Consider the following 757,500-nt stretch of genomic DNA (forward strand, 5'->3'; position numbering starts at 1 on the left):
GTGTCAGTGGAACTTTGGCAGCAGTGCGTGGAGCTTTTGCGCGATGAGCTGCCTGCCCAACAATTCAACACTTGGATCCGTCCACTACAGGTCGAAGCCGAAGGCGACGAGTTGCGTGTCTACGCACCGAATCGTTTTGTTCTCGACTGGGTCAACGAAAAGTACCTGGGCCGCGTCCTTGAACTGCTGGATGAGCATGGCAATGGCATGGCGCCGGCGCTGTCCTTATTGATAGGAAGCAAACGCAGTTCGGCACCGCGTGCTGCCCCGAATGCTCCGTTGGCCGCCGCTGCTTCACAGGCTCAGGCCGCTCAAGCACCTGTCAGCGCCACGGCGCCAGCCCAGCTAGCCGCTCCGACCAAGCGTGCGACGCAAAAAGTTGCTGAGGTTAATGAAGAGCCATCGCGCGACAGCTTCGACCCGATGGCCGGGGCCAGTTCGCAACAAGCTCCGATTCGCGCCGAACAGCGTACGGTGCAGGTCGAAGGCGCGCTCAAGCACACCAGCTACCTGAACCGCACCTTCACCTTTGAAAACTTTGTCGAGGGCAAGTCCAACCAACTGGCCCGGGCTGCGGCCTGGCAAGTGGCGGACAATCCAAAGCACGGTTACAACCCGCTCTTCCTTTATGGTGGCGTCGGCTTGGGTAAAACCCACTTGATGCACGCTGTGGGTAACCACCTATTAAAGAAGAATCCGAATGCCAAGGTCGTGTACCTGCATTCCGAGCGGTTCGTGGCCGACATGGTCAAGGCTCTGCAACTGAACGCCATCAACGAGTTCAAGCGCTTCTACCGTTCTGTGGATGCCTTGCTGATCGATGACATTCAGTTCTTTGCCCGCAAAGAACGTTCTCAAGAAGAGTTTTTCCACACCTTCAACGCCCTGCTTGAAGGTGGCCAGCAGGTCATTCTCACCAGTGACCGCTACCCGAAAGAAATCGAAGGCCTTGAAGAGCGCCTCAAATCCCGCTTCGGCTGGGGCCTGACTGTAGCCGTCGAGCCGCCGGAACTGGAAACCCGCGTGGCGATCCTGATGAAAAAGGCCGATCAGGCCAAAGTCGATCTGCCCCATGACGCGGCGTTCTTCATTGCCCAGCGTATTCGTTCCAACGTCCGTGAGCTGGAAGGCGCGCTCAAACGCGTGATCGCCCACTCGCACTTCATGGGCCGCGATATCACCATCGAGTTGATTCGCGAATCCCTGAAAGATCTGTTGGCACTGCAAGACAAATTGGTCTCTGTGGATAACATTCAGCGCACTGTCGCCGAGTACTACAAAATCAAAATTTCCGACTTGCTGTCCAAGCGTCGTTCACGCTCGGTAGCTCGTCCGCGTCAGGTCGCCATGGCGTTGTCCAAAGAACTGACCAACCACAGCTTGCCGGAAATCGGCGACGTGTTTGGCGGCCGGGACCACACGACTGTTTTGCACGCCTGCCGCAAGATCAACGAACTTAAGGAATCCGACGCGGACATCCGCGAGGACTACAAGAACCTGCTGCGTACACTGACCACTTGATGAACACCAGCGCAGCTTATTAAGGCAAGGGACTAGACCATGCATTTCACCATTCAACGCGAAGCCCTGTTGAAACCCCTGCAACTGGTCGCAGGCGTCGTTGAGCGCCGACAGACCTTGCCGGTGCTCTCCAACGTGCTGCTGGTTGTCGAAGGCCAGCAACTGTCGCTGACCGGTACCGACCTGGAAGTCGAGCTGGTCGGTCGTGTACAACTCGAAGAGCCTGCCGATCCAGGTTCCATCACTGTGCCTGCGCGCAAGCTGATGGACATCTGCAAGAGCTTGCCGAACGATGCGCTGATCGACATCAAGGTCGACGAGCAGAAGCTCGTGGTGAAGGCCGGCCGTAGCCGCTTCACCCTGTCGACCCTGCCGGCCAATGACTTCCCGACTGTGGAAGAAGGCCCAGGCTCGTTGACGTGCAGCCTTGAGCAAAGCAAATTGCGTCGCTTGATTGAACGGACCAGCTTCGCCATGGCCCAGCAGGACGTGCGCTACTACCTCAACGGCATGCTGCTGGAAGTTTCCGAAGGCATCATCCGCGCCGTGGCCACCGACGGTCACCGTCTGGCCATGTGCTCGATGAAGGCGGATATCGGTCAGCCGGATCGCCACCAAGTCATCGTGCCGCGCAAAGGTATCCTTGAACTGGCGCGCCTGCTGACTGAGCCGGACGGCATCGTCAGTATCGTACTGGGTCAGCACCACATTCGTGCGACCACTGGCGAGTTCACCTTCACGTCGAAACTGGTCGACGGCAAATTCCCGGACTACGAGCGTGTTCTGCCGAAAGGTGGCGACAAGCTGGTACTCGGCGATCGTCAGGCCCTGCGCGAAGCCTTCAGCCGTACCGCGATTCTGTCCAACGAGAAGTACCGCGGCATCCGTCTGCAACTGGCCAATGGTCAGCTGAAGATCCAGGCGAACAACCCGGAACAGGAAGAAGCGGAAGAAGAAGTGGGCGTTGAGTACAACGGCGGCAATCTGGAAATCGGCTTCAACGTGAGCTATCTGCTCGACGTACTGGGCGTGATGACCACTGAGCAGGTTCGTTTGATCCTGTCCGACTCCAACAGCAGCGCGCTGGTGCAAGAGTCCGACAACGACGACTCGGCCTACGTTGTCATGCCGATGCGTCTGTAATCATGCTCAGCAGAAGCTAGATGTCCTTAAGTCGCGTCTCGGTCACCGCGGTGCGCAATCTGCACCCGGTGACCTTCTCCCCCTCCCCCCGAATCAACATTCTTTACGGCGCCAACGGCAGCGGCAAAACCAGTGTTCTGGAAGCCATTCATCTGCTGGGGCTTGCCCGTTCGTTTCGTAGCACCCGCCTGTTACCGGTCATCCAGTACGAGCAGCTCGCCTGTACGGTGTTTGGTCAGGTGGAGATGGCCGAGGGTGGGCACAGCGCCTTGGGGATCTCCCGCGACCGTCAAGGGGAGTTCCAGATCCGCATCGACGGGCAGAATGCTCGCAGCGCCGCGCAACTGGCGGAAATTCTACCGTTACAGTTGATCAACCCTGACAGCTTCCGCTTGCTGGAAGGCGCACCGAAGATTCGCCGGCAGTTTCTCGACTGGGGCGTGTTCCACGTGGAACCACGATTCATGTCCACCTGGCAGCGCTTGCAGAAGGCCCTGCGCCAGAGAAACTCTTGGCTGCGGCATGGTACACTTGACGCCGTTTCGCAAGCGGTTTGGGACAGGGAACTGTGCCAGGCCAGCGCTGAAATTGATGAATACCGCCGCGCTTATATCAAAGCCTTGAAACCAGTCTTTGAACAGACCTTGAGCGAACTGGTTGAGCTCGAGGGCTTAACGCTCAGCTATTACCGAGGTTGGGACAAAGACCGCGAGTTGAGTGCAGTGCTCGCCGGGTCCCTTCAGCGGGATCAGCAAATGGGTCATACCCAGGCCGGACCGCAGCGCGCTGATTTGCGTCTTAGATTGGGCGCACATAACGCCGCGGACATCTTGTCCCGCGGTCAGCAGAAGCTGGTGGTCTGTGCATTGCGGATTGCCCAAGGGCACTTGGTTAGCCAGGCCCGACGCGGCCAGTGTATTTATCTGGTGGATGACCTGCCGTCCGAACTGGACGAGCACCACCGCCGCGCGCTTTGCCGCTTGCTGGAAGACTTACGCTGCCAGGTGTTTATCACCTGTGTAGATCACGAATTATTGAGGGAAGGCTGGCAGACGGAAACGCCAGTCGCTCTGTTCCACGTGGAACAGGGCCGTATCACCCAGACCCACGACCATCGGGAGTGAAGGCATTGAGCGAAGAAAATACGAATACCTACGACTCAACGAGCATTAAAGTGCTGAAAGGCCTGGATGCCGTACGCAAACGTCCCGGTATGTACATTGGTGACACCGACGATGGTAGCGGTCTGCACCACATGGTCTTCGAGGTAGTCGACAACTCCATCGATGAAGCGCTCGCTGGCCACTGCGACGACATCAGCATCATCATCCACCCGGACGAATCCATCACCGTTCGCGACAACGGTCGTGGTATCCCGGTAGACGTGCACAAAGAAGAAGGCGTCTCGGCAGCCGAGGTCATCATGACTGTGCTGCACGCCGGCGGTAAGTTCGACGACAACTCCTACAAAGTATCCGGCGGCCTGCACGGTGTAGGTGTGTCGGTTGTGAACGCCCTGTCCGAAGAGCTGGTCTTGACCGTTCGCCGCAGCGGCAAAATCTGGGAACAGACCTACATTCACGGTGTTCCACAAGAACCGATGAAAATCGTCGGTGAGAGTGAAACCACCGGCACCCAGATTCACTTCAAACCGTCCGATCTGACGTTCAAGAACATCCACTTCAGCTGGGACATCCTGGCCAAGCGGATTCGTGAACTGTCCTTCCTCAACTCCGGTGTCGGCATCGTCCTCAAGGATGAGCGCAGCGGCAAGGAAGAGCTGTTCAAGTACGAAGGTGGCCTGCGTGCGTTCGTTGAATACCTGAACACCAACAAGACCCCGGTCAACCAGGTGTTCCACTTCAACATCCAGCGCGAAGACGGCATCGGCGTGGAAATCGCCTTGCAGTGGAACGACAGCTTCAACGAGAACCTGTTGTGCTTCACCAACAACATTCCGCAGCGCGATGGTGGCACTCACCTGGTGGGTTTCCGTTCCGCACTGACGCGTAACCTGAACACCTACATCGAAGCTGAAGGTCTGGCGAAGAAACACAAAGTCGCGACCACCGGTGACGATGCCCGTGAAGGCCTGACCGCGATCATCTCGGTAAAAGTGCCGGATCCGAAGTTCAGCTCCCAGACCAAAGACAAGCTGGTTTCTTCCGAAGTGAAGACCGCGGTCGAACAGGAAATGGGCAAGTACTTCTCCGACTTCCTGCTGGAAAACCCGAACGAAGCCAAGCTGGTCGTCGGCAAGATGATCGACGCGGCTCGTGCTCGTGAAGCGGCGCGTAAAGCCCGTGAGATGACACGTCGTAAAGGCGCGCTGGATATCGCCGGCCTGCCGGGCAAACTGGCTGACTGCCAGGAAAAAGACCCTGCCCTTTCCGAACTGTACCTCGTGGAAGGTGACTCTGCTGGCGGCTCCGCCAAGCAGGGTCGCAACCGTCGGACCCAAGCCATTCTGCCTCTCAAGGGCAAGATCCTGAACGTCGAGAAGGCGCGCTTCGACAAGATGATCTCTTCGCAAGAAGTGGGCACCTTGATCACCGCGCTGGGCTGTGGCATTGGCCGCGACGAGTACAACATCGCGAAGCTGCGTTACCACAACATCATCATCATGACCGATGCTGACGTCGACGGTTCGCACATCCGTACCCTGTTGCTGACCTTCTTCTTCCGTCAGCTGCCGGAGCTGATCGAGCGCGGTTACATCTACATCGCCCAGCCACCGCTGTACAAGGTCAAGAAGGGCAAGCAAGAGCAATACATCAAAGACGATGACGCCATGGAAGAGTACATGACGCAGTCGGCCCTGGAAGATGCGAGCCTGCACCTGAACGAAGAAGCCCCGGGTATCTCCGGCGCAGCCCTTGAGCGTCTGGTGAATGACTTCCGTCTGGTAATGAAGACGCTCAAGCGTCTGTCGCGCCTGTACCCACAGGAGCTGACCGAGCACTTTATCTACCTGCCTGCCGTTAGCCTGGAGCAATTGTCCGATCACGCTGCGATGCAGGATTGGATGGCCCAGTACGAAGTTCGCCTGCGCACCGTCGAGAAGTCCGGCCTGGTTTACAAAGCCAGCCTGCGTGAAGACCGTGAACGTAATGTCTGGCTGCCTGAGGTCGAGTTGATCTCCCACGGCTTGTCGAACTACGTCACCTTCAACCGCGACTTCTTCGGCAGCAACGATTACAAGACTGTTGTTTCTCTGGGCGCTCAACTGAGCACCTTGCTGGACGACGGCGCGTATATCCAGCGTGGCGAGCGCAAGAAGCCGGTCACCGAGTTCAAGGAAGCCCTTGAATGGCTGATGGCCGAAAGCACCAAGCGTCACACCATCCAGCGATACAAAGGTCTGGGTGAGATGAACCCGGATCAGCTGTGGGAAACCACTATGGACCCAAGTCAGCGCCGGATGCTCAAGGTGACCATCGAAGACGCCATTGGCGCGGACCAGATCTTCAACACCCTGATGGGTGATGCGGTCGAGCCTCGTCGTGACTTCATCGAAAGCAACGCCCTGGCGGTTTCCAACCTGGACTTCTGATCCAGCGAACCTGCCAAACAAAAAAGGCCAACGCTCAAACGTTGGCCTTTTTTATTAGCAGGTGCGCCGTGCTTGCCATGGCGGATTGAATGTCAAAGTGTGGTCGGCCAAGGCACCTGCTTCAGTCTCCATTTCTCGTTGTTCGAATATTGAAACACCTGAAAAGAAGGCATAAAAAAACCGGCTATATCAGCCGGTTTTTTTACGTCCGAAAAAAACTTATGCACCTTTTTCGGTTTTTTATGGGTTTATAAAATATGTATATAAATCATAAGCCTACAAACTAAATCCGACGCATTTCAACAAAACGGTACACAGGTTATCCACAAAATCTCAGACAGCCATTTGATCGGTAGCCGTCGGGGCTTGCGGGGCGGGTGGCAGCGAACCCATTTCACGTTGCATCTGCTCGTTCCAGGCCTGGACCCGATCATTCAGCTCGGCGATCGCTCGCGGCCCGCTACCCTTGGCGTACATGGGTGCGCCGATGATTACGGTAATAACGCCCTGCTTCTTCGCCCAACCGGTTTTCGGCCAGAACTTGCCAGCATTGTGCGCAATCGGCAGCACTGGAAGCGCGGCGTTGACGGCTAAAGCGGTACCACCGCGAGAGAACTTTCCGATGGTGCCGTAAGGAACGCGCGTTCCCTCAGGGAAGATCAGAACCCAGACACCATCCTTCAGCAGTTCATCGCCCTTCTTCGCCACATGCTTGAGCGCCGCTTTCGGGTTGTCGCGGTCGATGGCGATCGGTCGCAGCATGGCCATGGCCCAACCAAAAAACGGAACGAAGAGCAGTTCGCGCTTAAGTACCTGGCTTAATGGCTCAAAGTAGGCCGATAGAAAAAATGTCTCCCACGTGCTCTGGTGGTTCGACTGAATCACGCAGGGCTGGTCGGGCACGTTCTCGGCGCCCTTCACTTCGTAGCTGATACCCAGGAAGACTTTGCTCAGCCACAAGGCGCAGCGACACCAGTACACATTGATGAAGCGATACCGCGCCTTGAACGGCAGAAAAGGCGCGATAAAAAAGCTCAGGCTGCACCAGAGCAAAGAGGTGGTGCCCAGCAACAGATAAAAGAGGAAAGTTCTGATGGCCTGCAGTATCGACATGGCGACGTTTACCGTGCGGGCTCTGCCCGTCTATATAAAGCGCACTCCCGATCAGTCCTTAATCGGAACAATCGAAGCACTCTAATTGTGGATAAGTTCTGCGGCAATCGCCGCCAGATCGTCAAAAATCAAGGTGCCTACCGGTAGGGTCTTGCCCAAAGTCTTTGCGCCTTTCCCGGTCTTTACCAAAACTGGCTGAGAATCGACGGCTTTGGCGGCCTCCAGGTCACCAAGGGTATCGCCGACGAACCAAAGATTGGTCAGCGATACGTTGTAATGCGCGGCGATGGTTTTCAACATTCCGGGTTTTGGTTTGCGGCAATCGCAGCCATCGTCCGGCCCATGCGGGCAATAGACGATCAGCCCGACCTCACCGCCCTGCTCCGCCACCAACGAGCGCAAGCGCTCGTGCATGGCGTCCAGGGTGGCGATGTCGTAATAGCCGCGAGCGATGCCCGACTGGTTGGTAGCCACCGCTACCGTCCAGCCGGCCTTGCTCAACTGCGCGATGGCTTCGATCGAACCCGGGAGCGGAATCCACTCCTCCACCGACTTGATGTAAGCATCGGAGTCGTAATTGATTACCCCGTCGCGATCGAGAATCAGCAGTTTCAACAGCAGCCCCTCAGCCCAGCAGCGAAATGTCGGCGACACCAAGGAACAGCCCACGCAGACGCGACAGCAGCGCATAACGGTTGGCGCGGACCTTGGCATCTTCAGCGTTGACCATCACAGCTTCGAAGAACGCATCCACCGGCTCGCGCAAGGCAGCCAGGCGTGCCAGCGATTCGCTGTACTGACGCGCCGCAGCCATCGGCTGGACAGCCTGGTCAGCCTGTTGGATCGCCGAGTACAGGGAGAACTCATTGGCGTTGTCGAAGTACTTGGCTTCAACGACCGATGGAACAGAGCCTTCGACCTTGCTCAGCAAGTTCGAAACGCGCTTGTTCACCGCGGCCAGCGCAGCGGCTTCCGGCAATTTGCGGAACGCTTCTACCGCTTGTACGCGCTGATCGAAGTCCAGCGCCGAGCCTGGCTTCAGGGCACGAACCGACAGGTAAGTCCCTACATCAACGCCTTCGTCTTCGTAACGGGCACGCAGACGGTCGAAGATGAACTCCAGCACCGAATCGTTGAGGCCGGCAACCTTGACCTTGGTTCCGAAGGCATTCACGGCGAAAGCCACGGCGTCGTTCAGGTCGAGGTCGAGCTTCTTGTCGATCAGGATGCGCAACACACCCAGCGCTGCACGGCGCAAGGCGTACGGGTCTTTGCTACCGGTTGGCAGCATGCCGATGCCGAAAATACCGACAAGGGTGTCGAGCTTGTCAGCGATGGCCACGGCCGCACCGGTCAGGGTGGTCGGCAGTTCAGCACCGGCACCGCGCGGCATGTATTGCTCGTTCAGCGCCAGAGCGACTTCTTCCGGCTCGCCGTCGTTGAGGGCGTAATAGTAACCAGCGACACCTTGCATCTCCGGGAACTCACCGACCATCTCGGTCGCCAGGTCACACTTGGACAGCAGGCCGGCACGGGAAGCCCATGCGGCGTTACCGCCAATGCGTTGAGCAATGAACGCAGCGAGTTTGGAAACGCGCTCAGCCTTGTCATAGACGCTGCCGAGTTTTTCCTGGAACACCACGTTCTGCAGGCGCAGGTTGAAGTCTTCGAGTTTCTGCTTCTTGTCTTGCTTGAAGAAGAACTCGGCGTCGGTCAGGCGTGGGCGAACCACTTTCTCGTTACCGGCGATGATCTGTTGCGGGTCTTTGCTTTCGATGTTGGCCACGGTGATGAAACGTGGCAGCAACTTGCCGTCGGCATCCAGCAGGCAGAAGTACTTCTGGTTGTCCTGCATGGTGGTGATCAGGGCTTCTTGCGGCACGTCGAGGAAACGCTCTTCGAACGAGCACACCAGCGGCACCGGCCATTCAACCAGCGCGGTCACTTCGTCGAGCAGGGCTGGCGGCACGATCGCCGTCCCTTCCTGCATCGTCGCCAGCTCTTCGACGCGCTTGCTGATCAGCTCGCGACGCTCGTTTGCGTCGGCGAGTACGTAAGCGGCACGCAGGTCGGTCAGGTAGTTGGCCGGCGAGGTGATGCGTACGCTTTCCGGGTGGTGGAAGCGGTGACCACGGGAATCGCGGCCGGACTTCTGGGCAAGGATCGTGCAATCGATGACCTGGTCACCGAGCAGCATCACCAGCCACTGGGTCGGACGAACGAATTCTTCCTTGCGAGCACCCCAGCGCATGCGCTTGGGAATCGGCAGGTCGTTCAGGGAATCTTCGACGATGGTCGGCAGCAGGCTCGCGGTCGGCTTGCCGGCGATGCTTTGGCTGTAACGCAGTTTCGGGCCGCTCTGATCGATTTCGCTCAGGTCGACGCCGCACTTCTTGGCGAAGCCCAGGGCTGCTTGAGTCGGGTTGCCTTCGGCATCGAACGCGGCCTGACGTGGCGGACCGTCGAGGTTGATGCTGCGATCCGGCTGCTGAGTCGCCAGATCGGTGATCAGCACAGCCAGACGACGTGGCGCGGCGTAGACGGTTTTGGTCTCGTAGTTCAGGCCAGCGGCTTGCAGGCCTTTGTCGATGCCGGCCAGGAACGCGTCGGCCAGGGTGTTCAGGGCTTTGGGTGGCAGTTCTTCGGTGCCCAGTTCAACCAGAAAATCTTGAGCACTCATTGTGCAGCCTCCAGCTTGGCCAGTACTTCGTCACGCAGGTCCGGGGTCGCCATCGGGAAGCCCAGCTTGGCGCGAGCCAGCAGGTAGGCTTGCGCAACGGAACGCGCCAGTGTGCGGACACGCAGAATGTATTGCTGACGCGCGGTCACCGAGATCGCCCGGCGCGCATCCAGCAGGTTGAAGGTATGAGAAGCCTTCAACACCATTTCGTAGCTCGGCAACGGCAGCGGCTGGTCGAGTTCGATCAGGCGCTTGGCTTCGCTTTCGTAGAAATCGAACAGTTCGAACAGTTTTTCGACGTTGGCGTGTTCGAAGTTGTAGGTCGATTGCTCGACTTCGTTCTGGTGGAACACGTCGCCGTAGGTCACTTTGCCCATCGGGCCGTCAGCCCAGACCAGGTCGTAGACCGAGTCCACGCCTTGCAGGTACATGGCCAGGCGTTCCAGACCGTAAGTGATCTCGCCGGTCACCGGGTAGCACTCGATGCCGCCCGCTTGCTGGAAGTAAGTGAACTGCGTCACTTCCATGCCGTTGAGCCAGACTTCCCAGCCCAGACCCCAGGCGCCCAGTGTCGGCGATTCCCAGTTGTCTTCGACGAAGCGAATGTCGTGGACCAACGGGTCCAGGCCGACATGCTTGAGGGAGCCCAGGTACAGTTCCTGGAAGTTGTCCGGGTTCGGCTTCAGGACTACCTGGAACTGATAGTAGTGCTGCAGACGGTTCGGGTTTTCGCCGTAGCGGCCGTCAGTCGGGCGACGACTGGGCTGCACATAAGCGGCGTTCCAGGTTTCCGGGCCAATGGCGCGCAGAAACGTGGCAGTGTGGAAAGTCCCGGCGCCTACTTCCATATCGTAGGGCTGAAGTACCACACAACCTTGCTCGGCCCAGTATTGCTGGAGGGCGAGGATCAAGTCTTGGAAGGTACGCACGGCTGGCGTAGGCTGGCTCACGAAATTCACCTGTTTCTTGGGCTGCGATTTAAAGAGCGGGAGTATACCCGATTCGGTCCTGCGCACGCCCCCTGGAGCCTTATGCCACGCTGCTTTTGGTGTTCCGAAGATCCGCTGTACATGGCTTATCACGATCAGGAGTGGGGCACGCCGCTACGCGATGCGCAGGGATTGTTCGAGTTGCTTTTGCTCGAAGGGTTCCAGGCCGGCCTTTCCTGGATCACCGTGCTGCGCAAACGTGAGCACTATCGTCAGGTAATGTTCGGCTTCGACGTACAACGCGTGGCGCAAATGAGCGACGCCGAAATCGAAGAATTGATGCTCGATCCGGGCATTATTCGCAATCGCCTGAAACTCAATGCGGCCCGGCGCAATGCCCAGGCCTGGCTGGCGCTGGAGGATCCGGTGGAGTTTCTCTGGTCCTTCGTCGACGGCAAGCCTGTGATCAACCATTTCAAGGACCGCAGCGAAGTGCCGGCCGTGACGCCGACCGCCGTGGAGATGAGCAAAGGCCTGAAAAAGGCCGGCTTCACGTTCGTCGGCCCGACTATTTGCTACGCGCTGATGCAGGCCTCGGGCATGGTCATGGACCACACCCAGGATTGCGATCGCTACGCGGCGCTGGCGAACGGCGGTTAGAATAGCCGCCTCGCGCACAGCACAAGATCAGGAGTGACCTGTGGATAAGTTGAAAGGCGCCTTGCTGGTAGGCGCTCTGCGGCTGTTTGCCCTGCTTCCGTGGCAGGCAGTGCAGGCAGTGGGCTCGGCCATCGGCTGGGTGATGTGGAAAACCCCCAACCGTTCCCGCGATGTGGTGCGGATCAATCTCGCCAAGTGCTTTCCGGAGATGGACCCGGCCGAACGGGAGCGTCTGGTAGGCCAGAGCCTGAAAGACATCGGCAAGTCCCTGACCGAAAGCGCCTGCGCCTGGATCTGGCCGGCCCAGCGCTCCATCGACCTGGTGCGTGAAGTCGAAGGTCTTGACGTATTAAAGGACGCCCTCGCCTCCGGCAAAGGTGTCGTCGGCATCACCAGTCACCTGGGCAACTGGGAAGTGTTGAACCACTTCTATTGCAACCAGTGCAAACCGATCATCTTTTATCGTCCGCCAAAGCTGAAGGCTGTGGATGATTTGCTGCGCAAGCAACGGGTGCAATTGGGCAACCGGGTGGCCGCTTCCACCAAGGAAGGCATTCTCAGCGTCATCAAGGAAGTGCGCAAAGGCGGTGCAGTGGGCATCCCCGCTGACCCGGAACCGTCCGAATCTGCCGGGATCTTCGTACCGTTCTTCGCCACCCAGGCCCTGACCAGTAAGTTCGTACCGAACATGCTCGCCGGCGGCAAAGCGGTCGGGGTGTTCCTGCATGCGCTACGTCTACCGGACGGTTCGGGTTACAAAGTGATCCTCGAAGCCGCGCCAGAAGCCATGTACAGCACCGATACCGAGACGTCCTGCGCGGCCATGAGCCAGGTGGTCGAGCGCTATGTGCGGGCGTATCCGAGCCAGTATATGTGGAGCATGAAGCGCTTCAAGAAGCGGCCGCCGGGTGAAGAACGCTGGTACTGAGTTGATTGGCATGATCTGTGGATAACCTTGAGTCCAGGGTTATCCACAACCGTTCAAAAAGGGCGCAGAAGATGTCCGAACACCGCAAATCGTTTCGTATCAAGATCATTCACCACAGCATCGGCGAATGCCTGGGCCAGACGCGTAACCTTTCGACGACAGGCGTCTACGTCAAGCATCCAGGCTTGTCGGCATTGCCCAAGGGCGCGGTGGTGTACGGTCAGGTACAGGACTTACCCACAGGCGCGCCGCGGGTGCGCATGGAAGTGGTGCTGGTGGATGCCGAGGGCATTGGCCTGCGATACCTCTGATCAGTGAGCCTGACGCTCAAGCTTCTTCAGAAACACGGTCATTTCCTTTTCGGCCTGCTTGTCGCCATGGGCGCGAGCGGCTTCCAGGCCCTGTTCCCACGACTGACGTGCGGCCGGAAAGTCAGCCAGCGCCAGATGGGCCTTGCCCAATAGCTTCCAGGCCGCAGAGTACTTCGGATCGAATTCGACGCAACGCTGGAAATGCTCCGCGGCCTTGGCGTTTTCCCCAAGATCCAGATAGCCCTTGCCCAGGCCAAAGCGCAGCAATGAGTTATCCACACCCTTGGCGAGCATTTTTTCCAGGGATTCGATCATCAGTGGATTCCTTGATGAGGTGTGTCAGGGATCAATATGTCTCCATGGGGCCGCCTTCGCGAGCAGGCTCGCTCCCACAGTTGATCTTCAGTGAACACAAACGTTGTGTACAGCCGAGAACTCCTGTGGGAGCGAGCCTGCTCGCGAAGAGTCCAGCCCGGCCACCGCAAATACCGGATCAGAAAAAGCTCAACCCCACATGGAACAGCTTTTCCACATCCCGAATATGCTTCTTATCCACAAGGAACAGAATCACATGGTCACCCGCCGCGATCACTGTGTCGTCGTGGGCAATGATCACTTCTTCGTCGCGGATGATTGCGCCGATGGTAGTGCCAGGCGGCAGACCAATGTTCTCAATGGACTTGCCGATGACCTTACTCGACTTCTCATCACCGTGGGCAATCGCCTCGATGGCTTCCGCCGCGCCCCGGCGCAATGAGTGCACGCTGACGATATCGCCGCGGCGCACGTGGGCCAGCAAGGTGCCGATGGTCGCCAATTGCGGGCTGATAGCGATGTCGATGTCGCCGCCCTGGATCAGGTCGACGTAAGCCGGGTTGTTGATGATCGTCATCACCTTCTTCGCACCCAGGCGCTTGGCCAGCAGCGAGGACATGATATTGGCTTCGTCGTCGTTGGTCAGGGCCAGGAAAAGGTCGGCGTCGGCGATGTTCTCTTCCAGCAGCAGATCCCGATCCGAAGCGCTGCCCTGCAGTACCACGGTGCTGTCGAGGGTGTCCGAGAGATGACGGCAGCGGGCCGGGTTCATCTCGATGATCTTCACTTGGTAACGGCTTTCGATGGCCTCGGCCAGACGTTCACCGATCTGCCCGCCGCCTGCGATTACGATGCGCTTGTAGCTCTCGTCGAGACGGCGCATTTCGCTCATCACGGCGCGAATATTCGCCTTGGCGGCGATGAAAAAGACTTCGTCGTCTGCCTCGATCACCGTATCGCCCTGCGGCAGGATCGGCCGATCACGACGGAAAATCGCCGCGACGCGGGTTTCGACATTCGGCATGTGCTCACGCAACTGACGCAGTTGCTGACCCACCAGCGGCCCGCCGTAATAGGCCTTCACCGCCACCAGTTGCGCCTTGCCTTCGGCAAAGTCGATCACCTGCAAGGCGCCCGGATGCTGGATCAGGCGTTTGATGTAATTGGTGACCACTTGCTCCGGGCTGATCAGCACGTCCACCGGAATCGCTTCGTTGTCGAACAGCTCGGAGCGAGTCAGGTAGGCAGCTTCGCGAACCCGGGCGATTTTGGTCGGCGTGTGGAACAGGGTGTGGGCAACCTGGCAGGCCACCATGTTGGTTTCGTCACTGTTGGTCACCGCCACCAGCATGTCGGCGTCGTCCGCGCCGGCCTGGCGCAGCACCGTCGGCAGTGAGCCACGACCCTGCACGGTGCGGATGTCCAGCCGATCGCCGAGGTCGCGCAGGCGTTCGCCGTCGGTGTCGACCACGGTGATGTCGTTGGCCTCGCTGGCCAAGTGTTCTGCCAGCGAACCGCCGACCTGCCCTGCGCCGAGGATGATGATTTTCATCCAGTCACTCCTTTAAAACCCATTAACCGCACGCGGCGGCGATCTTGATCAGCTTGGCGTAGTAGAACCCGTCGTGGCCGCCGTCCTGGGCCAGCAATTGGCGGCCGTGAGGCTGTTTGATACCAGCGGCAGTGGCGAGGTCCAGTTCGCGGGCGCCCGGTGTGCGAGCGAGGAAGGCTTCGATGACTTCGGTGTTCTCGGTCGGCAGCGTCGAGCAGGTGGCGTACAGCAGAATCCCACCGACTTCCAAAGTTATCCACATGGCATCGAGCAGTTCGCCCTGGAGAACCGCGAGTGCGGCGATGTCGTCCGGTTGGCGGGTCAGCTTGATGTCCGGGTGACGACGGATCACACCGGTGGCCGAGCACGGCGCGTCCAGCAGAATGCGCTGGAACGGTTTGCCGTCCCACCAGGTCGCAGTGTCGCGGCCGTCGGCGGCGATCAGTTCGGCGCTCAGGCCCAGGCGTGCGAGGTTTTCCCGCACTCGCACCAAACGCTTGGCTTCCAGGTCCACCGCCACCACGCCGGCGAGGGCCGGCTCGGCTTCAAGGATGTGGCAGGTCTTGCCGCCCGGTGCGCAGCAGGCGTCCAGCACCCGTTGCCCCGGTGCCAGGTCCAGAAGATCGGCGGCCAGTTGCGCGGCTTCGTCCTGCACGCTGATCCAGCCTTCGGCGAAACCCGGCAAGCTGCGCACGTCGGCAGCGGCTTCGAGAATGATGCCGTCCTGACTGTAAACACACGGCGTGGCGGCGATGCCGGCGTCGGTCAGCAACCCGAGATAAGCATCGCGGCTGTGATGACGACGGTTGACCCGCAGGATCATCGGTGGATGCGCGTTGTTCGCCGCGCAAATGGCTTCCCACTGTTCGGGCCAGAAAGCCTTCAGGGATTTTTGCAGCCAGCGCGGGTGGGCGGTGCGCACCACCGGGTCGTGTTCCAGCTCGGCCAGCAGCGCTTCGCTTTCCCGCTGGGCGCGGCGCAGCACGGCGTTGAGCAAGGCCTTGGCCCAGGGCTTTTTCAGCTTGTCGGCGCAACCCACGGTTTCACCGATGGCGGCATGGGCCGGAACCCGGGTGTAGAGCAACTGGTAGAGACCGACCAGCAACAGCGCTTCGACATCGGCATCGGCTGCCTTGAACGGCTTCTGCAGTAACTTGGCCGCCAGCGCCGACAAACGTGGCTGCCAGCGAGCGGTGCCGAACGCCAGGTCCTGAGTGAAGCCGCGGTCGCGGTCTTCGACCTTGTCCATCTGTGTCGGCAGGGAACTGTTGAGTGAGGCTTTTCCGTTAAGAACAGCGGCGAGTGCCTTGGCGGCGGCCAGACGTGGATTCATTGAGCGTCCGCCGCTTGGCCGAGAACGGTGCCGACGGCGAATTTCTCACGACGGCTGTTGAACAAGTCGCTGAAGTTCAGCGCCTTGCCGCCGGGCAATTGCAGACGCGTCAGACAAAGCGCTTGCTCACCGCAGGCGACGATCAAGCCGTCTTTGCTGGCGCTGAGGATTTCCCCCGGTGCGCCCTGCCCTTCGGCAAGGCTCGCGGCCAGGACTTTCAGCGCTTCGCCGTTCAGCGTGCTGTGGGTAATCGGCCATGGATTGAAGGCGCGGACCAGACGTTCCAGCTCAACCGCCGGGCGGCTCCAGTCGATGCGCGCTTCATCTTTGTTCAATTTGTGAGCATAAGTGGCGAGACTGTCGTCCTGCACTTCGCCTTCCAGCGTTCCGGCGGCGAGGCCGGCGATTGCTTGAATCACCGCTGGCGGGCCCATTTCCGCCAGACGGTCGTGGAGGCTGCCACCGGTGTCTTCAGCGGTAATCGGCGTGGTGACTTTGAGCAGCATCGGCCCCGTGTCGAGGCCCAATTCCATGCGCATCACGGTCACACCGCTTTCGCTGTCGCCTGCTTCAATGGCCCGCTGGATCGGCGCCGCACCGCGCCAGCGTGGCAGCAAGGAGGCGTGGCTGTTGATGCAACCCAGGCGCGGAATATCCAGCACCACTTGCGGCAGGATCAGGCCGTAGGCGACCACCACCAGCAAGTCCGGCTTGAGCGCGGCCAGTTCAGCCTGAGCGTCTTCGTTGCGCAGGGTTGGCGGTTGCAATACAGGAATGTTGTTTTCCAGAGCCAACTGCTTGACCGGACTTGGCATCAACTTTTGCCCGCGACCCGCCGGACGGTCCGGTTGGGTGTAGACCGCGACGATCTCGTAAGGGCTGTCGAGCAGGGCCTTGAGGTGTTCGGCGGCGAATTCCGGGGTGCCGGCAAAGACGATGCGCAGTGGCTCAGTCATTCAAAAGGTCTCGCAAAAGAAAAAGGCTTGCCGCAGCAAGCCTTTGAAAGGAGGGCATCAAGCGTTCTGGCGATGGAGCTTTTCCAGTTTCTTCTTGATTCGGTCGCGTTTGAGATTGGACAGGTAGTCGACGAACAATTTGCCATTCAGGTGGTCGCATTCATGCTGGATGCACACGGCGAGCAGGCCTTCGGCGATCAGTTCGTAAGGCTGGCCGTCGCGGTCCAGGGCCTTGATCTTGACCTTCTGGGGGCGATCGACGTTTTCGTAGAAGCCCGGTACCGAGAGGCAGCCTTCCTGATATTGCTCCATCTCGTCGGTCAGGGTTTCGAACTCGGGGTTGATGAACACCCGTGGTTCGCTGCGGTCTTCGGAGAGGTCCATCACGACGATACGTTTGTGCACGTTGACCTGGGTCGCGGCGAGGCCGATGCCTGGCGCTTCATACATTGTTTCAAACATGTCATCGACCAACTGACGCACTTCGTCGTCCACTACGGCCACAGGTTTGGCGATAGTGCGCAGGCGCGAATCGGGGAATTCGAGGATGTCTAAAATGGCCATAAGCTTAATTGCTGCACGTTTGAGGTAATGTCGGGTCGATGGCCTGGCGGGTCCGAAGATGCAGGCTACCGTTGTAAAACGTAGCGTCCTTCTCTTTTTGGTAAAGAGTCAGGAGCGAGCCACGAGGGCTCTGGCGTTCTACGCGAATGCACATAATAAAGGGATTCACCGCATGAGGAAATCACTACTCGCCTTGCTCCTTCTGGCCTCGGCCGGTTTGGCGCACGGGCAAGTGCAACTCAAGGAAGGTTTTCCACAGCAATACACCGTGGTATCGGGTGACACACTCTGGGACATATCGGGGAAATTCCTTCGTGAACCGTGGAAATGGCCGGAACTCTGGCAGGCCAATCCACAGATCGAAAACCCCAATCTCATTTACCCTGGCGACTCGCTGTCGCTGGTCTACGTCAACGGGCAGCCACGCCTGACCCTCAATCGCGGCGCTTCCCGGGGCACCATCAAGCTTTCGCCACGCGTCCGCAGCAGCCCGGTTGCCGATGCGATCCCGAGCATTCCGCTGCAATCGATCAACAGCTTTCTACTGAGCAACCGCATCGTCGACACGGTCGAGGAATTCGACAAGGCGCCTTATATCGTCGCCGGCGATGCCGAACGCGTGCTCAGTGGCACTGGTGACCGAATCTTCGCTCGCGGCCACTTCGACCCGGCTCAACCGGTTTACGGCATCTTCCGTCAGGGCAAGATCTACACCGATCCTGTCAGTAAAGAATTTTTGGGGATCAATGCCGACGACATCGGCGGCGGCGAGATTGTGGCCACCGAAGGCGACGTCGCCACCCTGGCGCTGCAACGCACCACTCAGGAAGTCCGCCTCGGCGACCGCTTGTTCAGCGGCGAAGAGCGCTCCATCAACTCGGCCTTCATGCCCAGTGCGCCAAAAACCGAGATCAACGGGTTGATCATCGACGTGCCGCGCGGGGTTACCCAGATTGGCGCGATGGATGTGGTCACGCTGAACAAGGGCCAACGCGATGGCTTGGCCGAAGGCAACGTGTTGGTGGTGATGAAAACCGGCGAGACCGTGCGTGACCGGATCACCGGTCAGCCACTGAAAATCCCGGATGAGCGCGCCGGTTTGCTGATGGTTTTCCGCACCTATGACAAGCTCAGCTACGGGCTGGTGCTCAATGCATCACGCTCCCTGGCGGTGCTGGACAAGGTGCGAAATCCTTAAGCCTGCTCCACAAGTTACCAACAGAGTTATCCACAGCTTATTCCCGTTTGAACGGGGCTCATAACGATCAAGGATGATCCATGTCGCTGTCTGCTTTTGCACCGGTTTCCCCTGCGGAACTGGAAGCTCGTTTACGTTTGCATCGCCTGCCGGAGCTCGGCCCTGCGCGGTTCAAGAAATTGCTTGAGGCCTTCGGCTCGGCGTCCAAGGCTATCAGCGCGCCGGCCAGTGCCTGGCGTTCGCTGGGTTTGCCACTCGCTTGCGCGGAGGCCAGGCGCTCCAGTGAAATCCGTGATGGCGCGGGCCACGCATTGGCCTGGTTAGAGCGTCCGGGCCAGCATTTACTGATGTGGGACCAACCTGACTACCCGGCATTGCTGGCGGAAATCAGTGATGCGCCGCCGCTGTTGTTCGTGGCGGGCGATCCCGGCATTCTGGAAAAACCGCAGCTGGCGATGGTTGGCAGCCGTCGCGCTTCGCGGCCGGGCATGGACACCGCCGCGGCCTTTTCCCGCAGTTTGGCCGGCGCCGGTTTTGTCATTACCAGCGGTTTGGCGCTGGGCATCGATGCCGCCGCGCATCAAGCCGCTTTGGACGTGGGCGGGCGAACGGTCGGTGTACTTGGCACGGGTCTTGAAAAGTTTTATCCACAGCGCAATCGACGGCTGGCGGACGCGATGATTGCCTCGGGCAGCGCGGTACTTTCGGAGTTCCCGCTGGACGCTGGTCCCAGCGCCAGCAACTTCCCCCGGCGCAATCGAATCATCAGCGGTTTATCCCTCGGCGTGCTGGTGGTCGAGGCGAGTGTCGCCAGCGGTTCGTTGATCACCGCGAGGCTGGCAGCGGAACAAGGACGCGAGGTGTATGCGATTCCCGGGTCGATTCATCACCCGGGCGCAAAGGGTTGTCATCAGCTGATCCGCGATGGTGCGGTACTGGTGGAAACCATCGAGCATATCCTTGAAGCGTTGCGCGGCTGGCAGCAGTTGCCGTTATCCACAGCGACACCAGTGGCGACTCATCCGTTGCTCATGCTGCTGCATGCCGCGCCCCACACCAGTGAAGCGTTGTCCGTCACCAGCGGCTGGGCCTTGCCAAAAGTGCTGGCAGCGCTGACGGAGCTGGAAATGGACGGCCGTGCGGTCTGCGAAAGCGGGCGCTGGTTTGCGCGGGTGAGCTAGGTTTTATAAGGAAGATCGGTAAACTGCGCAGAGCCTTATTCCGGAGTGTTTTTTCATGGTCAACAGTTGGCGTGTGCAACAAGCCGCACGAGCCATTCGCGCAGGCGCGGTGATTGCCTATCCAACCGAAGCCGTCTGGGGCCTGGGTTGCGACCCGTGGGATGAAGAAGCGGTCTATCGTCTGCTGGCGATCAAGGGTCGGTCGGTGGAAAAAGGGTTGATTCTGGTGGCCGACAACATTCGCCAGTTCGACTTCCTTTTCGAAGACTTTCCTGAATTGTGGATGGATCGCATGGCCAGCACCTGGCCAGGGCCGAACACCTGGCTGGTGCCGCATCAGAATATGTTGCCGCAGTGGATTACCGGCGTGCATGAAACGGTGGCATTGCGGGTCAGTGATCATCCGCAGGTGCGGGATTTGTGTGCGTTGGTCGGGCCGCTGGTGTCGACCTCGGCCAATCCACAGGGCCGGCCGGCGGCGCGCACACGGATTCGCGTCGAACAGTATTTCCGTGGGCAGGTGGATTACGTGCTGGGTGGGAATCTGGGTGGGCGCAAGAATCCGAGTGTGATTCGCGATGTGGCAACCGGGAGCGTCATTCGCCCGGATTGAATGTGGCGAGGGGGCTTGCCCCCGTTCGGGTGCGAAGCACCCGCCATTTAGCAATGTGTTCGAACAGTCAGACCGCATTGCCAGATGGGGACTGCTGCGCAGTCCAACGGGGGCAAGCCCCCTCGCCACAGTTCGTTGTTACGGCAACAAAACAGTCGAGCCGGTGGTCCGCCGCGCCGACAACTCGGTCTGCGCCTTCGCCGCTTCGGCCAATGGATACTTCTGGCTGATGTCCACCTTCAGCTTGCCGCTGATGATCATCTCGAACAGTTCATCCGCCATACGTTGCAGGTTTTCAGCGTTGTTGGCGTAGGTCGCCAGGGTCGGGCGGGTCACGTACAACGAACCCTTCGCCGACAGGATTCCCAGGTTCACCCCGTCTACCGCACCCGACGCATTGCCGAAGCTCACAACCAGACCGCGAGGCGCCGCGCTATCAAGCGAAGTCAGCCATGTGTCCTTGCCGACGCCGTCGTACACCACCGGGACTTTTTTCCCGTCAGTCAATTCCAGTACGCGCTGTGCGACGTTTTCATGACTGTAATCGATGGTTGCCCAAGCGCCATTGGCCTTGGCCAGTGCGGCTTTCTCCGGTGAGCTGACCGTGCCGATCAACTTCACACCCAAGGCCTTGGCCCATTGGCAGGCCAGGGAGCCAACGCCACCGGCCGCGGCGTGAAACAGGACGGTTTCGCCACCCTTGAGTTCATATGTCTGACGCAGCAGGTACTGAACGGTCAGGCCCTTGAGCATTACGCCGGCGGCCTGTTCGAAGCTGATCGCGTCCGGCAGAAGGACCAGGTTGGCCTCCGGCAACACGTGAACGTCGCTGTAGGCGCCCAATGGGCCGCTGCCGTACGCAACGCGATCACCCACTTTGAACCGGGTGACTTCACTGCCCACCGCCTCCACCACGCCCGCGCCTTCCGAGCCCAGGCCCGATGGCAGGGCTGGCGGTGCATAGAGGCCGCTGCGGTAATAGGTATCGATGAAATTCAGGCCAATGGCCTTGTTGGTCACGCGAACCTGCTGCGGGCCAGGCTCGGCGGGTTGGTATTCGACATACTCGAGCACTTCTGGGCCGCCATGGGCGCGGAACTGGATACGCTTAGCCATCAGAACTCTCCTTAGGTCTTGGCTACTAGAGTTGTAGCGCGAAGCTCCCTATCGGACTCCGAAGCTTGATCTTCGTCAACTGCGGCAGGTCCATCTGCGATGTTATGCTACGCGCCCATTTGCGCCGGCCCCCGCTCCAATGGAGCGCCGCGTAGCTTTGCCCGATTCAAGGTGATGACATGACGACCCGCACCGAGGCCGTAAAAGCCTACCTGCTCGACCTGCAAGACCGCATTTGCGCGGCCCTCGAAGCTGAAGACGGCGGCACGCGCTTTGTCGAAGACGCCTGGACCCGGCCTGCCGGTGGTGGCGGTCGCACGCGAGTGATCGAAAACGGCGCGGTCATCGAAAAGGGTGGCGTCAACTTTTCCCACGTCTTCGGCAGCGGTCTCCCACCCTCCGCCAGCGCCCATCGGCCAGAACTGGCCGGCCGTGGCTTCGAAGCCCTTGGCGTGTCGCTGGTCATTCACCCGCACAACCCGTATGTGCCAACGTCCCACGCCAACGTGCGCTTTTTCATCGCTGAAAAAGAAGGCGAAGATCCGGTCTGGTGGTTCGGCGGTGGCTTCGACCTGACCCCTTACTACGGCAATGAAGAAGACTGCGTGCACTGGCACCGCGTTGCCGAGCAGGCCTGCGCGCCGTTTGGCCCGGACGTCTACTCGCGCTACAAGGCCTGGTGCGACAGCTACTTCCAAATCAAGCATCGCCACGAGCCGCGCGGCATCGGCGGGTTGTTTTTCGATGACTTGAACGAGTGGGATTTCGACACCAGTTTCGCCTTCATGCGTGCCATCGGTGACGCGTTCATCGACGCCTACCTGCCGATCGTGCAGCGCCGCAAAAATGATGCGTTTACCGAGAAACAACGGGAATTCCAGGAATTCCGCCGTGGGCGCTACGTTGAATTCAACCTGGTCTACGACCGCGGTACGCTGTTCGGTCTGCAATCGGGCGGGCGTACCGAGTCGATCCTGATGTCTCTGCCACCGCAAGTACGCTGGGGTTACGACTGGAAAGCCGAGCCGGGCAGCGAAGAGGCACGGCTGACCGAGTACTTCCTGCAAGACCGCGATTGGTTGGCCAAGGCCTGAACGAGGAATCCTGATGGACCGTTACGTCGTATTCGGTAACCCGATTGGCCACAGCAAGTCGCCGCTAATCCATCGACTGTTCGCCGAGCAGACGGCTCAAAAGCTGGACTACAGCACGTTGCTGGCGCCCCTCGACGATTTTTCCACCTGCGCCCGGACGTTTTTTCTCGAAGGTCGCGGGGCGAATGTGACGGTGCCGTTCAAGGAAGAGGCCTATCGTCTGGCGAACAGTCTGACGGCGCGGGCGCAGCGGGCTGGTGCGGTGAACACCTTGAGCAAACTCGCTGATGGCAGCCTGCTGGGCGACAACACCGATGGCGCCGGACTGGTGCGGGATCTGACGGTCAACGCCGGTTTCAGCCTCAAGGGCAAACGCATCCTGCTGCTCGGTGCCGGCGGCGCTGTGCGCGGTGCGCTGGAGCCGTTGCTGGCCGAGCAACCCGCCTCGGTGGTCATCGCCAACCGCACGGTGGAAAAAGCCGAACTGCTGGCGGAATTGTTCGCGGACCTGGGACCGGTGTCGGCCAGTGGTTTCGATTGGTTGAAGGAATCGGTGGACCTGATCATCAACGCGACGTCCGCCAGTCTGTCAGGGGAAGTACCGCCGATTGCCAGCAGTTTGATCGAGCCGGGCAAGACGGTGTGCTACGACATGATGTACGGCAAGGAGCCGACCTCATTCTGCCGTTGGGCCAGTGAACATGGCGCGGCAGTGTCGATGGATGGCTTGGGGATGCTCGCGGAACAAGCGGCGGAAGCCTTCTATCTGTGGCGCGGTGTGCGTCCGGATACGGCGCCGGTATTGGCCGAGTTGCGTCGGCAACTCGCGCTTTAATCCTCAAACCGGATCGGGCATTTCTCCGCCCCTTCCAGTTTCCTCAATTCTTCCACCACCTGCGGCCGCGCCCGCCGCAGGGTCAGGCTGCGATCCTGGCGCAATAGCCGTCGCGCTTCCTGGTGCAGCATCTCCACGCCTGAATAGTCGATGAAGTTGATTTGCTGCGCTTCGATCACCACGCGCGCGCCGTGCATCCGTTGCAGGCGTACTTGCAGGTAATGGCTGGCGCCGAAAAAGATCGAACCGCCAACCCGCAGAATGTCTTCATCCCCATCCCGCCAATGCTGGACCCGCGGTTGCGAGGTGCGTTTGAGGTAGAAGAACAGCGATGCCAGCACCCCGGCGTAGATCGCGGTCTGCAATTCCAGCAGCAGCGTGGCGACACAGGTCAGCGCCATGACCAGGAACTCGGCGCGGCTGACCCGCAACAACGCGCGTATGCCGCGATGATCCACCAGCCCCCAGGCGATCAACAGAATGCTGCCGGCCATGGCCGGGATCGGAATGTGCGCGATCAAATTCGCGCCGAAGATGGCGAACAGCGCCACCCACACCGCCGAAAAAACACCGGCCATCGGCGAGCAGGCACCCGCTTCGTAGCTCAGGCCCGAGCGGGTGAAGGAACCGGCTGATAGCGATCCGGAAAAAAACGCACCGACCATGTTCGATAAACCCTGGGCGCGGACCTCTTGGTTGGCGTCGAGCAACTGCTGGGAGCGGGCCGACAAGGATCGGGCAATCGACAGACTGGTGACCAGCCCGAGCATGCCCACTGCCACTGCGCTGGGTAGCAAGCGCAGAATCAGGTCCAGATCCAGCGGCAGCGGGCTGAAAGGCGGCAGCCGCCCGACAAACGCGCTGACCAACTTCACATGACCGAACATCGATGGCCAGAGCCAGACCAGCAATCCGCTCAGCACCAGGGTGATCAACAGCGTCGGCCAGCGCGGCAGGAGCAATTTCAGGATCACGCCCACGACGACCGTCGCCAAGCCCAGCATTAGCGACGGTTTATCCACTTCGCCAAGATGACTGAAGAGCATCATCAAGCTGTTCAGCGCTGTTGCCTGGTTGGGCAATTCCAGCCCCAACAAATTCGGCAGTTGGCCGATGGCAATCACCACCGCCGCGCCAAGGGTGAAACCCAGCACCACCGAGTGCGAGACGAAATTCACCAAGGCGCCGAAGCGCAGCAAACCGAGCAGCCACTGGAAAATGCCGGCAAGCAGCGTCAGCAATAGGATCAGGGTGACGTAGTCCTCTGACGCAGGAACGGCTAGAGGACTGACGCTGGCGTACAAGACGATAGAAATCGCCGCCGTAGGACCGCAGATCAAGTGCCACGAAGAACCCCAGAGACACGCGATCAGCACCGGGATAATCGCAGCGTACAGACCGTATTCAGGTGGGAGACCGGCGATCAGTGCGTAGGCAATAGATTGCGGCAACGCGAGAATCGCACCGCTGAGGCCGACGATCAGGTCACGACCGACGCTGGCGCGGGTTTGCCGGGGCATCCAGCTGAGGAAGGGGAAGAGCGAATGGCGGCTTGGGATGGCCATGGGTCCTCTCGGGTGGGGGTTTGCGCAAGGGTAGCAGGGTGTGAGGAGTGTCAGATGAATCCACCCCTCACCCTAACCCTCCCGAAACGTCGGACCGCCCCAGAGGGGCGAGGGGACTGACCATGTGGATCTTAAGAAATTCTGCGACCTGCGATATCGGGTCGAACTCAGGTTTGGCTAACACTAGAGATCTGCTCCCTTTCCCCCTCTCCCCCGTGGGGAGAGGGTTGGGGTGAGGGGTCGATCCTGAGCCCGACACAGAATCCACGATCACTCGATCAAAGCTTCGCCTTCACCGCACCCAACGCATCCTTCCCATCCACTGTCTTCACCCCATCCAGCCACTTATCCAGCACCGCCGGATTAGCCTTGATCCACGCCTTGGCCGCATCAGCATTGCTGACCTTCTTGTTCACCACGTCGGACATGATGCTGTTCTCCATTTCCTGGGTGAAACTCAGGTTGGTGAGCAGTTTGCCGACGTTCGGGCAGGCCTGTGCATAACCTTTGCGGGTCAGGGTGTGAACGCTGCCGGTGTCGCCGAAGTACTTCTCGCCACCCTTCAGATAATGCATTTTCAACTGCACGTTCATCGGGTGCGGGGTCCAGCCGAGGAAGGTCACGAACTTCTGTTTTTTCACCGCGCGAGACACTTCGGCCAGCATCGCCTGCTCGCTGGACTCGACCAGTTTCCACTGGCCCATGTCGAAGTCGTTCTTCTTGATGATTTCCTGCAAGGAGATGTTGGCGGGAGCGCCGGAGCCGATGCCGTAGATCTTCTTGTCGAACTTGTCGGCGTATTTGTTCAGGTCGGAAAAGTTATGCACACCCGCGTCCCAGACGTAATCCGGGACGGCGAGGGTGAATTCGGTGCCGTCCAGGTTCTTCGCCAGTTGAGTGACGTCACCCGTGGCCACGAACTTGTCGTAGAAACCTTGTTGTGCCGGCATCCAGTTACCGAGAAACACGTCGACCTGGCCATCTTTCAAGCCGCCAAAGGTGATCGGCACCGCCAGCGTGTCGACCTTGGCCTTGTAGCCCATGCCGTCCAGCAGAAACCCGGTGATGGCGTTGGTGGCGGCAATGTCGCTCCAGCCAGGGTCGGCCATTTTCACCGTCTCGCAACTCTGATCGGCATACGCCGATGCACTGCCCAGAGCCAGAAGCCCGACCGTCACTGCTGTGGATAACCTACGCATGGCATTCCCCTTAACATTATTGGTTTTGGCAGGGTTGTGGATAACGTGCTTTACGCTCCAGATCGTCGAGGTCGATGTGGTTGCGCATGTACTGCTGACTGGCGTCCACCAGCGGCTGGTGATCCCAGCTCTTCAGCTTGCCGATGGTTAACGCATCGGCGACAAAACGTCGGCGCCGTTGGCTGGCGAGCACTTGTTGGTGGATCGCCGGGATATCCCATTTAGCCCGGGCTTCAGCGAGAAATTCATCGAAAAGCGGCCGATGTTGCGGCGATTGGCTGAGTTCTTCCAGTTCGCGCGGGTCGTTGTGTACGTCGAACAGCAGACAAGGATCGTCTTCGCTGTAAATGAATTTGTAGGCACCGCGACGAATCATCATCAGCGGGCTGATGGTGCCTTCAGCCATGTATTCGCCAAAGACTTCGTCATGACCGCCCTGCCCTTGCAGGTGCGAAACCAGTGAGCGGCCATCCAGCGGCAGCCCCGGCTCCAGCGAACCGCCGGCCAGTTCCACGAAGGTCGGCAACAGATCGGCAGTGGAGACCGCTGCACTGACCCGGCCAGCCCCGAATTGCCCCGGCGCACTGATCAACAGCGGCACGCGCGCGGCCATTTCGTACCAGTGCATTTTGTACCAGAGACCACGCTCGCCGAGCATGTCGCCGTGGTCACCGGAGAACACGATGATGGTGTCATCGATAAGGCCGGTTTCCTCGAGTGTTTGCAGGAGTTTGCCGACGTTGCTGTCGATATAGCTGCACGCACCGAAATATGCACGACGCGCATCGCGAATCTTATCCACAGGCAGTGGTTTGTCCCACAGGTCGTAAACCTTGAGCAAACGCTGGGAGTGCGGATCAAGTTCGGCCTGCGCCGGGGTTTCGGGCAATGGGATATCGGCGTCGTCGTACATATCCCAGAAGGCCTTGGGGATGGTGTACGGATCGTGTGGGTGAGTCATCGAAACGGTCAGGCAAAACGGCTTATCGCCGTCCTCACGGATGTGATCGAACAAATACTGCTGAGCCTTGAACACTACCTCTTCGTCGAAATCCAGCTGATTGGTGCGTACGCACGGCCCGGCCTGCAGCACCGACGACATGTTGTGAAACCAGGTTGGACGCACATCCGGCTCGTCCCAGTTCACAGACCAACCGTAATCGGCCGGGTAGATGTCGCTGGTCAGGCGTTCTTCATAGCCGTGCAACTGATCCGGTCCGCAGAAATGCATCTTGCCCGACAGTGCGGTGCGGTAGCCGAGTCGACGCAGGTAGTGGGCATAAGTCGGTACATCGGCGGGGAAATCGGCCGCGTTGTCGTAGGCGCCGATCTTGCTCGGCAACTGACCGCTGACCAGGGTAAAACGCGACGGGGCGCACAGTGGGCTGTTGCAATAAGCGGCGTCGAACACCACGCCTTCGGCGGCGAGGCGGCTGAGATTCGGCAGTTTGATGGGCGAAGAGCCGTAGAACGGCAACATTGGCGCGGCCATCTGATCGGCCATGATGAAAAGAATATTCTTGCGCTTCATGTGATCGCGGCATTCCATAGTGAATATTTATGCGAGAGTGCTGCGATCGAGCATGTAGCCCATGCAGTTTGTGGTAAAGCCCATGCGCGGCAATGACTAGGATAAGCACAGCTTATGTATGACGCCCTTGGTGATTTGTCTCTGGATTTGCTTCGCGCCTTTGAAGCGGCAGCCCGTCAGCGCAGCTTCACCGCCGCTGCGGTGGAGCTTGGCACCACGCAACCGGCCATCAGCCAGCAGATCAAACGGTTGGAAGAGCAACTCGGGACGCGGCTGTTCGACCGGATCTATCGCGGCATCGAACTGACCGAAGCCGGGACCATCCTGTTTGAGCAGGTTCAGCTCGGATTGCAGAACATCGATGCAGGATTAAGCGCGATCAGCGCACAGCACCAGCATGAAGTGTTACAGGTAGCCACTGATTTCGCCTTCGCCGCGTATTGGCTGATGCCGCGCCTGCACCGCTTTCATGCCGCCAATCCTCAAGTGGACGTCAGCCTGGTCACCAGCGAACGCAGCCTCAACATGCTGCGCACCGATATTGATGTGGCAGTGTTGTTTGGTGACGGCCGATTCAAGCAGGGCGAAAGCCATTGGCTGTTCAGCGAAGAAGTCTTTCCGGTGTGCAGCCCTCTGCTGCTGAAGGATCGTCCCCTGCCCTTGCCCTCCCAGTCATTGCTCGAATTCCCGCTGCTGCACCTTCGAGGCGAGAACAGCAGCAACTGGTTCGACTGGAGCGGCGTGTTTCGTGAGTTGGGGATCGCTTCGGCACCTGCGCCCGGGCAATTGCGCTTCGACAATTACACGTTGCTGATTCAAGCGGCGATTGGCGGCCAAGGTGTGGCGATTGGGTGGCGGCACCTTGTGGATAACTTGCTGGCGCAAGGTTTGTTGTGCCGACCGATTGCGGAAACGGTCATTTCCAGGCTCGGCTATTACGTGGTCCTGCCCCAGCGGAAACGGCGTGGTGCGCTGATTCAACAGTTTGTGGACTGGCTGATGGCTGAGCAGGCCAGCAGTGCGCAATCGCTCAATGGTCTTCCGTTGCCGTCTATCGCTGTATAGCGTCGGTCGCGACGAAGGTCACGTGTTCGCCGACATGCAGGTTCAACCGCAACTCATCGGCAATCCCGACCGCCACCCGGCTCAACCGTTCAAGCGGTTCGGCGAGGCCCGGCTCCAGGCTGCTGCTGACGTGGCTGAAATGCTCGATGGTCAGCCCGGGCACCCCGCGCGGCGCATTCACCAGCGTCCAGTGCAGGGTGCTGCTTTGCAGGGCTTCGCGGATTTCTTCGGCGGCGTGGCGTTGCAGTCGATCTTCCATTTCCGGATCGTCCAGTGCCTCGAAATCTCCGACCAGAAACAGCCGGGCAATCCCCGAGGCCTGCATGCCATCGATCAGAGCATCCACCGCCAGCACTTGCTCGACCGGGCCGGGCACGATGGATTTTTCCACGTGCTCGCTGTTCATCGGCAACCCGGGTGCATCCAGCAGACAGATCACCGCCGAACAACCGGCGACGCTCTGCTTGACCCGCTTGGCGTCGAACAAATCTCCGGTTTTGGTCCGCAGTCCCGGGCGCGGCGCGAGCGCCGTCAAATCATCGAGAATCGCGATCACTTCATGTTGGCGCCGCAGCATTTCAGCCATCAGCGCACTGCCCAAGCTACTCATGGCACCATAAAGCACCACTTTCACCACCGGGGTTTCGGCATTTTTCATGGCCGTGCTCCGTTCTTCCTATCTATATGGCGTGTGACCTGTGGGAAACAACGCCGGTTCGACTCGGTTCAGAGGGTTTCAAATGCAGCGGATCAAGGGCTACCACGCCCATGTCTACTTCGACGCCAGCACCCTTCCTCAGGCGCGAGCCTTGTGTGAGCAGGCGGCGCAATTGTTTCCAGTGAAGATGGGCCGCGTCCATGAACGCCCGGTGGGCCCGCACCCGGACTGGAGTTGCCAGTTGGCGTTCGAGCCGCAATACATCGGCGACGTGCTGCCCTGGCTTGCGCTCAACCGCAAGGGTTTGGTGGTGTTCCTGCACCCGGACACTGGCAACGATCTGCTCGACCACACCGAGCATGCCATCTGGATGGGCGCGATTCGGCCACTGGATCTGTCTATTTTTTGATCAGTTTACAACTGTTCCTCCGCTTCGCCGGGCAAATGTTCGTCCAGATGCAGCCAAGGCAGACGGTTGTCAGTCCAGATATGCCTTTCGGCGGGTGCCTGCTCGGGATGATCGAGGGTGGCGATGGTCACGTCGATGCTGTCCGGGCTCAGGTGCGTGACCAGCGCCAGCTGCGCCCCACAGTTGCCGCAGAAATACCGCACGCAGGTTGTTGATGAGTCGTACTGCGCGGGTGTCCCTTTCACCCATTCAAAGGCTGACGCGGGCACGGTGATCCAGGTGGTCACGATTCCGCCACTGACCCGTCGGCAAATCGAACAATGACAGTGGGCGATGTCGTGCAAAGGCCCGCTGAATTGATAGCGCAGATGTCCACAATGGCAGCCGCCCGTATGAATTTCGGCCATGTTTTGTCCTCCTGCCCTGTTTTCAGGGACTTCAAACCCGTCCGACGACCGGTTGCACATCTGGTCAATGCTTTCATCCGCGAAAGCTGGGTGAAAGCTTCCCCGATTAGGATCGCCCCACTACCGGCAACAGACCGGTCGGCCAATGCCAGTGTTTTATCGCTCGCACAGCCCATTTAACAACAACAATGGTGATCCTGATGTCCTCTTCTACCCGCCGCTTCGCTGTCACTCCGCCCATACGCCTCGTGCTTCCCGTTCTGCGCTGACCCACCCGGTTCGCCCATTCCCTAGCCGCGCTATGCCTGGAGTATTCCCATGCTGACTTTCCTTGGCTTTGCCATGGTCATCACGTTCATGTTCCTGATCATGACCAAGCGCCTGTCCGCGCTGATCGCTCTGATCATCATCCCGATCCTGTTCGCGCTGTTCGGTGGTTTTGCGCCGAAGATCGGCCCGATGATGCTCGAAGGCATCACCAAGCTCGCACCTACCGGTGTGATGCTGATGTTCGCCATTCTGTACTTCGCCTTGATGATCGATTCCGGCCTGTTCGACCCGGCCGTGCGCAAGATCCTCAAACTGGTCAAGGGCGACCCGTTGAAAGTTTCGGTCGGCACCGCCGTACTGGCGCTCGTCGTCTCCCTCGATGGTGACGGCGCGACCACTTACATGATCTGCGTGGCCGCCATGCTGCCGCTCTACGCCCGTATCGGCATGAGCCCGCGGATCATGGCCGGCCTGATCATCCTCGCCGGTGGCGTGATGAACATGACGCCATGGGGCGGCCCGACCGCTCGAGCGGCCAGTGCGCTGCATGTGGACCCGTCCGACATCTTCGTACCCATGATTCCGGCGATGGCTTTCGGGGTGCTGGCCATCCTCATGATTGCCTACTTCTATGGCAAGCGTGAGCGTGCGCGCCTGGGTGAGCTGCACCTGGTGGGCGATGAAATCGACCACAGTGAAATCAGCGTTTCGCAATTCCCGGATGCCCGTCGTCCGAAGTTGATCTGGTTCAACGGCGCCCTAACCCTCGCCCTGATGTGCACCCTGGTCGCCGGTCTGTTGCCGCTGCCGGTGCTGTTCATGGTGGCTTTCAGTATCGCGATGATCGTCAACTACCCGTGCCTGCAACAGCAGAAGGACCGCGTTGCGGCCCACGCCGGCAGCGTGCTGGCGGTGGTCGGTTTGATCTTTGCCGCGGGTATCTTCACCGGTATCCTGACGGGCACCGGCATGGTCGATGCGATGTCGAAAAGCCTGTTGGCGGTCATCCCGGACTTCCTCGGCCCGTACCTGGCGGTGATCACTGCACTGGTGAGCATGCCGTTCACGTTCTTCATGTCGAACGATGCATTTTATTACGGCGTGTTACCGGTACTTGCGGAAGCCGCCAGCCATTACGGTATAACCGCGGTTGAAATGGCACGTGCCTCGATCGTCGGTCAGCCCGTCCACTTGCTGAGCCCGCTGGTACCATCGACCTATCTGTTGGTGGCCCTGGCCGGTATCGACTTCGGTGATCACCAGCGTTTCACCCTGAAGTGGGCAGTGTTGGTTTGCATGTGCATACTGATCGCCGCCTTGCTGATGGGGATTTTTCCGCTGTTCAGCACTCTATAAGCCCAAGACTCACCATGACGGGTCCAGGCTTTGTTGTTTGAAGCCCGGGCCCTTCGTGGTTTAACACTCGCACAAAGGAATACACATGGAATGGCTGACCAACCCTGAAATCTGGGTTGCCTTCTTCACCCTGACCGCCCTGGAAATCGTCCTGGGTATCGATAACATCATCATGATTTCGATCCTGGTCAGCCGCATGCCCAAGCACATGCAACAGCGCACCCGGATTTTCGGTCTGGCGCTGGCCATGGTTACCCGGATCCTGTTGCTGCTGTCGATCACTTGGGTCATGCGCCTTACCGCCGACTTGTTCGAAGTGTTCGGCCAAGGCATTTCCGGGCGTGACCTGATCCTGTTCTTCGGTGGTCTGTTCCTGCTGTGGAAGAGTTCGCAAGAGATGTACCACGCGCTGGAAGGTGAAGACGAAACCCATGAGGAACCGACCGGCAAGGGCGGCAACTTCCTCTACACCATCATCCAGATCGCAATCATCGACATCGTGTTCTCGCTGGATTCGGTGATTACCGCCGTCGGTATGGTTTCCCATGTCCCAGTCATGGTCGCGGCGATCATCGTTGCCGTTCTGGTGATGATGCTGGCGGCTGGCACCATCAGTGAGTTCATCGACAAGCACCCGTCGCTGAAGATGCTGGCGCTGTCTTTCCTGCTGCTGGTCGGTACCGTGCTGATTGCCGAATCCTTTGAAGTGCACTTGCCAAAAGGCTACGTCTACTTCGCCATGGCGTTCTCGCTGGCGGTGGAAGCGATCAACATCAAGATGCGTACCGCGATGATGAAAAAGAAGAAGCAGCAAGACCCAGTGAAACTGCGCAAGGACGTTCCGGGTCAGTAACCCGAATGCCATGTGATGACAAAGGGGCCTTCGGGCCCCTTTGTCATATCTGCATCAACCTGTTTTTATGACAGTTTTGTTTCAATCGCTTCTTTAGCTGTGCGATGCTGGCGCGCAGACCGTTAGCCAACTACAGCTTAAGTACACGAACGTAGAACGTCGCGCGGCACCGTCAACTTGCCCCTTTGGGGCGCTACCACCACAGGGGGCCTGTATGCTCACCCTGCTCAATTTGTTATCTGCCGTGGCCTTGTTGATTTGGGGCACGCACATCGTCCGAACCGGCATCCTGCGGGTCTACGGTTCCAACCTGCGCCATGTGATTGGCCGGAACATGTCCAAGCGCTGGCTGGCGTTCATCTCGGGGATCGTCGTGACGGCGATGGTCCAGAGCAGCAACGCCACCGCCATGCTCGTTACCTCCTTTGTCGGTCAGGGCCTGATGGCGCTGACCCCGGCCCTGGCGACCATGCTCGGGGCCGACGTCGGTACAGCGCTGATGGCGCGAGTGCTGACCTTGGACCTGTCATGGTTGTCGCCGCTGCTGATCTTTGTTGGGGTGATTTTCTTCCTGTCGCGCAAGCAGACCCGGGTCGGACAGATGGGCCGGGTCAGCATCGGCCTGGGGCTGATCATCCTGGCGCTGCAACTAATCGTCGAATCCGCCGCGCCGATCACCCAGGCCCAAGGCGTGAAGGTGATTTTCGCCTCGCTGACCGGCGACATCTTGCTGGATGCCCTGGTCGGCGCGTTGTTCGCAATGGTTTCCTACTCCAGCCTGGCCGCCGTCCTGCTGACTGCGACCCTGGCCGGTGCCGCTGTGATCAGCCTGCCCGTGGCCATCGGCCTGGTGATCGGCGCCAACATCGGCAGCGGCATCCTCGCCTTCCTCAGCACCAGCATGCAGAACGCCGCTGGCCGTCAGGTGGCGTTGGGCAGCCTGCTCTATAAATTGATCGGTCTGCTGCTGATCATCCCGGTACTCGACCCGTTAGTGCACTGGATCGACAGCCTGGACTTCAGCCCTCAGGAAATGGTCATCGGCTTTCACCTGCTCTACAACACCGCGCGCTGCCTGATCTTGCTGCCAACTGTCGGACCGATGGCCAGGTTCTGTGCGTGGGTGCTGCCGGAGCGCCCGCAAGTCAATGGCACCGCCAAACCGCGGCATCTTGATCCAACAGCGCTGGTCACGCCCAGCCTGGCGCTGGCCAATGCCGCCCGGGAAACCCTGCGCATCGGCGACCTGATCGACAACATGCTCGAGGCCATGCTCGACGTGCTGAACGGCAAGCAAACCGCTGTGACCCAGGAAATGCGGCGCCTGACCGATGATGTGGAATCGCTCTACGGCGCCATCAAACTGTATCTGGCGCAAATGCCCCGCGAAGACCTCAGTGAGCAGGACAGCCGGCGCTGGGCGGAAATCATCGAGCTGGCGATCAACCTTAAACTCGCCAGCGACCTCATCGAACGTATGCTGCGCAAGGTTCAGCAGCAGAAAACCTCGCAGCGCCGGTCTTTTTCCGAGGTTGGCCTGGAAGAGTTGGCGGGGCTGCACAGTCAGTTGATTTCCAACCTGCGCCTGGGGTTGTCAGTGTTCCTCAGTGCCGATAAGGAAAGTGCCCGCCAGTTATTGCGTGAGAAACGTCGCTTTCGCGCGCAGGAACGCCGCCTGGCCCATGCTCACGTCAGCCGATTGCAACGTAAGATCGTGCAGAGTATCGAGACCAGCTCGTTGCACCTTGAGTTGATTGCGGACATGAAGCGTCTGAATTCGCTGTTTTGCAGCAGCGCCTATGTGGTGCTGGAAACTTCCGACACCGGTGCCCTGGCGGTCGACGATTTCGCTGACATCACTCATTCACCCTGAACGTCCACAGTTGCCTGAAGTCTGTTGAACTTACGCTAGCCGTATGGAAACTCGTTATGCGTTGTCTGTTGTTCGCCTGTCTGTTGCTTTGCTCATTCTCTTCATTTGCCCTGGATCGCTTTCAGGTCGAGGGCTATCCGCTGCCCAATGGCCTGCAATTGCTGCTCAAGCCCGGTACCGAGCGCGGGCATGTGGCGATTCGTCTGGTGGTCGGCGTCGGCATCGATGATTTCAGCTGCGCCGACAAGGAGCTGCCGCACCTGCTTGAGCACTTGCTGTTCAGCGGCATTGACGCCACAGGCGAAGGCGGGCTGGAAGAGCGCATGCAGGCCCTGGGTGGCGAGTGGAACGCCTACACCAACAATGCCGACACGACGTTCGTCATCGAAGCCCCGGCGAAAAACCAGCGCAAGGTCCTCGACCTGCTGCTGGCGCTGCTGACCCAGACCCGTATCGACGACAACGCCATCAACGCCGCCAAACAAGTGGTCGAGCGCGAAGACGGCGGCCATTACTCGCACCTGCAACGCTGGCTGGATCGCCAGGATCTTGGCCACACGGCGAGTAATCAACTGGCGGTGGAACTGGGCCTCAAATGCCCCGAGCGGCCTGAGGTCGATCACCTGACCCGCGATCAAGTGGAAAAGGTACGCAAGACCTGGTACGCGCCCAACAACATGACCCTGATCGTGGTCGGCGACCTCGACCGGTTGCTGCCGGCCTATCTGGAACGGTCTTATGGCGCGCTTGATGCGGTCGACCCGACCGATCACCTGCCCCTGCCGGCCATCCAGGCCAGTGCTGCCCATGAGCGCACCCTGAGTCACGGTTTTGTCGGCGGCAGTGCCAAGTTGCATTGGTTGGTGCCGGAGCCGGTGCTGGAAGATCAGCACGACGAAACCTTCGACTTGCTCAAGGACTATCTGGACTGGGCGCTCTACCGCCAGCTGCGCCTGACTCATAGCTTGTCCTACGGGCCTTCGGCCGAGCGCGAGGTGTTTGGCGGTGTGGGCTTCATGAGCCTGAACGCGGACCTTGAGCGCGACGACGTGCCCGAGGCCGAGCAGGTGCTGGATGATCTGAAGGCCGGGTTGCTCAAGGACGGTCTCAATGCCGACACCTTCAAGCGTCTCAAGCAGGCCGCCATCGCTCGCCAGGCCTGGGCCGTGCAAGGCAACAGCGCGTTGGCCGATTATTACTGGAGTGCCCTTGGGGACTATGAGGACGGCCGTTTCGCCAACCCGGCCAAGGAACTGCAAGGGGTGACGCTGGAGGAAGCAAACAAGGCCATGCGTGAATTGCTCATGCAGCCGGGTTACCTGCGGATCGAACAGCCGTTGATCAGTGATGATCAGTTTATGTGGGCGATTGCCGGGGTGTTCGGGTTGCTTGTACTGGGTGTACTGGCTTTGCGCTTTCATCGCAGAAAGTAACTATTCCCTGTGGCGAGACGGTACCCTGTCGAGGATTTTTCCCACGACTATTGCGAACTGCCGAATGACTACTCTGACCCTATACGTCCAGCGCATCCTGGAGCTGATGAAGCGCTACCCAGGGGTCATTGCGCTCGGTGGTTTCATTTCCGGGGTCGGCAGTTTCATTCTGGTGGATCGTCAGCAAGGTCTGGCGACCTGGATCACCACCATCATGCTGGTCAGCTGGATCTGGCTGATGCTGGAAAACAGCCTCACCAAGCTGTTCGCCAGGATCTTCAAACGCGAAATACCCCAACCACTGCTGCGTTACGCCACGCAGATGATCCACCAGGAAAGCCTGTTCTTCGTCCTGCCATTCTTTTTCGTCACCACGACCTGGAACAGCAGCCAGTTGTTCTTCACCGGGTTGCTGTGTGTGGCTGCGCTGATTTCCATCATCGACCCGCTCTACTACAAATGGCTGGCCCCCCGGCGCTGGGCGTTCCTGGCACTGCATACCCTGACGCTGTTCGCTGCACTGCTGACCGCCCTGCCCGTCATCCTGCACCTGACCACCTCCCAGAGTTTCAAACTGGCCCTGGGCACCGCGGTCGTGCTGTCGTTCCCGAGCCTGGCGTCGATCTTCCCGATTCGGACCGTGCGCAATGCGCTGGCGATTTTGAGCATCACCGTGGGGATCGGTGGCGTTGGCTGGGTGCTGCGTTCGTGGGTTCCGCCGGCGACGCTGTGGATGACCGACGTGGCCATCAGCACGCAAATGCAGGACCGCACACCTGGCAAGAGTCTGGAAGAAGTCAGCGCCGACCAGATTCGCGGAGGTGGGCTGTACGCGTACACCGCGATCAATGCCCCGCGAGGTCTGGCCGAACGGATTTATCACGTCTGGATGTTCAACGGTAAAGAAGTCGACCGTATCCCGCTGGATATCAACGGGGGGCGCAAGGAAGGCTATCGGGCCTGGACCCACAAGCAGAATTTCCCCGGCAACCCCGCGGGTAAATGGCAGGTCCGGGTGCTGACCGAAGATGGCCAGGTCATCGGTGTGTTGCGCTTCGTGGTAAAGGACAACAAGCCGGCGACTGCCGCAAAGTAACCCGTTCGTGCTATTACGTAGAGCTGCGCAATAGCCGATAAAGCACGGAGCTTATGACCAGCAGCACAATGCCCGGCAGTGCCCGACTGGACACCTCTCACTCCCCTGCTCAGTTGCGGGTCACGGGTGACTGGACGCTTGCCCATTACGCCGATCTCAAGCACCTGAGCGAAAAGCTCCGCGGCCAATACGACGACAGCACTCACATCGACCTCAATAGCCTTGGCGCGCTCGACACTGCCGGCGCGTCGCTGCTGGTGGAGTTGCTCGGGTCCGAGCGTTTGGGCCGATCCGCCGAACACCCCGATTGCACACTGTCCTCTGCCGACCGTGCCTTGTTGCAGACCGTCTATTGCTCGCTGACCGACTTCTGCGTGCCGATCAAAGAACCGGAAATCAGCGTCGGCATTCAACTGCTGACCCGCATCGGCCGGGCGGTGGACACGGTCTGGCAGGACACCCTGCAACTGCTGGGTTTCGTCGGCCTGATTCTGGAAACCATCGCCCGCGGTCTGTTTCGCCCCAAACGCTGGCGCATCACGCCGATGGTGGCGCACATCGAACAGACTGGCCTCGACGCCGCGCCCATCGTTGCCCTGCTGACCTTTCTGGTGGGCGCCGTGGTGGCGTTTCTCGGGGCGACGGTGTTGGCGAGTTTTGGTGCGAGTATTTTTACCGTGGACCTGGTGGCGTTCTCCTTCCTGCGCGAATTCGGTGTGTTGTTGACCGCGATCCTGATGGCCGGCCGCACCGCCAGTGCGTTCACCGCGCAGATCGGCTCGATGAAAGCTAATGAAGAAATTGACGCCATCCGCACCTTGGGTCTCGACCCGATGGAGCTGCTGGTGGTGCCGCGCGTGTTGGCCCTGCTGGTCGCGCTGCCGATGCTGACCTTTCTGGCGATGCTTTCGGGAATTGTCGGCGGCGGCGTGGTCTGCGCTGTGTCACTGGATATCTCGCCGGCGATGTTTCTGTCGCTGCTGCAATCGGACATCGGCGTTCAGCACTTTCTGGTCGGGATAGTCAAAGCGCCGATTTTCGCGTTCCTGATCGCCGCCATCGGCTGTCTTGAGGGCTTCAAAGTCAGCGGCAGCGCCGAGTCCGTCGGCGCCCACACCACATCGAGCGTGGTGCAGTCGATTTTCGTGGTGATTGTGCTCGACGCCGTGGCCGCGCTGTTTTTCATGGAGATGGGCTGGTGAGTCGTCTAACCCGAGCGCCCTCTGAGGCGGTGATTGAAGTCCGTGGGCTGTGCAATCGTTTCGGCAGCCAGAGCGTGCACGAGAACCTCGATCTGGACTTGTACAAGGGCGAAATTCTCGCCGTAGTCGGCGGTTCCGGCAGCGGTAAATCGGTGCTGTTGCGCAGCATCGTCGGCTTGCGCCAGCCCAGCGAAGGGGTGGTGAAGGTCTTCGGCAAAAACCTGCCGACGCTGTCCGAACACGAGCGCTCGATGGTCGAACGGCGCTTCGGCGTGCTGTTCCAGAAAGGCGCCCTGTTCTCTTCGCTGACGGTCACGGAGAACGTCGCCCTGCCCCTGATCGAGCATGCCGGCCTGAGCCGAGAGGACGCCGAGCACCTGGCTGCGGTGAAACTGGCTTTGGCCGGGTTGCCGCTGTCGGCGGCCGACAAGTACCCCGCTTCGCTGTCCGGCGGCATGATCAAGCGTGCGGCACTGGCCCGCGCGCTGGCGCTGGACCCGGACATCCTGTTTCTCGACGAACCCACCGCTGGCCTCGATCCGATTGGCGCGGCCGCGTTCGATCAATTGATCCTGACCCTGCGCGATGCGTTGGGCCTAAGTGTTTTTCTGGTCACCCACGACCTCGACACGCTCTACACCATCACCGACCGGGTGGCGGTGCTGGCGCAGAAGAAAGTACTGGTGGCGGATGCCATCGACAAGGTGTCGGAAACCGACGATCCGTGGATTCACGAATACTTCCATGGCCCTCGCGGCCGCGCGGCGCTTACGGCCGCTCAACAGCTTAAGGAGGTCTGACATGGAAACCCGAGCCCATCATGTATTGATCGGCCTATTCACCGTGATTGTGGTGGCGGGCGCCCTGCTCTTCGGCTTGTGGCTGGCCAAGTCCAGCGTCGACACCGAGTTCAAGGATTACGAAATCGTCTTCAACGAGGCCGTCAGCGGCCTGTCCAAGGGCAGCGCCGTGCAGTACAGCGGGATCAAGGTCGGCGACGTGGTGACCTTGCGTCTGGACCCGAAAGACCCACGCCGGGTGTTGGCGCGGATCCGCCTGGGCGGCGATACGCCGATCAAGGAAGACACCCGGGCCATATTGGCGCTGACCGGAATCACCGGCACCTCGATCATTCAGCTCAGCGGTGGTACGCCGCAAAGTCCGACGCTCAAGGGCAAGGACGGTAATTTACCGACCATTATTGCATCGCCCTCGCCCATCGCCCGTTTGCTGAATGACAGCGGCGACCTGGTGGCCGGTGTGAACCTGCTGATGCACAACGCCAATCAGATGTTTTCTTCGGAGAACGTCGAGCGCATCAGCAAGACCCTTGAACATCTGGAACAAACCACCGGCACCATCGCCGACCAGCGCGGCGATATTCGTCAGGCGATGCAGCAACTGGCATCAGTCGGCAAGCAGGCCGGCGCCATGCTGGAACAGACGTCGGCGCTGATGCGCAACGCCAATGGCATGCTCAACGATCAAGGCAAGCAGATGTTCGGCAGTGCCGAGCAGGCGATGAAGTCGCTGGAGCAGAGCAGCGCGACCATCAACAAGCTGCTCACGACCAATCAGGATTCGCTCAACAGCGGCATGCAAGGCCTCAATGGCCTGGCTCCGGCGGTGCGTGAACTGCGCGACACCCTGACGTCGTTGCGGGCTATTTCCCAGCGTCTGGAAGCCAACCCCACCGGTTATTTGCTGGGCAATGACAAGAACAAGGAGTTCACGCCATGAAGCTGACTCACCTCGCCCTCCTCGCCAGCTTCATTGTGCTCAGCGCTTGCTCGATCCTGCCCAAGTCCGAGCCGTCCGATGTCTATCGGTTGCCTTCGGCCCAGAGCAGCGCATCGGCGAGTCTCGGGACGCCGCAGCGCTGGTCGCTGCGACTGACCAAGCCGCAGGCCAGCGAAGCCTTGAACAGCCCGAAGATCGCCGTGATCCCTCAGGGTGATCTGATCAGCAGCTACAAGGCTTCGCGTTGGAGCGACCCAGCTCCGGTGTTGCTGCGCAATCGTCTGCTTGATGGTTTCCAGCGTGATGGTCGGGTGCCATTGCTGAGCACCGACGACAGCAATTTCCAGGCTGATCTTGAACTGGGCGGTAACCTGCAGGCGTTCCAGACTGAATACCAAGGAACGAACGCGAGCGTCGTCGTGCGTCTGGATGCATTGCTGGTGCGCGGTTATGACCAGCGAATCCTCGCCAGTCGACGCTTCGAAGTGCGCCAGCCGTTGAGCGATGCAAAGGTGCCGGCGGTGGTGGCCGGTTTTGGCCAGGCCAGTGATCAGTTGACGGCGCAGGTGGTGGCTTGGGCGGTTGAGCAAGGGCAGAAGCTCGCGCCGCCAGTGAGACCTTGAGGCCAACACAAACCTAATGTGGGAGCGAGCCTGCTCGCGATGGCGGTCTGACAGCCAACATCTATTTTGAATGTCATGCCCTCATCGCGAGCAGGCTCGCTCCCACAGGGTTTTTGGTTAGCCGAAGAACCAGTAACAAACGCCGATCGCGCCAAGAACGCCGGCAAGCTCCGCCAGCAACGCACATCCCACTGCATGCCGCGCCCGCTGGATCCCCACCGCGCCGAAGTACACCGCCAATACGTAGAACGTCGTTTCAGTACTGCCCTGAATCGTCGCCGCCACCAGCGCCGGGAAGCTGTCCACGCCAGACGTTTTCATGGTTTCGATCAGCATCGCCCGGGCGGCACTGCCGGAGAACGGCTTGACCATGGCGGTCGGCAGCGCATCGACGAAGCGCGTGTCCCAACCGGCCCATTCCACCAGATGCCGAATCCCGTCCAGGCCAAAGTCCAGCGCTCCGGATGCCCGCAGCACGCCGACGGCGCACAGCATCGCCACCAGATACGGCAGCAGGTTCTTGGCCACGTCGAAGCCTTCTTTGGCGCCTTCGACGAACGCTTCGTAGACCTTCACTTTGCGTAAAGCGCCGATCACCAGAAACAGCATGATCAGCCCGAACAGTGTCAGGTTGCCGAGGATCGAGGACAGGCCGGCCAGAGCGGTCGCTGAGAGCGTCGCCAGCAGCGCCATGAAGGCACCGAGGGCCAAGGCACCGGGAATCAGATATGCGAGCACCACTGGGTCCCACAGGCGCAGACGCTGCATGAACGCCACCGACAGCAGGCCGACCAATGTCGAGCAACTGGTGGCGAGCAGGATTGGCAGGAACACCAGGGTCGGATCGGGCGCACCTTGCTGGGCGCGGTACATGAAGATCGTCACCGGCAGCAGGGTCAGGGAAGAGGCGTTGAGCACCAGAAACAGGATCTGCGCGTTGCTGGCGATGGTGTCGCTGGGGTTGAGCTCTTGCAGCGCCTTCATGGCTTTAAGGCCGATTGGCGTGGCGGCGTTGTCCAGGCCCAGGCCGTTGGCGGCGAAGTTCAGCGTGATCAGGCCGATGGCCGAGTGCCCGGCCGGCACTCCCGGCATCAGCCGCAGGAACAACGGGCCCAGCGCTCTGGCCAGCCACTCGACGATCCCGGCCTTCTCGGCAATCCGCAGAAAGCCCAGCCAGAGCGTCAGGGTGCCGAACAACAGGACCATGACTTCGACCGATAACTTGGCCATGGCGAAAATGCTTTCCACCATCGCCGCGAAGATCCCGGCGTTACCGCCGATCAGCCATTGCGCCAGTGCCGAAACGGCAGCCACGATGAAAAAGCCGAGCCACAGGCCATTGAGCATCAGTTAAATCCCCCGAAGAATGCCGCGAATGATAGCGGGGTGTGCAGAAACGACAAACCCCGGATTTCTCCGGGGTTTGTTTGTGTGGCTTGCTCGGGTCACTGTGGGAGCCAGCCCGCTGGCGATGAGGCCGGCACATTCAACATCTCTGTTGTTTGATACACCGCTATCGCCAGCAGGCTGGCTCCCACATAAAAGCCAGACTCCACAGGTTTCAGCTATCAGTTGCTGGAGACTTCACCCGCCGGCAACTTTTCCTTGCTGCGCCAGTGCGGCAAGGAGTTCCAGTAGCGCTGGCCCTTGGCGTCGTCGTACATGCCTTCCCAGCGGGAGATGACCAGCACGGCCAAGGCATTGCCGATCACGTTCAGTGCAGTACGGGCCATGTCCATGATGCGGTCGACACCGGCGATGAACGCCAGGCCTTCGAGCGGAATACCCACGCTGCCCAAGGTGGCCAACAGCACCACGAAGGACACACCCGGTACGCCGGCGATGCCTTTGGAGGTGACCATCAGGGTCAGCACCAACAGCAATTGCTGGCTGATCGACAGGTCGATGCCGTAGAGCTGGGCAATGAAGATTGCCGCGATGCTCTGGTACAGGGTCGAACCGTCGAGGTTGAACGAGTAACCGGTCGGTACCACGAAGCTGCAAATGGCTTTCGGCGCGCCGTAGGCTTCCATTTTCTCGATCACGCGTGGCAGCACGGTTTCGGAACTGGCGGTGGAGTAAGCCAGGACCAGCTCATCCTTGAAGATGCGCATCAGCTTGATCACCGAGAAGCCGAACAGGCGAGCGATCAGGCCCAGCACCACGAAGGCGAAGAAGGCGATGGCGACGTAAACCAGGATCACCAGTTTGGCCAGCGGTATCAGAGAGGCGAAGCCGAAGTTGGCCACGGTCACCGCGATCAGTGCGAAAACGCCGATCGGGGCGTAGTTCATGATCATGTGGGTGACTTTGAACATGCTTTCCGACACGCCCTGGAACATCTTCACCAGCGGCTCGCGCAGGTCCGATTGCAGGCTCGACAGACCGAGGCCGAACAATACGGAGAAGAAGATGATCGGCAGCATCTCGCCGCGGGCCATGGCCGCGAAGATGTTCGACGGGATCAGGTTGAGGATGGTCTGGATGAACGCATGCTCATGCTGAACCTCGGCGGCAGTGGCCTGGTACTTGGAAATATCCACGGTACCCAGGGTGCTCATGTCGATGCCGGTGCCCGGATGGAACACGTTGGCCAACACCAGACCGACCACGATGGCGATGGTGGTGACGATCTCGAAGTAAAGGATGGTCTTCAGACCGATACGCCCGAGCTTCTTCGCGTCACCGACGCCTGCAATACCGACGATCAGCGAAGAGATCACGATCGGGATCACAATCATCTTGATCAGACGGATAAAGATATCGCCTGCCGGTTGCAGGACGTTGCTGACCCACCAGGCTTTTTCGGCACTGAAATGGTTGAGCAGCGCACCGATTGCAATCCCCAATACCAGACCGATGAGGATCTGCCAGGCGAGGCTAAGCTTTGCCTTCTTCATATCTTTACCCTTACTTGCGTTTGACTCAGACAGATGCAAGAACTGGAACGCTTGTGGCGAAAAAGTCTTGTGCATCTACCCCCGTATAAGGTGCCCCGGAGCGCTTGTTATCGGCTCTCTGGCAGGCGAAAAAAGGCGCAACTATTCAGATGCAAGGAAGCGACGTCTAATGCCGTAAACGCCTACCCTATGCCGAATCGGCATGAGCTTTTTTAACTGAAACTCGCGTCCCAACCGGTTCGAATACGACATTTCGGCAGGCATAAGTGCCGTGAACCGGCCATCGCAGAGGAGGTTGGTTGTTTTTTGAACAAGGGGATGTGGGCTAAAACCTGGGAAAAAGCCTACGTTTAAGCGCGAAAATTCTCGGTCTTTGAGTCGCAGTTTTCTCGATATACGGTCACCAAAGAAACACCGCGAAATGGTTTTGCGAGGGAATTACGGAGATGAAGCGGGGATGCGAGCAGAACGCTCTAAGACAACGCTTTGCGCTGAGGAAGCTCTTCGCAAGTCCGTCGATCTGAGTGACCGACGAACTTGCGTCGCAGCTTCTGCCTGACCCGGCCCTTGCGCAGGCACTCCCTGTACCCGTAGGTCACTCCGCCCCTGAAACAGGCAGAACGTCCCGGCCCCTTGATCATGCGTCTACCGTCCTCGGGTAGCGCAGTGGAAAGAAGCCATGCTGCTTCTTTCATGTTACGAATTCAGTACCAGTGTGGATCTTTCTTCAGCTGTTCCATCAACAAGTCCTGCATACCCTGGTCCGGCTTTCCGCGTGGGCGGCTTGTCGCTGTTGCCATAGCACAACCGCCCAGAAGCAGGGCGGCTGCCAGTGTCTTTAACAAAACGCTCATATTCACCCTCGACCGCGACGGCTGAAGAAGAAGGAAGCAATGAACATCACCAGGAACACGACAAAGAGAATCTTGGCGATACCCGTGGCGGTGCCCGCGATACCACCGAAGCCCAGTACCGCAGCGATGATGGCAATGATCAAGAATGTGATTGCCCAGCTCAACATGGTGATTCTCCTTACGCTTCTATTTAGAGATGTTGCTTGTGGTGCTTTTCCCGGCGCATCGAACGCGCCAAGTTCATGTGTTTAGAACACCCAACGTTCCTGGCGAGGCATCTCATCCGCAGGCTGAGCCTGGTCGACGTCCATCATTCGCATTGGGGGGCTGTCAGCCTGGTTACTGCTGGCCGCGCTGAAATGGGTTTGGGTCGGGTGCTGAATCGACAAGCGTGGAGCTTCTTGCTGCTGGCTCTGCTCCCAACGCTGAAACTGCTGGCCGCCGATCAAGGTGATTAATAGCGCCAGAACAGCAAACAGACCTTGCTGGAGATGCAGTGGCGAGATACGCAACTGGGCGGCACGTTGGCGACTCATCCTGAAGCTCCTCCCACTCTGTGGTGATCTGTTAGGGGCGACTTCTTGAATGCCCCGGTTAATCAGACCATTGCAGCCTGCATGCCAGCTTTTCCTGATAATAAAAATCAACAAAATCAATTAGTTATTAATGATGTAGGAAACGACTCGGACGCATCCTGCACGATGGTCCTTTTGAAGTCGTGCGTAATGCACGATGGACTCGTAGAACTTTCAATATTTTTGAATTGCGAGGAGGGCGTGGATGTCACAAGGGGACACAGGCAATCGCCTGCGAACCGGCTATCTGATAAAAAAACAACAAAATCAGGCGATTAGCCTTAGGGTGAGGAGAGAGCTACGCTGCCGTGGCTGGAATCGACCAGAATCAACCATGCAACTTGCCCGATTATTCCGGGACTAACCCAAGATCATTCATTAAGGAGCGTAGGAAAATGGAGTCAGCCACTGAGCATCAAGGCCGCATTCTGCTGGTGGACGATGAGTCCGCCATCCTGCGTACTTTCCGTTATTGCCTCGAAGATGAAGGCTACAGCGTCGCTACCGCCAACAGCGCCGCTCAGGCTGATGCACTGCTTCAACGTCAAGTCTTCGACTTGTGCTTCCTCGACCTGCGCCTGGGTGAAGACAATGGCCTCGATGTGCTGGCCCAAATGCGCATTCAGGCACCGTGGATGAGGGTGGTGATCGTCACCGCTCATTCGGCCGTGGACACGGCGGTCGATGCCATTCAGGCCGGGGCCGCCGACTATCTGGTCAAACCTTGCAGCCCCGACCAATTGCGCCTGGCCACCGCCAAGCAGCTGGAAGTGCGGCAACTGTCGGCACGTCTGGAAGCCCTTGAAGGCGAAGTGCGCAAACCCAAGGATGGCCTGGACTCTCACAGCCCGGCGATGAAAGTCGTGCTCGAAACCGCCCGCCAGGTGGCCAGCACCGATGCCAATATTTTGATTCTCGGCGAGTCCGGTACCGGTAAAGGCGAACTGTCCCAAGCCATTCACGGCTGGAGCAAGCGCGCGAAGAAATCCTGCATCACGATCAACTGCCCGTCCCTGACCGCCGAACTCATGGAAAGCGAGCTCTTCGGCCATAGCCGTGGCGCGTTCACCGGGGCCAGCGAAAGTACTCTGGGTCGTGTCAATCAGGCCGACGGTGGGACGCTGTTTCTTGACGAGATCGGCGATTTTCCGTTGGTTTTGCAACCTAAACTGCTGCGTTTCATCCAGGATAAAGAATACGAACGAGTGGGCGACCCGGTCACCCGCCGCGCCGATGTGCGCATCCTCGCGGCCACTAACCAGAACCTCGAAGACATGGTGCGCGACGGCCGTTTCCGTGAAGACCTGCTCTACCGCCTGAACGTCATCACCTTGCACCTGCCGCCACTGCGCGAGCGCAGGGAAGATATTCTGAACCTGGCCGATCGCTTTCTGGCCCGGTTCGTCAAGGAATACGCGCGTCCGGCTCGGGGCTTCAGCGACGAAGCCCGTGAAGCGCTGCTTGGCTACCGCTGGCCGGGGAACATTCGCGAACTGCGCAACGTTGTGGAGCGGGCAAGCATCATTTGTCCACAGGAACGGGTCGAGATCAGTCACTTGGGCATGGCTGAAACCCCGGTCAACAACGCGCCTCGGATCGGCGCTGCGCTGAGTCTGGATGAATTGGAAAAAGCCCACATCGGAGCGGTCCTCGCCACTGCAGATACGCTGGACCAGGCCGCCAAGACCCTGGGTATCGATGCCTCGACGTTGTACCGAAAACGCAAGCAGTACAACCTGTGAGCTGTCTCCGATGAGACTGGCGATGAAGTTGCGCACGCGGCTGTTTCTGAGTATTTCCGCACTGATCACCGTGGCGCTGCTTGGGTTGTTGCTCGGGCTGGTCAGCGTGATGCAGATGGCGAGTTCCCAGGAAGCGCTGATTCGCGATAATTTCGTCACGCTCGACCTGGGACTGAAATTGCGTCAGACCCTGGGCGATCAACTGATGATCATGCTCAGCGAGAAGCCGGATCCTGCAGCGTTCGAGGCGTCCAAGCAGCATTATTTTCAGTTGCTTGATGACGGCATTGTCCATGCCCAGGCTGGCGATGAGCGCCAGCACGGTTTCGAACAGGCCAAGACTGACTACCTGAGCTTTCTGCAGGCATACGACCTGTCCCGTGGCTCGCCGCAGGTGTTGAGTGGCAACAAAGAACTCACCGAAAAATTCAATGCGCTGCGCAATGCGTTGATCGTCGAGCAACAGCGTGCGCTGGATAACATCAATGCCACCGAACGGCAGGCTCGGGAGAGGGCGCTGCTGGTTGCCGGTCTGCTCGGGCTGGTGGGGTTGGCGGTGCTGATCATCGGCTTCGTCACCGCCCACGCAATCGCTCGACGTTTCGGTGCACCGATCGAGGCTCTGGCCCAAGCGGCGGACAACATCGGCCAAGGCAATTTCGAAGTGACGCTACCGATTTCCTCGGCCGTAGAAATGAACCAGCTGACCAAGCGCTTCGGGATCATGGCCGAGGCCCTGCGCGAGCATCAGGCCACCAATGTCGATGAACTGCTCGCAGGCCAGCAGCGTTTGCAGGCCGTGCTCGACAGTATCGACGATGGGTTGCTGATGATCGACCGCGAGGGACATCTGGAACACCTCAACCCAGTGGCGCAGCGTCAGTTGGGTTGGGACAGCGATCGTCTCGGTCAAGGTCTGGGTTCGGCGCTTGAGCGTCCCGAACTCGATGATCAGCTGCAACTGGTGCTGCGCGGCGGCACCCTGGAGCGGGCGCCTGAGGACCTGAGTGTCGAGGTCGACGGTGAATCGCGGTTGCTGACCTTTAGCCTGACGCCGGTCAGCCATACACAGGGGCATATTCTCGGCGCCGTGATGGTGCTGCATGACGTCACCGAACAGCGGGCGTTTGAACGGGTACGCAGCGAGTTCGTGCTGCGTGCCTCCCATGAATTGCGAACGCCGGTCACCGGGATGCACATGGCATTCGGCCTGTTCCGCGAGCGCGCGCACTTTGCCAAGGACTCGCGTGAAGCTGATCTGCTGGACACCGTGAATGAAGAGATGCAGCGCTTGATGCAGTTGATCAATGACCTGCTGAACTTCTCCCGCTACCAGAACGGATTGCAGAAACTCACGTTGGCGCCGTGCTCCATCGAGGATTTGCTGGAGCAGGCCCGGGCACGTTCTGCCGACCCTGCAGAAGAGCAGGGCATCGACCTGCTGGTGGAAGTGCAAGGGCCATTGCCGCGATTGCAGGCCGATCAGCCGCAGCTCGACCGGGTGCTCGATAACCTGATCGACAACGCTTTGCGCCACACCGCTTCCGGCGGGCAAATACGTTTGCAGGCTCGACGCCATGGGGATCGAGTGATTATCAGCGTCGAGGATAACGGCGAAGGCATTGCCTATGGCCAGCAGGGGCGGATTTTCGAACCCTTTGTACAGGTGGGTCGCAAGAAGGGCGGTGCCGGACTCGGTCTGGCACTGTGCAAGGAAATCGTGCAGTTGCACGGCGGTCGGATGGGTGTTTATTCGCGGCCGGGGCAGGGTACTCAGTTCTATATGGCGTTGTCGGTTTAAGCCGCAGCCGCTTCAGGCTTCGTCATCGAGACGTCGGGCGGCCAATCGGCGGCCACGGGTAATCAGCTCGATGAACTGCACCGCACTCAACGCATGGGCGAATAGCCAACCCTGACCGAACTTCACGCCTTCACTGCTCAGAAGCGCCGCCTGGGATTCAAGTTCGATACCCTCGGCAATCACCTTGAGTTGCAGGGCCTGGGCCATGTGAATGATGTGCGGAGCGACACCGCTACTCGCAGCGTCATGACCCAGCGCATCAATAAACGCCTTGTCGATTTTCAGGCAATCGACTGGCAGGGTTTGCAGATAGGCGAGGCTGCAATAGCCGGTGCCAAAGTCATCGATCAGCACTTGATGCCCGACATCCCGCAAGGCTTGCAGGTTTTCCCGGGCTACCACGACATCGATCAATCCCCGCTCGGTGACCTCAAAGGCAATTTGCTTTGCCGCGACGCGGTGCAAGGTCAGCAGTCGCGCCATTACCTGACCGATACGCGGCACCATGACGTCGCAGGCCGCCAGGTTGACCGATATGTACAGTTGCGGATTGGCCCGCAACAATTGACCCAGCTGCTCAAGTAAGCGTTGCAGGACGAAGTCGGTCATCTGGCGGATCTGGCCGGTGTTCTCCGCCATCGGGATAAACAGGTCGGGGCTGGTCAAGGTGCCGTCCGGTCTTCGCCAGCGCAGCAAGGCTTCTGCCCCAACACAGTTGCGGCTGTCGAGGTCGAAGATCGGTTGATACAGCACCTGCAATTCGCCTCGTCGTATGGCACCACTCAGTTCGGCGTCCAGCGACTGTCGCTGGCGCACCAGCAGAAGCACCAGAAAACCCACGCATAAGGCGAGTGCCAGGCTGGCCGGCAGCAACCACCACCAGACTGCGGGCACATGCATACCGGTACGCGGGCTGATCAGCACCAATTGGTATTCCGGATTGTTGGTGGGCATGCGGTAAATCAAGCGGGAATGCGTCACTTGTAGCGCGTCGAGGCTTTTCGGGGGCCAGGGTTCGGTTGGTGGCCAGACCTGCGAGACACCCAGTACCGGAATCGCGCGCGTACCGTGGTCGAGCACCACCAGCAGGCTGCTTCCCGGTGGCAAGTCCACCATGTCGGTCAAATGCCCGCGAGACGTCGCGACACGAAAATTGCCGCGTCCGAGCATCAGCGCGGCGCGGTTTTCATCGGGTTCGGTGGTGGTGTTCAGCCAGTAGCTGTAGGTCGGCCCCTTGATGTCTGGCGGCCTTATCATCGACAGCCCTTCCTGGCGGGGGCGGTTGGAACAGATCCGCGAGGCGTCCATATAAGCGGCTTCGTAAACGAAACGGTAATTGAAGCTGACCTGTTGCAAGGTCGCGATCATTTCGTCATCGCAGCCGCGTAACGGCTGGGCTTCCAGGTCGTCGAGGCTTTCACGCAACTGCCCGAAAAGTTGCTCCAGGCGAGCAAGGAAGCGCTCGCCCTGGGCATTCATTTCTTCGCTTTCGCTCTGCTCGACTTGATGCATGGCCACGAACAGGCTGCCGGCCATCAGGAGTGTCGCGCTCAAGGCAGCAGCCAGTATCGCCAAAAACCAAGGGCGAAAGAACCAACTACGTAGTGTCTCTCGAGCAGCAGGCATAGGGAATATCCGAAGAATTACCAATGAGTTATAGCTGCTGATTGGAAAAAAGCCCTGACCGTCGGGCGGGCGTCATTATTTTGTCTGGTTCAAGACTTGTAGAAGTGCCGCGGTTTGCGCATCCGGTGTGCCATCGAAACGTGACGGTCGGAAATGCATCTGGAAGGCCGCAATCACATGACGTGTCGCAACATCCAGTTCGCCAGTTTGCGGCGTGGGATAACCCGCGCGGGCCAGTTGTGCCTGAAACCAGCTGATGGTTGGCAGTTGTACTTCGAACTGTGCTTGCTGACGGGTTACGGCCTGCTCGTTCGGCCAGATGCCCAGGCCTTCGGCCGCCAGGCGTTTCCAGGGGAACGCCGGCCCCGGATCAAGCTTGCGCAGCGGGGCGATGTCGCTATGGCCAATGATGCTGCGAGGGTTGATGGCGTAGCGTTTGCTGATGTCCTTGAGCAGAACGATCAATGACTGGACCTGGGCTTCGCTGTAGGGATACCAGAAGCGTCCTCCGTTCGGGAGTTCCTTGAAACCCGGATTGGCGATTTCGATACCGATGGAGCTGGAGTTCAACCAAGTCCGGCCTTGCCATTCGCTTTCCCCGGCGTGCCAGGCTCGGAGGTTTTCATCCATTAGCTTGTAGATGGTGGCGCCCTTGTCGTCGCCAATCAGATAGTGGCTGCTGACGTCGCCGTGGGTCAGCAGTTGCAGCGAGCGCTCCAGTGACGCGGAGGTGTAGTGCACCACCACGAACTGAATGCGGTTGTCGTAATTGGCTGAAGGGTGACTTGTGTCGAACCGGGGGCCGCTGGCACAACCGGCCAACAGAATCAGAGACACGATGAGAGTTAGATATTTCATGGCAGAAGGCAATACACGCAAGACAGTAATGCAACAGTGTAACGTACTGCCTTGCGCGCAGACGGCCAACGCGAAGTTTTAAACAAAATGGAACAATTGACCTTCAGCCCAGTGCCACTTGGTTGCGGCCGGCATGTTTCGCGCGATATAGCGCCTGATCGGCTCTTTTAAGGACCAGATCGCTATGTTCGCCGGGCTTGAATGCAGTCAGACCCATGGAAATGGTGATGGTTACCGGCTCACCCTTGAAGTGGAAAGGACAGGCTTCGATCGAGGCGCGCAGCTTTTCCAGCAGTTTCGCACCAGCAGTTGGCACTGTGTCTGGCATCAACAGGACAAACTCCTCACCGCCGAACCGGGCAATGAAATCCGTCCCGCGCAGGCGCTTGCGTAGCACGCTGGCGATGATTTTCAGTACTTTGTCGCCCGCCAGGTGACCATAGTTATCGTTAATGCGTTTGAAATGGTCGAGGTCGAGCATTGCCAGCAACAGGGTGTTGCCGTGTTGCTGCCATTGGTTGATTTCGTGATCCAGCCGTTCGCTCCAGGCTGCCCGGTTAGGCAGACCGGTCAGCGGGTCGATCAAGGCTTTCTGACGTTGCTCTTCAAGATGCTCGCGGTAGCCCTGGGCTTCCTGCTCCATGTGCGCAACGCGTTCGGCCAGACCATGAAGGCGGGCTGCAACTTCCTGCTCACGCTCGTCACGCTGCTTCTGGTGCTGGTCCATGGTGCCGAGCAGGCCTTCCAGGTGGTTTTCCAGGACGTGTTTGAGATCGTCCAGGTCGGCGGCTTCCTGCATGCTGCTCTGCAAGCCGTCGACCTGCTCGCGGATCTGCGTATCCATCTCGCGTGCGGCGGAACGGTTGTCGGCATGGCCTTCGCTGGCGGCTTGCAAGTTGCTTTGGAACGACTCGAGGCGTTCGTTTAGCTGTTGCAAGTAGGCTTCGAATTCATGCTGGCCACTGTCGGTGATTGCCAGCATCAAAGTTGCCAGATCGTCGAGGATTGGCAGCAGTTCGTACCAATTCAAACCGTTTTGCAGGCGATCACGCATCGCTTCGGCTTGCGGACGATGACGCTCGGGCAGCGTCAGGTCGTCGAGCAGGCCCAGTAGCGTGTCTTCGATATGCTTGGCCACCGAGCTGTAGGACGGCTCGGGTGAGTCCGGCAGGGCGTAGAGAATATCTGGCTGGGGTTGTTCAGGATCGACGGTGGCCAACACCTGGGCCAGGGCCGGGGGCAGCGGCAGGCTGTCGAGATAGACCACCGGGGTCAGTTCGTCGGGATTGATTGCCGGTTGAGCCTGTATTTCTGGCTCGATGATTGATGGCGCGGGTTCTTCTGGATGCTCTATGTCCGGTTGCGGTTGCGGTTGCGTCTCTGGAGTCTGGGCGCGTGCTCGCTCCGGCTCAAGCACCGGCGGGACAAACGCTACAACTGCAGGAGAAGGCGCTGCTGCGGGCGGAGCCTCGATCGTCGGTGACTCGGATGCAGTAGCGGGCGCGGCAACTTGTGCGACCGCCACTTGCGGCTTATTGATCTCTGGCGCGAGATCGACAGTTACCTGCGGTGTCTCGGCATGAGGCACAGCAACCGCTTCGGCTGGCTGCGGGGCGGGCGTCGGGAAGGTGCCGGAGGCAACCTGTAATGCCACTTCATCCGTTTCACGGCTACCAAACAGTCGCTGCAGCAAACCAGGGCGGCCGGGTTCTGCCGGGTTTTCAAGCTGATTCAGGGCTTTGCCTTGCAGGCCGCTCAGTTCGCTGAGCAGCAACGGAATTTCGCGCGCCTGCCCGACTCTTGCATCCAGATGCTTGGCGAAGTTTTTCAGAGGCCGGCTTACTTCGCGGGGCAGCGGTAATGTTTGCAGCTGCGAGACCAGCGCGGTCAATGCAGCGCTGGTCTGATTAACCCGGGTTTCCCGGCGTTGTTCGGAGTCGAGAACGGCTTTTTCCAGACGCGGAAGCAGGGCTGCCAGGCCGGCGTCCATGTCGTCGGTACGCACGACTTCGCGCATTTCCTTCATGCACTGGTCAACGGCGCGGTCGGTGCCCTCGGCTGCCAGCGTGCTGCGCACCAGGCCACGACGCAGCAGGTCGATTCGGGCGTCCCATCGACGTTCGAGTTTTTCCTGTTGTTCGATGCTTTTGAGGTATTTCTCTTTCCAGCGCTGTGCTTCGTCGCTCATTCATGGGATCCGCGAGGGGCAGGACTCAACGCGGGCAATGCATCGGCCGTGAGCGAACCCGGCAGACGAATCTCTACCGCGACCGGCAGGTGATCGGAAATGGGTTGTGCCAGCACCTCGACCTTTTCAAGGGTCAGGGTGGGGCTCAGCAGAATATGGTCCAGACAGCGCTGCGGGCGCCAGCTAGGGAAAGTTGCTTCCAGTTGCGGCGCGAGCAGGCCGAGGTCACGCAGCGGGGAGTTTTGCAGTAAGTCACTGGCGTGGGTATTCATGTCGCCCATCAGCACCTGGTGTTTGTAACCGCCGATCAACTCGCGGATGTAAGCCAGTTGCATGCTGCGGGCTCGGGCGCCCAGCGCCAGGTGCATCATGACCACCACGAGCGCCTCAGGACCTTCGCCAAAGCGCACCAGAATCGCCCCGCGACCCTTGGGCCCCGGTAGCGGATGATCTTCAATCGCCCACGGGCGCAGGCGGCTGAGCACACCATTGCTGTGCTGGCCGAGGCGTCCGAGATTGCGATTGAGTTGTTGATACCAGTAGGGGAATGCGCCGAGCTGGGCCAGGTGTTCGACCTGGTTGACGTAGCCTGATCGCAGGCTGCCGCCATCGGCTTCCTGCAAGGCGACCAGATCGAAGTCGCCCAGCAGATTGCCGATCTTTTGCAGATTGTCGGCACGCCCGGTGTGCGGCAACAGATGCTGCCAGCCCCGGGTCAGGTAGTGCCGATATCGCTCGGTACTGATGCCGACCTGGATATTGAAGCTGAGCAAGCGCAGACGACTGTCTGCGGGCAGGCCCGTCGATTCCAGATGATGTTCGTTGACCCGCGGATCATGCAGGCCCACGACGCGTTCAGTACCCCAGCGGCGCATGGCAGTCGCCGCGCTTAGTTGGCAGCAGCCTTGTTAGCCGCTCGCTCTTTGTCGATCAGCTTGTCGGCCAGTTGCAATGCTTGCTCGGCACCGCCGGCAGAGCCCACGTCGAAGCGATACTTGCCGTTGACGACCATGGTCGGAACGCCGGAGATTTCATACTTTTTGGCCAGGTCAATGGCCTTGACGATCTGACCCTTGATGGCGAAGGAGTCGAAGGTGGCCAGGAACTTGTCCTTGTCTACGCCCTGAGTGGTCAGGAAATCTGCCATTTCATTCTTGTCGACCAGCTTCTTGTGTTCTTTCTGAATTGCGTTGAACACCGCAGCGTGAACCTTGTTTTCGACGCCCATGGCTTCAAGGGTCAGGAACATCTGGCCGTGTGCGTTCCATGGGCCGCCAAACATGGCAGGAATGCGGACGAAGTTCACGTCGGAAGGCAGTTTCTCAACCCATGGATTGATCACGGGTTCGAAAGCGTAGCAGTGCGGGCAGCCGTACCAGAACAGCTCCACCACTTCGATCTTGCCAGGCACAGCTACCGGGACGGGATTGGTCAGTTCGACATAAGGCGCCGCGGGTGCTTCGGCGGCCTGGGCAGTCATGCCGAACAGGCTGGCAGCGACGAGTGCGGCGCTGATGATCAGATTACGCATGCTTTACTCCTGGACAATTTTGGTCGCCTCGCGCGACCTGTTTTCAGACAGGTCCTGGCGGGCTTGAGTTCTGTAGTGTAACGGCAGCGGCCACAAAAAAGGGCGGCCTAAGCCACCCTTTTTATACTTGCTGCGACGGATTAATAGAGCGTTAACGTTGCTGGAGATGTCCACCCAACGCAACGCTCGATCCGCAGGCCTTAATGCAGGCCCTGAATGTAGCTGGAGACCGCGGCGATATCTTCGTCGCTCAGCTTTTTGGAGATGCTCTGCATCGGCTTGGTGTCGCCATCGTTGGTGCGGCCGGCTTCTTCCTTGCGGAAGTCGGTCAGTTGCTTGGCGATGTATTGAGCGTGTTGGCCGCCCAGGTGCGGGAAGCCGGCAGCTGCGTTGCCTGTACCATTCGGCGAGTGGCAGCCGGTGCAGGCTGGCAGGCCCTTGGCCAGATCGCCGCCGCGGAACAGTGCCTCACCGCGAGAAACGACTTTCGGGTCGGCGGCGCCAACGCTGCCTTTCTGACTGGCGAAGTAGGCGGAGATATCGGCCAGGTCCTGATCGCTCAGGTTGGTCAGCAGGCCGGTCATTTCCAGTACCGTGCGTTTGCCGGACTTGATGTCGTGTAGCTGCTTGTTCAGATAACGCTCGCCCTGGCCTGCCAGTTTCGGAAAGTTAGGCGCCATACTGTTGCCATCCGGGCCATGACAGGCGCCACATACTGCGGCTTTCGCCTGACCAGCAGTCGCATCACCTGCAGCATGGGCAATGCCGGAGATCCCCACGGTCAACAGCAGACTCACGATCAATTTGTTCATCAGCTAATCCAACTACGGCTAAGGGTTAAAGAGTTATGGGCCGGGATCACTCGCTCATCCACTGGATGATTGCTTGGTAATCCTCGGCACTGCAGTCCATGCACAAACCACGCGGCGGCATCGCCTTGAAACCCTGGGTCACGTGTTGCACCAGCGTCTCCATACCTTTCGCCAACCTCGGCGTCCAAGCTTCCTGATCGCCCTTTTTGGGCGCCATGGGTAGTTGGCCGGAATGACAGGCACCACAAACACGGTTGTACACAGCTTCCGGATCCTGTGTAGCCTGAGCGCTGTAAAGCGGCATCAAGACACCGGCAGCTAGCAGCCATTTCGTCATAAAACGACCTTTTCAGGGTTGAGAGCGTTCTGCGTTCTAGTGCGCAATCAAGGTCAATCGCTCTCGTGAACTTCATCCTACGCTGGGACAAAGCGCACACAAAATCTGCGGCATTATATACTGGCGTCACTGAAACGGAAACGACACTGCTCGCCGCGTCCATTCCCGGCGCCGCCCACATCGGAAATCCCATGCAACTCAAGAACCCCATCCTCGGCCTGTGCCAACAGTCCACCTTCATGCTCAGCGCTGCCAAAGTCGATCAATGTCCCGACGACGAAGGCTTTGAAGTGGCCTTCGCCGGGCGTTCCAACGCCGGCAAGTCCAGTGCGCTGAACACCTTGACGCACGCCAGCCTGGCGCGAACCTCGAAAACTCCGGGTCGCACGCAGCTCTTGAACTTCTTCAAGCTAGACGATGATCGTCGTCTGGTCGACCTGCCGGGGTACGGTTACGCGAAAGTGCCTATCCCGTTGAAGCTGCACTGGCAGCGTCACCTGGAAGCCTATCTGGGTGGTCGTGAGAGTTTGAAGGGGCTGATTTTGATGATGGACATCCGTCATCCAATGACCGACTTCGACCTGCTGATGCTCGACTGGGCTGTCGCCAGCGGCATGCCGATGCACATTTTGCTGACCAAAGCCGACAAGCTGACCTATGGCGCGGCGAAAAACGTCCTGCTCAAGGTTCAGGCAGACATCCGCAAGGGTTGGGGAGATGCGATCAGCATCCAACTGTTTTCGGCGCCAAAACGCATGGGCCTGGAAGACGCCTACACTGTACTGGCAGGCTGGATGGAGCTGGCGGACAAGGGCACCGAGCTCGCGGATTAATAAACTGCGGGCAAAAAAAACCCCGGACTTCTTATGGGGAGGGGGAAGTTCCGGGGTTCAAGTTCCGGACCGTTAGGGCGGGGTCCAGATATCTGCCAACACTTAACACAACATTAGGAGCATCGAAGGGCTTCACCACCCATTCAGTAACTCTGAGTGGCGATTCAGGAGATTAGTTCAGAATTTTTTAAAAAGCCTTTGGAATAGGCCATCGAATTTTCCGAACTAAGAGCCCTTCGGTCTTTCTGCCGCGGCACTATGCCGCAGCGGAAAACGCCTTTTCAGACGGTTCAGTGAGCCTCATCCCAGTTATTTCCTACACCAACCTCTACCAATAGCGGCACATCAAGCTTCGCTGCGTCGCTCATGTGCACGCGAATTTCATCGCGGACCTGATCGACCAAATCCTCACGCACTTCCAGAACCAATTCATCGTGCACCTGCAGGATGACTTTGGCGTCCATGCCTGATGCTGTCAGCCAGCTATCCACGGCAATCATGGCTTTCTTGATGATGTCCGCCGCAGTGCCTTGCATCGGGGCGTTGATCGCTGTGCGTTCGGCACCTTTGCGCAGGGCCGGGTTTTTCGCGTTGATTTCCGGCAGGTACAAGCGACGACCAAAGATGGTTTCGACGAAACCTTGTTCGGCGGCCTGGGCGCGGGTGCGTTCCATGTATTCCAGCACGCCTGGGTAACGGGCGAAGTAACGGTCGATGTAGGCCTGGGATTGCTTGCGATCAACGCCAATCTGTTTGGCCAGGCCAAACGCGCTCATTCCGTAGATCAATCCGAAGTTGATCGCCTTGGCGCTGCGCCGTTGGTCGGTGGTGACGTCTGCCAGTTCAACCCCGAAGACTTCCGCTGCGGTGGCTTTGTGCACGTCCAGATCGTTGCGGAACGCGTGCAGCAACCCTTCGTCCTTGGCCAGATGAGCCATGATTCGCAGTTCGATTTGCGAATAGTCCGCTGCCAGCAGCTTGTAGCCTTTGGGTGCGATGAACGCCTGACGAATCCGGCGCCCTTCGGCGGTGCGGATAGGAATGTTCTGCAGGTTTGGATCGCTGGACGACAAACGTCCGGTTGCCGCTACGGCCTGGTGGTAAGAGGTGTGAATTCGCCCGGTGCGTGGGTTGATCTGCTCTGGCAGGCGATCGGTGTAGGTGCTTTTCAGCTTACTCATCGAGCGGTACTGCATCAGCACTTTGGGCAGCGGGAAATCCTGTTCGGCCAGTTCCGCCAGCACGGCTTCGGCGGTGGACGCCTGGCCCTTGGCGGTTTTGCTGAGAATTGGCAGGCCGAGTTTTTCGTACAGGATTACGCCCAATTGCTTCGGCGAGCCGAGGTTGAATTCTTCCCCGGCAATGGCGAACGCCTCACGCTCGAGGGCGACCATTTTCTCGCCCAGCTCAACGCTCTGAATGCCCAGCAGGTTGGCATCGACCAGAGCGCCTTGGCGTTCGATCCGTGCCAGCACCGGCACCAACGGCATTTCGATATCGCTCAGAACCTTGCTCAGGCTTGGGATGGCATTGAGCTTTTCCTGCAGGGTTTGATGCAGGCGCAGCGTTACGTCGGCGTCTTCGGCGGCGTAAGGCCCGGCCAGTTCCAGGGAGATCTGGTCAAATGTCAGCTGTTTGGCGCCTTTGCCTGCGATGTCCTGAAAACTGGTAGTGGTGTGATTCAGGTACTTGAGCGCCAGGCTGTCCATGTCGTGGCGGGTCGCGGTGGAGTCCAGCACGTAGGATTCGAGCATCGTGTCGAAAGCGACGCCTTGTACGGTGATGCCGCAGCTCTGATCGCCACCGATGGCGCAGTTGGCCAGGATGTTCATGTCGAATTTGGCGTGCTGGCCGACCTTGAGTTTGTTCGGGTCTTCCAAAATTGGCTTCAGCGCGCGCAGCACGGTGTCGCGATCGAGCTGATCCGGCACGCCCATGTAGGAATGGGTCAGCGGGATGTAGGCCGCTTCGTTGGCTTGTACAGCGAAAGACAGGCCCACCAGTTGCGCCTGCTGCGCATCGATGCCGGTAGTTTCCGTATCGAAGGCAATCAGCTTGGCGTCGTTGAGCTTCTTCAGCCACAGGTCGAAATCAGCCTGGGTGAGGATCGTTGTGTACTTGAGTTCGGTATCGACGGCCGCTTCTTCAGCCACTGGAGCGACGACTTCCTGACCGGAACGCTTGGCGTCGCGCTGGTTATCTTCGAACCAGCTCTTGAACTCCAGCAAGGTATAGAGCTCGGCGAGCTTGTCGTGATCCGGCTTGCCCATTTGCAGGTCGTCGAGGCCGATATCCAGCGGCACGTCGATCTTGATGGTCGCCAGTTGATAGGAGAGGAACGCCATCTCCTTGTGCTCTTCGAGCTTGGCGGGCAGGGTTTTCGCACCACGAATCGGCAGGGTCGGGACAATGTCGAGCTGCGCATAGAGCTCGGTCAAGCCGCCGTTCACGCCGACCAACAGGCCGGAAGCAGTCTTCGGGCCAATGCCCGGAACGCCTGGAATGTTGTCGGAAGAATCGCCCATGAGTGCCAGGTAATCGATGATCTGCTCGGGAGCGACGCCGAATTTCTCCTTCACGCCCTCTACGTCCAGCGCGCTACCGGTCATGGTATTGACCAAGGTAATGTGGCCGTCGACCAGCTGCGCCATGTCCTTGTCGCCGGTGGAGATCACCACAGGGCGATCGGCCGCCGCGCTGCTGCGGGCCAGGGTGCCGATCACGTCGTCGGCTTCGACGCCTTCGACGCACAACAGTGGAAAGCCCAGGGCGATCACGCTCTGGTGCAGTGGCTCGATCTGAACACGCATGTCGTCGGGCATGCTCGGACGGTTGGCCTTGTATTCGGCGTACATGTCATCGCGAAATGTCCCACCCTTGGCGTCGAACACCACGGCGAACGGACTGTTCGGGTACTGCTTGCGCAGACTCTTGAGCATGTTCAGCACGCCTTTGACCGCACCGGTCGGCAAACCTTTGGACGTGGTCAGCGGTGGGAGGGCGTGAAAGGCGCGGTACAGGTAAGAAGAACCGTCCACCAGGACGAGGGGGGCTTGGCTCATGAGCAGGATCAACCTTTTCGGCGGGTCCGGCGCTAGAATAGCGGGACCGTTGACGACAAAGGGACAAGGTTATCATGCGCACACTAAATCGCTTGCTGCTGGCTGGCCTGTTTGCAATCGCTCCAATAGCCGTCATGGCGGCGGACGATGCACCGTCGTCAGACCCCGACGTCACCATTCGCACGGAAGGGGACAAAACGATCCAGGAGTACCGCCAAAACGGTTTCCTGTATGCGATCAAGGTCACCCCGAAGGGCGCACCGCCGTATTTTCTGGTGCGCGCGGACGGGACCGATGCAAACTTCATCCGCTCGGATCAGCCGGATATGCTGATTCCGTCGTGGAAGATCTTTGAGTGGAAGTAGTTTCTTAATTTCAATCGGCGCTGGCTCAAGCAGCGGCGCCCGTACTGGCAGTTCAAACATGTCTGTGTTCACCCCGCTGGCTCGGCCCGAGCTGGAAACCTTTCTCGCCCCTTACGGGCTCGGCCGCCTGCTTGATTTCCAGGGGATTGCCGCTGGTAGCGAAAACACCAATTTCTTTATCAGCCTGGAGCAGGGCGAATTTGTCCTGACCCTGGTTGAGCGTGGTCCCGTTCAGGAGATGCCGTTCTTCATAGAACTGCTCGACGTGTTGCATGACGCCGACCTGCCAGTGCCTTATGCCTTGCGCACCACCGACGGCGTCGCCTTGCGCGAACTGGCCGGCAAACCTGCGCTGTTGCAGCCACGTCTGGCTGGCAAGCACATCAAGGAAGCCAACGCGCAGCATTGCGCTCAGGTGGGCGAGTTGCTCGGCCATCTGCATCTGGCGACCCAGGCCAACATGATCAAGCGCAAGACCGATCGGGGCCTGGACTGGATGCTGGAAGAGGGCACGCAGTTGCTGTCGCACCTCAATGCCGAGCAAAGCGATCTGTTGCAACGGGCGCTGGACGAAATCACACAGCAGAAGACGAAAATTCTGGCGCTGCCGCGAGCCAATATCCACGCCGACCTGTTCCGCGATAACGCGATGTTTGAAGGCACGCACCTGACCGGGTTGATCGACTTCTATAACGCGTGTTCGGGGCCGATGCTCTACGACGTGGCGATCGCCTTGAACGACTGGTGTTCGGACGAGAGCGGGTTGATCGACGGACCGCGGGCGAGGGCGTTGCTTGGCGCTTATGCAGCGCTGCGACCGTTCACGGCGGCCGAGGCGGAGTTGTGGCCGACCATGCTGCGGGTGGCGTGTGTGCGGTTCTGGTTGTCGCGGTTGATCGCCGCCGAGTCGTTTGCCGGGCAGGACGTGCTGATTCACGATCCGATGGAGTTTCAGCAGCGTCTGGCGAAGCGTCAGAAGGTCAACACGCCGCTGCCGTTCGCCCTATAAATGCCACTAAGGTAAGACGGGGATCACTGCAATCCCTGTGGGAGCGAGCTTGCTCGCGATAGCGGCGGGACAGTCAACATTGATGCTGAATGTTATTGCGCCTTCGCGAGCAAGCTCGCTCCCACAGGTTTTGTGTCAGTTACAACGACTCCAGACACCCAGCCAAATCATTCCCCAATTTTTCCAGCACCTGCTCATACCCCTGAGCGGTCGCCGGCGTGTACCCGCCCAGCGCGTCCAGTTCTGCCAGCTTCACCGGCAGACCCGCCACCAGGGTTTCCGCCAGGCGCGGACGCAGAGGCGGTTCGCTGAACACGCAAGTTTTGCCGACTTCCTGCAATCGTGTGCGCATCGCCGCGACGTGCTGGGCGCCGGGTTGGACCTCGGCGGCGACGCTGAATACGCCGGCGTGCTTGAGGCCGTAGGCGTCTTCAAAGTAGTCGAAGGCCTCGTGGAATACGAAGTACGGTTTGCCCGCGATGCCGGCCAGGCGCGCCTTCAAGCGAAGATCCATTGCATCCAGACGCTCATCGAACGCCTTGAGGTTGCTCTGATAACGCGCGGCATTGGCCGGATCGGCTGCACTCAAGTCAGCAGCCATTTTTGTGGCGATGACACGGGCGTTGACCGGCGAAAGCCACAAGTGCGCGTCCAGGCTGCCGGGACGGTGATCGTGATCATGCTCATCGGCTTCTTCTGCGTGGGAGTGGCTATCTTCGGCGAAATGTCGCAGTTTCAGGCCCGGTAAATCCTGCACGGCGACGCTGGGCAGCGTACGACCATTCAGCACGCGGGGCAGGAAACCTTCCATGCTCGGACCGATCCAGTAAACCAGATCCACCGATTGCACCTTCCGTACGTCGGATGGGCGCAAGGCATAGTTATGAGGCGAGGCGCCGGGCGGCAGCAAGACTTCCGGAATTGCCACGCCGTCCTGCACCGCCGCGGCGATCAGCTGTAGAGGCTTGATACTGGTGAGAACTTTGACTTCGGCGTGAGCTGAACCCATCAGCAGAAAACTTGCGACAAATGCGACAAAGATAGAAAAAAGTCGGGACACGATGACCACTCGAAGAGGCGAGAACGGGTAACATAATAACGTCTCTCACAAAACTCGTCGCCGCTCATGCCTAAAACACCGATTGCCAGCCGTCCCCACGACCACTCTCATTGCGTCCATAGCGCATTGTCTGAGGCCGATGCTCTGTGCGCACGTCAAGGCCTGCGCCTGACCGCATTGCGCCGGCGGGTGCTGGAACTGGTGTGGCAAAGTCACAAACCGTTGGGTGCCTACGACATTCTCGCGGTGCTCAGCGAGCAGGACGGCCGCCGTGCGGCGCCGCCGACCGTGTACCGTGCGCTGGACTTCCTGCTGGAAAACGGCCTCGTACACCGCATCTCCTCGCTGAACGCCTTCGTCGGCTGCAATCACCCGGGGCACGCCCACCAGGGCCAGTTCCTGATTTGCCGCGAATGCCACGCCGCCATCGAGCTCGAACAGAAATCCATCAGCGACGCGATCATCAGTAGCGCCAAGGATGTCGGATTTGTCGTCGAGGGCCAGACCGTTGAAGTGGTCGGCCTCTGCTCGGGTTGCCAGGGGGTTTGATGAGCAACGCGCTGATCCGCCTCGAGCAGGTTGCCGTCACCTTTGCCGGGCAAAACGTGCTGGATAACATCGAGCTGAGCGTCGAGCCGGGGCAGATCGTTACCCTGATCGGCCCTAACGGCGCCGGCAAGACCACGCTGGTGCGCGCTGTACTCGGTCTGTTGAAACCGGACAGCGGCAGCGTGTGGCGCAAGCCGAAACTGCGGGTCGGTTACATGCCGCAAAAACTTCACGTCGATCCGACGCTGCCGCTGTCGGTGCTGCGCTTCTTGCGTCTGGTGCCGGGCGTGGACCGCGCCATGGCCTTGGCGGCACTCAAGGAAGTCGGCGCCGAACAGGTGATCGACAGTCCGGTGCAAAGTGTTTCCGGTGGCGAAATGCAGCGGGTGCTGCTGGCCCGGGCATTGCTGCGTGAGCCGGAACTGCTGGTGCTCGACGAACCTGTGCAAGGCGTCGATGTGGCCGGTCAGGCCGAGCTCTACAGCCTGATCACGCGATTGCGTGACCGCCACGGCTGCGGCGTGTTGATGGTGTCCCACGATCTGCACCTGGTGATGAGCACCACCGACCAAGTGGTCTGCCTCAACCGCCACGTTTGCTGCTCCGGGCATCCCGAGCAGGTCAGCGGTGATCCGGCTTTCGTCGAGCTGTTCGGAAAGAACGCACAAAGCCTGGCGATTTATCACCACCATCACGACCACGCCCATGACTTGCATGGCTCGGTGGTCAGCGCGGCCCCGTCAGCCCCTACCCACGTTCACGGAGATAGCTGCAAGCATGGCTGATTTTCTGCTCTACGCCCTGCTTGCAGGTCTGGCCCTGGCATTGGTCGCGGGCCCGCTGGGTTCGTTCGTGGTCTGGCGGCGCATGGCCTATTTCGGCGACACCCTTTCGCATGCCGCTTTGCTCGGCGTGGCGCTGGGTTTTCTGCTGGATGTCAGCCCGACCGTTGCGGTCACCGTAGGCTGCCTGCTGTTGGCGGTGTTGCTGGTGACCTTGCAACAGCGCCAACCACTGGCGTCCGACACGCTTTTGGGAATTCTCGCACCGAGCACGCTCTCTTTGGGTTTGGTCGTACTAAGCTTCATGCACGAAGTGCGGATCGACCTGATGGCTTATCTGTTCGGCGACTTGCTGGCGATCAGCCCGACCGATCTGGCCTGGATACTCGGCGGCAGCGCGGCCGTTCTGGCCTTGCTGGTGACGTTGTGGCGGCCATTGCTGGCAATCACGGTGCACGAAGAATTGGCCAGGGTTGAAGGTCTGCCGGTGGCGGCATTGCGCTTGACCCTGATGTTGCTGATCGCTGTGGTGATCGCGGTGGCGATGAAAATCGTCGGTGTGTTGCTGATTACGTCCTTGCTGATCATCCCGGCGGCTGCGGCACAACGTCACGCCCGGTCACCGGAGCAGATGGCACTGGGCGCGAGCCTGCTGGGTATGCTCGCGGTCTGTGGCGGGCTGGCGCTGTCGTGGTTCAAAGACACCCCGGCGGGCCCATCGATTGTTGTGACGGCCGCCGCACTGTTTCTGCTGAGTTTTGTCCTGCCCCGTCGAGGGGTGTAGACTTGCTCGTTTTTTGCGCAAATAGAGAGTCGCAGGAATGAAGCTGTTAGCCTCCCGTTATCTGCTCCTTGTCGCATTTTCGCTGCTACTGGGCGCTTGCCAAAGCACGCCACCGGCTGCCACCGAGGCTACCGGTGCACGGGCTACGGCGATCGCGCAGCTGCAACAAAGCCTAGCCAGCAGCGAACTGGCGACTGCCGAAGATCAACTCGCTGCCTTGCAGGCCGAGTCGCCCAACGATCAATCCCTTGAGCAATACCAGCGGCAACTGGCCGAAGCCTATCTGCGCCGCAGTCAGATCGTGCTGCAAAAGGGCGATGTGAATGCGGCTGCCACGGCGCTGAGCCGCGCCAGGGCGTTGATGCCCAAGGCTCCGGCGCTGACCGGCGGGGTCAACAATGCCATCGTTGATGCCCGCAAAGCTGAACTGGATAGAGCCGAAGCTGCGCTCATGGCTGCGGAAGCCAAACCTCAAGCCAAGGTGATCGATCCGACGGCTGAAAGCACGACGATTGCGCTGAACCTCACCGATATGACGAAACTTCGCCGCCAACTGGATGCGATCGCCGCTGATGTCGTGAACTACCAATGCGACGTGAGTATTCAGGCGCCACGCACCCAGGATTTCCCTTGGTTGTCGACTTTGCTGACCAAACGCGTGAAGAAACTCGATTCGGATTTTGATCTGAATCTGGAGAAGCAGGTTCTGCGCAACGTGCCGGCGCAGATGGTTCTGAGTCCGCGCAAGCCTTAAAAGCATCGCGAGAAGGCTCGCTCCCACATGAGACCGCGTTCTTTTGAACAACCCGGTCAACTGTGGGAGCGAGCCGGCTCCGGGCGGCGTTCCGACGATGGCGTCCGCGCTATCAACAAGGAACTTCAGGCCGGAATCGCCTTGGCCTTAGGCTCCCTGTCCCACACCCGATGCTGCCCAATCGCGGCAAAAAACGGTTTGATCAACTTCGCATCCGCCCCCACGATCAACCCCGCGTCAGCCTCGAGCTTCAACACATCCAGCAACTGTTTGGCCTCGCCCTGCAGCGCAATCGCCTTCAAGTGCTTGTACGCCTCCAGCACGTAATGCAGCGCCACGCCGTCACTGCTCAACGCCTTGATCGACGCCGCGCCACCGGGCACAAACACCGCATCGAACGCCACTGAAGGCGAGCCTTCCATCGACGCATCGACCGGCAATGCTTTGCCATCGGCGGTGGTCACCGGAGCAGACGTCGGGCCGAGCAGTTTGGCGTGCGCACCTTCGGCTTTCAGCGCGTTTTTCATGGCATCAATCGCTGCACCATCAACGCCATTGGCTGCCAGGATCGCCACTTTGCGGGTTTTGATATCCGCCGGCAGCAAGTTGGCCTGACTCAGGGCCGGCGAGTTATCCAGTGAGGTCTTACGCACCTCGACCGTCCCGGCCTTCGGCGCAGGCAGGCCCAGGTTTTGGGCCACACGCTTGGCCAGATCCAAGTCGATGTTGGCCAGGATCTCATTGACCTGTCGTTCACGAATAAACGCTCGCTCAACCTTGCCCAGCTCGAAGCTGTAAGCCGAGATGATGTGCTCCTGCTCGTGCTTGCTCATGCTGTGGAAAAACAGCCGCGCCTGGGAGAAGTGGTCGCTGAATGATTCGCTGCGCTGACGGATCTTGTTGGCGTCGATGCGCTCTGGATAACTTTCAAAGCCACCATCTTGTGCTGCCGGCGGCGTTTCTTTCGGCCAACCGCTATCAATGGAGTTCGGCTCGTAGGACGCGCGACCCTTGTCGATGGTGGAGCGATGCAACGCATCCCGTTGACCATTGTGGAACGGTGCCACCGGGCGGTTGATCGGGATCTCGTGAAAGTTCGGCCCACCGAGTCGGCTGATCTGCGTATCGGTGTAGGAAAACAATCGACCCTGCAGCAATGGATCGTTGGAAAAATCGATCCCCGGCACGATATGCCCAGGGCAGAAGGCGACCTGTTCGGTTTCGGCGAAGAAGTTATCGGGGTTACGGTTGAGGGTCATCTTGCCCAGTGGGGTGATCGGTACCAGTTCTTCCGGGATCAGCTTGGTCGGGTCGAGGATGTCGAAGTCGAATTTATGTTCGTTCTCCTCCTCGATGATCTGTACGCCCAGTTCCCATTGCGGGTAGTCGCCCATCTCGATCGACTCCCAGAGATCGCGACGGTGGTAATCCGTGTCTTTACCGGCGAGTTTTTGCGCTTCATCCCACACCAGCGAACAGGTACCGGCAGTGGGGCGCCAGTGGAATTTGACGAAGCGCGATTTACCTTCGGCGTTGATCAGGCGGAAGGTGTGTACGCCGAAGCCTTGCATGCTGCGCAGGCTTTTCGGGATCGCCCGGTCGGACATGGTCCAGATCACCATGTGCGCCGACTCCGGTACCAGAGAGACAAAATCCCAAAAGGTATCGTGAGCTGAACCGCCGGTGGGTATCTCATTGTGTGGCTCGGGTTTCACTGCGTGCACGAAGTCAGGAAACTTGATTGCATCCTGAATGAAAAACACCGGCATGTTGTTGCCCACCAGGTCGAAGTTGCCTTCGTCGGTGAAAAACTTCACCGCGAAACCTCGTACGTCCCGCACGGTATCGCCCGACCCACGAGGGCCCTGCACCGTGGAGAAGCGAACGAAGACCGGGGTTTTTTGGCTTGGGTCTTGTAGGAACCCGGCCTTGGTCAGCACGGAATGGGTTTCATAGCTCTGGAAGTAACCGTGAGCACCGGTGCCGCGGGCATGGACGATGCGCTCGGGAATGCGTTCATGGTCAAAGTGCGTGATCTTTTCACGCATGATGAAATCTTCCAGCAACGATGGCCCGCGGGCGCCGACCTTCAACGTGTTCTGGTTGTCCGAGACTTTCACGCCCTGGTTGGTGCGCAGGGCCTGTTCAGTGGCGTCGGAGCGAAATGGCTCCAGGCTGTCGAGCTTGGCATTGGTGTTACTGCGGTCCGGGGTATCGGTTCCGGCCAGTGCACTTTTGGTTGCAGCAGGCTTTTTAGTACTCATCAGACAAAACTCCTCGTTGCGATTCCCGCCGTAGCCAGGACTCTTGAGCAATACCCCTGGCACGGACCGGGGGCGTTTTCGAGTTGCCTAATTAGTGACTGATGACGTTTTGCGCCGTTCCTTTTTTCTAACCTTTGATCGCGTTATTGCCAAATGGAAGGTTGAATGCGGAATAAATGCTAATAACCTCTATACGGACAGGCTAAAATGCGCGCCCGGCTAACCGCTGATCCTTTTCCAACGCGCCCCACAAGGTTCGCTACGTGATCGAGTTTCAAAACGTCCACAAAACCTACCGCGTCGCCGGTAAGGATATTCCCGCCCTGCATCCGACCAGTCTGACGATTGAGAACGGTCAGGTCTTCGGTCTGATTGGTCATTCCGGTGCGGGAAAAAGTACCCTGCTGCGCCTGATCAATCGCCTGGAAGAGTCCAGTGGCGGCAAGATATTCGTCGACGGCGAAGAAGTCACCGCGCTCGACGCCAACAGCCTGCGACGCTTCCGTCAGCAGGTCGGGATGATTTTCCAGCACTTCAACTTGCTGGCGTCCAAGACCGTGGCCGATAACGTCGCGCTGCCACTGACCCTGGCCGGTGAACTGTCGCGCAGCGACATCGACCGGCGTGTGGCCGAATTGCTGAAGCGGGTCGGCCTGTCCGACCACGCCAAGAAGTACCCGGCGCAATTGTCCGGTGGCCAGAAGCAGCGCGTCGGCATTGCCCGCGCCCTGGCGACCAAGCCGAAAATCCTGCTGTGCGACGAAGCCACCAGCGCACTGGACCCGCAGACCACTGCGTCGGTCCTGCAATTGCTGGCCGAGATCAATCGCGAACTGAATCTGACCATCGTGTTGATTACCCACGAGATGGACGTGATCCGCCGGGTCTGCGACCAGGTCGCGGTGATGGACGCTGGCGTGATCGTCGAGCAAGGTTCGGTGGCCGAGGTGTTCCTGCATCCGAAGCACCCAACCACCAAGCGCTTCGTGCAAGAAGACGAGCAGATCGACGAAAGCGAGCAGCGCGACGACTTCGCTCATGTTCCAGGCCGCATCGTGCGTCTGACCTTCCAGGGCGAAGCGACCTACGCGCCATTGCTGGGTACCGTCGCCCGGGAAACGGGTGTGGACTACAGCATCCTGGCCGGTCGTATCGATCGCATCAAAGACGTCCCTTACGGGCAACTGACCCTGGCCGTTACCGGTGGCGACATGGAAGCGGCGTTCGGCCTCTTCACGGCAGCTGACGTCCATATGGAGGTTCTGCGCTGATGGAATCGTACGACGCATTTATTGAAGCGGCTAAAGAGTTCTTCAAAAACATCGATTGGGCGGAAATCGGCCTGGCCACCAGCGACACGATGCAGATGCTCGGTGGTTCGCTGCTGTTCACCATCCTGCTCGGCCTGCCGTTGGGGGTGCTGTTGTTCCTGTGCAGCCCGCGCCAGTTGCTCGAAAACCGCGTGGCCTATGGGCTGATGTCGCTGATGGTGAACATCCTGCGTTCGCTACCCTTCATCATCCTGCTGATCGTGATGATCCCGTTCACCGTGCTGATCACCGGCACTTCGCTCGGCGTCGCCGGTGCGATTCCACCGCTGGTGGTGGGCGCCACGCCGTTCTTCGGGCGACTGGTGGAAACCGCTCTGCGTGAAGTGGATCGCGGCATCATTGAAGCGACCCAGGCCATGGGCGCAACCACCAAGCAGATCATCCTCAACGCCTTGCTGCCAGAAGCCCGTCCGGGCATTTACGCGGCGATTACGGTGACGGCTATTACACTGGTGTCCTACACGGCGATGGCCGGTGTGGTCGGTGCCGGTGGATTGGGCGACTTGGCGATCCGTTTCGGCTACCAGCGTTTTCAGACCGATGTGATGATCGTCACCGTGGTGCTGTTGCTGGTGCTGGTGCAGGTTCTGCAAATGGTTGGCGACAAACTGGTCGTACACTTCTCCAGAAAATAAACAGTTCTCGTAAACAAGACATGAGCCGGCCATTCGCTGGCAGGCGCCAAACGGGCGCCCACAAGGAGTTAGCTGAATGAAAAAACTACTCGTAGCGCTCGCAGCAGTTGCAGCGTTCTCTGCTCAGGCCAATGAAACCCTGACCGTCGCGGCTACCCCGGTCCCGCACGCAGAAATCCTCGAATTCGTTAAACCGGCCCTGGCCAAAGAAGGCGTGGACCTGAAGGTCAAAGTCTTCACTGACTACATCCAGCCGAACGTGCAGGTGGCCGAAAAACGTCTGGACGCCAACTTCTTCCAGCACCAGCCGTACCTTGATGAATTCAACAAGGCCAAGGGCACCAACCTGGTGGCCGTTGCCGGCGTGCATCTGGAACCGCTGGGCGCTTACTCCAGCAAGTACAAAGCGCTGACCGAGTTGCCAGGTGGCGCCAACGTAGTCATCCCGAACGACGCCACCAACGGCGGCCGTGCGCTGTTGCTGTTGGCGAAGGCTGGCCTGATCAAGTTGAAGGATTCGAACAACATCCTCGCGACCGTCAAGGACATCACCGAGAATTCCAAGGACCTGAAATTCCGTGAACTGGAAGCCGCGACCATCCCGCGCGTGCTGACCCAGGTCGACCTGGCGCTGATCAACACCAACTACGCGCTGGAAGCCAAGCTTGATCCGTCCAAGGACGCGCTGGTCATCGAAGGCAACGACTCGCCTTACGTGAACATCCTCGTTGCCCGTCCAGACGACAAGGATAGCGAAGCGATGAAGAAGCTGATTGCTGCCCTGCACAGCCCGGAAGTGAAAGCCTTCATCCTCGAGAAGTACAAAGGTGCGGTATTGCCGGCGTTCTGATCCGACAGCAATAAAAAAACGGGGACGCATTGATTGCGTCCCCGTTTTTTTATGCCTGAAACACAGTCCCTTGTGGGAGTGAGCCTGCTCGCGATAGCGGTGTATCAGTCGACATAGATGTTGAATGTACCGACGCCATCGCGAGCAGGCTCGCTCCCACAAGGGGATGGGGTGCTTACTTGCGGTTAAGCATCACCGGCAACTGCGCCACCAATTTCACGTTGTTCAACGGTGCGCGAATGAACCCACGCTGCGTTCCGTCCGGCCCGATCACCGCCAGGTTGCCGCTGTGATCGACGGTGTAATTCGGCTTGCTGGTGTCCGCCGGAATGAACGGAATGCTCACCGCGTTGGCCAGTTTCTGAATGTCTTCAACCGACGAAGCCGTCAGCCCTTGGAACTGCGGATCGAAGTAGCCCAGGTACTGCTTGAGCTGCTGGGGCGTATCGCGATTCGGGTCGACGCTGACCAGAATGATCTGCAACTTGGCCACAGCCTCTGGCGGCAGTTCGCTCTTGATCTGACGCAGCTGGGCGAGGGTGGTCGGGCAGATGTCGGGGCAGAAGGTGTAGCCGAAGAACAGCAGCGACCATTTGTCTTTCAGCTCGTTGACCGCCACCGGTTTGCCGTTCTGGTCGGTCATCGTCACGTCCGGCAGGTTGCGGCTTTGCGGCAGCAGAATGATCCCGGCATCGATCAGAGCGGTCGGGTCGCCCTGGCCTTTGCCGGACAGCACTTTGTTGATGGTCAGGCCCAGGACCAGCGCGATCAGGGCGACGAGGATGAAGATGGTTTTCTGGGTTCGAGTCATAGGTTCAACAGTAAGTAGTGGTCTACGAGCAGCGCGATAAACAGCAGGAACAAGTAGTAAATAGAGTACTTGAACGTGTTGATCGCCGCGTGCGGCCGAGTGCCACGGTACAGCACCACGGCCCATTGCAGAAACCTCGCGCCAAGTCCCAGCGCGCAAATCAGGTAGAGCACGCCGCTCATGTGGATCACGTACGGCATCAGGCTCACGGCCAGCAGCGCAAAGGTATAAAGCAGGATGTGGACCTTGGTGTAGTGCTCGCCATGGGTCACCGGCAGCATCGGAATGTCAGCCTTGGCGTATTCCTCTTTGCGGTGAATGGCCAGCGCCCAGAAGTGCGGCGGGGTCCAGGCGAAGATGATCAACACCAATAGCAAGGGTTCGGCGCTGACGTGGCCGGTGGCGGCGGTCCAGCCGAGCAGTGGCGGGGCGGCGCCGGCCAGGCCTCCGATGACGATGTTTTGCGGCGTCGCGCGTTTCAGGAAACCGGTGTAGACCACCGCATAGCCGAGCAGCGAGGCCAGGGTCAGCCACGCCGTCAGTGGATTGGTGAACGCCAGCAGTATGGCTTGCCCAAGCACCGCCAATACCAAGGCAAACGTCAGCGCGGCCGCTGGCGACACCCGGCCTTCGGCCAGGGGACGTTTGTGCGTGCGGGCCATGACCGCATCGATGCGTCGGTCCACCACATGATTCACCGCCGCCGCACCACCGGCACACAAGGCGATCCCCAGATTGCCGAACACCAGCACCGTCCACGGTACCCCGGCGCGGGTCGCGAGGAACATGCCGACCAGCGAGGTGATGAGCATCAGCACCACCACTTTCGGCTTGGTCAGCTCCAGGTAGTCACGCCAGATCGCCTGACTGTGACGTGCGCCGATCAGAGTCGCCATGGCATCTCTCCTTTTATTGTTATGGGCCCGGCTGAGTGTTTGCGCGGGCTGAAGCGCCAGCGCGCAGGGGGTTGTTGCTTGACCCGAACCAGACTGGTTCGCGCGTGATAATTAACCAGCACCATCGTCAGCAACAGTGCCGCGCCGCCCGCGTTATGCGCGACGGCCACTGGCAGCGGCAGGTGAAACAGCACATTGCTGATGCCGAGGGTGATTTGCGCGGCGAGTGCAATCAGCACCAGCCCCGCCAAGCGAGTCATGCCGACCACCTTCAGTTGCCAGGCCAGGCCGAGCAACACCAAGGTCACCAGCAACGCGCCGATGCGGTGAGTCAGATGAATTGCCGTGCGGGCATCACTGTCCAGTTGCCCACCGAGGTAATTGGGGCCGATGTGTTGGGTCAGGTGAAAACCGTTGGCGAAATCAGCCGGCGGCAGCCACTGTCCATGACAGGTCGGGAAGTCGATACAGGCCACCGCCGCGTAGTTGGAACTGACCCATCCACCCAAGGCAATTTGCAGGATCACCAGCAGCAACCCGGCGGTCGCCCAGTGCTGCAAACGCCGTGGCACGGTCAGCGCTGGCAACACGCCGGACAATCGCAACGTCAGCAAAAACAGCAGGCTTAACGTCGCAAAACCACCAAGTAAATGCCCGGTCACCACTTGTGGCCAGAGCTTGAGCGTTACCGTCCACATGCCGAATGTCGCTTGGGCAATCACCACCGCCAGCAGAAACAACGGCAACTTCACCGGCTGACCTGGGTGACGACGATGAACCCAGGCACGACCGGCCAGCACCGAGATCAGCAGCCCCAGCGTGCCAGCGAAGTAGCGGTGAACCATCTCGTTCCAGCCCTTATGGGCTTCGACGGGAGCGTCGGGAAAATGCAGTTCGGCATGGGCCAATTGAACTTCGCTTTTCGGCACGCTGATAAAGCCATAGCAACCCGGCCAGTCCGGGCAACCGAGCCCGGCGTGGGTCAGGCGGGTGTAGGCGCCGAGCAACACCACAATCAGTGCCAGCAAAGTGGCAAACAGCGCGAGGCGAAATCCAGGTTTGGCCATGACGATGCCCTTATCCGATGTTCGACAGTTTCAGCAAATGGCGCAGGTCGTTGAGCAGATCCTTACCCTTCACCGTCGGGTCGTAGCGCAGCACCAGATTGCCATGTGGATCGATGATCCACAGCTGCGGCACAGCCTTGTCGCCGGCAGTTTTTTGGAAGTCGGTCAGGCTCAGTGGATAGCGCTGCAATTGAGGATACTCGCGCGTCAGCTTGGCGTCGTATTCGCTGCTCAGCGGTTGTGCCGCGGCCAAGGCATGACTGGCGCGCCCGGCATCACGGCCGAGGCCGATCTGGATTTGCCGCGCCAGGTACACCAGTTGCTGGCAGTCCACCGAGCAATCCTTGGGCGCGGTCACCAGTATCTGCCAACGATCCTCCTGCGCCTGCACGCCGAGGTCGGCGCGGGTCTGGCCGTTGCCGATCAGTTCGCCGTGATAGCTGCGACCTTCCGGCACCCAGAACTGCAACTTGTACATGCCGGTGGCGAGGATCATCGGACCGATCACCCCAAGCAGGATCAGCAGCAACTGCAAGCGCCCTTTACGCCGACTCGCCGGCGTTTTCGCCTCAGACATGCTGGGTGGATTCATGGCCGCTCCCATGGTGTTTCTCCTTTGCGTTGTGCCAGCCGAGATAGAGATAGAGGCCGAACAGGGCGATCGACATGGCGAACCACTGCACGGCATATGCCAGGTGTTTTTCCGGTCCCATGGCGACTACCGGCCAGTCAGCCTGGTAAGTCGCGGGACAGCTTTCTGCGCGTAATTCGTAGGCAAAACCTTCGCGATCCAGCGCCGTCCAGAGCTTGGCCGGTTCGACCGCGGTGATCAGTTGTGGCCAGGTCGTGGTGTTCGGGTCGGCGTGCAATTGGAAGGTGGCGCCGGGGGAGACGTAGACCCAGGCAACGAGACTCAAGGCCTGAGTCGGTGTGGTGAATTGCGGTGGGGTGCGGCGATCCGGCCATGGCAGCCAGCCGCGATTGACCAGCAGCCAGAGCCCGGTCGCCTGATCCTGAAACGGTTGCAGCAGCTCGACGCCAACCTTGCCGTCGCGCTGACGGTTATCCAACAACAGGCTGTGTGCGTTATCGAACTGGCCGTGCAGGTGAACCCGGCGGAAGGCCGGATCTGCGGTGTGTTGCAGCTCGGTGCTGGCCATCGGTTCGGCGGCACGGCGCTCGGTGTAGCTTTGCAACAGCGCGCTTTTCTCTGCGCCCCGGCTCAATTGCCAGAACCCGAGTGACACCAGCATGGGCAACAACACCGCGACCACCAGGGTCGGCACGATGCCCGGCCGGAAACGCTTCATGGCGTCGCCAGAAAGTCGGTAGTCGCGATAGCTATACTCAAGTGCATCGCCTTTCCCCCGGAGTCTCACCATGCTCAAAGCAGCCATCGTCCTGATGCTGATTGCCACGGTTGTCAGCCTGTTCAGCGGCCTGTTTTTTCTGGTCAAGGACGACAGCAGCTCAAACCGCCTCGTCATTGCCTTGAGTGTTCGTGTCGCGCTGGCCGCTACTACCGTCGGCTTGATTGCCTGGGGTTTTTTCAGCGGCCAGTTGGTGTCGCACGTACCTTGGTAAGCCTCAGAGCACGTAGACGAAAACGAACAGACCGATCCACACCACGTCTACGAAGTGCCAGTACCAGCTCGCCGCTTCAAACGCGAACTGATGATCGGCGTCGAAGTGCCCGCGCATGATCCGCATCAACATCACAAACAGGATGATGGTGCCCATGGTCACGTGGGCGCCGTGGAAGCCGGTGAGCATGAAGAAGGTCGCGCCGTAGATGCCCGAACCGAGCGTCAGGCCCAGTTCGTTGTAGGCATGCATGTATTCTTCGGCCTGAAAACCAAGGAACGCGCAGCCCAGTAACACGGTGAGCGCCAGCCAGATTTTCAGCGCGCCGCGATGACCTTTCTTCAAGGCGTGGTGAGCGATGGTCACGGTGACGCTGGAACTCACCAGCAACACTGTGTTGAGCAACGGCAGGCCCCAGGGACTGATGACTTCCTTGGGCGGCGGAAACAGTTTCGAATCAGGGTTGTTCAGCAACGGCCAGACGAACTCGAAATTAGGCCAGAGCATATGAGCGAGGCCTTTGGCCCCTTCACCACCGAGCGCCGGGCCGGAAATGGTTCTCACATAAAACAGCGCGCCGAAGAACGCGATGAAGAACATCACCTCCGAGAAGATGAACCAGCTCATGCCCCAGCGGAACGAGCGATCCATCTGTGCGCTGTACAACCCCTGGCGGCTTTCCTTGATCACCGTACCGAACCAGCCGAACAGCATGTAGGCCAGCAGCAGGCCACCGACGAAAAAGATCAGCGGGCCGTGGGACTCCGGCCGCGCCGCCTTCAGGTCGTTGAACCAGGTGGCCAGGCCAAACACGGTGACGAACATACCCACCGTGGCAATGATCGGCCATTTGCTCTGTGCCGGAACGTAATAATGTTCATGAGTTGCCATTTATTGTTCTCCTTATCGGGCACGCTTTAACGCCTAGCCACCGGTGTTTGCGGCAACAGCCGCGGGTGGATGACGTGCGGTGATATCGAACAGCGTGTAGGAAAGCGTCAGGTGCTTCACATCCTTGGGCATGTCACGGTCAACGATGAAACGTACCGGCATCTCGATCCGTTGACCGGGCTGCAGCACTTGCTGTGTAAAGCAGAAACATTCGGTCTTGTGGAAGTACGCCGCCGCGGCGCTGGGCGCGATGCTCGGAACCGCCTGGGCGCTCATCGGGCGATCGGTCGGGTTGTGCGCGATGAAGATCATCTCGTTCACCGCTCCCGGGTTCGCCACCAGTTCATCGCCCTTGGGATAGAAGTCCCAAGACATGTCGGCGGAATTGGTCGACAGAAACTGCACGCGAACCTGCCGCGAGGTGTCGACCGTTTGTTCGCCCTCATACTGCCCGCCGGTCTTGCCGTTGATGCCGAACGCCTTGCACATCACGTCGTAGATCGGCACCAGGGCAAACCCGAAGACAAACATCGCCACCACCACCAGCAGCAGGCGGGTGACCAGCTTCTTCAACGAAATCGAATCAGCCATGACTTCTAACCTCCACCCACGACCCTGTGGGAGCGAGCCTGCTCGCGAAGCAAGCGCCGCGGTTTGGCAGACGAACCGCGCCATCGTTCTTCGCGAGCAGGCTCGCTCCCACAAAGGCTACAGCGTTCATTTCACTTCCGGCGGCGTGGTGAAGGTGTGATACGGCGCCGGTGACGGGATGCTCCATTCCAGGCCTTCGGCCCCATCCCACGGTTTGGCCGGTGCTGGCGGGCCACCACGGATGGTCTTGATCACGATGAACAGGAAGAAGATCTGCGTGGCGCCGAACATGAACGCACCGATCGACGACACCATGTTGAAGTCGGCGAATTGCAGGTTGTAGTCGGGAATCCGCCGCGGCATGCCCGCCAGCCCCACGAAGTGCATCGGGAAGAACGCCATGTTCATGCCGATGAACGACAGCCAGAAGTGCAGCTTGCCGAGGGTTTCGTCGTACATGTGGCCGGTCCATTTCGGCAGCCAGTAGTAGGCCGAGGCGAAGATCCCGAAGATCGCCCCCGGTACCAGTACGTAGTGGAAGTGCGCGACCACAAAGTAGGTGTCCTGGTACTGGAAGTCCGCCGGGGCGATGGCCAGCATCAACCCGGAGAACCCGCCAATGGAGAACAGGATCACGAACGCCACCGCAAACAGCATCGGTGTCTCGAAGGTCAGTGAGCCTTGCCACATGGTGCTGGCCCAGTTGAACACCTTCACGCCGGTTGGCACCGCGATCAGCAGCGTGGCGTACATGAAGAACAACTCGCCCACCAACGGAATGCCGACCACGAACATGTGGTGCGCCCAGACGATGAACGACAAAAACGCGATACTCGCCGTCGCATAGACCATCGAGGTGTAGCCAAACAGCGGCTTGCGTGAGAAGGCCGGAATGATCGAGCTGACGGCACCGAAGGCCGGCAGGATCATGATGTACACCTCGGGGTGACCGAAGAACCAGAACACATGCTGGAACAACACCGGGTCACCGCCACCGGCGGCACTGAAGAAGCTGGTGCCGAAGTGGATGTCCATCAGCATCATCGTCACGCAGCCGGCCAGTACCGGCATCACCGCGATCAGCAGGAACGCGGTAATCAGCCAGGTCCAGACGAACAGCGGCATTTTCATCAGCGTCATGCCGGGGGCGCGCAGGTTGAGGATGGTGGCGATCACGTTGATCGCACCCATGATCGAACTGATCCCCATCAAGTGGATGGCGAAGATGAAAAACGTCACGCTTTCCGGTGCGTAGGTCGTCGACAGCGGGGCGTAGAACGTCCAGCCGAAGTTCGGTCCGCCGCCGGGGGTGAACAGGGTCGATACCAGCAGGATGAATGCCGCCGGCAATAGCCAAAAGCTGAAGTTGTTCATCCGTGGCAGGGCCATGTCCGGCGCGCCGATCATCAACGGAATCATCCAGTTGGCGAGGCCGACGAACGCCGGCATCACCGCACCGAAGACCATCACCAGACCGTGCATGGTGGTCATCTGGTTGAAGAACTCCGGCTGGACGATTTGCAGTCCCGGTTGGAACAACTCGGCACGAATCACCATCGCGAACGAGCCGCCGAGCAAGAACATGGAGAACGCGAACCACAAGTAAAGCGTGCCGATATCCTTGTGGTTGGTGGTCAGCACCCAGCGCATCAGGCCTTTGGCGGGGCCGTGGGCGTGGGCGGTGCCGGTATGAACATGGTCATCGACTACAGCAGTCATGTTCTGTCTCCTGCAAACAGATGGGCTGGGCAGGCCGGGGCGTGATGCCCCGACTGGTTCCTAAAGTGCGCAATAGACCGGGTCATTTGCTTTCCGCCTGTTTCAGCTCCAGCACTTCTTTAGGGGTGACCATGTCGCCCTTGTTGTTGCCCCAGGCGTTACGTTCGTAGGTCACGACCGCTGCGATATCGACTTCCGAGAGCTGCTTGCCGAACGCGGCCATGGAGGTGCCGGGCTTGCCGTGGAAGACAATGCCCAAGTGATCCTTGATCGGTCCTGTAGCGATTTTCGAGCCCTTGAGTGCCGGGAACATCGGCGGCAGGCCCTGACCTTCGGCCTGGTGACAGGCGACGCAGGTAGTGTGATAGACCTTGTCGCCGCGCTCTTTGAGCTCGTCGAGGGTCCATTCCTTGCTGGTCAGCTCTTTGAGCTGCAGGGCTTCAGCCTTGCGCTCGCCCAGCCATTTTTCGTAATCGGCCTTTTCCTTGACCTCGACCACGATCGGCATGAAGCCGTGGTCCTTGCCGCACAATTCGGCGCATTGACCGCGGTAGAGGCCGGGCTTGTCGACGCGGGTCCAGGCTTCGTTGACGAACCCCGGAATCGCATCGCGCTTGACCGCAAAGGCCGGCACCCACCAGGAGTGGATGACGTCGGCGGAAGTCACCAGGAAGCGCACCTTGGCGCCGATCGGCAGCACCAAAGGCTTATCGACCTCAAGCAAGTAGTGCTCGCTCTTGGCTTCCTTGTTGTGGATCTGATCGGCGGGCGTGGTCAGGTTGCTGAAGAACTCAACGTCCTGGCCCAGGTATTTGTAGTGCCACTTCCACTGATAGCCGGTGACCTGGATATCGATATCCGGCTCACTGGCGTCGTACATCTTGATCAGGGTTGCGGTCGCGGGAACCGCCATGGCCACCAGGATCAGGAAGGGCACGATGGTCCAGAGGATTTCAACGGTGGTGCTTTCATGAAATTTTGCGGCCACCTGCCCAGTTGAGCGGCGGTGGAGAATCATCGACCAGAACATGGCGCCGAAGACGATGATGCCGATCACTACACAGATCCAGAAAATGGTCATGTGCAGGTCAAATACTGCGTGACTGATTTCAGTCGCTCCAGGCGCCATATTCACAGTCCAGGCCGCTTGTGCCTGACTGAAAATCGACCACAACAGGAGGCCCATCCAGACGTGTGGATGTCGCATCATTGCGGGTTCCCCTTATCGTTCTTTTTATCCCGCCGGCTTTCACCTGCGGCAAGGGAGCGGCTTTTTCAGACTACGAACTTGAATCGCCGAGCCTTGCTGCGTGTGCAGTCGGGTGTCATCAGCTAACTCCATTCCCACCCGAGTATAGACAGCGACTGCCACCTCGCAATGTGACGGCGTAAATCATCTGAAACAGCAGGGACTTGCGTTCCAGGGCACGAATGGAGAAGGATGCAGACGAGTGGTGGCAAACCGATATAACTTTGATGTCTCAAGGATGAAATAATTATGACAAATGCGTCTTAGCATTTTTCGTATGCCAGCTAAGTTATGTCTTCCCTATTTCATTGCCTTTGTTTCCTGGAGTTTTCATGAACACCGCCGCATTGCGCGAGCAGATCCAAAAAGCCCAACAACACGAAGCCGAAACCGGCCTGCTGACTCGTCAGCTGGAAACCCAACTGCCACACCTTCACTCCGCCATCCAATTGCCGGATGTCGACGCCAACGGCGTGATGACGCGTTTTGTGGCCGCGTATATAGAGCAAGTGCCGGACCTGCTGGACGCAGCCAATGAAGTCGCCAGGGAAGCGGGTATCGAATCACAGATCAAACCGGTGCTGAAAATCGCCGAGCAGTTCTTCCTCCAGCCGCCGGCGATCATGGTCGGTCACGTCGGTCTGGACAGCCTGCTGGACGAAGCCTATCTGGCGCACCGCTTGGTTGAAGAGGTCAATGACCTGTACATCAAGCATTTTGGCCAGCCACTGATCCCATTGGACATGACTGTTGCCAACCTGATTGCCCACCAGCTGATCGGCGAGGACTTTGCCAATCAACTGGATGAGGCGGTGCATCACGCCGTGGACGAGATGCTCAATGAAGACAGTTTCGCGCTGGAATCAGTGGAAGCCTACCGCGAGAAGCTCAACAGCCCGGACACCGGCGCTGCATGGAAGCGCTGGCCGTGCCTGTCGCGCCAACTGGGTGTAGGCCTGGAGCTGGATCAGCCGGCGGCTTGATCCCACTGAGTGAACCGAACACCTGTGGGAGCGAGCCTGCTCGCGATTGCGATATGTCATTCAACATTTATGTCGATTGATACACTGCCTTCGCGAGCAGGCTCGCTCCCACATTGTTTACCTCTATGCTGTAGAACCGACTCCGGTTGTGGTTCGCAACCGCCCTTCCAACCTGCGTTTCAACCCCCGCGCTTCAATCAACAGTTTTGATCCCTTGGCCGCATTGGCCCGACCCCATTCCTCCAGCAACTCCAGACACGAGTGATCGATGTAGCTCAGGTTATTGAGCGGCACATGCACCGTCGCGCCTGCCGGAATGGTCCCCAGCACTTGGGTCAACGCCGGCACTTTGAGGAAGGTCGCTGCACCTATCAATCGCAGCTCCATTTCGCCGTCCTTGGGCAGATCGATCAGGCTGATTTTCAGTCGCGAAGCCTTCCAGGCCAGTTTGGCCAGAGTCAGGCCGAAGCCGATCAGCACGCCGGTCAGCAGGTCGGTGAAGATGATCGCCAGGGCTGTTGCCGCGTAGGTGAACATCGGCATCCGCCCATAACGGCCCAGGCCGCGAAAGGCCTTGAGGTCGACCAGTTTGAAACCGGTGTAAACCAGAACGCCCGCCAGGCTCGCCACCGGGATGCTTTGCAGCACGCTGGACAGCAGCAGCACGAAAGCCAGCAGCCACAGGCCATGAAAGATCGCCGACAGTCGCGTGGTGGCGCCGGCCTGGACGTTGGCCGAACTGCGCACGATCACGCCGGTCATCGGCAGCGCGCCAAGCAGGCCACAGAGCATGTTGCCTACGCCTTGAGCCGACAATTCCCGGTCGAAGTCGGAGCGCTGGCCGCTGTGCATGCGGTCCACCGCGGCGGCGGAGAGCAGGGTTTCGGCGCTGGCGATAAACGCCACGGCAAATGCGGCAATGAGCAGCGTCGGGTCAGCCAGGTTGAGCAAATCTGCGGGTTTCAGCCAGTCGATGGCTTCCGCCAGGTTGGCCGGGACTTCTACTCGTTTGACCTGCAAGGCGAGTACCAGGCTGGCGACGGTCGCCAGGCCTACACCCAGCAGTGCGCCTGGAATGAAGCGCAGGGAATGGGGGCGAAATTTCTCCCACAACCACATCACCGCAATCGTCGACAGCCCGAGCAAACCGGCTTGCCAGCCAAAGGATGGCAAGGCCTGCACGACGGCAGCCGGGAAGGCGGCCAGGTTATCCAGCCCGGAAGGCTTGGGCACGGCGTCGAGCATCACATGCACCTGTGACAACACGATCAGTACACCAATCCCGGCGAGCATGCCGTACACCACCGCAGGCGCCGTCACCCGAAACCAGCAGCCGAGTTTCAAACGCCCGGCCACCAGTTGCAGAAAACCGGCCAGCAGCAGGATTGGCCCGAGCATGGCGATACCATGCTGGCGCACCAGTTCGAAAACCAGAACAGCCAAACCGGCCGCCGGGCCGCTGACTTGCAGTGGCGAACCGGCAATCCAGCCCACCACCAAGCCACCGATGATCCCGGTGATCAAACCCTTGGACGGCGGCAGCCCCGAGGCGATAGCGATGCCCATGCACAAGGGCAGGGCGACGAGAAACACAACCACGGACGCCAGCAGCTCCCGTGGCAGAACAGCTTTAAGTTGAGCAGCACGCATGGTGACTCTCCCGAAGTTTTCTTCAGGCGTGGCGAAGCCAGGCTGCCTGATCGGCAGCCTCGGCTAAACCACACAATGATTTAGGAAGATCAGAAGCGCGCTTTGGGCGTCGCCACGGGAATCGGATGGCTGCCATCGAGCGGCAGGAAACACCCCTTGTCCGCGTCGTAAGCTCTGATTTCGCTGGTTTCGATGTTGTAGATCCAACCATGGATAAACAGCTGACCATTGGCCATGCGCGAGGCCACCGACGGGTGCGTGCGCAAATGTTGCAGCTGAGCAATCACATTCTCCTCGGTGAGGACGTGCATGCTTTCGTTTTCGTCAGCGCAATGGCAGTTTTCCTGGACCATGGTTTTTGCCACTTCGGCATGACGCAACCAGGCTTTGACCGTTGGCATTTTTTCCAGGCTTTGCGGGTTGAGCACTGCGCGCATCGCGCCACAGTCGGAGTGCCCGCAGATGATGATGTGTTGCACGCCGAGGGCCAGTACCGCGTATTCGATTGCCGTGGAAACACCGCCGTTCATTTGCCCATAAGGCGGTACAACGTTGCCGACGTTGCGGGTCACGAACAAGTCGCCGGGGGCGCTCTGGGTGATCAGTTCAGGAACGATGCGCGAATCGGCGCAGGCGATGAACATCGCTCTGGGGCTCTGGGCCGTGGCGAGTTTTTTGAAGAGTTCTTCCTGCTGGGGAAAAACTTCGTGATGAAAATGCAAAAAGCCGTCAACGATGTGCTTCAGCGCTGCATCGGCGGTTTCCGCCTCGGGTTGGGCTGAAGCCGACGCAGCCAACGGCTGTTTATCCTTGTCACTCATGATTCATCCTCTTTGGCGGAGTCAGGGAATTTTCCCGTTTTGTCCGGTGTGAAGCCAGTGGCTGTTTAAAAAACATCCAGGCCGAGAATCTCGACCCGTCAGTCACTCGATGAACAAGGTATCTGCCGAAACTTAACTCAAACTGAATCAAGCGCTCTAGGACGTGTGTTCCAGGTCACAAAAAACGTGACCGGCGTAGTGGCAAAGTGCATTTCACACTACTCAACCATAGGCCAATTGTCCTCAAATCAACGACATCTGGCGACCCGGCGGACAGAAGGCTTCGCAGTCCAGATTGAAACCTTCCCGACGATTGAGCCCCAGACGTTTGATGGTTTTGGCAAAGCGTTGCGCCAGCAGATCGGCAAACGGCCCTTCGCCACGCATCCTGGCACCGAAGCGACTGTCGTAGAGCTCGCCACCACGGCTCTGACGAATCAGGCTCAACACATGAGCGGCACGCTGAGGATAGTGGGCCGCCAGCCATTCTTCAAACAGCGGCGCAACTTCCAGCGGCAGGCGCAGCATCATGTAGGCCGCACTTTGCGCCCCCGCGGCATGAGCTTCGGTGAGCAGGCTTTCGAGTTCGCTGTCGTTGATCATCGGAATCATCGGCGAGCACAGAACGCCCACCGGAATTCCCGCTTCACGCATCACTCGGATCGCCCGCAACCGAGCCTTGGGTGCCGCGGCGCGCGGCTCGAGGATGCGCTTGAGCTCATCGTTCAGGGTGGTGAGGCTGATCATCACCGCCACCAGCCTTTGCTCGGCGAGTTCGACCAGCAGGTCCAGATCTCGAAGAATCAGCGAGCCCTTGGTAATGATGGTCACGGGATGGCGATAGCGCAGCAGTACTTCGAGGGTTTTGCGGGTGATTTTGTGTTCGCGTTCGATCGGTTGATAAGGGTCCGTATTGGAGCCCAGATTGATCGGCGCACATTGATAGCCGCGCTTGGACAGTTGTTCTTCCAGCACATCGGCGGCATTGGTCTTGGCGATCAGTTTGGTTTCGAAATCCAGCCCTGGCGACATGTCCCAATAAGCGTGGCTGGGCCGCGCGTAGCAATAGATGCAGCCGTGCTCGCAGCCGCGATAGGGATTGATCGAACGATCGAAGGGCAAGTCCGGCGAATTGTTGCGAGTGATGATGGTTTTCGCCGTTTCGATGCGCACCTCGGTGCCTTGGGTGATCGGCGCTTCCTGATACCAGCCGTCATCCTCGACCACCGAGCGATTCGGCGCGAAGCGGTTGTGCGGGTTGGTGGCGGTGCCGCGGCCGCGAGGTGGCAGGGGAGTAGGCATCGACAAGGTCCTTTGGCTGTATGTTCATACAGTATAGGGCCTCGACAAATTCGGCCAGTGCCGTTCGGCGCCTGTTAATTCTAAAAAAGCCTGGTTTTTTGTATTTCTACCGATTGGTTAAAGTGTTCGTCACCATGAGATACATATAACGCCTGGCATAGTTACAAGAGCTATTAGTAATATCCTCCTCGCACGAAGTTCTCGTGTTCAACTATTAAATGGAATTAATTAATGTCGAATTACAATCAGCGCGGTATTTTTTTGCAACTGATGCGGGCGTCTATTGTTAGTCCAAAAGAAGTTCGGGTTTCAATGCAGTTTGCACTGAAGGAAGAGGGTTACGATCCGGAAAACCGTGCTGTCACTTACGCTCTGCTGGACTCGAGCACCCGCGAGGCCGTATCGAACGACGGTGGCAAGACTTTCACCATGGGTCCCGCCCGTACTGACGTAGACGGTGATGGTGACATCGACGCACAAGACAAGGCTGTTCTGCTGGCCTTGGCGAGTGCCTATTCGAAGATCGTCAATCCGTAATCGCGATTGAACGCATGCAGTCGGTAAATATTGAGTGCGCGGTAGGTTGTAACTAAACCTAAAAAAGCGGTATGGAGTTTCCATGCCGCTTTTTTATTTTATTTAATGAGTCTTCGCTTGGCCAATGTCATCATTTGAAGTTGTTTTCATATCGTCTTCCCTTAACGCCATTACATCACTGGCTTTAACAGTGGCACCTTTATTTCCCCAGCCAGTGGCAATGAAACTCACCACATCCGCCACTTCCTGATCCGACAAGCGCCAGGCGAATCCCGGCATGGTAAAGGTCGAAGGCGCCGTGTGAGTCGCCGGCAGCGTACCTCCCTTGAGCACGATGTGAATCAGCGACGTCGGATCCTCCGACTGCAACACCGGGTTGCCCGCCAGCGCCGGGAACACTTTGGTGTAGCCATGGCCATCGGTACGGTGACAGGCCGCGCAGTTGTCGATGTACACCGAAGCGCCGCGCTTGCTGTCGTCCCCGTTCCACAGTGCCTGTGCGATCTGTTTGTCGTACTGGTGCGGTTGGTCGTCTGGATCATTCGCCGGCAAGGACTTGAGGTAACGGGCAATCGCGGTCAGATCGTTGTCGGTCATGTACTGCATGCTGTGAGTCACCACATCACTCATGCCACCAAACACTGCGCTACGATCGCTGCGACCGGTCTTGAGGAACTGCACCAGTTGTTCTTCGCTCCAGCTGCCGAGGCCGTCCTTGTGATCGCCGCGCAGACTTTTCGCGATCCAGCCTTCCAATGGCGCACTCCCTGACAGAAATGCGCTGCCTTCGTCTGCATTCAAGGCTTTTTCCTGCATGGTCAGGGCACGCGGCGTATGGCACGCGCCGCAATGTCCGAGGCCTTCCACCAGATAAGCCCCACGACTGACCGCGGCATCTTCGCCGGGTGCCGCTTTGTAGTCCGCCACAGCCGGGGAAAACATCCAGCGCCAGCCCGCAAGCGGCCAGCGCATGCTCAAAGGCCAGGGGATGTCGCTGTCCTTGTTCTCCTGAGCGACAGGCGCTACGCCGTGCATAAAGTAGGCGTACAAGGCTTTCATGTCGGTTTCGTTGACGCTGGCGTAGGACGGATAGGGCATCGCCGGGTACAAGGTACTACCGTTTTTGGCGACGCCCTGCCGGACTGCTTTGTCGAAGTCCTCGAAGCTGTAGTCACCCAGGCCGGTTTTATCCGGCGTGATATTGGTGGAGTAGATCGTCCCGATCGGCGTTTCCATCGGCAGACCACCGGCGAACGGCTTGCCGTCCTTGGCGGTGTGGCAGGCCACGCAGTCGCCCGCGCGGGCAAGATATTCGCCTTGTTTGATCAGGTTTTGATCGATTTCTGCGGCGTTGACCGAGCCATAACCGAGCAGCGCCAAGGTCGCGATAACAAGTGCTTTCATGGTCATCGCTCCTTAAGCCTGAACCAGCGGGCCGGGGTTTTTCAGGTACTGCTCGCGGATCGCCCGGGCCGACCAGTAGGTCAAGGCTGCCACCAGGCCGGTAGGGTTGTAGCCCAGACCTTGTGGGAAAGCTGACGCTCCGGGGACGAAAACGTTGTGTACGTCCCAGCTCTGCAAGTAACGGTTCAGGGCGCTGGTTTTCGGATTGGTGCCCATGATCGCGCCACCGTTGAGGTGGGTGGTCTGGTAAGACGCGGTGTTGAAGTGATCGCCAACCTTCTTGCCCAGTACCGCGATGGCCTTGGGGCTCATCGCTTCGGCGATCTTGCCCATTTTCTCGACCATGAAGCGGTTCATCTTGATGTCGTTTTCCTGCCAGTCGAAGGTCATCCGCAATAGCGGCAAGCCGTAGGCATCGCGGTACACCGGGTCCAGATCGAGGTAATTGCCACGGTAGGATTGATGCGCGCCGTGGGCATCCATCGACACTTGATGGGTGTAGTAATCGGCGGTTGCACGTTTCCAGGCACTGCCCCAGGCCGGGGTGCCCGGCGGGTTGGATGTGCCGGCGATCGGTCGGCTGCCGGCCTGGTTGACCCACATCGGCGAGCCGCCGACGAAACCATGGGGCCCGTGATCGAAGTTGTCGGCGTTGAAGTCGTCCACCGCCACGCCGTTACCGCCGGCACCAATAAAGTTATTGGTGTGGGTGTCTTTGTCGAAGTAGGCCTTGATGGTGGCCATGTTCTGGTAGGCGAAGTTCTTGCCGACCACGCCTTCCCCGCTGACCGGGTCGTACGGCTTACCGATACCCGAAAGCAACATCAGCCGCACATTGTGGAACTGGAAGGCACCGAGGATCACCAGATCTGCCGGCTGCTCGATTTCCCGGCCCTGGCCGTCGATGTAGGTCACACCTGTCGCCTTGCTCTTGGTGCTGTCGAGATTGACCCGCAGTACGTGGGAGTTGGGCCGCAGCTCGAAATTGGGCAGCGGTTTGAGCGCCGGCAGAATGTTTACGTTCGGCGATGCCTTGGAATACATGTAGCAGACATAACCGCTGCAAAAACCGCAGAAGTTGCACGGTCCCATCTGTGCGCCGTAGGGGTTGGTGTAGGGGCCTGACGTATTGGCCGAGGGCAGGTTGTAGGGTTTGTAACCCACTGCGGTGGCCGCTTTCTGAAACAGCTGTGCGGAAACCGTGTTCTTCTGCGATTCCAGCGGGAAATGATTCGAACGATCCGGCGCGTACGGGTTGCCGCCCTTGCCTTCGCCGACCAGCTGACCCTTCACCGTCCAGGCTTGGCCCGAAGTGCCGAAGACCTTCTCGGCGTAATCGAAAAACGGTTCCAGCTCTTCATAGCTGACGCCGAAGTCCTGGATGGTCATGTCCTTGGGGATGAAGCTTTTGCCGTAGCGTTCTTCATAGTGGCTGCGCATGCGCAACTCGATCGGGTCGACCCGAAAGTGCACGCCGGACCAGTGCAAACCGGCGCCGCCGACACCATTGCCGGGCAGGAAGGCGCCCAGTTGGCGGTTCGGCAACGCGATGTCATTCACGCTATGGCGAATGGTCACGGTCTCTTTGGAAATGTCCTGGAAGAGTTTTTTACGCACGCTGTAGGTGAGTTCGTCGATCACCTGTGGGTAATTGCCGTCGGGATAGGTGTCCTGCATCGGCCCGCGCTCCAGCGCCAGCACATTCAGTCCGGCTTCTGTCAGCTCCTTGGCCATGATCGCGCCCGTCCAGCCAAAACCGACGATCACTGCGTCGACCTTCTTCATTACCGTTGCCATGCTTACGCCCTCTCGCCGCGAATCGAAACTGCCGGGAAGGGGTATTGCTCGTTGCGTTCCACCCAATCCATGAAATCGGCGCGGGCGCCGGGGAAGCCGATCATGGTCCAGCCGACCATGCCTTTATTGCCGCCGTGAATCGGGTCGCAGAAGAACCCTTCTTTGGTGTTTTGCAGCAGCAGGTTGAAGAAAATCTTCGCTGGAACGCTGTCGAACTGAGGTTTTCCGGCCTCGAGTTGCTTGAGCAAATCGTCTCGGGTAGCGCTGTCTTGCTCAGCAAATACTTTACCGTTGAACGCTTTCGACCAAGCATCCGTCGCGGCGATGCCCAGGCGATAAATCTCTTTGGGCACCAGTTTGCTCTGCCAGCCCATTTCCGGAGCAGCGTCTGCGTTGAACGGTCCCTGCATGAACCACAGCGCGCCGGCCGCGTAAGGCGTGTTCATCTGGCGGTCGATGTATTCGGGCACACCGGCTTCCAGGGCGCCTGGCCCTTGGGCATCGCTTGGAATCAGCTGGGCGACAGCCGCCTGGATGAACGTCCATTCTTCGGCGGTGAAGTAGCTTGGTTCATAGGTGCTGGTGCTGACCGGTGCTTTGCCGGAACTGGCCGGGGGGGCTTCGGGCGCGGCCATCAGGACCGTGCTGCCCAGACCGGTGCTGGCAACGGTGACCACCGGGATCAAGGTCAGGGATTTGCGCAAAAACTCACGCCGCGGGTTGTCTCGATCTTGATCGGACATAGGGTGGCACCTCATCAGGCATAGCGGTTTTTCAGCCGTCTCGCAGGACGACTTTTCGTTTTGGCACCGATGCAGATCACCAGCAAGCCGGGAGCCATAGGGCGCATCGGTAATATGGAGAAACAAATGGTAGCAGGCTAAGCATAAAGATGAACCGATTCAGCTAAAAAACCTCGGTTTTGCGACGAAAGCGTTCGGCTGATTCACGATTCTTTGACAGACGGGTCACAGGCCTTTGACCGCTCGGGGTTGAAGCTCGGTGTCATCTTCCCGACTCTTCCTGAACGGTCACCCCGAGCATGTCTCTACTGCGTTCTATCCCAGCGATTTGCCTGTCGCTGGCCGCACTTTTAAACCTGACGCTGGCCCTTGCTGACGACAGTGCATTGCCCCGACCTGCGGAGTGGGCTCAATCGGTCGAGGTGCAATACAACCTCTTCAAAATGTCCCCGACGCTCTATCGCAGTGCATTGCCCGACAGAGGTGCGGTGCCGTTACTGGAAAAGCTCAAGGTCGGGACCGTTATCACGTTCCTGCCCGAGTCGGATTCAAGCTGGTTATCGACGCCAGGAATCGCACAAATACAGCTGCCCTACCGCACCGACCACGTGGATGACGCGGATGTACTCAAAGCCCTTCGAACGATCCAGACCGCCGAAGCCAAGGGGCCGGTGCTGATGCACTGCAAACATGGTTCCGACCGCACTGGCCTGATGGCGGCCATGTACCGGGTCGTGTTGCAAGGCTGGAGCAAGGAAGACGCCCTGAACGAAATGATCCAGGGCGGCTTTGGTGACAGCACTCATTTCAAGGGCGGCATCCGTTACATGATGCAGGCCGATGTCGACAAGCTCCGCACTGCGTTGGCCAACGGCGATTGCAGCACGAGTCCGTTCGCCAGTTGTTCGATGAAGAGCTGGTTCAAATCGGCGCACGTCGAGTAAACCGTTGCCTCAGCGGGTAACGGTCTCTGACGAAAGCGCGAACAGATCTTCGGCGATCGGCCGTCCAAGAAACGCTTCCAGGGCGGTCAGCAAGGAGCGCGAATCGCCCGGAGAAAAAAACGCCTCGCGAAAGGCTCGCCCTGTTTGCGCATTGAAGACCCAATCCTGACGGAATCGCTTGAAGGCTTCGATGGCCAGTACGCCTGACCACGTGTAGGCGTAAACGGAGGCGGCGTAACCGGTCACCATGTAGTCAAAGCCGTTTTCGAACCGACAATAAGACGGCAGTTGCACGTGGGGAATCTCCTGCTGAACGTCTTCGAATACCTGCTGAATGCTACGGCCATCGCCTTGGCTGTGGTGCACTTCGAAATCGAACATCGCACCCATCAGCAAGAGTGCGGTTTGTCGGCGGGTCTGGGTTTCGAAGGCTGCCAGTGCCGCGTCTACCCGCGCCTCGGTCAAGCGTTCACCGCTTTGGTGGTGGGCACCCAGCCATAATAGAAACTCCCGTGACAGGCACCACTGCTCGAATACTTGCCCTGCGAACTCCACCGTATCGCGCGCCAGTTGGGAAATGCCGGAAAGGTTGTGATGCGGCGAACTCGTTAGCACGTGTTGCAGACAATGACCGAATTCATGAAAAAGCACCCGCAGATCCTTGTGCTCAAGCAGGCACGGATGGCCGTCGACCCCAGGCGTGAAGTTGCAGTGAAGATCGGCAATCGGTAACGCTACGCGGCCTTCGGCGTTTATTCGTCGGTTTCGCAGTGTGCCGGTCCAGGCGAAATCCGGAGCTTCTTTGCGGTGGAACGGGTCAAGATAAATATGCCCGATGGTCTGACCATGCTCGCTGATCTCAAACAGGCGCACGTCGTTATGCCAGCGACTGAATTCAGCCTGCTCGAGGATCCGGATCCCGAACAGGCGTTCGCAGAACAGGCAGAGTCGTCGCAAGGTGCCGTCCAGGGGAAAATAGTCGCGCAGATTCTTCAGGGCTTCAGGGAAACGATGGTGGCGCAGTTGTTCAGCGAGAAATTCGTGGTCCCAGGCGTGTACTTCCGAGATGCCCCGTTCGAGCGCAAACTCTTGTAGCTCCTTTGAATCCCGTGCAAGGGGCGGTGCGTTCAATGTCACTTGCCGGCGCAGGAAACTTCGAACTTGATCGATGGACTCGGCCACTGCGGTGGCCAGACGCAGTTGCGCGAAATTATCGAAACCTAGCAGTTCGGCTTTCTGGTGGCGCAGCGAAAGCAGCAACGTCAGTACAGGATCATTATTGAACTCGTCGGCATGCGGGCCTTGATCGGACGCGCGCGTGGAGTACGCCACGAAATATTCTTCTCGCAATGCCCGATTTTCGGCATACCTCATGATTTGCTGGTAGGTGTTTTCATCCAGGGGAATCAGCCAGCCTTCATGTCCTGCCTCTTTGGCCAGGTGTCTCAGACGATTTTTTACGGTGGGGTATAAACCTTCCAGTACCGCAACGTCATCGACGTGCTTGGTCCATGCAGCGTTGGCGCTTTTCAGATGGATGAGAAACAGCTCTTCGAGCTGATCGATGTCGAGGTTCAACTTGGCCAGTTTTTCCCGTTGCGCCAGTGGCAAGTCGATTCCCGACAATTGAGATTTACGCAGAATCTTGGCCAGCGCAGCCTTGCGCGGTTCATCGAAGTTGAGGGCGATCGAACTGTTCGCCAACCGCTGATATGCATCAAACAACGGACGATTGCTCATTCTTTCGGATCGGTACTGCGCCCCAGCGTCGCTGCACGCAGCAGCTGCCGTGCTCCAGGCGGTATCGTTGTGTTTCGCCATCGACAGGATCTGGATGATGCCCAAAGCTTCGCCCAGGCGCGCATCGATTTCATCGATGGCCAGAACCAGGTCATCCCAATTGGGAAATACGGCTTGGCTGATGATGGTTTCGGCAATGATCTGCCGGTTGTCGGTAATGATGGCTGTGATTGCCGGCACGAGGTGCTCGGTGCGGACCTCCGACCAGGGCGGCAGGTCCCAGGCCTGCAAAAGCGGATTGGTGTCGGGCATGGCGTCTTCCTTGAGTAGAGGCTGAATGTGGTCAGCCTATAAAGGAAGCGCAGGGGAAAGGTGGTAGATAGATACCACCTTCCAATCCGTTCAGGAGTGGAAGGTGGAGTTGACTCAGTGTTGCTCGTCAGGCTTTTTCTTCAGCTTCGGGTTCGGGAAAAACTGCACGGCCTGAACCTTGGCATCCGGCACCTTCAGCGCCGAGATGTTGACCCGCGTACCCAATTCCTTGGGCACGGACAGGCCTTGTTCATTCAGCGTGTCCGAATAACCGCAGGCCACGCACTCGCGGTGCGGGACTTCGTCTTCGTTCCACATCATCAACTTGTCCGGCTCGCTGCAGGCCGGGCAGACTGCCCCGGCGATAAAGCGCTTTTTCGTGATCACAGGACCCTCGCTCATGCTGCCGCGACCTCACTCAGGCCGCTGTGGCGCAAGAGTGCGTCAATCGACGGCGGACGTCCGCGGAAGTCGACGAACAGCACCATTGGCTCCTGGGAGCCGCCGCGCGCCAGGATCGCTTCGCGGAACGCACGACCGGTCTCGGCGTTGAGCACGCCTTCTTCTTCGAATTTCGAGAAGGCATCCGCCGACAGCACTTCAGCCCATTTGTAGCTGTAGTAGCCCGCCGCATAACCGCCGGCGAAGATGTGGGCGAAGCTGTTAGGGAAGCGGTTGTAGGCCGGTGGGCGCATGACCGACACCTCGTCGCGCACACCTTCAAGTACTTGCGCCACGCTACGGCCGTCACCGTGGGTGGCGTGCAGGTCGAAGTCGAATAGCGAGAACTCCAGCTGGCGGACCATCATCAGACCGGACTGGAAGTTCTTCGCGGCGAGCATTTTTTCCAGCAGGTCCTGAGGCAGCGGTTCGCCGGTTTCGTAGTGACCGGAGATCAGCGCCAGACCTTCCGGCTCCCAGCACCAGTTCTCCATGAACTGGCTTGGCAGCTCGACCGCATCCCAGGCCACGCCGTTGATGCCGGATACGCCGGCGTGTTCAACGCGGGTCAACAGGTGATGCAAGCCGTGACCGAATTCGTGGAACAGGGTCGTCACTTCATCGTGGGTCAGCAGTGCTGGCTTGCCGCTGTCGGCCGGGGTGAAGTTGCACACCAGGTTCGCCACCGGACTTTGCAATACGCCGCTGATCGTGCGGCGACGGTCGCGGGCGCCGTCCATCCAGGCACCGCCGCGCTTGTTGGCGCGAGCATAGAGGTCAAAGAAGAAGCGGCCGACGTGCTGGCCGTTTTCCTTGATTTCGAACAGGCGGACATCGGGGTGCCAGGCGTCGAACCCTTTCAGCTCGGCGATCTCGATGCCGTACAGACGCTGGACGATAGCAAACAGACCGCCCAGCACTTTGTCGATCGGGAAGTAAGCACGCAGTGCTTCTTGAGCAACGCTGTAACGTTGTTCACGAAGCTTTTCACCGTAGAAACCGCTGTCCCAGCTTTGCAGGTCAGGGCAGCCTTGTTCGGCGGCGTACGCCTTGAGCTGTTCCAGATCCTGGGCGGCGAACGGCTTGCTGCGCTTGGCCAGATCGCGCAGGAAACTCAGCACCTGATCGCTCGATTCGGCCATTTTGGTGGCCAGACTCAGCTCCGAGAAGCTGGCGAAGCCCAAGAGTTTTGCAAGCTCCTGACGCAGATCGAGGATTTCTTCCATGACCGGGCCGTTATCGTTCTGACCGGCATTCGGCCCTTGGTCCGACGCACGAGTGCAGTAGGCGGCGTAGACTTCTTCGCGCAGGGCGCGGTCCTGGGCGTAGGTCATCACCGCGTAGTAGCTCGGGAATTCCAGGGTGATCAGGAAGCCTTCCAGGCCTTTGGCCTGTGCAGCCGCGGCCATTTGCGCCTTGGCCGAGTCGGTCAGGCCGGCGAGGGCGGCTTCATCGGTGACGTGCTTGGTCCAGGCTTGAGTAGCGTCGAGCAGCTGATTGGAGAAGCGGCTGCCCAGCTCCGACAATTTGCTCTGCACTTCGGCGTAACGCTTTTGTTCGGCTTCCGGCAGGTCGATACCCGACAGACGGAAGTCACGCAGGGAGTGTTCCAGGATAGTTTTCTGCGCCACCTCGAAACCGGCAGCTTCGGGACTGTTAGCCAGCGCTTCGAATGCTTCGAACAACTCGCGGTTCTGCCCCAGTTCGGTGGAATAGGCGCTCAAGGCTGGCAGACAGGACTCGTAGGCTTCGCGCAATTCGGCGCTGTTGCACACGGCATTCAGGTGGCTGACCGGGCTCCAGGCGGCGCCCAGTCGATCATTCAGCTCGTCCATCGCCAGCACCAGGCCGGTCCAGGTCGGTTGTTTGCCCTGGGTTTTGAGGATCTCGATAATGGCGGCGCGGTTGTCAGCCAGGATCTGTTCGATGGCCGGTTGCACGTGTTCGGCACGGATCGCCGAGAACGGCGGCAGGTCGTAGGACTGCAAAAGAGGGTTGTTCACGCTCACGGTTGGCACCTTGGCTGGAAGAAACATTGCGCCATCTTAATTACAATCGACGCTCACCGCAGCTATCAGCAAAAGAGAGAGAGCCTATCGTGACCCTTCGCAAGTATCAGAACCACACGCCGCAACTGGGTAAAGGCGCCTTTGTCGACGGCTCGGCGGTGGTGATCGGCGACGTCGAAATCGGCGAAGACAGCTCGGTCTGGCCGCTGACGGTGATTCGTGGCGATATGCACCGCATCCGTGTCGGCGCGCGCACCAGCGTGCAGGACGGTTGTGTGCTGCACATCACCCATGCCGGGCCGTTCAACCCTGATGGCTTTCCGTTGCTGATTGGCGACGATGTGACCATCGCGCATAAAGTCATGCTCCACGGCTGCACCGTGGGCAGTCGGATTCTGATCGGCATGGGCAGCATCGTCATGGACGGTGCGGTGGTCGAGGACGACGTGATTATCGGTGCTGGCAGCCTGGTGCCCCCGGGCAAACGCCTTGAAAGCGGCTTCCTTTATGTGGGCAGTCCGGTGAAACAGGTCCGGCCGCTGACTGACAAGGAAAGAGCCTTTTTCACCTACAGCGCCGCGAACTACGTGAAGCTCAAGAATTTGCATCTGGCCGAAGGCTACGACCAGCTCTGACCCTGCGCCCTTATTCAGGATTCAACATGCATTACCAAACCGTATTGTTCGACCTCGATGGCACCCTGACCGATCCACGCGAGGGCATCACCCGTTCGATCCAGTTCGCCTTGAGCAAACTGGGCATCGATGAACCTGACCTGACCAAACTTGAACACTTCATCGGCCCGCCGTTGTTGCAGGCGTTCATGCAGTTCTACGATTTCGACGAGCCCAAGGCCTGGGAAGCGGTGAATTTCTATCGCGAACGCTTCAAGGTCACCGGCCTGTACGAGAACCGCGTATTCGACGGCGTCACACCACTGTTGGAAACCCTCGGCGGGCAAGGGCGACAGCTGTACATCGCGACGTCCAAACCGTGGATTTTTGCCCGGGAAATTGCCCGGCACTTCGACTTCGCCAAGCACTTCAAAGTGATCTATGGCAGCGAACTGGATGGAACCCGGACCAACAAAGTCGAGCTGATTGCCCACTTGATGGCCGAAGAAGGCCTGGACCCGGCCAGCACCCTGATGATCGGCGACCGTAAACACGATCTGATCGGTGCGCGCAGTAACGGGCTGGATGCGGCGGCTGTCGGTTATGGCTTTGGCAGCGGGGAAGAGTTGAGCGCTGAAGCGCCGGTTTATCACTTCGAGACGCTGGAAGAGATGCATCAGGCGTTTTTGCAGCGTTAATTGAACCGCCATCGCGAGCAAGCTCGCTCCCACAGTGGACCTGTGTCTACAAATCTAATGTGGGAGCGAGCTTGCTCCGGGCGGCGTTCCGACGATGAGGTCCGATCAGCCACCGCGACTTTTCAATTGAGCCAAAGCATTCAGTGCCGCCTTACGCTCCCCAACCGACAACGCACCAAGCTGCTCGACTGCCGCATAAAACTTCACCCAATCCCCACCCTCTTGTCTGAACAACGCGGCAAACGCCGGCACCCATTGGTCGTACAGCCCAAATGGCAACAGCCGGGCATTGTTCATCGGCGCATTGATCCACGCGTCATAGCGTTTGTCCCCAGCCCATTGGCTGTCGCGCAGCTGCCGGTATTCACCCCGCAAGCGCTCGAACTCGGCGGCTTTGCGCTGGCGCATCTGGTCGGCGGGCAGGGGCAGGGTGTACAGCCGTTCGAGTCGCGTGCGGGTATCCAGAACCAATTGAATGAACTGGTCCCGTTGCTGCACCTGTGCGCCGCTGTCCGGCGCCAGGCCGCGGAATGCACGCCATTGGCGGGTGCCTTCCTGTTCGACGAAGGTGGCGAAAGACTCATTGAACTCGGTGTCGTCCTTCACATAAAAACGTTGATGCGCCAGTTCATGGAAGATCAGCGTGGCCAATCGTTCGTCACCCCAGGCCATCATCGGACTGATAATCGGATCGTTGAACCAGCCGAGCGTCGAATAAGCCTCGACGCCGCCGATCGACACGTCCATACCTTGCAATCGTTGCAATGCAGCTTCACCGCGGGCCGCGCTCTGACTGTAATAACCGCGATAGGCGACGCAACCGGCGATCGGAAAGCAATGGTTCTGTGGTGTCAGGGAAAATTCCGGCGTGGCAAACACGTTCCAGACTACGAACGGCCGGCCAATGTCGGCGTACAAACGGTAACTCTGGTTATCCGGCAGCTGCAGCTGTTGGCTGGCGAACGTGCGGGCCTTTTGCGATTGAGTCAGGTGCGCACGCAATTGCTGATCGCGACCGGGATCGGCAATGACTGAGGAAACCGGCTCTCGCGCCCGCAGCAATTGCAGCTGACCACTGGCCAATTGGCCGTAATAGCTGACGCCGGCGCAACCGTTGAGAAACAAAAACAACACACCCGGAAACAAAATGCGTAAAACGCGATCAAGTAACCCAAGGCTTGGAAGCGGCCTGATCAAAATGAATCATCCCTGGAGAGTCTGCCCGCAAGACTATCCCGCCTGACTGGAGCTCCGCTATGCGCACGTTGATGCTGACAGGAAGCCTGCTGATGCTGGCAGGTTGTGCTGGATTCGGATTACCCCCTCATGATCCGGCTCAAGCGTGGATCGACCTGGATTCGAAGCAGGAAGACACCGCGCTGCAAGCGCTGGAAGTCGATGACAAGGCCGCCACCGACAAGCGCTATTTTGAGGTTCAGCCGGGTAGCCATGAGTTGACGGTTCGTTACCAATTCCCGGTCGCGCCAACCAACATCGGACCCGACGCCGAACCACTTTGGCGTGACTGTCAGCTAAACGTGAAATTCAACGACTTCAACGCTGGCGAGCGGTATCAGCTCAAAGCAGGAAATATCGGCTTTCGGCCGTGGGCAAAGCTCTACGATCAACAGCGAAAAGTGATTGGCCAGGGTGTACCGGCAGGCTGCCAACGCACCTGATCGGCGTTATTCTAAAGGACTAGTCCTTGAGAAAATCATCATGCGCAGGTTAACGCTGTTACTTGCTACAAGCATCGTTGCTGGCTGTCAGAGCCCGTTGCCAGCGGTTAATCCGCAGATGGCCTGGGTCGAGTTTTCTACGCCATTCCCCAACGATAAATTGCTGATGGCCGAACGTCTGGACAATCAGCGGTTGCGCGACGGGCGTTTTTTCCAGGTCACCCCCGGTAGCCATGAGCTGATCGTTCGATTCGATTTTGAAGTGCCCGGTGGTGGGGGCTTAGGTGTGATGAATGGCCCCTCGGAACGCTTGTGCTACCTGACCATCAACTACGATCATTTCGAAGCCGGCCAGCGTTATGTGCTGGAAGGCCGTTCGATAGCGTTCACCCCCGGCGCCCGGTTGTACAACGCCAAGCGTGAAATCGTCGCGGAAGATCGAGAGTCCTTTTGCCTCATGTGAGGTGAATCAGCGGTCGTTCTTCTGGTAGATGATTTTCTTCGTGCCGCCTTCGCACGAGCCAACGACCATGTTCTGATCGTGTACTTCGTCGTTGGTGACGATTTCCAGCGTGTAGGACGAGACGTTGTTGGCCTGGATCTTGGCTTCAATCTCGGCCTTGAGTTCTTCACAGGATTTCGGTGCCGCCAGGGCCGATGTGGCCAGCGCGCAACAGATAACCGCCAAGGCGAAACGTTTCATGGTTGAAGCTCCTTTGAGGCAGCGCGCACGGTAATGCGCTTTAGCTGCTGTCATTTATTCGACCACAATCTCGCCAGCCAGGTTTTGTTTCAGGGCAAAAAAAGAACGCAGCCCGCCGAGGCTGCGATCTTTTATCAGGGAGCGCGACAACCCTCTATCAGCTGACCAATGTTGCATCCAGACTGATTTTCGCATTCAGCACTTTGGAAACCGGGCAGCCTTCTTTGGCTTTATTGCTCAATTCCTCAAATTGAGCCTGAGTCGCCCCAGGAATCTTCGCTTTGAGGATCAATTTCACTGCCGTGATCGCGAATCCGCCGTCCACCTGGTCCAGGGTGACTTCGGCATTGGTATCGATGCTGTCAGCCTTGAGACCGGCATCGCCGAGAATCATCGAAAACGCCATGGAGAAGCAGCCCGCGTGCGCTGCGCCGATCAACTCTTCCGGATTGGTGCCCTTGCCGCCTTCGAAACGTGCCTTGAAGCCGTAGGGTGCTTCTCTGAGGACACCGGTTTCCGTGGAAATCGAGCCGATGCCGGTTTTCAGATCACCTTCCCAATGAGCTGATGCTTTCTTTGTAATAGCCATGTCTGCCTCCTCAAGATCCGGCGCGAAGCGTCGCGCCTTCGTGGTTTTCGGTTGCTAGGGTTCTGAGGATAGACCGTGGTGCAAAGTTCACCTGATCTGATCGGTCCTCTTATTTCGTAGGAATTTTGGCTCTGCCATTGAAACTCGGGTATATGCCCTCATTGCATGAATCACGCTTATAGATTCGGCAGGTTTTCGTTTGTAAGAAAAAACCTGCGCCCTCAATTGGAGAAGCAGGCTTATGAAACGACTATCCGATATCAAGTTCTCGACCCTCGATCTGGTGCCCGTGCGGGAGAACGGCAGCGCGGCCCAGTCGCTGCGCAATTCCCTGGACCTGGCGCAGCACGTCGAAAAATTCGGCTACAACCGTTTCTGGGTTGCCGAACACCACAACATGGACGGTATTGCCAGTTCGGCGACTTCGGTTCTGCTTGGCTACCTGGCTGGCGGCACCTCGACCATTCGTGTTGGCTCGGGTGGCGTGATGTTGCCCAACCACGCGCCGCTGGTGATCGCCGAGCAGTTCGGCACGCTCGAAAGTCTGTACCCGGGCCGGATCGACTTGGGCCTGGGTCGTGCACCCGGTTCCGACCAGATGACCGCCCGCGCCTTGCGTCGTGAACGCTCCGGCAGCGCCGACGAGTTCCCGGAAGACGTGGCGGAGCTGATGCGCTACCTCGGCCCGCGCACCCCGGACCAGCGGATCATCGCAATGCCGGGCACCGGCACGAATGTCCCGGTCTGGCTGCTGGGCTCCAGCCTGTTCAGTGCACAACTGGCCGGTGAACGCGGTTTGCCCTACGCCTTCGCCTCACATTTCGCACCGCGCTTCATGCATGAGGCCATTCGCGTCTACCGCAATCACTTCAAGCCTTCAGCAATATTGGATAAGCCCTACGTGATGCTCGGTGTGCCCTTGGTGGCTGCCGACACCGACGAGCAGGCCGATTATCTGGCGACCTCGGTCTATCAGCGGATTCTCGCCCTGATGCGTGGCCAGAGCCTGGTGCAACGTCCTCCGGTAAAAACCATGGACGGCCTGTGGCTGCCTCATGAGAAAGAGGCAGTCGGCGATTTCCTTGGTCTGGCCATGGTTGGCAGCCCGCAGAAAATCCGCGCAAAACTGGAAGTGCTGATCGAGCAGACCCAGGCGGACGAGCTGATTTTCACCTGCGACCTGTACGAACATGCCGATCGCGTGCACTCCTATGAGCTGCTGGCCCAGGTCATGAAGGGCTGACGCTCAAATAGCGAGCCCAAAAAAGCCGACGTCATTGCGTCGGCTTTTTCATATGCGCAGGAATCAGCTTACTTCGTATAGACGATTACCTTGGAGCCTTTTTCACAGGTGCCGACGACTTTCCCGCCCGCAGCGGTGCCTTTATCAACGATTTCAAGTGTATAACCAGCAACGCCTTTGGCATCCAGTTTTGCGGCGATTTCGGCTTTCAGCTCTTCGCACGACTTGCCCTGAGCCAGGGCTGTTCCTGCAAGACTCAACAAACCTACCGCCAAAATAAAATTCTTCATTGGTCGCATTCCCTGGTCGGGTCAATAGGGGCACCCAGCAATCAGCCGGATTTACATATGTAGCGCTTTGCCATTCCCTATGGCGCTCGGCCAGCGCGCAGGCTCAGAAGACTAGCTCAAACTCAGCTACTGGCAATCCGGAACCCGACTTTGAGCGTCACCTGAAAGTGCGCTGCCTTACCGTCCTTGATGTGCCCGCGGGTTTCGGTCACTTCAAACCATTCCATATATTTGAGGCTTTTGCTGGCCTCGGCCAGTGCGTTGTTGATGGCGTCTTCAATGCTGCTGGTGGACGAGCCGACGAGTTCGACTTTCTTGTAGGTGTGATGGTCAGTCATGGCGTTCTCCTCAGGGTGTGAAATACAGACTAGCAGTGATTTTTCGTATTACTTCTGTCGGCCAATCTGAAGTGGAAGTTCAGATTTACTGCACTTTCTCGAACCCCTGAAGTCCCAACCAACACACGCAACTTAATCAATGCAGGAGAGCCACCATGGCCAACACCTCTTTACGTAAAGCCTCATTGCAAAGCATGGAAGCCGAGATCGAGAGTCTGCTGAAGTCTTTGGAAAACCTGAAGGACGACGCCTCGGACGAGTCGCGTAAAACCCTTAAAGCCTTGAAAAGCAACGCTGAGAACGCGCTGAAGCATTCGCGCCATCTGCTCAGCGATGCGTACGAAGAAGTCAAAGTCAAAACCCGTGAAACCGGGATTGCCACGCGGGACTACGCCCAGGAACACCCTTGGACGACTGCGGGTGTGGCTGTCGGTGCATTGGGTCTGCTCGCGGCTTATCTGCTGTGCAAACGCGGTGACTAACCCGTCTGGCGCAGCTCGTTTTTGAGCCACTGCGCCAGTTGCCGAGCTCGCCCGTCGGCGGCGCGCTTGGGTAGCCACAACGCCAGTTGCGCCGGGGTTTCACTGAAGCCCCATGGCGCAACCAAGCGGCCGGCCTTCAAGTCCTCTGCCACCAGCGGCTCGGGCGCAATCGCCACACCCAGGCCGGCCACTGCGGCCTCCAGCAGATAATACAAATGCTCGAAACCCTGTCCGTACTTCAACGCTTTGGCGTCGAGGTCACTTTGCTGTGCCCAGCTTGGCCACGCCTGAGGGCGTGAGGTGGTGTGCAGCAATGGCTCGCTCAGCAGCGCTGCGGGCGGTGCGTTTTGCAGTCGTTCGTAGCCCGCGAATCTCGGGCTCAGGACCGGGCCGATCCGTTCGCTCGCCAACTCATAGACCTGCATGTCCGCTGGCCACGGTGGCTCGGCAAACACCAGCAAGGCGTCCAGCCCCGGGCGACGTGGATCGAGATCGCCCTCGCCAGCCGACAGGTGCAGGCGCAGGTCCGGCAGGTCGGAATTCAGCCGTCCCAACCTGGGAATAAACCAGCGTGCCAACAAGCTGCCCGAGCAACCCAGTACGAACGGTGCATCGGCGGTGCTTTGGGTCAGTTCTGCACAAACAGTCCGTAAACGCTCGAAAGCCTCGCCGCTGGCATCGCGCAAACGAACGCCGGCATCTGTGAGTTTCAGGCCGCGACCATCCTTGATAAACAGGCTCACGCCGAGGTGTTCTTCAAGCACCTTGAGTTGCCGGCTGACAGCGCCATGGGTGACGTGCAGCTGTTCGGCGGCCTTGCTGACGCTGTTCAGGCGGGCAGTCGCTTCGAAGGCCCGAAGGGCGTTCAGCGGGGGAAGGTCATGGCTCATGGTATCTGTGAGTTTTCCTGACAGGTTGCAGCGATCTTATCGGTTTTCAGCTCAAGGCGTGAGGGGTAGAGTTAAGCGCATTGTCATCCCACGCATTCAACTGGAGCGACCCATGACCCAGACTAATCTGCGCAACGGCCCCGACGCCAACGGCCTGTTTGGCGCGTTCGGCGGCCGTTACGTCGCTGAAACCCTGATGCCGTTGATCCTCGATCTGGCCCGTGAATACGAATTGGCCAAGGATGATCCTGCATTCAAAGAAGAATTGGCCTACTTCCAGCGCGACTACGTGGGTCGTCCAAGCCCACTGTACTTTGCCGAACGTCTGACAGAGTTCTGCGGCGGCGCGAAGATTTACCTCAAGCGCGAAGAGCTGAACCACACCGGCGCGCACAAGATCAACAACTGCATCGGCCAGATCCTGCTGGCGCGGCGCATGGGCAAGAAACGCATCATCGCCGAGACCGGTGCTGGCATGCACGGCGTGGCGACCGCCACCGTGGCTGCGCGTTTTGGCCTCGATTGCGTGATCTACATGGGCACCACTGACATCGAACGTCAGCAGGCCAACGTATTTCGCATGAAGCTGCTGGGCGCCGAAGTGATCCCGGTCGTGGCCGGTACCGGCACCCTGAAAGACGCGATGAACGAAGCCCTGCGTGACTGGGTGACCAACGTCGACAGCACCTTCTACCTGATTGGCACTGTGGCCGGTCCGCACCCTTATCCTGCGATGGTTCGCGACTTCCAGGCTGTTATTGGCAAAGAAACCCGTACTCAACTGCAAGACCAGGAAGGTCGTCTGCCGGACAGCCTGGTGGCGTGCATCGGTGGTGGTTCCAACGCCATGGGCCTGTTCCACCCGTTCCTCGACGACAAAAGCGTAGAGATCATCGGCGTTGAAGCGGCCGGCTACGGCATCGAAACCGGCAAGCACGCGGCCAGCCTGAACGGCGGCGTACCGGGCGTACTGCACGGCAACCGTACCTTCCTGCTGCAAGACGACGATGGTCAGATCATCGACGCTCACTCGATCTCTGCCGGCCTCGACTATCCAGGCATTGGCCCGGAACACGCCTGGTTGCATGACATCGGCCGCGTCCAGTACACCTCGGTAACCGACGACGAAGCCCTCGACGCGTTCCACAAATGCTGCCGCCTGGAAGGGATTATTCCTGCACTGGAAAGCGCCCATGCCCTGGCCGAAGTGTTCAAGCGCGCACCGACCCTGCCGAAGGATCACCTGATGGTGGTCAACTTGTCCGGTCGCGGCGACAAAGACATGCAAACCGTGATGCACCACATGGAACACTCTCAACAAGAGCAATCCAAGCAGGAGAAACACTGATGAGCCGCCTGCAAACGCGTTTTGCCGAACTCAAGGAACAGAATCGTGCCGCCCTGGTGACCTTCGTGACCGCTGGCGACCCGAGCTATGACACTTCCCTGGCGATCCTCAAAGGCTTGCCCGGCGCGGGTGCCGACGTGATCGAGTTGGGCATGCCCTTCACCGATCCGATGGCCGATGGCCCGGCAATCCAGTTGGCCAACATCCGCGCCCTCGGCGCCAAACAGAACCTGGCGAAAACCCTGCAAATGGTTCGGGAGTTCCGTGAAGGCAATACCGAGACGCCGCTGGTGCTGATGGGTTACTTCAACCCGATTCACATGTATGGCGTGCCGCGTTTCATTGCCGACGCGAAAGAGGCCGGCGTTGACGGTTTGATCGTGGTCGACCTGCCACCCGAGCATAACGGCGAGTTGTGCGACCCGGCCCAGGCAGCAGGTTTGGATTTCATCCGTCTGACCACCCCGACGACCGATGATGTACGCCTGCCAACCGTTTTGAACGGCAGCTCAGGCTTCGTCTATTACGTGTCTGTTGCCGGTGTGACGGGTGCGGGCGCGGCGACGCTGGAGCATGTTGAAGAAGCCGTCGCGCGTCTGCGTCGCCATACTGATCTGCCGATCAGCATCGGTTTCGGTATTCGTACACCGGAGCAAGCGGCGTCCATCGCGCGTCTGGCTGATGGCGTGGTGGTGGGTTCGGCATTGATCGATCACATCGCCAATGCCTCGACGCCGGATCAGGCGGTTGATGGCGTGTTGAGTCTTTGCGCGGCGCTGGCCGACGGCGTGCGTAAAGCCCGCGTCAGCTGAAGGTAAAGTTCCTGATACAGAGGAATTAGAGCCTCGCGGTACAGACTAAACAGCAAGACCGAGGGCTTCAGGACTACGTTCTGAAGCCCTTTTTGCTGTATGTGCAGTGAGGAAAGACCCGATGAAAATGCCGAAACGTCTGATTGCCAGCCTGGGTGTGCTGATGCTCAGTGCCACCCCGTTGCTGAATGCGAGTGCTGATCAGCGCGACGATCACGACCGCGGCGGCCCGCAGCAAGGCCATTACGATAACCGCGGTGACAATCATGGCGACGATCACCGTGGCCCGCAGGACAATCATCGCGGCGGCCCTCCGCCACGGGACTTCGGCCCGGTGCGCCAGACTATCCACGATAACCATGGCTATTTCGTACGCGGTGCTCCACCACCTCCAGGTATTCATCTGGTGCGTGGCCGACCGCTGCCTCACGGCTATTACGGCGAACGCCTCGATAACCGTGCCTTGGGCCGGCTGCCGTATTACCCGGGGTACGAATGGCGCCGTGCGGGTGGCGACATTGTGCTGATCGCCGTAGGAACCGGGATCGTTTATGAAATTCTCGAAGGGGTGCTTTGAATTGCAGGTAGGTGTTGAAGGCTTCGCGGATTAGCCGCGAAGCCTGTTGTTTACGGCAACTCCAAGCCGCCCGCCGCCTTGTGCAACTTCCTCAAATGTTCGCCAACCTGCTTCAGGTTGGCTTCATTGGCGGCCATCTCGGCTGCACGGCTCGGTTCGAGCAGCGCTCTCACCTCTTTGTCCAGATCGCCTGTCAGCGCCTGAAGCTGTTTCTGCCGCAGGCTGCTTTCCGATTCCAGACGCTGCCACTCACTCGGCTGCGGCAATCCATAACCACCGGTGCCGAGCAGCTCCGCCGGACGGCTGAGGAAGCCGCTGTTGGCAAGAATTTGCTGCAAGGTCGCGTTGGCCTTGTCCATGCCGCCGTTCTTCAGTTCCCGAGCACCCAGATAGCGCTGCTTTACTTCGTCCTGGGCCAGCACCAATTGTTGGCGGAAGGCTGCCTGCTCCAGTAACAGCAAGGCCGCGCTGGTGCGCAAGTCGGCTTGGTCGATCCATTGCCGGCGCTCTTCAGCTTTCAATGCGAGCCAGTCTTCGACCTTTTCCTGCTTGATCGGCAAGTGCTTCTTCAGCACTTCGAACATCGCTTGATAACGATCGCGGAAGGAGTCGAATCGGTAGCCCAGGCGCAGCGCTTCACGAGGATCATCCAGCACGCTGGTGTTCGCCAGCCCGCGGCCCTTGAGCACTTCCAGCAAACCGTTGGGCATGATGCTGTCCAACCCGACCAGTTTTGTATTGTTGGTACTGCTACGCAGTAACTTCAGGCCCTCTACAGCGCAGTTATTGGATAGAAAAAAATAGTTGCCGTCGTAGCTCCAGTGCATCTCGGCGGCGTGTTCCACCACGTCTTCGATCTCGCTGCGCGACAGGTTCAGCGGCACCGAGGCCAAGCTGCGCAGTTCGGTCTTGGTGTATTCGTCGATCACCTGGGCCAGCGGCAGGACAAACAGGCGTGACGGGTATTTGCCCACCAATCCGTCCCAACTCGACAGTTGTACGTCGCCGACGAAGGCGCGGTAGGACAACACCAGGTGCTGATCCAGATCCAGCCGACAATCCGGCCCACGAGGTCGCCCGGGTGCACAGATCACCAACCGCAACATGCTGTGACCCCAGCGGCTGACCCAGTTCTGGTTGGCTTCAGCCAGCAGATAGTCGACGGCGTAAACCCGTTCCGGATCGACCTGGCCCAGTGGCGTTTTGGCGAAGTCGTTGCCGGCATTGAGGAAGGAGAAGGTTTTGCCACACGTGTCTTTAGCGGCGGGCGCCCAGCCGAAATGTTCTTTGTAGTAGCGGTATAACGCGGGACGGCGACAGGCGTAGGCCGGGTCGAGAAGGAAATATTCCATGTTGACCGCGACGAACTCCTTGGGGCTGCTCGTCTCGTAAATGTCCGGGCTGCGAGCGATTTGTCGGTTTTGCTGTTCGCGTTCGCCGCGACGGCCAACGTACTGCGGCCAGCCAGCGAGGTCGAGTAGGCGCGGGTCATCGCTGAGCGTAAAGCGTCGGTCGGACTGGCCGCGGCATTGATCGGGAATGCCAATCAGCCCTGAGCTGCTGTTGCGCCGGGTGCAGTGCTGAATCAGCGTGCGCTCCGCGTCTGGCCACAGGCGCGAGCGGTCATAGATGTGGGTGAGTTCGTGCAATACCGTGGCAAGCATTTCGCGGCGCACGGTGCCATGGGGGCGGTAAGTCTTTTTGGTCGCGGCGCTGCCGTCAGTGAGGCTGGCAAGCAGGTTGCGGTTCAGATCGAGCTCGGACACCAGCGACGCCTGGCCGTAAGCGTTGCTCGGCATGTCATCGGTCCAGCCGACGTCGATGCGTCGGTCGAGCTGCTCGATGAACCGCGGCGGCAGCGCCTGCATGGCTTCATTTAGCAACGCCTGACTGGCCTGTTGTTGAGCGGGGCTGAGGCCTTCGGTTTTAAGCCTTAATTGCAAGTCAGCCTGGGCCGTGTTGCCGAGCAGCAACATGACCCCGGCCAACAGCCAGGCGCCTGGCGACCTCACAGTGCGAGGATGGCTTCGGCGAGAACCTGATCACTGGCGTCGCGGGCTTCCGGTACGCGGGTACGCAACGTGTTGAAGGCCGCTTCCAGGTGCGCGCCACGAATCTCGCCATCGCTGGCGACGAAACTGGCCGCATCGTCGTGGGCTTCACGAACGATCTTCGAGTCACGGATGGACGTCGTGGTATCGGAAGTGAAATCAAGCGTGCGTTGGGTGGCATTGATGATGATGTTACTGGTGGCGACCAGAGTGTGCGCCTGAGCCACATCGGCCAATAACAGAAGGCCAAGGGCGGCAACAATCAGAGGGCTACGCATGGAACGACTCCGCAAGAACAAGGATAACTATTGGACGAGAATTGCCTGCGCCAGTTCAAGGTCGCTGGCACGAAGTTTTGGCTGGGTCCGGCGCAGATAAATCAGGGCGGACTCCAGTTGTGCTCCTCGCAGTTGACCGTCACTGGCGATGAACGCCGCAGCGTCATCTTGTGCCGCGACTAGCAGCTTACGGTCGAAGGGGGCGGAGGTCACCATGCTTGTGGCGTAGCCGGTAGCCACGATGCCTTGTGTAGACAGATTGAAGGCGTCATAGGCATGGACGGAGCCGACCCAGCAGGTAGCCACGAAAAGCGGAGAGATCAACAGATTTGAAAGAAAACGCATGAGACTCGATAGCTGAAAGCGAGTCGCAAGGCTAGCGCAACGCCCGGTCTAGAGCCAGCGCCGAAACATTGGGACACGGCGGGCGTGTCCCACGTCAGTGATGTTGCTTAGATCGTCAGTATGGCTTGCGCCAGTTGTGCGTCAGTCGCGTTCAGCTGAGGTGCCTGGTGGCGAATATGGTCGAGTGCGCTTTCCAGTTTCACGCCACGAATGGAGCCTTCGCTGGCAACGAAGCTGGCGGCGTCGTCACGGGCGGCGCGCACGATTTTGTCATCGCGAAAGGAAGAAGTGACATCGGAGGTCGCATCGGACGTGGCCTTGAGCGCGCCGACGACGGCATCAGTGGTCACGATAAAGCTGGTGGCGTGGGAATTGGCAGCCACGGCAAGCAGGGCTGCAGCGCTGAGCAGACGAAGACGGGACATGGTGAAACTCCTTTGGAAAACCGATTGAGAGGTGGCGGTGTCTGGTGAGTCAGACGCCACTCATGCAGCATTCGCCACGTTCCATCTGGATATTAGGCCTTTGAGTATCGGTTCGAACAGTCCCGTCTGTTCAAGCAGGAAGCTAGCGCCAGAACGGTTTATCCAGCTCATTGAGCCGATCCGCGTGGCTGATGTTCAGGTCTGAGAGCTGCCGGTCATTGAGTTGGCCCAACAAACGCCGGGTTCTGGCCCTTTCCAAGCTGTTGGCGAGGCTCCTCAGCAATCTCCTAACCCAGTGGGAGCGAGGCGTTGATTGGGGCGTGGAAACGGAAACATCCAGTAAGTGATTCATGGCGCGGTCCTTTTGCTGGCAGTTCGGGATTTCATGGTGATCCCGTCCTCTTTTCCGCAACAGACACACTGCACTGAAATTGTACTGGTCAATTTATAAAATAGTAAAACTGTACCTGTTAAGCGGTATCTATTCTGTATGGCCCATGTTGAGGGTCCAAAACGACAAAGCCCGTCGTGGTTTCCCACGACGGGCTTTGTTTTTTCAATTTGGAGTGCTGGCGGTGGACCCGGTGGGTCAGAGCCAGCGACGCTAACTTAGCGCCAGAACGGCTTGCTCAGCTCTTCGTAGCGTTGTGCTTCGCTAATCCCTGCGTCAGCCAGCAAACGCGAATCCAGACGAGCCAATTGATGGCGGCTGGAGATGCGGCGCTGCCACAGCATCAGGTTGGCGAGAACGCGAAGAGGCGTGGAAGCCTGGGTTTTTACAGCGTTGTCTTCGAAAAACAGCTCGGAACTGAGTGTACGTTCCATGGTTGACATCCTTCCGCTTATGGCGGGATTAGGTAGTGGTTTAACTGATGCCAATGATCCTCTCGTTTGGCCAGTCTCTCTAGATACAGTTCACCTGTATTGTGAGGGACCAGTTAACTGTTAAAGGGTGGTGTACTGGTCGAAATTGAGGCAACTGTACTTGTCTGCACTAATATCGTGCATTTTTGGTTGGTTGACTCGGAAGCGTAGGCAATTGCGGTAGGAAAAGACCGGTACAGCAGTACAGTTTTGTTCGGAATTTAGTCTGGCGACAGCGAGCTGACGAAACTGTGTTTGCGTCAGCTGCTATCTGTATCAACTACACCACGAGCATCCGCCCGGTTTCTTCCAGGTTTATGTGCCAGCTCAGGGCATCACGCAGGATATGCGGCGTGTGCCCGCCGAGTGCACAAGCGGCTGTGAAGTAGTCATCCAGGGCTTGGCGATAGTCTGGGTGCACGCAGTTGTCGATGATGACCCGAGCGCGCTCTCGCGGCGCCAGGCCACGCAAGTCCGCCAGACCGATCTCGGTGACAAGGATGTCGACGTCATGCTCAGTGTGATCAACGTGGCTGACCATCGGCACCACACTGGAAATTGCGCCGCCCTTGGCGATCGACTTGGTCACGAAAATCGCCAAATGCGCATTGCGCGCAAAGTCGCCCGAACCGCCGATGCCGTTCATCATCCGCGTGCCGCAGATGTGGGTGGAGTTGACGTTGCCGTACAAGTCGAACTCAAGCGCCGTGTTGATGCCGATGATGCCGAGCCGACGCACGACTTCCGGGTGGTTGGAAATTTCTTGCGGGCGCAGGACCAGTTTGTCCTTGTAGCGCTCAAGGTTGCCGAAAACATCGGTATTGCGACGGCTCGACAAGGTGATCGAACTGCCCGAAGCAAAGCTCAGCTTGCCGGCGTCGATCAGGTCGAAAGTCGAGTCCTGAAGCACTTCGGAGTACATCGTCAGGTCTTCGAACGGCGAGTCGATCAGCCCGCACATCACCGAGTTGGCGATGTTGCCAATCCCGGCCTGCAGCGGGCCGAGCTTGTTGGTCATGCGCCCGGCAGCCACTTCCTGCTTGAAGAAGTCGATCAGATGGTCGGCAATGGCCTGAGTATCAACGTCCGGCGGCAGCACAGTGGACGGCGAGTCAGACTGATTGGTGATCACGATAGCGACGATCTTCTCCGGCGGAATCGGGATGGCAGTGCTGCCAATGCGATCGTCGACCTTTACCAGGGGAATCGGTGTGCGGGTCGGCCGATAGGTCGGGATATAGATGTCGTGCAGACCTTCGAGATTCGGGTTGTGCGCCAGGTTGATCTCGACGATCACCTGTTTGGCGAAAATCGCGAAGCTGGCCGAGTTACCCACCGAAGTGGTCGGCACGATATGGCCCTGCTCGGTGATCGCCACAGCCTCAATCACCGCGATGTCTGGCAGTTTGAGCTGCTGGTTGCGCAATTGCTCAACGGTTTCCGAGAGATGCTGGTCAATGAACATCACTTCGCCGGCGTTAATGGCCTTGCGCAGCGTGCTGTCGACCTGGAAGGGCATGCGTCGTGACAATACGCCGGCTTCGGTGAGCTGTTTGTCGAGGTCGTTGCCTAGGCTGGCGCCGGTCATCAGGGTGATTTTCAGCGGAGTGATTTTGGCGCGTTCAGCCAATGCGTGGGGCACGGCTTTGGCTTCGCCGGCGCGGGTGAAACCACTCATGCCGACGGTCATGCCGTCCTGAATCAGAGCGGCAGCATCAGCGGCGCTCATCACCTTATCCAACAACGAAGGCAAGCGAATACGATCACGGTACATGGATTGTTATCTCGGGCAACGAAAGCAAGGTGTGCAGTTTAGTGATTTTAAAAAAAATCCTCCCGCTACCATGGTCGAATGCAGAGCCCCGATTTAGAGCCTTTGGTCGGTTTTTAGCGGGCAATAAAAAACCCCAGCCTACTAAAGGCTGAGGTTTTGGGTATTGCTGCTTCCGCAGGTTTTACTCGATGGCTTTGACCATGTCTTCGATAACTTTCTTGGCGTCGCCGAAGACCATCATGGTTTTGTCCAGGTAGAACAGTTCGTTGTCCAGACCGGCATAGCCGCTGGCCATCGAGCGCTTGTTGACGATCACGGTCTTGGCTTTATAAGCCTCGAGGATCGGCATGCCGGCAATCGGCGATTTCGGATCGTTCTTCGCCGCCGGGTTGACCACGTCGTTGGCGCCGAGCACCAGCACCACGTCGGCCTGGCCGAACTCGGAGTTGATGTCATCCATCTCGAACACTTGCTCGTAAGGCACTTCGGCTTCGGCCAGCAGGACGTTCATGTGCCCTGGCATCCGACCGGCAACCGGGTGGATCGCAAACTTCACGGTGACTCCCCGGTGAGTCAGCTTCTCCGCCAGCTCCATCAGTGAGTGTTGGGCGCGTGCCACCGCCAGGCCATAACCCGGAACGATGATCACGGTGTCGGCGTTGGTCAGCAGGAAGGTCGCATCGTCAGCCGAACCGGATTTCACCGGACGGGCCTCTTTCGAGCCTGCCGGGCCAGTTGCATCTACCGTGTTGCCGAAACCACCGAGCAGTACGTTGAAGAACGAACGGTTCATCGCTTTGCACATGATGTACGAGAGGATCGCACCGGACGAACCCACCAGCGAACCTGCGATGATCAGCATCGAGTTGTTCAGCGAGAAGCCGATACCTGCCGCTGCCCAGCCGGAGTAGCTGTTGAGCATCGACACAACCACCGGCATGTCCGCGCCGCCAATCGGGATGATGATCAGCACGCCCAGCACGAAGGCCAGGGCCAGCATCAGCGCAAAGGCGTTCAGGTTACCGGTCAGCATGAAGGTCACGCCGAGGCCCAGAGTCGCCAGGCCCAGCAGCAGGTTCAGCTTGTGCTGGCCGCCGAACTGCACGGGTGCGCCCTGGAACAGGCGGAACTTGTACTTGCCCGACAGCTTGCCGAACGCGATCACAGAACCGGAGAAGGTGATTGCACCGATGGCCGCGCCGAGGAATAGCTCCAGGCGGTTACCGGCAGGAATCGCATCACCCAGTTGCTTGACGATACCCAGCGATTGCGGTTCAACGACAGCAGCGATCGCAATGAACACCGCGGCCATACCGATCATGCTGTGCATGAAGGCGACCAGTTCCGGCATTTTGGTCATTTCAACGCGCTTGGCCATGATCGACCCGGCGGTACCGCCGACCAACAGACCTACGATGACGTAACCGATGCCGGCAGTGGCCAACTCGGCGCCCAGCTTATAGACGAGGCCCACGGTGGTGAGGATCGCCAGCGCCATGCCGAGCATGCCGTACACATTGCCGCGCCGCGACGTGGTCGGGTGCGACAGGCCCTTAAGAGCCTGGATGAAACAGATCGACGCGATCAAGTAGAGCGTCGTGACGAGATTCATGCTCATTACTTAGGCGCCTCTTCTTTTACTGCTTTTGGGGCTTTTTTCTTGAACATCTCAAGCATCCTGCGGGTAACCAGGAAGCCACCAAATACGTTTACCGCTGCCAGAGCTACCGCCAGGGTGCCCATGGTTTTGCCTAGAGGTGTGACGGTCAACGCCGCGGCCAGCATGGCGCCGACGATCACAATCGCCGAAATGGCGTTGGTCACAGCCATCAAAGGCGTATGCAGCGCAGGTGTAACGTTCCAGACCACGTGATAACCGACATAAATCGCCAGCACGAAGATGATCAGGTTGTAGATACCGGGGGAGATAAGCTCTTCCATCGTCTGAATCCCTGCTTAGGCGTTTTTGCGGATGACTTGGCCGTCGCGGCACATCAGGCACGCGGCGACGATGTCGTCTTCGAGGTTGATCTCGAACTGGCCTTCTTTGTTGAAGACCAGCTTCAGGAAGTCCAGCAGGTTGCGCGCATACAGTGCCGAAGCATCAGCCGCGACCGCACCGGCCAGATTGGTCGGGCCGCAAATGATCACGCCATTCTCGACGACCACCTGGTCAGCCACGGTCAGCGGGCAGTTACCACCCTGGGCTGCCGCGAGGTCGATGACCACCGAGCCCGGCTTCATCTGTGCCACGGTTTCCGCGCTCAACAGCGTCGGTGCCTTTCGGCCCGGGATCAGTGCAGTGGTGATGACAATGTCAGCCTGTTTGGCGCGTTCGTGCACGGCCAGGGCCTGACGTTGCATCCAGCTGGCGGGCATTGGTCGCGCGTAACCGCCGACACCAACGGCGCATTCGCGCTCTTCATCGGTCTCGTAAGGTACGTCGACGAACTTGGCGCCGAGGGATTCGATCTGCTCTTTTACTGCAGGACGCACGTCAGACGCTTCGATCACGGCACCCAGGCGTTTCGCGGTAGCGATCGCCTGCAAACCAGCCACGCCAGCGCCAAGAATCAGCACGCGCGCCGCTTTCACGGTACCCGCAGCGGTCATCAGCATCGGCATGAAGCGTGGATAGTGGTGCGCGGCCAGCAACACGGCTTTATAACCGGCGATGTTGGCTTGGGAGGACAGCACATCCAGGCTCTGAGCGCGGGAGGTGCGTGGTGCGGCCTCCAGTGCGAAAGCGGTAATGCCGCACTCAGCCAGCTTGGCAATGGTTTCATTGCTGAACGGGTTGAGCATGCCCACCACAACGGTGCCGCTTTTAATTAGCGTCAGCTCGCTGTCGCTGGGGGCGACCACTTTGAGAATCAGCTCGGCACCAAACGCATCGTTGGCGCTGCCAATAATTGCGCCTGCCGCTTCATAGGCACTGTCGACAACGCTGGCGTTAATGCCGGCGCCGCTTTGCACAGTGACCTTATGACCCTGGCCGATCAGCTTCTTGATGGTTTCCGGGGTTGCAGCAACCCGCGTTTCACCGGTCTGGGTTTCGAGAGGAACACCAATGTGCACGTCAAATCTCCTGCGTGATCTTATTGAGTAAACCCAGGCACTTCGGATGGTGCGGCTGGGGCGGCCGATCAGCACGATCCCGCCAAATCAGGGCGGGGCGCGGCATTTTGCAGGCGAACTTAATGCCCTTCAAGGGTTTATGACGGGTGACGGAAAATTAACTACAAGTCACCCCGTGACCGAATGTCGCAACTGACCGGCTCAATCCCTTGCAGGCCGTGACTTGTAAGGATTCTTGTAAAAATTGAAGAATTTTCACATCGGTCAGGTGAATGAGTCGTTATTGCTCCGCAATAGAGGCTCAAGGCCACGTTTTTAGGCTCTTGTGGGACGTTTGTACTGCTTGTCGGTACAGTCTTCGAATATGCGACAAATACTTATATCTGTAGTGCTTTTATTTTGCTGACTACGGGGTCAGCTAATACGGCCGGGCCTTTATCCTTCTAGGCTGTAGCTCTGTGCCTGATTGACCAGCCAATCGCGAAATGCCCTTAAAGAGGCCGATTCGACCTTCCGCTCGGGAATCATCAAGTAATACGCCTTGATGCTTGATAACGCCTGGGCGTTGGCAATGACCAGGCGCTTCTCGGCCAGTTCACGTTGAATCAGGAACGGTGGAATCAACGCTATTCCCATATCGTGCATGGCCGCTTGGGCAAGCATGGAGAATAGCTCGTAGCGCGGCCCTGTCATGTCTCGAGGGATATTTAGGTTTTGAGAGTTGAACCACTGACGCCAGGCATAAGGGCGAGTGGTCTGCTGCAACAGGGGCAATTCGGCGATTTCAGCGGGAGACAGGTTTGTCTTTTTCCCCAGGAGATTGGGGCTGCACACCGGCATCGGATTTTCGCCCATCAGCCTGTGGGATTCGGTACCCGACCAGTCCGCGTCTCCAAAATAGATCGCGGCATCGAAGTCGGTGTCGGCAAACAGGAAGGGGCGAGTTCGGTTGGTGAGGTTGACCGTCACTTCCGGGTGTTTTTGCTGGAAATCCTTGAGTCGTGGCAACAGCCATTGAGTGCCGAAGGTTGGAACCACCGCCAGCTCAATTACGTTGGCACCTTGCTGACCCATCACTGACAAGGTGTCCCGTTCAACGGCATCGAGTTGGGTGGCCACCCGGCGGCTGTAGGAAAGACCGGCCTCCGTCAGCTTGACCCCGCGTCGCGAGCGACGGAACAGTTCTACGCTGAGGAACTCCTCAAGGCTGGCGATCTGTCGGCAAATGGCGCCTTGAGTGAGCGAAAGCTCCTGAGCCGCCTTGGTAAAACTTTCGTGGCGAGCCGCGGCTTCAAAGCTGATCAGGGCCGTTGTGCTGGGGATTTTCCTGCGCATGTACGTCAACCTCACTAATACATTGCATAAAAGCTACTTTGCGATGTTTCGGAGTGAGAAATTAGCACAACAGTATGCAAAATCCTCGTTTGCCGTAACGCCGAACCCGGCCTAGGATCAGCCCACGTTATTTGACCCGATTCGAGAGGACACACTCATGGGCGGTAAAGCTAGCTTCAACTGGATCGATCCCCTGCTGCTGGATCAACAGCTCACCGAAGAAGAACGCATGATCCGCGACACCGCTGAGCAATTCGCTCAGCAGAAGCTCGCGCCGCGTGTTCTCGAAGCTTTCCGCCATGAAAAGACCGACCCGGCAATCTTCCGCGAGATGGGCGAAATAGGTCTGTTGGGCGCGACTATCCCTGAGCAGTATGGTGGAAGCGGCCTGAACTACGTCAGCTACGGCCTGATAGCCCGTGAAGTCGAGCGCGTCGACTCCGGCTACCGCTCGATGATGAGCGTGCAGTCCTCGCTGGTCATGGTGCCGATCAATGAATTCGGTACCGAAGCCCAGAAGCAGAAGTACCTGCCGAAACTGGCTTCAGGCGAATGGATTGGTTGCTTCGGTCTGACTGAACCTAACCACGGTTCCGACCCGGGCGCGATGATTACTCGTGCGCGCAAAGTGGAAGGCGGCTACAGCCTGACCGGCAACAAGATGTGGATCACCAACAGCCCGATCGCTGATGTGTTCGTGGTCTGGGGCAAGGACGACGCCGGTGACATCCGCGGTTTCGTTCTGGAGAAAGGCTGGAAGGGCCTGAGTGCTCCTGCGATTCACGGCAAGGTTGGCCTGCGTGCATCCATCACCGGCGAGATCGTCATGGACAACGTGTTTGTCCCTGAAGAGAACATCTTCCCGGATGTCCGTGGCTTGAAAGGCCCTTTTACGTGCCTCAACTCGGCACGTTACGGCATTTCCTGGGGGGCGCTGGGCGCGGCCGAGTTTTGCTGGCACACCGCTCGCCAGTACACCCTGGATCGTCAGCAGTTCGGACGCCCGCTGGCTGCTACTCAGCTGATCCAGAAGAAGCTGGCCGACATGCAGACTGAAATCACCCTGGCGCTGCAAGGTTGCCTGCGTCTGGGTCGTATGAAGGATGAAGGTACTGCAGCGGTCGAGATCACTTCGATGATGAAGCGCAACTCCTGCGGCAAGTCCCTGGATATTGCCCGCATGGCGCGCGACATGCTGGGTGGTAACGGTATTTCCGATGAGTTCGGTGTCGCTCGCCATTTGGTCAACCTGGAAGTGGTGAATACCTATGAAGGTACGCATGACGTCCACGCACTGATCCTCGGTCGTGCGCAGACTGGCATCCAGGCGTTCTATTAATAGGAGAACGGCCATGGGCGCGCTTTCGCATCTACGGGTACTGGATTTATCGCGGGTTCTGGCCGGGCCGTGGGCCGGACAGATCCTTGCTGACCTTGGCGCCGAAGTGATCAAGGTCGAGCGTCCGGGTAATGGCGATGACACGCGCGCCTGGGGGCCTCCCTTCCTTAAAGACGCCTATGGCGAGAACACCAGCGAGGCCGCTTATTACTTGTCGGCCAATCGCAACAAGCAATCGGTCACCATCGACTTCACCCGACCTGAAGGGCAGAAGCTGGTGCGTGATCTGGCGGCGAAGTCGGACATCCTGATCGAGAATTTCAAGGTCGGAGGGCTGGCGGCCTATGGTTTGGACTACGAGTCTCTAAAGGCGATCAATCCGAATCTGATCTATTGCTCGATTACCGGGTTTGGCCAGACAGGCCCTTACGCCAAGCGCGCGGGCTATGACTTCATGATCCAGGGGCTGGGCGGTCTGATGAGTCTGACGGGGCGACCCGAAGGGGATGAGGGGGCCGGGCCGGTGAAAGTCGGTGTGGCGCTGACGGACATTTTGACCGGTCTCTATTCGACCGTGGCGATCCTTGCAGCGCTTGCGCATCGGGATCATGACGGTGGCGGCCAGCATATTGATATGGCGCTGTTGGATGTTCAGGTAGCTTGTCTGGCGAACCAGGCAATGAATTACCTGACTACGGGCAATGCTCCGAAGCGCCTGGGGAATGCTCATCCGAATATCGTGCCTTATCAGGACTTTCCTACGGCGGATGGAGACTTCATCCTCACCGTGGGTAATGACGGGCAGTTTCGCAAGTTTGCTGAAGTGGCTGGTCAGCCGCAGTGGGCAGATGATCCACGCTTTACGACCAACAAGTTGCGGGTGGAGAATCGTGCGGTGTTGATTCCGCTTATTCGCCAGGCGACTGTGTTCAAGACGACCGCTGAGTGGGTACTGCAGCTGGAGCAAGCAGGTGTGCCGTGCGGGCCGATCAATGATCTGGCTCAGATGTTTGCGGATCCTCAGGTTAAGGCGCGCGGGTTGGCGATCGAGCTGCCCCATGTGCTCGCCGGGATGGTGCCCCAAGTGGCGAGTCCGATTCGTCTGTCCGAAACGCCTGTGGAGTATCGCAATGCGCCTCCTCTATTAGGGGAGCATACGCTGGAGGTTCTGCAGCGGGTGTTGGGTCTGGATGCTGGTGCTGTGGCGGCATTCAAAGAGGCCGGGGTGCTCTGAGGATTTCTTCTATATAGGGGGAGTGGTTTTACTCTCCTATATAGAGAGGAAACCGGCTGTTTTCCGGCGTTCTGCAAGTGTTTGATAGAAAAGCGTAATTAAGGGTTGACGGCAGATTCTGGAAGTCTATAATTCGCCCCACTTCCGGCGCAGTCGAAACGGAAAACTCCTTGGCAAACAATGAGTTACGCAGTTTTCGACAGCGAGTTGCTTCAGATCATCGAAGCCCAGAAGGAGTTGAAAGAGCGAGGTTGTTTGGCTCTTTTAACGATTCGATCTTCTCGGTCGAAAGCGGTGTAAAAGAGGTGTTGACAGCAGCGAGTAACGCTGTAGAATTCGCCTCCCGCTAACGAGAGATCGGAAGCGCAAGTGGTTGAAGTTGCAAAGGAAACTTTGAAAACTTCGAAAAATAACCGCTTGACAGCAACAGAGGCTGCTGTAGAATGCGCGCCTCGGTTGAGACGAAAGATCTTAACCAACCGCTCTTTAACAACTGAATCAAGCAATTCGTGTGGGTGCTTGTGGAGTCAGACTGATAGTCAACAAGATTATCAGCATCACAAGTTACTCCGCGAGAAATCAAAGATGTAACCAACGATTGCTGAGCCAAGTTTAGGGTTTCTTAAAAACCCAAAGATGTTTGAACTGAAGAGTTTGATCATGGCTCAGATTGAACGCTGGCGGCAGGCCTAACACATGCAAGTCGAGCGGCAGCACGGGTACTTGTACCTGGTGGCGAGCGGCGGACGGGTGAGTAATGCCTAGGAATCTGCCTGGTAGTGGGGGATAACGCTCGGAAACGGACGCTAATACCGCATACGTCCTACGGGAGAAAGCAGGGGACCTTCGGGCCTTGCGCTATCAGATGAGCCTAGGTCGGATTAGCTAGTTGGTGAGGTAATGGCTCACCAAGGCGACGATCCGTAACTGGTCTGAGAGGATGATCAGTCACACTGGAACTGAGACACGGTCCAGACTCCTACGGGAGGCAGCAGTGGGGAATATTGGACAATGGGCGAAAGCCTGATCCAGCCATGCCGCGTGTGTGAAGAAGGTCTTCGGATTGTAAAGCACTTTAAGTTGGGAGGAAGGGCATTTACCTAATACGTAAGTGTTTTGACGTTACCGACAGAATAAGCACCGGCTAACTCTGTGCCAGCAGCCGCGGTAATACAGAGGGTGCAAGCGTTAATCGGAATTACTGGGCGTAAAGCGCGCGTAGGTGGTTTGTTAAGTTGGATGTGAAATCCCCGGGCTCAACCTGGGAACTGCATTCAAAACTGACAAGCTAGAGTATGGTAGAGGGTGGTGGAATTTCCTGTGTAGCGGTGAAATGCGTAGATATAGGAAGGAACACCAGTGGCGAAGGCGACCACCTGGACTGATACTGACACTGAGGTGCGAAAGCGTGGGGAGCAAACAGGATTAGATACCCTGGTAGTCCACGCCGTAAACGATGTCAACTAGCCGTTGGGAGCCTTGAGCTCTTAGTGGCGCAGCTAACGCATTAAGTTGACCGCCTGGGGAGTACGGCCGCAAGGTTAAAACTCAAATGAATTGACGGGGGCCCGCACAAGCGGTGGAGCATGTGGTTTAATTCGAAGCAACGCGAAGAACCTTACCAGGCCTTGACATCCAATGAACTTTCCAGAGATGGATTGGTGCCTTCGGGAACATTGAGACAGGTGCTGCATGGCTGTCGTCAGCTCGTGTCGTGAGATGTTGGGTTAAGTCCCGTAACGAGCGCAACCCTTGTCCTTAGTTACCAGCACGTAATGGTGGGCACTCTAAGGAGACTGCCGGTGACAAACCGGAGGAAGGTGGGGATGACGTCAAGTCATCATGGCCCTTACGGCCTGGGCTACACACGTGCTACAATGGTCGGTACAGAGGGTTGCCAAGCCGCGAGGTGGAGCTAATCCCAGAAAACCGATCGTAGTCCGGATCGCAGTCTGCAACTCGACTGCGTGAAGTCGGAATCGCTAGTAATCGCGAATCAGAATGTCGCGGTGAATACGTTCCCGGGCCTTGTACACACCGCCCGTCACACCATGGGAGTGGGTTGCACCAGAAGTAGCTAGTCTAACCTTCGGGAGGACGGTTACCACGGTGTGATTCATGACTGGGGTGAAGTCGTAACAAGGTAGCCGTAGGGGAACCTGCGGCTGGATCACCTCCTTAATCGACGACATCAGCTGCTCCATAAGCTCCCACACGAATTGCTTGATTCATTGAAGAAGACGATAAGAAGCAGCCCGAAATTGGGTCTGTAGCTCAGTTGGTTAGAGCGCACCCCTGATAAGGGTGAGGTCGGCAGTTCGAATCTGCCCAGACCCACCAATTTTGTGTGGGAACCTGTAGAAATACGGGGCCATAGCTCAGCTGGGAGAGCGCCTGCCTTGCACGCAGGAGGTCAACGGTTCGATCCCGTTTGGCTCCACCACTACTGCTTCTGTTGTTGAAAGCTTAGAAATGAGCATTCCATCGCACGATGGTGAATGTTGATTTCTAGTCTTTGGATTAGATCGTTCTTTAAAAATTTGGGTATGTGATAGAAAGATAGACTGGACCACACTTTCACTGGTGTGGGATCAGGCTAAGGTAAAATTTGTGAGTTAAATTGCGAATTTTCGGCGAATGTCGTCTTCACAGTATAACCAGATTGCTTGGGGTTATATGGTCAAGTGAAGAAGCGCATACGGTGGATGCCTTGGCAGTCAGAGGCGATGAAAGACGTGGTAGCCTGCGAAAAGCTTCGGGGAGTCGGCAAACAGACTTTGATCCGGAGATGTCTGAATGGGGGAACCCAGCCATCATAAGATGGTTATCTTAAGCTGAATACATAGGCTTAAGAGGCGAACCAGGGGAACTGAAACATCTAAGTACCCTGAGGAAAAGAAATCAACCGAGATTCCCTTAGTAGTGGCGAGCGAACGGGGACTAGCCCTTAAGTGGCTTTGAGATTAGCGGAACGCTCTGGAAAGTGCGGCCATAGTGGGTGATAGCCCTGTACGCGAAAATCTCTTAGTCATGAAATCGAGTAGGACGGAGCACGAGAAACTTTGTCTGAATATGGGGGGACCATCCTCCAAGGCTAAATACTACTGACTGACCGATAGTGAACTAGTACCGTGAGGGAAAGGCGAAAAGAACCCCGGAGAGGGGAGTGAAATAGATCCTGAAACCGTATGCGTACAAGCAGTGGGAGCCCACTTTGTTGGGTGACTGCGTACCTTTTGTATAATGGGTCAGCGACTTATTTTCAGTGGCGAGCTTAACCGAATAGGGGAGGCGTAGCGAAAGCGAGTCTTAATAGGGCGTCTAGTCGCTGGGAATAGACCCGAAACCGGGCGATCTATCCATGGGCAGGTTGAAGGTTGGGTAACACTAACTGGAGGACCGAACCGACTACCGTTGAAAAGTTAGCGGATGACCTGTGGATCGGAGTGAAAGGCTAATCAAGCTCGGAGATAGCTGGTTCTCCTCGAAAGCTATTTAGGTAGCGCCTCATGTATCACTGTAGGGGGTAGAGCACTGTTTCGGCTAGGGGGTCATCCCGACTTACCAAACCGATGCAAACTCCGAATACCTACAAGTGCCGAGCATGGGAGACACACGGCGGGTGCTAACGTCCGTCGTGAAAAGGGAAACAACCCAGACCGTCAGCTAAGGTCCCAAAGTTATGGTTAAGTGGGAAACGATGTGGGAAGGCTTAGACAGCTAGGAGGTTGGCTTAGAAGCAGCCACCCTTTAAAGAAAGCGTAATAGCTCACTAGTCGAGTCGGCCTGCGCGGAAGATGTAACGGGGCTCAAACCATACACCGAAGCTACGGGTATCACTTAGGTGATGCGGTAGAGGAGCGTTCTGTAAGCCTGTGAAGGTGAGTTGAGAAGCTTGCTGGAGGTATCAGAAGTGCGAATGCTGACATGAGTAACGACAATGGGTGTGAAAAACACCCACGCCGAAAGACCAAGGTTTCCTGCGCAACGTTAATCGACGCAGGGTTAGTCGGTCCCTAAGGCGAGGCTGAAAAGCGTAGTCGATGGAAAACAGGTTAATATTCCTGTACTTCTGGTTATTGCGATGGAGGGACGGAGAAGGCTAGGCCAGCTTGGCGTTGGTTGTCCAAGTTTAAGGTGGTAGGCTGGAATCTTAGGTAAATCCGGGATTCTAAGGCCGAGAGCTGATGACGAGTTACCCTTTGGGTGACGAAGTGGTTGATGCCATGCTTCCAAGAAAAGCTTCTAAGCTTCAGGTAACCAGGAACCGTACCCCAAACCGACACAGGTGGTTGGGTAGAGAATACCAAGGCGCTTGAGAGAACTCGGGTGAAGGAACTAGGCAAAATGGCACCGTAACTTCGGGAGAAGGTGCGCCGGTGAGGGTGAAGCATTTACTGCGTAAGCCCATGCCGGTCGAAGATACCAGGCCGCTGCGACTGTTTATTAAAAACACAGCACTCTGCAAACACGAAAGTGGACGTATAGGGTGTGACGCCTGCCCGGTGCCGGAAGGTTAATTGATGGGGTTAGCTAACGCGAAGCTCTTGATCGAAGCCCCGGTAAACGGCGGCCGTAACTATAACGGTCCTAAGGTAGCGAAATTCCTTGTCGGGTAAGTTCCGACCTGCACGAATGGCGTAACGATGGCGGCGCTGTCTCCACCCGAGACTCAGTGAAATTGAAATCGCTGTGAAGATGCAGTGTATCCGCGGCTAGACGGAAAGACCCCGTGAACCTTTACTATAGCTTTGCACTGGACTTTGAATTTGCTTGTGTAGGATAGGTGGGAGGCTTTGAAGCGTGGACGCCAGTTCGCGTGGAGCCAACCTTGAAATACCACCCTGGCAACTTTGAGGTTCTAACTCAGGTCCGTTATCCGGATCGAGGACAGTGTATGGTGGGTAGTTTGACTGGGGCGGTCTCCTCCTAAAGAGTAACGGAGGAGTACGAAGGTGCGCTCAGACCGGTCGGAAATCGGTCGTAGAGTATAAAGGCAAAAGCGCGCTTGACTGCGAGACAGACACGTCGAGCAGGTACGAAAGTAGGTCTTAGTGATCCGGTGGTTCTGTATGGAAGGGCCATCGCTCAACGGATAAAAGGTACTCCGGGGATAACAGGCTGATACCGCCCAAGAGTTCATATCGACGGCGGTGTTTGGCACCTCGATGTCGGCTCATCACATCCTGGGGCTGAAGCCGGTCCCAAGGGTATGGCTGTTCGCCATTTAAAGTGGTACGCGAGCTGGGTTTAGAACGTCGTGAGACAGTTCGGTCCCTATCTGCCGTGGACGTTTGAGATTTGAGAGGGGCTGCTCCTAGTACGAGAGGACCGGAGTGGACGAACCTCTGGTGTTCCGGTTGTCACGCCAGTGGCATTGCCGGGTAGCTATGTTCGGAATAGATAACCGCTGAAAGCATCTAAGCGGGAAACTAGCCTCAAGATGAGATCTCACTGGGACCTTGAGTCCCCTGAAGGGCCGTCGAAGACTACGACGTTGATAGGTTGGGTGTGTAAGCGCTGTGAGGCGTTGAGCTAACCAATACTAATTGCCCGTGAGGCTTGACCATATAACACCCAAGCAATTTGTGAACTCGAAAGAGGCCAGATTGCGGTGTGTGAAGACGAAACGAACCGAAAGTTCGAGATACTCACAAAACACCGAAAGCTATCACATACCCAATTTGCTGAAGCGAGGCCAGCTGGCCACGACTCAGTACCCGAATTTCTTGACGACCATAGAGCATTGGAACCACCTGATCCCATCCCGAACTCAGCAGTGAAACGATGCATCGCCGATGGTAGTGTGGGGTTTCCCCATGTGAGAGTAGGTCATCGTCAAGATTAAATTCCGAAACCCCTATCTGCGTATGCAGGTAGGGGTTTTGTTTTAGTAGAAGTCACCAATTTTTCTGGCACGTTACGCTGTAACGGGCTGGTCACAGAATTTCTTGACGACCATAGAGCATTGGAACCACCTGATCCCATCCCGAACTCAGCAGTGAAACGATGCATCGCCGATGGTAGTGTGGGGTTTCCCCATGTGAGAGTAGGTCATCGTCAAGATTGAATTCCGAAACCCCTGTCTGCTAACGCAGACAGGGGTTTTGTCGTTTTGGGCTCGCTAAACGCTCAGAAACGCCATCCTCCAAACCAGTTGAATGTTCCCACAGAGACGACAAACTCAGCCCCCGAATTCAGGCGCTGGCTTTGTTGGAATGACGAGGGATTAGAACTGGTAGCTTACCGTCGCGGTGACATTGCGTTCTTCGCCCAGGTAGCAGAAATTCAGACTGGCACATCAGGCCACATAGGACTCCTTGGGGAGTTCGGGTTGAACGACTCGGAGTAGCTGATGTAAGGCGCAATGCCGTTATCGAACAGATACAACGCCCCGGCGCGACCAGTCAGCTTGGTGTGTTTGTCACTGATTTCAGTGCCCTCAGGCCGGCCAGTTTCAGCCAGCCGATTCTCATCGGACGTTTCGACCCAGGCTTGGCGCACACCAAGCAAGAAGCGCCACTGGTCCATTTCGATCAGGTCCAGCAGGTAAACGCCGGTTTGTTCTCAGCAACGCAAGTAACTGGTTGGACTGTAGAATTCGATATCCGAATTTCCATACACAGGGTTGAACGCATCAATCGGTGCAAGACCACCGCTGGTCCAGTCGACCACGGTTTTGCGACGCTGGTAGTCCGTGCCCATCAGTACAGTGTGTTTGGTTGCACCGGTGAAGAACTCCGCTTGCAGCATGTAATCGACAATGAATGCATGAAGTTTTTCATCGCCACCGGTGTAATAACGATTCAACTCATTACTGGGACTGCTGATCGCGCGGGAAGCCCTCAATGCTCGGTTCTCCCTCGAAGAAGTGGGGGGAGATCCGATTCCCATTGCGCTGATGAATTGTGCCGTCGGCCGGCACGCCACCGTGATAACCACCGTCCGGGTCGTGTTGTAAATGCGCTTGGAGGGTCAGCGAGGTGTCTTCGGTAAAATCGATGCTCACCGTAGGCGCGAGGGCGAAGCGTTTTTCTTTGTTGTGATCGAACTGTGTGTCGGACTGATCCGTCAGCCCTGTCAGGCGATAGGCGATGAGTTCGTCGTCGTCCACAGGGCCGCTGAAGTCGAAACCCATACTGCGCTGACCCTGAGTGCCCACCGTGGCTTGGACCTGGTGATAGCCTCATACAGCGGCCTCTTGCTGGTTAGCGGCTACCAGGCCGCCGGGTGAGCTGCGACCATAGAGCACCGATGACGGAACCGAACCATCGTTGAAGCCGCGCAGCGCCACGTAGTCATAACGGTGGGTGGCGCTGTAATGGTTGGTCAGTACGCCTGTACTGCAAACTCAGAGTACTGATCAGCCGCTCTGGAACGCCGTTCGGCGGGTAACTGACAGGAATGCCGACCATTTCGTACAAACGCCTAAGATTTCTCCGGTTTGTGCCGAAAGCCTGAGGAGACATGCGTGCACCAAAGTAGAGCGGCCCCAGAGCCCTGCCTGCGCTGTTACATGGAATGTTGCAACCCGGAACGCATCCCCACTTTTTGCATAAGAAGTCCCATGAAATGAATCTCAAATTCAGCCATAAAATCCTTCTGGCCGCCTCCGGCGTCGTGGTGCTGGCTTTTGCGTTGTTCACTTTGTACAACGACTATCTGCAGCGAAACACCATCCGTCAAAACCTCGAATCAAGCGTCCAGCAGGCCGGCGATCTGACCGCCAGCAGCGTGCAGAACTGGATGAGCGGCCGCGTGCTGGTGCTGGAAAACCTCGCGCAAAACGTCGCCCATCAAGGCGCCACTGCCGACCTCCCTGGGCTGGTCAATCAACCGGCCCTGACCTCGAACTTCCAGTTCACCTACGTGGGCCAGGCCAATGGCGTGTTCACTCAGCGCCCGGACGCGAAGATGCCTGACGGTTATGATCCGCGTCAGCGTCCCTGGTACAAACAGGCCGTGGCTGCCGACAAGACTATGCTGACCCCGCCTTACATGGCTGCCGTCGGTGGCCTGGTGGTGACCATCGCCCTGCCGGTGAAAAAGAACGGCGAGTTGCTCGGCGTAGTCGGTGGTGACCTGAGCCTGGAAACCCTGGTGAAGATCATCAATTCGGTGGACTTCGGTGGCATCGGCCACGCATTCCTGGTCAGCGCCGACGGTCAGGTGATCGTCAGCCCGGACAAAGATCAGGTGATGAAAAACCTGAAGGACATCTACCCGAATGCCGGTGTGCGCATCGAGAAGGGCAATCAGGAAGTCACCCTGAACAAGCAGGACCGTATTCTTTCGTTCACGCCGGTCAGTGGTTTGCCGAATGCCGAGTGGTACATCGGTCTGTCGATCGACAAGAACAAGGCCTACGCACCACTCAGCCAGTTCCGCACTTCTGCGCTGATCGCGATGTTCATCGCCGTGACGGCCATTGCCGTGCTGCTGAGCCTGCTGATCAACGTGCTGATGCGTCCGCTGACCACCATGGGTCGTGCGATGCAGGACATTGCTCAAGGTGAGGGCGATCTGACTCGACGTCTGGCCGTGGAAAGCAAAGACGAATTCGGCGAACTGGGCGGTTCGTTCAACCAGTTCGTGGAGCGAATTCACGCGTCGATTTCCGAAGTGTCGTCGGCAACCCGCCAGGTTCACGACCTGTCGCAACGGGTGATGGCTTCGTCCAACGCTTCGATCGTCGGCTCCGACGAGCAAAGTGCCCGCACCAACAGTGTGGCTGCGGCGATCAACCAGTTGGGCGCCGCTACCCAGGAAATCGCCCGCAACGCCGCCGATGCTTCCCAGCACGCCAGCGGCGCGAGCGAGCAGGCCGATGACGGTCGTCAGGTGGTGGAGAAAACCATTCTGGCGATGACCGAGTTGTCGCAGAAAATCAGCCTGTCCTGCACGCAGATCGAAACCCTGAACGCCAGCACCGACAACATCGGGCACATTCTGGATGTGATCAAAGGCATCTCTCAGCAAACCAACTTGCTCGCGCTCAACGCCGCCATCGAAGCGGCCCGTGCCGGTGAAGCCGGTCGTGGTTTTGCGGTGGTGGCGGACGAAGTGCGTAACCTCGCTCACCGTACTCAGGAATCGGCGGAGGAAATCCACAAGATGATCACCTCGCTGCAGATCGGTTCTCGCGAAGCGGTGACCACGATGAACGCCAGTCAGGTCTCCAGCGAGCAGAGCGTCGAAGTAGCGAACCAGGCCGGTCTGCGACTGGTCAGCGTGACCCAGCGCATCGGCGAAATCGACAGTATGAACCAGTCGGTGGCCGCGGCAACCGAAGAGCAGACGGCGGTCGTGGAAACCCTCAATGTCGACGTTAACCAGATCAACCTGCTGAACCAGCAGAGCGTGGCTAACCTAAATGAAACATTGAAGGATTGCGATGCGTTGTCCCTGCAGGCAAACCGGTTGAAGCAGTTGGTCGACAGCTTCAAAATCTGATCAAACGATGTAAAAAAGCCCGCTGTGGAGTTATCCACAGCGGGCTTTTTCATGCCTTACGCAAACAGCTTCAACACATTGTTCATCGCATCATCGGCAAAGCCCTGCACGAAATCCTTGAACCCCGGCAGTGCCTCGGCGCCACCCTGTGCGGGTTCGGCGATGATGGTCCAGGTCGCTCGGGATTTGCCCGCCCCCAGCGGTTCGACACTCATCGCCGCCCACAAATTGTCCACGCCCAAGGTGTTGTAAATCGTGGTCCAGGTCATGTTCAGCGCCTGGTCATCCCGGGAGTTGAGTTGCTCGACCACCAGGTTGCCGTCCTTGAAGAATTTCTTGCGCAGGGAAGACACGCCTTCGCCGGTCATCTCGATGTGCGACAGCGCCGGAATGAATTGATCGAAGCCGGCAAAGTTACCGACCACTGCCCAGACCTTCTTGGCATCGGCCGGTACTTCCACCGAAGACACCACATGGCAGCCTTGAGGATTTTTGATCAGGGTATCGGGTTGCAGAGTGCTCATGGTCTTGCTCCATTCTTGGGGTTGGGTTGAATCAGATGAAATTGATTTCTTTGAGGTAGTCGCAGCCGCGACGCAGCAGCGCCGGGGATTTTTCCGGGTAATGCGCGCCCATCTGCCGCACGCCCGCTTGGGCGTTGGCGTGGCCGATCATTGAGATGTCGCCGATGTCTTCCTCGAAGCCGTTGAGGTAGAAACCGAGCACGCCGAACAACGCGTTGTCGCTGTCGACCCGGCCCAGTTGCTGCTGCCAGTCGGCGACGCTGACCATGGAAAACTCCCGACCGGCCTCACGGAATGACGCGACGTAGTTGTCCCAGCTCAGAGGCTCGGGGTTGTGCAGGTTGAACACCGCTTTTTCGGGTGAATAACGGCTGGCATGGAAGGCGATGAACCGGGCGAGAAAGTCCACCGGCATCAGGTCGAAGTTCAGCGCGAACTCCGGCACCTGGCCGAGCTGGATCGAGCCTTTGAGCATCAGCATCAAGCGATTCTTGTGAGGCTGGCAGACACCGGTGAGGCTGTTGAAACTGATGTTGCCGGGGCGATAAAGATTGACCCGTACGCCACGCTCGCGAGCCCGTTCGAGGATCCGCTCACCGACCCATTTGGACAGGTTGTAGCCGTTCTTGATGTAGATCGGCGGGGTCTGCGCGGCGGGCAATTCCAGTACCCGGCCATCGGCGGCAATCGTGCTGGACGCCGAGAGCGTCGAGACGAAGTTGAAGATTTTTTTGCTGCGCCCTTCACACAACCTAAGGCACTCGAAAATCGGCTCGACGTTGTCCCGCGCCAGCGACTCGTAATCGAGTACGTGATTGACGTTGGCGGCGTTGTGCACCAACGCGCCGAACTGCCGATCCAGTCGCTCGTAAACATCCGCTTCGAGCCCCAATGACGGACGCGTGATGTCCGCCGCATAAACCCGCACCCGACTCAGGTCCAGATGCTCCAGACGGTTTTCTCGCAGCGCATGGGCAAAACGCTCGGCCGCCGATTGCCCACCACCATCGCGCACCAGGCAGGCGACTTCGCTGGCGCCCCAGGCGAGCAACGCTTCGACGATGTGCACGCCGACAAAGCTGTTGGCGCCGGTAACGATCACCCGATGCACATCGCCCATGCGGTTGACTGGCAACGGCTGGATATCCAGTTCGCGGAAAGCATCGGCCAAGGCCTTTTCGCTCAAGACTTCTTCGGTGCCGGAGCCGCGCACCAAGGTCGCCAACTTCGCGATGGTCGGCAATTCGATGAAGCGATTGATCGAGATGCTGCGACCGAACTCCTCACGCAGACGCAACAGCATGCGCGACAGCAGGATCGAGTGGCCGCCCAGGTTGAAGAAACTTTCATCGGTGGAAATATCGCTGGCCGGTAGCTCCAGCAATTCAGTCCAGATCTCCAACAACAGCGCCTCATCGGCACTGGCGGGCAAGCGCCGCAACGTGTTTTCGGACACCTTCACGGGCATCGCCAGCAGCGCCTTGCGGTCAACCTTGCCGTTGCTGGCGAATGGCATGCTTGGCAGTTCGGTCCATGCGGTGGGCTGCATGTAATCCGGTAGAAACTGTGTCGCGTGAGCCTTCAGGGCTTCGCGAGCGGTGCCGGGTTGATCCTCCTGAGGCTGCGCGAGGAAGGCCAGAATCCGTCGATGGCTGTCGATGACCACTGCCACCTGGCGGTACAACCGACTGTCGCGCAGGCAGCGTTCGATCTCTTCCGGCTCGACGCGAAAGCCGCGAATCTTCACCTGATTGTCCCGCCGTCCGCACAGCTCGATGCCGTCGCGAGTCCACTTCGCCATGTCGCCGGTGCGATAGGCGCGCAGGCTCTGGCCATTCGGCAGGTTCAGGTTCAGATAACGTTCGGCGGTCTGCTGCGGGTTGTTCAGGTAACCCAGGCACACGCCCGGCCCGACGATGTACAACTCACCGACGGTCTGCTCGGCCACCGGTTGAAATTCCTCGTCGAGAATCAGCACCTGACTGTTAGCAATTGGCGCGCCGAGGGTGCGGTTGCTGTCGCCGGTGCGCAGTTGCCGCGCGGTAATCAACACCGTCGCTTCGGTCGGGCCATAGAGGTTGTAGAGGTTGCCCTGACGGGTGAGCTCCTCGATGACATAAGGTTCGCAGACATCGCCGCCGGTCATCACGTGATCGAGGCATTGCAATTGATCCAGCGGCAGGATGCTCAACAACGCCGGTGGCAAAAAGGCATGGCTCAGTTGTTGATGGCGGATCAGCTCGACCAGTTGCAACGGATCGCGGCGCTGATCGTCGCCGGGCACGATCAGTTCGGCGCCCTGGAGCAGGGTCGGGAAAATATCGATCAGCGACGAGTCGAAACTCAACGATGAAAACTGTAGCACCCGACTGTGCTCGCTCAGCTGCACATAGTCGGCGTACCACGCGGTGAAGTGCGCCAGGTTGGCCTGGCTGAGCAACACGCCCTTGGGATGGCCGGTGGTGCCCGAGGTATAGAGCGCCATGCACGGCGCATCTGGATCGGGTCGTTGGCGCATCAAGGGTTGATCGAGATCGACATCACCGATGTCGATGCGGCTGATGTCGAGTCCCGGCATTTGCGCCGCGAGCGGGTGCTCACCGTCATGCAGCAGCAAGACTGCTCCGGCGTTTTCCAGAATGTACTGCTGACGTTGCAGAGGATGGCTCGGCTCCAGCGGCAGGTACACCGCGCCGCTGCCAAGAACCGCGAGAATCCCCGCATACAACGCGCTGCATTTTGGCAGGCAGATCCCGATCACCAACGGCCCGTGATGCTGAGCGAGCAACGGCAGCAATCGCTGCTGGATCGCGCGGCTGTGGGCGTGCAATTGCCGATAGCTCAAGGATGTGCCGGCAATGTTCAGCGCGGGTCGTTCGGCACACTGGATGAAGCGCCGCTCAAGGCGCTCGATCATCGGGATTTGGCTGAGCGCCAGCAGCGCGGGTGCCGCCGTGAGGTTGAGCCGATGGAAAAACGCCAGGTTATCCAAGTAGAGCAAGTTTTCCACGTGCTCGAAGCGAGCGGGAGCAACAGGCTCAGCCAGTAGAAAATAGTCGGCATCGCGAGAGTAACGGCTGACCAGCAGCGCCACGTGATCGACCAATTCCGTCACTGCACGCAGGCGCAATGCCTGGCCATTGCCCGAAGGTTCGTCGGTGATCGGCACGCGAGTGAACAGCGTCGAACCGTATGTGCACAGCAGGTCCAACGGCGGCAGGCCAGAAATCCCAGGCACACCGATACCCAGTTGCAGCGTCAGTCGCGGTGCATCGCCGACGTCTTGAACAGGCAGGCTGGCGTCGTCGATCAGCAAATCAGCGTTACCCAACGGCTGCTCGTCGACGGCTGTCAGGCGCACCAGAGAGTGACCGTGTTGTTCAAGTTCCAGCGCCAGGTCGGTCAGGGCCTGGCTTTGTCCAATGAGCAGAATGTCGAGACGTCTCATGATGGGCTCCTCGTTAAACCAGGTAATCGCTGAGGGCGTCTTGCACGCACGGCGAATCGAGCAGCGAACTGCTGCGGAAAAACCGCACGATGTTGGCGACCAGCGGGTGATGGCGATTGATCGGGAAGGCCAGCCCCGACACTTCGCTCTTCAGTGCGTGGCGTGCGCCATCGGTGATCTGCAAGGATTCGATCAGGCGGAAGTCGAACGACTTCTGGATGTCGTTGGTCAGGTAATGGCCGATGAACACCGGCAGGATATGCGCGATGCATTGGCGGTCTGCTTCGCTCGCCGTGTGCCAGTAGATGCGCACCAGCCGCGCCCAGAATCCGGAGTGGCGACCTTCGTCGAGCAAGTGGTCGGCCATCAGGCCCTTGATCGACTGCTTGACCGTGTCGTCCTTGGCGAACGCCGCAACATCGCCGGTCACGGTGTTCTCGGCGATGGCCACGCAGATCAATTCCACGGCGCTGCGCAAGTGTTCCGGCGCGAGTGCCACGGCCGCTGGAATGGCTCGGCTGAGTTCGATTTCATCCGGCAGTTCGATGGGCGTGATGCCGGTCATGGCGACGGTCTGTTGCATGAAATCCATCGCCACCAGCGCGTGGTAATCCTCGTCCACCACCACGGTCATGGCGTCGTAGCGGCAGGCAAACGGGAAGGCCACGGCGAAGCGATTCTTGGCGATGCTGCGGGCGGTCTTGTCGACGATTTCGGTTTCGAAAATCACCACGTCGTTGATGAATTTGTAGAGCGTCTGCACCAGCGCAAAGTCGCGTTGCTCCGGGCATTCGCGCAGGAAGGTTTCGCTCAGCACCAACGGTTGGCGGCTCAACGGATAGATCAGCTTGTCGTCGTTCTCCAGCACGCGCCGGGGGCGGGTACGGATGGTCGCGCGGCTTTCCCAGGCGTCGGCGAAGGATTGGTAGTCAGCGGCGTTCATGCATTCACCTCGGCAACCGGTTCGCTCATGCTCAGGCGCAGGCCGTCCCACAGGGCGATGCGGCTTTCCACGGCAGCGATGGCGCTGGCGTAGACGTCTTCTTCGCGTTGCGGATCGCCATCGACCAGCCGGGCGAGAAGTCTTTCCGCTGCCGGGCCGTGGTCTTCGGAGTCGACTTCGATGTGGCGCTCAAGGTAGTAGCGAAAGGTCGGCGCTTGATCCAGACCAATGCCCCAATCATCGAGGATCCGCTGGAACATCTGCGGGATGACACTCTCCCGGCCATGCAGGAACACCGCCGCAACGCTATGGCCAGGCGCATGCAGCGCGGTGTGCAAGGTATGGCGCACAAACTGTGCGGCGGCCGGGTCGACGTCCACGCTTTGCAGTGCCACGTCATAGCTCACCCCCTCCTTTTGCAGCGTCACGAAGCGCTCGACTGCGACCGTGCTGGCACCGACTTCGCGCATCGCATCCAGGTACAACTCGAAATGGCTGTAGTGACCGTGAGCCGGACGATCATCGGACTCTTCACCCAGCACGATCTCGTTGATCAAGCGCGCTGCCTGCGGATCTCGGGGTGGCAGCCAGGGCAGCTGAACGCAGGTCAGTTCCTGCTGCAGGCGTTTGGTCAGTGACATGAAATCCCATACTGCAAACACATGGGATTCCATGAAACGTTGCAATACCGACAGCGAGTTGATTTCAGAAAAGATCGGATGAGCGCTAAGTTCTGCTTTCTTCTGGTTGAGGCGGTCTTTAGTCGGTTTCATGGGCGAGCCTATAAGTGAACTGGAAATTCCGTTGGGGGTGTTTGATAAGTAAGCGGTGGTTAGTGTGAACTTTTGTTGGCGAGCGGATGCCTCAAGCGAATTGATAGAGTGAATTGATAGAGTGAATTGCATTAAGTCGTTAAGTGACGGTCTGGCGCCCGTATTCAAGGCGGCGAAGAAAAACTAATACACTAATAAAGTGTCGGGCAAGTTATTTTTATATTATTTGAAAGTTCAACTTTCTTGCGCGCGACAAGTTCCAATAAAACTTTTCAGTTGAGTTTTATTTGGATGTAGTTACTCCTTCCGGCTTATATAAGTCAGAATTGAAATGAAGAGTGAATGCCTCACTCGAAGCAACTTTCTAACTGAATCGTTGACGGGGACTGAGGGGGCGGAAGTTGGCTGGGATCAACGCCGGTTCTTCCTTTCCCGTGGCAAGACTCCTTCCGTAGGTTCTTGATGCGGGGACTGCGCCGTTCGTGCGGTGCGTCGCCCGTTCATTATTTGTTGGCAGCCCAAGAGTGAGCGTAAATCACGACAGCCGCTATCACCGGCGCGTCATCGACTCGGAGTCATTGTTGGTCTTGAGAGGGGTAAATCGAGGGCGGGGCTTTGGAGAGGGGCGTAGCGCAGCGCGGCAAGCGAGAGCGAGCAGTTCGATCTGCTCGCTCTCGCTTGCCGGCGCGGTTTACTTGGAGGTTTTCTTGTTCAGCGCTTCAGGGCTATTGAGGTAGCGTGTGATGACCTCGACGCCCCGGTTGAGGTGATGTTCGAGCATCTTCACCGCGCGCTCGACGTCCCGGTCTTCGACGGCCAGCAACAGCGCCCGGTGGTCTTCCTGGGACAGTTTGCCCAGTCCCATGGCTTCCAGGTTGAAGCGCAGGAAGCGCTCCTCTTCGTTCAATCCGTCTTCCACCAGCCTCAACAGCCGTTGGTTCGGCGCCTTGCAGTACAGCGCCATGTGGAATTGCCGATTGAGCCGGCCGATTTCGGTGTAGTTGTTTTCCGTTTCCATGTCGTCGATATGACGGGCGGCCTGCTCGAAATCCTCCTTCTCGAGCAACGGGATCGACAGGCGCAGCGCTTCGGATTCCAGCAGGATCCGCAGCGCATAGGTTTCCACGGCATCGCCCTGAACCAGCGGTGCGACGACCGCGCCTTTATGAGCGATCACATTGAGCAACGCCTGGGCCTCGAGTTGGCGCAAGGCTTCGCGCACCGGCATGCGGCTGACACCGAAAAGATCGGCCAAATCTTGCTGACGCAGGGCGGTGCCGCAGGGAATGCGCCCGTCGAGAATGGCCGAACGCAGAGTTTCTTCGATCACCGAGCGTGCCAAGTGAGCGGGAATCGGCCCGTTGACCTTGATGCTGTTCAGAGGATTGAGCTTCTGTGTCACAACTACGCACCCTGTTTGACTGAAAGAATTTCGGATCCAAGAGGACCGTAGTGACTGCCTGACAGGTTGTCAAACGGACAAAAGCTCGCACCCTGACGGGGCCCCGATGTTTTTAATGACACCTGCCATACCAAGTTTAGCGCGCCAGCAGTGATCTCACCGTGCCATTGTCTTTTACCGGACTAACCTGCACCATCGACCGATTTCCACCTGCCTCATCTGGATGCCTCGCATTGGCGGTACGTTTCGCGATCCCTCGGACTTTGCGCTGGCTGTGCTGCGCGTTGCTGCTGGCCGGCGTTATGCTGGGCGGGCTGCATGCCGATTGGGATTTTTCGCTGATCAGCCGTCGCGCGCAGGCATTGTACGGGCCATTGGGCGAAGGACAGCCACGCATTGATGCCTGGCAGCACTTATTGGTCACGCAAAAGCAAGTTGGCGAGCTCGAACAGCTTAAAGTGGTCAACCAGTTCTTCAACAAACAGATGCGTTACGAGGAAGACATCGACCTGTGGCACGAGGTCGATTACTGGGAAACACCCATCGAGGCACTTTGGAAGGGCGCCGGCGATTGCGAAGATTACGCGATCGCCAAGTATTTCAGCCTGCGTCGTCTCGGCGTCGCCAGTGACAAGCTGCGCATCACTTACGTCAAGGCCTTGCGCCTGAATCGGGCGCACATGGTGTTGACCTACTACTCAAGCCCCGAGGCCATGCCGCTGGTACTCGACAGCCTGATCGATGCGATCAAACCGGCCAGCCAACGAACCGATTTGCTGCCGGTCTACTCTTTTAATGCCGAAGGGTTGTGGTTGCCGGGCGCCAAGGGCAACAAGAAAGTCGGTGACACCAAACGCCTGTCTCGTTGGCAGGATGTGTTGAAGAAAATGCAGGCCGAAGGTTTCCCGGTCGAGACGACTAACTAGGAGCACGCGCTCAGATGTCCTTGTTCAAACAGCTGTTGATCGCTATCTGTCTGTTCCTGGTGATCGCCTTCACCGGTAGCTTCGTGGTCAGCCTGGAAAGCTCGCGCACCCAATACGTCAACCAGTTGCGCTCCCACGCCCAAGACGCCGCGACCGCATTGGCACTGTCCCTGACGCCGAACATCGACGACCCGGCGATGGTCGAGTTGCTGGTCAGTTCGATCTTCGACAGCGGTTATTACGCGAGCATCCGCGTGGTCGACCTCAAGACCGATCAGACCATCGTCGAGCGCAGCGGCATTCCAGCGGTGAACAACGTGCCGGACTGGTTCGTCAAAATGATCGGGCTGGAAGCGGCCGGTGGTGATGCCCTCGTCAGCCGTGGCTGGGAACAGGCGGCGCGGGTCGAGGTGGTCAGCCACCCGATGTTCGCGTTGGCCAAACTCTGGCAGAGCGCGCTGGGCAGTCTTGGTTGGTTGCTGATCTGCGGTGCGGTGAGCGCGGTGCTGGGCGCGCTGTTGTTGCGCCGGCAACTGAAGCCGCTGGATTACATGGTCAAGCAATCCCACGCCATCGCTCGCCGCGAATTCCTCAGCCTGCCGCAACTGCCGCGCACGCCGGAACTGCGGCGTGTCGTACAGGCCATGAACCAAATGGTCGAGAAGCTTAAGGCGCTGTTCCAGGAACAGGCCGAGCGCAGTGAAAAACTGCGAGCCGAGTCCTATCAGGACAACCTGACGGGGCTGGCCAACCGTCGTTATTTCGAAATGCAATTGAACGCCCGAGTGAGCAATCCGGAGCAGGCGAGCTCCGGTTATTTGCTGCTATTGCGGGTAAGGGACCTTGCCGGGTTGAACCAGCGGCTGGGCGGTCAACGCACTGACCAGTTGTTGAAAGCGGTGGGCGAGCAGCTGTCCCGAGAGTGTGCCAAATACCCGGAAACCCTGAACCTCGTGACGCGGATTCGCGGCGGTGAGTTCGCCGTGCTGGCGCCGGGTCTGGTGCGCGAAGAAGCGCTGCAACTGGCGCAGAACCTCGACAGTGCCTTGGCGAGCCTGCACGCGACGGGTGCCACCGACGTGGCCTCGGTGGCCTCGATCGGGCTGGCGCCGTTTATTCATGGTGACTCCCCGCAAGCGGTGCTCGGGCTGGGCGATCAAGCGTTGGCTCAGGCTGAAGGGCAGGGAGAACAGAGCTGGGCGTGCCTCGATCACAGCGCCTCGGTTAGCGTCGGCGATGACCATCACGCCTGGAACAACTTGCTGGATCAGGCGCTGAATCAGCGGCGGTTCCAGCTGTATTTCCAACCGGTCGTGGCTAGCCAGGACACGCAACTGGTGCTGCATTACAAGGTGCTGTCGCGTTTGATCGACGATGAGGGCCAGACCATTCCCGCCGGGCGCTTCCTGCCGTGGCTTGAGCGCTTTGGCTGGACCGCGCGGCTTGATCGGCTGATGCTGGAGCTGGTGCTTGAGCAGATGGCCGATCATGAAGAGTCGCTGGCGCTGAACCTGTCTTCAGCGACGCTGGCCGATCCGCAGGCGTTGAATAAAGTCTTCGAAATCCTGCGTCAGCATTCGGATCTCGGGGAGCGATTGACCCTGGAAATCGGTGAGGAGCAGTTGCCGGAGCAAGCCATGCTGGAAGAGCTGACGCGACGCCTGCACGAACTCGGGTTCTCCCTGAGCCTGCAACGCTTTGGCGGGCGCTTCAGCATGATCGGCAACCTGGCGCGGCTTGGGTTGGCTTATCTGAAGATCGACGGCAGTTACATCCGGGCGATTGATCAGGAGAGCGACAAGCGCCTGTTCATCGAGGCGATTCAGCGGGCGGCGCACAGCATCGATTTGCCATTGATTGCCGAGCGGGTCGAGACCGAAGGGGAGTTGCTGGTGATTCGGGAGATGGGGTTGTATGGGGTTCAGGGGCAGTTGTTTGGTGAGCCGAAGCCTTGGAAGTAATGCGTCGTCGGTGATGCCGCCATCGTCGGATCGCCGCCCGGAGCAAGCTCGCTCCCACATTGGTTATGTGTCGTACCGCAACTTGTGCGTACAACCGAATCCCCTGTGGGAGCGAGCTTGCTCGCGATGGCGTCAGCGCAGGCTACGAAGAAGGTGGGCGTTAGATCAACCCCGTCTCTTCATCATCGATCAATTGGCTCAACCCGCCCAACGCTTCACGGGCCTGGGTCCGGTCCATCAGCTTGGCTTGTGCAGCCGGCGGCAGGTCGGTGACGCGGATCACCCCCTTGCTGGTCAACACCTGGATCAAATCGTCGAGTACCCGGATCATTTCCAGGTCGCTCTGCTTGAGCTGTTTGAGGCTGGTTTCCACGACCTCGTTGGCGTACCAGGCCTGGATTTCATGGTGGTCGGCCGGCAGTGTTTCCGTGGCCTCGGCGTAGGCCGTGGCTTCCACGCGCACTAACTGACCTTGCGCATCGCGTTGCACGTAGAACATTGAACATCCCTCGGAAATGGACCAGCGTCATGCTGTCAGCAGCATAGGCCAACTGGACGCGAGTATGCGGTGCGGCGACGAAATCGTCACCGGGGTGATGGACGCAAACGTGACGGCCGCCCCATAAGGGCGGCCGTTTTTCGTTGGATCAGCTGTTGTTGTGATCGATTTTGATGGTCGGGTCACTGCCGGCAATCAACGAGTTGATGTTGGCGCTGGACCAGTTGTTGCCTTCCAGTTTGATCGTCACATCGGGTTGCGCCGCTGCAGCGTCGGCGCCGTTGAACTTGCCGGCGGAGTTGACTTGCAGGGACGAAACGCCGTCCACGGTGGTGATCTTCAGGAAGTTGTCGATGGTGCTGCCGGTTTCGCCCTGCAGCAGATCGCGCAAGTCGATGCGATCACCCTCGCTGGCCTTGAAGTCCTTGATCACGTCGCTGCCGGTGTCGCCAGCCTTCCAGACGAAGGTGTCGGCACCCGAACCACCCATCAGAATATCGTTACCCTGACCGCCCATCAGCGAGTCGTTACCGCTGCCACCGAGCAGGATGTCGTTGCCCTTGCCGGCGTCGAGGATGTCGTTGCCTCCCTGGCCGAAGAGAATGTCATTGCCGGCACCGCCCAGCAGCGAGTCATTACCGTCATGCGCCCCGGACACATCGAACGCGGTGTAGTGCTCGGTGATGAACTGGTGCACGTTGCTGGTGGTGACTTTGCTGACGTCCACGCCGGTTTGCTGGGCGACGAATGCCTGCATCGCCTGATAGCCCTCACCGGCAACGCCGTTGAAGCTCACCAGGTCGCCGAACAGGATGTCGTTGCCGTCGCCGCCATTGACCGTGTCGGCGCCTGGCATTGTCGCTTCGGTGTGACCGACAATGGCGTTGGCCAAGTCCGTGGGGTTGATGTTGGTCTGCGGTTTATTGTCGGTGTCGTACGGTTTCAGGTCGTTGGGGCTGATCTCGTTGTTCAGGCCAATCGCTTCGACCTGAGACAACTTGGCCAGCAAAGCGAAGCTGTCGCTGGAATTGTTCGCCGAGTTATCGTAGTTAGAGGTGGTGGCTTTGCCGGTACCGCCCAGTTCGGACAGCTCAAAGGTCCCGTCGCCTTGGGCATGGACCTGACCGAGATCGTAGCCATACCAAAAGAAGGTGTACTTGACGGACAGGGTCAGATTGCCGTCCCTGTCGACGCTAATCTTGTGGTCAGAATCGAGCTGGGCGTTATAACTTTCCCCCAGCTTGTAGCTGCCCATCTTGAGCACATCATCAAGTTTCACGTTGTCATACAGCGTCGGATTGCCTTGCTCATCCTTCTGATAATAGGTTGGCTTACCGTCTGTGATGAAGTAGGTCAGATTAGTTGCGCCGGCACCCATGCTTTTGAAAAAGTTGGCCGTGGCCTTGAACACATCCTCGTAGTTAGTACCGCCGCCGGACGTCATTGAATCGAGTACCGCCTTGAGCTGGGTCAGCGCGGTTGGATCGTTCAGGTTGACCGAGACCGACTTGTTGACCCGGTCATCGAAGTCTGCAATGAAAATGTTCACGGTACCTGAGCCGGTTGCACCGATGCTCTGCTTGAGCGTGTTGAACACCGACGTCAGCGAGTCCTTAGCGGCCTTGACCGAGGCGTCGCTCATACTGCCCGAGCTGTCGACCATGAACGCAATGTTGTAGTTGGTACCCGGCACCACAGTCAGCCCGCCGATGTCGGCGACCATGATGTCGTTGCCGCCGGTGCCGACGAAATTGTCATTTGCTGCGGTGGCGGTGATCGAGTTATAGACCGCCGGATTAATCGTGATCGGAATCTGTATCGAACTGCTGGCCGAATCACCCTGGCTTTCGGTCGAGACTGCCGTAACTGTCAGCGTGTTGGTACCGGTGGCGTATGGTGCCGGGGTGTAGCTCAACTTGCTCACATCCCACCCGCTGAGGTTGACGACAGCGTTACCGGTCGTGCCCGTGAAGGTGTGCGTGCCGTCGGTCAGGGTCGCACCTGCCGGGATGCCGCCGATCGTGGTGATGGTCTGGGTTTCAGAACCATCAGTGTCCGGCGACGTTACCTTCAAGCCCAACGCAATGCTGCTGTTCTCGGCCACCTGAGTGGTGGTGGCGGTCACGATCGGTGCATCTGCGACCGCGGTCACACTGATATCCAGGGTGGTGCTGGATCCGGTGCTGGTGGTGTAGGTCACGGTCGGAACCTTGCCGCTCCAATTGCTGACCGGGGTGAAGGTGTAAGTCCCGTTCGCCGCAAGCACCAAGGTGCCCATGTTGGCGATGGTCGCCGTGGCGCCTGCTGCGTACTCGGTGCCACCCACCGTGAATTTGGCCACGCTCAGGACGTTATCCACATCGCGGTCGTTAGTCAGTACGTTGCCGGTGGCGATCTTGTCCTCGAGGGCGGTGTTGCTGTCAGCAGTCAGCACACTCGGGTCATTGACCGGGGTGACGCTGATGTTCAGGGTCGAAGTGACATTGCTACCCAAACCGTCGGTGACGCTGTAGCTGACGGTCGGGACGCTGCCGTTGTAGTTGGCGGCCGGCGTGAAGGTGTAGGCACCGTTGGCCGCAAGTACCAGGGTGCCGACGTTGGTGATAGTCGCCGTGGTGCCTGCCACATAGGTGGTCCCGCCGATGGTGAAGCTGACCACGCTGACCGGGCCGTCGACGCTGCTCGTGCCGGTGAGCACGCTGCCGGTAATGGCGGTGTCTTCCAGGGTGGGAATCGTTTCGTTGGCGTCGGTGAAGCTGTCGTCGACGGGTGTGACGCTGATGTTCAGGGTCGAAGTGACATTGCTACCCAAACCGTCGGTGACGCTGTAGCTGACGGTCGGGACGCTGCCGTTGTAGTTGGCGGCCGGCGTGAAGGTGTAGGCACCGTTGGCCGCAAGTACCAGGGTGCCGACGTTGGTGATAGTCGCCGTGGCGCCTGCCACATAGGTGGTCCCGCCGATGGTGAAGCTGACCACGCTGACCGGGCCGTCGACGCTGCTCGTGCCGGTGAGCACGCTGCCGGTAATGGCGGTGTCTTCCAGGGTGGGAATCGTTTCGTTGGCGTCGGTGAAGCTGTCGTCGACGGGGGTGACGCTGATGTTCAGGGTCGAAGTGACATTGCTACCCAAACCGTCGGTGACGCTGTAGCTGACGGTCGGGACGCTGCCGTTGTAGTTGGCGGCCGGTGTGAAGGTGTAGGCACCGTTGGCCGCAAGCACCAGGGTGCCGACATTGGTGATAGTCGCCGTGGCGCCTGCCACATAGGTGGTCCCGCCGATGGTGAAGCTGACCACACTGACCGGGCCGTCGACGCTGCTCGTGCCGGTGAGCACGCTGCCGGTAATGGCGGTGTCTTCCAGGGTGGGAATCGTTTCGTTGGCGTCGGTGAAGCTGTCGTCGACGGGGGTGACGCTGATGTTCAGGGTCGAAGTGACATTGCTACCCAAACCGTCGGTGACGCTGTAGCTGACGGTCGGGACGCTGCCGTTGTAGTTGGCGGCCGGTGTGAAGGTGTAGGCACCGTTGGCCGCAAGCACCAGGGTGCCGACATTGGTGATAGTCGCCGTGGCGCCTGCCACATAGGTGGTCCCGCCGATGGTGAAGCTGACCACACTGACCGGGCCGTCGACGCTTGAAGTGCCGGACAGCACGTTGCCGGTGGCCGCAGTATCTTCGTTGACCGTAATGGTTTCGCTGGCGTCGGTGAAGTTGTCGTTCACCGGCGTAACACTGATATTCAGAGTCGAAGTGACGTTGCTGCCGTCACCGTCGGTGACGGAGTAGCTGACGCTCGGCACGCTGCCGTTGTAGTTGGCGACCGGGGTGAAGGTGTAGGCACCGTTCGCCCCGATTACCAGGGTCCCGACGTTGGTGATGGTCGCCGTGGCGCCTGCCACATAGGTGGTCGCACCGATGGTGAAGTTGACCACGCTGACTGCGCCATCAACGCTCGAAGTACCCGACAACACGTTGCCGGTGGCCACTGCGTCTTCGTTGGTCGTAACGGTTTCGCTGATGTCGGTGAAGTTGTCATTAACCGGCGTAACACTGATGTTCAGCGTACTGCTCGAGCCGGTGTTGGTGGTGTATGTCACCTGTGGAACGTTGCCATTCCAGTCGGCAGCCGGCTTGAAGGTGTAGTCGCCGTTGCTGGCGATGATCAGCGTTCCGACACCGGTAATGGTCGCGTTCTGGCCCGCCGTGAAGTTGCCGTTGACCCCGGTCACGTTGAAGCTGGTGACGCTCAGGACGTTATCGACATCGTGGTCGTTGGTCAGCACGTTGCCGGTCGCGTTGTGGTCTTCGTCGACAGTGAGCTTGTCCGCCTGCAGCACGCTTGCGTCATCGACGGCACCGACGTGCACCACCAACGGCAGCGAGGTGCTGGCGCTCGGGGCATCGCCGTCTTTGGCGGTGGCCGTGACGGTCAGGGGGATGTCGCCATTGAAGTTCGTCGGCGGTGTCAGCTTGAGCGTGGACAGGTTCCAACCAGTAATGTCCACCGACGTCGAGCCGTCGGCAGCATTGAAGGTGTGGGTGCCGTCGGTGAGTCTGGAACCCGCCGGCAAGCCGTTCAGTGTGAGAGTGAGTGTTTCCGAACCATCGACGTCGTTGGTATGGGCCTGGATGGTCGACAACAGGATCGCGTGGTCTTCAAGGCCCGAGTTGAGCACCTGAGCGACATTGATGTTGTCCAGCAGGCCGCCCAGGCTGTTGCTGTCCCCGGCGCGGAACTCGAGCTTCTGGTTACCATCGGCAGTGACCGGAATGTCGAAGCTGTAGTGCTGCATGCCGGTGGTCGAGGTGTTCAGGGTGCCAATGAGTTGGCCGCCCCAGTACACATTGATAAGCGAATTATCCACACCAGCACGCGGTGCATAGTCGAACGACACGTTATAGGTGCTGCCGGCCTTGGCATCGATAGTGGTGTAGAGGTTGCTCGCATCGCCGGCGTTGCGCTCCAGTTCAATGACCTGGTTATCGGCGCCGGCACCGTAGACGCTGGCCTTGCCGATTTCGACCATGCCACCGCTGTTGTCAGTGTGCCAGACGCCGTTGCCGAGCTTGTTGACATTGACGTCGCCATGGCCGCTGTTCAGAGCGACTTCCTGGAAGTCGGTCGAGACGACCATACCGCCACCGGTCAGTGACAGGCTTGGAGTATCGGTTACTGGCGCGACGACAATGGTGCCGGTTGCCGAAGACGCGGAGGGCATGCCCTGGTTGTCGGTCGAGTTGTAGGTGAAATGGGTGGTGCCACTCCAGTCGCTAGTGGGCTTGAAGTAAACCGTTGCGCCGTTGGCGGTTGCGGAGATCACGCTGCTGGCGGTCAACGCGATGGTCCCGGCGGCGTCAGCGTAAAACACGCCATTGGCCGGCAGGCTGGTCAGGTTGAAGTGGCCGACGCTGCCGTCGACGTCATTGCCGCCGAGCTGTACGGCGATCAATTGATCTTCATTACCAGTGGCCGAGGTGGTACTGACGGTCGGAGCGTCGTTGACCGAGTTGACCGTGATGTTCAGCGTACTGATGGAATTGGTGTTGGTGGTGTAGCTGATCTGTGGCGCGGTGCCATTCCAGTTCGCCGTTGGGGTGAAGCTGTAGTCGCCGTTGGCGGCGATAGTCACAGTGCCGACGCCGGCGATCGTTGCGACTTGACCGGCGGTGAAGGAGCCGGTGACACCTTGTACGGTGAATGTCGCGACACTCAGAGCATTGTCGACATCGCTGTCATTGCCGAGCACGTTGCCGGTGGCAACGTGGTCTTCATCGACAGAGTTGGTATCCGCGGTCAGGACGCTCGGGTCATTGACTGGGGCGACGCTGATGTTCAGGGTCGAAGTGACGTTGCTGCCGGAACCGTCGGTAACGCTGTAGCTGACCGTGGGCACCGTGCCGTTGTAGTTGGTCGCCGGGGTGAAGGTGTAGGCACCGTTCGCTCCGATGACCAGGGTGCCGACGTTGGCGATAGTCGCGGTGCTGCCGGCCGTATAGGTGGTCTCACCGATGGTGAAGTTGAGCACGCTGACCGGACCGTCGACGCTCGAGGTACCCGCCAGCACGCTGCCGGTGACCGGGGCGTCTTCGCTGGTGGTCACGGTTTCGCTGGCGTCGGTGAAACTGTCGTCGACCGGGGTCACGCTGATGTTCAGGGTTGAAGTGACGTCAGAACCGGAGCCGTCGGTGACCGTGTAGCTCACCGTCGGCACCGTGCCGTTGTAGTTGGTTGCCGGGGTGAAGGTGTACGCACCGTTCGACCCGATGACCAAGGTGCCGACGTTGGCAATAGTGGCGGTCTGGCCGGCCGTATAGGTGGTCTCACCGACGGTGAAATTGAGCACGCTGACCGGACCGTCGACGCTCGAAGTGCCGGTCAGCACACTGCCGGTCACCGGGGCGTCTTCGCTGGTGGTCACGGTTTCGCTGATGTCAGTGAAGCTGTCGTCGACCGGGGTGACGTTGATATTCAAGGTCGAAGTGACGTCAGAACCGGAGCCGTCGGTGACGGTGTAGCTCACCGCTGGCACGCTGCCGTTGTAGTTGGCCACCGGGGTGAAGGTGTACGCACCGTTCGAGCCGATGACCAAGGTGCCGACGTTGGCAATAGTGGCGGTTTCACCGGCCTGGTACTGAGTACCGCCGACCGTGAAGTTGACCACGCTGACGTCGCCGTCGACGCTCGAAGTACCGGTCAGCACGTTGTCCGTGACCGCCGTGTCTTCGTTGGTGATCGCCGTTTCGCTGGCATCGATGAAGCTGTCGTTCACCGGGGTGACGCTGAGGTTCAGGGTCGAAGTGACGTCCGTACCGGAGCCGTCGGTGACGGTGTAGTTCACCGTTGGCACGCTGCCGTTGTAGTTGGCCGCCGGGGTGAAGGTGTACGCACCGTTCGACCCGATGACCAGGGTGCCGACGTTGGCAATAGTGGCGGTTTCACCGGCCTGGTACTGGGTACCGCCGACCGTGAAGTTGAGCACACTGACGTCACCGTCGACGCTCGACGTACCGGTCAGCACGTTGTCCGTGACCGCCGTGTCTTCGTTGGTGATCGCCGTTTCGCTGGCATCGGTGAAGGTGTCGTTCACCGGGGTGACGCTGATGTTCAGGGTCGAGGTGACGTCCGTACCGGAACCGTCGGTGACGGTGTAGTTCACCGTTGGCACGCTGCCGTTGTAGTTGGCCGCCGGGGTGAAGGTGTACGCACCGTTCGACCCGATGACCAGGGTGCCGACGTTGGCAATAGTGGCGGTTTCACCGGCCTGGTACTGGGTACCGCCGACCGTGAAGTTGAGCACACTGACGTCACCGTCGACGCTCGACGTACCGGTCAGCACGTTGTCCGTGACCGCCGTGTCTTCGTTGGTGATCGCCGTTTCGCTGGCATCGGTGAAGCTGTCGTTCACCGGGGCGACGCTGATGTTCAGGGTCGAGGTGACGTCCGTACCGGAACCGTCGGTGACGGTGTAGCTGACTGTCGGCACGCTGCCGTTGTAATTGGTCGCCGGGGTGAAGGTGTACGCACCGTTCGACCCGATGACCAAGGTGCCGACGTTGGCAATAGTGGCGGTTTCACCGGCCTGGTACTGGGTACCGCCGACCGTGAAGTTGACCACGCTGACGTCGCCGTCGACGCTCGAAGTGCCGGTCAGCACGTTGTCCGTGACCGCCGTGTCTTCGTTGGTGATCGCCGTTTCGCTGGCATCGATGAAGCTGTCGTCGACCGGGGTGACGCTGAGGTTCAGGGTCGAAGTGACGTCAGAACCGGAGCCGTCGGTGACGGTGTAGTTCACCGTTGGCACGCTGCCGTTGTAGTTGGCCGCCGGGGTGAAGGTGTACGCACCGTTCGAGCCGATGACCAGAGTGCCGACATTGGCGATGGTCGCGGTACTGCCCGCGGCGTAGGTGGTTTCACCGATGGTGAAGTTGACCACGCTGACGTCACCGTCGACGCTCGACGTACCGGTCAGCACGTTGTCAGTGACCGCCGTGTCTTCGTTGGTGATCAGCGTTTCGCTGGCATCGGTGAAGGTGTCGTTCACCGGGGTGACGCTGAGGTTCAGGGTCGAAGTGACGTCAGAACCGGAGCCGTCGGTGACGGTGTAGTTCACCGTTGGCACGCTGCCGTTGTAGTTGGCCGCCGGGGTGAAGGTGTACGCACCGTTCGAGCCGATGACCAGAGTGCCGACATTGGCGATGGTCGCGGTACTGCCCGCGGCGTAGGTGGTTTCACCGATGGTGAAGTTGACCACGCTGACGTCACCGTCGACGCTCGACGTACCGGTCAGCACGTTGTCAGTGACCGCCGTGTCTTCGTTGGTGATCAGCGTTTCGCTGGCATCGGTGAAGGTGTCGTTCACCGGGGTGACGCTGATGTTCAGGGTCGAAGTGACGTCCGTACCGGAACCGTCGGTGACGGTGTAGCTCACCGTGGGCACAGCACCGTTGTAATTGGTCGCCGGGGTGAAGGTGTACGCACCGTTCGACCCGATGACCAAGGTGCCGACGTTGGCAATAGTGGCGGTTTCACCGGCCTGGTACTGGGTACCGCCGACCGTGAAGTTGACCACGCTGACGTCGCCGTCGACGCTCGAAGTGCCGGTAAGAACGCTGCCGGTCACTGGGGCATCTTCCAGACCGGAGACTGTTTCGCTGGCATCGGTGAAGCTGTCATCAACCGGGGTGACGCTGATGTTCAGGGTCGAGGTGACATTGCTGCCCGAACCGTCGGTGACGGTGTAGCTGACCGTGGGCACCGTGCCGTTGTAGTTGGTCGCCGGGGTGAAGGTGTACGCACCGTTCGAGCCGATGACCAAGTTGCCAACGTTGGCAATAGTGGCGGTTTCACCGGCCTGGTACTGGGTACCACCGACCGTGAAGTTGACCACGCTGACGTCGCCGTCGACGCTCGAAGTGCCGGTCAGCACGTTGTCCGTGACCGCCGTGTCTTCGTTGGTGATCGCCGTTTCGCTGGCATCGATGAAGCTGTCGTCGACCGGTGTGACGTTGATGTTCAAGGTCGAAGTGACGTCAGAACCGGAGCCGTCGGTGACGGTGTAGCTCACCGCTGGCACGCTGCCGTTGTAGTTGGCCGCCGGGGTGAAGGTGTACGCACCGTTCGAGCCGATGACCAGAGTGCCGACATTGGCGATGGTCGCGGTACTGCCCGCGGCGTAGGTGGTTTCACCGATGGTGAAGTTGACCACGCTGACGTCACCGTCGACGCTCGACGTACCGGTCAGCACGTTGTCAGTGACCGCCGTGTCTTCGTTGGTGATCAGCGTTTCGCTGGCATCGGTGAAGGTGTCGTTCACCGGGGTGACGCTGATGTTCAGGGTCGAAGTGACGTCCGTACCGGAACCGTCGGTGACGGTGTAGCTCACCGTGGGCACAGCACCGTTGTAATTGGTCGCCGGGGTGAAGGTGTACGCACCGTTCGAGCCGATGACCAAGGTGCCGACGTTGGCAATAGTGGCGGTTTCACCGGCCTGGTACTGGGTACCGCCGACCGTGAAGTTGACCACGCTGACGTCACCGTCGACGCTCGAAGTGCCGGTCAGTACGTTGTCAGTGACCGCCGTGTCTTCGTTGGTGATCAGCGTTTCGCTGGCATCGGTGAAGCTGTCGTTCACCGGGGTGACGCTGAGGTTCAGGGTCGAGGTGACGTCCGTACCGGAGCCGTCAGTGACGGTATAGCTGACCGTGGGCACCGTGCCGTTGTAGTTGGTCGCCGGGGTGAAGGTGTACGCACCGTTCGACCCGATGACCAGAGTCCCGACGTTGGCAATAGTGGCGGTTTCACCGGCCTGGTACTGAGTACCACCGACCGTGAAGTTGACCACGCTGACGTCACCGTCGACGCTCGACGTACCGGTCAGCACGTTGTCAGTGACCGCCGTGTCTTCGTTGGTGATCAGCGTTTCGCTGGCATCGGTGAAGGTGTCGTTCACCGGGGTGACGCTGATGTTCAGGGTCGAGGTGACGTCCGTACCGGAACCGTCGGTGACGGTGTAGGTGACGCTCGGCACGCTGCCGTTGTAATTGGTCGCCGGGGTGAAGGTGTAAGCGCCATTGGCCGCGAGCACCAGGGTGCCGACGTTGGCAATAGTGGCGGTTTCACCGGCCTGGTACTGAGTACCGCCGACCGTGAAGTTGAGCACGCTGACGTCGCCGTCGACGCTCGAAGTACCGGTCAGCACGTTGTCCGTGACCGCCGTGTCTTCGTTGGTGATCGCCGTTTCGCTGGCATCGATGAAGCTGTCGTCGACCGGGGTGACGCTGAGGTTCAGGGTCGAAGTGACGTCAGAACCGGAGCCGTCGGTGACGGTGTAGTTCACCGTTGGCACGCTGCCGTTGTAGTTGGCCGCCGGGGTGAAGGTGTACGCACCGTTCGACCCGATGACCAAGGTGCCGACGTTGGCAATAGTGGCGGTTTCACCGGCCTGGTACTGAGTACCGCCGACCGTGAAGTTGAGCACGCTGACGTCGCCGTCGACGCTCGAAGTACCGGTCAGCACGTTGTCAGTGATCGCCGTGTCTTCGTTGGTGATCGCCGTTTCGCTGGCATCGGTGAAGGTGTCGTTCACCGGGGTGACGCTGATGTTCAGGGTCGAAGTGACGTCCGTACCGGAACCGTCGGTAACGCTGTAGCTGACCGTGGGCACAGCACCGTTGTAATTGGCCACCGGGGTGAAGGTGTAGGCGCCATTGGCGGCAAGCACCAGGGTGCCGACATTGGCAATAGTGGCGGTCTGGCCGGCCTGGTACTGAGTACCACCGACCGTGAAATTGAGCACGCTGACCGGACCATCAACGCTGCTGGTGCCGGCGAGCACACTGCCGGTCAGCGGGGCGTCTTCGCTGGTGGTCACGGTTTCGCTGGCATCGATGAAGCTGTCGTTCACCGGGGTGACGCTGAGGTTCAGGGTCGAAGTGACGTCAGAACCGGAGCCGTCGGTGACGGTGTAGCTGACCGTGGGCACCGTGCCGTTGTAGTTGGCCGCCGGGGTGAAGGTGTACGCACCGTTCGACCCGATGACCAAGGTGCCGACGTTGGCAATAGTGGCGGTTTCACCGGCCTGGTACTGAGTACCACCGACCGTGAAGTTGACCACGCTGACGTCGCCGTCGACGCTCGAAGTGCCGGTCAGCACGTTATCCGTGACCGCCGTGTCTTCGTTGGTGATCGCCGTTTCGCTGGCATCGGTGAAGCTGTCGTCGACCGGGGTGACGCTGAGGTTCAGGGTCGAAGTGACGTCAGAACCGGAGCCGTCGGTGACGGTGTAGTTCACCGTTGGCACGCTGCCGTTGTAGTTGGCCGCCGGGGTGAAGGTGTACGCACCGTTCGACCCGATGACCAAGGTGCCGACGTTGGCAATAGTGGCGGTTTCACCGGCCTGGTACTGAGTACCGCCGACCGTGAAGTTGACCACGCTGACGTCGCCGTCGACGCTCGAAGTACCGGTCAGCACGTTGTCAGTGATCGCCGTGTCTTCGTTGGTGATCGCCGTTTCGCTGGCATCGGTGAAGGTGTCGTTCACCGGGGTGACGCTGATGTTCAGGGTCGAAGTGACGTCCGTACCGGAACCGTCGGTAACGCTGTAGCTGACCGTGGGCACAGCACCGTTGTAATTGGCCACCGGGGTGAAGGTGTAGGCGCCATTGGCGGCAAGCACCAGGGTGCCGACATTGGCAATAGTGGCGGTCTGGCCGGCCTGGTACTGAGTACCACCGACCGTGAAATTGAGCACGCTGACCGGACCATCAACGCTGCTGGTGCCGGCGAGCACACTGCCGGTCAGCGGGGCGTCTTCGCTGGTGGTCACGGTTTCGCTGGCATCGGTGAAGCTGTCATCAACCGGGGTGACGCTGATGTTCAGGGTCGAGGTGACATTGCTGCCCGAACCGTCGGTGACGGTGTAGCTGACCGTGGGCACCGTGCCGTTGTAGTTGGTCGCCGGGGTGAAGGTGTACGCACCGTTCGAGCCGATGACCAAGGTGCCAACGTTGGCAATAGTGGCGGTTTCACCGGCCTGGTACTGGGTACCACCGACCGTGAAGTTGACCACGCTGACGTCGCCGTCGACGCTCGAAGTGCCGGTCAGCACGCTGCCGGTCACTGGGGCATCTTCCAGACCGGAGACTGTTTCGCTGGCATCGGTGAAGGTGTCGTTCACCGGGGTGACGCTGATGTTCAGGGTCGAAGTGACGTCCGTACCGGAACCGTCGGTGACGGTGTAGCTGACCGTGGGCACCGTGCCGTTGTAGTTGGTCGCCGGGGTGAAGGTGTACGCACCGTTCGAGCCGATGACCAAGTTGCCAACGTTGGCAATAGTGGCGGTTTCACCGGCCTGGTACTGGGTACCACCGACCGTGAAGTTGACCACGCTGACGTCGCCGTCGACGCTCGAAGTGCCGGTCAGCACGCTGCCGGTCACTGGGGCATCTTCCAGACCGGAGACTGTTTCGCTGGCATCGGTGAAGGTGTCGTTCACCGGGGTGACGCTGATGTTCAGGGTCGAAGTGACGTCCGTACCGGAACCGTCGGTGACGGTGTAGCTGACCGTGGGCACCGTGCCGTTGTAATTGGTCGCCGGGGTGAAGGTGTACGCGCCATTGGCCGCGAGCACCAGGGTGCCGACGTTGGCAATAGTGGCGGTTTCACCGGCCTGGTACTGGGTACCACCGACCGTGAAGTTGAGCACGCTGACGTCACCGTCGACGCTCGACGTACCGGTAAGAACGCTGCCGGTCACTGGGGCATCTTCCAGACCGGAGACTGTTTCGCTGGCATCGGTGAAGGTGTCGTTCACCGGGGTGACGCTGATGTTCAGGGTCGAAGTGACGTCCGTACCGGAACCGTCGGTGACGGTGTAGCTGACCGTGGGCACCGTGCCGTTGTAATTGGTCGCCGGGGTGAAGGTGTACGCGCCATTGGCCGCGAGCACCAGGGTGCCGACGTTGGCAATAGTGGCGGTTTCACCGGCCTGGTACTGAGTACCGCCGACCGTGAAGTTGAGCACGCTGACGTCGCCGTCGACGCTCGAAGTACCGGTCAGCACGTTGTCCGTGACCGCCGTGTCTTCGTTGGTGATCGCCGTTTCGCTGGCATCGATGAAGCTGTCGTCGACCGGGGTGACGCTGAGGTTCAGGGTCGAAGTGACGTCAGAACCGGAGCCGTCGGTGACGGTGTAGTTCACCGTTGGCACGCTGCCGTTGTAGTTGGCCGCCGGGGTGAAGGTGTACGCACCGTTCGAGCCGATGACCAGGGTGCCGACGTTGGCAATAGTGGCGGTTTCACCGGCCTGGTACTGGGTACCACCGACCGTGAAGTTGACCACGCTGACGTCGCCGTCGACGCTCGAAGTACCGGTCAGCACGTTGTCCGTGACCACCGTGTCTTCGTTGGTGATCGCCGTTTCGCTGGCATCGGTGAAGGTGTCGTTCACCGGGGTGACGCTGATGTTCAGGGTCGAAGTGACGTCCGTACCGAAACCGTCGGTGACGGTATAGCTGACCGTTGGCACCGGACCGTTGTAATTGGTCGCCGGAGTAAAGGTGTAGGCGCCATTGGCGGCAAGCACCAAGGTGCCGACGTTGGCGAGGGTCGCGGTTTCACCGGCCTGGTACTGAGTACCACCGACCGTGAAATTGAGCACGCTGACCGGACCATCAACGCTGCTGGTGCCGGCGAGCACACTGCCGGTCAGCGGGGCGTCTTCGCTGGTGGTCACGGTTTCGCTGGCATCGATGAAGCTGTCGTCGACCGGGGTGACGCTGAGGTTCAGGGTCGAAGTGACGTCAGAACCGGAGCCGTCGGTGACGGTGTAGCTGACCGTGGGCACCGTGCCGTTGTAGTTGGCCGCCGGGGTGAAGGTGTACGCACCGTTCGACCCGATGACCAAGGTGCCGACGTTGGCAATAGTGGCGGTTTCACCGGCCTGGTACTGAGTACCACCGACCGTGAAGTTGACCACGCTGACGTCGCCGTCGACGCTCGAAGTGCCGGTCAGCACGTTATCCGTGACCGCCGTGTCTTCGTTGGTGATCGCCGTTTCGCTGGCATCGGTGAAGCTGTCGTTCACCGGGGCGACGCTGATGTTCAGGGTCGAGGTGACGTCCGTACCGGAACCGTCGGTGACGGTGTAGCTGACTGTCGGCACGCTGCCGTTGTAATTGGTCGCCGGGGTGAAGGTGTACGCACCGTTCGACCCGATGACCAAGGTGCCGACGTTGGCAATAGTGGCGGTTTCACCGGCCTGGTACTGGGTACCGCCGACCGTGAAGTTGACCACGCTGACGTCGCCGTCGACGCTCGAAGTGCCGGTAAGAACGCTGCCGGTCACTGGGGCATCTTCCAGACCGGAGACTGTTTCGCTGGCATCGGTGAAGCTGTCATCAACCGGGGTGACGCTGATGTTCAGGGTCGAGGTGACATTGCTGCCCGAACCGTCGGTGACGGTGTAGCTGACCGTGGGCACCGTGCCGTTGTAGTTGGTCGCCGGGGTGAAGGTGTACGCACCGTTCGAGCCGATGACCAAGTTGCCAACGTTGGCAATAGTGGCGGTTTCACCGGCCTGGTACTGGGTACCACCGACCGTGAAGTTGACCACGCTGACGTCGCCGTCGACGCTCGAAGTGCCGGTCAGCACGTTGTCCGTGACCGCCGTGTCTTCGTTGGTGATCGCCGTTTCGCTGGCATCGATGAAGCTGTCGTCGACCGGGGTGACGCTGAGGTTCAGGGTCGAAGTGACGTCAGAACCGGAGCCGTCGGTGACGGTGTAGTTCACCGTTGGCACGCTGCCGTTGTAGTTGGCCGCCGGGGTGAAGGTGTACGCACCGTTCGAGCCGATGACCAGAGTGCCGACATTGGCGATGGTCGCGGTACTGCCCGCGGCGTAGGTGGTTTCACCGATGGTGAAGTTGACCACGCTGACGTCACCGTCGACGCTCGACGTACCGGTCAGCACGTTGTCAGTGACCGCCGTGTCTTCGTTGGTGATCAGCGTTTCGCTGGCATCGGTGAAGGTGTCGTTCACCGGGGTGACGCTGATGTTCAGGGTCGAAGTGACGTCCGTACCGGAACCGTCGGTGACGGTGTAGCTCACCGTGGGCACAGCACCGTTGTAATTGGTCGCCGGGGTGAAGGTGTACGCACCGTTCGAGCCGATGACCAAGGTGCCGACGTTGGCAATAGTGGCGGTTTCACCGGCCTGGTACTGGGTACCGCCGACCGTGAAGTTGACCACGCTGACGTCACCGTCGACGCTCGAAGTGCCGGTCAGTACGTTGTCAGTGACCGCCGTGTCTTCGTTGGTGATCAGCGTTTCGCTGGCATCGGTGAAGGTGTCGTTCACCGGGGTGACGCTGATGTTCAGGGTCGAGGTGACGTCCGTACCGGAACCGTCGGTGACGGTGTAGCTGACCGTGGGCACCGTGCCGTTGTAATTGGTTGCCGGGGTGAAGGTGTACGCACCGTTCGACCCGATGACCAAGGTGCCGACGTTGGCAATAGTGGCGGTCTGGCCGGCCGTATAGGTGGTCTCACCGACGGTGAAATTGAGCACGCTGACCGGGCCGTCGACGCTGCTGGTGCCGGTGAGGACGCTGCCGGTCACCGGGGCGTCTTCGCTGGTGGTCACGGTTTCGCTGATGTCAGTGAAGCTGTCGTCGACCGGGGTGACGTTGATGTTCAAGGTCGAAGTGACGTCCGTACCGGAACCGTCGGTGACGGTGTAGCTGACCGTGGGCACCGTGCCGTTGTAATTGGTCGCCGGGGTGAAGGTGTAAGCGCCATTGGCCGCGAGCACCAGGGTGCCGACGTTGGCAATAGTGGCGGTTTCACCGGCCTGGTACTGGGTACCGCCGACCGTGAAGTTGACCACGCTGACGTCACTGTCGACGCTCGAAGTGCCGGTCAGCACGTTGTCCGTGATCGCCGTGTCTTCGTTGGTGATCGCCGTTTCGCTGGCATCGGTGAAGCTGTCATCAACCGGGGTGACGCTGATGTTCAGGGTCGAGGTGACGTCCGTACCGGAACCGTCGGTGACGGTGTAGTTCACCGTGGGCACAGCACCGTTGTAATTGGTCGCCGGAGTGAAGGTGTAAGCGCCATTGGCCGCGAGCATCAGGGTGCCGACGTTGGCAATAGTGGCGGTTTCACCGGCCTGGTACTGGGTACCGCCGACCGTGAAGTTGACCACGCTGACGTCACCGTCGACGCTAGAAGTGCCGGTCAGCACGTTGTCCGTGATCGCCGTGTCTTCGTTGGTGATCGCCGTTTCGCTGGCATCGGTGAAGCTGTCATCAACCGGGGTGACGCTGATGTTCAGGGTCGAGGTGACGTCCGTACCGGAACCGTCGGTGACGGTGTAGCTGACTGTCGGCACGCTGCCGTTGTAGTTGGTCGCCGGGGTAAAGGTGTACGCACCGTTCGAGCCGATGACCAGAGTCCCGACGTTGGCAATAGTGGCGGTTTCACCGGCCTGGTACTGGGTACCACCGACCGTGAAGTTGAGCACGCTGACGTCACCGTCGACGCTCGACGTACCGATAAGAACGCTGCCGGTCACTGAGGCATCTTCCAGACCGGAGACTGTTTCGCTGGTATCGGTGAAGGTATCGTTCACCGCGGCGACGCTGATGTTCAGGGTCGAGGTGACGTCAGAGCCAGAGCCGTCAGTGACGGTATAGCTCACCGTTGGCACCGGGCCGTTGTAGTTGGCCACCGGGGTGAAGGTGTAGGCGCCATTGGCGGCAAGCACCAGGGTGCCGACATTGGCAATAGTCGCGGTACTGCCCGCGGCGTAGGTGGTTTCGCCGACCGTGAAGTTGAGCACACTGACCGGACCATCAACGCTCGACGTACCGGTCAGCACGTTGTCCGTGACCGCCGTGTCTTCGTTGGTGATCACCGTTTCGCTGGCATCGATGAAGCTGTCGTCGACCGGGGTGACGCTGAGGTTCAGGGTCGAAGTGACGTCAGAGCCAGAGCCGTCAGTGACGGTATAGCTGACCGTAGGCACAGCACCATTGTAATTGGTCGCCGGGGTGAAGGTGTAAGCGCCATTGGCCGTGAGCACCAGGGTGCCGACGTTGGCAATAGTGGCGGTTTCACCGGCCTGGTACTGAGTACCACCGACCGTGAAGTTGACCACGCTGACGTCGCCGTCGACGCTCGACGTACCGGTAAGAACGCTGCCGGTCACTGGGGCATCTTCCAGACCGGAGACTGTTTCGCTGGCATCGGTGAAGCTGTCATCAACCGGGGCGACGCTGATGTTCAGGGTCGAGGTGACATTGCTGCCCGAACCGTCGGTGACGGTGTAGCTGACCGTGGGCACGCTGCCGTTGTAATTGGTCGCCGGAGTGAAGGTGTAAGCGCCATTGGCCGCGAGCACCAGGGTGCCGACGTTGGCAATAGTGGCGGTTTCACCGGCCTGGTACTGGGTACCGCCGACCGTGAAGTTGACCACGCTGACGTCGCCGTCGACGCTCGAAGTACCGGTCAGCACGTTGTCCGTGACCACCGTGTCTTCGTTGGTGATCGCCGTTTCGCTGGCATCGGTGAAGCTGTCATCAACCGGGGCGACGCTGATGTTCAGGGTCGAAGTGACGTCCGTACCGGAACCGTCGGTGACGGTGTAGCTGACCGTTGGCACCGGGCCGTTGTAGTTGGCCACCGGGGTGAAGGTGTAGGCACCGTTCGACCCGATGACCAAGTTGCCAACGTTGGCAATAGTGGCGGTTTCACCGGCCTGGTACTGAGTACCGCCGACCGTGAAGTTGAGCACGCTGACGTCACCGTCGACGCTCGACGTACCGGTAAGAACGCTGCCGGTCACTGGGGCATCTTCCAGACCGGAGACTGTTTCGCTGGCATCGGTGAAGGTGTCGTTCACCGGGGTGACGCTGATGTTCAGGGTCGAAGTGACGTCAGAACCGGAGCCGTCGGTGACGGTGTAGTTCACCGTTGGCACGCTGCCGTTGTAATTGGTCGCCGGGGTGAAGGTGTACGCACCGTTCGAGCCGATGACCAAGTTGCCAACGTTGGCAATAGTGGCGGTTTCACCGGCCTGGTACTGAGTACCGCCGACCGTGAAGTTGAGCACACTGACCGGACCGTCGACGCTGTTGGTACCGGTAAGAACGCTGCCAGTCACTGGGGCATCTTCCAGACCGGAGATCGTTTCGCTGGCATCGGTGAAGCTGTCATCAACCGGGGTAACGCTGATGTTCAAGGTCGAAGTGACGCCAGAGCCAGAGCCGTCAGTGACGGTATAGCTGACCGTCGGCACCGTGCCGTTGTAGTCGGCCGCCGGGGTGAAGGTGTAAGCGCCATCGGCCGCAATGATCAGAGTGCCGACATTGGCAATGGTGGCAGTCTGGCCGGCTGTGAAGGTGGCATTGACGCCGGCGATGGTAAAGGTGGCCACGCTCAGGACGTTGTCGACGTCGCTGTCGTTACTCAGCACGTTGCCGATCGCAGGGGTGTCTTCTGCAATGGTTTGGGTGTCTGCAGTCAAAACACTCGGATCATCGACCGCCGTCACGGTGAGGTCCAGCGTGCTGGTCGAGCCGGTGTTGGTGGTGTACGTGACTTGCGGTACGGCGCCGTTGTAGTTGGCGTCCGGAGTAAAGGTGTAGTTGCCATTGGTGCCGATGGTCAACGTACCGACGCCGACGATGGTCGCCGTCTGGCCTGCGGTGAAACTGCCGGCCATGCCGGCGACGGTGAAGCTGGCGACGCTGAGGGGCGTTTCGGCATCGCTATCGTTGTTCAGTACATTGCCGGTCGCGACGCTGTCTTCGGCCTGAGTGCCAGTATCAGCGATCAGTACACTCGGAGCGTTGGTGGCCGTAGTGTTCTGGCTACCGGTATCGAGCGTGGTGGTTGTGGCAGTGGAATCAGGACCGTCGGTTGGGAAACCAATGGTCGGGTCGACCCGGCCAGCGGTTGCATCCAGCATCACGAAGCTGTGGCCGCCACCTGCCGCGCCGCCTGTGCCGGCAGCCGTCGGGCCGGCTGCGGTGGCTTCAAGGTCGGTGGTCGGGTCGGCACCGGCAACGATGGCTTGCTGCAGCTCTTCAACCGATGGCGCGGCTTGTGCAGTGGCTTGTGCAAGGTCAGCGCTGGAGTCCGGGTCGCTGCCGCTCCACTGAGTGTCGCGGCCCAGGTCCAGGGTCCGGCCGTCAGCCAGTTCAAGCGTAACGGCGCCCGCCGCGCCGGTGTCAACCTGATCGCCGACAAACAACCGGTCGCCTTCAACGAGTACGCGGCGCACGCCCTCTGGGGACACAGCGAAAACCTGACCGACAATGCTTTTGACGATGGCCACAACACTGCTCATTGAAGACTCTCCGGGTGTCACATTCAGTAGACGTCCATGGACCTGAGAGCGGTTGATCGCACTCAGTCTGGATGTACTTTCAAGATAATAGAGGCACAACTTTGACGCGGTTATTCGTCAATAAATTGGCTATATTCTTTCGCTATAAACTTTATGCCAAACTATTGACCTTCTGCCTGTCATCCTAAACACTCGCCTCCGTAATGTCACATTGATATTTAGGTGCTGACCTGCCACGCAGAGTGTGACGCAGTTCTAAAATGCAACTTTCCGACATACGGTCATTCCGGTTGTCATCATCCGATGCAGCGGCACGTTCTGCAGTGATTCAAGACAAGTAAATCCTGGAAACTCCAACCATGCGTTTGCATCTGCTCACGGCTTTACCCTTCGTCCTTGCCGCCAGTTTTGTTCAGGCGCAGTCCCTTCCGGAGGCCATGCAACAGGCACTGGATGTCCATCCGGAAATCCAGGCAGGCGTTAACAGTCGATTGGCCGCGGATTATCAGTTAAAGGCAGCAAAAGGGGGATACCTCCCGCGGGTCGATCTGCTGGGCGGTTATGGTCGCGAAGGCACTGACAACGTCACCACGCGTGCCGCCGGCAACAACAATCACTGGGAAACCCTGAATCGCAGCGAATCGACCGTGCGGTTGTCGCAAATGGTTTTTGACGGTTTTGCGACCTCCAGTGAAGTGGGGCGCCAACAAGCCACCGTTAATTCCCGCGCCTACTCCTTGCTGGGCACGTCCGAACGCACCGCGCTCACCGTCGCACAGGTGTACCTCGACGTACTGACCCGCCGTGAGTTCGTGCGCCTGGCGACCGACAACCTGAAGAGCCACGAACGGATTTTCGACCAGATCAAGTTGCGCACCCAGCGCGGCGTGGGCAGCGGCGCCGACCTTGATCAGGCAGAAGCGCGTATGGCCCAGGCCCGCAACAACCTGATCACCGAACAGACCAACCTGGCTGACGCCGAGACCAACTTCCTCAGCGCCGTTGGCCAGATGCCCGATCAGCTGGAGCGTCCTTCCGATTTCATGGCGCTGTTGCCGGCCAACCTGAATGAAGCCCGGGCGCAGATGCTGGAAAACAGCCCGATTCTGCGTTCCGCCGAATCCGACATCGCCGCGGCCGAGAAACAATACGCAGCCGCCAAGTCGACCTTCTACCCGCGTTTCGATGCCGAATTGGGGCGCACCGCCGACAACGATCTCGACGGCCAGAACGGTCACAGCAATGAATGGCAGGCCATGTTGCGTATGCGCTTCAATTTGTATGCGGGCGGCAGCAACAAGGCTGATCTGGAAGCCAAGTCCTACCTGTCCAACCAGGCACTGGATATTCGCAACAACGCCTTGCGCGTATTGAACGAAGATCTGGGCCTGGCCTGGAATGCCTTGAACAACGCCAATGCCCAAGTGCCGATCGCCCAGCAATATGTCGATCACAGCACCCGCGTGCGCACCGCCTATCAAAAGCAGTTCGGTCTCGGCGAGCGCACCTTGCTCGACCTGCTCGACAGTGAAAACGAGCTGTTCTCGGCTTCTCGTCGTCTGGCGGAGATCAAGAACATTCAGTTATTTACTCAGTACCGAATCAAGGCGACCATGGGCGAGTTGCTCAAGAGCCAGGGAGTGGTCGCACCGTTGGCATCCGTCGTGCAAAACGACGTGAAGCCCAAGGTTCAACTGCCCGGTATGAACTGAGCAGAACCTTCATTGTTCAATTGTTAGCCAAGAGTGCCGAGCGTGGAATCAGAAGTCAGTCGAGTTCAACTCATTCATGATCCACGCGCGCTGCACGACGATCCATTACTGGACGGCTTGCTGGCTCTTTGCACCCTGCATCAAAAACCGGCCAGCGCCGCGATGTTGACCACCGGCCTGCCGTTGCCCAAGCAGCGCCTGAGCGTTGAATTGCTGCCCCGCGCGGCCGCTCGCGCCGGCCTGCAAGGGCGGGTGCTGGTGCGCAAACTGGAACAGATCCCGGCGATTGCCATGCCGGCGCTGTTGCTGCTCAAGGATGGTCGCAGTGCCGTCCTGCTCGGTTGGCAAGGTGACGACCAGGCGCGCCTGCTGCTCAGCGAAAGCGATGGCGGCGAAAGTGTTGTCAGTCGCGAGCTGCTGGCCGATGACTACATCGGCAAAGTGTTCTTCGCTCAACCCCAGCACAAATTCGACGTCAATCACGGCACCCTGATCCCACGCGCGCGCTCGTGGTTCCGCGACACCCTCAAGCGTTCGCGCTGGCTGTACGCCGACGCCATCGCCGCCAGTTTCCTGATCAACATCATTGCCATGGCCGCGCCGCTGTTCGTGATGAACGTCTACGACCGCGTCGTGCCGAACCAGGCCGAATCGACCCTGTGGGTGCTGGCCATCGGCATCACTGGCGCTTATATGTTCGACCTGATCCTCAAGAGCCTGCGAAGCCTCTGTCTGGATCTGGCCGGCAAGAAAACCGACCTGATCATCTCGGCGACATTGTTCGAACGCATCGTCGGTATGTCCATGAAGTACCGTCCGGCCCGGGTCGGCAGCTTTGCGCAGAATATCCACGAGTTCCAGAGCCTGCGGGACTTCCTCGCTTCGCTGACCCTCACCAGTCTGATCGACCTGCCGTTCACGTTGCTGATCTTCATGGTCATCGCGATCCTTGGCGGGCACCTGGTGTGGATTCCGGTGCTGGCGTTTCCGATTGCCCTGCTGATCGGCTATGCCTTGCAGAAGCCGTTGGTGGCGACCATGGAACGGACCATGGCCCTGGGCGCCGAGCGTCAGTCGGGCCTTATCGAAACCCTCGCCGGCCTTGATGCGGTGAAGGTCAACAACGCCGAAAGCGAACGCCAGTATCAGTGGGAGCAGACCATCGGCACCCTCAGCCGCCTCGAATTGCGGGTGAAAATGCTCTCCGGTCTGGCGATGAACATCACCTTGCTGATCCAGCAATTGGCCGGGGTGATCATGATCGTCTTCGGGGTGTACCAGATCATCGACGGTCACCTGAGCATGGGCGGTTTGATCGCCTGCTACATGCTCAGCGGCCGCGCGCTCAGCCCGCTGGCCTCGCTGTCTGGCCTGCTGACGCGTTACCAGCAAGCGCGGGTGACCATGACCTCGGTCGATCAGATGATGGAGCTGCCGCAAGAGCGCAACTTCGAGGAACGTCCACTGAGCCGCAAGGTGCTGCAAGGCGCCATCGAATGCCGGCAGATGAACTTCACCTACCCGAACCAACAGAATGCGGCGCTGAAGAACATCAACCTGATCATCAAGCCTGGCGAGAAGATCGGCATCATCGGTCGCAGCGGCTCGGGTAAAAGCTCCCTGGCCAAACTGCTCGTAGGCCTCTACCAGCCGGACGACGGCGCCCTGTTGGTGGATGGCGTCGATATCCGTCAGATCGACGTCAGCGAATTGCGCCACAACATTGGCTACGTGGCCCAGGACATCCAGCTGCTGGCCGGGACTCTGCGCGACAACCTCGTGTCGGGCGCGCGCTATGTCGAAGACGAAATGGTGCTGCAAGCTGCCGAACTGGCCGGCGTCCACGAATTCGCCCGTCTGCACCCGCAGGGTTATGAGCTGCAAGTCGGCGAGCGCGGGCAGAACCTGTCTGGCGGTCAGCGCCAGAACGTTGCCCTGGCCCGTGCGTTGTTGCTCAACCCGCCGATCCTGCTGCTCGATGAGCCGACCAGCGCCATGGACAACACCGGCGAAGAACGCCTCAAGCAACGCCTCGCGGCGGTGGTTGAAAACAAAACCGTGGTGCTGGTGACGCACCGGGCTTCGCTGTTGTCGCTGGTGGATCGTCTGATCGTTATCGATCGCGGGCAGATTCTCGCCGACGGCCCGAAAGCCGCAGTGATGGAAGCGTTGAAGAAGGGGCAGATCAGTGTTGCTTAAGTCGGGTTTCAAGAATTCGATCGGCCGTTATTTCAAAGGCTCCGAGTCGCTGCATGGCCAGCCACTTCCCGAGGTCAACAAAGCGCTGATCGAGGACGCCCCACGCGTGGTGCGGCTGACCATCTGGGCGATCATCGGCTTCTTCGTGTTCCTGATGCTCTGGGCCAACTTCGCCGTGATCGACGAAGTCACCAAGGGCGACGGCAAGGCGATTCCGTCGTCCAAGATCCAGAAAATCCAGAACCTTGAGGGCGGCATCGTCTCCGAGTTGTTCGTGACCGAAGGGCAGATCGTCGAGGCCGGCGCACCGCTGATTCGCCTGGACGACACGCGATTCGCCTCCAACGTCGGCGAAACCGAGGCCGATCGGCTCTCGATGCTGCTGCGTGTGGAGCGCTTGAGTGCCGAGGTCGATGACCGTGCGCTGAACTTCCCCGCCGATGTGCTCAAGGCTGTTCCCACTCAGGCGGCCAGTGAAGAGTCGCTGTACATCAGCCGTCGTCAGCAACTGTACGATGAAATCGGTGGCTTGAAGGAGCAGTTGATCCAGCGTCAACAAGAGCTGCGCGAGTTCACCTCCAAACAGTCTCAGTATCGCAATGCGTTGTCGCTGCAGCGTCAGGAAATCAACATGTCCGAGCCGTTGGTGGCTCAGGGCGCGGTATCGCCAGTGGAAGTTTTGCGACTCAAGCGTGCCGAGGTCGAAACTCGCGGGCAGCTGGATGCCACTACCTTGGCGATCCCACGTGCCGAATCGGCGATCAAGGAAGTACAACGCAAGATCGACGAGACTCGCGGCAAATTCCGCAGCGAAGCACTGACTCAACTCAATGAAGCACGCACTGATCTGAACAAGGCCCAGGCCACCGGCAAGGCGCTGGAAGACCGGGTCAGCCGGACGCTGGTGACATCGCCGGTGCGCGGCATCGTCAACAAGTTGCTGGTCAATACCATTGGCGGCGTGATCCAGCCGGGTAGCGACCTGGTGGAAATCGTGCCACTGGACGACACCTTGCTGGTGGAAGCGAAGATTCGCCCGCAAGACATTGCCTTCCTGCATCCGGGGCAAGAGGCTACGGTGAAGTTCACGGCTTACGACTACACCATTTATGGTGGGCTGAAGGCCAGGCTTGAACAGATCGGTGCTGACACCATTACCGATGAAGACAAAAAAACCACTTACTACATCATCAAACTGCGCACTGATCGCAGTCACCTGGGGACGGATGAAAAGCCGTTGCTGATCATCCCGGGGATGGTGGCGTCGGTGGACATCATCACGGGCAAGAAGACTGTTCTCAGTTACCTGCTCAAGCCGATCATTCGCGCGCGGGCCGAGGCGTTGCACGAGCGGTAGTTCTCGGCTGGGGCTGATGCCCCTATCGCGAGCAGGCTCGCTCCCACAGGGTTTTGTGATCGACACATAACCCTGTGGGAGCGAGCCTGCTCGCGATGGCGGCCTTGAGACCGGCAAAAATCAAAAGCCATATCGTTATTCGCTAACGGTATTTAAATTTCAGTTCTTATATCTATAAAGTCATTCTCCTGCGTACCTGCCGACCAATCGGCGCGCCGCACGACACGAACCAACACGGGACCTCCGTGAGTTTCTTGATCGACGCGCGCGCCCTTGAGCGTGCCGTGCGTGGGAGTGATTTATGTCTGCAGCAACGGCTTTCCCAAGCGCCGCGAACATCGCGCCGCAAACCTTCGACATCCGCCCGTTCAGTGGCGCTGTCGGTGCCGAAATCATCGGCCTCGACCTGTCCCGCCCGATCAAAGATCAGGACTTCGCCCGCATCCACCGCGCGCACCTGGATCATCACGTCGTGGTGTTCCGCGACCAGCGCATTACCCCCGAGCAGCAAATTGCTTTCAGCCGCCGTTTCGGCGTGTTGCAGATCCATGTGCTCAAGCAGTTCCTGCTGGCCGGTCACCCGGAAATCCTTATCGTTTCCAACATCATCGACAACGGCCAATCCATCGGCCTCGGTGACGCCGGCAAATTCTGGCACTCCGACCTGTCCTATAAAGAACTGCCAAGCCTTGGGTCGATGCTGCACGCCCAGGAATTGCCGTCCGAAGGTGGTGACACGTTGTTCGCCGACATGCATAAAGCCTGGGACAACCTGCCCGACGCACTGCGCAAAGCGGTCGAAGGCCGCTTGGCGGCGCACTCCTACACCGCGCGCTACAGCGAGACCAAATTCGAAGGCAACTGGCGTCCGACGCTGACGCCCGAGCAACTCGCTCAGGTCGCTGAAGTGGTCCACCCGATTGTTCGTACCCACCCGGAAAACGGTCGCAAAGCGTTGTTCGTCAGTGAGGGTTTCACCACGCGCATCGTTGGTTTACCGGAGGACGAGAGCAAGCAACTGCTCGACGAGCTCTACGCCCACAGCGTGCTGCCGCAAAACATCTACCGCCATCAATGGCAGGCCCACGACCTGGTGTTCTGGGACAACCGTTCGCTGATTCATCTCGCCGCCGGATGCCCGAGCTACCTGCGCCGCAAGTTGTATCGCACCACCATCCAGGGCGACGCGCCTTTCTGAATTGTCGGAGAAATTCTCATGTCCAAACGTCTTCCATTTGCACCGCTGGCCGCGGCCATCGGCCTGGGTTTCAGCCTGATCGCCGGCAGCCTGGTGGCGCCGACCGTGGCCCACGCTGAAGGTGAAATCCGCATCGCCGAGCAGTTCGGCATCGTTTATCTGTTGCTCAATGTGGTGCGCGATCAAAACCTGATCGAGAAGTACGGCAAGCAGGAAGGCATCGACATCAAGGTCGACTGGACCCAGCTCTCCGGCGGTGCGGCGGTCAACGATGCGTTGCTCTCCGGTTCGATTGATATCGCCGGTGCGGGTGTCGGTCCGCTGCTGACCATCTGGGACCGCACCCACGGCAAGCAGAACGTCAAAGCCGTCGCCTCCCTCGGCAACTTCCCGTACTACCTGGTGAGCAATAATCCAAAGGTCAAAACCATCGCCGACTTCACCGAGAAGGACCGCATCGCGGTGCCGGCGGTCGGGGTGTCGGTGCAGTCGCGCATCCTGCAATACGCAGCCGCCAAGCAGTGGGGCGACAAGGAATTCAATCGCCTCGACAAGTACACCATCGCCGTTCCGCACCCCGACGCCACGGCGGCGCTGATTGCCGGCGGCACCGAGTTGACCGGGCACTTTTCCAACCCGCCGTTCCAGGATCAAGAGCTGGCCAACCCTAACGTCCACGTTGTGCTGAATTCCAACGATGTGCTCGGCCCGAACTCGCCGACGGTGTTGTTCGCCACCGAGAAATTCCGCGACGAGAACCCGAAAACCTATAAGGCGTTTGTCCAGGCACTGACTGAGGCGGCCGAGTTTGCCCAGAACGATAAAGGCGCGGCGGCGGACACGTACATCCGCGTCACCAAGGCCAAAATCGACCGTGCCGCGCTGCTGAAAATCATCGATAACCCGCAGTTCGAATTCAGCGTCACGCCGAAAAATACTTACCCGCTGGCCGAGTTCCTCTACCGCGTCGGCGCGATCAAAAACAAACCGGACTCGTGGAAGGACTACTTCTTCCAGGACGCCAAACCGCTGCAAGGGAGCTGACCGACATGAACGCCCCTTTGCAAGGCCACACGGTCAGCAAACCGATCGCGGCAGCCCAAGCGCTGCTGTCGGTCGACAACGTCAGCCTCGAATACCGCACGCCTCAGCGGGTGGTTCGAGCGACCCATCAGGTCAGTTTTGAAATCGATCCGGCGGACCGCTTTGTGCTGCTCGGTCCGTCCGGTTGTGGCAAATCAACGTTGCTCAAAGCTGTCGCCGGGTTCATTCAGCCCTGTGAAGGCGAGATTCGTCTTCAGGGGCAAACCGTCAATGCCCCGGGGCCGGACCGGATCGTGGTGTTCCAGGAATTCGATCAACTGCCGCCGTGGAAAACCGTCAAACAGAACGTGATGTTTCCGCTGCTTGCCTCGAAAACCCTCAAGCGAAAAGAGGCCGAGGAGCGAGCGTTGCACTACCTGGACAAGGTTGGTCTGGCGGCGTTTGCCGATGCCTACCCGCACACTTTGTCCGGCGGCATGAAAGCGCGTGTGGCGATTGCTCGTGCGCTGGCCATGCAGCCGAAGATTCTCTTGATGGACGAACCCTTCGCCGCCCTCGATGCGTTGACCCGCCGCAAGATGCAGGAAGAATTGCTGCTGCTCTGGGAAGAGGTGCGTTTCACACTCCTGTTCGTCACGCACTCCATCGAAGAAGCGTTGGTGGTGGGCAATCGAATCCTGCTGCTGTCGCCGCATCCGGGGCGGGTGCGTGCGGAAGTCCACAGTCATCAATACGACTTGCACAGCCTCGGCGGCGTGGCCTTTCAGGAGTCGGCGCGGCGCATTCATCGGTTGTTGTTCGATGAAGGTCAGTCCCCGGAAACCGAGCGTGAGCTGGATTTCTCCGACATCCGCATTGCTTATTGAGCCATTGAGAGGAGTGCCCGATGAGCCTTTTATCATCCCCGCGTGAAGAATTTGAAACGGTGTTGCAGCCGCTGACGAGCGTGCCGCTGGAACGTGAACTGCCACTGGGTCAGCGCCTGTGGCAACAAGGCTGGTTACGCAAAAGCCTGATCCTGATTTTGCTCGCGGTCCTGTGGGAGGTGGTTGCCCGCGTTCAGAACAACGACCTGCTGCTGCCGAGTTTTCTGCAAACCGGGAGCGCGCTGTACGACGGTTTGCTCAGTGGCGAGTTGCTGGGCAAAGTCTGGATTTCGCTGGTGGTGTTGCTCAAGGGCTACTTGATCGGCATCGTCCTGGCGTTTGCCTTGACGACCCTGGCGGTGTCGACGCAGTTCGGGCGCGATCTGCTGAGCACCTTGACCTCGATGTTCAACCCGCTGCCGGCGATTGCGTTGTTGCCGTTGGCGTTGCTGTGGTTCGGCCTGGGGCAGAACAGTCTGATTTTCGTGTTGGTGCATTCGGTGCTCTGGGCGCTGGCCTTGAACACCTATGCCGGGTTCCTCGGTGTCTCGGAAACCCTGCGCATGGCCGGGCGCAATTACGGCCTCAAAGGCATGCGTTTCGTGCTGTTCATCCTGATTCCGGCAGCACTGCCGTCGATTCTCGCGGGGCTGAAAATCGGCTGGGCTTTTGCCTGGCGCACGCTGATCGCCGCTGAATTGGTGTTCGGCGCCACCAGCGGCAAGGGCGGCTTGGGCTGGTACATCTTCCAGAACCGTAATGAGCTGTACACCGACAAGGTGTTTGCCGGGTTGGCGGTGGTGATTTTGATTGGGTTGCTGGTGGAAAACCTGGTGTTTGATTCGTTGGAGCGGGTGACGGTGAAGCGCTGGGGGATGCAGCGCTAATTTTTGCGGTGCCTGGCCTGGCCCCATCGCGAGCAAGCTCGCTCCCACAGTTGATCTTCAGTGAACACAAATTATGTATACGACGGAGATCCAATGTGGGAGCGAGCCTGCTCGCGATGGCGGCGGTCAATTCACCGCCAATCTACCCTGCTAAACCTTGGTCTGAGCCTGCTTTACCTGCATCGCCTCCCAATGATCCATCGCCCGCTCAACCAGCAACTGCACGCCATCGGCCATGCGGCTGAGCGCCAGGGCTACCGAGCGCCGTGTCCCGTCCACATCGTCCGCCAGATTGGCAGCGATGACGCTGATGGAGAGCAGGTCTTCGGAGGCATTGGCCAGAAGGGCTTCGGTGTCGATGTCGGGGGAGACGGTAAAGAGATGGCCTTTGCGGCGTTTGGCTGGTTTTCCGTCAGCCGGGGGGAAGTAGTGGGCGAAGGCGCGGTCAGCGGCTTCTTTAAGTTTTTCAGCTTCGAGAGAATCTTCGGAATCGGTTCCAGAGTTCTCTGGAGGATTCGGAGTTACCTTAATCATATGAAATACCCTAAACAGTAAGTGTGAGCCGTCACCGTTCACTTGCACGCGAATTGGGGTGGCGGCCGAGCGCAGGTGTGCAAGACCGGGACTGTTTAGGACACCCAGCAGATCCGAGGATCTCCTGCGCGCAGCCGCCATTAAGCAATGAGCCATGGCAATTGCGACCTAAACAGTTTCGTCGGACTTGCACGTCCGTGTCACCGTTTATTCAGTGACAAGGCCAGACTAGACCCGGGTTTGGGCCGGAACAAGTTCACCAACGCCGCTACAACTTGAAGGAAATCTCCGACGCGGTTACCGGACGTTGGTGTCTGTAGGAAAGGTCAGGATTTGGACGACAAATCCGCCATCCCCTTGAGCAACTCGATCGGCAGCGGAAAGACAATCGTCGAACTCTTGTCCCCGGCAATCGAACTCAATGTCTGCATATACCGCAACTGCATCGCCCCAGGCTGGCGCCCCAACATCTCGGCGGCCTGCATGAGTTTTTCCGAGGCCTGCAATTCGCCTTCGGCGTGAATCACCTTGGCTCGGCGTTCCCGCTCCGCTTCGGCCTGTTTAGCGATGGCGCGGATCATCGATTCGTTGAGGTCCACGTGCTTGATCTCGACGTTGGCGACCTTGATGCCCCAGGCATCGGTCTGGGCGTCGAGCACTTGCTGGATGTCGATGTTCAACCGCTCACGTTCGGCCAGCAGTTCATCAAGTTCATGTTTACCGAGCACTGCCCGCAACGTGGTCTGGGCCAATTGGCTGGTGGCCATGAGAAAGTCTTCGACCTGGATGATCGCTTTCTGCGGATCGAGTACGCGGAAATACAGCACCGCGTTGACCTTGACCGAAACGTTGTCGCGGGTGATCACGTCTTGTGGCGGCACGTCGAGGACCACGGTACGCAAGTCGACGCGAACCATTTGCTGGACCACCGGAATCAGCAGGATCAGGCCAGGGCCTTTGACCTGCCAGAAGCGGCCGAGCTGGAACACTACCCCGCGCTCGTATTCGCGCAGGATGCGGAAGGTCGACCCCGCCAGTGCAATCACCAGTAACAGCAGCGCGGCAAAACCCAGTTGCAGGCCCATGGTTATTCTCCACCCGGCGCCGCGTCAGCCGCGGCCACTTCCAGCAATAATCCCTTGCGTGCCACCACCCGGACCCTTTGCCCGGGTTGCAGCGGCGTGGCGCTGAGCACTTGCCACTTTTCTCCTTGCAAGTGCACCCAACCGTTGTAGGCATTGCCGGCCAGCGACATCACCGGGGCCACGCTGCCCACCAGTCCTGCATCGCCACTGACGTTTTCGCGCGGTCGGGTTTTCAGGGCGTGGATCAGCAGGAAGATCAGCAGCAAGGCACTGATCAGTCCCAGGCCGATCATCAACGGAACCGGCACCTCGGTGTTGGTCAGAATCACCGCGCCGATCACGAACATCACAATGCCGCCAAGTCCGATCACGCCGTAATTGGGCAAGGCCGCCTCGGCAATCAGAAACGCGATGCCGAACGTGATCAGCCAGATCCCGATGGGGTTGGGCACCAGCAGGACGACGGTGTCCGCCGCGAATACCGATCCGCTCAAGGCCAACAGCAGCGCAACTGCACAACAACGAGTGTTCACGTGACCCTCCGGGAGAGTCATTGATGGTTCTTTATACAGTCTAGCTGAGCGCTCAATTGTACGAATTTTGATCAGTTGCTGACGTTGCTCCGGCGGGCAGATTTCCCGCGCGATTGCGCCAGCGGGCCTAGACTTTTAGTGGAGAGAAAAGGTTTAACCATCGTCCGCGAACCGTTGTTGCGGACACCGAGGTGCATCATGCGTATGGCAAGAACCCTGCAGGACAGCCTGACCAAGGCTCAATGCGAATTTGACGTCGTCACCCATCCGCACTCGGCCAGCAGCCTTGAAACGGCGCGGGTCGCGGGCATTCCTGCGGAACGGGTGGCCAAATCGGTGATCCTCGACGACCACCACGGCCATTTCCTGATGGCTGTGTTGCCAGCGAGCCGTCACCTGGACCTGAGCAAAGTACGCGGCAGCGGCGAATGGCAAATCACCCGGGAAAGCACCCTGGCGCATCTGTTCGAAGACTGCGAACGTGGCGCCGTGCCCGCATTGGGTGAATCCTATGGACTGAACATGGTCATCGACCCACTGCTGACCCGGCAAAAAGACATCTACCTGGAGGCGGGTAACCACAACAATCTGCTGCACATGAGCATGCCGGAATTTCTGAAAATGGTGCCGCATGCTGAAGTTTGCGAGTTGAGTCAGTAGTTTTTGCGGCGTCGGTTACATCGCCATCGCGAGCAGGCTCGCTCCCACAGTTGAGCGCTATTCCATGTGGGAGCGAGCCTGCTCGCGATTGACTGCGCAGCAGTCACCCAATCATTTGCCATGAAAAAGGAGCTCGACATGGAATCCCCAACCCACAGCCTCCCCTCCCTGTTCAAACAACTCGGCCTGCCTGATGACGCCGAAAGCATCGATAAATTCATCGCCACCCACTCACCGCTCAAGCCTGAATTGCATTTGGCTGATGCGTTTTTCTGGAGCGAGAGCCAGGCGGAGCTTCTGCGTGACGAAATTCTGGATGACGCGGATTGGGCTGAGGTGGTGGATCAGTTGGATGTGCTGTTGCGGAAAGGGCGGGGGGTGTAAAAATCTGAGCGCAAAACCTTGTCACAGCTTTTCTGTAAGGTATTACCTGAGCTGAAGTAGCTTTCATGGCGTTGAGTCCGACTATGAGACCGAGTCATGCAACGTGTTTTGGCAGAAAGAGTCATCAGCATCTCTGAGCTCGCGAAAAACCTAGGAGCTACAGTACGCGAAGCGCAAGCCGGGCCTATTGCTGTGCTGGAAAACAATAAGATCAAGGCATATCTGGTTTCGGCAGATCTTTATGCAGCGATGCTGGTGCGTCTAGGCGATTTCAATATGGCGTCCTGATGGATCGTAAAAAAAGCTGTCCGTCCGCCTGAGAATTGTTTCAAAACTTGACCGACTTTCCCCTCAAATGCCATATTGATAGTTAGCAAACTAACAGTGTGTATTTCCCCTCGTGCCGAAGAACCTCGACGCTCTCCAGATGAACATCAGCAGCTCCATGGTGGTGGCCGCCAGGCATTGGCGGAAGATCTGCCAGACCACGCTGGTCAACTATGGAATCTCCGAAGCCTGCGCCGTCCCGTTGTTGATGATCGGGCGTTTGGGTGAGGGTGTGCGGCAGGTGACGGTGGCGCAGGCGGCCGGGATGGAGAGCCCGTCCCTGGTGCGCCTGCTGGATCAGTTGTGTCATGCCGGCTACGTCTGCCGTACCGAAGACGCCCATGACCGGCGCGCCAAATGCCTGAGCCTGACCGAGACGGGCCGTGAGTTGGTGCAAGCCGTCGAAATCGAGCTGGTGCGCTTGCGCCATGAAGTGCTCGAAGGGATCGATCAGAGTGATCTGGAAGCGGCGTTACGGGTTCTGAGAGCTTTTGAGTCGGCCAATCATCTGCCGGTGCTCAACCCTTGAGCGGATTTTTTACCGGCCTGCCCCCGGCGCGGGACTGGTTCTACGGAGTGCGAACGTTCGCGGCGTCGATGATCGCGTTGTACATCGCCATGCTCATGCAAATGCCCCGGCCTTATTGGGCGATGGCCACGGTCTACATCGTTTCCAGTCCGTTTGTCGGCCCTACCAGTTCCAAGGCTCTGTACCGCGCAGTCGGCACCCTTCTCGGTGCCGCCGCCGCGGTTTTTTTCGTGCCGATGTTTGTCCAGAGCCCCTATGTGCTGGTGGTGGTCATCGCGCTGTGGACCGGGATTCTGCTGTTTCTGTCGCTGCACCTGCGCACGGCCAACAGTTACGCCCTGATGCTCGCCGGTTACACCTTGCCGCTGATCGCTCTGCCGGTGGTGGATAACCCGTTGGGGGTGTGGGACGTGGCCGAAGCGCGGACGGAAGAAATCTTCCTCGGTATCGCCGTGGCGGCGGTGGTCGGCGCCATGTTCTGGCCTCGGCGGCTGGCGCCGGTGTTCAACGATTCGGTGAACAAATGGTTTGCCGATGCCTCGACTTACAGCCTGCGTTTCCTCAGCCGCAACGTGCAGCCGGACGAAGTGAGCGCGCTGCGCTCCTCGATGGTCGCGACCTTCAACACGCTGGAATTGATGATCGGCCAGCTCCCCCACGAAGGCGCGCGGCCGCAAACGGTGCGCAACACCAAGGAACTGCGCGGCCGCATGATTCACCTGCTGCCTGTGATCGACGCCCTCGACGACGCGCTCTATGCCCTTGAGCGGCGCACGCCCGAGCTTGTGGATAAGTTCGCGCCGCTGCTGGCCGCGACCACCGAATGGCTCGACCACAAAGACGCTGACCTCGAGCGCTGGCAAGCGCTGAAAGATCAACTCGAAGCGCTGCAACCGTCCGCCGAAGCGTTGGATGATCGCAAGCAGCTGCTGTTCTCAAATGCCCTGTATCGCCTCGGCGAGTGGATTGATGTGTGGCAGGACTGCCGCAGCCTGCAGTACGCCATCCAGTGCGAAAGCCAGGACAGTTGGCGCGCGGTCTATCGGCACTGGCGGCTCGGTCGGCTGTCGCCGTTTCTCGACCGTGGGCTGATGCTCTATTCGGCGGCGTCCACGGTCACCGCGATCATTGTCGCGTCGGTACTGTGGATTCTGCTCGGCTGGACCGACGGCGGTGCCGCGGTGATTCTGGCGGCGGTGGCGTGCAGCTTTTTCGCTTCGATGGACGACCCGGCGCCGCAGATCTTCCGATTCTTTTTCTGGACGGCAATGTCGGTATTGTTCGCCAGTCTTTATCTGTTTCTGGTCCTGCCCAACCTGCATGACTTCCCGATGCTGGTGCTGGCGTTTGCCGTGCCGTTCATTTGCATCGGCACCCTGACGGTAAAGCCGCAGTTCTATCTGGGCATGCTGCTGACCCTCGTCAACACGTCATCCTTCATCAGCATTCAGGGCGCCTACGACGCGGATTTCCTCAGCTTCGCCAACTCTAACCTGGCCGGTCCCGTGGGCTTGTTGTTCGCCTTCGTCTGGACCCTGATCGCCCGGCCGTTCGGCGCCGAACTGGCGGCCAAGCGCCTGACCCGTTTCAGCTGGCGCGACATCGTCAGCCTGACTGAGCCGGCCACGTTGTCTGAGCACCGGCACTTGGGCGTGCAGATGCTCGATCGCCTGATGCAGCATTTGCCGCGCCTGGCCATGACCGGCCAGGACACCGGCATCGCCCTGCGGGAAGTGCGTGTGGCGCTGAACCTGCTGGATTTACTCGCCTACACACCGCGAGTGCTCGGCGTACCGCAAGTGCTGCTGCACCAGGTGGTGGCCGAGGTCGGCGAGTATTTCAAGGCCTGCCTCAAGGCTGGCGAACGTTTGCCGGCGCCGAGTCCGTTGCTGATGACCCTGGACCGCACCCGCCGTGCCCTCAACACGGAGTGCGATGAAGGTGCGCGTCTGCATCTGCTGCATGCCTTGAGCGGCCTGCGTCTGTCGCTGCTGCCAGGAGTTGAATTCGTCGGCACTGGCGAGCTCGAAGAACCGCTTCCCCATGGCATCGATGGAGCGCCTTTATGATCGGTGATCTGGATATCAGCGGGGTTTTTCTGCCCACGCTGCTGGTGCTGATGGGCATTACGTACGTGTTGTTCCTGCTGGTGCACGGGTTGCTGACGCGTCTGCACTTTTACCGTCTGGTCTGGCACCGGGCATTGTTTAACGTAGCTCTCTACGCTGTGCTGCTCGGCGCCGTGGACTCACTCAGTCGATACCTGATGATATGAAAAAACCTTTTTTGACCATCGGTCGCGTGGTGTTGACCCTGCTGATCGTGACCTTCGCCGTTGTCGTGGTCTGGCGCATGGTGATGTATTACATGTTCGCGCCCTGGACCCGGGACGGCCACATCCGTGCCGACATCGTGCAGATCGCGCCGGACGTGTCCGGGTTGATCCAGCGAGTCGACGTGCGCGACAACCAATTAGTCAAACGTGGCCAGGTGCTGTTCAGCATTGATCAGGACCGTTTCAAACTGGCCCTGCGTCAGGCCAAGGCGGCGGTCGCCGACCGGCAGGAAACCCTGGCGCAGGCGCAACGCGAAGCCAAGCGTAACCGCGGCCTCGGCAATCTGGTGCCGGGTGAGCAACTGGAAGAGAGCCAGTCCCGGGTGGCCCGCGCCGAAGTGGCGCTGATGGAAGCCCAGGTGGCGGTGGACAGCGCCCAGCTCAACCTCGATCGCTCGACCATTCGCAGCCCGGTGGATGGCTACGTCAACGACCGTGCACCGCGCAACCAGGAATTCGTTACCGCCGGGCGTCCGGTGTTGTCGGTGGTGGACAGCAATTCGTTCCACATCGACGGTTATTTCGAAGAAACCAAGCTGAACGGCATTCATGTCGGCCAGAGCGTCGATATTCGGGTGATCGGCGACCGGGCTCGCCTGCGCGGGCATGTGGAAAGCATCGTCGCCGGCATCGAAGACCGCGACCGCAGCAGCGGTAGTAACCTGCTGCCCAACGTCAACCCGGCGTTCAGTTGGGTGCGGCTGGCCCAACGGATTCCGGTGCGGATCGCTTTCGATGACGTGCCGACGGATTTCCGCATGATCGCCGGGCGTACCGCCACGGTATCGATCATTGACGATCAAACCCAGGAGCCGGCGAAATGAGCAGGGCCTCGGGTTTGGCTATCGCCGGGTTAGGCCTGTTGCTGTCGGCCTGTCAGGTGGTCGGGCCGGACTATCACTTGCCGGACGAGGCCGCCGTACACCGTGAAGACTTGCAGGGCGAATTGGCGGTGAACGGCAAAAATGTCGTCTCGGCACCGGTGCCCAGCGATTGGTGGCGCTTGTATCAGGATCCGCGCCTCGATCAATTGGTCCAGCAGGCCATGGCCTCCAACACTGATTTACGCGTGGCGGAGGCGAACCTTTCCCGAGCGCGCGCGCAGGTCGATGAAGCTCAAGCGGCAGGTGGCTGGAGCGGCGGGGTGAAGATGGGCGCCCAGCGTTTGCAGGAGTCCGGCGAAGCATTCCTGCTGCCGGAGAAAGTGCCGGTGGCCAACGTCGGCGACATTGGCATTACCACCTCGTATCAGTTCGACCTGTTTGGCACCTTGCAGCGCGGCATCGAAGCGGCCAAGGCCAATGCCGATGCGACTCAAGCCGCAGCCGATACCGCACGAATCACGCTGGTGGCCGACGTCGTTCGGGCCTACACCCAAGTCTGCGCAGCCAACGAAGAGCAGGAAATCGCCCAGCACTCCCTTGACTTGCAAGCCCAGAGCACCACGCTGATCCAGCGTCTGCGTGACGCCGGGCGCGGTGATGAAACCCAGGTCACCCGCTCGCAAACCCAATTCAAATCCTTGCGCGCCGACATGCCGCGTTATGAGGCGGCGCGTCAGGCCGGATTGTTCCGGTTGTCGATGCTGCTGGCCAAACCTGTCGACCAATTGCCGCCAGGCACCAGCGACTGCGCGGAACTGCCGAAAATAGCGCAATTGTTGCCGGTCGGTGACGGCGCGACGTTGCTCAAGCGCCGTCCCGATGTGCGGCAGGCCGAGCGACGATTGGCTGCCGCGACCGCTGGCGTCGGCATCGCCACCGGCGAGTTGTACCCGGACATCAGCATCGGCGCGACCGTGGGTACCGTCGGCATCCTGGAAAACCTCGGCAAACCGGCGACCAATCGCTGGGGCTTCGGGCCGTTGCTGACCTGGACGGTGCCGTCCAACGGCTCCCGGGCGCGAATCCGCGAGGCCGAAGCAACGACCCAAGGCGCGCTGGCGCATTTCGATGGCGTGGTGCTCAACGCCATCCGCGAAACCCAAACCGGCCTGGCGCAGTACTCCGCGTTGCTGCAACGTCGCGACGCGCTGGCCGACGCCGAGCAATCAGCGCAACTGGCGGCAGACCAGACTCACCGCTTCTTCCAGGCCGGCCGCGCATCGTTCCTGGCAGACTTGCAAGCGACCCGCACCTACACCGACGTGCGGGCGCAACTGGCTTCCGCCAGCACGCAGGTTGCCATGAGCCAGATCGATTTGTTCCTGGCATTGGGTGGCGGCTGGGAAAGCGGACGAACGCAAGGCACTAACTCCGGCAAACCCTGAGGCCGTTGCTATGCTTTGATTTGATGAGGTCGCGCGTCGAACTCATCAATCAAGGCTCGCGTTGGTCATGGGGATTCCAATAATGAAAAACCCTTATGCTCCCGGCTTCTGGTGCGCTATAGCGGCATTGGTGTTGCTGTCGGCCACCTATTTCTACGGCATCATGCTGGCCCACCAGATCGACAAGGCGCTGGTGTTCCTCGACAGCGCCGCGGCATTGATTGCCGTGATGGCAATCGTGGTGGTGGCCTGGGCTTCGGTCCAGGGTCAGCGCATCAAAAAAAGACAGCTCGAACAAGGCAAGACCCTGGTGCTGATCTGGGACACCAAGGTCGCGCTGCGCCGTGTCGAAACGGTGTTCGATCGGTATTTTTGGGGCAGTTATTGGCAACCGGGGCGAACGTTCCAGGAAGTCATGGGCGAACTCACCGGCACGCCGCTGGAAAAAAGCCTCGAAACCCTGAAAAAACAATGCCAGGCGCTGGACAAGCAAGTGTCCGAGGAAGGCTGGCACTGGCTCAATAACGCCAGGGAACTCTCCGATGTCGCCACCGCCATGGCCCGCGAACGTTATCAACTGGACTTCTGCGATCCGCGCTCGGAATCCCCAAGCGGCACGGCGGTGATCAATCGCGACTTCGAAGTGCTGGTCTATACATGGACCGCACGGCTCAAGAGCTTTGATCATCAGCTTGATGAAATTGAAACGCAGTATTCCTGAATTGATGTTGCCTGTACTGACGCCATCGCGAGCAAGCTCGCTCCCACAGGTTTAGCGCAACTCCTGTGGGAGCGAGCTTGCTCGCGATGGCGATTTCATATCCGCCGAAACTCTCAACCCCCACGTGCGGTCCATAGACACTCTTTAACCTTTAATCATTGGGTCGCTTGGTGCGCCTGATGCTAATCTCCATCGCTCTTTTAGCGCAGTCGTGACCGTAACCCGTCGGGTTCAGGGAAGACGACCACACCTTCAAACAACGGACATTGATCGGGTAATTCATGAATAAATCAGCAGGCGTGCTTCTAGGAATTGTTGTCGCTATCGGTGCGATCAGCGCCGGCGGTGCCTGGTATACCGGGACCAAACTCGACGGTGTGCTGAACACCTCGATCGCCGACGCCAACAAAGAGCTGCAAGCCGCGCTGGTTGGTTCCAACGGCACGGCGTCCCTGGAGCTGGTGTCGCTGGAGCGCCATGTGTTCAGCAGCACCGCACACTACCGCCTCAAGGGCGAAGGCGAGATGTTCGGTGAAGCACCGGTGGAGTTGCTGTTCGTCGATCGCATCGAGCACGGTCCGCTGCCGTTTTCGCGCCTGGTGTCGCTGAAGTGGCTGCCGGTCCTGGCCACCAGTCACTACGAACTGGAAAGAACCCCGACCACCGAGAAATGGTTCGCCGCTGCCAAGGACAAGTCCCCACTCACGGGCGTGGTCAACATCGGCTACGACAACTCCACCAACGGCACCCTGCAATTGCTGCCGCTGGACGTGGCACTGGACGACAAGTCCAGCCTGAAATTTTCCGGGCTGAACCTCGATATCGCCGCCAGCGCTCAAGCGCAGAAGGTCAAGGCCGACGGTTACATGGACAGCCTGACACTGAGCACGGTGGCTGAAGATCAGACGCCGGTGAAGGTCGAACTGAACGGTCTGACCCTGGCCAGCAACCTGACAAAAAGTACCTACGGCTACTACACCGGCGAGAACACCGTCGAGCTGACCGACAGCAAGACCACCTTCGGTGCCAAGCAATCGGTACTGGGTATCAAGAAATTCGAAATGAAGAACCAGACCGAGGAATCGGGCACCAGCGCTTCGGGGCGTGCCGATTACAAGATCGGTGAGGTGTCCTTGAACGGCAAGACTGTCGGCTCTGCGCAGATGGCCATGAGCCTGAAGAACCTCGACATCCCGGCAACAATGTCGTTGATGCAGATTTACCAGACCAAACTGCAACCGTACGAGAGGGCCGCCGCTGAGGCTGTCGCTGCGGGTGAACCGGCGCCAGAGCTGATCCTGACCCCGGCCGAAGAGGCGCAGGTCAAAACCGGCCTGGAGAAACTGCTGGCCGCCGGCCCGCAGGTCGCCCTGGAGAATCTGTCGTTCAACACCCCCAATGGCGAAAGCCGCGCCAACCTGGTGCTCGACCTGACCAAACCACAATCCATGGACCTGCCGCCCGACCAGCTGACCCAACAACTGATCGCGCTGCTGGACGTCAACGTGAAAGTGTCCAAGCCAATGCTCGTTGACTTGCTGAGCGTGCAGTCGCAAATCGACGGTCAGACCGACGCCAAGCTCATCGCCGATCAGGCTACCGCCACCGCCGACATGTTTGGCAGCATGGCTGTCGGCACGCAGTTGGCAAAACTGGAAGGCAACAACATCGTCGCCAAACTGCACTACGCCAGTAATCAGGTGGAATTCAACGGCCAGAAGATGACCGTCGAAGAGTTTGTCGGATTTGTCATGAGCAAACTCGGCGGTAATGTCGCCGTCCAGTAAGACCAGGGCTTACAGACTGACGCCCGGCCTCTGCGCAACGCAGACGCCGGGCGTTTTGCTGTCTGGCGTTTGAAACGGGGGAACAGCCGTCAATTCAGGTCCCGAATCAACCGCCACGCCTCATTCACCGGCAGCGGCTGTTTCATTCGTTCGGCGAGCATCGCTATCGCACGTTCTTCATCGCAAGCCACCGCCGCGACCACCAATCCCTCCTTGCCGAACAGGCCAATGAAGGGTGGATGGTCAGGTTCGCCTTTGAACTCGACCTCATCCCAGGTCGCGGCATGTCCAAGGTAGTCGTAGTTTTTACCGAAGTGCCAGGTCCAGAAATAGGGCACGTCGAGGTAATGCTCGTCGCCGCCGAGCATGTTCATCGCAGCGATCCGTGCCTGTTGCTGTGCCAGGCGCCAATGTTCGATCCGTTGGGGTTGGCCGTTTAGCGGGAAGGTCGCGATATCGCCGGCGGCCCCAAGCCCATCGGTCACGCGCATCCCGCCGTCGACCTTCAGCGACAGGTCTTTTTCCAGGAGAAGGCCGGTAAATGCGCCGGTTGCCGGGCTGACGCCAATGCCGACTAACACCAGATCCGCCGGTAAACGTTGACCGTTGTCCAGACGTACCGCTTCGACCCTGGCGGTTCCTTCGATGTGCGTTGCATTGCCATCCGTATGAAACACCACGCCATTGGCCTCGTGCAGGGCACGAATCGATTTGCCGACGGCATCGCCAAACTGTTTGGCAAAAGGCACTGCGTGGCGGGCCAGAACGGTGACGTCCAGGCCGTATTGGCGCAGGGAGGACGCGGATTCCATGGCAATAAAGCTGTCGCCGATGATCACCGCTCGTTGGCCTGGTGTTGCCGAGTCCAGAATCCGCTGCGCCTGATCCTTCGAACGCAGCACGAACACCTGCGGCAGGTCGGCGCCAGGCAGCGTCAGCGGATTGGGTGTGCCGCCGGTGGCGAGCAGGGCAGCGTCGTAGCTCAGCGATTGACCATCAGCCAGGCGCAAGGTCTTGTTCGCGGCGTCCAGGCTCGTCACTTCAGCGTTTATTCGCTCAATGCGCTGTTCGCGGTAAAAGCGCTCATCACGCAGCGGCGGGACTTCTTCCGGCGGCATCTCTCCGGCAATCACGAATTTGCTCAAGACCGTGCGGTCGTAACCGGCGTCGGTTTCACGGTCGATCAACAGCACCCGGCCACCGAAGCCTTTTTCGCGCAATGCTGCCGCGCACGCCGTGCCTGCCGCACCGGAACCGATGATCACAAACGTTCGCTCATCGTCCGCCGGTGGGGTATGAGCGTCGGCCATCGGCTGCTCGTCGACCCAGACCTCGTCATCGCGCACTTCCAGCGGATAGCGCTTGAGGCTGTCCAGGGCCGGCGGTTCGCATAGCGCACCGTCCTCGATCCGATACGCAGCCTTGTGCCATGGGCAGATCAAACGTCCATGGCACAGAGCACCGTCGGCCAGCGGCGCCCCGGCATGGGGGCATTCGCCCTGAAAGGCGCGTAGTTGATCGCCCACCCGCAGCAGGACAATTTTCGTGTCCGCGATCTGGACTTCAAGGCCCCGGTTTTCGGGCACATCGGCGAAACGGGCGACGCGGTGCAGTGCCATGATCACTCTCCAGGCAAGCGTTTCACTTAAGAGTTTGGCGCTTATCTGGAGGTTCAGCCAATTCCCGCTGCCACCGAATGAACGGTCCGGCTATAGTTTGCCCGCCGACGACGGCCCCACCCGCACAAGGTGCTCCGGTATGACCCGATTGACCTCTCTGAACCCTTGGCTGGCGGCCGTTGCAGTCGCCCTTTGCGTGCAATTTCCGGCGCAGGCCCAGGAGCGTTTCACCCTGAACATCCCAGGTGTCACCGATGATCGACTGTTTACCTCGGCTGCCGCCAGCGATGCGCCCAATTGTGGTGGGCACAACCAGTCACCGGCCTTGAACTGGAACGCCGGCCCGGCGGGCACCCTCAGTTACGCCATTGTCATGCACGATCCTGACGGCCAAAAAGGCCAAGGCGTTGATCACTGGGTGCATTACGGCATCAAAGCCACGACTCATCAGATTGCCGCCGGCGTCGGCGCAAAATCCGCCCTTGAAGGCGTCGGTGGCACCAACAGCAAAGGCACCACCGGTTATGTCGGACCTTGCCCGCCGGTCGGCGACAGCGCGCACCACTACATCATCCAGCTCTACGCCCTGGACCAGGCGCCGGAAGCTCTGCCCGCCGGCCTGACGCGCGCGCAGCTACTGGAAAAAATCAAAGGCCATGTGCTGAAAAACAGCAGTGTGGTGCGGCGTTATCACCGCTGAAATTAATTTCGGCCGGTTTAACCCGAACCTGAAGAGGGGCTCGTCTCAGAGGATGAATGGATCAATTTCTTCCTGAGGTCAGCCCCCATGTCCCTCCCTCTGCATTTCCTCCGCCCGGCCGCCCAGGGTTTCGCCGCCGGGTTGCTGCTGGCCATTGCCGGTTGCGGCGTTTCATCCAAGCCTGATTCCGCCTCGGCTCCGCCACCGGTTCAAGGTGCGCTGCCGGCTGAAGTGGTGCGCAGCGAGGCTGTCATGGCGGACACCTCGATGGCCAAGCGCAGCGTTCGCGCCGCCCCGACGGCGAGCATTGCGCCGATGCCGGCGGGCGAGGCGTATCCGCAGGGATATCGGGATGAGCAGCGGGAGCAGTATCAAGCGCTGGCGGATAACCCGATTCACAGCGTGGCCGAAGCGCCTGTCTCGACCTTCAGCGCCGACGTCGATACCGGTGCTTACGCCAACGTCCGCCGCTTGCTCAATCAAGGACGCCTGCCACCGGAAGGTGCGGTGCGACTGGAGGAGATGGTCAACTACTTCCCCTACGATTACGCATTGCCCACCGATGGCTCGCCCTTCGGCGTGACCACAGAGTTGGCGCCGTCGCCGTGGAACCCGCATACCCGATTGCTGCGCATCGGCATCAAGGCCTCGGACCGCGCGGTCGCGGAACTGGCCCCGGCGAACCTGGTGTTTCTGGTGGACGTGTCCGGCTCGATGGACCGACGCGAGGGTTTGCCGCTGGTCAAAAGCACCCTGAAATTGCTGGTCGATCAATTGCGCGAGCAGGACCGGGTTTCATTGGTCGTCTATGCCGGTGATTCGCGTGTGGTGCTGGAGCCAACGTCCGGACGCGAAAAAGCGAAGATTCGTACAGCCATCGAACAATTGACCGCCGGCGGCTCCACCGCGGGGGCGTCAGGCATCGAACTGGCCTATCAGATGGCGCAGCAGGCGTTTATCCCCAAAGGCATCAACCGCATCCTGTTGGCCACCGACGGTGACTTCAACGTCGGCATCAGCGACTTCGACAGCCTCAAGCAAATGGCTGTGGATAAACGCAAGACCGGCGTTTCCCTGACCACGTTGGGGTTTGGTGTGGATAACTACAATGAACACCTGATGGAACAGTTGGCCGATGCCGGCGACGGCAACTATGCCTACATCGACAACCTGCGCGAGGCGCGCAAGGTGCTGGTGGATCAACTCGGCTCGACCCTCGCGGTTGTGGCGAAGAACGTGAAGCTGCAAGTGGAGTTCAACCCGGCACAGGTTAGTGAATATCGGCTGTTGGGGTATGAGAATCGCGCATTGAAGCGTGAGGATTTCAGTAACGACAAGGTTGATGCCGGTGAAGTGGGTGCAGGGCATACGGTGACGGCGTTGTATGAAATTGTGCCCAAGGGCGAGAAGGGTTGGCTGGAGCCGTTGCGGTATGGCAATCCTGGCGCCGTTGTTTCCGAAAGGACTGGGGAATTGGCGATGTTGCGAGTGCGATATCAACTGCCAGAGGGTGGGAGTAGTCGTTTGATCGAGCGGCCGATCGTCAACGGTCAGGTCGGCAAAGCCAGCGATGACTTCCGATTTGCAGCTGCCGTGGCGGCGTTTTCTCAGCAACTGAAGGACGGGCGTTATACCGGGGATTTCAGCTTGAAGGACACCGAGGCTTTGGCGCGCGGTGCGCGGGGCGAAGATCAATTTGGTCTGCGGGCAGAGTTCGTACAATTGGTGGAGTTGGCGCAGAGTCTGCGAACCACAACCGCATCCAATAGTGAGTCGCTTAAGGGAGGCTACAACTGAAATGTCTGCTCCTGAACCGAGCGACGAATCGCTGCTGGCCCGGTATCGCGCAGGCGACGGGCCGGCGTTCGAGATTCTGTACGCCCGTCATCGACAAGGGCTCTACCGATTCCTGCTCGGCCTGAGCGGCAAGTCCGAGCTGGCCGAAGAGGTTTACCAGGACACCTGGCTGAGCCTGATCCGCAGCACCAGTCAGCCACAAGGCCGGGCGAATTTTCGTACCTGGCTCTACCAGATTGCCCGCAATCGACTGATCGATCACTGGCGCAAACACGGAATCCACAACCCCTTGCACGACAGCTATGACGAACAGATCCACGCGCTGAGCGATGACGCTGCCGATCCCGAACAACTGCTGAGCCTGAGCCGCGACAGCCAGCGCCTCGAAGCAGCCCTGCAAAATCTGCCCGCTGACCAGCGCGAAGTGTTCCTGCTGCGCGCCCACGGCGATCTCGACCTGCCGCAGATCGCCTCTCTCACCGAAACACCGCTGGAAACCGTCAAAAGCCGCTTGCGCTACGCCCAGCAAAAACTGCGTCGGCTGCTGGCCGAGGAGGTACTGACATGACTGACGCCCGTCCTACGCCAGAAGACGAAGTGTTGAAGCACTATCGTGAACACGCGACCAGCGAACCGCCGTCCCATCTCGACGCGCTCCTCCTGGCTGCCGCACAGCGCGAAGTCCCTGTGCAGAAGCCAGGTCTGTGGAAACGCTGGGTTCAGGCCTGTCAGAAACCTCGTTGGCAGGTCGCGTTCGCCAGCCTCGTCGGCGTGGCCCTGATGCTTGCACTGGTACAACGCACGCCGGAGCAACCGCCGAGTTACGACTTCGCTCCTGCACCCAAAGCGTCTGCACCGGTCGCCAAAAAAGAAGCACCGTCATCGGCTGCGCGTTCTCTGGCTGCCCCGGCCGGCGCGATGTCGGCCCCCGCGCCTGCGACGCCAATGGCCGATTTTGCCGCCCCCGCCCAGAGCGAATCGATCAGCGCTGAAATGGCTGACGAAGCGAAGGTCAGCAAACGCCCGGCGATAGCTCCGGCAAAGTTTATCGACGATCAATTAAGGGAAGTGATAAGCCTGCAAAAGGCTGGTCAGGCTCAAGCGGCCGCTGACCTGATGGCGACATTGCACAAACGCTTTCCCAAGGAAAATCTCACGGCCAGACTCAAGGATTTGCAGAAAAAGTGAGAGGCAGAGCGGTGAGTCATTTGGCATCGACACCCGAAAGCGCGCACTATCGGCCTATAGCCGATGCGTTGGAGGTAGCCATGGCGAAAAAAATCGACCGCATCGCCCAAATGCTCAACTGCCCGGTAAAGGGTCAGGAATTACGGCGAGCTGTTACTGAGAGTCGTAAGGAGTTTCTGCTGGCGAAACAGGCAGAGGAAGCGGTAGAGGAAGACGTCCTTGATGATGAAGTGGTCGAGGACGAAGAGGATGACGAATACGACGAGTTTGATTGGACGACTGAATAACCAACCGCTTCGGCGGTTTTTTTCAGGCTCAGTTGTTCGGTTAAACCGAACAGCTGCATCCAGCGCCCGTCCTGAGACTTTAACGACACCCACAAAAAAGCCCCAGACCCTAAGGTCTGAGGCTTTTTCGTTTCTACGTATGGTGCACCAGGCGGGATTCGAACCCACGACCACTGCCTTCGGAGGGCAGTACTCTATCCAGCTGAGCTACTGGTGCAATGCGGGCGCCATGATACTCATATGCACCGCGGGCGTCCATGCTGCTGAATCGCCTGCGTTTTTCCAAAGCGTAACCTGCGGTTGCTACGTTGATCAGAAAAATTAGGCAAATGCGGCGTTTTCGTTCTTTTTTTCGAACGCCCTATTGTCCTTTCCCGGCATTGATCCTAGGATTCGTTCGAGATTTCAAACGCTCTTGTCTGGGTGCTGAACCGCACGAGTTTCAATCAGTGCGCTATTTATGTGCTTCAGCCCGGTGAATGATTTCCCTGACGGCAGCCTATAAGGCGCCTTTCTACAATCATAATTCGCTCCGCGCTTGCCGCGGTGCTGTTAAGGAAAGCCGACATGCAGCTTAAAGACACCCAGTTGTTCCGCCAGCAAGCCTTTATCGATGGCGTTTGGGTTGATGCGGACAATGGTCAGACGATCAAGGTCAACAACCCGGCAACGGGCGAAATTTTGGGCACCGTGCCGAAAATGGGCGCTGCCGAAACCCGCCGTGCGATCGAAGCCGCTGACAAAGCGCTGCCGGCCTGGCGTGCACTGACCGCCAAGGACCGCGCCAACAAGCTGCGTCGCTGGTTCGAACTGATCATCGAGAACCAGGACGACCTGGCTCGCCTGATGACCCTCGAACAAGGCAAGCCATTGGCCGAAGCCAAGGGCGAAATCGTTTACGCCGCTTCCTTTATCGAGTGGTTCGCTGAAGAAGCCAAGCGCGTCTACGGTGACGTGATTCCGGGCCACCAGCCAGACAAGCGCCTGATCGTGATCAAGCAGCCAATTGGCGTGACCGCTGCAATCACCCCGTGGAACTTCCCGGCTGCGATGATCACCCGTAAAGCCGGCCCGGCCCTGGCCGCCGGTTGCACCATGGTGCTCAAGCCTGCTTCGCAAACTCCGTTCTCGGCATTCGCTTTGGCTGAACTGGCCCAGCGTGCCGGCATTCCAAACGGTGTGTTCAGTGTTGTTTCCGGCAGCGCCGGCGACATCGGCAGCGAGCTGACCAGCAACCCGATCGTGCGCAAACTGTCCTTCACCGGCTCGACCGAAATTGGTCGTCAGCTGATGGCTGAATGCGCCAAGGACATCAAGAAAGTGTCCCTGGAACTGGGCGGCAACGCGCCGTTCATCGTGTTCGACGACGCGGACCTGGATAAGGCCGTCGAAGGCGCGATCATTTCCAAGTACCGCAACAACGGCCAGACCTGCGTCTGCGCCAACCGTCTGTACATTCAGGATTCGGTCTACGACGCGTTCGCCGAGAAGCTGAAAGTGGCCGTGGCCAAACTCAAGATCGGTAACGGTCTGGAAGAGGGCACCACCACTGGCCCGCTGATCGACGAAAAAGCCGTGGCCAAGGTACAAGAGCACATTGCTGACGCGATCAGCAAAGGCGCAACCGTTCTGGCGGGTGGCAAGGTCATGGAAGGCAACTTCTTCGAACCAACCATTCTGACCAACGTGCCGAAAAACGCTGCCGTGGCCAAGGAAGAAACCTTCGGTCCATTGGCTCCGCTGTTCCGCTTCAAAGACGAAGCCGAAGTGATCGCGATGTCCAACGACACCGAGTTCGGTCTGGCTTCGTACTTCTATGCTCGCGACCTGGGTCGTGTGTTCCGTGTGGCTGAAGCCCTGGAATACGGCATGGTCGGCGTCAACACCGGGTTGATCTCCAACGAAGTCGCGCCGTTCGGCGGCATCAAGGCGTCGGGCCTGGGCCGTGAAGGCTCCAAGTACGGCATCGAAGATTACCTGGAAATCAAATACCTCTGCCTGGGCATCTAAGCCCGGCAAGGCATTGCTTCAAACGCAAAGGGCACGAGAGCGCTGTCCCTTTGCGCGCTTCAAACGGAATTTTCTCTGTGGTCGGGAACGCTGTGGCAGTCGATCATCGCATGCTGCCGTAGTTGCCTCCCCGCCGCATTTTCCTTGAACCACGCCGCCCGATGAGCGGTGAATGAGGACTTTATGAGCAAGACTAACGCATCCCTGATGAAACGCCGCGAAGCCGCTGTACCACGCGGTGTTGGCCAGATTCACCCGATCTTCGCCGAGTCCGCGAAGAATGCCACCGTGACCGACGTTGAAGGTCGCGAGTTCATCGACTTCGCCGGCGGTATCGCCGTACTGAACACCGGCCACGTGCACCCGAAAATCATCGCCGCCGTGACCGAGCAGCTGAACAAGCTGACCCACACCTGCTTCCAGGTGCTGGCTTACGAACCGTACGTAGAAGTGTGCGAAAAAATCAACGCCAAGGTGCCGGGTGATTTCGCCAAGAAAACCCTGCTGGTGACCACCGGTTCCGAAGCCGTTGAAAACGCCGTGAAAATCGCCCGTGCCGCCACTGGCCGTGCCGGCGTGATCGCGTTCACCGGCGCTTACCACGGTCGCACCATGATGACCCTGGGCCTGACCGGTAAAGTCGTGCCTTACTCGGCCGGCATGGGCCTGATGCCAGGCGGCATCTTCCGCGCGCTGTACCCGAACGAACTGCACGGTGTGAGCATCGACGATTCGATCGCCAGCATCGAACGCATCTTCAAGAACGACGCCGAGCCGCGTGACATCGCTGCAATCATCATCGAGCCGGTTCAGGGCGAAGGTGGTTTCTACGTCGCGCCTAAAGAGTTCATGAAGCGTCTGCGCGCTCTGTGCGACCAGCACGGCATCCTGCTGATCGCTGACGAAGTACAAACCGGCGCTGGCCGTACCGGTACTTTCTTCGCCATGGAACAGATGGGCGTTGCTGCCGACCTGACTACCTTCGCCAAATCCATCGCTGGCGGCTTCCCGTTGGCCGGTGTGTGCGGCAAGGCCGAATACATGGACGCCATTGCTCCAGGCGGCCTGGGCGGCACCTATGCCGGTAGCCCGATCGCTTGCGCCGCGGCCCTGGCCGTGATGGAAGTGTTTGAAGAAGAGCACCTGCTGGACCGCTGCAAGGCTGTCGGCGAGCGTCTGGTCACTGGCCTGAAAGCCATCCAGACCAAATACCCGGTGATCGGCGAAGTCCGTGCCCTGGGCGCGATGATCGCGGTCGAGCTGTTCGTTGATGGCGACAGCCACAAGCCGAACGCTCCAGCGGTAGCCGCCGTGGTGGCCAAGGCTCGCGACAAGGGTCTGATCCTGCTGTCCTGCGGCACTTACGGCAACGTTCTGCGCGTCCTGGTACCGCTGACTTCGCCGGACGAGCAGCTGGACAAAGGTCTGGCGATCATCGAAGAGTGCTTCTCCGAGCTGTGATCTCCAAGCTCTGATCGATTTGTGAACTAATCGACAAAAAAACCCGCTTCGGCGGGTTTTTTTGTGTCCCAGGAACCCATCGATGGCAAATGCGCTGTATCGAATGGCCGGTATTGACTAAGGTGCAAGCACGACTTTGGAGTGTGTAAATGACTGCTGTGGTGTTACCCGCTGCACCGCGAGTGCTGATTGCCGAGGCCGACCCCTGGTCCCGCGACCTGCTCAAGCAAGTGTTGTTGAATGTGCGCTGCGACGCACGGCTGGATCTGTGTGCCGATGGTCAGCAGGCGCTAGAGCTTCTGGCGGAAAATCCTTACGATCTGGTGATCGTCGACTGGGCGTTACCTGGCATCGATGGTTTGAATGTCTTGCGCAATGTCCGCCAGCGCAAACGTAATCCGCCGCTGCCGTTCATTCTGATGAGCAGCCGCAACGACAGCGCCAGCGTTCGCGAAGTCTTGCCCCTGGCGCCGGCGGCGTACCTGACCAAACCCCTGAATATGGAAAGCCTGACCCACCGCCTGCAGGACTTGCTGCTGAACGCCGGTGAAGAGCTGCATTGCGAAACGCCTTCGCTGTCGCCAGGCATGACGTTGGCGGTTTACCTGGAGCGTCGTCGTGAATTTGCGGACGGCGCACCACTGATGACCGACGTACAGTTGGCGGTCAAACGTAGTCTCAATCCCAACGGCCTCGATCTGACACTGCTGCATGACGAGATCCGTACCGATCCGCAAATCACCGCTGTGCTGATCGCCGCTGCCAACAGCGCGGCCCAGCATCATGGCGCCGCCGTACAAACCCTGTCCCAGGCGCTGCACCGCCTCGGCACCGGACAAAGCATGAACCTGATTCTGGGGCTGGCCCTCAAGCGCAGTGCCCGCCTTAGCGAGCCGTTTCTGGCCGACTATGCCGAGCGCTATTGGGAGCTGTCGCTGCGCACCGCCGAGTATGGCCGGACCCTGGCGCGCTTGCTGGATCTGGATCAGGAGCGTTGTTATTGCGCCGGCATGCTGCATCGCCTCGGCGACCTGGCGCTGTTGCGGTGTTTGCAGGAGTGGAAGCAGGCCGGTGGTGAGCTGGATGAATGGGAGGAGGTTGGCGAGGCGCTGGCCGAATTCGGCGCGGCTTATGGTTCGGCGCTTCGCACTCGCTGGCGCCTGCCGCTGGAGCTGCGAGAGCTGATTGCGGCGGTCTACCAGTTCGGTGGCGGGGTTTACTCCCGCGAAGCGCTGGTGATGAACATGGCTGCGCAACTGGCGCGTCTGACCGAGCATGAGGGCGTTGAGGACCTGGCGAAGAGCCGGACGGCGCGGTTGCTCAAGATCGGATTGCCAGAATTGATGCGTTTGCGCAAAAAATAGGCATCACACAAAACCTGTGGGAGCGACGGTGCGGCGATCCGACTTGCTCGCGAAGAGGCCCGCACAGTCAACATCAATGTGGCTGTTAGTCCGCCTTCGCGAGCAAGCTCGCTCCCACAGTGGATTAGTGTTGGGTCTGGATTCAGGGTCAACCGGAAATGATGCGGTTCTTGCCCTGGCGTTTGGCTGTGTACATTGCCGCATCCGCGCGGGCAAACAGGCTGTCGACGTTTTCGTCCTCGGCGGTGAGGCTGGTCAGGCCCTGGCTGACGGTGATGCCGAACGTCTGGTCGCCATGGCTGAAACTCAATCGCTGAATCTCCCGTTGCAGGCGCTCGGCCACTTGCATGGCCATGTCTGGCGCGCAGCCGGGAAACACTGCTGCGAATTCCTCACCGCCAACTCGCCCGAACACATCACCGCGACGCAATGCCGCGCGACCGCTCTCGGCGATTCGTTGCAGCACGTTGTCGCCTTCCTGGTGGCCGTAGGAATCGTTGATCACTTTGAAGTCATCGATGTCCAGCAGCAGGAATGCCAGCGGCGTGCCTTGGTGCCGTGCCTGTTCGAATTCACGGTGGGCGCATTCGAAGAAGTGTCGGCGGTTGCTGCTCTGGGTCAGCACATCAGTGGTGGCAAGGCGTTGCAGCTCGGTTTCCATCTGCTTTTTATCAGTAATGTCTTCGGCAATGCCGACAATGATCACCGGTTGCCCCGGCTCGGCCTGACGGTTGATGAAGCACTTGTCACTGAGCCAGCGGACCTGGCCGTCGGCGGCAATGATTCGGTATTCGCGGTCTTCATCGGCACCTTTGACCAGTACGTCGGCCAGGCTGCGTTCGGCATAGTCCAGATCGTCGGGGTAAATGCTGTCGCGCCATTCGTTGTAGTCGGACAGTAACAAGCCTGCAGAGCGGCCGAAAATCCGTTCATACGCGGGGCTGACATAGAGCACCCGACGGGATTCCCAGTCGAAGGCCCAAAGCACCGCGTTGACGCTCACCAGTAAAGCGCTGAACAGCTGTTCGCGTTCACTCAGGCGTGCCACTTCGCCTTGTGCATGCATAAGCGCCAGCAGGGTTTGCGCGGCCTCGGGCCACTGCGGGAGGGATGAGTCTTGTAGGTTTTTATGGACCATCGACACAAAATCTCAAAGGGCGTGTGCCGCTCGAGGTTCGAAAGCGGCCAATACCAGGGCCCGCCTGGATGGCGAAGTGTCTTTGAGATAGGGGATTTGGAGCTTAGTTCCGAAGGGTGCGCCCACGAACAGGGCGCACCGATCAACGGCGTCAGACTGCGGCGGGACGCAGGGAGTAGGTTTTCAATTGATCGGCGAAGTCGCGCAGGGATTGAATCCCGCTGGCTTCGGCTTCGTGTACCCAATCCTTGATGGCGGCCAGCATGTCGTGACCATTTGAGCTGGTCTTGACCCAGATCTGCTGCAAGGCCAGGCGTTTCTCGTAAATTACCTTCAGCGCCTGACTGTGCTCGAGCATGGTCTGGATGCGAATGTGGTGTTTGTCATCCAGAAGGCTGGTTTCCCGCGAGAGCAGGCGCTTGGCGCGGTGGAACTGGTGGCGGACCGAGTGATCGACCTTTTCCAGCTCTTGTTTGACCAGCGGTGCGATCACCAATTTGCGGTACTGGGCCATGATCTGGAAGCGGTTGTTGAGGATCGCCATGGCGGTGTCCATGTCCAGGTTGCCTTTGCCTTCGACCCGATGGGCGATTGGCGCGACGCGCTGAACCTTGGCCAGGCGCAGGAAGCTGAAGACCTGGATCCAGGCCCAGCCGAGATCGAATTCCCACTTCTTCACCGACAGTTTTGCCGAATTAGGGTAGGTGTGATGATTGTTATGCAGTTCTTCGCCGCCGATCAGGATGCCCCAAGGCACCAGATTGGTCGCCGCATCGCGGCATTCGAAGTTGCGGTAGCCGATGGCATGGCCCAGGCCATTGACCACGCCGGCGGCCCAGACCGGGATCCACATCATCTGGATGGCCCAGATGGTGATGCCGATGGTGCCGAACAGCAGCAGGTCGATGACGCCCATGATCGCCACGCCCAGCAGAGGAAAACGGCTGTACAGGTTGCGTTCGATCCAGTCTTCGGGGCAGTTCTTGCCATAGATGCGCAGGGTCTCGGGGTTTTCCGCCTCGGCACGGTACAGCTCGGCGCCTTTGCGCAGAACGGTGGACAGGCCCTTTATAACCGGGCTGTGCGGGTCATCGACGGTTTCGCATTTGGCGTGGTGCTTGCGGTGGATAGCGGTCCACTCGCGGGTGTTCTGTGCCGTGGTCAGCCACAGCCAGAAGCGGAAGAAATGTTTCAGGCCCGCATTCAGCTCGAGCGAGCGATGGGCTGAATAACGATGCAGATAGACCGTGACGCCGATGATCGTCACGTGGGTCATCAGCAGGGTGACTGCCACCAGTGACCAGGGCGACAAGCCGAGAAAACCTTCGTACCACATAGGCTATTGGGCCCTCGATAAAGAAAAAAACAGCCGTTGCATTATCACTTAGCCCACAGATAAAACCAGTCGCCCTTTCAGATAAAAGTGGCTGGATGTTTCTTTAAACTATAATTCCATCCTTTTTGCAGGGACATGGACGGCCAAATGTCTGCCACCTATCGCGATGCTTCGCGTGCAGCACTGCTTTACCTTTTGGTTTCTATAGGTTGGCTGCTGTTCAGCGGTTATTTATTGAACAGTTTCTTCGATAGCTCCGCAGAGCTAATGCGATGGCAACTGATCAACGGTTACGCCTGGGTGGTATTCAGTGCCGGTCTGATTTTCCTCGCCCGGGCGCGATTGTTCCGTTGTCTGGGGATCGGCGCAAAATTGCGTGAGCGCACTGAAGACCGCGAGCGTTTGCGTCAGGCGGCCGCGGTGTTCGATTGCACGCGTGAAGGGGTGCTGGTTACCGACAACAAAGGGTTGATCGTCCATGTAAACCGCGCCTTCATGGCAATCACCGGCTATCAGAGCGAGGAGGTACTCGGCCAGCGCCCCAGTCTGTTCAAGTCCGGTCATCATCCGCCGGCTTTCTACCAGGCGATGTTCGCGACACTCAACAGTACCGGCGAGTGGAGCGGAGAAATCTGGAACCGCCGCAAAAGCGGCGAGATCTACCCGCAATGGCAGACCATCCGTGTCATTGACGATGAGAGGGGGCGGCGCAGCCATTACGTGGCAGTGTTTTCCGACATTAGCGCAATCAAGAACTCCGAACATGAGCTGACGCATCTGGCTCACTACGATCCGCTGACCGATCTGCCCAACCGCTTGCTGTTCACCGACCGCACCGAGCAGGCCCTGGCTTCGGCGCAGATCCACAAGCGCGGCTGCGCGTTACTGATGATCGATCTTGATCACTTCAAGATGATCAACGACAGCCTCGGGCATAGCATTGGGGACCAGTTGCTCAAGGGCGTGGCCGAGCGTTTGAAAGCGATGGTCGGTCCGGGGATCACGTTGGCGCGCCTTGGCGGTGACGAGTTCGCCGTGCTGGCTGAAAGCTGTCCGCAAATCGTGCACGCGGCGGCGCTGGCTCAGCGGATCATCGATGGCCTCGAAGAGCCGTTCCAGATCGACGGGCATCAGTTGTTCGTCAATATCAGCGTCGGCATCAGCCTGTTCCCCGGCGACGCTTTGAGCGCCGAGCAGCTGTTGCGCAACTCCGACTCGGCCCTGTTCAAGGCCAAGAGTGCCGGACGCAACGGCTACGCCCTCTATACCGAAGAATTGACCGTCCATGCCCAGCAACGGGTCGAGACAGCATTCGAATTGCGCCGTGCGCTGGAGCAGCAGGAGCTGCGGGTTTATTACCAGCCGGTTCACGACCTCAAGACCAGCCGCCTGATCGGCGTCGAGGCATTGGTGCGCTGGGAGCATCCGCAGCGAGGGTTGGTGTCGCCGGCAGAATTCATTCCCATTGCCGAGCGCACCGGTCTGATCGCCGAAATTGATGCTTGGGTGATGCGCCAGGCGTGTGAGCAGATGTGCCAGTGGCAACAGGCCGGGGTGATGTTGTCGTTTGTCGCGGTGAATGTTTCTTCTCGATTGTTCGCCCGCCGTGAGCTGTTTGGGCAGGTGGCGAAGGTGCTGAACGAAACCGGGCTGGACCCTGCCTGTCTGGAGCTGGAAGTTACCGAGAGCGCTGTGATGGATGACCCGGAAGTCGCGCTGGAGCAAATGCACAGGTTGCGTGAATTAGGTGTGCGGCTGGCCATCGATGATTTCGGTACAGGCTATTCGTCGTTGCTGCGCCTCAAGCGGATGCCAGTACAGAAACTCAAGATCGATCAGGGCTTCGTTGCGGGGTTGCCGTGGGATGAGGATGACGCGGCGATTGTGCGGGTGATCATTGCGCTGGCCCAGAGCATGGGCATGCAGGTTCATGCCGAGGGGATCGAGCAGGTCGAGCAGGCGGGTTTCCTGCTCGAACACGCCTGCGATCTGGGGCAGGGGTACTGGTTTGGACGGCCGGTGCCGGCCGGGCAGCTGGATTGGGACCGGATTCCACAGATTCTCCAGCACTGATTGGACTTTTGGTTATATTAAAATTCTTAAATAGTCTTTTTAAGAATATCCGCGCTTATCTACTATTGGTCTCACGCCGCAAGCAGTCTCGCCACTGCCAGGCAACCTCTAGTTGAAGGAGCAGCACCATGAGCGCATCCCTACGTAGCGTTGACGGCCAGCACGAAGCAACCATTTTGCGTGAGATCCAGAGCGCCCTGCGCGATCTGCGTTTTGGCGCAGTGGAAATCACCGTGCACAACGCCCAAGTGGTCCAGATCGAACGCAAAGAGAAATTCCGGTTGCAGAACCCAAGCAACAAACCGAGTTAAAAACCGGCAACCCGATACCAGCACACCATAAGAAAAAGCCAACACAATCAGAATTCCAGGAGCTTTCACCATGTCGTCGATTCGTCATTTCGCTTTGGCCGCCCTGGCCAGTGCCCTTTTTGCTGGTTCCGCGGTTGCCAAGGATTACGAACTGCTCAACGTGTCGTACGACCCGACTCGCGAGCTGTATCAGGACTACAACGCTGAATTCGTCAAGTTCTGGCAGAAAGACCACGCTGGCGACAGCGTGAAAATCCAGCAGTCCCACGGTGGTTCGGGCAAGCAGGGCCGGGCAGTGATCGACGGTCTGCGTGCCGACGTGGTGACCCTGGCCCTGGCCGGTGACATCGACGAAATCGCCAAACTCGGCAAGACCCTGCCAGCGGATTGGCAGAAGCGTCTGCCGGAAGCGAGCACGCCTTACACCTCGACCATCGTGTTCCTGGTGCGCAAGGGCAACCCTAAAGGCATCAAGGACTGGGGCGACCTGACCAAAGACGGCGTGGAAGTCATCACCCCGAACCCGAAAACCTCCGGCGGCGCACGCTGGAACTTCCTCGCGGCGTGGGCCTATGGCCTGAAAGCCAATGGCGGTAACGAAGCGAAAGCCAAGGAATACGTGCAAACCCTCTTCAAACACGTTCCTGTGCTGGACACCGGTGCTCGCGGTTCGACCATTACCTTCGTCAACAACGGTCAGGGCGACGTGTTGCTGGCCTGGGAAAACGAAGCCTTCCTGGCTCTGAAAGAAGACGGTGGCGCTGACAAGTTCGACATTGTCGTGCCTTCGCTGTCGATCCTCGCCGAACCTCCGGTAGCCGTGGTCGACAAGAACGCCGAGAAAAAGGGCAACACCGAGATCGCCGAAGCGTACCTCAAGCACCTGTACAGCCCGGCCGGCCAGGAAATCGCGGCAAAAAACTTCTATCGTCCACGTGACAAGGATGTTGCCGCCAAGTACGCCAAACAGTTCCCGACACTGGATCTGGTGACCATCGACAAGGATTTCGGCGGCTGGAAAACCGCTCAACCGAAATTCTTCAACGACGGTGGCGTGTTCGACCAGATTTATCAGGCGCAATAACCTGAAATAAGCCATAAACGAGCCCCGGATTTACGTTCGGGGCTTTGCGCGTTCTCAACCAAGGACTTTTATGTCGCGTCGTATCTCCCCCGTCATACCCGGCTTCGGGCTGACGCTGGGCTACACCTTGGTGTACCTCAGCCTGATTGTGCTCATTCCACTGGCGGCGATGTTCGTGCATGCCGCTCAACTCACCTGGGACCAGTTCTGGGCGATTATCTCGGCGCCACGGGTGCTGGCGGCGCTGAAGCTCAGCTTCGGCACCGCGCTCTATGCCGCGATCATCAACGGCATCATCGGCACGCTGCTGGCCTGGGTGCTGGTGCGCTACACCTTCCCTGGACGCAAAGTCATCGATGCGATGATCGACTTACCCTTCGCATTGCCCACCGCCGTGGCCGGTATCGCGCTGACTGCGCTATACGCGCCCAATGGTTGGGTGGGTCAGTTTGCAGCGGACCTGGGTTTCAAGATCGCGTATACCCCCCTCGGCATCACCCTTGCCCTCACTTTTGTGACACTTCCATTCGTAGTACGTACCGTACAGCCAGTATTGGCTGATATCCCGCGTGAAGTGGAAGAAGCGGCGGCATGCCTGGGCGCAAAACCGCTACAGGTTTTCCGCCATATTCTGGTGCCCGCGCTACTGCCAGCCTGGCTGACCGGTTTCGCGTTGGCCTTTGCCCGCGGGGTCGGCGAGTACGGTTCGGTGATTTTCATCGCCGGCAACATGCCGATGAAAACCGAGATCCTGCCGCTGCTGATCATGGTCAAACTCGACCAATACGATTACACCGGCGCCACGTCCATTGGTGTACTGATGCTGGTGGTTTCCTTCGTCCTGTTGCTGCTGATCAACTTGCTGCAGCGGCGCATCGAAACCCCATAAGGAGGCGCAGAAATGTCCCAATCGTCTATTGCTGCTGCTTCCTCGAACGCCGCCCGCCGTGGCAGTGCTTCATCGCGGCGAATCCTGATCGGCCTTGGCTGGCTGGTGTTCGCTCTGTTCCTGTTGCTGCCGCTGGTGATCGTGGTGTCTCAGGGCCTAAAGCTCGGAATCGGTGCGTTCTTCACCGCGATCTTCGAACCCGACGCTTTGTCGGCCCTGAAACTCACGGTGATCGCCGTGCTGATTTCAGTGCCGCTGAACCTGGTGTTCGGTGTCAGCGCTGCATGGTGCGTGAGCAAATACTCGTTCCGTGGCAAAAGTATGCTGGTCACGCTGATCGACCTGCCGTTCTCGGTGTCACCGGTAATCGCCGGTCTGGTCTACGTGCTGATGTTCGGTGCTCAAGGCCTGTTTGGTCCGTGGTTGCAGGACCATGACATCCAGATCGTCTTCGCGTTGCCGGGCATTGTGCTGGCGACGATTTTCGTCACCGTGCCGTTCGTGGCGCGCGAGCTGATCCCGCTGATGCAGGAACAAGGCACGCAGGAAGAAGAGGCCGCGCGCTTGCTCGGGGCCAATGGCTGGCAGATGTTCTGGCACGTCACCGTTCCCAACATCAAATGGGGCCTGATCTATGGCGTGGTGCTGTGTACGGCGCGGGCCATGGGTGAGTTCGGTGCGGTGTCGGTGGTTTCCGGGCACATTCGCGGGGTGACCAACACCCTGCCGCTGCACGTCGAGATCCTCTACAACGAATACAACCACGTGGCCGCGTTCGCCGTGGCGAGCCTGTTGCTGATCCTGGCGCTCTTCATCCTGCTGCTCAAGCAGTGGAGCGAAAACCGTATTAACCGCCTGCGCGCCAGCGCCGCGGAGGAATAAGTCATGTCGATCGAAGTGCGTAACGTCAGCAAGAATTTTCACGCGTTCAAGGCGCTGGACAACATCAGCCTGGACATTCAAAGCGGCGAACTCGTGGCGCTGCTTGGCCCGTCCGGTTGCGGCAAGACCACCCTGCTGCGGATCATCGCCGGTCTGGAAACCCCGGATAAGGGCAACATCGTGTTCCACGGTGAAGACGTCTCCGGTCACGATGTGCGTGATCGCAACGTCGGTTTCGTGTTCCAGCACTACGCGCTGTTCCGTCACATGACGGTGTTCGACAACGTCGCGTTCGGCCTGCGCATGAAGCCGAAAAACCAGCGCCCGAGCGAAAGCCAGATCGCGGTGAAAGTCCACGAGCTGCTGAACATGGTGCAACTGGATTGGTTGTCGGATCGCTACCCGGAACAACTCTCCGGCGGTCAGCGTCAACGTATTGCCTTGGCCCGCGCGCTGGCGGTGGAACCAAAAGTCTTGCTGCTCGACGAACCCTTCGGCGCCCTCGACGCCAAGGTCCGTAAGGAACTGCGTCGCTGGTTGGCGCGGCTGCACGAAGACATCAACCTGACCTCGGTGTTCGTGACTCACGACCAGGAAGAGGCGATGGAAGTCGCCGACCGCATCGTGGTGATGAACAAGGGCGTGATCGAGCAGATTGGCTCACCGGGCGACGTTTACGAAAACCCGGCCAGCGATTTCGTTTATCACTTCCTGGGTGACTCGAACCGGTTGCATCTGGGTGAAGACAACCATGTGCTGTTCCGTCCGCACGAAGTGTCGCTGTCGCGTCATGAGCTGGAGGATCACCACGCGGCCGAGGTGCGGGATATTCGTCCGTTGGGCGCGACGACACGGGTGACGCTGAAGGTCGAAGGCCAGAGCGAATTGATCGAAGCCGAAGTGGTGAAAGATCACGACAGCCTGATCGGGTTGGCGAAGGGTGAAACCTTGTTCTTCAAGCCCAAGGTCTGGCAAAAACTCGCCAACATCTAAAGCATCGTCGGAGCGCCGCCCGGAGCAAGCTCGCTCCCACAGTGATTTGTGTCGTTCACAATTCCCCTGTGGGAGCGAGCCTGCTCGCGAAGGCGTCCTACGCCGCAGCGTTTTTCTGACGCAGACGCACCCCACCCACCCGCGCTTCGATCTGCTCTTTCAGGTCATGCCGCAACCCCAGCAAAAACGCCAACTCAACCACCACAAACAACGGCCCGACAATCAACCCCGTCACATCATCGACGAACGCCGGTTTGCGCCCTTCGTAATGATGGCCGACAAACTGAATCGCCCAACCCACCACAAACATCCCGATCCCGCTCGCAAGCCACACCAGCGTACTTTGCTGCGCAAGAACCTGACCCGCCCAAACGCACAGCCCCAGCAACACCGTCATCAACACCCCGAGGCGCAACTCCAGGCGCAGGTAAAACCACGCCGACGCCAGTGCGACCAGCACCGCCGGTGAAACCCAGCCTCCAACCCATTGCGGCCGTGACAGCAGCACCGCAACGGCGACAACGATCAGCGGAATCCCGATAAAGTGGCTGGCAATATTGCGCGGGTCACGGTGGTAAGCGGCGTATTGACTGAGATGGTCAACGAGGCTTTTCATTGTTATTCCTCCTGTAGGGTGATGGATCATGCCCCGGGTCCACATTTCGCTCTGTCAGGCAGGCGACAATCTCTAGGAGTTTTCATGGATATGCAGGTCTGGCGTCCACGCCTGATGAGCGGCCAGTGGTTCAGCCATTTACCTGTTTCATTACAGGATAGTCTGCTGGCCGCCGCCAGGGTGCGGCGGTTGTCGCCAGGCCAGCGGCTGTTCAAGCGCGGCGATCCACCGTGTGGGCTGTACGCGGTGCTCGAAGGTTCGGTGCGGATCGGCGCAGTGGGCGAGCAGGGCAAGGAGGCGCTGTTGAGCCTGGTGGAGTCGCCCCACTGGTTCGGCGAAATCTGTCTGTTTGATGGTCAGCCGCGCACTCATGATGCGTTCGGTCTGGGTCATTGCGTCCTGTTGCACATCTCGCAAACCGTGATGCTCACGTTGCTTGATGAACAACCGGCGTACTGGCGGCAACTGGCATTGCTGATGAGCCAGAAACTGCGCCTGACCTTCATCAATCTCGAACAACTGAGCCTCATGCCAACCGCCGCTCGACTGGCTCATCGCTTGCTGATGATCGCTGAGGGTTACGGCGAAATCGACCCGCCGCGACGTGTGCTGCAACTGCCCCAGGAACAATTGGCATCGATGCTGTCGCTGTCACGCCAGACCACCAATCAGATTCTCAATGACTTGCAGGGGCAGGGGATTGTGAATCTTAAGTACGGCGAGATCGAGATTCTGGATGCGCAACGATTGCGGATGTTGGCGATTATCTAAAACCCGGCGTTAGTGGTGGGCTTTGGACGCGAAGGCGCCTAGCCTGTGATGACGACAATCGAGGTGTGCCATGCGTGTGCTGTTAGTGGAAGACGAACCTGAGACCGCCAAACTCCTGGCTAAAGGTCTGAGCGAGGCAAGTTACTCAGTCGATGTGGCGGTCAACGGTATGGACGGCCGTCGTTTCATCGAGTCTGGCGAATACGAGTTGATCATCCTCGACGTGATGCTGCCCGGGCTCAATGGATGGCAGTTGCTGCAGCAGATCCGCAAGCTCGGTGATACGCCGGTGCTGTTCCTGACCACCAAAGACGGCATCGAGGATCGCCTGCGCGATCTGGAGTTGCATGAGGATGATTACCTGCTCAAGCCGTTTGCTGTGAGCGAGTTGGTGAAGCGAGTGCGCAAGTTGTTGCGGCGAGATCGAGGGCGCTGAGGCGTTTCTGTAGCGTCTGGTCTGGTTTCATCGCGAGCAGGCTCGCTCCCACATTGGAATGCGGTCGACTGTGGGAGCGAGCCTGCTCGCGATGAGGCCAGACGAAGCAATACACCTCCCGGATCCTTTACCGCAACCCATCCCGAAACTGTCCCGGTGTCATCCCGGTCCAGCGCTTGAATGCGCGGCTGAAGCTGCTCGTGTCCGCAAATCCCAGCAGATAGCTGATCTCGCTCAATGAGCATTGCGGATCGCGCAGGTGCAGCAGCGCCAGGTTCTCGCGACTCTCGTTGAGCAGCGTATCGAACCGGCAACCCTCGTCCGCCAGATGCCGTTGCAGGCTGCGCAAACTCAGGTGCAGGGCCTGGGCGATGTGTTCGGCGCTGGGCTCACCTTCCGGCAATTGCTCTTCAATGGCGTCGCGAACCTTACGTTCCCAGGTCAGGGGTTTGAGTTGGGCGAGGGTGCGTTTGAGCACGGCTTCGTTGTGCTCGGCCAGTTCCGGGTTGGCGTCGTCCAGGTGGCTGTCGAAGTCCACGATGGCGAATTCCAGTCGGTCTTCATCGGCGGCGAAGTACACCGGTGAGCGGAATACTTTGTGCCATTGATGCGGGTCCGCCGGTTCCGGGCGGCGCAGGTACACCGCCAGCGGGGCGTAATCGCGGCCCAGGCGATTGCGGCAGGTGCGCACGTAAATCGCCGTGAAGGCGTCGATGGCTTCGAAGGCCGGGGCCGGATTGCCTGGCGGGATTTTCAGGCGGAAGCGGTAGCGGTCCTCGGCGCGAGTCAGTTCCAGATCCAGGGCATCGCTGACCACCTGGTGATAACGCACGATGCGCTCGAACACTTCGCGCAGACTGCCGCTGGCCACCAGCGCATAACCGAGTGCGTGAAACGTGGTGGGGCTGACGAAGCGCGATACCCGCAAACCAATCGCCGGGTCGCCGCTGACTTGCACTGCGATTTCCCACAGGCGCGTGGTGCCGGACAACGGGTAACGGGCGTTCGGGTCGTCCATCAGTTGCGGGTCGAGCCCCGCCTGTTGGCACAGGGCGGTGCTGTCGAGGCCCAGCGCATCGAGTTGCTTGCGCAGGGCGCGGGTCCAGCTGGCGAGGGAGGTCGGTTCAGTCATGCTGATTGGCGCTTCCGGTCAACAGGTTGGCGTTCACGGCTACCGCTTTGCGAGGGTTCACAAGGCAGGATGCGAACATCAATAACCAGAGGATGGAAGCATGCACGGTACTTCTGCAAGTCCCCAGCGACTGAATGCCGCTCAGCGATCAGCGCATATTCGCCAAGTGGTGCTGGCCAAGGGGGTCGAACTGCGTCAGCGCTACCCGATTCTCAACCATCAGGACGCCTTGGGCGCGGGCATTCTGGCCTTCGCGCTGGTCGGCATGATTGGCTCGGCGACGCTCTACATGGCCGGGCACATGGTGTGGTGGGCATGCCTGTTGCTCAACGCATTTTTTGCCTCGCTGACTCACGAGCTGGAACACGACCTGATTCATAGCATGTACTTCCGCAAACAGCGCGTACCGCACAACTTGATGATGGGACTGGTGTGGCTGGCGCGGCCGAGCACGATCAATCCGTGGATTCGCCGGCATCTGCACCTCAATCACCACAAAGTCTCCGGCACAGAATCCGATATGGAAGAGCGCGCCATCACCAACGGCGAGCCTTGGGGTTTCGCGCGGCTGTTGATGGTCGGCGACAACGTGATGTCGGCGTTCATCCGTATGCTGCGGGCCAAGACCTGGGCCCAGAAGATCAGCATCATCAAACGTGCGCTGAAGGTCTACGCGCCACTGGCGCTGGTGCATTGGGGCGCCTGGTACATGTTCCTGGGCTTCCATGCGGCCAATGGCATCGCCTATCTGATGGGAACGTCGATCGAATGGTCGGCGACTACTTTGTCGGTGATGCAGGTCATCGATATCGCTGCCGTGGTGGTCATCGGGCCAAACGTGTTGCGTACCTTTTGCCTGCATTTCGTCAGCTCGAACATGCACTACTACGGTGACGTGGAGCCGGGCAACGTGATTCAGCAGACTCAGGTGCTGAACCCTTGGTGGATGTGGCCGTTGCAGGCGTTCTGCTTCAACTTCGGCAGCAGCCACGGCATCCATCACTTTGTGGTGAAAGAACCGTTTTACATCCGCCAGATGACCGTACCGCTGGCGCATAAGGTGATGCGCGAGATGGGCGTGCGGTTCAATGATTTCGGGACGTTTGGGCGGGCGAACCGGTTTGTACGCAAGGAAACAGCAGAGGCGCAGGAGGTTCGTGCCGCTCAGGCTTGATCGATGCTCTCGGAAACTCAAAACGGCAAAGGCGCCCGTCATCAATCTGACCCAAAAGGGCGATACGTTATGACGCAAGCAGGGTTGCGTGGTGGTTACGGTATCGCTGATTGATATATGCGTTTTGGATCTAATAAAGTAATTAAATATTCCTTTATTAGATAACCGTTTCAGTCAATCATCGCATTCAGTGCTGTTGTTCGCGCTAGCAGATTTTGAGTTTCCGGGGCCGTCTCCTTGGCAGGGTGCGGCCCCTTTTTTTGCCTGCTCCAAACTGCCGCATATTCTTTATAGATCTTAATAAATAGCTTCTTATTCCTTAGCGAATATAACTCTCCTCCCTATACTTGCTCGGGAACAGACACGCAGCAGGAGAGCTCCCCCATGCGCAACGAATCAATTCGCTACCTGATTGTGCCGGGCTGGCAAGGATCGCCAGAAGATCATTGGCAAAGCCATTGGCAGAACAGCCTGCCGAACAGCGCGCGGGTGGAACAGGCCGACTGGCTGACGCCGCGTCGTGAAGACTGGGTCGCGGCACTGGCTGAGGCGATTGCCGCCGACAGCACGCCGGTGATCCTGATCGCCCATAGCCTGGGTTGCATCACTGTCGCGCATTGGGCTGCCACCGCGCCCGTGCAATTTTTGCGTCAGGTTCGCGGCGCCTTGCTGGTCGCCCCGGCGGACGTCGAACGTCCGGCCTGCGCACCGGCCCTGCGCAACTTCGCGCCGATTCCGACCCACTTGCTGCCGTTCCCGAGTCAGGTTGTCAGCTCCGACAACGACAGCGCCGTGAGCACACCGCGTGCATTGGAACTGGCACGTCACTGGGGCGCCGAGGCGGGGATTTTGTCGGGTGCCGGACACATCAACGTGAAGTCCGGTCACCAACGCTGGGAGCAGGGTTTTGCCTATCTCTATCGCCTGCAAAACCGAATGGAACACCACGCCCTGCGACGTGCTTGAACCTTTTCTTTTTTTTGCTTTTGTTTTTTAAAACAACGCCCCCCGTCTCCCGGCGGTTTAGGGCGGGAGTCTGCCATGAGTTTTGAAGCCTTCGGTCAGCCGCTGCTGACCTTCCCCGATGCAGAAAAAAGTCCCCTGAGCATTCGCGCCAAGGCGCTGGTGTTTGTCGATCCGCGTTCGCGTCAGTTACGCCAGGAGCTGGAGCTATTGGCGCCGCGTTCGATCTCGGTGTTGATCCGTGGCGAAACCGGCAGCGGCAAGGAGTTGCTCGCGCGGCACATCCATCGCGCGAGTGATCGTGGCGGGTTGTTCGTCTCGGTCAATTGCGGCGCGATTAGTCCGACCTACGCTGATGCTGAATTGTTCGGTTATGCCGCTGGCAGTTACAGCGGTTCCGCCAGCAGTCGTGCGGGTTGGTTCGGTTCTGCCAACGGCGGGACGCTCTACCTGGATGAGATCGGCGACCTGCCCCTACCGATCCAGATCAAATTGCTCGCGGCCCTGGAAAACCACGAAGTCTCGCGTGTTGGCGCTCACCATCCAAGCCCGGTGGACGTGCGCCTGGTCGCCGCGACCAGTATCGACCTGGCCCAAGCGGTGGCCGCTGGAAAATTCCATGAGCGGCTCTACCACTACCTCAGCGAGGGCCAGCTCGAACTGCCGGCCTTGCGTGAACGGGTGGGCGATATTTTGTCGCTGTCGGAATATTTCCTCGGCATCTATAGCCAGCGCCTGGAACTGCCGGTGCCGCTGATCAGCGAAGCCGCGCAGCATTTGTTAGAGCAACACAGTTGGCCGGGCAACACCCGGGAGCTGGAAAACGTCATTCACTTCGCGTTGCTGGTCAGTACCGGCGATGAGATTTTGCCGGAGCATTTGAATCTGCCCGAGGCGCCGCCGTCATTGGTGCAGATCGAGCAACAAGCTGCTCGGCTGATTAAAAACGGCACGGCTGCCGAGCGATCTGCACTCAAGCATTTGCTCGAAAGCCTGACGCAGACGCTATAGCGATCTGTATGAACAAAATGGAATATGAAAGTGAATAAAAGATATTGTTCGGGAATAAAAAATCCCGGTATTGTCCGCGTCACGCCAGCGATAGCACTTCACTGGCACTCGTACTAAACAAGCCGTCGTCGATGACGACCGTGATTTTCGATAAGGACACTGCATGAAAAAGGTTCTGTTGTTCACCGCATTGGCGGCTGCCCTGACCGCGGGCCTGGCCCAGGCTGGCGAGAAACTGGTGGTTGCGGCGACCCCGGTTCCACACGCCGAGATTCTGGAACTGATCAAACCCACCCTCGCCAAAGAAGGCGTGGATCTGGAAATCAAAGTCTTCACCGACTACGTTCAGCCGAACGTGCAAGTTGACCAGAAGCGTCTGGACGCCAACTACTTCCAGACCCTGCCGTACCTGAAAAACTTCAACGAGGGCAAAGGCACTAACCTGGTAACCGTGATCGGCGTTCACGTTGAACCGTTCGGTGGCTACTCGAAGAAGTACAAAAAACTGGCTGATCTGCCAAACGGCGCAACCATCGCTCTGCCGAATGAAGGCAGCAACAGCGGTCGTGCCTTGCTCCTGCTGCAGAAGGCTGGCCTGATCGAGTTGAAAGACCCGAAAAACGCTCTGGCTACCCCGAAAGACATCGCCAAGAACCCGCACAACTTCAAGTTCAAGGAACTGGAATCGGCCATGCTGCCGCGTGTACTGGACCAGGTTGACCTGGACCTGATCAACACCAACTACGCACTGGAAGCAGGTCTGAACCCGGCTAAAGACGCGCTGGTGATCGAAGGTGCAGATTCGCCTTACGTGAACTTCCTGGTGGCTCGTCCGGACAACAAGGACAGCGTAGCCATCCAGAAACTGGCCAAGGCTTTGACCAGTCCTGAAGTGAAAGCATTCATCGCGAAGAAGTACAGCGGCGCGGTATTGCCGGCGTTCTGATTCGACGCAGCATCAAACCCTTCAAGGTTTCAAACGCCGACGGCTAACAGTAGCGTCGGCGTTTTTGTGTGCTCGTGCGAAACCCCCGTGGGAGCGCTCGCGATGGCTGACTGACATTCAATATTTGAATCGCCTGATCCACCGCTATCGCGAGCAAGCTCGCTCCCACAAGGGATTTGTGTGGTTCAGGAGGTTCAGGCCGCCTGCGCCTTCAACGCCCTGCGCAACGCCATCAACCACTTCACGATGTCCTGCGGATCCAGCCGCTGTGGCACTTTTACGTCAGCCATTTTCTCTTCCTTGTGATGGTTCGGCCGGGGAGTCTGGCCAAAAGCTGTGCGTCCTTGGAGGGGTAATCCGAAAAAAAGATCCTTCCTACAGCGCAAAGAAAAATAGTCGTCTTCCGCTGCCGCAGCAAATTCGGAGGATAGTTTTTTGCGTGATATCAATATGCTTTAACGGTATTTAAATTCTTCTCTTTATACCTTTAAAGTCGGTGCCTGCCGGGTAGTTATCCACTGCCCATGGACTGCACCACCGTCGCTTACCCTGCGGCGTCCAGGATGTTCAATGAACTTGGTGTTCCGTACGCCTTACTTGCAGCGCCTGGTCGGGTTGTACGTGGAACTGGCGCGCAATACACCACTGCTCATTCAACTGTTCTTCGTCTACTTCGCCTTGCCGGCTTTGGGTATCAAGGTCTCGGGCTTTGCGGCGGCGATCATCACCATGACCTTCCTCGGTGGCGCCTACCTCACCGAAGTGCTGCGTGCCGGCGTCGACGCGGTGCCTCAGGCGCAACTCGAGTCCGGCCGCTCCATTGGCCTGTCCCACGGGCAATTGCTGCGCTACGTGATCCTGCCGCAAGCCGGCATCCTCAGCCTGCCGTCGCTGTTCGCCAACTTCATTTTCCTGCTCAAGGAAACCACCGTGGTCTCGGCGGTGGCGGTGCCGGAGATTCTCTACACCACCAAAAGCTACATCGCGCTCTACTACAAAACCTACGAAATGCTCGCCGTGCTGACGTTGATCTGTGTGCTGCTGTTTTTGCCGCTGTCGCTGTTGCTCAGCCGTCTGGAAAGGAGGCTCCAGCATGGCCAGTTCGGGTCTTGAGTTGCTCTGGGTGTCGTTGCCGCAATTGGGCAAGGGCGCTGCGCAAACCTTGTCGATCTCTTTCCTGAGCATCGCCATCAGCACCGTTGGCGGCGTGCTTTACGGTGTGCTGCGCACGCTGAATTCGAAATGGCTGAACGCAATCCTGCGGGTCTACCTGGAATTGTTCCGGGCAATCCCGGTACTGGTCTGGTTGTACTTACTGTTTTTTGGCCTGCCGATTTTCTTCGGCCTGAGCATTCCGAGCTTCTGGTGCGCGGTACTGGTGCTGTCGCTGTGGGGTGCCAGCGAAGTCGGGGAAGTGGTGCGCGGTGCGTTGCACTCGTTGCCGCGCGGTCAGCGTGAGGCAGGGTTGTCGATTGGCCTGGACGGCCCGCAACTCTACGGTTACGTGCTGCTGCCCCAGGCGCTGAAACGCATGACGCCGCCGACCATCAACGTCTACACGCGAATCATCAAAACCAGCTCCCTGGCGGTGCTGATCGGCGTGGTCGACGTGATCAAGGTCGGCCAGCAAATCATCGAGCGCACTTACGAATCGGTGCTGATCTACGGCGCACTGTTCCTGTTTTTCTTTTTCATCTGCTACCCGCTGTCGGCCGCCTCGCGCGTGCTGGAGCGGCGCTGGACGCAAGCATGAGCGCATTGATCGAGTTCAAGGGTTTCAACAAGTTTTTCGGCGAGCAGCAGGTGCTCAAAGAGATCGACCTGCAAGTGAAGTCAGGCGAAGTAATCGTCATCCTCGGCCCCAGCGGCTGCGGTAAAAGCACCTTACTGCGTTGCCTCAACGGTCTTGAAGTCGCCCACAGCGGCAGCTTGAATTTTTCCGGTCGCGAGTTGCTGGACAAGGGCACCGACTGGCGCGAAGTGCGGCAGCAGATCGGCATGGTGTTCCAGAGTTATCACCTGTTTCCGCACATGAGCGTGCTCGACAACCTGCTGCTCGGCCCGGTCAAAGTGCAGAAACGCGACCGTCGCGAGGCCCGTGCTCAGGCCGAAGCGTTGCTTGAGCGCGTGGGCCTTTCGGACAAGCGCGATGCCTTCCCACGTCAGCTCTCCGGTGGCCAGCAACAACGCATCGCCATCGTCCGTTCGCTGTGCATGAACCCGAACGTCATGTTGTTCGATGAAGTCACCGCCGCCCTCGACCCGGAAATGGTCAAGGAGGTGCTGGAAGTCATTCAAGGGCTGGCCCGAGAGGGCATGACCCTGTTGATCGTCACCCACGAAATGGCCTTCGCACGCGCCGTGGCTGACCGCATTGTGTTCATGGATGCCGGGCGAATCCTTGAGCAAAACCCTCCCGGGATTTTCTTTACGAACCCGCAAACCGCACGAGCGCAGCAGTTCCTGGAGAAGTTCTCCTACGTCGCCGCACTACCCAAAACGACTCAAACAAAGGAACTGGAACTGCTATGAAAACTGCCAAGTCTTCTCTGCTGCTACTCCCGCTGCTCGGCCTCGCGTTGCTGGCCGGTTGCAACAAAACCGAAGAGCCCGCCAAACCGGCGGCCACCAGTGTCAGCTATCTGGAAAAAATCAAAGCACGGGACAAGCTGATCGTCGGTGTTTTCACTGATAAACCGCCCTTTGGTTTCGTCAATGAAGCCGGGCGTTATGTCGGTTTCGATACCGACATCGGCCGTCAATTCGCCAAAGACCTGTTGGGCGATGAGAACAAGGTCGAGTTCGTCGCGGTAGAACCGGCGAGCCGGATTCCGTTCCTGCAAAGTGACAAGGTCGATTTGATTCTGGCCAACATGACCGTTACCCCCGAGCGTAAGGAAGCGGTGGAATTTACCAACCCGAACCTCAAAGTAGCCGTGCAGGCGCTGGTGCCGCAGGCCAGTTCAGTGAAAAACCTTGATGATCTGGCGACTCGCACCACCATCGTCACCACCGGCACTACGGCCGATATCTGGCTGACCAAGAACCACCCGGATTGGAAACTGCTGAAGTTCGAGAAAAACTCTGAATCTCTGCAAGCGCTGGCCAATGGGCGCGGTGATGCGTATGCGCAGGACAATCTGGTGCTGTTCAGTTGGGCGAAGCAGAACCCTGGCTATCGCGTGCTGACCCAGACGTTGGGCGCTGAAGCACCGATTGCGCCGGCGGTGAAGAAGGGCAATATCGAGCTGCGTGATTGGGTGAATGTCGAGTTGGCGAAGCTGGGTGAAGAGAAGTTTTTGCTCAAGCTGTATGACCAATATGTGCGTAAAGAGCTGAGCGATGACACCAAGCCTGAGAGCGTGATTGTCGAGGGTGGGAAGTGGCAGGGGTGATTGGATTTTGAAATGTGGGTGGGTCTAAGATCACCCCTCATCGGAACGCCGCCCGCCCATCCCTCTCCCCACGGGGGAGAGGGGGAAAGGGAGCAGATTGGGGGCCTTTCAGAACCTGAGTTCGACTCGGACTTTCAGGTCGATGCAACTCGAAAGTACAACTCGGTCAGTCCCCTCGCCCCTCGGGGCGGTCCGACGCTTCGGGAGGGCTAGGGTGAGGGGGTGGATCTAAAGCCCAGCCAATCAATCCGGCCAATACCACGCCGGCTCATCCAGCATCCGCTGCCCGACAATCCCGGTCTGGCCCAGGTTCTTCTCCAGCACAATGCAATTGCACTCCGGATCCTCCTGCAACGCCGAGATCAACCGCCGCGCATGGGACACCACCCACACCTGACACTGCTCCGACGCACGGATAATCAACCGCGCCAACGCTGGCAACAGGTCCGGGTGCAGACTGGTTTCCGGCTCGTTCAACACCATCAGCGTCGGCGGCCGAGGCGTCAGCAGCGCCGCGACCAGCAGCAAATAGCGCAAGGTCCCGTCCGACAACTCGGCCGCCGACAAGGGCCGCAACAATCCTTCCTGGTAAAACTCGATCGCAAACCGACCACCCTGAAGCGGCGCGATGTTCAGTCTCGCGCCGGGGAAGGCGTCACTGATCGCAGTCTGCAAAGCGTCGACATCGCCGATTTCGCGGATCGTCTGCAACGCGGCCGCCAAATCCCGACCGTCGTGATGCAGCACCGGTGTGCGGGTGCCCAATTGCGGTTGGCGCACCGGCGCGTCGGCGTCGCTGCGAAAGTGATCATAGAACCGCCAGCGGCGGATGAATTCACGCAGCTGCAGGACTTCCGGCGAGGTGCGAAAGCTGCCGACCTGATCGAACAGGCTGTCGAAATTCGGCGTGTGTTGGGCCAGCACCTCCCAGCTGCGATCGGCCCGGGTGCGGATCATCGGCCCGTCGCGATCCACCAGCAGGCTGGCCGGGCGGTAAAACGGGCCGGACCAGATGCATTCCTTCTTGATTTCCGGGTCCAGAGAAAACTCGGAAAGGCTCGGCTCCGGCAGACCCAGCGCGATCGAGTAGCTGAAATCTTCCCCGGCAAACCCCAGGCGCAGGCGTTTGGCGCCGTGTCGAACGGTCGCCTCGATCGGGACCTCACCATTACGCATCCGCCGGCTGATGTTTTCCGGGCCGGCCCAGAAGGTCGAATCCAGTCCACCCTCGCGGGCCAAGGCATTGACCACGCCGCCCTGAGCGGTTTCCGCCAGCAGGCGCAACGCGCGGTAGAGGTTGGATTTGCCGCTACCGTTGGGGCCGGTGATCAGGTTCAACCGGCCCAGCGGAATCACCAATTTATTGATCGAGCGGTAATTGGCTACCGCGAGGGTTTTGAGCATGGGAAGCTTCCTGCTGCGTGGTGCGCAATTCTGCCTTATTGTCGACCTGTGGCGAGGGGGCTTGTCGGACCGCCGCATCGCCCCGTTGGGTTGCGAAGCAGCCCTAAAACCAGTCACCGCGTTTCTTTCAGGTTCACTGCGTCAGCCAGTTTACGACTGCTGCGCAGTCGAACGGGGCGATGCGGCGTTCCGACAAGCCCCCTCGCCACAGGGAATGTAGCAAACCCGTGCACCTGTTGAACCCTGTTCTAAGCTCACAGTCGTATCGCCATTGGCACGTTCGTACAACGCAAAGGAGTCTGCATGGTGGGTCCCGGATTGAAAACTGTGGTTGGCCTGAGCCTCCTTGTCCTGCTGAGCGCCTGTGGCGATAAAAAACCGGTCGAAAAGGACCGTCCGCGGGTATTCGTGCAAGAGGTAAAACCTGCGGATTACGCGGCGACGGTGACCCTGACCGGTGATGTTCAGGCGCGGGTCCAGACCGACCTGTCGTTCCGCGTTGCCGGCAAGATCATCCAGCGTACAGTCGATGTCGGTGATCGGGTTTCGGCCAAACAGGTTCTGGCAAAACTCGATCCCAAGGACCTGCAAACCAGCGTCGACTCGGCTCAGGCTCAGGTCGTTGCCGAGCAGGCCCGAGTCAAACAGACCGCCGCCGCTTTCGTTCGTCAGCAAAAACTCCTGCCCAAGGGCTATACCAGCCAAAGTGAATACGATTCCGCCCAGGCCGCATTGCGCAGCAGCCAAAGCGCCCTGACGGCTGCTCAGGCGCAACTGGCCAACGCCCGTGAACAACTGAGCTACACCGCGTTGGTCGCCGACGCGCCGGGGGTGATTACCGCGCGTCAGGCCGAGGTCGGCCAGGTGGTGCAGGCCACTGTGCCGATTTTCAGCCTGGCCCGGGACGGTGAGCGCGACGCAGTGTTCAACGTCTACGAATCGCTGCTGACAGAGCCGCCAGAGGGTAAAACGGTGGTCGTCAGCCTGCTCGACAACCCCGCGATCAAAACCACCGGCACCGTTCGGGAAATCACCCCGGCCGTCTCCGCGCAGACCGGCACGGTGCAGGTCAAAGTCACTCTCAACGGACTACCGGAAGGCATGCAGCTCGGTTCGGTGGTGAGTGCCACGGCCAAGACGCCAGGCAAGTCGGCGGTCGAACTGCCCTGGTCGGCACTGACGAAAAATCTCAGCGACCCGGCCGTGTGGCTGGTGGACGGCGAGGGAAAGGCGCAGTTGCACACCGTCACGGTCGGCCGCTACTTGACGGGCAAAGTGATCATCAGCGACGGTCTGAAGGGTGGCGAAAAAGTGGTCATCGCCGGTGGCCAGTTGCTGCACCCTGGCGTGAAGGTGGAAATCGCCGAAAACACCTATAAGGATTTAGCCGCGGGAGCCCAGCCATGAAGCGTTTGTTGCTGGTTTTCGCCGGTGTGATGCTGGTGGCCTGCTCGAAAAAAGAACCGCCACCAGAGCCAGTACGCCCGGTGCTATCGATCAAGGTCCAGTCCCTGAACGAAGAAAGCCTGGGCCGTTTCGCCGGCAGCATCCAGGCCCGTTATGAAAGCAATGTCGGCTTTCGGGTGCCGGGACGCATTGCCAGCCGTAACGTCGATGTCGGTGCCGAAGTGGAGAAGGGTGCGTTGCTCGCCACGCTTGACCCCACCGATCAGCAGAACCAGTTGCGTTCCGCTCAGGGGGATCTGGCCAGCGTCCAGGCGCAACTCATCAACGCCCAGGCCAACGCCCGGCGTCAGCAAGAGTTGTTCGATCGTGGCGTGGGTGCCCAGGCGCAACTCGACGTCGCACAAACCGACCTCAAAACCACCCAGGCCTCTCTCGATCAAGCGAAGGCTGCGGTCGATCAGGCCAAGGATCAGCTCAACTACGTCCAACTGCGCGCCGATCACAAGGCCATCGTCACCGCGTGGAACGCCGAAGCCGGCCAAGTCGTCACCGCTGGCCAGCAGGTAGTGACCCTGGCGCAGCCGGACATCAAGGAAGCCGTAATCGATCTGCCGGATACTTTGGTCGACCAGTTGCCGGAAGACGTGGTGTTTCAGGTTGCTGTCCAACTCGATCCGAGCATCACCACCACCGCCATCGTTCGCGAAATCGAACCCCAGGCGCAAAGCGCGACCCGCACCCGTCGCGCCCGGCTGACACTGACCGACACGCCACCGGGGTTTCGCCTGGGCACGGCGATCAGCGTGACCCTCAGCTCCGCGATTAAACCGCGTATCGAACTGCCCCTGACCGCGCTCCAGGAGGTCGATGGAAAACCGCGGATCTGGGTCATCGATCCGCAGACCCAAACCGTTTCCCCGCGAGATGTCAGCCTGATCAGCCGCACTGACTCAACGATGGTCCTGGCGAACGGCGTGAAGTCCGGCGAGCGGGTGGTCAGTGCCGGCGTGAATAGCCTGAAACCGGGGCAGAAAGTAAAAATCGACGAGGACAGCCCGCAATGAAAGGGAGTTTCAACTTATCCGAATGGGCCCTCAAGCATCAGTCGTTTGTCTGGTATTTGATGTTCATCGCACTGCTGATGGGCGTGTTCTCGTACCTGAACCTGGGCCGCGAGGAAGACCCGTCGTTCACCATCAAAACCATGGTAATCCAGACCCGGTGGCCGGGCGCGACCCAGGAAGAAACCCTCAAGCAGGTCACTGACCGCATCGAGAAAAAACTCGAAGAGCTCGACTCTCTCGACTACGTGAAAAGCTACACCCGCCCCGGCGAGTCGACGGTCTTCGTTAACTTGCGTGATACCACCAGCGCCAAGGACATTCCGGAAATCTGGTATCAGGTGCGCAAGAAGATCAACGACATTCGCGGCGACTTCCCCCAAGGCCTGCAAGGGCCGGGGTTCAACGACGAGTTCGGTGACGTGTTCGGCTCGGTGTACGCCTTTACCGCCGACGGTTTGTCGATGCGCCAATTGCGCGATTACGTCGAGCAAGTCCGCGCCGAGATCCGCGAAGTGCCGGGGCTGGGCAAGGTCGAGATGGTCGGCGAGCAGGATGAAGTCCTCTACCTGAACTTCTCCACCCGCAAACTGGCGGCGCTGGGCATCGATCAGCGCCAGGTGGTGCAGAGCCTGCAATCGCAGAACGCGGTGACCCCGGCCGGGGTAATCGAAGCAGGTCCCGAGCGGATTTCCGTGCGCACATCCGGGCAGTTTGCCTCCGAGAAAGACCTGGAAAACGTCAACCTGCGACTCAATGATCGCTTCTACCGTTTGGCCGATGTCGCCGACATCAGCCGTGGCTATGTCGACCCGTCAACGCCGGAATTCCGCTTCAACGGCCACCCTGCGATCGGCCTCGCCATTGCGATGAAGAAGGGCGGCAACATCCAGGTGTTCGGCAAGGCGCTGCACCAGCGCATGAATGACCTGACCGCCGACCTGCCGGTGGGCGTCGGCGTGCACAACGTTTCCGATCAGGCCGAAGTGGTGGAAAAAGCCGTCGGCGGCTTCACCAGCGCGTTGTTCGAAGCGGTGGTGATCGTGCTGATCGTCAGCTTCATCAGCCTCGGCGTGCGCGCCGGGTTGGTGGTGGCGTGCTCGATTCCGCTGGTGCTGGCGATGGTCTTCGTCTTTATGGAATACAGCGGCATCACCATGCAACGGATCTCCCTCGGCGCATTGATCATCGCCCTCGGGCTGCTGGTGGATGACGCGATGATCACCGTCGAAATGATGGTCACGCGCCTGGAAATGGGCGAGACCAAGGAGCAGGCCGCTACGTTCGCCTACACCTCGACCGCGTTCCCGATGCTCACCGGTACGTTGGTGACGGTGGCCGGTTTCGTGCCCATCGGCCTGAACGCCAGCTCGGCCGGCGAGTACACCTTCACGCTGTTCGCGGTGATCGCGGTGGCCATGATCGTGTCGTGGATTGTCGCGGTGCTGTTTGCCCCGGTGATCGGCGTGCACATCCTCAGCACCAACGTGAAACCTCACGCCGCAGAACCGGGGCGCATCGGTCGGGCGTTCAATTACGGCATGCTCTGGGCCATGCGCAATCGCTGGTGGGCGATCGGCATCACCATTGCACTGTTTGTGGCGTCGGTGTTTTCCATGCAGTTCGTGCAGAACCAGTTCTTCCCGTCCTCGGACCGTCCGGAAATCCTCGTCGATCTGAACCTGCCACAAAACGCTTCGATCGCCGAAACCCGCAAGGCTGTGGACAAGCTCGAAGCGACGCTCAAGGACGACCCGGACATCGTGCGCTGGAGCACCTACATCGGCGAGGGTGCGATCCGTTTCTACCTGCCCCTCGACCAGCAATTGCAGAACCCGTATTACGCGCAACTGGTGATCGTCAGCAAGGGTCTGGAATCACGTAACGCCCTCAGCCAGCGCTTGCGAGAGCGCCTGCGCAAGGATTTTGTGGGTATCGGCAGCTACGTCCAGGCGCTGGAAATGGGCCCGCCGGTAGGGCGGCCGATTCAGTACCGGGTCAGCGGCAAGGACATTGATCAGGTGCGCAAACACACCATCGCCCTGGCCACCGAACTGGATAAAAACTCGCACATTGGCGAGATCATTTACGACTGGAACGAACCGGGCAAAGTCCTGCGCATCGACATCGCGCAGGACAAGGCGCGGCAATTGGGGTTGTCGTCGGAAGACGTGGCCAACCTGATGAACAGCATCGTGGTCGGTGTGCCAGTGACTCAGGTCGATGACGATATCTACCTGATCAACGTGGTGGGTCGCGCCGAAGATGCCGAGCGCGGCACCCCGGAAACCCTGCAGAATTTGCAGATCGTCACGCCGGGCGGCACGTCGATTCCGCTGCTGGCGTTCGCCACCGTGCGCTATGAACTTGAGCAGCCGCTGGTCTGGCGCCGTGACCGCAAACCGACGATCACCATCAAGGCCGCGGTTCGCGACGAGATTCAGCCGACCGACCTGGTGAAACAGCTCCAACCCGACATCGACAAATTCGCCGCCAGTTTGCCGGTGGGTTACTCGGTCGCCACGGGCGGCACGGTGGAGGAAAGTGGCAAGGCCCAGGGGCCGATTGCCAAGGTCGTGCCGTTGATGCTGTTTTTGATGGCGACCTTCCTGATGATCCAGTTGCACAGCGTGCAGAAGCTGTTCCTGGTGGCCAGCGTCGCGCCGCTCGGGCTGATCGGCGTGGTGCTGGCGCTGATCCCGACGGGCACGCCGATGGGTTTTGTTGCGATTCTGGGGATTCTGGCGCTGATCGGCATCATCATCCGCAACTCGGTGATTCTGGTGACGCAGATCGATGCCCTGGAGAAGGACGGTCATGCACCGTGGGATGCGGTGGTGCAAGCCACGGAGCATCGTCGCCGACCGATTCTGCTGACGGCAGCGGCGGCGAGCCTGGGGATGATCCCGATCGCTCGGGAAGTGTTCTGGGGGCCGATGGCGTACGCGATGATTGGCGGGATTATTATTGCGACGTTGCTCACGTTGCTGTTTTTGCCAGCGCTTTATGTGGCTTGGTACAAAATCCGCGAACCGAAGAAGGGTTGAGTGGTTGTTGAGTGAATGATCGGCTTGAAATCCACCCCTCACCCCAACCCTCTCCCCAGAGGGGCGAGGGAGCTTATCGGTGGTGTCTTGCGATATACATCGACCGGAGAAATCTGGTCGATTATGGATTCAATGAAAGGCGTTCAGGTCGCGGTAAATCATCAATATCCCTCGGTCAGCCCCCTCGCCCCTTTGGGGAGAGGGTTGGGGTGAGGGGTGGATCTCATTGACACACCCCCACAATCACGCCCGACGCCAAACACTCGCCAACCAAGCCTGCTGCTCCCGCGGCAGTCCCGCCGGCCGGTAGTAATGCTCCAGCTCCACAAACCCCGCCGCCGTCAGCAATTGCTGCCACGTCTCAAGATCGTGGTACGCGCCATAACGCGGCCCATTCCAACCTTCCTGATTCTCACCACGCGGATTGGAACTGAACAACACGCCACCCGGCTTCAAAGCCCCGCGCAATTCCTTCAACACCCGAGGCAGTTCCTGGCGCGGAATATGAAACAGCACCGCATTGGCGAAGATCCCGTCAAAGCGCTCAGCCGGCAAATCCAGCTTCAGAAAGTCCTGCTGCCAGACCTCACAGCCACTGTCTTCGCGGGCCATCTGCGCAAACTTCTCCGAGCCATCAAGCCCGACAGCGGTATGGCCCATGCGCGTGAAGGTTTGCAAATCACGCCCCGGCCCACAGCCAAAGTCGAGAATGTCGAACGGTGCCTCCCCCTGAATATGCCGCAGCAGCGCAGCAATGTTCTGGCTGACATCATGATCGCGAGTCCCTTCGCGAAAACTTTCAGCCACCGAGTTGTAATGACCCAGGGTGGTGGAGGTGATCTGCTCGAGGTCGGTGGGGGTCTGTTTCATGGTGGGCTGCGCAGGCAATTGGGGTTTGCCGAATATACGCCATGGGGCAGAAGGCTGCTGCGCAGCCATCGCGAGCAAGCTCGCTCCCACACTGGACCGCGCCGAACACCCATTTTGTGTTCACCGAAGATTAAATGTGGGAGCGAGCTTGCTCGCGATAGCGATACAACTGACGACCAATAACTTGAGCCAGACTCAACGCTTGTTCAACCCCCGAGCCAATCGATCCCCGCCCAATTGAATCGCCGCCACCAACACCACCAGCAACACAATCACCGTCAACATGATCTGGCTATCAAACCGCTGATACCCGTACCGATAGGCGATGTCCCCCAGTCCACCCGCACCAATCGCCCCCGCCATGGCCGATGAGTTGATCATGGTCACCAGGGTGATGGTGAAACCGCCGACGATCCCCGGCAGCGACTCGGGCAACAACACATGCCAAACGATATGCCAGCGCCGGCAACCCATCGCCTGCGCCGCTTCGATCAACCCGTGATCAACCTCACGCAAACTGACTTCGGCAATGCGCGCAAAGAACGGCGTGGCAGCAATGGTCAGCGGCACCACGGCCGCCCAAACGCCGTAAGTGGTGCCGACGATCAACCGCGTAAACGGAATCAGCGCCACCATCAAAATCAGAAACGGAATCGAGCGAAACAGATTCACGAATGCACCCAGCGCACGGTTCAGCGCTGGCGCTTCATAGATCCCGCCCTTGGAACTGGTGACCAGAATCACCGCCAGCGGAATGCCCGCCAGCAGCGCGATCAATGACGACACGCCGACCATCAGGAAGGTGTCGATGAAGCCTTGCAGCAAGCGATCAAACCACATAACCCAGCACCTCCACCTGTTGCGCCCAGTTGCCGGCGCGTTGACGCAATTCCTCTGCGCCGAGGGACGAGCCGGTCACCGCCAACAGCAATTGCCCGAGGGCATGGCCCTGAATCCGTTCCACGCCACCTTGCAGCAAACGCACGCGACCACCGAGGGCACTGAACAACGCGGCCAAGTCGGGCTCGTCGCTAGCGCTGCCAGTGAACTGCAAACGCAGCACAACAGCGGCGTCCGAGGACTGTGGGTGTGTCTGCAAGCGGCTTTGCAGTTCTTCCGGTAAACCGTGTTGCAACGGCGCCAGCAAGGTTTTGCTGACCTCGTGCTGCGGGTTGCCAAAGACTTCCCAGACCGGCCCTTGTTCGACGATTCGCCCGTGTTCCAGCACCACTACGCGATCACAGATATCGCGGATGACCGCCATCTCGTGGGTGATCAGCACGATGGTCAGGCCCAGGCGCTGATTGATCTCGCGCAGCAGGCCGAGGATCGATTGTGTGGTTTCCGGGTCCAGCGCCGAAGTGGCTTCGTCGCACAACAGAATCGCCGGGTCATGCACCAAGGCGCGGGCGATGCCGACGCGCTGTTTCTGACCACCGGACAGCTGCGCCGGGTAGGCCTTGTGTTTCTCTTGCAGGCCTACCAGTTCCAGCAATTCGCGGACTTTCTGCTCGCGTTTTTCCTTCGGCACACCGGCGACTTTCAACGGCAATTCGACGTTCTGCCAAACCGTCTTGGCCGACATCAGGTTGAAGTGCTGGAAGATCATGCCGATGCGCCGACGCAGGGCCACCAAGCGGTCTTCATCGAACTCGCCGATGTCGACCTGATCGATCAGCACGCGCCCCGTGCTCGGTTGTTCCAGGCGGTTGATGGTGCGGATCAGCGACGACTTGCCGGCGCCGCTGCGGCCAATGATGCCGAACACTTCACCGCGCTGGATCGCCAGGTCGATGCCGTGCAGGGCCGCCACCGGACCTTGCTGGCCGTTGTAGGTTTTGCCCAGACCGATGAAGCGCACGTGAGCGCGGTTGAGCGCTGGATGCAGTTCGGTCTGTTCGATTTTGTGGGGCTCTGGAATTTCCAGTCGCAGTTGGGTGGCAGCCGTCATATTCAGCTTTCCCAGCCAGCTTGATAGAGCTTGCCGTGGGCTTTATCCAGTGCCGCGCGCACGGCCGGCGAATGTTGGTAGATGTCGACGAATTTGATCAGGCGCGGGTCGGTTTTGCTTTTCGGCTGGATCACGAACTGGATCACGTATTCCTTGTGGTCGAGACCGTCGAACAGCAGGGCGGAGCCGGCATCGAAGGTCTTCGACAAGCGGATGTAGGCTGGGTAACCCTGAACCAGATCGGCGTCGTCGTAGGCGCGGACCAGTTGCACGGCTTCGACCTGAAGGATTTTGATTTTCTTCGGGTTGGCGATGATGTCTTCTTCGGTGGCCTTGTAGCCAACGCCCGGTTTGAGTGTGATCAGACCGGCCTTGGCCAACAGTTGCAGACCGCGACCGCTGTTGATCGGGTCATTGGCGATCGCCACGCTGGCGCCTTCCGGCAGTTCGTCGAAGCTTTTGTATTTCTTCGAGTAGAGGCCGACGTTGTTGATGATCCCCGGTGCGAACGGCACCAGGTCAAAACCGGCGGCGGCCTTGGCGTTTTCCAGGAACGGGACGTGCTGGAAGTAGTTCACGTCGATGTCGCCGGCGGCGAGGCTGACGTTGGGTGCGATCCAGTCGCTGAACTCCACCAGGTCGACTTGCAGACCTTGTTTCTTGGCTTCTTCGACAGCGGCTTCCAGGGGAATGGCGAAAGCGGCGGTGGTGCCAACTTTCAGCGGCGCGTCGGCGGCCAAGGTGATGGAGCTGAAAAGGCCGAGAGCCAGGGCCAGTGCTTTGACTGGGTGAGAGAGAAGTTTCTTGGTCATGATGGGTTTTCCAGTCAGTGCATAGATGTGTGGTGTTTGGTCGGGCCTCATCGCGAGCAAGCTCGCTCCCACAGGGGGTGTGAACACCCGAGATCCAATGTGGGAGCGAGCTTGCTCGCGATGCTTTTAGCCCCGGTAGGCAGCGCCGGTGTGTTGCTCAGGCAAATGCGCCTCGCCGTGAAACAGTTTTTCTCGCAGGCTGCCGCTGTCGTAAGCGGTCTTGTACGACCCTCGGCGCTGCAACTCTGGAATCACCCAATCGATGAAATCCACATAGCTTTCCGGCGTGACAATTCGCGTCAGGTTGAAGCCATCCAGCCCGGTTTCCGCGATCCACGATTCGAGCTCGTCAGCCACTTGCTCAGGCGAACCGACCACGGTGATGTAGCGACCACCGAGGGCGTGTTGCTCGAGTAATTTGCGGCGAGTCCAGTCGTTGTTTTGCAGGTTCTTGGTAGCGGACTGGATCGCATTGCTCTTCACGTACTGGATCGGTTCGTCGATGGCGTATTCGGAGAAATCGATCCCGGTGGACGCCGAAAAATGCGCCACGCCGGCCTCGGCACTGGCGTAGCTCAAGTACTCGGCGTGCTTGGCCCAGGCCAGCTCTTCGGTGGCGCCGACAATCACGTTTAGCCCCATGAACACCTTGATGTCCTCAGTGTTGCGCCCGGCCTCGATGGCACTGGCGCGTACCTTGTCCACTTGAACTTTGGTCGACGGTTTGTTCTGGCCGCTGATGAACACGCACTCGGCATGTCGCCCGGCGAACAGCAAACCGCGATCCGAACTGCCGGCCTGGAACAGCACGGGTGTGCGCTGCGGCGACGGTTCGCAGAGGTGATAACCCTCGACCTGATAGAACTCGCCCTTGTGCTCGACCTTGTGCACTTTCTCGGGCTGCGCGTAGATCCGCTGCTGCGGATCGTTCAGCACCGCGTCGTTTTCCCAGCTGCCTTCCCAGAGTTTGTAGAGCACTTGCAGGTATTCATCGGCCTGGTCGTAACGACGGTCGTGTTCCACCTGTTCGCTCAGGCCCATGGCTTTGGCGGCGCTGTCGAGGTAACCGGTGACGATGTTCCAGCCAACCCGGCCGCGACTCAGGTGATCGAGCGTGGACATGCGTCGGGCGAACAGATACGGCGGTTCGTAAGTCAGGTTGGCGGTGAGGCCGAAGCCAAGGTTTTTCGTCACTGCGGCCATGGCCGATACCAGCAGCAGCGGGTCATTGACCGGCAACTGGATTGATTCTTTGAGCGGCACATCCACCGAGTTTTGGTAGACGTCGTAAACACCGACGATATCGGCAATGAACAAGCCGTCGAACAGTCCACGCTCCAGCAATTGCGCCAGTTCGGTCCAGTATTCGATGGTTTTGTACTGAGTGGAGTTATCCCGTGGATGCGTCCACAGACCATGGTTGATGTGCCCGATGCAGTTCATGTTGAACGCATTGAGCAGAATTTTTTTCTTGCTCATTTAGATGGTCCCCCGCAGTGGCGGGTTTTCATCGTTGAGGTAGTAATTGCCGACCGCGTGATACTTCCAGCGCACCGGGTCGTGCAGTGTGTGCACCCGAGCGTTGCGCCAGTGGCGATCCAGACCATGTTCGGTCAGGGTTGCCTGGCTGCCGGCCAGTTCAAACAGCGTGCTGCCAGCGGCGAGGGAAATCTCGGTGCTGATGGCGCGGGCTTCGGCGACCGCAATCGACGCGGCGGCAACGGTCTCGGCATTGGTGTCGGCCTGAGCCTTGTCGAGGAATTCGCCGGAGCGTTCCAGCAAGGCTTCGGCGGCGTGCAGACGAATGCTCAAGTGGCCGAAGCTCTTGATGGTCAGCGGGTCCTCGGTGGCTTTGTCGTTGCCGGAATCGATCCACGGCCGGGTCTTGGTGCGCACGAAGTGCAGCGCATCTTCATAGGCGGCGCGGGCGATACCGGTGTCGATAGCTGCGTGGAGGATCTGCGCCAGCGGGCCGACGGTGGTCGGGCGCTCGAACGCGCTCTGAAACGGGATAACGTCTTCGGCGGCGACGTAGACATCTTCAAACACCACCGAGCCGCTGCCGGTGGTGCGCTGGCCGAAGCCGCTCCAGTCGTCGATCACCGTCAGACCCTTGGTGTCACGAGGGACGAAAGCGAGTTGCTGAACGCCGTTTTCGTCCACGACCGATGTCGGAATGCGCTGGGCATAAATCGCGCCCGTGGCGTAAAACTTGCGGCCGTTGATGCGATAGCCGTCACGTTCTCCATGCAGATCAGGGGTCAAGCTGGTGACGCGGTCATGGGCGGTTTTGGTGCCGAGTTCCGCAAGGGCATTGCCGAAGCGTTGGCCGGCCAGCACTTCTGCGTACAGGCGTTTTTTCTGTTCTTCGTTGCCATTCACGCGCAACACTTCGAGCGCGTAGAAATGGTTCTGCGGGATCTGGCCGAGGGAACCGTCAGCCTGGGCGATCAGCGCGATCACCTTGGCCAGGGTGACGTTGGAAACCCCGGCGCCGCCATATTCTTTTGGCACGCTGATGCCCCAAAGACCCGAGCGGGAAAACACTTCCAGTTCCGGGTGTGGCAAACGGCGTTCGCGATCGCGCAGGGCGCTGTCGCGTTTGAAATCTTCGGCCAGGTCACTGGCGACGATCAGGGCTTGCTCATCGCTGGTGATGACCGCGACGTGGTGAGAAATGGTCATGTGTTTCTCCAGAGGTCTGGTCGTTAAATCCAGGAGTGGCGAGCGGGTAAAGTGCCGTTCAGGTGATACGTCCCGACTGCGTGGTATTTCCAGCGTACGGGGTCGTGCAACGTGTGCACGCGGGCGTTGCGCCAGTGGCGGTCGAGGTTGAATTCGGCGAGGGTGGCGCGGCTGCCGGCCAGTTCGAACAGCTTTTCGCTGGCCAGCAGCGAGATCTCGGTGGTCAGCACTTTGGCTTCGGCCACGGCAATCGAGGCGCGGGCGGCGGACTCGGCGGTGAGTGGCGCGGCGTTGACCTGATCGAGCACTTGCCCGGCCTTGCGCAGCAGCGCTTCGGCGGCGTGCAGTTCGATCTTCAGCTTGCCGATGTCGGCGATCACATAGAGGTCGTCGCTGGCCCGTTCGACCTTGGCGTCGATCCACGGCCGTGCACGGGTTTTCACGAACTCGATCGCATCGTCGATGGCGCCCCGGGCGATGCCGGCGTCAATGGCTGCTTGAATCAGCTGCGACACTGCACCTTGTATGTTCGGGTTGTCATTGATCTTCCAGTTGTCCACCACCAGCTCGGCGTCGACCTGCACGTTGTTGAGCAAAATGGTGCCACTGGCGGTGGTGCGTTGGCCGAAGCCCGACCAGTCATCAACGATGCGCAGGCCTGGTGTACCGCGGCGGACGAAGGCCAGCACTTGTTTGCCGTCGTCGTTCAGCGCCTTGACGGCGACCCAGTGGGCGAACAGGGCGCCGGTGGAATAGAACTTCTGCCCGTTGAGGACGAAGCCGTCGCCGCTGGCGGTGATTCGCGCCTTGAGTTCAAGGGTGTTTTTGGTGCCGCGTTCAGGTCCCGCGTTACCGATTCGCCAGCCGTCGAGCACGCTTTTGAACAGCTGTTTTTTCTGCGATTCAGTGGCGCTGCCGAGCACCAGGTTGAGAATGCCGAACTGGTTCTGCGGGATCTGCCCCAATGCCGGGTCGGCCGCGGAAATGATCGCGAAGACTTCGGCAACGGTGACGAATGAAACCTGCGGGCCACCGTACTCGCGTGGGATGGCAATGCTGCCCAGGCCGCTACGGGTGAACTGTTCGATTTCCGACCATGGCAGCTTGCGCTGCTGGTCGCGTTTGGCCGCTTGCAGGCGGGCGACTTGCGCCAGTTCATGGGCGGCCTTGATGGCTTGTGCGTCGTTGCGCAAGACCTGCGCGGGCAACAACAGGGGGGCGATGTCCAGATCACTCTGGACGATTGCATCTGCCAGACTGGACATCAGTGCCGCTCCTTGGCTGCACGCAATGCCCTGGCGATCTGCACTGGGGTGATTGTGTTCCGGACCATACCTACCTCACATCTCATGGAAACGCCGCGATGGTTGCGACGAACGAAAACAAGAATGTCCGGTGGTCCGGTGCATATACCCTAAGCGTGTATAAAAAATTAATAAACTAACTTTTAGGAATATGCATAGAAGGGGCTTCAATAGGCTGAGCGCGGCCCCTGTGGGAGCGAGCTTGCTCGCGAAAGCGGTGTGTCAGGCAACATTGATGTTGACTGACACGGCCTCATCGCGAGCAAACTCGCTCCCACAGGGTGGGCGGTGTTTTCACTTCTTGCGAGGTTCGGCGGCCATGAGTATCTCCTTTGGCCGGGCCTTCAAATACGGATTGGCGCAACCGATCTTCAGCCTGCGCGGTGGTGCCCAGCGGGAGTTGTTACCCACCCGGTCGAGGATGCAATAAGTCACTTCCAGCCGCAGGTCTTCGCCGGCTTCGAGAATGATCGCTGGCGGCACCCAGACCTGGATCGGCTGGCCGACATCGCCGGCCTTGAGTCGTGGCAGATCCATGCGCACATCGCCCCAGCGCAGGGTGATTTCGTCGTCGGCGGCCATGTTCAGGTAAGGCTCGATGGTCAACGGAACCCCGCGCTTGATCTGGTTCGGATTGACCCCCTGACGGCGAATGGTCTCAGGGATGTTCACGGGCTCCAGACTCTGGTTTTCATCGCCGCACAGCGCCGACGGTTGGCCGCCGGGGCAGTCGAGTTTGACCTGCACTCGTCTGGTGGCCGAAAGGGTTGGCCCTTGCCCGATCTGCATGATCCGGTAGTGAACGCGCGAGGTGCCATTGGCGATGAAGCTCTCGGGCACACGCAGTTGGACCGGTTGGCCGACATCGTTGGCCGTCAGCACTCTGGAGGCCACGTAGCAGTTATCCCAGAACAGTTCGATCAGGTCGCCTTCGTCCATGCCGGAGTAGGGCGCCACATCGATCAGCAGGCGCGCCGCCGAGGTGATGTTGATGCAGGTCTTGTGAGATTGCGCCAGGGTCGGGGCCGCAAGTTCGGGTTTGTTCGAAGTGCTTGTCATGGGGTTTCTCCTTGAAGCCTTGCAGCGAAAGTCCGTTTCTGAAAGTTCGAAAGGCGTGAATTACCAAGCAACAAAGTTATTCGCTATTTGTGAGGTTAAATAATGAACGAGTTTGAGGTTCAACGCCTGCTGGAGACTAGATAAGAGTGCGCTTGAATAGGTGTCAATAGAGTTGGCTAGTTAAGTTTGGGATCTAGCGTTATTCAGAAAAATCCTACGCATTGAAGTTAATAAGCTGCACTGCTCTGTCGAACTTGACCTTGTTTTATGGGCTTTCAGTGCGTTATTGACGGCGAAGCCCGGTTCGGTGAGGGCGCTGGGTTTGGCGAATTTTAGGCGGGGTTATTCTGTTGCAGGACATATATATGTACCGCACACAGCTGTAAAAAATCATCTATTGTTCAGGTGGATGAATAAACGAAGAGAGCGTAGCGAGGGATTTTTTTAGTAGGGGTAGTTGTCACTTCCATCCGTGGAAGTTAACAAGTAGTGAAGCGATGTTTCAGTGGTGAGCGTTATTCAGGAACTTGCTGAGGAACTGCTTCGTCCGCTCTTCTTTCGGATTGGCAAACAGGGCCTTGGCTTCGCCTTGTTCGACGATCACACCCTTGTCGAAAAACACCACGCGGTTCGCCACGTCCCGGGCAAAGCCCATTTCGTGGGTGACGATGACCATGGTGCGTCGCTCTTCGGCGAGGCTGCGGATGGTCGCCAGCACTTCACCCACCAGCTCCGGGTCGAGGGCTGAGGTAGGTTCGTCGAACAGAATCACTTCCGGCTCCATCGCCAGCGCGCGGGCAATCGCCACACGCTGTTGCTGACCACCGGAAAGGCGTCGCGGGTACGCGTCTTCCTTGCCCGCCAAGCCAACCCGGGCCAACAGCTTTTTGCCCAGGGCAACGGCTTCGGCGCGTGGGATTTTTTTCACCACGATCGGGCCTTCGATGACGTTTTCCAGGGCGGTGCGATGAGGAAACAGATTGAAGCTCTGGAACACGAAACCCACGTGCTGGCGCAAACGGCGCACCAGGCCTTGCTGCTGGTTCAGCGGACGGCTGCCATCGATCTCGATGTCACCGACCTTGATCCGGCCGCTGGTGGGTTCTTCCAGAAAATTCAGGCAACGCAGGAACGTGGTCTTGCCCGAGCCGCTAGGCCCGATGATCGCCACCACCTCGCCTTCCTTCACTTGCAGATCGATGCCGTTGAGCACCACTTGACCCTTGAACTGCTTTGTCAGTTTTTCCACGACAATCATTGGGTCAGGACTCCAGGTCGTGCCGATTGACCCGTGCTTCCAACTGGTTCTGCAGGTGCGAAAGCACCGTGGCCAGAATCCAGTAGATCAGCGCGGCGGCCAGATACATGGTGAAAATTTCAAAGGTACGGGCGGTAATCAGCTGCGCCTGACGGAACAGTTCCGGCACCTGAATGGTGGCTGCCAGTGCGGTGTCCTTCACAAGCGAAATGAAACTGTTGCCCAGCGGTGGCAGAGCCGTGCGCATCGCTTGCGGCAGGATGGCCCGGCGCAGGGTCTGCGCGCGGGTCATGCCGATACTCGCGGCGGCTTCCCACTGACCGCGCTCGATAGAGCTGATCGCGGCGCGGAGGATTTCGCAGGCGTAGGCCGCCATGTTCAGCGAGAAGCCGATCAGGGCCGCCGGCAGCGGATCAAGTTCGATGCCCAATTGCGGCAAGCCGTAATAGATCACGAACAGTTGCACCAGCAACGGCGTGCCGCGAAAGAACGACACGTAGATGCGGGCGATCCAGCTCACCAGTTTGAAGCGCGACAGGCGCATCAGTGCCAGGCCGAAGCCCATCACCAGGCCGAAGAACATCCCGCCCAGGCTCAAGATCACCGTGTAGTACGCGCCCTTCAGCAAGAAGGGCGCGGAGTCCAGCGCGAGTTGGAAAGCCTCTTCCATTATTGAGTGACGTCAGCGCTGAAGTATTTTTCCGAAAGCTTTTTCAGCGTGCCATCGGCGCGCAGCTTGTCGATGGCCTTGTTCACCGCGGCCAGCAGCTCAGGCTCGCCTTTGCGCAGGGCGATACCGGCTTCCTGGCGGGAGAACGCTTCGCCGGCGGCGGTGGTGTCCTTGGCCTTCTTGGCGTATTCCAGCGCGGCCAGACGGTCGATCAGAATGGCGTCGATGCGGCCGACACGCAGATCCTGGAACTTGGTCGGATCATCGTCGTAGGTCTTGATGATGGCTTTTGGCTGATTGTCCTTGAGCCACTGCTCGTAGTTGGTGCCCAAGCCTACACCGACTTTTTTTCCGGCCAGATCGGCGGCAGACTTGATGTTCAGCTCCGCAGCCTTCTTGGTCAGCACCAGCGCCTGAATCCCGGAAACGGTGTACGGCTCGGAGAAGTCATACTTCTTCTTGCGCTCGTCCGAGATGGTCACCTGGTTGATCACGGCGTCCAGACGTTTGGATTCCAGCGCCGCAAGGATGCCGTCCCATTTGGTCGGCTGCAGCTTGACCTTCACGCCCAGCTCTTTGGCCAGGGCTTCGGAAAACTCGACTTCGAAGCCGGCCAGTTTGCCGTCGGCGTCTACGAAACTGAACGGTGGGTAAGTGCCTTCCAGGCCCACGTTGATCACGCCAGCGTCTTTGATTTTTTGCAGCTGCTCACCAGCAACCGCTTGCCCCAGCAGACCGGCGCTCAGCGCCAGGCCCAGCGAACCTACCAGCAGATTTCGTCGTAGTGCGGAAAAATTCATGACAAGCCCCTGTGTTTTCTTATGAAGACGCTTTTAGGAATGTTGGCAAATTCGGGATTTGAACGACTGCAATATCCTGCCCTAAAGCATCGTATGCGTCTCGCTGCAAATTCGCCTGCGGCGTGACTATATGATGGCGCTTTTAGATAGGAAAATAATAAATATAAACTTTGTTATTCTTTTTTGAGCTAAGTGATCGCTCCCACGCAGGAGCGTGGGAACGATCAATTACAGAAAGTCTTTGTAGGCAAACAGTGCCGGCGCCCCGCCGGTGTGCAGGAAGATGATCGGGCCGTCATTGAAGCGCTGGCGGCCGATGCCATCGAGCAAACCCGCCATGGCCTTGCCGGTATAAACCGGGTCCAGCAGCAAACCTTCCTGACTCGCCACCAGCTTCACGGCTGCCAACGTCCCGGCATTCGGTTCGCCGTAGCGCGGGGCGAAATATTCGTCCCATAACTCGACCTTGAAACTCGCTGGCAGGCTCACGCCCAGCAGCTCGGCAGTGCGTTCGGCGAGGCCTTGGACTTTCGGGCGCTGGTCTTCGTCGCTGCGAGAAACCGTGACACCAATCACTGGCAAATCCGGCAGTGCTTCGCTCAACGCCAACGCCAGACCGCTATGCGTCCCGGCACTGCCCGAGGCCAGGACCACGGCGGCGAATTGCAGGCCGGTGTCCTTGATCTGTTCGGCCAGTTCCAGCCCGGCGCGCACATAACCCAACGCGCCCAGCGCATTGGAGCCGCCAATCGGCACCAGATACGGCTTTTTGCCGTTGTTGCGCAGACGGTCGGCCAGCGATTGCAGTTGCTCGTCGGCGTTGTCGAGGTTTTCCACCAGTTCGACCTTGGCATCAAACAGGTCGAGCAGCAGCCGATTGCCGTTGCCGAGGTAGTTGGCATCGTCCGTGCCTAGCGGGTTTTCCAGTAGCGCGACGCAGCCCAGGCCAAGCCTGGCTGCAATGGCGGCGGTCTGACGCACGTGGTTGGACTGAAGCGCGCCGGCGGTGATCAGCGTGTCGGCGCCCTGGGCCAAGGCATCGGCCGCTAGGTATTCGAGTTTGCGCAGCTTGTTGCCGCCCATGGCCAGGGGTGTCAGGTCATCGCGTTTGACGTACACATCACGGCCGAGCCAGGTCGACAGCCGTTCGAGTTTTTCAAGCGCGGTAGGGTGGCCGAGGAGGTCGAGGCGGTTAAAGCGGGCAAGCTGTTGTTTGATCATGGGTCCGTACTGGCCAAGGGAGATGTCAGGACTATAGGCACGCCTATATGCCTGGGCAACCGCCAATCGCTTATATCCAAACGTGCTGAACACAGCACAATTGGTTCTTAATTCGGCTTCCAGACCTTGCCGTAAAGTAATCGCCGATAACGCGGCCAGACAGTCCGGCCGCCCGTGAGGAGTTTTTACCGTGAGCGAGCGTTCCAGTCATTGGCAGTTGCAGACCATCGTCAGTCAACTGCGTACTGCGCGTGACCAGTGGCGCGCACAAAACGGCCGCGCCAGCGGCGAGCAGGGCGGTCGGGAGTTACCTTCCCGTGCCGCCATGGCGGAGATTCTTGAAGCGCTGTGCGGTGCGCTATTCCCGATGCGTCTGGGACCGGTGGATTTGCGTGAGGAGAGCGAAGACTTCTACGTCGGCCACACCCTGGATGTCGCGTTGAATGCGTTGCTGGCCCAGGCGCGACTCGAATTGCGTTACGCCGCTCGCCACAGCGCCGAGGCCGACACTGAAGTCGAGGCCAAGACCATTGCGATCATTCAGGACTTCGCCCTCGCGTTGCCGGGGCTGCGCAGCTTGCTGGACACCGATGTGCTGGCGGCCTATCACGGCGATCCGGCAGCCCGTAGCGTCGATGAAGTGTTGCTGTGCTATCCGGGCATTCTGGCGGTGATTCACCATCGTCTGGCGCACCATTTGTACCGCGCGGGGCTGCCGCTGCTGGCACGGATCAGCGCGGAAATCGCCCACTCGTCCACTGGCATCGACATTCACCCAGGCGCGCAGATTGGTCGCAGCTTCTTCATCGATCACGGGACGGGTGTGGTGATCGGCGAAACCGCCATTATTGGCGAGCGTGTGCGGATTTATCAGGCCGTGACGTTGGGCGCCAAGCGCTTCCCGGCGGATGAAGACGGTCAGTTGCAGAAGGGGCAGCCGCGACATCCGATCGTCGAGGATGACGTGGTGATCTATGCCGGTGCGACGATTCTGGGGCGGATCACCATCGGCAAGGGCTCGACCATTGGCGGCAATGTCTGGCTGACCCGCAGCGTGCCGGCGGGGAGCAATCTGACTCAGGCGAATCTGCAGCATGATGACGGGGCGCAGAAGTAAGCCCGTCAGCTGACTGATCGTTCCCACGCGGGAGCGTGGGAACGATCATCGATCGCCATAACTCCAACGCCATACCCATCCTTGAGCTAGCGTACGAACAGTACCGCCGAGCCTTGCGATTAGTCCTTAGCACCCTATTCATGTTTAACTTGAACGCTCATTCAAGTTAAACCGCCGGTTTGCTGCCCGCTCACAACAGGAGGCTTGCCTTTGCCGAGTCCGTTATTGATTGCCCTGTTTCACCCCCTTGAGGTGCACCTTTCATGAGTGCATCGCCCACCCCCGCTAGCGGTCAGGTCCGCATGAATCCGCCGGTGTTTTACTTCTCGGCGACGTTCATTTTGCTGTTTGGCATCATCGTCATCGCCATGCCTGAACAGGCCGGCGCCTGGCTTCTGGAAGCACAAAACTGGGCGGCCAACACGGTCGGCTGGTACTACATGCTCGCGATGACCCTGTATCTGGTCTTCGTGGTGGTCACCGCCTTGTCCGGCTACGGCAAGATCAAGCTCGGTGCCGACCACGACGAACCCGAATTCAGTTACCTGTCCTGGGCCGGCATGCTGTTCGCCGCCGGAATCAGCATCACGCTGTTCTTCTTTTGCGTGTCCGAACCGCTGACCCATTTGGCGCAACCCCCGCAAGGCGAGGCCGGCACGGCGGATGCAGCGCGTCAGGCGATGCAGATTCTGTTTCTGCACTGGGGCCTGCACGGCTGGGGCGTGTTCGCCTTTGTCGGCATGGCGCTGGCCTACTTCGCTTATCGCCATAACCTGCCGCTGGCCCTGCGTTCGGCGCTCTATCCGCTGATCGGCAAGCGCATCAACGGCCCCATCGGTTACGCGGTGGACGGCTTCGGCATCATCGCCACAGTGTTCGGCCTCGGTGCTGACATGGGCTTTGGTGTGTTGCACCTCAACTCGGGTCTGGACTACCTGTTCGGCATCGCTCACACCCAGTGGATTCAGGTCGGCTTGATCACGCTGATGATGGGCGCGGCGATCATCGTCGCGGTGTCCGGCGTCGATAAGGGCGTGCGCGTGATGTCTGACATCAACATGCTGCTGGCCTGCGCGCTGCTGCTGTTCGTGTTATTCGCCGGCCCGACTCAGCATTTGCTCAACACCTTGATCCAGAACATCGGCGACTACCTCGGTGCGTTGCCGATGAAGAGTTTCGACCTGTATGCCTACGACAAACCCAGTGACTGGCTGGGCGGTTGGACGGTGTTCTACTGGGCCTGGTGGATCGCATGGTCGCCGTTCGTGGGCCTGTTCATCGCACGGATTTCCCGTGGCCGGACCATCCGCGAATTCGTCTTCGGCGTGCTGTTGATCCCGCTCGGCTTCACCCTCGCGTGGATGTCGATCTTTGGCAACAGCGCTATCGATCAAGTCCTCAACCATGGCATGAGCGCGCTCGGTATGTCGGCCATCGATAACCCATCGATGACCCTTTACCTGCTGCTGGAAACCTATCCGTGGAGCAAAACCGTCATCGCGGTCACGGTGTTCATCAGCTTCGTGTTCTTCGTCACCTCGGCCGACTCCGGCACCGTGGTGTTGTCGACACTGTCCGCCAAGGGCGGCAACCCGGATGAAGACGGGCCGAAATGGCTGCGAGTGTTCTGGGGCGCAATGACCGCGTTGGTGACCAGTGCGCTGCTGTTTTCCGGCAGCATCGATGCACTGAAGTCAGCGGTGGTGCTGACCTCGTTGCCGTTCTCGATGATCTTGCTGCTGATGATGTGGGGGCTGCACAAGGCGTTCTACCTGGAGTCGCAGAAGCAGATCGCGCAACTGCATTCGCTGGCACCGGTGTCCGGCTCGCGGCGTGGCGGCTGGCGTCAACGCTTGACGCAGGCCGTGCACTTCCCGTCTCGCGATGAGGTTTACCGCTTCCTCGATACGACGGTGCGCCCAGCGATTGAAGAAGTGAGCGCCGTGTTCGTCGAGAAGGGCTTGAACGTGGTCACTCAGCCCGACCCGGCCAACGACAACGTCAGCCTGGAAATCGGTCACGGCGAGGAGCATCCGTTTATCTATCAAGTGCAGATGCGTGGCTATTTCACGCCGTCGTTTGCCCGTGGCGGCATGGGTTCCAAGGAACTCAACAACCGTCGTTATTACCGGGCTGAAGTGCATCTTGCAGAGGGCAGTCAGGACTACGATCTGGTGGGTTACACCAAGGAGCAGATCATCAACGACATCCTCGATCAGTACGAACGGCACATGCAGTTTTTGCATTTGGTGCGTTGATCGAGAACCGATGGCGCCGGGCCTTTCAGGTCTCGGCGCTCAACACCATGTACAGCACCAGCGCCGCCACCGGCACACTGAACACCACCGTGCCGATCATCAGTTCCGAACTCAGTGACTGGCCGGCCGTGACCATGCCAACGGCGCCGTTGATCATCGTCAGCGCCAGCCACAGGACCACGAAGCTGTAGGTCAGTGTCTGTTGGCTAAAGCCGATTTTTTCGCCGATGAACAACATCAGCGCCAGGAGGATCAGGCCGAAGGTGATGATGATCGTTGTGTGCATGGGTGGGTTCCGCCCTTCAAATGTGTGTTGCTTTTGGTGCCGCCTTCGCGAGCAGGCTCGCTCTCACAAGGTCGTCGCAATCCTGTGGGAGCGAGCCTGCTCGCGAAAGGGGCACTGCGGTGTCAAGTGAGCATAGTTAAACCAGCCCGCCGTTGACGCGCAGGATTTGCCCGTTGACCCACGCCGAATCAGGACCGACCAGGAAAGACACAACGCGAGCGATGTCTTCTGGCTGAGCCAGACGTTCCAGCGGTGCCATCTTGGCGAAGGTCTGGATCTGCTCTTCGCTCTTGCCGTGCAGAAACAGGTCAGTAGCCACCGGACCGGGGGCCACGGCGTTGACGGTGATGTTGCGCCCGCGCATTTCCTTGGCGAACACCTGGGTCAGGGACTCCACCGCCGCTTTGCTGGCGATGTACACCGCATAGCCCGGCAGGTTCATGCCGACGGTGCTGCTGGAGAAGTTGATGATCCGCCCACCAGCGTTCAAGCGCGTCGCCGCTTCACGCAGGGTGTTGAAGGTGCCGCGAGCGTGGATGTTGAAGTTCTGGTCGAACAGCTCGTCCGTGTGTTGCGCCAGCGGCAGGACTTTAAGGATGCCGGCGTTGTTGACCAGCACATCGACCTTGCCCAGTTGTGTTTCGGTCTCGTCGAACAGCCGGCGCACGTCGTCGGCGTTCGCTACATCCGCTTTGATCGCTATGGCCTGGTGGCCGGCCTGACGCAAGTTCACAACCAGCTTTGATGCCTCAGTGGCGCTGCTGGCGTAATTGATGGCAACGGCGAAACCTTCACTGGCCAGTTGTTTGGCGATCACAGCGCCGATGCCGCGGGAGGCGCCGGTCACGATGGCAACTTTTGAAGTTTGGTTCGTCATGGCGGTGATTCCTTTGAAGTTGATGGCTTGGGGTGAAGCCAGATTCACATGTTTACTCAGGCCGATAAATGCACGAGAGTTGCCTTGACTGTTCAATAATCGCCAACAATCGACCACCAGGAGACCCGCGTGGATCAAGTAAAAGCGATGAAGGTTTTCGTGCGGATCTACGAGCGCAGCAGCTTCACGCTGGCTGCCGACGACCTGAACCTGCCGCGGGCGACGCTGACCCACACGCTGAATCAATTCGAAGCCTGGCTCGGTACGCGTTTACTGGAGCGAAGTACTCGCAAGGTGCGTCCTACGCTGGATGGCGAGGCGTACTACCTGCGTTGCGTGCAGCTGCTGGCGGAACTGGAAGAAGCTGAACTGGCGTTTCGTAGCGTCGCACCGAAGGGCCGGTTGCGCGTGGATTTGCATGGCACGTTGGCCAAACACTTTGTGATCCCGGCATTGCCGCAGTTCATGGCGCGCTACCCGGACATCGAACTGTCCATCAGCGAGGCTGACCGCTTTGTCGACCTGATCGCCGAAGGCGTCGACTGCGTGCTGCGCGCCGGCACCTTGGGCGACTCCGCGCTGATCGGCCGCCGTGTCGCCAACCTGCGCCAAATCACCTGCGCCAGCCCGGCGTACGTGCGCAAATACGGCGAACCGAAAAGCCTCGAGGACCTGAAACATCATCGTGCCGTTAACTACGTCTCGCGCACGACTGCCAAGTTATTTCCCTTCGAATTCATGGTTGATGGCGAGCTGAAGGAAGTGGCTATCGATGGCGCGCTTTCAGTGTTCGGCGCGGAAATTTATGCGGCGTCGGCGATTGCCGGGTTGGGCCTGATCCAGTGCCCGCATTACCGAATGGAAACGCAGATTTCCCAGGGCTTGGTGCAGGAAATCCTGGTCGATACGCCGCCACCGCCGATGCCGGTTTCGGTGTTGTATCCGCACAACCGACACATGTCGCCACGGGTTCGGGTGTTTGTGGATTGGCTGGGGGAGGTGTTTGCGGGGGCACAGTAGCCGCTGGTCTATAGGGAAATCAGGCCTCTGCACGATAGGCTAATATTTATCAGAGTGTGTATGGTGTGTATTGGTGTGAAGCTTCGTCGCGTAGTGTGCGCAGAGATGCTGCCCACAAGGACGAAGGTGATGCGAAGTCGGGAAATGATCAGGATGATCGAGGAGGATGGTTGGTATCTGGTGGCCGTGAAAGTCAGCCATCATCAGTACAAGCATCCGTGCAAGCCAGGGAGGGTGACGATAAAGCACCCGGACTCGGATCTTCCAAAAGGAACGATCAACAGCATATTGAAACAGGCGGGTCTCAAATGAGCCCTGACACCGGATACGAAAGCCCCGAGCGGGCCACATCACAGGAAGGACTTACCGAAATGAAATTCCCGGTCGTTCTGCACAAGGATGCCGACTCAGAATACGGAGTAATTATCCCGGACGTGCCGGGTTGCTTCTCCGCAGGCGGTACTGTGGCGCAGGCATTTGAAAACGTGAAGGAAGCGCTGTCGTTGCACTACGAAGGCCTGGTGGCCGATGGCGATCCACTGCCGCAGGTGCGTGAGATTGACGCTCATCTTGATAACCCTGATTACGCGGGTGGCGTGTGGGCGGTGGTCGAATTTGATATCACGCCTTACTTCGGAAAGTCGGTGCGCTTCAATGCCACACTGCCTGAGCAGTTGCTTGAGCGTATCGATCAAACAGTCAGGCGGGATCAGCGGTACAGCTCAAGGTCTGGCTTTTTGGCTGCCGCCGCCCTGCGTGAGTTGTCGGCGTAAATGTTGTGAAACGTTTCAGCATTTTATCGAGTCCGAGGTTTATCGACGTTTGTCTGGGCGTATGCTGGGCAACTTGCGAAGCAGTCGATACCAACTTCAAGACAGACAAGAGAGGATTCGATGACCTACACCGCTGCCGAAAACCGCTACGACTCCATCCCTTACCGCCGCGTGGGTCGCAGCGGGCTGGTGCTGCCGGCACTGTCGCTGGGCCTGTGGCACAACTTCGGCGACAGCACGCCGATCGACACCCAGCGTTCGTTGCTGCGTACCGCGTTTGATCTTGGCATCAACCATTTCGACCTGGCCAACAACTACGGCCCGCCGTATGGCAGCGCCGAGATCAATTTCGGTCGTTTGTTGCGTGAAGACTTCAAGCAGTATCGCGACGAGCTGATTATCTCGAGCAAGGCCGGTTGGGACATGTGGGCCGGCCCTTATGGTCAGGGCGGCGGTTCGCGCAAATACGTGCTGGCCAGCCTTGACCAGAGCCTGCAGCGCCTGGGCCTGGACTACGTGGACATCTTCTATTCCCACCGCTTCGACCCGGACACGCCGCTGGAAGAAACCGCCAGCGCACTGGCCACCGCGGTACAACAGGGTAAGGCGTTGTACATCGGTATCTCCTCGTACTCGGGCGTTAAAACCCGTGAGATGGCCGCGCTGTTGAAAGAGTGGAAAGTCCCGTTGCTGATTCACCAACCGGCTTACAACCTGCTCAATCGTTGGGTGGAAAAAGACCTGCTGGATACGACGGACGAACTCGGTACGGGCGTGATTGCGTTTACGCCGTTGGCTCAGGGGTTGTTGACCGACAAGTACCTCAACGGTGTGCCGGCGGACGCGCGGGTCAATCGTCCGGGGGGTGGTTCGTTGCAGGCGGCGCACCTGTCCGAGGCCAACATCGCTCATGTGCGTGCGCTGAATGAGATCGCCAAGCGTCGCGGTCAGAGTCTGGCGCAGCTGGCATTGGCGTGGACGCTACGCGATCCGCGCGTGACGTCGGCGCTGATCGGTGCGAGCCGGCCGGAGCAGATTATCGAGAACGTCGGCGCGTTGAAGAATCTGAGCTTTAGCGCCGAAGAGCTGGCGGAAATTGACCGGTTTGCCCAGGAGGGCGGGGTTAATCTTTGGGAGAAGCCTTCGACGGCTGAATGACCTCAGGTTGGGGTGGGTCATTAAGATCCACCCCTCACCCCAGCCCTCTCCCCACGGGGGAGACGGGGAAAGGGAGCAGATCTTCAGTGGTTTCAAGGCCTGAGTTCGTCTCGATAATTCAGGTCGCAGCACGTCGAATTAACAACTCGGTCAGTCCCCTCGCCCCTCTGGGGAGAGGGTTAGGGTGAGGGGTGGTTTCAGAGTCTTACCGAAAAAACGGCACATCCCCCAACACCGTCGCCCGCTGCATCACCCGCCGCGCCGGCCGGTAGTCATCCACGGCGTAATGCTGTGTCACGCGGTTATCCCAAAATGCCACGTCGTCCTTCTGCCAGCGCCAGCGAATGGTAAATTCCGGCCGTGTCGCGTGGGCAAACAGAAACTTCAGAATCACCTCGCTTTCGGTTTCCGACAGCTCATTGATCTTCGACGTGAAGCCTTCATTGACGAACAACGACCGGCGTCCGCTCACTGGATGAGTGCGAATCACCGGGTGTGACAGCGGTGGATTCTTCCTCCGGGCTTCTTCCCACTGGGCCAAGGCTTCCGGCGTGTTGCCATAGCGCTCCAGCGGGAACGAACGAGTGAAATCGTGGGTGGCCGTCAGCCCTTCGAGCAAGGTTTTCATCGGCGCCGAAAGCGCTTCATACGCCGCGATACCGCTGGCCCACAGCGTGTCGCCACCAAACTCAGGTAACAACTTGGCGCTGAGCACCGCGCCCAGGGCCGGGGTCGGCAGGAAGGTTACGTCGGTGTGCCAAATCGCGTTGTCGCGCACGTCGGTGACGGCGGTGTCGAGGATCAGCACTTCCGGCTGTTCCGGCACATTCGGGTAGATCGGGTGAATGTGCAGGTCGCCGAAATTGGCGGCGAAACGTGCCTGCTGCTGCGGTGTGATCGGCTGATCGCGGAAGAACAACACTTGATGCTTGAGCAGCGCCTGCTCGATGGCGTCGCGCTGTTCCAGGTTCAGCGGTTGGCTGATATCGACGCCGCTTATTTGGGCGCCGAGGGCCGAGCTGAGGGGGACGATGGTCAGGTTACTCATGGTGATTCTCTTCAATCCGGAGCGCTGAGCTTTTGTAGGAGTGAGCCTGCTCGCGATAGCTGTCTGTCAGGCAACATCGCAGTGACTGACTCAACGCATTCGCGAGCAGGCTCACTCCCACAGGGTTTGTCACATGATGATTTTTCAGTGAGCCTGGCCATGCCACGGCACCAATTTGCGTTGCAGGGCGCGCAAGCCCATCTCCATGGCGAAGGCGATCAGCGCGATCACCAGAATCCCCAGCACCACCACATCGGTGACCAGGAACTGCGCGGCCGACTGCACCATGAAACCCAAACCACTGGTGGCGGCGATCAATTCGGCGGCGACCAGCGTCGACCAACCCACACCCAAGCCAATGCGCACACCGGTCAAAATGTCCGGCAGCGCACTCGGCAGAATCACATGGCGAATCAACTGCGCCCGGGTCGCGCCCAACGATTGCGCGGCGCGCAATTTGGCCGGGTCGACCGTGCGCACGCCGGTCGCGGTAGCGATGGCGATCGGGGCGAAGATCGCGAGGTAGATCAGCAAGACTTTCGACAGCTCACCGATGCCGCACCAAATCACGATCAGCGGCAGATAAGCCAGCGGTGGAATAGGGCGGTAGAACTCGATCAGCGGATCGAGAATGCCGCGAGCGATGCGGTTGTGGCCGATGGCGATTCCAACGGGCACGGCGGTCAGCACCGCGAAGCCCAGGCCCAGACCGATTCGGCTGAGACTCGCGCCAAGGTGTTGCCACAACGTTGAATCCATGTAGCCGGTGGTCACCAGCAGCCAGCCTTTTTGCAGCACCGCGGAGGGTGGCGGCAGGAACAGCGGTTCGATCATTCCTGTGGCGGTGACGGCCCACCAAATGACCACGAGTGCGACGAGCGTCAGCAGACTGATCCAGCGAGTACTGAGGCTGCGTCGAACAGGAATCACCGTCGAGTTCGTTTTGACCGTGACGGCCGGAATCTCATAGCTGCTCATACGGTCTCCTGCCGCTGGGCGGCGCTGCGTTGGGAGAACACTTTGGCGAGCACGTGTTCGCGGGTTTCGATAAAGCGCGGGTCGGATTTGATTGATCGAGCGGACTCACCGGCGGCGTAACGCTGACCGAAGTCCAGGCTCAGGCGTTCGACAATTTGCCCAGGGTTTGGCGCCAGCAGAATCAGGTCCGTGGCGAGGAACACCGCTTCTTCAATGTCGTGGGTAATCAGAAATACCGGTTTGGCGGTGCGCTGCCAGACTTGCAGCAGCAACTCCTGCATCTGTTCGCGGGTGAAGGCATCGAGGGCGCCGAAGGGTTCGTCCATCAGCAAAACCCGAGGATCGGCGGCGAGGGCGTGAGCCAGGCCGACACGTTGTTTCTGGCCGCCCGAGAGTTGCCAGATCCGACGACTTTCGAAGCCGGAAAGGTCCACCAGGGCGAGCATTTCCCGAGCGCGCAGTTCACGTTTTTCCCGCGCAATGCCGGCCAGTTCCAGACCGAAACCGACGTTGGCCAGCACGTCCTGCCAGGGCAGTAGGGCATCGTCCTGGAACACCACGCCGCGTTCGGCGCTCGGGCCTTTGACTGGCACGCCATCGAGAGTGATGCGCCCGGCGCTGGGCTCGACGAAACCGGCAATCAGGTTCAACAGCGAGGTCTTGCCACTGCCGGACGGGCCGAGGGCGACCAGCAATTGCTGGGGCCCAAGGCTCAGGGAAATATCCGCCAGTACCGGTTCGGCGGCGCCGGGGTACTGTGCGCTGATGCGCTCCAGCTGAAGCAAAGCCATTGCGGTTAACTCCGATCAGTTGGTGATGTATTTGGCGCTGACGTAGGGAGCGTAGTCCGGCAGCACGGCTTCAACCTTGCCTTGTTCTTTCAGGAACGCGGCGGTGTCGGTGATGGCCTTGGTGGTCGGTGCGCCGAGGGTGATCACCTGATCAGCCGCCAGCGGGAAGACGTTGCCTTGCAGCAGCAATGGAATGTCGCTGGCCTTGGCGCCGGAGAGTTTCACCAGCTTGTCTACGTTGCTTTGGTTGGCGAGCCAGGCTTTCGGGTCTTTGCGGTAGTCGGCGTAGGCATCGAGGGTCACTTTGGCGAACGCGGTGACGATTTCCGGGTGCTTCTCGGCGAAATCTTTACGCACGATCCAGGCATCGAAGGTCGGCGCGCCGAACTTGGCCAGTTCGCCGGAGGTGATCAGCACTTTGCCGTTTTCCTTGGCGACACCGAGGGCTGGGTCCCACACGTAAGTGGCGTCGATATCACCGCGCTTCCACGCGGCAATGATGGCTGGCGGGGCAAGGTTGAGGACAGTGACTTTCGACGGGTCGATGTTCCAGTGCTTCAGCGCGGCCAGCAGGCTGTAGTGGCCGGTGGAAACGAACGGCACGGCGATTTTCTTGCCGATCAGGTCCTGCGGGGTTTTGATCCCGGAACCGTCGCGAGCGACCAGGGCTTCAGCGGCGCCGATCTGCGTGGCGATGAGGAACGTTTCTACCGGGACTTTGCGGGTGATTGCCGCCGTCAGGGGGCTGGAACCGAGGTAACCGATCTGCACGTCGCCGGAAGCGATGGCAGCAATGATATCGGCGCCGTTGTCGAATTTGCGCCAGTCGATCTTGGCGTTGGTGGCTTTTTCGTACGCGCCGTCGGCTTGGGCGACTTTCGCCGGGTCTACGGTGGTCTGGTAGGCGACGGTGACGTCAGCCGCCTGGGCAAAGAAACTCACCGCAGCCAGAGACGCGGCCGCCAGCAGGCGAAGGGGGAAAGTCAGTTTCATCGAGAAGCTCCTTGTCAGGCGACCGAGAGTCGGCGTGAAAAGGAGACTAAATGATATAAGAATCCGAAAATAAATAACTTTTTCGAATGAGCTTATGAGCGGAAAATTCTAAGGAATGGGTGAGAGGGTAGTGGATATTTTGGCATTGCGTGGAGTCAGGTGGATCGACCCCTCACCCCAGCCCTCTCCCCACGGGGGAGAGGGGGAAAGGGGGCCGATCTTCATGCTTTTCAGACCCTGAGTTCGACTCGGGCTTTCAGGTCGATGTATGACGTGAGACACCTCGGTCAGTCCCCTCTACCCCCTGGGGCGGTCCGACGTTTCGGGAGGGTTAGGGTGAGGGGTGGATCTTGAGGTCAGTTACTGATCGCCAAAATACTCGCCTGATACGACCCGACAAATACATCGAAATCGCCGACTTCGTTCTGCTCCAGCTCAATCTGCTCGGCCAGCGACGAACGCGCCCGCTCTTCAAACTTGGCCTGATCTTCGCCACTCAACGGCTCGCTACGGAAAAACTCCGCATGTGCCTGGCTCTGACGCAGGGAGAACTGAGCAAAGCTCTCTTTGTGCTCAGCCATTGCCGCCAGCACCTGGGCCGAGGGTGTCAGGGACGGGTCCTTGACCTTGGCCAGTTGCGCATCCAGAGCCTTGCTATGCGCATCGCCGCCATGACTCTGATCCAGCATCGCCGCCAGTGGTGAAATCTTCTCCAGCAATTCGCCAGCCCACTCCTTCAGGTCCACCGGTTGACCGTCGCGTTGCAATTGCAGGCCCGGACGGCGACCTTCCTTGACCACACTGAGGAAGTTCGAGGTCGCGTTACCGCACGAAGTGTTGGTCAGCAGCGGGCTGTCGTTCAGCGCGCAATACAGCAGGAACGCATCGAGGAACCGTGACTCCGGCAGGTCGATGCCCATCGGCAGGAACGGGTTGATGTCCAGGCAACGCACTTCAACGTACTGAATGCCGCGGGCCACCAGCGCCTGGATCGGCCGTTCACCGGTGTAGGTCACGCGTTTCGGGCGGATGTTGGAGTAGTACTCGTTTTCGATCTGCAGGATGTTGGTGTTGAGCTGAACCCACTCACCGTCCTGATGCGTGCCGATTTCGACATACGGCGCATACGGTGTGGCCACCGCTTTGCGCAGGCTATCGGTATAGCTCGCCAAGTCGTTGTAGCACGGCGTCAGACCGGCCTGGGCGTTGCTCTGGTAACCCAGATCGCTCATGCGCAGGCTGGTGGCGTACGGCAGGTACAAGGTGTCCGGATCCAGTTGTTCCAACTGATGCGAACGACCACGCAGGAAACCGGCATCCAGCGCCGGCGAGGCGCCGAACAGGTACATCAGCAGCCAGCTGTAGCGGCGGAAGTTACGGATCAGCGCGATGTAGGCCGACGACTGATAGTCACGGTCGGTGCCGACAAAACCTTCTGCTTCCTTGAGCAGCGGCCAGAGCTTTTCCGGCAGGGAAAAGTTGTAGTGAATCCCGGCGATGCACTGCATGGTCTTGCCGTAGCGCAGGGCCAGGCCCTTGCGATAGACGTACTTGAGCTGACCGATGTTGGAGGTGCCGTAATAGGCAATCGGAATGTCTTCCTCGGCCGGCAACGGGCACGGCATCGATGGACTCCACAGGTACTCGTTGCCGAGCTTGCTGTAGGCAAAACGGTGGATCTTGTCCAGGCTCGCCAACGTATCTGCCGGGTCGGGCAGGGCGGGCGTGATGAACTCCAGCAGCGACTCGGAATAGTCGGTGGTGATTTGTTCGTTGGTCAGCGCGGAACCCAATTCTTCCGGGTGCGGCGTTTGCGCCAGGCGACCTTCGCCGGTCACGCGCAGGCATTCACGTTCGATGCCGTGAAGGCACTGTTCGAGCAGAGAGAGGTTAGCGCGCTCGCCGAGCAGAGCCAGGCGGCGGTTGAGAAGTTCGCTCAAGTTGGATTCCTTCACGCGTCAGTCGCCCCAATATGGGGGTGGGCAAGACGGTCTACAAGGGTGAAGTTGAAACTGGCGTTTTCGCCTGGTTTTGGATCGCCGCAATCCCCTGTGGGAGCGAGCCTGCTCGCGAAGAGGGAGTATCCGTCAACACTGATGTTGCCTGATACACCGCCTTCGCGAGCAGGCTCGCTCCCACAGGGAACTTCGGCGCTGCGGTCACAGCGCCGAAATTAACTCAAATTGATGGCATTCATCTACAGGACAGCGAACGTGCCTTGTGCTTTTGCGACGAGTTTGTCGCCTTGCATCACGTCGGCTTCAACCACCAGCGTGCGCCGGCCCGGGTGGATCACCCGCGCCGTGCACATCACTTCACCGTCTGCGACGGCGCGAATGTAATTGATCTTGCACTCGATGGTCGCGCTCTGCTGGTCAAAACCGTGGGTGCTGGAACAGGCCAGCCCCATGGCAATGTCCACCAGACTGAACAAGGCCCCGCCGTGCAGCTTGCCGCCGCGATTGCGCAGTTCTGGCGCAAGCCCGAGGGCGACTTGCGCCACCCCGGTCTCCAGACTGTGCAAGCGACACCCCAGCAACTTGAAAAAAGCGCTTTCGGTCAGCCCGGCCGGGATGTCCATCAGCGTTTCTTCAACTGCTTGGCGTTGGCGAACAGCGAAGCCATGGCGTTGTTGGCCGGGGCCGCCGCCGTGGTTTCTTTACGCGGCGCGGTGTTCTGGGACTGGCGTGGCGCCGAACCCGGACGTGCACCACGGGCACCGTCGATTTTCTCGCCCGGCGTGTCGCTCATGCGCATCGACAGACCCACGCGTTTGCGCGGGATGTCGACTTCCATGACCTTCACTTTCACCACGTCACCGGCCTTCACCGCTTCACGCGGATCCTTGATGAACTTCTCCGAAAGCGCAGAGATGTGCACCAAACCGTCCTGATGCACGCCGATGTCGACGAAAGCACCGAAGTTGGTCACGTTGGTCACCACGCCTTCGAGGATCATGCCCAGCTGCAGATCCTTGAGGTCTTCGACGCCTTCCTGGAACTCGGCGGTCTTGAATTCGGGACGCGGGTCGCGGCCAGGTTTTTCCAGCTCTTGCAGGATGTCGGTGACCGTTGGCAGACCGAAGGTTTCGTCGGTGTACTTTTTCGGATCAAGACGCTTGAGGAAGCTGGCGTCGCCGATCAGCGAGCGGATATCGCGGTCGGTCTCAGCAGCGATGCGCTGGACCAGCGGATAGGCTTCCGGGTGAACCGCAGATGAATCCAGCGGGTTGTCGCCGTTCATGACGCGCAGGAAACCGGCCGCCTGTTCGAAGGTTTTCTCGCCCAGACGAGCGACTTTCTTCAACGCCGCACGGGTTTTGAACGCGCCGTGCTCGTCGCGGTGGCTGACGATGTTTTGCGCCAGGGTCGCGTTGAGGCCGGAGATGCGGGCCAGCAGCGCCACGGAGGCGGTGTTCACGTCGACGCCTACGGCGTTCACACAGTCTTCGACGACAGCGTCCAGGCCGCGCGCCAGTTTCAGCTGCGACACGTCGTGCTGGTATTGGCCGACGCCGATGGATTTCGGATCGATCTTCACCAGCTCAGCCAGTGGATCCTGCAGGCGACGAGCGATCGACACCGCGCCACGGATCGACACGTCGAGGTCCGGGAATTCTTTCGAAGCCAGTTCCGAGGCCGAGTAAACCGATGCACCGGCCTCGGAGACCATGACTTTGGTCATCTTCATCGCTGGGTATTTTTTGATCAGCTCAGCGGCCAGCTTGTCGGTTTCACGGCTGGCGGTGCCGTTGCCGATGGCGATCAGGTCCACTGCATGCTTGGCGCACAGGGCAGCCAGAATCGCGATGGTCTGGTCCCACTTGTTGTGCGGCACGTGCGGGTAAACCGTGGCGTGATCCAGCAGTTTGCCGGTGGAATCGACCACGGCCACCTTGCAACCGGTGCGCAGGCCCGGGTCGAGACCCAATGTGGCACGCGGGCCAGCTGGCGCCGACAGCAGCAAGTCGTGCAGGTTATGAGCGAACACGTTGATCGCTTCGGTTTCCGCGCCATCGCGCAGTTCGCCCAGCAGGTCGGTTTCGAGGTGGGTGTAGAGCTTGACCTTCCAGGTCCAGCGCACCACTTCGCCCAGCCATTTGTCGGCGGCGCGGTTCTGGTTCTGGATACCGAATTGCTGGCCGATCATGCCTTCGCACGGGTGCATGGTGCCCGGCAGTTCATCGCCGACTTTCAGCGCCGAACTCAGAATGCCTTCGTTGCGGCCACGGAAAATCGCCAGCGCGCGGTGCGACGGCATGCTTTTCAGCGGTTCATCGTGTTCGAAGTAGTCGCGGAACTTGGCGCCTTCCTCTTCTTTGCCGGCGATGACGCGGGCGCTGAGGGTGGCTTCGTGCTTGAGGTAGCTGCGCAGCTTGTCCAGCAAACCGGCGTCTTCGGCGAAGCGTTCCATCAGGATGTATTTGGCGCCTTCGAGGGCAGCCTTCACATCGGCGACGCCTTTTTCGGCATCGATGAAGCGTGCGGCTTCAGCGTCTGGCGTCAGGGTCGGGTCGTTGAACAGGCTGTCGGCCAGCTCGCCGAGGCCGGCTTCCAGGGCGATCTGACCCTTGGTGCGGCGCTTCTGTTTGTACGGCAGGTACAAGTCTTCGAGGCGGGTTTTGGTGTCGGCGAGCTTAATGTCGCGTTCAAGTTGCGGGGTCAGCTTGCCTTGTTCCTGGATGCTGGCAAGGATGCTGATGCGCCGTTCGTCGAGTTCTCGCAGGTAGCGCAGACGCTCTTCCAGATGACGCAGCTGGATGTCATCGAGGCTGCCGGTCACTTCTTTCCGGTAGCGGGCGATGAAGGGCACCGTGGAGCCTTCATCGAGTAGCGCGACGGCCGCTTCGACCTGTTGTGGGCGTACGCCGAGTTCCTCGGCGATGCGGCTGTTGATGCTGTCCATAAAACCACCTGACAAATTGTGAAAGCAGGCTCGCAGGCGCAGAGATAAGGGCTCGGCGAGTCTGGTTGAGCGGCCTGGCCTGCGCCGCTACCTGGATCAACAGGTATCCCGTTGACCCGTGAAATCGAACAATTACTGCTTGCGCCATGAAAATAAAAAACGGCCACCTACAGTAATGATCAGACGTTGCCTGACACAAAAGGCCGCGCATTATAACCAGCGTTCTGTCATTCGGGGGCATCGCAGGCTGTAGGCATAAAGGCCGGATTTCTGGCGATGAAGGAAAAATCTGCTAACAATGCACACGGTGCGTATAACGGCAGCTACGCCATAATGCGCGCCGAGATCAAAGGAGCATCTAATGAGCAGCACTGCAAACATTGCTGAAGGCGAAAAAATTCTTATTGTTGATGACGATCCAGGGCTGAGCAGCCTGCTGGAACGTTTTTTCGTCAGCAAGGGCTACCGCGCCCGCGCCGTACCGAACACTGAACAAATGGATCGCCTGCTGGCGCGTGAAGTGTTCAATCTGGTCGTCCTCGACTTGATGCTGCCCGGCGAAGACGGCTTGACCGCTTGCCGCCGCCTGCGCACCGCGAACAACCAGATTCCGATCATCATGCTCACCGCCAAGGGCGATGAGCTGAGCCGCATCAAGGGCCTGGAACTGGGCGCTGACGATTACCTGGCCAAGCCGTTCAACCCGGACGAGCTGATGGCTCGTGTCAAAGCCGTCCTGCGTCGTCAGGCCGCTCCAGTACCGGGTGCCCCGGGCAGCGAAGACGAAAGCGTGACCTTCGGTGACTACGAATTGTCCCTGGCCACCCGTGAACTCAAACGCGGCGATGAAGTGCACATGCTCACCACCGGTGAGTTTGCGGTACTCAAGGCGTTGGTCATGAACGCCCGTCAGCCACTGACCCGCGACAAGCTGATGAATCTGGCCCGTGGCCGCGAGTGGGACGCCCTGGAGCGTTCCATCGACGTGCAGATTTCCCGTCTGCGCCGGATGATCGAGCCCGATCCTTCCAAGCCTCGTTACATCCAGACAGTCTGGGGCGTGGGTTACGTGTTCGTTCCGGATGGCGCCGCCACCAAGTGATCGGTGATTTGTAGGAGCGGGTCTTGCGGATGATGTTGTCCGCAGACTCGCGATCCGCAATATGCGAGCATCGCTCGCTCCTGCAAGTGTGTAGCGGTTATCCATGAAAACCCCCGTTTGGTTCCCCCAGAGTTTCTTCTCCCGCACCCTTTGGCTGGTGCTGATCGTCGTGCTGTTCTCCAAGGCGCTGACCCTGGTTTATCTGTTGATGAACGAAGACGTGCTGGTGGACCGCCAATACAGCCACGGCGTCGCCCTGACGCTGCGTGCCTATTGGGCCGCTGATGAAGAAAACCGCAAGAAAATCGCCGATGCCGTTCCCCTGATTCGGGTAGTGGGTGCAGGCGTGCCGGAGGGTGAACAGCATTGGCCGTACAGCGAGATCTACCAGCGTCAGATGCAAACCGAGCTTGGTGCCGATACTGAAGTTCGATTGCGCATGCACTCACCGCCGGCGCTATGGGTTCGGGCGCCAAGCCTGGGTGATGGCTGGCTCAAAGTACCGCTGTACCCGCATCCGTTGCGCGGCCAGAAAATCTGGAACGTACTCGGCTGGTTCCTCGCTATCGGTCTGCTGTCCACTGCCTCGGCGTGGATCTTCGTCAGCCAGCTCAATCAACCATTGAAACGTCTGGTCTATGCCGCGAGGCAACTCGGCCAGGGTCGCAGTGTGCGCCTGCCGATCAGCGACACGCCGAGTGAGATGACTGAGGTGTATCGCGCCTTCAACCAGATGGCTGAAGACGTCGAACAGGCGGGGCGTGAGCGCGAACTGATGCTCGCCGGGGTGTCGCACGACTTGCGCACGCCACTGACCCGTTTGCGGTTGTCTCTGGAGCTCATGGGCGACCACAGCGACCTGACCGACGACATGGTCCGCGACATCGAAGACATGGACGCGATTCTCGACCAGTTCCTGGCGTTCATTCGTGATGGCCGCGACGAGTCGGTGGAAGAGGTGGACCTGAGCGATCTGGTGCGCGAAGTCGCGGCGCCGTACAACCAGAATGAAGAGAAAGTGCGCCTGCGCCTGGAGCCGATTCAGCCGTTTCCGTTGCGTCGGGTGTCGATGAAGCGGTTGCTGAACAACCTGATTGGCAACGCCTTGCATCACGCGGGCAGCGGTGTCGAAGTGGCTGCTTATGTGTCCGGCGATACCAGCGCGCCGTATGTGGTGCTGAGCGTTATGGATCGTGGGGCGGGGATTGATCCGTCGGAGCTGGAGGCGATTTTCAACCCGTTTACTCGGGGTGATCGAGCCCGGGGCGGGAAGGGGACCGGGTTGGGCTTGGCGATCGTGAAGCGGATTGCTTCGATGCATGGCGGGAATGTTGAGCTGCGCAATCGGTCCGGTGGCGGGCTGGAAGCGCGGGTGCGGTTGCCGCTTGGGCTTATGTTGCCTAGAGACGCGGTGTAGCCAAGAGCCACCCCTCACCCCAGCCCTCTCCCCACAGGGGAGAGGGGGGAAGGGAGCAGATCTCCATGCATTTCAAAGCTTAAGTTCGACTTGAACTATCAGGTCGCAGTATTCCGAACAAACACCTCGGTCAGTCCCCTCGCCCCTTTGGGGAGAGGGTTAGGGTGAGGGGGCTCTTAGCCCTTGCCTTTGGTGCGCGTCATATTCGGCCCACCATTCTTCTCCAGATGCTCAATGATGATCCCCGCCACGTTCTTGCTGGTGGTGGTTTCAATCCCTTCAAGTCCCGGCGACGAGTTCACTTCCATCACCAGCGGCCCGTGATTGGAGCGCAGGATATCCACACCCGCCACCGCCAACCCCATGACCTTCGCCGCGCGCAACGCCGTCATGCGTTCTTCCGGCGTGATCTTGATCAGGCTGGCACTGCCGCCGCGATGCAGGTTGGAGCGAAACTCCCCAGGCTTCGCCTGGCGTTTCATCGCCGCGATCACCTTGTCGCCCACCACGAAACAGCGAATGTCCGCCCCGCCGGCCTCCTTGATGTATTCCTGAACCATGATGTTCTGTTTCAGGCCCATGAACGCCTCGATCACTGACTCCGCCGCCGTTGCCGTTTCACACAGCACCACGCCGATGCCTTGGGTGCCTTCCAGCACCTTGATCACCAGCGGCGCGCCGTTGACCATGGCGATCAAGTCGGGAATGTCATCCGGGGAGTGCGCAAACCCGGTGACCGGCAAACCGATCCCCCGGCGCGACAGCAATTGCAGGGACCGCAGTTTGTCCCGCGAGCGTGCGATGGCCACCGATTCATTGAGTGGAAAAACGCCCATCATTTCGAACTGACGCAACACCGCGCAGCCATAAAACGTCACCGAGGCGCCAATCCGCGGGATCACCGCATCGAAACCCTCCAGCGGCTTGCCGCGGTAGTGGATCTGCGGCTTGTGGCTGGCGATGTTCATGTAGGCGCGCAAGGTGTCGATCACCACCATTTCATGGCCACGCTCGGTACCGGCTTCGACCAGACGACGAGTGGAATACAGACGCGGGTTCCGCGACAGCACAGCGATCTTCATGCAACACCTGTGGAGGAGGTAGATACCGGGAACACCGGCTTGTCTTGTACGTATTTAATGCCCGGATTGACCACCAACTGGCCGTCAATCAAGGCTTTGGAACCGAGTAACAGGCGATAACGCATGGACTTGCGGCAGGCGAGAGTGAACTCGACCCGCCAGACCCGATCACCGAGGGCCAGGGTGGTGCTGACCACGTAACGCATCTGCGCGTGGCCGTTGGAGCTTTTGATGGTTTTCATCGTCACCAGCGGTGCTTCGCAGCGTCGGTGACGCAGTTGCACCACCGTGCCCAAGTGAGCAGTAAAGCGCACCCACTGCTCCCCGTCGCGCTCGAACGGCTCGATATCGGTGGCATGCAGGCTGGAGGTGCTGGCGCCGGTGTCGATTTTTGCGCGCAGGCCCGCGACTCCCAAATCCGGGAGCGCCACCCACTCGCGCAGACCGACAACGGTCAAATGGTCAAATGTCTTCAATAGGAATAAACCAGCGATTAATGCGTCCAGGCCTCAGGCGTTACCTGAGCCAACGCTTTGAATGCAGGTTTGGCGAACCAGTAACCTTGCATCAGAAAAATTCCACAGTCCGCCAGGAAGTCCCGTTCTCCGGCGCTTTCGATCCCTTCGGCAATGACTGTAACGTTCAGCTCCGCACAGATTGTGACAATCCCTCGAACGATAGCCTGACGAACACGATCACGGTCGACATCGCGGATCAGTGCCATGTCGAGTTTGATCAGGTCCGGTTGGAAATCAGCGAGTAGATTGAGCCCCGAGTAGCCCGCGCCGAAATCGTCGATGGCGGTCTTGAAGCCGAATTCGCGGTATTCACGCAGAATATTGGTCAAATGGCGATAGTTATCTACGTGCTGGCTTTCCAGTGTTTCGAAAATCAGCCGGTCGATGGGGAAGTTGTGTTTTTTCGCGGCTTCCAGCGTGCTGCGAATACACAGTTCCGGGCGGTACACGGCGTTGGGCATGAAGTTGATCGACAGGAGTGTCTGCATCCCTAGATTCGCCGCCCCTTCAATGGCTCGCATCCGGCAGAGCTGGTCGAAACGGTAGCGGTTGTCCTCGGTGATCTGATTGAGCACCGACAGCGCACCTTCACCGGCCAGGCCACGTACCAATGCTTCGTGGGCAAAAATCGACTGGTCTCGCAAATCGACGATCGGTTGGTAGGCGAAGGCAAAATCGAAGCCCAGTGGCTCGCTTTGCTGACAACCCTGGCACCCGCCCTGCGGCGAGGTCAATGAAGACGGAAATGTAGTCACTCGATCACTCCATGCCGGTGATCCGGCCAAGATCGCATTCTAGCTGGAGGGTCGAGTTATTGCGCCCGACAGAAACGGTAGTACAGTTCCGACTATTGGCTGAAAGAGGAATTCAAGTGGCACAAAAACAGGAAGAGGACGACAAGGTCCGTCTCGATAAATGGTTGTGGGCCGCGCGTTTTTATAAAACACGTGCCTTGGCCAAGGCGGCGATTGAAAGCGGCAAGGTGCATTGCCGGGGCGAGCGCTGCAAACCGGGTAAGGAGCCGAGGATCGGCGACGAGTTTCAGATTCGCGCAGGGTTCGAGGAGCGCACGGTGGTGGTTCAGGCGCTGTCGATCGTACGTCGTGGCGCGCCAGAGGCTCAGGCGCTCTACGCTGAAACCGACGCCAGCATCGCTAAGCGCGAGGCGGCTGCGGCCATGCGTAAGGCCGGTTCGCTGGGCGTGAGCACCGATGGCAAACCGAGCAAGAAGCAGCGACGGGATTTGTTCAAGTTTCGTGGAAGCAGTAACGACGAGTAAGACAATTGTTTCTGTGTTGCCTGTGAAGCAGCCTTCGCGAGCAGGCTCGCTCCCACAGGTATTGCGCAATCCTTGTGGGAGCGAGCCTGCTCGCGATCGAGTGCGCAGCACTCGCCTGGCCGGTGAATTTGGCGAACAACATGCGGATAAACAGCAGCACCAGCAGAATCACCCCAACCACCGCATCCAAGGGTCGCAGACTTGCAATTGCCCAAACGTGTAGCCATATCGGGTTAATTGCCAGCAGCGTGTTGGATGGGTGAAGGTGCCACTCGTCGAAAACCACCCACAGCCTCTGACCCGTAGGCCATAACCAGAGGGCCAGCAGCGCGAGAGGCAAAGAATTGCATAAAGCCAACCGGCGGAGGTTCCACCTTGCTTGGAACAAACCCGGATTGTTCTTAAAATGCCTCCCATGCTGAACATCGCGCACCCAAATGGTGCCGCAGAGGCGCAATTTCTCACTGTTTGAAATCATTTTGTCATTACTTCAGATACCCAGACCTATGACCGATTTACCGGATACCGACTACACCCAACGCTTCATCTTCGATGACAGCGACACCCGCGGCGAGCTGGTTGCGTTGGAGCGTAGCTACGCCGAAGTCCTCGCTAAACACCCGTACCCGGAGCCGGTCGCACAACTGCTCGGCGAGCTGATGGCGGCGGCATCGTTGTTGGTCGGCACCTTGAAGTTCGATGGCTTGCTGATTCTCCAGGCCCGTTCCGAAGGCCCGATCCCGCTGCTGATGATCGAGTGCTCCAGCGAGCGCGAAATCCGTGGCCTGGCCCGATACGAAGCCGAGCAGATCGCGCCGGATGCGACCCTCGCCGACCTGATGCCCAACGGTGTATTGGCGCTGACCGTCGACCCGACCCAAGGCCAGCGTTACCAGGGCATCGTCGACCTCGATGGCGAAACCCTGTCGGAGTGCTTCACTAACTACTTCGTGATGTCCCAACAAGTCGGTACGCGTTTCTGGTTGTACGCCGATGGTCGTCGCGCCCGTGGCCTGTTGCTGCAGCAACTGCCTGCTGATCGTTTGAAAGACGAAGAAGAACGCGCCGCCAGCTGGCAGCACATCACCGCGCTGGGCAGCACCCTGACCGCCGATGAATTGCTGAGCCTGGACAACGAAACCGTCCTCCATCGCCTCTACCACGAAGAGCAGGTTCGTCTGTTCGATGTGCAGAAACTACGCTTCCGTTGCAGCTGCTCCCGCGAACGTTCTGCCAATGCGCTGGTCAGTTTGGGTCTGGAAGATGCTCAGTCACTCGTGATCGAACACGGTGGCAATATTGAAATTGACTGTCAGTTCTGCAACGAACGCTACCTGTTTGACGCTGCCGATATCGCTCAATTATTCGCTGGAGCGGGTGTCGATACGCCGTCAGATACCCGTCACTAAAACGGTTCAGCGCAGGTAAATTCACTGCTTAGTGCCGGAATAACGCCGTTCTGACGGGAGGGCCCTACTATTTTTGGGCTTTTCTGGCATAATCCGGCCCACTTTTTGTCGCGGTAGTAGTGCACGACTTTCTACTACAAAACGTTTGGAGCACACTCGGCCACTGGCCGACGGGGAATCTCATGACGCAAGCCAATAACGCCGTGTACACCGATCTGAGTGTTGATGATCTGGTAAAAGAAGCTCTGAGTCGCGGTGAGGGCGAGCTTGCCGATACCGGCGCGCTGACTGTTCGCACCGGTCACCGTACCGGCCGCTCGCCAGTCGATCGTTTCATCGTTGACGAGCCGTCCACTTCGGCTTCCATCGCCTGGGGCCCGATCAACCGCAAGTTCCCGGCCGACAAGTTCGATGCCCTGTGGGCTCGCGTCGAGGCGTTCAACAACGCGCAAGAGCATTTCGTTTCCCACGTGCATGTAGGTGCGTCTGAAGACCACTACCTGGCCGTGAAGATGACCACCCAGACTGCCTGGCAGAACCTGTTTGGCCGTTGCCTGTTCATCAACCCGGAAAAGTACAACCCGGCTGGCCGTGATGAGTGGCAAGTGCTCAACGTTGCCAACTTCGAGTGTGTGCCAGAGCGTGACGGCACCAACTCCGACGGTTGCGTGATCCTCAACTTCGCTCAGAAGAAAGTGCTGATCGCCGGCATGCGTTACGCCGGTGAAATGAAGAAAGCCATGTTCTCGGTGCAGAACTATCTGCTGCCGGCTGCCGACGTGCTGCCAATGCATTGCGCCGCCAACATCGGCGAAGCGGGCGACGTGACCCTGTTCTTCGGTCTGTCCGGCACCGGCAAAACCACCCTGTCCGCCGATGAAAGCCGTTACCTGATTGGTGACGACGAGCACGGCTGGGGTGAAGGCGTTGTCTTCAACATCGAAGGCGGCTGCTACGCCAAGTGCATCGACCTGTCCGAGAAGAACGAGCCGGTCATCTGGAAAGCCATCAAGCACGGCGCAGTCCTGGAAAACGTCGTTATCGATGACGCCAAGCACGCCGATTACGCTGATGTCAGCCTGACCCAGAACAGCCGCGCCGCCTACCCGCTGGAGCACGTTGCCAAGCGTTCCGAGAAAAACCTCGGTGGTGAGCCAAACGCTGTGATCTTCCTGACCTGCGACCTGACCGGCGTGCTGCCGCCAGTGTCGATCCTCAGCGAAGAACAAGCGGCCTACCACTTCCTGTCCGGCTACACCGCACTGGTGGGCTCGACCGAAATGGGTTCCGGTAGCGGCATCAAGTCGACTTTCTCCACCTGCTTCGGCGCACCGTTTTTCCCGCGTCCGGCTGGCGAATACGCAGAGCTGCTGATCAAGCGCATCCGCGGTTTCGGCTCGAAAGTTTACCTGGTCAACACCGGCTGGACCGGTGGCGGCTACGGCGTTGGCAAACGCTTCAACATCCCGACCACTCGCGGCGTGATCGCAGCGATCCAGAGCGGCGCGTTGATCGGTGCAGAAACCGAACACCTCGACACCATCAACCTCGACGTGCCATTGGCCGTACCGGGCGTTGAGACTGGCCTGTTGAACCCACGTAATACCTGGGCTGACAAGGCTGCTTATGATGAAGCCGCTAAGGCGTTGGCTGGGTTGTTTGTTGAGAACTTCAAGAAGTTTGAAGTGAGCGACGCGATCAAGGCTGCTGGGCCGAAGTTGTAAGTGTTGGTCTTTGGTAGCTAGTTTTGAAATAGACACACACCTGCTCCACCGAAACGCCCAGTGCATGCATTGGGCGTTTTTTTTAGCTTAAGAGAAACTAACAGCGCTTCCTGCACTTAGTGGTATATGACGTTTTCTTGATGCTAGGGTTAACGTAACGCGCTTCGCTGTAGTTCGTTTTTAGTAACTGTGCTCTGTAGCATTAGCAGCTCTAAAGCTAGTTTCTTATTTCTAATCGCATTGATTTTGTGTTTTCAATACGTTCGGCGCTACTGAATTGTTCCCCTTGGCATATAAAAGCCTTGCTGTCTACTGTCAACTCTGACAGTAGACAGCGTTGGTGCGCGGTGCCTTACTTTCAGTTGAATGCCAAGACAAGTGTTTTGGTGATTTACAGGGCTGAACACGAGGGCGTAGAAATGACTGATTTTAATCTTAAGAAAACTTTTAAGTCAGGCGAGCTTGATACGGCTTATGGCGATAAAGGTATTTGTATTATTAAGGAGGATGTAATCCTTTTTGACATGGCGGAAGGGAAAAATGAATATGAAAATAGCTTCTACGTTACGGGTGCTACACGAGATTTTAGCGAAACAATGCAATATTTTTTAGCACGAATTACACCTAGTGGCATTCTGGATCCTGATTTTGCTGGAGGTAGTATCTTAGGTTCTTTTGTTGAAGGGGTGCATTCCCAGGCACTAAGTATTTCTACGCTAAACGATGGACGAATTTTGATATTGGGTGACGTGAATTATTCGTACCCAGGGCTGGCCAGATTTAACGTAGATGGAACGCCGGATAAAACTTTCGGTGACAACGGGGTAAAGGTTTTGGACTTTTTGAGCGAAAAGCGTTCTGCTGATGACCGGCTAGTCCAAGATGAATTTGGTAAAAAAGGTTATGCTCGATCTGCGTCGGACGGACTGTCGAATATCATTGTTTTTCCTGACGGATCGATGCTTATTGCGTATAGCTTTAGGTACTCAGGACGGCAGTTATTTATTAGTCTTAAAGAAAATGGTGATCTTGATGCCCGTTTTCAAGGTAAAGGCTATAGCGACATTACTATTCCCTCCCCGGCTATGATTTCTCGAATTTACGGGCTTGGTCTCCATAAAGTAAATGGAGTAGATAAATTGGTTGTCAGTGGGTACTGCAACGAATTAATCGATGGTGACTGGATGCATAGAGGGTTTTTTGCACGTTACGAGATGAATGGGGATACTGATGTTGATTTTGGAGAGCGCGGTAGCGTCATAGTTTTAGAGCCTGAAGTAGGATCTGAACTTTGGGGGCTTGATATTTTGGACGACGGAAAAATACTCGGAATAGGTAGAACTCCACCTCCTGCAATGGGTTCAGATCGCCCTCCAGCGAAGGGGTTAATAGTGCGGCTCGATGCTCGTGGTGGTTCTGATTTAAACGTAATTATTTGCAAGGAATATCAGAATGAGTGGATATCAGGTGTGACACAGAGTGATAAAAAGATGGTATTAGCTGGTTCATATTGGGGCGAGACGGGTGTGTTTGGAGTAGTTGGTCGTTACGATGAAAACGGTGAACCTGATAGCGAATTTGGTATTAATAATGATGGGATGGTGTCCTTCCCAAGCTCCGGAATGTCCAGAGTTATCGCCTTGCAAAAAGACGGCTCAATTCTCGTAGGGGGTAGCGTTTTGAATAGTGGTATAGCCACTCCTGCTGTACTCCGCTTTTTGGGTTGAGATCACAGCGGACATGTCGGGCTACTTCCTACCCGTCTTACCTCCTTTGGGTCGGAAGTATCGATAGGTGTCGTAGCCGATGAGAGGAATGGCGGATGGCCATTCCTCTCTCTGGATTCTTATTGATGGCCAGATAGACGAAACGCTGTCGCCATGTTGTCTTGTTCACGCCTCGATAAACCTAACGCGCCGGCCAGTGTTGGCCATTGGCTGACTACCTCTTGGAAACTCTCAATAATGTCTTCCGCATCAGTACGGCTGACTCGGAAGTACTCGGCCACTTCGCGAGCGAGTTCAAGATCCAGCGTGTTGTCAGAATCTGTGATGTTGAGCTTCAATCCATCGGCGTGGGCTACCGGGTTCATGTCGTAGGCATCAGACAAGCGCCATCCCCGACCGGGGTCAAGGATAAAACCATGGTTGCGCAGGTGGTCGTCGGTGTTGGAGATCAAGATGTTGAACACGATACGAGACCATAATTCGCGAAGGTCTGCGTTGGTTTCCGAGCCGTGTTCCATGAGCACTTCTGCTAACTCAAGGTAGCTGGCGCCTACCGATGCATCATCGCCGTCAACACGGTCTGTCATGGTCATGGCTGAAGCAAAATGCAGTCGGCCACCCTGTTCGGTGCGGTCGAAGCGTTTGACCATGAAGCAGTGATGATCGCTCGCGAAGCGGCGTGCAGTACCGGTCGCGACCCGCAAGCCGCAATGATTCGCCAAGGCATTTACCACCATTTCCCAGCCACCGACGTCATAGTCATCGCGAGTGCTCGGGAACTTGGCGATCCACAAATGACCATGCTCGTCAGCGACGCTGGCCTTGGGTCTGGCTCCGCCCAGTGAGCCACCGGGTGCTATCAGCATTCTCAGCCACTCGCGCCCATCGGGAGAGGTGTTGTCCGGATCGTTTTCCAGGGCACGACTTGCTTCTTCCAAGGCGCGCAACTCGACGAAGGGTGGGGCTGCCAACCCATCGCGATCATCCAGAAAATTGCCTTCGTCATTGAGCTTGTAGCGGATCGCTCCAACCCGATAGAGGTCATGAACGCCTAGAAGGAAATCTGACTCGTACAGCTTGGTGCCTTTAGGGGCCAACCCGTCACGGATGTCTCGTTCCAGCCGCCGCTTCATCAGCAATTGGCCCCATCGATCCGGGCTTGAATCGGCAAAAACGCCGAACCGGGTCTGATGTTGGCCAGGGAACTGCCGGCCCTCAAAGAGGCCGATTCGGGGATCCAGCGATGTGAAGTTCAACTCGGGATCTGCCAGAGCTGCAGTGTCGTACTCAAATTCAAACACGTTCGTGGAGCGAGCCTTTCGGGCATGGAGGAACCCAACACGCCTTGGGCCGTTCAAGGATTCCCAATCGGCATACACCGCGATCAGTGTCATTTTTTACCCGTCGTAGGTTTGGGGTTTTTCTTGGTTAACAAACTGGATAAAGAGTGAGTGTTCAAAGGGAAATCATCACCAAGGTCCGATTTAGAGGGACTTTCGAATGTCCCCGTCTCCCTGTCGCGAATAGGCGGCGATACCTTCGCTGGCGTTACGCTGCGTGCTCGTTGGCGTTTGCTGGCTGCGAGGTTTGCTCTTGGGGTTAATTGAGCGTCTTGCAGTTGGCGCCCCAGCTCATCCACTGCGGCGAGTTTGCTCAAGTCTTTCTCCAAGCCCAGCACCTGCATCACTGACAAATAAGCCCCCATTGTCACGCCTGATCCACCTGACTCTAGAGAGCGCAGTGTTGTCAGTGACATGCCAGCCCTTTCAGCAACCTGCTTGGCTGTCAGCTTGCGGCGCAACCGAGCGAGTTTGAGCCGCTCGCCAAACTCGGAGAGCAGCTTGGCTGCTGCTGGCAGGAGCGGCGCTGTTTTCTTAGCCATGTGCCATTATTCCTTCGTTTTTAGGCTTTAACTGCCAGAATAATAGCACTTATGTGGTGATTTGCTGGGCTGCCCCAACGTGTAGCAAGACTCTCTCTGCCAGTACGGCCGCTCCAGATATACGTGGGAGGCGGATTATTGAAACTGCCATTATTCCAACTCAAATCTCTAAAAACAGCCAGAATATTGCCACTTAAGCGATCGGCTAGATCTCTTCCAGAGCTTTTGTATCCCACCTTTGCAACTTGACCGCTTGGTAAAGCATGCCGATGGTCAGTGGGGCTTTGTCGCCACGGCCTTTGGCTCGACGTTTGAGGAACACATCAAACCCTTCCGGCTGAAAGTAGCGATAGGCATCGTAGTCCACGAAGTCGATCGCAAATTGTTCTTCCAGCGCTTCCATCAAATGCCGCGCATCAGCGCCGTCGCAGCCCAGGTCGAAATTGATCGAGGTGGTGAGGCTGATGGTTTTGCGTTCGGGTAGCCCGAGCTCTTCGTGCAGCAGCTGCATGAGCAAGTGCATGGTGTGGTCGTCGGGGAAGTTGGGGGCGAGGTTCATGGGGCGTCTTCTGCTTAGGGCCATATCGTGAGACGAATTAAGCCTGATTTTGCGATGTGTTGGATGTCGATCAGAGCTGCAGCATGGAGTTCGCGGGAAGGCTGGCGCTCACTCCGTACGAACTCGTTCATTTGTTGCACGCTTTCCATCAGCTCATCAAAAAATTTGCTCAAGGTTATCCCCGGGTTTTGATCGTTCCCACGCAGCGGGGGAACGATCTTCGCTCAACGTCAGGTGGGTGCTTTCCAGCCCATCATGCGTTGTTGGGCGACTTTCAGTAGGTCGCAGCCGTCCTGAGTCAACAGGTAGAGGGCGTGGGTGATATGCGGGATGTCTTCCACGTCACCGTTTTTGAAGCATTGGCAATGTAGTGTTTTGAGTAGGTCGCTGGAAGCGCGGATGCGCTGGAGGGCGGCTTCGAGGATGTCTTGCGGGTTGGCTTCTGTGTCGATGATCAGGGGCGGGGAATCGGTGAGGTTGGTTTGGAGTGGGCGGTAGCGATCGGGGAACGGGTTCAATTTATTCATAGTGAGAATTCTCAAGTGCATCAGGAGAAACCACCACCATCGTGACCAAGCGATGGGAGGCGGACTGTGTTCGGGTTGGTCAAACCGGTGAGAACTCACTTTGCCGGTACGCCCGAAGGCGTCCCGAACACAGCCACCATATAGCGTGCAGGCACTTGAGGTGCCGCAGCATACAACGGAAGCGGAATGAGTTCTCTATTCAGGTGACCAAGCCCGAGTCGCTGATTTGGCAGCGACAGCCAGAACTATAGAAACTAGTCACTGGTCGGCGATAGGCGACAAGTTGCCTTCGGTTGTAGGACCTGGATGAAGCTTTGATAGGGCGTTGCCTACGGACTTATGCCTTCCGCAATTTCTCGCGTTTGATTGCCATCAGGCGTTTGGCTTCTTCATTTGGAATGCTTGGGCGAGGGTCGTCGAGACTGGTTTGTACTTGAGCTTTGAACCATGCATCGTAGGTTGCTTTGCCGAGTTGGTGTTGAGTGTCGGGCGATTCGTTTTTCATCAGGTACACCGAGTTATCGTTCATCGCGAGCAAGCTCGCTCCCACAGGGGATTGTGGTGGAGCTCAATCAGTGGTGAGTTTCGGTAGGTGTTGGCGGGCGACTTCAAGCAATTCATTACCATCCTGAGTCAGCAGGTACAGCGCATTGACGATGTTGGGAATATCACTCGCATCCGCCTGTTTGAAGCACAGGCAATACAGTGTTTCGAGCAGGTCGCTGGCGGCGCGGATGCGTTGGCGGGCGGCGTCGAGGATTTCGTGAGGGTCGGCTTCTGTATCGATGACCAGCACGGGGGTGTCGCTGTAGCGGGATTTGAGTGGGCGATAGCGTTCTGTAAACATCGAGGTTCGTCCTGTACGAAATCGGGAGGTGGCTCCCGGCAGGCCGAGACACTGTTTTCAGCCGCGCCGCAGACTATAGAAGGGCACGGCGCCGCGCGGCAATACGGCTCCGATGGACAGGGTTTGTAGGGGTTTTAGCTGCCTTTTCGGACCGAACCTACGCGTTTCCCGAGGTTTTTTACGCCTAAACCCTTAGACGGCAAATTTCCTACGGGTTTGTCAGGCGCAACGCATCAAACCTCTGTATGGTGCGCGCCAGAATCAGTAGGACGTTTCGAAACGTCCGTCCAACGCTTAAAGGGAATTAAGTATGCAATGGCTACGTATGGCCTCGATTTTGTTGCTGTGGGCCGGGATTTTTCGCGCAGCAGGTGCTGCTGACGCCGGTAACTCGATGGTCCTGGCCAATATGGACCGCACCGGTTGGCCGGATGCGCTGACCAGTCAGGCGAGCATGGACACCGCTTTCCGTGCTGAAGTGCTGATGTTCGGCAAGGCATTGCTGGCCAGCGAAGCGCTGGACGAACAGAGCCTGAAACAACGACTGGGCGTGCAGGATGTGAAGCTCAAGTCGGTCAGGCAGGTGCGTGACGGGTTGTGGGACCGACTACTGATCACCTACCGCAGCGCCAGCCAGAACTGCGATGGTGAACCCTTCTGCCCCCGCGTGCGAAGCGTCGCTGATTTGCGTCAGTTGGCGGCAGCCTTCACCGGCGAAATCAGCCCGGCCCATGCCATTTGGGCGAGCAAGAGCCAGGTGTTCCATGAGCAAGCGCTTAATGAGCAGCTGCGAGTGGCGGTGTTGGTGCCGTAGCCTCATCGTCTGCTGACGATCGTTCGAAGCTGTATCATCCAGTATCGTTTTGGTCCCCGACCTTTTCTCGACTCGCTGCGTTTGCCGGCTAGGCTTTGGGCTTCGCAGCGGTCAACGGAGTGACAGCTTATGCACAACACCCTGGAACAGGTTTTCGGTTATCCACAGTTTCGACCCGGCCAGGAAGCGGCGGTCAGCGCGGTGTTGGCCGGGCGTTCGGCGGCGGCGATTTTCCCCACCGGCTCGGGCAAGTCCCTTTGTTACCAATTGCCAGCCTTGCTACTGCCGCACCTGACGCTGGTGGTCTCGCCGCTGCTGGCGTTGATGCAGGATCAACTGGCGTTCCTGCAGCGACACGGCATTGCCGCGGGCAGTATCGATTCGGCCCAAAGCCGCGATGACGCCAGCGACGTGATGGCTCGGGCCAAGTCTGGCGAGCTGAAGATTTTGATGATCTCCGTGGAGCGCCTGAAGAACGAGCGTTTCCGCAATTTCTTGCAGCAGGTGCCGATCTCGTTGCTGGTGGTGGACGAGGCGCACTGCATCTCGGAGTGGGGCCACAACTTTCGCCCCGACTATCTCAAGCTCCCCGACTATCAGCGTCAGTTCAACATCCCTCAGGCGCTGCTGCTGACCGCCACCGCGACACCCAAGGTGATCGCCGACATGGAGGCCAAGTTCGCCATCGCCCCCGACGATGTGGTGACCACCGGTTTCTATCGGCCGAACCTCAATCTGTTGGTCGAGCCGGTGCGCGGGCAGGACAAACGCCGACGCCTTGTCGAATGGATGAGCCAGCGTCCCGACCAGCCGAGCATCGTCTACGTCACCCTGCAGAAAACCGCCGAGCACATTGCCGAACATCTGGCCCGCAACGGTATTCAGGCGGAGGCCTATCACGCCGGTCTTCCCCACGAACAACGTGAAGCCATCCAGCGCCGATTCATGGGCGGGCAGTCCAATTGCATCGTTGCCACCATCGCGTTCGGCATGGGCATCGACAAGAGCGACATCCGCAACGTGGTGCATTTCGACCTGCCCAAATCCATCGAAAACTACAGCCAGGAAATCGGCCGCGCCGGGCGTGACGGGCAGCCGTCCGACTGCCTGGTGTTGGCCAACCGCGACAGCCTCAACGTGCTGGAAAACTTCGTTTACGGCGACACGCCTGAGCTGGATGGCATCCGCTATGTGCTCGACGAGTTGCAAGCCGCCGCGCCCGAGGGGCAGTGGGAGTTTCTGTTGGGGCCGTTGGCGGACCAAAGCAACATCCGCCAATTGCCGCTCAAGACCTTGCTGGTGCAGTTGGAACTGCGCGGAATCATTGCGCCGCGTTACGCCTATTACGCCGAATACCGCTTCAAATACTTGCAGGAACCCGAGGCTTTGCTGGCCCGTTTCGAGGGTGAGCGCAAGGACTTCGTCGCGGCGATCATCCAGACCTCGAGCCGCGCACGGACCTGGGCCACGGTGAATTTCGACGCGCTGTATCAGCAGCATCAGGCCGAGCGTAATCGCGTGGTGAAGGCGCTGGATTATTTCCAGGAAAAGGGCTGGGTCGAGCTTGAAAGCAAGCAGATGACCGAGGTCTACAGCCTGCTGCAAACCGACTTTGATGCCCAAGCCCTGAGCGAAGAGTTGCACGCCTACTTCACCCGCCACGAACAAACCGAGATCGCGCGGATTCACGCCATGCTGGATCTGTTCGCCACGGACCATTGCCTGGGTTATCGCCTGGCCGAGTACTTCGGCGATGAAAATGCGCCGCAGCAGTGCGGGCATTGTTCAGTGTGTCACGGCGATGTGGCGCGGTTGCCGACGCCACCGGAATTACCGGCGCTTGTGGATAAAAATTTCGAAGCGTTGTGCACTGACTTTATCCACAGGCATGAACAACACACCGGCAACGTGCCGTCGGCAGAGCGGGTGACGCGGTTTTTATGCGGTATCAGTGTGCCGCTGTTTACCAAGCTCAAGGCGCGTTCGATTCCAGGGTTTGCGGCGTTGGAAAATTATCCGTATGCCGAAGTCCGGATGTGGGCTGAAGACCATCTCTCAGGCTGAACTGTGACCTCTGTGGGAGCGAGCCTGCTCGCGATGACGGAGTCTGATTCAACATGGATGTTGGCTGATCGACCGCTATCGCGAGCAGGCTCGCTCCCACAGGGATTTGCAGTGATCCTGCGGGTAGATCCATCTGCTGAATGTTGCTCATCACAGGAATAAATTTCAAAAATGCGCGGTGGCTGACTATGGTGAAAGCTGTCTTTGGATCGCCAACAAGAGAACAACTATGAGCCAGACACCGTTCACTATTCAGCGCGCCGCCGTCATTGGCGCGGGCACCATGGGCCGTGGCATTGTCATGTGCCTGGCCAACGCCGGCGTCCCGGTGCAGTGGGTCGATAACAATCCACAGATGCTTGAGCAGGCGCTGGCTACCGTGGCGGACACCTACGCCCACAACGTGCGTCAGGGACGGATCGATCAGGCCGAAGCGGACGCTCGCATAGCACGGGTAACGGCGGCTGCTGACTACGCGGCGATCTGCGATGTCGATCTGGTCATCGAAGCGGTATACGAAAACCTCGAACTCAAGCAGAAAATCTTCCGTGAACTGGACGGTCTGCTCAAACCTGAAGCGATTTTGGCCAGCAATACCTCGGCGCTGGATATCGATGCCATCGCTGCGGCTACTCGCCGTCCGCAACAGGTCCTGGGTCTGCACTTCTTCAGCCCGGCGCACATCATGAAACTGCTGGAAATCGTTCGCGGTGCCCAGACTTCGCCGGCGGTGCTCGAAGCGGCGCTGGAGCTTGGCAAGCGCATGGGCAAGGTCAGCGTGGTGTCGGGCAACTGCCATGGTTTCATCGGCAACCGCATGCTGCATCCGTATGTGCTCGAAGCGCGCAAGATGTTGCTCGAAGGCGCTTATCCACATCAGGTCGATGCGGTGATGCAGGGTTTTGGTTTCGCCATGGGGCCGTTCCGCATGTACGACGTTGTCGGCATCGATCTGGAGTGGCGCGCTCGGCAGTTGGCCGGCATAGGGCAAGATGCGCCTGAGGTTCAGGTGGACAATCGTCTGTGCGAGTTGGGTCGTTTCGGCCAGAAAAGTGGCAATGGGTATTATCACTATGAGCCGGGCAGTCGCCAGGCTGAGCACGATGTTGAAGTCGATGCACTGGTGTTGAAGGTCAGCGAAGGGTTGGGCTTCCAGCGTCGCGAGATCGGGCCTGAGGAGATTCTTGAGCGCTGCTTGCTGGCACTGGTCAATGAAGGGGCGAAGATCCTCCAGGAAGGCATTGCCGAGTCGGCGCACGACATCGATCTGGTCTACCTCAATGGTTATGGTTTCCCGGCGGACAAGGGCGGGCCGATGGCATGGGCGGATCAGCAAGGGCTGGCGGATATTCACCAGCGGTTGATGGCGCTTGAGACACGGCAAGGTGATCACTGGAAGCCGGCGCGCTTGATTGGCGAGTTGGAGGCGATGGGTAAGGGGTTTTCTGAGCGCTGATTGAAGTAGTGCCTCTGATGGCCTCATCGCGAGCAAGCTCACTCCCACAGTTTGATCTTCAGTGAGCACAGATTTGTGTACGACTGAGATTCACTGTGGGAGCGAGCTTGCTCGCGATGAGTACGACGCGGTTTTCGCCTTAGACTGGCAATCCAACTCCAGGAATCGACGCTGATGTCCAACCCGATGCCCCAACGCACTGACTATCCCCACTTCCAGCCCATCACCACCCGCTGGCACGACAACGACGCCTATGGTCACGTCAACAACGTCACCTACTACAGCTTCTTCGACACGGCAGTGAACACCTACCTGATCGAAGTCGGTGGCCTGGATATCCACGACGGTGAAGTGGTGGGCTTTGTGGTGAGTTCATCTTGCGATTACTTTGCTTCCATCGCCTTTCCAGACCGGATAGAAATCGGTTTGCGGGTGGGCAAGTTGGGCAACAGTTCGGTGCAATACGAGCTGGCGGTGTTCAAGGCCGGGGAAGACGAAGCCTGCGCGGCAGGGCGCTTTGTGCATGTGTTTGTGGATCGTGCATCGAATCAGCCGGTGGCGATTCCTGCCGGGTTGCGCGGGGCGCTGGAGCGGTTGGTGGTGTGACGGGCAAAAAAAATCGCAGCCCTTGGGCTGCGATTCTTTTGATCTACCGGTAAACGAGGTGATTCAACCTCAGTCGCGATAGCGATGTTTGTGCTTGCGATGGCCATAGGCATGACCGCGCCCCGGATGGCCGTCACGGTAGTAGCGACGATCACCATGGCCACCGCGATAGGAGCGACGATCATTATCATCGTCATCACTCTTGTTGCCCATGTAGTTACCCAGCGCGCCACCGGCGCCGCCGCCTGCTGCGGAGCCGATCAGGCTGCCGGTGGTGCCGCCCATGCTGCGACCGACCACGTTACCGCCTGCTGCGCCCAACGCACCGCCAATGGCTGCTTCGCCACGGCTGCGTTTGTCTGCGCCAACTGCGCTACCACCCGCGCCGCCCAGGGCCGCGCCAATGGTGGAACCTGTACTGCCGCCTAATGACTGACCGACGACTGAGCCCAGAACCCCGCCCAATGCGCCGCCCACACCTGCTTCGGTGGTGCCGCCAGCAGAAGCGAAGCCACTGACCAGGCCAAGGGACAACAAGAGAATCGAGGAGAACTTCATTAGAGGAACCTCAAGGGGATGACGGCGCGATCCTGAGGCTGTGTCATGGTCGTGACAATCGAAATCCGACGAGTAACACGACTTGAGCACATTTCTATAAGTTACTGTTTTTTAGCCGGAACTTAAGTGTTTTTCGCCGGTCTTTAGTTACTTCGGATAGGCCGTTTTTATGCAAAAACGGCCTTTTTTGTGGGTGTTAGGAAAGCGATTGATCCGGAAGATTCATTGAATGTTCCACCGCTATCGCGAGCAGGCTCGCTCCCACAGTGGATTTGTGTTCAACGCAGATCAAATGTGGGAGCGAGCCTGCTCGCGAAGGGGCCAGACCTGCTACCGCGTTAAGCCGACTTCGCCATAATCAACCCGGTTTCACTCGCCGCTTCCAACCGGATCGCCACAAACTTCGATGTCGGCGTATGGCTGCCATCCCCGATGCTTTCCAGGGGCACCAGCGGATTCACTTCCGGGTAGTAAGCCGCCGCTTGCCCGGCAGGGATATCAAACGCCAGCAGCGTAAAGCCCTTCACCCGACGCTCACGGCCATCATCCCAGATCGAAACGATGTCAGCCTTCTGCCCCGGCTTGAACCCCAGGCGAATGATGTCGGCTTCGTTGACGAACAACACATCACGCTGACCTTTCACGCCGCGATAGCGGTCATCAAGCCCATAAATCGTGGTGTTGTACTGATCGTGAGAGCGCATTGACTGCATGATCAGGTCCGGTAATACGCCGGTGGCGCGAGTGCGTTCGTGCACCAGATCTTTAGGCAGGACGTTCGGACGGAAATTGGCGCGCCCCGACGCGGTATTCCAGCGGCGAGCACCGGCGCTGTTGCCGAGGTAGAACCCGCCCGGATTCTGGATCTTCTCGTTGAAGTCCTTGAAACCCGCAATGGTGTCGGCGATCAGGTCGCGGATGCGCCGGTAATCGGCCACCAGCCAGTTCCAGTCCACCGGTTTGCTGCCCAGGGTCGCGGCGGCGATGCCGGCAATGATCGACGGCTCAGAGCGCATCTGGTTCGACAGCGGCTGCAACTGGCCGTTGGAGGCGTGAACCATGCTGAACGAGTCTTCGACGGTCACCGCTTGCGGGCCTTCGGTCTGGATGTCGATGTCGGTGCGGCCCAGGCACGGCAGGATCAACGCGTCTTTACCGTGCGCCAAATGGCTGCGGTTGAGCTTGGTGCTGATTTGCACGGTCAGGTCGCAGTTGCTCAGGGCCTGGAAGGTCCGTGAGCTGTCCGGGGTGGCTTGGGCGAAGTTACCACCCAGACCGATAAAGACTTTCGCGCGGCCGTCGGCCATGGCATGGATCGCCTCGACCACGTTGTGACCGTTTTCACGCGGCACCTTGAACTTGAAGCGACGCTCCAGGGAATCGAGGAACGCCACCGGCGGACGCTCGTTGATGCCCATGGTCCGGTCGCCCTGTACGTTACTGTGGCCGCGCACCGGGCACAGACCGGCGCCGGGCCGCCCGATGTTGCCGCGCAGCAACATCAGGTTGGCGATTTCCTGGATGGTCGCCACCGAATGGCGATGCTGTGTGATGCCCATCGCCCAGCACATGATCACGTTCTTGCCTTTGGCGTACATCCGCGCCGCTTGCTCGATTTCAACCAGCGTCAGTCCGGATTGCTCGACGATCTGCTCCCACGAGGTGTCGTCGACGATGCCCAGGTATTCCAGCACGTTGACACTGTGTTCATTGAGGAAGTCGTGGTCGAATACGGCAGGCTCGCCCGCCTTCTGTGCGTCACGCTCCCACTGCAGCAGGAACTTGGCCATGCCGCGCATGATCGCCATGTCGCCGCCCAATGCCGGGCGGAAGTACGCGGTGTTGGTCGGCTTGTCGCCGTTGGTGAGCATTTCGATCGGGTGTTGCGGGTGCTGGAAGCGTTCCAGGCCGCGCTCCTTCAAAGGGTTGATGCATACCACCTGAGCGCCGCGTTTCACCGCTTCGCGCAACGGTTCGAGCATCCGTGGGTGGTTGGTGCCAGGGTTCTGACCCCAGACAAAAATCGCGTCGGCGTGTTCGAAGTCGTCGAAGGTGACCGTGCCTTTACCAACGCCGACACTTTGCGCCATGGCCACACCGCTGGCCTCGTGGCACATGTTCGAGCAATCGGGGAAGTTATTGGTGCCATAGGCGCGCACGAACAATTGATACAGGTACGCCGCTTCGTTGCTGGCGCGGCCCGAGGTGTAGAACTCGGCCTGATCCGGGCTCGACAGGCCCTGCAAATGTTTGGCGATCAAGGAGAACGCAGCTTCCCAGCTGATCGGCTTGTAGCGATCGGTTTCGGCGTCATAGCTTAATGGCTCGGTCAGACGACCCTGATATTCCAGCCAATAGTCACTTTGTTCCAGCAACGAACTGACGCTGTGTTTAGCAAAGAACGCACCGTCTACACGGCGCTTGGTCGCTTCCCAGTTCACTGCTTTGGCGCCGTTCTCGCAGAACATCACCATGCCCTTTTCCGGAGAATCGCCCCAGGCGCAACCGGGGCAGTCGAAGCCGCCGTTCTGGTTGGTCTTGAGCATTATGCGGAGGTTTTTCAGCGCGTTATCGCTGGTCAACCAGGCCTGGGCGACGCTGATCAGCGCGCCCCAGCCACCGGCTGGGCCTTTGTAGGGCTTGTAGCGGGGGACGGGTTTCTGGTCGGCTTGACGATGTTGACTCACGCTTGGTTCTCCGTCGCAGGGCTGTAGACCCGCGGCGCACTTTTCTGCGGCAGGTGGATGAGATTGAGGTTGTGACGACGGGCCCATTGCACGGCAAGGCCCGTGGGCGACGACAGGCTGACCAAGGTTTGGATGCCTGCGCGCAACACTTTCTGGATCAATTCGAGGCTGCAACGGCTGGTGACAATCGCCAGCCCGCCGGTGGTCGGGATCTTCTGGCGAATCAGCCCGCCGATCAGCTTGTCGAGTGCGTTGTGTCGGCCGATGTCTTCGCGGCCCAGCAGCAGTTCGCCTTGACTGTTCATAAACACGGCCGCGTGCACCGCGCCGGAGTACTGGCCAAGAGGCTGGAACGCACCGATGCGCTGACGCAAACCATCGAGCCATTCGGCGGGCGGCAAGGGTGCGCCGGGCAACACCTTGAGATCTGGCAATGCCTGTTCCACGGCTTCCACACCGCAGAGTCCGCAACCGCTGGTGCCAGCCATTTGCCGACGCTGTTGCTTGAGGTTCCAGAAGGCGCGGTTGGCGATGGTGACTTGCGCGTACTGCGCCGACCCGGAGCCGCTGAGTTGCAGGTCATAAATGTCGGAAGCGTCTTCGATGATGCCGCTGCCGAGGCTGAAGCCGACGATGAAGTCTTCAAGATCGGTCGGCGTCACCAACATGACCGCCTGACTGATGCCGTTATAAGCGATCGCCAACGCGACTTCTTCGGCCAGCGCGGTGCTGGCTGATTCGGTGTCTTGAAGGTCGCAGTAACTGTACGTCTGGCTTGCGGCGGGCGCTGGCGTTTCGAGGGCTGGCGCCGCGCAGGCAGGGCGCTTGGCGTTCATGAGGTATCACCGACGGTTTAGGCTGCTTTAAGCCTAGGCGCGTCAACTTGTCGCGTCTAATCGCTAATACTGATCTACCGATAGATGGCGTCGATCAAGAGCTCGGCAGCGATTGCTGAAGTATCGCGAAACAGGCTTCCGCGAGCGCCGAACGCGGGGCGCTACGGCGCATGATCAGCCCCAGCCGGGCGAGGGTTTGAGCATTTTCGATGGGTTGCAGGCGCAAATGATCGGTGAGTTTCTCCAGGCCTCCGTCCAGCGGCATCACGGCGCAGCAGAATCCACCATGCACCGCTTGTAACAATTGGTGGACGGCATCGGTCTGCAGCAACGGCTGCGGCGTCAGGCCACGACTGTGAAAGTTATGGTCAATGGACTGCCGAAAATGCATGCCGCTGGTGAGCATGCCCAGCGGCAGTTCGATCAGCGATTCCCAACTCAGCGGCGCCTCGCCGAAACTGAAGAAGCGCTGGTCGTAGAGCAGGCCCATGCGGGTTTCGCTGAACGCCAGGGAATCGAAGCGTTCGCCGTCCAGTCGCTCCAGGTAGGAAACACCGAGGTCGAGGCGATTGTTTGCCAGTTGTTCGAGGATCTGTTCAGAACTCAGGGCCGAGAGTTCGAAGCGCAGGTTCGGGTGTTCGGCGTGCAAGCGTTGCATCAGCGGCAGCGGATCGAAGCTCGACAGCGGCACCACGCCCAGACGCAACGTACCCACCAGATTGCCGCGACAGGCAGCCGCCTCGGCCTGCAAGCCGTCGTAGGCCGCCAGCACGGTGCGCGCCCACGCCAGCACCCGTTCACCCGGTGCGGTGAAACCTTCGAAGCGCTGCCCGCGATTGACCAGCGGCAACTCGAGTTCTTCTTCGAGGCTGCGCAGGCGCATGGACAGGGTCGGCTGGGTGATGTGACAACGCGCAGCGGCCTGGCCGAAATGCCGGGTTTCGTCGAGGGCGATGAGGAATTTCAGTTGCTTGATGTCCATCTTCGCTCCAGGGCGCGGGAAGGTTCGGATTCTAGCGCTTGGGGGGAAGCGGCGTCATTGGTCGGGTTGGAACCGCAAGTGACAGCCTTGGTCTAGGCTTTTGCGTCTGGAACCCAAAACCCAAGGAGAGTGCACCATGAGTATTTTTAGCTTTGTGAAAGAAGCAGGCGAAAAACTTATCGATCTGCTGACGCCAGGCAACGCCAATGCCAGCGAGCAGTTGAAGGAACACATCAGCAAGGTCGGCCTGGGTAATCCGAATGTGCAGGCGACGGTGGATGGCGACAAGGTCACCGTGACGGGTGAAGTCGGCAGTCAGGAAGAGAAGGAAAAAATCCTGCTGGCGGTGGGCAACATCGCGGGTGTCGGTAGCGTGGATGATCAGATCACGGTGACCGGACCGGTGGTTGTGGCCGCGAAGTTTGTGACGGTCGAGAAGGGCGACACCCTCAGCGCGATTTCCTTGCGCGTGTATGGCGATGCCAACAAGTATCAAAAGATCTTCGAGGCCAACAAACCGATGCTCAAGGACGTGAACAAGATTTATCCGGGGCAGTCGTTGCGGATTCCTGAGTAAGGCTCAAGACCGCTTTCGCGAGCAGGCTCGCTCCCACATTGATCTTCAGTGAACACATCATTTGTGTACGACGCAGATCCGTGTGGGAGCGAGCCTGCTCGCGAAGTAGGCGACTCGGTTTCAGAGTCCGGTAATCAACTCCCGATAATCCCCCACCGCCGCAAACTCCGCCGTGTCCTTCGGCCCTTTACGGCTGTCCGGCTCACGCACGGCCAACAAATGCGCCACACCAAAATTCCGCGCGCTACGCAGGATCGGCAACGTATCGTCGATAAACAGACTGCGCGCCGGGTCGAAATCGATGTCCGCCTGCAACGCCTCCCAGAACTGCGGATTCTCTTTGGGGAAACCGTAATCATGTGAGCTGATCAATCGCTCGAAGTACGGCGCCAGTTCGATTCTTTCCAGCTTCAATGACAACGAATCGCGATGTGCATTGGTGATCAACACCACGCGCTTGCCGGCTTGTTTGATCGCCGCCAGAAAAGTGTCCGCATCCGGACGCAGGGCAATCAAATGAGCGGTTTCCAGTTTCAATTCGCGCACCGGCAGTTTGAGCTCGGTGCTCCAGAAATCCAGGCAATACCATTGCAACTGGCCGGCGTTGCTTTCGAAAAGCGGCTGCAATTCCATCTCGGCCATGGCCCGACTCACCCCGTGCAACTCGGCGTAACGCTGGGGCAGGTGTTCCATCCAGAAATGGTTGTCGTAATGCAGGTCCAGCAGCGTGCCGTCCATATCCAGCAGTACGGTGTCGATGTCGCGCCAGGGCAGCAGGGACATAAAAAACTTCTCCAGCGGTAAAAAAGATATCCGAGGTAAACAATCAGGATAGGCCGGGTATAGTAACGCGTTCACGCCAAGGAGCTTTTCATGCGCCAGAAACCCACCATCCTCGCCCGCGAGATCGTCGCCACCAGCCGTTTGTTCTGCGTCGAAGAGCTGAAGTTGCGCTTTTCCAATGGCGTGGAGCGCACGTATGAGCGACTGGTGGGCAAGGGCGCCGGTTATGGCGCGGTGATGATTGTGGCGATGCTGGATGCGGACCACGCGGTACTGGTTGAAGAGTATTGCGGCGGCACCGATGAATACGAGCTGTCCTTGCCCAAAGGCCTGATCGAGCCGGGCGAGGACGTGTTGGCGGCGGCCGAGCGGGAGCTCAAGGAAGAGGCCGGGTACGGCGCGCGGCAACTGGAGCATTTGACTGAGTTGTCGTTGTCGCCCGGTTACATGAGCCAGAAGATCCAGGTGGTGTTGGCCACCGATCTGTATGAAGAAAGCCTTGAAGGCGATGAGCCCGAGCCGATGGGCGTGGACAAAATCAACCTGCGTGAGTTGTCGGCCCTGGCCCAGAACCCGCGATTCACTGAGGGCCGTGCATTGGCAGCGCTGTATCTGGCCCGTGATCTACTGACTCAGCGTGGAGTGTTCCAGCCATGATTTTCCCCCATCCGTTGATGGCGCCTGTTGTTGAACTGGCGCTGAAAGCCGGTGAAGCGATTCTGCCGTTTTGGCGTGCCAACGTCGCCGTGACTGCGAAATCCGATGATTCTCCGGTGACGGCCGCCGACATGGCCGCTCACCATCTGATCCTGGCCGGGCTGACGGCGCTGGACCCGAGCATCCCGGTGCTGTCCGAAGAAGATGCCAACATTCCCCTGAGCGTGCGCACCGAGTGGCAGCGTTGGTGGCTGGTGGACCCGCTGGACGGAACCAAGGAATTCATCTCCGGTAGCGAAGAATTTACCGTCAACATCGCGCTGATCGAGCAGGGACGAGTGGTGTTTGGCGTGGTGTCGATGCCGACCAACGGGCGCTTCTACGTCGGTGGTGCGGGTCTGGGCGCGTGGCGTGGCGATAAAGACGCAGAGCCTTTGCCGATTCACGTTCGCGAGGTTCCTGCTGAGGGTGAAGCGTTTACCGTGGTTGCCAGTCGTCGGCATTCAAGTCCTGAGCAGGAGCGCCTGCTGGCCGGGTTGAGCGACAGTCTCGGTGAGCTGCAATTGGCCAATATCGGCAGTTCGCTGAAGTTCTGCTTGTTGGCGGAAGGGGCGGCGGATTGTTATCCGCGGTTGGCGCCGACGTCGCAGTGGGACACGGCTGCGGCACAAGGCGTGCTGGAAGGAGCGGGCGGTGAGGTGCTGGATTTGAGCGGTGCGCCGTTCAGTTATCCGGCGCGTGAGTCGTTGTTGAATGCATTTTTTCTGGCGCTGCCGGCGAAGGCTGCGTGGCGCGAAAAACTGCTGGCGTTGGCGCAGAGCTGATCGTTCGGATTCAAGAACCACCCCTCACCCCAGCCCTCTCCCCACAGGGGAGAGGGGAAAGGGAGCCGATCTCCATGCTTTTCAACACCTGAGTTCGACTCGGACGCTCAGGTCGATGTAGCTCCAAAAAACACCTCGGTCAGTCCCCTCTACCCTCTGGGGAGAGGGTTAGGGTGAGGGGTGGTTCTCAAGCCCTACCGATGCAACACGTACTGCCCGGTAAACCTCACTGCATCGTCATTACTGTCCGTATTTACGATCCGAGAATGCAGTGTCAACCGCGCTCTCCCATACCGCTTATACATCGCCAAGAACTTCTTCCACACCGCCGCACTCGGCGCATGGCAAATCGCTGTCGCGTCCATGGTCACCGGCAGCGGATAGCTGATCTGTCCTTCCTGAATCACGATGTGCCCGCCTTCAACCCCTTCTTCACGCAAACGCAGATGCAACCAACCCCAACCGGCCAGCACGGCGCCGCAATACAGGCTGCCGCCGAACATGGTGCTTTTATGATTGACGTTGGCCTCCAGCGGCAAGTGCAGGCGCAGTTGCTGGTCGTGCCAATCGAGCACTTTGAGGCCCATATCCCGCGTTAGGGGAATGTCGCGATGGAGGACTGATTCCAGATGACGGCTGTCGCGGCTCATGCACGGATCTCTTGTTTGAAGATGATGAATTGACGGTAGCTCAATCGAGTTCGTCGGTGTGGCTGCTGCCACCGTCGGCGAAGTTCAGCCCGTGCTTGCGCAGTTTGTCGTGCAAGGTCTTGCGTGGGATGCCAAGGGCTTCGGCGAGGCTGCGCACCGAGCTGTGAGAACGCGCCAGTTCGGCGGCGATCAAGCTCTTCTCGAAGTTTTCCACTTGTTCGCTGAGACCGCCGCTGACCACTTCGACCGTCATGCCGACAGCGCCATCCGGTGCGTTATTGTCCAGGGCCAGTTCCAGGCCCAGGGCAAAACGTTCGGCGGCGTTCTGCAATTCCCGCACGTTACCCGGCCAGGTGTGGCGCAGCAGCAGCGCGCGTTGTCCCGGTTGCAACTCGTGGGGTGGCAAACCGTGGCGAGCGCTGGCTTCGTCGGCAAAGTACTGGAACAGCATCAGCGCATCTTCGCCGCGCTCACGCAGCGGCGGAATACGCAGCGGTGCGACGTTCAGGCGGTAATACAAGTCGGCACGGAAGCGGCCCTGATCGGCGGATTGACGCAGGTCTTCCTTGGTCGCAGCGATGATGCGGATGTCCAACGGGATCAGCTGATTACCGCCCAAGCGCTCGACGACCCGTTCTTGCAGCAAACGCAGCAATTTCACCTGCACATCCAGACTCATGCTTTCGATTTCATCGAGGAACAACGTGCCGCCATTGGCGAATTCGAACTTGCCTATGCGACGTTTTTGCGCGCCGGTAAACGCACCGGGCTCGTGACCGAACAACTCGCTTTCTACTACCGACTCGGCCAGGGCGCCGGCGTTGATTGCTACAAACGGACCGTTACGACGGCCCGACAGATCGTGCAATGCACGTGCGACAACTTCTTTACCGGCGCCGGTTTCGCCAAGGATCAGCACATCGGCCTTGGTCGCCGCCAATGCACCGATCTGCTCGCGCAGGCGCAGCATCGGCGCCGATTGCCCGACCAGCCGGGTGCTCAGCTCATTGCGATCGCTCAGGGCCAGACGCAGGCTGCGGTTGTCCAGCACCAGTCGGCGCAAGGCCAATGCGCGGCGCACGCTGTCGAGCAGGGCGTCGCTGGCGAAAGGTTTTTCCAGAAAGTCATAAGCCCCGGCGCGCATCGCTTGCACCGCCAGCGGCACATCGCCGTGGCCGGTGATCAACAGCACTGGCAAATCCGGGTCCTGGGCATGGAGTTCCGTCAGCAGTTCGAGGCCGTCCATGCCCGGCATGCGGATGTCACTGACCACCACGCCGGGCCAGTCGCGTTCCAGTTGCGCGGCCAGGCCTTTGGCTTCAGCGAGGGGCAGGATTTTCAGGCCGGCGAGGTCCAGAGTCTGGCTCAGGGCCTGTCGCAGGTGCGGATCGTCGTCGATCAGCACGACCTGGATGCGGTTGTCGATGGTCATGCACTTCGGTCCTCGGACGGTTGCAGGCTCACACCCGGTGCGCCTGCCCGCAACTTCAGGGTAATCAGGGCGCCACCTTCCTTGTGGTTGGAGAACGACAGTTCACCACCGAAGGCGCGCATCAGGGTTTCGCAAATCGCCAGCCCTAACCCAAGCCCCTGAGTGCGGGTCTTGGTGGTGTAGAAGGGCTCGCTGGCGCGGCCAAGTGCCTCCAGGCAGAACCCGGGGCCATTGTCGCGAATGTACAAATTGACGCCGTCGGCAGTGGATTGGGCACTCAACCAGAGCTTACGCGGCGGGCCTTTTTCCGTCAGGGCGTCCAGGGCGTTGGCCAGCAGATTGCCGAGCACCTGGCGCAGGCGGGTTTCCCCGGCCTCGACCCACAGGGTGGCGGCCGGCAAGTCGCGGATCAGCTCGACCTCCATGCTGCGTCGACGCTTGGCCAGCAGTGCCAGCGCATCGTCCAGCGCCGGTTGCAGGGCGACGCTTTCCGGAGCGTGGCGATCGCGCCGGGCGAAGGCGCGCAGGTGGGCGATGATCGAGGCCATTCGCCCGGTCAGTTCGCTGATCAGCTTGAGGTTGCCGCGCGCATCCTCAGTGCGCTGATGATCGAGCAGCACCTCAGCGTTTTCTGCGTAGCTGCGGATCGCCGCCAGCGGTTGATTCAATTCGTGGCTGATGCTCGCGGACATGGTGCCAAGGGCTGACAGTTTACCGGCCTGCACCAGATCATCCTGAGCGCGAACCAGCTCTTGCTGGGCCTGTTCGCGTTCCAGCACTTCCTGTTTCAGTCGACGGTTGAGGCCTTCGAGGTCGCTGGTCCGCTCGGCTACCCGGCCTTCCAGCTCGCGACGGGCCTTGGCTTCGAAGGCGATTCGTTCGAGGTAATGACGGCGTCGCTGCATCATCAGCCCCAGCAGCAACATCAACACCAACAATGTCGCGCCGCCGATGGCGACGACCGTGCGCACCGGGCGATCGATCAGGGTGCGTGGGGCGAGGATGCTGACGTTCCAACCGGTTTCTGCGATTGGCTGGGTTTGTGTCAGCCAGGCGTTGGGATTGAGCCGCAATGGTTTGGGATCGCGGGTCGGATAAGGTTGAATCGCGGTGATTGCCTTTCTTTCCTCTTCGCCCAACGGGCGGGTCGAGCGGAATCGCCACTCAGGCCGCGACGTGAGAATGACCACGCCGTTATGGTCCGTCAGCAGCAGTTGTTCCGGGGTTTTGCCCCAGAGGCTTTCGGTGTGGTCCAGGTCGACCTTGACCACCAGCACGCCGATGATCTTTTCGCCACTACGCACGGCGGCGGCGAAGAAATAGCCACGCTTGGCCGATGTCGTGCCCAAACCGAAAAAGCGCCCAAGCCGCCCGGCCATGGCTTCACTGAAATACGGCCGGAAGGAAAAATTACGCCCGACAAAACTGTCGTGTTTGTCCCAATTGGACGCGGCGAGGGTCTTGCCCGTGGTGTCCATCAGGTACATGACTTCGGCGCCAGTCTGGGCGCTGATGTTTTTCAACAAGCGATTGGCGTTGCCCTGAGTGACGCCATCGTCGGGCGCGCCGAGGACGGCTCGCAGGGCCGGCAGATCACCGAGGATTTGCGGCAATACTTCATAGCGGTGCAGGGTACCCAGCAGGTTGGCGACGTAAAGGTCGAGGGTCTGACGGTTCTGCCCGGCCAGTTCACTGCGGTAGTAACGCTCGGCCAGATGCTGCAGCGGCCACAGCAACGGCGCCAGGCACAGCGCGAGCAGGGCCAGGCTGCGCCAGCGGGGTCTGCGGGGAAGGGTCGGAGTCATGAGCATCGAGCGCCTGTGGGTACAGGCGCATTATGCCTAGGCTTGCGGGCGCAGTCTGCGCGCCGTGGGTCAGGCACGCCTGCACGGCGAAGATTCAGACGGTGCTTCAGGAAAAGACGTCAGCGTCCTTGAAGAACGCGGCGACCTGATCTTTGCCGGACAGTTGTGGCGCTTCGTCCAGTTGCCAATCAATGGCCAGGTCCGGGTCGTCCCAGCGAATGCAGCGCTCGGCGGACGGGGTGTAGTAGTCGGTGGTTTTGTAGAGGAATTCGGCGAACTCGCTCAACACCACGAAACCGTGGGCGAAACCCTCAGGGACCCAGAGTTGGCGATGGTTCCCGGCGGACAGACGCACGGCCACCCATTTGCCGAAATGTGGCGAACTGCGGCGAATATCCACCGCCACGTCGAGTACTTCACCGACTGTGACGCGAACCAGTTTGCCTTGAGTGTTTTCCAGCTGGTAATGCAGGCCGCGCAATACGCCTTTTTGCGAGCGGGAATGGTTGTCTTGAACGAAATTCGTCTCCAGGCCAGTCGCTTCTTTGAAAGCCTTGGCATTGAAGCTTTCATAGAAGAAACCACGTTCGTCACCAAATACCCGGGGTTCGATGATCAGAACACCGGGCAGGTCGGTGGTGACTACGTTCATGGTCTTACTCCAGCAATAGGCGTCGATGGGCGACATTCTTGCGCAAAGTAGAGGTTGGGGCGAGTGGCGTGTGTTTTTTCCTTATCCGTTCAATGATTCTGTCGAACCTCCGGTGGGTTTCAGGCAGGCGAAGGGGTTGCGTATCGCCCCAAGCAGTGGCGATATAGGCGCCTAATAAAATTTCAGGGGTCGTTGTATGCCACTCGCCACGTTGATTCATCGCGCCAGTTTGCCCAGCCCGCAAGTGTCTGCGGAGCAAGCGCTTGAGCTGCTGAAGGGACATTACGGGCTGAGTGGAAGGTTGCAGGCCCTCGGCAGCCAACAGGATCTTAACTTTCGGGTCGACAGCGACCAGGGGCGTTTTGTCCTGAAAATCTGCCGTGGCGACTACTCGGCGCTGGAGCTGCATGCCCAGCACGCCGGGCTCAAGCATTTGGGTGAACACCCCGATGTGCATGTGCCGCGAGTGATTCCCGCCAAAAACGGTGCAGACCTTCTCTCCCTGGAAGTCGGCGGCCAACCGGTGCATGTGCGCTTGCTCGATTACATCGAAGGCCAGTCGCTCACACACCTGGATCATCTGCCCGGTTCAGTGGTGGCCGGTTTCGGTCGGCTCTGCGGTGAAATGGATCTGGCGCTGGCGGGTTTCGACCATCCGGGCCTTGAGCGCACCCTTCAATGGGATGCCCGTCACGCCAACGCGTTGATCGCCCATTTGCTGCCGATCATCAAGGATGACCAGCAACGTCGGTTGATCGCCGATGCGGCTGAACAGGCCGAACGTCATTTGCAGCCGCTTGTGGATAAGCTGCCGGTGCAGGCCATCCACATGGATATCACTGACGACAACGTGGTGTGGCAGCGAGATTCGCAACGCCAGTGGCAATTGCAGGGTGTGATCGATTTCGGCGACCTGATCCGTACCTGGCGCATTACTGATCTGTCGGTGACCTGCGCGGCGCTGCTGCACCACGCTGATGGCGATCCGTTCTACATTTTGCCGGCGGTTCAGGCCTATCACGCTGTCAATCCGTTAACGCATGAAGAGCTACTGGCGCTCTGGCCACTGATCGTCGCCCGTGCGGCGGTGTTGGTGCTCAGCGGCGAGCAGCAGGTCAACATTGATCCGGGCAACGAATACAGCCGCGACAACCTCACCCACGAGTGGGAGATTTTCCGCGTCGCTACATCGGTGCCGTTGGCGTTGATGGAAGCGGCGATCCTTACCTCGGTCGGCCAGAATCTGCCGGGCATCGGCAGCGAAGGCTTCGCGCCGCTGCTGCCGAGCCTGGTGGGGCGTGAGTTTGCGTTGATCGATTTGGGTGTGCTCAGTCCGCATTTTGAGGCCGGCAACTGGGAGCAGGAGGGGATCGATCAGCGGCTGCTGACCGAAGCTGCCGCGGCTCACGGTTTGGCGGCCAGTCGTTATGGGCAATATCGCTTGTCCCGCACCCGGCCGGACAGCGCCACTGAGCCGGACACGTGCCCATTGCACGTCGAATTGCGAGTGCCCCACGGCACGGCGGTCGAATCGCCGTTCGCCGGGGTGGTGCATCAGCCGGCGGCAGGCGTGCTGCAATTGGATGGCCCTCAACTGAGTGTGCGGTTGTGGGGCGTGACGCCGTCGCTGCACACGGGCGCAGCGCTGGTCAAAGGCCAGGTGCTGGGTTCGGTCAGCGGGCCACTGATCGTGCAGTTGTGCCGAGGCGCTTCGTCCAATGCGCCCTTGTTTTGCACACCGTCTCGCGCCGCGGCCTGGCAAGCATTGTGCCCGTCACCGGCGGTGCTGCTGGGACTGGCCTGTGACGCCGAAGAGGAACTCGATTCGCAGACGTTGCTGGCGCGCCGTGATGCCAGTTTCGCCCGTACCCAGAAGCATTATTACGTCGACCCACCGCGCATCGAACGCGGCTGGCGTAATCACCTGATCGACATGCAGGGCCGCTCCTACCTCGACATGCTCAACAATGTCGCGGTGCTTGGCCACGGTCATCCGCGCATGGCCGCTGTCGCCAGTCGTCAGTGGTCGCTGCTCAACACCAATTCCCGATTCAACTACGCAGCGGTTGCCGAGTTTTCTGAGCGCTTACTGAAGTTGTCGCCGGACTCCATGGACCGGGTGTTCCTGGTCAACAGCGGCAGCGAGGCCAATGACCTGGCAATCCGCCTGGCATGGGCCTACAGCGGCGGTCGCGACATGCTCAGCGTGCTAGAGGCCTATCACGGCTGGACAGTGGGCGCGGACGCGGTCTCGACCTCGATTGCCGATAACCCGAAGGCCTTGAGCAGCCGTCCGGACTGGGTGCATCCGGTCACCGCGCCGAATACTTATCGCGGCGAATTCCGTGGACCGGATAGCGCGCCCGACTACGTGCGCAGCATCGAACACAACCTGACGAAAATCGCCGAGCAGAAACGTCAGCTGGCCGGTTTCATCTGCGAACCGGTGTACGGCAATGCTGGCGGTATCTCATTGCCGCCTGGGTATTTGAAGCAGGTTTATGCGCTGGTTCGCGCTCAGGGCGGTGTGTGTATTGCTGACGAAGTGCAGGTCGGTTACGGCCGCATGGGCAACTTTTTCTGGGGCTTCGAAGAGCAGGGCGTGGTGCCGGACATCATCACCATGGCCAAAGGCATGGGCAACGGCCAGCCGTTGGGCGCGGTGATCACTCGCCGGGAAATCGCCGAGGCGCTGGAGGCCGAGGGTTACTTCTTCTCGTCGGCCGGCGGCAGCCCGGTCAGTTGCCAGATCGGCATGGCGGTGCTGGATGTGATGGAGGAAGAAAAGCTCTGGGAAAACGCTCAGGTTGTGGGCGGGTATTTCAAGGAGCGGCTTGAAGCGCTGATCGATATTCATCCGCTGGTGGGCGCGGTGCATGGTTCCGGCTTCTATCTGGGCGTCGAGTTGATCCGCAATCGCGAAACCCTGGAACCGGCAACCGAAGAAACCACGGCGCTGTGTGATCGATTGCGCGAGCTGGGAATCTTCATGCAGCCGACCGGCGATTACCTGAACGTCCTCAAGATCAAACCGCCGATGGTGACCTCGCGTCAGAGCGTGGATTTCTTCGTGGACATGCTGTCGAAGGTGCTCGCAGAGGGACTGTAAACACCAACCCTGTGGGAGTGAGCCTGCTCGCGATTGGGCAGGATCAGTCGACATCCATGTTGAATGTTCGACCGCAATCGCGAGCAGGCTCACTCCCACATTGGTACGGTGTTAATTCGATAGATATCGGCTTTTTAGCAAAAAAATATGACAGAAGGTTTGCTGTAGGCTTCTAAAGCCGATTTTTATCGGTTATAAAGTCGCCGCTGCCCCGGTGTGGACTCACCACGCCCGGTGCTTCCCATTTCTGTCATTGGTCGATGCCACACTCGACCCTCAAGCAATTGCCCCGGAGATGATTCATGAGCCGTATCGTTACCGTCGCCGCCACCCAAATGGCCTGTTCCTGGGACCTTGAAGCCAACATCGAGACCGCTGAGCGGCTGGTCCGTGAGGCCGCGGCGCAAGGCGCGCAGATCATCCTGATCCAGGAGCTGTTCGAGGCTCCGTACTTCTGCCAGAAGCCGAACCCGGATTACCTGCAGCTGGCCACGGCCGTTGAAGACAACGTCGCCATCAAGCACTTCCAGAAAGTCGCCAAAGAACTGCAAGTCGTTTTGCCGATCAGCTTCTACGAACTGGCGGGCCGCGCGCGTTTCAACAGCATCGCGATCATCGATGCCGACGGTTCCAACCTCGGGATTTATCGTAAAAGCCATATCCCGGACGGCCCTGGCTACCACGAAAAGTACTACTTCAATCCGGGCGATACCGGTTTCAAAGTCTGGAACACCCGTTACGCGAAAATCGGCGTGGGCATCTGCTGGGACCAGTGGTTCCCGGAATGCGCCCGCAGCATGGCGTTGTTGGGCGCGGAAATTTTGTTCTACCCGACCGCCATCGGCAGCGAGCCACACGACAAGACCATTTCGTCCCGCGATCACTGGCAGCGCGTGCAACAAGGCCATGCCGGCGCCAACCTGATGCCGCTGATCGCCAGTAACCGCATCGGCAACGAAGAGCAGGACGGCTACGACATTACGTTCTACGGCTCGTCGTTCATCGCCAACCAGTTCGGCGAGAAGGTTCAGGAACTCAACGAAACCGAAGAAGGCATACTGGTTCATAGTTTCGACCTCGACGAGCTGGAGCACATCCGTAGCGCGTGGGGTTCGTTCCGTGATCGTCGCCCGAACCTGTACGGCGCCATCAAAACCCTCGACGGTTCCCTGGAGTCCTGATCGCTATGACCACTTTGCACAGCACGCCGCGCGCCGACGGCTTTTACATGCCCGCCGAATGGGCGCCGCAAACCCAGACCTGGATGATCTGGCCCGAGCGCCCGGACAACTGGCGTCTGGGTGGCAAACCGGCTCAAGCCGCGCACGTCGCGGTAGCCAAAGCCATTGCGCGTTTCGAACCGGTGACCGTGGCGGTGTCCGCCGGCCAATACGAAAACGCCCGTGCCCGTCTGGACGTGCCGAATATTCGTGTGGTGGAAATGTCCAGCGACGACGCCTGGGTTCGCGACACCGGCCCGACGTTTGTCATCAATAACGGTGGCGAAGTCCGTGGTGTGAATTGGGACTTCAACTCGTGGGGCGGTTTTGACGGTGGTCTGTATTCGCCGTGGAATCGCGATTCCCAGGTGGGCGGCAAGATCCTCGAGATCGAGCGCAGCCAGCGCTACCGCACCGAGGGCTTCGTGCTCGAAGGCGGTTCGATCCACGTTGATGGCGAAGGCACACTGATCACCACCGAAGAATGCCTGCTTAACCGCAATCGCAATCCGCACATGAACCGTGCAGAGATCGAAGCGGTGCTCAGCGCCAATCTGGCTGTGGATAAGATCATCTGGCTGCCGGACGGTTTGTTCAACGACGAAACCGACGGCCATGTGGATAACTTCTGCTGCTACGTGCGTCCGGGCGAAGTGTTGCTGGCCTGGACCGATGACCCGCAGGACCCGAACTACCCGCGCTGCCAGGCGGCAATGAAAGTGCTGGAAAGCAGCACCGACGCCAAGGGTCGCCCATTCACGGTGCACAAGATGCCGATTCCGGGGCCGCTGTATGCGACCGAAGAAGAGTGCGCCGGTGTGGATCCGGTGGACGGGACTCAGGAACGTAATCCGACCGTGCGTCTGGCCGGTTCCTACGTGAACTTTCTGATCGTAAACGGCGGCATCATCGCGCCGAGCTTTGACGATCCGTTGGATGGCCCGGCAAAAGAGATTTTGCAGGCACTGTTCCCGCAGCACGAAGTGGTGATGGTGCCCGGCCGCGAACTGTTACTGGGAGGCGGTAACATCCACTGCCTTACCCAACAACAGCCAGCACCGCACAAGGAGTGAGTGAGGTTGTAACAGCTTGAGTTGATTGCAAAATAATTCAGGCAAACGTTTTCACTCACGGTCTGGCGCAAAGCCCGCAGTCCTTCAGGACCGCGGGCTTTTTTGTATCCGCTTGTCGACAGTTACGAAACCTTGGCACAGCTCTTGTATCTCTCATGGTGCAAAACAGGGAGGGGGAGAACTGCGATGTTCTGTCATAAACCTTGGATATGTTAGCCGCTCACAAACCAGGAGAGAGCGCGGAAATGAACGCCGAAATGAATGTTGTGAGCGAACGGGCGTTGCATCCCCTGGCAGTAAACAGCGAATCGCTCCAGGTCCTGGCGCACTGGTTGAAGTCCAATGGAACGCGTCAGATCAGAGAACCTGATCCGCGCCGGATGATGATCGAACGCTACCCCGCTGGTTTATTCAGCGAAGCGGAGCTGGAAGCGTTGTGGGATGTAATGGAAGGATAAGAAGAAAAACAACGGATTGATAAAAGCGCTGCCGGGATGGCGGCGCTTTTTTATGCCTGTAGGTTTTTTGTGATCACTGCAGACCCAATGTGGGAGGGAGCTTGCTCGCGATGGCGGTGGATCAGTCGACATCGATGTTGACTGCCCGGCCGCCATCGCGAGCAAGCTCGCTCCCACAGGGTTTTGCGGTGTTTAGAAACTGTAGGTCCCGGTCACGACCAGGCTGCGCGGTTCTCCCGGCTGAATCTGCGCCGCGCTGGTGGCCGACGAGTAGTAGGTCTTGTCGCTGATGTTGTTCAGCGCCGCGCGCAAATCCCAATCCTTCTGCCGGAACCCGGCCAATGCATCCCAACGGCCATAACCCGGCAGCACGGTGGTGTTGAGGTTGTCGGCATAACGCTGGCCCACCAGGGTCAGACCGGTTTCGGCGTACCAGCCCATTTCCGGTTTCCAGGTCAGGAACAGGCTGCCGTTATGCTTGGCCACGTTGCTGATGCGTTTGCCTTCAAAACCGTTGTTGTCCTTCTCGACCGTCGCGTCCTGCACACCCACGCCACCGCGTACGTACCAGTTGCCGGCGATTTTGCCGGTGCCAGTCAGCTCGATCCCGCGGGAACGTTGCACGCCGGTCATCAAGGTGACGGTCGGATCGTTGGGATCGCTGGTTCGGCGGTTGTAGAGTTCCAGTTCGTAGATCGCCAACGTGGTGCTCAGGCGGTCATCGAGCCAGTCGCTCTTCACACCGATTTCCTTTTGCTTGGTCAGCTCGGGACTCAGGTCGTTGCTGTTGCCGGCAGCGCCCGGCGTGATACCGATCAAACCACCGCCGACCGGGGAAAAGGTCTTGGTCCAGGAGGCGTAGAAGGAATGATTCTGCAGCGGTGTCCACACCAGTCCTACACGCGGGCTGGTGCTATGGCTGTCGCGATCTTCGGAAATGTCCCGCAGCTTGTTGGTCGACTCGATGTCGAAGGTGTCGTAACGCAAGCCGGCCAGCAGTTGCCATTGATCGTTCAGACGCAGTTGATCCTGCACGTACACCGCACGGCTTTCGACTTCGGTGTGAGTGCTGCTGGACACTTGCATCCGTCCGGTATGGCGCAAATTGCGGTCGGGGTTGTACAGGTCCAGTGCCGGTACGGGCTGAGTCCCGCGTCCGGTGGCCGCGTTGTACAACGTAGGGTCGCGCCGCTGGCTGCCGATTTCGATGCCGGTCAGCAAACGATGCTCAAGGCCGAACGTGTCGAAACCGCCTTCCAGCTCAACGTTGTTGTAGACGTTGCGGGTGGTCAGGTCCTGTTGCCAGTGCTGGCGCGTGACCTTGTTGGTCGCCGGGGTGTAACCGGTCAGGTAGGTGTTGTCGAAATCGCTGTTGAGCTTGAACACGCCCAGGGTGTGGCGCAGCTGCCAGTTGTCGCTGAGCTCATAACTGAGTTTCGAGCGCAGGGATTGCGACTTGTCGTCGATGAAATCGTGCTCGCTGCCGTAGGTCGTATCCCGTCCTACGTCCGCCGGGCGTCCGTTTACACCGGGGATGCCGCGATCCGGCGTACGGTTGTAGCGGCTGTATTCGTACTGCACCAGCCAGTTCAGGTCCGGCGTCAGTTGCCAGCTCATCGACGGAGCGAACAGTTGGCGATTGCCGCTCACGCCGTCGCGGAAGCTGTTTTGATCCATGTTGCCCATGTTCAGGCGCAGGCTGATGTTCTCGCTTGGGTCGGTGCTGAGGTCGGCGTAGAGGCTGCGCAAATCATCGCTGCCGCCCTGGGCCTCGAGGGTCGAGCGGCGACCGAATTCAGGCAGCTTGCTGACCCGATTGACGATCCCGCCCTGACTGCCACGGCCATACAAAACAGCGGCCGGACCTTTGAGGACTTCGATGCGTTCGATGTTGTGCAAATCGCGCACGTATTGGCTGTCGTCACGGATGCCGTCGAGGTAGAAGTCGTTGCTGGCGTCGAAACCGCGGATGCGCAGGCTGTCGAAGCGGGTGTCGGCGCCGCTGCTGACGTTGGGGATGCCGCTCAACGCGGTGCCCAGATCGTTGGTGCCGTAATCCACGACGTTCGCGGTTTTAATCGAGTCGATGGCTTGTGGAACGTAGCGCACCGGCGTGGCGGTGCGGGTCGCGGTGCTGGTTTCTTTCACGCGCGGGTCATCGGCTTCAGCTTCGGCGCTGATCGATGTCTCGGGTAAAACGGTAGCGGCGGCGCAGGCAAAACCGGCAGAGAGAAATGCAGAAAGCCCAAGGGTCACGGGCGTGAGGCGAAAGGGGGCAGGCATCTGAAGCGCATCCGAAAGGGTGGAGAAATTCGAGGGTGCGAATGGTAATGCTTGCTATTTACTTCCGTTAATTATTCTTGAAAGGTTTCGCTGTTTGATTATTTCGAATTGTGTCGAGATGGCTACAGTGGGGCGGTGAGGTCATTTGACCGATTCATGAAACAGACTGAAAGCCATTGCAGCGTTTTTCAGAAACGGGCGGAGGACTAATCTGCCGGCATCTCGTTTTCCTACGCTTTTGCCGGAGTCTTCCCATGATCCTTCACTACATTTACGACCCGTTATGCGGCTGGTGCTATGGCGCAAAACCGCTGGTGCAAGCCGCTCAGGCTGTGTTGCCGGTGATCGCCCACGGCGGCGGCATGATGACCGGTGCCAACCGCCAGACCGTCTCGCCACAACTGCGCAACTACGTGATACCCCACGACCGGCGCATCGCCGAGTACACCGGCCAGCCGTTCGGCGAGGCGTATTTCGAAGGATTGCTGCGCGATGAGACAGCGGTGTTCGATTCCGCACCGCCAATTGCCGCGGTGCTGGCCGCCGAGCAGATCGCCGGCCGTGGACTGGAGTTGCTGGGGCGTTTGCAAAGTGCTCACTACGAGGAAGGTCGACGCATTGCCGATGAAGCTGTGTTGTTAGAACTCGCGAAAGACATTGGTCTGGAACCTCAAGCGTTCCAGGCTGCTTTCAAAGAAGCTGAAACCGATCGGCACATCAAGGACAGTCGAGCACGCTTGGCCGAAGTCGGCGGCCAGGGTTTCCCGACCTTCGCCCTGGAACACAACGGCCAATTCACCCTGATCGATATCGGCACGTGGCTCGGCAAGCCGCAAGCCTTCGCGGCATGGCTGAGTCAGTCGCTTCCCGCACAAGCGTCGTCATCGGAGCTTCAAGCCTGTGGCCTCGACGGCTGCGCCCATTGACGTCGACAAGTGATTTCTTAGACGTTTTTCGCCTATTTACAGACGATTCATGAAATTGACACATCGTTAAGGGCGCGGCTAGGATTCGCCCACGCCTGTGGCTAACCGCCATGACTCATAAAATAACAAAAAGGCCCGCCACGATTTCTTCGTGCGCGGGCCTTTTTGTTTGGGGTGAAAAAAGAGTGCGATAGCGCCGTTTCAGCCGTTCGACACAGCGCGTATCAACCGGTCATAAGGAAAAGAACAAAATGTTGAACAAGCGAATCAGCCTGATCGCTCTGGGGATGTTGAGCGCTACACAGGTCATGGCTAACGACCAGGCCGAATCCAAGGGTTTTGTTGAAGACAGCAGCCTCAAAGTGCTGCTGCGCAATGCCTACATCAATCGCGACAAAAAAGACGGCAACGACGACCAGCGTGAATGGGGTCAGGCTGCCATCGGCACCTACACCTCGGGCTTCACCCAAGGCACCGTCGGCGTGGGCGTTGATGCCTTCGGTCTGTACGGCTTGCGTCTGGACCGTGGTAGCCACAGCGGCGGCCAAGGCATCGACTTCTTCAAGGAAGGCGACAGCGGTAACCCGGCCGGCGACCTGGCCAAAGCCGGTGGCGTGGTAAAATTCCGCGTATCCAGCACCGTTCTGACCTACGGCGACCAGATGCCAGTCCTGCCGGTGTTGAGCTACGACAACGGGCGTCTGCTGCCGGAAAGCTACACCGGCACGCTGATCACCTCCAAGGAGATCAAAGGCCTGGAGCTGAACGCCGGTCGCTTCACTGCCGAATCGCGCAAAAGCGCTGAAGGCCGTGACAGCGGTGGCCTGAAGTCGATCAACGTGTTGGGCGGTAGTTACCAGTTCACCGAACAGTTCAAGGCTGCGCTGTACGCCTCCGACGTCGAAGACGTGTTGAAGAAGCAATACGTGAACGCCAACTACGTGTTCCCGATCGACAAGGATCAGTCCCTGACCCTGGACTTCAACGGCTACCGCACCAAGCTGGACGAATCCTACGTACGCGAAAGCGGTGCGACCGGCGACGACAATAAGATCTGGAGCCTGGCCGCCACATTCGCCACCGGCGCGCACTCGTTCACGCTCGCTCACCAGCGCAGCACCGGCGACAGCAACCTGGGCTACCCCTACGGTGGCTACCAGAAGGATCAAGGTCGCGTCGGCGACGGCGGCAACACCATCTACCTGGCGAACTCCTACTGGTCCGACTTCAACGCCGAAGACGAACGCAGCTGGCAGCTGGGTTACGGCCTGGACTTCAGCACCTTCGGTGTTCCAGGCCTGAGCTACAACTTCGCCTACGTGCGCGGCGACAACATCACCACCTCCACCAGCGAAGGCGGTACCGAGCGCGAAATCTTCAACCAGATCAAATACGTCGTGCAAAGTGGCCCGGCCAAAGACCTGAGCGTGAAACTGCGCAGCTCGATCCTGCGTGTCTCGCAGAAATCGAGTGAGTACAACTCCAGCGGTAACGAAGTGCGTGTGTTCGTGGATTACCCGATCAACATTTTCTGATGATCGGTTGCGCCATCGAGGCCTGATGCAAGGCTGAGAAAGGAAAAGCCCCGACTGGTTCGGGGCTTTTTTGTGGGCGCAGCAGGGCTCTGGCTTGCGCCACCTGGCGATTCGAGCCGCCCGTCACAGCCCGGATGTTCCGCCAGGAATGATCGAAACGATCATTTGAATGATTGGTTTGCGCAAGTTAAACCGAAGGCCTAAGATAAATCTGACTGAAACAATCATTAAATGATCGGTTCAGTCAGTTTCGAGGTGATGCACGTCTTACCCAACAATTATAAAAGGAGACCCTCGTGGCCCAATTTCCTATCAAACGCACCATTGAGCGCATACCGGGCGGCATGATGATCGTGCCCCTGCTGATTGGCTCGCTGGTGGCAACCTTCCTGCCCGACACGCCCAAGTTTTTCGGCTCATTCACCAATGCACTGTTCACCGGGGCGCTACCGATCCTCGCGGTGTTCTATGTCTGCATGGGCGCAAGCATCAACATCAAGGCCACGCCTTACCTGCTCAAGAAGGGTGGCACGCTGCTCGCGACGAAAGTCGGCATCGCCGTCCTCATCGGTATTGTGCTTGGGCACTTCCTGGGCGAGCAGCCGATTTCGTCAGGCCTCTTCGCCGGCATTTCAACGCTGGCAGTGGTCGCCGCGATGAACGACACCAACGGCGGTTTGTACATGGCGCTGATGGGGCAGTACGGTCGCTCCGAAGACGTCGGCGCCTATTCGGTCATGTCGCTGGAGTCCGGTCCTTTTCTGACGATGGTCACTCTGGGCATCGCCGGCCTGTCGGCATTCCCCTGGCCGACGCTGGTGGGCAGCATCCTGCCACTGGCGCTCGGCATGCTGTTGGGCAATCTCGACCGTGACATGCGCGATTTTCTGGCCAAGGCTGTCCCGGTCATGATCCCGTTCTTTGCCCTGGCACTTGGCGCCAGCCTGGACTTGCATAACGTCTGGCAGGCCGGTTTGTTGGGTCTCGGCATGGGTGTTGCGGTTGTCGTGCTGACCGGTATCCCGCTGTTCTTCGCTGACCGTTTGACCGGTGGCACTGGCGTCGCCGGTGTCGCCGCGGCCACTACCGCCGGGAATGCCGCCGCCGTGCCAGCACTGATTGCGGCGGCCAATCCGGTGTACGCCGAAGCAGCGAAAAGCGCGACCATTCTGGTGGCTGCCTGCGTCGTGGTCACCGCGATTCTCGCGCCGCTACTCACCGCCGCCGTCGCCAAGCGCGTGCAACAGCGCAACTCCATCGTCAATCCTGAGTCGGAGATTGAACCTCAAAAGCAGGAGGCATTGCGATGAGGATGCTGATCATCGCAGACGATCTGTCGGGTGCGGCAGATTGCGCCATCGGCTTTGCCAGCGCGGGAATGCAAACGGTCGTGACGCTCGACCCTTTGAATGACAAGGCTGACGCTCAGGTGATTGCCGCCGATACGGACACTCGGCGCCTCTCACCGGCGCAGGCCGCCGAGCGCACCGTCGCCGCGTTCAAGGCACTGCATCAGCCCGGGCAGCGGCTGTACAAGAAAATCGATTCGACCTTGCGCGGCAACTGGGCGGCTGAAGTCGCCGCCCTGCAACCGTTGGTGGGCCTGGCCATCGTCGCCCCGGCGTTTCCCGCTACAGGTCGTACGTTGCGCGGCGGCCGGGTGTTCGTGAACGACCAGCCACTGGAAACCACCGATACCTGGAAACTGGAAAACGCCGACCGCCCGGCCGATGTCGAGGCAATGCTTGTCGCCGCAGGCCTGAGCACCGCGAAGTTGGACCTCGATACCTTGCGCGGCAACGAAAATGCGCTCGCGCAGCACATTGCCGAAGTCGCCCGCAGCGGCACGCAGGCGTTGATCGTCGATGCGCAAACTGAAGACGACCTGCTTACCCTCGCTCGCCTGACCGCGTCGATGGACCAGCCGTTGTTCTGGATCGGTTCGGGTGGCCTTGCTCGGGAAATAGCCAGCCTTCCCGATTTCTGCGAAACACGCTTCGCAGCCATCGAACCCGATGCCGTCGAAAAAAGTCAGGCGCCGATTCTGATACTCGTCGGCAGCCTCTCCGGCGTCTGCGAGCGGCAATGCGCACTGCTCAAGGAGCGTGGCGGGGTCAGCGAATTGGTCGTCCCGCCTGAAGTCCTTCGCCAGGGCACAACACATGGCGATTGGGCGATCTGGCAGGCGCGCATCGGCGAGCAGCTGGACGGCTGCAGCGACCTGCTACTGCGCATCGGTCGCGATGAGGCGTTCGATCCCCAGGAGGGCGCGCAACTCTCGACCATGTTGGCCGTGTTGGTAGAACCGCATTTCTCCAAGGTCGGCGGCCTGATCGCCACGGGCGGCGAAACGGCGCGGGCCATATTGACCACCGTAGGGATCGACAGCCTGCAACTGCTGACGGAAATCGAAGCTGGCGTCGCCTTCGCGCGACCGACCGTTTCCCGGCAGGGCCATCGTCCCGGAATTGTTACCAAGGCGGGCGCGTTCGGCAGCGATCACGCGTTGTATGCGGCATGGCAACACCTGAGCGACAGCGCCGACCGCTCCCCGCCCAAACGCACACGAATCCAAGGACTCGAATGAATATTATGAGCAACTACCTCCCCGTCATCGGCATCACCATGGGCGACGCCACGGGCGTCGGTCCGGAAATCATCGTCAAGAGCCTGACTCATGACGTCGTCTACCAACAATGCCGGCCGCTGGTGATCGGCGATGCCCGTCGTCTTGAGCAGGCCAATGTCATCGTCGGCGGCAGCGCCAAAGTGCGCCGCATCGAGGACGCCTCCCAGGCGTTGTACGAGGCCGGCACCATTGACTGCATCGACCTCGACCTTATCCCCGACGACCTGCCGTTCGGTGAGCTGTCGCCGATCGCCGGTGACGCGGCTTATCAATACATCGCCCGCGCGGTGAAACTCGCCGAGGCCAGCCAGATTGATGCGATCTGCACCGCGCCGCTGAACAAAGAAGCGCTGCACGCCGGCGGCCACAAGTACCCGGGCCATACCGAAATGCTCGCGCACCTGACCAACGTCGACGAGGTTTCCATGATGCTGGTGGCGCCGCAATTGCGGGTGATTCACGTCACGACCCACATCGGCATCATCGACGCGATCCGCAAGATCGAGCCGGGCCTGGTCCAGCGCACGATCGAGCGCGGCAACGCGACGCTGATCAAGGCCGGTATCGCCAAACCGCGTATTGGCGTGTGCGGGATCAATCCCCATGCCGGCGAAAACGGTTTGTTCGGCTATGGCGAAGAAGAGGAAAAGATCATTCCTGCGGTGAAGCTGTTGCAGGAGCGCGGCCTCGACGTGACGGGCCCGCTGCCCGCCGACACGCTGTTCTTCCGCGCCGGACGCGGCGACTTCGATCTGGTGGTGGCGATGTATCACGACCAAGGCCACGGCCCGGTCAAAGTGCTGGGGCTAGAAGCGGGCGTGAACGTGACTGTCGGCCTGGACGTGATCCGTACGTCGGTTGACCACGGCACTGCCTTCGATATCGCTGGCAAGGGCATCGCCGATGAACGCAGCCTGCTCGAAGCGTTGCGCCAAGGGGCGGAGCTTGCCACGCGACGGGGATGAGTCGCAGGGACGCTGTCGTGTAAGATCGACCACCGTCCACACAACGAGACCCGCCATGAAAGCATCCGAACGCCACCGCGCCATCCTCGATCTCGTGCGTATTGGCGATGCCAACGTCGAGCAATTGAGCGCGGCGCTCGGGGTCTCGGAGGCGACGGTGCGGCGCGACCTGACCATGCTCGCCAAACAGCGGCACCTGGTGCGCACTTATGGCGGCGCGACTGCAGTGGTTGGCGTTCATGAGCCGGAAGCTTCGCTGGAAGAGCGCAAGACCAGCCAGTGGGAGCAGAAAGACGCCATCGCCCAGGCGGCCGCGGCTCACGTCCAGGACGGCGATACGGTGTTGCTCGACGGCGGCACCACCTGCGCCGCGCTGGCCCATCATTTGTGCTCGCGACAAGACGTGCATGTGGTCACCAACAACCTGCTGGCCGTCATGACCCTGGCCAATGCGCCGGGCGTGCGGTTGACCTTGATCGGCGGCGATTTGCGCGGTTCGAGCATGAGCACGTTGGGGCCGTTGGCGGAGCTGACGTTGAGTCGGTTGAGTGTCGACAAAGCCTTCCTCGGTGCTGACGGCGTGGTTGCCGAGTTCGGTTTGTGCGAAGCGAGCGCGCAGCAGGCGTATCTCAAGGAATGCATCATCAAACGGGCGGCGCAGATTGTGGTGCTGGCGGATACCGATAAATTGGGGCGCGCGCGGCAACAGCATTGGACGCCGATTGAGCGGGAATGGCGGTTGATTACCGGTGCTACGGCCGATGAAGCGGCACTGGCGCCGTTTCATGCGATCAAGCAAATCACCGTGGAAACCGTGATCGTCGAAAAGCCTTAGAAAATCCGCAAGCGAACAAAGATTAAAAATATGTTCGGATCTGTACTACTCTGAAGGCACAACCCTTTGCCTGAAGGAGTCTTTCCAATGGCCACTTCATCCCCCGTCCGCACTGCTCCCCAAGAACTCGACACACCGGAAGCCGGCCGCGTGGCGCTCAAGTTCTTCTTTAACCTGATGGAGCGTTGGGGCTGCACCGCCGAAGAACAGCGCACGCTGCTGGGCAAGGTCGGCAACACCACCTTCTATAAATACAAACACTTGCCGCCCAATGTGCGTCTCCCCCACGACACGCTGGAGCGCATCTCCTACCTGATGGGCATCCACAAAGCCCTGAGCATCATCTTCAGCAACAACCGCGACCGCGCCTACAAATGGGTCAGCAGTCCGAACACCGCCGCCCCGTTCAATGGTCAATCCGCATTGAGCTATATGCTCGCCGGCCGGGTGGTGGACATCGCTGACGTGCGTCGCTACCTCGATGGCGTCCGCGGCTGATGGCCCCGGAAGTAGCGCTCCCTGAGTGGAACCGTGCTTACCGGATGATCAACAGCGCGTTCCCCCCGATCACCCTGTTTGAAGACGTGCTCGACCCCGAAGACCTGCAAACCGCCTACGCCCTGGAAGCCCTGACCAACGACCGGTTGGTGCAAGAAGCCGGCGTGCTCTCCCGCGTGCTGCCCGAAGACCGAATCTCCGGCCCCGGCTCATCACCGGTCATGGCCGCGTTCACCCACATCGGCAAAACCAGCCGCTTCACCGACGGCACCTACGGCGTCTACTACGCCGCCAGCAGCCAGGCCGCCGCCATCGCCGAAACGAGTTATCACCAGGAACGCTTCCTCGCCGCGACCAACGAACCGGACATCGAGTTGACCCTGCGCACCTACGTCAACAAAGTCGTTAAACCGATGCACGACGTTCGCCAACATTACCCCGAGCTGCACAACCCGGATCCTGACGCTTACGGGCCGTCACAGGCGTTTGCCCGGCAACTGCGTGAAACCTTGTCGTGGGGGCTGCTTTACAACAGCGTTCGCCTGCCTGGGCATGAATGTGTCGCTGCGTTTCGCCCGCCGGCCGTGTCTATTCCGAAGCAAGGCAAGCACATTCGATATGTGTGGAGTGCGAGCAGCCGGAAGATTTCGTTTGTGTTTGAGGTCAGCGAGGTGTGAGCCGGAAACTGGAAAGCCCCATTGATTCGGGAAACTCCAAACGAGGTCATGTCGCGAAAATTCAATTTCGGTAACACGTGTCGCCAACATGTCGTCCGCGGCGACATGTTTCTCAGACGTGTCGCAAAAAGTGAAAAATTGCGACACGTTATGGCCTCATGTCTACACTGGCGACATGAGTAAAGCCTCTCTCTGCTCAAAAAACATACAAAATGATCAGGATCGCATTCATGACCGAACCGTTGCTGCCATGGCAGGCTGACAGGCCATACAACCAACTGCCGCTGCTACCACCAGGAATCGAGCTGGAAACGCGTGCAGTCCTCAAAAAGTGTATAGAGGCACGTACCGCGTTGGCCGAGTTGAAACAGGCCGCAGAGTTGATTCCGAATCAGACGGTCCTGATCAATACAATTCCGTTGCTGGAAGCAAAAGACAGTTCGGAAATAGAAAGCATCGTCACCACCACGGACTTATTGTTCCAGCATGCTCAAGACACTGAAAACCATGCGGATCCGGCGACCAAGGAAGCGTTACGTTATAGAACAGCGCTGAATCAAGGCTTTCAATCCCTGACGGAGCGGCCGCTGTCCACCAACACTGCTGTAGAAATTTGCCGCACGCTAAAAGGCGTGAAGTTGGACATCCGCCGCACGCCGGGCACACAGCTCGCGAATGACCGTACCGGCGAAGTCATCTACACCCCGCCCGAGGGTGAGGAACACTTGCGTAACCTCCTCGCCAACTGGGAACGCTTTCTGCACAACGAAACCGATCTCGATCCCCTCGTTCGTATGGCAGTCGGGCATTATCAATTTGAGGCAATCCATCCATTTATCGATGGTAACGGCCGCACCGGACGGGTCATAAATACTTTGTTTTTGATCCAGGAAGGCCTGCTGAACCTGCCTATCCTCTACCTCAGTCGTTACATCATTGCCTACCGAGCCGATTACTACCGACACTTACTGGAAGTCACGACTAAACAGGCTTGGGAACCATGGTTGTTGTTCATGCTAAGCGCTGTAGAAGAAACCGCTCGCTGGACGACGGCCAAGATTGCGGCCATTCGTGCATTGTCCGAACACACCACTCAGTTTGTTCGTGAACAACTGCCGAAGACCTATACGCGTGAACTGGTCGATGTCATTTTTGAGCAGCCTTACTGTCGTATCAGCAACGTTGTCGAGAAGAAAATTGCTCAGCGCCAGGCTGCGTCTCGTCACCTGAAAGAGCTGGTGATGATTGGAGTTTTGGAAGAGGTTCAGGTGGGTAAGGAGAAGCTTTTTATTCATCCGAAACTGATGCAATTACTCATTCGCGACAGCAACGAATTCAAGCATTACGCAGGCTAATGTGTGTGAGTCGAAACGCAAAAAGCCCCGATTGATCGGGGCTTTTTTACGCGTGCGGCTTGGCTCTATGTGACGACGTCACTGGTTACGATTGTTACCCGGTGCATCGAGCACCTTCGCTACGTCATCGATGATCGCCTTACTCATATCCTGCAAAAAATGCGACGCCCAGGCATGCCGGTCGGTGTCACGAACCATGGCGGCGTCAGATGCGAGAAGTTTGGCGATGTGGAGCAGGTCGGAGGCGTGGGAGAGGGCCTGGATGACCGGGACGCCGGCGTTGATGCGGAACAGTGGTTGGTTGCCGTGGTAGGAGAAAGGGGTGAGGCCGATGGTTTTCAGGTCTTGGGGGTTGGTCATTGGACACCTCCGGTTTTTGGGCGGTGGTGGGTGATAACCAGTGAAACGGGAACGCAAATTTTGGACGGATCGATAGCGGGCATTAGCAAAAACTCCTGAATCAAAGTTAGAGCTACCACGTTCGTTATCAGGCGAATGGGTGGCAGCTATGCGCGGGCTGATAAACCGGAGATACAGGAACCCGGCAGACCCGAAGGTCTCCCACGCACAGCCGCCATTACACGGAAATGCAGGCATAAAAAAACGCCAACACTCGTGATTATGGGCGCTTGTGCGCCTGTATCTTACTCGGGTTATCAGGCCCGGTCGCTGAATTGGCAGCGACGGGTTGAAGGTAGCTTGAGGGGGAAGGATGCGCAATCGTGGCTAGGTGGTGGCGTGGGGGAGCGTTTTAGTGATTTTTATGGCTGGGCAATAATATTGCCCAGCCATAATTTTCATAATTTGAAAAAGGCTTGCCGAGGCCTTGTCGACTTGCTGAAGGAGACGTCAGGAATGGACATTGAATTGGATAAGTTTCAAAAGGATTTGCTGGAGTCTGTACGCGAAATGAATGAGAGCCAAGCGCTTCCAATCGCTGAGGGGAGGCCGTTAACGAAGGAACGCATCGACTCGCCTATGTCGTCTCCAGCGACACGTTCTAATAACGTGTCGCTGAAAGTGAAAAAAAGCGACACGTAACAAGATGGACTACATCAGAAGGGGCTAAGTCCTACTGCAAAATCGCACACCGTCTAGCAGGCGTTAGCTTGTGAAATTACGATCTGAGGCAAAGCCCCGGCATCATTGGATGGCAACGTAAAAGTCGTTCGAAAGCCGAGTTTATCCAGCATGTCCATCATTGCATCGATCGTAAATTTCTCGATCTTGCCAGTGGTGAGTTCTGAGACGCGTGATTGGGTCACGTTCAACCTGGCTGCAGCCTCACTTTGTTTGAGGCCCAGGGTTTTGATGTAGTCAGTGATGAATATGGATAACTCCATCTTCAACGCTTTTTTGCTAGCGACTTCGCTGTCATGCGTGGCATGGAATGGGCTGTCGAAAAATTGAACTGCCATTAACGTCTCCCTCCTTTTAGTTATCTAAAATTTGCGATAAATACAGGCTAGTCGATTGATCGTTTTTGATGCAAACGTATTGTGTCTGCGAGATGTAACTCATTACACCAAGTAACTAATGATGTTCCCGCCCCCACCTTTATCCCCTCCAGCTAACTCCCTACATTGAGCTCCAACGCCTACCCATTCATTCCGAAGGGAAGGTCACTTGGAGATTCCTCATGCCTTTCGTAAGCGTACGCATCACCCGCGATGGCGTTACCTCTGAGCAGAAAGCTCAGGTGATCGCCGAAATCACTGAAACCCTGGAACGCGTTCTCAACAAGGATCCGCACCTGACCCACATCGTGATCGAAGAAGTCGACACCGATAACTGGGGTTACGCCGGGATCACCACCACCCAGTACCGCAGGCAACTGGCAGAGGCGGAGGGGCAGTCATGACCGCGACCGTCTCCATCGATTTCATCTCCGACGTGGTGTGCCCGTGGTGCGCCTTGGGCGCGACGGCGCTGGAGCAGGCGATCGAGAACGTGGCCGGTGAAGTCTCGGTGGAGCTGACCTACAAGCCCTTCGAGTTGAACCCGGACATGCCGGCAGTCGGCGAAAAAGCGGTCGAGCATTTGATGCGCAAATATGGACGAACCGCCGAAGACGTCGCAGCCGGCAAGGCGATGCAGATCGCTCGCGGTGAGGCCATCGGCTTCAAGTTCGACCTGGAGAAGCGCAGTCACTTCTACAACACCTTTGATGCTCACCGGTTGTTGATGTGGGCGTTGCAGGAAGGGCGGCAGGTCGCTCTGAAGAAAATCCTGTTGCGCGCTTATTTCACCGACGGCCAGAACCCGAGCGATCGCGAGACGCTGGTAGGTCTGGCTGCTGAAGCGGGACTGGATGCGACGGCTGCTCAAGAGGTGTTGGCGTCCGGAGCGTTTGCCAGCGAAGTGCGTGAGCTTGAAGCGTTTTACCGCCAGCGCGGCATCAATTCGGTCCCGGCCATGGTGCTGAACGGTCGTCACCTGGTGTCCGGTTCGCAGTCGGTCGAGTACTACGAACAGATGTTGAGACAAATGGCGAAGGCCCCCGCCGAAGCCTGATTACTTACTTTTTCAAACCATCATTTATTAGTTGAGGTTCATCATGAGCAATTCGAAAAAAGTCATCGTTATCACTGGCGCATCCCAAGGCCTCGGCGCCGGCATGGTCAAAGCCTTCCGCGATCTGGATTACAAAGTTGTCGCCACTTCGCGTTCGATCCAGCCGTCCACCGACCCGGACATCCTCACCGTGGCGGGCGACATCGGCAACCCGGAAGTCGCCCAGCAAGTCATCCGTGAAGCCATCGCACGTTTTGGCCGCATCGACACCCTGGTCAACAACGCCGGGATCTTCGTTGCCAAGCCGTTCACCGCTTACACCCCGGAAGACTACGCCGCAGTGCTGTCGGTGAACCTGAACGGTTTCTTCTACATCACCCAACTCGCGATCACCGAGATGGAAAAACAAGGCAGCGGCCACGTCGTCAACATCACCACCAGCCTGGTGGACCACGCCATCGACGGTGTGCCGTCGGTACTGGCTTCGTTGACTAAAGGTGGTTTGAATGCGGCAACCAAGTCCCTGGCCATCGAGTACGCCAAGCGCGGGATTCGGGTGAATGCGGTTTCCCCGGGCATCATCAAGACTCCGATGCATGGCGAGGAAACTCATGAAGCGCTGGGGAATTTGCACCCGGTTGGGCACATGGGCGAGATCAGTGACATAGCGCAGGCGGTTGTGTATCTGGACAGCGCCAACTTTGTCACCGGCGAGATCCTGCACGTTGATGGTGGGCAGAGCGCGGGTCACTAAGACTGCTTATCCAAATGCCAGAAACAACATAGCCCTCGTATTTCTACGAGGGCTTTTTTGTCGTACCGTATTTTTATTCGAGGAGCCATTGCGGTTGACGTTTCCAAGCACTTGGAAAGCCCATAAGGCTCAAGTTCGTTGATTCCAGATGGTCCATGATTTCTTCGAGACGAGGCTTCCAAAGGCTGTCTGGACTTATCAAGTCGGTTAGATATGCGAGTATCGTCAATACAATATAAAGCCGTTGCTTCGGCTGAGGTCTGTCGGCTGCTGCGTTTGGGATATTCCACTCTTTCGGAAGCGAAGGTCGAATTGAGAGTTCTCTGTTCCATAGTCGCGAGTGGTGTGCACAGCAGTTTCGTATGAAGGTCAGGGTGTGGAGCCAAGAAGCCAGTACATCGAATGGCAAGCTGAATCTGGCCGCAATAGCTTTCTTGTCGGCACTTCTGCCGATGGCATTAAAGAGGGTGGATACCGTTCCGAGGCTGAGTTCTTCAAGAATCGCCCATGCGGGAGGTAGTTCAGGGAGGGCATAGGTCGCGCCGTAGTACCGAAAATAGTTATCGCGCATACGGTTTTCGATCCTCTGTTGCTGAAGCCCATCTTCCTGTCGGCCTCTTTTGATGCGATCAATCTCACGTCCGAATTTTTTTCGTTCTTTGCTCAGTTGCTCGCGAAGGGGACGTAGTAGCTCGCAATGCGAGTAGGACGAGGAGAATACGGAAGCATCAGCAATCCAATCGGGTCCATATTTGGGGCACATGTGGTTACTGATGGTTGCTCGTATGGCAACTTCGACCCGCTCAATGGCATCCATGGTTATGCGCCGCAAAGAGCCATCGAACCGATAAATGTCGACTACAGCTTTCAGGGTGCTATCCGACTTGAAGGTGTGATCCGGCCCTTGTTCCTGAAAGGGACGCATATAGGGGCTCAGACGAAACAGCGTGACCACTTCGAGGAAGCGCATGGCCCTGTCGTCGTTGGCGACTTGTAGGCCTCGTTGCTTTAGCAGTTCCAATTGCTGTTCTACGCTGAGAGCCGGTTTGTCAAAGGGCCTCATGTAGCTTTTCTCCAGGCAAAAAAAACCCGCACGATTTGAGCTTGCTGACTGAGTCAACCTAGGCTTGGCGGGTGTGTTGGGGTGCATTATAGGTAGGCGTGAGAGCCCGTCAACGTTGCACTGACGTGAAATTGTAACGGGTGGGCGTACAGGCACTGTCGAGGACAATGGTCTTGTCGCGGCAATCTGGCGACGTCCAGGGAGTTGATTTCCAAAACCCGGAAACAACAAAGCCCTCGTATTTCTACGAGGGCTTTGTTTTGTATGGTGCCGGCACCAGGAGTCGAACCCGGGACCTACTGATTACAAGTCAGTTGCTCTACCAACTGAGCTATACCGGCGTGTTAGGGCGACGATTATAGCGATTGGGTTGGTTCTGTAAACCCCTGAATTCAGACTATTTTTGCGCGGGTGTCAGACCAGCCTCGCGGACGCTTCTGCGAGGCTGGCCTGTGAAGCATTACACGCCGTTTTTGACTGCTTGAATCAAGTCCTGACTCAGCACTTGCGCAGGCGCTACTTGCACGCTTTGCGTGTAGAACGGCGGCAGGTTCTGGGCCAGTGTCGACAACGCTTGGGCGGTGGTCTTGCCCGGCAGCAGCACGTATTGGAGGTTGGACGGATAGCTCTGCGGCACGGGGCCTTCCATGGTCGAACCGTACGCGCCGAAGGTCATCACGGCCTGTGGGGTGGTGGGGTCGGGGGCGTAGAGGAAGACGAAGGTGCCGTACTTTGGATGCGTCAGGTATTGCTCGGCCTGGGCGCGAACCGCCGGGTCGGGGTCGTTCATCAGGGTCCAGCGCATGACTGCGTAATTGCGGGTGGTTTCCATGAACGCTGTACGAATTGGCGACTGGTTCTCGACGCCTCCCAGACACACCAGCAGGTTGCCGAACGGATCGATGAGGGCTACCGAGTTGAACACCGTGCTTTGCTGCGCGGTTTTCAGTAGTGGCGGGGCGAGTTCTGCGCCGGGGTCGCGTGGGTTCGCCGATTGCACGGTCAGCGCAAACGGGCTGAGCGCCGTCAGTGCCTGGCGCACTTTGCTGTTGGCCGGCAGGTTGGCCGGGTTTTGCAGTTGATCCGGTGGCAGACCGCTGTTGTTGCTGGCCTCGCGCACGGTGTTGACGCTGGCGGAGAAGATCGAGCTGGTGAGGAAGTAAGCCGCCGAGTCGATGGTCTGGCCGCCGAACACCGGGCTGGTCGAGCCCTGATAAGCCCGGCTGACGGGTGCTGCAATCGCGTAATAACCCCAGGTGTTCTGCGCCTGTTGGCGGATCTGCGGCGGCAGCGACGGAAAGGTGAACTGGCTGTTGTAGTTGATGCCTGCGTAATCATCGATCGCACTGACGGCGACGTTAAATCCTGCAGTCAGCAGCGAACCGGCGCACATGGCGCACGGGTCTAGCGTGGTGACGACAGTCAACTGATTGGGCGGTGGCAGGTTCAATGGCGCGACGTTTTCGTAGTACCAGTCCACCAATTGTCGCTCGCCGTGAGCGGTCGGGTCATGAGGTAGAAAGTAAGTGGTGCCACTGCCGGGGAAAGGCATCAGCACGTTGTTGTGCAGCGCGGCGATGACTTCGCCCGTTGCGTTGTTGATGATGGCGCCACCCACCGCGAAAGTTTGCTGCAGCGCAGCATCAATGGCTTGGTTGGCGACGGTATCGACGGCTTCCTGTGCACTGTTCAATGTGCTCATGTTTTTGCCAGCTCCTTGCTGTTTGAACGCCAGGCGATTCTGGCGTTTGGCAAAGATAGTTGAGGTTTCGCAGGTCGTTTATGTTGTTTTGGCTGAATGCTTATGCACAACGGGATCTGTTCCGCATCTGCTTAGAGGCAAATTTGCGGAGCCGTTCTCATTTGATCGCAAATACCTGTTTTTCCGATTTTTTTACAGGTGTACGAAAATTGAACAGTTGTGTTTCAGCCCCGAAACAGCTGTATATATTGGATCCACGATAATTTCATCCCCAGAGTTATCCACAGGCTGAGGCGCTTTAAGGGCGCTCAGCCAGGATCAGAAAATTACGCGGTGTAAGCGGGGTTTCGCAGAAGGTGCCGAGACGAACCGCATACCCTTGTTCGGAGAGGAAAAGGGCTCGATCGAGTACCAGCCAAAACTCAAGCGGGCGTCGGAAAAGGCCGCGCAGTAGCTCCAGATTGCGCACTTCGGCCAGTCGCTGCCAACCGGCGGCTTCGAGCGCTGGCCAATCTTGCGGGCCGACTGTGGATAACTCCTTTAGCGAGGCCAAATGATGGCAGTAATCAGCGAAGGATTTATCCAGCCAGGCGCTGGAGAGGGAAGGGGTGGGCAGGTATTCGTCAATGCCGCGCAGTTGCCGCTGCAGCAGGTCGAAGGCCAGGCGTCGGGCCATGGAGGTGTCACGCTGACGTCGGACGCGAGCGCCAGCGGTGACGGTTTCGCTCATTGGCAGCGAAAGATCATCGAGGGATAGCTGTAGGTCGGAGCGCTTGGCCGACGAGGAAAGCGTCTGGTACTCGCTCACACTGATCCGGTTGTAGCAGCAAGGGGCAATGGCCAGTTGCTTGCAACCGGTGGCGCTGGCGAGCTGCATCAGCCGCACATGCAGATCACCGCAGGCGTGCAGCGCTACCGGCGTGTGGTCAGCCTTCAAGAAAGAGGCGGCATCCGCAGCGAGTACATCTTGCTCGACATGTAGCGCATGCAACTGATGACGCTGGCTGAGTGCCTGACCGCTGGCGACCAGCGCTGGGTCGTATTCCAGGCAAGTCAGCTGTTGCCCGGCTGTCAGCAACCGTCGTCCCAAGTGGCCTTTGCCCGAGCACCAGTCCAGCCAATGGCTCGGCGCGTCAGCAAACTGCAAACGACTGGCGAAGGCTTCGATTTGCTGCCACTTGCGCCCCGGTACATCGACATTCAGCCGATGCCCTGCCGCTTCAAGCGCATGCGCTGGCAGTTCATCCACCGCGCTTAACTCAAGGGACATCGCCGCCAATGAGGCAAACGGCTCCGGCGCGTCCAAAAGAGCTGGGTTGTTATGAGCGTATTCCGCGTCCTCCAGCGATCGCCCGCGTAGCCAGGTCGCCAACTCGGGGTAGGACGCTTCCCAAGGAAGTTGCAGATGAGTAAACGGCCGAGGCTTCCACAGCGCCTGATGCTCGATCAGAAAAGCATCCAGCGCTGTGAAACAGGCAAGTAAGTCTTCGCCCGTCAACACGTGGGAATCAACGCCCTTGGCAGGCATCGACGCGCAACCAGCGCTCCAACTGACGGAACGCCTGCACCAGTACAAACGACATCAATAGATAGAACACACCGGCAGTAAAGAACATGTCCACCGTCAGGTAGTTGCGGGCAATGATGGTGCGCGCCATGCCGGTGAGTTCCAGCAGGGTGACGGTGCTCGCCAGAGAACTGGCTTTGAGCATCAGGATCACTTCGTTGCTGTAGGCAGGCAGGCCGATCCGTGCCGCTCGCGGCAGGATGATATAAAACAGCGCCTTGGCCTTGGACATGCCCAATGCGCGTGCCGCTTCGATCTCACCGGGCGGAATCGCCTGGATCGCGCCGCGCAGGATCTCCGCAATGTAAGCCGCCGTGTGCAACGTCATGGTGGCCGTGGCGCACCAGAACGGACTTCGCAGGTAAGGCCACAGGACGCTGTCGCGCACCGCGTCGAACTGCGCCAGGCCGTAATAGACCAGGAACAACTGAACCAACAGTGGTGTGCCGCGAAAGAAAAAGATATAGGCATAGGGAAACGCGCGAACGTACCAAAGCTTGGACGAGCGCGCGATGCCCAATGGGATGGCCAGTAGCAGGCCGAGAATCACGGCGATGCCCACCAGCTCCAGCGTCAGGGTGGCGCCCTGGATGAACTTCGGCAGCCATTTGTAGATGACTTCCCATTCCATTACGTCGTCCTCACAAAGCCGCGGGCAGCGCGTTGTTCCAGAAAATGCATGCCAACCATGGCCAGTATTGTCAGGCCCAGATACATGAAGGCCGCGACCATGAAGAACGTAAATGGATGCTTGGCGAAGGTCACGGCGTTCTGTGCGTGACGCATGATTTCTTCCAGGCCGATCACGGACACCAGTGCCGTGTCTTTCATCAGGACCATGAACAGGTTGCCCAGGCCCGGCAGGGCGATGCGCCACATCTGCGGCATGATCAGTCGGGTGAAGATGCGAAATTTCGACAGACCCAATGCCACGCCGGCTTCACGGTGACCCTTTGGAATCGCCAGAATCGCACCACGAAATACTTCCGTGGCGTAGGCGCCGAAGCACAGCCCCAGCGCAATCACGCCAGCGGCGAAGGCATTGAGTTCGAGGTCGGGGTTGCCGAAGAACTCGCCCAGGGCACGCATCAAGTTGACCGTGCCGAAGTAGATCAACAGCACCCAGAGCAATTCAGGGATGCCGCGAACCAGTGTTGAATAAGTGCCGCCAAGCCATTGCAGCGGCTTGTACGGGGAAGTCTTGGCCAAGGCGCCGAGCAGACCGAGCACCAGCCCCAGGCACAAGGCCGAGAGTGCCAGTTTCACAGTCATCAGCGCGCCAGCGGCGAGCGCCGGGCCGAATCCGTAGAGATCGATAGTCATGGCTTTCTTTTCAAATCGCGGCAGGCAATGCCAAGGACAGGCGCCGTCAGCGAACGGCGCCAGTCAGGCAGGTCAGAATCAATAGATGCTGAACGGGAAGTACTTGTCGTTGATCTTTTTGTAGGTGCCATCAGCGACGATTTCTTTCAGTGCGGTGTTCAGCTTCGTTCGAATCTCATCGCCTTTACGTACAGCGATACCGATCTTGTCGCTTTCTTCCACCGGGTCGCCTTTGAACTCATAAGAACGGCCGGCGTCGCTTTTCAGCCACTCGTAGTTGACGTATTTGTCCGCGAGGATGCCGTCCAGACGACCGGAGGTCAGGTCGAGGTAGGCGTTTTCCTGGGTGTCGTAGAGTTTGAGTTCAACGCCTTCCATGTTGTCTTCCATCCAGGTGCCCGCGAGGGTCGCACGTTGTGCGCCGATCACTTTGCCCTGCAGGGAATCCTTGTCGGTTTTGAAGTCGACGTCTTTCTTGGCGATGAATTGCAGTTTGTTCGAGTAGTACGGGTCGGTGAAGTCCACCGCTTGCTTGCGCTCATCGGTGATCGACATCGAGGAGATCAGGAAGTCGAACTTCTTGGCGTTCAGGGCCGGGATGATGCCGTCCCAGTCGGACGTGACCACGGTGCAATCGACTTTCATCTTGGCGCACAGGGCGTCGCCGATTTCTTTGTCGAAGCCGACGACATTGCCACTGGCATCTTTGTTGTTGAACGGCGGGTAGGCCGCTTCGATGCCCATCTTCAAGGTCTCGGCGGCGGCACCGGCGCTGAAGGCCAGGGTGACGGCAGCAGCCAGGAAGATTTTTTTGTAGTTCTGCATGCGGGTAGCTCCGTTAGCGGTTGCTGGACATGAATTGTTTGCAGCGCGCCGAAAGCGGGTTTTCGAACACCTGCTGTGGCGATCCTTGCTCTTCTACCAGGCCCTGGTGGAGGAACACCACTTCGCTGGAGACCTGACGGGCGAAGCCCATTTCATGGGTGACGAGCAGCATGGTGCGGCCTTCTTCGGCCAATGCGCGGATGACATTAAGTACTTCCTGGACCATTTCCGGGTCAAGGGCGGAGGTGGGTTCGTCGAACAGGATCACCTTGGGCTGCATTGCCAACGTGCGGGCGATGGCCGCGCGTTGTTGCTGGCCGCCGGAGAGTTGCGCAGGGTAGGCGTGGCGTTTGTCAGCGATGCCGACCTTGGCCAGCAAGGCTTCGGCGACTTCGATGGCCTCGGCCTTGCTCTGGCCGAGTACGCGGCGCGGCGCTTCGATGATGTTGTCGAGCACGCTCATGTGCGGCCAGAGATTAAAGTTTTGAAACACAAATCCGATCTCGCTGCGCAGGCGATTGATCTGCTTGCCGTCGGCAGCGACCAGTTCGCCATTCTTGGCAGCTTTGAGCTTGAGTTCTTCGCCGGCCACCAGGATCTGGCCCTGATGAGGGTTTTCCAACAGGTTGATGCAACGAAGGAAGGTGGACTTGCCGGAACCGGAAGAACCCAGGATCGAGATCACGTCGCCGTCGCGGGCGGTCAGCGAGATGCCTTTGAGCACCTCAAGCTGTCCGTAGCGTTTGTGCAAGTTGCGGATTTCAAGCGCGGGCGTGGCCTCAGCCATGTGCGTTCCTCATAAGTATTTCGCTCCTGCTATTGGCGGCCTTCCTGGCGAGGCGGCCAAGCTAGCATAGCGTCTGAATGGCAGCCAACAGGGCTACGGGCGTTAAACGGGCGGCCTGTGGCAGGTTGTCGCATCGGTACAGCAGACTGTCGCGCTGCTATCAACCGAACAGCCGTTTGAACCCCTGCCTGTCGATAAAAAGGCTGGGGCTGTTCCAAAAAAGGGCGCGATGTTGCCAGCTTTGACGGGGGGTTGGAAGCGCTAACCGGGCAAACGTTCCTGATCCGCACTTTTATTGTGCGTCGCTATATTTTTGGGTGTGTTTCTGGTGCGCTGTTTCGTTCTTAAAGTGGGTCGCAGGGTAACGCTCTGGCGAATTGCCATTAATCTCAAGGACTTGCGATGACTGTCCGGTCACGCCACAGGCCCCGTACTTGAGGAGTTTGAAACATTTTGGCGCAATTATTGCGTGCAGAATCCGGAACGCCCCGTTGGTTTCTTTTTACGAGAAGGAACGCCAGACGGGATGGATGCACACCGCTTTCCCTTACAAAGGTAGTTTCAATGAGCAGTACCCCAAGCTCCAATGGCCTCGAACAGGGGCTCAAACCGCGTCATGTGACCATGCTGTCGATTGCCGGGGTTATCGGCGCCGGCCTGTTCGTCGGCTCCGGCCACGCCATCGCCGCCGCAGGCCCAGCCGTGCTGTTGGCCTACGCTGCCGCCGGTATGCTGGTGGTGCTGGTGATGCGCATGCTTGGCGAAATGGCCGTGGCTTCGCCGGACACCGGCTCCTTTTCGACTTACGCCGATCGCGCGATCGGTCACTGGGCCGGTTTCACCATCGGCTGGTTGTACTGGTGGTTCTGGGTATTGGTGATTCCGCTGGAAGCCAACGCCGCCGCGACCATCCTGCACGCCTGGTTCCCGAATGTGGCGATCTGGGCCTTCACCCTGGTCATCACCTTGCTGCTGACGGTGACGAACCTGTTCAGCGTGAAGAACTACGGTGAATTCGAATTCTGGTTCGCCCTGGTCAAAGTCATCGCGATCATCGGTTTCATCGGCCTTGGCATCATGGCGATCTTCGGCTTCCTGCCGAACAGCCAGGTCAGCGGCGTATCGCACCTCTTTGACACCCAGGGCTTCCTGCCAAACGGCATGGGCGCAGTGTTGGGCGCGATCCTGACCACCATGTTTTCCTTCATGGGCACCGAGATCGTGACCATCGCGGCCGCGGAATCGAAGAACCCTGGCCAGCAAATCTCCAAGGCCACCAACTCGGTGATCTGGCGGATTGGCTTGTTCTACCTCGTATCGATCTTCATCGTTGTGGCCCTGGTGCCATGGAACGACCCGGTACTGGCAGCCGTCGGCTCCTACCAGACCGTGCTTGAACGCATGGGCATCCCGAATGCCAAGCTGATCGTCGACATCGTGGTGCTGGTTGCTGTGACCAGCTGCCTGAACTCGGCGCTCTACACTGCATCGCGCATGATGTTCTCCCTGGGCAAGCGCGGTGATGCACCGGCCGTTTCCCAGCGCACCAACAAGAGCGGCACGCCGTACTGGGCCGTCATGTTGTCCACCGGTGCTGCGTTCATCGCGGTTTTCGCCAACTACGTGGCCCCGGCCGCCGTGTTCGAATTCCTGCTGGCCAGCTCCGGCGCTATCGCGCTGCTGGTGTACCTGGTGATCGCGATTTCGCAACTGCGTATGCGCAAGCAGCGCATGGCACGTGGCGAAAAAATCGCCTTCAGCATGTGGCTGTTCCCGGCCCTGACCTACGCGGTGATCATATTTATCGTTGCGGCCCTGACGATCATGCTGTTCCAGGAAGCGCATCGCGTGGAGATCCTCGCGACCGGTCTGCTGAGTTTGCTGGTGGTAGCTGCCGGTTTGTTTGTGGCTCGTCGTCGCAAGCTGCAGAAGATGGGTGCGGTGGTGCTGAACTGATTCGCACCGCATAACGCAAAACGGCCGCTGTCAGTGATGACAAGCGGCCGTTTTTGTTTCTGTCAGTTGTACTGGATCAATCGGGGTGAACCCAGTCTTCTACGCGTAGCCCTGAAACCCGTTCAAATTCTCGTAGGTTGTTGGTTACCACTATGAATCCGCGTGAACGCGCGTGGCCGGCAATCATGTGGTCGTAGGGCCCGATAGGCGTTCCGGCCTTGGCCAACTCGGATCGAATCATACCGGTGTGCGCGGCCGCTTCATTGTCGAAAGGCAAGACCTCAAGGCGTGCCACAAAACCCTCGATCACTGCGAGGTTCTTTTCTGGTGCGGCCGATTTTTCGGCGCCGTAGAACAACTCCATCAACGTGACGGCACTGATGCATAGCTGCCCGTTATGACGATTGAAAGCTTCTCGTACGATTTGCGGTTTGTTCTTGATGGTGAAGATGCAGATGTTGGTATCGAGCATGTATTTGATCATCAGAACGACTCACGCTCCTGATCGGCGGGTTGTTCACGAACGGTCATGAAATCTGCACTCACGCCATCCCCGTCGAACCAGCTGTCCCATGTTTCATCTGCGGGAGTGATGATGCGAGCTCTGCCGATGGCAACTACGTTGACTCGTTTCACGTCGCTTGGCATCGCAACAGCTTTGGGGAGGCGGACAGCCTGGCTTCGATTACTCATGAAAAGGGTGGTCTGTTCCATTTTGGCCTCCTGCGTTTTTGTGGGTGCTGTGAGTCCAAAGAATAGATTTCTTGAGGGATATGTCAATGGGATATACGTGGCCGCTGACGAGGGGTCATGTCAGATCATTTTGGGTTATTGGCTTCTCAAATAAAAACGGCCGCTGTCAGTGATGACAAGCGGCCGTTTTTGTTTCTGAGGCGAGTGTTTACTCAGCCTTTTCTTCCTGAGCATCCAGCGACTCGCGATAGCTGTCGAGCGCCGTGCCGAAGTCGGTGATGAACTGCGGATCCGTCAGCCAGGCTTGGGCGGTGTCGCGGTCCATGCCATCGGCCCACATGCGGTAATCGATCAGCATGTCAGCGGCCAGGTGAGTGGCGGCCATGGCTTCGTTGTCGGCGTTTTCCATGTCCAGCAGTTCTGGATGGTCGCTGATGATCCCGGCGAGGTTCGACAGCAGGGTCAGCAGCATGTCGTTGCGGCTGGTGGCTTCCGCGTCACGCATTTTGCTGAACATCGCCAGGGTGTATTCCGGGATCGGCTCGCCGATTTCACCCAGGTCATCGTCCAGTGCGGCGGGTTTTCTGCCGTGGATGTTGATTTGTTTGGCTTTGATCTTGGCGCGTTTGGCGCGTTTTTGCTGCTTGTTCAGGGATGCCATGGGAACTCAGTTTGCTTTCTGTTGGGTTTGAGCCGCGATGGCGTCGGACGCCGCCACGTAGTCGGCCTGGAAGGCCGGTGATTCGATCCACGCCAGTGCGCCGGCTTCGTCCACCTCGGTGGACCATTGGCGATATTCGATCAGCGCGGCGACGATAAAGTCTGTCGCTGTTTCTTCGCCTTCCTGCTCCAGCACCAGCGCGAGCAACGGGTGTTCAAGAAATGCCGCGCACATAGCTTGTTGGCTGATCTTTTCGGCGTCGATCATTTCTTTGAACATGTCGGTCAGGTCCACCGATTCAAAGTCGATTCGATCGTCGTTCGGGTCCAGCTCGACCGGCGCGGCGGCTCGTTGGGTGCGGTTCTGCTTAGCCTTGGCTTTGGCGCGTGTGGCGCGTTTGTTCTGCTTGTTGGCGGATGCCATGGGCGTCGTTCCGTATTTCGTTGAGAGGGCGCATCAGTCAGTTGCGTGGCACTAGCCGCCCAGGTGTGTCGGGGGCCAGTTTGCCGGTCTGCAACCAGGACAATGCAATGGGCCATAGTGTGGCTTGGTATGCGCTACGAAAAAAGGCGAAATGTCCGACTTCTTGTTCGCCGATGTCTTCGGGGGAGATTCGCAAGTGGGCGTTCGTGCTGTTGGTGAAGTAACCCAGCAGCCGTTCGATTGCTGGAATCGTGCCGTAAGGATCGTCGCTGATGCTGATGGCCAGGTTTTGTGCGGTGACGGATGAGAAGGGCAGTCGCCCGGATTTTGCGTGAAGGACGCGACCGCTGGGGCGTTTCTCGTAGTGCGCGGTGGGCATGCTCCAGTCGCGAACCACGCCAGCGGGGGTGTCCTCTAGCCAGCCGAGACGTTTGCCGGGGAAGTAGCCGCAAAGCAATGTCATCAACGGCATCACCAGATGCCACTTGCCGAACATCCGCCAGCGATGGGCGGGCGCGTAATCGCGCCAGTAAGCGAATTGCGCACCGACGGTCACCAGACGTCGAATCATATGCCCGGAAGCTCCCAGGCCCGCTGCACAGCCTCCAAAGCTGTGGCCTACAACATCGATGGGTTGCCCGGGAAATTCACGCTGAGCGCGCTGGAGCATCGCCTCAAAGTCCAGCGCGCCCCAATCTGACCATGAAGCCCGAAGCCCTTTCAGCGACACGGGTCGTGATTCGCCGATGCCACGGTAGTCGTAAGTGATCACGTCGAAGCCGTTGGCGTACAGGTAATCGGCGAAGCGTGAGTAGTGGCGACAGCGGACTGAGGTGGCGGCGTTGATGATGACGACCGGGCGGGTAGCGTCCTGACGGGGGTGCCTCCAGGTAAAGCCGCCAAGGATGCAGCCGTCTGCGGCGGGCTCCTTGAAAGAGTCACCAGGTGTGCCGGTGGGTAACGGCAGTTCAAGTTGCGTCGGGGCCAGTGAAGGCATGTCCTGCAAATTCATCGGCTTTGGACCTTTACGGTTAGCCAATCACCATAGTCTTCACGTCGTTTATGAACAATCTACCCGTGCTTATCGGAGCCTCTGCTTGAGTAATCGCTCCTCAAGCACCGCCCATTCCCGATCCAGTTCTGTGCGAAGTTCCTCCTCGCTCGGCAGTACCAGTCTGTAGGTACTGGCGAACAGTTGTTCGTTGCCTTGCAGCACTGAATAGCGCACCACCGATTCATCTTTTTGCGCGCAAAGAATGAGGCCGACGGTGGGGCTATCCTCCGGTCCGCGCTTGAGGTCGTCGTACATGCGCACGTACATGTCCATCTGGCCGACATCCTGGTGGGTCAGTACGCCGCGCTTGAGGTCGAAGATGACGAAGCACTTGAGCAGGTAGTTGTAGAACACCAGATCGATGTAGAAGTCTTTGCTCTCGGTACTGATGCGTTGCTGGCGAGCGATGAAGGCGAAGCCTTTGCCCAGTTCGAGCAGGAAGCCCTGGAGTTGATTGATCAAGGCTTGTTCAAGTTCGCTTTCCTGGATCAAGCCCGCATTGGGCAGGCCGAGAAACTCCAGTAGCACTGGGTCCCGGATGAAATCCCGAGGGCTGGCGTTCATTTGCTGGATATTGGTGGCGGCTTCCTGTTTGACGGCAGCCCGGTCGCGGCTCGCCAGCAGGCGTTCGTAGTAGAGGGTATTGATCTGGCGTTCCAATGCGCGGCTTGACCAGTTTTGAACAGCCGACTCGTTCATGTACCAGTGGCGAGCGTGATCGTTTTCAACGCGCAGTAACCTGCGGTAGTGCGTCCAGCTCAATTCGTGACGCAGTGCGTCACGAATTGGGAATGCTTGATAGAACAGGCGCATGTAGCGAAGGTTGGAGATGTCAAAGCCTTTGCCAAACTCAGCTGTCAGACTCGTCGCCAGCGTCGCCAGCACCTGCTTCCCATATCCCGCCCGCCGAGCGCCTTCCTGCTCGAACTCCACAATATGCCGTCCGATCTGCCAACAGGTTTGCACCTGTACGGTATCGACCGCTCGCAGCACCGCGCTTCGCGGATCAATTCGCCAAGATTGCCGAGCAGTGAAGTGACCTGTGGATCTTGAGTGTTACCGGGTTTGAGGGAGCTCATGACATTTTCCGCAGCTGAAGGAAACAGGCGGAAGAGGATGGCAAGAGAGTGATAGCCCGCGATGCCGGGCGTTGCTGGTAAATCGGAAGGAAAGTCCGATTGGTTTTGCGGGATCACGCCTACGGCAATCCGCGCTTGAGGAATACAACGTGTAGTCCGATTCGCAGTGACCCCAAGTACTAATCAATCTAAAACTTGGCCAATCAGCAGGAAATCTAACAGGAGAAACGATTGGGTTCTGCGGAGCCCGGGAGTCACCACTATGAAGTACGTCCATTCACTCCTGTTGCCCATCGCCGCAGTCGGCGTGTTGATGTTTCCCATCATGTTGAGCGCTGCCAGTCTTGAACCCGTCGACAGTTCGGGCGTGCAAGTCCAGCCGCAACAGCAAAGCGGGATCACTTACCTGTCCGGGGGGATCGGCGAGGATGAGTCGAAGGCCATCCAGCAAGCCAAGGGCTACAACCTGCACATGACCTTCTCCATCGGACCGGAGAACAAGTACGTTCCAGATGTTGATGTGGTTGTGCAGAAAACCCCGGGGCAGACCGTGCTGATGCTTAGCCAGGCTGGCCCGTTGGTTTACGTTCAGCTGCCTGCTGGCAAGTACACCGTTGTTGCGACCCGCAATGGTGAGGAGCGACGTGAAACAACCGATGTCGGAAGCGGCACCGCTCGCAATCTGGTTTTCCATTGGAATGGTGACGAATAGCCAAGGATGGGCGAGAGAGAAGTGTCGCGAGCAAGGCAGAGAAAAAGCACGGATCAAATTGCAGGCATAAAAAAACCCTGAATCTTGAGACTCAGGGTTTTCGGTATTTGGTTCCAGAGACGAAATCGAACCACCGGCACGGGGATTTCGTCGGTTGCAATCAAAATTGAAGGCAATAAGCGCTGGTCAGCGTCGACCGGTAATCATAACGAAGCTAATGAATTGAGGACCGCGACGCGCAAAGGGTTGGTTTCTACGCTCAGCAGCTTGATGGCTAAGGCGCAGCAGACCACGATCAGCATGGGTTTAATCAACCGTGGACCGACCCGAACAGCGGCTCGTGCACCCAATTGAGCGCCGACGAAGGCTGCCAAAGCCATGGCTATGGCGATCGGCCAGATAATCACACCTTTGGTAATGAAGACCGAGAGGGCGCCGAGGTTGCATGAGGCGTTGGAAAGTTTGGTAAAACTCATGGCCCGCATCATGCCCATGCCGCAGAGAAGTACAAATCCAACGATAAAGAAAGAGCCCACACCGGGGCCAAATATACCGTCGTAAAAGCCCAGGATCGGCGCCACGGTAAACGAAAAAAGCAGAATACCGATTCTCTTGCGTCGGTCTTCGTTGGCCAGCTTCGGGGAGAGCGCAAAATAGACGGCCACCAGAATCAGCATGATAGGCACGCAAACTTCCAGATAGCGCTTATCAATAGAGCTGACCAGCAAGGCACCACTGGCGCCGCCAATAAATCCGCAGATCACCAGGAAACGGCCTTCGCGCCACTCGATCATTCCTTTGCGCGCAAAGGTTGCAGTGGCCGAAATAGTTGCCGACGCGGCCTGGAACTTGTTCGTTGCAATTGCACTGATCGGATCTACGCCCGCCAGAAACAAAGCAGGCAAGGTGATCAAGCCGCCACCACCGGCAATCGCATCAAAAAAGCCGGCGCAAAAAGCGACGAGCGACAACATGCCAATGACATCCCAAGACATTACATTCCCTCTTTATCGTTATTGGCCAGTCATCAAATGACGGGTCGTTCAATGGCCTGAATACTTGAAAAATCAGCCCTGCAGCAGTAACGGGTCCTCTGAAATAACGAGAGGGGAAGAAAATTTTGAAAGTCCGAAAATGCGAACCAGGACCCGTCTGTTGTCTTTGATGACATCGCGACAGTGCAAAGCCCGGATGTTATTGATGGCCATGGCCGACTCCTGGGTCAGCGTGTATTCAACCGGGGTTGCCTCGCCCACACCCCGGCAAAGGGCGGTGTAAGCCGTTTTGACAAAGGTCGAGACGTTGTCATTGACCGAAAAGCGATACGAGTTAAAGCGGGCTGCGAACCCGACATTGTCGTCGAACTCCAGAATCGAAACGTTGCGGCCATCTTCCCCTTTGCCACTGACAAAGGAGTCACTACGAGTGAACTGGAAGTTATCCGTGGTCAGTGCGAGGCAGTTGGTGATGCCAATTTTTTCGAGTATGGGAGGTAGTGGAATGATCCGCGTAGGTTCCAGGCTCGGGTTCCACAAGGCGGAAAGTATGAGCGACGACGGAGAGGGCGAGTGCCCGTCTTTCGCGTTCACGGCGCACCAGTAAGGCGCCTCGGTATGCGGACCAAGTGCGAGGCCGGAATGGGAACTCAGTTCATTGATTTCCGGCTCGGCATTGATTTTGATGAGCCCGCCACCCTTGAAGTTGGCCACCAATCGAACCAGTTTTCCTTCGTTGTCCATGTCATAGGCAAAGGCACTGTTATCCACCAGTTCCAACAAAATCTGATTACGGGCGGCCAGGCAAAGGACGTCGTATCGATTTTCCAGGGATGTCAGGTCTGGCAGTTCATTTGGAGGGCAGACCTCGGTGATTTTTTGCAGGCCTTCAAAGATCAATACGCAAACAAGGCCATCGGAGTAGGCACCCAACAGTTCGCATTGGTCTTTTGTAAACGAGGACTTTAATTCGGTGGTTGCCAGAGAGGCTTTGGACTTGGCTCCCGGTGCCTGCGGCCCGCCGATGGCGGCCAGTTCTTCGGCGAATTTGTGAAGCAATGTTGACTGCCGAGTATCAAAGTTGAAAGTTCTGATTTCTTGTTCAGTAAGCTCAGCGGTTTCGACGTCCGGTTTAATAGCGTCAATCATTGTCTACATCCCTGTTGTGTATCTGCTCCCGGTTATGCGGCAGCTCCTGTTCCGATTCTGCCCAGTCCGATGATCAGCGTATGTCATCCATTTCCGTTAAAGCATACGGAGCGTTCCGACAGGCTCGAGAGACTGTCAAGAAGGGCTGATCGCCAATGCCTGTAACGCTTGTCGGGACTAGGCCTCAGCAAGCGTTACAGGCGCGTGCTGGCGTCGATAGGGGATGGGGAATTGATGCTTCGTCCGGCGCTTCGATAGTGCTGGAACAGTGCCCCATCAAATCCCAGACATAAAAAAACCCTGAATCTTGCGATTCAGGGTTTTCGGTATTTGGTGCCCAGAGACGGAATCGAACCGCCGACACGGGGATTTTCAATCCCCTGCTCTACCGACTGAGCTATCTGGGCAACGGGGCGCATTAAACTGGTTTTTCAGGGGGTCGTCAAGAAAGTTTTCAAAAAAATTTTAATTATTACCGTCGCTTACGTTCCGACCCTCGAAAAAGCGGGATTATTCAGCCGGCGGAACGTAGCCGTCAGCCTTGGCGTATTCCTCGCCGGAAAAGAACTTGTCCATCTCGCCCTGAAGATATTTGCGGTCTTCGGCGTTCATCATGTTCAGGCGTTTTTCGTTGATCAGCAGAGTCTGGTGCTTTTGCCAGTCGGCCCAGGCCTTGGCCGAGACGTGGTCAAAAATATCCTGACCTTTTGCGCCAGGGAACGGAGCGCGTTCCAGGGCGGGCAATTCTTCTTTGTACTTGCGGCACATGATGGTGCGGGTCATGACGACTCTCCTGCGTTCAATACGGCGGCCGCGCGTTCGAGCAAGGTTTTGACCGGGGCGGCAAGGCCCAGGCGCGGCGGGGTGGCGAGGTTATACCAGAGCCAGTCGGCCTCGGCCACGTGATGGCCGACCTCCTGGACCTGAACCAGCCAGGGTTCGATGGACAACTGAAAATGACTGAAGGTGTGTACCAGGCTCGGCAGCGCCTGTTGGCTGCCAAGCTCCAGCGAATGCTGCGAAGCCAGATGTTGCAGGTCGTCGAGGTCATCGAGTTCCGGCAGGCTCCATAGACCGCCCCACAAGCCCGTGGAAGGGCGACGGTAAAGCAGAATCGCGCCGTCACCGTTGGCGAGCATCGGCATCAGCGTGCGCTTCTGCGGCACGGCTTTGCGCGGCTTGGGGATCGGGTAGCGCGTCTCCAGGCCAAGCATGTGCGCTTCGCAGCCCTTTTCGAGCGGGCAGAGCAGGCAACTCGGCTTGCTACGGGTGCAAAGCGTGGCGCCCAGATCCATCATCGCCTGGGTGTAGGCGTTGACCCGATCATGCGGCGTAAAGCGCTCAGCGTTGGCCCACAGCTGTTTGGCGACCTTTGGCTCGCCCGGATAACCCTCTTGCGCGGTAAAGCGCGCCAGCACCCGTTTGACGTTGCCGTCGAGGATTGGCGCCCGCAGGCCCATGCTCAGGCTGGCGATGGCGCCCGCCGTGGATAGGCCGATGCCCGGTAGATCCGTGAGTTTTTCCACATCCCGCGGAAACTCGCCGCCGTACTCGGCGACAACAATCTTCGCGGTCTTCTGCAAATTGCGCGCACGGGTGTAGTAACCGAGGCCGGTCCACAGGTGCAGGACTTCGTCTTCCGGCGCAGCGGCCAAGGCTTCGACCGTCGGCAACGAGGCCATAAAGCGGTCGAAGTAGTTCAGCACGGTGCTGACCTGGGTCTGCTGCAACATGATTTCCGAGACCCACACCCGATACGGGGTGATGCCTTGTTGCCAGGGCAAGTCGTGGCGGCCGTGACGGTCGTACCAGTCCAGCACCGCCGATGAAAACTGCTCGGCTCTCATCGCTTGAACAGTCCCTTCAAAGCGTTTTTCAGTTCCGGGCTGACTTTGTCGCCAAGCTTCTCGTCGATTTTTTCGCTGATCTGCTCGCCGGCCAGTTTGCTCGCGACCTGGCCCATGCGTTCGTTATCGAGGCGGCAAGCCTTGGCGCCCAGTTCCAGCGGGCCACGGCAGCGCAGCGGCCACTCGATGCCGATGAACTTCTCGCCGACCTGGCAGGCCGGGTCCGGCATGTCGCTCTTGTCGCCTTCGACGATAACGCCCACGCGGTAGTCCATGCCCAATACCCGAAGATCGACATCGCCGTCGCCGTTGACGGTCATGCCCGGGATGCGCACTTTCAGGTCCGGGTTGCTGGCCACGCCGTTGCGGAAGGTCAGATTGCCCTTGAGCTCCTGGAACGGTGTGTCCTTGCCCCGTGGTTCGCCGCTGAGGGATTTACGGTTCAGGGTGGCGATGCCTTTGCACAGCTGTTGTTCGAGGTTGGCATTGAGCAGCACGCCGTTGTTGATGACGAAACTGGCATTGCCGTTGAGGGTTTCGATCAGCGCTTTCTGGCTGTTGCCGCTGCCGGTCAGGTTGCTGTTGAGGGTCACCAGACCTTTGACCGGCGGATTTTTACCCTGGCTTTCGAGGATTTTTTCCACCGGTACTTTGCTGATGCTCGTCTGCATGTTCAGCGCTGGCACCTGTTGGCGCACGTCGAGCGTACCTTTGGCGTCGAAGTTGCCGTCGTACAGGTCGCCGCGAAGGCTTTCCAGTGTCAGCAGACCGCCCTGGCCGGTAGCTTTGAGCGCAGCGTTCTGGATCGGCAATTTATCGAGCGTCAACTGACCGAAGGTGAGGTCAGCGTCTACGTCGAGTTTGCTCAGGCGTTCCACCGGCAGCAGGCGCTCGTTGCTCCACGCGTCTTTGGTCGGTGCTTGCGGCAGCGGTGTGCTGCCGGGGCCAGCCATGGCCTCGGCCTCGGTGCTGGCCACTTCGGCCTGACGCACTTGTGTCGCGCTATTGGCTTCGGCGGATTTTGGTGGCAGATAACGGTCGACGTTGAAGGTGTCGGCCTTGAGGGTCGCCCGCAGCGATTGTTTGGCGAAGTCCTCGACGGCGATGCGGCCGCTGAAGGTGCTGTCGTCGACTTTGAGGTTGATGTTGTCCAGGATCACGCTGGTCGGCGTGCCGGCAAGGCGGCTGACCAGTTCGACTTTGCTCAGGCTGCCTTCGGCCATCGCCGGAAGCTTCTGACCGATGCTGTCGACGAATTTCGCCAGATCGAACTGGGCGATCGACAGGCCGCCGCTGATTTGCGGGGTTTTGTCGAGGTCGTTGACCTTCAGTTCGCCCAATGCGCGCAGTTGGTTGGCTGAGATCTTGATGCCGGTCCATTCGGCGACGTTCGCCGCTTTATCCAGCAGCAACTGGCCTTGGGCGGCGAAGGTCATGGTTTTGCCTTGCAGCGGATCGCCAGCCACTTCGCCAGAGAGTTTCATGTCTTCGAGTTTGTAGCGCTGCAGTGCGCGCTCGAAACGCAGCTCGCCATTGAGCTCGGTACGGACACGCAAGACCGGCTGGTTGGTACCCAGGAACGCGGTGAGTTTGACCGGGATGTTCGTGGAGTCATGCACCGGGCCGGTACTCAGCTGGATGCTTTCGGCGCTGAATTGCTTGCCGGTTTTCTCGTCGCTGTATTCAACGCGGGCGTTGTTGACGGTCAGACTGTCGATGTCCAGGCGAATCGGCTGGGCCGGTTTTTCCGCTTGGGCGGTGGTCTCGGTCGCTGGTTCGCCAGTGGTCGCGGGCGGTGTGGTCGGCGCCGGTGCCTTGCCGATGTCTTGCCAGTTGCCGTGGCCGTCCTTGTCGCGGGTCAGGCGCAGGTTCAGGCCCTCGACGCGTACATCGCTCATCTGCACTTCACGGCGCAGCAGCGGCAGCACACGGACCGACAAGCCAAGCATCTGCAAGTCAGCGAACGGCTCGGCGGGTTTGGCCAGGGTCGCGACGCTGGCTTCGTGCAATTCCAGGCCCAACCACGGGAACAGGCTCCAACCGATATCGCCATTGAGCGTCAGCTCGATGTGGGCCTTGTCGCGGGCTATCTGGCGAATCTCGTCTTTATAGTCGTTGGGATCAAAGAGGTGGGTCAGGGCAAAGCCCAGCGCCACAATGATCAGCAACAGCCCGAGAAGTACCAGACCCAGGATTTTGCCGAACGCTTTCATGGGCGAGTCCTTGTAGTTAGTCGAATTCGAAATTTAGCCGGGGAGTATAGCGCTCCGCAGCGGACGACCGGTCAGCGATCACGTCGGCAATACATCCAGCGGTATTTTCAGTTTGGCCGCCAGCGCTTGTGCCTTCAAATGCCCGGCAGGCGCCAGCAAGCGCAATGTCGCGCCCGATTGTGACGCCATTTTCTGCGCTTCATTCACCAGGCGCTCGGCCACGCCACGACGACGGGTAATTTTTCGTACGCATAGTTGGGACAGGTGCCAGACATCCTGGTGCCGTTGCAGGCGTGCCGCGCCTAACAGTCGATCATTGAAGCGGCCAGCGATCAGCGAGCCGTCCAGCAGGCAGGCTTCGATCAACTGCAAATCTCCGGCAAACGGGGCAAACAGCCAGTCCGGCGCATCGCGGTAGATCTTCTGCAGATCTTGCTGATCCTGATAAGTGGCTTCGTTAAGCGGCTCGACAATGATCGGCATGAGGGCTCCTTCAGTGGTACGAGAACTGTTGACGTACAAAAGGTGATGTCACTTTGGTTTTTCTGTCACGTACAGATGGTAACCTCTGCCGGTTCGTCCGTCCTTCTGCGACGTGATGTCGCACCAAAATGGAGCTTCACCCCAAAAAACAGTCATGCGTGCGCATAAAGGCTGAGGGGTGAGGAGCGCTGACGAACCATTCTAATAATTGGGGGATACACAATGACCACGAGCATCACGGCGGACGACCTCAAAGTCGACCAGCCCGCGTTCCTGTCCAAGGAACGCATCATCGCCAAGCCCGGTTTCAACCGTTGGTTGGTACCACCGGCCGCCTTGGCCATCCACCTGTGCATCGGCATGGCCTACGGCTTTTCGGTGTTCTGGTTGCCACTGTCCAAAGCCCTGGGTGTGACCAAGGCAGTGGCCTGCGCGCCGGACATGAGCTTCATCTCGCAAGTCTTCTCGTCCCAATGTGACTGGCCGATCTCGATGCTCGGCTGGATCTACACCCTGTTCTTCATCTTCCTCGGTTGCTCGGCTGCCATCTGGGGCGGCTGGCTGGAACACGCCGGGCCACGCAAGGCTGGCGTTGTATCGGCACTGTGCTGGTGTGGCGGTCTGCTGATTTCAGCGCTGGGGGTCTATACCCACCAGATATGGCTGATGTGGATCGGCTCCGGGGTCATTGGCGGTATTGGCCTGGGGCTGGGTTACATCTCGCCGGTCTCGACCCTGATCAAGTGGTTCCCGGACAAGCGCGGCATGGCGACCGGCATGGCGATCATGGGTTTCGGTGGTGGCGCGATGGTCGGTGCTCCGCTGGCCGCGGCGCTGATGGGTCACTTCGCTTCGCCGACCAGCGTCGGCGTATGGCAGAGCTTCCTGGTGATGGCCGCGATCTACTTCGTGTTCATGATCGGTGGCGCACTGTCCTACCGCGTGCCGCCAACCGGCTGGAAGCCTGAAGGCTGGACCGCCCCGGCGAAAAAAGCTTCCAACGCGATGATCACCCACCGTCACGTCCACGTGAACGTGGCGTGGAAAACCCCGCAATTCCGTCTGGTGTGGCTGGTGCTGTGCCTGAACGTTTCGGCGGGTATCGGCATCCTCGGCATGGCATCGCCACTGTTGCAGGAAGTCTTCGCTGGCAAATTGCTCGGCACTGACCAGACGTTTGGTCAGCTGGACGCCGCGCAATTGGCCTCGATTGCTGCCATCGCTGCCGGTTTCACCGGTCTGTTGAGCCTGTTCAACATCGGTGGTCGGTTTTTCTGGGCTTCGTTCTCGGATTACCTGGGTCGTAAAAACACCTATTTCGTGTTCTTCGCCCTCGGTTTCGCGCTGTACGCGCTGATCCCTAACCTCGGTCACCTGGGCAACGTTGCGCTGTTCGTAGCGGCCTTCTGCATCATTCTGTCGATGTACGGCGGTGGTTTTGCGACGGTGCCTGCGTATCTCGCGGACCTGTTCGGTACGCAAATGGTCGGCGCGATCCACGGTCGACTGCTGACTGCCTGGGCGGCGGCGGGCGTGTTGGGTCCGGTGTTGGTGAACTACCTGCGTGAGTATCAGCTGAGCATCGGCGTTGAACGCGCCGCGGCTTACGACATCACCCTGTACATCCTCGCGGGCCTGCTGGTGCTGGGTTTCATCTGCAACCTGCTGGTGCGTCCGGTGGCCGACAAGTACTTCATGACCGACGCTGAACTGGCTGCCGAACAGGCGCTGGGCCACGACAAGGGTGCTGACAGCAGCACCGTTTTGGAGTGGAAAGCGGATGCGGGCACCAAGCCTTTGGCAGTGGCTGCATGGCTGGTGGTGGGTATTCCGTTGGCGTGGGGTGTTTGGGTGACCCTGCAAAAGACGGCTGTCCTGTTCCACTAAGTAAACGCATCACCCCTGTGGGAGCGAGCCTGCTCGCGATAGCGGCCTGACAGTCGACAGAGATGTTGAATGTGGAGGCCTCATCGCGAGCAGGCTCGCTCCCACATTTATTTTGCGGTTTTGCAATGAAACCGCTTGTATGGACATGTCTATCCCCGACAGCACGGGATTCACTCCGTCAGTCATATCACCTCCCGTGTTTCTGTTTGGCGCCCGCGCCCCTATAATGGTTGCCTTTTTCGCCCAATGATTTTGCGGAGCTGGTGATGGCCGAACGTAAGGCGTCAGTCGAGCGCGACACTCTGGAAACCCAGATCAAAGCCTCGATCAACCTGGATGGCACCGGAAAGGCCCGATTTGATATCGGTGTTCCTTTTCTTGAGCACATGCTGGACCAGATCGCCCGTCACGGGCTGATCGACCTGGATATTGTCAGCAAGGGCGACCTGCATATCGACGACCACCACACGGTGGAAGACGTCGGTATCACTTTGGGTCAGGCCTTCGCCAAAGCCATCGGCGACAAGAAAGGCATCCGTCGCTACGGCCACGCCTACGTGCCGCTCGATGAAGCGCTGTCGCGCGTGGTGATCGACTTCTCCGGCCGCCCTGGCCTGCAGATGCACGTTCCCTACACCCGTGCCACCGTTGGCGGTTTCGACGTTGACCTGTTCCAGGAATTCTTCCAGGGCTTCGTCAACCATGCGCTCGTCAGCCTGCACATCGACAACCTGCGTGGCACCAACACCCACCACCAGATCGAAACCGTGTTCAAGGCTTTCGGCCGCGCACTGCGCATGGCTGTAGAGCTCGATGACCGCATGGCCGGTCAGATGCCGTCGACCAAAGGCGTTCTGTAATGCAGACGGTCGCGGTTATCGATTACGGCATGGGCAACCTGCACTCGGTGGCCAAGGCCCTCGAGCACGTTGGTGCCGGCAAGGTCTTGATCACCAGCGATGCCGATGTGATTCGCGAAGCCGACCGGGTGGTATTCCCCGGCGTCGGCGCGATTCGCGATTGCATGGCGGAGATCCGTCGCCTGGGCTTCGACTCGCTGGTGCGTGAAGTCAGCCAGGACCGTCCATTCCTCGGCATCTGCGTCGGCATGCAAGCCTTGCTCGACAGCAGTGAAGAGAACGACGGCGTCGACTGCATCGGCCTGTTTCCGGGCGCGGTGAAGTTCTTTGGCAAAGACCTGCACGAAGACGGCGAACACCTGAAAGTCCCGCACATGGGCTGGAACGAAGTGAAGCAGACGGTGGATCACCCGCTGTGGCACAACATTCCGGACCTGGCGCGTTTCTACTTCGTGCACAGCTACTACATTGCTGCCGGCAATGCGCGGCAGGTGGTGGGCGGCGGTCACTACGGTGTCGATTTCGCTGCGGCGCTGGCCGATGGCTCGCGTTTCGCCGTGCAATTCCACCCGGAGAAGAGCCATACCCATGGCCTGCAATTGCTGCAGAACTTCGCCGCGTGGGATGGTCGCTGGTAAATGGCCAAAGGGGCGCGTCATCATTCATTTCCTGGCTTGCGCCGGAGCCTGTCATTGCGCAGGGCAAGGCGCGAGGAGTGTGGTTTGGTCGTTTCAAATGAACGACGAGTAACGCAGCCCTGCGCAATGACAGGCCCGGCCCTTCGGGTTGTGCCTAAGCGCGCGCCATGCTGCGTTGCAAACCTTGCTAAGGGAGTGGCCATTAGCTACGGTTTGCGCCTTGCCTGGCACGCGCTTAGGCGACAACGCAAGCCAGGAAATGAATGATGACGCGCCCCCAGAAGAAGCCGCCGATCCTGACCCTCACTCCCGAACAGGAGAACGAGGCCAATCACAAGATCAAACGCTTTATGGAAGATCGCTTCGAACTGGACCTGGGTTCGTTCGAAGCGGCTGAAATCCTTGAGCTGTTTACCCGTGAAATTGCACCGCACTATTACAACAGGGCGATTTTCGATGTGCAGACGCACCTTAAAGAAAGGTTCGAAAGCATCGAAAGCGACTTGTGGGCGCTCGAGAAAAACTGATTTTCGAGCGAAGCTGAACAATCGAATTTGAAGGTTTGCCAGATGCTGATTATTCCCGCTATCGATCTCAAAGACGGTGCCTGTGTTCGTCTGCGCCAGGGCCGCATGGAAGATTCCACGGTGTTCTCCGATGACCCGGTGAGCATGGCTGCCAAGTGGGTGGAGGGCGGTTGCCGTCGTCTGCATCTGGTCGACCTGAACGGCGCCTTCGAAGGCCAGCCCGTCAACGGCGAAGTGGTCACCGCCATCGCCAAGCGCTACCCGAACCTGCCGATTCAGATCGGCGGCGGTATCCGCTCTCTGGAAACCATCGAACACTACGTCAAAGCGGGCGTGAGCTACGTGATCATCGGCACCAAAGCTGTGAAAGATCCGGCTTTCGTAGCTGAAGCCTGCCGCGCGTTCCCGGGCAAAGTGATCGTCGGTCTGGATGCCAAAGACGGTTTCGTTGCGACCGACGGCTGGGCTGAAATCAGCACCATTCAGGTGATTGACCTGGCAAAGCAATTCGAAGCCGACGGCGTGTCCGCGATCGTTTATACCGACATCGCCAAAGACGGCATGATGCAGGGCTGCAACGTACCGTTCACCGCTGCGCTGGCCGCTGCGACGAAGATTCCGGTCATCGCTTCCGGTGGCATCCACAACCTCGGTGACATCAAGTCGCTGCTCGACGCCAAGGCGCCAGGCATCATCGGCGCGATCACCGGCCGGGCGATCTATGAAGGCACCCTCGACGTCGCTGAAGCGCAAGCTTTCTGCGATTCGTACAAAGGCTGAGGACTGACCATGGCGCTGGCCAAACGCATCATCCCTTGCCTGGACGTGGATAACGGCCGGGTCGTCAAGGGTGTGAAGTTCGAGAACATCCGCGACGCCGGCGACCCGGTGGAAATCGCCCGTCGCTACGACGAGCAGGGTGCCGACGAGATTACCTTTCTCGACATCACCGCCAGCGTCGACGGTCGCGACACCACGCTGCATACCGTCGAACGCATGGCCAGCCAGGTATTCATCCCGCTGACCGTGGGTGGTGGCGTGCGCACCGTGCAGGACATTCGCAACTTGCTGAATGCCGGCGCGGACAAGGTGTCGATCAACACCGCCGCGGTGTTCAACCCGGAATTCGTCGGTGAAGCGGCTCAGCATTTCGGTTCGCAGTGCATCGTCGTTGCCATCGACGCGAAGAAGGTTTCCGGCCCGGGCGAGACCCCGCGCTGGGAAATCTTCACCCACGGCGGTCGCAAGCCAACCGGTCTCGACGCCGTTGAATGGGCGAAGAAGATGGAAGGCCTGGGCGCCGGTGAAATCCTGCTGACCAGCATGGACCAGGACGGCATGAAAAACGGCTTCGACCTGGGCGTTACCCGCGCCATCAGCGATGCATTGGGGATTCCGGTGATTGCGTCCGGCGGCGTCGGCAACCTGCAGCATTTGGCCGACGGGATTATCGAAGGTCACGCCAGTGCGGTATTGGCGGCGAGTATTTTCCACTTCGGCGAATACACCGTGCAGGAAGCCAAGGCCTACATGGCCCATCGCGGAATCGTGATGCGCTAAACAAACCGATACAGGCCAGTGGACATCATGGCGGGCTCAGGGCACTCTTGGGTACGCCATGGATCTCGGTAGCCAGACATGCTTAAACGCCTTCTTCTTGTCCTCGCCAGCGCTTCTCTGTTGCTCATCAACGCAGCCCGCGCCGAAGAAAGTCCCGCCACCGACCTGGTGCTGCTGACGGAAAACTTCCCGCCCTACAACATGGCGAAGAACGGCAAAAATTTCGCTCAGGACGAGAACATCAATGGCATCGCCGTGGACATCGTCTGCGAGATGTTCAAACGAGCCAACATCACCTACAGCCTGACGCTACGTTTCCCTTGGGAGCGAATCTACAAGATCGCCCTGGAAAAACCGGGTTACGGCGTGTTTGTGATGGCGCGGCTGCCGGATCGCGAAAAGCTCTTCAAGTGGGTTGGCCCGATCGGGCCGGATGACTGGATCATGCTGGCCAAGGCCGATAGCAAGATCAGCCTTGAGTCGCTGGAGCAGGCGCGCAAATTCAAGATTGGCGCCTACAAGGGCGATGCGATTGCCGAGACGCTGGCCAAGCAAGGACTGAAACCAATCGTTGTGTTGCGCGATCAGGACAACGCAAAAAAACTGGTCAACGGCCAGATCGACCTTTGGGCGACGGGTGATCCTGCCGGCCGTTACCTCGCTCGGCAGGATGGTGTGACTGGTCTCAAGACCGTGCTGCGTTTCAACAGTGCCCAACTTTATCTGGCGCTGAACAAAGACGTGTCCGACGAAATCGTCGCCAAGCTTCAGACCGCGCTGGATCAATTGCGCAAGGAAGGCATGGTGGACGACATCATGGCGCGATATCTCTAGGGCTGTTCAATCAGGTCGGTGCGTATCGATGACGGTTGTCCGGAACGATTGCGAACGTAACTGCACAGCATGACCGGCAATTGTTCTTCGGCGAAGGTGATGCTCTCGGGAGCAGGCTTGTAACGAGGGTCATCAATGTCGCCACAGTGCTGACCGTCAGCGGGGGCTGAGTAGAAGAAATTGTGGATGAATTCCGCATGCAAGAGTTCCCAGGTGACACGGTAATCCGGGCTGATGCTGGGCATCGGCTCGGCGGAGGTCAAATACACCGCGTGGGTAAAAGCATTTTTCAACGATGACTGGGTGAGTGGTTGCTCTTGCGAGGCGGCACCGATGATACATAGCGCATGCGTACCGGGTTGAGGGCCTATGTCGTTGTTGATGTAGGCATCTTCGGAGTGAATGGCGTCGCTGTAGTTGCGACGTGTTTGACAGTCTCTGGCGTTGCGCACGGCTTTATAGCGATAGAACGGATCGTCAAGCGAAAACCTGAAATTCCACGTTGGTAACGTAATTTGCCCAGCAGTGTTTTTTTGCGTGTGCACATAAGGCTTGATGTTCCAAGGCTGCGTAACCGTAAGATTCACAGGCTTGAGTGAACAGTCCGGCGCATTGACATCGAAAACACCCGCGATAAAGCACTGATGCAGGAAGTTGGCCGGGTAGCTGTAATTAAAGGTGGCCGCCTGGCAGGCTGCCGTTGTGCAATCAGGCGATGCCTCCTTTTTTAACCTGGCGGTAACTTTGCTGACGATGCCGGTGATTTCATTGGTCTGGCGATCAAGCATCGGGCTTCCAGAGCTACCACCACGCAAATCGCAGAGGTTTTTCATGGCCTGCGAAAATACGCCTGGATGATCAATGAAAGTTCCGGCCGTCTCTTCTGAGCAGGCGCTCAAGCGTAACCCTTTCTCTAGATAGCCCGCGGGTGCACCAAGGTTGAGTACGTTATGGGCTTCGAAGCTTTGATGGCTGGCGAGATTGAGTGGGTTGATACCCTTCTTTATAAGGGTTGCCAGTGAAGTCCCAACCTCGAGTATCGCCAGGTCGGTACCCGCCATGCTGGTCCAGCGAGCAATTCGAACCGGGTAAGTAATGTGATGCTTGGGCGTGTCATGGAAGTAGTTGAAGGTGATGTTCGCTTCGATGGGTTCGTCCGTGCGTGCGGTGCCGTACGCAAAGACAACGCAATGGCCGGCGGTAATCAGATAGGCCGGCCCCACCGCTTTGCCTTGCCTGTTTCTGGTATCAAGAAGAGCGGCGGTGCAGGACGCGCCGGAGCGGTGAGCAAGGCGTCCGATGCCGCTCCAGATTGCGTATTGGTTGTTACTGTTTTGAAGGGCTTTTGAACCTGAGTTGTTGGCAGCGCCTTCTCCCAGGTCTCGTGCGTGTGCAGAGGGGCTCGCGGCCAAGAGGCAGGCAAGTCCCCAGGCGGACAGATGTCTAATGCATTTCATGGCCATTCCTTGGTGATGAAATTCAGAGTGAGTCCTATCCTGGCACGCATCATTGTGCCCGGAGACATAGATAGTTATTGCCTCGAGTGCGCTGTGGTGGTGCGCGATCAGGACAATGCGAAGAAGCGGGTCAACGGTCAGATCGACCTTTGGGCGACGGGTGATCCTGCCGGCCGTTACCTCGCTCGGCAGGATGGTGTGACTGGTCTCAAGACCGTGCTGCGTTTCAACAGTGCCCAACTTTATCTGGCACTGAACTGTCGGACGAGATAGTCGCCAAGCTTCAGGCTGCGCGGATCAGTTGCGCAAGGAAGGCGTGGTAGACGACTTCATGGCGCGGTATCTGTGACCGTTGTCGGGGCTTGCACCAGGACTGTGTGTACCTCGGAAGTATTAAAATTCCTGTCCTCGATGTAACTGCAAAGCGTCACCGGAAGAAATTCCAGTGGAATAGCAAGTCCATTATCTGTTTGTGCATACTCCCTGCGATCTATATCAGCGCAATTACGTTCGCCCAGGTCGTTATCGTAGTATCGAGTCCAAATGGAACGGGAAGACTTTTCGAACCAGTCGACAGAAACATACTTCTCTGAGAATCTAAATGTGACAGTTGGTTCAGGTAGTGTGGCGAAAGTCGGTTCGGTTAGCCGGGCAGACAGTATTTGGGTGTTTCTGCGTAATCCGACGCTAGGTCGTTGCTCGGCTGACTCGACACCCACCAGGCAAAGATAATACAAACCTTCCTCTCGGCCGATCTCTGCATCAATTTTCGCATTGGCTGTGCTGATCGGGTGGCTATAGTGATCAGAAAAATAACAAGCGTGTGCGTCGCGTACAGTTTTAAAGCGATAGAAAGCGGTGCTCATCGAAAAGTCGACATCCCAGACAGGTGCTTGATCATTGTGGTCGACGGGTTTTCTATGAAGTGTGATGTCAGCGTTTCTTTTGGATTTGAAGTTAAAGTTTGGGTTTATTGTGCACGATTGGGCGTCCGTATTAAAACGCCCATTGGTGAAGCAGTAAGAAAGATAGTCAACAGGAAAGCTGTGGCTTGCCTGATCAGGCAAGATGGATTTTTTTTGATTATTTCCACAAAGTGCATGCCAGAAACATAAATCATCCGTTGAGATACCATAAGTCGTTCCGGACAATACACCGATAACTTCTCCTGTCGCCGCATCAAGAACGGGAGAACCTGAAGAGCCTGGTGCAATACCCTTGCAGTCGTGCTTCTGGTAATCGGTGTGGACGGTCAAGTACTTGATCAATGTGGTGTTAGTTGGCTCTAGGGTACAGGTTGACAGCCTGAGGCCGGGGGCGATTGCAGGTACGCCAAGGACTTGAATTGGGCGCGGTTCTGCAGGCGCTGTAGACGCTAGCTTGAGTGGCGTAATTCCGTCCTTCAGCAGTGTATCCAGCGAGTCGGTCAGTTCCAGGACAGCGACATCAGAACTGGCGAGGCTGGCCCAGTTTACCTTGTGGATGTCGTAACGCTTGGCGCCTTCCATCGTATCGTGGAAAAAGTTGAACTGTACCTGGCCGTTGAATGGAGTATCGACTGCTGTGCCGGAGATGATTGAAGCACAGTGCCCATTGGTCAATAGGTAAGCAGGGCCTGTAGAGGTACCCATTGCGTCGCGAGTATCAAGCAAACTTGCCGTGCAATAGCGGTCGTTATCCTTAAATGTAGCTCCAATGCCGTTCCAGTGGGTGTATTGTCCGTCACCATTACTGAGCAGGATGGGCTCCGGTGGCTTGGGAACAGTGTAGGCGCAAGAGGCCAGGGAGAATGTGAGTGCTATTAGGGGAATAGTTGTACGTACAATAGACTTGTAATTCATAACCGATCCTTGGTTGTGAGCGTGGATGTAAATAAAGTTGGATGTTGCTGTGGTGCGAAAGAAGTTTAAATTGAAGTGAGGGGGTGTTAGTTGTTGATGTGTATCCGATTGTGAAGAGGTGGCGAGTGGAGGGTGAGTGGGGGTGGTAATTTATCGGCGCTGATAAAGTTTGAAATTAACTAACTAATTGCAGTGAAATTACTGGGTTTGCGGCAGTCGGTAATTACCGTCCTTCCCATGCGCGGCAGTTGCGCGATTGCCGCGCAGTCCGATCATCGACTTGATATCGATCCACTCAATGCCCTGAGCCTTGAGCTTGGGCAACTCGCGCTCCAGCACCGCCAAAGTTTGCGGATAAGGGTGACCGATCATCACTGCCGAACCCTGTTTGCGCGCCAGACTGATAGCCGTCTGTAGCTGAGTAAAAATCGCGGCTTCAGTGGGCTCGTCATCCAGGAATACATCCCGCGAAACGCTCGCCAAACCAATCTTCTGCGCCTCGGCCGCCGCCACGGTTTGCGCACTGGTGCGGCTGTCGACGAAGAACTTGTGCCGACGCTGCAAGTCCGCCATCAGCCAGGCCATGGCCGGTTGCTGAACGGTCATGCGGCTGCCCATGTGGTTGTTGATGCCGGCGGTGTAGGGCACGATCTTGAGCGCTGCGTTCAGGCGTTTCTTAAGCTCGTCGATGGGCAAGTCGGGATGCCAGGCAAACGGACCGGTGGCCGGGTCCATGGGCATGTGCAGGATAACGATCTTGCCGGCGCGATGGGTTTCGCGGGCGAATTCGGTGGCGTGGGGTGTGTCAGGCATGATCGCCGCGGTCACCGGACCGGGCAGGGCGAGCACGCGGCGATCCCGGGGCAGGTTCTGCCCCAGGTCATCGATGATCAGAGTGATGTAGGCCTTTTGAGGGGCGGGCGCCGCGTGAGCAGCACCCGCCAGACAACACACCAGACCGAGGACTAACCGCAGGCGCATCTCAGCGGCCGGAGGTGATGCTCAACCCTTTGAGCAGGCTCAGGGCCTGGGCCAATTGGTAGTCATCATCCTGCGGCATTGCCTTGGCTTTGCCACTGGAGCTGGTCGGTTTGTCGGCACCGCCGTTGCCATTGCCCAGGTGACCTTGCAGATCGGCTTCCTTGAAGTACTCGCCGTCCTGCTCGTTGGTGATCTTGGCCTTGCGCACTTCGATGTCCGGGACGATGCCCTGAGCCTGGATCGAGCGGCCGTTCGGCGTGTAATACAGCGCCGTGGTGATCTTCAGTGCGCGCTCGTTGTTCAGCGGCAGCACGGTTTGTACCGAGCCTTTGCCGAAACTGGTGGTACCCATGACCACAGCGCGTTTCTGATCCTGCAAGGCGCCGGCGACAATTTCCGAGGCCGAGGCGCTGCCGCCGTTGATCAGTGCGACCATTGGCACGGCTTCGCTTTCGTCCTTGCCGGTGGCGGAGAAGCGCAGTTCGGAGTTGGCGATACGACCCTTGGTGTAAACGATCAGGCCCTTGGTGATGAAGTGGTCGACCACTTCAACCGCCGCTTGCAGCACGCCGCCCGGGTTGTTACGCAGGTCGAGGATGATGCCTTTGAGCTTCTTGCCGTTGTCTTTGCGCAGCTTGGCCAAGGCCTTGGAGACTTCTTCGCCGGTCTTGACCTGGAACTGGGTGATGCGGATGTAGCCGTATCCGGACTCCAGCAGTTGGCTCTTCACGCTCTTCACTTGAATGATGGCGCGGGCCAGGGTCACGTCAAACGGTGTACCGCCGTCGCGCACCAGGGTCAGGGTGATTTTCTGGCCGATCTTGCCGCGCATCTTGTCCACGGCTTCGGTCATGCTCTGGCCGCGGGTCGGTTGGCCGTTGATCTTGACGATGAAGTCGCCGGCCTGAATGCCAGCCTTGGAGGCCGGAGTGTCATCGATCGGTGAAACGACCTTGATGAAACCGTCTTCGGCGCCAACTTCGATGCCCAGGCCGCCGAATTCGCCGCTGGTGCTTTCCTGCAACTCAGCGAAGTCTTCCGGGCCCAGGTAGGCGGAGTGCGGGTCGAGGTTGCTGAGCATGCCCTTGATGGCGTTTTCCAGCAGGGTTTTGTCGTCCACCGGTTCGACATAGGCGGCCTTGATCCGATCCATGACCTCGGCAAAGGTGCGCAACTCTTCCAGAGGCAACGGCGCCTTGGTGGTCGCAGCAGTGCCCGCAGGCGCGACTGCCGGGGCCGGTTGAGCGGCGAACGCCAGAGGCGCGCCGATCACCAGGGCGATCGTCAGGGCCAGCGAGGTAAGGCGGGACAAATGCAGCATGTCGAACGAACTCCTGAATTAGGTCGCGTGCTTATCCTTGCGCGCGACACCATTGCGCCGGATCACTCGGGTGACCCTGCTGACGAATAGCGAAATACAGCGCTGGTGTGTCCTGCCCGCCACTGCTACCCACAGTGGAGATGGACTCACCGGCTTTTACCACGTCACCCGCAGACTTGAGCAGCGTCTGGTTGTGACCATAAAGACTCAAAAAACCGTTGCCGTGGTCGAGAATCACCAGCAGCCCGGCGCCTCGCAACCAGTCGGCGAATACCACACGACCACCATGCACGGCGTGCACCTGGCTGCCGGCGGAGGCGCTGATCATCACGCCGTCCCACTTGGTGCGGGCGTCGTCGCCACGGGTTTCGCCAAAGCGTGCAAGCAGTCGACCATCAACTGGCCAGGGAAGTTTTCCCCGGCTTGAAGCAAAGGGGCCGCCAAAGGCCTCACCTGAACTTGATACCAGGGCGCCGGGTGTCGATTTAACGGGTTTGCGTGGGGCATCAGTGGTGTCTGCGTCTGCTGCAGCCTGAGCCTCACGTAAACGCTTTTTTTCGGCTTCCTGCTGGGCGATCAGCGCTTTTTGCCGCGCTTCTTCTGCCTCTCGGGCCTGACGGGCCAAGGTTTCTTCAATGGTTTTAAGAACTTTAGACAGGTCTGCCTGATCCTGCTCGCGGGCGGCCAGCTTCTGATCGCGGGCCTTCACGTCGTCGCTGAGCTTGGCCAGGACTTGCTGACGCTCCTTGCGGACTTTGTCGAGTTCATCACGCTGGCTGTCGAGGCTGCTTTTCTGCACCAGCAATTGCGCCTGTTGCATGGCGATGTCTTTTTCGACATTGGCCAGTTGGCGCAGGGTTTCGTTGAAATTTTTCAGCTGCTCCAGGCGGGCCTGGCTCAGGTAGTCGTAATAGGTGAGGGTGCGGGCGAATTTTTCCGGGTTCTGCTGGTTGAGCAGCAGCTTCAAGTACTCCTGACGGCCGTTCTGATAGGCCGCGCGGGCCTGAATGGCGATCAGTCGCTGCTGTTCAATGCGCGCGCTCTGGAGTTTTTTTTTCTCGGCATCGAGTCGCTGCAGCTCGGCTTCGCTTTTCTTCAGCTCTTTTTGCAGGGCATCGACCTGCTTCTCGAGCTTGCCCATCTCGGTCTCGGTGCCTTTGAGGTCTTTCTGCACACCGGATTTTTCTTCCTGGAGCTTGCCCAGCAGCTTTTTCAGCTCGGCAATGTCCTGACGCGTGGCGTCCAACTGTTGTTGGGTTTGCGCGCGCTCGTCAGCAAAGGCCGGTTGGAGCAGGCATGTCAGAGCAAGGGCTATCAGGACGCGAAGCATAGAGGCGGGCGACACCAGGGAAAGGGACGGCCTAGTATGCCCGCCAAGCGCTGCAAAAAAAACGCCCAATTGGGGCTGTGTGATAACCGGGCTGAAAAACACTGAAAACCAATGTGGGAGCGAGCTTGCTCGCGATGGCGTCTTAACATTCAACATGGTTGTTGGCTGTCAGACTGCTATCGCGAGCAAGCTCGCTCCCACAGGGTTTGGTGGCGTTTGGAAGGCTGATTACACCAGGATCGAAGTGCCAGTCATCTCGGCAGGTTTCTCAAGATCCATCAACATCAGCATGGTCGGTGCCACATCCGCCAGCACGCCGCCGTCGCGAACCTTGAAGTCACGCTTGCCGACATAGATGAACGGCACCGGTTCGGTGGTGTGGGCGGTATGCGCCTGGCCGGTGGATTCGTCGGACATCTGCTCGACGTTGCCGTGGTCGGCAGTGATCAGCGCTTCGCCGCCGACTTTTTCCAGCGCATCGACGATGCGGCCAACACACAGGTCGAGGCATTCAACAGCTTTTACTGCCGCATCGAACACACCGCTGTGACCGACCATGTCGCCGTTGGCGTAGTTGACTACGATCACGTCGTAGCGCTGGTTTTCGATGGCATCGACGATGCGGTCGGTGACTTCCGGGGCGCTCATCTCGGGCTGCAAGTCATAAGTGGCGACTTTTGGCGACGGGATCAGGATGCGTTCTTCGCCCGGGAACGGTTCTTCGCGACCGCCGGAGAAGAAGAAAGTCACGTGGGCGTATTTCTCGGTTTCAGCGATGCGCAGTTGGGTCTTGCCGTTTTTCGCCAGGTAGTCGCCCAGCACGTTGTCCAGGCTGCCCGCGGCGAAGGCCGATGGGGCGGGAATGCTGGCGGCGTACTGGGTCAGCATGACGAAGCCGGCCAGTTTCGGCTGGCGGGCACGTTCGAATTCCTTGAAATCGTCTTCGACGAACACTCGGGTCAGTTCACGGGCGCGGTCGGCGCGGAAGTTCATGAACACCACGGCGTCGCCGTCTTCGACTTTCACCGGCTCACCGATGCTGGTGGCTTTGACGAATTCGTCGCTTTCGCCACGTTCGTACGCCGCTTGCAGGCCTTCCTGAGCGGTGGCAGCGTTGAATTCGCCGTTGCCATCGACAATCAGGTTGTAAGCCTGGGACACGCGGTCCCAACGGTTGTCGCGATCCATGGCGAAGTAACGGCCGACAATGCTGGCGATCCGGCCTTTGCCGAGGGCCTGGAAGGCCGCATCCAGCAGTTCGATGGACGACTGAGCGCTTTTCGGTGGCGTGTCGCGACCGTCGAGGAAGGCGTGCAGGTAGATTTTCTCAGCGCCGCGCTTGAAGGCCAGTTCGGCCATGGCAACCAGGTGATCCTGGTGGCTGTGAACGCCGCCATCGGACAGCAGGCCCATGAAGTGCACGGCTTTGCCGGCAGTGACGGCTTTATCGACAGCGGCGCAGATGGTCGGGTTCTCGAAGAACTCGCCATCGCGGATCGATTTGGTCACGCGTGTGAAGTCCTGATACACCACGCGGCCGGCGCCGAGGTTCATGTGGCCGACTTCGGAGTTGCCCATCTGGCCATCCGGCAAGCCGACATCCATGCCACTGCCCGAGATCAGGCCGTTCGGCACGGTGGCCCACAGGCGGTCCAGTACGGGCTTCTTCGCCGCAAACACGGCGTTGGATTCAGGGCTCTCACTGTGACCGAAGCCGTCGAGAATAATCAGGACCAAAGGTTTAGGCGTGGTAGTCATGGATTCCACTCGTGGCTGAGTTAAAAGAGGGCGATGGAAAAGGGAGTGGCAGTTTAAAGCTAAGTTCCGACGGCGTCACCGCCGGACGGGGTTTGGCCCACCATAGTGGCTGTGTATACTGGCCGACATTTTAACGCCCTGGAACCTCCTTCGATGGTTGCTAACCTGATTCAATTCGCCACTAACCACTATCTGCTCGTCGGTATCTTCGTCGTACTGCTGGCGTTGCTGATCGCTTATCAGATGCAAGGCGGCGGCCGCAGCCTGAGCACCGGTGAACTGACCGGGCTGGTCAACAAGGACGCGGGCGTTGTAATCGACATTCGCTCGAACAAGGATTTCGCCGCCGGTCACATTGTTGGCGCGGTGAACATTCCTCACGACAAACTGACCGCTCGCGTCGGCGAACTGGAAAAGCACAAGGCCAAGACCATCATCCTGGTCGACGCCATGGGCCAGACTGCCGGCACGCATGCCCGCGAACTGATGAAGTCCGGCTTCACCGCCGCCAAGCTCTCCGGCGGTATTTCCAGCTGGAAAGGCGACAACCTGCCGCTGGTGAAGTGATATGAGCAACGTCGTCGTCTATTCCAGCGATTACTGCCCTTACTGTTCGCGAGCCAAATACCTGCTCGAGAACAAAGGCGTGGCCTTCGAAGAGATCAAGGTCGATGGCAAGCCGCAGGTGCGTGCCGCCATGGCTCAGAAGGCCGGACGTACGTCCGTGCCGCAGATCTGGATCGGCAGCACCCACGTGGGTGGTTGTGATGATTTGTTTGCCCTTGAGCGCGCCGGCAAGCTCGACGCCATGCTCAAGGCCTGAATGCCTTCCCTATAAGACCCCAAGATCAGAAAGGATCTGAGATGACTGACCAACAGAACACTGCAGCTAGCGAAGAAGAAACCGCACCGCAATTCTCCTTGCAGCGCATCTATGTACGTGACTTGTCCTTCGAAGCACCGAAAAGCCCGGCCATCTTCCGCCAGCAGTGGGAACCGAGCGTCGGTCTGGATCTGAACACCCGTCAAAAGGCTCTGGAAGGCGACTTCCACGAAGTCGTACTGACCCTGTCCGTCACCGTGAAGAACGGCGACGAAGTGGCGTTCATTGCTGAAGTGCAACAGGCCGGGATCTTCCTGATCAAGAACCTCGACGACGCGTCGATGAGCCACACCCTCGGCGCGTTCTGCCCGAATATCCTGTTCCCGTACGCTCGCGAAACCCTGGACAGCCTGGTCACCCGCGGTTCGTTCCCGGCGCTGATGCTGGCTCCGGTGAACTTCGACGCGCTGTACGCACAAGAGCTGCAACGCATGCAGGCGGCTGGCGAGACTCCAACCGTTCAATAAGCGGTCCAATGTGGGAGCGAGCTTGCTCGCGATGAGGTCATCAGCTTCAACATTAATGTTGGCTGACACACCGTCATCGCGAGCAAGCTCGCTCCCACATTTTTTATGTAGCGTTATTTGAAGCCGAGCTGGCGCCAGCCTTCGTACACGGCGACCGCCACGGTGTTCGACAGGTTCAGACTGCGGCAGCCTTCACGCATCGGCAGGCGCAGGCGCTGTTCGCCGGGCAGGGCATCGAGTACTTCTGCCGGCAAACCACGGCTTTCCGGGCCGAACAGGAACGCATCGCCCTCGGCGAAGCTGGCATCGTGGAACGGCCGCGAGCCCTTGGTGGTGAAGGCGAACAACCGAGGATGCCCGAGGCTTTCCAGGCAGCTGGCGAGGTCTGCGTGGCGTTGCAGGGTGGCATACTCGTGGTAATCGAGGCCGGCCCGGCGCAGACGCTTGTCGTCCATCTCGAAGCCCAGCGGTTCGATCAAATGCAGGTGGCAGCCACTGTTGGCGCACAGCCTGATAACGTTGCCGGTATTCGGCGGAATTTCTGGTTGGAAAAGGATGACGTGAAACATGCACGGCTCCGAAGGTAAAGATGAGCGGCATTCTACGCCGCCCGTGGACAACCGTTCGAAACTATTCCCGCGAGTGATGGCTTCGCTGGCGATTGTCGGGGTGATGGTGGGGCTGATGATCGGTCGCCTGACCACTCCCGACCCCAGCGAATTGCAGCAGGTCGAGGTCACGAGCGATGGGCTGGTGGTGTGGTTCAACAACGAACCCAAGACCCACGGCGAGTTCGTCGACGGTAGCCTCGCGCTGCTGTTCGAGGCTGAGGGCAAGACGCAGAAAGGTCAGCTCAAGCTCAGCGACAAGAACGTGAACTGGCGGGTGCGTTTGAGTGATGGGGGCTTGTTGCTGACGGTAGTGGCGGCGCGGCCACTGCAGGGCGAGTGGGCCGGTAGCGAGGTCGATGACCGCTGGCGGCTGGAGATCCATCTCCGAGAGCAATAAAAGAGGGAATCCCCGGCCTGCCTGTACCAAGGTCCCCAAAACGGCAGGGCTCGCGCATGGCGTCGAGCCCGGTGTAAAGAAGGAACCCCTGACCTGCCTGTATCAAGGGCCCCAAAACTGCTTGGGCTCATCGCTTGTGCGGTGTGAGCCCGGTGTAAAGAGGGGAATCCCCGGCCTGCCTGTACCAAGGTCCCCGAAACCGGGTAGTGAATCGAATCACTGAATGGACTATTGCAGGGGGCGTGCCAGGTTTTAACAAGTTGAAACAGATAATCGATTTGAAGCGCTGAAAGCCCCGTGATTTGGGGCTTTCGTGTTTTTTCGATAGGGGTTCAATTGTGAACTCGGGCGGGGTTTTGAAGCGGTTTGCGTGCGCGATTGCGGTTCACGATGCCTTGCGGCGGTGCACGAAGGGGTTTGCGGTGCATCCTGGAAACGGGACTGATCCTGAATCGACCCCTCACCCTAACCCTCTCCCTGAGGGAGAGGGGACTGACCGAGTAGTTCTTTCGAGTTACATCGACCTGATAGCCCGAGTCGAACTCAGGTCTTGAAAAGCATGGAGATCGGCTCCCTTTCCCCTCTCCCCTGTGGGGAGAGGGTTGGGGTGAGGGGTGGTTCTCAAGGCTGACGATTAACCCTCATCCCCCTCATCATCATCCCCACCATCAACCTTCATCCCCAATTCCTTGATCTTGCGAGTCAGGGTATTACGCCCCCAGCCCAGCAAAACGGCGGCATCGCGGCGGCGGCCGGCGGTGTGTTTGAGGGCGGTTTCGATCATGATCCGCTCGAACGCCGGTACCGCGCTGTCAAGCAGGCTCGACTGACCACGAGCCAACGCCTGATCGGCCCACTGGCGCAGCGCTTGCTCCCAGTTGGTCACCGGTGCCGAATCCTGCGGCAGGTTCAGCAGCTCCGGCGGCAGGTCGCTGATATGCACTTCGCGACCCGAAGCCATCACCGTGATCCAGCGGCAGGTGTTCTCCAGCTGACGCACGTTGCCGCCCCACGGCAGGTTCTTCAGGTATTCCTCGGTTTCGCTTTTCAGCAGCTTCGGCTCCACCGCCAGTTCTTGCGCGGCGCGGCTGAGGAAGTGCTTGGCCAGGGTCGGGATGTCTTCACGACGGTCCGACAGCCGTGGAATGTGGATGCGGATCACATTGAGGCGGTGGAACAAGTCCTCACGGAATTTCCCGGCGTGCACCAGGGTTTCCAGGTTCTGGTGAGTCGCGGCGATGATTCGCACATCGACCTTCACCGGCACATGGCCGCCGACGCGGTAGAACTCGCCGTCCGCCAACACCCGCAGCAAACGAGTCTGGGTGTCTGCCGGCATGTCGCCGATCTCATCAAGGAACAGCGTGCCGCCGTCAGCCTGTTCAAAACGCCCGCGACGCAGGTTGGCCGCGCCGGTGAACGCACCTTTCTCATGGCCGAACAGCTCGGATTCCATCAGGTCTTTCGGGATCGCCGCCATGTTCAGCGCAATGAACGGCGAAGCCGCACGCGGACTGTGACGGTGCAGCGCGTGTGCCACCAACTCTTTACCGGTACCGGATTCGCCGTTGATCAGCACGGTGATGTTGGAGTGGCTCAAACGCCCGATGGCGCGAAACACTTCCTGCATCGCCGGCGCTTCACCGATGATTTCCGGGGTGCGGGTCAAGGCGACCGGGACTTCCAGGCCTTGTTGTTCCTGAGCGTGCTGGTTGGCGCGCTTGACCAGCGACACCGCTTCGTCAACGTCGAACGGTTTTGGCAGGTATTCAAACGCGCCGCCCTGATAGGACGCGACAGCGCTGTCCAGATCGGAGTGAGCGGTCATGATGATGACCGGCAGCCGTGGGTGTTGTTCGCGAATCCGCGCCAGAAGGTCCAGGCCACTGGCGCCCGGCATGCGGATGTCGGAGATGATCACGTCCGGCTGCTGGCGCGCCAGGCGGCTCATCACGCCATCGGCGCTGTCGAAGCTTTGCGTGGTCATGCCTTCTTGCTGCAAGGCTTTTTCCAGGACCCAACGGATAGAACGGTCGTCATCGACGATCCACACGGTTTCACTACGGCTCATGTCGATGTGGCTCCTTGTTCCAGTGGCAGAAAGATCGAGAAGGTGGTGTGGCCTGGATGGCTGTCACATTCGATCAGGCCCTGGTGCTGGCTGATGATGTTCTGGGTAATGGCCAGGCCCAGCCCGGTACCGTCCGGGCGGCCGCTGACCATGGGAAAGAAGATGGTTTCCTGCAACTCCGCGGGAATACCCGGGCCGTTGTCGATGATTTCGATCTTGGTCACCAGGCGATGGCGCACGTGGCCGATGGTGAACTGGCGCATGGCGCGGGTGCGCAAACTGATCCGGCCAAGGCGAAGCTCGTTCTGGCTGCTGATGGCCTGCATCGCATTACGCACAATGTTCAGCACGGCCTGAATCATCTGTTCGCGGTCGATCAACACGTCGGGAATGCTTGGGTCGTAGTCGCGCACCAAGGTGATGCAGCCCTGGCTTTCGGCCTCGACCAGATGGGAAACCCGCTCCAGCACTTCGTGGATATTGCACATGGCCAGGGATGGCAGCTTGTTGGAGCCGAGCATCCGGTCCACGAGGTTTCTCAGGCGGTCGGCTTCTTCGATGATGACGTTGGTGTAGTCCCGCAGGCTTTCTTCCGGCAGCTCACGGGCCAGCAGTTGTGCGGCGCCGCGAATCCCGCCCAGCGGGTTCTTGATTTCGTGAGCGAGGCCGCGCACCAGCATCTTGCTGGTTTCCTGTTTGGACAGCTGCGCTTCTTCCTTGGTGATCCGCAGCAAGCGGTCACGGGGGTGGACTTCCAGCAGCAGCATCGTGTCGCCGTTGCTGAGGATCGGTGTTACCGCGTAGTCAACGGTCAGGGTCTGGCCGGTGAGGGCGGTGAGCATCGCTTCGCGCTTGGTGAACGGGTGGGCCTGCTCGACCGCCTGGCGCAGGGAGTTCAGCGCTTCGGTGGATTCGGTGAACAACTCGCTGATGAACTGCCCATGGCTACGCTGACCGCTGATGGCCAGGAGCATCTCCGCTGCCGGGTTCATGTACTCGAGGCGCAGTTCGGCGTCGAGCAGAATGGTGGCGGTGGTCAGGTTGTCGAGTAGCAATCGATGCAGTGCGTCGCTAATGGTCATCAGGACCTCTTTTGGAGCAGGGCATGCGCGTGAATAACGCGCTGATACAAGGAAAATGCAAAAACCAAACCAAGGCTCCGAAAAGAAGCGTTAAAGGCCTGAAACGGGCGTTTGACGCTCGTTTGCGTGGCGTTCTGCCAGCTTTGACGGGTACTTTCGAACCAAAATGGGTTGGGATGTGAGTACGGTGCAACCAATTGCACCAATATAGTGCGCAAAGCTGAACGGCGTTAGAAGAAGCGCAGGAAGGGATTTATTTCTTCTACGGGTTTGTCTTTGAGCGGACATTCCGGCCGTTGACCGTAATCGGGGAGGGTGCAGGGTTTGACCTGACGCTTCTGCGCGAGGGAGATGCGCAGCATGTGGAACGGCTGGTTGGCTGTGCGCTCGACCGTGCGGCCCTGCTCGTCGAGGATTTCCACGGAGAGGTTATGGCTGCCGCGATCGATGTTGCTCAGGGCGAACACCGGGCTCAGGCCGGGCGCTGCTGTGGGTTGGCCGTCGAGCAGCAGTTGGTAGCGATGGCCTCGCTGCAGGCCGGGTTCGCTGGTAACGCTGACGATAATCTCGCCAGCACTGCTGCGCACCGTGGCATCTGGCTCCGGCACCAGTACTCTCAGCATGTCGTAGTGGAAAAGCGCTTTGGCTTCGGTTTTCTTCGGGGCTGTCATCGGCGCAGCACCGGTTGGGTTGGCGGACATGCGGTTACTCGGCGCCAGCGGCACGCGCTTGGCATTGCCGGAGCCCGGCTGGTCGGTGTAGACCCGATTGCCCTGAGCGTCAATGTAGGTGAACACCTCGGCCGTCACCGGCAGGGCTATCAAGCAGGTGATCAGCAGCCACAGCCTCACGGCTTATGCACCCGTTGTACGGTGAACGTCACGGTGGGACTTTGTTGAACGATGTTTTCCCCGTCGATCACCTGCACCGCGAGGCTGTGTGTGCCGCGATCAATATTGACCAGTTGCAGGATTGGCACGTTGCTCGGCTGGCCGTAAGGTTGATCGTCCAGCAACAGCCTGAACAGATGAGGGCCTTGCAGGCGGGGTTTGATCAGCACATTGACGGTGAAAGTGCCGTTGTTGGCACGCAGCGCTTCGGTAGTGGGTAAGTGGGTCAGCTCCAGCATCTCGTAAGCGCTGCGCGGCTGTTCGCGGCGGGTGGCTTCGACAGGTGGCGCAGAAGGGGCTTGGGGCTCAACCCTGTTCAGCGGTGGCAATTCGACCGGCTGAGCCTTCACGCCATCGGGCGGTTGATTGCTGTAGGCGGTGTTGCCGTCGGCGTCGGTGTACTTATAGATCTGCGCGGCGGCGGGCAAGGCGATCAGCAGCAGGATGAATAGAAAACCACGACCCATAAAATCGACCAGAAACGAAGGCGTTGGGTTGCAGCATAGGTCAGGGGTGGCAGTTGACCCAATTCATAAACATCTGGGCATGATTTACATCGATCTCCCAAACACCGAAAACCCCCTGTGGGAGTGAGCCTGCTCGCGATAGCGGTGGAACAGTCAACATCAATGTTGAATGAAAAAATGCCATCGCGAGCAGGCTCACTCCCACAGGGTTCTGTGTTGGTCTCTAAATCCCGGGCATAAAAAAGGCCTCCCGAAGGAGGCCTCTTTTTTGTCACGCCGCTTGCGCAGGCGCTACCGGATCAGCAGCTGTAGTACAGCTCGTATTCCAGTGGGTGTACGAAGGTGCGTACTTTGATTTCTTCTTCGCTTTTCAGGGCGATGTAAGCGTCGATGAAGTCGTCGCTGAAAACGCCGCCTTTGGTCAGGAACGCACGACCTTTGTCCAGCTCGTCCAGGGCTTCTTTCAGGCTGCCGCAAACTTGTGGGATCTCTTTCGCCTCTTCAGGCGGCAGGTCATACAGGTTTTTGTCAGCAGCATCACCAGGGTGGATCTTGTTCTGGATACCGTCCAGGCCGGCCATTACCAGGGCAGCGAAGGCCAGGTACGGGTTGGCTGCCGGATCCGGGAAGCGAGCTTCGATACGGCGAGCGCGAGGGCTGGACACGTAAGGAATACGGATCGAAGCGGAACGGTTACGAGCCGAGTAGGCCAGCATCACTGGAGCTTCGAAACCTGGGACCAGACGCTTGTAGGAGTTGGTCGACGGGTTGGTGAAGCCGTTCAGGGCCTTACCGTGCTTGATGATGCCGCCGATGAAGTACAGAGCGGTATCGGACAGGCCGGCATAGCCTTCGCCAGCGAAGGTGTTCTTGCCATCTTTGGCGATGGACAGGTGAACGTGCATACCCGAACCGTTGTCGCCGTACAGAGGCTTAGGCATGAAGGTCGCGGTGCGGCCGTAAGCCACAGCTACGTTGTGCACGCAGTACTTCAGGGTTTGAACTTCGTCAGCCTTGGCTACCAGGGTGTTGAACTTCACACCGATTTCGTTCTGGCCGGCAGTCGCCACTTCGTGGTGGTGAACTTCGATGACCAGGCCCATTTCTTCCATGGCGTTGCACATGGAGGTACGGATTTCGTGGTCGTGGTCAAACGGTGGAACCGGGAAGTAACCGCCTTTGATACCTGGACGGTGGCCGTGGTTGCCGCCTTCGATGTCCTGGTCGGACATCCACGAACCTTGTTCGGAGAAGATTTTGAACATCGAGCCGGAGATGTCGGACTTGAACTTCACCTGGTCGAAGATGAAGAACTCTGGCTCCGGGCCAACGAATACGGTGTCGCCGATACCGGTCGACTTCAGGTATTCCTCGGCACGCTTGGCGATCGCACGTGGGTCGCGATCGTAGCCTTGCATGGTCGAAGGCTCGATGACGTCGCAAACGATGATCAGCGTTGGGTCTTCGGTGAACGGGTCGAGAACGGCAGTGCTGTCGTCCGGCAGCAGGATCATGTCGGAAGCTTCGATGCCTTTCCAGCCAGCAATGGAGGAACCGTCGAACATTTTGCCTTCTTCGAAGAAAGCTTCATCCAGCGCGTCGCGAGCCGGCATGGTCACGTGGTGCTGAGTGCCTTTGGTGTCCGTGAAGCGCAGATCAATCCACTTGACGTCATGATCTTTGATGAGTTGAACCGACTTCGACATAGTGTCCTCCGGGTGGCTTCGGGCTTAAGTAGTGGATGCCCTTAGAATGTGGGTGATGCCGGCGCGAATACTCTGCCAAGGCAACCTGCCTCACAAGGGAGCAAATTGCATGCCAGTGCCCCAGCATGGGTTTTTTGCCCCAATTTCACGCTTATAAAGGTACAAAGCGGAGCAATGCTGGAAATAGCGCCCCCTAATGTAGCGTCAAATTCAACAAATGACCTGTTTTGGTGCGCGCAAAACCTTCTGCACATTAACTGGTTAAACCTTGAGCAATTTCCGCTATAATCCGCGCCCCCCTTTTTCGGCTGGCCCAGCGCGCGCTGTTTTCATGAAACTAATCGTAAAAGTCTTCCCCGAGATCACCATCAAGAGCCGCCCGGTACGGATGCGTTTCATCCGCCAGTTGGCCAAAAATATCCGTACCGTGCTCCGCGATCTGGACCCGGCTGTGGTGGTGAACGGTGTGTGGGACAATCTCGAGCTGGAAACCCGTGTCAGCGAGCCCAAAGCCCTGAAGGAGATGACCGAGCGCCTGAGCTGCATGCCGGGCATCGCGCATTTCCTGCAAGTCGACGAATACCCGCTGGGCGACTTCGACGACATCGTCGCCAAGTGCAAGCAGCACTTCGGTGAGGCGTTGGCCGGGAAGATCTTTTCGGTGCGCTGCAAGCGTGCCGGCAAGCATGAATTCAGTTCGATGGACGTCGAGAAATACGTCGGCAGCCAACTGCGTCGTCAGTGCGGCGCCGCCGGAATCTCGCTGAAAGAGCCGGAAATCGAAGTTCGCCTCGAAATTCGCGACAAACGGTTGTTCGTGATCCACAGCCAGCACAACAGCATCGGCGGTTATCCGCTGGGTGCCCTGGAACAGACACTTGTACTGATGTCTGGCGGCTTCGATTCCACCGTCGCCGCTTACCAGATCATGCGCCGCGGGCTGATGAGCCATTTCTGCTTCTTCAATCTGGGCGGACGAGCCCATGAACTGGGCGTTATGGAAGTCGCGCACTTCATCTGGAAGAAGTACGGCAGCTCCCAACGCGTGTTATTTGTGAGTGTGCCGTTCGAGGAAGTACTGGGAGAAATTCTCGGGAAAGTCGATAACAGTCATATGGGTGTTGTTTTGAAGCGTATGATGTTGCGCGCTGCTTCCCGTATTGCCGATCGGCTGGACATCGATGCGCTGGTTACCGGCGAGGCGATTTCCCAGGTGTCGAGCCAGACGCTGCCGAACCTGTCCGTGATCGACTGCGTGACCGACAAGCTGGTCTTGCGTCCGCTGATCGCCAGTCACAAGCAGGATATCATCGACCTAGCCAACGAAATCGGTACTGCCGACTTCGCCAAGCACATGCCGGAATACTGCGGGGTCATCTCGGTGAACCCCAAGACCCACGCCAAGCGTCCACGCGTGGAGTACGAAGAACAACAGTTCGACATGGCAGTACTTGAGCGTGCGCTCGAGAACGCCAAACTGGTGCCGATCGATCGTGTGATCGACGAATTGGGCCAGGACTTGCAGATCGAAGAAGTCAGCGAGGCGCTGGCTGGTCAGATCGTCATCGACATCCGTCATCCGGATGCCGCTGAAGACGACCCGCTGGGCCTCGTTGGCATTGAGGTACAAGCGATGCCGTTTTATGCATTGAACGCTCGTTTCAAGGAACTGGACCCTACTCGCCAGTACCTGCTGTATTGCGACAAAGGCGTGATGAGTCGCCTGCATGCCCACCATTTGCTCAGTGAGGGGCATGCCAATGTGCGCGTTTATCGACCGAGCTAAGTGCCCGGGGCTGTTTGCCTGTGGCCTGCGTCACCGGCCCCCCGACGCCGCCGTCAAGCTGTAACGGCTTTGCCGGACTCTACTGTTAATCGCTGCCAAGACTTGTCAGCACACCGAATCCTCTGATCGAGATACACAAGTGATCGAAAATCTACGCAACATCGCCATCATTGCTCACGTTGACCATGGTAAAACCACCCTGGTAGACAAACTCTTGCGTCAATCCGGCACCCTGGAGCGCAACGAGCTCAACGACGAGCGCGTGATGGACTCCAACGACCAGGAGAAAGAGCGCGGTATTACCATTCTGGCGAAAAACACCGCCATCAACTGGAACGGCCACCACATCAACATCGTGGACACCCCGGGCCACGCCGACTTCGGCGGCGAAGTTGAACGCGTAATGTCGATGGTTGACTCCGTTCTGCTGCTGGTTGACGCTCAAGACGGCCCTATGCCGCAAACCCGTTTCGTGACCAAGAAGGCTTTCGAAGCCGGCCTGCGTCCAATCGTGGTCATCAACAAGGTTGACCGTCCAGGCGCGCGTCCGGACTGGGTTCTGGACCAGATCTTCGACCTGTTCGACAACCTGGGTGCTACCGAAGAACAGCTGGACTTCAAAGTCGTCTACGCCTCGGCCCTGAACGGCATTGCCGGTCTGGAACACACCGACATGGCTGAAGACATGACCCCGCTGTACCAGGCGATCATTGACCACGTACCGGCTCCAAAAGTTGACCGTGACGGTCCGTTCCAGATGCAAATCTCGGCACTGGACTACAACAGCTTCCTGGGTGTTATCGGCGTTGGCCGTATCGCCCGTGGTCGCGTCAAGCCGAACACTCAAGTTGTGGCTATCGACGCCGACGGCAAGCGCCGTAACGGTCGTATCCTGAAGCTGATGGGTCACCACGGTCTGCACCGTATCGACGTTGACGAAGCAGCTGCCGGCGACATCGTCTGCATCAGCGGCTTCGACCAGCTGTTCATCTCCGACACTCTGTGCGACCCACTGAACGTCGAAGCGATGAAGCCGCTGACCGTTGACGAACCAACCGTTTCCATGACCTTCCAGGTTAACGACTCGCCGTTCTGCGGTCGTGAAGGCAAGTTCGTCACCAGCCGTAACATCAAAGAGCGTCTGGACAAAGAACTGCTCTACAACGTTGCCCTGCGCGTTGAAGAAGGCGACACCGCCGACAAGTTCAAAGTCTCCGGCCGTGGTGAGCTGCACCTCTCGGTACTGATCGAAACCATGCGTCGCGAAGGCTTCGAAATGGGTGTTGGTCGTCCGGAAGTGATCATCCGCATGGTTGATGGCGTCAAGCACGAACCGTATGAAAACGTGACCATCGACCTGCCAGAAGAATCGCAAGGTTCGATCATGGAGCAGATCGGTATCCGTAAAGGCGACCTGACCAACATGGTTCCGGATGGCAAGGGCCGTGTGCGTCTTGAGTACAACATCCCGGCTCGTGGCTTGATCGGTTTCCGTAACGAGTTCCTGACCCTGACCTCCGGTGCAGGCATCCTGACCTCGATCTTCGACCGTTACGACGTGATGAAGTCCGGCGACATGTCCGGCCGTCAGAACGGCGTGCTGGTTTCGGTGGCTACCGGTAAGGCTCTGACTTACTCGCTGGAAACCCTGCAAGCTCGCGGCAAACTGTTCCTGGGTCACGGTGAAGACGTGTACGAAGGTCAAATCGTCGGCATCAACAGCCGCGACAACGACCTGGGCGTTAACCCAACCAAAGGCAAGAAGCTCGACAACATGCGTGCCTCGGGTAAAGACGAAACCATCGCTCTGGTTCCGCCTATCCGTTTCACCCTGGAACAAGCTCTTGAGTTCGTGCAAGAAGACGAACTGTGCGAAGTCACTCCTAAGTCCATCCGTCTTCGTAAGAAGATCCTGGGCGAAAGCGAGCGTACCCGCGCTGCCAAGAAAGCCGGTAACTGAGTTTCGACTTAGTTAGCAGCTAAAAAAACGCCCCCGACCGCAAGGTCGGGGGCGTTTTTGTTTGTCTGGGGGAGTGGAATCTGATGGTGGAGTTTTCAGAATCTTGGGATGACTTGGGATCGACCCCTCACCCTAACCCTCTCCCCGGAGGGTAGAGGGGACTGACCGAGTTGTTCTTTCGAGATACATCGACCTGAAATATCGAGTCGAACTCAGGATTTGAAAAGCCCCCCGATCGGCTCCCTTTCCCCCTCTCCCCTCTGGGGCGGTCCGACGTTTCGGGAGGGCTGGGGTGAGGGGTGATTCTAGAGCCTGCCGCTGAACTCAGAGACGATCAGAACTTCTCAAGTGTCCGACGGCTCTCGCTGGTCTCACGCGCCACTTCTTTAGGTTTGTAAGCGCAGTACCCCGGCCGCGGCCCGATTTTCGGGTGGTTGCGGCAAGTATCCGGGCGCTTTTCATAAATAGTGCACAGACGGCTCTTACGATCCAGGTACAGGCAATCGTTGTTGCTCATGCGCTGAAGGGTGAAGATCTCGGACTTCTGGTTGTAACGCTCGACGATCCCTTCCTTCTGCAAACGCTTGGCGATGTTCTTCGCCGGCTCGCCGCGCTCGAATTCATCGACGATGCCGATACGGATCAGATCCTTGATCTTGACCTCGACCGGCAGGGTGCAGCAGCTGGAAACGCACGAACCACACATCGGGGCGGAGTACTTGGCCCAGGTATCGAGGCGATCGATCTCCGCGGCGGCGATCAGGTTGGACTTCATCATCGGTTGTTACCAGCGTGCATCAGGGCGCGCGATCATACCGGGACTGGTGGATTTTTGAACAACCTTTCGCCAGATTTTTTCGTATTCCGCCCAATAACACCTGTAACCCGGCACGGCACCTGCATTCTTTCCGGTGCGCGACAAGGTAATGTCGATCTAACTCGCACTATCAGGAAAAACTGCCGAACCAGAGTTCCAACGGCCTGTCAGACCGTCTAGGCTCAGACAATTCCAAGCTCGCTCGAGGTCCTATCGATGACTCAAGAACCACTTGTTCGCGAAGCAGAGGTGGCCGCATTCCGCGACGCCGTCTTGACCAAACTCACCTACGCGGTGGGCAAAGACCCGGATCACGCCTTCGACCACGACTGGTTCGAAGCCATTGCCCTGGCGGCGCGCGACCACATGGTCGAGCACTGGATGGATCACACCCGGCAGATCTACCGCAAAGGTCAAAAGCGGGTTTATTACCTCTCCCTCGAATTTCTGATCGGCCGTCTGCTCTACGACAGCCTGAGTAACCTTGGCCTGCTGGACGTCGCCCGCGAAGCCCTGACTGAGCTTGGCGTCGACCTTGAACGCATCCGCTTGCTGGAACCTGATGCGGCGCTGGGCAACGGCGGCCTTGGTCGTCTGGCCGCGTGCTTCATGGAAAGCATGTCGACCCTCGGCATTGCCGGCCACGGTTACGGCATTCGTTATGAACACGGCTTGTTCCGCCAGGCCATCGTCGATGGCTGGCAGCAGGAACAGACCGAACACTGGCTGGATTTCGGTAACCCTTGGGAGTTCGAACGACCAGAGGTCGTTTACCCGATCGGCTTTGGCGGCAGCGTCGAAACCGTTACCGACGAAGCGGGCAAGTCCAAGCAAGTCTGGACGCCAGCGGAAACCGTTCGCGCGATTGCGTACGACACACCGGTGGTCGGCTGGCGCGGGGCGAGCGTCAACACGCTGCGCTTGTGGCGTGCCCGGGCGATGGAAGATTTGCACCTGGAACGCTTCAACGCCGGCGACCACTTGGGCGCAGTAGCAGAAGTCGCCCGGGCGGAAAGTATTTCCCGGGTGCTCTACCCGGCGGACAGCACCGAAGCCGGCCAGGAACTGCGCCTGCGTCAGGAGTATTTCTTCGTCGCCGCGTCCTTGCAGGACTTGCTGCGCCGCCATCGCAACATGCACACCTCGGTCCTGACCCTGGGCGATCATGCCGCGATCCAGCTCAACGACACCCACCCTTCGATTGCCGTCGCCGAGCTGATGCGTCAGCTGGTCGACGTTTACGACGTCGCGTGGGATGCGGCGTGGCAAGTCACCGTCGACACGCTGTCCTACACCAACCACACGCTGCTGCCGGAAGCGCTGGAAACCTGGCCGGTCGGTTTGATGGAGCGGATGTTGCCGCGGCACATGCAGATCATTTACTTGATCAACGCCCAGCACATCGATTCGCTGCGGGCCAAGGGTATCCATGACTTCGAGGTGCTGCGCGCGGTGTCGTTGATCGAGGAAGACAACGGTCGCCGCGTGCGCATGGGCAACCTCGCGTTCCTTGGCTCCCACAGCGTCAACGGCGTGTCCGGCCTGCACACGCAGCTGATGCGCAAAACGGTGTTCTCCGAACTGCACAAACTCTACCCGGACCGGATCAACAACAAGACCAACGGCATCACCTTCCGCCGCTGGCTTTACCAGGCCAACCCGGAGCTGACCTCGATGATGGTCGACGCCCTCGGTCCGGATCTGCTGGACAACGCTGAAGAGCGTTTGCTCGAGCTGGAACCGTTCGCCGAGAAAGCCGCGTTCCGCAAGGCGTTCGCCGAGCAGCGCCTGCACAGCAAAAAAGCCCTGGCGTACATCATTCACGAACGCCTGGGGGTCGCGGTCAACCCGGCAGCGATGTTCGACGTACAAGTCAAACGGATCCACGAATACAAGCGTCAGTTGCTCAACCTGTTGCACACCGTTGCGCTGTATCAGGCGATTCGCGCCGAGCCGGAAATCGATTGGGTGCCGCGGGTGAAGATCTTCGCCGGCAAGGCGGCGGCCAGTTATCACCAGGCCAAGCTGATCATCAAACTGACCAACGACATTGCCCGGGTGGTGAACAACGACCCGACCGTGCGCGGTTTGCTCAAAGTGGTGTTCTTGCCCAACTACAACGTCAGTCTGGCGGAAAGCATCATCCCGGCAGCGGATTTGTCGGAGCAGATTTCCACCGCAGGCTTCGAAGCCTCGGGCACCAGCAACATGAAGTTTGGCCTCAACGGCGCGCTGACCATCGGCACCATGGACGGGGCCAACGTCGAAATGTCTGAACGCATCGGCGTTGAACACATGTTCATCTTCGGCCTCAGCGCTCAGCAGGTTGAAGCGCGCAAGCAGAACCATGAGTTCAATGCGACGCCGGATATCGCCGCATCCCATCGGCTTAATGACGTGTTGCAAGCGATACGCGGCGGAGTGTTCTCGCCGGATGATCCGTCCCGTTACGCAGGATTGATCGATTCGCTGATCGACTACGATCGCTTCCTGGTCTGCGCCGATTTCGACTCTTACTGGGACGCGCAGATGCGGGTTGAAGCCCATTGGCACGATTCTCAAGCATGGTGGCGTTCGGCGGTGTTGAGCACTTCCCGGATGGGCTGGTTCTCCTCCGACCGGACCATTCGCGAGTACGCCACGGATATCTGGAAAGCTTTGGAGTAACTTTTAGCAATAATTGCGAGCAAGGCCCGACGGTTGTTGGGCCTGGCCGATATACTGAGCGTCAGTTTGCCGGATTGGCCACTGCGCTTAGGGATATCGACAATGCAATGGATGTTCATGCTGATTGGGCTGGTGCTGGGCTGGATACTCGACGAGTCGTTCAGCGATGCGCTGCTGGGCGCGCTGCTCGGGTTGGGCATTGCCCAGGCCATTCGCATTGGCCGCTTGGGTTCACAGGCTGACGAACAACGTAAGCTACTTGATCAGGCTCAGATCGCGCTGAATGCGGTGCAGCAACGGCTGTCATTGCTGGAAGTGTCAGGTGTCAAGACGCCGGAAACCCACGAACCCGCGCCGTCTCCTGAATTCACTCTCGACGAAATCCCTGTCGAAGCCCCGGCGCTGATCTGGGAACTCCCTCCCGAACTGGAACCGATTACCGCGGCCGCCGCCGAAAGCAGCCGTCCAGTGCCCGTCGATGCCTGGAAACCCGAACCGGTCGCCCGCGAGCCGCAACAACCCGCCATCCCGCGTGGCCCGAACTTCATCGACCGCGCCATCAGTGGCGCCCGCAACTGGCTGTTCGGCGGCAACACGGTGCTGCGGGTCGGTGTGGTGCTGTTGTTTCTCGGCTTGGCCTTCCTGCTGCGTTACGCCACTGAAGGCATGGTGGTGCCGATCGAGTTGCGTTACGCCGGTGTTGCGGCGTCGGCATTGGGTCTTCTGGGGCTGGGTTGGTGGCTTAGAACACGCAACAGCAATTACGCGTTGATGCTGCAAGGCACCGGGATCGCGGTGTTGTACCTGACCGTGTTTGCCGCGATGCGCCTGCATCCGCTGCTTGATCCCACGGCGGCGTTAGGCCTGCTGGTCGCGGTGACGGTGTTCTCGGCGATCCTCGCCATCACCCAGGATGCCTTGGGCCTGGCTGCCGCTGCAGCGTTGGGCGGTTTTGCCGCGCCGATCCTGACCTCCACCGGCGCCGGCAACCATGTCGCGCTGTTCAGCTACTTCGCCTTGCTCAACGCCGGCATCCTCGCCATCGCCTGGTTCAAGGCTTGGCGGCTGCTTAACCTGATCGGTTTCGTCGGCACCTTCGGCATCGGTTTCGCCTGGGGCTTGCGCTCCTATACCCCGGAACTGTTGTGGAGCACCGAGCCGTTTCTGATTGTGTTTTTCCTGATGTACCTGGCCATCGGTCTGTTGTTCGCGCGGCGCAAGTTGCTGCAAATGAGCGACGCACCCGAGGACGACAGTCGTGAAGCGCTGCTGCACTGGTCGGCGCGCAAGGGCGATTACGTCGACGGCACGATGCTGTTCGGTCCTCCATTGGTGGGCTTCGGTTTGCAGTTCGCGTTGGTCCAGCACTTGGAGTTCGCCGCAGCCTTCAGCGCGTTGGCATTGGGCATGATTTACATGGGCCTGGCGCGGCGGCTGATGGGCGGACGAGCGTTGCTGCTGGCGGAAACCTGCCTGGCGCTGGGGGTGATCTTCGCCAGCCTGGCGATTCCGTTGGGGCTCGATGCACGCTGGACCGCTGCTGCATGGGCCGTCGAAGGCGCCGGCATCTTCTGGCTGGGCCTGCGTCAGCAACGACCGCTGGCCCGAGCCTTTGCCTTGCTGCTGCAACTGGGCTCGGCGCTGGCGTTTATCAGTGAGCTGCGGATCGGTGAAAGCAGCCTGCTCGACGGTGCGCCGCTCGGTGCGTTGATGCTTGGCGTGGCGTTGTTGTTCAGCTTCTACCAGTTGCGCAAAGCCTTGCCTGAACAGGCGTCGGAATGGGAGCGAAAAGGTCTGCCCGTGTTGGCCTGCCTCGGTCTGACCTTCCTCTATCTGCTGGCGCCGTTGTTCTTCTTCACTCACGGCACGGCGATCAGTTGGGCGCTGGCGGGGTTGGCGACGTTGTTCGTTGGTTTGCGTCTGCAATCGCGCACCTTTCTGTTCACCGCATTCGCCGTGCAGTTGCTCGGTGGTGCGTTGTTCCTGCTGCGGCTGCAAGGGGCGAGCGGTGAGTCCGGCGCCGTGTTCAGTGCAGGTTGGAGCGGTCTGCTGAGCGCGTCGTTGATCGGCCTGGCGCTGATCGCTGGCATGTTGCTGGCGGCGCGCGATGAGATGGTCCGTAGCGACGTGCGCTTGCTGCGCGGCTTGTCGGTAGTGCTGCTGGCCGGTCTGGTGTTGATCAATCTGGCGGTGCTGTTCGTCCTGCCTTGGCAAACGGCGAGTGCCGTATGGGCGGCCAGCGGTCTGTTCATTATCTGGCTGAGTCTGTACCTGAAGCAGCGCGTGAGTTTTGTCTTCGGTTTGCTGTTGCAGGTCATCGGCGGCGCGGCGTTCCTGATGGCCGGGCCTGATTTACTCGGACTGCTTGCGAGCGAAGGATTGAAGCCTCTGGCTCATAGCGGTTTCTGGACGCCGCTGGTGTTGGGTTTGGCTGCGATGGTTGGGGCTTGGCGTTTGCAGCTCGGCAACCATGCCTCGGCCTTCGATGTGTTGAGCTTGCAGCGTTTGTCCGAAGTGCTGCTGGTATGGGGCGCAGGTTGGTGGGCGCTGGCGTGGGTGAGTGAAGTACTGCGCTTCGCACCGTTGAATCTGCAAGCGACGTTGTTGCTGGCGGTCGCGGCGCTGAGCGTGGCGCTGTGGACGGTATTGGCGCTGCGCCTGAAATGGTCGTCGCTGGGCTTGCTCTGTACCTTGCTGATGCCTGCTGCCGGTTTGGTGTTGCTGGCTGCGTGGCACTCGCGTTATCACCCGGCGGCCAACGTCGGTTGGCTGGTGTGGGCGGCCGTGTTCGTTGTGCATTTCATCTCCCTGCGGCGTTTGGCGCCGATGTTGCCGGCGCGCGCCCTGAGCACGGCCCATGTGCTCGGTTGCTGGCTGTTGATCGGTGTGCTGGCCCTGGAGCTGCGTTACGGCCTGTTGCTGTTGTCCGAGCAGTACAACGCCTGGCGCTGGTTGGGTTGGGCGATTCTGCCGAGCCTGTATCTGGTGCTGATGGCGGCACCCCGTGCCTGGCCATGGCCGGTGTCGGCTTATTCGCGCGATTACCGTGTGTATGCGGCGGCACCGCTGGCGTTGCTGATGCTCGGCTGGTTCTGGCTGGCTAACGTCGTCAGCGACGGCATCGCCGAACCGTTGCCTTACGTGCCACTGATCAACCCGCTGGAGTTGGGTCTGCTGTTTGCGCTGTTCGGCGTCTACGTGTGGTCCCGCAGCGCCGTGACGCAACTGGCGATTCGCAAGGACTACTTTGATCACGCCACGCAACTGATCGCTGGCGCCTCGCTGTTTGTGTTCTTCACGGCCCTGGTGATGCGTACTGCCCATCATTGGGGCGGTGTGCCGTTCGAGCTGGAGGCGTTGCTCGAATCCATGCTGGTGCAGGCCGGTCTGTCCATCGTCTGGACCTTGATGGCCCTGAGTCTGATGATCGGCGGCCATCTGCGTCATCGCCGAGAAGTCTGGCTGATCGGTGCCGCGCTGATTGGCGTGGTGGTGGCCAAGCTGTTCTTTGTCGAATTGAGTAACCGCGGCGGACTCGCCCGGATCGTGTCGTTTATCGGCGTTGGCGTGTTGCTGTTGGTGGTGGGCTATTTCGCCCCGTTGCCGCCCAAGCGCTTTGATGCTGTGCCGGAGGCTGAAAAACCGGCCCCGCAAACCGAAGGAGTGTCGTCTTGAGTCAGAAGCTGAACCGTGTCTGGTTGGGCGCTGTTGCGTTGGGTGTGGCGCTGTCGGCCAGTGCTCAGGAAAAACTGGCGGACTTCGCCACGCAGGTGCCGTTGTCGGTCAGCGGCGAAGGTCCGTGGTATCGCCTCGAATTGCCGTTGAACGTGCAATTGAATGCGCGGCAAACCGATCTCAGCGATGTACGCGTGTTCAATGCCGCCGGTGAGGCTCAGGCGTATTCCTTGGCGCGCGCGCCGGCGCAGACCAGCGACAACCGCACCCTGACCGACGTGAAATGGTTCCCGCTGTACAACTCGGCGGATTCCACTGAGCACGCACCGAGCGTGCGGGTGCAATCGAGCGCCAATGGCACGCTGGTCGAAGTGCAGCCGTCCAGTCAGCTGGAGGCGGGCGAAGAAATGCTGCGCGGTTGGTTGCTCGACGCCAGCAGCATCAAAGCACCGTTGCAGCAGTTAATTCTCGACTGGACGAGCGAACGCGACGGCTTCCAGCGTTTCACCATCGAGGCCAGCGACGACCTGCAGCATTGGCAGTCATGGGGCGAAGGGCAGGTGGCGCGCCTGACGTTTGCCGACGAGCGGGTTGAGCAACATGAAGTCGCTCTGCCGGGGCAGTCAGCCCGTTATCTGCGATTGCTGTGGAACACGCCGCAATCGGCCCCGACGTTGACTTCGGCACAACTGCAAAGCGCCAAGACCCGCAGCCTGCCGCTACCGCTTGTCTGGTCGCAACCGCTGGCCGGCAGCAGCGTAAAGGCCGGTGAATACACCTGGCAATTACCCATGGGGCTGCATGTCGAGCGCTTGCAGGTCGAGTTGAGTCAGCCCAACAGTTTGGCGCCCGTAACCTTGTCCGGTCGTCGGGAAAGCAGCTTGCCGTGGCAGCCGCTGAGCAGCGGTTTGCTCTATCGCCTGACCCAAAGTGGCCAGGACGTGGTGCAGAACGAATTGCAGCTCTCGGGGCAAACCGTTCAGCAGTTGAAGCTGGCGGTGGACGAGCGCGGCGGCGGTCTGGGTGCCGAGGCACCGACTGTGCGATTCGCCGTGCGCTCCATTCAACTGGTATTCCTGGCGCGCGGGGCGGGGCCTTATACGCTCGCGCTGGGGAGTCCCACGGTGAAGGCGGCAAGCCTGCCGCTGTCGACGTTGATTCCGGATTACAGCGCTGCAAAGTTGGCGACATTGGGCAAGGCTACGGTGGACGGCGGGGCGGTGGCCACGCCAGCGTCGACCGTGACAACGGCTGCGCCGACGGACACAAACTGGAAGAAGTTCGGGTTGTGGGCGGTGTTGCTGCTCAGCGTTTTGTTTCTGGCCGCGATGGCGTTCAGTCTGTTGCGTAAGCCGCCGCTCAAGCCTTGAAACTGGCAGCAACGCCCGGTGCTCATCCGGGCGGTTTCGAACTACGCTCAACCGGGCGCATGAACTCTATTGGGTGTAACACGTCTGATAGGAGGAAATGCGCCCCGACTCGCGTTAAACTGCGCGGGTTTTTAGCCCCCCCATTCCACCGGAGCCTTCCATGTCCCGCGTTACCCTGAGTCGCTATTTGATTGAGCAGACCCGTAGCAACAACACCCCTGCCGATCTGCGTTTCCTGATCGAAGTGGTGGCGCGCGCCTGCAAGGAAATCAGCCACGCCGTGTCCAAAGGCGCCCTCGGTGGTGTTCTGGGCAGCATGGGCACCGAAAACGTCCAAGGCGAAGTGCAGAAGAAGCTCGACGTGATCTCCAACGAGATCCTGCTCGAAGCCAACGAATGGGGCGGTCACCTGGCCGGCATGGCGTCCGAAGAAATGGACAATGCCTACCAGATCCCGGGCAAATACCCGAAAGGCGCGTACTTGCTGGTATTCGACCCACTGGACGGCTCGTCGAACATCGATATCAACGCACCGGTCGGTACTATCTTCTCGGTGCTGCGTTGCCCGAGCGAATACCTGAGCCAGAACGAAGCCTTGAACGAAAAGGCCTTCCTGCAGCCAGGCACCGAGCAGGTAGCCGCCGGTTATGCCATCTACGGCCCGCAGACCATGCTGGTGCTGACCCTGGGTGATGGCGTGAAAGGCTTTACCCTGGACCGTGAAATGGGCAGCTTCGTGCTGACCCATGAAGACATCCAGATCCCGACTTCCACTCAGGAATTCGCGATCAACTCGTCCAATCAGCGTCACTGGGAAGCTCCGGTACAACGCTACGTCGGCGAATTGCTGGCTGGCGAAGAAGGCCCGCTGAAAAAGAACTACAACATGCGCTGGGTCGCCGCGATGGTCGCGGACGTGCACCGCATCCTGACCCGTGGTGGCTTGTTCATGTACCCACGCGACAGCCGCGAGCCGTCCAAGCCGGGCAAGCTGCGTCTGATGTACGAAGCCAATCCGATGTCGTTCCTGGTTGAACAGGCTGGCGGCGCTTCCACCGATGGCCATCAGCGCATCCTCGACATCAAGCCTGACGGCCTGCACCAGCGCGTAGCGGTGTTCCTCGGCTCGAAAGAAGAAGTCGAACGCGTCACGGCTTACCACAAGGAATAAACCATGACCGCGCCCTGGCAGCCGTTGCTCGAATGGTGGTTCGGAACGCTCGAACCCCCCAACGAAATAGCGGCTGACAAGGGCAAGTTATGGTTTGGCAAGCGCGATAGCCAGGACCTCGAAGCGCGCACGCGTTTCGGGGACTGGGTCGAGCAGGCACTGGCCGGCGGATTGACCGAGTGGGCGCAACGCCCCGAAGGTTGGCTGGCCCTGGTGCTGCTGCTCGATCAACTCCCGCGCATGATCTTTCGCGACACTCCCAAATCCTTTTCAGGCGATCTCAGGGCTCAGGCACTGGTGGCGCAAGGCATTGCTGCGGATTTTGATCGGCAGTTGCGGCCGATCCAGCGGGTGTTCATCTACCTGGTGTTTGAGCATTGCGAGAATCTGGCGGTGCAGAACGAAGCGGTTTCGCGGTTTATCGAGCTGGTGGCGCAGCAGCCTGAGGCTGATCGGGCGGTGTTTGCCGATAACCTGGATTATGCCGAGCGGCATCAGAAAGTGATTGCGCGGTTTGGGCGGTTTCCGCATCGCAATGCGGTGTTGGGGCGGGAGTCTACGGCGCAGGAGTTGACGTTTCTTTCTGGGCCTGGGTCTCGGTTTTAGATTTTCCTTGCGGCTGATGCCGTCATCGCCAGCAGGCTGGCTCCCACATTTGGTTTGTGTCGTTCACAATCCCCTGTGGGAGCCAGCCTGCTGGCGATGGGGCCAGTGAAAGCAGCTTAAATCCGGAAGCTGCCGACCAATTGCTTCAACCGCGCCGCCTGCTGCTCAAGGTCTGAACACGCACGCAACGTCGACTGCAAGTTCTCCACACCTTCCTGATTCAGCGTGTTGATCTCGGTGATGTCGACGTTGATCGACTCCACCACAGCCGTTTGCTCTTCTGTCGCAGTGGCCACCGACTGGTTCATCCCGTCGATCTCACCGATCCGCTGAGTCACGCTGCCCAGACGTTCACCAGCCTGGTTGGCGATGCCGACGCTGCTTTCGCTTTGGCGCTGGCTGTCGGTCATGGTGATCACGGCTTCCCGGGCGCCGACTTGCAGTTCCTCGATCATCTTCTGCACTTGTTGCGCCGAATCCTGAGTACGGTGCGCGAGGTTACGCACCTCGTCCGCTACCACGGCAAAACCGCGACCGGCTTCACCGGCACGGGCCGCTTCGATGGCGGCGTTGAGTGCCAGCAGGTTGGTCTGCTGGGAGATGCTGGTGATCACTTCCAGAATCTGCCCGATGTTTACGGTGTTGCTGTTGAGCGTTTCGATGTTGCCGCACGAATCGCTGATCTTCGCCGAGAGCTGCTGCATCGCCGCGATGGTTTTATCGACGACTTGCTGGCCGTCCTCGGCCAATGCGCGAGCATCGCTCGAATGCTGAGAGGCGAGGGCGGCGTTCTGGGCGATTTCCTGGGCGGCGGCACCCAGTTCGTTGATGGCGGCGGCGACGCTGCTGGTGCGCGAGGCTTGCTGGTCGGAGTTGAACATCGACGAGTTCGACGCAGCAACCACACGCAAGGCGACTTCGTTGACCTGGCCGGTGGCCGAGGACACTTCGCGAATCGAGGTGTGAATACGCTCCACAAAACGGTTGAACGAGGTGCCCAGCGCACCGAATTCGTCCTGGCCGTGAATGGTCAGGCGTTTGGTCAAGTCACCTTCGCCTTCGGCGATGTCATGCATGGCGCGGCCCATGGTCAACAGCGGCTGCATCAGGAAGCTGATCAACATGCCCAGAAACGCGATGATGATCACCACGGCAATGACCATGGCGATGATCGCCGAGGTGCGGAATTCGCTGAGCATCGAGAACGCGGTGTCCTGATCCAGCACCAGCGCGACGTACCAGTCTGCCGAGGGCACACCGTTGACGTGGGTAAAGGAGATGAATTGAGTCTTGCCGTCGAGTTCGACTTCTTTCATGCCCGGGCTGACTTTCGGCGCGCCGTTCGGGTAGGCGTCGGTCAGGCTCTTGAGCACCAGTTTGCTGTCCGGGTGGATCAGGATCTTGCCGTCGGCGCTGACGATAAACGCATGGCCATGGCCGCCGAAGTTCAGCGAGTTGATGATCGCGCTGACGCTGGACAGGTCAATGTCTGCGCCAGCGACGCCGATCATTTGATTCTGATGTTTCACCGGCGTGGCAACGGTGATCACCAGTTTACCCGACGACGCGGCGATATAAGGTTCGGTGACGATGGTCTGTTGCGCACCGTTGGCCGCCTTGTACCAGCCACGGGCACGGGGGTCGTAATCCGCGGCACGATTGCCGGCCGGGACCGAGAACATCACGCCGTCGGTGCCACCGAAGTAGCTCAGCTGAAAATTACTGGTGTAGGCCGGCAGGTCGATGGCGCGCTTGAGGTTGGCCAGGGCGCTGCCGTCCACGGCGATCTGCTGGGACAGCGATTGCAGCAACTGAATGCGGCTTTCCAGCCAGGTCTGGATGTTGCTGGTGGTCAGGCTGCCGAGTTCCTGCATCGAGGATTCGGTACTGCTGCGCAGGGTTTGCCGCTGGCGGTAGTCGTTGAAGAGGATGAAACAAGCGAATGCAACGGCCACCACGAGGGCGGCAGCCAACAAGATCTTGTGGCTGAACTTCATGTTTTTGGTCATTAAATGAGCTACCGCGGAGAGGCTGGTCAACAAAGGGGCGTCAATTTGCCACAGTCGTGGGCTTTGCGCTGCTTTTATGTCGACTGACCGGCGCCAAAGATTAGGCGGCTTTTTGCGAAAATCGACGAAATACTCAATAGAGAAAGAAAGTGGCTGATTTTTCGAAAAAAGGTAGACGAGCGGCCTAATAAATAGCCAGTCGATCAGGGAACCAGAAAGGGGTTTTCTCTTCTAAGCTTCTGCTTGGCAGCCATGCCATTCCCCTTCGTCCCAGGAGCTACACAATGTCGCTGCGTTCTATCGCCCTGCTTTCGTTCTGCGTGTTGTTGGCCGCGTGCAGCAAGGTTAATCAGGAAAATTACTCGAAGCTGTCGTCAGGCATGCCCAAGGCCGAAGTAGAAACCTTGCTGGGCAAACCCGCCGATTGCTCGGGCGCGCTCGGCATGTCCAGTTGCACCTGGGGCGACAAGAACAGCTTTATCAGCGTGCAGTACGCCGGTGACAAAGTGCTGATGTTTTCCGGCCAAGGCCTGAAGTAATCCGGGGTTATACGCCCACGGGAGAAAAACAATGAAGCGGTTACTGATAGTCCTTTTAGCCGGCCTGGTATTGGCCGGCTGCGCCACGTCTGGCGTAGATCCGTTGGCACCGAAAACCGCCAATAGCGTCAATCTCAAGAAGTACCAAGGGACCTGGTACGAGTTGGCTCGTCTGCCGATGTATTTCCAGCGCAACTGCGCGCAATCCGAAGCCCATTACACGCTCAAGCCTGACGGCAAGGTGTTGGTGCTCAATCGCTGCCTGACGGCAGACTGGCAATGGGAAGAGGCCAAAGGCGTGGCCTGGCCACAGGAGCCGGGCAAAACCGACAAGCTGTGGGTCGAGTTTGATACCTGGTTTTCGCGGCTGATACCGGGTGTGGCGAAGGGAGAGTACTGGGTGTTGTACGTCAGCGATGACTACAAGACCGCCATTGTTGGCGATCCAAGCCGCAAGCATCTGTGGCTGCTGTCCCGGACCCCGACGGTCAATGGCGTAGCGCGTGAAGAACTGCTGAGCAAGGCACGTCAGCAGGGTTACGACACTACGCGGCTGATCTGGCGCGCGACAGACACGCAGATGGCCAAGACCTCGAACTAACGGCTAGCGAAAAACAAATGTGGGAGCGGGCTTGCTCGCGAAGGCGGCTTAACAGTCAACGAATATGTTGAATGTGATGGCCTCTTCGCGAGCAAGCCCGCTCCCACATTTTTGTTTGGTGTCAGCCCAGCAGATCGCGCAGGACCTGGGTGAACGCGCGGTTACTTTCTTCTTCGCCGGCATGACGCCCGTCACGCACGACCCACTGGCCATTCACCAGCACATCCCGCACCTGGCGATCACCACCGGCAAACAGCCAACGATTCAGAATCCCGTCGCCACTGGCCGTCGCCAGGTACGGATCGTTGCCATCCAGCACCAGCCAATCCGCACGTTTGCCAACTTCTAGCGCACCAATCGACTGACCCAGCGCCTGAGCGCCACCATCCAGTGCCGCGTCGTACAGCGTGCGGCCAACCATCGGCTGATCCGCGCCATACAAACGATTACGTCGTTGGTCGCGCAGACGCTGGCCGTATTCCAGCCAACGCAATTCTTCCACCACGCTCAATGACACATGGCTGTCGGAACCGATGCCCATGCGCCCGCCCTGAGCGAGGAAATCCACCGCCGGGAAGATCCCGTCGCCGAGGTTGGCTTCGGTCGTCAGGCACAAGCCGGCGATGGCGCGACTCTTGGCCATCAGCGTGACTTCTTCCGGGTTGGCGTGAGTCGCGTGAACCAGGCACCAGCGCTGATCGACCTCGGTGTTTTCGTACAGCCATTGCAGCGGACGGCGGCCGCTCCAGCTCAGGCAGTCATCGACTTCCTTCTGCTGCTCGGCGATGTGAATGTGCACCGGGCACTGCTTGTCGCTGGCGGCCAGCACTTCGCTGATTTGCTGCGGTGTTACCGCGCGCAACGAGTGGAAACACAAACCCAGCGACTGCGCGGGTTGCTGCGCCAGGATCGGCTGCAAGCGCGACTGAAGCTTGAGGTAGTTTTCGGTGCTGTTGATAAAGCGGCGCTGGCCTTCGTTCGGGGCCTGGCCGCCGAAACCGGAATGGCTATAGAGCACCGGCAGCAGGGTCAGGCCGATCCCGGCGGAACTGGCGGCCTGGCTGATACGCAGCGCCAGTTCGGCCGGGTCCGCGTAAGGCTGGCCATTGGTGTCGTGGTGTACGTAATGAAATTCCGCGACCGAGGTGTAACCGGCCTTGAGCATTTCGATGTACAGCTGACGGGCGATGACGCCGAGTTGATCCGGGCTGATTTTTCCGACGAGGCGATACATCAAATCGCGCCAGGTCCAGAAACTGTCATTCGGATTACCCGCCACTTCCGCCAGCCCGGCCATGGCCCGCTGGAAGGCGTGGGAGTGTAAATTCGGCATACCCGGCAGCAGCGGACCGCTTAGCCGTTCGGCGCCATCTGCGTTGGAATCGGCCTGGATATGGGTCAACACGCCATCGGCGCTGACCTCAAGACGTACATTGTTGGCCCATCCACTAGGCAGCAGCGCGCGTTCGGCAAAGAAGGCGGACATGGTTCGGCACCCCATCGTGTGTTATTTGTATATACATATACAGACGTTTGCCTGCTCGGTAAACTCCGGCAAGCTAGCAACTTCAACCAAACGACCAAGGATTAACCGTGCCGACTCCGCCTGCAGTCTCTCCGTTGGCCGCACACATGGGCGACAGTCCGGCGCCCTTGTACGCCCGCGTCAAACAGATGATCACCCAGCAAATCGACAGTGGAAACTGGCCGCCGCACTACCGCGTTCCGTCGGAAAGCGAGCTGGTCAACCAGCTGGGTTTCAGCCGCATGACCATCAACCGCGCCCTGCGCGAAATGACCGCCGACGGTCTGCTGGTGCGCATGCAGGGTGTCGGCACGTTCGTCGCCGAGCCGAAAAGTCAGTCCGCGCTGTTTGAAGTCCACAACATCGCCGACGAAATCGCCTCCCGTGGCCATCGCCACACCTGCAAGGTCATCACCCTCGAAGAAGAGGCCGCAGGTTCCGAGCGGGCACTGGCGCTGGACATGCGTGAAGGCCAGAAAGTCTTTCACTCGCTGATCGTGCATTTCGAAAATGATATCCCGGTGCAAATCGAAGACCGTTTCGTCAACGCACTCGTGGCGCCGGACTACCTCAAGCAGGACTTCACCCTGCAAACGCCATACGCCTATCTGAACCAGGTCGCGCCTCTGACGGAAGGCGAGCACGTGGTCGAGGCGATTCTGGCCGAGGCCAGCGAGTGCAAGTTGCTGCAGATTGAAAAGGGCGAGCCGTGCCTGCTGATTCGTCGCCGCACCTGGTCCGGCCGTCAGCCGGTGACCGCCGCCCGTTTGATCCACCCCGGTTCCCGTCATCGTCTGGAAGGGCGGTTCCATAAATAGAGAGCCATAAATGAGTCAGTTCAAGGTTCTACGCGCAAAAGATTACCCGCGCATGCCGTGGAAAAACGGCGGCGGCAGCACTGAAGAAATCACCCGTGATGGAGGTGCCAGCCTTGAGGGTTTCGGCTGGCGTCTGTCGATTGCCGACATCGGCGAGTCGGGCGGCTTCTCGACATTCGCCGGCTATGAGCGGGTGATCACCGTATTGCAAGGCGACGGCATGACCTTGCGGGTTGATGGTCAGGACACGCGGCCATTGTTACCGCTGGACCCATTTGCTTTCAGCGGCGAGAGCCAGGTCTCCTGCACATTGCTCGGTGGGCCGATCCGCGACTTCAACCTGATTTATGCACCGCAGCGTTATAGCGCGCGGTTGCAGTGGCTGGACGGCGAGCAGCGGTTTTTCAGCTCGGCAGGCACCGTGCTCGTATTTAGTGTCACCGACGAGCTTGAAGTGAAGGTCGGTAACAGTGCCTCGCAACTCGGTCGCCATGATTGCCTACAACTCGACGGTAACGCCGGTTTGCTGGAAGTCGCCAGCAATGGCCCGTGCTGTGTGATCGAACTGATCGCACGCTGATCCAACTGTTCAGGAAGCCTCTGTGGCGAGGGGGCTTGCCCCCGTTGGGTGGCGAAGCCGCCCCGATGACTGCATCCAATTTTGCGGCTGCTGCGCAGCCGAACGGGGGCAAGCCCCCTCGCCACAAAAAGCGGTTCTCTCCCGTTTCCGTAAGCGCACCAACTTGTTACCGAACGCCCCAGCGTGGCGCAAAACCCCGCTCAAGTAACAGCTGTAACCCTCCTCGCAAAATCCCCCCGAAAAATTTCATCTTTGCCAGAACCCTTGATCCAGGCGCTTTCCAGCCCTTTCAAAACTTTTCTTGAACACTCATCCAGCAAGTTGGCCGCTTGATTGCATATGCTTGTATGTACAAGTAAAGACGTATGCGTATGAGTCGATCGAGACTCCTCGCAACGTCCACTGATTCGCTTGTGTCGCTTTGACGCGCACAGGCTGGCTTACCCACCGCCAGGGTTGGTTTGGATTGATCGCTGAGGAGTCTTTTTCGTGACTGACAATACCCAGAAACCTACAAAGTATCGTGACGTTGAAATCCGCGCTGCCCGCGGTAACAAACTGACTGCCAAGAGCTGGCTGACTGAAGCGCCGCTGCGCATGTTGATGAACAACCTCGACCCGGAAGTCGCCGAGAACCCTAAAGAACTGGTGGTTTACGGTGGTATCGGTCGTGCGGCGCGTAACTGGGAATGCTACGACAAGATCGTCGAAAGCCTGACCAACCTGAATGACGACGAGACCCTGCTGGTGCAATCCGGCAAGCCGGTCGGCGTGTTCAAGACCCACAGCAATGCCCCGCGCGTACTGATCGCCAACTCCAACCTGGTGCCACACTGGGCGAGCTGGGAACACTTCAACGAACTGGACGCCAAAGGCCTGGCCATGTACGGCCAGATGACCGCCGGCAGCTGGATCTACATCGGTAGCCAGGGCATCGTTCAAGGCACCTACGAAACCTTCGTCGAAGCCGGTCGTCAGCACTACAACGATGACCTGAAAGGTCGTTGGGTCCTGACCGCAGGCCTCGGCGGCATGGGCGGCGCTCAACCTCTGGCCGCCACCCTGGCCGGCGCTTGCTCGCTGAACATCGAATGCCAACAAGTCAGCATCGATTTCCGTTTGAACAGCCGTTACGTCGATGAGCAAGCCACCGACCTCGACGACGCTCTGGCACGTATCGCCAAATACACCAAGGAAGGCAAAGCGATTTCCATCGCTCTGCTGGGTAACGCGGCGGAAATCCTGCCGGAACTGGTCAAGCGCGGCGTGCGCCCGGACATGGTCACCGACCAGACCAGCGCCCACGACCCGCTCAACGGTTACCTGCCAGCCGGCTGGACCTGGGAAGAGTACCGCGCTCGCGCCAAGACCGAGCCTGCTGCCGTGGTCAAAGCCGCCAAGCAATCGATGGCCGTGCACGTTAAAGCGATGCTCGAATTCCAGAAGATGGGCATTCCGACCTTCGACTACGGCAACAATATCCGTCAGATGGCCCAGGAAGAAGGCGTGGAAAACGCATTCGACTTCCCTGGCTTCGTACCGGCTTACATCCGTCCGCTGTTCTGCCGCGGTATCGGTCCGTTCCGTTGGGCTGCACTGTCGGGCGATCCGCAAGACATCTACAAAACCGACGCCAAGGTCAAAGAACTGATCCCGGACGACGCCCACCTGCACAACTGGCTGGACATGGCGCGCGAGCGCATCAGCTTCCAGGGGCTGCCGGCACGTATCTGCTGGGTCGGCCTGGGCCTGCGCGCCAAGCTCGGTCTGGCATTCAACGAAATGGTTCGCAGCGGCGAGTTGTCCGCGCCCATCGTGATCGGTCGCGACCACCTGGACTCCGGTTCGGTAGCCAGCCCGAACCGCGAAACCGAATCGATGCAGGACGGTTCCGATGCCGTGTCCGACTGGCCACTGCTCAACGCTCTGCTCAACACCGCGAGCGGCGCGACCTGGGTTTCCCTGCACCACGGCGGCGGCGTCGGCATGGGCTTCTCCCAGCACTCGGGCATGGTGATTGTCTGCGACGGTACTGACGAAGCGGCCGAGCGTATCGCTCGCGTCCTACACAACGACCCGGCGACTGGTGTCATGCGTCACGCCGATGCGGGTTACCAGATCGCCATCGACTGCGCCAAGGAACAAGGGCTGAACCTGCCGATGATCACCGGCAAGTAATGCTTGCCCTGTAGGAGCGAGCCTGCTCGCGATGAGGGCGGCATGTTCAGCACCTTTGCTGACTGACACACCGCCATCGCGAGCAGGCTCACTCCTACAAAAAGCCAACACAACAACCGGTATACCTAAAACAATCCACAGAGGTTGAATCATGGCTGTTAACAGCGATCGTGCAGGCAGTAAACCGTTGATCGAGACACGTTCGATCGACTACATCCCGGAAGCGGAGAGACACGGTCGTCTGTTGAGCCAGTTCACCCTGTGGATGGGTGCCAACCTGCAAATCACCGCGATTGTCACCGGGGCCCTGGCTGTGGTGCTGGGCGGTGACGTGTTCTGGTCGTTGATCGGTCTGCTAATCGGTCAACTGCTCGGCGGTGGCGTAATGGCGCTGCATGCCGCGCAAGGGCCCAAGCTTGGCCTGCCGCAGATGATCTCCAGCCGGGTACAGTTCGGCGTGTATGGCGCGGCCATCCCGATCGTGCTGGTGTGTCTGATGTACCTCGGTTTCACCGCCACCGGCACCGTACTGTCCGGCCAGGCGCTGGGTCAGTTGTTCGGGGTCAGTGACACCATCGGTATCCTCGTTTTCGCCAGTGTCATCGTGCTGGTCACGGTGCTCGGTTATCGGGTTATCCATTGGATAGGCCGTGTTGCCAGTGTCATTGGTGTGATTGCCTTTGTTTATCTGTTCAGCCGTCTGATCAGTCAGGTTGACGTTGGCGCACTTCTGCAAATCCGTCACTTCAGCTGGAGCAGCTTCCTGCTCGCGGTGTCGCTCGCGGCGTCCTGGCAGATCGCCTTCGGCCCTTACGTGGCGGACTATTCACGCTACCTGCCGAGCAAGATTTCCTCGGTGAAAACCTTTTTTGCCGCAGGCGCAGGTTCGGTCATTGGCGCCCAGGTGGCGATGGTCCTTGGCGTGTTTGCTGCCGCTTCGGCCAACGGGCAATTCGCCGGCCATGAAGTGGCCTACATCGTGGGTCTGGGTGGAACCGGTGCAACCGCTGCGCTGCTGTACTTCAGCATTGCATTCGGCAAGGTCACCATCTCCACGCTCAACTCCTACGGCAGCTTCATGTGCATTGCGACCATCATCAGCGGCTTCCGTGGTGAACTGAAGGTCTCGCGCTTGCAGCGTCTGGTCTTCGTGCTGGTCATCGTCGGTGCTGCGACCCTGATGGCGTTGCTCGGTCAGCACTCGTTCCTCGGTGCGTTCAAGTCCTTCATCCTGTTCCTGCTGGCGTTCTTCACGCCATGGAGCGCGATCAACCTGGTGGACTACTACTGCATCACCCGCGAACGCTATGACGTGCCGGCGCTGGCTGATCCGAACGGTCGCTACGGTCGTTGGAACGCCCTCGGGATCAGCGTCTATGTCTTCGGTGTACTGGTGCAGCTGCCGTTCATCGCCACCAAGTTCTATACCGGCCCGCTGGTAGACGCCCTGGGTGGTGTGGATATTTCCTGGATCATCGGTCTGGTGCTTCCCGCAGCCCTGTATTACGTGTGCGCAAAAAAATGGCACGGCTCGGTACCCGATCACCTGATTCTGCCGGTTGAGCAGGACAGCGTTGTAGAACAAAAAACAAGTGGGGCTGGTCGCGCTGCGGCGCAGGCCTGATTGGATGTGGACAGGGCTGGATGCCTCTTGACTGCCGTAAGCCAACTCATGATTAGGAGCGTCACTACAATGAAATCGAACAAGACCCTGCTGACCACATTGCTTTCCATGGGCCTGCTGGCCAGCGCCGGCGCCACTCAGGCGGCGGGTTGGTGCGAGTCGGGCAAACCGGTGAAGTTCGCCGGCCTGAACTGGGAAAGCGCCATGCTACTGACCGACGTGCTGCAAGTCGTGTTGGAGAAAGGCTACGACTGCAAGACCGACAGCCTGCCGGGCAACTCCATCACCATGGAAAACGCCCTGAGCAGCAACGATATTCAGATCTTCGCCGAAGAGTGGGTTGGTCGTAGCGAAGTCTGGAACAAGGCCGAAAAGGCCGGCAAGGTTGTCGGTATCGGCGCTCCGGTCGTGGGTGCTGTCGAAGGCTGGTACGTGCCGCGTTATGTGATCGAAGGCGACGCCAAGCGCAAGCTGGAGCCTAAAGCTCCGGACCTGAAAGCGATCGCCGATCTGGGTAAATACGCTGCAGTGTTCAAGGATCAGGAAGAGCCATCCAAGGGCCGTTTCTATAACTGCCCGGCCGGTTGGACCTGCGAGCTGGATAACAGCGAAATGCTGAAAAGCTACGGCCTGGAAAGCACCTACACCAACTTCCGTCCGGGCACCGGTCCGGCACTGGATGCCGCGGTGCTGTCGAGCTACAAACGTGGCGAGCCGATCTTGTTCTACTACTGGTCGCCAACCCCGCTGATGGGCCAGGTTGACCTGGTGAAACTCGAAGAGAAACCAGGCGTGAACAAGGAAGTGACCATTAAGGTCGGCGTGTCCAAGGTCTTCCACGAGCAAGCCCCGGAACTGGTGGCTGTGCTGGAGAAGGTCAACCTGCCAATCGACCTGCTTAACCAGAACCTCGGGCGCATGGCCAAAGAGCGGATCGAGTCACCAAAACTGGCGAAAATCTTCCTCAAGGAACATCCTGAAGTCTGGCACGCATGGGTGAGCGAAGACGCAGCCAAAAAGATCGACGCGGCCTTGTAGGTTGAGCTTCACCGACTGCCGTCCGCGGCAGTCGGGTGCTTGATCGCAACCCCTTGATTGAGAGTCTCTTATGTTTCCCGAAAGCTTTACCTTTTCCATCGCCGACTGGGTCAACAGTTGGGTCGATTCGCTGGTCACCAACTACGGCGATGTGTTCCGCAGCATCTCCGACACCCTGTTGTGGGCCATCGTCAATCTTGAAGGGCTGCTGCGTGCGGCGCCCTGGTGGCTGATGCTGGCGATCGTGGCGGGCGTTGCCTGGCACGCGACCCGCAAAGTCGTGACCACCGCCGTGATCGTAGGCTTGTTGTTCCTGGTGGGTGCGGTCGGCCTCTGGGACAAGCTGATGCAGACCCTGGCGCTGATGATGGTGGCGACCATCATTTCGGTGATGATCGGCATTCCGCTGGGCATTCTTTCGGCACGCAGCAATCGCCTGCGTTCGATATTGATGCCGCTGCTGGACATCATGCAGACCATGCCGAGTTTCGTGTACCTGATCCCGGTGCTGATGCTGTTCGGTCTGGGCAAGGTCCCGGCGATTTTCGCCACCGTGATCTACGCCGCACCACCGCTGATCCGCCTGACTGATCTGGGTATTCGCCAGGTCGACGGCGAAGTGATGGAAGCGATCAACGCCTTCGGTGCCAACCGCTGGCAGCAACTGTTTGGCGTGCAACTTCCGCTGGCCCTGCCGAGCATCATGGCCGGGATTAACCAGACCACCATGATGGCCCTGTCGATGGTCGTGATTGCCTCGATGATTGGTGCCCGTGGCTTGGGCGAAGACGTGTTGGTGGGGATTCAGACCCTCAACGTTGGACGTGGTCTTGAGGCGGGTCTGGCGATCGTGATTCTGGCAGTGGTCATCGACCGCATTACTCAGGCGTATGGTCGGCCACGGCATGAGGTGAGCAAATGAACAACGAAGCCATCAGCAAGATCGAAGTCAAAAACGTCTTCAAGATTTTCGGCAACCGTTCCAAGGATGCGCTGGCCATGATCGGCCAGGGCAAAACCAAGGATCAAGTGCTGTCCGAAACCGGCTGTGTGGTCGGCGTGAACGACTTGTCCCTGAGCATTGGCACCGGCGAGATCTTCGTGATCATGGGCCTGTCGGGTTCCGGCAAGTCCACCCTGGTGCGCCACTTCAATCGCCTGATCGACCCGACCAGCGGCGCGATCCTGGTGGACGGCGTGGACATCCTGCAATACGACATGGAAGCCCTGCGCGAATTTCGTCGGCACAAGATCAGCATGGTGTTCCAGAGCTTTGGCCTGCTGCCGCACAAGACCGTGGTGGATAACGTCGCCTACGGCCTGAAAGTGCGCGGCGAGACCAAGCAAATGTGCTCCGAGCGCGCGTTGCACTGGATCAACACCGTGGGCCTCAAGGGCTACGAAAACAAATATCCGCATCAGCTCTCGGGCGGCATGCGTCAGCGTGTGGGCCTGGCCCGCGCCTTGGCGGCAGACACCGACATCATCCTGATGGACGAAGCCTTCAGTGCCCTCGATCCGCTGATTCGCGCGGAAATGCAGGACCAGTTGCTGGAACTGCAAAAGACCCTGCACAAGACCATCGTCTTCATCACCCACGACCTCGACGAGGCTGTGCGCATCGGCAACCGCATTGCGATCCTCAAGGATGGCCGCCTGATTCAGGTGGGTACGCCAAGAGAGATCCTGCATTCGCCGGCGGATGAGTATGTGGATCGGTTCGTACAGCGGCGGGCGGCGGTGGTTTAAGAGATTTGCGGTGTCTGTGCCGGCCTCTTCGCGAGCAGGCTCTCTCCCACAATGGAATGCATACCCCCTGTGGGAGCGAGCCTGCTCGCGAAAGCGGCGGTGAAGCTGCATCAATATTCAAGTTGTACGCACGAGGTCAAAGATGTCCCAGGCTGAAAAAATCGTTATCGCCGACGCCCCGTTGCGTTGGCAGGATGTGGTCGCCGTCGCCCGTCATGGCGCACAGCTTGAGCTGTCACCACAGGTCTGGGCGCGGATCGAAAATGCCCAAGCCATCGTCCAGCGCATCGTCGTCAGCGGCGAGCGCGCGTATGGCGTCAACACCGGCCTCGGCGCGTTGTGCAATGTCTCGCTCAAAGACGAGCAGCTCAGCCAACTGTCGCGCAACACCCTGCTCAGTCACGCCTGTGGCGTCGGCGCACCATTGGCCGACGAACAGACTCGCGCAATCATCTGCGCCGCTATTCGCAACTACAGCCATGGCAAATCCGGTATTCATCGCCAAGTCGTCGAAGGTCTTCTGGCGCTGCTCAATCGCGGCATCACCCCGCAAGTGCCGTCCCAGGGGTCGGTGGGTTACCTGACCCACATGGCCCACATCAGCATTGCGCTGCTGGGTGTCGGTAATGTCAGCTATCGCGGGCAGATCGTTTCCGCGCAGCAAGCCCTGGCCGAAGAAGGTCTGCAACCGGTTCAGCTGGGCGCCAAAGATGGCCTGTGCCTGGTGAACGGCACGCCGTGCATGTCCGGCCTCAGTTGCCTGGCACTCGCCGACGCGACACGTCTGGTGCAATGGGCCGACGTGATCGGTGCCATGAGCTTCGAAGCTCAGCGCGGTCAGATTGCCGCGTTCGATGCCGAGATCATCGCGCTCAAACCGCATCCAGGCATGCAGCAAGTCGGCATCAACCTGCGGGCATTGCTCGATGGCAGTGAAGTGATTGCCAGCAGCAAAGGCATTCGCACTCAGGATGCATTGAGCATCCGCTCGATTCCGCAAGTTCACGGCGCCGCTCGCGATCAGCTTGAGCACGCGAAAAAGCAGATCGAAACCGAACTCAACTCTGTCACCGACAACCCGATGCTGCTGGGCACGCCGGACGACTTCCGGGTGGTGTCCCAGGCCAACCCGCACGGCCAATCCGTGGCCTTGGCGGCGGATTTGCTGGCTATCGCCATGGCCGAAATCGGCTCCATCGCCGAACGTCGCCTGGATCGCCTGATCAACCCGCATGTCAGCGGTTTGCCGGCATTCCTGGTGGCCAATCCGGGGGTGAACTCCGGAATGATGATCGTCCAGTACGTCGCCGCTTCGCTGTGTGCGGAAAACCGTCAGTTGGCGCAACCGGCGGTACTCGACAACTACGTCACCTCGGGCCTGCAGGAAGATCACCTGAGCCTGGGCACCAACGCTGCGCTGAAGCTGCATCGCGCCCTGGAAAACTGCACACAGATTCTCGCCATCGAGTATTTGCTGGCGTCTCAGGCGTTTGAATTCCTGAAAGAGCAACGCTTCGGCGCCGGCACCGATGCCGCCTGGCGTCTGCTGCGCGAGCGAGTCCCGGCCTACGACCAGGACCGCTGGCTGGCACCGGACATCGCCAGTGCCGCCGCCGTTTTGAAAGACCCGATTTTGCTGCACAAAGTGTTACCGAACCTGAACTGATTTCCACCACACCAGCGTGCCAAGGCGCGGCTCCCCAGAAGGCGAGACGCGACGGACAACGGACATCTCCGGAGCGTCTGGTGAGTTAATGACAAACTCTCAAAAGGAGCACGAAATGACTGCGCTAAACCTGATTCCCGGCCAACTGAGCCTTGCCCAACTGCGTGATATCTATCAGCAGCCGGTCAAAATCACCCTCGATGACAGCGCCTCGGCGCAGATCGAAGCCAGCGTTGCCTGCGTGGAACAGATCCTCGCCGAGAACCGCACCGCTTATGGCATCAACACCGGTTTCGGCCTGCTGGCTTCGACCCGTATCGCCAGCGAAGACCTGGAAAACCTGCAGCGCTCGCTGGTGCTGTCCCACGCCGCCGGTGTCGGCGAGCCGATCAGCGACGCGCTGGTTCGCTTGGTCATGGTGCTCAAGGTCAACAGCCTGAGCCGTGGTTTCTCCGGCATTCGTCGCAAGGTCATCGATGCACTGATCGCCCTGATCAATGCCGAGGTTTACCCGCACATTCCATTGAAAGGTTCGGTCGGTGCATCCGGTGACTTGGCGCCTCTGGCCCATATGTCTTTGGTGCTGCTGGGCGAAGGTAAAGCTCGCTACAAAGGCGAGTGGATGGAAGCAACCGAAGCGCTGAAAGTCGCCGGTCTGACCCCGCTGACCCTGGCCGCGAAAGAAGGTCTGGCGCTGCTCAACGGTACTCAGGTGTCCACCGCTTACGCGCTGCGTGGTCTGTTCGAAGGTGAGGATCTGTTCGCTGGCGCTGTGGCGCTGGGCGCACTGACCGTTGAAGCGGTATTGGGCTCGCGCTCGCCGTTTGATGCTCGCATCCACGCCGCTCGTGGCCAGAAAGGCCAGATCGACGCCGCTGCCGCTTACCGCGATCTTCTGGGCGAGCGCAGCGAAGTCTCCGACTCGCACCAGAACTGCGACAAGGTCCAGGACCCGTACTCCCTGCGCTGCCAGCCGCAAGTCATGGGCGCTTGCCTGACCCAGTTCCGTCAGGCCGCCGAAGTGCTCGCCATCGAAGCCAACGCCGTTTCGGACAACCCGCTGGTGTTCGCCGCTGAAGGCGACGTGATCTCCGGCGGTAACTTCCACGCCGAACCGGTGGCCATGGCTGCCGACAACATGGCGTTGGCCATCGCTGAAATCGGTTCCCTGAGCGAGCGCCGTATCTCGCTGATGATGGACAAGCACATGTCGCAACTGCCGCCGTTCCTGGTGGCCAATGGCGGCGTGAACTCCGGCTTCATGATTGCTCAGGTGACCGCTGCGGCACTGGCCAGCGAGAACAAGGCACTGTCCCATCCGCACTCGGTGGACAGCTTGCCGACTTCGGCGAACCAGGAAGACCACGTTTCCATGGCCCCGGCTGCCGGCAAGCGCCTGTGGGAAATGGCCGAAAACACGCGCGGCGTTCTCGCGGTGGAATGGTTGGCTGCGGTCCAAGGTCTGGATCTGCGCGATGGTCTGAAGACTTCTTCGAAGCTGGAAGAGGCTCGCGGGATTCTGCGTGCGAAAGTGCCTTTCTATGAAAAGGATCGCTTCTTTGCGCCGGATATCAACGCGGCGAGCGAGTTGTTGGCGACCCGTTGCCTGAACGCGCTGGTACCGGCGAAGTTGCTGCCTAGCCTGTAATGGCCCCATCGCGAGCAAGCTCGCTCCCACATTGGAATGCATATCCCTGTGGGAGCGAGCTTGCTCGCGATTCGATTTTGCGTCGAATAAGAATAATTAGGGACGAGCAATGCAACAGTCAGAAAAGGGTTTGAAACGCGGGCTCTCTGCCCGACATATTCGCTTCATGGCGCTGGGGTCGGCGATCGGCACCGGGCTGTTTTACGGTTCTGCCTCGGCCATTCAAATGGCCGGCCCCGCGGTCCTGCTCGCTTACCTGATCGGTGGCGCGGCGGTGTTCATGGTCATGCGCGCCCTCGGTGAGATGGCGGTGCACAACCCGGTGGCGGGCTCTTTCGGCCACTACGCCAGCACCTACCTGGGGCCGATGGCGGGCTTCATCCTCGGTTGGACCTACGCGTTTGAAATGGTCATCGTCGGCATGGCCGACGTCACCGCGTTCGGTATTTACATGGGCTTCTGGTTTCCGGAAGTCGCCCGCTGGATCTGGGTGCTAGGCATCGTTTCGGTGGTCGGCGGCTTGAACCTGTGCAACGTCAAAGTCTTCGGTGAAATGGAGTTCTGGCTGTCGCTGCTCAAGGTCGCGGCCATCGTCGCGATGATCCTCGGTGGCTTCGGCATCATGCTGTTCGGCATCAGCACGGCGCCGGGCGCCCAGGCGACCGACATCAGCAATCTCTGGAGCCATGGCGGCTTCATGCCCAATGGCGTGGGCGGCCTGATCGCTTCGTTCGCGGTGGTGATGTTTGCGTTCGGCGGCATTGAAATCATCGGCGTAACGGCCGGTGAAGCCAAAGACCCGCAGCGCGTGCTGCCCAGGGCGATCAATGCCGTACCGTTGCGTATCCTGCTGTTCTACGTGCTGACGATGTTCGTACTGATGTCGATCTTTCCATGGCAGCAGATCGGCAGCCAAGGCAGTCCATTCGTGCAGATCTTCGACAACCTGGGGATCAGCTCGGCGGCGACCATTCTCAATATCGTGGTGATCTCTGCGGCGGTATCGGCGATCAACAGTGACATCTTCGGCGCGGGCCGCATGATGTACGGTCTGGCTCAGCAAGGGCATGCGCCCAAGGGCTTCGCCCGCTTGTCGCGCAACGGCGTGCCATGGATGACTGTGGTGGTAATGAGTGCCGCGCTACTGCTGGGTGTGCTGCTGAACTACCTGATTCCGGAAAACGTATTTCTGTTGATCGCCTCCATCGCGACCTTTGCGACGGTGTGGGTCTGGTTGATGATTCTGTTCACCCAAGTGGCCATGCGTCGTTCCATGAGCGCGGAGCAGGTCGCCCAACTGAAATTCCCGGTGCCGTTCTGGCCCTATGCGCCGATGGCGGCGATTGCCTTCATGCTGTTCATCTTTGGCGTGCTGGGCTATTTCCCGGACACCCAGGCGGCTCTGATCGTCGGCGTGGTCTGGATTGTATTGCTGGTGCTGGCCTACCTGACGTGGGTGAAACCAGCGGCAGGCAAGGCAGTACCGGTGGAGCGGGAACCTTCTTTTTCTCATCGATAACCTAACGGAGGCCACGGATGAAAACTCTCTGGCAACACTGCCACGTCGCAACCATGGCGCAAGGCGCCTACTCGATCATCGAGGATGCGGCCATCGTGACGTCAGGAGCGCACATTGAGTGGATCGGCCCACGCGCTGAACTGCCGTCGGGCGAGTACCCGGCAGTCAATGATCTTAAAGGGGCCTGGGTGACGCCGGGCCTGATCGACTGCCACACCCACACGGTGTTCGGCGGTAACCGCAGCGGTGAATTCGAACAGCGTCTGCAAGGCGTCAGCTATGCAGAAATCGCAGCGGCCGGTGGTGGCATCGCCAGCACCGTACGCGCCACTCGCGCGGCCACTGAAGACGAGCTGTTCGCCAGCGCCGCCAAGCGTCTGAAGAGCCTGATGCGCGACGGCGTGACCACGGTCGAAATGAAATCCGGCTACGGCCTGGACCTGGCCAGCGAACGCAAGATCCTGCGGGTCATCCGCCGTCTCGGCGCCGAACTGCCGGTCAGCGTGCGCAGCACCTGCCTGGCCGCTCATGCTTTGCCGCCGGAATACGCGGACCGTGCCGACGACTACATCGATCACATCTGCGCCGAGATGCTCCCGGCCTTGGCCGCCGAAGGGTTGGTGGATGCGGTGGACGCGTTCTGTGAGTACCTGGCGTTTTCGCCGGCGCAGGTCGAGCGGGTGTTCATCACCGCGCAACAACTCGGTTTGCCGGTGAAGCTGCACGCCGAACAGTTGTCGTCGTTGCATGGTTCGAGTCTGGCTGCGCGTTACCACGCACTGTCGGCCGATCACCTGGAATTCATGACCGAAGACGACGCCATCGCCATGGCCAAGTCCGGTACCGTCGCGGTGTTGCTGCCTGGCGCCTTTTACTTCCTGCGGGAAACCCAATTGCCGCCGATGGAGGCTCTGCGCAAACACGGCGTGAAAATCGCCATCGCCAGCGACCTCAACCCGGGCACCTCACCGGCACTGTCGTTGCGTTTGATGCTGAACATGGCGTGCACCTGTTTCCGCATGACCCCGGAAGAAGCCTTGGCGGGTGCAACGATTCATGCCGCCACCGCGCTGGGCATGGCTGAAACCCACGGTTCGCTGGAAGTCGGCAAGTGTGCAGATTTCGTCGCCTGGCAAATCGATCGGCCGGCCGACCTGTCGTACTGGCTGGGCGGTGACCTGGAAAAACGCGTCGTGCGTCACGGCGTTGAAGTGAGCATTTAGGAGAACAGTTGTGGATAAGGTTCTGAACTTCAAACAAGGTCGCGTACCGCTGCTGATCAGCATGCCCCACGCCGGCCTGCGCCTGACCCCGGCAGTTGAAGCCGGGTTGATCCCCGACGCGAAAAGCCTGCCGGACACTGACTGGCATATCCCGCAGCTTTACGAATTTGCTGCCGAGCTGGGCGCCAGCACCTTGGCCGCCGAGTACTCGCGTTTTGTCATCGACCTGAATCGACCGTCTGACGACAAGCCTTTGTATGTTGGCGCGACCACCGGCCTGTACCCGGCGACGCTGTTCGACGGTATTCCGTTGTTCCGCGAAGGGCATGAGCCGTCGACTGCAGAACGCGCGACTTACCTGGAGCAGATCTGGACGCCGTATCACAGCACCTTGCAGAACGAGCTGGCGCGGCTGAAAGCCGAGTTCGGCTACGCGCTGCTGTTCGATGCGCACTCGATCCGCTCGATCATTCCGCACCTGTTCGACGGCAAGCTGCCGGACTTCAACCTCGGCACCTTCAACGGCGCCAGTTGCGATCCACAGTTGGCCACTCAGCTGGAAGCCATCTGTGCGCGCCACGGCGATTACAGCCATGTGCTGAACGGTCGCTTCAAGGGCGGCCACATCACCCGGCATTACGGCAATCCGGCCGAGAACATTCATGCCGTGCAACTGGAGTTGGGCCAGTGTACGTACATGGAAGAGTTCGAGCCGTTCCGTTATCGCCCGGACCTGGCGGCGCCGACTCAGGTGGTGCTCAAGGAATTGCTGCAAGGCTTGCTCGCGTGGGGCGAAAAACGCTACGCCGCATAACCCTGTGGGAGCGAGCCTGCTCGCGATGGCGGACTGTCAGTCGAAATTAGTGTTGTTTGACACACCGCTTTCGCGAGCAAGCTCGCTCCCACAGGTAAAGCACTTCGTTACCAAGTCGCCACCGTGCAAAACACGGTCGCTACAGTTCGCTTTTACCCTCTCGACGCTGCGTAATGTTCCGGGCACGGTGCACAAAGACACCGGCCCACAATAATCCGCTGCCGCACGAGACTCTCCCGATGAAAAGACTGTTTACCCGCTGGCTCTCAATCCTCTGCGGCACTGCTCTCCTGAGCACCAGCGTTCTGGCCAGTGACGACGCTTCCTGCAAGGCCGTGCGCATGGGCGTGGTCAACTGGACCGACGTGATCGCTACCAGTGGCATGGCCGATGTGCTGCTCAACGGCCTCGGCTACGAAAGCAAGCAAACCAGCGCCGTGCAGCAAATCATCTTCGCCGGCATCCGCGACAAGCGTCTGGACATCTACCTCGGTTACTGGAAACCGGCGATGGACAAAAACATCGCGCCGTTCCTGGCTGCCAATCAGGTGAAGGTCATGGACAAACCGAGCCTGGCCGATGCTCAGGCGACCCTCGCCGTACCTGAGTATGTCGCCGAAGCGGGTCTGAAAACTTTCGCCGATATCGCCAAATTCAAGGATCAGCTCGGCGGCAAGATCTACGGCATCGAGCCGGGCAGCGGCGCCAACACCACCATTAAAACCATGATCGAGACCAATCAATTTGGCTTGAAGGATTTCAAGCTGATCGAGTCGGGTGAGGCCGGCATGCTTGCCGCCGTTCAGCGGGCGGTGAATCGCAAGGAATTCGTGGTGTTCGTCGGCTGGACCCCGCACCCGATGAACATCAACATGAAAGTCGCCTACCTGACCGGCAGCGAAGACGTTTACGGCCCGAACGAGGGCGCCGCCACCGTCTCCACCGTGACCGCCCCGGATTACGCCCAGCGCTGCCCGAACGTGAATCGCCTGCTGGAAAACCTGACCTTCACCGCGGCCCAGGAAAGCCAGTTGATGGTGCCGATCATGGAGCGCAAGACGCCGCAGGACGTTGCCAGACAATGGCTGCGTGATCATCCCGAGGATCTGCAGCGCTGGCTCGCCGGTGTCACCAGTTTTGATGGCGAGGATGGCGTGGCGACCGTTCAGACCCGTTTGAAACTTTGATGAGTTCTTATCCGTTATCCGAGCAAATGACGGCTTTCGTCGAGAAAACCGTCAGTTTCAACAGCACCGACAGCAGCCTCGCCGGATTGCGTCAGGCCTACAGCGGGATGTGCCGGGCATTCACCCCGTCGCGTCCCGCCGGGCTTTATGTGGTGGATTTTGAATTGGCCGGCGTGCCGGTGCGGTCTTATCAACCGCCGGTTTCGCCACCGACCAGCGGTTGCCCGTGCATCGTGTATCTGCACGGCGGCGGTTGGGTGGTGGGGGATCTGGATTCCCACGACTTCATCTGCGCCGAACTGGCATCGACGCTCGGTGTGCTGGTGATCGCCGTCGATTATCGGTTGGCGCCGGAACATCCGTTTCCGGCGGCGTTCGAGGATTGTCTGAACGTCTGGCGCGCGCTACGGACCGGGCCATTCCGGCTCGATCCCGAGCGAACACTGGTGGCCGGGGACAGCGCCGGTGGCAACCTTGCGGCGGCGTTGTGTCTGGCGTTGCGCGATGCGGGCGAGCCATTGCCGGCGGCTCAGGTGCTGATTTATCCGGGGCTGGGCGGCGATCACCGATTGCCGTCGCGCAGCGAATGCATCGATGCTCCCTTGCTCAGCAGCAGCGACCTGGATTGTTATCACGCCCTGTACTTGCGCGGCACCGGACAGCCAAGTACCTATGCGATGCCGTTGCTCGCCGAGGACTTCAGGGGCTTGCCGCCGGCCTTGATCGCCGTGGCGCAATTCGATCCGTTGCGCGATGACGGCATGCTCTACGCGGAGCGACTGAACGCAGCAGGCGTGGCAGCGACACTTTATTACGGGGAGGGTTTGGTTCACGGCTGTTTGCGGGCTCGGGGGCAGGTCGCCGAGGTCGATGCACTCTATGAAACGCTGCTCGGCTATTTGTCTGAAAAAACCGGCTGAAAAACTCTGACTCTGCAAGGCATGCTCATTGGCGTAATTCGGGTTTATGATGCCGGACGGCAGAATAATAGATGTCCCCCCAGGGATGACCTCGACCCCTTACGGAGCGCGCAATGCAGACTTTGTACCCGCAGATCAAACCCCACGCCCGGCACGATCTGGCCGTCGATGAAACCCACACGCTGTATGTCGACGAAAGCGGTTCGCCGGAAGGTTTGCCGGTTGTATTCATCCACGGCGGCCCCGGCGCCGGGTGTGATGCCCAGAGCCGTCGGTATTTCGATCCGAACCTGTATCGCATTGTGACCTTCGACCAGCGCGGTTGCGGTCGTTCCACGCCCCATGCCAGCCTGGAAAACAACACCACCTGGGATCTGGTCGCCGACCTTGAGCGGATTCGCCAGCACCTTGGCATTGATAAATGGGTGTTGTTCGGCGGTTCGTGGGGTTCGACCCTGGCACTTGCCTACGCGCAAACCCACCCGGAGCGTGTGCACGGTCTGATTCTGCGCGGGATTTTTCTTTGCCGCCCGCAGGAAATCGAATGGTTCTACCAGTGTGGCGCCAGTCGTCTGTTCCCCGATTACTGGCAGGACTACATCGCGCCGATCCCGCTGGACGAGCGCGAAGACTTGCTCTCGGCTTTCCACAAGCGCCTGATCGGCAACGATCAGATTGCCCAGATGCACGCGGCCAAGGCCTGGTCCACCTGGGAAGGCCGGACCGCCACCCTGCGCCCGAACCCGATGGTGGTCGATCGTTTCTCCGAGCCACAGCGCGCACTGTCGATTGCCCGCATCGAATGTCACTACTTCACCAACAATGCGTTCCTTGAGCCCAACCAGCTGATCCGCGACATGGGCAAGATCGCCCATTTGCCTGGCGTGATCGTCCACGGTCGCTACGACGTGATCTGCCCGCTGGACAACGCCTGGGAACTGCATCAGAACTGGCCGAACAGTGAATTGCAGGTGATCCGTGACGCCGGCCACGCCGCCTCCGAACCTGGCATTACTGACGCACTGGTTCGCGCCGCCAATCAGATGGCCCATCGTCTGCTCGACCTGGCCCCTGAAGAAGCATGAAGGGCCTGCTGCAACGCGTGCGTGGCGCGCGAGTCGAGATAGCGGGGGAGGTGGTTGGCGCCGTTGATCAGGGTTTGCTGGTGCTGGTGGCCGTCGAGCCCGAGGATACTCGGGCCAGCGCCGACAAACTTCTGCAGAAACTGCTTAACTATCGTGTGTTCAGTGACGCCGAGGGCAAGATGAATCTGTCCCTGGCGGATGTAGGCGGTGGGTTGCTGCTGGTCTCACAGTTCACCCTGGCCGCCGATACCAAGAGCGGGTTGCGTCCGAGTTTTTCGACCGCTGCCCCTCCGGCCCTGGGCGAGGAACTTTTCGACTATTTATTAGGTAAGGCGAAACAGGTGCATGGCACTGTGGCATCAGGTAGATTCGGCGCGGATATGCAGGTGCACCTGGTCAACGACGGCCCGGTAACCTTCCTGTTACAGACCTGAAAGCGCTTGAAACATGTTTTTAAGGGCTTTTCGACTGAAAACAGGCGTTTTTCGCGATAAATACTTTGTTACCCCTGATGCGTTGTAACGCGGCCTACTAGATAATCGCGCGCTACGGGGATCAGCGTTCGTTGGTCCATTTTGACTTAGGTAGAGACTTGTCCTGAACCTCTTGGGGAATCATTTAGCCCCATAGGAGTCGGAACAATGCTCGCCAACTTGGCAAGAGTGGTCTGTAGGGTCGGTTTTTTCATGCCGTATACCTCACAGGCACTTTAACTGGCCGTTGGTTTTTTGATCTGTTTTCGGCGAGGGTTGCTCGTGATTGTTAGTCCCTGTAATGCAAAATTGTCTGCCAAACGGTTACGAAGCGCTCTGGTAGCGGGCTCTGCACTGCTCTGCCTGCTCAGCGCCGGTCAGCTTTGGGCATTCAATCTGGATGATGTATCGGTCAAGGCAAAAGAGCTGGCCGGGCAGAAGTACGAAGCTCCGCGCAGTAACCTGCCGAACGAGTTCCGCGAGATGAAATTCGCGGACTATCAAAAAATTCGCTTCCTGACCGAAAAAGCCGAGTGGGCCGATCAGAAAACCCCGTTCAAGCTGTCGTTCTATCACCAGGGTATGCATTTCGATACGCCGGTGAAAATCAACGAAATCACAGCTAACACCGTCGAAGAGATCAAATACGACCCAAGTCGTTTCGATTTCGGCGACGTGAAGTTCGATCCTAAAGCCACCGAGCAACTGGGTTATGCCGGTTTCCGTGTGCTTTACCCGGTCAACAAGGCTGACAAGCAAGACGAAATCATGACCATGCTCGGCGCCAGTTACTTCCGCGTTGTCGGCAAGGGTCACACCTATGGCTTGTCCGCTCGCGGCATGGCCATCGATACCGCTTTGCCATCCGGCGAAGAATTCCCGCGTTTCACCGAGTTCTGGATTCAACAGCCAAAACCGGGTGACAAGCATCTGGTGATCTTTGCGCTGCTGGATTCGCCACGCGCTACCGGTGCCTATCGCCTGACCTTGCGTCCGGGCAGCGACACCGTCGTCGACGTCAAGGCCAAGATGTTCCTGCGTGACAAGGTCACCAAGCTTGGCGTTGCGCCGCTGACCAGCATGTTCCTGTTCGGCGCCAACCAGCCGTCGAAAGTGCTGAACTACCGTCGCGAACTGCATGACTCCAGCGGTCTGTCGATCCATGCCGGTAACGGCGAGTGGATCTGGCGCCCACTGAACAATCCGAAACACTTGTCGGTGAGCAACTTCTCGATCGAGAACCCGCGCGGTTTCGGTCTGCTGCAACGTGGCCGCGACTTCAGCCACTACGAAGACCTCGACGACCGCTACGACAAGCGCCCAAGTGCCTGGATCGAACCAAAAGGTGATTGGGGCAAGGGCTCCGTCGATCTGGTAGAGATTCCGACTGCCGACGAAACCAACGACAATATCGTTGCGTTCTGGAGCCCGGAAAAACTGCCTGAGCCTGGTCAGCCGCTGGACGTCGCTTACCGCATGCACTGGACCATCGACGAAGCCGCGCTTCACGCACCGGACAGCGCCTGGGTTCAACAGACCCTGCGTTCCACGGGTGACGTGAAACAGTCCAACCTGATTCGTCAGCCGGACGGTAGCGTTGCTTATCTGGTGGACTTCGAAGGCCCGTCCCTTGCGGCATTGCCGGGAGATACGGACGTTCGTAGCCAGGTCAGCGTTGGCGAGAATGCCGAGCTGGTCGAGAACAGCGTACGTTACAACCCTGAAACCAAGGGCTGGCGCCTGACGCTGCGGATGAAAATCAAGGATCCGGGCAAGCCTACCGAGATGCGTGCTGCACTGGTCAAGAACATCGTAACTGCCGACCTGGCCAAAACATCGTTGCCGGCATCCAATTCTTCCGTCGCCAAGGCTGACAAGATTGCCGCTCGGCAGCAGGAGAAGCTGGACAAGGAAGCCAAGGAAACCAAGCAGGCTGAGGCCAAGCAGGTTGAAACCAAGCAGGTAGAAGCCAAGCCAGCCGCAGATTCCAAGGACAAGGACAACAAAGACGCCAAGCAGCCAGTCGCTGCCGAGGCGGTCCCAGCCACACCGGAATCGGTACCGACTGAAGAAGTCCTGACCGAGACCTGGAGCTACCAGTTGCCTGCCGATGAGTAATTCTCAAGTACAGCCAGAGACTCTTGCCGAGTATCTGGCGCATTTGCCGATGACCGACCAGCAGCGCGCGGAACTCGCGGGCTGCCAGTCTTTCAGCGAATTGCATGAACGCCTTTCGTCCTCGACGTTCGACGCACCGACCGAGGCGGCTCAAGCTTCGGTCGGTCGTCGCCTGACCCTGAACACCGCCGATGAACTGGCCGACGCTGAAATGCTGGTGCTCGACGCCAGCGGCCGGGTCTGCCTGCGGGCAACCCCGCCGATCCGTCGGACCAAAGTCGTGCCGGAGCCGTGGCGCACCAACATTCTGGTGCGTGGCTGGCGTCGTCTGACCGGTCGCACCAATCCGCCGGCCCCGCCTAAGGATGAGAATGTGCTGCCGGCGGCTCGCTGGCGCACTGTCGGTTCGATCCGCCGCTACATTCTGCTGGTATTGATGCTCGGCCAGACCATCGTTGCCGGCTGGTACATGAAAGGCCTCATGCCGTACCAGGGCTGGTCGTTCGTCGACCTTGAAGAAGTCCTGCACCAGCCGTTCCTGCAAACCGTCACGCAAGTGATGCCGTATGCGCTGCAAACCAGCATTCTGATTCTGTTCGGAATTCTGTTCTGCTGGGTGTCGGCCGGTTTCTGGACCGCGTTGATGGGTTTCCTCGAGTTGCTCACCGGTCACGACAAATACCGCATTTCCGGTAAAAGCGCCGGTAACGAGCCGATCCCTACGGGCGCGCGCACCGCTCTGGTGATGCCGATCTGCAACGAAGACGTGCCGCGAGTGTTTGCCGGTCTGCGGGCGACCTTCGAGTCGGTCGCGGCCACGGGTGACCTGGATCGCTTCGACTTCTTTGTCCTCAGCGACAGTAACGACGCCGATATCTGCGTCGCCGAGCAACAGGCCTGGCTGGACGTCTGCCGTGAAGCCAAGGGCTTCGGCAAGATCTTCTATCGCCGCCGTCGCCGTCGCGTTAAGCGTAAAAGCGGTAACCTCGACGACTTCTGCCGTCGTTGGGGCGGTGATTACAAGTACATGGTCGTGCTCGACGCGGACTCCGTGATGAGCGGCGATTGCCTGACCAGTCTGGTGCGCTTGATGGAAGCCACCCCGGACGCCGGGATCATCCAGACCGCGCCGCGCGCGTCTGGCATGGACACGCTGTATGCACGCATGCAGCAGTTCGCCACCCGCGTGTACGGTCCGCTGTTTACCGCCGGTCTGCACTTCTGGCAGTTGGGCGAATCCCACTACTGGGGCCACAACGCCATCATCCGCATGAAGCCGTTCATCGAGCACTGCGCCCTGGCGCCGTTGCCCGGTAAAGGCGCGTTTGCCGGTGCAATTCTGTCCCATGACTTCGTTGAAGCGGCGCTGATGCGCCGTGCCGGCTGGGGCGTGTGGATTGCCTACGACTTGCCGGGCAGCTACGAAGAATTGCCGCCGAACCTGCTGGACGAACTCAAGCGTGACCGTCGCTGGTGTCACGGCAACCTGATGAACTTCCGGTTGTTCCTGGTAAAAGGCATGCACCCGGTGCACCGTGCGGTGTTCCTGACGGGCGTGATGTCTTACTTGTCGGCGCCGTTGTGGTTCTTCTTCCTCGTGCTGTCGACGGCGCTGCTGGCGGTCAACACGCTGATGGAGCCGCAATACTTCCTTGAGCCGCGCCAGCTCTATCCGTTGTGGCCACAATGGCACCCGGACAAGGCGATCGCGCTGTTCTCGACCACCGTCGTGCTGCTGTTCCTGCCGAAGTTGTTGAGCATCATCCTGATCTGGGCCAAGGGCGCGAAAGAGTTCGGTGGCAAGTTCAAGGTGACCCTGTCGATGCTGCTGGAGATGCTGTTCTCCATGCTGCTGGCGCCGGTGCGGATGATTTTCCACACCCGTTTCGTACTCGCCGCGTTCCTCGGCTGGGCCGCGACCTGGAACTCGCCGCAACGTGACGACGACTCCACGCCATGGAGCGAAGCGGTAAAACGCCACGGTCCGCAAACCTTGCTGGGCTTCTTCTGGGCCCTGTTGGTGATCTGGCTGAACCCGAGCTTCCTCTGGTGGCTGGTGCCGATCGTCGGTTCGTTGATGCTGTCGATTCCGGTGTCGGTGATCTCCAGCCGAGTCGGCCTGGGCCTCAAGTCCCGTGACGAAAGCCTGTTCCTGATCCCTGAGGAATACAATCCGCCACAGGCGTTGGTGGCAACCGACCAGTACACCCACGAAAACCGTTGGCATGCGCTGAACGACGGCTTCGTCCGGGCAGTGGTCGATCCACAGCAGAACGCGTTGGCGTGCTCGCTGGCGACGTCCCGTCACCGTGAGGCCGAGCCGATCGAGTGGCTGCGGATCGAACGGGTGCGTCATGCGCTGAAAGCCGGGCCTGAGGGTCTGACCAACAATGAGCGCGTGGAACTGCTCAGTGACCCGGTAGCACTGGGTCGTCTGCATGAGCAGATCTGGAACGAAGGTCACCCCGAGTGGCTGGAAGCGTGGCGTAAATCGGTGAAAGCCGATCCCCATGCCCCGCTGTTGCCGCTCAAGCCGCTGAGTGTGCAGCCTCAGCTGGCCTGACAAAAAACCCCGCTAAATTAGCGGGGTTTTTTATTTGTGGTGGGGCATGAATTTGGATCAACCTTCAGATCCACCCCTCACCCTAGCCCTAGCCCTAGCCCTAGCCCTCTCCCGAAGGGAGAGGGGACTGACCGAGTTGTTCTTAGAGCTACATCGACCTGAAATATCGAGTCGAACTCAGGATTGAAAATCGCGAAGATCTGCTCCCTTTCCCCCTCTCCCCTATGGGGAGAGGGCTGGGGTGAGGGGTGGATCTTGAATTCCACAACAAATCCCAACCAACCCCTTGTGCAAACAAACGAGTGCGTTAGCATCCGTCCCCGAATTGGTGCGCCCGGACAACTTTCTGTTCGTATCTGCCGGTTTCCCAAGGGAAACCCGCCGTTTGCGCGCCTCACAACGCGATGGTTTTGGGGACTTGATGATGAAGAAGTATCTCTCGATGCTGCTGGTCGGCGTCACGGCATTGGTTGCAGTCAGCGCGGCGCAGGCCGGTGCCATTGATGACGCGGTCAAGCGCGGCACGCTGAAAGTCGGCATGGACCCGACCTACATGCCGTTCGAAATGACCAACAAGCGTGGCGACATCATCGGCTTTGAAGTCGACATCCTCAAAGCCATGACCAAGGCCATGGGCGTCAAGCTGGAGATGGTTTCCACCGGCTACGACGGCATTATCCCGGCCCTGCTTACCGACAAGTTCGACATGATCGGCAGCGGCATGACCCTGACCCAGGAACGCAACCTGCGCCTGAACTTCAGCGAACCGTTCATCGTGGTGGGCCAGACCCTGCTGATCCGCAAGGAGCTGGAAGGCACCATCAAGTCCTATAAAGACCTGAATACCGCCGACTACCGCATCACTTCCAAGCTTGGCACCACCGGTGAGATGGTCGCCAGAAAGCTGATCTCCAAGGCCAAGTACCACGGCTATGACAACGAGCAGGAAGCCGTGCTCGACGTGGTCAACGGCAAGGCCGACGCTTTCATCTACGACGCGCCCTACAACGTCGTGGCCGTGAACAAGGTCGGTGCTGGCAAACTGGTGTTCCTCGACAAGCCGTTCACCTACGAGCCGCTTGCCTTCGGTCTGAAGAAGGGTGACTACGACAGCCTCAACTTCATCAACAACTTCCTGCGCCAGATCCACGAAGATGGCACCTACGATCGCATCCATGACAAGTGGTTCAAAGACACCGCTTGGCTCAAGGACATGGAATAAGGATTTCTGCAGCGGTGTCTCAGTAACACCGCGCCGCTCCAATCGCGAGCAAGCTCGCTCCCACAGTTGATCGATGTGAACACAACCTTTGTGTCCGGCGCAGACCCTGTGGGAGCGAGCTTGCTCGCGATGGCGCCCACCTTGGCGACACAAATTTCGGAATCTGCTTACAGATGAAACAGAAAAAAGCCCAATGGCCGTGGCACGTTTTAACCGTGTTGCTGCTGATCGGCCTGGCCGGCGCGTTGTATTACGCCACCTCGCTGATGTCCTACGAATGGCGCTGGAACCGCGTGCCGCAGTACTTCGCCTATCACGCCGAAGAATCCCAGCGTGCCGCCGATATCTCTACCGTCAGCGAACTGGTGCGCAAGGGCGACAAGGCTGAAGTCACCCTGCGCAATGATGCGGGTACAGAGCAACATCTGACCGTCGACGACAACAGCCTGCAAGTCGCCCAAGGTGATGACGTGGCCGAAGGCGACGTGATCGGCGTGACCCGCCATTGGGCCGCCGGACCGCTGATGTGGGGGCTCTGGACCACCTTATGGTTGTCCGTGGTTTCAGGTGTGCTCGGTCTGCTGATCGGCCTCGCCACGGGCCTGTGCCGACTGTCGAGCAACCCGACCCTGCGCGATCTCTCGACGATCTACGTCGAGCTGGTCCGCGGTACGCCGCTGCTGGTGCAGATCTTCATCTTCTACTTCTTCATCGGCACCGTGATGAACCTCTCCCGGGAGTTCGCCGGGATCGCCGCGCTGTCGCTGTTCACCGGTGCTTATGTGGCGGAAATCATCCGTTCCGGCGTGCAATCCATCGCCCGTGGCCAGAACGAAGCCGCGCGCTCCCTGGGTCTCAGCGCTGGTCAGTCGATGCGCCACGTGGTGCTGCCGCAAGCCTTGAAACGTGTGCTGCCGCCGCTGGCCGGGCAATTCATCAGTCTGGTCAAGGACACCTCGCTGGTGTCGGTGATCGCGATTACCGAACTGCTGAAAAGCGGTCGCGAAGTCATCACCACCTCGTTCTCGCCGTTCGAAATCCTGTTCTGCGTGGCCGGTCTGTACCTGTTGATCAACCTGCCGCTGTCGAAAATCGCCAGCCGGCTTGAGCGGAGGCTCGCGCAAAGTGATTGAAGTCCGCGATCTGGTAAAAGTTTTCGACACCCGCGGCCACGTGGTTCGCGCGGTGGACAACGTTTCGACGCACGTGGCCAAAGGCGAAGTGCTGGTGGTGATCGGTCCGTCCGGTTCCGGCAAGTCGACGTTCCTGCGCTGCCTCAACGGCCTGGAAGAGTTTGATTCGGGCTCGGTGAGTATCGACGGCCTGCAACTGGCCGACCCGAAAACCGACGTGAATGCCTATCGCCGTGAAGTCGGCATGGTGTTCCAGCATTTCAACCTGTTCCCGCACATGACCGTGCTGGAAAACCTCTGCCTGGCCCAGAAAGTCGTGCGCAAGCGCGGCAAGAAGGAGCGCGAGGCCAAGGCTTTGGCGTTGCTGGAGAAGGTTGGTATTGCGCAGAAGGCCAACGAGTTTCCGTCGCGTCTTTCCGGCGGTCAGCAACAGCGCGTGGCCATCGCCCGGGCACTGGCGATGGAACCGAAGGTCATGCTGTTCGATGAGCCGACCTCGGCGCTCGACCCGGAAATGGTCGGCGAAGTGCTGGACGTGATGAAAACCCTGGCGGTGGAAGGCATGACCATGGTTTGCGTCACCCACGAAATGGGCTTCGCTCGGGAAGTGGCGGATCGGGTGCTGTTCTTCGATCACGGCAAATTGCTCGAAGACGCCTCACCGGCCGAGTTCTTCGATGCGCCGAAGGATCCGCGGGCACAGGCCTTCTTGCGCCAGGTTCTATAACCTTTAGCGCCTTCCAGGACGCCTTCGCGAGCAGGCTCGCTCCCACAGTTGATCGCATACTCCTGTGGGAGCGAGCCTGCTCGCGAATGCATCACCTCGGTCCCAAGCGAACCGACGCACTCGCATCACCTCAAACTTTGAACCTGCCCACCAGCATCTGCAGATGCGTCCCCAACCGTGCCAGCTCAACGCTGGAGGCCGCGGTTTCTTCACTGGCCGCCGAGGTCTGCTCGGACACGTCACGCACGTTCAGCACGCTACGGTTGATCTCTTCGGCCACCGCACTCTGCTGCTCGGCAGCGGCGGCGATCTGCTGGTTCATCGACTGAATCGCCGAGACGGTGCGGGTAATGCTTTCCAGCGAGCCACCGGCGCGGCGGGTCAGTTCGACGCTGCTGTCGGTCAGGCTGCGGCTGTTGTCCATGATGGTCGCCACTTGCTGGGTACCGGTTTGCAGGCCGACGATCAGCTCTTCGATTTCTTCGGTGGACTTCTGGGTACGCTGGGCCAGGCTGCGGACTTCGTCGGCGACCACCGCAAAACCGCGTCCGGCCTCACCGGCACGGGCGGCCTCGATGGCGGCGTTGAGGGCCAGCAGGTTGGTTTGCTGGGCCACGGATTTGATCACGTCGAGCACGCTGCCGATCTTGTCGCTTTCGCGTTTGAGATGCCCCATGGCCTCGGTGGAGTTGCCGACTTCTTTGGCCAGGCGCTCGATCTGGGCGATGGCTTCGCCGACTACTTTGTCACCTTCGCGGGCCTGCTGATCGGCGGCGACGGCGGCTTCGGACGCTTCTTCGGCGTTACGCGCGACTTCCTGCACGGTGGCGGTCATTTCGTTCATGGCAGTGGCCACCTGGTCGGTCTCGACCTTCTGGCTGTTGACCCCGGCGCGGGTCTGCTCGGTGACTGCCGACAGTTCTTCGGCTGCATTGGCGATTTGCGTCACGCCGTCTCCGATACCGCCGATCAACTCGCGCAGGCCCAGGGTCATGCTTTGCATGGCGCGCTGTAGCTGACCGAGTTCGTCCTGACGTTCAGAGATAAGGTTTTGGGTCAGGTCGCCGGCAGCAACGCGCTCCGCCACCTTGAGGGTCTGGCTCAGGGGAATCACGATCTGGCGAGTGATGGCCCACGCGGCAAGCAGGCCGAAGGCGAGCGCCAGGACGGTGGCCAGCAGCAGCAGGTTTTTGGCGTGCGCGGCATCGGTGTCTCGGACGATGGTTTGCGACACGGTGAGTTTTTTGCTGGTGTCGCGCAGGATCTGGCCTTGATCAGCCATGCGTTGGAGGGCCGCGGCGCTGGCGACCTGAGAGTCGCGGAACTGGCTGACGGCGGCGCGATAGGCTTTCAGCGAATCCGTCGCTTGCTGCAGGTTGGCAATGTGCTGTTCCGGCAGTTTTGAGGGCAGGCTTTCTAGGTTTTTCAGCGCGTTGTCGATCGCGTCGAGAGCAGGTTGCTCGGCCTCGGTTTTGCCGCTGTAGGTGTAACCGCGAACCTGGAAGCGCGCTTGCTGGATCAGTTTGCTCAGGTCGATCACACTGTTGAAATCGGCGACGCTGTCACCTTGCAGCATGGATTTTTCGACTTCGGCGACACGGGCCACGGCGTTGTCGGCGGTGGCGCCGAGTTTGCCGCGGGCGTCTTCGCGGTTGGCGCCGGCCTGGATCATGGCGGTGAAGGCTTGCTTGTACTCACTGGCGGCGGCCAGTTGCTGGTCGATCATGGCCACGTCGGCCGGTTGTTCGATCATCGTGCGCGCGGTTTTCAGGCCGGTATCGAGTTGGCCAAGCAGGTCGTTGACCGCGCCGGGGCCTTGTTCGCCGCGCCGCATTTCGTAATCCAGACGGGCCAGGCGCAGGTCTTTGGTCAGGTCATTGAGGCTGGCAATAAACCCCAGCTTATCGCCGCGACTCATCACACCGCTCAGGCCGGTCCAACCGGTGAAGGTAATCAACAAGGTAAGCAGCAGCACCAGACCGAAGCCGACACCCAGTTTGCGATTGACGCTGACGTTCCCCAGTTTCTCGGCTAGCCATCGGTACATGCTGCAACTCCCTCGAACCATTTGTTGGTTTTATGGGGACTGTATCGGCAGGCGGGCGGGAATCTGTAGGCGCACACGTTGGTTGGGGCGACGAATTTCCCTGTGGGAGCGAGCTTGCTCGCGATGGCGGTGGGTCAGTCAACACATGGGTTAACTGGCAGTCCGCTATCGCGAGCAAGCTCGCTCCCACAGGTTCAGTGTCTTACTCCATACAGGAGGGTGTTTGAATTAGAAGAGGCGTGCGAGCAGCGCAGTGACGGCGGTTTCGACCCGCAGAATGCGGTCGCCGAGCTGCACCGGTTGCAGGCCGGCCTTGCCCAGCAGGTCGATTTCGTAAGGAATCCAGCCACCTTCGGGGCCGATGGCCAGGGTTACCGGTTCGTCCAGGCCACGAGGGCAGGGCGGGTAATGGCCGGGGTGGCCAACGAGGCCGAGGGTGCCGTCGGTGATCGCCGGCAGACGGTCTTCGACGAACGGCTTGAAGCGCTTCTCGATGACGATTTCCGGCAGCACGCTGTCTCGGGCCTGTTCGAGGCCGAGGACCAACTGCTCGCGAATCGCCTCGGGCTCCAGGAACGGCGTTTGCCAGAAGCTCTTCTCGACGCGATAGCTGTTCACCAGAATGATTCGTGGCACACCCATGGCCGCTACGGTCTGAAACACCCTGCGCAGCATTTTCGGCCGTGGCAGCGCCAACACCAGGGTCAGCGGCAGCTTGGCCGGTGGTGGCTGATCGAGGGTGACACGCAACTCGGCTTCATCGGCGTCCAGGCGCAGCAGTTCGGCCGAACCCATTAGCCCGCCGATTCGCCCGACCCGCAGGCTGTCGCCGACAACCGAACGGTGGACTTCCTGCATGTGCGTCAACCGGCGATCACGCAGGATCGCCCGGTCGGCCGCAATGAAGTCGGCCTCTTCGAGTAGCAGCAGGTTCACGGTTGAGTCGCTGGCGGCTGGTCGTTGTGATCGTCGGCCGGCTGGTCGTCCGGGTGCTCGCCGCGCTTGCTGATCAGGCTGCCGAACAGGATGCCGATTTCAAACAGCACCCACATCGGTACGGCCAGCAGCGTCTGCGAGAAGATGTCCGGTGGCGTCAGGATCATGCCGACCACGAAGCAGCCGATGATCACGTACGGGCGGATTTTCTTCAGGTAAGCGACGTTGACCACGCCAATCCATACCAGCAGCACCACGGCGACCGGGATCTCGAACGCCACGCCGAAGGCAAAGAACAGCGTCATGACGAAGTCGAGGTAGCTGCTGATGTCGGTCATCATTTCCACACCGGCCGGGGTGGCCGCGGCGAAGAATTTGAAGATCAGCGGGAACACCAGGTAATAGGCGAACGCCATGCCGGCGTAGAACAGCATGATGCTGGACACCAGCAACGGCACGGCGATGCGCTTTTCATGCTTGTACAGGCCTGGCGCGATAAAGCCCCAGATCTGATGCAGAATCACCGGGATCGCCAGGAACAGCGAAACCATCATGGTCAGCTTCAGCGGCGTCAGGAACGGCGACGACACGTCGGTGGCGATCATCGTCGCGCCCACGGGCAGGTACTGACGCAGCGGCGTGGAGACGAAGGTGTAGATCTGCTGGGTGAAGGCAAACAACCCGGCGAAGATGATGAAGATCGCCGCTACGCAACGCAGCAGGCGGGTACGCAACTCGGTGAGGTGCGAAACCAGCGGCATGTGCTGGTCATTTTCGGGGAGATCGCTCATGAGGCTCGCGGCGGCAAAGTGGTGTCGTGAGGGGCCGGCATTGTCGGCGCGGCGGCAGGAGCAACAGGTTCAGTCGGGGTGGTTGCAACAACGGGTGCAGGATCTACGGCCGCTACAACAGGTGCAGGTTCAGTGGCGGCCGGTGCATGAATCGTCTGCTCCGCCACAGGTTCAACCGGCTGAACCGGCGTGGCCTCTTGCTGAGTCGGCGTGAAAATCTTCCGCGCCTCCTGCTCCAGCGACAGAATGTGCTCGTTATGCAGCTGCCGACGAATCTCGTCGGCACCGATTTCACGTTCAACTTCCTGTTTGATCGCGTTGAAGCTGCGCTTCAGACGGCCGACCCACAGGCCGGCGGTGCGCGCAGCACCCGGCAGACGCTCGGGGCCCAGCACCAGCAAGGCTACGAGGCCGACGAGCAGCAGTTCAGAGAAGCTGATACCAAACATTAGTCAGTGCTCACACGTCTTTGCGGATCGGCTCTTCGACTTTTTGCGCCTGCACGTCGATGGTGTGCGGCTGGTTCACGGACTGTGTGGTCTGTGGCTGAACCGGTGGCACCGGTTGTGCCGGGGTCGCATTCGGGTCGGCCGGCTTTTCGTCGTCGTTCATGGCTTTCTTGAAGCCCTTGATCGATTCGCCGACGTCAGTGCCGAGGTTTTTCAGTTTCTTGGTGCCGAACACCAGCACGACAACAACCAGGATGACGATCCAGTGTTTCCAGTCAAAAATGCCCATGTTGCTGCTCCTCTCTAATAGTTGTTCAGGCGGACGGGCGCGAGGCTTTCTCGGCGTGTCCGGACAGACCGAAACGACGGTCCAGTTCATCGAGTACAGCCTGTGGATGCTGCCCCAGTTGGGCGAGCATGACCATGCTGTGGAACCACAAATCGGCGGTTTCGTAGATCACATCGCTGCAGTCACCGCTGATGGCGGCGTCCTTGGCGGCAATGATGGTTTCGACCGACTCTTCGCCGACTTTTTCCAGAATCTTGTTCAAGCCCTTGTGGTACAGGCTGGCGACATACGAGCTGTCGGCGGCGGCGCCTTTGCGCTCTTCCAGCACTTCGGCCAGACGGGTCAACGTGTCACTCATGGCTGTGTCCTGCGGAATAGATGGCGTGCGGGTCTTTGAGCACCGGGTCGACGGTTTTCCAGTCGCCGTTCTCGAAGACGCGGTAGAAGCAGCTCTGACGGCCGGTATGGCAAGCGATGTCGCCGATCTGCTCGACCATCAGGATGATCACGTCGGCGTCACAGTCCAGGCGCATCTCATGCAGGGTTTGCACATGGCCGGACTCTTCGCCCTTGCGCCACAGCTTGCCACGGGAACGTGACCAGTAAATAGCGCGGTTCTCGGCAGCGGTCAGTTCCAGCGCTTCACGGTTCATCCAGGCCATCATCAGGACGCGCCCGGTCTTGTGATCCTGGGCAATCGCCGGCACAAGGCCATCGGCGTCCCACTTGATCTCGTCCAGCCAGTTTTTCATCTTCGACTCCGACAGCGGTTCCACACTTCATGAGTAGAACCCAAGCGTTGAAACAGTGTGCCAGCGTGCGGGGACGCTGGCTATCGGCGAACGACCAGATACAAACCGGCGGCCACCATGATGCCGGCCGGCCAATGACCCAGTTCGTTCAGCGGCCCACCGGCAGCGAGTATGGTGCCGCCGGCCAGGTGCGCACAGCCGAGCAGTCGCAGCAGCCAATCGTCCTTGCGGCGGTGCCACGGTGGCGGCGGGTCGTAGGCGTGGGGCTGGGACATGCGCTCGAGCAGGTCGCGGGCCATGTTGGCCAGGTGCGGCAGCTGTTCGAACTGGCTCTGTACGTTGCCGATCAAGGCTTTGGGGCTGACGCGCTCACGCATCCAGCGTTCGAGGAACGGCTGGGCGGTGTTCCACAGATCGAGGTCCGGGTACAACTGACGGCCCAGGCCTTCAATGTTCAGCAGGGTTTTTTGCAGCAATACGAGCTGCGGCTGCACTTCCATGTTGAAGCGTCGGGCGGTTTGGAACAGGCGCATCAGCACCTGACCGAAGGAAATATCTTTTAACGGTTTTTCGAAGATCGGCTCGCACACGGTGCGGATCGCCGCCTCGAATTCGTTGAGTTTGGTTTCCGCCGGCACCCAGCCCGAATCGATGTGCAATTGCGCCACACGACGGTAATCACGCTTGAAGAACGCGAACAGGTTGCGCGCCAGGTAGTCCTGGTCTTCCGGGGTCAGGCTGCCGACGATGCCGCAGTCGATCGCAATGTACTGCGGGCTCCACGGGGTCACGGTGCTGACGAAGATGTTGCCGGGGTGCATGTCGGCATGGAAGAAGCTGTCGCGGAATACCTGGGTGAAGAAGATCTCGACGCCGCGCTCAGCGAGCATTTTCATGTCGGTGCGCTGGTCGGCCAGGGTCGCCAGGTCGGTGACCTGAATGCCGTAGATGCGCTCCATCACCAGCACTTTCGGTCGGCACCAGTCCCAATAGACTTGCGGCACGTAGAGCAGCGGCGAGCCTTCGAAGTTGCGCTTCAACTGGCTGGCGTTGGCCGCCTCGCGCAGCAGGTCGAGTTCGTCGTAGATGGTTTTTTCGTAGTCCAGGACCACGTCCACCGGGTGCAGCAGGCGCGCGTCGGCCGAGAGCTTTTCGGCGGCGCGGGCAAGGATGAACAGCCACGCCAGATCCTGCGCGATGATCGGTTTCAGTCCCGGGCGGATGACCTTGACTACCACTTCTTCGCCGGTTTTCAGCTGCGCGGCATGCACTTGCGCCACCGAGGCCGAGGCCAGCGGTTCGACGTCGAAGCGGCTGAAGACTTCACTGATTTTTTTGCCGAGTTGCTCTTCGATCAGCCTGACCGACACCTGCGAATCAAACGGCGGCACGCGGTCCTGCAGCTTCATCAGCTCATCGGCGATGTCTTCCGGCAGCAAGTCGCGGCGGGTGGACAGGATCTGGCCGAACTTGATGAAAATCGGTCCCAGGTCCTGCAACGCCAGACGCAATCGCGCGCCACGGCTCAGGTCCAGCGTCTTGCGCGGGAACCAGCGCCACGGCAAGGCGTAGCGCAGCGCCAGCAGAAACCACGGCAGTGGCAGGGCGAACAACAGGTCATCGAGGCGGTAGCGAATCACAACGCGCTGGATGCGCAACAAACGGCGGACGGCAAGCAGCTTCATGCGTTATCGCTTGGGTCGAGGGATCGGGAAAGGCGCTCGAAACGCGCCTCGAGACGTTCCAGATCGAGTTTGATCTGGTCCAGTTCACTGAAACGGGCTTCGGCTTCGCGCTGACCGACGAGGGTGCGCGATTCTTCGGCCAGGTACTCGCCAAGATTCTGGTTCAGGCTGGTGAACCCTTGCTGATAAAAGCGTGCGCGGCTGCGCAGGTGGCCGCCGAGCAGTTGCGTGGCGACAGGCCCCAGCCAGCGCGAGAGTTCGTACTCCCAGTCCAGCTCAAGGTCCTGAAGAATCGCCGCCAGTTCCAGCAGCACGCCGCTGTCGCCGTCGAGTTCGACTTCAGGGGCATGCAGGACCGAAGTCTTGTCCTTGCTCATGGCCAGTTTCAACAGGCTGGAGGCCGGTGCGCGCAAGGTGCAGTCGGCGCCGGTTTCCCAGTGGGAGGCCAGCATCAGGCCTTCGTCGCTGGGCAGGATGAACACTTGCAGCGCCGGGCTGCGGCAGTCGACGGCAATCACCTTGCCACTCAAATGCGCCAGCCGCGGCAGCGCCGTGCTGTCGAGACGCAGCACCCGATTCAGACCGAGTTCAACGCTGGCGAGCAGGCCGGCCAGCAACATCAGGGCTTGATGCCACGGTGCAGGGCGACGATGCCTGCGGTCATGTTGTGGTAGGTCACGCGGTCGAAACCGGCCTCGACCATCATCGACTTCAGGGTTTCCTGATTCGGGTGCATGCGGATCGATTCGGCCAGGTAGCGATAGCTTTCCGAGTCGTTGGTGATCAGCTTGCCCATCAGCGGCATGAAGGCGAACGAGTAGGCGTCGTAGGCTTTGGACATCAGCGCGTTGGTCGGTTTGGAGAATTCCAGCACCAGCAGACGGCCACCCGGTTTCAGCACGCGCAGCATCGAGCGCAGGGCGTCTTCTTTGTGCGTCACGTTGCGCAGGCCGAAAGCGATGGTCACGCAGTCGAAATGGTTGTCCGGGAACGGCAGCTTTTCAGCATCGGCCTGAACGAATTCGACGTTGCCGGCCACACCCAGATCCAGCAGGCGGTCGCGACCGACCTTGAGCATGGATTCGTTGATATCGGCCAACACGACCTGGCCGGTCGGGCCAACGAGGTGCGAGAACTTCTTGGTCAGATCGCCCGTACCACCGGCGATGTCCAGCACGCGGTTACCGGTGCGAACGCCCGACAGCTCGATCGCGAAACGCTTCCACAGACGGTGCATGCCGCCCGACAGGAGGTCGTTCATCAAGTCGTACTTGGCGGCTACCGAGTGGAAAACTTCAGCGACTTTTTCCGCTTTCTGGCTTTCCGGAACGTTTTTGAAGCCGAAGTGAGTGGTGGGTTCGGCATCGCTGCCTTTGCGCTGATCAGTCATATCGCTGTCACCAAAAGAGAATGCGGGACATTCTAATCCCGGTGGCCTGCTTTGTCTTGGCAAGGCTGCAGGTAAGATAGGTAACCACCGGGACGTTTTGCCGCAGTAGCGGTCAGGATGCATCGGGAAAGTATTCATAAAGCAGGAGTCATTCGATGGCCCGTATTAGTGTTGAGCGTGCCCATGGCCTGGGTAAGGAAGCGGCCCGCGAGAAGGCCGACAAGTTGGCGCAGAAATTGTCCGAGCAATATGGCCTGGAGCCGCAATGGTCCGGTGACACCCTGAACCTCAGACGCTCCGGCGTTAAAGGCGCGGTGTATGTCAGCGAAGACTCGATCCGCGTCGATGTGGAGTTGGGCCTGATGATGTCGGCCATGAGCGGCATGATCAAATCGGAAATCGAAAAGGCCCTCGATAAAGCGTTGGTCTGATCCGATTCTTTCTGTGAAACGCGATCCCTGTGGGAGCGAGCCTGCTCGCGATTGCGGTGTGTCAATCAACATTGATATTGACTGACCCGACGCCATCGCGAGCAGGCTCGCTCCCACATTTTGTTTGTGGTGTGCCCAAGGTTTTATGTCAGTTGTTAGGGTGCCGTTTCTAATTATTCTCACTACTTTGTGCCTGAGCCCGACTCTTTCGCGGGCAGTTCCTCAAACCTTCTGCGCGTGAGGTGCACCATGGCCAAAGTTATTTTGAAGAAAAAAATCGACGCTTCGACGACTGCTCTGAGCGACGTTAAATCTTATGCCCGCAAGATCTGGCTGGCAGGCCTGGGTGCCTACACCAAGGTCGGCCAAGAGGGCAACGAGTACTTTCAAGAGTTGATCAAAGCCGGTCAAGATGTTGAAAAGAAAGGCAAAAAAGTAGTTGCCGAGAAACTTGAAGCAGCGAATGCCGAGATCGATGAAGCCAAGAGTGAAGTCACTACTTTCAAAGGTAAGGTCGAAGTTCAACTCGACAAGGTCGAGAAGGCTTTTGACTCGCGTGTCGCAAGTACCTTGAATCGTATCGGCATTCCGTCTAAACATGACGTTGAGACACTCTCTGCCAAGCTCGATGAGCTGACGGCATTGCTCGAACGCGTCGCGCGTAAATCTTAAGGAGAACGGGATGGCTGGTAAAAAGAATACTGAAAAAGAAGGCAGCTCGTGGATCGGGAAAGTCGAAGACTACTCCCGCAAAATCTGGCTGGCTGGTTTAGGCGTGTACTCGAAGATTGACACTGACGGCAGCAAACTCTTCGATACATTGGTTAAAGACGGCGAGAAAGCCGAGAAGCTCACCAAGAGCGCTGTCGGCAAGAAAGTCGATGCTGCCAAGGACTCTGCTTCGTCGGCCAAGTCGCGCATCAGCGGCGTGAAAGATCGCGCACTGGGCAAGTGGGATGAGCTGGAAGGGGCTTTCGACAAGCGTCTGAACAGCGCCATTTCGCGCCTGGGTGTACCGAGCCGCAATGAAGTCAAAGCACTGCACAGCAAGGTCGATACCCTGACCAAGCAAATCGAAAGACTCACCGGTGCCAAGGTGGCGCCTGTTGCGGCGAAAACCGCGGCGGCCAAACCTGCGGCGAAGTCCGCTGCCAAACCGCTGGCTAAAGCTGCCGCTAAACCGGCTGCCAAAACTGCAGCAGCCAAGCCTGCGGCCAAAGCGGTAGCAAAACCAGCCGCTAAACCGGCTGCCAAAACTGCGGCGGCCAAACCCGCTACCAAGCCAGCGGCCAAACCTGCCGCAGCGAAGAAGCCAGCGGTGAAAAAGCCGGCAGCTCCGAAAGCGGCTGCACCAAAACCAGCAGTGGCTGCCGCCAAACCGGCAACCCCGGTCAGCACGTCGAACTCCGCTGCTGCACCAACCCCTGCTGCAACCCCGACTGTCGCGCCAGCTCCTTCGACGCCAACCAGTCAGTCCTGATTTTCAGGGCTCAAGAAAACGCCCGGCCTGCAAAGGTCGGGCGTTTTTTTATGCACGGATTAATGAACGTCGCAGATTCCCTGTGGGAGCGAGCCTGCTCGCGAAAGCGGTGGGTCAGTCGACATCATTTTTGAATGATAAACCGCTTTCGCGAGCAAGCTCGCTCCCGCAGGGGTTATTCGTGTTCTTCGAGATATTGAAGCGCCAACTGCTCCGTCGCCACCTTGATCGGCGGCAACAAATGCGGCGCCACCAGCATCATGATCTGGTACACCACCAATCTCACCTCACCCTCGCGATCAAGAATCCGCTGATAGTCCAGCGAGAACAGCAGCGTCATGGTGATCTGTTCCACCAGCTGCCCCAACGCCTGGGTGTCGCTGACCAATTGCCCCTGAGCCTTTAATCGTGCGAGCAACGAAGCCAGTGTGCGCTTCAGCGCATTGAGCAGGTTGCGTATGCCCTTGGCCAGTTTCGGCAAGCGCCCGGCGAGGTTCGACAGGTCCTGGAACAGAAATCGGTAATGGGCCAAGCGCTCGACGATCAGGTGCAGAAACAGCCAGTAATCTTCCGGTGCAAGTTCCACATCGGCCGGTGGATCGAGCAGGGGCGCCAGTTCCGCCTGGAAGCGCTCGAACAGTCCGAGAATCAACGGTTCCTTGCCGTGGAAGTGGTAGTAGAGGTTGCCCGGGCTGATGCCCATTTCGTTGGCAACTTCCATGGTGGAGACGTTCGGCTCGCCCTTCTGATTGAACAACTGCAAAGCACATTCGAGAATCCGGTCGCGGGTTTTCATCCAGTCTTCTTAATGGTCGAGTCATGCCACGGCCGGCGCCGGCCGTGGTTCGTTGTCAGTCAGCGCACGCGCACATAAGTGCCGGGTGCCGCCTCCATCGGTGGATAGTTCTGGTTGCCAAGCGCCATGTGGGTTTCTTTTAGCGCGCCTGAACGTTCTTGAATCCAGCCCAGCCACTGAGTCCACCAACTGCCGTTGACTTGCTTGGCGTCGTAATACCAGGCCCGCGGGTCACTGCTCAGCTTCGTGCTCTCGACGAAGTTGGCTTTCGGGTTTGATGGTGGGTTGAGAATGCTCTGTACATGACCGCTGTTGGACAACACGAAGCGTCGCTCGCCACCCAGCAGCAGGGTCGAGCGATACACCGCATCCCACGGGGTGATGTGGTCATTGATGCCCGCGACGCTGAAGCTGTCGACGTTGACTTTCTGCAAGTCGATCGGTGTGCCGCACACTTCCAGACCACCCGGATGACTCAGCGGGTTGTGTTTGAAGAAGTCCAGCAAGTCGCCATGCAAGGCTGCCGGCAAACGTGTGTTGTCGTTGTTCCAGTAAAGGATGTCGAACGCCGGCGGCTCTTTGCCCAACAGGTAGTTGTTAACGAAATAGCTCCAGATCAAATCGTTGGGACGCATCCAGGCGAAGACCTTGGCCAAGTCGCGGCCATCCAGCACGCCTTTCTGATAGGAGCGACGCTTGGCCGCCTCAAGCGTCTGTTCATCGGCGAAGAGGGTCGCAGGCGAGTCCATCTGACTGTCGAGCAGGCTCACGAGATAGGTCGCGCTGGACACCCGCCGAAGTTGTCGCTTGGCCTGCAAATGGCCTTGCAGGGCGGCGATGGTCAGCCCGCCAGCGCAGGCGCCCATCAGGTTGACCTCACGAGCGCCGGTGATCGCCCGGCAGACGTTCATCGCTTCTTCCACGGCTTCGACGTACGTCGACAGTCCCCATTCGCGATGACGCACATCCGGATTGCGCCAGCTGATCATGAAGGTTTGCAAACCGTTCTTCAGGGCGAACTGGACGAAGCTGTTGTGCGGGCTCAGGTCGAAAATGTAGTACTTGTTGATCTGTGGCGGCACCACCAGCAGCGGTTTGGAATACTGCTTTTCGCTCATGGGCTTGTACTGGATCAACTCCAGTAGCTCATTGCGAAACACCACGGAGCCGGTAGTGGTGGCGACCGTTTTGCCGACCTCGAAAGCTTGCTTGGTGACTTGTCTGGGCAGGCCGTCGTTGTGCAGGAAGTCGTCGACCAGGTGGCCGATACCTCGCACCAGGCTGTTGCCGCCGGAGTTGAAGATCTCCTTGATCGCCAGCGGATTAAGCAGGCTGTTGGACGGTGCCATGGCGTCGTTGAGCAAGGCGAACGCGAAGTGCGCGCGGGCGCGATCGTCCGGGGTCATGTTGCTGTCGTCGATCCAGTGTTTGACCTGCTTCTGCCAGCTCAGGTAGGCCTGCAAACTGCGGCGATAAAAAGGGTTGAGGCTCCACGCCGGGTCGGCAAAGCGATTGTCCTGCGGATTGGTCGGGTGCAGGGTTTCGCCCAGCAGCACGCGCCCCAGTTGACCGCCCAGTTTCAAGGCGTGGCGGGCGCTGTGCACTGGGTGGCGCAAGCCATGGGCGGCAACGCTGCGCAGGGTGGAAAACAGATCCCGACCACGCAGGCCGGTAATCGCACTCTGTGCGTTGATGAACGCGGCGGGAGTGGGCAAAAATTCCCTCGCTGGTTTTTCGCGCATGGATCAACACTCCTTCGTCTTCAGGCCAAATACAGATACACCGAACCAGAACACCATAGACGCTGTTGCGGATTGTTGCGCGGCGCTGCGTCTTGCCGCCCCCTTTTTGTTAACAAGAGCCGGGGCCGATTAGCCGCCCAATGGCGCCGGATGCGGATGCATCACGGCACGCTGACGTTCTTCCTCGAGAAACTTCATGATGATCGGTGCCACTGCTTCGGCCCGGGTAATCAAAAACAGATGCCCGTCATCGATGATGTGCAACTGGGCGTTGGGAATCCGCCAGGCCAGTAACCGCATGTTGACCAACGGAATCAGTGGATCGTCATCACCGGCCAGTACCAAGGTTGGCTGGTGGATCTTGTGCAACCAGTGAATGCTGGTCCAGCCGAGGCCGGCGAACAGCTGCCAGTAGTAACCGAGTTTGCCTGCCGAGCGGACTTTGGCGGCATGGCTGGCGGCGAGGGTTGGATCGCGACGGAACGCACCGCCATAGATCATCGGCGCAATGCGAATCACGTGAGACGGCTGGATATAGCGTCGCGGGCTGGCCATCATCCACAGGACTTTCGGCTTGCCCGGCACCATCACCGTACCAGCTGCCGTAGCCGCCAGAACGAGTTTCTTGCAGCGCTCGGGATAGTCGTAAGCGAACTGCTGGGCGAGGGCGCCCCCCCAAGACACGCCAATCACATTGACTTGCCCATAGTCGAGATAGTCGAGCATCCGCGCCGTGAGTTTCGCCAGGCCCGGAAAGCGATACGGTCGCCTTGGCGTCGACGAACCGCCGACACCAGGGACGTCGAAGGCGATGACTTCCAGGTCGGGATCCAGCGCCGCGACGAACGGAAACACCAGCTCCAGGTTGGCGCCGATGCCGTTGAAAATCAGCAAGGGCGTCAAGTGAGGCTTGCCGGGGCGCACCGCCGTGCGGAGGGTCTGGCCATCCAGGTCGACGGTACGAAATATGAACGGTTGCGGCATGCACGGAGCCCTGTAGGTGTGTATGGGAGCAGGCTCGCCCGCTCCCACGGGTGTTACTTCAATTACCGCTCATGCACATAGGTGCCCGGCGCAGCTTCGCCCGCCGGATAAGCCTTGTTGCCCAAACTGCCCGGAGATTTCTTCAGCTTGCCCGAACGCTCGGCTTGCCATGCCTGCCAGTGCAGCCACCAGGAATCGGTGTGCTTGGTGGAGTTTTCTTGCCACTCCTCAGCCTTGACCGGCATCTCGGTGCTGGTCATGTAGCGCGATTTCGGATTGCCCGGCGGGTTCAGAATGCTCTGGATATGCCCGCTGCTGGACAGCACGAATTCAACCTTGCCACCGAACAGTTGCGCCGACTTGTAGCAGGACTTCCACGGGGTGATGTGGTCGTTGGTGCCGGCCAGGGAGTAAATGTCGGCAGTAACCTGTTTCAGATCGATTGGCGTTCCGCACACTTCCAGTGCATCAGGGCGGATCATTGGGTTGGTTTTGAACATATCGATCAGGTCGCCGTGGAACGCTGCGGGCAACCTTGTGGTGTCGTTGTTCCAGAACAGGATGTCGAAAACCGGCGGCTCGTTGCCCAGCAGGTAGTTGTTGACCCAGTAGTTCCAGATCAGGTCGTTGGGGCGCATCCAGGCGAAGATTTTCGCCATGTCACGGCCTTCCAGCACGCCGGCCTGATAGGAGTGGCGCTTGGCGGATTCGAGGGTCTGTTCGTCGACGAACAGTGCCACGTCGCTTTCCAGGGTGGTGTCCAGCACGCTGACCAGCAGCGTCAGGGCGTTGACCTTCTTCTCGCCGATCGCGGCGTAGTGGCCCAGCAGGGCGGTGCAGGTGATGCCACCGGAGCAGGCGCCGAGCATGTTCACATCTTTGCTGCCGGTGATCGCGGTGACCACATCGACCGCTTCCTTGAGCGCTTCGATGTAGGTCGACAGACCCCACTCGCGCTGCTCCTTGGTCGGGTTGCGCCAGCTGACGATGAACGTCTGCACGTGATTGCGCAGGCAAAACCGCGCCAGACTCTTGTCCGGGCTCAGGTCAAATACATAGAACTTGTTGATCTGCGGCGGCACCACCAGCAATGGGCGCTCGTGCACCTGCTCGGTGGTCGGCCGGTACTGGATCAACTCCAGCACGTCATTGCGGAACACCACCGCGCCTTCGGTCACGCCCAGGCTCTTGCCGACTTCGAACGCGCCCATGTTGACCTGACTCGGCATGCCGCCGTTGTTCACCAGATCCTTGGCCAGATGGGAGAGGCCGTCGAGCAGGCTTTTGCCGCCGGTTTCGAAGAAGCGTTTGACCGCCGCCGGGTTGGCCGCACCGTTGGTGGGGGCCATGGCTTCGGTCATGAGGTTGATCACGAAATGCCCGCGTGCGACATCCTTGGGCGAAAGGTTGCTGTCACCGATCCAGTCGTGGAGTTCCTTGCGCCACGCCAGGTAAGTTTGCAAATAACGTTTGTAGAGCGGGTTCTGGCTCCAGGCCGGATCGGCGAAGCGACGGTCATCGCTTGTCGGTAGAAGCTCGGATTTACCGAACAAAACGTTCTTCAGTTCAAGACCAAAATGGGCGACATGCCTGGCGCTGTGAATCGGTTGTTTGATGGCCTGTCTGAGCACCATGCGAGCAGAAGCCAGTAGATCCTTACCACGCAGCCCAACGACAGGATTCAGCCCCAAGGTGTTTTCCGAGGCCTGATACTTCAAGTCATCGTTATTCTTGTTACTCATCTACGACGCTCCATTGTCCTGAGACGAGTACCTGAGTCCAGCTGTGCATTCCCACAGCAAATGCCAGGTACTACTGCTCGGGTGACCGTTAATTCTGCATCGCTGCTTTTTTATCGCAGAGAGCACTGCAGGGACCTTGCCAGCTCCATTGGTTACCCGAGTTTAATTTTTTTCGCAAGCAGGCCAATCGTCGACCCGGAAGCCGAGCATTCAAACAGATGGAATTAGAAAATGCTCTCTAAAGAGCGAAAGGCCTGAGCTAGAGCATCAGCTTGACGATGGACTCGTTCGGATCGCGGGTTTTTCCGGCAGCTTTGAGCTCGGCAAGATAATCGTTCCAGAGATCCTCTTGGCGCACGCCCAGCTGGTACAGATACTCCCAGGTGAACAGGCCGCTGTCGTGGCCGTCGTCGAAGGTCAATTTCAGTGCGTACTGACCGGCCGGTTCGACCTTGGTCAGGCCTACGCCGATCTTGCCAAATTGCAGGATAGGTTTGCCGTGGCCCTGGACCTCGGCGGAAGGAGAGTGCACGCGCAGGAACTCGGCGGGCAGATGATATTCCTCGCCGGACGCGTATTTCAGCGACAGGGTTTTCGAGGCTTTGTGCAGTTTGATGTCGGTAGGGAGTGGGGTCGTCATTTTGGTTCAGGGCCGCAAGCGGCCCTGCCATGTAGAGAGTGAGACCTACAGGATATAACGGGACAGGTCTTCGTTCTGCGCCAATTCGCCCAAGTGGCTGTTGACGTAATCGGCGTCGATCAGGATCGCCTTTTCGTCGTGAGCGCTGGCCAGATCACCGGCGCTGAACGACACCTCTTCAAGCAGACGCTCAAGCAGCGTGTGCAGGCGACGGGCACCGATATTCTCGGTCTTCTCGTTGACCTGCCAGGCGATCTCGGCAATACGCTTGATGCCGTCCGGCAGGAACTCGATCACCAGGCCTTCGGTTTTCAGCAGGGCGCAATACTGCTCGGTGAGCGACGCGTGCGGCTCGCTGAGAATGCGCTCGAAATCTTCAGGCGTCAGGGCCTTGAGTTCGACACGAATCGGCAGGCGACCTTGCAGTTCAGGCACCAGATCGCTGGGCTTGCTCAGGTGGAACGCACCGGACGCGATGAACAGGATGTGGTCGGTCTTGACCATGCCCAGTTTGGTGTTGACGGTGCAGCCTTCGATCAGCGGCAGCAGGTCGCGCTGTACGCCTTCGCGGGACACGTCGACGCCACCGGTGTTGCCTCGCTTGGCGACCTTGTCGATTTCGTCGATGAACACAATGCCGTGCTGCTCGACGGCTTCCAGCGCCTTGGCCTTCAACTCTTCTTCGTTGACCAGGCGACCGGCTTCTTCGTCACGCACCAGTTTCAGTGCTTCCTTGACCTTGATCTTGCGGCTTTTCTTTTTGCCCTTGCCCATGTTGGCGAACAGGCTTTGCAACTGGTTGGTCATCTCTTCCATGCCCGGTGGCGCGGAGATATCGACACCGGTCACTTCGGCGACTTCGATTTCGATCTCTTTGTCATCCAGCTGACCTTCGCGCAGGCGCTTGCGGAACAGCTGACGGGTGTTGGAGTCGGCCGACGGTGCAGCGTCGTCATTGCTGAAGCCCATGCGTGCCGGTGGCAGCAGGGCGTCGAGGATGCGTTCTTCGGCGGCATCTTCGGCGCGGTGGCGAACCTTGGTCATTTCCTGTTCGCGCAGCAGCTTGATCGCTGCGTCGGCCAGGTCACGAATGATCGACTCGACGTCGCGGCCGACATAGCCGACTTCGGTGAACTTGGTCGCTTCGACCTTGATGAACGGCGCGTTGGCCAGTTTCGCCAGACGACGGGCAATCTCGGTTTTACCGACACCGGTCGGGCCGATCATCAGGATGTTCTTGGGGGTCACTTCAACGCGCAGCTCTTCAGGCAGCTGCATCCGGCGCCAGCGGTTACGCAGCGCGATGGCGACGGCGCGCTTGGCATCGTCCTGGCCGATGATATGGCGATTGAGTTCGTGGACGATTTCACGGGGAGTCATGGACATAGTAATTGGCGGTCCTCAGGTAAAAGTGAGCCGTGGCGTGGTGGCCAAAACAGGCTTACTCAGCGAGGTCCTGCTCCTCAATGGTGAAGGTGTGGTTGGTGAATACACAGATGTCGCCGGCGATGCCGAGGGCGGTTTCGACGATTTCCCGGGCCGACAGATCGGTTTTCTTCAGCAGCGCGCTGGCGGCGGCCTGGGCGTAACCGCCGCCGGAGCCCATGGCGATCAGACCTTCTTCGGGTTCGACCACGTCGCCGTTGCCGGTGATGATCAGAGAGGCGTCTTTGTTCGCGACCGCGAGCATGGCTTCGAGGCGGCTGAGGGAGCGGTCAGTGCGCCATTCTTTGGCGAGTTCGACAGCGGCGCGAACCAAGTGGCCTTGATGTTTCTCAAGCTGGCCTTCGAAACGCTCGAATAGGGTGAAGGCGTCAGCGGTGGCCCCGGCAAAACCGGCGATCACCTGGCCGTGGTACAGGCGGCGAACTTTCTTCGCGTTGCCTTTCATCACGGTATTGCCGAGAGAAACCTGGCCGTCGCCGCCCATGACGACTTTGCCGTGGCGGCGAACTGAAACGATGGTGGTCAAGGGAGAGTCTCCACGCAGCGGGGCGAAAATGCCTTATGCCAACTCATATGGGGGTGGTGGAGCGTATTTCAACTGCAGGAAGGGAGAGGGGACGAGCGGTTTGTGGCGAGGGGGCTTGCCCCCGTTGGGGCGCGAAGCGGCCCTGAAGTCAGGCGCCGCGTAGCTTTAGAGGGGGCAGGGATTACGGTTTACGGCCGCTGCGCGACCGAACGGGGCGGTGCGGCGTTCCGACGAGCCCCCTCGCCACAAAAGCAGGCTGCGCCCTCAGGTCAGGGAGCAGCCATCAAAGGTCAGCGGCTTTGGCGTTGTTGTAACAGCAGGTTGCTGAACCCGCTGCCGGCCAGTTGTTTCTGGGCGGTGGTCAGTTGCTCGCGGTTGCTGAACGGTCCAACCAATACCCGATACCAGGTTTCATCTTTCACGGTGCCGGATTCAACCGCCACAGCCTGACCGAGCAGGATGATCTGGGCCCGAACCTTGTCCGCATCAGCCTCCTTGCGGAACGAACCGGCCTGCAGGAAGAACTTGGTCACTGGCGCCGCTTTGGACACTGGTGGCGCTGGCGGCGGGGTAATCCCGGCCAGTGCGGCCTGAGCCCGCGCGGTATCGATCTTCGCCGCTTGCTCTGGCGTAACCGGCGTCGTCGGAATGGCCGGCACTTGTGGCGTCGGCAGGGTTTTCTCCGGAACGGCGTCCGGCGGCACGATGACTTCCGATTCCGGCAGCAGCGTGTAGAAGTCGTACTTCGGCTTCACCGGTTGCGTCGGGCTCGGCGGGGTCTTGTTGGCCTCGGCGATCTTGGCTTTCTGCTGCTCGATCTTCTCGCGCTTGACGCTCTCGCTGCCCTTGCCCGGTTCCAGCTTCATCAGGAACACAATAAACGCGCCGACCGTCAGGCCGATGGCCATCCACAGCCAACCCGGGATCGGTTGCTTTGCAGGAGCTTGGTAACGGCTGGCGCCACGCTTGGGTGCAGGTTTTTTCTTGGCAGCCAACTTACATACGCTCCAGAGTTTCCAGACCCAAGAGTTCCAGGCCTTGCTTGAGAGTGCGGCCGGTCAGCGCAGCGAGGCGCAGACGGCTCTGCATTTGCGCCGGGGTGTCGGCACTGAGGATCGGGCAGTTCTCGTAGAAGCTGGAGAACAGGCCGGCAACATCGTACAGGTAGGTGCACAGGATATGCGGCGTGCCTTTGTCGGAAACGTTGTTCAACACTTCGCCGAACTGCGCGAGCTTCGCCGCCAATTCGTGTTCGTGCGCCGCTTCGAGAACGATCTGGCCTTCGACTTCGCTGAAGTCTTTGCCGAGTTTGCGGAACACGCCGGCCACGCGGGTGTACGCGTACAGCAGGTACGGCGCGGTGTTGCCTTCAAAGTTCAGCATCAGGTCGAAGTTGAAGCTGTAGTCGCTGGTGCGGTGCTTGGACAGGTCGGCGTATTTCACCGCGCCAATGCCCACGACCTTGGCGATGTTGCGCAGTTCGTCATCGGCCAGCTCCGGGTTCTTATCCTTCACCAGGGTATAAGCGCGCTCCTGGGCTTCGGTCAGCAGGTCGATCAACTTCACGGTGCCGCCATCACGGGTCTTGAACGGACGGCCATCTTTACCGTTCATGGTGCCGAAGCCCATGTGTTCCATTTCCATCGGGTGCGTCACGAAGCCGGCCAGGCGCGCGACCTGGAATACTTGCTGGAAGTGCAGGGCCTGACGCTGGTCGACGAAGTACAGCGCGCGATCAGCCTTCAACTTGCCGCTGCGGTAACGCACGGCCGCCAGGTCGGTGGTGGCGTAGAGGTAACCGCCGTCAGCCTTGACGATGATCACTGGCAGCGGGTCGCCATCGGCGTTCTTGAATTCGTCGAGGAACACACACTGGGCGCCGTTACTCTCGACCAGCAGGCCAGCGGCCTTGAGGTCGTTGACTACGTTGATCAGGTCGTCGTTGTAGGCGCTTTCGCCCATCACGTCGGCCATGGTCAGTTTGACGTTCAGCAGTTCGTAGATTTTCTGGCAGTGGGACAGCGAGATGTCCTTGAACTTGGTCCACAGCGCCAGGCAATCCGGGTCGCCGGCTTGCAGCTTGACCACCAGGCCACGGGCGCGATCGGCGAACTCTTCGGATTCGTCGAAGCGTTGCTTGGCGGCGCGGTAGAAGTTTTCCAGGTCCGACAGCTCGTCGCTGGTGATCGGATTTTCCTGTAGATACGCCATCAGCATGCCGAACTGGGTGCCCCAGTCGCCGACGTGGTTCTGACGGATCACTTCGTCGCCGAGGAATTCCAGTACGCGCGCCACGCCGTCGCCGATGATGGTCGAGCGCAAGTGGCCGACGTGCATCTCTTTGGCCAGGTTCGGTGCCGACAGGTCGACGACAGTGCGCTGCACCGGACCAGCCTTGCGCACGCCGATGTGGGCATCCGCCAGGGCGGCGTCCAGGCGAGTGGCCAGTGCCTGGGTGTTCTGGAAGAAGTTCAGGAAGCCGGGGCCGGCGATTTCGGTCTTGGTGACGTTTTCGTCAGCCGGCAGCGCGGCGATGATTTTCTCTGCCAGGTCGCGCGGCTTCATGCCGGCCGGTTTCGCCAGCATCATCGCGATGTTGCTGGCGAAATCGCCGTGAGTCTTGTCACGGGAGTTTTCCACCTGGATCGCCGGCGACAGGCCTTCAGGCAACACACCTTCGTTGACGAGTTGGGTGATGGCTTGTTGGATCAGCTGGCGAATGGTGTCTTTCATGGTGTTCTCTTTCGACCGCAAGCGCGGCGGCGCCTGGATGCGCTAGTGGAAAAACTGGGCATTATCCGTTGCGAAGACGGGCTTGCCAACTATAGCGGGCAGGTTATGGATATGTGGTGACAAATAGGGCCCCTTCGCGAGCAGGCTCGCTCCCACAGTGGATTGGCGGCGTTCATGCTTTATTTGCCGCCACGAAACCCTGTGGGAGCGAGCCTGCTCGCGAAAGCGATCTTCCAATCAATACAAATCCACAGGATCGACATCCAGCGACCAGCGCACCGCCCGCCCACTCGGCATCTGCTCCAACGCCAGCAGCCAGCTGCTTAATAGTCGATGCAACGGCGCCCGAGCCGTCGCTTGCAGCAACAACTGCGCACGATATCGTCCGGCCCGGCGTTCCATCGGCGCCGGCACCGGCCCTAGCAGTTCAATCCCGGTCAGGTTCTGTTCGGCCAGCAAGCGCTCGGCCTCGCTGCACGCCTCATCAAGAAAACCTTCAGCTTGCCCCGGTTTGTGCGCTTCGGCCCGCAGCAACGCCAAGTGCGCAAACGGCGGTAGACCCGCCGAGCGACGTTCGCTCAACGCCTGTTCGGCAAAGGCGAAATAGCCCTGTTCAGTCAATTGCACCAGCAGTGGATGGTCGGCCAGGTGCGTCTGGATGATCACTTTGCCGGGCTCTTCAGCCCGGCCCGCGCGCCCGGCAACCTGGACGATCAACTGCGCCATGCGCTCGCTGGCGCGGAAGTCGCCGGAAAACAGCCCGCCGTCGGCATCGAGAATCGACACCAGCGTCACCCGTGGAAAGTGGTGCCCTTTGGCAAGCATTTGCGTGCCCACCAGAATGCACGGCTGGCCCTTCTGAATGGTCGCGAACAGCTGATTCATGGCGTCTTTACGCGAAGTGCTATCGCGGTCGACCCGCAGCACCGGGACGTCCGGAAACAAAATCCCCAATCGTTCTTCGGCGCGCTCGGTGCCGGCGCCGACTGGTCGCAAATCGACCTTGCCGCACTTCGGGCAATGCCGAGGGACGCGCTCGACGTAGCCGCAATGGTGGCAGCGCAGTTCGCCGGAGCGCTGGTGCACGGTCATGCGGGCATCGCAGCGCTGACACTCGGACATCCAGCCGCAGTCGTGACACAGCAAGGTCGGGGCAAAACCGCGACGGTTGAGGAACACCAAAACTTGTTGCCCAGCGGCCAGCGTCTGACCGATGGCTTGCTGCATCGGCCCGGAAATGCCGCTGTCCAGTGGACGACTTTTCACGTCCAGACGCAGGAACCGCGGCTGTTTGGCGCCACCGGCACGCTCGTTCAAGCGTAAGAGTCCGTATCGACCGGTGTAGGCGTTGTGCAGACTTTCCAGCGAAGGCGTGGCGGAGCCGAGGACAATCGGGATATTTTCCTGGCGTGCGCGCACCAATGCCAGGTCGCGGGCGTGATAGCGCAGGCCTTCCTGCTGTTTATAGGAACCGTCGTGCTCTTCATCGATGATGATCAGGCCGGGGTTCTTCATCGGCGTGAACAGCGCCGAACGGGTGCCGATAATAATGTCGGCGTCACCGTCCCGGGCGGCGAGCCAGGCTTCGAGGCGCTCGCGGTCGTTGACCGCCGAGTGGATCAGCGCGATGCGTGCATTGAAGCGTTGCTCGAAGCGCGCCAGGGTCTGCGGGCCGAGGTTGATCTCCGGGATCAGCACCAGCGCTTGTTTGCCAGCCTCGAGCGTTTCGCGGATCAGCTGCAAATAGACTTCAGTCTTGCCGCTGCCGGTGACCCCGGCCAGCAGGAACGCGTGATAACTGTCGAACCCGGCGCGAATCGCCTCATAGGCCGCACGCTGCTCCGGGTTGAGCGGCAGTTCCGGCTGCGCCAGCCAGTGTTCGTGGCGGGCGTCGGGAGCGTGCTTGCGGATTTCGACTTGCACCAGATCCTTGGCCAGCAGCAAATCCAGGCTGTCCTTGCTCAGCATTAGTTTGCTCAACAACTGATGCGCGACGCCGTGGGGATGTTGGGCCAGGGTCGCCAAGGCCTCCCGTTGACGCGGGGCGCGAGCGATGCGCGGGTCATCAAGGCTGGCGCCGGGCGCGGCGGACCAGAAGCGCTCCTGCCGTGCTTCGGCCAGTTCGCCTTGTCGCAACAGTACCGGCAGCGCCCAGCTCAAAGTGTCGCCGAGGCTGTGCTGGTAATACTGGGACGTCCACAGGCACAGTTTGAATAGCGCTGGCGGCAGGGGCGGCGTGGCATCGAGCAGGGCCAGGGCCGGCTTGAGTTTTTCTACGGGGACTTCACTGGTGTCGGTGACCTCCACCAGAATTCCGATCATCTCCCGTCGGCCGAACGGCACCCGCAGGCGCATGCCCGGCTGCAACTGGGCACGCAGGACCCCGGCCGGGGCACGGTAATCGAACAGGCGGCGCAGAGGCGAAGGCAGGGCGAGGCGCAAAATGGCGTCGGGCACGCGGTTGTTTTCTCGATGATGGGGCGGGGAAGAAGGCCGGGAGCCTAGCAGACGGTCGGTGAAGTGTCCTCCATCAGGAAAGCGTTCAAGTGTTGACGAGTGGATTTTAATGTCAGGCAAGGCGCTGCGACGACTCATAGCGCGCTATGGGGAGGAGTAGCAACGCAGCCTGGCATTAAAAGACGCCGTCAGCATTGAACAGTCTTTTCTGATGGGGTGCACCCTGGACAGCTTGCGTGATTGCAAAGGTCTGGTAGAATCCGCGGCCTAATTATGTGCGGTATTCAACAATAGTGTTGAGTGGCGGCACACTAGCCTGAGGAATACACCATGAAAGCCGATATCCATCCAGCGTACGAAACCATCGAAGTAACTTGCAGCTGCGGCAACAAGTTCGAAACTCGTTCGAACCTGTGCAAGCCACTGGGTACTGACGTATGCAACGAGTGCCACCCGTTCTACACCGGTAAGCAGAAGACTCTGGATACTGGCGGCCGTGTACAGCGCTTCGCAGACCGTTTCGGTGCTTTTGGCAAAGCCAAAGCTCCTGCTGCTGCAGAGTAAGGTTACAAAGCCCCATGGGCTTTACCTTGCTGATGAAAAAGGCGTCCCTCGTGGGCGCCTTTTTTGTGTCTGCGATTTGGCTTTCCGCTGCCCAGGCCTTCTGCCCGGCGCCGAGCGGGCTGACACCCGTTGTGGTGCAACGGGTGGTGGATGGTGACACGCTGCGCCTGAGCGATGGCCGTAGCGTGCGCATGATCGGTTTGAATACGCCGGAGCTGGGCAAAAAAGGCCGTTCCGACGAGCCGTTCGCCGTGGCGGCGCGCCAACGCCTGGAAGCACTGGTGAACGCCAGCGACGGACGGGTCGGTTTATTGCCCGGTAAAGAAAGCAAAGACCATTACGGCCGCACCTTGGCCCATGTCTACAGCGCCGATGGCGCCAACCTTGAAGCGCAGATGCTCGCTGAAGGACTCGGTTTCCAGGTAGCGGTCGCGCCGAATGTCGATCTGGTCGACTGCCAGCAAGCGGCGGAACACAGCGCCCGTCAGGCCGGACTCGGGTTGTGGCGTCAATCCCCTGTACTGAAAGCGGAGCAGATCAGCACGTCCGGTTTCGCTGTGCTCAGCGGTCGTGTGAGCAAGGTTCAACGCAATCGCGGTGGGGTTTGGGTCGAGTTGCAGGATTCGGTTGTATTGCGCGTTGCACCCAATGTGTTGGGGCGGTTCGATGTGGCGAATCTCGAGCGGCTGAAGGGCAGGCAGATCGAGGCTCGCGGCTGGGTGCTGGACCGTTCACGGCGTGGCGGACTGAAAGAAGGGCAGGCGCGCTGGCTTCTGCCATTGACCGACCCGGCGATGCTTCAGTTGTCGCAGTGATAAAAAATTGTAGACATTTTTCATGCTGATTGTGAACAGTCTATCCCTTATGTTCCGCGGCTCTTGGTCCAAAGTCGTAGGGCCGGGCGCTTGACAGGGGTGACCGGTCAGTCTTGTAGGGACTTTGCGACACGCGTATCCTCGGCGGTCCGTCTGTCCAACAGTAAAAAGCGGAATGCCCACATGTCTGATTTGAAAACTGCCGCTCTCGAATATCACGCCCATCCTCGTCCAGGGAAGCTGAGTGTCGAGCTCACCAAGGCCACCGCTACCGCCCGCGATCTGTCGCTGGCCTACAGCCCCGGCGTAGCCGAACCAGTACGCGAAATCGCCCGCGATCCTGAACTGGCCTACAAATACACCGGCAAAGGCAACCTGGTTGCAGTCATTTCCGATGGCACCGCAATTCTCGGCCTGGGTAATCTCGGCCCATTGGCTTCCAAGCCAGTCATGGAAGGTAAAGGCGTGCTGTTCAAGCGCTTCGCCGGCATCGACGTTTTCGACATCGAAGTCGACTCCGAAAGCCCGCAAGCCTTCATCGACACCGTCAAGCGCATTTCCATCACCTTCGGTGGCATCAACCTGGAAGACATCAAGGCACCTGAGTGCTTTGAGATCGAACGCGCTCTGATCGAGCAGTGCGACATTCCGGTATTCCACGATGACCAGCACGGCACCGCGATCGTTACTGCGGCCGGCATGATCAACGCCCTGGAAATCGCTGGCAAAACCCTCGCTGACGCCAAGATCGTCTGCCTGGGCGCCGGTGCTGCCGCCATCTCCTGCATGAAATTGCTGGTGAGCATGGGTGCCAACATCGAAAACATCTTCATGGTTGACCGTACCGGCGTGATCCACTCCGGCCGTGACGACCTGAACCAGTACAAGGCTGTTTTCGCTCACGCGACTGAAAAACGCACGCTGGCCGACGCCCTGAAAGGCGCGGACGTGTTCGTTGGCCTGTCCGGCCCGAACCTGCTGAGCGCTGAAGGCCTGAAATCCATGGCGGCCACCCCGATCGTGTTCGCGTGCTCCAACCCGGACCCGGAAATTTCCCCGGAACTGGCTCACGCCACCCGTGACGACGTGATCATGGCCACCGGCCGTTCGGACTACCCGAACCAGGTCAACAACGTGCTGGGCTTCCCGTTCATCTTCCGCGGTGCCCTGGACGTTCGCGCCAAGCGCATCAACGAAGAAATGAAAGTGGCTGCGGCCAACGCCCTGCGTGAACTGGCCAAGCTGCCGGTTCCACAGGAAGTGTGCGACGCCTACGGCGGCATCAAACTGGAATTCGGTCGTGAGTACATCATTCCGAAACCAATGGATGCCCGTCTGATCACCGTGATCTCCGATGCCGTGGCCAAGGCTGCGATCGAGACCGGCGTAGCGACCCTGCCGTATCCGAAGAACTACCCGCTGAAAAGCGTGGATGACGTGTTCAACGGCTAAGTCGTTGTAGCGCTTCAACACAAAGCCCCGGCTCTTGCGAGTCGGGGCTTTTTTTTTGCCTGTGGGTTTTGCAGCGGTTGTGCTGGCCTCATCGTCGGATCGCCGCCCGGAGCAAGCTCGCTCCCACAGGGACTTTTGGTGTACTCAGGCTTAGTGTTTACACCGGCCCACTGTGGGAGCGAGCTTGCTCCGGGCGGCGATCCGACGATGAGGCAATCACTGGCGAGTAGTTTTTCAGGCTGTACAGAAATTGCAGATACAAAAAAGCCCCGCTCTTCTTTCGAAGGCGGGGCTTTTTGCAGCTTCAGGCGATCAGAACAAATCGATCGGCGCCGCTTCATCCGCAGGCAGTGGGCTGCCCGGCGCAGTGCCGTTGCCCAGTTCGTTCGCCGACGGAGGCGTGTCTTCGGCCTTGAACAGCTCGAAGTAGGCGCCTGGCGTGCCTGGGGTGGCTGCACGGCCGCTGATCGGGTCGACTCGCAGGCTGAGAATGCCTTCCGGCTCTGTCTGCGTATGTGGCGGCTTGTCTTTGAGTGCGGCGCCCATGTAGTTCATCCAGATCGGCAGGGCGACGGTACCGCCGAACTCCTTGCGACCCAGGCTTTCAGGCTGATCGAAACCGGTCCAGACAGTGGTGACGTAATCAGCGTTGTAGCCAGAGAACCAGGCGTCCTTGGACTCGTTGGTGGTACCGGTCTTGCCCGCAATGTCGCTGCGGCCCAAGGCCAGGGCGCGGCGGCCGGTGCCGAGTTTGATGACGTCCTCGAGCATGCTGTTGAGGATGAAAGTGGTGCGACCGTCGACGATGCGCTCGGCCACGGCCGGGGTTTGTGGCGCTGGCTGGGCAGTCAGCGCTTCGGCCGGGGTTGCGTTGACGGTGAAGGCGTTGGCCGCGACAGGGGCGGCTATACCGTCGGTGACGACGTTGCCTTTCGGGACGCTCGGCGGGTTGGCGACGAACAGCGTGTCGCCATTGCGGCTTTCGATCTTGTCGATGATGTAAGGGGTGATCTTGTAGCCGCCGTTGGCGAAGGTGCTCCAGCCGGTGGCGATTTCCATTGGCGTCAGCGTCGCGGTGCCCAGCGCCAGGGACAGGTTGGGCGGCAGGTCCTGCTTGTTGAAGCCAAAGCGCGTGATGTAATCGATGGTCTTGCCAACGCCGATGGCTTGCACCAACCGGATCGAAACCAGGTTGCGCGACTTGTACAGGCCTTCACGCAAGCGGATCGGGCCGAGGAAGGTGTTGGTGTCGTTCTTCGGGCGCCAGACCTTGTCCAGGTACTCGTCGACGAACACGATCGGTGCGTCGTTCACCAGGCTGGAGGCGGTGTAGCCGTTATCCAGCGCGGCACTGTAGACGAACGGCTTGAAGCTCGAACCCGGCTGGCGCTTGGCCTGCATGGCGCGGTTGTAGTTGCTCTGTTCGAAGGCGAAGCCGCCGACCAGGGAGCGAATGGCACCATTCTGCGGATCGAGGGAAACCAGCGCGCCTTGAGCCTGCGGGATCTGGCTGAATTTCAGCGAGTTGTCGGGCTGGCGCTGCACACGAATCAGGTCGCCGACCTGGGCGACGTCCGAAGGCTGTTTCGGATTGGGGCCCATGCTGTTGGTGTTCAGGAATGGACGCGCCCATTTCATGCTGTCCCAGCCGACGTGTTCGTCACCGGTACGGGTCATCACTTGCAGGCCGGTCTTGTCGACCTGGGTGACGATGGCAGGTTCAAGGCTGCTGATGGTGCGCTGTTTGGTCAGCTCGGTTGTCCAGGCCTCGCGAGTCTTGCCCGGCAGGCGCGATTCCGGACCGCGATAACCATGACGCTGGTCGTAGGTCATCAAGCCTTCGTGAACTGCGGTGTTGGCCATTTCCTGCAGGTTGCTCGGCACCGTGGTGGTGACGCGGAAACCCTCGGTATAGGCGTCGCTGCCATAACGGCCAACCATTTCGGCTCGGGCCATTTCAGCGATGTACGGCGCATTCACTTCCGGGGTCGGCACGTGATAACTGGCGTTCAGCGGCTCGTTGATTGCGGTGGTGTAGTCGGCTTCGGTGATTTTGCCGAGCTTGTACATACGCCCAAGGATCCAGTCGCGACGCTCCTTGCTGCGGGCCGGATTGGCCAGCGGGTTGAAGCGTGAAGGAGCTTTTGGCAGTCCGGCGATCATCGCCATCTGCGCCAGGCTGACGTCACGTATCGACTTACCGTAGTAAACCTGTGCGGCGGCTTCGATACCGTAGGCGCGGTTGCCCAGATAGATCTTGTTGACGTACAGCTCAAGAATCTCGTCCTTGGTCAGCTGCCGTTCAATCTGAAGGGCCAGGAGAATTTCGGTGGTTTTGCGCGAGAAGCTGCGTTCGCTGGTCAGGAAGAAGTTCTTCGCCACCTGCATGGTGATGGTGCTGCCGCCGGACTGAATGTGTCCGCTTTTTACCAACTGGGTGGCCGCGCGCATCAGGCTGCTGGGGTCGACACCGTAGTGGTTGGCGAAGTTGTCGTCTTCAGCACTTAGTAACGCATTAATGAAGTTGGGGGGAATGTCGGCGAACCGGATCGGTGTGCGGCGCATTTCGCCAAATTCTGCGATCAGCTTGTTGTCGCTGCTGTAGACCCGCAAAGGAATCTGCAACTGGATGCTTCTCAGCGCCTCCACGGATGGCAAACCCGGACTAAGGTAGAGAAAGGCGCCGCTAAGACCGAGGAGCAGTCCGCAGAAAACGGCGACGATGGACCAACCGAAAAATTTCAGCAGACGAATCAAGGCTTTTGGACATCCAGGGCAAAGAATGAATTTGGCATCAGGGTTCAGATAAACAGGGAACGACCCGCGCTTGAAGTAAAAACCGGAAAAAAACGCTGGGCATTATAAGCATTTTTCCGTCGAGGGCGTCATTTGCGCTGTTGTCAAGACGGGTGGTTTGAACGCAACCGATATTACAGAGTCCGTAAGACACGGATAGTCATAGGGAATTGGTAGTGCTAGGACTCTTCAATAAAAAGGCCAATACGCTTCTGGGGATCGACATCAGCTCCACGTCGGTCAAGCTTCTGGAGCTAAGCCGCCAAGGCGACCGTTATCGGGTCGAGGCCTATGCGGTGGAACCTTTGCCCACCAACGCGGTGGTCGAGAAAAATATCGCCGAGCTCGAAGGCGTAGGGCAGGCGCTCGCGCGCGTGTTGCTCAAGGCCAGAACCAACCTCAAGAACGTCGCCGTGGCCGTGGCCGGTTCGGCGGTGATTACCAAGACTATCGAGATGGACGCCGGTCTTTCCGACGACGAAATGGAAAACCAGCTGAAGATCGAGGCTGATCAATACATCCCTTATCCATTGGATGAAGTGGCCATCGACTTCGAGGTCCAGGGCGTTTCTGCGCGCAACCCCGAGCGAGTCAATGTGCTGCTGGCGGCCTGTCGCAAGGAAAACGTCGAGGTGCGGGAAGCGGCCCTGGCCCTGGCCGGCCTGACAGCCCGCGTGGTCGACGTCGAGGCCTATGCGCTGGAGCGTTCCTACGGATTGCTGGCGAGCCAACTGGCGGCTTCTCAGGAGCGTCTGACGGTAGCGGTGGTCGATATCGGCGCCACCATGACCACTCTGAGCGTGCTGCACCAGGGGCGGATCATCTACACCCGCGAGCAATTGTTCGGCGGTCGTCAACTGACGGAGGAAATCCAGCGACGTTATGGCCTGACCATTGAGCAGGCGGGGCTGGCGAAGAAGCAGGGTGGTTTGCCGGACGATTATGTCAGTGAGGTGTTGCAGCCGTTTCGTGATGCGCTGGTGCAGCAGGTGTCGCGTTCGTTGCAGTTTTTCTTCGCGTCCGGTCAGTACAACTCGGTTGATCACATTCTGTTGGCCGGTGGTACCGCATCGGTCCCGGGGCTGGATCGGTTGATCGAGCAGCGATTGGGTACGCCGACGCAGGTGGCCAACCCATTCTCCGACATGGCCCTAGGCAGCAAGGTCAACGCCGGTGCCCTGGCCAGCGATGCGCCGGCACTGATGATCGCCTGCGGGCTGGCCCTCAGGAGTTTCGACTGATGGCGCGGATCAATCTTTTACCCTGGCGCGAAGAGCGGCGTGAAGCGCGCCGCAAACGCTTTTTGCTGGCGCTGGTCGGTGTGATGGTGGGTGCCGTGGGCGCGGTGCTGATCGCGAACCAGGCCATCAGTGGCGCTATCGATCGGCAAGTGGCTCGTAACGATTACATCGGCAAACAGATTGCCGTGGTTGACGAGCGGATTAAACAGATCAGCGATTTGAAGGCTCGTCGCCAGCAACTGGTCGAGCGCATGCGCATCATTCAGGACCTGCAAGGCAACCGTCCGATCAGCGGGCGGATCTTCGATCAGTTAGCGCGTACTTTGCCGGATGGAGTGTACTTCACTGAGGTGAAAATGACCGGCAAGTCCTTGTCCATCACTGGAGCGGCGGAGTCCAACAATCGTGTGTCAGACCTGATGCGCAATCTGGATGCGTCCGATTGGTTTGATGCGCCCAGCCTCACGGAAGTCAAAGCGACGACCGCCGGTCAGCTGGATCGGGCCAACGTCTTTCAGCTGACCGTTCGTCAGACTCAGCCCGCCGCTGCGGAGGGCGGCAAATGAAGCTGTCTGACTGGTTCGAAGGCCTGCGCAAGATCGATATCAATGACCTGGACACCAATAACATGGGTTCCTGGCCGCCAGCCATCAAGGCACTGGCGGGTATCCTGCTCATGATTCTGGTGCTTTCACTGGGCTACAGTTTTTCCATCAGCGACCTTCAGAGCCATCTCGAACTCAAGCGCGAGGAAGAGTCGACCCTCAAGGAGCAATTCGCCGACAAAGCCCGCATGGCGGCGAATCTGGAGCTGTATACGCAGCAGATGAAGGAAATGGAGAACTCCTTTGGCGTGCTGCTGCGGCAATTGCCCAGTGACACCGAAGTGCCCGGTCTGCTGGAGGACATCACTCGCACCGGCCTGGGCAGTGGCCTGGAGTTCGAGGAGATCAAACTGCTGCCGGAGAACACACAGCAGTTCTACATCGAGCTGCCGATCCAGATCACCGTCACCGGTGCCTATCATGACCTGGCCACCTTCGTCAGCGGCGTCGCCGGGCTGCCACGGATTGTCACCCTGCATGACTTCGACCTTGCGCCGGCCAATCCGGAAGGTGGTCCGAAGTTGCGCATGAGCATCCTCGCCAAGACCTACCGCTACAACGACAAAGGGCTGCAAAAATGAGCCCGATTCGTTGTTTTTCGATGGTTGTGTTGGTCGCCGGCCTGGCCGGTTGCGGCAGCGACAATGACTTCAGCGACCTGGATGCATACATGAACGAAATGCGTTTGCGTGCGCCCGGCAAGATTGAACCAACGCCGACATTTCGGTCTTACCCAACATTCACCTACAGCGCCGCCAACCTGCGAAGCCCGTTTTCCCGACAGATCAGAGTCGATCTGGCCGGCCAGAAACACGGCTCGCGCAACGTCAAACCTGACCCGAATCGGGTCAAGCAGTACCTCGAAGGTTTCAACATCGAGCAGTTTGAAATGGTCGGAACGATCGCCAATGCGACCGGCTCCTTTGCGCTGCTGCGCGGGGCGGGCGGGGTGCATCGGTTGAAAGTCGGCGATTACCTGGGGCGTAACGATGGGCGGATCGTCGCCATCAGTGGCTCGCAGGTCGATGTGGTCGAAATTGTTCCCGACGGCGAAGGCGCCTGGCTGGAGCGGCCGCGGACCATCCCTTTGAAAGAGCACTCATAGTGGAACTCGAATAATGAACAGGATTTTCTCAACCTTCGGTATTTCGCTATGGATAGCGTTGCTGTCGCCGATGGTACTAGCGGCCAACCTCAAAGCGCTGGATGTCGCCGCGCTGCCGGGGGACCGCGTCGAGTTGAAGTTGTCGTTCGATGGGCCGCCACCGCCGCCTCACGGTTACACCACGGAATCGCCTGCACGGATTGCGCTGGATCTGCCTGGCGTCGTCAGTCAGCTAAAAAGCAAAAATCGTGACCTAGGCGGCGGAAATGCCCGCAGCGCCACGGTGGTGCAAGCCAAGGACCGTACGCGATTGATCATCAATCTGACCCAGTTGACGCCGTACAACGCACGGGTCGAAGGCAACACTCTGTTCGTGGTGGTCGGGCAAGGCGCCAGCAAAGCGGCTTCCAGCCCGGCGTCCAAAACGCCGCGCGCAGCGACTGCAACGCCAGCCCCGGCGAAAGCCTATGCGCCGGTAGGCAAGGCCATCCGGGGTGTGGATTTCCAGCGCGGCACCCAGGGCGAAGGTAATGTGGTCATTGATCTGTCAGATCCTTCCATCGCCCCGGACATTCAGGAGCGCGACGGCAAGATCATCCTCGGTTTCGCCAAGACTCAATTGCCTGAGCCGTTGCGTGTACGTCTGGACGTCAAGGATTTCGCCACACCGGTGCAGTTCGTCAACGCCAGCGCCACGGGTGATCGGGCCACGATCAGCATTGAACCCAGCGGCGCCTTCGATTATTCGACTTACCAGACCGACAACAAGCTGACCGTCAGCATCCGGCCGATGACCGTCGATGACTTGCAGAAACGCAACACCGAACGCTTCGCCTACACCGGTGAAAAGCTCTCGCTGAATTTCCAGGACATCGATGTGCGTTCGGTGCTGCAACTGATCGCCGATTTCACCAATCTCAATCTGGTGGCCAGCGACACGGTGCAGGGCGGCATCACGCTGCGCTTGCAGAACGTACCGTGGGATCAGGCGCTGGATCTGGTGTTGAAAACCAAGGGCCTGGATAAACGCAAGATCGGTAACGTTTTGCTCGTGGCGCCGGCCGATGAAATCTCCGCCCGCGAGCGTCAGGAACTGGAGTCGCAGAAGCAAATCGCGGACCTGGCCCCCCTGCGTCGCGAGCTATTGCAGGTCAACTACGCCAAAGCTGCCGATATCGCCAAGCTGTTCCAGTCGGTGACCAGTGCCGAGGCAAAAGCCGACGAGCGGGGCTCGATCACGGTGGATGAGCGGACCAACAACATCATTGCCTACCAGACCCAGGATCGCCTCGACGAACTGCGCCGTATCGTCGCGCAACTGGATATCCCGGTGCGTCAGGTGATGATCGAGGCGCGCATCGTCGAAGCCAACGTCGACTATGACAAAAGCCTCGGCGTGCGCTGGGGCGGTTCGTTGCAGAACAAGGGTAACTGGAACACCTCGGGCATCAGCAATAGTGGGGCTAATGCTTCGTCGACCATCGGTACGCCTGGCAGCACCAGCACCAACTCGCCATTCGTCGACCTGGGCACCGCCGCCAACACCTCGGGGCTCGGCATCGCGTTCATCACCGACAACGTGCTGCTGGATCTCGAGCTGACGGCCATGGAGAAGACCGGTAACGGCGAAATTGTTTCGCAGCCCAAGGTGGTCACCTCGGACAAGGAAACCGCGAAAATTCTCAAGGGCACGGAGATTCCCTATCAGGAAGCCAGCTCCAGCGGCGCTACCTCGGTGTCGTTCAAGGAGGCCTCGCTGTCGCTGGAGGTAACACCGCAGATCACTCCGGACAACCGGATCATCATGGAGGTCAAGGTCACCAAGGACGAACCGGACTACCTGAACAAGGTGCAGGATGTACCGCCAATCAAGAAAAACGAGGTCAATGCCAAGGTCCTGGTCAACGACGGCGAGACCATCGTGATTGGCGGGGTTTTCTCAAATACTCAGAGCAAGGTTGTAGATAAGGTGCCATTTCTCGGTGATGTGCCGTATCTTGGCCGCCTTTTCCGGCGTGACGTGGTTTCGGAGAAAAAATCCGAGCTGCTGGTATTTCTCACTCCGCGTATCATGAACAATCAGGCGATTGCTGTGAGTCATTGATTCTGTGCGAAATTTGATTCTTGTTGGACCGATGGGGGCTGGAAAAAGCACCATCGGCCGGTTGCTGGCCAAAGAGCTGCGCCTGCCGTTCAAAGATTCCGATAAGGAAATTGAATTGCGCACGGGCGCCAATATCCCGTGGATCTTCGATAAGGAAGGCGAGCCCGGCTTTCGTGATCGCGAGCAAGCGATGATCGAAGAGCTGTGTGCTTGCGACGGCGTGGTGCTGGCGACCGGCGGCGGTGCAGTGATGCGCGAAGCCAATCGTAGGGCCCTGCATGCCGGGGGGCGTGTGGTTTATCTGCACGCTTCGGTCGAGCAGCAAGTCGGCCGCACCTCCCGTGATCGCAATCGTCCGCTGCTGCGCACCGCCGATCCGGCCAAGACCCTTCGGGATCTGCTGGCGATCCGCGATCCGCTTTATCGGGAAATCGCCGATCTGGTGGTGGAAACCGATGAGCGGCCGCCGCGAATGGTGGTGCTCGATATTCTCGAACGCTTGCAGCAGCTACCTCCCCGTTAAAGCGCAGCGCGAAATGCGCTATCCTCGGCGTCCTGTCATGGCCGCTCAAGGTTGTGGCGGATGGCTACCGAACGGCGTCACACCAGCAGACGCCGTGGACATTCGTTAACTCAAGGCAGGACGCCTGATTCCATCTTCACTGTGGGGACACATGCAGACACTCAAGGTCGATCTAGGCGAGCGCAGCTACCCGATTCATATTGGCGAAGGTTTGTTGGATCAGCCTGAGCTGCTGGCCCCGCATATTCGCGGACGGCAAGTGGCGATCATCTCCAACGAGACCGTTGCGCCGCTCTATCTCGAGCGTCTGACCCGCAGCCTCGCACAGTTCTCGGTGGTTTCCGTGGTGCTGCCGGACGGCGAAGCGTTCAAGACCTGGGAAACCCTGCAACTGATTTTCGACGGTCTGCTGACTGCGCGGCATGATCGCCGCACCACAGTGATCGCCCTCGGCGGCGGCGTGATTGGTGACATGGCCGGTTTCGCGGCTGCCTGCTACCAGCGCGGTGTCGATTTCATCCAGGTCCCGACCACGTTGCTGTCGCAAGTCGACTCTTCGGTGGGCGGCAAGACCGGGATCAACCATCCGCTGGGCAAGAACATGGTCGGCGCTTTCTATCAGCCAAATGTGGTGCTGATTGATACCGCTACCCTCAATACCCTGCCGGCCCGCGAACTGTCCGCCGGGCTTGCTGAGGTCATCAAATACGGGCTGATCTGCGACGAGCCGTTCCTGACCTGGCTTGAAGACAACGTCGATCGCCTGCGCGCCCTGGACCAGGTCGCCCTGACTTACGCTATCGAGCGTTCTTGCGCGGCCAAGGCTGCGGTGGTGGGTGCCGACGAACGGGAGACCGGTGTTCGTGCCACGCTCAACCTGGGTCACACCTTCGGCCACGCCATCGAAACCCACATGGGCTATGGTGTCTGGCTACATGGTGAGGCGGTCGCTGCTGGCACCGTAATGGCCTTGGAAATGTCCGTGCGCCTGGGCTGGATCAGCGAGCAAGAGCGCGATCGCGGCATTCGTCTGTTCCTGCGTGCCGGCCTGCCGGTTATCCCGCCTGAAGAGATGACTGAAGCCGATTTTCTCGAACACATGGCAATTGACAAGAAAGTGATCGACGGTCGTTTGCGCCTTGTGCTGCTGCGCCACATGGGCGAAGCGGTGGTGACCGACGATTATCCGAAAGAGGTTTTACAGGCCACGCTGGGAGCGGATTACCGCGTTCTGGCTCAGCTTAAAGGTTAATAAGATCCCGATGACTAGTTTGCACGCCGACGAGGCTTTCCTCGGCCATTACCAGTTGAGTCATGACCCTTTTTCTCCACGGGTGCCTGGCTTCAAATTCTTCCCGGCCCAGCGCAAGCCGGTGCTGGGACAACTGCATCACCTGGCACGCTATAGCCAGTTGCTGCTGGTCGTCACCGGCCCGCAAGGCAGTGGCAAGACGCTGTTGCGTCAGGCCCTGGTGGCCAGCACCAACAAACAGTCGGTGCAGAGCGTGGTGGTTTCCGCCCGTGGCGCCGGTGATTCGGCCGGCGTGCTGCGGCAGGTGGCTCAGGCGCTGAACGTCGCCCAGGCTGAGATCGGTGCGATTCTGGCTCAAGTGGTGCAGCTTGCACTGACGGGGCAGGAAGTCTATTTGCTGGTGGATGACGCCGAGCAACTCGACGAGTCCGCGCTCGAAGCCTTGCTGGCCCTGGCCGCCGGTGCGCCGGAAGGTCGCCCACATGTGTTCCTGTTTGGTGAATCGTCGCTGATTGCTCAACTGGAGGCGCTGAGTCTCGAGGAAGAGCGTTTCCACGTCATCGAATTGCAGCCTTACACCGAAGAAGAAACCCGCGAATATCTGGACCAGCGGCTCGAAGGCGCCGGCCGGGGTATCGAACTTTTCACTGCAGATCAGATCTCTGATATTCACGAAAGCTCCGACGGTTGGCCTGGCACCATCAACCAGGTTGCCCGCGATGCAATGATCGAAGCCATGATTGCCAGCCGCTCAGCGGTGAAGCGTCCAAGTATGGGGTTCAACATGCCGAAGAAACACGTATTGGCGATTTCCGCCGTGGTCGTGGTCGCGGTAGCCGCCGCCTGGTTGATGCCGGGTCGCACCAAAGCACCGACCACTGGCGCACCTGTCAACGAACAGGCGCAACTGCCGCTCGGCCAGGGCACGCCACAACCAAACAGCGGTGGCGCGCCCGCCGTCGAATTCGCCGGTAACTCGCAACCGATGCCATTGCCGCTGGTCGGCAACTCGCAGCCGGTCATGCGTGGTCCGTTGGCCGAAGCCGCCGGTGGCATCACTGAAGGCGACGACGGCGTGCCGGTCGAAGGTTCGAGCGCTACGCCGCCGACCGTGACCACGACTGCGCCGCCTGCCGGCATCCAGCCTGGCCCGGCACCGACACCTGCCGCCAAGCCTGCGCCTGCTCCGACTCAGGTCGCGACTGCCAAGCCAGTCCCGGTTGCGCCTGCCGTCAAGCCAGCTCCAGTGCCAGCCAAACCAGCCGCCGCCGCTGCCGCCAAGCCTGCCGAGAAACCAACCACCGTGGCCAAGGCCGCTGGCGGCACCTGGTACGCCGGGCAAGCGCCGGGTAACTACGTGGTGCAGATCCTCGGCACCAGCTCCGAAGCGGCCGCGCAATCCTTCGTCAAGGAGCAGGGCGGCGAGTACCGTTATTTCAAGAAGGTCCTCAACGGCAAGCCGCTTTACGTCATCACTTACGGTAGCTTCGCCAACCGCGATGCTGCCCTTAGCGCCATCAAAGCCTTGCCAGCGAAGGTTCAGGCTGGTAAACCTTGGCCTCGCTCCGTCGCCAGCGTCCAACAAGAACTGGCAACAGCTCGCTGATGATTCGGCGGCCTTACCCAGGCCGCCTCTCCCGGCACCTCAAAATTTTCCGCAAGTAGCATGCTGCCCTAGAGGCCGCGTGCCTTGTGGTGTCTGCGTCACAGTAGTCTTTGAGTCGTTGCGGTCAAAATTAAAAAAGTTTTGACTAGCACAGCATATCGCTTTAAACCTTTCACAAATGCGACATAGATTTGCGACATTTCGTCGTCAAATTTGTGAGCCTCTGTGTCGGTGTGTACAATGACCTCCCTTTTGCCCCCGCAAAGCTGGCGTACGTTCGGCGCGGATGGTAAGTGGCTGAATTGAAAAGAAATTTGCCTCGACAAGAGGCAGCCTGGTGAGAAAGTGTCTATGAAAGCAGGTCTGTACCAACCAGATGAATTCAAGGATAACTGCGGTTTTGGCCTGATAGCCCATATGCAGGGCGAGCCCAGTCATACCCTTTTGCAAACGGCCATCGAGGCCCTGACCTGCATGACCCACCGCGGTGGGATCAACGCCGACGGCAAGACCGGTGACGGTTGCGGTCTGCTGATTCAAAAGCCGGATGTGTTCCTGCGAGCCATCGCCCAGGAAACCTTCGGCGTCGAACTGCCCAAGCAATATGCGGTGGGCATGGTCTTCTTCAACCAGGACCCGGTCAAAGCCGAAGCCGCTCGCGAGAACATGAACCGCGAGATCCTCGCTGCAGGCCTGACCCTCGTCGGCTGGCGCAAAGTGCCGATCGACACCAGCGTCCTCGGCCGTCTGGCCCTTGAGCGCCTGCCGCAGATAGAACAAGTGTTCATCGCCGGTGATGGCCTGAGCGATCAGGACATGGCCGTCAAGCTGTTCACCTCCCGTCGTCGCTCGTCCGTGGCCAACGCCGCCGACGCCGATCACTACGTCTGCAGCTTTTCGCACAAGACCATCATTTATAAAGGCCTGATGATGCCGGCGGATCTCACCGCCTTCTATCCAGACCTCAGCGACCAGCGCCTGCAAACCTCGATTTGCGTCTTCCACCAGCGCTTCTCCACCAACACCCTGCCGAAATGGCCGCTGGCTCAGCCGTTCCGCTTTCTCGCCCACAACGGCGAGATCAACACCATCACCGGCAACCGCAACTGGGCCGTGGCCCGTCGCACCAAGTTCACCAATGATCTGATGGATCTGGAAGAGCTCGGCCCGCTGGTCAACCGTGTCGGTTCTGACTCCTCCAGCATGGACAACATGCTCGAGTTGATGGTCACCGGTGGTATCGACCTGTTCCGTGGCGTGCGGATGATCATTCCGCCTGCGTGGCAGAACGTCGAAACCATGGACCCGGACCTGCGTGCGTTCTACGAATACAACTCGATGCACATGGAACCGTGGGACGGCCCGGCCGGCGTGGTAATGACCGACGGTCGTTACGCAGTGTGCCTGCTCGACCGTAACGGTCTGCGTCCAGCGCGTTGGGTCACCACCAAAAACGGCTTTATTACCCTGGCCTCGGAAATCGGTGTCTGGAACTACCAGCCTGAAGACGTGATCGCCAAGGGCCGCGTTGGCCCGGGTCAGATCTTCGCCGTGGACACCGAAACCGGCCAGATCCTCGACACCGACGCCATCGACAATCGCTTGAAGTCGCGTCATCCGTACAAGCAATGGCTGCGCAAGAATGCCCTGCGCATCCAGGCGACCATGGAAGACAACGACCACGGTTCGGCTTTCTACGACGTCGACCAGCTCAAGCAATACATGAAGATGTACCAGGTCACTTTCGAAGAACGTGATCAGGTGCTGCGTCCGCTCGGCGAGCAAGGCTACGAAGCCGTTGGCTCAATGGGCGATGACACGCCGATGGCCGTGCTGTCCCAGCGCGTGCGCACGCCGTACGACTATTTCCGCCAGCAGTTTGCGCAGGTCACCAACCCGCCGATCGACCCGCTGCGTGAAGCCATCGTCATGTCGCTGGAGATCTGCCTCGGTGCCGAGCGCAACATCTTCCAGGAGTCGCCGGAACACGCCTCGCGCGTGATCCTCAGCTCGCCGGTCATTTCCCCGGCCAAGTGGCGCTCGCTGATGAACCTCGATCGTCCGGGCTTCGAGCGCGCGATCATCGACCTCAACTACGACGAAAGCGTCGGCCTCGAAGCGGCAATCCGCAACGTCGCCGATCAGGCTGAAGAAGCGGTGCGCTCCGGTCGTACCCAGGTCGTGCTGAGTGACCGTCACATTGCCCCGGGCAAGTTGCCGATCCACGCGTCCCTGGCCACCGGCGCGGTACACCACCGTTTGACCGAGAAAGGCCTGCGTTGCGACTCCAACATCCTCGTGGAAACCGCGACGGCTCGCGATCCGCACCACTTTGCAGTGTTGATCGGTTTCGGCGCCTCGGCGGTCTATCCGTTCCTGGCCTACGAAGTGCTGGGCGACCTGATCCGCACCGGTGAAGTACTGGGCGACCTCTATGAGGTGTTCAAGAACTACCGCAAAGGCATCACCAAAGGTCTGCTGAAGATCCTGTCGAAGATGGGTATCTCGACCATCACGTCGTACCGCGGTGCGCAGCTGTTTGAAGCCATCGGCCTGTCCGAAGAAGTCTGCGACCTGAGCTTCCGTGGCGTTCCGAGCCGCATCAAAGGTGCGCGTTTCGTCGACATCGAAGCCGAGCAGAAAGCCCTGGCCGCCGAAGCCTGGAGCCCGCGCAAGCCAATCCAGCAGGGCGGTTTGCTGAAGTTCGTCCACGGTGGCGAATATCACGCGTACAACCCGGACGTGGTCAACACCCTGCAAGCCGCTGTGCAGCAGGGCGACTACAGCAAGTTCAAGGAATACACGGCGCTGGTGGACAACCGTCCGGTGTCGATGATCCGCGACATGTTCAAGGTCAAAACCCTGGACACGCCGCTGGACATCAGCGAGATCGAACCGCTGGAATCGGTGCTCAAGCGCTTTGATTCCGCGGGCATCTCCCTCGGCGCCTTGTCGCCGGAAGCTCACGAAGCCCTCGCCGAAGCCATGAACCGCCTCGGTGCGCGTTCCAACTCCGGCGAAGGCGGCGAAGACCCGGCGCGTTACGGCACCATCAAGAGCTCGAAAATCAAACAGGTTGCGACTGGCCGTTTCGGTGTGACCCCGGAATACCTGGTCAACGCTGAAGTGCTGCAGATCAAAGTCGCTCAGGGCGCCAAGCCCGGCGAAGGCGGTCAGCTGCCAGGTGGCAAGGTCAACGGTCTGATCGCCAAGCTGCGTTACGCAGTGCCCGGCGTGACCCTGATTTCGCCGCCACCGCACCACGACATCTATTCGATCGAAGACTTGTCGCAGCTGATTTTCGACCTGAAACAAGTCAACCCGAAGGCTTTGGTCTCGGTGAAGCTGGTTGCAGAAGCGGGCGTCGGCACCATCGCTGCCGGAGTGGCCAAGGCCTACGCGGACTTGATCACCATCTCCGGCTACGACGGTGGCACCGGTGCATCGCCGCTGACCTCGATCAAATACGCGGGCGCGCCGTGGGAACTCGGCCTGGCCGAAACCCACCAGACCCTGCGTGGCAACGACCTGCGCGGCAAAGTCCGGGTACAAACCGACGGCGGCCTGAAAACCGGCCTCGACGTGATCAAGGCTGCCATCCTCGGCGCTGAAAGCTTCGGCTTCGGCACCGCGCCAATGATCGCCCTGGGCTGCAAGTACCTGCGCATCTGCCACCTGAACAACTGCGCCACCGGCGTCGCGACTCAGAACGAGAAGCTGCGCAAGGATCACTACATCGGCACCGTCGACATGGTGGTGAATTTCTTCACCTACGTCGCCGAAGAAACCCGTGAGTGGCTGGCCAAGCTGGGCGTGCGCTCCCTCGAAGAGTTGATCGGTCGTACCGATCTGCTGGACATCCTCGAAGGCCAGACCGCCAAGCAGCAACACCTGGACCTGACGCCGTTGCTGGGTAGCGATCACATCCCGGCAGACAAGCCTCAATTCTGCCAGGTCGAACGCAACCCACCGTTCGACAAAGGCCTGCTGGCCGAGAAAATGGTCGACATGGCCACTTCGGCCATCAACGACATGAGCGGCGCCGATTTCGCGCTGGACATCTGCAACTGCGACCGTTCGATCGGCGCGCGGATCTCCGGTGAAATCGCTCGCAAACACGGCAACCAAGGCATGGCGAATGCGCCGATCACCTTCCGCTTCAAAGGGACGGCCGGTCAGAGCTTCGGTGTGTGGAACGCTGGTGGCTTGAACATGTACCTGGAAGGCGACGCCAACGACTACGTCGGCAAAGGCATGACCGGCGGCAAGCTGGTCATCGTTCCGCCGAAGGGCAGCGTCTACAAGACTCAGGACAGTGCCATCATCGGCAACACCTGCCTGTACGGCGCCACTGGCGGCAAGTTGTTCGCCGCCGGTACCGCGGGCGAGCGTTTCGCGGTGCGTAACTCCGGTGCTCACACCGTGGTGGAAGGTACAGGCGATCACTGCTGCGAGTACATGACCGGTGGTTTCGTCTGCGTGCTGGGCAAGACCGGTTACAACTTCGGCTCAGGCATGACCGGCGGTTTCGCCTACGTGCTCGACCAGGACAACACCTTTGTTGACCGGGTCAACCACGAACTGGTGGAAATCCAGCGGATCAGCGGTGAGACGATGGAAGCCTATCGCAGCCACCTGCAACGCGTGCTGAACGAATACGTCGAGGAAACCGACAGCGAGTGGGGTCGTAACCTCGCTGAAAACCTCGATGACTATCTGCGTCGTTTCTGGCTGGTCAAGCCCAAGGCTGCCAACCTGAAATCGTTGCTTTCCAGCACCCGTGCCAACCCGCAGTGATATGCGCCTGAAGAGTTTGATGAGGTTTTAACAATGGCTGAACGTCTGAATAACGACTTCCAGTTCATCGATGTCGGGCGCAAGGATCCGAAGAAGAAACTGTTGCGTCAACGCAAGAAAGAGTTCGTGGAGATCTACGAACCCTTCAAACCCCAGCACTCGGCCGATCAGGCTCACCGCTGCCTGGGTTGCGGTAACCCGTATTGCGAATGGAAGTGCCCGGTGCACAACTTCATTCCGAACTGGCTGAAGCTGGTGGCCGAGGGCAACATTCTTCAGGCCGCCGAGCTGTCGCACCAGACCAACACCCTGCCGGAAGTCTGTGGCCGGGTGTGCCCGCAGGATCGTCTGTGCGAGGGTGCCTGCACCCTTAACGACGGCTTCGGCGCGGTGACCATCGGTTCGGTCGAGAAGTACATCACCGACACCGCGTTCGCCATGGGCTGGCGCCCGGACATGTCCAAGGTCATACCGACCGGCAAACGTGTTGCAGTGATCGGCGCAGGCCCGGCAGGCCTGGGCTGTGCCGACGTGCTGGTACGCGGCGGCGTGACCCCGGTGGTGTTCGACAAGAACCCGGAAATCGGCGGTCTGCTGACCTTCGGCATCCCCGAGTTCAAGCTGGAAAAGACCGTGCTGAGCAATCGTCGCGAAGTCTTCACCGGCATGGGCATCGAGTTCCGTCTGAACACCGAAGTGGGCAAGGACGTGACCGTCGAGCAACTGCTCGAAGAATACGATGCCGTGTTCATGGGCATGGGCACCTACACCTACATGAAGGGCGGCTTTGCCGGTGAGGATTTGCCGGGCGTGCATGACGCGCTGGACTTCCTGATCGCTAACGTCAACCGCAACCTGGGCTTTGAAAAGTCGCCGGAAGATTTCGTCGACATGAAAGGCAAGAAGGTGGTGGTACTGGGTGGCGGCGACACGGCGATGGACTGCAACCGTACGTCGATTCGCCAGGGCGCCAAGTCGGTGACCTGTGCTTATCGTCGTGACGAAGCGAACATGCCGGGCTCGCGCAAAGAGGTGAAGAACGCCAAGGAAGAAGGGGTGAAATTCCTCTACAACCGCCAGCCAATCGCGATTGTCGGCGAAGACCGCGTCGAAGGCGTGAAGGTGGTCGAGACCCGTCTCGGTGAACCGGACGCCCGCGGCCGTCGCAGCCCTGAGCCGATACCGGGTTCCGAAGAGATCATCCCGGCTGATGCCGTGGTCATCGCGTTCGGTTTCCGTCCAAGCCCGGCGTCGTGGTTTGAGCAGCACAGCATCCAGACCGACAGCCAGGGCCGCGTTGTGGCCCCGGAGCAAGGCCAGTACAAGCACCAGACCAGCAACCCGAAAATCTTCGCCGGTGGCGACATGGTTCGCGGTTCCGACCTAGTGGTAACGGCGATCTTCGAAGGCCGTAATGCCGCCGAAGGGATCCTCGATTACCTGGGCGTCTAACCCGCGCTCCTGAGCTGAAATGCAGTAACCCTGTGGGAGCGAGCCTGCTCGCGATAGCGGAGTATCAGTCAACCGATGTATTGACTGACACTCCGCTATCGCGAGCAGGCTCGCTCCCACAGTTGTTTCTCAGTGTTGCTAAGTTCCGGGTTTTCACCGCGACAAATTGACCCGATAGACAAAAGGCTGACCTGCAACCGTGCCTTTTGCGTCGCGCTCTGAGAAAATGCCCGCACTTTTTTTCCGGATGCCGACATGACTGCCCTGAAGAACGACCGTTTCCTTCGCGCCCTGCTCAAGCAACCCGTAGACGTCACGCCTGTCTGGATGATGCGTCAGGCCGGTCGCTACCTGCCGGAATATCGCGCCAGCCGTGCCAAGGCCGGCGACTTCATGAGCCTGTGCATGAACCCGGAGTTCGCTTGCGAAGTCACGATGCAGCCGCTCGACCGTTATCCGCAACTGGACGCGGCGATCCTGTTCTCCGACATCCTGACCATCCCCGATGCCATGGGCCAAGGCCTGTACTTCGAAACCGGTGAAGGTCCGCGCTTCAAGAAAGTCATCAGCACCCTGGCTGACATCGAAGCACTGCCGATTCCTGATCCGCACAAAGACCTCGGCTACGTCATGGACGCGGTCAGCACCATCCGCCGCGAACTGAACGGCCGCGTGCCGCTGATCGGCTTCGCCGGCAGCCCATGGACCCTGGCCACCTACATGGTCGAAGGCGGCTCGTCGAAAGACTACCGCAAGACCAAAACCATGCTCTACGACAACCCGCAAGCCTTGCACCTGCTGCTGGACAAGCTCGCGCAGACGGTCACCAGCTACCTCAACGGCCAGATCATGGCCGGGGCGCAAGCGGTGCAGATCTTCGATAGTTGGGGCGGCAGCCTTTCGGCGGCGGCGTACCAGGAATTCTCCCTGGCCTACATGCGCAAAATCGTCAGCGGCCTGATCCGCGAACATGAAGGCCGCAAAGTGCCGGTCATCCTGTTCACCAAGAACGGCGGCCTGTGGCTCGAAAGCATTGCTGATGCTGGCGCTGACGCGTTGGGGCTGGACTGGACCTGCGACATCGGCAACGCCCGTGATCGCGTCGGCAGCAAAGTCGCGCTGCAAGGCAACATGGACCCGACCGTGCTCTACGCCAAGCCAGAAGCCATTCGCACCGAAGTCGGCCGCATCCTCGCCAGCTACGGCAAGGGCAGCGGCCACGTGTTCAACCTCGGCCATGGCATCACCCCTGAAGTCGACCCGGAACACGCTGGCGCCTTCCTGCGCGCGGTGCATGAACTGTCGGCGCAGTATCACGAGTGATCGTCGCGGGTTAACAAACACCCGGTTTTAAATGTGGGAGCGAGCCTGCTCGCGATAGCGGTAGATCAGTCAACAGAGATGTTGAATGTGAAGCCCTCATCGTCGGAACGCCGCCCGGAGCAAGCTCGCTCCCACAGTGTTTGTGGTGGGCCGAATTCAAGCCTTCACATTTTCCAGCGGCGGCAACTTCGCCAGCTTCAACGCCACCAGCAGCGCAATCACCAGCAACCCGCCAATGAACAGCCCGATCCCGTTCCACCCGCCCATGTGCCAGAAAACCCCGCCCGCCGTCCCGGCGATGCTCGAACCGGCGTAATAGCTGAACAGATAAAGCGACGATGCTTGCCCTTTGGCCTTGATAGCACGGCGGCCGATCCAGCTACTCGCCACCGAATGGGCGCCGAAGAAACCGAAGGTGAAGATCAGCATCCCGATGATCACCACCGGCAGCGGCGTGAACATCGTCAGGGCGAGGCCGGCGATCATCAGCACGATGGTCGCCCACAGCACTTTGCGACGGCCGAGTTGGTCGGCCAGGGCACCGATTTTCGCTGAGCTGTAGATGCCCGACAGGTACACCACCGAGAGCAGCCCGACGAAGGCCTGATCCATGTGGTACGGCTCGGCCAGCAGGCGATAGCCGATGTAGTTGAAGAGGGTGACGAACGCGCCCATCAGCACGAAGGCTTCAAGGAACAGCAGCGGCAGGCCGGCGTCGCGAAAGTGCATGGTGAAGCCGTCAATCAAACTGCGCGGGTGCAATGAGCGGGCGCGGAAGTTGCGCGACTCGGGGAGGATTTTCCAGAACACCGCCGCCGCGATCAGGGCCAGGCCACCGATCACCAGCATCGCCGTGTGCCAGCTGACGAAGTCGATCAACACGCCGGTGATCAAGCGTCCGCACATCCCGCCAATCGCGTTGCCGCCGATGTACAAACCCATGGCCAGGCCGATGTGCTGCGGGTGGATCTCTTCACTCAAGTAGGTCATGGCGACCGCTGCCAGACCGCTCAACGACAACCCCACCAGCGCCCGCATGACCAGCACACCCTGCCAGCTCGGCATCATTGAACTGGCAATTGTGCAGAGTGCGGCGGCAAACAGCGCGGCGACCATCACCGGTTTGCGCCCGATGCGATCAGAGATCGGGCCGGTGATCAGCAGACCAATGGCGAGCATGCCGGTGGCCACCGACAGGATCAGGCTGCTCTGGGCCGCATTGATGGAAAATTCGTGGGACAACAGCGGCATCATCGGCTGCACGCAGTAGAGCAAAGCGAAGGTCGCGAAACCGCCGGAGAACAACGCCAACACCGTGTGCATGAACATCGGTGTGCCTTTTTCGATGTAGATCTCCTTTAGTTCGGCGACAACATCGTCCACCGCTGCGGGCGGAACTTCATGGGCAAGTGGGGCGACAGCAGTTTTCACTTCGGACCTCGGAGGGCGCAGCCGGTCAGGCAATGAAAAAAGCATATAGCTGCCTAATGATTCAATCCAATATATTGTTCGACCTGTTTGATAGGTTTAACGACCTAATGGAGTTTTCATGGAATTGCGTCACCTGCGCTACTTCATTGCTGTTGCCGAAGAACTGCACTTCGGCCGCGCCGCCCAAGTGCTGGGCATCTCGCAACCGCCGCTGAGTCAGCAGATTCAGGCGTTGGAGCAGGAGGTGGGCGCGCGGTTGTTCGAACGCACCAATCGTCGGGTCGAGCTCAGTGAAGCCGGCCGGCTGTTTCTGGAAGAGGCGCGGCTGGTGTTGGCGCAGGTCGACAAGGCGGCGGATGTTGCACGGCGGGCGCAGCTGGGTGAGCTGGGTGAACTGAAGATTGGCTTCACCTCGTCGGCCCCGTTCAACTCGACCATCCCTCAGGCGATTTTTTCGTTTCGCCAGCGATTCCCGGCTGTGCACCTGAACCTGCGGGAGATGAGCAGCACCCAGGTCGCCGATGCGTTGGTGGATGAGTCGATTGAAGTCGGAATCATGCGGCCGCTTGGGTTACCGGACTCGCTCAGCGTGGTGGAGCTGATGCGTGAGCCGCTGGTGGCGGTGCTCAGTTCGAAGCATCCATTAGTGACCGATAGTGAGGAAGGCTTGTTTCTGTCAGCTCTGGCTCTCGAACCCTTCGTATTTTTCCCACGCAGTTATGGCAGTGGTCTGTATGCGCAGTTGCTCAGTTTGGCGCGGGATGCGGGGTTTAGTCCGCACTTTGCTCAGGAGGCAGGCGAGGCGATGACGATCATTGGTCTGGTGGCGGCGGGGTTGGGTGTTTCGGTGCTGCCGGCGTCTTATCAGCGGATGCGCATCGAAGGGGTGGTCTATCGGCCTCTGCTCGATCCAGAGGCGGTGTCGGCGGTGTGGCTGGTGCAACGCAAGGATCAGAAGTCGCCGATGGCCAAGGCGTTTGTGGAGTTGTTGACGCGTAAGGTTGAGCCGCTGAAGGCGTGACTGCTTCGCAGTCATTCGCGAGCAGGCTCGCTCCCACAGTGGATGGGTGGTGGAACAAAAATCGGTTCACACCGCAAATCCCTGTGGGAGCGAGCCTGCTCGCGAAAGCGTCCGCAAGTTCACCAAAAAAGGAGCAGTTACCGATGCCATAGCGGACGCTTCGCTGAAGGGTGTAGGACATTTCCGAACTACCTTGAACAGGCCACAGCGCCTTGCGGCATTGCCTACAACTACTCCAGAATCCGCCGGCTTGTGCGCTTTGGGGGCCATCGGTAACTTCGTTCGCATCACTGATTTCCAGTGATCGGGTTTAGTAGCCCGGTTTTCCCTCCCAAACGAATGCACAAACGTCGTTCAGTCAGGCATACGCCTGCACTTAATGGTAGCTGTGCGCATGGCGCCCTTGGGTGCGCCGGATTTGGGTCGGTGTCCGGTCTACTAACTTGCGCACAGCTGCCACCCTTCCGTTTAGTAGCGAGACAGGTTGCGGCACTACTAACAGGAAGACCTTCCCAATGTTCAAGCCAACTCCGAACCCGCCGGATTCCGAAACACGCACGCCAAGCAAAATCTTCCTCATCGCCCCCGATATCGACAACCAAACCTTGCTGGAATACGCCTGTGAATCCCTGGCATCAGCGAATGTCATGGCGAGCGATTTCGCGAGGTACCTGAAAGGATCGCAAAGCAACACACTGCTGGGGATTCAGCAGTCGATCATGCTGGGAGAATTGGCGGTGAACCGGGTGTTGGATAACCTCGATCCACTCTGAGAGACCCAACCGATCGTTCCCGAAAGGGGCTTGTGAGACTCTGAGGATCTTGGGTAACCAGCCATCGCAGAGCCAGACAGGTACAGGGCGATGACAAGCCGACCTGTTTGTGAAGGGGCGCCGAAAGGCGCCCTTTGTCGTTTTTGGCGTTACTGAAATCGTTGAATGACGCGATTCATGACCCGCGCAGTAAGATCCGCGAGGCAGTTACGTTGATTGAATGGCTGACGCCATAGCGCTTCAAGGTTTTGTTGGGCACGGCCGATAACCGTCGTTGGACTCATCAAAACTATGGAGATACAGGATGTTCAAGCAGATAACCTTCACCGCTTTGCTGGTATTGACCGCTCTGACCGGTGGTTGTGCTTCGGTAAAAATGGCTGATGACAGCCAGGACGCTCAGGCCAAGACCTTCCAGGTCACCCCGGACAAAGCCAATATCTACGTTTATCGCAACGAGAGCATGGGTGCAGGCGTGAAAATGCCGGTGGCACTCAATGGCAAGCCGGTAGGGCAAACCGTCGCCAAGTCTTACCTGATGTTATCCGTCCCGGCCGGTCAACAGACCCTGGTGTCTTCGGCGGAAAACGATTCTGAACTGAAACTCACCGCAGAGGCTGGCAAGAACTACTTTGTCTGGCAAGAAGTGAAAGTGGGCTTCATCAAGGCGCGCAATAACCTGCAAGTCGTCGACGACAAGACAGGCCGCGCTGGCGTCGCTGAAAGCAAATTGATTCAAGCTCAGTAAGCGACTGGGCCACCCCCTGCGTAAATCGCGGGGGTGGTCCCGTTCACTGCACCCGTACCAAATCCCCGCGCAACGCTACTCGCGCCACAAACACTCCGGCCCGGCACTCATAGGTGTTCAGGTCTTTGCGCACATGCTGATCGTAAAAACTCACGATGTTGGTCACCGCATTCGCTCCGACCCGCTTTGCCTCTGCTTGCAACTCGATCAACGTTGATTGCACTGCCCACTCACAGGCATCGAAATCGCTCTTGTTGGAGGCATTAGTGGGCCAGTCGCTGACGACATTCGTGCGCAACACTTGAAGGTGCTCGGTCGGTCCGTTGCCGGCCAGGTAGAATCTCACGCTGCCATCGAGCCGCCCGGCGCGAATCGCATTGGACAGGACTGTCTCAAAAGGCATGTACATCAGATTGGTCGCCTGGCTGGCACTGGGCAGCAGGCCGAACATTAACGCGGCGATCAGGGCTTTCACTTGCATGGTCATCTCCTTGACGTGAAAGAGAACCGCGAGTCATGCGACGTATCAGCGTTTTCGGTTCGAGCAGGCTGGGTGCATGCGGTCTGATTCAGCGAGTGTAGATGGGATTGACTGATCCTTCCCCCGCTCCTGCGTGGGAATGATCAATCACCTACTTTCCTGTTACGACCAGCGCCGAAAAATCAGCGACGTATTAACCCCGCCAAAAGCAAAGTTATTGTTCATCACATACTGATTACTCATCTGCCGGAACTCGCCGCGCAGGTAATCGAGTTTGCCGCAGTGCGGGTCGACGTCGTCGAGGTTGAGGGTGTGGACGTACAGGTCGCGGTTCAGCATTTCGATGCTGAACCAGGATTCCAGCGCACCGCAGGCTCCGAGGGTGTGACCGAGGAAACTCTTCTGCGAGCTGATCGGCATGTGCTCGCCGAACAACGCGCTCGTTGCCAGTGTTTCGGCAATGTCGCCTTGTTCAGTGGCCGTGCCGTGACCATTCACGTAGCCGATGTCCGAAGGCTGTAACCCGGCGTCTTCCAGCGCCAGTTCCATGGCCCGGCGCATGGTGACCTGCTCTGGGCGGGTGGCGTGCTGGCCGTCGGCGTTGCTGCCGAAACCGACGAGTTCGGCGTGGATGTGCGCACCGCGAGCCAAGGCGTGTTCGAGTTCTTCGAGCACCAGCATGCCGCTGCCTTCACCGATCACCAGGCCATCGCGGCCGCTGTCGTAGGGGCGTGGGGAAGTCTGCGGTGCATCGTTTTTCAGGCTGGTGGCGTAGAGCGCATCGAAGACCATGGCTTCGGTGGGGCACAGTTCTTCGGCACCACCGGCAAGCATCAATGGCAGGCGACCAAACTTGACCGACTCGTAGGCATAACCGATGCCCTGACTGCCGCTGGTGCAAGCGCTGGAGGTGGGGATCAGCCGACCGGTGAGGCCGAAGAAGATGCTGATATTCGCCGCCGTGGTGTGCGGCATCATGCGCACATAGGAGTTGGCGTTCAGGCCCTCGGCCACCGAGTTGAGCAGCATGTTGCCGAACGCCTTGATCTCGTCGGTGCTGCCGGTGGATGAGCCGCAGGAAACGCCCATGCGCCCGTCCTTGATCGATTCGTCACCTAACAGCCCGGCATCGGCCAATGCCTGTTCTGCCGCGCCGACCGCCAGGCGCGAGACGCGGCCCATGCTGCGCAATTGTTTGCGGGTCCAGTGGCTCGGCACTTTGAAGTCGTCGATCGGCCCCGCCAGGCGTGTGTTGAGTTCGGTGAAGCGATCCCACTCGTCCATCCGGCGGATACCGCTGCGGTTGGCCGCGAAGTTAGCGGCGATGGTGTCCCAATCGCTGCCCAGTGAGGTGATGCCGGCCATGCCGGTGACGACGACGCGCTTCATCAGCACAGGCCTCCGTTGACGGCCAGAACCTGCCGGGTGATGTACGACGCTTCCGCCGACATCAGGAAATTCACCGCGCTGGCCACCTCTTTCGGGGTGCCCATGCGTTGTGCGGGGATCATTTTTATCATTTCTTCCACCGGCACGTTTTCATCGAGCATCGCGGTGTCGATCAAGCCGGGCGCGACACAGTTAACGGTAATTTTGCGCTTGCCCAACTCAATCGCCAATGCCTTCGCCGCGCCGATCAAACCGGCCTTGGAGGCGCTGTAGTTGACCTGGCCACGGTTGCCGATCAACCCGGAAACCGAGGTGATGCAAACAATCCGTCCGGCCGCGCGACGACGAATCATCGGCATCATCACCGGGTGCAGCACGTTGTAGAAACCGTCGAGGTTGGTGCCCATTACCACGTCCCAATCATCCTCGCTCAGGGCTGGAAAAGCACCGTCGCGCGTCAGGCCGGCGTTCAGCACCACGCCGTAATAGGCGCCGTGGGTTTCCACGTCCGCTTCGAGAATGGCTTTGCAGCTGGCACGGTCGGATACGTCGAATTGCAGAATGCGCACGTTGCGCCCCAAGGCTTCGATTTCGGCCTTCACGGCTTCAGCGTCCGCCAGGCCGCTGCGGCAATGCAGCACGATGTCATGCCCGGCCTGGGCCAGACGCAAAGCGATAGCGCGGCCGATGCCACGGCTGGAACCGGTGATCAGTACGGATTCAGTCATGGCTGGGTTCCTTGGGTTTCATGAAGGTATTGAGCAGCCTGAGGCGGACGGAACACGTTCAGACGAGCGGTGGCGTGAATGCCGGGCGCGGTGATGTGGCATTCGAACACGCCCATGCCGTTGTCGTCTTCCAGCGAGCGGATGCCGTGGATGGTCAGCTCGGTGCCGGCGGGGAAGTGCTCGACGTTGCATTCGAATTTGCGGGTGCCAAGCAGAAACCCCAGCTCCACGGCATCGCCACGCTGACGGGCATGGCAGCCGGCGTAGGCGGCGACGCTCTGTGCCATCAGTTCGATGCCGACCCAGGCCGGCAGGCTGCCATCCGGACGGTTGAACAGGCCATCGGGTTTGACCGTGAGACGGGTGTAAATCTGCTCGTCATCGAACGACAGGATCTGTTCGATGAAGATCATGTCGCCGGCGTGCGGCAGCAGCTCGGCGATCGACCAGTCAATCATGGGGCGTCTCCGATAATCAGGCTGACGTTGTTACCACCGAAGGCAAAGGAATTGCTCATCAGATAGCGAGGTGCAATGGACGTCAGGCGATCGGCCGGGGTCACCCACTTCAGGACGGGCAACTCGGGATCCGGTTGGCCGTCCCAGACGTGGGGCGGCAGGGCGTGCTCGCGGTTGCCTGCACTCAGGCTTAACCAGCAGAACGCCGCTTCCAGAGCGCCGGCCGCACCGAGGGTGTGGCCGGTCATGGGTTTGGTCGACGAACACGGCACACCCGCCGGGAACAACGTCGCCACCGCGAGGCTTTCCATGGCGTCGTTGTGTTGGGTGGCGGTGCCGTGCAGGTTCAGATAATCGATCTGTTGCGGTTGCAGTTGTGCTCGGCTCAAGGCTTTGCGCATCGCTTGCAGGGCGCCACGGCCGGTCGGTTCCGGTGCGGAAATGTGATGTGCATCGGAGCTGGCGCCACTGCCAAGCAGGGCAATCGGCTGGCTGTCGCCGACATTTTTGCTCATCAAAAACAGCACCGCCGCTTCGCCAATGTTGATGCCGTTACGGTTCACCGAAAACGGATTGCAGCGTTGCCCGGACACCGCTTCCAGCGCCGAGAACCCATTGAGGGTCAACTTGCACAGGCTGTCGACACCGCCACACAGCACCGCGTCGCAAACGCCCAGGTCCAGCAGTCGCTGAGCACTCATCAGCGCTCGGGCGCTGGAAGTGCAGGCCGTGGAGATCACATAGGCCGGGCCACTCAGTTGCAGCCAGTCGGCGAGGAAGTTTGCCGGGGCACCGAGTTCCTGTTGCTGATAGTCATAATCGGCCGGGAACTGATGCTCGCGGATGTAATGGGCCAGGCCGCGACTGGCTTCGTCGATGCCCGAGGTGCTGGTGCCCAGGACGATACCGATGCGGTCGCGGCCGTAGGTCTGGATCGCCTGGTCGATGTCTTCGCGAATTTGCAGCGCGGCTTCCAGCAGCAATTGATTATTACGGGTGCCTTGCGGCGCAAGCTCAGCCGGGATCGGCGCCAGTTCGCCGTGGACCGCGGCCACGGGCAACGACCGTTCCGCCACCCAACCGGCCTCATCACGCATGCCCGAACAGTCACCGGCAAACAGGTTGCGAGCGACTTCGGACTTGTCACGGCCCAGGGCGCAGATCACCCCGAGGGCGTTCAGGTAGGCCGTCATGGCGTGTCCCCACTGAGCGGCGTGACTTGATATTTCGGGCCTTTGGGCAGGTTCAATTCAAAGCTCATGGGTTGTGAGTAGCGGACTTCCCAGTGCGCTGGCAAGGACCGTTGCGAGCCATGCTGCCACGCGGCGGGATAGTTGCCCGACAGTTCATCTTTGGGGGTCAGTGCAAACAACAGCGCGGCGAACAGCTCTCGCGCTTCCGGATTGGGTGGCAGCAGGCCGTCAGCCTGCCACTCGCCGTCGACCAGTTTCTGGCGTGCCTGGGGAATGCCCAGCAAGTCCATCATCGACCAGCGAATGCCAGGGCCTTCACGCTGGATCACCAGCACCCAGTCCTGCCGTTGGTCGGCCACCAGACGCTGAATGTGCAATTGCAGCGGCAACGACAGGTTCGGGGTTTGCTCGGGCAGCGGCGCCCGGCTGGCACAGGCGCTCAGCAACAGGGCTGCGCCGAGGAGCAAAAATCTCAGGATGCCCGCTATCCCTGTGGGAGCGAGCCTGCTCGCGAATGCGTCAGCAGATCCAACACTATTGTTGACTGACACACCGCTTTCGCGAGCAGGCTCGCTCCCACAAGTTTGAGTTGCACTGAACATCACACGGCACCTTCAAGGGGTTTGCGCGCGACCACATTGACCAGGGTTTCTTCCCGTTGGCCAAAGGGCTTTGGCTGGCGCAGACCCAAGCGTTCAAACAGGCCGAAATCCTTGGCGCGGCTCCACCACAAGTATGGATAAGACACGTTTTGCGGGCCGAGTTCGAAACCCTGCTGGCGAATCATTTCCAGATATCCGGAGGCGCTCTTCTGCACGTGCATCGGATGACGGAACAACCAGCGGATCACCCAGGTATCAATGTAAGCCTCGGTGGATTCGGCGAACAGCAGATAGCCACCGGGCTTGAGCACGCGGTAGAACTCGGCCAGTGCCTGTTCCTGCTGCACCAGATGATGGAAGGTCTGGTGACAGAACAGCAGGTCGACGCTGGCGTCCGGGACGTTGATGCTCGCGCAGTCGCTGCCGATCAACTCCACTTCCATGCCCTGACGGACGGCTTCTTCACCGGCCAGGTTCAGGCTGTGAGGGTCGGCGTCCAGGCCGATCAGGCGCTGGGGGGCAAAGGTCTGGCGCAGGTACTGGAACGACTTGCCCTGACCGCAACCGGCATCCAGCAGCACCGGGTTGCTCGGCGGTGTTTCGCTGAACAGGCTGCGCAAATCGTTGATCGCCACTCGCAGTACATGGTGCTGCCAGGTGTGGCTGCGCAGGAACCAGAAACCGAAACGGGTTTCTTCGACGTAGGTGTCGCTCAAGTAGCTCATGTGGCATCCCTTGCACAGAGCTCCGAGAGCATCCGCAGCCGGCGCTTGGGTTCGGCAACGAACGGATTGCGCTCGTCCCAGGCATAACCGGCCAGAATCGAGCTGATCATGCGGCGAATATCCGGCGAGCCGCCCTCATGGTAAATCACATCCTGGAACGTCCCGGCGTACCAGCCTTCGACGTAGCAACGGAACGTGTCGACGCCGCGCTTGAGCGGGATGGCGAACTCAGTCTGCCAGTCGACATGTTCGCCTTGCAGTTGGCGATGCAGAACCCCGGCGGCCATGCTCGCCGAGCGCATGGCGATGGTCACGCCGGAGGAGAACACCGGGTCGAGGAATTCTGCTGCGTTGCCGAGCAGTGCAAAGCCTGGCCCGTGGAGGGTTTTGACGTTGGCCGAGTAGCCGCCGATGGTTCGAGCAGGCGTATCCCACACGGCGTTGTTAAGCACGCCGGCCAGGCTTGGGGTTTCAGCGATAAACCCTCGCAGGCACTCGTCCAGATTCTCCATGCGACCGTCGAAGTGTTCGGCTGCCGCGACCACGCCCACCGAGCAACGGCCGTTGCTGAACGGGATGGTCCAGAACCAGATGTCGCGGTGGATCGGATGGGTGGTGATGAGGATTTTTTCCCGCTCGAAGGCCGGGTTGTCGATGTGGTCTTCGACGTGGGTGAACACGGCCTGGCGCACCGGGAAATCCGACGGCGCTTCAAGGTCGAGCAAGCGCGGCAACACACGGCCGTAGCCGCTGGCATCCAGCACGAAATCGGCTTCGACGCGGTACTGACTGCCGTCTTCGCGAAGTACATCGAGCTGCGGTTTCGGCAGGGTGAAATCGGCGCTGACGATGGCTTCGCCGTAGCGAACGTCGACACCTTGCAGCGCGGCCTGATCGGCCAGTAGCTTGTCGAAATCGGCACGCAGGACCTGGAAGGTGGTCGGCTTGCCGTTGCTGAAAGTCTCGCCGAAATCAAAGGCGCTGTATTGCTCGCCCCAGGCGAATGCCGCACCGTTTTTCAGCTGGAATCCGGCGGCGTTCACCGCCTCGAGCATGCCGGCCTCTTCGACGAAATCCAGGCAGTGGGACAGCAGGCTTTCCCCGATGGAAAACCGTGGGAAATGCTGGCGTTCGATCATCAATACGTCATGACCTTTGCGCTTGAGCAGTGCGGCGGCGATGGCGCCCGATGGACCTGCACCGATCACCACGACCTGGCGATGTTCCATTTCAACTGTTGGCACGGGGGCTCCTTGCCGGGACGGCGATGTTCAGAGGGGTTCGGTGCATACCGACGAGTGCCGGCAGCAGTGTCGCGATCAGGCCCATCACCATCAGCGCGAAGTACAGCGCCGGGCTGATGAGTTGTTGTTGCAGCAGCAGGTTGAGAAAGACGATCTCGCTCAAGCCGCGAATATTCAGCAAGATACTTTCCCGCCAGCGACTGGCGCCTTCAAACGAGGCGCCGGCCCAGCCGAGGCCCAGCCAGTTGCCCAGCAGTTTACTGGCAATCGGGAACAGCAGCAGTGCGGCCAGTTGCACCCAGCCGAGGCTGGCCATGGCCGCGTGGACATTGATCTGTACGATGCCGAACGTGAGGATCAGCGGGATCGCGATATACGTCTGCAAGTGACTCATCCAGATCACCGGCAACGGCAGCACCAGCGGCACTTTGAGCGCGGCCATCCACAGCAGGTAACCGATACCGAAGATCAGCGCATTGAGCTTGAAGTGTTCCGCCACGACCAGCAGTGCGAAGAAGCAACCGCTGTGCAGCAACGGTTGGCGCAAGCGGAGCAGACGCAGCAGCAACGGCAGGCAAGCGCCGGCCAGCGGCAGCAGGAGGCTGCTCAGGTGCAGGCTGCCCTGGGCGATGGCGAACAGGGTCCAGCAAGTGAGGTCGATGAGGATCGCGGTCTGCACCAGTCGCCGGGTGGCGGCAGGCGGGTATTTGATGTGTCGCAGGTACAAGTACAAAACCGGAATCGCAGTGATGGCGAACAGCAGGCCGACCGCCAGGGAACTGATCCACGGTTGTGGTGGAAGCAGCCAGACCGCTGTCGCGAGGCCGCAGGCAAACGGAATGGAGAAACTCGGCAGGGCGATTTTCAGGCTCTGACGGTCGAGTCGCAGGTCAATCACGTCACTGAGAATGTGCCCCAGCAACAAGGCAAAACTCAGGCTGTAGACGTTTTTCAGCCAGACCGGCGCGACCAGCGCGGCGCCGCTCAATTGCCACTGGGGTTCGATCCAGAAGTACATCAGCAGCGGCAGGCCGAAGGTGGCCAGCAGCAACTGGCTGACGATAGGGATCACGCCGAAGTGACGACCGACACGGGTGGCCACGGCGAACAGCGCCAGGGCCATGACCCAGAACAAGGCGATCATCATGTTGCTGACTCCGTGACCGGGGCGGCGTGAACCTGGCGTCCGGCCCACGGCGCAAGAATGAAGCTGAACGCCAGGCCGAGGCTCACCGACAGACCGAAATTGCTCACCGCCGGCGTGCTGGACACCGCCAGCAAACCGAACGACAGCCAGGTGGTCAGCGCCGCCAGCAAGGTGCCCAGCAGGCTCACGGCAGCGCCGCCGACCTGTTCACGCATGAGGATCGCGTAATCGACACTGATGGCCGTCACCAGCAGCAGGCCGAACAGGCTGAACAGCGTCAGCGGTTGCCCCAGCCAGCCGAGACTGGCCAGGCTGCACAGCGCGGCCAGCAGCGGCAGGGCGACGATCCGCAGCGCGCCGCCGAAACCGAATGGAAGGATCAGCACCAGCACGATCAGCACACAGGAAGCGAGTTTCAACTCTGCGGCACTGATCTGGGTGTCGGCGAACACCTTGTTCAACTCACCGAGACGATCCACCAGTTCCACGCCCGGCAAATCCAGTGCCTGGACTCGCAGCAGAGAGGGATTGTTCAGGCCTTGCAGACTGACCATCGCCGCTACGCCGTCATCGGTCGGGCCCAGCCACAGCGCGCGATAAGGCTCGGCCAACGGACCGACCAGCGCCGCGTCGATGTCTTCGGTGGGCAGTGCCTGCAATTTGGTGAGCTCTGCTTGCAGCGCCTCGGCCGGCACGCCGACATCGAGCAGCGGTTGCCAGAACTGCGGCAACTTGTTCAGCGCTTCACGCACTTGCCGCTGTTCGGTGGGTTGGCTGACCAATTGATTGAGCGACAGATAACCCTGGAGTTTATCCAGGTTGACCAACTGATCCAGTCGCTCGCTCAGCGCGGTTTGGCGCTCCAGCAGTTGCTGCTGATTGGCGGCGCGTACCAGGAAGAACTGGCTGGTGGGTTGATAGCCGGTGATGCGCGCAATGGTTTGTGCTTCGTCAGTCAGTTGCTGAGGTGCACCGACCCACTGGCGAATGTCGTTTTTGGTGTCGAGCTGCAACAGACCGCCGACACAAAAGGCAATCAGCAGCGCCAGTAGCACTGGCGTGCTCGCGAGTTTGAGCAGCGCTTCACGGCACCCCAGCAAATACTCAGCCACCCGCAGCGGCCACTGCGCCGGTCGCAGGTCGACGCCTTTGAGCAGGGCCGGCAGCAGGCACACTGCGGACAAATAAGCGCCGAGCAGACCGGCGGCAGAGAACACAGCAATCTGGGTCAGCGCGGGGAACGGTGTCCAGGCCAGGGCCAGGTAACCGATGCAACTGGTGATCAGGCTCAGCGTCAGGCCCGGCAACGTCAGGCGCAGGGCCGGCCAACTGTGCCAGGGTTTCAGGCTCCAGCTCTTGGACAGGTAATGCAGCGGGTAATCGACCGCCACGCCGATCAGGCTCGAACCGAGCACCAACGTCATCACATGCATATGGCCGAACAGCGCGACGCAGGCCACTGCACCGAAGAGCATGCCGACCAGCACCGGAACGAAGGCCAGCAACACTCGCCAGCGCCGGAAGGCCAGCAGCAGCAGCAACAGAATCCCCGCCGTGGCACCACCACCGACCCAGGTCATTTCCCGCGTCGCTTGCTGTTGACCCGCTGCAGCGTAGAGCAGGCCGCTGGCGGCAAGCAGCTGCACGTCGGCCTGGGCGGCTTCTTCACGGCTGTGCTGGAGCAGGTCGGCCACTTGCAGCGGCAGGTTCATGTCGAAGGCGTTGCCCGTGGTGCGCGAGCGCAGCAGCACCCAACTCTTGCCGTCGGCATCGGCGACCAGCGCACCGCTGCCGATGTCCAGTTGCACCGCGCCGTGCTGCGGCTGGCTGTTCTGGATGCGCCCGGTCAGGCCCAGCCAGTCATCCTGGCTCGGCACGAGGCTGAAACCGGTGAAAGGGTCGAACAGCGCTTGTACTCGCTGCTGGATAAAGGCGTCGGGATGCTCGATCAGTTGCTGTCGGTCAGCCGCTGACAACATCGCGAGTCGACCATTGAGCAATTGCGTGCGCAGCGCCGGCAAGTCGGCTTGCAGGTTCCACTGGACCTTTTCGAACAAGCCGCTGGCCTGCCACTGCTCACCCAGTTTCTGCGCCATCGCTACCGCTTGCTGGCGATCGGTGTGGCCGACCAGCACCAGCATTTCTCGGTTCAGCGGTTCTTGCATGCGTTGTTCGGCACGCAGTTCCAGCGCGTCCGGCGCCGTGCCCGGGACCAGTTCCATCAGGTTGGCCGACAGCGGGGCGCCGTCACGCCATTGCCAACCGGCGAGCGCGAGCACCGCCAGCAGCAGGATCAGAAACAGCCGTGGAAGACTCCGTTCACTCGGCAAAGTCATGTTGCTCCGCGTCGCTCAACGGTTGTGCGCTGGTGCTGTCCTGCATGCGCAAAAGCGTGCTGTCGCCCTGGGTTTCGAGCAGCTCGATGCTGTGCACCAGTTCGCCGCCAGTAATGTTGATCTGAGTGAACACTTGCTTGAGCAGCATGGAACGCGGGATCAGCGTCAGCTTCCAGTTCTGTGCGTCGCCGCTCAGTGAAAGCTCGAAATCCCGTTGCAGCCCGCTGCTGTCGCCTTGCAGTACGGCGAGGAACAAGCGGTTCTGCTCGGCGCCGGCACTCTTGCTCGGCAGCATTTGCCAACCGTTGGCGTCACGCCGGGCGATGCCTTTGGTGCTAATGCGGTAATCCTGTTGCAGCGGAGTTTTCAGCAGCCAGAGCAAACCATGGTTTTTAGCGAGGACGAAAGTGCCCTTGCTGGTCAGCGGCTGGGGCAGGGCGCGCAAGTGTTTTTCCTGGATGAAGTTGCCGTGGATCACGTCAGGCTTGGCCAGTTGATCGCTGAGCTGTTGCAGATCGAAGGCGTTGGCGATCGATGACAAGCCAAGTAGCGCCAACGCGCCGAGGCATTTGAAGAACGGGGTCATGCGAGCATCCTTTCAACAGCGTCGGTGAAGACCTTGGGTGAGGCCAACTGCATTTCGCGGCTGCTCATGTCGACGGCGACCTGCACGGAACTGGCGCGGGTCAAGCGCTCGCCGGTTTCCAGATCGCTGATCAGGTAGCTGATCTTCAGACGGTTCTCCCATTCCACCAGATTGGCGCGCACGTTCAGCTTTTGGCCGAACACCGCGCCGCGCACATAGCGCAATTGCAGATCGATCACCGGCCACGCGTAGCCCGACTCGACCATGGCCGTGTAGTTGTGGCCGATCTTGTCCAGCAGCGCGCAGCGGGCGACTTCCAGGTATTTGATGTAATGGCCGTGCCAGACGACGTTCATGGTGTCGACATCAAAGAACGGCACGAGGATTTCCGTATCGGTGTGAAGCACTCCCTTGCTACGCATGCAGCCTCCAGTGTTGCTCGGCGATGCGTTGCAGGCACAGGCGCAATTCACCTTCCAGCGCGCGGTCTTCGATGACCGGCGGGAAGTCCTTGGCCAACTCTTCGTGCATGGCGGCCAGGGCTGGCGGCAATGGACGTGCATCCTCGGCCTTGCTGCGCAGCCAGACGCCTTGGTTGGCGGCCAGCAGGGTGGCAGCGGCGACCTGTTCGGTCAGCTCCAGCACGCGAATCGCATCGCGGGCAGCGATGGTGCCCATGCTCACTTTGTCCTGGTTGTGGCACTCGGTGGAGCGCGAGAAGACACTGGCCGGCATGGTGTTTTTCAACGCTTCGGCGGTCCAGGCGCTGGTGCCGATCTGCACGGCCTTGAAGCCGTGATTGAGCATCGCGCGGTCAGCGGTGGCGCCGGACAGGTTGCTTGGCAGGCCATGGTTGTAACGCTCGTCCACCAGCAGGGCGAGTTGACGGTCGAGCAGGTCGGCGACGTTGGCCACCAGGTTTTTCAGGCTGTCCATGGCGAACGCAATGTGGCCGCCGTAGAAGTGCCCGCCGTGCAGCACGCGCTCGGCTTCGGCATCGATGATCGGGTTGTCGTTGGCACTGTTGAGCTCGATCTCAATGAACGAGCGCAGCCAGTTCAGGCTATCGGCCAATACGCCGAGGACATGCGGCGCGCAACGCAGGGAGTAGCGGTCTTGCAGGCGATGCAGCGGTGCGGTCGGCGCGTCGATCGCCAGATCCTTGCGCAACCATGCGGCGACCTGCATTTGCCCCGGATGCGGTTTGGTGGCAAACAGGCGCTCGTCGAAGTGCTCGGGGTTGCCTTGCAGGGCGACCACATTCAACGCGGTGATGCGAGTCGCCAGTTGCAGCAGGTAATCGGCGCGGGCATAGGCCAGGCAGGCGAGGCCGGTCATGACGGCGGTGCCGTTCATCAAGGCGAGGGCTTCTTTAGGGCGCAATACCAGCGGCTCCCAACCCAGTTCGCGGTGCACATCGGCCGCTTGTCGGCGTTCGCCACGGAACATCACTTCGCGCTCGCCGGACAACGTCGCGGCGACATAGGACAACGGCGTCAGATCACCGCTGGCGCCCACCGAGCCCTCTTCCGGGATCAGCGGCAGAATGTCGTGTTCGAGGAAGGCTTGCAGGCGTTCCAGCAGTTCCACGCGCACCCCGGACACGCCGTGGCAAAGCGACTGCAAACGCGCCGCCAGTACCGCGCGAGTGGCCTGTGCGTCGAGCAGTTTGCCCAGGCCGCAGCCGTGGAACGTGTACAGATGACGGGGCAATGCCTCGACGTGATGCAGCGGCACCGCGACCACGCAAGAATCGCCGTAGCCGGTGGTCACGCCGTAGATCACGCCTTCCTTGTCCAGCAGGGAGTCCAGGAATCGCGCACCCTTGGCGATACGCTCGCGGTACGCAGGGTCGCCTTGCAACTGCGTCGGCACCTGACGGTTGGCCAGGGCCAGCACGTCTTCGATGCGCAAAGGGAGTTCGCCGAAGGTTACCGGCTCAAGCGTTGGCGTCGTCATCGGTCTTCCAGAAAGGGTAAAAGTTGAACCATTGTTGGGGCGCTTCAAGGCAATAGTGACCCAAGCGTTCGGCATAGCGGGAGGCCCACTGATGAATGACCTGCTCGCGGTCGCTGCGCTTCCACACCACGGCCTCGGCGAACGGTTCGAGGGTCAGTCGATAGTCGCCCGTCGGCTTCTTCAGGCACAGCATCAGGTTGATCGGGCATTTCAGCAGACCGGCCAGCAACCATGGCCCCTGAGGGAACGCGGCTTGATGGCCGAGGAAGTCCACCGTCACGCTGCGCCCGCCGTGCAGCGGCACGCGGTCGCCGGCAATCGCCAGCCATTCGCCGCGCTCCAGGCGTTCATGGAGTTGCAGCATGATCAGCGGGTCCAGCTCGCTGACCTGTATCAGCCGCAAATTGGTCGCGCCGGCTTCACCGAGCAAACGGTTGAATTGTTCGGCGTGCTTGGTGTGCACCAGCACGTTCATCGTGACTTTTTCGCCGATCTCGGCCAGCGCACGGCAGACCTCGAGATTGCCCAAATGCGCGCCTACCAGCATCTGTCCGCGGGTGCCGCGCAGTTGATTGCGCAGCAATGCCGGGTCGATGATTTCAATCTGCTCGATGCTCAGCTTGCCGTTCCATACGTCGAGCTTGTCGAGCATGGAATCGGCGAAGGCCATGAACTGGCCGAACACCCGCCAATGGGTCGGGCGCAATTCGTTGCGACCACTCCAGTCGGCGAGACGTTGCTGGTATTGCCAGGCGCTGTGACGAGCGCTGCGGCCGAACAGGAAAAAGTACAGAACGATGCCGTACAACAGTGGGCTCAGCAGCCGACGGCCCAGCACTTTCGCGCAGAATGCGGTGAATTTCATCAGCCAGAAGCTGCCGCGCTCTTCGCGATCAGCCCAGTGCTTTTTATCCGCGTCAGTGCTCATGCTCGCCACCGTCGCCAGAGGATCACTGGCGCCCGCAGCAACATGCCGAAGAACAACCGGGTGTGCATGCTCGTAATCAGCACGTTGTCGTGGAACAGGCGGAAATGCGAGACGCCATCCAGCGGGTAATGGACGTTGGTTTGCAGCCATTGCATGGGCAGATTGCGCCAGGCCAGTCGTACGAGAATGTCTGAGTCGAAGTCCATGCGCTTGCCGATCTTCGCCGAATCGATCAGCGCCAGGGTCGGTGGTAACGGATAGACACGGAAGCCGCACATGGAATCGCGAATCTGCAACGACAGGGTGTTGATCCAGACCATGACGTGAGTCAGGTAGCGGGCGTACAAACGACCTTTCGGCACGCTGGCGTCGTATCGCGGATAGCCGCAGATCACCGCCTCGGGATGGGCGCGTGACAATTCGATGAAGGTCTGGACGTCTTGCAGATCATGCTGACCGTCGGCATCCACCTGCAAGGCATGGCTGAAGCCCAGGCGCGAGGCTTCGCGAAAACCGGTCATGACCGCGCCACCCTTGCCTTGGTTGGCGCCGAGCCGGATCAGGAACACCTTGTCGCGCTGGGCCAGTTGATCGAGCACCTTTGCACAGGCCGGGCTGCTGGCATCGTCCACCAAAATGCATGGCAGGCTACTGGCGAGCAGCGCGTCAACCACCGTGGTGATGGCGGTTTCGTGGTTGTAGACCGGGACGATTGCACAGGGGTTATGCATCGCCTGCAGCCTCCAGCAAGATCCGCCCACTGGAGCAGGTCGCGGTCTCGTTGCGATAGGTGAAATACAACTTGCTGCGCGTCGGATCGAAGCGCAGGTGCAGCTGGACTTCATCGCCGGGGCGTACCAGTTGCTGGAATTTCAGCACTTCCATGCCAGCGAATTTTGCCGGCAGGTCCATCAATTGCTGGCCCAACGTGAGCGCCCATTCCACTTGCACCACACCGGGCAATACCGGCGCCTGGGGGAAGTGGCCGCTGAAGTAGGCGAGGTCGGGTGGTACCGCCAGTTGCAGGCTCCATTCGCCATCGACTTCGACCTGATCCAGCACTTCCGGCGTCTTTGGACGCGGTGCCAGCAGCAGGGCTTCAACGGTGGCCTGGGGCAATTTGCCTTGAGCGTTCAGCGGCAATTGCCGCAGCAGGCGCCAGCGTCGTGGCAAGGCCAGGGCTTCGCAATGCTGGCTCAGGTGCTGACGCAGTTCTTGTGTGAGGGTGCGTCGACCCTGATTGCGCAAGGCATGCAGGCCTGACTCGGTCAGCACCAGCAGCGCACCCAGCGAAGCGCGGTTTTCCTGAACCACGCCAAGACGTGCTTCGGCGACCCAGTCGTGGGCCATCAGGGCCTGTTCCAGCATCGGTAGCGAGATACGTTTTTCTTCCAGTTTGACGATTCGGTCCAGCCGTCCGAGCAGTTCGAATCGGCCGTCGGCAGCGATTCGCGCGGCATCCGCGGTGTGTTCGATATGCCCGGGAGGCAAGTACGGCGAAGCAATGAGCAGGGCGCCGTCGCTGTCCTGGCTCAATTCGATGTCAGCAAAGGGCTGCCAGAGCGCGTGGCCCTGACGCCAGGCGATGCCGCCGGTTTCCGAGCTGCCGAGGATTTCTGTCGGCCACTGCTGCAGGCGTTGCTGAAGGCTTTGCGCGGCCTCGGCCGGCAATGCACCGCCGGAGGAAAATACTCGGCGGACCGCACTTAATGCGGGCCAGTCGAGGTTGTCGCCCATGCGTTTGAGCAGCGCCGGGCTGGCGACCCAGGCGAACACCGGGTGTTCGCGGCTGGCGCGCTGCAGGTCTTCAGGGAATGCCAGTTGCTTGCGCACAAACGAGCGCCCGGCGCACAGCGGCCACAGCACCCGAAACAACAATCCGTAAATATGCTGAGTAGCGACGCTGCCGATAATGCAAGCCGCGCCAAGATCGGTACCCCAGAGCTGCTCCAGCGCTTCGACTTCATTGGCCAGTTGGCGCAGGGTTTTGTCGATGCGCTTGGGCTCGCCACTGGAGCCGGACGTGCACAGGCTCAGCGAACAGCGATCCAGATCCAGCGCGGCGGCCATCAACGGTGGATGCCGGTAATCGCTCAGGTGCGCGTCATCGGTCTGATCGGTCAGCCACAGATCGACTTCGGTCGACCAGCGCTGGCGAGTCTGGGCTTGAAGGTCTGCGGGCAGCAGCACGCTGACCCCGGCGCGCCAGGCACCGAGCAGGGCAATCGCCAGGTCAGCCGCGTCCTCAAGGTGCACGGCAATACGCCGCACACCCAGGGCTTGCAGGCCCGCGGCGAGGCTTAACGCCTGTTCGCACAGCTGTGTGTGATTCAGTGCCGGTTCGGCCGTCACGGCACGTTCCGGTTGCGCCTTGAGCAACAGGTGCTCAAGTTTTATCCAATTCATGGGTGGCCTCGTACCCGTTGTCGTATAAGCCATTCAATGGCAAACAGCAGGCCCATCAATCCGTAGGAAATCAGGCCGGTGTACAACATCCACCAACTTAGCGGCGCCCAGAGGGTCAGGGCGGCGGCGAGCAAACCGTTACAGAGGAAAAACACGCACCAGACGATCGTCACCTGGCGGGTATAAACAATCGCCTTGGCCGGCAGTTGCGGTTCGCGCAATCGCGCCAGGCGTTCGATGATCGGCGGGCCAACGATCAAGCTCAGGCCAAACAGCCCGAGCATGAACGCGCTGATCAGCACCGGGTACCAGCGCAACAGCAGCGGGCTGTCGAACAACGCCAGCAACAGGCAAAAAGCAATCGCGGTGATTGCCATCCACAGGCTACCGGGGCGCCGCGTGCCGAGCAGTGCCCGGGCCAGCCACAGGCTGCCCAGAAGCAGACCAAACTGCCACGGCGCGAAATGTTCCATGCCGAAATACACCGCAAAGGGGTACAGCAGGCCCGCCAGCAGCAGGCCGAGGCCGATCAGTCGGCTCATGCGGCCGGCTGAACCAGACGGTAGACCGCCTCGACCACGTCGCTGACGGTACGCACCGATTTGAACTCTTCGGCAGCGATTTTCTTGCCGGTCTGGCGTTTGATGTGATCGATCAGGTCGACCGCGTCAATGCTGTCGATTTCCAGGTCCTGATACAGGTTGGATTCGAGGCTTACGCGCTCGGGGTCCAGCTCGAAGAGTTCGACCAGAGCATCGCGCAGGGTGTTGAAGATGTCGTCACGAGTTTGCATGGTCCGGTCTCAAGCTGCCTGTTTTGCAGTGACGAACGCCGCAAGGCTCGTCACGTTGCTGAAGTGATTGCGGGTGTCTTTGGCGTCGGCGTCGATTTTGATGCCGTACTTTTTCTGGATTGCCAGGCCGAGTTCCAGAGCGTCTACCGAATCCAGGCCCAAGCCTTCGCCGAACAGCGTCTGGTCGTCGCCGATGTCTTGTGCGCTGATGTCTTCAAGGCCCAGGGCGTCGATGATCAGTTCTTTGATTTCACGGTGTAGATCGCTCATCTTCGGCGAGCTCCTTAATATAGTAATGATGCAAATAGTCATTGAGCTTGCGCGAGGCCTGAGGAGCAGGGCCCTGCGAGGCGAAGGCTTGTGGGTCTATATCGGCCCCGACACGGAAACTGAAGTGCACACGGCGTTTGGGGATCCGATACCAGGGCTCGGCCTTGGTCAACGTGGTCGGGTTGACCTTGATGATCACCGGGGTGAGGATTTTCGCACCGCGCAGAGCGATTGCCGCAGCACCCCGATGGAAGGCTGGCGCCTGACCGGGCTGAGTGCGGGTGCCTTCAGGAAAGATGATCAGGGTCTGGCCGCTTTTCAGCGCGTCGGCAGCGGCATCGAGCATGTCCATGCTGCCGTCGTTGCTGATGTATTCGATGCAGCGCAGCGGGCCGCGGGTAAAGGGGTTCTCCCAGAGGCTTTTCTTGACCACGCAGTTGGCGTGGCGCACCAGGCCGATCAGGAACACCACATCAATCAGCGACGGGTGATTGGCAATGATCATTTGCCCCGGTCGACCGAGTTTTTCGGCGCCCTGGATGTCGTAAGTCAGCACGCCGGTACGAGCCATGAACCGCACAAAAAACCAGAACAGGCGAGCGACGGTATTCCGCGCTCGCCGCCGGTGTGTCCGGGCATCGCCGGGCAGGCAGTTCAGTAGCGGGAAAACCACAAGCCGCAGGCACAGCCCGCCCAACCCGAAGAGGGTGAAGCTTGCGGCGGTAGCCAGCAGGCGCCAGTAATAGGCGTCGCGGTTTTTATCGGTTACAGGTTGCGTTGCCAGGTCCATACACGATTTTTCCAGGCATGTTGGCAGGTTGTCTGCTGGCCGAGCAGGGTACTCAATAGGTTCAGGGCATGGGGCCAGTGGGCTTTGGACAACTCATCCGCGGCGCTGTTCAGGGACAACTGCCAGTCGTTTCCGGGGGTGATCAGCAGGCCGACCGCGTAAGGGAACGGCACGTCGTCGATCCAGGTCGAGTAGGCTTCGGGCGGTTGCTCTTCGGTGACAATCAGCAGTACCGCGGGAGCGCCCTCGGAAAGCAAAGCCGCGGCCTCTAGCATGCCGTGTTCAAGGCCGTCGCCGGCTGCAGCGAGGGCAGTCATTTCGCTGGTTTCGCCGCGCATGATCGACCACAGGCCGATGATCGCGTTGTGCACGGACAGGCTGAATTGAGTCGGCGACAGCGGTTGATCGGCAGCCAGGTCGCTGAGGATATCGAAAGTGCGCGGGGTTTCGCCGTGGCGAGAAATAAAGACCAACGGTAGGTCCTGACGGCCATCGGCCAAGGGCCAGCCGACACTGAACGCCATCCGCGCCAGACGACTGAGTCGCCGGCGCTGCATGGCCGGCAGAAACGAGACGTCGGGGGCGGCATCGCTGCTCGCAAGCACGACCGGTTGTCGGCTCCAGGCTTGCCAATCGTCCACGCTTTCGAGCCCAGGGGCCCACGCGCGCCATTGGGCGATGTTGAAATTGATCACAGACATTCATCCCGCCCCTGCGGGCTTCCTTGACGCGGTGATTCGCAAAAAACGCGAACTACCTTACGTAGCGCTTAGCGCCGAGTGGCGCGCATTATCCCGTTGCAGCGGGCGTGTAGCAAATGATGGTTACATTTTGCTCAATGAAATGTACCGGTTGGTTCGTGCATAGCTGTCGTTTGGCCATTATCCACATCGTGGTGGTCATGTCTGTCGGCTCTGTCAGTGGTCAACGGCAGAGTTAGCGGATTTTTTATTAAGAGATTGCCGATGACTGTGTAGTCCCGATGTCGGCGAGGTAGCTAAGCAGCGCCGTGGACTACTACACTCGGTCATTCTTTGATACACGGAGGTTTTGACATGCGGCGCGTGGTGTTCAATCAGAAAGGTGGCGTAGGCAAATCCAGCATTGCCTGCAATCTGGCGGCGGTCAGTGCCAGCGAGGGTTATCGCACACTCTTGGTGGATCTCGATGCCCAGGCCAACTCCACTCAGTACCTGACGGGCCTCACCGGTAATGACATTCCGATGGGCATTGCCGACTTTTTCAAACAGACCCTGTCTTCCGGACCGTTCTCGAAGAAAAATCAGGTCGATATCTACGAAACCCCATTCGACAACCTCCACGTCATCACGGCCACAGCTGAACTGGCTGACTTGCAGCCCAAGCTTGAGGCCAAACACAAGATCAACAAGCTGCGTAAATTGCTCGAGGAGTTGGAAGGCGATTACGACCGGATTTACCTTGATACCCCGCCAGCACTGAACTTCTACGCAGTTTCGGCCCTGATTGCCGCTGATCGTGTGCTGATTCCGTTCGATTGCGACAGCTTCTCGCGTCAGGCGTTGTACGGCTTGTTGGCAGAAATCGAAGAATTGAAGGAAGACCATAACGAAGGGCTGGAAGTCGAAGGGATTGTCGTTAACCAGTTCCAGGCTCGCGCCAGTCTGCCCCAGCAAATTCTCGACGAACTGATCGCCGAAGGCCTGCCGGTGTTACCGGTGTACCTGGGCAGCTCGGTGCGCATGCGTGAATCCCACCAGGCCAACACGCCGCTGATCCACCTCGACCCGCGTCATAAGCTGACGCAGCAATTCGTCGATCTGCACAACCTTCTCGAAAGCACCTGATTCCTGCAAACAACACCGAACCACTGTGGGAGCGAGCTTGCTCCGGGCGGCGTTCCGACGATGGCGACCTGCCAGTTAACATCAATGTTGAATGTCACGCCCTCATCGCGAGCAAGCTCGCTCCCACATTTCGATCGGTGTGTTTTTTGAGTTCTTGGTCAGATCCCTTGGCTATGCAACCAGCTCATCAATTGCGGTAACGGAAAGGCGCCGCTCTGACGCGCCACTTCCCGGCCGTTCTTGAACAGAATCAGGCTCGGGATCGAACGGATCCCCAGCTGCGCCGACAGCTGCTGGTTCGCCTCGCTGTCCAGCTTGGCCAGTCGACACTTGCCCGCCAATTGCACTGCCGTCTGCTCGAACACCGGCGCAAACGACTTGCACGGCCCACACCAATCCGCCCAAACGTCCACCAGCAACGGCAGATCACCTTTGATCTGGCTGGCGTAATCGCTTTGCTTCAGTTCGAAGGGTTTACTCAGCAGGACTTCGGCTTTGCAGCGACCGCATTTTGGATGGTCGTTGAGGCGTTCGGCAGGGATGCGGTTGAGGCCGTTGCAGTGGGGGCAGGGGATGTGGAGTGGGTCAGACATGGTTGGCTCTTCGAAAGTTGGCAGGCGATGCGATGGATCTGGAGGCAAAGCCCCCGTTTATCAAGGCAGAGATATGTAGGCAGGAGCCTTCTGCAATTGGAGAGGTGGCCTACAGGTCAGGGTGCCTCTGTCTGCTAGATAGCGAGTGATTCAACTCTTAATCTTCACTCGCACTTTCCGATAGCAACCAAATAGGCACAAAAATGAGCGATATCGTCAAACAAGCCATTGAATATTGGCCGTCCGTATCATGGTTGTTAAAACGACCTGAATCCGAAACTGAATACGAACGGTTGGTCGAATCGCGCAATGAGTTGCTAGAAATGATGGGCAACGATGAATTGCATCCGCTGGAGGGTCTGGTGTCGATCATAGGCGACCATATCGAAGCCTACGATCTCGAGCACCGATCAATGCCAATCTGAAATATTCAGTGTTCTACCTCAAGAAGAACAACTGATCTCCAGATGCTTGCCCCATTCCGGCGGCCGCTCGGCGTAACTCTCCATCCCCGGCTGCTCCTCGAACGGATTGCTCAGCACCGCGTGCAACCGGCGAACTTCTGCATAGTCGCCGCTTTCCGCCGCATCAATGGCTTTCTGCGCCAGGTAGTTGCGCAGGATGTAGAGCGGATTGACCGCATGCATGCGTTTACGGCGTTGTGCCTGATCAGCCTCGCCTTCACGGGCAACCCGGGCGATGTAGAGCTCGCCCCAGGCATCGAAGCCCTTGATGTCGACAAAGTCATCGCGCAACCGGGCGACGGCCGGTTCCGGTGATTCATCGCCGAGGCGGCGGAAGAACAAGGTGTAATCGACGCCACTGTTCTGCATCAGTTGCAGCAGGTGCTCCAGCAGTTTCTGGTCATCGTCTTCGGCCATGGTGAAACCAAGGCGGCGGCGCATCAGGTCCAGGTAATGGGCCTGGTACAGCGGCAGGTACAGGCCGAGGGTTTCACGCAGGGCTTCGACACTGATGAACGGCGTCAGGGCCTGGGCCAGGGCGCTGAGGTTCCACTGGCCGATCGGCACCTGGTTGCTGAAGGAGTAACGACCCTGGTCATCGGAGTGGTTGCAGATGAAGTGGGCGTCGAAGTCGTCGAGGAAGGCGAACGGGCCGTAGTCGAAGGTAATGCCGAGGATCGACATGTTGTCGGTGTTCATCACGCCGTGGCAGAAGCCATAAGCCTGCCATTTGGCGATCAGCTCGGCATTGCGCTCGACGATTTCGCGGAACATCGCCAGGTACGGTTCTGGCTGTTCCAGGCATTCCGGGAAATGCATGGCCAGCACGTGGTCGCCGAGTTCTTTCTGCTTCTCGGGACGTTTGGTGTAGTAGAAATATTCGAAATGCCCGAAACGCACATGGCTCGGCGCCATGCGCAGGACCATGGCCGCGCGTTCCGGCTTCTCGCGCCACACCGGCGTGTCGGAGCCGATCACGCATAGGGCGCGGGTGGTCGGGATGTTCAGGGCATACAGCGCTTCGGAGGCGAGAAATTCGCGGATCGAGGACCGCAGCACCGCCCGTCCATCACCCATGCGTGAAAAGGGCGTCTGGCCGGCACCCTTGAGGTGCAGGTCCCAATGCTCGCCGGCCTCGTTGTAGACCTCGCCCAGCAACAGACCGCGACCATCGCCCAACTGTGGGTTGTAGGAACCGAACTGATGACCTGAATAGACCATCGCCCTCGGGATCGCGTCAGCCCAGAGCTTATGGCCGCTGAACAGTTCGGCAAACTCCGGCGTTTCGGCCACGGTAGGGTCGAGATCGAGCAGCGCCATGGCGGCGGGGCTGGCCACCACCAGGCGCGGGTTGTCGATCGGCTCGGGCAGCACGTGGGCGGAAAACGTATCGCCCAGGCGGGCGAAACGATTATCGAAGGTCAGTTCGTCGAGGGCTTTCAAGGGCCATCTCCAGCAGAATGTCCGAGCATTCTGCTAGGGATAAGCCGCTTAGTCGAGCTTGGCCGGTGGTGGCTCTTGCGGCGACTTGCCATCAACCAGCGGCACGATGGTTTTGGTTTCCGGCTCGATGGGCACCATTTTGTATTCCTGGCCGTGGAGATTCTTGAGGTAAACCTCCATCTGCCGGAACGAGATGTTGATGTGCTGTTTCTTGAACTCGCGGTTGATGAAGCGGTTGACCTCATCGAGCACCGGGTTACGGTCACCGAGGTCACGCACGTGCATGCGCAACTCATGGTCGAGGGTGCTTTCGCCGAAGTTCAGGAAATACACGTGGGGTTCCGGGTCTTTCAATACTCGCGGGTTATCGCGCGCGGCCTTGAGCAGCAATTCCTTGACCAGGTCCAGGTCCGAGCCGTAATCGACACCGAGCTTGAGGGTCACTCGGGTGATGGTGTCGGTCAGGGACCAGTTGATCAGTTGCCCTGTAATGAACGTCTTGTTCGGGACGATGATGTCCTTGCGGTCGAAGTCGGTGATGGTCGTGGCGCGGATGCGGATCTTGCTCACCGTACCGGACAGGTTACCAATGGTGATGGTGTCGCCAATCCGCACCGGACGCTCGAACAGGATCATGATCCCGGAGATGAAGTTCGCGAAGATTTCCTGCATCCCGAAGCCGAGACCCACCGACAGCGCCGCCACCAGCCATTGCAACTTGTCCCAACTCACGCCGAGGGTCGACAGGGTCGAGACGAAACCGATGCCAGCGATCACGTAAGACAGCAAGGTGGTGGTGGCATAGGCACTGCCCTGAGCCAGGTTCAGCTTCGACAGCACCAACACTTCCAGCAACCCCGGCAAGTTGCGCGCGAGGGCGAAGGTGATGCCGATGATGATCAGCGCGCCGAGCATGTCGCCAATGCTGATCGGCACCATGCTCATGTTGGCGCCAGTGCCGCTGGTGTATTCGTAGAGGGTGACGTTGTCCAGATACGAGAACACCGAGATCAAGTCGGACCAGACCCAATACAGCGCCGCGATGAACCCGCCAAGCAGTGCCAGGCGGATCAGGCGCAGGGACTGTTCGTTGACCTTCTCGATGTCCAGGGTCGGCTCTTCGATCACCGCTTCACCGTCACCGGCCTCTTTCGCAGCCTGGCGTTTGGCCAGGGCGCGCTGGTAGGCCAGACGGCGTGCCGCAACGCTGAGGCCGCGCACGAAGGTGGCCTCGATCACCAGCCAGAACATCAGCAGGTAAAGGGTATTGATCAACCGGTCACTGAGCTTCAGCGCGGTGTAGTAGTAGCCAAAGCACACCGCCACGAACAACGCGACAGGCAGGACGGTGAACATGATCCCCACGGCCTTGCGGAACAGCGAAGCGTTCTGGTGAGTCGGGCTGCTGATCAACAGGCGGCTGAGCAGCCAGGCCATCAACGCGTAGCAGGTCAGCACTACCGGCATGCCGAGTACGTCATCGGCCAGGGTCGCGGGTTGCAGCTCGGCGACTGCCACCACCGCGACCAACGCCATGACCACCAGCCCGAGTCGACGGACCCAGCCCTGCAGGAATTCGACCTGAGGTTTTTCCCAGCGGAAATGCAGTTCGGCCACGCCGCCCGGCGCGAGGATCCGGTAAGCGGTGTAGAACACTAGCCAGGCCTGGGCCATTTGCAGCAGCGCCGCGCCCATGTTCGCGTTTTGTCCGCGGGCGTCGATTTGCAAGGCCAGGCCACACAAGGCCAGGCCCAGGGAGACCGGCATCGCCAGCAGAATGTTGATCAGGATTGCCTGCGGCGTGTGCCACTGGCTGTCGCGTTTGAAGTGGCCGATGTCCTGGTGAACTTTGCTCAGTCGGGCATACAGGCTTTTGCGCCGCCACAGCAGGGCACCGATCAACAGCGCCAGGGGCAGGAACAGCAGCGGCCGTTGGGTCAGACCGTCACTTAATTCGCTCAGGCTGGAAGCCCACGGCAGCGTAGTGACCTGACGTTCCAGGCGCTCCGGTACGGCGCGCATCCACTCCGGGTCCAGCGGTTTGTTGCTGGGAATCCAGAACATCTGCTCATCGAGGGTCGCCCGCAGGCTTTGCGCGGTGCTGAGCAGTTGCTTCTGATTGAGTTGCAACGTGATGGATTCGTTGAGCACCGCGCTGAGTTCGCGGTTCAGCCGCTCCAGCAGGTCGGCGCGGGTCGTGGCCAGTTCCAGCAGGCTCTTGCGCAGTTGCGGGGTGACCTGCTCGGGAGGCTGAGTCGACAGCAGGTTGTCGACGTAGGTCGCCGGGTTGCTGAGCAGTTCCCGTTGCTGGCTGACTTCGAATTGATAGAGGCGAATATCGGCGATCTGGTCGGCCAGGTCACGGTCGAGCTTGAGGCGTGGCAGGGCCTGTTTCTGTTTGTAAAGAATCTTGGAGAGCAGCAGGCTGCCCTTTAGCACGTTGATCTGCTCGTCCAGCGCCGAATCGCTCTGGGTCACGTTGTCCAGTTGCTGCTTGGTCTGCAGGTTCTGCTGGGTGACTTCGTTGAGGCGGTCAGTGCTTTTGAGCAGATAGTCCGAGAGTTTCAGGTTGGCCGCGCTTTCGGTAGCCAGCAGGGTGCTGCCGCCGGACTTTTGCGCTTCGATGGATTGCTGCGTCACCGTCTCCTGGGACTGGGCCAGGCGCTTCTGGTTGATCAGGGTTTGCAGCTCCTGGATTTCCTGATCCAGACGATCGGATTTTTCCGAGAGCAAGTCATGCTGGCTGTTGCCCAAGTCCTGCAGTTGATTGTTGCCGGCCAGTTCCTGGCGACGCAACGGAATCAGGGCGTTCAGTGCTGCGAGTTCGGCGTTGAGCAGGTCGCGTTGCTCAGGGGTCAAGGTCTTGCCAGCGTCCTTGCCGATCTTGAGGATGTTGTTGATCTGCTGGATGCGTGTCTGGCTGGTGGAAATTTCGGCCTGTGCGCGCTCGGGGCGGGTCTGGGCAGTAATCACCAGACTGTTGGCGTCAGCCAGGGCTTTCTGCAGATCGCTTTGCTGGGTGGAGCGCTCGGTGAGCATTTGCTCCAGTTGCTGAATAGGCTCTTTGGCATAGCGCTGCGGTACTGGCAGCACTTTGGAGGCTTTGAGCTTGGTCAGTTCTCGCTGGTTCTCGATGTTCTGCTTTGGGGCGTTGGCCAGTTGCTGCTTGAGATCGGCCAGTTTCTGCTCGTAATCACGCTGGTTGTTGAGCTGTGTCAGCGTGCTTTGCAGGATGCTCTGGAGGGCTTTCTGATCGGCTTCCGGCAATTTGCGGTCGGCGATCTTGTTCAGGTTTGCCTGCACGGCTTCGCTGGACGGCGGTTCGGCCGCTTGCAATGTACCGACAGAAAGACTCAAGCCCAGCAGGGCCATGACGAAAAAGGTGCGCAGGGTTGACATAGAGACCGATCGAAAACGAGACGAAGTGTGGAGTTTAGAGGAAGAGTCCCGGACCGGGGCGACTTCCTTCGGGGAATCTGACGCCCACTTTGCCGATCTTGTTCCCTTCCATGACCGCGACGGTCCAAATGGTGTTGTTCCACTCCACCTGGTCACCGACTACGGGTGCACCGCCCACTTTATGGGCAATGAAGTGGCCGAGCGACATGTCCGGATCTATGCCTTCGACTTTCAATCCGTACAGCGCCGCAACCGCAGCCAGCTGGGCGTCTCCTTCGAGTACGAAGTCGCCGAAGAAGCGCAAATCGAGGCCCCGTTGCGGTGCCTGACTGAAGAGTTTTCCGAGGGCCGGAAGGTTGTGTTCATGGCCGATTACGCACAGCAAATCGTTGACTTCGAGCACCGTACTACCCGACGGATGGAGCAGTTGCTGGCCACGAAACAGTGCCGCAATGCGGGTGCCTTCGGGCATTTTCAGCTCGCGAAGGGGCGAGCCGATGCACCATTTCTCGGCACCGAGGCGATAAACGAACAGCTCCCATTCACTGGTGACGTGGACTTCCAGAGCTGCGCGGGAGATTGGCGCCGGCTCCGGCGGAACGGTCACTTTCAAAAGCTTCGCCACCCACGGCAGGCTCGTACCCTGCACCAGCAGCGACACCAACACGATAAAGAAGGCGAGGTTGAAATACAGCTGGGCGTTGGGCAGGCCGGCCATCAGCGGGAACACCGCGAGAATGATCGGGACCGCGCCGCGTAACCCGACCCAGGAAATGAACGCCTTTTCGCGCCCATGGAACGCCTTGAACGGCAGCAGGCCGACCATTACCGATAACGGCCGGGCAAACAGAATCATCCACAGCGCCAGACCCAGAGCGGGCAAGGCAATCGGCAACAGGTCGTGGGGCGTTACCAGCAGCCCCAGTACCAGGAACATGCCGATTTGCGCCAGCCAGGCCATGCCGTCGAGCATGTGCAAAATGCCGTGGCGGCTGCGCACCGGGCGGTTGCCGATGACCAGGCCGCACAGGTACACCGCCAAAAAGCCGCTGCCGTGCAAGGCGTTGGTCAGGGCAAACACGACCAATCCGCCAGCAATGACCAGGATCGGATAAAGGCCGGTAGCCAAGTGGATACGGTTGACCAGTTGCAGCATGACCCAGCCGCCGCCCAGGCCGATGACAGCACCGATACCGAACTCACGCATCAAGTGCCCGAGCAGGCTCCATTGCAGGCCGGTCTGGCCGCTGGCGAGCATGTCGATCAGGGTCACGGTGAGGAACACCGCCATCGGGTCGTTGCTGCCGGACTCGATCTCGAGGCTGGCGGTGACCCGTTCGTTCAGGCCTTTGCCGCCGAGCAGCGAGAACACCGCCGCAGCGTCGGTGGAGCCGACGATAGCGCCGATCAGCAGGCCCTGAATCAGGTTCAGGTTGAACAGCCACGCGGCTGCCATGCCGGTCAGCCCGGTGGTGATCAACACCCCGACCGTCGCCAGCGACAGCGCCGGCCATAACGCCACGCGGAAGCTGGAAACCCGGGTGCGCAAGCCGCCGTCGAGCAGGATGACGGCCAGCGCGAGGTTGCCGACCAGATAAGCCGTTGGGTAGTTATCGAAAATAATGCCGGCGCCATCGACGCCGGCCGACATGCCCACCGCGAGGATGATCACCAGAATCGGGATACCGAGGCGCGATGAAAGTGAGCTCACCAGAATGCTTGCACCTACCAGCAACGCGCCGATCAAGAACAGGCTGTTGATGGTCGTCGCATTCAAAGGCAGTACTCCAGAAAGCTGAAAGGCGGGCACAAACTGACCATGCAGTCTGCGTGCCAGCGATTCTAACCTGTTGAAATGTGATGCTGTCAAAAAGGTTTTTTGACAGTGCGTGGCCTGGATTTTGTTCGACTTGCAACCGACCCCTCACCCTAACCCTCTCCCCAGAGGGGCGAGGGGACTGACCGGGGTGCTTGTGCGAAATATTGCGACCTGAGATTGCGAGTCGAACTCAGGTTCTGAACAGCACGAAGATCTGCTCCCTTTCCCCCTCTCCCCAGAGGGGCGAGGGGACTGACCGAGGTGCTTGTGCGAAATATTGCGACCTGAGATTGCGAGTCGAACTCAGGTTCTGAACAGCACGAAGATCTGCTCCCTTTCCCCCTCTCCCCTATGGGGAGAGGGCTGGGGTGAGGGGTGGCTCTTGAAAGCACCACCAATCCCGATCAGAGGCTAAACCGCCCAACCATGTTGTTCAGGTCCAGCGCCAACCGCGACAACTCATTGCTGGCAGCGCTCGTCTGATTCGCCCCGGTCGCCGACTGCACCGACAGATCACGAATGTTCACCAGATTGCGATCCACTTCGCGGGCCACCTGTGCCTGCTCTTCGGCAGCGCTGGCGATCACCAGGTTGCGTTCGTTGATTTCGACGATGGCGCTATTAATAGTGTCCAGCGACATGCCAGCACCACGAGCAATGTTCAACGTCGACTCAGCACGCTCGGTGCTGTTGCGCATCGAATCCACCGCGTGTTCGGTACCGCTCTGGATGCTGCCGATCATGCGTTCGATTTCGCTGGTCGACTGCTGGGTGCGATGCGCCAGTGCACGAACCTCGTCCGCCACCACGGCAAAACCACGACCGGCCTCACCGGCACGGGCCGCTTCGATGGCTGCGTTCAATGCCAGCAAGTTGGTCTGGTCAGCCAGGCCGCGAATCACGTCCAGCACTTTGCCGATGTCCCGGGACTCGTTGGCCAGGTCGCCAATCAGGGTCGCAGTGCTCTGCACATCGGCGCTCATGCGTTCGATGGCGCTGACGGTTTCCTGCACCAGGTCACGACCATCACCGGCGGAGGTGGTGGCATTTTTCGAGGCTTCGGACGTGCTGACGGCATTGCGCGCGACTTCTTCCACGGCGCTGGTCATTTCGTTGACCGCGGTGGCGGCCTGTTCGATTTCATTGTTCTGCTGGGTCAGGCCACGGGCGCTTTCGTCGGTGACACTGTTGAGCTCTTCAGCGGCGGACGCCAGTTGTGTGGCGGAACCGGAAATCCGTTGCAGGGTGTCGCGCAGCTTGTCCTGCATTTTCGACATGGCCAGCAGCAAGCGGCCGGCTTCGTCCTCACCGTCTACGGTGATCGGGCGGGTCAGGTTGCCTTCAGCAATTTCTTCGGCAGCGCTCAGGGCGTTGGCGATCGGCTTGGTGATGCTGTTGGTCAACAACCAGGCAAAGAGCAAGGTCAGGCCGCTGGCGATGACCAGCAAAGTGATCACCAGATTGAGAGACGTCGAATATTGCTCACCGGCAAGGGTGTCGGTTGCTTCGATCTGTCGGGTGTTTATCTCAAGCAACTTTGCCAGGGCCGAGTTGACCGCTTCGGAGTTGGAGAGCAATTCGCTGTTGAGCATGGTGCGCAGTTCGTCGACCTGGTTGTTGCGCGACAGCGTCTTCATCCGGTCTTCGAGTTGGCGATACTGCGCCAGCAACTGCACGTATTGATCGTAAGCCGCACGCTCCTGCGGGCCGTCGATCAGCGGTTCGTAGACTCGTTGAGCGTCGCGGATCTGCTGATTGCGCAAGTCAAACAGCTCGAAGGTTTTCTGCTGCACGTCCGGTTCGCGGTTCACCAGCAAACGGTAGGACAGCACCCGCAGGCGCAGTGTCAGCTGAGTGAATTCGTCGAGGCTCTTGATGCTCGGCACACTCATGGAGGCGATGTCTTCACCGGCGCCGCGAATCTTGCTCATCTGGTTCAAGGCAAATACCCCCAAAACCAGCATCAAACCGCCAATCAGGGCGAAACCGAGGAACGCCCGCGGTGCGATATTCATATTACGAAGGGACATGGTGTTTACCGAAAAGAGCGCATCCGTGCGGCGCTGAGACTGACGTATGGGTGACTTATCGGTCATACGACTAAAGTCTTGAGGCCCTGCGCGTTTTTGTCGCACAACCGCTCCGGCGACGAAGTGCAGGAACCAGATTCGCCAATCACAGTCTTTAAAGTTCGCGAGGAAGGTCGCCCGCCAGGAAAATCAAGGCCTTGCGCCCCAATAACCCTGGCATCCGTGGTGACTTTTCTTTATCGTACGCGCCCTTTGAAAATGCTTGGAAAATCAAAATGTTGGAAGCATCCCTAAGCCAATTGGAACAGCTGGTCAGCGACCTGGTGCAACAGAACCAGACCCTGCTCGGCACTAACCAAACCCTGAGCGCAGAACTGGCCCATGCCAAGGATGAAAACGAAAGCCTGCAACTGGCGCTGATGGAACAGGAAGAGAAACAAGGTGCCACCGCTGCTCGTATCCAGGCCCTGGTTGAGCGCGTCAGCGCCGGCCCAGTCAGCGCATGAATCACGGCGCCGCAGGGGTAAAAGTCGTCTCGATCCTGGGGGAGGACTATTCGATCAAGGCGCCGGCCGGGGAAGAGCAAACCCTGCTGGACGCCGCGTTAATGCTGAAGGCTGCCTTGGCTGACACCAAAAAGAAGTACCCGACACTGATCGGTGACCGCTTGCTGGTGCTGGCCGCGATGAATCTGTGTTCCCAGCAGATCGAAATGCAGAAACAGCACAAGCAGGAACTCGACCGTTACCAAGAGCAAGTCAGCGCCACGGTTGAAGTGATCTCCAAGACGATCAATCAGGCCTGATCGGCTTTGCACACAACCAAAGAATAAATTGTCGTTTGTGTTGTATACAATCGGCACGGCTGTTGCAGTGTTTCAGCCTCTTATTCTTTGGGGGTGCTCCATGCAGTTCTGGCGACGCAGTATTCAATGGCAGTTGATCCTGAGCATGGGCACCGCCCTGCTGGTCAGTATTCTGATCGTGGTTGGCATTTATACCCTCGTGGTCAACCGTCTCGCCGAGCGCTATCTGGTCGAACAAGCGCTACCGTCGAGCATCGAAGCGATGCGCAACGACATCGAACGAATCCTCGTTCAACCTCTTACCGCCGCCAAGGACATCGCCAGCAACAGCATGGTGCGCGACTGGTTGGCCGGGGGCGAAAACAGCGCTCAGACCGCCACGTTCGTGGAGTATCTGGAAGGCATTCGCGCCGAGCACAAAGCCTTTACCGCGCTGATCGTCGGCACCGCTTCAAACCACTACTTCACCGAAAAAGGCCTGGACCGGACCCTCAGCCGCTCCAACCCCAAAGACGCCTGGTTCTATTCATTCCTCGACAGCAACCAGCCGCGCACCCTCAATATCGACAATGACACCGCGACCGGAGAGTTGGCGCTGTTCATCGACCTCAAGGTCGAGCAAGCCGGCAAAGTCGTGGGCGTTGCCGGGCTTGGCCTGAGCATGAAAGAGCTGTCGGAGCTGATCCACAACTTCAACTTCGGTGAGCGCGGCAAGGTCTATCTCGTGCGTTCCGACGGTTTGATCCAGGTTCACCCCGAAGCGCAATTCAGCGGCAAACGCTCCTTGGCCGAACAGATTGGCGCCACGGCAGCGCAAGCCGTCATGGGCCAACAAGCTGCCACCCACAGCAGCTTCGATCGCGATGGCGAAGATTATCTGGCGTTAAGCCTGCCGTTACGGGACTTGGGCTGGACCCTGGTGGCCGAAGTGCCACAGTCGCAGATTTACGCCGAAGCCCGCCGCGCGATGTGGATGAGCAGCGGCATCGGCCTGGCGGTGGCGCTGGTTTGCCTGATGCTGGTGGTGTTGTTGGCCCGTGGATTGGTGCGGCCGATCCGTCAGGTAACAGCGGCACTGGTAGCCATCGGTAGCGGTGGTGGAGATTTGACCCACAGGTTAGATTCCAGTCGCGCCGATGAGCTGGGTGACCTGGCTCGCGGCTTCAATCGATTCCTGGAAAGCCAGCGCGAGATGATCGGCGAAGTGCTGACCACCAGCGAGCGTTTACGCACGGCAGTCGGCCAGGTGGCTCGGGTGGTGGACAACACCGCCGAGCGTTCCGGTCGTCAGCAGGAAATGACCGACATGGTCGCCACCGCCGTCCACGAAATGGGCCTGACCGTGCAGGAAATCGCCCAGAATGCCGGCAACGCTGCCGTGGCTTCGCAAACCGCCCGGGATGAGGCGATGCAGGCGCGGGAAGTGGTGGGCGGGTCGATCCGGCATATTGAAAGCATGTCCGATGAGATTGGCCTCGCTGCCAGTGCGGTGGGCGAGTTGGCCCATCAGGTGGCGTCCATCGATCAGGTGTTGGCAGTGATTCGCGGGATTTCCGAGCAGACCAATTTGCTCGCGCTCAACGCGGCCATCGAAGCGGCGCGGGCCGGGGACATGGGCCGTGGGTTTGCCGTGGTGGCGGATGAGGTGCGGACATTGGCGCGGCGGACGCAGTCGTCGACTGATGAGATTCAACAGATGATTGGCAGCCTCAAACAAGGCGCGGAAAACGCGGTGTCATCGATGCATTCCGGGCAAGCGGCGACCGGCACGGGCGTCGAGTCGAGCCAGCGGACCGGGGTGTCGTTGACGGCGATTACCGGGCAGGTGGAGCGCATCAGCGACATGAACCATCAGGTGGCGGCGGCGACGGAAGAGCAGTCGGCGGTGACGGAAGAGATTAACCGGAACGTGCAGGGGATTTCTGATTTGGCCCGTGCCACCGCGGGGGAGGTCAGGGCTTGTCGCGAGGATTGTCAGACGTTGCAGCGGTTGGCCGATGATTTGGCGCGGCAGATGGGTAGCTTCAAACTGAGCTGACGCCATCGCGAGCAGGCTCACTCCTACAGTTGATCGCATTTCAACTGTAGGAGTGAGCCTGCTCGCGATTGGTTTTCAGCTATGCCAAAGATTCAGGATCAGAACCACTCATCCTGCATGTTCAGGCACACATCATCCCGAGCCTCAAGAATCGCCAATTCATGATGGCAACCCGGCACTTCCCACGTCAGAAAATACCGCGCCGCCTGCAGCTTGCCTTTATAGAAGCTCACATCCGCGACATTCCCTTTGGCCAACCCTTCCTCAGCGCGAATCGCCTGCTCCAACCAGCGCCAGCCAATCACCGTGTGCCCGAACACTTTCAGGTACAGCGCCGAGTTCGCCAGGCTGCTATTGACCTTGCCTTGCCCCAGATCCGTCAGCAAACCAATGGTCACCACTTGCAGGCGCGCCACCAATTTCTCCAGCGGCTCACGCAACGCGGTTAACGATTCATACGCTTGTGCGCGCTCGGCAGTATCGGCAATCAGACGGATCAATTGCTTGAGCCCCGCGCCACCGTTCTGGGCCAGTTTGCGGCCCAGCAAGTCCAGCGATTGAATGCCGTGAGTCCCTTCGTGGATCGGGTTCAGGCGGTTGTCGCGGTAATACTGCTCCACCGGGTATTCGCGGGTGTAGCCATGGCCGCCGAGTATCTGGATCGCCAGTTCGTTGGCCTTCAGGCAAAATTCCGACGGCCAGGATTTGACGATTGGTGTCAGCAAATCCAGCAGTTCATGGGCCTGTTTGCGCTCGGCTTCAGTCTCAAGGGTCGTGGTGTCGTCAAACAGTCGCGCCGCGTATAACCCGAGGTCGAACGAGCCTTCGACGTAGGCTTTCTGGGTCAGCAACATGCGTTTGACGTCGGCGTGCTGAATGATCGCCACTGGCGCGGTATTCGGGTCCTTGCTGTCCGGCACGCGACCTTGCGGACGCTCGCGGGCGTACTCCAAAGAATACAAATACCCGGCGTAACCGAGCATCACCGCGCCCATGCCGACGCCGATCCGTGCCTCGTTCATCATCTGGAACATGTAGCTCAGGCCGTGGTGCGGCTTGCCTACCAGATACCCGACACACTCACCGTTATCGCCGAAATTCAGCGCAGTGGAGGTGGTGCCGCGCCAGCCCATCTTGTGAAACAAGCCGGCCAGCAGCACGTCGTTACGTTTGCCCTGGCTGCCGTCATCGTTGACCAGAAACTTGGGCACGATGAACAGCGAAATCCCTTTCACCCCGGCCGGTGCATCCGGCAGCTTGGCCAGCACCATGTGCACGATGTTTTCCGATAGCGGGTGATCACCACCAGAGATAAAGATCTTGTTGCCCTTGAGTCGATAGGTGCCGTCAGAAGCAGGTTCTGCGCGGGTACGAATATCCGACAGCGATGAGCCGGCATGCGGTTCGGTCAGCGCCATGGTGCCGAAGAAGCGACCGTCGATCATCGGTTGCAGGAAGCGCTGTTTCTGCTCCTCGGTGCCGAAACTTTCGATCAGGTTCGCCGCGCCCATGGTCAGGAACGGATAAGAGGTCGACGCCGCGTTGGCCGATTGAAAATGTGCGAAGCAGGCTTGGGACAACAGCGTAGGAAGTTGCATGCCGCCCGCATCGAAACTGCGCGCAGCGTTGAGGAAACCGGCTTCAAGGAAGGCATCCACCGCCGGTTTCACCTCCGGAATCAGAATCGCCTGACCGTCCTCATAGCGCGGCTCATTCTCGTCGCCCTTGCGATTGTGCGGAGCGAAGAACTTCTCGGCGATGTAGCGGGCGGTGCCAATGGCAGCATCGAAGGTCTCGCGGTTGTGCTCGGCGAAACGCTCACGCTGGGTCAGGCCCTCGGCATCAAGGACTTCATACAGCTCGAAAGCCAGATTGCGGGAACTGAGCAACGTCTCGGACATGGCGGCCTACCTTTTTTTTGGAATGGGCCGAGTCTAGGCGTGGGGGTAGAGGCTGAACAGGATGATTGATGAGCGTGATGGTGGAGCAGAGCACGGACTTACCAGACACCCCAAAACAACTGTAGGAGTGAGCCTGCTCGCGATAGCGGCGTGTCATCCGAAACATGTATTGGATGACACGCCGCTATCGCGAGCAGGCTCACTCCTACAAGGGATTTGATTGCCAGGCAACCATTGCGGTTGCCTGGCTTACAGCGTGTTAACCGATCGTCATCAAACTTGCATTACCACCCGCCGCAGCAGTGTTAACGCTCAACGCCCGCTCGATCACCAGACGCTCCAGCGCAATGTTGGTCTCGCCTTGCGACAAACCGTGAACCCCGACAATCGCGCCGGCACGCTTGGCCACTTGCTGGCAGACCGCACGCAGCTGATCGGAATGGCCGTGATGCAGAACCGCATCAAACAGCACTTCGTCCTTGCTCCAGTCGGAAACCAGCTTGATCTTCGCCTGAACTTCCTTTGGCAGACGTGCGAACACGGCCTTGGTCAATTCAGCTTCCGGCCATACCGCCGAACCGCCGACGGCCAATACCGCCGCCAGTTGCGTCAGCAAGTCGCCTTCAACTTCCGCCAGGCACAGCACGTGTTCGCGTGGCAGGATGGCGTAGCTGTTGCGTTCGCCAGTCGGGCCCGCCAGAACACGGGTGATCCCGCTTTGCGATTGCGCCGAGAACTGCGCGCACAGGGTGTTCAGGTCGGCAAACTTGTTGCTGTCAGCCCAGGCTTGCAGAGCCTTCAGCGGTTTGCTCATGGCATCACGCAGACGAACATCCGGTGCCGTGATGGCATCACCGCGAGCGAAGGATTGTTCGATCGCACCGGTAGGACGCGTCGACAGCAGACGGTAAAGGTACAACGGACCACCGGCTTTCGGGCCGGTACCCGACAGACCTTCGCCACCGAACGGCTGCACGCCGACCACGGCACCCACGATGTTGCGGTTCACGTAGACGTTACCGGCGTTGACGTTATCGATCACCTTGGCGATGGTCTCGTCGATGCGAGTATGCACACCCAAGGTCAGGCCGTAGCCGGAAGCGTTGATCTGACCGATCAGCTGATCGATGTCTTTACGCTTGTAGCGAACCACATGCAGCACCGGCCCGAAGATCTCCCGTTGCAGCTCGTCGAAGCTTTCCAGTTCGATCAACGTCGGCATCACGAAGGTGCCGCGTTTGACTTCTTCGGTGTTGGCAATGGCCACCTGGTACACGCTGCGACCTTTGTCGCGCATGGCCTGGATGTGCTTCTCAATGCCGGCCTTGGCTTCAGCGTCGATCACCGGGCCGATGTCCACGGACAGGCGCTCAGGGTTGCCGAGACGGCATTCAGCCATGGCACCTTTAAGCATTTCGATGACACGGTCAGCGGAATCTTCCTGCAGGCACAGCACCCGCAGCGCCGAGCAACGTTGGCCGGCGCTGTCGAAGGCCGACGACACCACGTCGATCACAACTTGTTCGGTCAGTGCCGAGGAGTCGACGATCATTGCGTTCTGGCCACCGGTTTCGGCGATCAGCGGAATCGGGCGACCCTGTGCATCCAGACGACCCGCTACGTTGCGTTGCAGCAAACGAGCAACTTCGGTGGAACCGGTGAACATCACGCCTTTGACCCGATCGTCACCGACCAGACGAGCGCCAACGGTTTCGCCACGGCCCGGCAACAGTTGCAGCACGCCTTCCGGAATCCCGGCTTCGAGCAGCAAGCGCACGGCTTGAGCCGCCACCAGCGGGGTTTGTTCCGCAGGCTTGGCCAGTACCGGGTTACCGGCGGCCAGTGCCGCAGCGACTTGGCCGCTGAAAATTGCCAGCGGGAAGTTCCACGGGCTGATGCACACCACCGGACCCAATGGGCGGTGGGCGTCGTTGGTGAAATCGTTGCGCGCCTGCACCGCGTAATAACGCAGGAAGTCCACGGCTTCACGCACTTCGGCGATGGCGTTGGCGAAGGTCTTGCCGGCTTCGCGAGCCAGCAGGCCCATCAGCGGCTGGATCTCGCCTTCCATCAAATCGGCGGCACGTTCCAGAATCGCGGCACGTTCGGCGGGCGGGGTGGCCTGCCAGATCGGCGCAGCGTTCAGGGCGCACTGGATCGCGTTGTCGACGTCTTCGACGGTCGCTTCCTGTACATGGCCGACCACGTCACGCAGATCGGACGGGTTGAGGACTGGCGCAGGGGTTTCAGTGCTGGAGGCGCAACCGAGCATCGGCGCGGCTTTCCAGTGGTTATGAGCGGTCGCCAGCAGTGCGCAGGACAGCGAAGCCAGACGATGTTCGTTGGCCATGTCGATGCCGCTGGAGTTGGCGCGCTCGGCACCATAAAGATCACGCGGCAGCGGAATACGCGGGTGCGGCAGGCCGAAGCCGCCTTCCAGCGTCGCCATCTGCTCGATGCTGGCCACCGGATCGGCCACCAGCGCCTGAATCGAGATGGACTGATCGGCGATCTGGTTGACGAACGAGGTGTTCGCGCCGTTTTCCAGCAGACGACGTACCAGGTACGCCAGCAGTGTTTCGTGAGTACCGACCGGTGCGTACACGCGGCACGGACGGTTCAGCTTGCCTTCAGAAACTTTACCTACAACCTGTTCGTACAGCGGTTCGCCCATGCCGTGCAGGCACTGGAACTCATACTGACCGGGGTAATAGTTCTGACCGGCGATGTGGTAAATGGCCGACAGGGTGTGGGCGTTGTGCGTGGCGAACTGCGGGTAGATGACTTCCGGTACCGACAGCAGCTTGCGTGCGCAAGCGATGTAGGAAACGTCGGTGTACACCTTGCGGGTGTACACCGGATAGCCTTCCAGGCCTTCGACCTGGGCGCGTTTGATTTCGCTGTCCCAGTACGCGCCTTTCACCAGTCGGATCATCAGGCGATGACGGCTGCGGCGAGCCAGGTCAATCACGTAGTCGATCACATACGGGCAACGCTTCTGATAAGCCTGGATCACGAAACCGATGCCGTTCCAGCCGGTCAGTTGCGGCTCGAAGCACAGGCGCTCCAGCAGATCCAGCGACAATTCGAGGCGGTCAGCTTCTTCGGCGTCGATGTTCAGGCCGATGTCGTATTGCTTGGCCAGCAGGGTCAGCGACAGCAGGCGCGGGTACAGCTCGTCCATCACGCGCTCGTACTGCGCACGGCTGTAACGCGGGTGCAGGGCCGAGAGCTTGATGGAGATGCCCGGGCCTTCATAAATCCCACGACCGTGGGACGCTTTGCCGATCGAGTGAATGGCTTGTTCGTACGAGGCCAGGTACTTCTGGGCATCGTGCTCGGTGAGTGCGGCTTCACCCAGCATGTCGTAGGAATAGCGGAAGCCTTTGGCTTCGAATTTGCTGGCGTTGGCCAGGGCTTCGGCGATGGTTTCGCCGGTCACGAACTGCTCGCCCATCAGGCGCATGGCCATGTCGACGCCCTTGCGGATCATCGGCTCGCCGCTCTTGCCGATGATGCGGCTCAAGGACGAAGTCAGGCCGGCTTCGTTGTGGGTGGCGACCAGTTTGCCGGTCAGCAGCAAGCCCCACGTGGCAGCGTTGACGAACAGCGACGGGCTGTTGCCCAAGTGCGGGTGCCAGTTGCCGGTGCTGATCTTGTCGCGGATAAGCGCGTCACGAGTGCCTTTGTCCGGAATACGCAGCAGCGCTTCGGCCAGGCACATCAGTGCCACGCCTTCCTGGGACGACAGGGAAAATTCCTGCAACAGGCCCTGAACAATCCCGGCACGGCCGCCGGCGCTCTTCTGATTGCGCAGTTTTTCGGCAATCGAGGAGGCGAGCTTGTTGGTGGCTTCGGCCATCGCCGCAGGCAGACGCGCCTGCTCGATCAGCATTGGCACCACTTCAGGTTCCGGGCGACGGTAAGCGGCGGTGATCGAGGCGCGCAGCACCGATTGCGGCAGGATGCTTTCGGCGAATTCGAGGAAGCATTGGTGCGCGTGGTCGGCATGGACTTCGCCGGCGTCGTCAGCATCTTTGCTGATCAAGCCGCTCAGCTCGGTCAGGGTTGCACCACCCTCGAGTTTTTCCAGGTAATTGAAAATTGCCTGCTTGATCAGCCAGTGCGGCGTGCGATCAATCGAGGTCGCGGCAGCCTTGAGGCGCTCGCGGGTCGGGTCGTCAAGTTTGACCCCAAGGGTGGTGGTAGCCATATTTTTATCCTCATGTTTGCCACGACCGCGTGGCATCAGCTGGCGGCAAGATTAGCCGTGCAACCGTCGAGGTGCAACCGGGTGCAACCCTTTTTTTGTCGGAATTATAAGCAGCTCGTCAGGAATTAATTTCCGGTACGAACGTACCGCTCCTGCTTGGTGCTTTTGCTTCTAGCAAACCGCTGGAACTGCGCTAAAAGGGAGCAAAAACAGGGTTTTTCCGGATAAATCCGACTAGGTGCAACTTATTCTCGCGAAACTGGTTGCACCTTATTTGCTTTGTTGAATAGCATTCGCGCCCAAGGTGCAACCGGTCAAAAAAGACAGGTGCACCGGCTGATGGCTTTCCTGGGGAAACATCAGTCATAAATGCGCGGGATCCCGGATCGTCTGTCAAACGTCGTCGTTTGCGCGCGGTTCACCAGCCGCCGCTACATAAAAACAAAGCCAGGGCGTAACTTAATGAGCGTAAGCAATCCAACACTGATCACGTTCGTGATCTACATCGCAGCAATGGTGCTGATCGGCTTCATGGCCTATCGCTCCACCAACAACCTTTCTGACTACATTCTGGGCGGTCGCAGCCTGGGCAGCGTCGTGACTGCATTGTCCGCCGGTGCTTCCGACATGAGCGGCTGGTTGTTGATGGGCCTGCCGGGCGCTATCTACATGTCCGGTCTCTCCGAAAGCTGGATCGCCATCGGTCTGATCATCGGTGCTTACCTGAACTGGCTGTTCGTCGCCGGCCGTCTGCGTGTGCAGACCGAGCACAACGGCGATGCGCTGACCCTGCCGGATTACTTCTCCAGCCGTTTCGAAGACAAAAGCGGCCTGCTGCGGATCATCTCCGCGGTCGTGATCCTGGTGTTCTTCACCATTTACTGCGCATCCGGCATCGTGGCTGGCGCCCGTCTGTTCGAAAGCACCTTCGGCATGTCCTACGAGACTGCACTGTGGGCCGGTGCTGCAGCGACGATTGCCTACACCTTCGTCGGCGGTTTCCTGGCAGTGAGCTGGACTGACACCGTACAAGCCACGCTGATGATCTTCGCCCTGTTGCTGACGCCGATCATCGTGCTGCTGGCCACCGGCGGCGTCGACACAACGTTCCTGGCCATCGAAGCGCAAGATCCAAGCAACTTCGACATGCTGAAAAACACCACCTTCATCGGCATCATCTCGCTGATGGGCTGGGGCCTGGGCTACTTCGGCCAGCCGCACATCCTCGCGCGTTTCATGGCGGCGGATTCGGTCAAGTCGATCGCTAACGCTCGCCGTATTTCCATGACCTGGATGATCCTGTGCCTGGGCGGCACTGTTGCGGTAGGTTTCTTTGGTATCGCGTACTTCTCGGCGCACCCTGAAGTGGCCGGTCCTGTGACCGAAAACCACGAGCGTGTGTTCATCGAACTGGCGAAAATCCTGTTCAACCCATGGATTGCCGGTGTACTGCTGTCGGCCATTCTGGCTGCCGTCATGAGCACCCTGAGCTGCCAGTTGCTGGTGTGCTCGAGCGCCCTGACCGAAGACTTCTACAAAACCTTCCTGCGTAAAACCGCTTCCCAGGTGGAACTGGTCTGGGTCGGCCGCGCCATGGTGCTGCTGGTTGCCTTGATCGCCATCGCGTTGGCCGCTAACCCGGAAAACCGCGTACTGGGTCTGGTCAGCTACGCCTGGGCCGGTTTCGGTGCCGCATTCGGTCCGGTAGTCCTGATCTCCGTAATCTGGAAAGACATGACCCGCAACGGCGCACTGGCTGGCATCCTGGTCGGCGCGATCACCGTGATCGTGTGGAAACACTTCGAACTGCTGGGCCTGTACGAAATCATCCCTGGTTTCATCTTCGCCAGCCTGGCGATCTACTTCGTCAGCAAACTGGGCGAGCCTACTAAAGGCATGCTTCAGCGCTTCGCCGCTGCCGAGGCAGATTTCCGTCTGAACAAGTGATCGGGATGAGCTGATGCTCTGACCTTTCGCCGAACATGAAAACGGCCCGCTTCCATTTGGAGGCGGGCCGTTTTTTTTGCCTACGCAAATCTCGAATCCCTGTGCATACCCCTGTGGGAGCGAGCTTGCTCGCGATAGCGGTAGATCATTCAACATCAATGTGGACTGACCTGACGCCATCGCGAGCAAGCTCGCTCCCACAGGGTTTGGTGGTGGTTTTGAAGGAGATGTCTGTAGCCAAACACACTTATTTTTGAAGGGCAATTCTCTAAAAAAGTAGGGCAAATCTGATTTCCCTGTCCCTCCATAAATACCCCTTGTCGCTCATGCAGAATCGCCCGCCTTCATTCTGCAGAGACACATCGGATGTTCGCTCCTGCCAATCAACCGCGTTTCACGCTGACGATCGACGGCGTCCAGAATGAGCTCAAGGTGCTTGAGTTCACGGGCAAGGAAGCCATCAGCCAGCCCTACCGTTTTGACCTGGAACTGGTCAGCGAACGGCCCGACATCGAACTCGAAAGCCTGCTGCATCGTCAGGCCTTTCTGAGTTTTGATGCGCAGGGTTCCGGCATTCATGGTCAGATTTTTCGCGTCGGTCAAAGCGATTCCGGCCAACGTCTGACGGGCTACCAAATCAGCCTCGTACCGCGACTGGCCTACCTCGGTCAGCGCATCAACCAGCGAATTTTCCAGCACAAAAACGTGCCGGCGATCATCACGCAGGTCCTCAAGGACCACGGTATCCAGCGCGATGCCTTCGAGTTCCGGCTCGGCAGCGACTACGCACCTCGCGAGTACTGCGTGCAGTACGCCGAAAGCGATCTGGCGTTCATCCAGCGGCTGTGTGCCGAGATCGGCATTCACTACCACTTTCAGCACAGCCTCGACGGGCACATGTTGGTATTTGGTGATGATCAGACGGTTTTCCCTCGTCTGCCCGAGCCGACGCTATACCTGCCGGGCAGCGGAATGGCGGCGGATGCGCCGGCCATCAAACGTTTCAACGTGCGACTGGAAACCCGGACGACAGCGGTAACCCGTCGCGACTACGACTTCAAAAAACCTCACCTGCAACTTGAAAGCCGCCTCGACAGTGAGCTGCGACCGGTGCTCGAGGATTACCACTTCCCTGGCCAATTCACCGATCGCGAACTCGGCAAGCATCTGGCCCAACGAGCACTCGAACGGCACAACGCCGACTTCCGTCAGGCCGAAGGTCGTGGCGACGAATCGGCTTTGGTCAGCGGGCACTTCCTACACCTGGCCGAACACCCGCGTCAGGCATGGAATGACCTGTGGTTGATCACCGAAATTGAACACCGCGGTCGCCAGCCACAAGTGCTGGAAGAGTCGGTCACCAGCGACGGCCCGGATGATTTCCAGGGCTATCGCAATACCTTTCTGGCAATACCGTGGGACGTTTCGTTTCGTCCACCGCTCGGGCCGGAAAAACCACGCATGCTCGGCTATCAACCCGCCGTGGTCACCGGCCCGATCGACAGCGAAATCCATTGCGACGAGTTCGGTCGGGTCAAGGTTCAGCTCGCCTGGGACCGTGACGGTCAGCTCGATGAACACTCCAGTTGCTGGCTGCGCGTCGCCACCGGCTGGGCGCACGACCGTTATGGCAGCGTGATGATCCCGCGAGTCGGCATGGAAGTGCTGGTGGGATTCGTCGACGCCGATGCCGACAAACCGCTGGTGATGGGTTGCCTGCCAAACGCCGCAACTCCGGTGCCGCTGGATCTGCCCGCCGACAAAACCCGCAGCATCTTCCGCAGCCAGAGCAGTCCCGGTGGCGGCGGTTACAACGAATTGCGCATCGAAGATCGCAAAGGCGCCGAGGAAATCTACCTGCGCGCCCAGCGAAACTGGACCCAGCACGTACTGAATGATCAACAGGTGCAGGTCGATAACGCCCGCAGCATCGTCGTCACCGGCACCGCTCGCCATGAGCTGAAGGCCGACGAGCAACGCATCACCCATGGCCAGCGCCAGACCGAAGTGAAGCTGGATGATCACCTGGTGGTGGTCGGTGACCGACACATTCGCGTGAGCAGCCAGGCGCTGAATGCCAGTCAACAATTCCATGTCAGCGCCGGTCAGCAAGTGGTGATCGACGGCGGGGCTAGCGCGACGATTCAGGCGGGCGGGCAGTGGATCAATATTGGTCCCGGCGGGATTTTCAGCAGCGTACCGATTCAGGTGGGGGGCGCGTTGATGCCAGCCATGGCAGCTGCGCCGGCCTTGCCGGATACGCCATTGAAACTCGCCGCCGCCCCGGCGGCGCTGCTCAGCGCGGCGCAGATCATGAGCCTGAAAGGTGATGCGCCGTTCTGTGAAGAGTGCGAGCGCTGCAAGGACGGTGTCTGTGCAGTCTGATCGCATGTCACCTCATGACTGGCTGGAGAGTCAGCCGCTTAAACCGTCGGAACGGTTGTTCGCCATTTTCAGCAATGCGAGTGCCGCTGAACCGTTCAAAGCCTGGCAGCAGTCGGTCACCGCTCAAGCACCCAGTCCGATCTGGGCCGACACCGCTTACGCCGAGTGGGAACCGGTAATGCCCTATGTCGGAATCGTCGCCGCTGGCAGTGAGTTTCTGGAATGGATCGCCACAACCGAGTCTGGCGACTGGGGTTGGCTGGCGGTTTCTACTGCCTCTCGAGAAGTGCTGGTCGAGCATTTGCGCAGCCTTACCCAAGTCCTCCTGCCCAACGGTAATGCGGTGTTTTTTCGCTTTTGGGATGGGCGTTATTTGCTGTCGATCCTTCAGTCTGCCGAGGTTAACGCTACGCAGTTAATGCCTGTGATCGGGCGCTGTTTGATCAATGGCCAGCCGCTCGAAATCGGTGGTAATGCGCTGAAAACCTCCCGCTTGTTTCCGTGGTGGGAGGTTTCTGCATCGCTGCTTAAACACCTCGCCTCGGAGTCCGCGACAACCCGCATCAACAACTTGCTGAAGTGGTTGAGTGAAGACCGCCCTGATCTCTATGAGGCGTTTTCCATGAGCGTTTTGCGTCACAAGGTCGCGATCTTTCTTGAGACACCGGACCTGCCGCAAGCACCCAAAACAGCCTTGGTGGACTACCTGATGGCGGAGCTGAACTGATGGATCAGATTGTGCGTATCGAGCAGGAGCTCGACAGTTTTCCAGACACCCTTTCAATCTACCGTGAACAGCTGAAGCATTGGTTCAGCCGGGCGGCGGACAAGGCCAGTCATGCGGCTGATTTGCCTTCGTTGATGGGGATGGAACGGATCATTCGTTTCGGCAATTCCAGCACCGTCGTGAGCAGCAGCGATGAGGATTTTTCCTCTACCGTCGTGCAGTGCCCAAAGGGTGGAAAACTAGAGATCGAGAGCAAGTTTGAATCGGTTTATGACATCCCCGTGGGGAATATTCAGGTTGATGTGATTGCGCTTGAGAGCGGCGAAACGACGCTTGTCACGCTTGATGAAAATGGCAAAGGGACGTTCAAGGGGGAAGAGGGCAAGTTCTACCGCATTCACGTCCATAACGAAGTAACTCCGCAGCAAGTCGATGACCTTTTCTCTTCCTACAACGGCCTGACGACGGAACTTGAGAAATGGCTGCGTGATGAATGGAAGACGTTTAAACCGAAGTGGTCGGAATCTTCTTCGGTTGCTGTAGGCAATGGAATGCTCGCGGGAAGTTGGGCGACAATCGAGGGCGTGTGGGACGGCATCGGCCTGCTTTCGGACATCCTCAAGGATCCCGGGAAGTTTGGTGAGCGGTTGGGCGAGAGCGCCACAGAGCTGAAGAACCTCGCGGAAACCGCCCCCGATGTCATGGAAAAAGCCCAACTGCTGGCCAGTGACGAAGCGGCGCTGTGCCTACTGTTACGCACCGCCAGCCTCTGGTTGGACATGCTGCCGCCCGGCGAGATCGCCGGCAAAACCGCCGAAGCCGTGTCGACGGTGGTGGTGCAGCTGTTGATCGACATCCTGATTGGCATCGTTCTGACGTTCGCTGCAGCAGGGGCCGGTATCGCCTATTTGACGATGCGGCTGGCTAATCGAGCTGCGCAATTACTCAGCGCTGTTCTGCGCCTCGTCAAAGCGATTTTCACGATCATCAATGGCTTCATCAGCTACGTCGACCGCTACAAAAAAGTCGCCGCACGCGGTGTTGCTGCGGGTCTGAAAAAAGGCCGGATGCAACTGCGCTGGGATGCCAAGCGCAATACCACGCTCAAGCAAAACGAACACCACGACAACGTCCCGGATCAGGCGAAAAACCCCAACGGCGACAGCGCCGATTCCGTTGATAAAACCGCCACCAACAAATGCCCGGTGTCGATGGTCACCGGCGAAGAACTACTGACCCTCACCGACGGTTCGCTGGACGGCATCCTGCCGTTCGACTTCATCCGGCTCTATCGCACCAGCGCCGCTGAGATTGATGCCGGCCTCGGTTTCGGCTGGAGTCACAGCCTCGCCCACCAACTGGAAATCGACGGCGATCACGTCATCTGGATCGACCACGAAAACCGCCGTACGACCTTTCCGCTACCGAATATCGAGCGCCCGACGATTCACAACAGTCTGTCGCGGGCAGCGATTTATCTGAGTGACGAGCCGGAAGAACTGATCCTCGCCCAGGCTGGCGACGACGCGCGGTTCTATCACTTTAATAACGGTCGGCTGACAACGATCAGCGACGCTTACGACAATCGCCTGCGCATCACCCGCGACCGGCAAGACCGCATCAGGCGCCTCGACAATGGCGCCGGCCGTGCCTTGCGATTGCGCTATGACCGCAGCCATTTGGTCGCCGTCGACTATCAGGTTTTTGTCCCGGCCCAGACCCTCGACGAGGCTTGGCACACCGAGCAGACGCTGGTCAGTTACAGCTACGACGAACGCGATCAACTGATCGAAGCGACCAATGCCGCCGGCGAAAGCGAACGCTACGACTACGACGAGCAGCACGTCATCCTGCAGCGGCAACTGACCGGTGGGGCGAGTTTCTTCTGGGAGTGGGAAAGGTCCGGCAAGGCAGCCCGATGTGTCCGGCATTGGGCGTCGTTTGCGCAGATCGACGCGCGTTATGTCTGGGATGACACGGGCAGCGTCATCGTCCAGAACATCGATGGCAGCGAAGAGGTTTACGTCCACGACGACCGGGCGCGGCTGGTGCGCAAGGTCGAGCTGGACGGCGGCGAACACCTCAAGGCTTACGACGACAACGGTCGGCTGATTGCCGAGCAGGATCCGCTCGGTGCCGTCACTGAGTACCGCTACGACGAAGTCGGACGATTGGTTGCACTGATTCCGCCGGAAGACGAGCCGACGGCCTACGAATATCGCAACGGTTTCCTGCACGCGCGGTACCGCGGTAAAGCGGTGTGGAAATATCAGCGCAATGCGCAAGGCGACATCACCGAAGCGACCGACCCCGACGGCCATGTCAGCCACTATCACTACGACGCAAAAGGTCAGTTGCTGTCGATCCGTTACCCGGACACCAGTCGGCATGTGTTCGTTTGGAACGCCTTGGGGCAACTGCTCGAAGAGACCTTGCCGGACGGCGGTCAGCGGCGGTTTTCCTACGACGCACTGGGGCGGCAGATTACCCGTCAGGACGAACACGACGCCGTCACCCAGTACCACTGGGATGCCGTCGGCCGACTGATCCAGACGACGCTTCCTACCGGCGCCAGCCGCGCCTTCAGCTACAACGCCTACGGCAAGATCACCGCCGAACGCGATGAACTGGGTCGCGTCACCCGCTACGAATACGTCGACGATCTGCACCTGGTCAGCCGCCGCCTCAATGCCGACGACACCCAGCTGAAGTACCGCTACGACAATGCGCAGCTGTTGCTCACGGAAATCGAAAACGAATCCGGCGAAAAATATCTCCTGGACTACACGGCCAATGGCTTGATCCGACAGGAAACCGGCTTCGACGGCCAACGCACGGCGTACGCCTACGACCTCAACGGCCAGCTGCTGGAGAAAACCGAGTTCGGCGAGGACGGTTCGCAGCTGGTTACGGCTTATGAACGAGACTCGGCGGGACGGTTGCTGGTCAAAACCCTGCCAGACGGCATCAAGGTTGAATACCGCTACGACAGCCTCGGCCGGTTGGTCAGCGTCGATGACGGCCACGATCACCCACTGGAGTTCGAATACGACCAGCAAGACCGGCTGATCACCGAACACCAAGGCTGGGGCACGCTGCGTTATGGCTATGACGCCTGCGGCCAACTCAATCGCCTGCGTCTGCCGGACGGCAGCAAACTCGATTACCACCACGCCAAAGGCGGCGCGCTGACGGCCATCGACCTCAACGGCGCGCGGCTCACCACTCACCAATTCGCCTTCGGCCGCGAGCAGCAACGCCAGCAGGGGCAACTGCTCAGCGAATATGCCTACGACGATCAGGGCCGATTGAAGGCCCACGCTGTCAGTCAACAGCACCAAACGCTGTATCGCCGCGACTATGCCTACAGCGCCAACGGCAATCTCGACAGCATCGCCGACACCCGTCACGGCCAACGCAATTACCAATACGACCCGCTCAACCGCCTGACCCGCGTCCGCCACACCCGCGACGACCCACCGGAAAGCTTCGCCCACGACCCCGCTGGCAACCTGGTGATGCAGGATCGCCCCGGCGCCGCGACCGTCAAAGGCAACCGTCTGCTCATGCAAGGCGATCGCCACTATGACTACGACGCCTTCGGCAACCTCATCCGCGAACGCCGCGGAACAGCGCAAAAACTCGTCACCGAATACCGCTACGACTGCCAACACCGCTTGGTCGGCGTCACGATGCCGGACGGTCGCTACTCAAGCTACCGCTACGACGCCTTCGGCCGCCGCATCAGCAAAACCGTCGACGGCAAAACCACCGAGTTCTTCTGGCAAGGCGACCACCTCATCGCCGAAAGCAGCCGCGAGCATTACCGCAGCTACGTTTACGAACCCGACAGCTTCCGCCCACTGGCCATGCTCGACGGCAAAGGCCCACGCCAGGCCTGCCCGTTCTACTACCAACTCGATCACCTCGGTACGCCGCAGGAACTGACGGATTACAGCGGCGAAATCGTCTGGTCGGCGAAGTACAACGCCTACGGCAAAGTCACTCGCCTTGCGTTCGGTGGAGGAGAGCAGCTCGAGCAATCGTTACGGTTTCAAGGGCAGTACTTCGATGCCGAGAGCGGCCTGCACTACAACCGGCATCGGTACTATGATCCAGAGTTTGGTCGGTATCTGACGCCTGATCCGATCAAGTTGGCGGGCGGGCTGAACCAGTACCAGTACACGCCGAATCCAACGGGGTGGGTTGATCCGTTGGGGTTGAGCGGGAATTGCCCGCCACCGAATAAGCCCCGGTGTGGGGCGCCGGATGATACGACTGGCGCTAAGGTTGATGAGGGTGAACCGGCGCTGCCGAAGCTGACGGGTGAACAGCGGCGGGCACGGATAGATGAGTTGGCTGAAGCGAATGCCAAGCGGCGGGTTTTAGAATGGGAGGATGAATACGACATGCATTCTGTGGCAAAACACAATCCCGAAATACCTGACAAAGCGTTAAAGCAGAGATCTATTGATGGCAGTCATCCAACAAAAAAAGGAAAAAAGGGACCGATAACGCCTAGTTCCCAGTTTAAAACCTGGTTGCTGCAATTTAATGCCATAAATGATGCTGTATCTAGAATGAATAGAAAGAATCCCTTGCCAACAGGGTATACCCCAGATGGAGATCCCGTTATTAGGAAGGAAATGCCTGGAGGAGGTAGGGGGTACAAACCTAACAAAAAGGATAGGAGTAACCCAAGATATATAGAGAGTCTTGATTATTCAGAGGTTAGATTTGATCAGATAAGTCTGAAGCCTTACACGGGCTTCCCAGATTAGGAGAAATGTGATGTTGATGTGGCCGAAATTCAATACTCCGTTTGAACCCACACTCTTTTATTGGTTGGGCGGGATATCTATATTTGATCGCGAAGAAACTTTAGGTGCTGCCTTGTGGGTTTACAATCCGAATGAACAGCATGATAGAGAGAAAGTTATAAAGAACTTCGTGTTGAGAAGATTCGATCATCTGACTTATCGGCACCGGTTTTTGCTATTCAAAATCTTAAAAGATTCATTGTCGCAATCAGAATTCGATTTTTCTACTCAGTTTGAAAGTAATTATGATGAAAGCACTTGTGTTGCATGGGATGAAACTCAAATAAATGATGCGCGTGGCTTTTTCGAGGATATATACAGATTGGCAAGCGAAGAGTGGAGGGAGGATCTTCACAAGGCCAGTCTCGAAGATCAGTCCAAATGGTGAGACTTTTATGTCTATAAGGTTGGGGTAAGGAATGTTGCGATGTCCATTTTTTGATGAGAAGTTTGATGCAGGGCTGATGTGGTTTATTGGTCGATTTAGTGTATATGATCGTGAAGAAACACTCGGTGTAGAACTTGAGGTTTATGACCCTAATGATGAGTTTGATAGGGCGGAGTTGATTAAAAAGTACGCATTGGATCTCGGGTGTCTATCTTATAGGCATAAACTTGTGTTGGTGGAGTCTCTGGCGGATAAACTGCGTGATCGAAATTATGATTTCCAAAGTTTGTTTGAAATAGATGAGGGCGAAGCATCAAGCTGGCCTCGTGGAGAGTGGTACGAATTAGAGAGCCCTCGGGAATTCCTTCTGCATGTCTACACGTTGGCGCAAGAGGTTTGGAAAGACGATCTGCTCACTGCGAGCTTGGAGGATCGAGCCGCTTGGTGAAGAAAGTAAACGTTGATCGCTGGCAGCGAAATTTCTGGGCAAGGTCGTCGGAAGTTTCCTTCAATCCGCGGCGGTTTCCATGAACTGGTGTGAAATGTTCTCCATCGATAGTCTCTGGTGGTCACTGAAAATTCAGTGGCAGGGTGTAGGAACCCTTCAATACTAGAGAGGACGCTTTGGCGTCGACACCTGAATTGCGGCCATCAACATGCGTCCGTAAGATCAGTTGCGGCGGCTGTGCGCGGGCACGCTTCGGCGTGGTCGAGTTTGCTCTGGTCTCGATATTCCTACCCCGCGTATAGCTGCCACCCAAGCCTGTAGGAAGGCCGATGGTAGCTCCACTTCTACCAGAGGTTTAAAAATGAAAAGTATTCATCCCGACCCACCCTACGTAAAACCAACCCCCCATCCCCAAAGCCGCTTCATGGCGCTCACCAGCAATTGCGACGACATGCCAACCCTGTTCGTCGACACCCAAGCGCCGCTGGATGTTTTGTATGACGCTGCCAACTACCGAATTCGTGCCGTCACCCAGGTGATGGAGAACTTGTCCATGCGCGGTTCGATCGAGTGTCAGTCCTTCATTCTTAGTGATTTTGCTTTGCTCTGTGCCATTCCGTTGCGGGATGGGTGTGATGTGCTGGATGTGTTAGGGCGACGATTGAAGGCTCGGCCTTCGGAGTAGCGCCGGGCGGCTTTTGTGGCGAGGGAGCTTGCTCCCGCTCGGCTGCGCAGCAGTCGTAAACCGGGCAGTGCAGTGTGTCAGGCATAACCGGATTGCAGGTTTTGGGGCTGCTTCGCAGCCCAACGGGGCGATGCGGCGTTCCGACAAGCCCCCTCGCCACAGGGTTTGTGTGATACCCGAAATAGGGGCTGGGATAGCCCGCTCGGCTGTGAGGTCCTGACGTTCGACGCCGTACAAGGTAAACTTCCCGCCCTTCGCAGGAGCAGCCATGAATTATCGTCACGCCTTCCATGCCGGCAATCACGCCGATGTGTTCAAACACCTGACTTTGACCCGCATCATCGCTTTGATGTCGCGCAAGGAGCAGCCGTTTGCCTATCTCGACACTCACGCCGGCATTGGTCTGTATGACCTGCAGGGTGATCAGGCGAGCCGTACCGGTGAGTACCTGGAAGGTATTGCACGTTTGTGGGATCAGCCGGATCTGCCGGCGTTGACCGCTGATTACATGAAGGTGCTGCATGACATGAACCCGGATGGCCAGTTGCGCTATTACCCGGGGTCACCGGAGTTGGCGCGGCGGCTGACGCGGCCGCAGGATCGGGTGATGCTCAACGAGAAACACCCGGAAGACGGGTTGCTGCTCAAGGACAACATGGCGGGTGACCGTCGGGTGAAGGTGCATCTGGGTGAAGGCTGGCATGTGCCGCGTGCGATGTTGCCGGTGCAGGAGAAGCGGGCGGTGATGTTGATTGATCCGCCGTTTGAACAGCTGGATGAGATGCAGCGCTGTGCGGCGTCGCTGAAAGAGGCGATTGGCCGGATGCGGCAGACCGTGGCGGCGATCTGGTATCCGGTGAAGGACCAGCGCATGTTGCGTCGTTTTTATCAGGACCTGGCGGGTACGGGCGCACCGAAGTTGTTGCGGGTCGAGTTGCTGGTGCATCCGTTGGATACGCCGAACAGTCTGAATGGCTCGGGGCTGGCGATTGCGAATCCGCCGTGGGGGCTGGAAGAGGAATTGCGTGAGTTGCTTCCGTGGTTGTCCAAGAAGCTTGGGCAGACTCAGGGTGGGTGGCAGATGGATTGGTTGATTGCCGAATAGGGTCAATCGACGAGCAAGATCAAAAGATCGCAGCCTCGTTTCACTCGACAGCTCCTACAGGGGAACGCATTTCTCTGTAGGAGCTGTCGAGTGAAACGAGGCTGCGATCTTTTGCTTTTTGGGGGGTTAAATCGGGCAGGTCACGCCGGTACCGCCAATCCCGCAATACCCTTCAGGGTTTTTCGCCAGGTATTGCTGGTGATAGGCCTCGGCGAAGTAGACCGTCGGGGCTTCGTCGATTTCAGTGGTGATCGTGCCTTTCCCAGCCTTGGTCAACTCAGCCTGGAACACTTGCTCGCTGTGCTTGGCGGCTGCCAACTGAGTCGGGTTGGTGGCGTAGATCACCGAGCGGTACTGCGTGCCGATGTCATTGCCCTGGCGCATGCCCTGAGTCGGGTTGTGCAGTTCCCAGAACATCTTCAGCAACTCTTCGTAGCTGACTTTTGCCGGCTCGTACACCACCAATACCACTTCGCTGTGGCCGGTCAGGCCGGAGCAGACTTCTTCATACGTCGGGTTCGGCGTAAAGCCGCCAGCGTAACCCACTACCGTACTGACCACGCCTTCGCGCTGCCAGAACTTGCGTTCCGCGCCCCAGAAGCAGCCGAGGCCGAAGATCGCGAAATCCACGTCCATCGCGAATGGGCCCAGCAGCGGCGCGTCGTGGACGAAGTGTTTTTCCGGCAGGTTCATCGGGGTTTCACGGCCAGGCAGAGCTTGTTCTTTAGTAGGGAGCACGTTTTTGTTCACCAGAATTTCCGAGCGCAGAACCATGATCAGTCCTCTCAGTCAGGTTGGGGATGTAGGTAGTCAGACCGCCAGTTTGCCCAATGATGCCAAGTTAATCACTACCCCTGTGCCCTTGTGGGAGCGAGCTTGCTCGCGATAGCGGAGTGTCAGTGACGTAGATGCTGCCTGATACACCGCTATCGCGAGCAGGCTCACTCCCACAGGGATTGGGGTGTCCCACAGGGATTTGTGGTGTGCTGTCAGGCGATCGGGCCACGCGGATAGCGCTTGAGCTTCTCGATCAGCTCTACGCCGGGGATCGGACGGTCGAACAGGTAACCCTGGCCGACGTCGCAGCGGTGACGGCGCAGGAAAGCCAACTGCTCGGCAGTTTCGATGCCTTCAGCCACGACCTTGAGTTTCAGGTTGTGGGCCATGGCGATCACCGCGGAGGTGATTTCCATGTCGTCCTGGTTGTCCGGGATTTCGTGGATGAAGCTTCGATCAATCTTAATGATGTCGATCGGGAATTTTTTCAAGTAACTGAGCGACGAGTAACCGGTGCCGAAGTCATCCATGGCCAGGGTCAGGCCCAGGCGCTTGAGCTGATCGAGCTGCAAGTGGGTGTCTTCGGTGGCTTCCAGCAGCAGGCCTTCGGTGAGTTCGAGTTCCAGCAGGTTCGCCGGCAACGCTTCTTCCTTGAGGATGTTGGCGATGGACGACACCAGGTCCGGATCGGAGAACTGCTTGGGCGACAGGTTGATTGCCACCTGAAGATTGCCCAGGCCCGCGGCGGTCAGGTCTTTGCTCATGCGGCAGGCCTGGCGAGCGATCCATTTACCGATGGGAATGATCAGCCCGGTTTCTTCGGCGACGCTGATGAACTGGTCCGGGCGGATCATGCCTTTTTCCGGATGGTTCCAGCGAAGCAGCGCTTCCATCCCCAACAGGCGACCGCTGCGCAGGCACAGCTTGGGCTGGTAGAACACGTCCAGCTCGTTCTGGGTCAGGGCGCGGCGCAGATTGTTTTCGACGAACAGCTTGTAACTGGCCTCGGCATTCAGCGCTTCGGTGAACACCTGAACCTGGTGTTTGCCGTTGGCCTTGGCCTTATGCAGCGCGAGGCCGGCGTTGCGCATCAGGGTTTGCGGGTCGCGACCGTGCAGTGGCGCGCAGGCCAGGCCCACGGAGCCGGTGACGCTGATCAGTTGGTTGTCGACGAACATCGGCTTGTCGAGGGTCGCCAGCAATTGATTGGCGATCTGTTGGCCCGCACGCATGTCGGTGTTGTCCAGCAGCACGGCGAATTCGTTACTGGCGAACCGCGCCAGGCTGCCGCTCGGGCTCAGGCTGTTGCGCAGGCGTCGGGCCAGGCTGATCAACAGTTTGTCGCCGGTCTGATGGCCGAGGCTGTCGTTGATCCGCTTGAAGTTGTCGATGTCCACCAGCAGCAGACTGATCGGGGTATCGCTGTCTCGGGCGAAACGTTCATCGAGGTTGCGGATGAAGGCCGGGCGGTTGCCGAGGTTGGTCAGGTTATCGGTATAAGCCAGACGCTCGATGCGCTGCTGGGCGAGCTTGGTCTGGGTGATGTCTTCGTAGATGCCGATGTAATGCGTCAGCTCGCGGTTGTCGCCGTAGACCTTGGAAATCGACAACTGGCCCCAGTAGGGTTCAAGGTTTTTGCGGCGGCTTTTGAACTCACCCTGCCAGCTGTTGCTCTTGGCCAGCGCCGAGGGCGCGTCGAACAGCAGCTCGCTGAGGTTTTCCAGTGCCGGCAGTTCCGACAGCCGTTGGCCGTGGACTTCTTCGGTGGTGTACTGGGTGATCGCCGTGAAGCTTGGGTTGACGTATTCCACTACGCCATCGCAATTGACCAGCAAAAAGGCGTTGGCGCTTTGCTCTACCGCCCGCTGGAACAGGTGCAGGGCGCTGGTGGCGGTGCGGCGGTTGTGGTTATTGATGACTTGGGCAAACTGATCCGCCAACTCACCGGCGAAAGCAATTTCGTCCGATTGCCAGGCGCGGGTTATACCGGTCTGCTCCAGGCAGAGTACGCCGACCACTTGTCCGTCGACGCGAATACTGGCGTCGAGCATCGCATTCACATCGCGCGGGCGCAGGTGTTCGGCCATTTCCCGGGTGCGCGGGTCGCGCATGGCGTTGTGGGCGTCGATGGCTCGGCCGGTGTGCAAGGCGTCCAGGTAATCAGGGAAGAGGCTGACGTCGATCGGCTCCGGCAGCAGGTATTCCTGGCTGGCGCGGTGATAGGCCGAAATCGGCACGAGCTGTGAACCTTCGAGGTTCCACAGGCTGGCGCAGTCGATTTCGTAAATGTCACAGGCACTGCGAGTGATCAGTTCGGCGGCTTCTTTCAGGGAGTTGTTGCTGCTATAGCGCTGGCGGGTCAGCAGCAGGATCAAGTCTTGCTGGGCACGCACCCGGTCCAGGTGCAGGAGCTGTTCCTGCTGGGCGCGCTGATTGAGTTCCAGGGCGATTTGCAGGCGAGAGTTCTGGGTTTCGAGGTCCAGTGCCGGCAGCCGTTGCTCGCCCTCGAACAGGCCATCGACCACCAGCAGGTAGCCGCGCAGCAGGTGTCGATTGTGTTGTTTGTAGGCTTCACCCAGTTCCAGCAGGTTCAAGGCGCCGGCGGCGGTGTGCAGGGTGTAGCGGATCAGGTAATGCGGGCTTTCGGTGAGTTGCTGCTGAACCGCGTCATGCAGCTGATAGCGCGCTTCGGGCTCCATCAGGCTGGCGTAGGGCGAGCCGACCAGAGCACAGAGCTCCACCGCCGGCAGGCCGAACTGTCGTTCGCAATTGGGATCGAGAAACAGCAGCGCCCAGCTCGCTTCATTCAGCCGTTCGAAACGCAGCATGCCGAGCCGCGAGGGCACAGGCAACTGCGTCACTACCTCGGCCACCATACGGCTGGCGGCATCGGGTTGGCTCTTCATATGGAGGGAAACTCGCTTCGAATAGGCTGATCGCGCCGGGCTCTCGCCCTCTTTACTGTTACCTGCGGCAAGGTTGCATCATTGCGACACTGACTGACAAGAGACATGAAGGCCAAGTGCTATAAGAATATGTCGGCAGGGGCGAAGATTTCTCCAGCGCAGGGCCGAAAGTAATGCATTTGGCCCTCAAGGGCTCAGCGTAGTGGGATGCTGGTCGACTGCAAAGTCTTGCCGTCCCGGTCGTGATAGCTGACACGAACCTGTTCAGCATCGACGATCAAATGAGCGAAATTGTCCTGACTGACCACCTTGCTGGTCAGTTCATGCCGATAGTCGCCAGCGACTGTACGCGCCAACGGTTGATTGAGGATGAAGGTGGAGGCCTTGGCGTACGGCAGCAGTTTGCTGTTGCACAAGGGTGAGGAGACGATGGTGTGCACCTCGAAGTCCGGGTCCTCGCTGTGGGTCAGGCGACTGGTCAGGGAGCCGTGGACATCGCCGGAAACGAAGAAGACGTTCTTGATGTGGTGTGTACGAATGGTCTCCAGCAGCCGCAGACGTTGTTCGGGAAAGGCTTTCCACGCGTCATCGCCGTGGGCTTTGCGGTCGGGGTAGAACATCACGCTGGTGACCACGAATTTGACCCTGGCCGGGCTGTGAATCAGCCATTTGCACAGGGCCTGTTCCTGCTCTTCGTCGAGGATGCGTCGATCATTGGCCGACAGGTTGCGTCGGGTTCGACTGTCAGTGACAAACCATTCGATATCGCCTTCGGTGAATTGATACCAATAGTGTTCCAGTTTTCTATTTATTTGCCCGTCGGCAAGAAGTGCATGCGCCGGGCTATGACTGGCTTGATACAACTCATACGCCGCGATGGCGTTTTTGTATAAGTGGGCGTCGGCCTTGCTTTCGTTGGCGGGCCAGTTGTCTTCGATTTCGTGATCATCGAGGATCATGTAAGTCGGCACGCCGGACATTAACTTGGCAATGTTGGGTTGGGAGAAAGCTACGCAGTACTTACTGAGTATTTCCTTGTATTCCCGGTCGGGAGCAATGACGTTCAGATCATCGACATAGATTTGATCGCCGGTCATCAGCATGGCGCTGATGGGCGGTTCGGCCTGCTGCGCCAGATTCGTGATCGAAGCAAAAATCCTGTCTCCCAGGTGCGGTGCAGACGGGACGCCAGCGGTCATGCGCAGGTAACGACACGAACCGACGATATAGGCCCGTGGAATCGTGACTTTGCTGGATTGCGTGCGAAACCGGTAGATATCGCGCGGCCATTGCAGCGGCAGTTCCTGAACCGTTTCCACGGTGTGCACCGGGCTCATCGTGCTGAACCAGCCGGCCTGGTATTCGTACTCGGTATCGGCGGCAAGGTCGTTGAGTGCAATGACATCGGACATATCATGCAAGATCGTCAACTTTGCAAATATACCTTGGGACCATCGTTCTTCGCCGAGCCGGCGATAACGAACGCCTGCAAATACCGGTGCATTGTTTTGAAGTTTGCCGCGCAAGAAAATACGTGCGTGATTAGTTGTGGTGTGGCCAATAATAGGGCCAACAGTCGGTTTGAACATGCTCGAATCCATTCGAAGTAATGCTAACTAAGCAAGATAAGTTGATAAGGGTTATGGCGATAATTAGTTGAACTAAGCTTAGTTATTGGTTCGCAAAAAATATCGAGAAGAAGTGGACTGGAGTTGTGGGCGACGTAAGCCGCGAATGTAGGAAAGGGGCGTTGGGTGACTTTCTTCCAGGCAAAAAAAAGCCCCGCCAAACTGGCGGGGTTGAGGTACGAGCGTGGCGCTCGGAAAACGTGGAACGCGACGGACCCTCCGGTGAAGGAGGGCCGATCGGTGTTACAGCAGGATGGTGCGGATGTCCGCCAGCAGATCGCTCAGACGCTTGGTGAAGCGTGCAGCAGCGGCGCCGTTGATCACACGGTGATCGTAGGACAGCGACAGTGGCAGCATCAGTTTCGGCTGGAAGGCTTTGCCGTCCCAGACTGGCTGGATGGTCGCCTTGGAAACACCGAGGATCGCTACTTCCGGCGCGTTGACGATCGGCGTGAAGCCGGTGCCGCCAATGTGGCCGAGGCTGGAAATGGTGAAGCAGGCGCCTTGCATGTCGTCAGCGGTGAGCTTTTTGTCGCGGGCTTTGGCGGCCAGCACAGCGGCTTCGGCTGCCAGTTGCAACAGGCTCTTCTGGTCGACGTTCTTGATGACCGGTACCAGCAGGCCTTCAGGGGTGTCGACGGCGAAGCCGATGTTCACGTACTTCTTGCGGATGATCGCCTTGCCACTTGGTGCCAGCGAACTGTTGAAGTCCGGCAGTTCCTTGAGCAGGTGCGCGCAGGATTTGAGCAGCAGCGGCAGGATGGTCAGCTTGACGCCAGCCTTCTCTGCAACGGCTTTCTGAGCGATACGGAACGCTTCCAGGTCGGTGATATCAGCCGAATCGAACTGAGTCACGTGCGGAATGTTCAGCCAGCTGCGATGCAGGCTCGACGCGCCGATTTGCATCAGACGGGTCATCGGCACTTCTTCGGTTTCACCGAAGCGGCTGAAGTCCACAACCGGAATCGGCGGGATGCCCGCACCGCCGGTTGCGCCAGCAGCAGCGGCCGGTGCTTCCTTGGCCTTCTGCATCATGGCTTTGACGTAAACCTGCACGTCTTCCTTCAGGATGCGACCGTGCGGGCCACTGGCGCCGACGGCGTTCAGCTCGACGCCGAACTCACGGGCCAGTTGGCGCACAGCTGGGCCAGCGTGAACCTTGGCGCCCGGCTTGGCCGGTGCAGCAGCTGGTGCGGCCGGTGCCGGAGCAGCAGGCGCAGCGGCGGCTGGAGCTGGAGCACTAGGAGCAGCAGCGGCCGGAGCCGGGGCAGCAGCAGGCGCAGCGCCTTTGACTTTCAGCTTCAGGATCAGATCGCCGGTACCGACTTCGTCATCCAGCTTGATGGAAACGCTTTCCACCACGCCAGCGGCAGGCGATGGAATTTCCATGCTCGCCTTGTCCGATTCCAGGGTGATCAGCGACTGATCGGCTTCAACGGTATCGCCGGCCTTGACCAGGACTTCGATGATCTTGGCTTTGCCCGAAGAGCCAATGTCCGGGACATGAATGTCCTGAACGCTGTCAGCAACCGGTGCAGCAGGCGCGGCGGCTGGAGCAGCAGCGGCGGCCGGAGCAGGCGCAGCAGCCTGGGCTGGCGCGGCAGCAGCAGGGGCCGCAGCACCCGCCACTTCCAGATCCAGAATCAGGTCGCCAGTGCCGACTTCGTCGTTGAGCTTGACGCTGATGCTCTTGACCACACCAGCGGCAGGCGATGGGATTTCCATGCTGGCCTTGTCGGATTCCAGGGTGATCAGCGACTGATCAGCCTCGACGGTGTCGCCGACCTTGACCTGGATCTCGATGATCTGGGCCTTGCCCGCCGAACCGATATCCGGCACGTGAACTTGCTGCACAGACGCAGCAGCAGGGACAGCAGCTGGAGCAGCGGCGGCAGGAGCAGCAGCCGGTTTCGCTTCAGCCTTGGCCGCCGGCGCAGCGGCAGCCGCAGGGGCCGCCGCAGCGGCACCTTCGACTTCCAGCTCCAGCAGTTCGTCGCCTTCTTTCAGGCGATCGCCCAGCTTCACTTTGATGCTTTTGACGATGCCGGCCTTGGGCGCAGGAATTTCCATGCTCGCCTTGTCCGACTCAAGCGTCAGGATGCTCTGGTCGGCTTCCACACGGTCGCCGACCTTCACAAATAGTTCGATTACTTCACCTTCACCGCTGCCGATGTCAGGTACGCGAATGAGTTCGCTCACAGAGTGTCTCCTCAGCAGTCCAGTGGGTTGCGTTTTTCCGGGTTGATCCCGAACTTGGCGATGGCTTCAGACACCACCTTAGGTTCGATATCACCACGGTCAGCCAAGGCTTCCAGGGCTGCCAACACCACGAAATGACGGTCGACTTCGAAGAAGTGACGCAGCTTCTTGCGGCTGTCACTACGGCCGAAACCGTCGGTGCCCAGGACTTTGAATTCCTTGGACGGGACCCACTGACGAATTTGCTCAGCGAACAGCTTCATGTAGTCGGTAGACGCGATGACCGGACCTTGACGGCCGTTCAGGCACTCTTCGACATAGCTCAGTTTAGGCTTCTGGCCCGGGTGCAGACGGTTGCTGCGCTCTACGGCCAGGCCGTCGCGACGCAGTTCGTTGAAGCTGGTAACGCTCCACACGTCAGCGCCGACGTTGAACTGTTCACGCAGGATTTTCGCCGCTTCGCGAACTTCGCGCAGGATGGTGCCGGAGCCCATCAGCTGAACGTGGTGCGCCGCTTCGCGGGTGTCTTCCTCGAGCAGGTACATGCCCTTGACGATGCCTTCCTCGACACCGGCCGGCATGGCTGGCTGCTGGTAGGACTCGTTCATCACGGTGATGTAGTAGAAGATGTCCTGCTGCTCTTCGGTCATCTTCTTCATGCCGTCCTGAATGATCACCGCCAGCTCGTAGCCGTAGGTTGGATCAAAGGTGCGGCAGTTCGGGATGGTGCCAGCCAGGATGTGGCTGTGACCGTCTTCGTGTTGCAGGCCTTCGCCGTTCAGCGTGGTCCGGCCGGCGGTGCCGCCGATCAGGAAGCCACGGGTACGGCTGTCGCCAGCGGCCCAGGCGAGGTCGCCGATACGCTGGAAGCCGAACATCGAGTAGAAGATGTAGAACGGCAGCATTGGCTGGTTGTGGCTGGAGTACGAAGTACCGGCAGCGATGAAGGAGCTCATGGCGCCCGCTTCGTTGATACCTTCTTCGAGGATCTGGCCCTTCTTGTCTTCTTTGTAGAACATCACCTGGTCTTTATCGACTGGCTCGTAGAGCTGGCCGACGGACGAGTAGATGCCCAACTGACGGAACATGCCTTCCATACCGAAGGTACGGGCTTCGTCCGGGATGATCGGAACGATGCGCGAACCGATTTCCTTGTCCTTGACCAATTGCGCGAGGATCCGCACGAACGCCATGGTGGTGGAGATTTCGCGGTCGCCCGAGCCGTCCAGGATTGCCTTGAGGGTATCCAGCGGTGGCGTCGGGATGTCGAAGCTTTTGGCGCGGCGCTGTGGCACGAAACCGCCCAATGCAGTGCGGCGCTCGCTCAGGTAGCGGGCTTCGGCGCTGTTTGGCTCTGGCTTGAAGAACGGCAGGTTTTCCAGCTCTTCGTCTTTCACCGGAATGTCGAAACGATCGCGGAACAGTTTCAGGCTTTCAACATCAACTTTCTTGGTGTTGTGCGCGGTGTTCTTCGCTTCGCCGGCACCGGTGCCATAACCTTTGATGGTCTTGGCCAGGATGACGGTCGGTTGTTCTTTGTGGTTGACCGCTTCGTGGTACGCCGCGTAGACCTTGTACGGGTCGTGACCGCCACGGTTGAGTTTCCAGATCTCGTCGTCGGACAAGTCTTCAACCATCGCCTTCAGTTCTGGCGAGTTGAAGAAGTGTTCACGAACGAACGCGCCGTCTTTGGCTTTGTAGTTCTGGTACTCGCCGTCGATGACTTCGTCCATGCGGCGTTGCAGGATACCGTCGACGTCTTTGGCCAACAGTGGGTCCCAGAAACGGCCCCAGATGACTTTGGTCACGTTCCACTGAGCACCGCGGAACACGCCTTCGAGTTCCTGGATGATCTTGCCGTTGCCGCGAACCGGGCCATCAAGGCGCTGCAGGTTGCAGTTAATAACGAAGATCAGGTTGTCGAGCTTCTCGCGGCCAGCCAGCGAGATGGCGCCCAGGGATTCCGGCTCGTCACACTCGCCGTCGCCCAGGAAACACCAGACTTTTTGCTTGCCTTCAGGGATGAAACCACGGGCTTCCAGGTACTTCATGAAGCGTGCCTGGTAGATCGCCTGGATTGGGCCCAGACCCATGGATACGGTTGGGAACTGCCAGAAATCAGGCATCAGCCACGGGTGCGGGTAGGACGACAGGCCCTGACCATCCACTTCCTGACGGAAGTTATTCATCTGGTCTTCGGTAATGCGACCTTCCATGAACGCACGGGCGTAAACGCCTGGCGAGGTGTGACCCTGGAAGTAGATCAGGTCGCCGCCGTGTTCGTCGGTCGGGGCCTGGAAGAAATAGTTGAAGCCGATGTCATACAGCGTGGCGCTGGAGGCGAAGCTGGAGATGTGACCGCCCAGGTCAGAATCTTTCAGGTTCGTACGCATCACCATGGCCATCGCGTTCCAGCGTACCAACGAGCGAATGCGGCGTTCCATGAACAGGTCGCCAGGCATGCGTGCTTCGTGGGTGACGGGGATCGTGTTGCGGTATGGCGTGGTGATGGCGTAAGGCAATTGCGAACCGCTACGGGTTGCGAGTTCGCCCATACGGGTCATCAGATAGTGAGCGCGGTCTTCGCCTTCTTTGTCGAGAACCGATTCCAGGGCGTCCAGCCATTCCTGGGTTTCGACGGGATCGAGGTCTTGCATGGCTTGCTCCAGGGCGGAAAGGCTTCCAGAATCGGTTGCCTGAGTTTGCGACTGGCCTTGTGGGCAGACGATATAAATTCTTGGATTGCCGAGAGGTTGTTCCGGCGGCGTGTAGTTTTACTACAAATCATCGGGCATTTCAGCCTTTCGAATGTATATACGAGTAGTAAAACTACAGATGAGCGGCTTGTGGCCTCCAGCTGCGTTGTGAGAATAATCGTTAAGGTTGGTCTTTTGCCAACCAGAAAAGGTGAAAGCTTGATGCTGTCTGCCAAAAATAAAGAAATTTCAGCTATTTCTAACCTTTGTTCGACAGTCGATCACGTAGTGCATTCTCGCGAATCACTACATGCAGCCCTCTACACGCCGATCAAGGATAGACCATGAGCCTCCCTTCGCTTGCCGAACTGCCTGGCATCCTCCTGCCGTTTGTCACCCGCGCCGAGCAGTCGTTCCGTACGGCCGTCGCCGCGCTGGACGACGACCATGGCCTGGCCAGTTGGACGCCTGAACGCTGGGCGCAATTCGCCCGGGTCACCGCTGCCAGCGACTTCGTGATTGAACAAAGTGTCCGTGACCCTTTGATGTTGCTGGAGCTGGTGCAGTCCGGTGAGCTGGACCGAAGTTTTGCTCCCGGCGAGCTCTGCGCACAGATTGCGGCAGCAGTGAGTGCAGCGGAAACCGACGATGAGCTCGGTCGCGCCCTGCGTCGTCAACGTACCCGTCATCAAGTGCGGATCATCTGGCGCGACCTGACTCGTCAGTGCGATCTGATTCAGACCTGCCGCGACCTCTCGGACATGGCCGATGCCAGTATCGATCAGGCCTATCAATGGTTGTACTCGCGGCATTGTCAGCAGTTCGGCGTGCCGACTGGCCGGCGCAGCGGCGAGCCACAGCAAATGGTCATTCTCGGCATGGGCAAGCTCGGCGCGGTGGAGCTCAACCTGTCGTCGGACATCGACCTGATCTTCGCCTATCCCGAGGGTGGCGAAACCGTCGGCGTTAAACGCTCGCTGGATAACCAGGAATTTTTCATTCGTCTCGGCCAGCGCCTGATCAAGGCACTGGACCCGATGACCGTCGACGGTTTTGTATTCCGCGTCGACATGCGCCTGCGGCCTTATGGTTCGGCCGGCGCATTGGTGCTGAGCTTCAACGCGCTGGAACAGTATTACCAGGATCAGGGGCGTGACTGGGAACGCTACGCGATGATCAAGTCGCGGGTGGTGGCCGGCGATCAAGTGGCCGGCGCGCAATTGCAAGAGATGCTGCGGCCGTTCGTTTACCGGCGTTACCTCGACTTCTCGGCGATCGAAGCGCTACGCACCATGAAGCAGCTGATTCAGCAGGAAGTCCGGCGCAAGGGCATGGCCGATAACATCAAACTCGGCTCCGGTGGCATTCGTGAGGTCGAATTTATCGCCCAGGCGTTCCAGCTGATCCACGGCGGCCGCGACCTGAGCTTGCAGCAACGTCCTCTATTAAAAGTGCTGAGCACGCTGGAAGGTCAGGGTTACCTGCCGCCGGCGGTGATCAGCGAACTGCGCGAAGGCTACGAATTCCTGCGTTACACCGAGCACGCGATCCAGGCGATTGCCGACCGCCAGACCCAGATGCTGCCGGACGGTGCTCAGGATCAGGCGCGCATTGCCTTTATGTTGGGTTTTGCCGATTGGGCGGCTTTTCATGAACAGCTTATGTACTGGCGCGGTCGCGTGGCGTGGCACTTCGGTCAGGTGATCGCCGATCCCGACGAAGAAGAAGGCACCGAGAGCGAAGTGGTGGTCGGCGGTGAATGGCTACCGCTGTGGGAAGAGGCTCAGGATGAAGAGGCCGCTTGCCGCCAGTTGGAGCAGGGCGGTTTCGTCGATGCCAGCAAAGCGCTGAAAGCCTTGGCCGGCTTGCGCGGCAGTCCGCAATTGCGGGCCATGCAGCGTTTGGGACGAGAACGCCTCGATGCCTTTATTCCACGATTGCTGGCTCAGGCTGTGGAGCACGCCAATCCGGATCTGGTGCTGGAGCGGGTACTGCCACTCGTGGAAGCCGTGGCCCGCCGTTCCGCGTATCTGGTGTTGCTGACCGAGAACCCCGGTGCGCTGCGACGCTTGCTGACCCTGTGCGCCGCGAGCCCGTGGATCGCCGAACAGATCACCCGCTTCCCATTGCTGCTCGACGAATTGCTCAACGAAGGTCGGCTATTCAAACCGCCGCTGGCGCCGGAACTGGCCGCCGAGTTGCGCGAGCGTTTGACGCGGATTCCCGAAGACGACCTCGAACAGCAAATGGAAGCCCTGCGGCATTTCAAGCTGGCGCACCGCTTGCGTGTCGCCGCTTCGGAAATCGCCGGTAGCCTGCCGTTGATGAAGGTCAGTGATTACCTGACCTGGCTCGCCGAAGCGATCCTGGAACAAGTGCTGGCCCTCGCCTGGCGCCAGACCGTGGCCAAATACGGTACGCCGCTGCGTGCCGACGGCACTTTGTGCGATCCCGGCTTCATCATTGTCGGTTACGGGAAAGTCGGCGGTCTGGAACTGGGGCATGGTTCGGACCTGGACTTGGTGTTCATCCACGATGGCGACCCGCAGGCGGAAACCGACGGGCCGAAGCCTATCGACGGCGCGCAATTCTTTACTCGGCTGGGCCAGCGGATCATTCACTTGCTCACAGCCCAGACCAACTCCGGTCAGCTGTATGAAGTGGACATGCGTCTGCGGCCGTCCGGCGCGTCGGGGTTGCTGGTGAGTTCGCTCGGAGCGTTTGCCCGATATCAGGAAAATGAAGCCTGGACTTGGGAACATCAGGCGCTGGTGCGGGCGCGGGTGCTGGTGGGCAGTCCGGACGTCGGCCAGGCGTTCGAGAAAGTCCGCGCGGCGGTATTGGGCAAGCCGCGAGACCTGGCGACCTTGCGCCAGGAGGTCAGCGAGATGCGCGCCAAAATGCGCGATAACCTTGGCAGCAAGAGCACCGCGGCGGGCACCGGGGCGAATGCTTTCGAGGCCACGGCGCCGTTCGATCTCAAGCAGGACGCCGGAGGTATCGTCGATATTGAATTTATGGTGCAATACGCGGCCCTGGCGTGGTCCGAATCGCACCCGCCATTGCTGCGCTGGACTGACAATATCCGCATTCTGGAAGGGCTGGAGGAGGAAGGGCTGATGCCCGCCGAAGACGCCAGCCTGTTGCGCGAGGCCTATAAAGCCTACCGTTCCGCCGCTCACCGGCAGGCCTTGCAGAAGGACGCCGGGGTGATACCGGGCGACCAGTTCGTGGACGAACGGCGGCAGGTAGTGCGGATCTGGCGCGAGCTGGGGCTAAGCTGATTCTCGAGACGGGGAGGCATAAAGCCTCCCCGGCTCGTTTATGGAAACCACATGAAAATTCTGATCGTTGGGCCCAGTTGGGTCGGTGACATGGTGATGGCGCAGACACTGTTTCAGTGTCTCAAGCAGCGCCACCCGCAATGCGAAATCGACGTGCTGGCCCCCGAGTGGAGCCGGCCGATTCTTGAGCGCATGCCCGAAGTACGCCAGGCCTTGAGCTTTCCGCTCGGTCACGGTGCTTTGGAGCTGGCGACGCGTCGGCGCATCGGCAAATCCCTGGCCGGCCAGTACGACCAGGCGATCCTGCTGCCCAATTCCCTGAAGTCGGCATTGGTGCCGTTCTTCGCCGGCATCCCGAAACGTACCGGCTGGCGTGGCGAGTTCCGCTACGGCCTGCTCAATGACGTGCGCACGCTGGATAAAGAACGTTACCCGCTGATGATCGAACGCTTCATGGCCCTGGCTTACGAGCCCAGTGCCGAGCTGCCGACACCTTATCCACGGCCGAGCCTGCAGATTGACCCGGTCACTCGCGAAGCGGCAATGGCCAAGTTCGGCCTGGCCCTCGACCGCCCGGTGCTGGTGCTGTGCCCCGGTGCCGAGTTTGGCGAGGCTAAGCGCTGGCCGTCGGAGCACTACGCCAAAGTTGCCGAAGCGAAGATTCGCGAAGGCTGGCAGGTCTGGCTGTTCGGTTCGAAAAACGATCACGCCGTCGGCGAAGACATCCGCTCGCGGCTGATTCCCGGCCTGCGTGAAGAGTCGGTGAACCTCAGTGGCGGCACCTCCCTGGCCGAAGCCATCGACCTGATGTCCTGCGCCGACGCGGTGGTGTCCAACGACTCCGGCCTGATGCACGTCGCCGCCGCGCTGAATCGCCCGTTGGTGGCCGTCTACGGCTCGACGTCGCCGGGTTTCACGCCGCCACTGGCCGAGCACGTCGAGATCGTGCGCCTGGGCATCGAATGCAGCCCCTGCTTCGATCGCACGTGCCGTTTCGGTCATTACAACTGCTTGCGCCAGCTCATGCCGCAAGCGGTGAACGAAGCCTTGCAGCGTTTGCAGGGCACTGTGGTCGAGGTCAAATAGTTTGCGGGTACTGCTGATCAAGACTTCTTCGCTGGGCGACGTGATTCACGCGTTGCCGGCGCTGACCGACGCGGCGCGGGCGATCCCCGGCATCCAGTTCGACTGGGTGGTGGAAGAGGGCTTCGCCGAAATCCCGACCTGGCACCCGGCCGTGGGCAAGGTGATTCCGGTGGCGATCCGTCGCTGGCGCAAAAACATCTGGCAGACGATCAAGAGTGGCGAGTGGAAGCGCTTCAAGCAAAGCGTTCGCGCCAACAAATACGACTTGGTGATCGATGCCCAAGGCCTGCTGAAAAGTGCCTTGCTGACCCGATACGCCAAAGCCCCGGTGGCCGGGCTGGATAAAAACTCGGCCCGCGAGCCGATTGCCGCACGCTTCTATTCCCGGCGTCTGGCCGTGGCCCGTGGGCAACACGCGGTGGAGCGGGTGCGTCAGCTATTTGCTGTGGCCCTGGGTTACGACCTGCCAAAAGGCTTGGGCGATTACGGCCTGAACGTCGAGCGACTGGTGGAATTGCCGCGCAAGAATCCTTACGTGGTGTTCCTGCACGGCACCACGTGGGACACCAAGCACTGGCCTGAAGCCTACTGGCGCGAGTTGGCCGAGCGCGTCGGCTATCTCGGTGTCGCGGTGAAGTTGCCGTGGGGCAATCCGATCGAGAAAGCCCGGGCCGAGCGCATCGCCAAAGACATGAGGCATGTCGAAGTGCTGCCCAAGCTGAACCTGGCGGGTGTCGGCAAAGTACTGGCCGGTGCGCAAGCGTGCGTGGCGGTGGACACCGGTCTCGGTCACCTCGCCGCTGCACTGGACGTGCCGACGATATCGCTGTTCGGCCCGACCAACCCGGGCCTGACCGGTGCCTACGGTAAAGCGCAGATTCACATCGCCAGCGATTTCCCCTGTGCGCCGTGTATGCAAAAGAAATGTACGTATCAACCGACGGCCGAAGATGCCCGTCAGTTTGACCTTAAACGCGAGTGGCCCCTGTGCTTCACGCGTCTGAATCCCGAGCGTGTCGCGACCCGACTGAGCACGTTGTTACTGGCTGAGGAGCTGCGCTGATGCAATTGGCATTCGTCTTGTACAAGTACTTTCCATTCGGGGGGTTGCAGCGCGATTTCATGCGCATCGCCCTGGAATGTCAGCAACGCGGCCATCAGATTCGGGTCTACACGCTGATCTGGGAAGGCGACATTCCACCGGGATTCGAAGTGTTGGTGGCGCCGGTCAAGGCGTTCTTCAATCATCGACGCAACGAGAAACTCAGCGAATGGATGGAAGCGGATCTGGCCAAGCGTCCGGTGGACCGTTTGATCGGCTTCAACAAAATGCCGGGTCTGGACGTCTACTACGCCGCCGACGGCTGCTTCGAAGACAAGGCGCAGAACCTGCGCAACTCGCTGTACCGTCGTTGGGGCCGCTACCGGCACTTCGCCGAGTACGAGCGCGCGGTGTTCGCCAAGGATGCCAAGACCGAAGTGCTGATGATTTCCGAAGTCCAGCAGCCGCTGTTTATCAAGCATTACGACACGCCGCTTGAACGCTTCCATCTGCTACCGCCGGGTATCTCTCAGGACCGTCGCGCGCCGGCCAATGCCGCCGAGATCCGTGCCGAATTCCGTCGCGAATTCAACCTGAAAGACGATGACCTGCTGCTGGTGCAAATCGGCTCCGGGTTCAAGACGAAAGGCGTGGATCGCAGCCTCAAGGCGTTGGCCGCATTGCCCGCTGATCTGAAGAAACGCACCCGACTGTTTGTAATTGGCCAGGACGACCCCAAATTATTCCAGATGCAGAGCGCCACGCTAGGGCTCGGCGATAACGTGACGTTCCTCAAGGGCCGCAGCGACATCCCGCGTTTTCTGCTTGGCGCCGATCTGTTGATTCACCCGGCGTACAACGAAAACACCGGGACCGTGTTGCTCGAAGCCCTGGTGGCCGGGTTGCCGGTGCTGGTGAGTGCGGTGTGTGGTTACGCCCATTACATCGCCGAGGCCGACGCCGGCCTGGTGCTGGATGAGCCTTTCGATCAGGCACAGCTGACTCAGTACCTGACCGGTATGTTGAACGACGCTCAAGCACGGGCGGCCTGGAGCCGCAACGGTCTGGCCTTTGCCGAGACGGCCGACCTCTACAGCATGCCGCAGCACGCGGCCGATGTGATTCTGGCGGAGCACGCTTAATGAAGTTGATGCTGGCTGAACCGTTCAAGAGCCTCTGGGCCGGACGTGACCCGTTTGTCGAAGTCGAGGGTCTCCAGGGCGAGGTATACCGCGAACTTGAAGCGCGCCGGACCCTGCGTACCGAAGTCAATGGCAGTGGCTTTTTCGTGAAGATCCACCGTGGCATTGGCTGGGGCGAGATCTTCAAGAACCTGCTCACGGCCAAGCTGCCGGTGCTCGGTGCCGGCCAGGAATGGAAGGCCATTCAGCGCCTGCAAGAAGTCGGCGTGCCGACCATGACCGCCGTGGCTTATGGCGAGAAGGGCAGCAACCCGGCGGACCAGCATTCGTTCATCGTCACCGAAGAGCTGGCGCCCACGGTCAGCCTTGAAGACTTCAGCATCGACTGGGTCAAGCACCCGCCAGAGCCAAAACTCAAGCGTGCACTGATCGCCGAAGTCGCGCGCATGACCGGCATGATGCACCGTGCCGGGGTCAACCATCGCGACTGCTACATCTGCCACTTTCTGCTGCACACCGACAAACCGGTGACGGCTGACGATTTCAAGCTCTCGGTGATCGACCTGCACCGAGCCCAGACCCGTCCGACGATTACCCAACGCTGGCGCAACAAGGATCTGGCGGCGCTGTACTTTTCGGCCCTGGACATTGGCCTGACCCGCCGCGACAAGCTGCGTTTCCTCAAGGGCTATTTCCAGCGGCCCCTGCGCCAGATCCTGGGCGAGGAAGCCGGGTTGCTCACCTGGCTCGAAGGCAAGGCCAACAAACTTTACGACCGTAAACAGCGATACGGGGATGCGCTCTGATGGCGGGTTGGAAACTGGAGCCTGAGTACAGCGATCTGGCAGAAGATTTCGGCAGCCTTGAGGCTGTGTTTGCGCTTCAGGGGGAACGCCTGACCCGCGACTTGTTGTCCGAGGTCATTCGCGTCCAGCGCAATGGCGTCAACTATTACGTCAAACGCTACGTGGGTGCGGGCAAAGGTCTGCGCCGTTACCTGGGCAAGCCTCGGGTGAAAGCCGAGTGGCAGAACCTCAAGCGCTTCGCCAAGTGGGGCATTCCTACCGCCGAAGTGGTGGCCTGGGGCCTGGAGCGTCGCGGTGCGGCGTACGATCGCGGGGCGATGATCACCCGTGAGCTGCCGCACACTGAAGACTTGTCGGCCCTGGCCGAGCGGCATGATCCTAAGCTGGCGGACCGCGCCTGGGTCGATAACGTCAGCCGGCAGCTGGCGGGTTATACCCGGACCATGCACGACCACCGCTTCACCCATAACGATTTGAAGTGGCGCAACCTGCTGATCGACGATGAGCCCCGGCTGTTTTTGATCGACTGCCCCAATGGCGATTTCTGGCGCGGCTTCTGGCTCAAGTACCGGATCACCAAGGACCTGGCCTGCCTGGACAAGGTCGCCAAGTATCACTTGTCGGCTACCCAGCGCCTGCGCTTTTACCTGCAATACCGCCAGTGTGATCGGCTGAATGCCGCCGATAAAAAACGGATCCGGCACGTGGTGAGATTTTTCGAGGGGCGCGAATGACTGATTTTCTGGCGGCTGAAGACCGTGCGCTGCTTGAGCGTCACGGCCTCGGCACCTTTGACGCACTCTGGGCCAAGCAGCTCGACGCTGTGGACGAGCCCAACACCGCTCGCGGTGGCTGGAGCAGCGTGTTTCGGCTGGATCTGGAAGGTCATGGCTACTACCTCAAACGCCAGAGCAATTACCAGATGCGCACCTTGCATGCGCCCTTTGGCGAGCCGAGCTTTGCCCGTGAGTTTCGCAATATCAGTCGCTATGAAAAGTTCGGTATTCCAGCGCTGAAGGCGGCGTTTTTCGGTGAGCGCAAGGTCAACGGCGAAGTCAGGGCGATTCTGCTGACCCGTGCCCTGGACGGTTGGGATGACCTGGATTCGCTGTTGCAGCGCTGGTCGGACCTGAGTTCGGCGCAGCATTCGGCCATTCTGAAGGCCTGTGGGCAATTGGCTCGGCGCCTGCACGGCGCGCGTCAGGTTCACGGTTGCTTCTACCCCAAGCACATTTTTCTCCAGGCCACCGGCGACGGCTACCTGGCCCAACTGATCGACCTGGAAAAGACCCGGCCGTTGCTGTTTGGTCTGCGCGACCGGGCCAAAGACCTGGAGCCGTTGCTGCGTCGGGCGCCTGAGTGGAGCGAAGCGCAGTTGCGCGAGCTGCTGGCTGCCTATCTGGATCAATCGCAAGACAGTTCGCTGATCGACAGCTGGCTTGCGCGACTGACCGCGCGGCGCACTCACAAGGAGACGCGCTGATGCGTTTGTCCGAGCTGAAAAACGCTGGCCGCAGCCCGAGCCTGCCGCTGAACATTCCACTGGCCGATGCCGCCGGCCCTGCCGAGCTGCAGTTGCTGAGTCTGTTGCGGGTGTTGCCGGGGCAGCGTTATGTCGGTGCCGGCGTCTGGCGTGGGCGGCCGGTACTGGCCAAGTTGTTGGTCGGCAGCAAAGCGGCGCGGCATTTCCAGCGTGAACTGGACGGCGTGCGGTTGCTGGCGGCTCAGGGGTTGACCACGCCGTTGCTGCTGGCTGATGGCCTGAAGGACGGCGAGGGTGGTTGGCTGCTGTTTGATTTCCTTGAAGGCGCCGACAGCCTTGGGGATGCCTGGAAACAGGTCGAACACTTGCCGATGCTGGCGGATGAGCAATCGGCGGTATTGGCCGATGCGCTGGGTGCGATTGGTCAATTGCACCGCAAGGGCCTGTGGCAGGAAGACCTGCACCTGGACAACCTGTTGCGCCAGGGCGGTCGGCTGTATTTGATCGACGGTGCCGGAATCCGCACGGAGACGCCGGGCCAACCGCTCTCGCGGCAGAAAGTCCTGGAGAACCTCGGGGTGTTTTTTGCCCAGTTGCCCAAGACGCTGGAACCCTATACCGAAGAGTTGCTGGTGTATTACCTGCTGAGCAACGGCGAGCATGCCTTGCCGATGGAAGCGTTGCAGAAGCAGATCAGCAAGGTGCGCAGCTGGCGCCTGAAGGACTTCCTGATCAAGGTCGGCCGCGAATGCACGCTGTTCAGTGTCCAGCGCGGAGCGTTCGGCTTACGGGCGATTCGCCGCGAGGAAGAAGCGGCGATGCTGCCGGTGCTGGCGCAGGCCGATGCGCTGCTCGATCAGGGCCATCTGTACAAGACCGGCGGTGCGGCGAGCGTCGGCAAGGTCGAGGTGGCTGGTCGTACGCTGGTGATCAAGCGCTACAACATCAAAGGTTTTGCCCACTGGCTCAAACGCTTCTGGCGCCCGAGCCGTGCCTGGCACTCTTGGCGTGAAGGCAATCGCCTGGCGTTTCTCGGCATTGCCACGCCCAAGCCGTTGGCGTTGCTGGAGAAGCGTTTTCTCTGGTTGCGCAGTCGGGCTTATCTGGTGACCGAGTATTTGCCGGGGCCGGACATCATCGAGCGCTTTGCCCCTTATGTTGAAAGCGGTGAGGCACCGGAAGCCGAATTGCTGGCGCTGGATCATTTGTTTGCCGAGCTGATTGGCGAGCGGATCAGTCACGGGGATTTCAAGGGGCATAACCTGTTCTGGCAGCACGATCGCTGGGCGCTGATTGATCTGGATTCGATGTGTCAGCACGCCTCGCTCAACAGCTTCGCCCCGGCCTATGCGCGGGATCGGGCAAGGTTCATGCGTAACTGGCCTGAGAGCAGTGCGCTGTATCAGGTCATTGATCGGCGTCTTCCCAAAGACATCTCCAGCGCTGCCTGAATCCCTTCGCGAGCAGGCTCGCTCCCACAGTGGTTCTCCGTTGCGACACAGAACCCCTGTGGGAGCGAGCTTGCTCGCGATGGGGTCAGAACAGTCACCCGAGATTAAGGGACAAGTTCTTATGAATTGTCCTACATGATCTGAAGATGTCATGAACTGTGCCCTGAATCGCCACGATGCTAGTTTGCCTGACGTTCACGGAGGGCAGATTTTGACGATAAAAATGACGGTGTTACTGAGCACTTTTGCACTGGTTTTATCAGGCTGCGGGACCGCTGTTACGGTACTGCAGGATGACGAGGATGCGGCTCGTAGCCTTAGAAAGCAAAAGACCTACTGTCAATCCATCCCGCGCATCTACAGCGGCCTGGCCTACGACTTTTGCGTGTTAAACGCAGCGCCTGATCCCACGGGTTTTCTTTTGCCGTTCGTGTTGGCGGATTTCACCCTCTCGGGTTTTTTCGACACCGTGCTCTTGCCCTATACGGTTTACCGCCAAGCTACCGACGGCAATATCAGTATTTACTGGAGGTGAGGCCGCGGATGAGCAATGCCGCCTGCTTTCGCCCGGATCATCTTTACGGGGGCAATATGCGCTGGGTCATTCCCGCCATGTTTACGCTATAATCCCGCCCTTTAGCTGCCACTCGCCCTTTGCGAGGGCACATTAATCTTTGAGGCGCCTTGCGCCTGCATGCAGACTAAAGAGGCTAGACCCCAGTGGCATTGACGATTCTTGGCCTGTCCGGCGCCCTTAGCCATGATCCTTCCGCAGCGTTGTACATCGACGGCAAGCTGGTCGCGGCGGCTGAGGAAGAGCGCTTTGTGCGCGATAAACATGCAAAGAACCGCATGCCTTACGAGTCGGCGAAGTTCTGCCTCGAGCAGGCTGGCATCAAGCCATCCGACGTTGATGTGGTAGCGATTCCGTTCGCGCCGATCAGCCTGTTCGGCAAGGCTCGCTGGCAGTACGCCAAGCGTTACTGGTACGCCCCGGACCGCGCTCTTGACGCGATCCTGATGGGCAACCGTCGCTACAAGCGCTATCGCAACAAGATTGTCTGGTGCCTCGAGCAACTGGGCTTCGATCCGAAAAAAATCAAGATCGAGCCGGTCGAGCATCACCTGGCCCACGCCTCCAGTGCTTACCACTGCTCCGGTTTCAAAGAGAAAACCGCGATCCTCGGGATCGACGGCAAAGGCGAGTACGCCACGACCTTCTTCGGTTACGGCGAGAACGGCAAGATCCACAAGATCAAGGAATTCTTCGATCCGGACTCCCTTGGCGGCCTGTACGGCGCGATCACCGAGTTCCTCGGTTTCGATATGCTCGATGGCGAGTTCAAGGTCATGGGCATGGCGCCGTATGGCGACGCCAGCAAATACGATTTCTCGCGCCTGGCTTCGTTCGAAAACGGCGAGCTGGTGATCAATACCGACTACGCCAACGTCATCGGCCTGCGTCGCTACAAAGAGAAGGGTAAAGGCTACTACTTCTCGCCGAAGCTGATCGAGTGGCTGGGACCGAAGCGCGAAGGCGACATCGCCGACGAGCCGTACATCCACTACGCCGCGAGCATTCAAGCGCTGTTCGAAAAAATCTCGCTGCAGATGATCGACCATTACCTGGGCGACGTGCTCAAGGAAACCGGCAAACTGGCCTACGCCGGTGGCTGTGCGTTGAACGTCAAGCTCAACCAGAAAATCATCGCTCGCGATGACGTCAAAGAACTGTTCGTACAGCCTGCGTCCGGCGATGCCGGCACCGCGGTCGGCGCGGCGGCCTATGTGTCCCACGCCCGTGGTGTGCCGGTCGAGAAGATGGAACACGTCTACCTCGGTCCGTCATACACCAACGAAGACGTGCTCGCCGCGTGTGCCCGTCACCCGAGCAAGCCGGTATGGCGCAAGCTTGAGAACATGCCGGAAAACATCGCCAAAATCATGGTCGATGGCAACCCGGTGGCCTGGTTCCAGGGCCGCATGGAATTCGGTCCGCGCGCCTTGGGCGGTCGTTCGATCATTGGTTGCCCGAGTGCGACTGGCGTGGCTGACCGCATCAACCACCAGATCAAGTTCCGCGAGCGCTGGAGGCCTTTCTGCCCGTCGATGCTCGACACCGTTGCACCGCAGATGATCAAGATCGATCACCCGGCGCCGTTCATGACCTTCACCTTTGAAGTGGCGGAAGAGTGGAAGACCCGCGTGCCGGAAGTCGTCCATGAAGACGGCACGTCGCGGGCCCAGGTGCTCAAGCGCGAATACAACCCGCGCTACTACGACATGATGAAGGCGCTGGAAGTGCTGACCGGTAACGGCGTGTCGTTGAACACCTCACTCAACCGTCGTGGCGAACCGATGATCTGCTCGCCGACGGACGCCCTGAACATGTTCTTCGGTTCCGATCTACAGTATCTGATCATGGAAGACATCCTGGTGGTCAAAGAGGGCGCGGACGCATATGACACGCTCGGCTGAACGCCATGTGCTGCAGTTCTGTCACGGCTATGACGGGCCGTTTCTGGACTGCGCCCGGCAGTACGCCAGCCTGTTCGCGGGGACCGGTTATCGAGTGACCACGGTGTTTCTGACCGGGGCTGCCGATGCCGAAGTCGCCGCGGGCTGCGCTTCCGATGAAGTGCTGTTCATGGAATACAGCTCCAAGGCCATTCGTGGCCTGAAGCTGGGCGCCATCAGTGATCTGCGCAAGATCGCCGCCTCGCGCAATTTCAGTTTTTGCATCGCTCACCGTTTCAAACCTATTTATATCGCCTTGCTCGGCACGTCGTTGCCGGTGATTGGCGTGCATCATGCGTTTGACGATTACAAACGTGGCACGCGCAAACTCTTCGCGAATATTTTCCGCAAGCGCCTGAGCCTGCTCGGGGTTTCCGATGCCGTGCGCGACGACATGCGTCATTGCCTGCCGAAGTGGCCGGCGGCGCGGATTCAGACGCTCTATAACCGTATCGATGTGCAGACCTTGCAGGACAGTCAGGTGTCGGTTCGCGAGGCCCGGGAAACCCTCGGCCTGGCGTCGGATGCCTGGGTTGTCGGCAATGTCGGACGGCTGCATCCGGACAAGGATCAGACCACGCTGCTGCACGGTTTTGCTGCAGCGTTGCCGGGTTTGCCGGCCAGCAGCCAGTTGGTGATTCTCGGTGCCGGTCGACTGGAACAGGACCTCAAGGCCCTGGCCCGTGAGCTGGGTATCGGCGACCGCGTGCTGTTCCTCGGTCAGGTGCCTGAGGCTCGGCGATATTTCCGTGCCTTCGATGTGTTTGCACTGAGTTCCGATCACGAACCGTTCGGCATGGTGCTGCTCGAGGCCATGGCTGCCGGTGTGCCCTTGCTCGCCACGGCATGTGGTGGGGCGAAGGAAGTGGTCGAGGGCGTCGGTATTCTATTCCCGCTGGGCGATGCCGAACACTTGGCTCAAGGGCTGCAACATCTGGCCGCGATGGACGAGCAGCAACGTCACCAGTGTGCTGAGCTGATGCTCGATCGCTTGCGTGAGCGCTTCTCCGACCGCGCGGTGCGCGATGCTTTCTGGCGTTTGCCGCACGTTACCGAACTGGCACCGAGGGGCTGATGCTCAACCGATTTCAAGGCTGGCGCGAACGTGGCTGGGCGGTAGTCGACGCCTCAACATATGCCGAGGCCTGGCAACGATATGGCGGCAGCGTCGCCACTCATCCCATGGTGGTCGAGCGACTGGCGCAATTGGCCGACATTCCTGTGCGCTACCTGGCCTGGGAGCAAAACGGTGAAGTCAAAGCCGCGATCCCGACCTGGGGCCGCGACCTCGCCTTGTCCAAGGATGTGCTCAAGCGCTGCGGTAAAAAAGGCCTGTTCGATCTCGGTAATGCCGAGTTCATTCTGCCGGCCGCTGCCGATGCACAAGCGCCGCTGCGTCATCGTGGGCGCTACCTGTCGGCACTGAATGAAGGCCGCTTCACTGGCATCAAGTTGCAGGCAGAACAGCTGGCGATGGCCCGCACTCCCGAAGAACTGTCGAAGAAGTTTCGCTACAACCAGCGCCGTGAATTGCGATTGCTGGAGGAAGCGGGCGGAGTGGTCCGGCCGGTCGCGGAGTTTTCCAGCAGTGAACTGGCTGCGATCTATTGCGACCTGTTCCAGCGTCGCTGGGGTTTTCCGGCGACGGGGGCCGAGCGCATGGCGGAGGTCATCGAGTTGCTGCGTGATTTGCTGATCGGCTCGGTGATTTTCCTCAACGATGCGCCAATAGCGATTCAACTGGTCTACCGTGTCGAGACACCGCAGTGGATCAGCGTCGAGTACATCAATGGCGGCGTCGATCCCGAAACCCGCGAATTCAGTCCGGGCAGCGTGTTGAGTTTTCTCAATACGCAAAGCGCCTGGGAACATGCCCGGGCGTTGGACAAACCGTTGCGCTTTTCTTTCGGTCGCGCCGATCGTGAATACAAGGATCGCTGGTGCAATCCTGTGCCGGTGTTCACCGTATGAGCCAGCCCATGAACCGCAAACAGCAATTGCTCAAGCGCCATCGGCGCACCAAACGCATCGGTCTGCTCATCGCGCTGGTGCTATTGATTGCCATGGGTGTGCTGGTGACCTGGTGGCTGCCATTGGTACTCGCGGTTCTGGGTTGGATTGCCCACGAAGCCTGGTTCGCCGACCACCTGTTTTACTCGCCCAAAGACGATTATCAATACAGCTTTCCACCGTACACCCAGCAGCCCAAGGTTCACCTTGACGGTGAACGTTTGCGCCTGGACGACGGCGTCATGCTGGTCGACGACGCCACTCTGGTGTTGGCGCTGCGGATAAAAAGCACCTGGCTGGGGCGCTTCATCGATCCCGTGGTCGAGTTGTCGGGGGGGGATAACCCGGACCGACAAACCTTCGAGCGTGGTGTGAACGGCCTGCGTTACCTCAACCTCAGTGGTCAGGCGCAGGTTCTGTCCCAAGGTGAGTTACGCCTGCGTGGGCGTTTCTGCCGACTGCTGGGTGAGCCGGTGCTCAGGGCGTTCGAGCATCCGGATTACAGCCGTCAGCGGGTGATGGTGATCGCGCCCCACGCCGACGATGCCGAGTTGGCCGCATTCGGTTTGTACAGCAGCGCCAGTCAAAGCTGGATCGTGACCTTGACCGCCGGTGAAATCGAGGCCGGGCACTATCAGCAGATGGGGCTCAATGGCGTCGAAGCGTCCCGGTTGAAAGGCTCGCTTCGCGCCTGGGATAGCATCAGCGTGCCGCTGTGGGGCGGCGTACCTCAGGAACGCTGTATTCAGTTGGGGTATTTCTGCCTGCAATTGTCCGCCATGCAAGGCGCGCCGACCGAGGCCGTGGCGTCCCGTGAGGCGCAGCTTGGTGATACCCGATATTTTCGACGGTTCAATCCGTTTGCCCTGGGCAGTGACGTCGATGGCCTACCGTCCTGGAACAATCTTGTGGCCGACCTGAGTGAGTTGATCGAGCGTATCCAGCCTCAGGTCATCGTTTTGCCACATCCGCGTTTCGACCCGCACCCAGACCATCTATGCTCACAGCAAGCGGTGATGCAGGCACTGAACGGTACAGCTTGGCAGCCCGAAACCTTATTGCATTACGCCAATCATCTACACGACAACGATCGCTGGCCAATGGGTGATGCCGGGACCGGTGTGACACTGCCGCCACAGATCAATAATCACGAACCGTTGCGTCCTTGGGCGCTTTGTCTGTCGGCTGAAAAACAGTGGCACAAGGCTATGTCGTTAGGCATGATGCACGACCTTCAGCCCCGACTTCCCCTCAAGCGTCTACTTCGCCGGGCGATCCAACGTTGTCTGGCGGCCCGACGCTGGCCGGCTTTCGGCGAAAACGAGTTCTTCCGTAAAGCGGTGCGACGCCACGAATTATTCTGGGTCCAAGAGCTGTCTGGAAAGAGAGAGACCAATTGAAAGTTCTGTTTCTGGTGCAGAAAGAGCAGCGAGCGATCCTCGATCGACTGTATGACGGTATCGCCGAGCACTGCGACTGCGACAAGCGTGAGCTGACCAGCGCGGAGCAGGACGACTTGCGAGGGTATTTTCGCAAGCATGTCGATGTGACCCGTTACGACCGGATTGTTTTTTTCCTGCGTTTCAAAAAAGAGATCAGACAGGTGAGGTTCATCCAAACCCTGCCCAATCTGGTTATTCTGGAACACGATGCGTACCAGAATTACATCCCGTGCAAGTACACCGGCAAGTTCAGCGCGCATTACCGCAAGCTGCCTTGGGCGCGGGTGATCAGCTCGGGTTTCATGGTCGCCGACCGCCTGCGCGAGGAAGGTTTCGATGCGGTGTTTGTTCCCAAGGGATACGACCAGTCGCTGCTGCAAGATCAAGGTCGTGAGCGAGATATAGAACTGGCATTTGTAGGCAGTACCAACAGTGTCGCCTATAGCGGTCGCAAAGCACTGCTCGATGAGTTGGCGCGCGTCGAACCACTGGTGGTGACGCGTACCAAGTCGGGTGAGGAATACTGCGATACGCTTAACCGTATTCGCTACTTCGTCAGCGCCGACGTCGGTATGGGCGAATTCATGATCAAGAATTTCGAGGCCATGGCGTGTGGTTGTGTGTTACTGGCTTATGACCAAGGCGCGGCTGAAAGCAGCGCGCTGGGTTTGCACGATATGCACAACGTTGTTTTCTATCAAAGTATCCCGCAGCTTCAGGAAAAACTCGCGAAGCTACGGGCTGACCCGGAGCTGGCGCAGCGTATCGCTCGCAATGGTCGCGAACTGGTGGTTGGCCAGTTCAGCTTTGCGCGTATCGGGAAGCGTATTGTCGAGGAGCTAGAACCAGCATTGCGTCCTCACGCACCGTTGAGTCTGCTGGAAAAAGTGCGTCTGAAACTGGGCGTTTGACAAGGGTTTCTATGACGCTGGAAGGAGATGTCGTTCGGCATGCCGGTTTTGACCTCCACGTACAGCTGTCGATTGAGCATCAGCGCAAGGCGCGCGTTCGTCGCGAACACATCAAGTTTGCACTGTCTCTAATGCTGGGAGTCTGCATTGGCTGTTTTATCAATTAAGTGCGCCGCAGCGTACCTGCATAGTTCCATGCGTTGGCTTGTTACCTTATGAGCATCCTTAACGTTATGTGGTCCGGCGGTGCGCCGTTCGCATCGATTCACAAGGTTCATCAGCAGATACTGTCGCAGGCCGGCCCCACCGCATCGGTCAAGACCTGGTTGCTTCAGGGCAGCGCGTCAGGGTCTGGAGTGAATGTTGGCGAAACCCGGGAATGGAAACTGTCCTCCGCCCGTTTGAAAGGGCGGCATTTCTGGCGGCTGATGAAGCCCTGGATGCAGGCCTCTTTTAAGAGAGCCCTCAAGCAGAGTGGGGCACACCTTTTGCTGCTCGATGGCTTGGGAGTAGCTCGCACACTTTTACCTCTTCTCAAAACATTGCCAAACATCCACGCGGTGGTGATTGTTCATGGTTCCACGCGAGTTCGTGCCGGAGATCGAGCCCTCTTCCACCAGTTCTCGACGTCCCAGCTGACATTGGTCGCAGTGTCGAACACCTTGGCCGCCTCGCTGGGCCGAGACCTTCAAATGCCGGTCATGACATTGCGTAGTGCGTTCGATCCTGTCGCGTTTCGCTCCTTGGTACTCCCTCGCGAGGAGGCCCGCGCCCGGTTGGGATTGCCCCTGGACGACACGCCTGTGCTCGGTGCGGTGGGGCGATTGGTGGAGGATAAGGGGTTTGCCTGTCTGATCGAGGCCTTTGCCTCCGCATTGAAACAGCGGCCAGATTTGCGATTGGTGATAATCGGTGAAGGGTCTTCCAGAGAAGCGTTGCAATCACGCATTGATCACCTGGGGTTGCGCGCGAGTGTGTCCTTGCCCGGCCATCTGAATGATGCCGCGCGGCTTTACAGGGCATTCGACTGGGTTGCTATCCCTTCGCTGGACGAAGGCCTCGGACTGATTATGCAAGAGGCGGTGATGGCGGGTGTACCAGTCATTTCCAGCGAATTGCCAGTGTTTCGCGAGCAGTTGGCCGACACGGGTTGGTATGCCCCCGTAGAGGATGTCAGTGCCTGGAGCGATGTTATTGTGCGAGCGTCTAGCGTTTCTGCAAAAGAAATCGCGGCAGGCCAATATCAGGAACTGGCCCCTGACCAGGCCTGGCTGAACTTCAGTCAGACGGCCCGTGCGTTGCTTTCATGATGGCAGAACAGCTTGCTCGAGTGCCTGCATTGGAAAGCTGTCGTTCAGGTTCTCTCGCGCAATATAGCGGGCGAAATGCTGCAGGTTGCGCTTGATCAGATGCTTGGGCAGTGGCGCCCGCAAGAAACGCATATCTGCCACATCGATCAGGCCCATCCGGTTGTCCGGCGTGACCACGATGTTGCCCAGGTGCAGTGAGCGAAAGTAGATCCCCGACATATGAAGGCTACGTATCAGCCCCGCCAGAGCCGGCAGTGTCTGCTGCCAGTTGAACCCTTCCTTGCTGGCGATCTGGCGCAGGGTTTCTCCTGGCAGGGGCTGGTAAAGCACCGCCGTCATGCCTGGGGTTTGCAGCCGATAGAACTGCAGGACCTGAAGGGTGGGTACGCCAAGCTTGTGCAGTTGGGCGGCATTGTCGATGAAGCGTTTCGAGTACGGACGAAACATCGCGGAAGATAAAATACGCTTGCGACGAAACAGTTTCAGGATATTCCCATCCTGCAACAGGTAAACTTTCGGGCCGTAGCTGTCGGCCTCCAGTACTCTGGCGGCTTCAATCATTTGATTTAAAGCGTCTTGCGGAAGCCGGGAGCATTGCATCATAGAAAGCCTTGTTGGAATTGCGCGGGCACTGTGGCGGGCAATGATGCCGAAAAGTTTCGGTTTTAACCATGCCGGGTTAGGTAGGGTGAGCTGTCTAAGGAGCAATTTGATGCAAGAAACACGTTGGGCGCAAGTATGGATGACGTCGGGTCTGTTGTGGTTTTTGCTGGCTATCGCCGTTGCGCCTACCAACAAACTTTATCAGCAAGGGCTGGTCGCACTGCTATGGCTGCCGGCCATGGTGTTCAGCTGGCCAGCGCGGGCCCGGATCAGAGAACTCCTATATGAGCAGCGCTGGGTCTACCTGCCGATGCTCGGTCTGCTGGTCTGGTCATTGATTAGTCTCTCCTGGACGAACGTCGACGAGCCGAGTCGCGAAGCCAAGCGTTTGTTGTACATCATTGTATTCCTGATTTTTTTTCCGGTTTTTGCCAATACCCGGCCCGAGCGAGTCATTCGTATCATGCAATGGGGCGGTATTGGGCTGGCGTTGACTGCTTTGGTTGCCACCATCAAATTTTATGGGGTCGATGGCAACGTCTGGTACGCGCGCGTTGAAGGTTTGGGCGAGTTGTCTCACCCGATTCTGGGTGGCTACGTTATTGGGTTGGCGGCCGTGTGGCTTGTTCATTGGGTGCCGCGCACGCTCTGGATGCAGGCGGCCTGGGTCGTAGCGCTGGGTTTGCTTGGCGTGTTTGTCGTGCTTAGCCAGAGTCGTGGTGCTGCCTTGGCGTTGTTCCTGACGTTACTCGTCATGCCGATCTGGTGCCGCGATCGACGCAGCCGCGTCGTTGCGGTATCTGCGTTGACGGTGGCGATGTTGGCTTTCTGGTTCTTCGAGCCTTTGGTTATGGCTCGCGGTGTTTCCTATCGTCCGCAAATCCTGATGGCAAGCTTGCAAATGATTTCCGAGCACCCATGGCGCGGCCTGGGCCTAGGCGGCAACTATAAAGTGCTTGCCGAAGGCTTGTCCTTTGACCATGCCCATAACCTCTTCACTCATGTCGCCATCGAACTGGGTCTGCCGGGGCTGTTGTTGTGGTGCGCGGTATGGCTTGCAGTTTTACGTGAGGCCTGGAAAGCCCGGGAAACGCTATATGGCCAAGGCATCATCGGCATATGGGTATTTTCATCCCTGGCCATGCAATTCGATGCGGCCAGCCTGAGTGGAACGCCAAGGGCCGAGTGGTTCATCAGTTGGTTACCCGTTGGCCTGGCCAGTGTGTTGGTATGGTCGCGGGTCAATTCCGACGTTTGTGATAAAATTTCGCGTTCTTCCTAACGAGTGAGCTCTACGATGAGTGACGCACCGCCCAAAGCGGGACAGGATTCCAGCCTGAAAATCTATTTTCGGCTGTTGGGTTATGTAAAACCCTATATCGGCCTATTCCTGGTGAGTATCGTCGGCTTCGTGATCTTTGCCTCGACGCAGCCCATGCTCGCGGGGATTCTCAAATATTTCGTCGATGGCCTGAGCAACCCCGAAGCGGTGCTCTTCCCGACTGTTCCCTATTTGCAAGACTTGCAGTTGCTGATGGCCGTACCGCTGCTGATCATCCTGATCGCCGCCTGGCAAGGCCTGGGGTCTTTCCTGGGAAACTATTACCTGGCCAAAGTATCGTTGGGACTGGTCCACGACTTGCGTGTCGAGCTGTTCAACAAGTTGCTGGTATTGCCCAACCGTTATTTCGACACCCATAACTCCGGGCACCTGATTTCGCGCATCACCTTCAACGTGACCATGGTCACCGGTGCGGCCACGGACGCCATCAAAGTGGTCATTCGTGAAGGCCTGACCGTGGTGTTCCTGTTTGCTTACCTGTTGTGGATGAACTGGAAGCTGACCCTGGTGATGCTGGCGATCCTGCCCATCATCGCGGTCATGGTGGGCAGCACCAGCAAAAAATTCCGCAAGCAGAGCAAGAAGATTCAGGTGGCGATGGGCGATGTGACTCACGTGGCTTCCGAGACCATCCAGGGTTACCGTGTGGTGCGCAGCTTTGGCGGCGAGAGTTACGAAGAGCGTCGTTTCGCCGAAGCCAGTCAGAGCAACACTGACAAGCAACTGCGCATGACCAAGACCGGTGCGGTCTACACACCCATGCTGCAATTGGTGATCTACACCGCCATGGCGGTGCTGATGTTCCTGGTGCTGTTCCTGCGCGGCGATGCCACCGCCGGTGACCTGGTGGCCTACATCACCGCGGCGGGCCTGTTGCCCAAGCCGATTCGGCAGCTGTCGGAAGTCAGCTCGACAATCCAGAAAGGCGTTGCCGGTGCCGAGAGCATTTTCGAGCAACTGGACGTCGAACCAGAGATTGACCAGGGTACCGTCGAGCGCGATCGCGTCAGCGGCCACCTGGACGTGCGCAACCTGAGCTTCACCTATCCAGGGACCGAGCGTGAAGTGCTGAAGAACATCAGCTTCACGGCGGCACCGGGGCAAATGATCGCCCTGGTCGGTCGTTCGGGTAGCGGCAAGTCGACCCTGGCCAGCCTGATTCCGCGTTTCTATCACCACGAAACCGGCGAAATCATGCTCGATGACGTGGAAATCGAAGACTATCGTCTGCGCAATCTGCGTCGGCACGTGGCGCAGGTGACGCAGCATGTGACCCTGTTCAACGACACCATCGCCAACAACATCGCTTACGGTGACCTGGCCGGCGCACCACGTGCCGACATCGAAAAGGCCGCCACGGATGCTTACGCGATGGACTTCATCTCGGAGATGCCGCAGGGCCTGGACACCCAGGTCGGGGAAAACGGAGTGTTGCTGTCCGGTGGCCAGCGTCAGCGCCTGGCGATTGCCCGGGCCTTGTTGAAGAACGCACCCTTGCTGATTCTCGACGAGGCAACGTCGGCACTCGATACCGAGTCCGAGCGGCACATTCAGGCGGCACTGGATCAGGTCATGAAAGGTCGCACCACGCTGGTGATTGCTCACCGGTTGTCAACCATCGAGAAGGCTGACCTGATCCTGGTCATGGACCACGGTGAAATCGTCGAGCGCGGCACCCACGCTCAACTGCTGGCGCAAAACGGCTACTACGCGCGCCTGCATGCGATGGGTCTGGACGAGCCGGTTACTGCGGGTATCGCCTGACCCCCGCTGGCCGCCACCGAGGGGTGGCGGCCGCAAAAAATCCTCTCATTAATGCCATGCGCAAGCCCACGCCAACCCTGTGTTAATATCGCGCCCCTGTTCATTTTGTATGTGGGTTGCTCCATGAAGTTGTCCATGCCGCGATTCGATCAAGCCCCTGTCTTGGTGGTCGGCGATGTCATGCTCGACCGTTACTGGCATGGTGGTACCTCACGGATTTCCCCTGAGGCGCCGGTACCGGTAGTCAAGGTCGAGCAAATCGAGGACCGCCCGGGCGGTGCCGCCAACGTTGCGTTGAACATTGCCGCCCTCGGCGCCCCGGCCTCGCTGGTCGGTGTGACCGGCGACGATGAAGCCGCCGACAGTCTGGCCAATAGCCTCAAGGGCGCTGGCGTTCGGGCGTTGTTCCAACGCATCGCGCACCAGCCGACCATCGTCAAGCTGCGGGTCATGAGCCGTCACCAGCAACTGCTGCGTATCGACTTCGAAGAACCTTTTGCCACCGACGCGTTGGCGTTGGGCGAGCAAGTCGATGAGTTGCTCGAAGGCATCAAAGTGCTGGTGCTGTCCGATTACGGCAAAGGCGCGCTGAAAAACCATCAGGTGCTGATCCAGGCGGCCCGTGCCCGTGGCATTCCGGTGCTGGCCGACCCTAAGGGCAAGGATTTCTCGATCTATCGGGGTGCGAGCCTGATCACCCCGAACCTCAGCGAATTCGAAACCATCGTCGGCGGTTGCGCCGATGAGCACGAGCTGGTGAGCAAGGGCGCGCAGCTGATGCACGACCTCGACCTCGGCGCATTGCTGGTGACCCGCGGCGAACACGGCATGACCCTGTTGCGTCCGGATCATCCGGCGCTGCACCTGCCGGCCCGTGCCCGTGAAGTGTTCGATGTGACCGGTGCCGGCGACACGGTGATTTCCACCCTGGCGGCCGCCATTGCCGCTGGCGAAGAACTGCCCCACGCGGTGGCCCTGGCCAACCTGGCGGCGGGCATTGTGGTTGGCAAACTGGGTACGGCGGCCATCAGCGCACCGGAACTGCGTCGCGCCATCCAGCGTGAAGAAGGTTCCGAGCGCGGTGTACTTGGCCTTGAGCAGCTGTTGCTGGCGGTCGATGATGCGCGTGCGCATAAAGAGAAGATCGTCTTCACCAACGGCTGCTTCGACATTTTGCACGCCGGCCACGTGACCTACCTCGAACAGGCGCGGGCCCAGGGCGATCGCCTGATCGTCGCGGTCAACGACGATGCGTCGGTCAGCCGCCTGAAAGGGCCAGGTCGTCCGATCAACAGCGTCGACCGTCGCATGGCCGTACTGGCAGGTCTGGGCGCCGTGGATTGGGTGATCAGCTTCGCTGAAGGCACCCCGGAAAACCTGCTGCGCGAGGTCAAGCCGGATGTGCTGGTCAAGGGCGGGGACTACGGAATCGAGCAGGTCGTCGGCGCGGACATCGTGACCGCTTACGGCGGAACGGTGAAAGTGCTGGGGCTGGTGGAAAACAGCTCGACTACCGCGATTGTCGAGAAGATCCGCAAGTCCGAGTGATGCCATAAAAGATCGCAGCCTCGTTTCACTCAACAGCTCCTACAGGGAATTGCATTTCAATGTAGGAGCTGTTGAGTGGAACGAGGCTGCGATCTTTTGCTTTAAGAGCTGACTTTCTTACGCGGTACGATTCTCTTCAGCAATTGCTTCGCCTTCCCACGCAACCGCGCCAAACCTGAATCTTTCCCCGGCGGGCTCAAACCCTGTTGCCGCACCCAATCCTTCCAGCGAATCCGCTCATCCCTCACCAGCCAGCCTTCCTGCTGGGCAAAACTCTCTGCCAGGTACAACCCGCGAGTACTTGCCGGGTACAGCTGATCCTTTTTCAAGGTATAGAGCTCGGCCATCGGTTGGCCGTCCTGCAGCGGCATCAAGTACAAATCGGGACGTTTTCGATCGAGCCGGGCCACCAGTTGATCGCCTTCCAGTCGTTCGTCGACATGGAACAGGCTCAGGGATTTGGCCTCTTTGGGCACGTCCAGGCGCAAGTCATAGATCAATTGCAGCGAGGCCGTCGGCAAATGCACGTAAGCCCGCGGGCGCTCGATCAACTGCATCTTGGCGCAACGCACCGGCCGCGCCGAACCGGACAACGGCGTCAGGCGAAACGGCAGGGCTTCGCGATAATGCAGCGCGGACGAGTAGGGCGCCGGCAGCCAGGTGTCATTGAAACGCCCGCCGAGCCAGCCTTCCGGGGTTTCCAGCAGGCACTCTTCGGCAATTTCCTGAATCGCGGTGTGCAGCGGCAGGTTCAGCTCATGGGCGGGCACGTAACCGGAGATCAGCTTGAGCACCACGTCGCCGCGGTCTTGCCGACGCTGACGCACCAACACCCAGTAATCGCGGTTCTGCCAATGGAGGGTCAGGCGCACCGAGACCCCGAGGTTGGCCAGCTCAAGCGAAAACCGCTGAGTGTCGGCTACCGTCACCGGGCGGCGACGTTGCAGGGTCTGGGAGAAATTGAGCGGCATCCCGACGCTTTGATAACTCAGGCCTTCGGGAGTCGCTTCGACGAATAACGGCAGGGTCTTGAAGTTGCTCGGGTTCTTTCTTATGAGCGTACGCGGCATGTCGGCTCCTGCTTAAGGCCGCGTGGGCGGCATCAGTTACTACGTAGGACCTGGGCAACGGTCGCGACGTTATGGGCGAGGTGCAGCGGATTAATGGTCCCGACAATAGCACTGGCAACACCCGGATGTTCAAACAACAACTCGAAGCTGGCGCGAACAGGGTCCACGCCCGGGCTCAGGCAAACATGACCGCTGGCGAGGGCTTTTTTGACCAGAATGGCTTTACCGTGAGCAGCAGCATAGTCAATGACCGGCTTCTCGTTCTGCTCGTTCAGATTGTAGGTGACCATCGCGCAATCACCTTGTTCCAGAGCCTTCAATCCGCCTTCGACGGTTTTGCCGGAAAAACCGAAACCGCGAATCTTGCCCTCGCTCTTCAGCTCGGCGAGGGTCGCATAGACCTCGCTGTCATTGAGGATCGCCAGGTCGTTGCCGTCGGAGTGCACCAGCACCAGATCGATGAAGTCCGTTTCCAGCCGTTGCAGACTACGTTCCACCGACTGTCGGGTGTGGGCGGCGCTGAAGTCATGGCTCGACTGACCGTTGATAAACTCTTCGCCGACCTTGCTGACGATCACCCAGTCCTGACGCTGCCCCCGCAGCAACGGGCCGAGGCGTTCTTCGCTGCGGCCATAGGCCGGGGCAGTGTCGATCAGGTTGATGCCCAGGTCGCGCGCGAGTTTGAGCAGCATGCGCGCTTCGTCATCATCGGGAATCTGAAAACCGTTGGGGTATTTCACGCCTTGGTCACGGCCGAGTTTTACCGTACCCAGGCCCAGTGGCGAAACCAGCAGGCCGGTGCTACCCAGCGGGCGATGCAGATCGTGCAAGGTCGGTTGGCTCATGGCAGCAGTTGCTCCCAGGCAGGGACGCCCATCGGCGGTTTTGGCAGGTCGGGCAGGTCCGCGGGATGGCTTGGCTGGATGCCGTCGCGCTGCAAGGACGCGATGACGCGATCAGCAAAGTCCGGAGCCAGCGCGAGTTTGGTTGGCCAGCCGACCAGCAGCCGGCCTTCTTCGGCAAGGAATGCATTGTCAGGACGGGTCAGTCCCGATTGCAGCGGCTCGGCGCGATCCACTCGAAGGGTGGCCCATTGCGCGGTGCTCAGGTCGATCCATGGCAGCAACTGGCCGAGTTCTTTCTGCGCGGTGGCGATTTGCTCGGCGGGTTCGCGGGCAACACCTTCGGCTTCAGCGATATCGCCGCCCAGATACCAGACCCACTGACCATCGGCGGCCGGATGGGTGGTCACGGTAATGCGCGGCTTGGTGCCGCCGCCCAGGCAGTGGGCATACAGCGGTTTGAGGCCAGGACCTTTGGCGATGATCATGTGCAACGGCCGGCGTTGCATGGCGGGTTGGGTCAGCCCCAAGGCTTCGAGCAGCGCGGCTGTACCGGCGCCGGCGCTCAAGACGATGCGCTGGGCGCGAATCTCGCGCGCGTCGACCTTCAGGCCGACCAGCTTTCCACCTTCCAGCAGCGGTTCAATGTTCTGACCGGCGAGCAGGCCATCACCCGCCAGATCGGCCAGGCGCTGGATCAGGCTCGGTACGTCGATCACCAGTTCCGCCAGGCGATAGACCTTGCCCTTGAAGCGCTTGTCTTGCAGGGCGGGCGGCAGTTGCTCGCCCTTGACCTGATCGACACGGCCGCGCACGGCCTTGCTGGCGAAGAAACTGGTGAGATTGCCGGCGATCGTGCCGGGGGACCAGAGGTAATGGGCTTCGGACAGCAGGCGCACGCCGGTCAGGTCCAGTTCGCCGTCACCGGCCAAGGCTTCGCGCCAGCGGCGAGGCATGTCGGCGATGGCTTCCGAGGCACCGGTCAAGGCGCCATGCAATGCATACTTGGCGCCGCCATGGATGATGCCTTGGGACTTCACGCTTTGCCCGCCACCGAGGCTGGCGCTTTCCACCAGCACGGTCGAAAAACCCTGGCGGCGCAGACGCGCATTCAGCCAGAGGCCGGCGACACCAGCGCCGACAATCAGAACGTCGGTGGAAATAACGGATGGCATGCAGCGACCTCAGTGTTCAAGACGAGGGCGCAGTATACAGACTCGAAGATTGGAGGTTTTGCTGGCGATCAAAAGATGACCAACTACAACCCCTGTGGGAGTGAGCCTGCTCGCGATGGCGGTGTGTCAGGCAACTTTTCAGTCGACTGGTACACCGCGATCGCGAGCAGGCTCACTCCCACAGGGGATTGGTGGTGCCAGTTAATGCCCGGCGGTTTTGGAGAAGACTTGGATGACGACGACGCCCAGCACAATCAACGCCATCCCCAGCATCGCCGGCACATCCAGCTTCTGCCCGTAGATAAACAGCGCCGCCACGCTGACCATCACGATCCCCATGCCGGCCCATACCGCGTAAGCCACGCCTACCGGAACGCTGCGCACCACCAGCGTCAGCATCCAGAAGGCGATGCCGTAGCCGACAATCACCAGAATCAGCGGCAGCGGGGTGCTGAAGCCTTTGACCGCTTTCATCGAAACAGTGGCGATCACTTCGGCGCAGATGGCAATGGCCAAGTAGTAGTAAGCGGTCATAGGTGCATCCTCGTGTGAAGTGTTGCTTTCTGAGGTCGGCATTTTAGAGATTCTCCAGATGCGGTAAAGTCATTACCTATCTGTTATGAAGATGGGTTGAGCCATGAATACGCAATGGAATCTGGAGCAGCTGCGCTTGTTTGTCAGCGTAGCGGAGCAGCGTTCGTTTTCTGCGGTAGCGCGGGATCAGCGCAAGGCGCAGTCGGCGGTCAGCAGTTCGATTGCGCTGCTCGAAGAAGACCTCGGCGTCAGCCTGTTCGACCGTAGCAGCGGCCGCCAGCCGAAACTCACCGAGGCCGGTAACGCATTGCTGGACGAGGCGCGGGAAGTGCTGCGCCAATGCGAACGCCTTAACGGTCGGGCGCTGGCCATGATGCGCGGCCAGGAGGCGCGTTTGCGTGTGGCCCAGGATGAGGCGATGCCCTATCAGCCGATCATCGAAAGCTTCGAAGCCCTGGCTCAACAATTTCCCAGCCTTGAAGTGCAGCTGACCAGCGCCGCCCAAGGCGATGTGGCGCGCAAACTGGTGGAGCGTCGGGCCGATCTGGGGTTGCTGTTTTATCACGATCAAATCCCCGAAGCGCTCGAGCGGCGGGTGTTGGGCAGCGTCGAAATGGTCACGGTGTGCGGCGTCGGCCACCCACTGGCGCAACAGGCTCAGGTCGATTGTCAGCAACTGGCGCAGCATCGTCAGTTGCTGATGTCCACACAGTCGAGTGTCTATCCCGGCAGTGAACCCGCCAGCCCGCAAGTCTGGCGGGCCGACAGTTTCTACGTGATGGCTGAATGGCTGGTGCGCGGCCTCGGCTGGGCCTGGCTGCCGCGCCACGTGGTGCAGTACCCGGCGTATCAGAATCTGATGGTCGAACTGGTCAGCGAATGGACCCCGCCAGCGCTGGTGGTGGAGCTGGTCTGGCGCCGCGATGAGCCTCTGGGGCCGGCGGCTCGTTGGCTGGCGGAACGTTTTGCCGTGCACTTGCAGGCGATCGGCGAAAAAACCGATAAACTCCGCCGCCATGAATAGAACTCTCTACACCGCGCTGTTTTACCTGGGGCTGCCACTGGTAGCGATTCGGCTTTGGCTGCGGGCGCGCAAGGCGCCCGCGTACGCCAAGCGCGTTGGCGAACGTTTCTCCCTCGGGTTACCGGCGATGAAAACGGGCGGCATCTGGGTGCACGCAGTGTCGGTGGGCGAAAGCATTGCCGCGGCGCCGATGATTCGCGCCTTGCTGCAACGTTATCCACAGCTGCCCATTACCGTGACCTGCATGACCCCTACCGGTTCGGAGCGCATCCACGCGCTGTTCGCCAATGAGCCGCGCATCCAGCACTGCTATTTGCCTTACGACTTGCCTTGCGCAGCGAAGCGATTCCTTGATCGGGTCCAGCCGAAACTGGCGGTGATCATGGAAACCGAGCTCTGGCCGAACCATATCCATCAGTGCGCCAAGCGTGGGATTCCAGTGGCGCTCGCCAACGCGCGACTCTCCGAGCGTTCGGCCAAGGGTTATGGCCGTTTCAATAAACTGACCCAGCCGATGCTCGCCGAGATGAGCCTGTTCGCGGTGCAGACTGAGGCCGAGGCCCAGCGCTTCCGTGAATTGGGCGCCCGCCCGGAAACGGTCGAAGTGACCGGCTCTATCAAGTTTGATCTGACTATCGACCCGGCACTGCTTCAGCGTGCCGTCGAGTTGCGTGCGCAATGGCAGGCGCAGGAGCGTCCGGTGTGGATTGCTGCCAGTACGCACGAAGGTGAAGACGAGGTAGTGCTGGCGGCGCATCGTCAGTTGCTCGCCAATCATCCCGATGCCTTGCTGATTCTGGTGCCGCGCCATCCGGAGCGTTTTAATTCGGTGTTCGAGCTGTGTCGGCAGCAGGGTTTCGCCACGGTCCGTCGTTCCACTGGTGAACCCATCACCGCCGGTACGTCGGTGCTGCTGGGCGACACCATGGGTGAGTTGCTGTTTCTGTATGCCTTGGCTGACAGCGCTTTTGTTGGCGGCAGTCTGGTGCCAAACGGCGGGCACAACCTGCTGGAGCCGGCGGCTCTGGCCAAACCGGTGTTGAGCGGGCCGCACCTGTTTAACTTCCTCGAAATCGCCGCGCAGTTGCGCAGTGCCGGGGCGTTGCAGGAAGTGGAAGATGCCGAAAGTCTGGCGCTGGCGGTGCAGCGGCTGTTCGAATTGCCGCGTGATGCGCAGCGGATGGCGGAGGCGGGGTTGAAAGTCATGCGCACCAATCAGGGCGCGTTGCAGCGATTGCTGGATGGGTTGGGGCGGTTGATCGACAAGTCCTGAATCTACCGCTGATCAAACTGTGGGAGCGAGCTTGCTCGCGATAGCGGACTGACAGGCAACTGAAGTGTTGAATGAACTACCGTCATCGCGAGCAAGCTCGCTCCCACAGGGATTGCGGTGCCTACCTGTTCACCACAGATTCAAATCTGACGTTCAAGGTCGGGCTTTGAGTTGCTCCGCCGCAGCCTTCGCCAGGTCCGGCGGCAGGAAGTCTTTATCCGGGTTGTAATCGGCCTTGAGGTAACGCGCCAGGTCCTGCAAGTCCCCAGGGTTCAACGTGCCCGCGGCCTGCTTCAAGCGCAGGTTGTCGAGGATGTAGTCGTAGCGAGTGTTGTTGTAGTCGCGCACCGAGGTGTACAGCTGACGCTGGGCATCCAGCACGTCGACGATATTTCGCGTACCCACCTGATAACCGATTTCGGTCGCTTCCACGGCGCTTTGGTTGGAGATGATCGACTGCTTGCGCGCCTGCACCTGCTCGACGTCGGTGTTCACCGCACGATGCAGGTTGCGGGTGCTTTCGACGATTTGCCGACGCAGGGATTCGCGTTGCTGCTCGGACTGGTCCAGCTGTGCATACGATTGGCGCACCTGGGAGTTGATCAGGCCGCCGCTGTAGATCGGGATATTCAGTTGCAGGCCAACCGTCGTTTGCTCGACGTTGCCACCGTAAGGCTGGCCGAAGGCGTTCGGGTTGCTGAAGCCCAAGGCATCGTTGTCACCCTTCTCGTATTTCGCCACGGCGTCGACAGTTGGCGCGTGGCCGGCCTTGCGCTGCTTGAGGGTTTCTTCGGCGGCGCTGACGGCGTAGTTGCTCGCGAGCAGATTGAGGTTCTGTCTGGCTGCCGTATCGACCCAGGCCTTGGCGTCGTTCGGTGCTGGCGGCAGGATCGGCAAGGTATGGGAAATGCCCCAGATCGAGTTGTACTGACGGTTGGTCAGGGTGATCAGGGCTTCGAACGCATCATCTACCTGGCGCTGCGCGACGATTCGGTTGGCGCGTGCAGTGTCGTAGCTGGCTTGCGATTGCAGCACATCAGTTTTGTCCGAGAGACCGACGTCGAAGCGTTCGTTGGACTGATCGAGCTGACGTTTGAACGCGGCTTCTTCGGCCTTGGTTGACGCCAGGTTGTCCTGGGTTCGCAAGACATCGAAGTAGCTGACGGCAGTTTGCAGTATCAGGTTTTGCTGGGTTGCCGAGAGCTGCAACGCAGCCTGTTCGTTAACGTCTTTGGCGGCCTGGAACTGGAACCAGCGATCAGCACGGAACAGCGGTTGAGCCAGGGTCGCTTGATAGGAATGAGCGTTACGGTTGGCAGTCGCCGATGGCTGATCGATCGCGGTGCGCACAGCGGCTAGTTCAGCGCCGCCCGAGAGATTGGGCAACAGCCCGGCGCGGGCCTGGGGCACGACTTCTTTCTGGGCGCCATATTGAGCGATGGCTGCAGCGAGGTCGGCGTTGTTGTCCACCGCTTCCTGATAGACGCTGACCAGATCCGTCTTGGTCGATAAGGGCGCTTCTGCTGCCCAGGCCATTCCGTTGGACGCACAAGACACGGCAAGGGCCAGTGAAAGTTTGCGCAGCATGAGGCGATCCCTAAAAAATTACGCTGATAATTTGAGCGCCAAAGGTACGGCGCAGCCCGCACAGCGTCAAGGCGGGGCATGGGTTGCGAGTGTAGTTGGGCATCCGCATGGCAACAATCCTGTAATTACGCCATTCATCATGGTGTTTGCCGCGGTGTTGGCGTTCTTTGCCGGTTGTGTCTAGACTGGCCGGGTTCTTGTCGGGGTGCCTTGCTATGAGGCTGAGATCGAATAATTTCGGATCCCGTTGAACCTGATCAGGTTAGCGCCTGCGTAGGGAACAAGATTTCTCGTCACCCGGCGAGTCCTCTTGTGCTTCGTCCGGGATGTTGTTCGACAATCGAACACCCCTCGAGCACTGAGCACAGCACTGCTGGTTTTCCCAGCGCCCGTGCGTCCATTCGATTACAGGTTCGCTCCGACAAAAATCCACTGCCTGGATGTGTTTGGAGAGCCCGTGATGACGATAAAACTAAAAAACACTACGAACCTGAGTGATTCGGCCCAAGTCGATCAGCAATCGGTTCAGCCGTTTACCCGCTCGCAAAAAATCTATGTTCAGGGCTCTCGCCCGGACATCCTCGTGCCGATGCGCGAAATCAGCCTTGATGTGACCCCGACCGACTTTGGCGGCGAGATCAACGCGCCTGTCGTCGTGTACGACACCTCGGGCCCGTACACCGACCCCAACGTCATCATCGACGTGCGCAAAGGCCTGGCCGATGTGCGTTCGCCGTGGATCGAGTCCCGTGGCGACACCGAGCGTCTGCCGGGTCTGAGTTCCAACTTCGGCCAGGAACGCCTCGCCGATGCGGAGCTGACCAAGCTGCGTTTCGCTCACGTGAACAACCCGCGCCGGGCCAAGGCTGGTGCCAACGTCAGCCAGATGCACTACGCCCGCAAAGGCATCATCACCGCCGAGATGGAATACGTCGCCATCCGCGAAAACATGAAGCTTGAAGTGGCGCGCGCCGCTGGCCTACTGGACCAGCAACACGCCGGTCACAGCTTCGGCGCCAGCGTGCCGAAAATCATCACCCCCGAATTCGTCCGTGAAGAGATCGCCCGCGGTCGCGCGATCATTCCGGCCAACATCAACCACACCGAACTGGAACCGATGATCATCGGCCGTAACTTCCTGGTGAAGATCAACGGCAACATCGGCAACAGCGCTTTGGGTTCGTCCATCGAAGAAGAAGTGGCGAAACTGACCTGGGGCATTCGCTGGGGTTCGGACACGGTCATGGACCTGTCCACCGGCAAACACATTCACGAAACCCGCGAGTGGATCATCCGTAACTCGCCGGTGCCGATCGGTACTGTGCCGATTTATCAGGCCCTGGAAAAAGTCGACGGCGCTGCCGAAGACCTGACCTGGGAGCTGTTCCGCGACACGCTGATCGAGCAGGCCGAGCAGGGCGTTGACTACTTCACCATCCACGCCGGTGTGTTGCTGCGCTACGTGCCGCTGACTGCCAAGCGCGTCACCGGTATCGTTTCCCGTGGCGGTTCGATCATGGCGAAGTGGTGCCTGGCGCACCACAAAGAGAACTTCCTCTACACCCATTTCGAAGACATCTGCGAAATCATGAAGGCCTACGACGTCAGCTTCTCGCTGGGCGATGGCCTGCGTCCGGGCTCGATTGCCGATGCCAACGACGCCGCGCAATTCGGTGAGCTGGAAACCCTCGGCGAGCTGACCAAGATCGCCTGGAAGCACGACGTGCAGTGCATGATCGAAGGCCCGGGCCACGTGCCGATGCAGTTGATCAAAGAGAACATGGACAAGCAGCTGGAATGCTGCGATGAGGCGCCGTTCTACACCCTCGGCCCGCTGACCACTGACATCGCGCCGGGCTACGACCACATCACCTCCGGCATTGGTGCGGCGATGATCGGCTGGTTCGGTTGCGCCATGCTGTGCTACGTGACGCCGAAGGAACACTTGGGTCTGCCGAACAAGGATGACGTGAAGACCGGGATCATCACCTACAAGATCGCCGCCCATGCCGCCGATCTGGCGAAGGGGCATCCGGGCGCGCAGATCCGCGACAATGCCTTGAGCAAGGCGCGTTTCGAATTCCGTTGGGAAGACCAGTTCAACCTGGGCCTTGATCCGGACACGGCTCGTTCGTATCACGATGAGACCCTGCCGAAGGATTCGGCCAAGGTCGCGCACTTCTGCTCCATGTGCGGGCCGAAATTCTGTTCGATGAAGATCACCCAGGAAGTCCGCGAATACGCGGCCAACCAGCGGATCGAAACCATCGACGCCGAAGTCGCCCAGGGATTGGCGGAACAGGCCGAGCGGTTCAAACAGGAAGGCAGTCAGCTGTACAAGAAGGTTTGATCTGACCTGAAAAGGTGGGGCCTGAAAGGGCTCCATCGCCAGCAGGCTGGCTCCCACACTGGATTTGTGGTGTTCACAAGTCCCCTGTGGGAGCCAGCCTGCTGGCGATAGCGATCAACACAACAACAAATGTCCCTCTGAGATAACACCCTTGAGCATTCAACCCAGCACTTACTCCCCCGACATCGCGGTGCCAATCGACAAACGTGTCTTCGGCGGCCGCGATCTGTTTTCCCTGTGGTTCTCCCTCGGCATCGGCCTGATGGTCCTGCAGACCGGTGCATTGCTCGCACCAGGTCTGGGTCTGTCCGGCTCGTTGCTGGCCATTTTCCTTGGCACCCTGGTTGGCGTTCTATTACTGGCTGCGGTCGGCGTGATCGGCAGCGACACCGGCCTGTCGTCGATGGCCGCGCTCAAGCTCAGCCTCGGCAAACGTGGCGCGAGCCTGCCGGCCGTGCTTAACCTGCTGCAACTGATCGGCTGGGGCTCGTTCGAGATCATCGTCATGCGTGACGCCGCCAGCCTGCTCGGCGCGCGGGCGTTCAGCGAAGGCAGTCTGATGTCCAATCCATTGCTCTGGACCGTGTTCTTTGGTGGTTTGGCGACCTTGCTGGCCGTCAGTGGTCCGCTGACATTCGTGCGGCAGATCCTGCGCAAGTGGGGCATCTGGTTGCTGCTGGCTGCGTGCATCTGGCTGACCTGGAACCTGTTCGCCAAGGCTGATCTGGCCGCGTTGTGGGCGCAGGCCGGTGATGGTTCGATGCCGTTTGCCGTGGGTTTCGACATTGCCATCGCCATGCCGCTTTCGTGGTTGCCGCTGATAGCCGACTACTCGCGGTTCGGCAAACGTGCGAAAAACGTGTTCGGCGGTACGGCCGTAGGCTTCTTTATCGGTAACTTCTGGCTGATGAGCCTCGGCGTGGCCTACACCCTGGCGTTCGCGCCGAGCGGTGAAGTGAATGCCTTGCTGTTGGCATTGGCGGGTGCCGGTTTGGGGATTCCATTGCTGCTGATCCTGCTGGATGAGTCCGAAAAAGCTTTCGCTGACATTCACTCGGCGGCCGTTTCGAGCGGAACTCTGTTGCGCTTGAAAGTCGAGCATCTGGCGCTGGCCATCGGTGTGATCTGCATCCTGATCGCCTGTCTGGCACCATTGGTCCAGTACCAGAACTTCCTGCTGTTGATCGGTTCGGTGTTTGCGCCGCTGTTCGGCGTGGTGCTGGTGGATCACTTCATCCTGCGCAAACGCAGTGCTCAAGTCGCATCAGCCGCGTTGCGCTGGCCGGCGTTGCTCGCCTGGTTGGGCGGGGTAAGCACCTATCATTTGCTGGCTAATCTGTATCCGGACATCGGCGCAACCCTGCCGTCGTTGATCTTGGCAGGGCTGCTCCAGCTGGTGCTGGGCCGGGCCTTCAGTTACGGCCGGGAAACAGCTCGGGCTTGAGAATGCCGTTCAGGCGTGGGTAAGGGATCTTCAGTTCGACGTGACCCAGCGCGTAAGGCGCGATGGTGCTCACTTCGTACTTGAGGATCACCCCGCCGTAGGTCAGCGCCACGTTCTGGGTTTTCTGGAACGACCACTGCTTCACGAATTCCGGTTCCTGATCGAGCTTGGTGCTGATCAACCAACTGTTGTGTGCCACCTGCGCGGCTTTCCAGAACGCCTCTTCCTGCCCCGGCACCAACATGTCCGACAGCGTCAGCACTTTGTGTTGCTGGCGCGAATAGTTGATGAAGCTGCGGCCCGGCGTGCCATGGGCGCCGCCGGTGTCCAGGTAGCTGGAGAATTCAACGATCACCAAGCCGTCATGCTGCTCACGTACCTTGGCTTGCAGGTAGCTGCTGTAGCGCGGGCCGGCACTGCTCAAAAACTGCTCGCGATACGCTGCCAGTGTCGGCGCTACCGGGGCATCGGGCGAGGTGCGGGTCATTTGCAGCAGGCGTTTTTCGATGATGCCGTCCAACTGCGGTTCGGCAGGGAAGCGCAGCGTATCGATGTTCACCAGCGGGCAGTCAGGAGTTGTGCAGCCCGGTTTCAGCTGTTCGGAAGCGTCGCGGGTAGTTTCCAGCGGCGCCCGGTAGTTGGGTTGGAACAAACTCTGGCACGCGCCCAGAGTCAGGGCGATTGCGGCCACGGAGGCGATTTTAAAAAGCGACATGGGCGTCCTTCATAAAACAGGGAAAGGCGAAAAGTTATCCGCTTCGACTCTCAACGAAGCAGTCAGTTCGCCACTAAGCTAATTAGAGTTGGTTTCGCCCTCACCGTCTATCCCGCTGACTGGAAAGGGGCTGCATCAAAGGTCGCGGGCGCGTTAGGATGGCGCGAAGTCGAGGTTGCAAGTAACAAAAAGGAGCCTCGTAACGGATTTGCAGTAAAGAGGATTGTCATGACTGATTTTGCCAACGCCATTCCGACCGCCGTTGATATCGTTCGGCGCGAAAAGTGCTACGAGGGCTTCTACAAGCTCGATCGTGTGCACTTGCGTCACGAATTGTTCGCCGGTGGCATGAGTCGCGAGATCAATCGTGAAGTGTTTGTTCGCCACGATGCGGTGTGCGTGCTGCCTTACGATCCGCAGCGTGACGAAGTGGTGTTGATCGAGCAGTTTCGTGTAGGCGCCATGGGCAAGACCGACAATCCATGGCTGATCGAACTGGTCGCCGGTCTGATCGACAAGGATGAAGTGCCGGAAGAAGTTGCTCACCGCGAAGCGCAGGAGGAAGCTGGGCTTGTGTTCGGGGCGCTCTGGCCGATGACCAAATACTTTCCATCGCCGGGCGGCAGCAATGAATTTGTGCACTTGTACCTGGGGCGTTGCGACAGCACCGGCGTCGGCGGCCTGCATGGGCTGGAGGAAGAAGCAGAAGATATCCGCGTCACGGTCTGGGCGTTCGAAGATGCCCTGCAGGCCGTACGCGACGGACGAATTGCCAACGCGGCCAGCATCATTGCTTTGCAATGGCTAGCTTTGAACCGCGCTGAAGTGAGGGGGTTATGGTCGTAAACAAACTGCGCGATCGCTATCGGGTTGATCTCGTGGGGCTGCAAGCCTCCTGCGAGGCCAACTACGCGCGCCTGATGCGACTGCTGCCGGACATGCGCAACGAGCCGGAGGCGCGGCGCATTGCCGTGACCCACGGCGACCAGATGCTCGGCGTGCTGGCCCTTGAAGTCCTTCAAGTCTGTCCGTATACCACGACCCTGCAAGTGCGCCAGGAACACAGCCTGCCGTGGCTGCCGGTGCCGCAACTGGAAGTTCAGGTCTATCACGACGCGTGTATGGCCGAAGTCGTCAGCGCTGAACATGCACGACGCTTTCGCGGCATCTATCCTTACCCGAATGCCTCAATGCATCAGCCGGACGAAAAGGCCCAGCTGAATATGTTCTTGGGTGAATGGCTGAGCCATTGTCTGGCCTGCGGGCACGAGTACGCCGTCGTTCGATAGATGTGAACTGCGTCAGGTTCACAGGTTTCCCCTTTTGATCGTCCCCCAGCATAATTGCGCCACTCATCCATCCCGTGATTCAGCCTTGGGAGAACGCCTTGCCAAGCGTATCCATTTTGACCACCGCCGATTCGGCGTTGCTGGTGCAACTCTCCGACAGTCATCTGTTTGCCGAGACGGACGGGACGTTGTTGGGCATGAATACCCGGGACAGCCTGCAAAAAGTCATTGAACTGGTGCGGCTGCAGCAGCCGCAGATCGACCTGATCATTGCCAGTGGTGATCTGTCTCAGGACGGGACGCTGGAGTCCTATCAGCAGTTTCGCGACCTGACGCGACAGCTCGATGCACCGGCGCGCTGGATTCCCGGTAATCATGATGAGCCACTGATCATGGCGGAGGCTGCCGTGCAGAGTGCGTTGCTGGAGCCGGTGGTGGATGTCGGTAACTGGCGCGTCACGTTGCTGGATTCGGCCGTACCGGGTTCGGTGCCGGGGTATTTGCAGGATGAGCAGCTACAGTTGCTGGCCCGCTCGTTGAGTGAGGCGCCGGAGCGCCATCATCTGGTGTGCTTCCATCATCATCCGGTGTCGTTCGGGTGTGCGTGGATGGAGCCCATTGGATTGCGTAATCCGGAAGCGTTGTTTGCCGTGCTGGATCGGTTTCCGCAGGTGCGCGCTGTTTTGTGGGGGCATGTGCATCAAGAGATCGACCAGGTTCGCAATGGAGTGCGGCTGATTGCCTCGCCTTCGACGTGTATTCAGTTCGAATCGGGCAGCGATGATTTCAAGGTCAGTGACCAGGCGCCGGGGTATCGCTGGTTGCGGCTTTTACCTGATGGCCAGCTCGAAACCGGCGTGGAACGCGTCACGGGTTTCAACTTTGAGGTCGATTACGGCTCCGACGGCTACTGATTTCTTTGTTATTACCAAAGACCGAGGTGCGGCCATCGCGAGCAAGCTCGCTCCCACATTGGATCTGCGTCGTTCACATATTCCCTGTGGGAGCGAGCTTGCTCGCGAAGGCGTCCGCACAGGCAGCGTCATTTCTGCGGATATCCCCGATTCCCCCGACTCCCTGTAAACTGCGCCTCTTTACCCGACGCACAGGGAGCTCAAATGTCTGGTTCGATCCTTTATATCCACGGTTTCAACAGCGCGCCTTCGTCTAAAAAGGCCACGCAGTTGGTACAAGTAATGGAACGTCTGGGCTTGAGCGATCAGTTGCGCGTCCCGGCCTTGCATCACCATCCGCGTGAGGCCATCGGTCAGCTAAACAAGGCGATTGAGGAGCTTGGGCGGCCACTGCTGGTCGGCAGCTCACTCGGCGGCTACTATGCGACTCACTTGGCCGAGCGCCATGGCCTCAAGGCCCTGTTGATCAACCCTGCCGTCAGTCCGCACCGGATGTTCGACGGGTATCTGGGGACGCAGAAAAACCTGTATACCGATGAGGCCTGGGAGTTGACCCACGACCACGTGACGGCCCTGGCCGAGCTGGAAGTGCCGGCGCCCCGGGACCCGCAGCGGTATCAGGTGTGGTTGCAGACCGGCGACGAAACGCTGGACTACCGCCTCGCCCAGCAGTACTACCGGGCTTGTGCGTTACGTATCCAGGCCGGCGGCGACCATAGCTTCCAGGGTTTTGCCGAGCAATTACCGGCAATGCTGAGTTTTGCCGGTATTGGCGCAGATTTGTATCAGGCGATTGATTTCACTGCACTGTGAGTCGTCGCCTCTTTTTCACAGAACACTCTTTTTACAGGCGGACGACGAGACCCCATGGCCACTCCCAGCGCTAGCTCTTATAACGCAGACGCCATCGAAGTCCTCTCGGGCCTCGACCCGGTGCGTAAACGCCCCGGCATGTACACCGACACCAGTCGGCCGAACCACCTCGCCCAGGAAGTCATCGACAACAGCGTCGACGAAGCCTTGGCCGGGCACGCGACCTCGGTGCAGGTCATCCTGCACGCCGATCACTCCCTGGAAGTCAGCGATGACGGCCGCGGCATGCCGGTGGATATCCACGCCGAAGAAGGCGTGTCGGGCGTCGAGCTGATCCTCACCAAGCTCCATGCGGGCGGCAAGTTTTCCAACAAGAACTACCAGTTCTCCGGCGGTCTGCACGGGGTGGGTATTTCCGTGGTCAACGCCTTGTCGAACGAAGTCCGGGTGCGCGTAAAGCGTGACGGCAACGAATACCAGATGACCTTCGCCGACGGTTACAAGAAAACCGAGCTGGAAATCATTGGGACCGTCGGCAAGCGCAACACGGGTACCAGCGTGTTCTTCGCGCCGGACCCGAAATACTTCGATTCGCCGAAATTCTCCATCAGCCGCCTCAAGCACGTGCTCAAGGCCAAGGCCGTTCTGTGCCCGGGGCTGCTGGTCAGTTTTGAAGACAAGGCCACCGGCGAGAAAGTCGAATGGCATTACGAAGACGGTCTGCGTTCCTATCTGGTCGACGCCGTCAATGGATTCGAACGTCTGCCGGACGAACCGTTCTGCGGCAGCCTGGCCGGTAACAAAGAAGCGGTCGATTGGGCCCTGCTGTGGTTGCCGGAAGGTGGCGACAGCGTTCAGGAAAGCTACGTCAACCTGATCCCGACGGCGCAGGGCGGTACCCACGTCAACGGTCTGCGTCAGGGCTTGCTCGATGCGATGCGCGAATTCTGCGAATTCCGCAGCCTGCTGCCACGCGGCGTGAAGCTGGCGCCGGAAGATGTCTGGGAACGCATCGCCTTCGTGCTGTCGATGAAGATGCAAGAGCCGCAATTCTCCGGCCAGACCAAAGAGCGCCTGTCGTCCCGTGAAGCGGCCGCGTTCGTTTCCGGTGTGGTCAAGGATGCGTTCAGCCTGTGGCTCAATGCTCACCCCGAGACCGGCATGTTGCTGGCGGAACTGGCGATCAACAACGCCGGCCGTCGTCTGAAGGCCAGCAAGAAGGTCGAGCGCAAGCGCATCACGGCGGGGCCGGCACTGCCGGGCAAACTCGCCGACTGCGCCGGGCAGGACCCGATGCGTTCCGAGCTGTTTCTGGTGGAAGGTGATTCCGCCGGTGGATCGGCCAAGCAGGCGCGGGATAAAGAATTTCAAGCGATCCTGCCGTTGCGCGGCAAGATTCTGAACACCTGGGAAGTCGACGGCAGCGAAGTGCTGGCCAGCCAGGAAGTGCACAACATCGCCGTGGCCATCGGTGTCGATCCGGGCTCGGCGGACATCGCTCAGTTGCGTTACGGCAAGATCTGCATCCTCGCCGACGCCGACTCCGACGGTCTGCACATCGCCACCTTGCTGTGCGCGTTGTTCGTCCAGCACTTCCGCCCGTTGGTGGATGCCGGTCACGTCTACGTCGCGATGCCGCCGTTGTACCGTATCGACCTGGGCAAAGAGATTTACTACGCGTTGGACGAAGCCGAGCGCGATGGCATCCTCGATCGTCTGGTGGCCGAGAAGAAACGCGGCAAGCCGCAGGTCACCCGATTCAAAGGTCTGGGTGAAATGAACCCGCCACAGCTGCGTGAAACCACCATGGACCCGAACACTCGGCGTCTGGTGCAGCTGACGCTGGACGATTTTGAAGCGACCTCGGAAATGATGGACATGCTGCTGGCGAAGAAACGCGCCGGTGACCGCAAATCCTGGCTGGAATCCAAAGGCAACCTGGCCGAGGTTCTTGGCTGATGCGGGTTGGCTTTGCCCTGGCGTGTGCGTTACTTCTGACCTCGGTTTCGGTGTTTGCCGAACCGCTGCCGGAACTGCGCCTGTTGTCCGAGCATCCCGTTGACGGTATGCGCGGCGGCAACCTGTCCGGGCTGGCCCAGTGTGGCAAGGATCTGTGGACGGTGTCGGATCGCGACGACGATCAGATTTACCGGCTCGATACCCGCGACAGTGTATGGCAAGCCGAAACCGTGGGCATCGGCGTGCCGCCGGTGCCAGACAGCGGTTTGCCCTGGGGCTTGCGTTCGCGGACCTGGGTGGCGTCGTTTGTCCGTGGCGGGGATCTGGATTTTGAAGGTATCACCTGCGACAGCGCCGGTAATCGCTACATCGTCAGCGAATCCCATGCCGCGATTCTGCAAGTGCCGCCCGTTGGGCCATCGTCCTGGCTGAAGATCTCGCCGATTCTGATTCGCGAAGCCCGGGCCAGCGGCATGTTGCTGCACTTCAATGCGTTGTTCGAGGGCCTGGCGATCAATCCGGCCGGTGATCAATTGTGGCTCGCCGCGGAGCGTCAAAGCCGTGGGTTGTTGCTGATCAAGCGCAAACAAACGGTATGGGATTGCGATGGTGGCTGTGTGTTGCTGAGCGAAGCCGGGAAAGAAATGCAGCCGGCGCAGTTTCCCCGAGCCAAAGCAGTGTCCCGAGACTTTGCCGACCTGTCGCTGTTCAACGGCAAGCTGTTTACCCTTGAGCGCAACGCTTACCAGATCTGCCGCCGTGATTCGGTGACGGCCAAGGTCGAGCGCTGCTGGTCGTTTGCCGATGAAGCCTTGCAGGCGCATCGCCGCTATTCAAACCCTTACGGCCTGGCCGAAGCATTGATTGTTGACGCCGAGGGCGCGTGGATTGGCACCGACAACAACAACGATGCACGCGCCGATGGCGAGGAGCGTCCGATCGTCTGGCGCTTTGCCGCGCCTGAAGGTGGCTGGAGTGCCAAGTCATGAGTCAGCAGCCTCCGGGCAAACGCGCCGGTCGAGTGTTGATGGTGCTGGCCTGGTGCGCGGCGCTGTTTCTGGCGACGCGGTTTTTCGGCCAGTGGGAGGTGCGTCAGCAGAACCCCAATACCGTCGTCAGCTCTGAACAGGGCGAAGGTTTTATCGAAGTGAAACTGGCCAGCAACACACAGGGTCACTTCGTCGCCAGCGGCCAGATCAACGGTCAGCCGGTGGATTTCATGCTCGATACCGGGGCGACCGATGTGTCGATCCCGGCGGAAATGGCCGAACGGCTGAAACTGGAAAAAGGCTTTGGGGTAACCCTGAGCACGGCCAACGGTCGCACCCAGGGTTACCGAACCCGCATCGACCGGCTGCAACTGGGCGACATTGTGCTGCGTGATGTGCGCGCCCTCGTCGTGCCAGGCCTGGATGGCAAGCAAGTGCTGCTCGGTATGAGCGCGCTGAACAAACTTGAATTTACCCAGCGCGGTGGCACCATGCTGCTGCGCCAGACAACGAACCGATGAGGCCCGCATGAGCGACTCCCTTGATCTCAGCCTGGACGGTGTAGAACGCCGGTCACTGGCTGACTTCACCGAAAATGCCTACCTCAACTACTCCATGTACGTGATCATGGATCGTGCCTTGCCGCATATCGGCGACGGCCTGAAACCGGTACAGCGGCGCATTATCTATGCGATGAGCGAGTTGGGGCTGGACGCCGATTCCAAGCACAAGAAGTCGGCGCGTACCGTCGGTGACGTGCTCGGCAAGTTCCACCCGCACGGCGACTCGGCCTGCTACGAAGCCATGGTCCTGATGGCCCAGCCGTTCAGCTACCGCTACACGCTGGTCGATGGCCAGGGCAACTGGGGTGCGCCGGATGATCCCAAGTCCTTCGCCGCCATGCGTTACACCGAGGCGCGGCTGTCGCGTTATTCCGAAGTGCTGCTCAGCGAACTGGGCCAGGGCACTGCGGACTGGGGTCCGAACTTCGACGGTACGCTCGACGAGCCGCTGGTGTTGCCGGCGCGTTTGCCGAACATCCTGCTCAACGGCACCACCGGCATCGCCGTGGGCATGGCCACCGACGTACCGCCGCACAACCTGCGCGAAGTCGCAACAGCGTGCGTGCGTTTGCTCGATGAGCCCAAAGCCACGGTCGAACAGCTCTGCGAACACATCCAGGGCCCGGATTACCCGACCGAAGCAGAAATCATCACCCCGCGCGCCGACCTGCTGAAAATGTACGAAACCGGCAAGGGCTCGGTGCGCATGCGCGCTGTTTACCACATCGAAGACGGCGACATCATCGTCACCGCGCTGCCGCATCAGGTATCCGGCGCGAAGGTGCTGGAACAGATCGCGGCCATGATGCAGGCCAAACCGTCCAAAGCCCCGCAGATCGCTGACTTGCGAGACGAATCCGACCACGAAAACCCGTGCCGGATCGTGATTATTCCGGGCGCACGCAAAAACTTTGACCACGATGCATTGATGACCCACCTGTTCGCCAGCACCGAGCTGGAGTCGAGCTACCGAGTCAACATCAACATCATCGGCCTCGACGGCAAGCCGCAGCTGAAAAATCTGCGCGCGTTGTTGGTCGAGTGGCTGGAATTCCGGGTCCAGACTGTGCGTCGTCGCCTGCAATTCCGCCTCGACAAGGTCGAGCGTCGCCTGCACCTGTTGGACGGTTTGTTGATTGCCTACCTCAACCTGGATGAAGTGATTCACATCATCCGCACCGAGGAGCACCCGAAAGCCGCGCTGATCGAGCGTTTCGCCCTGAGCGAAATACAGGCTGACTACATCCTCGATACCCGTTTGCGTCAGTTGGCGCGACTGGAAGAGATGAAGTTGCGTGCCGAGCAGGATGAACTGCTCAAGGAACAGGCCAAGCTGCAAGCCCTGCTGGGCAGCGAAGCCAAGCTGAAAAAGCTGGTGCGCACGGAACTGATCAAGGACGCCGAAACTTACGGCGACGACCGCCGCTCGCCAATCGTCGAGCGCGCCGAAGCCAAGGCCTTGACCGAGCACGATCTGCTGCCGAACGAGAAAGTGACCGTCGTCCTGTCGGAAAAAGGCTGGGTTCGTTCCGCCAAGGGTCACGAAATCGACGCTACCGGGCTTTCCTACAAGGCCGGTGATGGTTTCAAGGCCTTGGCGCCCGGCCGCTCCAACCAGTTTGCGGTGTTTATCGATTCCACCGGTCGCAGCTATTCGGTGGCCGCGCACACGCTGCCATCGGCCCGAGGCCAGGGCGAACCGCTGACCGGTCGTCTGACGCCGCCACCAGGGGCGAGCTTCGAATGCGTGCTGATGCCGGAAGACGATTCGCTTTACGTGATCGCGTCCGACGCCGGTTACGGTTTCGTGGTCAAGGGTGAAGACCTGCAAGCCAAGAACAAGGCGGGCAAGGCGCTGTTGAGCCTGCCGAACAACGCCAAGGTGATTCTGCCGCGTCCGGTGGCTGATCGTGAGCAAAACTGGCTGGCCTCGGTGACCACCGAAGGTCGCCTGCTGATCTTCAAAATCAGCGATCTGCCACAATTAGGTAAGGGCAAAGGCAACAAGATCATCGGGATCTCCGGTGAGCGTGTGGCCAGTCGCGAAGAATATGTTACGGACATCGCCGTACTGCCGGATGGCGCCACATTGGTGTTGCAGGCCGGAAAACGTACCTTGTCACTGAAAGCAGACGACCTCGAACACTACAAAGGTGAGCGTGGACGTCGTGGTAACAAACTGCCACGTGGCTTTCAGAGGGTAGATGCGCTGCTCGTCGAAAACCTCAATTAAGCGTCCTAGAGCGCTCGATCTACGATTTAACGCGTAGATCGACGCTTTGGCGCTGGAGTCGGAACGCATATTCACGGATGATATGGCCTTTCAAGCGCCGGCGTGGCCGAGCGTTCTTCATATTTATTGAGTATTTTCACTGTGGTTAGCCTTGTGGCAACCACCTGGATGGGACGATGACTGCTCTGCGCCTTCCTTTTATTTTGATGCTCGCTGGCGTTCTTGGCCTGGCGGGTTGCAGCGTTCACCAACCGGTGTCGCTGTATCAGCTGGACAGCGGAAGTCCGGCTCAGCCTGCGCAAAGCGCGGGCATGGCGGTTTTGCTTGGCCCGGTAACGGTAGCCGATTATCTGCAACGCGAAACGTTGTTGCAGCGACAGCCGGATGGCAGCCTGCAAGCGTCGGCTGATGGTCGTTGGGCGGGTAGCCTGTCGTCGGATATCGATCAGCTGCTGCTGCGTCAGGTCGCCGGTCATCTGGACAGTCAGCGCGTGGTGCTGGCGCCAGCGACATTGGGCTTCACACCGGACGTTCAGGTGCTGCTGACGATTACTCGCCTGGACTCGGGCGAATCGCAACCGGCGATCCTTGATGCGCAATGGCGTCTGATCGACCGTCGTGGCCAGGTTCGTGATAATCGCATCATTCACCTGCAGGAACAGCATGCCGGTGGCACGGCGGCTCAGGTTCAGGCTCAGGGTGTGTTGCTGCAGCGTCTGGCCGAGCAACTGTCGACGGCGCTCAAGCCGCTGGCCAATCAGCCACCGATCGCCGAAGCGCCAAAAAAGCCGGCTGCTAAGCCGGCGGCACCAGCGGCGGAAGCGGAAAAGCAGCCGAAGATCCCGATGGCTTCGCCGATCCGGACCGATATGGAAGTGTTCAGGTTCTGAGGCTGGATTGATTCGAAGCAAAGCCCGCATTGATGCGGGTTTTGTTGTTTCTGAGGATTGATTGGTGAGTGCCTCGAATATGTGTACGGCTTGAGATCCACCCCTCACCCCAACCCTCCCGAAGCGTCGGACCGCCCCAGAGGGGAGAGGGGGAAAGGGAGCGGATCTTCAAGCTTTTCAAGCCTGAGTTCGACTCGGAATCTCAGGTCGATGTACCTCGAAAGACACCTCGGTCAGTCCCCTCGCCCCTCTGGGGCGGTCCGACGTTTCGGGAGGGTTAGGGTGAGGGGTGGCTCTAGAGGCAAGCGCATTTTTCAGAATCAACAAAAAGCCCGCAGACGATTACTCGTCTGCGGGCTTTTTCATAACGGGGTTATTTACGCCCGGCGTTCATGCATTCGCGCCAGTTGCCGCTCGAGCATCGACGGATAAGGCTCCATCAGTCGCTCTACGCAGCAAGCACCCTCAGGGCTGGCAATCGGTCGGATTCGTGCGCGTTGGCGGATCAGCGCGTCGTCACCGATCTTGCGCTCCACCAGCAACAGGTTGCGGCTGTGTTGCGACAGGGCCAGCGCATCCTGAGCGGTTTCGGTCAGCAGCAGATCTATCTGGCTCAGGCCAAACAGCTCGTCACCCAGGGTCAGGCCCAGTTGCAATTGCAGGGTGATGCCGCTGTCGGCGACTTCGATCTGCAACTGATGGCCCAGAGCCCGCAACAACTCACCGCAACAGATTGCATTGGTCAGGTAGTCGTCGCCGCTGTCTTCGGTATGGAACAGCATCAGCGTACTGCCATCGTTCAGGGTGTGCAGCTCGCTCTGGTAGAGCGAGGCGGCCTGATCGAGGCAGTCGCGATAGCGTTTGAGCAGTTCTTCCAGACGTGTGCGGGGCAGACGACGCAACTGATCCTGAGCGCCCAGTTGCACGGCCAGCACCGCGCTGTGCTGCGGCACGTTCGATATTTGCGGTTTGGCTACCGGTTTCGGCGCGGTCGAAGCTGACTCATCACGCAGGTCGGCAAATGCATCGTCGTCATCATCGTCTTCAACGGTGCTGACAATGCGCCGTGGCGCAGGTTTGAGGCCGGCCACAGGCTTGGTTTCATCGAAACTCGGGTCACGCAAATTGCGCACTTCGAAGGTTGGCTCGTTATCGTCCGCGTCTTCGTAGTCGCTTTCGTCGTATTCGGGCTCGGGAGCGGGTTCCGGCTCGGCGGGCTCTGGCGCGAAGTCGGCGTGCAGCTGGCGGGCCAGATCGCCGATCTCATCCTGGCGCTCGGTGGCCGGGGTGTATTCGTCGATATGGCGCAGCCACACCCGCAATTGCAGCAACGGCGTGGAGATGTGCCGACCCAGACGCAGGCTCAAGGCCAGGGACAGGGCCAGCAGAATCGCGCTCAAAATACCCATGCTTTGCAGGCTGATGGTCATCGGCTGCTGGAACTGATCCATGTCCAGGCTGATGCGCAGTTGCCCGGCGGTCACATCCTGGAAAGTGATCTTGCTCTGGTACATGCCTTCGGCTTCGCCCAGCAGGCTATGCTTTGGGCGCTGACCGGCTTCGGCGAGGATGCGGTTATCCACGCTGTAGATGGCAGCGTGAGCCACCAGCTTGTTTTTGGTCAGATTGTTGAGCAGCACATTGAGGCTGAGGATGTCGTTGGACACCAGCAGCTCCGTGGCGGACGTGGCAGTCTGCGTGGTCAGGCTCTCGCCCAGGGCATCCGCCTGCTCGTGCATGGCCTGCTTGAACTGCAAACCCATCACACAGGCATAGATCACCAGGGCCAGAGCGACCAGGATCACGTTATGGCTGGCGATGCGCAATGCAATCGGTACACGGCGGTGGCGCAGTGCACGGAAGATCAGCAGAAAGAAGTTATCGGTTTTTACTGGCGTGGGCCGGTTCACTTGAGCTCGGCTCTTTTGTCCGTGAAGTTGACGCGCAGTATAGCGACAGGCCCTAGACCGTCAAAGCGCTCACGGTGCCCGATGGTCACTGAATGTGGGTAGAATGCGGTTTTTTTCCACCTGCGGGGGTGCGCCTTGCGCGAAATCGTCCTGATAAACATCACGGGAGTCGACCGTCCGGGTCTGACTGCGGCCATTACCGGCGTTCTGGCCCAAGGTGGTGTGAACATTCTCGACATCGGTCAGGCGGTGATCCACGACACTTTGTCGTTCGGCATCCTGGTTGAAATTCCTGACACCGAGCAGGGCAAGTCGGTGCTCAAGGACATCCTGTTCACGGCGTATAAGCTCGATCAGCAGGTGCGTTTCACGCCGGTGTCCGAAGAGGATTACCAGCAGTGGGTCGGCAATCAGGGCAAGAAACGCCACATCGTGACCCTGCTGACCCGCAAAGTGACCGCCGGGCAATTGCAGGCCGTGAGTTCGATCACCGCCAAATATGGCCTCAATATCGACCATATCGATCGTTTGTCCGGGCGCATGCCGCTGGACACCCCGGCCGATCAGGGCAAGGGCTGCATCGAGTTTTCCGTTCGTGGTGAAGCGGCTGATCCGCAAGCGCTGCGGGCCGAATTCCTCAGCGTCGCTCAGGAATTGAACGTCGACATCGCCTTCCAGGAAGATTCGCTGTTCCGTCGTAACCGCCGCCTGGCGGTGTTCGACATGGACTCGACGCTGATCGAAGCCGAAGTCATCGACGAACTGGCCAAGGCTGCCGGTGTGGGCGATCAGGTGTCTGCGATCACCGAGCGGGCGATGGCCGGCGAATTGGACTTCCGCGCCAGCTTCAAGGAGCGCCTGGCCTTGTTGAAAGGGCTGGACGTCAGCGTGCTCGATTCCATCGGCGCCTCCCTGCGCCTGACCGAAGGTGCCGAAACCCTGTTCGCCGAACTCAAGCGTCTGGGCTACAAGACCGCCATCCTGTCGGGCGGCTTTACCTACTTCGCCAAGCAATTGCAGGCCAAGCTGGGCATCGACTACGTGTTCGCCAACGAACTGGAAGTAGTGGACGGCAAAGTGACTGGCGTGGCGCTCGAGCCGATTGTCGATGCGCAGCGCAAGGCGGATCTGCTGAAGGAACTGGCGCACAAGGAAGGTTTGCGTCTGGAGCAGACCATTGCGGTCGGCGACGGTGCCAACGATTTGCCGATGCTGGCGATAGCCGGGTTGGGCGTGGCGTTCCGCGCCAAACCGCTGGTCAAGCAGTCGGCGAAGCAGGCGATTTCCACCCTTGGGCTGGATGGCGTTCTGTATCTGCTGGGTTTCCGGGATCGCGACGGGCAGCTCTGAATTTCGTATTGACTACAGGGCCTTTGTGGCGAGGGGGTTTACCCCCGTTCGGCTGCGTAGCAGTCGCAGATCCAGATAACTCGGTCTGCCTGAGAGGACGCAGGGGGCCGCTTCGCAGCCCAACGGGGCGGTGCGGCGTTCCGATAAACCCCCTCGCCACAGGAATCTGCTACTCCCTCAAAGTGTTTTCCACAACGAATCAAAATCCTCCTCAGCGCCGCTCACCGCGGCGTTGTCGTTTCTGGCGACCTCCAGTGGGCGGTAGGCGAACTGATTGAAACTGTTGGTGCTCGCCACCCGCCGCTCCAGCCCGACCCGGCGTTCCTCACCGTGGGTGTTGATCATGACCTTGTTGCCCTCCTGAAAGGGCAGGCGCGGCGCGAGCAGAGTGGCCGGCGCGTCGATGGCGCTGATTTGCGGCAGCAACAGACCACGAAGGTATTGGCTGTGGTCATCACGGGTGCGCACCAGTTGCAGGCCGCAAGGCTCGGCGCAGGGCGCAACCTGCTCGATACCCATCTGCGTGCCACCGCCGCGCACCTGGCGGATCCAGCGCACCACCGCGATGCTCCAACCCTGACCGGCAGAATCCTCGATACCGACCATCTCACCCGCTTGCAACTCGGCCGGCACAGCGGCGGGCCAGGCCAGGCAGTAACCGCCGGGGCTGTGATTGATCACTGACAGAACATGAGTCGGGAAGTGCTGATTGCGGTCGGATGCTTCGTGGCTGTCGTCATTCTGAAGCTGCGGGTATTCGATCTCTTCGTAGGGCAATAGAGCGTCTGCATTGCCTTGGGGAGCGGCGTCGAAGGCCTGGTGCCATTGGTCCTTTTCACGGCCGGTCACTGACGTTACCGAAAATTGTGCAGGTTGGGCTCCGGGGTTTTTCAGGATGTCGCTGAATGAGCGTTGCCCACCCAGATAAAAGTGCAGCGCGCTCATGCCTATGCACAGGGTCAACGTGCCTTGGCCGACGGTGCGCTGGAAACTGCGCTCGGCAGTCTGGCCCCAGGCGGCATGAAGGTGTTGCAACGTATCCAGGCTTAACCCTGCTGGCACGGGCAGCGGTGATGAACTGTCGTTTTTTTGCAAATGAGCTTCAATCGCCGCGACCAACGGCTGCGGATCAATCCCCAATAAGCTCTCTTGCTGCTCGGCCCGGAACTTGGTGCGGTAACGCGGTCCGGTGTCGAGGTCTGGCACGACGGCAAACAGCCCGGTGGCCGGTTTGCCGGGTTGCAGCTTGATCCATTGGCTCCAGGGCTCCAGCACCTCGGCAACCCGGGCAATCTGGTGCTGGCGCAGTTGGTTGCAGCGTGAGGCGCCCAGCAGCAAGGCGACCACGTAGGTCTGTTCGATGCTCAGGTTTTGCGTCTGGCTGGCCAGCTCATCGCGCAGGCTCGTGTGCTGGAGCCGGTGCGCGCAGGCGATTCGGTAGAGCTGATGCAGCTCCAGCCACAGGCCTTCCGGCACGGGGCAATAGAGTTTGGTAGCGCGAATCAGCGGCCCGTTCAGGCAATGGATCGCCCGTTGCAGCGCCTGGGTCAGCAGCGGCGCACGGTCCTTGGTGAATTTCGGTGTGATGCGCACGACGATCTGCTTATAACCAATGGCCAAGTGACTTTGCAGCGCCTGGCAGAGGTTGGCGATCTTGCGGGAACGCTCGTCGAGGACAATCGACTGATGAAGGAAATGCTGCTCAAGGTGTTTGCAGACGTAATACACCTCGGGCCGCAGCAGTTCGAGCAATTGCAGGCGATTGTCGCTGGGTGTGAACAGCTGATTGAGTTCGCTCAAGCCTTGATACAGCTGACGAGCGGTTTCGCCGATGTTGGCTTTGGGCAAATTGGCGATCCAGCGCTTGAGATCGCGCGGGGTGGCTTCACAGAACGACAGGCGCACCTGCAGCGGGACGGGCGCGCGTAGCAGAAGATGGGGACTGGTCTCATCCATGCCGTGGAAAAACTCCAACCGGTTAATGGGCAGTGAATAACCTGACTGTAGCAGCTATGGATTTTTACCGTTTGTCTGTCAGTCGAGTGCCCTCCGGGCGTACTACTAATCTGACAGTCGTGCGACTGGATACGCACAGTCGTACGGCCTGCTGCCTACGCAGGGCAGGTCTCTTTGTAACTTCAAGGAGATGAAGTTTATGTCTAGATATGTAGTGGCAAATCAATGGGGCGGTAGTTCGGCACCCTGGCATCCGGGCGGAGACTGGACGCTAGGCGCGCGGGACAACCAGAACGTTGTCGCGATCGAGATCAAATCGGGCGATGGCGGGAAGAGTTTCACCGGCACCATGACGTATGCGGGTGAAGGTCCCATTGGCTTCAAGGCTCAGCGCACGGGCCAGAACCAGTACAACGTTGAAAATCAGTGGGGCGGCAACGATGCCCCGTGGCATCCGGGTGGCAAATGGGTCATCGGAGGTCGGGATAATCAGAACGTTGTGGCGTTGAGCGTGACCTCCAGCGATGGAGGGAAAAACCTCAGTGGCACCAATACCTACGCCAACGAAGGGCCGATCGGCTTCCGTGGACAGATAGAGTAACGGCACCACCGAAATGTCCGACCCCGCGAAGACGTTCGCGGGGTTCGGATCAGGGATCAGGCTTTTGCCAGGCCCATGCCCTGGCCCATCTGCACCGGCGAACCGGCCGCCAGCTCTTCAGCCCACTTCACTTGATCAGGCCCGAACAGCACGACAGCGGTCGAACCCAGCTTGAAGCGACCCAGTTCTGCACCTTTTTCCAAATGGATCGGTGCACGGGCGGCTTCGTCGTAGCGGAAGGTTTTCAGCTCGCGTTTTGGCGGCGTGACCAGCCCGGCCCAAACGGTTTCGATCGACGCGACGATCATCGCACCCACCAACACCACGGCCATCGGCCCGCGCTCGGTGTCGAAAATGCATGCCACACGCTCGTTGCGGGCGAACAGTTCCGGAACGTTTTCGGCTGTGGTCTGGTTGACCGAGAAGATCCGGCCCGGGATGTAGACCATCTCGCGCAGGGTGCCGGCCAACGGCATGTGCACGCGGTGGTAGTCCTTCGGCGACAGATAAATAGTCGCGAAATCACCTCCCATGAACGGCGCCGCGTTGGCAGCGTCGCCGCCCAGCAATTCCAGCACGCTGAAGCTGTGGCCCTTGGCCTGGAACACACGACCGTGTTCGATCGGGCCGAGTTGGCTGACCGCGCCGTCGGCCGGGCTGAGGATCGCGCCTGGCGTCTCGTCCAGCGGGCGAGCGCCGTCCTTCAAGGCGCGAGTGAAGAACGCATTGAAGTGTTCGTAGGCGGTCAGGTCTTCGACCAGCGCCTGGGACATGTCCACCTGATAACGCTTGGCGAACCACGCGGTAAACGCGTTCTTGAACCAGCGTACGCGGCATTCGGCAATGCAGCCGGCCAGTCGCGAGAGCAAGTGATGGGGCAGCAGGTATTGGCTGAGGATAAACAAACGCTTATTCATTAACTGTCCTTAAAAACCTTAAATCTCTACGGGGGTGTCGGGATGGTTGCCCCATTCGCCCCAGGAGCCGGCGTAGCCCTTGACCCGCGGATAACCGAGGGACTTGGCCACTAGATAAGTGAAGCCAGAACGGTGGTGAGTCTGGCAGTGGGTGATGATTTCTTTGTCTTTGGTGATGCCGAGTTGATCGAGGATCTGCGGCATGTCGGTGCGGATGCGCAGGTTGCGCGCCTGATCCATGCCCGCGGTCCATTCGAAATTGACCGCGCCGGGAATGTGCCCGGCCTTGGCTGCCAGGACTTTTTCGCCGGAGTACTCCAGCGGCCCGCGCGCGTCCCAGATCGCCAGGTCGGGAGCACCTAGACGGCTTTGCAGGTACTCGCGGGTGGCGGTGGGTTCATCATGCAGGGTCAGCGCAACCGGGCCGCCGACCGCGGCCGGGATCTGGATCGACATGGGCAGGCCTTCTGCCAGCCAGGCCTTCAGGCCGCCGTCGACATAGTGGTACTTGCTGTGGCCGATGACATCCAGCAGCCAGATAAAGCGCCCGGCCCAACCGCCGCCTTCGTCGTCATAGACCACGTAGACTGCATCGGGGTTGTGTCCCAGCTCACCGAACAACGCTTCGAGCGCCGCTTGCGGCGGCATCAGTCCCGGCGCAGGCGCGTGACCGAGTTGCGTGCGTTTCGGATCGACAAAACGCGCACCGGGGATATGCCCTTCGGCATAGCGGGCGCTGCTGGTCAGGTCCACCAGAATTAGTTCGCGGGAGTCGAGACGAGGGAGCAAGTCGCTCGGCTCGATCACCAGCGGCAAGCCAGAGAAGTCAGACATGTGAGGTCTCCAGAACACAAAAGGGAGGATTGTAGCGCAGCGTCATTGGCCGCGGTGGCTAAAGCTGTGCAGTGCCTTTTCGATGCACTGCGCGGTTTTGCCGAAGGCTTGCGCGGTGATTTCAGAGAACGGCCCGCCGCCCTGATCCGCCACCACAATCATGATGACCCGACCGTTATTGACCAGTGAGCGTAGCAGCAGGTGTTCACCGCCGAACTGTGAACGCAGGCTGGCCGGCAGCATGGCCGAGAATTGTGCGTTGTTCGCCGGCGTCAGGCGTACCTGGGCTTGTTGCGAGAGCAGGCGTTGCAGCACGGTGCTCTGGCTGACGACGAAGTTCAGGCCGGCCACTTCTTTTGCCAGCCCGGCCGTCTGGTGTACCCGCAGATTGGCGTGAGTGCGGTCGGCCATCAGGATCATCACCCGACGCATGCCGCACGCGACCAAAGCGTCCCGGGCAGACGTGGTCAAGTGCATGGCATTGGTGAAACGGCTGGGCTCGACCAGCAACTCGGCACACTGTCTGCGCCATTTCGCCAGGTCTTCGGCCGTCGGTGCCGGGGCCGGCAGCAAACCGGCATGGACACGGTTCGTGCCCCACGGCCAGATCAGTGAAGTGGCCGGGTGCCAGAGGTCCGGCATGGCGTGATGGCGGGCGCTGTTGGCGGCCTGTTGGTGCAACTGCTGCTGCACTTCATCCATTGGCATTTGCAGGTAAAGGCTGGTCAGGTACTGCCAGCGTTCACTGTGCGGACTGTCCCAGGCCTGTTGTGCCGACAGCGCCAGACCGTTGGCCAACAGCACCGTATTGGCCGGCTGATTGAGCCAGCGTCGCAGGGTCGGATCGTCATCGAGGCGGTTCTGTTGGCGCAATGGATGATCGCTGTCGCGAGCGATGCGAAGCACTTTCACCAGCTCACGCTGCTCGTTTAGCAGTAGCCGATAACCCTGCTGCACCCAGATCGGCAGGCGCCAGATGTCCACGAGCGCCAGGCAGATTTCCAGCAGGCGTGCGCCGAATAATTGTTTCTCGACTTTGTGCGCCGACTCGCCTTTATGCATGACCCGCAGTTCCCACTCTTCGAGCAGTTGCGGATGAGTCAATGCCATCGGCCAGAGCGGCGAGAGAAACAGCAGGCTGCCCCAGTGGATGTCCTGCCACAGCCGCGCCAGGCGACTGGCGAAAAAACCGTTGGCCTGTTGGGTCGCGTGCTGGCTGATCAGCTGCAGCTGACGCAGGGCCACCGGAATTTCTAACTGAGGTTCGGCGGGCAGGCGGGCGAGCAGTTCTTCTGTGCGCTTCAAACCGAGGCGATTGATCGCTACCTCAAGGTTTTCCGCAGGCTCGGTCATGCTGCCATGGGTGTGGCGATTGGCTTCGCGAATCACGCTCAAGGCCAGCGCCGGGCTGTCCTGTATCAGTTCGGCAATATCGCGCAAAGAGCTGCGACTGTTGGCGATGGCCTTGCAGACACGGTCATGACTGGCTTGCGGAACGGGCAAGCGCACGCCATCGAGAAGCTTGACCCAGCCTTCGAGAGTGGTTGGTTTTGGAGTTGGAACGTTTGTTTCGTTAGCCATGGTTGGACGCGATCATCGTCTGCATTACCTATGCCCGGAGCGGGCCAAATTGGCTTTTCGCCTGAACTGGCTATAGTCTGGCGCAGTTTTGCCGATAAGTAGAAGAAGAGATTTTTTAACTTCCGAATATGACCTTGAACCCGACTCAGTAAGTGCTCTCCTACCTATGGCTAAATTAATCGGCATCATCGTCGTATTCGCGAGCGTGCTCGGCGGATACGTGCTCTCCCACGGCAAAATTGCCGCCCTGATTCAGCCCTTCGAGGTGATGATTATTGGTGGTGCGGCACTCGGTGCATTTCTGCAGGCCAACCCCGGTTACATGACCATGCACGTGCTCAAGAAATCCTTGAGCATGTTCAGTTCGCGTTTCAACCACACGTTCTATCTGGAAGTGCTGGGCCTGATCTACGAGATCCTCAACAAGAGCCGCCGCGAAGGCATGATGGCCATCGAGGGCGACATCGAAGACGCCGCCGCAAGCCCGATCTTCGCCAAGTACCCGACCGTGCTTAAAGACGAACGCATGACCGCGTTCATCTGTGATTACCTGCGCATCATGTCCTCCGGCAACATGGCTCCCCATGAGTTGGAAGGCCTGTTCGACATGGAACTCTACAGCCTCAAGGAAGACCTGGAACACCCTGCCCACGCGGTGAACGGCATTGCCGACGCCATGCCGGGTTTCGGTATCGTTGCGGCGGTACTGGGTATCGTGGTGACTATGGCTTCCCTGGGCGAAGGCGACCAGAAATCCATCGGTCTGCACGTGGGTGCAGCCCTGGTCGGTACCTTCTTCGGTATTCTCGCGGCATATGGCTTCTTCGGCCCATTGGCCACGTCCCTGGGCCACGATGCCAAGGAAGAACTGAACGTCTACGAAGCCATCAAGGCCTCGCTGGTCGCTTCGGCCTCCGGCATGCCGCCATCGCTGGCGGTAGAGTTCGGTCGCAAGGTTCTGTACCCGGCGCACCGTCCTAGCTTCGCTGAGCTGGAACAAGCGGTTCGCGGTCGCTAAGTCATGGAAAATAACCAGCCGATAATCATCAAGCGCGTCAAGCGCATCGCCGGCGGGCATCACGGGGGCGCCTGGAAAATCGCCTTCGCGGACTTCGCGACGGCGATGATGGCGTTCTTCCTAGTGCTGTGGCTGCTGTCCACCGCAACACCGGAACAGAAGATCGCCATCGCCGGTTACTTCAAGGACCCGGTCGGCTTTTCCGAAAGCGGCACGCCGTACATCATCGACCTGGGCGGCTCACCGACCCTGGCGCCGGAGAACACCCTCAACCCCGAGGTGAAATCCCAGCCGCAGCCAGACAAGGTGACCATCGACGCCGAGCAGGTTGAAGGCATGGCCGAGCAGGTCGAGAAGGAACGTCTCGAGCTGTTGCTGCAAGAACTGCAGAACAAGGTCGAAGAGAATCCGCAACTCAAGAAATTCAAAGACCAGATCCTGTTCGAAATCACGCCGGACGGTTTGCGCATCCAGATCGTGGACGCCGAAAACCGGCCGATGTTCGACTCCGGCAGTGCCCGCCTGAAGCCGTACTTCGAAGACATCCTGCTGGCCATGGCTGACACCATCAAAGCGGTGCCGAACAAGATCAGCATCAGCGGTCACACCGATGCCAAGCCGTATTCGGGCACGGGTGATTTCGGTAACTGGGAGCTCTCGGCCAACCGTGCCAACGCGGCACGTCGTGCGCTGATCGCTGGCAGCTATCCGGATACTCAGGTGGCGCGGGTCGTCGGTTATGCCTCGTCAGCACTGTTCGATCGCGAGACCCCGTTCAATCCGGTCAATCGCCGTATCGACATCGTGGTGCTGACCAAGAAAGCCCAGCGCGCCATCGAAGGGTCGCAAGGCGCGGAGCCGGCTCCAGAGCCAACGCCGACGCAAGGGCAGGGCGGCCCGGGCGAAGTGCCCGCCGATCCGAATGCGTTGCCGGCGGATAAAGAGCCGTTGCCGGCGCATGAGCTTCGGGAGCGTTTGAATCTGTTTGATGATCCGGCGCCGAAACCGGGTGAGCCGGCTAAACCGGCGGATCCGGCGAAGAAGTGAGCCACAACAATCAAGCCGACAGAAATGTCGGCTTTTTTGTGCGGCTTTCACTGGCTTGAAAGCCACTGCATTTTCAGCCTGGGCACTGTCCCTGTGGGAGCGAGCCTGCTCGCGAAGGCTTTGTGTCAGGCGACGGGAGTTTGAGGGCGGTGTACATATCCATTTCTGCGGTAACGGCCGCTTATGGTTCCGCTCTTACAGCGGGTCACTTTGGAAAAGCCCCAAAGTAACCAAAGGGCTCTTGCCCCTGACGTTCGGTGTCTCGCCTAGGCTCGCCATTCCCTCGCTCCGGTCCTGCTCCGTGGGCCCGCCGCCATCGGCCATCCATGGCCGGGGGCGGCTAACCCGGCATCCATGCCGGGTTGCCCACTACGCAGAACCTCCACTCGGCCTCTCGAGGGGGCGTGCACCGCAACAGCATCCCGAGGCGGCCTAATAGCCGACCTGACTGTCTGGGGGTGTTTCCCTGTCGGAACCGGTTTGCTGGTGAGATTAGAAGTTGTAGGAACGGTCTGAAATTTCGTGCCGGGGTTCTCAGTCGTGCAGGCTTTTGCCTATAGTTCTGCCGTCGCTGCCAACGTGGTGACCGATCTTAGCCGGTCGGAACAAAGATGAAACCTCTCGAAAGTACCCGGAGTTTTGACCCATGGCTAAGTACCACCCGCTCCAAGGCAACTTCAGCGTCGGCCCGACGCTTTACATCGACACCGAAGCCCGCGCTTCCGATCTTCTTGAAACCGCCGTCCACCGACTCAAAGCCGCGCGCAATCTGCTCAACAGCGTTACCTGCTTGTGCGTCAAAGAAGCCGAAGGCCACGACCTGGAGCATTTCGCCAACGGTGCGCATATGTTGGTTCAGGATGGTTGTGACGCCTTGGACGTCCTGGGCTGGACGCTGGAAAAAGTCGCACGCTGAAAATGAGAAAGCCGCGATATTCGCGGCTTTTTTGTCTCGTGCTGGAGGCTGCTGATCATTTCCGTGGCACCACGAAAATGATCAAGGCTACTTAATAGCTGGTCTCCGGCAAACTGGCGATGATCGAGCGATAGCTGTTCATCCGTTGCTGCTGCACGCGACCCTCTTCCAAGGCCTTGAGCAGGGCACAACCCGGCTCGCGGTCGTGCTTGCAGTCGCGGAAGCGGCAGGTGCCGATCAAGTCGTTGAACTCGATGAAGCCGGCTTCGACGTCGGCACGGCTGACGTGGCCCAGGCCGAACTCACGAATACCTGGGGAGTCGATCAACTCACCGCCACCGGGGAAGTGGAACAACCGCGCGGTGGTGGTGGTGTGGGTGCCCTGGCCGGACAACTCGGACAGCGGGCCGACACGGGCTTCGACTTCAGGCAACAGGCTGTTGACCAACGAGGATTTGCCGACGCCGGACTGGCCGACGAATACGCTGATGCGTCCGTCCAGCTGTTCTTGCAGTTGCTCCATGCCGTTGCCGTGGTGCGCCGAGACTTCCAGCACTGGGTAACCCAGCGTGCGGTAAACCGCCAGCAAGGCATTCAACGCCGGGGCGTTCTGCTCGTCGATCAGGTCGAACTTGTTGAGCAACAGCAGCGGACGAATCCCTGCGTGCTCAGCAGCGACCAGATAACGGTCGATCAGGTTGGCATGGGGCTCGGGCAGCGGCGCGAAGACGATGACGATCATGTCGACGTTGGCGGCTACAGGCTTGAGCTGACCACGGCTGTCCGGACGGCAGAGTTCGGTTTTACGCGGCAGTTGCGCCACAATCACACCGATGCCCTGGTTGCCGGCACGCCAGACCACCTGATCGCCGGTCACCAGCGCCGGCAGGTTGGCGCGCAAGTGACAGCGGAACACCTGGCCGGCCAAATCGCCATCGAGGGCTTCGACTTCGACCTGCACACCGAAGTGCGCGATCACCAGGCCCGTCTGTTCCGGCCCCAGATCGCCACCCTCAAGTGCCTCGACAGCCGAGGACTCGCGTTTGGCGGCGCGGGCAGCGCGTTCGCCCTGAATCTTTTCGATGCGCCAGTTTTGACGACGATTGAGTTGGCGTTTGGCCATGGGTGTTCCGTATCAAGAATGCAGCGATTAGGTAAAACGGCCGCGAGTTTAGCACGCCCGGCCACCGGCCTAGGCTAAACTGCGCAGCATTGCCTAGGAGCCGACACATGCAAAACCCGCAGAATCTGATCTGGATCGACCTGGAAATGACCGGTCTGAACCCTGATACCGACGTCATCATCGAGATGGCCACCATCGTCACCGACAGTGACCTGAACACCTTGGCCGAAGGTCCGGTGATCGCTATCCACCACAGCGACGAGATCCTCGCCGGCATGGACGAGTGGAATACCCGTCAACACGGCGGCTCCGGGCTGACTCAACGGGTGCGCGACAGCCGCATCAGCATGGCCGAAGCCGAAGCCGAAACCATCGCCTTCCTGGAAAAATGGGTGCCGAAGGGCAAGTCGCCGATCTGTGGCAACAGCATTTGCCAGGACCGTCGCTTCCTTTATACCCACATGAAATCCCTGGAAAGCTTCTTCCACTACCGCAACCTTGACGTGTCGACCCTTAAAGAGTTGGCCGCACGCTGGGCGCCGGACGTGCGCGACAGCTTCAAAAAGGGCAGTACCCACCTGGCCCTGGATGACATCCGCGAATCGATTGCCGAGCTGCAGCACTACCGCAAGCATTTCATCAAGTTCTGATGGAATTGAGGGCTGCACGGAATGTGCAATGCCCTCTTTTGGTGCCGTCCCTAAATGGCTAGACTGCGCGCCTTCTTGCAAGGACCGCCACCATGTTGCTGATGCTTTACCTGATCGCCATCACCGCCGAAGCCATGACCGGCGCGCTGTCTGCCGGCCGTCGCGGCATGGATTGGTTTGGCGTGGTGCTGATCGCCTGCATCACGGCGTTGGGCGGGGGGTCGGTGCGAGACGTGCTGCTCGGTCACTACCCGCTGACTTGGGTCAAACACCCGGAATACCTGGTGCTGACCTCGGTCGCCGCGATGTTCACCGTCTTCGCCGCGCGCTGGATGCGCCACCTGCGCTCGCTGTTTTTGGTGCTCGACGCCGTGGGCCTGGTGGCATTCACCCTCATCGGCTGCATGACCGCATTGGAAATGGGTCACGGCATGCTCGTAGCGTCCGTCAGCGGTGTGATCACCGGGGTGTTCGGCGGCATCCTGCGCGACATCTTCTGCAACGACATCCCGCTGATCTTCCGCCGCGAACTCTACGCCAGCGTCTCGTTCGCTGCGGCGTGGTGCTACATGCTCTGCATTTACCTGCAATTGCCGGGCGAACAGGCGATTCTGATCACCTTGTTTGGCGGCTTCCTGCTGCGTTTGCTGGCGATCCGGTTTCATTGGGAAATGCCGAAGTTCGTTTATAACGACGAAGCCTGACGTTTGGCGTGTTGCTTGAGCGCCCACTCGACATGCTCACGCACCAACTCCGACGGGTAGTCCTTGCGAGCCTTCAACGCTTCAAGTACCGGAATGCTAGATGGAGCGTTCCCCAGGCCCACCGCCAGGTTTCGCAGCCAACGCTCGTAACCCGCTCGGCGTAACGGCGAACCTTCGGTGCTGCTGAGAAACTTCTCCTCATCCCACATGAACAGCTCTGCCAACTCCGCGTTGTCCAGATTGTGTCGTGGTTTGAAGTCGCTTTCGCCGGACGAGCGGGCGAAGCGGTTCCACGGGCAGACGATCTGGCAATCATCGCAACCGAACACCCGATTACCGATCAATGGCCGCAAATCTTCCGGGATCGCGCTTTTCAGTTCGATGGTCAGGTAGGAGATGCAGCGTCGGGCATCCAGCACGTACGGGCCGACGAAGGCGTTGGTTGGGCAGATGTCGAGGCACGCCGTGCAGCGGCCGCAATGTTCGGTAGTGTGAGGTGGGTCGACGGGCAGCGGCAGGTCGACGAACAGTTCGCTGAGAAAGAAGTAACTGCCGGCCTTGCGATTCAAGACCAGGGTATTTTTGCCGATCCATCCAAGACCGGCCTGTTCCGCGATGGCTTTTTCCAGCACAGGCGCACTGTCGACGAAGGCGCGGAAACCAAACGGGCCGATCTCGGCCTGAATTTTATCGGCCAGTTGTTGCACGCGTTTACGGATCAATTTGTGGTAATCGCGGCCCAAGGCATAACGCGAGACGTAGGCTTTTTCCGGTTGTGCCAGTCGTTTGGCCATTTCGGTGTTGCCCGGCAGGTAGTCCATGCGTAGGGAAACTACCCGCAGCGTGCCGGGCACCAGCTCTTCCGGGTGTGAGCGTTTGCTGCCGTGGGCGCCCATGTAATCCATTTCGCCGTGGTAGCCGGCCGCGAGCCAGCGCTCCAGGTGCTGCTCATGCTCGGCCAGGTCGAGGCCGCTGATGCCGACTTGCTGAAAGCCCAGCTCGCGGCCCCAGTCCTTGATGGATTGGGCGAGGGTGGGCAGGTCTGTGGTAATTGCGGGCATGAGGCGAGAGAAACCGGAGCTGAGGTGCGTATAATTCTGCCAGACATCGGAGCTCGAAGACGCATGCCGCACACTAAAGATGATTTACCCGACGCGCTGTATAGCGCCGCGCAAGTGCGAGCCCTCGATGCGAGCCTGATCGCGGCCGGCACACCGGGCTTCGAATTGATGCAGCGCGCGGCGCGGGCGACCTGGCGTACGCTGGTCCGTCATTGGCCGACGTCGAACGAATTGAGTGTCGTGACCGGTCATGGCAATAACGCCGGCGACGGTTATCTGGTGGCCGTGCTGGCCCGGCGTGCTGGCTGGCATGTGCGGGTGTTGGCGGTCGGTGATCCCCGGCGTTTACAAGGTGATGCGGCATTGGCCCATGCCGAGGCCGTGTCCGAAGGTGTCGCGGTTCAAGCCTGGAACGCACAGTCCGAGTTGCGCGGTATTGTACTGGACGCCTTGCTCGGCACTGGTTTGACGGGAGAGGTGCGAGAGCCCTGCGCGGGCGCCATCGCGGCGATCAACGGCAGCGGGCTGCCGGTTGCGGCGGTGGATATCCCTTCGGGGTTGTGCGCTGATACCGGCCGAATACTCGGCGCTGCGGTGCGGGCTGACCTGACGGTGACGTTCATCGGCCTGAAACTGGGTCTGTTCACCGGCGATGCTGCAGACGTGGTCGGCGCGTTGGTGTTCAACGATCTGCAGGCCTCCCCCGAGTCGTTTAACGGAGTCGCCATCAGTGCACGTCGGCTGACGGCCAGTTCCTTGCCGCGTCTGCCGGGCCGGGCTCCAACCTCCCATAAAGGCAAGTTCGGCCACGTCTTGCTGATCGGCGGTGATCGCGGCTTTGGTGGCGCCATCCTGCTGAGCGCGCAAAGTGCGCTGCGTAGCGGTGCGGGCATGGTGTCCGTGGCGACACGCAGTGAGCATGTTCCGGCCGCGCTGGCGAGAATCCCCGAAGCCATGGTGTTGGGCACTTCGTCGGCCAATCAACTGATGGAACTGCTGCAAAAGGTTTCCGTGCTGGTTGTCGGCCCAGGCTTGGGTCAGGCTTCCTGGGGGCGCAGCCTTTTGTCGGCGGCTGCCAACGCGCCGCTGCCGCAAGTCTGGGACGCCGATGCATTGAATCTGCTGGCTTCAAAGCACGTGAGCTTGCCCAAGGATTGTGTGATAACTCCGCATCCGGGCGAAGCGGCGCGCTTGTTGGGGATGAACACCGCCGAAGTTCAGGCTGACCGCCCCGCTGCCGCTCACGCATTGAGCAAAAAATACACAGCTGTAGTCATTTTGAAAGGCGCCGGCAGTCTGATCGCCAGCCCCGATGGGCGCCTGGCATTGTGTCATCAGGGCCATCCGGCGATGGCCACCGCCGGCTTGGGTGATGTGCTGGCCGGTCTGGTCGGCGCGTTGCTGGCTCAAGGCATGGAGGCGTTCGACGCCGCCTGTCTGGCCGTCTGGCTACACGCCAATGCTGGCGCGCAAGAAGGTAAATCGGGCCGTGGGCTGGCGGCCAGTGATCTGATTCCAGCCATTCGTCAGTTGTTGGAGGAGCAAGCACCGTGTCTGAAGTAACCCTGTACCTGGCTGATGAAGAGGCGATGACCGCATTTGGCGCACGTATCGCGCAAACCACCGAAGGGCACGGTCTGATTTTTCTCGAGGGAGATCTGGGTGCGGGGAAAACCACGCTGTCCCGGGGCATCATCAGGGGGCTGGGGCATAAAGGGTCGGTAAAAAGCCCTACGTTTACCCTGGTCGAACCCTACGAGATTGGTGACATCCGGGCCTTCCATTTCGACCTCTATCGCTTGGTCGACCCTGAAGAACTGGAGTACCTCGGCATCCGCGACTACTTCGAAGACGACGCGTTGTGCCTGATCGAGTGGCCCGAAAAGGGTGCAGGCTTTTTGCCAAAGCCCGACCTGACCATTACCATTGGCCCGCAAGACAGCGGGCGTTCGCTGAAAATTTTGTCCCAGGGCTCGCGTGGCGAGTTGTGGTGTGCCGCTTTGGCATTGGAAACCAATTAAATGATGGGGTTAGGTATGCGCTTTCGCGCGATGGTAGCTGCCGTAGGATTGTTGTTTTTGGCGGTGACCGTCGACGCTGTGGCCGAGACAAAGGTCAACAGCGTTCGCCTGTGGCGGGCTCCGGACAACACGCGACTGGTGTTCGACCTGACCGGTCCTGTCCAGCACAGTGTCTTTACCCTGACCGCCCCGGATCGGCTGGTCATCGACATCAATGGCGCGTCACTGGGGGCGCCGCTGAATGTCAACAGCTCGAACACTCCGATCACCGCCATGCGCTCGGCTCAACGTACGCCGACCGACCTGCGGGTGGTCATCGACCTGAAAAAAGCCGTGACGCCGAAAAGTTTTACCCTGGCGCCAAACGCCCAGTACGGCAATCGCCTGGTGGTCGACTTGTTCGATAACGCTGCCGACGCCGCGCCAATTCCGGCGCCGACCAACGTCGCGACGGTCGCCCCGGTACCGGTCACTCCGGTGGAGCCTGCGGTTAAGCTGCCGCCAGCCCCGGCCGGCAAGCGCGACATCGTTGTGGTCATCGATGCCGGTCACGGCGGCGAAGACCCGGGTGCCTCGGGCTCTCGCGGTCAGCGTGAAAAAGATGTGGTACTGGCCATCGCCCGCGAACTGCAACGTCAGGTCAATGGCATGAAAGGCTTCCGTGCCGAACTGACCCGCACCGGCGACTATTTCATCCCACTGCGCGGCCGTACCGAAATCGCCCGCAAGAAGGGCGCCGACCTGTTCGTTTCGATTCACGCCGACGCCGCGCCTTCGGCCGCAGCCTTCGGTGCCTCGGTGTTCGCCCTGTCTGATCGCGGCGCTACCTCGGAAACGGCGCGTTGGCTGGCCGACAGCGAAAACCGTTCCGACTTGATCGGTGGTGCCGGCAACGTCAGCCTCGACGACAAGGACCGCATGCTGGCGGGCGTGCTGCTTGACCTGTCGATGACGGCTTCCCTGACCTCTAGCCTGAACGTCGGCCAGAAAGTCCTGACCAACATCGGCCGCGTCACGCCGCTGCACAAACAGCGCGTGGAACAGGCCGGGTTCATGGTGCTGAAGTCGCCGGACATTCCATCGATCCTGGTGGAAACCGGGTTCATCTCTAACGCCAACGAAGCTTCCAAGCTTGCCGCAGCGAACCACCAGCAAGCGCTGGCGCGTTCGATCAGCAGCGGCGTGCGCCAGTTCTTCCAGCAGAATCCGCCACCGGGCACCTACATCGCCTGGCTGCGTGATTCCGGAGGGATCGCACAAGGTCCTCGTGACCATCGTGTGAGCCCCGGCGAGACGCTGGCGATGATTGCCGTGCGATATCAGGTGTCTCCGGCCACGCTGCGCAGCGCCAACAAACTGTCGAGTGATGAACTCAAAATCGGTCAGCACTTGACCATCCCCGGCACTGAACTGGCGGCCAAAGAATGAACCAGGTGCTGACCAACACGGCTCGCATCGAGCTGCTCAGCCCGCGACTGGCGAACCAGATTGCCGCCGGTGAGGTGGTTGAACGCCCGGCTTCGGTGATCAAGGAATTGTTGGAAAACAGCCTCGACTCCGGCGCCAGGCGCATCGATGTCGATGTGGAGCAGGGCGGCGTCAAGTTGCTGCGGGTACGCGACGATGGCAGCGGTATCTCTGCTGATGACTTGCCGCTGGCTTTGGCCCGTCACGCCACCAGCAAGATCCGCAACCTGGAAGACCTCGAGCAGGTCATGAGCCTGGGGTTTCGTGGTGAGGCACTTGCCTCGATCAGCTCCGTGGCGCGCCTGACCCTGACGTCCCGCACCAAAGATGCCGATCAGGCCTGGCAGGTCGAAACCGAAGGCCGGGACATGGCGCCTCGCGTGCAGCCGGCGGCCCATCCGGTGGGCACTTCGGTGGAAGTGCGTGACTTGTTTTTCAATACCCCGGCACGACGCAAGTTTCTCAAAACCGAAAAAACCGAATTCGATCACCTGCAAGAAGTGATCAAGCGTCTGGCCCTGGCGCGTTTTGACGTGGCGTTCCATTTGCGCCACAACGGCAAAACCATCCTCAGTCTGCATGAAGCCCATGACGACGCGGCCCGTGCCCGGCGTGTGGCGGCGATTTGCGGTTCGGGTTTCCTCGAGCAGGCGCTGCCGATCGAGATCGAGCGCAATGGCCTGCATTTGTGGGGCTGGGTCGGCTTGCCGACGTTCAACCGCAGCCAGGCAGACTTGCAGTATTTCTTTGTGAACGGCCGTGCCGTACGCGACAAACTGGTGGCCCACGCGGTGCGCCAGGCCTATCGCGACGTGCTGTTCAACGGCCGGCACCCGACGTTCGTGCTGTTTTTCGAGGTCGATCCGGCGGGCGTGGACGTCAATGTGCACCCGACCAAGCACGAAGTGCGCTTCCGTGACGGGCGCATGGTTCACGATTTCCTCTATGGCACCCTGCACCGCGCCTTGGGCGATGTGCGGCCGGAAGACCACCTGGCCGCGCCTGTCGCGACGGCCGTCGTTCGACCCACCGGCATTGATGCTGGCGAGTTCGGTCCACAGGGCGAAATGCGTCTGGCGGCCAATGCCTTGCTGGAACAGCCTCAGGCCCAGCCGTCGTTCAATACGCCGGCAGGCTCGGGCGCTGGTGCCGGTTATCAATATCAGTACTCGCCGCGGCCTCAGTCCGGCGTGCCGGTTGCTGAGGCCCAGGCAGCTTATCGCGAGTTTTTTGCACCATTGCCAGAAGCCAACGCGGTAGCGCTGCCGGCCGGGCAGGACGATGTTCCGCCGCTGGGTTATGCACTGGCGCAGCTCAAAGGCATCTACATTCTTTCGGAAAACGCCCAAGGGCTGGTGCTGGTGGACATGCACGCCGCTCACGAGCGGATCATGTACGAGCGGCTGAAAATCGCCATGGCCAGCGAAGGGCTGAGCGGTCAGCCGCTGCTGGTGCCGGAGTCCCTGGCGGTCAGTCAGCGTGAAGCCGATTGCGCCGAAGAACACGTCGCGTGGTTCCAGCGCCTGGGCTTTGAATTGCAACGTCTGGGCCCGGAATCCCTGGCTATCCGGCAGATTCCAGCCTTGCTCAAGCAAGCTGAAGCCAATCGATTGGTCAGTGACGTTCTGGCGGACTTGATGGAATATGGCACCAGCGACCGGATTCAGGCGCACCTGAACGAACTGCTCGGCACCATGGCCTGCCATGGCGCGATTAGGGCGAATCGGCGTCTGGCCCTGCCGGAAATGAACGGTCTGCTGCGGGATATGGAAAACACCGAACGCAGCGGTCAATGCAACCATGGCCGACCGACCTGGACCCAATTGGGCCTGGACGATCTGGACAAACTGTTCTTGCGCGGTCGGTGATGAACCAGCTCCCTCCTGCGATTTTCCTGATGGGGCCGACGGCCGCCGGCAAGACCGACCTGGCCATCGAACTCACCAAAGTCTTGCCTTGCGAGCTGATCAGCGTCGATTCGGCGTTGGTCTACCGTGGCATGGACATCGGCACCGCCAAGCCCTCCAAGGAGCTTTTGGCCGAATTCCCGCATCGTCTGATCGATATTCTCGACCCGGCAGAGAGCTATTCCGCCGCCGATTTTCGTCGTGATGCGCTTGAGGCGATGGCCGAGATCACTTCGCGAGGCAAAATCCCGCTGCTTGTAGGCGGCACGATGCTCTACTACAAGGCTTTGGTCGAAGGACTGGCAGAAATGCCGGCGGCCGATCCCGAGGTTCGTGCGCAGATCGAAGAAGAAGCTGCACGCCTTGGCTGGCAAGCCCTGCACGATCAATTGGCGGTCATCGATCCGGAATCCGCCGCGCGTATTCATCCGAACGATCCGCAGCGACTCAGTCGAGCACTGGAAGTTTATCGCGTCAGCGGTCAGAGCATGACTGCACTAAGGTTGCGACAATCTGCGCAAAGTACTGAAGCAGCCGCCTCGGGACTGCAACAATTGCCCTATACTGTCGCGAACTTGGCCATTGCTCCGGCAAACCGTCAGGTATTGCACGAACGAATTAAACAAAGATTCACGAATATGTTGGAACAGGGATTCATTGACGAGGTCGTAGCCCTGCGTAAGCGAAGTGACCTGCATGCCGGGTTGCCGTCTATACGTGCAGTAGGCTACCGACAAGTCTGGGACTACCTGGATGGCAAGCTGACGCAAGCCGAGATGCAGGAGCGTGGAATCATTGCCACGCGCCAATTGGCGAAGCGCCAGTTCACCTGGCTGCGCAGTTGGGCTGATTTACACTGGTTGGACAGCCTTGATTGCGACAATCTGCCGCGCGCCTTGAAATACCTGGGGACCATCTCCATATTGAGCTGAGTCCTTGCAATTGCCGTCTATCCTTGGGGGTGTGACGGCCCAAGCCATCTGATTACCTATTTTTATTTTGAATCCTTAAAGGAGTGCGGCACATGTCAAAAGGGCATTCGCTACAAGACCCTTACTTGAATACTTTACGTAAAGAGAAAGTTGGGGTGTCCATCTACCTGGTCAACGGGATCAAGCTGCAAGGTCAGATCGAGTCTTTCGACCAGTTCGTGATCCTGCTGAAGAACACCGTCAGCCAGATGGTTTACAAGCACGCTATCTCTACAGTGGTGCCGGTTCGTCCAATTCGTCTGCCTAGCGCAACCGAATCCGAAGCGGGTGACGCTGAGCCAGGTAACGCCTGATAGGAGCCTCCTTTGTTCTTTGAGCGCCACGGTGGTGGTGAACGGGCAATTCTCGTTCACTTGGATGGTCAGGACCCTGAGGCGCGCGAAGATCCGCAGGAGTTTCAGGAGTTGGCAATTTCGGCTGGTGCCGAGACCGTCGCGTTTTTCAACGTGCCGCGTCATCGGCCAACCGCCAAATACCTGATTGGCAGCGGCAAGGTCGAGGAGTTGCGCGACCTGGTCAAAGCCGAGCAGATAGATCTGGTGATTTTCAATCACATCCTCACGCCCAGTCAGGAACGTAACCTCGAACGTGTTTTCGAGTGTCGCGTGATCGACCGCACGGGTCTGATTCTCGATATCTTCGCCCAACGCGCCCGTACCCATGAAGGCAAGCTCCAGGTCGAACTGGCCCAGCTTGAGCACATGAGTACGCGGCTGGTACGCGGCTGGACTCACCTTGAACGGCAGAAGGGCGGTATCGGTCTGCGCGGTCCGGGTGAAACCCAGCTCGAAACCGACCGGCGCCTGTTGCGGGTTCGCTTGCGGCAGATCAAGGGGCGCCTGGAAAAGGTCCGTAGCCAGCGCGAGCAGTCTCGTCGCGGGCGCAAACGGGCTGACATTCCGACGGTTTCACTGGTGGGTTATACCAACGCCGGCAAATCGACGCTGTTCAACTCGGTGACCGACTCCGACGTCTTCGCCGCTGACCAACTTTTCGCCACCCTCGACCCGACCCTGCGCCGACTCGAACTCGACGACCTCGGGCCGATCGTGCTGGCCGATACCGTGGGCTTCATTCGTCACCTGCCGCACAAACTGGTCGAGGCATTTCGGGCTACGCTCGAAGAGTCGAGCAACTCCGACCTGCTGCTGCACGTGATCGACGCCCATGAACCCGAGCGTATGGCCCAGATTGAACAGGTCATGGTGGTGCTCGGGGAGATCGGGGCTCAAGACTTGCCGATCCTTGAGGTATACAACAAACTCGATTTGCTCGAGGGTGTGGAGCCGCAGATCCAACGGGATGCCGATGGCAAGCCGCAGCGGGTCTGGTTGTCGGCCAAGGACGGTACTGGCCTGGACCTGCTCAAGCAGGCGGTGGCCGAGCTGCTCGGGGATGATTTGTTTGTTGGCACCTTGCGCTTGCCGCAACGTTTTGCTCGACTGCGTGCGCAGTTTTTCGAACTCGGTGCGGTGCAGAAAGAAGAACACGACGAAGAAGGCATCAGCCTGCTGGCCGTTCGCTTGCCACGGGTTGAGTTGAATCGACTGGTGAGTCGCGAAGGTCTGCAACCGATGGAATTCATCGAACAACACACTTTGCAATAAAAGCCTGAAAAAGCGGTTGTGCCGCGGTGACAGGCATTCTGTAGCATTGGTCGGCGCGCCGTGGGTGCGTCTTTGCTTTATCAGATGGAGAGCGCTATGGCTTGGAATGAGCCGGGTGGCAACTCGAATAATCAGGATCCTTGGGGTGGCAAACGCCGCAATAACGGCGACCGCAAGGGACCACCGGATCTCGACGAGGCCTTCCGAAAGCTGCAGGAAAGCCTGAACGGGTTGTTCGGTGGTGGTAAGAAACGCGGTGATGACGGCGGCGGTTCGGGCAGGAGTGGCGGCTTCGGCGGTCTGCTCGGCATCGGTCTGGTCGTGTTGGCGGCCGTGTGGCTGTACAGCGCGGTCTATGTAGTCGACGAGCAGGAGCAAGCCGTGGTGCTGCGCTTCGGCAAGTACTACGAAACCGTCGGCCCGGGCTTGAACATCTATTTCCCGCCGCTTGATCGCAAGTACCTGGAAAACGTCACGCGTGAGCGTGCCTATACCAAGCAGGGTCAAATGCTGACTGAAGACGAGAACATCGTCGAAGTGCCGCTGACTGTGCAGTACAAGATCAGCAACCTGCAGGACTTCGTGCTGAGCGTCGACCAGCCGGAAATCAGCCTGCAGCACGCGACCGAAAGTGCCTTGCGCCATGTGGTGGGTTCCACCGCGATGGATCAGGTGCTGACTGAAGGTCGTGAGTTGATGGCCAGCGAAATCAAGGAGCGTCTGCAACGCTTCATGGATACTTATCGCACCGGTATCACCGTTACCCAGGTCAACGTACAGAGCGCAGCGGCACCGCGTGAAGTGCAGGAAGCCTTCGATGACGTGATCCGCGCCCGTGAAGACGAGCAGCGTTCGCGCAACCAGGCTGAAACCTATGCCAACGGCGTCGTGCCGGAAGCCCGTGGTCAGGCCCAGCGCATCATCGAAGATGCCAATGGTTACCGTGACGAAACCGTCTCGCGCGCCAAGGGTGAGGCCGATCGCTTCACCAAGCTGGTCGCCGAGTACCGCAAGGCACCCGAAGTCACCCGCGAGCGTCTGTACCTGGACACCATGCAGGAAGTCTTCAGCAACACCAGCAAGGTTCTCGTGACCGGCAACAAGAATGGCCAGAGCAATCTGCTGTACTTGCCGCTGGACAAGATGGTCGAAAGCGGTCGCAACACCAGCACTCAGGTGACCGGCGCGGCAGCCACCAGCAACGAAGCGAATGCGCGTGCGGCAGCTGATCTGCAGCAACAGCCAGCACGTACCAGGGAGAGTCGCTGATGAGCAATAAATCGCTGATCGCCCTTATTGTCGGCGTCGTCGTGGCGATCGCAGCCTGGAACTGCTTCTACATCGTGGCTCAGACCGAGCGTGCGGTGCTGCTGCAGTTCGGTCGCGTGGTCCAGGCTGATGTTCAGCCGGGTCTGCATGTGAAAGTGCCTTATGTTAACCAGGTGCGCAAATTCGACGCACGCCTGATGACGCTGGATGCACCGACACAACGCTTCCTGACGCTGGAAAAGAAAGCCGTGATGGTTGATGCCTACGCCAAGTGGCGCGTGAAAGATGCAGAACGCTTCTACACCGCGACTTCCGGCCTCAAGCAGATTGCTGACGAGCGTCTTTCCCGTCGTCTGGAATCGGGCCTGCGTGACCAGTTCGGTAAGCGCACGCTGCACGAAGTGGTTTCCGGTGAGCGCGATGCGCTGATGACCGATATCACGGCTTCGCTGAACAAGATGGCGGAAAAAGAGCTGGGCATCGAAGTTGTCGATGTTCGGGTCAAGGCCATCGATCTGCCGAAAGAAGTGAACCGCAGCGTGTTCGAACGCATGAGTTCCGAGCGGGAGCGTGAAGCTCGCGAGCACCGCGCCAAGGGTAACGAGCTGTCAGAAGGCATTCGTGCCGACGCTGATCGTCAACGCCGCGTGTTGCTGGCTGAAGCCTATCGTGAATCTGAAGAGGTTCGTGGTGATGGTGATGCCCAGGCGGCTGCGATCTACTCCAAGGCCTACGGTCAGGATCAGGAGTTCTACGGTTTCTATCGTAGCCTGCGTGCCTACCGTGAAAGCTTCGCGAACAAATCCGACGTCATGGTCCTGGACCCAAGCAGCGACTTCTTCCGTTACCTGGAAAAAGCCAAGCCTTGATACGACGTTGACCTGAATCATCCCCCGCCTGGCGGCTAACGCCTCGGGCGGGGTGATCCTTTGGGAAAACGTGTGTATGATGCGGCAGCCGGGAAATTCCCGGCTTTTTTGCGTCTGCACGTTTGATTGCTGTTTTTTATGCAGGCGTCCGAGTTGAATGACTCGACAGGTTTTTCGAGGAAAGTGGTTGGCGAAGCCGATTTCAGGCTTTTCGCCGCGTTGTTCATGCGCGTGGTTTGTGCGCATGAGCCGATCATTTTCTGCTTCACTCAAGGCTCGCCCAAAGGCTTGCCGCCCGGATCATAGGGGAATGGCGTAATGGCAACGGTAGACCGCTGGCTGCTGCCAGATGGCATCGAAGAAGTACTGCCACCAGAAGCGGCGCGCATTGAAGTCGCGCGTCGTCAGGTGTTGGATCTGTTCCAGAGCTGGGGTTACGAGTTTGTCGTGACTCCCCATATCGAGTACCTGGAATCCCTGCTGACCGGCGCGGGCCAGGACCTCGATCTGCGTACCTTCAAGGTCATCGACCCGCAATCGGGCCGGCAGATGGGTTTCCGTGCCGACATCACGCCGCAAGTGGCGCGCATCGATGCGCACACCTTGCGCCGCGAAGGCCCGAGCCGTCTGTGCTATGCCGGTAGCGTGCTGCACGCTCAGCCGCGCGCCTTGTCGTCATCGCGCAGCCCGATCCAGCTGGGTGCCGAGTTGTACGGCGATGCCAGCCCGAGCAGCGACGTGGAAGTCATCAGCCTGATGTTGGCTATGCTGCAACTGGCCGATGTGCCGGATGTGCACATGGATCTCGGTCATGTTGGTATCTACCGCGGCCTGGCTCGCGCCGCCGGTTTGTCCGGTGAAGTCGAGCAACAGTTGTTCGATGCGTTGCAACGTAAGGCCATCGACGAGGTCATTACCTTGACCGAAGGCTTGCCTGCCGATCTGTCGGGCATGTTGCGGGCGTTGGTCGACCTGTGTGGCGGCCGTGAAGTATTGAGCGCTGCCCGCGAGCGTCTGGCGGATGCGCCGGCGCCGGTACTGGCAGCTCTGGACGACTTGCTGGCGATTGCCGAGCGTCTGTCCACGCGTTTCCCTGAGTTGCCGTTGTATTTCGACCTGGGCGAGTTGCGCGGCTACCACTACCACACCGGTGTGGTGTTCGCGGTGTTCGTACCGGGTGTTGGCCAGTCCATTGCTCAGGGCGGTCGTTACGACGACATCGGTGCCGACTTCGGTCGCGCCCGTCCGGCAACCGGCTTCTCTACCGATTTGAAAACCCTGGTGACCCTGGGGCGTGCTGAGATCGAGTTACCGTCTGGCGGTATCTGGATGCCTGACAGTACGGATGCGGCACTCTGGCAGCAGGTTTGCCAGTTGCGCAGTGAGGGTCAGCGTGTCGTTCAGGCGTTGCCTGGGCAACCTTTGGCCGCCGCCCGTGAAGCGGACTGCGACCGGCAATTGATTCAGCAGAACGGGCTTTGGCAAGTATCGCCACTGGCTTCTTGAGTTTTCCTGTCGGCCGCGGCCGGCACCAAGTTTGCGCGAATGAGGACAAGTGTTATGGGTAAGAATGTCGTAGTCCTGGGCACCCAATGGGGTGATGAGGGCAAAGGCAAGATCGTTGATCTGCTGACCGAACATGCTGCCGCCGTAGTGCGCTACCAAGGTGGCCACAACGCTGGTCACACCCTGGTGATCGATGGCGAAAAAACCGTCTTGCACCTGATCCCGTCGGGCGTGTTGCGCGAAGGCGTGCAGTGCCTGATCGGCAACGGCGTGGTGGTTGCACCCGACGCTCTGCTGCGGGAAATCATCAAGCTGGAAGAAAAAGGCGTACCGGTGCGCGAGCGCCTGCGTATCAGCCCGTCCTGCCCGCTAATCCTGTCCTATCACGTAGCGCTGGACCAGGCTCGTGAAAAGGCCCGTGGCGAGCTGAAGATCGGTACAACTGGTCGCGGCATCGGCCCGGCGTACGAAGACAAGGTTGCACGTCGTGGCCTGCGCATCGGTGACCTGTTCCATCGTGAGCGTTTCGCCGCCAAGCTGGGTGAGTTGCTGGATTACCACAACTTCGTCCTGGTCAATTACTACAAAGAGCCTGCGATCGACTTCCAGAAAACACTCGACGAGTGCATGGAATACGCCGAGCTGCTGAAGCCGATGATGCTCGACGTCACCGCTGAGCTGCACGAGCTGCGTCGCGCTGGCAAAGACATCATGTTTGAAGGCGCCCAAGGCTCCCTGCTGGACATCGACCACGGTACCTACCCGTACGTCACCAGCTCCAACACCACCGCGGGCGGGATCGCTACCGGTTCGGGTTTTGGTCCGATGTACCTGGATTACATCCTCGGCATCACCAAGGCCTACACCACTCGCGTCGGTTCGGGTCCGTTCCCGACTGAGCTGTTTGATGATGTGGGTGCTTTCCTGGCCAAGCGTGGCCATGAGTTCGGCGCTACCACCGGCCGTGCCCGTCGTTGCGGCTGGTTCGATGCCGTCATCCTGCGTCGCGCTATCGACGTCAACAGCATCTCGGGCCTGTGCCTGACCAAGCTGGACGTGCTGGACGGTCTGGAAACCATCAACATCTGCGTTGGCTACAAGAACCAGGATGGTGCAGTGATCGACGCACCGACTGACGCCGACAGCTACATCGGCCTGGAGCCGGTGTACGAAGAGATGCCAGGCTGGACCGAATCCACCGTCGGTGCCAAGACCCTGGAAGAGCTGCCACAGGCTGCACGCAACTACATCAAACGCGTCGAAGAGTTGGTCGGTGCGCCGATCGACATTATTTCGACGGGCCCGGACCGCAACGAAACCATCGTTCTGCGTCACCCGTTCGCTTAATAAGTTGTTGATGTAAAACACAAAGGGCCCTTAATTGGGCCCTTTGTCGTTTGTGTCTGTTAGACGGCATGACCTTTGCTGTGATCTTCATTAAGTGCATCTTTTCTGGGGTGCCATCAATTTAATGGCGTCAACGCAGAGGGATATCAAGTGTCGGCCGTTCTCTCACTGTTACAAAGCCGTCTATTACGGCCCGTGTTCGTTACCCTTGGTATCGCCCTTTTGGTGCAGGTGCTGGTGGCTGTTGCCTTGACTCGGAGCACAGTGACCGCACTGGAAGCCGATCTGGGTGTGCGCCTGGGTGCCGACAGTCAAAAACTTTCCGGTGAGCTGGAGCAGGCGGGGCGTGAAGTCACGTCGAGCCTCGACAGCCTGTCCACCAGTACCCGTCAGCGACTCACTGCCGGCCTGTCCTCGCGTCTGAAGGATGAGCAGGCGCAGTTGCGTACGACTCTGGAAAAAGACCTGAAGGACTCCGCCAATGATATGGCGCAGCTTCTGGCCTCGGTCGCACCCCGCGCCATGTGGGACAGCGACGTGCCTACCCTGTCCGAATTCGCCCGCCGGGCCCAGCGCAATCCGAGCGTGCTGTTCGTGATCTACGACGACGCTACCGGCCAGCACCTGACGCGCTATTTGAACCGCGAGAATCCGATCAACAAAGCGCTGCTGGAAAAAGGCCAGGGTGAGCGCGCATTGGACAAAGTGCTGGATGCGGCGAAAAACGATCCATCGGTCTACTACCTCGAAGCCTCAATTAGCCCCAATGGCGTGGAAATCGGCAAGGTCTTGATGGGCGTCTCCACCGCTTCCGTGGAAGTCGATCTGGCAGCCCTCGACAAACGCTTCTCGGCGCTGATCGCCAGCAGTGATCAACTGGTCGGCGATAGCCTCAAAGGCGCCGCAGCGGACAGTGCGGCAGCGATGGGCGCGCGTTTGCAGTCGGCGCAGTCCACGGCCTCTGAAATGAAAGCCAACACCACCAGCACTGTGCAGGAAGCGGCGGGCACTTTGCGCTGGCGCATTGGCATGGGTCTGGCGGTGGTGGGTTTCGGTGTGTTGCTGTTGCTGGCCGTGGTGCTGGGTCGTCGCGTGGTCAATCGCCTGAAGCTGCTGATTGCGGCCATGGACGACCTGGCTGCGGGCGAGGGCGACCTGACAAAGCGCGTGCAGATCAACAGTAAGGACGAAATCGGCGACATGGCCTCGGCGGTCAATCGCTTTGTGGATAAGTTGCAGCCGATCGTGCGTGAAGCGGGCGATGTGGCTCAACGCACTGGCGTGGAAATCGGCGCCATGACCCTGCGTAATGCCGGGGCCGATAAAGCGGCGGGCATGCAGCGCGATGAAGTGGCCGAGAGCCTGCGTGCCTTGTCGCAAATGGCTGACGAAGCCCAGTCTGAAAGTCATGCCATGCAGGCAGCCTTGCAGCAAGTGGTGGATATTCGTTCGGCCACGGATGAAAACACGCGGACCTCGGCGAAAGTCGGCAGCCTGATCGAGGCGTTGGCCGGGCAGGTCGATACCGGGGCGAAAGTCATCGAGCGGCTGGCGCAGCAGAGTGAGCAGATTGAAGTGGTGCTGACGGTGATTCACGGGATCGCCGAGCAAACCAACCTGCTGGCGCTGAACGCGGCCATCGAAGCCGCGCGTGCGGGCGAGACCGGTCGCGGGTTTGCCGTGGTGGCCGATGAAGTGCGGGCGCTGGCGAGCAAGACACAGAGCTCCACCGGCGACATTCAGGCGCACATCGTTGCCTTGCAGCAAGGTGCGCGTGAGGCGGTGGCAGCGATCGGTCAGGCCGGGCGTCAGGCCAGCGAAGGTTTGCTGGTGCTGCGTGACAGTGCGCGGTTGCAGCAATCGGTGCAGGCGTCGGTCGAGCAGGTTCATGCGGCGATTGGTCTGGCAACGCAGGCAGCTGCGCATCAGGCGCAAGGCGCGCAGGCGGTGCGTGGTCGGGTTGAGACCATTCATGCGCAGGCAGAGAAGGCTGCTCAAGCGGTGGTGGAAACCACGGCCAGCGGCAAGGTGCTGGATGGGTTGGCTGCGCAGTTGAAGGCCAGCCTGGGGCAGTTCAGGGCTTAGGATTTTCTTTGTCCGAACTAGCCTCTTCGCGAGCAGGCTCGCTCCCACAGGAGAATGCGTTCCAATGTGGGAGCGAGCCTGCTCGCGAAGGCAATGTCAGCGGCTCAGATACATCCGAGTCGTAAGCAAATAGACCGGCAACCCCGACACCAAAATCAACAACGCCGCATAAGGCGCCGCCGCCGCAAACTCCACATTCGCGGTATGCGCCCAGACTTCCGTCGCTAGCGTATTGAGTCCGGTCGGACTCAGCAGCAGCGTCGCCGTCAGCTCCTTCATCGCGTCCAGAAACACCAGCGCAAACGCTGCGCCCAGTGCCGGGAAAATGATCGGCAACGTCACCCGACAAAACGCACTGAAAGACGATGCACCCAGCGTGCGTGCAGCCTCTTCCAGTTGCGGCGCAGCCTTGTTCAGTGCCGTACGAATCGGCGCCTGTGCCAGCGGCAAAAACAGCAATGCATAAGCGATCAGCAACAATGCCGAAGTCTGGTACAGCGCCGGCACATAGTGCAGGGCGAAATACACCAGCGTCAGCGCGATCACCAGTCCTGGCAGCGCATGCAGCAGATACGGCAAGCGTTCGGCCCAGATCGCCAATTGGCCTTTGTAGCGCACGACCAGCAATCCCACCGGCACTGCCAACACCAGGCACAGCGCGGCGCCGCCCAGCGACAACGCCAGGGAGGAGAGCAGCGCCTCGCTGATCGCAGCTACCGGGAACGCTGCCGACGAACCCACTGCCAGCCAGTACGCCAGCATTCCGAGCGGAATACCGCTACCGATGATCGCCAGCGCCAGGCAGTAAAGTTGTCCGGCAGCAACCCAAGGCCCCAGCCGAACCTGTTCCGCATGCCGAGCCGCGCCCTGACCGGTACGCACATGTCGGCCCTTGCCGCGTACGCGCAGTTCCAGCCACAGCAGTATCAGACACAGCGCCAGCAATACGGCGGAAAGCATCGCCGCATTCGCGTTACTGAATTCCAGTTCGAACTGTTGATAGATCGCGGTGGTAAAGGTTTGCAGTCCAATGATCGACAGCGCACCGAATTCCACCAGCATGTGCAGCGCGATCAGCAGCGAACCGGCTAGCAGTGACGGCCAGAGCAGCGGTAGGGTAATTCTGAAAAACACGCCCCAGCGATTCTGCCCCAGTGTGCGGGCGGACTCTTCGAGGGAGGGGTCGAGATTGCGCAGGGTCGCCGCGACCGGCAGAAAGATCAGCGGATACTTGGACAGGGTCATCACCAGGATCGCCCCGCCCAAGCCTTCGAAATGAGCGCTCAGCGAAACCCAGGTAAAGCTGCTGATAAATGCCGGTACCGCGAACGGCAGGCACAGAATCACACCCCACAAGCGCCGTCCGGGCAGGTTGCTGCGCTCAAGCAGCCAGGCCAGCGACAGGCCGATCACGCCACAGGCGAGCGTCACACCGACCATAAGCGCCAAGGTGTTGCGCAGCAGGCCAAACACATAAGGGCGCCACAACAAATGCAGCGCCTCGGCCCAACCGGCCTGCCAGGTTTTGAGCCCGACATACGCCAGCGGCAACAGGCTGAGCACCACCAGCAGCAAAACCGGTAGCAGCAGCCAGATCGATGGCCGCTTGCGCCGCGGCACGTAACCCCCGTGCGCGACGGGGGCGGATAACGATGCGCTCATCAGTTCAAGCCAACGTCACGTTCCAGGTCCAGGGCTTCTTCGGCATTGCCGAGGTCGGCTGGCGTGACTTTCGGTGCTTGCAGCTCGCTGAACGGCTTGAGCCCACGATCCGATTCCATGCCTTTGTGCAGTGGGTATTCGGCGGTGGTCTGGGTGATCACGCGCTGACCTTCTTCGCTGGCCATGTAAGCGAGGAATTGCTGGGCTTCTTTTGGATGCTTGCTGGATTTCAGCACGGCCGCACTGGAAACCGTGATCAGCCCGCCGACGTCGCCGCCGGTGAAGTAATGCAGTTTCGAATCGAGCTGGCCTTTTTCACGCTGCAAGGCGAACCAGTAGTAATTGTTGACCAGCACGGTGGCGACTTCGCCGTTTTCCACCGCCTTCAGTGCAACCATGTTGTTGCTGTAGGTCTTGCCGAAAGCACGCAAACCGGTCAGCCATTCTTCGGCCGCGTCCATGCCGTGTACTTTGATGATCGCCACGGCCTGTTCCTGGAAGGCGCCACTGGTAGGCACGAAGCCGACCTTGCCTTGCCATTTCGGATCGGAGAACTCCATGACTGACTTGGGCAGGTCTTTTTCATCGATCAGTTTCGGGTTGAAGGCGACCACGCGGACCCGTGCGGTGACACCGATCCAGGTGCCGTTGCCGGCGACGTAGTCTTTGGGCAGAACGGCCAGGGTGGCGGCATCGGTCTGCGCCAGCAGGCCTTGTTCGCCGAGTTTGTTCAGTGGTGGCGATTCTTCGGTGTAGATCACGTCGGCAGGGGAGCGATCACCTTCTTCGACGACCTGGCTGGCGAGCTGGTTGCTGCTGCCTTTGCGCACATTGACGTGAATCCCGGTCTTGGCTTCGAAGGCTTTGGCGATGGCGTCGCCGACTTCTTTGTGTTGACCGTTATAGAGTGTCAGGGAAACCGGTTCGGCGGCTTGGGTGAGGGGAGTCGCGAGTGCCAGGCTGAGGAGGGTAAAGGTCAGGCCGCGGCGCAGGGTATTTCGAAACATCATTCGCAAGGTTCCTCACTGTCGCATTGCAAAAACTTGAAACAATGATAAACGATATTGTTTCTCAAGTGCGCCTTGCGGGGGTGAGAAGGGTTTGCTAGAGCGTCCTGGATTAACTTTTCAAACCCCGGAAACGCAAAAACCCGCTTTCGCGGGTTTCTGTGAAATTCAAGATCGTGACCTTGAATTTGAATTGGTGCCCAGAAGAAGACTCGAACTTCCACGACCTTGCGGTCACCAGCACCTGAAGCTGGCGTGTCTACCAATTTCACCATCTGGGCATAATCTTCAGCGTTGCCGCTGTTGATGTGGCGCACTATACGGAGAGCTTTTTGATCTGTAAACCCCTGATTTAGTTTTAATAAATCAGAGGCTTAGAATGCAAAAAACCCGCTTTCGCGGGTTTTTGTGTGAGCCTTGAAATTGATCTAATCTCAAGCTCGAAATTGGTGCCCAGAAGAAGACTCGAACTTCCACGACCTTGCGGTCACCAGCACCTGAAGCTGGCGTGTCTACCAATTTCACCATCTGGGCATTATCGACAATGCGTCTGCGTCGTCGATGGCGCGCACTATACGGAGCGTCTTTTTAACTGTAAACCCCTGAGGTCGAAAAAACCTGGAAAATTTTACCAGTGGCATTTAATTCAGCTTCGCGGTGTCGATAAAGGGCTTTAGATGGGCTGTCATAGCCTGAAATTTCCCGTTTCATTACGCCTATGCCAAACTAACCCGCATATAGACAAGGTGAAAACTCTCTAATGGCCGATTGGCAGTCCCTCGATCCCGAGGCCGCTCGTGAAGCGGAAAAATATGAAAACCCTATTCCTAGCCGCGAACTGATCCTTCAGCACCTTGCTGATCGGGGTTCGCCTGCTAACCGCGAGCAGCTGGTCGAAGAGTTTGGTCTGACTACAGAAGACCAGATCGAAGCCCTGCGCCGCCGCCTGCGCGCCATGGAGCGCGACGCTCAACTCATCTATACCCGTCGCGGCACCTATGCGCCGGTGGACAAGCTTGACCTGATCCTGGGCCGCATCAGCGGTCACCGTGACGGCTTCGGCTTCCTGGTCCCGGATGACGGCAGTGATGACCTGTTCATGAGCCCGGCGCAAATGCGTCTGGTGTTCGATGGCGATCGTGCGCTGGCCCGTGTTTCCGGCCTTGACCGTCGCGGTCGCCGCGAAGGCATGATCGTCGAAGTGGTGTCTCGTGCCCACGAGACCATCGTCGGCCGTTACTTCGAAGAGGGCGGTATCGGTTTCGTCGTCGCGGATAACCCGAAGATCCAGCAAGAAGTGCTGGTCACGCCGGGCCGTAACGCTAACGCCCAAATCGGTCAGTTCGTCGAAGTGAAGATCACTCACTGGCCGACGCCACGCTTCCAGCCGCAAGGCGACGTGGTCGAGGTTGTGGGTAACTACATGGCGCCGGGCATGGAAATCGACGTTGCCCTGCGCACGTACGACATTCCTCACGTCTGGCCCGAGGCTGTGCTGAAAGAAGCTGCCAAGCTCAAGCCGGAAGTCGAAGAAAAAGACAAAGAGAAGCGCATCGACCTGCGCCATCTACCGTTCGTCACCATCGACGGTGAAGATGCGCGCGACTTCGATGATGCGGTCTATTGCGAAGCCAAGCCGGGCAAGCTGCGCCTGTTCTCCGGCGGCTGGAAGTTGTACGTGGCGATTGCCGACGTTTCCAGCTACGTGAAAATCGGTTCGGCCCTGGACAATGAGTCCCAGGTTCGCGGCAACTCGGTGTATTTCCCCGAGCGCGTCGTGCCGATGCTGCCTGAGCAGCTGTCCAACGGCCTGTGCTCGCTGAATCCGCACGTCGATCGTCTGGCCATGGTTTGCGAGATGACTATCTCCAAATCCGGCGAGATGACCGACTATTGCTTCTACGAAGCGGTGATTCATTCCCATGCTCGTCTGACCTACAACAAAGTCAGCGCCATGCTGGAAACGCCGAAACTCACCGAGGCGCGTCAGCTCCGTGGCGAGTACAACGACGTTCTGCCGCACCTCAAGCAGCTTTACGCACTGTACAAAGTGCTGCTGGCCGCTCGTCACGTGCGTGGCGCGATCGATTTCGAAACGCAGGAAACCCGGATCATCTTCGGGACCGAGCGCAAGATTGCCGAAATCCGTCCAACCGTTCGTAACGACGCCCACAAGCTGATCGAGGAATGCATGCTGGCGGCCAACGTGGCCACCGCCGAATTCCTGAAAAAACACGAAATCCCAGCGCTGTATCGCGTCCACGATGGCCCGCCACCGGAGCGTCTGGAAAAACTGCGCGCCTTCCTTGGCGAACTCGGCCTGTCCCTGCACAAAGGTAAGGACGGCCCGTCGCCGAAGGACTACCAGGCATTGCTGGCGAGCATCAAGGATCGTCCGGATTTCCACCTGATCCAGACCGTCATGCTGCGTTCGTTGAGTCAGGCGGTGTATAGCGCCGATAACCAGGGCCACTTCGGCCTGAATTACGAAGCCTATACCCACTTCACTTCGCCGATCCGCCGCTACCCGGACTTGCTCACGCACCGGGCGATTCGCAGCGTCATCCATTCGAAAATGGACACCCCGCACGTTCGCCGTGCTGGCGCGATGACCATTCCGAAAGCGCGCATCTATCCGTACGACGAGGCGATTCTGGAGCAGCTCGGCGAGCAGTGCTCGATGAGCGAGCGCCGTGCCGACGAAGCGACCCGCGACGTCGTGAACTGGCTCAAGTGCGAGTTCATGAAAGACCGTGTGGGCGAGTCGTTCCCGGGTGTGATCACTGCCGTGACCGGTTTTGGTCTGTTCGTCGAACTGACCGATATCTACGTCGAAGGCCTGGTACACGTCACCGCGCTGCCGGGCGATTACTACCACTTCGATCCTGTGCACCACCGCCTGGCCGGTGAGCGTACCGGTCGCAGCTTCCGTCTTGGCGATACCGTTGAAGTGCGGGTCATGCGCGTCGACCTCGACGAGCGCAAGATCGACTTCGAGATGGCTGAAAAAACCATCAGCGCGCCGATTGGCCGCAAGAAGCGCGGGACTGAAACTGCTGCGCCTGCTGCTAAAACCGCCGCAGAGCCGGCCCCGGCTAAAACCGGTCGTCGTCCTGCGAAGGAAAAGGCTGTAGAAGCCTATCGTCCGAGCGATGCCGCGGCGAAAAATGCCGAATTGCGCAAAAGTCGTGAGATGAAGCAGGCGTTGCTGTCTGAAGCGAAAAGCGGCGGTAAAGCGGCGTCTGGGGGAAAGACCGGACGGTCGGCGCCTGACAAGGCTCCCGGCGGTAAGCCAGCCAAACCGAGCAAACACCGTAAAGGCCCGCCAAAAGCGGGTTCTGCTCCAGCCGCCAAAAGCGGCGGGGCGCGTAAACCGAAGGCCAAGTCATGAGTCAGTTGGAAAAGATCTACGGCGTGCACGCTGTAGAAGCGTTGCTGCGTCACCACCCAAAACGCGTCAAGCAGATCTGGCTGGCCGAAGGCCGCAGTGATCCGCGGGTTCAGACGCTGATCGCGTTGGCAGCCGAAAATCGCGTCGCCGTCGGCAACGCTGAGCGTCGTGAACTCGACGCCTGGGTTGATGGCGTGCACCAGGGCGTGGTGGCGGACGTGAGTCCGAGCCAGGTCTGGGGCGAGGCGATGCTCGACGAACTGCTCGATCGATCCGAAGGCGCACCGCTGTTGCTGGTGCTCGACGGCGTGACCGACCCGCACAACCTCGGCGCTTGCCTGCGTTCGGCCGATGCGGCCGGTGCGTTGGCGGTGATCGTGCCGAAAGATAAGTCAGCCACCCTGACTCCGACGGTACGTAAAGTGGCCTGCGGCGCGGCGGAAGTGATTCCGTTGGTTGCGGTGACCAACCTGGCGCGCACGCTTGAGAAACTCAAGCAGCGCGGCTTGTGGGTCGTCGGTACGGCGGGCGAGGCTGAGCAGAGTCTGTATCAGCAAGACATGACCGGCCCGACCATCCTGATCATGGGCGCTGAAGGCAGCGGCATGCGTCGCCTGACTCGCGATCTTTGCGACTACCTGGTGCACCTGCCGATGACCGGCAGCGTCAGCAGCCTCAACGTGTCTGTGGCGACCGGCGTCTGCCTGTTTGAAGCCCAGCGCCAGCGCGGCGTCAAGGCTGCCGGGACTACCAAGAAGTCCTGATCCGGTACTCACCCCTGTGGGAGCGAGCCTGCTCGCGAAAGCGGAGTAACATTCAGCATCAATGTTGAATGCTAAGCCCCCTTCGCGAGCAGGCTCGCTCCCACAGTGTTTGGTGTTTGGGTGAAGATTGGAGGTTGTTCAAATAATCACCAATTGCCTTGCACCTCTTCTGTCCCTTCTCTACAATTGCGCCCCTTGCTGTGACGGCAGGCACGCATGTGTCTATCGCAAGCAAGTCCATAAGTGTCATTCACTCCTTGTCTGACCGCTTTTGAGCGGCAGGCTACAACCCGTAAGGAGCATTCATGCGTCATTACGAAATCATCTTTTTGGTCCACCCGGATCAAAGCGAGCAAGTCGGCGGCATGGTAGAGCGTTACACCAAGCTGATCGAAGAAGACGGCGGCAAAATCCACCGTCTGGAAGATTGGGGCCGTCGTCAACTGGCCTACGCAATCAACAATGTTCACAAGGCTCACTACGTGATGCTGAACGTTGAGTGCACTGGCAAGGCCCTGGCCGAGCTGGAAGACAACTTCCGCTACAACGATGCAGTGATCCGTAACCTGGTCATCCGTCGCGAAGAAGCCGTTACCGGCCAATCCGAGATGCTCAAGGCTGAAGAAAACCGCAGTGAGCGCCGTGAGCGTCGCGACCGTCCTGAGCACGAAGGCGCTGAAAGCGCTGATAGTGATGACAGCGACAACAGCGATAACGCTGACGAGTAATCCACGGACCTTTTGAGGAGCCTATTACATGGCACGTTTCTTCCGTCGTCGTAAATTCTGCCGCTTCACCGCTGAAGACGTGAAAGAGATCGATTACAAAGATCTCAACACTCTGAAAGCTTATGTATCCGAGACCGGCAAAATCGTTCCAAGCCGCATCACCGGTACCAAAGCACGTTATCAGCGTCAGCTGGCCACCGCTATCAAGCGCGCCCGCTTCCTGGCCCTGCTGGCCTACACCGACAGCCACGGCCGCTGAGACCGGGCAGTCGACACGTAGCAAAGGATTGAAAGCATGCGTGCCATAGCTGAGTTCATCATGCGCGGCCGTATGCAGGCCACTCTGGTAGTGGCTGGATGCGCAACATTGCCGTTGTTGTATTGGTTGGGTGCTGCCGCGGGTTGCCTTGTGCTCCTGCGGCGCGGATTGAAGGACGCCCTGGGCGTTCTTGCTCTGGGACTGCTGCCGGCGTTGATCTGGTGGCTTTACTCCGATGACCCACGGGCACTTCTGGTGCTGCTGGGGTCTTGGAGCCTTGCGTTGGTTTTACGCGCAAGCGAATCCTGGAACCGCGTGCTGCTGGTCAGCATAGCGATGGGAGTGGTGTTTTCAGTGGTGCTGGGGACGGTTTTTGGTCCCCAAATCGAGATGCTGGCGCAGGCTTTGATAAAAGTCATGCCGTCGCTACTCGGTGATGTCTACCAGAAGTTGTCGGTAGACGAGCAAGCGCATTTTGCGTCCCTGATCGCACCGGTCCTGACCGGCCTGATTGCGGCCTTGTTGCAAATCGTCAGTGTGCTGAGCCTGCTTGTCGGGCGCTACTGGCAGGCGTTGTTGTACAACCCGGGTGGTTTTGGTCGCGAGTTTCGCGCCATCCGATTCCCGCTGGGGCTGGCGATGTTACTGCTGGCGTTCATGCTTCTGGGGCCGAACATTGGTCCGCAGATGGCCATGTTGACGCCGTTGTGCAGTGTACCGCTGGTGTTCGCCGGGCTGGCCCTGATTCACGGGCTGGTGGCGCAAAAGCGACTGGCCAGGTTCTGGCTGGTGGGGTTGTACGTCACGCTGTTGCTGTTCATGCAGCTGATCTATCCGTTGCTGGTGGTCTTGGCCATCGTCGACAGCCTGATTGATTTTCGCGGTCGTTCGACGCCGAAAGACGTCGATAGCGCGAACGGTGAAGGTTAAAAGTTAAGAGGATTTTCACATGCAACTGATCCTTCTGGAAAAAGTCACCAACCTGGGCAACCTGGGTGACAAAGTGAACGTTAAGGCTGGTTACGGTCGTAACTACCTGCTGCCTTACGGCAAAGCTACCGCTGCGACCGCTGCCAACCTGGCTGCGTTCGAAGAGCGTCGCGCTGAGCTGGAAAAAGCCGCAGCAGATCGTAAAACTTCGGCTGAAAGCCGCGCTGCCCAACTGGCTGAGCTGGAAGTGACTATCACTGCCACCGCTGGCGACGAAGGCAAGCTGTTCGGTTCGATCGGTACTCACGACATCGCTGATGCACTGACCGCCTCTGGCGTTGAAGTTGCAAAAAGCGAAGTTCGTCTGCCGAACGGCACTATCCGCAACGTAGGCGAATTCGACGTAGCCGTGCACCTGCACGCCGAAGTTGAAGCCACCGTACGCGTTGTCGTGGTAGCAGCTTAAGCAGCACTTGTCGGCTGGCACCCTCGGGTGCTTGCCGGTAACATCGGGCACGATCCTGTTTACAGGTCGTGCCCTTTGTCTTTCTGTAACCCCTGCTTTTCATAAAATAACCAAGTGGCCATGAACGATATCTCCGCACCCGAGCAATACGATCTGCAAACCGCTGCCCTGAAGGTGCCGCCGCATTCCATCGAGGCCGAACAGGCCGTGCTCGGTGGTTTGATGCTGGACAACAACGCCTGGGAACGCGTGTTGGATCAGGTGTCGGACGGCGATTTCTATCGACATGACCACCGCCTGATCTTCCGTGCGATCGCCAAGCTCGCCGACCAGAACTCGCCGATCGACGTCGTGACCCTTGCCGAGCAATTGGACAAGGAAGGTCAGACCTCGCAAGTCGGCGGCCTCGGATACCTTGGCGAACTGGCAAAAAACACGCCGTCCGTCGCCAACATCAAGGCTTATGCCCAGATTGTCCGCGCGCGGGCGACCTTGCGCCAACTGATCGGCATTGCCTCCGAGATTGCTGACAGCGCCTTCAACCCGGAAGGCCGCTCGGCTGAAGAGATTCTCGACGAAGCCGAACGGCAGATTTTCCAGATCGCCGAGGCCCGGCCAAAAACCGGCGGCCCGGTGAGCGTGAATGACCTGCTGACCAAGGCCATCGACCGCATCGACACCTTGTTCAACACCGACAACGCTATTACCGGCCTGTCCACCGGTTACACCGATCTCGACGGTATGACCAGCGGCCTGCAACCGTCTGACCTGATCATCGTCGCCGGCCGTCCATCCATGGGTAAAACCACCTTTGCGATGAACCTGGTGGAAAACGCCGTGCTGCGCAGCGACAAATGCGTATTGGTCTACTCGCTGGAGATGCCAGGCGAATCGCTGATCATGCGTATGTTGTCGTCGCTGGGTCGGATCGACCAGACCAAGGTCCGTGCCGGACGTCTGGAAGACGATGACTGGCCACGCCTGACCTCGGCGGTCAACCTGCTCAATGATCGCAAGTTGTTCATCGACGATACGGCCGGTATCAGCCCGTCGGAAATGCGTGCGCGGACTCGACGCCTGGTGCGTGAGCATGGCGAGGTTGGCCTGATCATGATCGACTACCTGCAACTGATGCAGATTCCAGGTTCCAGTGGCGACAACCGGACCAACGAGATTTCCGAGATCTCCCGTTCCTTGAAAGCCCTGGCCAAGGAATTCAACTGCCCGGTGGTGGCGTTGTCCCAGCTCAACCGCTCTCTGGAGCAACGACCGAACAAGCGCCCGATCAACTCCGACCTCCGGGAATCCGGAGCGATCGAGCAGGATGCCGACGTGATCATGTTCGTGTACCGGGACGAGGTGTATCACCCGGAAACCGAGCACAAAGGCATCGCCGAGATCATCATCGGCAAGCAGCGGAACGGTCCGATCGGTACGTCACGACTGGCGTTCATCGGTAAGTACACCCGCTTCGAAAACCTGGCGCCGGGCAGCTACAACTTCGACGACGAATAACACTGGCGTCCGACGGTTGATGACCTTGTTTCAGGGGAACAAGGCTCTGATCGCTGGCTCGGTGTAGCCATAGTTCCAGCGCAGTTCGTTGTCGACGGGAATGTCGTCGATGGCAAAGAACGCATACAGCAGGTAGTTTTCCTTGCGCCCGTCTTGGGCTTGAACCTCCACGTTAAACGGCACGGCTTCGACGTTGTAACCCGCTGCTGCCTGTCGTACCGGTTTGCCGTGTTCATACTCGAAGAGGGTATTCATTCGGGACAGCACATTGTCACCGGACAATAGAACGGTAGGGGGGCTGGCGTGGGTGAACAGCTTCCCAGGCAGTACACCGATGAGGAACGGGTCCTTTCTGGCGACACCGACATAACCGGGTATCAATCCTCCACCATAGACCCCAAGAATCTCTCCCTTAACCAGCGGCTTATTGCTGCTCACCATGTCTTGCCCGATCAAGGCCCTTTCCTCAGGCACCTTACAGTCGGCGGCGGTGAATGTGCGTAGTGCCAGTTTTTCTTCGTACAGGTTGGCAACGCCTTCGAAGCCCTCCCATTGAATGTAAGGTTTGATTGCCGCGGCCCCGTAGCGGGTACCTCCATCAGCAGATTTGGCCTGCTGCTGAATTTTTTTGATGCGTAACGGTTGCCCTTTCAGGTCCCTGAGGGGGTAGCGGCCGTTGTTGGCACGATCATAGTTACCGCGTGTGTTGGGGGCCTGTTGAAAGGATCTGATGCTGGACATGCGGTCGCGTTCGGCGGCAGTGAATGGCACAGGCATGACGTTTTCGGTGGCGCTGTGATAGCTGCCGCTTGTCTCCTCCGGGATATCGAGGTGTCTTGACGAGGCAACTCCCGGTGTACCGCCCGGTAATCCCATATCGGAATCGATCTCCCAGCCGCCCCCCACCTTTTGTCGTACGTAGGGCTTGTACGCTCGATAGGGGCTGCGCGCATCAATGGCTTGCCAACCCGGTTTGGCGTACTGCACCTGATAGTACAGGCGGTTTTCCAGCACGTAGTGTTTGTACATGCCACCTTGTAGGGGGGGCTGTTCATAGACTCCGTCTGCGCGTAGCGACAGGTTCGTCGGTGTTTCTTGTCGGGCAAAATGGGTGTCAAGGGGGAAGCCCGGGTTTATGGGGCCGGTAGCCCATGACGCAGTGCCTTCCCGAATTGCCAGAGGTTGTTTGTGCAGACGCTCTATGACGTTGTTGAGCGCGCTCTTCACACGGTCGGACCACCGGTTGTCATCTCTGCTCAAGGCAAGGCGTTCAGTTTCGGGTAGGACCGCTTTGATCGAGTTGTAGAGGTCGGCCGGTCCATCAAGCGGATTTCCCGCGGCATTGTAAGCCCTGTACAGCACGCCCTCTCGAACCAGAACTCTGCGATGAACGGCTGTGACACTGCCGACGCTGCTCAGCAATGTGCCGTTGAGGGTTCTATCGCGCATTTCGATACGCACTGAGTCGGCCCAGTTGGGTAATTGCTTAAGGCTCGTGAGGATGAGTTGGTCGGTGTTAAGAGGGCGAGCGGAATCAAAATAAAGACCCTCATAAATACGTACTGTTTCAATTTCTCTGGAGTACTCGGCTGCTTCATTTTTCATGAGTGGCAGCAACTGTTTTCCCCGCACGATTTGCTGTTCTTCCTGTGGGCTGATGCTGAGTGTCAACTGCTGCAGATAGCTTTTTGGAAGCGTTGGGTGATTCGTGCGAATGTGTTCCTGTATTACTGTTTCCGGTTGTTCGGTCAGCGCATAAATCTGTGGGAACAGCAGGTCTTTTGTTGCCGCAAGATGGGTCTCGAGACGCTGCGCCAAGCGCTCTGCGTTAGTGGCAGTGGACGGCGTCCCGTTGAACAGTTCATTGAGCTCATCCGTTCGCAGCTTCTCGACAACGGTATCTATTAGTTCTCCATTTCTGAGTTGAGCGTAGGTAAATCTAAGTTCGGGCTGTGTTGTATTGGCGGAGTCACCAAAAGTAAAGAGCGTTTCAGCCCCATCGACGACGGTCAGGCGTCGAGTTGTTGGCCAGCCGCTCAGTGTGGTGAGTAGGTGCAGCAAGATGTACGGTGAATAAGGGCCGGTTTTATTTCCTTTGCTACGTTCTATCTTGAAATCTTTTATTTCCTGCCTCAAATCAAAGCGCTTCAATACATCGGTCAGCAGGGCCGGCGGACGTTGGGTGTTCAGATGAAGTTCAATGAGAGCCAATCTGTCTAATCCGCTGACCAGCAGAATGGGCTCGACGGCTTCTTGGCGGATATTGCGTGCGACAGTGCCAAGACGCCTGATCAGTTTCAACCCATCCCAAGTGCCTGGGTCCTCGTGCGGAAGGCGCCATCTGGCGGCATTGTTTTGTAACATCTGTGGGGCATACCCGTTTGGGTCAGAAGGGTGTTGCAGCTCCCACTGCTGGGTGGCGATGTCGACCTTTACTTCATAGAAATGGTCTTCCAGCGCTACATAGGTTTTTGCGTTGTGTTTATACAACCCTTGAGCGTTGGGGTGGATATTTTCAGGGAGTTGAAGTGCCTTCCGATAGGGCGTCAGATCGGGGTGCCAGAGTCGTTCGCTATTGTCGCGCAACCTGATTTTCACCAGGTTGGTGGCGATCCCGGTGGTTTTTATTGCGCCGGCCGTGATGATGCCCAGGGCAGCGGCGTCTGCGACATCCAGCAGATCGTTCAGAGCTTCATCGGTATCGCCACGACTCCAGGCGGCAACGCCGTGATAGACCGAGTTGAGTAACTGCAAGGCTGTTACCGCCAACATCACTTCACCGATGATAGGTACGAAGGACGCGGCGAAAAATAACAGCGACTCTCCTGCGGCCTCAAGCTCCTGGCGTTTTCTCAAGCTGCCGGCGGTGTTGGTATCTGCCGTGGGGACCGCCAGCACGCGAGCGTCAGCTTTCAGGTGAGCAATACGTTGCTTGAAGATCGTTTCATAGAAGTTGCCGGTAATATCCGTACGCACCAAGGGTTTGGCAAAAGACGGTTTATTGAGGCGGTTCGCGCCTGACCGTAAAGTGCCTGGTGTGGTCAGGGGTGTGCCCCGACGCTCTAGCGGAATGAAGCGATTGAAGAATTTTCGGTAGGAGGGCGTCTCCAGTTTAATTGCCAGGGCTGTTTGGAGATCGCCATACGAGTCATATCGTTTGATCGCGTCATCGGGATCATCGGGAATGTAAAGGACGTGTTTAATCTGAGGCCATTTGTCCCGAAACATCAGGATGCCTGGCAGGGCTGTGCCGTCGAGGGTCAGGTGTGAACAGATCAAGTCCTTATGACTGCCGACGGGACTCAATTCGAGTAATAGCGCGTAAAGATCTGTGCTGATGGATTTCTTCATCAGGGCGATGTGGATCGCCGTCTCAAAGGTATTTTGGTCGTCGCTCCTGATCAGGTTTTTTACCTGGTTTGCCGAGCGAGTGGCAGTTGTTCCCGCACTCGCAGAGGGTTCCAGTATTTCACTGATGTGTATCTGGTACTGCTTGCCGATGTCCAGCTCACGACAAACTCTGGCGAAGTGCTCTGGGCGGACAGCACTTTTTTTCTTTTCGCCGAACCCGGACACATAGATGGCCGATCCTGCTTCAAAACCACCGTTCAGGGCTTCGGAAGGTTCGAAGTTCTGCAGGGCGGCGTCTACAAGCGTTTGTTCGGTGGTTTTATGGTGTGTTTTGATCAGCCCCAAGAGGTGGGAGTTCTTCCACTCGCGTAGCAGTGTGGATTTTTCAGCGTCCAGCGATCCCAGGTGTCCTGTGAGCTTTTCGCTCAACAAGGTTCGGGCAAAGTTCAGGGGTTTTTCAGATCTTCGAAGACGGGGGCCAACGCCTGCCTGGCTGCATTGCTTTTGAGGAGGCAGGCGCGAAACGTTTTGCGCTGTTCAGGTGATCCCTCGACTAGCCAGCCAGGCAGCTTGCTCTGGATGAAGCTTGCATGAACAGATAGGGGCGGCGGGGTAGGTGCGGGGGCTGTATTGAGTAAAGTCGAATCGTTCAAGGGAGCTCCGTGGCTCTGGATAAGCCAGTCTGGTAGTTGAAGCGCCAGACTACTCGCGGGTTTTTTTCTTGAAGCATATCTATGTAGTGACGTGTGCTCAGTGAAATGTGATGTATCGGTCAGGGGCAAACCTGATGGTAAAAGCCGACCGCTATTGTCGGAATTGGTTATTTTTTGTGCTATATTCCGCGCCCGCGATTTTTCATTTCAACACCGGTCATCGTCATGCAAACAGCCAAGCCGTTATTTGACTATCCCAAGTACTGGGCCGAATGCTTCGGTCCAGCGCCATTCCTGCCGATGAGCAGGGAGGAGATGGATCAGCTCGGCTGGGATTCATGCGACATCATCATCGTCACCGGTGATGCGTACGTTGACCATCCGTCGTTTGGCATGGCAATCATCGGCCGGCTGCTGGAGTCGCAAGGCTTCCGCGTCGGGATCATTGCCCAGCCAAACTGGCAGTCCAAAGACGACTTCATGAAGCTCGGCGAGCCGAACCTGTTCTTCGGCGTCGCGGCCGGCAACATGGACTCGATGATCAACCGCTATACCGCCGACAAAAAAATCCGCTCCGATGACGCCTACACTCCCGGCGGCATGGCGGGCAAACGTCCGGACCGCGCGAGCCTGGTTTACAGCCAGCGTTGCAAGGAAGCCTACAAGAACGTGCCGATCGTTCTCGGTGGCATCGAAGCTTCCCTGCGCCGCATCGCCCACTACGATTACTGGCAGGACCGGGTTCGCAACTCGATCCTGATCGACGCCTGCGCCGACATCCTGCTCTACGGCAACGCCGAGCGTGCGATCGTCGAAGTCGCCCAGCGTCTGTCCTACGGTCACAAGATCGAAGACATCACCGACGTGCGCGGTACCGCGTTCATTCGTCGTGACACACCGAAAGACTGGTACGAAGTGGATTCCACGCGTATCGACCGTCCGGGCAAGGTCGACAAGATCATCAACCCGTATGTGAACACCCAGGACACCCAGGCCTGTGCCATCGAGCAGGAAAAAGGTCCGGTTGAAGACCCGAGCGAAGCCAAGGTCGTGCAGATTCTGGCGAGCCCTCGGATGACTCGCGACAAGACTGTGATCCGTCTGCCATCGGTTGAAAAGGTCCGTGGTGATGCGGTTCTTTATGCTCACGCCAACCGCGTGCTGCACCTGGAAACCAACCCGGGCAACGCCCGTGCGCTGGTTCAGAAGCACGGCGAAGTCGATGTCTGGTTCAACCCGCCTCCGATTCCGATGACCACCGAAGAAATGGACTACGTGTTCGGCATGCCCTATGCGCGCATTCCGCACCCGGCGTACGGCAAGGAAAAAATCCCTGCCTACGACATGATCCGTTTCTCGGTGAACATCATGCGTGGCTGCTTCGGCGGCTGCACCTTCTGCTCGATCACCGAGCACGAAGGCCGGATCATCCAGAACCGTTCCGAAGAGTCGATCATTCGCGAAATCGAAGAGATCCGCGACAAGGTCCCCGGCTTCACCGGCGTCATTTCCGACCTCGGCGGCCCGACCGCGAACATGTACCGCATCGCCTGCAAGACCCCGGAAATCGAATCCGCGTGCCGCAAGCCTTCGTGCGTGTTCCCGGGCATTTGCCCGAACCTGAACACGGATCACTCGTCGCTGATTCAGCTGTACCGCAGCGCCCGCGCCTTGCCGGGTGTGAAGAAGATCCTGATCGCTTCCGGTCTGCGTTACGACCTCGCGGTCGAGTCGCCGGAGTACGTCAAAGAGCTGGTGACCCACCACGTTGGTGGTTACCTGAAGATCGCCCCGGAACACACCGAGGAAGGTCCGCTCAACCAGATGATGAAACCGGGCATTGGCAGCTATGACAAGTTCAAGCGCATGTTCGAGAAGTACTCCAAGGAAGCCGGGAAAGAGCAGTACCTGATTCCGTACTTCATCGCCGCCCACCCGGGCACCACCGACGAAGACATGATGAACCTGGCCCTGTGGCTCAAGGGCAACGGCTTCCGTGCTGACCAGGTGCAAGCGTTCTACCCGTCGCCGATGGCTACCGCCACCGCGATGTACCACTCGGGCAAGAACCCGCTGCGTAAAGTCACTTACAAGAGTGACGCCGTGACCATCGTCAAGAGCGAAGAGCAGCGTCGCCTGCACAAGGCGTTCTTGCGTTATCACGACCCGAAAGGCTGGCCGATGCTGCGTGAGGCGCTGACCCGCATGGGCCGCGCCGATCTGATCGGGCCGGGCAAGAACCAGTTGATCCCGCTGCACCAGCCGGCGACCGACAGCTACCAGAGCGCCCGTCGCAAGAACTCGACACCGGCCGGCAGCCATAAAGTGGCTGGGGAAAAGACCACCAAGATCCTGACCCAGCACACTGGCTTGCCACCGCGCGCCAGCGATGGCGGCAATTCGTGGGACAAGCGTGAACAGGCCAAGGCAGCGGCGTTCGCCCGCAACCAGCAGGCGGCCAAGGAGCGTAAGGACGCGGCCAAAGGCAAGGGGCCGAAGCCTGCGCGCAAGCCGGTTGTACCGCGTTAAACCTCGCTAGCTCTGAACAGAACGCCAACCTTCGGGTTGGCGTTTTGCGTTTTGGCTGTCTGGAAATTGTGTTGTGCCAGTGGGATCCACCCCTCATCGGAACGCCGCCCGCCCATCCCTCTCCCCACGGGGGCGAGGGGGAAAGGGGGCCGATCTCCAAGCCTTTCAGAACCTGAGTTCGACGCGGGACTTTCAGGTTGCAGCATCTCGGCCAAACACCTCGGTCAGTCCCCTCTACCTCCGGGAGAGGGCTAGGGTGAGGGCTGGATCTCAAGCCCAACACAAAACTCGAACCCAACCCTCCCTCCGCAACATTTCCGTGCAACCCCCCAAACCAAATTCCCGCATCGCCCGATTTTGGTGCTGTACTGCCTCAAGCAATCGGAGAAAGCGCCAGCGCTGCTGGATGGCATAAGTCTTGCGCGCTTTCCAATACGCTTAAGGCTCGCAGGAGGCACGCCGTGTCGATTCATGTCGCATTGCACCACGTCACGCATTACCGCTACGACCGCGCCGTTGAGCTCGGTCCGCAGATCGTTCGCCTGCGCCCGGCGGCCCACAGTCGCACGCGGATACTTTCCTATGCGCTGAAAGTCTCTCCCGAGCAGCACTTCATCAACTGGCAGCAGGATCCCCAAGGCAATTACCTGGCGCGGTTGGTGTTCCCGGAGAAAACCGATGAGCTGCGGATCGAAGTCGATCTGCTGGCGGAGATGGCGGTCTTCAATCCGTTCGACTTCTTCCTTGAGCCCTACGCGGAAAAGATTCCGTTCGCCTACGCCGCGGATGAGCGCAAGGAGCTGGCGCCGTACCTGGAAACCTTGCCCCTGACGCCGAAGTTCAAGGCGTATCTGGATGGCATCGACCGCACGCCACTGCCCAGTGTGGATTTCCTCGTCGCACTCAATCAGCGCCTGAGCGAAGACATTGGCTACCTGATCCGCATGGAGCCAGGTGTGCAAACGCCCGAACATACCCTCGAACATGCCTCCGGTTCCTGCCGCGACTCTGCATGGTTGCTGGTGCAGCTGTTGCGCAACCTCGGTCTGGCGGCGCGTTTCGTCTCCGGCTACCTGATTCAACTGACCGCCGACGTCAAAAGCCTCGACGGCCCGTCGGGCACTGACGTGGACTTCACCGACCTGCACGCCTGGTGCGAGGTCTATTTGCCCGGTGCTGGCTGGATCGGCCTGGACGCGACGTCAGGGCTGTTTGCCGGTGAAGGACACATTCCGTTGGCCTGTAGCCCCGATCCGGGCTCTGCGGCACCGATCAGTGGCTTGGTTGAACCGTGCGAGTGCGAATTCACCCACGAAATGTCAGTGGAGCGGATTTGGGAAGCACCGCGGGTGACAAAACCCTACAGCGAAGACCAATGGCTGGCGATCCAGGCGTTGGGTCGGCAGATCGATGCCGACCTGCTCGAGGGTGACGTACGCCTGACCATGGGCGGCGAACCGACCTTCGTGTCCATCGATGATCCGGATGGCGCCGAATGGAACACCGCTGCGCTCGGACCGGACAAGCGGCGTCTGTCCGCCGAACTGTTCCAGCGCATGCGCAAGCACTACGCCCCCAATGGTCTGGTGCATTTCGGTCAGGGCAAGTGGTACCCCGGCGAGCAATTGCCGCGCTGGTCGCTGAACTACTACTGGCGCCGCGACGATGTACCGATCTGGCACAACAGCGCGTTGATTGCCGATGAGCAGGAAGACTACGGTGCCAATGGCGAGCTGGCCGGTCGTTTTCTGGCCAGCGTCGCCGAACGCCTGAAAATTCCGACACGCTTTGTATTTCCGGCCTACGAAGACAATTTCTATTACCTCTGGCGCGAAGGCACTTTGCCGCAGAACGTCAGCGCCGAAGACTCGCGTCTTGAAGAGCCTCTGGAGCGTGCACGCCTGCGCAAAGTCTTCAGCCAGGGTCTGGACAAAGTCATCGGCCAGGTCCTGCCGCTGGCGCGCACCGCCAAGGGCGATCAGTGGCAAAGCGGCCGCTGGTATCTGCGCGATGAGCATTGCCGACTGGTGCCGGGGGATTCGCCGCTGGGCTATCGCTTGCCGCTCGGCTCGCAGCCTTGGGTGAAAGCGGCGGAGTACCCGTTCATTCATCCTGTGGACCCGAATCAGGATTTTCCTGCACTGCCCGACACTGCACAACTTCAGAGCCAAGGCGAGCCTGCGGTTGCTGATGAACGCACGCCAAAGATCGACGAGTCCGCCGACTGGCTGACCCGCACGGCGTTCTGTGTGGAGGCGCGAGAAGGGCGGTTGTATCTGTTCATGCCGCCGCTGGAACGGGTCGAGGATTACCTGGAACTGGTCAGCGCCATCGAAGCCACCGCCGAGGAATTGCATTGTCCGGTGTTGCTGGAAGGCTATGAGCCGCCGAGCGATCCGCGCCTGAGCAACTTCCGCATCACGCCCGATCCGGGTGTGATCGAGGTCAACGTGCAGCCATCCGCCACGTGGGATGAGCTGGTCGAGCGCACCGAATTTCTTTACGAAGAGGCACGCCAGACCCGACTGACCACCGAGAAATTCATGATCGACGGCCGGCACACCGGCACCGGCGGCGGTAACCATTTCGTACTGGGCGGCGCGACACCGGCTGACTCACCGTTTCTACGCCGCCCCGATCTGCTGCGCAGCCTGATCAGCTACTGGCATAACCACCCGTCCTTGTCCTACCTGTTTTCGGGATTATTCATCGGCCCGACGTCTCAGGCGCCACGGGTCGACGAAGCACGCAACGATGCGCTGTATGAACTGGAAATCGCCTTCGCCCAGATGCCTGAGCCGGGTGAGGAGTGCGCACCGTGGCTGGTGGATCGGCTGCTGCGCAACCTGCTGATCGACGTGACCGGCAACACGCACCGTGCCGAGTTCTGCATAGACAAGCTTTATTCACCGGATGGCGCGACGGGACGTCTGGGGTTGCTCGAATTGCGCGCCTTTGAAATGCCGCCCCATGCGCGCATGAGCCTGGCTCAGCAGCTGTTGCTGCGAGCGCTGGTGGCGCGGTTCTGGCGCGAGCCTTATGCGCCGCCGAAACTGGCGCGCTGGGGCACTGAGCTGCACGATCGTTTCCTGTTGCCGCACTTTATCGAGCAGGACTTCGCCGACGTCATCGTCGACCTTAATGCCGCCGGTTATCCCGTGCGTGCGGAGTGGTTCGCGGCGCATCTGGAGTTCCGTTTTCCCAAGGTCGGCGATTACGCTGTCAGCGGGATCGAGCTGGAACTGCGTCAGGCGCTGGAGCCTTGGCATGTGCTGGGCGAGGAGGGCGCAGTCGGCGGCACGGTGCGTTATGTGGATTCGTCGCTGGAGCGTTTGCAGGTCAAACTCACGGGGCTGCCGCCGCAGCGTTATCTTCTGACCTGCAATGGCATCCCGGTGCCATTGCAACCCACCGGGCGGGTCGGCGAATTTGTCGCTGGCGTGCGCTTCCGCGCCTGGCAACCGTCCAACTGCCTGCAGCCGACCATCCCGGTCCACGCGCCGTTGGTGTTCGACTTGCTCGACACCTGGATGCAGCGCTCGCTGGGTGGCTGTCAGTACCACGTTGCCCATCCGGGCGGACGCAACTACGACAGCTTGCCGGTGAACGCCAATGAGGCGGAGAGCCGGCGGATGGCGCGTTTTTTCCGCATCGGACACAGCCCTGGGAAACTTCCTATACCGAATGTGGAAATTAACGACGAGCTGCCGATGACACTCGATTTACGACGTTTCTAAACCGTACGCGACGCTCGGATTTTTCGTATATCCGGGCGTCATGAGCCTGCGTTAGTCTGACCGTTCTTTGCTGTCTGCCGAGCTTTCCATGCCTGACCTGCTTGACCGCTACCCGCTGACGGCGGGCACTTATCACGAACTGCTCGACGACAGCGGCGCGGTGCGCCCGCACTGGCGTCGGTTGTTCGACCAATTGCAACGCAGCACGCCAACGCAATTGGTGCAGCGTCAGGCGCTGCTGACCCGGCAGATCCAGGAAAACGGCGTGACTTACAACGTCTACGCCGACCCCAAGGGCGCCGATCGGCCGTGGGAACTCGATCTGTTGCCGCACGTGATTGCAGCTGATGAATGGCCGCAGTTATCGGCCGGGATCGCCCAGCGGGCACGCTTGCTCAATGCTGTGCTGGCAGATTTGTACGGCCCGCAACGGTTGATCGCTGAGGGGCTGCTGCCTGCTGAGCTGGTCTTCGGCCACAACAACTTCCTCTGGCCCTGTCAGGGCATCACGCCGCCCGACGGGGCTTTTTTGCATCTGTACGCCGTGGATCTGGCGCGTACACCCGACGGTCGCTGGTGGGTCACGGCGGATCGGACGCAAGCGCCATCCGGTGCCGGTTACGCCCTGGAAAACCGCACCATCGTGTCCCGGGCCTTTCCCGAGCTGTACCGCGATTTGAAAGTGCAGCACCTGGCCGGGTTCTTCCGCACGCTTCAGGAAACCCTGGCCCGTCAGGCGCCGAGTGATGACGAAGCGCCGCTGATCGTGCTGCTGACACCGGGACGTTTCAACGAAAGCTATTTCGAACATCTGTATCTGGCTCGCCAGCTCGGTTATCCACTGGTAGAGGGCGGCGACCTGACCGTCCGGGATGCCACGGTCTACCTGAAAACCTTGAGCGGACTGCGCCGGGTCCACGCGATCATGCGGCGGCTCGACGATGACTTCTGCGATCCGCTGGAGCTGCGCACTGACTCGGCCCTTGGCGTGCCGGGATTGCTGGAAGCGGTACGCCAAGGTCGAGTGCTGGTGGCCAATGCCCTCGGCAGCGGCGTGCTGGAGTCGCCGGGATTGTTGGGTTTCCTGCCGAGGATCAATCAATTCCTGTTCGGCGAAGAACTGATTCTGCCCTCCATCGCGACCTGGTGGTGCGGTGAAGCACCGGTGCTGGCTCAGGCCCTGGAAAAATTGCCGGAGTTGTTGATCAAACCGGCGTTCCCGTCACAGAGCTTCACTCCGGTATTTGGGCGCGATTTGAGTGAAAAACAGCGTCAGGAACTGGCCGGGCGCATGCAGGCCCGGCCTTACGCCTATGTCGCGCAAGAATTGGCTCAGCTCTCTCAAGCCCCGATCTGGCAGGCTGAAGAGGGTCATCTGCAACCCCGGGCCATCGGCATGCGCGTGTACGCAGTGGCCAGCCGTGAGGGTTATCGGGTTCTGCCCGGCGGTCTCACCCGCGTTGCCGCCGAGGCGGATGCCGAAGTGGTGTCGATGCAGCGCGGTGGCGCGAGCAAAGACACCTGGGTGTTGGGCGATCACCCGCCGAGCGGTGAGCAATGGAAAACCCAACGCACGATCGGTGTGCACGACCTGGTGCGACGGGATCCGTATCTGCCGTCGCGAGTGGTGGAAAATCTGTTCTGGTTCGGGCGTTATTGCGAACGCTGCGATGACAGCGCGCGGCTGCTTCGAATCATGCTGGCGCGTTATGTCGATGGCGATGACCCGCAAGCCCTGGAGGCGGCGGTCGACTTGGGTGAACGCTTGATGTTGTTGCCCGATGAAGGCGAGTTGCCGGAGCGTTTGCTGGCGGCATTGCTCGGCGATGACTGGTCGTTCAGCCTGCGCTCCAACCTGCAACGTTTGCAGTGGGCGGCCTCGCAGGTGCGTGGCAAGCTCTCGCGGGAAAACTGGCAGGCGCTGGTGGAGCTGCAGCGCGAGGCTATGGAGCTGGAAGCCGAAGAGCCGGATTTCGGCGAATTGCTGGATTTCCTCAACCGTCTGGTGATGTCCCTGGCGGCGTTATCCGGTTTCGCCCTCGACGACATGACCCGGGACGAAGGCTGGCGCTTCCTGATGATCGGCCGCCGGATCGAACGTCTGCAATTTCTCAGCGCCAGCCTGGCGGCATTTCTGCGCGGTGCCGGTGCTTTCGATCAGGCCGGACTGGAGTGGCTGCTGGAGCTGGGCAACAGCAGCATCACTTACCGATCGCGGTATCTGGCAGTGGCGCAATTGATTCCGGTGCTTGACCTGTTGCTGCTCGACGAGCAGAACCCCCACGCCGTGCTGTTTCAGTTGAAACTGGTGACTCGTACCTTGAAACGCTTGAATGACGACTTCGGCGTGCCTCGCGAAGCGGGGTTACCGCGGTTGGTTGAACGCTTGGCACAGTTCGATCTGGGATGCCTGGAGAACTCGCTGTTCGGCGAAGCCAGCGTTCGGGCAGCCATAGAGGGGTTAGCCGACCTATTGCAAGAAATCGCCGACGCCAGTGGGCAAGTGTCGGATCGTCTGGCCTTGCGCCATTTCGCTCACGTCGATGACGTCAGCCAGCGCACGGTGTCCGTCTGATGAGCGCCCATTACCAGATTCTCCACGACACCCATTATCACTACGACAGCCCGGTGTCCCTGGCTCAGCAGCTCGCGCACCTGTGGCCGCGTGCATGTGCCTGGCAGCGCTGCACCGAGCAGCAATTGCAGATCAGTCCCGATCCGACTTCGCGCCGCGATGAACTGGATGTGTTCGGTAATCCGCTGACCCGGTTGGCGTTCGAGCGGCCGCATGATGAATTGCTGGTCAATGCCCGGCTCACCGTCGAAGTGCTGGCCCGGCCTGCGCTGGATTTCAATCAATCCCCCGCGTGGGAAGAAACCTGTAACGCGCTGACTTACAGCAGTCAGCCGCTTTCCCTCGAATTGCTGGAAGCGTGTCGTTACCGGTTCGAATCACCCTACGTGCATTTGAAGCGCAACTTCGTCGAGTTTTCCGAAAGCTGTTTTCCATCGGGTCGGCCGCTGCTGTTGGGTGTTCAGGCGCTGATGGAGAAGATCTTCAGCGAGTTCACCTTCGATGCCGAGGCGACCCAAGTGGCGACGCCGCTGGTGGAAGTGCTTGAGCGCCGACGCGGTGTTTGTCAGGACTTCGCTCACCTGATGCTCGCCTGCGTACGCTCCCGTGGGTTGGCGGCTCGGTACATCAGTGGCTACCTGCTGACCCAGCCACCACCGGGCCAGCCGCGACTGATCGGCGCCGATGCGTCGCATGCATGGGTTTCAGTGTTTTGCCCGGTACTGGGCTGGGTCGATTTTGACCCGACCAACAACGTGCAGCCGGCGCTGGAACATATCACCTTGGCCTGGGGCCGGGATTTTTCCGATGTATCGCCGTTGCGCGGGGTGATTTTGGGTGGTGGCAGTCATGATCCTGAAGTCCGCGTCACCGTAATGCCACTGGAGTAATGAAAATCCAATGTGGGAGCGAGCCTGCTCGCGAAGGCGGTCTGTCAATCACATACATGTTGAATGTGCCACCGCTTTCGCGAGCAGGCTCGCTCCCACAGGGTAGTGTGCAGTGCTTTCTGGAGGGGTATTTCAGATTGGCCTGTGAGGGTCAGCAACATCGTTGCTGACCCTGGACACAGATCCGGTGGGCCTGATCAGATCATCGGGCCCTGAGGGTCTCAGGCGTCGGGCGCCTGATCTTTCGGTGCTTCAACAGCGTCTTCTGCGGCCACTTCACCTTCTGCATCCGGGTTCAGTGCGGCGGCTTCTTCTTCAGCTGTAGCTTTCTTGCGCTGAAGCTTTTCCTCTTTCTTCTGCTCCTTGGCCAAGTCTCTCTGACGTTTGGCGAAGGAATAATTGGGTTTAGCCATGGGCGATCCTCTGGGGTCGAAGGTGAGGTTGAGCGGCGCGTATTCTGCCCTGTATCGATGCCCAGCCGTTAGCTGGGTTTTTGCTCGATCCACTTTGGCACCACTGTCGGCTGCCAGGCGTCCAGTTCATCAAGCAGGGTTTGCGGCGATTCGCTCACTTGCAGCATGTCACGGTGCGGTTCGCGAACGAAGCCTTCGCCGACGATATGATCGAGAAAAGACGTCAATTTGCTGTAGAAACCGTTCACTTCCAGCAGCCCCAGCGGTTTGCCGTGGTAGCCGAGCTGGCCCCAGGTCCAGACTTCGAACAATTCTTCCAGCGTGCCCAGGCCGCCGGGCAGGGCGATAAAGGCGTCACTGAGCTCGGCCATCCGCGCCTTGCGCGCATGCATGCCGTCGACCACTTCCAGGCGAGTCAGGCCGCTGTGGCCGATTTCTTTGTCTTTGAGGCTTTGCGGGATGATCCCGATCACTTCACCGCCGGCCGCCAGCGCAGCATCGGCGACGATGCCCATCAGCCCGACGGCGCCGCCGCCATAGACCAGAGTCAGCTTACGCTCGGCCAATGCTCGCCCCAAGGCGACAGCCGCTTCACGATAAGCCGGGTTGGTGCCAGTGCTGGCACCGCAAAATACACAAACGGACGCTAAAGACATGCCTTACTCCATGGTCAGGATGGCCACAGAGTAAAGGCAGGCACGCGGCGTTCCAAGGTCTACACTTCGCGTTCAGGTGTTTCACAGGTTCCGCTGGCGCCACAGGCGTAGGCGGCGAGCAAACTGCGCAACAGGCTGTTAAGGGACATGACTGACGCTCCAGATGGGTGAGGACAAGCTGATGATAGGGCCGCCCCAGACGTCTGGCTGGTAGATTGTTTCGATAGGTGTCATAGCCCGAAAGTTGTATACAATTTTTGATTCAGGTCATAGGAACTTGCGAAGTTTTCAGGCAGTCTTCTGTCCATTCGCACTTTTGTTAACCCTGCCTTGGAGATTCACCATGTTTGCCAAACTTGTTGCAGTATCCCTGCTGACACTGGCCAGCAGCCAATTGATGGCTGCCGAGTGCAAGGTCACTGTCGACTCGACTGACCAGATGTCCTTCGATACCAAGGAAATCAGCATCGACAAGAGCTGCAAGACGTTCACCGTGGAGCTGAAACACTCCGGCAACCTGCCGAAAAACGTCATGGGTCATAACTGGGTGCTGAGTAAAGAGGCTGATATGCAGCCGATCGCCACCGCGGGCCTGGCCGCAGGCATCGAAAAGAGCTACCTGCCGGAAGCTGACGCGCGCATCATCGCCCACACCAAAATCATCGGCGCCAAGGAAACCGACTCGGTGACCTTCGACGTGTCGAAGCTCGATGCTGGCGAGAAGTACGGTTTCTTCTGCTCGTTCCCTGGCCACATCTCGATGATGAAAGGCACTGTTGTCCTGAAGTAATCGAATCGAACGCATAAAAAAAGCGTCCACCTGGGACGCTTTTTTTGTGCCTGTCTGTTCGCTCAATCAAGGCGCAAACGGCATCACTCGCTTGTGATGAGTCTTTTTATACGTGTCACAAATGATCTTGAACGCTTCCTCACGCACCGGTTCGCCGTGCAGGAACGCGTCGATCTCGGCATAGGTCACGCCGTGGGACGCTTCGTCCGGTTTGCCGGGCGACAGGTCTTCAAGGTCGGCCGTCGGGATTTTTTCCACCAACGACTCCGGCGCGCCGAAGCTGCGGGCGATGTCCCGGACCTGGTTTTTCACCAGGCCGCTCAGTGGCGCCAGATCGCACGCGCCATCACCGAACTTGGTGAAGAAACCCATCACCGCTTCCGCCGCGTGGTCGGTACCGATCACCAGGCCGTGGGCCGCGCCGGCGATGGTGTATTGGGCGACCATCCGCATCCGCGCCTTGGTATTGCCGAGCACGAAATCCACCGAGACAGCGTGCTTGCCTTCGAAGGCCGCGACTTCACTGGCCAGGGCTTTGACCGCCGGGCCGATGTTCACGGTGTGGCGTTCGTCCGGGGCGATGAAGTCCACCGAAGCCTGGGCGTCGTGTTCGTCGAACTGGGTTTCGTACGGCAGGCGCACGGCGATGAACTTGTAGCTGTTGTCACCTGTGCGTGTGCGCAGTTCGCGCATGGCACGCTGGGCCAGCAGGCCGGCGGTCAGGGAATCGACGCCGCCGCTGATGCCGAGCACCAGGGTCTTGAGCCCGGAATTGATCAGGCAGTCCTGGATGAAGGTAATCCGCCGGGCGACTTCAGCCTCGAGGGCGGCCTGGTCGGCGAACGGCGGCTGGACCTTGAGCTGTTCAGCAATCTCACGCTGTTCGGCTTGCATGAATTCACTCCTTGCTAGATGTGCTGGAAATGGCAGCAGGTACTTTGAAAACGTGTCGCAAATAGGCGACGAAATTCGGGTCTTTGCAGTGAGTCTTGCCAGGCTCATCGGAAATCTTTGCCACGGGTTGGCCGTTGCAGGCGGCCATTTTAAGCACGATGCTCATCGGTTCAACACCCGGAATATCGCACGTCAGGTTGGTGCCGATGCCAAAGCTGACATTGATCCGACCGCGCAACGCCCGAAAAATCTCCAGGGACTTGGGCAGCGTCAGGCTGTCGGAGAACACCAGCGTCTTGCTCATCGGGTCGATGCCGAGCTTGTGGTAATGGGCAATGGCCTTTTCCGCCCAGAGCACCGGATCACCGGAATCATGGCGCAGGCCGTCAAACAGCTTGGCGAAGTACAGGTCGAAATCGTTGAGAAAGGCATCCGTGGTAATGCAGTCGGTGAGGGCGATCCCCAGCAGGCCACGGTACTCACGGACCCAGCAATCGAGGGCGGCAATCTGACTGTCGATCAGCCTTGGGCCGAGTTGCTGGTGGGCCATGATCCATTCGTGGGCCATAGTGCCCAACGGCTTCATGTCCAGCTCCCGTGAAAGGTGCACGTTGCTGGTGCCGACAAAACGACCGGGGAAATCGTGCTTGAGCACGTTCACCACTTCTTCCTGCACGCGGTACGAGAAGCGACGGCGAGTGCCGAAATCGGCAACCTGCAATTCGGACAATTCCTCCGCGCTGGCGTTGGCGGTGAGCCAGTCGAACTTGCGGTAAAGCTGCTCGCGCGCCTGTTCCAGGACGACTTCACGGTAGCGATAGCGGTTGCGCACTTCGCTGACGATGGACAGCAGCGGCACTTCGAACAGGATCACGTGCAGCCATGGCCCGCGCAGGCGGATGAACAGCTCGCCGTTTTCGATACCGGTGTGGACGTAGCGCAGATTGAAGCGGAACAACCCGAGAAAGCGCAGGAAATCCGGCTTCATGAAGCTGATTCGCTCCATGAAGCTCAACTGGTCGGCGCTCAGGCTCAATTCGGCAAGGCGCTCGATCTGGAAGCGGATTTCCGCCAGGTACGGGCGCAAATCTTCACTGTTACGGCAACGAAACTCCCATTCGACTTCAACGTTCGGGTAGTTGTGCAGCACCGCCTGCATCATCGTCAGTTTGTAGAAGTCGGTGTCGAGCAGGTTCTGCACGATGCGATCGCCAAACACGCTCTCGCTCATAACGGGGTTCTCCAGGCTGGCCGCGGCCCGTGGCAGCGACGTTGCAGCTGTTTCAATGAATGGGGCTAGTGGCGCATATCAGTGGTGGGGATTGCCAGTGATTTTTTAGACAGTGCAGATTCCTGTGGGAGCGAGCTTGCTCGCGATAGCGGTTTGTCAGTCACATAGATGTTGGATGTGCCTACGCTATCGCGAGCAAGCTCGCTCCCACAGGGATTGTGTGAATCTTTAGATTTGCGGTACATCCGGGCTGTCTATCTGCTCCAACATCCACTTCACAAAATCCCGCACCTTCGGCACTTCCGCTGAATGCTCCGGATACGCCAGGTAATAGGCATCGGTGCTGGGCATCGCGTGCTGCCAGGGTATGACCAGTTTGCCGTCGGCCAATTCCTCTTCCACCAGAAACCGCGGCAACAGCGCCACACCGCAGCCGACCTGGGCTGCGCGGATGCACATGTAAAAGGTTTCGAAACGCGGGCCGTGGTAGCTGTGTTCGGTGTGGTAGCCCTGACTGTCGAACCAGTCGTGCCAGGCCTGGGGCCGGGAGGCGTTTTGCAGCAGGACCAGGTCGGTGAGTTGCGTAGGATCGGTGAACGGCGTGTTCGGCAGGCTGCCCGGTGCGCAGACCGGCACCAGCTCTTCGCCGAACAGCTTCAGGCATTCAGTGCCGGGGCGTGAGCCTTGGCCGAAGTAGAACGCCAGGTCGCTGCGACCTTGCAGCAGATCGTCGGCTTCCTGCTCGCTGCACAGGTCCAGATGGATCGAGGGATGGCGCAGACGCCAGCCTTTCAAGCGTGGCACTAGCCAGCGCGCGCCGAAGGTCGGAGGCGTCGAGACGCGCAGGACTTCGGTTTCACCGCCGTAGGAGCGCAGGTAGTGGGTCGACATCTCGACCTGCGTGAGGATTTTTCGTACCTCCACCAGGTACAAGTCACCGGCCGGGGTCATTTGCAGGCGTCGGCGTACCCGTCGGAACAACAGGTGCTGCAGCAATTCTTCGAGTTGCGCGACCTGTTTACTGACGGCGCTCTGGGTCAGGTTCAGCTCTTCAGCCGCCCGGGTGAAGCTCAAATGCCGGGTTACGGCCTCAAAACACTGCAGCGCGGTGATCGACGGCAAGTAGCGTTTATTCAGCATGGGTTGTCCTTTTTCTTGTTTCTTTCTTACCAGCAATTCGCAGCATGAATAAACGGAATGATATCTCTCTTAAAGGTCGTTTGTTGGGTAACGTCGGGAGCGCTAAAACTACAGGCCTCACCAGCCGAATTAATCCGGCTGCACGTTTTCTGTTTTTCGCTTGAGGAGTGACCCATGGTTGCCGCATTGCTTGATCGTCTTGGTGTGAACCCGGCCCTGTACCAGAACGGCAAAGTGCCGGTGCATTCGCCGATCGATGGCAGCCAGATCGCCGCCGTGAACTGGGAAGGCGCCGCTGAAGTCGAGCAGCACATCAGTCGTGCAGATCATGCGTTCGAATTGTGGCGCAAGGTTCCGGCGCCACGTCGTGGTGAACTGGTTCGCCAACTGGGCGATATCTTGCGCGAATACAAGGCCGACCTCGGCGAACTGGTGTCCTGGGAAGCCGGCAAGATCACTCAGGAAGGTCTGGGTGAAGTTCAGGAAATGATCGACATCTGCGATTTCGCCGTCGGCCTGTCCCGTCAGCTGTACGGTTTGACTATCGCTTCCGAGCGTCCTGGCCACCACATGCGCGAAACCTGGCACCCGCTGGGCGTCGTTGGCGTCATCAGTGCGTTCAACTTCCCGGTTGCGGTCTGGGCCTGGAACACCGCGCTGGCGTTGGTCTGCGGCAACCCGGTGATCTGGAAACCGTCGGAGAAAACCCCGCTGACCGCCCTGGCCTGCCAGGCGCTGTTCGACCGCGTACTGAAGAACTTCAGCGACGCGCCGCCGCATCTGAGCCAAGTCATCATCGGCGGTCGCGATGCCGGCGAAGCCCTGGTCGATGACCCGCGTGTCGCGCTGATCAGCGCCACCGGCAGCACCCGCATGGGCCGCGAAGTGGCACCAAAAATCGCCGCTCGTTTCGCTCGCAGCATTCTGGAACTGGGCGGTAACAACGCAATGATCCTCGGCCCAAGCGCCGACCTGGACATGGCCGTACGGGCCATCCTGTTCAGCGCCGTCGGCACCGCCGGTCAGCGTTGCACCACGTTGCGTCGCCTGATTGCCCATGAATCGGTGAAAGAAGAAATCGTCACCCGCCTGAAAGCCGCCTACTCCAAAGTGCGTATCGGCAACCCTCTGGAAGGCAACCTGATTGGTCCACTGATCGACAAGCACAGCTTCGAAAACATGCAGGACGCGCTTGAGCAGGCCTTGAGCGAAGGCGGCCGGGTGTTCGGCGGCAAGCGCCAACTGGAAGACAAATTCCCTAACGCTTATTACGTCTCGCCGGCCATCGTGGAAATGCCGGAGCAGAGCGATGTGGTTTGCCACGAAACCTTCGCGCCGATTCTGTACGTGGTCGGTTACAAGGATTTCGACGAAGCGCTGCGCCTGAACAACGCCGTGCCACAAGGCCTGTCCTCGTGCATCTTCACCACTGACGTGCGTGAAGCCGAGCAGTTCATGTCGGCGGTGGGCAGCGACTGCGGCATCGCCAACGTCAACATCGGCCCGAGCGGCGCGGAAATCGGCGGGGCGTTTGGCGGTGAGAAAGAAACGGGCGGCGGTCGTGAATCCGGTTCCGATGCATGGCGCGGTTACATGCGCCGTCAGACCAACACCGTGAACTATTCGCTGGAATTGCCATTGGCTCAGGGCATTACGTTCGACTAAACCTCAAGTCGAACAGTGATCCCCCTGTGGGAGCGAGACTGCTCGCGAATGTGGTCTGTCAGTCACATCTATGTTGGATGTGCCGCCGTCTTCGCGAGCAGGCTCGCTCCCACACTTGAATGGTGTGTTGGTTAGGTTTCTGTTGGAGTCTGGCAATGCCGTTACGCGAAGAGTGTCTGTGGGAAAAACTGACGCCGCAAAGGCCTGACAACGCGGCGCTCAAGGGCGAGGTGACGGTGGATGTCTGTGTTATCGGCGCCGGTTTCACTGGTCTGTCGGCGGCGGTGCATCTGCTGGAAAAAGGCAAAAGCGTCTGTGTACTGGAAGCCCATCGCGCCGGTCATGGCGGGTCGGGACGCAACGTCGGGCTGGTCAATGCCGGGATGTGGATTCCACCGGACGAGATCGAAGCCGGTTTCGGCGAGGCGGTCGGCAGTCAGCTTAATCGCATGCTCGGTGCAGCACCGTCCCTGGTGTTCAGCCTTGTGGATAAGTACAACATCGATTGCCAGTTACGCCGTGAAGGCACGTTGCACATGGCGCACAACGCCCGTGGCGAAGCGGACTTGCGCAGTCGTGAAGAACAATGGAAACGTCGCGGCGCGCCGGTCGAGCTGCTGACCGGACAAGCCTGTGAGCAAGCAACGGGCACCAAAAAGATTGCCGCTGCGCTGCTCGATCGACGTGCCGGCACGATCAACCCAATGGCTTACACGACGGGGCTGGCCAAAGCGGCCATCGGTCTCGGCGGTCAGTTGTTCGATCATTCCCCGGTGATCCGACTCGAACGTCAGGGCCAGCGCTGGTCGGTACAAACCGCTCAGGGTTCGGTGCTTGCCGAGCAAGTCGTGATTGCCTCTAACGCTTACACCGAAGGTGACTGGACGGAATTGCGGCGCAACTTCTTCCCCGGTTATTACTATCAAGTAGCCTCGGTCCCGCTGACTGAAGAGGCTGCGCAGCAAATTCTCCCGGGTGGCCAGGGTTCCTGGGACACCCGCCAGGTCCTCAGCAGTGTTCGTCGCGACAAGGATGGCCGTCTGCTGCTCGGCAGTCTCGGTAATGGCAATCAGAAACCGACTTGGTTTCTCAAGGCGTGGGCCGACCGGGTTCAGCAGCACTATTTCCCCTACTTAAAACCAGTGGAATGGGAATGCACCTGGACCGGTTGCATCGCCTTCACCCCCGATCATTTGATGCGCCTGTTCGAGCCAGCGCCCGGTTTAGTGGCAGTCACCGGTTACAACGGTCGGGGCGTCACTACTGGTACTGTCGTCGGCAAAGCCTTTGCCGATTATCTGTGTAACGGAAACCCTCAAGCGCTGCCGATTCCCTTTGCGCCCATGCAGCCATTGGCGGGCGTGGGGTTACGCAGCTGTTTGTACGAGGCCGGATTCTCGCTGTATCACGCAGGCCAGTGCCTGCGGATCGTTATTTGATTGTTGAAATTTGTTGCTGAAAGCGGCGCTTTTTCGCGCAGCGGCTAGCCTGTAAAAGGTGCGGGTTGTAGCAGTTCCGCACCAGCAGTGTGCACTTCGGTGACGCACGTTGTTACAGGCTGGTTGCACGTCGTTTGGCGCCGCGGTTGCAATGATGGCGCGCTCGGGTTGCGCCTTTAAAAATAAATGGTTTCACCTTCCGCGGTTTAGACGGTTGCACGCCCAATGAAAATGGGATCGAAACAGTCGAAATAACAATAAAGCAGCGACTTTTTTCAGAATAAAAAACCGATGGCACGGCCCTTGCTCTGAGCATTCAGGAAGTCGCAGTGCCAACTAAAAAAAAACCTTGGAGCACCACCTCATGTCCCAGACGTTTTACAAAAAAGGCTTTTTGGCCCTCGCAGTGGCAACTGCGTTGGGTGTTTCTGCGTTTGCACAGGCTGATGTGAAAATCGGTGTGGCGGGACCAATGACCGGCGCCAACGCGGCATTTGGCGAGCAGTACATGAAGGGTGCACAGGCTGCGGCCGATGCGGTCAACGCAGCGGGCGGCGTAAACGGGGAAAAAATCGTACTGGTCAAAGGCGATGACGCCTGCGAACCGAAACAGGCTGTGACGGTCGCCAAGGACCTGACCAACCAGAAAGTCGCTGGCGTGGTCGGTCACTTCTGCTCCTCGTCGACCATCCCGGCCTCCGAGATCTACGACGAAGCGGGCATCATTGCAATCACCCCAGGTTCCACCAACCCGGCAGTTACCGAACGCGGCCTGAGCGCCATGTTCCGTATGTGCGGGCGTGACGATCAGCAAGGCATCGTGGCCGGTGACTACATCGTCGACGTGCTCAAGGGCAAAAAAGTTGTCGTCCTGCACGACAAGGACACCTACGGTCAGGGCCTGGCGGACGCTACCAAGGCCCAGCTGGAAAAACGCGGTGTGAAGCCGGTGCTGTATGAAGGCCTGACCCGTGGCGAGAAAGATTTCAGCACCATCGTCACCAAAATTCGCGGCGCTGGCGCCGACATCGTCTACTTCGGTGGTCTGCACCCGGAAGCCGGTCCTCTGGTCCGTCAACTGCGTGAGCAAGGTCTCAAAGACGTCAAGTTCATGTCCGACGACGGCATCGTAACCGACGAACTGGTGACCACTGCTGGCGGTCCGCAATTCGTTGACGGCGTGCTGATGACCTTCGGCGCCGACCCACGCTTGCTGCCAGACAGCAAAACCGTGGTAGATGCGTTCCGCAAGGCCGGTACCGAGCCTGAAGGCTACACCCTCTACGCTTACGCTTCGGTCCAGACCCTGGCCGCAGCCTTCAACGGCGCCAAGTCCAACAGTGGTGAGAAAGCCGCCGAGTGGCTGAAGAAAAATCCGGTAAAAACCGTGATGGGCGAGAAGACCTGGGACGCCAAGGGCGACCTGAAAGTCTCCGACTACGTGGTTTACCAGTGGGACAAGGATGGCAAATACCACCAACTGGAAAAACAGAAGTGATATGAGTTGCTGATCTGCCCGGTACCTTGTGTGCCGGGCAATCAAACAACATGTCCGTGCAGTACCTGTCTTTTCTCGTAGAGCTGCACACAAGCGTGTTGCGCCGGTGGCTGAACCCCGGTCCGTCGCATCTGGCTTCTGTGCAGTCTCTCAAATGCGTGAGATTGCGTTATGGATGGTATTTTCCTGCAGCAACTGGTCAACGGCCTGACCCTCGGGTCGGTCTATGGCCTGATCGCCATCGGCTACACAATGGTCTATGGCATCATCGGCATGATCAACTTCGCCCACGGCGAGGTTTACATGATTTCCGCTTACCTCGCGGCAATCAGTCTGGCTCTGCTGGCATACTTCGGTATTGAATCCTTCCCGCTGCTGATGCTCGGCACCTTGATCTTCACCATCGTGGTCACGGCGGTGTATGGCTGGGTCATCGAGCGCGTCGCCTACAAGCCCCTGCGCAACTCCACTCGACTGGCACCGCTGATCAGCGCCATCGGGATTTCGCTGATCCTGCAAAACTATGCCCAGATCGCCCAAGGCGCCAAACAGCAGGGCGTTCCGACCTTGTTGACGGGAGCCTGGCGCGTCGAGATCGGCACCGGCTTCGTGCAGTTGACCTACACCAAGGTGTTTATCCTGATTGCCGCATTCGCCGGAATGGCCCTGCTGACCTACATCATCAAGTACACCAAGCTCGGCCGCATGTGCCGCGCCACCCAGCAAGACCGCAAGATGGCCTCGATCCTGGGGATCAACACCGACCGCGTGATTTCCTACGTGTTCATCATCGGTGCCGCGATGGCGGCCCTGGCCGGCGTGCTGATCACCATGAACTACGGCACGTTCGACTTCTATGCCGGCTTCATCATCGGCATCAAGGCGTTCACCGCAGCGGTACTCGGCGGCATCGGCTCGCTGCCTGGTGCGATGCTTGGCGGGATCATTCTCGGGATCTCCGAGTCGCTGTTCTCAGGTTTGGTCAACTCGGACTACAAAGACGTTTTCAGCTTCTCGCTGCTCGTTCTCGTTCTGGTCTTTCGGCCCCAAGGCCTGCTCGGCCGTCCTCTTGTGTCGAAGGTGTAAGCGATGTCTTCAACCACTAAAAAAACCATTGATCTCAAAAGAAGCCTGGTTGACGCGATTCTTGCCGGCCTTGTCGCCCTGATTGTGTTCGGCCCGATTGTCGGCGTGGTCCTCGACGGCTACGGCTTCAACCTGGAATCGACCCGGGTGGCGTGGATTGTCGCCATCGTCATGGCTGGCCGTTTTGCCCTGAGCCTGTTCCTGCAAACCCCCAAGGGCCTGAAAATCCTCGAAGGCTTTGAAAGCACCGGTTCCGGGGTTCATGTTCTGCCACCCGATTACAAGACCCGCTTGCGCTGGATCATCCCGCTGGTGATCGTCATCGCCGTGGTGTTCCCGTTTTTCTCCAACTCCTATCTGCTGGGTGTGGTCATCCTCGGCCTGATCTACGTGCTGCTGGGCCTGGGCCTGAACATCGTGGTCGGCCTGGCCGGCCTGCTCGACCTGGGTTATGTGGCGTTCTACGCCATCGGTGCCTACGGCCTGGCGCTCGGTTATCAATACCTGGGGCTGGGTTTCTGGACGGTGTTGCCGCTGGCGGCGATCACCGCGGGCCTTGCCGGTTGCATACTCGGGTTCCCGGTGTTGCGCCTGCACGGTGACTACCTGGCGATCGTGACCCTGGGCTTCGGTGAAATCATTCGCCTGATCCTAAACAACTGGCTGTCCCTGACCGGTGGCCCGAATGGCATGGCCGCTCCGCTGCCTACATTCTTTGGCCTGGAGTTCGGCAAACGAGCGAAGGAGGGTGGAATACCTTTCCATGAGTTCTTCGGGATCGCCTATAACTCGGATGTGAAGTACTACTTCATCTATGCCGTGTTGTTCCTGGTGGTGCTGGCCGTGCTGTACATCAAGCACCGCTTGACCCGCATGCCGGTCGGTCGCGCCTGGGAAGCCTTGCGCGAAGACGAAATCGCTTGCCGCTCCATGGGCCTGAACCACGTATTGGTCAAGCTCTCGGCGTTCACCATCGGTGCATCGACGGCCGGTCTGGCCGGGGTGTTCTTCGCCACTTATCAAGGCTTCGTCAACCCGACCTCGTTCACCTTCTTCGAATCGGCCCTGATCCTCGCCATCGTGGTGCTCGGCGGGATGGGCTCGACCATCGGCGTGGTGATTGCAGCCTTCGTGCTGACCGTTGCGCCGGAGCTGCTACGCGGCTTTGCGGAATATCGCGTGCTGCTGTTCGGCGTGCTGATGGTGTTGATGATGATCTGGCGACCGCGCGGCCTGATTCGGATCAGCCGTACCGGTGTGACCCCGCGTAAAGGAGTAGCGCCATGAGCGAAGTCGTACTCTCGGTCGAGAAGCTGATGATGCACTTCGGCGGCATCAAGGCGTTGAGCGATGTCAGCCTCAAGGTGCATCGCAACTCGATCTTCGCCCTGATCGGCCCCAACGGCGCCGGCAAGACCACCGTGTTCAACTGCCTGACCGGGTTCTACAAGGCCTCCGGCGGCAAGATCGAACTCAATACCCGTGGCGAGCGCACCGATGTCATCCAGCTGCTGGGCGAATCGTTCAAAGCCACCGATTTCGTTTCGCCGAAAAGCTTCATCACCCGGCTCCGCTACAAGATGTTCGGCGGCACCCACCTGGTGAACCGGGCAGGCCTGGCGCGCACTTTCCAGAACATTCGCCTGTTCAAGGAAATGTCGGTGCTGGAAAACCTGCTGGTGGCCCAGCACATGTGGGTCAATCGCAACATGTTGGCCGGTATCCTCAACACCAAGGGCTACCGCAAGGCTGAAAGCGATGCGTTGGACCATGCCTTCTACTGGCTGGAAGTCGTGGACCTGGTGGACTGCGCCAACCGTCTGGCCGGTGAACTGTCCTACGGTCAGCAACGCCGTCTGGAAATCGCCCGGGCCATGTGCACCCGGCCGCAGATCATCTGCCTCGACGAACCGGCCGCCGGCCTCAACCCTCAGGAAACCGAAGCGCTGAGCGCGATGATCCGGCTGCTGCGCGACGAGCACGATCTGACCGTGGTGCTGATCGAACACGACATGGGCATGGTAATGAGCATTTCCGACCACATCGTGGTGCTGGACCACGGCATCGTCATCGCCGAGGGCGGACCTGATGCGATTCGTAACGATCCGAAAGTGATTGCGGCCTACCTGGGCGCCGATGAAGAGGAAGTGGTGCTATGAGCCAACCCATCCTCGAACTCAAGGAGCTGGATGTGTTTTACGGGCCGATCCAGGCCCTGAAGAAAGTCTCGCTGCACATCAATGAAGGTGAAACCGTCAGCTTGATCGGCTCCAACGGCGCCGGCAAATCGACCCTGCTGATGTCGATTTTCGGTCAGCCGCGGGCGGCGGACGGGCAGATCATCTATCAGGGTGTGGATATCACTCACAAGTCGTCCCACTACATCGCCTCCAACGGCATCGCTCAGTCGCCGGAAGGGCGGCGGGTGTTCCCCGACATGACCGTCGAGGAAAACCTGCTGATGGGCACCATTCCGATCGGTGACAAGTACGCCAAGGAAGACATGCAACGCATGTTCGAGTTGTTCCCGCGACTCGAAGAGCGGCGCACCCAGCGGGCGATGACCATGTCCGGCGGCGAGCAGCAAATGCTCGCCATCGCACGTGCGCTGATGAGCCGGCCGAAACTGCTGTTGCTTGACGAGCCGAGCCTGGGTCTGGCGCCGATTGTGGTGAAACAGATCTTCGCGACCCTGCGGGAACTGGCCAAAACCGGCATGACCATCTTCCTGGTGGAGCAGAACGCCAACCACGCCCTCAAACTGTCGGACCGGGCGTACGTGATGGTCAACGGCGAGATCCGCCTCACGGGCACCGGCAAGGAGCTGCTGGTTAACGAGGAAGTGCGTAACGCCTATCTCGGCGGGCACTGAGTCTGCACTGCAACAACAAGCCCCGACGAGCAATCGCCGGGGCTTTTTTACAGCTTCAAAACACCGCCAGTCCCCTGTGGGAGCGAGCTTGCTCCGGGCGGCGTTCCGACGATGGCGGCGGCACAGTCAGAATTGAATTGACTGACCCGACGCTATCGCGAGCAAGCTCGCTCCCACAGGTGTCGGCGGTACGCTTTTTTGAAATTGTGGAAAACAATATTCACAAGCTCTCAAAGCGCGACATAAAGCCGCTGCAATTAGTTGTTTTGTCACGGTTTTGACTTGTCCCCGTTTGCTGTGGAGCTGGCTGTGAATAACGTGGGAGTAGCTGGCTGAAGGCCTTTTAAACCGTGGCTTGCAGAGTTGTGGTTGTTTTTTGATCAGGCGTTTTTGCGGTACCGCGAGCGGGATTTGTCAACCTTTTTGTTGGTGACGAAAGCAGGGCGAAATGGAGTGGAGCTGCCTGTGGATAAGTCTGTGGTTAAACTCTGGAAAGACTCGGCTGAAGGCCGTAGTTACTGGCTTGGCGCCATCGTCGGTATGACCGGTCAATCGTGCAAAATGCCATGGGCTACACACCCTGCGTTCCAGGGTCAAGCAAAAAAATTTCCAATTTGCCCGCAAAGCCTTGTGCACAGCGGCTTACAGCTTTTCCACTTGCCCCCGGAAACTGTGGACCGGCCTGTGGATAAGGTGCGCGCACATGGCTGAAAGCCACGGCAGGTAAGGCGTGGCAAGGTTTGATCGTTTTTTGTACAGCTTTTGCGGTAGTTGCCGCTGTGGGCAAGGCCGGGCATGCTGGCTGCTGATTTTCTATTCCAGTGGCTGCCCATCAGCCGAAGCAAGGAGAACACGATGTCCAACACCCTGTTTATTACCGGCGCGACCTCCGGTTTTGGTGAAGCCTGCGCCCGTCGTTTTGCCGAAGCCGGCTGGAAACTGGTGCTGACCGGCCGTCGTGAAGAGCGCCTCAATGCGCTGTGCGCCGAGTTGTCGAAGCAGACCGAGGTCCATGGCCTGGTGCTCGACGTGCGTGATCGCAAAGCCATGGAGGAGGCGATTGCCAACCTGCCACCGTCCTTCGCCAAACTGCGTGGGCTGATCAACAACGCCGGCCTGGCGCTGGGCGTTGACCCGGCGCCGAAGTGCGACCTTGATGATTGGGACACCATGGTCGACACCAACATCAAAGGCCTGATGTACAGCACTCGTCTGTTGTTGCCCCGCCTGATCGCTCACGGTCGCGGCGCCGGCATCGTCAACCTCGGTTCCATCGCCGGCAACTACCCGTACCCGGGCAGCCATGTGTATGGCGCGAGCAAGGCGTTCGTCAAACAGTTCTCCCTGAACCTGCGTTGCGACCTGCAAGGTACAGGCGTGCGGGTGAGCAATATCGAGCCGGGCCTGTGCGAAAGCGAGTTCTCACTGGTGCGTTTCGCCGGTGACCAGGAGCGTTACAACGCGACTTACGCCGGTGCCGAGCCGATCCAGCCGCAAGACATCGCCGACACCATTTTCTGGGTGCTCAATGCCCCGGCGCACATCAACATCAACAGCCTGGAGCTGATGCCGGTGAGCCAGACGTGGAGTGGGTTTGCGATTGAGCGTAATGCCAAGGCTTAAGACCGCGTAACGGCAATTCGCGAGCAGGCTCGCTCCCACAAGGTCAGTGTGATCTTTGTGGGAGCGAGTCTGTCGGATCGCCGCACCGTCGCGAAGGCAATCTTTCAGTCAGCGAAGATATTCGGCCAGTCCGCGATAGCAGGTTGCCAAGTGATAAGGCGTGGTCGACGGCATGTCCCGACGGGTCACATCCCCGTTCTCATCACGACACTCATACCAGCCACCCGCATGCAGGGAGTTCTGCTGCAATGCTTGCAACTGATGCATTACCGCAGCCTCGCTGTCTGGCCGCAAGGTAAGGGCACGCAGGTATTCAGCCTGAGCCCAGATTCGCTGCGTAGCGTCCCGAGGTGGGCCGTTCGGTTCCAGGTCAAACATGGCACGCACGGCGCCGGTCTGTTGATCGACACCCAGTTGTTCGGTGAACGCAAAGGCGCGTTCCAGAGAGGCGTGGAGTGTCGAACCGCGCAGCAATGAAGACGATTCCAGCAGGAAATACCACTCGAACTGGTGCCCCGGTTCAAACCAGTTATCCACAGCTCCCAGCGGTTTTTCCATCAACACTCCGTGTTGCGGGTCGATAAAACGCTTCTGCATCGCTGTGCATAACTCGACGAGCGCGTCTTGCACGGCGACGTCTTCGCGTACCGACAGCGTGGCGAGGAAGGCTTCGGCCAAGTGCATCAGGGGATTTTGCAGGGGACCGGATTTGAGTGAGGACCAGTCACGGTCGAGGCTGGCTTCGTACAGGCCGTCGCCCGTGGAAAAGCGCTGTGCGACCACTTCCAGTGCGGCGTTGAGCACCGACTCCACCCGCGGCTCGCGGACTTTGTCCCAGTAATGGGCGCAGGCGAACAGGATGAAAGCGTGGGTGTAGAGGTCTTTGCGCTGATCCAGCGGAGCACCGTGCGGGTCGACGCTATAGAACCAGCCGCCATGCTCGGCATCATGGAAATGCTGCTGCAAGGAACGGAACAACGTTGCGGCGCGCTCTTCGGCGGCCGGAACCTGGCCGATCAGGCTGGAAAACAGGTAGAGCTGCCGCGCGCAGGCCATGGCCCGGTAGCGTTGGGGCGGCAGCGGTTGGTGCTCGGCGTCCAGCGCCTCATAGGGCAGCGCCATGTCGGCATTCCAGCCGGGACCTTGCCAGAGCGGCACGATCACGTCCTGGAAGTGCTGTTGCACCGAGGCAAACAGAGCGGTCAGTTCAGGCTGGGAGGCGGAGCGGGAAACAGGCGGCATTGGCTGGCGTCGTCACGGCAGGGTTGATTGCGCGACATGTTAGCAGAGAGGTCGGCCGGAGAGATGCGGTGTCTGTCAGACCGCTATCGCGAGCAAGCTCGGCTCCCACAGGAGTACGCATTCCACTGTGGGAGCCGAGCTTGCTCGCGAAGAGGCCATCACTGGCGATAAAGATCTCAGCCCGCCAACAACCACACGCCTGTCGCCGCCGATGCTGCACCCGCCAGTCGAACCAACGGCGCCGCCGCTTGCGGCAAGACCCGCACTACGGCGTAACCCAATCCATGCAACGCAGCCGTCGCCGCTACAAAACCCGCCGCATACGCCGAGGGACTCGACATCTGCGGCAACTCCAGCCCGTGCGCCACCCCGTGGAACAGCGCAAACAAAGCGGTTGCCGCAACGGCGAGGCTCAACGGCGGACGCACGGCCAAAGCCACCGCCAGACCCAGCGCCAGCACCGACGCCGCAATCCCGCTCTCCAGCGCCGGCAGGTTCAGCCCTTCAAACCCCAGCAACCCGCCGATCAGCATGAAGCCGACGAACGTGCACGGCAGCGCCCAACGCGCCGCGCCTTTCTGCTGCGCCGCCCACAAACCGACCGCAACCATTGCCAACAAGTGATCGAGGCCACCGACAGGGTGGCTGATGCCGGCGATCAAACCGTTGTCGCCATGCCCCGGGTGGGCGAAGGCGATGGCCGGGGTCAGCAGCAGGGCCATGGCGCCCAGAATGCGTTTAAGTGTCATGGATAAGCTTCCTTGTTGATAAAAGTTGATCGTGTTCACGCCGCTGTCAGCAGGCCCTGGCGTTCGATAAAGGCGATGATCTCTTCAAGGCCCAGACCGGTTTTCTGGTTGCTGAAAACGAATGGCTTGCCGTTGCGCATGCGCTTGGTGTCGCTGTCCATCAGTTCCAGCGATGCCCCCACCAATGGCGCGAGGTCGACTTTGTTGATCACCAGCAGATCCGATTTGCAGATCCCCGGCCCGCCCTTGCGCGGCAGCTTGTCGCCGGCGGAGACGTCGATCACGTAAATAGTCAGGTCGGACAGCTCTGGGCTGAAGGTGGCGGACAGGTTGTCGCCACCGGATTCCACAAGGATCAGGTCCAGCCCCGGGAAGCGGCGGTTCAATTGATCCACGGCTTCGAGGTTGATCGAAGCGTCCTCGCGAATCGCCGTGTGCGGGCATCCGCCGGTTTCCACGCCGATGATCCGCTCCGGCGCCAATGCTTCGTTGCGCACCAGAAAGTCGGCGTCTTCGCGGGTGTAGATGTCGTTGGTGACCACCGCCAGGTTGTAGCGGTCGCGCAGCGCCAGGCACAGGGCCAAAGTCAAAGCGGTTTTGCCGGAACCGACCGGGCCGCCGATGCCGACGCGCAGAGGTTGTGTGTTCATGTGATTCTCCAAAATAACAGGCCCTAGGAACGGAACAGACGGCTGTACTGGCGCTCATGAGCCATGCACGCCAGGGACAGGCCGAAAGCGGCGCTGCCATAGTGTTCGGGGTTGATTCGGGTGGCGTTCTGCTGGGCCTCTTGCAGCAGCGGCAGCAATTGGCTGGTCAGGCGCTGCGCAGCTTGCTGGCCCAGCGGCAGGGTTTTCATCAGCACCGCCAGTTGGTTTTCCAGCCAACTCCAGAGCCACGCCGCCAGCGCGTCCTGCGGGCTGATATTCCAGGCGCGAGCGGCCAGTGCCCAGCCGAGGGCCAGATGCGGCTCGGGACGTTGTTCAAGAAAGGCGCGGGCCGATGCATCCAGCTCAGGCAAACCGTTGAGCAATTGCTGCAACGAATAACCCATCTGTCGACTTTCCTGATGCAGCTCGCGGGTTTCCCGACTGGCGCGATGCTCTTCGCAGCGTTGCAGTAATTCACCCCAGTTTTCATCAAAGGCGGCCACACAATGGGCGAGCAGCAACGGGGCTTCGAAACGCGCCAGGTTCAGCAGCAACTGATCACTGATCCAGCGCCGGGCGCTATTGGAGTCGTTGACGCGGCCGTTATCCACAGCCATTTCCAGACCTTGGGAATAGCTGTAGCCGCCAATCGGCAGTTGCGGACTGGCCAGGCGCAACAGCGCCCAGGCTGGGTTCATAGCCGCACGCCAAACTGGTGCAGTTTCGGCGGGTAGTTGAAGTCTTCATCGCCGTGACGCGAATGGTGGTGGCCGCCGCCGTAGGCACCGTGTTCCGGCTGGAACGGCGCTTCGATGTTCTCGACCTTGGCATCAAGCTGTTCGAGCATGGCCTTGAGCACGTAATCGTCGAGCAGGCGCAACCAGCCATCGCCAACTTGCAGGGCGACGTGGCGGTTGCCGAGGTGATAGGCCGCGCGAGTCAGTTCGAAAGCATTGGCGCAAGTGACGTGCAGCAATTGTTCGGCCCGGGCGCAGACGCGGACGATGCGTCCGTCTTCGGCTTGCAGGCACTCGCCGTCGTACAGCGGTGGCTGACCGCGCTCCAAAAACAACCCGACGTCTTCACCCTCGGCACTGAAACAGCGCAAACGGCTTTTGCTCCGGGCTTCGAAGGTCAGGTGCAACTCGGCGGCCCAGACGGGTTGAGGGTCGATTCTGCGATGAATCACCAGCATCGGAAGGCTTCCAGCAATGGACAATGCTTAGGCTAGAGCAAGGGGCTTGCCAATCGGGTGATACGTAGGAAATGCCTGTCGTAACTTGGTGGGTGTTCTGGGATGCTGCAGAATTTTGAACTGGAATGGTGCGAGGGTTTTTCGGTGGCACCAAATTGATGCTTTGACTGGTTTATTGTGGGAGCGAGCAAGCTCGCTCCCACAGGGTTATTCGGTGCTGCCGAGTCCCTGCCAGTGTTTGAGGCCGATAAAGATAAAGCGCAACTGCTGAGTGATTTTCGCCTGCGGCGTCAGATGCTCGGGCAATGCCTGCGCCGGCGGATCAATGATGTCCGGCAAGGTCGCGAACACGCTTTTAACAATCAGATCAGCCATGACGCTCAGGCCGGCGATGTCCAGGTGTTGCAGCTTCGGCATCAAGGACAAGTCGGCCGCCAGGTCCGAGCTGATGTCTTCGCGCAAGCGGCCAATGGCCTGGCGCACTGGCAGCGAGCCGCCGTACTGCTCGCGGGCCAGAAACAGGAACTGCGAGCGATTGGCCGTGACCACGTCGAGAAAGATCCGCACCGAGGCGTCAATGATGCCGCCCATGACGAACTCGTTGTGGCGCACCAGGCGAATGGTTTCACGGAAGGTCTGACCGACTTCACTCACCAGCACCAGGCCCAGTTCATCCATGTCGGCGAAATGCCGGTAGAAACCGGTGGGCACGATCCCGGCGGTTCTGGCGACTTCGCGCAGGCTCAGGCTGCCGAATCCTCGGCCGCACTCCATCAAGTGGCGGGCAGCGTCCATCAGGGCGTTGCGGGTCTGTTGTTTCTGTTCGGCGCGGGGCAGCATCGCAAGGGTGTTTTCTGGATAAGACAGCGGCGCACTCTAGCAAATCGGCTTTGCCGGCGTCGAACGACTATCGGGGGATCAAGCGGGGAAGTGAGGTCTCTATAACGTCAAAAGCCCAATCCGGAGATTGGGCTTTTTTTCAGGGCCGCCATGGGCTCAGCTCAAAGCGCTGTTGCGTTCGATGACGCGGTCACCACCACCTTCAGCCAGGGTTTGACCTTGTGGAGTGCGATCGGAACCATCAGCAGCCAGGGTTTGACCTTGTGGAGTGCGATCGGAACCATCAGCAGCCAGGGTTTGACCTTGTGGAGTGCGATCGGAACCATCAGCAGCCAGGGTTTGACCTTGTGGAGTGCGATCGGAACCGTCAGCAGCCAGGGTTTGACCTTGTGGAGTGCGATCGGAACCGTCAGCAGCCAGGGTTTGACCTTGTGGAGTGCGATCGGAACCGTCAGCAGCCAGGGTTTGACCTTGTGGGGTGCGATCGGAACCGTCAGCAGCCAGGGTTTGACCCTGTGGAGTGCGGTCGGAACCGTCAGCAGCCAGGGTTTGACCTTGTGGAGTGCGGTCGGAACCGTCAGCAGCCAGGGTTTGACCTTGTGGAGTACGGTCCGAACCATCCTGGGTGATCAGGCCTTTTTCTTTCAGGCGATCATTGCCACCTTCGGCGACGGTTTGGCTGAACACCGAGTGGGTGGATTTAACTTGTGGGGTCGCCTGGTCAGCAGCTGGCAGGGCGAAAGCAGTGCTGGCCAGCATCGAGAGGGTAAGGCTAAGCAGTAATTGGCGTTTCATGATTGGGTGCTCCGTAGGAGGGCGATAAAGTGGGTACGAGGGCAATGCTACTCTCGATAAGTCGATATAAAAGTTCATAAACGCAATGGTAATAATCAACGGAATTGATTGTTCCGTGAAACCGCTCTAAATCGGGCGTTTCCGGCGGACGTTTTTGCACTGGAGTGGGTATTTTCGACTCACTTGCGCCTTGCAAAAGTGCGGGGCCGGTAACGCTGATTTGAGGGCGCATCCTGTCGCCGACCGATTATTTGAACGTTAAGCGGCATTTCGGTTAAACCTGCGCGTCATTTCCCAGTCCTAGATTCCATGGCAGGCCGGTTCTGGCCTAACGTTTCAAACGTGCGTCGCAGTCAGGGCGCTCAGTCGTATCAGGAGCCCTGTGCAATGACGCGCACTCGTAAAATTTTTACTTGGACCCTCGCCAGCCTTGTTGTCCTGCTGGCCGTATTGGTTCTGATCATCGCGTTCTTCGATTGGAACCGGATCAAACCACCGCTTAACGCCAAAGTTTCCGAAGAGCTGCACCGCCCGTTCGCCATCAACGGCAACCTCGGGGTGGTCTGGCAGCGCGAACCCGATGTGGGCGGCTGGCGCGCGTGGGTGCCGTGGCCGCATGTTGTGGCGGAGGACTTGAGCCTGGGCAACCCGGACTGGTCGAAGAAGCCGCAGATGGTCACCCTCAAACGCGTCGAGTTGCGCCTCTCGCCCCTGGCCTTGTTGGCTCAGCGCGTGGTGATCCCGCGCATCGACCTCACCGAACCGAATGCCGACCTTCAGCGCCTGGCCGACGGCCGTGCAAACTGGACCTTCAAATTCGATCCGAAAGACCCGAACGCCGAGCCTTCAAACTGGGTGGTGGATATCGGCGCGATCGGCTTCGACAAGGGCCACGTCACCCTCGACGACCAGAGCCTGAAGACTCAGCTCGAATTGATCATCGACCCACTGGGCAAACCGATTCCTTTCAGTGACATCGTCGGTGACAAAGCCGCGAAAACCGCGTCGGAAAAGGGTGCCGCGCCGCAGGATTACGCGTTCGCGCTGAAGGTCAAAGGCCACTACCACGGCCAGAAACTCGCGGGCGAAGGCAAGATCGGCGGCCTGCTGGCGTTGCAGGACGCGGCCAGACCGTTCCCGCTTCAAGCAAAAGTGAAAATCGCCGACACCAGTGTCGAACTGGCCGGCACCCTCACCGATCCACTGAACCTCGGTGCTCTGGACTTGCGCCTGAAACTGGCGGGCACCAGCCTGGGCAATCTCTACCCGCTGACCGGCGTAACCCTGCCGGATACACCGCCGTACGAGACTGACGGGCACTTGATCGCCAAGCTGCATGAAGCGGACGGTGCAGTGTTCCGTTACGAAGAATTCAACGGCAAGATTGGTCAGAGCGACATCCATGGCAGCCTGACCTATGTCGCCAGCCAGCCGCGTCCGAAGTTGAGCGGCTCACTACTATCCAATCAACTGCTGTTTGCCGACCTGGCTCCGCTGATCGGTGCCGATTCCAACGCCAAACAAAAGGCCCGTGGCGGCGAAAGCAAGCAGCCGGCGGACAAGGTATTGCCGGTCGAAGAGTTCAAAACCGAGCGCTGGCGCGATATGGACGCTGACGTCGAGTTCACTGGCAAGCGCATCGTCCACAGCGAAAAACTGCCGTTCAACGATCTCTACACCCACCTGATACTCACTGACGGCGTGCTCAGCCTTGAACCCCTGCGCTTCGGCGTGGCCGGCGGCAACCTGGATGCTCAGATTCGCCTCAATGGCCGAACCGAACCGTTGGAAGGCCGGGCCAAACTCACCGCACGCAAGTTCAAACTCAAGCAGTTGTTCCCGACCTTTGAGCCGATGAAAACCAGTTTCGGCGAACTGAATGGCGATGCCGACATCACTGGTCGTGGCAACTCGGTGGCCAAACTGCTGGGCACCGCCAATGGCAACTTGAAAATGCTGATCAATGACGGCGCCATCAGCCGCGAACTCATGGAGCTGGCCGGGCTTAACGTCGGCAACTATGTGGTGGGCAAGATCTTTGGCGACAAGGAAGTGAAGATCAACTGCGCTGCCGCCGACTTCGACATCAAGACCGGACTGGCGACTACGCGCCTGTTCGTCTTCGATACCGAAAACGCGATCATCTACATCGATGGCACCGCCAACATGGCGACTGAGCAACTGGACCTGACCATCACCCCGGAATCCAAGGGCTGGCGGTTGATTTCGCTGCGTTCGCCGCTGTACGTGCGGGGCAAATTCATCAAACCTGATGCCGGTGTGAAGGCTGTGCCGCTGATACTGCGTGGGGCGGGGATGGTGGCGTTGGGTGTGATTGCGGCGCCGGCGGCGGGGTTGCTGGCGCTGGTGGCGCCGAGCGGTGGCGAACCGAATCAGTGCGCGCCGTTGCTGGAGCAGATGAAGGCCGGCAAGGCGCCCGTGACCGTCAAACCCACCAAGTAATTCGTTGGCGTCTGTCATGACGCCATCGCGGGCAAGCCATGCTCCTACAGGTCTCGAGCCCGACACGAAATCTGTAGGAGCATGGCTTGCCCGCGATGGCGATTAACAGGCATTACAAATCTTTCAGAATGTCCGCCATGTCATCCGCGCCGTTCTCTACGTTCTTCATCTCGATCTCCCGAAGGCCGCGATCTTGGCAATAGCCCTGATAACGCTGCTTCTTCCTGCAACCACGCAAAAAACGCCCGGACGGGCGGATGCCGTTCGCGCCCCGGCACGCACAGTGCAGCGTAACCGGCACCATCGACCTGAACCTCACCCTTGTAAGCCACCAGCAAACCACTGGCCACGCTCTCGGACACCAGAATATTGCTCGCCAGCACCAGGCCTTGCCCGGCAATCGCCGCTTGCAGGGCGTAATGTTCTTCGTCGTATTCGCGAACCGCTGGCTGTCCCGCAAGCCAGTTCTCGCCGGATTGTGCGCACCAGGCCTCCCAGCCGTGGGCGTACAGTTTGGAGTTATGCCAGCGCACGCTGATCAGCGTCGGTGCTCGGCTGGCGGCCAGGGCGACTTGATCCGGCGAGCCATAGACGCCGAAGGATTCGTCGAACAGACACAGGCCATAAAGGTTCGGGTAATCATCGAGGCTATAGCGCAGCACCAGATCGACGCTGGCGTCCTGATGCAAATCGATGACTTCGCAATGGGTATCGAGCCGCAGGCTGATGCTCGGGTGCCGGGCGTAGAACCGTCCCAGTCGGGGCACCAGCCATAACGCAGCGAAAGCGGCGGTGGTGGAGATCGTCAGGCTGGCGCCGCTGCGTTGCGGGCGCAAGGTATCGACACTTTGCGCCACTTCCAGCAAGGCGCCGTGCAAGCTGTGGAACAACCGTTCACCGCAGTCCGTCAGGCGAACTTGCCGTGGCAATCGCTCGAATAACGGCACACCGAGCCAGGTCTCCAGCGAGCGGATCTGATGGGAAACCGCCGTCGGCGTCACCGAGAGTTCTTCGGCGGCTGCCTTGAAGCTCAGCAGGCGCGAGGCGGATTCAAAGGCGCGCAGGGCGGTCAGCGGCAGCGAGGCAAACATTGAAAGCTCCATGGATGAAATCAATTCATCCAGACTGATTTTTGCTCATTTGAAGAGGGGGGGCTACGCGCTTCAAGCTGCAAGCCACAAGCAGTTTGAGTTTAGTCCTTCAGGAGATTCAGATGAGCACAATTCTTGCCGTACATGCCAGCCCCCGTGGCGACCGTTCCCACTCCCGGCGCTTGGCCGAGGTGTTTCTTTCAGCCTGGCAGGCGGCCAATCCGCAGTCGCACCTGACCCGTCGCGAAGTCGGTCGGGCGTTGATTCCGCCGGTCAACGAGGCTTTTGTGGCCGCCGCGTTTTACCCCGAACCCGATGCGCGACCGCTGTCGATGCAGGCCGACCTGGCGTTCAGCGATGAACTGGTGGGCGAGTTACTCGGTCACGATTTATTGGTGATTTCCACGCCGATGCACAACTTCAGCGTGCCCAGCGGCCTCAAGGCCTGGATCGATCAGATTGTGCGACTGGGGCTGACCTTCAATCACACCTTAGACAATGGCGTTGCCCAATACGAGCCGCTGGTGCAGGGCAAGAAGGCATTGATCGTCACCAGTCGCGGCGGGTTCGGTTTCGGGCCCGGTGGAGAACTTGAGGCGATGAACCATGCCGACCCATTGTTGCGAACGGCGTTGGGGTTCATCGGCATCACCGACATCACGGTCGTGGCCGCAGAAGGCGAAGAATCCGAGGCGCGCACCTTCCAGATCTCCGCCGCTGAGGCCGAGCAGCGTTTGCGGGCGCTGGCCAGGGAGTTCTAGATGGCCTGGTTGTTTTTGCTGATCGCCGCCGGCTTCGAAGTCACCTTCGCCATGGGCATGAAGTACGCCGAAGGCTTCACCCGGCTCTGGCCGTCGATGATCACCGTGGTGGCCGCGGTGGGCGGGATTTACTTCCTGACCCTGGCCATGCGCGAGTTGCCGGTGAGCATCGCTTACCCGATCTGGACCGCCATCGGCTCCCTGGGCACGGTATTTCTCGGGTTTGCGTTGCTCGGTGAAAGCCTGACGGTGGTCAAACTGGTGTCGGTCGGATTGATCGTGGCGGGGGTGGTGGGGCTGAAGTAGGGCGGGATGTCATAGACTGGTCGTCGAGTTGTCATCTTCGATGCCGATGCTTGGCTGATGTCTTGCATTCAGCCTTGCGTCACCTCACCGATCACAAGGAAGTTCGCCCATGTCGCAAGGTTCCGCCACGCGTTACCCGTTGGTGCTGGTCCCGGGAATGCTCGGGTTTATCCGTCTGCTGCTTTATCCGTATTGGTACGGAATCATCTCGGCGCTGCGCCGGGGTGGGGCGACGGTGATTGCGGTGCAGGTTTCTCCGCTCAATTCAAACGAGGTACGTGGCGAGCAGTTGCTGGCGCGAATCGAGGCGATTCTGCGGGAAACCGGGGCCGAGAAGGTCAACCTGATCGGCCATAGCCAGGGCTCTCTCACCGCCCGTTACGCCGCTGCCAAGCGCCCGGATCGGGTGGCGTCGGTGACGTCGGTGGCCGGACCCAATCACGGTTCGGAGCTGGCGGATTACCTGCACAAACACTACCCGGGAGACAGCGCCAAGGGGCGTTTGCTTAGCGTTTTGCTGCGCTGGATCAGTGCGCTGATGAGCCTGCTGGAAACCGGTTATCGCGGACCGAAATTGCCGGTGGATATCCATGCCTCCCATCATTCTCTGACGACGGAAGGCGTGGCGCTGTTCAATCAGCGTTATCCACAGGGCCTGCCTGAAACCTGGGGCGGGCATGGGCCGGAAGAGGTCAACGGCGTGCGGTATTACTCCTGGTCCGGGACCTTGCAGCCGGGCAAGACCGATCGCGGGCGAAACCTGTTTGATGGGACCAACCGCAGTTGCCGGTTGTTTGCCAGGACCTTCGTTCGCGAGGTCGGGCATTGCGACGGGATGGTCGGGCGTTACAGCTCGCATTTGGGGACGGTGATCGGCGATGAGTATCCGATGGATCACTTCGATATCGTCAATCAGTCGTTGGGGTTGGTGGGGAAGGGCGCGGAGCCGGTCCGGTTGTTTGTCGAGCATGCTGCGCGGTTGAAAGCTGCAGGGCTTTAGACCGCGTTATCGTTCATCGCGAGCAAGCTCGCTCCCACATTTTGTAATGCATTCCCCTGTGGGAGCGAGCTTGCTCGCGATAGCGTCAGATCAGGCAACCCTGACCTTACGGCCCAACACCGTGGTCCAACGCTCCGACAAAATCACCCCACCCAGCGTCAACACCCCGCCGATCAGGTGATACATCGCCAACTGTTCATGCAGCACCACCGCCGCAATCAGCGCAGTAATCAACGGCAGCAGATTGAAAAACAATGTGGTCCTGCTCGGCCCCAGGCGGATCACTGCCTGCATCCACGCCAGCGGCGCAATCATCGAGGCCAGCAGGCAGGCGTAAAGCACCAGCGGAATGTTCTGCAGCGTCGGGCCGATCTTCGGTGAAGCGAGGAACAACGGAAACAGCACCACCACCGCCACCCATACCTGCAAGTACAGCAACACCAGCGGCGGCAAACGCAGCTGCCATTTTTTCAGCAGCGTGCTGTAGATCGCGTAGGCCAGGGTGGCGATCAGCATCATCGCGTCACCCAGGTTCACCCCGTGTTCGAGCAGCGCGCCAAGGCTGCCGGAGGAGACGACCACCAAAACCCCTGCGAGCGACAGCACCGCACCGGCCAGTGCGCCGATGGTCAGGCGCTGGCCGAGGCTAATGATCGCCATGGCCAGCGACATCAGTGGCATCAGCGACAGGATGATGCCCATGTTGGTGGCCGAGGTCAGGCTCGCTGCGAAGTACGCCAGGCTTTGGTAAACAGCCATGCCGAGCACGCCGAGCACAAAGATCTTGCCCAGGTTCGGGCGGATCGCTGGCCAATGGGCGATCACCGGTTTGAGCATGAAGGGGGTGAACAGCAGTCCGGCAAGCAGCCAGCGGTAAAAGCCGATCTCGGCGGGGAAGATCGCCCCGGCCGACATTTTGGTGATCACGGTGTTGCCGGCCCAAATGAAAATGGCCAGCAGGGGATAAGCGTATTGCATCGATAAAAACCAGAACGTTAATGAGGGGTGATTATCGCCTGTCTGGATACAAGCCTATACTTCTATCCAGACAACCTGCCACTGATGACGGACAGCATGAACAGTAAACACATCGATCTGCTCGACTTCAGCGAACTGCCTGCCCCGGTGTACTTCCGTTATGCCGACTTTGATGCGCATCGTTATGCCTCGGCGCACCGTCATCCATGGGGCACGCTGGAGTATTCGGCCCACGGCGTATTGCACATGGAAATCGGTGGCAGCCGCTTCATGTCGCCGCCGCAATATGCGGTGTGGGTGCCGCCGCAGACCGAGCACAGCTTCTATAGTCATCAGCCAATCAACTATCGCGCGGTCTGCCTGGCGCCGCTGATGTGCCAGGAACTGCCGCAACAGGCCTGCACCCTGGCCATCAGCGACATCCTCAAAGCGATCCTCAAAGACTTTGCCGCCCGCGATGTGAAGATTCCCGAGCACGACGCTGACAAACGTCTGGCTCAGGTGTTGGTAGATCAGCTGCAACAGGCGCCTATCCACGAGTGTTATTTGCCCTACGCCAGTAGTTCGGGATTGCTCGGGATACTCGAAGCCTTGCAGGCCGAGCCCGGTGATAACCGGCCCTTGGCGGAATGGGCCGCGCAGATCCATGTCAGCGAACGCACCCTGGCGCGGCGGTTCGTGCGTGAGTTGGGCATGAGTTTTGGTGAGTGGCGGCAGCGGTTGCGGTTTCTGGCGGCGATCGAAGCGCTGGATAGCCATCGCAGCATTCAGGAGATCGCGTTCGACATGGGCTACAGCACCGGTTCAGCGTTTATCGCGATGTTTCAACGCCAGGCGGAGTGCACGCCGGAACAGTATCGACGCAGTCACCTTGAGGCCAGGAAGGTGTAACAGGTGTTGTCTACACTCCAGAGCGAGGCCGTGCTCATCGGTGCGGCAACAAGGAGAAAACTCCATGAAGATATTGCGTGTCCCTTTGTTGATGATCGGTTTGCTGCTCTGCGCCCAGGGTTTCGCCGCCACCGAGCAACAGAACAAGATGACCACCTGCAATGCTGACGCTACCGCGAAAACCCTCAAGGGAGACGAACGCAAAGCCTTCATGAGCAATTGCCTCAAAGCTGCACCCGCCGCCGATGCCGCTAAACCCCTGACGCCTCAGCAAGAGAAAATGAAAACCTGCAACGCCGATGCTGCCACTCAGGCACTCAAGGGCGATGCGCGCAAAGCCTTCATGAGCGATTGCCTGAAGAAAAAATAAACATTGGAGCGGGATATGTGGGGGCTGTGAGAACCTCTTCGCGAGCAGGCTCGCTCCCACAATGGATCTGTGTACGCAGGGCAAATGTGGGAGCGAGCCTGCTCGCGAAGGGGGCGGGAAGGGCACTGAAAAAAGTCGCCAGCGCCCCCACTAAGGTCGACCTACACAATTCCTAGTGCTGGCATCGGAACGCTGGCAGACTGCCAATCCTTTTACGCCGTTCGTTTTGAGGCTGTATGCCAACGTTTTCTCAACGCCAAGTCTTGTTGTCAATCAGTTGGGTCATCATTTTCGGCGGTTTGTTGCTGGTGATCCCGCTGCGATTACTGCCCAGTCTGCTGGCCGGGCTGCTGGTATTCGAACTGGTCAACATGCTCACCCCGCAATTGCAGCGCCTGATCGAAGGTCGGCGTGCGCGCTGGCTGGCGGTGGCGTTGTTGGGAACGCTAGTGGTCAGTGTGTTGACGCTGATCTTTGCCGGTGCCTTCAGCTTTCTGCTGCATGAAGCGGAAAACCCCGGCGCTTCTCTCGACAAATTCATGGTTGTGGTTGATCGGGCGCGCGGGCAACTGCCGCCGTTCATCGACGCCTATCTGCCCGCCAGCGCCGCCGAGTTCCGCGTGGCGATTGGCGAGTGGGTGAGCAAACACCTCAGCGACTTGCAGCTGGTGGGCAAGGACGCGGCGCACATGTTTGTGACGCTGCTGATCGGCATGGTGCTGGGGGCGATCATTGCCTTGCAGCGCGTGCCGGACGTGACCAAGCGCAAGCCCTTGGCCGCCGCGCTGTTCGACCGCTTGCACCTGCTGGTCCAGGCGTTTCGCAACATCGTGTTCGCCCAGATCAAGATTTCCCTGCTCAACACCTTCTTCACCGGGATTTTCCTGGCGGTGGTCCTGCCGATGTTCGGGATCAAGCTGCCACTGACCAAAACCCTGATCGTGCTGACCTTTCTGCTCGGCTTGTTGCCGGTGATCGGCAACCTGATGTCGAACACCCTGATCACCATCGTCGGTCTGTCGCTGTCGATCTGGGTGGCCGTGGCCGCGCTGGGTTACCTGATTGTTATCCACAAGCTCGAATACTTTCTCAACGCGCGCATCGTTGGCGGGCAGATCAGTGCCAAGTCGTGGGAGTTGCTGCTGGCGATGCTGGTGTTCGAGGCCGCGTTCGGCCTGCCGGGGGTGGTGGCGGGACCGATTTATTACGCGTACCTGAAGAGTGAGTTGAAGCAGGTGGGGATGGTTTGATCAGGTAGAGATGTATTGCCTGATCTGGCCCCTTCGCGAGCAGGCTCGCTCCCACAGGGGAACGCATTCCAATGTGGGAGCGAGCTTGCTCGCGATGGGGGCGCCTCGGTTTAGGATCAGTCCATGTTGCCGTAGCGCTTCATCGCTTCAATCGCCAAGCCACTGCCGATACTGCCGAAGATGTTCCCTTCCACATGCCGCGCGTTCGGCAACATCGCCGAGACGCTGTTACGCAGTGCCGGAATTCCGCTCGAACCCCCTGTGAAAAACACCGTATCCACCTGATCGACCCGCACGTTGGCGTCGTTCAGTAGCTGGGTCACGCTGTTGCGCACGCGCTCCAGCAGGTTGTCGATGGCCGATTCGAACAGTGCCCGGCTCAACTCCACGCTCAAACCCGGTTCGATGCGGTCCAGCGGCACATGGCGGCTGTCGGCGTGGGTCAGCTGGATCTTGGTTTCTTCCACTTCCATGGCCAGCCAGTGGCCGGCGCGCTGGTCGATCAGCTTGAACAGGCGATCGATGCCGCCGGTGTCTTCGATGTCGTAACGCATGCTGCCCAGCGCCAGGGTCGACTTTTGCGAATACACCGAGTTGATGGTGTGCCAGGTCGCCAGGTTCATGTGGTGGCTGGTCGGCATGTAGGCGCCGCTCTTCATCCGGCTGCCATAGCCGAACAGCGGCATCAGGCCTTGCAGGCTCAGCTGCTTGTCGAAATCGGTCCCGCCGATGTGCACGCCGCCGGTGGCGAGGATGTCATCGTGACGGTTGTCGTGGGTACGGCGTTCAGGGGACAGGCGCACCAGCGAGAAGTCTGACGTACCACCGCCGATGTCGACGATCAGGACCAGCTCTTCTTTTTCAATGGTCGATTCATAGTCGAAGGCCGCCGCAATCGGTTCGTACTGGAACGAAACATCTTTGAAACCGATGGCGCGGGCCACGTCCACCAGAGTGTTTTCGGCTTCCTGGTCGGCCATTTCATCGTCATCGACGAAGAACACCGGACGACCCAGTACCACTTCCTCGAACTCGCGACCGGCGGCGGTTTCGGCGCGCTTCTTCAGCTGGCCGATAAACAACCCGAGCAGGTCCTTGAACGGCATTGCCGTGCCGAGGACGCTGGTGTCGTGCTTGATCAGCTTGGAGCCCAGCAGGCTCTTGAGCGAGCGCATCAACCGGCCTTCATAGCCTTCCAGGTACTCGTGCAGCGCGAGGCGGCCGTAAACCGGGCGGCGTTCTTCCATATTGAAGAAGACCACCGAAGGCAGGGTGATCTTGTCGTCCTCCAGCGCGATCAGCGTTTCCATGCCGGGGCGCAGCCAGCCGACGGTGGAGTTGGACGTGCCGAAGTCGATACCACAGGCACGGGCTGGAGATGCGTTTTTCATGTCTTTCGAGTTCCGGTTAAAAAACGGCCGCGCAGTGTATGTCAGTGCGGCGCAGATTCGAAGGCCGACTATCCGCTAAATCTCAGCGATTAGCGCCTTGATAAGACGGGCAGATGCCCCAAACTTGTCTGCATTGGGCCTGGCAGCCATCGGGCGGTCGCAAGAACCGCCCTCCGCTGCCGATAAACTTCTGATGCGCTACCCGGTCACAACCTTGAGATCGGTCAACCTCGCGGCTGCCAATAAGCGCATGCTGCCGGTGGTGGCGCGATATCGATAACGGATGGTGATCCTTAGATGGACTTCAAAGACTATTACAAGATTCTCGGTGTGGAACCGACGGCGGACGATAAGACGATCAAGGCCGCCTATCGCAAGCTGGCGCGTAAATATCACCCGGACGTCAGCAAGGAAAAGGACGCCGAGTCCAAATTCAAAGATGCCTCGGAAGCCTATGAAGCGTTGAAAAGCGCCGACAAGCGCGCCGAATACGACGACTTGCGCAAATACGGCCAGCACGGCCAACCGTTCCAGGGCCCGCCGGGTTGGCAGGGTCGTGGCGCAGGCGGTTTTGGCGGTGGTCAGGACACGGGCGATTTTTCGGACTTCTTCAGTTCGATTTTCGGCAACCGTGGCCCTGGTTTTGGTGGTGGACAGTCGGGCCGTAGCGCCGGACGTCGAGGGCAAGACGTGGAAATGGAACTCGGGATTTTTCTGGAAGAAACCCTTTCGAACGAATCGAAGAAGGTCACCTTCCAGGTGCCGCAGTACAACGCTGCCGGCCAGCATGTCAGCAACACCAGCAAAAGCCTGAACGTGAAGATCCCGGCCGGCGTGGCCGACGGCGAGCGCATCCGCCTCAAGGGCCAGGGTGCACCGGGCACTGGTGGCGGGGCCAATGGCGACTTGTTCTTGATCATTCGCTTCGCGCCGCACCCCAAGTTCGACGTCGAAGGCGAGAACCTGATCATTACCTTGCCGCTGGCTCCGTGGGAATTGGCCTTGGGCGCCGAAGTGGCAGTGCCTACACTGACAGGCAAGATCAACCTCAAGGTTCCGGCCGGCAGTCAGAATGGCCAGCGCATGCGCGCCAAGGGCCACGGTTTGATGAACAAGGCCGGTCATCGCGGTTATCTGTTTGTACAACTCAAGGCCGTCATGCCTAAAGCCTCGGACGACGAGGTCAAGGCGTTGTGGCAGGAACTGGCGAAAAAAGCGGCTTTCAATCCCAGAGAAAACTTCTGATCCAAGAGACGGAGTAGCCCATCATGAGCAACCCCCTGATCGTTCAACTGGACATGGCAGAATTCTGTGAGGCGACCGACCTGTCGGACGTCTACGTGATCGAGATCGTCGAACACGGCATCCTCGAACCTCAGGGCAACCAGCCCAAGGATTGGCGTTTCAACGATTACGAGCTGGCGCTGGCCAAGCGTGCCGCCAAGCTGCGGCACGATCTGGAGCTGGAATGGGAAGGCGTCGCCCTGGCGCTGGACCTGCTTGAAGAAGTGCAGCAACTGCGCGCTGAGAACCGCATGCTCAAGCAGCGGTTGGGGCGGTTGGTGATCGAGTAGTTCAACATCAAAAGATCGCGCACGCACCGAATATGTCCGGTGTACGTCGAAGCGCTGTGTAGTACTACGGAGCCTCTGGCTGATCAAAATTATCCAGCGCCCGATTCACCAACAACAACCCTAACGAAATCATCTGCTGAGTCGCCAGCGCCACATGTCGGATGAAACAGCGTGTGGCGAGGGCATAAGACCAACGGAAAATAAGGGTGTTATATATGTATGTTCAACACTTAAATAGTTGAACGATCACTCTATTGATCGGTCGTCGGTCGAGCAGCTTTTTAGTCTTTTATTTTAGGGGGTGACACTTAAGCTGATCGCTTCTATCGTCATTTTTGGTTGTTGCATAATGTCTGAATTAAAAGAGTTGGAAAAAGCAGAGCGAAGGCTTGTTGCTGTCGTTGTAAATAGTGGTCCTCACTATGTCCGTATTCTCCAGGTACTGCCGAAAGCAATACACTTCGCGCCAGACTCCAGGTTGTTATCGCTGGACGCTGCACCCGTAACTTTCCCCGATTGGTACATGAATGCATCCAGCCTCAATCGGCACTACCTCAAGGAACTGGTCGAGGAGCGCTGGCGCTCGCAGGCAAAGGTCGACGGCCCGCTGGAAAACCTGCAACAGGACATTCAGGCGTTTGCCAAACCCTTGCTTTCCACGCTCATCAGGTCGAATTTCAACTCCCGTGTCGACGTCAGCACGCTGACGCTGAAGCTGTATGTTCCGGACCGGATTATCTTTGGCATCGACAGTGGCGCCAGCCGTCAGCGCGAATCCACGCTGCTAGAGGCGGCGCTGCATAACTTCGAAGAACCGGAAACCGCTGAGGATTATTTCAGGACCGGTTCCGGTGTGTACTCCAGAAACTATAGAGGGGAGTTAAAACTCGATAAAGCGATGACGGTCGCGAAAATTGCCACCCTGTGTCGACGTCTGGACGTGGGGGCGCAGTATCAAACCCATATAAAAAGCATTCTGTTACCGCCCGACCCGAAGGCGCGCCAGTTATTGGAACAGAATGCGGTGGCGGCGCAGAAGGCCGCATTTAACCTGGCCGCGCTGATGGCTTACTTGAAAAAAGACATCAGCGAATATGCCTACAGCACACTTCAACTCGTGCGCGATAACAAAAGCGATATCACCATTCATGATCAGCCGCTGCACCAGCATCGACTCTCGCTGATGGGCTTCCCGTTGCACGGCATCGTGTTGTTCAGTGCAGTGAGTCAGCCGTCCCGGCTCAAGCCGTTGGTCGACGCCTTGACGCCCGACGCGCTGAAGTTCTGGAGCAACTGGTCACAACGCGTGCCGGTGCTGAGGGGCAGTGATTACGACAAGTTCAAACTGCTGCAATCGTTCCTGGCCAACGGTCCTGCTGGTATGCATGAGGACATGCTGCGTCACGACGATATCTATCAGCAAAGCCGTTTGGATGGGACGGTGATTGCCTATGTTCCGGACGATCCCCTGCATCCGCTGAAAGAGTACAACTCGCTCGCCGACTTCATGAAAGAGCTGATCAGCCAATTGCGCGAAGCGAAGTATCAGGCGTTTTTCAGCCGTTTCGTGAGGCAAAAGGACAAGGGCAAATTCTTCGTCCGGGTCAACGAACGGTTGACGCGGATTGTCTGGCAGCAACGCGAACCGTTGGACATGGGCCCCTGGTGGCGGGAAAGCGCAGTCGAAAATCCCACCGCCGAGCCCATCACCAACCGGATTGCCGGCGATCTGTGGCAATGGCTGTATGTCGACACGCGCGATAAAGCCATCGCCGATGCGCGCGTCATCGCGGTGCCGACCGGCGATGAAGATGCCGCGACACGCTGGAGGCGGCTGACTAGCTACCTGGACATTGGCTGGAACATTTTCAACTTCGTCGGGATGCTGATTCCGGGTGTGGGTGAAGTGCTGTTGGGCGTGATGGTCGCGCAGATGGTCGACGAGTTGGTGGAGGGCCTCGAAGACTGGAGCAAGGGTGACCGGGAGGAGGCGGCGTCCCACATCAACGGGGTGCTGATCAATTTTGCCCAATTGGCGCTGATGGGGGCCGGGCATGTGTTGCCGGGCGGTGCGGCGGCCGCCGTTAAACCGAGCGCGTTGATCGACAGCCTGAAACCGGTGGAGGTGCCCGGTGGCAAGACCCGCCTGTGGAAGCCCGACGTCGGGCCTTACGAGCACCCGGTGGCGCTGCCGGCCAATGCCATGCCCAACGACATCGGCCTGTATGAGCACGGCGGCAAGCCGTGGCTGCGGCTGGAGGAAAAGTACTATCAGGTGAGCCAGGACCCGGTGACGGGGCAGCACCGACTGGAGCATCCACAGCGCCGCACGGCCTACAAACCGCGGGTGGAACACAACAACGCCGGCGCCTGGAAGGTCGAGATCGAGCAACCGCTGGAATGGGACGCGAAGCGGTTGATGCGGCGCCTGGGTTACTCGGCGGACGCGTTCAGCGATGCCGAGCTTGCGCAGATCCTGGACATCAGCGGCACCCATGAAAGTGTGTTGCGCAAAATGTACGTCGAAAACGAACCTGTGCCGCCGCTGTTGGCCGATGCGCTCAGCCGATTTGACGCCTATAAACAGACCGAGCGCTTGATCGCTCAGATAAACAGCGATGAGTCTGCAACGATTACCGCGAGCAGAAAGCGGGAGCTGTTCAATGATCGCTATGCCAGCCAGCACGCGAGCGCAGACCCGCACGTCACTCTGATTAAAAGTCGTTTTTCCGGTATTCCCACCCGTATGGTCGAAGACCTGTTGGCCGGTGCATCGAGTGCGGAGCGCGAACAAATGGCCAAATGGGACTTTGCGGACACTCGACAAACCAAGCCCATCCCGCTGCGTCTGGCAGAGGCGTTACGCAACGCTCAACGTGAAGTGCGTCTGTCGCGGGCCTATGAGGGGCTTTATCTGGATGCGCTGCTGACCCGGGACACCGAGTGCCTTGCCCTCAACACCCTGGAAGCATTGCCGGGGTGGCCAGGCAACTTGCGCATTGAAGTCCGGGAGGGTTCCTTGCACGGGGAACTGCGCGCCAGTGTCGGGCCCGAGCAGGCCGCCGATCGCAAGGTTCTGTTGCGCAAGGACGATGGGCGTTACGAAACCCGTGATGGCGAGGATAGCCATTTGCATGGTGACGACGACCTGTATGCAGCATTGCAGCATGCCCTGCCGGATGCCCATCGCAGCGCGTTGGGCCTGCCTCATGTAGGGCAGGGGGCGCAGCTCAAGCTGCTGATCAGGCGGCATGCCCTGTCACGTACGGCTCTGCGCCAGGTTCTGCAGATGCAGCCGGTCAAACCCTTCTTCAAGAAGCCGACGCGTGGGGGCGATGGTCGTTTTGGTTATCCGTTGAGTGGCCGTGGGCAAAACATGCATAGGTTGCTCGCAGAGCGCCGCGACAGGGTTCGCAGGCTGTACCCCTCCTATGGCAACGCAGACATCGAACTTGTTCTGGCGCAGGCGGCGAATGCTCAGGGTCATCCGACTCTCCCGATGACGATTGATAACTATCTGGTCAATCTTGAGTTTGAGCTGGAAAGCCTGAAAAACGAGGCACAAACCTGGGTGGAAACACCCAGTACGCACGTCTTGCCCGATGGACGTACTGAGGTGGTCAGCCGGCAGGACAAACAGCGAGTGGCGGACTTGCTCCGCCAGTGCTGGCAAAGAGTGGACGTACCGGAAGGGGCAGGGGTGGGCTTTAACTCCGGGGGCTTGCTCAGCCTGGGTGGTCTGCGGGTTGGCGAGCTGCCGGTGATTTCCAGGGCGCAGTTTCTTCATGCCCCCTCGCTAGACCTCAGCGCTATGGCGCTTGGGGCGGTGTCGGATGCTTTTCTGGAAGCGTTCCCCAACGTGCGCGAAATAAGCCTGGAGAATAATCGACTGACACGTTTGCCGACGGCGCTGCGGGAGATGCGCTGGCTCGAGGCACTTGACGCGTCCGATAACCAGATTGCGTTAACGCCGCAGACCGTTGCGGTACTCGAAGAGTGCCCTGCATTACGGCAATTGTACTTGCGCGGTAATCCACTTGGGCGGGTGCCTGATTTCCGTCGCATGCCGACGCTACAGCAAATCAACCTGCGCCGCACTGCGCTCACCGAGTGGCCGGCGGGGCTGGATGCCTTGCCGAATCTGCAACGCGTCGATCTGCGCGATAACCTGATCACCCGGGTTCCAGACGACATCCTTAACCCTACTGACGAGCATGCAGCCGCTGCCGCGCGGGCATTTAGACGCACCACTCTGGACGGTAACCCGCTCACGCCTTCCGCCCTGGATGACTATGCACAGACCTGGATGCGCCTTTCCCGACCGCCCGAGATGCATGTGCCAATGGCACCGAGTGGGGTTCGCGACCCTCTGGCGAACTCCGGTGCGAGGCTTGAGCGCTGGATGCGAGACATTCCGGACAGCGAGCGTGCAATCAGGGAGGAGCAATGGCAGCTTTTGGAACAGACGCAAAACAATGCGAACGAGTTCTTCAAGTTGTTGGAGGACCTGGGGGAAACGGCCGAATACCGCAAGGCCTACCCGGATTTGCAGGCACGCGTATGGAAGATTCTGGATGCTGCCACACAATCCGAGGAGCTGCGTAGCGAACTGTTCCGTCTGGCCGGGGATGTAGAGACTTGCGCCGATGGGGCCAGTTTGATTTTCAGTCGGTTGGAGGTCAGGAACCTCGCCAACGAAGGCTTGAAGAGCGTCAATGCCGTGCAGGCCAAAGAGGAGCTTTCGACCTTGGCAAAAGGACTGTTCAGACTGGATGAAGTCGAGCGAATCGCACAGCAGGATATAGACGCTCGCATTCGTGTCATTGCGCAATCAAACGATACCCTGCGGAAGAAAGTTGAACGAGCCTTGCAGGTCGACAGAGTGGAGATCCGACTTGCCTATCGCATCGGTTTGAAGGATCGGTTGGGCTTGCCGGGGCAACCTGGACAAGCCATGTTTACAGAGATTGCCAATGTGACGACGCCGATGCTCGATGCTGCAGAGCAGCGGGTGCTGAATCTGAACAACTCCGCGCAGGAGTTTTTGGCGACCACTCAGCGTGATTTCTGGAGGGCGTTCCTGAAAAACAAATACTCCGATGAACTGCTGCTGGATCAAGAGCCAATGTGGGTGCGTCAGCAAGCGTTGGATGACGCACAACAAGGCATGACGAGTCAGGAGTACAAGCTCAAAAGCGACGAACTCAAGAGCGGGTTCAACGCGATGGAGCAAACATTTATTGAGCGCAAGACAAAGGTGGAATTACCCCAGCTGAACGCCGGGCAGTGAAGCTGCGACAGGGTTGATACGAGTCGCGCTCTAATAAATACGGATTTCCTTGATTAGCCCCACATGTTGCCAATTGTGCAGTGTTTGGGGCTTTTTTAATGCTCGTCGGGCGTTAAGCAATTGGCGGGGCATATGAGCAACGGCAGCGCAGACGCATGGCGTTATATATGTATTTTTCGCACTGCAATATTCGAACGGTCACTCTATTTTTTACGCGGGCGGTCGAGCAACTTTTTAGTCTTTTGTTTTATAGGGCACGATTTAAGCTGTTCGCTCCTATTGTTATGGTTGGGTTGTATCTAATGTCTGAATTAGAGTTGAATAGAATTACTGGTTTGACGCTGAACCGTCCGGGAGCTGATAAAAAACTGCCCCGCGAACTTATTGTCCAATCACTGCCCCGCGCGATAACGCAAGCGCCGATGAGACGTCTGTTGTCGCTGGACATTGCAAGTCCGCAATTTCCCGATTGGTACCTGGAAATGTCCAGCACCCATCGGCAACAGCTCAAAAAGCTGATTGACGTGCGCTGGCGGTTGCAAGAAAAGGTGGACGCGTCTCTGAAAGACCTGGAGCACGACATACAGGCATTTGCCAAGCCTTTGCTGGCCGAGGCGATCCGCTTGAATTTCAACTCAAGTGCCGACGTCAGCAAGCTGACGCTGAAGCTATATGTGCCGGACACGATTCTCCAGTTCATTGACGGGGGCGCCAGTTATCAGCGTAATTACTCGCTGCTGGAAGCCGCGTTGCATAACTTTGAAGCCGCCGAAACCGCTGAGGATTATTTCAGGACAGGCTCCGGTGTGTATTCCACGGATGCCAGAGGGGAGTTGCAGCTTGAAAGCACCATGACCGTCGAGAAAGTTACCACCTTATGTCGGAACCTGGACGTGGGTGCGAAGTATCAGGCTCATATAAAAAATATCCTGATGCCGCCCGATCTGAACGCCCGGAAGTTGTTGGAACGGGATTTGTTGGCGACGGAAAGGGCCAGTTTCAATCTGGCGGCGCTGATGGCGTACGTTAAAAAAGACATCGGAACGTATTCATATAACGTCCTTCAGCGGGTGCACGATGTCGCGCGTGAAATCAACTTCCATGGCCAGCCGCTGCACCCGCATCGGTTAACGCTGATGGGCTTTCCGTTGCACGGCATCGTGCTGTTCAGTGCCGTCAGCCAGCCGTCCAGGCTGAAATCGCTGGTCGACGCATTGACGGCGGATGAAATTAAAATCTTGAGCGACTTGTCGCATCGCGCGCCAGTGATGCCAGGAGATCATTACGGGAAGTTAAAACTGCTGCTGTCGTTTTTCACCAACGGTCCTTCCGGCGTCCAGGAGGACATGATGCGTCGCGAGGACCTTTATCAGCAAAGCCGTCTCGACGGCCCGCTGATTGCCTACGTGCCAGACGATCCGCTGCACCCCTTGAAAGAGTACAACTCCCTTGCCGACTTCATGAAGGAACTGCTCGGCCAGCTTCGCGATAAGCCCTATCAGGAGTATTTCAGCCGTTTCGTGAGGCAAAAGGACAAAGGACAGTTCTTCGCGCGGGTCAACGAGCGCTTGTCGCGTGTCGTCTGGCAGCAACGCGAGCCGTTGGATATGGGCCCCTGGTGGCGGGAAACCGCGCTCGAAAACCCCAATGCCGAGCCCATCACCAACCTGATTACCGATGACGTGTGGCAGTGGTTGTGTGTCGACAAACGCGACAAAGCCATTGCCGATGCGCGGGTCATCGCGGTGCCGACAGGGGACGAGGATGAGGCCGCACGGTGGAAGCGCCTGAGCTCTTATCTGAACATCGGCTGGAACGTGTTCAACTTTGTCGGAATGTTGGTGCCCGTGCTGGGGGAAGTCCTGCTGGGGGTGATGGTTGCGCAAATCGTCGATGAGCTGGTGGAAGGCATCGAAGACTGGAGCAAAGGGGATCGGGAAGAGGCCGCGTCCCACATCAACAGCGTGCTGATCAATTTTGCCCAGTTGGCGCTGATGGGGGTCGGTCACGTCCTGCCTCGGGGAGTCAGGGCGATCAAACCCAGCCCCCTGATGGACCGTCTCAAACCGGTGGAGATGCCGGACGGAAAGACCCGCCTGTGGAAACCCGACGTTGCACCTTATGCGCAGCGGGTAGAACTGCCCGTCAATGCCAAACCCAATGCCATCGGCCTGGTTGAGCAGGACGCCAGGCAATGGCTGCCAATGGAGGACAAGCACTACGAGGTGAGCCAGGACCCCGTGACCGGTCAGCATCGGCTGGAACATCCGGAGCGCGCCACGGCCTACAAACCGCGGGTGGAACACAACGACGCTGGCGCCTGGAAGGTCGAAACCGAACAACCGCTGGAATGGGACGCGGAGGGGGTGATGCGACGCATGGACAGCCGACTCGCCAACCACTCCGCGCAAACGCTGACCAAGATTCAGCGAGTGAGCGGTGTCCATGAAAACGTGCTACGCAGGCTGCATGTCGAACATGAGGCCCCACCCGCGTTGCTGCGCGATACCGTCACCCGTTTCGACGCCTACGGCGAGGCGGAACGGGTAACGCAGAAAATCCTGGCCAATCAGGTGCCGGACGAGATGATTGGCGTTGAAGCGGCCGCCATGGTCGCTATGCCGCGCTGGCCTGAGAGTCGCGCCATTGAAGTGTTTCAGGCAGAGAATCGCACCGGGCCTTCGGTCAGACACGGCAATGCAATGGCCACTGACCCGATGACGATCAAGATCAGCCGTTCCGAGCTGGCGGCCGGGAAACTGCCAGAGCGGGTGCTTGAGTCGTTGAATGAAGCCGACACGCGCACCCTGCTGGGCCATGAGATCGCACTCGATAAACCGACGCGTATCCAAACGCTACACCAGCAGATGGCCATGCAGGCAGGCAAACAGAAAAAAAGCCTGTTCGAAGCACTTTATAAAAAACGCGACGTTTCCAGCGATCCACGTGTGCAGCGAGTGCTCAATGAGATTCCGGAGCTGCCGGCCAGCGCAGCTCAGGAACTGCTGGAACAGGCCGAACCGGAAGATCTGCGACACCTGGCCGAAAAACAGCGCCTCTCGCTGCGTTTGCGCCAACAGGCCCGACACCTGCGCGACCGGGTGCGATTGAACCGTGCGTATGAGGGCCTGTACCTTGAGGAACTGGCCGGTGCCGACTCGCGCCGACTCGAGCTGGGCTCGCTGGCCAACCTGCCAGGTTGGTCCGACGAGGTGCGCATCGAAATTCGCGAGCTGGGATTCAACGGGAAACTGCATGCCAGCGTGGGGCCGGAAAAGGCGTCCATCCGCAAAGTACTGATTCTCGACGAGGACGGGCGCTACCAGACGCGGGACGCCGAGGATCAGCACCTGCACGGTACCGATGAGTTCTACGCTTCAGTCTTGCACGCCTTGCCGGATGCGCAGCGTGACGCGCTGGGGTATGGCATTCACGATGGCGCACGACTCAAGGCTGATGTACATCGCTCACCCCTGAGCCATGATCAGTTCGCCCCGACATTGCTTGAACATCCGATTCGTAAGTCGACTTACGACCCGCAAACCATGAAGCTGCTCGGGGGCATGGAAGGTTATCAACGCGCTGCTGGGGAACGTACTGCACGGCTTCGCGTGCGCAGCCTTTATCCAACGCTCACCGATACCGAACTCGATACGTTCATCGAGACCTTGCGCCAGCGAAACATATCGCTGGGCCCACAGATTCAAGCGCTTGAGATTGAATTGGACCAAATGGTTTCAACGCTGGAGCGGTGGGTGAACGGGCCGACCCGGGATTTTCGTGTCAGTCCCAGTGGCATTGCCGAGTGGAGAGCCAGGAGCACCATCGCCGTAAAAATCAAGCGGTGTTGGCAGCGCACCGGCCCCAGGCATATAGATTCGTATGGGAACGTTCTTGGTCAGACGCTGGACCTGAGTCACTTCAATTTGTACCTGCACATCGATCGCATGCCCAAGCTGGAGGCCAACTTCGATCACGTCACGCGTCTGTGGTTACGCAACACAGGGTTATCAAGCATCGAGCAACCGTTTCTTGAGTCCTTTCGCAACGTGCAAACGCTGGACGTGGCGCGTAATTCCCTGACGACGCTGCCGCAGAGTATTACCCAGATGCCGCACTTGACCGACCTGGACCTCACGAGAAACAAAATCGTGCTGCAGCCCGCGGATGTCGCAATGCTCAGGAACCGTACTCGACTGGTCGCTTTAAGTCTGGGTGAAAACCCGCTGGGGTTGTTGCCGGACATCAGTCGCATGCCCGATTTGCATACCCTGATATTGTCGGGTACAGGGGCCACTACCTGGCCTCCCGGGACTTTTACCTGGCCCCGGTTTCGACATTTTTTCCTGGATCTGCGCAACAACCCGCTGACGGATATTCCGCGGGTTGATCGGGGGACATGGAACGCCGAGCTGTTGGGGCGTACGTGGCTCAGCCGCGAACCTAGATGGATGTCAGCTGAAAACCTGGAAATTCTCAAAGATTATATTCGGTCGACGGGCATGGATCCTGACCGTGCGTACCCGCCCCGAGGTGTGCGCGCCAGCATCGATTGGGGGGCAGGCATTAGCCGGCGTGAGTGGGTAGCGAAGCAAGAGCTCTGGAACGAGGTTGAGGATGAATTCAATTCGACCGATTTTTTCGAAGAGATCGAAACCCTTACCCGGTCTAAAGACTTCACCGCCAGCCGCGCCTATCGGACTGATCTGACGGCCAAAGTTTGGCGAATGCTGGAGACAATGGCTGAGGACGCCAAGTTAAGACAAAAATTCTTCATGGAGGCCAACGCACGATCGAGCTGCGTCGACGGAGCCACACAGCTTTTCAACGTCCTGGGTGTGGATGTGCTGGTTCAAGAAGCTAAAAAGCTGGGCAACAACGGTTTGATCGAAGCTGAGCTGGTGAGTCTGGCAAAAGGCAAGTCGCGGCTGGATGAGGTCGGGAGAATCGCCAGGCGTCATATCGAGGCTCGAGAGGCCGCGGGGGAGCGATTTCGACGTGAAAATGCCGCCGGTGATATCACCGGAACGATTGATGAGGTCGAGGTTCACCTGGCCTTTATGACGGATCTGGCAGAACGGCTGGACCTGCCGTGGCAGGCCCGCGGCATGCAGTTTCGTAATATGGCAGGCGTCACCAGTAAAATGATCGAAGATGCCTATCAGAGGATTCTGGGGCTGGAGGAGGGCAATTTGCTGCGTGATTCGATTGCCGAGCAGCCATTCTGGAGTTCTTTTGTCGAGAGTTCCAACCGGGCACGCTTCCGAGCTATTGATCGCAAGACAGTTGCCACGACCGAGTTCAAGGAAGCCCTGGATGCAAGAGCGCGCAGCGCGAACTTTTCACCGGAGGAGAAAGCCGGATTGAAAGAGCAGATCCGCGTCCTGGCCGCTGAACTCGGCCAGCCGGAAAGTGCTATCGCTCTGGGCGAGGTCATGACGGACGAGGTCTATGAACAAGAGCTGGCCTTGATTAGAAGCGAGCGTGAAGCCTTGTTACTGCAACTGACTCAGAACGCCATGGATCGGGCCAAACTGAATCGGGTGGAGATGCCTTTCAAAGTTGATGCGGGCAGCTGATCACTGCACGTTTAGCCTCAATGCGAGGCGTCATGCTTCGCATTGAGGCCTAGATAGCAAACGGGTCAGAACAGAAAGTAACGCTGAGCCATCGGCAGCACATCCGCCGGTTCACACCACAGCAAAACCCCGTCAGCCTTGACCTGATAAGTCTGCGGATCGACGTCGATGTTCGGCAGGTAATCGTTGTGTATCAGGTCGGTTTTCTGCACCTCGCGGCAACCTTTGACCACAGCGATTTTCTTCTTCAAACCCAGGGCTTCTGGAAGTCCCGCCTCCTGCGCCGCTTGGCTGATAAACGTCAGGCTGGTGGCATGTAGCGAACCACCGTAGCTGGCAAACATCGGACGGTAATGCACCGGTTGCGGTGTCGGGATCGATGCGTTGGCATCGCCCATCAGGCTGGCCGCGATGGCGCCGCCTTTGAGGATCAGCGTCGGTTTGACCCCGAAAAACGCCGGGCGCCAGAGCACCAGATCGGCCCATTTACCCACTTCGACCGAGCCCACTTCATGGCTGATGCCGTGGGTGATCGCCGGGTTGATCGTGTACTTGGCGATATAGCGTTTGGCGCGGAAGTTATCGTTGCCTTCGCCATCACCTGCTAGCTGCCCGCGCTGCTTTTTCATCTTGTCGGCGGTCTGCCAGGTGCGTGTGATGACTTCACCGACCCGGCCCATGGCCTGGCTGTCGGAGCTGATCATCGAGAACGCGCCGAGGTCGTGGAGGATGTCTTCGGCAGCGATGGTTTCGCGGCGGATACGGCTTTCGGCGAAGGCCACATCTTCGGCAATGCTTGGGTCCAGGTGATGGCAAACCATCAGCATGTCGAGGTGTTCATCGATGGTGTTGCGGGTGAACGGCCGGGTCGGGTTGGTGGAACTCGGCAGCACGTTGGCAAACCCGCAGGCCTTGATAATGTCCGGGGCATGACCGCCACCGGCGCCTTCGGTGTGATAGGTGTGGATGGTGCGGCCCTTGAAGGCGGCGAGGGTGGTTTCGACGAAGCCCGATTCGTTGAGGGTGTCGGTGTGGATCGCCACCTGCACATCGTACTGGTCGGCGACGTTCAGGCAGTTGTCGATGCTCGCCGGAGTGGTGCCCCAGTCTTCGTGCAGCTTGAGGCCGATGGCGCCGGCCTTGACCTGCTCGATCAACGGTTCCGGCAGGCTCGCGTTGCCCTTGCCGGTGAAACCGATGTTCATCGGGAACGCATCGGCGGCCTGGAGCATCCGCGCCAGGTGCCACGGCCCGGACGTGCAGGTGGTGGCATTAGTCCCGGTGGCCGGGCCGGTGCCGCCGCCGATCATGGTGGTGACACCGCTCATTAGTGCTTCTTCGATCTGCTGCGGGCAGATGAAATGGATGTGCGTGTCGATGCCGCCCGCGGTCAGGATCATGCCTTCACCGGCGATGACTTCGGTGCTGGCGCCGACTGCGATGGTCACGTTCGGCTGTATGTCCGGGTTGCCTGCCTTGCCAATGGCAGCGATGCGCCCGTCCTTGAGGCCGACATCGGCTTTGACGATGCCCCAATGGTCGATGATCAACGCGTTGGTGATCAGCGTATCGACGACCTCTGCGGCGAGTAATTGGCTTTGACCCTGGCCGTCGCGGATGACTTTGCCTCCGCCGAATTTCACTTCTTCGCCGTAGGTGGTGAAGTCCTTTTCTACTTCGATCCACAGCTCGGTGTCGGCCAGTCGGACCTTGTCACCGACGGTGGGGCCGAACATGTCGGCGTAGGCCTGACGGGAAATCTTCATTCGTTCGCCTTGAGATTCAATTGAATTTGAAATCGTTCGCTGCGCTCACTTTCGCGAGCAGGCTCGCTCCCACAGTTGATCGCATTTCCCTGTGGGAGCGAGCCTGCTCGCGAAGGGGCCAGTGCAGACACCGCATTAGTCAGAGGTCACCCATGATCCTGCCGGCAAACCCGAACACCCGGCGATGTCCGGCCAGGTCTACCAACTCGACCTCGCGGCTCTGTCCCGGCTCGAAGCGCACGGCGGTGCCGGCGGGGATGTTCAGGCGCATGCCGCGGCTGGCGGCGCGGTCGAAGGTCAGGGCGTCGTTGGTTTCAAAAAAATGGTAATGCGAGCCGACCTGGATCGGTCGGTCGCCGCTGTTGGCCACCTTCAGGCTGAGGGTGCGGCGGTCAACGTTGAGTTCGATGTCGCCGGGCTGGATCTGGTATTCACCGGGAATCATCAATGGGCTCCCTGGAGAATCTTGTAGTAGAGCGCGGTCGGTTTGTAGAGGCCGCTCGGGTCGCAGGCGTAGTCGGGGATTTGGCCCGCTCGGGTGTAACCCAGCGCCTTGTAGAAGTCTTCGGCAGGGGAGCCGGCCTCGGTGTCGAGGTAGAGCATGCCACGTTTGTGCTGGAGGGCGGCCGTTTCCAGCGCGCTCATCAATTGCTGGCCCAGACCACGACGACGGGCGTGTTCACGCACCAGCAGTTTCTGCACTTCGGCACGGTTCAGGCCATTGGCTTTCTGGCACAGGGTCAGTTGCACGCTGGCCTGCACTTGCTCGTCCTTGACCACCACCCACAGCAGCACGTTGCCCTTGTTCAGGTTCTCCTGGACATCATCGAAATAGGCTCGGGCCTGGGTGGCGTCCAGATTGGCCATGAACCCGACGCTGGCGCCATAGCCGACGGCGTCGAGCAGCAGGTCAATCAAACCCTGACGATAGTGCGCAAAGCTTTCAACATTGACGCGGCGCAGTTGGGCGGCGTTCATGGCGAATTACTCCTTGTTGACGGTCGGCGGTTCCGCGCCAGGATTGAGGGTCAGTTGCATAAAAGTCAGGTCCAGCCAGCGACCGAACTTGGTGCCCACCTGGGGCATCTGGCCGGTCGTCACGAAACCGGCTCGTTCATGCAGGCGAATAGACGCGGCGTTACCGCTTTCGATGGCGGCGACCATCACATGTTTGTCGCAGCCTTTGGCGCGCTCGATCAATGCGGTTATCAATTGCGGGCCGAGACCATTGCCACGCTGGTCGCTGCGCACGTAAACCGAATGCTCGACGGTGTGGCGGAACCCGTCGAACGGCCGCCAGTCACCAAATGAAGCGTAGCCCAGCACCGTGTTATCACCGTCGACGATCACCAGAATCGGGTAACCCTGGGATTGCCGGGCGCTGAACCAGGCCTGGCGGTTACCCAGGTCCACGGCCTGTTCGTTCCAGATGGCCGTGGTGTTGAGCACGGCATCGTTGTAAATGTCCCGGATCGCCGGCAGGTCAGCATGCAGTGCATCGCGAATTTCGTAAGTCATGACGCGGCCTCAGGCGATCGGTTGGTGAACGGTGACCAGTTTGGTGCCGTCGGGAAAGGTCGCTTCTACCTGGATCTCCGGGATCATTTCCGGGATGCCTTCCATCACTTGTTCGCGGCTGAGCAGGGTGGTGCCCAAGTGCATCAACTCGGCCACGGTCCGACCGTCACGGGCTCCTTCGAGCAGCGCCGCGGAAATGTAGGCCATGGCTTCCGGGTAATTGAGTTTCACGCCGCGAGCCAAACGCCGCTCGGCCACGAGGCCGGCGGTGAAGATCAACAGCTTGTCTTTTTCGCGTGGGGTCAGGTCCATCGTTTGGAATCCATCTGGGCAGTTTTGTGAGGTTCTTGCGGTGTGTGGGTGTCAATGAAAACCACCCCTCACCCTAGCCCTCTCCCCAGAGGGGAGAGGGGACTGATCTCGGGTGTTTTTAATGGCCCAGATCAGTCAGCAATATTCTTTGAGCCTGTTCAATTTTTTAAGCACAACTCGGTCAGGCTCCCTCTCCCCTCCGGGGCGGTCCGACGTTTCGGGAGGGCGGGGGGTGAGGGGTGGCTCTCAAGTACTCCAAATCCTCGGCGGCAAAGCCTCGCGTCCCAATAGCGCCGGGCGCAGTAGTTGCCACAAATCAATCAACCAACCCCGCGCCAACAGCGCTTCGCTGGCCAGGCATCGTGCAACCAAAAGCCCCGGCAACTGCGTCAAATCCCCACGCACGTCATGGGTCAGCGAACGGCACCTCTCCAACAATTCACTATCAACCTCCCCAGTCACCAGCAATGTCGCAAACACCGGTTGCCCATCCAGCCCAATCGGCGAATCAAGCAAACCATCACCTCCGACAATGCGCTGGCGTTCATGCCAGAGCAACTGGCCGTCGCGGCGGATGTCCAGCTGCGCCTGAAAATGTCCGAGGTCGAAGCGCTCGCCGCTGGCCGGGCGACCCAGCGCCACCACGTCCCAGTAAAACAACCGCGCGTCGCCTTCCAGATCAATCGAGGTGCTGAGCTCCGCCTGGGCGTCGCTGAAGATAATCGTCTCTTGCGGCAGCCACTCCAGTGTCGCGCCGGGGGCTACTTTCAAGTCGAGCTTCTGATAGGCAGGCCCCGCCGCGCGATACCACTTGGCCGCGCCAGGGCTGGTGATTTGCGCCCAGGCATCAGGGCCGACACTGGCCGAGATGTCCAGCCGGTCGCCACCGGCAATCCCGCCCGGCGGGTGCACGATGATGTGCTGGCAAACTTCCGGTCCTTCGGCATACAGATGCTTCTGCACCCGCAGCGGGCCTTTGTGGCGGCGCTGAACCGGACGCGTACTGTCGCCGAATCGGGCGTAGCCGAGTTCCAGCTCAGCGTGCCAGCTCGGGGTAAACAGGGCAGCGGGGAGAGGTAAATTCATATTTTCTGATTATCGTCAGGACGCTGCAGATTAGATCGTAACCAGGCCACGCACACCCTCGGCTTCCATATTTTCTCCGCGACCCTGTTGCACGATTTCGCCCCGGGACATCACCAGGTACTGATCGGCCAGTTCGGCGGCGAAATCATAGAACTGCTCCACCAGCAAAATCGCCATATCACCACGGGCCGCAAGCTTCTTGATCACTGCGCCGATTTCCTTGATCACCGACGGCTGGATGCCTTCGGTGGGCTCGTCGAGAATCAGCAGGCGTGGACGGCTGGCCAACGCTCGGCCGATCGCCAATTGCTGCTGTTGGCCACCGGACAAGTCACCGCCGCGCCGCTGCTTCATCTGCAGCAGCACCGGAAACAGTTCGTAGATGAACGCCGGGACTTCCTTGGCTTCAGCACCGGGAAAACGCGACAGGCCCATCAACAGGTTTTCTTCCACGGTCAGCCGCCCAAAAATTTCCCGCCCCTGAGGCACGTAAGCGATCCCGGCGTGAACCCGCTGGTGTGGCTTGAACGCGGTGATCGTTTTGCCTTCCCAGTTCACCGCGCCCTCTTTGGCCGGCAACAAACCCATCAGGCACTTGAGCAGCGTGGTCTTGCCCACGCCGTTGCGCCCGAGCAGGCAGGTGACTTCACCGACCTTCACCTCAAACGTCAGGCCGCGCAGGATGTGGCTACCGCCGTAATACTGGTGCAGCTTGTCGACTTGCAGCATTCTCAGATTCTCCTCAACTCCCTGTAGGAGTGAGCCTGCTCGCGATAGCGGTCTTGCAATCAACAGGTATGTTGTCTGAACCACCGCCATCGCGAGCAGGCTCACTCCTACAGTTGGATAGGTGTTTGCAGGTCTAGCGACCGAGGTAAACCTCGATCACCCGTTCGTTGTCCTGCACCTGCTCCAGCGACCCTTCGGCCAACACGCTGCCCTGGTGCAGCACGGTGACATGGTCGGCAATCGATCCGACGAAGCCCATGTCGTGTTCCACCACCATCAGCGAATGCTTGCCCGCGAGGCTCTTGAACAGTTCGGCGGTGAATTCGGTTTCGGCGTCGGTCATGCCCGCTACCGGCTCGTCGAGCAGCAGCAGTTGCGGGTCCTGCATCAGCAACATGCCGATTTCCAGAAACTGCTTCTGACCGTGGGACAACAAGCCCGCCGGACGATTGACCGACGTGGTCAGGCGAATGGTCTCCAGCACTTCGCTGATGCGATCTTTCTGTTCGCCACTCAGGCGAGCCCGCAGGCTGGCCCACACCGACTTGTCGGTTTTCTGCGCCAGTTCCAGGTTTTCAAAAACGCTCAAGGCTTCGAACACTGTCGGCTTCTGGAACTTGCGACCGATGCCGGCCTGGGCGATTTGCACTTCGCTCATCTGCGTCAGGTCGAGGGTTTCACCGAACCAGGCCTTGCCGTGACTCGGACGGGTCTTGCCGGTGATCACGTCCATCAGCGTGGTCTTGCCCGCGCCGTTGGGGCCGATGATGCAGCGCAATTCGCCGACGCCGATGTACAGGTTCAGATCGTTCAGCGCCTTGAAACCATCGAAGCTGACGCTGATGTCTTCAAGCGTCAGGATGGTGCCGTGGCGGGTGTTCAGGCCGGGGCCGACGCGTTGACCGAGGCCGATGGCGTCGCGGCTGCTGCCGGCGTCCCTGTTCGGTTCCAGTGGTGGAAAAAACGCCGGTTCGAGCATGAATTCAGCCGTCGCAGTGACTCTCATTGCTCACCTCTCTTTTTCAGCAGACCGATCACGCCTTTGGGCAGGTACAGGGTCACAACGATGAACAACGCGCCGAGGAAGAACAGCCAGTATTCGGGGAACGCCACGGTGAACCAGCTCTTCATTCCGTTGACCACCCCGGCGCCGAGCAGCGGACCGATCAGCGTGCCGCGACCACCGAGGGCCACCCAGACGGCGGCTTCAATGGAGTTGGTCGGCGACATTTCACTCGGGTTGATGATCCCGACTTGTGGCACGTACAGCGCACCGGCCAGACCACACAGCACCGCGCTCAACACCCAGACAAACAGCTTGAAACCCCGCGGGTCGTAGCCGCAGAACATCAGGCGGTTTTCCGCATCCCGCAGGGCGGTCAACACGCGACCGAACTTGCTCTGCGCCAGGCGCCAGCCGATAAACAGGCTCGCCACCAGCAACACCACCGTGGCAAAAAATAACACCGCGCGAGTCCCCGGTTCAGTAATGCCAAACCCGAGAATGGTGCGGAAGTTGGTAAAGCCGTTATTACCGCCAAACCCGGTTTCGTTGCGAAAGAACAGCAGCATCCCGGCGAAGGTCAGGGCCTGGGTCATGATCGAGAAATACACGCCCTTGATCCGCGAGCGGAAGGCGAAGAAGCCGAACACCAGCGCCAGCAACCCTGGCGCCAGCACCACCAGACACATCGACCAGAGGAAGCTGCTGGTGCCTGTCCAGTACCACGGTAATTCGGTCCACGACAGGAAGGTCATGAACGCTGGCAAGCTATCACCCGAGGCTTGGCGCATCAGGTACATGCCCATCGCGTAGCCGCCGAGAGCGAAGAACAAGCCGTGGCCGAGGGACAGCAGACCGGCGTAACCCCAGACCAGATCGAGGGCCAGCGCGACAATCGCGTAGCAAAGAATCTTGCCCACCAGCGTCAGCGTGTAAGCCGAGACGTGAAACGCACTGTCCGGCGACAACAACGACAGCAACGGCAACGTCAGCAGCAAAACGAGGATCACCGCGCCGACAGCGATCGTGACTTTGGGGCCGGCCTTTTGCGTGGCCGTGAGCATCAGGGGCTGGTTCATCAGTCGATCACCCGTCCTTTCAGTGCGAAGAGGCCTTGCGGACGTTTCTGAATGAACAGAATGATCAGCGCGAGGATCAGGATCTTGCCGAGCACGGCACCGATTTGTGGTTCGAGAATTTTGTTGGCGATGCCGAGGCCGAACGCGGCCAGCACACTACCGGCCAATTGTCCGACGCCGCCGAGTACCACCACCAGAAACGAGTCGATGATGTAGCTCTGGCCGAGGTCCGGGCCGACGTTGCCGATCTGACTGAGGGCTACGCCACCGAGTCCGGCAATGCCCGAGCCGAGGCCGAAGGCGAGCATGTCCACGCGCCCGGTCGGCACGCCGCAGCAGGCCGCCATGTTGCGGTTCTGGGTGACGGCGCGCACGTTGAGACCAAGGCGCGTCTTGTTCAACAGCAACCAGGTCAGCACCACCACAAACAGCGCGAACGCGATGATGACGATGCGGTTGTACGGCAGCACCAGGTTGGGCAGCACTTGAATCCCGCCCGACAACCACGCCGGGTTGGCCACTTCGACGTTCTGTGCACCGAACATCAATCGGACAAGCTGAATCAGCATCAGGCTGATGCCCCACGTGGCGAGCAGGGTTTCCAGTGGGCGGCCGTAGAGGTGGCGAATTACCGTACGTTCCAGTGCCATGCCGATGGCGGCGGTGACGAAAAACGCCACCGGCAACGCGATCAGCGGATAGAACTCGATGGCTTGCGGGGCGAAGCGCTGGAACATCAGCTGCACCACGTACGTCGAGTACGCGCCGAGCATCAGCATCTCGCCGTGGGCCATGTTGATCACGCCGAGCAGGCCGAAGGTGATCGCCAGACCGAGTGCGGCAAGCAACAGGATCGAACCGAGGGACATGCCACTGAAGGCTTGGCCGAGGATCTCGCCGATCAGCAGTTTGCGTTTGACCTGAGCGAGGCTGGTTTCGGCAGCGGTGCGTACGCCGGCGTCGGCTTCGACACCGGGTTGCAGCAAGCTTTCGAGGCGGGTGCGGGCCAGCGGGTCACCGGTTTCACCGAGCAGACGCACAGCGGCAAGGCGCACGGCCGGGTCGGTGTCCACCAGTTGCAGATTGGCCAGCGCCAGGCTTAAAGCTGCGTGAACGCTTTCATCTTTTTCGCCAGCCAGTTGCTGGTCGAGAAATTTCAACTGCGCCGGTTTGGCGCTTTTCTGCAATTGCTGCGCGGCGGCCAGACGGGTTTTGGCGTCGGTGGCGAGCAATTGGTGGCTGGCCAGCGCGGTGTCGATCAGACCCCGCAGGCGGTTGTTCAGGCGCAGGGTTTTCGGTTGGCCGTCGACGGTCAACTCGCCTTGTTGCAGGGCGTTGATCAGTTCGATGCGGGCCGGATCGGGCTGCGCAGCCCAGGACTCCAGAAGCTTGGCTTGCTGCATGGGATTGGCGGCGACGAAGTCTTCGGCGTCGCCGGCCTGTACAGCCATCGGCAGTAAAAGCGCAAGTGCAAAGATCAAGCGGTAAAGGGCGGTGGGCATATATAAGGCCTTGCGCGGGCTAAATGTAGGAGTGAGCCTGCTCGCGATAGCGGTCTATCAATCAACAGGTATGTTGTCTGTCCCACCGCTATCGCGAGCAGGCTCACTCCTACAGGGATATGTGTCGGTCCCGAGTGAAGTGCTCAGGCCCGACACCCAGTGGCTCAGTTGCTCTTCACCGCATAATCCGGCTTCTTGTCGTTACCCGAGATAAACGGGCTCCACGGCTCGGCACGGATCGGCCCCTCGGTCTGCCACACCACGTTGAACTGACCGTCCGCCTGAATCTCGCCGATCATCACGGGTTTGTGCAGGTGGTGGTTGGTCTTGTCCATGGTCAGGGTGTACCCGGACGGCGCGGCAAAGGTCTGGCCGGCTAGGGCTTCGCGGACTTTGTCGACGTCGGTGGATTTGGCTTTCTCAGCCGCTTGCGCCCACATGTGGATGCCCACGTACGTGGCTTCCATCGGGTCGTTGGTCACCGCTTTGTCGGCGCCTGGCAGGTTGTGTTTCTTGGCGTAGGCTTTCCAGTCGGCCACGAATTTCTTGTTCGCCGGGTTCTCGACCGATTCAAAGTAGTTCCATGCCGCGAGGTTGCCCACCAGCGGCTTGGTGTCGATACCGCGCAGTTCTTCTTCGCCGACCGAGAACGCCACGACCGGGACGTCAGTGGCTTTCAGGCCCTGGTTGGCCAGTTCTTTGTAGAACGGCACGTTGGAGTCGCCGTTGACGGTGGAGATGACCGCGGTCTTGCCACCGGCCGAGAATTTTTTGATGTTGGCCACGATGGTTTGATAGTCGCTGTGACCGAACGGGGTGTAGACCTCTTCGATGTCCTTGTCCGCCACACCTTTGGAGTGCAGGAACGAGCGCAGAATCTTGTTGGTGGTGCGCGGGTAAACGTAGTCGGTACCCAGCAGGAAGTACCGTTTGGCGCTACCGCCTTCTTCGCTCATCAGGTATTCAACGGCCGGGATTGCCTGTTGGTTCGGCGCGGCACCGGTGTAGAACACGTTCGGCGACATCTCTTCGCCTTCGTATTGCACCGGGTAGAACAGCAGACCGTTGAGTTCTTCGAACACCGGCAATACCGATTTACGCGACACCGACGTCCAGCAACCGAACACCACCGCCACCTTGTCCTGAGTCAGCAGTTGACGGCCCTTTTCCGCGAACAGCGGCCAGTTGGATGCAGGGTCGACCACCACCGGTTCCAGCATCTTGCCGTTGACGCCACCCTTGGCGTTGATCTCGTCGATGGTCATCAGCGCCATGTCTTTGAGCGACGTTTCGGAGATCGCCATGGTGCCGGACAACGAATGCAGAATACCGACCTTGATGGTCTCGGCGGCCTGGAGGCTCCAGGTCATGCCCATCGCGGCAATGCTTGCCGTGAGTGTGAAAGCCTTGATCAAGCTGCGACGCTTCATTGTGCGATCTCCATGAACTTATGAATTTTCTTGGTTGGCAGATGCGGACTACTGAAGGGTCTTTAGCAAGGGCTGTGCCTGGTCGGCAAAAGGCAGGGAAATGTCGTATTAGAGCGGTTGCGTGGTTTGGGCGACGCACCATGAAGGATCGCGCCTGGCGCGTTGGTGCGAAGAGGTGCGCCACATTGGGGCGCAGATGTTGCGGGCTACACCAAACAAATGTGGGAGCGAGCTTGCTCGCGATAGCGGTGGGTCAGTCACAGTGATGCTGAATGTGATGCCGTCATCGCGAGCAAGCTCGCTCCCACAAGGGTTCAGCGGCGGCGCATGAGGCCGATGAAAAACAAACCACCGATGGCGGCTGTGGCGACGCCGATGGGCAGGTCCTCGGGGGCGATCAGGGTGCGGGCGGCGACGTCGACCCAGACCAGGAAGATGCTGCCCAGCAAAACGCACACCGGCAGCAATCGCCGATGCTCCGCCCCGACCAAACGCCGCGCAATGTGCGGCACCATCAGCCCGACAAACCCGATAGACCCGCTGATCGACACCAACACCCCAGTCATCAGCGAGGCAATCAAAAACACCCGCAACCGCACGGTGCGAGCATTGAGCCCGAGGGTCACGGCCGTCTGCTCGCCAGCCATCAGCGCATTCAACGGTCGGGCCATGCCAAGCAGCAAGACCAACCCCAGCAACACACTGGCGGCCGGCACCGCCAGCAACTCCCAACGCGCCAACCCGAGCCCACCAAGCATCCAGAACATCACCGCCGAACTCGCGCGGTGATCGCCGAGGAACAGCAGCAGATTGGCGATCGCCATCATCACGAACGACACCGCGACGCCACACAGCAGCAGCCGATCACTGTCCAGCCGCCCGTTGCGGTTGGCGATCATCAGCACAATCAGCATGCTCAGCAACGCGCCGATAAACGCCGCGATCGGCAAGGTCAGCAGACCGACGATTTCACCGACATGCAGCACCACGATCACGGCACCGAGGGTCGCGCCGGAGGTGACTCCAAGCAAATGCGGGTCGGCCAGCGGATTGCGCGTCACCGCTTGCAGCACTGCACCGATCAGCGCAAGCCCAGCGCCGACCAACGCGCCCAACAACATGCGCGGTACGCGAATCAGCCACACGATATGTTCCTGCCCTGCGGCCCAGTCCGGCACGCCGAAACCGAAAATCTTGTGCAACAGAATCCGCCACACCACGTCCACCGGCACCCGCGCCGGGCCGAAGCCCAGCGACACCACGCACGACACCAGCAACAACGCGCCGAGGGCCACCAGCAACAAGGCGTAGCGACGATTGATCATTCGCCGTGGAAACCCTTGGCCAGGGTTTCAACTGCCAGCACATTGTCGATCCCCGGCGTGGCCTGCACATACGGAATCACGATGAAGCGCTGATGCTTGATCGCGTCCACCGATTGCAGCGCCTTGTTGTTGAGCAGAAATTGCTCTTTCTGTTCGGCGGTGACTTCGCCGTAGTCGACGATCACGATCACCTGCGGATTACGCTCGACCACGTTCTCCCAGTTGACCCGGGTCCAACTTGCGTCGACGTCGTCGAGAATATTGCGCCCGCCAGCGGCGTCGATCAGCGCTTGCGGCATACCGAGACGGCCGGAGGTCATGGCGCGGTCTTCACCGCTGTCATAGAGGAACACGCGAGGTTTGTCTGCCGGCAGATCCTTGCGCACTTCGGCGACTTGCGACCGCATCTGGTTGATCAGGGCATTGGCGCGATCCTGCACGTCAAAGATTTTGCCGAGGTTGCGCAGGTCGTTGTAGGTGTCTTCCAGACTGGCCGGCGGACGCTTCATCACGAACGCGCAGGACTCGGTCAGCTCGTAGACATCGATGCCCAGCGGCTGCAACGTTTGCGGCGTGAGGTCACCGCCCACGCGCATGCCGTAATCCCAACCGGCGAAGAAGAAATCAACGTTGGCGTTGAGCAGGGTTTCCACCGACGGGTACTTGGCCGCCAACTCCGGCAAGCCATCGAGGATGGTCTGCGTCTGCGGCGTGACCGACTTCCAGCCCGTCACACCGCTATACCCGGCCATGCTGGGTTTCAGGCCGAGGGCGAGCATCATCTGGGTCATGTTGATGTCGTGGCTGACCGCGTGTTTCGGCGCTTGCTTGAAGGTCACTTCACGGTTGCAGCTCTGCACGGTCAACGGGTAGTAAGTGGCCTCGGCAAATGCTTGGGCATTGCCCAGTAACAGAGCAGCGCAAAGCAGGGAACGTAACGTCATGGTTGGGTGATCCAGGTGATTCGTGGGTAGCCGTGCAAGGGATGTTCATCGATCAGCGCTTCGACACCGAACACGTCACGCAGCAGTGGGGCGGTCAGGACTTCTTTCGGCGTGCCGCTGGCGACGATGCGCCCGTGATTGATCACGTACAGCCGATCGCAGAAAGCCGCCGCCAGGTTCAGGTCGTGAATGCTCGCCAGGGTGCCGATCTTCAGGCGTTTGACCAGTCGCAGCAGTTCGAGCTGATAACGCGGGTCGAGGTGATTGGTCGGCTCGTCGAGGATCAGCATTTGCGGTTGCTGAGCCAGGGCGCGGGCGAGGATCACGCGCTGTTTTTCACCGCCGGAGAGGGTGGCGAAGGCATGATCCTCGAAGCCTTTCAGACCGACTGATTCGAGGGCCTCGGTTGCGAGTTCTCTGTCCTCCAGGGTGTCGCCGTCGAACAGACCTTTGTGCGGTGTGCGGCCCATGGCGACCACTTCGTCGACGGTCAGGCCGAAGGCGTCGGGGAATTCCTGCAAGACCACGGCGATGCGTTGCGCGCACCAGCGCGATGATTGCTTCCAGACGTTGTGGTGGTCGAGTTTGACCTCGCCGCGCTCGGGTTTGCTGAAGCGCCAGGCACAGCGCAGCAGGCTGGTTTTGCCGCTGCCGTTGGGGCCGATCAGACCGACGAACTCACCGGGGGACACGTGCAAGGTTGCATCGCGCAGTTGGAACTGGTGATGGCAATGGCCGTGGCCCAGGGGTGTCCAGGCGAGGTTTGTGAGGTTCAGCGAGGTCATTGCGTGCTCGAAGTGCGGGTCGTTGCAGCGGGCCGACATTGTAAGGTCAACCGCACTGCAACAGGCATCTCGCTGTATTCAGGATGAAGATGAGGCGGATTCAGACTGGCTGCTCAAGCGCGACAGCAGCACCCGATCCAGCAGCCAAACCACCACCAGCGAAGCGCCCACCAACGGAAACGCCACTGCCAATGCAAACATGATGACCATCGCGGTTTTCCATTTCGGCAGGTCGTGGCGCAACGGCGGAACACCGAATTTTCCTTGTGGACGGCGCTTCCACCAGATCACCACGCCGCTGACCGCACTGAGCAAAATCATCAGGCAGATCAGCAGCACGATGATCTGGTTGAACACGCCGAACATCTTGCCTTCATGCAGCATTACGCCGATTTCAGTGGCGCGGGCGACGGTGCCGTATTGCTCGTAGCGCACGTCGGCGAGGACATCGCCGGTGTACTGATCGACATGCAGCGTGGCGTCGTTACGCGGGTCGTCGGCAAACACGGCGATGGTGAACACGCCGGTGTCTGTGGTCGGGAAGGTGATGCTGTAACCCGGCTCGACCTTGCGTTGCACGGCGATGTTCTGCACGTCTTGCAGGCTGATGGTCGGTGCCGCAGGGCCGGCTTTTGCTCCGTCGTGGGCCATGTGTTCGGCGTGGTCGCCGGACATTGGCATCGGCGTGTTTTCCATGGCCCAGGGCACAGTCTGGCGGGTGGCGCTGTTGAGGCTGCGGGCCTCGACGTCGGACTTGGGCACGTTGTCCCACATCGCTGCCGGGAACACGTTCCAGACCTGCGCGTATTTCTGGCCCCAGAACCCGGTCCAGGTCATGCCGCTGAGCAGCATCACCAGCAGCAACGATGCGCCCCAGAAGCCGGTGACGGCATGCAAATCGCGCCACAGCACCCGACCGCGACTGGTCAGGCGCGGCCACAAAATACCCGCGGCCTGGCCACGCGGCCACCACAGGAACACGCCGGAAACCACCAGCACCACGCCCCAACCGGCGGCCAGTTCGACCAGTCGATCACCAACGGTGCCGATCATCAATTCGCCGTGAATGGCTCGCGCCACCGCTTGCAGATTTTTCTTGGCGTCTTGCTCGCCGAGGATGTCGCCCTGGTACGGATCGACGAATACGTTGAGCTCGGTGCCGCCATTGATCACGACAAACTGAGCGCTGCGCTCGGCGTTGACCGGCGGCAGGTACTGTTTGATCGTGGCTTGTGGATAGGCCTGTTTCACCCGCTTGAGCAGGTCGTCGGCCGGGACGCTGTGATGCCCGGCCGGGACATTCAGCAGGCTGCCGTACATCAACGGGTCGAGTTGCGGCTTGAACAGGTAAATGATGCCGGTCAGGGCCAGCATCACCATGAATGGCGCGACGAACAGACCGGCATAGAAATGCCAGCGCCAGGCCAGGTTGTAGAAATTCGGTTTGGGCTGTTTCATCAGGTGTGCTCCGCTTTGGCATGGATCTTTTAGTTGTTTGTTTGCGGTTGCTGCGCAACCGATCGCGAGCAGGCTCGCTCCCACAGGTTCAACACTGTCCATGTGGGAGCGAGCTTGCTCGCGATGCTTTTAGAAGCTCATGTCCACCTTGGTCCAGAGCGTGCGCCCCGGTTCTTTAATGGCTTGCGGGTCATTGGCCGGGTAGCCGAAACCGGCGTTGCCGGCCAGGTTCAAGTGCTCGGCGTACGCCTTGCCGAACAGGTTGTCGACGCCGGTGCTGACCTTCCAGTTTTTGTTGATCCGGTACGCGCCATTGAGCGAGAACACGCCAAAACCCGGGGTCTTGTCGAAGTCCTTGCCGACCACGTTGCCCTTGTTCTGGTCGATGCGGTTTTGCGCTGCGACCACGCGCCACAAGGCCCCGGCACTCCAGTTGTCTTCGCTGTAGGTCAGGCCGAAACGTGCGTCCAGCGGCGGCATTTGCGGCAGTGCGTTGCCGTCGCTACTGTTTTTGCCCCAGGCGTAGGCCAGGGTCGCATCGGCCTTCCAGTTGCTGGTCAGCTTGTAGGCCGCACCCAATTCGCCGCCCATGATCCGCGCGTCGATGTTCTGTGCTTGCGAGGTCATGCCCATCATTCCGGGCGTGTAGTTGAACAGGATGTAGTCGCGCACCTGCCCGACGTAACCCGAGGCCCAGGCTTCGAGGTCTTCGGTCTTGTATTGCAGGCCGAAGTCGAGCTGGGTGGTTTTTTCAGGCTTGATCGAATCGAAGGCATTCACCGAGCCGGCGGGGCCGGACTTGGGTGAAAACAGCTCCCAGTAATCCGGGAAACGCTGGGTGTGACCGAGGCCGGCATACAGCGTGGTCGGGCTGTCGGCCAGGTCATGCTCATAACGGACGAACCCGCTTGGCAGGGTGTCGGCGCGGGTATCGTCGGCGGTCGGGTTAGGGCGCGCCATCATCCCGGAGCCAGTGGTCTGCCGCAAATCCTTGGCCGAAGCACGGTCCAGTCGCACGCCGGTAATCAGCCGGTCACGGTCGGCGGCGTACCAGGTCAATTCGCTGAACACGCCGTAGTTGTGGAAGTCGGCGTCCTTGTTGCGCGGCAGATCCTTGTAGACGTCGATGCCCATGGCGCTGCGCTGGCGATGTTCGCTGGTCTGCGCATCGATGCCGCTGATCAACTGCACATCGGCCCAACGCCAGGTGGCTTTGATCCGTGCGCCGAGGGTTCGACGGTCGACGTTGGAGGCCATCGGGCCAGCCATCATTCCGGTGCCGGACGGCGTGCGCAGGGTGTAGTTGTCCATCACGTGGTCGGCGTAGTTGTAGTAAACCTGCGCCTCGACCTTGTCCAGCACATCGCCGATGTTCGACTGCTCGAAACGCAGGCCCAGGCTTTCGCGCTTGAACTGCGAACCGTCCATGCCGCGTCCGGCGTAACGCGCTTCGCCATCGCCCTTGCCGGCGGTGAGTTCCAGCAGGGTGTCGGCGTCCGGGGTCCAGCCCACCGCGACGTCGCCATTCCATTTGTCATAGCGCGACGGCACGGTGTCGTTGTTGCCGTCCTGGTAGTCGTCGGCATGCGCGGTGTTGCCGATCACTCGCACGTAACCCAATGGCCCGCCGGCAGCAGCGTCCACCACTTTGTCGAAACGGCCGTTGGAGCCAGCCAGCACGCTGGCGTTCACCCGCGTGCCGAGTTCGCCGAAGCTTTGCGGCTCACGGTCGAAGAGGATGGTCCCGGCCGATGCGCCCGGTCCCCAGAGCACGGTTTGCGGGCCTTTGATGACGGTCAGTTTGTCGTAGGTTTCCGGCGAGATGTACGAGGTCGGTGCGTCCATTCGGCCGGGGCAGGCGCCGAGCAACTGGCCGCCGTTGGTGAGGATGTTCAACCGCGAGCCGAACATGCCGCGCAGCACCGGGTCGCCGTTGGTGCCGCCATTGCGCACCAGGGCGAAGCCCGGGATGGTTTTCAGGTAGTCGCCACCGTCGCTGGCCGGCACCGGTTGGCGCGGGTCTTTGGGGTTGGTGACGATGGTCAGTGGCGAACTCGGCGCGATGGCGGTGATCACCGTCGGGCTCAGTTCTTCACTGTGGCCCGCGTGTTCGTTGGCCAACACCGTGGGTGTCAGCAGTGCGCCGCAAAGGACGGCGGTGGCGTGCCTGAAACGAATACTCGATTCGTTCGGGGCAAAAGAAGCTTGGGCAGCGCTCAAGCGTGTGTCAGCAGAAAACCTGGACATGACAATTTCCATCGAACAGTCGTAAACGACACGGCCGGCAGCCTGCGGCTGTCTTCTAAACCGTGTGAGATCGGAGGTATGTGTTTACGCAGTGATGGGCGGGGCGCGGGTGCGGGCGCCGGGGAAGAAGGTTTGCCGGGCGTGGCCCAGGCGAGGGGAAGGTGTGGTGAAAGTGGTGGCTTTTGGCGTATCGAATGCGGCGAAGGACTGGCCGCCGGTCAGCGCCGGGCAATTGAACAGCAGGCTGCAATAGCCGCATTTTTCCCAGAGCGCGTGATGTGAGGCTTTTGGCGGGCAGTGTTCGGCAGCGGGTTGCGCGCCGTGGTCGGCATGCTCCATCGCCGACATGTCCATGCTCATGTCCATCGACATGTTCATGGTCATCGAGGAGGCGCGTTGATCCATCGGCATCGACTGAGCAATCAGCGGACCGATAAAGATCATCAACATGGCGAACAGGCTGATCCAGCTACCGCGCGTCAGGCTTAACGGCTGACGACGGTGTGCGGATGACCTGGCGCTAAGCGGGCGCATGGGCGTTTTTGCTCAGTCGCTTACTGGGCGTGGACGTGCATCTGCATGCCTTCTGGCGGCGTCTTCTGCACCGAGACATCGACCGTCACGTCACCGGACTTTTCGAAATGCATCGTCAGCGGGAAGCGTTTGCCATCGCTCAGCAGACTGCGATCTTTCAGGTTAACCAGCATCACGTGATAGGCCATCGGCGCAAAGGTGACGTTGCCACCGGCAGGAATGTCGACGCTCGGCACCTGCTGCATTTTCATCAGATCGTTCTGCATCACATGCTCGTGCAGCTGGGCCTCGCCTGCAATCGGCGAGTCGACGCTGAGCAGTCGGTCGGCCGTTTTACCGCTGTTGTGAATCACGAAATACGCCGCGACCGTTGGCGCGTTTGGCGGCAACTCCTGCGACCACGGATGAGCGATTTCCAGCTCCCCGGCCTTGTATTCTTGGGCATTGGCAAAGCAGGCAGGCAGCAGCAACACAGCCAGGACGATGAGTTTGTTCAACATGGCAGTTCTCCAGAGCGATTCAAAACGCAGGTCAATTGCGAGAAGGAATCACACCAGAGGGGAAGCGCGAGGATTAAGACTTGGCCATTGCTGGCGCGGTGTCGGTGTATCGAGAGAGGCATGAGGCAGGCTTCGATTGGCATCGAAACGCGCGAAATACAGTTGCGGCATGTGCCCGGGCAGCGCCACCAGTGGCGCGGAACCTGAACAGCACCAGCAATGTTGCATGTTGGAGTGATTGTCACTCTGCGGGGCTTTCTGTTCGATATCGCCCAGGGAAATCGCCACCATCTTCGTGCCGCTGGCGGAGCAGAAACTGCCCCACAACAACTGCTCGGCAGGCGATTTCGCCGTCTGCGCCATCGCTCCCGTCATCGGCATGGCGAGCATGTTGAACAGCACTGCGAAGCAGGCGATCCAGGCAAATGCGAGCCGTTGTCGGGACATGGGGAAAATCCGGTTGGGTGGGCGATCAGGCGCGGCTATTTAGCCTGATCAGGGCCGATAAGTAAAAAAGCGGCGTGCGGTGTGGTGTCGCAGTGCAATCAGAGAGCGCTGGCGTGCAAGCGCAGACCCAAAGCTTTCATAACCTTCATGATAGTCGCGAATTCCGGATTGCCAGTGCTGCCCAATGCTTTGTACAGACTTTCACGACCCAGGCCTGCATCACGGGCAATCTGTGTCATGCCCTTTGCTCGGGCTATGTCGTTAAGGGCTGCACGTATGAGCACTCCGTCGCCAGCATCCTCTTCAAAACAGGCGTCCAGGTAAGCGGCCATTTCTTCTGGTGTTTTTAGAAATTCGGCGGCATCGAAACGGGTGAATTGTTCGGCCATGATTTACTCCTCATTACCGATGTTTTGCGCCATTTGAATTGCGCGTTTGATGTCTCGTTTTTGAGTCGACTTGTCACCACCCACCAGCAGCAGGTAAACCACTTCACTTCGGCGGGTGAAATACATCCTGTAGCCGGGACCGTAATGCACACGCATTTCATAAACAGTTCCGCCTACCGGTTCGCAATCACCAAAATTTCCATGTTCGGCAGCTCGGAGCCTCGCGATGATCCGAGCCTTGCCAATGGTGTCTCTCAGTAAATCAAGCCAATCGGCAAAAGCTCGGGATCGTTCGAAGTCGATCATGTTTGATCGTATTCCTTGGGATACAGGTTGGCAAGCCGCACTTTCCTCGGGCCGAATTTAGCCGTCCCTTAGGATGCAAGGTTGGTGTGCTTGTTAGGATCAGAGGGCTCGGACTATAGGATTGAAGCCATAGAGTGGATAGCCGGCTCCGTCCGAGAGTGTTGCCGGCAAAGTCGCAAGGTTATGCAAGTCTCAGGAATCGTCTGACACCGATAGGGCTGCCAACACCTCTGTCACCGACCCAAACTCCCGATCAACCCCCGGCAACACCGGCCGCTGCAAAACGATCACCGGTACCCCACGCTCCCGTGCCACTTCCAGTTTCGGCTCGGTTGCGGTGCTGCCGCTGTTCTTGCTGATCAGTACATCAATCTGCCGACGTTCAAACAGTTCACGTTCATCCTCGATCAGAAACGGTCCACGCGCTCCGATCACTTCGCAGCGTTCGTTGCCGGGATAAACGTCCAGGGCACGCAGGGTCCAGAATTGTTCTGGCGGGATTTCATGCAGGTGCTGCAACGGTTCGCGGCCAAGGGTGAACAGCGGTCGCCGGAACGGTTCCAACGCTTCGATCAACTCGGCCCAGTCGCTGACATCTCGCCAGTCATCGCCGGCCTGTGGTTGCCAGGCCGGGCGCCTTAACGCCCAGCATGCAATGCCGCTCAACCGCGCAGCGGTGGCGGCGTTCTGGCTGATTTGTGCGGCGTAGGGGTGGGTGGCGTCCAGCAGCAGATCGATCCCTTCATCCCGAATGAATTGCGCAAGCCCTTCGGCACCGCCGTAACCACCCACGCGAACCAGACAGCTCAGATCTGTCGGCACACGTCCAACACCGGCCAGGCTATAGATGTGTTCCGGCCCCAGGGTCCGGGCGATGGCCAAGGCTTCCGTCACGCCACCGAGCAACAACACGCGCTTCATTGAAAAGCTCCCGCATGGCCGACAATCCCGCCCTGGCGATCGATGGCAAATACTTCAACCTGAACCTGCGCCGGCACCACGCTGCGGGCAAAGTCCAACGCGTGCTGACACACCGCATCTCCGAGCGCGATGCCCGTAGCGCTGGCCATCGCCAACGCCTGCTGACTGGTATTGGCCTCGCGAATCCCTTGCTGCAACGCCTCATCGGCGCCAATCGCCGCCGCCCACTCGGCCAGTTGCGGCAGGTCGATGCTCGAATGTCGACTGTGCAAATCCATGTGCCCGGCCGCCAGTTTACTGATCTTGCCGAAGCCGCCGCACAGGCTGAGTTTATCCACAGGCACTTTGCGCAGATGTTTGAGCACGGCGCCGACGAAGTCGCCCATTTCGATCAGGGCGATTTCCGGCAGGTCGTAGACCCGGCGAATGGTGTCTTCACTGGCGTTGCCGGTGCACGCGGCGATGTGCAGGTAACCGTTGGTTTTGGCGACGTCGATGCCCTGATGGATAGAGGCAATGTACGCCGCGCAGGAAAACGGCCGGACGATGCCGCTGGTGCCGAGAATCGACAAACCGCCGAGAATCCCCAGGCGCGGGTTCATGGTTTTCAAGGCCAGCGCTTCACCGCCCTCTACGTTGACGGTGACCTCGAAGCCGCCGCTGTAGCCGAGTTCGTCGGCCAGCAGGGTCAAGTGATCGGTGATCATCTTGCGCGGCACCGGGTTGATCGCGGGTTCGCCGACGCCGAGCACCAGCCCCGGCCGGGTCACCGTGCCGACGCCACGACCGGCATTGAAGCGAACACCCGGTCGGGCGTTCAGGCGCACGTGGGAGTAGAGCAGGGCTCCGTGGGTCACATCGGGGTCGTCGCCCGCGTCCTTGATCGTCCCGGCCTCGGCGCCGTCATCCATCAACCGACAGAACTCCAGACGCATCTGCACCTGTTTGCCTTTGGGCAATACGATCTGCACCGCATCCGTCGAGGTGCCGCCGAGTAACAGTCGAGCCGCCGCAAGGCAGGTGGCGGTGGCGCAGCTGCCGGTGGTCAGGCCGCTGCGCAACGGTGCGGGTTGTTCGGCGGTTTCGTCACGCATCGAAAGGCTTCGTCACTTCCAGCAAGGTAATCGGCAACGCCTGACGCCAGGTATCGAAGTCTCCCAGCGGTTGGGCTTGAGCGATATGGATCCGCGTCAGCTCGCCGCCGTGCTGCTCGCGCCAAGCCATCAAAGTCATTTCACTTTGTAGCGTGACGGCGTTGGCGATCAGTCGACCGCCGGGCTTGAGTGCGGCCCAGCACGTGTTGAGCACGCCCTCGCGGGTGACACCGCCACCGATGAAAATGGCGTCTGGATCCTCGAGCCCGGCCAAGGCCAGCGGTGCACTGCCGCGAATCAGCTGCAGGCCGGGAACACCGAGGGCATCTCGGTTGTGTTCGATCAACAGCTGCCGCCCTTCATCCGCCTCGATGGCCAGCGCCCGGCAACTGGGGTGGGCGCGCATCCATTCGATGCCGATCGAGCCGCTGCCGGCGCCGACGTCCCACAAGAGTTCACCGGGTATCGGAGCGAGACGCGCGAGCGTGATGGCGCGCACATCGCGTTTGGTCAGTTGGCCGTCGTGCTTGAAGGCTGAATCCGGCAGGCCGGCCATTCGGGAGAGGCGCTGAGTGGTGGGTTCAGCGATGCACTCGATGGCGATCAGGTTCAGATCGGCGATAACAGGATTGTTCCAGTCATTGGCGACACCCTCGATGCGTCGTTCGGCTGTACCGCCCAGATGTTCCAGCACGGTGAGGCGACTCGGCCCGAAACCGCTTTCACGCAACAGTGTCGCGATTGCAGCCGGGCTCTTGCCGTCGTTGCTCAACACCAGCAAGCGGGCACCGCTGAACAACTGCGCATTGAGTGCGGCGATGGGACGGGCAACCACCGAAAGTGTCACCACATCCTGCAACGGCCAGCCCATTCGCGCCGCCGCCAGCGAGCAGGAGGAGGGCGCCGGCAGTATCAGCATTTCATCACTGGACAGCTGCCGGGCCAGGCTTGCGCCTACACCGAAGAACATCGGATCGCCGCTGGCCAGCACGCAGACCGGTTCGCCGCGTAGCGCCAAAACCGGTTCAAGGGAGAAAGGGCTGGGCCACAATTGCCGCTCGCCACGGATGCACACCGGCAGCAAATCCAGTTGCCGCTGACCGCCAATGATCCGCGAAGCGCGCAGCAGAGCGTGTCGGGCGTTTTTGCCCAGGCCCTTGAAGCCGTCTTCGCCGATTCCCACTACTGTCAGCCACGGTGACATCTATAGCCCTCAAATATAGTCCTCAAACGGACTGTTCCGACGGGCAGGCTTTTCATGCCGTCGAACAAAGCAGGCATAATACCGCGCCTTCGCCCGCGAAGCGCCTTTCCCACACAGCCGGTCGCCCCCTTGAACAAACGCCCGATGTCCTTAGCCTTACGCCCCTCGGCCTGTCCGGGGTTGCTGCGTATCGTCCAGGCGCTGGATGGCGGTATCTGCCGGATCAAGTTGAATGGCGGTTTGATCAATTCGGCTCAGGCCGACGCGGTGGCCAGTGCTGCCGAAAGGTTCGCCGGCGGCGTGATCGAGGCGACCAACCGCGCCAACCTGCAAATTCGTGGGATCGGCAGTGAACATGACGCCTTGATCGATTGCTTGATGGCTGCCGGGTTGGGGCCAAGCACCGCCGCTGGCGACGATGTGCGCAATGTGATGCTCAGCCCGAGTGCGGGCATTGATCAGCAGATGCTGTTCGACACGCGCCCGCTGGCCGAACAGATCCTCGTCACGCTGCAAAGCCATGAACGCTTCCACGACCTCAGCGCCAAGTTTGCCGTGCAACTGGATGGCGGCGAAGGTCTGGCGATGCTCGAGCATCCTCATGATCTGTGGTTGTCCGCCACTGAGCGTGAGGGCGAGTTGGTTTTTGCATTCGGTCTCGCGGGGTGTCCCGTGGACTCGCCTGTGGGGGCGGTGTCACTGGCGCAGGGCCACCCGCTGGTGGTCGCGGTGCTGGAGTTGTTTCTTGATCTGGCGCGTCCCGATCAGACACGTATGCGGCATTTGCTGGCTGAGTGCTCGCTCGACGAGTTTCTCGCTCGTCTGGCCGAACGTGTGCCGTTGATGCCCATCACGGGTTGGCAGCGCAAGGTAAGTCCGGGTGTCTTGCACATCGGCGCTCATCCGCAGCGTGACGCTGAGCATGTGTATATCGGCGCGGTGCCGCCGCTGGGTCGCCTCAATCCCGCGATGCTCAGAGGCGTCGCGCAACTGGCACGTGACCAGGGTGACGGCAGCCTGCGTTTCACACCCTGGCAAAGCCTGTTGTTGCCCGGTGTTCATGTCGACACGGCGGCTCAAGTTATCCACAGTCTCGAACAGCTCGGTCTGCGTTGCTCGGTCGACGATGCCTTGGCGCACCTGATCGCCTGCACCGGCTCAGCGGGTTGCGGCAAAGGCCTGGCCGACACCAAGGGCGATGCCCGGCAATTAGCCGCGCTGCTGCAACGTCACGGCCAAACCCTGAATATGCATCTGTCCGGTTGCCCGCGTTCCTGTGCTGCTGCGCACAGTGCGCCGGTTACCTTGCTGGCCGTCAGCCCCGGTCACTACGACCTCTATTTTCGCGATGCAGCGCAGCCGGGTTTCGGCGTGCTGCACACACGCAACCTTACTATTGAAGCGGTCGCAGCCTTGCTCGACGCCCGCTCACGGAGCCCCCTTGATGCTTGATTACATCCGCGACGGTCAGGAGATCTATCGCAACTCCTTCGCGATCATTCGTGCCGAGGCCAACCTCGAGCGTATTCCGGCTGACCTGGAAAAACTCGCGGTCCGTGTGATCCACGCCTGCGGCATGGTCGACGCCATCGACGGGCTGCAATTCTCCGAAGGTGCGGGCAAGGCCGGGCGTGATGCGCTGGCCGCCGGCGCACCGATTCTGTGCGATGCGCGGATGGTCAGCGAAGGCGTGACCCGTACTCGTTTGCCAGCAAACAATGAGGTCATCTGCACCCTGCGCGATGACAGCGTTCCGGAGCTTGCCCGCGAGCTGGGCAACACCCGCTCCGCCGCCGCGCTGGAACTGTGGCGTCCGCACCTGGAAGGCAGTGTGGTGGTGATCGGCAACGCGCCGACCGCGCTGTTTTATCTGTTGGAAATGCTCGATGCCGGCGCGCCGAAACCGGCACTGATCCTCGGCTTCCCGGTGGGCTTCGTCGGCGCCGCCGAATCCAAGGCAGCGCTCGCGGCGGACAGCCGCGGCGTGCCTTTCGTCATCATGCAAGGCCGGCTGGGCGGCAGCGCCATGGCCGCCGCCGCCGTCAATGCCCTCGCCACGGAGATCGAATGATGCAGCAACCTGGACGTTTGATCGGCCTGGGCGTCGGCCCCGGTGATCCGGAGCTGATTACTGTCAAAGCCCTGCGCCTGCTGCGCGAGTCGCCGGTGGTGGCGTACTTCGTCGCCAAGGGCAAAAAGGGCAACGCCTTCGGCATCATCGAAGCGCATTTGCAAGACGCGCAAACGCTGCTGCCGCTGGTCTATCCAGTGACCACCGAAGTGCTTCCGGCACCGCTGTCGTACGAACAAGTCATCAGCGATTTCTACGATGCGGCCGGCGAAGAACTCGCCGCGCACCTGGACGCTGGCCGTGACGTGGCGGTGATCTGCGAAGGCGATCCGTTCTTCTACGGCTCCTACATGTACCTGCACGATCGACTGGCCGAGCGTTATGAAGCCGAAGTTGTGCCGGGTGTCTGCTCGATGCTCGGCGGCGCTTCGGTGCTGGGTGCGCCGCTGGTGTATCGGAATCAGAGTTTGTCAGTGCTGTCGGGTGTGTTGCCCGCCGACGATCTCAAGCGTCGTCTGGCCGATGCCGATGCCGCCGTGATCATGAAGCTGGGGCGCAACTTTCCCAAGGTCCGTCAGGTGCTCGAAGAACTCGGGCTGGCGGAACGTGCGCTGTATGTTGAACGCGCGACCATGGCCAATCAGAAAATCGTCCCGCTGGATCAGGTCGAGCCGATGTCCTCGCCCTACTTCTCGTTGATCATTGTTCCCGGCGAACGGTGGCAAGGCTGATGGCCCGTCCAGTGCCGGCAATTGTCATTCTGGGCAATGGCAGCCTCGCGACTGCGCGCAAGATTGCGCAGCTATACCCTGGCGCATTGATCCATGGTCTGGCCGAACGGGTGGAAGGCGCGGACCGCGTCTATCACGAATTCGGCGCCACCCTGCGTGAGTTCTATCAACAGGACACGCCGATCATCGCCTTATGCGCTGCGGGCATCGTGATCCGAACGCTGGCCCCGCTTTTGTTGGAAAAAGGCGCCGAGCCGCCAGTGCTGGCCGTGGCCGAAGACGGCAGCGCCGTGGTGCCGCTGCTCGGCGGCCTCGGTGGCGTGAACGTCATGGCGCGAGAGATTGCTGCCGGTCTAGAGGTTGCGGCGGCGATCACCACCAGCGGCGAATTGCGCTTCGGCACCTGCCTGCTCAATCCACCCAGCGGTTATGCCCTCGGTGATCTGGAATTGGGCAAGCGCTTCGTCTCGGATTTGCTCGCCGGCCAAAGCGTACGCGTCGAAGGGGCTGCGCCGTGGCTGGCGCAGGCGCAGTTGCCGCAAGATCCTCACGCGCATCTGTCGATCCACGTCGGCCATGCCGAGCGGACACCGGCAGCCAATGAATTGATGATTTACCCGCGCAATGTGTTGGTGGCGGTGAGCAGCGAGGTGACGGATCTGCCAGGCGCCATTCGCGCGGCTCTGCACCAAGCGAAAATCGCCGTGCAATCGGTGGCGTGCCTGTTGGCCAGCGGTCTGGACATGGCCAGTGCGGCGCTGCGCGAAGCGGCACTTGAACTGGGTGTACCTCTGCGGTTTGCGTCGGTCAGCGGCGGCGTTAGCGAGTTGTCCCGCCACACCGTGCCGAACGCTACCATCGTGTCAGCGGATACCAGCATTGCCATCGCGGTGGCCACTCAGCCGCTGGACGCTGCGCAGATCGGCCATGCACGCGGTCGTTTGGCGGTAATCGGTCTGGGCCCTGGCGCCGCCGAACTGATGGTGCCAGCGGTCAAGGCCGAACTGGCCAGGGCCACCGACGTTCTCGGTTACGAAACCTACGTGCGCATGGCCGGGCCGTTCCGCGAAGACCAAGTGCTGCATTGCACTGACAACCGCGAAGAAATGCAGCGTGCCCGCCACGCCTTCGAACTGGCGGCGCAAGGCCGTTCGGTGATTGTGGTTTCATCCGGTGACCCCGGTGTGTTCGCCATGGCGGCAGCGGTGCTTGAAGCGTTGCATGAGTCGAGTGAGCCGAGCTGGCACAGCGTCGATCTGGAAGTCCTTCCGGGTGTTTCCGCGTCACTGGCGACGGCCGCTCAAGCAGGTGCGCCGTTGGGGCATGACTTCTGCGTGATGTCGCTGTCGGACAACCTCAAACCCTGGGCGATCATCGAGAAGCGTCTGGACCTGGCCGCCGAAGCCGATCTGGCGCTGGCCTTCTACAACCCCATCTCCCGCGCGCGGCCATGGCAACTGGGTCAGGCGCTGGAAATCGTCGGACGGCATCGCACTCCGGAAACGGTCGTGGTGTTGGGCCGCGACATTGGCCGTCCTGGTCAGACGCTACGGGTTACCACGCTCGGTGAACTGACCCCCGACCAGGTGGACATGCGCACCATGGTGCTGATCGGTTCCTCCACCACCTGCGTGTTCCCTCGTGCCGAGGGTGGCGAGTGGGTGTATACGCCGCGCTGGTATGGCGAAAAGCCGACCAGTTAAGCCATGGCGGTCAGTTCTGCTGGCCGCCACTGCTCCTCGACCGCGTAAGATTTTTCACTGAAAGACACCGGAAACACGTTCGTACTGAAGTCGCAAGTCGACGTCACGAGCGTCGAATTGTTGTGCCCGCGCATAAGGTTTTTTACTTTCGTTGTTTTCATGTTCTGAAACAGCTGTTAGAGGCCTTAGTCCTTCTTGGTGTGCGCAGATTGTAAGTGTTTATTAGGATGGAAGATTAATAGTTACATTTGATCTGTGGGTTAAGTGTAATTAATTAATTGCTTAAGTGTGTGGTTGAAGTTGTGGTTGTTATCCATTAGTGTTTTTTCGGTCTGGAGAGGGCTGTCCCTATTGGGTGTTTGTTGTTTTCTCAATAGTCTTTGGTTTTTTCTCGAGTGTTTTTCACATTTAATTACGAAGTTGAAATAATGTCCGAATTTATCTGTCGGACGTGCCGCTTCGCGTGTGGATATTTCCTTATTAAACTTATTTGATTGAGAAAGTGGTGGCGCGTTATGAGCTATGTGGATGGCAAGGCGGCAGGCTTCAAGGAACTTGTCGGTCTTTTTAAACTGGTTGAACTTGAGGAGGCACTGCAGGACTTCAATAAAACACCAGAATATGAGGCGATTATTCGGTATTACTTTGCGTGTATTGAAACGCTCAAGCCTGAACGGCAACTGGAGCCGATTGGGTTACTCAAGGACGCCCTGGCAGCGTTGCCCGGGTCTGAAATACGTCGTCGGCGCGCCTCTGAGTTGGAATTGTCGGTCAGTCCCGATGCCAACCAGGTACCCGATCTGACGGAGATCTACAACCGGGTCGAATCGTTTCAAGGGCGTTTGAACAGATATGTCTCGCAGATCATGTCGACGGCAGTGCAAGTGCCCAAAAAACTCCACTTCATCTGGCTGGGGGGAGGCCTCGGGGAGATTCAGCGCGATTATATTCATGTCTGGAATCAGGTCATGGCCAAAGAAGGCTACGAGCTGAATGTCTGGTATGACAGCGATGGACTACTGGTTCATGAAACCAACCGAATCATCGTCGAGGCGGCCAAGGCTGATGTGTTGTCTGGCGAAGGGCAGGGTGTTACCTCCGGCCACGAGTTGGCCGATCTCTATGAAGAGCGAGCCACGGCGTTGAAGCGCCAGATGTACGAACACATCAATCGGGCAATCGCACTTGGCAAGAGTGCCGATGAGGCGCGAATGGACTTGCTGGTTCGCGGTTACGGTCAGGAGGAAAAAAACCTGCGCGCTTTGCGCAATAAAAACGTTCAAGTCATGACCGGCCTCAATGACGAGCACATTCGATTGCGCGATGTTCATGAACTTCCGGCCTTCTCTCGATTGGGAGATTTCTATAACCGTGAAATGTCTTTGCGCGGCAACCTTGCAACGGCCTCGGATATTATGCGGGTGCTAGTGGAACATGGCGAAGGCGGGATCTATAACGACGTGGATTTCTTGCCGCCGCTTGCTCAGGAACTGGCGGGTATTGAAATTAACAAACAAGAGTTCGATGCACGACTCGGCGTTTTGCAGCTGTTGCTTGACCACAATCCTCATTGGATGCCGAGCCGGCAGACTCTGCGCAGTCGCTATACCGACTACACCGGGCGAATACCTGCGGCGCATCGAGATGCCCTGGAGCGGTTTGCCAAAAGTTCGCCAGCGTTAGAGCAGGTGTTTGTTCCGCTCGAGGATTACTCTGTTCGACCCAACAGTTTGCGATTAGCGATGATTGAGGGCCGCGAGTCCAATGCGCTGATTGTTAGCCATCCCGGGTCAGCTGCGCTGGAAGCCATTATCGAGCGCTTTGAAATCCACCTGCGTGTACTGCTGGCAGTTGAACTCCAGGCCAACAAACGAGGAGTCAAATTCTACGATAGAAGTGCCATTTATGAACTGACAGAGGAAGTACTCAGGGAGGAATTCGATATCGTCGATCAACAAGCTAACGAAGATGATTATCGTGCCAGTAGCCTGTGCATGGGGATCGCTGATTATTTCAGTGACGGCATTCGTCCCCAGGCTGAGGGCTCGATATTCTTGACGGGGCCGGGGGCTGTGCGTGCCGGTCTGTTGGACTTCGAGAGCAAAACCCTGACACCTCAGGCAGCCAAGGCGTTTAGAGAGACTGTGAAAGCGCACGCTGGGTTTAACAACGTTACGGAAGAGGAAAGAGATCATTCCTGGAAAGAAAATGCCGAAGACCTTGATACCTGGCTCAACGCAGAAAAGCAGCGCTGGACCGACGGGGTGCTGAAAGCTCGTTACACAGGCAACATGGCACAGTTGCTCAAGTACCAGAGCATTGATTTCGAAGAAGGCTGGCCGGTGATCGAAGGTCGTCATGTGTTGATCACCGACCTGTTGCAGCAACTGGCCGATGATCTCGGTGAGCCGTTTCGCCAGGCGATGAGTCAGCGCCACAACGGCAGCGTGACGTTTGAAAAGCCGTTGTCCCTGAGCTTCGATGATCGGCAAGCGATCATTGCTCAGGATGCCAGCATCCGTCCTCCGGCATCCCTGCCGGACGCAGCGACACAAAACCTGACGGTGGATGAGCTGCTGAGCCAGGTCACCAAAGACCCATTGCTCACCGTAAAACTAAACCCGCTGCAACGTCTGTTGCTGGGTGGGCTATTGGGGGTCAATGCCCTGGATAACCAGCATTTCGATGCCGCCAGTGCAACGCTTGAAAACCTTGCCAATACGATGTCGGAGTTTGGGGTCATCCACCGTTACGGGGCCATTGAACGGGAGCTGTTCAAGCAAAGGCGTCCGGCTTTCCTTGCCGGGTTGACGGGTGCTTCCAACCCGCCCGTAGCCTTGTCCGAAACCAGTGTCGAACTCAAGAAACAGGCACTCGAACGCCCACTGACCCTGGTTGAATGGGGTCATTGGGTCGCCAGAATTCAGCACGTGGCGAAGCTCGAATACCGCGACCGGATCGGCGAACGAATCGGGGAGGTGCTGGAGAGCTTCGATCACGGCAGTTTCAAAATGGTGCCACAGGACTTGTTGCTCGAAGGCGCAGGTGATCGGGTTGCCGGACGCTGTTACCCACTGGCGCTGGCTCTGGCGGCAGCGCTCCACAAAGGCAGCAGTGCCGCAAACACCTTGAGAGAACGTTTTTACCTGGCCGTCACCGAGCCTGAGGCTGGGGATTCAAAGGCGTTTGTGAGCATGATCGAGGAGTTGCGTGACGCACCTGTCAATGACATAGGCAAGCCATTGATGCGCTCTGATCTGACTCAGGTCGTAGCGCTTCTGGAAGCAAAAGCGGCCAATACGACCGTGATGCTCAATTCGGACAACCACTCGATGCTGGTGGCGAAAATCTTCGAAGGCGAGCACAGCATTTATTTGCTCTACGACCCGAATTTCGGGGTCTTCGAGTTTGTTACGTCGTTGGCGTTCAACGACGCGTTGACGCATTTTTTTCTGCGTAAACAAATGGCCATGCATTACGCAGCCTTTGGCGATGCGCAACGGCCGACCTTTGATCTGATCGAGCTCGATGGCGCCAAACTGAACAAGATCGTGCTTGCCTCCGGCAGTGAGGTATCAAGCCTGTCCGAGCCAGGTCCTTTGCCTGAACAAGCGCTGTCCAGGGTTCGGCAACGCGTGGCCAGTGCGCGTGGGCGATCACTGGTCAACAATGCGGTGCTGGGCAGTTCATTGCTGGAACTGGACGCGCACTGGTGGAGTGGGCAGATCGCGCAGGCGACTCGGCAGTTGCAGGAGCAACACGGGCTGGCGTCGGATTCTGTTGTGTTGTTCGAGACACTGGAGATAACCCCGACAGGGGAGTACAAAATCAGTCTGGTCGACACCGATTCCGCAAAGACCATTGTGCGTGTGACGACCGATGATCACCGGTTCCTGAGGATTAAAAACTTCCTCTCTGAAACTTTCCACTCATTGGCCGGCCGCCCGCGTGCGGCGGTCAATCCGCCTGATCCGACGGACGCCGGACGCCGGCAGCGTTCATACGCTCAATGCCGGGTTCACTGTACAAGCCTTGATGAACGCGCTACGTCATCACGAACTTGCGGCAAGCGGTGGTGACAATGCGCTGACCACGGCCATTCGCCTGCATGCCTATGTGAACTATGCCCAACTGGCTCATGGCAACGTGGTGGATGTTATTGGTGTGATCAAACTGGTCCGCCAGGCACTGAACGATGAAAAACTGATCGCCCGCACCAGCGCACCGCTAGTGCAAAAGGCCTTGGGGCATATTGCCAATGAAGGCGTCGGCACGGTGTTGGGGTTGGTGAATGTCGGGTTTGATATTTACCAGTTGAGCCATGCCACCAACGACATTGAGAAGGCGCAGTTTGGAACGCAGTTGGCGTTCGATTCCGCGAGTGCGGTGTTGGGCGCCGCCGGTCTGGGTGCGGCACTGGTTGGTGCGGGTACAGTGGCCGCGGTGCTCGGCGGCGCCGGGGTGATTCTGGGTGGGCTGGCAGTGGGCGTTGCTGCGCTGGCCGAAGGCTTTGCCACCATTGCCGAGGAGGCCAAAGAGGTCGGCCTGTTTTTTGAAGGGGTGGAAGAGGCTTATCTGCAAGGCGGCTATCATCTGGACAAGGCGTCGAATGCCTGGTTTGCGCATCCCTTGGCGGTCTTCGCCGACGTGGATTTGCGCGCGGCCACCGTCCATTTCGACAGTCCGAAACTGTTCCCGCTTCGGGATCATTTCGGGGTTCCGGATTTCGATGTGAACTACGCATCTGCCACCAATATTCGCCAGGGCCTGGGTTTACCGGACTCGGCGCGTTTCTCGCCGCAGGCCGGGCAGACGATCGTTCTGCCTTGCACACCCAAGACCTGGTACGGCTATGAATACAAGTTGCTGCCCTTTGTCACGTTTCGTCATGCCCATGGGTTCGATACGGCGCGACGCCTGGAGAAAAAGAATCAACAGGGGCAATGGCAGTTCCTGTTTTCGTTTTACTCGTTTCCCGGTGAGTACGTCGTCCACAAACTGAACCCGGCCTATAAACCCACGAAGTTCAATGTTCGTCTCGATAACGTCGAGCGCTCGCTGGTGGTGTCTGCTCTGCCAAAAATGTGGCATGGCCTGATCACCTACAGGATTGAAGGTGCAGGTGCGCAATGTTCCGTGCTGCTCAATCCGGGTGTGAGCATCGAGCTGGACGCACCGGGCCACACCGCAATGCGTTGGTTGCTGTTAGCTCCCTGGCTGAATGAGGCAGATGTCCGGATAGAACCGGCGGGTCGCCTTGTTTCAAGCACGTTGGATATGACGTTCATTGGTGGTGGCGTACACGATGTGTTGCTCAAGCTGGCGGGTAACAAAATCATGCGCGTTGATCTTGTTGCCCGTCGGCTGGAGGTGGTCGAAGAAGACGCCGATCCGGCGCTCGGGGAACAAGCGCTGCTGGATCATTTCAAGTCACTGGCCCGTGAACATCGTCTGGCCATGCCTTATACCCCGGTTCATGCCTTTGTGGTGCCGTTTGAAAAACCGGACGAACCCAGGACGGTAGTCGCGTATTACGACTCGGCACAGGATCGTTTTCTGTACATCCGCGACCCGAATGTCCTGGTGTCCGATGAGGTGATATTGGGCGCGGTGTTGGAGGGTTCGGCTTACTTCTATCACCCCGAGAGTTTCGATGTCTGGCAGGTCGATGCGATCACCGGGACGCTGGTTCAGCACTATCGTTTGCTTATTAGAGATCGCCTGGCGATTGTCCGCTTCGAGGCTGTGACCAATGGCGGCATTCAGATCGTGCAGCAGCTCACTGGGAAGGACGGCCAGCGCGATGAACTGACCTATGTGATCCATGACCGGGCTGTGTTGCTCAGCTCGATCACCCGCGGTCAGGATCCTGCGTTGCAGGCTGTTTTGGAGGCTGACACGCTGACGGACTGGAAGCAGGTACTGGGCGACTATCACTTGCTGGCAGAGTCCGCCAATAAAGTTAACTGGCGTCCCGGTGCACTGGTTTCGATTTGTTGGCAGATCGATGCAAAGTGGCGGGATCTGGTTTGGGTGCGCAGCAGTGACGGGTTGATTATTCGTGCACCTGCCAGGCGTCACCATGCGCGGGGATGGGCAGACTCGATCAAGGCCTTGAATGATCTTGTGCTCATTGCTCCCGCCGGTGTCGAAGGCGAAGTGTTCGTTACCTACGACAAACTTCACCAACGCCTCATGTGTCAGCAAAGGTCGATGGTGGATGGTCGCGCACAATGGTCGTCCAGCAACATCTCCCCCCCGGGGCTGAAAAATGTTGTCGCCGTTGAGCGGGACTATCTTGTCCTGACCGATTCTGGTTTGTTCTTTAACATTATGCCGGACGGGAATCTGAGACTCGGCGGGCTGACCGAGCACTGGTTCAAGGGCAAAACCCAGTGGTGGTCGGCGCTGGAAACGGTTGCGTTGCAATACCCGGTGCCGAGTTTTGCCATCCTGGGTTTGGCCGGTTTCAAGGGCGGTTTGTGCGCCTGGTACTTGGGTGGTCGGCTGCTGCTCGCTGAAATGGGGCACGGCAAAGAAGTACGGTTGCTGAGTATTACTCCAGACAATCAGGCCACCTGGCTGTTTGATCTTTCAACCGGCAAGATTGTCCGTCAGGGTTTTATCGATCCAGACCACTTGAGCACGGCATTTGCCCAGGGAACGAAACTGTTACTGGCTGAGGCATTGCCAGCCCCGACGCAGGAATGGGCGAGCTGGACCTTTAGCGACGTAACAGTGGAAGGCTCTGGCCTGAGGGCCACGACGCTGGAAGGTGTGGAGGTGGATTTACAACACAACGAACCGGTACGGATTACGGGCGTTAACAGCCGTTGGGTCGCTGCACTGGAAGGAGAATTGAGTGAGGGCCTGGCGGCGCTGGCGAACGAACATCGATGCGCCGATTTTCTGTCCGTCCAAGACCCTGTCTACCAACAATGGTACGTGGTCCGGACCGGACGGTTGATCCGCATTCCGAAGACCGCTATTGCTGCGCAATCCACGCTCGTCGGCACCCGGCATCAAACCAATGTGATGCTGCATGACCGCAGGGATGGTTTTTTGCACACCTATCCGCAAAACAACAGGGTCGGACCGCTCGACTATGTCCAGCGAAACGCCGAAGTACTGGTGGTCGAGGGGTCGAAAACGCGTACGGACCTGCTCCCGTTGATTGCCGATGATGTCAGCATCCTGGTGCTCAAACTGGGTCAAGGTTCAACGACCTGTCGGCTTACCAGAGCCGCGTGGTTGAAACTTGAATCGGTCATTGTCGATTGCCGCCATTCGCTCGACCACTCGCCCTCGGTTCCGGGAAAACTGATCTGGGATATCGTGGTTGCGGATCAGTTGTGGGCGAGCCGGGTCGACGAGCACTTGGTGGTTGTGGATGTGGACAGTGGACACAGTTTGATCTTTCGCGACGTATTCTCGACCGATGTCGTTTTGCAACGGAACGTATTTCTGACGATGAGCGGCTATCAGTCCTTCGCGGTGTCAACACTGGTGAGTGCCCTGGCCAGGAAGGGCAGTACAAACAGTGTGTTACTCAAAGACATTTTGCCCACCGCAATAGTTGAAAAAATAGAAGGTTGAGTTCTGACAGCCACTGACACGTTGAACCTGTTCGATGTGTCAGTGGCTGTCGGCTTTTTTGATGAGTTAGTGCAGGCACTGGCCATCGAAGCGAGGACAGGCAGCTTGCCGCGCTAATGACAAAGGTGGGCGTCACGGAACCAGATAGCCCTTCACCCCGGTAAAGATGATCTGCGCCGCCAATGCGCAGACGAACAACCCCATCAACCGGCTGACGATCTGCAAGCCCTGGTCACCGAGAATCCGCTCGATGCGGTTGGACAGATAAAGCACTACGCCGACCGTAAAACTGGCCAGGGCAATACTGAGAATGGCCATGAGTTTGTCGTCCCAATGAGGCTGACTCACGCCCATCACCAGCAAGGCGCCGATGGTGCCGGGGCCGACCGTCAGGGGAATGGTCAGCGGAACGATGGTCACGTCCTGCTGCACGTTGTCGGTTTGCACCGCCGACTTGCCCTGAGCCATGCCCAGCGCCGAGATAAACAACACACTGCCGGCGCCGATGCGGAACGCGTCCACGGTGATGCCGAAGACACTGAAAATCACCCGCCCGAACAGGTACAGCAAGACGCTGGAGACCAGCGTGGCTGTCGCCACTTTCCAGGCCAGTCGACGTTGTTCCTTGCGCGAATAACCGCGGGTCAAACTGATGAAGCAGGACAATACGAAGAACGGGCTGTAGAGCACCAGCATCTTCAGGTAAACGCTGAACAACACGTGGAGCATGGTACAAGCTCACTGGCGAGGGAAGTCGAGGGGGAGTCTATCAGGCGCTGCGGGGTCTGTCGGCTCAGGACGTTTGAGTCGCTGCGCGGATCTGCTGGTCGCGCTGGGCCACCCAATGCTCGATCAGGTCGCGCAGTTGCGACAGCTCGACCGGTTTGGCCATGTGCCCGTCCATGCCGGCCTGACGCGCGCGCTCTTTGTGCTCGGCAAGGATGTGCGCCGTCAACGCCACCACGGGGGTGCGAGTCCGCTGGTTGCCGACTTCCCATGCACGCAATTGTTGAGTCGCGGAGAAGCCATCGAGGATCGGCATTTCGCAGTCCATCAGGACCAGGTCATAACGCTGGGCTTTCATCGCCTGCAAGGCTTCTTCGCCATTGCTGGCGGTATCCGGTTGCAGGTTGAGCTTGCCTAGCATGCCGCGAATCACCTTGGTCGAGATGCTGTTGTCTTCGGCCACGAGAATGCGGAAATCGCTTGGTACCTTCACCGGTAAGGTAGGACCGGTGGGCAGGTGCTGCGAGATGGAAAGGCCCTTGTTTCGCTGGTTCAGTTCGTCGGCCAACGTCGTCTTGAGCGTGTAACCGGCCACCGGTTTGGCGAGGATGCGTTTGATCCCGGAATTGCGCGCGATGATCTTGCTGGGCGCATTGCTGATGCCGGTGAGCATGATCAGCAGGATGTCGTGGTTCAGGCTCGGGTCTTCCTTGATCTTGGCCGCCAGTTGCATGCCGGTCATGCCGGGCATGTTCTGGTCCAGCAGGACCACGTCGAAGTAATCGCGCAAGTGAGCCTTGGTCCGCAGCAGCGCCAGCGCTTCCTTGCCGGACGCTACGGCACTGACATTCAGGCCCCAGGCGGTGCACTGTTGCACCAGCACTTTGCGACACGTGTCGTTATCGTCCACCACCAATACCCGTGCACCCTGCAGGGGGCCATCAAGGTCAGACGTCGGGTGTTCGAGGCGGTCAGGGTCCAGCGGCAGGGTCAGCCACAAGGTGCTGCCCTGGTTGGCGCCGCTCTTGACCCCGAACTCACCTTGCATCAAGCGAATCAGCTGACGGGCGATCACCAGCCCCAGGTTGCCTCCCAAACGGGTGGCCGAGAGGAAATGCTTGCTGTGCAGTTCGGCGTGCATCAATGCATCGCGCTCTTCGGCGTCCATCGGCTCACCGCTGTCCTGCACGGCAATGCGCAAGCGCGGTTTGGCACTGCGCTCATCGAGCGCGACGACGATCAGGATTTCGCCTTCGTCGGTTTTCTTCAGGGCGTTTTCCAGCAGGCTTAGCAGGGTCTGACGCAGACGCGTCGGGTCACCGCTGATGACGCGTGGCACTTGCGGCTGGATAAAGCTGATCAGCTCGACGTTCTGCTGTTCGGCCTTGGCGCGGAAGATGCTCAGGCAGTCTTCGATCAACGCGTTGAGGTCGAACTGCACATCGTCCAGTTCGATCTGCCCGGATTCGAGCTTGGAGATGTCGAGAATCTCGTTGATCAGTGTCAGCAGTTCGTTGCCGGCACTGTGGATGGTCTGTACATAGTCGCGCTGCTTGACCGAGAGCGGCGTGCCCAGCAGCAGCTCGGTCATGCCCAGCACGCCATTCATTGGGGTGCGGATTTCGTGGCTGATTTTTGCCAGGAATTCGGCCTTGGCGTTGATCTCGGCGTTGCTGGCGGCCAGGTCGCGGCTGACGCTGAAACGGTCTTCGGTGATGCTGCGCTGACGTTCGCTCAAGGCAATGCTCATCAACAGGCCACTGATGCAGATGAACACCAGCAACGTGGTGATCAGGCCTTGAGGCTCCACCAGGGTCAGCCCCAGCAGGGCGGGCAGGATAATCAGCGTACCGGCGTTGAACACCACCATTGCCGCCACGAAAAGACGCGCCGGGCGATAGCCTTTCTGCCAGTGATAGGCGCTGACGAACAACATGGTCAGGCCCGCGAGGGCGACCAGGGCGTAAGTGATGATGTTCAGCGGCAGGGTGTTGACGAACAACAGCAGCAGGCCGCAGACAGTGATGAAGATAATGTCGCCCAGCAGCAACTTGTTCAGCGGGTGCGGGCCGAGCGGGGCGAAGAACCGGTAGGCGAACATCAGACCGCAGGGCGCCGTCAGCAGAAGGGCGAGGTAAGCGCCCGGTGTCTGGGCCGCGTGCCAGTCCGGCAGCCACGGACCGGCCACGTTCAGCAGCAGGACCAGGCTGAGCATCAACAGCCCTTCGCAGCCTGCCAGCCAGAGACTACTGCGTGAACGAGTGTAGGCATAACGAATGAGGTTGTGCAGGATCAGCATTGCGATACAGCCGAACAACAATCCGTAGATCAGCGTCTGATTCTGATTGGCTGCGGTCATGATCGCCGACTGCAGGGTGATGTAAGGCCTCAACTGATGGTCGGAGACCAGTCGCAGGTAAACGTCGAGAGGTTTTTCGTTTTGTGGCAGCGGCAACATGAAGTCGCTGCTGGGCAATGGCCGTTCAGCCTGGGGCTGGCCGGTGCCGGTGTTCAGTTGCTCGATCAGCGTGTCGCCGTCCAGCACATAGAGATTGAGGTGCGACAGGTCGGGAGCGAACACCCGCAGCAACTGTTCATGCTTGCCGGGCGCGAGTCTGAAACGCAGCCATAACGCGCCATCGGGCTCGGCGGCGGTGAGGCGGTCGAGTTCAATGGGGCTGAATTGATTGGTGTAGCGAGCGGAACGGATGTCGCTGAGTTGCAGGTCGCCCTGTTCGTCGAGCAATACCGCCCAGCCACTGCCTTGCGCGGCCTGGGCCGGGAGCATGCAGAGCAAGGTCAGCAGAGTGACGGTGAAACCTATGGCAATCCTGAGCCAGCGCACGGCGAAATCCCTTCGTAGGTTGATGCCAGAATATAACTATGCGCGGCGCCGGAATAGTCAGGCAAGGGCCCGAAGCCCTTGCCTGGCCAAATGGCGCTCTTATTCCTGATTTTCGCCACGCTCGCGGGCAATGGCACGGTAGCCAATGTCCTTGCGATAGAAACAGCCTTCCCAGTCAATTTTGGCCGCCAGCTTGTAAGCCTGCTGCTGGGCGGCATCGACGCTGGCACCCATTGCCGTGGCGCAGAGTACCCGGCCACCGGCCGTCACCACTTGACCGTCCTTGAGTGCAGTACCTGCGTGGAAGACTTTGCCTTCCAGTGCCGCGGCTGCATCGAGGCCGTTGATGGCAACACCTTTGGCATAGTCACCAGGGTAGCCGCCCGCCGCCAGCACGATGCCGACGCTCGGACGCGGATCCCATTGTGCTTCGACCTTGTCCAGGGCTTGCGCCAGCGCCGCTTCGACCAGCAACACCAGGCTCGACTGCAAACGCAGCATCACCGGTTGGGTCTCAGGGTCGCCGAAACGGCAGTTGAATTCGATGACTTTTGGGTTACCAGCCTTGTCGATCATCAGGCCGGCGTACAGGAAACCCGTGTAAACGTTGCCTTCCTCGGCCATGCCGCGCACGGTTGGCCAGATCACCAGATCCATGACGCGCTTGTGCACATCGCTGGTAACCACCGGTGCAGGGGAATAGGCACCCATGCCGCCAGTGTTCGGACCGGTATCGCCGTCGCCGACGCGTTTGTGGTCCTGGCTGGTGGCCATCGGCAGCACATTTTTGCCGTCGACCATGACGATGAAGCTGGCTTCTTCGCCATCCAGGAACTCTTCGATCACTACGCGCGAGCCTGCGTCGCCGAAGGCGTTGCCAGCCAGCATGTCGCGCACGGCGTCTTCGGCTTCGGTTAGCGTCATGGCAACGATCACGCCTTTACCGGCGGCCAGGCCATCGGCCTTGATCACGATCGGTGCGCCTTTTTCACGCAGATAAGCCAGGGCTGGCTCGATCTCGGTGAAGTTCTGGTAGTCGGCCGTCGGGATCTTGTGGCGCGCCAGGAAATCCTTAGTGAAGGCTTTCGAACCTTCCAGCTGAGCAGCGCCAGCGGTTGGACCGAAGCAGTCCAGGCCACGGGAGCGGAACAGATCGACGACGCCGGCGACCAGTGGCACTTCCGGGCCGACGATGGTCAGGGAAACATTCTTCTCGGCGAAGTCTGCAAGCTGTTCAAGTGCCAGCACATCGATAGCGACGTTCTCGCACTTGGCTTCGATGGCGGTGCCGGCGTTACCGGGTGCCACGAAAACTTTCTGCACGCGCGGATCCTGAGCCACTTTCCAGGCCAGGGCGTGTTCACGGCCACCGCTGCCAATGATCAAAACATTCATTTCAAAAACCTCGGATGACGCTAATTCTTGATAACACCGCTGGGGTGCTCTTACTGTGGGAGCGAGCTTGCTCGCGATGGCGGCGGCACATCCAGCATCAATGTGTCTGAAAGGGCGCTATCGCGAGCAAGCTCGCTCCCACAGGGGATCGGTGTATCAGTGACGGAAGTGGCGCATGCCAGTAAAGACCATCGCGATGCCGGCCTCGTCGGCTGCTGCAATCACTTCGTTATCACGCATCGAGCCGCCTGGCTGGATCACCGCAGTGATACCGACCTTGGCCGCGTTGTCGATACCGTCGCGGAACGGGAAGAAGGCATCCGATGCCATGACCGCACCTTGCACTTGCAAACCAGCGTGTTCAGCCTTGATCGCAGCAATACGCGCGGAGTTCACACGGCTCATCTGGCCAGCGCCGACACCGATGGTCTGACGGTTCTTGGCGTAGACGATGGCGTTGGACTTAACGTATTTGGCGACTTTCCAGGCGAAGATCAGGTCGTGGATTTCTTGTTCGGTCGGCGCGCGTTTGGTCACGACTTTCAGGTCGTCGGCGCCGATCATGCCGATATCGCGGCTCTGTACCAGCAGGCCACCGTTGACACGTTTGTAGTCCCAGGCAGCGGCGCGATCAGCCGACCACTCGCCGCAGGCCAGCAGGCGCACGTTGGCTTTTGCCGCGACGATGGCGCGAGCTTCTTCGCTGACAGACGGGGCGATGATCACTTCGACGAACTGACGCTCGACGATGGCCTTGGCCGTTTCAGCATCCAGCTCGCGGTTGAAGGCGATGATGCCGCCGAACGCCGACTCGGTGTCGGTGGCGTAGGCCAGTTCGTAAGCCTGACGGATGCCGCCTTCGGCGTCCGGGCTGACGGCCACGCCGCACGGGTTGGCGTGCTTGACGATCACGCAGGCCGGTTTGACGAAGCTCTTCACGCATTCCAGCGCGGCGTCGGTGTCGGCCACGTTGTTGTACGACAGCTCTTTGCCTTGCAGTTGGGTCGCGGTGGCGATACCAACTTCGGCAGGCTTGGTTTCCACGTAGAACGCCGCGCTCTGGTGCGGGTTCTCGCCGTAGCGCATTTCCTGAGCCTTGACGAACTGGCTGTTGAAAGTGCGCGGGAACTCGCTGCGACCGGAGGTCGAGAGGGTGTCAGCCGCCTGGTTCACGGTGCCCATGTAGTTGGCGATCATGCCGTCATAGGCGGCGGTGTGTTCGAAGGCCTTGAGCATCAGGTCGAAACGCTGAGCGTAGGTCAAGCCGCCGGCCTTGAGGCTTTCAAGGACATTGGCGTAGTCGCTGGCATTCACCACGATGGCCACGTCTTTGTGGTTTTTTGCAGCCGAACGAACCATGGTCGGGCCGCCGATATCGATGTTCTCGATGGCGGTCGGCAGGTCGCAGCCTGGCTTGTTGATGGTGGCTTCGAACGGGTACAGGTTGACCGCTACCAGGTCGATCGGCTTGATGCCGTGCTCATTCATGATGGCGTCGTCGATACCGCGGCGACCGAGGATCCCGCCGTGGATTTTCGGGTGCAGGGTTTTCACCCGACCGTCCATCATTTCTGCGAAACCGGTGTAATCCGCGACTTCCACTGCGGCAACACCGTTGTCGCGCAGCAGCTTGAACGTTCCGCCGGTGGAGAGGATCTCGACGCCCAGGGCTTCAAGCTCTTTGGCGAATTCGAGGATCCCGGTCTTGTCGGAAACGCTGATCAAGGCGCGGCGGATCGGCAGGCGGGTAGTCTGGTCGGTCATTTCAATTTCCATCAAAAGCAAAGGAGTCAGCAAAAAAGGCGACCGTTTTTACGTGGGCGCCTTTCTGGTTTGATTGAATGCTTACAGCAAATCGTACTGCTTGAGTTTCTTGCGCAGCGTGCCTCGGTTCAGCCCGAGCAGCTCGCTGGCCTTGGTCTGGTTGCCCTTGACGTAGTTCATCACGCACTCGAGCAGGGGAGCCTCGACTTCGGAGAGCACCAGGTTGTACACATCCGTGACGGCAGCGCCTTCAAGGTGGGCGAAATAATTGTGCAGCGCCTTCTCGACACTCCCGCGAAGGGTCTGACCTTCTTCGCTAGGCGTATTGAGGTGCTGTTTCAAATTCACGTTGTCGCTCACGGGTGTTGTTCCACTCACTAAAGTCTCGGTCATCATCGTCATGCGGCCACCTCGTCTCCGTCCCCTGTCAGGCTCTTGTAACGTTCGGCGAAGAAGCCCTGAACGTTGGCGCATTGTGCTTCCGTATCTTCCAAACGATTGAAGTGGGCGCGAAACTCCCTGGCGCCCGGCAAGGTTGCGAGATACCAGCCCACATGCTTTCGAGCAATGCGTACGCCCATGACGTCTCCATAGAAGACGTGCAGCGCAGCCAGATGCTCTAGCAGAATGCGTTCCACCTCGATCAGCTCCAGTGCCGGGAGTTTCTCGCCGGTACGCAGAAAATGATCGATCTCACGAAAAATCCATGGCCGCCCCTGGGCGGCCCGGCCTACCAGCAGGCCATCGGCACCGGTCGCATCGAGCACGTACCGGGCCTTCTCTGGCGAATCGATATCGCCATTGGCAAAGACCGGAATCGACACGGCCTGCTTGATCGCGGCGATGGTGTCGTACTCGGCTTCGCCGGTGTACAGATCGGCACGGGTGCGGCCATGGACCGCCAACGCCGTAATGCCTGCCTGCTCGGCGATCTTCGCCACGGTCAGGCCGTTCTTGTTGTCCCGGTCCCAGCCGGTGCGGATCTTCAGGGTCACCGGCACATCAACCGCAGCCACTACGGCCTGCAGGATCTCGGTCACCAATGCTTCATCCTTCAACAGCGCGGACCCGGCGGCCTTGTTGCAGACCTTTTTCGCCGGACAGCCCATGTTGATATCAATAATCTGTGCGCCCAGTTCGACGTTGGCCCGGGCCGCATCCGCCAGCATCTGTGCATCACCACCGGCGATCTGCACCGAGCGGGGCTCGGGATCACCTTCGTGGATCATGCGCATCCGCGATTTGCGGGTGTTCCACAAGCTCATGTCGCTGGTGACCATTTCCGAGACTACAAGTCCTGCGCCCAGTCGCTTGCACAGCTGACGAAAGGGTTGGTCTGTGACCCCCGCCATCGGGGCGAGAATCAAGCCGTTGTGCAATGTGTAAGGACCGATGCGTACCGCCGACATAGGACTTCCCTGTTGTGGGGCCGGATCATGGGAGTTCGAAAAAGGGTTGGCATGATACCCGCTCTCGATGACTGGATAAAGGCTGAATTGAACAAAATCTGAACAGTTATTCTGTTATCGCCAGTGGTTTGGTGTGAGCGGCCGAAGTCAGAAATATGCCGTCAAAGCCGTAACACTGAACCGTTTCACTCGGGCGAATGGAAGCTCAGGCTGTAATTCACCGCTTTGGAGCCTGGATCGAGGATATCCAGTGCGATGTGGATCGGCGTTTGCGGAGGCATTTCCGCCATCCCTTCGAGATCGCCGTTGAGGTACTCGCCGGGTTTGAAGCGACGGCTGGCGATCAGGTGGCCGTTGAGGTCGGCAAAACGCAACTCCAGCAGCGGGAAAGGCTGGGAGAAGGGCGCGCGGTTGTAGATGATCGCGTCGACCACCAGTGCACCGTTGAAGTCCGGGTGACTGCGAACCACCAGATTGCTGCTTTTGATTTTGGCGATGTCGACTTTGGATGGCACGGTGCAGCCGATTTGCGGGCACAGCTGCTGGAACCACGGACGGTACTGGTCCTGGCGCGCCAGCTCGTCGAAATGGTAGGCAATGTACTGACCGGCGAGCGCAGCGGCGCCGAGCAGGACCAGCAGCAGCCAGAAAAATCGGCGACCCCAGGGTGAACGGCGCTTTTTCCAGTCCAGTTGCAGTGGGTCATCGGTCAGGTCTTGCAGGGCTTCGGCGCGGACAGCCGGCTCACGCTTTTTGCGCACAGGTTCGATCGAGGGCAGATCGTCGTCGATGTCGTCGGTTGCCGACAGGCGCTCGTGATGCATCGGTGCGTCGAGTGGGTCGTGCAGGCGCAGCTGTGGCGGCAGAGACTCGTCGTCCGGCTCCACCGGTTCCAGGGACAGCGAAGGTTCGGTGCGCGAGTATTTGCTCGGATCGAGTTCCAGCTCTGGCAAGTCGGTCTCTGCGGTCTGCGCACGATCGGCGGCTGATTCGCTGAACAGGCTGTCGGGCCACGACGCTTCTTCGTGCTCGACGGTATCCCGGCTGGCACTCAGGTTGTCTTCGCGCTGTCGGCCGAATTCCGTGGTCGGCTGGATCTCCCGTTGTTCGAGGCGGGCGAGCTCTTCGTCCAGGTCCAGGCTGTCCAGATCCAGCTCGGCGGCGGTCCATTGCTTTTGGCTGATGGCTCGCGGCTCCGGCGGTTCGACGATGGCCGGGGCAGCCGGCGTGATCGCGTCTTTGTCGGCACGTTGTTCAAGCAGCTGCTTGGCGGCGTTGAACACCTGCAAGCACGAGCCGCAACGAACCACTCCGCGGGCCACGCTCAATTGAGCATGGCTGACACGGAAGCTGGTTTGGCAATGCGGGCACTGAGTGACGAAGCTGTCGGTCATGCGGCGATCCGGTTTATGCAGGCGCTCATTCTAGCGCCGACGGCCAGTGATGCGCACCCAGCCATCGCGATTGGCGATCGGGTCCAGATGAAAGTCCTGGGCGTAAGCCTTGGCGACTTCTTCACCTTGCTCGGCGAGGATGCCTGACAGCGCCAAACGACCACCGGATTTGACCAGACTGGACAATTGCGGCGCCAGGGAAACCAGCGGGCCGGCAAGAATGTTGGCCACCAGCACGTCGGCCTGAACCTGCGGCAGATCTTCCGGCAGATACAGCGGGAAGACTGCTTCGGCAATATTGTTGCGCCCGGCGTTATCGCGGGAGGCTTCCAGGGCTTGCACGTCGATATCGGTACCGACGGCTTCCTTGGCGCCCAGCAGCAGGGCGGCGATGGCCAGAATCCCCGAGCCGCAACCGAAGTCCAATACGTTGCAGTCTTTCAGGTCCTGGCCGTCGAGCCATTCCAGGCACAGCGCGGTAGTCGGGTGTGTGCCGGTGCCGAACGCCAGGCCCGGATCCAGCAGCAAGTTCACGGCGTCAGGCTCTGGCGCGGCGTGCCAGCTTGGAACGATCCACAGGCGCTGGCCGAAACGCATCGGCTGGAAACCGTCCATCCAGCTACGTTCCCAGTCCTGGTCTTCGATGACTTCGCTGTGATGCTCGGGCAGCGGGTTGCCGGTCAGCAACTCAAGGTGGGCCAGTACGGTGGCGGCTTCGGTGCCACCTTCGAACAGGGCCAGCAGGTGCGTGTGCGACCACAGCGGCGTGGTGTTGAGTTCCGGCTCGAAGATCGGTTGATCTTCGGCGTCCATGAAAGTCACCGATACGGCGCCCACTTCAAGGAAAGCGTCTTCGTAGGTTTCGGCTTGTTCTGGGCTGATGGCGAGACGGACTTGCAGCCAAGGCATGGCGGGCACCTTTGAAAAATATTGATTGCAGCCTAGCGGGCTGCGAGAAGCGCGCAAGTTTACGCGAGCGCGGGGCTTTTGTGGGAGCCGCTTGAACTGCATTCACCGCGCAGTTCCTGAATGACACCGAACCTGTGGGAGCGAGCTTGCTCGCGATGGCGGCATGACAGACAACATTAATTTTGAATGTGATGGCCTCATCGCGAGCAAGCTCGCTCCCACAGGGGATGTGTGTTGCCTGATGAAATCTCCAGAAACAACAAAGCCGCTCGAAAGCGGCTTTGTTGGTATGGATCACAGCTTAATGCTTTTCGCCAGCCAGCTTGTGTTCCAGGTAGTGGATGTTGATTCCACCTTTGCAGAAGCCTTCATCACGGACCAGATCGCGGTGCAGCGGGATGTTGGTCTTGATCCCGTCGACAACGATTTCGTCCAGCGCATTGCGCATGCGCGCCAGGGCTTCGTCACGGGTTGCGCCGTAGGTGATCAGCTTGCCAATCAACGAATCGTAGTTCGGCGGAACGGCATAGCCACTGTACAGGTGCGAATCGACGCGAACGCCGTTGCCGCCTGGTGCGTGGAAATGCTTGACCGTGCCTGGGCTCGGCATGAAGGTTTTCGGGTCTTCGGCGTTGATCCGGCATTCCAGTGCATGACCGCGGATAACCACGTCTTCCTGGGTGTACGACAACTTGTTGCCAGCGGCGATGCTGAGCATCTCCTTGACGATGTCGATGCCGGTGACCATTTCCGAAACCGGGTGCTCAACCTGAACGCGGGTGTTCATTTCGATGAAATAGAACGCGCCGTTCTCGTACAGGAACTCGAAAGTACCCGCGCCACGGTAGTTGATGTCGATGCAAGCCTTGACGCAGCGTGCGAGGACTTCAGCCCGTGCCTTCTCGTCGATGCCCGGTGCCGGCGCTTCTTCGAGAACCTTCTGGTGACGACGTTGCAGCGAGCAATCGCGGTCGCCCAGATGGATGGCGTGGCCCTGGCCGTCGGAAAGTACCTGAACTTCCACGTGACGTGGGTTGGTCAGGAATTTTTCCAGATAGACCATCGGGTTGCCGAACGCCGCGCCTGCTTCGGTGCGGGTCAGTTTGGCGAAGGAGATCAGGTCTTCTTCTTTATGCACAACGCGCATGCCGCGACCACCGCCGCCGCCAGCGGCTTTGATGATCACCGGGTAACCGACTTCGCGACCGATGCGCAGAGCGGTTTCTTCGTCTTCAGGCAACGGGCCGTCGGAACCCGGAACGGTTGGAACGCCAGCAGCGATCATGGCGTGCTTGGCCGATACCTTGTCGCCCATCAGGCGAATGGTGTCGGCTTTCGGGCCAATGAACGCGAAGCCGGAGTTCTCGACCTGTTCAGCGAAATCAGCGTTTTCCGCAAGGAAACCGTAGCCTGGGTGAATGGCGGTGGCGCCGGTCACTTCAGCCGCGGCGATGATGGCCGGAATGTGCAGGTAAGAGTGGGCGGCAGAGGCCGGACCGATGCAGACGGATTCGTCTGCCAGGCCCAGGTGCATCAGCTCTTTGTCGGCCTTGGAGTAAACGGCGACAGTCTTGATGCCCATCTCTTTGCAGGCGCGCAGGATCCGCAGGGCGATCTCACCGCGGTTGGCGATCAGAACTTTTTCCAACTTCGCAGTCATCAAAGTCTCTCCGCGGTTCAAACGATGGTGAACAGCGGTTGGTCGTACTCAACCGGCTGGCCGTCTTCGACGAGGATAGATTCGATCACACCGCTGGTTTCAGCTTCGATGTGGTTCATCATCTTCATGGCTTCGACGATGCACAGGGTGTCGCCTTTCTTCACGGTCTGGCCGACTTCAACGAAGGACGGCGAGGATGGCGAAGATTTGCGATAGAAGGTGCCGACCATAGGCGAACGGGCAACGGTGCCGTTCAGCACTGGCGCGGCCGGAGCAGCAGGTGCGGCGGCAGCAACCGGGGCAGCAGCGACAGGCGCAGGCGCCGGAGCATGCATTGGAGCCGGTGCGTAGTACTGCTGAGCCGGGGTCTTGCTGTGACGGCTGATGCGTACGGACTCTTCGCCTTCCTTGATCTCGAGCTCGTCGATGCCGGACTCTTCCAGCAGTTCGATCAGTTTCTTAACTTTACGGATATCCATGAATCATCAACTCCCAAGGGTCGGTCAGGGGCGTATAGCTTGTTGTTCAAGCTGTTCCAGGGCAGCCTCCAGGGCCAGTCGATAACCGCTGGCGCCAAGGCCGCAGATCACTCCCACCGCTACGTCGGAGAAGTAAGAGTGATGGCGGAAAGGTTCGCGTTTGTGCACGTTAGACAAATGCACTTCGATGAATGGGATGCTCACCGCCAGCAGCGCGTCACGTAATGCGACACTTGTGTGCGTAAAAGCTGCTGGGTTGATCAGAATGAAGTCCACACCTTCGCTGCGGGCAGCGTGGATGCGGTCGATCAATTCGTACTCGGCGTTGCTTTGCAGGTGCAGCAAATGGTGGCCGGCTTCACGGGCACGGCGTTCCAGGTCCTGGTTGATCTGCGCCAGTGTCGTAGCGCCGTAGGTGCCCGGTTCACGGGTGCCGAGCATGTTCAGGTTGGGTCCGTGCAGAACCAGTAGCGTCGCCATCTGCTGTTCCTTGTGATCTGTGTGCAATTGTCAGAACCCGGCGACTATGCCGCAAAGCCTTTGTGACTGTCCAGTTCTATGCAATAGCCAGCACGATGGCCGATGTTTGCGCGAAATATGTGACCGGGTTATTAAATCCGGTCATTTGCTTTCGCAACACGTTCGGCGAAGTCGGTGGCGTTGATCTCGCCGATCACTCGCACATCGGCGTGTTCGACGCCGTCCTTGCCGAAAAACATCAGCGCTGGCGGGCCGAACAGTTGGTAGCGGTCGAGCAGGGCGCGTTGCTCGGCGTTGCTGGCGGTGATGTCGAAGCGGATCAGTCGATAGCCTTTGAGGCGTTCGACGACCTTGGCGTCGTTGAGCACCTTATGTTCGATGACTTTGCAACTGATGCACCAGTCGGCGTACCAGTCGAGCAGCAGCGGGGTGCCTGAAGATTTGGCTTCGGCGAGGACGCGGTCCAGGTCTGCCGGGGTATTGATGGTTTGCCAGGCGCTGGTGTTTTGCGGTTGCTCGTTGCCGGCAACCGTGCGCGGCTGGCCAATCGGATTGAGCAGGTCGGTCTGGCCGCTGAATGCTCCGTACCAACACGCCAGCGCGTAGAACAGCAGGAACATCCCCAGCAACTGACCCAGGCGTTTTCTCGGCGGCTTGTAGACGAACTCCAGCGCACCCATGAACAACCCGACGCCACCGGCCAGCAAGCCGATCAGCAGCAACGTGATCTGGCCCGGCAGTACTCGACTGAGCAAACCGATCGCCAGCCCCAGCAACAAAACGCCAATCGCGTTTTTCACATAGATCAGCCAGGGGCCGCTTTTCGGCAGCCAGGCGGCGCCACCAGTGGCGACCAGCAACAGCGGGGCGCCCATGCCAAGGCCGAGCATGAACAATTTCAGACCACCGCCCAATGCATCGCCGCTGGCGCTGATGTACAGCAGCGCGCCGGCCAGCGGCGCCGAGACACAGGGCGACACCAACAGGCTGGAAACCACGCCCAGTACGGCGGCGCCCCACAACGAACCACCCTCGGTGCGACCGGCGATCCGATCCAGCCGACTGCTGATGGCGTGAGGCAGCTTGAGTTCGAAGACGCCAAACATCGCCAAGGCAAACAGCACAAAAAACATCGCGAACGGCACCAGCACCCAAGCCGATTGCAGCCGCGCCTGAAGATTGAGTTGTGCGCCGAACATCCCCATCAACGCCCCGAGCAGGGCGAAGCAGGCGGCCATTGGCAGCACATAAGCGAGGGACAGATTGAAGCCGCGCAAACCACCCACCTGACCACGCAACACTACGCCGGACAGGATCGGCAGCATCGGCAGCACGCACGGTGTGAACGTCAGGCCTATGCCTGCGAGGAAGAACAGCGCCAGTTCGCGCCAGCTCCAGGTCGGGGTCGCGCCTGCGCTGCCATCAATACTCAGGCGCTCTGTTTCGGGTGGATAGCACAAGCCTTTGTCGGCGCAACCCTGGTATGTAACCACCAAGGTGAAGGCGCGTTGATCGGTGCGCGGCAGTTCTACATCGAGAACCCCGTGGTAGACCTCGACATCGCCGAAATACTCATCGTGCTTCTGTTCGCCCTTGGGCAGTTGCGCGGCGCCCAGGCCAACATCGGCCGGATCAGCGCGAAACTGAAAGCGATGGCGATAGAGGTAGTAGCCCTCGGTGGCGACGAAACGCAGTTTGACCGATTGCGGTGTGCTTTCTACCAGGCTCAGCTGAAAGGCTTCGCGTACCGGCAGAAAGTCGGCGCTGTTGTTGATCGAGCCCAACGTCGAACTGGGCCGACTGTCCAGCAAGCCGGCGGCGGTGGCCGGCAGGGCGAGCACTAAAAACAACAGGCAGAGCAAACGGCGCATGACAATCTCGCGTATCGAAAGTGAGGGCATGATAGCGGACAGCGGTCGGGTGTGCAGGGCGGGGAGTTTTGCGGTGACTGTTCTGGCGCCATCGTCGCATCGCCGCCCGGAGCAAGCTCGCTCCCACAGGGGTACGCATTCCATTGTGGGAGCGAGCTTGCTCGCGATGGCGGTCTGTCAGACGCGGAAGGCTTGGACGGCAGTATGCAGCCGTCCACCCAGCACCAACAAATGTTCCCCTTGCTCACGTCCCTGGCCAATGCGCAGCAAATTATCCCCACCCAATTGGTGAATCCGCTCACTGTGATCGCGGATTTCGCTGACAGCGCCGCTCTGCTGGGCGGTGACATCGGCGATGCGCACGGCAGTATCGGAAATGGTCTGGATCGCGCCGACGATTTTATCCAGCGCACCGTCAGCCGCCTGAGCCTGATTGGCAGTGGCTTCGGCGTGTTCGACCTGGGCGCGCATGCCTTCCACCGATTGTCGCGCCGCGGTTTGCAAACCGGCGATTAACGTCTGGATCTCTGCTGTGGCGCCAGCGGTGCGTTGCGCCAGTGAGCGAACTTCTTCGGCCACCACCGCAAACCCTCGACCCATTTCCCCGGCACGGGCCGCTTCGATGGCGGCGTTCAGGGCCAGCAGGTTGGTCTGGTCGGCAATCGAACGGATCACGGTCAACACGCCGCCAATGGTGGCCGACTCCTCGGCCAGGTGTTCGATCATTTGTGCGTTGCCCTGCACTTCACCCACCAGCGCATGCAGTCCGGTGAGGCTCAGGCCGATGACTTTCTGCCCGTGCTCCACCGCCAGCCCGGCATGGCGGCTGGCGTCGGCCGCCTGGCTGGCATCGCCGGCAACCTGTTGAATGGTCGCTTCCAGCTCGCCGAGGGAATCGCGGATCAGCGCCGTGTCACCGGCCTGATGTTCGGCGCCGCTGTGCAGGTCATTGCTCAGCTCGGCCAGGGTTCGGCTGCTGCCGGCGACCTGCTCGGCGTTGAGGCGAATGGTCCCGACCAGGTCGACCAGATAGGCGCGCAAGCGATTGAGCGAAGCTTGAATGTCATGCAGTTCGCGATTGGTCGCGCCCAATTCAATGTCCCGGCTGAAGTCGCCCTCGGCCCAGGTCGAGAGGGCCGGGGCGAGGTTGGTCAGCGTCCGGGCCAATTTCCGTTGCAAGGTGTCGATCAGCAAAGCAATCAGCAGAATCAGGCCGATCATCACGCCTTGCATCAGCCGCACTTCGCCCTGGATCTGTCCGTGCTGGGCGCGAACCACCGGTTCCAGTCCGGCAATGGCCTGCTGCACGGCGGCGATTTTCAGGTGAGTGGCGGCGCTGAGGTCGGTACGTTTCTGGATCTGGTCGCGTGTGCGCGCCAGTTCGGCTGGGTAGCGAGTCAGGAGGCTGTTCAGTTCACGCTTGAGGCCCACGCCAGTATCCTCGGCGATGGCCTTTTCGGTGTTCTCCAGGCCCATCATTGCCGCGAAATCATCCGTGTTCGATTCACTTTTGCTCGTCACGCCCAGTAGCGGCAAGGCGTCCAAAAGCTCAGCCTGAGTGCGGATGTTGCTGACTTCACGCTCGACATCGGCAGCCAATTCGCTGCGCCCGCTGCTGACCAGTTTGTCCCGGGCCAGAGACAATTTGCCCAAGTGCTGGGAGGCGGCGAGCAACGGCGTCAGATACGCCGCGTTAGCGCTGGCGTATTGGCTGAGCTGATCGAGGCTGGCGCCGAGTTCGCGTTCGGCCTGAAGCAGCAGCGCTTGCGGATCGCCCGCGAGTTTGCCGGCGGCCAGCAGGTCGGTTTTGCTGAATTCTTCGAGGTTCGACAGGCTCGGACGCAAGGTGTCGGCCAAGGCCGGCGGCAACTCACCGAGCTCCTTTTGCACGCCGTCGATGGCCTGACTGGCACTGCTCAGGCGCAGGGCATCGCCGCTGGCGAGGTAGTCCTCGATGTTGCGCGCGACTTCATTTTGAAATTGCTGGGACAGGCCCAGGTAACGCTCCATCAATAGATACGGGCGCTCCAGGGCTTTTTGCGACCACCAAAGCGTGGCGCCAAGGGCCACGCACACGGCGACTAAAAGGAGGGTGTTGAGATTGGTCAGCAGCTTCAGGCGCATCGCGGGTCTACCAGCGGCAGAATGGTAAGCGCCTGAATTTATTGCGTTTGTGTTACAGGGTTATGACCGAATGGGTCGATTCCGATGAAAAGGTGGCACTTTGCTTTGGCGTCCGCGCAGCCTGCACGCGGTTGCGTCCGGCGTCCTTCGCGCGGTACAGCGCTTCGTCTGCCTGGCTGGCCATCATCAGGCTGTCGGAGTGTTCACACAGTTCCACCACGCCTGCGCTGAATGTGCAGGACAGGTCCTGCGGTTGAGCCGGGTAGTGAATCTCGGCAAAACGTCGACGGATTTCGTCGAGCACTTTGTGGGCCGATTCGAGATCGGTGTCCGGCATGACGATCGCGAACTCTTCACCGCCGTAACGGCCGATGAAGTCGGTCTTGCGCAAGCGTTGCTTGAGAAACAGCGCCAGGCTCTTGATCACCCGATCGCCCATGGGGTGGCCGTGGCTGTCGTTGACCCGTTTGAAGTGGTCGATGTCGAGCATCGCAAAGCTCAAACGCTTGTTCTCGCGACGGGCGCGGAACGAACAGTCTTCGAGCAATTGCAGAATGTGCGTGTGGTTGTACAGCCCGGTGAGGCTGTCGCGGACCATCCGCGCTTTCAGATTGCGTGCCCGCGCCGCGCGGTTGCGCACGGTGGTGATCAGGTGCCGGGGCTTGATCGGTTTGGTCAGGAAGTCGTCGCCGCCCTCGCTCATGGCATCGAGCTGCTTGTCCAGATCGTCTTCGGCCGACAGGTAAATGATCGGCACGCTGACATAACGGTCGTTGTGGCGGATCACTTTGGCCAGTTCAGTACCGGTGCAGGCCGGCATGTACATGTCGAGGATGATCAGGTCTGGCTGGAAGTCCGCCAGCTCGGCCATGGCCTGGATCGGCTCGATCAAGGTCCGCGTGACGATCCCGGCGCTATTGAGCAGACGCTCGGTGTGCAAGGCCTGGGCGCGGGAATCGTCGATGATCAGCACTTTATAAGGTTCGTACTGGGCGACGCAGGTCAGGACTTCGATTTTCTCCAGCAGGCTCGAGGCTTCGAGGGTGCCGGTCAGGAATTCCTGGCCACCGGCACGCACGGCGGCGAGGCGGGTCGGGGTATCGGTTTCGTGCAGGCTGAAGAACAACAGCGGTAATTGATGATCGAGGCCTTCCTGGGCTTCGGCAGCCAGTTTCAGACCGATGCCGGCGCCACTGAAGTCCACGTCCATGACGATTGCCGCGGGCAAGCGCTCGACCATCGAAGAGCGGAACGCTGCAACGCTGTCGAGGGCTTGAGCACTGAGCCCAAAAAATTCCAGCTGCTTGGCCAGGCGCTCGGCGCGGTCGTAATCCTGCAGCATCACGTAGATCGGCTTGCGCAGCGGCGGCAGGAAGGTCTGGTCCAACTGATCGCCATGGCGCAAGCCGGTGCGTGACAGGCGCTGCATCAACCGATTGAGGTCAGTGATCAGTCCGCTGCTCAGGCGTCCGCGATTGGCGTCGACCGCCTCCAGCGACTGACCGATATGGCGCGCGAGCTGGGAGTGTTCAGGTTGTTCGAAGCGTTCGGCGAAACGCAGCAGGCGCAGGTTGGCCTCGCTCAGTTCCGATAAGTCGGTGGTGGACCACTCGCTGCGTTGCAGGCGCTGCCATATCTCAAGAATTTGACGTGCCTGATGAATTACCCGCTGGGCAAAGTGGTGCTTGAGGCGCTCACGGCTGGGGTCTTCTGGCTCGGTCATATCCTGACTACTAGTTAGGGTGCATGCTGAGATCGACTGGTGGCTCTATGCTAGCACCTCTTTTCCATCACATGAGTGTCGTACGTCAATTAACTGCAAAGCGACCTTATTCAGTTACTGACCGACTGGTCGCATAGGATCGAAGCTGTGCTTCATTTATAGTGGCCGTCGATCGTGGTCATTGTGCGGGTAGTGTTTACGCAGGATTTAATGCGCGGCAAACGAGGCACGATGAGATAGGGTTGTGGTCGAACCGATGAACTCAAGTGATTGAAAGGATATCGCCATGCTGGACTGGAAGAATCGCGCGGGCAGCGCCCCTGAACGTGCCGCTGAACCGAAATCGGCCACCCGCAGTTACTTGGGTGGCCTGTTGTTCAGCCGGGCGCTGGCCACTCTGATTGGCCTGTACTTGCTGGTGGCTATTGCGCTGGGCTGGTACTGGAGCCAGGAACCTGCGCTGTTCCCGGTTCAGCAGAATGCCCAGATGGCCGCCGAGAAAGAAGGCAAGCAAATGGTCATCGGCTACACCACGGTCGAAACCCTCAAGACCGTCGCCGGTACTTTGCTGACCAAACCGGGTGGCTATATTTCCAACGACCGTTTCCCGCCGGGCCTGTGGATGGATAACACGCCGAGCTGGGAATATGGCGTGCTGGTCCAGGTCCGTGACTTGACGCGTGCCTTGCGTAAAGACTTCGCCCGCTCGCAATCGCAATCTGCCGAAGACTCCGATCTGGCCAAGGCCGAGCCGCGTTTCAACTTCGACAACAAAAGCTGGGTGCTGCCATCCAGTGAGTCCGAGTACCAGGAAGGCATGAATTCCCTGAGCCGTTATCAGGCGCGCCTGTCCGATCCGTCGCAGAAAAACGCGCTGTTCTACGCCCGTGCCGACAACCTGAACAACTGGCTGGGCGATGTCGGCACCCGTCTGGGTTCGCTGTCGCAACGGCTGTCGGCCAGCGTTGGCCGGGTCAAGCTCAACACCTCGCTGAAAACCGAAGTCGTCGCCCCGGGTCAGGTGCCGCAGGTTGACGAAGAAATCGTCGAAACCCCGTGGATGCAGATCGACAACGTGTTCTATGAAGCTCGCGGTCAGGCGTGGGCCTTGTCCCATCTGCTGCGCGCCATCGAAGTCGACTTCGCCGATGTGCTGGCCAAGAAGAACGCCACGGTCAGCGTGCGCCAGATCATTCGTGAACTGGAAGCTTCGCAGGAACCGGTCTGGAGTCCTATGATCCTTAATGGCAGCGGCTTCGGGGTGCTGGCCAACCACTCGCTGGTCATGGCCAACTACATCTCCCGGGCCAATGCCGCAGTGATCGATTTGCGTCAATTGCTCAATCAGGGCTGAGTCATGGTCGATAACGCCAGAGAGGTCGCGCACCGCGCGGCCTCGGATGCCGAACAGATCGCCTGGGTCGACGAGCAGGACAACCTGCTCGGCGCCCTGGTCCGCTCCGACCTGCGCGAGCGCGGGCTGATCGGGCGTGGCACTTACATCATGCTGTTCAATTCCGCCGGTGAACTCTGCGTGCATCGACGTACGCTGAGCAAAGCCATTTATCCAGGTTTCTGGGACGTGGCGGCGGGGGGCATGGTGCTGGCGACCGAAACCTACGCCGAATCGGCTGCCCGCGAGCTGGAAGAAGAGCTGGGCGTAAGCGGCGTGGAACTGGCCGCCCATGATCACTTTTTCTTCGAAGACACCGGCAATCGGCTCTGGTGTTCGGCGTTTTCGGCGGTGTGGGACGGTCCATTGATCCTGCAACCGGAAGAAGTCCTTGAAGCGCGCTTTATTCCCGTTGATCAAGTCCTGCTGGAAATCCAGCAAAAGCCTTATTGCCCGGACTCTCTGGCCGCATTGAAGCGCTATCTTCGGGCCCGTGGGTCGGACGTCGCAAAAGAGGCATAAATTGGCGCCGATTGGCTCTTAGCAAGTCGGCTTTTTGCCGTTACACTGCGCGACCTTTTCAAGCTGAACCGGCATTGCCTGGCTCAGTAGCGCTGCCCCTGCCTGAGTGGGGCTTCGCGGTCGATAGCCCCAAGTGCTACGACCAGTCTTTGTCCTCCCAAGAGGATTGCCGGTGGCCAAAAAAGCCGCATCCTTCGCCGCCCTTGGTGGCCTGGTATTTTCCACCGACGCAGGTCGTCATTGCCCGGATTGCAGTCAACCGGTGGATGCCTGCATCTGCAAACAGACCGTTATCCCGGCCGGCGACGGCATCGCTCGCGTGCGTCGCGAAAGCAAGGGGCGTGGCGGCAAGACGGTGACCACCATCACCGGCGTGCCGTTGGCCGAAGACGCACTCAAGGACCTGGCAACCACGTTGAAGAAACGTTGCGGGACCGGTGGTGCGTTGAAAGACGGAATCATTGAAATTCAGGGCGATCATGTCGAGCTACTCTTGGCCGAGCTGATCAAACACGGTTTCAAAGCGAAGAAGTCCGGCGGCTAGCAGCCTCTGTGAAAACCACCCTCGGCTTGATCCAGTCCTGATCCGACTCAGGTTTGGCGTCGTCTACATGGTTTTCACAGAGCCTGTTCTGACCGGTTTCTAAACTCACTGCGGTCAGCGAGGTCTATCCCCTCGTTGACGAACCGTCATTTTCATTCTTTAGACTGCGCCGGCCTGAACCCAGGCGACGCTCTATGACTTCTTTATAGGGGACTTCAATGTCCGTACGACGCACACGCAAAGACGATGGCAGCCAATGGACAGTTGCGGACAGCCGCAGTGTTTACGGGATTCGCCATTGGGGGGCCGGGTACTTCGCGATCAATGACGCCGGTCGCGTCGAAGTTCGTCCGAACGGTCCGACCAGTTCGCCTATCGACCTCTTCGAGCAAGTTGATCAGTTGCGTAAAAGCGGCCTGTCCTTGCCGTTGCTGGTGCGTTTCCCTGACATTCTGCAAGACCGCGTGCGTCAGCTGACCGGCGCGTTCGACGCCAACATCGAGCGTCTGGAATACCAGAGCAAGTACACTGCGCTGTACCCGATCAAGGTGAACCAGCAGGAAGCGGTGATCGAGAACATCATTGCGACCCAAGACGTGTCCATTGGTCTTGAAGCCGGCTCCAAGCCTGAGCTGCTGGCCGTGCTGGCCCTGGCGCCGAAGGGCGGCACCATCGTCTGCAACGGCTACAAGGATCGCGAATTCATTCGTCTGGCGCTGATGGGCCAAAAGCTCGGCCACAACGTGTTCATCGTGATCGAGAAAGAATCCGAAGTTGAGCTGGTGATCGAAGAAGCCGCCTCGCTCAAGGTCAAACCACAGGTTGGCCTGCGCGTGCGTCTGTCGTCCCTGGCGTCGAGCAAGTGGGCCGACACCGGTGGCGAGAAATCCAAGTTCGGTCTGTCGGCGGCGCAACTGCTGTCGGTGGTCGAGCGTTTCCGCGCGGCTGGCCTGGATCAGGGCATTCGCTTGTTGCACTTCCACATGGGCTCGCAGATCGCCAACCTGGCGGACTACCAGCACGGCTTCAAGGAAGCGATTCGTTATTATGGCGAACTGCGCAACCTCGGCCTGCCGGTAGATCACATCGACGTCGGCGGCGGTTTGGGCGTGGACTACGACGGTACGCACTCGCGTAACGCCAGCTCGATCAACTACGACATGGACGATTACGCCGGTGTTGTGGTCGGGATGCTCAAGGAATTCTGCGACGCGCAGAACCTGCCGCACCCGAACATCTTCTCCGAAAGCGGCCGTTCCCTGACCGCTCACCACGCCATGCTGGTGGTGCAAGTGACCGACGTCGAGAAGCACAACGACGACGTGCCGCAGATCGACAACAAGGAAGAACTGCCGGAAACCGTGCAGTGGCTGGTTGACCTGCTGGGCCCGACCGACATCGAGATGGTCACCGAAACCTACTGGCGCGCCACTCACTACATGAGCGACATCGCGACCCAGTACGCCGATGGCAAGCTGACCCTGGCCGAGAAAGCCCTGGCCGAGCAATGCTACTTCGCGGTGTGCCGTCGCCTGCACAACTCGTTGAAGGCTCGTCAGCGTTCGCACCGTCAGGTGCTCGACGAACTCAACGACAAGCTGGCCGACAAGTACATCTGCAACTTCTCGGTATTCCAGAGCCTGCCGGACACTTGGGCCATCGGCCAGGTCCTGCCGATCCTGCCGCTGCACCGTCTCGACGAAGAGCCGCTGCGCCGTGCGGTGCTGCAAGATCTGACTTGCGACTCCGACGGCAAGATCAAGCAATACGTCGACGAGCAGAGCATCGAAACCAGCCTGCCGGTTCACGGTTTGAATGACGGTGAAGACTACCTGCTGGGTATCTTCCTGGTCGGCGCGTACCAGGAAATTCTCGGCGACATGCACAACCTGTTCGGTGACACCGACTCGGTGAACATCTACCAGAATGCAGACGGCAGCGTGTACCACGCGGGTATCGAAACCCACGACACTATTGAAGACATGCTGCGTTACGTGCACTTGTCGCCGGAAGAGCTGATGACCCACTACCGCGACAAATGCGCCAGTGCGCGCATCACCGCGGCTGAGCGTACCCAGTTCCTCGACGCTCTGCGTCTGGGTCTGACCCGTTCCTCTTACCTGTCTTCTTGAGGTAAGGCTCCGCTCACATCAGGTTGTCTGAAAATGTTCCGCACGTAGCGGAAATTTCAGATGACTTGGTGGGATGCCTCTCTGATTTCAAGCGAAATGACTTACATTCTTGGCCATCCAAGCGATGTGGTCTTCTTTTCGCGTAGGTCATTTCCTAAGTTGTACTTCGGCACTCTACTCGGCCAACTCTCTCGGAGAGAATCCCCGGCCGCCCCTCCTGTAGAGAATCGCCGATGTTCGATCCAGTCAACGAGCCGTCATTTCGTCTGGATGTAGAGGGTTTGCCCGACCCCTTTGAGGTCTTGGCCTTTACCGGTAGAGAAGCTATCAGCGAGCCTTTTGTGTTCGATGTGGATCTGCTGATCGATGACCCGACACTCGACCTTGCAAGCCTGCTGTACCGTCCGGCCTTTTTGCATGTCGGGCCTGCGGGAAACGGCTTCCACGGACAATTGCATGAACTCGTCCAGCGTGACCATGACTTGGCTGTCAGGCTCTGTCGCGTGCGTCTGGGGCCGAAGCTGGCGTGCCTTTCCTTGCGCTTCAGTCAACGAATTTTCAGCGCGCGCTCGGTGCCGCAAATCCTCAGTCAGGTGCTCAAGGAGCACGGTATTGCCGGCAAGAGCCGACGCTTTGAGCTGAGTGGCGATTACCCGGCCCGTGAATTCTGTACGCAGTACCGGGAATCAGACCTGCAATTTATCCAGCGTCTGTGTGCCCAGGAACGGCTTCACTACCATTTCGAACACGGCGAGCGCGGGCATTGCGTGGTTTTCGGTGATGGTCAGGGGCACTTTCATTTCGGTGAGCGCGCGGTCTTCCAGGTCGAGAGCGAGCAATCGGCCGTGCGTCAGTTCAAGCTTCTGGGTTGCGCTGATACAGCCCGAGAGGGGCAACGAACCGCGCCGATTGCCGAAGGCCGCACGGACCTGACGGCGCTGCGCAGCGGTCAGTTGATGCCGCTGTCCGGTCATCCGATTGCCGACTGGAATCATCTCTGGCTGCTGACCCATGTGGAGCATCAGGGCAGCCAGGATTCAACGGCGTCCTACAGCAACCAGATCCGCGCGATTCACTGGCAGGTGCCTTTTGTAGCGCCTCATTGCGCAGTGAAACCCAGGATGCACAGCCTGCAACGGGCCTGGGTGGTCAACATTGATGAGTCATGCCCCGATCCGTCCAGACCGGTTGCCGTGCAATTTGACTGGCTCTATCAGGGCGAGGGCGCGGTGCCCAGCCACTGTTGGCTACCGTTGGCCGCTGAACTGGGCGACGCTGCAGTCACGCAGTTGAGTGAGGGGGCCGAGGTGGTGGTGAGTTTTATCGAGGGGGATCCGGATCAGCCGCTGATTACCGGGTTTCTTCACGTCCCTTCGTCCGTTGAAGAGGCTGAGGAGGTCGGCCCGCCGCGCACATCCACGACAGATGATGTCGAGGGCTTGCTGGCGCTTCTGCAATCGAGCGAACCATTGATGTTGCTATGTCTGCTGCCCGGTGGCGGCAGTTTCAACCATTGCACGCAGGCCCTCTGCACCTGCCGGGCGGCGAAGCGGTTTGGCCAGAGCGGTGCGGCATGATCGTCGCGACCCCGCAATGGCTATTGCTGGATGTGCCGGGTGCGCCGCAGGCGGGGGCGATGCTGCAACAGCAATTTGCGCATGCCCGGTGGTTCTGGTTGTTCGAAGGCACTGAGTGGCATGCGTTGCGTGAACACGGCCCGGCCCTGATCGACCTTCGGACTTGCCCTGTGCTGGCCGGGTTGTGCCACAGCGAAGTGCCCCTCTTGCGTGGCTTGCTGATGGCCAGCGAGGCGTCGTCGTCCCAGTTGCTGGAGCATTTGCGCCGCATGCTCACGGTCACTGTAGGTCTGCATCACAGAGCCTTGTTGAGTTACTACAACCCACACACGGCCAGTTACTTGTTCGATGCCTGCGATGCGCAGGAGCTGAGTCGCTGGCTGGGTCCTATCAGCCATTTGCGCTGGTTCGGCGGGACGTGGGCCGACCGCGCGATTGGCAGTCAGGGCTGGCAGCAGTTGGTCAATCCGGGGCTTGCCGTCAGCCCTTTGGCGGTTGAAGAAAACCTCAGCCCTCGTCAGCAGGAAAATCTGCAAACGTGCCTGCTGGAGCAGCATGCCTGGCACTGGAGCCGGTCCACCGGGACTGACTACAACACGCTGTGGTCCCACGTGCAGGAAGGGCTGGCGCTGGATTTTACCGAGCGCCCGGTACTCGATGACTGGTTATGGCTACGCTTGCAGTACCCCGGCGCTTTGCCTGGGAACGCATTGCCGGGACTCACCCAGCAGGAGCGTCTCGATAGCCTGCGCAATCGGTGGCAGAGCGATCAACCCTGAACACACCGGTGGTCTGGTACGTAAACTGCGCGAGGCGGTCGTGCCGGCGCTGGATGTGGTCACGGCCTTCGTCAAAATCACGCCGACTCAGTGAGCTTTGCCTGCGAACCAGCCGTCGTTTTTGTGCAGGTACCAGGCGAACGCGCCGAGGGTCAGGCTGCGCAGAAACATGAACAGCAGAAAGGTTATCCACAGTCCATGGTTGCCCAAACCTTGCAGCGCCCAAGCGAACGGCAGCAACAAAACTACCGTCAGCAGCATGCCGTTGCGCATTTCCCGGGCGCGGGTGGCGCCGATAAACAGCCCGTCGAGCAGATAACTCCCGACCGCGATCAGCGGCAGCGCGGCGAGGTAGGGCAGGTAAATGAACGCCGTGTCGCGCACGCTCTGAATGTTGGTCTGCATTTCGATAAACAAATGCCCGGCGAACAGGAACAGCACGGCAAAGCCCAGACTCGCCAGCAACGACCAGCCGCAGGCCACCACCAATGAGCGGCGCAGGGCCTCTCGATCACGAGCACCAATGGCATGCCCACAAAGGGCTTCCACGGCGTGGGCCAGGCCGTCCAGCGCATGGGCGGTCAGCAGCAAACCATTGAGCAACAGCGCGTTGGCGGCGACGGTGGCATCACCCAGTCGCGCGCCTTGCACGGTGATCAGGAAAAACACCGATTGCAGCGCCAGGCTGCGGATGAAAATGTCGCGGTTGACCGCCAATAGCGGCCGCCAGCTCTGCCACAGCGCCAGCGCAGCCCAGGCGATGTTGCCGGGATAGGCGCGCAGGGCGTTGCGGGTCATCAGCAGACCGATCAGCGCGCCGGTCCATTCGGCGATCACCGACGCTCGGGCCGCACCAACCACGCCCCAATCCAGCCCGAGAACGAACCACAGGTTCAGCGCGATATTCACCAGGTTGGTGCTCAGCAGAATGGCCAGCGGCGCCCGGGCGTTCTGAGTGCCGAGGAACCAGCCGACCAGCGCATAACTGGCCAGTGCTGCCGGCAGACCGAACAGGCGGGTGTGGAAAAAATCGCGGGTCAGCTGATCCAGCTCCGCCGACGGCTGCATGAAATGCAGCGCAACCCCGCTCAACGGCACACCCAGTAATCCCAGGACAATGGCCAGGCCCATGGCCAGCAACAGACCCTGCAGCAAGATCTGCCGCAATGCCGCGCCGTCCCCACGCCCGGCGGCCTGTGCGGCGAACCCGGTGGTGCCCATGCGCAGAAAACCCATGGCCCAGGCGAGAAAGGTATACAGGCTGGCCCCGACCGCGACGGCGCCCAACTGATGGGCGTGGGGCAAGTGGCCGATGACGGTACTGTCGACCAGTGCCACCAGCGGTACGGAAATGTTCGAGAGAATCATCGGCGCGGCGAGCGCCCAGACTCGACGATGGGTAGGGCGGTCGCGCCAGTCGGCGATCAGGTTGGACATGCAGGCTCCTTGGGGGAGCGGGCATTGTAGCGACACATCGGAATCCGCAGCGATTCATTGTGGGAGCGAGCTTGCTCGCGATGAGGTCGGCACATTCAATATCTATGTTGACTGTCACGCCGCCATCGTCGGAACGCCGCCCGGAGCAAGCTCGCTCCCACAGGGGTTATGGGGCTGCCTTAATGAATTATCCAGCTCAGCAACCAAAGCCCCAACAGCAACCAGATAATCCCCATGATGATCGACGCATTCATGAACGCCCGAATCGCCGACCACAACAGCATCAACCCCAAAATCAGCGCAATGATGCTGATGATCGACGCGTCCATGCCCAGCGCACGGGACAGTCCTTCGACAAAGTTGCTGCCTGCGTGGCTCAGCAGATTGAACAAGCCGCTGAGGCCGTCAACGATGAAGCGGATTACCGAACCGAGTGCCTGGCCGAGCCATTCGAAAAAACTTTCTACCTGCATGTCGTGAGCGTCCTTGATGAAAGTGGTGGCGTGGTTGCCGGACTTGAGCCTTGGGCTATCGAGCAGGGTGCCGAGTTCCCTCCAAGCATAGTGGTTTTGCAGCGCTTGCCGCTTGCCTTCATTCCTTATCCCCCCGAAGCTATACGCCTTCAGGAGAGCCCGATGAACCTTGTTGAACTGACCGAACGCCTGCACGCCATCCGTGATCGCAATGACTGGCGGCAATTTCACAGCCCGAAAAACCTGGCCATGGCCGCGAGCGTGGAAATGTCCGAGCTGGTGGAGATTTTCCAGTGGCTGACCGAAGACCAGTCGCGCCAGTTGCCGGCGGACACACTCGCCCATGCCGGGCAGGAAATCGGTGACATCGTGCTCTATCTACTGCTGCTGTGCAGCGAGTTGGGGTTGGACATGAATGAAGTGGTGCGCAGCAAACTCGCGGACAGCGAACGGAGGTTCAGCTGATGAGCGACCGTCATTTCGATCAATTGGCGACCCGCTTCGCCGAAAAAATCTACGGCGGTGCCAAAGGCGCGATCCGTCTGGCGGTGCTTCAGGCCGACCTGGCCGAAACCCTGCCGGACCGGCCTTTACGCGTACTGGATATCGGTGCTGGTCTGGGCCACATGTCGTTGTGGCTAGCCCAGCGCGGTCATGAGGTCACGCTGGCCGAGCCCGCCGAGCCGATGCTCGAAGGCGCCCGTCAGCGCTTCGCCGACGCCGGGCAAACGGCGACGTTCATTCAGGCGCCGTGGCAGGATTTGCTCGGCCAGCTCACCGAACCTTACGACCTGGTGCTGTGCCACGCCGTGCTGGAATGGCTGGCCGAACCTCACGCGATCCTGCCGGTCTTGCATCAATTGACCAAGCAGGATGGCTGGTTGTCCCTGGCCTTCTACAACCGCGATGCGTTGATCTATCGCAACCTGCTCAAAGGCCATTTCCGCAAGATGCGCAAGAACGACATGGCCGGCGAAAAGCAAAGCCTCACTCCGCAGCAGCCGCTTGATCCGCGCGAACTGGCGGCGCAACTTGAAGGCCTGTGGCAGGTCGAAACCCAGAGCGGGGTGCGGGTTTTTCACGATTACATGCCGGTGGAATTTCAGGCCCGCGTCGAACTGGCGGACTTGTTGGAAATGGAACTGGCCCACCGCCGTCACCCAAGCTTTGCCGGGCTTGGGCGCTACTTGCACTGGATCTGTCGGCCGGTCTGATCGGAGCGCGAAATGAACAGTCGTTCGGGGTTATTGGTGATCTGTCTCGGGTTGGCGGCCTGTCAGGGCAGCAACCCTTATGTGGCGTCATCCAACCCCTTGCCACCCGCGCCGCCTCAGGCGGCCAACACCTTTGACCGCAGCGCCTACCCGGCACCGCCGCGCGACTACGGGCGTTACCGCAGCTGGGCCTGGCTCAACGGGCAGCTGCCGCCGGGCACCGCCTGGGCGGATTCGGCGCAGGTCGCCGAAGCTGTCAGCAATGCGCTCGATCAACGTGGCTTGCGCCCGCTGCACGATAACCGCCCGGCCGACCTGTTTGTCAGCGCCGACCTGCACCTGGAAACCCGCTTGCGTCAGGTTCGGGACGACTATGGTTACTACGGCGGCGGTTATGGCGGTTACAACCGCTACGGCAGCGGTTACGGCATGTACAACACCGTGCCGATCGTTCGGACTTATCAGGAACAAGTCGTGGTGGTGCGCGTTGATTTGTTTGACGCTCAGAGCGGTCAACCGGTGTGGAGTGCCAGCGCCGAAACCAGCAACCGGGGCAGCCAGAGCGAACGTGCCGATGCGATACGCGAGGCTGTAGAAAAGGCCATGTCGGCGTATCCTCCTAGTTAGCTTCTGTCGTTAAGAACCATTGCGCAGGTTCATGTCTTCAACCGGAGAAATATCATGTTCCGCCGTCTCGCTTTACTGGCTGTGGCCGTGTTGCTCAGTGCCTGCGCCGGCAGCCAGGTCAATCATGACTTCGATGCCAGCCGCGACTTCGCCGCCTATCGCAGCTGGAGCTGGAAAGAACCCGCCCTGCAATATCGCCCCGATGACCCACGGATCAAGAGCGACCTGACTGAACAACGCATCCGCCAATCGGTGACCGAACAGCTGGATCAGCGTGGCCTGCGTCCGGCTGCGGGTGGCCAAAAGGGCGATTTGAGCGTGCAGACTTATCTGATCGTCGAACAGCGCCAGCAACAAGTGACCACCAACTACGGCGGCGGCGCCGCTTGGGGTAATCCATGGAATGGCTACTGGGGCGGGCCGATGTACAACGAAACCCGTAACGTCAGCTACAAAGTGGCGATCATCCAGATCGACCTGCTCGACGGCAAGGACGGCAAACTGGTGTGGCGCGGCAGCGACGAGCAAATACTTAGCCGTACAACGAATCCGTCGGATCGCAGCACTGCAATACGCGAAACGGTCGGGCGAATTCTCGCCAACTACCCACCCAAATAAACACCACAAAACCACTGGCATGTTGCCAGCAGTCTCGCCAAGTCTTGACTACACTGCTGTTCACCCATGGAGGTAGCCCTCGGCTGTGCACCGGCAAAGGAGTGCGCGATGTCTCCCCGTTTGCAGTTTCGCAGCCCGTCCCGGCAACGGGGGGCGATCGGTTTGATGGCGGCGCTGACATTGGGCATGGCCCTGGTGTTCTTGCTGCTCGTGGTCGACAGCGGTCGTTTGTACTTGAAAAAACGTGACCTGCAGCGCGTAGCGGACATGGCCGCACTTGAAGCTTCCACCCGAAGTGGTGATTGCGCCGCTGGCAACACCGCCACCGTCTATGCCACCGCCAGCGCAAACCGTAACGGCTTCACCCTTCCTGACCCCAATCACAATCTGCTGGTCGCTTGCGGCGCCTTGACCCTGGATGCCAATAACCTTCGGGTATTTGGCGCCGACCCGAGCAAGAGCGAAGCCATTCGGGTGATCGCCAGCCATTCGGTCCCGCAGAGTTTCGCCGGCGGTGTCGGCGCCCTGTTCGGCGGCGCTCCACGCGCAGCGACCATCAACCTGACGGCCAGCGCTGTCGCCGCATTACCGCCACCGCAGGCTTCGTTGACCCTGCGCAGCACGACGTTGAGCGTCGACACCAGCAAATCGGCCACGCTCAACGCGCTGTTCGGTGGTTTGCTCGGGGGCAACCTGAACATCAACGCGGCGGGCTGGAATGGACTGGTGAACACAAACATCAGCCTGCTCGGTTACCTTGACCGATTGAAGGTCGACCTTAACCTCAACGCTGCCGGGTATGACCAGGTATTGGGCAATACGATTGCCGTCAGCCAGCTGATCCAGACTGCCGTCAATGTACTGGACCCCGGCGGCACTCTCGGCGCGACCGCAACCATTGTGAGTCTTCAAGCGCTGAAGGTCGCGGCAGGCGCAACCACCGTCGTACTCGGCAACGTGCTGCACGTCGAGGCTGGCAGCACCGTGACGGCGCTGGGGACCAACCTGAAAGTGTTCGACCTGATCGAAGCCGTCGTGCAACTGGCCAACAAGAAAAACGGCCTGGTGGCAACCTTGCCGATCAACCTCGCGGGGCTGGCGCAAATCACTGCTCGGGTGCAGATACTGGAGCCGCCACAGCTCTCGGCCATCGGCAATCCGAAAAGCGCCGCGCTCGCCCCGTTGGGGCCCAACCGGATCTATGTGCGAACTGCCCAGATCAGGACATTGCTGTCGATCGACTTGCCGGTGCTCAATTCCATCGTGGCGCTGATCAATGCGGTGGCTGATCTGGCAGGCCCGCTGACCAACACACTCAACGCCTTGCTAAATCTCAACCTGGTGGGAGTGCTCAATTCACTGACCTGTGCCTTGCTCGTGCCCTGTCAGACTCCCGACATCATCGTGCTGCCGCCACCGATACGTATCGACGTGGCGCTGGACGTTGCCAGCGCCAACAGCTATGTCACTGCCTACAGTTGCGTCAGTACCACCAACAAAACCCTGACCACCAACACCAGCACTTCGCTGGTAAATCTGAAGATTGGCAAGATCGATCCAGCCACCGCTTTCGGCAGCAACACCACGCCGCCGGCGGTAGTGGTGCAGCCGTTGAAGGTGATCGATATCGGGGTGAAAACCTGTATGAGGATTCTGTTCCTGCCCATCTCCTGCGACCCACGTATTCCGGGCGTCGGCGGCGGCATCGATATCATGGCCGACACCACCGTGGCACAGAGCGCCAACATGCCGCACGTCTATTCCGCACCGCCGGCCACCAGCCTGCCGGAGATCAATCAGCCACCGTTCTATTATTCCTATTCCACCAGCAATATCGTCAGCAGCCTTACCGACACGGCGACCAATATCAAGGTCGACATGTACGGCCCGACGGGTAGTCTGGTCGGTGGTCTGGGGGCGATCCTCAGCACTGTCACCACATTGCTGGTCAACGCGATCAACAGCGTGCTCAGCCCGTTACTCGACACCTTGATCAACACGCTGCTGCTCAGCCTGGGGATCGATCTGAACAAGGTCGATGTCGGCGCCAACCTCAGTTGTCACTCAGGACGAGCGACGCTGGTGATCTGATCGTCGGCGGCAATCGGCAGCTCGATACAAAACCGTGCGCCCTCGACCGAGTTTCTAACGCTCAGTTTTCCGCCCATGTTCTCGACGATGCCGTAACTCACTGACAACCCGAGCCCGGTGCCGACACCCACAGGTTTGGTGGTGAAGAACGGCTCGAAAATCCGCTCCAGTAACCGCGGATCGATACCGCCGCCGTTGTCCTCGACCCACAGCCGCACCGAATACGCATCACGTTCGGCGTACACCGAGATCCACGGTTTGAACTCACGGTCGGCCTCGCGTTTGCCGAGCAATGCATCCCGAGCATTGACCATCAGATTGATCAACACCTGTTCGAGCTGATCGACGTGACCGCGCACTTGCACTTCAAACCCGGTCTCGTTGACCCGCAGATCGACCCCTTTGCCGCGCATCCCTTCGGCCAGCAGCGACAGCGTGCCTTCGATGGCTTGCGCCGGATTAAACGGATGCTGCTCGATCTCCGAGCGGCGGCCAAACACCCGCATGTGATCCACCACCCGCGCGGCGCGCTGGACCTGTGCATCGATGCGGTTGAGCTTGTCGGTCAGGTAGTCGATCTGCGCATCGCCGTTGCTCAGACGCTTGAGCACGTTGACGATGGCCATGCGCATCACATTCAACGGCTGATTGATTTCATGGGCCAGCCCTGTGGCCATTTCACCGAGGGTGGCCATTTTTGCACTTTGGGTGAGCTGTTGTTGGGCGCGACGGACCTCGGTGTTGTCGCGCCCCACGGCCTGAATCTCCAGCAAATGGCCGTGCTCATCGAACACCCCACGATCCGACCACACCCACCAGGCATGTTCCCGTCCCGGCAGTTGCAGGTTGATTTCCGCGGTGCTGACCGGGAATTCCGGGCTGAGTCGGCTGAGCCGCTGGAGAAACGCTTCGCGCTGTTCCTGCGACATCCAGCTGCCCAGGTTCACCCCGGGCAGTTGTTCGGGCTGGCACTCCAGGTAAGTCGCCAGCGGGCGGTTGCCGAAGGTCAGGGTCAGGTCCGGGCGGTAGCGACAGATCATCGCCGGAGAGTCTTCCACCAGGATCCGGTAGCGTTCTTCACTCTGTTTCACTTGTTCGGCGGCCAGGGTCGCTTCGGTGACGTCCAGCCACAGGCCGACGGCTTCCACCGGCAAACCAAGGTCGTCGCGCAGTAGCTTGGCTTCATCGAGTAGCCAGTGGTATTCGCCGCGACTGTCGCGCAGCCGATAACGGGCGCGCACCGAACCTTCACGCAGCAAATGTCGGGTACGTTCGAAGTACCGATCGCGGTCCTCTGGGTGCACCCTTTCAACCAAGGCTCCCGTCGCGCAATCAGCCAGTGTCCAGCCGAGCAGCGGCAGTAGGCTGTCACTGAAAAACGTCGGTTGCAGCGCACCTTCGACATAGCGTTGCACGTAGATCACCGCCGGTGAGCTGGCGATCAGATTGTCCAGTCGGGCATGGGCCGCCGCGGCGTTTTGCTCCTGGTTTTTGATGTCGCTGATGTCGAGCATGAATCCCACCAATCGCCGGTTTTTACCGGTGCCCAGAACCTGGCCTTGCAGGCGATACCAGTTCGGCGTTTGTGCCAAACGCACGCACAGCAGCAGCGGGGTGCCGTCGTCTTGCAAGGCTTGCAGACGACTGCTCAGCTCTTCCCGGTCGGCGGGGTGCACCCGATCAAGCCAGTCGTGCAGCGGCAATCGATCGATCGCAAGGTTCAGGTTACTGGCCAGCGACGGCGCCAATTGCACCTCGCGACTGTCGCTGAACACCTCCCACCATCCGGTGCCGAGCAAGGCTTGCAGCGACTCCAGCCGTTCCAGTTGCAGCTGGTGCCGGTGCTCGCGCAAGCGCTCAAGCAACGGGCCTGCCAGCGCGGCGGTCAGTTGTAACCAGTCGCGATCATTCAGATCGGGTGCATGTTGCTGCACCGGATAAAGGCCACACAGCAACCAGGCGACCACACCCTGAGCATCGTGATAGGGCACCGCGAACCCTTCGGCATTACCGAAGATGCCTTGCAAGCGGGGATGTTCAGCGGGCGTCAGGCATTGCGGCGCTGAGCCGTTCAGGCTGTCGAGCCCCGTGCCCAGGCGCTGAGCGTTTTGCCACAGGAGGGGCGCATCGAAGGCCGTGTAATGCTGGTGAATCTGCCAGCCTTCTTCCTGTTCATCGAGCAACGCCACCGCAATGCATGGCATGTGGAAACGCTGGGCCAGGCCTTGCAGCTGTTCCACCAACACCTCGGGCAGGCGCATCAGGTTGCACCGGCGCAACTGTTCGCCGATCTGCGCTGCGAGTAATTGGCATTGCTCGCGGCTGCGTGATTGCCGACGTTCGAGCAACAAGTCGCCGATGTCCAGAAACTGCAACAGCCAGGCATCGGCCAACGGCTGGACCCAGCCACGCAGGTGCAGGGGTTGTCCGTTGAGGCTGTAAAAGTCCAGGTCCAGAGACTGTCCCTGCCAGTCGACGGGCGAGCCTTCAACGGCGAGGCAGCTGTGGGGCATGAGGAAATCGAGCAGGTGCGGTGCTTGCGCCGCGGGCGTCTGCTGGGCCAGCACATGCCGCAGCGGGCCGGTCAGGTGAATCACTCGACCTTCGGCATCCAGGTGCATCTGCAAACCGACACTTTGCACGCTCAGGGTGTCTGGCGTGTCCACTGGCTGAGGCGGATGGCGGTTGAGCAGGCGCCCGAAGAGTTTGTCTGCGGAACTCAAAATTGCAGGCTCGAACTGGCGGTGAGGTTTGCCGGCAGATTGGGCACTTGGCCAATTCCCGGCAAGGTCAGAAACGGGATGACCTGCTGCAGTTTGCTGGTGGGGTAGTTGATGCTGACCTTCAACACCCCGCCCACGTAGGTGGTGCTGGTGTCGGTGGCGACATTGAAATTCAGTGCGGCAGGAATCCAGGCCAGCTGTCGGCTCAGTTCTGTCGTGGCGACGGTTTTTACCGCGGTGTCGTATCCGGGGGTGCTCGGATCCAGCGCCACGCTTCGGCGCACCGCTTCGGCGGTCGACTGGGTGAACGATTGCATCAGCAACAGCGGCAAGCTGTAAGTGACAATTCCATAAAACACGGCGAAAAAGATGAGAAACACCAAAGCGAATTCAATCGCTACAGCGCCTTTTTGCTTACGGGGGAGGCCTATTTTCATGACTGCGTCTACCCTGATATTCACGACGTGATATCAGCATAGAATCATTCAGCCAAAACGGACGTTTTTTACCGGATGCAGAGCTTTGTACTACTGATCTGGCTGACGCTATGCGCAGCACAGGATGCTCGAGAACGACACATCGCCAATGGCCTGACCCTTGGCGCAGCGGTGTTGGCGCTGGCGTATCTCCTGTGGACGGGCACTACCTGGCTGGGGGCCGAGGCGGTGCAGGGCGGCTGGGCTTTTTTGCTGGCGCTTGCTTTCACCTTGCCCGGTTATGCGCTGAGACGCTTGGGCGCAGGCGATGTGAAATTGATGACTGGCCTGGGCCTGGCGACGGACGGCATGCACCTGCTCGGCGTGTTCATCGGTGCCGGATTGGCCAGTGTGCTGTGGCTGCTGCTGGCGCCAAGAGTCTGGCTTCATATGGGCCAAGGGCTTAGAAATCATCTTCGATATCTGGGGCCTGGAATGTCAAAGAAACAGCCCTTTGCACCCTTCGTATTGGTGGGCCTGTTGCTCACACTCGCCTGGTTTCACTAATCGCCCGTTCTATGTACAGAGTCGGAAAGTACGTCTACTTTCAATTCAGCAGTTGTACAGTCTGTGGCTGTTTGTAGAGGAACGGTCAACTTTGACCCGGCAGGGAGTCGCACGTGAACAAGCTTTCTTCGGCAATAAAAATCCTTGTGGTCGACGACCAGCCGTTGATTGCCGCGGAGCTTTGTGAGTTTCTTGAAGGTCGCGGTTACCGTTGCGTTTCTTGCGAGACTGGCAAACAGGCAGTCGAGCGTTTCAATGAAGACGAAGCGATTGGCCTGGTGCTTTGCGATTTGCACATGCCCGGTCTGGACGGGATTCAACTGGTTCAGGAGCTGCAACGGTTATCCGGCAAGCACCGTGTGTTTGAAGCAATCATGCTCACTGGGCGTGCGGACAAGCAGGATGTGATCAAGGCTTTGCGGGCCGGGTTTGCCGATTACTACCAGAAGCCGATTAATCTGGGTGAGTTGCTCGAAGGGATTGCGCGTCAGGTAGTGGTTTTGCAGGAACGGCAGAAGAGTATGCAGCTGGGACATCTGGATCAGAAGCTGCAGTATCTGGCCGAGTCGATCGATGATCTGTATCAGGATCTGGATAAGGTTCGGCGTGGGCCGCGGTTATCGGTTTCCACTGATGAGGATGTTATCGCTGTGGATCGAGTTGAGATTCCGGCGATTTTCAGTCACCTGTCGCCAAGGCAGTTGGAGGTGGCGCGGTTGGTGGGGAAGGGGCAGACGAACTATCAGATTGCCTGTGAGTTGGGGATTACCGAGAACACGGTGAAGCTTTATGTGTCGCAGGTTTTGCGATTGACGCATATGCATAATCGGACGCAGTTGGCGCTGGCTTTGTTACCCAGTCATTCTGGATTGCGTCAGGGGGTGACTGCGCATTAGGTTTTTGTTGGTGCCCCCCCAAGCGTCCAACTCCCGTATCAAGACTACCCCCCCGACCCAGCGTCCACCTGCCCGCTCTCATACTGATCAAAGTACTCCGGGATCTCATGCTGATAGCTTTTCAACCAGCGCTGCATGCTCAGCTCGCGCTCGGTCGCGGTTGAGGTTTGCGGTTTCTGCGACGCCGCCTTGTTACTGCTTTGCAGTTGCAGCCAGCCTTCGGTTTCCTGTTGTTGGGCCGAAGCGGGGCCGGGGTCGATGGCGTGAGTGGTGAGGGGCAGGGCCAGCAGGCCGAGGCAGCAGAGGATGGTCGGTTTCATAAAAAACCTCTCCTTATTGAATCGTCGGTGTGGCGACAGCGACCTGGTTTACGGCGGTCGGGCCGGACTTGCTCGGTGTCTTGAGTCTTTGCGCGCGGGCCTGGGCTTCGGTGACTTGGGCGGGGCTCAGGCCGAGACGGCTGACGAGTTCGGCCGCGCGGCTCCAGTCATCCTGGTAGATCAGCAGCGTCACCAGATTCAACGCTGCCAGTTGATCGCTTTGCTTGAGTTCCATGGCCGTCAGGAATTCAAAGCGCGCATCCTCGACGCGTAATTGGTTGAGGTACACCACGCCGAGGTCATTGCGGATTTTCTCGTCGGTCGGCGCTAGCCGTGCGGCCCGTTGCAAGTGGGCTTGTGCCAGGCCGTTGTCACCCTTGGCGGCGGCGAGTTGGCCCAGGCCGTGTTCGGCTTCGGCGGCCAGGCAACTGCCGAGCAGGCTGCGGTACAACGGCTCGGCTTCGCTGCGGCCCAGCAGTCGATAGACCTTGGCCTTGCGCAGGCGCACGTCGGCCAGGTTGTCGGGCAGGCTTTGCAGGTTGGCGAGGCTGGCGTGCAGTTTGCCGTCATTGGCCATGTCATCGGCGAGGTTCAGCGACAGCTGTTCCTCGGAGGTCAGCTTGCCGCAACTGGCCGTGTTAGTCAGAGCGCTCCAGGGCGTCGCACCGTTGCTCGCGCAACCGCCTAATAACAGCAGACTCAAACCGGCAATTATTGCTTTCATCACGATCCCTCTAAGAACCAAAGGCATGGGACAGGGCGGTGAAGCCCGGGCCGGCCAGTACGATCAATAACGCCGGGAAGAGAAATAGCATCATCACGACGGACATTTTGGCGGACAGCTTGGAGATGTATTCCTGCAGGTGCGTCAGGCGCCGGTCATCGAGCAATTGCTTGAGGGTCAGCAGGGACTTCATCGCACCGCCCCCCTGATGGATCAGCTGTTCAAGGATGACGCAGGTGTCGGTGAACTCGTCGACGGCCAGCAATCGGGTGGCTTTGTTCAGTTCTTCGCCCAGTTCCAGGCCGGAATCGACCCGGGCCAATACCAGACGCAATTCATGGGTCAGAGCCGGCAATAATTGTTTGCCTTCATTGCTCAACACTCGCAGCGACTGCTCCACCGCCATGCCCGATTCGAACAGGATGCGCAGCAGCGGAATGAAAGTGGAAATCTCGGTCGCCAGTTGTTTTTGCCGGTGCTGCGCGGCAGCGGCCAGCAACCGTTTGGGCAACAGATAGCCGATGCCGGTGGCGAACACCGGGGCCATCCAGTGGTTGTCTGTGTGAGGGAAGAACACGCCCTGGATCAGCAAGGTCAGGGCCAGCGCCAGCACCGGAGCGCCTACCTGGAACGCCGCGAACAGCGAGCGTCGCCGGTTGCTGCGCCAGCCGAGACGGTTAAGCAATGCCTGGGTTTCGTTATCCAGGTTGACCGAGCGCTGACCAATCCGGCTGCTGCCCAGCAGCTGTAGCCACTGATTTACCCGGTTGTCGCTCGCCAGTTTGCCATCGAGTCGTTGCGCCACCTGGCGAACCCGCCGACGGTGTTCCAGCAAGCCGCTGAGTAGCAGCAACGTTGCCCCCAGAAACAGCAATGCGCAGATCAGCAAAGGCACTTTCATACGCTGCGCAACATATGCCAAAGCGCCAGGCTGCCGATCACCTGCAAGCCGAACGCGGACGCGAGCATGATTTGCCCCGAAGGGTCGTGCCACATGGCGAGCAAGTAATGAGGGTTGGTCGCGAGGAAGTAGCCGGCCAGGCCAATCGGCAGACAGCCCAGGACCCACGCCGTCACCCGGGTTTCACCGGTCATGGCCCTGAGTTGGCGCGCAGCCTGCTCGCGCTCACGGATCATCTTGATCAGGTTTTCCAGTAATTCGCTGGCATTGCCGCCATAGCGGTGATTGACCTTCAAACCGAGCGCGAACAGGCGAAGTTCGTCTTTCTCATACAGCTCGGCAAGGTCAGCCGCGGCATCCGGCAGGCTGATCCCCAGCTGCACGTTGCGCTGAACCCGCCCCATGGCATTTTTCAGCGGGTCTTCAGCGGCGTCGATGGCGCCCAGCACCGCATCGGCCAGGGTGCGCCCGGACTTCAGACTGCGCACTGTGTGATCGAGCATTTGTGGCAGTTGTTCGATCATGCGCTGGAGTCGGCGCTGATAACGCCAATTGACATACAGACGCAGAATCAGCGGCGGTAGCAGTAACAGAACCAGCAAGCCGACCCAGCCACCGGTAGCCAATCCGAGCAAGATGCCAAAGGCCCAAAGCAGCAGCCACCCCCCCAGACGCTCGGAGGGACGCCCAAGGCCAGCCCGCAGAAAGGCCCGATCCAGGCCGACCCAGGAGGTTTTCGTCGGCACCGGCTGCGGTTGCCCCTGGGTCAGGCGTCCCAGCACCCGCTCGGTGCCGGTCTGGCGCAAACCGCGATAAAACAGGCGGATCGACAGTCCGAGCAAGACCAGGCAAGCGAGGATGAGCAGCACCGGTTTGAGCATGCCGTGGCCTTCAGTACGCAGAGGGAGAAAGCGCCAACTCACGGCGCAGTTTGTCGCCGGCGGGGTTGACCGCCTCGCGCATGAATCCGAAACCGCTGCGCCGGTCGAGCCGGAACAACGTGTTGGTGACATACACGTCATCACGCAAGCCGATCACCTCCACCACTTCGCTGACGCAGCGGCGGCCGTCGGGCATGCGCGTCAGCTGGATCACGACATCCAGTGCGGCGCAGATCATTTGCCGCAAGGTCCGTTCGGCGATGGTGCGGCCCGTCAGGCCCACCAATGTCTCCAGGCGCAACAGCGCATCCTGGGCGTTGTTGGCGTGCACGGTACTCATGGAACCGTCGTGGCCGGTGTTCATTGCGGTGAGTACGTCCACCACTTCGACACCACGAATCTCGCCGAGGATGATTCGGTCCGGGCGCATCCGCAGGGCGTTGCGAATCAGGTCACTGGCCTTCACTTCGCCGTGGCCTTCGGCATTCGGCGGTCGGGTTTCCAGACGCACCACGTGAGGGTGGCCCAGTTGCAGTTCGGCGACGTCTTCGATGGTGACGATTCGCTCGTGAGGGTTGATCAACTGGCTGAGAATGTTCAGCAGCGTGGTTTTGCCAGTGCCGGTGCCGCCGCTGATCAGGATGTTGCAGCGCTTGCCCACGGCCTCCTGAATAAAGTCGAAGATCGCCTGATCGATGGTTTGCATCGCCATCAGGTCCGAGCTTTTGAGCATGTCCTTGCGAAATTTACGTATCGACAGGCAGGGGCCATCGAGTGCAATCGGTGGAATGATCGCGTTGACCCGGCTACCGTCGGGCAGTCGTGCGTCGACCATTGGCGACGACTCATCGAGCCGTCGACCGAGGGGCGCGAGGATCCGTTGCATGACCCGTTCGACGTGATGTGCATCGATGAAGCGCAGGTCGCTTTGATGCAGTACGCCGTCGCGTTCAATGAACACCCGGTGCGGGCCGTTGACCAGAATCTCCGTCACCGCCGGGTCCCGCAGGAGCACTTCCAAGGGACCGAAACCGGTGAGTTCGTCGACGATTTCTTCGGCCAGACGCTCCATTTCATAGCGGGAAATCGCCAGGTGCAGCCGGGCGATGTACTCGGCAACCTTGTCGATGACGAACTGTGAGAGCACCTGCCGTGAACCCTCCAGCAGGTTTTTGCCGGACTCCTCGATGGCGTCGATGATGTAGCGGTGCAGCACCAGTTTCAGACCTTCGTTATCGGTGTTGCCGCTGGTTGTGCGCACAGGGGCGCCGAAGAGTTTTTCACCGCTCATTGCGCACCCCTCAACCGGTTGAACCAGCCAGACTTGGGCTTGGCCAGGCCCTCGGAGCGCTTGGCCAACCGATCGCCGAGGGCGCGCAGGCTTTGAGTCAGGGCTTCGCGGGGGGCCAGCTCAAACAGCGTCACACCTTGGTTCTTGGCGTTAAGCCGCACTTCCGGGCTGTAGACGAGGGTCGCGATGAGCTCCATGCCGAAGCTTTTGCTCAGGGTGTCGGCGTCCGGTGCGACGTTGCGCAGGTAGCGGTCAACCAGCAGTCTGGCGTGATCGAGCTTCATGCCTTTTTCACGCCACAGGTTGAGTACCGCCAGGTTGCGACGACAGTCGAGTACGTTCTGATCGGTGTACCACAGCAACTTGTCGCAATGGGTGACGAAGGTGCGTAGCGCTTCGCTGTCCGGCTGGCCAGTCAGGTTCACCACGATGTGCTGGAAGTGTTGGCGCAGGGCGCTGAGCAGCATGTACAACTCGGCGGTGCTGGTGTGTTCCAGCGGCTCATCGTGGCTGGCGTAGGCGAGGATCCGCAACCCGGCGGCGCAGGTGGTGAACGCGCTGTCGATCAGCGTCGCGTCGAGGCGCCGCAAGTGCCGGAGGGCATCGCCGAAGTGGAACGAACTCTCCAGCCCGAGCAAGGCCAGGCTGTCACCGCGCGGCAGGCCCAGGTCCAGCAACAGCGTTTGCTGTCCGCTCTTGTGCACCACTTGCGCCAAGTGCGTGGCGAGCAGCGCGCCGTCGGCGTTGATCTGCACACCGTAGAGCACCGTCAGGCTACCCAGTTGGGTGTTTGGGGCTACGGGCGGCAGGCGTTTGCTCAGTCGTCGCACCAACCCCGCGACTTCACTGGAACGCGAACCATAGGCCACGAAATCCCGTGCACCGGCGCGCATGGCATTGAGCACGAGTTGGTTGTCCATGCCATCGCCCAGCGCGACGATCGCCAGCATCGGTTTGGCTTCCAGGGCACCTTCGATCAGTGCGCTTTGGGCCACCACGTGTTCGCGGTCCAGGCCGACGAACACCAGGCTGGCGAAGGTCACGTCCACCAGCGCGAGCAATTCGTCAAGGCTGCCGCCGCCGGCGCTGACCACTTGGCCCAACGGGGCGAGGGCGCCTTGCAGCCACTCAAGGTCGGTGCTGTTGCGTGTGATCGCGAGGAAGGTCTGGCTCAGGTTCTGGATCTGGCTCATTGCGATAATCCGCTGCGTTTATCGAAGTTGCCGTTTTCGAGGAAGTACAGGCGATACCAGTTCGGGTCATAGTTGCGCAGCTTTTCACCCGGCAACGACGGCAGTTGTGCGTTGGCAGCCAACGGTTGGACCAGGTGCGGCGTGACGATCATCAGCAGCTCACGCTCTTCGCGGTTGACTGATGAGTTGCGAAAAAACGCACCGAGAATCGGGATATCACCCAGGCCTGGAAACTTGCTGACTTGCGAAGAGTTTTGAGTGCTGATCAAACCGCTGATGACGAAACTCTCGCCATCGGCCAGGGAGATGCTGGTATCGGTGCGGCGAATGGTGAACGCCGGGACGGTGGTGCCGCCGATGGTCACGCCATTGTTGTAGTCGAGTTCGCTGACCTCCGGCGCCACTTTGAGGACGATGCGGTCGTGGCTGACCACGGTCGGCGTGAGCGTCAGGCGGATGCCGAATTCCTTGTATTCGATGGAGTAGCTGTTGCTGTTGGCGCTGGGCACAGGGATCGGAATTTCACCACCGGCCAGGAAGCTCGCGCTCTGCCCGCTGAGGGCCACCAGACTCGGCCGTGCCAGGGTGTAGGCGAATCCGCTGCCTTCCAGGGCGTTGACGATACCGAGGAATTTGCTGCTGCCACCGCCCCAGACAATGTTGAAACTATCGTTGAGCAGCGGAATGCTGGGCACCGCGATCCGCGGATCAATGTTGAACAGCGGCACCACGCCCGGCGTCACGGCCGTGTTGGGCACCGTACCGGGCGCGCCGAAGAGGAAGTTGTTCGAGCCCTTGCCGAAAATCGACGTACCGGCCTCTTTCAGTTTGGTCCGGCTGACTTCGACGAAACGAATGTCGGTCTGTACTTGCGACGGCAGCAGTGGGTCATCTGAAGGTAACCGAGTAGCGGTGGTCATCGCCGCGGTGGCCTTGCCCTGAACGAACACCATGCTTTGGCGCGGAGCACTGGAGCAGGCGGTCCAGACCATCAGGCTGGTAGCGCCGGGGGCCATCCCGGTCAGCAAAAACGCTTGATTACCGTTGACTCGCACATCGGCAATTTTCGGGTCACCCACCGCCACCCGAGTGATCGCCACCGGCGATTGCACCTCTTGTTGCAGCCCTTCACTGACTTCCAGCACCGCAGGCATCGAACCCAATGCGGCGCAATTGCCGGCGGCTGCGAACGTTACGCCAAGCGGAACACCGCTCAGTAAAGAGATCCAGAGCAGGCCTTGAAACAGGGGCATGGAACGACTGCGCATTTAGATGCGTCCTTGCTCGATTCAGGGGGTTTGTTGGGTGATTTCGTTGCCGCGGATGACTTCCACGCTCGACTTGCGCGGTGCTGTGCCGCCGTGGGTGGCGACAGGTTTGGGTGGGGGCGTCATGGCCAGTTGGCTGAACTGGATCAACTCGCGGTTGGCACTGGCAAGGTTGGCCGATGAATCGCTTTCGCCAGCCCAGTAACGAGCCAGACGTTTTTCATCGGCGCTGCGTACGGCCAGGCGCAACACACCGGCCTGGGCTGCGAGCATCAACCGACTCAGTAGTTGTTCGGGGACGGCAAGCAAGACGCTTCGGGCGCTGGTGCGCAATTGTTCCTGTCTGAGTTTTTCTTCGATGCTGCGGGCCGGGCTTGCGGGTTGGCCGTCGTTGGTCAACCCCATCTGTTCGCCCACCCCGAGCACCCGCAAGGCCGGCACCACCAGTTGCGCCGATGGCTGAAGGTTGTTGTTGTCCGTGCGCAGATACAGCAGCACATCGACATAGTCCCCCGGTGTCAATTGCCCACCGGCATTGATCACTTCATCCACCGCGACGGCGAGGGCGCGTTCATCGGGACGAATCATCCGCGCCAGTCTGCCGCCGGCTTCGAAGCTTTCATCATTGAGCCAAGTGCCGGCACTGAGGGCGCGCCAGGGGGTTCGGCCAATGGCTTGATCGAGGCGGCTCAGGCTGCCGGCCGGGACGGTACGGAGTTTTTCCAGGGCCACGTCGGCTGCGCTGATCGGCACGAACGGCGGCACATCATGCAGCAGCACCACCACCGGTTGGCGGGTGGGGTCGTCCTCGGGGGCCGGCGTCTGGGCGATGGGTGCAGGCGTGACGATCCCGGGTTGCACGACAGGTTCGGGAACGGGTTGACGGCTCAGCGTGAGGCCCCAGTAACCGGCAATAATGGCGCCCACCAGAAACAAACCGGCCAGGCCCAGAGTGATACGACTGTTCATGATGGCTCTCCCTTTCCTGCTGCTTCAAACCTCGTCGTATCCAACGAGACAACTTCGCAATCAGGCAGCTATGAACATGGAACTATTTGGCTATTTGAAGGTAGCTCAGCTAGAGCAAAAAGCCATTACGGGCCTGAAAATAACTAGCGAAAGTCAGCAGCCAAGGCGAAAACGTGGCTGTTTTGGCGTCAGCGAAGCGACTAATACTTTAGTGATAATTCGTTCTTACAGTTGTGGGTACGGGGAATGCCGACAATGCTGATGCTGGCAAAGGGGAATCATGTTGCGGCCGTGCAACACCCGTCGCCTTTCAGGAGAAACATCATGTCCTTTTCCAAACTTGCTCAGAAGATCAAATCCCATATCGTTTTTTTCAAGGGCCTGGCAAAGGATACTGAGGGTGCTTCAGGTATCGAATACGCCATTATTGCGGGCATGGTGGCAATCGCTCTAGCGGCGTTTGTGACGCCGATCTCCACGGCTGTTACCACCATGTTTACCACTATCCAGAACGCTTTATGACGGTGAGGCGAGTTCTTGCCGGAAACTTGCGAATGCTCCAAAGGGCTTCTAACGTCAGCGCTTAGTCCATTGCAGGTGTTGCCCATGAACGCTCCCTCACTTCCACGCCAACAGCTTCTTCTGGTCGATGATGAGGAGGATGCGTTACTGGAGTTGGCGGAATTGCTGGAGGGCGAGGGCTTCAATTGTTTTACCGCCACCTCGGTCAAACTCGCGTTGCAACATCTGACGCGCCACCCTGATATTGCGTTGGTGATCACTGATTTGCGGATGCCGGAGGAGAGTGGCATGTCGTTGATCAAGCGGTTGCGCGAGCATACGTCCCGCCAGCATTTGCCGGTGATTGTGACGTCGGGGCATGCGGACATGGAGGATGTCAGTGACATGTTGCGGTTGCAGGTGCTCGACCTGTTTCGCAAGCCGATTTATCACGTGCGGTTGTTGGAGACGTTGAATAATTTGTTTCCGCAGCCTCGCATGGATTTAGTGAGTCAGTGACTGATCGTTCCCACGCTCTGCGTGGGAATGCAGCCAGGGACGCTCCGCGTCCCAAGAGCCGAACGCGGGAGCGATCGGGTCAGGCAACCGGCCGCCAATGCCCCGCCATATGCTCAAGACCCCCCGCACCCACCAACAGCAAATCCCCGCTCGACCCCGCAGCACTGGCCAGCAATGTCACCTCACTGGGCAACCGCACCGGTTTGCGAAATTGCACCGCGATCTCGACATTCGCCGCCGGCAGATGATCGGCAAGCGCCGCCAGGGTGCGCGCCTTGTTCCACAACCCATGGGCGATGGCTGTAGGAAAACCGAAGAGTTTGGCGCTGACGGCACTCAGGTGAATCGGGTTGTAGTCGCCGGACACTTTGGCGTACTGCCGCCCTATGTCCGACGGCGCTTTCCAGCGGGCCACTTCCGACATTTCCAGTGTCGATGCCAACACTTCATCGACGGGCTCGCCTGCGAGTTTGACTCCGCGGCACAACATCTGGCTTTCAGCTTCCCACAACGCCCCCAGCTGATCGTCGAGTGTCGTCACCAGATCGAACGTCGCGCCTTTTTCATGGGGCTGAAGGTTTTGCACCTGAACGCTGACCCGCACACGATTCACGCCGCCCATTGGGCGAAAGATGCGAATGCGGTTGCTCAGGTGAATCAACCCCAGCAGCGGAAATGGAAACTCCTTGGCCGTCAGCAATTGCATCTGCAATGCGAACGCGAGGATGTGTGGATAGGTCGGCGGCAACAGACCGTTGTCGGCAAAACCGCAGACCTTGCGATAGTCCGCCAGGCGCTTGGGGTCGACATTGATCCAGCAACGCAAACCCGAATCGGGCAGGGTGGTGCCGGTGATTTTGCGTCGCGTCGCGGCCCGCACGTACAGTCCCGACAGGCTTGGTTCGCGGTTGAGTATGTGCCAATCGATGATCATGCCTAAGCCCCCAAAACACTTTGTCCGCACACTCGCAACGCTTGGCCGGTGAACGCGCCGGTGCCCGGTTGAGCCAGCCACGCCACCGCTTCGGCGACGTCTTGCGGCAGGCCGCCCTGGCCCAGCGAACTCATGCGCCGCCCGGCCTCACGCACGCCGAACGGCAGGTGTGCGGTCATCTGGGTTTCGATGAAACCGGGTGCTACCGCATTGATGCTGATGCCGCGCTCATTCAGCAACGGCGCCCAGGCCTGAGCCAGACCGATCAGCCCGGCCTTGCTCGCTGCGTAATTGGTTTGCCCGCGATTGCCAGCGATGCCGCTGATGGACGCCAGCAGGATCACCCGGCCGTTGTCGTGCAGGGTGCCGCTGTCGAGCAGTGCCTTGGTCAGCACTTGCGGCGCATTGAGGTTGACCGCCAGTACCGCGTCCCAGAATTCCGGTGTCATGTTGGCCAGGGTTTTATCCCGAGTGATGCCAGCGTTGTGGACCACGATGTCGATGCCGTCGGGCAGTTGCTCGACCAACTGCGCGGCGGCGTCTTCAGCGCAAATGTCCAGGGTGATGCTGCGCCCGCCGAGGCGTGCGGCGAGGGCTTCGAGGTCAGTCTTGGCCGGTGCCACATCGAGCAGGATCACCTCGGCCCCGTCACGGGCCAGGGTTTCGGCGATGGAGGCGCCGATGCCGCGTGCAGCACCCGTGACCAGTGCCTTGCGGCCGGACAATGGGCGAGTCCAGTCCGTGACCTGCGTATCGCAGGCATTCAAGCGAATCACTTGCCCGGAAACGAATGCACCTTTGGGCGAGAGGAAAAACCTCAGCGGGCCTTCCAGTTGATCCTCTGCCCCTTCGCCGACATAAATCAGCTGCAAGGTGCCGCCGCTGCGCAGCTCCTTGGCCAGCGAACGGCTGAAGCCTTCCAGCGCTCGCTGGGCGCTGGCGGCGAACGGATCGCTCAAGGTCTCCGGCGCGCGACCCAGAATCACCAGGTGCGCGCTGTGGTCGAGGTTTTTAATCAACGGCTGGAAGAACTCGCGCAGCTGTTTGAGTTGATCGGTTTGCACCAGGTCACTGGCGTCAAACACCACGGCTTTGAGTTTGGGGCCGTGGCCGGGAATCCACGTGGTGGCCAGCGAAGGCTCGGTGCCGTAGCTGTAAATCGCGTCGGTCAGGCGGTTGGCAAAGGTGCCGATTTTCACCGTCAACGGGCCTCCGCCTAACAACAGCGCCCCCTCGACAGGCCGCAGCCGGCCTGCTTGCCAGCGCTCCAGCCGAACCGGCGACGGCAGACCCAGGGCCCCGACCACACGATGGCCGATGGACGAATTGGCGAAGTCGATATAACGGTCAGACATGGAACGCGCTCCAGCAGCTGGGGTTCAAAGTGTGGACCATGAATGGCGATCAGTCGTTCGATCCACGAGATTAGGCCTACGCTTGTGGGTTATGGCCTTCACAGAATAGGAAGCTTTTCATGACTCAGCTGCGCCGCGTTGCGATTATTGGTGGTAACCGTATTCCCTTCGCCCGTTCCAACGGGCCGTACGACACCGCCAGTAATCAGGCGATGCTCACCGCCGCGCTCGAAGGCTTGATCGAACGCTACAACCTGCACGGTTTGCGCATGGGCGAGGTGGCGACGGGGGCGGTGCTCAAGCACTCCCGGGATATGTGCCTGACCCGCGAATGTGTACTCGGCTCGCGGCTGTCGCCAACCACCCCGGCCTACGACATCCAGCAGGCGTGCGGTACCGGTCTGGAAGCGACGTTGCTGGTGGCGAATAAAATCGCGCTGGGCCAGATCGAATGCGGCATCGCCGGCGGCGTCGACACCACCTCCGACGCGCCGATCGGCGTCAACGAAGGCCTGCGCAAAATCCTCCTGCAAGCCAACCACGCCAAAACCACCGCCGACAAACTGAAATCCTTCCTGCAACTGCGCCCCCGTCACCTGATCCCGGATCTGCCACGCAACGGCGAGCCACGCACTGGCCTGTCGATGGGCGAGCACTGCGAGTTGATGGCCCAGGCCTGGAGCATTCCGCGCGACGAACAGGACCAATTGGCGTTTGAAAGTCACCAGAAAATGGCCGCGTCCTACACCGAAGGCTGGCACAACGATTTGATGACGCCGTTCCTCGGCCTGACCCGCGACGACAACCTGCGCCCGGACCTGACCCTGGAAAAACTCGCGTCACTCAAACCGGTGTTCGAGAAAAGCGTCAAGGGCACCCTGACGGCGGGCAACTCGACGCCGCTCACCGATGGCGCATCGCTGGTGCTGCTGGGCAGTGAAGAATGGGCCAAGGAGCGCGGCTTGCCGATCCTTGCCTATTTGCGTGACGGCGAGACGGCGGCGGTGGATTTCGTCAACGGTGCTGAAGGATTGTTGATGGCGCCGGTGTATGCGGTGCCGCGTTTGCTGGCGCGCAATGGCCTGACCTTGCAGGACTTCGATTACTACGAAATCCACGAAGCCTTCGCCGCGCAGGTGCTCTGCACGCTAAAGGCCTGGGAGGATCCGCAATACTGCAAAACCCGCCTCGGTCTCGACGCGCCACTGGGCTCCATCGACCGCAGCCGCCTCAACGTCAAAGGCAGTTCACTGGCGGCGGGGCATCCGTTTGCCGCGACCGGCGCACGCATCGTCGCGAGCCTGGCGAAGTTGCTGGATGCGGCGGGCAAGGGTCGAGGCTTGATCTCGATCTGCGCCGCCGGTGGCCAGGGTGTGACAGCGATTATTGAGCGCTGAGGACTGCGGCGCTTTGTTGCGCAGCCAGCTGCCGGTTGCGGTTGGCGTAACTCTCGGCCATGACCGAGCAGACGATCAACTGCAACGGGTGGTAGATCATGATCGGCAGCAGGATCAGCCCAAGGCCCGGGTTGGCTCCGAAGATCAGCGCCGCCATTGGCGCACCGGCGGCCAGGGATTTCTTGCTGGCGCAAAATACCGCGGCGATTTCATCGGCCGGGCTGAATTTCAATGCGCGAGCGGTGCGGGTGGTCATCCACAGGATGATCGCCAGCAGGATCGCACTGCCGATCAGTGCCGTGAGGATCACGCTGTTGCCCTGCTTTTGCCACATCCCCGAGACCATCGAATTGCAGAACGCCGCATAGACCAGCAACAGGATCACCAGCTTGTCGGCGATGTTGGTGTAGCGCTTGTGGCGGGCGAAGAACTTGCCCAGGAATGGCCGCAGCAATTGGCCGAGCACCAGTGGCAACAGCAACATGGCGCAGAGGTCGAGCAGGGTTGCGCCAAGATCGATGCCGCCCGCGCCGCTGCCGACCACGAAACTCACCAGCAACGGCGTCAGGAAAATCCCCAGCACGCTGGACAGGCTCGCGTTGAGAATCGCCGCCGGTACGTTGCCGCCCGCGCTGCCGGTCAGGGCCACGGACGAGGAAATGGTCGAGGGCAGGGCGCAGAGGTACAGGAAGCCGAGCATCAGCAATGACGGAATGTGCGAGCCCAACAGCTTGTCGCTCAGCAGCCAGATCAGCGGAAACACCGCGAAGGTGAATCCCTGAACCATCACATGCAGCTTCCAGTTTTTCAGACCGTGAGTGATCTGCTCGCTGGACAGGTTGACCCCGTGCAGGAAGAACACCAGGAACACACCGATGTTGATCACGTATTCAGCATGCATTCCGCCGCCGGTGGCACCAAAGGTCGGGAGGAAATACGCCAGCAGCGTGGCAATCAACATGCCACACAAGAACCAGTCGGTGACCACGCGTTTGAGGTGTTTGAAGGCATGCATAACAGGCACCGAATACATTTGTAAGAATTGGTGACTTAGCCTAACGTCGGCTCCAACAGCCGTCTTGCGACATAAGGCCAATCAATGCCGACTAACGGACAACTTTCCCTCGAACGGACGATTCCGACGCTGACGGCGCTGCCGCGTCCGCTGTATGCCCGTGCGGAAAGCCTCAACGCCGGTTCATGGACGCCGCCGCATCGACACGATTGGGTGCAGTTTTCCTACGCGATCAGCGGCGTTCTCGGCGTGCACACCGCCGAGGGCAGTTTCTTTGCGCCGCCGCAGTGGGGCATCTGGATTCCGGCGGATCTTGAACACCAGGTGGTGACCTCGATGCGCGCCGAGATGCGCAGCCTCTATGTGCGCCGCGAGGATTGTGAATGGGCGGACGGGCGCTGCCGGGTGCTGGAAGTGACGCCATTGGCCCGGGAGCTGATCAAGAGTTTTTGTTTGCTGCCGGTGGAATATCCGCAAGGCGACAGCCAGGACGCGCGGCTGGTGAGTGTGCTGCTGGATCAGTTGGCGCATCTGCCGGAGGTTGGTTTCTCGCTACCGTTACCGCGCCATGAACGGTTGCTGGGGCTGTGCAACGAGTTGATCGAAAGCCCTGAGCGGAACGTGACCTTGCAGGAGTGGGCCGAGCGATTGGGGACGTCGGAGAAGACCTTGATGCGGCTCTTTCAGCGTGAAACCGGGTTGAGCTTTCGAGGATGGCGCCAGCGAATGCGGTTGCTGTCGTCGTTGAGTTTGCTGGAGGAGGGCGACAGCGTGACGAATGCCGCGCTGTCTTGCGGGTATGACTCGACTTCGGCGTTTATTGCGGCGTTCAAGGGGTTGTTTGGGTTTACGCCGGGGGAGTTGTTTCGGCAGTGAGATCCAGCCCCTCACCCCAGCCCTCTCCCCACGGGGGAGAGGGAGCCGATCTTCATGTTCTTCAAATCCTGAGTTCGACTCGATATCTCAGGTCGATGTAGCTCCAAGAGCAACTCGGTCGGTCCCCTCTACCCTCTGGGGCGGTCCGACGTTTCGGGAGGGTTAGGGTGAGGGGTGGATCTCAAGCCCTCCCCAATCTCAAGTCCTGAACCGCCGAACCAACCCATCCAACTCATTCGACAACCCCGCCAGACTCTGCGAATCCAGCCGCGCCGAGTTCGCCAGTTCCGCCACCAATTGCGCATCACCATGAATCTGGCTGATGTGCCGATTGATGTCTTCAGCCACCTGATGCTGTTCTTCCGCCGCGGTAGCGATCTGGGTGTTCATGTCGCGAATCACGTCCACCGACTCCCGAATCAGCCCGAAGCTGCTGCGTGCTTCACCGATCCGCGTCACCGATTGCTGGGACACTTCCAGGCTGGCATGCATTTGCTGAGTCACCTGACTGGTACGTTTGGCGAGGTTGCCCAGCAAACCGTCGATTTCCGCTGTGGAATCGGCCGTGCGTTTGGCCAGCGCCCGAACTTCATCGGCCACCACCGCAAACCCACGACCCTGTTCACCGGCCCGCGCCGCTTCAATGGCCGCGTTCAGCGCCAGCAGGTTGGTCTGTTCGGCAATCGAGCGAATGGTCCCGAGGATTGACTGAATGTCGTTGCTATCGCGCTCAAGCTGTTGCATTGACTGAGCCGACTGTTCGATTTCCTGGCTCAAGCGATCAACGCTGGTCACGGCCGCATCAATCTGTTGCTGACCTTCACGCGCCTGGCGCTGGCCGCTGTCGGCCGATTCCGCCGCCTGGCTGCAAGAGCGCGCGACTTCGTTGGCGGTGGCGACCATTTCGTGGAACGCCGTGGAGACCATGTCCACCGCTTCACGCTGACGCCCGGCGGCTTCGGCCATGTCGCTGGAGACCTGGGTCGAACTCTTGGAGGTGGCGAGGATCTTGGTCGCGGCGCCGCCAATGCTCTGGATCAGGTTGCGAATTGCCGCCAAAAACTGGTTGAACCAGTTGGCCAGTTGCGCGGTTTCGTCGCTGCCACGGATTTCCAGGTTCTTGGTCAGGTCGCCTTCACCTTGGGCGATGCCTTCCAGGCCGCTGGCCACGCTGCGGATCGGCCGCACGATGAGGCTGGCGAAACTGGCGCCGATGATGGCGAAGAACACGGCCAGCACGGCGGCGATGATCGCGATCAGCCAGGTCAACTGGGTGGCCGAACTCATCACGTCGGTCTGCTTGATCAGGCCGATAAAGGTCCAGCCCAGCTGCTCCGACGGCCAGACGTTGGCCATGTAGCGTTCGCCATTCAGCTCGACTTCCACCAGCCCTTTGCCTGCCTTGGCCAGTTGCGCGTAGCCGTCGCCGAGGCTGCTCAGCGCTTTAAAGTTGTGTTCCGGTTGTTTCGGATCGACCAGCACGGTGCCGGAGTTTTCCAGCAGCATCAGATAGCCGGTTTCACCGAGCTTGATCTGTTTGACGATTTCAGTGAGCTGCTTGAGCGTCACGTCGATGCTGACCACACCACCATTGGTGCCCAACTTGTTGTCGATGGTGCGCACGGTACTGACGTACGTCGCGTCATCCTGGGCCCAGTAATAGGCCTCAGTGCGGAACGGTTTGCCCGGTTTGGCCTGGGCTGCCTTGTACCAGGGGCGCTGGCGCGGGTCGTAATTGCTCAGCTTGGCATCGTCCGGCCAGGACACATAACCGCCCGCCGCGGTGCCGAGGATGGCATAGGCGTAGGACGGGTGACTGTTACCCAGGTCCTGAAGGAGGCCGAAGACCTTCTTGTCCATCTCACCTTGGGGAATGCTCTCGGCGTTGGCGCTCATGTACGTCTTGAGGCTGTCGTCGGAATTCTTGATCAGCGGTTGGGTCGCCAGGTAATCCACGTTCTGGCTGATGCCGTCAAAGAACAGTTGCATGGCGTTGCTGACCTGACGAATCTCGCGGCCACTGCCGTCGACGAAACTGTCCTTGGCATCACTGCGCAAGTTCAGCACAACCAGGGTCGCAACCAGCACCACCGGCAAGCAGGCGATGATTGCAAACGCCCAGGTCAACTTCTGTTTGATGTTCATCCGCGCTCCAGATTTTTCTTTTAGGCCCACGCAGTGCAGATGACTCGCGGATTATTGGCAGAACGATTGTCGGACAAATCACTTTGTCTCTGATGACTTCGGCTGGCCGAGGCGGAAATTGAGGCCTGTTGAGAAAAATCCTACGAAGGGTATGAATCGAGATGTCAGCTTCTGTCGCAAATACCCGCTTAGCCCTTCAGCAACAAGTGACGCAGGGTCAGCTATGATCTGTTGCGGCCGATGACGAGCGGCGGTTGTTGACTGATCAAACCGGCACATTGTGTGCTTCTTGACGTTCACAGCAGCGTTCATAGGTCGGCAACCCCTCCCCCCAATGAGTGGATTGCCGTATAACGAATGACTTTCGCGTGTTTGGTAATAAAGGACCCCCAATAAAAGCTGATGAAGACTCCAAAACGCATTGAACCCCTGATCGAGGACGGTCTGGTCGACGAGGTGCTGCGCCCACTCATGAGTGGTAAAGAAGCAGCTGTTTATGTGGTGCGCTGCGGCAACGAGTTACGTTGCGCGAAGGTCTACAAGGAGGCGAATAAACGCAGTTTCCGTCAGGCGGCCGAGTATCAGGAAGGCCGCAAGGTGCGCAACAGCCGTCAGGCTCGAGCGATGGCCAAGGGCTCCAAGTTCGGCAAGAAAGAAACCGAAGACGCCTGGCAGAATGCCGAAGTGGCGGCGTTGTTCCGTCTGGCCGGTGCTGGCGTTCGGGTCCCTCAGCCTTACGACTTCCTTGAAGGCGTGCTGTTGATGGAACTGGTGGCCGATGAGTACGGTGATGCCGCGCCGCGTCTGAACGACGTGGTGCTGGAACCGGATCAGGCGCGCGAGTATCACGCGTTCCTGATTTCGCAAATCGTGCTGATGTTGTGTACCGGTCTGGTGCACGGTGACCTGTCGGAGTTCAACGTACTGCTGACCCCGACCGGCCCGGTGATCATCGACCTGCCGCAAGCGGTCGACGCGGCGGGCAACAACCACGCGTTCAGCATGCTGGAGCGGGATGTGGGCAACATGGCGTCCTACTTCGGGCGGTTTGCGCCGGAGTTGAAAAAGACCAAGTACGCCAAGGAAATGTGGGCTCTGTTCGAAGCCGGCACCTTGCACCCGGCCAGCATCTTGACCGGCGAGTTCGATGAGCCGGAAGAGTTGGCTGACGTTGGCGGGATCATGCGCGAGATCGAGGCGGCACGCCTTGATGAAGAGCGCAAGCAAGCGGTGCGCGCGGCAGATGATGCGCCACCGGGCAAAACCGAAGAGCCGCCTCCGCCCTGGATGCAGTGATTGGTTGATGAGAAACCCGGCTTCGGCCGGGTTTTTTATGGGGAGTAGGGGCTATTGTGTGGTGCCAGATGGATCGCCCCCTCACCCCAGCCCTCTCCCCACGGGGGAGAGGGGGAAAGGGAGCAGATCTTCATGTTTTTCAAAGCCTGAGTTCGACTCGGAATTTCAGGTCGATGTAGCTCCAAGAGCACCTCGGTCAGTCCCCTCGCCCCTCGGGGAGAGGGTTAGGGTGAGGGGGAGCTTTCAGATCCACCCCAAATCCGTCTATCGTCCACCGCTCAAAACCACACTCAAGGACTGAATGTGAACTCCTCCCGAAACGCCCAACTCATCATCACCGCCCGTCTGGTCTCGGACTTTGGCGCCTTCCTCAACATGGTCGCCCTGGCCACCTACGTCTACCTGCTCAGCAACAGTGCCATGAGCGTCGGGATCTTTCTCGCCAGCCGTGTGGCCGGTGGGATATTCGCCAGCCTCATCGGCACGACGTTTTATCGCCGCTGGGCCGGGCGCATGCCGCTGATTGCCTTCGACCTGTTGCGCGCCGGGCTGCTGGGCCTGTTGCTGGTGCTGCCGGTCACCCAGCAGATGCTGCTGTTACCGGTGATCGCTTTCGGTCTGGGATTCGGCAACTCGATGTTCGCCATTGGCCTCAACAGTCAGTTGCCGCACTTGATCGAGGCTGAGCATTTGCTCAAGACCAACGCCTGGATCACCTCGGCGTCGTCGGCAGCCATGGTCGGCGGAAGTCTGGTGTCAGGGCTTTTAGTAGCAGCATTCGGCTTTGAAACAGTGTTCGCATTGAATGTGGTCACTTATTTGTTGGCCGCACTGTTCATCTTGCCGCTGCGCTTTTCACAACCAGCTCCGAGTGACGACCCCATCCACGAACGTGGTGAATGGGCGGCCCTGCTCCAGGGGCTGCGCAGTACACCGGTGGTGGCGGCGATGCTCGCCGTGGCGATGGCTGACACCCTTGGCAGTGCCGCGCACAACGTGGGGTTTCCGATTATTTCAAAACTGCTGACGCCCGAGTCGGCCAGCACCACGCTGGGTCTGACGCTGGCCGTCTGGGCCAGCGGAAAACTCATCGGCGCGCGCATCGCCAGCCGGTTGAAAGGCTCGGATAACGTGAACCTGGAGCGACGGTTTTTCTTTGGTGTGTTGATGATGTCCTGTGGCTTCATCCTGATGTTTCAGCAGCAAACGCTCTACGGTTTGCTGTTGTTCTCGTTGCCGGCGGGCCTCGGCGACGGTTTCTCGGAAGTCGGCCTGATGTCGCGCCTGCAGCGCGAGCCGGACAGCCTGCGCCTGCCGATTTTCAGCTTCCTGACGCTGTTGCAAATGACCGGGTTCGGCGTCGGCATGCTGATCGCCGCGCCGTTCTATTCATGGTGGACGCCGGGTGCCGTGGTGCTGTTGTTCCACGGAATTCCACTCACCACCTTGTTGGTGGTGAAGGGGCTGGCAATCAGGGGCGAACGGGTTGTGCGCAACAGCCCGACTCCAGATTCTTGAGGATCGGGCAGTCCGGACGGTGATCGCCGTGGCAGTGTTCGACCAGGTCCTGCAGGGTGTCGCGCAGTTGGCCGAGCTCGCGGATTTTCTGGTTCAGCTCGTCGATGTGCTGACGGGCCAGGGCTTTCACGTCGGCGCTGGCTCGTTGGCGGTCCTGCCAGAGGGTCAGCAGTTTGCCGACCTCATCCAGTGAGAACCCCAGGTCCCGGGAGCGCTTGATGAACGCCAGGGTATGCAGGTCGTCGTCGCCGTACACCCGATAGCCGCTGTCGGTACGATGGGCGGCCTTGAGCAAACCGATGGATTCGTAATAACGAATCATCTTCGCGCTCAGGCCGCTTTGGCGGGCCGCTTGGCCGATGTTCATCGGTTGTCCTCCAGATCCTTGGGTTTCCAGGTTTTCAACAGTAGCGCATTGCTCACCACGCTGACGCTCGACAAGGCCATGGCCGCACCGGCCAATACCGGGTTGAGGAAGCCGAACGCTGCCAGCGGAATACCGATCAGGTTGTAGACGAAGGCCCAGAACAGGTTCTGACGAATTTTCGCGTAGGTCTTGCGACTGATTTCCAGCGCTGCCGGCACCAGCCGTGGATCGCCACGCATCAGGGTGATCCCGGCCGCGTGCATCGCAACGTCGGTGCCACCGCCCATGGCGATGCCGATGTCTGCGGCGGCCAAGGCGGGTGCGTCGTTGATGCCGTCGCCGACCATTGCCACGACGCCGGTTTTCTTGAGTGTGGCGACGGTGGCGGCTTTGTCCGCCGGCAGTACTTCGGCGTGGACATCCTTGATGCCCAGCGCCTCGGCAACCACTTTGGCACTGCCGCGATTGTCGCCGGTCAGCAGGTGGCTGCTGATGTTGCGTGCGCTGAGTTGTTGCACAGCTTGCAACGCGCCGGGTTTGAGGGTGTCGCCGAAAGCGAAGAGGCCCAATACTCGTGGTTCGGAGCTTTGCTCGATCAGCCAGGACAGGGTCCGGCCTTCGGTCTCCCACGCGGTGGCGGAGTCGGCCCATTCACCGGCGCTCAAGCCGCTCTCTTCCAACAGCCGACGATTGCCCAAGGCCAATCGACGACCGCCGAGAGTGCCCGCGATGCCACGGCCGGTCAGGGACTGGCTGTCGGTGACATCGGCCACCGTCAAACCGCGTTCGGCGCAAGCGTCCAGAACCGCCTTGGCCAGTGGATGCTCGCTGCCGCGTTGCAGGGCGCCGGCCATTTGCAGCAACGCCGCTTCGTCATTGTTGATTGCGCTCAAATGAGCGATGCGCGGAGTACCCGAAGTCAACGTGCCAGTCTTGTCGAAGACCACCGCACTGACTTCGTGGGCGCGCTCCAGCGCTTCGGCGTCCTTGATCAGAATCCCGTAGCGCGCCGCCACGCCGGTGCCGGCCATGATCGCTGTCGGCGTGGCCAACCCCAGGGCGCACGGGCAAGCGATCACCAAGACCGCCACGGCATTGATCAGCGCCGTTTCCATCGGCGCGCCGTACAACCACCAACCGATCAAGGTCGCCAGCGCAATCAGCAGAACCGTAGGGACAAACACATGACTGACTTTATCCACCAGTTTCTGGATCGGGGCCTTCGCGGCTTGAGCGTCTTCCACCAGACGGATAATGCGCGCCAGCACGGTTTCCGCGCCCAAGGCCAGGGTGCGAACGAGCAACCGACCTTCGCCATTGATCGCACCGCCGGTGACGTTGTCGCCGGGTTGTTTGGGCACCGGCAGGCTTTCGCCGCTGATCAGCGCTTCGTCGGCGTGGCTCTGGCCTTCGACCACTTCACCGTCAACCGGGAAGCGTTCGCCGGGTTTGACCATTACCAGATCATTCAGACGCAAGGCGCTGATGGCGACATCCTGCTCGCGGCCGTCGATCACCTGAATCGCCCGTTCCGGGCGCAAGGCTTCGAGGGCGCGAATGGCACTGGCGGTCTGGCGTTTGGCGCGGCTTTCCAGGTATTTGCCCAGCAGCACCAAGGCAATCACCACTGCCGAGGCTTCGAAATACAGGTGCGGCATGCGCCCGGCGGCGGTGGCCCATTCATAGAGGCTCAAGCCATATCCGGCGCTGGTGCCCAACGCGACCAGCAAATCCATGTTGCCGGCACCGGCGCGCACGGCTTTCCAGGCCGCGACGTAAAAGCGTGCACCGAAGATGAATTGCACCGGCGTGGCCAACGCGAATTGCACCCAGGCCGGGAGCATCCAGTGCACGCCGAACGGTTGCAGTAACATCGGTAGCACCAACGGCGCGGCGAGGACGATCGCCATGATCAAGGCCCAGCGCTCGCGGTGCAGGCGCTGTTGTTGATTGTCGGTTTGCGGGTGTTCAACTTCCCAGACACTGGCGCTATAGCCAGCCTTGGTCACGGCAGCGATCAAGGTTTGCGGATCGATCTGGCGGAGCAGCTCAAGGTGGGCGCGTTCATTGGCCAGGTTGACGCTGACACTTTTTACCCCCGGCACCTTGGCCAGCGCCCGTTCGACCCGGCCGACGCAGGAGGCGCAGGTCATGCCGTCGATGCTCAATTCCAGACTCTGCTGCGGCACGCTGTAACCAGCCTGCTGCACGGCGTCCATCAAGGCCGGCAGGCTGTCGCTGGGCGCTTGAACCCGGGCCTGTTCGGTGGCCAGGTTGACGCTGACGGCAGAGGCGCCGATGACTTTGCTCAAGGCACGCTCGACACGCCCGGCGCAACTGGCGCAGGTCATGCCGGCTATCGGCAGATCGAAAGTGGTGGATTCGGACATCGGTCACGCTCCCTGTAGAAGATACCTACAGGATCAACCTTGCCATGCGGGCAAGGTCAAGCGCCAATCAACAATTCACCACAGACCAAAAAATGTGGGAGCGAGCTTGCTCGCGATAGCGGCGTGTCAGTCGACATCAATGTAGCTGACATACCGCTATCGCGAGCAAGCTCGCTCCCACAGGGATTTGCGTCAATAGTCGAGAGCGGCAGGTTTCAGGTACATCCCTTCCTGCGTCATCGCAATCCGGAACTTCAGCACGTCACCGGCCTTGAGCGTGATGTTCTGCGAACCCGGTGCGAGCATGCCCGGGTTGCATCCCGGCGCCTGGCCCGGCAGCAGCTTCAGGCGCAAGGACACATTGCCCGGCGGCAGGTTGAACGAGGTGCTTTGTTCCTGGAACAACCGCGCCGACAGCTGATCCTGGATATACACGCCGATCTCGCAGGAGGTTGCGACTTCCAGGCGCTCGCGGGAAATGATCAGCACGCCGTAGTCCTCCCCGGCAGCATTGACCGAGGGCACGGCGGCGAAAAGGCTGAGAAAGCCAAACAGGCTGAGAGCTGACCAGCGCATGGCTGAATCTCCTGATGTCGAGTCATTGATGGACGCAGCTTGGCCGAGCGCGATGCCGATTGCCAGCCCGGCAGCGCACTTCAGAACTTGACCTTGCCATGGTGGCAAGCTCGAGACTGCTCACAACTTCACTAAAGGAGTCATCCCATGCAAGTGTTCAACGTTCAAGGTATGTCCTGCGGTCACTGCGTCAAAGCCATCACTCAGGCGCTGCAAGCCAAGGATCCTGCGGCCAGCGTGCATATCGATCTGGCCGCGAAAGAAGTCGGCGTCGAGAGTGCTTTGTCGGCGGATCAGGTGATCGCGGTGATCACCGAAGAAGGCTACGAGGCGATAGTCGCCTGAAGCTTTTTAATAGTTAGCGACCTAACGGAATGTTCAAGGCGTCCCTGCGCGGCTAGACTGTCGGCCTGCCGACTCATGCCCAACTGGATGCCTGATGAACTTCCGTACCATTCTGATTCTCGGCGCCTTGAGCGCTTTCGGTCCGCTGGCAATCGATTTCTATCTGCCGGCCTTCCCTACGATGGCGCTCGCCTTCGGCACCGATGAAAAACACGTTCAGCTGACCTTGGCGGCGTATTTCCTTGGCTTGTCCATCGGTCAGCTGGCTTATGGCCCGGTAGCGGATCGCTTCGGGAGACGCATTCCCTTGCTGACTGGCGTCGGCTTGTTCACCGCTGCCTCCCTGGCCTGCGCTTTTGCTCCGAATCTGGAATGGTTGATCGGCGCGCGGTTCATCCAGGCGCTGGGTGGTTGCGCGGGCATGGTGATCTCCCGTGCGATTGTCAGCGATAAATGCGATGCGGTGGGGTCGGCGAAGGTCTTTTCGCAGCTGATGCTGGTGATGGGCCTGGCGCCGATTCTTGCGCCGATGCTGGGCGGGCTGTTGGTCAACACCACGGGCTGGCAGTCGATCTTTCTCGTGTTGACCGGTTTCAGTGCGCTGGCAGGGTTGGCCGTGGCACTCGGGTTGCCGGAAAGTCTGCCGGCCCATGTGCCGCGTCAACCGTTGTCCGGCGCGTTGCGTCAGTACGGTCGACTGTTGTCGGATCCGGTGTTCCTCGGCCATGCCTTGACCGGCGGCATCGCCATCGCCGGGATGTTTGCCTACATCGCCGGTTCACCGTTCGTCTTCATCAAACTGTATGGCGTGCCGCCCGAGCATTTCGGCTGGCTGTTCGGTACCAACGCGGCGGGCTTCATTCTGGTGGCACAGCTCAACGCGCGACTGCTGGCCAAGCGTGGCCCGGCGTTCTTGCTGGCGCGCACCGTGTGGATCTACGTCGGCGCCGGTCTGGCGCTGCTGGCCGTCAGTGCGTTGCACACCACGCAGCTATGGCCATTGCTGATTCCACTGTTTGTCTGCATCGCCAGCCTCGGTTGCATCCTCCCCAACGCCTCGGCCTGCGCCATGAACGGGCAGGGCGCTCGCGCCGGTAGTGCGTCGGCGATGCTCGGTTGCCTGCAATTCAGCGTCGCCGCCGGGGCAGCAACCCTGGTCGGCGTTTTACACGATGGCAGCGCCATGCCGATGGCCATGGTCATCAGCCTGTGCGGAATTCTGGTGGTGAGCGTGGCGATGCTCACCCGACGTTTGCAAAATGCCCGGGCACTGGCACACGCCCAGGTCTGAGGACGAACTCAGCCAGCAGCACGCTGCTGGTGTTCAATAATTTGATGAGGTGCTTGCAGGCGCGCTTCGAGGGTTCGGGTGAAGGCGCGAGCTTCGGCTTCGCTGCGGAATGTCACGGTGTGTTGGTCCAGGCGGACCTGCCACTGGGATTTTGCCAATTCTTTTATCAGGATCTTCATTGCTGATCTCTCCTCTCGTAAAAGATGTCACATAAAAGATTGTGCCGCAGAGGACTCGATTGTAGACCCGAATACGATCGCAATTGTGACAACGGTCAAATCTCGGACTGACGGTGTCGCCCATCTGGGCGACAACTGTGTCAGTTTGTTTCAGAACCCTTCAAGCACAATCTTGCCCTTGGATTTGCCACTTTCGAGCAGCTCATGGGCACGGCGCAGGTTCGCCGCGTTGATGGTCCCGAAGTGCTCGCCGACCGTGGTCTTCAGCGTCCCCGCGTCGATCAGCTCAGCCACGCGGTTGAGCAATTTGTGCTGCTCGATCATGTCCGCGGTTTCGAACAGCGAGCGGGTGTACATGAACTCCCAGTGCAGCGACAGGCTCTTGCGCTTGAGCTTGGTCACGTCCAGCGCCTTCGGATCATCGATCAGAGCCAGTTTGCCTTGCGGCGCCAGTGCCTCGACCAATTGGTCCAGGTGGTGATCAGTCTGGGTCAGGCTGGCGACGTGGGTCACCTGATCGACACCAGCGCGTTTGAGTTCTTCGCTCAACGGCTGGCTGTGATCGATCACCAGGTCGGCACCCAGTTCACGAACCCAGCTCTGGGTTTGCGGGCGAGAAGCGGTGCCGATGACTTTCAGCCCGGTGAGTTGGCTGGCCAGTTGCGTGAGGATCGACCCCACACCGCCAGCGGCACCGACGATCAAAAGGCTCTGGCCTTCATCGGTTTTGCCTTCACGCACTTGCAGGCGTTCGAAGAGCAATTCCCACGCGGTGATAGCGGTCAGCGGCAGCGCGGCGGCTTCGGCGAAGCCGAGGGTTTTCGGCATATGGCCGACGATCCGCTCATCGACCACGTGCAGTTCGCTGTTACCGCCAGCGCGGGCGATGGAGCCGGCGTAGAACACGTTGTCGCCGGCCTTGAACAGCGTGACTTCACTGCCGACGGCCTTGACCACACCGGCCACGTCCCAGCCCAGCACTTTCGGCGCGCCCGCTTCAGGCTGGACGTTTTGGCGGACCTTGGTGTCCACCGGGTTGACCGAGATGGCTTTGACTTCCACCAACAGGTCGCGCGGGCCGGCAACCGGTTCTGGCAGTTCGATGTCTTGCAGAGAATTTTCGTCGCTGATTGGCAACGAGGCGTAGTAGGCAATGGCTTTCATACGGGCTCCTGAGAAGTAATAAAGAAGGCAGATCAGACGATGGAGCGCAGGCGCTTGAGGTCGAAGTGTTCGAGAAAGTCGCCAGCCTTGGCGCGGAAGTTCTGGACATGTGCGCTGGCGTCATGGGCTTGCAGGGCTTCGTCGCTGCTCCATTTTTCGATCATGTAGAAGGCATGAGGATTGGCGAGGTCCTGGTGCAAGTCGTATTGACCGCAACCTGCCTCGGCGCGAGTTGGTTCCAGCAGCGCACGCAGGTGCTGTTCGAGGGCGTCCTGCTGGCCGGCTTTGGCGATGAGGGTGGCGATAGCGGTGAAAGTCTGGGACATGTTTGGCTCCGGGAACGGGATGAATTTGATGGGATGAATTTGATGGGATGGATGATTGGCTATTTCTCTGCAAGATAAAACCCGCTAAAAGAGCAGTCTCTTTCAATATTTTTTTGATAATCGAGGCTGGAAAATGCTGCGTTTCGATGACTTGCAGTTGTTTGTCCGGGCCGCGGACCTGGGCAGTCTGTCAGCGGCGGCGCGCGGGATGGACATGTCGGCCGCGGTGGCCAGTGCGGCGTTGAAGCGCATCGAACAGCAGCTCGGCGCCCGGTTGCTCGCCCGTTCTACCCGCAGCCTGCGGCTGACCGCTGAAGGCGAGGGATTTCTCGAATACGCTCGGGCCGCCTTGAGCAATCTCGATGAGGGCCGTCGTTTATTGGCCAGCGGTCAGGACCAGGTCAGCGGGATTTTGCAGCTGTCGGCGCCTTCGGACTTTGGCCGCAATCTGCTGCTGCCCTGGCTGGACGAGTTTCAGCGTGAGCATCCGAAACTCACGGTGCGTTTGCTGCTGGGCGACCGCATCGCCGACCTGTTCCGCCAACCGGTGGACATCGCCCTGCGTTACGGCGAGCCGGAAGACTCAAGCCTGGTGGCGCTGCCCATCGCCCCGCAGAACCGCCGCGTGCTCTGTGCCGCCCCGAGTTACCTGGCCCGGCATGGCGAGCCTCGGCAACTGGAGCAACTGGCTCAGCACAACTGCCTGCTGTTCATGCTCGGCAGCCGGGTCCACGATCATTGGAGTTTCCACGACGGTAAACGCGAGGTCAGCCTGACCGTTAGCGGTGATCGTTTCAGCGATGATGCCGATGTCGTGCGACTGTGGGCCGTGGCGGGTGCCGGGATTGCCTACAAATCCTGGCTCGATGTAGCGGCCGATGTGCTGGCCGGTCGATTGCAAGTGCTCATGCCGGAACTGCTCTGTGAGCGCGCACCGCTGAATTTGCTGTGCGCCCATCGCGCACAATTGAGTAAGCCGGTGAACCTTTTGCGGGAAATGCTCGCCAGCCGATGCGCCCGGTTGAGTAGCCAATTTCCGACGTTATCGAGCCCCGATCATTAGTCGCAGGAAAATAGCGAAATTTCACTCAGGAACTATCACCACCAATGGTTTCCCAAGGGCAGGAACCGGCGGTTAACCCGCATATACTAGCGCTCGCCTCATGTACGCACCGTCGATCTCGCAATGGCGAGACCACATCCGAGTCAGCCAGGCCCCATGGTCAATCGCCGCGGCTTGGCGAAACCTGCGAGCAATGGCCTGTGCGATTGGCCGGCTTTGCCCGGTTTATGGCGGTTTCCACGCCTTGGCCGACGACACATTACTGGTCAAGATGTCTCTGAGCAGTAGACGAAACGATTCAACAGGGAGTGAATACATGGAACATGCACCTTGCATCAGCCAGATCGCCACGTTGCTGGCTGACCCAAAGCGCAGCGCAATGATGTGGGCCTTGATGGACGGCTCGGCGCGGCAAACCGAAGAGCTGGCCTTGTTGGCCGGCCTGTCACCGTCTTCGGCCAGTGCACATCTGGGGCGTTTGTCCGCCGGAGGTCTGTTGAAAGTCGAAATCCGCGGCCGCAAGCGGTTCTTTCGTCTTGCCGCACCTGAAGTGGGTGCCGCGATAGAGGCACTGGCCAGCGCCACCCTGGCCAGCACGCCTCGGGAAGTCCCGGACGTTTTCAAACGCACGCCCCCCCTCGCCAAACCTCAGGCGGCGCCTTCGTCACTCTTGCGCGCCAGGCTTTGCGACGACCATTTGGGCGGCACCCTTGCCGCCGATCTTTACCAGCGTCTGCTGGATGCAGGCTGGATCGAACAGTTCGATCAGCGGGTCATGATCACTCACAAGGGCGCCACGCAATTGGCGACGCGGGGTGTGTTCATCCAGGCGCTGGCTCATCGCAACAGCCGAGTCGCTTGCGCTTGTCCGGACTGGAGCGAAAGACGCCCGCACATGGGCGGATCACTGGGTGCGGCGTTGCTGCAATTGTTCATGCAGTCAGGTTGGCTGAGCCTGCCCAACGATTCGCGAGCCTTGCAGGTCACAGCCGCGGGGCAGCGTGAAATCCATCGATTCGCCAAGGAGACCGAGCTGGAAATGGCGTTGTAGACGCATCGAGATCGACGTCCGAAGCTTCGGGCGTCGTTCAGAGCTGCGAACAGGTCGCATCCAGCAGTAACCCCCAGCAGCTATCGCGCACACTCGTCCGGGGACTTTCGGATTGAGGGGATGTGGCATGGAAACACGAGGCTTCAGCGCGGCAGAACGACTGGAACGGCTGCCCATCAGCGGTTATCACCGGATCATTTTCATCATCATTGCCCTGGCGTTTTTCTTCGACTCCATGGACCTGGCGATGATGACCTTCCTGCTCGGCTCGATCAAAACCGAGTTTGGCCTGAGCACGGCGCAGGCCGGGTTGCTGGCCAGTTCGAGCTTTTTCGGCATGGTTGTGGGGGCGTCGCTGTCTGGCATGCTGGCCGACCGTTTCGGGCGCAAACCGGTGTTCCAGTGGAGCATCGTGTTGTGGGGGATCGCCAGTTATCTGTGCTCCACGGCGCAGAATGTCGAAACGCTGACGTTGTTCAGAATCCTGTTGGGGATTGGCATGGGCATGGAGTTTCCCATTGCTCAGTCGATGCTCTCGGAGCTGATTCCAGCCAAACGGCGCGGGCGCTACATTGCGTTGATGGACGGTTTCTGGCCGCTGGGCTTCGTCGCCGCCGGCGTACTGTCGTACTTCCTGCTGCCGGTGATTGGCTGGCGGGACATCTTCCTGGTGTTGGCGGTGCCGGCGGTGTTTGTCCTCGCGATTCGCTTTTTCATTCCTGAATCACCGCGCTGGCTGGAACAGGCCGGGCACCATGACGTGGCAGACAAGGTCTTGCTGCGCATCGAAGATCGGGTCCGGACATCTCTGGGACGTTCGGATCTACCTGAGCCGATCCGCCTGCCGAGAGTGGCGAGTACGCCGGGCCATTTCTTTTCCGCCTTGCGGCAAATCTGGTCGCCGCTGTATCGCCAGCGCACGATGATGATCTGGAGCGTCTGGTTCTTCGCCTTGCTGGGTTTCTATGGCCTGACGTCCTGGCTCAGTGCCTTGCTGCAGCAGTCGGGTTTTGCCGTGACCCAGTCGGTGTATTACACGGTGTTGATTTCCCTCGGCGGGATTCCCGGTTTCCTGATGGCCGCCTGGCTGGTGGAGCGTTGGGGACGTAAACCGGTGTGCGTGGTGACGTTGCTCGGCGGCGGGGTGATGGCGTTTCTTTATGGTCAGAGCGCGGTGTTTGGCGGCAACGTCAGCCTGTTGATTGCGTCGGGGCTGCTGATGCAGTTTTTCCTGTTCGGCATGTGGGCGGTGCTTTACACCTACACGCCGGAGTTGTACCCGACATCGGCGCGGGCCACGGGCTCGGGTTTTGCTTCGGCGATTGGCCGCGTGGGTTCGTTGCTCGGGCCAATGGTGACCGGGCTGGTGTTCCCGATGACCGGGCAGGGTGGGGTGTTTGCGCTGGGGGCGATGTGTTTTGCGATTGCGGCAGGGGTGGTGTGGGTGTTCGGGATGGAGACCCGGGGCAAAACACTGGAGGAGTTAAGCGAGGCAACACCAATCTAAAAATGTGGGAGCGGGCTTGCTCGCGAAGGTGGTGTGTCAGCTGCATAAATGTTGACTGACACTCCCTCTTCGCGAGCAAGCCCGCTCCCACATTAGTTTTGTGGTGAACCTTATGGTTTCACCAGCCGTGCATCCAGGCTGTTCTGCGCCAATCGCTTGGCCTGGTCCTGGGTCATGCCCAAATGGGTATACAGGGCATGGAAGTTCTCGGTGACATAACCGCCGAAGTACGCCGGGTCATCCGAGTTCACGGTCACTTTCACGCCACGCTCGAGCATGTCGAGAATGTTGTGCTGAGACATGTGATCGAACACGCAGAGCTTGGTGTTCGACAACGGGCACACGGTCAGCGGGATTTGCTCGTCGATGATCCGCTGCATCAAACGCTCGTCTTCGATGGCGCGCACGCCATGGTCGATGCGCTGGACTTTCAGCAAGTCGATGGCTTCCCAGATGTACTCGGGCGGACCTTCTTCTCCGGCGTGGGCGACGGTCAGGAAGCCTTCGTGACGAGCGCGATCAAACACGCGCTGGAACTTGCTTGGCGGGTGACCCATTTCCGAACTGTCCAGACCGACAGCCACAAACGCATCACGGAACGGCAGCGCCTGGTCGAGGGTTTTCTCGGCTTCTTCCTCGCTCAAGTGGCGCAGGAAGCTCAGGATCAAACCGCTGGTGATGCCCAGTTGCTGCTCGCCATCCTTCAACGCGGCGGCGATGCCATTGAGCACCACTTCGAACGGCACGCCACGGTCGGTGTGGGTCTGCGGGTCGAAGAACGGTTCGGTGTGAATCACGTTCTGCGCCTTGCAACGCAACAGGTAAGCCCAGGTCAGGTCGTAGAAATCCTGAGAGGTGCGCAACACGTCGGCGCCCTGGTAATACAGGTCGAGAAACTCTTGCAGGTTGTTGAAGGCGTAGGCCTTGCGCAGGGTTTCGACGTCGCTCCACGGCAGGGCGATCTTGTTGCGTTCGGCCAGGGCGAACAGCAGCTCAGGCTCCAGCGAACCTTCGAGGTGCAAGTGCAGTTCCGCCTTGGGCAGGGCGTTCAGCCAGTCATACATATTCTTTTCTCATCAGGTGCAGATGGCGAGCATTCTACAGATGCCCGTGGAAACAATTAGCAAAACCTGACCAGCCGGTTCATCACACCGCTTCCTGTTCCCGTCGATAGGCGTAGGTCTCGGCAAAGCGCGAGAGCAGGAATTCGGCGCAGGTGGTGGCCGGGTACTTCGCCGGGTGCCCTTCATCCTGGCAGCCGGGCAAGCATTCGATGGGGGTATCGGGGTGTGGTTCGGCGAAGAACGGCATCGAATAACGATCAACACCCTGCGGGCTGATGACCCGGTGCGGCGTCGACAGGTAACGATCGTTGCTCCAGCGCGCCATCATGTCGCCGAGGTTGACCACGAACGTGCCTTCGATCGGCGGCGCGTCGATCCACTCGCCGTTGACGTTTCGCACTTGCAGGCCGCCGGCGGCATCCTGATACAGCAGGGTGATGCAACCGTAATCGGTGTGGGCGCCGGCGCCTTGTTGCTCTTCGGAACTGGCGGTGTGGCGCGGTGGGTAATGAATCATCCGCAGCACGCTGACCGGCTCATGGAAGCGTGTGTCGAAGAAGTCGCGCTCGATGTTCAGCGCCATGGTCATGGCACGCAACAGCGTTTGGGCGAGTGCCTGCATGTCGACGTAGTGTTGCTCCATCAAGGCTTCCCAACCGGGCATCGAGGGATGACGGTTGGGGCCGCGCAGCGGTTTTTCCGTCAACACTTCAGGGTGATCGGCCGGCAGGTGCAGGCCCATGTCGAAGGTTTCTTTCAGGTCGCTGGGTTTGCTCGGGTCCAGTTGCTCGGTGGCGATGGCGCCGTAGCCGCGATGGTGGCGGGTCTGGGTGATGTCGATCTTGAGCTTTTCGGCGGTGGGCAAGGCGAAGAAGCGTTGGGCATGGTCGAGCACGGCGTCGATACGTGACGCGGAGATCGGGTGCCCCTTGATGTAGAAAAAGCCCCACTCGCGGCAGGCGCGGTCGATTTGAGCCGCGACGGATTGCCAGGCGTGCGCGTCGTCGCTGTAGAGCGGGGCTATGTCGATAATCGGGAGTTGGTTCATGCGCAATTCTCAAGAACGCTAAATATCCATTGTGGGAGTGAGCCTGCTCGCGATAGCGGCGTGTCAGTCGACATTGATAGCGTCTGACACTCCGCCATCGCGAGCAGGCTCACTCCTACAGGGTTTTGTGTTGGGTTGGGGAGTTACTTCGGAATGTCGGCCTTCATGCCTTCAACGTAGTAGTTCATCGATGCCAGCTCCGCATTGCTCGCCGTCGCGCCCGCCGCGATTTTCTCGGTGCCGGCCTGGTCCTTGATCGGCCCGGTGAACGGGTGGAAGGCGCCGCTTTTGATGTCCGCAATGATCTGCTCGGCCTCGGTTTTCACCGCCGCCGGCACCAGGTCACTGATCGGCAGCTCAACCGTGCCTTCCTTCAAACCGCCCCAGTAATCCTGCGATTTCCAGGTGTGGTCGAGCACGCTTTGGGTCGCTTGAATGTAATGCGGGCCCCAGTCGTTGACGATCGACGTCAGCACCGCTTTCGGCCCGAAGTGCGCCATGTCCGAAGCGTAGCCGACGGCATACACGCCGCGACGTTCGGCCGCCTGAATCGGCGCCGGGCTGTCGGTGTGCTGGAACACCACATCGACGCCTTGATCGATCAACGCGTTGGCGGCGTCGGCTTCCTTGCCCGGATCGAACCACGAGTTGACCCACACCACCTTGATCTCGGTGCCGGGGTTGTACTTGTTCAGGGCCAGTTGAATGGCGTTGATGTCGCGGATCACTTCCGGGATCGGGAAGGACGCGACGTAACCGATCTTCTTGGTCTTGGTCATCTTCGCCGCGAGGAAACCGCCGACATAGCGACCTTCATACGTGCGCGCCAGGTAGGTGCCGAGGTTCTTGTCCTGCTTGTAGCCGGTGGCGTGTTCGAAGGTCACCTTGGGAAACTGCTTGGCGACTTTCAGGGTCGGGTTCATGTAGCCGAACGACGTGGTGAAGATCAGGTCGTACTTGTCCTTGGCCATGTTGCGGATCACCCGCTCGGCATCGGCCCCTTCGGCGACGTTCTCCACATAGTTGGTGGTGATCTGGTTACCGAATTTTTCGGCCAGCGCCTTGCGCCCCTGTTCATGCTGATACGTCCAGCCGTGGTCGCCGATCGGACCGATATAGACGAAGCCGACTTTCAGCGGGTCGGCAGCGCTGGCGGTCAGGCTCGCGCTCAGACCGATGGCCGCCGCAACGGCGCAAAGCAGCTTCTTCAACGGACGTTTGTGCATGAATTCCAACTCCATGTTGTTGTGAGGTTGGCAGGGGCAATGCAAATTGCTGACCAACAAGACAATAAATGGCTCGAGATCGCGTAATGGCCATCGCGAGCAAGCTCGCTCCCACAGGGGAACGCGATCCCCTGTGGGAGCGAGCCTGCCCGCGAAGAGGCCCTTGAGGCCGATAAAAGTGCATGCCTTGGCACAGCCGCCATCCACTGGTGCGCTAAGGTGTAACGAAACGTTAGCGCCGCCCCGCAGTCATTAGCTCATCACCCTGGTTCCGCTTCACACGGCAAAAAGGCCCGCGATGCTCACACTTATCAAGCAAGAAAAATTCCTGTTGTTGGCCCTGCTCGCCGCCGTCGTCGCCTATCCACTGGAACACTGGATGCTGCACAGCGGCCAGCCCATCGCGCTGACCGCTGGCCTGGTGCTGATTGCCTTCATCGTCGCCGCCTCCATGCGCGTCGCCCATCACGCCGAACTGCTCGCCGAAAAAGTCGGCGACCCTTACGGCACGATGATCCTGACCCTGGCCGCGGTGCTGGTGGAAGTGGTGATCCTGGCGATCATGATGAGTAACGAAGCCTCGCCAACCCTGGTGCGCGACACGATTTATTCGGCGGTGATGCTCGACATCAACGGCATCCTCGGCCTGGCCGCCTTGATGGGCGGAATCAAGCACGGCGAACAGTCGTACAACGACGACTCGGCCCGCAGTTACAGCGTGATGATCCTCACCGCCATGGGCGTGTCCATGGTGGTGCCGGAGTTCATCCCCGAGGCCAACTGGAAGCTTTATTCGGCGTTCACCATTGGCGCGATGGTCGTGCTTTACACCCTGTTCCTGCGTATGCAGGTCGGGCCGCACAGTTATTTCTTCAGCTACAGCTATCCGGAAAAACGTCGAAAAAAAGTCCCGGCGGAAGAACCTGAGCCCATCAATCTGGGGCTGAGTATTGGGACATTGGTGTTCGGCGTGGTGGTGATCGGTGCCTTGGCCGAGGTGATGTCCAAGACCCTCGACCTGGGCCTGGAAGGGACGGGCGCACCGCCGGTGATCACGGCGATCCTGGTGGCGGCAATCTCGGCGGCACCGGAGATTCTGACCGCGTTGCGGGCGGCACTGGCCAACCGCATGCAGTCGGTGGTCAACATCGCCATGGGCGCGTCGCTGTCGACGGTGATCCTGACGGTGCCGGTGATGGAAGCAATGGCGCTCTACACCGGCCAGCCGTTCCAGATGGCGATGACCCCGGTGCAGACTGTGATGATCTTCCTCACCCTGATCGTCAGCGCGATCAACCTCAACGATGGCGAAACCAATGCCATCGAAGGCATGACCCACTTTGTGCTGTTTGCGACCTTTATCATGTTGTCGCTGCTGGGCCTTTAGAGCTGCCACAAACCAATGTGGGAGCGAGCCTGCTCGCGATGAGGCCATGTCAGTCAACATCGATGTTGAATGTCAGTGCGCTATCGCGAGCAAGCTCGCTCCCACAGGGGATAGTGTTGTATCAGGTACCGGCGATTAGCTGCCGAGCCGCCTGACTGTGATCCGCAATCAACCCCTTCAAATCCAGCCCTTCGACCTGCCCATCAATCACTCGCCACTTGCCCCCGACCATCACCCGATCTGCCCGATCAGCACCGCACAGCAGCAACGCCGACACCGGATCATGACTGCCGGAGAACCGCAGCTCATCGAGCTTGAACAGCGCCAGATCCGCCTGCTTGCCCACCGCCAGTTCGCCGATATCGGTTCGCCCGAGCAAACTCGCCGAACCCTTGGTCGCCCATCCCAGAACCAATTCCGGCGTGATCTTCTCGGCACCATAACGCAGCCGCTGAATGTAAAGTGCCTGACGGGTTTCCAGCATCATGTTCGACGCATCGTTGGACGCCGAACCGTCCACGCCCAAGCCCAGCAACGCGCCCGCAGCGGTCAGGTCCAGTGTCGGGCAAATGCCGGAAGCCAGGCGCATGTTAGAACTCGGGCAATGGCAAATGCCGGTGCCGGCGGCGCCGAGACGGGCGATTTCATCCGGGTTGAAATGGATGCCGTGGGCCAGCCAGGTGCGCGGGCCGAGCCAGCCGACGCTGTCCAGGTAATCCACGGTGCGCAACCCGAAGCGTTGCAGGCAGAAGTCTTCTTCGTCGAGGGTTTCGGCCAGATGGGTGTGCAGGCGCACGTCGAGTTTGTTCGCCAGTTCGGCGCTGGCGGACATGATTTCCGGGGTCACCGAGAACGGTGAGCAGGGCGCCAGGGCGATCTGGATTTGCGCACCGTCGCCACGCTCGTGGTACTCGGCGATCAAGCGTTGGCTGTCGGCGAGGATCACTTCACCTTCCTGCACGGTCTGCTGCGGCGGCAGGCCGCCGTCCTTTTCGCCGAGGCTCATGGAACCGCGCGTCAGCATGGCGCGCATGCCCAGTTCGCGGACGCTCTCGACTTGCACGTCGATCGCATTTTCCAAGCCTTGCGGAAACAGGTAATGGTGATCGGCCGCGGTGGTGCAGCCAGACAGCAGCAACTCGGCCAACGCGACTTTGCTGGCGAGGGCGAGCTTTTCAGGGGTGAGGCGGGCCCAGACCGGGTAGAGGGTTTTCAGCCACGGGAACAACGGCTGATTGACCACCGGCGCCCAGGCTCGGGTCAGGGTTTGATAGAAGTGGTGATGGGTGTTGATCAGTCCCGGCAGGATCACATGCTCGCGAGCATCGAAGACTTGTCCACAGGGCGCGGACGGTTGCTGGCCGGCGGCGAGCACTTCGACGATCAAACCGTCTTGCAGCACCAGGCCGCCACGGGCATCGAGGCCATTGGCAGTGAAGATCGCGAGGGGATTTTTTAACCAGGTACGGGTCGCAGGCATGTTGGCCGGCTCCTCTGAAAGTGGGGTTCAGGTTAGCCAGCTCAGTGATTACCCTGTCTGCTGATCCAGGGTCGTCGCGGGGACGAGGTGCGGAGTTTCGAACAAAACCGCTCGGCGGGCAAGCCTCGCCCGACAGGACAACACAAATCCCTTTGTGGGAGCGAGCTTGCTCGCGATAGCGGTGTGTCAGGCACCACTAATGCAAACTGACAGTCCGCCATCGCGAGCAGGCTCGCTCCCACAGGGTCTTGCGGTGTTACCAGGGAATGGTTTCACCCCGGTAATTCACAAAATGATGCCCGCCGTTGCCGGTATACGCATTCACCTGATCGACCAACCCGCGCGTGCTGGTTTCTACATCAATGTCAGCACCTTCACCGCCCATGTCGGTTTTCACCCAACCCGGATGCAGCGACAGCACGGTGAGTTTCTGCTCGCCCAATTGAGTGACGAAGCTGTTGGTCATCGAGTTCAGCGCGGCTTTGCTGGCCTTGTACAACGCCAGCTCCGGCGCATCCGGCATGGTCACGCTGCCCAGCACCGAACTCATGAACGCCAGCACGCCGGTATCCGGACGAATCTGCCCGACAAAGCGTTGAGCCAGATTGATCGGCGCCACCGCATTGGTGAAGAACAGTTGGCCGACCTCGGCCAGGGTTGCGCCGCCCGGCGTTTGAACTTCCGGGCCTTTGACCCCGGCATTCACGAACAGCAGGTCAAACACTTCACCCTTGAGTTGTTGGCTCAGGGCGATGACAGCTTGCTGATCGTCCATGTCGAGTTTTTCGATCCGCACCTTGCCCAAGGCCTGCAAGGCTTCGGCGTTCTGCGGGTTGCGCACGGTGGCGGTGACTTGCCAGCCGTCGGCCAGCAGGGTTTTCACCAGACCGAGGCCCAAGCCCCGGGAGGCGCCGATGATGAGTGCGGTTTTTGCCGTAGACATGAGTGGCTTCCTTGATAAGTGAGGGTCAGGGATTCAATGGACAACGTTGACCGAGCCGTTGCTGCAACTCCTGACGCAACGCGCCGAGTTCGTCGATTCGGGTTTCGATCAGTTTGAGTTTGTCTTGCAGCAATTGCGTGACGGCGCTGTCCGGATCGGGCGACTGCCATATCGCGGCGACGCTGTTGCCGATCTCGCCGAGGGTAAAGCCCAATCGCTGAGCGGTCTTGATGTACTGCACCAGTTGCACCATGTCCGCCGGATAGTCGCGATAACCGTTGGAGCTGCGTTGTGCCGCAATCAATCCGCGTTGCTCGTAGAAACGCAGCGTGTCGCGGCTGACGGCGCTGGCCTGGGCTAATTCACCGATGCGCATCATGACATCTCGAGGGGACTTGACCCTGGAGCATACTCCAGGCTTTAGCCTTGTTGCTCCCTGAATTTATGGAGCAAGACGGATGTGGACTTCAACGCAATATCGCCGGTTGGTGAAGGGTAGCGCCTGGTATGACTTGATCGTCATGGTGGCGTTTGTCACGCCGTGGAGTTTTGCGGCGTTGCATGGGGTTTTGTTGAGTGTGAGTCAGGCATTCGATTTGCCTGGTGAGCTGCCAGCATTTGAGCCGATGCACATGTTGATGGCGAATCTGTTGGGGTCGATTGTCTGCGTGTGGGCGGTGCTGCGGATTCGTGATCCGCAGCAGGTTTATGGCCGGTATGACGCAGTCGGCAGATTTCTGTTTTCGGCTTGGCAGCTGTATGCATTGCTCCATGGCGCGAGCTCGTTGCTGGTTGTTTTCCTGATCTTTGAATTGGCTTGGGGCGTTGTTCAGGTGTTGCCTGTTCGGACGCTTTCGCGAGCAGGCTCGCTCCCACAGGGGATCCGTGTCGACCCGCAATCCTGAGTTAAACCCGGACTACTGTGGGAGCGAGCCTGCTCGCGAAGAGGCCGTTGCAGACAACCACTAATGCCCAGCCTGCCACGGCTGCCCCAACGACACCGGCGCATACAACCGTGTGCGCACCGCGTCCCGGGACAGCAACACCAACACCACAATGGTCGCAACATACGGCAGCATCGCCAACAGACTCGACGGAATCGCCAGCCCCAACCCCTGCGCCACCAAATGCAGGATGCTGGCGAGCCCGAACAGATACGCCCCCAGCAGCAACCGCCACACCCGCCAACTGGCAAACACCACCAGTGCCAGGGCAATCCAGCCCCGGCCGGCGCTCATGTTCTCCGCCCACATCGGCGTGTAGGCCAGGGACAAATAAGCCCCGGCCAATCCAGCCATCGCCCCACCAAACAGCACCGCCAACGTGCGCACGCCCAACACCGGCAAGCCCATGGCACTGGCCGCATCCGGATTTTCCCCGACCGCCTGAATGATCAGCCCGACGCGACTTTTTACAATCACCCAGGCCACCAGCGCAAACAGCGCGAACGACAGGTACACCAGCAGATCCTGCGCAAACAGCATCCGCCCGATCAGCGGGATTTCACTCAAATACGGAATCGCCACCGGCTCAAAACCCGCCAGCGGTTTACCGACCCACGCCGCGCCGACAAAGGTCGACAGGCCCACACCGAAGATCGTCAGCGCCAACCCGGTGGCCACCTGATTGGCGTTGAACACCAGCGCCACCAGCGCAAACAACGACGACAACAGCATCCCGGCGAGCATCGCCAGCAACACACCGAGCCACAGGTTGCCGCTGCTCAGCGCGACGATAAAACCGATCACGGCACCAAACAGCATCATGCCTTCCTGGCCGAGGTTCAGAACGCCGCTCTTCTCGCAGATCAATTCACCGAGTGCCACCAACAGCAGCGGCGTACCGCAACGGACCATGGCGTAGAAAATATTGCTCAGCAGATCGATATCCATCACAGCGCTCCTGCTTGTACGGCGGTGGCTGGCGCACGGCGGGTCCATCGCAGGTTCAAACGCGGTCGGTAGAGAATCAGCACGTCACTGGCCAGCAGGAAAAACAACATCATTCCCTGGAACAATTGGGTGATTGCCTGGGGCAGATTCATGCTCATCTGCGCGCTCTCGCCGCCGATGTACAGCAGCGCCATCAGCAGGCTGGAAAACAGGATGCCAATGGGATTCAACCGCCCGAGAAACGCCACGGTGATCGCGGCATAGCCGTAACCGGGCGAGACTTGCGGCACCAACTGGCCGATCGGCCCGGTGACTTCACACACCCCGGCCAGCCCCGCCAATCCTCCGCTGATCAACAGCGCCAGCCAGATCAGCCGCTTCTCGCGAAAGCCGACGAACCCTGCTGCGCGCTTGTCCAGGCCGAGCACTTTGATCTGGAACCCGATAAAACTTTTCTGCAGCAACACCCACACCGCCACCAACGCGAGCAAGGCGAAATACACGCCCGCATGAACCCGGCCGTCCTCCATCAACAGAGGCAAACGACTGGCCTCGCCGAACATCGCCGACTCCGGAAAGTTGAACCCGGCCGGATCCTTCAACGGTCCATGCACGCAGAACAGCAACAGGTTCAGCGCGATGTAATTGAGCATGATGCTGGTGAGGATTTCGTTGGCGTTGAATCGCGTGCGCAACCACGCCGTCAGCCCGGCCCATGCGGCGCCGGCCAAGGTGCCGACGAACAGAATCATCACCAGCGCCCAGCGACTTTGCAGGTCGATGATGTTCACCGCCAATGCACTGCCGGCCAGCGCGCCAAGCAGCAACTGACCTTCGGCGCCGATGTTCCAGATTCGCGCCTGATACGCCACCGCCAGACCCAATGCACAAAGCAGAATCGGCAGCGCTTTGACCAGCAGTTCGGAGACGCCATACAGGTCGCTGATCGGCGCGATGAGCAGCGTGTGCAAGGTCAGTAATGGGTCATGCCCCAGCGCGATAAATAGCAACGAGCCGCAGGCCAATGTCAGGACGGCCGCCAGCAACGGCGAGCACCACAACATCAGTCGCGATTGCTGGCCACGGGGTTCGAGAGAAAGCAGCATGTGAAACTCCGTTAAACCGTTGCGGGTGCGGGTGATTGAGGGGTGTCGAACTGGCCGGCCATCCAGCCGCCGACATCGATCAGTCGCGTGTCGACCGTGGCCTTGAGCGGCGACAATCGACCGCCGCACAAAGCGCCGAGGCGGTCACTGATCTGGAACAGCTCGTCGAGGTCTTCGGAGATCACCAGGATCGCTGCGCCGGCATCGCGCAAGGCAATCAGCGCCCGGTGAATCGTCGCGGCGGCGCCGACGTCCACGCCCCAGGTCGGGTGTGCGGCCACCAGCAGTTTGGGTTGTTGGAGGATTTCCCGGCCGAGGATGAATTTCTGCAAGTTGCCGCCGGACAGGCTGCGGGCCGGTGTCTGGGTGTCGGGCGTCTTCACCCCGAAGCGACGGATGATTTCTTCGGCCAGCGCTTCGACCTTGCCGCGCTGGATCAGGCCGTTGCTGACCAATCCTTGTTGAAAAGCGGTGAGCAGGGCGTTGTCCGACAGGCTCAGGTCCGGCACCGCGCCATGGCCCAGACGTTCCGCGGGGACGAAGGCCAGGCCCAGTTTGCGTCGTGCATCCGGCCGCAAATGCGCCACCGGTTGCCCGCCGAAACTGATCGTTGCGCCGTCGTTGCGGCTGAGCGGTTCTTCGCCGCTGAGCAACGCGAGCAACTCATCCTGACCATTGCCCGCGACCCCGGCGATGCCCACGATCTCGCCACTGCGTACTTCAAGCCCGATGTCCTTCAGCGAACAGCCAAACGGATCGGGGTTGTGCCAAGACAATCCCGTCACGTTCAGGAACGCATTAGCGCCAATGACTTTCGGATAATCCGTAATCAGCGCAGCGGCTTCGCCAACCATCAACTGCGCCAGTTGCCGATCCGAACACTCGGCCGGCACGCAATGCCCGGCCACCCGACCGCCGCGCAACACCGTGGCGCTATGGCACAACGCGCGAACTTCACCGAGTTTGTGGCTGATAAACAGAATGCTGCAGCCCTCCGCGGCGAGTCGGCGCAAGGTGACGAACAAATCGTCGGCCTCCTGCGGAGTCAGCACCGAGGTCGGCTCATCGAGAATCAGCAGGCGGATGTCCTGCATCAGGCAACGAATGATTTCCACACGCTGGCGCTCGCCGATCGACAGGCTGTGGACAAGTCGCTCCGGCTCCAGCGCCATGCCGTAGCGCCGGGAGACTTCACGGATTTTCGGCTCAAGCTGCTTCGGTGTGCCAGCCGCCGCGCCCATGGCCAAGGCAATGTTCTGCGCCACGCTCAAAGTCTCGAACAGCGAGAAATGCTGGAACACCATGCCGATCCCCAGGCTACGAGCCTGAGCCGGGTTGCGCATTGTCACGGGTTGCCCTTGCCAAATCATCTCTCCCGAGTCCGCGTGGGTGACGCCGTAGATGATCTTCATCAGCGTACTTTTGCCTGCGCCATTTTCGCCGAGCAGGGCGTGGATTTCGCCGGGCGCAATGCTCAGGTCGATGGCATCGTTGGCCAGGCAACCGGGGTAGCGCTTGCTGATTCTGCGCAGTTGCAGACGAGGTGTTGGATCGGAGATCGGCACGGGGTTGGGCATGACTGGCTCGGGTCGATTGAAGTGATGCTTGTGGACAAAGCAATTTCCTGGCCATTGAGTCAGGAAAAATCAAAAGCGTTACAGATAAAGGCTTTGAGGGCGGCGCCTCGCCCTATGTCGATCCGGAACCAGGCACCACTTGAGGGCAAAGCCGTTGATCAGGCTCCGGTTTTGCTCAGGGTGTTTGGTCAAAAAACGAGCAACCTGCGGCAAGCCATGCCGGACATGGGGCGGCGACAGCCATGAACGGGTTATCCACAGATTGCTCCACAGTATTTGTGCGCAAGCCCGAAGCTCGGGCATAAGCACTGCGTGGCTTTCTTCTAAAGGTGATAAACCGCTCTAACTGATTGTTTTTACGTGGATTTAGCTTTTTCGCTGGCGGATTGGACGAAAAGTGAGCAAAGCCCGCAAAGCCGCATGACAGAAGGGTTACAGCCGGGTGTGCTCAGGTTATCCACAGCCGGGTGCACAGTAGATGTGGGCAAATGCACCGGTTCGACGAAAGGGCTGTGAACGTTGTTGGTGCGATTAGTGCTGCAACAAAATGCGTCCGCGGCTCAAATCCGCCAGCTGCGTTTGCAGGGTATCGATCTGGCTTTCGCCGATCGCCAATTGCAGCTCTACGCCGTTGGCCGTGAACGTTTCTTCCACAACCAATCCACCCAGTTCCGCCACCCGAAGCTTCACCAGCGGCAACTCTGCAAAAGCACAGGCACAACTCACCGGCACCCGACTGATCAACTCAATCTTCGCCGCCGCTTGCAGGCACTTGTTGGCGCCGCCGCCATACGCCCGGGCGAGGCCGCCGGTGCCGAGTTGAATGCCGCCATACCAACGAATCACCAGCACCGCGACCTGATCGCAATCCTGCGCGTCGATTGCCGCCAGAATCGGCCGGCCAGCGGTGCCGCCGGGCTCGCCATCGTCAGTGCTGCGATATTGGTCGCCAAGCTTCCAGGCCCAGCAATTGTGCGAGGCATTCAAATCGCTGTGCTGTTCGATGAACGCCAGGGCTTCAGCAGGGCTGCTGATCGGCGCGGCGAAGGTGATGAAGCGGCTTTTGCGAATCTCTTCGCGGTACTCGCAAAAACCGCTGAGGGTAAAAGGCATAAGTGTCTTAGATCGTTGGCGTCAGGCCGCAGCCCTTGAGAATGATGCGGATCAGGTTGTTGCCGGCGTCTTCCATGTCCTGCTTGGTGAGCTTGGTCCGCCCGCTGACACGGCAGATCTGCGTGGCGAAATCGGCGTAATGCTGGGTGCTGCCCCACAACAGGAAAATCAGGTTTACCGGGTCGACCGGGTCCATCTTTCCGGCGTCGATCCAGGCTTGGAACACGCCCGCCCGGCCCTGGAACCAGGCGCGATAATCCTGGTTGAAGTACTCGGTCAGGCACTCGCCACCGCTGATCACTTCCATCGCGAATATTCGCGAGGCTTGCGGCTGACGGCGGGAGAATTCCATCTTGGCGCGGATGTAACGCGTCAGCGCTTCCGCCGGATCATCCTCGGCGGTCAGGGTGTTAAAGGTGCTGTCCCACAACTGAAGGATGTTGCTCAACACCGCCACGTACAAACCGAGTTTGTTGGTGAAGTAGTAATGCAGATTGGCCTTGGGCAACCCGGCATTCAGGGCGATGGTGTTCATACTGGTGCCTTTGAACCCGTGACGGGCGAACTCGTCTTCGGCGGCTTTGATGATGGTCTCTTCGTTCTTCTGACGAATGCGGCTGGCAGGTTTGCCGCCGTGAGCGGGGACTTCAAAGGTCATAGGCACTTCCGAACAAGTGGGTGGGTGCAGCCACTGCGTTGATAGCGCACCCACAGGCATCAGACAAGTCCTGACGCGATAAAACTGTGGGAGCGAGCCTGCTCGCGAAGGCGGCGTGTCAGCTGTAGACGTATCGACTGACACTCCCTCTTCGCGAGCAGGCTCGCTCCCACAGGTTTCAACGCGTAGCGGCCAGGCTTTCGAGGAAGCTTTCCAGCACCAAATGCGGGCGACGGCCCTTGCGCGTGACCGATGCAAGGCTCAGGTCATAAAAACGCACCTTTGGTTTCAGCGCACGCAATCGGCCTTGCTGCACCCAGAGGCTGGCGTAGTGGTCCGGCAGGTAACCGATGTAGCGCCCGGTAAGGATCAGGAACGCCATGCCTTCACGGTCCGAGGCACTGGCGGTGCAATTGAGCGCTTGGTAATGGGCCTGGATTTCCGCGGGCAAACGGAAGGTCGGCGCGATGGCGTCCTGGCTATTGAGGCGCTCGTCATCCAGTTGTTTATCGTCGACATAAAACAACGGATGACCGACCGCGCAATACAGGAGCGAGCGTTCGCTATAGAGCGGCTGATATTCCAGCCCCGACAGCGCGCTGGCTTGCGGCACCACGCCGACATGCAATCGACCGTCGAGCACGCCTTGTTCGACTTCATTGGGCGCGATCATGCGGATCTGAATCTGCACGTCCGGCCCACGTTCCTTCAATTGCGCCAAGGCATGGGTGATGCGCATGTGGGGGAGGGTGACCAGGTTGTCGGTCAGGCCGATGGTCAATTCGCCGCGCAGATGTTGGTGCAGACCGTTGACCTCGGTACGAAAACTTTCCAGCGCACTTAATAGCTGCAAGGCCGAGTGATAGACCTCGCGACCTTCTTCGGTCAGGGAAAACCCGGCGCGACCGCGTTGGCACAAACGCAAACCGAGGCGCTGTTCCAGATCGCTCATTTGCTGGCTGATCGCCGAGCGGCCGATCCCCAGCACCGATTCCGCCGCGGAGAAGCCACCGCATTCCACGACGCTGCGGAAGATCCTCAATAAGCGGATATCAAAGTCACTGACTTGCGCCAGCGGATCGGGGCGACGGCTGCTCATAGTTTAGTGGTGACCTGACTGAACGTTAGAAGAGTTGGATTTCACCGACTTTATCCCCGTGGCAATTTAGCTGCAAGAACGCTTTTGATCTCTATGCCGCTTATTGCCCTGCGAGGTTTTGCCCATGAACTTGCCTGAAAACAACCCGACTTCCCTGGCCAGCCAGCTCAAGCTCGATGCTCACTGGATGCCCTACACCGCCAACCGTAATTTCCAGCGCGATCCGCGACTGATCGTGGCGGCTGAAGGCAGTTGGCTGATAGATGACAAGGGGCGCAAGGTTTACGACTCGCTCTCTGGTCTGTGGACCTGCGGCGCCGGGCATACCCGCAAGGAAATTCAGGAAGCGGTCGCCAAGCAATTGGGCACCCTCGATTACTCGCCAGGTTTCCAGTACGGCCATCCCCTGTCGTTCCAGCTGGCTGAGAAAATCACCGACCTGACCCCGGGCAATCTGAATCATGTGTTCTTCACTGACTCGGGCTCCGAGTGCGCTGACACGGCGGTGAAGATGGTTCGTGCTTACTGGCGTCTGAAAGGCCAGGCGACCAAGACCAAGATGATCGGTCGTGCCCGTGGTTATCACGGCGTGAACATCGCCGGCACCAGCCTTGGCGGTGTGAACGGCAACCGCAAAATGTTCGGTCAGGCGATGATGGACGTCGATCACCTGCCGCACACCTTGCTGGCGAGCAATGCCTATTCCCGTGGCATGCCGACAGAGGGCGGTATTGCCCTGGCGGATGAACTGCTCAAGCTGATCGAACTGCACGACGCTTCGAACATCGCCGCGGTATTCGTCGAGCCAATGGCCGGTTCCGCTGGCGTACTGGTTCCGCCACAGGGTTACCTCAAGCGTCTGCGTGAGATCTGCGATCAGCACAACATCCTGCTGGTGTTCGACGAAGTGATCACCGGTTTCGGCCGTACCGGCTCGATGTTCGGCGCCGACAGCTTCGGCGTGACCCCGGACCTGATGTGCATCGCCAAGCAAGTCACCAACGGCGCGATTCCGATGGGCGCGGTGATTGCCAGCTCCGAGATCTACCAGACCTTCATGAACCAGGCGACGCCTGAGTACGCGGTGGAATTCCCGCACGGCTACACCTATTCCGCGCACCCGGTGGCTTGCGCCGCTGGCCTGGCAGCACTCGACCTGCTGCAAAAGGAAAACCTGGTGCAGAGCGTGGCCGAAGTCGCGCCGCATTTCGAAAATGCGCTGCACGGTTTGAAGGGCTCGAAAAACATTATCGACATTCGTAACTACGGCCTGGCCGGTGCGATCCAGATCGCGCCTCGTGACGGCGACGCCATCGTGCGTCCGTTCGAAGCCGGCATGGCCCTGTGGAAAGCCGGGTTCTACGTGCGCTTCGGCGGCGACACCCTGCAGTTCGGCCCAACCTTCAACAGCAAGCCGCAAGACCTTGATCGTCTGTTCGACGCGGTCGGCGAAGTGCTGAACAAAATCGACTGATTTTCCCTTCTATATAGAGGCGCCCTTTGACGGGCGCCTGTGGACAACTTTTCTGGAGCCCCGCATGAGCCTTATCCCGCATTTGATCAATGGCGAACTGGTGACCGAAGACGGTCGCACAGCTGACGTGTTCAACCCGTCCACCGGCAAGGCAATCCACAAGCTGCCATTGGCCAGCCGCGAAACCATTCAAAAAGCCATCGACTCGGCCAAGGCTGCGTTCCCGGCTTGGCGCAACACGCCGCCAGCCAAACGTGCGCAGGTAATGTTCCGCTTCAAGCAATTGCTGGAGCAGAACGAAGCGCGTATTGCTCAGCTGATCAGTGAAGAGCACGGCAAGACCCTGGAAGATGCTGCCGGCGAATTGAAGCGCGGTATCGAGAACGTTGAGTTCGCTTGCGCGGCACCGGAAATCCTCAAGGGCGAGTACAGCCGTAACGTCGGCCCGAACATTGATGCCTGGTCGGACTTCCAGCCGTTGGGCGTGGTGGCCGGTATTACTCCGTTCAACTTCCCGGCGATGGTGCCGCTGTGGATGTATCCGCTGGCAATCGTCTGCGGTAACTGCTTCATCCTCAAGCCGTCCGAGCGTGATCCAAGCTCCACGCTGCTGATCGCTCAATTGCTGTTGGAGGCCGGTCTGCCTAAAGGTGTGCTGAGTGTGGTTCACGGCGACAAGGCGGCGGTGGACGCGCTGATCGAAGCGCCGGAAGTCAAAGCGTTGAGCTTCGTTGGTTCGACGCCGATTGCCGAATACATCTACGCCGAAGGTACCAAGCGCGGCAAACGCGTTCAGGCACTGGGCGGGGCGAAGAACCATGCGGTGTTGATGCCGGATGCGGATCTGGATAACGCGGTCAGCGCATTGATGGGCGCGGCTTATGGTTCTTGCGGTGAACGTTGCATGGCGATCTCGGTGGCTGTGTGCGTCGGTGACCAGGTGGCGGATGCGCTGGTGGCCAAGTTGGTACCGCAAATCAAGGCACTGAAAATCGGTGCCGGTACTTCATGCGGTCTGGACATGGGGCCGCTGGTTTCCGGTCAGGCTCGCGACAAAGTCAGTGGCTATATAGAAGACGGTGTTTCTTCTGGTGCGACCTTGGTGGTGGATGGTCGTGGTCTGAGCGTGGCCGGTCATGAGGAAGGCTTCTTCCTGGGTGGCTGCCTGTTTGATAACGTCACGCCAGAAATGCGCATCTATAAAGAAGAGATCTTCGGGCCGGTGCTGTGCGTTGTCCGGGTTAACAGCCTGGAAGAGGCGATGCAGCTGATCAACGATCACGAGTATGGCAACGGCACCTGCATCTTTACCCGTGATGGGGAAGCGGCCCGGTTGTTCTGCGACGAGATCGAAGTTGGCATGGTCGGCGTCAACGTACCGCTGCCGGTGCCAGTGGCTTATCACAGCTTTGGTGGCTGGAAGCGCTCGCTGTTCGGCGATTTGCATGCGTATGGTCCGGATGGCGTGCGTTTCTACACGCGTCGCAAGGCGATTACCCAGCGCTGGCCACAACGGGCGAGCCATGAAGCTTCGCAGTTTGCATTCCCGAGCTTGTAAGTAGAAGGGAAGAAGGCCGGCCCCTTGGGGCCGGCCTTTGCGTTTCAGGGGCTTTTTCCACCTATATGACAGAATTGTGGAAATAGGTGTTGACGGCAGATTCTGGAAGTCTATAATTCGCCCCACTTCCGGCGCAGTCGAAACGGAAAACTCCTTGGTAAGCAATGAGTTACGCAGTTTTCGACAGCGAGTTGCTTCAGATCATCGAAGCCCAGAAGGAGTTGAAAGAGTGAGGTTGTTTGGCTCTTTTAACGATTCGATCTTCTCGGTCGAAAGCGGTGTAAAAGAGGTGTTGACAGCAGCGAGTAACGCTGTAGAATTCGCCTCCCGCTAACGAGAGATCGGAAGCGCAAGTGGTTGAAGTTGCAAAGGAAACTTTGAAAACTTCGAGAAATAACCGCTTGACAGCAACAGAGGCTGCTGTAGAATGCGCGCCTCGGTTGAGACGAAAGATCTTAACCAACCGCTCTTTAACAACTGAATCAAGCAATTCGTGTGGGTGCTTGTGGAGTCAGACTGATAGTCAACAAGATTATCAGCATCACAAGTTACTCCGCGAGAAATCAAAGATGTAACCAACGATTGCTGAGCCAAGTTTAGGGTTTCTTAAAAACCCAAAGATGTTTGAACTGAAGAGTTTGATCATGGCTCAGATTGAACGCTGGCGGCAGGCCTAACACATGCAAGTCGAGCGGCAGCACGGGTACTTGTACCTGGTGGCGAGCGGCGGACGGGTGAGTAATGCCTAGGAATCTGCCTGGTAGTGGGGGATAACGCTCGGAAACGGACGCTAATACCGCATACGTCCTACGGGAGAAAGCAGGGGACCTTCGGGCCTTGCGCTATCAGATGAGCCTAGGTCGGATTAGCTAGTTGGTGAGGTAATGGCTCACCAAGGCGACGATCCGTAACTGGTCTGAGAGGATGATCAGTCACACTGGAACTGAGACACGGTCCAGACTCCTACGGGAGGCAGCAGTGGGGAATATTGGACAATGGGCGAAAGCCTGATCCAGCCATGCCGCGTGTGTGAAGAAGGTCTTCGGATTGTAAAGCACTTTAAGTTGGGAGGAAGGGCATTTACCTAATACGTAAGTGTTTTGACGTTACCGACAGAATAAGCACCGGCTAACTCTGTGCCAGCAGCCGCGGTAATACAGAGGGTGCAAGCGTTAATCGGAATTACTGGGCGTAAAGCGCGCGTAGGTGGTTTGTTAAGTTGGATGTGAAATCCCCG

637 protein-coding genes, 7 tRNA genes, 5 rRNA genes, 10 pseudogenes and 1 riboswitch (1 of these 660 only partly in view) are annotated in these 757,500 nt (G+C 59.4%); of the genes and pseudogenes, 333 read left to right on the forward strand and 326 right to left on the reverse strand.

The window, feature by feature from the left end; genetic code table 11:
- Genes dnaA through gyrB form a run of 4 tightly spaced genes read left to right on the forward strand, consistent with a single transcriptional unit; the run spans position 1 to position 6,217 of the window.
- Positions 1 to 1,521, forward strand: coding sequence for a chromosomal replication initiator protein DnaA (dnaA, locus tag ACA056_RS00005; protein ID WP_497269570.1), 1,521 nt, complete (start codon positions 1 to 3; stop codon positions 1,519 to 1,521).
- Between the two features lie 39 nt (positions 1,522 to 1,560).
- Positions 1,561 to 2,664, forward strand: a complete 1,104-nt coding sequence (gene dnaN / locus ACA056_RS00010; protein WP_008155702.1) for a DNA polymerase III subunit beta — start codon at positions 1,561 to 1,563, stop codon at positions 2,662 to 2,664.
- 20 nt (positions 2,665 to 2,684) lie between these two features.
- Positions 2,685 to 3,788, forward strand: a complete 1,104-nt coding sequence (recF, locus tag ACA056_RS00015) for a DNA replication/repair protein RecF (RefSeq protein WP_056738504.1) — start codon at positions 2,685 to 2,687, stop codon at positions 3,786 to 3,788.
- 5 nt (positions 3,789 to 3,793) lie between these two features.
- Positions 3,794 to 6,217 (forward strand): DNA topoisomerase (ATP-hydrolyzing) subunit B, encoded by a 2,424-nt coding sequence (gyrB, locus tag ACA056_RS00020; RefSeq protein WP_497269573.1) that lies wholly within the window; start codon positions 3,794 to 3,796, stop codon positions 6,215 to 6,217.
- 333 nt (positions 6,218 to 6,550) lie between these two features.
- Here the strand turns inward: gyrB and ACA056_RS00025 are convergent, their stop codons facing one another.
- From ACA056_RS00025 to glyQ, 4 genes are all read right to left on the reverse strand, one after another.
- Positions 6,551 to 7,330 carry a lysophospholipid acyltransferase family protein gene (locus tag ACA056_RS00025; protein ID WP_497269575.1) on the reverse strand — a complete coding sequence of 260 codons (780 nt, stop codon included), beginning with the start codon at positions 7,328 to 7,330 and terminating at the stop codon, positions 6,551 to 6,553.
- 81 nt (positions 7,331 to 7,411) lie between these two features.
- Positions 7,412 to 7,951, reverse strand: coding sequence for a D-glycero-beta-D-manno-heptose 1,7-bisphosphate 7-phosphatase (gene gmhB, locus ACA056_RS00030; RefSeq protein ID WP_497273610.1), 540 nt, complete (start codon positions 7,949 to 7,951; stop codon positions 7,412 to 7,414).
- A gap of 4 nt (positions 7,952 to 7,955) precedes the next feature.
- Complete coding sequence (glyS, locus tag ACA056_RS00035; RefSeq protein ID WP_283182338.1) at positions 7,956 to 10,010, reverse strand: glycine--tRNA ligase subunit beta; 2,055 nt, start codon at positions 10,008 to 10,010, stop codon at positions 7,956 to 7,958.
- Positions 10,007 to 10,960: a glycine--tRNA ligase subunit alpha gene (gene glyQ / locus ACA056_RS00040; RefSeq protein ID WP_008155694.1), complete on the reverse strand. Its 954-nt coding sequence runs from the start codon at positions 10,958 to 10,960 to the stop codon at positions 10,007 to 10,009. Before glyQ ends, glyS begins: the two co-directional genes overlap by 4 nt.
- Before the next feature lie 81 nt (positions 10,961 to 11,041).
- Between glyQ and ACA056_RS00045 the strand changes: the two genes are divergently transcribed.
- The 3 genes from ACA056_RS00045 (at position 11,042) to ACA056_RS00055 (ending at position 12,838) form a co-directional block, all read left to right on the forward strand.
- Entirely contained in the window at positions 11,042 to 11,599 is a 558-nt protein-coding gene (locus ACA056_RS00045; RefSeq protein WP_095126807.1) for a DNA-3-methyladenine glycosylase I, read from the forward strand.
- 40 nt (positions 11,600 to 11,639) lie between these two features.
- Positions 11,640 to 12,527, forward strand: coding sequence for a lysophospholipid acyltransferase (locus tag ACA056_RS00050; protein ID WP_497269578.1), 888 nt, complete (start codon positions 11,640 to 11,642; stop codon positions 12,525 to 12,527).
- A gap of 71 nt (positions 12,528 to 12,598) precedes the next feature.
- Positions 12,599 to 12,838, forward strand: coding sequence for a PilZ domain-containing protein (locus tag ACA056_RS00055; RefSeq protein WP_497269580.1), 240 nt, complete (start codon positions 12,599 to 12,601; stop codon positions 12,836 to 12,838).
- Here ACA056_RS00055 and ACA056_RS00060 read toward each other — a convergent pair whose 3' ends face one another.
- The 5 genes from ACA056_RS00060 to def form a co-directional block, all read right to left on the reverse strand.
- Complete coding sequence (locus tag ACA056_RS00060; RefSeq protein ID WP_497273611.1) at positions 12,839 to 13,156, reverse strand: tetratricopeptide repeat protein; 318 nt, start codon at positions 13,154 to 13,156, stop codon at positions 12,839 to 12,841.
- A 175-nt stretch (positions 13,157 to 13,331) separates the two neighbouring features.
- Entirely contained in the window at positions 13,332 to 14,705 is a 1,374-nt protein-coding gene (gene trkA / locus ACA056_RS00065) for a Trk system potassium transporter TrkA (RefSeq protein ID WP_140675886.1), read from the reverse strand.
- Positions 14,706 to 14,727: 22 nt separating this feature from the next.
- Positions 14,728 to 16,038: a 16S rRNA (cytosine(967)-C(5))-methyltransferase RsmB gene (gene rsmB / locus ACA056_RS00070; RefSeq protein ID WP_497269582.1), complete on the reverse strand. Its 1,311-nt coding sequence runs from the start codon at positions 16,036 to 16,038 to the stop codon at positions 14,728 to 14,730.
- Entirely contained in the window at positions 16,035 to 16,994 is a 960-nt protein-coding gene (gene fmt / locus ACA056_RS00075; RefSeq protein ID WP_497269584.1) for a methionyl-tRNA formyltransferase, read from the reverse strand. The genes rsmB and fmt overlap by 4 nt, the downstream gene beginning before the upstream one ends.
- A 57-nt stretch (positions 16,995 to 17,051) precedes the next feature.
- Complete coding sequence (gene def / locus ACA056_RS00080) at positions 17,052 to 17,558, reverse strand: peptide deformylase (RefSeq protein WP_046056612.1); 507 nt, start codon at positions 17,556 to 17,558, stop codon at positions 17,052 to 17,054.
- 172 nt (positions 17,559 to 17,730) lie between these two features.
- Between def and ACA056_RS00085 the strand changes: the two genes are divergently transcribed.
- From ACA056_RS00085 to tsaC, 3 genes are all read left to right on the forward strand, one after another.
- Complete coding sequence (locus ACA056_RS00085; RefSeq protein ID WP_497269586.1) at positions 17,731 to 18,756, forward strand: LysM peptidoglycan-binding domain-containing protein; 1,026 nt, start codon at positions 17,731 to 17,733, stop codon at positions 18,754 to 18,756.
- An 80-nt stretch (positions 18,757 to 18,836) separates the two neighbouring features.
- Positions 18,837 to 19,937 (forward strand): DNA-processing protein DprA, encoded by a 1,101-nt coding sequence (dprA, locus tag ACA056_RS00090; protein ID WP_497269588.1) that lies wholly within the window; start codon positions 18,837 to 18,839, stop codon positions 19,935 to 19,937.
- A gap of 55 nt (positions 19,938 to 19,992) precedes the next feature.
- The gene (gene tsaC, locus ACA056_RS00095; RefSeq protein ID WP_497269590.1) at positions 19,993 to 20,550 is read left to right on the forward strand and encodes an L-threonylcarbamoyladenylate synthase type 1 TsaC; all 558 of its coding nucleotides are present in this window, start codon (positions 19,993 to 19,995) and stop codon (positions 20,548 to 20,550) included.
- Between the two features lie 138 nt (positions 20,551 to 20,688).
- On the opposite strand, the gene ACA056_RS00100 is transcribed toward tsaC, so the two are convergent.
- The gene (locus ACA056_RS00100) at positions 20,689 to 21,666 is read right to left on the reverse strand and encodes an NADPH:quinone reductase (RefSeq protein ID WP_497269592.1); all 978 of its coding nucleotides are present in this window, start codon (positions 21,664 to 21,666) and stop codon (positions 20,689 to 20,691) included.
- 179 nt (positions 21,667 to 21,845) lie between these two features.
- On the opposite strand from ACA056_RS00100, the gene hemF reads away from it, so the two are divergent.
- Both hemF and aroE read left to right on the forward strand, forming a co-directional pair.
- The gene (hemF, locus tag ACA056_RS00105; RefSeq protein WP_497269594.1) at positions 21,846 to 22,760 is read left to right on the forward strand and encodes an oxygen-dependent coproporphyrinogen oxidase; all 915 of its coding nucleotides are present in this window, start codon (positions 21,846 to 21,848) and stop codon (positions 22,758 to 22,760) included.
- Positions 22,761 to 22,773: 13 nt separating this feature from the next.
- Positions 22,774 to 23,595: a shikimate dehydrogenase gene (gene aroE / locus ACA056_RS00110; protein ID WP_497269596.1), complete on the forward strand. Its 822-nt coding sequence runs from the start codon at positions 22,774 to 22,776 to the stop codon at positions 23,593 to 23,595.
- Here the strand turns inward: aroE and ACA056_RS00115 are convergent.
- The 3 genes from ACA056_RS00115 to betC all read right to left on the reverse strand — a co-directional run bounded on the left by ACA056_RS00115 (position 23,592) and on the right by betC (position 27,890).
- On the reverse strand, positions 23,592 to 25,160 hold the full coding sequence (locus ACA056_RS00115) for a SulP family inorganic anion transporter (protein ID WP_497269598.1): 1,569 nt from the start codon (positions 25,158 to 25,160) through the stop codon (positions 23,592 to 23,594). The genes aroE and ACA056_RS00115 overlap by 4 nt on opposite strands.
- Before the next feature lie 278 nt (positions 25,161 to 25,438).
- Positions 25,439 to 26,359 (reverse strand): choline ABC transporter substrate-binding protein, encoded by a 921-nt coding sequence (choX, locus tag ACA056_RS00120; RefSeq protein WP_497269600.1) that lies wholly within the window; start codon positions 26,357 to 26,359, stop codon positions 25,439 to 25,441.
- A gap of 16 nt (positions 26,360 to 26,375) precedes the next feature.
- The gene (gene betC / locus ACA056_RS00125) at positions 26,376 to 27,890 is read right to left on the reverse strand and encodes a choline-sulfatase (RefSeq protein ID WP_497269602.1); all 1,515 of its coding nucleotides are present in this window, start codon (positions 27,888 to 27,890) and stop codon (positions 26,376 to 26,378) included.
- Between the two features lie 114 nt (positions 27,891 to 28,004).
- Between betC and ACA056_RS00130 the strand changes: the two genes are divergently transcribed.
- On the forward strand, positions 28,005 to 28,955 hold the full coding sequence (locus ACA056_RS00130) for a choline sulfate utilization transcriptional regulator (RefSeq protein WP_095126794.1): 951 nt from the start codon (positions 28,005 to 28,007) through the stop codon (positions 28,953 to 28,955).
- On the opposite strand, the gene ACA056_RS00135 is transcribed toward ACA056_RS00130, so the two are convergent.
- A complete protein-coding gene (locus ACA056_RS00135; RefSeq protein WP_497269604.1) occupies positions 28,942 to 29,613 on the reverse strand; it encodes an NAD(P)-dependent oxidoreductase in 672 nt (223 codons plus the stop codon). The genes ACA056_RS00130 and ACA056_RS00135 overlap by 14 nt on opposite strands.
- An 82-nt stretch (positions 29,614 to 29,695) precedes the next feature.
- Here ACA056_RS00135 and ACA056_RS00140 point away from each other — a divergent pair, with 82 nt between their 5' ends.
- Positions 29,696 to 30,022, forward strand: coding sequence for a DOPA 4,5-dioxygenase family protein (locus ACA056_RS00140; RefSeq protein ID WP_497269606.1), 327 nt, complete (start codon positions 29,696 to 29,698; stop codon positions 30,020 to 30,022).
- A gap of 5 nt (positions 30,023 to 30,027) precedes the next feature.
- Here ACA056_RS00140 and ACA056_RS00145 read toward each other — a convergent pair whose 3' ends face one another.
- Positions 30,028 to 30,429 (reverse strand): GFA family protein, encoded by a 402-nt coding sequence (locus ACA056_RS00145; RefSeq protein WP_497269608.1) that lies wholly within the window; start codon positions 30,427 to 30,429, stop codon positions 30,028 to 30,030.
- Positions 30,430 to 30,747: 318 nt separating this feature from the next.
- On the opposite strand from ACA056_RS00145, the gene ACA056_RS00150 reads away from it, so the two are divergent.
- From ACA056_RS00150 to ACA056_RS00190, 9 genes are all read left to right on the forward strand, one after another.
- Positions 30,748 to 32,055: a CitMHS family transporter gene (locus tag ACA056_RS00150; protein WP_497269610.1), complete on the forward strand. Its 1,308-nt coding sequence runs from the start codon at positions 30,748 to 30,750 to the stop codon at positions 32,053 to 32,055.
- Between the two features lie 85 nt (positions 32,056 to 32,140).
- The gene (locus ACA056_RS00155) at positions 32,141 to 32,908 is read left to right on the forward strand and encodes a TerC family protein (protein WP_497269612.1); all 768 of its coding nucleotides are present in this window, start codon (positions 32,141 to 32,143) and stop codon (positions 32,906 to 32,908) included.
- A 214-nt stretch (positions 32,909 to 33,122) separates the two neighbouring features.
- Positions 33,123 to 34,781: a Na/Pi cotransporter family protein gene (locus ACA056_RS00160; RefSeq protein ID WP_497269614.1), complete on the forward strand. Its 1,659-nt coding sequence runs from the start codon at positions 33,123 to 33,125 to the stop codon at positions 34,779 to 34,781.
- Between the two features lie 56 nt (positions 34,782 to 34,837).
- Positions 34,838 to 36,214 (forward strand): M16 family metallopeptidase, encoded by a 1,377-nt coding sequence (locus ACA056_RS00165; protein WP_497269616.1) that lies wholly within the window; start codon positions 34,838 to 34,840, stop codon positions 36,212 to 36,214.
- 64 nt (positions 36,215 to 36,278) lie between these two features.
- On the forward strand, positions 36,279 to 37,310 hold the full coding sequence (locus ACA056_RS00170) for a DUF5924 family protein (protein WP_497269618.1): 1,032 nt from the start codon (positions 36,279 to 36,281) through the stop codon (positions 37,308 to 37,310).
- 53 nt (positions 37,311 to 37,363) lie between these two features.
- A complete protein-coding gene (locus ACA056_RS00175) occupies positions 37,364 to 38,512 on the forward strand; it encodes an ABC transporter permease (RefSeq protein ID WP_497269620.1) in 1,149 nt (382 codons plus the stop codon).
- Complete coding sequence (locus ACA056_RS00180) at positions 38,509 to 39,312, forward strand: ABC transporter ATP-binding protein (protein ID WP_497269622.1); 804 nt, start codon at positions 38,509 to 38,511, stop codon at positions 39,310 to 39,312. Before ACA056_RS00175 ends, ACA056_RS00180 begins: the two co-directional genes overlap by 4 nt.
- A gap of 1 nt (position 39,313) precedes the next feature.
- A complete protein-coding gene (locus ACA056_RS00185) occupies positions 39,314 to 40,252 on the forward strand; it encodes an MlaD family protein (protein ID WP_497269624.1) in 939 nt (312 codons plus the stop codon).
- Positions 40,249 to 40,875, forward strand: coding sequence for an ABC-type transport auxiliary lipoprotein family protein (locus tag ACA056_RS00190; protein ID WP_497269626.1), 627 nt, complete (start codon positions 40,249 to 40,251; stop codon positions 40,873 to 40,875). Before ACA056_RS00185 ends, ACA056_RS00190 begins: the two co-directional genes overlap by 4 nt.
- A 117-nt stretch (positions 40,876 to 40,992) precedes the next feature.
- Here ACA056_RS00190 and ACA056_RS00195 read toward each other — a convergent pair whose 3' ends face one another.
- The 5 genes and pseudogenes from ACA056_RS00195 to ACA056_RS00215 form a co-directional block, all read right to left on the reverse strand.
- The gene (locus tag ACA056_RS00195; protein ID WP_497269628.1) at positions 40,993 to 42,222 is read right to left on the reverse strand and encodes a nucleoside recognition domain-containing protein; all 1,230 of its coding nucleotides are present in this window, start codon (positions 42,220 to 42,222) and stop codon (positions 40,993 to 40,995) included.
- 221 nt (positions 42,223 to 42,443) lie between these two features.
- A complete protein-coding gene (gene gltP, locus ACA056_RS00200) occupies positions 42,444 to 43,775 on the reverse strand; it encodes a glutamate/aspartate:proton symporter GltP (protein ID WP_497269629.1) in 1,332 nt (443 codons plus the stop codon).
- Positions 43,776 to 44,479: 704 nt separating this feature from the next.
- Positions 44,480 to 44,566: pseudogene (locus ACA056_RS00205) on the reverse strand (inhibitor of vertebrate lysozyme family protein); the annotation flags it as partial.
- A 65-nt stretch (positions 44,567 to 44,631) separates the two neighbouring features.
- Positions 44,632 to 44,796 (reverse strand): DUF1328 domain-containing protein, encoded by a 165-nt coding sequence (locus ACA056_RS00210; protein WP_150657806.1) that lies wholly within the window; start codon positions 44,794 to 44,796, stop codon positions 44,632 to 44,634.
- An 81-nt stretch (positions 44,797 to 44,877) separates the two neighbouring features.
- Positions 44,878 to 45,165: a hypothetical protein gene (locus tag ACA056_RS00215; RefSeq protein ID WP_415766045.1), complete on the reverse strand. Its 288-nt coding sequence runs from the start codon at positions 45,163 to 45,165 to the stop codon at positions 44,878 to 44,880.
- A gap of 434 nt (positions 45,166 to 45,599) precedes the next feature.
- On the opposite strand from ACA056_RS00215, the gene algB reads away from it, so the two are divergent.
- Positions 45,600 to 46,946: a sigma-54-dependent response regulator transcription factor AlgB gene (algB, locus tag ACA056_RS00220; protein ID WP_046044888.1), complete on the forward strand. Its 1,347-nt coding sequence runs from the start codon at positions 45,600 to 45,602 to the stop codon at positions 46,944 to 46,946.
- A 10-nt stretch (positions 46,947 to 46,956) separates the two neighbouring features.
- A complete protein-coding gene (locus ACA056_RS00225; protein WP_497269631.1) occupies positions 46,957 to 48,747 on the forward strand; it encodes a KinB sensor domain-containing domain in 1,791 nt (596 codons plus the stop codon).
- A gap of 12 nt (positions 48,748 to 48,759) precedes the next feature.
- On the opposite strand, the gene ACA056_RS00230 is transcribed toward ACA056_RS00225, so the two are convergent.
- The 7 genes from ACA056_RS00230 to ACA056_RS00260 all read right to left on the reverse strand — a co-directional run bounded on the left by ACA056_RS00230 (position 48,760) and on the right by ACA056_RS00260 (position 56,099).
- Entirely contained in the window at positions 48,760 to 50,373 is a 1,614-nt protein-coding gene (locus ACA056_RS00230; protein WP_497269633.1) for an EAL domain-containing protein, read from the reverse strand.
- A 75-nt stretch (positions 50,374 to 50,448) separates the two neighbouring features.
- Complete coding sequence (locus ACA056_RS00235) at positions 50,449 to 51,231, reverse strand: N-acetylmuramoyl-L-alanine amidase (protein ID WP_497269635.1); 783 nt, start codon at positions 51,229 to 51,231, stop codon at positions 50,449 to 50,451.
- A gap of 103 nt (positions 51,232 to 51,334) precedes the next feature.
- Positions 51,335 to 53,419, reverse strand: a complete 2,085-nt coding sequence (locus tag ACA056_RS00240; RefSeq protein WP_497269637.1) for a GGDEF domain-containing protein — start codon at positions 53,417 to 53,419, stop codon at positions 51,335 to 51,337.
- Complete coding sequence (locus ACA056_RS00245) at positions 53,416 to 54,294, reverse strand: endonuclease/exonuclease/phosphatase family protein (RefSeq protein ID WP_497269639.1); 879 nt, start codon at positions 54,292 to 54,294, stop codon at positions 53,416 to 53,418. The genes ACA056_RS00240 and ACA056_RS00245 overlap by 4 nt, the downstream gene beginning before the upstream one ends.
- Before the next feature lie 14 nt (positions 54,295 to 54,308).
- Positions 54,309 to 54,950 carry a thiol:disulfide interchange protein DsbA/DsbL gene (locus tag ACA056_RS00250; protein ID WP_497269641.1) on the reverse strand — a complete coding sequence of 214 codons (642 nt, stop codon included), beginning with the start codon at positions 54,948 to 54,950 and terminating at the stop codon, positions 54,309 to 54,311.
- 200 nt (positions 54,951 to 55,150) lie between these two features.
- A complete protein-coding gene (locus tag ACA056_RS00255) occupies positions 55,151 to 55,762 on the reverse strand; it encodes a c-type cytochrome (protein ID WP_283182376.1) in 612 nt (203 codons plus the stop codon).
- Positions 55,763 to 55,808: 46 nt separating this feature from the next.
- Complete coding sequence (locus tag ACA056_RS00260) at positions 55,809 to 56,099, reverse strand: c-type cytochrome (RefSeq protein ID WP_008156007.1); 291 nt, start codon at positions 56,097 to 56,099, stop codon at positions 55,809 to 55,811.
- A 191-nt stretch (positions 56,100 to 56,290) separates the two neighbouring features.
- Here ACA056_RS00260 and yihA point away from each other — a divergent pair, with 191 nt between their 5' ends.
- The gene (yihA, locus tag ACA056_RS00265; RefSeq protein WP_497269644.1) at positions 56,291 to 56,932 is read left to right on the forward strand and encodes a ribosome biogenesis GTP-binding protein YihA/YsxC; all 642 of its coding nucleotides are present in this window, start codon (positions 56,291 to 56,293) and stop codon (positions 56,930 to 56,932) included.
- 290 nt (positions 56,933 to 57,222) lie between these two features.
- On the opposite strand, the gene polA is transcribed toward yihA, so the two are convergent.
- Positions 57,223 to 59,994 carry a DNA polymerase I gene (gene polA, locus ACA056_RS00270; protein WP_497269646.1) on the reverse strand — a complete coding sequence of 924 codons (2,772 nt, stop codon included), beginning with the start codon at positions 59,992 to 59,994 and terminating at the stop codon, positions 57,223 to 57,225.
- Between the two features lie 74 nt (positions 59,995 to 60,068).
- On the opposite strand from polA, the gene ACA056_RS00275 reads away from it, so the two are divergent.
- Both ACA056_RS00275 and ACA056_RS00280 read left to right on the forward strand, forming a co-directional pair.
- Positions 60,069 to 60,359 (forward strand): DUF2782 domain-containing protein, encoded by a 291-nt coding sequence (locus tag ACA056_RS00275; protein ID WP_461961903.1) that lies wholly within the window; start codon positions 60,069 to 60,071, stop codon positions 60,357 to 60,359.
- Positions 60,360 to 60,417: 58 nt separating this feature from the next.
- Positions 60,418 to 61,368 (forward strand): homoserine kinase, encoded by a 951-nt coding sequence (locus ACA056_RS00280; RefSeq protein WP_497269648.1) that lies wholly within the window; start codon positions 60,418 to 60,420, stop codon positions 61,366 to 61,368.
- Between the two features lie 139 nt (positions 61,369 to 61,507).
- Here ACA056_RS00280 and ACA056_RS00285 read toward each other — a convergent pair whose 3' ends face one another.
- A complete protein-coding gene (locus ACA056_RS00285; RefSeq protein WP_095127245.1) occupies positions 61,508 to 62,428 on the reverse strand; it encodes a zinc ABC transporter substrate-binding protein ZnuA in 921 nt (306 codons plus the stop codon).
- 66 nt (positions 62,429 to 62,494) lie between these two features.
- Here ACA056_RS00285 and zur point away from each other — a divergent pair, with 66 nt between their 5' ends.
- From zur to ACA056_RS00305, 4 genes are read left to right on the forward strand one after another with little or no spacing between them, the layout of a single operon-like run.
- Positions 62,495 to 62,977 (forward strand): zinc uptake transcriptional repressor Zur, encoded by a 483-nt coding sequence (zur, locus tag ACA056_RS00290; RefSeq protein WP_033059798.1) that lies wholly within the window; start codon positions 62,495 to 62,497, stop codon positions 62,975 to 62,977.
- The gene (gene znuC / locus ACA056_RS00295) at positions 62,977 to 63,762 is read left to right on the forward strand and encodes a zinc ABC transporter ATP-binding protein ZnuC (protein ID WP_095126769.1); all 786 of its coding nucleotides are present in this window, start codon (positions 62,977 to 62,979) and stop codon (positions 63,760 to 63,762) included. The genes zur and znuC overlap by 1 nt, the downstream gene beginning before the upstream one ends.
- On the forward strand, positions 63,755 to 64,543 hold the full coding sequence (gene znuB / locus ACA056_RS00300; RefSeq protein ID WP_046044875.1) for a zinc ABC transporter permease subunit ZnuB: 789 nt from the start codon (positions 63,755 to 63,757) through the stop codon (positions 64,541 to 64,543). The genes znuC and znuB overlap by 8 nt, the downstream gene beginning before the upstream one ends.
- A 37-nt stretch (positions 64,544 to 64,580) precedes the next feature.
- The gene (locus ACA056_RS00305) at positions 64,581 to 65,297 is read left to right on the forward strand and encodes a PA5502 family lipoprotein (protein WP_497269651.1); all 717 of its coding nucleotides are present in this window, start codon (positions 64,581 to 64,583) and stop codon (positions 65,295 to 65,297) included.
- A 125-nt stretch (positions 65,298 to 65,422) separates the two neighbouring features.
- Here ACA056_RS00305 and katE read toward each other — a convergent pair whose 3' ends face one another.
- Complete coding sequence (gene katE / locus ACA056_RS00310) at positions 65,423 to 67,561, reverse strand: catalase HPII (RefSeq protein WP_497269653.1); 2,139 nt, start codon at positions 67,559 to 67,561, stop codon at positions 65,423 to 65,425.
- 263 nt (positions 67,562 to 67,824) lie between these two features.
- Here katE and ACA056_RS00315 point away from each other — a divergent pair, with 263 nt between their 5' ends.
- From ACA056_RS00315 to ACA056_RS00325, 3 genes are all read left to right on the forward strand, one after another.
- Complete coding sequence (locus tag ACA056_RS00315) at positions 67,825 to 68,832, forward strand: methionine ABC transporter ATP-binding protein (RefSeq protein ID WP_497269655.1); 1,008 nt, start codon at positions 67,825 to 67,827, stop codon at positions 68,830 to 68,832.
- A complete protein-coding gene (locus ACA056_RS00320; protein ID WP_008152458.1) occupies positions 68,832 to 69,527 on the forward strand; it encodes a methionine ABC transporter permease in 696 nt (231 codons plus the stop codon). Before ACA056_RS00315 ends, ACA056_RS00320 begins: the two co-directional genes overlap by 1 nt.
- A gap of 76 nt (positions 69,528 to 69,603) precedes the next feature.
- Complete coding sequence (locus ACA056_RS00325; protein ID WP_129439647.1) at positions 69,604 to 70,377, forward strand: MetQ/NlpA family ABC transporter substrate-binding protein; 774 nt, start codon at positions 69,604 to 69,606, stop codon at positions 70,375 to 70,377.
- A gap of 175 nt (positions 70,378 to 70,552) precedes the next feature.
- Here ACA056_RS00325 and ACA056_RS00330 read toward each other — a convergent pair whose 3' ends face one another.
- From ACA056_RS00330 to ACA056_RS00350, 5 genes are read right to left on the reverse strand one after another with little or no spacing between them, the layout of a single operon-like run.
- On the reverse strand, positions 70,553 to 71,188 hold the full coding sequence (locus ACA056_RS00330) for an SCO family protein (protein WP_497269658.1): 636 nt from the start codon (positions 71,186 to 71,188) through the stop codon (positions 70,553 to 70,555).
- Complete coding sequence (gene cyoE / locus ACA056_RS00335; protein ID WP_008152463.1) at positions 71,185 to 72,084, reverse strand: heme o synthase; 900 nt, start codon at positions 72,082 to 72,084, stop codon at positions 71,185 to 71,187. Before cyoE ends, ACA056_RS00330 begins: the two co-directional genes overlap by 4 nt.
- Positions 72,072 to 73,151, reverse strand: a complete 1,080-nt coding sequence (locus ACA056_RS00340) for a COX15/CtaA family protein (protein WP_497269660.1) — start codon at positions 73,149 to 73,151, stop codon at positions 72,072 to 72,074. The genes cyoE and ACA056_RS00340 overlap by 13 nt, the downstream gene beginning before the upstream one ends.
- 10 nt (positions 73,152 to 73,161) lie before the next feature.
- Positions 73,162 to 73,755, reverse strand: a complete 594-nt coding sequence (locus tag ACA056_RS00345) for a PA_0111/PP_0108 family redox-active disulfide protein (protein WP_415758477.1) — start codon at positions 73,753 to 73,755, stop codon at positions 73,162 to 73,164.
- On the reverse strand, positions 73,721 to 74,461 hold the full coding sequence (locus ACA056_RS00350; protein ID WP_497269663.1) for an SURF1 family protein: 741 nt from the start codon (positions 74,459 to 74,461) through the stop codon (positions 73,721 to 73,723). Before ACA056_RS00350 ends, ACA056_RS00345 begins: the two co-directional genes overlap by 35 nt.
- A 70-nt stretch (positions 74,462 to 74,531) precedes the next feature.
- Here ACA056_RS00350 and ACA056_RS00355 point away from each other — a divergent pair, with 70 nt between their 5' ends.
- Complete coding sequence (locus tag ACA056_RS00355) at positions 74,532 to 74,735, forward strand: twin transmembrane helix small protein (protein ID WP_103405380.1); 204 nt, start codon at positions 74,532 to 74,534, stop codon at positions 74,733 to 74,735.
- Between the two features lie 3 nt (positions 74,736 to 74,738).
- Here ACA056_RS00355 and ACA056_RS00360 read toward each other — a convergent pair whose 3' ends face one another.
- The 4 genes from ACA056_RS00360 to coxB all read right to left on the reverse strand — a co-directional run bounded on the left by ACA056_RS00360 (position 74,739) and on the right by coxB (position 79,146).
- Positions 74,739 to 75,626, reverse strand: coding sequence for a cytochrome c oxidase subunit 3 (locus tag ACA056_RS00360; RefSeq protein ID WP_497269665.1), 888 nt, complete (start codon positions 75,624 to 75,626; stop codon positions 74,739 to 74,741).
- A 33-nt stretch (positions 75,627 to 75,659) separates the two neighbouring features.
- Positions 75,660 to 76,217 carry a cytochrome c oxidase assembly protein gene (locus ACA056_RS00365; protein ID WP_150657828.1) on the reverse strand — a complete coding sequence of 186 codons (558 nt, stop codon included), beginning with the start codon at positions 76,215 to 76,217 and terminating at the stop codon, positions 75,660 to 75,662.
- A 126-nt stretch (positions 76,218 to 76,343) separates the two neighbouring features.
- Positions 76,344 to 77,936, reverse strand: coding sequence for a cytochrome c oxidase subunit I (gene ctaD / locus ACA056_RS00370; protein ID WP_150765456.1), 1,593 nt, complete (start codon positions 77,934 to 77,936; stop codon positions 76,344 to 76,346).
- An 82-nt stretch (positions 77,937 to 78,018) separates the two neighbouring features.
- Positions 78,019 to 79,146 carry a cytochrome c oxidase subunit II gene (gene coxB / locus ACA056_RS00375; RefSeq protein WP_497269668.1) on the reverse strand — a complete coding sequence of 376 codons (1,128 nt, stop codon included), beginning with the start codon at positions 79,144 to 79,146 and terminating at the stop codon, positions 78,019 to 78,021.
- A 371-nt stretch (positions 79,147 to 79,517) separates the two neighbouring features.
- Between coxB and ACA056_RS00380 the strand changes: the two genes are divergently transcribed.
- Complete coding sequence (locus ACA056_RS00380) at positions 79,518 to 80,168, forward strand: hypothetical protein (protein ID WP_497269670.1); 651 nt, start codon at positions 79,518 to 79,520, stop codon at positions 80,166 to 80,168.
- A gap of 123 nt (positions 80,169 to 80,291) precedes the next feature.
- Here the strand turns inward: ACA056_RS00380 and ACA056_RS00385 are convergent, their stop codons facing one another.
- From ACA056_RS00385 to ACA056_RS00395, 3 genes are all read right to left on the reverse strand, one after another.
- Positions 80,292 to 81,818: a SulP family inorganic anion transporter gene (locus ACA056_RS00385; RefSeq protein ID WP_497269672.1), complete on the reverse strand. Its 1,527-nt coding sequence runs from the start codon at positions 81,816 to 81,818 to the stop codon at positions 80,292 to 80,294.
- Positions 81,819 to 81,907: 89 nt separating this feature from the next.
- Positions 81,908 to 82,639, reverse strand: a complete 732-nt coding sequence (locus tag ACA056_RS00390; protein ID WP_415758468.1) for a carbonic anhydrase — start codon at positions 82,637 to 82,639, stop codon at positions 81,908 to 81,910.
- 243 nt (positions 82,640 to 82,882) lie between these two features.
- On the reverse strand, positions 82,883 to 83,941 hold the full coding sequence (locus ACA056_RS00395) for a PA0069 family radical SAM protein (protein WP_497269674.1): 1,059 nt from the start codon (positions 83,939 to 83,941) through the stop codon (positions 82,883 to 82,885).
- Between the two features lie 231 nt (positions 83,942 to 84,172).
- On the opposite strand from ACA056_RS00395, the gene ACA056_RS00400 reads away from it, so the two are divergent.
- Positions 84,173 to 84,478: a hypothetical protein gene (locus tag ACA056_RS00400; protein WP_497269676.1), complete on the forward strand. Its 306-nt coding sequence runs from the start codon at positions 84,173 to 84,175 to the stop codon at positions 84,476 to 84,478.
- A gap of 102 nt (positions 84,479 to 84,580) precedes the next feature.
- Here the strand turns inward: ACA056_RS00400 and ACA056_RS00405 are convergent, their stop codons facing one another.
- The 3 genes from ACA056_RS00405 to ACA056_RS00415 are packed head-to-tail and all read right to left on the reverse strand — an operon-like array spanning position 84,581 to position 88,422.
- Positions 84,581 to 85,882, reverse strand: coding sequence for a c-type cytochrome (locus tag ACA056_RS00405; RefSeq protein WP_497269678.1), 1,302 nt, complete (start codon positions 85,880 to 85,882; stop codon positions 84,581 to 84,583).
- Between the two features lie 12 nt (positions 85,883 to 85,894).
- Positions 85,895 to 87,679: a GMC family oxidoreductase gene (locus tag ACA056_RS00410; RefSeq protein WP_497269680.1), complete on the reverse strand. Its 1,785-nt coding sequence runs from the start codon at positions 87,677 to 87,679 to the stop codon at positions 85,895 to 85,897.
- Between the two features lie 2 nt (positions 87,680 to 87,681).
- Complete coding sequence (locus ACA056_RS00415) at positions 87,682 to 88,422, reverse strand: gluconate 2-dehydrogenase subunit 3 family protein (RefSeq protein ID WP_497269682.1); 741 nt, start codon at positions 88,420 to 88,422, stop codon at positions 87,682 to 87,684.
- 299 nt (positions 88,423 to 88,721) lie between these two features.
- On the opposite strand from ACA056_RS00415, the gene ACA056_RS00420 reads away from it, so the two are divergent.
- Positions 88,722 to 89,366 carry a phosphatase domain-containing protein gene (locus tag ACA056_RS00420; protein WP_497269684.1) on the forward strand — a complete coding sequence of 215 codons (645 nt, stop codon included), beginning with the start codon at positions 88,722 to 88,724 and terminating at the stop codon, positions 89,364 to 89,366.
- Positions 89,367 to 89,375: 9 nt separating this feature from the next.
- Here ACA056_RS00420 and ACA056_RS00425 read toward each other — a convergent pair whose 3' ends face one another.
- From ACA056_RS00425 to prlC, 3 genes are all read right to left on the reverse strand, one after another.
- Complete coding sequence (locus ACA056_RS00425; RefSeq protein ID WP_497269686.1) at positions 89,376 to 91,418, reverse strand: M3 family metallopeptidase; 2,043 nt, start codon at positions 91,416 to 91,418, stop codon at positions 89,376 to 89,378.
- Between the two features lie 114 nt (positions 91,419 to 91,532).
- Entirely contained in the window at positions 91,533 to 91,820 is a 288-nt protein-coding gene (locus ACA056_RS00430; protein WP_497269688.1) for a YheV family putative zinc ribbon protein, read from the reverse strand.
- On the reverse strand, positions 91,817 to 93,868 hold the full coding sequence (gene prlC, locus ACA056_RS00435; RefSeq protein ID WP_497269690.1) for an oligopeptidase A: 2,052 nt from the start codon (positions 93,866 to 93,868) through the stop codon (positions 91,817 to 91,819). The genes ACA056_RS00430 and prlC overlap by 4 nt, the downstream gene beginning before the upstream one ends.
- Positions 93,869 to 93,957: 89 nt before the next feature.
- Between prlC and ACA056_RS00440 the strand changes: the two genes are divergently transcribed.
- Together ACA056_RS00440 and ACA056_RS00445 are read left to right on the forward strand one after the other, a co-directional pair.
- Positions 93,958 to 94,503 carry a gamma carbonic anhydrase family protein gene (locus ACA056_RS00440; RefSeq protein WP_497269692.1) on the forward strand — a complete coding sequence of 182 codons (546 nt, stop codon included), beginning with the start codon at positions 93,958 to 93,960 and terminating at the stop codon, positions 94,501 to 94,503.
- Between the two features lie 26 nt (positions 94,504 to 94,529).
- A complete protein-coding gene (locus ACA056_RS00445; protein ID WP_497269694.1) occupies positions 94,530 to 95,180 on the forward strand; it encodes an HAD family hydrolase in 651 nt (216 codons plus the stop codon).
- 105 nt (positions 95,181 to 95,285) lie between these two features.
- On the opposite strand, the gene ACA056_RS00450 is transcribed toward ACA056_RS00445, so the two are convergent.
- Positions 95,286 to 96,377 carry an aminopeptidase gene (locus tag ACA056_RS00450; protein ID WP_497269696.1) on the reverse strand — a complete coding sequence of 364 codons (1,092 nt, stop codon included), beginning with the start codon at positions 96,375 to 96,377 and terminating at the stop codon, positions 95,286 to 95,288.
- A 59-nt stretch (positions 96,378 to 96,436) separates the two neighbouring features.
- Between ACA056_RS00450 and ACA056_RS00455 the strand changes: the two genes are divergently transcribed.
- Together ACA056_RS00455 and ACA056_RS00460 are read left to right on the forward strand one after the other, a co-directional pair.
- Positions 96,437 to 96,859, forward strand: coding sequence for a PA0061/PA0062 family lipoprotein (locus tag ACA056_RS00455; RefSeq protein WP_076029119.1), 423 nt, complete (start codon positions 96,437 to 96,439; stop codon positions 96,857 to 96,859).
- A 40-nt stretch (positions 96,860 to 96,899) separates the two neighbouring features.
- Positions 96,900 to 97,322: a PA0061/PA0062 family lipoprotein gene (locus ACA056_RS00460; RefSeq protein ID WP_497269698.1), complete on the forward strand. Its 423-nt coding sequence runs from the start codon at positions 96,900 to 96,902 to the stop codon at positions 97,320 to 97,322.
- A gap of 6 nt (positions 97,323 to 97,328) precedes the next feature.
- On the opposite strand, the gene ACA056_RS00465 is transcribed toward ACA056_RS00460, so the two are convergent.
- Both ACA056_RS00465 and ACA056_RS00470 read right to left on the reverse strand, forming a co-directional pair.
- The gene (locus ACA056_RS00465) at positions 97,329 to 97,562 is read right to left on the reverse strand and encodes a DUF1161 domain-containing protein (RefSeq protein ID WP_258698414.1); all 234 of its coding nucleotides are present in this window, start codon (positions 97,560 to 97,562) and stop codon (positions 97,329 to 97,331) included.
- 157 nt (positions 97,563 to 97,719) lie between these two features.
- Positions 97,720 to 98,151, reverse strand: a complete 432-nt coding sequence (locus tag ACA056_RS00470) for an OsmC family protein (RefSeq protein WP_008152515.1) — start codon at positions 98,149 to 98,151, stop codon at positions 97,720 to 97,722.
- 241 nt (positions 98,152 to 98,392) lie between these two features.
- Between ACA056_RS00470 and ACA056_RS00475 the strand changes: the two genes are divergently transcribed.
- Entirely contained in the window at positions 98,393 to 99,394 is a 1,002-nt protein-coding gene (locus ACA056_RS00475; RefSeq protein WP_095126740.1) for an LLM class flavin-dependent oxidoreductase, read from the forward strand.
- A 68-nt stretch (positions 99,395 to 99,462) separates the two neighbouring features.
- Here ACA056_RS00475 and ACA056_RS00480 read toward each other — a convergent pair whose 3' ends face one another.
- Entirely contained in the window at positions 99,463 to 99,684 is a 222-nt protein-coding gene (locus ACA056_RS00480; RefSeq protein WP_497269701.1) for a DUF1161 domain-containing protein, read from the reverse strand.
- 122 nt (positions 99,685 to 99,806) lie between these two features.
- A complete protein-coding gene (locus ACA056_RS00485) occupies positions 99,807 to 100,022 on the reverse strand; it encodes a dodecin (protein WP_008027736.1) in 216 nt (71 codons plus the stop codon).
- Between the two features lie 155 nt (positions 100,023 to 100,177).
- On the opposite strand from ACA056_RS00485, the gene ACA056_RS00490 reads away from it, so the two are divergent.
- On the forward strand, positions 100,178 to 100,504 hold the full coding sequence (locus ACA056_RS00490) for an ElaB/YgaM/YqjD family protein (RefSeq protein WP_054047930.1): 327 nt from the start codon (positions 100,178 to 100,180) through the stop codon (positions 100,502 to 100,504).
- Here the strand turns inward: ACA056_RS00490 and ACA056_RS00495 are convergent.
- Positions 100,501 to 101,394, reverse strand: coding sequence for a LysR family transcriptional regulator (locus ACA056_RS00495; RefSeq protein WP_497269704.1), 894 nt, complete (start codon positions 101,392 to 101,394; stop codon positions 100,501 to 100,503). The two genes, ACA056_RS00490 and ACA056_RS00495, sit on opposite strands and share 4 nt — an antisense overlap.
- 112 nt (positions 101,395 to 101,506) lie before the next feature.
- Here ACA056_RS00495 and trpB point away from each other — a divergent pair, with 112 nt between their 5' ends.
- The 3 genes from trpB to ACA056_RS00510 all read left to right on the forward strand — a co-directional run bounded on the left by trpB (position 101,507) and on the right by ACA056_RS00510 (position 104,131).
- The gene (gene trpB, locus ACA056_RS00500) at positions 101,507 to 102,742 is read left to right on the forward strand and encodes a tryptophan synthase subunit beta (RefSeq protein ID WP_134421205.1); all 1,236 of its coding nucleotides are present in this window, start codon (positions 101,507 to 101,509) and stop codon (positions 102,740 to 102,742) included.
- The gene (gene trpA / locus ACA056_RS00505) at positions 102,742 to 103,554 is read left to right on the forward strand and encodes a tryptophan synthase subunit alpha (protein WP_149420323.1); all 813 of its coding nucleotides are present in this window, start codon (positions 102,742 to 102,744) and stop codon (positions 103,552 to 103,554) included. The genes trpB and trpA overlap by 1 nt, the downstream gene beginning before the upstream one ends.
- Positions 103,555 to 103,675: 121 nt before the next feature.
- Positions 103,676 to 104,131 carry an anti-virulence regulator CigR family protein gene (locus tag ACA056_RS00510; RefSeq protein ID WP_033059871.1) on the forward strand — a complete coding sequence of 152 codons (456 nt, stop codon included), beginning with the start codon at positions 103,676 to 103,678 and terminating at the stop codon, positions 104,129 to 104,131.
- 50 nt (positions 104,132 to 104,181) lie between these two features.
- Here ACA056_RS00510 and ACA056_RS00515 read toward each other — a convergent pair whose 3' ends face one another.
- The 11 genes from ACA056_RS00515 to ACA056_RS00565 form a co-directional block, all read right to left on the reverse strand.
- Positions 104,182 to 106,143, reverse strand: coding sequence for a DUF7844 domain-containing protein (locus ACA056_RS00515; RefSeq protein WP_497269707.1), 1,962 nt, complete (start codon positions 106,141 to 106,143; stop codon positions 104,182 to 104,184).
- Positions 106,140 to 106,460, reverse strand: coding sequence for a DUF2388 domain-containing protein (locus ACA056_RS00520; RefSeq protein ID WP_309674344.1), 321 nt, complete (start codon positions 106,458 to 106,460; stop codon positions 106,140 to 106,142). Before ACA056_RS00520 ends, ACA056_RS00515 begins: the two co-directional genes overlap by 4 nt.
- 27 nt (positions 106,461 to 106,487) lie before the next feature.
- The gene (locus ACA056_RS00525) at positions 106,488 to 106,805 is read right to left on the reverse strand and encodes a DUF2388 domain-containing protein (protein ID WP_497269709.1); all 318 of its coding nucleotides are present in this window, start codon (positions 106,803 to 106,805) and stop codon (positions 106,488 to 106,490) included.
- Between the two features lie 107 nt (positions 106,806 to 106,912).
- Positions 106,913 to 107,230: a DUF2388 domain-containing protein gene (locus ACA056_RS00530; protein WP_045059072.1), complete on the reverse strand. Its 318-nt coding sequence runs from the start codon at positions 107,228 to 107,230 to the stop codon at positions 106,913 to 106,915.
- A gap of 142 nt (positions 107,231 to 107,372) precedes the next feature.
- Complete coding sequence (locus tag ACA056_RS00535; protein WP_497269711.1) at positions 107,373 to 107,582, reverse strand: DUF1127 domain-containing protein; 210 nt, start codon at positions 107,580 to 107,582, stop codon at positions 107,373 to 107,375.
- A 257-nt stretch (positions 107,583 to 107,839) separates the two neighbouring features.
- Complete coding sequence (locus ACA056_RS00540; protein ID WP_008154465.1) at positions 107,840 to 108,055, reverse strand: DUF1127 domain-containing protein; 216 nt, start codon at positions 108,053 to 108,055, stop codon at positions 107,840 to 107,842.
- Positions 108,056 to 108,374: 319 nt separating this feature from the next.
- Positions 108,375 to 109,868, reverse strand: coding sequence for a succinyl-CoA:acetate CoA-transferase ScpC (gene scpC, locus ACA056_RS00545; protein WP_497269714.1), 1,494 nt, complete (start codon positions 109,866 to 109,868; stop codon positions 108,375 to 108,377).
- Between the two features lie 181 nt (positions 109,869 to 110,049).
- Positions 110,050 to 111,486 (reverse strand): NAD(P)(+) transhydrogenase (Re/Si-specific) subunit beta, encoded by a 1,437-nt coding sequence (locus ACA056_RS00550; protein WP_497269716.1) that lies wholly within the window; start codon positions 111,484 to 111,486, stop codon positions 110,050 to 110,052.
- Positions 111,486 to 111,809, reverse strand: coding sequence for an NAD(P) transhydrogenase subunit alpha part 2 (locus tag ACA056_RS00555; protein ID WP_003187010.1), 324 nt, complete (start codon positions 111,807 to 111,809; stop codon positions 111,486 to 111,488). Before ACA056_RS00555 ends, ACA056_RS00550 begins: the two co-directional genes overlap by 1 nt.
- A 15-nt stretch (positions 111,810 to 111,824) precedes the next feature.
- Positions 111,825 to 112,946, reverse strand: a complete 1,122-nt coding sequence (locus ACA056_RS00560; protein ID WP_008154472.1) for a Re/Si-specific NAD(P)(+) transhydrogenase subunit alpha — start codon at positions 112,944 to 112,946, stop codon at positions 111,825 to 111,827.
- Positions 112,947 to 113,381: 435 nt separating this feature from the next.
- Positions 113,382 to 114,281: a LysR family transcriptional regulator gene (locus tag ACA056_RS00565; protein ID WP_497269719.1), complete on the reverse strand. Its 900-nt coding sequence runs from the start codon at positions 114,279 to 114,281 to the stop codon at positions 113,382 to 113,384.
- Positions 114,282 to 114,438: 157 nt separating this feature from the next.
- Here ACA056_RS00565 and ACA056_RS00570 point away from each other — a divergent pair, with 157 nt between their 5' ends.
- From ACA056_RS00570 to rrf (ACA056_RS00605), 8 genes are all read left to right on the forward strand, one after another.
- Positions 114,439 to 115,620 (forward strand): acyl-CoA dehydrogenase, encoded by a 1,182-nt coding sequence (locus ACA056_RS00570; protein WP_123369330.1) that lies wholly within the window; start codon positions 114,439 to 114,441, stop codon positions 115,618 to 115,620.
- Positions 115,621 to 115,633: 13 nt separating this feature from the next.
- The gene (locus tag ACA056_RS00575) at positions 115,634 to 116,854 is read left to right on the forward strand and encodes a CaiB/BaiF CoA transferase family protein (RefSeq protein ID WP_497269721.1); all 1,221 of its coding nucleotides are present in this window, start codon (positions 115,634 to 115,636) and stop codon (positions 116,852 to 116,854) included.
- Between the two features lie 642 nt (positions 116,855 to 117,496).
- A 16S ribosomal RNA gene (locus ACA056_RS00580) occupies positions 117,497 to 119,035 on the forward strand.
- A gap of 82 nt (positions 119,036 to 119,117) precedes the next feature.
- Positions 119,118 to 119,194, forward strand: a tRNA-Ile gene (locus ACA056_RS00585).
- A gap of 27 nt (positions 119,195 to 119,221) precedes the next feature.
- Positions 119,222 to 119,297 (forward strand) — tRNA-Ala (locus ACA056_RS00590).
- Between the two features lie 235 nt (positions 119,298 to 119,532).
- Positions 119,533 to 122,424, forward strand: a 23S ribosomal RNA gene (locus tag ACA056_RS00595).
- Positions 122,425 to 122,582: 158 nt separating this feature from the next.
- Positions 122,583 to 122,698: ribosomal RNA gene (gene rrf, locus ACA056_RS00600) — 5S ribosomal RNA — on the forward strand.
- 106 nt (positions 122,699 to 122,804) lie between these two features.
- Positions 122,805 to 122,920 (forward strand): 5S ribosomal RNA (gene rrf, locus ACA056_RS00605).
- The 16S, 23S and 5S rRNA genes sit together here with 2 tRNA genes alongside, the layout of an rRNA operon.
- Positions 122,921 to 123,178: 258 nt before the next feature.
- Here the strand turns inward: rrf (ACA056_RS00605) and ACA056_RS00610 are convergent.
- Positions 123,179 to 124,193, reverse strand: a pseudogene (locus ACA056_RS00610) (TonB-dependent receptor domain-containing protein); the annotation flags it as partial.
- A gap of 233 nt (positions 124,194 to 124,426) precedes the next feature.
- Between ACA056_RS00610 and ACA056_RS00615 the strand changes: the two are divergent.
- Positions 124,427 to 126,307 carry a methyl-accepting chemotaxis protein gene (locus tag ACA056_RS00615; RefSeq protein WP_497269723.1) on the forward strand — a complete coding sequence of 627 codons (1,881 nt, stop codon included), beginning with the start codon at positions 124,427 to 124,429 and terminating at the stop codon, positions 126,305 to 126,307.
- A 56-nt stretch (positions 126,308 to 126,363) separates the two neighbouring features.
- Here ACA056_RS00615 and ACA056_RS00620 read toward each other — a convergent pair whose 3' ends face one another.
- The 5 genes from ACA056_RS00620 to ACA056_RS00640 form a co-directional block, all read right to left on the reverse strand.
- Positions 126,364 to 126,831 (reverse strand): SRPBCC family protein, encoded by a 468-nt coding sequence (locus ACA056_RS00620; protein ID WP_497269725.1) that lies wholly within the window; start codon positions 126,829 to 126,831, stop codon positions 126,364 to 126,366.
- A 31-nt stretch (positions 126,832 to 126,862) separates the two neighbouring features.
- Positions 126,863 to 130,279, reverse strand: coding sequence for an amino acid adenylation domain-containing protein (locus ACA056_RS00625; protein ID WP_497269727.1), 3,417 nt, complete (start codon positions 130,277 to 130,279; stop codon positions 126,863 to 126,865).
- A gap of 13 nt (positions 130,280 to 130,292) precedes the next feature.
- Positions 130,293 to 131,222, reverse strand: a complete 930-nt coding sequence (locus ACA056_RS00630; RefSeq protein ID WP_497269729.1) for a diiron oxygenase — start codon at positions 131,220 to 131,222, stop codon at positions 130,293 to 130,295.
- A complete protein-coding gene (locus tag ACA056_RS00635) occupies positions 131,219 to 131,995 on the reverse strand; it encodes a DUF3050 domain-containing protein (RefSeq protein ID WP_497269731.1) in 777 nt (258 codons plus the stop codon). The genes ACA056_RS00630 and ACA056_RS00635 overlap by 4 nt, the downstream gene beginning before the upstream one ends.
- A 691-nt stretch (positions 131,996 to 132,686) precedes the next feature.
- Positions 132,687 to 133,397, reverse strand: a complete 711-nt coding sequence (locus ACA056_RS00640) for a GntR family transcriptional regulator (protein WP_497269733.1) — start codon at positions 133,395 to 133,397, stop codon at positions 132,687 to 132,689.
- Positions 133,398 to 133,630: 233 nt separating this feature from the next.
- Between ACA056_RS00640 and lapG the strand changes: the two genes are divergently transcribed.
- Positions 133,631 to 134,323: a cysteine protease LapG gene (gene lapG, locus ACA056_RS00645; protein WP_497269735.1), complete on the forward strand. Its 693-nt coding sequence runs from the start codon at positions 133,631 to 133,633 to the stop codon at positions 134,321 to 134,323.
- Positions 134,324 to 134,337: 14 nt separating this feature from the next.
- Positions 134,338 to 136,284 (forward strand): cyclic di-GMP receptor LapD, encoded by a 1,947-nt coding sequence (gene lapD, locus ACA056_RS00650; RefSeq protein ID WP_497269737.1) that lies wholly within the window; start codon positions 134,338 to 134,340, stop codon positions 136,282 to 136,284.
- Between the two features lie 160 nt (positions 136,285 to 136,444).
- Here the strand turns inward: lapD and ACA056_RS00655 are convergent, their stop codons facing one another.
- Positions 136,445 to 136,783, reverse strand: coding sequence for a tryptophan synthase subunit beta (locus ACA056_RS00655; RefSeq protein ID WP_497269739.1), 339 nt, complete (start codon positions 136,781 to 136,783; stop codon positions 136,445 to 136,447).
- Positions 136,784 to 136,931: 148 nt separating this feature from the next.
- Positions 136,932 to 156,131 (reverse strand): tandem-95 repeat protein, encoded by a 19,200-nt coding sequence (locus tag ACA056_RS00660; RefSeq protein ID WP_497269741.1) that lies wholly within the window; start codon positions 156,129 to 156,131, stop codon positions 136,932 to 136,934.
- Between the two features lie 359 nt (positions 156,132 to 156,490).
- Here ACA056_RS00660 and ACA056_RS00665 point away from each other — a divergent pair, with 359 nt between their 5' ends.
- From ACA056_RS00665 to ACA056_RS00695, 7 genes are all read left to right on the forward strand, one after another.
- A complete protein-coding gene (locus ACA056_RS00665) occupies positions 156,491 to 157,843 on the forward strand; it encodes a TolC family outer membrane protein (RefSeq protein ID WP_497269743.1) in 1,353 nt (450 codons plus the stop codon).
- 42 nt (positions 157,844 to 157,885) lie between these two features.
- Positions 157,886 to 160,042 carry a type I secretion system permease/ATPase gene (locus tag ACA056_RS00670; RefSeq protein WP_497269745.1) on the forward strand — a complete coding sequence of 719 codons (2,157 nt, stop codon included), beginning with the start codon at positions 157,886 to 157,888 and terminating at the stop codon, positions 160,040 to 160,042.
- Entirely contained in the window at positions 160,032 to 161,399 is a 1,368-nt protein-coding gene (locus ACA056_RS00675; protein ID WP_497269747.1) for an HlyD family type I secretion periplasmic adaptor subunit, read from the forward strand. The genes ACA056_RS00670 and ACA056_RS00675 overlap by 11 nt, the downstream gene beginning before the upstream one ends.
- A gap of 301 nt (positions 161,400 to 161,700) precedes the next feature.
- Positions 161,701 to 162,597, forward strand: a complete 897-nt coding sequence (locus tag ACA056_RS00680; protein WP_497269749.1) for a TauD/TfdA dioxygenase family protein — start codon at positions 161,701 to 161,703, stop codon at positions 162,595 to 162,597.
- Between the two features lie 18 nt (positions 162,598 to 162,615).
- The gene (locus ACA056_RS00685) at positions 162,616 to 163,641 is read left to right on the forward strand and encodes an ABC transporter substrate-binding protein (RefSeq protein WP_046047244.1); all 1,026 of its coding nucleotides are present in this window, start codon (positions 162,616 to 162,618) and stop codon (positions 163,639 to 163,641) included.
- Positions 163,642 to 163,646: 5 nt separating this feature from the next.
- On the forward strand, positions 163,647 to 164,507 hold the full coding sequence (locus ACA056_RS00690) for an ABC transporter ATP-binding protein (RefSeq protein ID WP_497269751.1): 861 nt from the start codon (positions 163,647 to 163,649) through the stop codon (positions 164,505 to 164,507).
- Positions 164,508 to 164,527: 20 nt separating this feature from the next.
- Positions 164,528 to 165,394 carry an ABC transporter permease gene (locus ACA056_RS00695; RefSeq protein ID WP_497269753.1) on the forward strand — a complete coding sequence of 289 codons (867 nt, stop codon included), beginning with the start codon at positions 164,528 to 164,530 and terminating at the stop codon, positions 165,392 to 165,394.
- A 150-nt stretch (positions 165,395 to 165,544) separates the two neighbouring features.
- On the opposite strand, the gene ACA056_RS00700 is transcribed toward ACA056_RS00695, so the two are convergent.
- The 3 genes from ACA056_RS00700 to ACA056_RS00710 all read right to left on the reverse strand — a co-directional run bounded on the left by ACA056_RS00700 (position 165,545) and on the right by ACA056_RS00710 (position 167,546).
- On the reverse strand, positions 165,545 to 165,928 hold the full coding sequence (locus ACA056_RS00700) for a DUF6124 family protein (protein WP_497269755.1): 384 nt from the start codon (positions 165,926 to 165,928) through the stop codon (positions 165,545 to 165,547).
- Between the two features lie 326 nt (positions 165,929 to 166,254).
- Positions 166,255 to 167,013, reverse strand: coding sequence for a slipin family protein (locus ACA056_RS00705; protein ID WP_008148132.1), 759 nt, complete (start codon positions 167,011 to 167,013; stop codon positions 166,255 to 166,257).
- A 2-nt stretch (positions 167,014 to 167,015) separates the two neighbouring features.
- Entirely contained in the window at positions 167,016 to 167,546 is a 531-nt protein-coding gene (locus tag ACA056_RS00710) for an NfeD family protein (RefSeq protein WP_497269757.1), read from the reverse strand.
- Positions 167,547 to 167,744: 198 nt separating this feature from the next.
- On the opposite strand from ACA056_RS00710, the gene ACA056_RS00715 reads away from it, so the two are divergent.
- The 10 genes from ACA056_RS00715 (at position 167,745) to ACA056_RS00760 (ending at position 176,558) form a co-directional block, all read left to right on the forward strand.
- Positions 167,745 to 168,206, forward strand: a complete 462-nt coding sequence (locus ACA056_RS00715) for an aminoacyl-tRNA deacylase (RefSeq protein ID WP_497269759.1) — start codon at positions 167,745 to 167,747, stop codon at positions 168,204 to 168,206.
- Between the two features lie 138 nt (positions 168,207 to 168,344).
- Positions 168,345 to 168,590, forward strand: a complete 246-nt coding sequence (locus tag ACA056_RS00720) for a DUF2789 domain-containing protein (RefSeq protein WP_140680347.1) — start codon at positions 168,345 to 168,347, stop codon at positions 168,588 to 168,590.
- A gap of 96 nt (positions 168,591 to 168,686) precedes the next feature.
- Positions 168,687 to 168,878, forward strand: coding sequence for a type II toxin-antitoxin system Phd/YefM family antitoxin (locus ACA056_RS00725; RefSeq protein WP_497269761.1), 192 nt, complete (start codon positions 168,687 to 168,689; stop codon positions 168,876 to 168,878).
- A gap of 139 nt (positions 168,879 to 169,017) precedes the next feature.
- The gene (locus tag ACA056_RS00730; RefSeq protein WP_497269763.1) at positions 169,018 to 169,446 is read left to right on the forward strand and encodes a MarR family winged helix-turn-helix transcriptional regulator; all 429 of its coding nucleotides are present in this window, start codon (positions 169,018 to 169,020) and stop codon (positions 169,444 to 169,446) included.
- Complete coding sequence (locus ACA056_RS00735) at positions 169,443 to 171,515, forward strand: FUSC family protein (protein WP_497269765.1); 2,073 nt, start codon at positions 169,443 to 169,445, stop codon at positions 171,513 to 171,515. The genes ACA056_RS00730 and ACA056_RS00735 overlap by 4 nt, the downstream gene beginning before the upstream one ends.
- Positions 171,512 to 171,721 carry a DUF1656 domain-containing protein gene (locus tag ACA056_RS00740; protein WP_497269767.1) on the forward strand — a complete coding sequence of 70 codons (210 nt, stop codon included), beginning with the start codon at positions 171,512 to 171,514 and terminating at the stop codon, positions 171,719 to 171,721. The genes ACA056_RS00735 and ACA056_RS00740 overlap by 4 nt, the downstream gene beginning before the upstream one ends.
- Positions 171,718 to 172,605, forward strand: a complete 888-nt coding sequence (locus ACA056_RS00745; protein WP_497269769.1) for an efflux RND transporter periplasmic adaptor subunit — start codon at positions 171,718 to 171,720, stop codon at positions 172,603 to 172,605. Before ACA056_RS00740 ends, ACA056_RS00745 begins: the two co-directional genes overlap by 4 nt.
- Entirely contained in the window at positions 172,602 to 174,050 is a 1,449-nt protein-coding gene (locus ACA056_RS00750) for an efflux transporter outer membrane subunit (RefSeq protein ID WP_497269771.1), read from the forward strand. The genes ACA056_RS00745 and ACA056_RS00750 overlap by 4 nt, the downstream gene beginning before the upstream one ends.
- An 82-nt stretch (positions 174,051 to 174,132) precedes the next feature.
- Positions 174,133 to 174,771 (forward strand): NADH:ubiquinone oxidoreductase subunit N, encoded by a 639-nt coding sequence (locus ACA056_RS00755; protein WP_415772618.1) that lies wholly within the window; start codon positions 174,133 to 174,135, stop codon positions 174,769 to 174,771.
- Between the two features lie 281 nt (positions 174,772 to 175,052).
- Positions 175,053 to 176,558 (forward strand): YdgA family protein, encoded by a 1,506-nt coding sequence (locus tag ACA056_RS00760; RefSeq protein ID WP_497269773.1) that lies wholly within the window; start codon positions 175,053 to 175,055, stop codon positions 176,556 to 176,558.
- 89 nt (positions 176,559 to 176,647) lie between these two features.
- On the opposite strand, the gene ACA056_RS00765 is transcribed toward ACA056_RS00760, so the two are convergent.
- The gene (locus tag ACA056_RS00765; protein ID WP_497269775.1) at positions 176,648 to 178,177 is read right to left on the reverse strand and encodes an FAD-dependent oxidoreductase; all 1,530 of its coding nucleotides are present in this window, start codon (positions 178,175 to 178,177) and stop codon (positions 176,648 to 176,650) included.
- 139 nt (positions 178,178 to 178,316) lie between these two features.
- On the opposite strand from ACA056_RS00765, the gene ACA056_RS00770 reads away from it, so the two are divergent.
- The 5 genes from ACA056_RS00770 (at position 178,317) to ACA056_RS00790 (ending at position 182,149) form a co-directional block, all read left to right on the forward strand.
- The gene (locus ACA056_RS00770; RefSeq protein ID WP_497269777.1) at positions 178,317 to 178,877 is read left to right on the forward strand and encodes a YbhB/YbcL family Raf kinase inhibitor-like protein; all 561 of its coding nucleotides are present in this window, start codon (positions 178,317 to 178,319) and stop codon (positions 178,875 to 178,877) included.
- Positions 178,878 to 178,964: 87 nt separating this feature from the next.
- Positions 178,965 to 180,674 carry a vWA domain-containing protein gene (locus ACA056_RS00775; RefSeq protein ID WP_497269779.1) on the forward strand — a complete coding sequence of 570 codons (1,710 nt, stop codon included), beginning with the start codon at positions 178,965 to 178,967 and terminating at the stop codon, positions 180,672 to 180,674.
- A gap of 1 nt (position 180,675) precedes the next feature.
- Complete coding sequence (locus ACA056_RS00780) at positions 180,676 to 181,242, forward strand: RNA polymerase sigma factor (RefSeq protein ID WP_497269781.1); 567 nt, start codon at positions 180,676 to 180,678, stop codon at positions 181,240 to 181,242.
- Positions 181,239 to 181,862, forward strand: a complete 624-nt coding sequence (locus tag ACA056_RS00785) for a hypothetical protein (protein WP_497269783.1) — start codon at positions 181,239 to 181,241, stop codon at positions 181,860 to 181,862. The genes ACA056_RS00780 and ACA056_RS00785 overlap by 4 nt, the downstream gene beginning before the upstream one ends.
- Before the next feature lie 20 nt (positions 181,863 to 181,882).
- Positions 181,883 to 182,149 carry a hypothetical protein gene (locus tag ACA056_RS00790; RefSeq protein ID WP_497273470.1) on the forward strand — a complete coding sequence of 89 codons (267 nt, stop codon included), beginning with the start codon at positions 181,883 to 181,885 and terminating at the stop codon, positions 182,147 to 182,149.
- Between the two features lie 140 nt (positions 182,150 to 182,289).
- Here the strand turns inward: ACA056_RS00790 and ACA056_RS00795 are convergent.
- A tRNA-Arg gene (locus ACA056_RS00795) sits at positions 182,290 to 182,366 on the reverse strand.
- 350 nt (positions 182,367 to 182,716) lie between these two features.
- Between ACA056_RS00795 and gabD the strand changes: the two genes are divergently transcribed.
- The 3 genes from gabD to ACA056_RS00810 all read left to right on the forward strand — a co-directional run bounded on the left by gabD (position 182,717) and on the right by ACA056_RS00810 (position 186,984).
- The gene (gene gabD / locus ACA056_RS00800; protein WP_497269785.1) at positions 182,717 to 184,159 is read left to right on the forward strand and encodes an NADP-dependent succinate-semialdehyde dehydrogenase; all 1,443 of its coding nucleotides are present in this window, start codon (positions 182,717 to 182,719) and stop codon (positions 184,157 to 184,159) included.
- A gap of 183 nt (positions 184,160 to 184,342) precedes the next feature.
- Positions 184,343 to 185,620, forward strand: coding sequence for a 4-aminobutyrate--2-oxoglutarate transaminase (gene gabT, locus ACA056_RS00805; RefSeq protein WP_497269787.1), 1,278 nt, complete (start codon positions 184,343 to 184,345; stop codon positions 185,618 to 185,620).
- A gap of 149 nt (positions 185,621 to 185,769) precedes the next feature.
- The gene (locus ACA056_RS00810) at positions 185,770 to 186,984 is read left to right on the forward strand and encodes an HDOD domain-containing protein (RefSeq protein WP_497269789.1); all 1,215 of its coding nucleotides are present in this window, start codon (positions 185,770 to 185,772) and stop codon (positions 186,982 to 186,984) included.
- A 148-nt stretch (positions 186,985 to 187,132) separates the two neighbouring features.
- Here the strand turns inward: ACA056_RS00810 and ACA056_RS00815 are convergent, their stop codons facing one another.
- A complete protein-coding gene (locus ACA056_RS00815; RefSeq protein ID WP_497269791.1) occupies positions 187,133 to 188,122 on the reverse strand; it encodes a GGDEF domain-containing protein in 990 nt (329 codons plus the stop codon).
- A gap of 151 nt (positions 188,123 to 188,273) precedes the next feature.
- On the reverse strand, positions 188,274 to 189,458 hold the full coding sequence (gene desA / locus ACA056_RS00820; RefSeq protein ID WP_056745676.1) for a delta-9 fatty acid desaturase DesA: 1,185 nt from the start codon (positions 189,456 to 189,458) through the stop codon (positions 188,274 to 188,276).
- Between the two features lie 147 nt (positions 189,459 to 189,605).
- On the opposite strand from desA, the gene dibA reads away from it, so the two are divergent.
- The 6 genes from dibA to ACA056_RS00850 all read left to right on the forward strand — a co-directional run bounded on the left by dibA (position 189,606) and on the right by ACA056_RS00850 (position 195,690).
- On the forward strand, positions 189,606 to 191,531 hold the full coding sequence (gene dibA, locus ACA056_RS00825) for a phosphodiesterase DibA (RefSeq protein ID WP_497269793.1): 1,926 nt from the start codon (positions 189,606 to 189,608) through the stop codon (positions 191,529 to 191,531).
- A 128-nt stretch (positions 191,532 to 191,659) separates the two neighbouring features.
- The gene (gene oscA / locus ACA056_RS00830) at positions 191,660 to 191,842 is read left to right on the forward strand and encodes a sulfur starvation response protein OscA (RefSeq protein ID WP_497269795.1); all 183 of its coding nucleotides are present in this window, start codon (positions 191,660 to 191,662) and stop codon (positions 191,840 to 191,842) included.
- Between the two features lie 70 nt (positions 191,843 to 191,912).
- Positions 191,913 to 192,926 (forward strand): sulfate ABC transporter substrate-binding protein, encoded by a 1,014-nt coding sequence (locus ACA056_RS00835; RefSeq protein ID WP_497269797.1) that lies wholly within the window; start codon positions 191,913 to 191,915, stop codon positions 192,924 to 192,926.
- Between the two features lie 70 nt (positions 192,927 to 192,996).
- On the forward strand, positions 192,997 to 193,815 hold the full coding sequence (gene cysT, locus ACA056_RS00840) for a sulfate ABC transporter permease subunit CysT (protein ID WP_007899634.1): 819 nt from the start codon (positions 192,997 to 192,999) through the stop codon (positions 193,813 to 193,815).
- A 12-nt stretch (positions 193,816 to 193,827) separates the two neighbouring features.
- The gene (gene cysW / locus ACA056_RS00845) at positions 193,828 to 194,697 is read left to right on the forward strand and encodes a sulfate ABC transporter permease subunit CysW (protein WP_007899636.1); all 870 of its coding nucleotides are present in this window, start codon (positions 193,828 to 193,830) and stop codon (positions 194,695 to 194,697) included.
- A 3-nt stretch (positions 194,698 to 194,700) separates the two neighbouring features.
- The gene (locus ACA056_RS00850; RefSeq protein ID WP_046047288.1) at positions 194,701 to 195,690 is read left to right on the forward strand and encodes a sulfate/molybdate ABC transporter ATP-binding protein; all 990 of its coding nucleotides are present in this window, start codon (positions 194,701 to 194,703) and stop codon (positions 195,688 to 195,690) included.
- Positions 195,691 to 195,787: 97 nt separating this feature from the next.
- On the opposite strand, the gene ACA056_RS00855 is transcribed toward ACA056_RS00850, so the two are convergent.
- On the reverse strand, positions 195,788 to 196,306 hold the full coding sequence (locus ACA056_RS00855) for an Mpo1 family 2-hydroxy fatty acid dioxygenase (RefSeq protein ID WP_497269800.1): 519 nt from the start codon (positions 196,304 to 196,306) through the stop codon (positions 195,788 to 195,790).
- Between the two features lie 84 nt (positions 196,307 to 196,390).
- Here ACA056_RS00855 and ACA056_RS00860 point away from each other — a divergent pair, with 84 nt between their 5' ends.
- Complete coding sequence (locus ACA056_RS00860) at positions 196,391 to 197,077, forward strand: Crp/Fnr family transcriptional regulator (protein WP_497269802.1); 687 nt, start codon at positions 196,391 to 196,393, stop codon at positions 197,075 to 197,077.
- A 70-nt stretch (positions 197,078 to 197,147) separates the two neighbouring features.
- Complete coding sequence (locus tag ACA056_RS00865; RefSeq protein ID WP_223432435.1) at positions 197,148 to 197,513, forward strand: response regulator; 366 nt, start codon at positions 197,148 to 197,150, stop codon at positions 197,511 to 197,513.
- 127 nt (positions 197,514 to 197,640) lie between these two features.
- Here ACA056_RS00865 and ACA056_RS00870 read toward each other — a convergent pair whose 3' ends face one another.
- Positions 197,641 to 198,645, reverse strand: a complete 1,005-nt coding sequence (locus ACA056_RS00870) for an AraC family transcriptional regulator (protein WP_497269804.1) — start codon at positions 198,643 to 198,645, stop codon at positions 197,641 to 197,643.
- 100 nt (positions 198,646 to 198,745) lie between these two features.
- Here ACA056_RS00870 and ACA056_RS00875 point away from each other — a divergent pair, with 100 nt between their 5' ends.
- The 8 genes and pseudogenes from ACA056_RS00875 (at position 198,746) to ACA056_RS00910 (ending at position 206,134) form a co-directional block, all read left to right on the forward strand.
- The gene (locus ACA056_RS00875) at positions 198,746 to 199,819 is read left to right on the forward strand and encodes a fatty acid desaturase (RefSeq protein WP_497269806.1); all 1,074 of its coding nucleotides are present in this window, start codon (positions 198,746 to 198,748) and stop codon (positions 199,817 to 199,819) included.
- 384 nt (positions 199,820 to 200,203) lie between these two features.
- Entirely contained in the window at positions 200,204 to 200,785 is a 582-nt protein-coding gene (locus ACA056_RS00880; RefSeq protein ID WP_223432440.1) for an alpha/beta hydrolase, read from the forward strand.
- A 75-nt stretch (positions 200,786 to 200,860) separates the two neighbouring features.
- Entirely contained in the window at positions 200,861 to 201,793 is a 933-nt protein-coding gene (locus tag ACA056_RS00885) for a sigma 54-interacting transcriptional regulator (protein WP_497269809.1), read from the forward strand.
- Between the two features lie 163 nt (positions 201,794 to 201,956).
- Complete coding sequence (locus ACA056_RS00890) at positions 201,957 to 202,739, forward strand: MetQ/NlpA family ABC transporter substrate-binding protein (protein ID WP_008032521.1); 783 nt, start codon at positions 201,957 to 201,959, stop codon at positions 202,737 to 202,739.
- Between the two features lie 576 nt (positions 202,740 to 203,315).
- A pseudogene (locus ACA056_RS00895) lies at positions 203,316 to 203,852 on the forward strand (amino acid ABC transporter permease); the annotation flags it as partial.
- The gene (locus ACA056_RS00900) at positions 203,833 to 204,492 is read left to right on the forward strand and encodes an amino acid ABC transporter permease (protein ID WP_046047295.1); all 660 of its coding nucleotides are present in this window, start codon (positions 203,833 to 203,835) and stop codon (positions 204,490 to 204,492) included. The pseudogene ACA056_RS00895 and the gene ACA056_RS00900, both read left to right, overlap by 20 nt.
- Positions 204,489 to 205,271, forward strand: a complete 783-nt coding sequence (locus tag ACA056_RS00905) for an amino acid ABC transporter ATP-binding protein (protein WP_497269812.1) — start codon at positions 204,489 to 204,491, stop codon at positions 205,269 to 205,271. The genes ACA056_RS00900 and ACA056_RS00905 overlap by 4 nt, the downstream gene beginning before the upstream one ends.
- A complete protein-coding gene (locus ACA056_RS00910) occupies positions 205,268 to 206,134 on the forward strand; it encodes a transporter substrate-binding domain-containing protein (RefSeq protein WP_497269813.1) in 867 nt (288 codons plus the stop codon). The genes ACA056_RS00905 and ACA056_RS00910 overlap by 4 nt, the downstream gene beginning before the upstream one ends.
- A 243-nt stretch (positions 206,135 to 206,377) precedes the next feature.
- Here ACA056_RS00910 and ACA056_RS00915 read toward each other — a convergent pair whose 3' ends face one another.
- On the reverse strand, positions 206,378 to 207,538 hold the full coding sequence (locus ACA056_RS00915) for an AAA family ATPase (RefSeq protein WP_497269815.1): 1,161 nt from the start codon (positions 207,536 to 207,538) through the stop codon (positions 206,378 to 206,380).
- Between the two features lie 303 nt (positions 207,539 to 207,841).
- Here ACA056_RS00915 and ACA056_RS00920 point away from each other — a divergent pair, with 303 nt between their 5' ends.
- From ACA056_RS00920 to ACA056_RS00930, 3 genes are read left to right on the forward strand one after another with little or no spacing between them, the layout of a single operon-like run.
- Positions 207,842 to 208,945 carry an efflux RND transporter periplasmic adaptor subunit gene (locus tag ACA056_RS00920; RefSeq protein WP_497269817.1) on the forward strand — a complete coding sequence of 368 codons (1,104 nt, stop codon included), beginning with the start codon at positions 207,842 to 207,844 and terminating at the stop codon, positions 208,943 to 208,945.
- On the forward strand, positions 208,942 to 210,009 hold the full coding sequence (locus ACA056_RS00925) for an efflux RND transporter periplasmic adaptor subunit (protein WP_497269819.1): 1,068 nt from the start codon (positions 208,942 to 208,944) through the stop codon (positions 210,007 to 210,009). Before ACA056_RS00920 ends, ACA056_RS00925 begins: the two co-directional genes overlap by 4 nt.
- Entirely contained in the window at positions 210,006 to 213,053 is a 3,048-nt protein-coding gene (locus tag ACA056_RS00930; RefSeq protein WP_497269821.1) for an efflux RND transporter permease subunit, read from the forward strand. The genes ACA056_RS00925 and ACA056_RS00930 overlap by 4 nt, the downstream gene beginning before the upstream one ends.
- Positions 213,054 to 213,296: 243 nt before the next feature.
- On the opposite strand, the gene ACA056_RS00935 is transcribed toward ACA056_RS00930, so the two are convergent.
- The 12 genes from ACA056_RS00935 to ACA056_RS00990 form a co-directional block, all read right to left on the reverse strand.
- Positions 213,297 to 213,923, reverse strand: a complete 627-nt coding sequence (locus tag ACA056_RS00935; protein ID WP_497269823.1) for a class I SAM-dependent methyltransferase — start codon at positions 213,921 to 213,923, stop codon at positions 213,297 to 213,299.
- Positions 213,924 to 214,118: 195 nt separating this feature from the next.
- Entirely contained in the window at positions 214,119 to 214,763 is a 645-nt protein-coding gene (locus ACA056_RS00940; RefSeq protein ID WP_129439456.1) for a methionine ABC transporter permease, read from the reverse strand.
- A complete protein-coding gene (locus tag ACA056_RS00945) occupies positions 214,753 to 215,874 on the reverse strand; it encodes a methionine ABC transporter ATP-binding protein (protein WP_497269826.1) in 1,122 nt (373 codons plus the stop codon). The genes ACA056_RS00940 and ACA056_RS00945 overlap by 11 nt, the downstream gene beginning before the upstream one ends.
- Before the next feature lie 2 nt (positions 215,875 to 215,876).
- On the reverse strand, positions 215,877 to 216,686 hold the full coding sequence (locus ACA056_RS00950) for a MetQ/NlpA family ABC transporter substrate-binding protein (protein ID WP_497269828.1): 810 nt from the start codon (positions 216,684 to 216,686) through the stop codon (positions 215,877 to 215,879).
- A 126-nt stretch (positions 216,687 to 216,812) separates the two neighbouring features.
- The gene (locus ACA056_RS00955; protein ID WP_497269830.1) at positions 216,813 to 218,165 is read right to left on the reverse strand and encodes an LLM class flavin-dependent oxidoreductase; all 1,353 of its coding nucleotides are present in this window, start codon (positions 218,163 to 218,165) and stop codon (positions 216,813 to 216,815) included.
- Positions 218,166 to 219,371 (reverse strand): SfnB family sulfur acquisition oxidoreductase, encoded by a 1,206-nt coding sequence (locus ACA056_RS00960; RefSeq protein ID WP_497269832.1) that lies wholly within the window; start codon positions 219,369 to 219,371, stop codon positions 218,166 to 218,168.
- A gap of 23 nt (positions 219,372 to 219,394) precedes the next feature.
- Entirely contained in the window at positions 219,395 to 220,636 is a 1,242-nt protein-coding gene (locus ACA056_RS00965; RefSeq protein WP_497269834.1) for an SfnB family sulfur acquisition oxidoreductase, read from the reverse strand.
- A 333-nt stretch (positions 220,637 to 220,969) separates the two neighbouring features.
- Positions 220,970 to 221,734, reverse strand: coding sequence for a hypothetical protein (locus tag ACA056_RS00970; RefSeq protein ID WP_497269836.1), 765 nt, complete (start codon positions 221,732 to 221,734; stop codon positions 220,970 to 220,972).
- A 502-nt stretch (positions 221,735 to 222,236) separates the two neighbouring features.
- The gene (tcyN, locus tag ACA056_RS00975) at positions 222,237 to 222,992 is read right to left on the reverse strand and encodes an L-cystine ABC transporter ATP-binding protein TcyN (protein ID WP_497269838.1); all 756 of its coding nucleotides are present in this window, start codon (positions 222,990 to 222,992) and stop codon (positions 222,237 to 222,239) included.
- Positions 222,993 to 222,996: 4 nt separating this feature from the next.
- A complete protein-coding gene (tcyL, locus tag ACA056_RS00980; RefSeq protein WP_033058489.1) occupies positions 222,997 to 223,662 on the reverse strand; it encodes a cystine ABC transporter permease in 666 nt (221 codons plus the stop codon).
- Entirely contained in the window at positions 223,662 to 224,462 is an 801-nt protein-coding gene (gene tcyJ / locus ACA056_RS00985) for a cystine ABC transporter substrate-binding protein (protein WP_497269840.1), read from the reverse strand. The genes tcyL and tcyJ overlap by 1 nt, the downstream gene beginning before the upstream one ends.
- Before the next feature lie 228 nt (positions 224,463 to 224,690).
- The gene (locus ACA056_RS00990; RefSeq protein WP_497269842.1) at positions 224,691 to 225,683 is read right to left on the reverse strand and encodes a D-cysteine desulfhydrase; all 993 of its coding nucleotides are present in this window, start codon (positions 225,681 to 225,683) and stop codon (positions 224,691 to 224,693) included.
- Between the two features lie 190 nt (positions 225,684 to 225,873).
- Between ACA056_RS00990 and epsC the strand changes: the two genes are divergently transcribed.
- Both epsC and betT read left to right on the forward strand, forming a co-directional pair.
- Complete coding sequence (epsC, locus tag ACA056_RS00995) at positions 225,874 to 226,800, forward strand: serine O-acetyltransferase EpsC (RefSeq protein ID WP_497269844.1); 927 nt, start codon at positions 225,874 to 225,876, stop codon at positions 226,798 to 226,800.
- Between the two features lie 302 nt (positions 226,801 to 227,102).
- A complete protein-coding gene (betT, locus tag ACA056_RS01000) occupies positions 227,103 to 229,058 on the forward strand; it encodes a choline transporter BetT (RefSeq protein WP_497273471.1) in 1,956 nt (651 codons plus the stop codon).
- Between the two features lie 25 nt (positions 229,059 to 229,083).
- Here the strand turns inward: betT and ACA056_RS01005 are convergent, their stop codons facing one another.
- Positions 229,084 to 229,344: a hypothetical protein gene (locus tag ACA056_RS01005; RefSeq protein ID WP_497269846.1), complete on the reverse strand. Its 261-nt coding sequence runs from the start codon at positions 229,342 to 229,344 to the stop codon at positions 229,084 to 229,086.
- A gap of 136 nt (positions 229,345 to 229,480) precedes the next feature.
- Entirely contained in the window at positions 229,481 to 230,221 is a 741-nt protein-coding gene (locus ACA056_RS01010; protein ID WP_497269848.1) for an SDR family oxidoreductase, read from the reverse strand.
- Positions 230,222 to 230,350: 129 nt separating this feature from the next.
- Between ACA056_RS01010 and ACA056_RS01015 the strand changes: the two genes are divergently transcribed.
- The 4 genes from ACA056_RS01015 to mgrA all read left to right on the forward strand — a co-directional run bounded on the left by ACA056_RS01015 (position 230,351) and on the right by mgrA (position 233,172).
- Positions 230,351 to 231,241: a LysR family transcriptional regulator gene (locus tag ACA056_RS01015; protein WP_497269850.1), complete on the forward strand. Its 891-nt coding sequence runs from the start codon at positions 230,351 to 230,353 to the stop codon at positions 231,239 to 231,241.
- Between the two features lie 129 nt (positions 231,242 to 231,370).
- On the forward strand, positions 231,371 to 231,553 hold the full coding sequence (locus ACA056_RS01020) for a type II toxin-antitoxin system HicA family toxin (RefSeq protein ID WP_497273472.1): 183 nt from the start codon (positions 231,371 to 231,373) through the stop codon (positions 231,551 to 231,553).
- Entirely contained in the window at positions 231,550 to 232,014 is a 465-nt protein-coding gene (locus ACA056_RS01025) for a type II toxin-antitoxin system HicB family antitoxin (RefSeq protein ID WP_497269852.1), read from the forward strand. The genes ACA056_RS01020 and ACA056_RS01025 overlap by 4 nt, the downstream gene beginning before the upstream one ends.
- Before the next feature lie 120 nt (positions 232,015 to 232,134).
- On the forward strand, positions 232,135 to 233,172 hold the full coding sequence (mgrA, locus tag ACA056_RS01030) for an L-glyceraldehyde 3-phosphate reductase (protein ID WP_282483092.1): 1,038 nt from the start codon (positions 232,135 to 232,137) through the stop codon (positions 233,170 to 233,172).
- A 205-nt stretch (positions 233,173 to 233,377) separates the two neighbouring features.
- Here mgrA and tauD read toward each other — a convergent pair whose 3' ends face one another.
- The 7 genes from tauD to ACA056_RS01065 all read right to left on the reverse strand — a co-directional run bounded on the left by tauD (position 233,378) and on the right by ACA056_RS01065 (position 241,887).
- Positions 233,378 to 234,220: a taurine dioxygenase gene (gene tauD, locus ACA056_RS01035; protein ID WP_497269854.1), complete on the reverse strand. Its 843-nt coding sequence runs from the start codon at positions 234,218 to 234,220 to the stop codon at positions 233,378 to 233,380.
- A 144-nt stretch (positions 234,221 to 234,364) separates the two neighbouring features.
- Positions 234,365 to 235,198, reverse strand: a complete 834-nt coding sequence (gene tauC / locus ACA056_RS01040) for a taurine ABC transporter permease TauC (protein ID WP_497269856.1) — start codon at positions 235,196 to 235,198, stop codon at positions 234,365 to 234,367.
- The gene (tauB, locus tag ACA056_RS01045) at positions 235,195 to 235,989 is read right to left on the reverse strand and encodes a taurine ABC transporter ATP-binding subunit (RefSeq protein WP_497269858.1); all 795 of its coding nucleotides are present in this window, start codon (positions 235,987 to 235,989) and stop codon (positions 235,195 to 235,197) included. Before tauB ends, tauC begins: the two co-directional genes overlap by 4 nt.
- Positions 235,990 to 236,004: 15 nt before the next feature.
- Positions 236,005 to 236,982, reverse strand: a complete 978-nt coding sequence (gene tauA, locus ACA056_RS01050) for a taurine ABC transporter substrate-binding protein (protein ID WP_008149275.1) — start codon at positions 236,980 to 236,982, stop codon at positions 236,005 to 236,007.
- A 356-nt stretch (positions 236,983 to 237,338) separates the two neighbouring features.
- A complete protein-coding gene (gshA, locus tag ACA056_RS01055; RefSeq protein WP_497269860.1) occupies positions 237,339 to 238,922 on the reverse strand; it encodes a glutamate--cysteine ligase in 1,584 nt (527 codons plus the stop codon).
- A gap of 257 nt (positions 238,923 to 239,179) precedes the next feature.
- Positions 239,180 to 239,563, reverse strand: coding sequence for a PaaI family thioesterase (locus ACA056_RS01060; protein WP_008149280.1), 384 nt, complete (start codon positions 239,561 to 239,563; stop codon positions 239,180 to 239,182).
- Entirely contained in the window at positions 239,563 to 241,887 is a 2,325-nt protein-coding gene (locus ACA056_RS01065) for a Tex family protein (protein ID WP_497269862.1), read from the reverse strand. The genes ACA056_RS01060 and ACA056_RS01065 overlap by 1 nt, the downstream gene beginning before the upstream one ends.
- A gap of 361 nt (positions 241,888 to 242,248) precedes the next feature.
- On the opposite strand from ACA056_RS01065, the gene ompR reads away from it, so the two are divergent.
- Complete coding sequence (gene ompR, locus ACA056_RS01070; RefSeq protein ID WP_007903084.1) at positions 242,249 to 242,989, forward strand: osmolarity response regulator transcription factor OmpR; 741 nt, start codon at positions 242,249 to 242,251, stop codon at positions 242,987 to 242,989.
- A gap of 103 nt (positions 242,990 to 243,092) precedes the next feature.
- Positions 243,093 to 244,406, forward strand: a complete 1,314-nt coding sequence (locus ACA056_RS01075) for an ATP-binding protein (protein WP_367373747.1) — start codon at positions 243,093 to 243,095, stop codon at positions 244,404 to 244,406.
- A gap of 176 nt (positions 244,407 to 244,582) precedes the next feature.
- Here the strand turns inward: ACA056_RS01075 and rimK are convergent, their stop codons facing one another.
- Genes rimK through rimA form a run of 3 tightly spaced genes read right to left on the reverse strand, consistent with a single transcriptional unit; the run spans position 244,583 to position 246,761 of the window.
- Entirely contained in the window at positions 244,583 to 245,488 is a 906-nt protein-coding gene (gene rimK / locus ACA056_RS01080) for a 30S ribosomal protein S6--L-glutamate ligase (RefSeq protein WP_128873839.1), read from the reverse strand.
- Entirely contained in the window at positions 245,485 to 245,964 is a 480-nt protein-coding gene (rimB, locus tag ACA056_RS01085) for a retropepsin-like aspartic endopeptidase RimB (protein ID WP_008149289.1), read from the reverse strand. Before rimB ends, rimK begins: the two co-directional genes overlap by 4 nt.
- Before the next feature lie 17 nt (positions 245,965 to 245,981).
- Complete coding sequence (gene rimA / locus ACA056_RS01090) at positions 245,982 to 246,761, reverse strand: S6 modification regulatory phosphodiesterase RimA (protein ID WP_497269866.1); 780 nt, start codon at positions 246,759 to 246,761, stop codon at positions 245,982 to 245,984.
- Positions 246,762 to 246,877: 116 nt separating this feature from the next.
- Here rimA and ACA056_RS01095 point away from each other — a divergent pair, with 116 nt between their 5' ends.
- Positions 246,878 to 247,285: an RNA-binding S4 domain-containing protein gene (locus tag ACA056_RS01095; protein ID WP_129439414.1), complete on the forward strand. Its 408-nt coding sequence runs from the start codon at positions 246,878 to 246,880 to the stop codon at positions 247,283 to 247,285.
- Between the two features lie 88 nt (positions 247,286 to 247,373).
- Here ACA056_RS01095 and ACA056_RS01100 read toward each other — a convergent pair.
- A pseudogene (locus ACA056_RS01100) lies at positions 247,374 to 247,718 on the reverse strand (phosphatase PAP2 family protein); the annotation flags it as partial.
- A 73-nt stretch (positions 247,719 to 247,791) separates the two neighbouring features.
- Here ACA056_RS01100 and hslO point away from each other — a divergent pair.
- The 3 genes from hslO (at position 247,792) to ACA056_RS01115 (ending at position 252,145) form a co-directional block, all read left to right on the forward strand.
- Positions 247,792 to 248,694: an Hsp33 family molecular chaperone HslO gene (hslO, locus tag ACA056_RS01105; protein ID WP_497269868.1), complete on the forward strand. Its 903-nt coding sequence runs from the start codon at positions 247,792 to 247,794 to the stop codon at positions 248,692 to 248,694.
- Positions 248,695 to 248,876: 182 nt separating this feature from the next.
- Positions 248,877 to 250,418: a phosphoenolpyruvate carboxykinase gene (locus ACA056_RS01110; RefSeq protein ID WP_497269870.1), complete on the forward strand. Its 1,542-nt coding sequence runs from the start codon at positions 248,877 to 248,879 to the stop codon at positions 250,416 to 250,418.
- A gap of 419 nt (positions 250,419 to 250,837) precedes the next feature.
- Positions 250,838 to 252,145, forward strand: coding sequence for an NHL repeat-containing protein (locus tag ACA056_RS01115; protein ID WP_497269872.1), 1,308 nt, complete (start codon positions 250,838 to 250,840; stop codon positions 252,143 to 252,145).
- Between the two features lie 119 nt (positions 252,146 to 252,264).
- Here ACA056_RS01115 and ACA056_RS01120 read toward each other — a convergent pair whose 3' ends face one another.
- The 6 genes from ACA056_RS01120 to ACA056_RS01145 all read right to left on the reverse strand — a co-directional run bounded on the left by ACA056_RS01120 (position 252,265) and on the right by ACA056_RS01145 (position 255,960).
- Positions 252,265 to 253,539, reverse strand: a complete 1,275-nt coding sequence (locus ACA056_RS01120) for a type II toxin-antitoxin system HipA family toxin (protein ID WP_497269874.1) — start codon at positions 253,537 to 253,539, stop codon at positions 252,265 to 252,267.
- Entirely contained in the window at positions 253,536 to 254,027 is a 492-nt protein-coding gene (locus tag ACA056_RS01125) for a helix-turn-helix domain-containing protein (RefSeq protein ID WP_497269876.1), read from the reverse strand. Before ACA056_RS01125 ends, ACA056_RS01120 begins: the two co-directional genes overlap by 4 nt.
- A 205-nt stretch (positions 254,028 to 254,232) precedes the next feature.
- On the reverse strand, positions 254,233 to 254,586 hold the full coding sequence (locus ACA056_RS01130) for a DUF1493 family protein (RefSeq protein WP_497269878.1): 354 nt from the start codon (positions 254,584 to 254,586) through the stop codon (positions 254,233 to 254,235).
- A gap of 230 nt (positions 254,587 to 254,816) precedes the next feature.
- Complete coding sequence (locus ACA056_RS01135; protein ID WP_008149304.1) at positions 254,817 to 255,113, reverse strand: hypothetical protein; 297 nt, start codon at positions 255,111 to 255,113, stop codon at positions 254,817 to 254,819.
- 337 nt (positions 255,114 to 255,450) lie between these two features.
- Positions 255,451 to 255,651 (reverse strand): antitoxin PaaA2 family protein, encoded by a 201-nt coding sequence (locus ACA056_RS01140; protein WP_497269880.1) that lies wholly within the window; start codon positions 255,649 to 255,651, stop codon positions 255,451 to 255,453.
- A 30-nt stretch (positions 255,652 to 255,681) separates the two neighbouring features.
- The gene (locus ACA056_RS01145; RefSeq protein ID WP_497269882.1) at positions 255,682 to 255,960 is read right to left on the reverse strand and encodes a hypothetical protein; all 279 of its coding nucleotides are present in this window, start codon (positions 255,958 to 255,960) and stop codon (positions 255,682 to 255,684) included.
- Positions 255,961 to 256,270: 310 nt separating this feature from the next.
- On the opposite strand from ACA056_RS01145, the gene ACA056_RS01150 reads away from it, so the two are divergent.
- From ACA056_RS01150 to ACA056_RS01165, 4 genes are all read left to right on the forward strand, one after another.
- Positions 256,271 to 256,774, forward strand: coding sequence for a polysaccharide deacetylase (locus ACA056_RS01150; RefSeq protein WP_497269884.1), 504 nt, complete (start codon positions 256,271 to 256,273; stop codon positions 256,772 to 256,774).
- 129 nt (positions 256,775 to 256,903) lie between these two features.
- Positions 256,904 to 258,838 carry a RecQ family ATP-dependent DNA helicase gene (locus ACA056_RS01155; protein WP_497269886.1) on the forward strand — a complete coding sequence of 645 codons (1,935 nt, stop codon included), beginning with the start codon at positions 256,904 to 256,906 and terminating at the stop codon, positions 258,836 to 258,838.
- Between the two features lie 229 nt (positions 258,839 to 259,067).
- Positions 259,068 to 260,294 carry a 3-hydroxyacyl-CoA dehydrogenase gene (locus ACA056_RS01160; RefSeq protein WP_497269888.1) on the forward strand — a complete coding sequence of 409 codons (1,227 nt, stop codon included), beginning with the start codon at positions 259,068 to 259,070 and terminating at the stop codon, positions 260,292 to 260,294.
- 174 nt (positions 260,295 to 260,468) lie between these two features.
- On the forward strand, positions 260,469 to 260,900 hold the full coding sequence (locus tag ACA056_RS01165; RefSeq protein WP_497269890.1) for an acyl-CoA thioesterase: 432 nt from the start codon (positions 260,469 to 260,471) through the stop codon (positions 260,898 to 260,900).
- Between the two features lie 69 nt (positions 260,901 to 260,969).
- Here the strand turns inward: ACA056_RS01165 and ACA056_RS01170 are convergent, their stop codons facing one another.
- From ACA056_RS01170 to ACA056_RS01185, 4 genes are all read right to left on the reverse strand, one after another.
- Positions 260,970 to 261,458, reverse strand: coding sequence for a glycine zipper domain-containing protein (locus ACA056_RS01170; RefSeq protein ID WP_497269892.1), 489 nt, complete (start codon positions 261,456 to 261,458; stop codon positions 260,970 to 260,972).
- Positions 261,459 to 261,796: 338 nt separating this feature from the next.
- On the reverse strand, positions 261,797 to 264,145 hold the full coding sequence (locus ACA056_RS01175; RefSeq protein ID WP_497269894.1) for an FdhF/YdeP family oxidoreductase: 2,349 nt from the start codon (positions 264,143 to 264,145) through the stop codon (positions 261,797 to 261,799).
- Positions 264,142 to 264,981, reverse strand: a complete 840-nt coding sequence (fdhD, locus tag ACA056_RS01180) for a formate dehydrogenase accessory sulfurtransferase FdhD (RefSeq protein ID WP_497269896.1) — start codon at positions 264,979 to 264,981, stop codon at positions 264,142 to 264,144. Before fdhD ends, ACA056_RS01175 begins: the two co-directional genes overlap by 4 nt.
- Positions 264,982 to 265,075: 94 nt before the next feature.
- Positions 265,076 to 265,963: a LysR family transcriptional regulator gene (locus tag ACA056_RS01185; protein ID WP_283189635.1), complete on the reverse strand. Its 888-nt coding sequence runs from the start codon at positions 265,961 to 265,963 to the stop codon at positions 265,076 to 265,078.
- Between the two features lie 136 nt (positions 265,964 to 266,099).
- On the opposite strand from ACA056_RS01185, the gene lysM reads away from it, so the two are divergent.
- A complete protein-coding gene (gene lysM, locus ACA056_RS01190; protein ID WP_497269898.1) occupies positions 266,100 to 266,540 on the forward strand; it encodes a peptidoglycan-binding protein LysM in 441 nt (146 codons plus the stop codon).
- 120 nt (positions 266,541 to 266,660) lie between these two features.
- Here the strand turns inward: lysM and yrfG are convergent, their stop codons facing one another.
- Positions 266,661 to 267,323: a GMP/IMP nucleotidase gene (yrfG, locus tag ACA056_RS01195; protein ID WP_497269900.1), complete on the reverse strand. Its 663-nt coding sequence runs from the start codon at positions 267,321 to 267,323 to the stop codon at positions 266,661 to 266,663.
- A gap of 90 nt (positions 267,324 to 267,413) precedes the next feature.
- Here yrfG and nudE point away from each other — a divergent pair, with 90 nt between their 5' ends.
- Together nudE and cysQ are read left to right on the forward strand one after the other, a co-directional pair.
- Entirely contained in the window at positions 267,414 to 267,980 is a 567-nt protein-coding gene (gene nudE, locus ACA056_RS01200) for an ADP compounds hydrolase NudE (protein ID WP_033058385.1), read from the forward strand.
- A complete protein-coding gene (gene cysQ, locus ACA056_RS01205; protein WP_497269902.1) occupies positions 267,977 to 268,804 on the forward strand; it encodes a 3'(2'),5'-bisphosphate nucleotidase CysQ in 828 nt (275 codons plus the stop codon). The genes nudE and cysQ overlap by 4 nt, the downstream gene beginning before the upstream one ends.
- A gap of 194 nt (positions 268,805 to 268,998) precedes the next feature.
- Here the strand turns inward: cysQ and ACA056_RS01210 are convergent, their stop codons facing one another.
- From ACA056_RS01210 to rfbC, 4 genes are all read right to left on the reverse strand, one after another.
- A complete protein-coding gene (locus ACA056_RS01210) occupies positions 268,999 to 269,454 on the reverse strand; it encodes a YiiD C-terminal domain-containing protein (protein WP_150656811.1) in 456 nt (151 codons plus the stop codon).
- Positions 269,455 to 269,494: 40 nt separating this feature from the next.
- On the reverse strand, positions 269,495 to 270,886 hold the full coding sequence (locus tag ACA056_RS01215) for a sigma-54-dependent transcriptional regulator (RefSeq protein ID WP_497269904.1): 1,392 nt from the start codon (positions 270,884 to 270,886) through the stop codon (positions 269,495 to 269,497).
- Positions 270,883 to 272,691: a sensor histidine kinase gene (locus ACA056_RS01220; protein WP_497269906.1), complete on the reverse strand. Its 1,809-nt coding sequence runs from the start codon at positions 272,689 to 272,691 to the stop codon at positions 270,883 to 270,885. Before ACA056_RS01220 ends, ACA056_RS01215 begins: the two co-directional genes overlap by 4 nt.
- 106 nt (positions 272,692 to 272,797) lie before the next feature.
- Positions 272,798 to 273,343 carry a dTDP-4-dehydrorhamnose 3,5-epimerase gene (gene rfbC / locus ACA056_RS01225; RefSeq protein ID WP_497269908.1) on the reverse strand — a complete coding sequence of 182 codons (546 nt, stop codon included), beginning with the start codon at positions 273,341 to 273,343 and terminating at the stop codon, positions 272,798 to 272,800.
- Between the two features lie 196 nt (positions 273,344 to 273,539).
- Between rfbC and ACA056_RS01230 the strand changes: the two genes are divergently transcribed.
- The 4 genes from ACA056_RS01230 to ACA056_RS01245 all read left to right on the forward strand — a co-directional run bounded on the left by ACA056_RS01230 (position 273,540) and on the right by ACA056_RS01245 (position 279,203).
- A complete protein-coding gene (locus ACA056_RS01230; protein WP_497269910.1) occupies positions 273,540 to 276,452 on the forward strand; it encodes an aminotransferase in 2,913 nt (970 codons plus the stop codon).
- A 302-nt stretch (positions 276,453 to 276,754) separates the two neighbouring features.
- The gene (aguB, locus tag ACA056_RS01235; RefSeq protein WP_497269911.1) at positions 276,755 to 277,633 is read left to right on the forward strand and encodes an N-carbamoylputrescine amidase; all 879 of its coding nucleotides are present in this window, start codon (positions 276,755 to 276,757) and stop codon (positions 277,631 to 277,633) included.
- 5 nt (positions 277,634 to 277,638) lie between these two features.
- A complete protein-coding gene (gene aguA / locus ACA056_RS01240; protein ID WP_008149349.1) occupies positions 277,639 to 278,745 on the forward strand; it encodes an agmatine deiminase in 1,107 nt (368 codons plus the stop codon).
- A 245-nt stretch (positions 278,746 to 278,990) separates the two neighbouring features.
- Positions 278,991 to 279,203, forward strand: a complete 213-nt coding sequence (locus ACA056_RS01245) for a hypothetical protein (protein WP_046045525.1) — start codon at positions 278,991 to 278,993, stop codon at positions 279,201 to 279,203.
- A 192-nt stretch (positions 279,204 to 279,395) separates the two neighbouring features.
- Here the strand turns inward: ACA056_RS01245 and ACA056_RS01250 are convergent, their stop codons facing one another.
- Positions 279,396 to 281,486, reverse strand: a complete 2,091-nt coding sequence (locus ACA056_RS01250; RefSeq protein ID WP_497269914.1) for a TonB-dependent receptor — start codon at positions 281,484 to 281,486, stop codon at positions 279,396 to 279,398.
- 254 nt (positions 281,487 to 281,740) lie between these two features.
- Between ACA056_RS01250 and ACA056_RS01255 the strand changes: the two genes are divergently transcribed.
- From ACA056_RS01255 to fic, 9 genes are all read left to right on the forward strand, one after another.
- Positions 281,741 to 282,412, forward strand: coding sequence for a DsbA family protein (locus tag ACA056_RS01255; protein WP_497269916.1), 672 nt, complete (start codon positions 281,741 to 281,743; stop codon positions 282,410 to 282,412).
- 251 nt (positions 282,413 to 282,663) lie between these two features.
- Positions 282,664 to 283,947, forward strand: a complete 1,284-nt coding sequence (locus tag ACA056_RS01260; protein ID WP_497269918.1) for an OprD family porin — start codon at positions 282,664 to 282,666, stop codon at positions 283,945 to 283,947.
- A 296-nt stretch (positions 283,948 to 284,243) separates the two neighbouring features.
- Positions 284,244 to 285,257, forward strand: coding sequence for a 2-keto-3-deoxygluconate permease (locus tag ACA056_RS01265; protein WP_497269920.1), 1,014 nt, complete (start codon positions 284,244 to 284,246; stop codon positions 285,255 to 285,257).
- Positions 285,254 to 286,534 (forward strand): four-carbon acid sugar kinase family protein, encoded by a 1,281-nt coding sequence (locus ACA056_RS01270; RefSeq protein ID WP_497269922.1) that lies wholly within the window; start codon positions 285,254 to 285,256, stop codon positions 286,532 to 286,534. Before ACA056_RS01265 ends, ACA056_RS01270 begins: the two co-directional genes overlap by 4 nt.
- A 5-nt stretch (positions 286,535 to 286,539) precedes the next feature.
- Positions 286,540 to 287,541 carry a 4-hydroxythreonine-4-phosphate dehydrogenase PdxA gene (gene pdxA, locus ACA056_RS01275; protein ID WP_497273473.1) on the forward strand — a complete coding sequence of 334 codons (1,002 nt, stop codon included), beginning with the start codon at positions 286,540 to 286,542 and terminating at the stop codon, positions 287,539 to 287,541.
- 55 nt (positions 287,542 to 287,596) lie between these two features.
- On the forward strand, positions 287,597 to 288,376 hold the full coding sequence (locus ACA056_RS01280) for a DeoR/GlpR family DNA-binding transcription regulator (RefSeq protein WP_497269924.1): 780 nt from the start codon (positions 287,597 to 287,599) through the stop codon (positions 288,374 to 288,376).
- A gap of 87 nt (positions 288,377 to 288,463) precedes the next feature.
- On the forward strand, positions 288,464 to 288,874 hold the full coding sequence (locus ACA056_RS01285; protein WP_033058347.1) for an MbcA/ParS/Xre antitoxin family protein: 411 nt from the start codon (positions 288,464 to 288,466) through the stop codon (positions 288,872 to 288,874).
- Positions 288,874 to 289,551 carry an RES family NAD+ phosphorylase gene (locus ACA056_RS01290; protein ID WP_497269926.1) on the forward strand — a complete coding sequence of 226 codons (678 nt, stop codon included), beginning with the start codon at positions 288,874 to 288,876 and terminating at the stop codon, positions 289,549 to 289,551. Before ACA056_RS01285 ends, ACA056_RS01290 begins: the two co-directional genes overlap by 1 nt.
- 230 nt (positions 289,552 to 289,781) lie before the next feature.
- Positions 289,782 to 290,906 carry a protein adenylyltransferase Fic gene (gene fic, locus ACA056_RS01295; RefSeq protein ID WP_102614979.1) on the forward strand — a complete coding sequence of 375 codons (1,125 nt, stop codon included), beginning with the start codon at positions 289,782 to 289,784 and terminating at the stop codon, positions 290,904 to 290,906.
- Positions 290,907 to 290,984: 78 nt separating this feature from the next.
- Here the strand turns inward: fic and ACA056_RS01300 are convergent, their stop codons facing one another.
- Positions 290,985 to 291,266: a DUF3077 domain-containing protein gene (locus ACA056_RS01300; protein WP_140894119.1), complete on the reverse strand. Its 282-nt coding sequence runs from the start codon at positions 291,264 to 291,266 to the stop codon at positions 290,985 to 290,987.
- 495 nt (positions 291,267 to 291,761) lie between these two features.
- Here ACA056_RS01300 and ACA056_RS01305 point away from each other — a divergent pair, with 495 nt between their 5' ends.
- Positions 291,762 to 291,947, forward strand: a complete 186-nt coding sequence (locus ACA056_RS01305; RefSeq protein ID WP_497269929.1) for a hypothetical protein — start codon at positions 291,762 to 291,764, stop codon at positions 291,945 to 291,947.
- Between the two features lie 53 nt (positions 291,948 to 292,000).
- On the opposite strand, the gene ACA056_RS01310 is transcribed toward ACA056_RS01305, so the two are convergent.
- Entirely contained in the window at positions 292,001 to 292,324 is a 324-nt protein-coding gene (locus ACA056_RS01310) for a helix-turn-helix domain-containing protein (protein ID WP_462003575.1), read from the reverse strand.
- Positions 292,325 to 292,545: 221 nt separating this feature from the next.
- Here ACA056_RS01310 and ACA056_RS01315 point away from each other — a divergent pair, with 221 nt between their 5' ends.
- Genes ACA056_RS01315 through ACA056_RS01325 form a run of 3 tightly spaced genes read left to right on the forward strand, consistent with a single transcriptional unit; the run spans position 292,546 to position 294,174 of the window.
- The gene (locus ACA056_RS01315) at positions 292,546 to 292,767 is read left to right on the forward strand and encodes a tautomerase family protein (protein ID WP_497269931.1); all 222 of its coding nucleotides are present in this window, start codon (positions 292,546 to 292,548) and stop codon (positions 292,765 to 292,767) included.
- Positions 292,764 to 293,420 (forward strand): DsbA family oxidoreductase, encoded by a 657-nt coding sequence (locus ACA056_RS01320; RefSeq protein ID WP_497269933.1) that lies wholly within the window; start codon positions 292,764 to 292,766, stop codon positions 293,418 to 293,420. Before ACA056_RS01315 ends, ACA056_RS01320 begins: the two co-directional genes overlap by 4 nt.
- A gap of 43 nt (positions 293,421 to 293,463) precedes the next feature.
- A complete protein-coding gene (locus ACA056_RS01325; RefSeq protein WP_497269935.1) occupies positions 293,464 to 294,174 on the forward strand; it encodes an SDR family NAD(P)-dependent oxidoreductase in 711 nt (236 codons plus the stop codon).
- Positions 294,175 to 294,247: 73 nt separating this feature from the next.
- Here ACA056_RS01325 and ACA056_RS01330 read toward each other — a convergent pair whose 3' ends face one another.
- The 8 genes from ACA056_RS01330 to ACA056_RS01365 form a co-directional block, all read right to left on the reverse strand.
- On the reverse strand, positions 294,248 to 295,237 hold the full coding sequence (locus tag ACA056_RS01330; RefSeq protein ID WP_497269937.1) for an Abi family protein: 990 nt from the start codon (positions 295,235 to 295,237) through the stop codon (positions 294,248 to 294,250).
- Positions 295,238 to 295,502: 265 nt separating this feature from the next.
- Positions 295,503 to 295,578 (reverse strand) — tRNA-Thr (locus ACA056_RS01335).
- A 119-nt stretch (positions 295,579 to 295,697) separates the two neighbouring features.
- Positions 295,698 to 296,939 carry a nucleoside deaminase gene (locus tag ACA056_RS01340; protein WP_497269939.1) on the reverse strand — a complete coding sequence of 414 codons (1,242 nt, stop codon included), beginning with the start codon at positions 296,937 to 296,939 and terminating at the stop codon, positions 295,698 to 295,700.
- 298 nt (positions 296,940 to 297,237) lie between these two features.
- Positions 297,238 to 298,467 (reverse strand): methyltransferase, encoded by a 1,230-nt coding sequence (locus ACA056_RS01345; protein ID WP_497269941.1) that lies wholly within the window; start codon positions 298,465 to 298,467, stop codon positions 297,238 to 297,240.
- Entirely contained in the window at positions 298,448 to 299,137 is a 690-nt protein-coding gene (locus tag ACA056_RS01350) for an ABC transporter permease (RefSeq protein WP_497269943.1), read from the reverse strand. Before ACA056_RS01350 ends, ACA056_RS01345 begins: the two co-directional genes overlap by 20 nt.
- Positions 299,137 to 299,829 carry an ABC transporter permease gene (locus ACA056_RS01355; RefSeq protein WP_095127575.1) on the reverse strand — a complete coding sequence of 231 codons (693 nt, stop codon included), beginning with the start codon at positions 299,827 to 299,829 and terminating at the stop codon, positions 299,137 to 299,139. Before ACA056_RS01355 ends, ACA056_RS01350 begins: the two co-directional genes overlap by 1 nt.
- A gap of 78 nt (positions 299,830 to 299,907) precedes the next feature.
- A complete protein-coding gene (locus ACA056_RS01360) occupies positions 299,908 to 300,654 on the reverse strand; it encodes an ABC transporter substrate-binding protein (RefSeq protein ID WP_497269945.1) in 747 nt (248 codons plus the stop codon).
- 13 nt (positions 300,655 to 300,667) lie between these two features.
- Positions 300,668 to 301,441, reverse strand: coding sequence for an ABC transporter ATP-binding protein (locus ACA056_RS01365; RefSeq protein WP_007897462.1), 774 nt, complete (start codon positions 301,439 to 301,441; stop codon positions 300,668 to 300,670).
- Between the two features lie 564 nt (positions 301,442 to 302,005).
- Between ACA056_RS01365 and gabP the strand changes: the two genes are divergently transcribed.
- Positions 302,006 to 303,397, forward strand: coding sequence for a GABA permease (gene gabP / locus ACA056_RS01370; protein WP_497269948.1), 1,392 nt, complete (start codon positions 302,006 to 302,008; stop codon positions 303,395 to 303,397).
- Positions 303,398 to 303,473: 76 nt separating this feature from the next.
- Here gabP and vapC read toward each other — a convergent pair whose 3' ends face one another.
- The 6 genes and pseudogenes from vapC to ACA056_RS01400 all read right to left on the reverse strand — a co-directional run bounded on the left by vapC (position 303,474) and on the right by ACA056_RS01400 (position 307,307).
- Positions 303,474 to 303,881 carry a type II toxin-antitoxin system tRNA(fMet)-specific endonuclease VapC gene (vapC, locus tag ACA056_RS01375; RefSeq protein ID WP_497269950.1) on the reverse strand — a complete coding sequence of 136 codons (408 nt, stop codon included), beginning with the start codon at positions 303,879 to 303,881 and terminating at the stop codon, positions 303,474 to 303,476.
- Positions 303,881 to 304,111 carry a type II toxin-antitoxin system VapB family antitoxin gene (vapB, locus tag ACA056_RS01380; protein ID WP_497269952.1) on the reverse strand — a complete coding sequence of 77 codons (231 nt, stop codon included), beginning with the start codon at positions 304,109 to 304,111 and terminating at the stop codon, positions 303,881 to 303,883. The genes vapC and vapB overlap by 1 nt, the downstream gene beginning before the upstream one ends.
- A 187-nt stretch (positions 304,112 to 304,298) precedes the next feature.
- Complete coding sequence (locus ACA056_RS01385; RefSeq protein WP_046045548.1) at positions 304,299 to 304,751, reverse strand: hypothetical protein; 453 nt, start codon at positions 304,749 to 304,751, stop codon at positions 304,299 to 304,301.
- Positions 304,752 to 304,757: 6 nt separating this feature from the next.
- A complete protein-coding gene (locus tag ACA056_RS01390) occupies positions 304,758 to 305,174 on the reverse strand; it encodes a hypothetical protein (RefSeq protein WP_497269954.1) in 417 nt (138 codons plus the stop codon).
- A gap of 37 nt (positions 305,175 to 305,211) precedes the next feature.
- The gene (locus ACA056_RS01395; RefSeq protein WP_497269956.1) at positions 305,212 to 306,186 is read right to left on the reverse strand and encodes an alpha/beta hydrolase family protein; all 975 of its coding nucleotides are present in this window, start codon (positions 306,184 to 306,186) and stop codon (positions 305,212 to 305,214) included.
- Between the two features lie 69 nt (positions 306,187 to 306,255).
- Positions 306,256 to 307,307 (reverse strand): annotated as a pseudogene (locus ACA056_RS01400) (PDDEXK nuclease domain-containing protein).
- A gap of 262 nt (positions 307,308 to 307,569) precedes the next feature.
- Between ACA056_RS01400 and ACA056_RS01405 the strand changes: the two are divergent.
- The gene (locus ACA056_RS01405) at positions 307,570 to 308,019 is read left to right on the forward strand and encodes a carboxypeptidase regulatory-like domain-containing protein (RefSeq protein WP_497269958.1); all 450 of its coding nucleotides are present in this window, start codon (positions 307,570 to 307,572) and stop codon (positions 308,017 to 308,019) included.
- A 203-nt stretch (positions 308,020 to 308,222) separates the two neighbouring features.
- On the opposite strand, the gene ACA056_RS01410 is transcribed toward ACA056_RS01405, so the two are convergent.
- The 7 genes from ACA056_RS01410 to ACA056_RS01440 all read right to left on the reverse strand — a co-directional run bounded on the left by ACA056_RS01410 (position 308,223) and on the right by ACA056_RS01440 (position 314,706).
- Positions 308,223 to 309,014, reverse strand: a complete 792-nt coding sequence (locus ACA056_RS01410; protein ID WP_497269960.1) for a TSUP family transporter — start codon at positions 309,012 to 309,014, stop codon at positions 308,223 to 308,225.
- A gap of 72 nt (positions 309,015 to 309,086) precedes the next feature.
- A complete protein-coding gene (locus tag ACA056_RS01415; RefSeq protein ID WP_497269962.1) occupies positions 309,087 to 310,163 on the reverse strand; it encodes a hypothetical protein in 1,077 nt (358 codons plus the stop codon).
- A 331-nt stretch (positions 310,164 to 310,494) separates the two neighbouring features.
- A tRNA-Phe gene (locus ACA056_RS01420) sits at positions 310,495 to 310,570 on the reverse strand.
- A 103-nt stretch (positions 310,571 to 310,673) separates the two neighbouring features.
- A complete protein-coding gene (locus tag ACA056_RS01425) occupies positions 310,674 to 310,946 on the reverse strand; it encodes an oxidative damage protection protein (RefSeq protein WP_008149405.1) in 273 nt (90 codons plus the stop codon).
- The gene (mutY, locus tag ACA056_RS01430) at positions 310,943 to 312,010 is read right to left on the reverse strand and encodes an A/G-specific adenine glycosylase (RefSeq protein ID WP_497269964.1); all 1,068 of its coding nucleotides are present in this window, start codon (positions 312,008 to 312,010) and stop codon (positions 310,943 to 310,945) included. The genes ACA056_RS01425 and mutY overlap by 4 nt, the downstream gene beginning before the upstream one ends.
- Complete coding sequence (locus ACA056_RS01435; RefSeq protein WP_497269966.1) at positions 312,007 to 314,223, reverse strand: AsmA family protein; 2,217 nt, start codon at positions 314,221 to 314,223, stop codon at positions 312,007 to 312,009. Before ACA056_RS01435 ends, mutY begins: the two co-directional genes overlap by 4 nt.
- Before the next feature lie 78 nt (positions 314,224 to 314,301).
- Positions 314,302 to 314,706: an acetyl-CoA sensor PanZ family protein gene (locus ACA056_RS01440; protein ID WP_497269968.1), complete on the reverse strand. Its 405-nt coding sequence runs from the start codon at positions 314,704 to 314,706 to the stop codon at positions 314,302 to 314,304.
- Positions 314,707 to 314,928: 222 nt separating this feature from the next.
- Between ACA056_RS01440 and ACA056_RS01445 the strand changes: the two genes are divergently transcribed.
- The 7 genes from ACA056_RS01445 (at position 314,929) to ACA056_RS01475 (ending at position 321,012) form a co-directional block, all read left to right on the forward strand.
- Positions 314,929 to 316,593, forward strand: coding sequence for an OFA family MFS transporter (locus ACA056_RS01445; RefSeq protein ID WP_497269970.1), 1,665 nt, complete (start codon positions 314,929 to 314,931; stop codon positions 316,591 to 316,593).
- Positions 316,594 to 316,859: 266 nt separating this feature from the next.
- Positions 316,860 to 317,453: an imidazoleglycerol-phosphate dehydratase HisB gene (hisB, locus tag ACA056_RS01450; protein WP_003218037.1), complete on the forward strand. Its 594-nt coding sequence runs from the start codon at positions 316,860 to 316,862 to the stop codon at positions 317,451 to 317,453.
- Positions 317,453 to 318,091, forward strand: a complete 639-nt coding sequence (hisH, locus tag ACA056_RS01455; RefSeq protein WP_123511214.1) for an imidazole glycerol phosphate synthase subunit HisH — start codon at positions 317,453 to 317,455, stop codon at positions 318,089 to 318,091. The genes hisB and hisH overlap by 1 nt, the downstream gene beginning before the upstream one ends.
- Before the next feature lie 266 nt (positions 318,092 to 318,357).
- A complete protein-coding gene (locus tag ACA056_RS01460) occupies positions 318,358 to 318,618 on the forward strand; it encodes a DUF2164 domain-containing protein (RefSeq protein ID WP_497273474.1) in 261 nt (86 codons plus the stop codon).
- 42 nt (positions 318,619 to 318,660) lie between these two features.
- On the forward strand, positions 318,661 to 319,398 hold the full coding sequence (gene hisA / locus ACA056_RS01465) for a 1-(5-phosphoribosyl)-5-[(5-phosphoribosylamino)methylideneamino]imidazole-4-carboxamide isomerase (protein ID WP_033058290.1): 738 nt from the start codon (positions 318,661 to 318,663) through the stop codon (positions 319,396 to 319,398).
- A gap of 9 nt (positions 319,399 to 319,407) precedes the next feature.
- Positions 319,408 to 320,178, forward strand: coding sequence for an imidazole glycerol phosphate synthase subunit HisF (gene hisF / locus ACA056_RS01470; RefSeq protein WP_007972752.1), 771 nt, complete (start codon positions 319,408 to 319,410; stop codon positions 320,176 to 320,178).
- A 78-nt stretch (positions 320,179 to 320,256) separates the two neighbouring features.
- Positions 320,257 to 321,012 (forward strand): substrate-binding periplasmic protein, encoded by a 756-nt coding sequence (locus ACA056_RS01475; protein ID WP_497269973.1) that lies wholly within the window; start codon positions 320,257 to 320,259, stop codon positions 321,010 to 321,012.
- Here ACA056_RS01475 and ACA056_RS01480 read toward each other — a convergent pair.
- The gene (locus tag ACA056_RS01480; protein ID WP_497269975.1) at positions 321,009 to 322,469 is read right to left on the reverse strand and encodes a trypsin-like serine peptidase; all 1,461 of its coding nucleotides are present in this window, start codon (positions 322,467 to 322,469) and stop codon (positions 321,009 to 321,011) included. The genes ACA056_RS01475 and ACA056_RS01480 overlap by 4 nt on opposite strands.
- Positions 322,470 to 322,550: 81 nt before the next feature.
- Between ACA056_RS01480 and ACA056_RS01485 the strand changes: the two are divergent.
- Positions 322,551 to 322,818 (forward strand): annotated as a pseudogene (locus ACA056_RS01485) (transporter substrate-binding domain-containing protein); the annotation flags it as partial.
- Here ACA056_RS01485 and ACA056_RS01490 read toward each other — a convergent pair.
- The 5 genes from ACA056_RS01490 to gpmI form a co-directional block, all read right to left on the reverse strand.
- A complete protein-coding gene (locus ACA056_RS01490; RefSeq protein WP_497269977.1) occupies positions 322,799 to 324,310 on the reverse strand; it encodes a trypsin-like serine peptidase in 1,512 nt (503 codons plus the stop codon). The pseudogene ACA056_RS01485 and the gene ACA056_RS01490 sit on opposite strands and share 20 nt — an antisense overlap.
- Positions 324,311 to 324,508: 198 nt before the next feature.
- A complete protein-coding gene (locus tag ACA056_RS01495) occupies positions 324,509 to 325,291 on the reverse strand; it encodes a divergent polysaccharide deacetylase family protein (protein WP_497269979.1) in 783 nt (260 codons plus the stop codon).
- Between the two features lies 1 nt (position 325,292).
- Positions 325,293 to 326,612 carry a S41 family peptidase gene (locus ACA056_RS01500; RefSeq protein WP_123366997.1) on the reverse strand — a complete coding sequence of 440 codons (1,320 nt, stop codon included), beginning with the start codon at positions 326,610 to 326,612 and terminating at the stop codon, positions 325,293 to 325,295.
- 31 nt (positions 326,613 to 326,643) lie between these two features.
- Positions 326,644 to 327,942 carry a murein hydrolase activator EnvC family protein gene (locus tag ACA056_RS01505; RefSeq protein WP_497273475.1) on the reverse strand — a complete coding sequence of 433 codons (1,299 nt, stop codon included), beginning with the start codon at positions 327,940 to 327,942 and terminating at the stop codon, positions 326,644 to 326,646.
- Positions 327,943 to 328,170: 228 nt separating this feature from the next.
- Complete coding sequence (gene gpmI / locus ACA056_RS01510) at positions 328,171 to 329,700, reverse strand: 2,3-bisphosphoglycerate-independent phosphoglycerate mutase (RefSeq protein ID WP_497269981.1); 1,530 nt, start codon at positions 329,698 to 329,700, stop codon at positions 328,171 to 328,173.
- 153 nt (positions 329,701 to 329,853) lie between these two features.
- Between gpmI and ACA056_RS01515 the strand changes: the two genes are divergently transcribed.
- The 3 genes from ACA056_RS01515 to secB are packed head-to-tail and all read left to right on the forward strand — an operon-like array spanning position 329,854 to position 331,050.
- Entirely contained in the window at positions 329,854 to 330,267 is a 414-nt protein-coding gene (locus tag ACA056_RS01515; protein WP_497269983.1) for a rhodanese-like domain-containing protein, read from the forward strand.
- 1 nt (position 330,268) lies between these two features.
- Positions 330,269 to 330,523: a glutaredoxin 3 gene (gene grxC / locus ACA056_RS01520; RefSeq protein ID WP_008149430.1), complete on the forward strand. Its 255-nt coding sequence runs from the start codon at positions 330,269 to 330,271 to the stop codon at positions 330,521 to 330,523.
- 41 nt (positions 330,524 to 330,564) lie between these two features.
- Positions 330,565 to 331,050 (forward strand): protein-export chaperone SecB, encoded by a 486-nt coding sequence (gene secB / locus ACA056_RS01525; RefSeq protein WP_007949026.1) that lies wholly within the window; start codon positions 330,565 to 330,567, stop codon positions 331,048 to 331,050.
- 113 nt (positions 331,051 to 331,163) lie between these two features.
- Here secB and ACA056_RS01530 read toward each other — a convergent pair whose 3' ends face one another.
- Positions 331,164 to 331,619, reverse strand: coding sequence for a tRNA (cytidine(34)-2'-O)-methyltransferase (locus ACA056_RS01530; protein WP_007949025.1), 456 nt, complete (start codon positions 331,617 to 331,619; stop codon positions 331,164 to 331,166).
- Here ACA056_RS01530 and ACA056_RS01535 point away from each other — a divergent pair.
- Positions 331,618 to 332,058: a hypothetical protein gene (locus tag ACA056_RS01535; protein ID WP_497269986.1), complete on the forward strand. Its 441-nt coding sequence runs from the start codon at positions 331,618 to 331,620 to the stop codon at positions 332,056 to 332,058. The two genes, ACA056_RS01530 and ACA056_RS01535, sit on opposite strands and share 2 nt — an antisense overlap.
- A 634-nt stretch (positions 332,059 to 332,692) precedes the next feature.
- On the opposite strand, the gene ntrC is transcribed toward ACA056_RS01535, so the two are convergent.
- The 5 genes from ntrC to glnA all read right to left on the reverse strand — a co-directional run bounded on the left by ntrC (position 332,693) and on the right by glnA (position 338,274).
- Positions 332,693 to 334,129: a nitrogen regulation protein NR(I) gene (gene ntrC / locus ACA056_RS01540; protein ID WP_008149434.1), complete on the reverse strand. Its 1,437-nt coding sequence runs from the start codon at positions 334,127 to 334,129 to the stop codon at positions 332,693 to 332,695.
- A complete protein-coding gene (gene glnL, locus ACA056_RS01545; RefSeq protein ID WP_133837830.1) occupies positions 334,126 to 335,211 on the reverse strand; it encodes a nitrogen regulation protein NR(II) in 1,086 nt (361 codons plus the stop codon). The genes ntrC and glnL overlap by 4 nt, the downstream gene beginning before the upstream one ends.
- A 230-nt stretch (positions 335,212 to 335,441) precedes the next feature.
- On the reverse strand, positions 335,442 to 336,062 hold the full coding sequence (locus ACA056_RS01550; protein ID WP_497269989.1) for a DUF4124 domain-containing protein: 621 nt from the start codon (positions 336,060 to 336,062) through the stop codon (positions 335,442 to 335,444).
- Positions 336,059 to 336,568 (reverse strand): DUF4124 domain-containing protein, encoded by a 510-nt coding sequence (locus ACA056_RS01555; RefSeq protein WP_497269991.1) that lies wholly within the window; start codon positions 336,566 to 336,568, stop codon positions 336,059 to 336,061. The genes ACA056_RS01550 and ACA056_RS01555 overlap by 4 nt, the downstream gene beginning before the upstream one ends.
- 299 nt (positions 336,569 to 336,867) lie before the next feature.
- Positions 336,868 to 338,274: a glutamate--ammonia ligase gene (gene glnA / locus ACA056_RS01560; RefSeq protein WP_497269993.1), complete on the reverse strand. Its 1,407-nt coding sequence runs from the start codon at positions 338,272 to 338,274 to the stop codon at positions 336,868 to 336,870.
- A gap of 331 nt (positions 338,275 to 338,605) precedes the next feature.
- Here glnA and thiI point away from each other — a divergent pair, with 331 nt between their 5' ends.
- Positions 338,606 to 340,060: a tRNA uracil 4-sulfurtransferase ThiI gene (thiI, locus tag ACA056_RS01565; protein ID WP_497269995.1), complete on the forward strand. Its 1,455-nt coding sequence runs from the start codon at positions 338,606 to 338,608 to the stop codon at positions 340,058 to 340,060.
- A 139-nt stretch (positions 340,061 to 340,199) separates the two neighbouring features.
- The gene (gene typA, locus ACA056_RS01570) at positions 340,200 to 342,020 is read left to right on the forward strand and encodes a translational GTPase TypA (protein WP_033055293.1); all 1,821 of its coding nucleotides are present in this window, start codon (positions 340,200 to 340,202) and stop codon (positions 342,018 to 342,020) included.
- A 334-nt stretch (positions 342,021 to 342,354) separates the two neighbouring features.
- Here typA and ACA056_RS01575 read toward each other — a convergent pair whose 3' ends face one another.
- A complete protein-coding gene (locus ACA056_RS01575) occupies positions 342,355 to 342,795 on the reverse strand; it encodes a YkgJ family cysteine cluster protein (protein ID WP_102136469.1) in 441 nt (146 codons plus the stop codon).
- A 258-nt stretch (positions 342,796 to 343,053) separates the two neighbouring features.
- On the opposite strand from ACA056_RS01575, the gene ACA056_RS01580 reads away from it, so the two are divergent.
- The 5 genes from ACA056_RS01580 (at position 343,054) to ACA056_RS01600 (ending at position 352,326) form a co-directional block, all read left to right on the forward strand.
- The gene (locus ACA056_RS01580; RefSeq protein ID WP_497269997.1) at positions 343,054 to 345,504 is read left to right on the forward strand and encodes a glycogen/starch/alpha-glucan phosphorylase; all 2,451 of its coding nucleotides are present in this window, start codon (positions 343,054 to 343,056) and stop codon (positions 345,502 to 345,504) included.
- 102 nt (positions 345,505 to 345,606) lie between these two features.
- Positions 345,607 to 349,179: a DUF2339 domain-containing protein gene (locus tag ACA056_RS01585; RefSeq protein ID WP_497269999.1), complete on the forward strand. Its 3,573-nt coding sequence runs from the start codon at positions 345,607 to 345,609 to the stop codon at positions 349,177 to 349,179.
- Positions 349,176 to 350,549 (forward strand): DUF3999 domain-containing protein, encoded by a 1,374-nt coding sequence (locus tag ACA056_RS01590; protein WP_497270001.1) that lies wholly within the window; start codon positions 349,176 to 349,178, stop codon positions 350,547 to 350,549. Before ACA056_RS01585 ends, ACA056_RS01590 begins: the two co-directional genes overlap by 4 nt.
- Positions 350,550 to 350,709: 160 nt before the next feature.
- Complete coding sequence (locus tag ACA056_RS01595) at positions 350,710 to 351,720, forward strand: class 1 fructose-bisphosphatase (protein ID WP_497270003.1); 1,011 nt, start codon at positions 350,710 to 350,712, stop codon at positions 351,718 to 351,720.
- A gap of 3 nt (positions 351,721 to 351,723) precedes the next feature.
- Positions 351,724 to 352,326 (forward strand): DUF924 family protein, encoded by a 603-nt coding sequence (locus tag ACA056_RS01600; RefSeq protein ID WP_497270005.1) that lies wholly within the window; start codon positions 351,724 to 351,726, stop codon positions 352,324 to 352,326.
- A gap of 116 nt (positions 352,327 to 352,442) precedes the next feature.
- On the opposite strand, the gene ACA056_RS01605 is transcribed toward ACA056_RS01600, so the two are convergent.
- Positions 352,443 to 354,335, reverse strand: coding sequence for a methyl-accepting chemotaxis protein (locus ACA056_RS01605; protein ID WP_497270007.1), 1,893 nt, complete (start codon positions 354,333 to 354,335; stop codon positions 352,443 to 352,445).
- A 284-nt stretch (positions 354,336 to 354,619) separates the two neighbouring features.
- Between ACA056_RS01605 and ACA056_RS01610 the strand changes: the two genes are divergently transcribed.
- Both ACA056_RS01610 and ACA056_RS01615 read left to right on the forward strand, forming a co-directional pair.
- Positions 354,620 to 354,874 (forward strand): lipoprotein, encoded by a 255-nt coding sequence (locus ACA056_RS01610; RefSeq protein WP_046052167.1) that lies wholly within the window; start codon positions 354,620 to 354,622, stop codon positions 354,872 to 354,874.
- Positions 354,875 to 354,905: 31 nt separating this feature from the next.
- Positions 354,906 to 355,475: a lipocalin family protein gene (locus ACA056_RS01615; RefSeq protein WP_497270009.1), complete on the forward strand. Its 570-nt coding sequence runs from the start codon at positions 354,906 to 354,908 to the stop codon at positions 355,473 to 355,475.
- A 121-nt stretch (positions 355,476 to 355,596) separates the two neighbouring features.
- On the opposite strand, the gene ACA056_RS01620 is transcribed toward ACA056_RS01615, so the two are convergent.
- Complete coding sequence (locus ACA056_RS01620; protein ID WP_497270011.1) at positions 355,597 to 356,961, reverse strand: formimidoylglutamate deiminase; 1,365 nt, start codon at positions 356,959 to 356,961, stop codon at positions 355,597 to 355,599.
- Between the two features lie 146 nt (positions 356,962 to 357,107).
- On the opposite strand from ACA056_RS01620, the gene hutC reads away from it, so the two are divergent.
- The 21 genes from hutC to ACA056_RS01725 all read left to right on the forward strand — a co-directional run bounded on the left by hutC (position 357,108) and on the right by ACA056_RS01725 (position 383,285).
- Positions 357,108 to 357,818: a histidine utilization transcriptional repressor HutC gene (hutC, locus tag ACA056_RS01625; RefSeq protein WP_177326944.1), complete on the forward strand. Its 711-nt coding sequence runs from the start codon at positions 357,108 to 357,110 to the stop codon at positions 357,816 to 357,818.
- Positions 357,819 to 357,828: 10 nt separating this feature from the next.
- Positions 357,829 to 358,398 (forward strand): HutD/Ves family protein, encoded by a 570-nt coding sequence (locus tag ACA056_RS01630; RefSeq protein WP_497270013.1) that lies wholly within the window; start codon positions 357,829 to 357,831, stop codon positions 358,396 to 358,398.
- Positions 358,399 to 358,887: 489 nt separating this feature from the next.
- On the forward strand, positions 358,888 to 360,576 hold the full coding sequence (gene hutU, locus ACA056_RS01635) for a urocanate hydratase (RefSeq protein WP_134419626.1): 1,689 nt from the start codon (positions 358,888 to 358,890) through the stop codon (positions 360,574 to 360,576).
- 151 nt (positions 360,577 to 360,727) lie between these two features.
- On the forward strand, positions 360,728 to 362,200 hold the full coding sequence (locus ACA056_RS01640) for a purine-cytosine permease family protein (protein ID WP_497270015.1): 1,473 nt from the start codon (positions 360,728 to 360,730) through the stop codon (positions 362,198 to 362,200).
- Between the two features lie 69 nt (positions 362,201 to 362,269).
- The gene (locus ACA056_RS01645; RefSeq protein WP_497270017.1) at positions 362,270 to 363,238 is read left to right on the forward strand and encodes an ABC transporter substrate-binding protein; all 969 of its coding nucleotides are present in this window, start codon (positions 362,270 to 362,272) and stop codon (positions 363,236 to 363,238) included.
- 70 nt (positions 363,239 to 363,308) lie between these two features.
- Complete coding sequence (locus ACA056_RS01650) at positions 363,309 to 364,160, forward strand: ABC transporter permease (RefSeq protein WP_283189675.1); 852 nt, start codon at positions 363,309 to 363,311, stop codon at positions 364,158 to 364,160.
- Positions 364,157 to 364,987, forward strand: coding sequence for a quaternary amine ABC transporter ATP-binding protein (locus ACA056_RS01655; protein ID WP_008149478.1), 831 nt, complete (start codon positions 364,157 to 364,159; stop codon positions 364,985 to 364,987). The genes ACA056_RS01650 and ACA056_RS01655 overlap by 4 nt, the downstream gene beginning before the upstream one ends.
- 142 nt (positions 364,988 to 365,129) lie before the next feature.
- The gene (gene hutH / locus ACA056_RS01660; protein ID WP_497270020.1) at positions 365,130 to 366,653 is read left to right on the forward strand and encodes a histidine ammonia-lyase; all 1,524 of its coding nucleotides are present in this window, start codon (positions 365,130 to 365,132) and stop codon (positions 366,651 to 366,653) included.
- A gap of 115 nt (positions 366,654 to 366,768) precedes the next feature.
- Positions 366,769 to 368,301, forward strand: a complete 1,533-nt coding sequence (hutH, locus tag ACA056_RS01665) for a histidine ammonia-lyase (RefSeq protein WP_497270022.1) — start codon at positions 366,769 to 366,771, stop codon at positions 368,299 to 368,301.
- Between the two features lie 109 nt (positions 368,302 to 368,410).
- Positions 368,411 to 369,820, forward strand: a complete 1,410-nt coding sequence (locus ACA056_RS01670; protein WP_046045587.1) for an amino acid permease — start codon at positions 368,411 to 368,413, stop codon at positions 369,818 to 369,820.
- A 17-nt stretch (positions 369,821 to 369,837) separates the two neighbouring features.
- On the forward strand, positions 369,838 to 371,043 hold the full coding sequence (gene hutI / locus ACA056_RS01675) for an imidazolonepropionase (RefSeq protein WP_415772826.1): 1,206 nt from the start codon (positions 369,838 to 369,840) through the stop codon (positions 371,041 to 371,043).
- Positions 371,044 to 371,053: 10 nt separating this feature from the next.
- Positions 371,054 to 371,857 (forward strand): N-formylglutamate deformylase, encoded by an 804-nt coding sequence (hutG, locus tag ACA056_RS01680; RefSeq protein ID WP_497270025.1) that lies wholly within the window; start codon positions 371,054 to 371,056, stop codon positions 371,855 to 371,857.
- A 239-nt stretch (positions 371,858 to 372,096) separates the two neighbouring features.
- Complete coding sequence (locus tag ACA056_RS01685; protein ID WP_497270027.1) at positions 372,097 to 373,044, forward strand: choline ABC transporter substrate-binding protein; 948 nt, start codon at positions 372,097 to 372,099, stop codon at positions 373,042 to 373,044.
- The gene (locus ACA056_RS01690; RefSeq protein ID WP_497270029.1) at positions 373,044 to 373,964 is read left to right on the forward strand and encodes an alpha/beta hydrolase; all 921 of its coding nucleotides are present in this window, start codon (positions 373,044 to 373,046) and stop codon (positions 373,962 to 373,964) included. Before ACA056_RS01685 ends, ACA056_RS01690 begins: the two co-directional genes overlap by 1 nt.
- A gap of 113 nt (positions 373,965 to 374,077) precedes the next feature.
- On the forward strand, positions 374,078 to 375,049 hold the full coding sequence (gene pip, locus ACA056_RS01695) for a prolyl aminopeptidase (protein ID WP_497270031.1): 972 nt from the start codon (positions 374,078 to 374,080) through the stop codon (positions 375,047 to 375,049).
- Positions 375,046 to 375,483, forward strand: a complete 438-nt coding sequence (dtd, locus tag ACA056_RS01700; protein WP_497270033.1) for a D-aminoacyl-tRNA deacylase — start codon at positions 375,046 to 375,048, stop codon at positions 375,481 to 375,483. The genes pip and dtd overlap by 4 nt, the downstream gene beginning before the upstream one ends.
- Positions 375,484 to 375,804: 321 nt before the next feature.
- Positions 375,805 to 377,640: a glucan biosynthesis protein G gene (locus tag ACA056_RS01705; protein ID WP_497270035.1), complete on the forward strand. Its 1,836-nt coding sequence runs from the start codon at positions 375,805 to 375,807 to the stop codon at positions 377,638 to 377,640.
- Positions 377,633 to 380,203, forward strand: a complete 2,571-nt coding sequence (mdoH, locus tag ACA056_RS01710) for a glucans biosynthesis glucosyltransferase MdoH (protein WP_497270037.1) — start codon at positions 377,633 to 377,635, stop codon at positions 380,201 to 380,203. Before ACA056_RS01705 ends, mdoH begins: the two co-directional genes overlap by 8 nt.
- A gap of 424 nt (positions 380,204 to 380,627) precedes the next feature.
- The gene (locus ACA056_RS01715) at positions 380,628 to 381,425 is read left to right on the forward strand and encodes a transporter substrate-binding domain-containing protein (protein ID WP_497273476.1); all 798 of its coding nucleotides are present in this window, start codon (positions 380,628 to 380,630) and stop codon (positions 381,423 to 381,425) included.
- Between the two features lie 173 nt (positions 381,426 to 381,598).
- Complete coding sequence (locus ACA056_RS01720) at positions 381,599 to 382,558, forward strand: amino acid ABC transporter permease (protein ID WP_497270039.1); 960 nt, start codon at positions 381,599 to 381,601, stop codon at positions 382,556 to 382,558.
- Positions 382,551 to 383,285, forward strand: coding sequence for an amino acid ABC transporter ATP-binding protein (locus ACA056_RS01725; protein WP_046045596.1), 735 nt, complete (start codon positions 382,551 to 382,553; stop codon positions 383,283 to 383,285). The genes ACA056_RS01720 and ACA056_RS01725 overlap by 8 nt, the downstream gene beginning before the upstream one ends.
- A 130-nt stretch (positions 383,286 to 383,415) precedes the next feature.
- Here ACA056_RS01725 and ACA056_RS01730 read toward each other — a convergent pair whose 3' ends face one another.
- The 11 genes and pseudogenes from ACA056_RS01730 to ubiE form a co-directional block, all read right to left on the reverse strand.
- Positions 383,416 to 384,288: a methyl-accepting chemotaxis protein gene (locus ACA056_RS01730; protein WP_497273477.1), complete on the reverse strand. Its 873-nt coding sequence runs from the start codon at positions 384,286 to 384,288 to the stop codon at positions 383,416 to 383,418.
- Positions 384,274 to 385,353: pseudogene (locus ACA056_RS01735) on the reverse strand (methyl-accepting chemotaxis protein); the annotation flags it as partial. The pseudogene ACA056_RS01735 and the gene ACA056_RS01730, both read right to left, overlap by 15 nt.
- A gap of 207 nt (positions 385,354 to 385,560) precedes the next feature.
- Positions 385,561 to 386,268 (reverse strand): 16S rRNA (uracil(1498)-N(3))-methyltransferase, encoded by a 708-nt coding sequence (locus ACA056_RS01740; protein ID WP_497270041.1) that lies wholly within the window; start codon positions 386,266 to 386,268, stop codon positions 385,561 to 385,563.
- On the reverse strand, positions 386,265 to 387,059 hold the full coding sequence (gene tatC / locus ACA056_RS01745) for a twin-arginine translocase subunit TatC (protein WP_497270042.1): 795 nt from the start codon (positions 387,057 to 387,059) through the stop codon (positions 386,265 to 386,267). Before tatC ends, ACA056_RS01740 begins: the two co-directional genes overlap by 4 nt.
- Entirely contained in the window at positions 387,056 to 387,508 is a 453-nt protein-coding gene (tatB, locus tag ACA056_RS01750; RefSeq protein ID WP_497270044.1) for a Sec-independent protein translocase protein TatB, read from the reverse strand. Before tatB ends, tatC begins: the two co-directional genes overlap by 4 nt.
- Before the next feature lie 10 nt (positions 387,509 to 387,518).
- Positions 387,519 to 387,797 carry a twin-arginine translocase TatA/TatE family subunit gene (locus tag ACA056_RS01755; RefSeq protein WP_497270046.1) on the reverse strand — a complete coding sequence of 93 codons (279 nt, stop codon included), beginning with the start codon at positions 387,795 to 387,797 and terminating at the stop codon, positions 387,519 to 387,521.
- A 25-nt stretch (positions 387,798 to 387,822) separates the two neighbouring features.
- Positions 387,823 to 388,155, reverse strand: a complete 333-nt coding sequence (locus ACA056_RS01760; protein WP_008047820.1) for a phosphoribosyl-ATP diphosphatase — start codon at positions 388,153 to 388,155, stop codon at positions 387,823 to 387,825.
- Positions 388,148 to 388,549 (reverse strand): phosphoribosyl-AMP cyclohydrolase, encoded by a 402-nt coding sequence (gene hisI / locus ACA056_RS01765; protein ID WP_008149521.1) that lies wholly within the window; start codon positions 388,547 to 388,549, stop codon positions 388,148 to 388,150. The genes ACA056_RS01760 and hisI overlap by 8 nt, the downstream gene beginning before the upstream one ends.
- Before the next feature lie 80 nt (positions 388,550 to 388,629).
- Positions 388,630 to 390,234 carry a ubiquinone biosynthesis regulatory protein kinase UbiB gene (gene ubiB, locus ACA056_RS01770; protein WP_497270049.1) on the reverse strand — a complete coding sequence of 535 codons (1,605 nt, stop codon included), beginning with the start codon at positions 390,232 to 390,234 and terminating at the stop codon, positions 388,630 to 388,632.
- Entirely contained in the window at positions 390,231 to 390,854 is a 624-nt protein-coding gene (locus ACA056_RS01775) for a ubiquinone biosynthesis accessory factor UbiJ (RefSeq protein ID WP_497270051.1), read from the reverse strand. The genes ubiB and ACA056_RS01775 overlap by 4 nt, the downstream gene beginning before the upstream one ends.
- Entirely contained in the window at positions 390,854 to 391,624 is a 771-nt protein-coding gene (gene ubiE / locus ACA056_RS01780) for a bifunctional demethylmenaquinone methyltransferase/2-methoxy-6-polyprenyl-1,4-benzoquinol methylase UbiE (protein ID WP_007948968.1), read from the reverse strand. The genes ACA056_RS01775 and ubiE overlap by 1 nt, the downstream gene beginning before the upstream one ends.
- Positions 391,625 to 391,779: 155 nt before the next feature.
- On the opposite strand from ubiE, the gene ACA056_RS01785 reads away from it, so the two are divergent.
- The 3 genes from ACA056_RS01785 (at position 391,780) to ACA056_RS01795 (ending at position 393,535) form a co-directional block, all read left to right on the forward strand.
- Positions 391,780 to 392,055 carry a polyhydroxyalkanoic acid system family protein gene (locus tag ACA056_RS01785; protein ID WP_497270053.1) on the forward strand — a complete coding sequence of 92 codons (276 nt, stop codon included), beginning with the start codon at positions 391,780 to 391,782 and terminating at the stop codon, positions 392,053 to 392,055.
- 249 nt (positions 392,056 to 392,304) lie between these two features.
- Positions 392,305 to 392,727, forward strand: coding sequence for a phasin family protein (locus ACA056_RS01790; protein WP_309674336.1), 423 nt, complete (start codon positions 392,305 to 392,307; stop codon positions 392,725 to 392,727).
- 10 nt (positions 392,728 to 392,737) lie between these two features.
- Entirely contained in the window at positions 392,738 to 393,535 is a 798-nt protein-coding gene (locus ACA056_RS01795) for a phasin family protein (RefSeq protein ID WP_497270055.1), read from the forward strand.
- Positions 393,536 to 393,710: 175 nt separating this feature from the next.
- Here ACA056_RS01795 and ACA056_RS01800 read toward each other — a convergent pair whose 3' ends face one another.
- From ACA056_RS01800 to ACA056_RS01845, 10 genes are all read right to left on the reverse strand, one after another.
- Positions 393,711 to 394,331, reverse strand: coding sequence for a TetR/AcrR family transcriptional regulator (locus ACA056_RS01800; RefSeq protein WP_033055348.1), 621 nt, complete (start codon positions 394,329 to 394,331; stop codon positions 393,711 to 393,713).
- A 59-nt stretch (positions 394,332 to 394,390) separates the two neighbouring features.
- Entirely contained in the window at positions 394,391 to 396,073 is a 1,683-nt protein-coding gene (gene phaC / locus ACA056_RS01805) for a class II poly(R)-hydroxyalkanoic acid synthase (protein ID WP_497270057.1), read from the reverse strand.
- A gap of 129 nt (positions 396,074 to 396,202) precedes the next feature.
- On the reverse strand, positions 396,203 to 397,057 hold the full coding sequence (gene phaZ / locus ACA056_RS01810; RefSeq protein WP_046052139.1) for a poly(3-hydroxyalkanoate) depolymerase: 855 nt from the start codon (positions 397,055 to 397,057) through the stop codon (positions 396,203 to 396,205).
- A 62-nt stretch (positions 397,058 to 397,119) separates the two neighbouring features.
- Positions 397,120 to 398,799 carry a class II poly(R)-hydroxyalkanoic acid synthase gene (gene phaC, locus ACA056_RS01815; protein WP_497270059.1) on the reverse strand — a complete coding sequence of 560 codons (1,680 nt, stop codon included), beginning with the start codon at positions 398,797 to 398,799 and terminating at the stop codon, positions 397,120 to 397,122.
- Positions 398,800 to 399,058: 259 nt separating this feature from the next.
- Positions 399,059 to 399,439 (reverse strand): gamma-butyrobetaine hydroxylase family protein, encoded by a 381-nt coding sequence (locus ACA056_RS01820; protein WP_497270061.1) that lies wholly within the window; start codon positions 399,437 to 399,439, stop codon positions 399,059 to 399,061.
- A 45-nt stretch (positions 399,440 to 399,484) separates the two neighbouring features.
- A complete protein-coding gene (hslU, locus tag ACA056_RS01825; RefSeq protein WP_497270063.1) occupies positions 399,485 to 400,825 on the reverse strand; it encodes an ATP-dependent protease ATPase subunit HslU in 1,341 nt (446 codons plus the stop codon).
- Between the two features lie 55 nt (positions 400,826 to 400,880).
- Positions 400,881 to 401,411: an ATP-dependent protease subunit HslV gene (hslV, locus tag ACA056_RS01830; protein WP_007899242.1), complete on the reverse strand. Its 531-nt coding sequence runs from the start codon at positions 401,409 to 401,411 to the stop codon at positions 400,881 to 400,883.
- Positions 401,412 to 401,701: 290 nt separating this feature from the next.
- Entirely contained in the window at positions 401,702 to 402,406 is a 705-nt protein-coding gene (locus ACA056_RS01835; protein ID WP_283189689.1) for an SPOR domain-containing protein, read from the reverse strand.
- 1 nt (position 402,407) lies between these two features.
- Positions 402,408 to 404,144 (reverse strand): arginine--tRNA ligase, encoded by a 1,737-nt coding sequence (argS, locus tag ACA056_RS01840; protein ID WP_462000524.1) that lies wholly within the window; start codon positions 404,142 to 404,144, stop codon positions 402,408 to 402,410.
- A gap of 237 nt (positions 404,145 to 404,381) precedes the next feature.
- Positions 404,382 to 406,601 (reverse strand): primosomal protein N', encoded by a 2,220-nt coding sequence (locus ACA056_RS01845; protein WP_497270066.1) that lies wholly within the window; start codon positions 406,599 to 406,601, stop codon positions 404,382 to 404,384.
- 330 nt (positions 406,602 to 406,931) lie between these two features.
- Here ACA056_RS01845 and rpmE point away from each other — a divergent pair, with 330 nt between their 5' ends.
- From rpmE to ACA056_RS01860, 3 genes are all read left to right on the forward strand, one after another.
- Positions 406,932 to 407,165, forward strand: a complete 234-nt coding sequence (gene rpmE, locus ACA056_RS01850) for a 50S ribosomal protein L31 (protein WP_028621753.1) — start codon at positions 406,932 to 406,934, stop codon at positions 407,163 to 407,165.
- 14 nt (positions 407,166 to 407,179) lie between these two features.
- Positions 407,180 to 407,980 carry a thermonuclease family protein gene (locus ACA056_RS01855; RefSeq protein ID WP_497270068.1) on the forward strand — a complete coding sequence of 267 codons (801 nt, stop codon included), beginning with the start codon at positions 407,180 to 407,182 and terminating at the stop codon, positions 407,978 to 407,980.
- Between the two features lie 183 nt (positions 407,981 to 408,163).
- Positions 408,164 to 409,432, forward strand: a complete 1,269-nt coding sequence (locus tag ACA056_RS01860) for a malic enzyme-like NAD(P)-binding protein (RefSeq protein WP_056741177.1) — start codon at positions 408,164 to 408,166, stop codon at positions 409,430 to 409,432.
- 312 nt (positions 409,433 to 409,744) lie between these two features.
- Here ACA056_RS01860 and ACA056_RS01865 read toward each other — a convergent pair whose 3' ends face one another.
- On the reverse strand, positions 409,745 to 412,186 hold the full coding sequence (locus ACA056_RS01865; RefSeq protein ID WP_497273478.1) for a penicillin-binding protein 1A: 2,442 nt from the start codon (positions 412,184 to 412,186) through the stop codon (positions 409,745 to 409,747).
- Positions 412,187 to 412,404: 218 nt separating this feature from the next.
- Between ACA056_RS01865 and ACA056_RS01870 the strand changes: the two genes are divergently transcribed.
- The 11 genes from ACA056_RS01870 to hemE all read left to right on the forward strand — a co-directional run bounded on the left by ACA056_RS01870 (position 412,405) and on the right by hemE (position 428,236).
- Positions 412,405 to 413,469, forward strand: coding sequence for a pilus assembly protein PilM (locus ACA056_RS01870; protein WP_497270070.1), 1,065 nt, complete (start codon positions 412,405 to 412,407; stop codon positions 413,467 to 413,469).
- Complete coding sequence (locus ACA056_RS01875; protein ID WP_497270072.1) at positions 413,469 to 414,035, forward strand: PilN domain-containing protein; 567 nt, start codon at positions 413,469 to 413,471, stop codon at positions 414,033 to 414,035. Before ACA056_RS01870 ends, ACA056_RS01875 begins: the two co-directional genes overlap by 1 nt.
- Entirely contained in the window at positions 414,032 to 414,655 is a 624-nt protein-coding gene (gene pilO, locus ACA056_RS01880) for a type 4a pilus biogenesis protein PilO (RefSeq protein WP_497270074.1), read from the forward strand. The genes ACA056_RS01875 and pilO overlap by 4 nt, the downstream gene beginning before the upstream one ends.
- Positions 414,652 to 415,179 carry a pilus assembly protein PilP gene (locus ACA056_RS01885; protein WP_008149568.1) on the forward strand — a complete coding sequence of 176 codons (528 nt, stop codon included), beginning with the start codon at positions 414,652 to 414,654 and terminating at the stop codon, positions 415,177 to 415,179. Before pilO ends, ACA056_RS01885 begins: the two co-directional genes overlap by 4 nt.
- Positions 415,180 to 415,192: 13 nt before the next feature.
- A complete protein-coding gene (locus ACA056_RS01890) occupies positions 415,193 to 417,283 on the forward strand; it encodes a type IV pilus secretin PilQ (protein ID WP_497270076.1) in 2,091 nt (696 codons plus the stop codon).
- A 4-nt stretch (positions 417,284 to 417,287) separates the two neighbouring features.
- Positions 417,288 to 417,806, forward strand: a complete 519-nt coding sequence (gene aroK, locus ACA056_RS01895) for a shikimate kinase AroK (protein WP_123402540.1) — start codon at positions 417,288 to 417,290, stop codon at positions 417,804 to 417,806.
- A 151-nt stretch (positions 417,807 to 417,957) separates the two neighbouring features.
- Positions 417,958 to 419,058 carry a 3-dehydroquinate synthase gene (gene aroB / locus ACA056_RS01900; RefSeq protein ID WP_497270078.1) on the forward strand — a complete coding sequence of 367 codons (1,101 nt, stop codon included), beginning with the start codon at positions 417,958 to 417,960 and terminating at the stop codon, positions 419,056 to 419,058.
- Between the two features lie 10 nt (positions 419,059 to 419,068).
- Complete coding sequence (locus tag ACA056_RS01905) at positions 419,069 to 420,664, forward strand: AAA family ATPase (RefSeq protein WP_497270080.1); 1,596 nt, start codon at positions 419,069 to 419,071, stop codon at positions 420,662 to 420,664.
- Between the two features lie 351 nt (positions 420,665 to 421,015).
- Complete coding sequence (gltB, locus tag ACA056_RS01910; protein ID WP_497270082.1) at positions 421,016 to 425,461, forward strand: glutamate synthase large subunit; 4,446 nt, start codon at positions 421,016 to 421,018, stop codon at positions 425,459 to 425,461.
- 33 nt (positions 425,462 to 425,494) lie between these two features.
- The gene (locus ACA056_RS01915) at positions 425,495 to 426,913 is read left to right on the forward strand and encodes an FAD-dependent oxidoreductase (protein ID WP_008149580.1); all 1,419 of its coding nucleotides are present in this window, start codon (positions 425,495 to 425,497) and stop codon (positions 426,911 to 426,913) included.
- A gap of 255 nt (positions 426,914 to 427,168) precedes the next feature.
- Positions 427,169 to 428,236, forward strand: coding sequence for a uroporphyrinogen decarboxylase (gene hemE, locus ACA056_RS01920; RefSeq protein WP_283182629.1), 1,068 nt, complete (start codon positions 427,169 to 427,171; stop codon positions 428,234 to 428,236).
- Positions 428,237 to 428,392: 156 nt separating this feature from the next.
- Here the strand turns inward: hemE and ACA056_RS01925 are convergent, their stop codons facing one another.
- Positions 428,393 to 429,619, reverse strand: coding sequence for an MFS transporter (locus ACA056_RS01925; protein ID WP_497273479.1), 1,227 nt, complete (start codon positions 429,617 to 429,619; stop codon positions 428,393 to 428,395).
- Positions 429,620 to 429,785: 166 nt separating this feature from the next.
- On the opposite strand from ACA056_RS01925, the gene ACA056_RS01930 reads away from it, so the two are divergent.
- The 3 genes from ACA056_RS01930 to ACA056_RS01940 all read left to right on the forward strand — a co-directional run bounded on the left by ACA056_RS01930 (position 429,786) and on the right by ACA056_RS01940 (position 432,209).
- Positions 429,786 to 430,688 (forward strand): LysR family transcriptional regulator, encoded by a 903-nt coding sequence (locus ACA056_RS01930; RefSeq protein WP_046045626.1) that lies wholly within the window; start codon positions 429,786 to 429,788, stop codon positions 430,686 to 430,688.
- Positions 430,689 to 431,203: 515 nt separating this feature from the next.
- Positions 431,204 to 431,461, forward strand: a complete 258-nt coding sequence (locus ACA056_RS01935; protein ID WP_497270085.1) for a DUF6124 family protein — start codon at positions 431,204 to 431,206, stop codon at positions 431,459 to 431,461.
- 304 nt (positions 431,462 to 431,765) lie between these two features.
- A complete protein-coding gene (locus tag ACA056_RS01940) occupies positions 431,766 to 432,209 on the forward strand; it encodes a DUF2846 domain-containing protein (protein WP_497270086.1) in 444 nt (147 codons plus the stop codon).
- A 43-nt stretch (positions 432,210 to 432,252) separates the two neighbouring features.
- Here the strand turns inward: ACA056_RS01940 and ACA056_RS01945 are convergent, their stop codons facing one another.
- The 21 genes from ACA056_RS01945 to ACA056_RS02045 form a co-directional block, all read right to left on the reverse strand.
- Positions 432,253 to 432,690 carry an excinuclease gene (locus ACA056_RS01945; RefSeq protein ID WP_497270088.1) on the reverse strand — a complete coding sequence of 146 codons (438 nt, stop codon included), beginning with the start codon at positions 432,688 to 432,690 and terminating at the stop codon, positions 432,253 to 432,255.
- Positions 432,691 to 432,852: 162 nt separating this feature from the next.
- A complete protein-coding gene (locus tag ACA056_RS01950; protein ID WP_497270090.1) occupies positions 432,853 to 434,079 on the reverse strand; it encodes a beta-ketoacyl-ACP synthase in 1,227 nt (408 codons plus the stop codon).
- On the reverse strand, positions 434,079 to 434,807 hold the full coding sequence (locus ACA056_RS01955) for a 3-ketoacyl-ACP reductase FabG2 (protein ID WP_497270092.1): 729 nt from the start codon (positions 434,805 to 434,807) through the stop codon (positions 434,079 to 434,081). The genes ACA056_RS01950 and ACA056_RS01955 overlap by 1 nt, the downstream gene beginning before the upstream one ends.
- Positions 434,804 to 435,265 carry a hotdog family protein gene (locus ACA056_RS01960; protein ID WP_497270094.1) on the reverse strand — a complete coding sequence of 154 codons (462 nt, stop codon included), beginning with the start codon at positions 435,263 to 435,265 and terminating at the stop codon, positions 434,804 to 434,806. Before ACA056_RS01960 ends, ACA056_RS01955 begins: the two co-directional genes overlap by 4 nt.
- Positions 435,262 to 436,458, reverse strand: a complete 1,197-nt coding sequence (locus ACA056_RS01965) for a beta-ketoacyl-[acyl-carrier-protein] synthase family protein (RefSeq protein ID WP_497270096.1) — start codon at positions 436,456 to 436,458, stop codon at positions 435,262 to 435,264. Before ACA056_RS01965 ends, ACA056_RS01960 begins: the two co-directional genes overlap by 4 nt.
- A complete protein-coding gene (locus ACA056_RS01970; protein ID WP_497270098.1) occupies positions 436,455 to 437,060 on the reverse strand; it encodes a hypothetical protein in 606 nt (201 codons plus the stop codon). The genes ACA056_RS01965 and ACA056_RS01970 overlap by 4 nt, the downstream gene beginning before the upstream one ends.
- Positions 437,060 to 437,785: a class I SAM-dependent methyltransferase gene (locus tag ACA056_RS01975; RefSeq protein ID WP_497270100.1), complete on the reverse strand. Its 726-nt coding sequence runs from the start codon at positions 437,783 to 437,785 to the stop codon at positions 437,060 to 437,062. The genes ACA056_RS01970 and ACA056_RS01975 overlap by 1 nt, the downstream gene beginning before the upstream one ends.
- The gene (locus tag ACA056_RS01980; protein WP_497270102.1) at positions 437,782 to 439,029 is read right to left on the reverse strand and encodes an NAD(P)/FAD-dependent oxidoreductase; all 1,248 of its coding nucleotides are present in this window, start codon (positions 439,027 to 439,029) and stop codon (positions 437,782 to 437,784) included. Before ACA056_RS01980 ends, ACA056_RS01975 begins: the two co-directional genes overlap by 4 nt.
- Positions 439,016 to 440,176, reverse strand: a complete 1,161-nt coding sequence (locus ACA056_RS01985; RefSeq protein WP_497270104.1) for a cation:proton antiporter — start codon at positions 440,174 to 440,176, stop codon at positions 439,016 to 439,018. The genes ACA056_RS01980 and ACA056_RS01985 overlap by 14 nt, the downstream gene beginning before the upstream one ends.
- On the reverse strand, positions 440,173 to 442,512 hold the full coding sequence (locus ACA056_RS01990) for an MMPL family transporter (protein ID WP_497270106.1): 2,340 nt from the start codon (positions 442,510 to 442,512) through the stop codon (positions 440,173 to 440,175). Before ACA056_RS01990 ends, ACA056_RS01985 begins: the two co-directional genes overlap by 4 nt.
- Positions 442,496 to 443,098 (reverse strand): outer membrane lipoprotein carrier protein LolA, encoded by a 603-nt coding sequence (locus ACA056_RS01995; protein ID WP_497270108.1) that lies wholly within the window; start codon positions 443,096 to 443,098, stop codon positions 442,496 to 442,498. The genes ACA056_RS01990 and ACA056_RS01995 overlap by 17 nt, the downstream gene beginning before the upstream one ends.
- Entirely contained in the window at positions 443,095 to 443,520 is a 426-nt protein-coding gene (locus tag ACA056_RS02000; protein WP_033055401.1) for an acyl-CoA thioesterase, read from the reverse strand. Before ACA056_RS02000 ends, ACA056_RS01995 begins: the two co-directional genes overlap by 4 nt.
- On the reverse strand, positions 443,513 to 445,057 hold the full coding sequence (locus ACA056_RS02005) for an HAL/PAL/TAL family ammonia-lyase (protein ID WP_497270110.1): 1,545 nt from the start codon (positions 445,055 to 445,057) through the stop codon (positions 443,513 to 443,515). The genes ACA056_RS02000 and ACA056_RS02005 overlap by 8 nt, the downstream gene beginning before the upstream one ends.
- The gene (locus ACA056_RS02010; RefSeq protein WP_497270112.1) at positions 445,038 to 445,985 is read right to left on the reverse strand and encodes a lysophospholipid acyltransferase family protein; all 948 of its coding nucleotides are present in this window, start codon (positions 445,983 to 445,985) and stop codon (positions 445,038 to 445,040) included. The genes ACA056_RS02005 and ACA056_RS02010 overlap by 20 nt, the downstream gene beginning before the upstream one ends.
- Positions 445,982 to 446,716, reverse strand: a complete 735-nt coding sequence (locus ACA056_RS02015; protein WP_497270114.1) for a glycosyltransferase family 2 protein — start codon at positions 446,714 to 446,716, stop codon at positions 445,982 to 445,984. The genes ACA056_RS02010 and ACA056_RS02015 overlap by 4 nt, the downstream gene beginning before the upstream one ends.
- Positions 446,709 to 448,391: an ApeI family dehydratase gene (locus tag ACA056_RS02020; protein ID WP_497270116.1), complete on the reverse strand. Its 1,683-nt coding sequence runs from the start codon at positions 448,389 to 448,391 to the stop codon at positions 446,709 to 446,711. Before ACA056_RS02020 ends, ACA056_RS02015 begins: the two co-directional genes overlap by 8 nt.
- Positions 448,388 to 448,933: a COG4648 family protein gene (locus ACA056_RS02025; protein ID WP_497270118.1), complete on the reverse strand. Its 546-nt coding sequence runs from the start codon at positions 448,931 to 448,933 to the stop codon at positions 448,388 to 448,390. The genes ACA056_RS02020 and ACA056_RS02025 overlap by 4 nt, the downstream gene beginning before the upstream one ends.
- Positions 448,930 to 449,184 carry an acyl carrier protein gene (locus ACA056_RS02030; protein WP_007992314.1) on the reverse strand — a complete coding sequence of 85 codons (255 nt, stop codon included), beginning with the start codon at positions 449,182 to 449,184 and terminating at the stop codon, positions 448,930 to 448,932. The genes ACA056_RS02025 and ACA056_RS02030 overlap by 4 nt, the downstream gene beginning before the upstream one ends.
- A gap of 9 nt (positions 449,185 to 449,193) precedes the next feature.
- Entirely contained in the window at positions 449,194 to 449,454 is a 261-nt protein-coding gene (locus tag ACA056_RS02035; protein ID WP_497270121.1) for a phosphopantetheine-binding protein, read from the reverse strand.
- Positions 449,435 to 450,244, reverse strand: a complete 810-nt coding sequence (locus tag ACA056_RS02040; protein ID WP_497270123.1) for a lysophospholipid acyltransferase family protein — start codon at positions 450,242 to 450,244, stop codon at positions 449,435 to 449,437. Before ACA056_RS02040 ends, ACA056_RS02035 begins: the two co-directional genes overlap by 20 nt.
- Entirely contained in the window at positions 450,220 to 450,945 is a 726-nt protein-coding gene (locus ACA056_RS02045) for a beta-ketoacyl synthase chain length factor (protein WP_403138960.1), read from the reverse strand. Before ACA056_RS02045 ends, ACA056_RS02040 begins: the two co-directional genes overlap by 25 nt.
- 354 nt (positions 450,946 to 451,299) lie before the next feature.
- On the opposite strand from ACA056_RS02045, the gene ACA056_RS02050 reads away from it, so the two are divergent.
- Positions 451,300 to 452,070, forward strand: coding sequence for a ParA family protein (locus ACA056_RS02050; protein WP_497270125.1), 771 nt, complete (start codon positions 451,300 to 451,302; stop codon positions 452,068 to 452,070).
- Positions 452,071 to 452,228: 158 nt separating this feature from the next.
- Here the strand turns inward: ACA056_RS02050 and trxC are convergent, their stop codons facing one another.
- The gene (gene trxC / locus ACA056_RS02055) at positions 452,229 to 452,663 is read right to left on the reverse strand and encodes a thioredoxin TrxC (protein ID WP_497270127.1); all 435 of its coding nucleotides are present in this window, start codon (positions 452,661 to 452,663) and stop codon (positions 452,229 to 452,231) included.
- Positions 452,664 to 452,866: 203 nt separating this feature from the next.
- Between trxC and ACA056_RS02060 the strand changes: the two genes are divergently transcribed.
- Entirely contained in the window at positions 452,867 to 453,088 is a 222-nt protein-coding gene (locus tag ACA056_RS02060; RefSeq protein WP_497270129.1) for a hypothetical protein, read from the forward strand.
- Between the two features lie 18 nt (positions 453,089 to 453,106).
- Here the strand turns inward: ACA056_RS02060 and selO are convergent, their stop codons facing one another.
- The 4 genes from selO to ACA056_RS02080 all read right to left on the reverse strand — a co-directional run bounded on the left by selO (position 453,107) and on the right by ACA056_RS02080 (position 461,818).
- Positions 453,107 to 454,570 (reverse strand): protein adenylyltransferase SelO, encoded by a 1,464-nt coding sequence (selO, locus tag ACA056_RS02065; RefSeq protein ID WP_497270131.1) that lies wholly within the window; start codon positions 454,568 to 454,570, stop codon positions 453,107 to 453,109.
- A 48-nt stretch (positions 454,571 to 454,618) separates the two neighbouring features.
- Positions 454,619 to 457,969 carry a mechanosensitive channel MscK gene (gene mscK / locus ACA056_RS02070; protein ID WP_497270133.1) on the reverse strand — a complete coding sequence of 1,117 codons (3,351 nt, stop codon included), beginning with the start codon at positions 457,967 to 457,969 and terminating at the stop codon, positions 454,619 to 454,621.
- Positions 457,970 to 458,003: 34 nt separating this feature from the next.
- Positions 458,004 to 459,746: a potassium/proton antiporter gene (locus ACA056_RS02075; protein ID WP_497270135.1), complete on the reverse strand. Its 1,743-nt coding sequence runs from the start codon at positions 459,744 to 459,746 to the stop codon at positions 458,004 to 458,006.
- A gap of 446 nt (positions 459,747 to 460,192) precedes the next feature.
- Positions 460,193 to 461,818, reverse strand: a complete 1,626-nt coding sequence (locus ACA056_RS02080; protein WP_497270137.1) for a methyl-accepting chemotaxis protein — start codon at positions 461,816 to 461,818, stop codon at positions 460,193 to 460,195.
- 275 nt (positions 461,819 to 462,093) lie between these two features.
- Here ACA056_RS02080 and ACA056_RS02085 point away from each other — a divergent pair, with 275 nt between their 5' ends.
- The 4 genes and pseudogenes from ACA056_RS02085 (at position 462,094) to ACA056_RS02100 (ending at position 464,661) form a co-directional block, all read left to right on the forward strand.
- Entirely contained in the window at positions 462,094 to 462,324 is a 231-nt protein-coding gene (locus ACA056_RS02085) for a hypothetical protein (RefSeq protein ID WP_497270139.1), read from the forward strand.
- A complete protein-coding gene (locus ACA056_RS02090) occupies positions 462,321 to 462,623 on the forward strand; it encodes a cell division protein ZapA (RefSeq protein ID WP_129439108.1) in 303 nt (100 codons plus the stop codon). The genes ACA056_RS02085 and ACA056_RS02090 overlap by 4 nt, the downstream gene beginning before the upstream one ends.
- Before the next feature lie 145 nt (positions 462,624 to 462,768).
- Positions 462,769 to 463,797, forward strand: a pseudogene (locus ACA056_RS02095) (HAMP domain-containing protein); the annotation flags it as partial.
- Between the two features lie 132 nt (positions 463,798 to 463,929).
- Complete coding sequence (locus ACA056_RS02100) at positions 463,930 to 464,661, forward strand: methyl-accepting chemotaxis protein (protein WP_415767652.1); 732 nt, start codon at positions 463,930 to 463,932, stop codon at positions 464,659 to 464,661.
- Positions 464,662 to 464,759: 98 nt separating this feature from the next.
- Here ACA056_RS02100 and ACA056_RS02105 read toward each other — a convergent pair whose 3' ends face one another.
- Both ACA056_RS02105 and putA read right to left on the reverse strand, forming a co-directional pair.
- On the reverse strand, positions 464,760 to 466,562 hold the full coding sequence (locus tag ACA056_RS02105) for an acyl-CoA dehydrogenase (RefSeq protein WP_497270141.1): 1,803 nt from the start codon (positions 466,560 to 466,562) through the stop codon (positions 464,760 to 464,762).
- Positions 466,563 to 466,821: 259 nt separating this feature from the next.
- A complete protein-coding gene (gene putA, locus ACA056_RS02110; protein WP_497270143.1) occupies positions 466,822 to 470,775 on the reverse strand; it encodes a trifunctional transcriptional regulator/proline dehydrogenase/L-glutamate gamma-semialdehyde dehydrogenase in 3,954 nt (1,317 codons plus the stop codon).
- Positions 470,776 to 471,237: 462 nt separating this feature from the next.
- On the opposite strand from putA, the gene putP reads away from it, so the two are divergent.
- The 8 genes from putP (at position 471,238) to ACA056_RS02150 (ending at position 483,280) form a co-directional block, all read left to right on the forward strand.
- A complete protein-coding gene (gene putP, locus ACA056_RS02115) occupies positions 471,238 to 472,722 on the forward strand; it encodes a sodium/proline symporter PutP (RefSeq protein WP_497270145.1) in 1,485 nt (494 codons plus the stop codon).
- A 366-nt stretch (positions 472,723 to 473,088) separates the two neighbouring features.
- The gene (locus ACA056_RS02120) at positions 473,089 to 475,107 is read left to right on the forward strand and encodes a type VI secretion system Vgr family protein (RefSeq protein WP_497270147.1); all 2,019 of its coding nucleotides are present in this window, start codon (positions 473,089 to 473,091) and stop codon (positions 475,105 to 475,107) included.
- 4 nt (positions 475,108 to 475,111) lie between these two features.
- On the forward strand, positions 475,112 to 475,834 hold the full coding sequence (locus ACA056_RS02125; RefSeq protein WP_497273480.1) for a DUF4123 domain-containing protein: 723 nt from the start codon (positions 475,112 to 475,114) through the stop codon (positions 475,832 to 475,834).
- A complete protein-coding gene (locus tag ACA056_RS02130) occupies positions 475,834 to 480,615 on the forward strand; it encodes an RHS repeat-associated core domain-containing protein (protein ID WP_497270149.1) in 4,782 nt (1,593 codons plus the stop codon). Before ACA056_RS02125 ends, ACA056_RS02130 begins: the two co-directional genes overlap by 1 nt.
- 10 nt (positions 480,616 to 480,625) lie before the next feature.
- Positions 480,626 to 481,042 (forward strand): hypothetical protein, encoded by a 417-nt coding sequence (locus tag ACA056_RS02135; protein ID WP_497270151.1) that lies wholly within the window; start codon positions 480,626 to 480,628, stop codon positions 481,040 to 481,042.
- A 31-nt stretch (positions 481,043 to 481,073) separates the two neighbouring features.
- Positions 481,074 to 481,490, forward strand: a complete 417-nt coding sequence (locus tag ACA056_RS02140) for a hypothetical protein (protein ID WP_497270153.1) — start codon at positions 481,074 to 481,076, stop codon at positions 481,488 to 481,490.
- Positions 481,491 to 481,851: 361 nt separating this feature from the next.
- Positions 481,852 to 482,175, forward strand: coding sequence for a hypothetical protein (locus ACA056_RS02145; RefSeq protein ID WP_497270155.1), 324 nt, complete (start codon positions 481,852 to 481,854; stop codon positions 482,173 to 482,175).
- Between the two features lie 268 nt (positions 482,176 to 482,443).
- Positions 482,444 to 483,280 carry a 23S rRNA (adenine(2030)-N(6))-methyltransferase RlmJ gene (locus ACA056_RS02150; RefSeq protein ID WP_008149676.1) on the forward strand — a complete coding sequence of 279 codons (837 nt, stop codon included), beginning with the start codon at positions 482,444 to 482,446 and terminating at the stop codon, positions 483,278 to 483,280.
- A gap of 126 nt (positions 483,281 to 483,406) precedes the next feature.
- Here the strand turns inward: ACA056_RS02150 and msrA are convergent, their stop codons facing one another.
- The 5 genes from msrA to aceE form a co-directional block, all read right to left on the reverse strand.
- On the reverse strand, positions 483,407 to 484,054 hold the full coding sequence (gene msrA, locus ACA056_RS02155; RefSeq protein WP_134419969.1) for a peptide-methionine (S)-S-oxide reductase MsrA: 648 nt from the start codon (positions 484,052 to 484,054) through the stop codon (positions 483,407 to 483,409).
- A 215-nt stretch (positions 484,055 to 484,269) separates the two neighbouring features.
- A complete protein-coding gene (locus ACA056_RS02160) occupies positions 484,270 to 486,963 on the reverse strand; it encodes a sensor domain-containing phosphodiesterase (RefSeq protein WP_497270158.1) in 2,694 nt (897 codons plus the stop codon).
- A gap of 194 nt (positions 486,964 to 487,157) precedes the next feature.
- On the reverse strand, positions 487,158 to 488,552 hold the full coding sequence (locus ACA056_RS02165) for an alkaline phosphatase D family protein (RefSeq protein WP_497270160.1): 1,395 nt from the start codon (positions 488,550 to 488,552) through the stop codon (positions 487,158 to 487,160).
- A gap of 282 nt (positions 488,553 to 488,834) precedes the next feature.
- Positions 488,835 to 490,790, reverse strand: a complete 1,956-nt coding sequence (gene aceF, locus ACA056_RS02170; protein WP_497270162.1) for a dihydrolipoyllysine-residue acetyltransferase — start codon at positions 490,788 to 490,790, stop codon at positions 488,835 to 488,837.
- A gap of 11 nt (positions 490,791 to 490,801) precedes the next feature.
- Positions 490,802 to 493,447, reverse strand: coding sequence for a pyruvate dehydrogenase (acetyl-transferring), homodimeric type (aceE, locus tag ACA056_RS02175; protein WP_497270164.1), 2,646 nt, complete (start codon positions 493,445 to 493,447; stop codon positions 490,802 to 490,804).
- 383 nt (positions 493,448 to 493,830) lie between these two features.
- Here aceE and glnE point away from each other — a divergent pair, with 383 nt between their 5' ends.
- From glnE to ACA056_RS02250, 15 genes are all read left to right on the forward strand, one after another.
- Positions 493,831 to 496,770, forward strand: coding sequence for a bifunctional [glutamate--ammonia ligase]-adenylyl-L-tyrosine phosphorylase/[glutamate--ammonia-ligase] adenylyltransferase (gene glnE / locus ACA056_RS02180; protein WP_497270166.1), 2,940 nt, complete (start codon positions 493,831 to 493,833; stop codon positions 496,768 to 496,770).
- A gap of 51 nt (positions 496,771 to 496,821) precedes the next feature.
- Positions 496,822 to 497,856, forward strand: a complete 1,035-nt coding sequence (waaF, locus tag ACA056_RS02185; protein WP_497270168.1) for a lipopolysaccharide heptosyltransferase II — start codon at positions 496,822 to 496,824, stop codon at positions 497,854 to 497,856.
- A 1-nt stretch (position 497,857) separates the two neighbouring features.
- Positions 497,858 to 498,919: a lipopolysaccharide heptosyltransferase RfaC gene (rfaC, locus tag ACA056_RS02190; protein WP_134419747.1), complete on the forward strand. Its 1,062-nt coding sequence runs from the start codon at positions 497,858 to 497,860 to the stop codon at positions 498,917 to 498,919.
- The gene (locus tag ACA056_RS02195; protein WP_223432815.1) at positions 498,919 to 500,040 is read left to right on the forward strand and encodes a glycosyltransferase family 4 protein; all 1,122 of its coding nucleotides are present in this window, start codon (positions 498,919 to 498,921) and stop codon (positions 500,038 to 500,040) included. The genes rfaC and ACA056_RS02195 overlap by 1 nt, the downstream gene beginning before the upstream one ends.
- Positions 500,040 to 500,846, forward strand: coding sequence for a lipopolysaccharide core heptose(I) kinase RfaP (gene rfaP, locus ACA056_RS02200; RefSeq protein ID WP_497270170.1), 807 nt, complete (start codon positions 500,040 to 500,042; stop codon positions 500,844 to 500,846). Before ACA056_RS02195 ends, rfaP begins: the two co-directional genes overlap by 1 nt.
- Positions 500,846 to 501,580 carry a lipopolysaccharide kinase InaA family protein gene (locus ACA056_RS02205; protein ID WP_497270172.1) on the forward strand — a complete coding sequence of 245 codons (735 nt, stop codon included), beginning with the start codon at positions 500,846 to 500,848 and terminating at the stop codon, positions 501,578 to 501,580. Before rfaP ends, ACA056_RS02205 begins: the two co-directional genes overlap by 1 nt.
- The gene (locus ACA056_RS02210; RefSeq protein ID WP_497270174.1) at positions 501,577 to 502,329 is read left to right on the forward strand and encodes a lipopolysaccharide kinase InaA family protein; all 753 of its coding nucleotides are present in this window, start codon (positions 501,577 to 501,579) and stop codon (positions 502,327 to 502,329) included. The genes ACA056_RS02205 and ACA056_RS02210 overlap by 4 nt, the downstream gene beginning before the upstream one ends.
- A complete protein-coding gene (locus ACA056_RS02215) occupies positions 502,329 to 503,780 on the forward strand; it encodes a lipopolysaccharide kinase InaA family protein (RefSeq protein WP_497270176.1) in 1,452 nt (483 codons plus the stop codon). Before ACA056_RS02210 ends, ACA056_RS02215 begins: the two co-directional genes overlap by 1 nt.
- Before the next feature lie 211 nt (positions 503,781 to 503,991).
- Positions 503,992 to 504,315, forward strand: coding sequence for a YceK/YidQ family lipoprotein (locus tag ACA056_RS02220; protein WP_497273481.1), 324 nt, complete (start codon positions 503,992 to 503,994; stop codon positions 504,313 to 504,315).
- 185 nt (positions 504,316 to 504,500) lie between these two features.
- On the forward strand, positions 504,501 to 506,258 hold the full coding sequence (locus tag ACA056_RS02225) for a carbamoyltransferase family protein (protein WP_046045679.1): 1,758 nt from the start codon (positions 504,501 to 504,503) through the stop codon (positions 506,256 to 506,258).
- On the forward strand, positions 506,242 to 507,372 hold the full coding sequence (locus tag ACA056_RS02230; protein ID WP_497270178.1) for a glycosyltransferase: 1,131 nt from the start codon (positions 506,242 to 506,244) through the stop codon (positions 507,370 to 507,372). Before ACA056_RS02225 ends, ACA056_RS02230 begins: the two co-directional genes overlap by 17 nt.
- The gene (locus ACA056_RS02235) at positions 507,372 to 508,268 is read left to right on the forward strand and encodes an antimicrobial resistance protein Mig-14 (protein ID WP_056746444.1); all 897 of its coding nucleotides are present in this window, start codon (positions 507,372 to 507,374) and stop codon (positions 508,266 to 508,268) included. Before ACA056_RS02230 ends, ACA056_RS02235 begins: the two co-directional genes overlap by 1 nt.
- Positions 508,269 to 508,276: 8 nt before the next feature.
- On the forward strand, positions 508,277 to 509,707 hold the full coding sequence (locus ACA056_RS02240) for a PIG-L deacetylase family protein (RefSeq protein WP_497270180.1): 1,431 nt from the start codon (positions 508,277 to 508,279) through the stop codon (positions 509,705 to 509,707).
- On the forward strand, positions 509,704 to 510,660 hold the full coding sequence (locus ACA056_RS02245; protein WP_497270182.1) for a glycosyltransferase family protein: 957 nt from the start codon (positions 509,704 to 509,706) through the stop codon (positions 510,658 to 510,660). The genes ACA056_RS02240 and ACA056_RS02245 overlap by 4 nt, the downstream gene beginning before the upstream one ends.
- A gap of 215 nt (positions 510,661 to 510,875) precedes the next feature.
- On the forward strand, positions 510,876 to 511,970 hold the full coding sequence (locus tag ACA056_RS02250; protein ID WP_497270184.1) for a glycosyltransferase: 1,095 nt from the start codon (positions 510,876 to 510,878) through the stop codon (positions 511,968 to 511,970).
- Here the strand turns inward: ACA056_RS02250 and ACA056_RS02255 are convergent.
- Positions 511,965 to 512,531, reverse strand: coding sequence for a BUD32 family EKC/KEOPS complex subunit (locus ACA056_RS02255; protein WP_497270186.1), 567 nt, complete (start codon positions 512,529 to 512,531; stop codon positions 511,965 to 511,967). The two genes, ACA056_RS02250 and ACA056_RS02255, sit on opposite strands and share 6 nt — an antisense overlap.
- 151 nt (positions 512,532 to 512,682) lie before the next feature.
- Between ACA056_RS02255 and ACA056_RS02260 the strand changes: the two genes are divergently transcribed.
- The 3 genes from ACA056_RS02260 to hldE all read left to right on the forward strand — a co-directional run bounded on the left by ACA056_RS02260 (position 512,683) and on the right by hldE (position 517,227).
- A complete protein-coding gene (locus tag ACA056_RS02260; protein WP_497273482.1) occupies positions 512,683 to 513,855 on the forward strand; it encodes an O-antigen ligase family protein in 1,173 nt (390 codons plus the stop codon).
- Between the two features lie 15 nt (positions 513,856 to 513,870).
- Positions 513,871 to 515,679, forward strand: a complete 1,809-nt coding sequence (gene msbA / locus ACA056_RS02265; RefSeq protein ID WP_497270188.1) for a lipid A export permease/ATP-binding protein MsbA — start codon at positions 513,871 to 513,873, stop codon at positions 515,677 to 515,679.
- Between the two features lie 123 nt (positions 515,680 to 515,802).
- Entirely contained in the window at positions 515,803 to 517,227 is a 1,425-nt protein-coding gene (gene hldE, locus ACA056_RS02270; RefSeq protein WP_033055483.1) for a bifunctional D-glycero-beta-D-manno-heptose-7-phosphate kinase/D-glycero-beta-D-manno-heptose 1-phosphate adenylyltransferase HldE, read from the forward strand.
- Positions 517,228 to 517,328: 101 nt separating this feature from the next.
- Here the strand turns inward: hldE and ACA056_RS02275 are convergent, their stop codons facing one another.
- The 4 genes from ACA056_RS02275 to ACA056_RS02290 form a co-directional block, all read right to left on the reverse strand.
- Positions 517,329 to 518,297, reverse strand: coding sequence for a hypothetical protein (locus ACA056_RS02275; protein ID WP_008146227.1), 969 nt, complete (start codon positions 518,295 to 518,297; stop codon positions 517,329 to 517,331).
- Between the two features lie 32 nt (positions 518,298 to 518,329).
- Positions 518,330 to 519,142: an aldo/keto reductase gene (locus ACA056_RS02280; RefSeq protein ID WP_497270190.1), complete on the reverse strand. Its 813-nt coding sequence runs from the start codon at positions 519,140 to 519,142 to the stop codon at positions 518,330 to 518,332.
- Positions 519,139 to 520,314, reverse strand: a complete 1,176-nt coding sequence (locus ACA056_RS02285) for an NAD(P)/FAD-dependent oxidoreductase (RefSeq protein ID WP_497270192.1) — start codon at positions 520,312 to 520,314, stop codon at positions 519,139 to 519,141. Before ACA056_RS02285 ends, ACA056_RS02280 begins: the two co-directional genes overlap by 4 nt.
- A 201-nt stretch (positions 520,315 to 520,515) precedes the next feature.
- Positions 520,516 to 520,848 (reverse strand): DMT family transporter, encoded by a 333-nt coding sequence (locus ACA056_RS02290; RefSeq protein WP_497270194.1) that lies wholly within the window; start codon positions 520,846 to 520,848, stop codon positions 520,516 to 520,518.
- A gap of 103 nt (positions 520,849 to 520,951) precedes the next feature.
- On the opposite strand from ACA056_RS02290, the gene ACA056_RS02295 reads away from it, so the two are divergent.
- Both ACA056_RS02295 and waaA read left to right on the forward strand, forming a co-directional pair.
- Positions 520,952 to 521,872, forward strand: coding sequence for a LysR family transcriptional regulator (locus tag ACA056_RS02295; RefSeq protein WP_497270196.1), 921 nt, complete (start codon positions 520,952 to 520,954; stop codon positions 521,870 to 521,872).
- Positions 521,865 to 523,145, forward strand: a complete 1,281-nt coding sequence (waaA, locus tag ACA056_RS02300; RefSeq protein ID WP_497270198.1) for a lipid IV(A) 3-deoxy-D-manno-octulosonic acid transferase — start codon at positions 521,865 to 521,867, stop codon at positions 523,143 to 523,145. Before ACA056_RS02295 ends, waaA begins: the two co-directional genes overlap by 8 nt.
- Positions 523,146 to 523,298: 153 nt before the next feature.
- Here waaA and ACA056_RS02305 read toward each other — a convergent pair whose 3' ends face one another.
- Positions 523,299 to 524,732: a TolC family outer membrane protein gene (locus tag ACA056_RS02305; protein ID WP_497270200.1), complete on the reverse strand. Its 1,434-nt coding sequence runs from the start codon at positions 524,730 to 524,732 to the stop codon at positions 523,299 to 523,301.
- Positions 524,733 to 524,923: 191 nt separating this feature from the next.
- A riboswitch (TPP riboswitch) is annotated at positions 524,924 to 525,029 on the forward strand.
- Positions 525,030 to 525,192: 163 nt separating this feature from the next.
- Here ACA056_RS02305 and thiC point away from each other — a divergent pair.
- The gene (gene thiC, locus ACA056_RS02310) at positions 525,193 to 527,082 is read left to right on the forward strand and encodes a phosphomethylpyrimidine synthase ThiC (protein ID WP_497270202.1); all 1,890 of its coding nucleotides are present in this window, start codon (positions 525,193 to 525,195) and stop codon (positions 527,080 to 527,082) included.
- A 151-nt stretch (positions 527,083 to 527,233) separates the two neighbouring features.
- Complete coding sequence (cytX, locus tag ACA056_RS02315) at positions 527,234 to 528,526, forward strand: putative hydroxymethylpyrimidine transporter CytX (RefSeq protein ID WP_497270204.1); 1,293 nt, start codon at positions 527,234 to 527,236, stop codon at positions 528,524 to 528,526.
- Here the strand turns inward: cytX and ACA056_RS02320 are convergent.
- Positions 528,495 to 529,241, reverse strand: coding sequence for an RsiV family protein (locus ACA056_RS02320; RefSeq protein WP_497270206.1), 747 nt, complete (start codon positions 529,239 to 529,241; stop codon positions 528,495 to 528,497). The genes cytX and ACA056_RS02320 overlap by 32 nt on opposite strands.
- Before the next feature lie 228 nt (positions 529,242 to 529,469).
- Between ACA056_RS02320 and ACA056_RS02325 the strand changes: the two genes are divergently transcribed.
- From ACA056_RS02325 to ACA056_RS02365, 9 genes are all read left to right on the forward strand, one after another.
- Positions 529,470 to 530,087 carry an NUDIX domain-containing protein gene (locus tag ACA056_RS02325; protein ID WP_131058782.1) on the forward strand — a complete coding sequence of 206 codons (618 nt, stop codon included), beginning with the start codon at positions 529,470 to 529,472 and terminating at the stop codon, positions 530,085 to 530,087.
- Positions 530,078 to 530,530, forward strand: coding sequence for a DUF1249 domain-containing protein (locus tag ACA056_RS02330; protein WP_008153350.1), 453 nt, complete (start codon positions 530,078 to 530,080; stop codon positions 530,528 to 530,530). Before ACA056_RS02325 ends, ACA056_RS02330 begins: the two co-directional genes overlap by 10 nt.
- Before the next feature lie 98 nt (positions 530,531 to 530,628).
- Entirely contained in the window at positions 530,629 to 531,444 is an 816-nt protein-coding gene (cpdA, locus tag ACA056_RS02335; protein WP_497270209.1) for a 3',5'-cyclic-AMP phosphodiesterase, read from the forward strand.
- Between the two features lie 204 nt (positions 531,445 to 531,648).
- Complete coding sequence (locus ACA056_RS02340; protein WP_076028872.1) at positions 531,649 to 532,257, forward strand: YqiA/YcfP family alpha/beta fold hydrolase; 609 nt, start codon at positions 531,649 to 531,651, stop codon at positions 532,255 to 532,257.
- Positions 532,258 to 532,311: 54 nt separating this feature from the next.
- Positions 532,312 to 534,216 carry a DNA topoisomerase IV subunit B gene (gene parE / locus ACA056_RS02345; RefSeq protein WP_309675704.1) on the forward strand — a complete coding sequence of 635 codons (1,905 nt, stop codon included), beginning with the start codon at positions 532,312 to 532,314 and terminating at the stop codon, positions 534,214 to 534,216.
- A complete protein-coding gene (locus tag ACA056_RS02350; RefSeq protein ID WP_497270212.1) occupies positions 534,216 to 535,205 on the forward strand; it encodes an esterase-like activity of phytase family protein in 990 nt (329 codons plus the stop codon). Before parE ends, ACA056_RS02350 begins: the two co-directional genes overlap by 1 nt.
- Positions 535,202 to 535,726 (forward strand): retropepsin-like aspartic protease family protein, encoded by a 525-nt coding sequence (locus tag ACA056_RS02355; RefSeq protein WP_497270214.1) that lies wholly within the window; start codon positions 535,202 to 535,204, stop codon positions 535,724 to 535,726. Before ACA056_RS02350 ends, ACA056_RS02355 begins: the two co-directional genes overlap by 4 nt.
- Before the next feature lie 7 nt (positions 535,727 to 535,733).
- Positions 535,734 to 538,001: a DNA topoisomerase IV subunit A gene (gene parC / locus ACA056_RS02360; protein WP_497270216.1), complete on the forward strand. Its 2,268-nt coding sequence runs from the start codon at positions 535,734 to 535,736 to the stop codon at positions 537,999 to 538,001.
- Positions 538,002 to 538,177: 176 nt separating this feature from the next.
- Positions 538,178 to 538,891: a PqiC family protein gene (locus ACA056_RS02365; protein WP_497270218.1), complete on the forward strand. Its 714-nt coding sequence runs from the start codon at positions 538,178 to 538,180 to the stop codon at positions 538,889 to 538,891.
- Between the two features lie 377 nt (positions 538,892 to 539,268).
- Here ACA056_RS02365 and ACA056_RS02370 read toward each other — a convergent pair whose 3' ends face one another.
- A complete protein-coding gene (locus ACA056_RS02370) occupies positions 539,269 to 540,801 on the reverse strand; it encodes an AhpA/YtjB family protein (RefSeq protein ID WP_497270220.1) in 1,533 nt (510 codons plus the stop codon).
- Between the two features lie 135 nt (positions 540,802 to 540,936).
- On the opposite strand from ACA056_RS02370, the gene serB reads away from it, so the two are divergent.
- The gene (gene serB, locus ACA056_RS02375) at positions 540,937 to 542,151 is read left to right on the forward strand and encodes a phosphoserine phosphatase SerB (protein WP_497270222.1); all 1,215 of its coding nucleotides are present in this window, start codon (positions 540,937 to 540,939) and stop codon (positions 542,149 to 542,151) included.
- A gap of 177 nt (positions 542,152 to 542,328) precedes the next feature.
- Here serB and ACA056_RS02380 read toward each other — a convergent pair whose 3' ends face one another.
- Positions 542,329 to 544,107, reverse strand: a complete 1,779-nt coding sequence (locus ACA056_RS02380; protein WP_497270224.1) for a cyclic-di-GMP receptor FimW-related protein — start codon at positions 544,105 to 544,107, stop codon at positions 542,329 to 542,331.
- A 199-nt stretch (positions 544,108 to 544,306) separates the two neighbouring features.
- Between ACA056_RS02380 and ACA056_RS02385 the strand changes: the two genes are divergently transcribed.
- Positions 544,307 to 544,708, forward strand: a complete 402-nt coding sequence (locus ACA056_RS02385; RefSeq protein ID WP_042932429.1) for a lectin OAA family protein — start codon at positions 544,307 to 544,309, stop codon at positions 544,706 to 544,708.
- Positions 544,709 to 544,764: 56 nt separating this feature from the next.
- Here ACA056_RS02385 and asd read toward each other — a convergent pair whose 3' ends face one another.
- Genes asd through ACA056_RS02400 form a run of 3 tightly spaced genes read right to left on the reverse strand, consistent with a single transcriptional unit; the run spans position 544,765 to position 548,040 of the window.
- Positions 544,765 to 545,625, reverse strand: coding sequence for an archaetidylserine decarboxylase (gene asd / locus ACA056_RS02390; protein WP_046045706.1), 861 nt, complete (start codon positions 545,623 to 545,625; stop codon positions 544,765 to 544,767).
- A gap of 18 nt (positions 545,626 to 545,643) precedes the next feature.
- Complete coding sequence (locus ACA056_RS02395) at positions 545,644 to 546,459, reverse strand: rhodanese-like domain-containing protein (RefSeq protein ID WP_497270227.1); 816 nt, start codon at positions 546,457 to 546,459, stop codon at positions 545,644 to 545,646.
- Positions 546,460 to 546,501: 42 nt separating this feature from the next.
- Positions 546,502 to 548,040, reverse strand: a complete 1,539-nt coding sequence (locus tag ACA056_RS02400) for an HDOD domain-containing protein (protein WP_497270229.1) — start codon at positions 548,038 to 548,040, stop codon at positions 546,502 to 546,504.
- Between the two features lie 166 nt (positions 548,041 to 548,206).
- Here ACA056_RS02400 and motA point away from each other — a divergent pair, with 166 nt between their 5' ends.
- The 3 genes from motA (at position 548,207) to ACA056_RS02415 (ending at position 551,021) form a co-directional block, all read left to right on the forward strand.
- Positions 548,207 to 549,058, forward strand: coding sequence for a flagellar motor stator protein MotA (gene motA / locus ACA056_RS02405; protein ID WP_497270231.1), 852 nt, complete (start codon positions 548,207 to 548,209; stop codon positions 549,056 to 549,058).
- 3 nt (positions 549,059 to 549,061) lie between these two features.
- A complete protein-coding gene (gene motB / locus ACA056_RS02410) occupies positions 549,062 to 550,105 on the forward strand; it encodes a flagellar motor protein MotB (protein WP_497270233.1) in 1,044 nt (347 codons plus the stop codon).
- Between the two features lie 646 nt (positions 550,106 to 550,751).
- Positions 550,752 to 551,021 (forward strand): hypothetical protein, encoded by a 270-nt coding sequence (locus ACA056_RS02415; protein ID WP_497270235.1) that lies wholly within the window; start codon positions 550,752 to 550,754, stop codon positions 551,019 to 551,021.
- A 91-nt stretch (positions 551,022 to 551,112) separates the two neighbouring features.
- On the opposite strand, the gene rsgA is transcribed toward ACA056_RS02415, so the two are convergent.
- Positions 551,113 to 552,144: a small ribosomal subunit biogenesis GTPase RsgA gene (gene rsgA / locus ACA056_RS02420; protein ID WP_008153263.1), complete on the reverse strand. Its 1,032-nt coding sequence runs from the start codon at positions 552,142 to 552,144 to the stop codon at positions 551,113 to 551,115.
- Between the two features lie 107 nt (positions 552,145 to 552,251).
- Between rsgA and orn the strand changes: the two genes are divergently transcribed.
- Together orn and ACA056_RS02430 are read left to right on the forward strand one after the other, a co-directional pair.
- Positions 552,252 to 552,794 carry an oligoribonuclease gene (gene orn / locus ACA056_RS02425; protein WP_008035288.1) on the forward strand — a complete coding sequence of 181 codons (543 nt, stop codon included), beginning with the start codon at positions 552,252 to 552,254 and terminating at the stop codon, positions 552,792 to 552,794.
- Positions 552,795 to 552,886: 92 nt separating this feature from the next.
- Positions 552,887 to 553,498 (forward strand): trimeric intracellular cation channel family protein, encoded by a 612-nt coding sequence (locus ACA056_RS02430; protein WP_129438987.1) that lies wholly within the window; start codon positions 552,887 to 552,889, stop codon positions 553,496 to 553,498.
- Here the strand turns inward: ACA056_RS02430 and queG are convergent.
- Positions 553,480 to 554,559, reverse strand: coding sequence for a tRNA epoxyqueuosine(34) reductase QueG (gene queG, locus ACA056_RS02435; RefSeq protein ID WP_497270238.1), 1,080 nt, complete (start codon positions 554,557 to 554,559; stop codon positions 553,480 to 553,482). The two genes, ACA056_RS02430 and queG, sit on opposite strands and share 19 nt — an antisense overlap.
- Before the next feature lie 63 nt (positions 554,560 to 554,622).
- On the opposite strand from queG, the gene ACA056_RS02440 reads away from it, so the two are divergent.
- From ACA056_RS02440 to ACA056_RS02495, 12 genes are all read left to right on the forward strand, one after another.
- On the forward strand, positions 554,623 to 556,122 hold the full coding sequence (locus tag ACA056_RS02440; RefSeq protein WP_497270240.1) for an NAD(P)H-hydrate dehydratase: 1,500 nt from the start codon (positions 554,623 to 554,625) through the stop codon (positions 556,120 to 556,122).
- The gene (gene tsaE, locus ACA056_RS02445; RefSeq protein WP_497270242.1) at positions 556,110 to 556,580 is read left to right on the forward strand and encodes a tRNA (adenosine(37)-N6)-threonylcarbamoyltransferase complex ATPase subunit type 1 TsaE; all 471 of its coding nucleotides are present in this window, start codon (positions 556,110 to 556,112) and stop codon (positions 556,578 to 556,580) included. The genes ACA056_RS02440 and tsaE overlap by 13 nt, the downstream gene beginning before the upstream one ends.
- The gene (locus ACA056_RS02450) at positions 556,581 to 558,008 is read left to right on the forward strand and encodes an N-acetylmuramoyl-L-alanine amidase (RefSeq protein WP_497270244.1); all 1,428 of its coding nucleotides are present in this window, start codon (positions 556,581 to 556,583) and stop codon (positions 558,006 to 558,008) included.
- Positions 558,005 to 559,915 (forward strand): DNA mismatch repair endonuclease MutL, encoded by a 1,911-nt coding sequence (gene mutL / locus ACA056_RS02455; RefSeq protein WP_497270246.1) that lies wholly within the window; start codon positions 558,005 to 558,007, stop codon positions 559,913 to 559,915. The genes ACA056_RS02450 and mutL overlap by 4 nt, the downstream gene beginning before the upstream one ends.
- Complete coding sequence (miaA, locus tag ACA056_RS02460; RefSeq protein WP_497270248.1) at positions 559,915 to 560,886, forward strand: tRNA (adenosine(37)-N6)-dimethylallyltransferase MiaA; 972 nt, start codon at positions 559,915 to 559,917, stop codon at positions 560,884 to 560,886. Before mutL ends, miaA begins: the two co-directional genes overlap by 1 nt.
- Before the next feature lie 92 nt (positions 560,887 to 560,978).
- Entirely contained in the window at positions 560,979 to 561,239 is a 261-nt protein-coding gene (gene hfq, locus ACA056_RS02465; protein ID WP_497270250.1) for an RNA chaperone Hfq, read from the forward strand.
- Positions 561,240 to 561,251: 12 nt separating this feature from the next.
- Positions 561,252 to 562,553 (forward strand): ribosome rescue GTPase HflX, encoded by a 1,302-nt coding sequence (gene hflX / locus ACA056_RS02470; protein WP_497270252.1) that lies wholly within the window; start codon positions 561,252 to 561,254, stop codon positions 562,551 to 562,553.
- A 96-nt stretch (positions 562,554 to 562,649) separates the two neighbouring features.
- Positions 562,650 to 563,822, forward strand: a complete 1,173-nt coding sequence (hflK, locus tag ACA056_RS02475; RefSeq protein ID WP_497270254.1) for an FtsH protease activity modulator HflK — start codon at positions 562,650 to 562,652, stop codon at positions 563,820 to 563,822.
- Positions 563,822 to 564,691: a protease modulator HflC gene (gene hflC / locus ACA056_RS02480; RefSeq protein WP_056746351.1), complete on the forward strand. Its 870-nt coding sequence runs from the start codon at positions 563,822 to 563,824 to the stop codon at positions 564,689 to 564,691. The genes hflK and hflC overlap by 1 nt, the downstream gene beginning before the upstream one ends.
- 318 nt (positions 564,692 to 565,009) lie before the next feature.
- Positions 565,010 to 566,197, forward strand: coding sequence for an ATP phosphoribosyltransferase regulatory subunit (locus ACA056_RS02485; RefSeq protein WP_008156985.1), 1,188 nt, complete (start codon positions 565,010 to 565,012; stop codon positions 566,195 to 566,197).
- Between the two features lie 54 nt (positions 566,198 to 566,251).
- Positions 566,252 to 567,544, forward strand: a complete 1,293-nt coding sequence (locus ACA056_RS02490; RefSeq protein WP_010464193.1) for an adenylosuccinate synthase — start codon at positions 566,252 to 566,254, stop codon at positions 567,542 to 567,544.
- A gap of 150 nt (positions 567,545 to 567,694) precedes the next feature.
- Positions 567,695 to 569,629, forward strand: a complete 1,935-nt coding sequence (locus ACA056_RS02495) for a methyl-accepting chemotaxis protein (protein WP_497270257.1) — start codon at positions 567,695 to 567,697, stop codon at positions 569,627 to 569,629.
- 96 nt (positions 569,630 to 569,725) lie between these two features.
- Here ACA056_RS02495 and ACA056_RS02500 read toward each other — a convergent pair whose 3' ends face one another.
- The 4 genes from ACA056_RS02500 to ACA056_RS02515 all read right to left on the reverse strand — a co-directional run bounded on the left by ACA056_RS02500 (position 569,726) and on the right by ACA056_RS02515 (position 572,832).
- A complete protein-coding gene (locus ACA056_RS02500) occupies positions 569,726 to 571,291 on the reverse strand; it encodes an ABC transporter permease (protein WP_497270259.1) in 1,566 nt (521 codons plus the stop codon).
- Positions 571,291 to 572,301: an extracellular solute-binding protein gene (locus tag ACA056_RS02505; protein WP_497270261.1), complete on the reverse strand. Its 1,011-nt coding sequence runs from the start codon at positions 572,299 to 572,301 to the stop codon at positions 571,291 to 571,293. The genes ACA056_RS02500 and ACA056_RS02505 overlap by 1 nt, the downstream gene beginning before the upstream one ends.
- Positions 572,302 to 572,492: 191 nt before the next feature.
- Positions 572,493 to 572,579, reverse strand: a tRNA-Leu gene (locus tag ACA056_RS02510).
- A gap of 166 nt (positions 572,580 to 572,745) precedes the next feature.
- Positions 572,746 to 572,832: transfer RNA gene (locus tag ACA056_RS02515), tRNA-Leu, on the reverse strand.
- A 226-nt stretch (positions 572,833 to 573,058) separates the two neighbouring features.
- Here ACA056_RS02515 and rnr point away from each other — a divergent pair.
- From rnr to dnaB, 7 genes are all read left to right on the forward strand, one after another.
- Entirely contained in the window at positions 573,059 to 575,689 is a 2,631-nt protein-coding gene (gene rnr, locus ACA056_RS02520) for a ribonuclease R (protein WP_497270263.1), read from the forward strand.
- Positions 575,686 to 576,453, forward strand: coding sequence for a 23S rRNA (guanosine(2251)-2'-O)-methyltransferase RlmB (gene rlmB / locus ACA056_RS02525; protein ID WP_497270265.1), 768 nt, complete (start codon positions 575,686 to 575,688; stop codon positions 576,451 to 576,453). The genes rnr and rlmB overlap by 4 nt, the downstream gene beginning before the upstream one ends.
- 305 nt (positions 576,454 to 576,758) lie before the next feature.
- Positions 576,759 to 577,181 carry a 30S ribosomal protein S6 gene (gene rpsF, locus ACA056_RS02530; protein WP_003217491.1) on the forward strand — a complete coding sequence of 141 codons (423 nt, stop codon included), beginning with the start codon at positions 576,759 to 576,761 and terminating at the stop codon, positions 577,179 to 577,181.
- Between the two features lie 28 nt (positions 577,182 to 577,209).
- Positions 577,210 to 577,440, forward strand: coding sequence for a 30S ribosomal protein S18 (gene rpsR, locus ACA056_RS02535; protein ID WP_002551829.1), 231 nt, complete (start codon positions 577,210 to 577,212; stop codon positions 577,438 to 577,440).
- Positions 577,441 to 577,476: 36 nt separating this feature from the next.
- Positions 577,477 to 578,370 (forward strand): YybS family protein, encoded by an 894-nt coding sequence (locus tag ACA056_RS02540; RefSeq protein ID WP_046044821.1) that lies wholly within the window; start codon positions 577,477 to 577,479, stop codon positions 578,368 to 578,370.
- A gap of 19 nt (positions 578,371 to 578,389) precedes the next feature.
- Entirely contained in the window at positions 578,390 to 578,836 is a 447-nt protein-coding gene (gene rplI, locus ACA056_RS02545) for a 50S ribosomal protein L9 (protein WP_003197251.1), read from the forward strand.
- Positions 578,837 to 578,956: 120 nt separating this feature from the next.
- The gene (dnaB, locus tag ACA056_RS02550; RefSeq protein WP_497270268.1) at positions 578,957 to 580,351 is read left to right on the forward strand and encodes a replicative DNA helicase; all 1,395 of its coding nucleotides are present in this window, start codon (positions 578,957 to 578,959) and stop codon (positions 580,349 to 580,351) included.
- A gap of 30 nt (positions 580,352 to 580,381) precedes the next feature.
- Here the strand turns inward: dnaB and ACA056_RS02555 are convergent, their stop codons facing one another.
- On the reverse strand, positions 580,382 to 584,218 hold the full coding sequence (locus ACA056_RS02555) for a dermonecrotic toxin domain-containing protein (protein WP_497273483.1): 3,837 nt from the start codon (positions 584,216 to 584,218) through the stop codon (positions 580,382 to 580,384).
- A gap of 362 nt (positions 584,219 to 584,580) precedes the next feature.
- Between ACA056_RS02555 and ACA056_RS02560 the strand changes: the two genes are divergently transcribed.
- The 4 genes from ACA056_RS02560 to ACA056_RS02575 all read left to right on the forward strand — a co-directional run bounded on the left by ACA056_RS02560 (position 584,581) and on the right by ACA056_RS02575 (position 594,086).
- Positions 584,581 to 586,884: a YgiQ family radical SAM protein gene (locus ACA056_RS02560; protein ID WP_497270270.1), complete on the forward strand. Its 2,304-nt coding sequence runs from the start codon at positions 584,581 to 584,583 to the stop codon at positions 586,882 to 586,884.
- Between the two features lie 461 nt (positions 586,885 to 587,345).
- Entirely contained in the window at positions 587,346 to 590,621 is a 3,276-nt protein-coding gene (locus ACA056_RS02565) for a transglutaminase family protein (protein WP_497270272.1), read from the forward strand.
- An 88-nt stretch (positions 590,622 to 590,709) separates the two neighbouring features.
- Positions 590,710 to 593,196, forward strand: coding sequence for a circularly permuted type 2 ATP-grasp protein (locus ACA056_RS02570; protein WP_497270274.1), 2,487 nt, complete (start codon positions 590,710 to 590,712; stop codon positions 593,194 to 593,196).
- A complete protein-coding gene (locus ACA056_RS02575) occupies positions 593,196 to 594,086 on the forward strand; it encodes a transglutaminase family protein (protein ID WP_497270276.1) in 891 nt (296 codons plus the stop codon). Before ACA056_RS02570 ends, ACA056_RS02575 begins: the two co-directional genes overlap by 1 nt.
- Positions 594,087 to 594,307: 221 nt before the next feature.
- Here ACA056_RS02575 and ACA056_RS02580 read toward each other — a convergent pair whose 3' ends face one another.
- Positions 594,308 to 594,499, reverse strand: coding sequence for a hypothetical protein (locus ACA056_RS02580; protein ID WP_008157021.1), 192 nt, complete (start codon positions 594,497 to 594,499; stop codon positions 594,308 to 594,310).
- A 68-nt stretch (positions 594,500 to 594,567) separates the two neighbouring features.
- Positions 594,568 to 595,155 (reverse strand): cytokinin riboside 5'-monophosphate phosphoribohydrolase, encoded by a 588-nt coding sequence (locus ACA056_RS02585; RefSeq protein WP_008157022.1) that lies wholly within the window; start codon positions 595,153 to 595,155, stop codon positions 594,568 to 594,570.
- 343 nt (positions 595,156 to 595,498) lie between these two features.
- Between ACA056_RS02585 and azu the strand changes: the two genes are divergently transcribed.
- Positions 595,499 to 595,945, forward strand: coding sequence for an azurin (gene azu / locus ACA056_RS02590; RefSeq protein ID WP_497270279.1), 447 nt, complete (start codon positions 595,499 to 595,501; stop codon positions 595,943 to 595,945).
- Between the two features lie 66 nt (positions 595,946 to 596,011).
- Here the strand turns inward: azu and nadE are convergent, their stop codons facing one another.
- The 3 genes from nadE to ACA056_RS02605 all read right to left on the reverse strand — a co-directional run bounded on the left by nadE (position 596,012) and on the right by ACA056_RS02605 (position 599,210).
- The gene (gene nadE / locus ACA056_RS02595) at positions 596,012 to 596,839 is read right to left on the reverse strand and encodes an NAD(+) synthase (RefSeq protein ID WP_497270281.1); all 828 of its coding nucleotides are present in this window, start codon (positions 596,837 to 596,839) and stop codon (positions 596,012 to 596,014) included.
- 4 nt (positions 596,840 to 596,843) lie between these two features.
- Positions 596,844 to 598,070: a nicotinate phosphoribosyltransferase gene (gene pncB / locus ACA056_RS02600; RefSeq protein ID WP_008153368.1), complete on the reverse strand. Its 1,227-nt coding sequence runs from the start codon at positions 598,068 to 598,070 to the stop codon at positions 596,844 to 596,846.
- A gap of 228 nt (positions 598,071 to 598,298) precedes the next feature.
- On the reverse strand, positions 598,299 to 599,210 hold the full coding sequence (locus tag ACA056_RS02605; RefSeq protein WP_461961552.1) for a LysR family transcriptional regulator: 912 nt from the start codon (positions 599,208 to 599,210) through the stop codon (positions 598,299 to 598,301).
- A gap of 174 nt (positions 599,211 to 599,384) precedes the next feature.
- On the opposite strand from ACA056_RS02605, the gene amaB reads away from it, so the two are divergent.
- The 8 genes from amaB to ACA056_RS02645 all read left to right on the forward strand — a co-directional run bounded on the left by amaB (position 599,385) and on the right by ACA056_RS02645 (position 609,393).
- Entirely contained in the window at positions 599,385 to 600,875 is a 1,491-nt protein-coding gene (gene amaB, locus ACA056_RS02610; RefSeq protein ID WP_008153370.1) for an L-piperidine-6-carboxylate dehydrogenase, read from the forward strand.
- A 155-nt stretch (positions 600,876 to 601,030) separates the two neighbouring features.
- A complete protein-coding gene (gene amaA / locus ACA056_RS02615) occupies positions 601,031 to 602,314 on the forward strand; it encodes an L-pipecolate oxidase (RefSeq protein ID WP_497270284.1) in 1,284 nt (427 codons plus the stop codon).
- Between the two features lie 364 nt (positions 602,315 to 602,678).
- Positions 602,679 to 603,812 carry an ABC transporter substrate-binding protein gene (locus tag ACA056_RS02620; protein ID WP_497270286.1) on the forward strand — a complete coding sequence of 378 codons (1,134 nt, stop codon included), beginning with the start codon at positions 602,679 to 602,681 and terminating at the stop codon, positions 603,810 to 603,812.
- A 171-nt stretch (positions 603,813 to 603,983) separates the two neighbouring features.
- Positions 603,984 to 604,898 carry an ABC transporter permease subunit gene (locus tag ACA056_RS02625; protein WP_010464150.1) on the forward strand — a complete coding sequence of 305 codons (915 nt, stop codon included), beginning with the start codon at positions 603,984 to 603,986 and terminating at the stop codon, positions 604,896 to 604,898.
- A gap of 3 nt (positions 604,899 to 604,901) precedes the next feature.
- Entirely contained in the window at positions 604,902 to 606,185 is a 1,284-nt protein-coding gene (gene livM, locus ACA056_RS02630; protein ID WP_497270288.1) for a high-affinity branched-chain amino acid ABC transporter permease LivM, read from the forward strand.
- Positions 606,182 to 607,057 (forward strand): ABC transporter ATP-binding protein, encoded by an 876-nt coding sequence (locus ACA056_RS02635; RefSeq protein WP_347804593.1) that lies wholly within the window; start codon positions 606,182 to 606,184, stop codon positions 607,055 to 607,057. The genes livM and ACA056_RS02635 overlap by 4 nt, the downstream gene beginning before the upstream one ends.
- Positions 607,054 to 607,770, forward strand: coding sequence for an ABC transporter ATP-binding protein (locus ACA056_RS02640; protein WP_149631975.1), 717 nt, complete (start codon positions 607,054 to 607,056; stop codon positions 607,768 to 607,770). The genes ACA056_RS02635 and ACA056_RS02640 overlap by 4 nt, the downstream gene beginning before the upstream one ends.
- A gap of 855 nt (positions 607,771 to 608,625) precedes the next feature.
- Positions 608,626 to 609,393: an SDR family oxidoreductase gene (locus ACA056_RS02645; protein WP_056746308.1), complete on the forward strand. Its 768-nt coding sequence runs from the start codon at positions 608,626 to 608,628 to the stop codon at positions 609,391 to 609,393.
- A 108-nt stretch (positions 609,394 to 609,501) separates the two neighbouring features.
- On the opposite strand, the gene ACA056_RS02650 is transcribed toward ACA056_RS02645, so the two are convergent.
- The 7 genes from ACA056_RS02650 to ACA056_RS02680 form a co-directional block, all read right to left on the reverse strand.
- A complete protein-coding gene (locus tag ACA056_RS02650; protein ID WP_497270291.1) occupies positions 609,502 to 610,635 on the reverse strand; it encodes an AGE family epimerase/isomerase in 1,134 nt (377 codons plus the stop codon).
- Between the two features lie 176 nt (positions 610,636 to 610,811).
- Positions 610,812 to 611,384 carry a HupE/UreJ family protein gene (locus ACA056_RS02655; protein WP_497270293.1) on the reverse strand — a complete coding sequence of 191 codons (573 nt, stop codon included), beginning with the start codon at positions 611,382 to 611,384 and terminating at the stop codon, positions 610,812 to 610,814.
- Positions 611,385 to 611,419: 35 nt separating this feature from the next.
- Positions 611,420 to 612,034, reverse strand: coding sequence for an urease accessory protein UreG (gene ureG, locus ACA056_RS02660; RefSeq protein ID WP_111449236.1), 615 nt, complete (start codon positions 612,032 to 612,034; stop codon positions 611,420 to 611,422).
- A gap of 23 nt (positions 612,035 to 612,057) precedes the next feature.
- Entirely contained in the window at positions 612,058 to 612,732 is a 675-nt protein-coding gene (locus tag ACA056_RS02665) for an urease accessory protein UreF (RefSeq protein WP_497270295.1), read from the reverse strand.
- The gene (gene ureE / locus ACA056_RS02670) at positions 612,729 to 613,229 is read right to left on the reverse strand and encodes an urease accessory protein UreE (RefSeq protein ID WP_033055578.1); all 501 of its coding nucleotides are present in this window, start codon (positions 613,227 to 613,229) and stop codon (positions 612,729 to 612,731) included. Before ureE ends, ACA056_RS02665 begins: the two co-directional genes overlap by 4 nt.
- Positions 613,230 to 613,436: 207 nt before the next feature.
- Positions 613,437 to 614,069 carry a TetR family transcriptional regulator gene (locus ACA056_RS02675; RefSeq protein ID WP_033055580.1) on the reverse strand — a complete coding sequence of 211 codons (633 nt, stop codon included), beginning with the start codon at positions 614,067 to 614,069 and terminating at the stop codon, positions 613,437 to 613,439.
- A gap of 156 nt (positions 614,070 to 614,225) precedes the next feature.
- Positions 614,226 to 614,864, reverse strand: coding sequence for a WD40 repeat domain-containing protein (locus ACA056_RS02680; protein ID WP_497270298.1), 639 nt, complete (start codon positions 614,862 to 614,864; stop codon positions 614,226 to 614,228).
- Between the two features lie 387 nt (positions 614,865 to 615,251).
- Between ACA056_RS02680 and ACA056_RS02685 the strand changes: the two genes are divergently transcribed.
- A complete protein-coding gene (locus tag ACA056_RS02685; RefSeq protein ID WP_497270300.1) occupies positions 615,252 to 617,327 on the forward strand; it encodes an AsmA family protein in 2,076 nt (691 codons plus the stop codon).
- Between the two features lie 140 nt (positions 617,328 to 617,467).
- On the opposite strand, the gene ACA056_RS02690 is transcribed toward ACA056_RS02685, so the two are convergent.
- A complete protein-coding gene (locus ACA056_RS02690) occupies positions 617,468 to 618,430 on the reverse strand; it encodes a LysR substrate-binding domain-containing protein (protein WP_497270302.1) in 963 nt (320 codons plus the stop codon).
- A 110-nt stretch (positions 618,431 to 618,540) separates the two neighbouring features.
- On the opposite strand from ACA056_RS02690, the gene ACA056_RS02695 reads away from it, so the two are divergent.
- The 3 genes from ACA056_RS02695 (at position 618,541) to ACA056_RS02705 (ending at position 620,485) form a co-directional block, all read left to right on the forward strand.
- Positions 618,541 to 619,179: an FMN-dependent NADH-azoreductase gene (locus ACA056_RS02695; protein ID WP_008157367.1), complete on the forward strand. Its 639-nt coding sequence runs from the start codon at positions 618,541 to 618,543 to the stop codon at positions 619,177 to 619,179.
- Positions 619,180 to 619,485 carry a DMT family transporter gene (locus tag ACA056_RS02700; protein ID WP_497270304.1) on the forward strand — a complete coding sequence of 102 codons (306 nt, stop codon included), beginning with the start codon at positions 619,180 to 619,182 and terminating at the stop codon, positions 619,483 to 619,485.
- A gap of 109 nt (positions 619,486 to 619,594) precedes the next feature.
- Positions 619,595 to 620,485: an alpha/beta fold hydrolase gene (locus tag ACA056_RS02705; protein ID WP_497270306.1), complete on the forward strand. Its 891-nt coding sequence runs from the start codon at positions 619,595 to 619,597 to the stop codon at positions 620,483 to 620,485.
- Positions 620,486 to 620,575: 90 nt separating this feature from the next.
- Here ACA056_RS02705 and ACA056_RS02710 read toward each other — a convergent pair whose 3' ends face one another.
- Positions 620,576 to 621,463: a DMT family transporter gene (locus ACA056_RS02710; RefSeq protein WP_497270308.1), complete on the reverse strand. Its 888-nt coding sequence runs from the start codon at positions 621,461 to 621,463 to the stop codon at positions 620,576 to 620,578.
- A gap of 96 nt (positions 621,464 to 621,559) precedes the next feature.
- Between ACA056_RS02710 and ACA056_RS02715 the strand changes: the two genes are divergently transcribed.
- The 3 genes from ACA056_RS02715 (at position 621,560) to ACA056_RS02725 (ending at position 623,974) form a co-directional block, all read left to right on the forward strand.
- A complete protein-coding gene (locus ACA056_RS02715) occupies positions 621,560 to 622,354 on the forward strand; it encodes an AraC family transcriptional regulator (RefSeq protein ID WP_497270310.1) in 795 nt (264 codons plus the stop codon).
- 64 nt (positions 622,355 to 622,418) lie between these two features.
- Positions 622,419 to 622,724: a PsiF family protein gene (locus tag ACA056_RS02720; protein ID WP_497270312.1), complete on the forward strand. Its 306-nt coding sequence runs from the start codon at positions 622,419 to 622,421 to the stop codon at positions 622,722 to 622,724.
- 236 nt (positions 622,725 to 622,960) lie between these two features.
- Positions 622,961 to 623,974, forward strand: coding sequence for an AI-2E family transporter (locus ACA056_RS02725; protein ID WP_223433627.1), 1,014 nt, complete (start codon positions 622,961 to 622,963; stop codon positions 623,972 to 623,974).
- Positions 623,975 to 624,090: 116 nt separating this feature from the next.
- Here ACA056_RS02725 and ACA056_RS02730 read toward each other — a convergent pair whose 3' ends face one another.
- Positions 624,091 to 625,365 (reverse strand): Hsp70 family protein, encoded by a 1,275-nt coding sequence (locus ACA056_RS02730; RefSeq protein WP_497270314.1) that lies wholly within the window; start codon positions 625,363 to 625,365, stop codon positions 624,091 to 624,093.
- A 297-nt stretch (positions 625,366 to 625,662) separates the two neighbouring features.
- Between ACA056_RS02730 and ACA056_RS02735 the strand changes: the two genes are divergently transcribed.
- Positions 625,663 to 626,610: a DnaJ C-terminal domain-containing protein gene (locus ACA056_RS02735; RefSeq protein WP_497270316.1), complete on the forward strand. Its 948-nt coding sequence runs from the start codon at positions 625,663 to 625,665 to the stop codon at positions 626,608 to 626,610.
- Positions 626,611 to 626,633: 23 nt separating this feature from the next.
- Positions 626,634 to 626,939 carry a chaperone modulator CbpM gene (locus ACA056_RS02740; RefSeq protein ID WP_140677264.1) on the forward strand — a complete coding sequence of 102 codons (306 nt, stop codon included), beginning with the start codon at positions 626,634 to 626,636 and terminating at the stop codon, positions 626,937 to 626,939.
- 64 nt (positions 626,940 to 627,003) lie between these two features.
- Here ACA056_RS02740 and ACA056_RS02745 read toward each other — a convergent pair whose 3' ends face one another.
- Positions 627,004 to 627,093, reverse strand: coding sequence for a hypothetical protein (locus ACA056_RS02745; protein WP_497270318.1), 90 nt, complete (start codon positions 627,091 to 627,093; stop codon positions 627,004 to 627,006).
- Positions 627,094 to 627,462: 369 nt separating this feature from the next.
- Here ACA056_RS02745 and ACA056_RS02750 point away from each other — a divergent pair, with 369 nt between their 5' ends.
- Together ACA056_RS02750 and ACA056_RS02755 are read left to right on the forward strand one after the other, a co-directional pair.
- A complete protein-coding gene (locus ACA056_RS02750) occupies positions 627,463 to 632,229 on the forward strand; it encodes an NEL-type E3 ubiquitin ligase domain-containing protein (protein ID WP_497270320.1) in 4,767 nt (1,588 codons plus the stop codon).
- A 302-nt stretch (positions 632,230 to 632,531) separates the two neighbouring features.
- Positions 632,532 to 637,808 (forward strand): NEL-type E3 ubiquitin ligase domain-containing protein, encoded by a 5,277-nt coding sequence (locus tag ACA056_RS02755; protein WP_497270322.1) that lies wholly within the window; start codon positions 632,532 to 632,534, stop codon positions 637,806 to 637,808.
- A 65-nt stretch (positions 637,809 to 637,873) separates the two neighbouring features.
- On the opposite strand, the gene ureC is transcribed toward ACA056_RS02755, so the two are convergent.
- The 24 genes from ureC to cbiE form a co-directional block, all read right to left on the reverse strand.
- Entirely contained in the window at positions 637,874 to 639,574 is a 1,701-nt protein-coding gene (gene ureC / locus ACA056_RS02760) for an urease subunit alpha (protein ID WP_497270324.1), read from the reverse strand.
- Positions 639,575 to 639,713: 139 nt separating this feature from the next.
- The gene (locus ACA056_RS02765) at positions 639,714 to 640,019 is read right to left on the reverse strand and encodes an urease subunit beta (protein ID WP_497270326.1); all 306 of its coding nucleotides are present in this window, start codon (positions 640,017 to 640,019) and stop codon (positions 639,714 to 639,716) included.
- A complete protein-coding gene (locus ACA056_RS02770; protein WP_497270328.1) occupies positions 640,019 to 640,552 on the reverse strand; it encodes a GNAT family N-acetyltransferase in 534 nt (177 codons plus the stop codon). The genes ACA056_RS02765 and ACA056_RS02770 overlap by 1 nt, the downstream gene beginning before the upstream one ends.
- Before the next feature lie 6 nt (positions 640,553 to 640,558).
- Positions 640,559 to 641,092 (reverse strand): GNAT family N-acetyltransferase, encoded by a 534-nt coding sequence (locus tag ACA056_RS02775; protein ID WP_497270330.1) that lies wholly within the window; start codon positions 641,090 to 641,092, stop codon positions 640,559 to 640,561.
- A gap of 9 nt (positions 641,093 to 641,101) precedes the next feature.
- Entirely contained in the window at positions 641,102 to 641,404 is a 303-nt protein-coding gene (gene ureA, locus ACA056_RS02780) for an urease subunit gamma (RefSeq protein ID WP_497270332.1), read from the reverse strand.
- Positions 641,405 to 641,650: 246 nt separating this feature from the next.
- Positions 641,651 to 642,490 carry an urease accessory protein UreD gene (locus ACA056_RS02785; protein ID WP_497270334.1) on the reverse strand — a complete coding sequence of 280 codons (840 nt, stop codon included), beginning with the start codon at positions 642,488 to 642,490 and terminating at the stop codon, positions 641,651 to 641,653.
- A gap of 30 nt (positions 642,491 to 642,520) precedes the next feature.
- A complete protein-coding gene (gene urtE / locus ACA056_RS02790) occupies positions 642,521 to 643,219 on the reverse strand; it encodes an urea ABC transporter ATP-binding subunit UrtE (protein ID WP_218538667.1) in 699 nt (232 codons plus the stop codon).
- Positions 643,220 to 643,352: 133 nt separating this feature from the next.
- Positions 643,353 to 644,225 carry an urea ABC transporter ATP-binding protein UrtD gene (gene urtD, locus ACA056_RS02795; RefSeq protein ID WP_056746276.1) on the reverse strand — a complete coding sequence of 291 codons (873 nt, stop codon included), beginning with the start codon at positions 644,223 to 644,225 and terminating at the stop codon, positions 643,353 to 643,355.
- The gene (gene urtC, locus ACA056_RS02800) at positions 644,222 to 645,301 is read right to left on the reverse strand and encodes an urea ABC transporter permease subunit UrtC (RefSeq protein ID WP_497270337.1); all 1,080 of its coding nucleotides are present in this window, start codon (positions 645,299 to 645,301) and stop codon (positions 644,222 to 644,224) included. Before urtC ends, urtD begins: the two co-directional genes overlap by 4 nt.
- Positions 645,301 to 646,803, reverse strand: a complete 1,503-nt coding sequence (gene urtB, locus ACA056_RS02805; RefSeq protein WP_497270339.1) for an urea ABC transporter permease subunit UrtB — start codon at positions 646,801 to 646,803, stop codon at positions 645,301 to 645,303. The genes urtC and urtB overlap by 1 nt, the downstream gene beginning before the upstream one ends.
- Before the next feature lie 164 nt (positions 646,804 to 646,967).
- Positions 646,968 to 648,233 carry an urea ABC transporter substrate-binding protein gene (gene urtA / locus ACA056_RS02810; protein ID WP_150656588.1) on the reverse strand — a complete coding sequence of 422 codons (1,266 nt, stop codon included), beginning with the start codon at positions 648,231 to 648,233 and terminating at the stop codon, positions 646,968 to 646,970.
- A 314-nt stretch (positions 648,234 to 648,547) separates the two neighbouring features.
- Positions 648,548 to 649,558, reverse strand: coding sequence for a FecCD family ABC transporter permease (locus tag ACA056_RS02815; protein ID WP_134419897.1), 1,011 nt, complete (start codon positions 649,556 to 649,558; stop codon positions 648,548 to 648,550).
- Positions 649,555 to 650,502, reverse strand: coding sequence for an ABC transporter substrate-binding protein (locus ACA056_RS02820; RefSeq protein ID WP_497270342.1), 948 nt, complete (start codon positions 650,500 to 650,502; stop codon positions 649,555 to 649,557). Before ACA056_RS02820 ends, ACA056_RS02815 begins: the two co-directional genes overlap by 4 nt.
- Positions 650,499 to 651,287, reverse strand: a complete 789-nt coding sequence (locus ACA056_RS02825; RefSeq protein WP_497273484.1) for an ABC transporter ATP-binding protein — start codon at positions 651,285 to 651,287, stop codon at positions 650,499 to 650,501. The genes ACA056_RS02820 and ACA056_RS02825 overlap by 4 nt, the downstream gene beginning before the upstream one ends.
- A 78-nt stretch (positions 651,288 to 651,365) precedes the next feature.
- Positions 651,366 to 652,745 (reverse strand): PepSY-associated TM helix domain-containing protein, encoded by a 1,380-nt coding sequence (locus ACA056_RS02830; protein ID WP_497270344.1) that lies wholly within the window; start codon positions 652,743 to 652,745, stop codon positions 651,366 to 651,368.
- A 129-nt stretch (positions 652,746 to 652,874) separates the two neighbouring features.
- Positions 652,875 to 654,992: a TonB-dependent copper receptor gene (locus tag ACA056_RS02835; protein WP_497270346.1), complete on the reverse strand. Its 2,118-nt coding sequence runs from the start codon at positions 654,990 to 654,992 to the stop codon at positions 652,875 to 652,877.
- A gap of 84 nt (positions 654,993 to 655,076) precedes the next feature.
- Positions 655,077 to 655,526, reverse strand: coding sequence for a DUF2946 domain-containing protein (locus ACA056_RS02840; RefSeq protein ID WP_497270348.1), 450 nt, complete (start codon positions 655,524 to 655,526; stop codon positions 655,077 to 655,079).
- 20 nt (positions 655,527 to 655,546) lie between these two features.
- A complete protein-coding gene (locus ACA056_RS02845; RefSeq protein ID WP_497270350.1) occupies positions 655,547 to 656,026 on the reverse strand; it encodes a copper chaperone PCu(A)C in 480 nt (159 codons plus the stop codon).
- A gap of 48 nt (positions 656,027 to 656,074) precedes the next feature.
- Positions 656,075 to 656,473, reverse strand: a complete 399-nt coding sequence (locus tag ACA056_RS02850; RefSeq protein WP_497270352.1) for a DUF2946 domain-containing protein — start codon at positions 656,471 to 656,473, stop codon at positions 656,075 to 656,077.
- A 98-nt stretch (positions 656,474 to 656,571) separates the two neighbouring features.
- Entirely contained in the window at positions 656,572 to 656,862 is a 291-nt protein-coding gene (locus ACA056_RS02855; RefSeq protein ID WP_074873403.1) for an addiction module antidote protein, read from the reverse strand.
- A 3-nt stretch (positions 656,863 to 656,865) separates the two neighbouring features.
- Complete coding sequence (locus ACA056_RS02860; protein ID WP_497270354.1) at positions 656,866 to 657,168, reverse strand: type II toxin-antitoxin system RelE/ParE family toxin; 303 nt, start codon at positions 657,166 to 657,168, stop codon at positions 656,866 to 656,868.
- Positions 657,169 to 657,360: 192 nt separating this feature from the next.
- Positions 657,361 to 658,089: a cobalt-precorrin-6A reductase gene (locus tag ACA056_RS02865; protein ID WP_497270356.1), complete on the reverse strand. Its 729-nt coding sequence runs from the start codon at positions 658,087 to 658,089 to the stop codon at positions 657,361 to 657,363.
- Positions 658,086 to 659,183 carry a cobalt-precorrin-5B (C(1))-methyltransferase gene (locus ACA056_RS02870; RefSeq protein ID WP_497270358.1) on the reverse strand — a complete coding sequence of 366 codons (1,098 nt, stop codon included), beginning with the start codon at positions 659,181 to 659,183 and terminating at the stop codon, positions 658,086 to 658,088. The genes ACA056_RS02865 and ACA056_RS02870 overlap by 4 nt, the downstream gene beginning before the upstream one ends.
- Positions 659,176 to 660,387, reverse strand: a complete 1,212-nt coding sequence (gene cbiE / locus ACA056_RS02875; protein WP_497270360.1) for a precorrin-6y C5,15-methyltransferase (decarboxylating) subunit CbiE — start codon at positions 660,385 to 660,387, stop codon at positions 659,176 to 659,178. Before cbiE ends, ACA056_RS02870 begins: the two co-directional genes overlap by 8 nt.
- Positions 660,388 to 660,531: 144 nt before the next feature.
- Here cbiE and cobG point away from each other — a divergent pair, with 144 nt between their 5' ends.
- From cobG to ACA056_RS02905, 6 genes are all read left to right on the forward strand, one after another.
- Positions 660,532 to 661,839: a precorrin-3B synthase gene (cobG, locus tag ACA056_RS02880; protein WP_497270362.1), complete on the forward strand. Its 1,308-nt coding sequence runs from the start codon at positions 660,532 to 660,534 to the stop codon at positions 661,837 to 661,839.
- Entirely contained in the window at positions 661,832 to 662,458 is a 627-nt protein-coding gene (locus tag ACA056_RS02885) for a precorrin-8X methylmutase (RefSeq protein ID WP_123367583.1), read from the forward strand. Before cobG ends, ACA056_RS02885 begins: the two co-directional genes overlap by 8 nt.
- Positions 662,458 to 663,189 carry a precorrin-2 C(20)-methyltransferase gene (locus ACA056_RS02890; protein ID WP_497273485.1) on the forward strand — a complete coding sequence of 244 codons (732 nt, stop codon included), beginning with the start codon at positions 662,458 to 662,460 and terminating at the stop codon, positions 663,187 to 663,189. The genes ACA056_RS02885 and ACA056_RS02890 overlap by 1 nt, the downstream gene beginning before the upstream one ends.
- Positions 663,189 to 664,892, forward strand: a complete 1,704-nt coding sequence (cobJ, locus tag ACA056_RS02895; RefSeq protein WP_497270364.1) for a precorrin-3B C(17)-methyltransferase — start codon at positions 663,189 to 663,191, stop codon at positions 664,890 to 664,892. The genes ACA056_RS02890 and cobJ overlap by 1 nt, the downstream gene beginning before the upstream one ends.
- Before the next feature lie 515 nt (positions 664,893 to 665,407).
- Entirely contained in the window at positions 665,408 to 668,971 is a 3,564-nt protein-coding gene (locus ACA056_RS02900; protein WP_497270366.1) for a TcdA/TcdB catalytic glycosyltransferase domain-containing protein, read from the forward strand.
- Positions 668,928 to 672,488 (forward strand): TcdA/TcdB pore-forming domain-containing protein, encoded by a 3,561-nt coding sequence (locus tag ACA056_RS02905; protein ID WP_497270368.1) that lies wholly within the window; start codon positions 668,928 to 668,930, stop codon positions 672,486 to 672,488. The genes ACA056_RS02900 and ACA056_RS02905 overlap by 44 nt, the downstream gene beginning before the upstream one ends.
- A gap of 132 nt (positions 672,489 to 672,620) precedes the next feature.
- On the opposite strand, the gene ACA056_RS02910 is transcribed toward ACA056_RS02905, so the two are convergent.
- The 14 genes and pseudogenes from ACA056_RS02910 to gcbA form a co-directional block, all read right to left on the reverse strand.
- The gene (locus tag ACA056_RS02910; RefSeq protein WP_223432860.1) at positions 672,621 to 673,217 is read right to left on the reverse strand and encodes a MarC family protein; all 597 of its coding nucleotides are present in this window, start codon (positions 673,215 to 673,217) and stop codon (positions 672,621 to 672,623) included.
- 64 nt (positions 673,218 to 673,281) lie between these two features.
- Complete coding sequence (locus tag ACA056_RS02915) at positions 673,282 to 676,059, reverse strand: hybrid sensor histidine kinase/response regulator (protein WP_497270370.1); 2,778 nt, start codon at positions 676,057 to 676,059, stop codon at positions 673,282 to 673,284.
- Positions 676,060 to 676,158: 99 nt separating this feature from the next.
- The gene (purD, locus tag ACA056_RS02920; protein ID WP_497270372.1) at positions 676,159 to 677,454 is read right to left on the reverse strand and encodes a phosphoribosylamine--glycine ligase; all 1,296 of its coding nucleotides are present in this window, start codon (positions 677,452 to 677,454) and stop codon (positions 676,159 to 676,161) included.
- Positions 677,455 to 677,610: 156 nt separating this feature from the next.
- Positions 677,611 to 679,218: a bifunctional phosphoribosylaminoimidazolecarboxamide formyltransferase/IMP cyclohydrolase gene (purH, locus tag ACA056_RS02925; protein WP_497270374.1), complete on the reverse strand. Its 1,608-nt coding sequence runs from the start codon at positions 679,216 to 679,218 to the stop codon at positions 677,611 to 677,613.
- Positions 679,219 to 679,299: 81 nt separating this feature from the next.
- Positions 679,300 to 679,620 (reverse strand): DNA-binding transcriptional regulator Fis, encoded by a 321-nt coding sequence (gene fis / locus ACA056_RS02930; RefSeq protein ID WP_007907419.1) that lies wholly within the window; start codon positions 679,618 to 679,620, stop codon positions 679,300 to 679,302.
- The gene (gene dusB / locus ACA056_RS02935; RefSeq protein WP_008153758.1) at positions 679,617 to 680,627 is read right to left on the reverse strand and encodes a tRNA dihydrouridine synthase DusB; all 1,011 of its coding nucleotides are present in this window, start codon (positions 680,625 to 680,627) and stop codon (positions 679,617 to 679,619) included. Before dusB ends, fis begins: the two co-directional genes overlap by 4 nt.
- A gap of 185 nt (positions 680,628 to 680,812) precedes the next feature.
- A complete protein-coding gene (locus tag ACA056_RS02940) occupies positions 680,813 to 682,021 on the reverse strand; it encodes a DUF3426 domain-containing protein (protein ID WP_497270377.1) in 1,209 nt (402 codons plus the stop codon).
- A 30-nt stretch (positions 682,022 to 682,051) separates the two neighbouring features.
- Entirely contained in the window at positions 682,052 to 682,930 is an 879-nt protein-coding gene (prmA, locus tag ACA056_RS02945) for a 50S ribosomal protein L11 methyltransferase (RefSeq protein ID WP_497270379.1), read from the reverse strand.
- 301 nt (positions 682,931 to 683,231) lie between these two features.
- Positions 683,232 to 684,590 (reverse strand): acetyl-CoA carboxylase biotin carboxylase subunit, encoded by a 1,359-nt coding sequence (gene accC / locus ACA056_RS02950; RefSeq protein ID WP_008153754.1) that lies wholly within the window; start codon positions 684,588 to 684,590, stop codon positions 683,232 to 683,234.
- A 17-nt stretch (positions 684,591 to 684,607) separates the two neighbouring features.
- Positions 684,608 to 685,069, reverse strand: coding sequence for an acetyl-CoA carboxylase biotin carboxyl carrier protein (gene accB / locus ACA056_RS02955; RefSeq protein WP_054044024.1), 462 nt, complete (start codon positions 685,067 to 685,069; stop codon positions 684,608 to 684,610).
- A gap of 24 nt (positions 685,070 to 685,093) precedes the next feature.
- The gene (gene aroQ, locus ACA056_RS02960; RefSeq protein ID WP_008031265.1) at positions 685,094 to 685,549 is read right to left on the reverse strand and encodes a type II 3-dehydroquinate dehydratase; all 456 of its coding nucleotides are present in this window, start codon (positions 685,547 to 685,549) and stop codon (positions 685,094 to 685,096) included.
- Positions 685,550 to 685,680: 131 nt separating this feature from the next.
- Positions 685,681 to 687,420, reverse strand: a complete 1,740-nt coding sequence (locus ACA056_RS02965) for a protein-disulfide reductase DsbD (protein WP_497270382.1) — start codon at positions 687,418 to 687,420, stop codon at positions 685,681 to 685,683.
- 177 nt (positions 687,421 to 687,597) lie between these two features.
- A pseudogene (locus ACA056_RS02970) lies at positions 687,598 to 688,104 on the reverse strand (methyl-accepting chemotaxis protein); the annotation flags it as partial.
- Between the two features lie 1,492 nt (positions 688,105 to 689,596).
- Positions 689,597 to 691,267, reverse strand: a complete 1,671-nt coding sequence (gene gcbA / locus ACA056_RS02975; RefSeq protein WP_497270384.1) for a diguanylate cyclase GcbA — start codon at positions 691,265 to 691,267, stop codon at positions 689,597 to 689,599.
- Between the two features lie 286 nt (positions 691,268 to 691,553).
- On the opposite strand from gcbA, the gene ACA056_RS02980 reads away from it, so the two are divergent.
- From ACA056_RS02980 to ACA056_RS03005, 6 genes are all read left to right on the forward strand, one after another.
- Entirely contained in the window at positions 691,554 to 692,621 is a 1,068-nt protein-coding gene (locus ACA056_RS02980) for a DUF2333 family protein (RefSeq protein WP_497270386.1), read from the forward strand.
- Between the two features lie 3 nt (positions 692,622 to 692,624).
- The gene (locus ACA056_RS02985) at positions 692,625 to 693,182 is read left to right on the forward strand and encodes an NUDIX hydrolase (RefSeq protein WP_497270388.1); all 558 of its coding nucleotides are present in this window, start codon (positions 692,625 to 692,627) and stop codon (positions 693,180 to 693,182) included.
- A gap of 172 nt (positions 693,183 to 693,354) precedes the next feature.
- Positions 693,355 to 693,726 (forward strand): translation initiation factor Sui1, encoded by a 372-nt coding sequence (locus ACA056_RS02990; RefSeq protein ID WP_007907444.1) that lies wholly within the window; start codon positions 693,355 to 693,357, stop codon positions 693,724 to 693,726.
- A 218-nt stretch (positions 693,727 to 693,944) separates the two neighbouring features.
- Positions 693,945 to 695,858: an arginine decarboxylase gene (gene speA, locus ACA056_RS02995; protein WP_283182796.1), complete on the forward strand. Its 1,914-nt coding sequence runs from the start codon at positions 693,945 to 693,947 to the stop codon at positions 695,856 to 695,858.
- Positions 695,859 to 696,091: 233 nt separating this feature from the next.
- Entirely contained in the window at positions 696,092 to 697,435 is a 1,344-nt protein-coding gene (locus ACA056_RS03000; protein ID WP_497270391.1) for a contractile injection system protein, VgrG/Pvc8 family, read from the forward strand.
- Positions 697,432 to 698,214: a DUF4123 domain-containing protein gene (locus ACA056_RS03005; protein WP_497270393.1), complete on the forward strand. Its 783-nt coding sequence runs from the start codon at positions 697,432 to 697,434 to the stop codon at positions 698,212 to 698,214. The genes ACA056_RS03000 and ACA056_RS03005 overlap by 4 nt, the downstream gene beginning before the upstream one ends.
- Positions 698,215 to 698,301: 87 nt before the next feature.
- Here ACA056_RS03005 and ACA056_RS03010 read toward each other — a convergent pair whose 3' ends face one another.
- Together ACA056_RS03010 and ACA056_RS03015 are read right to left on the reverse strand one after the other, a co-directional pair.
- Positions 698,302 to 699,651 carry an MATE family efflux transporter gene (locus ACA056_RS03010; RefSeq protein ID WP_497270395.1) on the reverse strand — a complete coding sequence of 450 codons (1,350 nt, stop codon included), beginning with the start codon at positions 699,649 to 699,651 and terminating at the stop codon, positions 698,302 to 698,304.
- Between the two features lie 179 nt (positions 699,652 to 699,830).
- Positions 699,831 to 700,124 carry a hypothetical protein gene (locus tag ACA056_RS03015; protein ID WP_033059560.1) on the reverse strand — a complete coding sequence of 98 codons (294 nt, stop codon included), beginning with the start codon at positions 700,122 to 700,124 and terminating at the stop codon, positions 699,831 to 699,833.
- Between the two features lie 162 nt (positions 700,125 to 700,286).
- Here ACA056_RS03015 and ACA056_RS03020 point away from each other — a divergent pair, with 162 nt between their 5' ends.
- The 5 genes from ACA056_RS03020 (at position 700,287) to ACA056_RS03040 (ending at position 704,674) form a co-directional block, all read left to right on the forward strand.
- Positions 700,287 to 700,589: a MazG-like family protein gene (locus ACA056_RS03020; RefSeq protein ID WP_129438809.1), complete on the forward strand. Its 303-nt coding sequence runs from the start codon at positions 700,287 to 700,289 to the stop codon at positions 700,587 to 700,589.
- A complete protein-coding gene (locus ACA056_RS03025) occupies positions 700,589 to 701,338 on the forward strand; it encodes a methyltransferase (protein WP_497270398.1) in 750 nt (249 codons plus the stop codon). Before ACA056_RS03020 ends, ACA056_RS03025 begins: the two co-directional genes overlap by 1 nt.
- Before the next feature lie 12 nt (positions 701,339 to 701,350).
- Positions 701,351 to 701,965 (forward strand): DUF4136 domain-containing protein, encoded by a 615-nt coding sequence (locus ACA056_RS03030; RefSeq protein WP_497270400.1) that lies wholly within the window; start codon positions 701,351 to 701,353, stop codon positions 701,963 to 701,965.
- A gap of 54 nt (positions 701,966 to 702,019) precedes the next feature.
- On the forward strand, positions 702,020 to 702,583 hold the full coding sequence (locus tag ACA056_RS03035) for a DUF4136 domain-containing protein (RefSeq protein WP_497270402.1): 564 nt from the start codon (positions 702,020 to 702,022) through the stop codon (positions 702,581 to 702,583).
- A gap of 108 nt (positions 702,584 to 702,691) precedes the next feature.
- The gene (locus ACA056_RS03040; protein WP_497270404.1) at positions 702,692 to 704,674 is read left to right on the forward strand and encodes a pilus assembly protein TadG-related protein; all 1,983 of its coding nucleotides are present in this window, start codon (positions 702,692 to 702,694) and stop codon (positions 704,672 to 704,674) included.
- Here the strand turns inward: ACA056_RS03040 and ACA056_RS03045 are convergent.
- A complete protein-coding gene (locus ACA056_RS03045) occupies positions 704,644 to 707,397 on the reverse strand; it encodes a PAS domain-containing sensor histidine kinase (RefSeq protein WP_497270406.1) in 2,754 nt (917 codons plus the stop codon). The two genes, ACA056_RS03040 and ACA056_RS03045, sit on opposite strands and share 31 nt — an antisense overlap.
- A complete protein-coding gene (locus ACA056_RS03050) occupies positions 707,394 to 707,834 on the reverse strand; it encodes a TadE/TadG family type IV pilus assembly protein (protein WP_497270408.1) in 441 nt (146 codons plus the stop codon). Before ACA056_RS03050 ends, ACA056_RS03045 begins: the two co-directional genes overlap by 4 nt.
- Positions 707,835 to 707,909: 75 nt before the next feature.
- On the opposite strand from ACA056_RS03050, the gene ACA056_RS03055 reads away from it, so the two are divergent.
- Together ACA056_RS03055 and ACA056_RS03060 are read left to right on the forward strand one after the other, a co-directional pair.
- Positions 707,910 to 708,380, forward strand: coding sequence for a prepilin peptidase (locus ACA056_RS03055; RefSeq protein WP_008156575.1), 471 nt, complete (start codon positions 707,910 to 707,912; stop codon positions 708,378 to 708,380).
- A gap of 113 nt (positions 708,381 to 708,493) precedes the next feature.
- Positions 708,494 to 709,276: a response regulator gene (locus ACA056_RS03060; RefSeq protein WP_497270410.1), complete on the forward strand. Its 783-nt coding sequence runs from the start codon at positions 708,494 to 708,496 to the stop codon at positions 709,274 to 709,276.
- A 44-nt stretch (positions 709,277 to 709,320) separates the two neighbouring features.
- Here ACA056_RS03060 and ACA056_RS03065 read toward each other — a convergent pair whose 3' ends face one another.
- Genes ACA056_RS03065 through cpaB form a run of 8 tightly spaced genes read right to left on the reverse strand, consistent with a single transcriptional unit; the run spans position 709,321 to position 716,823 of the window.
- On the reverse strand, positions 709,321 to 709,596 hold the full coding sequence (locus ACA056_RS03065) for a DUF3613 domain-containing protein (protein ID WP_497270412.1): 276 nt from the start codon (positions 709,594 to 709,596) through the stop codon (positions 709,321 to 709,323).
- A gap of 13 nt (positions 709,597 to 709,609) precedes the next feature.
- Positions 709,610 to 710,320 carry a hypothetical protein gene (locus ACA056_RS03070; protein WP_497270414.1) on the reverse strand — a complete coding sequence of 237 codons (711 nt, stop codon included), beginning with the start codon at positions 710,318 to 710,320 and terminating at the stop codon, positions 709,610 to 709,612.
- Positions 710,321 to 710,330: 10 nt separating this feature from the next.
- Entirely contained in the window at positions 710,331 to 711,221 is an 891-nt protein-coding gene (locus ACA056_RS03075; RefSeq protein WP_497270415.1) for a type II secretion system F family protein, read from the reverse strand.
- Positions 711,218 to 712,102 (reverse strand): type II secretion system F family protein, encoded by an 885-nt coding sequence (locus ACA056_RS03080; protein ID WP_497273486.1) that lies wholly within the window; start codon positions 712,100 to 712,102, stop codon positions 711,218 to 711,220. The genes ACA056_RS03075 and ACA056_RS03080 overlap by 4 nt, the downstream gene beginning before the upstream one ends.
- A 10-nt stretch (positions 712,103 to 712,112) precedes the next feature.
- Entirely contained in the window at positions 712,113 to 713,393 is a 1,281-nt protein-coding gene (locus ACA056_RS03085) for a TadA family conjugal transfer-associated ATPase (protein ID WP_497270416.1), read from the reverse strand.
- Positions 713,390 to 714,586 carry a CpaE/TadZ family protein gene (locus ACA056_RS03090; protein WP_497270418.1) on the reverse strand — a complete coding sequence of 399 codons (1,197 nt, stop codon included), beginning with the start codon at positions 714,584 to 714,586 and terminating at the stop codon, positions 713,390 to 713,392. Before ACA056_RS03090 ends, ACA056_RS03085 begins: the two co-directional genes overlap by 4 nt.
- Positions 714,583 to 715,854 carry a type II and III secretion system protein family protein gene (locus ACA056_RS03095; RefSeq protein WP_497270420.1) on the reverse strand — a complete coding sequence of 424 codons (1,272 nt, stop codon included), beginning with the start codon at positions 715,852 to 715,854 and terminating at the stop codon, positions 714,583 to 714,585. Before ACA056_RS03095 ends, ACA056_RS03090 begins: the two co-directional genes overlap by 4 nt.
- 21 nt (positions 715,855 to 715,875) lie before the next feature.
- Positions 715,876 to 716,823, reverse strand: coding sequence for a Flp pilus assembly protein CpaB (gene cpaB / locus ACA056_RS03100; protein WP_497270422.1), 948 nt, complete (start codon positions 716,821 to 716,823; stop codon positions 715,876 to 715,878).
- A 324-nt stretch (positions 716,824 to 717,147) separates the two neighbouring features.
- On the opposite strand from cpaB, the gene ACA056_RS03105 reads away from it, so the two are divergent.
- Both ACA056_RS03105 and ACA056_RS03110 read left to right on the forward strand, forming a co-directional pair.
- Complete coding sequence (locus ACA056_RS03105) at positions 717,148 to 717,345, forward strand: Flp family type IVb pilin (RefSeq protein WP_497270424.1); 198 nt, start codon at positions 717,148 to 717,150, stop codon at positions 717,343 to 717,345.
- A gap of 84 nt (positions 717,346 to 717,429) precedes the next feature.
- Positions 717,430 to 717,843, forward strand: a complete 414-nt coding sequence (locus ACA056_RS03110) for a response regulator (protein WP_095127291.1) — start codon at positions 717,430 to 717,432, stop codon at positions 717,841 to 717,843.
- Between the two features lie 79 nt (positions 717,844 to 717,922).
- Here the strand turns inward: ACA056_RS03110 and ACA056_RS03115 are convergent, their stop codons facing one another.
- Positions 717,923 to 718,777 carry a MaoC family dehydratase gene (locus tag ACA056_RS03115; protein WP_497270426.1) on the reverse strand — a complete coding sequence of 285 codons (855 nt, stop codon included), beginning with the start codon at positions 718,775 to 718,777 and terminating at the stop codon, positions 717,923 to 717,925.
- A 2-nt stretch (positions 718,778 to 718,779) separates the two neighbouring features.
- The gene (locus ACA056_RS03120) at positions 718,780 to 720,132 is read right to left on the reverse strand and encodes a 3-oxoacyl-ACP reductase (protein ID WP_497270428.1); all 1,353 of its coding nucleotides are present in this window, start codon (positions 720,130 to 720,132) and stop codon (positions 718,780 to 718,782) included.
- Positions 720,133 to 720,251: 119 nt separating this feature from the next.
- Here ACA056_RS03120 and ACA056_RS03125 point away from each other — a divergent pair, with 119 nt between their 5' ends.
- Positions 720,252 to 721,529, forward strand: a complete 1,278-nt coding sequence (locus ACA056_RS03125) for an acetyl-CoA C-acetyltransferase (RefSeq protein WP_497270430.1) — start codon at positions 720,252 to 720,254, stop codon at positions 721,527 to 721,529.
- On the opposite strand, the gene ACA056_RS03130 is transcribed toward ACA056_RS03125, so the two are convergent.
- Positions 721,516 to 722,544, reverse strand: coding sequence for a bile acid:sodium symporter family protein (locus tag ACA056_RS03130; protein WP_497270432.1), 1,029 nt, complete (start codon positions 722,542 to 722,544; stop codon positions 721,516 to 721,518). The genes ACA056_RS03125 and ACA056_RS03130 overlap by 14 nt on opposite strands.
- Positions 722,545 to 722,628: 84 nt before the next feature.
- Here ACA056_RS03130 and ACA056_RS03135 point away from each other — a divergent pair, with 84 nt between their 5' ends.
- On the forward strand, positions 722,629 to 723,420 hold the full coding sequence (locus tag ACA056_RS03135; RefSeq protein ID WP_497270434.1) for an AraC family transcriptional regulator: 792 nt from the start codon (positions 722,629 to 722,631) through the stop codon (positions 723,418 to 723,420).
- A gap of 198 nt (positions 723,421 to 723,618) precedes the next feature.
- Here the strand turns inward: ACA056_RS03135 and ACA056_RS03140 are convergent, their stop codons facing one another.
- Together ACA056_RS03140 and ACA056_RS03145 are read right to left on the reverse strand one after the other, a co-directional pair.
- Entirely contained in the window at positions 723,619 to 724,386 is a 768-nt protein-coding gene (locus tag ACA056_RS03140; RefSeq protein WP_371916927.1) for a methyl-accepting chemotaxis protein, read from the reverse strand.
- Positions 724,387 to 724,476: 90 nt separating this feature from the next.
- Positions 724,477 to 725,565 (reverse strand): annotated as a pseudogene (locus tag ACA056_RS03145) (cache domain-containing protein); the annotation flags it as partial.
- Positions 725,566 to 725,967: 402 nt separating this feature from the next.
- Between ACA056_RS03145 and ACA056_RS03150 the strand changes: the two are divergent.
- The gene (locus ACA056_RS03150) at positions 725,968 to 726,861 is read left to right on the forward strand and encodes a PA4780 family RIO1-like protein kinase (protein WP_129438758.1); all 894 of its coding nucleotides are present in this window, start codon (positions 725,968 to 725,970) and stop codon (positions 726,859 to 726,861) included.
- 303 nt (positions 726,862 to 727,164) lie between these two features.
- Positions 727,165 to 728,379 carry an MFS transporter gene (locus ACA056_RS03155; protein ID WP_497270436.1) on the forward strand — a complete coding sequence of 405 codons (1,215 nt, stop codon included), beginning with the start codon at positions 727,165 to 727,167 and terminating at the stop codon, positions 728,377 to 728,379.
- Here ACA056_RS03155 and cueR read toward each other — a convergent pair.
- The 3 genes from cueR to ACA056_RS03170 all read right to left on the reverse strand — a co-directional run bounded on the left by cueR (position 728,333) and on the right by ACA056_RS03170 (position 731,712).
- The gene (gene cueR, locus ACA056_RS03160) at positions 728,333 to 728,746 is read right to left on the reverse strand and encodes a Cu(I)-responsive transcriptional regulator (RefSeq protein ID WP_497270438.1); all 414 of its coding nucleotides are present in this window, start codon (positions 728,744 to 728,746) and stop codon (positions 728,333 to 728,335) included. The genes ACA056_RS03155 and cueR overlap by 47 nt on opposite strands.
- Positions 728,743 to 731,136, reverse strand: a complete 2,394-nt coding sequence (locus ACA056_RS03165) for a heavy metal translocating P-type ATPase (RefSeq protein WP_497270440.1) — start codon at positions 731,134 to 731,136, stop codon at positions 728,743 to 728,745. Before ACA056_RS03165 ends, cueR begins: the two co-directional genes overlap by 4 nt.
- Before the next feature lie 192 nt (positions 731,137 to 731,328).
- Positions 731,329 to 731,712 carry a hypothetical protein gene (locus ACA056_RS03170; protein WP_497270442.1) on the reverse strand — a complete coding sequence of 128 codons (384 nt, stop codon included), beginning with the start codon at positions 731,710 to 731,712 and terminating at the stop codon, positions 731,329 to 731,331.
- A gap of 147 nt (positions 731,713 to 731,859) precedes the next feature.
- Here ACA056_RS03170 and ACA056_RS03175 point away from each other — a divergent pair, with 147 nt between their 5' ends.
- A complete protein-coding gene (locus tag ACA056_RS03175) occupies positions 731,860 to 732,057 on the forward strand; it encodes a heavy-metal-associated domain-containing protein (RefSeq protein WP_497270444.1) in 198 nt (65 codons plus the stop codon).
- Between the two features lie 94 nt (positions 732,058 to 732,151).
- The gene (locus ACA056_RS03180; RefSeq protein ID WP_497270446.1) at positions 732,152 to 733,348 is read left to right on the forward strand and encodes a multidrug effflux MFS transporter; all 1,197 of its coding nucleotides are present in this window, start codon (positions 732,152 to 732,154) and stop codon (positions 733,346 to 733,348) included.
- Positions 733,349 to 733,356: 8 nt separating this feature from the next.
- On the opposite strand, the gene ACA056_RS03185 is transcribed toward ACA056_RS03180, so the two are convergent.
- The 3 genes from ACA056_RS03185 to ACA056_RS03195 form a co-directional block, all read right to left on the reverse strand.
- Positions 733,357 to 733,527 (reverse strand): hypothetical protein, encoded by a 171-nt coding sequence (locus ACA056_RS03185; RefSeq protein WP_497270448.1) that lies wholly within the window; start codon positions 733,525 to 733,527, stop codon positions 733,357 to 733,359.
- Positions 733,528 to 733,677: 150 nt separating this feature from the next.
- Positions 733,678 to 734,691, reverse strand: coding sequence for a zinc-binding alcohol dehydrogenase family protein (locus ACA056_RS03190; RefSeq protein WP_497270450.1), 1,014 nt, complete (start codon positions 734,689 to 734,691; stop codon positions 733,678 to 733,680).
- 32 nt (positions 734,692 to 734,723) lie between these two features.
- A complete protein-coding gene (locus ACA056_RS03195) occupies positions 734,724 to 735,017 on the reverse strand; it encodes a putative quinol monooxygenase (RefSeq protein ID WP_497270452.1) in 294 nt (97 codons plus the stop codon).
- A 133-nt stretch (positions 735,018 to 735,150) separates the two neighbouring features.
- Between ACA056_RS03195 and vimR the strand changes: the two genes are divergently transcribed.
- From vimR to ACA056_RS03210, 3 genes are all read left to right on the forward strand, one after another.
- A complete protein-coding gene (gene vimR, locus ACA056_RS03200) occupies positions 735,151 to 736,080 on the forward strand; it encodes a transcription regulator VimR (protein WP_497270454.1) in 930 nt (309 codons plus the stop codon).
- Positions 736,081 to 736,396: 316 nt separating this feature from the next.
- Positions 736,397 to 737,131, forward strand: a complete 735-nt coding sequence (locus tag ACA056_RS03205; protein ID WP_497270456.1) for an ArsR/SmtB family transcription factor — start codon at positions 736,397 to 736,399, stop codon at positions 737,129 to 737,131.
- A gap of 127 nt (positions 737,132 to 737,258) precedes the next feature.
- Entirely contained in the window at positions 737,259 to 738,638 is a 1,380-nt protein-coding gene (locus ACA056_RS03210; RefSeq protein ID WP_497270458.1) for an MFS transporter, read from the forward strand.
- 110 nt (positions 738,639 to 738,748) lie between these two features.
- Here ACA056_RS03210 and ACA056_RS03215 read toward each other — a convergent pair whose 3' ends face one another.
- The 3 genes from ACA056_RS03215 to ACA056_RS03225 all read right to left on the reverse strand — a co-directional run bounded on the left by ACA056_RS03215 (position 738,749) and on the right by ACA056_RS03225 (position 741,976).
- Positions 738,749 to 739,702 (reverse strand): adenosine deaminase, encoded by a 954-nt coding sequence (locus ACA056_RS03215; protein ID WP_046044713.1) that lies wholly within the window; start codon positions 739,700 to 739,702, stop codon positions 738,749 to 738,751.
- An 82-nt stretch (positions 739,703 to 739,784) separates the two neighbouring features.
- Positions 739,785 to 740,750, reverse strand: a complete 966-nt coding sequence (locus tag ACA056_RS03220) for an isopenicillin N synthase family dioxygenase (RefSeq protein WP_497270460.1) — start codon at positions 740,748 to 740,750, stop codon at positions 739,785 to 739,787.
- Between the two features lie 143 nt (positions 740,751 to 740,893).
- Positions 740,894 to 741,976 carry a BMP family ABC transporter substrate-binding protein gene (locus tag ACA056_RS03225; RefSeq protein ID WP_497270462.1) on the reverse strand — a complete coding sequence of 361 codons (1,083 nt, stop codon included), beginning with the start codon at positions 741,974 to 741,976 and terminating at the stop codon, positions 740,894 to 740,896.
- Between the two features lie 298 nt (positions 741,977 to 742,274).
- Here ACA056_RS03225 and ACA056_RS03230 point away from each other — a divergent pair, with 298 nt between their 5' ends.
- Positions 742,275 to 743,363, forward strand: coding sequence for a calcium:cation antiporter (locus ACA056_RS03230; RefSeq protein ID WP_497270464.1), 1,089 nt, complete (start codon positions 742,275 to 742,277; stop codon positions 743,361 to 743,363).
- 121 nt (positions 743,364 to 743,484) lie between these two features.
- Here the strand turns inward: ACA056_RS03230 and ACA056_RS03235 are convergent, their stop codons facing one another.
- The 3 genes from ACA056_RS03235 to ACA056_RS03245 all read right to left on the reverse strand — a co-directional run bounded on the left by ACA056_RS03235 (position 743,485) and on the right by ACA056_RS03245 (position 746,162).
- Complete coding sequence (locus tag ACA056_RS03235; RefSeq protein WP_140683265.1) at positions 743,485 to 744,843, reverse strand: 8-oxoguanine deaminase; 1,359 nt, start codon at positions 744,841 to 744,843, stop codon at positions 743,485 to 743,487.
- A 256-nt stretch (positions 744,844 to 745,099) separates the two neighbouring features.
- Positions 745,100 to 745,786 (reverse strand): SDR family oxidoreductase, encoded by a 687-nt coding sequence (locus tag ACA056_RS03240; protein ID WP_429533969.1) that lies wholly within the window; start codon positions 745,784 to 745,786, stop codon positions 745,100 to 745,102.
- A 25-nt stretch (positions 745,787 to 745,811) separates the two neighbouring features.
- Positions 745,812 to 746,162, reverse strand: a complete 351-nt coding sequence (locus ACA056_RS03245) for a MerR family transcriptional regulator (RefSeq protein ID WP_046044824.1) — start codon at positions 746,160 to 746,162, stop codon at positions 745,812 to 745,814.
- An 82-nt stretch (positions 746,163 to 746,244) separates the two neighbouring features.
- On the opposite strand from ACA056_RS03245, the gene ACA056_RS03250 reads away from it, so the two are divergent.
- Entirely contained in the window at positions 746,245 to 746,691 is a 447-nt protein-coding gene (locus ACA056_RS03250) for a hypothetical protein (protein ID WP_497270467.1), read from the forward strand.
- 60 nt (positions 746,692 to 746,751) lie between these two features.
- On the opposite strand, the gene ACA056_RS03255 is transcribed toward ACA056_RS03250, so the two are convergent.
- From ACA056_RS03255 to ACA056_RS03280, 6 genes are all read right to left on the reverse strand, one after another.
- A complete protein-coding gene (locus ACA056_RS03255) occupies positions 746,752 to 747,678 on the reverse strand; it encodes an ABC transporter permease (protein WP_497270469.1) in 927 nt (308 codons plus the stop codon).
- Entirely contained in the window at positions 747,678 to 748,784 is a 1,107-nt protein-coding gene (locus tag ACA056_RS03260) for an ABC transporter permease (RefSeq protein WP_497270471.1), read from the reverse strand. The genes ACA056_RS03255 and ACA056_RS03260 overlap by 1 nt, the downstream gene beginning before the upstream one ends.
- 11 nt (positions 748,785 to 748,795) lie before the next feature.
- Positions 748,796 to 750,361 (reverse strand): ABC transporter ATP-binding protein, encoded by a 1,566-nt coding sequence (locus tag ACA056_RS03265; RefSeq protein WP_497270473.1) that lies wholly within the window; start codon positions 750,359 to 750,361, stop codon positions 748,796 to 748,798.
- 531 nt (positions 750,362 to 750,892) lie between these two features.
- The gene (locus ACA056_RS03270; RefSeq protein ID WP_497270475.1) at positions 750,893 to 751,474 is read right to left on the reverse strand and encodes an IMPACT family protein; all 582 of its coding nucleotides are present in this window, start codon (positions 751,472 to 751,474) and stop codon (positions 750,893 to 750,895) included.
- Positions 751,475 to 751,481: 7 nt separating this feature from the next.
- The gene (locus ACA056_RS03275; RefSeq protein ID WP_046044703.1) at positions 751,482 to 752,132 is read right to left on the reverse strand and encodes a TetR/AcrR family transcriptional regulator; all 651 of its coding nucleotides are present in this window, start codon (positions 752,130 to 752,132) and stop codon (positions 751,482 to 751,484) included.
- A gap of 178 nt (positions 752,133 to 752,310) precedes the next feature.
- Positions 752,311 to 753,231, reverse strand: coding sequence for a LysR family transcriptional regulator (locus ACA056_RS03280; protein ID WP_497270477.1), 921 nt, complete (start codon positions 753,229 to 753,231; stop codon positions 752,311 to 752,313).
- 124 nt (positions 753,232 to 753,355) lie between these two features.
- Here ACA056_RS03280 and aptA point away from each other — a divergent pair, with 124 nt between their 5' ends.
- The 3 genes from aptA to ACA056_RS03295 form a co-directional block, all read left to right on the forward strand.
- Positions 753,356 to 754,705 (forward strand): omega-aminotransferase AptA, encoded by a 1,350-nt coding sequence (gene aptA / locus ACA056_RS03285; protein ID WP_129438726.1) that lies wholly within the window; start codon positions 753,356 to 753,358, stop codon positions 754,703 to 754,705.
- A gap of 64 nt (positions 754,706 to 754,769) precedes the next feature.
- A complete protein-coding gene (locus ACA056_RS03290) occupies positions 754,770 to 756,263 on the forward strand; it encodes a CoA-acylating methylmalonate-semialdehyde dehydrogenase (protein ID WP_497270479.1) in 1,494 nt (497 codons plus the stop codon).
- 626 nt (positions 756,264 to 756,889) lie between these two features.
- Positions 756,890 to 757,500 (forward strand): 16S ribosomal RNA (locus ACA056_RS03295); it runs 928 nt beyond the window's last position.

The sequence above is a fragment of the Pseudomonas sp. LBUM1666 genome (assembly GCF_059695775.1).

Coding starts and splice junctions, on each gene's coding strand:
- dnaN (WP_008155702.1), top strand. CDS start 1,561: ATGCATTTCACCATTCAACGCGAAGCCCTGTTGAAACCCCTGCAACTG.
- recF (WP_056738504.1), top strand. CDS start 2,685: ATGTCCTTAAGTCGCGTCTCGGTCACCGCGGTGCGCAATCTGCACCCG.
- ACA056_RS00025 (WP_497269575.1), bottom strand. CDS start 7,330: ATGTCGATACTGCAGGCCATCAGAACTTTCCTCTTTTATCTGTTGCTG.
- glyS (WP_283182338.1), bottom strand. CDS start 10,010: ATGAGTGCTCAAGATTTTCTGGTTGAACTGGGCACCGAAGAACTGCCA.
- ACA056_RS00045 (WP_095126807.1), top strand. CDS start 11,042: ATGCCACGCTGCTTTTGGTGTTCCGAAGATCCGCTGTACATGGCTTAT.
- ACA056_RS00055 (WP_497269580.1), top strand. CDS start 12,599: ATGTCCGAACACCGCAAATCGTTTCGTATCAAGATCATTCACCACAGC.
- trkA (WP_140675886.1), bottom strand. CDS start 14,705: ATGAAAATCATCATCCTCGGCGCAGGGCAGGTCGGCGGTTCGCTGGCA.
- rsmB (WP_497269582.1), bottom strand. CDS start 16,038: ATGAATCCACGTCTGGCCGCCGCCAAGGCACTCGCCGCTGTTCTTAAC.
- fmt (WP_497269584.1), bottom strand. CDS start 16,994: ATGACTGAGCCACTGCGCATCGTCTTTGCCGGCACCCCGGAATTCGCC.
- def (WP_046056612.1), bottom strand. CDS start 17,558: ATGGCCATTTTAGACATCCTCGAATTCCCCGATTCGCGCCTGCGCACT.
- ACA056_RS00085 (WP_497269586.1), top strand. CDS start 17,731: ATGAGGAAATCACTACTCGCCTTGCTCCTTCTGGCCTCGGCCGGTTTG.
- dprA (WP_497269588.1), top strand. CDS start 18,837: ATGTCGCTGTCTGCTTTTGCACCGGTTTCCCCTGCGGAACTGGAAGCT.
- tsaC (WP_497269590.1), top strand. CDS start 19,993: ATGGTCAACAGTTGGCGTGTGCAACAAGCCGCACGAGCCATTCGCGCA.
- ACA056_RS00100 (WP_497269592.1), bottom strand. CDS start 21,666: ATGGCTAAGCGTATCCAGTTCCGCGCCCATGGCGGCCCAGAAGTGCTC.
- hemF (WP_497269594.1), top strand. CDS start 21,846: ATGACGACCCGCACCGAGGCCGTAAAAGCCTACCTGCTCGACCTGCAA.
- aroE (WP_497269596.1), top strand. CDS start 22,774: ATGGACCGTTACGTCGTATTCGGTAACCCGATTGGCCACAGCAAGTCG.
- ACA056_RS00115 (WP_497269598.1), bottom strand. CDS start 25,160: ATGGCCATCCCAAGCCGCCATTCGCTCTTCCCCTTCCTCAGCTGGATG.
- choX (WP_497269600.1), bottom strand. CDS start 26,359: ATGCGTAGGTTATCCACAGCAGTGACGGTCGGGCTTCTGGCTCTGGGC.
- betC (WP_497269602.1), bottom strand. CDS start 27,890: ATGAAGCGCAAGAATATTCTTTTCATCATGGCCGATCAGATGGCCGCG.
- ACA056_RS00130 (WP_095126794.1), top strand. CDS start 28,005: ATGTATGACGCCCTTGGTGATTTGTCTCTGGATTTGCTTCGCGCCTTT.
- ACA056_RS00135 (WP_497269604.1), bottom strand. CDS start 29,613: ATGAAAAATGCCGAAACCCCGGTGGTGAAAGTGGTGCTTTATGGTGCC.
- ACA056_RS00140 (WP_497269606.1), top strand. CDS start 29,696: ATGCAGCGGATCAAGGGCTACCACGCCCATGTCTACTTCGACGCCAGC.
- ACA056_RS00145 (WP_497269608.1), bottom strand. CDS start 30,429: ATGGCCGAAATTCATACGGGCGGCTGCCATTGTGGACATCTGCGCTAT.
- ACA056_RS00150 (WP_497269610.1), top strand. CDS start 30,748: ATGCTGACTTTCCTTGGCTTTGCCATGGTCATCACGTTCATGTTCCTG.
- ACA056_RS00155 (WP_497269612.1), top strand. CDS start 32,141: ATGGAATGGCTGACCAACCCTGAAATCTGGGTTGCCTTCTTCACCCTG.
- ACA056_RS00160 (WP_497269614.1), top strand. CDS start 33,123: ATGCTCACCCTGCTCAATTTGTTATCTGCCGTGGCCTTGTTGATTTGG.
- ACA056_RS00165 (WP_497269616.1), top strand. CDS start 34,838: ATGCGTTGTCTGTTGTTCGCCTGTCTGTTGCTTTGCTCATTCTCTTCA.
- ACA056_RS00170 (WP_497269618.1), top strand. CDS start 36,279: ATGACTACTCTGACCCTATACGTCCAGCGCATCCTGGAGCTGATGAAG.
- ACA056_RS00175 (WP_497269620.1), top strand. CDS start 37,364: ATGACCAGCAGCACAATGCCCGGCAGTGCCCGACTGGACACCTCTCAC.
- ACA056_RS00185 (WP_497269624.1), top strand. CDS start 39,314: ATGGAAACCCGAGCCCATCATGTATTGATCGGCCTATTCACCGTGATT.
- ACA056_RS00190 (WP_497269626.1), top strand. CDS start 40,249: ATGAAGCTGACTCACCTCGCCCTCCTCGCCAGCTTCATTGTGCTCAGC.
- ACA056_RS00195 (WP_497269628.1), bottom strand. CDS start 42,222: ATGCTCAATGGCCTGTGGCTCGGCTTTTTCATCGTGGCTGCCGTTTCG.
- gltP (WP_497269629.1), bottom strand. CDS start 43,775: ATGAAGAAGGCAAAGCTTAGCCTCGCCTGGCAGATCCTCATCGGTCTG.
- ACA056_RS00210 (WP_150657806.1), bottom strand. CDS start 44,796: ATGTTGAGCTGGGCAATCACATTCTTGATCATTGCCATCATCGCTGCG.
- ACA056_RS00215 (WP_415766045.1), bottom strand. CDS start 45,165: ATGAGTCGCCAACGTGCCGCCCAGTTGCGTATCTCGCCACTGCATCTC.
- algB (WP_046044888.1), top strand. CDS start 45,600: ATGGAGTCAGCCACTGAGCATCAAGGCCGCATTCTGCTGGTGGACGAT.
- ACA056_RS00225 (WP_497269631.1), top strand. CDS start 46,957: ATGAGACTGGCGATGAAGTTGCGCACGCGGCTGTTTCTGAGTATTTCC.
- ACA056_RS00230 (WP_497269633.1), bottom strand. CDS start 50,373: ATGCCTGCTGCTCGAGAGACACTACGTAGTTGGTTCTTTCGCCCTTGG.
- ACA056_RS00235 (WP_497269635.1), bottom strand. CDS start 51,231: ATGAAATATCTAACTCTCATCGTGTCTCTGATTCTGTTGGCCGGTTGT.
- ACA056_RS00240 (WP_497269637.1), bottom strand. CDS start 53,419: ATGAGCGACGAAGCACAGCGCTGGAAAGAGAAATACCTCAAAAGCATC.
- ACA056_RS00245 (WP_497269639.1), bottom strand. CDS start 54,294: ATGCGCCGCTGGGGTACTGAACGCGTCGTGGGCCTGCATGATCCGCGG.
- ACA056_RS00250 (WP_497269641.1), bottom strand. CDS start 54,950: ATGCGTAATCTGATCATCAGCGCCGCACTCGTCGCTGCCAGCCTGTTC.
- ACA056_RS00255 (WP_283182376.1), bottom strand. CDS start 55,762: ATGAACAAATTGATCGTGAGTCTGCTGTTGACCGTGGGGATCTCCGGC.
- ACA056_RS00260 (WP_008156007.1), bottom strand. CDS start 56,099: ATGACGAAATGGCTGCTAGCTGCCGGTGTCTTGATGCCGCTTTACAGC.
- yihA (WP_497269644.1), top strand. CDS start 56,291: ATGCAACTCAAGAACCCCATCCTCGGCCTGTGCCAACAGTCCACCTTC.
- polA (WP_497269646.1), bottom strand. CDS start 59,994: ATGAGCCAAGCCCCCCTCGTCCTGGTGGACGGTTCTTCTTACCTGTAC.
- ACA056_RS00275 (WP_461961903.1), top strand. CDS start 60,069: ATGCGCACACTAAATCGCTTGCTGCTGGCTGGCCTGTTTGCAATCGCT.
- ACA056_RS00280 (WP_497269648.1), top strand. CDS start 60,418: ATGTCTGTGTTCACCCCGCTGGCTCGGCCCGAGCTGGAAACCTTTCTC.
- zur (WP_033059798.1), top strand. CDS start 62,495: ATGCCTAAAACACCGATTGCCAGCCGTCCCCACGACCACTCTCATTGC.
- znuC (WP_095126769.1), top strand. CDS start 62,977: ATGAGCAACGCGCTGATCCGCCTCGAGCAGGTTGCCGTCACCTTTGCC.
- znuB (WP_046044875.1), top strand. CDS start 63,755: ATGGCTGATTTTCTGCTCTACGCCCTGCTTGCAGGTCTGGCCCTGGCA.
- ACA056_RS00305 (WP_497269651.1), top strand. CDS start 64,581: ATGAAGCTGTTAGCCTCCCGTTATCTGCTCCTTGTCGCATTTTCGCTG.
- katE (WP_497269653.1), bottom strand. CDS start 67,561: ATGAGTACTAAAAAGCCTGCTGCAACCAAAAGTGCACTGGCCGGAACC.
- ACA056_RS00320 (WP_008152458.1), top strand. CDS start 68,832: ATGGAATCGTACGACGCATTTATTGAAGCGGCTAAAGAGTTCTTCAAA.
- ACA056_RS00325 (WP_129439647.1), top strand. CDS start 69,604: ATGAAAAAACTACTCGTAGCGCTCGCAGCAGTTGCAGCGTTCTCTGCT.
- ACA056_RS00330 (WP_497269658.1), bottom strand. CDS start 71,188: ATGACTCGAACCCAGAAAACCATCTTCATCCTCGTCGCCCTGATCGCG.
- cyoE (WP_008152463.1), bottom strand. CDS start 72,084: ATGGCGACTCTGATCGGCGCACGTCACAGTCAGGCGATCTGGCGTGAC.
- ACA056_RS00340 (WP_497269660.1), bottom strand. CDS start 73,151: ATGGCCAAACCTGGATTTCGCCTCGCGCTGTTTGCCACTTTGCTGGCA.
- ACA056_RS00345 (WP_415758477.1), bottom strand. CDS start 73,755: ATGGGAGCGGCCATGAATCCACCCAGCATGTCTGAGGCGAAAACGCCG.
- ACA056_RS00350 (WP_497269663.1), bottom strand. CDS start 74,461: ATGAAGCGTTTCCGGCCGGGCATCGTGCCGACCCTGGTGGTCGCGGTG.
- ACA056_RS00355 (WP_103405380.1), top strand. CDS start 74,532: ATGCTCAAAGCAGCCATCGTCCTGATGCTGATTGCCACGGTTGTCAGC.
- ACA056_RS00360 (WP_497269665.1), bottom strand. CDS start 75,626: ATGGCAACTCATGAACATTATTACGTTCCGGCACAGAGCAAATGGCCG.
- ACA056_RS00365 (WP_150657828.1), bottom strand. CDS start 76,217: ATGGCTGATTCGATTTCGTTGAAGAAGCTGGTCACCCGCCTGCTGCTG.
- ctaD (WP_150765456.1), bottom strand. CDS start 77,936: ATGACTGCTGTAGTCGATGACCATGTTCATACCGGCACCGCCCACGCC.
- coxB (WP_497269668.1), bottom strand. CDS start 79,146: ATGATGCGACATCCACACGTCTGGATGGGCCTCCTGTTGTGGTCGATT.
- ACA056_RS00380 (WP_497269670.1), top strand. CDS start 79,518: ATGAACACCGCCGCATTGCGCGAGCAGATCCAAAAAGCCCAACAACAC.
- ACA056_RS00385 (WP_497269672.1), bottom strand. CDS start 81,818: ATGCGTGCTGCTCAACTTAAAGCTGTTCTGCCACGGGAGCTGCTGGCG.
- ACA056_RS00390 (WP_415758468.1), bottom strand. CDS start 82,639: ATGAGTGACAAGGATAAACAGCCGTTGGCTGCGTCGGCTTCAGCCCAA.
- ACA056_RS00395 (WP_497269674.1), bottom strand. CDS start 83,941: ATGCCTACTCCCCTGCCACCTCGCGGCCGCGGCACCGCCACCAACCCG.
- ACA056_RS00400 (WP_497269676.1), top strand. CDS start 84,173: ATGTCGAATTACAATCAGCGCGGTATTTTTTTGCAACTGATGCGGGCG.
- ACA056_RS00405 (WP_497269678.1), bottom strand. CDS start 85,882: ATGAAAGCACTTGTTATCGCGACCTTGGCGCTGCTCGGTTATGGCTCG.
- ACA056_RS00410 (WP_497269680.1), bottom strand. CDS start 87,679: ATGGCAACGGTAATGAAGAAGGTCGACGCAGTGATCGTCGGTTTTGGC.
- ACA056_RS00415 (WP_497269682.1), bottom strand. CDS start 88,422: ATGTCCGATCAAGATCGAGACAACCCGCGGCGTGAGTTTTTGCGCAAA.
- ACA056_RS00420 (WP_497269684.1), top strand. CDS start 88,722: ATGTCTCTACTGCGTTCTATCCCAGCGATTTGCCTGTCGCTGGCCGCA.
- ACA056_RS00425 (WP_497269686.1), bottom strand. CDS start 91,418: ATGCCCGACACCAATCCGCTTTTGCAGGCCTGGGACCTGCCGCCCTGG.
- ACA056_RS00430 (WP_497269688.1), bottom strand. CDS start 91,820: ATGAGCGAGGGTCCTGTGATCACGAAAAAGCGCTTTATCGCCGGGGCA.
- ACA056_RS00445 (WP_497269694.1), top strand. CDS start 94,530: ATGCATTACCAAACCGTATTGTTCGACCTCGATGGCACCCTGACCGAT.
- ACA056_RS00455 (WP_076029119.1), top strand. CDS start 96,437: ATGCGCACGTTGATGCTGACAGGAAGCCTGCTGATGCTGGCAGGTTGT.
- ACA056_RS00460 (WP_497269698.1), top strand. CDS start 96,900: ATGCGCAGGTTAACGCTGTTACTTGCTACAAGCATCGTTGCTGGCTGT.
- ACA056_RS00465 (WP_258698414.1), bottom strand. CDS start 97,562: ATGAAACGTTTCGCCTTGGCGGTTATCTGTTGCGCGCTGGCCACATCG.
- ACA056_RS00470 (WP_008152515.1), bottom strand. CDS start 98,151: ATGGCTATTACAAAGAAAGCATCAGCTCATTGGGAAGGTGATCTGAAA.
- ACA056_RS00475 (WP_095126740.1), top strand. CDS start 98,393: ATGAAACGACTATCCGATATCAAGTTCTCGACCCTCGATCTGGTGCCC.
- ACA056_RS00480 (WP_497269701.1), bottom strand. CDS start 99,684: ATGAAGAATTTTATTTTGGCGGTAGGTTTGTTGAGTCTTGCAGGAACA.
- ACA056_RS00485 (WP_008027736.1), bottom strand. CDS start 100,022: ATGACTGACCATCACACCTACAAGAAAGTCGAACTCGTCGGCTCGTCC.
- ACA056_RS00490 (WP_054047930.1), top strand. CDS start 100,178: ATGGCCAACACCTCTTTACGTAAAGCCTCATTGCAAAGCATGGAAGCC.
- ACA056_RS00495 (WP_497269704.1), bottom strand. CDS start 101,394: ATGAGCCATGACCTTCCCCCGCTGAACGCCCTTCGGGCCTTCGAAGCG.
- trpB (WP_134421205.1), top strand. CDS start 101,507: ATGACCCAGACTAATCTGCGCAACGGCCCCGACGCCAACGGCCTGTTT.
- trpA (WP_149420323.1), top strand. CDS start 102,742: ATGAGCCGCCTGCAAACGCGTTTTGCCGAACTCAAGGAACAGAATCGT.
- ACA056_RS00510 (WP_033059871.1), top strand. CDS start 103,676: ATGAAAATGCCGAAACGTCTGATTGCCAGCCTGGGTGTGCTGATGCTC.
- ACA056_RS00520 (WP_309674344.1), bottom strand. CDS start 106,460: ATGCGTAGCCCTCTGATTGTTGCCGCCCTTGGCCTTCTGTTATTGGCC.
- ACA056_RS00525 (WP_497269709.1), bottom strand. CDS start 106,805: ATGCGTTTTCTTTCAAATCTGTTGATCTCTCCGCTTTTCGTGGCTACC.
- ACA056_RS00530 (WP_045059072.1), bottom strand. CDS start 107,230: ATGTCCCGTCTTCGTCTGCTCAGCGCTGCAGCCCTGCTTGCCGTGGCT.
- ACA056_RS00535 (WP_497269711.1), bottom strand. CDS start 107,582: ATGAATCACTTACTGGATGTTTCCGTTTCCACGCCCCAATCAACGCCT.
- ACA056_RS00540 (WP_008154465.1), bottom strand. CDS start 108,055: ATGGAACGTACACTCAGTTCCGAGCTGTTTTTCGAAGACAACGCTGTA.
- scpC (WP_497269714.1), bottom strand. CDS start 109,868: ATGTACCGTGATCGTATTCGCTTGCCTTCGTTGTTGGATAAGGTGATG.
- ACA056_RS00550 (WP_497269716.1), bottom strand. CDS start 111,486: ATGAGCATGAATCTCGTCACGACGCTCTACTTGATCGCGTCGATCTGT.
- ACA056_RS00555 (WP_003187010.1), bottom strand. CDS start 111,809: ATGGAAGAGCTTATCTCCCCCGGTATCTACAACCTGATCATCTTCGTG.
- ACA056_RS00565 (WP_497269719.1), bottom strand. CDS start 114,281: ATGCGCAGGAAAATCCCCAGCACAACGGCCCTGATCAGCTTTGAAGCC.
- ACA056_RS00570 (WP_123369330.1), top strand. CDS start 114,439: ATGGGCGGTAAAGCTAGCTTCAACTGGATCGATCCCCTGCTGCTGGAT.
- ACA056_RS00575 (WP_497269721.1), top strand. CDS start 115,634: ATGGGCGCGCTTTCGCATCTACGGGTACTGGATTTATCGCGGGTTCTG.
- ACA056_RS00615 (WP_497269723.1), top strand. CDS start 124,427: ATGAATCTCAAATTCAGCCATAAAATCCTTCTGGCCGCCTCCGGCGTC.
- ACA056_RS00620 (WP_497269725.1), bottom strand. CDS start 126,831: ATGAGCACTCTGCAACCCGATACCCTGATCAAAAATCCTCAAGGCTGC.
- ACA056_RS00625 (WP_497269727.1), bottom strand. CDS start 130,279: ATGAGACGTCTCGACATTCTGCTCATTGGACAAAGCCAGGCCCTGACC.
- ACA056_RS00630 (WP_497269729.1), bottom strand. CDS start 131,222: ATGAACGCCGCTGACTACCAATCCTTCGCCGACGCCTGGGAAAGCCGC.
- ACA056_RS00635 (WP_497269731.1), bottom strand. CDS start 131,995: ATGAAACCGACTAAAGACCGCCTCAACCAGAAGAAAGCAGAACTTAGC.
- lapD (WP_497269737.1), top strand. CDS start 134,338: ATGTCCTTGTTCAAACAGCTGTTGATCGCTATCTGTCTGTTCCTGGTG.
- ACA056_RS00655 (WP_497269739.1), bottom strand. CDS start 136,783: ATGTTCTACGTGCAACGCGATGCGCAAGGTCAGTTAGTGCGCGTGGAA.
- ACA056_RS00660 (WP_497269741.1), bottom strand. CDS start 156,131: ATGAGCAGTGTTGTGGCCATCGTCAAAAGCATTGTCGGTCAGGTTTTC.
- ACA056_RS00665 (WP_497269743.1), top strand. CDS start 156,491: ATGCGTTTGCATCTGCTCACGGCTTTACCCTTCGTCCTTGCCGCCAGT.
- ACA056_RS00680 (WP_497269749.1), top strand. CDS start 161,701: ATGTCTGCAGCAACGGCTTTCCCAAGCGCCGCGAACATCGCGCCGCAA.
- ACA056_RS00685 (WP_046047244.1), top strand. CDS start 162,616: ATGTCCAAACGTCTTCCATTTGCACCGCTGGCCGCGGCCATCGGCCTG.
- ACA056_RS00690 (WP_497269751.1), top strand. CDS start 163,647: ATGAACGCCCCTTTGCAAGGCCACACGGTCAGCAAACCGATCGCGGCA.
- ACA056_RS00695 (WP_497269753.1), top strand. CDS start 164,528: ATGAGCCTTTTATCATCCCCGCGTGAAGAATTTGAAACGGTGTTGCAG.
- ACA056_RS00700 (WP_497269755.1), bottom strand. CDS start 165,928: ATGATTAAGGTAACTCCGAATCCTCCAGAGAACTCTGGAACCGATTCC.
- ACA056_RS00705 (WP_008148132.1), bottom strand. CDS start 167,013: ATGGGCCTGCAACTGGGTTTTGCCGCGCTGCTGTTACTGGTGATTGCA.
- ACA056_RS00715 (WP_497269759.1), top strand. CDS start 167,745: ATGCGTATGGCAAGAACCCTGCAGGACAGCCTGACCAAGGCTCAATGC.
- ACA056_RS00720 (WP_140680347.1), top strand. CDS start 168,345: ATGGAATCCCCAACCCACAGCCTCCCCTCCCTGTTCAAACAACTCGGC.
- ACA056_RS00725 (WP_497269761.1), top strand. CDS start 168,687: ATGCAACGTGTTTTGGCAGAAAGAGTCATCAGCATCTCTGAGCTCGCG.
- ACA056_RS00730 (WP_497269763.1), top strand. CDS start 169,018: ATGAACATCAGCAGCTCCATGGTGGTGGCCGCCAGGCATTGGCGGAAG.
- ACA056_RS00740 (WP_497269767.1), top strand. CDS start 171,512: ATGATCGGTGATCTGGATATCAGCGGGGTTTTTCTGCCCACGCTGCTG.
- ACA056_RS00745 (WP_497269769.1), top strand. CDS start 171,718: ATGAAAAAACCTTTTTTGACCATCGGTCGCGTGGTGTTGACCCTGCTG.
- ACA056_RS00750 (WP_497269771.1), top strand. CDS start 172,602: ATGAGCAGGGCCTCGGGTTTGGCTATCGCCGGGTTAGGCCTGTTGCTG.
- ACA056_RS00755 (WP_415772618.1), top strand. CDS start 174,133: ATGAAAAACCCTTATGCTCCCGGCTTCTGGTGCGCTATAGCGGCATTG.
- ACA056_RS00760 (WP_497269773.1), top strand. CDS start 175,053: ATGAATAAATCAGCAGGCGTGCTTCTAGGAATTGTTGTCGCTATCGGT.
- ACA056_RS00765 (WP_497269775.1), bottom strand. CDS start 178,177: ATGGCACTGCACCGCGTCGCCCGTTTCGCCGATGTGCCCGAAAACCGG.
- ACA056_RS00770 (WP_497269777.1), top strand. CDS start 178,317: ATGACCCGATTGACCTCTCTGAACCCTTGGCTGGCGGCCGTTGCAGTC.
- ACA056_RS00775 (WP_497269779.1), top strand. CDS start 178,965: ATGTCCCTCCCTCTGCATTTCCTCCGCCCGGCCGCCCAGGGTTTCGCC.
- ACA056_RS00780 (WP_497269781.1), top strand. CDS start 180,676: ATGTCTGCTCCTGAACCGAGCGACGAATCGCTGCTGGCCCGGTATCGC.
- ACA056_RS00785 (WP_497269783.1), top strand. CDS start 181,239: ATGACTGACGCCCGTCCTACGCCAGAAGACGAAGTGTTGAAGCACTAT.
- gabD (WP_497269785.1), top strand. CDS start 182,717: ATGCAGCTTAAAGACACCCAGTTGTTCCGCCAGCAAGCCTTTATCGAT.
- gabT (WP_497269787.1), top strand. CDS start 184,343: ATGAGCAAGACTAACGCATCCCTGATGAAACGCCGCGAAGCCGCTGTA.
- ACA056_RS00810 (WP_497269789.1), top strand. CDS start 185,770: ATGACTGCTGTGGTGTTACCCGCTGCACCGCGAGTGCTGATTGCCGAG.
- ACA056_RS00815 (WP_497269791.1), bottom strand. CDS start 188,122: ATGGTCCATAAAAACCTACAAGACTCATCCCTCCCGCAGTGGCCCGAG.
- desA (WP_056745676.1), bottom strand. CDS start 189,458: ATGTGGTACGAAGGTTTTCTCGGCTTGTCGCCCTGGTCACTGGTGGCA.
- dibA (WP_497269793.1), top strand. CDS start 189,606: ATGTCTGCCACCTATCGCGATGCTTCGCGTGCAGCACTGCTTTACCTT.
- oscA (WP_497269795.1), top strand. CDS start 191,660: ATGAGCGCATCCCTACGTAGCGTTGACGGCCAGCACGAAGCAACCATT.
- ACA056_RS00835 (WP_497269797.1), top strand. CDS start 191,913: ATGTCGTCGATTCGTCATTTCGCTTTGGCCGCCCTGGCCAGTGCCCTT.
- cysT (WP_007899634.1), top strand. CDS start 192,997: ATGTCGCGTCGTATCTCCCCCGTCATACCCGGCTTCGGGCTGACGCTG.
- cysW (WP_007899636.1), top strand. CDS start 193,828: ATGTCCCAATCGTCTATTGCTGCTGCTTCCTCGAACGCCGCCCGCCGT.
- ACA056_RS00850 (WP_046047288.1), top strand. CDS start 194,701: ATGTCGATCGAAGTGCGTAACGTCAGCAAGAATTTTCACGCGTTCAAG.
- ACA056_RS00855 (WP_497269800.1), bottom strand. CDS start 196,306: ATGAAAAGCCTCGTTGACCATCTCAGTCAATACGCCGCTTACCACCGT.
- ACA056_RS00860 (WP_497269802.1), top strand. CDS start 196,391: ATGGATATGCAGGTCTGGCGTCCACGCCTGATGAGCGGCCAGTGGTTC.
- ACA056_RS00865 (WP_223432435.1), top strand. CDS start 197,148: ATGCGTGTGCTGTTAGTGGAAGACGAACCTGAGACCGCCAAACTCCTG.
- ACA056_RS00870 (WP_497269804.1), bottom strand. CDS start 198,645: ATGACTGAACCGACCTCCCTCGCCAGCTGGACCCGCGCCCTGCGCAAG.
- ACA056_RS00875 (WP_497269806.1), top strand. CDS start 198,746: ATGCACGGTACTTCTGCAAGTCCCCAGCGACTGAATGCCGCTCAGCGA.
- ACA056_RS00880 (WP_223432440.1), top strand. CDS start 200,204: ATGCGCAACGAATCAATTCGCTACCTGATTGTGCCGGGCTGGCAAGGA.
- ACA056_RS00885 (WP_497269809.1), top strand. CDS start 200,861: ATGAGTTTTGAAGCCTTCGGTCAGCCGCTGCTGACCTTCCCCGATGCA.
- ACA056_RS00890 (WP_008032521.1), top strand. CDS start 201,957: ATGAAAAAGGTTCTGTTGTTCACCGCATTGGCGGCTGCCCTGACCGCG.
- ACA056_RS00900 (WP_046047295.1), top strand. CDS start 203,833: ATGGCCAGTTCGGGTCTTGAGTTGCTCTGGGTGTCGTTGCCGCAATTG.
- ACA056_RS00905 (WP_497269812.1), top strand. CDS start 204,489: ATGAGCGCATTGATCGAGTTCAAGGGTTTCAACAAGTTTTTCGGCGAG.
- ACA056_RS00910 (WP_497269813.1), top strand. CDS start 205,268: ATGAAAACTGCCAAGTCTTCTCTGCTGCTACTCCCGCTGCTCGGCCTC.
- ACA056_RS00915 (WP_497269815.1), bottom strand. CDS start 207,538: ATGCTCAAAACCCTCGCGGTAGCCAATTACCGCTCGATCAATAAATTG.
- ACA056_RS00920 (WP_497269817.1), top strand. CDS start 207,842: ATGGTGGGTCCCGGATTGAAAACTGTGGTTGGCCTGAGCCTCCTTGTC.
- ACA056_RS00925 (WP_497269819.1), top strand. CDS start 208,942: ATGAAGCGTTTGTTGCTGGTTTTCGCCGGTGTGATGCTGGTGGCCTGC.
- ACA056_RS00930 (WP_497269821.1), top strand. CDS start 210,006: ATGAAAGGGAGTTTCAACTTATCCGAATGGGCCCTCAAGCATCAGTCG.
- ACA056_RS00935 (WP_497269823.1), bottom strand. CDS start 213,923: ATGAAACAGACCCCCACCGACCTCGAGCAGATCACCTCCACCACCCTG.
- ACA056_RS00940 (WP_129439456.1), bottom strand. CDS start 214,763: ATGTGGTTTGATCGCTTGCTGCAAGGCTTCATCGACACCTTCCTGATG.
- ACA056_RS00945 (WP_497269826.1), bottom strand. CDS start 215,874: ATGACGGCTGCCACCCAACTGCGACTGGAAATTCCAGAGCCCCACAAA.
- ACA056_RS00950 (WP_497269828.1), bottom strand. CDS start 216,686: ATGACCAAGAAACTTCTCTCTCACCCAGTCAAAGCACTGGCCCTGGCT.
- ACA056_RS00955 (WP_497269830.1), bottom strand. CDS start 218,165: ATGAGCAAGAAAAAAATTCTGCTCAATGCGTTCAACATGAACTGCATC.
- ACA056_RS00960 (WP_497269832.1), bottom strand. CDS start 219,371: ATGACCATTTCTCACCACGTCGCGGTCATCACCAGCGATGAGCAAGCC.
- ACA056_RS00965 (WP_497269834.1), bottom strand. CDS start 220,636: ATGTCCAGTCTGGCAGATGCAATCGTCCAGAGTGATCTGGACATCGCC.
- ACA056_RS00970 (WP_497269836.1), bottom strand. CDS start 221,734: ATGACAAGCACTTCGAACAAACCCGAACTTGCGGCCCCGACCCTGGCG.
- tcyN (WP_497269838.1), bottom strand. CDS start 222,992: ATGATTGTCGTGGAAAAACTGACAAAGCAGTTCAAGGGTCAAGTGGTG.
- tcyL (WP_033058489.1), bottom strand. CDS start 223,662: ATGGAAGAGGCTTTCCAACTCGCGCTGGACTCCGCGCCCTTCTTGCTG.
- tcyJ (WP_497269840.1), bottom strand. CDS start 224,462: ATGAATTTTTCCGCACTACGACGAAATCTGCTGGTAGGTTCGCTGGGC.
- ACA056_RS00990 (WP_497269842.1), bottom strand. CDS start 225,683: ATGATCAAACAACAGCTTGCCCGCTTTAACCGCCTCGACCTCCTCGGC.
- betT (WP_497273471.1), top strand. CDS start 227,103: ATGAATCCGCCGGTGTTTTACTTCTCGGCGACGTTCATTTTGCTGTTT.
- ACA056_RS01005 (WP_497269846.1), bottom strand. CDS start 229,344: ATGCACACAACGATCATCATCACCTTCGGCCTGATCCTCCTGGCGCTG.
- ACA056_RS01010 (WP_497269848.1), bottom strand. CDS start 230,221: ATGACGAACCAAACTTCAAAAGTTGCCATCGTGACCGGCGCCTCCCGC.
- ACA056_RS01020 (WP_497273472.1), top strand. CDS start 231,371: ATGCGAAGTCGGGAAATGATCAGGATGATCGAGGAGGATGGTTGGTAT.
- ACA056_RS01025 (WP_497269852.1), top strand. CDS start 231,550: ATGAGCCCTGACACCGGATACGAAAGCCCCGAGCGGGCCACATCACAG.
- mgrA (WP_282483092.1), top strand. CDS start 232,135: ATGACCTACACCGCTGCCGAAAACCGCTACGACTCCATCCCTTACCGC.
- tauD (WP_497269854.1), bottom strand. CDS start 234,220: ATGAGTAACCTGACCATCGTCCCCCTCAGCTCGGCCCTCGGCGCCCAA.
- tauC (WP_497269856.1), bottom strand. CDS start 235,198: ATGAGCAGCTATGAGATTCCGGCCGTCACGGTCAAAACGAACTCGACG.
- tauB (WP_497269858.1), bottom strand. CDS start 235,989: ATGGCTTTGCTTCAGCTGGAGCGCATCAGCGCACAGTACCCCGGCGCC.
- tauA (WP_008149275.1), bottom strand. CDS start 236,982: ATGAAACTGACTTTCCCCCTTCGCCTGCTGGCGGCCGCGTCTCTGGCT.
- ACA056_RS01060 (WP_008149280.1), bottom strand. CDS start 239,563: ATGGACATCCCGGCCGGGCTGACCGAAAGCGCTTTTTTCAAGTTGCTG.
- ACA056_RS01065 (WP_497269862.1), bottom strand. CDS start 241,887: ATGGACAGCATCAACAGCCGCATCGCCGAGGAACTCGGCGTACGCCCA.
- ompR (WP_007903084.1), top strand. CDS start 242,249: ATGAGCAGCACTGCAAACATTGCTGAAGGCGAAAAAATTCTTATTGTT.
- ACA056_RS01075 (WP_367373747.1), top strand. CDS start 243,093: ATGAAAACCCCCGTTTGGTTCCCCCAGAGTTTCTTCTCCCGCACCCTT.
- rimK (WP_128873839.1), bottom strand. CDS start 245,488: ATGAAGATCGCTGTGCTGTCGCGGAACCCGCGTCTGTATTCCACTCGT.
- hslO (WP_497269868.1), top strand. CDS start 247,792: ATGACCGATTTACCGGATACCGACTACACCCAACGCTTCATCTTCGAT.
- ACA056_RS01110 (WP_497269870.1), top strand. CDS start 248,877: ATGACGCAAGCCAATAACGCCGTGTACACCGATCTGAGTGTTGATGAT.
- ACA056_RS01115 (WP_497269872.1), top strand. CDS start 250,838: ATGACTGATTTTAATCTTAAGAAAACTTTTAAGTCAGGCGAGCTTGAT.
- ACA056_RS01120 (WP_497269874.1), bottom strand. CDS start 253,539: ATGACACTGATCGCGGTGTATGCCGATTGGGAATCCTTGAACGGCCCA.
- ACA056_RS01125 (WP_497269876.1), bottom strand. CDS start 254,027: ATGGCTAAGAAAACAGCGCCGCTCCTGCCAGCAGCAGCCAAGCTGCTC.
- ACA056_RS01130 (WP_497269878.1), bottom strand. CDS start 254,586: ATGAACCTCGCCCCCAACTTCCCCGACGACCACACCATGCACTTGCTC.
- ACA056_RS01135 (WP_008149304.1), bottom strand. CDS start 255,113: ATGAATAAATTGAACCCGTTCCCCGATCGCTACCGCCCACTCCAAACC.
- ACA056_RS01145 (WP_497269882.1), bottom strand. CDS start 255,960: ATGTTTACAGAACGCTATCGCCCACTCAAATCCCGCTACAGCGACACC.
- ACA056_RS01150 (WP_497269884.1), top strand. CDS start 256,271: ATGCAATGGCTACGTATGGCCTCGATTTTGTTGCTGTGGGCCGGGATT.
- ACA056_RS01155 (WP_497269886.1), top strand. CDS start 256,904: ATGCACAACACCCTGGAACAGGTTTTCGGTTATCCACAGTTTCGACCC.
- ACA056_RS01160 (WP_497269888.1), top strand. CDS start 259,068: ATGAGCCAGACACCGTTCACTATTCAGCGCGCCGCCGTCATTGGCGCG.
- ACA056_RS01165 (WP_497269890.1), top strand. CDS start 260,469: ATGTCCAACCCGATGCCCCAACGCACTGACTATCCCCACTTCCAGCCC.
- ACA056_RS01170 (WP_497269892.1), bottom strand. CDS start 261,458: ATGAAGTTCTCCTCGATTCTCTTGTTGTCCCTTGGCCTGGTCAGTGGC.
- fdhD (WP_497269896.1), bottom strand. CDS start 264,981: ATGAACGCCAAGCGCCCTGCCTGCGCGGCGCCAGCCCTCGAAACGCCA.
- ACA056_RS01185 (WP_283189635.1), bottom strand. CDS start 265,963: ATGGACATCAAGCAACTGAAATTCCTCATCGCCCTCGACGAAACCCGG.
- lysM (WP_497269898.1), top strand. CDS start 266,100: ATGAGTATTTTTAGCTTTGTGAAAGAAGCAGGCGAAAAACTTATCGAT.
- yrfG (WP_497269900.1), bottom strand. CDS start 267,323: ATGTCCCTGCTGCCCTGGCGCGACATCGACACCGTACTGCTGGATATG.
- nudE (WP_033058385.1), top strand. CDS start 267,414: ATGCGCCAGAAACCCACCATCCTCGCCCGCGAGATCGTCGCCACCAGC.
- cysQ (WP_497269902.1), top strand. CDS start 267,977: ATGATTTTCCCCCATCCGTTGATGGCGCCTGTTGTTGAACTGGCGCTG.
- ACA056_RS01210 (WP_150656811.1), bottom strand. CDS start 269,454: ATGAGCCGCGACAGCCGTCATCTGGAATCAGTCCTCCATCGCGACATT.
- ACA056_RS01215 (WP_497269904.1), bottom strand. CDS start 270,886: ATGACCATCGACAACCGCATCCAGGTCGTGCTGATCGACGACGATCCG.
- ACA056_RS01220 (WP_497269906.1), bottom strand. CDS start 272,691: ATGACTCCGACCCTTCCCCGCAGACCCCGCTGGCGCAGCCTGGCCCTG.
- rfbC (WP_497269908.1), bottom strand. CDS start 273,343: ATGAACGTAGTCACCACCGACCTGCCCGGTGTTCTGATCATCGAACCC.
- ACA056_RS01230 (WP_497269910.1), top strand. CDS start 273,540: ATGCCACTCGCCACGTTGATTCATCGCGCCAGTTTGCCCAGCCCGCAA.
- aguB (WP_497269911.1), top strand. CDS start 276,755: ATGAGCCGTATCGTTACCGTCGCCGCCACCCAAATGGCCTGTTCCTGG.
- aguA (WP_008149349.1), top strand. CDS start 277,639: ATGACCACTTTGCACAGCACGCCGCGCGCCGACGGCTTTTACATGCCC.
- ACA056_RS01245 (WP_046045525.1), top strand. CDS start 278,991: ATGAACGCCGAAATGAATGTTGTGAGCGAACGGGCGTTGCATCCCCTG.
- ACA056_RS01250 (WP_497269914.1), bottom strand. CDS start 281,486: ATGCCTGCCCCCTTTCGCCTCACGCCCGTGACCCTTGGGCTTTCTGCA.
- ACA056_RS01255 (WP_497269916.1), top strand. CDS start 281,741: ATGATCCTTCACTACATTTACGACCCGTTATGCGGCTGGTGCTATGGC.
- ACA056_RS01260 (WP_497269918.1), top strand. CDS start 282,664: ATGTTGAACAAGCGAATCAGCCTGATCGCTCTGGGGATGTTGAGCGCT.
- ACA056_RS01270 (WP_497269922.1), top strand. CDS start 285,254: ATGAGGATGCTGATCATCGCAGACGATCTGTCGGGTGCGGCAGATTGC.
- pdxA (WP_497273473.1), top strand. CDS start 286,540: ATGAGCAACTACCTCCCCGTCATCGGCATCACCATGGGCGACGCCACG.
- ACA056_RS01280 (WP_497269924.1), top strand. CDS start 287,597: ATGAAAGCATCCGAACGCCACCGCGCCATCCTCGATCTCGTGCGTATT.
- ACA056_RS01285 (WP_033058347.1), top strand. CDS start 288,464: ATGGCCACTTCATCCCCCGTCCGCACTGCTCCCCAAGAACTCGACACA.
- ACA056_RS01290 (WP_497269926.1), top strand. CDS start 288,874: ATGGCCCCGGAAGTAGCGCTCCCTGAGTGGAACCGTGCTTACCGGATG.
- fic (WP_102614979.1), top strand. CDS start 289,782: ATGACCGAACCGTTGCTGCCATGGCAGGCTGACAGGCCATACAACCAA.
- ACA056_RS01300 (WP_140894119.1), bottom strand. CDS start 291,266: ATGACCAACCCCCAAGACCTGAAAACCATCGGCCTCACCCCTTTCTCC.
- ACA056_RS01305 (WP_497269929.1), top strand. CDS start 291,762: ATGGACATTGAATTGGATAAGTTTCAAAAGGATTTGCTGGAGTCTGTA.
- ACA056_RS01310 (WP_462003575.1), bottom strand. CDS start 292,324: ATGGCAGTTCAATTTTTCGACAGCCCATTCCATGCCACGCATGACAGC.
- ACA056_RS01315 (WP_497269931.1), top strand. CDS start 292,546: ATGCCTTTCGTAAGCGTACGCATCACCCGCGATGGCGTTACCTCTGAG.
- ACA056_RS01320 (WP_497269933.1), top strand. CDS start 292,764: ATGACCGCGACCGTCTCCATCGATTTCATCTCCGACGTGGTGTGCCCG.
- ACA056_RS01325 (WP_497269935.1), top strand. CDS start 293,464: ATGAGCAATTCGAAAAAAGTCATCGTTATCACTGGCGCATCCCAAGGC.
- ACA056_RS01330 (WP_497269937.1), bottom strand. CDS start 295,237: ATGAGGCCCTTTGACAAACCGGCTCTCAGCGTAGAACAGCAATTGGAA.
- ACA056_RS01340 (WP_497269939.1), bottom strand. CDS start 296,939: ATGAGCACATTGAACAGTGCACAGGAAGCCGTCGATACCGTCGCCAAC.
- ACA056_RS01345 (WP_497269941.1), bottom strand. CDS start 298,467: ATGCCTGCCAAGGGCGTTGATTCCCACGTGTTGACGGGCGAAGACTTA.
- ACA056_RS01350 (WP_497269943.1), bottom strand. CDS start 299,137: ATGGAATGGGAAGTCATCTACAAATGGCTGCCGAAGTTCATCCAGGGC.
- ACA056_RS01355 (WP_095127575.1), bottom strand. CDS start 299,829: ATGACTATCGATCTCTACGGATTCGGCCCGGCGCTCGCCGCTGGCGCG.
- ACA056_RS01360 (WP_497269945.1), bottom strand. CDS start 300,654: ATGCAGAACTACAAAAAAATCTTCCTGGCTGCTGCCGTCACCCTGGCC.
- ACA056_RS01365 (WP_007897462.1), bottom strand. CDS start 301,441: ATGGCTGAGGCCACGCCCGCGCTTGAAATCCGCAACTTGCACAAACGC.
- gabP (WP_497269948.1), top strand. CDS start 302,006: ATGAGCAGTACCCCAAGCTCCAATGGCCTCGAACAGGGGCTCAAACCG.
- vapC (WP_497269950.1), bottom strand. CDS start 303,881: ATGATCAAATACATGCTCGATACCAACATCTGCATCTTCACCATCAAG.
- vapB (WP_497269952.1), bottom strand. CDS start 304,111: ATGGAACAGACCACCCTTTTCATGAGTAATCGAAGCCAGGCTGTCCGC.
- ACA056_RS01385 (WP_046045548.1), bottom strand. CDS start 304,751: ATGGCATCCCTGAACAAGCAGCAAAAACGCGCCAAACGCGCCAAGATC.
- ACA056_RS01390 (WP_497269954.1), bottom strand. CDS start 305,174: ATGGCATCCGCCAACAAGCAGAACAAACGCGCCACACGCGCCAAAGCC.
- ACA056_RS01395 (WP_497269956.1), bottom strand. CDS start 306,186: ATGAATTTGCAGGACATGCCTTCACTGGCCCCGACGCAACTTGAACTG.
- ACA056_RS01405 (WP_497269958.1), top strand. CDS start 307,570: ATGAAGTACGTCCATTCACTCCTGTTGCCCATCGCCGCAGTCGGCGTG.
- ACA056_RS01410 (WP_497269960.1), bottom strand. CDS start 309,014: ATGTCTTGGGATGTCATTGGCATGTTGTCGCTCGTCGCTTTTTGCGCC.
- ACA056_RS01415 (WP_497269962.1), bottom strand. CDS start 310,163: ATGATTGACGCTATTAAACCGGACGTCGAAACCGCTGAGCTTACTGAA.
- ACA056_RS01425 (WP_008149405.1), bottom strand. CDS start 310,946: ATGACCCGCACCATCATGTGCCGCAAGTACAAAGAAGAATTGCCCGCC.
- mutY (WP_497269964.1), bottom strand. CDS start 312,010: ATGAGAGCCGAGCAGTTTTCATCGGCGGTGCTGGACTGGTACGACCGT.
- ACA056_RS01435 (WP_497269966.1), bottom strand. CDS start 314,223: ATGAAAGCGTTCGGCAAAATCCTGGGTCTGGTACTTCTCGGGCTGTTG.
- ACA056_RS01440 (WP_497269968.1), bottom strand. CDS start 314,706: ATGCCGATCATTGTCGAGCCGCTTAACGAAGCCACTTATCAGGATCAG.
- ACA056_RS01445 (WP_497269970.1), top strand. CDS start 314,929: ATGACCACGAGCATCACGGCGGACGACCTCAAAGTCGACCAGCCCGCG.
- hisB (WP_003218037.1), top strand. CDS start 316,860: ATGGCCGAACGTAAGGCGTCAGTCGAGCGCGACACTCTGGAAACCCAG.
- hisH (WP_123511214.1), top strand. CDS start 317,453: ATGCAGACGGTCGCGGTTATCGATTACGGCATGGGCAACCTGCACTCG.
- ACA056_RS01460 (WP_497273474.1), top strand. CDS start 318,358: ATGACGCGCCCCCAGAAGAAGCCGCCGATCCTGACCCTCACTCCCGAA.
- hisA (WP_033058290.1), top strand. CDS start 318,661: ATGCTGATTATTCCCGCTATCGATCTCAAAGACGGTGCCTGTGTTCGT.
- hisF (WP_007972752.1), top strand. CDS start 319,408: ATGGCGCTGGCCAAACGCATCATCCCTTGCCTGGACGTGGATAACGGC.
- ACA056_RS01475 (WP_497269973.1), top strand. CDS start 320,257: ATGCTTAAACGCCTTCTTCTTGTCCTCGCCAGCGCTTCTCTGTTGCTC.
- ACA056_RS01480 (WP_497269975.1), bottom strand. CDS start 322,469: ATGAAATGCATTAGACATCTGTCCGCCTGGGGACTTGCCTGCCTCTTG.
- ACA056_RS01490 (WP_497269977.1), bottom strand. CDS start 324,310: ATGAATTACAAGTCTATTGTACGTACAACTATTCCCCTAATAGCACTC.
- ACA056_RS01495 (WP_497269979.1), bottom strand. CDS start 325,291: ATGCGCCTGCGGTTAGTCCTCGGTCTGGTGTGTTGTCTGGCGGGTGCT.
- ACA056_RS01500 (WP_123366997.1), bottom strand. CDS start 326,612: ATGCTGCATTTGTCCCGCCTTACCTCGCTGGCCCTGACGATCGCCCTG.
- ACA056_RS01505 (WP_497273475.1), bottom strand. CDS start 327,942: ATGCTTCGCGTCCTGATAGCCCTTGCTCTGACATGCCTGCTCCAACCG.
- gpmI (WP_497269981.1), bottom strand. CDS start 329,700: ATGACTACCACGCCTAAACCTTTGGTCCTGATTATTCTCGACGGCTTC.
- ACA056_RS01515 (WP_497269983.1), top strand. CDS start 329,854: ATGGTTGCTAACCTGATTCAATTCGCCACTAACCACTATCTGCTCGTC.
- grxC (WP_008149430.1), top strand. CDS start 330,269: ATGAGCAACGTCGTCGTCTATTCCAGCGATTACTGCCCTTACTGTTCG.
- secB (WP_007949026.1), top strand. CDS start 330,565: ATGACTGACCAACAGAACACTGCAGCTAGCGAAGAAGAAACCGCACCG.
- ACA056_RS01535 (WP_497269986.1), top strand. CDS start 331,618: ATGCACGGCTCCGAAGGTAAAGATGAGCGGCATTCTACGCCGCCCGTG.
- ACA056_RS01530 (WP_007949025.1), bottom strand. CDS start 331,619: ATGTTTCACGTCATCCTTTTCCAACCAGAAATTCCGCCGAATACCGGC.
- ntrC (WP_008149434.1), bottom strand. CDS start 334,129: ATGAGCCGTAGTGAAACCGTGTGGATCGTCGATGACGACCGTTCTATC.
- glnL (WP_133837830.1), bottom strand. CDS start 335,211: ATGACCATTAGCGACGCACTGCATCGATTGCTACTCGACAACCTGACC.
- ACA056_RS01555 (WP_497269991.1), bottom strand. CDS start 336,568: ATGGGTCGTGGTTTTCTATTCATCCTGCTGCTGATCGCCTTGCCCGCC.
- glnA (WP_497269993.1), bottom strand. CDS start 338,274: ATGTCGAAGTCGGTTCAACTCATCAAAGATCATGACGTCAAGTGGATT.
- thiI (WP_497269995.1), top strand. CDS start 338,606: ATGAAACTAATCGTAAAAGTCTTCCCCGAGATCACCATCAAGAGCCGC.
- ACA056_RS01575 (WP_102136469.1), bottom strand. CDS start 342,795: ATGAAGTCCAACCTGATCGCCGCCGCGGAGATCGATCGCCTCGATACC.
- ACA056_RS01580 (WP_497269997.1), top strand. CDS start 343,054: ATGACTCAAGAACCACTTGTTCGCGAAGCAGAGGTGGCCGCATTCCGC.
- ACA056_RS01585 (WP_497269999.1), top strand. CDS start 345,607: ATGCAATGGATGTTCATGCTGATTGGGCTGGTGCTGGGCTGGATACTC.
- ACA056_RS01595 (WP_497270003.1), top strand. CDS start 350,710: ATGTCCCGCGTTACCCTGAGTCGCTATTTGATTGAGCAGACCCGTAGC.
- ACA056_RS01600 (WP_497270005.1), top strand. CDS start 351,724: ATGACCGCGCCCTGGCAGCCGTTGCTCGAATGGTGGTTCGGAACGCTC.
- ACA056_RS01605 (WP_497270007.1), bottom strand. CDS start 354,335: ATGACCAAAAACATGAAGTTCAGCCACAAGATCTTGTTGGCTGCCGCC.
- ACA056_RS01610 (WP_046052167.1), top strand. CDS start 354,620: ATGTCGCTGCGTTCTATCGCCCTGCTTTCGTTCTGCGTGTTGTTGGCC.
- ACA056_RS01615 (WP_497270009.1), top strand. CDS start 354,906: ATGAAGCGGTTACTGATAGTCCTTTTAGCCGGCCTGGTATTGGCCGGC.
- ACA056_RS01620 (WP_497270011.1), bottom strand. CDS start 356,961: ATGTCCGCCTTCTTTGCCGAACGCGCGCTGCTGCCTAGTGGATGGGCC.
- hutC (WP_177326944.1), top strand. CDS start 357,108: ATGGGCGACAGTCCGGCGCCCTTGTACGCCCGCGTCAAACAGATGATC.
- ACA056_RS01630 (WP_497270013.1), top strand. CDS start 357,829: ATGAGTCAGTTCAAGGTTCTACGCGCAAAAGATTACCCGCGCATGCCG.
- ACA056_RS01640 (WP_497270015.1), top strand. CDS start 360,728: ATGGCTGTTAACAGCGATCGTGCAGGCAGTAAACCGTTGATCGAGACA.
- ACA056_RS01645 (WP_497270017.1), top strand. CDS start 362,270: ATGAAATCGAACAAGACCCTGCTGACCACATTGCTTTCCATGGGCCTG.
- ACA056_RS01650 (WP_283189675.1), top strand. CDS start 363,309: ATGTTTCCCGAAAGCTTTACCTTTTCCATCGCCGACTGGGTCAACAGT.
- ACA056_RS01655 (WP_008149478.1), top strand. CDS start 364,157: ATGAACAACGAAGCCATCAGCAAGATCGAAGTCAAAAACGTCTTCAAG.
- hutH (WP_497270020.1), top strand. CDS start 365,130: ATGTCCCAGGCTGAAAAAATCGTTATCGCCGACGCCCCGTTGCGTTGG.
- hutH (WP_497270022.1), top strand. CDS start 366,769: ATGACTGCGCTAAACCTGATTCCCGGCCAACTGAGCCTTGCCCAACTG.
- ACA056_RS01670 (WP_046045587.1), top strand. CDS start 368,411: ATGCAACAGTCAGAAAAGGGTTTGAAACGCGGGCTCTCTGCCCGACAT.
- hutI (WP_415772826.1), top strand. CDS start 369,838: ATGAAAACTCTCTGGCAACACTGCCACGTCGCAACCATGGCGCAAGGC.
- ACA056_RS01685 (WP_497270027.1), top strand. CDS start 372,097: ATGAAAAGACTGTTTACCCGCTGGCTCTCAATCCTCTGCGGCACTGCT.
- ACA056_RS01690 (WP_497270029.1), top strand. CDS start 373,044: ATGAGTTCTTATCCGTTATCCGAGCAAATGACGGCTTTCGTCGAGAAA.
- pip (WP_497270031.1), top strand. CDS start 374,078: ATGCAGACTTTGTACCCGCAGATCAAACCCCACGCCCGGCACGATCTG.
- dtd (WP_497270033.1), top strand. CDS start 375,046: ATGAAGGGCCTGCTGCAACGCGTGCGTGGCGCGCGAGTCGAGATAGCG.
- mdoH (WP_497270037.1), top strand. CDS start 377,633: ATGAGTAATTCTCAAGTACAGCCAGAGACTCTTGCCGAGTATCTGGCG.
- ACA056_RS01715 (WP_497273476.1), top strand. CDS start 380,628: ATGAAGAAGTATCTCTCGATGCTGCTGGTCGGCGTCACGGCATTGGTT.
- ACA056_RS01720 (WP_497270039.1), top strand. CDS start 381,599: ATGAAACAGAAAAAAGCCCAATGGCCGTGGCACGTTTTAACCGTGTTG.
- ACA056_RS01730 (WP_497273477.1), bottom strand. CDS start 384,288: ATGCAAAGCATGACCCTGGGCCTGCGCGAGTTGATCGGCGGTATCGGA.
- tatC (WP_497270042.1), bottom strand. CDS start 387,059: ATGAGCGATCTCCCCGAAAATGACCAGCACATGCCGCTGGTTTCGCAC.
- tatB (WP_497270044.1), bottom strand. CDS start 387,508: ATGTTTGGTATCAGCTTCTCTGAACTGCTGCTCGTCGGCCTCGTAGCC.
- ACA056_RS01755 (WP_497270046.1), bottom strand. CDS start 387,797: ATGGGCATTTTTGACTGGAAACACTGGATCGTCATCCTGGTTGTTGTC.
- ACA056_RS01760 (WP_008047820.1), bottom strand. CDS start 388,155: ATGAGTGACACGTTGACCCGTCTGGCCGAAGTGCTGGAAGAGCGCAAA.
- hisI (WP_008149521.1), bottom strand. CDS start 388,549: ATGAAAAACTGGCTGGACGAGATCAAGTGGGACGCCGATGGCCTTGTG.
- ubiB (WP_497270049.1), bottom strand. CDS start 390,234: ATGAAGCTGCTTGCCGTCCGCCGTTTGTTGCGCATCCAGCGCGTTGTG.
- ACA056_RS01775 (WP_497270051.1), bottom strand. CDS start 390,854: ATGTTGCTGGCCGGCCTGCTCGCCAGCGTTGAACTCGGTCTGAATCGG.
- ubiE (WP_007948968.1), bottom strand. CDS start 391,624: ATGACTGATCAGCGCAAAGGCAGCGATGCCGAACCCACCACTCACTTC.
- ACA056_RS01785 (WP_497270053.1), top strand. CDS start 391,780: ATGGCCCGTATTAGTGTTGAGCGTGCCCATGGCCTGGGTAAGGAAGCG.
- ACA056_RS01790 (WP_309674336.1), top strand. CDS start 392,305: ATGGCCAAAGTTATTTTGAAGAAAAAAATCGACGCTTCGACGACTGCT.
- ACA056_RS01795 (WP_497270055.1), top strand. CDS start 392,738: ATGGCTGGTAAAAAGAATACTGAAAAAGAAGGCAGCTCGTGGATCGGG.
- ACA056_RS01800 (WP_033055348.1), bottom strand. CDS start 394,331: ATGAAAACCCGCGACCGGATTCTCGAATGTGCTTTGCAGTTGTTCAAT.
- phaC (WP_497270057.1), bottom strand. CDS start 396,073: ATGCGCGAAAAACCAGCGAGGGAATTTTTGCCCACTCCCGCCGCGTTC.
- phaZ (WP_046052139.1), bottom strand. CDS start 397,057: ATGCCGCAACCGTTCATATTTCGTACCGTCGACCTGGATGGCCAGACC.
- phaC (WP_497270059.1), bottom strand. CDS start 398,799: ATGAGTAACAAGAATAACGATGACTTGAAGTATCAGGCCTCGGAAAAC.
- ACA056_RS01820 (WP_497270061.1), bottom strand. CDS start 399,439: ATGACGACCCCACTCCCTACCGACATCAAACTGCACAAAGCCTCGAAA.
- hslU (WP_497270063.1), bottom strand. CDS start 400,825: ATGTCCATGACTCCCCGTGAAATCGTCCACGAACTCAATCGCCATATC.
- argS (WP_462000524.1), bottom strand. CDS start 404,144: ATGAAAGACACCATTCGCCAGCTGATCCAACAAGCCATCACCCAACTC.
- rpmE (WP_028621753.1), top strand. CDS start 406,932: ATGAAAGCCGATATCCATCCAGCGTACGAAACCATCGAAGTAACTTGC.
- ACA056_RS01855 (WP_497270068.1), top strand. CDS start 407,180: ATGGGCTTTACCTTGCTGATGAAAAAGGCGTCCCTCGTGGGCGCCTTT.
- ACA056_RS01860 (WP_056741177.1), top strand. CDS start 408,164: ATGTCTGATTTGAAAACTGCCGCTCTCGAATATCACGCCCATCCTCGT.
- ACA056_RS01875 (WP_497270072.1), top strand. CDS start 413,469: ATGGCGCGGATCAATCTTTTACCCTGGCGCGAAGAGCGGCGTGAAGCG.
- pilO (WP_497270074.1), top strand. CDS start 414,032: ATGAAGCTGTCTGACTGGTTCGAAGGCCTGCGCAAGATCGATATCAAT.
- ACA056_RS01885 (WP_008149568.1), top strand. CDS start 414,652: ATGAGCCCGATTCGTTGTTTTTCGATGGTTGTGTTGGTCGCCGGCCTG.
- ACA056_RS01890 (WP_497270076.1), top strand. CDS start 415,193: ATGAACAGGATTTTCTCAACCTTCGGTATTTCGCTATGGATAGCGTTG.
- aroB (WP_497270078.1), top strand. CDS start 417,958: ATGCAGACACTCAAGGTCGATCTAGGCGAGCGCAGCTACCCGATTCAT.
- ACA056_RS01905 (WP_497270080.1), top strand. CDS start 419,069: ATGACTAGTTTGCACGCCGACGAGGCTTTCCTCGGCCATTACCAGTTG.
- gltB (WP_497270082.1), top strand. CDS start 421,016: ATGAAAGCAGGTCTGTACCAACCAGATGAATTCAAGGATAACTGCGGT.
- ACA056_RS01915 (WP_008149580.1), top strand. CDS start 425,495: ATGGCTGAACGTCTGAATAACGACTTCCAGTTCATCGATGTCGGGCGC.
- hemE (WP_283182629.1), top strand. CDS start 427,169: ATGACTGCCCTGAAGAACGACCGTTTCCTTCGCGCCCTGCTCAAGCAA.
- ACA056_RS01930 (WP_046045626.1), top strand. CDS start 429,786: ATGGAATTGCGTCACCTGCGCTACTTCATTGCTGTTGCCGAAGAACTG.
- ACA056_RS01935 (WP_497270085.1), top strand. CDS start 431,204: ATGTTCAAGCCAACTCCGAACCCGCCGGATTCCGAAACACGCACGCCA.
- ACA056_RS01940 (WP_497270086.1), top strand. CDS start 431,766: ATGTTCAAGCAGATAACCTTCACCGCTTTGCTGGTATTGACCGCTCTG.
- ACA056_RS01945 (WP_497270088.1), bottom strand. CDS start 432,690: ATGCAAGTGAAAGCCCTGATCGCCGCGTTAATGTTCGGCCTGCTGCCC.
- ACA056_RS01950 (WP_497270090.1), bottom strand. CDS start 434,079: ATGAAGCGCGTCGTCGTCACCGGCATGGCCGGCATCACCTCACTGGGC.
- ACA056_RS01955 (WP_497270092.1), bottom strand. CDS start 434,807: ATGACTGAATCCGTACTGATCACCGGTTCCAGCCGTGGCATCGGCCGC.
- ACA056_RS01960 (WP_497270094.1), bottom strand. CDS start 435,265: ATGATTGACTGGTCGATCGCCGAGCTGCTGCCGCACGCCGGCGACATG.
- ACA056_RS01965 (WP_497270096.1), bottom strand. CDS start 436,458: ATGACGGCCTACCTGAACGCCCTCGGGGTGATCTGCGCCCTGGGCCGT.
- ACA056_RS01970 (WP_497270098.1), bottom strand. CDS start 437,060: ATGTTCAGTGCAACTCAAACTTGTGGGAGCGAGCCTGCTCGCGAAAGC.
- ACA056_RS01975 (WP_497270100.1), bottom strand. CDS start 437,785: ATGAGCTACTTGAGCGACACCTACGTCGAAGAAACCCGTTTCGGTTTC.
- ACA056_RS01985 (WP_497270104.1), bottom strand. CDS start 440,176: ATGATGATCGCCTTGTTCTGGGTCATGGCCCTGGCGCTGTTCGCCGTG.
- ACA056_RS01990 (WP_497270106.1), bottom strand. CDS start 442,512: ATGACTTTGCCGAGTGAACGGAGTCTTCCACGGCTGTTTCTGATCCTG.
- ACA056_RS01995 (WP_497270108.1), bottom strand. CDS start 443,098: ATGACCCCGTTCTTCAAATGCCTCGGCGCGTTGGCGCTACTTGGCTTG.
- ACA056_RS02000 (WP_033055401.1), bottom strand. CDS start 443,520: ATGCGTAGCAAGGGAGTGCTTCACACCGATACGGAAATCCTCGTGCCG.
- ACA056_RS02005 (WP_497270110.1), bottom strand. CDS start 445,057: ATGACGACGCCAACGCTTGAGCCGGTAACCTTCGGCGAACTCCCTTTG.
- ACA056_RS02010 (WP_497270112.1), bottom strand. CDS start 445,985: ATGAGCACTGACGCGGATAAAAAGCACTGGGCTGATCGCGAAGAGCGC.
- ACA056_RS02015 (WP_497270114.1), bottom strand. CDS start 446,716: ATGCATAACCCCTGTGCAATCGTCCCGGTCTACAACCACGAAACCGCC.
- ACA056_RS02020 (WP_497270116.1), bottom strand. CDS start 448,391: ATGAATTGGATAAAACTTGAGCACCTGTTGCTCAAGGCGCAACCGGAA.
- ACA056_RS02025 (WP_497270118.1), bottom strand. CDS start 448,933: ATGAGCCGACTGATCGGCCTCGGCCTGCTGCTGGCGGGCCTGCTGTAC.
- ACA056_RS02030 (WP_007992314.1), bottom strand. CDS start 449,184: ATGCAAACTCGTGACGACATCTTCAACACCCTGCGCGATGCTCTGGTC.
- ACA056_RS02035 (WP_497270121.1), bottom strand. CDS start 449,454: ATGAGCGATCTACACCGTGAAATCAAAGAACTGATCATCGACGCCCTG.
- ACA056_RS02040 (WP_497270123.1), bottom strand. CDS start 450,244: ATGGACCTGGCAACGCAACCTGTAACCGATAAAAACCGCGACGCCTAT.
- ACA056_RS02045 (WP_403138960.1), bottom strand. CDS start 450,945: ATGTCTGTGATCAATTTCAACATCGCCCAATGGCGCGCGTGGGCCCCT.
- ACA056_RS02050 (WP_497270125.1), top strand. CDS start 451,300: ATGCGGCGCGTGGTGTTCAATCAGAAAGGTGGCGTAGGCAAATCCAGC.
- trxC (WP_497270127.1), bottom strand. CDS start 452,663: ATGTCTGACCCACTCCACATCCCCTGCCCCCACTGCAACGGCCTCAAC.
- ACA056_RS02060 (WP_497270129.1), top strand. CDS start 452,867: ATGAGCGATATCGTCAAACAAGCCATTGAATATTGGCCGTCCGTATCA.
- mscK (WP_497270133.1), bottom strand. CDS start 457,969: ATGTCAACCCTGCGCACCTTTTTCGTCATGGCCCTGCTGGGCTTGAGT.
- ACA056_RS02080 (WP_497270137.1), bottom strand. CDS start 461,818: ATGTCCCTTCGTAATATGAATATCGCACCGCGGGCGTTCCTCGGTTTC.
- ACA056_RS02085 (WP_497270139.1), top strand. CDS start 462,094: ATGTTGGAAGCATCCCTAAGCCAATTGGAACAGCTGGTCAGCGACCTG.
- ACA056_RS02090 (WP_129439108.1), top strand. CDS start 462,321: ATGAATCACGGCGCCGCAGGGGTAAAAGTCGTCTCGATCCTGGGGGAG.
- ACA056_RS02100 (WP_415767652.1), top strand. CDS start 463,930: ATGGTCGCCACCGCCGTCCACGAAATGGGCCTGACCGTGCAGGAAATC.
- ACA056_RS02105 (WP_497270141.1), bottom strand. CDS start 466,562: ATGTCCGAGACGTTGCTCAGTTCCCGCAATCTGGCTTTCGAGCTGTAT.
- putA (WP_497270143.1), bottom strand. CDS start 470,775: ATGGCTACCACCACCCTTGGGGTCAAACTTGACGACCCGACCCGCGAG.
- putP (WP_497270145.1), top strand. CDS start 471,238: ATGAGCGTAAGCAATCCAACACTGATCACGTTCGTGATCTACATCGCA.
- ACA056_RS02120 (WP_497270147.1), top strand. CDS start 473,089: ATGTTCGCTCCTGCCAATCAACCGCGTTTCACGCTGACGATCGACGGC.
- ACA056_RS02125 (WP_497273480.1), top strand. CDS start 475,112: ATGTCACCTCATGACTGGCTGGAGAGTCAGCCGCTTAAACCGTCGGAA.
- ACA056_RS02130 (WP_497270149.1), top strand. CDS start 475,834: ATGGATCAGATTGTGCGTATCGAGCAGGAGCTCGACAGTTTTCCAGAC.
- ACA056_RS02135 (WP_497270151.1), top strand. CDS start 480,626: ATGTTGATGTGGCCGAAATTCAATACTCCGTTTGAACCCACACTCTTT.
- ACA056_RS02140 (WP_497270153.1), top strand. CDS start 481,074: ATGTTGCGATGTCCATTTTTTGATGAGAAGTTTGATGCAGGGCTGATG.
- ACA056_RS02145 (WP_497270155.1), top strand. CDS start 481,852: ATGAAAAGTATTCATCCCGACCCACCCTACGTAAAACCAACCCCCCAT.
- ACA056_RS02150 (WP_008149676.1), top strand. CDS start 482,444: ATGAATTATCGTCACGCCTTCCATGCCGGCAATCACGCCGATGTGTTC.
- msrA (WP_134419969.1), bottom strand. CDS start 484,054: ATGGTTCTGCGCTCGGAAATTCTGGTGAACAAAAACGTGCTCCCTACT.
- ACA056_RS02160 (WP_497270158.1), bottom strand. CDS start 486,963: ATGAAGAGCCAACCCGATGCCGCCAGCCGTATGGTGGCCGAGGTAGTG.
- ACA056_RS02165 (WP_497270160.1), bottom strand. CDS start 488,552: ATGTTCAAACCGACTGTTGGCCCTATTATTGGCCACACCACAACTAAT.
- aceE (WP_497270164.1), bottom strand. CDS start 493,447: ATGCAAGACCTCGATCCCGTCGAAACCCAGGAATGGCTGGACGCCCTG.
- glnE (WP_497270166.1), top strand. CDS start 493,831: ATGAGCCTCCCTTCGCTTGCCGAACTGCCTGGCATCCTCCTGCCGTTT.
- waaF (WP_497270168.1), top strand. CDS start 496,822: ATGAAAATTCTGATCGTTGGGCCCAGTTGGGTCGGTGACATGGTGATG.
- ACA056_RS02195 (WP_223432815.1), top strand. CDS start 498,919: ATGCAATTGGCATTCGTCTTGTACAAGTACTTTCCATTCGGGGGGTTG.
- rfaP (WP_497270170.1), top strand. CDS start 500,040: ATGAAGTTGATGCTGGCTGAACCGTTCAAGAGCCTCTGGGCCGGACGT.
- ACA056_RS02205 (WP_497270172.1), top strand. CDS start 500,846: ATGGCGGGTTGGAAACTGGAGCCTGAGTACAGCGATCTGGCAGAAGAT.
- ACA056_RS02210 (WP_497270174.1), top strand. CDS start 501,577: ATGACTGATTTTCTGGCGGCTGAAGACCGTGCGCTGCTTGAGCGTCAC.
- ACA056_RS02215 (WP_497270176.1), top strand. CDS start 502,329: ATGCGTTTGTCCGAGCTGAAAAACGCTGGCCGCAGCCCGAGCCTGCCG.
- ACA056_RS02230 (WP_497270178.1), top strand. CDS start 506,242: ATGACACGCTCGGCTGAACGCCATGTGCTGCAGTTCTGTCACGGCTAT.
- ACA056_RS02235 (WP_056746444.1), top strand. CDS start 507,372: ATGCTCAACCGATTTCAAGGCTGGCGCGAACGTGGCTGGGCGGTAGTC.
- ACA056_RS02240 (WP_497270180.1), top strand. CDS start 508,277: ATGAACCGCAAACAGCAATTGCTCAAGCGCCATCGGCGCACCAAACGC.
- ACA056_RS02250 (WP_497270184.1), top strand. CDS start 510,876: ATGAGCATCCTTAACGTTATGTGGTCCGGCGGTGCGCCGTTCGCATCG.
- ACA056_RS02255 (WP_497270186.1), bottom strand. CDS start 512,531: ATGATTGAAGCCGCCAGAGTACTGGAGGCCGACAGCTACGGCCCGAAA.
- ACA056_RS02260 (WP_497273482.1), top strand. CDS start 512,683: ATGCAAGAAACACGTTGGGCGCAAGTATGGATGACGTCGGGTCTGTTG.
- msbA (WP_497270188.1), top strand. CDS start 513,871: ATGAGTGACGCACCGCCCAAAGCGGGACAGGATTCCAGCCTGAAAATC.
- hldE (WP_033055483.1), top strand. CDS start 515,803: ATGAAGTTGTCCATGCCGCGATTCGATCAAGCCCCTGTCTTGGTGGTC.
- ACA056_RS02275 (WP_008146227.1), bottom strand. CDS start 518,297: ATGCCGCGTACGCTCATAAGAAAGAACCCGAGCAACTTCAAGACCCTG.
- ACA056_RS02280 (WP_497270190.1), bottom strand. CDS start 519,142: ATGAGCCAACCGACCTTGCACGATCTGCATCGCCCGCTGGGTAGCACC.
- ACA056_RS02285 (WP_497270192.1), bottom strand. CDS start 520,314: ATGCCATCCGTTATTTCCACCGACGTTCTGATTGTCGGCGCTGGTGTC.
- ACA056_RS02290 (WP_497270194.1), bottom strand. CDS start 520,848: ATGACCGCTTACTACTACTTGGCCATTGCCATCTGCGCCGAAGTGATC.
- ACA056_RS02295 (WP_497270196.1), top strand. CDS start 520,952: ATGAATACGCAATGGAATCTGGAGCAGCTGCGCTTGTTTGTCAGCGTA.
- waaA (WP_497270198.1), top strand. CDS start 521,865: ATGAATAGAACTCTCTACACCGCGCTGTTTTACCTGGGGCTGCCACTG.
- ACA056_RS02305 (WP_497270200.1), bottom strand. CDS start 524,732: ATGCTGCGCAAACTTTCACTGGCCCTTGCCGTGTCTTGTGCGTCCAAC.
- thiC (WP_497270202.1), top strand. CDS start 525,193: ATGACGATAAAACTAAAAAACACTACGAACCTGAGTGATTCGGCCCAA.
- ACA056_RS02320 (WP_497270206.1), bottom strand. CDS start 529,241: ATGTCGCTTTTTAAAATCGCCTCCGTGGCCGCAATCGCCCTGACTCTG.
- ACA056_RS02325 (WP_131058782.1), top strand. CDS start 529,470: ATGACTGATTTTGCCAACGCCATTCCGACCGCCGTTGATATCGTTCGG.
- ACA056_RS02330 (WP_008153350.1), top strand. CDS start 530,078: ATGGTCGTAAACAAACTGCGCGATCGCTATCGGGTTGATCTCGTGGGG.
- ACA056_RS02340 (WP_076028872.1), top strand. CDS start 531,649: ATGTCTGGTTCGATCCTTTATATCCACGGTTTCAACAGCGCGCCTTCG.
- parE (WP_309675704.1), top strand. CDS start 532,312: ATGGCCACTCCCAGCGCTAGCTCTTATAACGCAGACGCCATCGAAGTC.
- ACA056_RS02350 (WP_497270212.1), top strand. CDS start 534,216: ATGCGGGTTGGCTTTGCCCTGGCGTGTGCGTTACTTCTGACCTCGGTT.
- ACA056_RS02355 (WP_497270214.1), top strand. CDS start 535,202: ATGAGTCAGCAGCCTCCGGGCAAACGCGCCGGTCGAGTGTTGATGGTG.
- parC (WP_497270216.1), top strand. CDS start 535,734: ATGAGCGACTCCCTTGATCTCAGCCTGGACGGTGTAGAACGCCGGTCA.
- ACA056_RS02365 (WP_497270218.1), top strand. CDS start 538,178: ATGACTGCTCTGCGCCTTCCTTTTATTTTGATGCTCGCTGGCGTTCTT.
- ACA056_RS02380 (WP_497270224.1), bottom strand. CDS start 544,107: ATGGATGAGACCAGTCCCCATCTTCTGCTACGCGCGCCCGTCCCGCTG.
- ACA056_RS02385 (WP_042932429.1), top strand. CDS start 544,307: ATGTCTAGATATGTAGTGGCAAATCAATGGGGCGGTAGTTCGGCACCC.
- asd (WP_046045706.1), bottom strand. CDS start 545,625: ATGAATAAGCGTTTGTTTATCCTCAGCCAATACCTGCTGCCCCATCAC.
- ACA056_RS02395 (WP_497270227.1), bottom strand. CDS start 546,459: ATGTCTGACTTCTCTGGCTTGCCGCTGGTGATCGAGCCGAGCGACTTG.
- ACA056_RS02400 (WP_497270229.1), bottom strand. CDS start 548,040: ATGGCTAACGAAACAAACGTTCCAACTCCAAAACCAACCACTCTCGAA.
- motA (WP_497270231.1), top strand. CDS start 548,207: ATGGCTAAATTAATCGGCATCATCGTCGTATTCGCGAGCGTGCTCGGC.
- motB (WP_497270233.1), top strand. CDS start 549,062: ATGGAAAATAACCAGCCGATAATCATCAAGCGCGTCAAGCGCATCGCC.
- ACA056_RS02415 (WP_497270235.1), top strand. CDS start 550,752: ATGGCTAAGTACCACCCGCTCCAAGGCAACTTCAGCGTCGGCCCGACG.
- rsgA (WP_008153263.1), bottom strand. CDS start 552,144: ATGGCCAAACGCCAACTCAATCGTCGTCAAAACTGGCGCATCGAAAAG.
- orn (WP_008035288.1), top strand. CDS start 552,252: ATGCAAAACCCGCAGAATCTGATCTGGATCGACCTGGAAATGACCGGT.
- ACA056_RS02430 (WP_129438987.1), top strand. CDS start 552,887: ATGTTGCTGATGCTTTACCTGATCGCCATCACCGCCGAAGCCATGACC.
- queG (WP_497270238.1), bottom strand. CDS start 554,559: ATGCCCGCAATTACCACAGACCTGCCCACCCTCGCCCAATCCATCAAG.
- ACA056_RS02440 (WP_497270240.1), top strand. CDS start 554,623: ATGCCGCACACTAAAGATGATTTACCCGACGCGCTGTATAGCGCCGCG.
- ACA056_RS02450 (WP_497270244.1), top strand. CDS start 556,581: ATGATGGGGTTAGGTATGCGCTTTCGCGCGATGGTAGCTGCCGTAGGA.
- mutL (WP_497270246.1), top strand. CDS start 558,005: ATGAACCAGGTGCTGACCAACACGGCTCGCATCGAGCTGCTCAGCCCG.
- miaA (WP_497270248.1), top strand. CDS start 559,915: ATGAACCAGCTCCCTCCTGCGATTTTCCTGATGGGGCCGACGGCCGCC.
- hfq (WP_497270250.1), top strand. CDS start 560,979: ATGTCAAAAGGGCATTCGCTACAAGACCCTTACTTGAATACTTTACGT.
- hflK (WP_497270254.1), top strand. CDS start 562,650: ATGGCTTGGAATGAGCCGGGTGGCAACTCGAATAATCAGGATCCTTGG.
- hflC (WP_056746351.1), top strand. CDS start 563,822: ATGAGCAATAAATCGCTGATCGCCCTTATTGTCGGCGTCGTCGTGGCG.
- ACA056_RS02485 (WP_008156985.1), top strand. CDS start 565,010: ATGGCAACGGTAGACCGCTGGCTGCTGCCAGATGGCATCGAAGAAGTA.
- ACA056_RS02490 (WP_010464193.1), top strand. CDS start 566,252: ATGGGTAAGAATGTCGTAGTCCTGGGCACCCAATGGGGTGATGAGGGC.
- ACA056_RS02500 (WP_497270259.1), bottom strand. CDS start 571,291: ATGAGCGCATCGTTATCCGCCCCCGTCGCGCACGGGGGTTACGTGCCG.
- ACA056_RS02505 (WP_497270261.1), bottom strand. CDS start 572,301: ATGATGTTTCGAAATACCCTGCGCCGCGGCCTGACCTTTACCCTCCTC.
- rnr (WP_497270263.1), top strand. CDS start 573,059: ATGGCCGATTGGCAGTCCCTCGATCCCGAGGCCGCTCGTGAAGCGGAA.
- rlmB (WP_497270265.1), top strand. CDS start 575,686: ATGAGTCAGTTGGAAAAGATCTACGGCGTGCACGCTGTAGAAGCGTTG.
- rpsF (WP_003217491.1), top strand. CDS start 576,759: ATGCGTCATTACGAAATCATCTTTTTGGTCCACCCGGATCAAAGCGAG.
- rpsR (WP_002551829.1), top strand. CDS start 577,210: ATGGCACGTTTCTTCCGTCGTCGTAAATTCTGCCGCTTCACCGCTGAA.
- ACA056_RS02540 (WP_046044821.1), top strand. CDS start 577,477: ATGCGTGCCATAGCTGAGTTCATCATGCGCGGCCGTATGCAGGCCACT.
- rplI (WP_003197251.1), top strand. CDS start 578,390: ATGCAACTGATCCTTCTGGAAAAAGTCACCAACCTGGGCAACCTGGGT.
- dnaB (WP_497270268.1), top strand. CDS start 578,957: ATGAACGATATCTCCGCACCCGAGCAATACGATCTGCAAACCGCTGCC.
- ACA056_RS02560 (WP_497270270.1), top strand. CDS start 584,581: ATGCAAACAGCCAAGCCGTTATTTGACTATCCCAAGTACTGGGCCGAA.
- ACA056_RS02570 (WP_497270274.1), top strand. CDS start 590,710: ATGCCTGACCTGCTTGACCGCTACCCGCTGACGGCGGGCACTTATCAC.
- ACA056_RS02575 (WP_497270276.1), top strand. CDS start 593,196: ATGAGCGCCCATTACCAGATTCTCCACGACACCCATTATCACTACGAC.
- ACA056_RS02580 (WP_008157021.1), bottom strand. CDS start 594,499: ATGGCTAAACCCAATTATTCCTTCGCCAAACGTCAGAGAGACTTGGCC.
- ACA056_RS02585 (WP_008157022.1), bottom strand. CDS start 595,155: ATGTCTTTAGCGTCCGTTTGTGTATTTTGCGGTGCCAGCACTGGCACC.
- azu (WP_497270279.1), top strand. CDS start 595,499: ATGTTTGCCAAACTTGTTGCAGTATCCCTGCTGACACTGGCCAGCAGC.
- nadE (WP_497270281.1), bottom strand. CDS start 596,839: ATGCAAGCCGAACAGCGTGAGATTGCTGAACAGCTCAAGGTCCAGCCG.
- pncB (WP_008153368.1), bottom strand. CDS start 598,070: ATGAGCGAGAGCGTGTTTGGCGATCGCATCGTGCAGAACCTGCTCGAC.
- ACA056_RS02605 (WP_461961552.1), bottom strand. CDS start 599,210: ATGCTGAATAAACGCTACTTGCCGTCGATCACCGCGCTGCAGTGTTTT.
- amaB (WP_008153370.1), top strand. CDS start 599,385: ATGGTTGCCGCATTGCTTGATCGTCTTGGTGTGAACCCGGCCCTGTAC.
- amaA (WP_497270284.1), top strand. CDS start 601,031: ATGCCGTTACGCGAAGAGTGTCTGTGGGAAAAACTGACGCCGCAAAGG.
- ACA056_RS02620 (WP_497270286.1), top strand. CDS start 602,679: ATGTCCCAGACGTTTTACAAAAAAGGCTTTTTGGCCCTCGCAGTGGCA.
- ACA056_RS02625 (WP_010464150.1), top strand. CDS start 603,984: ATGGATGGTATTTTCCTGCAGCAACTGGTCAACGGCCTGACCCTCGGG.
- livM (WP_497270288.1), top strand. CDS start 604,902: ATGTCTTCAACCACTAAAAAAACCATTGATCTCAAAAGAAGCCTGGTT.
- ACA056_RS02635 (WP_347804593.1), top strand. CDS start 606,182: ATGAGCGAAGTCGTACTCTCGGTCGAGAAGCTGATGATGCACTTCGGC.
- ACA056_RS02640 (WP_149631975.1), top strand. CDS start 607,054: ATGAGCCAACCCATCCTCGAACTCAAGGAGCTGGATGTGTTTTACGGG.
- ACA056_RS02645 (WP_056746308.1), top strand. CDS start 608,626: ATGTCCAACACCCTGTTTATTACCGGCGCGACCTCCGGTTTTGGTGAA.
- ACA056_RS02650 (WP_497270291.1), bottom strand. CDS start 610,635: ATGCCGCCTGTTTCCCGCTCCGCCTCCCAGCCTGAACTGACCGCTCTG.
- ACA056_RS02655 (WP_497270293.1), bottom strand. CDS start 611,384: ATGACACTTAAACGCATTCTGGGCGCCATGGCCCTGCTGCTGACCCCG.
- ureG (WP_111449236.1), bottom strand. CDS start 612,034: ATGAACACACAACCTCTGCGCGTCGGCATCGGCGGCCCGGTCGGTTCC.
- ACA056_RS02665 (WP_497270295.1), bottom strand. CDS start 612,732: ATGAACCCAGCCTGGGCGCTGTTGCGCCTGGCCAGTCCGCAACTGCCG.
- ureE (WP_033055578.1), bottom strand. CDS start 613,229: ATGCTGGTGATTCATCGCAGAATCGACCCTCAACCCGTCTGGGCCGCC.
- ACA056_RS02675 (WP_033055580.1), bottom strand. CDS start 614,069: ATGCTGCCCCGCGCCGAACAGAAACAACAGACCCGCAACGCCCTGATG.
- ACA056_RS02680 (WP_497270298.1), bottom strand. CDS start 614,864: ATGAAACGCCAATTACTGCTTAGCCTTACCCTCTCGATGCTGGCCAGC.
- ACA056_RS02685 (WP_497270300.1), top strand. CDS start 615,252: ATGACGCGCACTCGTAAAATTTTTACTTGGACCCTCGCCAGCCTTGTT.
- ACA056_RS02690 (WP_497270302.1), bottom strand. CDS start 618,430: ATGGAGCTTTCAATGTTTGCCTCGCTGCCGCTGACCGCCCTGCGCGCC.
- ACA056_RS02695 (WP_008157367.1), top strand. CDS start 618,541: ATGAGCACAATTCTTGCCGTACATGCCAGCCCCCGTGGCGACCGTTCC.
- ACA056_RS02700 (WP_497270304.1), top strand. CDS start 619,180: ATGGCCTGGTTGTTTTTGCTGATCGCCGCCGGCTTCGAAGTCACCTTC.
- ACA056_RS02705 (WP_497270306.1), top strand. CDS start 619,595: ATGTCGCAAGGTTCCGCCACGCGTTACCCGTTGGTGCTGGTCCCGGGA.
- ACA056_RS02710 (WP_497270308.1), bottom strand. CDS start 621,463: ATGCAATACGCTTATCCCCTGCTGGCCATTTTCATTTGGGCCGGCAAC.
- ACA056_RS02715 (WP_497270310.1), top strand. CDS start 621,560: ATGAACAGTAAACACATCGATCTGCTCGACTTCAGCGAACTGCCTGCC.
- ACA056_RS02720 (WP_497270312.1), top strand. CDS start 622,419: ATGAAGATATTGCGTGTCCCTTTGTTGATGATCGGTTTGCTGCTCTGC.
- ACA056_RS02725 (WP_223433627.1), top strand. CDS start 622,961: ATGCCAACGTTTTCTCAACGCCAAGTCTTGTTGTCAATCAGTTGGGTC.
- ACA056_RS02730 (WP_497270314.1), bottom strand. CDS start 625,365: ATGAAAAACGCATCTCCAGCCCGTGCCTGTGGTATCGACTTCGGCACG.
- ACA056_RS02735 (WP_497270316.1), top strand. CDS start 625,663: ATGGACTTCAAAGACTATTACAAGATTCTCGGTGTGGAACCGACGGCG.
- ACA056_RS02740 (WP_140677264.1), top strand. CDS start 626,634: ATGAGCAACCCCCTGATCGTTCAACTGGACATGGCAGAATTCTGTGAG.
- ACA056_RS02750 (WP_497270320.1), top strand. CDS start 627,463: ATGAATGCATCCAGCCTCAATCGGCACTACCTCAAGGAACTGGTCGAG.
- ACA056_RS02755 (WP_497270322.1), top strand. CDS start 632,532: ATGTCTGAATTAGAGTTGAATAGAATTACTGGTTTGACGCTGAACCGT.
- ureC (WP_497270324.1), bottom strand. CDS start 639,574: ATGAAGATTTCCCGTCAGGCCTACGCCGACATGTTCGGCCCCACCGTC.
- ACA056_RS02765 (WP_497270326.1), bottom strand. CDS start 640,019: ATGATTCCCGGTGAATACCAGATCCAGCCCGGCGACATCGAACTCAAC.
- ACA056_RS02770 (WP_497270328.1), bottom strand. CDS start 640,552: ATGAACGCCGCCCAACTGCGCCGCGTCAATGTTGAAAGCTTTGCGCAC.
- ACA056_RS02775 (WP_497270330.1), bottom strand. CDS start 641,092: ATGACTTACGAAATTCGCGATGCACTGCATGCTGACCTGCCGGCGATC.
- ureA (WP_497270332.1), bottom strand. CDS start 641,404: ATGGACCTGACCCCACGCGAAAAAGACAAGCTGTTGATCTTCACCGCC.
- ACA056_RS02785 (WP_497270334.1), bottom strand. CDS start 642,490: ATGAATTTACCTCTCCCCGCTGCCCTGTTTACCCCGAGCTGGCACGCT.
- urtE (WP_218538667.1), bottom strand. CDS start 643,219: ATGCTGCAAGTCGACAAGCTGCACCAGTATTACGGCGGTAGCCACATC.
- urtD (WP_056746276.1), bottom strand. CDS start 644,225: ATGAGAGTCACTGCGACGGCTGAATTCATGCTCGAACCGGCGTTTTTT.
- urtC (WP_497270337.1), bottom strand. CDS start 645,301: ATGAACCAGCCCCTGATGCTCACGGCCACGCAAAAGGCCGGCCCCAAA.
- urtB (WP_497270339.1), bottom strand. CDS start 646,803: ATGCCCACCGCCCTTTACCGCTTGATCTTTGCACTTGCGCTTTTACTG.
- urtA (WP_150656588.1), bottom strand. CDS start 648,233: ATGAAGCGTCGCAGCTTGATCAAGGCTTTCACACTCACGGCAAGCATT.
- ACA056_RS02815 (WP_134419897.1), bottom strand. CDS start 649,558: ATGATCAATCGTCGCTACGCCTTGTTGCTGGTGGCCCTCGGCGCGTTG.
- ACA056_RS02820 (WP_497270342.1), bottom strand. CDS start 650,502: ATGACGTTACGTTCCCTGCTTTGCGCTGCTCTGTTACTGGGCAATGCC.
- ACA056_RS02825 (WP_497273484.1), bottom strand. CDS start 651,287: ATGACCTCGCTGAACCTCACAAACCTCGCCTGGACACCCCTGGGCCAC.
- ACA056_RS02830 (WP_497270344.1), bottom strand. CDS start 652,745: ATGAAACAGCCCAAACCGAATTTCTACAACCTGGCCTGGCGCTGGCAT.
- ACA056_RS02835 (WP_497270346.1), bottom strand. CDS start 654,992: ATGTCCAGGTTTTCTGCTGACACACGCTTGAGCGCTGCCCAAGCTTCT.
- ACA056_RS02840 (WP_497270348.1), bottom strand. CDS start 655,526: ATGCGCCCGCTTAGCGCCAGGTCATCCGCACACCGTCGTCAGCCGTTA.
- ACA056_RS02845 (WP_497270350.1), bottom strand. CDS start 656,026: ATGTTGAACAAACTCATCGTCCTGGCTGTGTTGCTGCTGCCTGCCTGC.
- ACA056_RS02850 (WP_497270352.1), bottom strand. CDS start 656,473: ATGTCCCGACAACGGCTCGCATTTGCCTGGATCGCCTGCTTCGCAGTG.
- ACA056_RS02855 (WP_074873403.1), bottom strand. CDS start 656,862: ATGGCCGAACAATTCACCCGTTTCGATGCCGCCGAATTTCTAAAAACA.
- ACA056_RS02860 (WP_497270354.1), bottom strand. CDS start 657,168: ATGATCGACTTCGAACGATCCCGAGCTTTTGCCGATTGGCTTGATTTA.
- ACA056_RS02865 (WP_497270356.1), bottom strand. CDS start 658,089: ATGAAGCGCGTGTTGTTGCTCGGTGGCGTGACGGAAGCCTTGGCCATC.
- ACA056_RS02870 (WP_497270358.1), bottom strand. CDS start 659,183: ATGCGTGACGAAACCGCCGAACAACCCGCACCGTTGCGCAGCGGCCTG.
- cbiE (WP_497270360.1), bottom strand. CDS start 660,387: ATGTCACCGTGGCTGACAGTAGTGGGAATCGGCGAAGACGGCTTCAAG.
- cobG (WP_497270362.1), top strand. CDS start 660,532: ATGTCCTTAGCCTTACGCCCCTCGGCCTGTCCGGGGTTGCTGCGTATC.
- ACA056_RS02885 (WP_123367583.1), top strand. CDS start 661,832: ATGCTTGATTACATCCGCGACGGTCAGGAGATCTATCGCAACTCCTTC.
- ACA056_RS02890 (WP_497273485.1), top strand. CDS start 662,458: ATGCAGCAACCTGGACGTTTGATCGGCCTGGGCGTCGGCCCCGGTGAT.
- cobJ (WP_497270364.1), top strand. CDS start 663,189: ATGGCCCGTCCAGTGCCGGCAATTGTCATTCTGGGCAATGGCAGCCTC.
- ACA056_RS02900 (WP_497270366.1), top strand. CDS start 665,408: ATGAGCTATGTGGATGGCAAGGCGGCAGGCTTCAAGGAACTTGTCGGT.
- ACA056_RS02905 (WP_497270368.1), top strand. CDS start 668,928: ATGAACGCGCTACGTCATCACGAACTTGCGGCAAGCGGTGGTGACAAT.
- ACA056_RS02910 (WP_223432860.1), bottom strand. CDS start 673,217: ATGCTCCACGTGTTGTTCAGCGTTTACCTGAAGATGCTGGTGCTCTAC.
- purD (WP_497270372.1), bottom strand. CDS start 677,454: ATGAATGTTTTGATCATTGGCAGCGGTGGCCGTGAACACGCCCTGGCC.
- purH (WP_497270374.1), bottom strand. CDS start 679,218: ATGACCGACCAGACTACCCGCCTGCCGATCCGCCGCGCCTTGATCAGC.
- fis (WP_007907419.1), bottom strand. CDS start 679,620: ATGACGATGATGACCGAGACTTTAGTGAGTGGAACAACACCCGTGAGC.
- dusB (WP_008153758.1), bottom strand. CDS start 680,627: ATGTCGGCGGTACGCATCGGTCCTTACACATTGCACAACGGCTTGATT.
- ACA056_RS02940 (WP_497270377.1), bottom strand. CDS start 682,021: ATGACCGACAGCTTCGTCACTCAGTGCCCGCATTGCCAAACCAGCTTC.
- prmA (WP_497270379.1), bottom strand. CDS start 682,930: ATGCCTTGGCTGCAAGTCCGTCTCGCCATCAGCCCAGAACAAGCCGAA.
- accC (WP_008153754.1), bottom strand. CDS start 684,590: ATGACTGCGAAGTTGGAAAAAGTTCTGATCGCCAACCGCGGTGAGATC.
- accB (WP_054044024.1), bottom strand. CDS start 685,069: ATGGATATCCGTAAAGTTAAGAAACTGATCGAACTGCTGGAAGAGTCC.
- aroQ (WP_008031265.1), bottom strand. CDS start 685,549: ATGGCGACGCTACTGGTTCTGCACGGACCCAACCTGAACATGCTCGGC.
- ACA056_RS02965 (WP_497270382.1), bottom strand. CDS start 687,420: ATGCGCCGTTTGCTCTGCCTGTTGTTTTTAGTGCTCGCCCTGCCGGCC.
- gcbA (WP_497270384.1), bottom strand. CDS start 691,267: ATGACCGAGCCAGAAGACCCCAGCCGTGAGCGCCTCAAGCACCACTTT.
- ACA056_RS02980 (WP_497270386.1), top strand. CDS start 691,554: ATGCTGGACTGGAAGAATCGCGCGGGCAGCGCCCCTGAACGTGCCGCT.
- ACA056_RS02985 (WP_497270388.1), top strand. CDS start 692,625: ATGGTCGATAACGCCAGAGAGGTCGCGCACCGCGCGGCCTCGGATGCC.
- speA (WP_283182796.1), top strand. CDS start 693,945: ATGTCCGTACGACGCACACGCAAAGACGATGGCAGCCAATGGACAGTT.
- ACA056_RS03000 (WP_497270391.1), top strand. CDS start 696,092: ATGTTCGATCCAGTCAACGAGCCGTCATTTCGTCTGGATGTAGAGGGT.
- ACA056_RS03005 (WP_497270393.1), top strand. CDS start 697,432: ATGATCGTCGCGACCCCGCAATGGCTATTGCTGGATGTGCCGGGTGCG.
- ACA056_RS03010 (WP_497270395.1), bottom strand. CDS start 699,651: ATGTCCAACCTGATCGCCGACTGGCGCGACCGCCCTACCCATCGTCGA.
- ACA056_RS03015 (WP_033059560.1), bottom strand. CDS start 700,124: ATGCAGGTAGAAAGTTTTTTCGAATGGCTCGGCCAGGCACTCGGTTCG.
- ACA056_RS03020 (WP_129438809.1), top strand. CDS start 700,287: ATGAACCTTGTTGAACTGACCGAACGCCTGCACGCCATCCGTGATCGC.
- ACA056_RS03025 (WP_497270398.1), top strand. CDS start 700,589: ATGAGCGACCGTCATTTCGATCAATTGGCGACCCGCTTCGCCGAAAAA.
- ACA056_RS03030 (WP_497270400.1), top strand. CDS start 701,351: ATGAACAGTCGTTCGGGGTTATTGGTGATCTGTCTCGGGTTGGCGGCC.
- ACA056_RS03035 (WP_497270402.1), top strand. CDS start 702,020: ATGTTCCGCCGTCTCGCTTTACTGGCTGTGGCCGTGTTGCTCAGTGCC.
- ACA056_RS03040 (WP_497270404.1), top strand. CDS start 702,692: ATGTCTCCCCGTTTGCAGTTTCGCAGCCCGTCCCGGCAACGGGGGGCG.
- ACA056_RS03050 (WP_497270408.1), bottom strand. CDS start 707,834: ATGAAAATAGGCCTCCCCCGTAAGCAAAAAGGCGCTGTAGCGATTGAA.
- ACA056_RS03055 (WP_008156575.1), top strand. CDS start 707,910: ATGCAGAGCTTTGTACTACTGATCTGGCTGACGCTATGCGCAGCACAG.
- ACA056_RS03065 (WP_497270412.1), bottom strand. CDS start 709,596: ATGAAACCGACCATCCTCTGCTGCCTCGGCCTGCTGGCCCTGCCCCTC.
- ACA056_RS03070 (WP_497270414.1), bottom strand. CDS start 710,320: ATGAAAGCAATAATTGCCGGTTTGAGTCTGCTGTTATTAGGCGGTTGC.
- ACA056_RS03075 (WP_497270415.1), bottom strand. CDS start 711,221: ATGAAAGTGCCTTTGCTGATCTGCGCATTGCTGTTTCTGGGGGCAACG.
- ACA056_RS03080 (WP_497273486.1), bottom strand. CDS start 712,102: ATGCTCAAACCGGTGCTGCTCATCCTCGCTTGCCTGGTCTTGCTCGGA.
- ACA056_RS03085 (WP_497270416.1), bottom strand. CDS start 713,393: ATGAGCGGTGAAAAACTCTTCGGCGCCCCTGTGCGCACAACCAGCGGC.
- ACA056_RS03090 (WP_497270418.1), bottom strand. CDS start 714,586: ATGAGCCAGATCCAGAACCTGAGCCAGACCTTCCTCGCGATCACACGC.
- ACA056_RS03095 (WP_497270420.1), bottom strand. CDS start 715,854: ATGCGCAGTCGTTCCATGCCCCTGTTTCAAGGCCTGCTCTGGATCTCT.
- cpaB (WP_497270422.1), bottom strand. CDS start 716,823: ATGAACAGTCGTATCACTCTGGGCCTGGCCGGTTTGTTTCTGGTGGGC.
- ACA056_RS03105 (WP_497270424.1), top strand. CDS start 717,148: ATGTCCTTTTCCAAACTTGCTCAGAAGATCAAATCCCATATCGTTTTT.
- ACA056_RS03110 (WP_095127291.1), top strand. CDS start 717,430: ATGAACGCTCCCTCACTTCCACGCCAACAGCTTCTTCTGGTCGATGAT.
- ACA056_RS03115 (WP_497270426.1), bottom strand. CDS start 718,777: ATGATCATCGATTGGCACATACTCAACCGCGAACCAAGCCTGTCGGGA.
- ACA056_RS03120 (WP_497270428.1), bottom strand. CDS start 720,132: ATGTCTGACCGTTATATCGACTTCGCCAATTCGTCCATCGGCCATCGT.
- ACA056_RS03125 (WP_497270430.1), top strand. CDS start 720,252: ATGACTCAGCTGCGCCGCGTTGCGATTATTGGTGGTAACCGTATTCCC.
- ACA056_RS03130 (WP_497270432.1), bottom strand. CDS start 722,544: ATGCATGCCTTCAAACACCTCAAACGCGTGGTCACCGACTGGTTCTTG.
- ACA056_RS03135 (WP_497270434.1), top strand. CDS start 722,629: ATGCCGACTAACGGACAACTTTCCCTCGAACGGACGATTCCGACGCTG.
- ACA056_RS03140 (WP_371916927.1), bottom strand. CDS start 724,386: ATGGCCGAAGCCGCCGGGCGTCAGCGTGAAGCGGTGGACATGGTCTCC.
- ACA056_RS03150 (WP_129438758.1), top strand. CDS start 725,968: ATGAAGACTCCAAAACGCATTGAACCCCTGATCGAGGACGGTCTGGTC.
- cueR (WP_497270438.1), bottom strand. CDS start 728,746: ATGAACATCGGCCAAGCGGCCCGCCAAAGCGGCCTGAGCGCGAAGATG.
- ACA056_RS03165 (WP_497270440.1), bottom strand. CDS start 731,136: ATGTCCGAATCCACCACTTTCGATCTGCCGATAGCCGGCATGACCTGC.
- ACA056_RS03170 (WP_497270442.1), bottom strand. CDS start 731,712: ATGCGCTGGTCAGCTCTCAGCCTGTTTGGCTTTCTCAGCCTTTTCGCC.
- ACA056_RS03175 (WP_497270444.1), top strand. CDS start 731,860: ATGCAAGTGTTCAACGTTCAAGGTATGTCCTGCGGTCACTGCGTCAAA.
- ACA056_RS03180 (WP_497270446.1), top strand. CDS start 732,152: ATGAACTTCCGTACCATTCTGATTCTCGGCGCCTTGAGCGCTTTCGGT.
- ACA056_RS03185 (WP_497270448.1), bottom strand. CDS start 733,527: ATGAAGATCCTGATAAAAGAATTGGCAAAATCCCAGTGGCAGGTCCGC.
- ACA056_RS03190 (WP_497270450.1), bottom strand. CDS start 734,691: ATGAAAGCCATTGCCTACTACGCCTCGTTGCCAATCAGCGACGAAAAT.
- ACA056_RS03195 (WP_497270452.1), bottom strand. CDS start 735,017: ATGTCCCAGACTTTCACCGCTATCGCCACCCTCATCGCCAAAGCCGGC.
- vimR (WP_497270454.1), top strand. CDS start 735,151: ATGCTGCGTTTCGATGACTTGCAGTTGTTTGTCCGGGCCGCGGACCTG.
- ACA056_RS03205 (WP_497270456.1), top strand. CDS start 736,397: ATGGAACATGCACCTTGCATCAGCCAGATCGCCACGTTGCTGGCTGAC.
- ACA056_RS03210 (WP_497270458.1), top strand. CDS start 737,259: ATGGAAACACGAGGCTTCAGCGCGGCAGAACGACTGGAACGGCTGCCC.
- ACA056_RS03215 (WP_046044713.1), bottom strand. CDS start 739,702: ATGTATGACTGGCTGAACGCCCTGCCCAAGGCGGAACTGCACTTGCAC.
- ACA056_RS03220 (WP_497270460.1), bottom strand. CDS start 740,750: ATGAACCAACTCCCGATTATCGACATAGCCCCGCTCTACAGCGACGAC.
- ACA056_RS03225 (WP_497270462.1), bottom strand. CDS start 741,976: ATGCACAAACGTCCGTTGAAGAAGCTGCTTTGCGCCGTTGCGGCGGCC.
- ACA056_RS03230 (WP_497270464.1), top strand. CDS start 742,275: ATGCTCACACTTATCAAGCAAGAAAAATTCCTGTTGTTGGCCCTGCTC.
- ACA056_RS03235 (WP_140683265.1), bottom strand. CDS start 744,843: ATGCCTGCGACCCGTACCTGGTTAAAAAATCCCCTCGCGATCTTCACT.
- ACA056_RS03240 (WP_429533969.1), bottom strand. CDS start 745,786: ATGTCTACGGCAAAAACCGCACTCATCATCGGCGCCTCCCGGGGCTTG.
- ACA056_RS03245 (WP_046044824.1), bottom strand. CDS start 746,162: ATGCGCATCGGTGAATTAGCCCAGGCCAGCGCCGTCAGCCGCGACACG.
- ACA056_RS03250 (WP_497270467.1), top strand. CDS start 746,245: ATGTGGACTTCAACGCAATATCGCCGGTTGGTGAAGGGTAGCGCCTGG.
- ACA056_RS03255 (WP_497270469.1), bottom strand. CDS start 747,678: ATGGATATCGATCTGCTGAGCAATATTTTCTACGCCATGGTCCGTTGC.
- ACA056_RS03260 (WP_497270471.1), bottom strand. CDS start 748,784: ATGCTGCTTTCTCTCGAACCCCGTGGCCAGCAATCGCGACTGATGTTG.
- ACA056_RS03265 (WP_497270473.1), bottom strand. CDS start 750,361: ATGCCCAACCCCGTGCCGATCTCCGATCCAACACCTCGTCTGCAACTG.
- ACA056_RS03270 (WP_497270475.1), bottom strand. CDS start 751,474: ATGCCTTTTACCCTCAGCGGTTTTTGCGAGTACCGCGAAGAGATTCGC.
- ACA056_RS03275 (WP_046044703.1), bottom strand. CDS start 752,132: ATGACCTTTGAAGTCCCCGCTCACGGCGGCAAACCTGCCAGCCGCATT.
- ACA056_RS03280 (WP_497270477.1), bottom strand. CDS start 753,231: ATGAGCAGCCGTCGCCCCGATCCGCTGGCGCAAGTCAGTGACTTTGAT.
- aptA (WP_129438726.1), top strand. CDS start 753,356: ATGAACTTGCCTGAAAACAACCCGACTTCCCTGGCCAGCCAGCTCAAG.
- ACA056_RS03290 (WP_497270479.1), top strand. CDS start 754,770: ATGAGCCTTATCCCGCATTTGATCAATGGCGAACTGGTGACCGAAGAC.